The sequence below is a fragment of the Pseudomonas sp. 9.2(2024) genome, from assembly GCF_039695385.1.
Taxonomy (GTDB): domain Bacteria; phylum Pseudomonadota; class Gammaproteobacteria; order Pseudomonadales; family Pseudomonadaceae; genus Aquipseudomonas; species Aquipseudomonas paraglycinae.
In genome coordinates this window covers 1,197,470-2,112,870 of sequence record NZ_CP155585.1, presented here as the reverse complement: position 1 = coordinate 2,112,870, position 915,401 = coordinate 1,197,470, and the positions used below count along the sequence as shown (strand labels likewise).

The 915,401-nt window shown below is 60.8% G+C and carries 855 protein-coding genes, 4 tRNA genes, 3 pseudogenes and 2 riboswitches (1 of these 864 cut by a window edge); of the genes and pseudogenes, 354 read left to right on the top strand and 508 right to left on the bottom strand.

Annotated elements, in window-relative coordinates; translation table 11 throughout:
- Positions 1-34: 34 nt before the first annotated feature.
- The 3 genes from ABFB52_RS09535 to ABFB52_RS09525 all read right to left on the bottom strand — a co-directional run bounded on the left by ABFB52_RS09535 (position 35) and on the right by ABFB52_RS09525 (position 2,844).
- Complete coding sequence (locus ABFB52_RS09535; protein ID WP_129973578.1) at positions 35-1,186, bottom strand: TDT family transporter; 1,152 nt, start codon at positions 1,184-1,186, stop codon at positions 35-37.
- A 105-nt stretch (positions 1,187-1,291) separates the two neighbouring features.
- Positions 1,292-1,603: a cupin gene (locus tag ABFB52_RS09530; RefSeq protein WP_129973577.1), complete on the bottom strand. Its 312-nt coding sequence runs from the start codon at positions 1,601-1,603 to the stop codon at positions 1,292-1,294.
- A 53-nt stretch (positions 1,604-1,656) separates the two neighbouring features.
- The gene (locus ABFB52_RS09525; protein ID WP_129973576.1) at positions 1,657-2,844 is read right to left on the bottom strand and encodes an MFS transporter; all 1,188 of its coding nucleotides are present in this window, start codon (positions 2,842-2,844) and stop codon (positions 1,657-1,659) included.
- A 91-nt stretch (positions 2,845-2,935) separates the two neighbouring features.
- Here ABFB52_RS09525 and ABFB52_RS09520 point away from each other — a divergent pair, with 91 nt between their 5' ends.
- Positions 2,936-3,478: a TetR/AcrR family transcriptional regulator gene (locus ABFB52_RS09520; RefSeq protein ID WP_102718411.1), complete on the top strand. Its 543-nt coding sequence runs from the start codon at positions 2,936-2,938 to the stop codon at positions 3,476-3,478.
- A gap of 134 nt (positions 3,479-3,612) precedes the next feature.
- On the top strand, positions 3,613-7,083 hold the full coding sequence (locus ABFB52_RS09515) for a hybrid sensor histidine kinase/response regulator (protein ID WP_085747055.1): 3,471 nt from the start codon (positions 3,613-3,615) through the stop codon (positions 7,081-7,083).
- A gap of 9 nt (positions 7,084-7,092) precedes the next feature.
- Here ABFB52_RS09515 and rmuC read toward each other — a convergent pair whose 3' ends face one another.
- Together rmuC and ABFB52_RS09505 are read right to left on the bottom strand one after the other, a co-directional pair.
- Complete coding sequence (rmuC, locus tag ABFB52_RS09510) at positions 7,093-8,457, bottom strand: DNA recombination protein RmuC (RefSeq protein ID WP_165369556.1); 1,365 nt, start codon at positions 8,455-8,457, stop codon at positions 7,093-7,095.
- Positions 8,458-8,632: 175 nt separating this feature from the next.
- Complete coding sequence (locus ABFB52_RS09505; RefSeq protein ID WP_085747057.1) at positions 8,633-8,956, bottom strand: hypothetical protein; 324 nt, start codon at positions 8,954-8,956, stop codon at positions 8,633-8,635.
- A 955-nt stretch (positions 8,957-9,911) separates the two neighbouring features.
- Between ABFB52_RS09505 and ABFB52_RS09500 the strand changes: the two genes are divergently transcribed.
- From ABFB52_RS09500 to ABFB52_RS09490, 3 genes are all read left to right on the top strand, one after another.
- Positions 9,912-10,136 carry a hypothetical protein gene (locus ABFB52_RS09500; protein ID WP_007950419.1) on the top strand — a complete coding sequence of 75 codons (225 nt, stop codon included), beginning with the start codon at positions 9,912-9,914 and terminating at the stop codon, positions 10,134-10,136.
- 276 nt (positions 10,137-10,412) lie between these two features.
- The gene (locus ABFB52_RS09495) at positions 10,413-10,895 is read left to right on the top strand and encodes a hypothetical protein (RefSeq protein ID WP_011333151.1); all 483 of its coding nucleotides are present in this window, start codon (positions 10,413-10,415) and stop codon (positions 10,893-10,895) included.
- A 146-nt stretch (positions 10,896-11,041) separates the two neighbouring features.
- Positions 11,042-12,313: an outer membrane protein transport protein gene (locus ABFB52_RS09490; protein ID WP_102687989.1), complete on the top strand. Its 1,272-nt coding sequence runs from the start codon at positions 11,042-11,044 to the stop codon at positions 12,311-12,313.
- 80 nt (positions 12,314-12,393) lie between these two features.
- Here the strand turns inward: ABFB52_RS09490 and ABFB52_RS09485 are convergent, their stop codons facing one another.
- Genes ABFB52_RS09485 through cobO form a run of 14 tightly spaced genes read right to left on the bottom strand, consistent with a single transcriptional unit; the run spans position 12,394 to position 23,637 of the window.
- Positions 12,394-12,954 carry a glutathione peroxidase gene (locus ABFB52_RS09485; RefSeq protein ID WP_039769833.1) on the bottom strand — a complete coding sequence of 187 codons (561 nt, stop codon included), beginning with the start codon at positions 12,952-12,954 and terminating at the stop codon, positions 12,394-12,396.
- A gap of 55 nt (positions 12,955-13,009) precedes the next feature.
- Positions 13,010-13,132, bottom strand: coding sequence for a hypothetical protein (locus tag ABFB52_RS09480; protein ID WP_007950415.1), 123 nt, complete (start codon positions 13,130-13,132; stop codon positions 13,010-13,012).
- On the bottom strand, positions 13,129-14,337 hold the full coding sequence (locus ABFB52_RS09475; protein WP_039769832.1) for an MFS transporter: 1,209 nt from the start codon (positions 14,335-14,337) through the stop codon (positions 13,129-13,131). The genes ABFB52_RS09480 and ABFB52_RS09475 overlap by 4 nt, the downstream gene beginning before the upstream one ends.
- A 54-nt stretch (positions 14,338-14,391) precedes the next feature.
- Entirely contained in the window at positions 14,392-14,796 is a 405-nt protein-coding gene (locus ABFB52_RS09470; RefSeq protein ID WP_007950413.1) for a MarR family transcriptional regulator, read from the bottom strand.
- Positions 14,797-14,852: 56 nt separating this feature from the next.
- Positions 14,853-15,584, bottom strand: a complete 732-nt coding sequence (locus ABFB52_RS09465) for an adenosylcobinamide-GDP ribazoletransferase (protein ID WP_129973575.1) — start codon at positions 15,582-15,584, stop codon at positions 14,853-14,855.
- Between the two features lies 1 nt (position 15,585).
- A complete protein-coding gene (cobC, locus tag ABFB52_RS09460) occupies positions 15,586-16,161 on the bottom strand; it encodes an alpha-ribazole phosphatase family protein (RefSeq protein ID WP_129973574.1) in 576 nt (191 codons plus the stop codon).
- Positions 16,158-17,213 (bottom strand): nicotinate-nucleotide--dimethylbenzimidazole phosphoribosyltransferase, encoded by a 1,056-nt coding sequence (gene cobT / locus ABFB52_RS09455; protein WP_129973573.1) that lies wholly within the window; start codon positions 17,211-17,213, stop codon positions 16,158-16,160. Before cobT ends, cobC begins: the two co-directional genes overlap by 4 nt.
- On the bottom strand, positions 17,210-17,731 hold the full coding sequence (cobU, locus tag ABFB52_RS09450) for a bifunctional adenosylcobinamide kinase/adenosylcobinamide-phosphate guanylyltransferase (protein ID WP_129973572.1): 522 nt from the start codon (positions 17,729-17,731) through the stop codon (positions 17,210-17,212). Before cobU ends, cobT begins: the two co-directional genes overlap by 4 nt.
- Positions 17,719-19,185, bottom strand: coding sequence for a cobyric acid synthase (locus ABFB52_RS09445; RefSeq protein ID WP_129973571.1), 1,467 nt, complete (start codon positions 19,183-19,185; stop codon positions 17,719-17,721). Before ABFB52_RS09445 ends, cobU begins: the two co-directional genes overlap by 13 nt.
- Complete coding sequence (gene cobD, locus ABFB52_RS09440; RefSeq protein ID WP_129973570.1) at positions 19,182-20,189, bottom strand: threonine-phosphate decarboxylase CobD; 1,008 nt, start codon at positions 20,187-20,189, stop codon at positions 19,182-19,184. The genes ABFB52_RS09445 and cobD overlap by 4 nt, the downstream gene beginning before the upstream one ends.
- The gene (gene cbiB, locus ABFB52_RS09435) at positions 20,182-21,090 is read right to left on the bottom strand and encodes an adenosylcobinamide-phosphate synthase CbiB (protein ID WP_129973569.1); all 909 of its coding nucleotides are present in this window, start codon (positions 21,088-21,090) and stop codon (positions 20,182-20,184) included. Before cbiB ends, cobD begins: the two co-directional genes overlap by 8 nt.
- Positions 21,087-21,737, bottom strand: coding sequence for a 5,6-dimethylbenzimidazole synthase (bluB, locus tag ABFB52_RS09430; RefSeq protein ID WP_085747066.1), 651 nt, complete (start codon positions 21,735-21,737; stop codon positions 21,087-21,089). The genes cbiB and bluB overlap by 4 nt, the downstream gene beginning before the upstream one ends.
- Complete coding sequence (locus tag ABFB52_RS09425; RefSeq protein WP_129973568.1) at positions 21,734-23,029, bottom strand: cobyrinate a,c-diamide synthase; 1,296 nt, start codon at positions 23,027-23,029, stop codon at positions 21,734-21,736. Before ABFB52_RS09425 ends, bluB begins: the two co-directional genes overlap by 4 nt.
- Positions 23,026-23,637 carry a cob(I)yrinic acid a,c-diamide adenosyltransferase gene (cobO, locus tag ABFB52_RS09420; RefSeq protein ID WP_064378669.1) on the bottom strand — a complete coding sequence of 204 codons (612 nt, stop codon included), beginning with the start codon at positions 23,635-23,637 and terminating at the stop codon, positions 23,026-23,028. The genes ABFB52_RS09425 and cobO overlap by 4 nt, the downstream gene beginning before the upstream one ends.
- An 80-nt stretch (positions 23,638-23,717) precedes the next feature.
- A riboswitch (cobalamin riboswitch) is annotated at positions 23,718-23,944 on the bottom strand.
- A 166-nt stretch (positions 23,945-24,110) separates the two neighbouring features.
- On the opposite strand from cobO, the gene ABFB52_RS09415 reads away from it, so the two are divergent.
- Both ABFB52_RS09415 and ABFB52_RS09410 read left to right on the top strand, forming a co-directional pair.
- Positions 24,111-24,695: a hypothetical protein gene (locus ABFB52_RS09415; RefSeq protein ID WP_129973567.1), complete on the top strand. Its 585-nt coding sequence runs from the start codon at positions 24,111-24,113 to the stop codon at positions 24,693-24,695.
- 65 nt (positions 24,696-24,760) lie between these two features.
- Positions 24,761-26,074, top strand: coding sequence for a sorbosone dehydrogenase family protein (locus ABFB52_RS09410; protein ID WP_129973566.1), 1,314 nt, complete (start codon positions 24,761-24,763; stop codon positions 26,072-26,074).
- 64 nt (positions 26,075-26,138) lie between these two features.
- Here ABFB52_RS09410 and ABFB52_RS09405 read toward each other — a convergent pair whose 3' ends face one another.
- The 5 genes from ABFB52_RS09405 to ABFB52_RS09385 form a co-directional block, all read right to left on the bottom strand.
- Positions 26,139-26,675: a C40 family peptidase gene (locus ABFB52_RS09405; RefSeq protein WP_102718423.1), complete on the bottom strand. Its 537-nt coding sequence runs from the start codon at positions 26,673-26,675 to the stop codon at positions 26,139-26,141.
- A 219-nt stretch (positions 26,676-26,894) separates the two neighbouring features.
- On the bottom strand, positions 26,895-27,515 hold the full coding sequence (locus ABFB52_RS09400; protein WP_007950397.1) for an NlpC/P60 family protein: 621 nt from the start codon (positions 27,513-27,515) through the stop codon (positions 26,895-26,897).
- A 214-nt stretch (positions 27,516-27,729) separates the two neighbouring features.
- Positions 27,730-28,434: a DnaA regulatory inactivator Hda gene (hda, locus tag ABFB52_RS09395; RefSeq protein ID WP_007950396.1), complete on the bottom strand. Its 705-nt coding sequence runs from the start codon at positions 28,432-28,434 to the stop codon at positions 27,730-27,732.
- Positions 28,435-28,644: 210 nt separating this feature from the next.
- Entirely contained in the window at positions 28,645-29,718 is a 1,074-nt protein-coding gene (locus ABFB52_RS09390) for an AI-2E family transporter (protein ID WP_007950395.1), read from the bottom strand.
- A gap of 35 nt (positions 29,719-29,753) precedes the next feature.
- Positions 29,754-30,812: a DUF2066 domain-containing protein gene (locus tag ABFB52_RS09385; RefSeq protein WP_129973565.1), complete on the bottom strand. Its 1,059-nt coding sequence runs from the start codon at positions 30,810-30,812 to the stop codon at positions 29,754-29,756.
- Positions 30,813-31,187: 375 nt separating this feature from the next.
- On the opposite strand from ABFB52_RS09385, the gene purM reads away from it, so the two are divergent.
- From purM to ABFB52_RS09370, 3 genes are read left to right on the top strand one after another with little or no spacing between them, the layout of a single operon-like run.
- The gene (gene purM, locus ABFB52_RS09380; RefSeq protein WP_007950393.1) at positions 31,188-32,246 is read left to right on the top strand and encodes a phosphoribosylformylglycinamidine cyclo-ligase; all 1,059 of its coding nucleotides are present in this window, start codon (positions 31,188-31,190) and stop codon (positions 32,244-32,246) included.
- On the top strand, positions 32,246-32,896 hold the full coding sequence (gene purN, locus ABFB52_RS09375; RefSeq protein WP_085608847.1) for a phosphoribosylglycinamide formyltransferase: 651 nt from the start codon (positions 32,246-32,248) through the stop codon (positions 32,894-32,896). The genes purM and purN overlap by 1 nt, the downstream gene beginning before the upstream one ends.
- Before the next feature lie 8 nt (positions 32,897-32,904).
- Positions 32,905-33,618, top strand: a complete 714-nt coding sequence (locus ABFB52_RS09370) for a DUF3108 domain-containing protein (protein ID WP_085747072.1) — start codon at positions 32,905-32,907, stop codon at positions 33,616-33,618.
- Positions 33,619-33,671: 53 nt separating this feature from the next.
- On the opposite strand, the gene ABFB52_RS09365 is transcribed toward ABFB52_RS09370, so the two are convergent.
- The gene (locus tag ABFB52_RS09365) at positions 33,672-35,297 is read right to left on the bottom strand and encodes a methyl-accepting chemotaxis protein (protein ID WP_240871918.1); all 1,626 of its coding nucleotides are present in this window, start codon (positions 35,295-35,297) and stop codon (positions 33,672-33,674) included.
- A 130-nt stretch (positions 35,298-35,427) separates the two neighbouring features.
- On the bottom strand, positions 35,428-36,459 hold the full coding sequence (locus ABFB52_RS09360) for an amidohydrolase family protein (protein ID WP_178082627.1): 1,032 nt from the start codon (positions 36,457-36,459) through the stop codon (positions 35,428-35,430).
- 153 nt (positions 36,460-36,612) lie between these two features.
- On the opposite strand from ABFB52_RS09360, the gene ABFB52_RS09355 reads away from it, so the two are divergent.
- Both ABFB52_RS09355 and ABFB52_RS09350 read left to right on the top strand, forming a co-directional pair.
- Positions 36,613-37,029 (top strand): OsmC family protein, encoded by a 417-nt coding sequence (locus ABFB52_RS09355; RefSeq protein ID WP_039769799.1) that lies wholly within the window; start codon positions 36,613-36,615, stop codon positions 37,027-37,029.
- Positions 37,030-37,089: 60 nt separating this feature from the next.
- Positions 37,090-37,956: a pirin family protein gene (locus tag ABFB52_RS09350; protein ID WP_102718428.1), complete on the top strand. Its 867-nt coding sequence runs from the start codon at positions 37,090-37,092 to the stop codon at positions 37,954-37,956.
- A 201-nt stretch (positions 37,957-38,157) separates the two neighbouring features.
- On the opposite strand, the gene ABFB52_RS09345 is transcribed toward ABFB52_RS09350, so the two are convergent.
- The 4 genes from ABFB52_RS09345 to ABFB52_RS09330 all read right to left on the bottom strand — a co-directional run bounded on the left by ABFB52_RS09345 (position 38,158) and on the right by ABFB52_RS09330 (position 41,866).
- Positions 38,158-38,886, bottom strand: coding sequence for a dienelactone hydrolase family protein (locus ABFB52_RS09345; RefSeq protein ID WP_129973562.1), 729 nt, complete (start codon positions 38,884-38,886; stop codon positions 38,158-38,160).
- A 68-nt stretch (positions 38,887-38,954) separates the two neighbouring features.
- Positions 38,955-40,859, bottom strand: coding sequence for a molecular chaperone HtpG (htpG, locus tag ABFB52_RS09340; RefSeq protein ID WP_102718433.1), 1,905 nt, complete (start codon positions 40,857-40,859; stop codon positions 38,955-38,957).
- Between the two features lie 81 nt (positions 40,860-40,940).
- Entirely contained in the window at positions 40,941-41,393 is a 453-nt protein-coding gene (locus tag ABFB52_RS09335; RefSeq protein WP_007959014.1) for a PaaI family thioesterase, read from the bottom strand.
- Positions 41,390-41,866, bottom strand: a complete 477-nt coding sequence (locus tag ABFB52_RS09330; RefSeq protein ID WP_102687971.1) for a PaaI family thioesterase — start codon at positions 41,864-41,866, stop codon at positions 41,390-41,392. The genes ABFB52_RS09335 and ABFB52_RS09330 overlap by 4 nt, the downstream gene beginning before the upstream one ends.
- Before the next feature lie 158 nt (positions 41,867-42,024).
- Between ABFB52_RS09330 and ABFB52_RS09325 the strand changes: the two genes are divergently transcribed.
- Positions 42,025-42,261: a hypothetical protein gene (locus tag ABFB52_RS09325; RefSeq protein ID WP_102687970.1), complete on the top strand. Its 237-nt coding sequence runs from the start codon at positions 42,025-42,027 to the stop codon at positions 42,259-42,261.
- A 77-nt stretch (positions 42,262-42,338) separates the two neighbouring features.
- On the opposite strand, the gene ABFB52_RS09320 is transcribed toward ABFB52_RS09325, so the two are convergent.
- The 12 genes from ABFB52_RS09320 to sdhC form a co-directional block, all read right to left on the bottom strand.
- Positions 42,339-42,740, bottom strand: coding sequence for an MAPEG family protein (locus ABFB52_RS09320; protein ID WP_064594489.1), 402 nt, complete (start codon positions 42,738-42,740; stop codon positions 42,339-42,341).
- Positions 42,740-43,477: a DUF599 family protein gene (locus ABFB52_RS09315; RefSeq protein ID WP_085608854.1), complete on the bottom strand. Its 738-nt coding sequence runs from the start codon at positions 43,475-43,477 to the stop codon at positions 42,740-42,742. The genes ABFB52_RS09320 and ABFB52_RS09315 overlap by 1 nt, the downstream gene beginning before the upstream one ends.
- Positions 43,478-43,628: 151 nt before the next feature.
- Positions 43,629-44,942, bottom strand: coding sequence for a branched-chain amino acid transport system II carrier protein (brnQ, locus tag ABFB52_RS09310; RefSeq protein ID WP_085747079.1), 1,314 nt, complete (start codon positions 44,940-44,942; stop codon positions 43,629-43,631).
- A 328-nt stretch (positions 44,943-45,270) separates the two neighbouring features.
- Entirely contained in the window at positions 45,271-46,155 is an 885-nt protein-coding gene (gene sucD, locus ABFB52_RS09305) for a succinate--CoA ligase subunit alpha (RefSeq protein WP_011333119.1), read from the bottom strand.
- The gene (sucC, locus tag ABFB52_RS09300; RefSeq protein WP_007959029.1) at positions 46,155-47,321 is read right to left on the bottom strand and encodes an ADP-forming succinate--CoA ligase subunit beta; all 1,167 of its coding nucleotides are present in this window, start codon (positions 47,319-47,321) and stop codon (positions 46,155-46,157) included. Before sucC ends, sucD begins: the two co-directional genes overlap by 1 nt.
- Positions 47,322-47,520: 199 nt before the next feature.
- Positions 47,521-48,957 (bottom strand): dihydrolipoyl dehydrogenase, encoded by a 1,437-nt coding sequence (lpdA, locus tag ABFB52_RS09295; RefSeq protein WP_085682946.1) that lies wholly within the window; start codon positions 48,955-48,957, stop codon positions 47,521-47,523.
- A 97-nt stretch (positions 48,958-49,054) separates the two neighbouring features.
- A complete protein-coding gene (odhB, locus tag ABFB52_RS09290) occupies positions 49,055-50,275 on the bottom strand; it encodes a 2-oxoglutarate dehydrogenase complex dihydrolipoyllysine-residue succinyltransferase (protein ID WP_007959031.1) in 1,221 nt (406 codons plus the stop codon).
- Between the two features lie 42 nt (positions 50,276-50,317).
- Positions 50,318-53,149, bottom strand: coding sequence for a 2-oxoglutarate dehydrogenase E1 component (locus tag ABFB52_RS09285; RefSeq protein WP_011333115.1), 2,832 nt, complete (start codon positions 53,147-53,149; stop codon positions 50,318-50,320).
- Positions 53,150-53,402: 253 nt separating this feature from the next.
- Positions 53,403-54,107, bottom strand: coding sequence for a succinate dehydrogenase iron-sulfur subunit (locus ABFB52_RS09280; RefSeq protein WP_007959035.1), 705 nt, complete (start codon positions 54,105-54,107; stop codon positions 53,403-53,405).
- Between the two features lie 11 nt (positions 54,108-54,118).
- Positions 54,119-55,891 carry a succinate dehydrogenase flavoprotein subunit gene (sdhA, locus tag ABFB52_RS09275; protein WP_085747080.1) on the bottom strand — a complete coding sequence of 591 codons (1,773 nt, stop codon included), beginning with the start codon at positions 55,889-55,891 and terminating at the stop codon, positions 54,119-54,121.
- Positions 55,892-55,894: 3 nt separating this feature from the next.
- Entirely contained in the window at positions 55,895-56,263 is a 369-nt protein-coding gene (gene sdhD / locus ABFB52_RS09270) for a succinate dehydrogenase, hydrophobic membrane anchor protein (protein WP_007977503.1), read from the bottom strand.
- The gene (sdhC, locus tag ABFB52_RS09265; RefSeq protein ID WP_011333113.1) at positions 56,257-56,631 is read right to left on the bottom strand and encodes a succinate dehydrogenase, cytochrome b556 subunit; all 375 of its coding nucleotides are present in this window, start codon (positions 56,629-56,631) and stop codon (positions 56,257-56,259) included. The genes sdhD and sdhC overlap by 7 nt, the downstream gene beginning before the upstream one ends.
- Positions 56,632-56,995: 364 nt before the next feature.
- Here sdhC and gltA point away from each other — a divergent pair, with 364 nt between their 5' ends.
- Positions 56,996-58,285, top strand: a complete 1,290-nt coding sequence (gltA, locus tag ABFB52_RS09260) for a citrate synthase (RefSeq protein ID WP_007959044.1) — start codon at positions 56,996-56,998, stop codon at positions 58,283-58,285.
- 1,048 nt (positions 58,286-59,333) lie between these two features.
- Here the strand turns inward: gltA and ABFB52_RS09255 are convergent.
- The 3 genes from ABFB52_RS09255 to ABFB52_RS09245 form a co-directional block, all read right to left on the bottom strand.
- The gene (locus ABFB52_RS09255; RefSeq protein WP_129973893.1) at positions 59,334-60,992 is read right to left on the bottom strand and encodes a cation acetate symporter; all 1,659 of its coding nucleotides are present in this window, start codon (positions 60,990-60,992) and stop codon (positions 59,334-59,336) included.
- Positions 60,989-61,300 (bottom strand): DUF485 domain-containing protein, encoded by a 312-nt coding sequence (locus ABFB52_RS09250; protein WP_007959307.1) that lies wholly within the window; start codon positions 61,298-61,300, stop codon positions 60,989-60,991. Before ABFB52_RS09250 ends, ABFB52_RS09255 begins: the two co-directional genes overlap by 4 nt.
- A gap of 230 nt (positions 61,301-61,530) precedes the next feature.
- Positions 61,531-62,382: a glycine betaine ABC transporter substrate-binding protein gene (locus ABFB52_RS09245; protein WP_102686063.1), complete on the bottom strand. Its 852-nt coding sequence runs from the start codon at positions 62,380-62,382 to the stop codon at positions 61,531-61,533.
- Between the two features lie 287 nt (positions 62,383-62,669).
- On the opposite strand from ABFB52_RS09245, the gene ABFB52_RS09240 reads away from it, so the two are divergent.
- Positions 62,670-64,265 carry a beta (1-6) glucans synthase gene (locus ABFB52_RS09240; protein ID WP_129973894.1) on the top strand — a complete coding sequence of 532 codons (1,596 nt, stop codon included), beginning with the start codon at positions 62,670-62,672 and terminating at the stop codon, positions 64,263-64,265.
- 49 nt (positions 64,266-64,314) lie between these two features.
- Here the strand turns inward: ABFB52_RS09240 and ABFB52_RS09235 are convergent, their stop codons facing one another.
- Positions 64,315-64,686 carry a hypothetical protein gene (locus ABFB52_RS09235; protein ID WP_102686061.1) on the bottom strand — a complete coding sequence of 124 codons (372 nt, stop codon included), beginning with the start codon at positions 64,684-64,686 and terminating at the stop codon, positions 64,315-64,317.
- Positions 64,687-64,909: 223 nt separating this feature from the next.
- Here ABFB52_RS09235 and ABFB52_RS09230 point away from each other — a divergent pair, with 223 nt between their 5' ends.
- Together ABFB52_RS09230 and ABFB52_RS09225 are read left to right on the top strand one after the other, a co-directional pair.
- Positions 64,910-66,208 carry a serine/threonine protein kinase gene (locus ABFB52_RS09230; protein WP_129973895.1) on the top strand — a complete coding sequence of 433 codons (1,299 nt, stop codon included), beginning with the start codon at positions 64,910-64,912 and terminating at the stop codon, positions 66,206-66,208.
- A complete protein-coding gene (locus tag ABFB52_RS09225) occupies positions 66,201-66,989 on the top strand; it encodes a VacJ family lipoprotein (RefSeq protein WP_129973896.1) in 789 nt (262 codons plus the stop codon). Before ABFB52_RS09230 ends, ABFB52_RS09225 begins: the two co-directional genes overlap by 8 nt.
- A gap of 64 nt (positions 66,990-67,053) precedes the next feature.
- Here the strand turns inward: ABFB52_RS09225 and ABFB52_RS09220 are convergent, their stop codons facing one another.
- Entirely contained in the window at positions 67,054-67,968 is a 915-nt protein-coding gene (locus tag ABFB52_RS09220) for a DUF808 domain-containing protein (protein WP_039769774.1), read from the bottom strand.
- Positions 67,969-68,102: 134 nt separating this feature from the next.
- Here ABFB52_RS09220 and ABFB52_RS09215 point away from each other — a divergent pair, with 134 nt between their 5' ends.
- The gene (locus ABFB52_RS09215) at positions 68,103-68,708 is read left to right on the top strand and encodes a TetR/AcrR family transcriptional regulator (RefSeq protein WP_007959290.1); all 606 of its coding nucleotides are present in this window, start codon (positions 68,103-68,105) and stop codon (positions 68,706-68,708) included.
- A 91-nt stretch (positions 68,709-68,799) separates the two neighbouring features.
- Here the strand turns inward: ABFB52_RS09215 and ABFB52_RS09210 are convergent, their stop codons facing one another.
- On the bottom strand, positions 68,800-69,240 hold the full coding sequence (locus tag ABFB52_RS09210) for a heme-binding protein (protein WP_011333104.1): 441 nt from the start codon (positions 69,238-69,240) through the stop codon (positions 68,800-68,802).
- A gap of 268 nt (positions 69,241-69,508) precedes the next feature.
- Here ABFB52_RS09210 and gcl point away from each other — a divergent pair, with 268 nt between their 5' ends.
- The 8 genes from gcl (at position 69,509) to ABFB52_RS09170 (ending at position 79,030) form a co-directional block, all read left to right on the top strand.
- The gene (gene gcl, locus ABFB52_RS09205; RefSeq protein WP_085747087.1) at positions 69,509-71,284 is read left to right on the top strand and encodes a glyoxylate carboligase; all 1,776 of its coding nucleotides are present in this window, start codon (positions 69,509-69,511) and stop codon (positions 71,282-71,284) included.
- A 153-nt stretch (positions 71,285-71,437) separates the two neighbouring features.
- Complete coding sequence (hyi, locus tag ABFB52_RS09200; RefSeq protein ID WP_096822135.1) at positions 71,438-72,220, top strand: hydroxypyruvate isomerase; 783 nt, start codon at positions 71,438-71,440, stop codon at positions 72,218-72,220.
- Positions 72,221-72,262: 42 nt separating this feature from the next.
- On the top strand, positions 72,263-73,156 hold the full coding sequence (locus tag ABFB52_RS09195; RefSeq protein WP_064594449.1) for a 2-hydroxy-3-oxopropionate reductase: 894 nt from the start codon (positions 72,263-72,265) through the stop codon (positions 73,154-73,156).
- 177 nt (positions 73,157-73,333) lie between these two features.
- A complete protein-coding gene (locus tag ABFB52_RS09190; protein ID WP_039769767.1) occupies positions 73,334-74,608 on the top strand; it encodes a glycerate kinase in 1,275 nt (424 codons plus the stop codon).
- Positions 74,605-76,020: a pyruvate kinase gene (pyk, locus tag ABFB52_RS09185; protein ID WP_085710519.1), complete on the top strand. Its 1,416-nt coding sequence runs from the start codon at positions 74,605-74,607 to the stop codon at positions 76,018-76,020. The genes ABFB52_RS09190 and pyk overlap by 4 nt, the downstream gene beginning before the upstream one ends.
- A 144-nt stretch (positions 76,021-76,164) precedes the next feature.
- Positions 76,165-77,079: an urea transporter gene (locus tag ABFB52_RS09180; RefSeq protein ID WP_129973897.1), complete on the top strand. Its 915-nt coding sequence runs from the start codon at positions 76,165-76,167 to the stop codon at positions 77,077-77,079.
- 21 nt (positions 77,080-77,100) lie between these two features.
- Positions 77,101-77,925, top strand: coding sequence for an ion transporter (locus ABFB52_RS09175; RefSeq protein ID WP_129973898.1), 825 nt, complete (start codon positions 77,101-77,103; stop codon positions 77,923-77,925).
- A gap of 106 nt (positions 77,926-78,031) precedes the next feature.
- Positions 78,032-79,030: a sulfate ABC transporter substrate-binding protein gene (locus ABFB52_RS09170; RefSeq protein WP_129973899.1), complete on the top strand. Its 999-nt coding sequence runs from the start codon at positions 78,032-78,034 to the stop codon at positions 79,028-79,030.
- Between the two features lie 55 nt (positions 79,031-79,085).
- Here ABFB52_RS09170 and ABFB52_RS09165 read toward each other — a convergent pair whose 3' ends face one another.
- Positions 79,086-79,706 carry a DUF5666 domain-containing protein gene (locus tag ABFB52_RS09165; RefSeq protein ID WP_039769760.1) on the bottom strand — a complete coding sequence of 207 codons (621 nt, stop codon included), beginning with the start codon at positions 79,704-79,706 and terminating at the stop codon, positions 79,086-79,088.
- Between the two features lie 241 nt (positions 79,707-79,947).
- Here ABFB52_RS09165 and ABFB52_RS09160 point away from each other — a divergent pair, with 241 nt between their 5' ends.
- Positions 79,948-81,135, top strand: coding sequence for an MFS transporter (locus tag ABFB52_RS09160; RefSeq protein ID WP_039769755.1), 1,188 nt, complete (start codon positions 79,948-79,950; stop codon positions 81,133-81,135).
- Positions 81,136-81,181: 46 nt separating this feature from the next.
- On the opposite strand, the gene ABFB52_RS09155 is transcribed toward ABFB52_RS09160, so the two are convergent.
- From ABFB52_RS09155 to ccmA, 12 genes are all read right to left on the bottom strand, one after another.
- Complete coding sequence (locus ABFB52_RS09155) at positions 81,182-81,586, bottom strand: type II toxin-antitoxin system HicB family antitoxin (protein WP_011333093.1); 405 nt, start codon at positions 81,584-81,586, stop codon at positions 81,182-81,184.
- The gene (locus ABFB52_RS09150; RefSeq protein WP_085611511.1) at positions 81,586-81,798 is read right to left on the bottom strand and encodes a type II toxin-antitoxin system HicA family toxin; all 213 of its coding nucleotides are present in this window, start codon (positions 81,796-81,798) and stop codon (positions 81,586-81,588) included. Before ABFB52_RS09150 ends, ABFB52_RS09155 begins: the two co-directional genes overlap by 1 nt.
- 236 nt (positions 81,799-82,034) lie before the next feature.
- Positions 82,035-82,442: a hypothetical protein gene (locus ABFB52_RS09145; RefSeq protein WP_085611512.1), complete on the bottom strand. Its 408-nt coding sequence runs from the start codon at positions 82,440-82,442 to the stop codon at positions 82,035-82,037.
- A 25-nt stretch (positions 82,443-82,467) separates the two neighbouring features.
- Positions 82,468-83,670 carry a c-type cytochrome biogenesis protein CcmI gene (ccmI, locus tag ABFB52_RS09140; protein ID WP_085747094.1) on the bottom strand — a complete coding sequence of 401 codons (1,203 nt, stop codon included), beginning with the start codon at positions 83,668-83,670 and terminating at the stop codon, positions 82,468-82,470.
- Entirely contained in the window at positions 83,667-84,137 is a 471-nt protein-coding gene (locus tag ABFB52_RS09135) for a cytochrome c-type biogenesis protein (protein WP_011333089.1), read from the bottom strand. The genes ccmI and ABFB52_RS09135 overlap by 4 nt, the downstream gene beginning before the upstream one ends.
- On the bottom strand, positions 84,134-84,670 hold the full coding sequence (locus ABFB52_RS09130) for a DsbE family thiol:disulfide interchange protein (RefSeq protein ID WP_085747095.1): 537 nt from the start codon (positions 84,668-84,670) through the stop codon (positions 84,134-84,136). The genes ABFB52_RS09135 and ABFB52_RS09130 overlap by 4 nt, the downstream gene beginning before the upstream one ends.
- Positions 84,667-86,655: a heme lyase CcmF/NrfE family subunit gene (locus ABFB52_RS09125; RefSeq protein WP_129973900.1), complete on the bottom strand. Its 1,989-nt coding sequence runs from the start codon at positions 86,653-86,655 to the stop codon at positions 84,667-84,669. Before ABFB52_RS09125 ends, ABFB52_RS09130 begins: the two co-directional genes overlap by 4 nt.
- A gap of 3 nt (positions 86,656-86,658) precedes the next feature.
- Positions 86,659-87,114 (bottom strand): cytochrome c maturation protein CcmE, encoded by a 456-nt coding sequence (ccmE, locus tag ABFB52_RS09120; RefSeq protein ID WP_011333086.1) that lies wholly within the window; start codon positions 87,112-87,114, stop codon positions 86,659-86,661.
- Positions 87,111-87,287, bottom strand: coding sequence for a heme exporter protein CcmD (gene ccmD, locus ABFB52_RS09115; RefSeq protein WP_011333085.1), 177 nt, complete (start codon positions 87,285-87,287; stop codon positions 87,111-87,113). Before ccmD ends, ccmE begins: the two co-directional genes overlap by 4 nt.
- Entirely contained in the window at positions 87,284-88,039 is a 756-nt protein-coding gene (gene ccmC, locus ABFB52_RS09110; protein WP_129973901.1) for a heme ABC transporter permease, read from the bottom strand. Before ccmC ends, ccmD begins: the two co-directional genes overlap by 4 nt.
- Before the next feature lie 78 nt (positions 88,040-88,117).
- Entirely contained in the window at positions 88,118-88,786 is a 669-nt protein-coding gene (gene ccmB, locus ABFB52_RS09105; RefSeq protein ID WP_011333083.1) for a heme exporter protein CcmB, read from the bottom strand.
- Complete coding sequence (gene ccmA, locus ABFB52_RS09100) at positions 88,783-89,418, bottom strand: cytochrome c biogenesis heme-transporting ATPase CcmA (protein ID WP_007959232.1); 636 nt, start codon at positions 89,416-89,418, stop codon at positions 88,783-88,785. Before ccmA ends, ccmB begins: the two co-directional genes overlap by 4 nt.
- A gap of 197 nt (positions 89,419-89,615) precedes the next feature.
- On the opposite strand from ccmA, the gene ABFB52_RS09095 reads away from it, so the two are divergent.
- Positions 89,616-91,190, top strand: a complete 1,575-nt coding sequence (locus tag ABFB52_RS09095) for a flagellar hook-length control protein FliK (RefSeq protein WP_085747096.1) — start codon at positions 89,616-89,618, stop codon at positions 91,188-91,190.
- Complete coding sequence (locus ABFB52_RS09090) at positions 91,187-91,516, top strand: EscU/YscU/HrcU family type III secretion system export apparatus switch protein (protein ID WP_007959228.1); 330 nt, start codon at positions 91,187-91,189, stop codon at positions 91,514-91,516. Before ABFB52_RS09095 ends, ABFB52_RS09090 begins: the two co-directional genes overlap by 4 nt.
- A 56-nt stretch (positions 91,517-91,572) precedes the next feature.
- On the opposite strand, the gene ABFB52_RS09085 is transcribed toward ABFB52_RS09090, so the two are convergent.
- The 14 genes from ABFB52_RS09085 to flhA form a co-directional block, all read right to left on the bottom strand.
- Positions 91,573-91,968, bottom strand: coding sequence for a DUF2802 domain-containing protein (locus ABFB52_RS09085; RefSeq protein WP_007959226.1), 396 nt, complete (start codon positions 91,966-91,968; stop codon positions 91,573-91,575).
- Positions 91,969-92,454: a chemotaxis protein CheW gene (locus ABFB52_RS09080; protein WP_007959223.1), complete on the bottom strand. Its 486-nt coding sequence runs from the start codon at positions 92,452-92,454 to the stop codon at positions 91,969-91,971. It lies immediately after the preceding gene.
- Between the two features lie 73 nt (positions 92,455-92,527).
- Positions 92,528-93,481 carry a CheW domain-containing protein gene (locus ABFB52_RS09075; protein WP_129973902.1) on the bottom strand — a complete coding sequence of 318 codons (954 nt, stop codon included), beginning with the start codon at positions 93,479-93,481 and terminating at the stop codon, positions 92,528-92,530.
- A 2-nt stretch (positions 93,482-93,483) separates the two neighbouring features.
- Positions 93,484-94,272, bottom strand: a complete 789-nt coding sequence (locus tag ABFB52_RS09070; protein ID WP_007959220.1) for a ParA family protein — start codon at positions 94,270-94,272, stop codon at positions 93,484-93,486.
- A 43-nt stretch (positions 94,273-94,315) separates the two neighbouring features.
- Complete coding sequence (gene motD / locus ABFB52_RS09065) at positions 94,316-95,206, bottom strand: flagellar motor protein MotD (RefSeq protein WP_129973903.1); 891 nt, start codon at positions 95,204-95,206, stop codon at positions 94,316-94,318.
- Between the two features lie 12 nt (positions 95,207-95,218).
- Positions 95,219-95,959 carry a flagellar motor protein gene (locus ABFB52_RS09060; RefSeq protein WP_064600715.1) on the bottom strand — a complete coding sequence of 247 codons (741 nt, stop codon included), beginning with the start codon at positions 95,957-95,959 and terminating at the stop codon, positions 95,219-95,221.
- The gene (locus tag ABFB52_RS09055; RefSeq protein WP_085747100.1) at positions 95,959-97,095 is read right to left on the bottom strand and encodes a chemotaxis response regulator protein-glutamate methylesterase; all 1,137 of its coding nucleotides are present in this window, start codon (positions 97,093-97,095) and stop codon (positions 95,959-95,961) included. Before ABFB52_RS09055 ends, ABFB52_RS09060 begins: the two co-directional genes overlap by 1 nt.
- A gap of 49 nt (positions 97,096-97,144) precedes the next feature.
- Positions 97,145-99,415, bottom strand: a complete 2,271-nt coding sequence (locus tag ABFB52_RS09050) for a chemotaxis protein CheA (RefSeq protein ID WP_085605806.1) — start codon at positions 99,413-99,415, stop codon at positions 97,145-97,147.
- Between the two features lie 39 nt (positions 99,416-99,454).
- A complete protein-coding gene (locus tag ABFB52_RS09045; protein ID WP_085747101.1) occupies positions 99,455-100,243 on the bottom strand; it encodes a protein phosphatase CheZ in 789 nt (262 codons plus the stop codon).
- An 18-nt stretch (positions 100,244-100,261) separates the two neighbouring features.
- The gene (locus tag ABFB52_RS09040) at positions 100,262-100,633 is read right to left on the bottom strand and encodes a chemotaxis response regulator CheY (RefSeq protein ID WP_003183998.1); all 372 of its coding nucleotides are present in this window, start codon (positions 100,631-100,633) and stop codon (positions 100,262-100,264) included.
- 167 nt (positions 100,634-100,800) lie between these two features.
- On the bottom strand, positions 100,801-101,541 hold the full coding sequence (gene fliA / locus ABFB52_RS09035) for an RNA polymerase sigma factor FliA (RefSeq protein ID WP_011333070.1): 741 nt from the start codon (positions 101,539-101,541) through the stop codon (positions 100,801-100,803).
- The gene (gene fleN, locus ABFB52_RS09030) at positions 101,538-102,368 is read right to left on the bottom strand and encodes a flagellar synthesis regulator FleN (protein ID WP_003222917.1); all 831 of its coding nucleotides are present in this window, start codon (positions 102,366-102,368) and stop codon (positions 101,538-101,540) included. The genes fliA and fleN overlap by 4 nt, the downstream gene beginning before the upstream one ends.
- Before the next feature lie 113 nt (positions 102,369-102,481).
- Positions 102,482-103,822: a flagellar biosynthesis protein FlhF gene (gene flhF, locus ABFB52_RS09025; protein ID WP_085747102.1), complete on the bottom strand. Its 1,341-nt coding sequence runs from the start codon at positions 103,820-103,822 to the stop codon at positions 102,482-102,484.
- Between the two features lie 11 nt (positions 103,823-103,833).
- Positions 103,834-105,963 carry a flagellar biosynthesis protein FlhA gene (gene flhA, locus ABFB52_RS09020; protein ID WP_129973904.1) on the bottom strand — a complete coding sequence of 710 codons (2,130 nt, stop codon included), beginning with the start codon at positions 105,961-105,963 and terminating at the stop codon, positions 103,834-103,836.
- A 527-nt stretch (positions 105,964-106,490) separates the two neighbouring features.
- Here flhA and ABFB52_RS09015 point away from each other — a divergent pair.
- Positions 106,491-106,865, top strand: a complete 375-nt coding sequence (locus tag ABFB52_RS09015; protein ID WP_346836123.1) for a hypothetical protein — start codon at positions 106,491-106,493, stop codon at positions 106,863-106,865.
- Between the two features lie 113 nt (positions 106,866-106,978).
- Here ABFB52_RS09015 and flhB read toward each other — a convergent pair whose 3' ends face one another.
- The 53 genes from flhB to ABFB52_RS08750 form a co-directional block, all read right to left on the bottom strand.
- Complete coding sequence (gene flhB, locus ABFB52_RS09010) at positions 106,979-108,118, bottom strand: flagellar biosynthesis protein FlhB (RefSeq protein ID WP_064594382.1); 1,140 nt, start codon at positions 108,116-108,118, stop codon at positions 106,979-106,981.
- Positions 108,119-108,121: 3 nt separating this feature from the next.
- Positions 108,122-108,907: a flagellar biosynthetic protein FliR gene (gene fliR, locus ABFB52_RS09005; RefSeq protein WP_129974235.1), complete on the bottom strand. Its 786-nt coding sequence runs from the start codon at positions 108,905-108,907 to the stop codon at positions 108,122-108,124.
- Between the two features lie 3 nt (positions 108,908-108,910).
- Positions 108,911-109,180: a flagellar biosynthesis protein FliQ gene (fliQ, locus tag ABFB52_RS09000; protein ID WP_007951951.1), complete on the bottom strand. Its 270-nt coding sequence runs from the start codon at positions 109,178-109,180 to the stop codon at positions 108,911-108,913.
- Entirely contained in the window at positions 109,177-109,935 is a 759-nt protein-coding gene (gene fliP, locus ABFB52_RS08995) for a flagellar type III secretion system pore protein FliP (RefSeq protein WP_039765605.1), read from the bottom strand. Before fliP ends, fliQ begins: the two co-directional genes overlap by 4 nt.
- Positions 109,935-110,390: a flagellar biosynthetic protein FliO gene (gene fliO / locus ABFB52_RS08990; protein WP_129974234.1), complete on the bottom strand. Its 456-nt coding sequence runs from the start codon at positions 110,388-110,390 to the stop codon at positions 109,935-109,937. The genes fliP and fliO overlap by 1 nt, the downstream gene beginning before the upstream one ends.
- The gene (gene fliN, locus ABFB52_RS08985) at positions 110,391-110,852 is read right to left on the bottom strand and encodes a flagellar motor switch protein FliN (RefSeq protein ID WP_162831786.1); all 462 of its coding nucleotides are present in this window, start codon (positions 110,850-110,852) and stop codon (positions 110,391-110,393) included.
- A 54-nt stretch (positions 110,853-110,906) separates the two neighbouring features.
- Positions 110,907-111,875 (bottom strand): flagellar motor switch protein FliM, encoded by a 969-nt coding sequence (gene fliM / locus ABFB52_RS08980; RefSeq protein ID WP_003222890.1) that lies wholly within the window; start codon positions 111,873-111,875, stop codon positions 110,907-110,909.
- A 9-nt stretch (positions 111,876-111,884) separates the two neighbouring features.
- Positions 111,885-112,388, bottom strand: coding sequence for a flagellar basal body-associated protein FliL (gene fliL, locus ABFB52_RS08975; protein ID WP_129974233.1), 504 nt, complete (start codon positions 112,386-112,388; stop codon positions 111,885-111,887).
- Between the two features lie 296 nt (positions 112,389-112,684).
- Positions 112,685-114,046, bottom strand: a complete 1,362-nt coding sequence (locus ABFB52_RS08970; RefSeq protein ID WP_129974232.1) for a flagellar hook-length control protein FliK — start codon at positions 114,044-114,046, stop codon at positions 112,685-112,687.
- 105 nt (positions 114,047-114,151) lie between these two features.
- A complete protein-coding gene (locus ABFB52_RS08965; protein ID WP_085747108.1) occupies positions 114,152-114,499 on the bottom strand; it encodes an Hpt domain-containing protein in 348 nt (115 codons plus the stop codon).
- 30 nt (positions 114,500-114,529) lie between these two features.
- Positions 114,530-116,233, bottom strand: coding sequence for a fused response regulator/phosphatase (locus ABFB52_RS08960; protein WP_129974231.1), 1,704 nt, complete (start codon positions 116,231-116,233; stop codon positions 114,530-114,532).
- A 5-nt stretch (positions 116,234-116,238) separates the two neighbouring features.
- Positions 116,239-116,544, bottom strand: coding sequence for an STAS domain-containing protein (locus ABFB52_RS08955; protein ID WP_129974230.1), 306 nt, complete (start codon positions 116,542-116,544; stop codon positions 116,239-116,241).
- A 102-nt stretch (positions 116,545-116,646) separates the two neighbouring features.
- Complete coding sequence (fliJ, locus tag ABFB52_RS08950) at positions 116,647-117,096, bottom strand: flagellar export protein FliJ (RefSeq protein WP_129974229.1); 450 nt, start codon at positions 117,094-117,096, stop codon at positions 116,647-116,649.
- A 6-nt stretch (positions 117,097-117,102) separates the two neighbouring features.
- Positions 117,103-118,461, bottom strand: coding sequence for a flagellar protein export ATPase FliI (fliI, locus tag ABFB52_RS08945; protein ID WP_085605786.1), 1,359 nt, complete (start codon positions 118,459-118,461; stop codon positions 117,103-117,105).
- Complete coding sequence (fliH, locus tag ABFB52_RS08940) at positions 118,451-119,257, bottom strand: flagellar assembly protein FliH (RefSeq protein ID WP_129974228.1); 807 nt, start codon at positions 119,255-119,257, stop codon at positions 118,451-118,453. The genes fliI and fliH overlap by 11 nt, the downstream gene beginning before the upstream one ends.
- A 4-nt stretch (positions 119,258-119,261) precedes the next feature.
- Entirely contained in the window at positions 119,262-120,281 is a 1,020-nt protein-coding gene (fliG, locus tag ABFB52_RS08935) for a flagellar motor switch protein FliG (protein WP_007958288.1), read from the bottom strand.
- Positions 120,274-122,061, bottom strand: coding sequence for a flagellar basal-body MS-ring/collar protein FliF (gene fliF / locus ABFB52_RS08930; RefSeq protein ID WP_007958290.1), 1,788 nt, complete (start codon positions 122,059-122,061; stop codon positions 120,274-120,276). The genes fliG and fliF overlap by 8 nt, the downstream gene beginning before the upstream one ends.
- Before the next feature lie 15 nt (positions 122,062-122,076).
- Positions 122,077-122,406: a flagellar hook-basal body complex protein FliE gene (gene fliE, locus ABFB52_RS08925; RefSeq protein ID WP_007958292.1), complete on the bottom strand. Its 330-nt coding sequence runs from the start codon at positions 122,404-122,406 to the stop codon at positions 122,077-122,079.
- A 128-nt stretch (positions 122,407-122,534) separates the two neighbouring features.
- Positions 122,535-123,926, bottom strand: a complete 1,392-nt coding sequence (locus ABFB52_RS08920; protein WP_134022259.1) for a sigma-54 dependent transcriptional regulator — start codon at positions 123,924-123,926, stop codon at positions 122,535-122,537.
- Positions 123,927-123,931: 5 nt separating this feature from the next.
- Positions 123,932-125,125 carry an ATP-binding protein gene (locus tag ABFB52_RS08915; protein WP_165369548.1) on the bottom strand — a complete coding sequence of 398 codons (1,194 nt, stop codon included), beginning with the start codon at positions 125,123-125,125 and terminating at the stop codon, positions 123,932-123,934.
- A 128-nt stretch (positions 125,126-125,253) separates the two neighbouring features.
- Positions 125,254-126,729, bottom strand: coding sequence for a sigma-54 dependent transcriptional regulator (locus tag ABFB52_RS08910; RefSeq protein WP_003222863.1), 1,476 nt, complete (start codon positions 126,727-126,729; stop codon positions 125,254-125,256).
- Between the two features lie 172 nt (positions 126,730-126,901).
- Complete coding sequence (locus tag ABFB52_RS08905; protein ID WP_007958300.1) at positions 126,902-127,198, bottom strand: hypothetical protein; 297 nt, start codon at positions 127,196-127,198, stop codon at positions 126,902-126,904.
- A 10-nt stretch (positions 127,199-127,208) separates the two neighbouring features.
- A complete protein-coding gene (gene fliS, locus ABFB52_RS08900; protein ID WP_007958302.1) occupies positions 127,209-127,607 on the bottom strand; it encodes a flagellar export chaperone FliS in 399 nt (132 codons plus the stop codon).
- 129 nt (positions 127,608-127,736) lie between these two features.
- On the bottom strand, positions 127,737-129,179 hold the full coding sequence (fliD, locus tag ABFB52_RS08895; protein WP_102686042.1) for a flagellar filament capping protein FliD: 1,443 nt from the start codon (positions 129,177-129,179) through the stop codon (positions 127,737-127,739).
- Between the two features lie 80 nt (positions 129,180-129,259).
- A complete protein-coding gene (locus ABFB52_RS08890; protein ID WP_085747115.1) occupies positions 129,260-129,616 on the bottom strand; it encodes a flagellar protein FlaG in 357 nt (118 codons plus the stop codon).
- Between the two features lie 71 nt (positions 129,617-129,687).
- Positions 129,688-130,539, bottom strand: coding sequence for a flagellin domain-containing protein (locus ABFB52_RS08885; RefSeq protein ID WP_007920059.1), 852 nt, complete (start codon positions 130,537-130,539; stop codon positions 129,688-129,690).
- A 243-nt stretch (positions 130,540-130,782) separates the two neighbouring features.
- The gene (locus ABFB52_RS08880; protein ID WP_129973396.1) at positions 130,783-131,049 is read right to left on the bottom strand and encodes a hypothetical protein; all 267 of its coding nucleotides are present in this window, start codon (positions 131,047-131,049) and stop codon (positions 130,783-130,785) included.
- The gene (locus ABFB52_RS08875) at positions 131,046-132,338 is read right to left on the bottom strand and encodes a 6-hydroxymethylpterin diphosphokinase MptE-like protein (protein ID WP_129973395.1); all 1,293 of its coding nucleotides are present in this window, start codon (positions 132,336-132,338) and stop codon (positions 131,046-131,048) included. Before ABFB52_RS08875 ends, ABFB52_RS08880 begins: the two co-directional genes overlap by 4 nt.
- Before the next feature lie 86 nt (positions 132,339-132,424).
- Positions 132,425-133,351, bottom strand: coding sequence for a ketoacyl-ACP synthase III (locus ABFB52_RS08870; RefSeq protein ID WP_085611535.1), 927 nt, complete (start codon positions 133,349-133,351; stop codon positions 132,425-132,427).
- 226 nt (positions 133,352-133,577) lie between these two features.
- The gene (gene pseI, locus ABFB52_RS08865; RefSeq protein ID WP_102717466.1) at positions 133,578-134,630 is read right to left on the bottom strand and encodes a pseudaminic acid synthase; all 1,053 of its coding nucleotides are present in this window, start codon (positions 134,628-134,630) and stop codon (positions 133,578-133,580) included.
- A complete protein-coding gene (gene pseG, locus ABFB52_RS08860; protein ID WP_129973394.1) occupies positions 134,627-136,129 on the bottom strand; it encodes a UDP-2,4-diacetamido-2,4,6-trideoxy-beta-L-altropyranose hydrolase in 1,503 nt (500 codons plus the stop codon). The genes pseI and pseG overlap by 4 nt, the downstream gene beginning before the upstream one ends.
- Positions 136,126-136,821, bottom strand: a complete 696-nt coding sequence (pseF, locus tag ABFB52_RS08855; RefSeq protein ID WP_129973393.1) for a pseudaminic acid cytidylyltransferase — start codon at positions 136,819-136,821, stop codon at positions 136,126-136,128. The genes pseG and pseF overlap by 4 nt, the downstream gene beginning before the upstream one ends.
- Complete coding sequence (locus ABFB52_RS08850; RefSeq protein WP_129973392.1) at positions 136,818-137,438, bottom strand: pseudaminic acid biosynthesis-associated methylase; 621 nt, start codon at positions 137,436-137,438, stop codon at positions 136,818-136,820. The genes pseF and ABFB52_RS08850 overlap by 4 nt, the downstream gene beginning before the upstream one ends.
- 31 nt (positions 137,439-137,469) lie before the next feature.
- Complete coding sequence (gene pseC, locus ABFB52_RS08845) at positions 137,470-138,627, bottom strand: UDP-4-amino-4,6-dideoxy-N-acetyl-beta-L-altrosamine transaminase (RefSeq protein WP_129973391.1); 1,158 nt, start codon at positions 138,625-138,627, stop codon at positions 137,470-137,472.
- Positions 138,624-139,625 carry a UDP-N-acetylglucosamine 4,6-dehydratase (inverting) gene (gene pseB, locus ABFB52_RS08840; RefSeq protein WP_129973390.1) on the bottom strand — a complete coding sequence of 334 codons (1,002 nt, stop codon included), beginning with the start codon at positions 139,623-139,625 and terminating at the stop codon, positions 138,624-138,626. The genes pseC and pseB overlap by 4 nt, the downstream gene beginning before the upstream one ends.
- Before the next feature lie 30 nt (positions 139,626-139,655).
- Positions 139,656-142,571 (bottom strand): TIGR00180 family glycosyltransferase, encoded by a 2,916-nt coding sequence (locus ABFB52_RS08835; RefSeq protein ID WP_129973389.1) that lies wholly within the window; start codon positions 142,569-142,571, stop codon positions 139,656-139,658.
- 55 nt (positions 142,572-142,626) lie between these two features.
- The gene (locus ABFB52_RS08830) at positions 142,627-143,364 is read right to left on the bottom strand and encodes a cephalosporin hydroxylase family protein (protein WP_065260791.1); all 738 of its coding nucleotides are present in this window, start codon (positions 143,362-143,364) and stop codon (positions 142,627-142,629) included.
- A gap of 17 nt (positions 143,365-143,381) precedes the next feature.
- Complete coding sequence (locus tag ABFB52_RS08825; RefSeq protein WP_129973388.1) at positions 143,382-144,455, bottom strand: class I SAM-dependent methyltransferase; 1,074 nt, start codon at positions 144,453-144,455, stop codon at positions 143,382-143,384.
- Positions 144,452-145,303 carry an NAD(P)-dependent oxidoreductase gene (locus tag ABFB52_RS08820; protein ID WP_129973387.1) on the bottom strand — a complete coding sequence of 284 codons (852 nt, stop codon included), beginning with the start codon at positions 145,301-145,303 and terminating at the stop codon, positions 144,452-144,454. The genes ABFB52_RS08825 and ABFB52_RS08820 overlap by 4 nt, the downstream gene beginning before the upstream one ends.
- Entirely contained in the window at positions 145,300-146,526 is a 1,227-nt protein-coding gene (locus tag ABFB52_RS08815; RefSeq protein WP_129973386.1) for a class I SAM-dependent methyltransferase, read from the bottom strand. The genes ABFB52_RS08820 and ABFB52_RS08815 overlap by 4 nt, the downstream gene beginning before the upstream one ends.
- Entirely contained in the window at positions 146,523-147,083 is a 561-nt protein-coding gene (gene rfbC / locus ABFB52_RS08810; RefSeq protein WP_129973385.1) for a dTDP-4-dehydrorhamnose 3,5-epimerase, read from the bottom strand. Before rfbC ends, ABFB52_RS08815 begins: the two co-directional genes overlap by 4 nt.
- Entirely contained in the window at positions 147,080-148,162 is a 1,083-nt protein-coding gene (rfbG, locus tag ABFB52_RS08805; protein ID WP_129973384.1) for a CDP-glucose 4,6-dehydratase, read from the bottom strand. The genes rfbC and rfbG overlap by 4 nt, the downstream gene beginning before the upstream one ends.
- Positions 148,144-148,917: a glucose-1-phosphate cytidylyltransferase gene (gene rfbF, locus ABFB52_RS08800; protein WP_007958332.1), complete on the bottom strand. Its 774-nt coding sequence runs from the start codon at positions 148,915-148,917 to the stop codon at positions 148,144-148,146. Before rfbF ends, rfbG begins: the two co-directional genes overlap by 19 nt.
- A 244-nt stretch (positions 148,918-149,161) precedes the next feature.
- Positions 149,162-150,919 (bottom strand): calcium-binding protein, encoded by a 1,758-nt coding sequence (locus ABFB52_RS08795; RefSeq protein WP_129973383.1) that lies wholly within the window; start codon positions 150,917-150,919, stop codon positions 149,162-149,164.
- 218 nt (positions 150,920-151,137) lie between these two features.
- Positions 151,138-154,731, bottom strand: coding sequence for a glycosyltransferase (locus tag ABFB52_RS08790; protein ID WP_129973382.1), 3,594 nt, complete (start codon positions 154,729-154,731; stop codon positions 151,138-151,140).
- Between the two features lie 117 nt (positions 154,732-154,848).
- Positions 154,849-156,420, bottom strand: a complete 1,572-nt coding sequence (locus ABFB52_RS08785; RefSeq protein ID WP_102717454.1) for a flagellar hook-associated protein 3 — start codon at positions 156,418-156,420, stop codon at positions 154,849-154,851.
- 13 nt (positions 156,421-156,433) lie between these two features.
- A complete protein-coding gene (gene flgK / locus ABFB52_RS08780) occupies positions 156,434-158,479 on the bottom strand; it encodes a flagellar hook-associated protein FlgK (RefSeq protein WP_085747132.1) in 2,046 nt (681 codons plus the stop codon).
- A gap of 21 nt (positions 158,480-158,500) precedes the next feature.
- Positions 158,501-159,793 (bottom strand): flagellar assembly peptidoglycan hydrolase FlgJ, encoded by a 1,293-nt coding sequence (gene flgJ / locus ABFB52_RS08775; protein WP_129973381.1) that lies wholly within the window; start codon positions 159,791-159,793, stop codon positions 158,501-158,503.
- Between the two features lie 11 nt (positions 159,794-159,804).
- Positions 159,805-160,893 (bottom strand): flagellar basal body P-ring protein FlgI, encoded by a 1,089-nt coding sequence (locus tag ABFB52_RS08770; protein ID WP_039765528.1) that lies wholly within the window; start codon positions 160,891-160,893, stop codon positions 159,805-159,807.
- A gap of 27 nt (positions 160,894-160,920) precedes the next feature.
- Entirely contained in the window at positions 160,921-161,616 is a 696-nt protein-coding gene (flgH, locus tag ABFB52_RS08765; protein ID WP_085605729.1) for a flagellar basal body L-ring protein FlgH, read from the bottom strand.
- Between the two features lie 53 nt (positions 161,617-161,669).
- Positions 161,670-162,455, bottom strand: coding sequence for a flagellar basal-body rod protein FlgG (gene flgG / locus ABFB52_RS08760; protein ID WP_007958342.1), 786 nt, complete (start codon positions 162,453-162,455; stop codon positions 161,670-161,672).
- Positions 162,456-162,500: 45 nt separating this feature from the next.
- Entirely contained in the window at positions 162,501-163,241 is a 741-nt protein-coding gene (locus tag ABFB52_RS08755) for a flagellar basal body rod protein FlgF (RefSeq protein ID WP_007958343.1), read from the bottom strand.
- A gap of 205 nt (positions 163,242-163,446) precedes the next feature.
- On the bottom strand, positions 163,447-165,009 hold the full coding sequence (locus ABFB52_RS08750; RefSeq protein ID WP_011333015.1) for a sigma-54-dependent phenylalanine hydroxylase transcriptional regulator PhhR: 1,563 nt from the start codon (positions 165,007-165,009) through the stop codon (positions 163,447-163,449).
- A 280-nt stretch (positions 165,010-165,289) separates the two neighbouring features.
- Between ABFB52_RS08750 and phhA the strand changes: the two genes are divergently transcribed.
- The 6 genes from phhA (at position 165,290) to ABFB52_RS08720 (ending at position 169,714) form a co-directional block, all read left to right on the top strand.
- On the top strand, positions 165,290-166,081 hold the full coding sequence (gene phhA, locus ABFB52_RS08745) for a phenylalanine 4-monooxygenase (RefSeq protein ID WP_011333014.1): 792 nt from the start codon (positions 165,290-165,292) through the stop codon (positions 166,079-166,081).
- A gap of 110 nt (positions 166,082-166,191) precedes the next feature.
- A complete protein-coding gene (locus tag ABFB52_RS08740; protein ID WP_003222798.1) occupies positions 166,192-166,548 on the top strand; it encodes a 4a-hydroxytetrahydrobiopterin dehydratase in 357 nt (118 codons plus the stop codon).
- Positions 166,548-167,741 carry an amino acid aminotransferase gene (locus tag ABFB52_RS08735; RefSeq protein ID WP_129973380.1) on the top strand — a complete coding sequence of 398 codons (1,194 nt, stop codon included), beginning with the start codon at positions 166,548-166,550 and terminating at the stop codon, positions 167,739-167,741. The genes ABFB52_RS08740 and ABFB52_RS08735 overlap by 1 nt, the downstream gene beginning before the upstream one ends.
- A gap of 305 nt (positions 167,742-168,046) precedes the next feature.
- Positions 168,047-168,178 carry a hypothetical protein gene (locus ABFB52_RS08730; RefSeq protein ID WP_256656677.1) on the top strand — a complete coding sequence of 44 codons (132 nt, stop codon included), beginning with the start codon at positions 168,047-168,049 and terminating at the stop codon, positions 168,176-168,178.
- Positions 168,179-168,251: 73 nt separating this feature from the next.
- Positions 168,252-168,431 (top strand): hypothetical protein, encoded by a 180-nt coding sequence (locus tag ABFB52_RS08725; protein WP_007958348.1) that lies wholly within the window; start codon positions 168,252-168,254, stop codon positions 168,429-168,431.
- A 95-nt stretch (positions 168,432-168,526) separates the two neighbouring features.
- A complete protein-coding gene (locus tag ABFB52_RS08720; protein WP_176240490.1) occupies positions 168,527-169,714 on the top strand; it encodes an MFS transporter in 1,188 nt (395 codons plus the stop codon).
- Here the strand turns inward: ABFB52_RS08720 and arfB are convergent.
- The 9 genes from arfB to ABFB52_RS08675 all read right to left on the bottom strand — a co-directional run bounded on the left by arfB (position 169,711) and on the right by ABFB52_RS08675 (position 178,123).
- Positions 169,711-170,124, bottom strand: coding sequence for an alternative ribosome rescue aminoacyl-tRNA hydrolase ArfB (gene arfB / locus ABFB52_RS08715; protein ID WP_011333010.1), 414 nt, complete (start codon positions 170,122-170,124; stop codon positions 169,711-169,713). The two genes, ABFB52_RS08720 and arfB, sit on opposite strands and share 4 nt — an antisense overlap.
- Before the next feature lie 21 nt (positions 170,125-170,145).
- Entirely contained in the window at positions 170,146-170,841 is a 696-nt protein-coding gene (locus ABFB52_RS08710; protein ID WP_129973379.1) for a pentapeptide repeat-containing protein, read from the bottom strand.
- 108 nt (positions 170,842-170,949) lie between these two features.
- Entirely contained in the window at positions 170,950-172,365 is a 1,416-nt protein-coding gene (locus tag ABFB52_RS08705; RefSeq protein WP_129973378.1) for an amino acid permease, read from the bottom strand.
- A gap of 848 nt (positions 172,366-173,213) precedes the next feature.
- Positions 173,214-174,431 carry a 23S rRNA pseudouridine(2605) synthase RluB gene (rluB, locus tag ABFB52_RS08700; protein WP_085747142.1) on the bottom strand — a complete coding sequence of 406 codons (1,218 nt, stop codon included), beginning with the start codon at positions 174,429-174,431 and terminating at the stop codon, positions 173,214-173,216.
- A 153-nt stretch (positions 174,432-174,584) separates the two neighbouring features.
- The gene (locus tag ABFB52_RS08695) at positions 174,585-174,776 is read right to left on the bottom strand and encodes a DUF1289 domain-containing protein (protein WP_129973377.1); all 192 of its coding nucleotides are present in this window, start codon (positions 174,774-174,776) and stop codon (positions 174,585-174,587) included.
- Positions 174,777-174,778: 2 nt separating this feature from the next.
- Entirely contained in the window at positions 174,779-175,786 is a 1,008-nt protein-coding gene (gene scpB, locus ABFB52_RS08690; RefSeq protein WP_129973376.1) for an SMC-Scp complex subunit ScpB, read from the bottom strand.
- Positions 175,787-175,797: 11 nt separating this feature from the next.
- On the bottom strand, positions 175,798-176,496 hold the full coding sequence (locus ABFB52_RS08685) for a ScpA family protein (protein WP_173892724.1): 699 nt from the start codon (positions 176,494-176,496) through the stop codon (positions 175,798-175,800).
- Between the two features lie 120 nt (positions 176,497-176,616).
- The gene (locus ABFB52_RS08680; RefSeq protein ID WP_102686021.1) at positions 176,617-177,246 is read right to left on the bottom strand and encodes an L-threonylcarbamoyladenylate synthase; all 630 of its coding nucleotides are present in this window, start codon (positions 177,244-177,246) and stop codon (positions 176,617-176,619) included.
- A 13-nt stretch (positions 177,247-177,259) separates the two neighbouring features.
- Positions 177,260-178,123 (bottom strand): PHP domain-containing protein, encoded by an 864-nt coding sequence (locus ABFB52_RS08675; RefSeq protein WP_085747145.1) that lies wholly within the window; start codon positions 178,121-178,123, stop codon positions 177,260-177,262.
- 87 nt (positions 178,124-178,210) lie between these two features.
- Here ABFB52_RS08675 and ABFB52_RS08670 point away from each other — a divergent pair, with 87 nt between their 5' ends.
- The 6 genes from ABFB52_RS08670 (at position 178,211) to ABFB52_RS08645 (ending at position 182,318) form a co-directional block, all read left to right on the top strand.
- Positions 178,211-178,807 carry a septation protein A gene (locus ABFB52_RS08670; RefSeq protein WP_129973374.1) on the top strand — a complete coding sequence of 199 codons (597 nt, stop codon included), beginning with the start codon at positions 178,211-178,213 and terminating at the stop codon, positions 178,805-178,807.
- Between the two features lies 1 nt (position 178,808).
- Entirely contained in the window at positions 178,809-179,108 is a 300-nt protein-coding gene (locus ABFB52_RS08665) for a YciI family protein (protein WP_011333002.1), read from the top strand.
- Between the two features lie 120 nt (positions 179,109-179,228).
- Positions 179,229-179,639, top strand: a complete 411-nt coding sequence (locus ABFB52_RS08660; RefSeq protein ID WP_085747147.1) for a translation initiation factor 2 — start codon at positions 179,229-179,231, stop codon at positions 179,637-179,639.
- A 7-nt stretch (positions 179,640-179,646) separates the two neighbouring features.
- Positions 179,647-180,324, top strand: a complete 678-nt coding sequence (locus ABFB52_RS08655; protein WP_007958370.1) for a response regulator transcription factor — start codon at positions 179,647-179,649, stop codon at positions 180,322-180,324.
- A gap of 136 nt (positions 180,325-180,460) precedes the next feature.
- Positions 180,461-180,910, top strand: coding sequence for a Spy/CpxP family protein refolding chaperone (locus tag ABFB52_RS08650; RefSeq protein ID WP_129973373.1), 450 nt, complete (start codon positions 180,461-180,463; stop codon positions 180,908-180,910).
- 67 nt (positions 180,911-180,977) lie between these two features.
- On the top strand, positions 180,978-182,318 hold the full coding sequence (locus ABFB52_RS08645; RefSeq protein WP_129973372.1) for a HAMP domain-containing sensor histidine kinase: 1,341 nt from the start codon (positions 180,978-180,980) through the stop codon (positions 182,316-182,318).
- A 284-nt stretch (positions 182,319-182,602) separates the two neighbouring features.
- Here the strand turns inward: ABFB52_RS08645 and ABFB52_RS08640 are convergent, their stop codons facing one another.
- A complete protein-coding gene (locus ABFB52_RS08640; protein ID WP_129973371.1) occupies positions 182,603-183,169 on the bottom strand; it encodes a nitroreductase family protein in 567 nt (188 codons plus the stop codon).
- A 121-nt stretch (positions 183,170-183,290) separates the two neighbouring features.
- Between ABFB52_RS08640 and ABFB52_RS08635 the strand changes: the two genes are divergently transcribed.
- Entirely contained in the window at positions 183,291-184,745 is a 1,455-nt protein-coding gene (locus ABFB52_RS08635; protein ID WP_064378585.1) for a TrkH family potassium uptake protein, read from the top strand.
- Here the strand turns inward: ABFB52_RS08635 and ABFB52_RS08630 are convergent.
- Positions 184,702-185,763 carry an AraC family transcriptional regulator gene (locus tag ABFB52_RS08630; RefSeq protein WP_207252641.1) on the bottom strand — a complete coding sequence of 354 codons (1,062 nt, stop codon included), beginning with the start codon at positions 185,761-185,763 and terminating at the stop codon, positions 184,702-184,704. The two genes, ABFB52_RS08635 and ABFB52_RS08630, sit on opposite strands and share 44 nt — an antisense overlap.
- A gap of 167 nt (positions 185,764-185,930) precedes the next feature.
- Between ABFB52_RS08630 and ABFB52_RS08625 the strand changes: the two genes are divergently transcribed.
- Positions 185,931-186,242: a DUF962 domain-containing protein gene (locus tag ABFB52_RS08625; protein WP_129973370.1), complete on the top strand. Its 312-nt coding sequence runs from the start codon at positions 185,931-185,933 to the stop codon at positions 186,240-186,242.
- Between the two features lie 23 nt (positions 186,243-186,265).
- On the top strand, positions 186,266-186,856 hold the full coding sequence (locus tag ABFB52_RS08620) for an HD domain-containing protein (RefSeq protein ID WP_085605701.1): 591 nt from the start codon (positions 186,266-186,268) through the stop codon (positions 186,854-186,856).
- Positions 186,857-186,870: 14 nt separating this feature from the next.
- On the opposite strand, the gene ABFB52_RS08615 is transcribed toward ABFB52_RS08620, so the two are convergent.
- Positions 186,871-187,686 carry a UDP-2,3-diacylglucosamine diphosphatase gene (locus ABFB52_RS08615; protein ID WP_007958385.1) on the bottom strand — a complete coding sequence of 272 codons (816 nt, stop codon included), beginning with the start codon at positions 187,684-187,686 and terminating at the stop codon, positions 186,871-186,873.
- 132 nt (positions 187,687-187,818) lie between these two features.
- Here ABFB52_RS08615 and ABFB52_RS08610 point away from each other — a divergent pair, with 132 nt between their 5' ends.
- On the top strand, positions 187,819-188,583 hold the full coding sequence (locus ABFB52_RS08610; protein WP_085747154.1) for an AraC family transcriptional regulator: 765 nt from the start codon (positions 187,819-187,821) through the stop codon (positions 188,581-188,583).
- Between the two features lie 72 nt (positions 188,584-188,655).
- Complete coding sequence (locus ABFB52_RS08605) at positions 188,656-189,549, top strand: DMT family transporter (protein ID WP_129973369.1); 894 nt, start codon at positions 188,656-188,658, stop codon at positions 189,547-189,549.
- On the opposite strand, the gene ABFB52_RS08600 is transcribed toward ABFB52_RS08605, so the two are convergent.
- Entirely contained in the window at positions 189,543-189,830 is a 288-nt protein-coding gene (locus ABFB52_RS08600) for a SelT/SelW/SelH family protein (protein WP_085747156.1), read from the bottom strand. The two genes, ABFB52_RS08605 and ABFB52_RS08600, sit on opposite strands and share 7 nt — an antisense overlap.
- Positions 189,831-189,901: 71 nt before the next feature.
- Here ABFB52_RS08600 and ABFB52_RS08595 point away from each other — a divergent pair, with 71 nt between their 5' ends.
- Positions 189,902-192,091, top strand: a complete 2,190-nt coding sequence (locus ABFB52_RS08595; RefSeq protein WP_129973368.1) for a patatin-like phospholipase family protein — start codon at positions 189,902-189,904, stop codon at positions 192,089-192,091.
- 6 nt (positions 192,092-192,097) lie between these two features.
- Here ABFB52_RS08595 and ABFB52_RS08590 read toward each other — a convergent pair whose 3' ends face one another.
- The 3 genes from ABFB52_RS08590 to recQ form a co-directional block, all read right to left on the bottom strand.
- Complete coding sequence (locus ABFB52_RS08590; RefSeq protein ID WP_129973367.1) at positions 192,098-193,885, bottom strand: FimV/HubP family polar landmark protein; 1,788 nt, start codon at positions 193,883-193,885, stop codon at positions 192,098-192,100.
- A gap of 127 nt (positions 193,886-194,012) precedes the next feature.
- Positions 194,013-194,447: a MarR family transcriptional regulator gene (locus ABFB52_RS08585; RefSeq protein ID WP_007958397.1), complete on the bottom strand. Its 435-nt coding sequence runs from the start codon at positions 194,445-194,447 to the stop codon at positions 194,013-194,015.
- A 134-nt stretch (positions 194,448-194,581) separates the two neighbouring features.
- Positions 194,582-196,711: a DNA helicase RecQ gene (gene recQ, locus ABFB52_RS08580; RefSeq protein WP_129973366.1), complete on the bottom strand. Its 2,130-nt coding sequence runs from the start codon at positions 196,709-196,711 to the stop codon at positions 194,582-194,584.
- A gap of 277 nt (positions 196,712-196,988) precedes the next feature.
- Here recQ and ABFB52_RS08575 point away from each other — a divergent pair, with 277 nt between their 5' ends.
- From ABFB52_RS08575 to ABFB52_RS08560, 4 genes are all read left to right on the top strand, one after another.
- Positions 196,989-197,576, top strand: coding sequence for a YecA family protein (locus ABFB52_RS08575; protein ID WP_007958400.1), 588 nt, complete (start codon positions 196,989-196,991; stop codon positions 197,574-197,576).
- A 10-nt stretch (positions 197,577-197,586) separates the two neighbouring features.
- Positions 197,587-197,982 (top strand): YbaN family protein, encoded by a 396-nt coding sequence (locus ABFB52_RS08570; RefSeq protein WP_085747160.1) that lies wholly within the window; start codon positions 197,587-197,589, stop codon positions 197,980-197,982.
- Between the two features lie 128 nt (positions 197,983-198,110).
- Positions 198,111-200,069: an Ig-like domain-containing protein gene (locus ABFB52_RS08565; RefSeq protein ID WP_102686012.1), complete on the top strand. Its 1,959-nt coding sequence runs from the start codon at positions 198,111-198,113 to the stop codon at positions 200,067-200,069.
- A gap of 479 nt (positions 200,070-200,548) precedes the next feature.
- Positions 200,549-200,926, top strand: a complete 378-nt coding sequence (locus ABFB52_RS08560) for a DUF6124 family protein (RefSeq protein ID WP_129973364.1) — start codon at positions 200,549-200,551, stop codon at positions 200,924-200,926.
- Between the two features lie 107 nt (positions 200,927-201,033).
- Here ABFB52_RS08560 and ABFB52_RS08555 read toward each other — a convergent pair whose 3' ends face one another.
- Entirely contained in the window at positions 201,034-209,688 is an 8,655-nt protein-coding gene (locus tag ABFB52_RS08555) for a retention module-containing protein (protein ID WP_346836122.1), read from the bottom strand.
- Positions 209,689-210,219: 531 nt separating this feature from the next.
- Between ABFB52_RS08555 and ABFB52_RS08550 the strand changes: the two genes are divergently transcribed.
- The 3 genes from ABFB52_RS08550 to ABFB52_RS08540 all read left to right on the top strand — a co-directional run bounded on the left by ABFB52_RS08550 (position 210,220) and on the right by ABFB52_RS08540 (position 215,276).
- On the top strand, positions 210,220-211,578 hold the full coding sequence (locus ABFB52_RS08550) for a TolC family outer membrane protein (protein ID WP_064383226.1): 1,359 nt from the start codon (positions 210,220-210,222) through the stop codon (positions 211,576-211,578).
- Between the two features lie 166 nt (positions 211,579-211,744).
- A complete protein-coding gene (locus ABFB52_RS08545; RefSeq protein ID WP_085747164.1) occupies positions 211,745-213,904 on the top strand; it encodes a type I secretion system permease/ATPase in 2,160 nt (719 codons plus the stop codon).
- A 10-nt stretch (positions 213,905-213,914) separates the two neighbouring features.
- The gene (locus ABFB52_RS08540; RefSeq protein ID WP_129974072.1) at positions 213,915-215,276 is read left to right on the top strand and encodes an HlyD family type I secretion periplasmic adaptor subunit; all 1,362 of its coding nucleotides are present in this window, start codon (positions 213,915-213,917) and stop codon (positions 215,274-215,276) included.
- Positions 215,277-215,421: 145 nt separating this feature from the next.
- Here the strand turns inward: ABFB52_RS08540 and ABFB52_RS08535 are convergent, their stop codons facing one another.
- Positions 215,422-216,018, bottom strand: coding sequence for a DTW domain-containing protein (locus tag ABFB52_RS08535; protein WP_129974071.1), 597 nt, complete (start codon positions 216,016-216,018; stop codon positions 215,422-215,424).
- 4 nt (positions 216,019-216,022) lie between these two features.
- The gene (locus tag ABFB52_RS08530) at positions 216,023-216,916 is read right to left on the bottom strand and encodes a LysR family transcriptional regulator (RefSeq protein ID WP_039772530.1); all 894 of its coding nucleotides are present in this window, start codon (positions 216,914-216,916) and stop codon (positions 216,023-216,025) included.
- Positions 216,917-217,360: 444 nt separating this feature from the next.
- On the opposite strand from ABFB52_RS08530, the gene speB reads away from it, so the two are divergent.
- From speB to ABFB52_RS08500, 6 genes are all read left to right on the top strand, one after another.
- Positions 217,361-218,311 (top strand): agmatinase, encoded by a 951-nt coding sequence (gene speB, locus ABFB52_RS08525; RefSeq protein WP_007956591.1) that lies wholly within the window; start codon positions 217,361-217,363, stop codon positions 218,309-218,311.
- Positions 218,312-218,321: 10 nt separating this feature from the next.
- On the top strand, positions 218,322-218,744 hold the full coding sequence (locus tag ABFB52_RS08520) for a nuclear transport factor 2 family protein (RefSeq protein WP_011332982.1): 423 nt from the start codon (positions 218,322-218,324) through the stop codon (positions 218,742-218,744).
- A 55-nt stretch (positions 218,745-218,799) separates the two neighbouring features.
- Positions 218,800-220,311 (top strand): cytosine permease, encoded by a 1,512-nt coding sequence (locus ABFB52_RS08515; protein WP_085747168.1) that lies wholly within the window; start codon positions 218,800-218,802, stop codon positions 220,309-220,311.
- A 79-nt stretch (positions 220,312-220,390) separates the two neighbouring features.
- Entirely contained in the window at positions 220,391-221,770 is a 1,380-nt protein-coding gene (locus ABFB52_RS08510) for a sodium:solute symporter (protein WP_129974070.1), read from the top strand.
- Between the two features lie 84 nt (positions 221,771-221,854).
- Positions 221,855-222,580, top strand: coding sequence for an MBL fold metallo-hydrolase (locus ABFB52_RS08505; RefSeq protein WP_129974069.1), 726 nt, complete (start codon positions 221,855-221,857; stop codon positions 222,578-222,580).
- Between the two features lie 43 nt (positions 222,581-222,623).
- Entirely contained in the window at positions 222,624-222,872 is a 249-nt protein-coding gene (locus ABFB52_RS08500) for a phosphopantetheine-containing protein (protein ID WP_102686006.1), read from the top strand.
- A gap of 94 nt (positions 222,873-222,966) precedes the next feature.
- Here the strand turns inward: ABFB52_RS08500 and ABFB52_RS08495 are convergent, their stop codons facing one another.
- Entirely contained in the window at positions 222,967-223,095 is a 129-nt protein-coding gene (locus tag ABFB52_RS08495) for a PA1414 family protein (protein ID WP_003184145.1), read from the bottom strand.
- 142 nt (positions 223,096-223,237) lie between these two features.
- A complete protein-coding gene (locus tag ABFB52_RS08490) occupies positions 223,238-224,131 on the bottom strand; it encodes a LysR family transcriptional regulator (RefSeq protein WP_129974068.1) in 894 nt (297 codons plus the stop codon).
- 104 nt (positions 224,132-224,235) lie between these two features.
- Between ABFB52_RS08490 and ABFB52_RS08485 the strand changes: the two genes are divergently transcribed.
- Positions 224,236-225,417, top strand: coding sequence for an MFS transporter (locus ABFB52_RS08485; protein ID WP_102686004.1), 1,182 nt, complete (start codon positions 224,236-224,238; stop codon positions 225,415-225,417).
- On the opposite strand, the gene ABFB52_RS08480 is transcribed toward ABFB52_RS08485, so the two are convergent.
- From ABFB52_RS08480 to ABFB52_RS08470, 3 genes are all read right to left on the bottom strand, one after another.
- Complete coding sequence (locus ABFB52_RS08480) at positions 225,362-226,294, bottom strand: DMT family transporter (protein WP_129974067.1); 933 nt, start codon at positions 226,292-226,294, stop codon at positions 225,362-225,364. The genes ABFB52_RS08485 and ABFB52_RS08480 overlap by 56 nt on opposite strands.
- Before the next feature lie 225 nt (positions 226,295-226,519).
- A complete protein-coding gene (locus ABFB52_RS08475; protein ID WP_129974066.1) occupies positions 226,520-226,924 on the bottom strand; it encodes a DUF2177 family protein in 405 nt (134 codons plus the stop codon).
- Between the two features lie 45 nt (positions 226,925-226,969).
- Positions 226,970-227,806 (bottom strand): S1-like domain-containing RNA-binding protein, encoded by an 837-nt coding sequence (locus ABFB52_RS08470; RefSeq protein ID WP_085747174.1) that lies wholly within the window; start codon positions 227,804-227,806, stop codon positions 226,970-226,972.
- 351 nt (positions 227,807-228,157) lie between these two features.
- On the opposite strand from ABFB52_RS08470, the gene ABFB52_RS08465 reads away from it, so the two are divergent.
- The 3 genes from ABFB52_RS08465 (at position 228,158) to ABFB52_RS08455 (ending at position 230,226) form a co-directional block, all read left to right on the top strand.
- On the top strand, positions 228,158-228,346 hold the full coding sequence (locus ABFB52_RS08465) for a hypothetical protein (RefSeq protein WP_016985943.1): 189 nt from the start codon (positions 228,158-228,160) through the stop codon (positions 228,344-228,346).
- 216 nt (positions 228,347-228,562) lie between these two features.
- Positions 228,563-229,279: a TorF family putative porin gene (locus ABFB52_RS08460; protein WP_085747175.1), complete on the top strand. Its 717-nt coding sequence runs from the start codon at positions 228,563-228,565 to the stop codon at positions 229,277-229,279.
- 77 nt (positions 229,280-229,356) lie between these two features.
- Positions 229,357-230,226, top strand: coding sequence for a DUF6279 family lipoprotein (locus tag ABFB52_RS08455; RefSeq protein WP_085747176.1), 870 nt, complete (start codon positions 229,357-229,359; stop codon positions 230,224-230,226).
- A 61-nt stretch (positions 230,227-230,287) separates the two neighbouring features.
- On the opposite strand, the gene ABFB52_RS08450 is transcribed toward ABFB52_RS08455, so the two are convergent.
- On the bottom strand, positions 230,288-230,680 hold the full coding sequence (locus ABFB52_RS08450) for a hypothetical protein (protein WP_007956567.1): 393 nt from the start codon (positions 230,678-230,680) through the stop codon (positions 230,288-230,290).
- A 177-nt stretch (positions 230,681-230,857) separates the two neighbouring features.
- Between ABFB52_RS08450 and ABFB52_RS08445 the strand changes: the two genes are divergently transcribed.
- Positions 230,858-231,592, top strand: coding sequence for a thioredoxin family protein (locus ABFB52_RS08445; protein ID WP_129974065.1), 735 nt, complete (start codon positions 230,858-230,860; stop codon positions 231,590-231,592).
- A gap of 99 nt (positions 231,593-231,691) precedes the next feature.
- Here ABFB52_RS08445 and ABFB52_RS08440 read toward each other — a convergent pair whose 3' ends face one another.
- Positions 231,692-242,551: a filamentous hemagglutinin N-terminal domain-containing protein gene (locus ABFB52_RS08440; RefSeq protein ID WP_346836121.1), complete on the bottom strand. Its 10,860-nt coding sequence runs from the start codon at positions 242,549-242,551 to the stop codon at positions 231,692-231,694.
- Positions 242,552-243,071: 520 nt separating this feature from the next.
- On the opposite strand from ABFB52_RS08440, the gene ABFB52_RS08435 reads away from it, so the two are divergent.
- From ABFB52_RS08435 to ABFB52_RS08425, 3 genes are all read left to right on the top strand, one after another.
- On the top strand, positions 243,072-243,347 hold the full coding sequence (locus ABFB52_RS08435) for a hypothetical protein (RefSeq protein WP_007956561.1): 276 nt from the start codon (positions 243,072-243,074) through the stop codon (positions 243,345-243,347).
- 249 nt (positions 243,348-243,596) lie between these two features.
- Positions 243,597-244,196: a papain-like cysteine protease family protein gene (locus ABFB52_RS08430; protein ID WP_108560165.1), complete on the top strand. Its 600-nt coding sequence runs from the start codon at positions 243,597-243,599 to the stop codon at positions 244,194-244,196.
- Positions 244,193-244,792, top strand: coding sequence for a hypothetical protein (locus ABFB52_RS08425; RefSeq protein WP_129972831.1), 600 nt, complete (start codon positions 244,193-244,195; stop codon positions 244,790-244,792). The genes ABFB52_RS08430 and ABFB52_RS08425 overlap by 4 nt, the downstream gene beginning before the upstream one ends.
- Before the next feature lie 63 nt (positions 244,793-244,855).
- Here ABFB52_RS08425 and ABFB52_RS08420 read toward each other — a convergent pair whose 3' ends face one another.
- Positions 244,856-246,196, bottom strand: a complete 1,341-nt coding sequence (locus ABFB52_RS08420) for a DEAD/DEAH box helicase (RefSeq protein WP_102685998.1) — start codon at positions 246,194-246,196, stop codon at positions 244,856-244,858.
- A gap of 191 nt (positions 246,197-246,387) precedes the next feature.
- Here ABFB52_RS08420 and ABFB52_RS08415 point away from each other — a divergent pair, with 191 nt between their 5' ends.
- A complete protein-coding gene (locus tag ABFB52_RS08415) occupies positions 246,388-247,686 on the top strand; it encodes a mechanosensitive ion channel family protein (protein ID WP_085747182.1) in 1,299 nt (432 codons plus the stop codon).
- A gap of 64 nt (positions 247,687-247,750) precedes the next feature.
- Here ABFB52_RS08415 and ABFB52_RS08410 read toward each other — a convergent pair whose 3' ends face one another.
- The gene (locus ABFB52_RS08410) at positions 247,751-248,392 is read right to left on the bottom strand and encodes a hydrolase (RefSeq protein ID WP_007956548.1); all 642 of its coding nucleotides are present in this window, start codon (positions 248,390-248,392) and stop codon (positions 247,751-247,753) included.
- Between the two features lie 169 nt (positions 248,393-248,561).
- Between ABFB52_RS08410 and ABFB52_RS08405 the strand changes: the two genes are divergently transcribed.
- Positions 248,562-249,467, top strand: a complete 906-nt coding sequence (locus tag ABFB52_RS08405; RefSeq protein WP_085605645.1) for a LysR family transcriptional regulator — start codon at positions 248,562-248,564, stop codon at positions 249,465-249,467.
- On the opposite strand, the gene ABFB52_RS08400 is transcribed toward ABFB52_RS08405, so the two are convergent.
- The 3 genes from ABFB52_RS08400 to ABFB52_RS08390 form a co-directional block, all read right to left on the bottom strand.
- The gene (locus ABFB52_RS08400) at positions 249,412-250,293 is read right to left on the bottom strand and encodes a carboxylate/amino acid/amine transporter (protein ID WP_129972832.1); all 882 of its coding nucleotides are present in this window, start codon (positions 250,291-250,293) and stop codon (positions 249,412-249,414) included. The genes ABFB52_RS08405 and ABFB52_RS08400 overlap by 56 nt on opposite strands.
- A 212-nt stretch (positions 250,294-250,505) precedes the next feature.
- Positions 250,506-251,105, bottom strand: coding sequence for an FMN-dependent NADH-azoreductase (locus ABFB52_RS08395; RefSeq protein ID WP_085747183.1), 600 nt, complete (start codon positions 251,103-251,105; stop codon positions 250,506-250,508).
- A gap of 160 nt (positions 251,106-251,265) precedes the next feature.
- Entirely contained in the window at positions 251,266-251,580 is a 315-nt protein-coding gene (locus tag ABFB52_RS08390; protein WP_011332961.1) for a hypothetical protein, read from the bottom strand.
- A 49-nt stretch (positions 251,581-251,629) separates the two neighbouring features.
- On the opposite strand from ABFB52_RS08390, the gene ABFB52_RS08385 reads away from it, so the two are divergent.
- The 5 genes from ABFB52_RS08385 to aqpZ all read left to right on the top strand — a co-directional run bounded on the left by ABFB52_RS08385 (position 251,630) and on the right by aqpZ (position 256,744).
- Complete coding sequence (locus ABFB52_RS08385; RefSeq protein WP_011332960.1) at positions 251,630-252,553, top strand: LysR family transcriptional regulator; 924 nt, start codon at positions 251,630-251,632, stop codon at positions 252,551-252,553.
- A 14-nt stretch (positions 252,554-252,567) separates the two neighbouring features.
- The gene (locus ABFB52_RS08380) at positions 252,568-253,371 is read left to right on the top strand and encodes an alpha/beta hydrolase (protein ID WP_129972833.1); all 804 of its coding nucleotides are present in this window, start codon (positions 252,568-252,570) and stop codon (positions 253,369-253,371) included.
- A 3-nt stretch (positions 253,372-253,374) separates the two neighbouring features.
- Positions 253,375-253,938, top strand: coding sequence for a peptidylprolyl isomerase (locus tag ABFB52_RS08375; RefSeq protein WP_102685996.1), 564 nt, complete (start codon positions 253,375-253,377; stop codon positions 253,936-253,938).
- Between the two features lie 89 nt (positions 253,939-254,027).
- The gene (locus ABFB52_RS08370) at positions 254,028-255,860 is read left to right on the top strand and encodes an ABC transporter ATP-binding protein (RefSeq protein ID WP_102685995.1); all 1,833 of its coding nucleotides are present in this window, start codon (positions 254,028-254,030) and stop codon (positions 255,858-255,860) included.
- A 188-nt stretch (positions 255,861-256,048) separates the two neighbouring features.
- Positions 256,049-256,744 carry an aquaporin Z gene (aqpZ, locus tag ABFB52_RS08365; RefSeq protein WP_129972834.1) on the top strand — a complete coding sequence of 232 codons (696 nt, stop codon included), beginning with the start codon at positions 256,049-256,051 and terminating at the stop codon, positions 256,742-256,744.
- A gap of 15 nt (positions 256,745-256,759) precedes the next feature.
- On the opposite strand, the gene ABFB52_RS08360 is transcribed toward aqpZ, so the two are convergent.
- Positions 256,760-257,884 carry a GNAT family N-acetyltransferase gene (locus ABFB52_RS08360; protein ID WP_102717542.1) on the bottom strand — a complete coding sequence of 375 codons (1,125 nt, stop codon included), beginning with the start codon at positions 257,882-257,884 and terminating at the stop codon, positions 256,760-256,762.
- A gap of 283 nt (positions 257,885-258,167) precedes the next feature.
- Between ABFB52_RS08360 and ABFB52_RS08355 the strand changes: the two genes are divergently transcribed.
- A complete protein-coding gene (locus ABFB52_RS08355) occupies positions 258,168-259,490 on the top strand; it encodes a putative porin (RefSeq protein WP_011332954.1) in 1,323 nt (440 codons plus the stop codon).
- Positions 259,491-259,619: 129 nt separating this feature from the next.
- Here ABFB52_RS08355 and ABFB52_RS08350 read toward each other — a convergent pair whose 3' ends face one another.
- The 5 genes from ABFB52_RS08350 to aceK form a co-directional block, all read right to left on the bottom strand.
- Positions 259,620-259,856, bottom strand: coding sequence for a zf-HC2 domain-containing protein (locus ABFB52_RS08350; RefSeq protein ID WP_085747188.1), 237 nt, complete (start codon positions 259,854-259,856; stop codon positions 259,620-259,622).
- Positions 259,850-260,461 (bottom strand): RNA polymerase sigma factor, encoded by a 612-nt coding sequence (locus tag ABFB52_RS08345; protein ID WP_085747189.1) that lies wholly within the window; start codon positions 260,459-260,461, stop codon positions 259,850-259,852. The genes ABFB52_RS08350 and ABFB52_RS08345 overlap by 7 nt, the downstream gene beginning before the upstream one ends.
- Before the next feature lie 135 nt (positions 260,462-260,596).
- Entirely contained in the window at positions 260,597-261,718 is a 1,122-nt protein-coding gene (locus tag ABFB52_RS08340; protein WP_064594196.1) for a beta-ketoacyl-ACP synthase III, read from the bottom strand.
- Between the two features lie 336 nt (positions 261,719-262,054).
- Positions 262,055-265,966, bottom strand: coding sequence for an ATP-dependent RNA helicase HrpA (gene hrpA, locus ABFB52_RS08335; RefSeq protein ID WP_129972835.1), 3,912 nt, complete (start codon positions 265,964-265,966; stop codon positions 262,055-262,057).
- Between the two features lie 135 nt (positions 265,967-266,101).
- On the bottom strand, positions 266,102-267,823 hold the full coding sequence (gene aceK / locus ABFB52_RS08330) for a bifunctional isocitrate dehydrogenase kinase/phosphatase (RefSeq protein ID WP_129972836.1): 1,722 nt from the start codon (positions 267,821-267,823) through the stop codon (positions 266,102-266,104).
- 407 nt (positions 267,824-268,230) lie between these two features.
- Here aceK and ABFB52_RS08325 point away from each other — a divergent pair, with 407 nt between their 5' ends.
- Positions 268,231-269,856 (top strand): methyl-accepting chemotaxis protein, encoded by a 1,626-nt coding sequence (locus ABFB52_RS08325; RefSeq protein ID WP_129972837.1) that lies wholly within the window; start codon positions 268,231-268,233, stop codon positions 269,854-269,856.
- Positions 269,857-269,940: 84 nt separating this feature from the next.
- A complete protein-coding gene (locus ABFB52_RS08320) occupies positions 269,941-270,849 on the top strand; it encodes a DMT family transporter (protein ID WP_129972838.1) in 909 nt (302 codons plus the stop codon).
- Positions 270,850-270,906: 57 nt separating this feature from the next.
- On the opposite strand, the gene ABFB52_RS08315 is transcribed toward ABFB52_RS08320, so the two are convergent.
- Positions 270,907-271,770 carry a DMT family transporter gene (locus ABFB52_RS08315; protein WP_007956520.1) on the bottom strand — a complete coding sequence of 288 codons (864 nt, stop codon included), beginning with the start codon at positions 271,768-271,770 and terminating at the stop codon, positions 270,907-270,909.
- Between the two features lie 549 nt (positions 271,771-272,319).
- Here ABFB52_RS08315 and ABFB52_RS08310 point away from each other — a divergent pair.
- Complete coding sequence (locus tag ABFB52_RS08310; protein ID WP_236189480.1) at positions 272,320-272,853, top strand: hypothetical protein; 534 nt, start codon at positions 272,320-272,322, stop codon at positions 272,851-272,853.
- 56 nt (positions 272,854-272,909) lie between these two features.
- On the opposite strand, the gene ABFB52_RS08305 is transcribed toward ABFB52_RS08310, so the two are convergent.
- Positions 272,910-273,848, bottom strand: coding sequence for an aspartyl/asparaginyl beta-hydroxylase domain-containing protein (locus tag ABFB52_RS08305; protein WP_085747194.1), 939 nt, complete (start codon positions 273,846-273,848; stop codon positions 272,910-272,912).
- Between the two features lie 186 nt (positions 273,849-274,034).
- On the bottom strand, positions 274,035-275,009 hold the full coding sequence (gene cysK / locus ABFB52_RS08300) for a cysteine synthase A (protein ID WP_085747195.1): 975 nt from the start codon (positions 275,007-275,009) through the stop codon (positions 274,035-274,037).
- Positions 275,010-275,137: 128 nt separating this feature from the next.
- On the opposite strand from cysK, the gene ABFB52_RS08295 reads away from it, so the two are divergent.
- The 3 genes from ABFB52_RS08295 to ABFB52_RS08285 all read left to right on the top strand — a co-directional run bounded on the left by ABFB52_RS08295 (position 275,138) and on the right by ABFB52_RS08285 (position 278,427).
- Positions 275,138-276,214, top strand: coding sequence for a DUF748 domain-containing protein (locus tag ABFB52_RS08295; protein ID WP_129972839.1), 1,077 nt, complete (start codon positions 275,138-275,140; stop codon positions 276,212-276,214).
- Between the two features lie 176 nt (positions 276,215-276,390).
- The gene (locus tag ABFB52_RS08290; protein ID WP_007911294.1) at positions 276,391-277,236 is read left to right on the top strand and encodes a MoxR family ATPase; all 846 of its coding nucleotides are present in this window, start codon (positions 276,391-276,393) and stop codon (positions 277,234-277,236) included.
- Between the two features lie 12 nt (positions 277,237-277,248).
- Positions 277,249-278,427 (top strand): VWA domain-containing protein, encoded by a 1,179-nt coding sequence (locus ABFB52_RS08285; RefSeq protein WP_016771218.1) that lies wholly within the window; start codon positions 277,249-277,251, stop codon positions 278,425-278,427.
- A 78-nt stretch (positions 278,428-278,505) separates the two neighbouring features.
- Here the strand turns inward: ABFB52_RS08285 and ABFB52_RS08280 are convergent, their stop codons facing one another.
- The 4 genes from ABFB52_RS08280 to ABFB52_RS08265 are packed head-to-tail and all read right to left on the bottom strand — an operon-like array spanning position 278,506 to position 282,220.
- The gene (locus tag ABFB52_RS08280; RefSeq protein ID WP_102685985.1) at positions 278,506-279,423 is read right to left on the bottom strand and encodes a biotin-dependent carboxyltransferase family protein; all 918 of its coding nucleotides are present in this window, start codon (positions 279,421-279,423) and stop codon (positions 278,506-278,508) included.
- Positions 279,420-280,124: an allophanate hydrolase subunit 1 gene (locus tag ABFB52_RS08275; RefSeq protein ID WP_102685984.1), complete on the bottom strand. Its 705-nt coding sequence runs from the start codon at positions 280,122-280,124 to the stop codon at positions 279,420-279,422. The genes ABFB52_RS08280 and ABFB52_RS08275 overlap by 4 nt, the downstream gene beginning before the upstream one ends.
- Positions 280,121-280,873 carry a 5-oxoprolinase subunit PxpA gene (locus ABFB52_RS08270; protein ID WP_085683100.1) on the bottom strand — a complete coding sequence of 251 codons (753 nt, stop codon included), beginning with the start codon at positions 280,871-280,873 and terminating at the stop codon, positions 280,121-280,123. Before ABFB52_RS08270 ends, ABFB52_RS08275 begins: the two co-directional genes overlap by 4 nt.
- Positions 280,874-280,933: 60 nt before the next feature.
- The gene (locus tag ABFB52_RS08265) at positions 280,934-282,220 is read right to left on the bottom strand and encodes an MFS transporter (protein WP_129972840.1); all 1,287 of its coding nucleotides are present in this window, start codon (positions 282,218-282,220) and stop codon (positions 280,934-280,936) included.
- 146 nt (positions 282,221-282,366) lie between these two features.
- On the opposite strand from ABFB52_RS08265, the gene ABFB52_RS08260 reads away from it, so the two are divergent.
- Entirely contained in the window at positions 282,367-283,278 is a 912-nt protein-coding gene (locus ABFB52_RS08260; RefSeq protein WP_129972841.1) for a LysR family transcriptional regulator, read from the top strand.
- Between the two features lie 133 nt (positions 283,279-283,411).
- On the opposite strand, the gene ABFB52_RS08255 is transcribed toward ABFB52_RS08260, so the two are convergent.
- The 4 genes from ABFB52_RS08255 to ltrA all read right to left on the bottom strand — a co-directional run bounded on the left by ABFB52_RS08255 (position 283,412) and on the right by ltrA (position 287,054).
- Positions 283,412-283,954, bottom strand: a complete 543-nt coding sequence (locus tag ABFB52_RS08255) for a DUF2937 family protein (protein WP_007956487.1) — start codon at positions 283,952-283,954, stop codon at positions 283,412-283,414.
- 13 nt (positions 283,955-283,967) lie between these two features.
- Positions 283,968-284,744 (bottom strand): class II glutamine amidotransferase, encoded by a 777-nt coding sequence (locus tag ABFB52_RS08250; protein WP_007956486.1) that lies wholly within the window; start codon positions 284,742-284,744, stop codon positions 283,968-283,970.
- A 16-nt stretch (positions 284,745-284,760) separates the two neighbouring features.
- Positions 284,761-285,261 carry a hypothetical protein gene (locus tag ABFB52_RS08245; protein ID WP_007956485.1) on the bottom strand — a complete coding sequence of 167 codons (501 nt, stop codon included), beginning with the start codon at positions 285,259-285,261 and terminating at the stop codon, positions 284,761-284,763.
- A gap of 95 nt (positions 285,262-285,356) precedes the next feature.
- On the bottom strand, positions 285,357-287,054 hold the full coding sequence (gene ltrA, locus ABFB52_RS08240; RefSeq protein WP_129972842.1) for a group II intron reverse transcriptase/maturase: 1,698 nt from the start codon (positions 287,052-287,054) through the stop codon (positions 285,357-285,359).
- Positions 287,055-288,204: 1,150 nt separating this feature from the next.
- Here ltrA and ABFB52_RS08235 point away from each other — a divergent pair.
- The gene (locus ABFB52_RS08235; RefSeq protein WP_129972843.1) at positions 288,205-290,259 is read left to right on the top strand and encodes a S9 family peptidase; all 2,055 of its coding nucleotides are present in this window, start codon (positions 288,205-288,207) and stop codon (positions 290,257-290,259) included.
- A 219-nt stretch (positions 290,260-290,478) separates the two neighbouring features.
- On the top strand, positions 290,479-290,952 hold the full coding sequence (locus ABFB52_RS08230; RefSeq protein ID WP_007956482.1) for a cyclic nucleotide-binding domain-containing protein: 474 nt from the start codon (positions 290,479-290,481) through the stop codon (positions 290,950-290,952).
- Here ABFB52_RS08230 and ABFB52_RS08225 read toward each other — a convergent pair.
- A complete protein-coding gene (locus ABFB52_RS08225) occupies positions 290,949-291,233 on the bottom strand; it encodes a hypothetical protein (protein ID WP_127797214.1) in 285 nt (94 codons plus the stop codon). The genes ABFB52_RS08230 and ABFB52_RS08225 overlap by 4 nt on opposite strands.
- 79 nt (positions 291,234-291,312) lie before the next feature.
- On the opposite strand from ABFB52_RS08225, the gene ABFB52_RS08220 reads away from it, so the two are divergent.
- The 4 genes from ABFB52_RS08220 to ABFB52_RS08205 all read left to right on the top strand — a co-directional run bounded on the left by ABFB52_RS08220 (position 291,313) and on the right by ABFB52_RS08205 (position 293,471).
- The gene (locus ABFB52_RS08220) at positions 291,313-291,999 is read left to right on the top strand and encodes a hypothetical protein (protein WP_129972844.1); all 687 of its coding nucleotides are present in this window, start codon (positions 291,313-291,315) and stop codon (positions 291,997-291,999) included.
- Between the two features lie 49 nt (positions 292,000-292,048).
- On the top strand, positions 292,049-292,420 hold the full coding sequence (locus ABFB52_RS08215) for a YajD family HNH nuclease (RefSeq protein ID WP_007944009.1): 372 nt from the start codon (positions 292,049-292,051) through the stop codon (positions 292,418-292,420).
- A 121-nt stretch (positions 292,421-292,541) separates the two neighbouring features.
- Positions 292,542-293,012 (top strand): RNA methyltransferase, encoded by a 471-nt coding sequence (locus ABFB52_RS08210; protein WP_007958066.1) that lies wholly within the window; start codon positions 292,542-292,544, stop codon positions 293,010-293,012.
- A gap of 81 nt (positions 293,013-293,093) precedes the next feature.
- Positions 293,094-293,471 carry a DUF2892 domain-containing protein gene (locus ABFB52_RS08205; protein ID WP_085747205.1) on the top strand — a complete coding sequence of 126 codons (378 nt, stop codon included), beginning with the start codon at positions 293,094-293,096 and terminating at the stop codon, positions 293,469-293,471.
- Positions 293,472-293,528: 57 nt separating this feature from the next.
- Here the strand turns inward: ABFB52_RS08205 and ABFB52_RS08200 are convergent, their stop codons facing one another.
- Positions 293,529-294,758 carry a hypothetical protein gene (locus ABFB52_RS08200; protein WP_085747206.1) on the bottom strand — a complete coding sequence of 410 codons (1,230 nt, stop codon included), beginning with the start codon at positions 294,756-294,758 and terminating at the stop codon, positions 293,529-293,531.
- A gap of 20 nt (positions 294,759-294,778) precedes the next feature.
- On the bottom strand, positions 294,779-295,228 hold the full coding sequence (locus tag ABFB52_RS08195; protein ID WP_007958058.1) for a YcgN family cysteine cluster protein: 450 nt from the start codon (positions 295,226-295,228) through the stop codon (positions 294,779-294,781).
- Between the two features lie 278 nt (positions 295,229-295,506).
- Here ABFB52_RS08195 and ABFB52_RS08190 point away from each other — a divergent pair, with 278 nt between their 5' ends.
- The gene (locus ABFB52_RS08190; protein WP_007958056.1) at positions 295,507-296,100 is read left to right on the top strand and encodes a nitroreductase family protein; all 594 of its coding nucleotides are present in this window, start codon (positions 295,507-295,509) and stop codon (positions 296,098-296,100) included.
- A 128-nt stretch (positions 296,101-296,228) separates the two neighbouring features.
- Here the strand turns inward: ABFB52_RS08190 and ABFB52_RS08185 are convergent, their stop codons facing one another.
- The 4 genes from ABFB52_RS08185 to ABFB52_RS08170 all read right to left on the bottom strand — a co-directional run bounded on the left by ABFB52_RS08185 (position 296,229) and on the right by ABFB52_RS08170 (position 300,471).
- Entirely contained in the window at positions 296,229-297,161 is a 933-nt protein-coding gene (locus ABFB52_RS08185) for a D-2-hydroxyacid dehydrogenase (RefSeq protein WP_129972845.1), read from the bottom strand.
- A gap of 106 nt (positions 297,162-297,267) precedes the next feature.
- Entirely contained in the window at positions 297,268-297,561 is a 294-nt protein-coding gene (locus ABFB52_RS08180) for a YcgL domain-containing protein (protein ID WP_102717526.1), read from the bottom strand.
- Positions 297,558-298,691 carry a ribonuclease D gene (gene rnd / locus ABFB52_RS08175; RefSeq protein WP_007958043.1) on the bottom strand — a complete coding sequence of 378 codons (1,134 nt, stop codon included), beginning with the start codon at positions 298,689-298,691 and terminating at the stop codon, positions 297,558-297,560. Before rnd ends, ABFB52_RS08180 begins: the two co-directional genes overlap by 4 nt.
- A 130-nt stretch (positions 298,692-298,821) precedes the next feature.
- Positions 298,822-300,471: a phosphoethanolamine--lipid A transferase gene (locus ABFB52_RS08170; protein ID WP_129972846.1), complete on the bottom strand. Its 1,650-nt coding sequence runs from the start codon at positions 300,469-300,471 to the stop codon at positions 298,822-298,824.
- A gap of 297 nt (positions 300,472-300,768) precedes the next feature.
- Between ABFB52_RS08170 and ABFB52_RS08165 the strand changes: the two genes are divergently transcribed.
- Positions 300,769-301,950, top strand: coding sequence for a cyanate transporter (locus ABFB52_RS08165; protein WP_129972847.1), 1,182 nt, complete (start codon positions 300,769-300,771; stop codon positions 301,948-301,950).
- Between the two features lie 209 nt (positions 301,951-302,159).
- Positions 302,160-303,095 (top strand): LysR family transcriptional regulator, encoded by a 936-nt coding sequence (locus ABFB52_RS08160; protein ID WP_085747210.1) that lies wholly within the window; start codon positions 302,160-302,162, stop codon positions 303,093-303,095.
- Positions 303,096-303,098: 3 nt separating this feature from the next.
- Here the strand turns inward: ABFB52_RS08160 and ABFB52_RS08155 are convergent, their stop codons facing one another.
- The 6 genes from ABFB52_RS08155 to ABFB52_RS08130 form a co-directional block, all read right to left on the bottom strand.
- On the bottom strand, positions 303,099-303,464 hold the full coding sequence (locus ABFB52_RS08155) for a 5-carboxymethyl-2-hydroxymuconate Delta-isomerase (protein WP_129972848.1): 366 nt from the start codon (positions 303,462-303,464) through the stop codon (positions 303,099-303,101).
- A 57-nt stretch (positions 303,465-303,521) separates the two neighbouring features.
- Complete coding sequence (locus ABFB52_RS08150) at positions 303,522-304,448, bottom strand: LysR substrate-binding domain-containing protein (RefSeq protein ID WP_045121852.1); 927 nt, start codon at positions 304,446-304,448, stop codon at positions 303,522-303,524.
- Positions 304,449-304,520: 72 nt separating this feature from the next.
- Positions 304,521-306,617, bottom strand: a complete 2,097-nt coding sequence (locus ABFB52_RS08145) for a DUF6311 domain-containing protein (RefSeq protein ID WP_129972849.1) — start codon at positions 306,615-306,617, stop codon at positions 304,521-304,523.
- Positions 306,614-307,000: a GtrA family protein gene (locus ABFB52_RS08140; protein ID WP_085747212.1), complete on the bottom strand. Its 387-nt coding sequence runs from the start codon at positions 306,998-307,000 to the stop codon at positions 306,614-306,616. Before ABFB52_RS08140 ends, ABFB52_RS08145 begins: the two co-directional genes overlap by 4 nt.
- The gene (locus ABFB52_RS08135; protein ID WP_129972850.1) at positions 306,997-307,707 is read right to left on the bottom strand and encodes a methyltransferase domain-containing protein; all 711 of its coding nucleotides are present in this window, start codon (positions 307,705-307,707) and stop codon (positions 306,997-306,999) included. Before ABFB52_RS08135 ends, ABFB52_RS08140 begins: the two co-directional genes overlap by 4 nt.
- Positions 307,708-307,710: 3 nt before the next feature.
- Positions 307,711-308,679, bottom strand: coding sequence for a glycosyltransferase family 2 protein (locus ABFB52_RS08130; RefSeq protein WP_129972851.1), 969 nt, complete (start codon positions 308,677-308,679; stop codon positions 307,711-307,713).
- 277 nt (positions 308,680-308,956) lie between these two features.
- Here ABFB52_RS08130 and ABFB52_RS08125 point away from each other — a divergent pair, with 277 nt between their 5' ends.
- On the top strand, positions 308,957-309,148 hold the full coding sequence (locus ABFB52_RS08125; protein ID WP_129972852.1) for a DUF1508 domain-containing protein: 192 nt from the start codon (positions 308,957-308,959) through the stop codon (positions 309,146-309,148).
- 59 nt (positions 309,149-309,207) lie between these two features.
- Here ABFB52_RS08125 and ppk2 read toward each other — a convergent pair whose 3' ends face one another.
- Entirely contained in the window at positions 309,208-310,032 is an 825-nt protein-coding gene (gene ppk2, locus ABFB52_RS08120; protein WP_129972853.1) for a polyphosphate kinase 2, read from the bottom strand.
- Positions 310,033-310,289: 257 nt separating this feature from the next.
- Here ppk2 and ABFB52_RS08115 point away from each other — a divergent pair, with 257 nt between their 5' ends.
- Positions 310,290-311,690, top strand: coding sequence for a DUF3300 domain-containing protein (locus tag ABFB52_RS08115; RefSeq protein ID WP_129972854.1), 1,401 nt, complete (start codon positions 310,290-310,292; stop codon positions 311,688-311,690).
- Complete coding sequence (locus tag ABFB52_RS08110) at positions 311,687-312,583, top strand: DUF2950 domain-containing protein (RefSeq protein WP_129972855.1); 897 nt, start codon at positions 311,687-311,689, stop codon at positions 312,581-312,583. The genes ABFB52_RS08115 and ABFB52_RS08110 overlap by 4 nt, the downstream gene beginning before the upstream one ends.
- A 54-nt stretch (positions 312,584-312,637) precedes the next feature.
- Here the strand turns inward: ABFB52_RS08110 and ABFB52_RS08105 are convergent.
- Positions 312,638-312,847 (bottom strand): annotated as a pseudogene (locus ABFB52_RS08105) (type II toxin-antitoxin system HicB family antitoxin); the annotation flags it as partial.
- Between the two features lie 485 nt (positions 312,848-313,332).
- On the opposite strand from ABFB52_RS08105, the gene ABFB52_RS08100 reads away from it, so the two are divergent.
- Complete coding sequence (locus tag ABFB52_RS08100) at positions 313,333-313,623, top strand: DUF3077 domain-containing protein (RefSeq protein ID WP_129972857.1); 291 nt, start codon at positions 313,333-313,335, stop codon at positions 313,621-313,623.
- Between the two features lie 154 nt (positions 313,624-313,777).
- On the opposite strand, the gene ABFB52_RS08095 is transcribed toward ABFB52_RS08100, so the two are convergent.
- The 7 genes from ABFB52_RS08095 to dapA all read right to left on the bottom strand — a co-directional run bounded on the left by ABFB52_RS08095 (position 313,778) and on the right by dapA (position 319,664).
- Complete coding sequence (locus tag ABFB52_RS08095; protein WP_129972858.1) at positions 313,778-314,485, bottom strand: NYN domain-containing protein; 708 nt, start codon at positions 314,483-314,485, stop codon at positions 313,778-313,780.
- 544 nt (positions 314,486-315,029) lie between these two features.
- Positions 315,030-315,599, bottom strand: a complete 570-nt coding sequence (locus ABFB52_RS08090) for a hypothetical protein (protein WP_129972859.1) — start codon at positions 315,597-315,599, stop codon at positions 315,030-315,032.
- A 375-nt stretch (positions 315,600-315,974) separates the two neighbouring features.
- Positions 315,975-316,064: transfer RNA gene (locus ABFB52_RS08085), tRNA-Ser, on the bottom strand.
- 83 nt (positions 316,065-316,147) lie between these two features.
- Positions 316,148-316,861: a phosphoribosylaminoimidazolesuccinocarboxamide synthase gene (gene purC, locus ABFB52_RS08080; protein ID WP_007958019.1), complete on the bottom strand. Its 714-nt coding sequence runs from the start codon at positions 316,859-316,861 to the stop codon at positions 316,148-316,150.
- Positions 316,862-316,889: 28 nt separating this feature from the next.
- Positions 316,890-317,648, bottom strand: a complete 759-nt coding sequence (locus ABFB52_RS08075) for an MBL fold metallo-hydrolase (protein WP_007958017.1) — start codon at positions 317,646-317,648, stop codon at positions 316,890-316,892.
- Between the two features lie 4 nt (positions 317,649-317,652).
- Positions 317,653-318,768 (bottom strand): outer membrane protein assembly factor BamC, encoded by a 1,116-nt coding sequence (gene bamC, locus ABFB52_RS08070; protein ID WP_064383102.1) that lies wholly within the window; start codon positions 318,766-318,768, stop codon positions 317,653-317,655.
- A 17-nt stretch (positions 318,769-318,785) separates the two neighbouring features.
- On the bottom strand, positions 318,786-319,664 hold the full coding sequence (dapA, locus tag ABFB52_RS08065) for a 4-hydroxy-tetrahydrodipicolinate synthase (RefSeq protein WP_085747220.1): 879 nt from the start codon (positions 319,662-319,664) through the stop codon (positions 318,786-318,788).
- 314 nt (positions 319,665-319,978) lie between these two features.
- On the opposite strand from dapA, the gene ABFB52_RS08060 reads away from it, so the two are divergent.
- Both ABFB52_RS08060 and ABFB52_RS08055 read left to right on the top strand, forming a co-directional pair.
- On the top strand, positions 319,979-320,539 hold the full coding sequence (locus tag ABFB52_RS08060; protein ID WP_007958014.1) for a glycine cleavage system protein R: 561 nt from the start codon (positions 319,979-319,981) through the stop codon (positions 320,537-320,539).
- Between the two features lie 10 nt (positions 320,540-320,549).
- Positions 320,550-321,023: a peroxiredoxin gene (locus tag ABFB52_RS08055; RefSeq protein WP_064594118.1), complete on the top strand. Its 474-nt coding sequence runs from the start codon at positions 320,550-320,552 to the stop codon at positions 321,021-321,023.
- A 34-nt stretch (positions 321,024-321,057) separates the two neighbouring features.
- On the opposite strand, the gene ABFB52_RS08050 is transcribed toward ABFB52_RS08055, so the two are convergent.
- A complete protein-coding gene (locus tag ABFB52_RS08050) occupies positions 321,058-322,128 on the bottom strand; it encodes an AI-2E family transporter (RefSeq protein WP_007958012.1) in 1,071 nt (356 codons plus the stop codon).
- Positions 322,129-322,160: 32 nt separating this feature from the next.
- Positions 322,161-322,400 (bottom strand): sulfurtransferase TusA family protein, encoded by a 240-nt coding sequence (locus ABFB52_RS08045; RefSeq protein WP_007958011.1) that lies wholly within the window; start codon positions 322,398-322,400, stop codon positions 322,161-322,163.
- Positions 322,401-322,497: 97 nt separating this feature from the next.
- On the opposite strand from ABFB52_RS08045, the gene ABFB52_RS08040 reads away from it, so the two are divergent.
- Positions 322,498-323,931 carry a M48 family metalloprotease gene (locus ABFB52_RS08040; protein WP_011332906.1) on the top strand — a complete coding sequence of 478 codons (1,434 nt, stop codon included), beginning with the start codon at positions 322,498-322,500 and terminating at the stop codon, positions 323,929-323,931.
- A gap of 77 nt (positions 323,932-324,008) precedes the next feature.
- Here ABFB52_RS08040 and ABFB52_RS08035 read toward each other — a convergent pair whose 3' ends face one another.
- From ABFB52_RS08035 to rpoE, 4 genes are all read right to left on the bottom strand, one after another.
- Positions 324,009-325,457, bottom strand: coding sequence for a DegQ family serine endoprotease (locus ABFB52_RS08035; protein ID WP_085747221.1), 1,449 nt, complete (start codon positions 325,455-325,457; stop codon positions 324,009-324,011).
- Positions 325,458-325,663: 206 nt separating this feature from the next.
- Positions 325,664-326,626, bottom strand: coding sequence for a MucB/RseB C-terminal domain-containing protein (locus ABFB52_RS08030; protein WP_129972860.1), 963 nt, complete (start codon positions 326,624-326,626; stop codon positions 325,664-325,666).
- Between the two features lie 8 nt (positions 326,627-326,634).
- Positions 326,635-327,222, bottom strand: coding sequence for an anti sigma-E factor RseA C-terminal domain-containing protein (locus ABFB52_RS08025; protein WP_085747223.1), 588 nt, complete (start codon positions 327,220-327,222; stop codon positions 326,635-326,637).
- Positions 327,223-327,253: 31 nt separating this feature from the next.
- Positions 327,254-327,835, bottom strand: coding sequence for an RNA polymerase sigma factor RpoE (gene rpoE, locus ABFB52_RS08020; protein ID WP_003172477.1), 582 nt, complete (start codon positions 327,833-327,835; stop codon positions 327,254-327,256).
- Between the two features lie 558 nt (positions 327,836-328,393).
- Here rpoE and nadB point away from each other — a divergent pair.
- The gene (gene nadB, locus ABFB52_RS08015) at positions 328,394-330,010 is read left to right on the top strand and encodes an L-aspartate oxidase (protein ID WP_129972861.1); all 1,617 of its coding nucleotides are present in this window, start codon (positions 328,394-328,396) and stop codon (positions 330,008-330,010) included.
- Here the strand turns inward: nadB and ABFB52_RS08010 are convergent.
- Positions 329,979-330,431: a protein YgfX gene (locus ABFB52_RS08010; protein WP_102717520.1), complete on the bottom strand. Its 453-nt coding sequence runs from the start codon at positions 330,429-330,431 to the stop codon at positions 329,979-329,981. The two genes, nadB and ABFB52_RS08010, sit on opposite strands and share 32 nt — an antisense overlap.
- Positions 330,415-330,669: a succinate dehydrogenase assembly factor 2 gene (locus tag ABFB52_RS08005; RefSeq protein ID WP_007957989.1), complete on the bottom strand. Its 255-nt coding sequence runs from the start codon at positions 330,667-330,669 to the stop codon at positions 330,415-330,417. The genes ABFB52_RS08010 and ABFB52_RS08005 overlap by 17 nt, the downstream gene beginning before the upstream one ends.
- A 149-nt stretch (positions 330,670-330,818) precedes the next feature.
- Between ABFB52_RS08005 and ABFB52_RS08000 the strand changes: the two genes are divergently transcribed.
- Positions 330,819-331,760 (top strand): folate-binding protein YgfZ, encoded by a 942-nt coding sequence (locus ABFB52_RS08000; protein WP_102717519.1) that lies wholly within the window; start codon positions 330,819-330,821, stop codon positions 331,758-331,760.
- 35 nt (positions 331,761-331,795) lie between these two features.
- Complete coding sequence (locus ABFB52_RS07995) at positions 331,796-332,617, top strand: HDOD domain-containing protein (protein ID WP_039772686.1); 822 nt, start codon at positions 331,796-331,798, stop codon at positions 332,615-332,617.
- Here ABFB52_RS07995 and ABFB52_RS07990 read toward each other — a convergent pair whose 3' ends face one another.
- Together ABFB52_RS07990 and ABFB52_RS07985 are read right to left on the bottom strand one after the other, a co-directional pair.
- A complete protein-coding gene (locus ABFB52_RS07990) occupies positions 332,618-334,003 on the bottom strand; it encodes a sensor histidine kinase (protein WP_011332897.1) in 1,386 nt (461 codons plus the stop codon).
- The gene (locus ABFB52_RS07985; protein ID WP_007957980.1) at positions 333,996-334,667 is read right to left on the bottom strand and encodes a response regulator; all 672 of its coding nucleotides are present in this window, start codon (positions 334,665-334,667) and stop codon (positions 333,996-333,998) included. The genes ABFB52_RS07990 and ABFB52_RS07985 overlap by 8 nt, the downstream gene beginning before the upstream one ends.
- Positions 334,668-335,117: 450 nt before the next feature.
- On the opposite strand from ABFB52_RS07985, the gene ABFB52_RS07980 reads away from it, so the two are divergent.
- From ABFB52_RS07980 to ABFB52_RS07965, 4 genes are read left to right on the top strand one after another with little or no spacing between them, the layout of a single operon-like run.
- Positions 335,118-336,095, top strand: coding sequence for a tripartite tricarboxylate transporter substrate binding protein (locus tag ABFB52_RS07980; RefSeq protein ID WP_011332896.1), 978 nt, complete (start codon positions 335,118-335,120; stop codon positions 336,093-336,095).
- Between the two features lie 56 nt (positions 336,096-336,151).
- Positions 336,152-336,610 carry a tripartite tricarboxylate transporter TctB family protein gene (locus ABFB52_RS07975; protein ID WP_102685961.1) on the top strand — a complete coding sequence of 153 codons (459 nt, stop codon included), beginning with the start codon at positions 336,152-336,154 and terminating at the stop codon, positions 336,608-336,610.
- A 1-nt stretch (position 336,611) separates the two neighbouring features.
- Complete coding sequence (locus ABFB52_RS07970; RefSeq protein ID WP_011332894.1) at positions 336,612-338,126, top strand: tripartite tricarboxylate transporter permease; 1,515 nt, start codon at positions 336,612-336,614, stop codon at positions 338,124-338,126.
- Positions 338,119-339,159, top strand: coding sequence for an AbrB family transcriptional regulator (locus ABFB52_RS07965; RefSeq protein ID WP_129972863.1), 1,041 nt, complete (start codon positions 338,119-338,121; stop codon positions 339,157-339,159). The genes ABFB52_RS07970 and ABFB52_RS07965 overlap by 8 nt, the downstream gene beginning before the upstream one ends.
- A 151-nt stretch (positions 339,160-339,310) precedes the next feature.
- On the opposite strand, the gene ABFB52_RS07960 is transcribed toward ABFB52_RS07965, so the two are convergent.
- Positions 339,311-339,664: a hypothetical protein gene (locus ABFB52_RS07960; RefSeq protein ID WP_129972864.1), complete on the bottom strand. Its 354-nt coding sequence runs from the start codon at positions 339,662-339,664 to the stop codon at positions 339,311-339,313.
- A 159-nt stretch (positions 339,665-339,823) separates the two neighbouring features.
- Positions 339,824-340,519 (bottom strand): uracil-DNA glycosylase, encoded by a 696-nt coding sequence (gene ung, locus ABFB52_RS07955; RefSeq protein WP_085605867.1) that lies wholly within the window; start codon positions 340,517-340,519, stop codon positions 339,824-339,826.
- A gap of 132 nt (positions 340,520-340,651) precedes the next feature.
- Here ung and ABFB52_RS07950 point away from each other — a divergent pair, with 132 nt between their 5' ends.
- Positions 340,652-341,764: an enoyl-CoA hydratase/isomerase family protein gene (locus ABFB52_RS07950; protein WP_129972865.1), complete on the top strand. Its 1,113-nt coding sequence runs from the start codon at positions 340,652-340,654 to the stop codon at positions 341,762-341,764.
- A gap of 52 nt (positions 341,765-341,816) precedes the next feature.
- On the opposite strand, the gene ABFB52_RS07945 is transcribed toward ABFB52_RS07950, so the two are convergent.
- Positions 341,817-342,218, bottom strand: a complete 402-nt coding sequence (locus ABFB52_RS07945) for a hypothetical protein (protein ID WP_074691080.1) — start codon at positions 342,216-342,218, stop codon at positions 341,817-341,819.
- Positions 342,219-342,396: 178 nt separating this feature from the next.
- Positions 342,397-342,660 carry a hypothetical protein gene (locus tag ABFB52_RS07940; protein ID WP_129972866.1) on the bottom strand — a complete coding sequence of 88 codons (264 nt, stop codon included), beginning with the start codon at positions 342,658-342,660 and terminating at the stop codon, positions 342,397-342,399.
- A gap of 283 nt (positions 342,661-342,943) precedes the next feature.
- A riboswitch (guanidine-I (ykkC/yxkD leader) is annotated at positions 342,944-343,044 on the top strand.
- A 63-nt stretch (positions 343,045-343,107) separates the two neighbouring features.
- Here ABFB52_RS07940 and ABFB52_RS07935 point away from each other — a divergent pair.
- The 13 genes from ABFB52_RS07935 (at position 343,108) to ABFB52_RS07875 (ending at position 357,645) form a co-directional block, all read left to right on the top strand.
- Positions 343,108-344,175, top strand: coding sequence for a putative urea ABC transporter substrate-binding protein (locus tag ABFB52_RS07935; protein ID WP_129972867.1), 1,068 nt, complete (start codon positions 343,108-343,110; stop codon positions 344,173-344,175).
- An 18-nt stretch (positions 344,176-344,193) separates the two neighbouring features.
- A complete protein-coding gene (locus ABFB52_RS07930) occupies positions 344,194-345,009 on the top strand; it encodes an ABC transporter permease (RefSeq protein ID WP_102685956.1) in 816 nt (271 codons plus the stop codon).
- Complete coding sequence (locus ABFB52_RS07925; RefSeq protein ID WP_129972868.1) at positions 345,006-345,794, top strand: ABC transporter ATP-binding protein; 789 nt, start codon at positions 345,006-345,008, stop codon at positions 345,792-345,794. The genes ABFB52_RS07930 and ABFB52_RS07925 overlap by 4 nt, the downstream gene beginning before the upstream one ends.
- 13 nt (positions 345,795-345,807) lie before the next feature.
- Positions 345,808-346,533, top strand: coding sequence for an urea amidolyase associated protein UAAP1 (locus ABFB52_RS07920; protein WP_129972869.1), 726 nt, complete (start codon positions 345,808-345,810; stop codon positions 346,531-346,533).
- 11 nt (positions 346,534-346,544) lie between these two features.
- Positions 346,545-347,186 carry an urea amidolyase associated protein UAAP2 gene (locus tag ABFB52_RS07915; protein ID WP_103386816.1) on the top strand — a complete coding sequence of 214 codons (642 nt, stop codon included), beginning with the start codon at positions 346,545-346,547 and terminating at the stop codon, positions 347,184-347,186.
- Positions 347,187-347,465: 279 nt separating this feature from the next.
- Positions 347,466-351,098 (top strand): urea carboxylase, encoded by a 3,633-nt coding sequence (uca, locus tag ABFB52_RS07910; RefSeq protein ID WP_129972870.1) that lies wholly within the window; start codon positions 347,466-347,468, stop codon positions 351,096-351,098.
- A 24-nt stretch (positions 351,099-351,122) separates the two neighbouring features.
- A complete protein-coding gene (atzF, locus tag ABFB52_RS07905; protein ID WP_129972871.1) occupies positions 351,123-352,895 on the top strand; it encodes an allophanate hydrolase in 1,773 nt (590 codons plus the stop codon).
- Between the two features lie 168 nt (positions 352,896-353,063).
- Positions 353,064-354,551 carry a sensor domain-containing diguanylate cyclase gene (locus ABFB52_RS07900; protein WP_129972872.1) on the top strand — a complete coding sequence of 496 codons (1,488 nt, stop codon included), beginning with the start codon at positions 353,064-353,066 and terminating at the stop codon, positions 354,549-354,551.
- Between the two features lie 5 nt (positions 354,552-354,556).
- A complete protein-coding gene (locus ABFB52_RS07895) occupies positions 354,557-354,775 on the top strand; it encodes a cysteine-rich CWC family protein (RefSeq protein ID WP_129972873.1) in 219 nt (72 codons plus the stop codon).
- Between the two features lie 33 nt (positions 354,776-354,808).
- Positions 354,809-355,501: a pseudouridine synthase gene (locus tag ABFB52_RS07890; RefSeq protein WP_129972874.1), complete on the top strand. Its 693-nt coding sequence runs from the start codon at positions 354,809-354,811 to the stop codon at positions 355,499-355,501.
- Between the two features lie 316 nt (positions 355,502-355,817).
- Positions 355,818-356,702, top strand: coding sequence for an alpha/beta hydrolase (locus ABFB52_RS07885; RefSeq protein WP_129972875.1), 885 nt, complete (start codon positions 355,818-355,820; stop codon positions 356,700-356,702).
- A 170-nt stretch (positions 356,703-356,872) separates the two neighbouring features.
- Positions 356,873-356,946: transfer RNA gene (locus tag ABFB52_RS07880), tRNA-Gly, on the top strand.
- A 288-nt stretch (positions 356,947-357,234) separates the two neighbouring features.
- A complete protein-coding gene (locus tag ABFB52_RS07875) occupies positions 357,235-357,645 on the top strand; it encodes a PaaI family thioesterase (protein WP_039772722.1) in 411 nt (136 codons plus the stop codon).
- A gap of 254 nt (positions 357,646-357,899) precedes the next feature.
- On the opposite strand, the gene ABFB52_RS07870 is transcribed toward ABFB52_RS07875, so the two are convergent.
- Together ABFB52_RS07870 and ABFB52_RS07865 are read right to left on the bottom strand one after the other, a co-directional pair.
- Positions 357,900-358,778 (bottom strand): ATP-binding protein, encoded by an 879-nt coding sequence (locus ABFB52_RS07870; protein ID WP_256656672.1) that lies wholly within the window; start codon positions 358,776-358,778, stop codon positions 357,900-357,902.
- 546 nt (positions 358,779-359,324) lie between these two features.
- Positions 359,325-359,693, bottom strand: coding sequence for a DUF6124 family protein (locus tag ABFB52_RS07865; protein WP_129972876.1), 369 nt, complete (start codon positions 359,691-359,693; stop codon positions 359,325-359,327).
- A gap of 529 nt (positions 359,694-360,222) precedes the next feature.
- On the opposite strand from ABFB52_RS07865, the gene ABFB52_RS07860 reads away from it, so the two are divergent.
- Positions 360,223-360,951, top strand: a complete 729-nt coding sequence (locus ABFB52_RS07860) for a class I SAM-dependent methyltransferase (protein ID WP_129972877.1) — start codon at positions 360,223-360,225, stop codon at positions 360,949-360,951.
- 40 nt (positions 360,952-360,991) lie between these two features.
- On the opposite strand, the gene tam is transcribed toward ABFB52_RS07860, so the two are convergent.
- Complete coding sequence (tam, locus tag ABFB52_RS07855; protein ID WP_127797181.1) at positions 360,992-361,762, bottom strand: trans-aconitate 2-methyltransferase; 771 nt, start codon at positions 361,760-361,762, stop codon at positions 360,992-360,994.
- Between the two features lie 162 nt (positions 361,763-361,924).
- A complete protein-coding gene (locus ABFB52_RS07850; protein ID WP_129972878.1) occupies positions 361,925-363,010 on the bottom strand; it encodes a type I restriction endonuclease in 1,086 nt (361 codons plus the stop codon).
- A 225-nt stretch (positions 363,011-363,235) separates the two neighbouring features.
- On the opposite strand from ABFB52_RS07850, the gene ABFB52_RS07845 reads away from it, so the two are divergent.
- On the top strand, positions 363,236-363,646 hold the full coding sequence (locus ABFB52_RS07845; protein ID WP_011332870.1) for a low affinity iron permease family protein: 411 nt from the start codon (positions 363,236-363,238) through the stop codon (positions 363,644-363,646).
- A gap of 49 nt (positions 363,647-363,695) precedes the next feature.
- Here ABFB52_RS07845 and ABFB52_RS07840 read toward each other — a convergent pair whose 3' ends face one another.
- The 8 genes from ABFB52_RS07840 to ABFB52_RS07805 all read right to left on the bottom strand — a co-directional run bounded on the left by ABFB52_RS07840 (position 363,696) and on the right by ABFB52_RS07805 (position 369,518).
- Positions 363,696-364,199: a DUF4142 domain-containing protein gene (locus ABFB52_RS07840; RefSeq protein ID WP_129972879.1), complete on the bottom strand. Its 504-nt coding sequence runs from the start codon at positions 364,197-364,199 to the stop codon at positions 363,696-363,698.
- A 75-nt stretch (positions 364,200-364,274) separates the two neighbouring features.
- Entirely contained in the window at positions 364,275-364,430 is a 156-nt protein-coding gene (locus ABFB52_RS07835) for a KGG domain-containing protein (protein ID WP_077045875.1), read from the bottom strand.
- Positions 364,431-364,548: 118 nt separating this feature from the next.
- The gene (locus ABFB52_RS07830; protein ID WP_129972880.1) at positions 364,549-365,898 is read right to left on the bottom strand and encodes a diguanylate cyclase; all 1,350 of its coding nucleotides are present in this window, start codon (positions 365,896-365,898) and stop codon (positions 364,549-364,551) included.
- Between the two features lie 76 nt (positions 365,899-365,974).
- Positions 365,975-366,613, bottom strand: a complete 639-nt coding sequence (locus ABFB52_RS07825; protein WP_129972881.1) for a LysE family translocator — start codon at positions 366,611-366,613, stop codon at positions 365,975-365,977.
- Between the two features lie 60 nt (positions 366,614-366,673).
- Positions 366,674-367,090 carry a fosfomycin resistance glutathione transferase gene (gene fos / locus ABFB52_RS07820; RefSeq protein WP_129972882.1) on the bottom strand — a complete coding sequence of 139 codons (417 nt, stop codon included), beginning with the start codon at positions 367,088-367,090 and terminating at the stop codon, positions 366,674-366,676.
- Between the two features lie 3 nt (positions 367,091-367,093).
- Complete coding sequence (locus ABFB52_RS07815; RefSeq protein ID WP_129972883.1) at positions 367,094-367,813, bottom strand: hypothetical protein; 720 nt, start codon at positions 367,811-367,813, stop codon at positions 367,094-367,096.
- Between the two features lie 35 nt (positions 367,814-367,848).
- Entirely contained in the window at positions 367,849-368,586 is a 738-nt protein-coding gene (locus ABFB52_RS07810) for a hypothetical protein (RefSeq protein WP_129972884.1), read from the bottom strand.
- Positions 368,587-368,606: 20 nt separating this feature from the next.
- Complete coding sequence (locus ABFB52_RS07805; RefSeq protein ID WP_178082621.1) at positions 368,607-369,518, bottom strand: LysR family transcriptional regulator; 912 nt, start codon at positions 369,516-369,518, stop codon at positions 368,607-368,609.
- A gap of 78 nt (positions 369,519-369,596) precedes the next feature.
- On the opposite strand from ABFB52_RS07805, the gene ABFB52_RS07800 reads away from it, so the two are divergent.
- The 3 genes from ABFB52_RS07800 (at position 369,597) to ABFB52_RS07790 (ending at position 372,714) form a co-directional block, all read left to right on the top strand.
- Positions 369,597-370,085, top strand: coding sequence for a DMT family transporter (locus tag ABFB52_RS07800; protein WP_129972886.1), 489 nt, complete (start codon positions 369,597-369,599; stop codon positions 370,083-370,085).
- Between the two features lie 209 nt (positions 370,086-370,294).
- Positions 370,295-371,530, top strand: a complete 1,236-nt coding sequence (locus ABFB52_RS07795) for an aminotransferase class I/II-fold pyridoxal phosphate-dependent enzyme (RefSeq protein ID WP_102717492.1) — start codon at positions 370,295-370,297, stop codon at positions 371,528-371,530.
- A gap of 17 nt (positions 371,531-371,547) precedes the next feature.
- Positions 371,548-372,714, top strand: a complete 1,167-nt coding sequence (locus ABFB52_RS07790) for an MFS transporter (protein ID WP_129972887.1) — start codon at positions 371,548-371,550, stop codon at positions 372,712-372,714.
- Here ABFB52_RS07790 and yiaY read toward each other — a convergent pair.
- Positions 372,711-373,859 (bottom strand): L-threonine dehydrogenase, encoded by a 1,149-nt coding sequence (yiaY, locus tag ABFB52_RS07785; RefSeq protein ID WP_102685897.1) that lies wholly within the window; start codon positions 373,857-373,859, stop codon positions 372,711-372,713. The two genes, ABFB52_RS07790 and yiaY, sit on opposite strands and share 4 nt — an antisense overlap.
- A 155-nt stretch (positions 373,860-374,014) precedes the next feature.
- Between yiaY and ABFB52_RS07780 the strand changes: the two genes are divergently transcribed.
- A complete protein-coding gene (locus ABFB52_RS07780) occupies positions 374,015-375,034 on the top strand; it encodes a DUF4917 family protein (protein WP_129972888.1) in 1,020 nt (339 codons plus the stop codon).
- Here the strand turns inward: ABFB52_RS07780 and ABFB52_RS07775 are convergent, their stop codons facing one another.
- Positions 375,035-375,577 (bottom strand): XRE family transcriptional regulator, encoded by a 543-nt coding sequence (locus ABFB52_RS07775; protein ID WP_085747256.1) that lies wholly within the window; start codon positions 375,575-375,577, stop codon positions 375,035-375,037. It abuts the gene before it with no gap.
- Positions 375,578-375,685: 108 nt separating this feature from the next.
- Between ABFB52_RS07775 and ABFB52_RS07770 the strand changes: the two genes are divergently transcribed.
- Together ABFB52_RS07770 and ABFB52_RS07765 are read left to right on the top strand one after the other, a co-directional pair.
- Positions 375,686-376,468, top strand: a complete 783-nt coding sequence (locus ABFB52_RS07770) for an aldolase (RefSeq protein WP_007957912.1) — start codon at positions 375,686-375,688, stop codon at positions 376,466-376,468.
- A 26-nt stretch (positions 376,469-376,494) separates the two neighbouring features.
- Positions 376,495-377,376 carry a dihydrodipicolinate synthase family protein gene (locus tag ABFB52_RS07765; RefSeq protein WP_129972889.1) on the top strand — a complete coding sequence of 294 codons (882 nt, stop codon included), beginning with the start codon at positions 376,495-376,497 and terminating at the stop codon, positions 377,374-377,376.
- Between the two features lie 61 nt (positions 377,377-377,437).
- Here ABFB52_RS07765 and ABFB52_RS07760 read toward each other — a convergent pair whose 3' ends face one another.
- Both ABFB52_RS07760 and ABFB52_RS07755 read right to left on the bottom strand, forming a co-directional pair.
- On the bottom strand, positions 377,438-377,782 hold the full coding sequence (locus ABFB52_RS07760) for a YegP family protein (RefSeq protein WP_102685894.1): 345 nt from the start codon (positions 377,780-377,782) through the stop codon (positions 377,438-377,440).
- 24 nt (positions 377,783-377,806) lie between these two features.
- Positions 377,807-378,388: a DJ-1/PfpI family protein gene (locus ABFB52_RS07755; RefSeq protein WP_007957909.1), complete on the bottom strand. Its 582-nt coding sequence runs from the start codon at positions 378,386-378,388 to the stop codon at positions 377,807-377,809.
- 169 nt (positions 378,389-378,557) lie between these two features.
- On the opposite strand from ABFB52_RS07755, the gene ABFB52_RS07750 reads away from it, so the two are divergent.
- On the top strand, positions 378,558-379,472 hold the full coding sequence (locus ABFB52_RS07750; protein WP_129972890.1) for a DMT family transporter: 915 nt from the start codon (positions 378,558-378,560) through the stop codon (positions 379,470-379,472).
- Here the strand turns inward: ABFB52_RS07750 and ABFB52_RS07745 are convergent.
- The 4 genes from ABFB52_RS07745 to ABFB52_RS07730 form a co-directional block, all read right to left on the bottom strand.
- Positions 379,462-380,694: an SAM-dependent methyltransferase gene (locus tag ABFB52_RS07745; protein WP_085747261.1), complete on the bottom strand. Its 1,233-nt coding sequence runs from the start codon at positions 380,692-380,694 to the stop codon at positions 379,462-379,464. The genes ABFB52_RS07750 and ABFB52_RS07745 overlap by 11 nt on opposite strands.
- Positions 380,695-381,020: 326 nt before the next feature.
- On the bottom strand, positions 381,021-381,638 hold the full coding sequence (locus ABFB52_RS07740) for a TPM domain-containing protein (protein WP_085605448.1): 618 nt from the start codon (positions 381,636-381,638) through the stop codon (positions 381,021-381,023).
- Positions 381,639-381,666: 28 nt separating this feature from the next.
- Complete coding sequence (locus ABFB52_RS07735; RefSeq protein WP_134022678.1) at positions 381,667-382,419, bottom strand: TPM domain-containing protein; 753 nt, start codon at positions 382,417-382,419, stop codon at positions 381,667-381,669.
- A 13-nt stretch (positions 382,420-382,432) separates the two neighbouring features.
- Entirely contained in the window at positions 382,433-383,041 is a 609-nt protein-coding gene (locus ABFB52_RS07730) for a LemA family protein (RefSeq protein WP_007957897.1), read from the bottom strand.
- Positions 383,042-383,300: 259 nt separating this feature from the next.
- Between ABFB52_RS07730 and bglX the strand changes: the two genes are divergently transcribed.
- On the top strand, positions 383,301-385,592 hold the full coding sequence (bglX, locus tag ABFB52_RS07725) for a beta-glucosidase BglX (RefSeq protein WP_129974296.1): 2,292 nt from the start codon (positions 383,301-383,303) through the stop codon (positions 385,590-385,592).
- 140 nt (positions 385,593-385,732) lie between these two features.
- Here bglX and ABFB52_RS07720 read toward each other — a convergent pair whose 3' ends face one another.
- From ABFB52_RS07720 to ABFB52_RS07680, 9 genes are all read right to left on the bottom strand, one after another.
- On the bottom strand, positions 385,733-386,890 hold the full coding sequence (locus tag ABFB52_RS07720) for a phosphatidylserine/phosphatidylglycerophosphate/cardiolipin synthase family protein (RefSeq protein ID WP_085748216.1): 1,158 nt from the start codon (positions 386,888-386,890) through the stop codon (positions 385,733-385,735).
- 1 nt (position 386,891) lies between these two features.
- Entirely contained in the window at positions 386,892-387,482 is a 591-nt protein-coding gene (locus ABFB52_RS07715; RefSeq protein WP_085605441.1) for a YceI family protein, read from the bottom strand.
- Between the two features lie 81 nt (positions 387,483-387,563).
- Entirely contained in the window at positions 387,564-388,334 is a 771-nt protein-coding gene (locus tag ABFB52_RS07710) for a helix-turn-helix domain-containing protein (RefSeq protein WP_085683240.1), read from the bottom strand.
- A 59-nt stretch (positions 388,335-388,393) separates the two neighbouring features.
- Entirely contained in the window at positions 388,394-389,851 is a 1,458-nt protein-coding gene (locus ABFB52_RS07705) for an amidase (RefSeq protein WP_129974295.1), read from the bottom strand.
- Positions 389,848-391,158 (bottom strand): citrate-proton symporter, encoded by a 1,311-nt coding sequence (locus tag ABFB52_RS07700; protein WP_129974294.1) that lies wholly within the window; start codon positions 391,156-391,158, stop codon positions 389,848-389,850. The genes ABFB52_RS07705 and ABFB52_RS07700 overlap by 4 nt, the downstream gene beginning before the upstream one ends.
- Before the next feature lie 79 nt (positions 391,159-391,237).
- Positions 391,238-392,413: a M20 aminoacylase family protein gene (locus tag ABFB52_RS07695; protein WP_129974293.1), complete on the bottom strand. Its 1,176-nt coding sequence runs from the start codon at positions 392,411-392,413 to the stop codon at positions 391,238-391,240.
- Positions 392,414-392,556: 143 nt separating this feature from the next.
- On the bottom strand, positions 392,557-392,859 hold the full coding sequence (locus ABFB52_RS07690) for an amidase (RefSeq protein ID WP_103386918.1): 303 nt from the start codon (positions 392,857-392,859) through the stop codon (positions 392,557-392,559).
- The gene (locus ABFB52_RS07685; RefSeq protein ID WP_129974292.1) at positions 392,856-393,935 is read right to left on the bottom strand and encodes a serine hydrolase; all 1,080 of its coding nucleotides are present in this window, start codon (positions 393,933-393,935) and stop codon (positions 392,856-392,858) included. Before ABFB52_RS07685 ends, ABFB52_RS07690 begins: the two co-directional genes overlap by 4 nt.
- A 31-nt stretch (positions 393,936-393,966) precedes the next feature.
- Positions 393,967-394,872 (bottom strand): acyl-CoA dehydrogenase family protein, encoded by a 906-nt coding sequence (locus tag ABFB52_RS07680; RefSeq protein WP_346836120.1) that lies wholly within the window; start codon positions 394,870-394,872, stop codon positions 393,967-393,969.
- Between the two features lie 153 nt (positions 394,873-395,025).
- Between ABFB52_RS07680 and olsB the strand changes: the two genes are divergently transcribed.
- Positions 395,026-395,781 (top strand): L-ornithine N(alpha)-acyltransferase, encoded by a 756-nt coding sequence (gene olsB / locus ABFB52_RS07675; protein WP_007957877.1) that lies wholly within the window; start codon positions 395,026-395,028, stop codon positions 395,779-395,781.
- The gene (locus ABFB52_RS07670) at positions 395,781-396,575 is read left to right on the top strand and encodes a lysophospholipid acyltransferase family protein (RefSeq protein WP_085748208.1); all 795 of its coding nucleotides are present in this window, start codon (positions 395,781-395,783) and stop codon (positions 396,573-396,575) included. The genes olsB and ABFB52_RS07670 overlap by 1 nt, the downstream gene beginning before the upstream one ends.
- Positions 396,576-396,589: 14 nt before the next feature.
- On the opposite strand, the gene ABFB52_RS07665 is transcribed toward ABFB52_RS07670, so the two are convergent.
- Complete coding sequence (locus ABFB52_RS07665) at positions 396,590-397,162, bottom strand: ACP phosphodiesterase (protein ID WP_064382979.1); 573 nt, start codon at positions 397,160-397,162, stop codon at positions 396,590-396,592.
- A 171-nt stretch (positions 397,163-397,333) separates the two neighbouring features.
- Between ABFB52_RS07665 and ABFB52_RS07660 the strand changes: the two genes are divergently transcribed.
- The 3 genes from ABFB52_RS07660 to ABFB52_RS07650 are packed head-to-tail and all read left to right on the top strand — an operon-like array spanning position 397,334 to position 399,915.
- Positions 397,334-397,636, top strand: a complete 303-nt coding sequence (locus ABFB52_RS07660) for a helix-turn-helix transcriptional regulator (protein WP_007957866.1) — start codon at positions 397,334-397,336, stop codon at positions 397,634-397,636.
- Between the two features lie 33 nt (positions 397,637-397,669).
- Positions 397,670-398,833, top strand: a complete 1,164-nt coding sequence (locus ABFB52_RS07655) for an MFS transporter (protein ID WP_011332833.1) — start codon at positions 397,670-397,672, stop codon at positions 398,831-398,833.
- Positions 398,834-398,865: 32 nt separating this feature from the next.
- Positions 398,866-399,915 (top strand): alkene reductase, encoded by a 1,050-nt coding sequence (locus tag ABFB52_RS07650; protein ID WP_011332832.1) that lies wholly within the window; start codon positions 398,866-398,868, stop codon positions 399,913-399,915.
- A gap of 249 nt (positions 399,916-400,164) precedes the next feature.
- Here the strand turns inward: ABFB52_RS07650 and emhR are convergent, their stop codons facing one another.
- Positions 400,165-400,797 carry an efflux system transcriptional repressor EmhR gene (emhR, locus tag ABFB52_RS07645; RefSeq protein WP_007957850.1) on the bottom strand — a complete coding sequence of 211 codons (633 nt, stop codon included), beginning with the start codon at positions 400,795-400,797 and terminating at the stop codon, positions 400,165-400,167.
- Positions 400,798-401,063: 266 nt separating this feature from the next.
- Between emhR and emhA the strand changes: the two genes are divergently transcribed.
- The 5 genes from emhA to ABFB52_RS07620 all read left to right on the top strand — a co-directional run bounded on the left by emhA (position 401,064) and on the right by ABFB52_RS07620 (position 409,379).
- Entirely contained in the window at positions 401,064-402,221 is a 1,158-nt protein-coding gene (gene emhA, locus ABFB52_RS07640) for an efflux RND transporter periplasmic adaptor subunit EmhA (protein WP_085748207.1), read from the top strand.
- A gap of 3 nt (positions 402,222-402,224) precedes the next feature.
- Complete coding sequence (gene emhB / locus ABFB52_RS07635) at positions 402,225-405,389, top strand: efflux RND transporter permease subunit EmhB (protein ID WP_129973608.1); 3,165 nt, start codon at positions 402,225-402,227, stop codon at positions 405,387-405,389.
- On the top strand, positions 405,386-406,846 hold the full coding sequence (emhC, locus tag ABFB52_RS07630; RefSeq protein ID WP_129973609.1) for an efflux RND transporter outer membrane subunit EmhC: 1,461 nt from the start codon (positions 405,386-405,388) through the stop codon (positions 406,844-406,846). The genes emhB and emhC overlap by 4 nt, the downstream gene beginning before the upstream one ends.
- Before the next feature lie 290 nt (positions 406,847-407,136).
- Positions 407,137-408,396 (top strand): OprD family porin, encoded by a 1,260-nt coding sequence (locus ABFB52_RS07625; RefSeq protein WP_129973610.1) that lies wholly within the window; start codon positions 407,137-407,139, stop codon positions 408,394-408,396.
- A gap of 167 nt (positions 408,397-408,563) precedes the next feature.
- Complete coding sequence (locus tag ABFB52_RS07620; RefSeq protein WP_129973611.1) at positions 408,564-409,379, top strand: methyltransferase domain-containing protein; 816 nt, start codon at positions 408,564-408,566, stop codon at positions 409,377-409,379.
- A 51-nt stretch (positions 409,380-409,430) separates the two neighbouring features.
- Here the strand turns inward: ABFB52_RS07620 and pcaC are convergent, their stop codons facing one another.
- The 11 genes from pcaC to pcaR all read right to left on the bottom strand — a co-directional run bounded on the left by pcaC (position 409,431) and on the right by pcaR (position 420,473).
- Positions 409,431-409,823, bottom strand: coding sequence for a 4-carboxymuconolactone decarboxylase (gene pcaC, locus ABFB52_RS07615; RefSeq protein ID WP_011332825.1), 393 nt, complete (start codon positions 409,821-409,823; stop codon positions 409,431-409,433).
- Between the two features lie 10 nt (positions 409,824-409,833).
- A complete protein-coding gene (gene pcaD, locus ABFB52_RS07610; protein ID WP_129973612.1) occupies positions 409,834-410,625 on the bottom strand; it encodes a 3-oxoadipate enol-lactonase in 792 nt (263 codons plus the stop codon).
- Between the two features lie 12 nt (positions 410,626-410,637).
- Positions 410,638-412,002, bottom strand: a complete 1,365-nt coding sequence (locus ABFB52_RS07605) for a 3-carboxy-cis,cis-muconate cycloisomerase (protein ID WP_129973613.1) — start codon at positions 412,000-412,002, stop codon at positions 410,638-410,640.
- A 46-nt stretch (positions 412,003-412,048) separates the two neighbouring features.
- Positions 412,049-413,344, bottom strand: a complete 1,296-nt coding sequence (locus ABFB52_RS07600; protein WP_039771430.1) for an MFS family transporter — start codon at positions 413,342-413,344, stop codon at positions 412,049-412,051.
- A 217-nt stretch (positions 413,345-413,561) separates the two neighbouring features.
- Complete coding sequence (gene pcaG, locus ABFB52_RS07595) at positions 413,562-414,128, bottom strand: protocatechuate 3,4-dioxygenase subunit alpha (protein WP_129973614.1); 567 nt, start codon at positions 414,126-414,128, stop codon at positions 413,562-413,564.
- Between the two features lies 1 nt (position 414,129).
- On the bottom strand, positions 414,130-414,834 hold the full coding sequence (gene pcaH / locus ABFB52_RS07590) for a protocatechuate 3,4-dioxygenase subunit beta (RefSeq protein WP_011332820.1): 705 nt from the start codon (positions 414,832-414,834) through the stop codon (positions 414,130-414,132).
- Between the two features lie 35 nt (positions 414,835-414,869).
- The gene (gene pcaF, locus ABFB52_RS07585; protein ID WP_178082629.1) at positions 414,870-416,075 is read right to left on the bottom strand and encodes a 3-oxoadipyl-CoA thiolase; all 1,206 of its coding nucleotides are present in this window, start codon (positions 416,073-416,075) and stop codon (positions 414,870-414,872) included.
- On the bottom strand, positions 416,072-416,851 hold the full coding sequence (locus ABFB52_RS07580; protein WP_129973615.1) for a CoA-transferase subunit beta: 780 nt from the start codon (positions 416,849-416,851) through the stop codon (positions 416,072-416,074). The genes pcaF and ABFB52_RS07580 overlap by 4 nt, the downstream gene beginning before the upstream one ends.
- Positions 416,851-417,708, bottom strand: coding sequence for a CoA transferase subunit A (locus tag ABFB52_RS07575; protein ID WP_003222404.1), 858 nt, complete (start codon positions 417,706-417,708; stop codon positions 416,851-416,853). Before ABFB52_RS07575 ends, ABFB52_RS07580 begins: the two co-directional genes overlap by 1 nt.
- 280 nt (positions 417,709-417,988) lie before the next feature.
- On the bottom strand, positions 417,989-419,335 hold the full coding sequence (locus ABFB52_RS07570; RefSeq protein ID WP_011332817.1) for an MFS transporter: 1,347 nt from the start codon (positions 419,333-419,335) through the stop codon (positions 417,989-417,991).
- A gap of 295 nt (positions 419,336-419,630) precedes the next feature.
- On the bottom strand, positions 419,631-420,473 hold the full coding sequence (gene pcaR, locus ABFB52_RS07565) for a pca regulon transcriptional regulator PcaR (RefSeq protein WP_007917109.1): 843 nt from the start codon (positions 420,471-420,473) through the stop codon (positions 419,631-419,633).
- Positions 420,474-421,113: 640 nt separating this feature from the next.
- On the opposite strand from pcaR, the gene ABFB52_RS07560 reads away from it, so the two are divergent.
- Together ABFB52_RS07560 and ABFB52_RS07555 are read left to right on the top strand one after the other, a co-directional pair.
- Positions 421,114-421,314 carry a hypothetical protein gene (locus ABFB52_RS07560; RefSeq protein WP_007957826.1) on the top strand — a complete coding sequence of 67 codons (201 nt, stop codon included), beginning with the start codon at positions 421,114-421,116 and terminating at the stop codon, positions 421,312-421,314.
- A 375-nt stretch (positions 421,315-421,689) separates the two neighbouring features.
- Positions 421,690-423,165, top strand: a complete 1,476-nt coding sequence (locus tag ABFB52_RS07555; protein WP_102718207.1) for an inorganic phosphate transporter — start codon at positions 421,690-421,692, stop codon at positions 423,163-423,165.
- Between the two features lie 670 nt (positions 423,166-423,835).
- Here the strand turns inward: ABFB52_RS07555 and ccoM are convergent.
- The gene (ccoM, locus tag ABFB52_RS07550; RefSeq protein ID WP_007959205.1) at positions 423,836-423,952 is read right to left on the bottom strand and encodes a cytochrome c oxidase subunit CcoM; all 117 of its coding nucleotides are present in this window, start codon (positions 423,950-423,952) and stop codon (positions 423,836-423,838) included.
- Between the two features lie 145 nt (positions 423,953-424,097).
- Positions 424,098-424,259 carry a hypothetical protein gene (locus ABFB52_RS07545; protein ID WP_007959203.1) on the bottom strand — a complete coding sequence of 54 codons (162 nt, stop codon included), beginning with the start codon at positions 424,257-424,259 and terminating at the stop codon, positions 424,098-424,100.
- Between the two features lie 185 nt (positions 424,260-424,444).
- Here ABFB52_RS07545 and ABFB52_RS07540 point away from each other — a divergent pair, with 185 nt between their 5' ends.
- From ABFB52_RS07540 to ABFB52_RS07530, 3 genes are all read left to right on the top strand, one after another.
- Positions 424,445-425,311 (top strand): LysR substrate-binding domain-containing protein, encoded by an 867-nt coding sequence (locus ABFB52_RS07540; RefSeq protein WP_129973616.1) that lies wholly within the window; start codon positions 424,445-424,447, stop codon positions 425,309-425,311.
- An 88-nt stretch (positions 425,312-425,399) separates the two neighbouring features.
- Complete coding sequence (locus tag ABFB52_RS07535) at positions 425,400-425,870, top strand: RidA family protein (RefSeq protein WP_129973617.1); 471 nt, start codon at positions 425,400-425,402, stop codon at positions 425,868-425,870.
- Positions 425,867-427,078 carry an aminotransferase class V-fold PLP-dependent enzyme gene (locus ABFB52_RS07530; protein WP_129973618.1) on the top strand — a complete coding sequence of 404 codons (1,212 nt, stop codon included), beginning with the start codon at positions 425,867-425,869 and terminating at the stop codon, positions 427,076-427,078. Before ABFB52_RS07535 ends, ABFB52_RS07530 begins: the two co-directional genes overlap by 4 nt.
- On the opposite strand, the gene ABFB52_RS07525 is transcribed toward ABFB52_RS07530, so the two are convergent.
- Positions 427,048-427,389, bottom strand: a complete 342-nt coding sequence (locus ABFB52_RS07525; protein ID WP_007959194.1) for a hypothetical protein — start codon at positions 427,387-427,389, stop codon at positions 427,048-427,050. The two genes, ABFB52_RS07530 and ABFB52_RS07525, sit on opposite strands and share 31 nt — an antisense overlap.
- 242 nt (positions 427,390-427,631) lie before the next feature.
- Between ABFB52_RS07525 and rapA the strand changes: the two genes are divergently transcribed.
- Positions 427,632-430,478: an RNA polymerase-associated protein RapA gene (gene rapA / locus ABFB52_RS07520; protein ID WP_011332809.1), complete on the top strand. Its 2,847-nt coding sequence runs from the start codon at positions 427,632-427,634 to the stop codon at positions 430,476-430,478.
- A gap of 202 nt (positions 430,479-430,680) precedes the next feature.
- On the opposite strand, the gene ABFB52_RS07515 is transcribed toward rapA, so the two are convergent.
- Positions 430,681-432,030 (bottom strand): MFS transporter, encoded by a 1,350-nt coding sequence (locus tag ABFB52_RS07515; protein ID WP_129973619.1) that lies wholly within the window; start codon positions 432,028-432,030, stop codon positions 430,681-430,683.
- Positions 432,031-432,333: 303 nt separating this feature from the next.
- On the opposite strand from ABFB52_RS07515, the gene ABFB52_RS07510 reads away from it, so the two are divergent.
- Together ABFB52_RS07510 and ABFB52_RS07505 are read left to right on the top strand one after the other, a co-directional pair.
- Positions 432,334-432,687 carry a YkgJ family cysteine cluster protein gene (locus ABFB52_RS07510; RefSeq protein WP_007959180.1) on the top strand — a complete coding sequence of 118 codons (354 nt, stop codon included), beginning with the start codon at positions 432,334-432,336 and terminating at the stop codon, positions 432,685-432,687.
- 163 nt (positions 432,688-432,850) lie between these two features.
- Positions 432,851-435,133, top strand: a complete 2,283-nt coding sequence (locus ABFB52_RS07505; protein ID WP_129973620.1) for a bifunctional diguanylate cyclase/phosphodiesterase — start codon at positions 432,851-432,853, stop codon at positions 435,131-435,133.
- Here ABFB52_RS07505 and ABFB52_RS07500 read toward each other — a convergent pair.
- Positions 435,024-435,920, bottom strand: a complete 897-nt coding sequence (locus ABFB52_RS07500) for an NAD(P)-dependent oxidoreductase (protein WP_165369557.1) — start codon at positions 435,918-435,920, stop codon at positions 435,024-435,026. The two genes, ABFB52_RS07505 and ABFB52_RS07500, sit on opposite strands and share 110 nt — an antisense overlap.
- 197 nt (positions 435,921-436,117) lie before the next feature.
- On the opposite strand from ABFB52_RS07500, the gene ABFB52_RS07495 reads away from it, so the two are divergent.
- Entirely contained in the window at positions 436,118-438,319 is a 2,202-nt protein-coding gene (locus ABFB52_RS07495; RefSeq protein ID WP_074691419.1) for a hypothetical protein, read from the top strand.
- Positions 438,320-438,569: 250 nt separating this feature from the next.
- Here ABFB52_RS07495 and ABFB52_RS07490 read toward each other — a convergent pair whose 3' ends face one another.
- Positions 438,570-438,875, bottom strand: a complete 306-nt coding sequence (locus tag ABFB52_RS07490) for a DUF2288 domain-containing protein (protein ID WP_085748193.1) — start codon at positions 438,873-438,875, stop codon at positions 438,570-438,572.
- Between the two features lie 352 nt (positions 438,876-439,227).
- On the opposite strand from ABFB52_RS07490, the gene ABFB52_RS07485 reads away from it, so the two are divergent.
- The 9 genes from ABFB52_RS07485 (at position 439,228) to ABFB52_RS07445 (ending at position 446,872) form a co-directional block, all read left to right on the top strand.
- Complete coding sequence (locus tag ABFB52_RS07485) at positions 439,228-440,355, top strand: branched-chain amino acid ABC transporter substrate-binding protein (RefSeq protein ID WP_085605380.1); 1,128 nt, start codon at positions 439,228-439,230, stop codon at positions 440,353-440,355.
- A gap of 231 nt (positions 440,356-440,586) precedes the next feature.
- Positions 440,587-441,510, top strand: a complete 924-nt coding sequence (gene livH / locus ABFB52_RS07480) for a high-affinity branched-chain amino acid ABC transporter permease LivH (RefSeq protein WP_007959165.1) — start codon at positions 440,587-440,589, stop codon at positions 441,508-441,510.
- Positions 441,507-442,763 (top strand): high-affinity branched-chain amino acid ABC transporter permease LivM, encoded by a 1,257-nt coding sequence (locus tag ABFB52_RS07475; protein WP_007959162.1) that lies wholly within the window; start codon positions 441,507-441,509, stop codon positions 442,761-442,763. Before livH ends, ABFB52_RS07475 begins: the two co-directional genes overlap by 4 nt.
- On the top strand, positions 442,760-443,527 hold the full coding sequence (livG, locus tag ABFB52_RS07470; protein WP_007959160.1) for a high-affinity branched-chain amino acid ABC transporter ATP-binding protein LivG: 768 nt from the start codon (positions 442,760-442,762) through the stop codon (positions 443,525-443,527). The genes ABFB52_RS07475 and livG overlap by 4 nt, the downstream gene beginning before the upstream one ends.
- Positions 443,528-444,229 (top strand): ABC transporter ATP-binding protein, encoded by a 702-nt coding sequence (locus ABFB52_RS07465; RefSeq protein ID WP_003222380.1) that lies wholly within the window; start codon positions 443,528-443,530, stop codon positions 444,227-444,229.
- Positions 444,230-444,386: 157 nt separating this feature from the next.
- A complete protein-coding gene (locus ABFB52_RS07460) occupies positions 444,387-444,692 on the top strand; it encodes a DUF2282 domain-containing protein (RefSeq protein WP_011332799.1) in 306 nt (101 codons plus the stop codon).
- Positions 444,693-444,717: 25 nt separating this feature from the next.
- Positions 444,718-445,605: a DUF692 domain-containing protein gene (locus ABFB52_RS07455; RefSeq protein ID WP_129973622.1), complete on the top strand. Its 888-nt coding sequence runs from the start codon at positions 444,718-444,720 to the stop codon at positions 445,603-445,605.
- Positions 445,602-446,360, top strand: a complete 759-nt coding sequence (locus tag ABFB52_RS07450; RefSeq protein WP_129973623.1) for a DNA-binding domain-containing protein — start codon at positions 445,602-445,604, stop codon at positions 446,358-446,360. Before ABFB52_RS07455 ends, ABFB52_RS07450 begins: the two co-directional genes overlap by 4 nt.
- The gene (locus ABFB52_RS07445) at positions 446,357-446,872 is read left to right on the top strand and encodes a DoxX family protein (protein WP_129973624.1); all 516 of its coding nucleotides are present in this window, start codon (positions 446,357-446,359) and stop codon (positions 446,870-446,872) included. Before ABFB52_RS07450 ends, ABFB52_RS07445 begins: the two co-directional genes overlap by 4 nt.
- On the opposite strand, the gene ABFB52_RS07440 is transcribed toward ABFB52_RS07445, so the two are convergent.
- Positions 446,821-447,729, bottom strand: a complete 909-nt coding sequence (locus ABFB52_RS07440) for a LysR family transcriptional regulator (protein WP_129973625.1) — start codon at positions 447,727-447,729, stop codon at positions 446,821-446,823. The two genes, ABFB52_RS07445 and ABFB52_RS07440, sit on opposite strands and share 52 nt — an antisense overlap.
- A gap of 103 nt (positions 447,730-447,832) precedes the next feature.
- Between ABFB52_RS07440 and ABFB52_RS07435 the strand changes: the two genes are divergently transcribed.
- The 3 genes from ABFB52_RS07435 to ABFB52_RS07425 all read left to right on the top strand — a co-directional run bounded on the left by ABFB52_RS07435 (position 447,833) and on the right by ABFB52_RS07425 (position 450,854).
- The gene (locus tag ABFB52_RS07435) at positions 447,833-448,432 is read left to right on the top strand and encodes a short chain dehydrogenase (RefSeq protein WP_085748188.1); all 600 of its coding nucleotides are present in this window, start codon (positions 447,833-447,835) and stop codon (positions 448,430-448,432) included.
- Positions 448,433-448,491: 59 nt separating this feature from the next.
- A complete protein-coding gene (locus ABFB52_RS07430) occupies positions 448,492-449,145 on the top strand; it encodes a hypothetical protein (RefSeq protein WP_085748187.1) in 654 nt (217 codons plus the stop codon).
- Between the two features lie 95 nt (positions 449,146-449,240).
- Positions 449,241-450,854, top strand: a complete 1,614-nt coding sequence (locus tag ABFB52_RS07425) for an NAD(P)/FAD-dependent oxidoreductase (RefSeq protein WP_129973626.1) — start codon at positions 449,241-449,243, stop codon at positions 450,852-450,854.
- A 66-nt stretch (positions 450,855-450,920) separates the two neighbouring features.
- On the opposite strand, the gene ABFB52_RS07420 is transcribed toward ABFB52_RS07425, so the two are convergent.
- On the bottom strand, positions 450,921-452,015 hold the full coding sequence (locus ABFB52_RS07420; protein ID WP_085748185.1) for a PLP-dependent cysteine synthase family protein: 1,095 nt from the start codon (positions 452,013-452,015) through the stop codon (positions 450,921-450,923).
- Between the two features lie 246 nt (positions 452,016-452,261).
- Between ABFB52_RS07420 and nhaA the strand changes: the two genes are divergently transcribed.
- The 3 genes from nhaA (at position 452,262) to ABFB52_RS07405 (ending at position 454,653) form a co-directional block, all read left to right on the top strand.
- A complete protein-coding gene (nhaA, locus tag ABFB52_RS07415) occupies positions 452,262-453,443 on the top strand; it encodes a Na+/H+ antiporter NhaA (RefSeq protein WP_129973627.1) in 1,182 nt (393 codons plus the stop codon).
- Positions 453,444-453,646: 203 nt separating this feature from the next.
- Positions 453,647-453,916, top strand: a complete 270-nt coding sequence (locus tag ABFB52_RS07410) for a hypothetical protein (protein ID WP_085605362.1) — start codon at positions 453,647-453,649, stop codon at positions 453,914-453,916.
- The gene (locus tag ABFB52_RS07405; RefSeq protein ID WP_102621496.1) at positions 453,913-454,653 is read left to right on the top strand and encodes a zeta toxin family protein; all 741 of its coding nucleotides are present in this window, start codon (positions 453,913-453,915) and stop codon (positions 454,651-454,653) included. The genes ABFB52_RS07410 and ABFB52_RS07405 overlap by 4 nt, the downstream gene beginning before the upstream one ends.
- Positions 454,654-454,828: 175 nt before the next feature.
- Here ABFB52_RS07405 and ABFB52_RS07400 read toward each other — a convergent pair whose 3' ends face one another.
- A complete protein-coding gene (locus ABFB52_RS07400; RefSeq protein WP_007969461.1) occupies positions 454,829-455,293 on the bottom strand; it encodes a glycine zipper 2TM domain-containing protein in 465 nt (154 codons plus the stop codon).
- A 166-nt stretch (positions 455,294-455,459) separates the two neighbouring features.
- Between ABFB52_RS07400 and ABFB52_RS07395 the strand changes: the two genes are divergently transcribed.
- On the top strand, positions 455,460-455,696 hold the full coding sequence (locus ABFB52_RS07395) for a hypothetical protein (protein ID WP_102718218.1): 237 nt from the start codon (positions 455,460-455,462) through the stop codon (positions 455,694-455,696).
- 5 nt (positions 455,697-455,701) lie between these two features.
- Here ABFB52_RS07395 and pdxH read toward each other — a convergent pair whose 3' ends face one another.
- From pdxH to dinG, 5 genes are all read right to left on the bottom strand, one after another.
- Complete coding sequence (gene pdxH, locus ABFB52_RS07390; protein WP_129973628.1) at positions 455,702-456,349, bottom strand: pyridoxamine 5'-phosphate oxidase; 648 nt, start codon at positions 456,347-456,349, stop codon at positions 455,702-455,704.
- Positions 456,350-456,373: 24 nt separating this feature from the next.
- Positions 456,374-457,477 (bottom strand): OmpA family protein, encoded by a 1,104-nt coding sequence (locus ABFB52_RS07385; protein WP_085605356.1) that lies wholly within the window; start codon positions 457,475-457,477, stop codon positions 456,374-456,376.
- 113 nt (positions 457,478-457,590) lie between these two features.
- The gene (locus ABFB52_RS07380) at positions 457,591-458,736 is read right to left on the bottom strand and encodes an EstA family serine hydrolase (RefSeq protein ID WP_011332785.1); all 1,146 of its coding nucleotides are present in this window, start codon (positions 458,734-458,736) and stop codon (positions 457,591-457,593) included.
- A 106-nt stretch (positions 458,737-458,842) separates the two neighbouring features.
- Positions 458,843-461,323, bottom strand: a complete 2,481-nt coding sequence (locus ABFB52_RS07375) for a beta-galactosidase (RefSeq protein WP_129973629.1) — start codon at positions 461,321-461,323, stop codon at positions 458,843-458,845.
- A gap of 95 nt (positions 461,324-461,418) precedes the next feature.
- Positions 461,419-463,563: an ATP-dependent DNA helicase DinG gene (gene dinG / locus ABFB52_RS07370; RefSeq protein WP_007952008.1), complete on the bottom strand. Its 2,145-nt coding sequence runs from the start codon at positions 463,561-463,563 to the stop codon at positions 461,419-461,421.
- Positions 463,564-463,662: 99 nt separating this feature from the next.
- On the opposite strand from dinG, the gene ABFB52_RS07365 reads away from it, so the two are divergent.
- Positions 463,663-464,127, top strand: a complete 465-nt coding sequence (locus ABFB52_RS07365) for a CopD family protein (protein ID WP_064382929.1) — start codon at positions 463,663-463,665, stop codon at positions 464,125-464,127.
- Positions 464,128-464,276: 149 nt separating this feature from the next.
- On the opposite strand, the gene ABFB52_RS07360 is transcribed toward ABFB52_RS07365, so the two are convergent.
- The 4 genes from ABFB52_RS07360 to ABFB52_RS07345 form a co-directional block, all read right to left on the bottom strand.
- On the bottom strand, positions 464,277-465,035 hold the full coding sequence (locus tag ABFB52_RS07360; RefSeq protein ID WP_085748181.1) for a collagen pro alpha-chain precursor: 759 nt from the start codon (positions 465,033-465,035) through the stop codon (positions 464,277-464,279).
- Entirely contained in the window at positions 465,028-465,306 is a 279-nt protein-coding gene (locus ABFB52_RS07355; protein ID WP_085748180.1) for a DUF1145 domain-containing protein, read from the bottom strand. The genes ABFB52_RS07360 and ABFB52_RS07355 overlap by 8 nt, the downstream gene beginning before the upstream one ends.
- A 162-nt stretch (positions 465,307-465,468) precedes the next feature.
- Positions 465,469-466,191, bottom strand: coding sequence for an OmpA family protein (locus tag ABFB52_RS07350; RefSeq protein WP_102686599.1), 723 nt, complete (start codon positions 466,189-466,191; stop codon positions 465,469-465,471).
- Positions 466,192-466,280: 89 nt separating this feature from the next.
- A complete protein-coding gene (locus ABFB52_RS07345) occupies positions 466,281-466,976 on the bottom strand; it encodes an OmpA family protein (protein ID WP_011332779.1) in 696 nt (231 codons plus the stop codon).
- A 199-nt stretch (positions 466,977-467,175) separates the two neighbouring features.
- On the opposite strand from ABFB52_RS07345, the gene ABFB52_RS07340 reads away from it, so the two are divergent.
- Genes ABFB52_RS07340 through ABFB52_RS07325 form a run of 4 tightly spaced genes read left to right on the top strand, consistent with a single transcriptional unit; the run spans position 467,176 to position 468,883 of the window.
- On the top strand, positions 467,176-467,673 hold the full coding sequence (locus ABFB52_RS07340) for a DUF6231 family protein (RefSeq protein WP_011332778.1): 498 nt from the start codon (positions 467,176-467,178) through the stop codon (positions 467,671-467,673).
- A 4-nt stretch (positions 467,674-467,677) separates the two neighbouring features.
- On the top strand, positions 467,678-468,154 hold the full coding sequence (locus ABFB52_RS07335; RefSeq protein ID WP_064382925.1) for a YchJ family protein: 477 nt from the start codon (positions 467,678-467,680) through the stop codon (positions 468,152-468,154).
- 31 nt (positions 468,155-468,185) lie between these two features.
- A complete protein-coding gene (locus ABFB52_RS07330) occupies positions 468,186-468,671 on the top strand; it encodes an LEA type 2 family protein (protein WP_085748178.1) in 486 nt (161 codons plus the stop codon).
- A gap of 5 nt (positions 468,672-468,676) precedes the next feature.
- Positions 468,677-468,883 (top strand): SEC-C metal-binding domain-containing protein, encoded by a 207-nt coding sequence (locus ABFB52_RS07325; RefSeq protein WP_007955014.1) that lies wholly within the window; start codon positions 468,677-468,679, stop codon positions 468,881-468,883.
- Positions 468,884-469,032: 149 nt separating this feature from the next.
- On the opposite strand, the gene ABFB52_RS07320 is transcribed toward ABFB52_RS07325, so the two are convergent.
- Positions 469,033-469,590 (bottom strand): cysteine hydrolase family protein, encoded by a 558-nt coding sequence (locus tag ABFB52_RS07320; protein WP_085748177.1) that lies wholly within the window; start codon positions 469,588-469,590, stop codon positions 469,033-469,035.
- Positions 469,591-469,737: 147 nt separating this feature from the next.
- On the opposite strand from ABFB52_RS07320, the gene ABFB52_RS07315 reads away from it, so the two are divergent.
- The 12 genes from ABFB52_RS07315 (at position 469,738) to pdeM (ending at position 485,437) form a co-directional block, all read left to right on the top strand.
- Complete coding sequence (locus ABFB52_RS07315) at positions 469,738-470,382, top strand: glutathione binding-like protein (RefSeq protein ID WP_064382922.1); 645 nt, start codon at positions 469,738-469,740, stop codon at positions 470,380-470,382.
- Positions 470,383-470,611: 229 nt separating this feature from the next.
- Positions 470,612-473,062: a penicillin acylase family protein gene (locus ABFB52_RS07310; protein WP_129974357.1), complete on the top strand. Its 2,451-nt coding sequence runs from the start codon at positions 470,612-470,614 to the stop codon at positions 473,060-473,062.
- Positions 473,063-473,201: 139 nt separating this feature from the next.
- Positions 473,202-474,344 (top strand): IS481 family transposase, encoded by a 1,143-nt coding sequence (locus ABFB52_RS07305; protein WP_129974377.1) that lies wholly within the window; start codon positions 473,202-473,204, stop codon positions 474,342-474,344.
- A 630-nt stretch (positions 474,345-474,974) separates the two neighbouring features.
- Entirely contained in the window at positions 474,975-476,009 is a 1,035-nt protein-coding gene (locus ABFB52_RS07300) for a ligase-associated DNA damage response exonuclease (RefSeq protein ID WP_085748174.1), read from the top strand.
- On the top strand, positions 476,006-477,694 hold the full coding sequence (locus ABFB52_RS07295; RefSeq protein ID WP_085748173.1) for an ATP-dependent DNA ligase: 1,689 nt from the start codon (positions 476,006-476,008) through the stop codon (positions 477,692-477,694). The genes ABFB52_RS07300 and ABFB52_RS07295 overlap by 4 nt, the downstream gene beginning before the upstream one ends.
- Positions 477,695-478,051: 357 nt before the next feature.
- Complete coding sequence (locus ABFB52_RS07290; RefSeq protein ID WP_011332769.1) at positions 478,052-478,834, top strand: transporter substrate-binding domain-containing protein; 783 nt, start codon at positions 478,052-478,054, stop codon at positions 478,832-478,834.
- Between the two features lie 56 nt (positions 478,835-478,890).
- Positions 478,891-479,619: an ABC transporter permease gene (locus ABFB52_RS07285; protein WP_007955000.1), complete on the top strand. Its 729-nt coding sequence runs from the start codon at positions 478,891-478,893 to the stop codon at positions 479,617-479,619.
- Positions 479,616-480,326 carry an ABC transporter permease gene (locus ABFB52_RS07280; protein ID WP_129973905.1) on the top strand — a complete coding sequence of 237 codons (711 nt, stop codon included), beginning with the start codon at positions 479,616-479,618 and terminating at the stop codon, positions 480,324-480,326. Before ABFB52_RS07285 ends, ABFB52_RS07280 begins: the two co-directional genes overlap by 4 nt.
- A gap of 12 nt (positions 480,327-480,338) precedes the next feature.
- Positions 480,339-481,457, top strand: a complete 1,119-nt coding sequence (locus tag ABFB52_RS07275) for a succinylglutamate desuccinylase/aspartoacylase family protein (RefSeq protein WP_129973906.1) — start codon at positions 480,339-480,341, stop codon at positions 481,455-481,457.
- Positions 481,458-481,470: 13 nt separating this feature from the next.
- Positions 481,471-482,235 carry an ATP-binding cassette domain-containing protein gene (locus ABFB52_RS07270; protein ID WP_039771333.1) on the top strand — a complete coding sequence of 255 codons (765 nt, stop codon included), beginning with the start codon at positions 481,471-481,473 and terminating at the stop codon, positions 482,233-482,235.
- A gap of 59 nt (positions 482,236-482,294) precedes the next feature.
- Positions 482,295-484,781 (top strand): ligase-associated DNA damage response DEXH box helicase, encoded by a 2,487-nt coding sequence (locus ABFB52_RS07265; RefSeq protein WP_129973907.1) that lies wholly within the window; start codon positions 482,295-482,297, stop codon positions 484,779-484,781.
- Positions 484,781-485,437: a ligase-associated DNA damage response endonuclease PdeM gene (pdeM, locus tag ABFB52_RS07260; RefSeq protein WP_085748170.1), complete on the top strand. Its 657-nt coding sequence runs from the start codon at positions 484,781-484,783 to the stop codon at positions 485,435-485,437. Before ABFB52_RS07265 ends, pdeM begins: the two co-directional genes overlap by 1 nt.
- Positions 485,438-485,476: 39 nt before the next feature.
- On the opposite strand, the gene ABFB52_RS07255 is transcribed toward pdeM, so the two are convergent.
- Complete coding sequence (locus tag ABFB52_RS07255; protein ID WP_085605329.1) at positions 485,477-485,686, bottom strand: hypothetical protein; 210 nt, start codon at positions 485,684-485,686, stop codon at positions 485,477-485,479.
- Positions 485,687-485,792: 106 nt separating this feature from the next.
- Positions 485,793-486,359: a dCTP deaminase gene (gene dcd / locus ABFB52_RS07250; protein ID WP_007954988.1), complete on the bottom strand. Its 567-nt coding sequence runs from the start codon at positions 486,357-486,359 to the stop codon at positions 485,793-485,795.
- 353 nt (positions 486,360-486,712) lie between these two features.
- Between dcd and ABFB52_RS07245 the strand changes: the two genes are divergently transcribed.
- Positions 486,713-486,922: a cold-shock protein gene (locus ABFB52_RS07245; protein WP_002554837.1), complete on the top strand. Its 210-nt coding sequence runs from the start codon at positions 486,713-486,715 to the stop codon at positions 486,920-486,922.
- Positions 486,923-487,041: 119 nt separating this feature from the next.
- Here the strand turns inward: ABFB52_RS07245 and ABFB52_RS07240 are convergent, their stop codons facing one another.
- Positions 487,042-488,049, bottom strand: a complete 1,008-nt coding sequence (locus ABFB52_RS07240) for a DUF481 domain-containing protein (RefSeq protein WP_085748169.1) — start codon at positions 488,047-488,049, stop codon at positions 487,042-487,044.
- A gap of 177 nt (positions 488,050-488,226) precedes the next feature.
- Here ABFB52_RS07240 and ABFB52_RS07235 point away from each other — a divergent pair, with 177 nt between their 5' ends.
- The 4 genes from ABFB52_RS07235 to ABFB52_RS07220 all read left to right on the top strand — a co-directional run bounded on the left by ABFB52_RS07235 (position 488,227) and on the right by ABFB52_RS07220 (position 492,973).
- Positions 488,227-488,568 (top strand): MGMT family protein, encoded by a 342-nt coding sequence (locus ABFB52_RS07235; protein ID WP_011332761.1) that lies wholly within the window; start codon positions 488,227-488,229, stop codon positions 488,566-488,568.
- Positions 488,569-488,611: 43 nt separating this feature from the next.
- A complete protein-coding gene (locus ABFB52_RS07230) occupies positions 488,612-490,171 on the top strand; it encodes an AmpG family muropeptide MFS transporter (protein ID WP_085748168.1) in 1,560 nt (519 codons plus the stop codon).
- Positions 490,172-490,286: 115 nt separating this feature from the next.
- Entirely contained in the window at positions 490,287-492,002 is a 1,716-nt protein-coding gene (locus ABFB52_RS07225) for a proline--tRNA ligase (RefSeq protein ID WP_085748167.1), read from the top strand.
- A gap of 17 nt (positions 492,003-492,019) precedes the next feature.
- A complete protein-coding gene (locus ABFB52_RS07220) occupies positions 492,020-492,973 on the top strand; it encodes a hypothetical protein (protein WP_129973908.1) in 954 nt (317 codons plus the stop codon).
- Positions 492,974-493,021: 48 nt separating this feature from the next.
- On the opposite strand, the gene dinB is transcribed toward ABFB52_RS07220, so the two are convergent.
- The gene (dinB, locus tag ABFB52_RS07215) at positions 493,022-494,083 is read right to left on the bottom strand and encodes a DNA polymerase IV (RefSeq protein WP_085683305.1); all 1,062 of its coding nucleotides are present in this window, start codon (positions 494,081-494,083) and stop codon (positions 493,022-493,024) included.
- A gap of 280 nt (positions 494,084-494,363) precedes the next feature.
- On the opposite strand from dinB, the gene ABFB52_RS07210 reads away from it, so the two are divergent.
- From ABFB52_RS07210 to ABFB52_RS07190, 5 genes are all read left to right on the top strand, one after another.
- Positions 494,364-494,440, top strand: a tRNA-Met gene (locus tag ABFB52_RS07210).
- Positions 494,441-494,644: 204 nt separating this feature from the next.
- Positions 494,645-494,721 (top strand) — tRNA-Met (locus ABFB52_RS07205).
- Positions 494,722-494,998: 277 nt separating this feature from the next.
- A complete protein-coding gene (mprF, locus tag ABFB52_RS07200; protein WP_102686587.1) occupies positions 494,999-497,638 on the top strand; it encodes a bifunctional lysylphosphatidylglycerol flippase/synthetase MprF in 2,640 nt (879 codons plus the stop codon).
- Positions 497,638-498,933: an AcvB/VirJ family lysyl-phosphatidylglycerol hydrolase gene (locus ABFB52_RS07195; RefSeq protein WP_129973909.1), complete on the top strand. Its 1,296-nt coding sequence runs from the start codon at positions 497,638-497,640 to the stop codon at positions 498,931-498,933. Before mprF ends, ABFB52_RS07195 begins: the two co-directional genes overlap by 1 nt.
- Positions 498,934-499,494: 561 nt before the next feature.
- Complete coding sequence (locus ABFB52_RS07190; RefSeq protein ID WP_064593889.1) at positions 499,495-499,821, top strand: DUF3077 domain-containing protein; 327 nt, start codon at positions 499,495-499,497, stop codon at positions 499,819-499,821.
- A gap of 55 nt (positions 499,822-499,876) precedes the next feature.
- Here ABFB52_RS07190 and ABFB52_RS07185 read toward each other — a convergent pair whose 3' ends face one another.
- The 3 genes from ABFB52_RS07185 to ABFB52_RS07175 form a co-directional block, all read right to left on the bottom strand.
- Positions 499,877-500,164, bottom strand: coding sequence for a type II toxin-antitoxin system RelE/ParE family toxin (locus ABFB52_RS07185; RefSeq protein WP_129973910.1), 288 nt, complete (start codon positions 500,162-500,164; stop codon positions 499,877-499,879).
- 11 nt (positions 500,165-500,175) lie between these two features.
- On the bottom strand, positions 500,176-500,466 hold the full coding sequence (locus tag ABFB52_RS07180) for a Phd-YefM (protein WP_007954962.1): 291 nt from the start codon (positions 500,464-500,466) through the stop codon (positions 500,176-500,178).
- A 173-nt stretch (positions 500,467-500,639) separates the two neighbouring features.
- Positions 500,640-502,541, bottom strand: a complete 1,902-nt coding sequence (locus tag ABFB52_RS07175) for a potassium transporter Kup (protein ID WP_085748161.1) — start codon at positions 502,539-502,541, stop codon at positions 500,640-500,642.
- Between the two features lie 287 nt (positions 502,542-502,828).
- On the opposite strand from ABFB52_RS07175, the gene rimO reads away from it, so the two are divergent.
- From rimO to tsaA, 6 genes are all read left to right on the top strand, one after another.
- A complete protein-coding gene (rimO, locus tag ABFB52_RS07170; protein WP_102686585.1) occupies positions 502,829-504,166 on the top strand; it encodes a 30S ribosomal protein S12 methylthiotransferase RimO in 1,338 nt (445 codons plus the stop codon).
- A gap of 111 nt (positions 504,167-504,277) precedes the next feature.
- Positions 504,278-504,751 carry a GNAT family N-acetyltransferase gene (locus ABFB52_RS07165; RefSeq protein ID WP_129973912.1) on the top strand — a complete coding sequence of 158 codons (474 nt, stop codon included), beginning with the start codon at positions 504,278-504,280 and terminating at the stop codon, positions 504,749-504,751.
- An 84-nt stretch (positions 504,752-504,835) separates the two neighbouring features.
- A complete protein-coding gene (locus ABFB52_RS07160; protein ID WP_102686584.1) occupies positions 504,836-505,546 on the top strand; it encodes an rRNA pseudouridine synthase in 711 nt (236 codons plus the stop codon).
- Between the two features lie 73 nt (positions 505,547-505,619).
- Complete coding sequence (locus ABFB52_RS07155) at positions 505,620-506,087, top strand: DUF1456 family protein (RefSeq protein ID WP_085748159.1); 468 nt, start codon at positions 505,620-505,622, stop codon at positions 506,085-506,087.
- 156 nt (positions 506,088-506,243) lie between these two features.
- A complete protein-coding gene (locus ABFB52_RS07150) occupies positions 506,244-507,014 on the top strand; it encodes an SDR family oxidoreductase (protein WP_085748158.1) in 771 nt (256 codons plus the stop codon).
- A 59-nt stretch (positions 507,015-507,073) separates the two neighbouring features.
- On the top strand, positions 507,074-507,772 hold the full coding sequence (tsaA, locus tag ABFB52_RS07145) for a tRNA (N6-threonylcarbamoyladenosine(37)-N6)-methyltransferase TrmO (RefSeq protein WP_165369569.1): 699 nt from the start codon (positions 507,074-507,076) through the stop codon (positions 507,770-507,772).
- A gap of 125 nt (positions 507,773-507,897) precedes the next feature.
- Here the strand turns inward: tsaA and fpr are convergent, their stop codons facing one another.
- Positions 507,898-508,677, bottom strand: coding sequence for a ferredoxin-NADP reductase (gene fpr, locus ABFB52_RS07140; RefSeq protein WP_007908723.1), 780 nt, complete (start codon positions 508,675-508,677; stop codon positions 507,898-507,900).
- A gap of 144 nt (positions 508,678-508,821) precedes the next feature.
- On the opposite strand from fpr, the gene ABFB52_RS07135 reads away from it, so the two are divergent.
- Positions 508,822-509,748 (top strand): LysR family transcriptional regulator, encoded by a 927-nt coding sequence (locus tag ABFB52_RS07135; RefSeq protein ID WP_011332748.1) that lies wholly within the window; start codon positions 508,822-508,824, stop codon positions 509,746-509,748.
- Here the strand turns inward: ABFB52_RS07135 and ABFB52_RS07130 are convergent.
- The 3 genes from ABFB52_RS07130 to ABFB52_RS07120 form a co-directional block, all read right to left on the bottom strand.
- Positions 509,745-510,107 (bottom strand): diacylglycerol kinase, encoded by a 363-nt coding sequence (locus ABFB52_RS07130; protein WP_003222276.1) that lies wholly within the window; start codon positions 510,105-510,107, stop codon positions 509,745-509,747. The genes ABFB52_RS07135 and ABFB52_RS07130 overlap by 4 nt on opposite strands.
- Positions 510,108-510,182: 75 nt before the next feature.
- Positions 510,183-510,833, bottom strand: a complete 651-nt coding sequence (gene erdR / locus ABFB52_RS07125) for a response regulator transcription factor ErdR (protein ID WP_102686582.1) — start codon at positions 510,831-510,833, stop codon at positions 510,183-510,185.
- A gap of 224 nt (positions 510,834-511,057) precedes the next feature.
- Positions 511,058-511,801 carry a tRNA-uridine aminocarboxypropyltransferase gene (locus tag ABFB52_RS07120; protein WP_007954936.1) on the bottom strand — a complete coding sequence of 248 codons (744 nt, stop codon included), beginning with the start codon at positions 511,799-511,801 and terminating at the stop codon, positions 511,058-511,060.
- Between the two features lie 189 nt (positions 511,802-511,990).
- On the opposite strand from ABFB52_RS07120, the gene ABFB52_RS07115 reads away from it, so the two are divergent.
- Positions 511,991-512,416: a PA3611 family quorum-sensing-regulated virulence factor gene (locus ABFB52_RS07115; protein ID WP_085748156.1), complete on the top strand. Its 426-nt coding sequence runs from the start codon at positions 511,991-511,993 to the stop codon at positions 512,414-512,416.
- Here ABFB52_RS07115 and ABFB52_RS07110 read toward each other — a convergent pair whose 3' ends face one another.
- Positions 512,417-512,611 carry a hypothetical protein gene (locus tag ABFB52_RS07110; protein ID WP_007954932.1) on the bottom strand — a complete coding sequence of 65 codons (195 nt, stop codon included), beginning with the start codon at positions 512,609-512,611 and terminating at the stop codon, positions 512,417-512,419.
- Between the two features lie 353 nt (positions 512,612-512,964).
- Between ABFB52_RS07110 and ABFB52_RS07105 the strand changes: the two genes are divergently transcribed.
- Entirely contained in the window at positions 512,965-514,083 is a 1,119-nt protein-coding gene (locus ABFB52_RS07105; RefSeq protein WP_102686581.1) for a TIGR00730 family Rossman fold protein, read from the top strand.
- 80 nt (positions 514,084-514,163) lie between these two features.
- Here ABFB52_RS07105 and recX read toward each other — a convergent pair whose 3' ends face one another.
- From recX to ABFB52_RS06910, 39 genes are all read right to left on the bottom strand, one after another.
- Complete coding sequence (gene recX / locus ABFB52_RS07100) at positions 514,164-514,634, bottom strand: recombination regulator RecX (RefSeq protein ID WP_039771298.1); 471 nt, start codon at positions 514,632-514,634, stop codon at positions 514,164-514,166.
- An 8-nt stretch (positions 514,635-514,642) separates the two neighbouring features.
- Positions 514,643-515,701: a recombinase RecA gene (gene recA, locus ABFB52_RS07095; RefSeq protein ID WP_003222269.1), complete on the bottom strand. Its 1,059-nt coding sequence runs from the start codon at positions 515,699-515,701 to the stop codon at positions 514,643-514,645.
- Between the two features lie 83 nt (positions 515,702-515,784).
- The gene (locus ABFB52_RS07090; protein ID WP_102686580.1) at positions 515,785-516,285 is read right to left on the bottom strand and encodes a CinA family protein; all 501 of its coding nucleotides are present in this window, start codon (positions 516,283-516,285) and stop codon (positions 515,785-515,787) included.
- Positions 516,286-516,353: 68 nt separating this feature from the next.
- Positions 516,354-516,884 (bottom strand): lysis system i-spanin subunit Rz, encoded by a 531-nt coding sequence (locus ABFB52_RS07085; protein ID WP_102686579.1) that lies wholly within the window; start codon positions 516,882-516,884, stop codon positions 516,354-516,356.
- Entirely contained in the window at positions 516,866-517,429 is a 564-nt protein-coding gene (locus ABFB52_RS07080; protein ID WP_085748151.1) for a glycoside hydrolase family 19 protein, read from the bottom strand. Before ABFB52_RS07080 ends, ABFB52_RS07085 begins: the two co-directional genes overlap by 19 nt.
- A 174-nt stretch (positions 517,430-517,603) precedes the next feature.
- On the bottom strand, positions 517,604-518,752 hold the full coding sequence (locus ABFB52_RS07075; protein WP_129973911.1) for a tail fiber protein: 1,149 nt from the start codon (positions 518,750-518,752) through the stop codon (positions 517,604-517,606).
- A gap of 10 nt (positions 518,753-518,762) precedes the next feature.
- Positions 518,763-519,362, bottom strand: coding sequence for a putative phage tail protein (locus ABFB52_RS07070; protein WP_085748149.1), 600 nt, complete (start codon positions 519,360-519,362; stop codon positions 518,763-518,765).
- Positions 519,350-520,393, bottom strand: coding sequence for a baseplate J/gp47 family protein (locus ABFB52_RS07065; protein ID WP_102686578.1), 1,044 nt, complete (start codon positions 520,391-520,393; stop codon positions 519,350-519,352). The genes ABFB52_RS07070 and ABFB52_RS07065 overlap by 13 nt, the downstream gene beginning before the upstream one ends.
- Positions 520,383-520,781, bottom strand: coding sequence for a phage GP46 family protein (locus tag ABFB52_RS07060; RefSeq protein WP_085748147.1), 399 nt, complete (start codon positions 520,779-520,781; stop codon positions 520,383-520,385). Before ABFB52_RS07060 ends, ABFB52_RS07065 begins: the two co-directional genes overlap by 11 nt.
- A complete protein-coding gene (locus ABFB52_RS07055) occupies positions 520,781-521,290 on the bottom strand; it encodes a phage baseplate assembly protein V (RefSeq protein ID WP_102686577.1) in 510 nt (169 codons plus the stop codon). The genes ABFB52_RS07060 and ABFB52_RS07055 overlap by 1 nt, the downstream gene beginning before the upstream one ends.
- Positions 521,291-521,317: 27 nt before the next feature.
- Entirely contained in the window at positions 521,318-522,361 is a 1,044-nt protein-coding gene (locus ABFB52_RS07050) for a phage baseplate assembly protein (protein WP_102717220.1), read from the bottom strand.
- Between the two features lie 3 nt (positions 522,362-522,364).
- Positions 522,365-523,600: a DNA circularization N-terminal domain-containing protein gene (locus ABFB52_RS07045; RefSeq protein ID WP_102686575.1), complete on the bottom strand. Its 1,236-nt coding sequence runs from the start codon at positions 523,598-523,600 to the stop codon at positions 522,365-522,367.
- On the bottom strand, positions 523,587-525,443 hold the full coding sequence (locus ABFB52_RS07040) for a hypothetical protein (RefSeq protein WP_256656678.1): 1,857 nt from the start codon (positions 525,441-525,443) through the stop codon (positions 523,587-523,589). Before ABFB52_RS07040 ends, ABFB52_RS07045 begins: the two co-directional genes overlap by 14 nt.
- 145 nt (positions 525,444-525,588) lie before the next feature.
- Positions 525,589-525,885: a phage tail assembly protein gene (locus ABFB52_RS07035; protein ID WP_085748142.1), complete on the bottom strand. Its 297-nt coding sequence runs from the start codon at positions 525,883-525,885 to the stop codon at positions 525,589-525,591.
- The gene (locus ABFB52_RS07030; RefSeq protein WP_085697365.1) at positions 525,882-526,229 is read right to left on the bottom strand and encodes a phage tail tube protein; all 348 of its coding nucleotides are present in this window, start codon (positions 526,227-526,229) and stop codon (positions 525,882-525,884) included. The genes ABFB52_RS07035 and ABFB52_RS07030 overlap by 4 nt, the downstream gene beginning before the upstream one ends.
- 67 nt (positions 526,230-526,296) lie before the next feature.
- Positions 526,297-527,793, bottom strand: coding sequence for a phage tail sheath subtilisin-like domain-containing protein (locus tag ABFB52_RS07025; protein WP_129973401.1), 1,497 nt, complete (start codon positions 527,791-527,793; stop codon positions 526,297-526,299).
- Complete coding sequence (locus tag ABFB52_RS07020) at positions 527,793-527,972, bottom strand: DUF2635 domain-containing protein (RefSeq protein ID WP_007954893.1); 180 nt, start codon at positions 527,970-527,972, stop codon at positions 527,793-527,795. Before ABFB52_RS07020 ends, ABFB52_RS07025 begins: the two co-directional genes overlap by 1 nt.
- Positions 527,969-528,553 (bottom strand): hypothetical protein, encoded by a 585-nt coding sequence (locus ABFB52_RS07015; RefSeq protein WP_102717216.1) that lies wholly within the window; start codon positions 528,551-528,553, stop codon positions 527,969-527,971. The genes ABFB52_RS07020 and ABFB52_RS07015 overlap by 4 nt, the downstream gene beginning before the upstream one ends.
- Before the next feature lie 61 nt (positions 528,554-528,614).
- Entirely contained in the window at positions 528,615-529,643 is a 1,029-nt protein-coding gene (locus ABFB52_RS07010; RefSeq protein WP_129973402.1) for a phage late control D family protein, read from the bottom strand.
- A gap of 9 nt (positions 529,644-529,652) precedes the next feature.
- On the bottom strand, positions 529,653-529,865 hold the full coding sequence (locus tag ABFB52_RS07005) for a tail protein X (protein ID WP_085605268.1): 213 nt from the start codon (positions 529,863-529,865) through the stop codon (positions 529,653-529,655).
- Positions 529,858-530,241, bottom strand: a complete 384-nt coding sequence (locus ABFB52_RS07000) for a phage tail protein (protein ID WP_129973403.1) — start codon at positions 530,239-530,241, stop codon at positions 529,858-529,860. The genes ABFB52_RS07005 and ABFB52_RS07000 overlap by 8 nt, the downstream gene beginning before the upstream one ends.
- Positions 530,238-532,712: a phage tail tape measure protein gene (locus ABFB52_RS06995; RefSeq protein ID WP_129973404.1), complete on the bottom strand. Its 2,475-nt coding sequence runs from the start codon at positions 532,710-532,712 to the stop codon at positions 530,238-530,240. Before ABFB52_RS06995 ends, ABFB52_RS07000 begins: the two co-directional genes overlap by 4 nt.
- A 128-nt stretch (positions 532,713-532,840) precedes the next feature.
- Complete coding sequence (locus tag ABFB52_RS06990; protein WP_129973405.1) at positions 532,841-533,422, bottom strand: phage tail assembly protein; 582 nt, start codon at positions 533,420-533,422, stop codon at positions 532,841-532,843.
- Positions 533,423-533,502: 80 nt separating this feature from the next.
- Complete coding sequence (locus tag ABFB52_RS06985) at positions 533,503-534,009, bottom strand: phage major tail tube protein (RefSeq protein ID WP_102686570.1); 507 nt, start codon at positions 534,007-534,009, stop codon at positions 533,503-533,505.
- Positions 534,009-535,175, bottom strand: a complete 1,167-nt coding sequence (locus tag ABFB52_RS06980) for a phage tail protein (RefSeq protein WP_129973406.1) — start codon at positions 535,173-535,175, stop codon at positions 534,009-534,011. The genes ABFB52_RS06985 and ABFB52_RS06980 overlap by 1 nt, the downstream gene beginning before the upstream one ends.
- A gap of 2 nt (positions 535,176-535,177) precedes the next feature.
- On the bottom strand, positions 535,178-535,363 hold the full coding sequence (locus ABFB52_RS06975; protein ID WP_085612311.1) for a hypothetical protein: 186 nt from the start codon (positions 535,361-535,363) through the stop codon (positions 535,178-535,180).
- Between the two features lie 100 nt (positions 535,364-535,463).
- Positions 535,464-535,868: a hypothetical protein gene (locus ABFB52_RS06970; protein WP_129973407.1), complete on the bottom strand. Its 405-nt coding sequence runs from the start codon at positions 535,866-535,868 to the stop codon at positions 535,464-535,466.
- An 11-nt stretch (positions 535,869-535,879) separates the two neighbouring features.
- Positions 535,880-538,285, bottom strand: a complete 2,406-nt coding sequence (locus ABFB52_RS06965; protein ID WP_129973408.1) for a phage tail protein — start codon at positions 538,283-538,285, stop codon at positions 535,880-535,882.
- On the bottom strand, positions 538,286-538,921 hold the full coding sequence (locus tag ABFB52_RS06960; RefSeq protein WP_129973409.1) for a phage tail protein I: 636 nt from the start codon (positions 538,919-538,921) through the stop codon (positions 538,286-538,288).
- Complete coding sequence (locus ABFB52_RS06955; protein ID WP_129973410.1) at positions 538,918-539,913, bottom strand: baseplate J/gp47 family protein; 996 nt, start codon at positions 539,911-539,913, stop codon at positions 538,918-538,920. The genes ABFB52_RS06960 and ABFB52_RS06955 overlap by 4 nt, the downstream gene beginning before the upstream one ends.
- A complete protein-coding gene (locus ABFB52_RS06950; protein ID WP_085683341.1) occupies positions 539,910-540,242 on the bottom strand; it encodes a phage baseplate protein in 333 nt (110 codons plus the stop codon). Before ABFB52_RS06950 ends, ABFB52_RS06955 begins: the two co-directional genes overlap by 4 nt.
- Positions 540,243-540,256: 14 nt before the next feature.
- The gene (locus ABFB52_RS06945) at positions 540,257-540,865 is read right to left on the bottom strand and encodes a phage baseplate assembly protein V (RefSeq protein ID WP_129973411.1); all 609 of its coding nucleotides are present in this window, start codon (positions 540,863-540,865) and stop codon (positions 540,257-540,259) included.
- Between the two features lie 3 nt (positions 540,866-540,868).
- Entirely contained in the window at positions 540,869-541,390 is a 522-nt protein-coding gene (locus tag ABFB52_RS06940) for a hypothetical protein (protein ID WP_085748129.1), read from the bottom strand.
- A gap of 74 nt (positions 541,391-541,464) precedes the next feature.
- The gene (locus ABFB52_RS06935; RefSeq protein WP_007954843.1) at positions 541,465-541,803 is read right to left on the bottom strand and encodes a phage holin family protein; all 339 of its coding nucleotides are present in this window, start codon (positions 541,801-541,803) and stop codon (positions 541,465-541,467) included.
- 111 nt (positions 541,804-541,914) lie between these two features.
- Entirely contained in the window at positions 541,915-542,493 is a 579-nt protein-coding gene (locus ABFB52_RS06930) for a DUF642 domain-containing protein (RefSeq protein WP_085748128.1), read from the bottom strand.
- 4 nt (positions 542,494-542,497) lie between these two features.
- The gene (locus tag ABFB52_RS06925; RefSeq protein ID WP_085748127.1) at positions 542,498-542,689 is read right to left on the bottom strand and encodes a Com family DNA-binding transcriptional regulator; all 192 of its coding nucleotides are present in this window, start codon (positions 542,687-542,689) and stop codon (positions 542,498-542,500) included.
- A 144-nt stretch (positions 542,690-542,833) separates the two neighbouring features.
- Positions 542,834-543,262 carry a tail fiber assembly protein gene (locus ABFB52_RS06920; protein ID WP_085748126.1) on the bottom strand — a complete coding sequence of 143 codons (429 nt, stop codon included), beginning with the start codon at positions 543,260-543,262 and terminating at the stop codon, positions 542,834-542,836.
- Positions 543,263-543,391: 129 nt separating this feature from the next.
- On the bottom strand, positions 543,392-543,808 hold the full coding sequence (locus ABFB52_RS06915; RefSeq protein ID WP_085748125.1) for a tail fiber assembly protein: 417 nt from the start codon (positions 543,806-543,808) through the stop codon (positions 543,392-543,394).
- A gap of 512 nt (positions 543,809-544,320) precedes the next feature.
- Positions 544,321-545,055: an XRE family transcriptional regulator gene (locus ABFB52_RS06910; protein WP_085666844.1), complete on the bottom strand. Its 735-nt coding sequence runs from the start codon at positions 545,053-545,055 to the stop codon at positions 544,321-544,323.
- Positions 545,056-545,265: 210 nt separating this feature from the next.
- Here ABFB52_RS06910 and mutS point away from each other — a divergent pair, with 210 nt between their 5' ends.
- Together mutS and fdxA are read left to right on the top strand one after the other, a co-directional pair.
- Positions 545,266-547,848: a DNA mismatch repair protein MutS gene (mutS, locus tag ABFB52_RS06905; RefSeq protein ID WP_129973412.1), complete on the top strand. Its 2,583-nt coding sequence runs from the start codon at positions 545,266-545,268 to the stop codon at positions 547,846-547,848.
- Between the two features lie 163 nt (positions 547,849-548,011).
- Positions 548,012-548,335 (top strand): ferredoxin FdxA, encoded by a 324-nt coding sequence (gene fdxA, locus ABFB52_RS06900; RefSeq protein WP_007908827.1) that lies wholly within the window; start codon positions 548,012-548,014, stop codon positions 548,333-548,335.
- Positions 548,336-548,824: 489 nt separating this feature from the next.
- Here fdxA and rpoS read toward each other — a convergent pair whose 3' ends face one another.
- From rpoS to ABFB52_RS06860, 8 genes are all read right to left on the bottom strand, one after another.
- The gene (gene rpoS, locus ABFB52_RS06895) at positions 548,825-549,832 is read right to left on the bottom strand and encodes an RNA polymerase sigma factor RpoS (RefSeq protein WP_007954831.1); all 1,008 of its coding nucleotides are present in this window, start codon (positions 549,830-549,832) and stop codon (positions 548,825-548,827) included.
- Between the two features lie 106 nt (positions 549,833-549,938).
- Positions 549,939-550,820 (bottom strand): peptidoglycan DD-metalloendopeptidase family protein, encoded by an 882-nt coding sequence (locus ABFB52_RS06890; protein ID WP_085748123.1) that lies wholly within the window; start codon positions 550,818-550,820, stop codon positions 549,939-549,941.
- A gap of 211 nt (positions 550,821-551,031) precedes the next feature.
- The gene (locus tag ABFB52_RS06885; protein ID WP_170844894.1) at positions 551,032-551,667 is read right to left on the bottom strand and encodes a protein-L-isoaspartate(D-aspartate) O-methyltransferase; all 636 of its coding nucleotides are present in this window, start codon (positions 551,665-551,667) and stop codon (positions 551,032-551,034) included.
- A 41-nt stretch (positions 551,668-551,708) separates the two neighbouring features.
- Positions 551,709-552,458: a 5'/3'-nucleotidase SurE gene (surE, locus tag ABFB52_RS06880; protein WP_085748122.1), complete on the bottom strand. Its 750-nt coding sequence runs from the start codon at positions 552,456-552,458 to the stop codon at positions 551,709-551,711.
- Positions 552,446-553,504, bottom strand: coding sequence for a tRNA pseudouridine(13) synthase TruD (gene truD / locus ABFB52_RS06875; RefSeq protein ID WP_011332702.1), 1,059 nt, complete (start codon positions 553,502-553,504; stop codon positions 552,446-552,448). The genes surE and truD overlap by 13 nt, the downstream gene beginning before the upstream one ends.
- Positions 553,501-553,974: a 2-C-methyl-D-erythritol 2,4-cyclodiphosphate synthase gene (gene ispF / locus ABFB52_RS06870; protein WP_007954821.1), complete on the bottom strand. Its 474-nt coding sequence runs from the start codon at positions 553,972-553,974 to the stop codon at positions 553,501-553,503. The genes truD and ispF overlap by 4 nt, the downstream gene beginning before the upstream one ends.
- Positions 553,975-554,027: 53 nt before the next feature.
- Entirely contained in the window at positions 554,028-554,873 is an 846-nt protein-coding gene (gene fghA / locus ABFB52_RS06865) for an S-formylglutathione hydrolase (protein WP_085748121.1), read from the bottom strand.
- Between the two features lie 55 nt (positions 554,874-554,928).
- On the bottom strand, positions 554,929-556,041 hold the full coding sequence (locus ABFB52_RS06860; protein ID WP_085748120.1) for an S-(hydroxymethyl)glutathione dehydrogenase/class III alcohol dehydrogenase: 1,113 nt from the start codon (positions 556,039-556,041) through the stop codon (positions 554,929-554,931).
- Positions 556,042-556,157: 116 nt separating this feature from the next.
- Between ABFB52_RS06860 and ABFB52_RS06855 the strand changes: the two genes are divergently transcribed.
- Positions 556,158-557,054, top strand: a complete 897-nt coding sequence (locus tag ABFB52_RS06855; protein ID WP_085748119.1) for a LysR substrate-binding domain-containing protein — start codon at positions 556,158-556,160, stop codon at positions 557,052-557,054.
- Here the strand turns inward: ABFB52_RS06855 and ispD are convergent.
- The 23 genes from ispD to rpsB all read right to left on the bottom strand — a co-directional run bounded on the left by ispD (position 557,051) and on the right by rpsB (position 583,186).
- Positions 557,051-557,758, bottom strand: a complete 708-nt coding sequence (gene ispD, locus ABFB52_RS06850) for a 2-C-methyl-D-erythritol 4-phosphate cytidylyltransferase (protein WP_129973413.1) — start codon at positions 557,756-557,758, stop codon at positions 557,051-557,053. The genes ABFB52_RS06855 and ispD overlap by 4 nt on opposite strands.
- Positions 557,755-558,033 (bottom strand): cell division protein FtsB, encoded by a 279-nt coding sequence (gene ftsB / locus ABFB52_RS06845; RefSeq protein ID WP_003222158.1) that lies wholly within the window; start codon positions 558,031-558,033, stop codon positions 557,755-557,757. Before ftsB ends, ispD begins: the two co-directional genes overlap by 4 nt.
- Positions 558,034-558,204: 171 nt before the next feature.
- Positions 558,205-559,494 (bottom strand): phosphopyruvate hydratase, encoded by a 1,290-nt coding sequence (gene eno, locus ABFB52_RS06840; protein WP_007954808.1) that lies wholly within the window; start codon positions 559,492-559,494, stop codon positions 558,205-558,207.
- A gap of 156 nt (positions 559,495-559,650) precedes the next feature.
- A complete protein-coding gene (kdsA, locus tag ABFB52_RS06835; protein WP_007954807.1) occupies positions 559,651-560,496 on the bottom strand; it encodes a 3-deoxy-8-phosphooctulonate synthase in 846 nt (281 codons plus the stop codon).
- A 5-nt stretch (positions 560,497-560,501) separates the two neighbouring features.
- Positions 560,502-562,133 (bottom strand): CTP synthase, encoded by a 1,632-nt coding sequence (locus ABFB52_RS06830; protein WP_007954805.1) that lies wholly within the window; start codon positions 562,131-562,133, stop codon positions 560,502-560,504.
- Positions 562,134-562,407: 274 nt separating this feature from the next.
- Positions 562,408-563,736, bottom strand: a complete 1,329-nt coding sequence (gene tilS, locus ABFB52_RS06825; RefSeq protein ID WP_102717200.1) for a tRNA lysidine(34) synthetase TilS — start codon at positions 563,734-563,736, stop codon at positions 562,408-562,410.
- A gap of 146 nt (positions 563,737-563,882) precedes the next feature.
- Positions 563,883-564,830: an acetyl-CoA carboxylase carboxyltransferase subunit alpha gene (locus ABFB52_RS06820; RefSeq protein WP_011332694.1), complete on the bottom strand. Its 948-nt coding sequence runs from the start codon at positions 564,828-564,830 to the stop codon at positions 563,883-563,885.
- A gap of 139 nt (positions 564,831-564,969) precedes the next feature.
- The gene (gene dnaE / locus ABFB52_RS06815) at positions 564,970-568,491 is read right to left on the bottom strand and encodes a DNA polymerase III subunit alpha (RefSeq protein WP_129973414.1); all 3,522 of its coding nucleotides are present in this window, start codon (positions 568,489-568,491) and stop codon (positions 564,970-564,972) included.
- Positions 568,492-568,567: 76 nt separating this feature from the next.
- Positions 568,568-569,194 (bottom strand): ribonuclease HII, encoded by a 627-nt coding sequence (gene rnhB, locus ABFB52_RS06810; protein WP_085748114.1) that lies wholly within the window; start codon positions 569,192-569,194, stop codon positions 568,568-568,570.
- Between the two features lie 11 nt (positions 569,195-569,205).
- Entirely contained in the window at positions 569,206-570,336 is a 1,131-nt protein-coding gene (lpxB, locus tag ABFB52_RS06805) for a lipid-A-disaccharide synthase (RefSeq protein ID WP_085748113.1), read from the bottom strand.
- A gap of 2 nt (positions 570,337-570,338) precedes the next feature.
- A complete protein-coding gene (lpxA, locus tag ABFB52_RS06800) occupies positions 570,339-571,115 on the bottom strand; it encodes an acyl-ACP--UDP-N-acetylglucosamine O-acyltransferase (protein ID WP_085748112.1) in 777 nt (258 codons plus the stop codon).
- Entirely contained in the window at positions 571,112-571,552 is a 441-nt protein-coding gene (gene fabZ / locus ABFB52_RS06795) for a 3-hydroxyacyl-ACP dehydratase FabZ (protein WP_003222142.1), read from the bottom strand. The genes lpxA and fabZ overlap by 4 nt, the downstream gene beginning before the upstream one ends.
- 106 nt (positions 571,553-571,658) lie before the next feature.
- A complete protein-coding gene (gene lpxD, locus ABFB52_RS06790; RefSeq protein WP_085748111.1) occupies positions 571,659-572,714 on the bottom strand; it encodes a UDP-3-O-(3-hydroxymyristoyl)glucosamine N-acyltransferase in 1,056 nt (351 codons plus the stop codon).
- 3 nt (positions 572,715-572,717) lie between these two features.
- Positions 572,718-573,221, bottom strand: coding sequence for an OmpH family outer membrane protein (locus ABFB52_RS06785; protein WP_003222140.1), 504 nt, complete (start codon positions 573,219-573,221; stop codon positions 572,718-572,720).
- A 45-nt stretch (positions 573,222-573,266) separates the two neighbouring features.
- The gene (gene bamA, locus ABFB52_RS06780) at positions 573,267-575,642 is read right to left on the bottom strand and encodes an outer membrane protein assembly factor BamA (protein ID WP_085748110.1); all 2,376 of its coding nucleotides are present in this window, start codon (positions 575,640-575,642) and stop codon (positions 573,267-573,269) included.
- Between the two features lie 74 nt (positions 575,643-575,716).
- Positions 575,717-577,069, bottom strand: a complete 1,353-nt coding sequence (gene rseP, locus ABFB52_RS06775; protein WP_129973415.1) for a sigma E protease regulator RseP — start codon at positions 577,067-577,069, stop codon at positions 575,717-575,719.
- Positions 577,070-577,122: 53 nt separating this feature from the next.
- Positions 577,123-578,313: a 1-deoxy-D-xylulose-5-phosphate reductoisomerase gene (gene ispC / locus ABFB52_RS06770; RefSeq protein WP_085748108.1), complete on the bottom strand. Its 1,191-nt coding sequence runs from the start codon at positions 578,311-578,313 to the stop codon at positions 577,123-577,125.
- Positions 578,310-579,116 (bottom strand): phosphatidate cytidylyltransferase, encoded by an 807-nt coding sequence (locus ABFB52_RS06765; RefSeq protein WP_102686554.1) that lies wholly within the window; start codon positions 579,114-579,116, stop codon positions 578,310-578,312. The genes ispC and ABFB52_RS06765 overlap by 4 nt, the downstream gene beginning before the upstream one ends.
- Positions 579,116-579,871, bottom strand: coding sequence for a polyprenyl diphosphate synthase (gene uppS / locus ABFB52_RS06760; protein WP_007954779.1), 756 nt, complete (start codon positions 579,869-579,871; stop codon positions 579,116-579,118). Before uppS ends, ABFB52_RS06765 begins: the two co-directional genes overlap by 1 nt.
- 14 nt (positions 579,872-579,885) lie before the next feature.
- On the bottom strand, positions 579,886-580,443 hold the full coding sequence (gene frr / locus ABFB52_RS06755) for a ribosome recycling factor (protein WP_007954771.1): 558 nt from the start codon (positions 580,441-580,443) through the stop codon (positions 579,886-579,888).
- On the bottom strand, positions 580,440-581,183 hold the full coding sequence (pyrH, locus tag ABFB52_RS06750; protein ID WP_003222124.1) for a UMP kinase: 744 nt from the start codon (positions 581,181-581,183) through the stop codon (positions 580,440-580,442). Before pyrH ends, frr begins: the two co-directional genes overlap by 4 nt.
- Before the next feature lie 211 nt (positions 581,184-581,394).
- Positions 581,395-582,258 carry a translation elongation factor Ts gene (gene tsf, locus ABFB52_RS06745; protein ID WP_011332682.1) on the bottom strand — a complete coding sequence of 288 codons (864 nt, stop codon included), beginning with the start codon at positions 582,256-582,258 and terminating at the stop codon, positions 581,395-581,397.
- Positions 582,259-582,448: 190 nt separating this feature from the next.
- Positions 582,449-583,186 (bottom strand): 30S ribosomal protein S2, encoded by a 738-nt coding sequence (rpsB, locus tag ABFB52_RS06740; protein ID WP_008052780.1) that lies wholly within the window; start codon positions 583,184-583,186, stop codon positions 582,449-582,451.
- A gap of 374 nt (positions 583,187-583,560) precedes the next feature.
- Between rpsB and map the strand changes: the two genes are divergently transcribed.
- From map to ABFB52_RS06720, 4 genes are all read left to right on the top strand, one after another.
- Entirely contained in the window at positions 583,561-584,343 is a 783-nt protein-coding gene (gene map, locus ABFB52_RS06735) for a type I methionyl aminopeptidase (RefSeq protein WP_039769663.1), read from the top strand.
- Between the two features lie 40 nt (positions 584,344-584,383).
- Positions 584,384-587,086: a [protein-PII] uridylyltransferase gene (locus ABFB52_RS06730; protein ID WP_129973416.1), complete on the top strand. Its 2,703-nt coding sequence runs from the start codon at positions 584,384-584,386 to the stop codon at positions 587,084-587,086.
- A 43-nt stretch (positions 587,087-587,129) separates the two neighbouring features.
- A complete protein-coding gene (gene dapC, locus ABFB52_RS06725) occupies positions 587,130-588,329 on the top strand; it encodes a succinyldiaminopimelate transaminase (RefSeq protein ID WP_102686552.1) in 1,200 nt (399 codons plus the stop codon).
- Between the two features lie 166 nt (positions 588,330-588,495).
- On the top strand, positions 588,496-589,224 hold the full coding sequence (locus ABFB52_RS06720; RefSeq protein WP_085748220.1) for a M12 family metallopeptidase: 729 nt from the start codon (positions 588,496-588,498) through the stop codon (positions 589,222-589,224).
- An 8-nt stretch (positions 589,225-589,232) separates the two neighbouring features.
- Here the strand turns inward: ABFB52_RS06720 and ABFB52_RS06715 are convergent, their stop codons facing one another.
- Positions 589,233-590,864 carry a Na+/H+ antiporter gene (locus ABFB52_RS06715; RefSeq protein WP_085748104.1) on the bottom strand — a complete coding sequence of 544 codons (1,632 nt, stop codon included), beginning with the start codon at positions 590,862-590,864 and terminating at the stop codon, positions 589,233-589,235.
- 182 nt (positions 590,865-591,046) lie between these two features.
- Here ABFB52_RS06715 and ABFB52_RS06710 point away from each other — a divergent pair, with 182 nt between their 5' ends.
- The 4 genes from ABFB52_RS06710 to ABFB52_RS06695 all read left to right on the top strand — a co-directional run bounded on the left by ABFB52_RS06710 (position 591,047) and on the right by ABFB52_RS06695 (position 594,210).
- Complete coding sequence (locus tag ABFB52_RS06710; protein WP_003222107.1) at positions 591,047-591,409, top strand: ArsC family reductase; 363 nt, start codon at positions 591,047-591,049, stop codon at positions 591,407-591,409.
- A 31-nt stretch (positions 591,410-591,440) separates the two neighbouring features.
- On the top strand, positions 591,441-592,475 hold the full coding sequence (gene dapD / locus ABFB52_RS06705; RefSeq protein WP_007954762.1) for a 2,3,4,5-tetrahydropyridine-2,6-dicarboxylate N-succinyltransferase: 1,035 nt from the start codon (positions 591,441-591,443) through the stop codon (positions 592,473-592,475).
- 125 nt (positions 592,476-592,600) lie between these two features.
- Positions 592,601-593,806: a cysteine desulfurase gene (locus ABFB52_RS06700; RefSeq protein ID WP_129973417.1), complete on the top strand. Its 1,206-nt coding sequence runs from the start codon at positions 592,601-592,603 to the stop codon at positions 593,804-593,806.
- Positions 593,803-594,210, top strand: a complete 408-nt coding sequence (locus ABFB52_RS06695; protein ID WP_129973418.1) for a SufE family protein — start codon at positions 593,803-593,805, stop codon at positions 594,208-594,210. Before ABFB52_RS06700 ends, ABFB52_RS06695 begins: the two co-directional genes overlap by 4 nt.
- A 160-nt stretch (positions 594,211-594,370) precedes the next feature.
- Here ABFB52_RS06695 and tcdA read toward each other — a convergent pair whose 3' ends face one another.
- The gene (gene tcdA, locus ABFB52_RS06690; protein WP_039769652.1) at positions 594,371-595,189 is read right to left on the bottom strand and encodes a tRNA cyclic N6-threonylcarbamoyladenosine(37) synthase TcdA; all 819 of its coding nucleotides are present in this window, start codon (positions 595,187-595,189) and stop codon (positions 594,371-594,373) included.
- A 274-nt stretch (positions 595,190-595,463) separates the two neighbouring features.
- Between tcdA and ABFB52_RS06685 the strand changes: the two genes are divergently transcribed.
- From ABFB52_RS06685 to ABFB52_RS06670, 4 genes are all read left to right on the top strand, one after another.
- The gene (locus ABFB52_RS06685) at positions 595,464-598,055 is read left to right on the top strand and encodes a glycosyltransferase (RefSeq protein ID WP_129973419.1); all 2,592 of its coding nucleotides are present in this window, start codon (positions 595,464-595,466) and stop codon (positions 598,053-598,055) included.
- Positions 598,056-598,153: 98 nt separating this feature from the next.
- Positions 598,154-599,305: a succinyl-diaminopimelate desuccinylase gene (gene dapE / locus ABFB52_RS06680; RefSeq protein WP_129973420.1), complete on the top strand. Its 1,152-nt coding sequence runs from the start codon at positions 598,154-598,156 to the stop codon at positions 599,303-599,305.
- Positions 599,305-600,114: a putative RNA methyltransferase gene (locus tag ABFB52_RS06675; RefSeq protein ID WP_096819640.1), complete on the top strand. Its 810-nt coding sequence runs from the start codon at positions 599,305-599,307 to the stop codon at positions 600,112-600,114. The genes dapE and ABFB52_RS06675 overlap by 1 nt, the downstream gene beginning before the upstream one ends.
- A gap of 75 nt (positions 600,115-600,189) precedes the next feature.
- Complete coding sequence (locus ABFB52_RS06670; protein WP_039769649.1) at positions 600,190-600,567, top strand: hypothetical protein; 378 nt, start codon at positions 600,190-600,192, stop codon at positions 600,565-600,567.
- 135 nt (positions 600,568-600,702) lie between these two features.
- Here the strand turns inward: ABFB52_RS06670 and ABFB52_RS06665 are convergent, their stop codons facing one another.
- A complete protein-coding gene (locus tag ABFB52_RS06665; RefSeq protein ID WP_007954750.1) occupies positions 600,703-600,912 on the bottom strand; it encodes a cold-shock protein in 210 nt (69 codons plus the stop codon).
- A gap of 237 nt (positions 600,913-601,149) precedes the next feature.
- Between ABFB52_RS06665 and plsB the strand changes: the two genes are divergently transcribed.
- From plsB to ABFB52_RS06650, 3 genes are read left to right on the top strand one after another with little or no spacing between them, the layout of a single operon-like run.
- A complete protein-coding gene (gene plsB / locus ABFB52_RS06660; RefSeq protein ID WP_134021754.1) occupies positions 601,150-603,654 on the top strand; it encodes a glycerol-3-phosphate 1-O-acyltransferase PlsB in 2,505 nt (834 codons plus the stop codon).
- 51 nt (positions 603,655-603,705) lie between these two features.
- On the top strand, positions 603,706-604,104 hold the full coding sequence (locus tag ABFB52_RS06655) for a YbaY family lipoprotein (RefSeq protein WP_129974043.1): 399 nt from the start codon (positions 603,706-603,708) through the stop codon (positions 604,102-604,104).
- A gap of 24 nt (positions 604,105-604,128) precedes the next feature.
- The gene (locus tag ABFB52_RS06650) at positions 604,129-604,818 is read left to right on the top strand and encodes a DUF4197 domain-containing protein (protein ID WP_129974044.1); all 690 of its coding nucleotides are present in this window, start codon (positions 604,129-604,131) and stop codon (positions 604,816-604,818) included.
- Here the strand turns inward: ABFB52_RS06650 and ABFB52_RS06645 are convergent.
- The 3 genes from ABFB52_RS06645 to ABFB52_RS06635 form a co-directional block, all read right to left on the bottom strand.
- On the bottom strand, positions 604,815-606,209 hold the full coding sequence (locus tag ABFB52_RS06645) for a Fic family protein (RefSeq protein ID WP_129974045.1): 1,395 nt from the start codon (positions 606,207-606,209) through the stop codon (positions 604,815-604,817). The two genes, ABFB52_RS06650 and ABFB52_RS06645, sit on opposite strands and share 4 nt — an antisense overlap.
- 580 nt (positions 606,210-606,789) lie before the next feature.
- The gene (locus ABFB52_RS06640; protein WP_129974046.1) at positions 606,790-609,858 is read right to left on the bottom strand and encodes an efflux RND transporter permease subunit; all 3,069 of its coding nucleotides are present in this window, start codon (positions 609,856-609,858) and stop codon (positions 606,790-606,792) included.
- A gap of 6 nt (positions 609,859-609,864) precedes the next feature.
- A complete protein-coding gene (locus tag ABFB52_RS06635) occupies positions 609,865-610,965 on the bottom strand; it encodes an efflux RND transporter periplasmic adaptor subunit (RefSeq protein ID WP_007954740.1) in 1,101 nt (366 codons plus the stop codon).
- A gap of 94 nt (positions 610,966-611,059) precedes the next feature.
- Between ABFB52_RS06635 and ABFB52_RS06630 the strand changes: the two genes are divergently transcribed.
- Complete coding sequence (locus ABFB52_RS06630; RefSeq protein WP_129974047.1) at positions 611,060-611,695, top strand: TetR/AcrR family transcriptional regulator; 636 nt, start codon at positions 611,060-611,062, stop codon at positions 611,693-611,695.
- Between the two features lie 45 nt (positions 611,696-611,740).
- On the opposite strand, the gene ABFB52_RS06625 is transcribed toward ABFB52_RS06630, so the two are convergent.
- Positions 611,741-612,520: a class I SAM-dependent methyltransferase gene (locus ABFB52_RS06625; RefSeq protein ID WP_178082639.1), complete on the bottom strand. Its 780-nt coding sequence runs from the start codon at positions 612,518-612,520 to the stop codon at positions 611,741-611,743.
- Between the two features lie 96 nt (positions 612,521-612,616).
- On the opposite strand from ABFB52_RS06625, the gene ABFB52_RS06620 reads away from it, so the two are divergent.
- The gene (locus tag ABFB52_RS06620; protein WP_129974049.1) at positions 612,617-613,231 is read left to right on the top strand and encodes an energy transducer TonB; all 615 of its coding nucleotides are present in this window, start codon (positions 612,617-612,619) and stop codon (positions 613,229-613,231) included.
- A gap of 4 nt (positions 613,232-613,235) precedes the next feature.
- Here ABFB52_RS06620 and ABFB52_RS06615 read toward each other — a convergent pair whose 3' ends face one another.
- From ABFB52_RS06615 to ppc, 7 genes are all read right to left on the bottom strand, one after another.
- On the bottom strand, positions 613,236-613,928 hold the full coding sequence (locus ABFB52_RS06615; protein WP_129974050.1) for an extensin family protein: 693 nt from the start codon (positions 613,926-613,928) through the stop codon (positions 613,236-613,238).
- Between the two features lie 2 nt (positions 613,929-613,930).
- Entirely contained in the window at positions 613,931-614,767 is an 837-nt protein-coding gene (locus tag ABFB52_RS06610; RefSeq protein ID WP_129974051.1) for an isocitrate lyase/phosphoenolpyruvate mutase family protein, read from the bottom strand.
- A 32-nt stretch (positions 614,768-614,799) separates the two neighbouring features.
- Positions 614,800-615,660 (bottom strand): DUF72 domain-containing protein, encoded by an 861-nt coding sequence (locus ABFB52_RS06605; RefSeq protein WP_039769627.1) that lies wholly within the window; start codon positions 615,658-615,660, stop codon positions 614,800-614,802.
- Positions 615,660-615,968: a hypothetical protein gene (locus ABFB52_RS06600; RefSeq protein ID WP_007954720.1), complete on the bottom strand. Its 309-nt coding sequence runs from the start codon at positions 615,966-615,968 to the stop codon at positions 615,660-615,662. The genes ABFB52_RS06605 and ABFB52_RS06600 overlap by 1 nt, the downstream gene beginning before the upstream one ends.
- Positions 615,969-616,140: 172 nt before the next feature.
- On the bottom strand, positions 616,141-616,815 hold the full coding sequence (gene tsaB, locus ABFB52_RS06595; protein WP_085748087.1) for a tRNA (adenosine(37)-N6)-threonylcarbamoyltransferase complex dimerization subunit type 1 TsaB: 675 nt from the start codon (positions 616,813-616,815) through the stop codon (positions 616,141-616,143).
- A 94-nt stretch (positions 616,816-616,909) separates the two neighbouring features.
- The gene (adk, locus tag ABFB52_RS06590) at positions 616,910-617,560 is read right to left on the bottom strand and encodes an adenylate kinase (RefSeq protein WP_064593717.1); all 651 of its coding nucleotides are present in this window, start codon (positions 617,558-617,560) and stop codon (positions 616,910-616,912) included.
- A 288-nt stretch (positions 617,561-617,848) separates the two neighbouring features.
- Complete coding sequence (gene ppc / locus ABFB52_RS06585) at positions 617,849-620,479, bottom strand: phosphoenolpyruvate carboxylase (RefSeq protein ID WP_129974052.1); 2,631 nt, start codon at positions 620,477-620,479, stop codon at positions 617,849-617,851.
- Positions 620,480-620,693: 214 nt separating this feature from the next.
- Between ppc and ABFB52_RS06580 the strand changes: the two genes are divergently transcribed.
- The 3 genes from ABFB52_RS06580 (at position 620,694) to ABFB52_RS06570 (ending at position 622,658) form a co-directional block, all read left to right on the top strand.
- Positions 620,694-621,038: a hypothetical protein gene (locus ABFB52_RS06580; RefSeq protein WP_011332654.1), complete on the top strand. Its 345-nt coding sequence runs from the start codon at positions 620,694-620,696 to the stop codon at positions 621,036-621,038.
- Between the two features lie 365 nt (positions 621,039-621,403).
- Entirely contained in the window at positions 621,404-621,808 is a 405-nt protein-coding gene (locus ABFB52_RS06575; RefSeq protein WP_085697302.1) for a DUF4398 domain-containing protein, read from the top strand.
- 55 nt (positions 621,809-621,863) lie between these two features.
- Complete coding sequence (locus ABFB52_RS06570) at positions 621,864-622,658, top strand: OmpA family protein (RefSeq protein WP_102686537.1); 795 nt, start codon at positions 621,864-621,866, stop codon at positions 622,656-622,658.
- A gap of 68 nt (positions 622,659-622,726) precedes the next feature.
- Here the strand turns inward: ABFB52_RS06570 and ABFB52_RS06565 are convergent, their stop codons facing one another.
- From ABFB52_RS06565 to ABFB52_RS06500, 14 genes are all read right to left on the bottom strand, one after another.
- Positions 622,727-623,056, bottom strand: a complete 330-nt coding sequence (locus ABFB52_RS06565; protein WP_085748084.1) for a hypothetical protein — start codon at positions 623,054-623,056, stop codon at positions 622,727-622,729.
- Entirely contained in the window at positions 623,053-623,967 is a 915-nt protein-coding gene (locus tag ABFB52_RS06560) for an alpha/beta hydrolase (RefSeq protein ID WP_129974053.1), read from the bottom strand. The genes ABFB52_RS06565 and ABFB52_RS06560 overlap by 4 nt, the downstream gene beginning before the upstream one ends.
- A 180-nt stretch (positions 623,968-624,147) precedes the next feature.
- The gene (locus ABFB52_RS06555) at positions 624,148-625,425 is read right to left on the bottom strand and encodes a flavohemoglobin expression-modulating QEGLA motif protein (RefSeq protein ID WP_129974054.1); all 1,278 of its coding nucleotides are present in this window, start codon (positions 625,423-625,425) and stop codon (positions 624,148-624,150) included.
- A gap of 33 nt (positions 625,426-625,458) precedes the next feature.
- Positions 625,459-626,013, bottom strand: a complete 555-nt coding sequence (locus ABFB52_RS06550) for a hypothetical protein (RefSeq protein WP_102717180.1) — start codon at positions 626,011-626,013, stop codon at positions 625,459-625,461.
- Between the two features lie 148 nt (positions 626,014-626,161).
- Entirely contained in the window at positions 626,162-626,866 is a 705-nt protein-coding gene (locus ABFB52_RS06545) for a TetR family transcriptional regulator (protein WP_011332647.1), read from the bottom strand.
- 118 nt (positions 626,867-626,984) lie between these two features.
- The gene (gene lysS / locus ABFB52_RS06540) at positions 626,985-628,484 is read right to left on the bottom strand and encodes a lysine--tRNA ligase (protein WP_085748082.1); all 1,500 of its coding nucleotides are present in this window, start codon (positions 628,482-628,484) and stop codon (positions 626,985-626,987) included.
- Positions 628,485-628,599: 115 nt separating this feature from the next.
- Positions 628,600-629,695 (bottom strand): peptide chain release factor 2 gene (gene prfB / locus ABFB52_RS06535; protein WP_102621447.1). Its coding sequence is split into 2 segments (ribosomal slippage): positions 628,600-629,622 and positions 629,624-629,695, totalling 1,095 coding nucleotides; the frame shifts between segments, so codons are not numbered across the junction.
- A gap of 106 nt (positions 629,696-629,801) precedes the next feature.
- Complete coding sequence (locus ABFB52_RS06530) at positions 629,802-630,803, bottom strand: PleD family two-component system response regulator (protein ID WP_011332645.1); 1,002 nt, start codon at positions 630,801-630,803, stop codon at positions 629,802-629,804.
- A gap of 48 nt (positions 630,804-630,851) precedes the next feature.
- The gene (locus tag ABFB52_RS06525) at positions 630,852-631,862 is read right to left on the bottom strand and encodes a chemotaxis response regulator protein-glutamate methylesterase (RefSeq protein WP_085748081.1); all 1,011 of its coding nucleotides are present in this window, start codon (positions 631,860-631,862) and stop codon (positions 630,852-630,854) included.
- Positions 631,859-634,153, bottom strand: coding sequence for a hybrid sensor histidine kinase/response regulator (locus tag ABFB52_RS06520; RefSeq protein ID WP_085748080.1), 2,295 nt, complete (start codon positions 634,151-634,153; stop codon positions 631,859-631,861). The genes ABFB52_RS06525 and ABFB52_RS06520 overlap by 4 nt, the downstream gene beginning before the upstream one ends.
- Positions 634,150-634,833, bottom strand: a complete 684-nt coding sequence (locus ABFB52_RS06515) for a chemotaxis protein CheW (protein WP_085748079.1) — start codon at positions 634,831-634,833, stop codon at positions 634,150-634,152. Before ABFB52_RS06515 ends, ABFB52_RS06520 begins: the two co-directional genes overlap by 4 nt.
- The gene (locus tag ABFB52_RS06510) at positions 634,830-636,107 is read right to left on the bottom strand and encodes a protein-glutamate O-methyltransferase CheR (protein WP_085748078.1); all 1,278 of its coding nucleotides are present in this window, start codon (positions 636,105-636,107) and stop codon (positions 634,830-634,832) included. Before ABFB52_RS06510 ends, ABFB52_RS06515 begins: the two co-directional genes overlap by 4 nt.
- Positions 636,104-636,640 carry a chemotaxis protein CheW gene (locus ABFB52_RS06505; protein WP_085748077.1) on the bottom strand — a complete coding sequence of 179 codons (537 nt, stop codon included), beginning with the start codon at positions 636,638-636,640 and terminating at the stop codon, positions 636,104-636,106. The genes ABFB52_RS06510 and ABFB52_RS06505 overlap by 4 nt, the downstream gene beginning before the upstream one ends.
- Positions 636,640-638,262: a methyl-accepting chemotaxis protein gene (locus tag ABFB52_RS06500; protein WP_039769604.1), complete on the bottom strand. Its 1,623-nt coding sequence runs from the start codon at positions 638,260-638,262 to the stop codon at positions 636,640-636,642. The genes ABFB52_RS06505 and ABFB52_RS06500 overlap by 1 nt, the downstream gene beginning before the upstream one ends.
- A 525-nt stretch (positions 638,263-638,787) precedes the next feature.
- Between ABFB52_RS06500 and ABFB52_RS06495 the strand changes: the two genes are divergently transcribed.
- The 7 genes from ABFB52_RS06495 to ABFB52_RS06465 all read left to right on the top strand — a co-directional run bounded on the left by ABFB52_RS06495 (position 638,788) and on the right by ABFB52_RS06465 (position 649,067).
- The gene (locus ABFB52_RS06495) at positions 638,788-639,303 is read left to right on the top strand and encodes an Hcp family type VI secretion system effector (protein ID WP_039767797.1); all 516 of its coding nucleotides are present in this window, start codon (positions 638,788-638,790) and stop codon (positions 639,301-639,303) included.
- Positions 639,304-639,434: 131 nt separating this feature from the next.
- Positions 639,435-641,486: a type VI secretion system tip protein TssI/VgrG gene (gene tssI, locus ABFB52_RS06490; protein WP_346836119.1), complete on the top strand. Its 2,052-nt coding sequence runs from the start codon at positions 639,435-639,437 to the stop codon at positions 641,484-641,486.
- Positions 641,483-642,370, top strand: a complete 888-nt coding sequence (locus tag ABFB52_RS06485) for a DUF4123 domain-containing protein (protein ID WP_129973734.1) — start codon at positions 641,483-641,485, stop codon at positions 642,368-642,370. Before tssI ends, ABFB52_RS06485 begins: the two co-directional genes overlap by 4 nt.
- Positions 642,363-645,752 (top strand): T6SS effector BTH_I2691 family protein, encoded by a 3,390-nt coding sequence (locus tag ABFB52_RS06480; protein WP_129973739.1) that lies wholly within the window; start codon positions 642,363-642,365, stop codon positions 645,750-645,752. Before ABFB52_RS06485 ends, ABFB52_RS06480 begins: the two co-directional genes overlap by 8 nt.
- A gap of 7 nt (positions 645,753-645,759) precedes the next feature.
- Positions 645,760-646,476 carry a permease gene (locus ABFB52_RS06475; protein ID WP_129973733.1) on the top strand — a complete coding sequence of 239 codons (717 nt, stop codon included), beginning with the start codon at positions 645,760-645,762 and terminating at the stop codon, positions 646,474-646,476.
- Between the two features lie 195 nt (positions 646,477-646,671).
- Complete coding sequence (locus ABFB52_RS06470; protein WP_305955799.1) at positions 646,672-647,769, top strand: DUF6708 domain-containing protein; 1,098 nt, start codon at positions 646,672-646,674, stop codon at positions 647,767-647,769.
- A gap of 107 nt (positions 647,770-647,876) precedes the next feature.
- Complete coding sequence (locus tag ABFB52_RS06465) at positions 647,877-649,067, top strand: DUF6708 domain-containing protein (RefSeq protein ID WP_256656681.1); 1,191 nt, start codon at positions 647,877-647,879, stop codon at positions 649,065-649,067.
- Between the two features lie 55 nt (positions 649,068-649,122).
- Here ABFB52_RS06465 and ABFB52_RS06460 read toward each other — a convergent pair whose 3' ends face one another.
- The gene (locus tag ABFB52_RS06460) at positions 649,123-649,845 is read right to left on the bottom strand and encodes a tellurite resistance TerB family protein (protein WP_129973732.1); all 723 of its coding nucleotides are present in this window, start codon (positions 649,843-649,845) and stop codon (positions 649,123-649,125) included.
- A 176-nt stretch (positions 649,846-650,021) separates the two neighbouring features.
- Between ABFB52_RS06460 and ABFB52_RS06455 the strand changes: the two genes are divergently transcribed.
- The 8 genes from ABFB52_RS06455 to ABFB52_RS06420 all read left to right on the top strand — a co-directional run bounded on the left by ABFB52_RS06455 (position 650,022) and on the right by ABFB52_RS06420 (position 659,979).
- Positions 650,022-650,936 (top strand): LysR family transcriptional regulator, encoded by a 915-nt coding sequence (locus ABFB52_RS06455; RefSeq protein ID WP_007954670.1) that lies wholly within the window; start codon positions 650,022-650,024, stop codon positions 650,934-650,936.
- 99 nt (positions 650,937-651,035) lie between these two features.
- Positions 651,036-652,523 carry a gamma-aminobutyraldehyde dehydrogenase gene (locus ABFB52_RS06450; RefSeq protein ID WP_129973731.1) on the top strand — a complete coding sequence of 496 codons (1,488 nt, stop codon included), beginning with the start codon at positions 651,036-651,038 and terminating at the stop codon, positions 652,521-652,523.
- Positions 652,524-652,605: 82 nt separating this feature from the next.
- The gene (ydcS, locus tag ABFB52_RS06445; RefSeq protein ID WP_129973730.1) at positions 652,606-653,757 is read left to right on the top strand and encodes a putative ABC transporter substrate-binding protein YdcS; all 1,152 of its coding nucleotides are present in this window, start codon (positions 652,606-652,608) and stop codon (positions 653,755-653,757) included.
- Between the two features lie 275 nt (positions 653,758-654,032).
- Entirely contained in the window at positions 654,033-655,070 is a 1,038-nt protein-coding gene (locus ABFB52_RS06440; protein ID WP_129973729.1) for an ABC transporter ATP-binding protein, read from the top strand.
- 1 nt (position 655,071) lies between these two features.
- Positions 655,072-656,007, top strand: a complete 936-nt coding sequence (locus ABFB52_RS06435; protein ID WP_129973728.1) for an ABC transporter permease — start codon at positions 655,072-655,074, stop codon at positions 656,005-656,007.
- On the top strand, positions 655,997-656,806 hold the full coding sequence (locus ABFB52_RS06430) for an ABC transporter permease (protein ID WP_129973727.1): 810 nt from the start codon (positions 655,997-655,999) through the stop codon (positions 656,804-656,806). Before ABFB52_RS06435 ends, ABFB52_RS06430 begins: the two co-directional genes overlap by 11 nt.
- A gap of 50 nt (positions 656,807-656,856) precedes the next feature.
- Complete coding sequence (locus ABFB52_RS06425) at positions 656,857-658,281, top strand: gamma-aminobutyraldehyde dehydrogenase (RefSeq protein ID WP_129973726.1); 1,425 nt, start codon at positions 656,857-656,859, stop codon at positions 658,279-658,281.
- A gap of 213 nt (positions 658,282-658,494) precedes the next feature.
- The gene (locus ABFB52_RS06420) at positions 658,495-659,979 is read left to right on the top strand and encodes an amino acid permease (RefSeq protein WP_129973725.1); all 1,485 of its coding nucleotides are present in this window, start codon (positions 658,495-658,497) and stop codon (positions 659,977-659,979) included.
- 446 nt (positions 659,980-660,425) lie between these two features.
- Here the strand turns inward: ABFB52_RS06420 and ABFB52_RS06415 are convergent, their stop codons facing one another.
- Positions 660,426-660,611 carry a hypothetical protein gene (locus tag ABFB52_RS06415; protein ID WP_007954656.1) on the bottom strand — a complete coding sequence of 62 codons (186 nt, stop codon included), beginning with the start codon at positions 660,609-660,611 and terminating at the stop codon, positions 660,426-660,428.
- A 403-nt stretch (positions 660,612-661,014) separates the two neighbouring features.
- Here ABFB52_RS06415 and ABFB52_RS06410 point away from each other — a divergent pair, with 403 nt between their 5' ends.
- The gene (locus ABFB52_RS06410) at positions 661,015-662,643 is read left to right on the top strand and encodes a glucan biosynthesis protein D (RefSeq protein WP_007954654.1); all 1,629 of its coding nucleotides are present in this window, start codon (positions 661,015-661,017) and stop codon (positions 662,641-662,643) included.
- 120 nt (positions 662,644-662,763) lie between these two features.
- Here ABFB52_RS06410 and ABFB52_RS06405 read toward each other — a convergent pair whose 3' ends face one another.
- The 4 genes from ABFB52_RS06405 to ABFB52_RS06390 all read right to left on the bottom strand — a co-directional run bounded on the left by ABFB52_RS06405 (position 662,764) and on the right by ABFB52_RS06390 (position 667,035).
- A complete protein-coding gene (locus tag ABFB52_RS06405; RefSeq protein WP_085747029.1) occupies positions 662,764-663,297 on the bottom strand; it encodes a GNAT family N-acetyltransferase in 534 nt (177 codons plus the stop codon).
- Between the two features lie 91 nt (positions 663,298-663,388).
- Positions 663,389-664,495: an NADH:flavin oxidoreductase/NADH oxidase gene (locus tag ABFB52_RS06400; protein ID WP_129973724.1), complete on the bottom strand. Its 1,107-nt coding sequence runs from the start codon at positions 664,493-664,495 to the stop codon at positions 663,389-663,391.
- A 233-nt stretch (positions 664,496-664,728) separates the two neighbouring features.
- Positions 664,729-666,438, bottom strand: coding sequence for a single-stranded-DNA-specific exonuclease RecJ (gene recJ, locus ABFB52_RS06395; protein ID WP_085609150.1), 1,710 nt, complete (start codon positions 666,436-666,438; stop codon positions 664,729-664,731).
- A gap of 54 nt (positions 666,439-666,492) precedes the next feature.
- Entirely contained in the window at positions 666,493-667,035 is a 543-nt protein-coding gene (locus ABFB52_RS06390) for a YaeQ family protein (protein ID WP_007954646.1), read from the bottom strand.
- Between the two features lie 146 nt (positions 667,036-667,181).
- Here ABFB52_RS06390 and ABFB52_RS06385 point away from each other — a divergent pair, with 146 nt between their 5' ends.
- On the top strand, positions 667,182-668,381 hold the full coding sequence (locus ABFB52_RS06385) for a CaiB/BaiF CoA-transferase family protein (RefSeq protein WP_129973723.1): 1,200 nt from the start codon (positions 667,182-667,184) through the stop codon (positions 668,379-668,381).
- Positions 668,382-668,394: 13 nt separating this feature from the next.
- Entirely contained in the window at positions 668,395-669,288 is an 894-nt protein-coding gene (locus ABFB52_RS06380) for a TIGR02285 family protein (protein ID WP_240870059.1), read from the top strand.
- Positions 669,289-669,462: 174 nt separating this feature from the next.
- Here ABFB52_RS06380 and ABFB52_RS06375 read toward each other — a convergent pair whose 3' ends face one another.
- The 7 genes from ABFB52_RS06375 to xerD form a co-directional block, all read right to left on the bottom strand.
- Complete coding sequence (locus ABFB52_RS06375; RefSeq protein WP_085747026.1) at positions 669,463-669,744, bottom strand: DUF3509 domain-containing protein; 282 nt, start codon at positions 669,742-669,744, stop codon at positions 669,463-669,465.
- Between the two features lie 163 nt (positions 669,745-669,907).
- Positions 669,908-670,315 carry a response regulator gene (locus tag ABFB52_RS06370; protein ID WP_085747025.1) on the bottom strand — a complete coding sequence of 136 codons (408 nt, stop codon included), beginning with the start codon at positions 670,313-670,315 and terminating at the stop codon, positions 669,908-669,910.
- 118 nt (positions 670,316-670,433) lie between these two features.
- The gene (locus ABFB52_RS06365) at positions 670,434-671,804 is read right to left on the bottom strand and encodes a transporter substrate-binding domain-containing protein (protein WP_129973735.1); all 1,371 of its coding nucleotides are present in this window, start codon (positions 671,802-671,804) and stop codon (positions 670,434-670,436) included.
- Between the two features lie 119 nt (positions 671,805-671,923).
- Positions 671,924-673,333, bottom strand: coding sequence for a threonine synthase (thrC, locus tag ABFB52_RS06360; RefSeq protein ID WP_085747023.1), 1,410 nt, complete (start codon positions 673,331-673,333; stop codon positions 671,924-671,926).
- A gap of 109 nt (positions 673,334-673,442) precedes the next feature.
- Positions 673,443-674,747, bottom strand: coding sequence for a homoserine dehydrogenase (locus ABFB52_RS06355; RefSeq protein ID WP_018926703.1), 1,305 nt, complete (start codon positions 674,745-674,747; stop codon positions 673,443-673,445).
- 131 nt (positions 674,748-674,878) lie between these two features.
- Complete coding sequence (dsbC, locus tag ABFB52_RS06350) at positions 674,879-675,610, bottom strand: bifunctional protein-disulfide isomerase/oxidoreductase DsbC (RefSeq protein ID WP_129973722.1); 732 nt, start codon at positions 675,608-675,610, stop codon at positions 674,879-674,881.
- 143 nt (positions 675,611-675,753) lie between these two features.
- Positions 675,754-676,650 (bottom strand): site-specific tyrosine recombinase XerD, encoded by an 897-nt coding sequence (gene xerD / locus ABFB52_RS06345; RefSeq protein WP_102718370.1) that lies wholly within the window; start codon positions 676,648-676,650, stop codon positions 675,754-675,756.
- Between the two features lie 107 nt (positions 676,651-676,757).
- Between xerD and ABFB52_RS06340 the strand changes: the two genes are divergently transcribed.
- Entirely contained in the window at positions 676,758-678,566 is a 1,809-nt protein-coding gene (locus tag ABFB52_RS06340) for a sodium:proton antiporter (RefSeq protein WP_129973721.1), read from the top strand.
- A 117-nt stretch (positions 678,567-678,683) separates the two neighbouring features.
- On the opposite strand, the gene ABFB52_RS06335 is transcribed toward ABFB52_RS06340, so the two are convergent.
- The 6 genes from ABFB52_RS06335 to ffh all read right to left on the bottom strand — a co-directional run bounded on the left by ABFB52_RS06335 (position 678,684) and on the right by ffh (position 682,759).
- Positions 678,684-679,097 carry an acyl-CoA thioesterase gene (locus tag ABFB52_RS06335; RefSeq protein ID WP_011332614.1) on the bottom strand — a complete coding sequence of 138 codons (414 nt, stop codon included), beginning with the start codon at positions 679,095-679,097 and terminating at the stop codon, positions 678,684-678,686.
- A gap of 90 nt (positions 679,098-679,187) precedes the next feature.
- Positions 679,188-679,538 carry a 50S ribosomal protein L19 gene (rplS, locus tag ABFB52_RS06330; RefSeq protein ID WP_003175895.1) on the bottom strand — a complete coding sequence of 117 codons (351 nt, stop codon included), beginning with the start codon at positions 679,536-679,538 and terminating at the stop codon, positions 679,188-679,190.
- A gap of 45 nt (positions 679,539-679,583) precedes the next feature.
- Positions 679,584-680,336: a tRNA (guanosine(37)-N1)-methyltransferase TrmD gene (trmD, locus tag ABFB52_RS06325; RefSeq protein ID WP_007954629.1), complete on the bottom strand. Its 753-nt coding sequence runs from the start codon at positions 680,334-680,336 to the stop codon at positions 679,584-679,586.
- Between the two features lie 3 nt (positions 680,337-680,339).
- Positions 680,340-680,876, bottom strand: coding sequence for a ribosome maturation factor RimM (rimM, locus tag ABFB52_RS06320; protein WP_007954628.1), 537 nt, complete (start codon positions 680,874-680,876; stop codon positions 680,340-680,342).
- Between the two features lie 5 nt (positions 680,877-680,881).
- Complete coding sequence (gene rpsP, locus ABFB52_RS06315; protein ID WP_003198088.1) at positions 680,882-681,133, bottom strand: 30S ribosomal protein S16; 252 nt, start codon at positions 681,131-681,133, stop codon at positions 680,882-680,884.
- A gap of 249 nt (positions 681,134-681,382) precedes the next feature.
- Positions 681,383-682,759: a signal recognition particle protein gene (ffh, locus tag ABFB52_RS06310; protein ID WP_129973720.1), complete on the bottom strand. Its 1,377-nt coding sequence runs from the start codon at positions 682,757-682,759 to the stop codon at positions 681,383-681,385.
- 209 nt (positions 682,760-682,968) lie between these two features.
- Between ffh and ccsA the strand changes: the two genes are divergently transcribed.
- The 3 genes from ccsA (at position 682,969) to ABFB52_RS06295 (ending at position 686,587) form a co-directional block, all read left to right on the top strand.
- Positions 682,969-683,781 (top strand): cytochrome c biogenesis protein CcsA, encoded by an 813-nt coding sequence (gene ccsA / locus ABFB52_RS06305; RefSeq protein WP_007954625.1) that lies wholly within the window; start codon positions 682,969-682,971, stop codon positions 683,779-683,781.
- 12 nt (positions 683,782-683,793) lie between these two features.
- Positions 683,794-685,035, top strand: a complete 1,242-nt coding sequence (locus tag ABFB52_RS06300; protein ID WP_085747020.1) for a transporter associated domain-containing protein — start codon at positions 683,794-683,796, stop codon at positions 685,033-685,035.
- 235 nt (positions 685,036-685,270) lie between these two features.
- The gene (locus ABFB52_RS06295; protein WP_085747019.1) at positions 685,271-686,587 is read left to right on the top strand and encodes an MFS transporter; all 1,317 of its coding nucleotides are present in this window, start codon (positions 685,271-685,273) and stop codon (positions 686,585-686,587) included.
- A gap of 47 nt (positions 686,588-686,634) precedes the next feature.
- Here ABFB52_RS06295 and purT read toward each other — a convergent pair whose 3' ends face one another.
- From purT to ABFB52_RS06270, 5 genes are all read right to left on the bottom strand, one after another.
- On the bottom strand, positions 686,635-687,816 hold the full coding sequence (gene purT / locus ABFB52_RS06290; RefSeq protein ID WP_039769540.1) for a formate-dependent phosphoribosylglycinamide formyltransferase: 1,182 nt from the start codon (positions 687,814-687,816) through the stop codon (positions 686,635-686,637).
- 100 nt (positions 687,817-687,916) lie between these two features.
- A complete protein-coding gene (locus ABFB52_RS06285; RefSeq protein WP_007954619.1) occupies positions 687,917-688,384 on the bottom strand; it encodes a preQ0 transporter in 468 nt (155 codons plus the stop codon).
- A 227-nt stretch (positions 688,385-688,611) separates the two neighbouring features.
- Complete coding sequence (locus ABFB52_RS06280; protein WP_085747018.1) at positions 688,612-688,821, bottom strand: DUF1289 domain-containing protein; 210 nt, start codon at positions 688,819-688,821, stop codon at positions 688,612-688,614.
- Positions 688,818-689,342, bottom strand: a complete 525-nt coding sequence (locus tag ABFB52_RS06275) for a gamma carbonic anhydrase family protein (RefSeq protein ID WP_007954617.1) — start codon at positions 689,340-689,342, stop codon at positions 688,818-688,820. The genes ABFB52_RS06280 and ABFB52_RS06275 overlap by 4 nt, the downstream gene beginning before the upstream one ends.
- A 47-nt stretch (positions 689,343-689,389) precedes the next feature.
- Entirely contained in the window at positions 689,390-689,989 is a 600-nt protein-coding gene (locus tag ABFB52_RS06270) for a CoA pyrophosphatase (protein ID WP_064382420.1), read from the bottom strand.
- A gap of 147 nt (positions 689,990-690,136) precedes the next feature.
- Between ABFB52_RS06270 and ABFB52_RS06265 the strand changes: the two genes are divergently transcribed.
- The 7 genes from ABFB52_RS06265 (at position 690,137) to nagE (ending at position 698,794) form a co-directional block, all read left to right on the top strand.
- Positions 690,137-690,688 carry an NUDIX hydrolase gene (locus tag ABFB52_RS06265; protein ID WP_129973719.1) on the top strand — a complete coding sequence of 184 codons (552 nt, stop codon included), beginning with the start codon at positions 690,137-690,139 and terminating at the stop codon, positions 690,686-690,688.
- A 102-nt stretch (positions 690,689-690,790) separates the two neighbouring features.
- Positions 690,791-691,306: a L,D-transpeptidase family protein gene (locus ABFB52_RS06260; protein ID WP_007954614.1), complete on the top strand. Its 516-nt coding sequence runs from the start codon at positions 690,791-690,793 to the stop codon at positions 691,304-691,306.
- A 328-nt stretch (positions 691,307-691,634) separates the two neighbouring features.
- On the top strand, positions 691,635-692,366 hold the full coding sequence (locus ABFB52_RS06255) for a GntR family transcriptional regulator (protein ID WP_129973718.1): 732 nt from the start codon (positions 691,635-691,637) through the stop codon (positions 692,364-692,366).
- A 30-nt stretch (positions 692,367-692,396) separates the two neighbouring features.
- Positions 692,397-693,503, top strand: a complete 1,107-nt coding sequence (gene nagA, locus ABFB52_RS06250) for an N-acetylglucosamine-6-phosphate deacetylase (protein WP_129973717.1) — start codon at positions 692,397-692,399, stop codon at positions 693,501-693,503.
- Positions 693,484-694,506 (top strand): SIS domain-containing protein, encoded by a 1,023-nt coding sequence (locus tag ABFB52_RS06245; RefSeq protein ID WP_102686926.1) that lies wholly within the window; start codon positions 693,484-693,486, stop codon positions 694,504-694,506. The genes nagA and ABFB52_RS06245 overlap by 20 nt, the downstream gene beginning before the upstream one ends.
- Before the next feature lie 35 nt (positions 694,507-694,541).
- A complete protein-coding gene (gene ptsP / locus ABFB52_RS06240; RefSeq protein WP_129973716.1) occupies positions 694,542-697,055 on the top strand; it encodes a phosphoenolpyruvate--protein phosphotransferase in 2,514 nt (837 codons plus the stop codon).
- 23 nt (positions 697,056-697,078) lie between these two features.
- Positions 697,079-698,794, top strand: coding sequence for an N-acetylglucosamine-specific PTS transporter subunit IIBC (gene nagE, locus ABFB52_RS06235; protein ID WP_129973715.1), 1,716 nt, complete (start codon positions 697,079-697,081; stop codon positions 698,792-698,794).
- 663 nt (positions 698,795-699,457) lie between these two features.
- Here the strand turns inward: nagE and ABFB52_RS06230 are convergent.
- Together ABFB52_RS06230 and purL are read right to left on the bottom strand one after the other, a co-directional pair.
- On the bottom strand, positions 699,458-699,769 hold the full coding sequence (locus ABFB52_RS06230; RefSeq protein WP_085747012.1) for a YqfO family protein: 312 nt from the start codon (positions 699,767-699,769) through the stop codon (positions 699,458-699,460).
- A gap of 5 nt (positions 699,770-699,774) precedes the next feature.
- Positions 699,775-703,671 (bottom strand): phosphoribosylformylglycinamidine synthase, encoded by a 3,897-nt coding sequence (purL, locus tag ABFB52_RS06225; protein ID WP_129973007.1) that lies wholly within the window; start codon positions 703,669-703,671, stop codon positions 699,775-699,777.
- Positions 703,672-703,956: 285 nt separating this feature from the next.
- Here purL and mltF point away from each other — a divergent pair, with 285 nt between their 5' ends.
- Entirely contained in the window at positions 703,957-705,417 is a 1,461-nt protein-coding gene (gene mltF, locus ABFB52_RS06220) for a membrane-bound lytic murein transglycosylase MltF (protein ID WP_011332593.1), read from the top strand.
- A gap of 53 nt (positions 705,418-705,470) precedes the next feature.
- Here mltF and pdxJ read toward each other — a convergent pair whose 3' ends face one another.
- The 8 genes from pdxJ to lptF all read right to left on the bottom strand — a co-directional run bounded on the left by pdxJ (position 705,471) and on the right by lptF (position 713,894).
- Positions 705,471-706,214 (bottom strand): pyridoxine 5'-phosphate synthase, encoded by a 744-nt coding sequence (gene pdxJ / locus ABFB52_RS06215; protein WP_064382428.1) that lies wholly within the window; start codon positions 706,212-706,214, stop codon positions 705,471-705,473.
- Positions 706,215-706,261: 47 nt separating this feature from the next.
- On the bottom strand, positions 706,262-706,951 hold the full coding sequence (gene recO / locus ABFB52_RS06210) for a DNA repair protein RecO (RefSeq protein ID WP_085747010.1): 690 nt from the start codon (positions 706,949-706,951) through the stop codon (positions 706,262-706,264).
- Positions 706,952-707,118: 167 nt separating this feature from the next.
- Entirely contained in the window at positions 707,119-708,021 is a 903-nt protein-coding gene (gene era / locus ABFB52_RS06205) for a GTPase Era (RefSeq protein WP_039769512.1), read from the bottom strand.
- Positions 708,014-708,703: a ribonuclease III gene (rnc, locus tag ABFB52_RS06200; protein WP_011332589.1), complete on the bottom strand. Its 690-nt coding sequence runs from the start codon at positions 708,701-708,703 to the stop codon at positions 708,014-708,016. Before rnc ends, era begins: the two co-directional genes overlap by 8 nt.
- A gap of 182 nt (positions 708,704-708,885) precedes the next feature.
- Positions 708,886-709,740 (bottom strand): signal peptidase I, encoded by an 855-nt coding sequence (gene lepB / locus ABFB52_RS06195; RefSeq protein ID WP_011332588.1) that lies wholly within the window; start codon positions 709,738-709,740, stop codon positions 708,886-708,888.
- Between the two features lie 9 nt (positions 709,741-709,749).
- Positions 709,750-711,546, bottom strand: a complete 1,797-nt coding sequence (lepA, locus tag ABFB52_RS06190; protein WP_039769508.1) for a translation elongation factor 4 — start codon at positions 711,544-711,546, stop codon at positions 709,750-709,752.
- Between the two features lie 172 nt (positions 711,547-711,718).
- Positions 711,719-712,780, bottom strand: a complete 1,062-nt coding sequence (lptG, locus tag ABFB52_RS06185; protein WP_039769506.1) for an LPS export ABC transporter permease LptG — start codon at positions 712,778-712,780, stop codon at positions 711,719-711,721.
- On the bottom strand, positions 712,773-713,894 hold the full coding sequence (gene lptF, locus ABFB52_RS06180; protein ID WP_129973006.1) for an LPS export ABC transporter permease LptF: 1,122 nt from the start codon (positions 713,892-713,894) through the stop codon (positions 712,773-712,775). The genes lptG and lptF overlap by 8 nt, the downstream gene beginning before the upstream one ends.
- A 308-nt stretch (positions 713,895-714,202) precedes the next feature.
- On the opposite strand from lptF, the gene ABFB52_RS06175 reads away from it, so the two are divergent.
- The 5 genes from ABFB52_RS06175 to rlmF all read left to right on the top strand — a co-directional run bounded on the left by ABFB52_RS06175 (position 714,203) and on the right by rlmF (position 720,785).
- A complete protein-coding gene (locus tag ABFB52_RS06175; protein ID WP_085747009.1) occupies positions 714,203-715,693 on the top strand; it encodes a leucyl aminopeptidase in 1,491 nt (496 codons plus the stop codon).
- A 60-nt stretch (positions 715,694-715,753) separates the two neighbouring features.
- The gene (locus tag ABFB52_RS06170; protein ID WP_085747008.1) at positions 715,754-716,182 is read left to right on the top strand and encodes a DNA polymerase III subunit chi; all 429 of its coding nucleotides are present in this window, start codon (positions 715,754-715,756) and stop codon (positions 716,180-716,182) included.
- Between the two features lie 8 nt (positions 716,183-716,190).
- Positions 716,191-716,583 carry a DNA polymerase III subunit chi gene (locus ABFB52_RS06165; protein WP_129973005.1) on the top strand — a complete coding sequence of 131 codons (393 nt, stop codon included), beginning with the start codon at positions 716,191-716,193 and terminating at the stop codon, positions 716,581-716,583.
- Between the two features lie 199 nt (positions 716,584-716,782).
- Complete coding sequence (locus ABFB52_RS06160) at positions 716,783-719,629, top strand: valine--tRNA ligase (RefSeq protein WP_085688963.1); 2,847 nt, start codon at positions 716,783-716,785, stop codon at positions 719,627-719,629.
- 133 nt (positions 719,630-719,762) lie between these two features.
- Entirely contained in the window at positions 719,763-720,785 is a 1,023-nt protein-coding gene (gene rlmF / locus ABFB52_RS06155) for a 23S rRNA (adenine(1618)-N(6))-methyltransferase RlmF (RefSeq protein WP_129973004.1), read from the top strand.
- 123 nt (positions 720,786-720,908) lie between these two features.
- Here the strand turns inward: rlmF and ABFB52_RS06150 are convergent, their stop codons facing one another.
- The gene (locus ABFB52_RS06150) at positions 720,909-721,190 is read right to left on the bottom strand and encodes an HU family DNA-binding protein (protein WP_003221909.1); all 282 of its coding nucleotides are present in this window, start codon (positions 721,188-721,190) and stop codon (positions 720,909-720,911) included.
- A 396-nt stretch (positions 721,191-721,586) separates the two neighbouring features.
- Between ABFB52_RS06150 and yejK the strand changes: the two genes are divergently transcribed.
- Both yejK and ABFB52_RS06140 read left to right on the top strand, forming a co-directional pair.
- Positions 721,587-722,591 (top strand): nucleoid-associated protein YejK, encoded by a 1,005-nt coding sequence (yejK, locus tag ABFB52_RS06145; RefSeq protein ID WP_007957356.1) that lies wholly within the window; start codon positions 721,587-721,589, stop codon positions 722,589-722,591.
- On the top strand, positions 722,591-722,941 hold the full coding sequence (locus ABFB52_RS06140) for a glutaredoxin family protein (RefSeq protein WP_085747005.1): 351 nt from the start codon (positions 722,591-722,593) through the stop codon (positions 722,939-722,941). The genes yejK and ABFB52_RS06140 overlap by 1 nt, the downstream gene beginning before the upstream one ends.
- Positions 722,942-722,972: 31 nt before the next feature.
- Here the strand turns inward: ABFB52_RS06140 and ABFB52_RS06135 are convergent, their stop codons facing one another.
- The 5 genes from ABFB52_RS06135 to ABFB52_RS06115 form a co-directional block, all read right to left on the bottom strand.
- Positions 722,973-723,908 carry a glutathione S-transferase family protein gene (locus ABFB52_RS06135; RefSeq protein WP_129973003.1) on the bottom strand — a complete coding sequence of 312 codons (936 nt, stop codon included), beginning with the start codon at positions 723,906-723,908 and terminating at the stop codon, positions 722,973-722,975.
- A 277-nt stretch (positions 723,909-724,185) separates the two neighbouring features.
- Entirely contained in the window at positions 724,186-724,488 is a 303-nt protein-coding gene (locus tag ABFB52_RS06130) for a GIY-YIG nuclease family protein (protein WP_085747003.1), read from the bottom strand.
- Positions 724,489-724,527: 39 nt separating this feature from the next.
- Entirely contained in the window at positions 724,528-725,001 is a 474-nt protein-coding gene (locus ABFB52_RS06125; RefSeq protein ID WP_129973002.1) for a nuclear transport factor 2 family protein, read from the bottom strand.
- A gap of 100 nt (positions 725,002-725,101) precedes the next feature.
- Positions 725,102-726,406 (bottom strand): CynX/NimT family MFS transporter, encoded by a 1,305-nt coding sequence (locus ABFB52_RS06120; RefSeq protein WP_129973001.1) that lies wholly within the window; start codon positions 726,404-726,406, stop codon positions 725,102-725,104.
- On the bottom strand, positions 726,396-727,055 hold the full coding sequence (locus tag ABFB52_RS06115; protein WP_007957343.1) for a FadR/GntR family transcriptional regulator: 660 nt from the start codon (positions 727,053-727,055) through the stop codon (positions 726,396-726,398). The genes ABFB52_RS06120 and ABFB52_RS06115 overlap by 11 nt, the downstream gene beginning before the upstream one ends.
- 166 nt (positions 727,056-727,221) lie before the next feature.
- On the opposite strand from ABFB52_RS06115, the gene ABFB52_RS06110 reads away from it, so the two are divergent.
- Positions 727,222-727,533 (top strand): type II toxin-antitoxin system MqsR family toxin, encoded by a 312-nt coding sequence (locus ABFB52_RS06110; protein ID WP_085746999.1) that lies wholly within the window; start codon positions 727,222-727,224, stop codon positions 727,531-727,533.
- Positions 727,530-728,021, top strand: a complete 492-nt coding sequence (locus ABFB52_RS06105; protein WP_085746998.1) for a type II toxin-antitoxin system MqsA family antitoxin — start codon at positions 727,530-727,532, stop codon at positions 728,019-728,021. Before ABFB52_RS06110 ends, ABFB52_RS06105 begins: the two co-directional genes overlap by 4 nt.
- 52 nt (positions 728,022-728,073) lie before the next feature.
- Here the strand turns inward: ABFB52_RS06105 and ABFB52_RS06100 are convergent, their stop codons facing one another.
- From ABFB52_RS06100 to ABFB52_RS06085, 4 genes are all read right to left on the bottom strand, one after another.
- On the bottom strand, positions 728,074-728,838 hold the full coding sequence (locus ABFB52_RS06100) for an amino acid ABC transporter ATP-binding protein (protein ID WP_007957337.1): 765 nt from the start codon (positions 728,836-728,838) through the stop codon (positions 728,074-728,076).
- An 11-nt stretch (positions 728,839-728,849) separates the two neighbouring features.
- The gene (locus ABFB52_RS06095; protein ID WP_007957335.1) at positions 728,850-729,947 is read right to left on the bottom strand and encodes an amino acid ABC transporter permease; all 1,098 of its coding nucleotides are present in this window, start codon (positions 729,945-729,947) and stop codon (positions 728,850-728,852) included.
- A 10-nt stretch (positions 729,948-729,957) separates the two neighbouring features.
- Positions 729,958-731,139, bottom strand: a complete 1,182-nt coding sequence (locus tag ABFB52_RS06090) for an amino acid ABC transporter permease (protein ID WP_129973000.1) — start codon at positions 731,137-731,139, stop codon at positions 729,958-729,960.
- A 65-nt stretch (positions 731,140-731,204) separates the two neighbouring features.
- Complete coding sequence (locus ABFB52_RS06085; protein WP_007957332.1) at positions 731,205-732,236, bottom strand: amino acid ABC transporter substrate-binding protein; 1,032 nt, start codon at positions 732,234-732,236, stop codon at positions 731,205-731,207.
- A gap of 467 nt (positions 732,237-732,703) precedes the next feature.
- On the opposite strand from ABFB52_RS06085, the gene ABFB52_RS06080 reads away from it, so the two are divergent.
- The 5 genes from ABFB52_RS06080 to ABFB52_RS06060 all read left to right on the top strand — a co-directional run bounded on the left by ABFB52_RS06080 (position 732,704) and on the right by ABFB52_RS06060 (position 737,881).
- Complete coding sequence (locus ABFB52_RS06080; protein ID WP_085690612.1) at positions 732,704-733,360, top strand: alpha/beta fold hydrolase; 657 nt, start codon at positions 732,704-732,706, stop codon at positions 733,358-733,360.
- Between the two features lie 96 nt (positions 733,361-733,456).
- On the top strand, positions 733,457-734,935 hold the full coding sequence (gene rhlB / locus ABFB52_RS06075) for an ATP-dependent RNA helicase RhlB (RefSeq protein WP_085746996.1): 1,479 nt from the start codon (positions 733,457-733,459) through the stop codon (positions 734,933-734,935).
- 124 nt (positions 734,936-735,059) lie between these two features.
- Positions 735,060-736,004, top strand: coding sequence for an ornithine cyclodeaminase family protein (locus tag ABFB52_RS06070; protein WP_129972999.1), 945 nt, complete (start codon positions 735,060-735,062; stop codon positions 736,002-736,004).
- A 14-nt stretch (positions 736,005-736,018) separates the two neighbouring features.
- Positions 736,019-737,146, top strand: coding sequence for an FAD-binding oxidoreductase (locus tag ABFB52_RS06065; protein ID WP_102717121.1), 1,128 nt, complete (start codon positions 736,019-736,021; stop codon positions 737,144-737,146).
- 93 nt (positions 737,147-737,239) lie between these two features.
- The gene (locus ABFB52_RS06060; protein WP_007957327.1) at positions 737,240-737,881 is read left to right on the top strand and encodes a PAS domain-containing protein; all 642 of its coding nucleotides are present in this window, start codon (positions 737,240-737,242) and stop codon (positions 737,879-737,881) included.
- A gap of 37 nt (positions 737,882-737,918) precedes the next feature.
- Here ABFB52_RS06060 and ABFB52_RS06055 read toward each other — a convergent pair whose 3' ends face one another.
- The 6 genes from ABFB52_RS06055 to ABFB52_RS06030 form a co-directional block, all read right to left on the bottom strand.
- The gene (locus ABFB52_RS06055; RefSeq protein WP_011332566.1) at positions 737,919-738,695 is read right to left on the bottom strand and encodes an ABC transporter substrate-binding protein; all 777 of its coding nucleotides are present in this window, start codon (positions 738,693-738,695) and stop codon (positions 737,919-737,921) included.
- Between the two features lie 279 nt (positions 738,696-738,974).
- Entirely contained in the window at positions 738,975-739,427 is a 453-nt protein-coding gene (gene moaE, locus ABFB52_RS06050) for a molybdopterin synthase catalytic subunit MoaE (RefSeq protein WP_129972998.1), read from the bottom strand.
- A 3-nt stretch (positions 739,428-739,430) separates the two neighbouring features.
- On the bottom strand, positions 739,431-739,673 hold the full coding sequence (locus tag ABFB52_RS06045; RefSeq protein WP_085608143.1) for a MoaD/ThiS family protein: 243 nt from the start codon (positions 739,671-739,673) through the stop codon (positions 739,431-739,433).
- Positions 739,670-740,143 (bottom strand): cyclic pyranopterin monophosphate synthase MoaC, encoded by a 474-nt coding sequence (gene moaC / locus ABFB52_RS06040; RefSeq protein WP_007957321.1) that lies wholly within the window; start codon positions 740,141-740,143, stop codon positions 739,670-739,672. The genes ABFB52_RS06045 and moaC overlap by 4 nt, the downstream gene beginning before the upstream one ends.
- A 101-nt stretch (positions 740,144-740,244) precedes the next feature.
- Complete coding sequence (locus ABFB52_RS06035; RefSeq protein WP_007957320.1) at positions 740,245-741,639, bottom strand: PhoH family protein; 1,395 nt, start codon at positions 741,637-741,639, stop codon at positions 740,245-740,247.
- 349 nt (positions 741,640-741,988) lie between these two features.
- Positions 741,989-743,113, bottom strand: coding sequence for a polysaccharide deacetylase family protein (locus ABFB52_RS06030; RefSeq protein WP_102717123.1), 1,125 nt, complete (start codon positions 743,111-743,113; stop codon positions 741,989-741,991).
- Between the two features lie 138 nt (positions 743,114-743,251).
- On the opposite strand from ABFB52_RS06030, the gene yaaA reads away from it, so the two are divergent.
- The 15 genes from yaaA (at position 743,252) to ABFB52_RS05955 (ending at position 762,611) form a co-directional block, all read left to right on the top strand.
- Positions 743,252-744,031 (top strand): peroxide stress protein YaaA, encoded by a 780-nt coding sequence (gene yaaA / locus ABFB52_RS06025; protein ID WP_064382456.1) that lies wholly within the window; start codon positions 743,252-743,254, stop codon positions 744,029-744,031.
- Between the two features lie 811 nt (positions 744,032-744,842).
- Positions 744,843-746,159 carry a nucleotide sugar dehydrogenase gene (locus ABFB52_RS06020; protein WP_011332560.1) on the top strand — a complete coding sequence of 439 codons (1,317 nt, stop codon included), beginning with the start codon at positions 744,843-744,845 and terminating at the stop codon, positions 746,157-746,159.
- Between the two features lie 106 nt (positions 746,160-746,265).
- Positions 746,266-747,747, top strand: coding sequence for a mannuronan synthase (gene alg8, locus ABFB52_RS06015; protein ID WP_163974069.1), 1,482 nt, complete (start codon positions 746,266-746,268; stop codon positions 747,745-747,747).
- Between the two features lie 35 nt (positions 747,748-747,782).
- The gene (locus tag ABFB52_RS06010) at positions 747,783-748,952 is read left to right on the top strand and encodes an alginate biosynthesis protein Alg44 (protein ID WP_039769455.1); all 1,170 of its coding nucleotides are present in this window, start codon (positions 747,783-747,785) and stop codon (positions 748,950-748,952) included.
- Between the two features lie 9 nt (positions 748,953-748,961).
- Positions 748,962-750,368: an alginate biosynthesis TPR repeat lipoprotein AlgK gene (gene algK / locus ABFB52_RS06005; RefSeq protein WP_129972997.1), complete on the top strand. Its 1,407-nt coding sequence runs from the start codon at positions 748,962-748,964 to the stop codon at positions 750,366-750,368.
- Positions 750,365-751,852: an alginate export family protein gene (locus tag ABFB52_RS06000; RefSeq protein ID WP_085608137.1), complete on the top strand. Its 1,488-nt coding sequence runs from the start codon at positions 750,365-750,367 to the stop codon at positions 751,850-751,852. The genes algK and ABFB52_RS06000 overlap by 4 nt, the downstream gene beginning before the upstream one ends.
- A 26-nt stretch (positions 751,853-751,878) precedes the next feature.
- Positions 751,879-753,450, top strand: a complete 1,572-nt coding sequence (gene algG / locus ABFB52_RS05995) for a mannuronan 5-epimerase AlgG (RefSeq protein ID WP_129972996.1) — start codon at positions 751,879-751,881, stop codon at positions 753,448-753,450.
- Positions 753,451-753,460: 10 nt separating this feature from the next.
- The gene (locus ABFB52_RS05990) at positions 753,461-754,912 is read left to right on the top strand and encodes an alginate O-acetyltransferase (protein ID WP_129972995.1); all 1,452 of its coding nucleotides are present in this window, start codon (positions 753,461-753,463) and stop codon (positions 754,910-754,912) included.
- A gap of 8 nt (positions 754,913-754,920) precedes the next feature.
- A complete protein-coding gene (locus ABFB52_RS05985) occupies positions 754,921-756,045 on the top strand; it encodes a mannuronate-specific alginate lyase (RefSeq protein ID WP_129972994.1) in 1,125 nt (374 codons plus the stop codon).
- A gap of 129 nt (positions 756,046-756,174) precedes the next feature.
- A complete protein-coding gene (locus ABFB52_RS05980; protein WP_129972993.1) occupies positions 756,175-757,740 on the top strand; it encodes an MBOAT family protein in 1,566 nt (521 codons plus the stop codon).
- A gap of 10 nt (positions 757,741-757,750) precedes the next feature.
- The gene (locus tag ABFB52_RS05975; protein ID WP_129972992.1) at positions 757,751-758,923 is read left to right on the top strand and encodes an alginate O-acetyltransferase; all 1,173 of its coding nucleotides are present in this window, start codon (positions 757,751-757,753) and stop codon (positions 758,921-758,923) included.
- 14 nt (positions 758,924-758,937) lie between these two features.
- Entirely contained in the window at positions 758,938-759,594 is a 657-nt protein-coding gene (locus ABFB52_RS05970; RefSeq protein WP_129972991.1) for an alginate O-acetyltransferase AlgF, read from the top strand.
- Positions 759,595-759,696: 102 nt separating this feature from the next.
- Entirely contained in the window at positions 759,697-761,148 is a 1,452-nt protein-coding gene (locus ABFB52_RS05965; RefSeq protein WP_011332549.1) for a mannose-1-phosphate guanylyltransferase/mannose-6-phosphate isomerase, read from the top strand.
- Between the two features lie 137 nt (positions 761,149-761,285).
- Entirely contained in the window at positions 761,286-761,750 is a 465-nt protein-coding gene (locus tag ABFB52_RS05960; RefSeq protein ID WP_007957299.1) for a hypothetical protein, read from the top strand.
- A 36-nt stretch (positions 761,751-761,786) separates the two neighbouring features.
- On the top strand, positions 761,787-762,611 hold the full coding sequence (locus ABFB52_RS05955) for an SDR family oxidoreductase (RefSeq protein WP_129972990.1): 825 nt from the start codon (positions 761,787-761,789) through the stop codon (positions 762,609-762,611).
- Positions 762,612-762,743: 132 nt separating this feature from the next.
- Here the strand turns inward: ABFB52_RS05955 and ABFB52_RS05950 are convergent, their stop codons facing one another.
- Positions 762,744-763,625 carry a LysR family transcriptional regulator gene (locus tag ABFB52_RS05950; protein WP_129972989.1) on the bottom strand — a complete coding sequence of 294 codons (882 nt, stop codon included), beginning with the start codon at positions 763,623-763,625 and terminating at the stop codon, positions 762,744-762,746.
- 109 nt (positions 763,626-763,734) lie between these two features.
- Between ABFB52_RS05950 and ABFB52_RS05945 the strand changes: the two genes are divergently transcribed.
- Both ABFB52_RS05945 and ABFB52_RS05940 read left to right on the top strand, forming a co-directional pair.
- Positions 763,735-765,105, top strand: coding sequence for an MFS transporter (locus tag ABFB52_RS05945; protein WP_129972988.1), 1,371 nt, complete (start codon positions 763,735-763,737; stop codon positions 765,103-765,105).
- Complete coding sequence (locus ABFB52_RS05940; RefSeq protein ID WP_129972987.1) at positions 765,102-765,500, top strand: DUF4440 domain-containing protein; 399 nt, start codon at positions 765,102-765,104, stop codon at positions 765,498-765,500. The genes ABFB52_RS05945 and ABFB52_RS05940 overlap by 4 nt, the downstream gene beginning before the upstream one ends.
- Before the next feature lie 44 nt (positions 765,501-765,544).
- On the opposite strand, the gene ABFB52_RS05935 is transcribed toward ABFB52_RS05940, so the two are convergent.
- From ABFB52_RS05935 to ABFB52_RS05920, 4 genes are read right to left on the bottom strand one after another with little or no spacing between them, the layout of a single operon-like run.
- Entirely contained in the window at positions 765,545-766,408 is an 864-nt protein-coding gene (locus tag ABFB52_RS05935; RefSeq protein WP_129972986.1) for an HlyD family secretion protein, read from the bottom strand.
- A gap of 17 nt (positions 766,409-766,425) precedes the next feature.
- Entirely contained in the window at positions 766,426-766,626 is a 201-nt protein-coding gene (locus tag ABFB52_RS05930) for a DUF1656 domain-containing protein (protein ID WP_003221811.1), read from the bottom strand.
- Positions 766,616-768,808, bottom strand: coding sequence for an FUSC family protein (locus ABFB52_RS05925; RefSeq protein ID WP_102686902.1), 2,193 nt, complete (start codon positions 768,806-768,808; stop codon positions 766,616-766,618). The genes ABFB52_RS05930 and ABFB52_RS05925 overlap by 11 nt, the downstream gene beginning before the upstream one ends.
- A gap of 10 nt (positions 768,809-768,818) precedes the next feature.
- Positions 768,819-770,330: an efflux transporter outer membrane subunit gene (locus ABFB52_RS05920; RefSeq protein ID WP_085746980.1), complete on the bottom strand. Its 1,512-nt coding sequence runs from the start codon at positions 770,328-770,330 to the stop codon at positions 768,819-768,821.
- Positions 770,331-770,512: 182 nt separating this feature from the next.
- Between ABFB52_RS05920 and ABFB52_RS05915 the strand changes: the two genes are divergently transcribed.
- Together ABFB52_RS05915 and ABFB52_RS05910 are read left to right on the top strand one after the other, a co-directional pair.
- On the top strand, positions 770,513-771,481 hold the full coding sequence (locus ABFB52_RS05915) for a LysR family transcriptional regulator (protein ID WP_085608127.1): 969 nt from the start codon (positions 770,513-770,515) through the stop codon (positions 771,479-771,481).
- Between the two features lie 605 nt (positions 771,482-772,086).
- Entirely contained in the window at positions 772,087-773,061 is a 975-nt protein-coding gene (locus tag ABFB52_RS05910; RefSeq protein ID WP_129972985.1) for a D-glycerate dehydrogenase, read from the top strand.
- A 53-nt stretch (positions 773,062-773,114) separates the two neighbouring features.
- Here the strand turns inward: ABFB52_RS05910 and ABFB52_RS05905 are convergent, their stop codons facing one another.
- Positions 773,115-774,017, bottom strand: coding sequence for a DMT family transporter (locus ABFB52_RS05905; protein WP_129972984.1), 903 nt, complete (start codon positions 774,015-774,017; stop codon positions 773,115-773,117).
- 139 nt (positions 774,018-774,156) lie between these two features.
- Between ABFB52_RS05905 and ABFB52_RS05900 the strand changes: the two genes are divergently transcribed.
- Positions 774,157-775,032 carry an AraC family transcriptional regulator gene (locus ABFB52_RS05900; RefSeq protein WP_129972983.1) on the top strand — a complete coding sequence of 292 codons (876 nt, stop codon included), beginning with the start codon at positions 774,157-774,159 and terminating at the stop codon, positions 775,030-775,032.
- Here the strand turns inward: ABFB52_RS05900 and ABFB52_RS05895 are convergent, their stop codons facing one another.
- The 6 genes from ABFB52_RS05895 to ABFB52_RS05870 form a co-directional block, all read right to left on the bottom strand.
- Complete coding sequence (locus ABFB52_RS05895; RefSeq protein WP_129972982.1) at positions 775,033-777,462, bottom strand: TonB-dependent receptor; 2,430 nt, start codon at positions 777,460-777,462, stop codon at positions 775,033-775,035.
- Between the two features lie 104 nt (positions 777,463-777,566).
- Positions 777,567-778,556: a FecR family protein gene (locus tag ABFB52_RS05890; protein WP_129972981.1), complete on the bottom strand. Its 990-nt coding sequence runs from the start codon at positions 778,554-778,556 to the stop codon at positions 777,567-777,569.
- Entirely contained in the window at positions 778,553-779,119 is a 567-nt protein-coding gene (locus ABFB52_RS05885) for an RNA polymerase sigma factor (protein WP_085746974.1), read from the bottom strand. The genes ABFB52_RS05890 and ABFB52_RS05885 overlap by 4 nt, the downstream gene beginning before the upstream one ends.
- Position 779,120: 1 nt before the next feature.
- Positions 779,121-779,447, bottom strand: coding sequence for a DUF3325 domain-containing protein (locus ABFB52_RS05880; protein WP_129972980.1), 327 nt, complete (start codon positions 779,445-779,447; stop codon positions 779,121-779,123).
- On the bottom strand, positions 779,448-781,037 hold the full coding sequence (locus ABFB52_RS05875) for a PepSY-associated TM helix domain-containing protein (RefSeq protein ID WP_129972979.1): 1,590 nt from the start codon (positions 781,035-781,037) through the stop codon (positions 779,448-779,450).
- Positions 781,034-781,339: a DUF3649 domain-containing protein gene (locus ABFB52_RS05870; RefSeq protein WP_085746971.1), complete on the bottom strand. Its 306-nt coding sequence runs from the start codon at positions 781,337-781,339 to the stop codon at positions 781,034-781,036. Before ABFB52_RS05870 ends, ABFB52_RS05875 begins: the two co-directional genes overlap by 4 nt.
- Positions 781,340-781,515: 176 nt before the next feature.
- Here ABFB52_RS05870 and ABFB52_RS05865 point away from each other — a divergent pair, with 176 nt between their 5' ends.
- From ABFB52_RS05865 to fecA, 3 genes are all read left to right on the top strand, one after another.
- Positions 781,516-782,004, top strand: a complete 489-nt coding sequence (locus ABFB52_RS05865; RefSeq protein ID WP_007957265.1) for a sigma-70 family RNA polymerase sigma factor — start codon at positions 781,516-781,518, stop codon at positions 782,002-782,004.
- On the top strand, positions 782,001-782,930 hold the full coding sequence (locus ABFB52_RS05860) for a DUF4880 domain-containing protein (RefSeq protein WP_085746970.1): 930 nt from the start codon (positions 782,001-782,003) through the stop codon (positions 782,928-782,930). Before ABFB52_RS05865 ends, ABFB52_RS05860 begins: the two co-directional genes overlap by 4 nt.
- A 101-nt stretch (positions 782,931-783,031) precedes the next feature.
- Complete coding sequence (fecA, locus tag ABFB52_RS05855; RefSeq protein WP_129972978.1) at positions 783,032-785,365, top strand: TonB-dependent Fe(3+) dicitrate receptor FecA; 2,334 nt, start codon at positions 783,032-783,034, stop codon at positions 785,363-785,365.
- A 71-nt stretch (positions 785,366-785,436) separates the two neighbouring features.
- Here the strand turns inward: fecA and ABFB52_RS05850 are convergent, their stop codons facing one another.
- Both ABFB52_RS05850 and ABFB52_RS05845 read right to left on the bottom strand, forming a co-directional pair.
- Positions 785,437-785,844: an HPF/RaiA family ribosome-associated protein gene (locus ABFB52_RS05850; RefSeq protein WP_129972977.1), complete on the bottom strand. Its 408-nt coding sequence runs from the start codon at positions 785,842-785,844 to the stop codon at positions 785,437-785,439.
- 200 nt (positions 785,845-786,044) lie between these two features.
- Positions 786,045-786,992 carry a LysR substrate-binding domain-containing protein gene (locus ABFB52_RS05845; RefSeq protein ID WP_011332523.1) on the bottom strand — a complete coding sequence of 316 codons (948 nt, stop codon included), beginning with the start codon at positions 786,990-786,992 and terminating at the stop codon, positions 786,045-786,047.
- A gap of 135 nt (positions 786,993-787,127) precedes the next feature.
- Between ABFB52_RS05845 and ABFB52_RS05840 the strand changes: the two genes are divergently transcribed.
- The 3 genes from ABFB52_RS05840 to ABFB52_RS05830 all read left to right on the top strand — a co-directional run bounded on the left by ABFB52_RS05840 (position 787,128) and on the right by ABFB52_RS05830 (position 790,386).
- Positions 787,128-788,504, top strand: coding sequence for an L-serine ammonia-lyase (locus ABFB52_RS05840; protein WP_129972976.1), 1,377 nt, complete (start codon positions 787,128-787,130; stop codon positions 788,502-788,504).
- Positions 788,505-788,567: 63 nt separating this feature from the next.
- On the top strand, positions 788,568-789,869 hold the full coding sequence (locus tag ABFB52_RS05835; protein WP_129972975.1) for an HAAAP family serine/threonine permease: 1,302 nt from the start codon (positions 788,568-788,570) through the stop codon (positions 789,867-789,869).
- Positions 789,870-790,068: 199 nt separating this feature from the next.
- Positions 790,069-790,386, top strand: a complete 318-nt coding sequence (locus ABFB52_RS05830) for a DUF3509 domain-containing protein (RefSeq protein WP_011332520.1) — start codon at positions 790,069-790,071, stop codon at positions 790,384-790,386.
- Here the strand turns inward: ABFB52_RS05830 and ABFB52_RS05825 are convergent.
- A complete protein-coding gene (locus ABFB52_RS05825; protein ID WP_007957255.1) occupies positions 790,383-790,883 on the bottom strand; it encodes a phosphate-starvation-inducible PsiE family protein in 501 nt (166 codons plus the stop codon). The two genes, ABFB52_RS05830 and ABFB52_RS05825, sit on opposite strands and share 4 nt — an antisense overlap.
- 293 nt (positions 790,884-791,176) lie before the next feature.
- Between ABFB52_RS05825 and ABFB52_RS05820 the strand changes: the two are divergent.
- Positions 791,177-791,416 (top strand): annotated as a pseudogene (locus ABFB52_RS05820) (YebG family protein); the annotation flags it as partial.
- A gap of 185 nt (positions 791,417-791,601) precedes the next feature.
- Here the strand turns inward: ABFB52_RS05820 and ABFB52_RS05815 are convergent.
- A complete protein-coding gene (locus ABFB52_RS05815) occupies positions 791,602-792,621 on the bottom strand; it encodes a Glu/Leu/Phe/Val dehydrogenase dimerization domain-containing protein (RefSeq protein WP_085608113.1) in 1,020 nt (339 codons plus the stop codon).
- Between the two features lie 184 nt (positions 792,622-792,805).
- Here ABFB52_RS05815 and ABFB52_RS05810 point away from each other — a divergent pair, with 184 nt between their 5' ends.
- Positions 792,806-793,609 carry a transglutaminase family protein gene (locus tag ABFB52_RS05810; RefSeq protein WP_129972974.1) on the top strand — a complete coding sequence of 268 codons (804 nt, stop codon included), beginning with the start codon at positions 792,806-792,808 and terminating at the stop codon, positions 793,607-793,609.
- Between the two features lie 50 nt (positions 793,610-793,659).
- Here ABFB52_RS05810 and ABFB52_RS05805 read toward each other — a convergent pair whose 3' ends face one another.
- From ABFB52_RS05805 to hmgA, 4 genes are all read right to left on the bottom strand, one after another.
- Positions 793,660-795,030, bottom strand: coding sequence for an aromatic acid/H+ symport family MFS transporter (locus tag ABFB52_RS05805; RefSeq protein ID WP_129972973.1), 1,371 nt, complete (start codon positions 795,028-795,030; stop codon positions 793,660-793,662).
- An 81-nt stretch (positions 795,031-795,111) separates the two neighbouring features.
- Positions 795,112-795,750: a maleylacetoacetate isomerase gene (gene maiA, locus ABFB52_RS05800; RefSeq protein WP_127796955.1), complete on the bottom strand. Its 639-nt coding sequence runs from the start codon at positions 795,748-795,750 to the stop codon at positions 795,112-795,114.
- 12 nt (positions 795,751-795,762) lie between these two features.
- The gene (gene fahA / locus ABFB52_RS05795) at positions 795,763-797,067 is read right to left on the bottom strand and encodes a fumarylacetoacetase (protein WP_129972972.1); all 1,305 of its coding nucleotides are present in this window, start codon (positions 797,065-797,067) and stop codon (positions 795,763-795,765) included.
- A gap of 3 nt (positions 797,068-797,070) precedes the next feature.
- Positions 797,071-798,366: a homogentisate 1,2-dioxygenase gene (gene hmgA / locus ABFB52_RS05790; protein ID WP_085746961.1), complete on the bottom strand. Its 1,296-nt coding sequence runs from the start codon at positions 798,364-798,366 to the stop codon at positions 797,071-797,073.
- A gap of 163 nt (positions 798,367-798,529) precedes the next feature.
- Here hmgA and ABFB52_RS05785 point away from each other — a divergent pair, with 163 nt between their 5' ends.
- The gene (locus tag ABFB52_RS05785) at positions 798,530-799,312 is read left to right on the top strand and encodes an IclR family transcriptional regulator (RefSeq protein ID WP_085746960.1); all 783 of its coding nucleotides are present in this window, start codon (positions 798,530-798,532) and stop codon (positions 799,310-799,312) included.
- Positions 799,313-799,324: 12 nt separating this feature from the next.
- Here ABFB52_RS05785 and ABFB52_RS05780 read toward each other — a convergent pair whose 3' ends face one another.
- The 4 genes from ABFB52_RS05780 to ABFB52_RS05765 all read right to left on the bottom strand — a co-directional run bounded on the left by ABFB52_RS05780 (position 799,325) and on the right by ABFB52_RS05765 (position 808,806).
- Positions 799,325-802,774: a DUF6543 domain-containing protein gene (locus ABFB52_RS05780; RefSeq protein ID WP_129972971.1), complete on the bottom strand. Its 3,450-nt coding sequence runs from the start codon at positions 802,772-802,774 to the stop codon at positions 799,325-799,327.
- 161 nt (positions 802,775-802,935) lie between these two features.
- Positions 802,936-805,482, bottom strand: a complete 2,547-nt coding sequence (locus ABFB52_RS05775; protein ID WP_129972970.1) for a LuxR C-terminal-related transcriptional regulator — start codon at positions 805,480-805,482, stop codon at positions 802,936-802,938.
- 139 nt (positions 805,483-805,621) lie between these two features.
- Entirely contained in the window at positions 805,622-806,989 is a 1,368-nt protein-coding gene (locus ABFB52_RS05770) for a DUF1329 domain-containing protein (protein WP_085746957.1), read from the bottom strand.
- 23 nt (positions 806,990-807,012) lie between these two features.
- Positions 807,013-808,806: a DUF1302 domain-containing protein gene (locus ABFB52_RS05765; RefSeq protein WP_085746956.1), complete on the bottom strand. Its 1,794-nt coding sequence runs from the start codon at positions 808,804-808,806 to the stop codon at positions 807,013-807,015.
- A gap of 709 nt (positions 808,807-809,515) precedes the next feature.
- Between ABFB52_RS05765 and ABFB52_RS05760 the strand changes: the two genes are divergently transcribed.
- Both ABFB52_RS05760 and ABFB52_RS05755 read left to right on the top strand, forming a co-directional pair.
- Entirely contained in the window at positions 809,516-811,687 is a 2,172-nt protein-coding gene (locus ABFB52_RS05760) for an S-type pyocin domain-containing protein (protein ID WP_256584329.1), read from the top strand.
- Positions 811,684-811,944 carry a hypothetical protein gene (locus ABFB52_RS05755; RefSeq protein ID WP_007957240.1) on the top strand — a complete coding sequence of 87 codons (261 nt, stop codon included), beginning with the start codon at positions 811,684-811,686 and terminating at the stop codon, positions 811,942-811,944. Before ABFB52_RS05760 ends, ABFB52_RS05755 begins: the two co-directional genes overlap by 4 nt.
- 44 nt (positions 811,945-811,988) lie before the next feature.
- Here ABFB52_RS05755 and ABFB52_RS05750 read toward each other — a convergent pair whose 3' ends face one another.
- The 5 genes from ABFB52_RS05750 to ABFB52_RS05730 all read right to left on the bottom strand — a co-directional run bounded on the left by ABFB52_RS05750 (position 811,989) and on the right by ABFB52_RS05730 (position 815,932).
- Positions 811,989-812,900 (bottom strand): SDR family oxidoreductase, encoded by a 912-nt coding sequence (locus ABFB52_RS05750; protein WP_011332507.1) that lies wholly within the window; start codon positions 812,898-812,900, stop codon positions 811,989-811,991.
- Positions 812,901-813,052: 152 nt separating this feature from the next.
- On the bottom strand, positions 813,053-813,955 hold the full coding sequence (locus ABFB52_RS05745; RefSeq protein WP_102717153.1) for an alpha/beta hydrolase: 903 nt from the start codon (positions 813,953-813,955) through the stop codon (positions 813,053-813,055).
- Entirely contained in the window at positions 813,955-814,737 is a 783-nt protein-coding gene (locus ABFB52_RS05740; protein ID WP_085746952.1) for a class II aldolase/adducin family protein, read from the bottom strand. Before ABFB52_RS05740 ends, ABFB52_RS05745 begins: the two co-directional genes overlap by 1 nt.
- A gap of 132 nt (positions 814,738-814,869) precedes the next feature.
- Positions 814,870-815,556: an LrgB family protein gene (locus tag ABFB52_RS05735; protein ID WP_085746951.1), complete on the bottom strand. Its 687-nt coding sequence runs from the start codon at positions 815,554-815,556 to the stop codon at positions 814,870-814,872.
- A complete protein-coding gene (locus tag ABFB52_RS05730) occupies positions 815,546-815,932 on the bottom strand; it encodes a CidA/LrgA family protein (protein ID WP_102686881.1) in 387 nt (128 codons plus the stop codon). The genes ABFB52_RS05735 and ABFB52_RS05730 overlap by 11 nt, the downstream gene beginning before the upstream one ends.
- Before the next feature lie 97 nt (positions 815,933-816,029).
- On the opposite strand from ABFB52_RS05730, the gene ABFB52_RS05725 reads away from it, so the two are divergent.
- On the top strand, positions 816,030-816,917 hold the full coding sequence (locus ABFB52_RS05725; RefSeq protein WP_129972969.1) for a LysR family transcriptional regulator: 888 nt from the start codon (positions 816,030-816,032) through the stop codon (positions 816,915-816,917).
- Here ABFB52_RS05725 and ABFB52_RS05720 read toward each other — a convergent pair.
- Entirely contained in the window at positions 816,907-817,362 is a 456-nt protein-coding gene (locus tag ABFB52_RS05720) for a flavodoxin (protein ID WP_085746948.1), read from the bottom strand. The genes ABFB52_RS05725 and ABFB52_RS05720 overlap by 11 nt on opposite strands.
- 153 nt (positions 817,363-817,515) lie before the next feature.
- On the opposite strand from ABFB52_RS05720, the gene ABFB52_RS05715 reads away from it, so the two are divergent.
- Both ABFB52_RS05715 and ABFB52_RS05710 read left to right on the top strand, forming a co-directional pair.
- Positions 817,516-817,992, top strand: a complete 477-nt coding sequence (locus ABFB52_RS05715; protein ID WP_085746947.1) for a PAS domain-containing protein — start codon at positions 817,516-817,518, stop codon at positions 817,990-817,992.
- Between the two features lie 54 nt (positions 817,993-818,046).
- On the top strand, positions 818,047-818,652 hold the full coding sequence (locus ABFB52_RS05710; protein ID WP_085608095.1) for a hypothetical protein: 606 nt from the start codon (positions 818,047-818,049) through the stop codon (positions 818,650-818,652).
- A 3-nt stretch (positions 818,653-818,655) separates the two neighbouring features.
- On the opposite strand, the gene ABFB52_RS05705 is transcribed toward ABFB52_RS05710, so the two are convergent.
- Positions 818,656-819,615 (bottom strand): MerR family transcriptional regulator, encoded by a 960-nt coding sequence (locus ABFB52_RS05705; protein WP_129972968.1) that lies wholly within the window; start codon positions 819,613-819,615, stop codon positions 818,656-818,658.
- Between the two features lie 213 nt (positions 819,616-819,828).
- On the opposite strand from ABFB52_RS05705, the gene ABFB52_RS05700 reads away from it, so the two are divergent.
- From ABFB52_RS05700 to ABFB52_RS05675, 6 genes are all read left to right on the top strand, one after another.
- Positions 819,829-820,398, top strand: coding sequence for an antibiotic biosynthesis monooxygenase (locus tag ABFB52_RS05700; protein WP_007957213.1), 570 nt, complete (start codon positions 819,829-819,831; stop codon positions 820,396-820,398).
- Positions 820,399-820,454: 56 nt separating this feature from the next.
- Positions 820,455-821,165 (top strand): dihydromonapterin reductase, encoded by a 711-nt coding sequence (gene folM / locus ABFB52_RS05695; RefSeq protein WP_102686878.1) that lies wholly within the window; start codon positions 820,455-820,457, stop codon positions 821,163-821,165.
- Between the two features lie 21 nt (positions 821,166-821,186).
- Positions 821,187-821,747, top strand: coding sequence for a GTP cyclohydrolase I FolE (gene folE, locus ABFB52_RS05690; protein ID WP_129972967.1), 561 nt, complete (start codon positions 821,187-821,189; stop codon positions 821,745-821,747).
- Positions 821,748-822,119 carry a dihydroneopterin triphosphate 2'-epimerase gene (gene folX, locus ABFB52_RS05685; RefSeq protein WP_007957207.1) on the top strand — a complete coding sequence of 124 codons (372 nt, stop codon included), beginning with the start codon at positions 821,748-821,750 and terminating at the stop codon, positions 822,117-822,119. It begins immediately after the preceding gene.
- 68 nt (positions 822,120-822,187) lie between these two features.
- Positions 822,188-822,484 carry a DUF1244 domain-containing protein gene (locus ABFB52_RS05680; protein WP_007957206.1) on the top strand — a complete coding sequence of 99 codons (297 nt, stop codon included), beginning with the start codon at positions 822,188-822,190 and terminating at the stop codon, positions 822,482-822,484.
- A complete protein-coding gene (locus tag ABFB52_RS05675) occupies positions 822,477-822,815 on the top strand; it encodes a HopJ type III effector protein (protein ID WP_011332495.1) in 339 nt (112 codons plus the stop codon). The genes ABFB52_RS05680 and ABFB52_RS05675 overlap by 8 nt, the downstream gene beginning before the upstream one ends.
- Positions 822,816-823,017: 202 nt before the next feature.
- Here the strand turns inward: ABFB52_RS05675 and trxB are convergent, their stop codons facing one another.
- The gene (trxB, locus tag ABFB52_RS05670) at positions 823,018-823,980 is read right to left on the bottom strand and encodes a thioredoxin-disulfide reductase (protein ID WP_085746943.1); all 963 of its coding nucleotides are present in this window, start codon (positions 823,978-823,980) and stop codon (positions 823,018-823,020) included.
- 310 nt (positions 823,981-824,290) lie between these two features.
- Here trxB and cysZ point away from each other — a divergent pair, with 310 nt between their 5' ends.
- Together cysZ and ABFB52_RS05660 are read left to right on the top strand one after the other, a co-directional pair.
- A complete protein-coding gene (gene cysZ / locus ABFB52_RS05665; protein ID WP_011332493.1) occupies positions 824,291-825,043 on the top strand; it encodes a sulfate transporter CysZ in 753 nt (250 codons plus the stop codon).
- A gap of 42 nt (positions 825,044-825,085) precedes the next feature.
- The gene (locus ABFB52_RS05660) at positions 825,086-826,306 is read left to right on the top strand and encodes a glycosyltransferase family 1 protein (protein WP_129972966.1); all 1,221 of its coding nucleotides are present in this window, start codon (positions 825,086-825,088) and stop codon (positions 826,304-826,306) included.
- On the opposite strand, the gene ABFB52_RS05655 is transcribed toward ABFB52_RS05660, so the two are convergent.
- The 3 genes from ABFB52_RS05655 to ABFB52_RS05645 all read right to left on the bottom strand — a co-directional run bounded on the left by ABFB52_RS05655 (position 826,275) and on the right by ABFB52_RS05645 (position 828,626).
- Positions 826,275-827,378, bottom strand: a complete 1,104-nt coding sequence (locus tag ABFB52_RS05655; protein WP_129972965.1) for an NADH:flavin oxidoreductase — start codon at positions 827,376-827,378, stop codon at positions 826,275-826,277. The genes ABFB52_RS05660 and ABFB52_RS05655 overlap by 32 nt on opposite strands.
- Before the next feature lie 157 nt (positions 827,379-827,535).
- Positions 827,536-828,018: a glutathione peroxidase gene (locus tag ABFB52_RS05650; RefSeq protein WP_007959082.1), complete on the bottom strand. Its 483-nt coding sequence runs from the start codon at positions 828,016-828,018 to the stop codon at positions 827,536-827,538.
- Between the two features lie 122 nt (positions 828,019-828,140).
- Positions 828,141-828,626 (bottom strand): peptidylprolyl isomerase, encoded by a 486-nt coding sequence (locus tag ABFB52_RS05645; protein WP_011332490.1) that lies wholly within the window; start codon positions 828,624-828,626, stop codon positions 828,141-828,143.
- On the opposite strand from ABFB52_RS05645, the gene ABFB52_RS05640 reads away from it, so the two are divergent.
- The 3 genes from ABFB52_RS05640 to ABFB52_RS05630 are packed head-to-tail and all read left to right on the top strand — an operon-like array spanning position 828,595 to position 832,003.
- Positions 828,595-828,933, top strand: coding sequence for a DUF3565 domain-containing protein (locus tag ABFB52_RS05640; protein ID WP_085746941.1), 339 nt, complete (start codon positions 828,595-828,597; stop codon positions 828,931-828,933). The genes ABFB52_RS05645 and ABFB52_RS05640 overlap by 32 nt on opposite strands.
- A gap of 60 nt (positions 828,934-828,993) precedes the next feature.
- On the top strand, positions 828,994-831,093 hold the full coding sequence (gene pta / locus ABFB52_RS05635) for a phosphate acetyltransferase (RefSeq protein WP_011332488.1): 2,100 nt from the start codon (positions 828,994-828,996) through the stop codon (positions 831,091-831,093).
- Positions 831,094-831,097: 4 nt separating this feature from the next.
- Positions 831,098-832,003 carry an acyltransferase gene (locus ABFB52_RS05630; protein WP_129972964.1) on the top strand — a complete coding sequence of 302 codons (906 nt, stop codon included), beginning with the start codon at positions 831,098-831,100 and terminating at the stop codon, positions 832,001-832,003.
- Positions 832,004-832,491: 488 nt separating this feature from the next.
- Here the strand turns inward: ABFB52_RS05630 and cysN are convergent, their stop codons facing one another.
- From cysN to ABFB52_RS05615, 3 genes are all read right to left on the bottom strand, one after another.
- Positions 832,492-834,390, bottom strand: coding sequence for a sulfate adenylyltransferase subunit CysN (cysN, locus tag ABFB52_RS05625; RefSeq protein ID WP_085666894.1), 1,899 nt, complete (start codon positions 834,388-834,390; stop codon positions 832,492-832,494).
- Positions 834,391-834,399: 9 nt separating this feature from the next.
- A complete protein-coding gene (cysD, locus tag ABFB52_RS05620; protein ID WP_007912374.1) occupies positions 834,400-835,317 on the bottom strand; it encodes a sulfate adenylyltransferase subunit CysD in 918 nt (305 codons plus the stop codon).
- A 148-nt stretch (positions 835,318-835,465) separates the two neighbouring features.
- A complete protein-coding gene (locus ABFB52_RS05615) occupies positions 835,466-836,224 on the bottom strand; it encodes a Nif3-like dinuclear metal center hexameric protein (protein WP_085746939.1) in 759 nt (252 codons plus the stop codon).
- A 103-nt stretch (positions 836,225-836,327) separates the two neighbouring features.
- On the opposite strand from ABFB52_RS05615, the gene algW reads away from it, so the two are divergent.
- The 3 genes from algW (at position 836,328) to ABFB52_RS05600 (ending at position 840,410) form a co-directional block, all read left to right on the top strand.
- Complete coding sequence (gene algW / locus ABFB52_RS05610; protein WP_085746938.1) at positions 836,328-837,485, top strand: Do family serine endopeptidase AlgW; 1,158 nt, start codon at positions 836,328-836,330, stop codon at positions 837,483-837,485.
- Positions 837,486-837,572: 87 nt separating this feature from the next.
- Positions 837,573-839,678, top strand: coding sequence for a TonB-dependent receptor (locus ABFB52_RS05605; RefSeq protein WP_129972338.1), 2,106 nt, complete (start codon positions 837,573-837,575; stop codon positions 839,676-839,678).
- 12 nt (positions 839,679-839,690) lie between these two features.
- A complete protein-coding gene (locus ABFB52_RS05600) occupies positions 839,691-840,410 on the top strand; it encodes a DUF4198 domain-containing protein (protein WP_129972339.1) in 720 nt (239 codons plus the stop codon).
- Positions 840,411-840,458: 48 nt separating this feature from the next.
- Here the strand turns inward: ABFB52_RS05600 and hisC are convergent, their stop codons facing one another.
- From hisC to ABFB52_RS05550, 10 genes are all read right to left on the bottom strand, one after another.
- The gene (gene hisC / locus ABFB52_RS05595; protein WP_085746936.1) at positions 840,459-841,511 is read right to left on the bottom strand and encodes a histidinol-phosphate transaminase; all 1,053 of its coding nucleotides are present in this window, start codon (positions 841,509-841,511) and stop codon (positions 840,459-840,461) included.
- Positions 841,512-841,513: 2 nt separating this feature from the next.
- Positions 841,514-842,839: a histidinol dehydrogenase gene (hisD, locus tag ABFB52_RS05590; protein ID WP_085746935.1), complete on the bottom strand. Its 1,326-nt coding sequence runs from the start codon at positions 842,837-842,839 to the stop codon at positions 841,514-841,516.
- A 125-nt stretch (positions 842,840-842,964) separates the two neighbouring features.
- Positions 842,965-843,600, bottom strand: a complete 636-nt coding sequence (gene hisG / locus ABFB52_RS05585) for an ATP phosphoribosyltransferase (RefSeq protein WP_007953554.1) — start codon at positions 843,598-843,600, stop codon at positions 842,965-842,967.
- 127 nt (positions 843,601-843,727) lie between these two features.
- Complete coding sequence (gene murA / locus ABFB52_RS05580) at positions 843,728-844,993, bottom strand: UDP-N-acetylglucosamine 1-carboxyvinyltransferase (RefSeq protein ID WP_085746933.1); 1,266 nt, start codon at positions 844,991-844,993, stop codon at positions 843,728-843,730.
- A gap of 22 nt (positions 844,994-845,015) precedes the next feature.
- On the bottom strand, positions 845,016-845,255 hold the full coding sequence (locus tag ABFB52_RS05575) for a BolA family protein (RefSeq protein WP_039769303.1): 240 nt from the start codon (positions 845,253-845,255) through the stop codon (positions 845,016-845,018).
- A 115-nt stretch (positions 845,256-845,370) separates the two neighbouring features.
- Complete coding sequence (locus ABFB52_RS05570; RefSeq protein WP_085698468.1) at positions 845,371-845,676, bottom strand: STAS domain-containing protein; 306 nt, start codon at positions 845,674-845,676, stop codon at positions 845,371-845,373.
- The gene (locus tag ABFB52_RS05565) at positions 845,673-846,323 is read right to left on the bottom strand and encodes an ABC transporter substrate-binding protein (protein WP_085698467.1); all 651 of its coding nucleotides are present in this window, start codon (positions 846,321-846,323) and stop codon (positions 845,673-845,675) included. Before ABFB52_RS05565 ends, ABFB52_RS05570 begins: the two co-directional genes overlap by 4 nt.
- 11 nt (positions 846,324-846,334) lie before the next feature.
- Complete coding sequence (gene mlaD / locus ABFB52_RS05560) at positions 846,335-846,802, bottom strand: outer membrane lipid asymmetry maintenance protein MlaD (RefSeq protein ID WP_085746931.1); 468 nt, start codon at positions 846,800-846,802, stop codon at positions 846,335-846,337.
- On the bottom strand, positions 846,802-847,599 hold the full coding sequence (mlaE, locus tag ABFB52_RS05555; protein ID WP_007953561.1) for a lipid asymmetry maintenance ABC transporter permease subunit MlaE: 798 nt from the start codon (positions 847,597-847,599) through the stop codon (positions 846,802-846,804). Before mlaE ends, mlaD begins: the two co-directional genes overlap by 1 nt.
- Positions 847,599-848,411 (bottom strand): ATP-binding cassette domain-containing protein, encoded by an 813-nt coding sequence (locus ABFB52_RS05550; protein WP_085746930.1) that lies wholly within the window; start codon positions 848,409-848,411, stop codon positions 847,599-847,601. The genes mlaE and ABFB52_RS05550 overlap by 1 nt, the downstream gene beginning before the upstream one ends.
- Before the next feature lie 276 nt (positions 848,412-848,687).
- On the opposite strand from ABFB52_RS05550, the gene ABFB52_RS05545 reads away from it, so the two are divergent.
- From ABFB52_RS05545 to ABFB52_RS05500, 10 genes are all read left to right on the top strand, one after another.
- Entirely contained in the window at positions 848,688-849,662 is a 975-nt protein-coding gene (locus ABFB52_RS05545; protein WP_064593399.1) for a KpsF/GutQ family sugar-phosphate isomerase, read from the top strand.
- Positions 849,663-850,187, top strand: a complete 525-nt coding sequence (locus tag ABFB52_RS05540) for an HAD family hydrolase (RefSeq protein ID WP_039769294.1) — start codon at positions 849,663-849,665, stop codon at positions 850,185-850,187. It begins immediately after the preceding gene.
- 8 nt (positions 850,188-850,195) lie between these two features.
- Positions 850,196-850,768: an LPS export ABC transporter periplasmic protein LptC gene (gene lptC / locus ABFB52_RS05535; RefSeq protein WP_007953568.1), complete on the top strand. Its 573-nt coding sequence runs from the start codon at positions 850,196-850,198 to the stop codon at positions 850,766-850,768.
- On the top strand, positions 850,755-851,300 hold the full coding sequence (gene lptA / locus ABFB52_RS05530) for a lipopolysaccharide transport periplasmic protein LptA (protein ID WP_074691817.1): 546 nt from the start codon (positions 850,755-850,757) through the stop codon (positions 851,298-851,300). The genes lptC and lptA overlap by 14 nt, the downstream gene beginning before the upstream one ends.
- Complete coding sequence (lptB, locus tag ABFB52_RS05525; RefSeq protein WP_007953572.1) at positions 851,300-852,025, top strand: LPS export ABC transporter ATP-binding protein; 726 nt, start codon at positions 851,300-851,302, stop codon at positions 852,023-852,025. Before lptA ends, lptB begins: the two co-directional genes overlap by 1 nt.
- Before the next feature lie 186 nt (positions 852,026-852,211).
- Entirely contained in the window at positions 852,212-853,705 is a 1,494-nt protein-coding gene (locus tag ABFB52_RS05520; RefSeq protein WP_085746929.1) for an RNA polymerase factor sigma-54, read from the top strand.
- 73 nt (positions 853,706-853,778) lie between these two features.
- Entirely contained in the window at positions 853,779-854,087 is a 309-nt protein-coding gene (raiA, locus tag ABFB52_RS05515) for a ribosome-associated translation inhibitor RaiA (protein WP_011332471.1), read from the top strand.
- An 11-nt stretch (positions 854,088-854,098) separates the two neighbouring features.
- On the top strand, positions 854,099-854,563 hold the full coding sequence (gene ptsN, locus ABFB52_RS05510) for a PTS IIA-like nitrogen regulatory protein PtsN (RefSeq protein WP_129972340.1): 465 nt from the start codon (positions 854,099-854,101) through the stop codon (positions 854,561-854,563).
- A gap of 2 nt (positions 854,564-854,565) precedes the next feature.
- The gene (gene rapZ / locus ABFB52_RS05505) at positions 854,566-855,423 is read left to right on the top strand and encodes an RNase adapter RapZ (protein WP_085746928.1); all 858 of its coding nucleotides are present in this window, start codon (positions 854,566-854,568) and stop codon (positions 855,421-855,423) included.
- A gap of 15 nt (positions 855,424-855,438) precedes the next feature.
- The gene (locus tag ABFB52_RS05500; protein WP_085711786.1) at positions 855,439-855,714 is read left to right on the top strand and encodes an HPr family phosphocarrier protein; all 276 of its coding nucleotides are present in this window, start codon (positions 855,439-855,441) and stop codon (positions 855,712-855,714) included.
- Between the two features lie 37 nt (positions 855,715-855,751).
- Here ABFB52_RS05500 and ABFB52_RS05495 read toward each other — a convergent pair whose 3' ends face one another.
- From ABFB52_RS05495 to pmbA, 6 genes are all read right to left on the bottom strand, one after another.
- Complete coding sequence (locus tag ABFB52_RS05495) at positions 855,752-856,645, bottom strand: ZIP family metal transporter (protein ID WP_129972341.1); 894 nt, start codon at positions 856,643-856,645, stop codon at positions 855,752-855,754.
- Between the two features lie 30 nt (positions 856,646-856,675).
- Positions 856,676-857,287, bottom strand: a complete 612-nt coding sequence (locus tag ABFB52_RS05490) for a superoxide dismutase (protein ID WP_129972342.1) — start codon at positions 857,285-857,287, stop codon at positions 856,676-856,678.
- Position 857,288: 1 nt separating this feature from the next.
- Entirely contained in the window at positions 857,289-857,729 is a 441-nt protein-coding gene (locus tag ABFB52_RS05485; RefSeq protein ID WP_085711789.1) for a hypothetical protein, read from the bottom strand.
- A gap of 27 nt (positions 857,730-857,756) precedes the next feature.
- A complete protein-coding gene (locus ABFB52_RS05480) occupies positions 857,757-859,133 on the bottom strand; it encodes a class II fumarate hydratase (RefSeq protein WP_085746924.1) in 1,377 nt (458 codons plus the stop codon).
- Positions 859,114-859,521: a FagA protein gene (locus tag ABFB52_RS05475; RefSeq protein WP_129972343.1), complete on the bottom strand. Its 408-nt coding sequence runs from the start codon at positions 859,519-859,521 to the stop codon at positions 859,114-859,116. Before ABFB52_RS05475 ends, ABFB52_RS05480 begins: the two co-directional genes overlap by 20 nt.
- 162 nt (positions 859,522-859,683) lie before the next feature.
- Entirely contained in the window at positions 859,684-861,036 is a 1,353-nt protein-coding gene (gene pmbA, locus ABFB52_RS05470; RefSeq protein ID WP_170844891.1) for a metalloprotease PmbA, read from the bottom strand.
- 102 nt (positions 861,037-861,138) lie between these two features.
- On the opposite strand from pmbA, the gene yjgA reads away from it, so the two are divergent.
- Positions 861,139-861,663, top strand: coding sequence for a ribosome biogenesis factor YjgA (gene yjgA / locus ABFB52_RS05465; protein WP_007953598.1), 525 nt, complete (start codon positions 861,139-861,141; stop codon positions 861,661-861,663).
- 51 nt (positions 861,664-861,714) lie between these two features.
- Here yjgA and tldD read toward each other — a convergent pair whose 3' ends face one another.
- The 8 genes from tldD to mreB form a co-directional block, all read right to left on the bottom strand.
- The gene (tldD, locus tag ABFB52_RS05460) at positions 861,715-863,157 is read right to left on the bottom strand and encodes a metalloprotease TldD (protein ID WP_085711794.1); all 1,443 of its coding nucleotides are present in this window, start codon (positions 863,155-863,157) and stop codon (positions 861,715-861,717) included.
- Positions 863,158-863,162: 5 nt separating this feature from the next.
- On the bottom strand, positions 863,163-864,023 hold the full coding sequence (locus ABFB52_RS05455; RefSeq protein ID WP_085746921.1) for a carbon-nitrogen hydrolase family protein: 861 nt from the start codon (positions 864,021-864,023) through the stop codon (positions 863,163-863,165).
- Positions 864,024-864,081: 58 nt separating this feature from the next.
- Entirely contained in the window at positions 864,082-867,885 is a 3,804-nt protein-coding gene (locus tag ABFB52_RS05450; protein ID WP_129972344.1) for a YhdP family protein, read from the bottom strand.
- A 75-nt stretch (positions 867,886-867,960) separates the two neighbouring features.
- Entirely contained in the window at positions 867,961-869,418 is a 1,458-nt protein-coding gene (gene rng / locus ABFB52_RS05445) for a ribonuclease G (RefSeq protein WP_007953605.1), read from the bottom strand.
- A 57-nt stretch (positions 869,419-869,475) separates the two neighbouring features.
- Positions 869,476-870,072, bottom strand: coding sequence for a nucleoside triphosphate pyrophosphatase (locus ABFB52_RS05440; protein ID WP_129972345.1), 597 nt, complete (start codon positions 870,070-870,072; stop codon positions 869,476-869,478).
- Positions 870,073-870,135: 63 nt separating this feature from the next.
- The gene (mreD, locus tag ABFB52_RS05435; RefSeq protein WP_064593386.1) at positions 870,136-870,627 is read right to left on the bottom strand and encodes a rod shape-determining protein MreD; all 492 of its coding nucleotides are present in this window, start codon (positions 870,625-870,627) and stop codon (positions 870,136-870,138) included.
- On the bottom strand, positions 870,627-871,751 hold the full coding sequence (gene mreC / locus ABFB52_RS05430; protein ID WP_129972346.1) for a rod shape-determining protein MreC: 1,125 nt from the start codon (positions 871,749-871,751) through the stop codon (positions 870,627-870,629). Before mreC ends, mreD begins: the two co-directional genes overlap by 1 nt.
- 140 nt (positions 871,752-871,891) lie before the next feature.
- Entirely contained in the window at positions 871,892-872,929 is a 1,038-nt protein-coding gene (gene mreB, locus ABFB52_RS05425) for a rod shape-determining protein MreB (RefSeq protein WP_002555108.1), read from the bottom strand.
- 211 nt (positions 872,930-873,140) lie between these two features.
- Between mreB and gatC the strand changes: the two genes are divergently transcribed.
- The 6 genes from gatC to ABFB52_RS05395 all read left to right on the top strand — a co-directional run bounded on the left by gatC (position 873,141) and on the right by ABFB52_RS05395 (position 878,358).
- Positions 873,141-873,428, top strand: a complete 288-nt coding sequence (gene gatC, locus ABFB52_RS05420; protein WP_085698446.1) for an Asp-tRNA(Asn)/Glu-tRNA(Gln) amidotransferase subunit GatC — start codon at positions 873,141-873,143, stop codon at positions 873,426-873,428.
- Positions 873,429-873,444: 16 nt separating this feature from the next.
- The gene (gene gatA, locus ABFB52_RS05415) at positions 873,445-874,896 is read left to right on the top strand and encodes an Asp-tRNA(Asn)/Glu-tRNA(Gln) amidotransferase subunit GatA (RefSeq protein WP_129972347.1); all 1,452 of its coding nucleotides are present in this window, start codon (positions 873,445-873,447) and stop codon (positions 874,894-874,896) included.
- 10 nt (positions 874,897-874,906) lie between these two features.
- Positions 874,907-876,352, top strand: coding sequence for an Asp-tRNA(Asn)/Glu-tRNA(Gln) amidotransferase subunit GatB (gatB, locus tag ABFB52_RS05410; RefSeq protein ID WP_102686864.1), 1,446 nt, complete (start codon positions 874,907-874,909; stop codon positions 876,350-876,352).
- A 146-nt stretch (positions 876,353-876,498) separates the two neighbouring features.
- Positions 876,499-876,873 carry a septal ring lytic transglycosylase RlpA family protein gene (locus ABFB52_RS05405; protein WP_129972348.1) on the top strand — a complete coding sequence of 125 codons (375 nt, stop codon included), beginning with the start codon at positions 876,499-876,501 and terminating at the stop codon, positions 876,871-876,873.
- Positions 876,874-876,919: 46 nt separating this feature from the next.
- On the top strand, positions 876,920-877,981 hold the full coding sequence (locus tag ABFB52_RS05400; RefSeq protein ID WP_129972349.1) for a calcium/sodium antiporter: 1,062 nt from the start codon (positions 876,920-876,922) through the stop codon (positions 877,979-877,981).
- Positions 877,978-878,358, top strand: coding sequence for a carboxymuconolactone decarboxylase family protein (locus ABFB52_RS05395; protein WP_011332452.1), 381 nt, complete (start codon positions 877,978-877,980; stop codon positions 878,356-878,358). Before ABFB52_RS05400 ends, ABFB52_RS05395 begins: the two co-directional genes overlap by 4 nt.
- Positions 878,359-878,367: 9 nt before the next feature.
- Here the strand turns inward: ABFB52_RS05395 and ABFB52_RS05390 are convergent, their stop codons facing one another.
- From ABFB52_RS05390 to kdgD, 5 genes are all read right to left on the bottom strand, one after another.
- Positions 878,368-879,309: an AEC family transporter gene (locus tag ABFB52_RS05390; protein WP_085702465.1), complete on the bottom strand. Its 942-nt coding sequence runs from the start codon at positions 879,307-879,309 to the stop codon at positions 878,368-878,370.
- Between the two features lie 288 nt (positions 879,310-879,597).
- On the bottom strand, positions 879,598-881,151 hold the full coding sequence (gene garD / locus ABFB52_RS05385) for a galactarate dehydratase (RefSeq protein WP_129972350.1): 1,554 nt from the start codon (positions 881,149-881,151) through the stop codon (positions 879,598-879,600).
- A gap of 11 nt (positions 881,152-881,162) precedes the next feature.
- Positions 881,163-882,527 (bottom strand): MFS transporter, encoded by a 1,365-nt coding sequence (locus ABFB52_RS05380; protein ID WP_085608178.1) that lies wholly within the window; start codon positions 882,525-882,527, stop codon positions 881,163-881,165.
- 99 nt (positions 882,528-882,626) lie between these two features.
- The gene (locus tag ABFB52_RS05375) at positions 882,627-884,066 is read right to left on the bottom strand and encodes an aldehyde dehydrogenase family protein (RefSeq protein ID WP_085746913.1); all 1,440 of its coding nucleotides are present in this window, start codon (positions 884,064-884,066) and stop codon (positions 882,627-882,629) included.
- A 61-nt stretch (positions 884,067-884,127) separates the two neighbouring features.
- A complete protein-coding gene (gene kdgD / locus ABFB52_RS05370) occupies positions 884,128-885,039 on the bottom strand; it encodes a 5-dehydro-4-deoxyglucarate dehydratase (RefSeq protein ID WP_011332448.1) in 912 nt (303 codons plus the stop codon).
- Positions 885,040-885,275: 236 nt separating this feature from the next.
- Here kdgD and ABFB52_RS05365 point away from each other — a divergent pair, with 236 nt between their 5' ends.
- The 4 genes from ABFB52_RS05365 to ABFB52_RS05350 all read left to right on the top strand — a co-directional run bounded on the left by ABFB52_RS05365 (position 885,276) and on the right by ABFB52_RS05350 (position 887,762).
- Complete coding sequence (locus ABFB52_RS05365) at positions 885,276-886,574, top strand: phospholipase (RefSeq protein ID WP_129972351.1); 1,299 nt, start codon at positions 885,276-885,278, stop codon at positions 886,572-886,574.
- Between the two features lie 11 nt (positions 886,575-886,585).
- Positions 886,586-886,777: a hypothetical protein gene (locus ABFB52_RS05360; protein WP_102717166.1), complete on the top strand. Its 192-nt coding sequence runs from the start codon at positions 886,586-886,588 to the stop codon at positions 886,775-886,777.
- A 102-nt stretch (positions 886,778-886,879) separates the two neighbouring features.
- On the top strand, positions 886,880-887,254 hold the full coding sequence (locus ABFB52_RS05355) for a hypothetical protein (protein WP_129972352.1): 375 nt from the start codon (positions 886,880-886,882) through the stop codon (positions 887,252-887,254).
- 136 nt (positions 887,255-887,390) lie between these two features.
- A complete protein-coding gene (locus tag ABFB52_RS05350) occupies positions 887,391-887,762 on the top strand; it encodes a hypothetical protein (protein ID WP_129972353.1) in 372 nt (123 codons plus the stop codon).
- Between the two features lie 22 nt (positions 887,763-887,784).
- Here the strand turns inward: ABFB52_RS05350 and ABFB52_RS05345 are convergent.
- Positions 887,785-888,048: pseudogene (locus ABFB52_RS05345) on the bottom strand (FCD domain-containing protein); the annotation flags it as partial.
- Between the two features lie 287 nt (positions 888,049-888,335).
- On the opposite strand from ABFB52_RS05345, the gene ABFB52_RS05340 reads away from it, so the two are divergent.
- Positions 888,336-888,689 (top strand): hypothetical protein, encoded by a 354-nt coding sequence (locus tag ABFB52_RS05340; RefSeq protein ID WP_102686859.1) that lies wholly within the window; start codon positions 888,336-888,338, stop codon positions 888,687-888,689.
- A 7-nt stretch (positions 888,690-888,696) separates the two neighbouring features.
- Here the strand turns inward: ABFB52_RS05340 and ABFB52_RS05335 are convergent, their stop codons facing one another.
- The 4 genes from ABFB52_RS05335 to ABFB52_RS05320 form a co-directional block, all read right to left on the bottom strand.
- Positions 888,697-889,443 (bottom strand): FadR/GntR family transcriptional regulator, encoded by a 747-nt coding sequence (locus ABFB52_RS05335; RefSeq protein WP_129972354.1) that lies wholly within the window; start codon positions 889,441-889,443, stop codon positions 888,697-888,699.
- 120 nt (positions 889,444-889,563) lie between these two features.
- On the bottom strand, positions 889,564-891,291 hold the full coding sequence (locus tag ABFB52_RS05330; RefSeq protein ID WP_129972355.1) for an ABC transporter ATP-binding protein/permease: 1,728 nt from the start codon (positions 891,289-891,291) through the stop codon (positions 889,564-889,566).
- Between the two features lie 96 nt (positions 891,292-891,387).
- Positions 891,388-891,948 (bottom strand): response regulator transcription factor, encoded by a 561-nt coding sequence (locus tag ABFB52_RS05325; protein WP_003221630.1) that lies wholly within the window; start codon positions 891,946-891,948, stop codon positions 891,388-891,390.
- Entirely contained in the window at positions 891,941-893,203 is a 1,263-nt protein-coding gene (locus ABFB52_RS05320; RefSeq protein ID WP_011332442.1) for an ATP-binding protein, read from the bottom strand. The genes ABFB52_RS05325 and ABFB52_RS05320 overlap by 8 nt, the downstream gene beginning before the upstream one ends.
- A 226-nt stretch (positions 893,204-893,429) precedes the next feature.
- On the opposite strand from ABFB52_RS05320, the gene ABFB52_RS05315 reads away from it, so the two are divergent.
- Positions 893,430-894,146, top strand: coding sequence for an SIMPL domain-containing protein (locus tag ABFB52_RS05315; RefSeq protein WP_129972356.1), 717 nt, complete (start codon positions 893,430-893,432; stop codon positions 894,144-894,146).
- A gap of 73 nt (positions 894,147-894,219) precedes the next feature.
- Here the strand turns inward: ABFB52_RS05315 and ABFB52_RS05310 are convergent, their stop codons facing one another.
- Positions 894,220-894,579, bottom strand: a complete 360-nt coding sequence (locus ABFB52_RS05310) for a DUF6124 family protein (RefSeq protein WP_039769235.1) — start codon at positions 894,577-894,579, stop codon at positions 894,220-894,222.
- A 969-nt stretch (positions 894,580-895,548) separates the two neighbouring features.
- Between ABFB52_RS05310 and ABFB52_RS05305 the strand changes: the two genes are divergently transcribed.
- From ABFB52_RS05305 to ABFB52_RS05265, 9 genes are all read left to right on the top strand, one after another.
- Positions 895,549-897,150 carry an ABC transporter substrate-binding protein gene (locus tag ABFB52_RS05305; RefSeq protein ID WP_129972357.1) on the top strand — a complete coding sequence of 534 codons (1,602 nt, stop codon included), beginning with the start codon at positions 895,549-895,551 and terminating at the stop codon, positions 897,148-897,150.
- 260 nt (positions 897,151-897,410) lie between these two features.
- On the top strand, positions 897,411-899,036 hold the full coding sequence (locus ABFB52_RS05300) for an ABC transporter substrate-binding protein (protein ID WP_129972358.1): 1,626 nt from the start codon (positions 897,411-897,413) through the stop codon (positions 899,034-899,036).
- Between the two features lie 300 nt (positions 899,037-899,336).
- Positions 899,337-900,935, top strand: coding sequence for an ABC transporter substrate-binding protein (locus tag ABFB52_RS05295; protein WP_085746902.1), 1,599 nt, complete (start codon positions 899,337-899,339; stop codon positions 900,933-900,935).
- 177 nt (positions 900,936-901,112) lie between these two features.
- Positions 901,113-902,534 (top strand): OprD family porin, encoded by a 1,422-nt coding sequence (locus tag ABFB52_RS05290; protein ID WP_038357507.1) that lies wholly within the window; start codon positions 901,113-901,115, stop codon positions 902,532-902,534.
- Positions 902,535-902,613: 79 nt separating this feature from the next.
- Complete coding sequence (locus tag ABFB52_RS05285; RefSeq protein ID WP_102687359.1) at positions 902,614-904,209, top strand: ABC transporter substrate-binding protein; 1,596 nt, start codon at positions 902,614-902,616, stop codon at positions 904,207-904,209.
- Between the two features lie 73 nt (positions 904,210-904,282).
- Positions 904,283-905,293: an ABC transporter permease subunit gene (locus ABFB52_RS05280; RefSeq protein ID WP_007953665.1), complete on the top strand. Its 1,011-nt coding sequence runs from the start codon at positions 904,283-904,285 to the stop codon at positions 905,291-905,293.
- Between the two features lie 11 nt (positions 905,294-905,304).
- On the top strand, positions 905,305-906,231 hold the full coding sequence (locus tag ABFB52_RS05275; RefSeq protein WP_039769224.1) for an ABC transporter permease subunit: 927 nt from the start codon (positions 905,305-905,307) through the stop codon (positions 906,229-906,231).
- A gap of 10 nt (positions 906,232-906,241) precedes the next feature.
- Positions 906,242-907,210, top strand: coding sequence for an ABC transporter ATP-binding protein (locus ABFB52_RS05270; protein WP_011332433.1), 969 nt, complete (start codon positions 906,242-906,244; stop codon positions 907,208-907,210).
- A complete protein-coding gene (locus ABFB52_RS05265) occupies positions 907,210-908,190 on the top strand; it encodes a peptide ABC transporter ATP-binding protein (protein WP_085746899.1) in 981 nt (326 codons plus the stop codon). Before ABFB52_RS05270 ends, ABFB52_RS05265 begins: the two co-directional genes overlap by 1 nt.
- Before the next feature lie 107 nt (positions 908,191-908,297).
- Here the strand turns inward: ABFB52_RS05265 and ABFB52_RS05260 are convergent, their stop codons facing one another.
- Together ABFB52_RS05260 and ABFB52_RS05255 are read right to left on the bottom strand one after the other, a co-directional pair.
- A complete protein-coding gene (locus ABFB52_RS05260; protein ID WP_129972359.1) occupies positions 908,298-908,558 on the bottom strand; it encodes a hypothetical protein in 261 nt (86 codons plus the stop codon).
- 335 nt (positions 908,559-908,893) lie between these two features.
- On the bottom strand, positions 908,894-910,477 hold the full coding sequence (locus ABFB52_RS05255; RefSeq protein WP_011332431.1) for a peptide chain release factor 3: 1,584 nt from the start codon (positions 910,475-910,477) through the stop codon (positions 908,894-908,896).
- 356 nt (positions 910,478-910,833) lie between these two features.
- On the opposite strand from ABFB52_RS05255, the gene ABFB52_RS05250 reads away from it, so the two are divergent.
- The 5 genes from ABFB52_RS05250 to ABFB52_RS05230 all read left to right on the top strand — a co-directional run.
- Positions 910,834-911,523 carry an ABC transporter permease gene (locus ABFB52_RS05250; protein ID WP_172667905.1) on the top strand — a complete coding sequence of 230 codons (690 nt, stop codon included), beginning with the start codon at positions 910,834-910,836 and terminating at the stop codon, positions 911,521-911,523.
- A 20-nt stretch (positions 911,524-911,543) separates the two neighbouring features.
- The gene (locus ABFB52_RS05245) at positions 911,544-912,437 is read left to right on the top strand and encodes a glycine betaine ABC transporter substrate-binding protein (RefSeq protein WP_103385641.1); all 894 of its coding nucleotides are present in this window, start codon (positions 911,544-911,546) and stop codon (positions 912,435-912,437) included.
- A gap of 13 nt (positions 912,438-912,450) precedes the next feature.
- Positions 912,451-913,104, top strand: a complete 654-nt coding sequence (locus ABFB52_RS05240) for an ABC transporter permease (protein WP_007953690.1) — start codon at positions 912,451-912,453, stop codon at positions 913,102-913,104.
- Positions 913,101-914,255, top strand: coding sequence for an ABC transporter ATP-binding protein (locus tag ABFB52_RS05235; protein WP_007953692.1), 1,155 nt, complete (start codon positions 913,101-913,103; stop codon positions 914,253-914,255). Before ABFB52_RS05240 ends, ABFB52_RS05235 begins: the two co-directional genes overlap by 4 nt.
- Positions 914,256-915,113: 858 nt before the next feature.
- A protein-coding gene (locus ABFB52_RS05230; protein ID WP_007953693.1) for a type III PLP-dependent enzyme crosses the window boundary here: on the top strand, positions 915,114-915,401 show its 5' end (the start). The gene runs 876 nt beyond the window's last position; 288 of the gene's 1,164 nt are visible here — the first part of the coding sequence; the start codon lies at positions 915,114-915,116; its stop codon lies off the right edge, out of view.

Genomic DNA, 915,401 nt, shown 5'->3' with positions numbered 1-915,401 from the left:
CGATCCAGGCCACACATTACCTAATCTTTGCAGGTTATTTCTTCAAACCTGCAATGCACGGTGAAACAAACAGCTCGCCGCGCCATGCACCTTGCAGCGTACGTTTACCGACGATCAGCCACATCACCGCCAGCAACGTCACCAGTACACAACCGGCCACACTGAAGAACGTCAGGTGCAACGTGCTGCCCAGTTTCAGGGTTGCCAGCGAATAAACGCCCAGCGGGAAGGTGAAGCCCCACCAGCCAAGGTTGAACGGAATGCCGTCACGCAGGTAACGCACGGTGATCAGCAGCGCCATCAGCATCCACCACAGACCGAAGCCCCACAGCGTGATCCCGGCGACCAGGCCCAGGCCCGACGCCATTTCGCCGATGCCCGGCAGACCGTTGGCCGCGAAGATCGCCGGGGCGTCGCCACCCAGCAGCAACATGCCCAGGGCGCCGGTGCCGATTGGCCCCAGGGCCAGCCAGCTCGATGCCGCCATGTTTTCGTGGGGCAATTTGTGCAAGGCCATGCGCAACAACAGGATGGTCAGGATGCTGAACGCCACCGGCAGAGAAAAGGCCCAAAGCACGTAACTGGTGACCAGCACCACCAGTTGCGAGTGCGCATCGGCGAGATGCGGCGCCAGCAGTCCACCACTGGCCGCCGCCACTTCTGCCGCCACCACCGGCAGCAGCCAGACGGCGGTCATCTGATCGATGCTGTGTTCCTGACGGGTAAACATCATGTAGGGAATCAGCACGCCGCAGGCCAGCGACATCGCCACGTCCAGCCACCACAACAATTCGGCCAGTTGAATGACCCCATCGCCCCAGCGCGGCAGACCGAACAGCAGAAAACCGTTGATGATGGTCGCCAGCCCCATCGGAATGGTGCCGAAGAACATCGAAACCGTGGAATGGCCGAAGATCCGCCGCGCCTCGTCGAAGAAAAGAATCCAGCGGGCGGCGTAGGCAACGGTAAACAGCACGAACAACAGAATGTTGAACAACCACAGCCCTTCGGCCACGGCGTGCAGGCCGGGAATGGACACCGGCAATTGCGCCAGCGCCAACGCAAGCACACCGGTGCCCATAGTGGCGGCGAACCAGTTCGGGGTGAATTGGCGAATCACTTCACGCGGGTGCTGAAGCTGGCTGAATGGCTTGATGCCGGGTTTGGCGCTGTCGGGGCAAATCATCATGAACTCCTGTCCTCAGGTGAGGTTGAGTTCATGGTAGAACCGAATCGAATATCTATATAACGGGTAATATCTCTAACTGTTATCTGTTTTGCAGATATGCAGTCAGGCACTGCCTTCGGTTTCGATCACCAGAATCCGCGCCGCACCCTGAGGATGAGCGATGTGTTCTGTGCCGATGGACGCGAAGAAGATATCGCCAACGTCGAGCAAGGCCTGCTTCTCCTCACCTTCTTCGCGATAGTGCATGAGCACCTGACCATCGAGCACCACAAACACTTCTTCACCGTCATTGACGTGCCATTTGTACGGCTGATCAGTCCAGTGCAGGCGCGTGGTGATGCCGTTCATGTTGGCGATGTCGAGCGCGCCCCAGGCGCGCTCGGCGGTGAAGGTCTTGCTGCGGATGATCTTCATGCGTCGATCCGTGAGAAGAATGGGCTGGCCAAGGCTAACCGAATCTGACGGGCTTATGGAGCGCTGCAAGTCTTGGCCGCTTGCGCCCGGAAACTCATCAGCAGCGCACCGACCGCCAGCACAATCAGCACCGCGCCATACACATCGGTGGTGGTCAGCAGGCCCACGCTGTGGGTGAAATGTCCGGCCAGCAACGCCGGCAGGCAGAACGCCAGGTAACTCAACACATAGAACGCCGACATCAAACCGGCGCGTTCATGAGGCAATGCCAGCGGCACCAGACTGCGTACCGTTCCGAGGAAACCCGAGCCAAAGCCACAACCGGCCACCAGCGTGCCGAAGAAGAACAGCGACAGACTGGCGCTGTGCACGCCCAACAGAATCAGCACGATACCGGCCGGCAGCAGACTCGCCCCAAGTTGTAGCGCGCGGGAGGCAGGACGATTGCGCAAGGTGTAGATCATCAATGCACCGGTCACGGTCAGCGCCGCCACGGTCGCGCCGCCGATCAGGTTGGAGGTGGAACCGGTGGCCGTGCGCACCAGCGACGGTGCCAGCGAGGCATAAAAACCGCCGAGCGCCCAGGTCGCGGTGTTCAGCGGCAAGACTCGCCACAGCGTCGAACGCGCCTGCACCGGCACATGCAGGGTCGGCCGCAACGAGGCCCATGCCCCGGCCTGCGGCGAGACGCTTTCCGGCAGGCGCCAAACATAGATGCCCTGCAACACAAACAGCGCGAGCAGCAACCAATAGGTCAACTGCAACGGCGCCGGGGCGAACTCGGCCAGCAAGCCGCAACCCATGCCGCCCAATGCCATGCCGAGCAACGGCGCAACGCTGTTGATCAACGGCCCTTGCTGGCGATCAGTGTCCAGCAGCGTCGCGCTCAACACAGCGGTGGCCATGCCGGTGGCGAAGCCTTGCAGCACTCGCGCGCCGATCAGCCAGCCCACGCTGTCGGCGTAGATAAACAGCAGCATCGCCAGCGCATTGAGCATCACAGCGGTGAAGATCACCGGTTTGCGTCCCAGGTGATCCGACAGCGAACCGACCGTCAGCAACGCGGCCAGCAGACTGAGGGCGTAGACGCCGAAAATCAGGGTCAATACCGCTGCCGAAAAATGCAGCTGATCCTGATACAGGTGATACAACGGCGTCGGCGCAGTGGAAGCGGCGAGAAAACTCAGTAAGGTGATCGCCAGAAACCACAGGCTGGAACGATGGGAAGCAAGGCTGGTCATGGGCACACTCCGCAAAAGCTAATTTTTTGCTTTTGCGGAGTGTGCTCTTGGCTTGCGCTTAAAGCAAATTCTTTGTGTTAAGGTCTGCCGCATGGCTATTAAAGAAGGTTTACGCCCGGGTGGCCGCAGTGCCCGGGTGCAGGAGTCGATTCACTCGGCAGTCCGCGCGCTTCTGCAAGAACAGGAGCGCTCAACGGTGACCGTCCCGCAAATCGCGGCGCGGGCCGGCGTGACGCCATCGACGATTTATCGGCGTTGGGGAGATCTGGCCGCCTTGCTGGCCGACGTCGCCCTCGCCCGCATGCGTCCCGACAGCGAGCCGGCAGAAACCGGTAGCCTGCGCAGCGACATCCGCGCCTGGGCGGAACAATATCTCGACGAAATGAGTTCGGAACCCGGGCGCAACATGATGCGCGACGTGCAGGCGAGCGCGACGCCGGGCTATTGCGTAACGATCATCGGCGCGCAACTGCAGACCATCATCGAGCGCCACCCCAAGGAAACGGCGCCGAGCGTGGATCGTCTGATCAATCTGGTGGTGTCCCCGGTGGTGTTCCGCATTCTGTTTTCGGCAGCGCCGCTGGAAGTCGAAGAACTGCACCGCTTGATCGACATCGCGCTCAAACCGGACTGACCCCAGAACTGCCCGGTTCTGTTCCTGCGACACCCCGCCGCGCCACGACCTTGGTCGACACTGACTAACCGTCGCGCCCGTGCGAGACTGTCTGACCGGGCGCGAGTCCGGTCGTTTTCTGTCGGGAGTGTTCCATGTCGTTGTCCACCGGGCTGATCGCCGCCGTCGCCCTGGCCTATATGGCCATCATGTTCGCCATCGCCTTCTACGGCGACCGTCGCAGCGCACCGCTGCCGCCACGGGTGCGCGCCTGGGTGTACAGCCTGTCGCTGGCGGTCTACTGCACCAGCTGGACGTTTTTCGGCGCGGTCGGTCAGGCGGCCGAACAGCTGTGGTCGTTCCTGCCGATCTACCTGGGGCCGATCCTGCTGCTGCTCGGTGCGCCGTGGGTGCTGCAGAAGATGGTGATGATCAGCAAACAGGAGAACATCACCTCCATCGCCGACTTCATCGCCGCCCGGTACGGTAAATCCCAGTCGTTGGCGGTGGTCGTCGCGCTGATCTGTCTGGTCGGCGTTCTCCCTTATATAGCCTTGCAACTCAAAGGCATTGTCCTCGGCGTAAACCTGCTGATCGGTGCCGGCGCCGACGCCATGGGCACCCGCGCCCAGGACACGGCGCTGATCGTGTCACTGGTGCTGGCGCTGTTCACCATCGTTTTCGGTACGCGCAACCTCGATGCCACCGAGCACCACCGGGGCATGGTGCTGGCGATTGCTTTCGAGTCGCTGGTCAAACTGTTCGCCTTCCTCGCCGTCGGCGCCTTCGTCACCTACGGGCTGTATGACGGCTTCGACGACCTGTTCAATCAGGCGATGCTCGCCCCGCGCCTTGAGGAATACTGGAAAGAAACCATCAACTGGCCGTCGATGGTGGTGCAGACCGGCGTGGCGATGATGGCGATCATCTGCCTGCCCCGGCAGTTCCACGTGACGGTGGTCGAGAACATCGACCCGCAGGATCTGCGCCTGGCCAAATGGGTGTTCCCGGCCTACCTCGCACTGGCCGCGTTGTTTGTCGTCCCGATCGCCCTGGCCGGTCAGATGATGCTGCCCAGCTCGGTCATCCCCGACTCTTTCGTTATCAGCCTGCCATTGGCCCAGGCTCACCCGGCGCTGGCGATGCTGGCGTTTATCGGCGGTGCATCGGCCGCCACCGGCATGGTGATCGTGGCGAGTGTGGCGCTGTCGACCATGGTCTCCAACGACATGCTGTTGCCGTGGCTGCTGCGCCGCAACAATGCCGAGCGGCCGTTCGAAGTTTTCCGCCAGTGGATGCTCTCGGTGCGCCGGGTCAGCATCGTGGTGATTCTGTTGCTGGCTTACGTCAGCTACCGCTTGCTCGGATCGACCGCGAGCCTGGCGACCATCGGCCAGATCGCTTTCGCGGCAGTCACTCAACTGGCCCCGGCGATGCTCGGCGCGCTGTACTGGAAACAGGCCAACCGCCGCGGCGTGTTCGCCGGCCTCGCCGCCGGCACGTTCCTGTGGTTCTACACCCTGATCCTGCCGATCGCTGCGCGCAGCCTCGGCTGGTCGCTGGACAGTTTCCCCGGGCTCGCCTGGCTGCACAGCAACCCGCTGAACCTGCCGATCACCCCGCTGACCCAAGGCGTGGTGCTGTCGCTGGCGGGCAACTTCACGTTGTTTGCCTGGGTATCTGTGCTGTCGCGCACCCGGGTGTCGGAGCACTGGCAGGCCGGACGTTTTATCGGTCAGGAGATCAGCGCACGGCCGAGCGCCCGCTCGATGCTGGCGGTGCAGATTGATGACTTGCTGCAACTGGCCGCGCGGTTTGTCGGTGAAGAACGCGCGCGGCAGAGCTTCATCCGCTTTGCCTATCGCCAGGGCAAAGGCTTCAACCCGAATCAGAACGCTGACGGCGAATGGATCGCCCACACCGAGCGATTACTGGCCGGTGTCCTTGGCGCCTCTTCGACGCGAGCTGTAGTAAAAGCCGCCATCGAAGGTCGGGAAATGCAGTTGGAGGACGTCGTCCGGATCGCCGACGAAGCCTCGGAAGTGCTGCAGTTCAACCGTGCGCTGCTGCAAGGCGCCATCGAAAACATTACCCAAGGCATCAGCGTGGTCGACCAGTCGCTGAAACTGGTGGCCTGGAACCGGCGCTATCTGGAACTGTTCAACTATCCGGACGGTTTGATCAGCGTTGGCCGACCGATTGCCGACATCATTCGCCACAACGCCGAGCGTGGTTTGTGCGGCCCCGGTGAAGCAGAAGTTCATGTCGCCCGGCGCCTGCACTGGATGCGTCAGGGCCGCGCCCACACGTCTGAGCGGCTGTTCCCCAACGGCCGGGTGATCGAGCTGATCGGCAACCCGATGCCCGGCGGCGGTTTCGTCATGAGTTTCACCGACATCACCGCGTTCCGCGAAGCCGAGCAGGCTTTGACCGAGGCCAACGAAGGGCTGGAGCAACGGGTCAGCGAACGGACGCAGGAACTGTCGCAACTCAACGTCGCGCTGACCGAAGCCAAGGGCAATGCCGAGGCGGCCAACCAGTCCAAGACCCGTTTCCTCGCCGCCGTCAGCCACGATCTGATGCAGCCTCTGAACGCCGCACGGCTGTTCTCTGCCGCCCTCTCCCATCAGGAAGACGGCCTGAGCGGCGAAGCGCAGAAACTGGTGCAGCATCTGGACAGCTCGCTGCGTTCGGCCGAAGACCTGATCAGCGATCTGCTGGACATTTCCCGTCTGGAAAACGGCAAGATCAACCCGGATCGCAAGCCGTTCGCGGTCAATGAGCTGTTCGATATTCTCGGCGCGGAGTTCAAGGCGCTCGCCCAGGAACAGGGCTTGAGCTTCCGGGTACGCGGAAGTCAGTTACGCATCGACAGCGACATCAAACTGCTGCGGCGCATTCTGCAGAACTTCCTCACCAACGCATTCCGCTACGCAAAAGGCCCGGTACTGCTGGGCGTGCGTCGACGAAAAGGCGAAATCTGTCTGGAAGTGTGGGATCGCGGGCCGGGGATTCCGGAGGACAAACAGCAAGTGATCTTCGAGGAATTCAAACGCCTCGACAGCCACCAGACCCGCGCCGAAAAAGGTCTGGGCCTGGGTCTGGCGATCGCCGATGGTCTCTGCCGCGTGCTCGGCCATACCTTGCGCGTGCGCTCATGGCCGGGGCGCGGCAGCGTGTTCAGTGTCCGCGTACCGTTGGCCAAAGCGCAGACGGTACAGCCGGCGGCGGCGGTGGAAATCAATGGCAAATTGCACAGCGGCGCGCAGGTGCTGTGCATCGACAACGAAGACAGCATTCTGATCGGCATGAACAGCCTGCTCACGCGCTGGGGCTGCCAGGTCTGGACCGCACGCAACCGCGAAGAATGTGCGGCACTGCTCGACGACGGCGTGCGGCCACAATTGGCATTGGTGGACTATCACCTTGATCACGGCGAAACCGGCACCGATCTGATGGCCTGGTTGCGCACAAGGCTGGGCGAACCGGTGCCCGGCGTGGTGATCAGCGCCGACGGGCATCCGGAAACCGTGGCCCAGGTTCACGCAGCGGGGCTGGATTACCTGGCCAAACCGGTGAAACCGGCGGCGTTGCGGGCGTTGTTGAGTCGCTATTTGCCGCTCTAGCAGAGCGGCTTATTCAGGCAGTTCGACCAGGCCGTCGGCATCGGTCATTGCGCGCTCCAGCAGGTCTGCGGGCAGGCTTTTGCTGGCCCGCGCGCCGAGCAGCTTGAGCTGTTCGCTGCGGCTGACCAGGTTGCCCCGCCCTTCCGTCAGCTTGTTGCGCGCCGCGCTGTAGGCCTTGTCCAGTTGCTGCAAGCGATTGCCGACTTCGTCCAGATCCTGAATGAACAGCACGAACTTGTCGTAAAGCCAACCGGCGCGCTCGGCGATTTCCCGGGCGTTCTGGCTCTGGCGCTCCTGCTTCCACAGGCTGTCGATGACTCGCAAAGTGGCCAGCAGCGTGGTCGGGCTGACGATCACGATGTTGCGGTCGAAGGCCTCCTGAAACAGCGTCGGCTCGGCCTGCAACGCGGCGGAAAACGCCGCTTCGATGGGCACGAACAGCAAGACGAAATCGAGACTGTGCAAACCTTCCAGACGTTTGTAATCCTTGCCGGCCAGGCCTTTGACGTGGCTGCGCAAGGACAGCACGTGCTGCTTCATGGCGATCTGGCCGATGGCATCGTCGTCCGCCGCGACGTATTGCTGATACGCGGTGAGGCTCACCTTGGAGTCGACCACCACCTGCTTGTCGCCCGGCAGATAAATGATCACGTCCGGCTGGAAACGCTCGCCGTCCGGGCCCTTGAGATTGACCTGGGTCTGGTACTCGCGGCCCTTCTCCAGCCCGGCATGCTCAAGCACACGCTCGAGAATCAGCTCGCCCCAGTTGCCCTGAGTCTTCTGGCCCTTCAGGGCGCGGGTCAGGTTGGTCGCTTCGTCGCTGAGGCGCAGGTTCAGTTGCTGCAAACGCTCCAGCTCCTTGGCCAGCGAAAAACGCTCGCGGGCTTCGGCCTGATAGCTTTCCTCGACGCGTTTTTCGAACGACTGGATGCGTTCCTTCAAAGGATCAAGCAATTGGCCGAGGCGCTGCTGGCTGGTTTCGGCGAAGCGTTGTTCGCGCTCATCGAAGATCTTGCCGGCCAGTTCGGCGAACTGTGCGCGCAGCTCGTCACGGGAACCTTGCAGGTCATCCAGGCGTTGTTGATGGCTTTCCTGTTGCTCGCGCAATTCGGCATTCAGCGAAGCCGCTTGGGCGTCCAGGCGCCGTAACTCGGCTTCTTTGTTGGCGCGTTCGAGGTTCCAGGCATGGGCAGCGTCACGGGCATCATCGCGCTCGATCTGCAACAGCTCGACTTCCCGGCGCACGGCCGCGAGATCAGCTTGTTTGGAGGCGTTGGCCTGGCCGAGATCGGCGATTTCATCGCGGCAGGCTTCAAGTTGAGCAGTGAGGCCGTCTTGGGCCATTTGTGCCATGGCCAGCCGCTCTTCGAGCAAGGCGACTTCAGACTGGTTCTGACTGGCCCGGCGTTGCAGTTGCCAGGCCAGCGCCAGCAGCGGCACGGCCGCGCCTGCCAGCCCCAGCAGGATGCTGGTCAAGTCCATCGCCATAGTGATTCCCGCCGATCCGATAAAGCCTGAAGGTTAACCAAGGCGTCTGGTCTTGGACAGCTCAGTCTTCGATCAGGCCGAGTTCCTGTTGCGCGCGGCGGTCACCGGCGCGGGCGGCCTGACGCAACAGGTCCTGGCCGATCCGGCGATCCCGGGCATTGCCGCACTCGCGGCACATCAACTGGCCGAGGCGACTTTGCGCGGCGACCACCCCTTCCCGGGCCGGTTGCTTGAGCAGGCGGCCGGCGAGGTGCTTGGCATTCTGGCTATCGCCCAGGCGCGGGCTGTCCAGCAGCCATTCGGCCACGCGCACGGAAAATCGCTTGGGAGCGGTAACACGAAGGGGTTGGGAGGTAACAGATTCTGGAGCTGAACGAAACTTCATAAAGCACTGTGGGACAGATCGGAAGGCGCGCCACTCTACTCTTTTTTTCGCACAGGTAAAGTCGAAAAAAACCCGGCACGCCCGTGCTAGAGCAAGCGCTCGGGACAATCCACAGAAGCTGTGGATAACTCAGTGGACAACCGCCCTCCAGTCGCCGCAAAGCCTTGTGGAATGGGGCTCGCAGTCAAACTGACGATTTTTTCACCAGTTAAAAAAAGCGATGTTTTTCATTGACTTAAACTTTCGATGCAGGCAGCCATCAGGGTCAGGATCGTTGTGACAGCGCCGTTACAGTCCGCGCAACTAATGTGCACAAGTACCTGTTACGCGGTTATATCGATGCGCCTTTTCGGGTCGTTTTGGCATTCGGACTGGGGATAAGCGCCTGCGCCGAGCGTTCGCATCTGTCGGGTAGTGGCGACCGACGGTCGTTTAGCAAGCCAGATCGGGGCAGGCGCGGAGTTCGGGCACCGCGCCCGGGAATTTTTTTGATGACCGGGTTTGCCTTCTTCAGACCGTTCCGTTAGTATCCGCGGCGTTAGTACCAAGCTGAAAGTCAATTCCGGTCGAACAAACCCCCACAGTCAAGTTTCTCTTACATAGACCTTCACTGAAAAAAGCGGGATCGACCCCTCGATGGTTTCCAGGTAAATCTTGCGACGACACAGTCTTTGAATTGAATGCAAAGAGTGTTGCGAAGACCACTTACTCTGACCGAACCAACCTGCAAATTGATCAGGATCTTCACCAAGGGCCCAGAACCTCTGCCCTCGATGTGTTGCCTGTCCTCCTAAGTACCTACCTGCCAGCCCAAGCGCGCCAACTTTTATAGCGCTCGAACTGGCTGCCTTGTTCCAGTCGGGTTCTTCGTTCGACCAATGGTGGTTGACGTTACTGGAACGTTTTAACGTTGCACGGTTCTTATCCGTGTCATTTGTAGGAACACCTAATAACTATGTCGACTCAAATCCAGACTCAGGATGCCATTCGCACCCTAACCAACGCTTTTGCCCCAATGAACTGCCTGATCATGGCCGCTCGCAAAGGCTGCTTCAGCTTCACCGTGGTCAATGAACACGGGATCGCCCGCCACAGCGAGCGTCTGTACCCCGATCAATACTCCAGCGCCGAACCGCTGCAGGCCGTGATTGATCGCACCCGTCAGGCATTGATCGCCTGAGAGGCCGAAATGGCTGCAAAAGCAAAAGCCCCGCTGAGAATGCGGGGCTTTTTATTGCCCGATGTTTCACTTTTTCCAATTTCTGCCTAATCACTAACCGATATAACGGTTATAACGCCTCGCCGGAAATATTTTAAAAACAGGCCTTTACGTCGCGAATATGACACTACACTTCAACTCAAGCGGCGTGATCCGCTTCCGGCGAGCCTGAGTCGATCCACAGCTGCCAAGCTCCCCTTCAGGTCTCGCCGCCCGATAACAAGATCCGAGGGTTTTATGGGTATCGCTGCCAGCGAACTGTGCCGTTATGTGATCCGTCCTACGCTGATCTACCTGGGACGCCACTGCGCAACTGCCGAATCCCTTCTGCTGGGCATTGCCGCCAGCCAGTCCGCCCTCGGTTCCGCCCTGCATGACCGCCGTGGCCACGGCCTGTACCGGATTGCCGAACATCGTCACCAGGCCCTCTGGGACCATTACCTGGCGCTGGACCCGGAACGCGCCAGCCTGGTTCGCGGCCTCGCCAGCCAACATGCATTTCTCAGCGGGCCGCACCTCGAACTGACGGTCAACCTGCGTTACGCCACGGCCATTGCATGGCTTCTGGTGGAAGAACAAAACCCCATCCTCCCCGAGCCGGACGATCTGCTGGGCATGGCGCGCATCTGGCGTCAGACCTTCCAGCCTCAAGGTCGTCTGCGCGATTTCACCTGCGCCTGGCAAACCTGTGTTTCACCGCTGAATCAGGTCGCTTGCTGACCCGCCGGTTTCGCAACATCGTCCAACGAGTAGCGAATCTGGTCGGATTGTCCTACAAAACCGCTCTAACTCAAGGCATACGGACTATAGCGCTGGGACGAAAATGTTGGTAATTTTCGCCCCGGTGATCACCAGGAGTTCTAATAATGAAAAAAGTCATGCTCAAAACCACCCTTAGCCTTGCCGTAACCGTGGCATCCACCCAGATCTTCGCAGCTGGCTTTGCCATCAACGAACACAGCATCAGCGGGATGGGGACTGGGTACGCCGGGCGATCTTCTTCTGCCGACGACGCAAGCACTGTTTACGGCAACCCTGCCGGCATGTCGCGCATCACGCGCGAACAAGTCACTGGCGGTGTTGCATTCCTCGACGCAAAAACCGATATCAGCGACGCCAGCTCCAGCCCGAACGGCGGCAGCAACAAAGGCGACATGGTGCCCTTCACCTCCGTACCTATGGGCTACTACGTCAAGCCGATCGACGAGCATTGGGCATTCGGTCTGGGTGTGTACGTACCCTTCGGCCTGATCACCGACTATGAAAACGGCTTCGCCGGCCGTTACTTCGGCAGCAAGTCAGAAGTCAAGATCATCACCTTCCAGCCAACGATCAGCTACAAGTTCAACGATGTCGTGTCGATCGGTTTCGGCCCGACCATCAACCGCATCGACGGGTCGCTGGAATCCAACCTGTCGATTACCCAGGCACTGCCGGACGGCAAGGTCAAGATCAAGGGTGACGACACCGCGCTGGGCTACAACATCGGCGTGCTGGTACAAGCTACCGATACCACTCGCCTGGGTCTGACTTACCACTCGAAAGTCGACTACAAGCTCGAAGGCAACACCAAGGTCAACTACGGCGCACTGGCGGCAGTCGGTCTGGGTGCCAACCAGAAGTACGACGCTTCGCTGAAGATCACCACACCTGAATCCGTGGACCTCTCGGTCACTCAGGCAATCAACGATCGTTGGAACGTCTACGCCGGTACCACCTGGACCCGCTGGAGCCAGCTGGAAAAGATCACCGTCAAGAACTCCGGTGTACAGCCGCTGCTGGCTGGCCAGTTCGGCGAAATTACCGAAGAACAGAACTGGCATGACACCTGGGCTTACGCCATCGGTACGTCCTACCAGCTGAACAAGGAATGGGTACTGCGTACCGGTCTGACGTTCGACCAGTCGCCGACCAACAACGTCGACCGTTCGCCACGCATCCCGACCGGCGACCGGACTATCTTCAGCATCGGTGCCGGCTGGAGCCCGACCGAAGACCTGACCATCGACGTTGCCTACTCGTACCTGAAGGAAGAGAAGGTCAACATCCGCAACGAAAACGATCGCGGCCAGACCTACAACTCCCAGTATGAAAACTCGGCAAATGGCTTCGGTGTCGGCGCAACCTACCGCTTCTGATGCTGCACGGCGAGGCTAACCCCTCGCCATAAAAAAGCCCCGCTCTCTTCACAGAGGCGGGGCTTTTTGATGGGCGTCGATCAGGGTTTCAGCGGCTGGGAGGCAATGGCTTTCTCGATGGCTGCGAGAAATTCCGGATCATCCGGTTTGGTCAGGCTGGAGAAGTTGGCAATCACCTTGCCCTGGCGGTCGATGACGTATTTGTAGAAATTCCACTTCGGTGCGCTGCTCTGTTTAGCCAGCACCTGGAACAGGTGAGTCGCATCGTCACCCCGGACCTTCTGTGGCTCGGTCATGGTAAACGTCACGCCGTAGTTGGCGTAGCAGACCTTGGCGGTCTCGGCGCTGTCCTTGGACTCCTGCTTGAAGTCATTGGAGGGCACGCCGAGCATTTCCAGGCCCTGGGCCTTGTAGCGCTGATTGAGCGCTTCGAGCCCCTCGAACTGCGGAGCAAAACCACAGAAGCTGGCCGTGTTGATCACCACCAGCGGTTTGTCGGCGTAACGCTGACACAGGTCGATGGATTCCTTGGCCCGCAACTTGGGCAACGAACCTTGCAACAGATCCGGACAGTCCGCGGCCTGGGCCAGTCCGGTCAACGCCATCAGCAACGCGGGAACAGCACACCAGCGCTTGAGCATGTCGGGCATCCTTGAGCAATCGTCAGACCTCGACGTTACTCGCCCTCCCGCCGATCTAGCAAGCACCCATGCCCAACTGCATCAGCGCCAGCCCGCCCTGATGCCAGCCCCACCACACCAGCGCGAGCAATGCGGCGCCGAGTGCGGTGACGACGATCTGCGGCCAGAAACGGTTCATGCAGCGCTCGCACGCGGTTGCAGGCGCTCGACCGGACGCTCGCGCACCGGCCAGTTCAGCGCTGCCGCCAACAGGCTCAAAAGAATCGCTACTTGCCAGATCAAGTCATAACTCCCGGTCCGGTCATACACCACCCCGCCCAGCCAGCCACCGAGGAACGACCCCAACTGATGGAACAGGAACACGATACCGCCGAGCATGGACAGGTTTCGCACGCCAAACAAGGTTGCCACCGTACCGTTGGTCAACGGCACCGTCGACAGCCACAGGAAGCCCATGGCCATGCCGAACAGATAGGCCGAGGTCGTCGTCACCGGCAGCCACAGGAACAGCACGATCACCACGGCGCGCAGCAGATAAAGTCCGGTCAGCAGACGCGGTTTAGACATGCGCCCACCGAGCCAACCGGCGGTGTAAGTACCGAAGATGTTGAACAGACCGATCAACGCCAGCACGGTGGTGCCGACACTCGCCGGCAGATGCTGATCGACCAGATACGCAGGCAAGTGCACGCCGATGAACACCACCTGAAATCCGCAGACGAAGAAGCCGAACGCAAGCAGCCAGAACCCGGAGTGCGAACACGCCTCGCGCAAGGCTTCGGACAGGGTTTGTTCATGGCCGAGCACCGGCAGCGGCTTGTCCTTGAGCATGCTCACCAGCGGCACGATCAGCGCCACCAGCAAGCCCAGCACCAGCAACGCCGCCGACCAGCCGAGCCAGCCAATCAGCCCGAGGGTGCCCGGCAGCATGGCGAACTGGCCGAAAGAACCGGCAGCACTGGCAATACCCATGCCCATGCTGCGTTTTTCCGGCGGCACAGCGCGGCCGACCACGCCGAGGATGACCGAGAACGAGGTGCCGGACAGACCGATGCCGATCAGCAAACCGGCGCTCAGGGACAGACCCAACGCCGTTTCCGACAGCCCCATAAACACCAGGCCCAAGGCGTAGAGCACACCGCCGATCAGCACCACTTTTGCCGCGCCGAAGCGGTCGGCCAGTGCGCCGGTGAACGGTTGCGCCAGGCCCCAGATCAGATTCTGCAAGGCGATGGCAAAGGCGAACACTTCACGGCCCCAGCCGAACTGGGCACTCATCGGCGACAGAAACAGCCCGAAACCGTGCCGCACGCCCAACGACAACGCCAGAATCAGCGCACTCCCCAGCAACACCCAACCGCACGTACGCCACATCGAACTCATTGTTATTCTCCAGTCGCGGGTATATACCCGCTTAGATTCGGAAAAAACCGGCCCTCAGGCCAGTTCATCCAATAGCCGCAGCAAGGTTTCACGCTTCTCGGCACCCAGTCGGTCGATCAACCGCTGTTGCGCCGCTTCCCAGGCCGGCAGGGCTGCTGCCAGGCGTTGCGCACCGGTTTCGGTGAGCCGGACGATGCGGTTGCGCATGTCCTCGCCCTCGGCCAGCGCCACCAGGCCCTCGCCTTCCAGCACCCGCAAATTGCGCCCGAGGGTGCTGCGATCCAGGCCCATCGCTTCGGCCAGTTCGGAAATGCTCGGCTGATCCAGCCGCTGCAGGTTGCACAGCAAAGAATACTGGGCAACGTTGATCCCGAAGCCGTCGAGAGCGCCGTCGTAATGCCTGCTGACGCCACGCGCGGCGCGTCGCAGGTTGGTGCACAAACACTGAGATGGAAGCATGATGCGTGTATATACCCGCGACTGTGTTAAATCAAGTTACAGATCAAAGTTACTTATCAAAACAAGGCCAGCCCGACCAGCACTGACATCTCCAGCAATTCCAGCAACGCACCGGCCGTATCACCGGTGGTCCCGCCCAGTCGCCGCACCATCAAATGCCGTAGCCAGATGAACACGGCAACCGCCAGCAGCAGCGCCACGACGGCGTTGATCCCAGCGATCACCACGCATACCGCAGCGCTCACCGCCAGCACCTGCCAACCCGTCTTGCGTGGCAGATGATCGGCCAGCGGCTGCCCCAACCCGCCAGCCCGCACATAAGTCGTGGTGAGAAACAGCCCGAGCAACGCCGCTCGGCCGATCAGCGGCACGATGATCAATGCCATGCCCTGCTGTTGTTCGATCAAGGCCAGCAACGCAGCGTACTTGAGCAACAACACCAACACCAGCGTCACCACCGCGATCGGCCCACTGCGCGGATCCTTCATGATCGTCAGCGTACGCTCACGATCACCGAAACCGCCGAGCCACGCATCGGCGCTGTCCGCCAGGCCATCAAGGTGCAACGCGCCGCTGAGCAGCACCCACACCGTCAGCAACAGCGCCGCGTGCAACAGCAATGGCGCGCCGGCCAATGCGATATTCAGCGCCCAGAGAATCACGCCGAACAGCAAGCCCACCAGCGGATAAAACAACAGTGACCGGCCGAGCTGTTCCGGCGCCGGCATGCCCGGCAGACGAATCGGCAGGCTGCTGAGAAATTGCAGGGCGATCCACAGGGGCAACATGTCAGAGCACTTCCCTGAGCGAACCGTCTGCTTCGACGATCAGCGAAAACAGCGCGCCGTGAGCGACTTCGACATTCAGCAGTTGCTCACGGGGCAAACCACGGGCCCGCGCCAGCAACAGACGCATGACGCCGCCGTGGCTGACCAACAACACCCGCTCGCCCGCGTGTGCCGCATGCAGTCGCATCACCGCCGCCAGCACCCGCGCAGAAAAATCGCTGACCGGCTCCCCCTGCGGCGGGGTAAAACCATAGGGATCAGCCCAGAACAAACCCAGCGCCTCGGCATCGGTTTCCATCAGCGCCGCCGCGCTCTGCCCTTCCCAGGCACCGAAATGCAGCTCCTGCAGATTCTTGTCCAGAGATACCGGCAGATCCCGCTGCGCGCTCAACTCTTCGGCAAACCGCGCGCAACGCTGCAACGGCGAACTGACCAGCCGATCCCACGGCCCCTGCCCGTTCACCGCCTCGCGCATCTGCGCCCAGCCTTTTTCGGTCAATGCATCGTCGAGGCTGCCGCGCAGGCCGCCGCCGAGTTCGGTTTCACCGTGGCGCAGCAGGTCCAGACGCAAGGTCATGCCGGGCGATCCGCCACTGCGGCTTCGGCGAAGGTCGCCATCTGCCCGTGCAGGTCACAGGCCAGACGCAGCAACGGCACCGCCAGCGCCGCGCCACTGCCCTCGCCCAGACGCAGACCCAGTTCAAGCAGCGGCTCCGCGCCAAGGGTTTCCAGCACATGGCGATGGCCCGGCTCGGCACCGCGGTGACCGAACAGCAGCCACTCACGGCAAGCCGGATTCAGACGCACCGCCACCAGCGCGGCGACCGTGCAGATAAAACCGTCCACCAAAACCGCCACACCTTCCTGCGCACAGGCCAGATACGCGCCGACCAAAGCCGCAATCTCGAAGCCGCCGAGATTGAACAGAGTCTGCAGTGCATCACCGCGCCGTGCCGCATGCAGCGCCAGCGCGCGCTCGATCACCTGCGCCTTGTGGCTGACGCCTTCGGCATTCAACCCCGTGCCGGGGCCGGTCAGGTGTGCCACCGGGCAATCGAGCAAGGCACACGCCAGCGCACTGGCGGCCGTGGTGTTGCCGATGCCCATTTCACCGCCGATGAACAATTGCGCGCCCGCAGCCTTCGCGCGCAGCACGCTGTCGCGACCGCCCTGCAAGGCGAGTTCGCCCTGGGCCTGAGTCATCGCCGCGCCCTTGGCGAAATTCGCCGTGCCCGGGCCGATGTTCAGGTGACGCACGCCCGACAAGTTCAACGACGGGTTCACAGTGCCCAGATCCACTACTTCCAGCTGCGCGCCGAGTTGCCGCGCCAGCACGCTGATCGCCGCGCCGCCGCTGACAAAGTTCAGCAGCATCTGCCCGGTGACTTCCTGAGGAAACGCGGAAACCCCTTCGGCGACAACGCCATGGTCGCCGGCAAAAATCGCGATCCAGACCTGATCGAGTGTCGGTTTGACCTGGCCCTGCAATCCCGCCAGTTGCACCGCCACCGATTCAAGCTGACCGAGCGAGCCGGCGGGTTTGGTCAATTGCTGCTGACGCGCCGCCGCGTTTTCAACGGCGTCCGTATCCACCGATTTGCACGGGTTCAGCCACCAGGCTTGGGTCATAACGCAGGTCCTTTCAGAGTCAGAGGCAGGCCGGCGACCGTCAGGACGACTCGCTGACAACGCTCGGCCAGAGCTTGATGCAGCCAACCGGCTTCATCGACGTAGCGGCGAGTCAATTCGCCCAGCGGCACGACACCCATTCCGGTCTCGTTGCTGACAAAAATGATTTCACCCGGCAGCGACACCAGGCATTCGAGCAGGGCTTCGCGTTCGGCGGCGAGACGTGCGGCGTCTTCGAGCATCAGCAGATTGGTCAGCCACAGCGTCAGGCAATCCACCAGCAGGCAGCGCTCGGGGCCAGCGTTTTCGCGCAGCACACGGGCCAGTTCCAACGGTTCTTCGATCAACGCCCATTCGACGGGACGACGCGCACGATGATGGGCGACGCGTTCATTCATTTCGCCATCCAGCGGCTGGCTGGTGGCGATGTAAGTGACGGCCAGTGCGCTGTCAGTGGCGAGTTTTTCGGCCAGGCGACTTTTGCCGGAGCGGGCGCCGCCGAGGATCAACTGGAGCATGGGGAGATTCCACAGAGTTCACGTAACAGCCCGGTATCCAGGTGCTTCTCCACCAGATCCGCCAGCCGCTCGATATCGCGTTCACGCAAGCCGTGGTAATCCACCTCCTGCACATCGTTCAGACCGGCCCAACGCAACAGCGCGGCACTGGCCGCCGGCGATTCGAACAGGCCATGCAGGTAGGTGCCGAAAATCTGCCCGTCGAGACTTTGCGCGCCATCGCAGCGACCGTCGTCCAGATGCACGGCAGCCTTTTCCAGCGCCGCTCCCGTGGTCACGCCGGCATGAATTTCATAACCGCTGACCTCTGCATCTTCCAGCGCCAGACGCCCGCGCACATTGCGCAACTGCTTCTCGGCTTCGAGCTGCGTTTCAAACGCCAGCAGCCCCAGACCGGCGCTGGAGCCCGGCGCGCCTTCCAGGCCCAGCGGATCGTGCACCTGCTCGCCGAGCATTTGCAGACCGCCGCAGATCCCCAGCAATTTGCCGCCGTAACGCAGGTGACGGCGGATAGCCGATTCCCAGCCATTGGCGCGCAGGTACGCCAGGTCACTGCGCACGCTTTTCGAGCCTGGGAGAATGATCAGATCGGCCGGCGGAATCGCCTGCCCCGGCCCGATGAATTGCAGATCCACCTGTGGATGCAGACGCAGCGGATCGAAATCGGTGTGGTTGCTGATGCGCGGCAGCACCGGCACCACCACTTTCAGGACTTGCTCGACCTTGTCGGTCTGGCGCTGGTCGATGCCGTCCTCGGCTTCCAGATGCAGGTCCATCACGTACGGCAGCACGCCCACCACCGGTTTGCCGGTGCGCTGTTCCAGCCAGTCGAGGCCCGGTTGCAGCAAGGCGATGTCGCCGCGAAAACGGTTGATGATGAAGCCTTTGACCCGCGCCTGTTCGCTCGGCGACAGCAGTTCCAGCGTGCCCACCAGATGGGCAAACACCCCGCCACGATTGATATCGGCGATCAGCAGCACCGGACAATCCACCGCTTCGGCGAAGCCCATGTTGGCGATGTCGCCGGCACGCAGATTGATCTCGGCTGGCGAGCCCGCACCTTCGACCATCACCAGCGGATAGGCGGCGCTCAAGCGCTCGTGGGAAGCGAGCACGGCCTGCATGGCGATGGCTTTGTAGTCGTGATAGGCGACGGCGTTCATGCTGGTGACCGCGCGGCCGTGGATGATGACCTGGGCGCCGGTGTCGCTGTTGGGCTTGAGCAGCACCGGATTCATGTCGGTGTGCGGTTCGAGAAACGCCGCCTGGGCCTGCACCGCTTGCGCGCGACCGATCTCGCCGCCGTCGGCAGTCACCGCGCTGTTGAGCGCCATGTTCTGCGGCTTGAACGGCACCACGGCAACGCCCTGGCGGGTGGCCCAGCGGCAGAGCGCCGTCACCAGCGTGCTTTTGCCGGCGTCGGAGGTGGTGCCCTGCACCATTAATGTGGTCATGCTGGTTTTTCCATGGAGCAATGCTTGGCGAATGCTTGCAGTGCTTGCTCAAGGCGCGCCTCGTCGGCGGCATCGGCGGGCAGCCCGAAACGCAGGCTGCTGTTGTGCGCGAACAGGCGCAGAAGAATGCCGCGGCGGGCCATGAATTCGTGCAGCGCGGCGGCCTGTTCGGTGATCAGCCACTGAAACAGTGCGCAGCCGCCCTGCGGTTTGAAGCCGTGCCGCTCAAGCAGCGCAGCCAATCGTTCGCTGGCCTCGTCGCTGCGGATGCGCTGGCGGGTATGGCCTTCGGTGTCGCGCAGACAAGCCTGCCCCAGCACCCGGGTCGGCCCGCTGACGGCCCAGGGCCCGACCTGTTCGGCCAGCAACCGGAGCAACTTGCGCTCGGCCAGCACGAAGCCCAGCCGCACACCGGCCAGACCGAAAAACTTGCCGAACGAGCGCAACACGATCAATCCCACTTGATGCGAATGCGGGGCGAGACTCAGCTGCGGCGTGTTGTCCATGAACGCTTCGTCGACCACCAGCCAGCCGCCGCGCTGGGCCAGCCGCGCATGCCAGTCGAGCAGGCGCGCCGGGGTCAGATTCAGGCCCGTGGGATTGTTTGGATTGACCACCACCAGCACGTCGAGGCTGTCGAGAAAGAAGTCGACTTCCTGCTCCAGCACCTCACGCACGATATAGCCGCTGCGCCGCCAGGCTTCAGCATGCTCGGCATAACACGGCGACAGCACGCCGACCTTGCCGGCCCGACGCAATCGCGGCAACAACTGAATGGCCATCTGCGAACCGGCCACCGGCAACACCTGACTGGCGCCGTAGTAATCGCAGGCGGCCTGCTCCAGACCGTCATCGTTTTCCGGCAAGCGCGCCCACGCCCGAAGCGGAATATCCGGGACCGGAAACGGCCATGGCGCCAGACCCGTGGACAGGTCGAGCCAGTCTTCTTCCGCGATGCCGTATTCGAGCGCCGCCCTGCGCAACCGGCCACCGTGCTCAAGCATAGAATTCAGCCCCCACGCAGAGAATCAGCAGCCATAACCATACCCCGCGCTGGACCAATTGCCAGCCGCGATCAATGGAATCGGCATCCGCCGGCACGCCCTCGCCCAGTTGCGGACGCTCGTGCAGCTCGCCGTGGTAAATCGCCGGACCGCCCAGCTCGACGCCCAAGGCACCCGCCCCGGCGGCCATCACCGGGCCGGCGTTCGGGCTGTCCCATTTCGGCGCCTGAGTGCGCCAGCATTTCAACGCGAGTCGGGTTTTGCCCAGCAGCGCGTAAGTCAACGCCACCAGCCGCGCAGGAATGTAGTTGAGGACGTCATCGATTTTTGCCGCCGCCCAGCCGAAACGCTCGAAGCGTTCGTTGCGATAGCCCCACATCGCGTCGAGCGTATTGCTCAGACGATAGAGCACCACGCCCGGCGCACCGGCCACGGCAAACCAGAACAGCGCAGCGAACACCGCATCGCTGCCGTTCTCCAGTACCGATTCGGTGGCGGCGCGGGCGACGGCGGTACTGTCCAGCTCATCGGTCTGACGGCTGACCAGATAACCCACGCGCTTGCGCGCCTCTTCCAGATCATCGGCGCGCAAAGCCTTGGCCACCGGCTCGACGTGCTCACCCAGGCTGCGCATGCCGAGGGCGCAATACAGCGCAAGAATCTCGACGATCCAGCCCACGTAAGGCGCCCATGAAAACGCCGTAGCCAGCAGGGTCAGCGGCAACACCGCGATCACCCACGCGGTAACGCCATGGCTGCGCCAACCACGACCAGCGCTATTGAAACGTTGCTCGATGCGCCCGGCGAAATTGCCGAACGTCACCAGCGGATGCCAGCGTTTCGGTTCACCCAGCAGCGCATCCAGCGCAACCGCGGCGACACTCAACAACGCCACACTCATTGACTCACTCCCCAAAAATTTTCATACAGCAGCTCATTGAGCGGACGCGCCTGCGCCCACCCTTCGAGTACCAGCATCGGCGCCGGATAGAATTCCTTGACCGGCCCCAGGCAAAGCACCGCCAGCGGCTTGGCCCCGGCCGGCAGTTTCAGCAGATCGGCCAGCGCCTGTGGCTCGAACAGCGACACCCAGCCCATGCCCAGGCCTTCGGCACGCGCGGCGAGCCAGAGATTCTGGATTGCGCAGGACAACGACGCCATGTCCATTTCCGGCAGCGTGCGACGACCGAAAATATGCCGCTCGCGATCGTCCATCAACGCCGCGACCAACACTTCGGCGCAGTCGTTGATGCCTTCGACCTTGAGCTTCATGAATTCGTCACTGCGCTCGCCGAGGGCTTCGGCGGTGCGCACGCGCTCCTCTTCAACAAGGTTCTGGATCTGGCCACGTAGCGCGCGGTCGCTGATACGGATGAAGCGCCACGGCTGCATCAGGCCGACACTCGGCGCCTGATGCGCGGCTTCAAGCAAACGGCGCAACAGTTCAGGCTCGACCGTGCCGCCGCTGAAGTGGCGCATGTCGCGGCGTTCGGCGATGGCGCGGTAGACCGCTTCGCGCTCGGCGTCAGTGAAGGCGTTGTCGGTCATGGCACCAACAGTGCGGCAATCGCCGACGGATTCGACGGGAAGTAAAAATGCACGTACGACGCGGTCATCCGTCCTTGCCGATACACCGCTTCGGCACCGCGCCCGCCGTTGGGGCTGTGGCCACGGGCAATCGGCGTCAGTTCGGTGGTGGTCAGGGAATGGTGATAGGTGTGGCCGCGCAGCAGGCCTTCCGGCAGGTCGACCTCTTGCAGCGCCAGTGCGGCGAGGCGCTTTTGCATCACGGCGTCGCCACTCAACAAGCCGACCAAATCAGCGCGGGTGCCTTCGACATCGGTCAGCGAGTCGAGCAGGTAGAGCATGCCGCCACATTCGGCAAGCAGCGGTTTGCCAGCGGCGTGATGCGCGCGGATCGCTTCGAGCATGTCGGCGTTCTGCGACAAGGCAACGTGGTGCAATTCCGGATATCCGCCGGGCAGGTACAAGCTGTCGGCATCGGGCAATTGCGTATCGCGGATCGGCGAGAAGAAACTCAACTCGGCACCCATCGCCCGCAGCAGATCGAGACTGGCGCCGTAGGTAAAAGCGAAGGCTTCGTCGCGGGCGACGGCAATTCGCACACCTTCAAGCAGTTTTTCAGTCTCAATAACTTCTGGCGCGGCGAATTCCACTGCCGGTGGCAGCGCTACCTCGCAAGTGCCGGCCAGCGCTTCGGCGGCGGCGTCGAGGCGCACATCGAGGTCATTCAGTTCGCTGGCCTGCACCAGACCGAGATGGCGGCTTGGCAATTCGATCCCGGTTTCCCGGGACAATGCGCCGTACCAGCGCAGGCCTTCGGTGAGGCTGCCTTCGAGCAATTGCGCATGACGCACGGTGCCGACGCGGTTGGCCAGCACGCCAGCAAACGGCAGGTCCGGCTGATAGCGCGCCAGACCCAAGGCCAGTGCGCCGAAGGTCTGAGCCATGGCCGTGCCGTCAATCACACCGAGTACCGGCACGCCGAAATGCCGGGCCAGGTCGGCGCTCGACGGTGTGCCATCGAACAGGCCCATCACGCCTTCGATCAGAATCAGATCGGCTTCAGCGGCGGCTTCCCACAACAGGCGACGACTCTCCTGCTCGCCGACCATCCACATGTCCAGTTGATAGACCGGCGCACCGCTGGCGCGCTCAAGGATCATCGGGTCGAGAAAGTCCGGGCCGCATTTGAACACGCGGACCTTGCGCCCCTGATTGCGATGCAGACGGGCCAGCGCGGCGGTGACGGTGGTCTTGCCCTGGCCGGAGGCCGGTGCGGCGATCAGTACCGCCGGGCAGTGACGTGGTTGATTCAAAGTTCGACGCCTTTCTGCGCTTTGATGCCGGCCTGGAAGGCGTGCTTGATCATGCCCATTTCGGTGACGGTGTCGCCCATCTCGAGCATTTCCGGCTTGGCAGCGCGGCCGGTGACGATCACGTGCTGCATCGGCGGACGCGCTTGCAGATCGCTGAGCACCTGATCCAGATCGAGGTAACCGTGCTTGAGGGCGATGTTCAGTTCATCGAGCACCACCAGACCGATCGACGGATCACGCAGCAGTTCGCGGGAGACTTCCCAGGCCGCTTCGGCGGCGGCGATGTCGCGCTGGCGGTCCTGGGTTTCCCAGGTGAAGCCCTCGCCCATCACATGAAAACGCACTTGCTCGGGGAAGCGGCGGAAGAACAGTTCTTCGCCGGTGCTGTTGCGCCCCTTGATGAACTGCACCACGCCGCACTGCATGCCGTGGCCCATGGCGCGCGCGAGCATGCCGAATGCCGAGCTGCTTTTGCCTTTGCCGTTGCCGGTCAGCACCAGCACCAGACCGCATTCGTCTGGCGAATTGGCGATGCGCTCGTCGATCACGGCTTTTTTGCGCTGCATGCGCGCCAGGTGGCGCTCGTCGCGTTCGGGGGAATCAGTCATGGGGGAGCTCTCCGTTGAGGCTGGATAACGGCGGGCAGGCACAAGAATAGACGGCAACAAGCCTGGCATCGCCCACCGTGATGCCGCTGGATGGATCAGGCCGGTCTCCGGGCTCATGAGCGGCGTTGGCCTAGCTGCGCGCCTTCCCGCTTTTACGCAGTGGCATCAAACGCAGCTTTTACTCATTTACCGTTGCGGGGGCAGCGCCGGGATCGTGAGGGTTCATCGCTTGAAGACCCGCCTCACCGGCTTCCCTGTTTCACTCTGTCGACATGCGCCACAGAGCACCTGAAACAAGCCGCGAAGGTTAGAGGGTTGGGGGTGGAGCGTCAATTGAAGAGGGGCTTGTGCGGCGAATAACTGCCGCCGATCAATTAACTGACGCCAATCTTGTGCCACACTGCCAGCAGTGATATCAAAGAGCCATGCTTTTTGACTGCAGAGAGCACATCACAATAACAAGGGAGAGCACCATGCAAGGCATGATCATCAGCAATCCGCGGCTGGAATTCCTGCGCCCGGTGCTGGAACGCTGGTTTGACTGTATCGACCGCTACAACGCCGTGCGCGGCGACAACGACACGCCTTATTGGCACGACGAAAAAGCCAACCTCGGCCTGCTTTCGGCCGCTGCCTGGATGGCCGAACTGGTCACCCTGCGCGACACCGCCACCCGCAAACAAAACGAAGAAGGCGAGCGCAATGCTCGCGCCGACCTGTTTATCGCTGGCGCCGAAGATCGCGCCTTCATTCAGGCCACCCAACGCTGGCCGCGCGTCACCAGTCTGAATCTGACCCAGGCCCTGGCGGATATCACCAGCGACGCCAAGCGCATCAGCTACGCCAGCGACCTGAAACTCGGCTGCCTGTTCGTGGCCCCGCAAAAAGCCCAGCACAGCGCCAGCCCGGAAGAGTTGCAGGACATGGTCGACGACCTGCAAAAGGAACACACCTGCGCCGTCGCCTGGTACTTTCCTTACGCCTACCGCAAATTGCGCAGCGAAGCCGGCAACTATCACCCCGGCATTGCCGTGCTGTTCAAGGAAGCCCACGGCTGAGGGTTGAACCATCGGGCTTGTGCGCTTCTCTATGTTTAGGAATGCATTCATAGGGAAGATCAGCAATGCGCAAGCCCCAGTTCGTTTTCGTCATCATGATCGCCGGAGGGCTCGCCGCCTGTGGTGAATCCTCCAGCCTGCAAGTCTCCGACGGCACCGGTCCGTCACCGAAACTGCCCGAACCGAACAAGACCCTGATCCCGACGGTGAACATCGCCCCGGCCATTGGCTGGCCGGCCGGCGCGAAGCCGACGGCAGCGGCAGGCACTCAGGTGGCGGCTTTCGCCGAAAATCTCGATCATCCGCGCTGGCTCTACGTACTGCCGAACGGCGATGTACTCGTGGCAGAAACCAACGCCCCGCCAAAACCGGACGACAGCAAGGGCATTCGTGGCTGGGTGATGAAAAAAGTCATGGGGCGTGCCGGTGCCGGCGTGCCCAGTCCGAACCGCATCACCCTGCTGCGCGATGCCGATCATGACGGCGTGGCCGAGACCCGCACGGTGTTCCTGCAGAACCTCAACTCGCCGTTCGGCATGACCCTGGTCGGCAACGATCTGTACGTGGCAGATACCGATCGCCTGCTGCGCTTCAACTACGAGCCCGGCGCGACCGAAATCAAGAGCCAGCCAATCAAGGTCGTCGACCTGCCGGGCGGGACGCTCAACCATCACTGGACCAAAAACGTCATCGCCAGCAAAGACGGCAGCAAGCTGTACGTCACCGTCGGCTCGAACAGCAACGTCGGCGAAAACGGCCTCGATCAGGAAGAAGGCCGCGCGGCGATCTGGGAAGTGGATCGCGCCACCGGCAACCACCGGATTTTCGCTTCGGGCATCCGCAATCCCAACGGCCTGGCCTGGGAGCCGCAAACCGGCGCACTGTGGACCGCCGTGAACGAGCGCGACGAAATCGGCAGCGACCTGGTGCCGGACTACATCACGTCGGTCAAGGACGGTGGCTTCTATGGCTGGCCGTTCAGCTACTACGGCCAGCACATCGACGTGCGCGTGGAACCACAGCGGCCGGACATGGTGGCCAAGGCCATCGCTCCCGACTACGCCGTTGGCCCGCACACTGCATCACTGGGCCTGACCTTCGCCGAAGGCAATCGCTTGCCGGCTCAGTTCAAGGAAGGCGCATTCATCGGCCAGCACGGCTCGTGGAACCGCAAGCCGCATAGCGGTTACAAGGTGATCTTTGTGCCGTTTGCCGCCGGCAAGCCGAGCGGAACGCCAGTGGACGTGCTGACAGGTTTCCTCGACAAGGACGAGAACGCTTTGGGTCGCCCGGTCGGCGTAGTGATCGACCAACAAGGTGGATTGCTGGTAGCCGATGACGTGGGTAACAAGGTGTGGCGGGTGTCAGCGACCCGCTAGTGTGTTGCCGGCATAAAAAACCCGTGGGAGCCATTCAGCTCCCACGGGTTTTTATGTATCTGGGTTACGGGTTATGCGCCAGATGCTCTGGCTGCAAAACGCGCTTGGCGCTCAGATAGGCTTTCTGCCAATACGCCTTCGACAGGCTGTCCAGCTTAACCGTGCCGCCGGTGGCCGGCGCATGAACGAAGCGCCCTTCCCCGACGTAGATCCCCGCATGGCTGACCTGTGAGCCGCCATTGGTGGCGAAGAAAATCAGGTCGCCAGTCTGCAGCCCTTCCTTGCCGACATTCGGCGCCTGCATGACGATCATCTCGCGGGTAGAACGCGGCAGGCTGATGCCTGCGGCATCGCGGTAGACAAAGCCGATCAGGCCGCTGCAATCAAACCCGGAGTCCGGTGTATTGCCACCCCAACGATAAGGTGTGCCCACCAGCCCGAGCGCGCGGAACAGCACGTCTTCGGCAGCGGGTGAAAAGGTCTGAGAGGATCCGAACACGATCGGAGCACGAACCACCGGCGCAGGTGGCGGAGTGCGGCTGGCGCAGCCGCTGAGCAGCGCTGCGAAGAACATCAAGGCAAAGCGGGCCGACATCGTCATATGCAGAACATCCTGATCTGGCTGAGGCTTTGACTGCCGATTCGACAGAAAACAAAACCGCCTGCGTTGGGACGCAGGCGGTTTGCCATCAATATAGAACAGGATTCTAGCGGCTACGCGGCAAACTTCAAGTAAGACTTTAACTTCACCTTGTAAAGTTTAAGTCTATTGCCTCGGAAGGGCCGCTTTGTCGCCACGAGCGTGGCGACAATCGAGTGATTACTTGCGAGCGGTAACCACGGTTGGAGCGTTCGCCAAAGCGCGTTTGGCTTCGATGAAGGTCTTGCTCCAGTAGCTGTCGCCCAGGCTGTCGATGCGAACACCGCCGCTGCGACGAGAGCTGGAATGGATGAACTGGTTGTCGCCCAGGTAGATCCCGGCGTGGCTTACACGACCGCGACGACCATTGGTGGCGAAGAACAGCAGGTCGCCCGGCTCGAGGTTGCTGCGCGAAACCAGCGGCGCATCAACGTTGATCATTTCGCGGGTGGAGCGCGGCAGGTTCATGCCGGCTTCTTCGCGGAACAGGTAGCCGATGAAACCGCTGCAATCGAAACCGGCTTCAGAGGTACCGCCGAAACGGTAACGGGTACCGATCAGGGACATGCCGCGTTCGAGGATGCTGTCGGCCAGAACCGGAAGCTGGTAAGGCTTCTTGCCGTTGAAGTCGGCCAGTTCTTTTTCGGTGTCCAGCTCTTCCTGGTAAATAACGGAAGACTGGGCGGTGGCAGAATTTTTAGCCTGTTGTTGCTGCTCTTGATTAACAGGTGAATGAGCAGCGCAACCGAACAACAGGGTGACGAGTGCGAGAGGCACGAGGGGTGCGAAGCGCTTTAGCATGGGCACGACCGTGGCTGATAGTTGTAAAGAAGCCGAGACTATGCCCGCTATCAGCCTCATTTGCAAATTCAATCGATCTTTTTGTGACTTCCCGGTTTCTCGTTAACATCTAAGCGCTTAAGCCTATTTGAATCGAGACGCGGCCTGTGCAACCCACAGGAAAGCGGGTTTTCTGGCGCCTGAAATATGCCGAAACCGGCTGAAAGCCCCGGTTTTACCAGCCCAGGGTTTCTTTCAGGAAGGGAATGGTCAGCTTGCGCTGAGCCTGCAAAGAGGCCTGATCGAGCTGCTCCAGCAGATCGAAAAGCGCGCTCATGCTGCGGGTACCGCGAGTCAAAATAAAATGCCCGACTTCGTCGGTCAGGTGCAGACCGCGACGGGATGCGCGCAATTGCAGGGCACGTAATTTGTCTTCATCGGAGAGAGGACGCATCTGGAAGATCAGCGCCAGGGTCAGGCGTGATTTCAGGTCGGCGAGTTTGATCGGCAGTTCACGCGGTGAAGTGGATGCGGCGATCAGCAGACGCCGACCGCTGTCGCGCAAACGGTTGAACAAATGAAACATCGCCTCTTCCCAGTCCGCCTTGCCGGCAATCACCTGCAAGTCATCCAGACAGACCAGTTCGTACTGTTCGAGGTTGTCGAGAATTTCGATGCCGCGATCCATCAACTCGGCCAGCGGCAGGTACACCGCCGGCTCCCCCATCTGCTCGAAGCGCAGGCACGCGGCCTGCAACAGATGCGTGCGCCCTACCCCGTGCTTGCCCCACAGATAGATCAGGCTTTCGGTCCAGCCGGCGTCGGCTTCGCATAGACGCTCGACATAGCCGAGTGCAGCGGCATTGGCGCCTGGGTAGTAGTTGATGAAGGTGGCGTCGTCACGCAGACGCACACCTAGGGGCAGCTGAATCGGTTTCATGCTGACTGAACAGTTCCCAAGGAACCGTTAGTGGCCTCTGTGTAAAGTGAGCGAAGTTTATACCCGTGAAGCGGAGCGCACAATGCGACAGACCCCAAGCAAAATCAAAGGTTTGCGTTAACGTGCTGGTTTTATGACAGTTTCTTTGGCGCCATGGCCTGCATGAGACGGGCCAACCCGGCAATCCACCAGGCAGCCCGCGCGCCACGATTACAACTCCGGCTCATCCACCCCGCTATAGATGTCGGAATCCTTGTACAGATCGTGAACGTGTCGCACCAGCACCATGATCACCGCCGCCACCGGCAATGCCAGCAGCACACCGGTGAAGCCGAACAGCTCGCCACCGGCCAGAATCGCGAAGATCACCGCCACCGGATGCAGACCGATCCGGTCCCCCACCAGCAACGGCGTCAGCACCATGCCTTCCAGCGCCTGACCGACCATGAACACCGCGACGATTCCGATCATCGGATACAGATCGCCACCGAACTGGAACAACCCGGCAATCAGCGCGGCGCCAATACCGATCACGAACCCCATGTACGGAACGATCGCCGCCAGCCCTGCTATCAGACCGATCAACAGACCCAGTTCCAACCCGACAATCATCAGGCCGGCCGCATAGATCACACCCAAGGCCAGCATCACCAGCAACTGCCCGCGCACGAACGCGCCCAGCACCTCATGGCATTCACCCGCCAGCGCCACCACGCGCTCTTCGCGATCACGGGGCAACAGGCCGCGGATCTTGGCCATCATCACGTCCCAGTCGCGCAGCAGGTAAAAGCTCACCACCGGGATCAGCACCAGATTCGCCAGCCAGCCGATCAGCGCCAGGCTCGAAGCCGTCGCCTGACTCAGCACTACACCGACGATGTCGGTGGTCTGGCCCATGTGTTCGCTGATCGCGGCCTTGACCTTGTCGAACTTCCAGAAGCCGTCCGACAGCCCCAGCTTCGATTGCGCCCACGGCACGGCGGTGTGTTGCAACCAGTCGAGCATTTGCGGCGCCAGCTCATACAGCCGCAGCAATTGCTTGGCGAGCATCGGCACCAGCACCAGCAACAGCGCGGTGACGATCAGGGTGAACAAGGCGAACACCGTGATCACACCCCAGGTGCGGGACAACCCCAGGCGCTCCAGACGATCAACGAGCGGATCGAACAGATACGCGAGCAACAGCGCCACCAGAAACGGCGTGAGGATCGGATGCAGCAACCAGACAAACGCGCAAAGCAGGAGCACCCCACCGAGCCAGAACCAACGCCGCGTATCGGCCATGTAACACTCCATTGCTTATATATAAGAAAGAAAACCTACCAGCGGAACCGCAAGGACGGCGCCGCCGGTGTCGGCGTCGGCGCAGCAACTGGCGGCGCCCCGGCGACCGCAGGCTGAGGCGCAGCGACCGGAGCCGGCGCCTCGGCCGGAAGTTCCTGCAACTTCGCCAGCGACAATTGCGCTCGCAATTGATCGGCACTGCCGTTGACCCGATAGAGGATGCGATCGGCATCGACACTCTGCAGACGCACGCCGAACGGTTCGAGTAACCGCAGCAGCGCCGCGTAGTGCTCCAGATTCATGCCCTGCACTTCCAGGGTCTGCTGGCCGGACGCGCCGGGCTTGGCTACAAAGCGTGGCGCCAGACGTTCGGTGACCGCCAGCATCACCGCATCGGCCACCGCGGCCTGATCCGCGCCCTGCACGTTGCCCGCCTCTTTTTTGTCGCCCAGCCACAATTGCCATTTGGCCTGCCACTGCCCGCTTTCTTCGCGAGCATGCACGGCGAGCAAGGCGTCAGCGTTGTAGCGCTCGGAAGCGTTGCGCAGCGGCGCCGGGTCGGCTCCCTCGAGCGCTGGCGCCGTGGCGACCAATTGCTCGCTCAAGTCCGCCAGCGGCAGGCGCAACGGCAAACCACGGTGCTGGGCCGCGCGGCGCAACGGTGCGGCACTGGCCTGACCGTCACCCACCAGACTCGAACCCTCGGTCGAATCGTTCAGCCACCAGCTCAGGATCGAGGGCCGGTTGGCACCCCACAGCGCCAGCCCGGCGCGGCGCAACGCCTGCTCGGTGGTTCCCGGATCGAAATCGACTTTCAGCACTTCCGGCGGCCCGGCATCGAAACCGAACTGACTGATGATCTGCTGTGGATCCTTGCGAACCGTCGCCAGCCCCGGGTTCTGCGGGGCTTTCGGGTCGCCGGTCAGCCGCAGCACCAGCGTATCCAGCGCAGCCTGGGTCGCGCGATCACGCTCCTCCGGCGACTGACCCGTGACCGGTTCGCGTACCTGATAAAGACCTTTGAGATTTTCGGCCTGGCTCGCCAGGCTGATCAGAGACAAGCCACCTACTAACAGCCATTTACAAAAACGCATGGAGAATTCCCGTCGACAAGAGCGGCTGGAACAGGCCGCGTGCACCGTTGTGGCAAGCCTGTGACCACAGGCCGTCGCAAAACATTCACACGCGGTCGGTAAGTTTTTGCACAGTCCTAACGATAGACGGTTCCTTATACAGGCACCCGTGATGTCGCCCACAGCGTCAATTGCAAAATTTTTCCACCGATATGCCCCTGCCCGTCGGCGTGAGGATGGCCGCTGCCCCTCAAGCCTGATAAAATCGCGCGCCTTCGCAGACCGGCAACAGCCGGGCACCCCGAACTTCGCGTGAGGCAATCGCCCCTGTCGGATTCGGCGTTCCCGCTGAACTCGGTCGTTACCCCTGAATCCCCTCCCCTAAAGGCCTGGATCATGAGCAAGCAACCCTCCCTGAGCTACAAGGACGCCGGTGTAGACATCGACGCCGGTGAAGCATTGGTCGAACGCATCAAGAGCGTCGCCAAGCGCACTGCGCGCCCGGAAGTCATGGGCGGCCTGGGCGGTTTCGGCGCCCTCTGCGAGATCCCGGCCGGTTACAAACAGCCGGTGCTGGTTTCCGGTACTGACGGCGTGGGCACCAAGCTGCGCCTGGCGCTTAACCTGAACAAGCACGACAGCATCGGCCAGGACCTGGTCGCCATGTGCGTCAACGATCTGGTGGTGTGCGGCGCCGAGCCGCTGTTCTTCCTCGACTACTACGCCACCGGCAAGCTGAACGTCGACGTGGCCGCCACTGTGGTCACCGGTATCGGTGCAGGCTGCGAACTGGCTGGCTGCTCGCTGGTCGGCGGCGAAACCGCTGAAATGCCTGGCATGTACGAAGGCGAAGACTACGACTTGGCCGGTTTCTGCGTCGGTGTCGTGGAAAAAGCCGAAATCATCGACGGCTCGAAAGTCGCCACCGGTGACGCCCTGATCGCCCTGCCATCGTCCGGTCCGCACTCCAACGGCTACTCGCTGATCCGCAAGATCATCGAAGTGTCCGGTGCCGACATCGAAACCGTTCAGCTCGACGGCAAGCCACTGACCGAACTGCTGATGGCCCCGACCCGCATCTACGTGAAGCCGCTGCTCAAGCTGATCAAGGACACCGGCGCCGTCAAGGCCATGGCCCACATCACCGGTGGCGGCCTGCTGGACAACATCCCGCGCGTTCTGCCAAAAGGCGCTCAAGCCGTGGTTGACGTGGCCAGCTGGAACCGCCCGGCCGTCTTCGACTGGCTGCAAGAGAAAGGCAACGTCGACGAAACCGAAATGCACCGCGTGCTGAACTGCGGCGTGGGCATGGTGATCTGCGTGGCTCAGGAACACGTTGAAGTGGCCCTGAACACCCTGCGTGACGCCGGCGAGCAGCCTTGGGTCATCGGTCAGATCGCTGTCGCTGCCGAAGGCGCGGCTCAGGTCGAACTGAAGAACCTCAAGGCTCACTGATGTCCCAGACCTGTGATGTCGTGGTGCTGTTGTCCGGCACCGGCAGTAACTTGCAGGCCCTGATCGACAGCACGCGGACCGGCGACAGCCCGGTCCGCATCGCTGCGGTGATTTCCAACCGCGCCGACGCCTACGGCCTGCAACGCGCCAGTGACGCGGGTATCGCCACCCGCTCGCTGGATCACAAGGGATTCGAGGGCCGCGAGGCCTTCGATACCGCGCTGATCGAACTGATCGACGAATTCAACCCCAAACTCGTGGTATTGGCCGGCTTCATGCGCATTCTCAGCGCTGACTTCGTCCGTCACTACCAGGGTCGCCTGCTCAACATCCACCCGTCGCTGCTACCCAAATACAAAGGGTTACACACGCATCAGCGCGCGCTGGAAGCCGGCGACGCCGAACACGGCTGCTCCGTGCACTTCGTCACCGAGGAACTCGATGGCGGACCACTGGTCGTACAGGCAGTAATACCGGTAGAGTTGCACGATTCGCCGCAAAGTCTGGCGCAACGGGTTCACGTTCAGGAACACCTGATCTACCCGATGGCCGTACGCTGGTTCGCCGAAGGACGGCTGAGCCTCGGCGAACAAGGTGCTTTACTGGATGGCCAGCTACTCGGGGCCAGCGGTCACTTGATTCGAAACTAGGAGATTTTATGCGTCGCGCCCTGCTCTTCGCTTGCGCTCTGCTCGCCCTGCCTTTTGCCCAGGCGGCAGACCTTCAACCGTTCTCCGCCAGCTACACCGCCGACTGGAAGCAGTTGCCCATGAGCGGCACTGCAGAACGCAGTCTGACCAAGGAAGCCAACGGCGTCTGGAAGCTCAGCTTCAAGGCCTCGATGATGATTGCCAGCCTGTCCGAGGAAAGCACCCTGACCCTGGACAAGGACACCCTGCTGCCACAGTCCTACCACTTCGAACGCGGTGGTCTGGGCAAGGCGAAAAAGGCTGACCTGGACTTCGACTGGGCCAACAAGCTGGTGACCGGCACCGACCGCGGCGACGCGGTGAAAATCCCGCTCAACCGCGGCATGGTCGACAAATCCACCTATCAACTGGCGCTGCAGCATGACGTGGCCGCCGGCAAGAAAAGCATGAGCTATCAGGTGGTCGATGATGGTGAAGTCGATACCTACGACTTCCGCGTGCTGGGTTCGGAAAAAGTCGAAACCAAGGCCGGCCAGATCGATGCGATCAAGGTCGAGCGCGTTCGCGACCCGACACAAAGCAAGCGCATCACCGTCCTGTGGTTCGCCAAGGACTGGGATTATCTGCTGGTTCGCCTGCAACAGGTCGAAACCGACGGCAAGGAGTACAACATCATGCTCCTCGACGGCACGGTCAACGGCAAGACGGTCAAAGGCAGCTGATTCAACGAAAAGCCCCGCAAACGCGGGGCTTTTTTTCGCCTGCCGAACGCTGATCAAACCGAGAACTTGGCGACCATGCTATTCAGATCCACCGCCAGCCGCGACAACTCCTGACTCGCAGCGCTGGTCTGATTGGCCCCGGCCGAGGTCTGCATCGCCAGGTCACGAATGTTCATCAGATTGCGATCGACTTCCCGCGCCACGGCCGCCTGCTCTTCCGACGCACTGGCGATCACCAGATTGCGCTCGTTGATCAAGGTGAACGCCGAAGCAATTTCCTCCAGCGCCACGCCAGCCGCCTTCGCCAACTCCAGGGTCGAGCGCGCCCGGACATTGCTCTGTTGCATCGAGCTGACCGCCGAATCGGTGCCCTGCTGGATGCCGCCGATCATCTGTTCGATTTCCTGCGTCGACTGCTGAGTGCGATGGGCCAGCGCCCGCACTTCGTCCGCCACCACCGCAAAACCCCGCCCGGCATCCCCCGCCCGCGCAGCCTCGATCGCCGCGTTCAACGCCAGCAGATTGGTCTGCTCGGCAATCGAGCGAATCACATCCAGTACTTTGCTGATGCTGTAGACCTTCTGCGCCAGATCCTCCACCTGCGCGGCATTGGCGGTGACATCGTCCGCCAGCAACTCGATGGACGATACCGTCTGCTGGACCTGCTCGCGACCATGCTGGGCAATGCGATCAGACTCACGGGAAGCCTCGGAAGTCGCGACGGCATTGCTCGCCACCTCCTCCACCGCGGCGGTCATCTGATTGACCGCCGTGGCCGCCTGTTCAATTTCCAGACTCTGCTGGTGCAGCCCTCGCGTGGCGTCTTCGGTGACGCAGCTCAACTCCTCCGAGGCCGAAGCCAGTTGACTGGAGGACTCCGAGATCCGGCGGATGGTGTCACGCAGGTTGTGCTGCATGCTCTTGAGCGCGTGCAGCAGCCGCGCCGGCTCGTCCTTGCCGGAAATGCTGATATCCCCGGTCAGATCGCCGCCGGCCACCACTTCCGCCACATTGAGCGATTGCGACAGCGGCAGCACGATGCTGCGGGTCAGCAATAACGCCAGCGCGATGGTAATCAGCGCAGTGATGCCGATCATCACCCCGACCCACACCCGCGAGTTGGTGAACACCAGCCGTGCGGCCTCTGTGGCGAGGTTGGCGTTGTGCTTGTTCAGTTCGACCAATTCACGCAGGGTCACTGCAATCTCATCCGCCAACGGGCTCATCTGCCCGTTGAGAATGGCGGCCGCCTCCTCCACTCGTCCCTGAGCAGATAGCGTCATCACCTGCGCCTGAAACTCCAGGTACTTGTGTTCGGCAACCTTGAAGCGGTCGAACAGCGCGCGCTCTTCGGGCAATACGATCAGGATGTCGTAACGTTGTTGGGCTTCGCTCAGCACACCGCGCAGATCATTGAGCTTGGCCACATTCTGATCCAGCGCCTGCGGATCGCGATTAAGCAACAGGCGCATGGTCAGCGCACGCAGGCGCAACATGTCCTGGCTCATCTCGCCCACCGCCATCACGCTGGGCAGCCAGTTATTGTCGACCTCGTCGGATTGCGCGCGCATGTTCGACATCTGCAGCAGGGCAAACGCGCCAAGGGCAAACACCATCAGCGCCAGTACGCCAAAACCCAGCCCGGCTCGGGGCGCAATATTGAGACTACGGATACTCATTGCTCTGGTTCCTTCCAAAAGCGCTGCATCAACCCTGCAGCTGGTTGCTCTAGAAGGTATCGGCCCTTTGGAAAATTGCGTAAGACCAAAACGTGATATCAAAAGGCCTTAATACTTCGAACCTGGAGCATTAACGATTCAGCGCGGTTTTGCCGGACTTGAGCGCTGTTCGCGGCAATATCCCCAGGAAGTTGTCCCGTGCGACTTTTTTCGCGACCGCCTCAGGCAAGGCGTCGAGAAACGGCTTGAAACCATGGATTTCCTTGCCGAGTTTGTTGAATCGCCCGACCACGTCCGAACCGATCATGAAGCGATCCGGATAGCGCTCCACCAATTGCACCCACTCGGCTCGCGGCTGGCTCTTTTCGTCCAGCAGATAAGGCGTCAGCAGGCTCCACGACAGATCGATGAACAGGTTCGGATACGCCTCCAGCATTCGGGTAAGGGTCGGCAGCAGAAAATCCAGCTGCGTCTGATGACGATGGATTTCAGCACTGGTGCCGGCATGCGCCCAGATAAACCGGGTGTGCGGATGATTACGCAGCGGCTCTTCGATTTCCTTCAGGTACAGCGGATTTTTCTCACGCTTGGAGGTGATGTTGGAATGCAGCATCACCGGCAGATCGTGTTCGGCGGCCAGGTGATAGATGCGGGTCATGGCTTCGTTGTTGGCGCGCGGCGTGTCGCCGGAGGTCAGCGCGGTAAGGTCGTCGTGACGGGTGAAGACCTCGCCGATGCCCTGCCACAAGCCGGGATACAGATCGAGCATGCGCTGGATGTGTGCGGCAGAGTTCTTGTCGTTGGGGTTGAAGCCTGAAAGAAACGGGTGAAAGTACTGACGTTGCTCAGGTGTCAGCTTCTGCACCGCGTCGGCGACGATCACGTCAGTCGCGCTGTACCAATAGGCATCGGCATCATCGCCAGCGTAATAACGCGGGCGCTTCGGCTCGTCTTCGTGCCATTTCTTCGCCACGGGAATGCCGGAAATCATCACGTGCTCAATGGAGTCTTCCTTCATGGCCGTGAGCAATTTCGGCATGCCGGCAGTTTCCTGGAAAAAATCCACGTAATGCAGGTGCGCGTCACTGTAGGTGTATTCCCGGGCACTGGCGGCGCCGGTGAAAGCCATCAGGCAGGCAAGGCTCAAACGAAACAAGGACACAAGCATTCTCCGGCAGACAGGCATAGCCTAGACCCTCGCCGGGCAACGAGGGTTCACCCGGCAAGAAAGTGGAACGCGCCTGTGTGGGAAATGCTCTATACCTGCAAGGTCTTTTTTGATCGAATCCCTTTTCCTACAGCTTGCGAGGTTCACATGACCGTTACCGTCAATACCGTGTCCGCCGAAGGTTTTCGCCACACCGTACAGATCGATGAGCATGAGCTGTTTACAGACGTCCCGACGACCGCCGGCGGCGAAGGCTCGGCTCCGGAGCCGCACGATTACTTCGACGCCGCCCTCGGCGCCTGCAAGGCTCTGACCCTGAAGCTGTACGCGAAGAAAAAGGACATCCCGCTGACCGGCGTCGGCGTTGAGGTCAAACGCGACAACAGCCAGGAACAGAAAGGCAAATACGCCCTGCACGTGACCCTCACCCTCAAAGGCGTGCTCACCGATGCCCAGCGCGAAGAACTGCTGCGCGTCGCCGATCGCTGCCCGATCCACAAGCTGATGACCACCAGCGAAGTCACCATCGAAACCCACGCCCCCGTCGGCTTCGACAGCCAGTAATCACCCCGACGATACCGCGGGTTATGCTCCACGCATCACCCGCTCAGCCTGGAATGGACCATGGACACCCAACCCCTGATCATCCGCCCGCGCGCCGAAGACGTCGAAGGCCAGCCGATCCTGCGCCCGCTGCCGTCAGCCAAATGCCGCAGCGTCGGGCCTTTCGTGTTTTTCGACCACATGCTCGAAACGGTTTATCCGGCGGGCAAAGGCATGAACATTCGACAGCATCCGCACATCGGTCTGTCGACCCTCACGTATTTGTTCGACGGGCAGATCCAGCACAAGGACAGCCTGGGCTCGGATCAGGTGGTCAGCGCCGGCGATGTCAGCTGGATGACCGCCGGCACGGCGATCGCTCACGTCGAGCGCACGCCCGACCCGCTATGGGAACAAAGCTTCAAGATGCACGGCCTGCAAATCTGGCTCGCCTCGCCCAAGGATCACGAACAAGGCCCGGGGCATTACAGCCACCACCCGGCTTCCACGTTGCCGGTCAGCGATAACCTCGGCGTGCAGATCCGCATGATCGCCGGGTCAGGCTTTTGCCTGGAATCACCGGTGCCAGTGCTTTCTCCTACGCTGTATGCCGAATTGAAGATGCAAACCGCGACCACACTGCTGATCCCGACCGAGCATGAAGAGCGGGCGCTGTATGTCTTGAGTGGTGATGTGCAATTGAATGGCGAAGCGGTCGAACCCCATGCGCTGGTGGTGTTGCCGGCCGGGGAAGAGATGAGCCTGTTCGCCGAAAGCGACAGCCACGCGGTGCTGTTCGGCGGTGCGCCACTGGACGGGCCACGGCGGATCAACTGGAATTTTGTCGCGAGCGATCCGGCAGCGATCGATGAGGCGCGGCGCAAGTGGGCGGCCGCGGATTGGCCGACGGTGCCGGGGGAAGTCGAGCGGATTGAATTACCGCGTTAAACCGCCTGCCCTCACCCCAGCCCTCTCCCAGGAGGAGAGGGAGCCGACCGAGGTGTCTTATGTCATACATCGACCTGAAACACCGAGTCGATTATGGATTCGGTGATTCACTTTCAGGTCGATGCAACTCTCGAGAAACTTACGGTCAGTCCCCTCTCCCTCTGGGAGAGGGTTAGGGTGAGGGGCTTTTGCTCTTAGGCTTCAGCCCTTGAACACTTCTTTCAGCAAGTCATGCATCGACTTGAACGCACGCGCTGCGGTCTTCGCGTCGTACATCATCTTGCCCGGCACATTGGCGTGCGGATCGGTGAACGAGTGCACCGCGCCGCCGTAGCTCAGCAACTGCCAGTCCACACCAGCAGCGTTCATCTCGTCTTCAAATGCCGGCAACTGCTCTTTCGGCACCAGTGGATCGGAAGCACCGTGCAGCACCAGCACCGAGCCCTTGATGTTCTTCGCGTCCGCCGGGTTCGGCGAATCCAGGGTGCCGTGGAACGACACCGCCGCTTTCACCGAGGCACCGGTGCGAGCCAGATCCAGCGCACAGCAGCCGCCGAAGCAGAAACCGAACACCGCCAGTTTCGAGGTATCGACCGACGCCTCGCCCTGCTTCTGTAATTGCTCGAATGCGGCCTGCATACGCTTGCGCAGCAGCGCACGATCATTCTTCAGCGGCATCATCGCCGCACCGGCCTGATCGGCATTCTGCGGACGCACCGCCTGGCCGTACACGTCAGCGATCAGCACCACATAACCCTTGGCCGCCACCGATTTGGCGATCTCTTCAGCGCCAGCGCTGACACCCATCCAGTTCGGCGCCATCAACAGACCCGGACGCGCGCCTTTATGCTCGGCGTCGAACGCCAGGCGACCTTCATAAGGCTGGCCGTCAATCTGATAGACCACGGAACGTACAGTGACTTGGCTCATTTCTGACTCCTGATTGGTTGAACACCAGAATGAAAAAACCCGCCGAAGCGGGTTTTTCTGCAGCTTGGTTAAACCGACAGTTCAACCAGCAGCTTGTTCAGACGCTTCACGTAAGCGGCCGGGTCTTTCAAGCTGTCGCCAGCCGCCAGCGCGGCCTGGTCGAAGAGGATGTGCGACAGGTCGCTGAAGCGATCTTCGCTGGCCTCGTTGTCGAGCTTCTCGATCAGCGGGTGGCTCGGGTTGAATTCGAAGATCGGCTTCGAATCCGGCACCTTTTGCCCGCTGGCTTCGAGGATCTGACGCATTTGCAGACCCAGGTCCTGCTCGCCAATCGCCAGGATTGCCGGCGAATCGGTCAGGCGATGGGAAACCCGGACTTCGGCAACGGAATCGCCCAGTGCGGTTTTCAGACGCTCGACCAGACCTTCTTTCGACTTGGCGACTTCTTCTGCGGCCTTCTTGTCCTCTTCCGAGTCCAGGTTGCCCAGGTCCAGGTCACCGCGCGCGACGTCGACAAACGTCTTGCCGTCGAATTCGCTGAGGTAGCTCATCAGCCACTCGTCGATACGGTCGGTCAGCAGCAGCACTTCGATGCCTTTCTTGCGGAAGACTTCCAGGTGCGGGCTGTTCTTGACCTGCGCGTAGGTTTCGCCGGTGAGGTAGTAGATCTTGTCCTGACCTTCCTTGGCGCGCGCCAGGTACTCGGCCAGACCGACGATCTGCTCGCCATCGGTGCCGTTGGTCGATGCGAAACGCAGCAGACCGGCAATTTTTTCCTTGTTGGCGAAATCTTCTGCCGGGCCTTCTTTCATGACCTGACCGAAGTTTTTCCAGAAGCCCTTGTATTGCTCAGGCTCGTTCTTCGCCAGTTTTTCCAGCATGTCCAGCACGCGCTTGGTCAGCGCCGATTTCATCGAGTCGATGATCGGGTCTTTCTGCAGGATTTCCCGCGACACGTTCAGCGACAGGTCGTTGGAATCGACCACGCCTTTGATGAAGCGCAGGTACAGCGGCAGGAACGACTCGGCCTGATCCATCACGAACACGCGCTGCACGTACAGCTTCAGGCCTTTTGGCGCTTCACGCTGGTACAGATCGAACGGTGCGCGGGCCGGCACGTACAGCAGCGAGCTGTACTCGAGCTTGCCTTCGACCTTGTTGTGGCTCCACGACAGCGGATTTTCGAAGTCGTGGGCGATGTGTTTGTAGAACTCCTGGTATTCCTCGTCCTTCACTTCGGTGCGAGGACGGGTCCACAGAGCGCTGGCGCGGTTGACGGTTTCCCATTCAACTTCAGGCTTCTCTTCGCCTTCGGCAGCGGCCACTTCTTTCGGCAGCTCGATCGGCAGCGCGATGTGGTCGGAGTACTTCTTGATGATGTTGCGCAGACGCCAGCCATCGGCGAACTCGTCTTCACCGGATTTCAGGTGCAGAACGATGCGGGTGCCGCGCTCCGGCTTGTCGATGGTGGCGACTTCGAATTCGCCCTCGCCTTTCGACGACCAGTGCACGCCTTCGCTGGCGGCGGTGCCGGCGCGACGGCTGTACACGTCAACTTTGTCAGCGACGATGAAGGCCGAGTAGAAGCCCACACCGAACTGACCGATCAGGTGCGAATCCTTCTTCTGATCGCCGGACAGGTTTTTCATGAAATCGGCGGTGCCGGATTTGGCGATGGTACCCAGGTGGGTGATCACATCGTCACGGTTCATGCCGATGCCGTTGTCTTCGAGGGTGACGGTCTTGGCGTCCTTGTCGAAGCTCACACGGATTTTCAGTTCATCGCCACCTTCAAGCAACTCAGGCTTGGCCAGGGCTTCGAAGCGCAATTTGTCGACGGCGTCAGAGGCGTTCGAGATCAATTCGCGAAGGAAGATTTCCTTGTTGGAATACAGCGAATGGATCATGAGGTGCAGCAGTTGCTTCACCTCGGTCTGGAAGCCCAGGGTTTCCTTTTGAGTTTCCACACTCATGGTCATCAAACTCCAATCAGATGGCATTGGCCGCGACCTTGCTGGTCGGCGGCGGGTTGTTCTGTGAGTTGGGGGCGTGCTTCAGGATTTCAAGGGCTCATCGATTTTGAAGTGCGCGCGGGCAGTGGCAATCGGTTCGCTTTCGGTGCTTTGCCACGCCGTGACCGCGACGTTGGCCACCCGCCGGCCCTGACGGCAGACCTGACACCGGGCCCAGGTGTCGCGAAACTGCCCGGCCCGCAGGTAATCGAGGGAGAAATCGATAATCTTCGGCACACCCGGCGCGCCGGTGAAAATCAGCAGGTGCAGGGCCGCAGACAGCTCCATGAACCCGGCAATCACCCCGCCGTGGATCGCCGGCAATAAAGGGTTACCAATGTTGTCCTTGTTGGCCGGCAACTTGAACAGTAAATCATCACCGACTCGCGAGCACTCGACGCCGATGAGTCCGGCGTAGGGGATCAGTTTCAGCAGCGGCGCGTAGTCACCCTTCTCGTGGGCCTCTTGCAGCTGCTGCTTGAAATCATCGCTCATCGTTTTTCTCCCTTGATCGCGCCACCAAAGCCTTTGGTGCCTTTAAGGCCTTTGCCCATGCGCATGAAGGTGCCGACGACGTGGGCAATCGGCTGCTCGGGATCATCCTGATAGGCGAAACCGCGAGCGAAGATCACATCGGTGGTGACTCGATAACATTGGGCGAAGCCATAGACGTCTTTATGCGGCTCGGCGGCGTGCATGTAGTCGATGCGCAGATCGAGGGTCGGGCAGACTTCGAATTCCGGCAGCACGCACAGGGTCGACATACCGCACGCAGTGTCCATCAATGACGTGATCGCTCCGCCGTGGATGACGCCAGTCAGCGGGTTGCCAACGATTTGCTCACTGTACGGCAGCACCACCGTCAGGCCTTCGCTACTTGCGCTGTGCACCTTCAATCCCAGCACCTGACAGTGGCGCAAGGCCGAGAGAAACCGTGTCGCACGCTCAAAAACGGGGTTTTCGGCCATTTGATAATTACTCTTGTTAGTCGTCATTCCCAGTAGTGGAAAGAACAGCAAAAGTTCCACTGCAAAACAAACTTATATATCTGAAAGAAATGAGGAACTTAAGCCTTGGGCCTGAGCTCTTAAGGCCAGTAGTTATTTTCCATAAGGAGAAACACCCCATGCGTAAGACTTTAGCTATTGCCTTGATGTTGACCGCTTCCCTCGGTCTCGCTGCCTGCGATAAAAAATCCGAGGACAAAGCTCAAGATGCCAACCAACATGCTGAACAAGCTCAGCAAGACATGAACAAAGCTCAGGAAAAAGTGAACGACGCAGCGAAAGAAAACGCCGAAGCTGCCAAAGCTCAGGCCGAATCGAACGCTGCAGCGCAAGAAGAAGCTGCCAAGAAGCAATAAGCCGCTTCTCGATGGCAAAAAAGAACACCCGCCAAGTGCGGGTTTTCTTTTGCCGGTCATTTTTTGCCAGTGCCGGCTTAGAGCAAGACTGTTCTAAAAGTCGGACTAATCATCAGCAACAATGAACACACTAAGCCGACCAGCCAGACCAGACTGCGCAATTTTGGAATATCCGCCAGATAAAACCACAAATAGAAAATCCTTGAGATCACGAAGATGATCGCTAATGTATCGATCAGCCATCCCGCCGTCTGCGTGGTATGCGCCATCAGCACACCAACCGCAAACAGGATGAAGGCTTCGATGCTGTTCTGATGTGCCGCCAGCGCCCGGGCCCCGTAACCGGTGAGTTGCGCCTGTTGCTGACGCGGCAGATGGTTGTTGTAACCACCCTGCTCTTTCATGGCCTTGCCGACCGGCATCCGCGCCACGTAGATCAACAATGCACTGATAAACACACACCAGAACGGAATACTCATCAAGCAGCCTCTTTGTTCGCTTCGGGCAATGGCGCCTCTGTAGGGGTATAGACCATTACATCGAGCACGTCGGAATGAAACTCCCGGCGATACAACACCAGCACCACGCCTGCGCTCATCAACATGAACAGCCACGGGCTGACGAACCACGCCAGCATGCTCATCCCGAAGTAGTAGGAACGCAGACCGAAGTTGAACTGGTTGGCCGCCATCGAAATCACTCGAGCCGCCCGCGAGGCGAACGCCTTGCGCTCCTGCTCCGACACCTGCCGCTCACCGATCATCGGGGCCGAGCCGACCAGAATGGCGGCGAAGTTGTACTGGCGCATGCACCAGCTGAAAGTGAAGAAGGCATACACAAACACCAGCGCCAGGCACAGCAACTTGATCTCCGACATGCCCTGAGAGGCCTGTTGCACCATCGGAATGTCCGCTAGCAGCGACACCGCGCGCTCTGAAGCGCCGAGCACGGTCAGGATGCCCGCCAGGATAATCAGCGTGCTGGAGGCGAAGAACGAGGCGTTGCGCTCAAGGTTACCGATCACGCTGGCGTCGGCGATGCGGTTGTCACGCAGCAGCATGCGGCGCATCCAGTCTTCGCGGTACAGGTGCAGCACGCTGGCCAGGCACGCGGTGTCACGGGCCTTCCAGGTGGCATAACGGGTGTAACCGCCCCAACAGATGACAAACCAGAGCGCGGCCAGCAGATGAATCAGGTTGGCTTGGATGAACGACATGCAATTCCCTGTGATGAAGATTTCGGCTCCCCTTCGACGTTAGTCGAGGGAAAAAGACACTGCCTTAAGCCCATAAAAAATGCCCCGTATCGATTGATACGGGGCATTTCTGTTTAATCGCTCGGCAGCCGCTTGTGGCGGCTCGGCAATCTTAGGCGAGTGCTTCGGCGCGCTTGCCCAGCAGGCGGTCGCAAACCACGGCAACCACCAGGGTCATCACGCACGGCACCAGCCACGCCAGACCTTGCTCGCTCAGCGGCAGGTGGGCCAATTGCGATGGCATCCAGTCCGCCAGACCGGCGCCTTTCAACGCATCGATGGTGCCGAACACGAACGACACCAGCATCACCGGGCCCATGATGCGGCTCTGCTCATGCCAGAACCCTGCACAGAAGCTCAGCGCCACCAGCACGATGCACGGCGGGTAGATTGCGGTCAGCACCGGGATCGAGAACGCGATCAGCTTGGTCAGGCCCAGGTTGGACACCAGCAGCGAGAACGCCGCCAGGATGATCACCAGGGTCTTGTACGACAGCGGCAGTACGCGGCTGAAGTATTCGGCACAGGCGCAGGTCAGGCCGACAGCGGTCACCAGGCACGCCAGGGAGATCAGCACGGCAAGGAAGCCACTGCCCAGCGAACCGAAGGTGTGTTGCACGTAAGCGTGCAGCACCGCCGCGCCGTTGGTCGCGCCCGCCGCCACTTCATGGCTGCCGGAACCCAGACGGAACAGGCTGACATACACCAGCGCCAGACCGACACCGGCAATCAGCCCGGCGATGATCGCGTAGCGGGTGATCAGCGCCGGCGACTCGACGCCACGGGAGCGGATCGCGTTGACGATGACGATGCCGAACACCAGCGCGCCCAGGGTATCCATGGTCAGGTAACCATTGATGAACCCTTGGGAGAACGGTGCCGCGACATATTCCGGGGTAGCCACACCGATATCACCGGCCGGCAGTGCGAACGCAGCGATGCCGAGCACAGCCAGGGCGATGATCTTCAGCGGCGCGAGGAAGCGACCGACGGTGTCCAGCAGACGCCCAGGGTAGAGCGAAATGAAGAACACCAGCAGGAAGTACACCGAGCTGTAGAGGAACAGTGCCAGCGGGCTCTCGCCGGTCAACGGCGCCAGCCCCACTTCAAAGGAAACGGTCGCGGTACGCGGGGTGGCGAACAGCGGACCGACCGCGAGATAGCACGCTGCAGCCAGTACACCACCGGCGATCTTGCCGATCGGGCTGCTCAGGGCGTCCATTGCGCCACCAACCTTGGCCAGTGCGACCACAGTGACCACCGGCAGACCGACCGCCGTGATCAGGAAGCCCAGCGCCGCCATCCAGACGTTTGGCCCGGACTGCAAACCGACGATAGGCGGGAAGATGATGTTGCCGGCCCCGACGAACAGGGCGAATGTCATAAAGCCAAGTGCCAGGATGTCCTGACCTTTCAAAACTTTCATTAAGGAAATACCACACTACTGAATCGGAATTTAGAGGGGGATTTCCCTGTGGGGTTAGGGAAATGCTGTCAATCCGTATAAGACTGACCCGTTTAGCGCGTTGCATGCCTTGTGGGCGGCAGACGCAAAATGGCGGCTAGCCTAACGAATTTGCCCGACAAACGCACTGTTAGAGGGCGAACTATCCGATACGCGACGTTTCTGTGTCGCGTTTTTGCATGTTATTGGGTGAGTGCTTATAAATCGCCATCGTCCACCCCAACGCCAGAAACGACAAAGGCCACCCGAAGGTGGCCTTTGTTGCTGGAGCAGAGAAGTCAGCCGAAGCTTACTTCTTCACTTCCCAGCCAGTCAGCTCGGCCAGGGCCTTGCCGATGTCTGCCAGCGAACGCACGGTTTTCACGCCTGCGTCTTGCAGAGCAGCGAATTTCTCGTCTGCAGTGCCTTTGCCGCCGGAGATGATTGCGCCAGCATGGCCCATGCGCTTGCCCGGAGGAGCAGTCACACCAGCGATGTAGGAAACAACCGGCTTGGTCACGTTGGCCTTGATGTAGGCAGCCGCTTCTTCTTCAGCCGAACCGCCGATCTCGCCGATCATGACGATCGCTTCGGTCTTCGGGTCTTCCTGGAACAGCTTCAGGATGTCGATGAAGTTCGAACCCGGGATCGGGTCACCACCGATGCCGACGCAAGTCGACTGACCGAAACCGGCGTCAGTAGTCTGCTTCACAGCTTCGTAGGTCAGGGTGCCGGAACGGGAAACGATACCGACCTTGCCTGGCAAGTGAATGTGACCTGGCATGATGCCGATCTTGCATTCGCCTGGGGTGATCACGCCTGGGCAGTTAGGGCCGATCAGGGTAACACCCAGCTCGTCGCACTTAACTTTGGCGTCCAGCATGTCCAGGGTAGGAATGCCTTCGGTGATGCAGACGATCAGCTTGATGCCGCCGAAAGCTGCTTCCAGGATCGAGTCCTTGCAGAAAGGAGCCGGAACGTAGATGACGCTGGCGGTGGCGCCAGTGGCTTCTACAGCTTCTTTCACGGTGTTGAACACAGGCAGGTTCAGGTGAGTGGTGCCACCTTTGCCTGGAGTCACGCCGCCAACCATTTTGGTGCCGTAGGCAATGGCTTGTTCGGAGTGGAAAGTACCCTGCGCACCGGTGAAGCCCTGGCAGATTACTTTGGTGTCTTTATTGATCAGGACGCTCATTACTTGCCCTCCGCAGCTTTAACGACTTGTTGAGCAGCGTCGGTCAGGCTGGTAGCAGCGATGATGTTCAAACCGCTTTCTGCCAGTACTTTAGCGCCCAGTTCAGCGTTGTTGCCTTCAAGACGAACAACAACCGGGATTTTCACGCCGACTTCTTTCACTGCACCGATGATGCCTTCGGCAATCATGTCGCAACGAACGATGCCGCCGAAGATGTTAACCAGTACTGCAGCGACATTGCTGTCGGACAGAATGATTTTGAAAGCTTCGGTTACGCGTTCTTTGGTAGCACCACCGCCTACGTCGAGGAAGTTGGCTGGCTTGCCGCCGTGCAGGTTGACGATGTCCATGGTACCCATGGCCAGGCCGGCACCGTTCACCATGCAGCCGATGTTGCCTTCCAGCGCTACGTAGTTCAGTTCGAACTTGGCAGCGTGCGCTTCGCGCGGATCGTCCTGCGACGGATCGTGGAAAGTCTTCAGCTTGGGCTGACGGTACATTGCGTTGGCGTCGATATTGATCTTGGCATCCAGGCAGTGCAGATCGCCATCAGCCTTGATCACCAGCGGGTTCACTTCCAGCAGAGCCAGGTCGTGATCCTTGAACAGCTTGGCCAGACCTACGAAGATCTTGGCGAACTGAGCAACCTGCTTGCCTTCCAGACCCAGCTGGAATGCCAGCTCGCGACCCTGGAATGGCTGAGCGCCAACCAGTGGATCGATAGTGGCTTTCAGAATTTTTTCTGGAGTGTCGTGAGCGATTTTCTCGATGTCCACGCCACCTTCGGTGGAGGCCATGAACACGATGCGACGGCTCGAACGGTCAACGACAGCGCCCAGGTACAGCTCTTTAGCGATATCAGTGCACGATTCAACCAGGATCTTGGTGACTGGCTGGCCGTTGGCGTCAGTCTGGTAAGTCACCAGACGCTTGCCCAGCCACTGCTGTGCGAAGGCTTTGGCGTCTTCTTTGCTGCGAACCAGCTTGACGCCGCCCGCTTTACCGCGACCACCGGCGTGAACCTGGGCTTTGACAACCCACTCGTTGCCGCCGATTTTGTCGCAAGCTTCTGCTGCTGCTTCCGGGGTGTCTACTGCGAAACCAGTGGAAACTGGCAGGCCGTATTCAGCGAACAGCTGCTTACCCTGATACTCGTGAAGATTCATGCTTTTTACCGTCTTCGTTAGGTACTGCGCATTCGGCGCTGCGCTCTTTATGAGTGCCGCGCCACCTGTGACTGCTGCTTGCGTAGCCTTTCCGGATACCCGGTGCAGCTACGCAAGGCTGCGTCCAGCGGACATTCCGCGGTGAGTCTTGCACGCAAGGCTCACGACGGGCCGTACCGCCGTGGTTTCTTATTGTGTCTTAACGCTTCTTGCGGTTGGCAATGTGGATGGCGCCGCCATTCACTGCCAAAGCTGCTTCGTGCAAGGCTTCAGACAGGGTCGGATGGGAGAAAACCATCATGCCCAGGTCTTCAGCGCTGGTGCCGAATTCCATACCGATCGCGCCCTGCTGAACCAGTTCTGCGGCGCTCGGGCCAATCACGTGCACGCCCAATACGCGGTCAGTCTTGGCATCGGCGATGACCTTGACGAAACCACCGGTATCGTTGGCGGCCATGGCACGGCCGGATGCTGCGAACGGGAAGGTGCCGACGTTAACTTCAACGCCTTCAGCTTTCAAGGCCTGCTCGGTTTTACCGACCCATGCGATTTCCGGGTGAGTATAAATAACCGAAGGGATCAGGTCATAGTTCATCTGGGCCTTGTGGCCTTTGATGCGCTCTACAACCATGATGCCCTCTTCCGACGCCTTGTGAGCCAGCATCATGCCGCGAACCACGTCACCGATAGCGTAAACGCCCGGTACGGTGGTGGCGCAGTGATCGTCAACGTGCACGAAACCGCGCTCGTCCAGGGTCACGCCGCTGTCGGCAGCCAGCAGATCAGTGGTCACCGGACGGCGACCAACGGCTACGATCAGCTTGTCGAAAGTGATGGTCTGTTCGCCGTTGGCGTCGGTGTAGTTCACAACGACTTCGTCGCCGTTCACTTTCGAGCCGGTTACGCGAGCGCCCAGTTTGATGTCCAGACCCTGTTTGGTCAGGGTTTTCAGCGCTTCCTTGGAAACAGCGGTGTCCGCTGCCATCAGGAAGGTGTCCAGTGCTTCCAGGACAGTTACTTCTGCACCCAGACGCGACCAGACCGAACCCAGTTCCAGACCGATCACGCCAGCACCGATCACGCCCAGACGCTTGGGTACGGTCTGGAATTCCAGTGCGCCAGTCGAATCGACGATGACTTTCTGATCGACCGGAGCCGGTGGAATGTCGATCGGACGCGAGCCTGGAGCCAGGATGACGTTTTCGGCTTCGATGACTTCAACCGAGCCGTCCGGCTTGGTGACTTCGACTTTCTTGCCAGCCAGCAGTTTGCCGTGGCCCTGGATCGAAGTTACGCCGTTGGCCTTGAACAGGGTGGCAACACCGCCGGTCAGGTTCTTGACGATGCCAGCCTTGCGGCCAACCATCGCAGCGACGTCCATTTTGACTTCGCCGGTCGAGATACCGTGGACATTGAAGCTTTCTTTCGCTTCCTTGTATTTCCAGGAGCTGTCCAGCAGCGCCTTGGAAGGAATGCAGCCTACGTTCAGGCAGGTGCCGCCCAGGGCTTGCTTGCCTTCAGCATCGGTGTACTTCTCGATGCAGGCAGTGCTCAGGCCGAGTTGCGCGGCCTTGATGGCAGCCACGTAGCCGCCAGGGCCCGCACCGATCACTACTACGTCAAATTTCTGCGACATTCAAAAAATCCTCTTTAGCGAAAAGCTTCAAGCCGCGCGCTGCAAGCCAGGCTGCGTTTTCCCGCAGCTTGAAGCTTGCAGCGCGTGACTGCTTCTATCAGATATCCAGCAACAGACGAGCCGGATCTTCCAGCAGGTTCTTGATGGTCACCAGGAAGGTTACAGCTTCTTTGCCATCGATCAGACGGTGATCGTAGGACAGTGCCAGGTACATCATCGGACGGATCACGACCTGACCGTTGATGGCCATCGGACGCTGGATGATGTTGTGCATGCCCAGAATCGCTGCCTGCGGCGGGTTGACGATCGGGGTCGACATCATCGAACCGAAGGTACCACCGTTGGTGATGGTGAAGGTGCCGCCGGTCATTTCGTCCATCGACAGTTTGCCGTCACGGGCTTTCTTGCCGAAGGTGGCGATGCCGCCTTCGATTTCAGCCAGGCTCATGTGTTCGGCGTTACGCAGAACCGGAACCACCAGGCCACGGTCGCTGGAAACAGCGACGCCGATGTCGGCATAACCGTGGTAAACGATGTCGTTGCCGTCGATCGAAGCGTTGACCGCCGGGAAGCGTTTCAGCGCTTCGGTGGCAGCCTTCACGAAGAACGACATGAAGCCCAGGCGTACGCCGTTGTGGGACTTCTCGAACAGGTCCTTGTACTTCGAACGCAGGGCCATGACTTCGGTCATGTCGACTTCGTTGAAAGTGGTCAGCATCGCCATGTTCGATTGAGCTTCAACCAGACGCTTGGCAACGGTGGCACGAACGCGGGTCATCGGAACGCGCTTCTCGATGCGGTCGCCAGCGGCGAACACAGGAGCGGCGGCGGCCGGAGCAGCAGCCTTGGCAGGCGCGGCAGCCGGAGCGGCTTTCTTGGCAGCAACGGCTGCAACCACGTCTTCCTTGGTCACGCGACCGCCTTTGCCGGTGCCGGCAACGGAAGCGATGTTGATGCCGTTCTCTTCAGCCAGCTTGCGCGCGGCAGGAGCGGCGATCGGGTCGTCTTCGCCATCGGCGGCTGGAGCAGCGGCAGCAGCGGCCGGAGCAGCAGCGGCAGCCGGGGCGGCAGCAGCAGCGCCGCCTTCAACGATGGAGCCCAGCACTTCGTCGGACAGGACGGTTTCGCCCTCGCCCTTGACGATTGCGCCCAGCACGCCGTCGGCGGTAGCCAGCACTTCCAGTACGACTTTGTCGGTTTCGATGTCGACGATCAGTTCGTCACGCTTGACGGCGTCGCCCGGTTGTTTGTGCCAGGTGGCAACGGTGCCATCGGCAACCGATTCCGGGAAAGTGGGGGCTTTGATCTCGATAGCCATTATCTGTGGTTCCTTAAATTCGGTTTCAGGTGCGCGAAGGCGTTAAACGGTAAACGCGTCTTGCAGCAGTTGTTCCTGCTGCTCGGCGTGCATCGATGCGTAACCACATGCTGGGGCAGCAGAAGCCTCACGGCCCGCGTACTCGAGTACGAGAGATTTGTTGAGGTTGCTGATGCTGCGACGCAGGTGGTGCTGGCTGCAGTACCAGGCGCCCTGGTTCATCGGCTCTTCCTGACACCACACGGCCGCTTTGGCGTTGGTGTAAGGAGCCAGGACTTCTTTCAAGTCGTCCTCAGGGAACGGGTACAGCTGCTCGATACGCACGATGGCGATATCTTCGCGGCCTTCGGCACGACGTTTTTCCAGCAGGTCGTAGTAAACCTTGCCACTGCACAGAACAACGCGCTCGACCTTTTTCGGGTCCAGGGCATCGATTTCCGGGATAACGGTCTGGAACGAACCTTCGGCCAGATCTTCCAGGGTCGAGATGGCCAGTTTGTGGCGCAGCAGCGACTTTGGAGTCAGAACGACCAATGGCTTGCGCAGCGGGCGAATCACCTGACGGCGCAGCAAGTGGTAGATCTGGGCCGGAGTGGTCGGCATGCACACCTGAATGTTGTGCTCGGCGCACAGCTGCAGGTAACGCTCAAGACGTGCCGAGCTGTGCTCAGGGCCCTGACCTTCGTAGCCGTGTGGCAGCAGCATGGTCAGACCGCAGAGACGGCCCCACTTGTGCTCGCCGCTGGTGATGAACTGGTCGATAACGACCTGTGCACCGTTGGCGAAGTCGCCGAACTGGGCTTCCCAGATCACCAGCGCGTTCGGCGTGGTGGTCGAGTAACCGTATTCGAACGCCAGTACGGCTTCTTCCGACAGGAACGAGTCGTACAGGTCGAAGCGTGGCTGACCTTCATACAGATGCTTGAGCGGAATGTAGGTACCGGCATCTTTCTGGTTGTGCAGCACAGCGTGACGGTGCGAGAACGTACCGCGGCCGATGTCCTGACCGGTCATGCGGATCGGGTGACCTTCGAACGCCAGGGTCGCGTACGCCATGGTTTCGGCGTAACCCCAGTTGATCGGCAGGCCGCCGGCTTGCATCTTCTGACGGTCTTCGTAGATCTTCGCGACCTGGCGCTGAACCACGAAGCCTTCCGGAATTTCCAGCAGCTTGGCGGACAGTTCCTGCAGGGTCTTGAGGTCGAAACGAGTGTCGTGACGCGCAGTCCAGGCGTGGCCCAGATACGGACGCCAGTCCACGAACAGCTCTTTGTTCGGCTCTTTGACCAGCGATTTCACTACGTGCAGACCGTTGTCCAGCGCGTTGCGGTATTCGTCGACTTTCGCCTGAACACGCTCTGCGTCCAGCACACCGGCCTGGGTCAGACGATCAGCGTACAGCTCACGGGTGGTGCGCTGCTTGGTGATCTGCTGATACATCAGAGGCTGGGTGCCGCTTGGCTCGTCGGCCTCGTTGTGGCCGCGACGGCGGTAGCAGACCAGGTCGATCACCACGTCACGCTTGAACTGCATGCGGTAGTCGATGGCCAGCTGGGTCACGAACAATACGGCTTCCGGATCATCACCATTCACATGGAGGATCGGCGCCTGGATCATTTTCGCAACGTCGGTCGCGTACTCGGTGGAACGCGAGTCCAACGGGTTGCTGATGGTGAAACCAACCTGGTTGTTGATCACGATGTGCACGGTACCGCCGGTCTTGAAACCGCGGGTCTGCGACATCTGGAAGGTTTCCATCACCACGCCTTGACCGGCGAATGCCGCGTCACCGTGGATGGAGATCGGCAGAACCTTCTCACCGGTAGGGTCGTTGCGACGATCCTGACGGGCGCGAACCGAACCCTCGACCACCGGGGAAACGATTTCCAGGTGGGACGGGTTGAACGCCATGGCCAGGTGAACTTCACCGCCGGTGGTCATTACGTTGGACGAGAAGCCCTGGTGGTATTTAACGTCACCGGAACCCAGCTCGACCTTCTTCTTGCCTTCGAACTCGTCGAACAGCTCGCGCGGGTTCTTGCCGAAGGTGTTGACCAGTACGTTCAGACGGCCACGGTGGGCCATGCCGATGACGACTTCCTTGGTGCCGTAGGAACCGGAACGCTGGATCAGTTCGTCGAGCATCGGAATCAGGCTTTCGCCGCCTTCCAGACCGAAACGCTTGGTGCCCGGGTATTTGGTGCCCAGGTATTTTTCCAGGCCTTCACCGGCCGTCACGCGCTCGAGCAGGTGGCTCTTGATGTCCGCGGAATATTCCGGACGGCCACGCACGCTTTCCAGACGCTGCTGGAACCACTGGCGCTGCTCGGAATCGGTGATGTGCGTAAATTCAGCGCCGATGGTGCGGCAATATGTCTGCTGCAACGCTTCGTGAATTTCGCGTAGGCTCGCTTCCTCTTTGCCGATGAACAGGTCGCCGGCACGGAAGGTCGTATCAAGATCGGCATTGGTCAAGCCGTAGTGATTGATCGACAGGTCTGCAGGTGCAGGACGCTGCCACAGCCCCAGCGGGTCAAGCTGGGCTGCCTGGTGGCCACGCATACGGTAGGCCTGGATCAATCGCAGCACTTCAACTTGCTTCTTCTCGTGCTCACTGCTCACGCTGCCGGCGGAAACCGGTTGGGCGCGGCGCTGGTTCTTTGCCAGCAGCACGAAATGATCGCGAATTGTGGAGTGCGAAACATCGGTGGCAGAGCTGCCGTCGGCAGGCAGCTTCTGAAAGTAGGTGCGCCACTCTTCTGGCACAGCGTTAGGGTCGTGCAGGTAGAGCTCGTAGAGCTCTTCCACATAGGCAGCGTTTCCACCTGAAAGGTAGGCGCTGTTCCACATGCGCTGCATCACGCTTTCTTGCATGCTTGGTCACCCTCGGTTAGGGGAACACCATCGGTGCCGACACCGAGCAAGCTTGCAGAAGTCCGAATGCAGCGACCAAAACAAGCCACTTAGGATCACACTGATAGTCCGGGTACCAGCCCGGATGCCCCTGCTTGTCTCATTTCTTCAAAATAAGAGCCGCAGCTTATGGCTGCTGCTCTGGTTATAGCCATGGCGCGGGTTGAAGCCCGCGCCTAAGCCCTCTGCGGGTACAGCGGTTACAGCAGCTGAATCACACGCCGCTCGAAAGCAGCATGTTACGGATGTGACCGATGGCCTTAGTCGGGTTCAGGCCTTTCGGACATACGTTGACGCAGTTCATGATGCCCCGGCAGCGGAAGACGCTGAACGGGTCATCGAGGGACGCCAGACGCTCGGACGTCTTGGTATCACGGCTGTCTGCCAGGAAGCGGTACGCTTGCAGCAGTGCAGCTGGACCCAGGAACTTGTCCGGGTTCCACCAGAAGGACGGGCAAGAGGTCGAGCAGCAGGCGCACAGGATGCACTCGTACAGACCGTCGAGCTTTTCACGCTCTTCAGGGGACTGCAGACGCTCGATGGCCGGAGCCGGCGTGTCGTTCTGCAGGAATGGCTTAACCTTCTCGTATTGCTTGTAGAAGATGCTCATATCGACAACCAGGTCACGGATAACCGGCAAACCTGGCAGCGGACGAACGATCAGCTTGTTACCTTTGACGACAGCGGACAGCGGCGTGATGCACGCCAGGCCGTTCTTGCCGTTGATGTTCATGCCGTCGGAGCCACAGACGCCTTCACGGCAGGAGCGACGATAGGAGAAACCTTCGTCCTGCTCTTTGATCAGGGCGAGCACGTCCAGCACCATCAGGTCTTTACCACCGGTATCGACCTGGAATTCCTGCATGAACGGCGCAGCGTCCTGATCAGGGTTGTAACGATAAACACTGACTTGCAACATGGCGGTCACCCTTAATAAGTCCGGACTTTAGGTTCGAAAGTCGGAACAGTCTTCGGCGAGAAGTTCACGGCACGCTTGGCGACGCGTTTCTCACCCGGGAAGTACAGGGTGTGGCACAGCCAGTTTTCGTCGTCACGGTCTTCGAAGTCTTCACGGGCGTGAGCGCCGCGGGACTCTTTACGTACTTCGGCAGCGATGGCGGTAGCTTCAGCCACTTCCAGCAGGTTTTGCAGTTCCAGCGCTTCGATACGTGCAGTGTTGAACGCCTGCGACTTATCGTTGATCTTCACATTGGCGATGCGCTTGCGCAGATCGGCCAGCTGGGCAATACCCTTCTGCATGTATTCGCCGGTACGGAATACACCGAAGTAGTTCTGCATGCAGCTTTGCAGCTCGCGACGCAGGGTAGCGACATCTTCACCGTCGGTACGGTTGTTCAGTGCGTTCAGACGCGCCAGGGCAGCGTCGATGTCGGCTTCGGTAGCGTCGTCGTATTCGATGCCGTCGGTCAGCGCCTTCTCCAGGTGCAGGCCGGCAGCGCGGCCGAATACCACCAGGTCGAGCAGCGAGTTGCCGCCCAGACGGTTGGCACCGTGAACCGATACGCAAGCCACTTCACCTACCGCGAACAGACCAGGAATGATCTGATCCACGCCTTCGGCGTCCTGGGTGATCGCCTGGCCGTGAATGTTGGTGGCAACGCCGCCCATCATGTAGTGGCAAGTCGGAACAACCGGAACCGGCGCAACAACCGGGTCAACGTGGGCGAAAGTCTTCGACAGTTCGCAGATGCCTGGCAGACGGCTGTGCAGCACTTCCTCGCCCAGGTGGTCGAGTTTGAGCATCACGTGGTCGCCATTCGGACCGCAACCGTTGCCGGCGATGATTTCCTTAACCATCGAACGGGCAACAACGTCACGACCGGCAAGGTCTTTGGCGTTCGGAGCATAACGCTCCATGAAACGCTCACCGTGCTTGTTGATCAGGTAACCACCTTCACCACGGCAACCTTCGGTAACCAGCACACCGGCGCCGGCGATGCCGGTCGGGTGGAACTGCCACATTTCGATGTCTTGTACCGGCACGCCAGCACGCAGAGCCATGCCGACGCCGTCACCGGTGTTGATCAGGGCGTTGGTGGTGGATGCATAGATACGACCTGCACCGCCGGTAGCCAGTACGGTGGCTTTGGCGCGGATGTAGGTGGTTTCACCGGTTTCGATGCAGATCGCGATCACACCGACGAATTCGCCTTCCTGGTTTTTCACCAGGTCGACAGCGTAGTACTCGTTCAGGAACGTGGTACCGGCTTTCAGGTTGCCCTGATAAAGGGTGTGCAGCAGCGCGTGACCGGTACGGTCGGAAGCGGCGCAGGTACGGGCAGCCTGCCCGCCTTTACCGTAATCCTTCGACTGACCGCCGAACGGACGCTGGTAGATACGGCCTTGCTCGGTACGCGAGAACGGCAGACCCATGTGGTCCAGCTCGAAAACGGCAGCCGGGCCTTCCTGACACATGTATTCGATAGCGTCCTGGTCACCGATGTAGTCGGAACCCTTGACGGTATCGTACATGTGCCAGCGCCAGTCATCGTTCGGGTCGGCCGACGCGATGGCGCATGTGATGCCGCCCTGCGCGGACACAGTGTGCGAACGGGTCGGGAAAACCTTGGTGATCACCGCAGTCTTGTGACCGCCCTGTGCCAGTTGCAGCGCTGCGCGCATGCCGGCACCGCCGCCACCAATAATGATGGCGTCGAAAGAAATCGTTGGAATGTTAGCCATGAATCAGATACCCCAGAGAATCTGCACACCCCAGACGAAGTAAGCGAACATCGCGACGCCGCATACTGCCTGGAAAAGGAAACGTACTGCAGTCGCGGACTTGCCCAGCGCCATTGGCGTCAGGTAGTCGGTCGCGATGGTCCACATGCCGACCCAGGCGTGAGCGCCCAGGGCAACCAGTGCCAGCAGACTGAAGATACGCATTCCGTTGTGGGCGAACAGGCCGTGCCATTGGTCGTAGCCAATGCCCGGGTTCGCGGCGAGGTAGCCGATCAGGAATATGAAATAAGCCGCGAGAACGACCGCAGACACACGCTGTGCCATCCAGTCATAGAGGCCCGAACGCGAAAGGTTTGTAACGCTGGTTACCATATCCAAACTCCTGCCAGAACGATCAGCACCACGGAAACGGCGATGATCAGTTTCGAGCCCAGGCGGCCGCCTTCCAGCGTCTCACCGATGCCCATGTCCATGATCAAGTGGCGCACACCGGCAACCAGGTGATACAGAAGAGCGGACAGGAGGCCCCATGCTACGAACTTGGCCAGCGGGCTGGTCAAGCATGCCTTCACCTCGACATAACCTTCCTCGGAACCCAGGGATTTGCCCAATGCATAGAGCATGATGCCAAGGCCCAGGAAGAGGATGATGCCGGAAACACGGTGAAGAAACGACGTAACGCCGGTGATGGGGAGTTTGATGGTCCTTAGGTCTAGGTTTACAGGTCGTTGGCTTTTCACGGCTTTTTTTTCACACTGAAGAGCCCCTAACAATCAGGGCAAAGTTGTTGGGGAGTGCACTGGTCAGGTAACCACCACCCAGGGATGCGACCCCCAATGAAAGCAAGCCCAAAAGCCCTTGGCGGTCGGTCGCCGAGTATAGACAGTTAGGCTACTAATGACAACGCAATCGCCTACCCCCAATAGCGGATTGCACAAGTCGTATAAAAGGCGTAAATGGCAGGCAATTTCGAGGAAAAAGTACGGTTAAAGCCTTCTGGAGCAAGACTTTAGGCAAATTGACATTCGAATTTATCTCACTATAGTGGTGCGGGCCCTGCGTGGGGGGTCTGTCTGATGATTTCAAGCATAAATAGGAGGCCACATGGCTGACAAAAAAGCGCAGTTGATCATCGAGGGCGCAGCCCCCGTCGAGCTGCCCATTTTAACCGGCACCGTTGGTCCCGATGTTATCGATGTTCGGGGCCTGACGGCCACGGGCCGCTTCACTTTCGACCCCGGTTTCATGTCGACCGCTTCCTGCGAATCGAAGATCACCTATATCGACGGCGACAACGGCATCCTGCTGCACCGCGGCTACCCGATCGAACAGCTGGCTGAAAAGTCGGACTACCTGGAAACCTGCTACCTGCTGCTGAACGGCGAACTGCCGACTGCAGAGCAAAAGGCCCAGTTCGTCGGCACCGTGAAGAACCACACCATGGTTCACGAGCAGCTGAAAACCTTTTTCAACGGCTTCCGCCGTGACGCCCACCCGATGGCCGTCATGTGTGGTGTAGTCGGCGCCCTCTCGGCCTTCTACCACGACTCCCTCGACATCAATAACCCGCAGCATCGCGAAATCTCCGCGATCCGCCTGGTTGCCAAGATGCCGACCCTGGCCGCGATGGTTTACAAGTACTCCATGGGCCAACCCATGATGTACCCGCGCAACGATCTGTCGTACGCGGAAAACTTCCTGCACATGATGTTCAACACCCCGTGCGAGATCAAACCGATCAGCCCGGTACTCGCCAAGGCCATGGACCGGATCTTCATCCTCCACGCCGACCACGAGCAGAACGCTTCGACCTCCACCGTGCGTCTGGCGGGCTCTTCGGGTGCCAACCCGTTCGCCTGTATCGCCGCCGGCATCGCCGCACTGTGGGGCCCTGCCCACGGCGGTGCGAACGAAGCCGTGCTGACCATGCTCGATGAAATCGGCGATGTTTCGAACATCGACAAGTTCATCGCCAAGGCCAAGGACAAGAACGATCCGTTCAAGCTGATGGGCTTCGGTCACCGCGTCTACAAGAACCGCGACCCTCGCGCGACTGTAATGAAGCAGACCTGCGACGAAGTGTTGAAGGAACTGGGCATCCAGAACGATCCGCAACTCGAACTGGCCATGCGTCTGGAAGAGATCGCTCTGACCGATCCGTACTTCATCGAGCGCTCGCTGTACCCGAACGTCGACTTCTACTCGGGGATCATCCTCAAGGCGATCGGCATTCCGACCAGCATGTTCACTGTGATCTTCGCCCTGGCACGTACTGTCGGCTGGATTTCGCACTGGAAGGAAATGCTCTCCAGCCCGTACAAGATTGGCCGTCCGCGTCAGCTTTACACTGGCTACGAGTCGCGGGATATCACCAAGCTGGAAGACCGCAAATAAGAGCTGTCTTGCGATAGCCTCTTAGCGTTGTACCGGGAACGGCCTCCATGAGAATGGGGGCCGTTTTTTGTTTTTGCGGTTTTTTTGCGATCTTTGGATTGGGTGTATATCCGTTGCTGCGGTAACGGCTTCTTAGGGTTCCGCCCTTACGGCGGGTCACTTTTTCCAAACGCCGAAAAAGTAACCAAAAAGGCTGAGCCCCGGCGTACGGCACTTCGCCTAGGCTCAGTGTTCCCTCGCTACGGTGTCCATCAGGGGGCATCGCCTACGGTTTGCTTCGCTGCACCTCCTCTCGATGTATGCGGCTTCGCCGCACGGCGCTACGCGCCTACCCCCTGATGGACACCTCCGCTCGGCCTGCCGAAGGGGCAAAAAATCAAAAGCCAGAGCCAGAGCCAGAGCCAGAGCAAAAGCCAGATCAAGAGCCCCCCCTAACCCTATCCCTCCCGAAACGTCGGACCGCCCGTAGGGAGAGGGAACTGATCGAGGTGTATGGCAGAGCTACGCCGACGTGCAATACCGAGTCGAACTCAAGTTTTGAAAAGCACAAAAATCGGCCCCCTCTCCTCGGGGAGAGGGCTGGGGTGAGGGGTAAACCCACCACAAAACCAAAGCCGAACACCCGCCCCTCACCACTCAACACGATGAGCGTTAGCTCGAGTACCGCTTTTGATCGCAACGCCCGTCGGCAGGCTGAGTGGAGGGATTGATCCGGGGGTGGGAGCGCAGCGACCGTGCGGCGCAGCCGCATGCATCGAGAGGAGGTGCAGCGAAGCAAACCGTAGGCGATGCCCCCGGATCAATCCCGGAGCGAAGGAACCCGAGCCACAGCGAGGGCCGAACGTCAGGGTAAAGCCTTTTTGGTTACTTTTTCGGCGTTTGGAAAAAGTGACCCGCCGTAAGGGCGGAACCCCAAGAAGCCGTTACCGCAGCAACGGATATACACCCACCCCCCAAGAACATCCGATAACCGCCCACAAAAAAATGCCCCAATCTCTCGACCAGGGCATTTCCATCCAACTCAAACTACATATTCAACCCAAAAGCCTCAGTGCGAAACCGCCCCACTAGCCCCCAACCCAGTCTGCGAACGCACAAACTGCGGGAAGAACGCCGCACGCTCGTTCTCAGCCGCCGCCGACTTGTCAGTAATCGAGAAGAACCAGATCCCGATAAACGCAATGATCATCGAGAACAACGCAGGATACTCATAAGGGAAAATCGCCTTCTCATGATGCAGAATCTGCACCCAGATGGTCGGGCCAAGGATCATCAGACCCACCGCACTCACCAGACCCAGCCAGCCGCCAATCATCGCGCCACGGGTGGTCAGCTTCTTCCAGTACATCGAAAGCAGCAGCACCGGGAAGTTGCAGCTCGCCGCGATGGAGAACGCCAGACCCACCATGAACGCAATGTTCTGGCTTTCGAACAGGATGCCCAGGCCGATGGCCAGAACGCCCAGTGCGATGGTGGTGATCTTCGAAACGCGGATCTCATCCTTCTCGTTGGCCTTGCCCTTCTTGATCACGCTGGCGTACAGGTCGTGAGACACCGCCGAAGCACCGGCCAGAGTCAGACCGGCCACTACTGCCAGAATGGTCGCGAACGCCACCGCCGAGATGAAGCCGAGGAACACGCTGCCGCCCACGGCGTTGGCCAAGTGCACCGCCGCCATGTTGTTGCCGCCGAGCAGAGCGCCCGCCGCATCTTTGAAGGCCGGGTTGGTGCTGACCAGCAGGATCGCGCCGAAGCCGATGATGAAGGTCAGGATGTAGAAGTAGCCAATGAAACCGGTCGCGTACAGCACGCTCTTACGGGCTTCTTTCGCGTCGCTAACGGTGAAGAAGCGCATCAGGATGTGCGGCAGGCCGGCGGTACCGAACATCAGCGCCAGACCCAGGGAGAACGCCGAGATCGGATCTTTGACCAGACCGCCCGGGCTCATGATCGCTTCGCCCTTGGCGTGAACCTTGATGGCTTCGGAGAACAGGGTGTTGAAGTCGAAGTTGACGTGCTTCATCACCATCAGCGCCATGAACGAGGCACCGGACAGCAACAGCACCGCCTTGATGATCTGCACCCAGGTGGTCGCCAGCATGCCGCCGAACAGCACATACATGCACATCAGGATACCGACCAGAATCACCGCAACGTGGTAGTCGAGACCGAACAGCAGCTGGATCAGCTTGCCGGCACCGACCATTTGCGCGATCAGGTAGAACGCCACCACCACCAGCGAACCGCAGGCAGACAGGGTGCGAATCTGGGTTTGCCCGAGGCGGTAGGACGCCACGTCGGCAAAGGTGTATTTGCCCAGGTTACGCAGACGCTCGGCGATCAGGAACAGAATGATCGGCCAGCCCACCAGGAAGCCGATCGAGTAGATCAGGCCGTCGTAGCCGGAGGTGAACACCAGCGCGGAAATACCCAGGAAGGACGCCGCCGACATGTAGTCACCGGCAATCGCCAGACCGTTCTGGAAACCGGTGATCTTGCCGCCCGCCGCATAGTAATCGGCCGCCGAGTTGTTGCGCTTGGACGCCCAGTAAGTGATGCACAGGGTCGCGCCAACGAACGCGACGAACATGACGATCGCGGAAACGTTGAGCGGTTGTTTGTGGACTTCGCCGGTCAGGGCGTCAGCGGCCCAGACGGCTGGAGCGAACGCTGCGATGCTCAAAAGAGCCAGTAGACGCCGGATCATTGCTGAGCCTCCTTGAGAATCGCGTTGTTCAGGTCGTCGAACTCGCCATTGGCGCGGCGCACGTAAATGCCGGTCAGGATAAAGGCCGAGATAATCAGTCCGACACCGATCGGGATGCCCCAGGTGATGGACGATTCAGGACTGATTTTCGTGCCGAGCACTTGCGGCCCGTACGCGATCAGAAGGATGAAGCCGGAGTAGAGCCCGAGCATGATCGCCGAGAGTATCCAGGCGAACCTTTCTCTTTTCTTGACCAGCTCCTTGAAGCGCGGGCTGTTCTGAATCGAGAGGTAAATGCTGTCGTTCATTGTTTTTATCCTCGCAGCACAGATTTTTATTTTTGGAACATATCCACTGTATGCGGCTGCGAGCCGGGTTCCAGACGACCTTAGTAGTAGAACGCCATGACGTTTTTGCCAATTTCCAGACAAGCCGAAAACGGCCAACGCTGCTTATTAATAGTAGGCAAACAAAAAAGGCCGCCCGACTGTCATGTCGGGCGGCCCTGGGAAGCGCAGATTAGACGCTTCGGCTTAAATCACTTGGTCCAGTCGGCAACACGTTCCGGGTGTTTGGCAACCCAATCCTTGGCCGCTGCGTCAGGTTTTGCACCGTCCTGAATCGCCAGCATGACTTCGCCGATTTCGTCTTTCGAAGCCCACTGGAAGTTCTTCAGGAACTTGGCCACTTCCGGCGCCTTGGTCGCCAGTTCCTTGCTGCCGATGCTGTTCACGGTTTCAGCCGCGCCGTACACGCCTTTCGGGTCGTCGAGGAAGCGCAGTTTCCACTTGGCGAACATCCAGTGCGGCACCCAGCCGGTGACGGCGATGGATTCGTTTTTCTTCTCGGCACGGGTCAGCTCGGCAATCATGCCGGCGCCGGAACTGGCTTTGAGTTGATAGCCGGTCAGGTCGTAATCCTTGATCGCCTGATCGGTCTTGAGCATCACGCCTGAACCGGCGTCGATGCCGACGATGCGTTTCTTGAAGGAGTCGTCGGTTTTCAGGTCTTCGATGGTCTTGGCCTTGACGTACTCCGGCACGATCAGACCGATTTTCGCGTCCTTGAAGTTCGGACCGTAATCGACGACCTGATCCTTGTTCTTGGTCCAGTATTCGCCGTGGGTCACCGGCAGCCAGGCCGAGAGCATGGCGTCGAGTTTGCCGGTGGCAACGCCCTGCCACATGATGCCGGTAGCGACGGCTTGCAGTTTCACGTCGTAGCCGAGTTTCTGCTTGATCACTTCGGCCGCCACGTGGGTGGTCGCGACGCTGTCGGACCAGCCGTCAACGTAACCGATGTTCAGGGTCTGTTTTTCAGCGCTGGCGAAAGTGGAGCTCATCGCAAGCACCAAAGCGGCACCTGCGCCTAAAAGTCGTCGCATCTTCATCGTTACTTCCCCGAAATGCTGCGCCCGACGAATGCCGGGCATCGTCAACGTATTGTTATGGTGCACAGCGCCCCCATCACGCCTGACCGCAAACTCGTTAGATCATCAGCGGAGTACTGATGAGTCCGATCATCAACCTGACGCCCGTTAAGACCTGCTCTGCCAGCGACCTCGAAGCAACGAGAAACGACATCAGAAAGCCATTAACTGCGTCAGGATATTTGGCGCCAGACAATCCGCCCGAACTTTGCATGTCAAAATCGTGCGGGCCACCAACCTGCTTATAAATGCAGGTAACATGCGTCGCTTTGCAGCCACTCGGCCTGACCATGTCCGCGACTTCCCGCTTCCCCTTTCTTCCTTATGTGTTCGCCTGCCTGCTCGGGCTGTTTGCCCTGTGCGGTTTCTGGTACGGCCTCGGCAAACCGGTGATCCTGCCGGACGTCGCCACCCCGAGCCACAAGCTGCAATGCGCCTCCTACACCCCGTTCGACAAGGACCAGTCGCCGTTCGACGTGCCGTTCAAGCTGCGCCCGGAGCGCATGGACGCCGACCTCGCCCTGCTCGCCACCCGTTTCGAATGCATCCGCACCTACTCAATGACGGGCCTCGAAGCGCTGCCGGATCTGGCGCGCAAGCACGGTTTGAAGTTGATGATCGGCGCGTGGGTCAACAGCAATCCGGTGGACACCGAGAAGGAAGTCGATCTGCTGATTGCCTCGGCCAACGCCAACCCGGACGTGGTCAGCGCCGTAATCGTCGGCAACGAGGCCTTGCTGCGCAAAGAGGTCACCGCGACCCAGTTGGTGAAGCTGATCAACAAGGTCAAGAGCCACATCAAGCAGCCGGTGACCTACGCCGATGTCTGGGAATTCTGGCTCAAGCACCCGGAAGTCGCGCCGGCGGTGGATTTCCTGACCATTCACTTGCTGCCGTACTGGGAAGACGATCCATCGAACATCGACGCGGCCCTGCATCATGTGGCCGAAGTGCGTCAGGTGTTCGGCAACAAGTTCGCCCCAAAAGACGTGATGATTGGCGAAACCGGCTGGCCGAGCGAAGGCCGCCAGCGTGAGACCGCGCTGCCGAGCCGGGTCAACGAGGCCAAGTTCATTCGTGGTTTTGTCACCCTCGCCGAACAGGAAGGCTGGCGTTACAACCTGATCGAAGCGTTCGACCAGCCGTGGAAGCGCGGCAGCGAAGGCGCGGTCGGCGGTTACTGGGGGCTGTTCGATGCGAATCGCCAGGACAAGGGCGTGTTGGCTGGTCCAGTGTCGAACGTACCCTACTGGTCGCAGTGGCTGGCGGTCGGTGGACTGATTTTCCTCGGAACACTGCTGCTGGGTGGTCGGGTTCGTACGACGCGTTCGGCGCTGATCCTGCCGCTGCTCGGCGCCCTCGCCGCCTGCTCGATTGGTGCCTGGGGTGATCTGGCCCGGGTGACCACGCGATTTGCCAGCGAATGGCTGTGGGTCGGGTTGCTGACGGCTCTGAATCTGTTGGTGCTGGCCCATGCCGCGCTGACCTTGAGCGCCCGCAGTGGCTGGCGTGAACAGGCGTTCAACGCTTTCGAGCGACGGGCCGGCTGGCTGGTGGCGGCAGCCGGTTTCGCCGCTGCCGTGATGATGCTGGAGCTGGTATTCGATCCGCGCTATCGCAGCTTTCCGAGCGTGGCCTTCATCCTGCCAGCGCTGGTTTACCTGTGCCGCCCGGTGCCCGTTGCCCGGCGGGAGATCGCCCTGCTGACCTTCATCATCGGCGCCGGCATTGCGCCGCAGCTGTTCCGTGAAGGATTGCAGAATCAGCAGGCGTGGAGTTGGGCGCTGGTCAGCGTGTTGATGGTGGCTGCACTTTGGCGCTGCCTGCGGGCTCGCAAGGGCTGACCTTCAGCATCTGAAAGCATTGCATCGCGGGCGAGCCCGCGATGCATGACTACTTGGCGTCGCGCGATTCCCGCACCAGTCGCAACCCGGCAATCACCACCGCAAACACCGCCAGCGTCGTGTTGTACAGCGCCAGCGCCGGCAACCCGAACACCAGCGCCAGCACCGCCAGCCACCACCCTGCCCGTCCCGGCACGACAAAACCGATCACCGCAGCCGCGACCGCCGCCCAGCCCAGCATCTGAAAATGAATCATCAGGCCCAGGTTCGAGCGCACCGAGCATTCCCAGCGGCTCGCCTCATCCACGCAGATGCCCACCCACTGCGCATCTTCCATGAAGCCATAACGCGCGCCATAACTGGCGGCCAGCCACAACGGCAACAGAACGAGCAGCAGAATCACGGGCAAGCGGCGGGACATGGAACACTCCAATCGATGAAATCGGCGGCCAGCTTAATCTGCCGCCGCGCATACGCAAGGACTAACAACTCTTAACTGGTCATTCCTTCCTTGCAAAGTGTATCGTCCGGCTACTATTACTCCGAATTCCGTCAGTTTGGTGCCGTGGCATGGCACTTTGGCGCAAACCCGGTGGTCATAGCCTGCGAACCTCATTCGGCACCTTCCTCTAAGGGATCTAGTCATGCTCCGTTCCTTGCGCTTCGCCGCCCTGTTTGGCGGCCTTATTCTGAGTGCGTCCGCGCTGGCGGTGGATATCGACGCCGCCAGCTATGGCTATCCCCTGACCAATCCGTTCGAGGCGACCATCGCCACCACGCCGCCGGACTTGCGCCCTGAACTGCCACTGGACGACGACATCGATCAGACCGATCGCAGCGTCACCCTGCGCCCCGAGCGCGAATTCATCCTGCCGGACAATTTCTGGCCGGTGAAAAAACTCACCTACCGCATCGCCACCCAGGACAAGGCCGCGCCGCTGATCTTCCTGATCGCCGGCACCGGCGCGCGCTACGACAGCACGCTCAACGAATACCTGAAGAAGCTTTATTACAAGGCCGGCTACCACGTGGTGCAGCTGTCTTCGCCGACCAGCTTCGACTTCATGAGCGCCGCCTCGCGTTTCGCCACCCCCGGCGTGACCAAGGAAGACGCCGAAGACATGTACCGGGTGATGCAGGCCGTGCGGGCGCAGAACCCGAAACTGCCGGTCACCGACTATTACCTCAGCGGCTACAGCCTCGGCGCGCTGGACGCGGCGTTCGTTGCCCACCTGGATGAAACCCGCCGCAGCTTCAACTTCAAGAAAGTCCTGCTGCTCAATCCGCCGGTCAACCTCTACACCTCGATCACCAACCTCGACAAGCTGGTGCAGACCGAGGTCAAGGGCATCAACAACAGCACCACCTTCTATGAACTGGTGCTGAGCAAACTGACCCGTTACTTCCAGCAGAAGGGTTACATCGACCTCAACGATGCGCTGCTCTACGACTTCCAGCAGTCCAAGCAGCACCTGAGCAACGAGCAGATGGCTATGCTGATCGGCACTTCGTTCCGCTTCTCGGCGGCCGATATCGCGTTCACTTCGGACCTGATCAACCGTCGCGGCCTGATCACCCCGCCGAAATTCCCGATCACCGAAGGCACCAGCCTCACGCCGTTCCTCAAGCGTGCGCTGCAATGCGACTTCGACTGCTACCTCACCGAACAGGTGATTCCGATGTGGCGCGCCCGCACCGACGGCGGCAGCCTGCTGCAGCTGATCGATCAGGTGAGCCTCTACGCCCTGAAGGATTACCTGCACGACAGCCCGAAAATCGCCGTCATGCACAACGCCGATGACGTGATCCTCGGCCCGGGCGACCTCGGTTTCCTGCGCAAGACCTTCGGCGATCGCCTGACCGTTTACCCGCTGGGCGGCCATTGCGGCAACCTTAACTACCGCGTCAACAGCGACGCCATGCTGGAGTTCTTCCGTGGCTAAATATCTTCTGCTGATTGCAGCGCTCCTCAGTGCAGGTATGGCCCAGGCCGACAACAGCAAAGCCAATGCACCGGTGGTCATCGACAGCGACGGCTTCAAGGAGCCGCTGTCCAAACTCAAGTTCAACCCGGGGCTGGATCAGCGCGAGTTCGAGCGCTCGACCCTCAACGCGCTGAACGTCTACGACCCGCTGGAAGAGTGGAACCGCCGCGTCTACCACTTCAACTACCGCTTTGACCAATGGGTGTTCCTGCCGGTGGTCGATGGCTATCGCTACATCACTCCGAGCTTCGTGCGCACCGGCGTGAGCAACTTCTTCAACAACATTGGCGACGTGCCGAACCTGGTCAACAGCCTGTTGCAGTTCAAGGGCAAGCGCTCGATGGAAACCACCGCGCGCCTGCTGCTCAACACCACCATCGGCATCGCCGGGCTCTGGGATCCGGCCACCGCCATGGGCCTGCCGCGTCAGAACGAAGACTTCGGCCAGACCCTGGGCTTCTACGGCGTACCGGGCGGCGCCTACTTCGTGCTGCCGATCCTCGGCCCGTCGAATCTGCGTGATACTGCAGGTCTGGCCGTGGACTACACCGCCGAGTCTGCGATCAACTTCCTCAACGTCTCGGAAGTCAGCTCCAACCATCCGGAAGTGTGGGTACTGCGTGGCGTCGACAAGCGTTACCAGACCAGCTTCCGCTACGGTCAGCTGAACTCACCGTTCGAGTACGAGAAGGTGCGCTACGTCTACACCGAGTCGCGCAAGTTGCAGATCGCCGAGTAAAAACGCCGGCCACAAAAAAGGCCATTCGATGCGAGTCGAATGGCCTTTTTGTTTGCCTCAGGATTCAACCCTTCAGCGCTTTCCAGACTTTGCCGATCACGGACACGCCCGCCAGCACCACCGCACCCGCGATGATCCCCGCCACGCCGTTCAACAGCATCGGCACCACAAACCCGGCGCCACCGGCCGCTGCGCCGACGCTTTCGATCCAGTGATGCACCACCGGCACGCCGTGGGTCAGGATGCCGCCACCGACCAGGAACATCGCTGCGGTGCCGATCACCGACAGGCTTTTCATCATGTAGGGCGCGGCGCGCAGGATGCCGTTGCCGATACTTTTGGCCATCTGGCCGGGCTTCTGAGTCAGCCACAGACCGAGGTCATCGAGTTTGACGATACCGGCCACCAGGCCGTAAACGCCCACGGTCATGACAATGGCGATGCCCGACATCACGATCACTTGCTGGGTCAGCGAAGCATCGGCCACGGTACCGAGGGTGATGGCGATGATTTCCGCCGAGAGGATGAAGTCGGTGCGGATCGCGCCCTTGATCTTGTCTTTCTCGTACGCCACCAGATCGGTGGCCGGATCGGCCACGGCGTCAACCAGTTGCGCATGCTCGGCCTCGTCTTCGGCCTTGCTGTGCAGGAACTTGTGCGCGAGCTTTTCGAAACCCTCGAAACACAGGTAGGCGCCACCGACCATCAGCAGCGGCGTCACCAGCCACGGCACGAACGCACTGATCGCCAGCGCCGACGGCACCAGAATCAGTTTGTTGACGAACGAGCCCTTGGCCACCGCCCAAACGACGGGAATTTCCCGCTCCGCGCGTACGCCGGAGACCTGCTGGGCGTTGAGCGCCAAGTCGTCGCCGAGCACGCCGGCGGTCTTCTTGGCAGCCATTTTGGTCATCAACGCAACGTCGTCCAGAACGGTGGCGATGTCGTCGATCAGCACCAGCAAACTGCTTCCTGCCATGAATCTTGTTTCCTTATGTGAATAATGCCGCGCAGCATACCGCGACTGCAGGCCACACGGGGCATTGTTGAGCGCCGCGCGAGGCCGGTGCTACCATGCGCAACCGCCAGAACAGGCAAGGAACCACCGGGTTTATGAGCACAATCCGCGAGCGCAACAAAGAACTGATCCTGCGTGCAGCCAGTGAAGAGTTTGCCGACAAGGGCTTCGCTGCCACCAAAACCAGCGACATCGCCGCCAAGGCAGGACTGCCCAAGCCCAACGTCTATTACTACTTCAAGTCCAAGGAAAACCTCTACCGCGAGGTGCTGGAAAGTATCATCGTGCCGATCCTGCAGGCCTCGACCCCGTTCAACCCGGACGGCGTACCGAGCGAAGTGCTGAGCGGCTACATCCGCTCGAAGATCCGCATCTCCCGCGACCTGCCTTTCGCCTCCAAGGTGTTCGCCAGCGAAATCATGCACGGCGCCCCGCACCTGAGCGCCGACCTGGTCGAGCAGCTCAACGGCCAGGCCAAGCACAACATCGACTGCATCCAGACCTGGATCGACCGCGGCCAGATCGCCCCGATCGACCCCAACCACCTGATGTTCAGCATCTGGGCCGCAACCCAGACCTACGCCGACTTCGACTGGCAGATCTCCGCCGTCACCGGCAAGGACAAGCTCGACGAAGCCGACTATGAAGCGGCAGCACAAACCATCATCCGGTTGGTGCTCAAGGGCTGCGAGCCGGACTGAAGTCCGCACCTCCAGACACAAACAAGCCCGCCCTCACATCATCCTGTGAGGGCGGGCTTGCGCGTTTCAGCGACTATCCGGTTTTAGCCACTCAGGCTGCCACCCCCGCATCCGCCCGCAGGTCCAGGGCCTCCACGGCCTTGATTGCGACCTGCTCATCGATGTCCGACAGATCGCCGCTGATGCCGATCGCACCCAGCACGTTTCCCGCCTGATCACGAATCAGCACACCACCCGGTGCCGGCACGACGCTGCCCTGCCCCATGCTGTTAAGTGCGGCGATGAACGCCGGACGTTGTTGCGCGTCCAGCGCCAGCAGGCGTGAGCCCTTGCCCAGGGCGATGGCGCCCCAGGCTTTGCCGATGGCGATGTTCGGGCGCAGCAGGCTGGCGCCGTCTTCGCGTTGCAAGGTGACCAGATGGCCGCCGGTATCCAGTACCGCGATGGTCAGCGGCGCGGCGGAGATGGCCCGCCCTGCATTGATGGCTTCGTTGACCAGCTTGACTGCGACTTTCAAGGTTAAAGCGCTCATGGTGCCGTCCTCATTTTGTTATTGGGAAAGTCGTTGGGCTGCGCTTTTCTGCCGCAGCCCGATGCAACAAATAGAACACAATGAATTATTTTTTTGTATACAATAATTCTCGAAAAGCGCCTCATGCGACGAAAAGCCACAGCAGAACGGGCTTCCGACGAATGAAACAGGCGCTTGAGAAAATGGATTGACCTGCGCCGTCCGCCGTGAATACACTCTGCGCAAAGCCACTTGTATACAATTACAAAACGTAAAGAGGCACAAAACCATGAGCAAAATGAGAGCAATCGAAGCCGCCGTTCTGGTGATGCGCCGTGAAGGGGTTGATACCGCTTTTGGCATTCCAGGCGCTGCAATCAATCCGCTGTACTCCGCCCTGCAGAAAGTCGGTGGCATCGATCACGTCCTCGCTCGCCACGTTGAAGGCGCCTCGCACATGGCCGAGGGCTACACCCGCACCAAGGCCGGCAACATCGGCGTGTGCATCGGTACTTCCGGCCCGGCCGGTACCGACATGGTCACCGGTCTGTACAGCGCCTCCGCGGACTCGATCCCGATCCTCTGCATCACCGGGCAAGCCCCCCGCGCCCGTATGCACAAGGAAGACTTCCAGGCCGTCGACATCACCAGCATCGTCAAGCCGGTGACCAAGTGGGCGACCACCGTTCTGGAGCCGGGCCAGGTGCCTTACGCCTTCCAGAAAGCCTTCTACGAAATGCGCTCCGGCCGTCCAGGCCCGGTGCTGATCGACCTGCCGTTCGATGTGCAGATGGCTGAAATCGAATTCGACATCGACGCCTACCAGCCACTGCCGCTGGCCAAGCCGAGCGCCACACGCGTGCAAGTCGAAAAAGCCCTGGCGATGCTGGACCAGGCCGAACGTCCATTGCTGGTCGCCGGCGGCGGCATCATCAACGCCGACGCCAGCGAACTGCTGGTCGAGTTCGCCGAGCTGACCGGCATTCCAGTGATCCCGACCCTGATGGGCTGGGGCACCATTCCGGACGATCACCCGCTGATGGTCGGCATGGTCGGTCTGCAGACTTCGCACCGCTACGGCAACGCCACGATGCTGAAATCCGACGTGGTACTGGGCGTCGGCAACCGCTGGGCCAACCGTCACACCGGTTCGGTCGACGTTTACACCGAAGGCCGCAAGTTCATTCACGTCGACATTGAACCGACCCAGATCGGCCGCGTGTTCACCCCGGACCTGGGCATCGTTTCCGACGCCGCTGCCGCGCTGACCGTGTTCATCGAAGTCGCCCGTGAATGGCAAGCCGCCGGCAAACTGAAGAACCGCTCTGCCTGGCTGCAGGATTGCCAGCAGCGCAAGGCCAGCCTGCACCGCAAGACCCATTTCGACAACGTGCCGGTCAAGCCGCAGCGCGTTTACGAGGAAATGAACCAGGTGTTCGGCAAGGACACCTGCTACGTCAGCACCATTGGTCTGTCGCAGATTGCCGGCGCGCAGTTCCTGCACGTCTACAAGCCGCGTCACTGGATCAACTGCGGCCAGGCCGGCCCGTTGGGCTGGACCATTCCGGCAGCGCTGGGCGTGGTGAAGGCCGATCCGAACCGTAAAGTCGTGGCCCTGTCGGGGGACTATGACTTCCAGTTCATGATCGAAGAACTGGCGGTCGGCGCTCAGTTCAAACTGCCGTACATCCACGTCGTGGTGAACAACTCGTACCTGGGTCTGATCCGTCAGGCCCAGCGCGGGTTCGATATGGACTACTGCGTGCAGCTGTCCTTCGATAACCTGAACGCGCCGGAACTCAACGGTTATGGTGTCGACCACGTCGCAGTCGCCGAAGGCCTGGGCTGCAAGGCACTGCGTGTGTTCGAACCGGCTGACATCGCCCCTGCCCTGCGCAAGGCCGAAGAGCTGATCGAAGAGTTCAAGGTGCCGGTGATCGTCGAGATCATTCTGGAGCGTGTGACCAACATCTCCATGGGGACCGAGATCAACGCCGTCAACGAATTCGAAGACCTGGCGCTGGTCGGCAACGATGCGCCTACCGCGATTTCGTTGCTCGACTGATTGCTTTTGCTTGATCGTTCCCACGTCGAGGCGTCGAACCGTCTGCGTGGGAATGCAGCCGGGGACGCTCCGCGTCCCAAAGCGGACGCAGAGCGTCCATAGAGGCATTCCCACGCAGAGCGTGGGAACGAGAATTTAGAACGGGAGACCACCATGCCGCGTTTCGCAGCCAACCTGTCCATGCTGTTCACCGAACAGGATTTCCTTGCCCGTTTCGACGCCGCCGCCAAGGCTGGCTTCAGCGGTGTCGAGTACCTGTTCCCGTACGATTTCAGCTCTGCCGAAATCAAGGCCAAACTCGACGCCAACGGTCTGACCCAAGTGCTGTTCAACCTGCCGGCCGGTGACTGGGCCAAGGGCGAGCGCGGTATCGCGTGCCTGCCGGACCGGGTCGAAGAGTTCCGCGCCGGGGTCGATCTGGCCATCGCTTACGCACAGGTTCTGGGCAACACCCAGGTCAACTGCCTGGCCGGTATCCGTCCGCAGGGCGTGGACGATGCCACTGTTGAAAAGACCTTCGTCGCCAACCTCAAGTACGCCGCCGACAAGCTGCAAGCCGTCGGCATCAAACTGGTGATGGAAGCGATCAACACCCGCGACATCCCGGGCTTCTACCTGAACAACACGGCGCAGGCCCTGTCGATTCGCGAGCAGGTCGGCAGCGCCAACCTGTTCCTGCAATACGACATCTATCACATGCAAATCATGGAAGGCGATCTGGCCCGCACCCTGCAATCGCACCTGGCCGAGATCAACCATGTGCAGCTGGCCGACAACCCGGGCCGCAACGAGCCGGGCACCGGCGAGATCAACTACCGCTTCCTGTTCGAACACCTCGATCGCATCGGTTATCAGGGCTGGGTCGGCTGCGAGTACAAACCGCTGACCACCACTGAAGCGGGCCTCGGCTGGCTGAAGAGCCACAACGCGATCTGACCCCTATTTGCTTGAGCAAGACAAAAACAAGAGGATTTTCTCATGGCTAAAATCGGATTCATCGGCACCGGCATCATGGGCCACCCAATGGCGGCGAACCTGCAGAAAGCCGGTCACAGCCTGTTCCTGTCGGCGCACCACGACGCCGCCCCTGCCGACCTGGTCGCCGCTGGCGCCGTCGCTCTGGCCAACCCACGCGAAGTGGCCCAGGAAGCTGAATTCATCATCGTCATGGTGCCGGATACCCCGCAGGTCGATGACGTGCTGTTCCGCGCCGACGGCGTCGCTGCCGGCATCGGCAAAGGCAAGGTCGTGATCGACATGAGCTCGATCTCGCCGACCGCCACCAAGGCTTTCGCTGCGAAGATCAACGAGAAAGGCGCGCAATACCTCGACGCCCCGGTGTCCGGTGGTGAAGTCGGTGCCAAGGCCGCAACCCTGAGCATCATGGTCGGTGGCGACGCCGATGCCTTCGAACGCGCACTGCCGCTGTTCCAGGCCATGGGCAAGAACATCACCCTGGTCGGTGGCAATGGCGACGGTCAGACCGCCAAGGTGGCGAACCAGATCATCGTTGCCCTGAACATTCAGGCCGTCGCCGAAGCCCTGCTGTTCGCTTCGAAAAACGGTGCCGATCCGGCCAAGGTGCGTGAAGCGCTGATGGGCGGTTTCGCCTCCTCGAAGATCCTCGAAGTGCACGGCGAGCGCATGATCAAAGGCACCTTCGATCCGGGCTTCCGCATCAGCCTGCACCAGAAGGACCTGAACCTGGCCCTGCAAGGCGCCAAGGAGCTGAACATCAACCTGCCGAACACCGCCAACGCCCAGCAAGTGTTCAGCACCTGCGCGGCCATCGGTGGCAGCAACTGGGACCACTCGGCGCTGATCAAGGGCCTGGAACACATGGCCAACTTCTCGATTCGCGACAAGAAGTAAGCCCTGCCCCGTCGCTCGTTCCCACGTCGAGGCGTCGAACCGTCTGCGTGGGAATGCAGCCCGGGACGCTCCGCGTCCCTGCCGAAGCGGACGTAGAGCGTCCATTGAAGCATTCCCACGCAGAGCGTGGGAACGATCACCTGCACTAACCAAGAACAATAAGATTGGGAGCCCGCCATGTCGGTCGATCCGCAACAACTGCTGCGCGAGCTGTTTGCCACAGCCATCGACGCGGCCCATCCGAACCAGGTCCTCGAAGCGCATCTGCCGGCCGATCGCACAGGTCGCGTGATCGTCATCGGCGCCGGCAAGGCTGCCGCTGCCATGGCGCAAGTGGTCGAGCGCTGCTGGGAAGGTGAAGTCTCGGGTCTTGTGGTGACCCGCTACGGTCACGGCGCCCCGTGCGAAAAAATCGAAGTGGTCGAAGCCGCGCACCCGGTGCCGGATGCTGCCGGTCTGGCCGTGGCCAAACGCGTGCTGGAACTGGTCAGCAACCTGACCGAAGACGACCGCGTGATCTTCCTGTTGTCCGGCGGCGGCTCTGCCCTGCTGGCGCTGCCGGCCGAAGGCATCACCCTGGCCGACAAGCAGTCGATCAACAAGGCCCTGCTCAAATCCGGCGCGACCATCGGCGAGATGAACTGTGTGCGCAAGCACCTCTCGGCGATCAAGGGCGGACGCCTGGGCAAGGCCTGCTGGCCGGCGACTGTTTATACCTACGCGATTTCCGATGTACCGGGCGACCTCGCCACGGTCATCGCCTCCGGCCCGACCGTGGCCGACCCGAGCACCAGCGCCGAAGCGCTGGCGATCATCAAACGTTACGGCATCGAGATTCCGGCCTCCGTGCGCAGCTGGCTGCAGAGCCCGGAATCGGAAACCGTCAAACCCGGTGATCCGAGCCTGGCCCGCAGTCACTTCCAGTTGATCGCCCGCCCTCAGCAATCGCTGGATGCCGCGGCAGTGAAATGCCGTCAGGCCGGTTTCAGCACGCTGATCCTCGGCGACCTGGAAGGCGAATCCCGCGAAGTGGCGAAAGTCCACGCCGGCATCGCGCGCCAGATCATTCATCACGGCCAGCCGCTGGCAGCGCCGTGCGTGATTCTCTCCGGCGGCGAAACCACCGTGACCGTGCGCGGCAATGGCCGTGGCGGCCGCAACGCCGAATTCCTCCTCAGCCTCACCGACAGCCTCAAGGGCCAGCCCGGCGTTTATGCGCTGGCCGGTGACACCGACGGCATCGACGGCTCGGAAGACAACGCCGGCGCGATCATGACCCCGGACAGCTACGCCCGCGCCGCCGCCCTGGGCCTGAGCGCCAGCGACGAGCTGGATAACAACAACGGCTACGGCTACTTCGAGGCGCTCGATGCGCTGATCGTCACCGAGCCGACCCGCACCAACGTCAACGACTTCCGCGCCATCCTGATCCTCGAGAGCTCTAAATCATGACGCCTGATAAAAAGGTCAAAATCCTCGCCACCCTCGGGCCTGCCGTCGACGGCATCGAAGACATCCGCGAGCTGGTCGAGGCCGGGGTCAATATCTTCCGCCTCAACTTCAGCCACGGCGATCACGCCGACCACGCCAAGCGCTATCAGTGGATCCGCGAAGTCGAGCGCCAGCTCAACTACCCGCTCGGGATCCTGATGGACCTGCAAGGGCCGAAACTGCGGGTCGGCAAGTTCGCTGACGGCAAGGTTCAGTTGCATCGCGGTCAGGCCTTCCGCCTCGATCTGGACGCAACACCGGGCGACGAACGCCGGGTTAACCTGCCGCATCCGGAGATCATCGCCGCGCTGGAAGCCGGGATGGATCTGCTGCTCGATGACGGCAAACTGCGTCTGCGCGTCGTCACCAAATACTCCGACGCGATCGACACCACCGTGCTCAACGGCGGCGAACTGTCGGACCGCAAAGGCGTGAACGTGCCGCAAGCGGTGCTCGACCTGAGCCCGTTGACCACCAAGGATCGTCGCGACCTGAGCTTCGGTCTGGAGCTGGGTGTGGACTGGGTCGCGCTGTCGTTCGTGCAGCGCCCGCAAGACATCATCGAGGCCCGCGAACTGATCGGCGACAAGGCGTTCCTGATGGCGAAAATCGAGAAGCCGTCGGCCGTCGAGCAACTGCGCGAGATCGCCGAACTGAGCGACGCGATCATGGTGGCTCGCGGCGACCTGGGCGTGGAAGTGCCGGCCGAGAGCGTGCCGCAGATCCAGAAAAACATCATCACCACGTGCCGCCAGCTCGGCAAACCGGTGGTGGTGGCGACGCAGATGCTCGAGTCGATGCGCTTCTCGCCGGCGCCGACCCGCGCTGAAGTCACCGACGTCGCCAACGCCGTAGCCGAAGGCGCCGATGCGGTGATGCTGTCGGCCGAAACCGCATCCGGCGAGTATCCGCTGGAAGCCGTGCAGATGATGAGCAAGATCATCCGCCAGGTGGAAAACGGTCCGGACTACCAGACCCAACTCGACGTCAGCCGGCCGAAAGCCGAAGCGACCGTGTCCGATGCAATCAGCTGCGCGATCCGCCGGATCAGCAACGTGCTGCCGGTGGCGGTGCTGGTCAATTACAGCGAGTCCGGCGCATCGAGTCTGCGTGCAGCGCGGGAGCGGCCGAAAGCGCCGATCCTCAACCTGACGCCGAACCTGCAGACCGCCCGCCGGTTGAGCGTGGCGTGGGGCATTCATTCGGTGGTCAATGATCGCCTGCGTCAGGTGGATGAGGTGTGCTCGACCGCGCTGGAAATCGCTCAGGCTCAAGGAATGGCCGAGCGTGGCGATACGTTGCTGATCACCGCGGGTGTGCCGTTCGGGCAGCCGGGGTCGACCAATTCGCTGCGGATCGAAACATTGATTTAAGCAACACCTGTGTGGCGAGGGAGCGTGCTCCCGCCGCCCGGCATGACGGTTTCCACAAGAGACACCGCATTCACCGGGCACGAGCTCCTCGCCACCGCTTCAAGCAAGACCTTTTGATTTTCCCACTGCCCAGATTCTCCAGACATGCCTGCCAATCATTTCAACACCCACTGCCCTGACTGGGCCGAGGCCTTGCTCAACGGCTTCAGTCAAATCTTCCTCCAGCGCCATCCGCTGTGTGGACTCCTGTGCCTTCTGGCCATTTTATTTACCGCGCCGGTGCTGTTCGCCGGCGCGCTGCTGGGCGCGGTCGCCGGTTTGCTCACCGCGCAACGGCGCAACTACGCCAAGGCGGATCGCCAGGCCGGACTGTTCAGCTACAACGGCGTGCTGGTCGGTCTGTTGCTGAGCCTGTATTTCCCCTGGTCGCCGATGCTGCCGCCGCTGATTCTGGCGGCCGGCGGTCTGAGCGCGATGATCACGCAGCAATGGCTCAAGCGCGCACGCCTCACCGAGTACCTGCCCGTCTACACTGCACCGTTCGTATTGTTGAGCTGGGTGTTCCTGTGTTTCGCCGAGCCTTCGACGCCGGCTCCGGCACTTGAGCTGAACATCGTGAACCTGCTCGGTGCCGCCCTGAAAGGCTTCGGTCAGGTGATGTTCCTCGACCATCCGTTGGCCGGTGGATTGATCGCCGCCGGTTTGCTGATCGCCGATCGCCGGGCCTTTGCCTGGGCGCTGCTGGCTTCGGTAATCGGTCTGGGTTCCAGTCTGTTGCACCACGACAGCCAGGTCGCGTTGCTGGGGTTGGGTGGCTACAACGCGGTGCTCGCCGCCCTCGCCTTCAGCGCCCAGCGCCAGCAACCGTGGCTGCCGCTGTTCGGCATCGGCCTGGCGCTGCTGCTGACGCCGCTGTTCAGTGCCTTGGGTCTGGCAACCCTCACGGCACCGTTCATTCTCGCCTGCTGGCTGCTGCGCACCGGCATTCGCCTGATGCAGCAACCGCAGATCAACGGCGCGCCTTGCGCTCACGGGGAGAATCAACCTAGGCTGCGCTGATCTTTGATTCAGGCGTGATCCATGGACAGTAACCAGCACTGGCGTGAACAGCTTTACGTCATGATTTTCCAGAGCGACACCCCCGCCGGGCGACGTTTCGACGGCATTCTGCTGCTGATCATTCTGGCCAGCCTGGTGATCGTGATGCTCGACAGCATCGACAGCGTTCACCGCAATTACGCCGATGTGCTGGCGTATATCGAGTGGGGGTTCACCATCATCTTTGCCGGCGAGTACATTCTGCGTCTGTACTGCTCGCCCAAACCGCTGCGCTATGCCTTCAGTTTTTATGGATTGGTGGATCTGCTGGCGATCGTGCCGGGCATTCTCGCGCTGTACTACAGCGATGCGCAGTACCTGTTGATTATCCGGATCATCCGGATGCTGCGAATTTTCCGCGTCCTCAAACTCAGTCCGTACCTCAAGCAAGCCAACTACCTGATGTCGGCGCTGCGTGGCAGCAAGCAGAAGATCGTGGTGTTTCTGGTGAGCGTCTGCACACTGGTAACGGTGTTCGGTACGTTGATGTACGTGATCGAAGGCCCGGAACACGGCTTCACCAGCATTCCCAAGGGCATCTATTGGGCTATCGTGACCCTGACCACCGTCGGCTTCGGCGACATCGTGCCGAAGACTCCATTGGGCCAGGTGATTTCGTCGCTGGTGATGATCACTGGTTACTCGATCATCGCGGTACCCACCGGAATCTTCACCGCCGAACTGGCCAATGCGATGCGTGGTGAACAGTTGCAACACGACTGCCCGGTTTGCCAGAAAAAGAGCCATGAAAGCGGCGCCGCCTTTTGTTCGCGATGCGGCAATCAGTTATTCAAGAAGATGGAATAAGCAAAGTTCTTTTTAATCTTTAAACGACTATGCGTGCCCCGCTATAGTCGCTGGCAAATGGCCTCATCTTTGTAAAAAACACCCCCTACAGAACAAGGAATGCGCAGTGAAAAAACTCTTTGGCGCCTCACTTCTCGCCGCTGGTCTTGCCTTCGGCAGCGTGGCTCAGGCTGCACCGACCCTGCTCAACGTGTCCTACGACGTGATGCGCGATTTCTACAAGGACTACAACACTGCGTTCCAGAAACACTGGCAGGCCGAACACAAGGAAGCCATCACCGTGCAGATGTCTTTCGGTGGTTCGAGCAAACAGGCTCGCTCCGTGATCGACGGTTTGCCGGCTGACGTGATCACCATGAACATGGCCACCGACATCAACGCCCTGGCCGATAACGGCCAACTGGTGCCGAAGGACTGGGTCACCCGCCTGCCGAACAACAGTGCGCCATTCACCTCGGCCACCGTGTTCATCGTGCGCAAAGGCAACCCGAAAGCCCTGAAAGACTGGCCGGACCTGCTCAAGGAAGGCGTGCAAGTGATCGTGCCGAACCCGAAAACCTCGGGCAACGGCCGCTACACCTACCTGTCGGCCTGGGGCTACGTGCTGAAAAACGGCGGTGACGAGAACAAGGCCAAGGACTTCGTCGGCAAGCTGTTCAAACAGGCACCGGTGCTGGATACCGGTGGCCGCGCCGCGACCACCACGTTCATGACCAACCAGATCGGCGACGTGCTGGTGACCTTCGAAAACGAAGCCGAAATGATCGCCCGCGAGTTCGGCCGCGACCAGTTCGAAGTCATCTACCCGAGCGTCTCCGCCGAAGCCGAGCCGCCAGTGTCGGTGGTCGACAAAGTGGTCGAGAAGAAAGGATCCCGCGCCGCTGCCGAGGAATACCTGAAGTTCCTGTGGTCGCCGGAAGGTCAGGAAATCGCGGCCGCCAACTACCTGCGTCCACGTGACCCGGCGGTGCTGGCCAAGTACACCGACCGTTTCCCGAAAGTCGACTTCCTGTCGGTCGAGAAGACCTTCGGCGACTGGCGCACCGTGCAGAAGACCCACTTCAACGATGGCGGGATCTTCGACCAGATCTACAGCGGCCAGTAAGGCTTGAGCTGACATGAAAAAGGCGACCTGCAGAGGTCGCCTTTTTTGTGGCCGGCTACATCGGCGGCTTGACGCCATCCTTGCCCGCCGAGATCGATTGCGCAGTCAGCGTGCCATCCGCGCTCTGGGTCACGAAGGTGACGATCTTCACCCCGACCTTGAGCAGGCTGCGATCACCCGGCGTCAGGTTGACGATCGGCACGTCCTCCGGCACCAGGATCTTCTGCTGGCCGCCCTTGTAGTTGACGGTCAGCACCCGGCCGTTGCTCACCACCAAATCGCCGACGCTGCCGTTGGTCATGCTGCTGCCCTTGGCCAGGTCGAACGGCCGATGACCGTCGCCGCTGCCGGCCAGCTCTGGCGGGAACACGTGAACCTCCAGCGCCTTGAGCGTGCCATCCTCTTGGGGAATGGCGGCCGAGCCGATGTAGCTGCCGGGCTTGATGTCTTCGATGTTGGCCAGGGTGACCGCGCGGACCTTGGTGTCCGGGGTCAACTGGATCACGACGTTTTCACCGCTGTTGACGTGAACCTTGAGCGAGTCGGGGCTGACCCCGGTGATCTCGCCGCGCACGCCCATGCGCATGCCGGGCGCTTCGGCGGCCTGCACGGCCGTGGCGCCGAGCAGACTGATCAGGGCAATCGTTGTGGTGTGGCGAAGCAACTGACGAAACATCGCAATCCTCCGTTGATGAATGCTGAAACCCGGTCACAACATAAGCACGCTATCGAACAAGATGTAAGTGAATGTATCATCGACGCTCAACGGTCGGACGCAAGGTTCGCCGATGAACAATGGATTGTTCGGCGCCACCTGTTCCGCAACGGAATAACTGATATCGATCAGAAGCCTCTACTGCCGGCTCGGCCCGTCCCTTAGCCTCACCGCATTCCTTTTCGCTGGATCGAGAAACCCTATGACCGCCACAACTCACACAATGACCCGAGGCATGGTGCTGCTGTTCGCTTTCTGCTGCGGCGCCATCGTTGCCAACATCTACTACGCCCAGCCGATCATCGGCCTCATCGCGCCAGACATCGGCCTGACCGACACCATGGCCAGCTTCATCGTGTCGCTGACCCAGATCGGCTATGCGCTGGGCCTGTTCTTCCTGGTGCCGCTGGCGGACCTGCTGGAAAACCGCCGGTTGATGATCATCACCACCGTGGTGGCAATTGCCAGCCTGCTGGGTGCGGCGTTTACCGATCAACCGAATGTGTTCCTGCTGATTTCGTTGCTGGTGGGGTTCAGCTCGGTGTCGGTGCAGGTGTTGATTCCATTGGCGGCTCATCTGGCGCCGGAAGAATCCCGTGGCCGGGTGGTCGGCGGGATCATGGGCGGTTTGCTGCTGGGGATTCTGCTGGCGCGGCCAGTGTCGAGCGTGGTCGCCGACCATCTCGGCTGGCGGGCGATGTTCATGATCGCCGCAGCCTTGATGGCAGCGATCAGCGTGGTTCTGGCGCTGACTGTGCCCAAGCGCCAGCCGGATCACAGCGCCTCCTACGGCCAGTTGCTGGGTTCGTTGTGGACGCTGCTGCGCAAACAACCGGTGCTGCGTCAGCGGGCGTTTTATCAGGCTTGCATGTTCGCCACCTTCAGCCTGTTCTGGACCGCCGTACCGCTGGAACTGGCGCGCAACCATGGCCTGTCCCAGAGTGAAATCGCGATCTTCGCCCTGGTCGGCGCCATCGGTGCCATCGCCGCCCCGATCAGCGGACGCCTGGCCGACGCCGGCCACACCCGCATCGCTTCGTTGCTGGCCATGCTGTTCGCCAGCCTGAGCTTCCTGCCCGCCTTCATCCACCCGGCCTACAGCGTGATCGGCCTGGCCGTGACCGGCGTGGTGCTCGATTTCTGCGTGCAGATGAACATGGTGCTCGGCCAGCGCGCGGTCTACTCCCTCGACGCCAAAAGCCGCGGCCGCCTCAACGCGCTGTACATGACCAGCATCTTCGTCGGCGGCGCCTTCGGCTCGTCAGTGGCGAGTGCGGTGTACGAGCATGGCGGCTGGTTGTGGATCGTGATTGTTGGCAGCGCGTTCCCGCTGCTGGCGCTTGTGCGGTTTTTGAGTGCTTCGCAGAAGCCTGTTCTGGCAACGGCCTAGACTCTGAAAAGCACTGCCGGATCGCTGATCCGACAGTGCTCGAGGCTCAATGCCGGACCAGTTTTTCCATGGCGGCATCCGCCAGAAAAGAGGAGCGGCTTTTGACATTGTGTTCACGCACGTAGCGGTCAATGCGCTGGATGACATAGCCCGGCAACGTCACATTGACCTTTTCGGTCTTGCCCATGTACGGCGAGATGTCCAGCTCGAGCATGCCCCAGCCCATGTCGGCAAACTCCGGGTTGTTGCGATGGGTGGCCGCCGAAGTCGGCATCGGAATCGAGTCGCCATCGGCCGCAATCTCCTGCAGCATGATGTGGGCAATCTCGACGGCCGCGTTGTAGGCATCCTCAAACGTATCTCCGGCAGTAATCGCGCCGGGAATATCGGGGATCTGAATCCCGATGGCGGTGTTCTCGTCACCCCATTCGATGCAGATTGGGTATTGCATTACGGATCTCCTCTGTAACTGGCTGGCGGGTTGTACAACCCGGCACGCCTCCTGATGCTCTTGACCGTCCCGACCGGCAAATCCTTTTTCGGATGCGGGACGGGAATCGTGTATGGGTTGTAACGGTGCGTGAAGATGTGGTGGCTGCCGGTTATCCGGTCCAGCGTCCAGCCTGCCTCCTCCAGCTCCTTGATCAATAACCTGCTCTGCACCAACCGCCTCCTTGCTTCGGCTTAACAAAAGTAACCCTAGAGTTATCTTTACTCAAGCACAGAAATTCGCAGCACGACGTTCGGTTGTTTTGCAGCATGTGATTGATGCACTGCCCCAGCGAGCTGGCATTGGCGCTTCTCGCAAAGCAAGCTCAGGCGTTGATGACAGGATACGAGTGAGGCATTGCTCATCACCCCAGACAGCAAAACGGCGATCCTGAGATCGCCGTTTTTCATTACTCCCCGAACTGCTTGCCCAGTCCCGCCGGTACGCCGTGGATGTTGGTTTCTTCCCACGGGCCGTTGGGGCTGATCGAGCGGCTCCAGCCGTTGTTCCAGCGGTAGTAGGTGCGCTGACGGTAGAAGGTGTTGGTCTGGTCGTCGAGCACGTAAACGCCCAGTTTCTGGTCCCAGTGGCTGTTGCCGCCAGGGGGCGGGGCGAAGCTGGCGGAGGTGCGCGGGACAGGTTTGGCGGGTTTGGCCGGGATGCCGGGCTTGCTCGGCGTCGGGCTGGTCGACGGGGTCGGGCTGGGTTGTGACGGCGGGATAGGCGGCAGCCTGGTGGTCGGCTCCGGTCGTTGCACCGCACATGCGCTCAAGCCCAGGGCCAGTGTGAGGACTGTGATTCGGGCGATGGCGTTCATGGCGGTACTTTCCTGTTGGTTCCGGCTATTTGTCCGGGCTGTCGATGGTCAGTGTCTGCGGCGCGGTGGTGCTGCTGGCCAGAGGCCCGCTGCGACCGACCCACTCACCGGCGGTCGGCTCACCGGCACGGGAGATGCGCGCAACCAGTTGGACTTCGGGGAAGTTCGACAGTTTCAATTGCGGCATCATCGCGTCGGCATCGCCCAGTTCGACAGTCACCGGCAGATCGGCGACGGTCAGGCGCTTGGCTGCCAGCGGTGCCGGCGGGCCCGAGGTGGCGCGGGCAAAAATGAACACGCTGTCACCCGGTTGCACCTTGGCTTTGAGCTCGCTGGCCAGATCCACACGCACTTTCAACAACGCCGCCGCTTTCGCTGCTGGCGCCGAGGCGACCTTGCCACCGCTGGCCTGCAGCTTTTCGGTGGCGCGGGTGATGCCGCCCTGCAGGGCCTCGCGGGATTTGTCCTGTGGCGGCAGTTGCGCCAGCAGACGGTTCCAGTAGTCGATGGCTTCCTGATAACGCTCGCCTTCGAACGCGGCGATGCCCAACAGGCCGAGGCTGGTGACTTCCTTCGGATCGGCTTTCAGCGCTTCGTCGGTCAGGGCCTGAACCTTGTCCGACCATTTTTTGTTGTCGGCAAAGTACTGGGCCTGCGCCCACTGGCCGAGCAGTTCCGGCTGGCGACCGGCGAGATTGACGGCACGTTCGAACATCTTCGCCGCGTCCGCCGGGCGATCCTGAGCCATGTAGGTACGACCGAGGAAATACACGCCTTCAGCCGAATCCGGTTGTGCGGCAACTGCGCGCTCCAGACGCTGGGTCATCTCTTCCATCGACTGCGGCGCCTGGGCGAACTCGCGGGTCAGTTCGACCTTGTCGCTCGCGCCAAAATGCAGATACAGACCGAGTCCCAACACCGGCACCAGCACGGCTGCCAGCAGCGGCAACGGCTTGCCCAGACGCGAAACCCGCGCCGGCGCCACACCTTCAGTGTCGGCAAGCAACTCACGGGCCGCTTCGGCACGGCCACTGTCCATTTGCGCAGCATCGAGGACGCCTTCGGCCTGCTGCGATTGCAGTTCGGCGACGCGTTCCTGATACAGCGCGACGTTGAGGGCGGTTCGATCCTCTTCACGCTGGGCGCGACGTTCACGCAGGACGGGGATCAGCAGAAAACTCAGGGCGACCAGAAGCAACAGCCCTGCGGCAAGCCAGAAATCAATCATTCTTGGTTTTTATCCAACAGTTGGTCGAGGCGCTGACGCTCTTCAGGGGACAGCGATTGCGGCGTCTCGGCGCGTTGCCCGCGACGGCGGCGGACGATCACGGCAATCACCACGAAGCCACCCAGCAACAGGCCGGCCGGGCCGAACCAGAGCAACGCGGTCTTGGCATTGAGCGCCGGTTTGTAGCGGACGAAATCACCGTAGCGATCGACCATGAAGTCGATGATCTGCTGATTGTCCTTGCCCTCGCCGAGCATGCGGAAAATCTCTTTGCGCAGGTCGGCGGCAATCGGTGCATTGGAGTCGGCGATGTCCTGGTTCTGGCACTTGGGGCAGCGCAGTTCCTTGGTCAGCTCGCGGAAACGCTCGCGATCGCCTTCTTTGGCGAACTCGTAGGTGTCGATGGCGGCGTGGGCCACACCGGCCAGGCTCAAGCCCAACACCATGGCAGCTAAAAAGCGCTTCATGGCTTGGCCTCGTCGACCAGCGCCTGATACTTGGCCGCCAGTTTTTCGCGCCAGACCTGCTCGTCGATTACGCCGACGTACTTGTCGCGGATGACGCCCTTGGCGTCGATGAAGAAAGTTTCCGGCGCACCGTAGACACCGAGGTTCAGGCCCAGCGAGCCTTCGTCGTCGCGGATGTCCAGTTGATACGGATTGTGGAATTCGGCCAGCCACTTCAGCGCATCGGCGTTGGTGTCCTTGTAGTTGATCCCGTAGATCACCACGCCGCGCTCGGCGAGTTTGTTCAGCACCGGGTGCTCGACCCGGCAGGAAATGCACCAGGTGCCCCAGACGTTGACCAGTGCCGGTTTGCCGAGAATGTCGGCGCGGGTCAGGGTCTTGTCGCCCTGCACCGCCGGCAGCGAAAACTCCGGGAACGGCTTGTTGATCATCGCCGACGGCAGCTCCGCCGGATCCAGATACAGACCGCGATAAAGGAATACGGCCACCAGCAGGAAAATCGCCAATGGCACCAGCATCAACCAACGTCTCATGCAGCGGCTCCTTCCATGCCCAGCGCTTCACGCACGCGGGCTTTGACCTTGACCCGGTAACGCCGATCCAGCGCCGCCAGCAGACCACCGAAACCGGTCAGCAGACCGCCGAACCAGATCCAGCGCACAAACGGTTTCACATGCACCCGCACCGCCCAGGCGCCACCGCCCAGCGGTTCGCCCAGGGCGACGTAGAGGTCGCGGGTGAAACCGGCGTCGATCCCGGCCTCGGTCATCACCGAGTTCTGCACGGTGTACAGACGTTTTTCCGGGTGCAGCACGCTGACTTCCTGACCGTTGCGAATCACCCGGACGGTGCCCTTGTCGGAGGTGAAGTTCGGGCCTTCGAAGTGCTTGGCGCCTTCAAACACGAACTGATAACCGGCCAGATCCATTGATTCGCCCGGTGCCAGACGCAGGTCGCGTTCGGCACTGTTCTGGCTCGACAACACCACGCCCAGCGCACAGACGGCGATACCGAGGTGGGCGATCTGCATGCCCCAGTAACTGCGGGTCAGGGTCGGCAGGCCTTTGATCAGACCTTTGTGGCGGGTCTTGTCGAAGATGTCGCGCACGCCGGCCAGCAACACCCAGGCCGCGAGCAGGAACGTCGCGATGACGGCCCAGTTGAAATCGCCGTAGGCGACGCCGGCTACCACCGCCAGCGCAACGCTGCCCAGCAGCACCGGGGTCAGCATGCTGACCAGCCATTTCACCGGGGTGTCTTTCCAGCGCACGATCACGCCGACCGCCATCACCAGCATCAACAGCGCCATCAACGGAATGAACAACGCGTTGAAGTACGGCGGGCCGACCGACAGCTTGGCGCCGCTGATCGCGTCGAGAATCAGCGGATACAGGGTGCCGAGCAGGATCATCGACGCTGCCACCACCAGCACCAGGTTATTGCCCAGCAGCAGGGTTTCCCGCGACCACAGGTTGAAGCCGACCTGGCTCTTGACCACCGGAGCGCGCAATGCGAACAGGGTCAGCGAACCACCGACCACGAACAGCAGGAAGATCAGGATGAACACGCCGCGCTCAGGATCGGAGGCAAACGCGTGCACCGAGGTCAGCACGCCGGAACGCACGAGGAAGGTGCCGAGCAGGCTCAGGGAGAACGCGGCAATGGCCAGCAACACCGTCCAGCTCTTGAACACGCCACGTTTCTCGGTGACCGCCAGCGAGTGAATCAGCGCCGTGCCCACCAGCCATGGCATGAAGGAGGCGTTTTCCACCGGGTCCCAGAACCACCAGCCACCCCAGCCGAGTTCGTAGTAAGCCCACCACGAACCGAGGGTGATGCCGATGCCGAGGAAGGCCCAGGCGACGATGGTCCACGGACGCGACCAGCGTGCCCACGCGGCATCGAGACGACCGCCGAGCAACGCGGCGATGGCGAAGGCGAACGCCACCGAGAAACCGACGTAGCCCATGTAGAGCATCGGCGGATGCACGATCAGGCCGATGTCCTGCAGCAATGGGTTGAGGTCACGACCGTCGGCCGGGATCTGCGGCAGGATCCGCGAAAACGGGTTCGAGGTGAGGATCAGGAACAGCAGGAAACCGGTGCTGATCATGCCCATCACCGCCAGCACGCGAGCGAGCATCACTTGCGGCAGTTGCCGGGAGAACACCGACACGGCGAAGGTCCAGCCGCCAAGGATCAACGCCCACAGCAGCAGCGACCCTTCGTGGGCGCCCCACACCGCGCTGAACTTGTAGTACCACGGCAGCGCGCTGTTGGAGTTCATCGCGACGTAAGCCACGGAGAAATCGTCGGTCATGAAGGCGTAGGTCAGGCAACCGAAGGCGAACAGCAGAAATGCGAACTGCCCCCACGCCGCCGGTTGGGCGAGCCCCATCCACAGACGGTCGCCGCGCCAGGCACCGAGCAACGGCACCACGGCCTGCACCAGCGCAAAACACAGCGCGAGGATCATGGCCAGATGGCCCAACTCAGGAATGAAAATGCTGGATGTCATCGATCAACCCTCCTTCGCAGGGGTTGGCGCGGATTGGCCGCTGTCCTTCAGGGCTTTGGTCACTTCCGGCGGCATGTATTTCTCGTCGTGCTTGGCCAGTACTTCATCGGCGACTACCACGCCATCGGCGTTGAGCTTGCCCAGTGCGACGATGCCCTGCCCTTCACGGAACAGATCCGGCAGGATTCCACGGTAGGTGATGGTCACGGACTTGTTGAAGTCAGTGACCACGAATTTCACGTCCAGCGAATCCGTGGAGCGTTGCAGCGAGCCCTTCTCGACCATGCCGCCGGCGCGGATGCGGGTGTCCTGCGGCGCTTCGCCGTTGGCGATCTGGGTCGGGGTGTAAAACAGGTTTATGTTCTGCTGCAGGGCGCTCAGGGCCAAGCCGACGGCAGCGCCGACCCCGACCAGAATTGCCAGGATGATGATCAGACGCTTTTTACGCAGCGGATTCACTTGCCGTTCTCCCGGCGCAGACGACGCGCCTCTTGTTGCAGATAACGCTTGCGGGCCGCGATCGGCGCCGCCACGTTGAGGATCAGTACCGCCAGACAGATGCCGTAGGCCGACCAGACATACAGGCCGTGATGGCCCATGGCGAGGAAGTCGCCGAATGACGCGAAACTCATCGAGCGGCCTCCAGGCTGTTCTGCACTTCTTCTTTCACCCAACTGGCGCGGGCTTCGCGCTTGAGCACTTCAAGGCGCATGCGCAGCAACAGCACGGCGCCGAAGAAACAGTAGAAACCCAGCACCGTCAGCAGCAGCGGTAGCCACATCTCGACGGGCATCGCCGGTTTTTCGGTGAGGGTGAAGGTCGCGCCCTGGTGCAGAGTGTTCCACCACTCCACCGAGTATTTGATGATCGGAATGTTGATCACGCCGACGATGGCCAGCACCGCGCAGGCCTTGGCGGCGCTGTCGCGGTTGCTGATGGCGTTGCCCAGCGCGATCACGCCGAAATACAGGAACAGCAGAATCAGCATCGAGGTCAGACGCGCGTCCCAGACCCACCACGAACCCCAGGTCGGTTTGCCCCAGATCGCCCCGGTGACCAGCGCCACGGCGGTCATCCACGCACCGATCGGTGCGGCGCACTGCAGGGCGACATCGGCCAGTTTCATCTTCCACACCAGCCCGACCCCCCCGCACACCGCCAGCATCACGTAGATCGACTGAGCGAGCATCGCGGCGGGCACGTGGATATAGATGATGCGAAAGCTGTTGCCTTGCTGATAGTCCGGCGGCGCGAAGGCCAGGCCCCAGATGACGCCAACGCAGATCAGCAACAACGCGGCGAGGCTCAACCACGGCAAAAACTTGCTGCTGATGCCGTAGAACCACTTGGGCGAGCCGAGCTTGTGAAACCAGGTCCAGTTCATACTGTTTCCATCACGGGTGCCGCTCATCGGTGTGAGCAGTCTCAGGGTCTTTGCTGGTTAAATTTTAACCAGACCTCATTATTCGCCGACGCTGATCTTCAGGCCAGCCGCTATTGCAAAAGGTGTCAGGGTTATCGCCAGGGCGGTCAGGCTGCCAAGCCACAACAGATAACCAAGCGCCGGCATGCCCTGCAACGCCGCCTGCAAGGCGCCACTGCCGAGGATCAACACCGGGATGTACAACGGCAGAATCAGCAGCGCCAGCAACAGGCCACCGCGTTTCAGACCGACCGTCAGCGCCGCGCCCACCGCGCCGAGCAAGCTCAGCACCGGTGTTCCCAGCAGCAACGAAAGCAGCAAAACCGGCAGACACGCAGCCGGCAACCCGAGCATCAACGCCAGTAACGGCGAGAGCAAAACCAGTGCCAGCCCGGAAAAAAGCCAGTGTGCCAGCACCTTGGCCAATACCAGAAGTGGCAGGGGGTGCGGCGAAAGGACCCACTGTTCAAGGGAGCCATCTTCGAAATCACTGCGGAAAAGCCCGTCCAGCGAGAGCAGGACCGACAAAAGTGCCGCCACCCAGACTAACCCCGGGGACAAGTTTTGCAATACTTGAGTTTCCGGTCCGACGGCCAGCGGGAACAGCGCGATGACGATGGCGAAGAAAATCAGCGGATTGGCCAGCTCCGCCGGGCGACGGAACAGCAGTCGGGATTCACGGGCAACCAGCAGGCCGAACACACTCATACCGCCCAATTCCCCAGATCGATGTCGCGATAACCGGCCGGCATCCGGCTCAGCGTATGGTGCGTGGTGAGCACCACCAGCCCTCCCCGTTCGCAGTGCCCGGCCAGGTGTTCTTCAAGCTGTGCCACGCCCTGTTTGTCGAGGGCGGTGAACGGTTCGTCGAGAATCCACAACGGCGGGCTGTCCAGATACAACCGCGCCAATGCCACGCGGCGCTGCTGGCCGGCGGACAGACTGTGGCAGGGAACATCCTCGAAACCGCGCAATCCAACCGCCGCCAGGGCCTGCCAGATCGCGTCGCGTTCGGCGGGTTGATGCAGGGCGCAGAGCCAGGCGAGGTTTTCTTCCGGCGTGAGCAGATCCTTGATCCCGGCGGCATGGCCGATCCACAGCAGGTTGCGCGCCAGCTCGCTGCGTTGCTCGCCCAGCGGCTTGCCGTTGAGCAGTACCTGACCGTCGGTCGGCTGCATCAAACCGGCCAGCAAACGCAGCAGGCTGGTCTTGCCGCTGCCGTTGGGGCCGCTGATCTGCACCATATCGCCACTGGCCAGTCTCAATTCGAGATTGTCGAAGAGCAGTCTGAGATCACGTTCACACGCGAGGGCAACGGTTTGCAGGACAGGACTGGTCAAGGGTTCACGGGCCTTATACGGTTCAAGTCGGCTCTGGCGCGGCCGTTAAAGAGTTGCAGCATAGATGCATTGACGGCTCGATCTAGAGAGCTGCGTCAAACAATTGCAATGTTTTCGCCACTCCTGGAACGACGGGCGGCATTATACATGTCGCCATCCTCTCTCCAGAGTGCATTTTCCTCAGGTTGTGTCCGCGTATGACAGGCGAAATGAACATCCTCCCGCTCCCGCCCACCACCCCGGCGACCGTTCGCCCGCAGGTGGGTGAGCTGCTGAAGTTGCTGACGCCGGTCGACGGGCTGATTGCCGCCGGCCAGAGCGCCAAGGCCGAGGTGTTGTCGCTCAAGCAGGCGGATCAGACCTTTCAGTTGCTGCTCAAGGTGACGCTGGACAGCGGCCGTCAGACCACCGTGCAGGCGACCAGCAATCTGCCGCTGCCTCAGGGCACCAGCCTGGCGATCACCCAGCCGTCGGCGGGCAATCTGGCGATCACCGTGCAACAGGCCATCGCCAGCAGCGTCGCCACCCTCACCCGCATCGACACCGCGCAACTGCCGGTCGGCACGCTGCTACAAGGCAAGGTGCTGACGGCTCAGGTCTTGCCGCAGGTGCCGGGGCAACCGACGGTGTATCGCTCGATGGTCAGCCTGCTCAACACCGCGTTGAGCGGCACCACCCTGAGCATCGACAGCCCGCAACCGTTGCGTATCGGCACCTTGCTGTCGGCGCTGGTGCAGGACTCGCAAACCCTGAAGTTCCTGCCGCTGAGCAATCGCCAGGAACAACTGGCGGTCAGCCAGCAACTGGTCAGTCAGCAAAGCCGTCAGGGCTCGCTCGACGGCTTGCTGAAAATGCTCCAGAGCCTGCCCCCCGCCACCGACCAGACCTCCCAGGATTTGCGTGCCGCCGTGGACAAACTGCTCGCCAACCTGCCGGACGTGCAGCAACTGAGCACCCCAAAAGGTCTGGCCCAGGCGCTGGCCAACAGCGGCGTGTTCCTCGAAACCAAACTGCTGACCGGACAGAACCCGACGCTGGCCCCGGACATGAAAGCCGATCTGCTCAAGCTGATCGCCCAGCTCACACCCGGCCTGCCCGGCAATACCAACCTGAATGCGATCATCGCCGCCAACACGTTGGCCCAGGCGCTGCCGAGCTTTGTGCGCAACGCCCTGGGCATGCTCGGTCAGGTCAGTGCGAAGCCGGTGCCGAGCAGTTTTCCGCTGCCCGACCGGCTGCTGCAAAGTCTGGAAGGTGAAGGCGATCTGGAACATTTACTGCGCCTCGCCGCAGCCGCCGTGTCGCGCTTGCAAAGTCATCAGCTGTCGAGTCTGGAACAGACCGGCGTCACCGATGACGGTCGTCTGCTCAGCACCTGGCAACTGGAAATCCCGATGCGCAACCTGCAGGACATCGTGCCGTTGCAGGTCAAGTTCCAGCGCGAAGAAGCACCGGAGAAACAGGAAGCGAACGAGCAGCGCCGCGATGAGCGCGAGCCGAAACAACAACTGTGGCGCGTCGATCTGGCGTTCGACATGGAACCGCTGGGGCCGATGCAGATTCAGGCGCAATTGATCAGCGGCAGCCTGTCCAGTCAGCTATGGGCCGAGCGGCCGTACACCGCGAGCCTGATCGAAAGCAATCTGACTGCACTGCGCCAGCGCCTGCTGGATTCCGGGCTGAACGTCGGCGACATCGACTGCCACCTCGGCACCCCGCCGCAAGGCATCCAAACCCGCCTCGAACACCGCTGGGTCGACGAAACCGCATGAATGACACCACCGCTCCACGCCAGGCCATCGCCCTCAAATACGACGGCAGCCACGCCCCGACCCTCACCGCCAAGGGCGACGAAGAACTGGCCGAAGAAATCCTGCGGATCGCCCGCGACTGTGAAGTGCCGATCTACGAAAACGCCGAACTGGTGAAGTTGCTGGCGCGGATGGAACTGGGCGATAGCATCCCCGAAGAGCTGTACCGCACGATCGCCGAGATCATCGCGTTCGCCTGGAACCTCAAGGGCAAGTTCCCGGCGGGACACAACCCGGATGCACCGATGGTCGAGAAAGACGTCACCGAACGCGGCGACGATTACTGAAGGCAAAAAAAACGCAGTCATCGATGACTGCGTTTTTTCGTTCCCACCTGAGGCTTTTAGCTGCTTCTGTGCAGCTTGCGCATCAACTCCGCCTCAGCCTGGGTCAACCCGCAGGACTGGGTCAGCTCATCGACACTCGCGCCCATCCCCACCAGTTTCGCCGCCTGGGCGAATGACAGGCTGGATGGATCACGCTGCTCGAGCTGGGCGAGTTTGTCCGGGATCGGACCGACGACCGAGCGCAGCTCGTGCAGGGCTTCGCCCATGCGCACGTTGCCGTTCTGGTAATCGTCGACACGCTTGGCCAGGTCCTTGATGCGCTGATCACGCAGCGCATCGCCCTGGGCCTGTTGCGCAGCGATCACCCGCTGCGCCTTGATGTACGCCAGAAACATCGCCAGCGTGCCTGCCCAGAACAGGAACAGGACAATGACCGCTACCTCGAGAATCAATCAGATGTTCTCCAGTTCCGACCATTCTTCTTCGCTCATCATCTTGTCCAGCTCGACCAGGATCAGCAACTCGTTGTTCTTGTTGCACACGCCCTGGATGAACTTGGCCGACTCTTCGTTACCGACGTTCGGTGCGGTTTCGATTTCCGACTGACGCAGGTAAACCACTTCGGCCACGCTGTCGACCATGATGCCAACCACTTGCTTGTCGGCTTCGATGATGACGATACGGGTGTTGTCGCTGATCTCACCGCTCATCAGGCCGAAGCGCTGACGGGTATCGATCACGGTCACCACGTTGCCGCGCAGGTTGATGATGCCCAGCACGTAGCTTGGCGCACCCGGAACCGGAGCGATCTCGGTGTAGCGCAGGACTTCCTGAACGCGCATCACGTTGATGCCGTAGGTTTCGTTGTCCAGCTTGAAGGTCACCCATTGCAGGATCGGATCTTCGGAACCCTTTGCCGCCGTAGCCTTGTCGTTCATACCCTAGCCCCTCGAAAAACCGCGCCTGGCGGTGTGTGTTTCGTTCGCCGGCATTTGAATGCCGGTACTGTCTTTATGTCGGTTTGTGGTTCGGCTTACTGCCGGACATGTGCTTTGCCCCACCGCTGGCGATCAACTCGGCCAGTGCGGAAACATCGAGCAAGGCGCACATGTGTTCAATCACCGTCCCGGCGAGCCATGGCCGCTGACCCCGGTGACTTCTCCATTTGATTTCATTCGGCTCCAGACGCAACGAGCGACTGACCTGATGCACCGCCAGGCCCCACTCGTAACCCTGCACCGAAATCACGTATTGCAGGCCCTGACGGAAATCATCGCGGTAGCGATCCGGCATGACCCAGCGTGCGGTGTCCAGCACCTTCAGGTTGCCGGCCTGGCTCGGCAGAATCCCGAGGAACCATTCCGGCTGACCGAACAGCGGCGTCAGCTCATGGCCGGCCAGCGAATAGATCGAGCCCAGGCACACCAGCGGCACCGCCAGGGTCAACCCGGCGACGTCGAACAGCAGGCATTCGAACGCTTCCGAAGCCCAGGCCGGACGACCGTCGGTTTCTACCGGTGGCGGCGTGTTGCTGGGCGGCAGATGCACTTCCACCAGCGGCGCAACCAGGGTCGGCTCGACCGGGGCTGGCGCAGGTGCTTCAGATTCTGGCTCTGGGACTACGGGAGCCGGAGGCGTTTGCAGAAGCTGGGTTTGCAGCAGCGGCGCCAGGGTCGATACCACGCGCACCGGCTCAGGCTCTTTGATCAACGTCGCAGGCGCCTTCGCTACCACAGCGGCAGGCGCTGCAACGGGGGCGATCGGCCGGGCGGCTTTTTGCGCATCCCGGGCCTGCTCTTCAAGCACGGCGGCCTGGAATTCATCGAGCGCCGCGGCGGTCTCGACCACCTCGACCGGGGCTGCGATTTGCTGCTCGACCTCGTCCGGCACTTCCTGCAGCAAGCCGTCCAGATAGGACTGCAGCGCCAGTTGCGGCTTCGACGTCAGCTTGATCGGCCGATTCATGCTCAAGCCACCTGCGGAACGAGTTGCTGCGCCAGCAGATGCTTGAGCAGCGCGCGGTAAGCCAGCACGCCACGGCTCTTGCCGTCGAACTGCGAAGGGGTGACACCGGCACGACTGGCGTCGCGCAGACGGGTATCGACCGGGATGTAACCCTGCCATATCTCGTCGGGGAATTTGTCACGCAGCACGCGCAAGGTGCCCATCGACGCCTGAGTGCGGCGGTCGAACAGGGTCGGCACGATGCTGAACGGCAGCGCCTGTTTGCGCGAGCGGTTGATCATCGCCAGGGTATTGACCATACGCTCCAGGCCTTTGACGGCCAGGTGCTCGGTCTGCACCGGGATCACCAGTTGCTGGCTCGCGGCCAGGGCGTTGACCATCAACACGCCGAGCAACGGCGGGCTGTCGATGATCGCGTAATCGAAGTCCTGCCACAGCTGCGCCAGACTCTTGGCGATCACCAGACCCAGGCCACTCTGCCCCGGCGACTGGCGCTCGAGGGTGGCCAGCGCGGTGCTCGACGGCAACAGGGAAATGCGTTCATCGCTGGTCGACAGCAGCAGCTGGCCCGGCAGGCCTTGCGGCACGCTGCCCTTGTGCAGAAACAGGTCGTAGTTGCTGTGTTCCAGGCTGTCGGGGTCGTAACCGAAATAGCTGGTCATCGAGCCGTGCGGGTCGAGATCGACCACGACCACGCGCTTGCCCGCCTCTGCCAGCAAACCGGCTAAAGCGATGGAAGAAGTGGTTTTACCAACACCACCCTTTTGATTGGCGACTGCCCAGACTCTCATTCAGATCGTTCCTCCCGGCCGGTATACTCGGCCGAGACATGGTTCAGCGTATTAATGCGGGCGACGGAGAATTGACGGCACTCTCGCGTCCCGGCGTCTTGACCGGGGTCGGTGCAGTTTGTGTGCCAGCACGCTTCAACGCGGCATCCGGTTGCGCATGGGCGGTTCCGGTGCCGGTCAGGCTGCGGCGCACATCAAGATTGCGCGACACCACCAGCACCACACGACGGTTCTTCGCCCGGCCTTCGGCGGTGGCGTTGTTGGCCACCGGCTGGAATTCGCCGTAGCCCACCGACGCCATGCGGCCAGGGTTGACACCCTGCATCGCCAGCATGCGCACGATGCTCGCCGAACGCGCCGAGGACAGTTCCCAGTTGGTCGGGTACTGCGCCGTGCGGATCGGTTGATCGTCGGTGAAGCCTTCGACGTGGATCGGGTTGTCGAACGGTTTGAGAATCGCTGCGACCTTGTCGATGATGTTGAACGCGATATCGCTGGGCATCGCATCACCGCTGCCGAACAACAGGCTGGAGTTGAGTTCGATCTCGACCCACAGCTCGTTGCCGCGCACGGTCATCTGGTTCGAGGAGATCAGGTCACCGAACGCGGCGCTGATGTCATCGGCGATGCTTTTCAGCGGATCGCTGGCCCCGGCGATGCCGGCGTCAACCTGTTCGGCGTCCTTGACCAGCGGCTTGGCCGGGGTCACGGTCTTCGGTCGTTCTTCACCGATCGGGATCGGCTTGAGCGCGCGGTCGGAGTCGGTGAAGACCCCGATCAGCGCTTCGGAGATGATCTTGTACTTGCCTTCGTTGATCGACGAGATGGAGTACATCACCACGAAGAAGGCAAAGAGCAAGGTAATGAAGTCGGCGTAGGAAACCAGCCAACGTTCATGGTTTACGTGCTCTTGATGCTGGCGACGACGTGCCATGAGGTTAGTCCCTTAATCCATGAAGCCCTGAAGCTTCAACTCGATGGAGCGTGGGTTTTCACCTTCAGCGATCGACAAGATCCCTTCCAACAACATTTCGCGATAACGCGACTGTCGCAACGCGATTGACTTGAGCTTGGCGGCCACCGGCAACAGGATCAGGTTGGCACTGGCTACACCGTAGATGGTAGCGACGAACGCGACCGCGATACCGTTGCCCAGTTGCGACGGATCGGCCAGGTTGCCCATCACGTGGATCAGGCCCATCACCGCACCGATGATGCCGATGGTCGGCGCGTAGCCGCCCATGCTTTCAAACACTTTGGCTGCTTCGACATCGCGGGCTTCCTGGGTGTAGAAATCCACTTCGAGGATGCTGCGGATCGCTTCCGGCTCGGCGCCGTCGACCAGCAGTTGCAGGCCTTTGCGCGAGTAGGCATCAGGCTCGGCATCCGCCACGCCTTCCAGGCCCAGCAGGCCTTCCTTGCGGGCGGTGAGGCTCCAGTTGACCACGCGGTCGATACCGCCGGCCAGATCCACACGCGGCGGGAAAAAGATCCACGCCAGAATCTGCATGGCGCGCTTGAACGCGCTCATCGGCGATTGCAGCAGCGCGGCACCGACGGTGCCACCGAGCACAATCAGCGCCGCCGGGCCGTTGGCCAGCGCGCCGAGGTGACCACCTTCCAGGTAGTTGCCGCCGATGATGGCGACGAACGCCATGATGATCCCGATAAGGCTTAGAACATCCATCAGACGCATGCCTCGACGATGTGCTTGCCGATATCGTCCAGGCTGTACACCGCGTCGGCGAGGTCAGCTTTGACGATGGCCATCGGCATGCCGTAGATCACGCAACTGGCTTCGTCCTGAGCCCAGACCGTGCTGCCACCCTGCTTGAGCAGGCGTGCGCCTTCACGGCCGTCGGCGCCCATGCCGGTCAGTACCACCGCCAGAACTTTGTCACTGTAGGATTTGGCTGCAGAACCGAAGGTGATGTCCACGCACGGCTTGTAGTTCAGACGCTCGTCGCCCGGCAGGATTTTCACCGCGCCACGGCCATCGATCATCATCTGCTTGCCACCCGGCGCCAGCAGCGCCAGGCCCGGACGCAGGATGTCGCCATCCTCGGCTTCCTTGACGCTGATGCGGCACAGCTTGTCCAGACGTTCGGCGAAGGCCTTGGTGAAGGCTGCCGGCATGTGCTGGATCAGCACGATCGGTGCCGGGAAGTTGGCCGGCAACTGGGTCAGAACCCGTTGCAGCGCTACCGGGCCGCCGGTCGATGTACCAATCGCCACAAGCTTGTAGTTTTTGCGTTTCGGGGCCGGCGACGAAGCGCTGGCCGCTGGCGCGCGAGTCGGTGCAGGCGCAGGTGCCGGACGGGCCGGAGCACTGTGGCTGCCAAAGCTCGACGGCGCTGCTGCCGGAGTCGGCGCAGGTGCAGGTGTCGCGGCAGGCGCCGGCGCACTGTAGGCACTGAAACGACGGTTACTGCGCGAGATGCTGTGAACCTTCTCGCACAGCAGTTGCTTGACCTTCTCCGGATTGCGGGAGATGTCTTCGAAATTCTTCGGCAGGAAATCCACCGCGCCGGCATCCAGCGCATCCAGGGTGACCCGGGCGCCTTCGTGCGTCAGCGAGGAGAACATCAACACCGGGGTCGGGCAGCGCTGCATGATGTGCCGCACGGCCGTGATGCCATCCATCATCGGCATCTCGTAGTCCATGGTGATCACGTCCGGCTTGAGGGCCAGGGCCTGATCGATCGCCTCTTTACCGTTGGTTGCCGTGCCGACAACCTGGATGCTCGGATCCGCTGAAAGAATTTCCGAGACGCGGCGGCGGAAAAAACCCGAATCGTCCACCACCAGGACTTTGACTGCCATAAACACTCCATTAGGTGCGGCGGGACGTTGTCGCCCCGCCGCCCCGGATTCAAATACGCCGTGCGGCGTAACGCTTGAGCATGCTCGGAACATCGAGAATCAGTGCAATGCGGCCGTCACCGGTGATGGTGGCGCCGGACATGCCCGGAGTTCCCTGGAGCATCTTGCCCAATGGCTTGATGACCACTTCTTCCTGACCGACCAGTTGATCGACGACGAAGCCGATCCGCTGGGTGCCCACCGAAAGGATCACCACATGGCCTTCGCGCTGCTCTTCGTGAGCGGCAGAGCTGACCAGCCAGCGCTTGAGGTAGAACAATGGCAGCGCCTTGTCCCGCACGATCACCACTTCCTGGCCATCCACCACGTTGGTGGTCGACAGGTCGAGGTGGAAGATTTCGTTGACGTTCACCAGCGGGAACGCGAACGCCTGGTTGCCGAGCATCACCATCAGGGTCGGCATGATCGCCAGCGTCAGCGGCACCTTGATGACGATCTTCGAGCCCTGGCCCTTGGTCGAGTAGATGTTGATCGAACCGTTGAGCTGGGAAATCTTGGTCTTCACCACGTCCATGCCGACACCGCGGCCGGACACGTCGGAGATCTCGGTCTTGGTCGAGAAACCCGGGGCGAAAATCAGGTTGTAGCACTCGGTGTCGCTCAGGCGATCGGCGGCATCCTTGTCCATCACACCGCGTTTCACGGCGATGGCGCGCAGGACGTTCGGGTCCATGCCTTTGCCGTCGTCGGAGATCGACAGCAGGATGTGGTCGCCTTCCTGCTCGGCCGCCAGAATCACCTTGCCGCCACGGGCCTTGCCCGAAGCTTCACGTTCTTCCGGCGACTCGATGCCGTGGTCAACCGCGTTGCGCACCAAGTGGACCAGCGGGTCGGCCAGTGCCTCGACGAGGTTCTTGTCGAGGTCGGTCTCTTCGCCCACCAGTTCCAGGTTGATCTCTTTCTTGAGCTGGCGTGCCAGGTCGCGAACCAGACGCGGGAAGCGGCCGAAGACTTTCTTGATCGGCTGCATCCGGGTCTTCATGACCGCGGTCTGCAAGTCGGCGGTGACCACGTCGAGGTTCGACACGGCCTTCTGCATCGACTCGTCGCCGCTGTTCAAGCCCAGGCGCACCAGACGGTTACGCACCAGTACCAGCTCGCCGACCATGTTCATGATTTCGTCGAGACGTGCAGTGTCCACACGCACGGTGGTCTCGGCTTCGCTCGCCGGTTTTTCCGGTGGCGGCGTCGCCGGTGCACGGGCCGGAGCCGGTGCCGCAGCGGCAGCCGGTTTGGCCGGTTCGGCTTTCGGCTCAGGCGCTTTTGCAGCAGGTTTTGCCGCAGCGGCCGGGGCCTTCGCAGCAGGCGCTGCAACAGCAGAAGCATTGCCAGCCGTCACGACGGCACCGGTGGCGACGTCAGTGAACTTGCCTTTGCCATGCAGATCGTCGAGCAGCGATTCGAACTCGTGATCGCTGATCAGATCGCTACCGGCCGCAGCCGCTGCCGGAGCAGCCGTTGCAGGAACCGAAGCAATCGCCGACTCCAGCGCATCAACGGCAAAGTTGCCCTTGCCGTGCAACTGATCGAGCAAGGCCTCGAATTCGTCGTCGGTGATGTCCGAGCTGTCGCCCGCCGCCGGAGCAGCAGGTGCAGCGGCCGCCGGTGCCACGGCGTCGGCCGCGAACTGGCCTTTGCCATGCAACTGGTCGAGCAGCGACTCGAACTCGGCGTCGGTGATTTCATCGCTGGCCGCTTCGGTGGAAGCAGGTGCAGCGGCAGCCGCCGGGGCTTCGGCTTCGGCCTTGACGGCGTTCAGCGAGTCCAGCAACTGTTCAAATTCGTTATCGGTGATGTCACCCGAATCACCTTCGACGACCAGTTCTTCGATCATCTCGGCGACAGGCGAAGCCGGGGCTTCATCCGCCGATTGCGGTTCGGCCAGACGCGCCAGGGCGGCCAGCAGTTCCGGGGTGGCGGCGGTGATCGGGCTGCGATCGCGGACTTCGCTGAACATGCTGTTCACCGCGTCCAGCGCTTCGAGCACCACGTCCATCAGTTCTGCATCGACGCGTCGTTCACCCTTGCGCAGGATGTCGAACACGTTTTCGGCGATGTGACAGCACTCCACCAGCTCGTTGAGCTGAAGGAAGCCGGCGCCCCCTTTTACAGTGTGGAAACCGCGAAAAATTGCGTTGAGCAGATCTGCGTCATCCGGGCGGCTTTCCAGCTCGACCAGTTGTTCGGACAGTTGCTCAAGAATCTCGCCGGCCTCAACCAGGAAATCCTGAAGGATCTCTTCATCGGCGCCGAAGCTCATTAATGGGGTGCTCCTACAGGTCTAAAAACCCAAAAAAACTCAAAATCCAAGGCTGGATAGCAAATCGTCCACATCGTCCTGACCGGACACAACGTCTTCTCGTTTATCGGCATGAATCTGCGGACCTTCACCCTGCGAGAGATGTTTTTGTGGATCTTTTTCAGCAAGCATCGCCGCACGGTCATGTTCGATGCCCGCAAAGCGGTCCACCTGGCTGGCCATGAGCACGAGCTTGAGCAGGTTGCTTTCGACTTCGGTGACCAATTGGGTCACGCGCTTGATCACCTGGCCTGTGAGGTCCTGGTAATCCTGGGCGAGCAGAATGTCGTTCAGATTGCTCGACACCGCGCGGTTGTCCGCGCTGCTGCGTGCCAGAAAACCGTCGACCCGGCGCGCCAGTTCACGGAACTCTTCAGCCCCGACCTCACGGCGCATGAAGCGGCCCCAATCGGCGCTCAAGGCCTGGGCTTCGTCAGCCAGGCCATTGACCACAGGGGTCGCGCTTTCCACCAGATCCATGGTGCGGTTGGCGGCAGCTTCGGTCAGTTTGACCACGTAGCTCAGGCGCTCGGTAGCGTCGGTGATTTGCGACACTTCCTCAGCCTGCGGCATGTGCGGATCGATCTGGAAATTGACGATCGCACTGTGCAGTTCACGCGTGAGCTTGCCCACTTCCTGGTACAGGCCACGGTCACGGGTCTGATTGAGCTCATGGATCAGTTGCACAGCGTCGCCGAACTTGCCTTTTTCAAGGCTCTCGACCAGTTCGACCGCGTGTTTTTTCAGGGTCGACTCAAAATCGCCCTGTGAAGATTCGTTATGCTCCATAGCTCCCCCGCGCGTTCATCAGCCGATGCGTTCGAAAATCTTCTCGATTTTTTCTTTCAACGCCTGGGCCGTGAAAGGTTTGACCACGTAGCCGTTAACGCCGGCCTGGGCCGCTTCGATGATCTGCTCGCGCTTGGCTTCAGCGGTCACCATCAGCACTGGCAGGTGCTTGAGCTTTTCATCGGCACGCACGTGGCGCAGCAGGTCGATACCGGTCATGCCGGGCATGTTCCAGTCGGTCACCAGAAAGTCGATGCTGCCGCTGTTGAGTACCGGAATGGCAGTGGTGCCATCGTCGGCTTCAACGGTGTTGGTGAACCCCAGATCACGCAACAGGTTCTTGATGATCCGCCGCATCGTTGAGAAGTCATCAACGATGAGGATTTTCATGTCTTTGTTCAATTCGACCTCCAAGCAGTCTTAAACGCGCCCAGCACCTGGACGCGCCATTTCAATCAATCCGGCAAAACACTCGATGACTGTCTGGAGCACGACAGATCGAGACCGGTGCCGTTCACCACCGCACCAGCCTCGTTCGCAGTGTCCCCACACTGCCTTCAGCGCGCTCGCCACTCCCCCAAACGCCCCCGCAAGCGGGCCGCGCACTGGCTGTGTAACTGGCTGACCCGCGATTCACTGACGCCAAGGACTTCACCGATCTCCTTGAGGTTCAGCTCTTCGTCGTAGTACAGCGCCAACACCAGTCGCTCACGCTCCGGCAAATTGGCAATCGCGTCCGCCAGCGCGGCCTGGAAACGTTCGTCTTCCAGATCGCGCGACGGCTCCAGATGAGCACTGGCGCCATCCTCGTGCAGCCCTTCGTGTTCGCCGTCCTGCAACAGGTCGTCGAAACTGAACAGCCGGCTGCCCAGGGTGTCGTTCAAAATCCCGTAGTAATCGTCGAGACTCAATTGGAGTTCGGCCGCAACTTCGTGATCTTTAGCGTCACGGCCGGTTTTAGCTTCAATCGAGCGAATTGCGTCGCTGACCATACGGGTATTGCGGTGAACCGAGCGTGGCGCCCAGTCCCCCTTACGGACTTCATCGAGCATCGCACCGCGGATCCGGATGCCCGCGTACGTTTCAAAACTGGCGCCCTTGCTGGCGTCGTATTTGGTCGAGACTTCGAGCAGGCCGATCATCCCGGCCTGGATCAGGTCTTCGACCTGCACACTGGCCGGCAATCGCGCCAGCAAGTGGTAGGCGATGCGTTTGACCAGTGGCGCGTAACGCTCGATCAGCTCGTACTGCGCGTCACGCGCCGACTTCTTGTAGAAATTCATACCGCTGGCGGTCATAGCACAGGTCCTGCCGTTTGCTGCACGAGGCGCTCGACGAAAAATTCGAGGTGGCCGCGCGGGTTGGCGGGCAGCGGCCAGGTGTCGACCTTCTGTGCGATCGCCTTGAACGCCAGTGCGCACTTGGAACGCGGGAAGGCTTCATAGACCGCACGCTGCTTCTGCACCGCCTTGCGCACGCTTTCGTCGTAGGGCACCGCGCCGACGTATTGTAGGGCGACGTCGAGGAAGCGATCCGTGACCTTGGTCAACTTGGCGAACAGATTGCGACCTTCCTGCGGGCTCTGGGCCATGTTGGCCAGGACGCGGAAGCGATTCATGCCGTAATCGCGGTTCAGCAGTTTGATCAGCGCGTAGGCGTCGGTGATCGAGGTCGGCTCGTCACAGACCACCAGCAACACTTCCTGGGCTGCGCGAACGAAACTGACTACCGAGTCACCAATACCCGCAGCGGTGTCGATCACCAGTACGTCGAGATTGTCGCCGATGTCGCTGAACGCCTGAATCAGGCCGGCATGCTGGGCCGGGCTCAGGTGAACCATGCTCTGGGTGCCGGAAGCGGCCGGCACGATGCGGATTCCGCCGGGGCCTTGCAACAGCACGTCGCGCAGCTCGCAGCGGCCTTCGATCACGTCGGCCAGGGTGCGTTTGGGTGTGAGGCCCAGCAGAACGTCGACGTTCGCCAGCCCCAGGTCGGCGTCCAGCAGCATGACCCGACGGCCAAGCTCTGCCAGCGCCAGGGACAAGTTCACTGACACATTAGTCTTGCCGACGCCACCTTTGCCGCCGGTCACCGCGATCACCTGTACGGGATGCATGCTGCCCATGTTATTTCTTTACCTTGTCTTGCATAGACGGAGGCCACATTACTGGCTGCGCGTTCACAACCGGAACAATGCATGGCAGACCATCGATGTAGGTACAAAAACGGTTCATTACCTCAGCCAACCTGCTTGGTCGGACTGTGGTAGATATCAGCGAACATGTCAGCCATGGCTTCTTCGCTGGGTTCTTCCTGCATTTGCACGCTGACGGCGCGGCTGACCAGTTGATGACGGCGCGGCAGATGCAGATCATCCGGAATCCGTGGGCCGTCGGTCAGGTAGGCGACCGGCAGTTCATGACTGATCGCCAGGCTCAGCACTTCGCCAAGGCTGGCCGTCTCATCCAGTTTAGTCAGGATGCAGCCGGCCAGCCCGCAACGCTTGTAACTGTGATAAGCGGCGGTTAGAACCTGTTTCTGGCTGGTGGTTGCCAAGACCAGATAATTTTTTGAGCGAATGCCACGACCGGCCAGACTTTCCAGCTGCATGCGCAGGGCCGGATCGCTGGCTTGCAGGCCGGCGGTATCGATCAGCACCACGCGTTTGCGCAGCAGTGGATCCAGCGCCTGCACCAGGGACTGGCCCGGATCGACGTGGGTCACCGACACATTGAGGATGCGGCCCAGTGTCTTGAGCTGCTCCTGTGCGCCGATACGGAAACTGTCCATGCTCACCAGCGCGATGTTCTGCGCGCCGTACTTGAGCACGTAGCGGGCGGCCAGTTTGGCCAGCGTGGTGGTCTTGCCCATGCCGGCAGGACCGACCATGGCAATCACCCCACCCTCTTCCAGCGGCTCGACTTCCGGTACGGAAATCATTCGTGCCAGGTGCGCCAGCAGCATGCGCCAGGCCTGACGCGGTTCGTCGATCTCGGTGATCATCGACAGCAGATCACGGGACAACGGGCCGGACAAACCGATGCGTTGCAGACGACGGTACAGATTGGCCTGGGCCGGACGGCTGCCTTGCAGCTGGTTCCAGGCCAGGGTGCCGAGTTGCACTTCCATCAGTTCGCGCAGGCTGTTGAGCTCGAAACGCATCGAGTCCAGAGCACGCGGGTCGACGCCAGCGGAAACCGCTGCAGGCGCCGGTGCAGGACGGGCCGGAGCTTCGTAGGTCGGTTCGGTCAGCGGCTCGGCAGCGGTCAGCGGCAGGCCGGCCGTCAACGGCAGCCCGGCGAACAACTGGCGATTGGTGTTGCCGTCGGCTTCGCCACGCAAGCTCAGTTCGGCCTGGGCGGTAACGATGCGCGACTGGGTCTTGCGCAGCTCATCCTCGAGTTCCATGTTCGGAACACGCGGGGCCAGCGCCGACAGTTTGTAATCGAGCGCCGCCGTCAGCTCGACGCCGCCGGCAATGCGGCGGTTGCCAATGATGGCGGCATCAGCGCCCAGCTCATCACGAACCAGCTTCATGGCCTGACGCATATCGGCGGCGAAAAAACGCTTAACTTGCATAAACCACTACCTCAGCCGTTGGGCCCTACTGTCGCAACGATGGTCACTTGCTTGTTGTCCGGAATTTCCTGGTAGGCCAGCACATGCAGTCCGGGAACTGCCAGGCGACCAAAGCGCGAGAGCATCGCGCGAACCGGGCCTGCTACCAACAGGATCACCGGCTGACCTTGCATTTCCTGGCGCTGCGCCGCCTCGATCAGCGAACGCTGCAGCTTCTCGGCCATGCTCGGCTCCAGCAGAACGCCCTCTTCCGAGCCTTGTCCTGCCTTCTGCAGACTATTGAGCAATATTTGTTCCAACCTTGGCTCCAGCGTGATAACTGGCAGCTCCGACTCAGTCCCTACAATGCTTTGGACGATGGCGCGGGATACGCCGACCCGCACAGCGGCCACCAAAGCGGCGGTATCTTGACTCTTGGCGGCATTGTTGGCGATGGCTTCGGCAATGCTGCGGATATCGCGCACCGGCACGTGTTCGGCCAGCAACGCCTGCAATACTTTGAGCAACTGCGACAGCGTGACCACGCCCGGCACCAGCTCTTCGGCCAGTTTCGGCGAGCTCTTGGCCAGCAATTGCATCAATTGCTGCACTTCTTCGTGGCCGATCAGCTCGCTGGAGTGCTTGTACAGAATCTGGTTCAAGTGGGTCGCAACCACGGTGCTGGCATCGACCACGGTGTAACCGAGCGATTGCGCCTGGGCACGCTGGCTGACTTCGATCCACACCGCCTCCAGGCCGAAAGCCGGATCTTTGGCGGTAATGCCGTTGAGCGTGCCGTAGACCTGCCCCGGGTTGATCGCCAGCTCGCGATCCGGGTAGATCTCGGCTTCGGCCAGGATCACGCCCATCAGGGTCAGGCGATAGGCGCTCGGCGCCAGATCGAGGTTGTCGCGGATGTGCACGGTCGGCATCAGGAAGCCCAGATCCTGCGAGAGCTTCTTGCGCACGCCCTTGATCCGCGCCAGCAATTGCCCGCCCTGGTTGCGGTCCACCAACGGAATCAGACGGTAGCCGACTTCCAGGCCGATCATGTCGATCGGGGTCACGTCGTCCCAGCCCAGCTCCTTGGTTTCCATGGCGCGGGCTGGCGACGGCAGCAGTTCCTGTTGACGCTTGACCTCTTCCAGCGCGATGACCTTGGCCACGTTCTGCCTCTTCCAGAACAGGTAAGCGCCACCGGCAGCCAGCGCAGCCATGGTCAGGAACGAGAAGTGCGGCATGCCCGGCACCAGACCCATGACCGCCATCAGACCGGCCGCCACCGCCAGCGCTTTGGGCGAGGCGAACATCTGGCGATTGATTTGCTTGCCCATGTCTTCCGAACCGGAAGCACGGGTCACCATGATCGCTGCAGCTGTAGATAACAACAGTGATGGCAATTGCGCCACTAAACCGTCACCGATGGTCAGCAAGGCGTAAACCTTGCCGGCGTCGGCGAACGTCATGTTGTGCTGGAAGATACCGACGGCCATACCGCCGATCAGGTTGATGAACAGAATCAGCAGACCGGCGATGGCGTCACCGCGTACGAACTTGCTGGCACCGTCCATCGAACCGTAGAACTCGGCCTCTTGGGCCACTTCCTGACGACGGGCCTTGGCCTGCGCCTGGTCGATCAGACCGGCGTTGAGGTCGGCGTCGATCGCCATTTGCTTGCCGGGCATCGCATCGAGGGTGAAACGCGCGCTCACCTCGGAGATCCGGCCGGCACCCTTGGTTACCACGACGAAGTTGATGATCATCAAGATCGCGAAGACCACGATACCGACCACGTAGTTACCGCCGATCACCACCTCACCGAAGGCCTGGATCACCTTACCGGCAGCGGCGTGGCCATCCTGACCGTGGAGCATCACCACCCGCGTCGACGCCACGTTCAGCGCCAGTCGCAACAGCGTCGCTACCAGCAGGATCGTCGGGAACACCGCGAAATCCAGCGGCCGCAAGGCGTATACGCAGACCAGCAGCACGACGATCGACAGGGCAATGTTGAAGGTGAAGAACACGTCGAGCAGGAACGGCGGCACCGGCAACATCATCATCGCCAGCATGACCAGCAGCAACAGCGGCACACCCAGATTGCCTCGACTGAGGTCGGCAACATTCGAGCGAGCAGTGTTGAATAACTGAGAGCGATCCACCGGTTTTCCCCGTTCCTTTAAAGCAAACTTTTGACGCCCAGAGCGGGCGCACGGCGGCTACTGCAAGAAGCCTTCCAACTTTTGCCGATGATTGAAACAGAGGGGTTTGGGCGTGGTTTTTCTGCTGGGCGGGATGTTTCCTTCGCAAGAGTTCAGCAAAAAGCGCCTTTTAAACTCAGGTGTTTAAAAGACACCTTCAGACACGCCTTACAGGCTACGAATCCTTGCGCCGTTGCCTACAGCTACGCCAGAATCCGCCGGCTTGTGCGCCCTGGGGTCGGGTTCTATTGTGGGTCGGTCGCTGACGAATCAGCGATCGGGTTTAGCGACTCGGTTCGAATTAAAGGTGCACCAGCGTTCCTGACTTCGTTGCGGATCTGCATGTCTGCAATTTCGTTATGGTGGCTGTATGCGGGAGACCCTTGTGGTCTACCGGGTGCCTTTGACCGGTTCGCTAACCTGCGTACAGCCGCCACCCTTCCTGTTTAGCGACTGGATTTGGCGGCTCCACCCAAAGGAGCTTCACCATGATCAAACCCACACCCAACCCACCCGAAACCGACCCTGCCTCGCCCTACGAATCCGCCGATTCCAGAAAGCTTCACGAAGCCGCCGACCGCGCTCTTGATCACTATCTCTGCCCGCCCGGCTCCACGCCACCACCGCGCAAGACCCGCAGAATGTACGCCGTCACCGCGGACTTCAAAAACGAAGAGCTGCTGGTCGAGCTCTGCGAAACCCTCGCTTCCGCCAGAACCATCGCCAATGACTTCGCCCACCTCATGCCCGCCGCGCAGCGCAGGACACTGACGGGCATCGGGCAACTGATCATGCTCGGGGAGCTAACAGCGAATCGGGTGCTGAATAATCTGGAAATACCGCAGTCGCCGAACCCTGTGTAAAGGCTTGAGTGATATGTCGTGATTGCTGACGCCTTCGCGGGCAACACAGATCATCGGGCATAAAAAACCGCCACCGGATTCAACCGGATGGCGGTTTTTTTGTTTCATCACAATCACGAATCGCGCCGCAAATCCGGCGGGATCGGCAGGTCGTCCTTGAGCGGTTCCGGGAACTTGCCCTTGCCCGCGCGGTGCTGGCGGATCTGGTAGACGTAAGCCAATACCTGAGCGACCGCCAGGTACAGACCGCCGGGGATTTCTTCTTCCAGCTCCGTGGAGTAATAGATCGAACGCGCCAGCGCTGGCGATTCGAGAAGCATGACGTTGTTGGCCACGGCAATTTCGCGGATTTTCAGCGCCAGGAAGTCGCTGCCCTTGGCCAGCAGCATCGGCGCCCCGCCCTTCTCGGCGTCGTACTTGAGCGCCACGGCGTAGTGGGTCGGGTTGGTGATGACCACGTCGGCATCCGGGATCGCCGCCATCATCCGCCGTTGCGACATCTCGCGCTGAACCTGGCGAATGCGCTGCTTGACCTCCGGCCGACCTTCCTGGTCCTTGTGCTCGTCGCGCACTTCCTGCTTGGTCATTTTGAGCTTTTTGATGCTTTCCCAGATCTGCACGGGCACGTCGACAGCCGCGATGATGATCAACCCGCAGGCCAGCCACAGCGAGCTCCAGCCCACCAGTTGCAAGCTGTGAATGATCGCCCGGTCCAGCGGCTCGTGGGCGATGCGCAGCAGGTCGTCGATGTCCGCATTGAGCACCACCAGCGCGACGCCCAAGGTGATAAGGAACTTGGCCAGCGCCTTGAGCAGCTCGACCACAGCCTTCATCGAGAACATCCGCTTGAGGCCCGCCGCCGGGTTCATCCGACTGAACTTGGGTGCCAGCGAACCGGCGGCGAACAGCCAGCCACCCAGCGCAATCGGTCCGAGGAAAGCCGCCAGCAACAGGGTGATCATGATCGGCTGGATCGCCAGCAACGCCTGCAATCCGGAGCTCATCAGAAACGTCGCCATGGAGCGCTCGTCCATGATCACTTCCCGCGACAGCGTGAAGTTCTGGCGCATCAGATCCATCAAATCCTGCGCCAGCATCCCGCCAAAGATCAGCAGCGCTGCAGAGCCCGCGAGCATGATCGCCAGGGTGTTGAGCTCCTTGGAGCGCGCAATCTCACCCTTTTCCCGGGAGTCCTTTTTGCGTTTCTCCGTGGGGTCTTCTGTTTTGTCCTGACCGCTCTCGCTCTCAGCCATGACTCAGCGCGCCTGTGCCAGTTCGCGTAAAAACTGCAAGGCCTCGGTGGCCAGCGGTTGATACTGATTGAGTATGTCCGCCAGCCCGACCCAGACGATGAACAGGCCGAGTACGAGGGTCAGCGGAAAGCCGATGGAGAAAATGTTCAGCTGTGGCGCGGCGCGGGTCATCACGCCAAACGCGATGTTGACCACCAACAGCGCGGTGACCGCCGGCAACACCAGCAACAAGGCGGCGCCCAGCACCCAGCCGAGTTTGCCGGCCAGCTCCCAGTAATGCGTGGTCATCAGCCCACCGCCGACCGGCAGCGTGGTGAAGCTCTCGGTGAGCACTTCGAAGACCACCAGGTGCCCGTTCATCGACAGGAACAGCAAGGTCACCAGCATCGTGAAGAACTGCCCGATCACCGCCACCGACACGCCGTTGGTAGGGTCGATCATCGACGCGAAGCCCATGCCCATCTGGATCGCGACGATCTGCCCCGCCACCACGAAAGCTTGAAAGAACAATTGCAGCGAGAAACCCAGCACCGCGCCAACGAGAATCTGTTCGGCGATCAGCAGCAGACCGCTGAGATCCAGAGGGCTGACCGCCGGCATCGGCGGCAGGTTGGGCGTGATCACCACGGTGATCGCGAAAGCGAAGTAAAGACGAATCCGCCGGGGCACCAGCGTGGTTCCGAAGACCGGCATCACCATCAACATCGAGGCGACGCGAAACATCGGCAGCATGAACGACGCCACCCAGGTACTGATCTGGGTATCGGTCAACTGAAGCAGCGATTGCATGGCTTAGCCGATGACCATCGGAATGTTTTTGTACAGCTGAGTGATGTATTCCATGAACGTCTGCACCAGCCACGGGCCGGCGACGATCAGCGTGACCAGCATCACCAGCAGACGCGGCAGGAAGCTCAGGGTCTGTTCGTTGATCTGGGTCGCGGCCTGGAACATCGACACCAGCAGGCCCACCAACAGACTCGGCACCACCAGAATCGCCACCATCATGGTGGTCAGCCACAAGGCCTCGCGAAAGATGTCGACCGCTACTTCTGGCGTCATGGCGATACACCTCCGAAACTGCTGGCCAGGGTGCCGATGATCAGCGCCCAGCCATCCACCAGCACGAACAGCATGATTTTGAACGGCAGGGAAATGATCAGCGGCGACAACATCATCATACCCATCGCCATCAGCACGCTCGCGACCACCAGGTCGATGATCAGGAACGGAATGAAGATCATGAAGCCGATCTGGAACGCGGTCTTCAGTTCAGACGTCACGAAGGCCGGCACCAGAATCGTCAGCGGCGCAGCATCCGGAGTGGCGATGTCGGTGCGTTTGGACAGGCGCATGAACAGCTCCAGATCGCTGGAGCGGGTCTGGGCGAGCATGAAGTCCTTGATCGGCACCTGAGCCTTTTCCACTGCCTGCTGAGCGGTCAGCTTTTCCGCGAGGTACGGCTGCAAGGCATCGTTGTTCACGCGGTCGAATACCGGCGCCATGATGAACAGCGTCAGAAACAGCGCCATGCCGGTGAGGATCTGGTTCGACGGCGTCTGCTGCAAGCCCAGGGCCTGACGCAGGATCGAGAAGACGATGATGATCCGGGTGAAACTGGTCATCAGGATGACGGCGGCCGGAATGAAGCTCAGCGCCGTCATGATCAGCAGGATCTGCAGGCTGACCGAGTACTCCTGCGCGCCCTCGGCGTTGGTACCCAGAGTGATCGCCGGGATCGACAACGGATCGGCGGCGAATGCCAGCGGCGCGGCCAACATCAAGGCCAGGGTCAAGACGATGCGCAACGCACCCATTACTTCTTATCCTTCTGATCCTTGCCGAGGATCTTCAACAGATGCTGGGCAAATTCCGGAGTCGCTTTGTCGGCGGTGCTCGGCACCTCGACCGGCTCTTTGAGCACGTGCAACGCAGTGATGGTTCCGGGGCTGAGACCGAGCAGAATCTGCTCGTTGCCGACCTGCACCAGCATCAGACGGTCACGCGGCCCGAGCGCGCGGGAACCGATCAGCTCGATCACCTGGCCCTTGCCGGCGGGACCTGCCTGCTGCACCCGGCGCAACAGCCAGGCGAGGAAGAAGATCAACCCCAGCACCAGCAACAAACCCAGCACCAGTTGCGTCAGCTGGCCCGCCACGCCACTGTTGACGGCCGGCGCAGCCGCCGCAGTTGCCGCCACCGGCTCGGCCGCCAGCACGCTGAGCGGCAAGGCCAGCGCCAGACCGAACAAAGCCCCCAGAACCTTTTTCACTCAGCGCAGCTTCTTGATGCGTTCGCTCGGGCTGATCACGTCAGTCAGACGGATGCCGAACTTTTCGTTGACCACGACCACTTCGCCGTGAGCGATCAGGGTGCCGTTGACCAGTACGTCCAGCGGCTCGCCGGCCAGACGATCAAGCTCGATCACCGAACCCTGGTTGAGTTGCAGCAGGTTGCGGATGTTGATGTCGGTGCTGCCCACTTCCATCGAGATCGACACCGGGATGTCGAGGATCACGTCCAGGTTCGGACCGTCGAGGGTCACCGGATCGTTGTTCTTCGGCACGCTGCCGAACTCTTCCATCGGCAGACGGTTGGAGCTCGAAGCACCTGCATCGGCGGCCAGCAGCGCGTCGATGTCGGCCTGCCCGGCTTCACCGGTTTCTTCCAGGGCGGCAGCCCATTCATCGGCCAGTGCCTGATCGTCCTGGGTGTTCATATCGTCGTTCATCATTTGTCCTCGGCGGGCAAAAAACCGGTAAAAGAATCAGGGAGTGAGGGCGCCGCTTCAGCGGCGCTCGATCGGCTCGATCACCTGCAACGCAAGGTTGCCTTTGTGCGAGCCCATCTTGACCTTGAAGGCCGGCACGCCGTTGGCGCGCATGATCATGTCTTCCGGCATCTCGACCGGAATCACGTCACCCGGCTGCATGTGCAGGATGTCGCGCAGTTTCAACTGGCGGCGAGCCACGGTGGCACCGATCGGCACGTCGACATCCAGCACGTCCTGGCGCAGGGCGTTGACCCAGCGTTCGTCCTGGTCGTCGAGGTCCGACTGGAAACCGGCGTCGAGCATTTCGCGCACCGGCTCGATCATCGAGTACGGCATGGTCACGTGAAGGTCGCCGCCACCGCCGTCGAGTTCGATGTGGAACGTGGAAACCACGATCGCTTCGCTCGGACCGACGATGTTGGCCATGGCCGGGTTCACTTCCGAGTTGATGTACTCGAAGTTGACTTCCATGATCGCCTGCCAGGCTTCTTTCAAATCGACGAACGCCTGCTCCAGCACCATGCGCACCACGCGCAGTTCGGTCGGGGTGAATTCACGCCCTTCGATCTTGGCGTGACGGCCATCGCCGCCGAAGAAGTTGTCCACCAGTTTGAACACCAGTTTGGCGTCGAGGATGAACAGCGCGGTGCCGCGCAGGGGTTTGATCTTGACCAGGTTGAGGCTGGTCGGCACGTACAGCGAGTGCACGTATTCGCCGAACTTCATCACCTGTACGCCACCGACGGCAACGTCCGCCGAGCGGCGCAGCATGTTGAACATGCTGATGCGGGTGTAGCGGGCAAAACGCTCATTGATCATTTCCAGAGTCGGCATGCGTCCACGGACGATGCGATCCTGGCTGGTCAGGTCGTAGCTTTTGACACTGCCGGGTTCGGCAGCGTTATCGGTCTGTACCAGACCATCGTCGACGCCATGCAACAGCGCGTCGATTTCATCCTGGGACAGCAGATCCTGCACGGCCATGTCGTGTTCCTACTGCAGTACGAAATTAGTGAAAAGCAACTGTTCGATCACCACTTTGCCCAGCTCTTTCTGCGCCACTTCCTGGACGCTGGCTGTGGCCTTCTGGCGCAACATCTCTTGACCGACCGGGGTCGCCAGCGTGGCGAAATCCTGACCGGAGAAGAGCATCACCAGGTTGTTGCGGATCACCGGCATGTGCACTTTGAGCGCTTCCAGATCCGCCTGATTGCGCGCCAGCATGGTGATGCTCACCTGCATGTAGCGCTGACGGCCGTTCTGGTTGTAGTTGGCCACGAAGGCCGGCGCCATCGGCTCGAAAATCGCCGGTTGCTTGCCGACCGGGGCCGCTTCGGCCGCCGTCTCGGGCTTGCTCTGGGCACTGTGCATGAAGAACCAGGTCGCCCCCACAGATGCGCCGATGGCCAGCAGCAACCCGAGCACGATCGCAATGATCATCTTGAGTTTGCCTTTGGTTGCGGGGTCTTTTACTGCTGCAGCTTCGCTCTTCGCCATGCCAATAATCCGTCACTAATCGGGTTTTCACAGTCGCACGGCAAGGCAAGAGCAAGTGTTATGCCAGAAGTGTAGGTAGTAGCGGAGACAACGCTGAAGTCAAAAGCAACCCTCACCCCAGCCCTCTCCCGGAGGAAGAGGGCGCCGATCGAGTTGTCTTGTTGTGATATATCGACCTGAGGCACCGAGTCGACTTGGATTCAGCCCAAACAATCAGGTTAGCGAGCATCTCAAGCATCCCCAATCAGTTCCCTCTCCCTCTGGGAGAGGGCTAGGGTGAGGGGCTTTTGATTTGATCAGGCGTAGTAGTCGACGGCGCTGGAGCCGATCACGTGAGTGGCGGTGGCCGCCGCTTCAGCGACAGCCGTCGGGGTCAACTCTTCTTCAGCCGAATCCAGGCGACCGCCGGCTGCGCTGGTGCGACCGCCCTGCCCCTGCTGCGCCTGTTCCTGGCCTTGACCCTGCCAGCCACGGTTCTGGTCGGACACGTTGACGTCGACCTGCCCCATGCCTTGCTGATTGAACATGTCCCGCAGGCGGTGCATCTGACCGTCGAGGGCTTCACGCACGCTCGGATGCGCGCTCATGAAGGTCACCTGGGTTTGCTGGTCCGGGACCATGTTCACCCGGATATCCAGACGTCCGAGCTCGGCCGGTTGCAACTGGATGTCAGCCGCTTTCAGGTTGTTGCTCGACAGGTACATGACCCGGTTGACTACTTCTTCGGTCCAGCCGTTCTGGTGCATGGCAATCGGCTGGTTCACCGGCACCGCGTTGGCGGTTTTCGGCGTGGCAGCCTGGGTCAGCGCCGCCAGACGGTTGGCGAAATCATCGACACGAGTGTCGCTTGTGGCGGTCTTCAGGTCTTTCAGGCCGTCATCGATCAGGCCGCTGAACGCCTTCTCACCGCCCTGACTGGTGCTGTCCTTGTCAGCCTGCACATCGAGCATGCTGGCCATGCCGGCAGCGAAGGTCTGCGCCGAGGTCAATTCGCCGTCAGCCTGAGTCTGGGCCGGGGTGGCCTTGGGCTGGGACTGACTGGAAGCGGAAATGTGACCACTCTGCTCCATGGCCATGCGCACGGCAGGCAGCGAATCCAGCGGATCCGCCTCGGGGTCGAAAGCAGGATCAGTGGCCGGCGCCGGATCCTTGACCATACCCGGCAATGCCGCCACGGCAGGTTGATCGGTTTCCGGTTTCGCAGCGGTATCGACGACAGGGGTGACGGCTACCGGTGCGGTAACGACAGGTTCTACCGCCACCACAAGTGCCGGATCCACCGGTGCTGTGTCGACAACAGGAGTCGTTGCGGTATCGGCAGTCTCATCATCAGTAGCGGTCTTGTCGTCCGTTGCCGCCGTCGCCGATTTGTCGGCGGGCAAGGCTTTGCCGCTATCGGCAACCGCCGGCTCCGGGGCGGCAGACTGATCCTTGCCGAGGTCTTTCTTGCCGCTGTTGTCGGCGACCTTGTCACGGGCAGGTTTTGCCGAATTGTCGACGCTCACCGAGGGCTTGTTCGGGCCTTGATCGGCGAACACCTGAGCGAAGCTGGAGGCCTTGTCCCCGGGCTCTGCGGCCACTGCCGATGATTTGGCCGAGGCAGCTTGCGCCTTGGCCTGGGCGGCGGTCTGAAGAAGAATGTTGGGGCTTGCAGGCATGGCACGGTCTCCGCTGCACTGGGATCGTAGGTACAGTTGGGATAGATGACTGCAAGTGCCGGGCCAGTTTCGCCAGAATTCCGGCAAAACCGCCCGACGGCAGAATCAGTGCGTCAGCGAGCGCTGCCGCTCGGCGACATAAACGGGCCGCACATCGGCGAATTCGCTATGGATGTCGGCGACCAGTTTGATGATTTCAGAAGGGCTTTTGTCTTTGGCATGCTGTTCCAGCTCCTGGCACAGCACCGCAAGACGGGTCGCACCCATGTTGCTGCTGCTGCCCTTGAAGCTGTGCGCAACGGAAGACAATGCGTCGGCATCGGCAGTCTGCTGCAACTCCCGCAGGCGATTTTCGGAATCGGCAAGAAAGGTATCCAGCAGTTCCGGATAGCTGTCTTCCATCACTTCCCGCAGCACGCTTAGCGCTTCGTGGTCCACATGTGTATCAGCCACTTGTTCACTCCTTGATCAAGAATGCGCGGATTATGCCAGAGCCTCCCAGAAAAACTCCACGCGAGCACTGCGACCATCGTCTGACCAGCTGGCATTACGCGCCAATTGCCGGATCAGACTGACTCCGCGCCCCGACAGACGGACACCGTCGAGCGGCCGCTCCATCACGCGCGAGACATCGAATCCCTGGCCGCTGTCTTCGACCCGCACCACCAGACAACCGCCCTCGCCTTCCGGCCGCACCTGCAAATGCACGCGCACGTAACCATCCTGCAAGGCCTCGAGACGCGCATTGCGTTGCTCATAATAACGGGCGAAACCCGATGCATCGCGCTTGAGGCTCGAATCCAGTCCCAGCACGCCATGCTCCAGCGCGTTGGAATAAAGCTCGGCCAGCACGCTGTACAGTGCGCCACTCTGCGCCCGCAAGCCATGCACCTCAAGCAGCAACTGCAAGAGATAAGGCAGCGGATTGAAGCGCTTGAGCGTGGCACCGCGAAATTCGAAGCTCACCGACCAGTCCAGCGGACACGACTGACCACTGTCGGAATACACCGGTGCCGATGGATTGACCTGCGCCATTTCCAGCAGGCTGACCTCGACCATGCTCACATCGTCCCGGGCCTCACCGCGAAAGTCCTGCAACGCCTGCTCGATGTCCTCGAACAGCCGATCCGGCTGGCGATTGGCGGCGAACACCTGGTGCAAGCGCTCGACACCGAACAACTGATCGTTGGCATCGCAGGTGTCGATGACCCCGTCGGAAAGCAGAAACACCCGATCGCCCACCGCCATCGAGTGAACCTCGGTGCGGTCATCGAAGGTCTGCGGGCTGAGCACGCCCAACGGAAGATGTCGCGCCGCCAGCGGCTTGCGCTCCCCGGTAGCCAGGCAATGCAGATAACCGTCGGGCATGCCGCCGTTCCAGACTTCCACCGAGCGCCGCTGAAAACTCAGGCACAACAGCGTCGCGCAACAGAACATGTCCACCGGCAGGATGCGCTTGAGCTTGGCGTTCATTTCCCGAAGGGTCTCGGCCAGACCGTAACCCTTGGCGGTCATGCCATAGAACACCTCGGCCAGCGGCATGGCGCCGACCGCCGCCGGCAAGCCGTGACCGGTGAAGTCACCGAGCAACACATGCATGTCGCCGGCAGGCGTGTAGGCCGCCAACAGCAGGTCGCCATTGAACAGCGCATAGGGTGATTGCAGGTAACGGATATTCGGCGCGCTCAGGCAACCGGAATGCGCGACCTTGTCGAATACAGCCTTGGCGACCCGCTGCTCGTTGAGCAGATAGTCGTGATGCTTGGCGATCAGGTCGCGTTGCTGAAGAACCGTGGCCTGCAAACGCCGCAAGCGATCCATCGCCTTGATTTTGGCGGCGAGAATCACCTGGTTGTAGGGCTTCGCCAGAAAGTCGTCACCGCCAGCCTCAAGGCAGCGGGCCAGCGCTTCACTTTCCGTCAGCGACGTGAGGAAGATGATCGGCACCAGGTTTTCACCGGCCAGCACCTTGATCTGCCGCGCGGCTTCGAAGCCGTCCATGACCGGCATCATGGCATCCATCAGCACCAAATGCGGCTGCTGGCTGGAAAACACCTCGACCGCTTCGGCCCCATTGGTAGCCGTCAGCACTTCATGCCCCTGACGACGGACGATGGTCGACAACAACAGCCGGTCAGCGGCGCTGTCTTCGGCGATCAGGATCGTCAGCGGCTCTTGCGGCTGCATGGCCGTCAACTGATGTCGAACAGTTTGTCGAAGTTGGAGATGGCGAGGATCTTGCGCACGTCCGAATTGCTGTTGACCACCCGCACATCCGAGTCGTCACCGCCGGCGTGATCACGCAACAGAAGCAGCATGCCCAACGCCGAACTATCGAGATACGTGGCTTCTTTGAGATCTACCACGATGGAGTCGGGCTTTTTATCGAGCCGCTCGTAGGACTCGCGAAATTCCTGATGGCGACCGAAATCGAATCGCCCCTTGATCCAAATCGTCAGCTTTTTCTTGTCCGGAGAAACTTCTGTAACGACTGACATGTACTGGCTTCCTTGTCATTTGACGAACCTGTACAAGGTTTAGCACCTGGAGGGGCCATGGGCAAGGCGCGATAGCGTCGGGATCTGTGCGAGATCTGCCCGTCAAAACGCCTCGTGGCGCGGCAAACGCTGGGACAACTCGTCCAGCAGCTTCTGTTCGCGCTTGTCTTCGGCGCGCTGCGCTTCATCCAGATAACGTTGTACAAGCTTGCGCAGACCTTCGACCCGGGCGAATGCCTGCTGCCAGGCATCGCGGGCCTTGTCCAGATTGTTCTGGTGCCATTGCAGACTCTGGCGCTGCTGATCGACGGCGGTGTCGAGCTGCGCCAGAAAGCCCTGAAAACCCAGCAGCCACTGCCCGGACACGCCGGCGCTGCCGCGTACGATCCACTGCTCGGAGTAATCCAGACGAAAGGCATGCAGGTCGGCGAGCTTGCTCTCGGCCACCTTCACCTGCCCCTGAAAGTAACCCAGGCGTTGCACGGCGGTTTTCTCGGCCTTCTCGGCCATGTCCACCACCGGCGCCAGACGCGCGGCTCGACTCAGGGCCATGACCGGTTACCCGCCGGCCGCCGGGGCGAAAATCGTGCCGAGATACGCTTCGCTTTCACCCAGGCTGATGTTGTCGTTGAGACCCTGACGCAGGTATCTGACCAGTTGCGGCTGCAGATTGATGGCAAGGTCAGTCTCGCGGTCACCGCCCGCGACATAGGCGCCGACGCTGATCAGGTCGCGGCTCTGTTGATAGCGCGACCACAGCTGCTTGAAGTATTGCGCGCGCTGCATGTGCTCCGGCGACACCACCGCGGGCATTACCCGGCTGATCGAGGCTTCGATATCGATGGCCGGGTAATGACCTTCCTCGGCCAGACGCCGGGACAATACGATGTGCCCGTCGAGCACGCCCCGTGCGGAGTCGGCGATCGGGTCCTGCTGGTCATCGCCTTCGGACAGTACGGTGTAGAACGCGGTGATCGAACCCCCGCCCTTCTCCGCATTACCGGCACGCTCCACCAGTTTCGGTAGCTTGGCGAACACCGACGGCGGATAACCCTTGGTCGCCGGCGGCTCGCCAATGGCCAGGGCAATTTCCCGCTGGGCCTGGGCGAAACGGGTCAGAGAATCCATCAGCAACAGGACGTTCTTGCCCTTGTCGCGGAAATATTCGGCGATCCGCGTGCAGTACATCGCCGCGCGCAGACGCATCAGGGGCGCATCGTCCGCAGGCGACGCCACCACCACGGAACGCTTGAGGCCTTCTTCACCGAGGATGTGCTCGATGAACTCTTTAACTTCTCGACCCCGCTCACCGATCAGGCCGACGACGATGATGTCGGCCTCGGTGAAGCGGGTCATCATGCCCAGCAACACCGACTTACCGACACCGGTACCGGCGAACAGACCCAGACGCTGGCCGCGACCGACCGTCAACAAACCGTTGATGCAACGGATGCCGACGTCCAGCGGCACGCTGATCGGGTCACGGTTGAGCGGGTTGATCGTCGGGCCATCCATCGGCACCCAGTCTTCGGCCTTCATGCCGCCCTTGCCGTCCAGCGCACGTCCGGCGCCGTCCAGCACGCGACCGAGCATGCTCATGCCCATCGGCAGGCGACCGGTGTCGGCCAGCGGCACCACGCGGGCGCCCGGGGCGATGCCGGCCACGCTGCCGACTGGCATCAGGAACACCTTGCTGCCGGAGAAGCCCATGACTTCGGCTTCAACCTGGGACGGATGATAGGTGTCGTCGTTGATCACCATGCAGCGGGTGCCCATGGCGGCGCGCAGGCCTTCGGCTTCGAGCGTCAGGCCGACCATGCGCAGCAGGCGCCCTTCGAGGATCGGCGCACCGGCGATTTCGGTGGCCTCGGCGTAGGTGCTCAGGCGCTTGGCGAAGCTGGTGCGTTCAAGGCGCATCGGGGGCGTCCGCGAGCGGCTCTTCTGCGACCGGTGCCGGTTTTGGCGCTTCCGGCAGGTCCAGACTCAGGTCCGGCGCGGCCGGGTGCAGGGCCTGTTCGTGCAACTGGTCGAACAGTTTGGCCATGACCTGGCTGACGCGGGTTTCGATGCTGGCGTCGATCCGGCTGTGGTCGGTCTCGACCCGGCAACCGCCCGGCAGCAGGGATTCATCCTCGACAATGCGCCAGGTTTCCTCATGACGTTCGCGCAGGGCTTTGACCTGTTCGAAATCCTGTGGATTGACGTACAGCCGCACATTGCCCACGCCCAGCGGCAACAGTTTGAGGGCGTCGCGCATGACGTGTTCGATCTGCGTCGAGTCGATAGCCAGTTCGCGCTGAATCACCTGACGGGCGATGTGCTGCACGAGGTCGACCAGCGACTTTTCGATCTGGGTGTCTTGCTCGGCGATGGGCTCGAACAGGTGGCCCATCAGTTGCTCAAGGTTGTTGACCTTGGCCGTCAGGACCACTTCGGCTTCCTGGCGCACCTTGAGGGTGGCGCTGTGAAAGCCTTCCTTTTCGCCGATGGCGAAGCCCTCGTTGTAGGCCTCCTGACGGATGCTTTCGAGTTCTTCCAGCGTCAGTGGCTGGACTTCTTCCAGCGGCACTTCTTCCATTTCCGGCGGTTCAGGCTCCGGTTCCGGCTCGGGTTCCGGTGCCGGCGGATCGAAGCTCGGGATTGCCCAGGTTTCGAAACCGCGGACGTCCCGGGCACGGATCAGGTCCGTCACATCGTCGTCATGCTTGTCCATGGGCTTAGATCATTTCCTCGCCGCCCTTGCCACCGAGCACGATTTCTCCGGCTTCGGCCATACGGCGGGCGATGGTGAGGATTTCCTTCTGCGCGGTCTCCACGTCGCTGACGCGCACCGGGCCCTTGGCCTCGAGGTCGTCGCGCAGCAGTTCGGCGGCACGCTTGGACATGTTCTTGAAGATCTTCTCTTTGACGCCTTCGTCCGAACCCTTGAGGGCCAGCACCAGCACATCGGAAGAGACTTCGCGCAACAGCGCCTGGATCCCGCGGTCGTCGACATCGGCCAGGTTGTTGAACACGAACATGAGGTCTTCGATCTGTCCGGACAGGTCTTCGTCGACTTCGCGGATCGAGTCCATGAGCTGGCCTTCGATCGAGCTGTCGAGGAAGTTCATGATGTCCGCCGCCCGCTTGATGCCACCCAGGGTGGTGCGCGAGGCGTTCGAGTTGCCGGAGAACTGCTTCTCGAGGATCTGGTTCAATTCTTTCAGTGCGGCCGGCTGCACGGTGTTCAACGACGAGACGCGCAGGATGATGTCCAGACGCACCTTGTGGTCGAAGTTGCCCAGCACTTCACCGGCCTGATCCGGATCGAGGTACGCGACCACGATCGCCTGGATCTGCGGGTGCTCGTAACGGATCACGTCGGCAACGGCGCGCGGCTCCATCCATTTCAGGCTGTCGAGGCCACTGGTGTTGCCACCCAGCAGAATGCGGTCGATCAGGCCGTTGGCCTTGTCTTCACCCAGGGCCTGGGTGAGCATTTTGCGCACGTAGTCGTCGGAGCCGACGCCCAGGCTGGTCTGATCGCCGACGATGTCGACGAACTCGCTCATGACCTGCTCGACCTGCTCACGGTGGACGTTGCCCATCTGGGCCATGGCCACGCCGACTCGCTGGACCTCTTTGGGGCCCATGTGGCGCAGCACTTGTGCGGCATCGGTCGAACCCAGGGACAGCAGCAGAATCGCGGCTTTATCGACCCGGGACAGTTTGGCGACGGCGGCTCGGTTATCACTCATCTGCGTTAATCCACTCTTTCACGACCTGGGCCACACGACCCGGGTCTTCTGCCACCAGACTCTTGATTGCGTTCAACTGAGCGTCATAACCCTCGCTCGGGCTCGGCAGCAGAATGCTGGTCGGACCGCCGAGGCTGACGCGATCGTTGGACAGTTCACCATCCAGACCGCCCATGCCACCGAGTTCCATGTCGCCGCCCAGACCGGCCAGCTCCTTGCTTTTGCCGCCACCGGTGATGTTGTTGAGCACCGGACGCAGCACGCCGAACACCAGCACCAGGATGAACAACACGCCCAGCACTTGTTTGACGATGTCCCAGAACCATGGCTGGGAGTAGAACGGAATGTCGGCGATCACTTCGCCGCGCTCGGCGGAGAACGGCATGTTGATCACGCTGACGCTGTCGCCACGGCTGGCGTCGAAGCCGACAGCGTCCTGTACCAGACGAGTGAAGCGCGCCAATTCGTCGGCGCTCCACGGCGCGCGAGTCGTTTCGCCGTTGGCCGGGTTGATCTTGACCTGATCGTCCACCACTACCGACACCGACAGGCGATTCAGGCGACCCTGCTGCTGTTTGGTATGGCTGATGGAACGGTCGAGTTCGAAGTTCTTGGTGGATTGTTGACGCTTGTCCGCCGGGTACGGCGCGAGCATCGGCTGGCCGGTGGCCGGGTCCATGATCTGCTGACCGTTGGCATCAACCAGTGGCTGACCTGGCTGCACCATGCTCGCCGGCGCGGCTGCGCCACCGGTGGTTTGCGGCGCCGAAGCCGGCGACGGTGGCTGGTTGCTCAGGGCACCCGGCACACCCTGCGGGCCATTGCTGGCGGTGCGTTGTTCGTTGACCGACTGTTCGCTGCGCAGGGCCGGTTGATCCGGGTTGAACTGCTCGGCGGTCGATTCGACGGCACTGAAATCGACGTCGGCCGAAACTTCAGCCTTGTAGCGATCGTTGCCCAGTACCGGTTGCAGAATGTTGTGCACGCGCTGGGTGAGCATGCTTTCCATGCGGCGGCTGTAGTCGAACTGCTTGCCGGCCATGGTCATTTCGGAATTTTCCGCCTGATCCGACAGCAGGTTGCCCTTCTGGTCGACGACGGTGATCTGCGATTTGCTCAGCTCGGGAACGGAGGTTGCCACCAGGTTGATAATGGCAACGACCTGGCCTGGCTCCAGCGAACGACCGGAATACAGCTCGACCAGTACCGAAGCGCTTGGCTTGCGCTCGTCACGCACGAACACCGAGCTTTTCGGGATCGCCAGGTGAACGCGCGCGCCCTTGACGTTGTTCAGGCTGGAAATGGTGCGGGCCAGTTCGCCTTCGAGGCCGCGACGATAACGGGTCGCTTCCATGAACTGGCTGGTGCCCAGACCCTGTTCCTTGTCGAGGATTTCAAAACCGATGTTGCCGTCGCTGGGAGTGACACCAGCGGCCGCGAGCTTGAGCCGCGCACGGGACAGGTCATCGGCCTTGACCAGCAAGGCGCCGGAATTCGGTTCGACGGTGTAGGGAATGTCGGCGGAGGCCAGGGTGTCCATGACCTGCTTGGCGTCCATGCCGGCAAGGCTGCCGTACAGAGGCCGGTAGTCCGGTTGCTGCGACCACAGCACCACGGCAAAGCCAATCGCCACGCTCGCGGCCAGGCCGACCAACAGGCCCACCTGACGCAGCACGGTCATCTCGGAGAGGTTTTCCAGGAAGGACAGGCCGAACAGCGGCGGTTTGCCGTCTATCGGGGTGGCCTTGGCCGGAACGTTATCGGCGACTGCTTCTGCCATGACTCAATCTCGTCCTTAAACCGGCATCTGCATGATGTCTTGATAAGCCTGAACCAGCTTGTTGCGCACCTGGGTCAGAGCCTGGAACGACACGCTGGCTTTTTGCGAGGCAATCATCACGTCCGTCAGATCGACGCCGCTCTTGCCGATTTCAAATGCGTTGGCCAACTGAGTCGACGCCTGCTGGGTATCACTGACTTTGTTGATGGCCTGACCGAGCATGTCGGAAAAGCTGCTGCCTGCCACTTCAGGGGCAGCGGCAATCGATTTCGGCTTCGACATGGCGTCCATTTGCATGGCCTTCATGTCCATCATCAACCGATTAAATTCAATACCTTGGCTCATGGTCTACTCTCTTGGGCGGCCCGCAATTTTTTGACACTCACTCGGCGGGTACTCAGGTGTTAGCAACAACGGTGCCAGCTCATGGGCACCGCTTTCAGAAAAGCCGTTTCAAACGTTTGCGCCACCCGTCAGGTGGCGAACAGGTAGCCTTCGACATCCATGCCCGCATCGCGCATTTGCGCCAGTTTGTAACGCAGGGTGCGCGGGCTGATGCCGAGTTTTTCGGCGGCTTCCTTGCGTCGACCGCGTTCGGTACGCAGGGTGTCGATGATCATCTGGAACTCGCGGCGACGCAGGTCATCGCCCAGCGCACCGGCCGAATCCGCCTCGATTTCGACTTCACGAATGACCGGCGCAACCGGCACAACCGACGGCAACGGGGCGAACAGCGCAGGCCCGGAGAGACAGAAATCCTGCGGCTGGATCAACCCGCCCTGCTGGAGAATCAAGGCCCGCTGGACCGCGTTATCCAGCTCGCGCACGTTGCCCGGCCACGGATAACCGATCAGGCACGCTTGCGCCTCGGGCGAGAACTTCGCCATCGCGTGCTTCATTTTATTGACGTGTTTGGCCAACAGACGCTCGGCCAGCGGCAGGATATCGGCGGTGCGCTCGCGCAACGGACGCCAGGCCAGCGGAAATACCGACAGACGATAATAGAGGTCTTCACGGAATCGCCCCGCCGCGACTTCGCCGGCCAGATCACGGTTGGTGGTCGCTACCACGCGGATATCCAGAGTGATCGGCTTGCGGGCGCCGACCCGCTCCACTTCCCGCTCCTGCAACACCCGCAGCAGCTTGGCTTGCAGGCCCAGAGGCATTTCGGAAATTTCGTCGAGCAGAATGGTGCCGCCGTCCGCCTGTTCGAACTTGCCGGCCTGGGCCGCGATGGCGCCGGTGAACGAGCCTTTTTCGTGACCGAACAGGGTGGCTTCGAGCATGTTGTCGGGGATCGCCGCACAGTTGATCGCAATGAACGGCTGACTGGCGCGATGGGATTGCTGGTGGATGTAGCGCGCCAGCACTTCCTTGCCGGTGCCGGACTCGCCGGAAATCAGCACGGTGGAATCACTGCGCGCGACCCGCGCTGCCAGATCCAGCAATTGAGCGCTGGCGGGCTCGACCGCGACCGGGCCTTCGGTATCACTCACGCCAAGGCTGCCCAAGGCGTGACGCGCCACCAGATCCAGCAGAGCCTTGGGCTCGAACGGCTTGACCAGATAATCCGCCGCGCCTTGACGCATCGCATCGACCGCGCGCTCGACCGCGCCATGGGCGGTCATCAGTAGCACCGGCAATTGCGGTTGTCGCGCGCGCAGCAGGCCGAGCAATTGATGACCATCCATGCCCGGCATGTTGACGTCGCTGACCACCAGACTGAACGCTTCGCGCTCGACGGCGTTCAGCGCCTCTTCGGCCGAACCCACCGCGTGATAGTCGTGACCGGCCAGCAACAGCGTATCGGCCAGCGCTTCGCGCAACGAGCGGTCATCCTCGACCAGCAGAACCTTGATGCCCATGACCTTCACTCAGCTCCCTGTACAGCAGAAAACAACGGCAGGATGACCTGCGCGCACGTACCGCGCCCGACCCGCGAACGCAGCTGCAATTCTCCCTGATGCGCACGTGCCACGGCCTTGACCACGGTCAGGCCCAGGCCGGTCCCGGTAACCTTGGTGGTGAAAAACGGCTCGCCCAGCCGCGCCAGCACCGCCGCATCAATACCGCTACCGCTGTCACTGACACACAAACGCAGGGTGTTGTCGCGGGTATAGCAATGCACCTTCAGACGTACCTCGCCGGCACTCGCCTGAATGGCGTTTTCAATCAGATTGAGCAAAGCGCCGACCAGCGTGTCGCGATTGCACAGCAACTCACCGGCATGGCTGTCGCACTGCCAGCGGATCGGCAGATCCTGCACATGGGTCAGCGCCGCGGCCTGCAACGACTGCATCAAGGTATTGGGCGTGATGCGATCGGTCAGCGGCAATTCTCCGCGAGCGAACACCAGCATGTCGCGCACCTGATGCTCGAGCTCGTGCAGACGCTCTTTGAGGCGACCGGCGAAACGCTGCTGGGTGGCGACCGGCAATTCCTGCTCGGTCAAATGACTGGCGTACAGCAAGGCGGCGGACAATGGCGTACGGATCTGATGCGCCAGCGACGCAACCATCCGGCCCAGGGACGACAGTCGCTCGTGACGCGCCAGTTGATCCTGCAAGTGACGGGTTTCAGTCAGGTCGTTGAGCAGCACCAACTGCCCCGGCTCGGCATCCAGCGAGCGGGTGGCAATCGACAGGCGTCGACCGTTCTTCAAGGAAATTTCGTGGCCGTCATCTTCACGAGGCGCGAAGCAACGGGCGATGACATGGCGCCACAGCTCGCCTTCCAGAGGCAGGCCCAGCAGATCGATGGCGGCCGGATTGGCCTCGCACACGATGCCGTGACCGTCGATGACGATGACGCCGCCAGGCAACAGATCGAGGAGGTTTTGCAGACGGTTGGCCAGGCGTTCTTTTTCCGCCAGTTCCTGCATGCGTTGGGCGCTGACTACGGCCAGCTCGCCCTTGAGCTCGGTGACCCGGGCTTCGAGCATGCTGTAGGAGTCGGTCAACTGGCTCGACATCTGGTTGAACAGGGCGAATGCCTGCTCAAGCCCCTGGCGGCTCGCCTGCTCTACGGACGGCAGTTGCCCCGAGGACTCGGGAACAGAAGACATCTGGGAGGCTTGGGGCATTGTGCTCTCTCGCTTGGCTGACCGTCAGTTAAACGGAACGTTGCGAGGGACGTAGCAATACCCGTGCCTAAAAAAAACCGCTTATAGATGAAGCAGTTGAAAAACAGGCGTCAATCATCCGCCTGTTCATCACCTTCACGACGGCTCATGCCGTACTTGCGCATCTTTTCCACAAGCGTGGTGCGGCGAATGCGCAGGCGTTCGGCGGCGCGGGCCACGATGCCGTTGGCGTCGTCCAGCGCCTGCTGGATCAAGCCTTGCTCCAGACCACCGAGGTAGTCCTTCAGGTCGAGACCTTCCGGCGGCAGCATGGCGTTGGCGGTGAAGTCCGGCGTGTGGCCGTTGATCGCCACGCGCTCTTCCAGGTCGCTGCGCAGGCTGTCGACCATTTGCTCGTCTTCGTCGTCGACGTAGCGGAATTTCTTCGGCAACTCGACCACGCCGATCACCCCGTACGGATGCATGATCGCCATGCGCTCCACCAGGTTGGCCAGCTCGCGGACGTTGCCCGGCCAGCCATGGCGGCAAAGGGACATGATGGCGGCGGAGTTGAAGCGGATCGAACCGCGCTTCTCGTGCTCCATGCGCGAGATCAGCTCGTTCATCAGCAACGGAATGTCTTCGACGCGCTCACGCAGCGGCGCCATCTCGATCGGGAACACGTTCAGGCGATAGTAGAGGTCTTCGCGGAAGGTGCCGATCTCGATCATGCTTTCGAGATTCTTGTGAGTCGCGGCGATGATGCGCACGTCGACGCTTTGGGTCTTGTTGCTGCCCACGCGCTCGAAGGTGCGCTCCTGCAACACGCGCAGCAGCTTGACCTGCATCGGCAGCGGCATGTCGCCGATTTCGTCGAGGAACAGCGTACCGCCGTTGGCCAGCTCGAAGCGGCCGGCACGGCTGGTGATCGCGCCGGTGAAGGCGCCCTTCTCGTGGCCGAACAGTTCGCTTTCCAGCAACTCGGCCGGGATCGCCCCGCAGTTGACCGGTACGAATGGCGCGTCACGACGCTTGGAATGGTAATGCAGGTTGCGCGCAACCACTTCCTTGCCGGTCCCGGACTCGCCGAGGATCAGGACGCTGGCGTCGGTGTCGGCCACTTGCTGCATCATCTGACGCACGTGCTGAATCGCGCGACTGGTGCCGACGAGACTGCGGAACAGGTTGGGTTCGCGATGCCGGCCGCGCTCGCGGGCCTGGTCGTACATCTCGCGATAGACCTGGGCACGATGCAGGGAGTCCAGCAGCTTGCTGTAGCTCGGCGGCATTTCGAGGGTCGAAAGTACCCGGCGGCGTTGGTCTTCGGGCAGGTCCACCGAAGAATTATCGCCCATCAGCAAAACCGGAAGGAACTCATCCCAGGTTGAGAGTGTCTTTAGCAAGCCCAAAAGCGCACCAGGAGCATTGACCGTCCCGATCAGTACGCAAATGACCTCACGACTAGACGACAAAGAGCCGACTGCCTGCTGCCAGTCATGGCTTCCGCAGGGTAAATTTTCTTCGCCAAGAAAATTTAAGATCACCGCCAGGTCGCGGCGGCGGACGCTATCGTCATCGATCAGCAGAATTTTGGTTTCACGCCACATGCAATAGCAACTTCCCTAGTCAACTCAATGCCCAAAATGAGGGGCAAGCGAGACGCTTGCAGGACACCTTGTGCCTGTAGACGCCTGAAATCTGAAAACAGCCACTAGTTAAGTCAAAAAACCGTGCACAGTCAAATTTATGGCGCACATGTCTGGATTAACTGGGGGTTAATTAACCAAACAGATGGTAAACCTTTGCCGCGTTCTGCGCTTGGGTGATCTGCGACATCTCGTCGACTATCGCCTGACGCTCACCCATGGCGACTTCAAGCAGCTGCTTGTAGACATGCAGCAACTCCTCGAGGTTGTCGCGCAATGCGACCTCGTCCACCGAAGCCTCACTCAAGACATCTTCCATGCAGGAACGGCAATCGAGATCCAGTTGACCGATGGCCTCCCAGTTGCGCTCGGCCAGTGCTCCGACCAACGCTGCCCGGGTTTCTTCGATTCGCTGCAATACAAGACTCATGGTGATCTCCTCAGAACTGCGGAGCGGGCGCAGGCGCGATCGCATCCCAGCCTTCTTTGACGGTGCTCAGCAAGCCGGCAACCTCATCAAGAATGCGCGGATCGCTACTGATGTTCGCCTCGGCGAGACGCTTCATCATGTAGATATACAGACCGTCCAGATCAGCCAGCGTATCCGCGGAATTTTCCAGATCCAGTCCTTCACGCAGTCCGCTGACGATACCGATGGCCTTGCTGATCGACGTGCACTTGGCAGGAATGTCCTTGCGCTCGATCGCACCTTTGGCCTGGGCGATACGGTCCAGACCGCCTTCCATCAGCATTTGCACCAGGCGATGAGGGCTCGCTTCAGAGGTCTGAGCGTGCGCACCTACTTTCTGGTATTGCCGAAGGGCTAACATCGGATTCATGTTCTACCTCATTTGCCACAATGACTCGTATGAACAGTGTATCGCCAGCGAGTCGAAAAACTTTAGACCATAAGACAAAAACCCGGCGCACGCTCGAAAGCGTAGCCGGGTTTTTGTCGTTTTTGCATGTTACTTCGCGGATTGCTGAGCGTTCAGCGAGCTGAAGAACGACGTAATGTTGCTCGCCGTCGCCTTCATCTGCCCTACCAGCAAGTCCATGGCGTTGTACTTGGCAGTCAACGTCTTGGTCAGGTTGGCCACACGGACATCCAGCGCTTTTTGCTGATCGGTGATCGTCCGGCTATTGGCATTCAGGATCGTCAGTCGCTGATCCAGCAGACCTTGAGTCTTGCCGTCGGCCGATGTCTTGAGGTACGGGTCAACCGCCTTGCTCATGCGCGCCAGCAGACCGTTGGTGTCATTGGTACCACTGAACAACTGCTGTACCTGACCCGTTGCCCCCGGAGCCGCCATGGCCTTGTTGAAGGCAGTGGTGTCGAGCTTCAGGTTACCGGTAATGGAGTCGGTCATGATGCCCACTTCCGACAGATAGGCCATCGAGCCACCCGCGCCCGCGCCGGTAAACTCGGCGCGAATGCTCGCGATCAACGAACGCGGCAAGGAATCGCCAGTGAACGCCGCCTGCACGGTCAGCTTGCCGTCTTCATCCGGCGTGGCCTTGGACAGGCTGTCAACGGTGGTCTTGAGCGAATTGTAGGCATCGACGAACTGCTGAAGCGACGTCTGCAGCCCTTTGGTATTGGTATCAACGGTAACCGTGGACGGCGTCGCGCTGGCAGCGACCAGATTCAGGGTCATGCCGCTGATCGCACCGGTAACCGTATTGCTCTTGCTGGTGACTGCCAGGCCATCGATGGTCAGGGACGCATCCTTGGCGAGCGCGCCCACGGAACCGGAATCACCTGCCGCCGGCGTAGCCGACATGACTTTGGTGCCATCGATTTCCAGACCGGCAATACCGCTGACAGTGAGATCGGAACCCGCACCGGTCTTGTTCGAACCGATCACCAGACGAGAGGCGCCAGTGGCGTCGGTCACGATGTTGGCGGAAATACCATTACTGCCCTGAGCCTTGTTGATCGCATCACGCGTGCTCTGCAAGGTCGCATTGGCCGGGATGGTGACATTGTAATCAGTGCCATTCTGACTGATTTTCAGGGTACCACTCGGAATGGCACTGGATGCACCGCCGGCAAAGGCTGCAGAGGCGACCTTCGAACCGGTAGCCAGTTCTTTCACGACAACGCTGTAAGAGCCCGAAACCGCAGTGTTATCGGAAGTTACAGTCAGCGTTCCAGGCACGCTCGATGTCGCCGTGTAGCCGGCGAATGCGGGATTGGTCTTGCTGCCCAGAGTGGCCAATGCCGCCTGAAAGGTGGTCAGCGCGCTCTTCAGAGCACCCACACCGGAAATTTTCAGCGTGTTGGTTTTGGTCTGGTTATCGATCTGCGTCTGCTTCGGCGATTTGTCAGCGTTGACCAGCGCAGTAACGATCGCACCGATGTCCAGGCCGGAACCCAGGCCCGAACCCGGTAAAATTGGACTTGCCATGTGCATCTCCCTTGGGTTGTTGCCAGTCTTTTGACCAATACCTGCGCCTAAAGAACTTCAAACACTATTCATGCCAGCTATCAGACTTTGGCGTCGAACAACACGTGACTTGCGTTGGCGAGGCTGTCTGCCAGCTTCAGGGCTTCTGCGGAGGGGATCTGTCGTACGACCTCGCCCGTCTCGCTTGCGATCACCTTGACGATGACCTTGCCGGAATGCTCGTCGATCGAAAATTCCAGATTGCGCTTGATCGACTGAACGAACTTCTCGATCTCCTGCACCGCCAGCTTCAGCTTGGTTTCATCTGCTTCCTGGCTCTTTTTCGAGGCAGGAACAGCATCAACGGTCTGAGGCTTGGTTTCCGACGGCTTGTCGGTAACGGTACTGGCTGGCTTGGGAGCCGGATAAGACACGTTAAGCTTGACGCTCATGTCCATGCTCATCACCTCATAACGTAAAAAGCGAGAGAGCACGCAAGCGCACTCCCCCGCTAAAACTCATTCCGAAATTACTGAAGCAGCTTCAGTACAGCGGAAGGCAGTTGGTTGGCTTGAGCCAGAACAGAGGTCGAAGCCTGTTGCAGGGTTTGCTGCTTGGTCAGGTTAGCAGTCTCTGCGGCGAAGTCGGTATCTTGTACGCGACCTTGTGCAGCAGTGGTGTTCTCGGTGATGTTCTGCAAGTTCTGAATGGTGCTGGTCAGACGGTTTTGCGAAGCACCCAGGCTGGCACGAGTTGCACCGATTGCAGCGATAGCGGCGTCGATTGCAGTGATCGCGTTGTCGATGTTCTGCGAAGCGCCAGTTACGGTAGCACCGGTCAGGGACAGAGTACCGCTACCAACCGACAGGCTGACGGCGTCGAACTTGGAGCTCAGTACCAGGTCGATGTGGTTAGCCGAACCGGTGTTTGCACCCACTTGCAGGGTTACAGTACCAGCCGAACCGTCCAGCAGGTTTTTGCCGTTCAGGTTGGTCGAAGCCGAGATACGGGTGATCTCGTCGGACATCTGAGCGAATTCAGCGTTGGTAGCGGTCTGGTCAGCAGTGCCGTTGGTACCGTTACGTGCTTTAACAGCCAGTTCACGCATACGCTGCAGAATGTCGGTAGTAGCTTGCAGAGCGCCTTCAGCGGTCTGGGCAACGGAGATACCGTCGTTGGCGTTCTGGATTGCCTGGGTGTTACCGCGGATCTGGGAAGACATACGGTTGGAGATCTGCAGGCCAGCGGCGTCGTCTTTAGCGCTGTTGATTTTCAGGCCGGAAGACAGGCGCTGCATCGAAGTCGACAGAGCGTCGGAAGCGCGGTTCAGGTTTTTCTGAACGTTCAACGACGTGGTGTTGGTGTTTACTGTTAAAGCCATGACGAATTCCTCGTTGGTTGGGTACTGCGGCTTCCGGCCCTGGCAACCGCCGGGTATGGCCTAGAGAACCTTCGTAATAGTTATCGTCGGGTTTGCAGGTTGCTTGAGGGCTTTTTTGAAAAAATTTGCCATCACCCTGCCACCCCCTAGAAAACAAAGACTTAGCAGCACTTCACCTTCGAAAAAATGACGTCATAAAACCGTCCGTGGCGCAAACCGGCGGGCCAGCGCCTTCGCTCCTCTTCAGGCGGACGATTCTTCCAGCAATTGAATCAACTCGTACTCCATGAAATCGGCAAGTCCCAGCCAGTCCTGACGCTCCTGGCACTCGAGCATTTGTGCGAGCAATTGCGCCCAGACTTGCTGCGTCTGCGTGCCGGCCGACAGCAATGACTGCTGCGCGCCCTCGAACACATCGACCATGGTCAACGCGGCCTCGACATCACGCCCCAAGCGAAACAGCCCGGCGCACTGGTGGCATTCCTCTACCCAGCCTGGCAACGCACTCATTGCACGAACTCCTGATTGAACGAGGTACCGGCAATCTGTGCCCCCGCGCGGCTGCTGTTGAAAAACGCCACCTGCGGCTGACTTGCGATGTATCGCTCCAGCACGCACAGATAACCGCGAAAATTGAGCTGGGTACTGACGCGCTGGCCATACCCGTCACGCACCCAGTGCCGCGCCTGATTCACCGACGGCCCCAGGTCACCGTCATCCCAGCCGGCATGGGTCTTGTTCATCGGGAAGGCAAAATCGGCACCGAACAGCGTGATGCGTGCAGCGCCCATCTTCACCGCCAGATCCACAGCCGGATGAATCACACTGCCGCCCACATGCAGCAGCGCTCTCGGGTGCTGCTCACGCAACGCCGCATAGACTGGACTCAGCGAATAGCCGCCGTAGCGCTTGCCCTTCCATGCCCGCAGCACCTCAGGATCACTCATGGGCAGATACACCAGCGGGATGCCGTCGGACTCCTCGAATGGCAAATGCCGGAAACTGATGCGCTGATCGATGCTCACCACGTAGTCGGGCACGATCCCGTGCTCACGCAGCGGGCGGTAAGCGGTATCGACGCAAATGAACAGCGGGCGCTCGTCTTGCTCGCGAATCGCGGCAAGTCGCTCGAAATGATACTCAAGGGTCGGCCCGGTGCCGATCACATAGACCTCCCGACCGGTGCAGGTGCCGAACAGCGTCGCCACATCATCGTCAGCGAGTAATACCGGCAAGCAATCCTGCAGACGCTGTTGAATGAACGGTGACTGCGGATCGAACTCACGGTTGTTGAAACTCAGGTGCACTTCGCTGACCAGTCGATCACGAATCTTCGCGTTGAAGTCATCGGCCAGCAGCATTTCGGCAGGCAATGCAAAGAATGGCGTGCAGATGTCGGGCAGGTCGCCGGCGTAGAGCAATTCAACTCGCGGATCCTGCAGCCACTCACGCTGATCGAGCAGTTGCAGCACCAGGGCAAACAGCGCGCCATTGAGAATGTGCACATACAAGCGCTCAAGCCCGGCGCGCTCCAGCAGCACCGCGGGCAAATCCCCGAGGCCGGTGCCGTAGACATGCAGTTGCGGCTTGTCCGCCGGCAGGCTGGCGGCCTGAATCTGCGCCTCGCGGACACGATCATGCCGGCTGGTGAGCTGAATGCCGCCAATGCTCAGCGTCGAGCCCAGCCCTTGCGTCAGCTCGGCCTCAATCGCAGAACTGTCTTCGTTCAGCAATCGTGCGAACAGCGCCGGCCAGCGTCGCTCGACGACTTCAGCATTGGCCTGGAAAAACTCACTCATGGCGCCTCGCGCTCCCTTCAGGCAAAAAAATAGCGTTCAAGGTTAACCCTTGAACGCTATTTTTGTATCCGTCGTTCTTAGCGGATTCAAGGACGATAAATAATCGCCGAACCCCACGACAGACCGACACCGAAACCACTGATCGCGATGCGGTTCCAGTCGGAATCCATCACGTGTTTTTCCAGCAGCAGCGGCACACTTGACGACACGGTGTTGCCGGTCTCGACCATGTCCTTGATGAACTTCTCCGGCTCGCCTTCGAAGCGTCGCGCCACGGCATCGACAATCGCCGCACTGCCCTGGTGAATGCAGAAGGCATCGATGTCATCGGCTTTCAGACCGGAATCGTCGAGCAGTTCGTGCAAGTGCGCCGGCACTTTGAGCAGCGCGAAGTTGAACACCTGACGACCATTCATGAAGAACACGCCATCGGTGACTTTCAGGTGCGGTGCGCCGGAACCGTCAGTACCGAACTTGGCCTTGCCCAGCGCCCAGACCGGGTCTTCGCCCATCCAGGTGGCGGTGGCGGCGTCGCCGAACAACATGGTGGTGTTGCGATCTTCCGGATCAACGATCTTCGAATACGGGTCAGCGGTGATCAGCAGGCCGTTCTTCAGACCGGCAGCTTCCATGAAGCCTTTGATCGCGTAGATGCCGTAGACGTAACCGGAGCAGCCCAAGGAAATATCGAACGCCGCGACATTGGTCGGCAGGCCGAGTTTGTCCTGGACGATGGCCGCGGTGTGCGGCAGGCCTTCTTCGTCACCGTTCTGGGTGACGACGATCAGCGCATCGATGGATTCACGTTTCAATTCAGGGTTGTTGGCAAACAGCGCATTGGCCGCTTCAACGCACAGATCGGAGGTTTCCTGTTCCGCGTCTTTGCGTGGGAGGAAGGCCGAACCGATCTTGCCGAGGATGAATTCCTCATCCTTCTCGAATTTTGCACCTTGTGCGTAATTGTCCACGCCGGCTACAGGAACGTAGCTCGCAATGCTTTTTATGCCAATCATTACGGCTTCCCAATAATAAACAGCCCAATACCACCGCTCGCAAGGATTCGAGGGGCGCCGACAAACAGAAAACGGCCGCCACAACGGGCAGCCACGGGAAGCGCAAAGGGCTATCACTGGAACCGAAATCGGGCCAGGCGCCATCTCCCCGGTCATTACAATACAGTGAAGATGCGCGTTATGACTCGCAGGTCACGCTATTTTGCCGAATCGGTGACAGATCGGGTCATTCGACCAATGACCAGTCCAGCGGCGTACCGCGTTTGATCGGCTGGCGCGCATGGCGCCCGAGGACGGCATCGGTGTGCTTGGGCGGCAGACCGAGACCGGGACGAATCGCGCGCACATTGGCCGCCGTGAAGGGTTCACCGGCCGCCATATCGGCCGTGACGTACAGCGACCGGCGGTAGACCAGCGACTTTTTCTCGGCCTCGGTCACGCCGTAATGGACCTGGCCCATGGCCTGCCAGGCGCGCTCGGTCTCGACCACCAGGCTGGCCAGTTCCGCCGGCTCCAGCGAGAAACTGGCGTCCACGCCACCGGCCGCACGGTCGAGGGTAAAGTGTTTTTCCACTACCGTCGCGCCCAGCGCCACCGCTGCCACCGACACACCAACGCCCATCGAATGATCGGACAGCCCGACCTCGCAGCCAAACAACTCACGCAGATGCGGGATGGTGCGCACATTGCTGTTGATCGGCGTCGCCGGGTAGGTGCTGGTGCACTTGAGCAGCACCAGATCCTTACACCCCGCCTCACGGGCAGCGCGCACGGTTTCATCGAGTTCGGCGATGCTGGCCATGCCGGTGGAAATGATCAGCGGTTTGCCGGTCGCCGCGACACGACGGATCAGCGGCAGGTCGGTGTTCTCGAAACTGGCGATCTTGTAGGCCGGCACATCGAGGCTTTCGAGAAAGTCCACGGCGCTGTCATCGAACGGCGTCGAAAACGCGAGCATGCCCAGCTCTTTGGCCCGGGCGAAGATCGGCGCATGCCATTCCCAGGGTGTGTGGGCCTTTTCATACAGGTCGTAGAGCGAAGTACCGGCCCACAGACTGTTCGGATCCTTGATGAAGAACTCGCCTTGCGCCAGATCCAGAGTCATGGTTTCGGCGGTGTAGGTTTGCAGCTTCAAGGCATGGGCACCGGCCTTTGCCGCCGCTTCGACAATCTGCAAGGCGACGTCCAGCGACTGGTTATGGTTGCCGCTCATTTCAGCGATGATGAATGGCGGCGCATCGGCACCGATCCGGCGGTTGCCGATCTTGAAACTGCTCATTGACGGGATTCCTTCAAAACCTTGGTGAACGCGCAGGCACTCTGAGTGAACCCGGCGTCACGGAAAACATTCATCGAGGGCCGATTGGCCGGCAACACCTGGGCGGTGATGGCGGTCATTTGCGGCCAGTGCGCAGCAGCGAAGGCTTCACCCTGCGCCAGCAGCGCCCTGCCCCAGCCGAGACCGAAACGCCCTTCGAGCAGATACAACGAAGCCTCTGCTTCAAAGCCGCGCAGATCGTAGCGCAGGACACCGACCGGGCCGTCATCCGCCTCGGCCACCAGCAGCAGCCGCTGAGGATTGCGCAGGCTCGCGCCCAGCCAGTTCACATGCTGCACCCAATCGATTACACCGCTGTCCAGCGACCAGCGGCGCACCGCCTCGGCATTGCGTCCGTCGAACAGCAACTGCGCGTCATCCAGTGTCGCCAGACGCAACTTGAGCACCGCGCCGGCCAGTGCCGCTGCGACCCGCAACGCGCCGCGCCCGTCGACCAGATGCCGCGAACGCTCGGCCAGGCTCTGGCGCAGATAAAAATTGCCCACGACAAAGCCGATGGCATCACGCAGTTGCTCGACGCCGACCTGCTCCCGCGCGCCCATGAACACATGCGCGCCGGCCGCCGCCATCACCTCGCCGTTGGCCTGCTGGTTGTTCGACACCGCAATGCAAATCGTCGGCAGGCCCAGGGCCGCGCGTTCCCAACTGGTGCCGCCGCCGGCACCGATAAACAGGTCGGCCTCGGTCATGCGCCGATGAAAATCGCTGACAAAACTGTGCAGCCGCCAGTGCGGCCGCGTTTCGGCCAACGCCTGCATCTCTGCCCAGGCCGGGTTGTCGGCGCCGGCGACGAAATCCACTTCCAGCTCGGAAAAATCCGCCAGCGCCAGCATTGCGTGATGAGTCTGGCGTGCCGCATCAAAGCCGCCGAAATTCACCAGCACCCGGCGCGCCACCGGTTTGATCTCGATGGCCGGGCCACTGAATTCTTCGCGCAGCATGGCGAAGCGCGGGCCGAGCAGCGTTCGGCACCCGGTCGGCAGCAATGGCTGATAGTTTTCGCTGAGGCCCGAGAGGTTCTGATTGAGCAGCAGATCCACGCTGTAGCGCCGGGTCGCCAGATCGTCGACGGCGGCGATCCGTGGCGCGAAGCGACGGGCCGCGGTCTGCCAGTGATGGTCGAGGCCGTAATGGTCGGCGATGACCCAGTCAAACCCGGGCTGCCCTTCCAGCTGCGCCGCCAGTGCATCGATATCCGCCTGCCACGGCAGCATCGATTCGATGGCCTGCTCCGGGTCTTCACCGGCGTAGCGCTCCGGCAACGCGAAGGTCTCGAAACCTTCGCTCTGCAACGCATCGAGCCGATGCCCCGGCAAACGACGACAGGCGAACGCGACATGACTGCCTTGCGTGCGCAGCACTCGCGCCAGTGTCAGGCATCGCGCGATGTGGCCGCTGCCGATGGTCGGCGAGGCGTCGGCGCGGATCAGCACTCTCATTGCAGCTCTCCACCAGCCTTGAGGGCGGCGTAAAGGTATTCGGCACGCTTCCAGTCTTCGACGGTATCGATGTCCTGCACCAGATGCCGGGGCAGGATCACCGGCAGACTGGCCGGCGAATACAGCACTTCGCCAGCCAGCCACGCCTCGCTGCGGCCCCAATAGAACTGGCCGGCATCCTGAAAGGCAGCCGGCAGATCCTGCGAACGGGTATTGCGAAACTCGGGGTACAACGCCGTCAGTGCACCCTGCCCGTCCAGGGTCAGGGCGCGCTGCACCGGAAAGCCGAAATCAGTGACTGAAAAAGCAAAGGACTTGTCCGGATGTTGCGCCAGCAACTCCAGGCCCTGACGCAGAAACCGCGCCTGCAACAGCGGCGCCGTGGCGTACACACAGCAGGCGTAATCAAAGGCCGGCAGTTGCTGCAAGGCATGCGCGATCACCGCCGCGGTGCCGGTGAAATCATCGGCCAGCTCCGCCGGACGCATGAACGGCACCTGAGCACCGTTGGCACGCGCCACGTCCGCGATCTCTGCGTCGTCGGTGCTGACCACCACCTGCTCGAACAACCCTGAATCGAGGGCCGTGCGTATCGAACGGACAATCATCGGCACACGGTCGAACGGCTTGAGATTCTTGCGCGGGATGCGCTTGCTGCCCCCACGGGCCGGGATGATTGCGACGTTGTTCAAGGACGTTTTTCCAGCAGGAACCAAGTGATGTCGTCGACCGGGAATTGCGGGTCGCGGCGATACCCGAAGCCGTAATCCAGCAGTTGCAGATCAGGATAACGGTCAAGCATTTCCCCGGCAAAATCGCGTTTGAACAGTTTTCCACTGTTGCCGCGATAGGACACTTCCACCGGCGACGGATTGTAGTACTCGGCGATCAGGATGTAGCGCGAACTCAACGCATACAACTGCGCATACGCCGTCGCCAGTAGTTCCGGCGCCAGATGGATCAGCACGCCTTTGCTCAGGGTCAGGTCGTATTGGCGCTCGCGGGGAAAGTCGAACAGCGAACCGTGCCAGATGTTCGCAATCTCCAGCGCCTGGGCCTGGGCACAGGCGCTGGCATTGATTTCGACGCCGAACAGCTCGCAGCGCGGTAATAGCTGACGCAACGCCTGCAAGTTGTTGCCGGCGTTGGTGCCCAGTTCCAGCAAACTGTCGATCCGTCCGGCCCGGGTCAGCGCCTTGGCGAACAACGCCAGATTGGCCGCCACCAGTGGCTGGCCGACGTTGCGGTCAACGTACTGGTTACCGAATTCGCCCTGCCAGAATTGTTCCTGCTCGCTCAGATCACGCATTACCGTTTTCCATCCACCGCCGCGGCGGCAATCATTCAGTCAACCGACGCAATTGCTCGACCACGTAGTCCTGCTGCTGATCGCTCAGCAACGGAAACAGCGGCAGGCTGATCGCTTCGGCGTAATAACGCTCGGCTTCGGGGAAGTCACCTTCGGCAAAACCCAAGTCACGATAGTACGGCTGCAGATGCACCGGAATGTAGTGCAGGTTCACGCCGATGCCGGCGGCACGCAAGCCTTCGAACACCTGACGGTGACTGAGGCTGATGCGCTCGGTCTGCAAACGCACCACATAAAGATGCCAGGCCGATTCGGCCTCCGGCTGGAGGCTCGGCACAGTCACCGGCAAGTACGCCAGCAAGCGGTCGTAACGCTCGGCCAGTTCCCGACGCCGGGCGATGAACTCGTCCAGCTTGCTCAGCTGCGACAGGCCCAGCGCGGCTTGCAGATCGGTGATCCGGTAATTGAACCCCAGCTCGACCTGCTGGTAGTACCACGGGCCGTGGCTGGGCTCGGTCATCTGCTGCGGATCGCGGGTCATGCCGTGGCTGCGCAGGCGTTGCAGCCGCTCGGCCAGCTCCGGGCGATTGGTCAGCACCATGCCGCCTTCGCCGCTGGTGATGATCTTCACCGGATGAAAACTGAACACGGTCATCGCGGCAAATTCACCGCAACCCACAGGGCGTCCCGCATAGGACGCACCGACCGCGTGAGAGGCGTCTTCGATCACCGTGAAGTTGTAGCGCTCGGCCAGTTCGGCAATTCGCCGCATGTCGCAGCTCTGCCCGGAGAACGCCACCGCCACCAGCACTTTGGGCAAGCTGCCGTCGCGCTCGGCGGCATCGAGTTTGCTCGCCAGAACTTCAGCATCGAGGTTCCAGGTCAGCGGGTCGATGTCCACGAAATCAACGTCGGCACCGCAATAACGGCCGCAGTTGGCCGACGCGAGAAAGGTGTTCGGCGTGGTCCACAAGCGGTCGCCAGCGCCGAGCCCCGCCGCCAGACAGGCAATGTGCAGCGCCGCCGTGGCGTTGCACACCGCCACGGCGAAATCGGCCTGGCAACGCTCGGCCATCGCCTGCTCGAAGCGTTCGATGGTCGGCCCCTGGGTCAACCAGTCGGACTGCAACACCTCGACAACCGCGTCGATGTCCGTCTGGTCGAGGCTTTGCCGACCGTAGGGAATCATACCGACAGCTTCGCGTGCAGGTCGGCGATCTGCCCCACCGAGAGGAAGTGCGGGTTGGTGTCGGAGCGGTACTCGAAATCTTCGCCGACCGGCACGCCACGCTCACCGAGTTTGTCCTCGGAGAAATCCACGTCGACGCTGGTGAAACGGATCGACGGCTGGATGGTGTAGTGATCGGCGAACTCCAGGGTCATCCGCGCATCGTCCAGCGGCACCATCAGCTCGTGCAGCTTCTCGCCCGGACGAATGCCGACGTTCTTGTGCGGCAGATGCTCGGCCATGCCACGCGCGAGATCGACCACGCGAATCGACGGGATCTTCGGCACGAACACTTCGCCGCCGTGCATCCGCGCAAAGCTGTCGAGCACGAATTGCACGCCGTGATCGAGGGTGATCCAGAACCGGGTCATGCGCTCATCGGTGATCGGCAGCTCTGTCGCGCCGTCGGCGATGAGCTTGCTGAAGAACGGCACCACTGACCCGCGCGAACCAGCCACGTTGCCGTAGCGCACCACGGCGAAACGCGTCTGCTGTTCACCGGCGATGTTGTTGGCCGCGACGAACAACTTGTCCGACAGCAACTTGGTGGCGCCGTACAGGTTGATCGGGCTCGCGGCCTTGTCGGTGGACAGCGCGACGACTTTCTTCACGCCGTTGTCGATGGCGGCGGCGATGATGTTTTCCGCGCCGTTGACGTTGGTGCGGATGCATTCGGTCGGGTTGTATTCCGCCGCCGGCACCTGCTTCAACGCCGCGGCATGCACCACGTAATCGATGCCGCGCATGGCCTGGCGCAGACGATCGGCGTCGCGCACGTCACCGAGGAAGTAACGCATGCACGGCGCGTTGAACGTCTGCTGCATTTCGTATTGCTTGAGCTCATCCCGGGAGAACACCACCACGCGCTTGGGCTGGTATTGCTCGAGCAGGCGCGCGATAAACTTGCGCCCGAACGAGCCGGTGCCGCCGGAGATGAAAATCGACTTACCGTTGAACATGTTCTGATTCCTGTTCCCTGCCCGGCAGGCTCAAGCGAGCAACTGTGCCCAATTGATCGAGGTATTTTCGCCCAGGGTAAAGCCTTTGCCGTTCAGCGCCAGGTTGGCGTTGTAGGCCGGATCCTGCGCAAAGGCCGTGCTCCATTTTTCACGCAAGGCCGCCAGGGCTTGCGGTGCCTGCGGCAGCTCGCCGGTGTGCAGCACCTGCACCAGTGGCGTCCACACATTGAGATAGCCGGCCTGACCCGCCTTCAGGCACAGGTCGACATCGCTGAAGCCGTCAGCGAACGTCACTTCATCGAGACCGCCCAGCGCATTGAACAGCTCTTTGCCGATCATCAGGCAGACCTTGGACACGGCCGAGTAATTCTGCTCGACGGCCAGGCGCTGCATGTAACCCTCGGCGCTGTGCTTCTCGCCGATGAACGGCGAACCGACGCCATCGTTGAGACCGAGGATCAAGCCGGCCTGAGCAACCTTGCCGTCGCGGCTCACCAGTTTGCCACCGACGATGCCCACCTCCGGCCGCAGTGCGTGGTTGAGCAGCAAGTCGATCCAGTTCGGGTTGACCACCTCACTGTCCGCCGCCAACAGCACCAGATAATCGCCTTGCGCCTGCTCGCTGGCGGCGTTGCACAGCGCTGAGTCACACAACGGCTGATCGGCACGCAGCACGCGCACCTTGGCGTGCTGCAGGGAGCCCAGCCAATCGTTGACCTCGGCGGACGTATTCGGATTGGCCGCCACCAGGACCTCAAAGCGGCTGTAGCGGGTCTTGAGCACCACGCTTTCCAGGCAGCGCTGCAACGCACGCACATCATCGATGACCGGCACAATGATCGACACCAGCGGCTGCTCGGCATGACGATAATCAATCTGCCAGGTACCCGGCAGGGTCGAGTTGACCTTGGCCTTGTAGCCACGATTACCCAGATGGCGCAGCAAGGCCTGACGCTCGTGGGCATTCTCTTCCGGGGCCACTGCCTGAGTGATCAGCAAGGGTTCGTCAAGGTGTGCCAGACCGTCCAGACCACCCTGCTCGATGATGCGCAGCAGCAAGTCCAGTTCCAGCGCCTTGTTGAAGTCGGCCTGATAGCCACCCGCATCCAGCAGGACGTCGCGACGGACCAGCCAGTGACGCGCCATCAGCGACGGCACGCTTTGCAGCAGATCAAGATTGATACCCGGGCGGAACACGTCAACCAGCGCGCCGCTCTCCTGGCGCTGGATCTCGTCGGTGGCGACTGCACGTATCGGGGCCGCGTCCATCAGTTCCAGGCTGGCGCGCAACAAGCCGCTGGCGGTGAACTGATCGCCGGCCTGTGCCAGCAGCAGCCAGTCGCAAGGCGACTGCTGGGCACTCTGATTGAGCTTGTCGACAAAGTTGCTCTGGGTCACGCGGACAAAGTGCAGGGTGTTCTGCGCGGTGGTCGCGCTCGGCGCTTCACCGGTGGTGAACACGACAATCCTGAACGCTTTGCAGTGGCCCTCAAGCAGGCTGTCGAGCGAGACCTGCAACTTGTCGATGTCGTTATCCAGGTCCAGCAGGAAAATACCGAACTGCGGGCCGCCGCCGTTGACCGCCAGGTGACGGGCAATCGCCTGCGATTGTTCGGCGGACGGCTCGCGGGCAGCCAGCCACTTGAGCAGGCGACCGGACTTCGTTTTGTCGAACATGGCCTGCTGGTCATCGTCCGCAAACGCCTCGAGGCGAGCGATCCAGTCGTTCAGGGCATGCGCCGCTTCGTCCTCATCCGACGCCTGCAGTTGCGTCGACAGGCGTTTGACGACCGTCTGGTTGAACGCATTGAGGTCGTGCGCCTGCCACAACCGGTCAGTCACGCTTTCTGCCGTGTCGTTATTGCGCGCCTGCAGCAAGTGCGCCTGACGCGTCCATACGCCCTCCAGCCCTTCCAGCTGAATGCGACCGGCCGGCATGGCGTGAAGCATGAATTCGAACTGTTCCAGACGGTCGAAAAACGCCTGGTTGTAGAAGGGCATTTCGACGTACTGCAGCGGCCCGAAACGACGATCCGGCACCTTCTTTTCCTGACTCCAGACCGATTCGAAAATCAGTTCCGCGGTCAGTGCACGACCGCTGCGCAGGCTCTCGGCCATCGCGTCGAAACTTTCCAGCGCAAACGCTTTGGCCTGCGTGGCGTCCAGCCCTTCGATAGCGCAAGGCAACGAGGTGAGGAACTCGGCAAAGGCCTCTCGCTCGGCGACCGATTTGCTATCGACGTAGGTCAGCGAATGGAACACATCGGTGTTGTGCTCGGAGACGCCGTAGTTGATCTCGCGGACCACATAGGGAATCGGCAGAATCCGTGCCTTGGCACTGGCCAGCAGGAAATACACGTGGCCGATTTCCTGCCATTGAAAATTGGTGCCGGCCGGCAATGCCGAGTGCCAGGTTTTCATCAGGTCGGTACGCGTCACCGCATAGAACGGCGGGATGTACTGACTCATGTAATCGATAACCCGATCCTGAGCCCGCTCCGACGCGTAGTCTTCCTGAACCTTCTTGTCCCGACGGTAGTAGTTCACGCCGTTGGTCAGCGTCAGGTACATCAGGCAATAGCCGTGGCACATGCCATAGTCCTGGTTCGCGTGCAGGAAGCTCACGGACTCGGCCAGCGAATCGTGCAGGATGAAGTCGTCATCGGCTGCCAGCACCATGTACGGCGTGGTCAGTCGCTCGACACCGTAAGCCAGCTTGGCCTGCATGCCCCAGTAGGCAAACTGCGGCACGTGGTGATAATCAACGGCGGAAAAATCCCCCTCGGGCCGCTCGATCGTGGAGTCCAGCACCATGATTTTGCAGGGCAAGCTGCTGTAATACTTCACCGCCCGACGCAGGAACGCCGGACGATTGTGCGTAATCAGCACCACGGTCAACAGCTCGTTGAGCGGTAGTGTCAGTTCAGAACTGTACTTGCCTTGCATAACTTCTCTCCACAACCGGCGACTCGCCGAGACAACGCTTTGGTGATGTTGCGAATTAACGAACGCGACGCAGATAACCGTCCGGCGCCACGGTGATCAGCAGCTTGTTCTGCAACTGAACATCGATCTCGAAATCCTTGTTCTCTTCCAGGTATTTCCACACGGCGGTCTTCGGGTTGTCGCCCGGGCCCCATGGACGATCCGGGAAGAAATCGGCCGGCATGTCTTCAACCACGGTGTCCATCACCACGCAGTAGCTGTCGACCGAAACCAGTGGCGCGTAGAGGCGCAGCTCTTCGAGCACGTGGTCGTGGGTGTGGTTGGAATCGAGCACCAGAATGACTTTCTTGCCTTCAGCCGCCGCGCGAACCTGGGCGGCGATGGCCGGGTCGATGCTCGAACCTTCGATCATCTTGATGCGTTTGCTCATCGGGTGGCTTTCGATGGCTTCACGGTTGTGCGGACGGATGTCCAGATCGACGCCCAGCACTTCGCCGTGACCTTGCAGTTCCAGCAGGGAGGCGTAGTAGATGATCGAACCGCCGTGGGCGATGCCGCACTCGATGACCAGATCCGGCTTCACCTGCCAGATGATTTCCTGCATGGCCATCATGTCTTGCGGCAGCTGGATGATCGGACGGCCCATCCACGAGAAGTGGTAGCTGTACTTGTGTTTGGCCGATTCGTTGAAGAAATCGCGGGCCAGGCCCGTCAGTTTCTGGTCGTCACCCTGCTGGGCGATCTGCTCGCGGCACTCGGCTTCGAAGGCTTTGTTGATGCTGTTGTCGGTCATTTTCAAAATCTCAAGGGTCACTGGAACGAAGCGCTGTCGACGGCGTGATAGACGTAACGTCCACCGGTCATCCGCTTGATCTCTTCGAGGTAATTGGAATTCATCACAAACAGGTTGGCGCCCTCGGGCAAGGCGTCCATCGCCTCTTGCGGCGAGGACACCCGGGCGCCACTCAGGGGCAGGTAACGCCCCTGCTTGGCCGGGTTGATATCCACCACGCGATCCACCGCCACGCCGGCGCGTTGCAGGAACAGCGAATAGATCACGCCTTTGGACGAGGCGCCCCAGATCGCCGAACCCTGCTCGGGTGCACCCTGGATGATCTGCACCGCGCGCTCGAGGCTGGCGGTGAAATCGTCCGGCAACGCCAGGCGTGGCACCGGTTCTTCCGGGGTCAGGCGCAACGTGGCAAGGTCAGCGACGATGTACAGGTATTGGCCACCGAACAGGTGACCGGCCTCGTGCACGGTGCCGAACATCCGGCGCAGGTCATCGAGACGGAAGTAATTGACGTGCTCGTAGAACAAATCGAACCAGGCGCGGTGTTCGAGGATCCAGTCGAAGCACGGCACTTCGATGTAGATCTGCCCGCCACCCTGATTGGCTTCGGCGATCACCGCCAGAAAACCCAGCGGATCTTGAATGTGCTCCAGCACATGACGCAGCACGATGGCGTCCGCCTCCAGGCCCAGGCCTCGGGTGAACGGGGCCTTGATCACGTCGGCGTTCTCGCCCTCGTAGGCCGGATCGATGCCGGTGATGCGATAACCCAAGCCCTTGAGCAGCTCCAGGAAATAGCCTTTGCCGCAGCCGACTTCGATCAGTTCCTGACCCTTGAAGTGCCGGGCAATGATGCCTTCGACATCGCTCAGGTGCTTCTGGAACTGGCCGGAATGCGCCTGCTCGTTCTGGTAGTCGGCGTCGTAGCTGAGCTTGTCGGCGTCGAACGCCGCATTGAAGATCAGACCGCTGCGCTCATCCTGCACCAGCAACATGTCGGCGCGGGCCGAGGCCTTCGCCGATTCGGGATCGGCAAAGGTGCGGTTCTGCAGCACCGGCAGGTCGGTGACCCGATACAACTCGTGCCTCATTGCGGCTCTCCCAATAACTGTTGCAAGCGCTCGGTCACCGCCCAGAACGCCAGCGGCTCGTGGGTCGGATACGGATAGTGGCCGAGGTTCAGGCCAATGGTCGCGCCGCGCTCTTGCACGCGCTGTTCGACCAGCGCCCGCACCGAAACCGGCTGGCCGCTGGCGCAGTTGATCGTGCCGTCGAAATCGCGTTGGTGCAGGATCGCGGCGAGATGAGCGGCAGCGGTTTCAATTGCCAGAAAATCGCGCAGCTGTTCACCGGCCGACATGTTGAACGTCGCATCGCCGGCATCGATTGCCCGGTCCAGCGCCGCCAACAGACTGTTGGGGTTCTGTCCGGCGCCGTGCAGGTAGAACAGCCGTGCCCATTGCAGGGTGAACGGATGCTCCTGCTGCAGATGTTGCAAAAACAGGTGCAGCGTGTGTTTGGCCAGACCGTAAGGATTGGCCGGCTGCGCGTCGTTCTGTTCGCTCAACGGGCCGCTCTGCATGCCGTACTCGAAACAGGTGCCGGTCACCAGCACCAGCTTCACGCCCGCCTCTACCGCGCCTTTGATGAAGCGATAGTCGGCCATCAGGTTGTGCTCGAAATGGAACAACGCCCGATAGTTCGGCAACCCCGGCCAGGCCAGGTGCGCGAGTGCATCGACACCCTCGGTCAGCGCGCCGATATCCAGATCCGCCGCGTGAATATCCGCGCTCACGAACTCGACGTCCTTGATCCACGGCATGTCCGCGGCTTTCTGCGCGTCGCGCGCAACCGCCCGCACCGTGCAGCCACGGGCCAGCAACGCTGCGACCAGATGGCGACCGACGAAGCCGGTAGCGCCAGTGACCAAAACCTTCACAGCACGCTCAACTCAGGCACGGCGATCACGAAGCGACCGTCCCACTGACGCACTTGGGCCAGTTGCTGACTGACTTCGTGCAGCAGGTTCCACGGCAGCACCAGCACGTAATCCGGCTTCTCGATATCGATCTGCGCCGGCGCGACAATCGGGATGCGGCTACCCGGCAGAAACTTGCCCTGCTTGTGCGGGTTGGCATCGGCGACCCAGGCCAGCAGATCCGGTTTGACCCCGGCGTAGTTGAGCAAGGTGTTGCCCTTGGCAGCAGCGCCGTAACCGACCACACGCTTGCCGTCGGCCTTGGCCTGCAACAGAAAACGCAGCAGATCATGCTTGATACGTTCGGCAGCCGGCGCCAGCGTCGCGTAGTACCCGGTGGTTTTCACCCCGGCGTCGAGTTCGGCCTGCAACTGCTGTTGCACGGCCGGCTGCACGGCGCGGCGTTCGCCGTCCTTGCGCTGGACGAACACCCGCAGCGACCCGCCATGGGTGGTCAGCTGGCTGACGTCGAACACTTCCAGGCCATTGCGTTCGCACAGGGTCTGCACGGCAGTCAGGGACAGGTAGGAATAGTGTTCGTGATAAAGCGTGTCGAACTGCGCGCCGGCCATCAGCGTCAGCAGTTGCGGGAATTCGAAGGTGGCGACGCCGGTCGGCTTGAGCAGCGTGGCGAAACCGCCGAGGAAATCGTTGATGTCCGGCACGTGAGCCAGCACGTTGTTGGCGGCCATCAGGTCGGCGGCCCAGCCTTCGCTTTTCAGCTGTGCGGCGGTGTCGCGACCGAAGAACAGTTCACGGATCTCCAAGCCTTTTTCCCGTGCCGCCTGCGCGGTGCTGCGGGTCGGCTCGACGCCCAGGCATTGAATGCCGCGACCGGCCACGTATTGCAGCAGGTAACCGTCGTTGGCCGCGACTTCCACCACGCGGCTGTCGGCGGTCAGGCCGAAACGCTCGACCATCTCGGCCACATAACGCTCGGCGTGGGCCAGCCAGGTGCTGGAGAACGAACTGAAGTAGGCGTACTCGGCATCGAACAGGCTGTCGGCGGAGGTGTAATCCTCGGTCTGGACCAGCCAGCATTGCTCGCACACGGCGACCTTCAGCGGCACCCATTGTTCGGCCTGCTCCAGCCGATCGGCATGCACATAGGCGTTGGACGGTGGCGAGGTGCCGAGGTCGATCAGCGGCAGGCTCAGCGGTGCGGCGCACCCACGGCAGTTCATAGACGCACTCCAGCAAAGTGTTGATCGAGCGCGGGATGGCTGGAATCACGCGCTGACAAATTATTGACAGGCAACGGCCAGGCAATCGCCAGCCGTGGATCGTTCACCGACAGGCCGCCCTCGTGCTCCGGCGCGTAATCGGCGCTGTGCAGATAAAGCAGTTCGGCGTCTTCGGTGAGGGTCTGGAAACCGTGAGCGAAACCGGCCGGAATCAGCAGGCTGCGTCCGTCACCGGCCTTCAGGTGCTCGGCGTGCCAGTGCAGGAAGGTTTCCGAGTCCGGGCGCAGGTCTACCGCCACGTCCCACACCTCACCGCGCAGGCAGGTGATCAACTTGGCTTCCGGCGCGTTGGCGTTCTGGTAATGCAGACCGCGCACGCTGCCCTTCTCGCGGGTGCAGGAATGGTTGATCTGGCGGATGTGAAATTCGCTGCCGAACGCCTTCAGGCTGCCTTCACAGAACAGCCGGGCGAAGTGCCCGCGCTGATCTTCGAAGCGTTTGTGCTGGACGCTGAACAACCCGGCCAGCGGCAACTCTTTCAAAGAAAACTCGCTCACAGCGCGCCCCGGTACAGGTTCAGTTGGCCGAGGGTCACGGTGCGCATGTCGTCGCCGTTCTGCCACGCCAGATGCCAGTCGAGGGTCTGGGTCAGGCATTGCTGCAACGTCCAGCGCGGTTGCCAGCCCAGCACCTGACGGGCGCGGCTGCTGTCCAGGCGCAGCAGACCGGCTTCGTGCAGGTCACTCTTTTCGAGGCGCAGGCCACGGGCCTGAGGCCAGCGGTTGGCGAGCAGTTCGACCACTTCGCCGACGCTGCACATGTCCGCCTCACCCGGGCCGAAGTTCCACGCGCCAGCATATTCCGGGCCGTCTTCATAGAGGCCGGCGGCCAATTGCAGGTAGCCGGCCAGCGGCTCCAGCGCGTGCTGCCACGGGCGCACGGCTTGCGGGTAACGCAGGGTCACCGGCTCGTCGGCCGACCAGGCTTTCAGTACATCGGGTATCAGCCGTTCAGGGGCGAAATCACCGCCGCCCAACACGTTGCCGGCGCGCGCGGTGGCCAGGGCCAGACCGTGCTCGGCGTACTTGTCGGCCGAGAAGAACGATGCCGCGTAAGACTGCGCCAGCAACTCGCAGCAGGCCTTGCTGCTGCTGTAAGGGTCATGGCCACCGAGAGCTTCGTCTTCGCGGTACGGCCACAGCCATTCCTTGTTGGCGTAGACCTTGTCGGTGGTCACCAGCACGCAGGCCCGCACGCAACCGACCTGGCGAATCGCTTCGAGCAGGTTGAGGGTGCCCATGACGTTGCTCGAATAAGTGCCGAGCGGATCACGATAACCCTCACGCACCAGCGGCTGGGCCGCCAGATGCAGGACGATCTCCGGCTCGGTGTCGGCGATGATCTCGAGCAAGGCGCCCAGATCACGCAGGTCGCCGCGCTGATCGTTGATGCCTTCGCTCACGCGCGCCAGTTCGAACAGGCTCGGCTCGGTCGACGGGTCGAGGGAAAAACCGCTGACTTGCGCGCCGAGGCTTTGCAGCCACAGGGTCAGCCAGCTGCCCTTGAAACCGGTGTGGCCGGTGACCAGAACCCGCTTGCCGCGCCAGAACTCAGGACTCAGGCCCATTGTTTCCATGGGGCCTCCCCGCTCTGCCACAGCGCTTCGAGGTGGTTCTTGTCGCGCAGGGTGTCCATCGGATGCCAGAAGCCTTCGTGCTCGAAGGCTTTCAGTTGTTCGTCCTGGGCCAGGCGAGCCAATGGCTCCGCTTCCCAGGTAGTTTCGTCGCCAGCGATATACGACAGCACTTTTGGCGACAGCACGAAGAAGCCGCCATTGATCCAGCCGCCGTCGCCGCGCGGTTTTTCGGTGAAGCCGAGGACCTGATCGCCATGCCGTTCGAGGGCGCCGTAGCGGCCCGGCGGCTGCACGGCGGTGACCGTAGCCAGACGGCCGTGGCCCTTGTGGTAGTCGACCAGCTGCGCAATGTTGATGTCGGAGACGCCGTCGCCGTAGGTAAAGCAGAACGCCTCTTCATCCTTGAGGTAACGGCCGGCACGCAGCAGACGGCCACCGGTCATGGTTTCCTCGCCTGTGTCGATCAGGGTGACGCTCCACGGCTCGCTGTAGTTCTGGTGAACGTCCATGCGGTTGTTGCGCATGTCGAACGTGACGTCGGAGGTGTGCAGGAAGTAGTTGGCGAAGAAGTCCTTGATCGCGTAGCCCTTGTAGCCGAGGCAGATCACGAAGTCGTGGATTCCGTGGGCGGAATACTGCTTCATGATGTGCCAGAGAATTGGCTTGCCGCCGATCTCGATCATTGGCTTGGGCTTGAGGTGCGACTCTTCACTGATGCGCGTGCCGAGGCCACCCGCCAAAATAACTGCCTTCATCGTCTCCCCTCTTCTACGTCACAGGGCTTGGCCTCGCTGTTGCAGGCCTTTGCGGCTGAACCTTTGCCAGTCCGGGCGCAGGTGAATGACCGCGAGCGCTCGTTTTATGGCGATTTGAGGGGGACTTGCAGGAAACGCGCCAGCTCCGCCAGCCCTGCGTCGGCGGGAAATCCGGACATGAAAAAGGGATGAGTCCGTTGCCGGAATCATCCCTTCATCAAGCTACTTCAATCAATCGGGCGGATCAGCCAAACATCGCGAACCCATCGATCATGGCCGGCAGGTCATAGACCTGGCCGTCAGCGGTCTGCAGATGCTCGATGTTGTTGTACCCACCCACATACCAGTCCACCAGCTTCACGCCATTGGCCGGCACACCGCTGCTGCCGTCATTGGCACCGTGCAGGTAGGCATCGTCGCCGACACGCGTGACGCTCAACTGACTGAGGTTGGCAATGGTGTTCATGATCAGGGTGTCGTTGTAGCTGCTGGCCATATCCTGAATGGATACCAGGCCGGGGGCATTCACCACATAGGTGTCATCGCCATCGCCACCAATCAGCGTATCGTTCTGCGGCGCCTCGCCATCCAGACCGGATGCCAGGCCGCCATAAAGAATGTCCGCACCCCCGCCACCCTGAATGAAATCGTCGCCAGCTCCGCCTTCCAGAATGTTGTCGCCCCAATCACCTTGCAGCACATCATTGAAATCGCTGCCACGCAGGTTTTCGATGTCGATGTACGTGTCGTAGAGGGCGATACCGCTCTGCGGGCCCCAGCCGAGGGAGGCGCTCAAACCCTCATTGCTGTCTTCGTAGCTGACGGTGTCGACACCGGCTCCGCCTTCGAAGCGATCGGCACCCGCGCCGCCGTACAGGACGTCATTGCCGGCGCCCGACACGATGACGTTGTCCCCGTCATTACCGTAGCCCGTGAAGTCTGCGGTGCCGGTGAACGTCATTTTTTCAATGAACGGATCCATGTGCATCGACGACAGGCTGGTGTACACGTGGTCGGTACCACCAAAGAGGTCCGTCTCGACGATGCTCACACCGGCGCTGTTGATGATGTACACATCGTCGCCTCTTCCGCCTTCCAGCGTCACGCCCGCGACGTTGGCGGTGAATCGGTCATCGAACGAAGTACCGATGACTTTCTCGACATTCAGCAACGTGACATCCGCACCTGCTTGCTGACCAATGCCGATACTGACGCCATCAAAGGAGTGACGGTAGCTCACGGTGTCGTAGCCATCGGCGCCATCCACGATCATGGCGTTATCGAGCAGATACACCACGTCATCGAAATTCGATCCCTGAATCGCCTCGATGCCGGTGAAGGTGTCGCCAGCGGCGATGGTCAATGCGTCGTAGTTCTCGAAGTCCTGGACTCTCACACCCTCGAGGCTGTCGGAATAGCTGACAGTATCGAAACCTTCGCCACCCACGAAGTGATCAGCGCCGGCGCCACCCCACAGCCAGTCATTACCCGCGCCACCGATGATCTCGTTGTCACTGGCATTGCCGTAACCCTTGAAATCGCCGGTACCGGTGAAGGTAAGCTTCTCGATGAACGGGTCCATCTTGGCGGTATTCAGGCTGGTGCGCAGTTCGTCGTAGCCACCGTTGTTTTCTTCAATCAGGGACACGCCTTCGGCAGTGACGTTGTACACGTCATCACCGCCACTGCCGTCCAGCGTCACGCCACCCACGGAAGAGGTAAAGGTGTCGTTGTAGAAACTGCCGACCACCTTCTCCACCGACACCAGCGTGTCGACCTTGCCATCGGCCCCGGTGACCGTAACGGCGCCAGCGCCAACCTCGACACCGACTCCCGAACTCATGCCGTAATAGGTCGCCGTATCAAACCCTTCACCGCCGTCCAGCACGTCCGATCCCCCGCTGGCCAACAGTTGATCATCCGACTCCATTCCATAGAGTTCGTCATTGTCCTGGGTGCCAATCAGGACATCTGCTTCAATCGATCCATTTACGATTGCCATTTGCTTCTTCCTTGCCTTGTTATGAATCTGTCCCTGCGTGCGTGGCGATCACACCCCGCCACAGCACACTGATAAATCGCGGAATACGTTGATATCGACAGGGAAAAACCAAAGCTTTAATCCGCGCACACATTCGTCGGCATTTAATGTAAATACGCATTTCACGGCCGAAAAAAAAGCGACCTTCAGGTCGCCTTTTTTCGGTTGTCGAGCGCGGCTCAGTCCGCCAGCCAGCCATATTCCCAATACCGCAGGTTATCGCCGCGCAGCACGTAGTCACGCAGGACCACCTCGCGCAACTCGTCACCCATTCGGTAGCTGGCATCCGGATCGGCCAGGTGCATGCGGATCGCCTGCAGCCACTCGTCCGTGCTGTTGGTCTTGATCCGGGTGCACGGCAGATAACCGCGATACGCTTCGGTGTCCGTGCAGATCACCGGATAACCGCAGGCACCGTATTCCAACAGCCGCAGGTTGCTCTTGCAGTCGTTGAATACGTGGAATTCCAGCGGCGCCAGGGCCAGGTCAAGGTTCAGGCTGGCCAGTTTCGCCGGATAGATTTCCAGATCGATCACACCGTGGAATTCATGCATGTACGGAAGCAGATCGTCCGGGCACATGCCGAAGAATACCCAGTCGACTTCGTCGGCCAGCTCGCGCACCACATCGGCGATGACGGCCAGGTCACCGTGGTGACTGGTGCCGCCACCCCAACCGACCCGCGGTTTTTTCGAGGTACGGCGCTGACTGCGCAAGTGACTCCACAAGTCCTTGGACAGCATGTTCGGTACGACACGAATGTCGTGATGCATGTCCGACAGCACGTTAGCCAATGGCTGGGTCGACACGACCACTCGATCACACAGACCAATGGCGCGTCGCACCATACGCTCCATGTCCTGCTTGCTCGGCATGTTGCGGATATGCGCATTGCGATGGGGAACGTCGATGACATAGTCATCGAGCTCGAAGATGCGCCGCGCATTGAAATACTTTTTCAGCGGAGGGATTTCATCGATGGCGTGTTCCGAATAGCGCCCTTGCAACACGATCACATCGGGCGACTGACGCTCGATATCGATGATCGACGGCAAGCCGTAGCAAATGCGCCCCTCGACCCGGTTGGCCGCCTGCAGCTCGATCATCGGCTGACTCATGCGGTAGTGCCCGATGGCAGAGGCGTTGATCGGCACCACCAGCACATTCGGCAACTGCGCCCTGGAAAAGGCACTCCACCCAGTACGCAAGCCAGGTTCCAGACTGAAGTTGGTGGCACCCACACCCTGCAGCGTCAGGTTGGTGTTGTAGGCCGGGTCGCGTGCAATGGTCGGCAACCAGCGCTGGTAGAACGTGTCCCTTTCCTCGGCGAGCAGCGCTTCGTCTTCCGCCGTCGCCGCAGCGCTTGGGCGCGCGCCCACCGCCAGCACGGCATGGGGACTCATCACCACCAGGTAGCCTTCGCGGCCAACCCGCAAGCACAGATCCACGACATTCAGCGACTGCTTCAGGTCCTGCTCGTCGAGCCCACCCGCAGCGTCGAAAACCGACTTGCGAATCATCAGGCAATCGCCGCCGACAGCACTCAGGTTATGGACCGCCTGCAGGCGGAACATGTACCCGTCCGACTGCATGGGCTGGCCATAGAACGGCAGCCCGACCGGCCCGTTCAAACCGAGAATCAGGCCAGCATGCAGCACCCCGCCGTCGGGATTGAACAGCTTGGCACCGACCACCCCGACTTCCGGGCGCTGCGCATGGTTGAGCAGTTCATCGAGCCAGTCGGCCTGGGTAATCACCGCAAAGGCGTTGAGCAGCAACACATACTCGCCACGCGCCTGGCTGATCACAAAGTTGTGCACAGCGGCGGCATTGCCCTGTTGCGGATAGCTCAGCACGCGGATCCGGTCGCTGCCCAGTTGCGCCATGCCGTCCAGCCATACCCGCGCTTCAGCGCTTTCGCTGCCGTTGTCGACCAACAGCAATTCGTACTCGGTATAAGCGGTCTTTTCCAGCAGCGTTTCCACACAGCGCTGCACGGCAGCAGTCTGGTCCTGAGTGACAATGACCACCGACACCAGCGGGCGTCGGGCGTGGTGATAATCCACGCGATTCAGCAGCTCGCTGCCACCACGACGGATTTCATGGACAATCCCCAGCCGTTGCAGATGCGCTTCGAGAATTCGTGGACTTTGCGCAACGACACCCGATTCGGTCAGCCATTGGGAAAGATCAAATTTGGACTCCAGCAGCACTTCAGCAATGTGTCCCACAACGTTCAGGCCGTCGCTCTCGACCATCCGCCACAGCACATCATGGGGGGCCAGCTCGGCAAACGCCGGTGCAAAGCCGCCGAGCGCCAGAAAGCGCTCGCGCTTGAACGCCAGGGCGCGCCCGACGTAGGGATAACTGCGCATGAGATCCAGATTGAAGTCCGGCTTGAACGCAGGCTCCGCCGATTCGCCGGTGCGCAGGCTACCCTCGTCGCTGTAAAGACAGGTCAGGGTCTGGCTGTGCGCGATCCGGTCGGCCATGACCAACAACGCCGGCGCAACGAGGCAATCACCTGGCTGCAATAGATAGAACCAGTCGGCGCCTTCGAGCTGCGGCAGCAGTGTGTTGATCTGTTCCAGCCCGTCATCCTGCAACGGCATGTGAAACACGCGCCCATCGAGGGTCGCCTCGTTGCACAGAACGGACAGCACCAGGATCAGCTCTGGCGGGTAATCCTGGGCAGCGAGCGCCTCCAGTGTGCGCTCCAGACCATCGCGACTGCCCTGCCGGTCAATGATGATCGGCACGATTCGCGGCTGCTGCGGCCAGCTGGCAAGCGTTTCCGGCAACCAGTGGCGCTGCTGTTCGGTGAGCACCCGGCATGCCAGCCACTGCGCGTAGAGTTCGCCGAAGCTGAAGCTGTTGACGCCTACGCCCCATTCCTGACGGCTCTGTTTGGAGCCAAGGGTTCGGCTCAGGGGCAGCTCTTGCCACACCCGGGGCGACTCTTCGACACGGGTCAGCGGCACATAGCGCACCCACCCCGGCGCAGGCGCCGACTCACCACTGCGCGCCTTGAGCATTTGCGAAATCCATTCGCGCTCGACTTCTGCCGCATCCTTCATCGGTTGTTGCGCACTCAAACGCTCCGGGTAAAGACGTTCGGCGCTGAGTACGTTATTGGAAACCGCCAGGTTGCCACGCCGCAGCAGACAGACATACAGGGCAAAATCCAGCGTCGCGACGAAGCAGGCACCCTCCTCGGTCAACGCCGGCAAAAGCTCGACAACGTCGGCGCGGCGCATCAGCGCACTGCTGAATCCACCGAGAACGTTGACCGGGAATTTTTCAAAGATGCCCAGGACATCGTCGCCCTTGAGCAGTGCACTGACTGGCGACAACGGGGTGTTTTCAATACGCGCCGGCAGAATGATGTCGTTGGCATCCCAGAGCAGACGCTGAGCCACCACCAGGCTGACTTCGTCATGCCGCATTTCGTGGACCTGCTGCTCGATGCAAGCCGAATAGAGCAGATCGTCATCGCACAGGAACTTGATGAATTCGCCCTGCGCCTGCTCAAGACAGACCTTGAGGTTGTCGACCAGCCCCAGCGTCCGTGGATTGCGCACGTAGCGTACGGCCACGCCTGTCTGCTCGCTCACTGACGCTGTGATGTCCTGGATCTCGTTGCCGCGATTGTCATCGCACACAATGATTTCGAGATTGCCGTAATTCTGGCTCACGGCACTGTTCAAGGCCCGTTCGAAAAAACGCGGATTGAAGGCGGGGATGACGAGGCTGACAAGGGGGAGTGAATTCACGGCGGACTCGCAAGCGGCGGGAACCCGCCCGGAACAGCGAGCCCTTTGAAACCGCAAAAAAAGACGATTGATACAGAGCGGTCAGAGCAAGCGGGCGCTTGCGCGCCCGCTCAGGCTTCAGATCTTGTTGAACAGGCCCAACTGAGAGATTTTGCTGAACGCCAGTTGCGAGGCCTGCAGCATGGTCTGCTGCAAGGTCAGGCGGGTCATCACTTCGGCCGGATCCGAATCACGGATCGTGCCCTGAGTGGTGGAGTTTGCCAGCTGCAGGCTCTCGTTAGTGGTGTTCTGGTCATCCAGCGACAACCCACGGGCACCGATGGACGTCACCGCGCTGCCGATCTGATTGGCGGCGCTGTCGATGTTGCCGAGGCCGGCTTCCATGGCACCCTGGAATTTCTGCTTGGCCACCGGATCACCGTCGATCGGGGTGTTCAGCGCCGTGACCATCTGGCCCAGGGTGTCGAGCACGTTCTGGGTCTGGTGATTGTTGGACTGGATCGAGAACTGGTCACCGGCCGCCGGCGTACCACCGAGGGCGAAGGTCACGCCCGCTGCCGTGGCGTTGCCGCCAGCCACGGTACCCGACGAGATCGGCTTGCTGTCGGCAGTGACAGGCGCCGCGTACAGGTCGAACGCGGTGGCGCTGGTGAACTTCAGGACTGCGCCGCCACCCGACGGGAAAGCCGCGTCGTAGGCTGCCTGGTTGGTCACGCTGGAACCGGTGATGACCGCGGTCGACGGGTTGCCCGGGCTGCGCGAAGCGGTGAACGAGTCCGGCGAAGCCGACAGCTGGAAGCTATGACCGGCAATGACCGCGTCCGGGTTGGTATCGCCAGCCTTGAGGTTGATGTTCAACTTCATGTCGACGCCACGGAAGCTGACCGTCTGGTTGGCGCCGTTGCTGTTGCTGATCAGACCGTTCTGGCTGGCCTCGGAAGTCACGTCGTTGCCCAGGGCATCGGTGATCTTCAGCTGAGTGCTGCTGATGAAGTCCACGGTGTAAGGCTGACCGGCCGTAAACTTGGCGTTGTAGGTGGCGGCGGTGCCGACCGTACCGTTGGTCAGCACCACGCGACCGTCATCGACGGCCGGAGCCGTCATTGTGGTCTGGGTGCGGCTGGTGTTGATGGTCTGCTGGAACGCATCCCAACCGGTGGTGTTGGTGGCTACCGACAGGCCGTCGCCAATGCCCAGGTTGATCTGGGTCTGGTCACCGTTGTAGGTGTAGGTGCCATCGGCGTTCTGCGAGTACGGCGCGGTATCGGTCTTCGAGCCGGAGAACAGGTAGTTGCCGTTGGCATCCTTGGAGTTCATCAGGCCCAGCACTTGTTGCTGGATCTGGCTCAGTTCGGCGGCGTAAGCCTGGCGGTCCTTATCGGTGGCGATGCCGTTGTTGGCGGCCAGACCGATTTCCTTCGCGCGCTGCAAAGCAGTGGTGATGGAGTTCAGTGTGGATTCCTGAACGGTCAGCGCGCTCTTGGTGGTGTCGATGTTGCCTTTGTACTGATCAAGCATCGCGGCCTGCTGACCGAGCTTGAGCAAGCGACCGGCGCCGATCGGATCGTCGGCGGCGGTGTTGATGCGCTGCAGGCTGCTGGCTTCGTTCGCGGTCGCGACAGCCTTGCTGTAGTTGCGCTGATATTGAGCAGCTTGCGTCGCGTAATACTGAGCGGTGGAAATGCGCATGAATTACGGCTCCTTAAAGACTGTTGATCAGCGTGGCGAAGGTTTCCTGCGCAGCTTTGATGATCTGCGAAGACGCTGTGTAGTACTGCTGATACTTGACCAGGTTGCCGGTCTCTTCGTCCAGGTTGACCTGAGACAGCGAATCACGCGCGCCCTGCGCCTGATCCAGAATGGCGGTGGTGGCCTCGATGTCGGACTTGCCTTGAGCGGCCTTGGTACCGACGTTGGTCACCAGCTTGTTGTAGGCGTCGGTCAGGCTGATGCCCTTGCTGCCCGAGCCGGTGTCCACGGTCTGCTTGGTCTGCAGACCAACCAGTGCCTGGGCGTTGCGGTTGTCCGAAGACGCCGCGCCGGTCAGACTCATGGTGAAGGTTTCGCCGGCTTTCGGCGTCGCGCCCACGGTGGTCTGCACGGTGAAGGTTTTCTGCACGTTCGGCGTGACGCTGGTATCCATCACCGGTGCGCCGGTGGAGTCGACCATGCCGATCTTCAGGTTCAGGGTGTTGGCCTGCCCCGGCACGATGGTCCCGGTGCCGATGGTGTTGCCCTTGGCATCGACCATGTTGTACGACTGGCTGCCGCTGGCGACCGCACCGAACACCAGTTTGACCGGGGTCGAATACTTGAGCGCGTTCTGCAACTCGGCCTGGGAGGTCGGGTTGTAGATATCGATGGTGTCGGTCAGCGTCGGCTGGGTGTAGGTGCCGGAATTATTGGTGCTGGCCACGCCGGTCAACGGTGCCGCCGCCGCGATTTTCTTCGGGTCGGTGAGCACGGTCTGGATGCTCGAGGCCGCGCCACGGGTCGGAGTCACCTTGAAGGTGTCACCGGCGCTCAGAGCACCGCCATTGAGGGCCAGGGTGAAACCGTCGATCACCGGAGGCGGCGTGGTCGTGGTGCTGAACGAACCCATGTCGGTGCCGTCCGAGCGCTTGACCGTGTAGTTGGTCGCGCTGGTGAAGGTGACCTGGTAATCGTTGGTGGTCAGCTTGCCGGTGTCCTTGATGGTCACGTCAAGGTTGCCCGAACCCGCGCTGTTGCCCGCCTGGGCAATGCTGCGCTGACTGATCAGCGCGGCACTGTTGATGTTGTTGAAAATCGCTGCGCCGAAGTCACCGTTCTTGTCGATGCCCTGGGCTTGCTGGCGGTTGACCTGATCGGCGATCACCAGCGCCACACGACCCAGCTCGTTGAGCGACGGGTCGAGCACTTCCTTGCGATAGCTCAGCAGACCGCCGATTTCGCCGCCACTGATCACCGAAGTGATGTCGATGGTGCTCGAACCGCGATCCATCTGGATGCCCATGCGCGACGGGTCATCCTTGCTCGGCACGGTGCTCAGGGTATTGGTGGTGTTACCGACAACCAGCGGCTGCCCGCTGCCGACGTAGACGTCGAAGCTGGTGCCGCGCTCGACGACCTGCGCGCCGACCAGCTGGGAGAGCTGGCGCACGGCTTCGTTACGGGTGTCGAGCAGATCGTTCGGCTGGCCGCCGCTGGTGGAAATCTCGCCGATTTTCTGGTTGAGATTGGCAATCGAGGTGGCCAGTTTGTTGACCTGGGCCGCCATGTCGCCAAGGTTGCCGTTGAGCGTGGTGTTCTGGTCGTTGAGCTGCTTGGCCAGTGCGTTGAAGCGGCTGGTCAGGGCTTGCGCGCCGGTCAGCACCGACTGACGGGAAGTGTCGTCGGTGGCCGAGGTCGATACGCCTTGCATCGAGGTGAAGAACTTCTGCAACACGCCGGTCAGGCCGGTGTTGGTGTCGGACAGCGAACCGTCCAGCGCTGTCGCCTGCGCGCCATAGGCGGCCGCTTCGCTGCTCAGCGAGGTGGCGGTGTGCAGCTGCGATTCGAGGTAGGAGTTGTACACCCGACGCACGTCGGCGAGGGTCGTACCGGTACCGATGAACACGTTACCGTACTGAATCGAGGACTTGGTGCCCTGCACGGTTTGCTGGCGTGAATAACCGGCGGTGTCGACGTTGGCAATGTTGTTACCTGTCACAGCCAGAGAGGAAGAACTCGCGTTCAACCCCGACATCCCGATATTGAGCAAACTCATGATTCAAACCTTACCTTGTGTTTATAAGGGCGTTGTTGGAACGCCGGCCGCAGCGTAGTTCTGATTGACCGTCATCTGCCTGGCAATCTGCGAAATCTTCGTCGCGTAGTTCGGGTCGGTCGCGTAACCGGCCTTCTGCAATTCGCGTACAAACTGTTCTGGGTTATCGGCCGACTTCAGCACATCTTGATAGCGATTATTGCTCTGCAGCAAAGTCACCAGATCGTGGAAGCTGTCCTTGTACGAGGCATAGGAACGGAACTCGGCCGTCTCCTTGACCATCTGCCCGTTGCGGAACTCGCTGGTGATCGCCCGGGCCGAATCGCCCTTCCAGTTGCTGCTCGCCTTGATGCCGAACAGGTTGTGACTGCTGCTGCCGTCCTGGGCGCGCATGACCGATTTGCCCCAACCGGTTTCCAGTGCAGCCTGAGCCACCAGATAACGCGGATCGACGCCAATGCGTGCGGCGGCTTCCTGAGCCATCGGCAGCATGGTGTTGACGAACTGGTCAGCGTTGCTGAACGCACGCTTGGCTGGCGCCAACGGGATCTGCGCCATGGCTCGGCCGTAAATCTGCATCTGCCCGCCGGAAGCCTTGTCTGCCTCGGCACGGTCAAGCCAGTCGCCGTTGTACAGCGGGCCGGAACCGGTGACGGCGGCGGTCGTGGCGCGTTGCGGCAGTTGAGTGCTCGCTGCCGGCGTGGCCGACGGTACCAGACCGGCGAGCAAGCGATCCGCCAGTTTCGGCGGCAACGCCAGACGACGCTGGTTGATCATTTCCATATCATTGCGATGGGTCAGTTCGGTGTTCGGCGCATGCACCGAACGCGACGCCCACAGTGGACGCTCGCCGTTGAGTCGCGACAACGGGCCATTGGTGGCCACGGTGCCGGCGGCAATCGGCGTGGCTACGGCAGCGGCCTTGGCTTTGGCTTCTTCCTGCTTGGCGGCGGATGCGGCCGCAGCCTCGCCCGGCGCCATCGGTTTGTTCTTCGACATCTGCTTGATCAGCACGTCGGCCAGACCGATACCACCGCCCTCGCGGGACATGGAAACCGCCAGTTGCTGGTCGTACATTTCCTGATACTGCTTGGCGGCCGGCGTGTTGAGCGGGTTGTCCTGGCCCAGAGCTTCGGTGGCCGAACGCATCGACTTGAGCATTTCACCGAGGAACAGCGATTCGAATTCCTGCGCAACCTTGCGCATGTTGCCGTCGCTGTTCTTGTCGCCGACTTTCAACTGATTCAGACGATTGAGGTCGGAGTACGAACCCGAATCGCTGCTGCTGACCAGACCGCTTTTGCGCATATCCATGGTCGCCGTCCTCAGATCACGATCAGGTCGGCTTGCAACGCGCCGGCCTGCTTCAGTGCTTCGAGGATGGCCATCAGGTCACCCGGCGCTGCGCCGACCTGGTTCACCGCCCGGACGATCTCGTCGAGGGTGGTGCCCGGGCCGAACTTGAACATCGGCTTGGCTTCCTGCTCGGCATTCACCCGCGAGCGCGGTACCACGGCGGTCTGGCCGTTGGACAGCGGGCCTGGCTGGCTGACGATCGGGTCTTCGGTGATGGTCACGGTCAGGCTGCCGTGGGTCACGGCGGCCGGCGATACCTTCACGTTCTGGCCGATGACGATGGTGCCGGTACGCGAGTTGATGATGACTTTCGCCACCGCCTGACCCGGATCCACTTCGAGGTTTTCCAGGATCGACAGGTAGTCGACGCGCTGGCTCGGATCGAGCGGTGCGGTCACACGAATCGAACCGCCGTCGATGGCCTGGGCCACGCCAGGGCCGAGCATGTCGTTGATCTTGTCGACGATGCGCTTGGCGGTGGTGAAGTCGGAACGGTTGAGGTTCAGCGTCAGGCTGTTGCCCTGGTTGAAACCGCTCGGCACCGAACGCTCGACCGACGCACCGCCAGGGATGCGACCGGCCGACGGAACGTTGACGGTGATCTTCGAACCGTCACGGCCTTCAGCGTCGAAACCGCCAACCACCAGGTTGCCCTGAGCGATGGCGTAGACGTTGCCGTCGATACCCTTGAGCGGGGTCAGCAACAGAGTGCCGCCGCGCAGGCTCTTGGAGTTACCGATGGACGACACGGTGATATCGACCTGCTGACCCGGCTTGGCGAACGCCGGCAGATCGGCACTCACCGATACCGCCGCAACGTTTTTCAGCTGCACGTTGCCCGATCCCGGCGGCACCTTGATGCCGAACTGCGAGAGCATGTTGTTGAAGGTCTGCAGGGTGAACGGGGTCTGCGTGGTCTGGTCGCCAGTGCCGTTAAGACCGACCACCAGGCCATAGCCGATCAACTGGTTGGAACGCACGCCGGAAATGCTGGCGATGTCCTTCAACCGTTCGGCTTGTGCATTGAAGGCCGCCGACAACAGGAACGCGGCCACCATGAGACTTCTGAAATTCAACGTAGCCACCTAGAAAGGGAACAGCGGGCTGAGGAAGAAACGGTCGAACCAGCCTGGCTGACTCGCATCGGCGAACGAACCGGTGCCCGAGTAGGTGATGCGCGCATCGGCGACCCGGGTCGAGGACACGGTGTTGTCGGTGGCGATGTCATCGGCCCGCACGAGACCGGCGATCCGCACCAGCTCGTCGCCGGTGTTGAGGGTCATCCACTTCTCGCCACGCACGGCGATGATGCCGTTGGGCAGCACGTCGGCAACGGTCACGGTGATCGAGCCGGTCAGGGTGTTGCCCTGGGCGGCCTTGCTGTCACCTTTGGTCGCGCGGTCGCCTTCGTAGCTGGCGCTCAGGCTCAGGTCATTGCTGCCGATCGGGTTGTTGGTGGTCGCACTGCTGCCGAACAGCGACGTCAGACCGATGCCGGTCTTGCTGTTCTTGGCCACCTGCGAGTTGGCGTTCTTGCTGGCCTGGGTCCTCTCGTTCAGGGTGATGGTGATGATGTCACCGACCCGGAACGCCTTGCGGTCGCTGTACAGGTTCTGTTCGAAACCGGCCTGATAGATCGAGCCGTTGTTGGCGGCCGACGGCAACGGTGTGCGCGGCAACACCGGGGCGTAGTAAGGATCATTGGGCTTGGGCGTCGGAGCGACGCAGCCCGCGAGCGAGACGACCCCACTCAATGCCACAACAGATACAAAGCGCTTCATGACCCTTACCTCACGGTGTTGCAGGCGACCTCATGGCCGCCTCATAGACTTGATTACAGATTCTGCGTTACGAACGAGAGCATCTGGTCGGCGGTGGAGATCACCTTGGAGTTCATCTCGTACGCGCGCTGGGTGGTGATCATGTTGACCATCTCTTCCACGGTGCTGACGTTGGAGGTTTCCAGGGTGTTCTGCAGGGTGGTACCAAAACCGTTCAGGCCGGGCGTACCGACTTGCGGTGCACCGGAAGCGGCGGTTTCCAGGAACAGGTTGTTGCCCACCGCTTGCAGACCGGCCGGGTTGATGAAGTCGGCGGTTTGCAGGTTGCCGATCACTTGCGATGCGGCGTTGCCGGCCACGGTGATCGACACGGTGCCGTCTCGGCCCACAGTGAAGGTCTGGGCGTTGTTCGGGATGACGATCGCCGGTTCCAGGGCGAAACCGCTGGCGTTGACGATCTGGCCGTTGGAGTCGAGGTGGAAAGTACCGTCACGGGTGTAGGACGTGGTGCCGTCCGGCTGCAGGATCTGGAAGAAACCGCGACCGTCGATGGCCATGTCCAGCGGCTGCTCGGTGGTTTGCAGGCTGCCGGCGGTGAAGTTTTTCTGGGTGCCGACAATGCGCACACCGGTACCCACTTGCAGACCTGACGGCAGTTCGCTGTCCTGGGTCGACTGGGCGCCTGGCTGACGCTTGATCTGGTACAGCAGGTCCTGGAACTCGGCGCGGTCACGTTTGAAACCCGTGGTCGACACGTTCGCCAGGTTGTTGGAAATGGTGGTCAGGTTGGTGTCCTGGGCGGACAGACCGGTTTTGGCAACCCATAGAGCCGGAAGCATTCGATTCTCCTCGTGCGCCTGTTTTACGGCGCGACGTTCTGATAATTAGCTGATCTGCAAGACCCGAGCCATGGCCTGGTCGTCGTCTTTGGCGGTATTCATCATCTTGACGTGCAGTTCGAACTGCTTGGCCAGGGCCAGCACCGACGTCATTTCTTCCACGGCATTGACGTTGCTCGACTCCAGGAAACCCGACACCAGTTTGACGTTGGCATCGGCCGGCGCAGGCTGGCCGTCCTTGGTGTAAATCGAACCGTCCAGGCCCTTGTTCATGTTCTTGATGTCCGGGTTGACCAGCTTGATCCGGTCGACTTCGGCCATGACGCGCGGGCCCTCGCCCATCGCACGGATGCTGATGGTGCCGTCTTCACCGACTTCCACCTGCTGCTCCGGCGGCACGGCGATCGGTCCACCATTGCCCATGACCGGCATGCCGTTGCCGGCACGCAACACGCCGAGGGCATCGATATTGAGGCTGCCGGTGCGCACGTAGCTTTCACCGCCATTAGGGTTCTGCACGGCGATCCAGCCGTTACCCGACACGGCGACGTCGAGGTCACGGCCGGTCTGCACCAGCGAGCCCGGCGTGAAGTCGGTGGCGGGCCGTTCGCTCATGGCAAACGCACGCGCCGGAAAGCTGTCACCGAACACCGGCATCGAACGCGCCTGCTCCAGGTCGCGCTGAAAACCATTGGTGGAGATGTTCGCCAGGTTGTTGGCATGAGCCTTTTGCGCCAGTGCGTTCTGGCTGGCGCCGGTCATTGCCACATAAAGGTACTTGTCCACACTCTTTCCTCTGCATGCCGGACGTTTGCCGCCCACCGCTGTACTGCTGAGCCATAAGCAATTTGCAGACCAACTTTTTTTCTGGCGGCTGAGGGCCCGGTAAACAAAGGACTTGAGGGATTTTGCGAGGATGAGGGAAATGTATCGAAGTCGAAAAACCGGCGGTGTCATGCCGCTTGGCGGCAAACACCCGATCCGGCCGTGTTCACTCGGACGCGTCCTTGCCGACTTCATACTCACGCAGCTTGTTGGCAATCGTGGTGTGCGAAACCCCGAGCCGCTTGCCCAGTTGCCGGCTGCTCGGATGCTCTGAATACAGTCGCTCCAGTACCGCCTTCTCGAAGCGCCCGACAATCTCGTCCAGCCCGCCTTCGAGGGAGAAATCGCCAAGCGGCTGACGCACGCCGTAATCCGGCAGGCGAATGTGCTCGGCCTTGACTGTGCCGCCGTCGCACAGCGAAACCGCCTGGAACAGCACGTTCTCGAGCTGCCGCACGTTGCCCGGCCAATGGTAGTGGCTGAGCCGGTCCATCGCCGCCGGCGCCAGTTTCGGTAGCGGGCAGCCGATCTGCCGGCTGGCCTGATCGAGAAAGTGCTCCACCAGCGGCGTCAAACCATCGAGGCATTCGCGCAGTGGCGGGATGTGCAGCGACAGCACGTTCAAGCGGTGATACAGATCCTGGCGAAACTCGCCTCGTGCGCACAACTCCGACAAGTCGACCTGGGTTGCGCAGATCACCCGCACATCCAGGTAAACCTCTTCATCACTGCCCACCCGCCGGAAGCAGCCGTCCTGCAGGAAGCGCAGCAATTTCACCTGCAAGCGCGGGCTCATTTCGCCGACGCCATCGAGGAACAACGTGCCGCCCGCCGTCAACTCCAGCAGCCCGAGCTTGCCTTCGGCACGCGCGCCTTCAAAGGCACCGGGGCCGTAGCCGAACAGTTCGGTCTCGGCCATCGACTCCGGCAGCCCCGCGCAGTTGAGCGCCATCAACGGCGACTGTCCGCGCGGACTCGCCAAATGGCAGGCCCGTGCCAGCAATTCTTTGCCGGTGCCGGTTTCGCCTTCAATCAATAGCGGTGCATCCAGCGGTGCCATGCGCCGTGCTTCACGCACCACCGCCGCCATCACTTTCGAGCTCTGGAAGATGCTGTCGAAGCCACGCAACTCTTGTTTGCGCACGTTATAGATGCGCTCGCCGACGCGGTCCGCACGGTGCAAGGTCAGCACGGCACCGGCCATGGCCTCGCTGTCGTCGTGTTCCGATTGCAGCGGCGCGATGTCGGCAAGAAAGATGTCGCCCTTGACCTTGACCCGCATGCCGTTGATTCGCGATTTGTTGGCGCGCACCAGTTCCGGCAGATCGAAATCCTCGGCGTAACGCGACAACGGAATCCCCGGCACCTCGTCCACCCGCACCCCGAGCAACTGCGCCGCCGCACGGTTGGCCGCCACAATAGAGCCGCCCATGTCGATCGACAGCACCGGAAATTCCAGCGCGCCGAGCAACGCATTCAACTCCATGTGCCGCCGCTCGCTGGGCATCAGCCCTACCCGCTTGACGCCGAACACCCCGGCAATCGCCTCGAACTTGGGTCGCAGCGCCTGGAACTGAATGTTGATCAGGTTCGGGCAATGCAGGTAGATCGCGTTGCCATGCTCACCGCCCACCTCGCCACGGGCGACATTGATCCCGTACTCCACCAGCAGATTGAGAATGTCGCGCAGGATGCCGATGCGATTCTGGCAGTGGACTTTGATACGCATATAAAGGCCCGAAACAGGTGAAGAGGCGGTCTGGCGCCGGAATTTTCTGCGCAGCGCGCAAGATAGTCGTCAAGATTATGTGACAGCCATCGGCCTTTTCAAACCCGACAGTCACCGCAAACACGACTTATCGCACGAAGCGTAACGAAAATTTTACGAATTAAAGAGACTTTTCCTACTCCACCAGTCTTCAACCTGCTGCAACAACGAACGTTCCGGGGTATTTCTCAGTCCATCGCAGGACATAACAAGAACGAAATTCCCCTCGCAGGAGAGCAGTATGAAGCAGACGCAATACGTGGCCCGCGAGCCCGATGCGCAAGGTTTTATCGACTACCCCGCCGAAGAACACGCGGTGTGGAACACGCTGATCACCCGCCAGTTGAAAGTGATCGAGGGTCGCGCGTGCCAGGAATACCTGGACGGTATCGAAAAACTCGGTCTGCCCCACGACCGCATTCCGCAACTGGGCGAGATCAACAAGGTGCTCGGCGAGACTACCGGTTGGCAGGTTGCCCGCGTTCCGGCGCTGATCCCCTTCCAGACCTTTTTCGAATTGCTCGCCAGCAAGCAGTTTCCGGTGGCCACGTTCATCCGCACCCGTGAAGAACTGGACTACCTGCAAGAACCCGACATTTTCCACGAGATCTTTGGCCACTGCCCGCTGCTGACCAACCCGTGGTTCGCCGAATTCACCCACACCTACGGCAAGCTCGGCCTGCAAGCCACCAAGGAAGAACGCGTTTATCTGGCGCGCCTGTACTGGATGACCATCGAGTTCGGCCTGGTCGACACCCCGCAAGGCAAACGCATCTACGGTGGCGGCATCCTGTCTTCGCCGAAAGAAACTGTTTACTCGCTGTCGGACGAGCCCGAGCATCAAGCCTTCGATCCGCTGGAAGCGATGCGCACGCCCTACCGCATCGACATCCTGCAACCGCTGTATTTCGTCCTGCCGAACCTCAAGCGCCTGTTCGACCTGGCCCACGAAGACATCATGGCCATGGTCAAGCAAGGCATGCAGCTGGGTCTGCACGCACCGAAGTTTCCGCCAAAACCAAAAGCCGCGTGACCCGCGACTTTTGCTTACAAGTGAGTCTGTCCGTCGTCGCCACTTTGGTTTAGCGTGGCGACACTGACCGCCAATATAAAAAAACACCTTCAGATTTCAGGAAGTCCACCATGTCCACTTTGAACCAAGCCCATTGCGAAGCCTGCCGTGCCGATGCCCCACAAGTCAGCGATGAAGAACTGCCGATCCTGATCAAGCAGATCCCTGACTGGAACATCGAAGTACGCGACAGCATCATGCAGCTGGAAAAAGTCTTCCTGTTCAAGAATTTCAAGCACGCGCTGGCCTTCACCAACGCCGTCGGCGAGATCTCCGAGGCCGAAGGTCACCACCCGGGTCTGCTGACCGAGTGGGGCAAAGTCACCGTGACTTGGTGGAGCCACTCGATCAAAGGCCTGCACCGCAACGACTTCATCATGGCCGCGCGCACTGACGAAGTGGCCAAGACCGCAGAAGGACGCAAGTAATGCACTTCGACGCCATCGGCCGGGTGCCCGGCGACCCGATCCTCGGCCTGATGGAGGCCTACGCGCAGGACTCCAACCCGCGCAAGTTCGACCTCGGCGTGGGCGTCTACAAGGATGCCCAGGGCCTGACGCCAATCCCCGAGGCGGTGAAAATCGCCGAGGCGCGTCTGGTCGAGAGCCAGGACACCAAAACCTACATCGGTGGCCACGGCAATCCGCTGTTCGGCAAGGTCATCAACGAGCTGGTGCTTGGTGCCGATTCGGCACTGATCGCCGAGCAACGCGCCGGCGCCACCCAGACCCCGGGTGGCACGGGCGCCCTGCGCCTGGCAGCGGATTTCATCGCGCAATGCCTGCCGGGCAAAGGCGTATGGCTGAGCAACCCGACCTGGCCGATCCACGAAACGATTTTCGCGGCCGCCGGGGTCAAGATCAGCCATTACCCGTACGTCGGCAGCGACAACCGCCTCGACGTCGATGCGATGCTCGCCGTGCTCAATGAAGTGCCGAAAGGCGATGTGGTGCTGCTGCACGCGTGCTGCCACAACCCGACCGGGTTCGACCTGAGCCACGACGACTGGCAGCGCGTGCTGGATGTGGTGCGCCGCCGCGATCTGCTGCCGCTGATCGACTTTGCCTACCAGGGCTTTGGCGACGGTCTGGAGCAGGATGCATGGTCAACCCGACTGTTCGCAGCCGAGTTACCCGAGCTGCTGATCACCAGTTCCTGCTCGAAGAACTTCGGCCTGTACCGCGACCGCACCGGTGCGTTGATCGTCAGCGCGAAAACCGCTGACAAACTCATCGACATCCGCAGCCAGTTGGCGCACATCGCCCGCAACCTGTGGTCAACGCCACCGGATCACGGCGCGGCTGTCGTGGCCACGATCCTCGCCGACCCGGAGCTGAAACGCCGCTGGGCCGACGAAGTGGAAGCCATGCGTCTGCGCATCGCCCAATTGCGCAGCGGTCTGGTGGAAGCGCTGGAACCGCACGGCCTGCGCGAGCGTTTCGCACACATCGGCGTGCAACGCGGGATGTTTTCCTACACCGGTCTGTCGCCGGAACAGGTGAAAAACCTGCGCGAGCATCACAGCGTGTACATGGTCAGCTCGGGCCGCGCCAACGTCGCCGGGATTGATGCGACGCGTCTCGACCTGCTGGCCGAAGCGATCGCCAGCGTCTGCAACTAACCCTCTCCGTGATCGTTCCCACGCTCTGCGTGGGAATGCAGCCCGGGACGCTCTGCGTCCCTGCCGAAGCGGACGCAGAGCGTCCATTGAGGCATTCCCACGCGGAGCGTGGGAACGATCATCGCGAGCAGGCTCGCTCCCACATTCGCCCTGCGTCACCCTGTCGCACTTGTCTAGACAATCCCGCCCGTCGAAACAAATGGATTTAAAAATCTGTTTGTCACTTTTCCTGCTGTATCCTTCGCAGGCTTTCTGAAAGCGCGGATCTACCAGATCTATCAACAGACTTAGCGAGGAGCGCAACCATGCACGAGATTCCGAATCTCCCCTTCCCAAGCCTGCACGAAACTGAGCAGACGACCACGCAACAAGCCGGTGCCCAACAGCCCGAGCCGAAAGAAGCCACCGACAGCCGTCCGGCCGACAGCGAAGAGTAAGCAACACCCGCCGTACAGACCGTGTGGAAAGCGCTAACATGCGCTTTCCACACTGCCTGAAACCTGAGCTGCCATGTCCAAAGAATTCGATGAACAACAGGCCGAGATCCTGATCGGTGCCACCGAAAAGATGATCGAGATCTGGAGCCGTCTCTCGCCCGAGAAACAGGCCGCCCTGCTCGCCCGTTTCGGCAGCGAAGAAAACGCGCTGGCCGCACTGGTCACCACGCAATTGGTCGCCCCGGCCAAATAGTTTTACTTTTCCCCGCCCCAGACGCGTCCGCATCGGTATCATGAGCAGCCTATCTATTCTGCTCTTCCCGTGGATCGTAATTCATGTCGTCCTCTATGCCAGAACCCCAGCGTCCCCTGGCGGTCACGCTGCAAGTCGTTTCCATCGTCCTGTTCACCTTCATCGGCTACCTGAACATCGGCATTCCGCTGGCGGTGCTGCCAGGTTATGTGCACAGCGACCTGGGCTTCGGCGCGGTCATCGCCGGGCTGGTGATCAGCGTGCAATACCTCGCTACCCTGCTCAGCCGTCCGTATGCCGGCAAGATCATCGACAACCAGGGCAGTAAACGTGCGGTGATGATTGGTCTGGCCGGGTGTGGCTTGAGCGGTGTGTTCATGCTGATTTCGGCATGGACACCCCACCTGCCGCTGCTAAGCCTGATCAGCCTGTTCGTCGGCCGTCTGGTGCTGGGCAGCGCTGAAAGCCTGGTCGGCTCAGGCTCGATCGGCTGGGGCATCGGCCGGGTCGGCGCCGCCAACACCGCCAAAGTCATCTCGTGGAACGGCATCGCCAGTTACGGTGCGCTGGCGGTCGGTGCGCCGCTCGGGGTATGGCTGGTCAGCCGTTTTGGCTTGTGGAGCATGGGCGTGAGCATTCTGTTGCTGGCCACGCTGGGGCTGTTGCTGGCCTGGCCGAAAACCGCCGCGCCGATCGTGGCCGGCGAGCGTCTGCCGTTCATGCACGTGCTCGGGCGCGTCTTCCCGCACGGCTGCGGACTGGCGCTGGGCTCGATCGGTTTCGGCACCATCGCCACCTTCATCACCCTGTATTACGCCACGCAGCACTGGGATAACGCGGTGCTGTGCCTGAGCCTGTTCGGCGCCAGCTTCATTGGTGCGCGGCTGCTGTTCGGCAACCTGATCAACCGCCTCGGCGGCTTTCGCGTGGCGATTGCCTGCCTGTCGGTGGAAACCCTGGGTCTGCTGTTGTTGTGGCTGGCGCCGGACGCGCATTGGGCATTGGCCGGTGCGGCATTGAGCGGTTTCGGTTTCTCGCTGGTGTTCCCGGCGCTGGGCGTGGAAGCCGTGAACCTGGTGCCAGCCTCCAGTCGAGGTGCGGCGGTCGGGGCGTATTCGCTGTTCATCGACTTGTCGCTGGGCGTCACTGGGCCGCTGGCGGGTGCGATTGCAGCGGGCTTCGGTTTTGCCTCGATATTCCTGTTCGCCGCCCTCGCCGCGCTGAGCGGTCTGGCATTGAGCGTCTATCTGTACCGCCACACGGCTAAGTACCGCGAAGACTAGAAATCCACCTTGCCGCGCCCGGCCTTGATGCTGCCGCGCTTGGTTTTCGATTCGAGCCGACGCTTCTTTGAACCCAGCGTCGGCTTGGTTGGCCGGCGCTTCTTCTCGACCTTGGTGGCGCTGAGAATCAGCTCGGTCAGACGCTCCAGCGCATCGGCGCGGTTCTGTTCCTGCGTGCGATATTGCTGGGCCTTGATGATCAGCACACCGTCGCCGGTGATGCGACTGTCGCGCAGCGCCAGCAGCCGCTCCTTGTAGAACTCGGGCAAGGACGAGGCCGGAATGTCGAAGCGCAGGTGCACGGCGCTGGAGACCTTGTTGACGTTCTGCCCTCCGGCGCCCTGGGCGCGGATGTACGTCAGTTCGATCTCTGCGTCCGGCAGATGCACATTGTTGGAAATCACCAGCATGGAAACTCTACCTTCAAGTCGCTAAGCGACAGACAACCCCAGTTCGGACAACAGCATCGATGCCTGGGCCCGGGAAATCACCGCCCCTTTGAACAGTTTGGCATCGTTGAGCCGAAAACCGCTCAAATCGGCACCGCGCAGGTCGGCATCGGTGAACCTTGCGCCATTGATGCGTGCATGCGCCAGACTGCACTCGACGAACTCGGCCTTGCGAAAGTCGGCATCGCTCAAGTCCGCATCGGAGAAATCCAGACCGTTCAACGTCGTGCGGGCGAACGACATGCCGGCCAGAAATGCGCTGTTGAGTCGGGTCTCACTGAACGACAGACCCAGACTGGAGGTGTGACTGAAGTTGGCACCGGTCAACTTGCAGCCGGTGAAAGCGACCTGCGCCAGTTTCGCCCGCTGCCAGCGTGTGTTGTTCAAATCGCAACTGCTGAACGAGGCCTCCAGCAACTGCGCCGCTTCGAACACTGCGTGGGCACCCCGGCAGCCCTTCCATTGAGTCGCTTCGAGGCGGGCACCGAGAAATTGCGTGCGCAGCAGAATGCAGCGCTGGAAATCGGCGCGATCCAGCGTCAGTCGCGACAGATCGACATCGGTGAAATCCACCCCGATAAACCGCAGCGGCAAGCGCTGGGACGCGATCAACGCCTGCACATCATCACGCGTCAGCGCGTCTCCTTCGACCTCGTAGTGCGTTTGCACCTGATCCATGCCCGACTCCTTCGCGATTCAATTGGCGCCGGCAGTCTATCGTCACTTCGCGTAGGACCGGGCACAAAAAAGCCGGCGGAAGCCGGCTATTTTGTTGTCGTCCGTTGCCTACTTGGCCGCGGCCCCAAGCACCGCGCGTTGATCGCTGCGCTTGTTCTTGATCACGTAGCAGACCCACATGAACACCACCCACACCGGGATCGCGTACACCGAGATCTGAATGCCCGGGATCAGCAGCATCACGCCGAGGATGAACAGGACGAACGCCAGGCAGATGTAGTTGCCGTACGGGTACCACAGCGCCTTGAACAGCGGTTTCTGATTGGTCTTGTTCATGTGCTGGCGGAACTTGAAGTGCGAGAAGCTGATCATCGCCCAGTTGATCACCAGCGTTGCAACCACCAGCGACATCAGCAGTTCCAGCGCGTGTTGCGGGATCAGGTAGTTGAGCAGCACCGCCACCAGGGTCACGGCCGCCGACGCCAGGATCGAACGCACCGGCACGCCGCGCTTGTCGATCTTCGCCAGCGCTTTCGGCGCATCACCCTGCTCGGCCATGCCCAGCAGCATGCGGCTGTTGCAGTAGGTGCCGCTGTTGTACACCGACAATGCCGCGGTCAGGACCACGAAGTTGAGGATGTGCGCGGCGGTGTTGCTGCCGAGCATCGAGAACACCTGCACGAACGGGCTGCCGCTGTAGGAATCGCCCGAAGCGTTGAGGGTTTCCAGCAGGCTGTCCCACGGGGTCAGCGACAACAGGATCACCAGCGCGCCGATGTAGAAAATCAGGATCCGGTAGATCACCTGGTTGATCGCTTTCGGGATCACGGTTTTCGGCTTGTCGGCTTCGGCTGCGGTGAAACCGAGCATTTCCAGACCGCCGAAGGAGAACATGATGATCGCCATGGCCATTACCAGACCGCTGACGCCGTTCGGGAAGAAGCCACCGTGGGACCACAGGTTGCTAACGGCCGCCTGCTCGCCGCCATGGCCGCTGACCAGCAGATAACTGCCCAGGGCGATCATGCCGACGATCGCCACGACCTTGATGATCGCGAACCAGAATTCGGCTTCACCGAAGACTTTGACGTTGGCCAGGTTGATCGCATTGATCAGCACGAAGAACGCGGCAGCGGTGACCCAGCTCGGGATCTCCGGCGCCCAGTAGTGGATGTATTTGCCGACCGCGGTCAGCTCCGACATGCCCACCAGGATGTACAGGATCCAGCAGTTCCAGCCCGACAGGAAACCGGCAAAACCGCCCCAGTATTTGTGCGCAAAGTGGCTGAAAGAGCCGGCCACCGGCTCTTCGACGATCATTTCGCCGAGCTGGCGCATGATCATGAAGGCGATGAAGCCGCAGATGGCGTAGCCGAGGATCATCGACGGGCCGGCGGATTTCAGCACCCCGGCCGAGCCGAGGAACAATCCGGTACCGATCGCGCCACCGAGGGCGATCAGTTGAATATGGCGATTTTTCAGGCCGCGTTTCAGCTCGCCTGATTGCGAGTTTTGTCCACTCATGAAAAAGGTCTCACGCAAGGTTTGATGATGTTCAGTAGACGTTGCTGCAAGGTTGCGATTTCAGCCAACCTTGATCAAACCCCAGCGCAGGCACCAGGAATTCAGCTTTTTTACAACGGTCATGCGTCACCTGTTTGTTTTTATCTGTGACGAAATCGAACCCGACACGCTTGTGACGCGGCGGAGTGAACAAGGCGGATAAACCTTGAGGTTTGCGCGATTACGCAGAGGGTCACAGTTAAAACGCGGCGCATTGTACACCGCTAACCCCCTGCTGCCAGACCTCGCCGGATCAGCGTGTCGGTTGCCGGGATTGCATGTGTCCACCCCGGGAGGCCCGGGCGGCTGCAAAAATTGAGTCAGGCCTTTGCAGGCCATCGGCGTGGACGATGGAAAATCCGCCCCACGTGGAGAAGTGAAAATGGATATCGGCGTTCATTGCGCCTCCTTCTTGTTATGCACCTGCACGACAGGCATGCAGCGCATCTCACCTTCCAAACGACGCTTAAACAAGCGCGCCAGAGCGCCGCGCAAGGCCCGGCGGGACTGGCTCCGGCAGATTTTCCTTACAGTCTGATAAAAACACCCGATTTACGGGTCTGCGACGGCCTTTTCGTAAATATTCACTGACAGTGCGTAACGTAAAGTTTCCACGCCAGACCCATCGAAGCCCGGAGCAGCGATTGACGCTAGCTGACTAACTATTTGAAAGGCGTTAAGTTTTTTGTTTTAAAACAAGAAAAACACGCCTGAAAAAAAGAAATAAAAAGTCCAAAAAAAAACGCCAACCCTAAGGTTGGCGTTTCTGTTTTCAGCTTGAGGCTTGCCGCTCGAAGCTTACAACTGCTTTATTCCGGCTTCTTGCGACCGAAACCCGGACGCTGGCCGGAACCGGCCGGGGCGCCACGGCGCTTGCCCGACGGCTTGTCATCGTCAGCCAGCTTGATGCCTGGACGCTTCGGCGCCGGCTTGGCCGGACGCTTGGTGTCGGCTGGACGATCCGCCACCGGCGTACCGCGACCTTCGCCCCGCTCGGTACGGCCATTGGCCGGACGCGGAGTGCGTGGACCGCGCTCGCCATCCGGACGCGCTGCCGGCTTGCGGCCTGGACGCTCGCCTTCGATCTGCGGCTCGCGGACCGGACGTGGACCGGCGCCAATCGGTGCACCGTTGGCCGGACGCAGGGTGCGCACGCGCTCGGTACGGGCCATCGGACGCGACGATTTGCGCTGCATGCGGTCGAGCTTGTCTTTGCTCTTGGCGTTCAGTTGCGGCATGGCCACCGGGGTCAGGCCGACTTCGGCGCTCAGCACGTCGACTTCGTACTGGCTCATTTCGCGCCAGCGGCCCATCGGCAGGTCGGAGTTGAGGAAAACCGGGCCGAAACGCACGCGCTTCAGGCGGCTGACCACCAGGCCCTGGGATTCCCACAGACGACGCACTTCACGGTTACGGCCTTCCATCACCACGCAGTGATACCAGTGGTTGAAGCCTTCGCCGCCCGGTGCCTGTTGAATGTCGGTGAAACGCGCCGGGCCGTCTTCCAGCACAACGCCGGCCTTCAGGCGCTCGATCATTTCGTCATCGACTTCGCCACGTACACGCACCGCGTACTCACGGTCCATCTCGTAGGACGGGTGCATCAGGCGGTTGGCCAGCTCACCGTCGGTGGTGAACATCAGCAGACCGGTGGTGTTGATGTCGAGACGACCGATGTTGATCCAGCGGCCTTCTTTCGGACGCGGCAGCTTGTCGAACACGGTCGGACGGCCTTCCGGGTCGTCACGGGTGCAGATCTCGCCATCGGGCTTGTTGTACATGATCACGCGGCGCACCGACTCGGCGGCTTCTTCGCGCTTGATGACTTTGCCATCAATGGTGATGGCGTCGTGCATGTCGACACGCAGGCCCAAGGTGGCGTCTTTGCCATTGACCTTGATCCGGCCGGCAGCGATCCAGGATTCGACATCACGGCGCGAGCCGACGCCGATACGGGCGAGGACTTTCTGCAGCTTTTCGCCTGCTGGGCCGATTTCCTGGTCGTCTTTCTGATTGATGTCACTCATCTGGGCACCTCCCGGTGTGGTCTGTTCAGCGGCGCTGAATGAGCCGCTGAGGCGTTGAAATCTGGGTTTTCGGGCGAAGGGATCGCCGAAGGGTCGCGAATCATACGCGGATGTGGCCGCGCGCGCATCAGAGACTAGTCGATCAGGGCAAGGTTATTTCTTTTTCCGCCGACCGGTGACCCCGAGCTTGATCAGACGCAGCGCGGCTTCGGCCAGCACAGTGCGCTTGTCGTCCTTGTCGAGTTTCTTCCAGGCCCGTATCTCGCGCTTGCTGCGGCCGCAGCCGAGGCAGATGTCGTCGCTGAACTTGCAGACGCTGATGCACGGGTCCTTGGTCGAGCTCATGCTCAATCCTCGAACTCGCGGCGTTCGGCTTCGATGGCTTCGGCCAGGGCGCGGGCCTCGGCCTCTTCTTCGCTCAACTCTTCCTCGGCGGCGGGTTCCGGTGCGGGCTGTTCCAGCCGGGCGACGGCGGCCAGCAGTTTTTCCCGGGCTTCGGCCACGCCGAGCACATCGTCTTCCTGCTCAGGCTCGGGCTCGAATTCAGGCTCATGCTCAAATTCAGTTTCGAACTCATCCTCAACCGGCGGCTCGACCGGATCGAACTCAACCCCGGTCGGCATCGATTCACCGCCCGCCCCGTCACGCAGCAAGTCGTCAAAGTCAGTCTTGATCCCCTCCTCCATGCTGTCCAGTTCCAGCAGAAGGGTGTGGAAACTGGTTTCTTCCTTCGGCTCATCCGGCTCGGCACTGGCGTCGGCCAGCTCCTGCAAGCCCGGTGGCACGGGAGCGTCGTCGAAGTCGAGCACCGGATCCGCCTCGATTTCGCGCAACTCGGCCAGCGGCGGCAGGTCGTCAAGGTTCTTCAGGTTGAAGTGATCGAGAAACGCCTTGGTGGTGGCGAACATCGCCGGTTTGCCCGGCACGTCGCGGTAACCGACGATGCGAATCCACTCGCGCTCGATCAGCGTCTTGACGATGTTGGTGTTGACCGCCACGCCCCGCACGTCCTCGATTTCGCCCCGGGTGATCGGCTGGCGATAGGCGATCAGCGCCATGGTTTCCAGCAATGCTCGGGAATAACGTTGCGGACGTTCTTCCCACAACCGGCCGACCCACGGCGCGAACTTCTCGCGGATTTGCAGGCGATAGCCCGACGCGACTTCCTTGAGCTCGAACGCCCGGCCTTCGCAGGATTTGCCGAGCAGGGTCAGGGCTTTCTTGAAGACCGGCGGTTCCGGGCGCTCGCCTTCTTCGAACAGTTCATACAGGCGCTCGAGGGATTGCGGCTTTCCCGAGGCCAACAGAAAGGCTTCAAGCAGGGACGCCAGCTCGCGGGGTTCAGTCAGGTTCATATCGGGACTCGTTATTCGGCTCGGGCTCGCACGTGGATCGCGGCGAACGGCTCATTCTGCACCAGCTCGATCAGGGATTCCTTGACCAGTTCAAGGATCGCCATGAAGGTCACCACCACGCCGAGCTTGCCCTCCTCGGCGGTGAACAGCTCGACGAACGGCACAAATCCGCCGCCCTTGAGCCGCTCCAGCACATCGCTCATGCGCTCGCGGGTGGACAGCGCCTCGCGGCTGACCTGATGGCTTTCGAACATGTCGCCCCGGCGCAGCACCTCGGCCATGGACATCAGGATTTCTTCCAGCGCCACGTCGGGCAAGAGTTTGCGCGCGCGGGCTTCCGGGGCGTCGAGCTTGGGCACGATCACGTCGCGACCGACCCGGCTCAGGCCATCGATGCTTTCGGCGGCAGCCTTGAACCGTTCGTACTCCTGCAGGCGACGAATCAGCTCGGCGCGCGGGTCGTCCTCTTCGTCCTCGACGGTTTCGGCCCGGGGCAACAGCATCCGCGACTTGATCTCGGCCAGCATCGCGGCCATCACCAGGTATTCGGCGGCCAGTTCCAGACGCACCGACTGCATAAGCTCGACATAACCCATGTACTGGCGGGTGATTTCCGCCACCGGGATGTCGAGGATGTTGATGTTCTGTTTGCGGATCAGGTACAGCAGCAGATCGAGCGGGCCTTCGAAGGCTTCGAGGAAGACTTCCAGCGCGTCGGGCGGGATGTACAGGTCCAGCGGCATTTCCGTGACGGCCTGGCCATAGACCATGGCAAACGGCAGTTCCTGCTGGGCACCGGCCTGGGGATCAACGGTTTCCACTGCGGACATTCAGGCCTCGACCATGAATGGGGCAGGATCGCCGCAACCGACGCGGATCACTTCCGGATCATCGCCCGTGAGGTCGATCACGGTGGAGGCCTTGATACCGCCGGAACCGCCGTCGATGATCAGGTCGACCTGATGCTCGAGCAACTGGCGCATTTCGTACGGATCGCTCAACGGGTCTTCATCGCCCGGCATGATCAGGGTCACGCTCATCAACGGCTCTCCCAGTTCGGCCAGCAGCGCCAGCGCGATCGGATGGCTCGGCACCCGCAGACCGATGGTGCGTTTCTTCGGATGCAGCAGCAGGCGCGGCACTTCGCGGGTGGCGTTGAGGATGAAGGTGTACGGCCCTGGCAAGTGGGCTTTGAGGATTCGAAACGTCCCGGTGTCGATCTTGGCGTAATTGCCCAGTTGCGAAAGGTCGCTGCAGATCAGTGCGAAGTTGTGCTTTTCGTCAAGCTGACGCAGGCGTCGAACGCGCTCGATGCCGTTCTTGTCGCCGATCTGGCAGCCGATTGCGTAGGAGGAGTCCGTGGGATAGACCACCACTCCGCCCTTGCGGATGATCTCGACCGCCTGTTTGATCAGGCGCGCTTGCGGGTTTTCCGGATGAATCTGGAAAAATTGACTCACATTCTCTACCTGTTCAGACGGCGGCAATAACTGTGTCATGTTTGAACCGACACCACAGGGGTGGAAGGTCCTCCGGCACCGGCCGGTACTGGCCGATCTCGGACCAGCCACCAGGGCCATGGAAATCACTGCCGGCGCTGACCAGCAGACCGAACTCACGGGCAAGGATTGCCAGGCTGCCCACCTGTTCCGCAGGCTGATGACCGTTGACCACTTCGATCGCATGCCCGCCTGCTTGAATATAGTCGGCAATCAGCTTTCGGCGCTTGCTGCGGGTGAAATCGTAGTGCCACGGATGCGCCAGGCTGACCCAGGCGCCGGCGGCTCGCAGCGTGCCGACGGTGTCTTCGAGGGTCGGCCAATGCTGCTTGACGTCCCCAAGCTTGCCGGCGCCGAGCCATTTGCGAAACGCCTCGGCGCGATCCTTTACAAAACCTTCACGCACCATCCAGTCGGCGAAATGCGGGCGGGCCGGCGCGTTACCGCTGTCGCCCAGTTCCTGCTGGATCTGCCGCGCGCCGTCGAGCGCATTCGGCATGCCCTTGAGGGCGAGCTTGCGGCTTATTTCCTCAGACCGCAGCCAGCGGCCGTCGTGCAACTGGGCAATCGCCTCGACCAGCGGCGCGGCGTTGACGTCGAAACCGTAGCCGAGTACGTGAATGGTCGCCCCGCCCCAGGTGCAGGACAACTCGACGCCGTTGACCAGTTGCATGCCCAGCGCCTCGGCGGCCGTGCGCGCTTCGGCGAGGCCTTCGAGGGTGTCGTGATCGGTCAGGGCCAGGACTCGCACGCCGTTCTCGAACGCACGCGCAACCAGTGCCGCAGGCGCCAGGGCGCCATCGGAGGCCGTGCTGTGGCAGTGCAAATCAACATTCACGGGGATGTGTAACCTCAAATCAGCTGGCGCTATCGCGCGCCCATATGTTTGTTATTATGCCGCCACATCCAGCTTCTGGCTCTCACTGTGAAACAATTCATCGATTTCATCCCGCTTCTGCTGTTCTTCATCGTCTACAAACTCGATCCACGCACCGTCGACGTTGCCGGCCATGAACTGACAGTAGGCGGCATTTACAGTGCCACCGCCATGCTGATCATCAGCTCCCTGGTGGTGTACGGCGCGATCTTCATCAAGCAGCGCAAGCTGGAGAAGAGCCAGTGGCTGACGCTGGTCGCCTGCCTCGTATTCGGCAGCCTGACCCTGGCCTTTCACAGCGAAACCTTCCTGAAATGGAAAGCCCCGGTGGTCAACTGGCTGTTCGCCCTGGCCTTCATCGGCAGCCATTTCATCGGTGACCGCCTGCTGATCAAGCGCATCATGGGCCACGCGTTGACCCTGCCGGATCCGGTCTGGACCCGTTTGAACATCGCCTGGATCGGTTTCTTCCTGTTCTGCGGTGCCGCCAACCTGTTCGTCGCCTTCACCTTCCAGGACTATTGGGTGGACTTCAAGGTGTTCGGCAGCCTGGGCTTGACCGTGCTGTTCCTGGTCGCTCAAGGCATCTACCTGTCCCGTCACCTGCACGACGCCGATACCACAACGCCAAAAACCGAGGACTGACATGCTCTACGCCATCATTGCCACCGACGTCGCCAACTCCCTGGAAGCCCGCCTCGCTGCGCGCCCGGCACACCTTGAACGCCTGCAAGTGCTCAAGGGCGAAGGCCGCATCGTGCTGGCCGGCCCGCATCCGGCGGTCGACAGCAATGATCCGGGCGCAGCAGGTTTCAGCGGCAGCCTGATCGTTGCCGAATTCGACTCCCTGAGCGCGGCGCAAGCCTGGGCCGATGCCGACCCGTACATCGCGGCCGGCGTCTACGCCAACGTGATCGTCAAGCCGTTCAAGCAAGTCCTGCCGTAACCGCCCCCGCCAATGTCCCCACGCGATGAACCCTGTCGGTTCATCGCGTTCTCAATCGCTCATTATTCTCGTTTGCCGGCCGACAACCTGCCCAATATCCATTTGGAAACAGGAGTCGCGATGCGCAAGGGTCCGTTGTGTCTGATGTTGGTCACGTTGTCGATCGTGGCGCCCGCCCATGGTGAAGAAAGCACCGAAGGCGGCAGCTCCACACCGCTTTCGTTGAGCGCCGGCAGTCAGATCACCGAGTTGCAGCAGCGCCTGAAGGCCAGCGAGCAGCAACGGGAAGAACTGAGCAAACAACTGCAAAATGCCGACAACACCCGCGAAAGCGCCCAGCTTGCCCGGTTGCGCCAGGAGAACCAGCGTCTGAAGCTGCAACTCAAGGAAGCCCAGGCCAGCCCGCTGCCGCGCCTGCTGACCGAACAGCAGCAATGGTTCGTCACCGGGGCCGGGGTAGCGCTATTGGCGCTGCTCTGCGGTATCTTTGCCAGTGGAGCAAGCCGAAAACGTCGGCAATGGCTAAATTGAGTGAGTCATGAGCGAGCTGTTACTGATTGATGATGACCAGGAGTTGTGCGAACTCCTGAGTAGCTGGCTGAGCCAGGAAGGCTTTCAGGTCCGGGCCTGCCACGATGGTCAGAGCGCCCGCAAGGCGCTGGCCGAAACCGCGCCGGCGGCCGTGGTGCTGGACGTGATGCTGCCCGACGGCAGCGGTCTGGAACTGCTCAAGCAATTGCGCAGCGATCACGCCGACCTGCCGGTGTTGATGCTCTCGGCCCGGGGCGAGCCGCTGGACCGGATCCTCGGCCTGGAACTGGGCGCCGACGATTACCTGGCCAAACCCTGCGATCCGCGCGAACTGACCGCCCGCCTGCGCGCCGTGCTACGCCGCAGTCATCCGGCCGCAGTGTCGACCCAGCTCGAGCTGGGCGACCTGAGCTTCAGCCCGGTGCGCGGCGTGGTCAGTATCGACGAAAAGGAATTCACCCTCACCGTGTCCGAAAGTCGCCTGCTCGAAGCCCTGCTCAAGCAACCGGGCGAGCCGCTGGACAAACAGGAACTGGCGCAGATCGCCCTCGGCCGCAAGCTGACCCTGTACGACCGCAGCCTGGACATGCACGTCAGCAACCTGCGCAAAAAGATCGGCCCGCACCCCGACGGTCGCCCGCGCATCGTTGCCCTGCGCAGCCGTGGCTACTACTACAGCCTCTGATCGTCTGTCAGTTTTGTCAGGTCGGCGCGAAAACGTGTTTACCCAAGCTTTACACAGCGCTGACCGCCGCTGACCTTGATCTCCGTAATCTGTACTCATCCGGAACGTACCGGGAACGAGACAAAGGAGATTCACCATGCGCAAGACTCTTATCGCTCTGATGTTTGCCGCTGCCCTGCCGACCGTCGCCATGGCCATGCCACAGGATGGCGGCCCGATGAGTGGCCCGCTGGACGGCCCGCGCCATGGCGATCAGATGCACGGCATGCACGGCAAAGGCCCGTACAGCCAGCTGGACCTGTCCCGCGAACAGCGCGAGCAGATCCGCAAGATCATGGGCGAGCAGATGCACGAGCGTAAGCAGACGGTCGACAAATACCTGGAGAAACTCTCGCCAGCCGACCAGAAAGCCATGAAGGACGAGATGGCGGCCAACCACAAGAAAGCCGAGTCCGATGTCCGCGCCGTGTTGAAACCGGATCAACAGAAGAAATTCGACGAGATCCAGAAGAAACAGGCCGAGCGTCGCGCCGAATGGGCCGAGTTCAAAGCCTGGAAAGCGCAACAGCCGCAAAAGGCGCAATAATGTTCTAGCGTCATGCCCCGACCCAACGGCTCACCGCCGTTGGGTTTTCTTTGTTTGAGGATTTTCTGTGCGTTCATTGTTCTGGCGTATCCTCGCCAGCTTCTGGCTGGCCATCGCTCTGGTTGCAGGGCTTTCCATTCTGCTGGGGCACATGCTCAACCAGGACGCGTGGATCCTCAGCCGCCATCCGGGCCTCAACACTCTGGCCGCCGAATGGACGCAGACTTACGAAGCCCAGGGCGAAAACGCCGCCCAGGACATCCTCGAACAGCGCAAGCGCCAGTACCACATCGACGTGCAAGTGCTGAACGAAACCGGCGACCCGGTGGTGCGCGGCACCTTCCCCCGGCGCGCGGCCGCCTTCGAGGCGCGGCAGAACAACGATGACCGTCGCCTGCCATGGCGCCGTCTGACCGACGAATTCACCAGCGACAAAAGCGGCGACACCTACCTCTTCATCTACCGCATCCCGCACCCCGAACTCGACGCCTGGCACCGCGAAAGCCTGCTCTGGCCGTTGAGTGCGCTGGGCATCGCGCTGGTGGTGCTGACCCTGTTCAGCCTGCTGGTGACGTTTTCCATCACTCGCCCGCTCAGTCGCCTGCGCGGTGCAGTGCATGACCTCGGCCAGACCACCTATCAACAGAACAGCCTGGCGCAACTGGCCAACCGTCGGGATGAATTCGGTGTGCTGGCCAATGACTTCAACCGCATGGGCGCCCGTCTGCAAAGTCTGATCGGCAGTCAGCGTCAGTTGCTGCGTGATGTCTCCCACGAATTGCGCTCGCCGCTGGCACGCCTGCGCATCGCCCTGGCACTGGCCGAACGGGCCAGCCCGGAAGAACGGGAAAAACTCTGGCCGCGCCTGACCCGCGAGTGTGATCGGCTGGAAGCGCTGATCAGTGAAATTCTGGTGCTGGCGCGGGTCGATGCCGACAACGCCAGCGCCGAAGACGTGGATCTGAATGCCTTGCTCGCCACCCTGCAAAAGGACGCGCAACTCGGCTCGCCAGAGCAGACCGTGCTCCTGGAGGCCGAGCCGGCACTCAATCTGACAGGCTGGCCGACCATGATCGAGCGCGCCGTGGACAACCTGCTGCGCAATGCCCAGCGCTTCAACCCGGTCGGGCAGTCGATTGAAATGCAGGCGTCACGTCAGGGTGAGCGGATCGTGGTCAGCGTGCGTGACCATGGGCCGGGGGTGCAGGCCGAGCATCTAAGCCAGTTGGGCGAACCGTTTTATCGGGCGCCGGGGCAGACCGCTGCCGGGCATGGCCTGGGACTGGCGATTGCCCGGCGGGCGGCGGAGCGGCATGGCGGGACGCTGGTGCTGGCCAATCACCCGCAGGGCGGGTTTGTGGCCAGTCTTGAGTTGCCGCTGGTGCCTGGGGCGATTGTCCAGCCCTAAATAGCTGCCCTCACCCCAGCCCTCTCCCGGAGGGAGAGGGAGCCGACCGAGGTGTCTTGCGTCATACATCAACCTGAAAAATCGAGTCGATTATGGATCTGCCAAGCACGTGAACCGAGTCAATTCCGGATTCGGCCGAAGCACGTGAACCGAGTCAATTCCGGACTCGGCAAAGCTCTTCCAGGTCGGTGAACCTCTGAAGCATCCCCCAATCAGTCCCCTCTCCCTCCGGGAGAGGGTTAGGGTGAGGGCGCTTTTAAAGCTTTTAAAGCTTTTAAAGCCCTTTAAGCCTTACCCGACCAAGCGCTGACAAACTCCGCCAGATCAACCTTCTCGGCCACCCGCGGTTCTTTCTGCGGCGTGCCGAGGTAAAGGAAGGCAATCACCTCTTCGTCATCCGTCAGGCCCAAACCCTTGGCGACATGTTTCGAATAAGCCAGATCACCCGTGCGCCACACCGCGCCAATCCCCTGCGCGTAAGCGGCCAGCAGAATCCCGTGCGCCGCACAGCCCGCCGCCAGCAACTGCTCGGCCTTCGGGTATTTGACGTGATCCTGCAATTTGGCGATGACCACGACCACCAGCGGCGCCCGCAGCGGGCCGTTGCGGGCCTTGTCGATCATCGCTTCGGTGACTTCGCCTTCCTGCATTTTTGCAGCTTCGGCCAGCAACTCGCCCATCTGCTCACGCGCCGTGCCTTCGACGGTCAGGAAGCGATACGGCTGCAAATGGCCGTGATCCGGTGCGCGGGTCGCGGCGGCGAACAGCACTTCGCGCTGTTCGGCGGTGGGGGCCGGATCGATCAGTCGTGGAACGGAAACACGGTTGAGCAAAGCGTCGAGAGCCTGCATCGGCCACCTCCTGAAAAAAATGTCCGGCTATTCTAGCTGCAAGTGATCCAGACGCGTCGGTTTACATGCCTTGCACCGCAGGTAGAATGGCGCCCTTCCCACATCAGCCCGAGCGGACTTCATGGCGTTGCCGACCTTACGGATCATTGGTTTCATCATCGGCATCTTCCTGATCACCCTGGCCATCGCCATGGTCGTGCCCATGGCCACCCTGGTGATTTTCGAGCGCACCGGCGATCTGCCGTCGTTCCTCTGGGCGAGCATGATCACCTTCCTCGCCGGCCTGGCGCTGGTGATTCCCGGTCGCCCGGAGCACATTCACCTGCGCCCCCGGGACATGTACCTGCTGACCGTCAGCAGCTGGCTGGTGGTGTGCATCTTTGCTGCACTGCCGTTTCTGCTGACACAGCACATCAGTTACACCGACTCGTTCTTCGAAAGCATGTCCGGCATCACGGCCACCGGCTCGACCGTGCTCAACCATCTGGACGACATGTCCCCCGGCATCCTGATGTGGCGCTCGCTGCTGCACTGGATCGGCGGTATCGGCTTTATCGGCATGGCGGTGGCGATCCTGCCGCTGCTGCGCATCGGTGGCATGCGCCTGTTCCAGACCGAATCCTCGGACCGCTCGGAAAAGGTCATGCCCCGCTCGCACATGGTGGCGCGGCTGATCGTGGCGGCCTACGTCGGCATCACGATTCTCGGCAGCCTGGCGTTCTGGTGGGCCGGGATGAGCCCGTTCGATGCGATCAACCACGCGATGTCGGCGATTTCCACCGGCGGGTTCTCGACCTCCGACCAGTCCCTGGCCAAGTGGACGCAACCGGCGGTGCACTGGGTCGCGGTGGTGGTGATGATTCTCGGCAGCCTGCCGTTCACCCTGTACGTGGCGACGCTGCGCGGCAACCGCCGGGCGTTGATCAAGGATCAACAGGTGCAGGGTTTGCTCGGTATGTTGCTGGCGACCTGGCTGGTGCTCGGCACCTGGTACTGGTGGACCACCAACCTGCATTGGCTGGACGCGCTGCGGCATGTGGCGCTGAACGTGACGTCAGTGGTCACCACCACCGGTTTCGCGCTGGGCGACTACAGCCTGTGGGGCAACTTCTCGCTGATGCTGTTCTTCTATCTGGGCTTCGTCGGCGGCTGCTCCGGCTCGACGGCGGGCGGGATCAAGATCTTCCGTTTCCAGGTCGCCTACATCCTGCTCAAGGCCAACCTTAACCAGCTGATTCACCCTCGCGCGGTGATCAAGCAGAAGTACAACGGTCATCGCCTCGACGAAGAGATCGTCCGGTCGATTCTGACGTTCTCGTTCTTCTTCGCGATCACCATCTGCGTGATCGCCCTGCTGCTGTCGCTGTTGGGCGTGGACTGGATGACGGCGTTGACCGGTGCCGCCAGCACCGTCTCCGGCGTCGGCCCGGGCCTGGGCGAGACCATCGGCCCGGCCGGCAACTTCGCCAGCCTGCCGGATGCGGCCAAGTGGATTCTGTCGTTCGGCATGCTGCTCGGCCGACTGGAGATCATTACGGTGTTTGTACTGTGTATTCCGGCGTTCTGGCGTCACTGATCGCCTTCGGCGCCTCGAGCAACCGCGCCCGGTAATCGCCGGGCGTGGTGTCGAACCAGCGGCGGAAGGCGCGGAAGAAATTGCTCGGGTCGGCAAAGCCCAGCAGATAGGCAATCTCCAGCAAGGTCATGCTCGGCTGCGCCAGATATTGCTCGGCGAGTTCGCGGCGGGTGTCGTCGAGCAACTGCTGAAAACTGGTGCCCTCCTCCTGCAAGCGTCGTTGCAAGGTGCGCTGGGACAGGTGCAGGGTCTGCGCCACCGTATCGCGTTTGGGTTCGCCCTGCGGCAGCAGGCGGCACAACACCTGACGCGCCTTGTGGGTCACGCGGCTTTCGGAAAACCGCGCCAGATATTCCCCGGCAAACCGGTCATGCAGCAGCGCCATCGCCTCGTTGGCGGTGGGCAGTGGCGCTTCCATGTCGGCCCGCTCGAAGATCAGCGCGTCATACGGCGCGTTGAACACCAGCGGTGCATGAAAGGCTCGTTTATAGGGTTCAAGATCATCCGGCTGGTCGCCCTGCACCAGCACTTTGCGCGGGTGCAGCGTGCGTCCGGTCAGCCAGCCGCACAACGCGAGCGCGCAGGCCAGCGAGGCTTCGGCACTTTGCCGGGTCGGCGGCAGATGATCGCCGTGTACCGTCAGAATCAGCGCATAACCTTCGTCGAGCAGGCGAAAACTCAGGTCGGCACTTTCGGCGATGATCCGCTGATAACGCACCAGTCGCTGAAAACCTTCCGCCAGCGTATTGCTGGACATCAGCGCATAGCCCGCTACATGAAACGAAGCCGGCCGCACCACCTTGCCCATATTCAGGCCGATCGCCGGATTGCCGGACAGCTCGACCGCCCGTTGCCAGAGTCGGGTCATGGAATCCTGCGGGAAGCGTGCGTCCGGGTCCTCCAGCGCCGCGTAGTCGAGCCCCAGCTGTCTGAACAAAACCCGGCAATCCAGGCCGTCCATTTCCAGTGCTTTGACAATCCCCATCGCCCAGCTTGCAGAAGTCGTTCGTTCGCTCATGGCGTTTTTTCTTGGATGACATGGTGAGCCGCATACTACGGCCGATTTCCCAAGGATAGTAAAGTGGCGCCGATTGTCACTGGCCGACGCCATTGATCACTCTAGACTCAAATAAGCTACCCGCCGAACAACTTGCAATCAGAACAATAACCACAGAGATCGCAGTCGTGGAAACCATCAAGCCTTTCAACAGCTTCGCCGAGTTCTATCCGTATTACCTCAGCGAGCACGGCAACAGCACCTGCCGTCGCCTGCATTTCATCGGCACGACGCTGGTGATCTTCATTCTCGCCCTGACCATCGCCAAGGGCGCCTGGCTGCTTTTACTTGCGTTGCCGCTGGCGGGCTACAGCTTTGCCTGGGTCGGTCATTTCTTTTTCGAGAAAAACCGCCCGGCCACCTTCCAGCACCCGTTCTACAGCCTGCTCGGCGACTTCGTCATGTACCGCGACATGATCCTGGGCCGCGTGCCGTTCTAGAAATTCCGACAAGAGGACTGCCGATGAATGCCACTGCCCGTTTCACCCACATGAAGGACGGCACACAGGACGACTGGGCGATCATTGCGGCGGATTTCAGTGCCTACGCCCGTCAGTTGCCGGGCCGGATCATGGCCCACCTGAAACTGCTCGAAGGCGATTTCGGCGGTTTCCCGGTGGATCGCCTGACCCACTCGCTGCAAACCGCCACCCGCGCCTTTCGCGACGGCCGCGACGAGGAATACGTGGTCTGCGCCCTGCTCCACGACATCGGCGACACCCTCGGTTCCTACAATCACCCGGACATCGCCGCCGCCATCCTCAAGCCGTTCGTCAGCGCCGAGAACCTGTGGATGGTGGAAAAGCACGGGATCTTCCAGGGCTACTACTTCTTCCATCACCTGGGCATGGATCGGCACCTGCGCGAGCAATTCAGCGACCACCCGCAGTTTCTGGCGACCGCGGAGTTCTGCGCCAAATATGACGCGGCAGCGTTCGACCCCGAGTACGACACCCTGCCGCTGAGCTTCTTCGAGCCGATGATGGAAAGGCTGTTCGCCCAGCCGAAGAACTCGATCTACAAAGCGGCGATGGAAGAGCACAGCCCGGCCTGAGTTGACTTGAAAACTCAGGCCAGCTCGGCCACCTTCGCCGCTTTCAATTCCGCTTCCCGCGCCTGCGCATCGGCCAGGCGATACAGCTCGATCGTGCCGTCCCAGTGCTCGATCAGCGCCGTGCATGACTCCACCCAGTCGCCGCAGTTGAGGTAATCCACCTCGCCGACCTTGCGGATCTCGGCGTGGTGGATGTGCCCGCAGACCACACCGTGCAACTCGCGCTTCACGCATTCATGGGCGATGGCTTCTTCGAAGTCGCTGATGAAGCTGACCGCCGTCTTCACCTTGTGCTTGAGATAGGCCGACAGCGACCAGTAGCCATAACCGTATTTCGCCCGCCAGTGATTGAGCCAGCGGTTGAGGGTCAGGGTGAACTCGTAGGCTGAATCGCCAAGGAACGCGAGCCAGCGGTGATAGCGGGTGATCACGTCGAACTGGTCACCGTGAATCACCAGCAGATGCCGGCCATCGGCGGTGACGTGCACCGCCTCGTCGACCAGCTGGATATTGCCCAGAATCAGTTTTGAATAGCGGCGCAGGAATTCGTCATGGTTACCGGTGACGTAGATCACCTCGGTGCCGCGCTTGCTCATGGTCAGCAAACGGCGGATCACGTTGGTGTGCGCCTGCGGCCAGTACATGCCGCCGCGCAGTTTCCAGCCGTCGATGATGTCGCCGACCAGGTAGATCTTGTCGGCGTGATAGCCCTTGAGAAATTGCGACAGATGCTCGGCCTGGCAATCCCGCGTGCCCAGGTGCACGTCGGAGATCCACAGGGTGCGAACCCGTTGTTTACGGCTGGGTCTGGCGAGCTCGGCGCTGGTCATGGGCAACCCTCTGCGATGTTTTCGCCACTCTGCGCGCGCCCGGTTAATCGACCATGACAGGTATGCGTCAGTCGTGTGACAAACGCGTCGCTCCTGCGCCGGTGTAGACTGGCGGCTCGCCCGGAGACCGCCATGCAACCGATCCTGACCCTGCGCCATTACAGCCACGACCTGATCGCCCACAGCCACGACCACGCGCAACTGGTGTTCGGCCTGTCCGGCGCGCTGGATTTCGAAGTCGAAGGGCGTGGCAGCCAGGTATTGCAGCAGAGCTTCGTGGTGATCCCCGCCGGCGCGCATCACGCGTGCGGCAGTCCCAAGGGCAGCCGCTGTCTGGTGCTGGATGTGCCCGACGAGCAATGGCTGACGCGCTCGTTGGGTAATCACGCCGATGCCAGCCGCCGTCTGCTGGATAACGCCGCGCGGTTGTCGCTGGATGCCGGGCAAGGTCAATTGGTCAGCTGGCTGGCGAACAGTCCGGTTGACGATCCGCTGATTGCGCAACAGGGCGCGGTGTTGCTGCTGGCGAGCCTGAACCACGTGCCACCCGCCGAAATCGTCGCGCGCCGCCTGCCCTACGCGGCACTCGACGCGCACATCGAGCAGTACGCGGCCTATCCGCTGCAAGTCGCGGATCTGGCGCGTGTCGCCGGATTGTCCAGCGCCCGGCTGCATGCGCGGTTCGTCGCCGAATGCGGGCAGACACCGATGGACTACATTCGCAGTCGCCGTCTGCACAAAGCTGTAGCGCTGTTGCGCAACACCACGCTGCCTGTCGGTGAAGTGGCCAGCCGTGTCGGCTACAACTCGCAAAGTGCGTTCTCGGCCGCCGTCCTGCGTGAGTTCGGCACCTCTCCTACACAATTGCGACGCGAGGCTGACGACAAAAGTCGATAGCCTGCCGACAGACTTTTCGGCCGTTACACGTTTCAATGTGTGCCTGTAATGGTGTTTGGAAAAAGGACTGCAATGACTCCCCGTACCGCCCTCGGCGCCTTGCATATCGGCGCACTGATGTTCGGCCTGACCGGTGTTTTCGGCAAACTCGCGGCCGCAACGCCCGCCGTCATCGTGTTCGGACGCGCCGCGTTTGCCGTACTGGCCCTGGCGTTTTTCGCCCGCTTCGCCCAACAGGGCGGCTGGCAGAAATTGCACGCCGTCGACTGGCGGCGACTGGCCCTGAGCGGCGTGCTGCTGGCCGGGCACTGGGTGAGTTTCTTCATTGCGGTCAAGGTCGCGGGCGTCGCCATTGCGACCCTGGGTTTCGCCAGTTTCCCGGCCTTCACGGTGATCCTCGAAGGGCTGATCTTTCGCGAACGCATCCGCATCAATGAAATCGTACTGGTGGTGCTGGTCAGTGTCGGGCTGGTGCTGGTGACGCCGGCATTCGATCTGGCCAGCGGCGCGACCACCGGCCTGCTCTGGGCGATCCTGTCCGGCCTGCTGTTTTCCCTGTTGTCCCTGACCAACCGCGCCAGCTCCGGGCGCATCCCGGCGGTGCAGGCGGCACTGTGTCAGAACGTGGTGGTGGCACTGTGTCTGCTGCCGGTGGCGGTGCCGCAACTGAGCGAAGTGCGCGCCATCGACTGGTTGTGGATCGGTCTGCTCGGGGTGTTCTGCACCGGCGTCGCCCACAGCCTGTTCGTCGCCAGCCTGGCGGTAATCAAGGCGCGCACCGCCGCGGTGGTGTTCGCCATGGAGCCGGTATACGGGATTACCGTGGCATGGCTGCTGTTCGATGAAGATCCGACCTTGCGCATGCTGATCGGCGGCGCGCTGATCATTGTTGCGATCGTGGTGTCGAGCCGGATGTCAGGCAGCAACGACAAGAAAACCGTCGCGGCCGAGGCAGCCTCTCACTGAGTACGGTCGTTGTGGCCGAGGTCGCGGTCAGGGTCGATCTGGTCGCGCACCCGCTGCTTGAGCACCTTGGCCTCCGGGAAACCGCCGTCGGCCTTGCGTTCCCAGATCTGCACGTCGTTGCAGGTGATGTGGAATATCCCGCCGGTGCCCGGCACCAGTGACACTTTGCCTAAATCGTCGCCGAAGGTGCTGAGCAGCTCTTGCGCCAGCCATGCGGCGCGCAACATCCACTGGCATTGCGTGCAATAGGTAATGACGATTTCCGGTTTTGTGACGGTCATGATCGCTGAAACTCCTGAGCCAGAGGGCGCCGCTATAATAGCTGGCTTTATCGCTCGCCCCGAGACTCACGATGCGTCGTCTTCTGATCTGCCTGTTGCTTGGTTTCCTACCGCTGTTCGTTCATGCCAGTGAGGCAACGCGCCCCAAAGTCGGCCTTGTTTTGTCCGGCGGTGCGGCCCGGGGGCTGGCGCACATCGGTGTGCTCAAGGCCTTGGAAGAACAAGGCATCAAGATCGATGCGATTGCCGGCACCAGCATGGGCGCGGTGGTCGGCGGGCTGTACGCCTCGGGCTACAAGATCGACGAGCTGGAAAAACTCGCCCTGACCATCGACTGGCAGCAGGCGCTGTCCGACGCCCCGCCCCGCGAAGACGTACCGTTCCGGCGCAAACAGGACGACCGCGACTTTCTGGTGAAACAGAAGCTGAGCTTTCGCGATGACGGCAGCCTCGGCCTGCCACTGGGCGTGATTCAGGGCCAGAACCTTGCGCTGCTGCTGGAAAGCCTGCTGGCCCACACCAGCGACACCCGGGATTTCGACAAGCTGCCGATCCCGTTCCGCGCCGTGACCACCGACATCGCCAACGGCGAAAAAGTGGTGTTCCGCAAGGGCCACCTGCCCCAGGTGATCCGCGCCAGCATGTCGATCCCGGCGGTGTTCGCCCCGGTCGAACTCGACGGCCGATTGCTGGTGGATGGCGGCATGACCGACAACATTCCCCTCGATGTAGCCCGTGAAATGGGCGTCGACGTGGCCATCGTGGTCGACATCGGCACCCCGCTGCGCAACCGCAAGCAACTGGTGACCGTTGTCGATGTGCTGAATCAGTCGATCACCCTGATGACCCGGCGCAACTCCGAAGAACAACTGGCGACCCTGCACCCCGACGACGTGCTGGTCCAGCCGCCACTGGCGAGTTTCGGCGCCACCGACTTCGGTCGCGGCCAGGAGATGATCGACGCCGGCTACCGCGCGACCCAGGCCCTGAACGTGCGCCTTGCCCGCCTCAAACCCGTGCAGTCGCAGGACGCTGAACTCAACGCCGCCCGCGCGCCGGGTCAGCGCACGCCGATCATCACCGCGATCAAGGTCGAGAACGACTCGAAGGTCGGCGATGACGTGATCCGCTACTACATCCGCCAGCACATCGGCGAACCGCTGGATCTGGGTCGCCTGCAAACCGACATGGGCACCCTGTACGGTCTCGATTACTTCGAGCAGGTGCAATACCGCGTGGTGCACAAAGGCGCGGATCACACGCTGGTGATCAGCGCGCGCGGCAAACGCACCGGCACCGATTATCTGCGGGTCGGCCTCAGCCTGTCAGACGACATGCGTGGCGACAGCGCCTTCAACCTCGGTGCCAGTTACCGCGTCAACGGCATCAACCGACTGGGTGCGGAATGGCTGACCCGGGCGCAGATCGGCGATAAACAAGAGCTGTACAGCGAGTTCTATCAGCCGCTGGACGTGGGCTCTCGCTACTTCCTGGCGCCTTATGCTTCGTTTGCCGCACAGAACGTCGACTCGGTTCTGGACAACGATCCGATCGCCCAGTATCGCGTCGAGCGCTACGGCTTCGGCCTCAACTTTGGCCGGCAGATCGGCAACAGCGGCGAAGTGCGCTTCGGGGTTGGCGAGGCCTGGGGCAAGGCTGATGTGCGGATCGGCGATCAGGACCTGCCAAGCGAAAACTTCAACGAAGGGTTCTATGCACTGAAGTATTCCTTCGACTCGCTGGACAACGTCTACTACCCCCACGAAGGCGAAGACATCGGCCTGACGCTGGTGCAGTTCGAACCGAGCCTGGGCTCCGACACGCGCTACCGGCAGTGGGAGTTCAAACTGGACAAGGCCATGAGCAGTGGCCCGAATACGCTGATTCTCGGCGGTCGTTATGGTCGCACGCTGGACGATGCCAACGTGGTGACCTCCAGTTTCCTGCTCGGCGGCGCCCGGCAATTGTCCGGTTTCCGCGAAGACGCGATCTCCGGGCAGAACGTCAGTCTGATGCGTGCGGTGTATTACCGCCGCCTCACCCCGCGTTCGTACCTGCCGCTGGACTTCCCGCTGTACGCCGGCGCCTCGCTGGAACGCGGCCGGGCCTGGAACAACGACAATGTATTTGACAGCGGCTATATCAACGCCGCCAGTGTGTTCATCGGCTTCGATACGCCGCTGGGGCCGCTGAACTTCAGCTATGGACTGAACGATGCGGATGAACAGGCGGTGTACCTGAACCTCGGCCAGACCTTCTGACAACGGTCAGCGAATCCCCGCCAACAGCGTGCGCGCCGTTTGCCTGAGGGGTTCGTCGGCTTCCTTGAGCAGTTCGTTGAGCAAGGCAATGGCGCTGTCGATATCGCCGTCGTCGATGCAGGTCTGGGCCTGTTCGAGTTTGCCGGCGTTGGCGGTGTCCGAGGGTTCGGGGTCCAGCTCCGGGGCATGCAGCTCCAGTGGCTCCAGTGAGAGCGTCGTGCCGGGATCGCCAAACTCGTTGAGAAAGTCCTCGTCCAGCGGCTGCGTTTCCGGTTCGACGATCCATTCCAGCTCGGCGGTTTCGGCGTCGTCGGGCAGGGTTTCCGGCAACTCGAAATCCTGTGGCAGTACCTGCAGATCGGAACCCAGCGTTGATGGCGCCTGTTCAGGTGCGGCAGCAGTCGGGCGAGTTTCCTCAAGATCCCAACTGGAAGCCATCGAGAGCTGATCCAGGTTCAGTTCGAAATTGTCTTCGGCCACCGGTTCCACAGGCGTGGTGGGTTCGATCGGCAGCGCGGCGATCACCGGGGCCGCCGCAACCAGAGGTGCCGCGCTGACCAGTTTCGGGTAGCGGGCGCGAATCTCCTGCAAGCGCTGATCCTCGACCCCGAGCTGGCGCAGACGGCTTTCCTGCTCGTCATAGGCCGGCGTGTCACCCTGCCGCCCCAGCACTTCAAGCAACTGCACGCCAAGGTCGATGCGCTCCGGCTCCCGCTGCAACGCATCACGCAACAAACCGGCGGCCTCGCCCAAACGTCCGTAGGCCAGATAAATGCCGACCGCTTCCAGCACATCGCCGTTGGCGTGTTCCTCGCGATGTTCGACAGCACTGTGAACGGCACTCGGCTGCATCGGTTCGGCGTCATCGACCGGGGGTTCGCTTCGTACCGGCAGGAACGGTGTCGGCGACTCAGACCCTTGCGCCTGCTGGCGTTGCCGACGCACATACAGCCCTGCCACCAGCAATCCCAGTACCAGCAGCAGCCCGCCGAGCAGCGGCCAGTTGAGTGAATCCTCCTGAGACTCGACCGGGGCAACGACCGGCGCTGGCGCAGGTGCCACGGGTGCAGCAGGTGCCGGCGGCGCCTGTTGCACTTCAATCAGACGGGCCTGCAAATCACCGAGCTGTTTCTTGCCGTCAGCGATCAGCACTTCCTGGGCCTGAAGCTTCACGTTCAATTCATCGATGGTTTTTTGCAGTTGCTGGTTCTGCACAAGGCTCGCCGCCAGTTGCTCAGCCTGCGCGTCAACGACCGGAGCCGGTGGCTGAACAGGCGCAGCAGGTTTGGCCGGCGTGGTTGCAGACGGAGTCTCGGGGGTCGGGAATTCCGACGATTGCGCACGCGCAGTTGGCTCATCGGTGGCCGGGACAATTCCCGGTGAGCCCGGCGGGTCGATCAGCACGGTGTATTCGCGCAGCAGGTGGCCATTGGGCTGATCGAGCTGCACCAGGAAATTCAGAAAGGGTTCGTTGACCGGTTTGCTGGACGTCACCCGGATCATGTTGCGATTGCCACGCAGGATCGGGGTGAACTTGAGGTCATTGAGAAAGAACACGCGCTCGACGCCGGCGCGGCCAAACTCGTCCGCCGAGGCCAGACGGACCGCCAGTTCGCTTTCGCTGACGCCCCCGACATCCACCAGGGCGATGTCAGCCTTGAGCGGCTGATTGAGGGCTGAATGCACGGTGATGTCACCGAGCCCCAGCGCCATTGACGCGGTGGACCAGGTGAGAACACCGGCCACCAACAGCGAGTTGGCGCAACGCAGTACCACGTGCCGACTTCCGAGCATGAGCATCCCTTAAATAAGCAAAACCGACTTCTATGCGTTCGCACATCCGGTACGAACACGATATTGCCCAGTAGTTCTTATAGTCCGCCCAGCGCGATCTCTCAAAAAAACGGCACGCGGTTATGCCTCAAGACTTTTCCAGGTTGGCCAGAATGTGCCCGTGAACCCGCATGCAGACCTTCAGATCCGCCTCATCGACGCCTTCGAACAACTCCTTGCGCAGTTGTGTAGCGATGGTTTCGATCTGTTCGATCAGCGGCAGCGCCGGTGAGCACAGCACGATTTTTTTCGCCCGGCGGTCTTCCATCACGGACTGGCGTTGCACCAGGCCCTGGCTTTCCAGGCTGTCGAGCAGACGGGCCAGGGTCGGCCCTTCGACGCCGACGCTTTGCGCCAGCTCCCGCTGGGTCGGCGCCTCTTCGAAACGCGCCAGATGCAGCAGCACCAGCCAGCGTGCCTGGGACAAGCCCAGACCGGCCAGCCGGCGATCCAGTTCGGCACGCCAGCCACGAGACATCTGGGCCAATTGCATGCCAAAACGGTGTTGATCGGTTAACGGCATAAAACACTCATGATCAGACTGAAGAAATAGAGAAAAACTAATTATTAGTCAGCTAAGCATGACATTTGCCTATAGGCAAGAGGCGTCCTGTACTGAATCGTTACATCGGTATAGCGGTTGGCACAAACGCCCTCTCACATTTCAAACTCGGATTGCAGCGCAGCCCGCACGCAATAAAGCACGCCTTCCGGTACGCGACCGGCAAACAGCTCGGCCACTTCGGCGACCGACGGCAACTCGCCTTCGCCGTCGAGGAACGCATCCTGGACTTCCCCCATCAGGTCTTCCGGCAAATCCAGCGCCTGTTCCAGCGACAGCTGCTGCTTGCCGATGGCTTCGGCGAGCATGGTGTAGACGTTCTTTTCCGAGCACTGCAATTGGCAGGAGATCTGCAACGGCGTCATACCGGCGCGGGCCAGGGTGATCAGTTCGTGGCGCACGTCGGCCACCACTTTCGGCGCCTCGGCCTCGCCGCCGAGCACTTCGAGGAAGGCCTCGCCGTAGCGCTCCAGCTTGCGCGCGCCGACGCCGCTGACCCGGGCCATGTCCGCCAGCGAGGTCGGCTGGCTGCGGAGCATTTCCAGCAGCGTCGAGTCGGGGAAGATAACGTACGGCGGCACACCGTGTTCTTCCGCCAGTTTGCGTCGCAGGGCACGCAGCGCTTCCCACTGCTCGCGCTCTTCGCCGCGCACCAGTTGGCTGGCCGGGCTCTTGCTGCCGCTCTTCGCGGCGACTTGCGGTTTGAGGTCGCGGCGCAGCTCCAGACTCACTTCACCCTTGAGCAGCGGCCGGCAGGTGTCGCTCAGGCGCAGCCCGCCATAACCTTCGTGATCGACATCGGCCAGGCCGCGAGCAACCAGTTGACGGAACAGCGAGCGCCATTCGCTCTCGCTCAGCGCCTTGCCGACGCCGTACACCGACAGGTGCTGATGGCCGAAGCTGCGGACCTTTTCGTTGTCCTTGCCCAGCAGCACATCCACCAGATGCCCGACGCCGTAACGCTGGCCAGTGCGATAGATCGCCGACAGCGCCTGGCGCGCAGGCTCGGTGGCGTCCCAGGTCTGCACGCCGTCGGTGCAGTTGTCGCAGTGCCCGCAAGGCTCGGGCATGTCTTCGTCGAAGTACGCCAGCAGCGCCTGACGGCGGCAGCGGGTTTCTTCGCAGAGCGAGAGCATCGCGTCGAGCTTGTGCTGCTCCAGACGTTTGTGGCGTTCGTCGCCCTCGGAGTTCTGCAGCATCTGCTTGAGCATCACCACGTCTTGCAGACCGTAGGCCATCCACGCGTCCGCCGGCAGACCATCACGGCCGCCCCGTCCGGTTTCCTGGTAATAGGCCTCGAGGGATTTCGGCAGGTCGAGGTGTGCGACGAAGCGCACGTTGGGTTTGTCGATGCCCATGCCAAACGCCACGGTGGCGACCATGATCAGGCCTTCCTCGTTGAGGAAGCGCTTCTGGTGATAGGCGCGCAGATCGTTGGGCAGACCGGCGTGATACGGCAGCGCCGGGAAGCCCTGCTCGGTGAGAAACGCGGCCACCTCCTCCACCTTCTTGCGCGACAGGCAGTAAACGATGCCGGCATCGCTGCGCCGCTCGGCGAGGAACGCCAGCAACTGCTTGCGCGGCTGCTCCTTGGGCACGATGCGGTAGAAGATGTTCGGCCGGTCGAAGCTCGACAGGAAACGCTCGGCATTCTGCAAATGCAGGCGAGTGACGATTTCTTCGCGGGTGCGCTTGTCGGCGGTGGCGGTCAGGGCGATGCGCGGCACGTCGGGGAACATTTCCGCCAACTGCCCCAGTTGCAGGTATTCAGGGCGGAAGTCATGGCCCCATTGCGATACGCAGTGCGCTTCGTCGATGGCGAACAGCGCGATGTTCAAGCCTTGCAGGAACGACAGCATGCGCGGCTGCACCAGACGCTCCGGCGCCAGATAGAGCATTTTCACTTCGCCGCGTTTGATCCGGTTGGCGAGGTCGCGCTGTTGTTCAGCGCTTAATGTGGAGTTCAACGCGGCGGCTGCCACGCCCAGCTCTTCGAGGGTGGCGACCTGATCGTCCATCAGCGCGATCAGCGGCGACACCACCACCGCCAGGCCATCGCGCAGCAGCGCCGGCACCTGGAAGCACAGGGACTTGCCGCCGCCGGTCGGCATCAGGACAAGGGCATCACCGCCACTGGCCACGCGCTCAATGATTGCACCCTGACGGCCACGGAAACTGTCGTAGCCGAAGATGTCCTTGAGGACGCGTTGAGCCTGTTCGAGCATAAAAACTCCAAAAATCCACCGAAACATCCCTGCACAGGCTGGTTCAAGACAGCCGAGGCTGCTTTAAACAAAACGTAAGCGCGCATTGCATCGCGCCCTACACAATCAGCCGCGACACCGGCAGGGATCGCAAAGCGCGGCAGTATACCCGAGCCCTCCCCGGCAAAGGGCACCGCCGATAAGAAGCTTGTGCAGGCAAATCTGCCGTGCGGCTGGCTTGAGGGCTCAAGAAGGCCTAGAATTCCCGCATTGTTTATTCCCCCAAGGTAGCCCTTTAATGTCCTTCGCCGAGCAACTAACCCGCCTGCAAGTCTTCCTCGACGCCGACGAGCTGCATGAAGAGGCGCTGGACTACGTGGCCGCTCACGGTTACCTGACGGCGCTGTCGATCTGCGCCGACGTGGTTCCGGATCGTGAATGGATCGACGCCCTGTTCGCCGAAGAGCCGCATTACAGCAGCGAAGCCCAGCGTGAAGAGATCGAAGCCACGCTGATCGGCCTGAAAGCCCACATCGCCCGCCAACTGGCCTCCGATGAAGAATTCGAGCTGCCATGCGAGCTGGACCTGGGCGACGACCCGGACGATTCCGAACTGCGCGGCTGGTGCATCGGCTTCATGGAAGGCGTGTTCCTGCGCGAAGCGGCCTGGTTCGAAACCGCCGAAGAAGAAGTCAGCGAAATGCTCCTGCCGATCATGGTCGGTTCGGGCCTGTTCGACGAACAGCCTGAGTTCGAAGACATCGCCAAGGATGCCAACCTGATGGACGACATGATCGTGCAGATCCCGGAAGCCCTGACCGCGCTGTACCTGCTGTGCCAGGCGCCCGACGAAAAACCGGCGATCCTCAAGCCACGTCACCACTAAGATCCGGCCTATGGACAACCCCATAGGCAACCGTCCCCTGATGTTGCGCTACATCCTGCTGGCCATCGGCTGGCTGAGCGTGGCACTGGGGGTGATCGGGATTTTCCTGCCTGTTCTCCCCACTACCCCCTTCCTGCTGCTGGCAGCCGCCTGCTTCGCCCGCAGCTCTCCGCGTTTCTACCAATGGCTGGTCGAGCATCCCCGGCTCGGGCCATGGATCCGCGACTATCTCGACGGCAACGGCATTCCGCTCAAGGGCAAGGTCTACGCGATCGGGCTGATGTGGGCGAGCATTCTGTTCTCGTGCTACCTGGTGCCGCTGCCCTGGGCGCGCGGGTTCATGCTGACCAGTGCGGTGCTGGTGACGGTTTATATCTTGCGGCAGAAGACGTTGCGCAAGTTCTGAGGCGCCATACCCGACAACCGCTCGTCGAAAACCCTCATTCCCCTGTCAGATCTGACAGTAGGCAGCTCCGCGTTCTCGCTGTGTTATAGAGGCCTGACTCTATTGGCCGGCATGCCGGGGAGACCGCAATGAATATTCAATCACAAGCAGTGAGCGATGCGCTGGCCCTGTTTCCGGTGTACCCGCCGCAAATAGCCCCGGTGCAGCCGTCGACGATTGCTCATGGAGGCGTCTCCCAAGCTGCATTCACACCGGATGGGCTGGAGGTCATCATCGAGCCCATCACCGGTTTGCAGAATTGGGTCGTGGCGGCTTTCGATGTCATGACGCTGATCGTCAACAACGTTCGCACCAACGTCAGCAAAACCATCCGGCCAGGTGAAGAGGGCAAGCGCCTCCTTCTGCTTTTGCCGGAGTTCTGGTTCACCAACGGTGTCAACGATGTGCGCTACCAGGTGACTCGAGTCAGCGGCAATAAAGATGACTCGCCCACGCTCCAGTTGCTGTACCACAACCCGGCACCCACCATCACCATCAGCCATCCTCCCAGCATTGTTCCGGGAAAGACCGCGGTCATCATCATCACCGTCGGTTACGCGCGGGCATACGACAAGGTCACGCTGATAATTGGCACCTGGCGCCTCACGTTCACCAACCCCGATCCCACTAAACCGATCACATACACCCTGACGGCCGCCGATCTCCAGTCGATTGGTGATGGAACTCACCCGGTTTCTGGCAACGTGGTCGATCAACTCACTAACAGCGGCGTGTCGGCGACGACCTCGATCACTATCAGTGCCAACCAGCGTGTACTGAATCCGCCAATCATTGTGGAAGCGGAAACGAACAACAGAGTACTGGACGTAAACGACTTGAAGGGAAAAAACGCGACTATTCACGCACTGACCTGGACAGGCATGGCGGATAAACAGGCATGCTGGATGAGAGTAGAAAGTTTCAAGGCCAACGGTACTGCGCATGATCTGCAGCTATGGAATGGACTACCGGCCCAAACCAACCCGACGTGGATCAGTCAGGGCCAGTATGTACAGACATTGCTCAACAATTACGTGTCTGCACTGGGTGACGGAAAGTCGTTGACGCTCAAGTTCTGGGTGTCGTTGGACGGGACCAATAGCTTTGCCACAGCCACACCGTTTCCTGATCAGATCTACACAGTCGAAGCATTGGTAGCTCCAACTATCACAAACGTGAATGAAAACACCACCACTGGCACACCTGTTGCGAATGGGGGATTTACCACCGCGACCACACTTGCATTCACCGGCAATGCGAGTGCCGATCAGCAGATCCAGTTATTGGACAAAGGCGTTGTGCAAGACACGATCCTGGTTCCTATTTCTGGCCAATGGACTTATACACTTACCAGCCAGACTCAAGACATTCACAAGTACGCAGTCAAGGCTTTGTACGCAGACGGACAGACTTCCGAGCAATGGATAACAACAATCGTGAAGCCATTGTCCATTAACACCTCACAGATGAACTTGAATGGCGTGAAGCTTCTCGCCCCATTCCCAACAACGACCAAAGAAGTACCAGGTAACACAATGGTCAGAGAAGCCATGGGCGGGATCCCCGGCATTGAGTACGCCAGCTTGAATCCCACCATTGCGAGCGTCACTCGCGCGGGTAAAGTAACTGGGCTTAGAAATGGTTTCTTTACCATTATTGCTATAGATGGAGGGAGATCTCAGGTTTCATATCATGGCGTTGTGACAAACGTATTCACGCTGCTTCTGACACCCATCACCGAAAGATTAGACTTTGATGGTCTTGATCGTTGGGCCTCTTCGATGGGTGGCATTCAGCTACCTGGTGCGAACGACGCAGGCCCGGTGCTCAATGCCTTCATCACAAACTTCTCTAACCTTGGGGACTTCTTCAGACAAATGCTGCCAAACAACGACCCTCGTAATTGGGTCACATGGCAAGCTCCTACAAGAGATGGGCTTGTAGCGGGTTTTGTCCGGTTACCTGACGGCAATCTTACCGCGATTGCGTACGACCGCTCCGGCCATTCGCAATTTCCTGGACCGGCGTTCGCATTTCGCTCAACGTGAATTCTTCGCCTCATTGAACTGGTGAACAAGGACAAAGGGACGCCATTTTTTTACCAGTCTCAACCATGAATGCCCGCCTTCCCGTTTAACCGGGAGCGCGGGCTTTTTCGTTCAATGCCGACGCCAGACCTGTTTAACAGCGTTGAAAGTTATCTCCGCAAAGCCACGCCACCTTGCGCCTTTGCCTACGCATCCGCCAGAATCCGCCGGCTTGTGCGCCTTGGGGGTGGGTTCTATTGTTTGGCGGTCGCTGAAAAGTAGCGATCGGGTTTAGCGATCCGCTTCCATACAGACGCAACAACGCCCAATCCCAATTGCAGCTTTGCCTTCCTGCACTTGGCGTAATGGTGGCTGTGCGTGGGAGACCTTCGGGTCTACCCGGGGTTTCTGTGACCCGGATCGCTAACCTGCGTACAGCCGCCACCTTTACTTGTTTAGCGATGAGTCGTGGCGGCTAAATCCAATCACGGAGATTCGCCATGATCAAACCAACGCCAAACCCTCCTGAAGCCGACCCGACTTCCCCCTACGAAACCCTCGATTCCAAGAAATTCCACGAAGCCGCCGAACGCGCCCTCGATCACTATCTCAATCCCCTCCTCCCCCGAAAACCGCTGCTCAAACCCAATACCCGCTACCTCATCGCCCCCGGCATCGACAGCGAAGAGCTACTGGCCGACGCCTGCGAAACCCTGACTTCGGCCAAGGTCATGGCCAATGACTTTGCCGGTTTGGTGGATGGGTCGCAGCGGCATGTGTTGTTGGGGATTGCGCAGTTGATCATGCTGGGTGAGCTGGCGGTGAATCGGGTACTGGATAATCTGGAGTTGAAGGCTGAGGCGCCCGCTGTAGCTTGACCGCCGCCTGATCGTTCCCGCGCTCTGCGTGGGAACGATCTACGCGCAAAGAAAAACCCGCCGTCCCGATTACTCGGGGCGGCGGGTTTTGTCGTTTCAGCTCCGGCTTACACCGTATCCACCTTCAACGAATGATCATTCAACATCCCGTTGATGATCGTCGCCGTGTCATGCCCACTGGCAATCAAACCACCCGCCCCCGGCGTCACACCGTAGTGGCTGGCCAGGTTGACGCCGGCCAGGTCGATGGTCTGGTTCGGCGTGGCGCCGGCCATGGCGCTGACGTCGATGCTGGTCATGACCGAGGCGCCGCTGCCGGTGACGGTGAAGTGCAGGTAGTCATCCAGTGAGGCCGACGTGCCGTTTTCACCTTGCAGCAGTTGCGACAGGTCGAGCTTGTCGGTGCCGGGGGTGAAGTCGGTGACAAGGTCGTGACCGCTGTTGCCCTTGAGCCACTGAAAGGTGTCGGCACCCGGCCCACCGGTCAGGGTGTTGTTGCCCATCCCGCCGATCAGCAGGTCATCGCCCCCGCCGCCGTTGAGGATGTCGTTGCCCAGGCCGCCGTTGATCACGTTGTTATTGTTGTCGCCGGTGAGGGTGTCGTTGAAGTTCGAGCCGACGAGGTTTTCGATACCGGTCAGGGTGTCTGTCCCGGCGCCAATGGTGTTTTGCGCACCGAGCAGGCCGAGGTTGACCGTCACCCCGGCAGTCGCGTGGGCATAGCTGGCGGTGTCGATGCCAGTGCCACCGTCGAGCAGGTCGTTGCCCGGGCCGCTGTAGAGCAAGTCGTTGCCGGCGCCGCCGTGCAGTTCGTTGTTGCCGGAGCCTGCGGTCAACACATCGTTGCCGTCGCCGGCGTTGATAATGTTGTCGCCGGTGCCGGCCACCAGTACGTCATCGCCCGAGGTGCCAGTGAGGGTGTGGCCATCTTGATAGCTGATGGTCACGTTCGCCGTGTCACTGCCGCCGTGGTTGTCGTTGGCGGTGTAGGTGCCGTGGTAATCCGGGGTGATGTCGTGGGCCCCGGCGTAGTTGAGGGTCATGGTCAGCTGGTAGTTTTCCGCCGCGTTGACGTTGTTGCCCGTGGTGTTGCTGATGTTGGTGATGTGAATCTGGTAGACGCCGTCGGACGATGCGGTCAGGGTCTGGCCGTCCGCGAGGGCGATCCAGGCGCCGCCGTTGATCGAGTACTCCATGGTGATGTGACCGGCCGCCAGGTTGTGGTCCAGGTTGAGGGTTTCGCCCTGGCGCAGGTTGACGGTGATGCGGTCTTCATCGTTGGCGTTTGTGTTGGTCACCGCGCCGAGGTAGCCGCTGACCACCAGCACGGCGGTCATGGTCGCAGCGTTGGCGCTGAACGAGTTACGCACGTTGGCCAAGTTCTGGTTGGCGGCGGTGTTGGCGTTGGTGCCGGTGAAGCTGATCGCGCCGGTGCCGGTGAAGTCTGCCGATTTGGAGATCCAGCCGGTGTTGAACGAGATTGGCGTGGCGTTGAGCGTATCGCCATTCGGGTCGGTATCGTTGGCCAGCAGCAGTTCGCCCGGCACCACGATGTTGCCCGACAGCACGTTGGTGATGATGTGGTCGTCCGCCGCCACCGGAGGCGCGTTGGGGATCACTTTCACGGTCAGGGTCGAACTGGCGAGGTCGCCGTCGTTGTCGCTGAGGGTGAAGCCGATGTTCTCGGTGATCACTACGGCGGTGGTTTTCTGCGAGGTGTAGCTGTAGTCGCCGGTGTCGAGGTTGACCACCAGGGTGCCGCTGTTATTGGTGGCGATGCTCAGGGTGTTGTTCACCGTGTTGAACGTGCCGTGGTTGGCGCCGCCGCTGGCGACCAGCGAACCCTGACCGCCGTTGGCTTTCGGGTCATAGGTGTAGGTGGTGCCGTCGACCACGATGGATTTGATGAACCCGCCATCGGCGCCGAACGTGCCGCCCTCGCCGATCAACGAACCGGTGACCGGCGCCCCTTCGACGGTGCCGGACAGCACCGAGTTGAGCTGGTTGAGGTCGGTGACCACCACCGCGTTGGTGTTGGTGTGCGTGATGCCGTCGTACGCCAGCGGATCGAGGTTGGCGTTGCTCACGCCGCTGCCCAGGCCGATCGCGTAGTTCTTGATGTTGTTGGCATCGAGAAACGCCTTGAGCGTCGCTTCGTCGGCGGTGCCGATGTCACCTTCGTTGGGTTTGCCGTCGGAGAAGAAGTAGCCGACGTTCTGCGCCCCGGTGAGTTTGCCCGAGGTGTTGAACGCGTTGTACATGGTCGCCACGGCCGCATCGTAGTTGGTGCCGCCGCCCGCGCTGAGGCCGGCCAGAATCGTCTTGGCCGTCGCGACATCGACCCACACCGAAGTGCGGTCGGTGGCGTTGCTGCTGAAGGTGACGAGCTGCACTTTCACATCGCCCAGATCGTCGTACTTGTCGAGCAAGGCGCTGATCGCCTGCTTCGCCAGTTCCAACCGCGACAGACCCGGTACGCCAGAAGCGTCGGCCATGCTGCCGGAGATATCGAGGACGATGAGGATGTTGGAGTCGATCTCCACCGCCGCCACCGAACGCTCCGACGCTACCGCTTTTGGCACGTCGTCGACGATGTTGACCACGATGGTGCTGGTGGTGCTGTTGCCCAGCGCATCGGTGGCTTTGTAGGTGAAGCTTTCGCTCAGGGTGTTCGGCCCGTCGTTGGCGTTCGGCGTGGTTTTCGGCGCCGAGGTCAGGGTGTAGGTGTAGGTGCCGTCGGCGTTGAGCTGGATCTGCCCGTAAGTCCCGGTGGCGCTGCCGACCAGGGTATAGGTGATCGCCCCGCTGCCGCCGCTGACCGAACCGACCAGCGTGCCGGTCGCGGTTTCGCCGGTGCTGCCCGGGTCGCTGCCGGTGACTGTGCCGGGGGCCAGGTCTTGTCCGTCCTTGGTCAGGTCGAGGGCTTTTTCGTAGACGGTCACGTCCTGATCGGTCGAGGCCACGAGTTTGCTGTCAGCGACGTTGACGGTGATGGTGGTGGTGCTTTCGTCGCCGTCACTGTCGCGGATGGTGTAAGTGAAGGTGTCGGTAGCGCCCGGCGGGCTCACCGAGTTCGGGTTGCTGTGATAGACCGCGTTGCCGGCCGCATCGAGAGTCAGGTAACCGTAGTTACCGTTGATGTTGCTGTTGAGGCCGCCGATGGCCGAGGTCGCGGTATTGCCGCCGGCGCGCACGCCGACCACGATCGCCGCGCCATCCGCGCCACTGACGTCATTGCCCAGCACGCTGATGTTGACCGTGCCGCCCTCCGCCACCGAGCCGGTGTCGGCCTTGGCGGTCGGCAGGTCATCGATGATGTTGACGTTGATCTGCCCGGTCGCAGTGCTGCCATCGGTGTCCGTCGCCACCACGTTGAAGTTCTCGGTGATGCTGTTGGCGCCGTTGGCATTCGGGTGGGTTTCGTTATCCACCAGGGTGTAGCTGTAACTGACCACGCCGGTTGCCGGGTTGTAACCGGTGATGGTCAGCGTGCTGCCCAGCGGGGTGACGGTCGACTGCGGGAAGCCGGCCGCGACGCCGTTGGTCATCACGGCGATGCCGCCCACGGTCAGGGTTTGCAGACCGTCGAGCGCGGTGACGGTGAAGGTGCCGCTCTGGGTCAGTGCCGGGGTATCGGGGCTGGTGCCGTCGCTGAGGTTTTTCTCATAGACAGTCAGCTCGCCGCCATACACGTCGAGGCCGTTGAGGACCACCGGATCGTCGTTGTTGTGGATGTTCAGCACCAGGTTGGCGGTGCTGGTATCGCCGTCGGCATCGGTCAGGGTGTAGGTGAAGGTCTCGGTGCCGTTGCCACCGCCGTGCAGGTTTTTGAAGTCTGCATCGTTGGTGTTCAGCGTGTAGGTGTACGTGCCGTTGGCGTTCAGCACCAGGGTGCCGTAAGTGCCGGTGAAGGTGCCGGGAGTGATCGGGCCGGCATTCGGCCCGGTCGCCACCACGTCGGCGCCTTGCACGTCGTTGGTCAGCACGTTGCCGTTGAGGGTCAACTGGGTTTCCGACGCGGTGCCGGCGTTGCTGTCGTTGATCGCCTTCGGCACGTCATCGACGATGCTGACCACGAGGGTGCTGGTGACGACGTTGCCCAGCGAATCGGTGGCCTGGTAGGTGAAGGTTTCGGTCAGGGTGTTGGCGCCGTCGTCGGCGTGCGGGGTGGTACTGGCCGGTGAGGTCAGGGTGTAGGTGTACGTGCCGTTGGGGTTGAGCACGATCTGCCCGTAGTTGCCGGTGGCACTGCCGACCAGCGCGTAGCTGATCGCACCGACCGCGCCGGTGACCGAGCCGACCAGCGTGCCGGACGCGGTTTCCCCGGTGCTGGTCGGATCGCTGCCGGTGACCGTGCCAGGAGCCAGATCCTGGCCGTCCTTGGTCAGATCGAGGGCTTTTTCGTAGACGGTGACATCGGTGTCGCTGACCGCGCACAGTTTGCTGTTGTAGACGTCGATGGTGATGGTGGTGGTGCTTTCATCGCCGTCGGAATCGCGCACGGTGTACACGAACACATCCACCGCACCCGGGCCACTCACGGCATTCGGGTTGCTGTGATAGACCGCGTTGCCGTTGGCGTCGAGGGTCAGGTAGCCGTAGGTGCCGTTGATGTTGCTGTTGAGGCCGCCGATGGCCGAGGTCGAGGTGTCGGAACCGGCGCGCACGCCCACTACCGCGCCACTGGCAGCCGGGCCGTCGGCGCCGCCGATATCGTTGTCCAGCACGTTGCCGCTGACGGTGCCGCCCTCCTGCACCGACGTCGCGTCGGGTTTGGCGGTCGGCAGGTCGTCGATGATGTTGACGTTGATCTGCCCGGTGGCGGAGCTGCCATCGGTGTCGGTCGCCACCACGTTGAAGTTCTCGGTGATGCTGTTGGCGCCGTTGGCGGTCGGATGGGTTTCGTTATCCACCAGGGTGTAGCTGTAGCTGACCACGCCCGTGGCCGGGTCGTAACCGGTGATGGTCAGCGTGCTGCCCAGCGGGGTGACGGTCGATTGCGGGAAGCCTGCTGCCACACCATTGGTGATCACGGCAATGCCGCCCACGGTCAGGGTTTGCAGACCGTCGAGGGCGGTGACGGTGAAGGTGCCGCTCTGGCTCAGTGCCGGGGTGTTGGGGCTGGTGCCGTCGCTGAGGTTTTTCTCGTAGACGGTGAGTTCGCCACCGTTGACGTCGAGGCCGTTGAGGTACACCTGATCGTCGTTGTTGTGGATGTTCAACACGAGGTTGGCGGTGCTGGTATCGCCGTCGGCATCGGTGATGGTGTAGGTGAAGGTTTCAGTGCCGTTGCCGCCGCCGTGCAGGTTTTTGAAGTCTGCATCGTTGGTGTTGAGGGTGTAGGTGTACGTGCCGTTGGCGTTCAATGCCAGGGTGCCGTAAGTCCCGGTGAAGGTGCCTGCGGTGATCGGGCCGGCGTTGGGGCCGGTCGGTACGCGGTCGGCGCCTTGCACGTCGTTGGTCAGGACGTTGCCACTCAAGGTGAGGTTGGATTCCGAGGCGGTGCCGGCGTTGCTGTCGTCCACGCCTTTTGGCAGGTCGTCGACGATGTTTACGTCCAGCGTCGCGTTGGCGGTGGTGCCGTTGTCGTCGACTACGGTCACGGCGAATTGCTCGTTGAGCACGTTGGCACCATTGGCAGTCGGGTGCGCTTCGTTGTCGACCAGGGTGTAGCTGTAGCTGACGACGCCGGTTGCAGCGTTGAAGCCGGTGATAGTCAGTGTGCTGCCCAAGGGAGTGACGGTAGATTGCGGGAAACCTGCTGCCACGCCATTGGTGACTACAGCGATGCCGCCGATGGTCAGTGTGGTGACGCCGTCCAGCGCGGTGATGGTGAAGGTGCCGCTTTGGGTCAGGGCTGGCGCATCGGGGCTGCTGCCGTCGCCGAGGTTTTTCTCGTAGACGGTGAGTTCTCCGCCATTCACGTCGAGGCCGTTGATGATTACCGGGTCGTCGTTGTTGTGGATCTGCAGCACGAGGTTTGCGGTGCTGGAGTCGCCGTCGGCATCGGTGATGGTGTAGGTGAAGGTCTCGGTGCCGTTGCCGCCGCCGTGCAGTGCTTTGAAATCGGCGTCGCTGGTGTTCAGCGTGTAGGTGTACGTGCCGTTGGCGTTCAGCACCAGGGTGCCGTAAGTCCCGGTGAAAGTGCCCGCCGTGATCGGGCCGGCATTCGGGCCGGTTGGTACGCGGTCGGCGCCCTGCACATCGTTGATCAGGACGTTGCCGCTCAGCGTGAGGTTGGTTTCCGACGCGGTGCCGGCGTTGCTGTCGTCCACGCCTTTCGGCAGGTCGTCGACGATGTTCACGTCCAGCGTGGCGTTGGCGGTGGTGCCGTTGTCGTCGACCACGGTCACGGCGAACTGCTCATTGAGCACGTTGGCGCCGTTGGCGGTTGGGTGCGCTTCGTTGTCGACCAGGGTGTAGCTGTAGCTGACGACGCCGGTTGCAGCGTTGAAACCAGTGATGGTCAGCGTGCTGCCCAGTGGCGTGGTCACCGATTGCGGGAAGCCTGCCGCCACACCGTTGGTAACCACGGCGATGCCGCCGATGGTCAGCGTGGTAACGCCGTCCAGCGCGGTGATGGTGAAGGTGCCGCTTTGGGTCAGGGCTCCCGAGTCCGGGGCGCTACCGTCGCCGAGGTTTTTCTCGTAGACGGTGAGCTCACCGCCCTCGACGTTCAACCCGTTGATGATCACAGGGTCGTCGTTGTTATGAATCTGCAGCACGAGGTTCGCGGTGCTGGTATCGCCGTCGGCATCGGTGATGGTGTAGGTGAAGGTTTCAGTGCCGTTGCCGCCGCCGTGCAGGTTTTTGAAGTCTGCATCGTTGGTGTTGAGGGTGTAGGTGTACGTGCCGTTGGCGTTCAATGCCAGGGTGCCGTAAGTCCCGGTGAAGGTGCCTGCGGTGATCGGGCCGGCGTTGGGGCCGGTCGGTACGCGGTCGGCGCCTTGCACGTCGTTGGTCAGGACGTTGCCACTCAAGGTGAGGTTGGATTCCGAGGCGGTGCCGGCGTTGCTGTCGTCCACGCCTTTTGGCAGGTCGTCGACGATGTTCACATCCAGTGTCGCGTTGGCGGTGGTGCCGTTGTCGTCGACCACGGTCACGGCGAACTGCTCATTGAGCACGTTGGCGCCGTTGGCGTTCGGATGCGCTTCGTTGTCGACCAGGGTGTAGCTGTAGCTGACAACGCCAGTCGCCGCGTTGAAACCAGTGATGGTCAGCGTGCTGCCCAGTGGCGTGGTCACCGATTGCGGGAAGCCTGCGGCCACGCCATTGGTGACCACGGCGATGCCGCCGATGGTCAGCGTGGTGACGCCATCCAGCGCGGTAATGGTGAAAGTACCGCTTTGGGTCAGGGCTCCCGAGTCCTGGGCGCTGCCGTCACCGAGGTTTTTCTCGTAAACGGTGAGCTCACCGCCCTCGACGTTCAACCCGTTGATGACCACCGGGTCGTCGTTGTTATGAATCTGCAGAACGAGGTTGGCGGTGCTGGTGTCGCCGTCGGCATCGGTCAGGGTGTAAGTGAAAGTCTCGGTGCCATTGCCACCGCCATGCAGATTCTTGAAGTCCGCATCACTGGTATTCAGCGTGTAGGTGTAGGTGCCGTTGGCATTCAGCACCAAGGTGCCGTAAGTCCCGACGAATGTACCGGGGGTGATCGGGCCGGCATTTGCGCCGACGGGTACGCGGTCAGCGCCTTGCACGTCGTTGGTCAGCACGTTGCCGGTCAGCGTCAGTTGAGTCTCCGTCGCCGTACCGTTGTTGTCATCGAACGCTTTCGGCACGTCGTCGGTGATGTTGACGTCCAGCGTGCCGGTGGCGGTGTCGCCATTGCTGTCGCCGGCGATCACGGTGAATTGTTCGCTGAGGTTATTGGCACCGTCGCCCGCCGCGTGGGTTTCGTTGCCGTTGAGGGTGTAGCTGTAGCTGACCGTGCCGGTGGCCGGGTTGTAGCCGGTAATGGTCAGGGTGTTGCCCAGTTGCGTGGTGATCGATTGCGGGAAACCGATCGGCACACCACCGACGATCACGTTGATACCGCCGATGCTCAGGCTGCTCAGACCATCCGGCGCCGACACCGTGAAGCTGCCGGTCTGGGTCAGCGCGCCAGGGTTGGCGGCGGAACCGTCGGGCAGATTGGCTTCGTTGAGATTCAATTCGCCACCGGCTACAGACAGCCCCGTGAGTGTGACCGGATTGTTGACTGGCGGTGGTGGTGGAGCGATCGGCGCGGCGTCGTCACCGTTGTCGATCACCGCGTTGTGGCGTTCTTCGGGAAACTCGGGAATGCCATTGAAACCGGCGGTGGGGAAACCGATGACCGGATCGACCCGGCCCGCCACTTCAGTCAACAACACGAAACTGTGGCCGCCACCCAGTGCGCCCGGCGCACCACCGGTGGCGCCAGGACCAGCCGCCGTCGCTTCGGCGGTTTGGGTCGGGTCATCGCCGGCGGCAATGGCTTTCTGGATCTGTTCGACGTCGGTCAGTTGCGACTCGCTCGGGGTCACCGCTTCCGGTGCATTGACGTGAGCCGCCTGATCGGCGAGCAACTGGCCAGTCATGGTCAGGCTGCTGTCGCGGCCGAGGGTCAGTTCCTGGCCGTTTTGCAGATGAACGGCAACCGCCCCCTCCGCCCCGGTGATCAATTGATCCCCTGCAAACAGCCGATCGCCTTCGACCAGTGCGCGACGAGTGCCGTCCGCCGACTGAGCGAAAACCTGACCAATGACTTTAGTGACGATCCCGATGAGCGTTGCCATGTGCATTCCTCCGCTGCCGACCACCGTCGGCGCTGGTTCGCGAAGCAGCCCATGGCTCAAGCGGGTTGTCGGGGCGACGCTCGCACCTCGACAGTTCGTTTCGCAGGTTGTGCAAATCCAGAAACGCCAGCGCCATCAGGCACTTGGAATCTCTGTTCGATGCAGCACGCCCACTAGCGCTACGTAACGGTGGTGAATCACCCGAGTGACAAAAAACTGTCGCTCATCAGCCGCTACGCGTCCCTCCCCTTTAGCAGTACTTCGCCGTATGTCGCAAAGTGAGTGGAACTTTCCTCAAGCCTTTCTGCACTCCCTAAAGCGCATAAAACAAAGGCTTTCGAGTGGAACAATGTGCTGGATTTGGCGAACCGCATAAGTTTTTTTTGGCATAACCCTTATGAAAATTTTTTCTTAGCTACGCTTCAGGATGTTCTTAGCTCTGTTGTTACAGGCATGAAACGCTTTTTACTAAAAATATCGTCAATAAATTGGCGACAGCGAAACACCATCAGGACTCAGGGAGATGCACCCATGCGCGTACTAACCCCCCTCTGCAGCGCGGTTTTGCTGGCCATGGCTTGCACTTCTCAAGCCCAGGCCATGAACCTCACCGAAGCGATCCAGAGCACCATCGCCACCCACCCGGAACTGGCCTCGCGCGTGGACGCGCGCCTGTCAGCTGATGAACAGGTGAAGGTCGCCAAGGGCGGCTTCTATCCGTCGGTGGATCTGAACGCTGCTTACGGGCGCGGCTACAGCGACAACACCAACACCCGGGCCTTCGGTAACCACCACACCGAAATCCTCAACTACACCCAGTCCGAGCTGCGGCTGCGGCAGATGCTGTTCGACGGTTTCAACACCGCCAACGAAGTCGAACGCACCAAGGGCGTTTCCAACTCGCGCGCCTATTACGCGCAAGGCACCGCCCAGGATTTGGCCCTGCGCACCATCGAGGTCTACCTCGAAGTGCTCAAGCGCCGTGAACTGGTGACCCTGGCCAAGAACAACCTGCAGGCGCACTTGCGCGTCAACGATCAGATCGGCCTGCGCACCGAGCGTGGCGTGGGCAGCACCGCCGACTCCGATCAATCGGTCGCCCGTAAGGCGCTGGCGCAGAACAACCTCGACACCGCCGAAGTCGATCTGGCGGATGCCGAATCGAACTTCTACAGCGTGGTCGGGCGTATGCCCGATGAGCTGGAAACCCCGGCCTCTACCCGCGGCGAATTGCCCGCCACCTTGCCTGAAGCCCAGCAGAGCATGGTCGAGAACAACCCGTACCTGAAATCTGCCCAGGCCGACGTGCAATCGGCCGAGAGTCAGTACGAAGTCGCCAAGTCGCCGTTCTACCCACGCTTCGATGCCGAAGCCGCCGTCGGCGCCAACAACAACGTGCAGGGTGACGAAGGCCACGACAACGAATGGCGGGTCGGCGTAGTGATGAACTACAACCTGTTCCGTGGCGGCAGCGACAAGGCGCGACTGGCCTCCGACGCGCACCAGATCAACCAGGCGATGGACATCCGCAACAACGCCCTGCGTCAGCTTAACGAGAACATTCACCTGGCCTGGAACGCCATGCTCAACGCCAAGAAACAAACCCCGACCGCCCGCGAATACGCCGAAACCACCAAGCGTGTACGCGCCGCGTATCAGGATCAGTTCGGCCTCGGCCAGCGCACCCTGCTCGATGTGCTCGACAGTGAAAACGAGCTGTACAACGCCAACCGTCGCTACACCGAAATCCGCTACACCGAGGAATACTCGATGTACCGCGTGCTGGCGAACATGGGCCAGTTGTTGAGCAAGCAGCGCGTGGTGCTGCCGGCCGATGCGATTGCCGCGACCGAGGTGAAGAACGAAGCGCGTCTGCCCGAGCTGAAATAACCACTCTGCCGGAGCTGCCAAAAGCTGTGATCTGATCGTTCCCATGCTCCGCGTGGGAATGCAGCCCGTGACGCTCCGCGTCACTGGACGCGGAGCGTCCCTAGAGGCATTCCCACGCGGAGCGTGGGAACGATCAACTGAAGTAGTGCCAGGGGGAGCGATCAATATGACCAGCATGCAACCCGGTAACACCGGGATCGATCCGCGGCTGAGCTTCGATGACCCGTTGCTCGACGGTCTGTTGATCCTCTGCAAACTCCATGGCGCGACGGTCAGTCGCGCCAGCCTGAGCGCCGGGCTGCCCCTGGACAAACAGCGCCTGAGCCTGGACCTGCTGCCCCGCGCCGCCGCCCGGGCCGGGTTGCAGGCGCGCTTGTTGCGTCGGGAACTCAAGGACATTTCACCGCTGAACCTGCCGGTGCTGTTGCTGTTGGGCAACGGGCGTACGGCGGTGTTGCGACGTTTTGCCGAAGACGGCAAGGCGCTGATCCTGCCCAGCGAAGCCGACGGCGGCGAGCAATGGGTCAGCCGTGAAGAACTCACCGAACACTACAGCGGCCAGGCTCTGTTCGCCCGGCCCCGGCATGAACTGGAGGACTTGCGCTCACCGTTGGTGCCACGGGTGCAGGCGTGGTTTCGCGACACCCTGAAGCTGTCGAAATGGCTGTACAGCGACGCGATCCTCGCCAGTTTCCTGATCAACCTGCTGGGCCTGATGGTGCCGCTGTTTGTCATGCAGACCTACGACCGTGTGGTTCCGAACCAGGCCACGTCGACCCTGTGGGTGCTGGCCATCGGGCTGTTGATCGGCACCGGTTTCGAACTGGTGCTGCGGGTGGTACGTGCGCATCTGCTGGACACCGCCGGCAAGAAGACCGACGTGATCCTTTCCGCGACTTTATTCGAGCGCATCACCGGCATGTCGATGAAGGCCCGGCCGGCGACCATCGGCGGATTCGCCCAGAGCATTCACGACTTTCAGGGCCTGCGCGAATTTCTCACCGCCGTGACCCTGACCAGCCTGATCGACCTGCCTTTCGTGGTGTTGATGCTGGTGGTGATCGGCCTGCTCGGTGGCTGGCTGGTGGTGATTCCGCTGCTGGCGTTTCCAATCACGATCGTCTTCGCGATGATCATTCAGGCCCGTCTGCGCGACACCGTGCAGAAAAGCCTGAGCCTCGGCGCCGAGCGTCAGGCGTTGCTGATCGAAACCCTCGGCGGCCTGGAAACCCTCAAGGCGTGCAGCGCCGAAAGCGAGCGCCAGCACAAATGGGAAAGTACCCACGGCGCCCTCACCCGCCTCGACAGCCACGCGCGCAACCTCTCGGCGCTGGCCACCAATGGCACGCTGTTCATCCAGCAGTTTTCAGGGATGGCAACGATTGTGGCCGGGGTCTACAGCATCATCGCCGGCAACCTCAGCGTCGGCGCACTGGTGGCCACTTACATGCTCGGCAGCCGCGTGCTCGCGCCGCTGGGCCAGATCGCCGGGCTGATCACCCGCTACCAGCAAGCGCAACTGACCATGAAAAGCACCGACGCGCTGATGTCCCTGCCTCAGGAGCGCGACGGCAAACAACGGCCACTGGAGCGCACGCAACTGCAAGGCGCGCTGGACGCCAACGCCGTGACCTTCCACTACAACGGCCAGAACGCGCCGGCCCTGAACAACGTCAGCTTCAGCGTCAAACCCGGCGAGCGGATCGGTATCATCGGCCGCAGCGGCTCGGGCAAAAGCACCCTGGCGCGGCTGGTGATGGGCTTCTACGAACCGGAAGAAGGCCAGCTGCTGCTCGACGGCCTCGACCTGCGGCAGCTGGATGTCGCCGACCTGCGCCAGCAGATCGGTTACGTCGCCCATGACCTGCCGCTGCTGGCCGGCAGTCTGCGCGACAACCTGACCCTCGGCGCGCGCTACATCAGCGATTCGCGGATGCTTGAAGTGGCCGAACTGACCGGCGTTACCGAGCTTGCACGGCAGCACCCGCAAGGCTTCGACCGGCCGGTTGGCGAGCGCGGGCAATTGCTCTCCGGCGGCCAGCGCCAGGCGGTGTTACTGGCGCGGGCGCTGCTGCTAGACCCGCCGATCATGCTGCTCGACGAACCCACCAGCGCCATGGACAACAGCAGCGAAGACGTCCTGCGCCAGAAGCTGCACGGCTGGGTACAGGGCAAAACCTTGCTGCTGGTCACCCACCGCACCTCGATGCTGAGCCTGGTGGACCGGTTGCTGGTACTGGACAACGGCCGGATCGTCGCCGACGGTCCGAAAGAAGCGGTCATCGATGCACTGCGCAAGGGCCGGGTCGGCTCGGCAGCGGTCTAGGAGTTGCCCCATGTCTGCTTCTTCCTCTTCAAAACCCCGCGGTTATTTCGACAGCTTCGGTAAAAGCGCCGAAGCCGAATTCATGCCGGAAACCGCCGGCGCCTCGTTGCAGGATTCGCCAAGCTGGTCGCGCATCACCGTGTGGCTGGCGGCGGCGCTGCTGATCAGTGCGCTGGTCTGGGCCAAGTTCGCGGTGCTCCAGGAAGTGACCATGGGCGAAGGCAAGGCGATTCCGTCGAGCAAGGTTCAGGTGATCCAGAACCTCGAAGGCGGGATCGTCACCGAGATCTTCGTGCGTGAAGGGCAAATGGTCAGCAAGGGCGATACCTTGCTGCGGCTGGATGACACGCGGTTTCTGTCGAACAAGGGTGAGAGCGAGGCCGATCGTTATGCCCTGACCGCGCAGGTCGAACGCTTGTCCGCCGAAGCCGAAGGCCGGCCGTTCAAGCTCTCGGACGAGGTGATCGCCAAGGCCCCGCAAGTCGCCGAGGACGAGCGCTCGCTGTACGAACAACGGCAACGCCGGCTGGCCAGCGAGCAACGCACCCTCAGCGAACAGCTGCGGCAGAAGGCACAGGAGCTGGCGGAATTTCGGTCGAAACAGGGGCAATACAGTTCGAGCCTGGCGCTGCTGCAACAGGAAATGAACATGTCGGAACCGCTGGTGAAAACCGGCGCGGTTTCGCCCGTGGAGATTCTCCGCCTGCGTCGTAGCGCAGTGGAAATTCGCGGTTCGTTGAATGCCACGACGCTCGCCATTCCCCGGGCCGAATCGGCGATCAACGAGATCAAGAGCAAGATCGACGAATCGGAACAGACCTTCCGCTCCGAAGCGGCCAAGGAGCTCAACGAGAAACGCACCGACCTGTCGAAAATCACCGCGTCGAGCATCGCCATCGACGACCGCGTCAGCCGCACCACCGTGACTTCGCCGGTACGCGGGGTTATCAAGCAGATGAAGGTCAACACCATCGGCGGCGTGGTGCAGCCGGGCAGCGACATGGTGGAAATCGTGCCGCTGGAAGACAACCTGTTGATCGAAGCCAAGGTCCGGCCGCAGGACGTGGCGTTTCTGCATCCGGGCCAGAAAGCCATGGTCAAGTTCAGCGCCTACGACTACACGATCTACGGCGGGCTCAGCGCCAAGCTTGAGCTGATCGGCGCCGACACCATCACTGACGACAAGGGCAACAGCTTCTACCTGATCCAGGTGCGAACCGACAAAAACCATTTGGGCGGGGATGTGAAACCGCTGCTGATCATTCCGGGGATGGTGGCGACGGTGGACATCATCACCGGAGAAAAAAGCGTGCTGGATTACCTGCTCAAACCGGTGCTGAAGGCCCGGACCGAGGCGATGCGCGAACGCTAGCCACTCTCGCTCCCACGCAGAACCTTGATCGTTCCCACGCTCTGCGTGGGAATGCCGCCCGGGACGCTCCGCGTCCCTTCGCGACGGTGACGCGGAGCGTCACTGGATGCATTCCCACGCGGAGCGTGGGAACGATCAACACCGCTTACTTTCCAGAATGATTACGCAGGAAAGTCTCCTCCCCCATCGCCGCAATCTGCCCTTCAATCAACACCTCGAACGGCTTGAGCAACGGCTCGAACGACGTCGGCGCTTCCAGCGTCTGCAACGCCTGAACAATCGCTTCGATCGTCGACAACGCCCCCGGCCCCGGTGCCTTGCGCAGCCGATACCGCGACACCCCACCCTCCGCCAAAGTCACCCGTGGCAACGCCGCCAGCAGCGGATTGAGGTGCAGCATCTTGCGCGCCTTGCGCCACGTGCCATCCGGCACCACCAGCAACAGCGGTTCATCGGACGCGGCGTAAGCCTGCATCGGTTGCGCATCGTCCGCCGGGAACAACAACCGCGCCCGATACCCCGGCCGGTTCAACAGCGCGGGCAAATCATCGAACACTTCACCGACAATCAGCTCGGCATTGTTCAAACCGAGCGCCGCCAGCCGAGCCGTGTTGAGCGCGTGATTGACCTCGCTCGGGTGCTGCAACAGCAACACCCGGGTGCGGCTGTCGAGGCTGGGGATCAGCGGGCAAAGGCAATGGGTTTGTGGGCGCAGGCAGCGCGGGCATTGGGGTCTGGACATTGTCTTATGCCTGATTGAGCTGCGCTTTGAGCAGATCGCGGAAAGTCTGGATCAGCGGCTCGCGGCTGCGGCCCCGGCGCATGATCATGGAAAACGGTGCCTGATAACCGAAGGTCGCCGGCAGCAGCACCCGCAGATCGCCCTTGTCGGCCCAAGCCTGGGCGTAGTGCTCCGGCAGGTAACCGATGTAGGCGCCGGACAGCACCAGAATCAGCTGCGCTTCCATACTTTCCACGGTCGCGGCGCTGTGTTTGAAGCCGTGGCGCGCCAGTTCAGCCTGGCTCCAGTAACCGCGCCCGACCATGCGTTGCTGGGTAATGACCTGCTCGGGAATCCGCCGTTCGTTGAACAGCGGGTGACGGTTGCTGCAGTACAACCAGTGCTGCTCGCGGTACAGCGGCATGTACACCAGACCGCTCATGCGCGTGGAGAATGCACCGATGGCCAGATCGAGGCGGTTGTCCTGCACGCCGAGTTGCAGTTCATACGGGCTCATCACCGACAAGTGCAAATGCACCGCCGGGTGTTCCTGGCTGTAGGCACCGATGGCTTCGGCGAACGGCAGGGCCTTGTCGCTGACCGTCGAGTCGATCACCCCGAGGTTGAGCGTGCCGCGCAATTCGCCCTTGAGCGCTGCTGCGTATTGCTCGAAACCTTCGAGTTCGGCCAACAGACGCAGGGTTTCCTGATGGAACAGCTCACCCTTGCTGGTCAGGCTGAAACCGCCGCGCCCGCGATGGCACAGCACCAGACCCAGCGCGGCTTCGAGCTGACTCATGTAGGTGCTGATCGCCGAGGTCGACAGGTTGAGTTCCTGCTGCGCGTTGGCAAACCCCTGATGACGCACGACGCTGACGAAGATGCGCAACAGTTTCAGGTCGGGTAAAGCGTTGGCCATGTCTACTCCGGGCTTTGGAACTGTGTTGTCTGGTCAATCCACCCCTCACCCCAACCCTCTCCCCAGAGGGGCGAGGGGGAAAGGGAGCCGATCTCCATGGCCTTCAAATCTTGCGTCTGCCTCAGGACTCTCCTGAGCTCGACTCGATATTTCAGGTCGATGTCCCTCTGGAAAACAACTCCGTCGGCCCCCTCTCCCTCCGGGAGAGGGCTGGGCGGGCGGCGTTCCGATGAGGGCAGCGATGTTCAGCCGATCACAAACCCCAAGGCGCACAAAGTCTATCTCCACCCACATCATTAGTTTAGAAATTTCTGAACTAAGTATTTGCCCGTAGCGATTCTTCCGCCCCACTACATTTCGCAGAATCGGCCCACAGCGGTGCCCGTGCCCCTTGCGAATACGGTGCGCCGACATAAATAAAACAAAGACGATGAGGCCCTACCCGTGGACAAGATTCTTCACCAACCACTGGGCGGCAACGAAATGCCGCGCTTCGGCGGCATCGCCACCATGCTCCGACTCCCCCATGTACCGACCGCTGCCGGCCTGGACGCTGCCTTCGTTGGTGTGCCGCTGGACATCGGTACTTCGCTGCGCCCCGGCACCCGCTTCGGGCCGCGCGACATCCGCACCGAATCGGTAATGATCCGCCCGTACAACATGGCCACCGGCGCTGCGCCGTTCGACTCGCTGTCGGTTGCCGACATCGGTGACGTGGCAATCAACACCTTCAACCTGCTCGACGCCGTGCGCATCATCGAAGAAGCCTACGACAACATCCTCGAGCACAACGTGATCCCGATGACCCTGGGTGGCGACCACACCATCACCCTGCCGATCCTGCGTGCCATCCACAAAAAGCACGGCAAGGTCGGTCTGGTACACATTGATGCCCACGCTGACGTCAACGATCACATGTTCGGCGAGAAGATCGCCCACGGTACGACCTTCCGTCGCGCCGTCGAAGAAGGCCTTCTGGACTGCGACCGCGTGGTGCAGATTGGTCTGCGTGCGCAGGGTTACACCGCTGACGACTTCAACTGGAGCCGCGATCAGGGCTTCCGCGTGGTGCAGGCCGAAGAGTGCTGGCACAAGTCGCTGGAACCGCTGATGGCCGAAGTGCGCGAGAAAGTCGGTGGCGGCCCGGTGTACCTCAGCTTCGACATCGACGGCATCGACCCGGCGTGGGCGCCTGGCACCGGCACTCCGGAAATCGGTGGTCTGACGACCATTCAGGCGATTGAAATCGTTCGCGGCTGCCAGGGCCTCGACCTGATCGGCTGCGATCTGGTAGAAGTCTCGCCCGCTTATGACACCACCGGCAACACCTCGCTGCTGGCCGCCAACCTGCTGTACGAAATGCTCTGCGTACTGCCGGGCGTCGTCCACCGCTGAGGGTCGGGTCATGAACGAACGTGATCAGGTTCTGAAAGCGGCCGCCGATCTGGTGTCCGCCTTCGCCCGCAACGATCGCGAAGCCTACTTCGGCGCGTTCAGCGCCGATGCCAGCTTCGTGTTCTACACCCTCGAACAGCCCCTGCTGTCGCGCGATGCCTATCAGGCGTTGTGGGACAGCTGGCGCGCCGAGGATGGCTTCGAGGTGTTGTCCTGCACCTCGAGCAACGCCTTCGTCAGCCTGCAGGGTGACGTGGCGATTTTCATCCATGACGTGGCCACCGAGCTGCGCATGCAAGGGGAGCAACATTTCAGCCAGGAGCGCGAGACGATTGTTTTCAAGAAACAAGCGTCAAGCCTAGAACAACAAGGCCATTGGCTGGCCTGCCACGAACATTTGTCCGCAATGCCGGAAGGGCTGCCATCCCCTTAGCCAAGACAGGTGACGCTCACGCACGATGAGCGCGCCTTTATGATCGGAGCAGATCATGAATAACAACAACAAAGACCAAAGCCTTACGCAGATTGAAACCCACGGGGTCGAACAGATCCCGGACAACGAACGCACCGCCGGTCCCGTGGACTTGTTCCGCATGATCTTTGGCGGCGCGAATACCTTTGCCACCGCCGTGCTCGGCAGTTTCCCGGTGCTGTTCGGCCTGTCCTTCCAGGCGGGCGTCTGGGCGATTGTCTCGGGCGTGCTGCTTGGCTCGCTGATCCTCGCACCGATGGGCCTGTTCGGTCCGCTCAACGGCACCAACAATGCCGTGTCGTCCGGTGCGCACTTCGGCGTGCACGGGCGGATCGTCGGTTCGTTCCTGTCGCTGCTGACCGCCATCGCCTTCTTCTCGCTCTCGGTGTGGAGTTCGGGAGATGCGCTGATCGGTGGTGCGAAACGCCTGATCGGCCTGCCGGAAACCGACCTGACCCTGGGCCTGGCCTACGGTCTGTTCGCGATTCTGGTGTTGACCGTGTGCATCTACGGCTTCCGCTTCCTGCTGTGGGTGAACAAGGTCGCGGTGTGGAGCGCGAGCCTGCTGTTCCTGCTGGGCATCTTTGCCTTCGCCGGTCCCTTCGATTCGCACTACGCCGGCACCGTCAGCCTCGGCCAGCCGGGCTTCTGGGCCGCGTTCATCGGCGCCGCGCTGGTGGCCATGAGCAACCCGATTTCCTTCGGCGCGTTCCTCGGCGACTGGGCCCGCTACATCCCGCGTGAGACCTCGCGCAAGCGGATCATGGCGGCGGTGGTGCTCTCGCAGATCGCCACCTTCATCCCGTTCCTGTTCGGCCTGACCACCGCGACCATCGTCGCGATCCAGGCGCCGGACTACATCGCGGCCAACAATTACGTAGGCGGTCTGCTCGCGGTGTCGCCGAGCTGGTTCTTCCTGCCGGTGTGCCTGATTGCGGTGATCGGCGGCATGTCCACCGGCACCACATCGCTGTATGGCACCGGGCTGGACATGTCCAGCGTGTTCCCGCGCCTGCTGTCGCGGGTCAAGGCGACGCTCCTGATCGGTGTGCTGTCGATTGCCTTCATCTTCATCGGGCGCTTTGCGGCGAACCTGGTGCAGAGCGTGTCGACCTTCGCCGTGCTGATCATCACCTGCACCACCCCTTGGATGGTGATCATGATCATCGGCCTGGTGGTACGTCGCGGCTTCTACTGCCCGGACGACCTGCAAGTGTTCACGCGCGGCGAGCAAGGCGGACGCTACTGGTTCAGCCACGGCTGGAACTGGCGCGGTCTGGGTGCGTGGATCCCGAGCGCGGCGGTCGGCCTGTGCTTCGTCAACCTGCCGGGGCAGTTCGTCGGCCCGCTCGGTGAACTGGCCGGCGGCATCGACATCAGCCTGCTGGTGACCCTCGGTCTGGCGTCGGTGATGTACCTGATGCTGCTGAGCCTGTTCCCGGAACCGGCGCTGGTCTACGGCCCGAAGGATCCCCGCAGCAAAGGCGCGCATGCGCCGGCTGAAGCGGCGCTGCGTCAGGCTGCCTGAATAAACGAATCGCCTGTGGGGGTCAGCCTTCTCCCACAGTGTTCCACCCCATAAAAAAGACAATCGGAGACACGCCATCATGGCTTTGGATTTATTCGTCGTCCTCATCTACGCCGCCGGCATGCTCTTGCTCGGCTACTTCGGCATGCGCAAGGCCAAGACCAACGAGGACTTCCTGGTCGCCGGGCGTAACCTCGGCCCGAGCCTGTACATGGGCACCATGGCCGCGACCGTTCTCGGTGGCGCGTCCACCGTCGGTACCGTCCGCCTGGGCTACGTGCACGGCATTTCCGGTTTCTGGCTGTGCGCGGCACTGGGTTGCGGCATCGTGGCGCTGAACCTGTTCCTGGCCAAGCCGCTGCTGAAACTGAAGATCTACACCGTTACCCAGGTCCTGGAAAAACGCTACAACCCGATGGCCCGCTCGGCCAGCGCGGCAATCATGCTGGCCTACGCGCTGATGATCGGCGTGACCTCGATCCTCGCCATCGGCACCGTGCTGCAAGTGCTGTTCGGCCTGCCGTTCTGGATCTCGGTACTGCTCGGCGGTGGCGTGGTGGTGATCTACTCGGCCATCGGCGGCATGTGGTCGCTGACCCTGACCGACATCGTCCAGTTCATCATCAAAACCGTCGGCCTGATGTTCATCCTCCTGCCAATCTGCCTGTACCGCGTCGGCGGCTGGGATGAACTGGTGCTGAAACTGCCGGCCACTGCCTTCAGCTTCACCACCATCGGCTGGGACACGATCATCACCTACTTCATGATCTACTTCTTCGGCATCCTGATCGGTCAGGACATCTGGCAACGGGTCTTTACCGTCAAGAACGAAAAAGTCGCTCAGTACGCCGGTAGCTTCGCGGGCATCTACTGCATCCTCTACGGTCTGGCCTGTGCCTTGATCGGCATGGCTGCACATGTGCTGATCCCGGATCTGGACAACGTCAACAACGCCTTTGCCGCGATCGTCAAACTGTCGCTGCCGGACGGCATCCGTGGTCTGGTGATCGCCGCTGCCCTGGCCGCGATGATGTCCACCGCCAGCGCCGGCCTGCTCGCCGCTGCCACCACCCTGACCGAAGACCTGCTGCCGAAACTGCGTGGCGGCAAACAGTCGAGCCTGGGTGTGAACCGTCTGTTCACCCTGCTGACCGGTGTCGTGGTGCTGGGTATTGCTCTGGTTGTGAACGACGTGATCAGCGCTCTGACCCTCGCTTACAACCTGTTGGTAGGCGGCATGCTGATCCCGCTGATCGGTGCGATCTTCTGGAAACGCGCGACCACTGCCGGCGCCATCGCCAGCATGGGCCTGGGTTTCGCCACCGCCCTGCTGTTCATGTTCAAGGACGGTCTGGATGCCAACACGCCGATCTACTACAGCCTGGCTGTGGGTCTGGTGAGTTTTGTGGTGGTCAGCCTGTTTTCCCGTCACCCTGCCCCGGTGGCCAGCGCGGTCTAAGCTCGCTATAACGACTTGATGCTTTCTTCGGCGGGTGTGGCGTCGGTTGCCACACCCGTTTTTTTCGTCTGGAGAAAATGCTTGATGAAGATTGTTTCTCGCGATCAGTGGTTCGAAGTGCAAACCCTTAGCGACGGCATTCGGCTGATTCACGAGCCGTTCATCCGCCCGTTCTATCGCTGCAACCTCTGGCACATTCAGGGGCGGGACAAGGATCTGCTGCTCGACAGCGGTTCCGGCCTGGTCAGCCTGCGCGAACAGCTGCCGTGGCTGACCGAACGGCCGCTAGTGGCGGTGGCCAGTCATTGCCATTTCGACCACATCGCCGGGCACCACGAATTTGCCGAACGGCTGGTGCATCCGGCCGAAGCGGACATTCTGGCGGCGCCGGATGGCGAGAACGATCTGAGCCGGGCCTTCGTCGGCGACGACATGTTCGAAGCGCACCCGGATTGCCCGCTGTGCTACGCCGAATACCGGGTCAAGGCAGCGCCCGCCACCGGGTTTGTCGAGGACGGCGATGTGCTGGACCTCGGCAACCGCACGTTGCAGGTGCTGCACACGCCGGGGCATTCACCGGGAGGGATCAGCCTCTACGAAGCGGCCACTGAGACCCTGTTCAGCGGCGACATCATTTACGACGGGCCGTTGATCGAAGACGCCTACCATTCCAACCTCGACGACTACGCCGCCAGCCTGCGCCGCTTACAGGCTCTGAAGATTCGCACCGTGCATGGCGGTCACTTCGGCAGTTTTTCCGCAGAGCATCTGCACGGGATGATTGACGAATGGTTGCGCCGCCACGCCTGAGGCCTGCTGTACTTCAGTCAGACTAACAACACAAAGATCTGCCATGAGAAGAGCTGCCGTGCGTGCTGCCGTGCACCGGTTCATCCTGCGCCTGCTGGAAAATCGTGAATTCGACGACAACACCAGCCTCGCGCAGCTGGGGCTGGAAAAAGCGGATATCGAGGATCTGATCTTCCATCTGGAAGATGAATTCGGCCTGACGGCCTTCACCGCCGAAGAGGACCGGATGCTCAAGACCGCGAAGACCGCGAATGACCTGAGCCAGTTTCTGATGGAAATCGGGCGTCACTGAAAACAAAAGATCGCACCCGCCAGCCACTCCAATGGAGCGACAGCCGGGTGCGATCTTTTGTCGTTTAAATCCTTTGATCCTTCAAAGCGGGGCATTACCGCCGACGTGGCTGACGCCGACGCTGTTCGTCATCGGTGCGAATCGGGACCGGTTGCAGAGGCGGTTCGATCAAGCCGAGGGCAACACCCAAATCGTGCAGCCAGTTTTGAATTTTCTCTTTCATCGTCATGCCCCCTTCAGGGTGGTGCTGAGCGTCCGGAATTCTGAGGCCGCTTCGCACTGATAATAGTCCGAAGTCCTACGCAATGCTCGGCCAAATCCGCAATGATCTGTTACTGAATTGATCCAAATCCCTGACCGTACGTTCAAGCCGTTTCCCGCACGTCTTCGCCAGCCACGGGATAGAGCGTCTGCTGCTGTTCGATCCATGCGTTGAGGTTGGCACCGACCATGCCCCGCCGCCACATGAGCCATGTTGTCGCACTGGCAAAAGGCTCGGCCAGCGGGTGCACCGCCACGCTTTCGCGCCCCGGCAGGCTGGCGAGCATCGACTCCGACATCAGCGCCACACCACTGCCGGCAATCACGCAGGCAAGCATGCCCTGATAGGACTCGATCTCCATCGCCCTCCCCATCGCCGCCTGATAGTGGGCAAACCACGCTTCCAGCCGCGCACGATAGGCGCAGCCATGGCGAAAGGTGAATACCGCCCGACCTTCGACATCCCTGGCGCTGCGTATCGGCGGGTGATCGGCCTCGCTGATCAGCACCAGCCGTTCGTTGCACAGTGGCACACCGTCGATCCCGGCCAATTGCGGCGGGCCGTCCACCAGCGCCGCGTCGAGACGCCCGGTGAGCAGGCCTTCGAGCAATTCACCGCTGGGCCCGGACTGCACCTGAAGATTCACCGCCGGATATTGCTTGTGATAGCGCGCCAGCAGCGCCGGCAAATGGATCGCCGCCGTGCTGTACAGCGTGCCGAGCACGAAATCCCCCGCCGGTTGCCCGCCCATCACCACTGCACTCGCCTGATCGCGAAGGGCGAACAGTTTGCCGGTGTAGTCCAGCAGGACTTTTCCCGCAGGCGACAACTGCAAACGCTGACGCTCACGGACGAACAGTTCGACACCCAGTTGCTCCTCCAGCTGTTTGAGCCGGGTCGACAGGTTCGACGGCACGCGGTGCAAACGTTCGGCGGCGCGGGTGATCGAGCCCTCCTCTGCCACGGCCTGGAAGATCCGCAATTGGCTGAACTCCACAACCTTTCTCCTGAACAGAACAAGTTACTCACTATTATTCAATTTTAAAGAAAGTCAATCAGTCCTAGCCTGACGGTCATTGAACCTGCAACGGAATTCAGACCATGTCACCGCTGATTCGCTTATCCGCCTGTTTCATTGCCCTGATGATGGCCATGGGCATCGGGCGTTTCGCCCTCACCCCGCAACTGCCGCACCTGCTCAGCGAAGGCCAGATCGACCTGACTGCCGCCGGTCTGATTGCGGCGGCCAACTACCTCGGTTATCTGCTCGGCGCGGTGGATGCGATGTTTTCCCGCCGGCCGGATCAAGTGCAGCGGCGCCTGCACGGCGGTCTGTGGTTGTGTGTGTTGCTGACGCTGGCATCGTTCTGGGCCAACGGTTTCTGGTCGCATTTGTTGCTGCGCTTCGGTACCGGTGTGGCGAGTGCCTGGGTGCTGGTGATGATTACTGCGTTGAGTCAGCCGCTGGCTGCGGCGGCGGGTCGTCCGCGATTGGGCGCGCTGGTCTTTGCCGGGCCGGGGCTGGGGATTTTTCTGACGGGATTGCTGGCGCTGTTCTCACATCTGGCGCAGCAGACTTCCGCGACTCTGTGGCTGATCTATGCCGCCGTGGCGCTGGTGATGTTGCTGGGAATCGTGCGGATCCTGCCGCAACCGGGCGGCGGTGTGCCGGTCGTGCCGGCTGCCGTGAGTTCATCAAATCGTGGCATTGGGCGCTTGGCGGCGGTGTATGCCTTGTATGGCGTGGGCTACATCATCCCGGCCACGTTTCTGTCACAGATGGCCAACGCGCAATTTCACGGGCAGTGGCAGGCCGATCTGTTCTGGCCGTGCTTTGGCCTCGGTGCCGCAATTGGCGTTTTGCTGGTAAGTTTGCGTCGGCACGATCCGCAAACCACCCGGCACTGGTTGATGGCGACGTTGTGGCTGCAGGCTGCCGGGGTGTTCGCTTGCCTGTTGGGCAGCGGCCTCGGTCTGGCATTGGGCGTGGTCCTGTGCGGCACGCCGTTCCTGGCCTGCATGCAACTGGTGATGCAACGCTCCCGGGAACTGGCGCCCCACGCCACCCAGCGCAACGCCGGCCTGCTCACCGCGTGCTTCGCCGTCGGTCAACTCAGCGGGCCGTTGCTGGCGGCGGTCAGCAGCCATTTCAGCGGCGGCCTGCAACCGGCGCTGGTGATTGCCGGCAGCGGCCTGCTGATTGCCGGCGGTCTGGCCTGCAAATCGGTTACGGCTGACCGAGGGCTTTGCGCAAACGCCGACGCACCCACTGTTCCGCGCTGACGAAGGTGATGCCGAGCAACACCAGCACGGCGCCGATGATGAAGTTCAGGCTCAGTTCTTCGCCGAGCAGCACCACGCCGAACGTGACGCCGAACAACGGTGTCATGAAGGAAAACACCGCGAGGTTGGCCGCCAGATAACGGCGCAGCAGCCAGAACCAGGTCAGGTAACTGAAGAACGACACCACCAGCCCCTGGAACAGCACACTGCCCACGGCCACGACGGTCAGGCTGACGTGGGTGATCTGGCCGCTGAGCAGCGCGATCAGCAACAGGCCGATGAAACCGACGATCAGTTGATAGAACAGGGTCAGGGTCACCGGCGCCTCGGACAGGCGCGAGGCGCGCACCACCACGGTGGTCGCGCCCCAACTGGCACCGGCCAGCACGCCGAGGGCATCGCCCATCAACATCCGGCGGTCGAGGTTGTCCCACGACACGCCGCCGGCAAACGCAATGGCAATCCCGACAAATGCGAGGAAGATCCCAACCCATTGCACCGGTCGTAGGCGCTCGCTCGGCAACAGAAAATGCACGCCCAGCGCGGTGAAGATCGGCGCGGTGTAGAGGAACACCGACATGTGCGCCGCCGTGGTCAACTGCAAGCCTTCGGAGATGAACAGGAATTCGAGCCCGAACAAGGCACCGGCCAGCAAGCCGCCGCGCCAAGTGTTGCCAACCTGATCCCAACCACCCTTCCAGCAGATCAGCAGTCCTACCAGCAGCGCCGAAATCCCCGACCGCCCCGCCGCCTGCATCACCGGCGCAATGTCGGTCGCCGCCCATTTGATCATCACCTGCTGCACGCCCCAGATCAGGCACAGGCCGATCATCACTTGCAGGGCAAACCCGTCGGCACTGCGCCGACTGACGCTCACCTCGACACCTCTAACACACACAACATGGCAGTTTTTCCAATGGTCAAACAAAGCCCCGGCTCTTTGTCCGGGGCGAAAAGTAGTGAGTGGATTATTAACCAGTCAGCCAGAAAAAGCCGTCTGGAAAAGACATTTCATGCTCCTGCAACGTCAGCGGAGAATGGCTGACGACTGCGCCGTCAATCGCTGGCAAGCCAGCGATGGCGTCAGGTCAGGCGACCAAGATCAACGAGCTGATCTGCCAAACCGGCTGGCCACAACAAATCCGACCGTACAGGCCAGCGCCGTGGCGAACGTCCCCCAAGCCCAATCCATCAGCGACACCTGCGTCGACCAGCCGCGCAATGTCGCCCAGTTGGTCAGGTCATAGGTGCCATAAGCGACCAGCCCGAGCAGCGCTCCCATCCGGGCGGCGCGTTGCCAGGTCAGCGACGGCAACACCACGAACACCACACAGCCGAAAACATACAGGCAATAAAAAACCGCTGCTGGCACCAGCAACGGTTTTTCGAGCATCAGCGAACCGAGCAGTTCGCGATAGGTCGGCGCCATCAGCACGCCAAGCCAGACGCCGTCGAGCAGAAGAAACGTCAGCAGCGTGGCGACGTAGGCAATCAGTGCTTTTTTCATCTGCCCGACCTCAAGTAAGCCCATGCAACATGGGCCACGTCAGGCTCAGGTTAGTTCAATGCGATCGGCATGAATGACGATCTTGCCTTCCTTGTACAACGAACCGATGGCCTTCTTGAAGTTGCCCTTGCTGACACCGAACAGGCTGCTGATCAGCGCCGGGTCGCTCTTGTCGCTGACGGCCAGAGTGCCATCGTTTTCGCGCAACTTGGAGAGTATCTTCGAGTTCAGGCTGCTGGCTGCTTCCTGCCCCACCGGTTGCAGGCTCAGGCTGATCTTGCCGTCGGCGCGCACTTCCTTGATGAAGCCTTTCTCGCGCATGCCGGAACGCATGAACTTGAAGATTTCATTCTTGTGAATCAGACCCCAGTGCTTGTTGTTGATGACGGCCTTGAAACCCATGTCGGTGGATTCGGCCACCAGCAGATCAACTTCCTGGCCCACGCTGTAGTTGGCCGGGGTCTTGTCCAGATAACGATCCAGGCGCGCGGTCGCGGTGATGCGGCGGGTGTGCTTGTCGAGGTAGACATGCACCACGCAGTACTCGCCGGCGGTCATCTGGCGTTTTTCTTCGGAGTAAGGCAGCAGCAGATCCTTCGGCAGGCCCCAGTCGAGGAACACGCCGATGCTGTTGACTTCAACAACTTTCAAACTGGCAAATTCACCTACCTGAACTTTTGGTTTTTCAGTGGTGGCAATAAGTTTGTCGTCACTGTCCAGATAAATGAAAACATTGAGCCAGTCTTCATCTTCGCTGGGAATATCTTTAGGAATATAACGGTTGGGCAAAAGAATTTCGCCGTCGGCACCGCCGTCCAGATATAAACCGAAGTTAGTGTGTTTAACCACTTGCAAACTGTTGTAACGCCCGACTAAAGCCATTTCCAATACCCTCATTGCGTGGGCGGCATTCTACCCGGTTTTGCCGGGTTCGTCGGTCGCCAGATCGGACGGCCGAGTGAAAATCTGCGGGAGGCCTTGATTTTCCTGGATTTCGCGCCGCACGCGCGCCACTCGTCAGGCCAGCGTGACGGCTTTTGCCCGATCCCGAGGCCGGCCAGCATCCTCAAATCGAATAAATGTTGTTATTTAAAACAGCAGGTTAGCGGGATATTTCGAATAATTAATCGAGAATAATCCACCTGCACGCTGGGTTATTCCGAGGGATATTTACCAAGCAATTGTCAAGTTATTCCTGTACGATGCCTGGCCGAGTTACTTTTCTACAGGTTAATGGCCGCCATGCGTGTAAAAGCATCCACCAGCAAAGCAAAGCCAGCTCCAGCCGTTGAAACCAGCGAATCGATCAACGATCAGATCGCGGCATTCCTCAAGTCCGGCGGCGAGATCCAGCAAATTGCCAAGGGCGTCAGCGGCCAGACGTTCGGCCCGTCCAAGCAGATCAGCCTGGGCAAGAAGTAACACCCCGCAGCACACCTGTCCAAAGGCGCTTTGAGCTTCGAAGCGTCTGGACCGGATCCCTCGCAAGACCTCTCTTACGTTTAATCAAACATTCAAAACTGCAAAAATCGACGAACGGCTCTCGATGCCGATCATTCGCCGGTATCCTTGCACGCGTCTGGATCAAGCGTTTCAGCAGGTTTGTCGCACCTGCGCTCGCTGCTCAAGGAGTGACGCATGCTCAAATCTTCCTGTTTATTGCTTGTAGGCCTGCTGGCGAGCCCGGTGGCGCACGCGCAGATTTTCCAGCGTGAGCTCGGTGACTTCGACCTCAAGCTCGGCACCACGCCCAGCCGCAGCATGGCCCAGGGGCTGGTCAAGCCTTCGGCGGTCGGCTCGTTCCACGGCGGCCTGGACCTGAGCCACGACAGCGGCCTGTATGTCGGTCAGTACGCACCGAGCATGGGCCTCACGCCGGGGAAGAATCTCGAAATCGATTCCTACGTCGGCTTTAAACAACCTTTCGATCAGACCCTCGGCTACGAAGTCGGGATGATCCATTACAGCTATCCCAAGGTCGACACCCTCGACAGCCAGGAACTGTTCGGTGGCCTGACCTTGCTCGGCAGCCGGATCGGCATCGCCCTGAGCAACGACCCGGATAAACAGAACAACACCCTGTTTGCCGACCTGGGCGGCAATCAGCCGTTCGGCATCGGGATCAGCATGAAATACACCACCCATCAGCTCAATACGCCGGTCTCGGTAGACGGGGGTTATGTCAGCAGTTTTACCGATTGGTCGGTGAAATTTTCCCGGCCGTTCATGGGCATCGACCTCGACCTGATCTACAGCAATTCGAGCCTCAGCGGCAGCGATTGCTCAGCCTATTCCGGGCATAACAGTCAGTGCGACGGGCTGGTCACGCTCAAGGCCGAACGCGCGTTCTATTGATTGGCTGAACTGCCGGGGCCATCCTGCGTTCACATGAGCATCAGACCCTCAAGGCTGGCTTTCGCAAGGACTCGCCCATGTCTAGCTGGTTCCAACGCCTCGCCGTTCTACTGATCCTGACCCTCGCCCTCGGCGCCTGCAGCCGTGTCGGCCTGGCCTATCGCAATCTCGACGTGATCATTCCGTGGACGCTCAGCGACTACCTGGACATGAACGGCGAGCAGAAAGGCTGGTTCAACGAACGCCTCAGGGAACACCTGAGCTGGCACTGCACCACGCAACTGCCGGGTTATCTCGACTGGCTCGATCGCCTGCAAACCATGGTGGAGACCAATCAGGTCACCGACGCCGCGCTCCAGGCCCGCACCGCAGAAGCCAAGCAGGCGATCGCCGAAACCGCTCGGGAGATCACTCCGTCGGCGATTGAATTGCTGCAAGGGCTGGATGATCGGCAGGTTGCTGAAATGAACGACGCCTTTGCCAAGGATTTGCAAAAGCGTCAGCAGGAATACCTCAAGCCTCCGCTGTCACAGCAGATTGCCGAACGTGGCGCGCGCATGGACAAGCGTCTCAACGACTGGCTCGGCCCGTTGAGCGCCAAGCAGGAACAGCGGGTGATGGCCTGGTCGACCGCCCTGGGTGATCAGAACACCCAGTGGATCGCCAACCGCGCCCACTGGCAAAAGCAGTTCAGCGCGGCGGTGGCGCAACGCAACAGTCCCGAATTCCCACAACGGATCGAGACGCTTCTGGTCAATCGCGAGCGGTTATGGACAGCGGATTACCAAAAGGCCTACGCCAATACGGAGGCGCAGGCCCGTTCGCTGTTCGTCGATCTGATGGCCGACAGTACGCCGCAGCAGCGCCAGCGCCTGTTGAAAAAGATCGAGGGAGTGCGCAAGGACTTCAATGATTTGAAGTGCCTGAAGGCCGCACAAAAAAGCTGAGACCACTGCGAAACCCATGTGGGAGCGAGCACGTTCGCTCCCACATTTTTTTGTGCAAACCTCAGGCGATCTGCGCTTTGGAAGCTACCTCATCGAACGTCAGCTCATCCAGCGCGTCTTCCTGATCATCCAGCACTTCGCGCGGATGATCATTGCCGGGAATGCTGCTGTCGATCAGGCTCAACAGACTGGAACCGCGCGGGGTCAGGCTGAAGTTGTTGCCAGTGCTGCCCTCGTCTTCGCCACGGGGCTGGATGTAACCGCGCAACAGCAACAATTGCTCATAGTCGCAGGCGAGCGTTTTCAGGTGATCCAGATTCTCGATCGGCTCGCCCGCCGCCGCTTTTTCCGCCGCATAGTCTTCGGCGAAAGACCGTGGCGCAAAGCTGTGGCCCGCGCCGTTCTGCACTTCATGCAGCAGGCGTTCAATCAAATCCCAGTTATAAGTCGTCATCCTGATTCAACCTCCGGTGCGCGTGATTTTTTGGCGCGTTCACAGGTTGTGACCGGAGCGTTGCGCCACCGTTCAGGATTATTCGGCGCCCCGACCGACCGGCGGTCTGTCGATTTCCCGGGTGGTTGAACGACTAGTCTGAGACAGACGGTTTCAACCCCCGCAGGAGAAATCATCATGAACGTTGAGAATCATCCGGTGGTGTCGCGCGAAGAATGGCTCGCCGCCCGCAAGCAGCATCTGGCCGATGAAAAGGCCTTCACCAAAGAACGCGACCGCCTCAGCGCCAAACGCCGCGCCCTGCCATGGGTAAAGATCGACAAGGATTACCGCTTCATGGGGCCGAACGGCGAATTGAAACTCGCCGACCTGTTCGGCAAGCACAGCCAACTCGTCGTTTACCACTTCATGTTCGCCAAGGGCTGGGAGGAAGGTTGCCCGGGTTGTTCATTCCTCAGCGACCACATCGACGGCGCCAACCTGCACCTGGCCCATCACGACATTGCGCTGGTGGCGGTGTCCCACGCACCGTTCGCCGAATTCCAGGCCTTCAAGCGGCGGATGGGCTGGGCATTCGACTGGGTGTCGTCGGACGGTTGCGATTTCAACTACGACTTCGGCGTGTGCGCCCGTGCTGAGGATGTCGAAGCTGGCAAGGCTACGTACAACTACGAAAAGACCGACAGCGTCGAGGAAGAAATGCCGGGGCTGAGCGTGTTTTATCGCGCCGACAACGGCGAGATTTTCCACACTTACTCAACCTACGCGCGAGGCCTGGACTTGCTGGTCGGTGCCTACAATTACCTCGACCTCACGCCCAAGGGCCGCAATGAGGACGAGATCATGGAGTGGGTGCGCCATCATGACAAGTACGAGGGGTCGACTCACTCCACGTGCTGTCACGGGGAATGAATCGCCACTCAGATACCGTCAGACGAATTCACTCGCCCCGGGGGCAAAGCGCTGGACGGCGCACGTTCGGCGTAATACAGCGGTTTACCCACCGGGTGGTCATTGCCGTGCTTCCTTCTTGGTCTGTTCGATCAGCGGCCGGTATTTGTCATACAGCGCCCCGTAGTTGACGACCAACGCCGGTGGCATGGTGCCGAGGTTTTCAAACAGCGTCATGTCCACACCACCTTTGGCAATGATCAACTTATCCATCCAGGTGTCATGTAACGTGGCAAAGGCGTTCATGCCTGGTACCGAGTTGGCAATATTGCTGATAAGCGTGCCGTGGCAGACCGCCAGCAACGATTCACAACTGGCATTAAGACCAATGTTCTTGCCCTCTACCCATTCGCCATTGATCCATTCCCGTGGCACCAGTCCATCCTCGAGTTCTACGAATTTCGGGCCACCCGCGCGGTCTTCACCCGGCCGAATATCAGGCCCGCGTCCGGTCCAGTACGCATAGATCTCCGCCAACGCACCCGTGCCGGCGATGGTCAGCCAGGACTTGTCACTGCCGTCGCCGGTCAGCAACCCCTTGAGTGTGGTATTGACTGCGTAAGCCTTCAGTCGCTCGGTGACATTCTGAGTGATCAGGTTGCCCTGCGGCCCGACCTCTTTGCCCCAAGTGCCGGTATAGGAGCCAGCTCCGGCAATGATCGCCGCCGTCACATAACTCTTGATGTTTTCTTCCGAGAGCACGTCTTTGAGTGTGTCAGCGAGATTGCCCTTGTTGTTGATGGCGCTGACCGCCGCCGTACTGGCCATTGATGTGATGACCGCAGTCAAGGCAACGTTGCCAACGCCAGCAGCGGTGGTCGCTGTCGCTGCCGCGAAGGTCGAGCCGGTTCCGGATGCCAAAGTGCCGCCGACTGCCGCACTCGCAGCTCCCGCCGTCAACACCGTAACTATGATCGCCACGGCAATCGCGGCGCCCATGCCCATACCGGAACTTTTGTAGTCCCACTGGTCATGCACTTCCTTGATCATGCGCCAGTCGATGTCGCCGCGGTTCTGCATGTCCTTGAGCCATGCCAGTTGCGGGTCAGCCTTGACCATCGCATCGATGCTGTCGGCCACGGTTTTCTGGTTGACTTCCTTGACGTCAATACGAATGTCGCCAGCCGCCTTGATAACGATGTCACCGGCCGCCAACAGATGACTTTGGCGAATGGTTTCGTCGGTCTGCCCGGCGCCTTTGGCCGACGTCCAGGCCAGGCTGCTTTTACTTTTCTCGTGGCTCTCCTTTTTCAGGTCGGTGACACTTTCAAAAATCACGTCACCACCGCTGTTGATGGTCAGATCCTTGCCAGCCTTCAGGTTGGCCGCCTGATAAAGCTGATCACCGCCACTGGCGATTGTCAGATCGCCGCCGCTGCTGATTTCACTGCCGATGTGGGTGACCTTAGTCACCTCGTCACGCCGGGTTTCCTTTCGTCCCAGGCTGCCTTTTTTCTTTTTGTCGTACAGCGAATAGTCATAATCCTCGGCAGCCAGCACGTTGATGTCGTTGCCGGCGAAAAGATAGGCTTCGTCGCCTGCGGTGATCCGGCTCGACACCACGGTCAGGTCTTTGCCCGAAGTGAATCCGGCCTTGCCACCAGCACTGATCGAACTGGCAATCTGATCGATATGGTCTTCCTGCGCGGTGACCTTTTTCGATTTGTAGTACGAGTGGGATTCCTCTTCGGCCGACGCGATCAACAGATCACGGTCGGCGCTCATGCCGATATCGCGCTGGGCGCTGATCTGACTGCCAATCACCGACAGATCCCGACCGGCATTGACGGTGAAGTCCCGACCGGCCGCTGCAGTCGAACCGACCTGGTGAACGCTGCTGGTGGTGGCACCGGTAAACGCCGAGTTGTTGCTTTGCGCCGAGACGATGCTTGCATCGCGGCCCGCTTCGATGACCGTGTCGCGACCGCTGACCAGTGCGCTGCCGGAACTGATGAAATCACGTCCGGCGCTGGCTTTCAGGTCATTGGCGGCCTCGATACGCGACGCACTGTCGAGGTACTCGCGCTGCTGTGAATAGCCTTGAGACGCGAAGCCGCTGCTGGTCACTGTCCGCTCGTTGATGATGTCGCCCTTGACCGCCACCAGGTTCACATCGCGCCCGCTGATGATGCCTCCGGATTTGTTGACGATGGTGTTGCCGGCCAGCAGGTCGAGACGGTTGCCGGCTTCGATCAGCCCGCTATTGACCAGATTGTTCCCGGCCGCCGCCGTCAGGTTGTTGCTGGCCCGCAGGGTGCCGGCGTTCTGCAGGTCCTGGCCGGCTATCAGCTTGACGTTGGTTCCCTGGATCAGCGATCCGTCAGGCGCCAGGCGGTTGTCGGCCTGAGCCAGATAAAGTACTGGCACCAGCACTTTCTCACCGTTCACTTCGTACTCTTCGAGCCAGACAATGTCGTGGGTCAGGGCCGCGACCTGCTCGGCGGTCAGTGTCACACCCACCGACAGATTGAGTTGTTCCTTGCTGCTGATGGCGTTGTCCATCAAGTATCGGAACATGCTTTCGTCCGAGTTCTGGCCATCGATGTATCGCTGCCCGGTACGGGCCACCACGGCTTGCTGGATCAACCGCTGTTCATACAAACCGTCACCCAGGCGCTTGGCGCTCTGGTCAGGGTCATAGCCCAGTTTGCCCAACAGGTAGTCGGAACTCATGAACGGCTTCAGCTCCGTCAGTACCGGATTGGTTTCGATCAGATACTTGTGCGCATTGGAAGGTGCCTGGGTACTGGGCAGCCCCTGAACCCTGGCAAGGGACTGCCCGCCGAAACCATTGGTTCTTGCGTTGGGTGCCCCACCCTGAGCACCGGCATCGACGACAATGGATGTATTGATGTCGCGGCGGTCTGCCGCCACGCCGCTGTCCGGGCGATCCGTCATGGTCAGTTGGCGATCGGAGGCGGTTACCGTCTGCACGCCACCGACTTGCAGGGTCCGGCCGCCAGTGGTCGGCAGTTCGGATTGACGCTGGGTCGGGGGAATCGACGCTCCGCCCATGGTCCAGGTCGGCGAGGCACCTACCGGCAAGGTTGTCCCCCCGGAACTGGCGCCCTGGCCGCTGAGGCGGAACAGTCCGTTCTGTCCACCCGGCAATTCAAAGCCCGGCAATGCCAGCGGGTTGACCTGTTGTTGCGCCAGATCTGGAGGCAGTTGCCGGTTGAGGCTGATCACCGTCGGTTTGGCGCCGCCACCGGAACGCGTATCGGCGTTTCTGCCCGGACCGGCCGCCACAGCGCTGAAGGAACGCAGCTCGCCGTTGGTGAGGGTGTTGGTTGCATTGACCACCACACTGCCACCGGCCTGGATGATGGCGGGTACGAAGGTTTTCCCGGCGGATTCAGTGATGATCGTCTGGAAAGGTGTCGCGTTGACAATTTCGGCCGGGGCCTGGGTACGCACGCCCGACGCGTATTGGGACGCGCCAAAAGCAATATCATTCCCGCCCCAGGCGTTGACCTCGTAGGTGCCGATGTATTGGTACCGGGTCTCGGCGACATGGGGATTGTTCTTGATCCATGATTTTTCCCGGGACTCGGCACCGCCGGCCGTCCAGAAACGAATGTCCTTGTTGTAGCCGGCATCGTTGTGAACGTTGTAGTCGACGATCTGGTTCCACAGCGCGTCTGAAGGCGACTTGTTGGCGATGTACTTGAGTACCGAATAACTGCCCAGCGAACTGCCGGAGTTATTGAAGGTGTCGACGTTGATCGTGATATCGGACGAGGCCGAGACGGTGGAGTTGGAGTTGACGAACTCCGAGCCCGTGACGCTCAGATTGCGTCCGGCGGTGATGCTTGATGCGTCGGCGTCACCAGAGACGCTCACATTGAAGCTCTGTTGCCACACCAGGTGCGAGTCGACATCTTCGATGTGCTTGGGCCTGGCTGAATCACAGTTGTAGCAACGCACGCCAATGGATGAAGAATCGCCTTCGGTGGTCGTGACGCTGAAGTTTTCCATCTTGTTGTTCACGACCGTCGATTTGAGCGACATATCGCCGGTGGACTCGATTCGGCCGGAAAGGTTATCTACCCGACCGGCCCTGTCGGCGCCGTTGTAGCCCAGCACGTTGATGTCGCCCAGGCTGTAGATGTCGCTGTAGGTGTTGGTGAGCGAGCCGACCTGCATATTCATGTGGCCACCACTGAACAGCAACGCCCCCTGATTGGCGCGAATGCGGTTGTTGGTGAGGGTCTGCGCGTTGATCAACAGATTTTTCGCGCTGGCCAGCGTACCCAGGTTGTTCACCGCCGCCGCTCTGATTTCAAGCCCGTCGGCGGAGGTCAGACGACCCAGGTTGTTCAGCTGTCCAGCGACATTGAGTCGGGTCATGCCTCCACCGGCCACACTGGCACCTTCATTGATCGTCAGTTGCCCGGCCCCGAGCGTCAGATCGCCGAGGCTCGACACCCGACCGTTCCCGCCATAACTGCCGCCCACTTGCAGGTCCAGGCTGCCGTCACTGGCGATCAGACCGTCGTTGTTCCAGTTGCCACCCCGCCCCTGCAAATGACGGGAAGCCAACAATTGACCACCGGCCGTCTGGCTGAAATTGTTGACGTTGACGTTCAAGCGTCCTGCCTGAATCACGCTGGAGTTGCTCCAGGTGTCCGCGTTGAGGGTGAGTCCCCCGCGCGTGACGATACTGCCACCGGCACCGGTCACATTGGCTGTCGAAATGTCGAAGACACCTTCTCCCAGATGCAGCAATTGCCCGCCGTTGTTGAGGAAGCTGCCAACGGCCAGGGTCAGGTCGGCATTGCCGGTCTCAAGTGCACCATTGCGGTTATCCAGCAGGCCGCCGATCCTGAAATCCGTTTTGCCGGCACTGCCCAGTGACCGGAGCTTGCCGGACTGGTTATCCAGACCGCTGGCCTTGATCGACAACGTGGTGTCACTTTCGATGACACCGGCCCGATTATTCAAATCACTGCCCAGATCGAGATGGATACGATTGCCCGCGACTTGCCCGCTGCCGTTGTCCAGTCGGGTGCCCGTCACGCTGAGCAGGCTCCCGGCGAACAGGCCGCCATTGCGATTGTCCAGCGCAGCGGTGCTGATGCTGGCGTCAGATGTCCGGGCCGAAATGCGCCCGCGGTTGTTGTCCACCCCGGCCAGCGCCGAAAGTGTCAGCCCCTGCGCCTGGATGATGCCGCCCTGAAGATTGTTGTTGAGGTCATAGCCATTGCGCAGCACACCGACCGTGCGGGCTTCAAGCAGGCCCTTGAGACTCGACAGTACGCCGCCCCGGTTATCGATGTTCGCGGCATTGACGCTGACAGCGCCCGTCTCGGCGATGACCCGGCCACTCTGATTGTCGAGGTTGCCACTGACGTCCAGCGACAGACCGTTCTGACTCTGGATCGCCCCTTTGGCGTTGGACAGGCTGGCAGCCTTGAGCAGCAGGCCGGCGTTCTGGCTGTAGATCAGACCGTCGGCATTATTGAGTACTGCGCCGCTGGCGGTGATCAACAAGTCTTCACTGGCCGCGAGGGTGCCCCGATTGCTGTTGTCCAGAGAACCGGTCGAAAGATCCAGTCCTTTCTGGCTGACGAATTGACCGTTGCGGTTGGTGAAATTGGTCACCCCTTTGATGACCACCGGCCCCGTCGCGGCCAGTTTGCCGCCGTCGTTGTTCAAGTACCCGAGCAGGTCGAGGTTGATCGCGCCATTACTGGCAATCTGACCTGCCTGGTTATCAAGATGTGACACATTGGCATTGAAAGACTGCTGCGCGTTGATCGTACCGGCGACGTTAGACAACGCCATACTCTGGAGCACCAGCCCGGCACCACTGTCGATCAAGCCACCCTGACTGTTGTTGAGCGCCCCCTTGAGTATCAGGCGCTGATCCGCTGCGCTGCTGAGGATGCCTTTGTCACTGTTGTCCAGTTGGCCCGCCTTGACGTTCAGGATGCCCTGAGCGACCAGGGCACCGGACCCGCTGTTGATCAGGTCGTTCTGGAGGTCGACATTCACGTCACCCTGGCGGCTGGACAGCGTGCCGCTGTCGCGGTTATCCAGGCTGTCGCCGGTGACCGTCAGCCCCTTCCAGCCCGATAACAGGCCCTTCTGATTGACGAGCGTGGTCCCGACCACCTGCAGGTTCTGGCTACTGATCACTCTGCCATTGGTGTTATTCAGCATTCGGGCATTGATGTCGAAACCCAGGTTGCTGGAAATCTCGCCCTGGCGATTATCGAGATCGCGCAGACGCTTTATCGTCAGCGGCCCCTTCGCGCCGAGCAAGCCTGCGCGGTTATCCAGGTCACCGCCGGCAAGGTCCAGAGTGACGGCGCTTTCACCTGAAAGTCGACCGCCCTGTTGTGTCAATGAGGTCAGGTGCAGATCGATATCGCCCTTGGCGGACACTTCACCACCGTTGCTGGAGTCAAGCCCGGCGGCCGTCAGCGTCAGCCTGCCCTGACTGTTGATCAAGCCTTTGTCACGGTTGTTCAGGGCCATCGCATTGAGAGTGACAGCGCTGGCTCCCAACAGCATGCCGCCCTGGTTGTTCAGGTCGGTGCTGCGAATATCCAGCGCGTCCCCGGCATTGATCAATCCTGCAGCATCGTTGCGCAGCAAGCCTTCTACGGTCAGCACCAGCCCTTGCTGGCTGGACAGGCTGCCGGCGCTGTTGTTCAGGCTGGCGGCGCGTACGTCGAGCGAAGTGGCGGCGATCAGCCCTTTGTCGAGATTGTTCAGGGCCTCGGCGATCCGCAATGTCAGCCCCTGATTGCTCAGCAATTTGCCACCGCTGTTGTCCAGGCTCTGCGCCGCGAACGTGAACACCTGGCCGCTGGAGATTTCCCCTCCCTGGTTATTCACGCCGCCGAGTTGTTTGAGTAACAACGTACCGGGGGAATTGATCAGACCGTTCTGGTTGTTCAACTGACCGTTGTTCATGTCCAGGCTCAAGATGCCTTTGCTGAACAGTTGACCACCCCGTTGCTCAAGCCCGGTGACCGACGCGGTCAACACCCCTTCACTACCGATTCGTCCACCGGAACCGTTGTTGACCTGGCCTGCCGTGAGCGTCAAGGACTCAGCGCTGTTGAGCTGGCCCGACTGGCTGTTATCGAATGCTCCGGTGGTGACCAGCACCGCGCCTTTGGCACTGATCACGCCTTGCCGGCTGTTGTCCAGACGCGTGCCGGTCAGCGTCAGCGCACCGTCGGTGACCAGGCTGCCGCTCTGATTATCGATGCCGCCCGTGCTGTCGATAAGCAGATCCGCCGCACTCGACAACCGGCCTTCGGTATTGGTCAATTGTGCCGTCTTGACCGTCAACCCTCCTTCGCTACCGACCCGGCCTTGATGGTTTGCGAATGCGCCACTGAGTTTCAGCGCCATGCCCTGTTGGCTAAGCAGAGAACCTCCACTGTTGTCCAGCGTGTTTGCGTTCAGGCTTAACAGGCCATTGGTGCTGATCAGACCCTCTTCGAGGTTCAGTAGCCGGTCGACTGTGAGTGTCGTGGTCTCTGCGGCGAAGACGCGGCCGTTGTAGCTGTTATCGAGCGTTTGACCGGTAATCGACAAGGCAGCACCGGTGGTGATTTCGCCTCCACGGTTATCAAGTTCCCCAACGTTCAGAGACACCGCCCGTGTGGCTCCCAGCAAACCGTTTTGACGGTTGTCCAGTGTGCTGGCCGTCAGGTCGAGTGCGCCGGTGGCGATCAGTTTTCCTTCGCGGTTATCGATTTGCCTGACGACAATGGTCGCGTCCGCCTTGCCCGCCAAATTGGCGCCACGATTGTCCAAGTGGTCCGCCTTCAGCAACACGGCGCCGTCGGCGATCAACGTGCCACCCTGATTGTCCAGTTTTTTGTCGACAATCAGTTCGAGCCGGTCATGGCTGCTGATCAGGCCCTGGCCGTTGTCCACGGTGTCACTGCGTGAGTCCAGCGAGGCAGCCGAAATCACCCCCTTGACGTTGCTCAACGCTTTCTCGATGCGCAGCAACAACGCTTGCTGACTCAAGAGCTTGCCTTCGCTGTTGTCCAGGTCACGGGCAACCAGGTCGAAAGCCTGCTGGCTGGAGATTTCACCGCCGCGGTTGTCAACGTCGTTGAGGTTCTTCAGCAACAGTGCGCCAGGTGCGTTGATCAAACCGTTGCGGTTGTTCAACCGGCCATTGTTCAGGTCCAGGGTCAGGCTGGTCTTGCTGAACAGTTCACCGCCCTGCTGATCAAGCCCGGTCACCGACAGGTTCATGGCTTGCTGACTGGCGATACGACCGGCAGTGTTGTTGACCTGCCCCGCCGTGAAATTCAGCGAGCCGGCGCTGATCAGGCGCCCGCCCTGGCTGTTGTCGACATCGCCGCTGTCGATCCGGCTGTTGCCCTTGCCGGAAATCAGACCGCTGTGACTGTTGTCGAGGCTGGCGCTGTTGAGGGACAGCGTGTCGTCCGTGCTGATGGATCCGCCCTGGTTGACGATCGTGCCAAGGCTGGTCAATGACAGTGTCTTCGCACTGCCCAGACTCGCGTCAGTGTTGTCGATACGGCCGGCGTTGACAGTCAGGCTGCCATCACTGTTGATCACCCCCCGAACGTTGAGCAAAGCATCGTCAAGCGTGATGACCAGCGCACCCAGACTGTCGAAGACGCCGCCACTGTTGTCGAGTGTCTGGCCGGTCAGCGTGGCTGCGCCCTTGGCGTGGATCAGCCCGGTATTCCGGTTGATCAGGTTGGCGACCACCAGCCCCAGATCTGTCCCCGCCAGAATCTTGCCGCCGTCGCTGTTGTCCAGCTTCTGCCCATTGAGGTTCACCGAGACACTGCCAGAGAGTTCGCCGGCACGGTTGTCGATGTCATCCACATTCAACGTCAGGTTTCTGGTGGTCCCCACCAGTCCGCCCTGGCGATTATCAAGCGAAGTGCCCGTCAGGCTCAGATCGCCCTGTGCGACCAGTGCGCCGCCCTGCTGTTGCAACACTTTCACGGTGGCGTTCAGATCGCTCTGGCTGGAGATGCGTCCGGCCGCGTTTTGCACTTCATCGACCTTGAGACGGATCGGACCGACCGCGCTGATCAGGCCTGAGCCGTTGTCCAGTCGCACGCCCTCATAAGCCACACCCGCCTTGCCGGTGATGCGTCCCTTGTCACGGTTATCCAGGCGATCGACATTCAGGTTCAACTGGCGGTCAGCCTGAATCACCCCGCCACGGTTGTCTGCCGTTTCATTGCGCAGTGCCAGCGTGTCCTTGCCGATGACTTTTCCGTCGCGGTTGTCGAGATGACCGGCTCGCACATCGATGGCACCTCTGGCCGTGATTTCGCCCTTGTTGCGGTTGTCGAGCAGACCGCTGACCTGCACCACAAGCCCACCATCACTGACCACGACCCCGGCGTCACGGTTATCGAGACTGCCGGCCTTCAGATCGAGGGCGACACCGGAGCCAAGCAATCCGTCGCGGTTGTCCAGTGCAGCACCGAGATCAATGCTGAGCCCCAGGTCCCCCAGAATCTGGCCGCCAAGGTTGCTGACCGACGTCCCGTTCAGGCGAGTGAGGCCAGTGCTGGAAAGTTCGCCCCCGCTGTTGTTCAACTGAGCGATTGTGGCCGTGACGCTGCCCTTGCCGTTGATCGCACCCCGGGTGTTGAGCACTTGAGTGGCCGTCACGTTCAATGCGCCGCTGCTCAGTACACGCCCGTCATTCTGGTTGTCCAGCGTCCCTGCAACGATGCTTGCGATCTGCGCAGCGCTCAGCGTGCCGCCCTGGTTACTCAGCACCTGCGCGGCATTCACCGCCAGATTGCGGCTGGCCACCAGGCTCTTGCCACGGTTGTCGATATTTTGCGCACTCAGGCTCAGATCACCATTGGCATTACGACCGCCGTCAGCGTTGACCCCGGCTTCAATGGCCCCGGCGTTGGTCAATTGACCACCCGCACTGAGACTGATGCTGTCCCGCGCCGCGAGGGTCTGCCGGTTGGTCAGGTCGCCCTGAGTCTGTACGTTCAGCGACGTGCCGGCGTAGACCGCCGAGCGGGTCTCCAGGCTGGCGGCCTTGACGTTGACCGCGCCGGTGGCCGAGGTCTCGGCCAGGCTCAACTGGCCGTTGGCGTCGAGCTGGATGTCGCCGCCGCTGGCGATCAGTTTGCCGTCGAGCTTCACCCCGACCCCGGCTTCGGTGCCGACCAGTTTGATCGCACCGGCGTACATGCCGCCCAGCGCCGAAGAGTCGATGGCCAGTTGCGGCTTGACGCTGCCGTCGTCGGCGCGGGCCGTCGCGTTGAGCGATTCGGCGTTGACGTCATTGCGCCCGGCAACGATGGTCAGGTTTTTCGCCTGGATCTCGGCGTTGATCTTCGCGCTGCGGGTGATGATTTCGAAGCGGTCGACATTGGTTGCGTTAAGCCCGGCGCCTTCGATGGCGACGCTGCCCTGATCGACCTGGAAACGGTCCAGGCGACCGCTGCCATCGAGCACCGGTTTGCCGGTGGTGAGGGTGACGCGGGGCGTGTTGATGAAACCGCAACCGTTGCAACTGATGCCGTACGGGTTGGCGACGATCACTCGCGCCGACTGCCCCGCCACTTCGGTGTAACCGCGCAATTGGCTCGGGCTGCCACCGATGACTTCGTTGAGAATCGCCTGCGCCGAACCGCTGTTCTTCAGGTGCGGGTTGTCGATGACATACCCGCCCAGCTGGGTGGACGTAGCCTGGTTGGAGCCGTTGTTGAGGATGACGCCCTGCGCGCCGACGTTGTACTCATGGAACTGGTTGTGCGACAGACCGCTGCCATTGGGCGTGGCGATGTTGATGATCTGCACCCCATTGCCGGCGCGATCGAGAGTGGTGCCAGGGTTGGCCACAACGATGCCGTCGGCCTGGGCCCACATCGGCTGCCAGAACATGACGTTGGCCAGCAAAAACGCCAGTCCGCGCTTGGGCATGCCCCAGAAACGCTCTCGGGTCTCAGTGGCAGCACAAGATTCAATTACGGCAAAGGCGCAAGGGCGAACGTCCATGTTGTAGGTCTCATTACAGGCAGCAAGTTGATCGGCAAAATCGACAGGCAAAGCGGTCCCTACCCGGCGAAAACACCAGCGCCGGCAGAGTGCGAAACTGAATAAGGGGATGCAGGCGCGTTTGAGTGAGAACTGCCCAAGCGTTGCGTAACGATCGCGAAACCCGCCGCGAAAAGTCTGTTCGATCCCTCGAAACCACACACTGATATCAATGTGACAGCCTGATGGTAGGTTGCCATCATTCTGACGTCAACAACCCGTTACGCAGCATTTTCGACAACCGCTCTAGAACGAAGCTTTGCGCGACGATGATGATTTTTTGGCGTAAATGGCGACTCGTTAGTCAGACGATTTGAGGCTGTTTTCGCAGCAAACCTCTGAACTTTTCACCGGGCACAGCCCTCAACCGGTTAACCCGCCTTAACCGGAACTGAGGCCTGCCCCCATGAAAACCCTGCTCAAGCTCACCCTCGCTGCCACGCTCGCCTGCGCCCTGCCCGTCTGGGCCTGTACGCCGGAGGAAGCCACCGCCAAACGCGAGCAACTGGCCAAGGAAGTCGCGAAGCTCACAGAGCAAAACCCGACAAAGGCCAAGGAGATCAACGCCGAGTTGCAGAAAATGGACCTGGGCACTGCCTCCGCCGACCTCCCGGACAAATGCCAGTTGATCGATCAGCGCTTGAAGGAACTGGGTTCGGCCGAGAAGAAAACCGAGGGATAACACTCGCTCAGACAACGGCAGGCTTTGGCATCTATCAGGCTGGATCGATACCAGAGCCTGCTTTCTTTTGTCCGGAAATTTGCATTAGTGCATTTTGTTATTTGCACAAATGCATATTCACACCTAGGGTTACCCCGAGCCTGATCGGAACCGGCCATCGGAGATGGCAACCCTTGAACACCGATCACTCGGCAATAGCGTTATCCCGCAAACGCGGAACGTTTGTTTTCATTCATGGAGGATTGAAAAATGTTAACCACTGAAACAACGGCATTCACTGGCAACACCCTGCCCGAATGTCTGATCGGCCATCTGCTCGACCCGCAACTGGTCGAGGTCGAAGCGGCTGTACAAAACCGTGCCTTGGCGGCCGCCAGCCTGAACTTCACCATGCAGCAACAGACACAGACCAACTGGTGCTGGGCTGCGGCTTCCGCCTCGGTCGGCAATTACTACGGCACCGGGTCCTGGACCCAATGCGCCGTTGCCAGCGCCGCGCTGGATCGCAATTGCTGCAATCAACCGGGGCCGTGCAACGTCTACGGCTATCTGGACGTCGCGCTGAAGATCACCCGCAGTTTCAACGGCATGAATTCGGGCTCGCTGCAAATGTCGGCCATCCAGAACCAGATCAACATGGGCCGCCCGATCGGCCTGCGTTGCGCCTGGTACGGCGGCGGTGCGCACTTTCTGGCGATCTACGGCACTAACGGCAATTACGTGCTGGTTGCGGATTCGATCTACGGCTATTCGACCCGCGCGCTGAGTGCCTTCCCCGGTTCCTACAATGGCGGCGGCAACTGGACTCACACTTACTTCACGGCGAAAAACCAGGGGGCGGCATCATGAAACTGACTTATCCAAAAGCGCCTTCCAACGGCGTACAGACCTTGCGTCCGGCCCTGCAGGCCGCGTTGCAGACCCAGGGTTTTGGCGTCAATCGCCAGTTCGGCAGTGCAGCGCCCGCCGGGATCAGCCTCAGCGAGGCCTATCGCGGCTACTCGCTCAGTCTCGACGACCTGAACCAGGGCAAAGGCCTGAAAAACGCCCGAGTGGGTGACTGGCATTACCTGGTGTTTTCCGGCGGGGTATCGATTGCCGATGCGCAATTGGCCGAAGTACGCGGTCACGTCGAGTTTGCCTCGTTGAACCACGGCAATCTGGCGAGCGCCACGGTCGATGCGCTGAAACTGGCCGAGCAATCGCCGCAGCTGAAGGGCAAAACCGTTGAACTGCGGATGTTGTTTGTTTCTGCGCTGCACCTTGTGGCGATCTGGCTGCACGCGGCGGGTGAAGATGTGCTGATCCCGATCGAGCCGACGCCCAAGGAGTCGGCGCTGCCCGGGCTGTACAGCGAGGCAGCCCTGCTCGCGCAGCTCAAACCGATAGCCGATCAGGCCAAGCGGCGCTTTGATGCCGACACCACTGGCCTGCTGGGCAGTTGATAAACCCTGGCGATAAAAAAACCCGGACCATGTCCGGGTTTTTCTTTGCCTGCCTGAAACGACTTACTCAGCCGCCGGCGCTTCCGGCTTGCGGCGCTTGAGCGGAGCCATGCCATCGCTGCTCACCAGAGAGTCTGGTTTCGGACGATTAGCGTTCTTGCGCTTGGTCGGGGTCTTGGCGGCGGTTTTCTTCTTGTCGCCCTTGGCGTCGGTCTTTTTCTTCTTCACGCCGACGGCCTTGCCCGAGGCCTTGACCTTTTTCGGTCCGCCGTAGGTGCCCTTGACTTCCTTGATGGTACGGCGCTCGAAGCTCTGCTTCAGATAGCGCTCGATGCTCGACATCAGGTTCCAGTCGCCGTGGCAGATCAGCGAGATCGCCAGACCGTCGTTGCCTGCACGGCCGGTACGACCGATGCGGTGCACGTATTCGTCGCCGCTGCGTGGCATGTCGAAGTTGATCACCAGATCCAGGCCGTCAACGTCCAGACCACGGGCCGCCACGTCGGTAGCCACCAGGATCTTCACGCCGCCCTGCTTCAGACGGTCGATCGCCAGCTTGCGATCCTTCTGGTCTTTCTCGCCGTGCAGCACGAACGCCTTGTATTCCTGGGCGACGAGGCGACCGTAGATGCGGTCGGCCATGGCCCGGGTGTTGGTGAAGACGATGGCCTTCTGGTAGGTCTCGTTGGCCAGCAGCCAGTTCACAATCTGTTCTTTGTGCTGGTTGTGGTCGGCGGTGATGATCTGCTGACGGGTGGTGTCGTTCAGCTGGCTGACCGCGTTGAGCTGCAGGTGCTCAGGGTTGTTCAGCACCTTGGCGATCATCTCGCGCAGGCCGGAACCGCCGGTGGTGGCGGAGAACAGCATGGTCTGCTGACGGTTCGGGCATTCGTCGACCAGACGCTGCACGTCTTCGGCAAAACCCATGTCGAGCATGCGGTCGGCTTCGTCGAGCACCAGCACTTCGACTTCTTTGAGGTCGAGGTTGCCAGCGTTCAGTTGCTCGATCATCCGGCCCGGGGTGCCGATCAGGATGTCCGGCACCTTGCGCAGCATGGCAGCCTGGACCTTGAAGTCTTCACCGCCGGTGATCAGGCCGGACTTGATGAAAGTGAACTGCGAAAAGCGCTCGACTTCCTTCAGGGTCTGCTGGGCCAGCTCGCGGGTCGGCAGCAGGATCAGGGTCTTGATGCTGACGCGGATCTTGGCCGGGCCGATCAGGCGGTTGAGGATCGGCAGGACGAAAGCGGCGGTCTTGCCGCTACCGGTTTGCGCCGTCACCCGCAGGTCACGCCCCTGAAGCGCCAGCGGAATGGCCGCGGCTTGCACAGGCGTTGGCTCGACAAATTTCAGCTCGGCCACGGCTTTGAGCAGGCGTTCGTGCAGGGCGAATTGGGAAAACACGGGTGCTACCTCGAAGATATGCAAAAAATCAGCTGCATAGGTTACCGGTTTCGAGCGCTCAGGCCGAGTTTCTTTATGAAATACGCCGTAATCAGTGGCTTTTTTGTTGCTCGATTTGTCTCCAACGGTAATACACAGCGTCTTAAATGCTCTAATCGCCCGTCGCGTCTTACAGAAGAATCGTCTCTCTCATGGATTTCAAACAGCTCTGGCTCAACGCCCAAGACCTCTGGGGTACCCTCGAACAGCACCCGCTCCTGCACGCCGGCCTGGCTTTGCTCCTGCTGCTGGTGATCGCGCTGGTCCTCGGACGAGTGGCGCGCTACCTGATCCTGCATGCCAGTCGCATGCTCGGTCGCCAGCCCGCGCTGCACTGGATCAATGACTTTCGGCATAACAAGGTGTTTCAGCGTCTGGCGCAGATGACGCCGTCGCTGGTGATCCAGTTCGGCCTGCATCTGGTGCCGGAACTGAGCAAGACCGCCATGGTGTTCCTCGGCAACGTCGCGCTGGCGTTCACCATTCTTTTCCTGCTGCTGTCGGTCAGCGCCCTGCTCAATGCCCTGCTGGACATCTACGCCCGCACCGAACACGCCCGCACCCGCTCGATCAAGGGTTATGTGCAACTGGCAAAAATGGTTCTGTACGTGTTCGGCGCGATCATCATCGTCGCCACCCTGATCGACCGTTCGCCGCTGTTGCTGCTGTCCGGTCTGGGTGCGATGTCGGCGGTGATCCTGTTGGTCTATAAGGACACCCTGCTGTCGTTCGTCGCCAGCGTACAGCTGACCAGCAACGACATGCTGCGGGTCGGCGACTGGATCGAAATGCCGCAGGTCGGCGCCGATGGCGACGTGGTCGACATCACCCTGCACACGGTCAAGGTGCAGAACTTCGACAAGACCATCGTCTCGATCCCGACCTGGCGCCTGATGTCCGAGTCGTTCAGAAACTGGCGCGGCATGCAGCAGTCCGGCGGACGGCGGATCAAGCGCAGCCTGTTCATCGACGCCAGCGGTGTGCGGTTCATCCGCGACGATGAAGAAGAAAAACTCTCCCAGGTGCACCTGCTGACCGCCTACATGGGCCGCAAGAAAGCCGAGCTCAAAGCTTGGAATGAGGCGCAGGGCAACGTCGCGGCGATGTCGGCCAACCGCCGGCGCATGACCAACATCGGCACCTTCCGCGCTTACGCGCTGGCCTATCTGAAGAGCCACCCGGAGATCCAGCCGAACATGACCTGCATGGTCCGCCAGATGCAGACCACGGCCCAGGGCATTCCGCTGGAAATCTACTGCTTTACCACCACCACGGTGTGGGCCGATTACGAGCGGATCCAAGGGGATATTTTCGATTACCTGCTGGCGGTGCTGCCGGAGTTCGGGCTGAGCCTGTATCAGCAGCCGAGCGGTGGGGATTTGCGTTCCGGGATATTGCCGGCAGTCCTTGGCGCGAGCCATATTCCAGAAGCTGAAAAACATCTGATGTAGGGCTTTCTTGAACGCAACAAAAAAGACGCAACCCAGTTGCGTCTTTTTTTGTCCTGCCGATTTATCAGGCCTGCCGCTGCGGTGCCTTGTGCACCATGGTGTAGGCGTAATCGACGCCCATGCCGTACGCGCCGCTGTGTTCCAGCACCAGGTCCATTACCGCCTGATACGTGTCTTTGTGCGCCCAGTCACGCTGGTATTCGAGCAGCACTTGCTGCCAGGTCACCGGTACTGCGCCCGCCTGAATCATCCGCTGTACCGACATGTCGTGGGCTTCCTTGGTAGTGCCGCCGGAAGCATCGGTGACGATGTACACCTCGTAGCCTTCCGCCAGGGCTTCCAGGGCCGGGAAGGTCAGGCAGACCTCGGTCCACAGCGCGGCGATGATCAGCTTCTTGCGCCCGGTGGCCTTCACTGCGTCAACCAGCGCCTTGTCTTCCCAGGAGTTCATCGAGGTGCGTTCGATCGGCTTCTGCTCAGGGTGTACCGCCAGCAGCTCCGGCCAGATGTAGCCGCTGAAGCTTTCGGTTTCGACCGAGGTGTAGATGGTCGGCACGTTGAAGATCTTGGCAGCCTTGGCCAGGCCGACGGTGTTGTTCTTCAGGGTCTGACGGTCGATCGACTGCACGCCGAAAGCCATTTGCGGCTGGTGGTCGATCAGGATCAGGGCGGAGTTGGTTGGGTTCAGCAGTTCACGGATAGACATGGCGCGTTCCTTTTGATGTCGATTCAAAGTTCGATTGGGTATTGGGTGAGTCGAGGCGTTTTGCCGTCTGCGGCGTTGTTGTCTCGGCTTGGATGTCACTTTAGGGGCTAGCTGATAAAGGGACAATTCCCTAAAATAGAGAATCATTGATTCTAAAAAAGGGACAATCATGGATCGCATCGAATGCATGCGCGCCTTCGTGGTGACGGTCGGCGAAAACGGCTTTGCAGCCGCCGCCCGGGCCATGGACGTGCCCCGCTCGAAAGTCAGCAAACAGATTCAGGCACTGGAAGAAGCCATCGGTGTGCAGCTGCTGCAACGCACCACCCGCAGCCTGCACCTCACCGAAGCCGGCGCCGAGTATTTCGAAGCGGCGCGGGAAGTGATTGCGGCACTGGACGAGGCCGAGCAGCGGGCGCGAGACGGGGTGGGTGAATTGCGCGGGGTGTTGCGGGTCAACGCACCGATGTCGTTCGGCTTGCGGCGCTTGGGCAAGCTGATTCCGCTGTTCCACGAGCAGCACCCGAACATCGAGCTGCAACTGGTGCTCAGCGACCAGCAGGTCGATCCGGTGCGCGGCGGGTTCGACGTGACCATCCGCATCGCCAGCCTGCCCGACTCGACCATGATCGCCCGGCAACTGGCGCCTGCTCCGCGAATCATGGTCGCCTCCCCCGCTTACCTCGAGCGTGCGGGCACGCCGCAGACCCCGCAGGATCTGCGCTCACATCAATGCTTGAACTACGGCTATCTGCAGAGCGGGGTCAGCCTGCAACTGTGCAACGGCAAGGAGACCCAGCGCGTCAACGTCACTGGCCCGTTGCACGCCAACAACGGCGACCTGCTGGCGCAAGCGGCCGAGGCCGGCATGGGCATTGCGCTGCTGCCGGACTTCATCGTCGAAGAAGCACTGGCGGCCGGGCGACTGGTGCCGGTGCTGTGCGAATGGCAAGCCCCGGCAATCACCATCAACGCGGTGTATTCGTCAGCGCGGCGGGTGCCGCAGAAGACCCGGGCGTTTATCGAGTTTCTGGTGGGGCAACTGGCGCCGGCTTGCGAATCCCCAACCGGCTGATCCACACCGCCGCCAGAATCACGCTGCCACCGAGGAACAACCGCCCGAGTTCTTCATGCTGATTCCAGATCAGCAGGTTCAGCAGCAACCCAACCGGCACGTGCAGGTTGTTCATCACCGCCAGCGTGCCGCCGTTGACCAGGCACGCGCCCTTGTTCCACCAATACAAACCGAGTGCGGTGGAGACCAGACCAAGGAACACCAGCACGCCCCATTGCAGCGGTGCTTCGGGCAGGAAGTTGGATTTACCGAACAGCAGGAACGCCGGCAGCGCCACCGCCAGTGCGCCGAGGTAGAAGAAACCGAAACGTCGGTAGTGCGGCAGATCGCTCGGGTGTTTCGCCACCAGATGTTTGTACAGCACCTGCCCGGCGGCGTAGGTGAAGTTGGCCAGTTGCAGCAGCAAAAAGCCCATGAAGAAGTCCGGGTTGATCCGGTCGTAGCGAATCACCGCCGCGCCGGCGACCGCCACCAGTGCCGCGATCAGCGCCCACGGGTTGAAGCGTCGGTTGAGCGCGTCTTCGATCAGCGTCACATGCAATGGCGTGAGGATGGTGAACAGCAGCACTTCCGGCACCGTCAGCACGCGGAAGCTCAGATACAGGCAGACGTAGGTCACGCCGAACTGCAACGCGCCGATCAGCAACATGCCGCGCATGAACGCCGGCTCCGCCGAACGCCAGCGGGTCAGCGGGATGAACACCAGCCCGGCCAGCACCACCCGCACCAGCACCGCGAAGTAGCTGTCGACATGACCGGCCAGGTATTCGCCGATCAAACTGAAGGAAAACGCCTGGATCAGCGTGACAAAAAGTAGATAGCCCATGCTCGCCTCGATTTCGAATGGCGGCGACGATAGCGTTTTTTGCCGGCCATCGCTAAATCCCGGGCAAAAAAAAGCCCGATCTCGCTAAAGCGTTCAATCGGGCTACAGCACTCAGGAGCAACAAGTGCAAAGGGAGGTTCGATGCGCGTAGAGCCTTGAAGGGGTTGCGCCAAGTCACTAGAACAATCGGCGATTATCTGGCGATTAACATATCAAGCGACCTGGGACAGTTTGGCGTTGGCCTGGTTGAGGCCTTTCTCCTGGAAGTCGCCGCCCAGGTTCATGCCTTCGGCGTGGATGAAGGTCACGTCGTGGATGCCGATGAAACCCATCACCTGACGCAGGTACGGTTCCTGATGATCCGCCGGGCCGCCGGCATAGATCCCGCCGCGAGCGGTCAGCACGTAGGCACGCTTGCCGCTCAGCAGACCTTGCGGGCCGGTTTCGGTGTACTTGAAGGTCACGCCGGCACGCAGTACGTGGTCGAGCCAGGCTTTCAGGGTGCTCGGGATGGCGAAGTTGTACATCGGCGCCGCCATCACCAGCACGTCGGCTGCCAGCAATTCATCGGTCAATTCGTTGGAACGGTCCAGCGAGGCCTGTTCGCTGTCGTTGCGCTGCTCGGCGGATTTCATCCAGCCGCCCAGCAGGTTGATGTCCAGGTGCGGCACCGGGTTCACGGCGAGGTCACGTACGGTGATCTGATCGGCCGGATGCGCCGCTTTCCACTGGCTGATGAAGGTCTGGGTCAGTTGACGGGAAACCGAGTCTTGCTGGCGGGCGCTGCTTTCGATGATCAGAACGCGGGACATGTTGTGTAGCCTCCATCCGAGAATGTTGTAAGTCGATGGAGTGAAGGTTAAACAGTGTCGTATCGATGAAAAAGCGCAAATAATTGCTGCAAAGCATCGAAAAATTCGTTTAGATGCAAGCCATACCCTGTGGGAGCCCGCCCCCCACAGGGCCGTGACGCTATTTCGGGGTGCAGCTCAGTTTGATGCGCAGCTTGATGATGGTCCGGGTGAACTTGGCCGTGGCGTTTTTATGCTTGCCCGCGGCCACTTCGATGTTGCGGGTGCGCGGCGCTTCCGGGCCGTTGGTGAACACCACCTTGCAGGTCGCGTCGACGTCGCCGTAGTTGTTGACCTGGATGGAGCCGATGTCGTTATCGGTGTCGAACGCGTTGTAGTCGATCTTCAGGCCGTTGAGGTCCTTTTCCACATCGATCGGGTACGCAAACGCAGTCAGCGGAAGCAGCGCCAGCAACACACAACAGAATTTTTTCATTCGGCAGTCTCCATGAGGGACCGCCAGCTTAGGACAAGAGGAGCTATTGATGAAAGCGCCCCGCGTGACCCTTGATCAATGGCGAACGTTGCAGGCCGTGGTCGACCACGGCGGATTCGCCCAGGCCGCCGAGGCCCTGCATCGCTCGCAATCGTCGGTGAGTTACACCGTCGCCCGCATGCAGGATCAGCTCGGCGTGCCGCTGTTGCGCATCGATGGACGCAAGGCTGTGCTGACCGAAGCCGGCGGCGTGTTGCTGCGCCGCTCGCGCCAACTGGTGAAACAGGCCAGCCAGCTGGAAGACCTCGCCCATCACATGGAGCAGGGTTGGGAAGCCGAAGTGCGGCTGGTGGTCGACGCCGCCTACCCGAGCGCCCGTATCGTGCGCGCGTTGACCGCTTTCATGCCGCAGAGTCGCGGCTGCCGGGTGCGGCTGCGTGAGGAAGTGTTGTCGGGCGTCGAAGAAGTGCTGCTCGAAGGCGTGGCCGACCTGGCCATCACCGGGCTGAGCATTCCCGGTTACCTTGGCGCGGAATTGAGCGATGTCGAATTTGTCGCCGTCGCCCATCCTGATCATGCGCTGCACCGGCTCAACCGCGAACTGAGCTTTCAGGACCTGGAAACCCAGATGCAAGTGGTGATCCGCGACTCCGGCCGCCAGCAACCCCGGGACGTTGGCTGGCTCGGCGCCGAACAGCGCTGGACCGTCGGCAGTCTCGCCACGGCTGCGACGTTCGTCAGCAGTGGCCTGGGATTCGCCTGGCTGCCACGCCACATGATCGAGCGGGAACTGAAAGACGGCTCGCTCAAGCTGCTACCGTTGGACAGAGGCGGCAATCGCAACTCCAGTTTCTATCTGTATTCGAACAAGGACAAACCCTTGGGCCCAGCGACGCAAATCCTCATCGAACTGCTGCGCACCTTCGACACCCTGCCGCTGGACGCACCGTTCGCCGCCCCCGAACAAGCCTGACACGGAGTTCACCGATGGCGTATTTCGAGCATGAAGGTTGCAACCTGCACTACGAGGAATATGGCCACGGCGATCCGTTGCTGCTGGTTCACGGTCTGGGCTCCAGCACCCTGGACTGGGAAATGCAGATTCCCGCACTGGCCGCACATTACCGGGTGATCGTCCCGGACGTGCGCGGTCACGGTCGCTCCGACAAGCCCCGCGAGCGCTACAGCATCGCCGGCTTCAGTGCCGACATCGTTGCCCTAATCGAACACCTGAAGCTTGGCCCGGTGCACTACGTCGGGCTGTCCATGGGCGGCATGATCGGCTTCCAGTTCGCTGTCGATCAGCCCCGGATGCTCAAGAGCCTGACCATCGTCAACAGTGCCCCCGAGGTCAAGTTGCGCAGCCGCGACGATTACTGGCAGTGGTTCAAGCGCTGGAGCCTGATGCGCCTGCTCAGTCTCGCCACCATCGGCAAGGCCCTTGGCGCCAAGCTGTTCCCCAAACCGGAGCAGGCGGATTTGCGTCAGAAGATGGCCGAACGCTGGGCAAAAAACGACAAACGTGCTTATCTCGCCAGCTTCGATGCGATTGTTGGCTGGGGGGTTCAGGAACGACTTTCCCGGGTCACCTGTCCAACCCTCGTCGTCAGCGCCGACCGGGACTACACCCCCGTTTCGCTGAAAGAAACCTATGTCAGACTGCTGCCCGATGCGCGGCTGGTGGTGATCGCCGATTCGCGCCACGCCACTCCGCTCGATCAGCCCGAACGCTTCAATCAAACGCTGCTGGAGTTCCTCGCCACAGCCGATAATCACCCTCAGGATCACTGACCCATGCTGAAAAAACTCGCCCTCGCCGCCGGCACCGTGCTGTTCGCTGCCAACCTGATGGCTGCCACACCGGCAAAAGCGCCGCACGTGCTGCTGGACACCACCAACGGCCAGATCGAAATCGAGCTGGACCCGGTCAAGGCGCCGATCAGTACCAAGAACTTCCTCGAGTATGTCGACAGCGGTTTCTACAACAACACCATTTTCCACCGCGTGATCCCGGGCTTCATGGCCCAGGGCGGCGGCTTCACCCAGCAGATGCAACAGAAAGAAACCAAGGCGCCGATCAAGAACGAAGCCAGCAACGGCCTGCATAACGTTCGTGGCACCCTGTCGATGGCCCGTACTTCCAACCCGGATTCGGCCACCAGCCAGTTCTTCATCAACGTGGCCGACAACGCCTTCCTCGATCCGGGCCGTGACGCCGGTTACGCGGTGTTCGCCAAAGTGGTCAAGGGCATGGACGTGGTCGACATCATCGTCAACTCCCAGACCACCACCAAACAGGGCATGCAAAACGTGCCGGTCGACCCTGTGATCATCAAGTCGGCCAAGCGCATCGACTAAGCTTTACAGGGCATTATCGAGCGGCGCCGATTACCCATCGCGCCGCTCACACTGATAAAAGGAGAGCCCGTGCTCCGGGCGGTTATCTGATGCTCTATCGCCGTTTCGAACAACTGATCGACATATTCCGCGATGCCCCGACGGCATCCCCGCCGGACCGCGTTCTGCCCTTCTATACCTATTACCTGAAGCAGGTCTGGCCGAGCTTCGCCGCCCTGCTGATCGTCGGCCTGTTCGGTGCCTTGATCGAAGTGGCGCTGTTCAGTTACCTGAGCCGCATCATCGACCTCGCCCAGGGCACGCCGAACGCCGATTTTTTCAAGGTGCACGGCGCCGAACTGGCGTGGATGGCCGTCGTGGCATTGCTGCTGCGCCCCCTCTTCCTGGCCCTGCACGACATGCTGGTGCACCAGACCCTGAGCCCGAGCATGACCAGCATGATTCGCTGGCAGAACCACAGTTACGTGCTCAAGCAGAGCCTGAATTTCTTCCAGAACGACTTCGCCGGGCGCATTGCCCAGCGCATCATGCAGACCGGCAACTCGCTGCGCGATTCCGCCGTGCAGGCGGTGGATGCGTTGTGGCATGTGCTGATCTACGCGATCAGTTCGCTGGTGCTGTTCGCCGAGGCTGACTGGCGCCTGATGATCCCGCTGCTGACATGGATCGCGGCCTACGTCGGCGCACTCTATTACTTCGTACCACGGGTCAAGGACCGCTCGGTGGAAGCCTCAGACGCGCGCTCGAAACTGATGGGCCGGATCGTCGACGGCTACACCAACATCGCCACCCTGAAGCTGTTCGCCCACACCAACTTCGAACAGCATTACGCCCGCGAGGCGATCCAGGAACAGACCGAAAAAGCCCAACTAGCCGGCCGCGTAGTCACCAGCATGGACGTGGCCATCACCACCATGAACGGCCTGCTGATCGTCGGCACCACGGCGCTGGCCCTGTGGCTTTGGACGCAGTCGCTGATCAGCGTCGGCGCGATCGCCCTGGCCACCGGCCTGGTGATCCGCATCGTCAACATGTCCGGCTGGATCATGTGGGTGGTCACCGGCATTTTCGAAAACATCGGCATGGTCCAGGACGGTCTGCAGACCATCTCGCAACCGGTCAGCGTCACCGACCGGGAGCAGGCCAAACCGTTGGCCGTGGCCCGTGGCGAAGTGCGTTTCGAGCACGTGGATTTTCACTACGGCAAGAAGAAAGGCATCATCGGCGACCTCAACCTGACCATCAAACCCGGCGAGAAAATCGGCCTGATCGGCCCGTCCGGCGCCGGCAAGTCGACCCTGGTCAACCTGCTGCTGCGCCTCTACGATGTCGAGGGCGGGCGGATCCTGATCGACGGCCAGAACATCGCCGAAGTCGGCCAGGAAAGTCTGCGCGCGCGGATCGGCATGATCACTCAGGACACCTCGTTGCTGCACCGCTCGATCCGCGACAACTTGCTGTACGGCAAGCCCGACGCCACCGACGCCGAACTCTGGGAAGCGGTGCGCAAGGCCCGCGCTGATGAGTTCATTCCGCTGCTGTCGGATGCCGAAGGACGCACCGGATTCGACGCGCATGTCGGCGAACGCGGGGTGAAGCTGTCCGGTGGCCAGCGTCAGCGGATCGCGATTGCGCGGGTGCTGCTCAAGGACGCGCCGATTCTGATCATGGACGAAGCGACTTCGGCCCTGGACTCGGAAGTCGAAGCGGCGATTCAGGAAAGCCTGGAAACCCTGATGCAGGGCAAGACCGTGATCGCCATCGCCCACCGCCTTTCGACCATTGCCCGCATGGACCGACTGGTGGTGCTGGAGAACGGCAAGATCGCCGAAAGCGGCAACCATGCCGAACTGCTGGCCCATGGCGGATTGTATGCGCGGCTGTGGGCGCACCAGACCGGAGGGTTTGTCGGCATCGACTGATCCTGCGTCAAAACGCAAAAAACCGCCAGAGCCCTTTAACCACGTGCTCTGGCGGTTTTTTATCGACTGCTGGAAATCCGCACAAACCCTGCTGTACTGAGCCAAGGCTCCGGAACGGAACCTGTCGTAAATCTGCAGGGAGCACCACTCGATGCAGTCTCGATAGCACGCCTATCAAGGACTCTGTCATGTCTCTGTTCAAACGTTCAGTCACTGAGTTGTTGGGTACGTTCTGGTTGGTGTTGGGCGGGTGCGGCAGTGCGGTCATCGCCGCGTCTTCACCTTTGGGAATCGGCGTGCTGGGGGTGGCCCTGGCGTTTGGTCTGACGGTGCTGACCATGGCGTTTGCCATCGGCCACATCAGCGGCTGTCACCTCAACCCGGCCGTGTCGGTCGGCCTGGTCGTCGGCGGTCGGTTCCCGGCCAAGGAGCTGCCCGCCTATGTCATCGCCCAGGTGATCGGCGGGATTCTGGCAGCGGCACTGCTCTACCACATCGCCAGCGGCAAGGAAGGTTTCGACATCGCCGCCGGCCTGGCCTCCAACGGTTATGGCGAGCACTCGCCGGGCAAATACTCGATGACGTCCGGCTTCGTCACCGAGCTGGTAATGACCGCCATGTTTGTGGTGATCATCCTCGGCGCCACCGACAAACGCGCCCCGGGAGGACTGGCACCGATCGCCATCGGCCTGGCCCTGACGCTGATCCACCTGATCTCGATTCCGGTGACCAACACCTCAGTCAACCCGGCCCGCAGCACGGGTCCGGCGCTGATGGTCGGCGGCTGGGCCATCGCCCAGTTGTGGATGTTCTGGGTCGCGCCACTACTCGGTGCGGTGGTTGGCGGCGTGCTCTATCGCTGGCTGGGCAAGGAAGACAGCTGAAGGTGTCGGCGAGGATCAGGCTTGCCGATACGGCAAGGCGCTCCTCGCCTCTTCGGCATAGGCCAGTACACCGGCGCGCTCCTGGTGCAGGAAGTCTTTGACCGCGGCTTTTAGACCGGGATGGCGCAGGTAATGCCAGGAATGGGTGATCACCGGTTCGAAGCCGCGAATCAGTTTGTGCTCGCCTTGGGCACCGGCATCGAAACGTTGAAATCCATTGGCAATCGCATAGTCCATGCCCTGATAGAAACAGGTCTCGAAGTGCAGCCGGTCGAACTCGGCCAGGCATCCCCAGTAGCGCCCGTAAAAACTGTCGCCGCCCACCAGACTGAACGCCATCGCCACCGGCCGTGAGCCCTGCCGGGCCAGCACCACGCGGATCGATTCCGGCATGCGCTCGGCCAGCAGGCTGAAGAATTCGCGGGTCAGATATGGTGCCTGCCGACGCACCGCGTAGGTGTTGGCATAACAGGCATAGACGAAATCCCACTGCGCCTCGTCCAGCTCCCGGCCTTCCAGCCATTCGAACTCGAAGCCCTGCCCCGCCACTTGCTCGCGCTCTTTACGCATCTGCTTGCGCTTGCGCGAGGCAAGCACGTCGAGGAAATCCTGAAAGTCGCGGTAGCCGCGATTCTGCCAGTGGTACTGACAGCCGATGCGTTGCAGCCAGCCCGGCTGCTCGGCCATGGCGGCATCGGTGAACGCGTCGGTGAAATTGATGTGGGCGCTGGAGAGCTCTTCGATTTCCAGATACCCCGGCAGGCTCTTGAGCAGCTCGAATCCGTCCTCGACATTCGCTGCCAGCAACCGTGGACCGCTGACCGGACTGAATGGCACCGCGCTCAAAAACTTGGGGTAGTAATCGATGCCGGCCCGGGCGCAGGCATCGGCCCAGCCGTGATCGAACACGTATTCGCCGTAGGAATGCCACTTGCGATAACCGGGCAATGCGGCGATCACACTCCCCGCTTCGACGTGCAGCAAATGCTCCGCTTGCCAGCCCGTGTGCGGGCCGACGCTGCCGCTGTCCTCCAGCGAAGCCAGAAAGGCATGGCACAGAAACGGCTGGTTTTGCGGGACCAGAACATCCCAGTCGGACGCTGGAATTTCCGACAGTTTGTGCAGACGTTGCAGCGGCATTTTCCTCTCCACTTTCGGGCGTGAACGCCCGGCGAGTATCGCTGATTGGCCGGGCGTTGCCCACGTTCGATTGCACGACAGCGCTCTAGATCAATAGTTCACGGCAGTTTTGTATCGTCATCAACCTGCCATCATCGTGCCACTGCTCTGTCATAAACCATCGCGATACTGGCGCCTGTTTTTAGAGCGCCGGGTTCTACCCCGGTCACTGTTTTCCGACCGTCAAACCGTCGGTTGTGCCCAGGATGGTTCAGCCATCCCCTTTTCATCTTCGGAGATTGCTATGCGTCTTGCTTCCACGAAAACTGCGGCGGCCCTGTGCGGTGGCCTGTTGCTGGCCATGAGTGTACCGGCCAGTGCCGCAGTCGACGCCAAACTGCTCGACATGCTCAAGGCTAACGGTTCGATTTCCCAGGCGCAGTACGTTGAACTGCAAACTGAACTGGCCAAGGATCAGAAGGCCCAGCAAATCGCGCAGCAGGCGCAGCAAGAGACCAACGAGCAAATCGCGGCGACCGCGAAGAAAACCAACGAGCTCAGCAGTTTCGACCAGAAACTGGCCTGGGCCGCCAAGACCCAGTTCAAGGGCGACGTGCGTATCCGTCAGGAAACCATCAAGATCGATGGCGAGCCGAACAACGGCGGCCGCGACAAGGATCGTCAGCGCATCCGTGCCCGTCTGGGTGCCTACACCGAGATCAACCCGCAAGTCGACACCGGCATCCGTATCGCCACCGGCGGCGGCGACGACGCCCGTTCGACCAACCAGGACCAGGACAACTACTTCGACAAGAAGCAGATCTGGCTCGACCTGGGCTACATCGACTACCACCCGGATCAGATCAAGAACCTGCACATCATCGGCGGCAAGATGCTGCAACCCTGGGTGAGCATGGGCGACGTGATCTGGGACAGCGACATCAACCCGGAAGGTCTGGCCGTTACCTACAAGTATCCATTGGGCAGCAGCGTCGAACTGTTCGGCAGCCTGGGTAACTACAACCTCAAGGACAACGTCGACGGCGACGGCGTGCAGTTCCGTCACGACCTGCGCCTGACCGCCGGCCAATTGGGCAGCCGCTTTGCCATCACCGACAACCTGAAACTGACCCTGGGCGGCAGCGTCTACGCCTACCAGAACGACGAAGACAGCCGTTGCACCGGCACCTCCACGCCGTGCGCCCTGGCCGTCAACGGCAACTCGGCGAACAACGAATTCCGTCTGTACGAAGGCTTCAGCCAGGTCGACATCGGCGGCCTGCCAATGCCGCTGTCGTTCTACGGGCAGTACGTGAAGAACAACGATGCCGTGACCGATCAGGACACCGCGTGGCTGGTAGGTGCCAAGTCGAAAGTCTTCGGCCTGAACCTCGACTACAACTATCGTGACGTGCAGCGCAACGCTGTGGTCGGCGCCTTCACCGATTCGGACTTCGCCAACGGCACCACCGGTTCCCGTGGCCACAAGTTCAAGGTCGGTTACGACATCGACAAGAACTTCGCCATCGGTGCGACTTACTTCCTGACCAAGGCCGACTTCTCCAGCCGTACCCAGCGTGATGCAGACACCAACACCCTGCAGCTGGATGCGGAAGCAAAGTTCTAAGCAACCCGGCGCCAGACTTCAAACGATGGGTTGGACATCCGGTTCCATCGTTTGAAGAGGCTTCAACAGACTGGCGCGACCTCAGCGATCCCCATCATCCGTTCGCTGCGGCCGCGCCAGTCTGTGTTTTCAGGGACTATCCTCGCGCCGCAGCTGTGCCAACTGTTCGGCCAACGCGTCCACGCCCTCTTCAGGCTTTTGCGGCATTGCCCGCAACGTGGCCTGCATCAAACGCATCTGGCGAATGAAACGCCGGCAATTGCGGCAGAACATCAGGTGATGACGCACCATCAGTTTCTCGCGAAAGCTCAACTGGCCATCGAGATAATCGCTGGATCGCGCCACTTGCTCCTTGCAGGTCAACATTCTCCCGTCTCCTCAAAATGCTCCACGGTCGCAAAGACCTTCAAACGTGCCCGATGCAGCAGCACGCGGACATTGGAGAGCGAGATCTCCAGAAGATTACAGATCTCCTCCAGCTCCAGGCCCTGGCGTTCGCGCAGCAACAGCACGCTGCTTTGCAGTTCCGACAGGCTCAACAACGTGTGCTCGAGGCATTCACGCAGCTCGCCTTCCGTCAGCAACGCTTCAGGCGTGTCCTGGTGCCAGGCAAACGGTGCAACCAGCCAGTGGCCGTCGCCGGGAGAAAAACGATCATCGTCGATGGTGCCGTGGGGTGACGGCAGATCATCCAGCAACACTTCGCGACGATTGAGTTTGTAGCGGCTCTTGGCCGAGTTGGCGGTGATGGTCAGCAGCCAGGTCTTGAGACTGGAGCGCCCCTCGAAACGGCCGATATTACGCACCACCGACAGCCAGGCGTCCTGTACCACTTCTTCGACATGGCGCTGGCCGACAATCGCGTAGGCCACCGCGCGCATGGGGCTTTGATAGGTGCTGACCAGCTCCTTGAAAGCCTTCTGCTCACCGGCGAGCAGCCGCTCAAGCAATCGGGTGTCGTCAACTGCCATCCATCAATCCCCTGTTCCTGACTTCGAAAATGATAGCGGCAGGACTTCGCCTGCCGCCACTTTCGAAAATTACAGCGTTCGCGCCGATTCGGATGTAGGAAACGTCAGCGCGATTAAGAGGAAATGAACCCGATTTTAGCGTTTACGCAGAATCACACTACCAATCGAGTAACCAGCACCGAACGAACTCAGCACCGCCAGCGAGCCGGCCGCCAGATCGTCCTGATATTTGTGGAACGCGATCACGGAACCGGCGGAGCTGGTGTTGGCGTAGGTGTCGAGAATCACCGGGGCTTCTTCTTCGGTGGCTTCGCGACCCAGCAACTTGCGCACGATCAGGTGGTTCATGCTCAGGTTGGCCTGGTGCAGCCAGAAGCGCTTCACGTCACCGACGTTGAGCTTGTTCTCTTCCAGATGTTCGCCGATCAGCTCGGCGACCATCGGGCACACGTCCTTGAACACCTTGCGGCCTTCCTGCACGAACAGTTTGTCGCGGGCGCCGATGCCCTCTTCCGCTGCGCGGTTGAGGAAGCCGAAGTTGTTGCGGATGTTGTTGGAGAACTTGGTCAGCAGTTTGGTGCTGACCACGTCGAACTGGTGTTTCGACGTTGCCAGATCGGCGCGCTCGATGATCACGGCAGTGGCGGCGTCACCGAAGATGAAATGGCTGTCGCGGTCACGGAAATTCAGGTGACCGGTGCAAACTTCCGGGTTGACCATCAGGATCGCCCGAGCCTGGCCAAGTTGCACGGTATTGGCGGCTTGCTGGATGCCGAAAGTCGCCGACGAGCAGGCAACGTTCATGTCGAAACCGAAACCCTGGATGCCCAGCGCTTCCTGGACTTCGATGGCGATGGCCGGGTAGGCGCGCTGCAGGTTGGAGCAGGCGACGATTACGCCGTCGATGTCAGCGGCGGTCTTGCCGGCACGCTGCAGGGCTTGCTCGGCAGCGCCGATGGCCATCTGGCAAAGCACCGACCATTCGTCGTTGGAACGTTCCGGCAGACGTGGCGCCATGCGCGCAGGGTCGAGGATGCCATCCTTGTCCATGACAAAGCGGCTCTTGATGCCGGAAGCTTTTTCGATGAACGCGGCGCTGGACTCGGTCAGGGCCTGGACTTCGCCGCTGGCGATGGCGTCGGCGTTGTCCGCGTTGAACTGGGCGACGTAGGTATTGAAAGACTGCACCAGCTCTTCGTTGGAGATGCTGTTGGCCGGGGTGTACAGGCCGGTGCCGCTGATGACGACGTTATGCATGGTCGTTTCTCTAATCTGTTCAGGCAGAAAGTGCTGGCACCGACGTGCCAACACGCAAAGGGTCCATTCCCGTATAAGGGACGCAAAAACCTGGCATCGCTTTATTCCGTTGCGCGGCCCGGCGAAGGCTCTGGGACGCGAAAACGGCATTTATGGTGGCGAAGTTTGCCATAACCGTGGCCATTTGGCGTCTTTCTCAAGATCGACGCGCAATGATCGTTCCCACGCTCCTGCGTGGGAATGCAGCCCGTGACGCTCCGCGTCACTGGACGCGGAGCGTCCCCGAAGGCATTCCCACGCAGACGGTTCGACGCCTCGACGTGGGAACGATCAGTGTCACTGTTCGACCTGGCTCCACTGCTTGTTCAGCCGTTTGTCGGAGATCGGCACTTTCGTCCCCAACTGTTGGGCGAACAGCGAAACCCGATACTCCTCCAGCCACCAGCGATACAGCTCGATCTGCGGATCGCGTTTGCCTTCCTGCGCATGTTTGGCGGCGCGGGTCTGGTATTGCGTCCAGAGCCCGGCGAGCTCGCCGCTCCACACCCGATCCTTCTGCACCTGCGCGCCCAGTTTCTCGAAACGCTGCTCGACCGCTTTCAGGTAGCGCGGCAACTCCTTGAGCCAGAGCATCGGCGTTTCCCGCACGAACCCCGGATACACCAGATGACTGAGCTGCTGTTTGATGTCGTTGAGCGCCACCGCCTGAGCCAGGTCGATCTTGCCCTTGAAGCGTTTTTGCAGGCCGTGCCAAAGCTTGAGGATTTCCAGCGTCAGGCGTGCCACGCGCTCGGCGTGCTCGGTCCAGCTGCCGCGCTTGCGCTCGGCCAACGCGGCCAGACCCGCGCCATCACGCGGCAACGGGTCTTCGCCGTCGAGAATGCAGCTGTCGAGGCTGGCCAGCAGAATGTCTTCGACCAGTGCATCGACCCGACCCAGTTCGCGGTAGAGCAGGCCCAGTTCGGTCAGGCCCGGCAACTTGCCGCGCAGGAACTTGGCCGGTTCCGCCAGTTGCTGCATCAACAGACGTTGCAAGGCGCGGCGGTGCTGGAACTCGGCTTCGGCCGGGGTCGAGAAGCGCCCTTCCTTGACCGTGCCGCCCTCTTCCACCAGCGCCGGATAGACCGTCATCGACAGCCCGGCAATCTTCTGCTGCGTCTTTTCCGCCACCGGCGCGAAGACCTTGGCCTCCACCGGTTGCTGACTTTTCGCACTCTGCGGCACGGCCAACGCAGCTTGGCTGGCTTCGGCGAAACGTGCGGTCAGCTCTGCCAGATCCCGGCCTTCGCCAAGGAACTTGCCCTGACCGTCGACGATTTCCAGGTTCATCCGCAGGTGGCTTTCAACTTGCTGCGCCGCTTCGGCCCAGGCTTCATCGCTGACCCGCGCACCGGTCATGCGCAGCAGTTCGCGGCCCAGCGCTTGCGGCAACGAACCTTCGGCAAACGTCATGCGTTGCAGCGCGGCCTTGATGAAGTCCGGCACCGGCACGAAATTCTTGCGCAAGGCCTTGGGCAGGTTGCGCACCAGCGCAATGCACTTGGCCTCGATCAGCCCCGGCACCAGCCATTCCAGGCGCTCCGGCGGCAGCATCGGCAACAGCGGCGCCGGCACACGCAGGGTCACGCCGTCGCGCGGGTGATTAGGTTCAAAGTGGTAACTCAGGGCCAGTTCCAGATCGCCGATGTGCAGCGTGTCCGGATAATGCTGGGCGGTGACTTCACTGGCTTCGCGAGCCAGCACGTCTTCCTCGCGCATGATCAGCAGTTGCGGGTCTTTCTGGCTGTTGACGCGATACCAGCTGTCGAACGTCGCGGTCTGGTGAATCTCCGCCGGCAAACGCGCGTCGTAGAACGCGTAGAGCGTTTCTTCGTCGGCCAGAATGTCCCGGCGACGGGCCTTGGCCTCCAGTTCGTCGAGCTGCTCCAGCAATTGCTTGTTGGCGGTCAGGCACTTGGCCCGGGACTGAATCTCGCCCCGCACCAGACCTTCGCGAATGAACAGTTCACGCGATACCACCGGATCTACCGGGCCGTAGTGCACCGGTCGACGGCCGACCACGATCAGGCCGAACAGGGTGATCTGTTCGAACGCGACGACCTGGCCGCGCTTCTTCTCCCAGTGCGGTTCGAAGTGGTTTTTCTTGATCAGATGCCCGGCCAGCGGCTCGATCCAGTCGGCGTCGATCTTCGCCACCATCCGCGCGTAGAGCTTGGTGGTTTCCACCAGTTCGGCAGTCATCACCCACTGCGGGCGCTTCTTGCCGATGCCCGACGACGGGTGAATCCAGAACCGCCGCTGACGGGCGCCAAGGTAATCGCCGTCCTCGGTTTTCTGGCCGATCTGGCTGAGCAGGCCGACCAGCACCGCTTTGTGCAGCTTCGGATAATCCGCCGGCTCTTTATTGAGGCTCAGCTGCAAGTCGCGGCAGATCAGACTCAACTGGCGATGGGAATCACGCCACTCGCGCAGACGCAGGTAGTTGAGGAAATTCTTGCGGCACCAGTTGCGCAGCGGGCTCGCCGTCAGCGCCTGGCGCTGCTCTTCAAAACCGCGCCACAGATTGACCAGCCCGGCGAAGTCGGAGTCGGCGTCTTTCCACTGGGCGTGAGCCTGGTCGGCAGCTTGCTGACGCTCCGGCGGACGCTCGCGCGGGTCCTGAATCGACATGGCGCTGGCGACGATCAGTAATTCCTGCAGGCTGCCGAGCTTTGCCGCTTCCAGCAGCATGCGGCCCATGCGCGGGTCCACCGGCAGGCGCGCCAATTGGCGGCCGAGCGGGGTCAGTTGACTGTTGCGATCTACCGCCGAGAGTTCTTGCAGCAGGTTGAAACCGTCGCTGATCGCCTTGCCGTCTGGCGGCTCGATAAACGGGAAATCGGTGATCTCGCCGAGACGCAGATGGAGCATCTGCAGAATCACCGCCGCGAGGTTGGTGCGCAGAATTTCCGGATCGGTAAACTCCGGGCGACCGAGGAAATCCTCTTCGCTGTACAAACGCACGCAGATACCCGGCTCGACCCGGCCGCAGCGACCTTTACGCTGGTTGGCGCTGGCCTGGGAAATCGCTTCGATCGGCAGCCGCTGAACCTTGGCGCGGTAGCTGTAGCGGCTGATGCGAGCGGTGCCGCTGTCGATCACGTAACGGATGCCCGGCACGGTCAGCGAGGTTTCGGCGACGTTGGTTGCCAGCACCACACGACGACCCGGGTGCGACTGGAAAATCCGCTGCTGCTCGGCCGGCGACAGGCGCGCGTACAACGGCAGGATTTCCGTGTGTTTGAGCTGGGCCTTGCGCAGCATGTCGGCGGCGTCGCGGATCTCGCGCTCGCCGGGCAGGAACACCAGCACGTCACCGGGACTGCGGCGCTCGCTACGCTCGTAAGCGGCGATTTCGTCGAGGGTGGCGAGGATCGCCTGATCGACGGTCAGGTCGTCCTCGACACGGTTGCCCTCTTCGTCCTGCTCAAGCGTCAGCGGGCGATACCAGGTTTCAACCGGGAAGGTGCGGCCGGACACTTCGACAATCGGCGCATCGTCGAAATGCCTGGAGAAACGCTCCAGATCGATGGTCGCCGAGGTGATGATGACTTTCAGGTCCGGACGACGCGGCAGCAGGGTTTTCAGGTAACCGAGCAGGAAGTCGATGTTGAGGCTGCGTTCGTGGGCTTCGTCGACGATGATCGTGTCGTAGCGTTCGAGGTAGCGATCGTTCTGGGTTTCGGCCAGCAGGATGCCGTCGGTCATCAGTTTGATCAGGGTGTTCGAATCGCTTTGGTCTTCGAAGCGCACCTGATAGCCGACCAGTGCGCCCAGCGGCGTGCCGAGTTCTTCGGCCACCCGGCTGGCCACGCTGCGTGCTGCGATCCGCCGAGGCTGGGTGTGGCCAATCAGACCATGCTGGCCACGACCGATCTCCAGACAGATTTTCGGCAACTGGGTGGTTTTACCCGAGCCGGTTTCGCCGGCGATGATCAGCACCTGGTGCTTTTCCAGGGCCTTCTTGATTTCGTCACGCTTGGCCGCGATCGGCAGGCTGTCGTCGTAACGGATCACCGGCAGGCTGGCCTTGCGCGCCAGCACCTGATCGCAGGACGCCTGCATGCGCGCCACCCACTGGGCCAGCTTGGCCTCGTCGGGTTTCTTGCGCAGCTCAAGCAACTGCCGCCGCAGCCGGTGGCGGTCGGCGAGCATGGCGTGATCGAGGTTTTTCAGCAGTTTGTCGATGGAGGGCGATTCGTCGGTCATCGGGTACGCAATTCGGTCGTCTAGTGGCGCAAGGACGCGATTGTCGCAGAAAAGCAGCTACAAGCGGCAAGCTACAAGCCGCAAGTTGAAAGCGGCGTTTGACTTGAGGCTTGTAGCTTGCTGCTTGCGGCTGCTTTATTCGTTATCGAGGCCCTTTCGCCGATACGGAAAGACGTCGATGACTTTCCCCTCCCGAATCGCCTCCTGCAATCCCTTCCAGTAATCCGCGTTGTACAACTCGCCATGCAGCTGATCGAACAATTTGCGCTGCGCCGAATCGGCAAACAGGAACGGCGGAAACTCCTCGGGGAACACATCCAGCGGCCCGATCGAATACCACGGTTCGGAGGCCATTTCGTCCTCCGGCGTGCGCGGCGCCGGGATGTGGCGGAAGTTCGCTTCGGTGAGAAAACAGATCTCGTCGTAGTCGTAGAACACCACCCGACCATGGCGGGTGACGCCGAAGTTCTTCAGCAGCATGTCGCCGGGGAAGATGTTGGCCGCCGCCAGTTGCTTGATCGCCAGCCCGTAGTCCTCCAGCGCTTCGCGCACCTGGGCTTCGTTGGCGTTGTCCAGATACAGGTTGAGCGGAGTCATCCGGCGTTCGGTCCAGCAGTGGCGGATCAACACCGTTTCGCCTTCCAGCGACACCGTGGACGGCGCGACTTCCAGCAGTTCCGCCAGGCACGCCGGCTCGAACTTGCTCAGGGGAAACCGGAAGTCGGCGAATTCCTGGGTATCGGCCATGCGCCCAACGCGGTCGACACTTTTCACCAGTCGGTACTTCTCGATCACTGTGGCGCGGTCGACGTTTTTCGACGGCGAGAACCGGTCCTTGATGATCTTGAATACGGTGTTGAAGCCCGGCAGCGTGAACACGCTCATGACCATGCCGCGTACGCCCGGCGCCATGATGAACTGGTCGTCGGTGTTGGCCAGGTGGTTGATCAGGGCGCGGTAGAACTCGGATTTACCGTGCTTGTAGAAACCGATCGAGGTGTACAACTCGGCGATGTGCTTGCCCGGCAGGATGCGCTTGAGGAAGCCGATGAACTCGGCCGGCACCGGCACATCCACCATGAAATACGAACGGGTGAACGAGAAGATGATCGACACGTCGGCTTCGTCGGTGATCAGAGCGTCGATCTGAATCCCCCGCCCCTCGCGGTGCAGCAGCGGAATCACCAGCGGCCATTGATCGTCGTTGGTGTAGATGCGCCCGACCAGGTACGCGCCCTTGTTGCGGTACAGCACCGAGGAAAACAGCTCGACGCTCAGTTCCGGATCCTTGCACACCCAGTCCGGCAGATTCTCGCGCAGTTGCGCTTCCAGGCGATGCAAGTCACCGGGCAGATCGGCGTAGGCCTCGTTGAACCGGTAATCGGCAAAGATGCTCGCGAGCATGCCCGATATCTGCCCTTGCGGTTTATAGGTGCGGGTTTGCGCGGCGCGGGCCCGACGCAGGCTCGGGCGGGTGGTGTGGATGAACATGCAGCCGTCGCTGATCAGGTCGTGGCTGAACAGGCCGCAGAAAATCGAGTTGTACCAGGTCTCGGACAGCTCATCGTCGAAGCGCAGGTCGATGATGCTGATGTAGGCGCTTTTCACCAGCGGCCAGCAGGTGACGTCCATCAAGGTGTCCGGCTCGAAATACTCGCGCAGGCGGGCGACGGTTTCACCGACCTTTTCTTCGTAGAGGTTGATCCGCGCCGCCGACGCGGTTTGCGTGTCCTGCCAGCGGGCCTGCTCGAAACGCTCCCGGGCGCCGTCGGTGATCCGCCGGAAATGCTCGCGGTAATCGTCAAAGCCATCGAGGATCAGACGGGCGATGTCGGTGGCTGGCCATTGCTGCGGCATAGATGAGACCTCTGCGGGAATTGGAGAATCTGTGCTCGAAGGCCTGAGCTTAGCCACGGAAGCGGGCGCAGGAGAAGCGCAATTTCTGCCAAATCCTCTTGCGGCTTGTACAACGACACAGTTTTTATCAAAGTTTTTTTAATCGACCGTTCGGTCAATAAACACCCACTTCGGTTCCCCCCACCACTGGGCGCCAGCCCGCGTCTTCTCTGGGTTTCGGATCCAATTCAGCGGCGACATCTCTAGCCCGCGCTTTTGCCCGAGTTGTTCATGCCTGTCCATTCCCGTCAGCGACTGGCCTTACCAAGATAATGGCACTTTGATATACAGCCCGCCATCACCCGCCTCACAACAAGATCCTCGGCTCACGAGGACGACCTCTCCCCAAACGCCCAAGGAGCACATTGATGTCTATCCGGAATCTGCGCATCGGTTTGCGCGCCAGTTTGTGTTTTGCCGTTCTGGCCAGTCTGCTGGTGGTGGTTGGCCTGTTCGGTCTGGGCCAGATGAAAACCCTGCGCGAAAGCGCGGCGGTGATCGAAGAGTCGTGGATGCCCAGCATAGAAAGCATCCATGACGCGGCGGCGAACATCGCCAGCATCCGCCTCGAATCCCTGCGCCTGATCACCAGCACCCAGGCTGCCGTTCGCGAACGCAGCAAGGGCCTTCTCACCGCGCAACGCCAGGAATTGCTCAAACGCCTCGACGACCACAAAGCCCTGATCGCCAACGATCAGGAACGGGCAATGCTGGATAGCCTGAGCGCCGATACGGCCAAGTACCTGAGCATCCTCGACCAGATCATCAAACAGCTCGACGCCGGACAAAGCGAACTGGCCTACACGCGCCTCAACAATGAACTGGCGCCCCAAGGCAGGGTACTCGACAAAACGCTGGAGCAAATGATCAACCTCAATCAGCAAGGTGCGGATACCGCCGCCAAGTCTGCTGCGGCGATGTATCAGCAGGCGCTTTGGATCGTCGCCACAATCATCGTCATCGCCCTGATTGCCACGTTGCTGCTGGCCTGGCTGCTGACTCGCAGCATCACCGCGCCGATCAATCAGGCGCTGAACGTGGCGCGGCGGATTGCTTCGGGAGACCTCAGCGGTCGCATCGACAGCGAGGGTCGCGATGAAGCCGCGCAGTTGCTCACGGCGCTGGCCGAGATGCAGGGCAACCTGCGCTCGACCATTCGCGGCATCAGCGAGTCGGCCCAGCAACTGGCCTCCGCTGCCGAGGAAATGAGTTCGGTGATGGAGCAAAGCACCCGCGGCCTGCAACAGCAGAATGACCAGATCGAACAGGCTGCCACGGCGGTTACCGAGATGAGCACGGCCGTCGATGAAGTGGCCGCCAATGCGGTGTCCAGTGCCGAAGCCTCCGAAGCCTCGAACGAGGACAGCAAGCATGGGCATGTGCAGGTCAGCGAAACCATCAGTTCGATTCAGGAACTGGTCAGCGCGGTGCTCGGTGCGTCCGAACAGGCCGAGGGCCTTGCGACCCAGGCCCAGGACATCAGCAAGGTGCTGGAAGTGATTCGCGGCATCGCCGGACAGACCAATCTGCTGGCGCTTAACGCGGCGATTGAAGCCGCGCGGGCCGGCGAGGCCGGGCGTGGTTTTGCGGTGGTTGCCGATGAAGTCCGCTCGCTGGCCCAGCGCACGCAGAACTCCACCGAAGAAATCGAGCTGATGATCAGCAGCATTCAGCAAGGCACCAGCGCCACCGTCGGCGCTTTGCAAACCAGCGCCGAGCAGGCCAGCCACACCCTGCGCCGGGCCAACAGCGCCGGCCAGGCTCTGGAGAAAATCACCGCGTCGATCTCGCAGATCAACCAGCGCAACCTGGTGATCGCCAGCGCCGCCGAGCAACAGGCGTTGGTGGCCCGGGAAGTCGACGAAAACCTGGTGACCATCCGCGATCTGTCGACCCAGACCGCTGCCGGCGCCACCCAGACGTCTGCCGCCAGCCAGGAACTGTCACGGCTGGCCGTCGACCTGAACGGATTGGTGACGCGCTTCGTGATCTGATCAGACAATTAAATGCCCGAATAGCGGTTGCCATCGCCGGGGCCCTCGGCAACACTCTCGTCCCGATCAAGGAAGGAGTGGCCCGTGAGCCCTGTCGATATTTTCCGCATGTTGTCGCTGGCTGCCATCTGGGGCGCGAGCTTCCTGTTCATGCGCATCATCGCGCCCGCGATCGGGACGGTTCCGACCGGTTTCTTCCGCGTTTCAATTGCCGCCGTCGGCCTGCTGGTAATCCTCGGGCTGATGCGCATCAACTGGGATTTCAAAGGCAAACTCAAGACCGTCATGATGCTGGGCGTGATCAACTCCGGCGTGCCGGCCACCTTGTATTCAGTTGCCGCCCAGGTGCTGCCGGCCGGTTATTCGGCGATCTTCAACGCCACCACGCCGTTGATGGGCGTGTTGATCGGCGGGTTGTTCTTCAGTGAAAAACTGACGCTGGCCAAACTCGCCGGGGTGTTCCTCGGCCTGCTCGGGGTGGGCGTGCTGACCCGCGCCGGCCCGGTCGCGTTCGATCTGCCACTGTTGATGGGCGCCGTTGCCTGCCTGCTCGCGACCACCTGCTATGGCTTCGCCGGGTTCCTCGCCCGACGCTGGCTGGATCAGGCCGGCGGGCTCGACAGTCGTCTGTCGGCGCTGGGCAGCATGCTCGGTGCGACCCTGTTCCTGTTGCCGCTGTTCGGTTACAGCATCATCACTCAGCCGCCGGTGAGCTGGGGTGGCTGGAATGTCTGGCTGTCGCTGCTGGGCCTGGGTCTGGGCTGCACCGCGTTTGCCTACATCATTTACTTCCGCCTGCTGAGCTCCATCGGGCCGGTGAAGTCGATGACGGTGACCTTCATGATTCCGCCGTTCGGCGTGTTGTGGGGGGCGCTGTTTCTCGATGAGCCGCTGTCGATGGCCCACTTGTATGGCGGGGTCTTGATCGCGATTGCGCTGTGGCTGGTGCTGAAACCCGCTGTGGTGAAACCGGCAGAAATCACCGCCCGCTGATTCGCAGATGCACAAAGGCCCGGGAGTTTCCTCCCGGGCCTTTTTCATGCGCGGCGGTTACGCCGATTTACGGAACACGAACACCAGACCGACGATGATCAACAGCATCCCCAGCACGCTCAACGCGGCCAGGCGATTGCCGAAGATCAGATAGTCCATCACCGCCGTCACGGCCGGCACCAGATAAAACAGGCTGGTGACATTCACCAGATTGCCCCGGGCGATCAGTCGATACAGCAGCAACGTCGCCAGCACGGAAACCACCAGCCCCATCCACAACACCGGCACGATGAAACCGGCGCTGTGCTCGAAGTGGAACGGCTGAAACGGCACGAAGATCCCGCACAGCAACAGCCCCGCCAGATACTGCACCGGTAGCGTGCCGAGAGGGTTGTCGGTGATGCGCTTCTGCATGATCGAACCGAAGGTCATGCTCGCCAGCGCCAGCAGCCCGAACAACATTCCCGCCAGCGACATCCCGGCCAGACCGATGCCCTGGTAAACCACCATGATCAACCCGGCCAATCCCAACGCCAGCCCAAACATCCGGCTCGCCGAGCGCTGCCGCTCCATGATCACCACCGTGAGAATTGGCTGCACGCCCATGATGGTCGCCATCACTCCGGGCGTGACTTTCAGATCCAGCGCCAGCAGATAGAAGATCTGATAAGCCCCCAACAGCACCACGCCGGTGGCCATCGCGTACAGCATCGGCTTGCCGCCCTTGGGCAGTTTCAGCTTGAGCAACGGCACCAGCAGCACCAGCCCGCACAGGGCAATCACAAAACGGATCAGCAGAAAGGCAAAGGGCGAAGCGTGGGCCAGCCCCCACTTGGAGAAGATCGCCCCGCTGCTCCACAGCAGAACGAACAGGCTCGTGGACGCCGCCGCGAGCGCGGACTTTTTCGAAAGGACAAACATGAATACCACCTGTAGTCAGGCAAATAGCCAACTCAGCCGAAGCTGAAATTCAGTAGGTTTTTTCAGGCGGGCACAGGGGTCAGCAGATAACGCTGATCAGCCCGAAACGCCAACGCCCGGCGGTGATACGACTGCGCACACCGGCGTGCTACTGACAGGTGGAGGGTAATGACTGATCTGCACAGGCTGCTGATTCCCGCACGGCACGACGCCAGCGTTGACCGCTGAATCGAGTACCGCGTTGATGAAGGATGCAGGCATCTGGGCTGATCTTTTTTGAAGGGTTGAAAGGTGAGTCGTGGGACTCACGAGCGCCGACTATAACCAGCGCGGGACATGGATTGCAACGACTTGGACAAAGGGCCAGTAGCGACAGGCAGGAGGCAGGCGCATAGGCTCGTTTGCAATTGCAACGACCATTGATGGGGGACATGGAATGCGCGAGATCAAATGCCAAGGGAACGGAATCATCTGCGGTATCAGTTGTACAAATCGCAAGCCAGGAAGCTTGCCCGCCTTGCCACGACTCAACTCCAGATTGACCTGGAGATGGCTGGCCCCACAACGCTTGACCTTTCGAAAGTACGTTTCGAACCCATCGACTCGTTGGCACTGAGTGCTTTTGAGTGTTGGGAGAGCCCACATTTTTCATGGGAAGAAGTCATTGGATGGAAAGCGCGCGAACCTCTCGCTCTCGACATCGCAATCTGGTTTGAATCTGAACTGTGCGGACTTTGCTTCGCCAACCCGAATAAAAGTCGACAACGCATCCGAATCGTACGACTGGAGGGGCGGCCAAGAGAAACACATCCATTGAAAAACCGTGTTGCACCGCTATCCGTTCTGGCAATTGAGCAATACGCCCGCATCATTGGCAGTATTGTGAAAAAAGCTCAAATATTGATCAACCAAGGTGGGAATATGCGCAAAGAAATAAAAAAATCCCCCAGGAAGAAAAAAGCGCATGCAATAAGGGGTGAATCTGATCCGGCGGTTCTGACAGCCAGTCAACGACGGCTCTTACAGATCATTGCAACCGGCACCGCTATCGATGAACCAAGCTTACTTGCTGGCCGTCCCTGATTCCGAAAACAAAAAACCGCTCAAACGAGCGGTTTTTTATGCTTTTAATTCCAGCCTCAACCAAACAGCCAATACCCCAGCAACGTCAACACCACCACCGCCAGCACCGGCCGCATTACGCGGTAGGCCTTCGGATTGCGGCGTTTCCACTGTTTGACCCCACCGCTGAACTTGTCGCTGAAGTTCTTGCTCCACGCGTAAGCCTGGTTGATCCCGCCGACGCGCTCGTCGTCGAGGTTCTGCGGTGCCGTGGCACGGCCCAGCCAGGCGCTGATGAAGCGGTTGATGCGGGTCATGAGGCGATTGCTCAGGGGACGCTCGATGTCGCAGAACAGGATGACGCGGGTCTTGTCGGTTTCGTTCTTGACCCAGTGAACGTAGGTTTCGTCGAACATCACGTCTTCACCGTCGCGCCAGGCGTAGACCTGACCGTCGACGAAGATCCTGCAGTCGTCGGAGTTCGGCGTCGACAGGCCGAGGTGATAACGCAGGGAACCGGCGAACGGATCGCGGTGCGGGTTCAAATGGCTGCCGCCCGGCAACAACGCGAACATCGCGCCTTTGACGTTGGGGATGGCACTGACCAGCGCCACGGTTTTCGGGCACAGGGTTTCGGCCGAAGGCAGCGGTTTGTCGTACCACTTGAGGTAGAAACGCTTCCAGCCCTTCTTGAAGAACGAGCCGAAACCGGCGTCGTTGTTCTTCTCGGCGGCGCGAATATAACCCTCGTCGAACAGGTGCATCGCCTCGTCGCGAATGGTTTCCCAGTTATCGCGCAACACGTCCAGTTCCGGAAACTTGCTGCGGTCCAGATACGGCTTGGACGGCACGCCGGAGAACAGGTACATCAAGGCGTTATATGGAGCGAACAGCGCCGAGTGGTTGACGAACTGACGCAGCACCGGCAAACGCGCCTTGCCGCGCAAATGCACGTAGAGGATGCTGCCCACAAACAGCAGCAACACCGACACCTTGGCGGCTAACGAAAAGGTCATCAACAACTCCTTGAAATAAGACAACGCCACGCCATGTCATTTACCCGAGATGGCGGCCGGCCATGATAAACACTACCGGCTCCGGGAAAAACCCGCCCGACTCAAGATTCAGTGTTAAGAATTGCGCAACAAAGCACTTCTTAACATAACGATCCTGAACCTTGGCTGACCTGAATCAACGCGCCCTTACTGCTGGTTCTCCTGATCGGTGAACAGATCACTGAACAGCATGCTCGACAGATAACGCTCACCAGAGTCGGGCAGCACCACCACAATGGTCTTGCCCTGCATTTCCGGCGTCTCCGCCAGACGCACCGCCACCGACATGGCCGCACCGCAGGAAATACCGCACAGGATCCCTTCCTCCTGCATCAGGCGCAGGGCCATGGCCTTGGATTCGTCATCCGTCACCAGCTCGACCCGGTCAACCATCGACAGATCAAGGTTCTTCGGCACGAAACCGGCGCCAATCCCCTGAATCTTGTGCGGGCTCGGCTTGATTTCTTGACCTGCCAGCGCTTGGGTAATCACCGGCGAAGACACCGGCTCCACCGCCACCGACAGAATCGGTTTGCCCGCCGTATTCTTGATATACCGCGACACGCCGGTAATGGTTCCGCCGGTGCCGACGCCCGCCACCAGCACATCGATGGCGCCATCGGTGTCATTCCAGATTTCCGGGCCGGTGGTTTTTTCGTGGATAGCCGGGTTGGCCGGGTTATCGAACTGAGCGGGCATGAAGTATTTGCCCGTGTCACTGGCTACGATTTCGTTGGCCTTTTCAATAGCGCCCTTCATGCCTTTCGCCGGCTCGGTCAGCACCAGTTCGGCGCCCAGCGCCTTGAGCACCTTGCGCCGCTCGATGCTCATCGAGGCCGGCATGGTCAGCAGCAATTTGTAACCGCGAGCGGCCGCCACGAAGGCCAGACCGATGCCGGTATTGCCGGAGGTCGGCTCGACGATGGTCATGCCCGGCTTGAGTTTGCCGCTGCTTTCGGCGTCCCAGATCATGTTGGCGCCAATCCGGCACTTGACCGAGTAGCCCGGGTTGCGACCTTCGATCTTGGCCAGAATGGTCACGCCACGGGGCGCGATGCGGTTGATCTGCACCAACGGCGTGTTGCCGATGGAATGGGCGTTGTCAGCAAAAATACGGCTCATGGCTGGGTCCTTGTGCAGCGTTGAATTCAGCCTTCCAAGGTAAGCCTGTTGCCCGTGTCAGTCCAGTCGGGCCGAACGTCTGCGGCAGGCGGCAGTCAATCGCTTTACACCGTTCGGGATTTGTTGCCATGAAGCGTCGCTACCGCTGGCCGTTGTGGATTTTCGCCACCATCGTGGTATTGCTGGTCACCCTGCATATCGCCCTGCCCTACCTCGTGCGCGACTATCTGAATGACAAGCTTGCCAATATGGGCGACTACCGCGGCCAGATCACCGACGTGGACCTGGCGCTCTGGCGCGGAGCCTACAAGATCAATGGCCTGAAAATCGTCAAAGCCGACGGCAAGGTGCCGGTGCCATTCGTCGATGCGCCGGTTATCGACCTGTCTGTCAGTTGGCACTCGCTTTGGTACGACCATGCTGTCGTGGCACAGGTGAAATTCTTTAAACCTCAGGTGAACTTCGTCGATGGTGGTGCCAACAAGCAGAACTCCCAGACCGGTCAGGGCACCGACTGGCGTGAGCAACTGGGCAAACTGTTGCCTATCACGCTCGACGAAGTGCAGATCAGCGATGGGCGGATCAGCTTTCGCAACTTCAACTCCAAACCACCGGTGAACATGAATGCGACCAATGTCGACGCCAGCATCTTCAACCTGACCAACGTGGTCGACACCAAGGGCAAACGCGACGCCCGCTTCGAGGGTAAAGCCCTGCTGCTGGGCCATGCGCCGCTGGAAACCACAGCCACCTTCGACCCGTTGAGCAATTTCGAAGATTTCGAATTTCGCCTGCGGGCCCGGGATATCGAACTCAAGCGCATGAACGACTTCGCCTCGGCCTACGGCAAGTTCGACTTCAACGCCGGCCACGGCGACGTGGTCATCGAAGCCGCCGCCAACAAGGGCCAGCTCAAGGGCTATATCAAACCGCTGCTGCGCGACGTCGACGTCTTCAACTGGCAGCAGGATGTCGAGAACAAGAACAAGGGGATCTTCCGCTCGATCTGGGAAGCACTGGTCGGCGGCACCGAAACCGTGCTGAAAAACCAGGGCAAGAACCAGTTTGCCACCCGGGTCGAACTCAGCGGCAGCGTGCACCAGCAGGATATCAACGCGTTCGAAGCGTTTTTGCAGATTTTGCGCAACGGATTTATCCAGGCCTTCAATGCCCGGTATGAACGGCCGAAGCCGGATGCCGGATAGCGCGCTTGCTCAACTCGCTCTCGGCCGAAACTGAGTCAACATGTGACGCCCCATTCAGAGACTGAATAAGCCGTCTGCGTTCACAGTCGACCGGGCCGCGCGTTATAGTCGGGCATCCGATTATTTCGCCCCCGCCCTGCCCGTTCAGGTCGGCGTTACCGTTCGAGGATTAGCAGATGAAGTTCGAAGGCACCCAGGCCTACGTCGCCACCGATGACCTGAAGCTGGCGGTCAACGCCGCCATCACCCTGGAGCGGCCGCTGCTGGTCAAGGGCGAACCGGGCACCGGCAAGACCATGCTCGCCGAGCAACTGGCCGAATCGTTCGGCGCCAAGCTGATCACCTGGCACATCAAGTCCACCACCAAGGCCCATCAGGGCCTGTACGAGTACGATGCGGTCAGCCGTCTGCGCGACTCGCAACTGGGCAATGAAAAAGTCCACGACGTGCGCAACTACCTGAAGAAGGGCAAGCTTTGGGAGGCGTTCGAGTCCGAAGAACGCGTCATCCTGCTGATCGACGAAATCGACAAGGCCGACATTGAGTTCCCCAACGACCTGCTGCAAGAACTCGACAAGATGGAGTTCTACGTTTACGAGATCGACGAGACCATCAAGGCCAAGAAGCGTCCGATCATCATCATTACCTCCAACAACGAGAAAGAGCTGCCGGACGCGTTCCTGCGCCGCTGCTTCTTCCACTACATCGCCTTCCCCGACCGCACCACCCTGCAGAAAATCGTCGATGTGCACTACCCGGACATCAAGAAGGATCTGGTCAGCGAAGCGCTGGACGTGTTCTTCGACGTGCGCAAGGTACCGGGCCTGAAGAAGAAGCCTTCAACCTCGGAACTGGTCGACTGGCTGAAACTGCTGATGGCCGACAACATCGGCGAAGCCGTACTGCGCGAACGCGATCCGACCAAAGCCATCCCGCCGCTCGCCGGTGCGCTGGTGAAGAACGAACAGGACGTGCAACTGCTTGAGCGCCTGGCGTTCATGAGCCGTCGCGGCACCCGCTAAGAGGCTGATGCCATGTTGCTCAACCTGTTCAATGAAATGCGTGCAGCCAAGGTGCCGGTGTCGGTGCGCGAGCTGCTCGACCTGATCAACGCGCTGAAACAGCGCGTGACCTTCGCCGACATGGACGAGTTCTACTACTTGTCGCGGGCGATTCTGGTGAAGGACGAACGGCATTTCGACAAGTTCGACCGTGCGTTCGGCGCCTACTTCAATGGCCTGGAAAAGCTCGACGATCACTTGCAGGCGCTGATTCCCGAAGACTGGCTGCGCAAGGAGTTCGAGCGCTCGCTGAGCGACGAGGAACGCGCGCAGATCCAGTCCCTCGGTGGCCTGGACAAGCTGATCGAAGAGTTCAAGAAACGCCTGGAAGAACAGAAGGAACGCCACGCCGGCGGCAACAAATGGATCGGCACCGGCGGCACCAGCCCGTTCGGCTCCGGCGGTTTCAACCCGGAAGGCATCCGGGTCGGCGATGCTGGCAAGCGCCAGGGCAAAGCGGTGAAAGTCTGGGATCAGCGCGAGTACAAGAACCTCGACGACTCGGTGGAACTAGGCACCCGCAACATCAAGGTCGCCCTGCGCCGCCTGCGTAAATTCGCTCGTCAGGGCGCGGCTGAAGAGCTGGACATCGACGGCACCATCGACCACACCGCCAAGGATGCCGGGCTGCTGAACATCCAGATGCGCCCGGAACGGCGCAACACGGTGAAACTGTTGCTGCTGTTCGACATCGGCGGCTCGATGGACGCCCACGTGAAGATCTGCGAGGAACTGTTCTCGGCCTGCAAGACCGAGTTCAAGCATCTGGAGTACTTCTACTTCCACAACTTCATTTATGAATCGGTGTGGAAGAACAACATGCGCCGCACCTCCGAGCGCACGTCGACCCAGGACCTGCTGCACAAGTATGGCGCCGACTACAAAGTGATCTTCATCGGTGACGCCGCGATGGCGCCCTATGAAATCACCCAGGCCGGCGGCAGCGTCGAGCACTGGAACGAAGAGCCGGGTTACGTGTGGATGCAGCGTTTCATGGAGAAGTACAAGAAGCTTATCTGGATCAATCCGTACCCGAAGGACACCTGGGGCTATACCTCTTCGACCAATATCGTGCGGGATTTGATCGAGGATCAGATGTATCCGTTGACATTGCGCGGGCTGGAAGAAGGGATGCGGTTTCTGTCCAAGTAAGCGGATCGTTCCCATGTCGAGGCGTCGAACCGTCTGCGTGGGAACGATCAAACGCAAACGCATTCGACGTGGGAACGATCAAGTAAAGCGCTTTAGATATTCGACGTGTTCCCGGTGTGCCACATCCTGCACCACCGGGCGCAATCTGACCTTCGCCCCCGGCAGACACTGTGCCAACCGGGCCAGCGCCAACGGCGTCAACGCTCCCAATCGCGGATAACCGCCAATGGTCTGCCGATCATTGAGCAAAACGATCGGCTGCCCGTCCGGCGGCACCTGCACCGCGCCCAGCGGGATGCCCTCGGAAATCATCGGCTTGCCCTGATACTGCAACGCCGTGCCCAACAGACGAATACCCATGCGGTCGGCGCGACTGTCCAGCGTCCAGGCGCTGTTGAATGCATCGAACAGGCTCTGCCCGCTGAACTGACCGATCTGCGCGCCGAGCACCAGATCGAGCGGCGCGTCGAGACGCAGGTCCGGTCGATGCTCCGCCGGGACCTCACGCACCAATAAGGTTTCGCCCTGATAACTCAGCGAAGCGCCCTTGGCCAATGGCAAGCCAAAACCATCGAGACCGCCGAGTTCCTCACGTACCACCGTGGCACTGCTGCCCAGCACTTTTGGCGCACTGAAACCGCCGGGCGCCGCCAGATAGGCCCGCGCCCCCTGCAACGGCTGGGTGATCTTCAAGGTCTGCCCTTTGCGCAGCTTGAAACTGCGCCACGGCGCCAACGCCTCGCCGTCGATCTGCGCGCCAAGGTCGGCGCCAGCCAATGCCAGCAAGCAATCTTCTTCAGCCACCACCGTGAACCCGCCGAGGGTGATTTCGATCACCGGCAAGTCCAGGCCATTGCCCAGCAGCCAGTTGGCCCAGGCCATCGACCGCCAATCTGCCGCGCCGCCCTGGGTCACGCCCAGATGGCGTACGCCAAACCGCCCGGCGTCCTGCAACAAGCACAGCGGCGTGCTTGCTTCAATCGTCAGTCGGCTCATGCGAAGGCCTCCAGAGGCGTGTCGTCACCGCCGAGGCGGATGAATTCGGCATGGCTCACCGCTTCGAAACGCACGGTGTCCCCGGGCTGCATGAGGCTGTAGCCATCGCGTTCACGGTCGAACAGTTTTGCCGGTGTGCGACCGATCAGGTTCCAGCCACCGGGAGACACCACCGGATACGCCGCCGTTTGCCGCTCGGCGATGCCGACGCTGCCGGCGGCGACTTTCTTGCGTGGCGTATTCAGACGCGGTGCTGCCAGGACTTCTTCCACCAAACCCATGAAGGCAAACCCGGGTGCGAATCCAAGCGCGAACACCTGATATTCACGGGCGCTGTGGCGGCGGATCACCTCTTCCACCGCCAAACCGCTGCGTTGTGACAGCAGGCTCAATTCCGGTCCGACGCTAAGGTCGTACCACACGGGCAACACATGACACTGGCCGCCGGTGCGCGCATTCGGCGACAGGTCGATCAAGGCTTCGGCGATCAATTCGCGAGCCTGACCCGGATTCAATTCGGTCAGGTCGTAATGCACCATCAACGTGGTGTACGACGGCACCAGATCGATCAGATGTGCGCCGAACACCGTGCGCAACCGCTCACTGGCGGCGAGCATCCACGGCATGTTGGCTTCGGCGATTTCATCGAACAGGCGCAGCATCAGGCAATCCAGCGCTACCACTTCCACCCGCGGATTCATGGCGCGCTCTGCTCGTTCAGGGCCTGACGAATGCGTTGCACGGCCGCCACTGAACTGGCGTTGTCACCGTGCACGCACAGCGTGTTGGCTTGCAGGTGCAGCGCGCTGCCGTCGCTGGCCGTGAGGTTGTCGCCACGAGCGATGGTCAGCGCTTGCCCGATGATGGTTTCGGAATCGTGATGCACCGCGCCCGGCAGTTGTCGCGAGACCAGTCGGCCGGCGCTGTCATAGGCGCGATCGGCGAAGGCTTCGAACCACAGGGTCACGCCGTATTCGTCGCCAAGCTGTTGCGCGGCCGTATTGTCGCGGGTGGCCATCAGCATCAGTGGCAAGCTGCGATCGTAAGCCGCGACGGCCTGAATCACCGCCCGCAACTGCGCCGGGTTGGCCATCATGTCGTTGTACATCGCGCCGTGGGGTTTGACGTAACTGACTTTGCCACCCTGGGCACGGCAAATGCCGTCGAGGGCGCCGATCTGGTAATGCAGGATGTCTTGCAGTTCCTGGGCGGTGTAAGCCATGGAACGTCGGCCGAACCCCACAAGATCCTGATAGGCCGGATGCGCGCCGATCTGCACGCCGTGGCTCAGGGCCAGGCTGACGGTCTTGCGCATGATGCTCGGGTCGCCGGCGTGAAAACCGCAGGCAATGTTGGCGCAATCGATGAAGGGCATGACTTCCGCGTCCAGACCCATGGTCCAGCTGCCGAAGCTCTCGCCGATGTCACAGTTCAATAGCAGGCGGCTCACGGTGAACACTCCTGTAGCTTTTGTCTTTTTTTATCGTAGGGCGTTGTCGCAGGTTATCAGTTACTGCGCGTCCAGTTGTTTGCCACGGGTTTCCGGCAGGCTCAACGCCGCGAGGATCACCACCCCGTAGGACACCGCCGCAAAGGCACCGATGCCTACGCTCAGCGGCACTTTCTGGCTGAGCAGCCCGATCAGCAGCGGGAACAATGCCGCCAGCGCCCGGCCAATGTTGTAGCAGAAGCCCTGCCCCGAGCCGCGAATCCGGGTTGGAAACAGTTCGGTGAGAAACGCGCCCATGCCACTGAAAATCCCCGACGCAAAGAAGCCCAGCGGGAAGCCCAGCCACAACATCACGCCGTTGCTGACCGGCAATTGGGTGTAGAGCAGAACGATGGTGAACGAGCCGACCGCGAACAGGATGAAGTTCTTCTTGCGGCCCAACAGGTCGGTCAAATAGGCGCTGATCACATAACCGACGTAGGAACCGATGATCACCATCGCCAGATAGCCGCCGGTGCCGAGTACGCTCAAGCCGCGTTCGTTCTTCAGAAACGTCGGCAACCAAGAGGTGATCGCGTAGTAACCGCCGAGGGCGCCGGTGGTCAGCAACGAGGCGCGGATCGTGGTGAAGAGCATGCCGGGGGCGAAGATCTCGTAGAACTTCGACGGACTGTCCGGAGTTTGCCTGGCTTTGGCTTCGCGGTAGATCTCCGGATCTTTCACCAGACGGCGGACGAAAATCACGAACACCGCCGGCACGATGCCAAGGATGAACAGTGCGCGCCAGGCGTCTTCCGGTGGCAGCACCGAGAACAGCAGCGCATACAGAATCGCTGTCAGGCCCCAACCCAAGGCCCAGCCGGATTGCACCATGCCCACCGCCTTGCCGCGGTCCTTGGCCCGGATCACTTCACCGATCAGCACCGCACCGGCGGTCCATTCACCGCCGAAACCGAAGCCCATCAAGGTGCGGGCGATCAACAGCTGTTCGTAGTTCTGGGCGAAGCCGCAAAGGAAAGTGAAGAATGCAAACCACAGCACCGTCAGTTGCAGGGTGCGCACGCGGCCGATGCGGTCGGAGAGAATTCCCGCCACCCAACCGCCGATGGCCGATGCGATCAGGGTGCTGGTATGAATCAGGCCGGCTTCGCCGGTGGTGATGCCCCACATCGCGATCAGGGTCGGCACCACGAAGCTGAGCATCTGGGTGTCCATGCCGTCCAGACCGTAGCCGATCTTGCAGCTCCAGAAGGTCCGGCGCTCCTGCTGATTGATGTTGCGATACCAGTCGAATGGGCCGGGACGGGCCGCAGTCTTGGGGAGGTCGAAGGTGTCGGGCGCACTCATGGCATGTCTCCGCAGGCTTTTATTGGTCTTGTTCGAAGCTCCGACGACGCCTATCGTGGGAACCGGATGCGTCGATTCTTGGGTGCGTCACCCGGTCGCGTCCAACGAATAAAAACCTGCCCAAGACATAAGAAAAATTTGTTGCCATGAACCTGAAGTTTCTCGAAACCTTCGTCTGGGTCGCCCGGCTGAAAAGTTTTCGCCTGACCGCCGACAAGCTGTTCACCACCCAGGCCTCGATCTCCAGCCGGATCGCGGTGCTCGAAGGTGAGCTCGGGGTGAAGCTGTTCCTGCGTGATTCACGCGGCGTCAGCCTGACGCCCGAAGGTTTGAAAGTGCTGGACTATGCCGAGCAGATGCTCGACACGATGCAGGCGCTGAAGCAGTCGATCGAGACCCGATCGAGCAAGGTCGGCCGAGTGCGCATCGGAGTGATGGACACGGTGATTCACACCTGGCTCAGCCCGTTGGTGGCGCAAATGACCGATCTGTATCCACGGGTGGAAATCGAGCTGGTGGCGGATACCTCGCTGAACCTCTGCGATCAGCTGCAAAAAGGCTTTCTCGATCTGATCCTGCAAACCGATCTGGTGCGCCAGGAAAGCGTGCGCAGCCTCGAACTGGCCAGCCACCCCATCGGCTGGATCGTCGCCAGCCATTCGATCTACAACCGCGACTACCAAAGCCTCGCCGACCTGGCGCAGGAGCGGATCATCACTTACTCGAAAAACTCCCGGCCGCACCAGGACATCCTGGCGCTGATGCAGGCCCAGGGCGTGCTGGCGCCAAGGTTGAATTGTGTGAATTCGGTGTCGGCGATTACCCGGCTGTTGCGCGACGGCTTCGGCATTGGCGCGTTGCCGCCGGTGCTGGTGGCCGAGGAACTGGCGCGGGGGGAATTGACTTTGCTCGACATCGAACAGCGTCCACCGAACCTGCAAGTCGTGGTGTCATGGCGGGTCGGTGTGGAATGGGTCGAGGAGATTGTGATGCTGTGTCAGCAGGTGCTTGAGGGGTATGCGCGCAAGGTGGGCAAGGATTACATCGCTTTAAGTTGATCGTTCCCACGCTCTGCGTGGGAATGCAGCCCGGGACGCTCCGCGTCCCTCGCAAGCCGAACGCGGAGCGTCCGTTGAGGCATTCCCACGCAGACGGTTCGACGCCTCGACGTGGGAACGATCTTCATAAGGCTCAGAGCCCGCGCACATCCCGGTCTTCGATCGGCCGGCTCTGGCGCAGGCGCTTGCCGCCCAGCACCACCCAGTCGATCAGACGGAACAGGCATTCAAGACCGAACGACAACAGCAGCGCGCCGCTCATCCCCCAGATCATCGCTTCAGGCGTCAGCAGGATCTGGTAGCTGTAGCCATTCCAGGTTTCCTTGCGGATGTCCGGGTCGGCGGCCAGCACCACTTGCAGGAAGCGGATGTACCACGGGCCTTGCATCGCCTGGAATTGCTTGTCCAGCGCCAGCTGACGGTTGAGCAAGGTGCTCAGGCTGTCGGCATCACTGCGAAACACCGGATCTTCGCTGGCACGGTAATGGGCGACCAGCGCCTGGATATCACCCTTGAAAAACTGCTCGGCGGTACCCTGGAAGCCGCGCAGACCGGTCTGCGCCTCGATCAGGTGCGCTTCGACCCGCTTGGCGTAATCGTTGATGAAGCCCGGCACCTGGACACCGATCAACAGGCCCGCCGCAAACAACACCAGCCGTAGATAACTGAGCAACATGGGGGTGCAATCCTTATTCGGTCGTGCCTTGGCTGACGCATTCGCCGCGTCGCCACAGGCTCCATTGGCCCGGTTCGTAGCGGGTCCAGGTTTCGTTTTCAGTCAAAGGTTCGGTGGCAATCACCGTGACCACGTCATTGGGCGTGGTTTCGGCCTGGAAATCGACGATCACATCAACGTCCTTGAGCCGCGCCGGGCCAAACGGTGCGCGTCGGGTGATCTGCGCCAGTTTGGTCGAGCAATAGCAGAACAGCCAGTCGCCGTCGCTGAGCAGGCAGTTGAACACGCCTTTGCTGCGATATTCGGCGCAGGCTGCGACCAGATCCGGCAGCAGCACTTCTATATCGACCGGTTCCGGAAACGCTGCACGTACACGGTTGAGCAAATCGCAGAACGCCGCTTCGCTGTCGGTATCGCCGACCGGGCGGTAGAAACTTTTGATCGGCGAGAAGTCGGCGAGCTGGCCGTTGTGCGCAAAGCACCAGTTGCGCCCCCACAGTTCGCGGACGAACGGGTGGGTGTTGGACAGGCAGACCTTGCCGACGTTGGCCTGGCGGATATGACCGATGACCACTTCGCTCTTGATCGGATAGCGCTGCACCAGATTGGCGACTTCCGACTCGCTGCTGGCCGCCGGGTCCTGGAACAGGCGCAAGCCGCGCCCTTCATAGAAACCGATGCCCCAGCCGTCGCGGTGCGGGCCGGTACGACCGCCGCGCTGCATCAGCCCGGTGAAGCTGAACACGATGTCGGTCGGCACGTTGGCACTCATGCCCAATAATTCACACATGTGCGGACTCTCGTGATTACAGACGCGGCTCGACCCGCATGCGCTGCGGATTGCTTGGCACCGGAGGGCGACCGTAGCGGTCATCGCCGGCACCGCCGAACGGTTGATCGGCGTCCCGCTCGTCATCGGCCCGGGCCGCTGCGCGGGCGGCTTCAGCCTGTTCCTTGCGTGCCTTGGAGGCGCGCTCGATCGGCAGGCGGATCAGCACGAAAATCAGGTACAGGCCGAACGCGATCATGGCGTACATGAGCAATTCGGAAATCGCGCGCCAGGCGTTGTTGCCGACCTTGAACGCCAGATCCAGCGCGGTAATGGCGATGGCCGGGGCGAATTTTTCCTTCACCGGGTCAATGATGGTCGGGCTGAACAGCAACACCGCCATCAGCACACGCAGCGGCTCGCGCAGCCAGCGCCACATCCAGCGGGTCATGCGCATCCACACCAGCAGGCAGCCCACGGCGGCAAAGGCGTAAAGGCCCCAGGCGATCAGATAGTCGTTCTCGGTCATGGTGTCCATGGCAAGGCAGGCAAGTCGGGTAGAGACAGACCATTACTGGTCTGCCTCCCCCTAAGAACCGTACGTGCGCCTTTCAACGCATACGGCTCAAGTCTTTAAAAAGCCCCGGTTGGAGCCGGCTTGTTTACTGTCAATCCACGGCTGTGTAGCTGCTGATGACAAACTGGATGCAATAGTACTCGGTTATCCAAGGTGTCTCCACCGCCTTGGGAGCGGTGGATTACATGATGGTCGTGCCACCCGCTTTCCTTGGTAATCGGCTGATTGCACAGCGGACATAGACCTTTTTGGCTTTGAAAAAGACTTACGATCTGTTTCCGATACTTCAGCTTTTTAAGCATTCGCACCATTCGCAATTTCTCTCCCATTTCCTCCATGGAAGGATCGAAGGGGTTGTATTCCCCGCTCACCTTTCTATGCCGCTCGATCGCAGTGCTCGCTATTGAGTACAGGGGAGCTATTGCTTTCGTCCCGTCCGTCCTCATCGCCGTGGTGGCGAATACCCAACTTCTGCCTTCATGGGGTTGGAAATAACCTCTCCTGACCCATTCCAACGATTTATTTGGATGTCGCCTTTTCGCCCAACGCCAAAGAGCATGAAAAACAGAGTTATCCATTCTGCTAAACGCCTTCTTGGCAACCACTGGCTGGTGGTACATCGCCCAGCCACGCAGTATCGGATTCAGCCGTTGGATCAGATCCTCTTGCTTTGCCGTTTTGTTGGTACTGATGACGTCCTTCACCTTGCGATAGAACGCTTTCACGTTTTTCTTGCTTGGCTTGATCAGGAGCTTTCCCTCGTACTTGCGGAAATTCCATCCCAGAAAGTCAAAGCCTTCGTCTATGTGAACCACGCGGGTTTTCTCGAGTGACAGCTGCAATCCCCGCACAGCGAGGAATTGCTCCACCCAAGGTCTGATTTCGCTTTCCAGCATCTCTTTCGAGTTTCCGGTAATCACAAAGTCATCCGCATAACGCACCACATTGATTTTCAGCTTCTTGGCTTTCGTCACGCCCAGATGTTGCTTGAGCTGTGACTCCAGTCCATCCAGCACCATATTTGCCAAGGTTGGCGAGATAATCCCGCCTTGTGGCGTACCGGCGTCCGTTGCCTGAAGCTGATCTTTATGAATCACTCCAGCCTTTAGCCATTTCCGGAGGATCGTTTTGTCCGTAGGGACATTGGCGATCAGCCAGTCATGGTTGATGTGGTCAAAGCAGCCTTTGATGTCCGCCTCCAGTACCCATTCGGCCGAAACCTTCTTGGATAAGCAGATGAACAGCTGTCCCATCGCGTCAGCGGTAGAGCGCTCGATCCTGAAGCCGTAGCTGTTCGGATCTCCGGTGGTTTCTGCAATGGGCGCCAGAGCCAGCAGGTATAGAGCCTGCATGGCCCTGTCAGTCATGGTCGGAATGCCCAGAGGGCGTTCCCTCCCATTCGACTTCGGAATGAAGACACGCCTTAACGGCCGTGGCTTGTATCCGTGGCGCTTCAACCCGTTCGCCGCTTTCCATTTGGCATCGGGTGTATCCCAGAGCACGCGGTCGACTCCCGCCGTGCGCTTGCCCTGGTTTTCAGTGACTCGCCGAACAGCCAAATATCTGGCCGAACGAGAGCGGGTCAGCATTCGTTGCAGGGAGTTAACCCCGCGCCAATTGCCTTCCCGACAAGCCTTCGCAATCCGTAACTGCATAGCCCGGACATTCCGCTGAACACGCCACCAATCGATGTCATGCCATTGTTGCGGAGCGCCGGAAGGCGCAGACACGGCCGTAGGGCTGTGTACTTTCATGCTGCCTTCCTCTCAAATTGCCTGAGCTGAAGACGTACGCATCCCCTGACGGGAATGGACGTCCCGTCAGGGCTGGATAAATGGGAAACCTAAACTGCAGGTTTCTGAAATTATTGAGACAGGCTCAGTCAGAGTTCATGCGACGAAAGACCTCGCAGAAGTCTGCCCGGTTTCCCGTGGGGTGATGTTCCAACCCCTATTCGACCCATTACAGATCGACTTTCGCTTTATCTGCGATCCCATACCCGCAAAGCCAACAGATCCCCTTGCGGTTCACCTGCCCGAAGGCAGCCATACGGGCTTACCACGTTCCCTGCCTGTCACACGATTGGTTTAGGGCCTGCCTTTTCGCCGGTGATCCTGATGACGACGTACCTCCAGCCTCTACAGAGATATCCGATCACTTTGCCTTTTGGCTCAAGCCTGACAGCTGTTTTGGCTTGTTTATAATTACGACGTTTATCAGCAGTTCACATATGTTGCCCATGCCAACCAGCCTGGCGCCTCAACCCGGTTCAGCTCCGAGCATCTCTACAACCCCTCACGGTGGCTGCAGACCTTTTCAGGGGCTACGTTGTTAGAAAAGCTTCACACCTCATCGTCGCCAATGACGCATGTTTTCCTAGGCTATCGTTGGTCGCACAACGAGTCCGCTGCTACCTTGCGAGCAAGCTAGATGGACAATGACAGACAGAGCTTTCGCTCGAGTCTTCAGATGAGTAAGCAAGCACTGAACGAATCAGCAGGCTCAGAAAAGCGTTTCCTCCTGTTTCAGAAGCAGGAGAAAACCCTTGCGGGGATTCTTTCCCGCTGGGGTGAGGTTCTGTAAGAACCGATGATTTAGTGTGCATTCAGGAAAGAAAAAGATCTTTCCTCCAGTCAATAATTTGAATGCTGATGGACTGTGGGCCTGCCCCGCCGCAACGGTAAGTCCTTGAAGGCAGTGGACTTCTTTGATGGATTTTTATTCCGGAGATTGGGTACTCCAGCCTTGGCTGTAATCAAACAGCCCTTCAAGATGACCATCCACCTCGAAGTCTTGAAGACACGCTACGCGTGTCGCACAGAGGCGCTTATAGTAACGACTTTTCGCACGTCAGGCTTCCCCGCCGTCCGTGCGACCCTTATTTGTCATGTCCGAGAGCTTTCCATGCCCGTATCCGCCAACGTCAGCAGCGCCCCGATTGCCCACAAGGCCGCCGGTCACGACCCGTACGCCTGGCTGCAGGAACGCGACACCGACGCGGTGCTCGACTACCTCAAGGCTGAAAACGACTATCAGCAGGCGCAGACCGCCGATCAGGCTGAGCTACGCGAAACCCTGTTCGAAGAGATCAAGGGCCGGATCCTCGAAACCGACCTGTCCCTGCCCTCGCCATGGGGCCCGTACCTGTATTACACCCGCACCACAGCGGGTGACGAATACGCCCGTCACTATCGTTGCCCGCGCCCGGCCGACGACAGCCTGACCCTCGACGAAAGCCGCGAACAGCTGCTGCTCGACCCGAACGCACTGGCCAACGGCGGCTTTTTCTCCCTCGGCGCCTTCAGCATCAGCCCGGATCACCAGCGCCTGGCCTACAGCGTCGATGCCTCGGGCGACGAGATTTACACCCTGTTCGTGAAGGAATTATCCAGCGAGCGTGTCAGCGAACTGGAATTCCAGGACTGCGACGGCAGCATGACCTGGGCCAATGACAGCCTCACGCTGTTCTTCGGCGTACTCGACGACACCCATCGTCCGCACAAACTGTTCCGCTATCGTCTGGACGGCACCGCCGCCGAAGAGGTCTTCCACGAACCGGACGGGCGTTTCTTCCTGCATTGCTACCGCGCCAGCTCCGAGCAGCAATTGCTGTTGTCCCTGGGCAGCAAGACCACCAGCGAAGTCTGGGCGCTGGACGCCAATCAGCCGCAGCAGCCGTTCACCTGCCTGGCGCCACGGGTCGAGGATCACGAGTACGACGTCGACCACGGCAAACTCGATGGCGAATGGACCTGGTTCATCCGCACCAACCGCGACGGTATCAACTTCGCCCTGTATCAGGCGCCGGACACCGGCATCGCACCGAGCGAAGCCGACTGGCAGAACCTGATCCCGCACAGCGATTCGGTGATGCTCGATGGCGTGACCCTCAACGCCGAAGCCCTGACCCTGAGCCTGCGTGAGGGCGGTCTGCCGATCATCGAAGTTCGCCCACACGGCCTAGCGCCTTATCGCGTGCAATTGCCGGACGCGGCCTACAGCCTCTACGTGCAAAACAGCCTTGAATTCGAAAGCGACCGCATTCGCCTGCGCTATGAAGCGCTGAATCGCCCGGCTCAGGTTCGGCAACTGATCCTCGCCACCGGCGAACAGACCGTCCTCAAGGAAACCCCGGTACTCGGCCCGTTCGACGCCGACGCCTACGTCAGCCAGCGCCTGTGGGCGACTGCGCCGGACGGCACCCAGGTGCCGATCAGCTTGGTGATGAAACGGGAAATGGTCGGCAAAGCGGTGCCGCTCTACCTGTACGGTTACGGCGCCTACGGTTCGAGCCTCGATCCATGGTTCTCCCATGCTCGCCTGAGCCTGCTGGATCGCGGCATGGCATTCGCCATTGCCCACGTGCGTGGCGGCGGCGAACTGGGCGAAGCCTGGTACCGCGCCGGCAAGCAGGAGCACAAACACAACACCTTCAGCGACTTCATTGCCTGCGCCGAATTCCTGATCCTCAACGGCATCACCACCGCGCCGCAACTGGCGATCAGCGGTGGCAGCGCCGGTGGACTGCTGATTGGCGCAGTGCTCAACCAGCGTCCGGATCTGTTCGGCGTGGCGATTGCCGAAGTGCCGTTCGTCGACGTGCTCAACACCATGCTCGACCCGGATCTGCCGCTGACCGTCACTGAATACGACGAGTGGGGCAACCCCGAAGAGCCGGAGGTCTACGAGCGGATCAAGGCCTACGCGCCGTACGAAAACGTCACCGCGCAGGCCTATCCTGCGACGCTGGTGATCGCCGGCTACAACGACAGCCGCGTGCAGTACTGGGAAGCGGCCAAGTGGGTGGCGAAATTGCGCGCGACCAAGACCGATAACAATCCATTGCTGCTCAAGACCGAACTGGGCGCCGGCCACGGCGGCATGAGCGGGCGTTATCAGGGATTACGTGACGTAGCGCTCGAATATGCATTTGTTTTCAAGGTTCTGGGCATTGCCTGAGGAACTCCGCCGGTCACTTGGGTCTTAATTCCAGACCCGATAGGCCGATAGCACATCAATCCCCTATGGGAGCGAGCTTGCTCCGGGCGGCGATCCGACGATAGCAATCTGTCAGTCATGTTGATGTTGGCTGACACTCCGCCATCGCGAGCAGGCTCGCTCCCACAGGAGTTCTGTGCAACGCCTTGAAACAGTGAAAACAAAAAAAGACCGCACGACATGTCAGAACCCACTCTACTGAACAACGAAATCCGCGACTGGCTGATGGACTGCGGCCTGTTCGATCAATTGCAGCTGGCGGATTTTGCCGCCGCTTCGGGCTACTTCAGCATCAGCACCGTGGCTGAAGGCGAAGCGATCTTTCGCGAAGGTGATGCCGGCAGTTTCATGTGCATCATCCACACCGGCCAGGTGGCCGTGCAGAAAACCGGCGGCGACGGCCAGGTCGTGACCATGGCGACTCTGCGGAGCGGCCGGGCGTTCGGTGAAATGGCCGTGCTCGACGGCGAGCGCCGCTCGGCAACATGCGTCGCGGCGAGCAACTGCCAGTTGCTCAACCTCGGCAAGGATTCACTGGAAAAAATGCTCAACGACGCACCGAAGATCGCCGCCAAGATCATCCGCGCCCTCGCTGTCTCCCTGTCCAAACGTCTGCGCATGGCCGACGGCCAGCTCGCCGCCCAGCAGATCTAGCCTCCCGGGGATTTGGGTTTGCTGTCGTTCTGTTCCAGGCCCGGCAATGGCTGATCCTTGGTCGGCGGGCTGGGCATTTCGATCGGCACCAGCGGCGGGCCGCCACTGCCGGGGCCGGCCTTGGGAATCGGCACCGGGCTGATCTGCGGATACGGGGTTGGCGTCGCCGTACCGGGCGAGCCCGGTTGCGGTGTCGGGCTGACGGGAATCGTCTGTTGCGCCTGTACGGCAGTTATCGAGAGCGCGGCCAGGGTAATGACCGTTAGAATGATGCGCTTCATCAAGGGCTCCGTTGGCCTGAAGTCTGCCTTCAGGCTACTCCCAACGCGCCGGCTTGCCTTCCCCCCTGTAGAGATTTCCATGAAACGTTTCGTTCTGCTCGACACCACGCCGATCCCTGACAACGGTGGCGCCCTGTGCCTGTTCGAGTATGGCGAGGACTTCGTCATCAAGATCCAGGGCGGCGACGGCGGCCAATTGATGAACACCCGCATGCACGGTTCCGAAGACGCGCTGGCCGAGATTCCGTGCCGCAAGGTCGCCGGCCGGCCGAACTCGCGGGTGCTGATCGGCGGTCTGGGCATGGGCTTCACCCTTGCCTCCGCGCTCAAGCATCTGGGCAAGAGCGCCGAAGTGGTGGTCGCCGAACTGGTGCCCGGCGTGGTCGAGTGGAACCGCGGCCCGCTCGGTGAAAAGTCCGGACGCCCGCTGCTCGATCCGCGCACGGTGATTCGCCAGGAAGACGTGGCCAAGGTGCTGCAAAGCGAGCCCGACGGCTTCGACGCGATCATGCTCGATGTCGACAACGGCCCCGAAGGCCTGACCCAGAAAGCCAACAGCTGGCTGTATTCCGCCGCAGGCCTTGCCGCGTGCGCCAAGGCGATGCGCCCCAAAGGCGTGCTGGCGGTGTGGTCGGCCAGCGCCGACCGGCAGTTTTCCGACAAATTGAAGAAGGCCGGTTTCAAGGCCGAGGAAGTCCAGGTCTTCGCCCACGGCAACAAGGGCACGCGCCACACGATCTGGATTGCCGAGAAGCTCAAGGGCTGAGCTAAACTTGCCTCATAACCGTCATTAGTCTTTCTACAAAGGTGAACCCATGAGTTCGTCCACCCCGACCAACACTTCGAAGCTGGATCGCATCCTCGCCGACAACCAGCGCGACAAGGAAATGGGCTACCGCGACAAGGCCCTGAAGATGTACCCGCACGTGTGCGGCCGCTGTGCCCGTGAGTTTTCCGGCAAGCGCCTGAGCGAGCTGACCGTGCATCACCGCGACCACAACCACGACAACAACCCGCAGGACGGTTCCAACTGGGAACTGCTGTGTCTGTACTGCCACGACAACGAACACTCGCGCTACACCGATCAGCAGTACTTCGGCGAAGGCTCGCTGAGCACGCCGAAAATCGCCAAGGCTACGCACAACCCGTTTGCTGCACTGGCCGGGCTGATGAAAAAAGAAGACTGAGCCACCACTCCGATCGTTCCCACGCAGAGCGTGGGAACGATCGGCACCGCAGATCCTGAATCTGCCCGCCCTCCCCCAATCCCCGTATAATCGCCCTCTTTTTCCCGAAGGCACCCCGCTCGTGGCAGACAAACGGTACAGCTGCATTGGTTTGTATAACCCCAAATCACCGGAAAACGTCGGTTCGGTGATGCGCGCCGCAGGCTGCTACGGCGTATCGACCGTGTTCTACACCGGCAAGCGCTATGAGCGCGCCGCCGACTTCGTCACCGACACAAAGCGCGTGCACTACGACATCCCGCTGATCGGCATCGACGACCTGAAAAAGATCCTGCCGCTCAACTGCGTCCCGGTCGCCGTGGAACTGGTCGACGGCGCCCGCCCGCTGCCGGAATACACCCATCCGGATCGCGCCCTGTACATCTTCGGCCCCGAAGACGGTTCGCTGGATCAAGAGATCCGCGACTGGTGCGAAGACGTCGTGTACATCCCGACCACCGGCTGCATGAACCTCGCCGCCACGGTCAACGTCGTGCTCTACGACCGCATGGCCAAAGGCCTGAACACCCGCTCCGGGCCGAAATTCCGCTGAAACGCCACACATCCAATGGAACGAGCTGACCGCCTGCGCAGTCAGCTTGTTTATCGATTACTCATTGCCTGGAGAAAGATCATGACCGAGCTCAAACGCGTCGAACGTATCGAATCCACCCCGTTCCAGAGCCGTTCCGAGCAGAACGTCGAAGGCTGGGAGCGCATCGGCTCGCTGGCCGGCGGCGTGATCATGGTCGGCAAGGGCCTGCGCCGTGGCGGTGTATTCGGGCTGATTCAGGTGGCGATTGGCGGCGTGGCCATGGCCCGCGGCATCACCGGCCACAGTTCGGTGAAAAGCCTGCTGGAGAAAAGCCGCCAGGACATGAACAACGTGCGGGCGAAGATCGAGCGGGCCGGTGAAGAACTGAGCAAGCTCAAGGCCAATGCCGAAGCGGCAACCAAAACTGCCACCGTGACCGGCAACGACTCGGTGAAATCGCCGAAAACCGGGGTTTGATTCTGGATTTGCCTTGAGGCTAATGGCCTCATCGCTGGCAAGCCAGCGATGGCGGTATTACTGCAGTAACCCGGTATCAAGGACTTTGGACGACTCGCCGAGAATGCTTTCGGCGAGTTGCACGAACTCTTTGGTATCCACCGTCCCCAGGTGCATCGCCCCGCGCAGCACGTCATCCAGCGAGCGCTTGTTGCGGGTCTTCAGGCGAATCTCGCCGTCCAGCTCCTGTAACAACAGCACCGCTTTCGACAGCTGCGCCGGGCTGATCTGCTCGCCGCGCAGGGTCGTGACTTTCTGGCTGTCCTTGACCAGTTTCGCCTGCAACGCCTGATAACGCTCGTCGCTCATGCCCCCGGCACGGCGTACCAGTTCGATGGCGTAATACTCGGCAAAACCCTCGCTGATCCAGTCGCTGCGCTGTTCGTCGTTGATCCGTCCGAACACCTGCGCCAACTCGCGCACCAAAACACTGCTGCCGCTTTCGCTGACCAGCGGCAAGCGCGTGTTGAGGTAGATCGACTCCCGCGCCGCCAGGCTGCCGCGCCACATCGGGTCATTGGCGCCGACGATCAGCAGTTTGCTCGGGTGGCGCGGAAACACCGCTTGCACCTGCGGCCAGACGAACGTCAGCAGCGTCAGCACGTCCATCCGGCGCATGCCCTGCCCTTGCGGCGAGGCCACGGTGACTTCGGTTTCCCCCAGTCGGGTGCGGCGGCTGCCAAGGTGGCCGGCGAGCATCCAGCCGGTCGGGCGGTCGAACAGGCGTGACGGATTGTCGATGCGGAATTTGTTCTTGCCGATACGCGGCCAGGCGGTTTCGACGCTTTTCCAGCCGTCGGGCAATTCGAAGTGCAGGCGCGCGACAAGCTCGATGCCGTCCTGTTGGTCGAGCTTGGCCGGCGGTACCAGTTCATCACCGCGCATCAGCGCCCAGGTCGGGGTCATGCGCGTGTCGAAGCTGCCGTTCTTGCGGCCGTGGCTGATGCGCACGCGGTAGGTCAGGCTGGCCTTGTCCGCCGTCGGGCGCCATACGCCGCGTGCGTGTTGGCCCGGCGTCAGTTGCCATTGGCCGTCGGCCTTGAAGTCGCTGTAATGGCTGCCATCGCCCAGATCGAAATCCAGACTGCGCACCGCTTCGCCTTTGGCGAGGGTCAGGCGCACTTCGGCCTGATCGCTCTGCGGCAGCAGGCGTACCTGATAATCCAGATCGACTTTCTTGGCCGCCCACGCCGGCGCACTCAGCGCCAGCAACGTGACGATCAGCGCCCGGCGCAATTCCGTCGCCATACCTGCTCCTTGGTCAATCGTTAACCTGCGCGGAAAATCAGGTGATCTTCCCAGTCGTCTTCCGGCACGCTGCCTTCGGCGAGCATGCGCCCGGACTGGGAAATCCGTTCGTGGTGCACCGCGTCGCGATCACCGCAGACCAAGTGATGCCACAGCGGCAGATCCTTGCCTTCGCTGACCAGCCGATAACCGCAGGTCGGCGGCAGCCATTTGAATTCTTCGGCCTGGCCCGGGGTGAGCTGGATGCAGTCCGGGACAAACTTCATGCGGTTCGGGTAATCGCTGCACTGGCAGGTTTTCAGGTCCAGCAGTTTGCAGGCGATGCGCGTGTAATAGACGCTGTTGTCTTCTTCATCCTCGAGCTTCTGCAGGCAGCACAGGCCACAACCGTCGCACAGCGATTCCCATTCCTCGTGATCGAGTTGATCGAGGGTTTTGCGTATCCAGAACGGTTCGACTTTGGCGGCCATGGCTCAAGCATCAACATCAGGTGGTGAAAAGGCCGCCAGTCTAGTGCCCAAGGCCCCGTGGGCCAAGCGCTGGCGACTGCCGGTTGTGCGGGCTTGTCAGTTTTTGCGCGGCCAAGTAGCTTTGCCGGTCTCACCAGGCCTTTGCCGGATGCCATAAACGCTCGACCGCGTCGCATCCGGTGAACTGCAGGCTTGCGCCACAACCCCATCGTTCAGCCCAACTGATCCCGCCGGGTTTCGCTTCCAACCTGTCCTCAAACGTAGCAAGGAATCTTTCGATGAGTGCCAACCCTCGCGTTGCCGAATACGCCATTCACCCGCAGTTCACCGATCGCTGGTCGCCCCGCGCCTTCACCGGCGAAGCGATTTCCGAGGAAACCCTGCTGAGCTTCTTCGAAGCCGCGCGCTGGGCGCCGTCGGCGTACAACTCGCAGCCGTGGCGTTTTCTCTACGCCCGTCGCGACACGCCGAACTGGGAGCGTTACCTGGGCCTGCTCAATGAGTTCAACCGCAGCTGGGCCCAGCACGCGTCGGCGCTGGTGATCGTGATTTCGAAAACCACCTTCACCGCACCGGGCGCGACCGAAGAAACGCCTGCGCTGTGGCACACCTTCGACACCGGTTCCGCGTGGGGCCATCTGGCGCTGCAAGCGAGCCTGAGCGGCTGGCACACCCACGGCATGGCCGGCTTCGATCAGGAGCTGACCCGCAAGGAGCTGAACATTCCGCAAGGTTATGCGCTGCACGCCGCCGTGGCGGTGGGCAAGCTGGGTGACAAGGCAACCCTGGCGGATTACCTGCAAGCACGGGAAACGCCGAGCCCGCGTCGCCCGCTGAGCGAACTGGCGGCTGAAGGCGATTTCACCCTTTAAAGCTTCACCACATGATCGTTCCCACGCTCTGCGTGGGAATGCAGCCGGGGACGCTCTGCGTCCCAAAGCGGACGCAGAGCGTCCATAGAGGCATTCCCACGCGGAGCGTGGGAACGATCTTGAAGAGCTCAGTAACCGCGTGCGAAATCCACTTCCCCGCGCAACGCCTCTCCCGCCTGATACGCCCGCAAGTTATCCAGAAACAACTGCACCATCATCGGTGGCGATGTCGGCGCCGAGCTGTGCCCGGTCAGCAGCAAGCCCCATGCGGTCCAGAAAGGATGCCGTTGTGGCAGCGGTTCCTGACGGCAAACGTCGATCACCGCGCCGGCCAGATGGCCTTCCTTCAACGCTTCGACCAGATCCGCATCGACCACCGCCACACCGCGCCCGGCGTTGATGAACAACCCGGTCGGCTTGAATTGCTTGAACAGCGCCGCGTCGTAGATATCGTGGGTGTGCTCGGTGTTGGGCAGCAGGTTGACCACGTAATCCGCTTCGCCCACCAGCCGCGGCAAGTCCGCCATCGAACCGACTTCGACAAACGGCGCCTGCTCGCGGGCGCTGCTGGCGATGCCGTACAACTCGACACCGAACGGCAGCAGGAACTGCGCCACGCTCTGGCCGATGTCACCGGTGCCGACGATCAACACCTTGCGTCCGACCAGACTCTGGCCGGTGCGGTTGTCCCACTTGCGCTCGACCTGGCTGACCAGCCGCGCCAGCACTTCGCGCTCGTGGCCGAGCATGTAGGTCAGCACATATTCAGCCATCACCTGACCGAAAATGCCGACCGCCCGGGTCAGGCGGTAATCCCGGCGCAGGCCGTCGGCCAGCAGCGGCGTGATGCCGGCCCAGGTCGATTGCAGCCATTGTGGCTGGTGGCCCTGACGCAACAGGGTCGCCAGCAGATCCGGCTGGCCCAGCCACACCGAGCAATCGACGGCCTGGCGGGCCAGTTCGGCGGAGTCGCCGCTGGTCAGCACTTCAAGCTCCGGAGCCGCCTGACGCAGCAGTCGGGCGTATATCGCGTGGTCGTGTTCAGCAATCAGAACGCGCATCTTCAAACCTTTCGCAAACCGTGCAGGCGGCCGCCAACTTCGTGGCAGCCGTCGCCGTAAAAACCGTTCCAGGGGTTACAAGAGGCCCAGGACAGGGCCTCGCGGATCAGACCGGGTCGTTGCGTCGCAGCAACTCTTCGGGCAAGTGCTCGATGTACTCTTCCTCGGCCGGTGGCATTTGCAGGTGATAGCCCTGCTTTTCGAGGTTTTCCAGGACCACGGCAATGTCTTCGCTGGCCAGCTTGCGCTCGGGGCTCAGTACCAGATCAAAGGAATGCTTCGCCTTGCCGAACGCTGCCATCAGGCCTTCCGGCACACGCTCCAGCGCATCGCTCTTGAGCACGTACAGGTACATGCCGCTTTTCTTCGAACTTTGATAAATAGAACAAATACGTTTCAAGGCTGTTCTCCGGCGGTGGCCAGGCTGTCGAGCAGCTTCTGGCCCATCAACTCGCGGCGCCAGCCACGCAGCGAATCAGGCAATTGGTAAGGGCCCTCGGGGAAGCCGCTTTTGACCAGTGCTTCGAGGGTTTTCTTGCGCAGCATCAGTTCCGGCGCGATGCCCAGACGTTCAGCTTCGGCCTGACCGAGCGCCCGCAGCTGTTTGATCAGCGCGGCGGCTTCGATCGGCAACGGCTCCGGCACGGCTGGCGGCCATTGATCAGGCCCCACACTGCCAGAGCGCTTGATCAGATCAAGCAGAAACTCGCCGTCCTGACGCACGGTACGCGGGTGCATGTCTTCGATCTTGCCCAGCGCGCTGAGGTTGTCCGGTTGGGTCCGGGCCAGCGGCCACAGCGAGTGTTCACGGACGATGCGATTGCGCGGCAGGTCGCGGGCGCGGGCCTCGCGTTCACGCCAGGCGCACAGCTCGCGAAGAACAGCCAGTTGGGCGCGGGACAGTTTCCACGCCAGTTTGGCCTCACGATACACCTCGTACGGATCGGTCTCGCGGCGCAGGTTGGCGACCAGTTCGGCGCCGTCCTCCAGCACCCAGGCGAATTTGTCGTCGGACAGTTTCGGACGCAGTTGTACGAAAACCTCCGCCAGATGCACGGCGTCTTCAGCGGCATAGCTGATTTGCGTGTCGGATAACGGACGCTGCAACCAGTCGGAACGGGTTTCGCCCTTCGGCAGTTCGATGCCGAGCACTTCCTGCACCAGACGCGAATAACCCATCGAGAACCCGAGGTTCAGGTAGGCAGCGGCCAGTTGGGTATCGAACAGCGGCGCCGGCAGGCTGCCGGTCAGGCGCAGCAGGACTTCGAGGTCTTCGCTGCAGGCGTGCAGGACTTTGAGCACCGCAGGGTTTTCCAGCAGCGCGGCCAAGGGTTGCCAGGCGTTTATGGTCAGCGGGTCGATCAGGTAGGCGCGTTTGCCGTCGCCGACCTGCAACAGGCCGGCAATCGGGTAGAAGGTGTCGACCCGCATGAATTCGGTGTCGAGGGCAACGAACGGCAGCTGCTGCCACTCGGCGCAAAACTGCGCGAGGCTATCGTTGTCGCGAATCCAGTGAATATCGATGGCCACACGGCTCTCCCTTCAAGAATGGCGCGCAGTATATATCGCCACCGGCGCTTTCCGCGCCTTTACAGGGCAAGAGCTTGATGAAATCTCCTGCCTGAGGGAAAGAATAGTCTTACAGAGTGAGTCTGCCGGCTCAGTCCTTGGCCAGCACCCCGTCGATCACCGCGCCCCGGCAGCCGGCAAACATGTCCAGATCCGGCTGGTAGACCTTGCTCTGCACTTCCAGCAGACCGAGCATCGAGTGAAACAGGTTGTCCTGACTCAATGGCTTGTCGCGGCTCATTTGCAGGCAATGGGTGTCGACCGAGTAGGACTTCTGATAGCTGTCGGAGAACCACGCCAGCATCGCCACGTGTTTCTGTTGCTCCGGCGCCAGCATGTACGGCGTGCCGTGGAGGAACAGGTTGTACTCGCCCAGGGATTCGCCGTGATCGGACAGGTACAGCATGGCGGTATCGACCTTGTCCTGATTGCTGCGCAGCACATCGATCAGGCTCGACAGCACATGGTCGGTGTACACCAGCGTGTTGTCATAACCGTTGACGATGCTTTCGCGGCTGCAATTGTTCAGCGCGTTGCTTTCACACACCGGGGTGAAGTGCTCATATTCCTTCGGATAGCGTTTGAAGTATTCCGGGCCGTGGCTGCCCATCTGGTGCAGGACCAGGACGGTGTCCTTGTCCAGGTGATCGATAAAGCTTTGCAGGCCCTGCAACAGGATTTCATCGCGGCATTCGCTGTTGGTGCACAGCGCCGGATCCTTGAGGTTGCTGACGTCCTGCAGGGTAACGCGATCGCAGGTGCCCTTGCAGCCGGACTGGTTGTCGCGCCAGATCACGTCGATCCCGGCACGCTTGAGCACGTCCAGCAGCCCTTCCTCATTCTTCGCCTTGCTGGCGTCGTAATCCTTGCGGCCCATGTTGGAGAACATGCACGGCACCGACACGGCGGTTTCCGTGCCGCAGGAATGCACGTCGGTAAAGGCGATCAGGCCGGCTTCCTTGTCCAGTTTCGGCGTGGTGTCGCGGCCATAACCGAGGATGCCGAAGTTTTCCGCCCGGGCACTTTCCCCCACCACCAGCACCGTCAGGGATTTGCGCGGATGATTCTGCACGGCGACGTTGCGCTGGGCGTCATCGCCGATCGTGACGAACGGTTGCTGCGCCGAAGCCACCTGTTCACGCAGATAACCGGCCGAGGCGCCGATGTAGTTGCTCGGCACCAGCATCAAGCGAATTTCGTGGTGATTGCGAAACAGCGACGACAGCCCTTGATAATTGGCCAGCGCAACGCCGCCAATGACCGCGACCGACGCGACACTCACCACAACTTTGCTTAATAACTCGCGATGCCAGCGACGATAGTTGACTGGAACTTTCCACAACAACCAGGACGGCAAGACACCCAGAAAAACGATATAAGCGAGCAACTTCAAAGACAGCAGATCGCGCACTTCAGTGGCATTGGTTTCGGCAAAGTTGCGAAACATGCCGGCATCGATCATTACACCGTATTGGCTCATGAAATAAGCCACGCCAGCGCTGACCATAAACAACAACGTCAACACGGGTTTCAACACGGGTCGAAACGCCAGCAACGTCAGCACGATGTTGTACGCCGCGAAGATCATCACCCCGAACGCAATGCGCATGGCAATGCCTTTGCCGTCCGCAGCGGTGATATCGAACAGGTGCTGCCAGAGAACGAAATTGAATCCGGTCAAAAGAAAGGCGCTGGCAAACAACGTCACCCATTCCGGGCGCACGGCTTTTAACTTGAACATGGCGAGGGGCTATTTCCTTGAAAGAAGTGCCGTCGTCAATTGTGAAAATTTCATTGACTCAGACCACACAAACTTTAAGCAGGCAACCATCAATTTTTTGTGAAAAAGAAGCCAACGATTAGTTGGCCCATGAAATAACCATGAAACTTTCGGTGTATTTGAGAATGGTTCAGCTGTGGTTCAGTCGCAGGCGACGAGGTGCCGTATCGATTTTCTCGATAGCGACCCTGACTTTCTGATTTGCCGCCCCGCTCGCCTGCCCGCCTAATCGACCGCCTACGGTTCAAAGGTCTGAAGATGGAAAACGTTCGCGCCACCGCCCGCCCCGCTGTCTGGCTGATGCTCGGCATCATCCTGGTCGCCCTCAACCTGCGCCCATCGATGGCGGCAGTCGGGCCATTGCTCTCGGCCATTCGCGGCGATATGGCGCTCAGTTTCAGTCTCGCAGCGTTGCTGACCCTGCTGCCGGTGATGGCGATGGGGCTGGCGATGTTCTTCGGCATGGCGGTCAGCCAGCGCCTCGGTGAACAGCGCACGGTGCTGCTGTCGTTGTTGATCATCGGCGTGGCGACGCTCTCACGGCTGTTTCTCGACTCGGCGGGCGGATTGATCGCCAGCGCCATACTGGCCGGGATCGGCATTGCACTGATCCAAGCCTTGATGCCCGCGCTGATCAAATCGCGGTTTCCCGACAACGTGGCGCTGTGCATGGGCCTTTACGTCACTTCGATCATGGGCGGCGCGGCGCTGGCCGCTTCGTTCGCACCGTGGGTGCTGATGCAGACCGGCAACTGGCGGGCGGGACTGGCGGTCTGGGCGGTTTTGGCACTGCTCGCCATTCCTGTGTGGTGGGCAACCCGCGCTACGTCAACGGACACCATCCGGACCGTCGTCAGAAAATCCTTCTTCACGAATTCCCGCGCCTGGCTGCTCGCGATCTTCTTCGGGCTCGGCACCGCGTCCTACACCTGCGTGCTCGCCTGGCTGGCGCCGTACTACGTGGAAAAGGGCTGGAGCGAACAAAACGCCGGCCTGATGCTGGGTTTTCTGACGGCCATGGAGGTGATTTCCGGGCTGGTGGTGCCGGCCATTGCCAATCGCAGCCGTGACCGACGTCTGGTGCTTGGCGCCCTGCTCGGCCTGATCATCGCCGGATTCCTTGGCCTGATTCTCAGCCCGCAGCATCTGAGCCTGTTGTGGCCCTGCCTGCTTGGACTCGGCATCGGCGGGCTGTTCCCGATGAGCCTGATCGTGTCCCTCGATCACCTCGACGAACCAAAACGTGCCGGCGGGCTGACCGCGTTCGTACAAGGCATCGGTTACCTGATTGCCGGGCTGTCGCCGCTGATGGCCGGCATGGTTCGCGATCGACTGGGCAGCTTCGAGTGGGCGTGGTGGTCACTGACGGCAGTGATGACGCTCATGCTGCTGATGGTGCTGCGTTTCAACCCACGGCATTACGCCCGGCACATGGGCTGATCGGGCGAATGGCAGGCCGACCCGTCTGGATAAAGGCTTCTGGCCACCTTTTCCGGGTTTGATGGTGTACGTCGTGTTACTAAAACTTTCTGTCCCACAACTGACCGTGAAAAGTCCTACAGGGCTTTCTCCTGGCACCATCGTTCCGTTACGATCATGCGCACACGTTTGCGCGGATTCGGCGCAAGGAGCACAGCGAGACAGAACGGATGCTGAACAGTAACTTGCTTAGAAAGCTCGACATGCAGGATCTCATGGTGTTTGTCGCCGTGTATGAGCAAAGCAGCGTCACCGACGTGTCGGAGGCGCTGTTCGTCAGCCAGTCCACCGTCAGTTACTGCCTGAAAAAACTGCGCACCAGCTTCGAAGACGAATTGTTCGTCAACACCCGCACGGGCATGCGCCCGACCTACAAGGCCAGCAGCATGTACGGCCATGTGCAGAAAATCCTCGAAAGCATCAACCTCTGCCACGCCGGCGCTCCGACCTTCGACCCGATGGCGCAACCGGTGACCTTCAACATCTGCGCCCCGGAATACTTCGAGCAACTGATCCTGCCACGGATGTTGAAGCGCTTTGACTTCGATGACTTGCCGGTGATGGTCAACATGCACAAGTTCGAAACCGACGTGCCGGTCGAAGAATTGCGCGACGGCAGCCTCGATCTGGTGATCTGTTTCGGCCCGCACTTCCATCGCAGCCACGCCGACCTGAAATCAAGGATGTTGCTGGAAGATGACCTGGTCTGCGTCTTCGACAAACGCGCCACGCCGCTGGAGCCGCGCCTGAGCCTGCAAGCCTTCACCGAACGCCGGCATGTGTTCCCGACGCCGTGGACGTCGACCACCAACATGGTCGATGGCTGGCTGGCGCGGCAGGCGCAGAAACGCCAGATCGTCGCCCGCTCCAACAGTTACAGCGCAGCGTTGAAGATGATCACCGGCACCGATTTCATCCTGACCCTGCCCCGGCGCATTCAGCGTTTGCTGACCAACGACGCGGTGTTCAATCACTGCGAGGCACCGAACGGCCTGCCTGGGTTCACCCTCGACATGCAGTGGTGCCACAACGTCGATCAGGACAGTGCCAACCTCTGGCTGCGCGAGCAGGTCATCAAGACCTGCGCGGAGCTGGAGGCAGCCTGAGTCCTACACGCCGATGGCGACTTTGCTGTAGGACTCGCGGTCGATATCGAGCAGTTCCACGCTCAACTGCACTTCGACACCGACCGGCCATTCGCACAGGTCCTGCAGCACCGCCAACAGGTTTTGCGAGAGTTGTTTCTTGATCTCCGGGGAACGACCGCTGAGCAGCGCCAGCCTCACCGCGACAAAGGCGCGCTCGTTCATGGCAGTGCCGACCTTGAAGGTTTCAACCTTGAGCGCACGGCTCTTGATATCGAATTCCGCCGCGAACTGACCGGAACCCACCAGCGTGTTGTTGAGCCGGATCAACGCCACATCGGCGTTCAGTAGCGGCAGGTTGGCGGTGTATTCCAGGTGCAAGTGTGGCATCTCGGTGCTCCAGTGGTTCGGCGGAAAGGTCGTACATATATCACAGCAACGCCTGACTCACGCCAACGACGACATCACCGGACGCTCACTCATGAACTGCTCCAGCCGCGAACGCAACCAGCGCTCGGCCGGGTCGCTGTCGACGTGGCTGAGCCAGACCATCGACAGGTCGAGGGTCGGGGTCTTGAACGGGAACGGCTCCTTGAACAAGAACCCGGAAGCGGCCATGGCGTCGGCGGTGTAATCCGGCAGGCTGGCGATCAGATCGGTGCCGGCCAGCAGCGCTGGCAACGAACTGTACTGCGGCACCGACAGGACCACCTGACGGGTGCGACCGATGTCCGCCAGCCATTCATCGGCGTAGCCACTGACATTGGCAGTGTGGGAAACCAGCACATGGGGTCGTGCGCAATATTCGTCGAGGGTCAGCGGCGTGTCGGACTTGTCGGCACGCAGGATGCTCGGTTGGATGTGTCGCAACAGCTTGCGCTTGGCATTGGCCGGCAAGCCGCGGGTCTGGCTGATGCCGACGGTGATGTCGCCCGCCGCCAGAAGATCGGGAATCCGCCAGTAATCGACGTGTTGCACCACGAATACCACGCTCGGTGCTTCTTGGCGCAAGGCGCGCAACAGCGGCGGTAAAAGACCGAATTCGACGTCATCCGACAGACCGATGCGAAAGGTCATGGTGCTGACGGCAGGATCGAAATCCCGGGTCAGGCTAAGGGCCACCGACAACGAGTCGAGCGCAGGCTTGAGATGGCGATAGATGTCTTCGGCACGGGCGGTCGGCTCCATGCGATGGCCGACGCGGATGAACAACGGATCGTTAAGCATGGTGCGCAGTCGGTTGAGCGCCGAGCTGATGGTCGGCTGGCCGAGAAACAGCTTCTCGGCGGCCCGGGTCACGTTGCGTTCGAGCATCAAGGTTTCGAACACCACCATCAGGTTGATGTCGGCCTTGCGTAATTCATTGCGGTTCATCCATTGCCCCCCGATCCCCAGATTGCGGCAGTGTAGAAAGGCCGCGGGGGCGGCGTCCATCGAAACGACGTGTCATTGCACCGTCAACGTCTTCAGCCCCAGGCCCATGATCCGCGAATCGTCGTTGATACCCAGCTGTCGAGGGCTGACGGCATCCGGCAGCTGCAATTCGATATCGACCCGGTCATCGTTCCCGAGGCGCTGGCTGAGCTGGGCGCTGATCGGGATTTCCAGGCGATTGCCTTGAAACTGCGTCAAACGGGTCTCCAGTACCTGTTGGTCATTCAGACTGACGATCACCCGCTGGCCGGGGTGCCCAGGCGAGATGAAAGCCAGCGCGTCGATCACGATCGAACGCGCCGGCGGCTGCACCCGCAATTGGATTTTCGCCTGTCGCCCTTCTGTCCACGTCCCCCAGTTTTCCGGCTTCGACCAGCCGCTGACCAGTTGTCGATTGCGATAATTGAAGGTCAGTGTTTGCCCTGGACCAGTGAGGGGCGCGAGCAAAATCTGTTGCCCTTCATCAGGCACCTGCAGGCACTCACTGCAGCGCTTCCAGCCTGGCGCCAGCACCGCCACCCCGTCCACGCGCGTCAGCAGATCGGTTTCACTGTTGATGCTCCGTGCGGCATCGACCAGAGCATCGTCGTCCAGCAGGTACAAAGAGTCAGCGTCGTATTGCCCCGAATCGAGCATCGCGCGTGCTTTCTGCTGTGCTTGCGCCAGCGCCGAAGTGCTCATGCGTCCCAGATACACTGCATCGGTTTTCATCCCGTGGGTCGCTGCGAAACCGGCGATCATCTGCCAGCGATCACTCTGGTTCTGCGGCATCAGGCTGCGCACATTGGCGTAACGCGCAGCAGCACTGGCCCAGAAGGGATCAGTCATCGGACTGCTCCAGACCGATGAAGGCGCCAGCATTTTTCCCTGTCTGGTGGCCATCCAGCCATCTCGGGTGTCGGCCACCTGGATCAACAATGCGGCGGCCAGCAGACCGATGGCGATGCGTGGCCGGTAACCGCGTACCACCAGAAAAATCATGGTCAGGACGCAGGCATACAACACCGGCCAGAACATCCGACCCGAGGCACGAAAAATACTGGCCAAGGCGATGATTCGATCGGGTAGCGGATACTCGAACGTCAACGAGCCTATGCCTATTCGGTTCGACAGCGCGAACAGCCATAAACCGAGCATGGCCACCAGCAGCCATGGACGAGCACGCAATTCATCGTTCAAGAGTCGCCGGTTTCGCAGCCAGGCAAAAAAAGCCGGCGGCACCAGCAACAGAACACCCAGGCCGAAGTAGTTGAAACCTTCGTAATCCCCCTCCTCTTTCGGCAGACCGGGAAGGAGACGGGACCAGCCTGCCGGGTCGGCGGGCGACAGCAGATTCATCCGGTACAAACCAAAACCACTGGCTGCCGCGCCATCGGCAATGCTGAAGTAACCGGCCTGCCAGCAGCACACACTCACCAAGGCGAAAAGCACGCCGCCCTCGATCAGCCCTTGCCCCCGGGTCAATGACCGACTGAATGTCTTGCCCAGCAGGTCCGCCAGCCAGATCAGCGCAACCATGGCCAGCAGATAGGCATGCACCCCGGCCGTCACCGCCAGCAACGTGCCCCACGCCAGGCGACGACGTTGCAGATCCGGCAGCAACACCAGGTACAGCGCCGCCAGAATCAGGAAATGGCCCGCCAGGGAAAGGTGCCCCACCAGGCGAAAAAACATCACCGGCGAAAACGCCAGCAACCCTGCACCCAGAAGGCGAATCACGGGGTGGGGCGTCATCAGCCCCAGCAGTTTCCAGCCAAACCAGGCTTGCAGGACACAACAGGTCAGCAGCCACAAACCAAAATACTGGAAGGTCTCCGGCAACCAGCCACTGAACGTCTTGAACAACAGCGCCAGCAGTGGGTTGGAGTCGGAAAAAATGATTGCGCTGCCCAGTTCCAGGCCGTAAGACGGATTGAGCCCGAGCGGAAATGTCCAGGGCGCATGCCGGAAAAACGCCCAGCCCAAATAATGCGTGGCCGGATCGCCCTGCTCCAGCCAGCCAAAGTTTTGCGGGTTCAGCGCTTGCGGTCCGACCACCAGAAAAAACACCAGAACACCCGAGAACAATGGCAGCAGGGAAAGTGCCGGGTGCTCCCGTGAATCCGTCATCGATATGTCCAGAAGTTGTGCAGTACAAAGGTGAATGCCGGAATCGTCAGCGCCACGGCAACGATTCCGGCGAGATAGTGCAGCCCGGCCATCTGCGCCGCCCAGGCCACGAACATCGCCAACAGAAAGCCGCCCGCCGAAACCAGCATGAAACGCAGCAGGGTTTTGCCGTGCAGTCGGGCAGAAAAACTCCAGGTGGTGTTGATCACATAGGACACCACCGTCGCCACGATAAAGGCCACGCCGTTCGCCAGAGGCGGCTGGTGGCTGACGAAATTGATGAACAGCACCGCCACCAGCGCATGCAGCGCGGTGACGAACAGACCGGTCACGGCGAAACGCAGACCTCGCTGGATCAACGGGGACTTTTCGGCGGCCGTCACGGTTTGCGCGCCAGCACGAACACGCTCAAACCGGCGAGGCGATTCATGCCCATCAACGGCAGCTCGAGACTGCACAGGGTTTTCAGCAGCGTATTGACCAGCGGATGATGTTTTTTCAGCTGCGAACGCGGTGCCGAACCCCGAGCGCCGCCGGGTATCAGGCGCGACGCCAGCGCAATCGGGAACACCGCTCCGAAGTAATAAGCGCCCCGCTCTACCGCCAATCCGGCCTTACCCGCCAGAGCCTCGAATTGCCCCAGGGTATAGCGACGTTTGTGTTCGAGAAAATCATCATGCCCGCTCCACATGAACTGGAACGCCGGCACGGTCATCAAAAAACGGCTGCCGGACGGCACTTTTTCGACGTAGGACTTGAGCAGGCCGAGGTCGTCATCGACGTGTTCCAGCACATCCATCAGTAACACCAGATCAGCGTCCACGCTGTCGATCGAGCGACGGTAATGCACGGGTTTGCCGGCAGTGGTGGCGCTCGAATCGGCCGGGTAACTGATGTCCACGCACCACGCTTCGCGCGCCGCCGTGTGGGTCAATAAATGGTGGGAAAAGAAGCCTGAACCGGCACCGACATCGAGGATTCGCTTGATCGGCGCTTCACCCAGCAAGCGCCGGGTCGCAGCCGCTTTGGAGCAGTAATACCAATGCTGGCCGATGCTGTCGCCGAGGATGTCGGTTTCCTTGAGGTCCATCGGTCAGTCCTTGGGATCGTAAACGCGGCGCACCAGAAAGACCGGTCGGCGCTTGGCTTCAATGTAAGTGCGCCCCAGGTATTCACCGAGTACGCCAATGCCGATCAGTTGCAGGCCACCGAGGAATGTCACGGCCACCATCAGCGACGCATAACCCGGCAGATCGACACCGTACAGTAGCGTGCGCACCACGATGAACATGGCAAAGGCGAACGACACCAGCGACACCATCGCTCCCAGATATGTCCAGATCCGCAGCGGTTCGGTGCTGAAACTGGTGATGCCTTCCAGCGCAAAATTCCACAGTCGCCAGCCATTGAACTTGGTCTGCCCCGCCGCCCGCTCCGGGCGCTCGTATTCGACTTGCGTGGTGCGGAAACCGACCCAGGCGAACAGGCCCTTCATGAAACGCCGCGATTCCGGCAAGGTGAGCAATGCATCGACCACACAGCGATCCATCAAGCGAAAATCGCCGACATTCTCCGGCAACGGCTGATCGGCAATCCGGTTGTGCAGGCGGTAGAACCAGTTGGCGGAGGTCTGCTTGGCCCAGGTGTCGTTGCGCCGGCTGAGACGATGCCCCAGTACCACTTCGAAGCCTTCTCGCCAACGCTCGATCATCTGCAAGATCACCTCGGGAGGGTCCTGCAGATCGACATCGATCGGCACCACGATCTGCCCGGTGGCGATCTGCAAACCGGCGGACAGCGCCGCTTCCTTGCCGAAATTGCGGCTCAGATCAACGATGCGGATGCGTGAATCGCTCTGCTGGCAGTTCAGGAGACGCTCCAGCGTCGTATCGGAACTGCCGTCGTTGACGAACACCAGTTCCAGGTTGATTAGCGCCTCTTGCTCGAATACGTGACGAATGCGCAGGAGGAAGCCGTCGAGGCTGTCCTCTTCGTTGAACACGGGAACCACCAGCGACAACTTCACCGGGCCCGCGTGCTGCGTTCCATTCGAGTGGGTCAATGGACTGCTCTTTTTTTATAGTGATTGTCGGTCGCCGAACGCTGTTCGACGCCATGAGCCGCACCGTATTAAGCAGCAGCCCGAAATGTCATGCAAGGGTGAAACGACGGCGTTCCGGCCAATCCGGAGGGCGATCCCTGCGCTCTGGCCCGCGCCTTCCAGAAACATTCACGAACGATTGGAAACAAATCCCCGATAGCCAAAAAACCGCGCTCCGCTAGGCTTGCGTCGAGGCGTCACACAGGTTGTCGCACATAAATCGCATGGAGCGAACTGAATGTATTTCGAGATTTACAGGCAATCCAAGGGCACCCCGAGCACCGGCAAGGGCCAATGGCGCTGGCGGCTACGGGCAGGCAACCACGAGACGGTCGCCAGTGGCGAATCGTATGTGAACAAGGCGGATTGTCTGCATGTGATCGAGTTGATCAAGGGTGTGCAGGAAGAGACCCCGGTCAAGGAGATCTGAGGACTGTCCAGGACGCCGGGCTGCCTGAGTTGGCAGCTCCGGCGACTTCTGAAGTTGCTTCAGAACCTTTCGGGAATGTGCCTGAAGGGATAATCCGACTCTTTGTATCCCCCCGGTTTCTGCCGCTTGGGCAAAGTCACCTTCTCTCGCGGCACTTCTTTGTAGGGAATGCGACTGAGTAGGTCGGAGATGATATTGAGCCGCGCCCGACGCTTGTCGTTCGAGTTGGCCACCAGCCACGGTGCGTAATCGGTGTCGGTCGCTTCGATCATGTCGTCCCGCGCCCGGGAGTAGTCATACCAGCGGCTGTAGGACTTGAGATCCATCGGCGACAGTTTCCAGATCTTGCGCCCGTCGACAATGCGCGCCTCCAGGCGCCGGGTCTGTTCTTCCTGGCTGACATTCAGCCAGTACTTGAGCAGGATCACCCCCGAACCGACAACTGCGCGCTCCACCAGCGGCACGGTCTTGAGAAACTTGTCGACCTGTTTGTCCGTGCAAAAGCCCATCACCCGCTCGACGCCGGCGCGGTTGTACCAACTGCGGTCGAAGATCACCACTTCGCCGGCCGCCGGCAAATGTGGCAGATAACGCTGCATATACATCTGGCTCTTCTCTCGATCGGTCGGGGCCGGCAACGCGATGACGCGAAAGACCCGCGGGCTGACCCGTTCGGTGAGCGCCTTGATGGTACCGCCCTTGCCCGCACCGTCACGGCCTTCGAAGATGATGCAGATCTTGATGCCTTCGGCCTTTACCCATTCCTGCATTTTCACCAGTTCGATATGCAAACGGCGCAGCTCGGCAAGGTAGTCCTTGTTTGACAGTTTTGTATGTTCGTCAGTTTTTTCTCGGGGCGAGTCTTTCTTCTTTCCCTTTGCCATGACCAGACCTCTCGGGTTGGAACGACAGCCAGGCTCGTTGGCAATGCATGACCTGGAACCGGAAAGTTTAGTCATTTATCGCAAAACGCAAGGAAACGTGCAGTAAGTCACAGACAACGTGCTTATTTCGAAAAAGCCTGTGCAGTTTTTGACGGAACGCCAATCGCCAACCATCCTCCTTCACGGCGCAGCGTCCGATGTTGGCCGTTGATGCCTCGCGTGTTGCAAACCTGCCATTTGGATGTGGGGAAAAGGTCATGCACAGTTCGCTCTTGCGTGCCGCGTCGCTCCTGCTCGCCTTGAGCGTTGCACCGCTCTTGTTGCAGGCCGCCGATGCGCCTGCGGCCCCGGCAGCTGCCAGCGCTGCGACCAAAGATGCCGTGTTTACCACGGAACAGCTCGATCAGATGCTCGCGTCGATTGCCCTGTATCCCGATCCACTGCTCGCTCAAGTGCTGATGGCCACCACCTATCCGGGAGAAGTCGCCGAAGCCGCAGCCTGGTCCAAGGCCCATCCGGACGCCAAGGGCGATGACGCAGTCAAGCGAGTAGCCAGCCAGACGTGGGATCCGAGCGTGCAGGCGTTGGTGGCGTTTCCGCAGGTTTTGGCGACACTGGGGCAGGATCCGGTCTGGGTGCAACGTCTGGGGGATGCCTTTCTGGCTCAGCCTGACGAACTCATGGCGGGCGTTCAGCGTTTGCGGCGTCAGGCTCAGGCGGCGGGCAATCTGCAGAGCAATCAATATCAGAATGTGACCGTGCAGAACGTAACGCCGCCCATCTCTGCCGGGACAACCAAACCGGCCGACAACACGACCATCATCATTCAGCCCGCCGATCCGCAGGTGGTCTACGTCCCGACCTATAACCCGACGACCACTTACGGCACCTGGCCTTATCCGGCCTCGCCGCCGGTGTATTACCCGCCGCCGCCCGCTTACTACCCGGGTCAGGCACTGGTGGCAGGATTGGCTTTCGGTACGGGCGTGGCGGTCGTCGCGTCGTTGTGGGGCGACTGCGACTGGGGCAATAACGACATCGACATCGATGTGAACCGTTACAACAATATCAACGGCAATAACCGCATCACCAACAACCAGAACAAGTGGCAGCACAACACCGTGCATCGCGATGGCGTGCCCTATCGTGACAACCGCAGCCGCGCCCGGTATGGCCGGCAGCTGGACGGTGCGGCTCAGCGTGACGCCTATCGCGGCGACAACGCGCAGCGGGCGCAGGCTCGGGAACGGGCGCGCAGTTCGATGGACAAAGCCGGTTTTGAACGCCCCGCCACCAGCAATCGGGAAGCCCGCAATCAAGTCCGCGAAGCGCAATCTGCCAATGCCGGCAACCGGATGCAGGGCGGTGCGGACAGACCCAGAGCCGCCGACCGCGCTCAAGCCAACACGCGGGAGGCGCGCCAGCCGGGCGTTAATCAACGTGACAACCGTGCGTCCCAGGCCCGACCTGCAGCGGGTAGTGCGCGGAACAACGCTTTCGCTGGCGCGCGCTCCCCGTCGCAGACCCGAGTCCAGGCTGATCGCGGCCGGGCCAGCCAGATTTCCGCGCAACGTCCCAACACCTCCCGCGCCGCCGGACATCAGATCAGCCGGCCATCCGGCGGGGGCATGCGTCAGAGAGGAGGTGGCCGCCGATGAACATTCATTCTCTGGTCAGGAGCTGCCTGACCCTCGCTGCCGGCCTCGCATTCTCGACCTTCGTCTCGGCCCAGCAAGTATTTCCAACCCCGGAAAAAGCCGCTGACGCCTTCGTCGAAGCCCTCGGTACGCAACACGCCGACCAAAAACGCCTGACCGAACTGCTGGGCGAGGAATGGCACAGCTTCATTCCCCGTGAAGGCGTGCAGCGCAGCGATGTCGATGCCTTCCTGCAGCAATACCGCGAACAGCACACGCTGGAAAAGACAGGCGACAGCAAGGCCGTGCTCTCCGTCGGGCCCGATCACTGGACGCTGCCCATCCCGCTCATCAAAGACAAAACCGGCTGGCGCTTCGACATGAACGCCGCAAAGGCCGAAATCCGTGCCCGCCGCATCGGCCGCAACGAACTGGCGGCAGTGCAATCGGCGCTGGCCTACCACGATGCGCAAATGGACTACGCCTCGGAAGACCGCGACGGCGACGGCGCCCTCGAATACGCACAGAAAATCTTCAGCTCCCCCGGCAAACACGACGGCCTCTATTGGCCAGAAGACGACACCAACCAGATCAGCCCCCTCGGCCCTGCCTTTGGCCAGGCCATCAACGACGAAGACTGGCACGGCTACCACTTCCGCATCCTCGACGCCCAAGGCCCGTCAGCCCCGGGCGGCGCTTACAGCTATCTGATTGGAGACAAGATGAGTCGCGGATTCGCCTTGATCGCCTGGCCTGCGAAGTATGCCGACACCGGGGTGATGAGCTTCATGATCAGCCATGAGGGCCAGGTGTTTCAGAAGGACCTCGGGCCGAATGGAGAGAAAGTGGCGAAGGCGATGAAGCGGTTTGATCCGGATGATAGTTGGGAAGTGGTGGGTTTGGGGCAGAAGTAGTTGGGGGTATCGAATTGCGTTGGATCGGAAACGAAAAAGCCCCGCAGCTTTTCATCTACGGGGCTTTCGTTTATTCGCCCCAAGTCGGGCGCAGGTTTCCAGATAGTCTCTGACGGCTTCTTCAAATGACTTGCGGAGTTCGTTGATCGACTCGCCATGAAACCCCACGACATCCCTTATTCCCGCGATATGACCGATAAACAGACCATCCTCGTCGCTGTACTCAACGCGGGCGCTGAAGCCGTTGTAGCCCATCACGTTCATAGGGTACTTCCTCGTCGCTATCGGGTTTGAGCATCACGCCGACAAGAATAATCAGGTGACTCAAAACGAGCTTGTAGGCAGAATCCGCGAGTTGCGTGTGAATGGGCTGTAGCTGTGCATTACGGCCGGTTGCTGCCTTGTTGGCCTTTCTTTCGGCGGGATATTCTCAAGACGTCGCTGCACATTCAGCGGCCGGGCTTGGTAACCCGACGGAATAAGGCGCACCAGCGTCCCCATACAATTACGGCCGATGTTCGTCTGTAATTCTGTTTTATGGCGGCTGTGCGTGGGACGGCTTCGGCCGTGCCGGTTTCCTTGATTCCCCGGTTTACCAACCCGCGCATAGCTGCCACCCCATTCGCTTGGTATCGGATGCGGCAGCTCAAAAATCAAGGGAATTGAAAAATGCACACCAGCAACCGATTACGAAAGCCTCTCCTCCCCGCTTTACCTCTCTTCATGTCGAGCGCATACGGAGGTGAAGAATGACTGACAAAGCAGAAGAAAAAACCGTCGGCTCCACACCGTTTCTCTACTGCTCGGACAATCCACTATTCAGCGTTAGCGCTGGCGTCCCCATTAGCGAAGCGTTGTCACAAGCCTCCGACCTGTTGGCCCTTGCCAAAGCGCTTGCAGAGGATGCAGCGTTTATTCGAGAAACCGATCGATATGCCTGGGCTGCGCATTTCCTGACGGAGATGGGGAAGGCGGTTATTGATGATGTGATGAAGGTGGTTTCGCCGAGCCCAGCCAGAACGCTGAGCAGAGAAAAATAACGATTACTTCACTGATCAATCATCCAGCAAAAAACGAAAAAGCCCCGCTGCGGCTCAGCTACGGGGCTTTCAATAGCAATGACATGGAAAGAGAAGGAAACCATCCTTGGCGCCAGAGTCATAATAAATCTGCCCAAACCCCGGCATGCAAAACTTACTCACCATTCATTCGAGGTGGCTTAGGGCAGGTAGAACGCAGTCCGTCGATATGCTCCATCAGCCCATCTGGAATACTTTGCCACATTGGATCGAGAATAAAATCTATACCCTCACGGCGAGCCATTTTTGCAGCGGGAACGAAGTCTGCGTCGCCAGCAAAAAGAACTATTTGGTCCACCTGTTTTTTGAACGATAAGGACGCGACATCAACCCCGATCCTCATATCAACGCCTTTTTGTCGCGTATCCATACTGACATCATTTTCAGTCAGATCAGCTATCTGAATTACACCCTTCAAAAGATCTGCAATTTTCGCAGGCTTTATCGTCCATTTGACGTCCTTCGACAGGTGACCAAGTCGTAACGCGACCTTACGCTTACTCCGAAGTCGGGAGTGTAATTCCTTTCGGAACAAAGCTTCCTTTGACTTAGAGAAGTCGACAGCTTTCTTAGAAATCGGATTGTGTTGTTTGGTATCTAACGGAGGGCAGTCATAGAAAAAAATGCGGTAAAGCTCTCTTCTATGGCGCTGCTGTTGATCGTGGGCTTGGCCGTTTAGGCGGGGTATCATTTTGCTTAAATGGGCTGTAGCCCATCGATGAACAAGATCTGCGGCTCGTTCCGCACTGTAAGCATTTTGAGGCTCGATCCTTCGAAAACGCTTTATGAAGTAGGCGCCGTCAACCAAAACCGCTGTGGGCATGACTTTCCTCCAGATAGCAAAACGCCCAAGGGTTCGGCACGTCCTGGATGGTTTGGACGGCTTACAGCCTTGGGCGGGATGCGCGGAGAATAGGTCGAGTTGACAGATACGTCAACTGCTTTTCGCTCTAGGTATGCTGAGGCAACCGCCGCGATGCGGCGGTTGCCTCAGCATACCTAGAGCCAATTTATTGTCAATACCCATTCTAAATTAATCTTACGCCATTATTTTGGCTGCTGCCATCAATTCGCATTCATGATGCCTCCCATATGGCAATCAGCGCTTTCGGGAGTGCAATTCTCTTCAGGACTTCGGTCAGTTATTCGGCTTTGTTGACATAGTTATGATGGATTCTCTATCATTAGCTTGCGACTTAGTCGTGTACCACAGGGTGGTTACAGGGATCCGAAAGGATCGCACCCCGTTACTGGGAAACCAGTTCGCCGAGCGCGACGCAAGAACGACCTGCCCCGTCGAGATGCATGCACATCGACGGCTGAGAATCCCTCCTAGAGAGGGATTCGCCGTTTCTGGATGCCCCATTTTATGCCTTGCGTCTGTTCCGGACTTCTTTCGGACATTGCCCTTTCGGCTTAGCTCTTGTGTCAGCAGCCACTTTAAAAATACTGAAGCCCTTCTTCCTGACCGGTACACCGGGCGAACCTTCACCCATCCGCACAAAGAACGCGCTGGTCACATGTATACGCAACACCCGATGCTCACGAAAGATAGCCATGCAAATTTTGAATGGCTCCACTTCACCGCTCGCATTATTCATCACGTCCAAAGTGAAAAAGCTTTCGCCTTGGGTCTGGTAGACCGTGGCGCCCGCAAGTTTTTCTAACATCCCCCTCAGCTGCTTCGAAGCTTCATAGCGCTCAAGGCAGACCAACTGACTTTCGCGACCATCGGGGTATTCGAGTGGAATATTATGCTCGGTGTCGTTTTTGGTGAAACAGTGCAAACCATAGGTGACCACGAAGCGGATTGCCTCCCTACCCTCCTCCTTTTGGAAAAGGACTTCATGGCTATCTAAATGGCCCAGGTCATATGACACCCCATCATGCTCGAAGGGCTCCCAATGTTGGATGGAGTCCACGTGAAATGCTGGCAAGCTCATTCCTCGAGCAAGAGATAAACGGTAATGTTACCCGAAAAAATCAGCGTCGTTTGCCGCTCTCAGCTCTCATCTCGACACTTCGCTTCTAGTCGAAAACAAACATTCGATTAGCTACAGCTAATTTTCCATAACTGCTCCAACGGGCCGAGTAATTGTGACTCATCACTTCCCGGCTTCCGCCCCCCCGCTTGGATCTCTTGGCGCACCGGCAGCAAGAGCCCCCTCCTATAATTCATGACTACAGCGGCGGCAGATTTATTTTCCCTACGCGGACAAAAACGATCTGAACGGCTCTACTAGCAAAACACGCTTTCCAAGCGCAAACGAAAAAGCCCCGTAGATTTTCATCTACGGGGCTTTTTCTATGTATGGCGGAGAGATAGGGATTCGAACCCTAGGTACCGGTGAAGGTACAACGGATTTCGAATCCGTCCCATTCGGCCACTCTGGCATCTCTCCAACGGCGCGCATCATAACAACACTTTTACCGAAAGCAAACCCTCTTTCGAAAATTTCTCCGTGCTATCAGATGCTTGCGTCGATTAAAGCGGTACGCCCAGACGGTTGGCGACTTCTTCGTAGGCTTCGATGACGTCACCGAGGCCCTGGCGGAAGCGGTCCTTGTCCATCTTCTTCTTGGTGTCCTTGTCCCACAGACGGCAGCCGTCCGGGCTGAACTCGTCGCCCAGGACGATGGAGCCGTCGCTGAACACGCCGAATTCAAGTTTGAAGTCCACCAGCAGCAGGCCGGCGTCGTCGAACAGTTTGCTCAGGACTTCGTTGACCTTGAGCGACAGTTCTTTCATGCGCGCCAGTTGCTCGGCGGTGCCCCAGCCGAATGCCACGACGTGGGATTCGTTGATGAACGGGTCGCCCTTGGCGTCGTCCTTCAGGAACAGTTCGAAGGTGTACGGGTTGAGCTTCATGCCCTCCTCGACGCCCAGACGCTTGACCAGGCTGCCGGCGGCGTAGTTACGCACGACGCACTCGACCGGGATCATGTCGAGTTTTTTCACCAGCACTTCGTTGTCGGCCAGCAGCTTGTCGAACTGGGTCGGAATGCCGGCCGCTTCGAGTTTCTGCATGATGAAGGCGTTGAACTTGTTGTTCACCATGCCTTTGCGGTCGAGCTGCTCGATGCGCTTGCCGTCGAACGCCGAAGTGTCGTTGCGAAACAGCAGGATCAAGCGGTCAGCGTCGTCGGTCTTGTAAACCGATTTGGCTTTGCCGCGGTAGAGTTCTTCACGTTTTTCCATGATGGGCTCCGCTTGCTAAGTAGATGGGCTAGGCGATGTGGCGCCAGTCGAGCCCTGAATCTTGATCGGCCAGTTGCAGCCAGTCCGGGTCGCACCCGAGGGTGTCGACAAAACATTGCCGGGCCAGCTGCGGCAGGTTGTTCTTGCTGCTCAGATGGGCCAGGACCAGGTGTTGCAGGCCTTGCCAGCCCAACTCCGCCACCAGGAATGCCGCCTGATGGTTGTTCAAATGTCCCAGCTCGCCGCCCACCCGCTGCTTGAGAAAGTACGGGTAATGACCACGGGCCAGCATGTCGCGACAATGGTTGGACTCGATCATCAACGCATCGAGGTCCCGATAACCGTCCAGCACCCGCTCGCAGTAAGAGCCCAGGTCAGTCAGCAGGCCGAAGCGCCGCTCACCGTCACTGAATACGTACTGGGTCGGTTCCTGCGCATCATGGGCCACGGCAATGACCCCGATGTTCAGAGCACCGATCTGCAGTTGCTCGCCACCGGTCACGAAACCGGCAGGTTCAATCGGTTTGCGCATCCCGCGCAGTGTGCCGCGACTGAGGTAGACAGGCAGATTGTAGCGCCGAGACAGCAAACCCACGCCATGCACGTGGTCGGCATGTTCGTGGGTTACGAGTATCGCGCTCAGTTGCGCCGGGTTCACACCCAGGCGCAACAGGCGTTTTTCGGTTTCCCGCAGGGAAAAACCACAATCCACCAGCACATACGTATCAGCACTGGCGATCAGCGTGCCGTTCCCTTGGCTACCGCTGCCGAGAACGGCAAAACGCATTGGATCAGCCCAGGTTGTCCTGAATCACGCTCAACACTTTGCGAGCCACATCGGCCGGCGCAACGGTGTTGATGTTTTTCTCGACGGTCACCTGAACGTTCTCGCCGACCTTGCTCAGGCGAACCTGATAACGCTCGGCGCGAGCTTCAACTTCTTCCTTGGTCGGCGCGCTGCCGAACAGGCTGCTGAAGAAACCAGGCTTCTCGTCTTTCTTCTCGGCCTTTTCGGACAAGTTGATGTAGTAGAGACCCAGGCTGCGGTTGATGTCTTCAACGCGCCATTCGCCCTGTTCCAGCGCACGACCGACGCTCGACCAGGCACGATCCAGGTCCGTACCGACGTTCAGTACCGGGTTGCCGCTGCCGTCTTCACTCAGGCTGACACGGCTCGGGGTATCGAAATCACGCGAAGCCAGCATCGACACCGAACCACCCTTCTCGGAGGTACGGCTCATGCTTGCGAGCATGTCGTCGACCAGTGCAGCGTCCAGGCCAGTGTTGACCGAACGGTTGGTGAAATCGACATTGGCGGTGCTGCCGGCAGGACGCTCGGCGCTGACCACATATACTTCACTGGTGTTGCGCTGCACGCCTGGCTCGATGCGCACCCGCACGCGGGTTTCGCTGTCGGTGCTGACGCCGGCGGCGCTCAGGCGCTTGGCCATGGCGGCGGACAGTTCGTCGGAATGCTGCCAGGTAGTGGTGAATTCACCGGTTTGCGGGCGCTGTTCATCCAGACGGAAACCGTTGTCCTGGAAGTACTGCACCGCCACTGGCCAGACTTCGGCCGGTGGGTGCTGGGCCATGACCCAACGCGAATCACCGCTCTTCTGCAGCGAGTAGTCGCTGGCGTCGGCAACGGTCGACAGCGGTTGAGGGCGCGGAACGATGTATTCACCCTTGGCGGTGTCGTCGGCCACGTTGCGCGGGATCGGCAGCAGCGGATCCAGGCGCTTGGAGGTGCTGACATCCGGTGGCAGTTGCATCGGTGCAGTCTGTTGCGCTTCCAGGTAATCGCTACCACGGTCACGGAAATAACCTTCCGGGCCCCAGACCCATCCGCAGCCACTGGTGCTGGAGATAATCAAGGCAAGTGCGGAAAGTCCGGCCATTCGCTTCATGCGTTGTACTTCCTCAATTAAACCAGGACGCTGCACTGGCGCAGGGCCGAGCGCAACGTTTCATGACAAGGTGTGCTCAGCCAGGTCAGCGGCAGGCGGATGCCTTCGTGCATCAGGCCCATTTCGACCAAAGCCCACTTCACAGGAATCGGGTTGGCTTCGATGAACAGGTCCTTGTGCAGCGGCATCAGTTTTTCGTTGATGGCCCGTGCGGTCTCGGCGTCGCCCTTGAGCGCGGCCTCGCACAGGTCGGCCATTTCGCGCGGGGCGACGTTGGCGGTGACGGAGATGTTGCCCTTGCCGCCCAGCAGAATCAGCTCGACTGCGGTCGGATCATCGCCGGACAGCACGATGAAGTCCTTGCTCACACCGTCGATGATCGCCTTGGCGCGTTTCAGGTCGCCGGTCGCTTCCTTGATGCCGATGATATTCGGCACGGTGGACAGGCGGATCACGGTCTCGGCCTGCATGTCGCAGGAGGTGCGGCCAGGAACGTTGTAGAGAATCTGCGGGATGTCGACCGCTTCGGCGATGTGCTTGAAGTGCTGGTACAGGCCTTCCTGGGTCGGCTTGTTGTAGTACGGGACTACCAGCAGGCAGGCATCGGCGCCGGCTTCTTTGGCATTGCGGGTCAGCTCGACAGCTTCGCGGGTCGAGTTGGCGCCGGTACCGGCGATCACCGGAATGCGACCGGCAACCTGTTTGACCACGGCTTTGATGACGGCGATGTGTTCTTCTACATCAAGGGTTGCCGACTCGCCGGTGGTGCCGACCGCGACAATGGCATGAGTGCCGTTCTTGAGATGGAAGTCCACGAGTTTGCTGAGGCTGTCCCAGTCAAGACGCCCTTGTGCATCCATGGGTGTGACCAGTGCCACCATACTGCCCGCAATCATGAAACCGCTCCTGCCGGAAAAAGAGAGCGGTAATGGTACTGGCGCCAAGATGCTTGCACAAGCGAAGTACTGTGCCGCCATTCCCCTTGGCGCCGCTTTTCGCTACCCTTCAGACTTTGATCGGTACTGATCAGCTTGTACGCCGGGTTCCAGTCTCCCGTTTCGGCCTCCCGGGCCCCGTTCCAGTGTCGTTGCCGTACGCTTGCTTGTTCATGGAGCCGTAACGCCACACGAATCGGGCCTTCCGGACAGTCATTGCCCCGGCAATCAACGCCTCTCTCCCTACCGACCGCTCATCGCTTTAGGAATGCTGCATGTCCACCCCCACAGTTCGCGAACAATTCCTTGTCATCAGTGCCCTCGGCGCCAATCCCATGGAGCTGACCAACGTCCTGTGCCGCGCCAGCCATGAAAACCGCTGTGCGGTCGTCACTTCGCGCCTGACCCGCCACGGCGAGTGCAGCGCGCTGGTGCTCGAAGTTTCGGGCAGCTGGGACGCCCTGGCCCGCCTGGAAGGCAGCCTGCCCGTGCTGGCCAAGCGTCATGCGTTCACCGTCAACGTGGTGCGCAGCGCCGCCCTGGAAAACCGTCCGCAAGCCCTGCCGTACGTGGCTTACGTGTCTTCGGCGTACCGTCCGGACATCATCAACGAGCTGTGCCAGTTCTTCATGGATCACAACGTCGAGCTGGAAAACCTGACGTGCGATACCTATCAGGCACCGCAGACCGGCGGCACCATGCTCAACGCCACGTTCACCGTGACCCTGCCCGCCGGCACCCAGATCAGCTGGCTGCGCGACCAGTTCCTGGATTTCGCCGACGCCATGAACCTGGATGCACTGATCGAACCGTGGCGCCCACAGAACCCAATGTAAGGAAGCTTTCATGGCCGTTGTCATCGACCAACCGGTTACGGATTTCGAAGCACCTGCCACCAGCGGGCAGACTGTCAGCCTGTCGGCCCTCAAGGGCAAGCAAGTGGTGATCTACTTCTATCCGAAGGACAGCACCCCGGGCTGCACGACCGAAGGCCAGGGATTTCGCGATCAATACGCAGCATTCAAGGCTGCCAACACGGAAATCTTCGGGATTTCCCGCGACAGCCTGAAGTCCCACGAGAACTTCAAGTGCAAGCAGGAGTTTCCGTTCGAGCTGATCAGCGACAAGGACGAAGCCGTCTGCCAGCTGTTCGACGTGATCAAGCTGAAAAAACTCTACGGCAAGGAATACCTGGGCGTTGATCGCAGCACCTTCCTGATCGACAAGAACGGTGTACTGCGTCAGGAATGGCGCGGCGTGAAGGTGCCAGGACATGTCGATGCAGTGCTGGCTGCTGCTCAGGCGCTGAACAAGGCCTGATGTTGTCGGCGCCCTTGCGGGCGCCGATTCATTCTCAAAGCAGCGGCGCCACCACCGGCTCCTTGCGCGGCCAGGCATCAAGCACAGCCTTGAACAGCGTTGCCAGCGGAATCGCGAAGAACACGCCCCAGAATCCCCACAACCCGCCGAACAACAGCACCGCGCAGATGATCGCTACCGGGTGCAGATTGACTGCTTCGGAGAACAGCAAAGGCACCAGCACGTTGCCGTCCAGCGTCTGGATGATTCCGTAGACCGCCATCAAGTAGATGAACTGATCGCTCCATCCCCACTGGAACAGCGCAATCAGCAGCACCGGTACGGTCACCACCACCGCCCCGACATACGGCACCACCACCGATACGCCGACCAACAGGGCCAGCAGCGCCGCGTAGTTGAGACCCAGTGCGACGAAAGCGATATAGGTCACGCCGCCACAGATCACGATTTCGATGACCTTGCCGCGAATGTAGTTGGCGATCTGCCGGTTCATTTCCTCGGCGACCCGGGTGATCAGCGCCCGCTCACGCGGCAAATAGCCGCGCACCCACTCGCCGATCATTGCCCGATCCTTGAGGAAGAAGAACACCAGGATCGGCACCAGCACCAGATAGATCATGATGTTCACCAGCAGCGGCAGGCTCGACAACGAGAATGTCAGCGCCCACTGGCCGAACTTGCCGATCTCGCCTCGCGCTGCTTCGATGGCTTGCAGTACCTGCTCGTCGGAGACCAGATGCGGATAGCGCTCGGGCAGCAACAACAGCAGCGATTGCCACTTGGCGAGCATCCCAGGCAATTCGTTGAACAGGGTGATCAACTGATGCCAGAGCAACGGCAGCACCACGACGATGAACACCATCAGCACGCCCATGAACAGCGCAAACACCAGACCGACCGCCGCGCCGCCGGGTACGCGCAGGCGTTCGAGCGTAACCACCAGCCCCTGCATCAGGTACGCCAGCACCATCCCGGCCAGCACCGGCGCGAGCATTCCGCCCAGTGTCAGCACCGCGGTGAAGGCGAGAAACAGCAAAACCGCCAGCACCACCGCTTCCTCATCGGAGAAGTAGCGCTGAATCCAGTCGCGCAACACTTTGAACATCAATTTTCCTTAGGTCATTTACGCGGTCGGTTTCAGGCTTTTTTCAGCCAGTAACGGTAGACACCCGCCTCGTCTTCTTCACGCAGCAGCGTATGACCGGCCAACTTGGCAAAGGTGCGAAAGTCGCGTTGCGAGCCGGCATCCGTGGCAATCACCTTGAGTACCGCGCCACTGGGCAGCTTGTTCAGCTCCATCTTGGCCTTGAGCAACGGCAACGGACAATTCAGGCCACTGGCGTCCAGTTCACAGTCATGGGCTACAGCGTCGGTCATGCGTCACTCCGGATCAGGTGGTCAGGCTGCCTAGAATATCTGGTCGCAGGCCCGGTGTCCGGCTACAGTAAGGTCTTTGTCGACTAAGGCTTTGTGCATGACATTTCTGCGCCCTACCCTGCTGACGCTCGCTTGCCTGCTCGCCTCACCGGGCTTCGCCGACGACCTGCCGTCACTCGGTGACGCCAGCTCTGCCATCGTCTCGCCACAACAGGAATATCAACTGGGTCGCGCCTGGCTGGCCTTGCTGCGCAGCCAGGTTTCGCAGCTCAACGATCCACAGCTCAAGGACTACGTCGAGTCCAGCGTCTATAAGCTGGTGGAAACCAGCCAGGTCAATGACCGACGCCTGGAATTCATCCTGATCAACAGCCCGCAGCTCAACGCCTTTGCGGCGCCGGGCGGGATTGTCGGGGTCAACGGCGGTTTGTTCCTCAATGCGCAGACCGAGGGCGAATATGCCTCGGTACTGGCTCACGAACTGGCTCACTTGTCCCAACGCCACTTCGCCCGAGGCGTCGAGGCTTCGCAGCGGATGCAGGTGCCGATGATGGCGGCGCTGCTGGCCGGCATCGTGATCGCTGCGGCAGGCGCAGGCGATGCCGGCATTGCAGCGATTGCCGGCACTCAGGCGGCGGCGATCCAGGAGCAACGGCGCTTCTCGCGCCAGAACGAGCAGGAAGCCGACCGCATCGGCATCCTCAATCTGGAGAAGGCAGGCTACGATCCGCGCTCGATGCCGACCATGTTCGAGCGTTTGATGCGCCAGTATCGTTTCGACGCCAAGCCGCCGGAATTCCTGCTGACTCACCCGGTCACCGAATCGCGTATCGCCGACACCCGCAACCGCGCCGAACAGGCTAAACCCGGCGGCATCGAAGACAGCAAGCGCTACCAACTGATCCGCGCGCGGGTGCAGTTGACCTACGAAGAAACACCGGGCCTTGGTGCCAAGCGCTTCCGCGCGCAACTGGATGAGAACCCTAAAAACGACGTGGCTCGCTATGGTCTGGCGATCGCCCAGATCAAGGGCGGTCAGTTGAACGAAGCACGGGAGAATCTCAAGCAACTGCTGGAGAAATCGCCGAACGAGATCATCTACAACCTGGCGCAGGTCGATCTGGACATCACCAACAATAAGTTGGCCGATGCCCAGTCACGCGTTGACCGGATGCTCAGTCAGTATCCAGGCAACTACCCGCTGAACCAGGTACGCGTCGATCTGCTGCTGAAACAAAATCGTACCGCCGATGCGGAGAAGGCGCTGGAAGGTTTGTTGAAATCGCGTCCGGACGATCCGGACGTCTGGTATCAGGTTGCAGAAACACGCGGACTGTCCGGCAACATCATTGGCCTGCATCAGGCCCGTGCCGAATATTTCGCGCTGGTCGGCGATTACCGCCAGGCCATCCAGCAACTGGACTTCGCCAAGCGCAAGGCAGGCAGCAACTTCCCGCTGTCCTCACGCATCGATGCCCGCCAGCGCGAACTGATGGAGCAGGAGCGCATGGTCAAGGACATGATGGGTTAAGCCCGCGCCGCGACAAATTCCGGACACAAAAAAACCGCCTCTTTCGAGGCGGTTTTTTTACTTCTTCGATAACTGGATCATTCAGCCAGTTTGAAGGTAATGAAGCTGGCACGGCCCTGACGCAGAACGCGCATCGACACCGAACGGTTCTTCGGCAGCGCCTTGGCGATCTCGGCAAACTCCTTGGAAGAACCAATGGCCTGATTGTTCAGGTGTGTGATGATGTCGCCCGGTTGCAGACCGATCAGGGCCGCAGGACCGTCCTGCACTTCCTTGATCACCACACCGCCCTTCAGGTCGTAGGTTTTCTTCTGCTCGGCGCTCAGCTCGGCAACCGATACACCCAGACGATTGCTGTTGGTCTCGGCACCGGATTTCGGCAGGGCATCCAGTTCCTTGTCTTCGTCCGGAATGGCGCCGACAGTCAGCTCGACATTCTTGCGCTTGCCGTCGCGAATCACTTCGAGATTGGCTTTGGCGCCAGCCTTCAAAGCACCCACCAGATGTGGCAGGTCAGCGGACATGACGATCGGTTGACCGTTCATGCTCAGGATCACGTCACCCACTTGCAGGCCGCCCTTGGCAGCCGGGCCATCATCCTGAATCTGTGCAACCAGCGCACCGGCCGGTTTATCCAGACCGAACGACTCGGCCAGATCCTTGTTCACTTCCTGGATGACGACGCCCAACCAGCCACGGCTGACTTTGCCGCCGCTTTTCAGCTGATTTGAAACGTCCATGGCCACGTCGATCGGAATGGCGAACGACACGCCCATGAAGCCACCGGAACGGGTATAGATCTGCGAGTTGATCCCAACCACTTCACCGTTCAGGTTGAACAGTGGGCCACCGGAGTTACCCGGGTTGATCGGCACGTCGGTCTGGATGAATGGCACGTAGTTTTCGTTCGGCAGACTGCGGCCGACGGCACTGACGATGCCTTGGGTCACGGTGTGGTCAAAGCCGAATGGCGAACCGATTGCGACCACCCATTGACCGGCTTTCAGGTCTTGGGATTTGCCGAGTTTCAGCACTGGCAGATCCTTGCCTTCGATTTTCAGCAGCGCCACGTCGGAGCGTGGGTCGGTGCCGATCAGCTTGGCTTTCATTTCACTGCGATCTGCTAGACGGACGAGAATTTCATCGGCATCGGCGATTACGTGGTTGTTGGTCAGGATGTAGCCATCCGGCGAAATGATGAAGCCCGAACCCAACGATTGCGCTTCGCGCTGACGATCACCACGCGGAGAACGCTGTTGCGGCGGCATGCCCCGCTCGAAGAACTCGCGCAGCATCGGTGGCAAGCCTTCCAGGTCAGGCATCTGCTGGTTCACTTTGCGATCCGGCAGCTTTTGCGTGGTACTGATGTTCACCACCGCAGGCGAGGCCTGTTCGACCAGTTGGGTGAAATCAGGCAGGTTGGCCGGACTGGCCGCTTCAGCCGCCTGGACTGCAGGAACAGCCTGACCGAGCACCAGCACGGTGGCGAAAATGGAGAGATAAGACTTCAAGCTTGGTATCGACATACAGCTCCCGTTACGACGAGCAGGGTTAAGCGATATGGAGCAAGGAACACCGGAAACCACAGGCCGGCATTTTTGTTCCGGGAACAACAAACAAGGCCAGAGCCGAGAGGCTCTGACCTATAAAAAATTTTCGGGTGTTTTGCAAATGAAAATGCTCAGCAAACATTTCACGTCTCGACGACGAAGTGGAGATAGCTGGAATCAGCTCACTGCTTGCTGGTTGCAGCACCATCATTGCGCATCGACAGGGCAATCCGTTCGGCGGTCCCGATTGGAATCTCGCCAACCACCGTCACCATCATTTCGCCTTGAGGCGTTGTCAGACGGCGGGATACGGCAACGGTCGGGCCCAGTTGAGTCCGGGTATCGGTGACGGTTGCGCCGTTCAGCGGCTCGAGAAACACGGAGAAGCGGGCAAGACCATCGTCATACATCAGGCTGTTGACCTGGGTCTTGGTTTCCGGATCCTTGTGCGAGGAACTGCTGGTGAGTTCGAAGCCAGGAGGCAGCCAGTCGGAACGCCAGACCTGTGCGGTCTTGACCGCAGACGCCTTGTCGCTGTCGAGCGTGACTGTCTTGCAATCGGAGTTGGCTTGCAGGTCTTTATCGGATGGGACTTCAGAGGTATCCAGCCGCGTAAACTGGAATCTCTCAAGCAACTGCCCGTTGTCGTTCAACAGCAGAGACTTGAGCGGCAGGCCCGTTTCCTTGTCCAGATGCAGTTCGAAACCGTAGCGGTGCTGATCACGCGGCGTCAGCGATACGATCACCGCTTCACGCCCGGCCACGCGCGACTTGCCAATGACGGCAAGCTCATACCAGTTCTTCAGCTTTTGGGGATCTAGAGGGCGAGCGGCGGAATTGGGAGAATCCCCCAGACCCGCAATCAGGGTGCCGCTGACGCATTGAGTATGTCCATCAATGCGCACGACTTCCTGCGCCGAACCGTCAAGCTGAAGCAAACGCTCTCGGACCTGGCCATTCTGGACGCGATGCCAGATGTTGTGGGTAGAAAAGCTACCGTTACGCTCGTAAACGAATGTGCCGTGAAAGCTTTGCTGCTGCTCGGCCTGGCCCAGGCGGGTCAACCAGTCCTGAGCCTCGTCGGCGTGGGCTGGAACAATGAACCAGCCGCTGAGCAGAAGCGAAAGTAGAGGTATGGCGCGCATGATCCCCCTTAACGGTTTTCCAGGCTTGCTGCACGTGCATATGGCAGCGCGCTCTCGGTGCCTTTCAAGGCAGCCTGTTGAGCATGTTGACGCAGGTAACCTGGCAGACGCTGATCGTGCCAGCCTGGCTGACCTTGCAGTACGCCATTGGCCATTGGGCCAGTAGCTTCCGAACTCTCATTATAGCCTGCCAATACCGCCGGGCCTTTGACCTGAGGGGTAGCCAGCACTGGCTGATTGGATTGCTGAGCGAGTTCGACGCCGGCGATTTCGTCCTGGTTGTACAGACGAACACCTGCCAGTACAGCAACGGTCACCGAAGCGGCTACAGCCAGACGACCGAGGCTGCGCCATGGGCCGCGTGTCACTTTGGCAGGGGTCGCTTCGTCTTCCAGCGCAGCTGAAACCGCCGCAGCGAGATCCAGACGTGGAAGCAACAGATCCTTGTGCATGGCTGCCCGAGCGATCTGGTAACGAGCCCAGGTTTCACGGGTTTCAACGTCGTCCAGTGCATTGAGCACTCGACGCAATTCCAGTTCGTCCGCTTCGTTATCCATCACTGCGGACAGCGATTCCTGCAGGGCTTCACGACTCATGGCGTTCCTCTCTTGGCTGTCGCCGCTGTCTTTAGTTTTCCTGCAACAACGGTTGCAGGGCTTTATCGATGGCCTCCCGGGCGCGGAAAATCCGGGAGCGCACGGTACCAACCGGACATTGCATGACGCTCGCGATGTCCTCGTAACTCAGACCATCGAATTCGCGCAAAGTTAACGCCGTGCGCAAATCCTCTGGCAGCTGCTGAATGGTTCGATGGACGGTGCCTTCGATCTCATCCCGCAGCAATGCACGTTCAGGAGACTCGAGATCTTTCAGGCCGTGATCGCCATCGTAGAACTCTGCATCCTCGGAACTTACATCGCTATCCGGCGGCCGACGGCCGCGTGAAACCAGATAGTTCTTCGCCGTGTTAATGGCGATGCGGTACAGCCACGTATAAAACGCACTGTCGCCGCGGAAATTTCCAAGCGCTCGATACGCCTTGATAAAGGCTTCTTGTGCGACGTCCTGGGCTTCATGGGTGTCGTGCACAAAACGCACGATCAACCCGAGAATTTTGTGCTGATACTTCAGCACCAACAGATCGAAAGCTCGCTTGTCGCCACGCTGAACGCGTTCGACCAGCTGCTGATCCTCTTCCTGGGTTAGCATGAACACTCCTCGATAAACTCAGAGGAGGCTTGCATGACCAAACGACCGGACTTGCAAACATAGACTCGGGCTTTTCGCAAAAGTTCTCCCCCTCCAAGCAAGTTTCCTGCGGGCTCTGATTTGGCACGCACGAAAAACGCAGCGCGGGATGAACCGGCTGCGCGAATAATCTTGTCATCGGCTCGCCGGCAAGAACCCAACCGCAGGTTCCGCATTGAAGCCGACACTGTCCCTTGTTTCGGGCAACTGTCTATTGATCTTGGGCCTTTGGCAAAAGTTCCAAATATTTATAGACGTGCCGCGCCGACATTGTGCAACCGTGAGCGGAAAAAGCGTGTTTCATCTGCGATACAGTCGCTTTTTCCCAAAACCGCTGAAAAAAACATCCGACAAAGCGTCGGTATTTCTCCGTCACGGTAGTTTCACAATGCCATATCGGCCCGGCTATTGTGCCGCCCCACCCCTCTATATACTAGTGGGCTGTGTGGCTGTCTCGACTCGCCCATCCGCCTGTCCTGCGCCAACCCCGACCCGGGTCGCTTTGAGCGGAATCCTGAAATGAGCCAACAGTTTCAACACGATGTTCTGGTGATTGGCAGCGGCGCTGCCGGTTTGAGTCTCGCGCTGACCCTGCCCGGTCACTTGCGCATCGCCGTACTAAGCAAAGGCGACCTCGCCAACGGCTCGACCTATTGGGCCCAGGGTGGCGTCGCGGCCGTGCTGGATGATACCGACACCGTCGAATCCCACGTCGATGACACCCTGAATGCCGGCGGCGGCCTGTGCCATGAAGACGCCGTGCGTTTCACCGTCGAGCACAGCAAGGAAGCGATCCAGTGGCTGATCGACCAGGGCGTGCCCTTCACTCGTGACGATCAGTCCGGCACAGAAGATGGCGGCTTTGAATTCCACCTCACCCGCGAAGGCGGCCACAGCCATCGACGGATCATCCACGCCGCCGATGCCACTGGCGCTGCGATCTTCACAACCCTGCTGGCCCAGGCCAAAGAACGCCCGAACATCGAATTGCTCGAACAGCGGGTAGCGGTCGATCTGATCACCGAGCGTCGGCTGGGGCTGGAAGGCGAACGCTGCCTGGGCGCCTACGTGCTCAACCGCAAAACCGGGGAAGTCGATACCTTCGGGGCACGCTTCGTGATCCTGGCGTCCGGCGGCGCTGCCAAAGTCTATCTCTATACAAGCAACCCCGACGGTGCCTGCGGTGATGGCATCGCCATGGCCTGGCGTTCGGGTTGCCGGGTGGCGAACCTGGAGTTCAACCAGTTCCACCCCACCTGCCTTTATCACCCGCAAGCCAAGAGCTTTCTGGTAACCGAAGCCCTGCGCGGTGAAGGCGCCCATTTGAAGCTGCCGAACGGCGAACGCTTCATGCAGCGCTTCGACTCACGTGCAGAACTGGCGCCACGGGACATCGTCGCCCGCGCCATCGACCACGAAATGAAGCGTCTGGGTGTCGACTGCGTCTACCTCGATATCAGCCACAAACCCGAAGCCTTCATCAAATCGCACTTCCCGACCGTCTACGAGCGCTGCCTCGGATTCGGCATCGACATCACCAAGCAACCGATCCCGGTCGTGCCGGCGGCGCATTACACCTGCGGCGGCGTGATGGTCGATCAACAGGGCCGCACCGACGTGCCCGGTTTGTACGCCATCGGCGAAACCAGCTTCACCGGCCTGCACGGCGCCAACCGCATGGCTAGCAACTCGCTGCTCGAATGCTTCGTCTACGCCCGATCGGCGGCGGCGGACATTCTCGAGCAACTGCCCGACGTCGCGATCCCGCGCGCCCTGCCCGCCTGGGACGCCAGCCAGGTGACCGACTCCGATGAAGACGTGATCATCGCCCACAACTGGGACGAATTGCGGCGCTTCATGTGGGACTACGTGGGCATCGTGCGCACCAACAAGCGCCTGCAACGGGCCCAGCATCGCGTGCGTTTGCTGCTGGACGAAATCGACGAGTTCTACAGCAACTATAAAGTCAGCCGTGACCTGATCGAGCTGCGCAACCTGGCGCAGGTAGCGGAACTGATGATCCGCTCGGCCATGGAGCGCAAGGAAAGCCGTGGTCTGCATTACACCCTCGACTACCCGGACCTGCTGCCCGAAGCACTCGACACTATTCTGGTGCCGCCCACCTACGTCGGCTGAGCTTGAGGCGTACCCGCAGGCGTCGGTGCAGATCCGCCGCCTGCGAATCCCGGGGCACGCAGATCGACCTGACCCGCCACTCACCGCGCAATCGAAAGCGCAGCACCACGATCAGTGGCAGCGCCAGACTGTCCGGGCGCAATTGCACCGCCTGCCAGCCATCGGCCCGGTTCCACAGTTGCCAGCCATCGGCGTCCCGGCGCAATCCGCAGAATGCCTTGGGATGACTCAGCAGGATGTGCCGCGGCAACACCCAGGCAGCATTGGCGAGACACGCGAAAGCCCCAAGCAGAAAAACCCAGAATGGAATCGATAACAGAAACAGAGAACCCAGCGCGAATGCCTGGGCCAGCAGATATGCCGCCAGCAACTGCCGTGAGGCATGCCAGCGGCATTCAAACGTGTTACTTGGGCTGGACACGATCCAGAATCATGCGAACCATGCGTTGCAGTTCGGGATCTTCCGATTCGCTGCGCTCCATGAACCAGCCGAACATGTCCTGATCCTCGCACTCGAGCAGGCGGACATACAGCGCGCGATCCACCTCGTTCAGATTGGCGTAGACCTCTTTCACGAACGGCACCAGCAACACGTCAAGCTCAAGCATGCCGCGACGGCTGTGCCAAAAGAGGCGATTCAGTTCAACTTGTTCGACCATGGAGCCCTCCTCAAATAGGCCGCAAGTATACAGGCCCGAAGCGGGCCGAACAGTCGGCTTTGGTCGGGCACCACCGATCCTTTATCAACTACCCATTTCAACACCACCCCCTTATGATGTGCCCCAGTCTATTTACCCTGCGATGACCCATGGCCGATTCTGCTTTTTTCTGCACCCTCTCTCATGAAGGCGTTCTCGCGGTTCGCGGCGCGGATGCCGGCAAATTCCTGCAAGGCCAGCTGACCTGCAACATCAATTACCTGAGTGATACCCAGGCCAGCCTTGGTGCCCGTTGCACGCAGAAAGGCCGGATGCAGTCGAGTTTCCGCATCGTGCTTGAAGGCGATGGCGTACTGCTGGCGATGGCCGGCGAGCTGCTGGAGCTGCAACTGGCGGATCTGAAAAAGTACGCGGTGTTCTCCAAATCGAAACTGACCGACGAAAGCGCCTCCTGGGTGCGCTTCGGTCTGGATCATGGCGATGCTGCCCTGAGCAGCCTGGGTCTGGAACTGCCGGCGAATACCGACAGCGTGGCTCGCCACGAAGGGCTGATCGCGATTCGCGTCTCCCCGAACCGTGCCGAACTCTGGGTGCCTGCCGATCAGGCCGACGGCATCAAAGGCAAGCTGTCCGCACAATTGATCGAAGGCGAACTCAATCAGTGGCTGCTGGGCCAGATCCGCGCCGGCATCGGTCAGGTCATGCCGAGCACCCGCGAGCTGTTCATCCCGCAGATGCTCAACCTGCAAGCCGTCGGCGGCGTGAGCTTCAAGAAAGGCTGCTACACCGGTCAGGAAATCGTCGCGCGCATGCAGTATCTGGGCAAGCTCAAGCGTCGCCTGTACCGCGTGCAACTGGACGCCAGTGAATTGCCGGAGCCGGGCACCCCGCTGTTCGCCCCGAGCCACGGCAGTTCCATCGGCGAAGTGGTGCTGGCCGCCCGTGCCGAAAAGAATATTGAACTGCTGGCGGTGTTGCAGGCCGAAGCTGCCGACGCAGGCGATTTGCATCTGGGCACGGCCGAAGGTCCGGCGCTGCACTTGCTCGACCTGCCTTACGAACTGGATCGCGACCGCGAAATCCAGCGTTGATCGCAGCATTTGTTGCAACACCCTAGAGAAACGACATGAGTGAGCTGGCGGATAAGGTCCAACAGGATTTGGTTGAGGCCATCGATAACGATGACCTGGTTCTGCCAACGTTACCGGAAGTGGCCTTGCAGATTCGCAAGGCCGCTGAAGATCCGGACATCAGCGTCAGCGACCTGAGCAAAGTGATCGGCCGCGACACGGCGCTGTCGGCGCGCCTGATCAAAGTGGTCAACAGCCCGCTGCTGCGCGCGACCCAGGAAGTTACCGACCTGCACACCGCCATCACCCGGCTTGGCGTCAATTACAGCAGCAACCTGGCGATCGGCCTGGTGATGGAGCAGATCTTCCACGCCCGCTCGGATGTGGTCGAACAGAAGATGCGCGAAGTCTGGCGCAAGAGTCTGGAAATCGCCGGCGTCAGCTACGCCCTGTGCCGCCGTTACACCCAGCTCAAGCCCGATCAGGCCGCGCTCGGTGGACTGGTTCATCAGATCGGCGTGCTGCCGATCCTGACCTATGCCGAAGACCACTACGAATTGCTGTCCGATCCGGTCAGCCTCAACCATGTGATCGACCACATTCATCCGTTGCTCGGCGACAAGCTGCTGCGGGTCTGGGAGTTTCCGGAGCGTCTGGTGGAGCTGCCGGGGCTGTATCAGGACCTCAAGCGCGAATCGCAGCAGATCGATTACGTCGACATCGTGCAAGTGGCCAGCCTGTATTGCCACAAGGACACCGACCATCCGCTGGCCCGCATCGATCCGTTCAGCGTGCCGGCATTCCGCAAGCTTGGCATCGATCCGGAAAACAAGGCGCTGTGCGCCGATCTGGAAGAATCGCGGTCGATGTTCTACTGATCAACCGGCGACAAAACTCACCCGCACTTTCAAACCTGCCTGCTCGCCATCGTGCAGACTGATCTGCGCCAGATGCGCGCGGCAGATTTCCCCGACAATCGCCAACCCCAGCCCGGAACCGGCCACCTGCTGGTTGCGCCGGTAAAAACGTTCGAACACCCGATCCCGCTCTTCCAGCGGAATGCCCGGCCCATCGTCTTCAACCTCCAGCACCGCCGGCGCCGTGACCCGCAGAATCACGTTGCCGCCCGGCGGCGTGTGCGCCAGCGCGTTGTCCACCAGATTGCTCAGCAACTCGTTGAGCAATGTCGGTTCGCCACGCAGCCAGACCGGCTCGTCCGCTTCCAGCGCCAAGGCAACGCCGCGAGCATGAGCCAGCGGTGCCATGGCCATGCCCAGTTCCCGCGCCAACTGACTCAGATCGAGCAACTGCGCCCCGCCCTCGGCGATCGCCCGGGCGCCGTTTTCCACCCGCGCCAGCGACAACAACTGGTTGGCCAGATGGGTCAGGCGATCCGTGCTTTGCGCCGAGGACTCCAGCGTGTCGCGCCAGGTCTGCGGCTCGTTTGAGCGCAAGCCCAGTTCAAGTCGCGCCTTGAGCGCCGCCAGTGGCGTGCGCAGTTCATGGGCCGCATCGGCGATGAATTGCGCCTGCCGCTCGAATTGCCCGCGCAGGCGTTCGGTAAAGTGATTGAGCGCCCGCACCAGCGGCCACAATTCGTGTTGCACTTCCACCAGCGGCAAAGGCCGCAGATCGTCGGGCTGACGCTCCTCGACCGCCGTGCGCAAACGCTCGATCGGGCGCAACGCCGCGCTGACCGCAAACCACACCAGCAACAACGCGCCAATCGCCAGCATCCCGAGCCGCAGCAAGGTGTCGGCCGCCAGGCTGCGGGCCATGCTGACGCGCGCCTCGTCGGTTTCGGCGACGCGGATTTCCGCCATGCCGTTCATGTTCGGCTCGCTCACTGCCTTGAGCAGACTCACCACACGTACGTTCTGCCCCTGATATTTCGCGTCGTAAAAGCGCGCGAGGGCGGGATAGCTGTCGGTTCTCGGGGTGCCCGGCGGCGGGCCCGGCAGGTTTTCGTAGCCGGAAATCAACTTCTGGTTGATGTCGTTGACCTGGTAATAGATGCGCCCCGCACTGTCGTAGGCAAAGGTATCCAGCGCCACATAAGGCACGTCGGCACTGAGACTGCCATCGCGCTGCGACAGACCGGCGGCGATGGTCCGAGCCGACGCCAGCAGCGTGCGGTCGTAGGCGGTGTCGGCAGCTTCGCGACCATTCCAGTACGCGCTCAATCCGCTGGCGAGCATCAACACCACCAGCAACAGCGCGAGGTTCCACAGCAACCGCCAGCGCAGGCTGCTGGGCTTATGCATCGCGGCTTTCCAGCAGATAACCCAGACCGCGGAACGTCACGATGGCCACTGAATGGCCGTCGAGTTTCTTGCGCAGGCGGTGCACGTAGATTTCGATGGCATCCGGGCTGGCCTCTTCGTCGAGACCGAACACCTGCGCAGCCAGTTGCTCCTTGCTCATCACCCGACCCGGACGGGCAATCAGCGCTTCAAGCACGGCCTGTTCGCGAGAGGTCAGCGTCAGCAATTCATCGCCGAGGGTGAAGCGTCGGGTATCGAGATCGTAGGCCAGCACGCCGCAACGCTGCTGGCGTTCGCCGCCGAGCACGCTACGGCGCAACAGTGCTTTGACCCGCGCTTCGAGTTCGGTGAGTTCGAACGGTTTGGCCAGATAATCGTCAGCACCGAGATTGAGCCCATGAACCCGATCCTTGACATCGCTGCGAGCCGTCAGCATCAGCACCGGCAGGTTCTTGCCCCGGGCCCGCAGGCGCGCCAGCACTTCAAAACCGTCCATGCGCGGCAGGCCGACATCAAGGATCGCCACCGCGTATTCCTCACTGCCCAGGGCCAGGTCGGCAGCCACGCCATCGTGCAAGACATCCACGGTCAGGCCGGTGCTCTTGAGCGCCTGGGCGACGCTTTCGGCCAGCGGCAAATGGTCTTCGACGAGCAGGACACGCATGGATCTCTACCTCATTCAGGGATGGCCGACGCCATTCTTTGCGGCGGAGTTTACAGCCGCAACCGCCACTGTGAAGCCCGAAAACACGCGAAAGAATACTGAAAGGTTAGCGAAAGGTTGGGCCGTTAGAGTCGTTTCACCGAAGGTCCCGACTGCCGACCTTCGCTGTTTTGTCTGTCCATACACCGTAGCTTCAAAACGTAGCTCTCGAAAAACGCCTCGATGCGTTTTCGCCAATAAGAACAATAACGAGGTACTGCACCATGCTGTCCACACAGCTTCAGGTTGACCCGTTTCATTCTTCCTCTCGAATTTCCCCGTTTTCGCTTGTCAGCGCCATCGTCGGCTGCGCGGCGTTCAACCCATCCGGGTCTGAGCCTGTCAGCCTGCGCGCGCGAAACTGCCGCACCTGAAACATCCCCAAAAACAACAACTCCCGTGGAGACACTCATGAACCGATCCCTGCGCCGTTTCGCCCTCGCCGCCGGTTGCGTGCTGTTCGCCGGCCAACTGATGGCCGAACCTAAACGTCCGGAATGCATCGCCCCCGCCTCCCCCGGCGGCGGTTTCGACCTGACCTGCAAACTGGCGCAAAGCGCGCTGGTCAACGAAAAACTGCTGACCAAACCGATGCGCGTGACCTACATGCCCGGTGGCGTCGGTGCGGTGGCGTACAACGCCGTTGTGGCGCAGCGTCCGGCCGATGCCGGCACGCTGGTGGCGTGGTCCAGCGGTTCGCTGTTGAACCTGGCCCAGGGCAAGTTCGGTCGGTTCGATGAAACCAACGTGCGCTGGCTGGCCGCGGTCGGCACCAGCTACGGCGCCATCGCGGTGAAAAGCGATTCGCCCTACAAAACCCTCGATGATCTCGTGCAGGCGCTGAAGAAAGATCCGAGTTCCGTGGTCATTGGCTCCGGCGGTACCGTCGGCAGCCAGGACTGGATGCAGACTGCGCTGATCGCCAAAGCCGCCGGGATCAACCCGCGCGACCTGCGCTACGTCGCCCTCGAAGGGGGCGGCGAGATCGCCACCGCCCTGCTTGGCGGTCATATCCAGGTCGGCAGTACCGACATTTCCGACTCTATGCCGCACATTCAGAGCGGTGACATGCGCCTGCTGGCCGTGTTTGCCGAGAAACGCCTGGACGAGCCGGAAATGAAGGACATTCCTACCGCGCGCGAGCAAGGCTACGACATCGTCTGGCCGGTGGTGCGCGGTTTCTACCTCGGGCCGAAAGTCAGCGATGAAGACTACGCCTGGTGGAAAGACTCCTTCGACAAACTGCTGGCCTCGGAAGACTTCGCCAAGCTGCGTGATCAGCGTGAGCTCTTCCCGTTCGCCATGACCGGTCCCGAGCTGGACACCTACGTCAAGAAACAAGTGGCGGACTACAAGGTGCTGGCCAAAGAGTTCGGCCTGATTCAGTGATCGTCTCTGTCTAGCGTCCATGGCCCTCTCGCCGGGGCCATGGCAGGAGTTCCCTCATGCTTATTCAACGCATTTTTGCCTCAGTGCTGTTGCTGGCCTGCGCCGGCCTGGCGCTGATGGCGTGGCCGTATCAGGCGGCTTTTTCCTACGAACCGGTCGGTCCTCGGGCATTCCCTCTGTTGATGTTGGGCCTGATGAGCCTGGCGCTGCTGTACATGGTGTTTCGCCCGGCGCCGATCAAACACAGCGATGACGAGCCGCCGCTGGATCGCGAAACCCTGACCAAGATCGCAATCTGCGTCGCCTTGCTGCTGGTGTTCGCCGGCTTGTTCGAACCACTGGGCTTCATCCTCAGCAGCATTCTGATCGGCATCCCGATGGCGCGCCTGTACGGCGGGCGCTGGGTGCCCAGCGTCATTGTCACGACGCTGATGGCGATTGGTTTGTACGTGTTGTTCGACCGCGTGATGGACGTTCCGCTGCCCCTCGGCCTGCTCGACGTTCTGGAGAACTGATATGGATACTCTCGGTTATTTGGGTCAGGGCTTCGGCGTCGCGCTGAGTCCGTACAACCTGGTCACGGCCCTGACCGGCACGCTGATCGGCACCGTGGTCGGCTTGTTGCCGGGCCTGGGCCCGATCAATGGCGTGGCGTTGCTGATCCCGATCGCATTCGCCCTCGGCCTGCCGCCGGAATCGGCATTGATTCTGTTGGCGGCGGTGTATCTGGGCTGCGAATACGGCGGCCGGATCAGCTCGATCCTGCTGAACATTCCGGGCGAAGCCTCCACCGTGATGACCACCCTCGACGGTTACCCGATGGCCCGCAAAGGCCTGGCCGGTGTGGCGTTGTCGTTGTCGGCGTGGAGTTCGTTCATCGGCGCCTTCATCGCCACCTGCGGCATGGTGCTGTTCGCCCCGCTACTAGCGAAATGGGCGATTGCCTTCGGTCCGGCGGAATACTTCGTGTTGATGGTGTTCGCGATTGTCTGTCTCGGCGGCATGGCCGGTGACCGACCGGTGAAAACCTTTATCGCGGCGTTGATCGGTCTGTTCCTGTCCAGCGTCGGCATCGACGCCAACAGCGGTGTGTACCGTTTCACCGGCGACAACATTCACCTGACTGACGGCATTCAGTTCGTGGTGCTGGTACTGGGCCTGTTCTCGGTCAGCGAAATCCTCCTGCTGCTGGAAAAAACCCATCGCGGCCAGGAAGCGGTGAAAGCCACCGGGCGGATGATGTTCAACTTCAAGGAAGCGGCGTCGGTGTTCGTGGTGAACATCCGTTGCGGCCTGCTCGGTTTCATCATGGGCGTGTTGCCGGGTGCCGGTGCGACCCTCGCCAGCGCCGTGGCCTACATGACCGAGAAACGCATCGCCGGCGCCAGCGGCAAGTTTGGTCAGGGCGACGCCCGCGGCCTCGCCGCACCGGAAACCGCCATCGGCGCCTCCGCTTGCGGCGCGCTGGTGCCGATGCTGACCCTCGGCGTTCCGGGTTCGGGCACCACGGCGGTGATGATCGGCGCTCTGTCGCTGTACAACATCACCCCCGGCCCGCTGCTGTTCCAGCAACAGCCAGACATCGTCTGGGGCCTGATCGCCTCGCTGTTCATCGCCAACATCATGCTGGTGATCCTGAACATCCCGATGATCCGCATCTTCACCCGCATCCTCGCCGTGCCGAACTGGGCACTGGTGCCGGTGATCGCGATCATCACCGGGATCGGCGTCTACGCCGTGCATGCAACCACGTTCGACCTGTTCCTGATGGTCGGCATCGGCATCTTCGGCTACATCCTGCGCAAACTGGATTTCCCGCTGTCGCCAGTCCTGCTGGGGTTCATCCTCGGCGGCCTGATGGAGCAGAACCTGCGCCGGGCGCTGTCGATTTCCAACGGTGCGCTGGAGATTCTCTGGTCGAGCCCGATCACCTTCGGCGTCTGGGTGCTGACCGCGATCATGTTGCTGATGCCGCTGCTGCGTATCTGGCGCAAACGCTCGGCCGCGCAACGCGCCGTTGCCGATGTCTGATCGGCTCTCCCTCAAAACCTGGTGGGGAACCCCGCTGGTCGGTCTGCTTGGCGGTTTCATCGCCAGCCAGATCGGCTGGCCGCTGCCGTGGATGGTCGGCTCGTTGCTGGCGATCATCCTGGTGCGCTGCCTGACCCCGTGGCAATTGACAGAAATCCCTGGCGGCCGCAAGTGCGGCCAGTGGATCGTCGGCATCGGCATCGGCCTGCACTTCACCCCGCTGGTGATGGAGCAGGTACTCAGCCACTTCGGCCTGATCTTCTTCGGCGCACTGGTCACCAGCCTCTCGGCGGTGGTCGGCGTGTGGCTGATGCGCCGCACCGGCGAGGATCGCGCCACGGCATTTTTCTCCAGCATGCCCGGCGGCTCCGGCGAGATGGTCAACCTCGGCGCCCGCAACGGCGCGCTGCTCAGCCATGTCGCGGCCGGGCAGAGTCTACGGGTGCTGGTGGTGGTGTTGTGTGTTCCGGCGGCGTTCAAGTATCTGCTGGGTGACGGCACCCCGATTTCACACGCCGGCAGCGTCGATTGGCGCTGGCTGGCGATTCTTTTTCCGGCGGGTGGCCTGCTCGCCTGGCTCTGGCAACGTTTGCGTCAACCCAACCCTTGGCTGTTCGGCCCGCTGCTGGTCAGCGCGGCGGTGAGCATCGGATGGGATCTGCACATCGGTCTGCCCAATGGCGGCAGTCAGATTGGCCAGTGGTTGATCGGTAGCGGCCTGGGTTGCCACTTCAACCGGCAGTTCTTCCGCCGCGCACCATCGTTCATGGGACGCACGTTGATCGGCACGGCGCTGACCATGTTGATCGCGACACTTGCGGCATTGGGGCTGAGTGCACTGACCCATCTGGATCTGCGATCGCTGACGCTGGGCATGATGCCCGGCGGGATCGCCGAGATGAGCCTGACGGCGGAAACCCTGCAACTGTCGGTGCCGCTGGTGACGGCGATGCAGGTGATGCGGTTGTTGTTCGTGTTGTTTCTGGCGGAACCGTTGTTCAAGTATTGGAATAGAAACGGGGAATGTCCGTAAGTCATGTAGACGCCCAATACGCTTCAAGACCGGAGAAGCATGACTTGAAGCGTATTCTTAGCCCAATCAGGAAATATCGAATTTCCCCATCATCACTTCTACCGTTTTACCAGACGCGCCGATGCGGCCTGTCAATCGAAACTCCAAGGCTTTATAAACGGGTACCTCCGACGACTTCAGTGAGCGTGATCTCTCCACCAATCGCTCGGTAGTACTCTTCGCCATTACCCTCATCAACGAAGAAATCTACGTCAATACTGCCGGGCCCGAGAGCGTGCTTGCCACTCGCGAGATCTTTTGGAAGCTTAAAAATAAGCGACGTAAAATAGCTATCGGTATCGATACGACCACCTGCAGCGAAATAGTTGTCGTCATCGTGGAGAAAAACATCTTGAGTGTCGATAACGTTTCGTGGGTCATCTTGATCAAACCGCGTAGTTCTTGCAAAAAGACTTCCCGACGCCTTCGGAAAGGACTTTACATCCTTGATTCTCAAATCTGTCATGACGATCTCCCGCTCCAATGTTTAACAGCGCACTCGACTGTGGACGCCGACTGCATAACTAAACGCGGGTTTCGCTTTTATATCTACTGTCAGAAATAACAGGTCGATGAAGCAATCCGACGGGCGGCTCTCACCACCCGAGAGACCTCAGAAGATTAATTAAACAACCGACGGCAGGCGCCATTCGATCGGCGCTTCGCCGTTCTGCTCCAGAAATTTGTTGGTGCGGCTGAAGTGCCCGCAACCGAGAAAGCCACGATAGGCCGACAGCGGCGACGGATGTACCGACGTCAGCACCAGATGCTTGGTGGCGTCGATCAGCTTCTGTTTGCTCTGCGCATGAGCGCCCCAAAGCATGAACACCAGATGCGGTTGCTGCTGGCTGACCACCTCAATGATCCGGTCCGTAAAGAACTGCCAGCCCTTGTCCTTGTGCGCGTTGGCATTGGCGCGTTCGACGGTCATGGTGGTGTTGAGCATCAACACGCCCTGATCGGCCCAGCTCTGCAAGTAGCCGTGGTTGGGGATGTCGATGTTCAGGTCGCGCTTCAGCTCTTTATAGATGTTGACCAGCGACGGCGGCGCCGGCACGCCCGGTTGCACCGAGAAGCACAAGCCGTGGGCCTGACCCGGGCCGTGGTACGGGTCCTGGCCGAGGATGACCACTTTCACCTTGTCCAGCGGCGTCGAATTCAGCGCGTTGAAGATCATCGGGCCCGGCGGATAGATTTCCTTGCCGGCCGCCCGCTCCTGCTGCAGAAAAGTGCGCAACTCTGCCATGTAGGGCTGGTCGAATTCGGCACGCAGTGCCTCCTTCCAGCTCGGTTCGAGTTTGATACGGTCGTCAGCAGTCATGGTCATACCCGGCAAAAACAATGGGGCGAACCCTAGGAAAGCCGACCACGCTTGTCAATTGATCTGACGCAGATCCGGCACTTTCCCACACAGCGATCATACTGATCGTTCAATTTCCCGATCGAGGTCACGATGAATCTGCACTTCGAAGAACTCACCGGCACCGACGGCGCGCGCATCGGCGTGGCCACGCTGGATGCCGAAAAGTCGCTCAATGCGCTGTCCCTGCCGATGATCCACGCCCTGAGTGACAAATTGAACGCCTGGGCCAAGGATCCGCAAATCGTCTGCGTGCTGCTGCGCGGCAACGGCGCCAAGGCCTTCTGCGCCGGCGGCGAAGTGCGCAGCCTGGTGGAAGCCTGCCGAGCCCATCCCGGCGAAGTGCCACCGCTGGCCGCACAGTTCTTCAACGCTGAATATCGGCTGGATTACAGCCTGCACACTTACCCGAAACCGTTGATCTGCTGGGGCCATGGATATGTGCTCGGCGGAGGCATGGGCCTGCTGCAAGGCGCGAGCATCCGGATCGTCACGCCGAGCAGTCGTCTGGCGATGCCGGAAATCAGCATCGGCCTGTACCCGGACGTCGGCGCCAGTTGGTTCCTGTCGCGTCTGCCGGGCAAGCTCGGTCTGTTCCTTGGTTTGACCGGCGCGCACATGAACGGCCGCGATGCGATCGATCTGGACCTGGCCGACCGCTTCCTGCTCGACGAACAGCAGCAGGAACTGATCGACGGCTTGTTGCAGTTGAACTGGCAGGAACAGACCGCCATGCAGCTCAACAGCCTGCTGAAGGCATTGCAGCAGGAAGCCGTGGCGCAGATGCCCGAGGCGCAATGGCTGCCGCGTCGGCAGCAGATCGATGAATGGCTGGATGTCAGCGACGTGACCTGCGCCTGGAAAGCCATCAGCCTGCATCGGGACAGCAGCGACCTGTTGATTGCCCGTGCGGCGAAGACCATGAGTGAAGGCTCGCCATTGACGGCGCATCTGGTCTGGGAACAGATCATTCGTGCCCGCCACTTGTCGCTGGCCGAAGTCTTTCAGATGGAATACACCCTGAGCCTCAATTGCTGCCGGCATCCGGAGTTCAGCGAAGGGGTTCGGGCGCGGCTGATCGACAAGGATCACAAACCGCACTGGCACTGGCCGGACATCGCCCGGGTGCCGGACGCGGTGGTCGAGGCGCACTTTCACAAGGTGTGGGAGGGGCGGCATCCGTTGGCGGATCTCTCCAGCTACTGAAATACGGGCACAAAAAAAGCGGCGCTCAATGCGCCGCTTTTTTGCGGGGGGGTTACCAGCGGTTGCCGTGTCGGTTGTAATCGCCGCGTCCACTGTGACGGTCGTAGTTGCCACGACCCCGGCGATCATCCCAGCCGCCGCGACGGTGGTCGTCCCAGCGTCCGCGATCATGACCGTGCCAGCGACGGTTCTCGTAGTAACGCGGAGCCGGTTGGTAGTAACGAGGCGCCGAGTAATAGCGTGGAGCCGGTTGGTAATAGCGTGGTGCTGGCTGGTAGTAGCGCGGCGCCGAATAATACGTGCTGCCGCCGCTGTAATAGGTGCCACCGCTGTAATACGAAGGTGCCTGCGATGTGTAGACCTCTGAGCTGTAGTAGCCATCTCCGTAGGAATAAGGGACGCATCCGCCAAGGGAAAAAAGCATCACGGTAAACAGAAGAATTCGGCGATACATGGCGGCCTCCTGGACCGCGGGTAGCCACACCAGCGACGCTGGCAGGCGTCAGTCTTTCATTCGGCGACTGACGAAATATCTGACAGCGATTTCGGCATCCGGTGCGTTTCTGCAACAACTTGAAACAAGTGATTGATGAAACCTTGTTCATGCAGAAACGCCGTCATTCAGCCGCTGATTAGTGGCGACCACCGTGGTATCCGCCGCCGTGATAACCCCGTCCGTAACCGCCGCGATAGCCATGGCCGCCGTAGTAATAGCGGGCGCCGCCGTAGTAACGCGGGCCGTAATAACCACCGTAGTAATAGGGTGAGTAATAGCCGGGATAGTAATAGGGCGTGGAGTAAACATCGTAGCCGCCGGCGTAGTAGTAACAACCGGACAGCCCTAGACCGAGCACTGCTCCCAGCAGCACCCGACGCAGCAATTTTGAAATACGCATGGCGGCCTCCTGAAAGACCTGTGACAGCAGTCGGCACAGACCGGCTGACACCAGATTTGACTGGCGGACCGGCAGCGAGTGCCCAACCCTCACGAGCATCGGATCAGCGGCCATCGCGCTGCATCACGGTGCAAGCGCGCACCAACACAAAGCGTCGCCCGCACCCGCCAACTGGGCCCTGCTACCCGCAAGCCACGTCGCAGACGGCTCGCCGCGACTTGGCACGCCTCTCGCTTTAACAAACCCGTGCAGGAGTCATCACAGGTTCGCGGCACCACAATTTGCAATGGCTGACTAGGGTTCCGGCTCGCATCTGCGAGTGGCTGGTCCGAGAGTTGGCGACCTCCAGTTGAGGTTACACGGCGGGACAAAAGCCCGGGAGACAAGCCACCGTTCGCGGTGCCGCGTTGCCTTCCTGTCCGCCCTCGATCAACTGGAGAAGCCACCATGTCCCGACTACGTTTACCCGCCCTGCTCGCCGCCGCGTTCGCCGCGCTCGTCAGCACCCAATCCCCCGCCGCGCAGAAAGACCACTTCAGTGTCTGCTGGACGATCTACGCCGGCTGGATGCCATGGGAATACGCCGGTAGCCAGGGCATCGTCGACAAATGGGCGAAGAAGTACGGGATCAAGATCGATGTGGTCCAGCTCAACGACTACGTCGAATCGATCAATCAATACACCGCCGGTCAGTTCGATGGCTGCACCATGACCAACATGGATGCGCTGACCATTCCGGCCGCCGGTGGCGTCGACAGCACCGCGCTGATCGTCAGCGACTTTTCCAACGGCAACGACGGCATCGTCCTCAAGGGCGAAGGCAAGAAAGTCGCCGACCTCAAGGGCATGGACGTCAACCTGGTCGAACTGTCGGTCTCGCATTACCTGCTGGCCCGCGCGCTGGACTCGGTGGACCTGACCGAGAAAGACCTGAAAGTGGTCAACACCTCCGACGCCGACATTTCCGCCGCCTTCAACACCGAGCAGGTCAACGCCGTCACCACCTGGAACCCGATGCTTTCGGACATCAAGGCCAAACCCGGTGTGACCGAAGTCTTCAACTCCAGCCAGATCCCCGGCGAAATCATGGACATGATGGTGGTCAACAGCGCCACCCTCAAAGACAACCCGGCGCTGGGCAAGGCGCTGACCGGCGCGTGGTTCGAAGTGGTCGATTTGATGAACGCCAGAAACGCCGCCGGCAAAGCCGCGCTTGAGCACATGGCCAAAGCTTCGGGCACCGATCTGGCCGGATTCCAGGCGCAACTGGACACCACCAAACTGTTCGCCACGCCGAAAGAAGCCCTGGCGTTCGCCACCAGCAAGCAACTGCCGGAAACCATGCGCAAAGTTGCCGAGTTCTCGTTCCAGCACGGCTTGCTCGGCGAAGGCGCCAAGGACACCAGCGCCGTCGGCATGACCTTCGCCAACGGCGTGACCAGCGGTGACACAGGCAATCTCAAGCTGCGTTTCGATCCGACTTATGTGCAGCTGGCCGCCGACGCCAAGCTGTAAGCCACGGAGGATTTGGCCATGCGCCTGATCAATCGTCACCCGGATCGACCGAGTCGCCTGTTGCTGGTGATCCTGCCCTTCGCCCTGGTGCTGTTCGCCTACTTCATGGGCTCGGCCGAGCGCCTGGCGGACAACCCCAACGACAAACTGCTGCCCAGTGCGGTGCAGATGAGCGATGCGGTCAAACGCCTGGCATTCAATGCCGATAGTCGAACCGGCGAATACCTGCTCTGGCAGGATACCGCGTCGAGTCTCGGACGCCTGGCCATCGGCCTCGGCATCGCGGCGCTGGCCGGGTTGTGCCTGGGCATGGCGGCCGGCACCCTGCCGCTGTTCGGCGCACCGTTGTCGCCGATGCTGACGGTGCTGTCGATGGTGCCGCCGCTGGCCATCCTGCCGATCCTGTTCATCGTCTTCGGCCTCGGCGAGCTGTCGAAAGTGATGCTGATCGTGATCGGCATCACCCCGGCCCTGGCCCGAGATCTGGAACAGCGCGCCCGGGACATCCCCGTCGAACTGCTGATCAAGGCGCAGACCCTTGGCGCCTCGACCTGGACATTGATGCTGCGTGTGGTGCTGCCGCAACTGTTGCCGCGTCTGCTGATCTCGCTGCGGCTGATGCTCGGTTCGGCGTGGCTGTTCCTGATCGCCGCCGAAGCCATCGCCTCCACCGACGGTCTGGGCTACCGGATTTTCCTCGTGCGCCGTTACCTGGCGATGGACGTGATCCTGCCGTACGTGGTCTGGATCACCCTGCTCGCCTGGCTGATGGATTGGGGCCTCAAATACCTGACCCGTCGGGCATTTCCCTGGTATGAGGGGGCCGCCAAATGAGCTTCATCACGGTGAAAAACGTCTGGCAGCAATACGCCGACCAAGTGGTGCTCGAAGGCCTGAACCTCAACGTCAACGAGGGCGAGTTCTGCACGCTGGTCGGTGCTTCGGGCTGCGGCAAGTCGACCTTCCTGCGCCTGCTGCTGGGGCAGGAAACCGCCAGTCGCGGCGAGATTCTGCTCGACGGCCAGCCGCTGGCCCGAGAGCCGGATGCCAGCCGTGGCGTGGTGTTCCAGCGTTACTCGGTATTCCCGCATCTGAGCGTGCTGGACAACGTTGCGATCGGCCTGGAATTGCCGCGCGCTCCGCTGCTCGGGCGCTTGTTCGGAAGCGCGAAAAAAGACGCCCGCGAACAGGCCTCGGCGCTGCTGCACAAAGTCGGCCTCGGCCATGCGCTGGACAAGTACCCCGCGCAGCTCTCCGGCGGCATGCAACAGCGGCTGGCGATCGCCCAGGCGCTGATCATGAAACCGCGGGTTTTGCTGCTCGACGAACCGTTCGGCGCGCTCGATCCGGGCATTCGCAAGGACATGCACGCGCTGCTGCTGGCGCTCTGGCGCGAAACGCAACTGACCGTGTTCATGGTCACCCACGACCTGTCCGAAGGCTTCAGCCTCGGCACCCGCCTGCTGGTGTTCGACAAGGTCCGCCTCGACCCGCACGCCCCCGGCGCCTATGGCGCCCGCATCACCTACGACATCCCTTTAAACAGCGACCGTCGCGCCCAACGCGCCGCCGTCGACGCCCTGCCCGCCGCGTTGGCCGGCACGCTTCGTATTGCCTGAGAGGACTGCTCCCATGACTGATTCGACCCAACTGTTTCCACCCTTCGCCGAAGAAACCCTGCCCGGCGGCGGCCACCGTTCCTTCGTCCTTAAACGCGGCCAGTTGCTGCGCCTGACCGACCTGCGCGGCGGTGCCAACGTCAGCCTGACCTTGCTCAACGCCAACGAGAAAACCGAGCGCCTGAACCTGCCCGACAGCCTCAAGTGCCAACACACCGCCAAGCTCACCACCGGCCATTGCCTGTACTCGGACATGGGTCGGGTGCTGGCGGCAATCACCGCCGACACCTGCGGCTGGAGCGACAGCCTCGGCGGTGTACTGTGCGCCGAGGAAGTCGCGGAAAAATACGGTCAGGGCCGCTATCAGGAACTGCGCAACGGCTTCTTTCGCAACGGCACCGACAACCTGCTGGTGGAGCTCGGCAAGTGGGGGCTGGGCCTGTCCGACCTGCTGATGACCCTCAACCTGTTCAGCCGGGTCAACGTCGATGACAACGGGCGTTTGCACTTCGTCGAAGGCCACTCGCAGGCCGGTGACTACATCGAACTGTATGCACCGATGGACACCCTGGTTGTGCTCACCGCCCTGCAACATCCGCTGGATCCGTCGCCGCAATACGCCCCCAAACCGCTGAAGCTGAGTTGGATGAACGCCGACCCGAGCGTCGCCGAGCACTGCCGTACCTCGCGCCCGGAAAACGAGCGCGGCTTTATCAACACCGACCGTTTGTTCGCCTGAGGATCGTCGCCATGTCAGTTGCTATCGCCACTTCGCAAAAACAACCCGACACTGCGGTGTACCGCGCCACCATTCCCGCCGGCGAACCCTGGCTGATGGAGGTCAAGGCCGGCCAGACCCTGCGCATCCTAGACCTGGAAGGCAATCAGGCAGTCGATACGCTGTTCTACAGCCTCGCCAATCCACGTGAACGCTACGACGTGCAACGCACATTGCGCCGGCAGAACAGCGTGTACCTGAGCACCGGCAGCGTGTTGTATTCCAACCTTGGCAAACCGATGCTGACGATCATCGCCGACACCTGCGGCCGCCACGACACCCTCGGCGGCGCCTGCGCGCAAGAGAGCAACACCGTGCGCTACGCCCTGGAAAAACGCTACATGCACAGCTGCCGCGACAATTACCTGCGCGCCTGCGCCCACGACGGGCGCCTGGGCAAAGGTGACATCGGGCCGAACATCAATTTCTTCATGAACGTGCCCGTCACTGCCGAGGGCGGCCTGACCTTCGAAGACGGGATTTCCGCGCCGGGCAAGTACGTCGACCTGCGCGCGGAGATGGACGTGATCGTGCTGATCTCCAACTGCCCGCAATTGAACAACCCGTGCAACGCCTACAACCCGACACCTGCGGAGCTACTGGTATGGAACTGAAATTCGTCCGTCTGCGCCGTTGGCTTTTTGCCCTGTGCCAGGCCCGTTCCGGCCAGTGTCTGAAATCCCCAAAACACCCCTGAACCCTGTGGGAGCTGGCTTGCCAGCGATGGCGTCGGCACAGCCAACATTGATGATGACTGACACACCGCCATCGCAGGCAAGCCCGCTCCCACAAGGTCAATGGTGACTTTCGAATTGTGATTTTGCCGTCGGGGACGACCCCGGCGCTCATCGAAAAACTGCGGGACGGCCCGCATCCCCTTCAGGGGTTTTGCCATGTTCAAAAAAGTCCTGATTGCCAACCGTGGCGCGATTGCCTGCCGCATTCTGCGAACCTTGCGTGAACTGCACGTCGAAGGTGTCGCGGTGTACTCCGAAGCCGATGCAGCCAGCCTGCACATCCTGCAAGCCGAAGAAGCCCACAGCCTCGGCGAAGGCGCAGCGGCCGGCACCTATCTAGCCGTGGACAAGATTCTCGCCATCGCCAAAGCCAGTGGCGCCACTGCGATCCACCCCGGCTACGGCTTCCTCTCGGAAAACGCCGCGTTCGCCGAAGCCTGCGCCAACCATGGCATTGCCTTCATCGGCCCGACACCGGAGCAACTGCGAGTGTTCGGCCTCAAGCACACCGCACGGGCCCTGGCCAAACAGCACGGCGTGCCGATGCTCGAAGGCACCGAACTGCTCGACAGCCTCGATGCTGCACTGATTGCCGGCGCGCAGGTCGGTTATCCGGTGATGCTCAAAAGCACTGCCGGTGGCGGCGGCATCGGCATGCGTGTGTGCCGTAACGCCAGCGAACTGAGCGAGTCGTTCGAGGCAGTGAAGCGCCTCGGCCAGAACAACTTCAGCGACGCCGGGGTGTTCATCGAAAAGTACATACAGCGTGCACGGCATCTGGAGGTTCAGGTCTTCGGCGACGGCCATGGCGAAGTGATCGCCCTCGGCGTGCGCGACTGCTCGGTGCAGCGGCGCAACCAGAAAGTCCTCGAGGAAACCCCGGCGCCGAACCTGCCCGAAGGCATGGCGGATGAGCTGTGCGCCGCGGCGATCAAACTGGCCAAAGCGGTGAATTACCGCAGCGCGGGCACCGTCGAATTCGTCTTCGACAGCGATGCCCAGCGCTTCTATTTTCTGGAAGTGAACACCCGGTTGCAGGTCGAACACGGCGTTACCGAACAGGTGTGGGGCGTCGATCTGGTGCGCTGGATGATCGAGTTGGCGGCCGGTGACTTGCCGCCGCTGGCCGAGTTGTTCGCAGGCCTGCAACCGCAGGGGCATGCGATTCAGGCGCGGCTGTATGCCGAGGATCCGGGGCGCGATTTCCAGCCCAGCCCAGGCTTGCTGACAGCGGTCGATTTCCCCGTCGCCGATGGCCGGCATCTGCGCATCGACACCTGGGTCGAGGCCGGTTGCGAGATCCCGCCCTACTTCGATCCGATGATCGCCAAAGTCATAAGCTGGGCGCCGACCCGCGAACAGGCCCGCGCCGATCTGCATCAGGCGCTCGGCGACAGCCTGCTGTACGGCGTGGAAACCAACCGCGACTACCTGCGGCAGATTCTGCTCGATGCGCCGTTTGCCAGCGGCGAGCCCTGGACCCGTTGCCTGGAAGGCCTGGTGTACCGGGCCAACACGTTTGAAGTGCTGAGCGCCGGCACCCAGACCAGCGTCCAGGACTACCCCGGTCGCCTCGGCTACTGGGCGGTCGGCGTGCCACCTTCGGGGCCGATGGACAGTCGCGCGTTGCGTCTGGGCAATCGTTTACTGGGCAACGATGAAGGCGTGGCGGCGCTGGAAATCACCATGAGCGGGCCGTTGCTGCGCTTCAATTGCGATGCGGTGGTGGCCGTGACCGGCGCACCGATTGCCCTGACACTCGACGGCCAGCCGCAGGCGATGAACACCGCCCTGCTGATCCCGGCGGGCAGTCAATTGCATCTGGGCAATCTGCCGGGCGCCGGGGCCCGCAGCTACCTGTGCCTGCGTGGCGGCGTGCAAGTGCCGGATTATCTGGGCAGCAAAAGCACCTTCACGCTCGGTCAGTTTGGTGGTCATGGCGGACGGGCTTTGCGCGCCGGTGACGTGCTGCATCTGGCGGCCCTGAGCGACCGCAGCGCCGGGCAGACATTGGCGCCCCATCACGTCAGCGAATTACCTGCCGTGCGCCGGATCCGCGTCATCTACGGCCCTCATGGCGCGCCTGAATATTTCACTGAAAACTACATCGGCACCTTTTTCGCCACGCAATGGGAAGTGCATTTCAACTCCAGCCGCACCGGCGTGCGCCTGATCGGGCCGAAACCAGAGTGGGTGCGCGCCGACGGCGGCGAGGCCGGGCTGCATCCCTCGAACATCCACGACAACCCCTACGCCATTGGCGCCGTGGACTTCACCGGCGACATGCCGGTGATCCTCGGCCCGGACGGCCCGAGCCTTGGCGGTTTCGTGTGCCCGGTGACGGTGATCGAGGCCGATCTCTGGCAACTGGGTCAACTCAAGGCCGGGGACAAAGTGCAGTTCGTGCCCGTCGATCTCAAGACCGCACGCGATCTCGCCCTCAATTGGGACACCTGTGGGAGCTGGCTTGCCAGCGATGGGGCCCGAGCAGACACCGAGTCAACTTCATCGCTGGCAAGCCAGCTCCCACAGGCCCTGGTTTCGCCTGTGGTTCTGGAATTGGGTCAGTACGACAAGCGGCTGGTCGGGCGTGTGTCCGGCGATACCCATCTGCTGCTGGAAATCGGCGCGCCGGAACTGGATCTGGTCCTGCGCTTTCGCGCCCATGCCCTGATGCAGGCGCTGGAAGGCAAAAACCTGCACGGCGTGATCGACCTGACACCGGGCATTCGTTCTTTGCAGATCCACTACCAGCCCGAACAATTGCCGCTGGCCGATCTGCTCGGCATCGTCGCCGGTGAATGGGATGCGGTGTGCGCCGCCCAGGACTTGCAAGTACCGTCGCGCATCGTTCATCTGCCGCTGTCCTGGGACGATCCGGCCTGCCAGTTGGCGATCGAGAAATACATGACCACCGTGCGCAAGGACGCGCCGTGGTGCCCGAGCAATCTGGAGTTCATCCGCCGCATCAACGACCTGCCGAACCTCGACGAGGTGCAGCGCACGGTGTTCGACGCGAGCTATCTGGTGATGGGCCTCGGTGATGTGTATCTCGGCGCACCGGTCGCCACGCCGCTCGACCCGCGCCATCGGCTGGTGACCACCAAGTACAACCCGGCGCGCACCTGGACCGCCGAGAACTCGGTGGGCATCGGCGGCGCCTACATGTGCGTCTACGGCATGGAAGGCCCGGGCGGTTATCAGTTCGTCGGGCGTACCTTGCAGATGTGGAACCGCTATCGCGCAGTCGCCGCGTTCGACGGCAAACCGTGGCTGCTGCGGTTTTTCGATCAGATCCGTTTCTACCCGGTCAGCGCCGAAGAACTGCTGCGCATCCGCCGGGATTTTCCCCTCGGGCGTTTCGACCTCGACATCGAACATAGCCAGCTCAACCTCGCCGACTACCAGGCCTTTCTGCAACGCGAAGCCGAGACCATCGACGCCTTCCGAACGCAGCAACAGGGTGCCTTCCAGGCTGAGCGCGAACGCTGGATCGCCAGTGGCCAGGCGCACTTCGACAGCGAAGAAGCCGTGCCGGACAGCAGCGAAGACACACCGCTGACCAGCGGCCAACAAAGCATCGACAGCCACATCGCCGGCAACCTCTGGCAGGTGCAGGTCGAGGTCGGCAGCCGCGTGGCGGCCGGTGATGTGCTGGTGATTCTGGAGTCGATGAAGATGGAAATCCCCGTGCTCGCGCCCATGGCCGGAGTGGTGCAGGACATTCGCGTGCAGCCGGGATCGGCGGTGCGTGCCGGACAACGGGTCGTGGTGCTGGAACTCGACTGAAACCATTTGCCAAAGGATCAACCCATGAATCTGCAACTCGATGCCCTGCGCCAGACCTACCACAATGGCGACACCACACCCCGGCAATTGCTGTTGGCGTTGCGGGAAAAAGCCGCTGCGCTGAACCCGGACTATCACCTGTTCATCCATCTGCTCAGCGCCGAAGAACTGGAACCGTATCTGGCCGCCCTCGACGGTCGCGACCTCGACAGCCTGCCGTTGTATGGCGTGCCGTTTGCGATCAAGGACAACATTGATCTGGCCGGTGTCCCGACCACCGCTGCATGCCCGGCGTTCGCCTACGTACCGGAGCGTTCGGCGACCATCGTCGAGCAGCTGCTGGCGCTGGGCGCGATTCCGCTGGGCAAGACCAATCTCGACCAGTTCGCCACCGGCCTCAACGGCAGCCGTTCGCCTTACGGCGCCTGCCCGAACAGCGTGTTGCCGGAGTATCCGTCCGGCGGCTCAAGCGCCGGCTCATCGCTGGCCGTGGCGCTCGGCGTGGCCAGTTTCGCGTTGGGCACCGACACTGCCGGCTCCGGCCGGGTGCCGGCGGCGTTGAACAATCTGGTGGGCCTGAAGGCCAGCAAAGGGCTGATCTCCACCGCCGGCGTGCTGCCGGCCTGTCGCACGCTCGATTGCGTCACCACGTTCACCGCAACGGCCCGGGAAGCCAGTCAGCTGCTGGCGCTGACCGCGCGCCTCGATCCGAGGGACGAATACAGCCGCAGTAATCCGTCATGGAACGACGGCACCGCGTTCGGCGTACCACGGCCGTTTCGCTTCGGTGTACCGCGCGCGCAAGACCTGGCGTTTTTCGGCTGTGAGGAAGGCCCGCTGCTGTTCCGCGATGCCATCGACGGTCTGAAAGCTCTGGGCGGTGAAGCTGTCGAGCTGGACTTGTCGCCGTTCCTCGAAGCGGCGCGGTTGCTCTATGAAGGGCCGTGGGTGGCCGAGCGCTACAGCGTGGCCGGCGAGTTGATGGAAGAAAATCCCGAAGCAGTGCTGCCGGTGATCCGCGCGGTGCTGGCCAAAGCACCGGCCGTCAGCGGCGTGCAGACGTTCCGTGCGCAATACCGCCTGCAAGCGCTGAAAGCCGTTTGCGATAAAGCACTGGAAGAACTCGACTGCGTGCTCACGCCCACCATCGGTCGTCCGGTGACGCTGGCGGAACTCGACGCGGAACCGGTGCTGCGCAATTCCGAACTGGGCTACTACACCAACTTCATGAACCTGCTCGATTACGCCGCCGTCGCCGTGCCCAGCGGTTTCATGGCCAACGGGCTGCCGTGGGGTGTGACGCTGTTTGGCCGGGTGTTCACCGATCAGTACTTGCTGGGTGTTGCCGATGCATTGCAGCGCCAGCAGGATCGCGCGCTGCCGACGCCGAACAATCCGGCGCGCCATGACCGTGCACGACTGGTGGTCTGCGGCGCGCATCTGGACGGGCTGGCCCTGAACTGGCAACTGCGCCAGCGCGACGCACGCCTGATCGAGGCCACCTACAGCTCGAAGGACTACAAACTCTATGCCCTGGCCGGCGGCCCGCCGTTGCGCCCGGGCATGCTGCGCGTGGCCGAAGGTGGCGTGGCCATTGCAGTGGAAGTCTGGGAGTTGCCGAGCAGTGAACTGGGCTCGTTCCTGACCGGCATCCCGGCACCGCTGGGACTGGGCAAGGTGCAACTGGCGGATGACCGTTGGGAAAGCGGATTCATCTGCGAACCCTACGGCCTGGAAGGTGCAACCGACATCAGCCATTTGGGTGGGTGGCGAGCATATCTGCAAACCGGAAACTGATCCGAACAGCGGCCCCCTTTCGTTCCGGGAGGGGGCTGGATGAGCAAGCCATTCTCCAGACACCCCTGCCCGGCTGATCCCCCCGCATTTCAGGCACAAATCCCGCAGTCTTTTCCCCGCCGTGCCACTAGAATGCTGCCCATCGGGTCACTGTCAACGGAATTGCCAATGCCGCTCAGATCTGCGTTTCACTCCCAACGTTCGCTGGTACTGACCCTCGTCGCCCTGCTCGGCGCAGGTTTCCTTGCTACTTCGCTGCTCAGCTACTACGCCTCGCGGGCGTCGATCCGCGACAACATCGTCAACACCGAACTGCCGCTGACCTCCGACACGGTGTACTCGGAAATCCAGAAAGACCTCGTCAGACCGATCCTGATTTCCTCGATGATGTCCCGCGACACCTTCATGCGCGACTGGGTGGTGAACGGCGAGAAAGACAGCGACCAGATGACCCGCTACCTCGACGAGGTCATGACCCACTACGGCGCCTACACCGCGTTTTTCGTCTCCAACAGCACCCAGACCTATTACCACGCCAAGGGTGTGCTCAAGCAGGTGAAGATCGACGAACCGCGCGACGCCTGGTACTTCCGCGTACGCGACATGAAGGATCCGTACGAGATCAACGTCGACCCGGATCTGGCCAACAAAGACAACATGACCTTCTTCATCAACTACAAGGTCTACGACTACAACAATCGCTTCATCGGCGCCGCCGGCGTAGGGCTGACGGTGGATGCAGTGATCAAGCTGATCGACAAATATCAACAGCGCTATCAACGCAGCGTTTACTTCGTCGATACCTTCGGCCGACTGGTCTTGACCGGCGCCGAGGGCGGACCGGAAGGGGCGCGGGTCGGGAAAAGCCTGACCGACCTCGAGAGCATGAAAAGCCTGGTCAGCCAGCTGCCCAAACCCCACAGCGGCAGCTACGAATATTCCACCCACGGCCAAGGACATTTCCTCAACGTGCGGTTCATTCCGGAGCTGAACTGGTACCTGTTTGTCGACAAACGCGAAGACGGCGCACTGAGCGAAATCCGCCAGTCGCTGTACCTCAACCTGCTGATCTGCCTGCTGGTGACGCTGATCGTGCTGGCCCTGGTCAACCGCTTGATCCGCCGCTATCAGGAAAAAATCCACGCCCAGGCCACCCTCGACAGCCTCACCGAACTGCCCAACCGCCGCGGCTTCGACCTGCTCGCCGTGCAAGCGCTGCACGAAGCGCACCGTGAGCCGAAACCGCTGACCGCGCTGCTGCTGGATCTGGATCACTTCAAAGTCTTGAACGACACCTACGGGCACATGGCCGGCGATCAGGTGTTGATCGGGTTCGCCCGGGACCTACAAAGCTGCCTGCGACATTCCGACATCGTCTGCCGTTGGGGCGGTGAGGAATTTATCGTGCTGCTGAAGGACACCGACGGCGAGACCGGTCAGAAGATTGCCGAGAAGATCCGCCAGCACGTCGAACAGCATGAATATGCCTACAACGGTCACAGCCTGAATCTGACTGTCAGCATCGGCGCCACCACCCTGCAACCGGATGACACCTTGCACAGTCTGCTGTCCCGGGCCGATCATGCGATGTACCGGGCCAAACAGACCGGCCGTAACCGCACCTGCGTGGAAATGCCTCACTCAACCTATGCCTGACACTCATGACCAAACCTGACCTCTGCCCGGCCTGCGGCGCCCGCAACGACTGCACCCTGGCCGACCCGCGCACCGCCGACCGCGCCTGCTGGTGCTACGGCGTTTCCATTGATCCGGCAGTGCTCGAAGCCCTGCCGGCGGAGCTGCGCGACAAGTCCTGCCTGTGCCCGCGCTGTGCCCAGGTCGAGGCGCAACTGCAAGCGGCCAGGCCGTCGATCCCGTAAGATGCGCGCCCCGCTTCCTGCCGATTGCTGATCATGCGTGTCGACCGTTTCCTGAGTAACCTGCCCCGCTACAACCGCAAGCAGGTTCGCCTGTTGCTGGTGGAAAAGCGCGTGCGCATTGACGGAAAAGTCGTCAGCGATCCCCACAGCGAAGTCCTTGAGTTCAGCCGCGTGGAGGTCGACGACGAAGTGCTGCAACCCGGCAAACCGGCGCGCTACTTCATGCTGAACAAACCGCAGGGCTGCGTCAGCGCCACCCGCGACCCCGAACATCCGACCGTGTTCGACCTGATCCACGAGCCGGACAAGGACGACCTGCACATCGCCGGGCGCCTCGACTTCAACACCACCGGATTGATGCTGATCACCAACGACGGCAACTGGTCGCGACGCCTGACCCAGCCGCAGACCAAACTGCCGAAGGTCTATTACGTCGAGACCGAACAGGAGATCGGCCCGGAATATGCGATCAAGTTCGCAGAGGGGATCTACTTCGCCTTCGAGGACCTGACCACCCAACCGGCGCAGCTGCAAGTGCTCGGCCCGCGAACGGCGCGGTTGAGCATCGTCGAAGGTCGTTACCATCAGGTGAAGCGCATGTTCGGCCACTTCAACAACAAAGTGCTGCGCCTGCACCGCGAATCCATGGGCCCGCTGCCGCTCGATCACGCGCTAAAACCGGGCGAGTACCGCGCCTTGCGCACCGAAGAGATTCATTTGTTCTAAGCAGCCGACCGCTCAGCAGAAGTTGTCGAACAATTTACTAACGGCACTTGCGCGATCCGGATCCCCCTGCTTGAATCAGGACGTCGGCCAAATTGTGACCGATGAGTCACACATAACATCCAAGAAACTTTTTGTCGGTAGACAGCCCATCAGGGCTGCGCCTCAGCCGGCAGATTGCCCGCCAATAACAATACCCGTCGACCTGCCGTTCCGGATCGACATGGGCTCCAAAATTCCAGGCATATGCCTACCTGTCACAAAGCTCGTGCAATCTCATTTGCGCGCATACCCGCTTGCTTGCCAGGAGTCTTATGACATGAGGCCAGAAATCGCTGTGCTGGATATACAGGGTCAGTATCGGGTTTACACGGAGTTCTATCGCGCAGACGCCGCAGAAAAGACCATCATCCTGGTCAACGGCTCGATGGCCACGACTGCGTCGTTTGCACAAACCGTGAAAAATCTGCACCCGCAATTCAACGTGGTCTGCTACGACCAGCCCTACGCGGGCAAGTCGAAAGTCCACAACCGCCACGAGAAACATCTGACGAAAGAAGTCGAAGGTCTGATCCTGCTGGAGCTGATCGATCACTTCGCCGCCGAGCACGTGCTGTCGTTCTCCTGGGGTGGCGCCGCGACCATGGTCGCCCTCGCGCATCAGCCTCGGCGCATCGAAAAAGCCGTGATCAGCTCGTTCTCCCCGGTGATCAACGCGCACATGCTTGATTACCTTGAGCGCGGCGTCGAATGCCTCGGCCAACGTGACGGCGACCGGGTCGGCCACCTCGTCAACAACACCATCGGCAAACACCTGCCGTCGCTGTTCAAGCGCTTCAACTATCGCCACGTCAGTAGCCTGGCCGAGCACGAATACGGGCAGATGCATTTCCACATCAACGACGTGCTGCACAGCGACCGTCAGTGCTATTTGAATGCGGCGAAGAAAATCAACGTACCGGTGCTGTTCCTGAACGGCGAATGGGACGAATACACCGCCGCCGAAGACGCCCGACTATTCGGCAACCATGTCGCGCAGAGCACCTTCACTACCCTGCAGGCCACCGGGCACTTCCTCGACATGGAACACAAATCGGCCTGCCGGGACAGCCAGAACGCCCTGCTCGGTTTCCTGAAACCGGCGCAACAGGCCAGCCGAACGCGTTACCAGTTTGTCCAGGATCACCATGCATTGGCCATTTGAAACAGTGTCGTCGCGAGCAAGCCTGCGAGGCTGAGATTCAGCCGTCCTCCAGCCCGCAGCGCTTGCCCGCGATTGACCGATTTCGGCTCTGTTTCAGGACTTTCCGTAGTTCGCGTGCAAAGAAAACTTCAAATCCGTGGCCGAGTCTGGTACAAAGTCAGCCGCTCTGAGCGGGTGTCGTATAATGGCATTACTCCAGCTTCCCAAGCTGATAACGAGGGTTCGATTCCCTTCACCCGCTCCAATCGAATTTATGTCCTGCGTCGTGGTTTGACGGGGGATGCGCAAACAGAAAAAACCGGCCTTGATGGCCGGTTTTTTTGTGTCCGGGATTTGAGTTTTCATTAGTAAATCCAAAGATCGCTACCGTCGAAACAACCCTGCCCCTACTGCTCCATCGTGATCAGCTTATCGCTGCAAATTCCCCATACGCATGATCCTTCTCCGACGGCGAAATCAGGATTAAACCCTCTAAGCTACGCTCCGTATCCAGGCTAAATAAGCTGGTAACCAACCGGAAGAGGGATCGACCATGAACGACACCGCTATCCCCGAGGGCTTCACTCCGCTGACCCGCAGCAGTCCGCTGCTCGACTTGCTTGGCCCGATCTATACCAGAGGCAGTGGCTTGCAACTTGAAATCGGTCTGCGGACAGACTCACGACATGCCAACGGACGGGGCACGTTGCATGGCGGTGTATTGGCGACTTTGGCGGATGTCGGCATGGGTTACGCCATGGCATTCTCCAGCGACCCTCCCCTGCCATTGATCACGGCGAGTATGACCCTGGACTATCTCAGCGCGGTGCAGATCAATGAGTGGCTTGAGGTACGCGTTGAGCACTCCAAAAAAGGACGGCAGCTGGCGTTTGCCACTGTTGGGTTGCATGTCGGTGATCGAATGGTTGCCCGTGCCAGTGCGGTGTTCGCGGTGCCGCAGTAGTATCCCCCCTGCATCCAACCGGTCTTGATGACCGGTTTTTTGTGTCTGGGATGTGGAGCAAGCCGAATGAATCAGAACACACTCAACAATGGTGCACGCGTAACCTCAACTGCAGCTAACTCCATTTAATTGTGAGTTATCCCGACTAAACCGAGATAAGCCCCAAACTGTTGGAGTTAGAAGCAGCCAGCGGTTTCCACTTTCACGCGGGATCAGTCGCGCATTCTGGTCTCAGTCTCGCGTCTGAGACCGGTTCATCCTTGTCGACGCATATATTCCGCAAAAAGTGGGACGGTGAAATTCAAGTAGCCGTGATCTGTGCTGTAGATCATTCCTTTAAAGATTATGTTGGCACGAGTCGGACCAAGCGATGACTGTGTACGCCCCATCGCTTTCGCAATATCGGCCATTGCATAGGGGCCATCCCCGAGCTCCGACATCGTCTTCACGAACTGCACTTCCGACTTTGTCAGTCGATCAATGCGCACCCTGAAAAAGCCCGCATCAAGAGAAGCCAACGTCTCCGCGTATGAATGGTCCACATCTTCGACTGTGATTTCAGGTCCTTCAGCGTTGTTCCAAGCAGTGGATGCCCACTCTTGAAGGAAGAAAGGATACCCTCTCGTCCGATCAACAATATTGCCAAGTGCTGCGAGTTCGATCGAAGCCTCCTCATCCGCGATTGGCTTCTGAACTGCTTGAATTGCAGATACTTGATCAAGCGCATCAACCGCAGGGTATAGAAAAAGCCGCTCTGCGTAGGATTTTGCTTCGCCTGCCAAACGAGCAACCTGGGGAAGACCAGCACCGACGAGAAGTACCGGCAGCCCTTCTTGAGACATGTGATGGATCGACACAATAAGCGCAGATAAATCTGCTTCGGAAAGGTACTGAACTTCATCAATCAGAAGAATCCAGCCTTTGCCTGCAGCTTGCGCAGCTTGACCTATCACGGCAAAAAGGTCTGGAAGATCGTATTGAAGATCCCCGCTGTCAGCGAATCCTGGCTCCGGTTCGACACCAATCTCCACGCCTGCGATATCGATCTTGAAAATAGAGGCGAAACCGCGCAAACCATTCAGTCCACGGGTCGCAATTTGCTTGGCAGCTTCTACTGCAGAAAGTGAGCGCATGACTTTGCGCATTTCAGGAAAGAGAAGGCGTGCAAGACTTTCACGCTCCGGAGCCTCTACTTTTGAAACGAGAAGTCCCTCTTCCCTCGCAATTTTTCCAATCTCGTTCCAGCAGTACCGTTTTACCCGTGCCTCTCAATCCAAGAAGCATGATGGATCGGGCGCTTCGTCCGTTGATGGCTCGCCCACATGAAATCCTGGCTGCCTCAAGGATTGTGTCGCGTCCTGCCAACTCAGGCGGTCTGCTGCCTGCGCCTGGAGCGAATGGATTACGGTATGGATCCATGAAAGCCTCACAAATGCTTGTCTCTACACGAATATATCGTTGTATAGCAGATATCCCTATACACCCTTAGATTTCACTATATTTTGCTATTTATTGGGCTGAACTCTGTCACCCACACAAGCATTGCGTCTGAAATACTGACTCGAATACTCGCCCGATACGGACTTCGACAACACTCGACGCTTTGCAGCCAGGTTGAAATGAAACTAAAAACCGGTCGCGATGACCGGTTTTTTTATGCCTGCCAGAACAGCTGCATTTCAGTCCTTCACCTCAACATGATCCAGCGCTTGATTCACCGCCAATTCCCCCAGCATCACCAGTTGCGCAATGCCTATCGCGGTTCTGCGGTGGGCGGGGTCGAGGGTGGCGGCGAAGTTGTTGAGCATCTCGGATGCCGAGCCCAGTGACTCGCTGGCGTTGGCCAGCAGGGATTCGGTGTCGTAGGCAGGGTTGGCGAAGTACATCGGGTCGGGTTGGTTGTTCGTGCCCATGACATGGGCGCCGGGGCAGAGGTAGTGATCGAGGGCGCGGTTGGCAGCGTCGTGGAGTTTTCTGCAGTCGATCGAGACGTACGGGGATGTTGGGTCGGTTTCGACTTCGGGGGGATTCGGGGTTGGCTTCTTCATAATGGCTTCTTTCTGGTCGATAGGTGGAGCTGACCTACTCGGTTCCAATCGAAGAGGTGGCAGCTGTACACGAGTTGGAACCCGGGCGAAAAAAGCCAAAAGCCCGACAGACTCGAAGTCTCTCGCGCACAGCCGCCATAACAGAGTGCACACCATGAAGGCGGGCAAGCATACGTCATGAAAGCTGCTTTTGCTTTTTTGGGAAGTCGCCGGGGTTCCAATCCCGATCGCCGATTCATCAGCGACCCTCACAGGCTAGAGTCCGCACTTCCGACGGACAACCTGAAAACCTTGTGGGAAGGTTCAGTAAACAGGGCCAACTCTTTAAACATCCCGTATCGAAAAACCGCGTTTACAGATCCCCAACACTCCCCCGGTTCTCACACTCGCCACGACCCGCTAGCATTTCCCCATCGCCCACCACCCTCCCCCTGCGCGGCCATCGACGAATACGCGCCATCACGTTTCGAGGGATTCAAAACCGTGGCCTGCGAGCCACCCAAATCAAATTCAAAAGAGCATCAAATCCATGACCCAGAACATCTACGACGACCCCGAGTTTTTCCAGGGCTACAGCCAGATGAACCGCTCCATCGGCGGCCTCGATGCCGCGCCGGAATGGCCGGTGCTGAAAGCCTTGTTGCCCTCCCTGCACGGTTTGCAGGTAGTGGATCTGGGCTGCGGCTACGGCTGGTTCTGCCGCTGGGCGAGCGAAAACGGCGCTGCCCAAGTGCTGGGGCTGGATGTCTCGGAGAAAATGCTCGAGCGGGCGAAGGAAACCACCTCGGCCGCGAACATCCGCTACGAACGTGCCGACCTGGAACACCTCGACTTGCCTGCGTGCACTTACGATCTGGCCTACAGCTCACTGGCCCTGCACTACATCAAGGATCTCTCAGGGCTGTTTGCCAAACTGCATACGGCGCTTAAACCCGGTGCGCATTTTGTGTTTTCCATCGAGCACCCGATCTTCATGGCGCCGCGCAATCCGGGCTGGCTGATCGACAGCGAGGGCCACAAGCGCTGGCCGCTGGACAGTTATCAAATGGAGGGCGAGCGGGTGACCAACTGGCTGGCCGATGGCGTGATCAAGCAGCATCGCACGGTCGGCACGCTACTCAACGCGTTGATAGGCGCCGGATTCACGATTCAACACGTCAATGAATGGGGCCCGAGCGATGCCGAAGTGGCCGCGCAACCGGCGCTCGCTGAAGAGCGTGAGCGGCCGATGATGATGCTGGTCGCCGTACAACGCTGACTCCAAAAGAAAGGGCCGATCAAGTCGGCCCTTTTTCATTTCAACGTGTGGCGACAATGAACAACCGCGGAAACGGCAACAACACCGAACCATCCGCCAGCGCCGGATAAGCCTTCGCAACCTCCGCCAGATATTGCGCCAGATAGTCCGCCCGCTCGGCTTCCGTCAACGGACTGAGAAACGGAATCAGACCGCTACCCTTGAACCACTCGACAACGCCGGAAGCCCCGCCCGCCAACTGATGGTGATAGGTGGTGCGCCACACATCGACCCGCGCGCAATGCGGCCGCAGCATCGAGAAATAAGCACTGGCATCCGCCATTTCCGTCCGCTGCCCCGCCGCACCGGCCAGTTTGCTGGCCCACGGCCCGTTGGCAGCCACCTCACGCATCAACCGATGGGACGGCTCGTTGAGGTTGTCCGGCATCTGAATCGCCAGACTGCCACCCTGCGCCAACTTGCCCGCCAGTGCCGGCAACAACGTCGCGTGATCCGGCACCCACTGCAAAACAGCGTTGGCAAAGATCACATCGAACGGCCCTTCATCGGCCCATTTATCGATGTCCGCCACCTCGAACTGCAACTGCGGCAGACGCTTGCGCGCGGCGTCGATCATGTCCGGCGAACTGTCGAGCCCCTGCACTTTCGCCCCCGGAAAACGCTCCACCAACAACTCGGTCGAGTTGCCCGGGCCACACCCGATATCCACCACGGAACGCGCCTCGGGCGTGGGAATCGCCGCCAGCAAGTCGCGGGCCGGGCGGGTGCGTTCATCTTCGAAAGTGACGTATTGCTTGGCGGACCAGGTCATTGCGTTCTCCTGTCAGGACTTTTGCAGTGGTTCGCTACGATACATCGACTCCCTGTGCATTCCCTATCCGACTTAAGACGTGACGGCAGCACGCGACTTTTTTCGCGGACTTCGCTTGCATAAAAAAACCGGCCGATGGCCGGTTTTTTGGAAAGTCTCGCACTAGTCGTAATAGCCCACGGTCTTTTTCAACTGATCTGAATACTCGTAGATATCATCCACGGAGTTAATGGGATGGCGGGTTTCGTTTTTCTCCTCGTCGAAAATGCCGATGTACTTCTGCGAACGGTTGAAGTGCAGGCGGCAAATCGGTTTTCGGTTGTTGTCATCAAGCAGGATCCCGAAGTAGCTCTGCGTGTCGCGCTGAACGATTCGTTTAGCATCGACAATCGATCGAACGACCGCCCGAACAATGTGATACCCCTCCAATTCCTCCAGAGTGGTCAAAACCTTATCGTCGGATTCGTCACGGGGATCTACCGGATCTGTTCCACCAGACGCAGCCGGAATAGATGCCAGCGTCGGCTGGATCGTGCCGCTCATGGCCGACTTGAGGCGGTCATTGATCTGATCGTTGAGAAACTGAACGACCGCTTTTCTCGTCAGCTCATGAAACTGGTCCCGCACTTTTTGCGTAATGACCCCGTCATAGACTCGCGAAGCGAACACTTTGACGAAGTCGTCATCGGGCTTACTGACCTGCGAGGCGATAACTTTTTTGATCTGGCTGACGTATTTCAACTCACCTGCCGCGTTGATGATCGAATCAACGTCGAACGCAGACTTTGTAAGTTTGATGAGCTCTGGCACCGAGTATTCATCGATATCCAGGAGGTCCAGTTCAAGGAAGGGTTTCTCATCCATCTTGTTCGGCGCATCCAGGTCAGTGAAGAACTTGTAGACCTGGCCGTTGGTGAGGATGGAGATTCGGGCACTGGTAACGTGGAAATAACGAAACAGCTGCGAGGCGTGATTGATGTGCAGTGGCTCGCCGATTTTCTTGCACTCGATGAGGATCTGCACCTCGCCCTCTTTCATGATGGCGTAATCGATTTTTTCGCCCTTCTTCGTGCCGATATCGCAAACGAACTCCGGCGTCACCTCTGTCGGGTCAAATACGTCGTAACCCAGAACAGTACTGATGAAGGGCATGACAAACGCGTTTTTTGTCGCCTCTTCTGTCTGGATTGCAGCGCTCTGCAACCGGACTTTGGCGGCAAGACTGGCTAACTTTTCGAAGAATTCCATGAGCGGCCTCTGACTGGGTTTCTATCCGTGCACTCGCATGCTGGCAAATTGACTGCCATTTCATCCTAGACGCAAACCCATACAAAGAAAGTTCCCACTTCCAAAAGCGTTCAAAACCGTGACTTGGAGCAGTCAAGTTTCAGAGACAGCAAGTCTCTGTCAGTAGAATTTTCCGCATCCCTGCGATGTCTGAATTTCAAGCTCCCCCCAACAAGGAACACGGCCATGAAATTCGCAAAGATTTCGCAAACGCTGGCGCTCTGGGCCGGCAGCCCCAAGACGTTCATGGGGGCTTTGATTCTGATCGGGCTCTGGGGGTTGAGCGGGCCGATTTTCGATTACAACGACACCTGGCAACTGATCATCAACACCTCGACCACGATCATCACGTTCCTGATGGTGTTCCTGATCCAGAACACCCAGAACCGCGACACCGACATCCTGCATTTGAAACTCGATGAGCTGCTGCGGGTGAACAAGGAGGCGCAGAACGCGATGCTCGGGCTGGAGTCGCTGGATCTCAAGCAGCTGGAAGCGCTGCGCCGGCATTACCGGGCCATGGGCGAGAACGAGGTGTTTGACCTGGAAGGTCTGGGGGACAAGAGCAAGCCGAAGCAGGATCTGAATGAATGCTGACAGGCAATAAAAACGGCGCTAAAAAAGCGCCGTTTTTATTGCTGCGGATTCAGCGACTGGCCTGAAGAGCCCGAGCCATTTCCAGATGACTCTGCAGTTTCGGCAGGGTCTCGTCGGCAAACGCCTTGATCTCGGGCACGTCGGTGGTCTGGGCTTCCTGCTGGATCTGCTGAATGGCCTCTTCCGTGGCTTTGACCTGGCTGGCGGCGTAGGCCTGATCGAAGCTGGCGCCTTCTTTGACTTCCGGCATCAACGCTTTGGCCTTGTCGGCGACTTCTTCGCGTGGCGCCACCGGGAGATCCAGTTTCTTGGCGATTTTCGCCAGGTGCTGGTTGGCGGTGGTGCGGTCGTTGATGACGACGATGGTGTAATCCTTGACCTCTTTGGATTCAGCCTTGCTGTGCGCCAGACGACTGGCCTCGATGTCGGCCATGCCTTTGGCCGAAGCTTCGTTGATGAAGTCGGCGGGCGACTGGGCAAACGCGCTGCTGGCGAACAATCCCAGCAGGCTGACAAAACTGATGCGGCGTACTCGGGTGGCCATCCGGCTCATGGTCGCGCCCTCCTTCTTTGCAGATTCAAGCGGGAGCTTGCGCCCCCGCCTCTCAATCAAAACAACCTTCGCCGACTACTTCGATTTCTGAGCAGGCTTGCGGCCCATGTCGGTTTTTGGCTCTTTGTCGACAGTCGTGGTGGTGGTTTTCCCACCTTTGCGACCGGCTTCAGACGCCTTCGTTCGATCGTTGGCGAAGTTTCCCGAGTTCGAGTTTCTTGAGTTAGGCATGATTCTCTACCTCTTGGCATTGATCGTAAGCGAGCAGGTGCCCGCCTAGATTGAGAATTTCCTGACTGACAAAGGTTTAGAAAAGTTGCCGTCGCCGCGACGAACGGTGACCCGCCGATCAGCTGTCCAGCCTTTTATGATTCTGCCGTTTGGCGGCGTACATCACTTGATCGGCGTGACGAAACAGTTGCTGTTCCTCATCACCATGCTCGGGATAACGGGCCACGCCGATACTCGGTTCGATGTGCAGGTTGTGCCCGTCCAGGCGCATGGGTTGCACCAGTACCTGTCGGATTTTTTCCGCGACACTGTCGGCATCGTCGGCGGCGTGGACGCTGTGCAACAGCACCACGAACTCGTCGCCGCCGATCCGCGCCACCGTGTCGGTCTCGCGCACGCAGCCCTTGAGCCGGTTGGCCACCGCCTGCAACAGCATGTCGCCGACCCCATGGCCAAAGGTGTCGTTGACCTGTTTGAAACGATCCAGATCGACGTATAGCAGCGCCATGTGCCCGGCCCGTTCCCGCGCATGGTTCAGCGCAGCCTTTAGCCGATCACGCAGCAGTTCGCGGTTGGGCAACTGGGTCAGTTGGTCATACTGCGCCATGCGCCGCAGGCGGGCGTGCAATTGCTGGCGTTCGATGGCCGTGGCGACCTGGGCGCAGACGTATTGCAGCAGTTCCTTGTCGCGTTCGGTGTAGCGCTCGCCACCGGCCAGGCTTTTGACAATCAGCGCGCCGATGGTGCGGTCTTTCGAACTCAGCGGCACGCCCAGCCAGCACGGCGATTGCTGGCCGGCCACCAGCGCGGCGAACTCCGGCGGCGCATGAGGGCAATCCGGGGTCAGGAGGATTGGCTGGCGGCTGCGGATCACTTCCGCACACAGGCGCCCGGTGACGGTGCCGGGTTGTTCCGGTTGCAACTCGTCATCGTCGACGTGATAGGGAAAATTCAGCTGCGCGCAATGTTCGTCGTACAGCGCCACGGAGAAGTTCAGCGCCGGCAGCCACTCGCCGATGATCAGGTGGATGCGCTTGAACAGCGCCAGCAGATCCTCCGCCGCGTGCGCCGCTTCGGAGATCGCGTACAACGCCGCCTGACGGGATTCGGCGAGTTTGCGTTCGGTGATGTCCCGGGCCACGGCGATGCGCAGTTGATCGACCTCCGACCAGCGCGCCGACCACAGAATGTGCACGACGCTGCCGTCCTTGCGCACGTAGCGGTTTTCGAAATTGTGCTTGGGCTCGCCGCCCATGATGTCGCTCGCGGCGGCCAGGGTGCGCTCACGGTCGGCCGGGTAGACGTAGTCAATCATCGACTGGCCGATCAGTTCGTCAGGCGTGTAGCCGAGAATCCGCTCGCAGGCCGCGCTGACAAAAACGAAACGGCCCTGCTTGTCCACGGCACAGACGGCGTCCAGCAAAAGATCGATGTAACTCGCCAGCGGCGCGGAATTTCGGCTTTTCATGGTTCAGAAAAGGTGTCCGGACAATGCAGCACTTATCCACCGTCCCTGACCCCGACCTCGCATCCTGCGATCGATTTCAAGCCTTGTTCGGCATCAACCCCGGCAGCGCATGCACCAGCGCGTTGATGGCAAAACCGATGAACATGATCCCGCACAATCGGGTGATCACCAGTTCATGACGCTGGTACAACGTACGCACCTGGCGCGCCCCGACGATGCCAATGAGGATAGCGTAGGCGAGCAATCCGCCGAGGAAACTCAAAGCGATCAGCATCGGCAGCATCGACCAGTTGAGCAGTTCGGCGCGGCTCGACAGCAGCGCAGTGAATGTCGCCACCGCCACCGGGTAAGCCTTGGGGTTGGTCAGGCCGAACAGGATGCCGTGCCAGAACGGCTGACGCGCCGTGCCCTGCGGCTGCTCGCCATTACTGCGCTTGGCCCGCACCGCACGCCAGCCGAGCCAGAACAGGTACAGGCCGCTGAGTACACCGAGCACGTCGAACGCGGTGCTGCCGATTTCCCGGGCGCCGACAATCGCGATCAGCGCGGTGCTGCACCAGATCACATCGCCCAGCAGATGCCCGCACAGAAAACCCGCCCCGGCCCGCCGCCCACGTGCAGCGCCGATGCCGAACACCGCCAGCACACCAGGCCCCGGCGTGATGCCGTAGATGAAACCGGAGGCCAGCACGGCCATTAGCAACGATGGAGTCATGGAAAACCTGCAAGTCCCGGAAAACGTGGCCGCCAGTCTATCCCAGCGGTTTGTGAATATTCACGACTCGTTGAAAAAACGCATCCCCGCGTAGGGCTTTTGCCGACACGCGGCCAGTCGCGAGGCCAGATCGCCGACGTGGGCTTCGAGCTTGTGACCGTCCGGGTCGAGAAAGTAGAACGACGCGCCTTCGCTGCGGTTGTCGCGCCATTCCTGCACGTTGGCGGCGCGAAGCTGTTGCACGAACAACGGGAAATCCGCCGCGCCGAGGCTGAAGGCGTAGTGGGTGTAGTCGGCGGCGAGGTCGGGATGGCGCTTCGGGTCGAGGGACAGGCACAACCACAGACCCGGGAGCGACAGGTAGGCACCGGCGTCCCACGTGGCCTCGACCCGCAGCTTCAGCACGTCGCGGTAGAACCCGAGGCTGCGGTCCAGGTCAGTGACGGCGAGGGTCAGGTGGTTGAGGCCGGTGAGCATCGGTCAGTAACCTCTGAGGTCTTCGGGGAGGGTGTATTGCTTGCCGTCGTAGGTCAGGGTGATTTGGGTTTTGGTCAGGTCGGTGGTTTTGGAAACGCACTCTTTACCTGACAGAGTCGATGTGGACACCGAACCACTCGAAGAAACGATCAAATCTGCAAACCCATTGTGGCTGGACGGGCCGATTTCCACAGTTCTGCGGATTTGCGTGTCCTTGTTTTCACACTTCCCCGTACCCTCGCCGAACTCCTTGCGAATGACCAGACCTTCCAGAACAGGTCGAAGCTTGGCGCCTTCGCGGACGTACAGCGTCAAGTCTGTCCTCGCATAGGGATTGGCTCTCGATAGATGGACAGAGAAATCCGAGCGCAGGCCGAACGCGCGAACGTCCGACGCGAGACGGTAACGGGCGGTATCGATCTTCAAGTCATCGAACCGGGTAGCATCAGAGTTGTAGGCGCCGGGCTTGGTATAAGTCGCCAGCGGTTTGGCGTCGGAAGCGTTGAGCAGCGACAGTTCCAGGTCAAACACTCCATCCTGGTCACCTTCGGAATCGGGCACGAACGTGGATTTCGCCGAAATCGCCTTGTCCGGGAAGGCCGGCCACACTTTGCAGCGTGACAGGGAGTGGCCGTCGAGTTTTTTTACCTGACAGGCAGCGTGGGCCTGAGTGGTGATGGCCAGAAAGCCGAGGGCGATAAGAAGTCGGGTTGGGGTAAACATTGTTCTTCCTTGAAATAAGTCGCGTTGGCTCTGTATCACTCGATGGCTTTGAAACCTTTAGGCAAAACGTATGATTTTCCGTCGTAGCGAAGGGTTGTCAGCACAGGTTTACCGGTTGTGGTTTTCTCATCGCAAGTGTCTGGATCACCTTTGCCAACAGTACCCGTAGTCACCGATTTGACGATCAGGTCGGCGTAACCATGAGAACTGGTCTTTCCAATCTCGATCGTGCGTAGGGTGCTCGCGCGTTCTCCCGCACAATTTCCATCCCACTCTCCGTTGTAGCCATACACCACAAGCCGATCCAGCACTGGCCGTAATGTGTCGCCCTCTTTCACGTAAAGGGACAGCGAAGTCTCATCCATGGGATTGACGCGTGAGGAGCCTTTGAAGACGACCCGAACACCAAAGGCCCGAGTTTCAGGGGTCAATTTGTAGCGCGCCGTATCGAACTCCAGATTTTCCAGCGCGAACGCATCGGACTGGAATGCAGAAGGCTTGTGATAGGTGGCCAGAGGCTCCGGATCCTCGACCGAGACAACAGAGAGCGCAAGATCGTAACTGCCGACATCACCGGTTTTGCCATATACCGGATCCGGCTCAAATTTAGAGACAGCCTTGAGCGTCAAACCTGGAAAGGCCGGCCACGCCTTGCACACTGAAAAGTCCCGCGCGCCCGTCACCGGCGCAGGCGCACAATCAGCCAGCACCTGCCCCGCCATCAACGCCCCACACAGCGCCACCCAACCAACGACCCCAGACTTCAATGTCACGCCCCGCTCCTTGATATTTTTCAGCCGCGCACTATCCCCTGCTCAATCCGCCGATTCAACCAGTTCAACGCCTGATCCCCGCCCCGCCGCTTGTGCCACGCCGACACAAACGTGAACGGCGCAATTTCAAACGGTGGCGGCACGACGATCAGCGATTCGTCATCCACCTCATTCAACGCCCGCGAAGCGACGGTCAGGATCAGATCCGTGCCACTGATGAACTGCGGCGCAACGCTCCAGTGCGGCAGGCTGATGGCGACGCGGCGGCGTTCGCGCAGGGCGGTCAGGGTGCGTTCGATTTCCGGGGTGCCGCTGCCGCGCATTTCCAGTAAGACATGGGGACGGGAGAGATAGGTTGGCAGGTCGAGAACACCTCCGGCGGGAAGGCTCTGGCGATCCAGGAGGCAGACGTAGCGCTCTTCGAACAGCGGCGTGCTGCGCAATTCGCCGGGCAATTCGGGGAGTACGCCGGCGGCGAGGTCGATGTCGCCGTTTAGCAGGCCTTCGACCATGCCTTCGCGGCTGGCATGGCTGATCTGCAGATCGATGCCCGGCGCTTCCGCGCGCAAGGTGCGAATCAGCCCGGGCAGTATGATCGCCGCGCCGTAGTCCGACATCGCGAGGCGAAAGGTCCGACGGGCGCTGGCCGGATCGAAGATGTTCGGCGCCAGCAGCGATTGCACCTGGGCCAGAATTTCGGCCAGCGGCGCCGCCAGCTCCAGCGCCCGCGCGGTGGGCACCAGCCCGGAACCGGCACGCACCAACAATGGATCACCGAGCAAGTCGCGCAGACGCGCCAACGCGTGGCTGACCGCCGGTTGACTCAGGTGCAGGCGCTCGGCGGCGCGGGTCACGTGCTGCTCGCTTAGCAAGGCGTCGAGGATCACCAGCAGGTTGAGGTCGATGCGGCGCAGATCATTCATTCGATGCATGTTCCGGATACCAAAACAGAATTTAAATCTGCGCGACGAATACCCTAGAGTCCAGCAAAACCTTGCCGGAGAACGATCATGGGAACGATGCAGTGGGTCGGATTGCTGCTGTTGGCGGTATTTGCCGGGGCGGTGGTGCCGTTTCAGAGTGCGATCAACATCAATCTGGCGCGCGGGTTGGGGCATCCGCTGTGGGCGACGCTGACCTCGCTGGTGGTGAGCGTGCTGGTGCTGTTGCCGGTGATTGTCGCCTTGCGCCTACCGTTGCCGTCGCTGGCCCTCGCCGGCAAGCTGCCGTTGTGGATGTGGACCGGCGGCGCGTTCGGGGTGTGCTTCGTCGCATTGGCGGTGGTGTTGCTGCCGAAGCTGGGGGCTTCGGGATTTCTGGCGCTGGCTTTGGCCGGGCAAATGATCACGTCAATCTTGCTGGATCACTTCGGACTGTTCGGGCTGGTGGAGAAACATCTGACGTTGCCGCGCCTGTTCGGCGCGGTGTTGTTGATGGCGGGAATGGCGTTGATCCAGTTCTCCCCGACGCTGGAAAAGAGCGCCACAGCCGTTGGATAAGGGTTCAAGCGTAGGCTCTCTAGCACCGGACTTGTCGGGCATTTCATCGCTTCACAGCCCGGCAAGGCTTCGCCCTACAAGTAAATCTCCAACAGCCGTCAATGCTATCGGACGCAGCCGATTCTGACCTTGCATAGGTCTCTGTAAAGTCTGGCAACACACACAATTTGCAACACCCCATGGATTGCCCTGCTCAAGGAGAGCTGCCTATGAATCACCTGACGGAATCCGCCAACACTTTCTCCAATTACCGCAAAGTCATCGCTTTGGCAGACCACGATTGGGAGGCCGCCGAAGCCGGAAAAATCGCCGCACTCAACGTCGAGGTCAAAGGCTGCAATCACTTGCTTGATCAGCACGGGCGCCAACTTCATCATTTCTGCACCACCTCCTATCTGGGTCTCGACCACCACCCTGCCCTGCTTGAAGGCGCCATCGCGGCGCTGCGTGAAACCGGGACACTGCGCGTTGCCAATTCGAAAAACCGCTGCAAGCTGGCACTGCTCGATCAGTACGAAAACGAGCTGTCGCAATTGTTTGGCGCGGTGTGTCTGAGCAGTCTGTCCTGCAGCGCCGCGAGCGCCGGGATCCTGCCGCTGCTGGCCAGTGGCGTGTTCACGCACAACCGTCCGCCGGTGATGGTGTTCGACCGCTTGGCCCACTATTCGATGAATCACCTGAAAGCCAGTTGCGCCGACGAAACCCAGGTACTGACCGGCCCTCACAACGACATGGATTTTCTCGAATCGGTGTGCCAGCGCCACACAACCGTCGCCTATATCGCCGACGGTGCCTACAGCATGGGCGGCGTCGCCAATCTGGACGGCCTGCTGTATCTGAAAGAACGTTACGGCCTGTTTCTTTATCTGGACGACTCCCACGCATTGTCGGCGGTGGGCAGCAACGGTGCCGGCCTTGTACGGCCAAGAATGCCGGCACTGGAAGAGGACTGCCTGATCGTCGCTTCGCTGGCCAAATCGTTCGGGGCGAGCGGCGGTCTGGTGATGCTCGGCAATCAGCGGCAGAAGACATTGATCCAGCGTTACGGCGGGCCGAGCAACTGGTCGCAAAGCCTCAATTGCGCGGCCATTGGTGCGGGCCTCGCGTCGATCGAGCTGCATCGCAGTGCAGAACTGAGGGCCTTGCAGGTTCGGCTCCAGGCCAATATTCGCCTGTTCGACAGCCTCTTGAGCACCGAACAGCACGGCAGCTCCATGGCCATCCGCTTGATCAACTGTGGCGACGCCGCCCTGGCCAATCGAATCGCCATTGAACTGGCCGAACACGGTTTTTTCACCAGCGCCGTGTTTTTCCCGGTGGTAGCCCAGGGCAAAGCCGCGATCCGCGTTACGCTGCGCGCCGACATGGAATCGACACTGATCCACCACTTCTGTGATTTGATCACCGACCTGTTAATGACTCACGGTAGCGATCGCCACCGCTGAACCTTCACGGACGACTTATGAACCCCGGCCTCATTCTGCTTATCACCTGCTCCACCGTGTTCCTCGCCCAGTTGGGCATGAGCATTTACCTGCCGGCGCTGCCGCAGATCGCCGGACATTTGCAGGTCGATGCTCCGCAGGTGGCCTGGGGCTTGTCGCTGTACCTCATCGGCATGGCGCTGCCGATGCTGCTCTGGGGGAGTCTGGCCCAGCGCATCGGCCGCAAACCGGTGCTGCTGGCGGCGCTGGGGATTTATGGTCTGGCGAATCTGGCGCTGCCACTGGGTGCGACGCTGGAATCGTTCCTGCTGCTGCGACTGGTTCAGGGGATTGGCGCCAGCGGCATTTCGGTGATGGCGCGGGTACTGATTCGTGACAGCTTTCGGGGCGATCTGCTGGCGAAGGCGTTGTCGTGGATTTCGATTTCGTTCGTTGTCGCGCTGGGGATCGGGCAATACGCCGGTTCGCTCATTCAGGTGACGCTGGGCTGGCAGGCGATCTTTTATCTGCTGGGTGCGGTCAGCCTGTTGATGGCCGCGATTGTCTCGCGCCTGAATTTTCCGAAACTCGTCGAAGCGCCCACAACCGCTTCGCCCTGGGCGGTCTACCGAACGATCCTGATCCATCGGGCGTTTCTTCTGCCGGCGCTCGCGGGCGGTCTGGGTTATGGGGTGATCATCGCGTTCAACAGCGCTGCGCCGTTGATTCTGCAAGGCCCGTTCAACTGGTCGACGACTGAATATGGGTTGCTGGGCTGGCCGATCAGCGCCGCATATTTTCTGGGGGCGCTGGCGGTCAATCGCTTTGTGCTGCGTACCGGTCAGCACCGGTTGATGACACTGGGGGTCGGGCTGGTGATGGCCGGCACTGGCGTGATGCTGGCTGGCAGCCTGTTGACCAGCTCGATGGCCTGGCTGCTTTGGCTGCCTTACTGCGTCGCCGTGTTCGGTCAGTCGCTGAACTATCCGATCAGCCTGTCACGGGCCAACGATGGCGCGCCGATCGCCGGCGCTTACGCGATGGCCCTGAGCGGTTTCATCCACCAATTGATGGCCGCACTGATCGGTGCGGTGGCCAGCCTGCTCGCCAGTCCGCAGGCATGGCCGCTGTCGATGCTGTGCTGCGTTCTTGCATTGGGCGCGGTGCTCTGCACGAGGTTCACGCCCGATCGCCAGCCCGCTTAAAACGCGCTGCGGAAAATCTCCTCGATCTGCCGCTGATCCGCGGCGCGCGGATTGGTAAAGCCGCAGGCGTCTTTCAGGGCGTTGGCGGCGAGCACCGGGATGTCGGTGCACTTGGCGCCCAGATCACGCAGGCCACCGGGAATCTCCACGTCTCTAGCCAAACAACGGATCGCATCAATCGCGGCTTTTGCGCCCTCCTCCGGACTGAACCCGCGAATATCGGCGCCCATGGCGTGGGCCACGTCAGTGAGGCGGTCGGCGCAGACCAGCGCGTTGAACGTCTGCACATGCGGCAACAACACCGCGTTGCACACCCCGTGAGGCAGATCGTAGAAACCGCCCAACTGGTGCGCCATCGCATGCACGTAACCGAGGGACGCATTGTTGAACGCCATGCCCGCGAGGAACTGCGCGTACGCCATGTTTTCCCGCGCGGCCAGGTCGCTGCCGTCGCGCACGGCCAGACGCAGGTTGTTGCTGATCAGGGTCATGGCCTTCAGCGCGCAGGCGTCGGTGATCGGGTTGGCGGCGGTGGAAACGTAGGCTTCGATTGCATGGGTCAGTGCGTCCATCCCGGTGGCGGCGGTCAGGCCTTTCGGCATGGCGACCATCAGCGCCGGGTCGTTGACCGACAGCAGCGGCGTGACGTTGCGGTCGACGATGGCCATTTTCACGTGGCGGGTTTCGTCGGTGATGATGCAGAACCGGGTCATCTCGCTGGCCGTGCCGGCGGTGGTGTTGATGGCGATCAGCGGCAGTTGTGGCTTGGTCGATTGATCGACGCCTTCGTAGTCACGGATCTGCCCGCCGTTGGTGGCGCACAACGCGATGCCCTTGGCGCAGTCGTGGGGCGAGCCGCCGCCGAGGGACACCACGAAATCACAGTGGCTGTCCTTGAGCAGCGCCAGCCCGGCCTCGACGTTGGCGATGCTCGGGTTCGGTTTGGCGCCGTCGAAGATCACTGAATCGATGTCCTGCATCGCCAGTTTCTCGGCAATCATGGTCGCCACGCCAGCCCTGGCCAGACCGGCGTCGGTGACGATCAGCGCCTTGCGAAAACCGTAGTTGCGGATCGCATTCATCGCTTCGTCGAGGCAGCCGCTGCCCATGATGTTTACCGCGGGAATGAAAAAGGTGCTGCTCATGGCGCGTCTCCTGGCTGGGGCCGAATCGACGCTTGCAATTCGGCGGGTGCGCAAAGGATCGACCGATCGGTCACGGCGGATGTTGATCTGGCTCAATGCCCGCTCGTGATAAAGTCGCCGTCCATCTGCCCCTTTGTTTTGAGACGTGCCCTGCAATGAGCGATTTTCTGGATGTCGACGCCACCCTCGAAGACTGGAACGCGTTGCGCGCCACTACCGACTTCAGCGGTCTGCTGCTGGGCAACGGCGCCAGTCGCGCGGTGTGGGACGATTTCGGCTACGACTCGCTGTTCGAAAACGCCCGCACGGTGGAAGAAAAGCCCCTGAGCCCGTCGGAACTGAGCGTGTTCGACGCGATGCAGACGCGCAGCTTCGAGCAGGTGCTCGGCGCGCTGAAAACCACCAGCCGGGTCAACAAGGCTTTGGCCGTCAGCTCGGCCGCGCCGCGCAACCGCTACTACGCGATCAAGGAAGCGCTGATCAACACCGTGCACGCGGTGCACATCCCGTGGCGGCTGATCGAAGCCTCGACTTTGGCGACCCTGAACAGTGAACTGGCGAGCTATCGCACGGTGTTCACCACCAACTACGACCTGCTCAATTACTGGGCCCTGCAACATCAGGGCGAGGTGATCGACGACCTGTTCAACGGCCCCGATGCGAGTTTCGATTTGTGCGAAAGCAGCACGGAAAAACCGCGTCTGCTGTACCTGCACGGCGGTCTGCATCTGGTGCGCAATCAGGACGGCACCGCGCGCAAACTGACCGCCACCGAGGGCACGCTGCTCGGCAGTTTCGCGATCAACAACACGATCAAGACGCTCGACGACGTGCCGCTGTTCGTCAACGAAGGGCCGAGCGCCGACAAGCTCAAGACCATCCGCAGTTCCGATTACCTGTCGTTCTGCTACGACCAGTTACTCGGTCACGGCGACAACCTGTGCATCTTCGGCCACGCCCTCAGCGAGCAGGACAACCACCTCGTGCGCGCCCTGCGTCTGGCGAAACCGAAGACCGTGGCGATCTCGATCTACCCGCGCAGCGCGGCGTTTATCCAGCACCAGAAGCGGCACTACGCGAAGCTGTTCGAGGGCACGGGTGTCGAATTGCGGTTCTTTGATTCCAAGAGCCATGCGCTAGGGAATCCGAAGCTGTCGGTGCCGGTCGAGGTCTGATCACTCCTCGCTGCTGTGCACCACCACCAGCAACTGCGCCTGCACCTCGCCCACTGAGCGGATGCGATGGGGTTTCTGCGCATTGAAGTGCAGCGCATCGCCCCGCTCCAGCAGCACCCGTTCGTTCACGAAGTCCACTTCGACTCGACCTTCGTGGACGAACAGAAACTCCTCGCCCAAGTGTTCCTTGAAGGTTTTGTCAGTGAATTCGCTCGGCGGGTAAATGATGAACGGCAGCAGGCTGCGCTCGCTGACCTGATGAGCCAGCACCGCGTAGCCTGGGCTGTGGTCGTTGGCCGCCAGCGACTGGCGTTCGTGGCTGCGCACAAGGCTGTAGCTGTCGAGGCTGACGTTGTCTTCGGAGAACAGCTCTTCGACTTTCACGTTCAGCGCCTTGGCCAGTTTCAGCGCGGCGGCAATCGACGGCGTGTTCAACCCGCGCTCGACCTTCGACAGGTAACTCTTGGTCATGCCGGATTTCTCGGCCAGCGCCTCAAGGGTTACGCCAAGTTTTTTTCTCAATAATTTCAAACGGATAGACATGCGAAGCGATTAATCCAGCAAAGGAAAGACGATTTGTCCTTGCCAATGACACAAAGTGTCATATAGCCTCTTAAGTGTCATCCATGGCAACCACCACAGGACACGGATATGGCGAAGACATTAGCACTACCCAAAGACGAACTGGTCAAGCAAGCGCTGACCCAGATGCAAAAAAGCCTGGCGGATAATACGTGGACAGACCGGCAAAAGCTGGCCCTGACCTGCCGGATCCTGTTCGAGAACGGCCACGATTCGGGCCTCGCCGGGCAGATCACCGCCCGTGGCCCGCAGCCGGGCACTTACTACACTCAGCAACTGGGCCTGGGTTTCGACGAAATCACCGCGAGCAATCTGCTGCTGGTCAACGAAGACCTGGAAGTGCTCGAAGGCCACGGCATGGCCAACCCGGCCAACCGTTTCCACAGCTGGGTGTACCGCGCCCGGCCGGACGTGAACTGCATCATCCACACTCACCCGACGCACATTGCCGCGCTGTCGATGCTGGAAGTGCCGCTGCAGATTTCCCACATGGACCTGTGCCCGCTGTACGACGATTGCGCGTTCCTTGAAGGCTGGCCGGGTGTGCCGGTGGGCAACGAAGAAGGCGAGTTGATTGCCGGGGCCTTGGGCGACAAACGGGCGATCCTGCTTTCCCACCACGGGCAGCTGTCGACCGGCACGACCATCGAGGAAGCCTGTGTCATCGCGCAACTGATCGAACGCGCCGCCAAACTGCAATTGCTGGCAATGGCCGCCGGGACGATCAAGCCGATCATCCCCGAGCTGGGTCGCGAGGCGCATGACTGGGTGTCGAAACCCAAGCGCCACGCCGCAGCCTTCAACTACTACGCCCGGCAGAACCTGCGTCAGCACGCCGATTGCCTGAACTGAACACCTCATCCTTGCGGAGCACTCTTATGTCCAATATTCACGGCATCATCGGCTACACCATCACCCCGTTCGGCGCCAACGGCGAAGGCGTTGACCTGCCGGCCCTCGGCCGCTCCATCGACCGTCTGATCGCCGGCGGCGTCCACGCCATTGCGCCACTGGGCAGCACCGGCGAAGGCGCCTACCTGAGCGATGCGGAGTGGGACCAGGTCGCCGAGTTCAGCATCAAGCACGTGGCCAAACGCGTGCCGACCGTGGTCAGCGTGTCCGACCTGACCACCGCCAAAGCGGTGCGCCGCGCACGCTTCGCCGAAGCCCACGGCGCCAACGTGGTGATGGTGCTGCCGACGTCCTACTGGAAACTCACCGAGGCGGAAATCCTCGCCCACTACCGCGCCATCGGCGACAGCATCGGCGTGCCGATCATGCTCTACAACAACCCGGCCACCAGCGGCACCGACATGTCGGTGGAGCTGATCCTGCGTATCGTCAACGGCGTGGAAAACGTGACCATGGTCAAGGAGAGCACCGGCGACATCCAGCGCATGCACAAGCTGCAACTGCTCGGCGAAGGCCGGGTGCCGTTCTACAACGGCTGCAACCCGCTGGCGCTGGAGGCGTTCGCCGCCGGGGCCAAGGGCTGGTGCACAGCGGCGCCGAACCTGATTCCGCAGCTCAATCTGGATTTGTACGAAGCCACACTGGCGGGGGATCTGGGCAAGGCGCGGGAGCTGTTCTACCGCCAGTTGCCGCTGCTGGACTTCATCCTCAAGGGCGGTTTGCCGGCGACGATCAAGGCCGGTCTGCTACTCACCGACCTGGAAGTCGGCGATCCGCGCTTGCCGGTGTTCCCGCTGAGCGAAGCCGGGCGTAATCAGTTGCAGGCCATTCTCAAAAGCCTGAGCTGATTTCAAGGTACATACCAACCCTGTGGGAGCGAGCTTGCTCCCACAGGGTTTTGTGTTGGATTCAAAGCACCGGCAGTGTCTTGTCCTTGATCACTTTGGACGGCCCGTTGGTCTTGACGCTGGCGATGCCTTTGGCACACGCCGCGTCCGATGAATAGGATTCGCTGCTGCCGATGATCTGGTGATTGGCCGCCTTGAGGTTGAAGTAAGGATGGCCGTCCTTCGTCGATTTTTTCTCGTAGCGGTCATCCAGCGGGCTGTTGGTCTGCACCGAGGCAATGCCGTTTTCGGCGGCCGTGCGGGTGGTGTACAGCTCGCTGGTCAGAATGGTTTCTGCATTAGCCGCTTTCAGCACGAACCTGTACTGGCCGTTGCTGCTTTTACTGATTTCGTACCATCCGGACATGCTGTTTTTCTCCTTTTCGAGGTGTCACAGGGTGATTTTAGTCCCAAGCAAACCAAGGAAACCGGCCAGCCATTTCGGGTGCGCCGGCCAGGCGGGCGCGGTGGCCAGGTTGCCCTGGACATGGCCGTCCGTGACCGGGATGTCGATGTAGGTGCCGCCGGCCAGCCGGACTTCCGGGGCGCAGGCCGGATAGGCGCTGCACTCGCGACCTTCGAGAATCCCCGCTGCCGCCAGCAGTTGCGCGCCGTGACAGACAGCGGCAATTGGCTTGCCGGCCTTGTCGAAAGCTCGCACCAGTTCGAGGACTTTTTCGTTCAGCCGCAGGTATTCCGGAGCGCGTCCACCGGGCACCAGCAGTGCGTCGTAATCCTTGGCATCGACCTTGGCGAAATCGAAGTTCAGGGCGAACTGGTGACCGGGCTTTTCGCTGTAGGTCTGGTCGCCTTCGAAATCGTGGATCGCGGTGCGCACGGTCTTGCCGGCAGCCTTGTCCGGGCACACGGCATGCACGGTGTGCCCGACCATTTGCAGGGCCTGGAACGGCACCATCACTTCGTAGTCTTCGACGTAATCGCCGACCAGCATCAGAATCTTTTTCGCGGCCATGGACAGGACTCCTCTGGTGAATGCGCAGGAATATTCACAGTAGTCCAAGGAGCGCGATGGCGTTCGCAAACTGTATGGATAACTCTGCGCTCAGCTGTAACAGCCCGATTGCCGTGGTTTGTGGCTAGATGAAGACACCTCCCTGCCACCCTCGAATCTGGTTGCCCTCATGTCTTCGCGCGAAAACACCGGCATGGCCCTCGGCCTGCTCGGCGTGGTGATTTTCAGCCTTACTCTGCCCTTCACCCGCATCGTGGTGCAGGAACTGCACCCGCTGCTCAACGGCCTCGGTCGCGCGTTGTTCGCGGCGATTCCGGCAGCGGCGCTGTTGTTGTGGCGACGGGAAAAGTGGCCGACCTGGAAGCAAGTCAAAGGCCTGAGTCTGGTGATCGCCGGGGTGATTCTCGGTTTCCCGGTGCTGTCGGCGTGGGCGATGCAGACCTTGCCGGCGTCCCATGGCGCGCTGGTCAACGGTTTGCAGCCGCTGTGCGTGGCGCTGTACGCCGCGTGGCTGTCCCATGAACGCCCGTCGAAAGCCTTCTGGGCCTGCGCCGCGTTGGGCAGTGCGCTGGTGCTGGGTTACGCGTTGTACACCGGTGCCGGCAGCATTCAAGCGGGTGATTTGCTGATGCTCGGGGCGATTGCGGTGGGCGGTCTGGGTTATGCCGAGGGCGGGCGTCTGGCCCGGGAGATGGGCGGCTGGCAGGTGATCTGCTGGGCGCTGGTGTTGTCGACGCCGTTGTTGATCGGCCCGGTGCTGTATCTGGCGCTCCAGCATCAGGGCGCGGTATCGACGAAAACCTGGTGGGCCTTCGGTTACGTCGCGCTGTTTTCGCAGTTCCTGGGCTTCTTCGCCTGGTACGCCGGGCTGGCCATGGGTGGCATTGCCCGGGTCAGTCAGATCCAGTTGTTGCAGATCTTCTTCACCATCGCGTTTTCCGCGCTGTTCTTCGGGGAACACGTGGAGCCGATCACCTGGCTGTTCGCCTGCGGGGTGATTGCGACGGTGATGCTCGGGCGCAAGACCGCGGTGCGCCCGGCTCAACCGGGCACGCTACCGGCCGGGGTTCAGCTCAAGCCTTGAGTTTCAGCAGGCCATCGGCGAGCAGCAGGGTTTCGAGGCAGTGCTCGCTGATCTGGTAGAACGCTTTCAATTCCTGAATCTTCACCAGCAGCTGAGTCGGGTCCACCGGCTCGGCGCGCTTCACGGCGAGGATCATCTTGTTCTTGTTGGTGTGGTCCAGGGAGATGAACTCGAACACCTTGGTCTCGTAACCGCAGGCTTCAAGGAACAGCGCACGCAAGCTGTCGGTAACCATTTCCGCCTGCTGGCCCAGGTGCAAGCCGTATTGCAGCATCGGCTTGAGCAGCGCCGGGCTCTGGATCTGCAAGCGGATCTGTTTGTGACAGCACGGCGAGCACATGATGATCGAGGCGCCAGAACGGATGCCGGTGTGGATCGCGTAGTCGGTGGCGATGTCGCAGGCATGCAGGGCGATCATCACGTCCAGCTCGCTCGGCGCCACGCTGCGCACATCACCGCATTTGAACACCAGCCCCGGGTGTTCCAGCTTCGCGGCGGCGGTGTTGCACAGGTTGACCATTTCTTCGCGCAGCTCGACGCCAGTGACTTCGCCCTCGGCCTTCAACGTGTTGCGCAAATAGTCATGGATGGCGAACGTCAGGTAACCCTTGCCCGAACCGAAATCCGCCACCCGCACCGGTTTATCCAGCGCCAGCGGTGACGAGGTCAATGCGTGGCTGAACACTTCGATGAACTTGTTGATTTGCTTCCACTTGCGCGACATCGCCGGGATCAGCTCGTGCTGGGCGTTGGTCACGCCCAGATCCTTGAGGAACGGCCGGTTCAGATCGAGGAAGCGGTTTTTCTCGCGGTTGTGCTCGGCGGACGGCACTTCGCGCAATTGCTGGGGTTTGCTCATGAACAGCGAGCTCTTGCCCTTTTTGCTGTATTCGAGCTGGGCTTCGTCCGTCAGCGCCAGCAAATGCGCATTTTTGAACGCCGCCGGCAGCAATCCGGCAATCATCGTCACCGCTTCGTCCAGCGGCAGGTTCTTGGTGATGTCGCGGGTCTTGTAGCGATAAACGAACGACAGGCACGGCTGCGCCTTGACCGTCACAGGCTTGATGATGATCCGCTGCAGATCCGCTTCTTCGCCGACGTACTTGGCCAGCACCAGTTTGATGAAGCCGTTCTGTTCGAGGCTGGTTTGCAGCAGCTCGATGAACCGGGCGTGGTGATCGGGCGCCGGTTTGGCAGATGCGGAAGGAGCGGTAACGGACATGGGAAAAAGCGGCCTCGGACGGGCAAATCGGGAATGGACGCTAGTTTAGGGGGGATGGGGGTTGGGGACACGCTCTTATTTACCGAACGGCGTTTAAAAGCGGCCCTCACCCCAGCCCTCTCCCGGAGGGAGAGGGAGCCGACCGAGATGTCTTTCGCTATCCATCGACCTGAAATATCGAGTCGATTATGGATTCAAAGCCAATCGTTCAAGTCGGTGTATCTCCTCAATATCCCCCAATCGGCTCCCTCTCCCTCCGGGCGGTCCGACGTTTCGGGAGGGCTGGGGTGAGGGCTGCGATATCAAGTCTTACAAAACTGCCGAAACTACCCCAACACCACCAACCGATTCGGCAACTCATTCCTCACCTGCGTCACCGGCACATGCACCTTGAGTAACTCGCCGCACGCCTCGATACACGTGACAAACCCCTGCAACGTCTGCCCCTGCCGTACCTGCTCGGTAAACGCCGCGACAATCGAGTCCCAGCTCTTGTTATCCAGCTTCTTGGAAATCCCCTCATCCACCAGAATTTCCACATACCGCTCCGCCTCGCAGACAAAAATCAGCATGCCGGTGCTGCCCACCGTGTGATGCAGGTTCTGTTCGAGAAACTGCCGACGCGCCAGGTTCGAGGCGCGCCAGTGCCGAACGTGGCGGGGGATCAGATGAGTGGTGACCTTGGGCAGGCGAAACACCAGGCACAGCACGACAAAACTGACCCACTGCACCAGCAACAGGCTGTGCATCGTCAGCCAGCCCGTCAGGTAATGCACGATCCCCGGCACCACCAGCGCCAGCAGACTGGCCCACAGCAGCGGGATGTACGCGTAGTCGTCGGCGCGGGCCGCGAGCACCGTCACCAGTTCGGCGTCGGTGTCGCGCTCGACCCGGGCGATGGCCTCGGCGACCTTGCGTTGTTCGTGTTCAGTCAGTAATGCCATGTCGTGTTGTGCCTGCTCATTATTGTTATCACCAGCCGCCGGAAGACCCGCCCCCGCCGAAACTGCCACCGCCGCCGCTGAAGCCCCCGCCTCCACCGCCGCCGCCAAATCCACCACCGCCAAAGCCGCCCCCTCCTCCGGAGCCGCCCCGGCCGGCGGGAAGGATACCGAGCATCTGGCAGACAAAAATAGTCAGGATGAACAACATCACCAGAAATACGAACAATGCCGGGTGGCGCGAGACGAAATCATCCGAGGGATCGCCAGCCGACTCATACACCGTGGACGGTTCGTCCAGCGGATTGCCGCCCAGCACCACCAGCATCGCCGCCACGCCGTCGCTGATGCCCTTGCTGAAGTTGCCGGCCTTGAACGACGGCGTGATCACCTGATGGATGATCACCGAACTCTGGGCATCGGTCAGGCGATCCTCCAGCCCGTAGCCGACTTCGATGCGCAATTTGCGCTCGTCCCGGGCGACGATCAACAGGGCGCCGTTGTTCTTGTCCTTCTGGCCGATGCCCCAGTGTCGGCCCAGTTCGACGCCGTAGTCCTCGATGGTGGCGCCTTGCAGGTTCGGCAACGTCACGACCACCAACTGCTCACCGGTTGCCTGTTCGTGGGCCTGCAACTGCTGGCTCAGTTGTGCGCGCACCGACGGCTCGATCATCTGCGCGTCGTCCACCACCCGCCCGGTCAGCGCCGGAAAGGTCAACTCGGCCTCGGCGCTGACGGCGAACAGCCACAGCATCAGCACCAGGCCCATCTTCAACACACGCATGGGCATCACCGCGTCAGAACTTCACTTCCGGGGCCTTGTCCGCGCCGGGGCTGGTGGCTTCGAAGGTCTCGCGGATCGGCAGATCGCTGTACATCACGCTGTGCCACAGGCGACCGGGAAAGGTGCGGATCTCGGTGTTGTACTTCTGCACTGCCAGAATGAAATCCCGTCGGGCCACGGCGATGCGGTTTTCCGTGCCCTCGAGTTGCGATTGCAGGGCGAGGAAGTTCTGGTTGGCCTTCAGGTCCGGATAGCGTTCGGACACCACCATCAACCGGCTCAAGGCACCAGTCAGCTGATCCTGGGCCTGCTGGAACTGTTTGAGTTTTTCCGGGTTGTCGAGGGTGCTGGCATCGACCTGGATCGACGTCGCCTTGGCCCGGGCCTCGATAACCGCCGTCAGAGTTTCCTCTTCATGCTTGGCGTAACCCTTCACGGTTTCCACCAGATTGGGGATGAGGTCGGCGCGCCGCTGGTACTGGTTCTGCACCTGGCCCCAGGCAGCCTTGGCCTGTTCGTCGAGGGTCGGGATGTTGTTGATGCCGCAAGCGGTCAACAACGTGGCCAGCACCAGCAAGGTGGCGACCTGCAAACGCGAGCGGTAGACAGGACTGACATTCATCGGACGGGTGCTCCCTTGCACATTTCATGAAAATACGAGCGCGAAACCTTCTCGGTCGGCTCTTGGGGCATAATCGCCCGCGCCACTGGATTGCGGCGGGCCGATGGGCTAAAAAGAGGCCCTGCGCGATCACGCTGCTCGATCCGGCAGCGTTTATTCGGCGTCGTTTTTTGCGTCAACACCCGAACAACAATAGTCGCTCCCTAAATTTTGGCTGGCCGGCGTTGTAACGCCGTTTGCGCCCTTGAGAAAACTATTCATGAAGAAGCTGTGTTTGCTGGGCCTGTTCGTCAGCCTGGCCAGTCATCAAGTACTGGCCGCCACGACCCCGGTACCCCTGGAAAACAAGGATGCGTTCATCAGTAACCTGATGAAACAAATGACCCTCGACGAGAAGATCGGCCAGTTGCGCCTGATCAGCATCGGCCCGGAAATGCCCCGCGAGCTGATCCGCAAAGAGATCGCCGCCGGCAACATCGGCGGCACCTTCAACTCGATCACCCGCCCGGAAAACCGCCCGATGCAGGACGCTGCCATGCGCAGCCGCCTGAAGATTCCGATGTTTTTCGCGTACGACGTGATCCACGGTCACCGTACGATTTTCCCGATTCCGCTGGCCCTGGCATCGAGCTGGGACATGGACGCCATCGGCCAGTCCGGGCGCGTAGCAGCCAAAGAAGCCGCCGCCGACAGCCTCGACATCACCTTCGCGCCGATGGTCGACATCTCCCGCGACCCGCGCTGGGGCCGCAGCTCCGAAGGTTTCGGTGAAGACACCTACCTGACCTCGCGCATCGCCAAAGTCATGGTCAAGGCCTATCAGGGCGAGACCCCGAGCGCGGCCGACAGCATCATGGCCAGCGTCAAGCACTTCGCCCTGTACGGCGCTGTCGAGGGTGGTCGCGACTACAACACCGTCGACATGAGCCCGGTGAAGATGTACCAGGACTACCTGCCACCGTACCGCGCCGCGATCGATGCCGGCGCCGGCGGCGTGATGGTGGCGTTGAACTCGATCAACGGTATCCCGGCCACCGCCAACACCTGGCTGATGAACGACCTGCTGCGCAAGGACTGGGGCTTCAAAGGCCTGGCAGTCAGCGACCACGGCGCGATCTTCGAACTGATCAAGCACGGCGTGGCCCGCGACGGTCGTGAAGCGGCGAAGCTGGCGATCAAGGCCGGCATCGACATGAGCATGAACGACACCCTGTACGGCAAAGAGCTGCCGGGGCTGCTCAAGTCCGGCGAGATCGAACAGAAGGACATCGACAACGCGGTGCGTGAAGTGCTCGCTGCCAAGTACGACATGGGCCTGTTCAAGGACCCGTACCTGCGCATCGGCAAGGCTGAAGACGATCCGGCCGACACCTACGCCGACAGCCGTCTGCACCGCGCCGACGCCCGTGAAGTGGCGCGTCGCAGCCTGGTATTGCTGAAAAACCAGAACGAAACCCTGCCGCTGAAGAAAACCGCGAAAGTCGCGCTGGTCGGCCCGCTGGCCAAGGCCCCGATCGACATGATGGGCAGTTGGGCTGCCGCCGGTCGTCCGGCGCAATCGGTGACCCTGTTCGACGGCATGAGCAATGTGATCGGCGACAAGGCGAACCTGATCTACGCCCGTGGCGCCAATATCACCAGCGACAAGAAGGTTCTCGACTACCTGAACTTCCTCAACTTCGACGCCCCGGAAGTGGTCGATGACCCGCGTCCGGCCAACGTGCTGATCGACGAAGCGGTGAAAGCCGCCAAGGACGCCGACATTGTGGTTGCAGCCGTGGGTGAATCCCGTGGCATGTCCCACGAATCGTCGAGCCGCACCGACCTGAACATCCCGGAAAACCAGCGCGAACTGATCCGTGCCCTGAAAGCCACCGGCAAGCCGTTGGTGCTGGTGCTGATGAACGGCCGTCCGCTGACGATCCTCGAAGAGAAAGAACAGGCTGACGCGATTCTGGAAACCTGGTTCAGCGGCACCGAGGGCGGCAACGCCATCGCCGACGTGCTGTTCGGCGACTACAACCCGTCGGGCAAACTGCCGGTGACCTTCCCGCGCTCCGTGGGCCAGATCCCGACCTACTACAACCACCTGAGCATTGGCCGGCCGTTCACGCCGGGCAAACCGGGCAACTACACCTCGCAGTATTTCGATGACACCACAGGTCCCCTGTTCCCGTTCGGTTACGGCCTGAGCTACACCGACTTCAGTCTGAGCGACATGGCGCTGTCGTCGACCACCCTGAACGCCACCGGCAAGCTCGACGCCAGCGTCATGGTCAAGAACACCGGCAAGCGCGACGGCGAAACCGTGGTGCAGCTGTACATTCAGGACGTCACCGGATCGATGATCCGTCCGGTCAAGGAGCTGAAGAACTTCCAGAAAATCATGCTCAAGGCCGGCGAGCAGAAGGTCGTGCACTTCACCATCACCGAAGATGACCTGAAGTTCTACAACGCCCAGCTCAAGTACGCGGCCGAGCCTGGCAAGTTCAACGTGCAGATCGGCCTGGATTCCCAGGACGTGACGCAGCAGAGCTTTGAGTTGCTGTAACAGTTTTCACACTGCAAAAATTTGTGGGAGCTGGCTTGCCATCGATGGCGGACGCACAGTCAACGAAGATGTTGAACGTGCCGGCCTTATCGCTGGCAAGCCAGCTCCCACAGGTCCTTCTAAAGGTATGAAAGCTGCGACTAGCCGCGACGATCGAGCAGATTGACCACCACCCGATCCACCCAGCCCCACACCCGCTGCTTCACCCGCCGCCACAGTGGCCGTTTCCGCCATTCCTCCAGGCTCACCTGCTGACTCAGGCCGAAGTCCTTCTCGAAACTCGCCGCCACCGCTGCCGTCAATGACGTGTCCAGCGCTTCCAGATTCGCCTCAAGGTTGAAGCGCAGATTCCAGTGATCGAAATTGCATGAGCCGATGCTGACCCAATCGTCCACCAGCACCATTTTCAGGTGCAGGAAACACGGCTGGTATTCGTAGATTTTCACCCCGGCCTTGAGCAGGCGCGGGTAGTAGCGATGCCCCGCGTAGCGCACCGACGGATGATCGGTGCGCGGCCCGGTCAGCAGCAGGCGCACGTCGAGGCCACGGGCAGCGGCCTTGCGCAGGGAGCGGCGGATTTTCCAGGTCGGCAGGAAATACGGCGTCGCCAGCCAGATCCGCTGCTGGCCGCTGTTCAGTGCACGGAACAACGATTGCAGAATGTCGCGATGCTGGCGGGCGTCGGCGTAGGCCACGCGGCCCATGCCCTCGCCCGTGTCCGGCACGCGCGGCAGTCGTGGCAGGCCGAAATGCGCGTTGGGCCGCCAGGCCCGGCGATGGCGGTTGGCGATCCATTGGCGGTCGAACAGCAACTGCCAGTCGAGCACCAGCGGGCCGGTGATTTCCACCATGACCTCGTGCCATTCGCTGGTGTCGTGGCCCGGCGTCCAGAACTCATCGGTGACCCCGGTGCCGCCGACCACCGCCAGACGCTGGTCGACCAACAACAGCTTGCGATGATCGCGATAGAAATTGCCGACCCAGCGCCGCCAGTTCAGCCGATTGTAAAAACGCAGCTCGACCCCGGCACCAGTCAGCCGCCGGCGCAGCGTGAGGGTGAACGCGAGGCTGCCGTAATCATCGAACAGGCAACGCACCCGCACGCCCCGCTCCGCCGCCAGTACCAGCGCCTGCACGATGGTTTCGGCACAGGCACCGGCTTCCACCAGATACAGCTCCAGTTCGATCTGCTCGCGGGCGCGGGCGATCTCGTCGAGCATGCGCGGGAAGAATTGCGGGCCGTCGATCAACAGCTCGAAGCGGTTGCCATCACGCCACGGAAACACCGCGCCGCGCATGTCAGCGCGCCGTGAAGATCAGCACCGCACCCACCGGCACCGACAGACTGATGGCCGACAGGCCGGCCATGTTGCGCAGGCTTTCCAGGCCCGGCAGCAGATCGAAATCCTCGGCGCTGATCACCAGCGGCTCCAGCGTCACCACTTGAAAGCGTCGGTCATCGAGACGCGTGGCAAGCAGTTCGGCGGGGTATTCGTGCTGTTTGCCGTGCAGGTTGACGGTCAGCGGCAGGCGCAATTCAAGCTGTGCACCGGGGGCCAGATCGTTGATCGGGCGCAGGTCGATCTGGGTGGTGATGGTCGCCTCGGGGAATTGCTCGATCTGGAACAGCTCCTTGCGCATGCGCTCGTCGCGCAGCGGGATGCCGCTGTTGATCGAATCCAGTTCGACTTCGACCACGGCGCGGCCATCGGGATCGACCTTGCCGTGCAGTACCAGAAAGCGCTGCACTTCGGACACGTTGGCGTTTTTCGTGCTGACGAACGACAGCCGCGACGACTCGCCGTCCAGATACCAGTTGGCCTGGGCCGGCAGCGCAGCGGCGCCCAGCAGCAGGCCGGCGAACGCGTTGCACAGAGAACGGTTGAACATTGAAGACTCGTGGGGCCGATAAACCTGCACGAACCTTAACTGGCCTTGGCGTTATTGCAAACTGTCAGTCTCTGCAAACACTCAGGCCAATGCCTGCTGCACCTCGCCGATGGTCGACGCGAGGCTGTTGAGGTGCAGGCTCAGCACCCGCTCCACCGGCGCCTGATCCATTGGCCAGTGCAGCGCCATGCTGCCGACCAGCCGCCCTTGGGCACGGATCGGCAAGGCCACCGCGCGAATCAGGAACGGCAGACGCACCGGGTATTCCCAATAACCTTCGGTGCGCTGGCCGAAGCCCTGATGCAAGGCTTGTTCGGTGGCCTGCAACACACCGTCATCCGCCAGTTGTTCTCGTTCGGCCAGACGCTTAACGTCCTGGCTGTCGAGTTCACCAAGACACGCGCGGCCCATCGCCGAATGGAACAGGCTGGCGTGATGGCCGACGATCTGGCAGTTGGTTGGATAGCGTTTGCGCAGCACCTGCGGAATCGCACTTTCCATCACTTCGACCCGCTCGCCGTCGAAGCACGACAGATCCGCCACCAGCCCGGTGCGCTCGCTGAGCTCCAGCAGCATCGGCGCGGCGCTTTCCACCAGATGGCGTTTGAAGCGTTGCTGACGATCACCGAACAGCCGTTTGGCGCACAACCGGTAGCGACGGTCGCTGAGGCCGCGATAGATCCAGCCCTGCTCCTGCAAGGTCGCGAGCATCCGCGACACCGTGGCCTTGGGCAGAGTCGTCAGGTAGTGCAATTCCTCCAGCCCCAGCGCCTGATGCTCGCCGAGCAACTCGACGATGGCCAGCGCCCGTTCGACCGAGCGCACGCTGCCGGTGTCTGCCTTGCTGCCCATGTGTTCGACCTCCATGGATGCGGATGAAAGATCACTTCGTGCAGCAAGATGCGGGCCGCTCAGGCCGATTGCAGGCATGCCGGCGGTCGCCGTTCGACCCAGCGGGTCAGCTGTTCATGGGCGTAGGCCAGTTGTAGCACCGCCCGATCCGCCTGGGCCGGGCCGATGATTTGCAGGCCCATCGGCAGCCCGGCCGGGTTGAAACCCACCGGCACGCTGATGCTCGGCAACCCCGCCAGGGTCGGGCCGATCACCACCTCCATCCAGCGGTGATAGGTGTCCATGGTTTGCCCGCCGACGACTCGCGGCCACGGCTGCTGTGCATCAAAAGGGAACACCTGGGCGGTGGGCAACAGCAGGAAATCGTAACGCTCGAACAACTCGCTCAACGCGCGATACCACTCACTGCGCGCGACCGACGCCTGATAGACCTCGGCTGCCGTCAGACGCAAACCGCCCTCGATTTCCCATTGCGCTTCGGGTTTGAGCAGCGCCCGTTTTTGCGGGTCGGCATAGGCCGCGCCGAGGCTGCCCTGCACCAGAAAATGCCGGTGGGTGAGCCAGGTCTGCCACAGGCGCTCCATGGAAAAGTCCGGCTGGCAGGCCTCGACCTGACAGCCCAGCGCACTGAAATCCACCAGCGCCGATTCACACAGGCTCAACACGCCGTCGTCCATCGGCAGATAGCCGTTGTAATCGCCGAGCCAGCCGAGGCGCAGACCGCTGCAGTCCTGTTGCAGATCCAGCCCGAAATCCCGTGGTTCATCAGCCAGCGACAGCGGCACGCGCGGATCGTAGCCGGCCTGGGTCGAGAGCAACCGCGCGACGTCGGTGACCGTGCGCCCCATCGGCCCTTCGGTGGCCAGTTGCTGGACGAACACTTCCGGCATCGGGCCATGGGGCACGCGGCCCTGGGACGGGCGGAAGCCGAACACGTTGTTGAACGCCGCCGGATTGCGCAGCGAGCCCATCATGTCGCTGCCATCCGCCACCGGCAGCAGACGCAGGGCCAGCGCCACCGCCGCTCCGCCGCTGCTGCCGCCGGCGATCAGGCCCGGATCGTAGGCGTTGGTGGTGGTGCCGAACACGCTGTTGTAGGTCTGCGAGCCGAGGCCGAATTCCGGTACGTTGCTTTTGCCGATGATGATCGCGCCGCAGGCGCGCACCCGCGCCACGCTGATCGCGTCGTGCTGCGGCACTTGCTCGGCGAACAGCGGCGAGCCGAGGGTCGTGCGCAATCCGGCGGTGGCCGCCAGGTCTTTGATGGCCTGGGGCATGCCGTGCATCCAGCCCCGGGACTCGCCGCGATCCAGTTGCCGGTCACACTCATCGGCCTCGCTCAGCAGCACGTCCTGCGGGCGCATCGACACCAGCGCGTTGACCATCGGATTGAAGCGGTCGATGTGCGTCAGGTAGGCCTGCATCACCTCGCGGCACGACACCTTGCGGGCATGGATCGCCCGGGACAGCGCATCGGCGTCGAGGGCGACAATCGGATCAATGGCTAACGGACTCACGGTTTCACTCCCAGGTTGAGCGCAACGGATTTCTTTGCGCGTGGTGCCTCCTGCAAACAGTAAGTACCGAGCAGGGTCAGCAGGCAAGCGAACAAGACATAGAACGACGGCGCCACCGGGGTGTTCAGAACTTTACTCAGCCAGGTGACGATCAGCGGCGCGAAACCACCGAACACCATCACCGCCACGTTGTAGGCCACCGACACGCCGGTGGAGCGCACTTCAACCGGGAACTGCTCGGCCAGCGCCGTCGGTGCCGGGCCGAAGAACCCGCCAATCGCCGTGCACAGCAACAGTTGCATCACCAGCAAACGCTCGATCGAAGGCGCCGCCGCAACCCACACGTAAAGCGGATAGACCATGACGAAAAACGCCAGGGTGAAGGCCATCAACACCGGCCGCCGACCGAGGCGATCCGACAGCGCGCCGGACAATGGAATCACCACGGTCATCAGCGCTACCGCGAACATCTGCACCAGCAGCACCTGATCCAGCGGCAGACCGAGGTTCTTGTGGGCGAAGGTCGGCATGTTCACCAGCACCACGTAGAACGACACCGTCGCGCCGCACGCCAGGCCCATCGACACCAACAGGCTGCGGCGATGTTCGCGCAGTACCTGCCACAGGCCGGGGGCTGCGCCTTTGGCTTTCTTGCGCGCTTCGAGAAATTCTTCCGGCTCTTCCATGTGCTTGCGAATCCACAGGCCCACCGGGCCGATCAACAGGCCGAGCACAAACGGAATCCGCCAGCCCCAACTGTCCAGCGCCTCGGGGGAAAACAGGTGCGTGACCAGCGCCACCATCGCCGCGCCGCTGAACACCGCCAGGCATTGCCCGACCAGTTGCCAGGAACCGTACAGGCCCTTGCGATGGGCCGGCGCGCTCTCCACCAGAAACGCCGTGGCGCTGGCGTATTCACCGCCCGTGGCAAAACCCTGAAGCATCCGCGCCACCACGATCAGCAACGGCGCGCCCATGCCGATGGCGGCGTGGTTCGGCGCGAACGCGATCAGGGCGATGGACACGGTCATCAGGCGGATGATCATCTGCATCGCGGCTTTGCGACCTTTGCGGTCGGAATAAATGCCGAGCAGGATGCCGCCCACCGGGCGCATGAAAAAGCCGACGCCGAAAGTCGCCAGCGCCATCAGCAGCGAAGCGTAGTCGTCGTCGGACGGGAAAAATTGCCGGGCGATGATGCTCGCCAGAAAGCCATAAACGATGAAGTCGTACCATTCCAGGGCGTTGCCGATGACGGCGGCGACCACTTGCCGGGTGCGCGAAACGCCTGCGTTCGAAGTCTGCATGGGGATTCTCCAGAAGCTGTGGGTTGACCACGCAGGCGCGTGCGCACCTACGTTCCAGCGGCAGCAAAAAGTGAAGAAATCAGGCCGGCTTGAGCCAGCTCTCGGTGAGCGCGCCCCAATACGCCGCGCCGGTCAGCAGAATGTCGTCGTTGAAGTCATAGGCCGGGTTATGCACCATCGGCCGCGCCACGCCGTTGCCGATAAACAGGTAGGCGCCGGGGCAGCGCTGGAGCATCCAGGCGAAGTCCTCGCTGCCCATCAGTTTGGGTGTGTTGCCATCGACGGCGTCGGCGCCGACCAGTTCGACGCCGACCTGACGGGCGAACTCGGTTTCGGCGGCGTGGTTGACCAGCACCGGGTAGGCCGGACGGTGTTCGATGGTCGAGGTGCAGCCGAAGCTCTCGGCCTGCGCTTCGATGATCGAGCGTACGCGGTCCAGTGTCTGAACACGGACTTCGGCATTCAACGCACGCAAGCTCAGGCGCAGGATCGCCTGTTGCGGAATCACGTTGGCCGCCTCGCCGGCCTGCAACGCGCCGACCGTCACCACCGCCGCCTGCTGCGCATCGATGTTGCGCGCGACCACGGTTTGCAAAGCCATCACCACACTGGCTGCGGCGACCAGCGGATCCACCGCCAGATGCGGCATCGAACCGTGGCCGCCGACGCCTTCAATCGTCACCGTGAGCAGATCCTGCGAAGCCATCATCGGCCCTTCGCGAAAGCCCAGATGCCCCGCCGGCAGGCCCGGCATGTTGTGCATGCCGAACAGCGCATCGCACGGAAAACGTTCGAGCAGGCCATCGGCGAGCATCGCTTCGGCCCCGCCCTGGCCCTCTTCGGCGGGCTGGAAAATCAGCGTCAGGGTGCCGTCGAACTGGCGGGTCGCCGCCAGATAACGCGCCGCACCGAGCAACATCGCGGTGTGCCCGTCGTGGCCGCAGGCGTGCATGCAGCCTTGATGCCGGCTGCTGTAGGCGACGCCGGTGTTCTCGATGATCGGCAGCGCATCCATGTCGGCCCGCAGCCCGAGTCTGCGTGTGCTGCTGCCGTTGCGCAGCACGCCGACCACGCCGGTCTTGCCGATGCCGGTGTGGACTTCATAACCCCACTCTTCGAGCGACCGGGCGACCAGCGCCGAGGTGCGGCTTTCTTCGAAACCGAGTTCAGGGTGGGCGTGAATGTCCTGGCGGGTGGCGTGCAGGTCGCTGGCCACGTCGTTGAGCCAGGCCAGAATGTGCTGATGTCGGGGCATGACGGATCTCCTCGCGCGGGTGTTCCCGGTCTTTTTGTTCGGTGTTGTTTCACGACACGTGAACGGCAGGTCGTGCTCACCGCCAGATAAACGCGAGACACGCGAGAGGACAATCGAATGTGGTTCCACAGGGTGGAACCGGATCAGGGTTGCAGGCGACAGCCCTGGCGTTCGCCTTGCCATTGGGCGCTGTTGCTGCGTCCCAGGCCGCTGGCGGTGACGATCTTTTGTGTGCGGTCATCGGTCAGTTCGCTTGGCAGCCATTGCTTCACGTAGCCCCGGCAATACTCGGCGTCGTTGTTCATCACGTAGCGGCACGAGCAATATTCCTTGGCGGTGTAGGCGCTGATGATGTCCGGGAAGGCCCACAGGTTTTCGCGCTCGTGCCAGCCCCAGCCCAGCAGCACGACCAGCAGCCCCAGCAGGATGCGTCTGAACAGTTTCATGGCCGCACCGCCCCGAGCACGCGCTTGAGCAATTCGTTGTGGCGATAGCTGCCGTCGCGGTCATCGGCGTAGCGCACGATCACCAGTTTTTCGCTCGGGATCACGTACAGCGTCTGGCCCCAGTGGCCGAGGGCGGCGAAGGTGTCGGGCGGTGCGTCGGGCCATGGCGTCGGCGCGCCGTCTGCCGGGCGATTGAGCCACCACTGGCCGCCGGGTACGGCTTCGTCCTGATGGGCTTTGTAGCCGGAAAAGGGTTGGCGGTTGAAGGCGACCCAATCCTTGGGCAACAACTGCCGGTCGTTCCAGCGCCCGTCCCGTTCCATCAACAGGCCGATTCGCGCCAGATCCCGGGCGGTCATATAAGCGTAGGAAGAGGCGACGAAGGTGCCGGTGGCGTCGGTTTCCCACGTGGCATGGCGGATGCCCAAGGGATCGAAAAGCGCTGTCCACGGATAGTCGGGATAACGCTGTGGGCCGACGATGGTTTTCAGCGCCGCCGCCAACAGATTGCTGTCGCCGCTGGAATAGCGGAACACCTGCCCCGCTGGCGCGTAGCGGTCGTGATCGGCGGTGAAGGCGGCCATGTCGCGGTGGCCACGGGTGTAGAGCATCGCCACCACCGAGGATTTCAGCGGGGCGTATTCGTAGTCTTCCTGCCAGTCGATGCCGGAGGACCAGTGCAGCAGATCCTTGATCGTGATGGCCGGGTGTTTTTCCAGCGCCGGGTAAAACGTCGCCGCCGGGTCATCGAGCTTGAACAGGCCTTCGCCGTACGCTACGCCGAGCACCGTGGCCATCAGGCTTTTGCTGATCGACCAGGTCAGGTGCGGGGTGTCGGCGGTGGTCGCGGCGGCGTAGCGTTCGTAGATGAGCTGGCCGTCACGGATCACCAGCAAGGCGTCGGTGCGGATGCCTTTTCGGGTGCTGTCATCGCGGGTCGGGAAGGCGTAGGCCTCCAATGCATCGACGGCCGGGCTGGTGAGTTTCGGGCCGGTCGGCCACTGCTCGCCCGGCCATTGTTCGGCCTGAACCGTGAAGCTGATCAGCAGCAGAAACAGGGACAGGCCTTTGAACATGGTGAGGGCTCTGGAGATGAACCTGACAAGACTAGCCGGGGTTCATGACAGAAGTGTTTTGGTTAGCCGCCAACGCCTTGGCCAGTCGTTTGGCCCGCGCGCCAGCCGCCAGTTGCATGACCGATTGATCGCGCTGCCACATCGTCGCCCACTCAGGATTGCCGTCACGCAGTGCCTGATCGACTTCAGGTTTGAGCCCGTCGAATTGCGCAAACAAACCGCCGAGCAACACATGCCCGGCGGGATTGTTCGGCGGCTGGCGACTCACTTCCGCGCAACCGGCCAACAGCGCCAGCAAGCGCAATTGCAGCGGCTGCGGCCAGCCGCTGTCCTGAGCGACGCCGTACAGCCACGCGGTCATCGCGCTCAACACGTAAACGTCTTCAAGGGTGCGGAACGGTTTGACGTAGGCATCCCAACCGTCCCCGGCGAGCAGCTCACACAACGCATCATCGAGATGCAGCCGACCATGGCTGATGTCCGGCATCAGCGGCAGCGCCGGGAGTTTTTCCACCCGCACGCCGGGTTCGCCGGGGTACACCACCGCCAGGCTCAGGCGCGGTGATTCGCCGGGTTGTTCACTGCGCGCGGCGATCAGCAGCCAGTCCGCCGCATCGCCGGCGGTGACGAAATCCTTTTGCCCGGTGAGGCGCAGATCCGTGAGCCGGGTCTGCATGTCCGCCGGGCGCAGGCTGCGCTGCTCGGTCGCGCACATCGCACCGAGGCTCGGCGGCGCGCTCGGCCAGAGCATGCGCAGCGCCGCCTGATAGCCCACCAGAAACGCCAGCCCCGGCGTCGCCATCCGCCGCCCTCCCGCCACCGCCAGTTCGAACGGCGTGACGCTGCCCAGTTGATGCAGCAACGTGGCGAAGCCCTCCGCCAGATCGGCAACGGCGGGCAGGCGTTCGCGGCATTCAAGCAGGGTCGACCAGGTCATCAGAGGCTCCTCGTGGGCTGTCATATAAGCATCACCAAACATTCATGGCGATGACACCGGGGCTACATAGCCTGACTTTGCACAACACGGCTGCATAAAGAAAGTCGATCGGCTGCAACCCATGACGGGTTCAAGGCCCGTACGGAGATTCACATGACTCAGATCGCCCGCATCAGCGACACCGGCAATGAACGCCGCCTGCAAGCCGAACGCCTGATCGGCGCCGAGGCCCTGCAGCAAGCCCAGGCCTTGCGCTTCAACGTGTTCAGCGGCGAGTTCAACGCCAAGCTGAACGGCGCGGAGCTGGGTCTGGACATGGATGACTATGATGTTCACTGCAGCCACATCGGCGTGCGTGACCTGAACACCGGCCGCCTGGTGGCGACCACCCGTTTGCTCGATCACACCGCCGCCAGCAGCCTGGGCAAGTTCTACAGCGAAGAAGAATTCAGCCTGCACGGCCTCGCCGGCCTGCAAGGTCCGATCCTGGAAATCGGTCGCACCTGCGTCGACCCGGCCTACCGCAACGGCGGCACCATCGCCGTGCTTTGGGGCGAACTGGCCGAAGTGCTGAATCAGGGGGGCTACAGCTATCTGATGGGCTGCGCGAGCATCCCGATGCAGGACGGCGGCGTGCAGGCCCACGCGATCATGCAGCGCCTGCGCGAGCGTTATCTGTGCACCGAACACCTGCGCGCCGAACCGAAGAATCCGCTGCCGAGCCTCGACATTCCGTCGAACGTGATCGCCGAAATGCCGCCGCTGCTCAAGGCCTACATGCGTCTTGGCGCGAAGATCTGTGGCGAGCCGTGCTGGGACGAAGATTTCCAGGTCGCCGACGTGTTCATCCTGCTCAAGCGCGACGAACTCTGCCCGCGCTACGCCAAGCACTTCAAGGCGGCTGTGTAATGAGCCGGCTGCGGGTGTACGCGCGGATCGCGCGAGTGCTGCTGGTGGTGACGCTGGGCTTGAGCATGGCCAGTGTTTTCGGGGTGTTCGAGCGTCTGGGGCTGGCTCATTCGATGGAGCGTCGGCAGCGCTGGTCGCGGTTTTTCATGGCGCGTTTGAGCAATGCCCTGCCCTTTCGCGTGACCGTGCATGGTGAGCTGCCGAAACAGCCGATGCTGTGGGTCAGCAACCATGTGTCGTGGACCGACATTCCGCTGCTCGGCATGCTCACGCCGCTGTCGTTTCTGTCCAAGGCCGAAGTGCGCACCTGGCCGGTGGCCGGTTGGCTGGCGGCGAAGGCCGGCAGCCTGTTCATCCGTCGCGGTTCGGGCGACAGCCAGTTGATCCGCAAGCAGATGACCCGTCACCTGCAAACCGATCATCCGCTGCTGATGTTCCCGGAAGGCACCACCACCGACGGCCGTTCGCTGCGTACCTTTCATGGTCGCCTGCTGTCGGCGGCAATCGATTCCGAGGTGAAGCTGCAACCGGTGGCGATCCGTTATCTGCGCGAGGGCAAGATCGATTCGCTGGCGCCGTTCATTGGTGACGATGATCTGCTGTCGCACCTGATGCGCCTGTTCAGCAATGACTGCGGCGATGTCGAAATCCATCTGCTCAAGCCGATTGCCTGCCAGGGCCGGGAACGCGCGGCACTGGCGTTCGAGGCGCAGCAGGCGGTGCAGAAAGCCTTGTTCGGCGATGTGGTCAAACCGGTCGAAGCACAACATGCCCGCGATCTGATCGCGGCCTGATCGGCGACTTCTGCCTACAGCTGCCGGCCGGCAAAGTCCTGCAGCTGTGGGTAGAACAAGCGGAAGTCTTCGCTCAACGGTTCATACAACCGCCGCAACTCCTCCATCGCCCCCGCCAGTTCTTCGGGCCGGGTCAGGCGTCGGGAGATCCCGCGCAACACCTGCTCCAGCACTTCGAACTCCTGATACGAGCCCAACCAGTCATTGGCCACCATGTGCGGGGCGATCCTCGCCAGGCGCTCGGGCAATTGCCGCTCGCTGGACAGCACGCGGTAGACGTCGGTGGTGAATTGACCGAGCGGCCGGTCGGCGTACTGCGTCCAGTCGCGGGCCAGGCAATGATCGAAAAACACGTCGAGGACGATGCCCGCGTAACGGCGACGGGTCGTGGAAAACCGCGCCAGTGACGCGTCCACCAATGGATGGCGATCAGTGAACACGTCGATCTGACGATGCAGGGCAATCGCCGCCTCGATCTCCGGGTCGAACTGCCCTTGCAGCCGCCCTTTGACGAAATCGCCATACAGACTGCCGAGCAGTTGACCGGGGCGCTGGCCACCGAGGTGTAAATGTGCGAGATAGTTCATGGGCGCAGCTTAGCACCGCGCCCGCGTTTGTTTACACCTCACATATCGTTATAACCCGATATACCGATTTATGCGGTCGTCAGATCAAATTCATATTGGTGTATCGCGAAGTACCGATATAAAGTTCGCCTCATCGCGATATAGCGCTACACACATCACGAGCACCCAGCCATGAACATTGACCTCGACGAAATAATAAAAGCCCTGGCACACCCAGTACGGCGAGACATCCTCAACTGGCTGAAAGACCCGAAAGCCCAGTTTCCTGAACAGATCCACAACCACGAGTACGGCATCTGCGCCGGGCAGATCGATCAACGTTGCGGCCTGTCGCAATCGACCGTTTCCGCCCACCTGGCCACCCTGCAACGGGCCGGGCTGATCAGCAGCCAGAAAGCTGGCCAGTGGCACTTTTTCAAACGCAACGAGGACGTGATCCAGGCGTTCCTCAGCACCCTCAGCAAAGAGCTCTGACCCTTAACGTCAGCCAGCCAAAAGGATCAAACGATGCCCCTCTCGCTACTCATACTCGCCTTGAGCGCCTTCGCCATCGGCACCACCGAGTTCGTCATCATGGGCCTGCTGCCCAATGTGGCGGCCGACCTCGGTGTGTCGATCCCCGGCGCCGGCTGGCTGGTGACCGGCTACGCCCTGGGCGTGGCGATTGGTGCACCGTTCATGGCAATGGCCACTGCAAAACTGCCGCGCAAGGCTGCACTGGTAACGCTGATGGGCATTTTCATTATCGGCAACCTGCTCTGCGCCATCGCCACTGATTACAACGTGCTGATGTTCGCCCGTGTCGTTACAGCCCTCTGCCACGGTGCGTTCTTCGGCATCGGTTCGGTGGTCGCGGCCAACCTGGTGGCGCCGAACAAACGCGCCTCGGCCGTGGCCCTGATGTTCACCGGCCTGACCCTGGCCAACGTGCTGGGCGTACCGCTGGGCACTGCGCTCGGTCAGGAAGCCGGCTGGCGCTCGACCTTCTGGGCAGTGACCGTGATCGGTGTGATCGCGCTGATCGGCCTGATCCGCTTCCTGCCGGCCAAGCGTGACGAAGAAAAACTCGACATGCGCGCCGAACTGGCCGCGCTCAAGGGCGCCGGGATCTGGCTGTCGCTGAGCATGACCGCGCTGTTCGCCGCCTCGGTGTTCACGTTGTTCACCTACGTCGCACCGCTGCTGGGCGATGTCACCGGTGTCTCGCCCCGTGGCGTGACCTGGACCCTGATGCTCATCGGCCTGGGCTTGACCGTCGGCAACATCATTGGCGGCAAACTGGCCGATAAAGGCCTGGCCGCGACGCTGATCGGCGTATTCATCGCGATGGCCGTGACCTCTACCGTACTGACCTGGACCAGCATCGCGCTGATCCCGACCGAAATCACCCTGTTCCTCTGGGCCACCGCGTGTTTCGCCGCCGTGCCGGCCCTGCAAGTGAACGTCGTGACCTACGGCCAGGCCGCACCGAACCTGGTGTCGACCCTGAACATCGGCGCCTTCAACGTCGGCAACGCCCTCGGCGCCTGGGTCGGCGGCAGCGTCATCGCCCACGGCTACGGCCTGACCAGCGTGCCTCTTGCTGCCGCAGCACTCGCGGTCCTGGCACTGCTGGTAACCCTGATCACATTCCGCCAGAACGGCAATCCCGAGCTGGCCACCGCTAACTGATTCACTCACTTACCTCACGAGGGTTGTATCTCATGGCAACAATTTTCGATCCGATCAAACTGGGCGACCTTGAGCTGTCCAACCGCATCATCATGGCGCCGCTGACCCGCTGCCGCGCCGACGAAGGCCGCGTACCCAACGCGCTGATGGCCGAGTACTACGTACAGCGCGCCTCGGCCGGCCTGATCCTCAGCGAAGCCACCTCGGTGACCCCGATGGGCGTCGGCTACCCGGACACCCCGGGCATCTGGTCCAACGATCAGGTGCGCGGCTGGACCAACGTGACCAAAGCCGTTCACGCCGCCGGCGGCAAGATCGTCCTGCAACTGTGGCACGTCGGCCGGATCTCCCACCCGTCGTACCTGAACGGCGAAACGCCGGTTGCACCGAGCGCCATCCAGCCAAAAGGCCATGTCAGCCTGGTTCGCCCGCTGGCCGACTATCCAACCCCGCGCGCACTGGAAACCGCTGAAATCGCCGACATCGTCGACGCTTACCGCGTCGGTGCAGAGAACGCCAAGGCAGCCGGTTTCGACGGCGTGGAAATCCACGGCGCCAACGGCTACCTGCTCGACCAGTTCCTGCAAAGCAGCACCAACCAGCGCACCGACAACTACGGCGGCTCCCTGGAAAACCGCGCCCGCCTGCTGCTGGAAGTGACCGACGCCGCGATCGAAGTCTGGGGCGCCGGCCGTGTCGGCGTACACCTGGCACCACGCGCCGACTCCCATGACATGGGCGACGACAACCTGGCCGAAACCTTCACCTACGTGGCCCGCGAGCTGGGCAAGCGTGGCATCGCCTTCATCTGCTCCCGCGAGAAAGAAGGTGCCGACAGCCTCGGCCCACAACTGAAAGAAGCCTTCGGCGGCGCGTACATCGCCAACGAACGCTTCACCAAGGACAGCGCCAACGCGTGGCTGGCCGAGGGCAAGGCTGACGCCGTGGCATTCGGCATCCCGTTCATTGCCAACCCGGACCTGCCGGCTCGTTTGAAGGCGGATGCGCCGCTGAACGAACCGCACCCGGAAACCTTCTACGGCAAAGGCGCGGTCGGCTACCTCGACTACCCGACGCTGTAAGCCGCACCGCAGAAACACAAAAGCCCCCGACTCGCGAGAGTCGGGGGCTTTCTATTGGTCGCCGGGTGGGCGAGCCGCTCACATTCGTTCACAGGCTCGACACAAAATCCCTACAAAATACGTAGCTCGCTACATATCAACCCGTGCCGCAGAGGTATATAAAAGCATCCCGTTGCAGCGGGGCGAGTGAACAGGGATCTTCACCCTCCTCTGTCATTGACACAAACTGATCCAATAACGAATTTTGTTTCATTTGCGCAGGCTGGGGCTCAGGCGCAGCATGTCCAGCCCGGTATCGACCCAGCGCTCGGCCTCGGCGTACAGTTCGAAGCTGTCTGGCGCCAATAGCCATCCATAAAGGAGGCCATCAATATAGGCGTGAATGCTGATGGCTGCCCGGGCAGTGTCGAGGTCTGCCGGCAACTGCCCACGATTGACCGCATTACTCAATGTCAGCGCGATCCGCACATTGCAATCGAGGCTGGCGGTCCGGCGCTGTTGGCGCAGATCGCACATTTCATCGGTGAACTCGCACTTATGAAACAGAATTTCGTTGATACGCCGGGTCTTCGGGTCCAGCGCAACTTGATGAAACAAATGAATGAGCAATTTGCGCATGCAGCCCAGCGGATCGGGCTCGTCTTCGCTTTCGCTGGCCTTGGCCAGTTCGTCCAGCGGCTCATGCAGGGTATCGAGCATGGCTTGCAGCAAATCGGCCTTGTTGCTGAAGTGCCAGTAGATGGCACCGCGCGTCACCCCGGCCAGGGTGGCGATGTCCGACAGGGTCGTGCGGGCCACGCCCCGCTCATAGAAGGCCTTCTCGGCCGCTTCGAGAATCTGGCTGCGCGTTTCCTGAGCTTCCTCTTTGGTACGACGAACCATGGCAGTAAAACCTCAAACAGGATGTTTCAGGGATGGCTGGATATCCGCTGAATAAAAAAGGGTTGATCTCTCGCGGATCGGCTCCCCGGCCTACAATTTCAGACCTTGCGACGACTTTTGTAACAGGGTGGATACGACGCCAAGGTGTTTACAAACAACCATGAACGTAAGTATATTCCTTAGCAAGCTACTTATCCACCCGGTAACCCTTTTTTACCCTTCCACACTTCTTGTGCGCTTTTCGCGCGCCTGACCCGAGGATCTTCATGCAATTCAAGCCAGCTGTTACCGCTCTGGTCACTGCCGTCGCCCTGGCATCGCTGCTCAGCGGATGTAAAAAGGAAGAGGCGGCTCCCGCCGCACCACCTCCTCAGGTCGGCGTCGTCACCCTGCAACCACAAGCCTTTACCCTGACTTCCGAACTGCCGGGCCGCACCAGTGCGTTCCGCATCGCCGAAGTTCGTCCGCAGGTCAACGGCATCATTCTCAAGCGTCTGTTCAAGGAAGGCGGCGATGTCAAAGCCGGCCAGCAGCTGTATCAGATCGATCCGTCGGTCTATGAAGCGACCCTGAAAAGCGCCGAAGCCAACCTGCGTTCGACCAAGTCGATCTCCGACCGCTACAAGCAACTGGTCGACGAGCAGGCCGTCAGCCGTCAGGAATACGACACCGCCGTGGCCAACCGCCTGCAATCGGAAGCGTCGTTGCAGACCGCACAGATCAACGTGCGCTACACCAAGGTCTACGCACCGATCTCCGGTCGTATCGGCCGCTCTTCGGTGACCGAAGGCGCGCTGGTCAGCAGCGGCCAGACCGACGCGATGGCCGTGATCCAGCAACTGGACCCGATCTACGTCGACGTCACCCAGTCCTCGGTCGAATTGCTGGAACTGCGCCGCGAACTGGAAAGTGGCCGCCTGCAAAAGGCTGGCGACAACGCCGCTGCGGTCAAGCTGACCCTCGAAGACGGCAGCCAGTACAAGCTCGACGGTAAGCTGGAATTCTCCGAAGTGTCGGTCGATCAGACCACCGGTTCCGTGACCCTGCGCGCTGTGTTCCCGAACCCGGATCACACCCTGCTGCCGGGCATGTTCGTCCACGCGCAGTTGCAGGCCGGTGTGAACAGCGCCGCGATCCTCGCACCGCAGCAAGGCGTGACCCGCGACCTCAAAGGCACCCCGACCGCGCTGGTCGTCGGCCCGGACAACAAAGTCGAACTGCGCCAGCTCAAGGCCAGCCGCACTGTCGGCAGCCAGTGGCTGATCGAAGACGGCCTGAAGGCCGGCGATCGCCTGATCACCGAAGGGCTGCAATTCGTCAAACCGGGTGTTGAGGTCAAACCGACCGAAGCGACCAATGTCGGCAACAAGAACCCGGCCCCCGCACAGGCAGCTGACAAAGCCGCCGGCGGCAAAGGGGAGTAATCCATGTCAAAATTTTTCATCGACCGTCCGATTTTCGCCTGGGTAATTGCCCTGGTGATCATGCTGGTCGGGGCACTTTCGATCCTGAAACTGCCGATCAACCAGTACCCGAGCATTGCGCCACCGGCCATTGCGATCTCCGTGACCTACCCGGGTGCTTCGGCACAGACGGTTCAGGACACCGTGGTCCAAGTGATCGAGCAGCAACTCAACGGTATCGACAACCTGCGTTATGTGTCCTCGGAAAGTAACTCCGACGGCAGCATGACCATCACCGCGACCTTCGAGCAGGGCACCAACTCCGACACCGCGCAGGTCCAGGTCCAGAACAAGCTGAACCTGGCCACCCCGCTGCTGCCGCAGGAAGTGCAGCAACAGGGTATCCGCGTGACCAAGGCAGTGAAGAACTTCCTGCTGGTGATCGGCGTGGTGTCGCGTGACGGCAGCATGACCAAGGACGACCTGTCCAACTACATCGTGTCGAACATGCAGGACCCGATCTCGCGGACCGCCGGTGTCGGTGACTTCCAGGTCTTCGGTGCCCAGTACGCGATGCGCATCTGGCTCGACCCGGCCAAGTTGAACAACTTCAACCTGACCCCGGTCGACGTGAAAACCGCGATTGCGGCGCAGAACGTCCAGGTGTCGTCCGGTCAGCTCGGCGGCTTGCCTGCCGTGCAGGGCCAGCAACTGAACGCCACGATCATCGGCAAGACCCGTCTGCAGACCGCCGAGCAGTTCAAAGAGATTCTGCTCAAGGTCAACAAGGACGGCTCGCAGGTTCGCTTGAAAGACGTCGCCGACGTCGGCCTGGGTGGCGAGAACTATGCGATCAGCGCCCAGTTCAACGGCAGCCCGGCTTCCGGTCTGGCGGTGAAACTGGCCAACGGCGCCAACGCCCTCGACACTGCAAAAGCACTGCGCAAGACGATTGACGACCTCAAGCCGTTCTTCCCGCAAGGCATGGAAGTGGTGTTCCCGTACGACACCACCCCGGTGGTGACCGAGTCGATCAAAGGCGTGGTTCACACCCTGGTCGAAGCGATTGCGCTGGTGTTCCTGGTGATGTTCCTGTTCCTGCAGAACTTCCGCGCCACGGTTATCACCACGATGACCGTGCCGGTGGTATTGCTCGGTACGTTCGGCATCCTCGCGGCGGCCGGTTTCAGCATCAACACCCTGACCATGTTCGGTATGGTGCTGGCCATCGGCTTGCTGGTGGACGACGCCATCGTCGTGGTGGAAAACGTCGAGCGGGTGATGAGCGAAGAAGGCTTGTCACCGAAGGAAGCGACCAAGAAATCCATGGGACAGATCCAGGGCGCCCTGGTCGGTATTGCCTTGGTACTGTCGGCGGTATTGCTGCCGATGGCGTTCTTCAGCGGCTCCACCGGTGTGATCTACAAGCAGTTCTCGATCACCATCGTGTCGGCCATGGCGTTGTCGGTACTGGTCGCGCTGATCTTCACCCCGGCGCTGTGCGCCACCATGCTCAAGGCGATTCCGCACGGTGAGCACGGCACGCCGAAAAAGGGTTTCTTCGGCTGGTTCAACCGCAACTTCGACCGTGGCGTCAACAGCTACGAGCGCGGTGTCGGCAACATGCTGTCGCGCAAGGCTCCGTACCTGCTGGCCTACCTGCTGATCGTGGTTGGCATGATCTGGCTGTTCACCCGCATCCCGACCGCGTTTCTGCCGGAAGAAGACCAGGGCGTTCTGTTCGCCCAGGTGCAGACGCCAGCCGGTTCCAGTGCCCAGCGCACTCAGGTGGTGGTGGATGAAATGCGTGAATTCCTGCTGCGTCCGACCAAGGATGGCGGTGAAGGCGACGCCGTAGCCTCGGTGTTCACCGTGACCGGCTTCAACTTCGCCGGCCGTGGCCAGAGCTCGGGCATGGCGTTCATCATGCTCAAGCCGTGGGACGAACGTAACGCCGACAACAGCGTGTTCAAACTCGCCGCCCGCGCCCAGCAGCACTTCTTCAGCTTCCGCGATGCAATGGTGTTCGCCTTCGCCCCGCCAGCAGTACTGGAGCTGGGTAACGCCACCGGTTTCGACGTGTTCCTGCAGGACCGCGCCGGTATCGGTCACGAGAAATTGATGGCTGCACGCAACCAGTTCCTCGGCATGGCCGCGCAGAGCAAGGTGCTCACCCAGGTCCGTCCGAACGGTCTGAACGACGAGCCGCAATTCCAGCTGGAAATCGACGACGAGAAGGCCAGTGCCCTGGGCATTACGATCTCCGACATCAACAACACCCTGTCGATTGCATTGGGCAGTAGCTACGTCAACGACTTCATCGACCGTGGTCGGGTGAAGAAGGTGTACGTGCAGGGCCGGCCAGACTCGCGCATGAGCCCGGAAGACCTGAAGAAGTGGTACGTGCGCAACGCCTCCGGCACCATGGTTCCGTTCTCCGCGTTCGCCAAGGGCGAGTGGATCTACGGTTCGCCGAAGCTGGCGCGTTACAACGGCGTTGAAGCGGTCGAGATCCTCGGTGCCCCGGCGCCGGGTTACTCCACCGGTGAAGCGATGGCCGAAGTCGAGGCGATTGCCAAGAAACTGCCGGCCGGCGTGGGTATCTCGTGGACCGGTCTGTCGTACGAAGAACGCCTGTCCGGCTCGCAGGCTCCGGCGCTGTACGCCCTGTCGCTGCTGATGGTGTTCCTGTGTCTGGCGGCGCTGTATGAAAGCTGGTCGATTCCGATCGCGGTCATGCTCGTGGTACCGCTGGGGATCATCGGTGCGTTGATGGCCACCAGCCTGCGCGGTCTGTCGAACGACGTGTACTTCCAGGTGGGTCTGTTGACGACCATTGGTCTGGCGGCTAAAAACGCCATTCTGATCGTCGAGTTCGCCAAGGAATTGCACGAGCAGGGACGCAGTCTGCGCGATGCGGCCATCGAAGCCTGCCGCATGCGTCTGCGACCGATCATCATGACGTCGCTGGCCTTCGTCCTCGGTGTTGTACCGTTGGCTATCTCCACCGGCGCAGGCTCGGGCAGTCAACACGCGATCGGTACCGGCGTGATTGGCGGTATGCTCACCGCAACGATCCTGGCGATTTTCTGGGTTCCACTGTTCTTCGTCACTGTGTCGTCCATGGGTCAGCGCAAAAACGCCGGCAAGGATGACACCATAGAAACTCCTAAAGAGGCTGGCCAATGAGCAAGTCGCTACTCTCCATCGCAGTCGCCGCCTTCGTGCTGAGCGGTTGCTCGCTGATACCGGATTATCAGCAGCCTGAAGCACCGGTGGCGGGCCAATACCCGCAGGGTCCGGCGTACTCGCCGGCCCAGGCACCGGCGCAGGCCGCTGCCGAACAGGGCTGGAAGCAGTTTTTCCATGACCCGGCCCTGCAACAGCTGATCCAGGTCGCCCTGGAAAACAACCGCGACCTGCGTGTCGCGGCGCTGAACATCGACGCCTATGCGGCTCAATACCGCATCCAGCGCGCCGACCTGTTCCCGGCCGTGTCGGCCAATGCCAGCGGCAGCCGTCAGCGGGTTCCGGCCCGTGCGTCGCAGACCGGTGAGTCGAGCATCACCAGCTCCTACTCCGCCACCGTCGGCATCAGCGCCTACGAACTCGACCTGTTCGGTCGGGTTCGCAGCCTGAGCGAACAAGCGCTGCAGCAATACTTCGCCACCGAAGAAGCGCGCCGCAGCACCCAGATCAGCCTGGTGGCCAGCGTGGCCAACGCCTACCTGACCTGGCAGGCCGACAAGGAACTGCTGAAGCTGACTCAGGACACCCTCGGTGCCTTCGAGGAAAGCTACAAGCTGACCAGCCGCAGCAACGAAGTCGGTGTGGCTTCGGCGCTGGACCTGGCGCAGTCGCGTACTTCGGTTGAGAACGCCCGGGCACAACTGGCGCGTTACACCCGCCAGGTCGCCCAGGACGAAAACAGCCTGACCCTGCTGCTCGGCACCGGCGTACCGGCCAATCTGCAAGCGGCCAAACCGCTGTCGGATGACCTGCTGGCCGACGTGCCGGCCGGCCTGCCGTCGGATCTGCTGCAACGTCGTCCGGACATCCTTCAGGCCGAGTACAACCTGAAGGCGGCCAACGCCAACATCGGCGCGGCCCGTGCAGCGTTCTTCCCGAGCATCAGCCTGACCGCCAACGCGGGCAGCCTGAGCCCGGACCTGTCCGGCCTGTTCAAGGGCGGTTCGGGCACGTGGCTGTTCCAGCCGCAGATCAACCTGCCGATCTTCAACGCCGGCAGCCTGCGCGCCAGCCTCGACTACGCCAAGATCCAGAAGGACATTGGCGTGGCGAACTACGAGAAGTCCATTCAAACGGCCTTCCAGGAAGTCGCCGACGGCCTGGCAGCGCGCCAGACCTACACCGAGCAGTTGCAGGCCCAGCGTGATTTCGTCGCCGCCAACCAGGATTACTACCGCCTGGCAGAGCGTCGCTATCGCATCGGCGTCGACAGCAACCTGACCTTCCTCGATGCCCAGCGTCAGCTGTTCAGCGCGCAACAATCGCTGATCACCGACCGCCTCGCGCAGCTGACCAGTGCGGTCAACCTGTACAAGGCCCTGGGCGGTGGCTGGAATGCGCAGACCGCGCAGAACGAACCGCTGAAGGAAGAAGCACCGAAGATGAAGCTGTTCTGATCATCCGCTGAACACAAGAAGCCCGCCGATTGGCGGGCTTTTTGTTGAACGCAAATCTTGCGTTCGATAATCGCCCAAATTTCACTTTCGCCGATTGAATCGCCTCGCCCGCGCCCCGCACCATTCGAGCCACAAAACCAATAACAACAGGTTCGACACCATGCTCCCGCGCCCTGCTCCTCCCGGCTGATCGCCGCCGCTTCGCCTCTGAATCCATCGAATGTCTGCGCCTTGAAAAACGGCCGCAGCGCCCCCGTTCGCCCCAAAAAAAACAAGAGAGACCCGAGCCCATGACAACCTCCCCTGCGCCCTACGCACTTCCCGGTCTGATAGCCCTCGCCCTGGCCGGCATCGCGCTGCCCGCTGCGGCTGAAGAAGCCGGTTTTATCGACGGGGCCAAGGTCAACCTGAACCTGCGTAACTTCTACATCAACCGCAACTTCACCAACCCGACCAAGGCTCAGGGCAAGGCTGAAGAGTGGACGCAGAACTTCATCTTCGACGCCAAGTCCGGTTTCACCCAAGGCACCGTCGGGTTCGGCCTGGATGTGCTGGGGTTGTACTCGGTGAAGCTCGATGGCGGCAAAGGCACCGGCGGCACGCAACTGCTGCCACTGGATCATGACGGTCGCCCGGCGGACAACTTCGGCCGCACCAACGTCGCGTTCAAGGCGAAGCTGTCGCAAACAGAAGTGAAGGTCGGCGAATGGATGCCGGTGCTGCCGATCCTGCGTTCGGACGACGGCCGCTCGCTGCCGCAGACCTTTCGCGGCGGCCAGATCACCTCGAAGGAAGTCGATGGCCTGACCCTTTACGGCGGCCAGTTCCGCGCCAACAGCCCGCGCGACGACAGCAGCATGAGCGACATGTCGATGACCGGCAAAGCCGCCTTCACCTCCGACCGCTTCAACTTCCAGGGCGGCGAATACGTATTCAACGACAAGCGTACCCAGATCGGTCTGTGGAACGCCGAGCTCAAGGACATCTACAGCCAGCAATACGTCAACCTGATCCACAGCCAGCCAATCGGCGACTGGACCCTCGGCGCCAACCTCGGCTTCTTCTACGGCAAGGACGACGGCAGTGCCCGCGCCGGCGACCTCGACAACAAGACCTGGTCAGGCCTGTTCTCGGCAAAATACGGTGGCCACACCTTCTACGTCGGCCTGCAAAAACTCACCGGCGACAGCGCCTGGATGCGCGTCAACGGCACCAGCGGCGGCACCCTGGCCAACGACAGCTACAACGCCAGCTACGACAACGCGCAGGAACGCTCCTGGCAGGTGCGTCACGACTACAACTTCGTTGCCCTGGGCATCCCCGGCCTGACCCTGATGAACCGTTACATCAGTGGCGACAACGTGCACACAGGCACCATCACCGACGGCAAGGAATGGGGCCGCGAATCGGAACTGGGCTACACCGTGCAGAGCGGTGCACTGAAGAACCTGAACGTCAGATGGCGCAACTCGACCATGCGCCGCGACTTCAGCAACAACGAGTTCGACGAGAACCGCCTGATCGTCAGCTATCCGATCAGCCTGCTCTAAGCCGCCTGTCCGAATGGCTGGCGTTACGCCAGCCATCATTTAAAGTGGAAAAACCTGAAGGACTCAGGTGCTCCACCCTCTTCGCTTCCGTTATCTGTTGATGTCGGTCCCCAAGACTTGGCCAGGTTGTCATCGGAAGACCCTGCTGATCACCGGAGGACCACCTCATGATCACCCGACTCAAACCGGCTCCCGTCGACAAAGACTGGGACGCCCGGGCGTACCAGCAGTTTTCCCGTCTCAGGCAACAACCGGTCGATGAATTGCTCGGCCGTATCGACCTGCACAATCCTCAGCGCATTTATGACCTCGGTTGCGGCACCGGGATTGCCACCAAGGTTCTGGCCGATCGCTGGCCGCAGGCAGATATCAAAGGCATCGACAGTTCGAAAGACATGCTTGAGGTCGCCCGTTGCCTGCCGATCAAGGCGCGCTGGCAACACGCCGAACTGCAGCACTGGAAACCCCGTAAGCCAGCCGACCTGTTGTTCGCCGCGGCCGTGCTGCATTTCATCGATGACCATCGAACGCTGTTGCCGGGATTGCTTCGCCACCTCAACCCCGGTGGTTGTCTGGCCGCGCACATGCCGGACTGGCGCGATGCGCTGTGGTATCGGCTGATGCTCGACACCCTCAACGATGCCGGACCCTGCGGCCGCCCCATCGGCACTGCGCAATTGCGCCAGCGCATGGCGGCGCGGCCGTTGTTGTCGCTGGAGGATTACTACCGGTTGCTCGCGCCGCTGACCCGGTCGCTGGAGATCTGGGAAACCGAGCAATTGCAGGTAGTCGACGGCAAGTCGCCGGTTTATGACTGGGTGAAGGTGTCGGCGCTGCGGCCGGTAATGCAGGGACTGACGTCAGAGGAACAGGCGCGCTTCATTTACCACTACCTGATGCGGGTGCACGCGCATTATCCGCAGGAGGAAAACGGGCACACATTGTTTGCGTTCAAGCGGATTTTCATTGTCGCCAAGATGTGATGTTCAAAGGATCGCAGCCTTCCATAGGCTGCGATTCTTCGAACTCGACGATTACTCGCGAGATTCGGTACCCAGCTCATCCCACACCGATTCGGCCAGATGGAACGTCGCATTCGCTGCCGGAATCCCGCAGTAGATCGCGCTCTGCATGATCACTTCCTTGATCTCGCCACGGCTCACGCCATTGTTGGCCGCCGCCCGCAGGTGCAACTTGAGTTCACCCTCGCGGTTCATGCCGATCAGCATGGCGATGGTTATCAGGCTGCGGGTGTGGCGTGGCAGGCCCGGGCGGGTCCAGATATCGCCCCAGGCGTGACGGGTGATCATCTCCTGGAATTCCGAATTGAACTCGGTCAGCGTGGTCAGGCTGCGATCGACGTGAGCGTCGCCGAGCACCGCGCGGCGCACTTGCATGCCGTCGTCGTAACGTTGTTTCTCGTCCACGGAAATCCCCTCAATCGGCCAGCAAAAAGGTCAGCACGCGGTCGCTGAACGCGTCGCCGGCCTGAACGTTGGAAAGGTGCGCCGCATAAAACTCGGCGTACTCGGCGCCGCGCACATGCTCCTGGATGAAGTGCCCGCCGGACGGTGGCGTCACCGCATCTTCGGTACCGGCGATCACCAGCAACGGCACCGTGATCGACGACAACTGCTCACGGAAATCCGCATCGCGCACCGCCGCGCAGTTGGCGGCGTAACCTTCAGGATTGGTCGCGGCCAGCATGTCGGTGATCTGCTTGGCTGCGGCCGGGTTGGAGGCCGAAAAGTCCGGGGTAAACCAGCGGGCAATCGATGCATCACGCAACGCAACCATCGCCCCCGGGCCGTTGCGCAGCACGGTTTCGATGCGCGGGTTCCACACCGACGGATCGCCAATTTTTGCCGCGGTGTTGCAGACGATCAGTTTGTTCAGACGCTGGCCGGCATTGATCCCCAGCCACTGGCCGATCAGGCCGCCCATCGACAGACCGCAGAAATGTGCGCGTTCGATATGCAGCGCATCCAGCAGCGCCAGCACGTCTCGGCCCAGTTGCTCGATGCTGTAAGGGCCCGGCGTCACCAGCGACTGGCCGTGCCCGCGCGTATCAAAACGCAGCACGCGAAAATGTTCGGTGAAGGCCGGCATCTGCACGTCCCACATGTGCAGGTCGGTGCCCAGCGAGTTCGACAGCACCAGCACCGGCGCATCGGCCGGGCCTTCCAATGTGTAATGCAGTTCGCCATCGGCGAGTTGAACGAAAGCCACAGCCCTCTCCTTTCAGTCAGACAATGCGTTGTGTTCGGCCACCGCACGCTCGACCCAGACCTGCGCCTGACCGAGGTAATGGGCGGGATCGAGCAGATGATCCAGTTTGGTTGCGCTCAGTTCGGCGGCCACCTGCGGTTCGTCACCGAGTACCGCACGCAAGTGGCGCTGTTCGGCCACCGCTCGTTTGCAGCATTGTTCGAGCAGATGATGCGCGGTGTCGCGGCCGACCCGTTGTGCGAGCACGATGCTTACCGCCTCGGCCAGCACCAGGCCTTGGGTCAGTTCCAGGTTGCGGGCCATGCGCGCGGCATCGACTTCCAGACCATCCGCCAGCAGCCGCGCCTGTTGTAGCGCGCCCGACACCAGGCAGCAGATCTCCGGCAGGGTTTCCCATTCGGCGTGCCACAAACCGAGGCTGCGTTCGTGTTCCTGGGGCATGGCGCTGAACAGCGTCGAGACCAGCCCCGGCACGCGGGTCGCCGCACCGATCAACACCGCCGCGCCCACCGGGTTGCGCTTGTGCGGCATGGTCGAGGAACCGCCCTTGCCCGGCGCCGACGGTTCGAACACTTCCGCCGCTTCGGTCTGCATCAACAGGCTGATGTCGCGGCCGAATTTGCCAAGGCTGCCGGCGATCAGACCGAGTACCGCGCCGAACTCGACGATGCGGTCGCGCTGGGTGTGCCACGGTTGTTCCGGCAGGGTCAGGTGCAGTTCTTCGGCCAGCGCCTGGGCGATCGGCAACGCCTGTTCGCCGAGCGCCGCGAGGGTGCCGGACGCGCCGCCGAATTGCAGCACCAGCAGTCGCGGTTTGAGCTCGCGCAGACGCTGACGGCTGCGCGTGATCGCACCGAGCCAACCGGCGATCTTCATGCCGAGCGTCACCGGCGTCGCATGTTGCAGCCAGGTGCGTCCGGCCAATGGCGTCGCGGCGTGGCGCTGCGCCTGAATGGCGAGAGCGTCGGCCAGTTGCGCCAGTTCCCTTTCAATCAATTCCAGCGCCTGACGCAATTGCAGCACCAGCCCGGAATCCATCACGTCCTGACTGGTAGCGCCCAGATGCACGTAGCGCTCGGCTTCGGCATCAGTCGCGGCGATCTGTTTGCCCAACGCCTTGACCAGCGGAATCGCCGAATTGCCGGCCGTGGCAATCGCCTCGCCCAATGCCGCGAAATCAAACAGCCCGGCGCGGCAGGCATTTTCAATCGACGCGACAGCACCCGCCGGAATCAACCCGACCCGCGCTTCGGCCCGGGCCAGCGCCGCTTCGAAGTCGAGCATCGCCTGCACCCGTCCCTGATCGCAGAACACGTCGCGCATATCGCGGGCAGTAAAGTAGGCATCGAACAATTGATTGCCCGGTCGCTGAGTCATAAACAGTCCTTGCCGGCGCGGGCCGGTGTGGCCCGCGCGCATCGGTTTAAAGGTCGTGGTGCAAATACTTCGCTTCTTTGGGCAGGCGCAGGCTGAACAGGAACGCCACGGCCATCATGATGGTGACATACCAGTAGAAGGCGTTTTCCATGCCGCCGGCCTTGAGGCTCAGGGCGACGTATTCTGCCGAACCGCCGAAGATCGCGTTGGCCACCGCATACGCCAGACCAACGCCGAGGGCGCGGACTTCCGGCGGGAACATCTCGGCTTTCACCAGACCGCTGATCGAGGTGTAGAAACTGACGATCGCCAGCGCCACGGTAATCAATACAAAGGCCAGGAACGGGCTGCCGACACTTTTCAGGCTGAGCAGGATCGGCACCGTAAACAACGTGCCGAGGCCACCGAACCAGAGCATCGAGTTACGCCGGCCAATCTTGTCGGCGAGCATGCCGAACAGCGGCTGCATGCACATGTACAGGAACAGCGCGCCGGTCATGATGTAGCTGGCGGTCTTGGCGTGCATGCCGGCGGTGTTCACCAGGTACTTCTGCATATACGTGGTGAAGGTGTAGAAAATCAGCGAGCCGCCGGCGGTGTAGCCGAGCACGGTGATGAACGCGGCCTTGTGGTCGCGGAACAGTGCGCGGATGCTGCCGGCGTCCTTGTTCTCGCGCATTTCCTTGCTGGTGGTTTCTTTCAGCGAGCGACGCAGGAACAGCGAAATCAGCGCGGCGGCCGCACCGACCACGAACGGAATCCGCCAGCCGTAGGCACGCAACTCTTCTTCGGACAGAAACTGTTGCAGGATCACCACCAGCAGCACCGCCAGCAGTTGCCCGCCGATCAGCGTCACGTACTGGAACGAGGCGAAGAACCCGCGCTGGCCCTTGAGCGCGACTTCACTCATGTAGGTCGCGGTGGTGCCGTACTCACCGCCCACCGACAGGCCTTGCAGCAAGCGCGCGAACAACAGCAGCAGCGGCGCCCAGACGCCGATGTCCTTGTAGGTCGGCAGACAGGCGATCAGCAACGAGCCGAAGCACATCATCAGGATCGAGATCAGCATCGAGTTCTTGCGCCCGTGCTTGTCCGCCACCCGGCCGAAAATCCAGCCGCCGATCGGTCGCATCAGGAACCCGGCGGCGAACACGCCTGCCGTGTTGACCAGCTGCACCGTGGGGTTGTCGGAGGGGAAAAACGCCGGGGCGAAATAGATCGCGCAGAAGGCGTAGACATAGAAGTCGAACCATTCGACGAGGTTGCCGGACGACGCGCCGACAATGGCGAAGATACGCTTGCTGCGCTCTTCACCGGTGTAATGGGAGGTGAGGGTTGTCATTGTTTTTCACTCGATAGGGACAGTGAGAGTCTAGACACACTTTGCAACAGTCCCGTTCCACATCCTGTACTGACCGTTCCCACGCAAACGCATTCGGCGCCTCGACGTTGATCGTTCCCACGCTCTGCGTGGGAATGCCGCCATGGACGCTCCGCGTCCACTGTGACGCGGAGCGTCACGGGATGCATTCCCACGCGGAGCGTGGGAACGATCATTCTCAGTAATCGAAGAACACGGTCTCCGCCTCAGTGCCCTGCAGAATCACATTCCACTGATAAACCCCCGCCGCATCCGGCTTCGCCAGCAACGTATCGCGGCGCTCGGCCGGTACGCATTCGAGCAGCGGATCATTGACGTTCGCCGGATCGCCTTCGAAGTAGATCCGCGTCAGCAAGTGCTTCACCAGACCGCGCGCGAACACCAGCACCACCAGATGCGGCGCCTGGGTCGAGCCCTTCAGGCCTTCGACCGTGCCCGGCTTGATGGTGGTGAAACGGAAGCGGCCTTCGGCGTCCACCGGCACCCGGCCGAAGCCTTCGAAATTCGGATCGAGCGGCTTGGCCTGCTCGTCTTCCGGGTGGTCATATTTGCCGGCGGCGTTGGCCTGCCAGACTTCGAGCATGGCGTCGTTGACGACATCGCCGTTGCCGTCCACCACTTGCCCGGTGATCGCCACGCGCTGGCCGAGGGTCAGTTCGTTGGCGAGGTTTTCACGGTTCAGCCAAGTCAAGCCGATGTGGTAATACGGCCCGACGGTGTGGGACGTGGTCGCAGTCAGGGTCATCTCATTTCTCCATCGGCGTGGCTTCGCGGCCGCGCAGCACGATGTCCCAGCGATAAGCGAGGGCGTAGGACGGAATGGTTTTTTCCAGATCGAAAGCGGCGATCAGGCGTTCCTTGGCCGAGGTGTCCGGCACGCAGTTATAGATCGGGTCGTAGGCCAGCAGCGGGTCGCCCGGGAAATACATTTGCGTGACCAGGCGCGTCAGGATGCTCGGTCCGAACAACGAGAAATGCACGTGCGCCGGGCGCCAGGCGTTGTGGTGGTTGCCCCACGGATACGCGCCGGGCTTGATGGTCTGGAACTGATACCAGCCGTCGGCGTCGGTCACGGTGCGGCCGGTGCCGGTGAAGTTCGGGTCCAGCGGTGCGTCGTGCAGGTCACGGGCATGGTTGTAGCGACCGGCGGCGTTGGCCTGCCAGATCTCCACCAGAATCCCCGGCACCGGCAGGCCGTCTTCGTCGAGCACACGCCCGTGAATGATGATCCGCTCGCCGAGCGGTTCACCCTGATGCTGGGCGGTCAGATCGTTGTCGGTGTCGGCCACTCGCTCGGCGCCGATGGTCGGGCCGGTGATTTCCGACAGCGAATGCGGCAGAAACACCAACGGCTTGGACGGCGAGCGCAGATTGGTGGATTGATAGGTCGGGTGCAGGTACGGCGGCTGGGTGCCTTCCTGCGGGCGGCGGTAACCAGGCTTGTCAGTCATTTCGCTTTCCTCTGTTCTTTTCATCACGGCTTGCGTCAGACGCGTTCGATGGCCAGGGCCAGACCCTGGCCGACACCGACGCACATGGTCGCCAGACCTTTCTTGCCACCGGTCTTTTCCAGCTGATGCAGCGCGGTCAGCACCAGACGCGCGCCGCTCATGCCCAACGGGTGACCGAGGGCAATCGCGCCGCCGTTCGGGTTGACCTGGGCCGCATCGTCCGCCAGCCCCAGTTCGCGCAGCACCGCCAGACCCTGGCTGGCAAACGCTTCGTTGAGCTCGATCACATCGAAATCGCTGACCGCCACGCCGAGGCGTTCGGTGAGTTTGCGCACCGCTGGCACCGGGCCGATGCCCATCACCCGTGGCGCGACCCCGGCGCTGGCCATCCCGAGCACTTTGGCGCGGGCGGTCAGACCGTGTTTTTTCACTGCTTCGGCCGAGGCCAGAATCAGCGCGGCAGCACCGTCGTTGACGCCCGAAGCGTTGCCGGCGGTGACGGTCTTGTCCGGGCCGTTGACCGGTTTCAGTTTAGTCAGGGCTTCAAGCGTGGTGTCGGCGCGAGGGTGTTCGTCCTGGCTGACCACGGTTTCACCCTTCTTGTGGGCGATCCGCACTTCGACGATTTCCTCGGCGAAGTAGCCGGCAGCCTGGGCAGCGGCAGTACGTTGCTGACTGCGCAGGGCGAAAGCGTCCTGATCCTCGCGGGAAATTTCATAATCGTCGGCAACATTGTCGGCGGTCTGCGGCATCGCATCGACGCCGTACTGCGCCTTCATCAACGGGTTGATGAAACGCCAGCCGATGGTGGTGTCTTCCAGCTTCATGTTGCGCGAGAACGCCGCATCAGCCTTGCCCATCACGAACGGTGCGCGGGACATCGACTCGACGCCGCCGGCAATCGCCAGCTCCATTTCGCCGCTGGCGATGGCGCGGAACGCTGTACCGATGGCATCCATCCCCGACGCGCAGAGGCGATTGAGGGTGACGCCCGGCACGCTCTCCGGCAGACCGGCCAGCAGCAGCGCCATGCGCGCCACGTTGCGGTTGTCTTCACCGGCCTGGTTGGCGCAGCCGAGGAATACTTCGTCGATGGCGCTCCAGTCCACCGACGGATTGCGCTCCATCAGGGCCTTGATCGGCACGGCGGCCAGGTCGTCGGCGCGAACCGCCGCCAGACCACCACCAAAACGGCCGATGGGGGTACGAATCGCATCGCAGATATAAACGTCACGCATCATGCTTCTCCCGGTGCCTGGCCGTGGGCAGCGGCCGTGCGCGCTTCGAGATCGCGCAGCGCAGTCAGTTCGACTTCTGTCGGTTCAGCGGTGGTTGCAACGCTGTCGGCAAAACGGATCGACCAACCGGTGGCGGCGACCACTTGCTCGCGGGTCACGCCCGGGTGCAGTGCGGTGACCACGAACTCGTGGGTGCCCTCTTCCGGCTCCATGATGCACAGGTCGGTAATGATCCCGACCGGGCCGGCACCCGGCAGGCCCAGACGTTTGCGCGAATCACCGCCCTCGCCATGGCCGACCGAGGTAATGAAATCGAGCTTGTCGACAAACGAACGCGCCGACTGTTTAAGGATGATCAGCACGCTCTTGGCAGAACCAGCAATTTCCGGCGCGCCACCGGCACCCGGCAGGCGTACTTTCGGCTGGTGATAGTCGCCGACCACAGTGGTGTTGATGTTGCCAAAACGGTCGACCTGGGCTGCGCCGAGGAAACCGACGTCGATGCGCCCGCCCTGCAGCCAGTAGCGAAAAATCTCACCGGTCGGCACAACAGTGTCCGCGGTTTCTGCCAGTTCGCCGTCACCGATCGACAGTGGCAATACGCTGGGTTTGGCGCCGATCGGGCCGGATTCGTAGATCAGCACCACGTCCGGCGACGAGGTCAGGCGCGCCAGGTTGGCGGCTTTCGACGGCAGGCCGATGCCGACGAAGCACACCGAGCCGTTCTTCAGGCGACGGGCCGCGGCGACGGTCATCATTTCATTGGTGGTGTAAGTCATTACTTGGCCTCCGAAGCAGCGGCCAACTTGGCCTGGAACTCGCTGAAGTCAGCGCAGCCATGGATGTATTCGTTGATCCACGCGGTGAACGTCTCACGGTCGCGGGCGATCGGATCCCACGCCTGATAGAAGCGATTGTCACGCTCGGTGTAACCGTGGGCGTAGGACGGATGCGCGCCACCGGGTACATGGCAGACTGCGCTCAAGGCCCAGGTCGGCAGTACGCAGGCGTTCATCGGCGCGTTGAGGTTGTCGACGATTTCTTCGACGGTGACGATGCAACGCTTGGCGGCCAGTGCGGCTTCTTTCTGCACGCCGAGGATGCCCCACAGCAGCACGTTGCCCTGACGGTCGGCCTTCTGGGCGTGGATCACGGTCACGTCCGGACGCACCGACGGCACCGCCGCCAGCACTTCACCGGTGAACGGGCACGTTACGGATTTGATCAGCGGGTTGACCTTCGGCAGGTCGGAACCGGCGTAGGCCCGCAGTACCGCGAACGGTAGGCCGGAGGCGCCGGCGACGTAGGCATTGGCCAGGTCGGCGTGGCTGTGTTCTTCGATTTCCAGCGCATGCGGCCATTGCTTCTCGACCGCGTCGCGCAGACGGTGCAGCGAACCCACGCCAGGGTTGCCGCCCCAGGAGAAGATCAGCTTGCGTGCACAGCCGGCGCCGATCAGTTGGTCGTAGATCAGGTCAGGCGTCATCCGCACCAGGGTCAGATCTTTCTTGCCCTGACGAATGATTTCATGACCCGCCGCCGTAGGGATCAGGTGAGTGAAACCTTCGAGCGCGACGGTGTCGCCGTCGTTGACGAATTGCTTCACCGCGTCGTGCAGCGAAAGGATCTCAGCCATGGAGCGGGCTCCCGTTTTTGTAATGAATCGCCAGTGATAAAAAGGCGCGAGGTTCTGCGCCGGAGTCACTGAAGATTAAGCCGCTGATTTTCGCCAAACAATCCGATAATCGACTGAGTGTTCGTTTATCGAACAGATTGTTATCAACCTATCGTTCCGTCACTGATCGTTCCCACGCTCTGCGTGGGAATGCAGCCCGGGACGCTCCGCGTCCTTCCGGAGCCGAGCGCGAAGCAACCTCTGAAGCCAGTTCGACGAGGGAACGATCCTGCAATGAAACTCAGGTCGCGTCCGCGTGACTGACCAGGCCCTTGATCACCACCGCTGCCGTGGCCAGCCCGGCCGGAATCACCAGCGCCGTCAGCACCTGCTCAAAATTCCAGCCCAACCCCAGCAGGGTCGCGCCCATCCACGCCCCGAGAATCGCGCCAAACCGGCCGATCCCGAGCATCCACGACACACCGGTCGCCCGGCCCTGCGTCGGATAAAACCGCGCCGCCAGCGACGGCATCGCCGATTGCGCACCGTTGACGCACATGCCCGCCACCAGCACCAGCGTCGCCAGCAGCGTGATGTTGCCCAGGCTCTGCCCCACGGCGTAGGCAAACACCCCGGCCAGCAGGTAGAAAATGCCGATGACCTTGTGCGGATTGAACCGGTCCATCGCCCAGCCTACGCCGACCGCGCTCAACACCCCGCCGAACTGGAACAATGCGCCGATAAACGCTGCCTGCTCCATGCTCGCGCCACTGTCGCGCATCAGGGTCGGCAGCCAACTGGTCAGCAGGTACACGATGACCAGGCCCATGAAGTAGGTCAGCCACAGCAGCAACGTGCCGACGCTGTAGGTGCCCGAGAAAATCACCGCAAACACGTTGCGCGCTTTGACGGTTTTCTGTTCCGGCACGCTGAAACTCGCGGCCTGCGCGACGATGGCAGGATCAATGGGTGCGAGGGTCTTGCGCACCTTGTCGGTGCCGCGATTGCGCACCACCAGATAACGCGCCGACTCCGGCAGCCAGAGCAGCAGCACCACGGTGAGGATCAGCGGCAGGATCCCGCCGATCAGCAACAGGCTGTGCCAGCCGAATGCCGGGATCAGCTTGGCCGAGATGAATCCGCCTCCGGCCATGCCGAGGTTGAAGCCGCAGAACATGCTGGTCACCAGCAGCGACTTTTTACGCTCGGGGGTGTATTCCGACAGCAGCGTGGTGGCGTTCGGCATGCCGGCGCCCAGCCCCAGACCGGTCAGGAAACGCAGCACCAGCAGTTGATCAACATTGGTGGCGTAGGCCGACGCCAGACTGAAAGCACCGAACAGAAACACCGCGCCGACCAGTACGACTTTTCGCCCGAAGCGGTCAGCCAACGGCCCGGAGCCCAACGCGCCGAAGACCATACCGATGAGCGCGGCGCTCATCACCGGGCCGAGGCTGGCGCGGTCGATGCCCCAGTCCTGGGACAGGGCCGGCGCAATAAAACCCATGGCCGCGGTGTCGAGGCCATCGAGGAACACAATCAGGAAACACAGAATCACCACTCGCCATTGATAGCGCGAGATCGGTTGGGCATTGATGAAGGACTGCACATCGAGGCAGTGACCTACAGCGGACTGAGGCTGGTTCATTATTTTTATTCCACGCAAGAAAACGCAGTCGAACGGCGGCCGGCCAGAGAGCGGCACGGTCACAACTATATAAGGAAGAAATCAGGCGTTGCGCTAATACCGGCAACAGGAACGGGAGCGGCGACAGTCGGGGAACGTGCGCATGGGAAGTTGCCTCTTGTCATTATTATGAGAGTCGACAATCCGGCGGGCTCATTCACATTCGCGCCGGATGACGCTGCCGCGACATTAATGATCCGGGGGTTTTAGCGTCAATTCGATAAACGCAACTCTGTGCGTTTATCGAACAGCTTCATCAGGCAAACAATTGCGCACTGAGGTCGCGGCTGGCGCTCAACAGACCCGGCAGAAAGCGCTGCTCCAGCTCGGTGCGGCTGACGCGACCGGCGTGGGTGCTGACGTTGAGCGCGGCCACTACCTGGCCGGAAGCGTCGTAGACCGGCACGGCAATCGAACGCAGGCCCTGCTCCAGTTCCTGATCGACGATGCACCAGCCCTGCTGCCGCACTTCCTGCAGGCATTCGAGCAAGGCGTCGGGGGTGTGAATCGTGCGGCTGGTCTTGGCTACCAGTTCGGCGTGGTCGAGGTATTCGCGCAGCGAGGTGTCGTCCAGCGCCGCCAGCAGGATCCGCCCCATGGACGTGCAGTACGCCGGCAACCGCCCGCCCACCGAGAGGTCCACCGAAATCAGACGCTGAGTGGTGGCCGAACGGGCGATGTAGAGAATGTCGTCGCCTTCCAGCGTGGCCATGTTGCAGGCCTCGTGCAGTTGCTCGCTCATGCGGTCGAGGTACGGCTGGGCCGAGACCGCCAGCGGCGTCGAAGACAGATAGGCGTGACCGAGAGTCAGCACTTTGGGCAGAAGCGAATAAGTGCGCCCGTCGGTGGTGGCGTAGCCGAGCTTGATCAGCGTGTGCAGGCAACGGCGCACGGCGGCGCGGGGAATTTCCGTGCGATGGCTGATCTGGGCGATGGTCAGGTGGCGCTTGCGCTCCTGAAACGCCTGCACCACCGCCAGGCCGCGGGCCAGGGAGGTCATGAAATCCGGATCACCGGTCAGGGCCTGGATACGCTTGGCCGGCGAAGCGACGATCGGCGGCGCTACCGAGGTGAAGGAATTGCGCATTTGATCGTTCATGTCGGGTCCTTGTTCTTGTTCGGATCAACGGCTATACAAGCGGCTCGCTGGCGGATACACAAGCGACAGACCGCCAACACCGGGCGATTATCGAACCGTCGACCGATAATCGCAATCGCCCTCGTCTCCTCGTTAAGGCGGTGCGGAACGGATTTGAACTTGGAACGCCGGTGCGGTTTAAGCGCCTTAGTTGTCCGACTAAATGGCGCCAGAAATCAAACACTGCGCAACGACGATGCAACTATTGATGAAAGTTGCACGTCACAAAACAATCACACATTCAGAACCGTTTTTAACTTGGCAAAGATAGGCAATCCCGATTCGGCCGCTATAATGCACCTTAGTGACACCGCGCTTTTATTTGCCGACGGTGCCACCCGCTGGCGCGATGTCCATCGCTGCCGGCCCCGGCCAGCGCCTGATGCTCATTATTCATGCACCGCCAGCGCGCTCGCTGAAACAGGAAACTGATGCTGCGTCAGTTTTAATCTGGTGCCGTAGCCGCCTGCAACATGGAAGTCCTGACCGTCTTCGCGACAACACCGCTGCCTGTCCGGGCGAGCGCTTGTTGGTGAACCGGTTAAATGATTCGTTGCAGTGCGTTCACCAGACATTTATCTCAACTCATACAGGTAGCACTGTGACGAAAGACGAACTGCGCGCGGAACTTGAGCGCCAGGAACAACGTTACAAGGAAGTTTACGGCGGGGAAGTCACCACCTACGCCGCCCAGCCCGAACCAGAACGCAAAGCCTGGCGAAAACGCCCTACCGTTCAGGATCAGGTCTTCCAGCAAGAACTGAAAAAAATGGAAGAGGAACTCAAAGCCGAAGAGCCGTGATGCCTTCCTTTGAGACTTTCGAGGGTAAGCGTACTCACCGGGTTACAAGCACGGTGGACTGACGATGCCTTGCGCGCCCGCTACCCGCGGGCAGCGGCCAACTCCCCTGTATTGCACAGGTCGGGAGCATGTCAGACGCGTTTCTCAGATATTTCATACAAGTTTCAGCCCCCTCCCGACAACCGGCCAATCCGCCGGCGTCTCGCATTTTTATCAATGGAATCAACACCTTGCAAAACCCTTCAAAAAGCTTGGGTAATGCACCTTGATACAAATTAATTTGGCGAAGACGCTTACCGATGAGCAGGTAGGGGATCGATTTCCAGTCTTTTCTGGCATAATCGCGCCCCCTTATGACCGGGTCAGAAAACCTTCATGATCGATTTATTCAGCGGACTGGATGCCTGGGTGCTTGTGAGCCTCCTGCTCGCCCTGACATTTGTCCTCGCCTTCGAGTTCATCAATGGATTTCATGACACCGCTAACGCGGTAGCCACTGTTATCTACACCAAAGCGATGCCGCCTCACCTGGCGGTGTTCTTCTCGGGCGTGTTCAACTTCCTCGGCGTACTGCTGGGCGGCGTTGGCGTGGCGTATGCCATCGTGCACCTGCTGCCGGTAGAACTGTTGATCAACGTGAACACCGGCCATGGTCTGGCAATGGTGTTCTCGCTGCTCGCCGCCGCGATCGCCTGGAACCTGGGCACCTGGTACTTCGGTATCCCGGCCTCCAGTTCGCACACGCTGATCGGTTCGATCCTCGGTGTCGGCCTGGCCAACGCCCTGATCAACGAAATTCCACTGGCTGACGGCGTCAACTGGCAGAAAGCGATCGATATCGGCGCCTCGCTGGTGTTCTCGCCGATGGCCGGCTTCCTGATCGCCGCGCTGGTGCTGATCGGCCTGAAATGGTGGCGACCGCTGTCGAAGATGCACAAGACGCCGGAACAGCGCCGCAAGATCGACGACAAGAAGCACCCACCGTTCTGGAACCGCCTGGTCCTGGTAATCTCGGCCATGGCCGTGAGCTTCGTGCACGGTTCCAACGACGGCCAGAAAGGTATCGGCCTGATCATGCTGGTACTGATCGGTATCGTGCCTGCGCAGTTCGTACTCGACCTGAACAGCACCACTTACCAGATCGAACGTACTCGCGATGCGACCCTGCACCTGAGCCAGTTCTACAAGCGCAACGCCGACACCCTGGGCGAATTCCTGGCCCTGGGTAAAAGCGTGGAAGGCGACCTGCCGGAAAAATTCCGTTGCAACCCGCAACAGACCGAACCGACCATCGCCGCCCTGCTCGACACCCTCAAAGGTGTGGCGGACTACCACTCGCTGTCCGCTGAAAGCCGCATCGAAGTGCGTCGCTACCTGCTCTGCCTGGACGACACCGCGAAGAAAGTCAGCAAACTGCCAGGCCTCGCACCGCGTGAAAAAGCCGACCTGGACAAACTGCGCAAAGACCTGACCACCACCACCGAATACGCCCCGTTCTGGGTGATTCTGGCGGTCGCCCTGGCCTTGGGCCTGGGCACCATGGTCGGCTGGAAACGCGTGGTACTGACCATCGGCGAGAAGATCGGCAAACAAGGCATGACCTACTCGCAAGGCATGTCGGCCCAGATCACCACCGCCAGCCTGATCGGCCTGGCCAACATCTTCAGCCTGCCGGTGTCCACCACCCACGTCCTCTCCTCGGGCGTGGCCGGCACCATGGTCGCCAACAAAAGCGGCCTGCAAGGCGGCACAGTGAAAACCATCCTGCTGGCCTGGGTCCTGACCCTGCCAGCCACCGTGGCCCTGTCGGCCGGCCTGTTCTGGCTGGCGTCGAAGGCGCTGGGTAGCTGATAGATCGCTGCAGTGAAGAAGGCGTGATTCGAAAGGATCACGCCTTTTTTGTTGCCTTCAGAAATGGGACGCGGAGCGTCCCGGGCTGCATTCCCACGCAGAGCGTGGGAACGATCAAAGGCGAGACTTGAAAGGATCACACTTTTTTGTTGGCTTCAGAAATGGAACGCGGAGCGTCCCGGGCTGCATTCCCACGCAGAGCGTGGGAACGATCAAAGCAAAAGCAAAAGCAGTCGCTTTTCGCCTCTCACCACTCAAAACGATGAGCGTTAGCTCGAGTACCGCTTTTGACGTGCCGGCCCCATCGGAAGGCTGAGTGGAGGGATTGATCCGGGGGTGGGAGCGCAGCGACCGTGCGGCGCAGCCGCATGCATCGAGAGGAGGTGCAGCGAAGCAAACCGTAGGCGATGCCCCCGGATGAATCCCGGAACGAAGGAACGCCGAGCCACAGCGAGGCGCCGAACGCAGGGGCCAAGCCTTTTGCTTACTTTTTGGCGTTTGAAAAAGTGAGCCGCCGTAAGGGCGGAACCATAGGAAGCCGTTACCAAAAAAACGGATATTCACCCAAAACGAACCACAACTTGGTCGGCCCAAAGGCCGCCAAGACACAAAAAAAAAGGGCAACCGAAGTTGCCCAAAATGCCTTGCGTGCTCATCAAACCCGGAAGAATCAAGGCTTCTTGCGCTTGTTCGCATCCTTCCAGATAAAAAATCCAAACCCTGCAAAAAACAGAACCATCAGGCCCACAGTCAGGACCCCGGCAAACACCACGTTATCGAAAAACATGACTGGCCTCCTGGCCCCTGCTCTGCTGCGATGGAACTAAGTTAACCAATCAGGCAGGCGCAGGAATTGACCGGGATCAATGCCGGTCACCATGGTGAGGAAAGGAAGGGAAATAACTGACCTGCATCAACGGATGCAGGGGAGATCAACGCTTTTTCGGTTTGTTTTTCGGCTTTTTCTTCGGTTTACCCAACGGCATGGCCTGCTCGAAAGCCTGGCGAACTTCATTCAGGCGCTTCTCGTTGAGGTCATGAACCCGCTTGGCGCGTTCGGTGTTGAGGTCAATCAGCTTGTCGTCTTGGCTCATGGCGTTCGGTGCATCGCTTGGACTGAATCACAACTGCCGGATCACCGACAGGACTGCGCCAATAATGCGGCCTGACGCAGGCGCTGACCAGCCACTGACCTAAACGCTCTACAACAATTCATGTACCGCCCACCGGATTTGCCCGCACAATCGGCGCCTCGCCCTGAACCCGAAGGATCTGCGCCGTGCCCCTGCATCAGGATCTGCCACCGCTGATGGCCTTGCGCGCCTTTGAGGCCGTGGCCCGCCATTTGAGTTTCATCAAGGCTGCCGATGAGCTGTCGGTGACCCAAAGCGCGATCAGCCATCAGGTGCACAAACTCGAAGAATTCCTCGATCAGCGACTGTTCGTGCGCCGCACCCGGGCGATCGATCTGACACCCGCCGGCGAACAGTATTACCGGCAAATCCAACCGGCCCTCACCGCGATTGCCGCCGCCACCCACGACCTGCGCGGCGAACGCCCCACCACCCTGCGCATCGGTCTGCTCGCCTCTTTCGCAACCCTGTGGCTGGCACCGCGTCTGGCGGACTTCAACGCGAAATACCCGAACATCCATGTCGAACTGCTGCCCGCCGTGCAACTGGCCGACGTCGATGCCGGCGAGGTGGATCTGGCGATCCGCTACGGCAAGGGCGGCTGGCCGAAAGTCCAGGCCCGCCGGTTCATGGCTGAAACCCTGACGCCGGTATGCAGCCCGGCCTTCAAGGCCAAAGGCGTGAACAACGGGCCCTTGCTGATGGCCAAGTCGCACCAGCCGTTCGAATGGATCGACTGGCAGCAACACAGCGGCATCGATCTGGCTCATGTACCCAGCGTCATGCTGCACGACTACAACATCGTCGTCGAAGCGGCCGTCGCCGGTCAGGGCATTGCCATGGGTCGCCAGCGAATGATCGAACGGCGGATCAAGGAAGGCGCGCTGGTGCCGGCCTTCGACACGCCGCCGATGCTCGGCGAGATCGGTTATTGGCTGGTCACCCCGCAACGCCCGCCCACATCGGCGGCGCACAGTTTCTGCCAGTGGCTGGAGGAAACCTCGAACGCATGAGTTTTTTGGATGCGTCGGATTAAATCTATCCGTTTGTCGCCCTTCGCTCTGACCAACATGCTGAAGCCCTCACTCAGGAGGACTTCCCATGACCGATTCCCTCAGCCAACGCGTTCAACAACTCGGCCTGCGCCTGCCCGAACTGAGCCAGCCGATCGCCAATTACGTCAACCATGTGGTCAGCCAGAATCAGTTGTTCATCTCCGGGCAGATTCCATTGCTCGACGGCAAACCTGCGTTCATCGGGCGACTGGGTGAAGCGATCTCCGACGAAGAAGGGGCCAACGCCGCTGAACTGGCTGCCCTGGGCCTGCTCGCCCAGTTGAGCCATGCACTGGGCGATGACCTGTCGAAACTGGTGCGCATCCTGCGCCTCGGAGTTTTCGTGGCCGCCACACCGGAATTCAAAGCTCAGGGCTTTGTCGCCAACGGCGCGTCGAACCTGCTGGTCAACGCCCTCGGCGACAAGGGCCGACACGTGCGCACCGCAGTCGGCGTGTCGAGTCTGCCGGCCGGCGTCGCGGTGGAAATCGACGCGATCTTCGAGCTCAAGCCGTGAACCTCGACGACCTCTCGCGCCTGCGCGCCGCCACGCCCGGCTGCGCTGAGGTGATCCACTTCAACCACGCCGGCGCCTCGTTGCCGAGCCAAGCCACCCTCGTTGCAGTGATCGAACAGTTGCAACACGAAGCACTCGGCGGGCCGATGGAAGCGGCAGACAACCGGGTACAGGAACGCGCGCGCAACGCGGCCGCCGCCCTGCTCAACGCCCAGCCCGAGGACATCGCCTTCGCCAGCAGCGGCTCGGCAGCCTGGAGCCAGGCGTTCAACGCGCTGGGGCCGTGGCAGCTCGGCGAGCGGATTCTGGTGGGTCGCCATGAATGGGCCGGCAACCTGGCGTGCATGGCCGAAGCGGTGAAGGCCGGCGCGCGGCTCGAAGTGATTCCTTGTGACGCCCACGGCGCGGTCGACCCGCAAGCCCTGGCGCAGATGATCGACGGCCAGGTACGCCTGATCGCCCTGACCTGGCTGCCGGCCAACGGTGGCCTGATCAACCCCGCCGCGCAGATCGGCAGCGTGGCGCGGCGCCACGGCATTCCTTATTTCATCGACGCCGGTCAGGCGCTGGGGCAGTTGCCCTGCGATGTTCAGGCCTTACAGTGCGATGTGCTCAAGGGTGCGGGTCGCAAGTTCCTGCGCGGGCCGCGCGGCACGGCGCTGATGTACATCCGGCCGCATTTTTTGCAACGGCTGCTCCCCGTGCAACGCGATGTGTTGTCGGCGCCATGGGACGGCAAGCGCTTTACCCTGCGCGACGACGCGCGCCGCTTTGAAACCAGTGAAGTGTCACTGGCGCTGCTGGCCGGGCTGGCCAATGCACTGGAGGAGTACAACCGCCTCGGCGCGATTCCCGTTCGCCAGCGCATCGAACAATTGAGCAACGGATTGCGCCAACGCCTGAAGGCGATTCCCGGCCTGACGCTGCGGGATCTCGGAACGGCGAATCAACAATCCGGGCTGATCGCCTTCACGCTTGAAGGCTGGGACAGCGTGGCGCTGAAGCAGACGTTGGCCGAACGGCGAATCAACATCGGCGCCAATGGCGTGGCCTACACGCCGCTGGACATGCAGGCGCGCGGGCTGACGAATATTGCGCGGGTGGCGGTGAGCTACTTGAACACGCAAGAAGAGATCGACGTGTTGCTGGAGAACCTGACGGAACTGGCCGTCCAGCCTCAGATTTCGATGTCGACCCAAAGCCCCTGACGCGGCTGATCTTCCATCAACGGCGCCACCGGCACAGTGTTGTCGGCGTTCAGTTCGGTGCCGGGCACGGCGAGGTGCGCTTCGGGGTCGTCGTCGGCTTCGCGGCGCCGGCGATCGCGTTCCTGCTGACGGCGCTGCTCTTCGCGCAGCAGATAACCGTCCTCTTCCGGGTCGCGTTTTTGCAGGTCGATGGTGCTTTCGTTGGAGCTTTCCTGCACCGGCACCACAGGGGGAATATCCGGTCGCTGGCGGATCGGATCCTGCTGGGAGGTGATCGGCACGGCGCTCAGGGGGAGCATCGGTGGCAGCATATGAGGGTCTCCTGTCAGCAGGTTATCGGCGGCGCCAGGGGTGCCTTGAGCCATCGGTCGCAAACTTGTGACCGGTTTGGCACTCAAGGGTGCCTCAACATCCCGTAAAACCGATGCATGACCTAATCTTCCCTGCAATTGGCCGATTGCGGTTAAAAGCCGGGCCGAGGCTCCTTATCCTTTGGCCTCGGGCCCTCATTCCGTTAAGATAGCCCGCTTTTTCAAGGTGGGAGTCAGGCAGCATGGCGCAGCAGTATCAACCGGGGCAACGCTGGATCAGTGACAGCGAAGCAGAGCTTGGTTTAGGCACCGTTCTGGCACAGGACGGCCGCTTGTTGACCGTGCTTTACCCGGCCACTGGCGAGACTCGCCAGTACGCGCTACGGAATGCGCCCCTCACCCGCGTGCGGTTCTCGCCCGGCGACTCGATCACTCACTTCGAAGGCTGGAAGATGACTGTCCAGCAAGTCGACGACGTCGACGGCCTGATGGTCTATCACGGCCTCAACGCGCAAAACGAAGCGGTCACCCTGCCGGAAACCCAGCTGTCGAACTTCATTCAGTTCCGTCTGGCCAGCGACCGTCTGTTCGCCGGCCAGATCGACCCGCTGGCCTGGTTCTCCCTGCGCTATCACACCCTGGAACACACCAGCCGCCAGTTGCAGTCCGCGCTGTGGGGCCTGGGCGGCGTGCGTGCACAACCGATCGCCCACCAGTTGCACATTGCCCGTGAAGTCGCCGACCGTATCGCGCCGCGCGTATTGCTGGCGGACGAAGTGGGTCTGGGCAAGACCATCGAAGCCGGTCTGGTGATCCATCGCCAGCTGCTGTCGGGCCGCGCCAACCGCGTGCTGATCCTCGTACCGGAAAACCTCCAGCACCAATGGCTGGTGGAAATGCGCCGCCGCTTCAACCTGCAGGTTGCGCTGTTCGACGAAGAACGCTTCATCGAAAGCGATGCCACCAACCCGTTCGAAGACACCCAGCTGGCCCTGGTGGCGCTGGAGTGGCTGGTCGACGACGAAAAGGCGCAAGACGCGCTGTTCGCTGCCGGTTGGGACCTGATGGTGGTCGACGAAGCCCACCACCTGGTCTGGCACGAAGACAAAGTCAGCCCGGAATACTCGCTGGTTGAACAGCTGGCCGAAGTCATTCCCGGCGTGCTGCTGCTCACCGCCACCCCGGAACAACTCGGTCAGGACAGCCACTTCGCCCGTCTGCGCCTGCTCGACCCGAACCGTTTCCATGACCTGGCCGCCTTCCGCGCCGAGAGCGAAAACTATCGCCCGGTGGCCGAAGCCGTTCAGGAGCTGCTGGACAAGGGTCGCCTGTCGCCGGCCGCGCACAAGACCATCCACGGTTTCCTCGGCAACGAAGGTGAAGCCCTGCTCACCGCCGTCAACGATGGCGACACCGAAGCCAGCGCCCGCCTCGTGCGTGAACTGCTCGACCGCCACGGCACCGGCCGCGTGCTGTTCCGTAACACCCGCGCCGCCGTGCAGGGTTTCCCGGAGCGCAAACTGCACCCGTACCCGCTGCCATGCCCGGACGAATACCTCGAACTGCCGCTGGGCGAACACGCCGAGCTGTACCCGGAAGTCAGCTTCCAGGCCCAGCCGGACGCCAGCGAAGAAGAACGCTGGTGGAAATTCGACCCGCGCGTCGAGTGGCTGATCGACCAGCTGAAAATGCTCAAGCGCACCAAAGTGCTGGTGATCTGCGCCCACGCCGAAACCGCGATGGACCTGGAAGACGCCCTGCGCGTGCGCTCCGGCATCCCGGCCACGGTGTTCCACGAAGGCATGAACATCCTCGAGCGTGACCGCGCCGCCGCCTACTTCGCCGACGAAGAGTTCGGCGCGCAGGTGCTGATCTGCTCGGAAATCGGCAGTGAAGGTCGCAACTTCCAGTTCGCCCACCATCTGGTGCTGTTCGATCTGCCGTCGCACCCGGACCTGCTGGAGCAGCGGATCGGTCGTCTCGACCGGATCGGCCAGAAGCACATCATCGAACTGCACGTGCCGTACCTGGAAACCAGCCCGCAAGAGCGCCTGTTCCAGTGGTACCACGAAGCCCTGAACGCGTTCCTCAACACCTGCCCGACCGGCAACGCCTTGCAGCATCAGTTCGGCCCGCGCCTGCTGCCGCTGCTCGAAGAAGCCGACGACGGCGAGTGGCAAGCGCTGATCGACGAGGCGCGCACCGAGCGCGAACGTCTGGAAGCCGAGCTGCACACCGGTCGCGACCGTCTGCTGGAGCTCAACTCCGGCGGCGCCGGCGAAGGTGAGGCGCTGGTCGAGGCCATCCTCGAACAGGACGATCAGTTCGCCCTGCCGATCTACATGGAAACCCTGTTCGACGCGTTCGGCATCGACAGCGAAGACCATTCGGAAAACGCCCTGATCCTCAAACCGAGCGAGAAGATGCTCGACGCCAGCTTCCCGCTGGGCGACGACGAAGGCGTGACCATCACCTACGACCGCAACCAGGCGCTGTCGCGCGAGGACATGCAGTTCATCACCTGGGAACACCCGATGGTGCAGGGCGGCATGGATCTGGTGCTGTCCGGGTCGATGGGCAACACCGCCGTCGCGCTGATCAAGAACAAGGCGCTCAAGCCAGGCACGGTGCTGCTGGAACTGCTCTACGTCAGCGAAGTGGTTGCCCCGCGTTCGCTGCAACTGGGCCGTTACCTGCCGCCGGCCGCCCTGCGCTGCCTGCTCGATGCCAACGGCAACGACCTGTCGTCGCGCGTGGCGTTCGAAACCCTGAACGATCAACTGGAAAGCGTGCCGCGCGCCAGCGCCAACAAGTTCATCCAGGCCCAGCGCGATCAGCTGACGCCACGGATCAACGCCGGTGAAGACAAGGTCACCCCGCGCCACGCCGAGCGCGTGGCCGAGGCCCGCCGCCGTCTGGCAGCCGACACCGACGAAGAACTGGCACGCCTGACCGCATTGCAGGCGGTCAACCCGACTGTACGCGACAGCGAACTGGACGCCCTGCGCAAGCAGCGCGAACAAGGTCTGGCGATGCTCGACAAGGCAGCACTGCGACTGGAAGCGATCCGGGTACTGGTGGCAGGCTAAACCGCCCTGCTCCATCGCCAAAAACGAAAAGGCCCGCAGCGATGCGGGCCTTTTTGTTTGCCTGTCCCCCCCCCGATCGTTCCCACGCTCCGCGTGGGAATGCCTCAAGGGACGCTCCGCGTTCCAGCTCTCGAATGGGACGCAGAGCGTCCCGGGCTGCATTCCCACGCGGAGCGTGGGAACGATCAGGCGATGCAGGTCATCAAGCGGTAACGGCCTGACTCTGCGGCTCAACCACCGCCACCAGCCCCTCCTTCATCCGCTTCGCATCCCGCACAAAACAGCGTGAGGCGAGGAACAGGAACACCATGGTCAGGAACAACGCCACCGGGATCAGGTACATCGCATCATGCAGGCCGACGGCCTTGAACGCCTCGGTCATCTGCTCGGCGCCTGCCGCGACCATCGCCGATTTCGCGAAGTGATCCGACAAACCGCCGACCACCACAGGCCCCAGACCGCCACCGAGCAAATACAACCCGGCAAAGAACAGCGCCATCGCCGTGGCTCGCAGGCGTGGTTCGACCACGTCTTGAATCGCCGTGTACACACAGGTGTAGAAGTTGTAGGCGAACAGCCAGCCGACGCTGAACACCGCGACGAACACCCCGATCTCGATGCGCCCGGCATGCAGTGCCCACGCCGTGCACAGGGTCGAGATGACCAGACTGAACGCGGCAAACAGCAGTCGGCCGTTGGCCACCCGCTGGTGAATCTTGTCGGCGATCCAGCCGCCGAGGGTCAGGCCGATCAACCCGGTTACACCGACGATCACCCCGGTCGCCACTGCCGCTTCCTGCAACGGCATCAGGAAGTAACGCTGGAGCATCGGCACCAGAAAAGAATTGCAGGCGTAGGTCGCAAAGTTGAAGCACAGCCCTGCCATCACCAGCCACAGGAAGGTCGGCACGGCGAGAATCCGGCGAATCGGCTTGTCGACTTTCTCCTGCGACACCTGCACGGTTTCCGCCGCGCCACGTTTGGGTTCCTTGATGAAGAACATGAACACCGCCAGCACCAGCCCCGGTACGGCGGCGATGAAGAACGGCGCGCGCCAGCTGTCGAACGCCTTGACCATCCAGCCGATGGTGAAGAAGGCCAGCAGCAGCCCCAACGGCAGGCCGAGCATGAAAATGCCCATGGCCCGGGCCCGGCGATGAGCCGGGAACAGGTCGCCGATCAGCGAGTTGGCGGCAGGTGCGTAACTCGCTTCACCGATGCCGATGCCCATGCGCACCAGCAGGAAACTCCAGAAACTGCCGACTAGACCGTTGACCGCCGTCAGCGCGCTCCAGGTCGCCAGGCCCCAGCCCATCAGTTTGCTGCGCGAGCCAGTGTCGGCCATGCGCCCCAGCGGCAGGCCGGCAATGGCATAAACGATGGTGAACGCAGTGCCGACAATCCCCAGCTGAAAGTCGCTGAGGTGCCATTCCATGCGGATCGGTTCGATGATGATCGCCGGGATGGTGCGATCGAAGAAGTTGAACAGGTTGGCGAGGAACAGCAGGAACAGAATGCGCCAGGCATTCGCCGCTTGGGTCGAGTTCTGCATGGGTCCGTCTCTTTATTGTTATTAGGGCTTCACTGCCAACGCATCCGAGCCCGGAACCTGCAATCTAGTCACGCTCGTCGGAGCTGTCTGTGATCATTCGTCAGCCTGATGACGGGCCATGGCCGTGTAACGAAACGTAAGCCCTTGAAATGCTTCGAATCCCCCTAAAACCGGGGGTTTTGCGGAAAAATCCGGCAATGAAAAAATACTTTCTCGCCCCCCTTCCCAACGCCGTGGCAAAGCCTAGAATGGCCGCCGGATCCGTCCGGATCCTGCCGATCAATCCCTTTGATACCCCCGCCCATGTCCGAAGTCAGTCCGTGTCTGAATTGCGGTGCCTGCTGTTCCCATTTTCGTGTTTCTTTTTTCTGGGGTGAATGCGCATCCTCCGGCGGGACCGTGCCCGATGAACTGGTCACTCAGATCACGCCCAGCCGGGTCGCGATGATCGGCACCGACCGCAAGGCGCCACGTTGTACCGCGCTGGAGGGCGAAGTCGGAAAATCGGTGGCCTGCACGATCTACGACAAGCGTTCCAGCCCCTGCCGCGAGTTCGAAGCGTCGTGGGAAAACGGCGAACAGAACACCGACTGCGACAAGGCGCGTGCCCGTTTCGGCCTGCCGCCGCTGCAACCGCACTGGAATGAAGTCGCCTGAGTTCAGGCGTTTCAACGCTTAGCGCCAAACGCTATGACGCTCATGCCAAAATCATTAGCGCCAATGTGCCACTACCGCTTGCACGCCAAAAACCGCCTCTATACTGCAAACATTCGCCTGCGTTGATGACGCAGTAAGGACGCACTCAGAGACGGGGCATGCTATGGAGTGGCTTGGTTTGCAATTTGTTGCCGAGCAGCCGGAGAGCGGGCAGGTCATCCTCAATTGCACACACAATCCCCTGTTGGTGCTGGTGGCCTACCTGGTCGCCTGCGCCGCGAGTTTCGCCACCCTAGACATGGCCGAGCGGGTCGTCCACGCTGAAGAGCCCGGTTCGCAACGCCTGTGGCGCTGGATCGGCGCAACCTGCCTGGCCGGCGGCATCTGGGCCATGCACTTCATCAGCATGCTGGCGTTCCAGGCGCCGATCGACATCCAATACGATCTGCCCGTCACTCTGTTCTCCCTGGTGATCGCGTTACTGGCGTCCTGGCTGGCCATGCACACCCTCAGCCATCCACAGCCGAGCCTGCTGCAATACCTCAAGACCGCTATCGTCATCGGCCTGGGCATCGCCGGCATGCACTACGTCGGCATGGCCGCCATCGAATCCGCCGCCACGGCTTACTACGAGCCCATCCTGTTCGTGTCATCGATCGTGATCGCCATCGGCGCCAGCTTCGCCGCGCTGTGGGTGGCCGGTTATTTGCGCGAAGGCAGCGGCCTGCACATCCAGATGCTCAAGTACGTGGCGGCGCTGATTCTCGGTGCGGGCATCCTCAGCATGCATTTCACCGGCATGGCGGCGCTGCAACTGGTGCTGCCCGAGGGGCAATCGCCGACATTGGCGTCGCAAACCGGTCACTTGCAGTTGGGCCTCACCGTCGCGCTGATCACGCTGCTGATTCTCGGCAGCGCCATCAGCGCCGCATTGGCCGACAAGAAGCTGCAGAACAAGGAGCACGATCTGCGCCGGGTCAACGCCCTGCTCAGCCAGCTTGATCAGGCGCGCATGTCGCTGCAACACGTGGCCAACTACGACGCCCTGACCAACCTGATCAACCGGCGCGGCTTCAATCAGATCTTCGCTGAAAAACTCAGCCAGAAATCCAGCGAAGGCGGCATGCTCGCGGTGATGTTTCTCGACATCGACCATTTCAAACGCATCAACGACAGCCTCGGCCATGACGCCGGCGATGAACTGCTCAAGGTTATCGCCCAGCACATCAAGGGTTCGGTGCGCAGCCATGAAGACGTGGTCGCGCGGTTCGGCGGCGACGAGTTCTGCATCCTCATCGGTCTGCGCGACCGCGAGGAAGCGCGCAACCTGGCCCAGCGCATCATGCTCAAGATGAAAGAGCCGATTGAGCTCGCCGGACGACGCATGGTGATGACCACCAGCATCGGCATCAGCCTGTTTCCCGAAGACGGGTCCACCTGCGATGAACTGCTCAAGCATGCGGATCTGGCGCTGTACCAGTCCAAGGGCGCCGGCCGCAACGGCGTACACTTCTTCGATTCCAACCTGAAGAATCGCGCCAGCCTCGAACTGCAACTGGAAGAGGAACTGCGCCATGCCCTGCGTCAGGAGAACGGTCTGCTGCTGTATTACCAGCCGATCTTCGAACTCAAGACCGGCAAGGTCACCAAGCTCGAAGCGCTGATCCGCTGGCAGCACCCGGTGCACGGCCTGCTCACCCCGGATCGATTCATCGCCATCGCCGAAAACAACGGGCTGATTGCCGAGCTCGACAACTGGGTTCTGCGCAAGGCTTGTGAAGACCTCGGTGAACTGTCGCGCCATGGTTGCGAAGACTTGAAGATCGCCTGGAACTGCTCACCGCTGAATCTGGCCCGGGAGGAACTGGCCAATGAAATCGAGCACGCCTTGCGCAGTGCGGGGGTCGCCCCGGAACGGCTGGAACTGGAAGTCACCGAAAACGCCTTGATGGGCAACATCGCCAACACGCTGGTGCTGCTGCGGCAGATCCGCGCCCTCGGCGTGTCACTGTCGATCGATGACTTCGGCACCGGTTATTCGTCGTTGGCCTACCTCAAACGCCTGCCGCTCAACACCCTGAAAGTCGATCGCTCGTTCATCCTCGACATTCCCAAGGCCAGCGCCGACATGGAGATCGTCCAGGCGATCATCGTCATGGCGCACACCCTGCACTTGCAGGTGGTCACCGAAGGCGTCGAAAGCCTGGAGCAATATGAGTTTCTTGAGCGCTCGGGCTGCGACTTCATTCAGGGTTACCTGCTCAGCCGCCCGGTGCCACTGGCCGAACTGCGCCCGGTGCTGGAGGAAATCAACCAGCGCAAACACGCGCACACGGTCAATCCGCTGAGTTTGGCGCGCGGTACATTTGCACCAGTGTCGCTGGATCCTTCTGCAAAAAGCCCTGCGCCCCATGCAGGCGCATCAGTTGTGCGGCCAATCCGCTGATCGGCGTGGCCGAACCGGTTTCCCGGGAAAACTTCACCGCGGTATCCAGATCCTTGAGCAGCGTGCGCACGTGCCACTTCACCGGCTCGAAACGGCTTTCGGCCATTTGCGGAGCGAGGATCTGCAACGGTCTGGAATCGGCAAAACCTCCGGCCAGCGCCTCGGCGATCAGGCTGGCATCGACTCCGGCCTGCTCGGCCAGCGCCACCACTTCGGCGATTACCAAGGCGTTGCAGGCGACGATCATCTGATTGCAGGCCTTGGTCACCTGACCGGCGCCGACGCCACCCATGTGCGTAACGCGCTGGCCAAGGGCGAGCAACACCGGGCGTACGCGATCAAGATCCGCTGCATCACCGCCGACCATGATCGCCAGACTTCCGGCTTCGGCCCCGACAACACCGCCAGAGACGGGCGAGTCGAGCCAGGCCATGCCTGTCTTGTCGGCCAGCTCGGCCGCCATTTCACGGGTAGCCGTCGGTTCGAGGCTGGAGAAATCCACCAGCAACTGACCGGGTTTCGCCCCTTCAGCCACGCCGGCCGGGCCGAACACCACCTCTCGCACCACCGCTGTGTCCGCCAGGCACAGCATCACCACGTCAGCCTGTTCACAGAGTTCAGCAGGGGTCGCCACCTGCCGGGCGCCGGCCTCGACCAGCGGCGCGCACTTGGCCGGGTTGCGGTTCCACACGGTCAGCGGATAACCGGCGGCCAGCAAGCGGCGGCACATCGGCAGGCCCATCAGGCCGATTCCGGCAAACCCCAACGAAGGTCGCGTTGACATCATTTAGCCTCCTTTTGATTAAAGATCGCCGAATAATGGCCGATCCATCATCGATCAGGAAAGGATTCCCCCGCGCGGCACTCAGGCAAAGTCCCTGACGCACGGGCAAAACACGCGCAGAAAAAAGACGCGAGATTCCCATTCCGTGAGGCTCGACGACAGCGGTCGTTGATCCAACCAGTCCAGGTATATGGCGCACAATGACTTCTAAAAACAATCCGGCCACTGCGGTATCCGATCTGACTCTGAGCCCTGCGGCGAACAGCCCTGCCCCGATGAAGCCATTGCCACCCTCGCGCCCGCTGGGCACCCAGCAATACCTGTACTTCACCGAAACCAATACCGACCGCATCCTCGACAACCTCGATGGCCTGCGTGACCTGGTGTTCCCGCGCCCGCCGCACCTGGAAGGCGACAACGAACAGCACAACGACCAGGAATTCCCGTCGGTGTGCCTGATCGGCCTCGGTCGCTGCGGCTCCAACATCGCCCTCGACGTGGCGGAGCTGGTGTACAACGCGCGCAAGTTCTACCTCAACGAATTCAACAACGAGGATCGTCCATCGAGCGATCGTCGCCTGGCCGACAAGGGCTACAGCCCGGCCCAGTGGATCAAGACCAACCTGCGGATCGGCCCGAACAAGGGCAGCAAACCGGTGTTCCTGGTGGAACCGCTGGTGATGCTCGGCGACCTCGACAAGGACATCGCCGGGCGTATCCGTTTCTCGCGCAAGGGCGAAAAAAGCGGTTTCCTGCGCGACTACAGCAAGATGAAGATCATGGACTTGTCGGAAGTCCACGCCGGTGGCGCCGGTAACGCGCCGATCCTCGGCCAGTACCTGGCGAAGATCATCCTGAACAAGGACACCCAGCGCTTCTCCAGCCCTGACTGGAAAATGATCCACTCGTACCTGATCGACAGCTGCGGCATCAAGGCCAACCAGTCGCGCCTGTATTTCTCGATCTTCAGTGCCGGCGGCGGTACCGGTTCGGGCATGGCCTCGGAATTCGGTCTGGCCCAGCAGCACTCGTACATGAACAAGACGTTCGACACCAAGCCGATGGACGAACATGACGGCAAGAGCGGTCATTCGTTCGTGTTCGAGCCGATCTTCACCAGCGGCATCTGCGTGCTGCCGAACATTTCCGACCACCGCAGCGAAATGTCCGAGGCGCTGCACATCAACGCCGGCCGCCTGCTGTGCAAATACCTCTCGGAAGAATGGGATTTCTCGTACAACTTCGCCAACGAAGACAGCAGCGAAGCCAGCGTCATGGGCCGTATCCGCCCATGGAACGCGATGATGCTGATCTCCAACGACATCATGCGTTATGCCGAAGAGAGCGATGACGGCAACATCCAGAACATTGATGTCAATGCGATGGAGAAGCACGCCAACCAGTACATTTCGCAGCAGATCTTCAACATTCTGACGGCCCAGGCCGTCACGACCGACTACGACCAGAACTATTTCCGTCGTGCCGGCATCGACATCGGCGAGACCATTCGCCTGGACGCCAACGACCTGTTCATGAGTCTGGCCGGCCCGGTGGCGATTGCCTACGCCGAATCCGTGGTGCCGGAAACCCCGCCGCCGAGCAGCGACAAGTTCAAGGTGTTCGACAAAGAGCCGCAGCGCCTGAACATCGACGACCTGTTCTTCCGCTCGATCGACCTCCCGCACTTCAACAAAGTGACCCAGGCCATCGAAGGCATCAGCCTGCTGCCGATCGAATCCAAGCGTTATCGTGCGTCGCTGGAGCAATACAAGAACTCCGGCTACGACGCGGCTGCGCTGCACGACCTGCACTTCTTCAAGAACTGCTCGTCGGTGGTCTCGATCGTTTCGCTGCCAAAAGACTACAAGCTGTCGTACATGGACCTGAACCGGTTGAAGACCCACCTCAACAGCCTGTTCCCCAACACCACGCTCAAGCGCTACGCGCTGGTGATCGGTGCGTCCGCCAACTTGTCGCTGACCACTCTGATCGCCAAGAGCCCGTGCCTGTCGGACGACTTCCTGACGCTGATCGTGGCATTCATCAAGCGTTGCTTCGCCAAGACCCCGTACCGTTTCGACGAGACCCTGGACAACTCGATCCTCGATTTCATCATTCAGGAAGAGTTCGACGAAGACCGCATCGACGACCTGCTCAACGAATTCGAAAACCCGGCGAAGATCCTCGATACCAACTGGTACGCGATCAAGCCGATGTACGAGAAGAAGTATCGCGAGTTGATCAACGACAAAGAGAAGTTTGTCTCGATCAACGACATTCGGCTGTCGCGCGATTGCGTGAAGAAGTCGATCAAGTACCTGCGCGAGATCTACCGTCACCGGATCGGCAAGACCAAGGTTATTTCCCTCAATAACCATACCGGCAAGTCTTATTCGGTCTGATCCGGGACCGGGTCGCCCTCATCGCTGGCAAGCCAGCGATGAGGGCCTGAAATTCACTGAAAATTTCAGCCTTTCCAACATCCCGAAACAATTAAGCAGCCGTTAGGCTGCTTACTAAACTGTGCCCGTTACGTTTACGTCACCGTTATGCCACCCCCGCCTGTGGCATTTCTCTACGGCAACGTGCCATCACGCTACTCCGCTACACACTTTTTGCCGGCCGGCACTCGCACCAACAAGGTGCAACCCGTCAGGCCGCTGCCCTTTCCTGGACCAGGATCCACGGCCGGACCACCACCGCCCACATCTCGGGATCGCGCTCGAAAATATCCAGCGCCCGCGTTTCAGACAGCTTGGCGACCTTGTCTTCGGCCAGCCAGGCAGCGACTTTCTCGCCCTGATCCGACGCCACGGCCTCGGCGACCGCGATCAAATCCAGGCTGGCGTCGACCCACAATAGGGCACCTTGGGCGTAGAAGCGCTCCAGCTCTTTCCAGGCAATAGATGCGGTTTCACCAAGCAGCTTGGCATAGAGGGTGCTAGGTTCTTGATTCATGGGACTGTCCGGAAAAGAAATCGGCGCGAATGATAACGTCGGTGGTCCGGCAGAAAAACCCAGTTGCAAAAGGCCGTACCGAACGAAAAGAGCAGGAACGCCAAGGAATGCTGATGATTGGGGTATAAGCCCTCTGAACGTCCCGCCGCAATTCTGTCTTTTTCTTTCATTTAAGCGACACCCTCAGGTTTTGCCCCCTGGCGCCAGCTTCCCAGGCCAACAACCGGCGCTCTACACTGTACCGGTACAGTTGCCGGGGGCTTTTCCGGAGGGTATCGCCTAGATATCTGTCCCGGTTCTGCTGCTACGGCGTCAGGACTCTAAAAAAATACAACAGTAAGAGTGGAGCACTATGACTAAGGCTACTAAGCAGATTTCCAAACTGTTTGCCGCTATGGTTCTGGCCGGGGTTGCCAGCCATTCGTTCGCAGCTGACACCATCAAGATCGGTATCGCCGGCCCTAAAACCGGTCCAGTAGCCCAGTACGGCGACATGCAGTTCAGTGGCGCGAAAATGGCCATCGAACAGATCAACGCCAAAGGCGGCGTCGACGGCAAGAAGCTCGAAGCCGTTGAATACGATGACGCTTGCGATCCAAAACAAGCGGTAGCGGTTGCGAACAAGGTCGTCAACGACGGCGTCAAGTTCGTGGTCGGTCACCTGTGCTCCAGCTCCACCCAGCCTGCTTCGGACATCTACGAAGACGAAGGCGTGATCATGATCACCCCGGCTGCCACCAGCCCGGACATCACCGCTCGTGGTTACAAAATGATCTTCCGTACCATCGGTCTGGACAGCGCCCAGGGCCCTGCCGCCGGTAACTACATCGCCGATCACGTGAAGCCGAAAATCGTCGGCGTGCTGCACGACAAGCAGCAGTACGGTGAAGGCATCGCCACCGCCGTCAAATCCACTCTCGAGAAGAAAGGCACCAAGGTTGCCGTGTTCGAAGGCATCAACGCCGGCGACAAAGACTTCTCCGCGATCATCGCCAAGCTCAAGCAAGCCAACGTCGACTTCGTCTACTACGGCGGCTACCACCCGGAGCTGGGTCTGATCCTGCGTCAAGCCCAGGAAAAAGGCCTGAAAGCCAAGTTCATGGGTCCGGAAGGCGTGGGTAACGACTCGATCACCCAGATCGCCAAGAGCGCTGCCGAAGGCCTGCTGGTGACCCTGCCGAAATCCTTCGACCAGGATCCGGCCAACGTGGCCCTGGCCGATGCATTCAAGGCCAAGAAAGAAGACCCGAGCGGTCCGTTCGTGTTCCCGTCCTACTCGGCAGTTGAAGTAATTGCCGAAGGTATCAAGGCTGCCAAGTCCGAAGATGCTGCCAAGGTGGCTGAAGCCATCCACAAAGGCACCTTCAAGACGCCTACCGGTGACCTGAGCTTCGACGACAAGGGCGACCTGAAGGACTTCAAATTCGTGGTTTACGAATGGCACGAAGGCAAACCTAAAACCGAAGTGTCGCCTCAGTAAGGCCCTGCCTGACTGACTGCCAATAAAGCCCACGGCGTGCCGTGGGCTTTGTTTTACGAATGTATTGGGCCGCGCTGGCGTGATCCGCCAGTCTCCCCACCTGAAAATCTCAAAACCGTCATCAGCGGTTCGCTGGCAAAACCCGGATTCGAAGTGGATAAAGATCCACGGGACCGGGCGGGAAAATGACTCCACCAGTGAAATGCGTATCAGGTTTTTAGGAGCGCTGTAATGCCTGACATCTATCACTTCTTCCAACAGCTGGTTAACGGCTTGAACGTTGGCAGCATGTATGCCCTGATCGCCATCGGCTACACGATGGTCTACGGCATCATTGGAATGATCAACTTCGCCCACGGCGAGGTGTACATGATCGGTTCCTACGTGGCGTTCATCGCCATCGCCGGGCTGACCATGATGGGACTCGAAAGCGTCCCGCTGTTGATGACCGTGGCGTTCATCGCCAGCATCGTCGTCACCAGCTCCTACGGTTACAGCATCGAACGCATTGCCTACCGCCCGTTGCGCGGCAGCAACCGTCTGATCCCGCTGATTTCCGCGATCGGTATGTCGATCTTCCTGCAGAACACGGTTCTGCTGGCGCAAGACTCCAAGGACAAAGCAATCCCCAACCTGATTCCGGGCAACTTCGCCTTCGGCCCAGGTGGCGCACATGAAGTGCTGATTTCCTACATGCAAATCGTGGTGTTCGTGGTGACCCTGATCGCCATGCTCGGCCTCACGCTGTTCATCTCCCGCTCTCGCCTGGGCCGCGCCTGCCGCGCCTGCGCCGAAGACATCAAGATGGCCAACCTGCTGGGCATCAACACCAACAACATCATCGCCCTGACCTTCGTCATCGGTGCTGCGCTGGCGGCCGTCGCGGCCGTGCTGCTGAGCATGCAATACGGCGTGATCAACCCGAACGCCGGTTTCCTCGTCGGCCTCAAGGCCTTCACCGCCGCGGTACTGGGCGGGATCGGCAGCATCCCGGGCGCCATGCTCGGCGGGCTGGTGCTCGGGGTGGCGGAAGCCTTTGGCGCCGATATCTTCGGCGACCAGTACAAGGATGTCGTGGCTTTCGGCTTATTGGTTCTGGTGCTGTTGTTCCGTCCGACCGGCATTCTGGGCCGTCCGGAGGTTGAGAAAGTATGACTAGGAATCTTAAACAGGCGCTGTTCAGCGCCTTGCTGGTCTGGGCCGTGGCCTATCCGGTACTGGGTCTGAAACTGACCATCGTCGGTGTCAACCTGGAAGTGCACAACACCAGCCCGGCCATTCTGGCGACCATCGCCATCTGCTCGGTGCTGATGTTTCTGCGGGTGCTGTTCAACCAGCAGATCAGCAAGGCGTGGCGCTCGTCGCCAGGCATGCCGCTGATTCCGGCCAAGGCCAGCAACTTCCTGACCCTGCCGACCACCCAACGCTACTTCATCATCGCGCTGATCATCGGAGCGCTGGTGTGGCCGTTCTTCGGCTCCCGTGGCGCGGTGGACATCGCGACGCTGATCCTGATCTACGTGATGCTCGGCCTCGGCCTGAACATCGTGGTCGGTCTGGCCGGTCTGCTCGACCTGGGTTACGTCGGCTTCTACGCCGTCGGTGCCTACAGCTACGCGCTGCTGTCGCACTACTATGGCCTGAGCTTCTGGATCTGCCTGCCGATTGCCGGCCTGATGGCGGCGACGTTCGGCTTCCTGCTCGGCTTCCCGGTGTTGCGTCTGCGCGGCGACTACCTGGCGATCGTGACCCTTGGCTTCGGGGAAATCATCCGCCTGTTCCTGCGTAACCTGACCGACATCACCGGCGGCCCGAACGGCATCAGCAACATCGAGAAACCGACGTTCTTCGGCCTGACCTTCGAACGTAAAGCCGCAGAAGGGATGCAAACCTTCCACGAGTATTTCGGCCTGCAGTACAACTCGATCAACAAGGTGATCTTCCTCTACCTGGTTGCTCTGTTGCTGGCACTGGCGGCGCTGTTCGTGATCAACCGCCTGCTGCGCATGCCGATCGGCCGTGCGTGGGAAGCGCTGCGTGAAGACGAAATCGCCTGCCGTGCGCTGGGTCTCAACCCGACCGTGATCAAGCTCTCGGCGTTCACCCTCGGCGCGGCATTTGCCGGTTTCGCCGGCAGCTTCTTCGCCGCCCGTCAAGGTCTGGTGACGCCGGAATCGTTCACCTTCATCGAGTCGGCGATCATCCTCGCCATCGTGGTGCTGGGCGGCATGGGCTCGCAGCTGGGCGTGATTCTCGCGGCCGTTGTGATGATCCTGCTGCCGGAAATGATGCGCGAGTTCAGTGAGTACCGCATGTTGATGTTCGGCGCCCTGATGGTGCTGATGATGATCTGGCGACCTCAAGGTCTGCTGCCCATGCAACGTCCTCACATGGAGCTGCGCAAATGAGCCGCGAGATCCTGAAAGTCGAAAATCTGAGCATGCGCTTCGGCGGCCTGCTGGCGGTCAACGGCGTGGCCCTGACCGTGAAGGAAAAACAGGTGGTGGCACTGATCGGGCCGAACGGCGCGGGCAAGACCACCGTGTTCAACTGCCTGACCGGTTTCTACCAGCCATCGGGCGGCAGCATCCTGCTGGACGGCGAGCCGATTCACGGCCTGCCGGGCCACAAGATCGCCCTCAAAGGCGTGGTGCGCACCTTCCAGAACGTGCGGTTGTTCAAGGACATGACGGCGGTCGAGAACCTGTTGATCGCCCAGCACCGTCACCTGAACACCAACTTCCTGTCCGGCCTGTTCAAGACCCCGGCGTTTCGCAAGAGCGAGCGCGAGGCCATGGAGTTCGCCGAGTACTGGCTGGAAAAGGTCAACCTGAAAGAGTTCGCCAACCGCCCCGCCGGCACCCTGGCCTACGGTCAGCAGCGCCGTCTGGAAATCGCCCGCTGCATGATGACCCGTCCGCGGATCCTCATGCTCGACGAGCCGGCCGCCGGCCTGAACCCGAAGGAAACCGAAGACCTCAAGGCGCTGATCAGCGTGCTGCGTGAAGAGCACAACGTGACGGTGCTGCTGATCGAACACGACATGAAACTGGTCATGAGCATTTCCGACCATATCGTCGTAATCAACCAGGGCACGCCCCTGGCCGACGGCACGCCGGAACAGATCCGCGACAATCCTGAAGTGATCAAAGCCTACCTGGGGGAAGCGTAAATGCTGCAGTTCGAAAACGTTTCCACCTTCTACGGCAAGATCCAGGCCCTGCACAGCGTCAACGTCGAAGTCCGCCAGGGCGAGATCGTGACCCTGATCGGCGCCAACGGTGCCGGCAAGTCCACGCTGCTGATGACACTCTGCGGTTCGCCGCAGGCCCACAGCGGCAGCATCCGCTACATGGGTGAGGAACTGGTCGGCCAGGACTCGTCGCAGATCATGCGCAAGAGCATCGCCGTAGTACCGGAAGGTCGTCGGGTGTTTGCCCGTCTGACCGTCGAAGAAAACCTGTCCATGGGCGGATTCTTCACCGACAAGGGCGACTATCAGGAACAGATGGACAAGGTTCTCGGACTTTTCCCACGTCTGAAAGAACGCTTCAACCAGCGCGGCGGCACCATGTCCGGCGGCGAACAGCAAATGCTCGCCATCGGCCGTGCACTGATGAGCAAGCCGAAACTGCTGCTGCTCGACGAGCCGTCGCTGGGCCTGGCACCGATCATCATCCAGCAGATCTTCGACATCATCGAACAGCTGCGCAAGGACGGTGTAACGGTGTTCCTGGTCGAGCAGAACGCCAACCAGGCGCTGAAAATCGCTGACCGCGCGTACGTTCTGGAGAACGGCCGGGTGGTGATGCAAGGCACCGGCGAAGCGCTGCTGACCGACCCGAAAGTGCGCGAGGCGTACCTCGGCGGTTGATTGATCGCTTCAAACAGAAAACGGCCTTCGGGCCGTTTTTTTTGTGCCCGGCAAAAAACTTCTACCGATCGCTGTAACGCATCGCCGAGTCGTTTCTCTAGTGGGGCAAGCAAGCGCAATCGCTTGTTCAAACCCAAGTTAAAACCGGAGAAACATCATGACTGCTACCACCCGCACCCTGTCCGCCACCGCCCTGGTTCTGGCCCTCGGTTCTGCTCTGAGCATCGCTGCCGTCTCCACCGCCCACGCCGCTGACGACAACATGGAAAAATGCTTCGGCGTGGCCATGAAAGGCAAGAACGATTGCGCCGCAGGTGCAGGCACCACCTGTGCCGGCACCGCGAAAATGGATCATCAGGCCAACGCCTGGAAACTGGTTCCGAAAGGCACCTGCACCACCACCGAAAGCAAAACCTCGCCGACCGGTTTCGGTCAGCTCGAAGCGTTCAAAGCCAAGTCCTGATCCGGGAGCCGCCCGAGTGTCGATCATGATCACATCCTGCGACCATGCCTTGCGCCGCACTCGGGCAGCCCTCACCGGGCTCCCGTCCCGTGCCGGGCTGGGGCTCAAGAGCGAGCACTTCAGCGAAGTGCTCGATTCACGTCCGGACATCGGTTTCTTCGAAGTCCACGCCGAAAACTACATGGTGGCCGGCGGCCCGTTTCATCATTTTCTGGGTTTGATTCGCGACGCGTATCCGCTGTCGCTGCATGGCGTCGGGCTGTCCATCGGTGCCGAAGGCGCGCTGGATGTCCAGCACCTCAAACGCCTGGCCGCGCTGATCGAGCGCTATCAACCCCACTCCTTTTCCGAACACCTGGCTTGGTCAAGCCACGGCCCGGTGTTCCTTAATGACCTGCTGCCCCTGGCTTACGACACGCCGACGCTGAACCGCGTCTGCGAACACATCGATCAGGTGCAGAACACTCTTAAACGCCCGATGTTGCTGGAAAACCCGGCGACCTACCTGGCGTTCCAGCGCTCGACCATCGACGAAGCCGATTTCATCCGTGAAGTCATCCAGCGCAGTGGCTGCGGTCTGTTGCTGGACGTGAACAACGTCTACGTCTCGTGCATCAACCATCAGCGCGATCCCCTGGCTTATCTCGAAGCATTGCCGCTGCAAGCGGTGGGCGAGATTCATCTGGCCGGGTTTGCCGAAGATTCCGACAGCCTCGGTGATCGCTTGCTGATCGACGATCACGGCGCACCGATCGATCAGGCCGTCTGGTCGTTGTACCGGCAGACGCTGGAACGCGTCGGCCCGGTGGCGACGTTGATCGAACGGGACAATCAGTTGCCTGCCTTCAACGTGCTGTTGGCGGAAGCGCAGCAGGCCGATGAGCTGTTGCTGTGCGCGGGAGGTCGGCCATGAGCACTCAAGCCGCATTCAGCGTCGCGCTGCTCGATATCGACCTGCCCTGCCCCGACGGTTTGTGCAGCGCCAACGGTGCCGACCCGGCCAGCCGTTTCGCGGTGTACCGCAACAATGTTCAGAGCTCGTTGATCAACGCACTGGCCGACAGTTATCCCGTGGTGATGCAGTTGGTGGGTGACGAATTCTTCCGGGCCATGGCCGGAATTTTCGTGCAAAGCCATCCGCCACACAGTCCGTTGATGAGCGACTACGGCAGCGGGCTGGCGGACTTCATCAGTGAGTTCGAACCAGCCGCGAGCGTTCCCTATCTGGCCGATGTCGCGCGGCTGGAACGCTTGCGCACGCAGGCCTACCACGCTGCCGATGTGTTACCCCTGAGTCAGGAGCGAATCGCCGCTGTATTCGCCGATGCCGATGCGCTCAACGAACTGCGCATCGGCCTGCACCCTTCGCTGCATCTGCTCGATTCAAACTTCGCCGTGGTGGACATCTGGGCCGCGCATCAGCACGACGCGACGCTGGCCGGGATCGATCTGCATCACGCCCAACACGCGCTGATCCTGCGCAACGGACTGGAAGTCGAGGTGTTCACCGTGGATCGCGGCGCCAGCCAGTTTATTCGCCAGCTCAAAGCTGGCCTGTCACTCACGCAAGCGCTGGAATCCGCCGAGGCCTTCGACCTCAGCCAGACCCTCGCCCTGCTCATCAGCCGCCACGTCATCACTCATTTCCACCCAAAGGTGTTGTCATGAACAGTCTCATTGCCCGCGCCATCGCGCTGCTGGAGAAAATCCCTCACAGCCTGATCGCCTTCATCGCGCGATTCTCCATCGCAGCCGTGTTCTGGAAATCCGGGCAAACCAAGGTCGAGGGGCTGGTCGTCGACCTGATCGATGGCACCTTCGAGTTCGGCTGGCCACGTCTGGCGGACTCGACGATTCCGTTGTTCAAGAGCGAGTACCACGTGCCGCTGCTGTCGCCGGAAATCGCTGCACATCTGGCCGCGTTTGCCGAACACTTCTTCCCGATCCTGATCCTGATTGGCTTCGCCACACGCTTTTCGGCGCTGGCGTTGCTGGGCATGACCCTGACCATTCAACTGTTCGTGTACCCGGATGCCTACCCGACCCACGGCACCTGGATGGCGGTGTTGCTGTACCTGATGGCCACCGGGCCGGGCAAACTGTCGATCGATCACCTGATCGCCAGGCACTACAACCGGTCCAGCGCCTCGCCGCTGAGCTTGAACCAGCCGATCAGGTAATCCGCCAGCACTTGGGTGCGTTTCGGTAACCCGCCCTGATACGGATGCACCAGGTACATCGGCATGCGCCGGGTCTGAAAATCGCGCAGGAGCCAGCGCAATCGGCCGTCAGCCAATTCCGTCTGCAACAGATAGGACGGCAAGCGAGCGATCCCGGCGCCGGCCAGTGCGGCTTTCTTCAACAGGTTGTAGTGATTGCTGGCGAACGGTCCCGACACCCGCACCCGCAGCAGTTCGTGCTGCTGGTGATAGAGCCATTCCTCGCGACCGCTGTAATGACTGTTGAGCAGGCAACGGTGTTCGGCCAATGCTTGCGGCGTCAGCGGTTCGCCAAAGCGCTCCAGATATTCAGGGCTGGCACAGGTCATTTCCTGCCAGGCCAGCAGCGGCTTGGCCACCAGTCGCTCGTCATTGGCGACCTCGGTGCGGATCGCCAGATCGAAGCCGTCGCGGGAGAGGTCGCGGTAGCTGTTATTCAGCTCCAGTTCGATCTGCACTTCGGGGTATTTCTGCGAGAAGTCCAGCAGCAGGCCATCGAAGAAAGTTTCCCCCAGCGAAACCGGAACCGTCATACGCACCGGACCGGCAATGTCGTCCTTCAATCGCGCCAATGCCTGACGCGCTCGCTCCACCTGGACGACAAGCGCCTGAGCCTGCGGCAACAACGCAGCACCGGCCGCCGTCAGGCTCAGCCGACGCGTAGTACGTTGCAACAACACCACGGAAAATCGTGCCTCCAGCTGACTGATGCGCTTGGACAACTGCCCCTTGCTGCACCCCAATTGCTGCGCTGCCAAGGTAAAACTGCCGGCTTCGATCAACACCGCGAACGCCGCCAGATCATCCATCTCGCTCATGGATTGTTTCCATTTGAAAACCAAAGGTTGCCCATTAGTGCGCTTATCCGCAGAAAAAACCACTCTAGACTGAAACCTCGTTCAATCACTTGAGGCAATCACGATGAAAATTCTGTTGATCGGCGCGGGCGGCACCATCGGTTCGGCCGTGGACAAAGAGCTGTCGCAGCGTCATGAAGTCATTCGTATCGGTCGCAGCAGCGGCGATTTCCAGGTGGATATCAGCGACAGCGCATCGATCCGCAAGCTGTTCGAACAGACCGGCAAGTTCGACGCACTGGTCTGCGCCGCTGGCAACGTGACCTTCGCCCCACTGGGTGAAATGACCGAAGACAGCTTCGCCCTCGGTCTGGAAGACAAGTTGATGGGCCAGGTCAATCTGCTGCTGATCGGCCGTGAGTTCGCCAACGACGGCGCATCGTTCACCTTCACAACCGGCGTGCTCAGCCACGATCCGATCCGCAGCGGCGCTTCGGCTGCACTGGTCAACGGCGCGCTGGACAGCTTCGTCCGCGCAGCGGCCATCGAACTGCCACGCGGCCTGCGGGTGAACTCGATCAGCCCGACCGTGCTGGTCGAAGCCATGGACAGCTACGCCCCGTACTTCCGTGGCTATAAGCCGGTTCCTGCGGCGGATGTGGCATTGGCCTACGCCAAAAGTGTCGAAGGCTTGCAGACAGGTCAGACATTTCACGTGGGCTAAACCCTTGTGATGAACGGTCAGCCTGCGTAACGTGACGGCACTTGTCTGGAGAGCCAAAGATGCGTGTTGCCCGTTCCCTGATCGTTGTTGCCCTGCTCCCGTTGTTTGCCGCGTGCCAGTTGTTCGATGGTGCGCGGGAAAGCGCCTCCCACGTCGGCCAGACGCGGATGCAGGGGCAACTGACCGCTGCCGACGGCAAACTGGTGTTCCAGGCCTGCGGCGAGCAGCGCCAGTACGTGGTCAATGACATCGGCGGCACCAGCGTCCTGCAAGAGGCCGCCACCCTGGCCGATCAACAGGGCAAGCTGTTTGCCGACGTGCGCGGGAAGATCGCCGGCGACCGCCTCGACCTGACCCAGTTGTACCGTGTCGAACGCTCCGGCACTGCCTGCGACGATCCCAACTTCAAACAGTTGATCCTGCGCGCCGCCGGTCATGGCCCGGAGTGGAACGTAAAAGTCAGCGGCAAAGGCCTGGTCATCGATCGCGAAGGTCAGCCACCGCTCGCCGTGCCCTACGTCGAAGAGCAGCTGGGCGACGGTCGCTTCAATCTCAGCAGCGAAGCCAACAACCAGCGCATCGAGCTGTGGGTGGCGCCGCAGCGCTGCGTCGACAGCAGCACCGGCAGCGTGCAGCACATGAGCGCCGAGCTGCGTATCGACGGCAAGGTGCAGCGTGGTTGCGGGTATTTCGGCGGTTCGCGTAACGACTGATCGTTTTACCCTCACGGGATCCGGCCGATGCGGCTTATAATCGCCGCCTTCAAACGCCCTGGCGCAGTTGTGCGCCCCGCGAACCGGATCCTGTCATGTTACGAATCACCGAACTCAAGCTGCCGATCGACCATCCCGACGAAGACCTGCGCGCTGCCATCGTGCAACGCCTGGGCATCGCCAGCGATGACCTGCTCGATTTCACCTTGTTCAAGCGCAGCTACGATGCGCGCAAAAAGTCCTCCGAACTGTGCTTCATCTACACCATCGACCTCGAAGTGCGCGACGAGGCCAAAGTGCTGGGCAAGTTCGCCGACGACCGTAACGTCAACGTGGCGCCGGATGTCAGCTACAAATTCGTCGGCCAGGCGCCAAGCGACCTGAGCCAGCGCCCGATCGTGGTCGGTTTCGGCCCGTGCGGGATCTTCGCCGGCCTGTTGCTGGCGCAGATGGGCTTCAAGCCGATCATCCTCGAGCGCGGCACCGAAGTGCGCCAGCGCACCAAGGACACCTGGGGCCTGTGGCGCAAAAGCGTGCTCAATCCCGAGTCCAACGTGCAGTTCGGCGAAGGTGGCGCGGGCACGTTCTCCGACGGCAAGCTGTACAGCCAGATCAAGGATCCGAAATTCCTCGGCCGCAAGGTTCTGCACGAATTCGTCAAGGCCGGCGCGCCGGAAGAAATCCTCTACGTCAGCAAACCGCACATCGGTACGTTCCGTCTGACCGGCATGGTCGAGACCATGCGCGAAGAGATCCGCGCTCTGGGCGGCGAAGTGCGCTTCCAGGAACGCGTCACCGACGTGCTGATCGAAGACGGCCAACTGGTCGGCGTCGAACTGGCCAGCGGCGAAACCCTGCATTCGAAACACGTGGTCCTGGCCCTCGGCCACAGTGCCCGCGACACCTTCCGCATGCTCCACAGCCGTGGCGTGTTCATGGAAGCCAAGCCGTTCTCGGTGGGTTTCCGGATCGAGCACCCGCAATCGCTGATCGACCGTGCGCGCCTCGGCAAGTATGCCGGCCACCCCAAGTTGGGCGCCGCCGACTACAAACTGGTGCACCACGCCAAGAACGGCCGTTCGGTCTACAGCTTCTGCATGTGCCCGGGCGGTACCGTGGTGGCGGCGACTTCCGAGCCGAACCGCGTGGTCACCAACGGCATGAGCCAGTACTCGCGTAACGAGCGCAATGCCAACTCCGGCATCGTCGTCGGCATCACCCCGGAAGTCGATTATCCGGGCGGTCCGCTGGCCGGTATCGAGTTGCAGGAACGTCTGGAATCCCACGCCTTCATCCTCGGCGGCAGCGACTACAAGGCGCCGGCGCAACTGGTCGGCGACTTCATCGCCGGCACACCATCCACCGCGCTGGGCGAAGTCGAGCCGTCGTACAAACCGGGCGTCTCGCTGGGCGATCTGGCCCTGGCCCTGCCGGACTTCGCCATCGAAGCCATTCGTGAGGCCCTGCCGGCGTTCGAGAAGCAGATTCGCGGTTATTCGCTGCACGATGCGGTGCTGACCGGGATCGAGACCCGCACCTCGTCGCCGCTGCGCATCACACGAAATGAATCGCTGCAGAGCATGAACGTCAAAGGTCTGTTCCCGGCCGGTGAAGGCGCGGGTTATGCGGGCGGGATTCTGTCGGCGGGTGTCGATGGCATTCGCATCGCGGAAGCCGTGGCGCGTGACATCCTCGGTTTGAAAGACTGATCCGCAACACCTGAAGCAATACAAAAACCTGTGGGAGCGAATTCGCTCCCACAGTCGTTTTCGGCGTCAGATATTGGCGCGCAGAACCGAGGCCGGCAGCGCGTCACCTTGCTCGGCACTCGCTGCCACAGCCGCCATCAATCCCTCCAGCTCATAGCCCTGCGCCTTGAGCCACGCTGGATCGTAATAGGTGTCTGCGTAACGCTCGCCGCCATCGCACAGAATCGCCACGATCGAGCCCGACTCCCCCGCCGCTTTCATCTGCTGCGCCGCCATCAGCGCGCCGATCAGGTTGGTGCCGCTCGACCCGCCCACATGCCGGCCCAGACGCTGCGCCAGGTAATGCATGGCCGCCAGCGACAAGGCGTCCGGCACCTTGACCATCGCATCGATGACCTTCGGCAGGAACGACGCTTCCACTCGTGGCCGGCCGATCCCTTCGATGCGTGAACCGTGGTCCAGACGCAAACTCGCGTCGCCGGTCTGGTAGAAGTCGAAGAACACCGAACGCTCGGCATCGGCGCACAGCACGCGGGTGCAGTGCTGGCGATAACGCACGTAACGCCCGAGGGTCGCGGTGGTGCCGCCGGTGCCGGGACTGGAAATCAGCCAGGCCGGGCACGGGTGCTGTTCGTAACGCATCTGCTGGAAGATCGACTCGGCGATATTGTTGTTCGCCCGCCAGTCAGTGGCGCGTTCGGCGTAGGTGAACTGGTCGATGAAGTGACCGTCGTGCTCGCGGGCCAGGCGTTCCGATTCGGCGTAGATCTGGGTCGGATCCTCCACCAGATGACTCTGGCCACCGTAGAAGGCGATCTGCGCAATCTTCTCCTTGGAGGTGGTCGCCGGCATCACCGCAATGAACGGCAGGCCAAGCATCCGTGCGAAGTACGCTTCGGAAATCGCCGTCGAACCGCTGGACGCCTCGATCACCGGCGCGCCGGGTTTGAGCCAGCCATTACACAAGGCGTAGAGAAACAGCGAACGGGCGAGCCGATGCTTGAGGCTGCCGGTCGGGTGGCTGGACTCGTCCTTGAAGTACAACTCGATGCCCGGGAACCCCGGCAGCGGCAAGGGGATCAGGTGGGTGTCGGCGCTGCGCTGGAAGTCCGCTTCGATGATCCGGATGGCTTCGCGGGCCCACTGTCGGTTGTCGCTCATGGCTGTCGTTCTCGTTGAATCGGGCAGAAGTGCCTTCACAGGCTCAGCCCCCAAGCTTAGGAAAAATCCCACGGCACCGACAGATACAGCTGAGCTTCAATCCCTCGGGCAACTGCTAGGCTCTGCTGCATGTCGGCCTGGCGCTCTGTAACCGCATATAACAAAAAAGAATATAACTTTTGTTTTAACAACTAACGGTACGGGTTAGGGTGTGCCACCTTTTGACTTTATCGATGGAGAGCGACCTTGCCTCTGCGTAGCACTTTCACGCGTTTCTTTCAGTTGGAAGCTGCCAGCGGTCTGTTACTGATCGCCGCGGCCATCCTGGCTCTAATCATCAACAACTCGCCACTGTCGTGGTTGTACACCGGCCTGCTCGACACCCCGGTGGTGGCGCAGATCGGCGCGTTGAAGATCGCCAAACCCTTGCTGCTGTGGATCAACGACGGCTTGATGGCGCTGTTCTTCCTGCTGATCGGCCTGGAAGTGAAGCGCGAAGTCCTCGACGGCCAGTTGTCGAAACCGTCGCAGATCGTCCTGCCCGGCGCGGCGGCTATCGGCGGCATGCTGGTGCCGGCGCTGATCTACTGGTTCCTCAACCGCGACAACCCGGCCGCCCTCGACGGCTGGGCGATTCCGACCGCCACCGACATCGCCTTCGCCCTCGGCGTGCTGGCCTTGCTCGGCAAGCGCGTGCCGGTGTCGCTGAAGCTGTTCCTGATGACCCTGGCGATCATCGATGACCTCGGCGCCATCGTGATCATCGCGATCTTCTACTCCGGCGAACTGTCGACCCTGTCGCTGGGCCTGGCGGCGGCGTGCATCGCGGCGCTGGTGGCGATGAACCGGCTCGGCGTGGTCAAGCTCGGGCCGTACATGATCATTGGTTTGATCCTCTGGGTCTGCGTACTCAAGAGCGGTGTCCACGCGACGCTGGCCGGCGTGACCCTGGCGTTCTGCATCCCGCTGCGCACCAAGAATGCCGAGCCTTCGCCACTGCTGGCCCTCGAACACGCGCTGCACCCGTGGGTCGCCTACGGCATTCTGCCGCTGTTCGCCTTCGCCAACGCCGGCCTGTCGCTGACCGGCGTGACCGCCGAAAGCTTCACCCACCACGTCCCGATGGGCATCGCCGTCGGCCTGCTGCTGGGCAAGACCCTCGGCGTGTTCGGCCTGACCTGGCTCGCCGTCAAGACCGGCATCGCCGCCCTGCCCCAGGGCGCCAATTGGGGCCAGGTGCTGGGCGTGGCGATCCTCTGCGGGATCGGCTTCACCATGAGCCTGTTTGTCGGCTCCCTCGCCTTCGTGCCGGGCGCCAGTGAATACGCCGGGATGGACCGGATGGGCATTCTCACCGGGTCGGTGTTCGCGGCATTGATCGGTTATGCAGTGACATTGGCGGCGAGCAGAAAAGGATCCACACAATGAAGTAAACACGCTCATTACGCGCCTCTCACTGGAAGGCCCAAGACTCAATGAAAGATTCACACACATGATTGGGCTCCAGAACCCTGCAAAGCATTGGTAGTCTCCCGTTGGCGCTGCTCGCAGCGCTTAACCTGAGCCTTTCAAGTGTGCTATATCTTCTGTTGACAGCAGCGTCACCTCAGAACGTTTTTTCGGAGCCTTCCATGTCACGCAAAGCAGAAAAGCGCCCAATGACGGACAGTCAGATTGCCGTGCAGGAGTCTTATATTCCGGACATTGCCCTGAAAGCGTTCAACAACGCCTACAAAATGGCGCTTGCCAACGGTGCTGCTGTGCTTGTCGCCAAAGATGGTCAGCTGTTTGAAGTGACAGAAAAATCTTCGGTTGCACTGCGCTCGATCGGCACATATGGAAACCTGAAAAGCGGGACTCGCCTGCAAATCAGCAAACTGCCTAAACAGGTCGTTTCTTGAGTACACCGAGGGTACGTATATTCGCCGGACCAAATGGCTCAGGAAAAAGCACCTTTAATCGGCTGGTTCCTGCGCATCTATTGGGAAATTACATAAACCCGGATGATATAGAGCGTGCAATCAAAGACACTGGTTATTTTGATTTCACCACCTATCGCATCGAATCTCACAAAAATGACATTTTCGATTTTTTCCGCAACCACGCCCTGCTGAAAAAAGCTCCAGAGTCATTGGCAAAATTGGATTCGATTACGATTGAAGGTGACAGGCTCAGCTTCTCGGATACTCAGATCGACTCCTATGTAGCCTCCGCTCTTTCCGACTTCATACGGCGCTCTTTGATCAAAGAGAAAATCAGTTTTACGTTCGAAACCGTCATGTCCTCCTCAGATAAAGTCGATTTGCTTTACGAAGCCCAGAGATCCGGGTACAGGGTTTACGTCTATTACGTTGCAACAGCCGACCCGGAAATCAATGTCGCCAGGGTTGCCTATCGCGTATCACAGGGTGGGCACAACGTTCCTCCTGAAAAGATACGAAAGCGTTATTGGAGGTCTCTGGCGCTCCTATCGGATGCAATCCTCACCTCGAACAGAGCTTATATCTTTGATAACTCCGATGAAGGTAGCGAAGGACTGACACAGGTTGCAGAGATCACAGACGGGGAGCTGATTGAAATCAAATCTGACGTACAGCCACCTTGGTTTAAAGAGTTCGTGCTCGATAAACTGATCTAGATCACACGCCTACGACTTCTCTTAATGTCGGCCTTTATTCACGTCGAACAATCACCCACGCCTTTAAAGATACGTCCTACCCAATCGCATTCGTCTATCGGGATCACTGGTGAACACCAAACAAAAACCCCGACCAGTCACCTGATCGGGGTTTTCTTTTACCGCTTGTTCGCGCTTAGTGCGAAACGCGGCTGGTGCCGCCAACGGTCGAAATCCGTACCCGCTCGCCTACGCGGAACACTTCATTCTCCTGAACCTGCTGCACGTAGGCGCGCATGCTGCCGTCGTCTTCGCGCACGGTGATTTCAACACCTTGAGTGCGGGTCAGGCCTTCTTCAGTGGCCGAACCGATCAGGCCGCCGGCCACGGCACCGATAACGGCTGCAACGATGCTGCCTTTGCCGCCGCCGATGGCACTGCCGCCAACACCGCCAACCACTGCACCGGCTGCACCACCAATCGGGGTTTTGGTGCCTTCGATTTTCACCGGACGCAGGGATTCGATGGTGCCCATGCGAATCGTCTGCACGCGACGCGCTTCGTCACGGGAGTAGGAGTCACCGGTCAGGCTCGACTGGCAGCCGGTCAGCAACATCGCCATCGTGGAAAAGGAAGCAACCAGCAGAACAGACTTACGCATAGCATCAACTCCAAAGGACAGGTATTCATTAAACTCCGCAGCTTGACGCCTGTCACGGCGTCGCCCGGATAAAATTGCTTTCATTCAGGCCCGGTACAGGCACCCGCGAACTCACCCAACAGTAGCGCCAAAATCCGTTTCCTGCGCCGCCGACCCAAGGATTTCCATGGATTACTTCATCATTGTCGTCACCACCGCCGCCGGTCTGTACTTCCACTGGTGGCTGTATGTGCGGATCAAACGCTGGATGGATCGCGATCTGGCATTGTCACTGGCCGGCAAGGATGAAGGCAAACGCGCGTTCATGCTCAAACGGCTGGAGCAGGCTCAGGCGCAGAAGATCAAGCGCCGGGACCTGCCGAAGTGGCTCCAAGCCGCTGCGGCAGACTATCCCGCTCGGTAGACTGCTCAGGGTGCCAGACGTTCAAGAATCCAGTCGGCGCCCTGCACACGGTAGTTGAGGCGATCGTGCAGGCGGCTCGCGCGGCCCTGCCAGAATTCCATGCGCTCGGGGAGCAAGCGGTAGCCACCCCAGTGTTCCGGGCAGTGAGGCTGAGTGTCGGTGAAGCGTTGCTCGGTCGCCTTGAGCAAATCTTCCAGTTCACCCCGGCCATTGATCACCCGGCTCTGCGGTGACGCCCAGGCGCCAAGTCGGCTGCCCAGCGGCCGCACCTGATAGTAAGCGTCGGATTCTTCAGGCGTGACCTTCACCACCCGCCCTTCGATCCGCACCTGGCGCTCCAAAGTCGGCCAGAAGAATGTCATGGCAGCAAACGGGTTCGCCGCCAGATGCTGGCCCTTGGCGCTTTCGTAGTTGGTGAAGAAGGTGAAGCCCTGCTCGTCCAGCCCCTTGAGCAGCAGAATGCGGCAATGCGGACGGCCATCCGCATCCACCGTGGCCAGGGTCATGGCGTTGGCTTCCACTGGCGCCTGTTCGGTTTTCACCGCTTCGGCAAACCACTGGTGAAACAACGCAAAGGGCTCGGCCGGGGCTTGCGCCTCGGTCAGGCCGTCCCGGGTGTAATCACGACGCATATCTGCCAGAGACTGGGTCACGGCGCATTCCTTTTCGTTAGCGGATCACTTTTTGGTGGTATCGGTCGCAGCGACTTTCTTGTCGGTTGCGGCGGCTTTGGCAGGCGCGGTCTTTTTCGCCGGAGCCTTGGCCGGGGCCTTCTTCGCTGGAGCCTTGGCAGCAGCTTTCTTGGCTGGAGCCTTTTTGGTGGCCGGTACAGCGGCTTTCTTAGCTGCCGGCGCCGGGGTCACCGGTTTGGCGGCAGGCTTGACGTCCTGGGCAGCAACCATGGTCACTGGCTTAGGTGCTGGCATGTTGTACTTGCTCAGTAGCGCGACCATGGTGTTCTGCGGGGTCACCAGCAGTTCGACACGACGGTTCAGGGCACGGCCTTCAACGCTGTCGTTGGCGGCACGCGGCGCTTCGGAACCCATGCCGCGCAGCATCAGGCGATCACGCTGCAGACCGCTGAGGCGGAAGATTGCCGCCACAGCCTGGGCGCGTTCCTGGCTCAACTTGACGTTGGCCGGAGCGGCACCGGTGGTGTCACTGTGACCGAGCACCAGTACGGCGGTTTTCGGGTCGGCTTCGAGGATTTTCGCAACGCGGGTGAACGGGCCGAGGGTCACTGGCAGCAGCATCGCCGGACGATCCGGGTTGAACGAGCCTTCCACCGGCGCGGTCACGACCAGTACGTTTTCACGGCGCTCGAGTTGCAGGTTGCTGTCCTTGATCGCGGTGCGCAGGCGCGGCTCGTAGTCATCCAGCCAGGCTTGAGTCACTTTCGGATCGGGCATCGGCACGACCTTGGCCGTGTCCTGCTCCTTGCCGCCGAACGGCCACCACCATTTGCCACCCTTGTCGGCCTCGGCCTTGGCAACTTCGACCGGCTTGGCTTCGGGTTTGGCTTCAGCTTTCACTTCAGCCTTGGCCGCCGAGTCGTCCGAGCCAAACGGCCAGTACCACGGGCTGCTGCTCTCGGCCTTGGCCACAGGCGCGGTGGCGGCCGGTTTCAACGGCGCAGGCGCCGGAGCCGGCTCCTTGGCTGCGACTTTGTCGGAAGAACCGAACGGCCACCAGCTGCCGCCATCGGCGTCGTTCTTCGGAGTCTGTGCACAACCGGTGATTGCGAAACACAGGGCCAGGGCGAGAGTTTGTTTGGACGACATTGGAAACCCACAAAAAGAAGTAGTGAACAATCAGAGGACTTTCGCCCGGATAAACAGACGCTTTGAAACGAAATTCGCCATGAGGTTCCGGCCCTGGAACCTCGGACGACGCTTTACAGACAAGTGGCTAGTACCCGCGCCAGCTTCTGCGCGCGCGGATCCATCAAGACGTACGGCCCCAGTGTATTTGTCACAAATCCGAAGGCCACATCGTGCTCCGGATCAGCAAAACCGATGGAACCGCCTGCACCCGGATGGCCGAATGCACGCGGGCCGAGGCCGTAGGTGGCGTTTGGCACATCAGGCTGATCGAGCATGCAACCGAGACCGAAACGGGTGCGGGTCAGCAAGGTTTTGTCCTCGCCGAGGCTGTGTTCACGGGTCAGTTCGTCGAGCATTTCGCTTTCCAGCAGGCTGCCGTCGAGCAGACCGGCGTAGAACCCGGCCAGGCTGCGTGCATTGCCGTGGCCGTTGGCCGCCGGTTGCTGCATACGGCGCCACTCCGGCTTGTTGGTGCTGGTGAGCACCGACGGCGGATTGGTGAAGGCCCGGGTGGTCATGGCCGTCGGTTCGCGCATGGTCACTTGCAGCAGGCGCTGGGCAGCGGCGTCGCCAGTATTGCCCTTGCCCCGGGCGATGTGCGCCACGCGATGGAATTCCTCGTCGGCCAAACCGACATGGAAATCCAGCCCCAGCGGTTTGGCGACCCGCGCCACAATAGATTCCCCCGGCCCGCGACCATCGGCGCGCCGCAACAATTCGCCGATCAGCCAGCCGTAGGTGATCGCGGCATAACCGTGACCGGTGCCCGGCGTCCACCACGGTGCTTCGGCCGCGAGGGCGTCGACCATGGTTTGCCAGTCATACAGCGCTTCCGGCGCCAGCAACTCGCGCAGGGCCGGCAGACCGGCCTGATGGCAAAGCAGTTGGCGCAGGGTGACGGATTCCTTGCCGGCGGCGGCGAATTCCGGCCAGTAACGGGCGACCGGCGCATCGAGCTGCAACTTGCCTTCGGCAACCAGTTGCAGCGCGGTGACGGCGGTGAAGGTCTTGGTGCAGGAGAACAGGTTGGCGATGGTGTCGCTGTGCCAGGCCTCGGCGCCGTCCTTGTCGGCGGTGCCGGACCAGAGGTCGAGGACGGTTTCGCCGCCGACCCGGATGCACAACGCGGCGCCGCGTTCCTGGGGATCGTCGAACAGTGCGGCGAAGGCTTCGCGCACCGCTTCGAATTGAAGCTCGTAATGTCCCTGAATCTGCACCCGCAACTCCCCCGCGAAAACGCTCTACAAAGTGGCCCGCATTGTTCCAGCCCGTGAGGGTTTTGGGAACCGCTGCGGGCCGGGCGGTCTTCAGGTTTCGTATCGATCAGTGACCGTTGCCGGAATGCCCGCCTGTGTGGCCAGCCCCCTGTCCCGGGCCTTTGCCGGCGTCTGCCTTGCGGCCGCCTTCGGCTTCGTGGCCGGTCTTGTCCGCTGCGGCAGCCGCTTTCTGCGCCTCTTTGCTCAACTGATCGACGGTCGCCAGGTTGCTCTTGCGCACGGCTTCGACAAAACCCTGGAACGGCAGATCGGTGACACCGACCAGACCAAAGTGCCCGTTCTCGCCATCGAGCAGGCGCCCGGTCACCGGTTGGTCCAGATACTGGAACCAGTGCACGCCGACAATCGACGGCTCGCTCAGCGCCTGTTTGAGGAAGTTGGCGTAGGCCGGGCCGCGGTCTTCTTCCTTGCTCAACGGGGTCACGCCGCCCCAGAACGGGCCACGGTCGGAGGAGCCGAAGTTGAACTCGGTGATCAGCACCGGTTTGTCGAGGCTGCGCAGCGCGGCGAAGTCATAGCCGTCCTGCGGTTGCAGGGTGTACATGTTGAAGCTCAGCACGTCGCAATACTGGGCGCAGGAGGCCGCCGCTTCCGGGGTGCTGGTGGCAAAACGGCCACCGAGCAGCAACTGGTTAGGCGCGTGCCATTTCAGCGAGTCGGAAATGGTCTTGAAGTACGTGTCGGCGAAGACCTTCTGGAAGTATTTGAAGTCGGCCTCGATTTCCGGATGCTCAGGATTCGGCAGCGGCGCTTCGAAACCCGGGTCTTCCATCAATTCCCACGCCGGCAGATCAATGCCCCAGGCCTTCGACAGACCCGCCTGATTGCGGTACTTGTCGCGCAACTGCTTGAGGAACGCACGTTTGGCCGGAACGTCGGTGGTCATTTTCAAGGTGCCGTAGGCCAGCGCGTAACGGGATTTCGGATCATCACCAGGGCCAGCCCAGGCCAGCTCGTTGTCGGCGAAGTAGCCGATCAGCCACGGATCATCGCGATGATCGCGGGCGGCAATCGCCACGGCGCGCTCGGTGGCCATGGCGAAGCGCGGATCGAACGGGTCAGGCATGCCGCCCCACCAATCGGTGCCGGTGCTGATGCTGGCGTAATCGCCGACGATCGACAGCGGCAAGGTGTACGGCATGCGCTCGGCGTTACCGAGGACGGGGGCGCTCCAGTTACCGACCGTGTTGAAGCCCCAGGCTTGCAGGCGATCAAGGGTGTGGCTGGCCCACTTTTGCTCGTCGACCGTGTTCGTGCACGGCGTCGCAACGCTTTGCCCGCTGGTGGCTGCCGACTCGGCGACCCCGGCTTTCGGCTGTTCGGAGGCGGCGACCGGTGCACTGGCGTTGGTCGCGGCTTCTTCTACGGCCCCGGCCTTGGCGGCTTCGGCCACTCCGGCCTTGTTGCCGCTGTCCGGGGTGCACGGCTCGCCATACAGACGCTGAAGGTTGGCGCCGTAGAAGTCGTACCAGCGACCGAAGTTGTAGCCACGACCTTGATCGACACCGTTGCCGCCACGGTTGTCTCCTTCGCCGAAATGGCTGGCCAGCGGCTCTTCAGGTTTTGGCAGGGATTCGAACATGTACTCGCGGCCGGCCACGTAGGTCTGGTTGACCTCCGGGCTGACGGTGTTCACACCGAGGGAATAGAACGGATGGCCCTCGGGCGTCACCAGATACCAACGGCCGTCACGTTTTTCGGTGCGGAAGAAACCGCTGGCCTTGAACGCCGGGCCTTTGCTCCAGCCACCGAACTTGTCCAGCGACGACTTTTCGCGCTCGGCCAGCCAGGTGTTCAGTTGTTGCCGTTCTTTGGCGGCGGCGGATTTCAGTTGTTCGTCATTGGCGACTTTCTCCGGCCACTTACCGCGAGTCGACTGGCCATAGGCATCCACCAGATTGCCGTAGGCGGATTTGATCACTTCGCCTTCGTCCTGCACGCCAAAGCGCTCGAGCAACAGACTTTGCGCGGCTTTCGGCTGATCCATCGACAGGCTGACCGACACCACCTGGCTGCGATCCAGCTCACCGCTGCTGCTCGCCAGCAGGATGCGCTGCCCGTCGATCGTCATCGGCATCACCGGCCCGGCTTTCATGCCCTGGCTGAGTGGCGAGGTCGCGGTCAACGGCACGAGCAAGGTCTGCGCCGGGCCGGCCGGCAGATCGACGCGGCTGACCAGAGTCTTGCCGTCGTTGCTCTGGATTTGCACGTAGACGGTCACTGCCCAGCTCATCGCACTCTGGATGCGCAGGCTCATCATGCCGGACTGCGACCAGTCCCAGGCACCGGTCTGCGGGCTCAGGCGCAAGGTCGGGCGCGCCGTCGGATTGAACGTCACCCGCCGCAGCACTTCGCCTTCGGGGGTCTGCTCGGCGTTGGCTTGCGGCAGGTCGGCGTTTTCGGTCGCCACTTTCACCACGTCGGCGGGGCGGACAAAGTTGAACAGGGTCTGCTGGCCGGCAGGTGCCGCCAACAAGGGGCCAGCGAAAACCAGGGCAAAAACGGCAGGCAACGAACGACGAATCATGAGAACGGAATTCTCCCTAACGACCCGCAAGGGCCAATGGAAAAGCAGTGACAGAGAGATAGACAGCGCGGCGGGCAAAACTGCCCACCGATGTCTCAGGATATTTCACGACGGAAAGGAGGCAACGCATTGAGGATCGCCTTGCCGTAGCGCTGGGTGACCAGCCGCCGATCCAGCAAGGTGATGGTGCCGCGGTCTTCTTCGGTGCGCAGCAGACGGCCGCACGCCTGAACCAGCTTCAGCGAGGCATCGGGCACCGAGATTTCCATGAACGGATTGCCGCCCCGGGCTTCGATCCATTCCGACAGCGCGGCTTCGACCGGATCGTCCGGCACCGAGAACGGGATCTTGGCGATCACCACGTGTTCGCAGTAGGCGCCCGGCAAGTCCACGCCTTCGGCAAAACTGGCGAGGCCGAACAGCACGCTGGAATCACCGCCATCGACCCGCGCCTTGTGCTTGTTCAGGGTTTCCTGTTTCGACAGGTTGCCTTGAATGAACACTTGCTTGCGCCAGTCGCGGTCGAGGCCGTCGAACACGTCCTGCATCTGTTTGCGCGACGAGAACAGCACCAGACTGCCGCGCGAGCCTTCGACCAGCTCCGGCAGATCACGGATGATCGCGGCGGTGTGGGCGGCGGCATCGCGCGGATCGGCCTTCAGGTCCGGCACCCGCAACACGCCGGCATCGGCGTGATGGAACGGGCTCGGCACCACGGCAGTGACGGCTTTTTTCGGCAGACCGGCGCGCATGCGGAAACGGTCGAACGTGCCGAGCGCGGTCAATGTCGCCGAAGTCACCAGACAGCCATAGGCCACGTTCCACAGGCTGCGACGCAGGGTTTCGGCGGCGAGGATCGGGCTGGCGTTGACCTCGATATCGAACAGCGAACCGCTTTCGGCCAGGGTCAGCCAGCGGGCCATCGGCGGGTTGTCTTCCGGGTCTTCGGCGGTGAACGCGGTCCACAGCTCCCAGTTGCCGGAAGCACGGGACAACAGGCTGCCGAACAGTGGATACCATTCTTCGGCCTGATTGCTGGCGATGCCGATGTTGACCTCGCCGTCCATGCCTTCCTTGAGCAGATCCGTCAGACGGGTGAACAGGTCGTTGAGGCGGGCGAAGCCTTTTTTCAGCTCGATGCCCATCTCGCGCATGTGTTCCGGAATCACCCCACCGATGAAGCGATGACGCGGACGCTCGCGGCCTTCGACGTCTTCACCGGGCTTGAAATCAGCAATCTGTTCGCAGGCAGTGAACATGAATTGCTGCTGGGTCTTGATCTCCCGCGCCAACTCCGGCACCTGCTCGATCAGTTTGCCGAGGTCGCCCGGCAACGGGTGCTGGGCCAGCAGCTTGGTGAGGTTCTTGGCGGTGGTTTCCAGCCAGTCGGCGGTGGAACGCAGGCGCGTGTAATGGGCGAAGTGGCCGATGGCCTTGTCCGGCAGGTGATGGCCTTCGTCGAACACATAAATGGTGTCGCGCGGATCGGGCAAGACTGCCCCGCCGCCCAGCGCCAGGTCGGCCAGCACCATGTCGTGGTTGGTGACGATCACGTCGACCTTGCCCATGCCTTCGCGGGCCTTGTAGAAGGCGCACTGGCCGAAGTTCGGGCAATGACGGTTGGTGCACTGGCTGTGATCGGTGGTCAGGCGCGCCCAGTCGGCGTCTTCCAGCGCGTTGGGCCAGCTGTCGCGGTCGCCGTCCCATTTATTGCCGGCGAGCTTCTCGATCATGCTGGTGAACAGCTTCTGGCTGGCCTCATCGACCTCGATCTTGAAACCTTCTTCTTCGAACAGCTGCGCCGTGGCGGTCTGTGCGTGGCCTTCCTGCAACAGCATGTCGAGCTTGGACAGGCACATGTAGCGGCCACGGCCCTTGGCCAGGGCGAAGCTGAAGTTCAGCCCGCTGTTGCGCATCAGGTCGGGCAAATCCTTGTAGACGATCTGCTCTTGCAGGGCGACGGTGGCGGTGGCGATCACCAGCCTCTTGCCGGCCAGTTTCGCCGTCGGGATCGCCGCCAGGCTGTAGGCCACGGTCTTGCCGGTACCGGTGCCGGCTTCCACCGCGACAATCGCGGGGTCGCCACTGCGCCGGCCTTCGTCGTCGGTGTCGATATCCCCGAGGACCTTGGCGACTTCAGCGATCATCAGACGCTGGCCGTAACGCGGCTTGAGGCTCTTGGCCTCTAGAAAACGCGAGTAGGCGCCCTGGATCGTGGTTTTGAGTTCAGTGCTGATCATTGAGTGTCGGGCGCAAAAAACGCTGGATAAATTTTCAGTGGTTCGGTTCGGCGGCTATCATACCCCGCGAATCGATCCCGCGCAGAACGGAGTACCCCAATGACACCTTTTAGCCTCGTTTACCCCATCCATGTGCTGGCCGCACTGGTGTGGGTCGGCGGTATGTTTTTCGCCTGGATGGTCCTGCGCCCCGCGGCCATGAAGGCACTGGACGGCCCCGGGCGCCTGACGCTCTGGGTGGAAGTGTTTCAAGGTTTTTTTCGTTGGGTGTGGGGAGCGGTGATTCTGCTGCCGGTCACCGGGGTGGGCATGCTGCATCTGCAACACATCGCCTTCGATAACGCGCCGCGCTATGTGCAGGTGATGATGGGGTTGTATGTGGTGATGACCGCGCTGTTCATCCGGATTCAGGCATTGATGCTGCCTGAGCTGCGCACGGCGGTGCAGGCGAAGGACTGGCCGGCGGGTGCGGCGGTGCTGGGGCGGATTCGCAAGGTGGTGGGGTTCAATCTGCTGGTCGGGGTGGTGCTGGTGGCGGTGGCAGCTGCGCGGCCCTCGTTCTGACGAGCGCACCCTGACTGATACCTGATCGTTCCCACGCTCTGCGTGGGAATGCAGCCCGTGACGCTCCGCGTCACTGGACGCGGAGCGTCCCTTGAGGCATTCCCACGCGGAGCGTGGGAACGATCAACGTAGAGGGTAGGTGCAATCGATTACAAGCGCTGTACGGTGACAGACCCCGCCGCACCCGCAGGCCCCGGCTGCCCGTCGGCCCCCGGCTTGCCGCTCTTGCCGCCGTCGGCGCGATAGACCAGGCAGCCCTTGGACTTGCCACCCGCCCCCGGCTTGCCGCCAGGACCGGCCGGGCCACCGGCACCGCCGGCAACTTCGACCTTGATCAGCTCGGCCGGAAACTCGCGCGGCACTTCAAGACGCACCAGCGCGCCCGGTGCACCCGGCTGGCCATCGCTGCCGTTGCTGCCATCAAAACCGTGTCCCGCCTGGCCCCAGGTGCAACCCGGCTCCTGACCGTTGGCGCCATCGAGCCCGACAAAACCCGGCGCACCGGTGCCGCCACGGGCATCGACCACCAGCTTCGGCGCATTCAACGCCTTGAATTGCAGATTCAGATTGCGCCCGGCGCGGGCGGCTTTTTCGTAGGTGCCCGGTGCACCACGGGCGGTGATCTGGCTGCCTTCGGCAAGTTGAGCGCGGATGACTTTCATATCCAGCGCCTGTTCGCTCGGCACGATGGCGATGCGCGCTTCATGGCCCAGTTGCAATTCGCCGACACTCAGCTCGGTCACGTTCGAAGGAATCAGCAAAGTGCCGTAATCGGCGACCACCAGTTTCTCCAGTTGCAGAGTGCTGGCAGTGTTGGGCAGACGCATCAGCGAGTTGGTTTCGACGCTGACCACCTGGGCGCAGGCCAGGGGACTGATGAATGCAGCAAGCAGGCAGAGATTACGCATGGGAAGCCTCCGGAGCGGCCGGGGCCGGGATGGTTTGCAGGTGGAAAACGCCGAACAACAGGATGCGGCCACGATCACGCCAAGGGTGCGGACGACCCTTGAGGCTGCGGTTGCACAGCAGCACTTCGAGCACGTGGATCGACAGCAGCAGACCGCCGGCCAGATTGACCAGCAGGTGCAGCGGATGAACAAACGGCACCAGCTGATTGGCCAGCACCACGCAGCAGAACAGCAGGGTCAACAATCGCCCCAGCCCACAGAACACCTTCATACGCTCCCCCGTGTTGCGAATTATTCTTTGGGCGCACAGTAACGGCTTCTGCAGGGGATAAGCCAGAGGGAAAAATGAAAAAAACCGATCCACCGCCGGATGGCTGCCGGTTCGACGATGATCATCGACCGACAGCTCTAGCCTGCGGACTACAGACGCATCCTAACGATTGATGTGCAGTTCCACCCGACGGTTTTGCGCACGCCCCTCGTCCGTGTTGTTATCGGCGACCGGTTCGCTCTCGCCACGCCCTTCACTGGTGAGTTTGTTCGGCGCCAGGCCCTGGCTCAGCAAGTACTCCGCCACGCTGCTCGCGCGACGTTCCGAAAGTGCCTGGTTGTAGGCATCCGAACCTTTGCTGTCGGTGTGGCCAACGACCTTGATGCTCACCACGTCGGCATTGCGCAGTTTGTCCATCAACGTGTCCAGCTGGCTTTTCGCGGCCGGTTTCAGATCGGACTTGTCGAAGTCGAACAGCACGTTGCCGGCATCGTTGAGGGTAATGACTTCGGTTTGCGGGGCCGGTTCGGCCGGTTTCTCGGTGACCGGATATTGCGGCAACGGGCAGCCACGGTGGTCGACCGGGGTGTTGGCCGGGGTATCGGGGCAACGGTCGCGACGATCGAACACGCCGTCGTCGTCTTCATCGCCATCCTGGGCATAGCAGATCAATCCGCCGGTGAGGATCCCCAGCGCAGCGCCACCGCCGGCCCAGCCGCCACTTTCGAGCGCGCCGAGACCGCCGCCGACCAGTCCGCCAATAAGGCTGCAGATCGGCCAGGTACGTTGATTGAGGGGAGCGGTGCCATCGCTGTGGGTGGCGCAACCGGTCAACAGGCTGCCCAGCAGCAGAACCGGCAAGACGGACCTTGTAAGAACACTCATCGTTAAAGCTCCTGTGTCACCGGCCCATACCGGTTACACAGGAGTAAAGACCCGCATCCGCGACTGCACAAGCCGCGGATGCGAGGGGGCTAGCGGTTGATTTTGATTTCGGTACGACGGTTCAGCGCACGACCGTCAGCAGTTTTGTTGTCTGCCACCGGCTGGCTTTCACCGGCACCGGTCACCGACACGAAGCTGCTTTGCGGTACACCGCTCTCGACCAGGTACTTGACCACCGAGTGCGCGCGGCGATCCGACAGTTTCTGGTTGTAGGCATCGCTGCCGACGCTGTCGGTGTGGCCGGTCACGGTCAGTTGTGCCGTGCTGGATTCCTGTTTCAGGCGCGAAGCGACCTTATCCAGGACCAGTTTGTCGGCCGGGGTCAGCGTGGCCTTGTCGAACTGGAAGTGAACATCGCGGATGACAATGGTTTCTTCCTTGACCACTACAGCTTCTTCGACCACTGGTGCAGGGGCTGGTGGAGGGCAGCCGTCAGCATCGACCTGTACGCCTTTAGGCGTGCCCGGGCACTTGTCGCGACTGTCCGGCACACCATCGCCGTCTTCATCGCCATCACCGTGAACCCAGCAATAGGCTGCTGCCGTACCGCCGACGAGTAACGCGCCATACCCCGCCCATGCGGAGCTTTCGGTCGCACCGAGCCCCGCACCGACGACACCACCGACTGCCGCACAGGTCGGCCAGTCGGTTTTCTGCAAACCTGCGCAACCAGTCAACACACTGGTTAGCAGAACCAAGGGTAATGCTGTCCGAACTATGCTCATCTAGTTTTCTCCTGAGGGATCGGCTTAGAACCGATTCAGGGAGTAAAGACCGGAGTTTTAATCTCCGCCAGCAATAGGCCATTGCTGTTTGTGCGCCTGTTCACGGGACTTCGACGAATTTGCCGCAAACCCGCAGGACAGAGATCTAGGCCTTGGCGTCCGGGCAGGCTAGTCTTGGCGCTCTGATTGAGGAGCTTCGATGAACGTCGCCATTTCTTCCCGCACGCCGCAGCAGGCATTGGCCGCCCTGCTCGACCGCTACGCTCCGGCACGTCTGCTGCTGATCGGCGCCAGCGAGTTCCCGGCGCTGGCTGCCTTTAAGGAAGCGCACCCGGACACCTGCGTCGCGCACGCCGCGCCCGGTGCGTTGCCGGCGGAACTGGCGGCCCGCCGTTTCGACCTGGCGCTGGTAGTCGACTGCCTGGAACATTTGCCCAAGCGCGACGGCCTGAATCTGTTGGGCGGGATCCGCAACCTCAACGCCAGCCGCATCGCCGTGCTGGCAGACCTGCCGGCCAGCGGCTGGCAGGAAACCGATTTTTATTCCCTGGCCCTGCAAGCCAGCGAACGCTTCGCCCGGGATGAGCAGGTATTGACCCTGTTCACCTACGATCTGCTTGACTACAAACAAGTCCCCGACTGGCTCAACTCGCGATTCTGGGCCAATCCGGAAAACTTCGGGAAATACTGGTGGTAATGCAATGAGTACAGCCATTTGCCCTTGCGGCAGCGGCAACCTGCTGGATGCCTGCTGCGGTCACTATCACGCCGGCCACCCGGCCCCGTGCGCCGAAGCCCTGATGCGCTCGCGCTACAGCGCCTATGTGCTGGGCCTGATCGATTATCTGGTGGCGACCACCCTGCCCGCTCAGCAGGCGGGGCTGGATCGCCAGTCGATCAGCGACTGGAGCGCCCAGAGCACCTGGCTCGGTCTGGACGTGGAAAGTTCGGAAGTGCTCGGTGGCCAGCCGGAACACGCGTTCGTCACCTTCACCGCGCGCTGGCATGACGGTCAGGGCGAGCACAGCCACCGCGAGCGCTCGTCGTTCGTGCAGAACAGCGGGCGCTGGTACTTCATCGACCCGACCGTGCAACTGAAGCTGGGCCGCAACGACGCCTGCCCGTGCGCCAGCGGCCAGAAGTTCAAGAAATGCTGTGCGGGGTATTTCGGCAGCTGAGGCTAGACTGGGCAGCAAAGGGAGTTAAACCATGCTCGGTCATTGGCGCGCATTTCAGGCTTTCACACTGTTCGTGTTTCTCGGGCTTGGCGGCTGCGCGTCATGGTTTACCGACGATTCCCGCGACCCCGCCGTGCACCTGGTGAAAGTCGAAGTCGTGCGCGCCAAATTGCTGGAACAGAAATTCATCCTGCACTTTCGCATCGACAACCCCAACGATAGCGACCTGACCGTGCGCGGCCTGGAATACCGCATACATCTCGCCGACATGCTGCTGGCCGAAGGCGAGCACGAGCACTGGATCACGGTGAACCCCAAAAGCAGCGCGTTTTACAACGTACCGATCCGTACCAACCTGTGGCCGAAGGTGAAAGAGGTGGTGAAAATGCTGAAAAACCCGCACCAGCAGATTCCCTATCGACTGGAGGGCGAGATGGAAACCGGTTTATTCATCGCTCACTACGTGCACCTGGCGCGCAATGGCGTGATAATCCCCGCCGATTTGATTACGGAGTGACCCCGATGACCCAGCAACCTCATGTCCATGGCCCAGACTGCAACCACGATCATGACCATCACCACCATGATCACGACCATGGCCATGTCCACGGCCCGAACTGCGGCCACGCCCACCAGGAACCGGTGCGCAACGCCCTGAAAGACGTTGGCCGCAACGACCCTTGCCCATGCGGCAACGGCAAGAAATTCAAGAAGTGCCACGGCGCTTGATGTTTCGGGCGAAAGCCTACTTCGCCTGAGACACCGCTTTCGCGAGCAAGCCCGCTCCCACATTCGACCGTATTCCTTCTGACGGAATGCAGGCAAAGGTGGGAGCGGGCTTGCTCGCGAAGGGGCCGGCCCATTCACCGGAAGCTTTTTCAGCCTGCCGCCAGAATGTGCCCGGTGCCGACCACCGTCGCATACTCCCCGTGCAGATTCCCCAGCGACATCGCATGCACCTCTTCAGCTGAACGCAAGGTGCCGAAATAATCGGCCTTGTCGAAGGTAAAGCACGCATCCTCCGCCACCCACGCCTCGAACCCCAGATTGCCCGCCGTGCGTGCCGTGGATTCCACCGAGTTGTTCGTCGCCACGCCGACAATGATCAACTGCCCGATCGCCGACTCACGCAACTTCGCCTCAAGCCCTGTGGCACAAAACGCATCCGGTACCTGCTTCTGGATCAGCCACTCGCCGTCCTGCGGCGAAAACCTTTCCTGAAAATCCACGCCTGACTGCTCGGGCCAGAACACCGAATCCGGCGAGCGCGACAGGTGCTGCACGTGGATCACCGGCCGCCCGCTGTGTCGCCAGAAGCCCAGCAAATCAAGAATCCGCTCCTCGGCCGACGGATTATTCCGCCGCCCCAGACGCGGTTCCAGAATGCCCTTTTGCTGGTCGATGATGATCAGTGCAGCGTTGGCCTTGAGCTCCATGGCGATTTTTCTCATGCGGGGTCATTGAATTTCCCGTACTTGAGCATCACCTCCTGTAACTAAGCAAGCTATCGAACGCACACAGGACAACCTGAAGCCGGCGTTTGCTGTCCGCACGTAAGCCATTTTTCTGATTTGGAGCTTTCCATGATCGACCTGTATTACTGGACCACGCCCAACGGCCACAAGATTTCCCTGTTCCTCGAAGAAGCGGGCCTGCGCTACGACGTGCACCCGATCAACATCAGCCAGGGCGAGCAGTTCCAGCCGCACTTTCTGAAAATCGCCCCGAACAACCGCATCCCCGCGATCGTCGATCATGAACCGGCTGACGGTGGCGAACCGTTGTCGCTGTTCGAGTCCGGGGCGATCCTGCTGTACCTCGCGGAAAAGACCGGCAAGTTCCTGCCCAAGGATCTGCGTGGCCGCCAGGTGGCGCTGCAATGGCTGTTCTGGCAAATGGGCGGGCTGGGGCCGATGGCCGGGCAGAACCATCATTTCAGCCAGTTCGCGCCGGAAAAAATCCCCTACGCGATCAAGCGCTACGTCGATGAAACCGCCCGTTTGTACGGGGTGCTGGACAAGCAATTGGCCAACAATGAGTTCGTCGCCGGCAGCGAATACAGCATCGCCGACATGGCGATCTACCCGTGGATCGTCTCCCACAAGTGGCAGAGCCAGAACCTGGAAGACTTCCCGAACGTGCAACGCTGGTTCAACCACATCAAGGATCGCCCGGCGACCGTGAAGGCCTACGCGCTGGTGCAGAAGATCAATCCGCCGAAGTCCTGACCTGCCTTGATCGTTCCCATGTAGAGGCGTCGAACCGCCCGCGTGGAAATGGGCCGCGGAGCGACCCGGGCTGCATTCCCACGCAGACGGTTCGACGCCTCGACGTGGGAACGATCTGCGTGAGCGGTAAGAAATAACCGCTCGCCCCGCTTGCGCGGCCCCCTCCTGCTCACTAACGTAGCGGCTTTATTGCGCCCCCCAGCCTCTACACCCCCGCAGGAGCTTTGCCATGGCCTCGCCAGCCCTTTCACATTTTCTTCCCCGGTTCGGCGTTGCCGCAGCAGTGGCCGGTGTTCTGAGCCTGACCGGTTGTCAGACCTGGAACGCCCAGGACACCCTCCCGCCGACCTCCGGTGTGCAGCCGCTCAAGGGCCTGGCGCAGAACGTTTCGGTACGCCGCAATGCCATGGGCATGCCGCTGATCGAAAGCAACAGCTTCCACGACGCACTGTTCGCCCTCGGTTACGTGCACGCCAGCGACCGGATCAATCAGATGGTCACCCTGCGCCTGCTGGCTCAGGGCCGTCTGGCGGAAATGTCCGGTTCGTCGATGCTCGACGCCGACCGCTACATGCGCGCCGTCAACCTGAAGAAAAGCGCCGGCGAGCTGTACAAGGCTTCGTCGCCACGGCTCAAGCGCTTCTTCGAGGTCTATGCCCGGGGCGTCAACGCCTACCTGTTCCGCTACGCCGACAAACTGCCGGGAGATCTGGCTTCCAGCGGCTACAAGCCTGAATACTGGAAACCGGAAGATTCGGCGTTGATCTTCTGTCTGCTGAACTTCAGCCAGTCGGCCAACCTGCCGGAAGAAATCGCCTCGCTGGTGCTGGCGCAGACTGTGACCAACGACAAACTGGCGTGGCTGACCCCGTCCGCTCCCGACGAAAACCTGCCGCTGGCCGAAGCCGACAAGCTGCAAGGCATCAAGCTCAACGGGCAGATTCCGGGGTTGACGGAACTGAGCAACGCCAGCGAACAACTGGCCGCCATCAACCTACTGGGCACTCAGTCGTCGAACAACTGGGCCATCGCCCCGCAACGCAGCCGCAGCGGAAAGAGCCTCTTGGCCAGCGACAGCCATGGCCCGCTGGCGGCGCCATCGCTGTGGAGTTTCGTGCAGATCCGCGCGCCGAAATACCAGGCCGCCGGCGTGACCGTGGCCGGTCTGCCGATGGTGCTCGGCGGTTTCAACGGCAAGGTGGCGTGGAGCCTGACCAGCGTGCTCGGCGATAACCAGGACCTGTTCCTGGAAAAAATCCGTCGTCAGGGCAGCACGTTGTCCTACGAGGTCAACGGCAAGTGGCAACCGGTTGCGGTGCGCAACGAAACCTACTTCGTCAAAGGCCAGCGGCCGATTCGCGAAGCGGTGTACGAAACCCGCCATGGCGCGCTGCTCAACAGCACCCAGGCTGCCGCTCAGGGCGCAGGTTTTGGCCTGGCCTTGCAGACGCCAAGCTTCACCGACGACAAATCCCTCGATGCGTTTTTCGATCTGAGCCGTGCCCAGAACGTTGAGCGCGCCTCGGACGCCAGCCGGGAAATCCGCGCCATCGCGCTGAATCTGGTGTTCGCCGACGCCAGCAACATTGGCTGGCAAGTCACCGGACGATTCCCGAACCGCCGTGAAGGTGAAGGCCTGCTGCCGTCGCCGGGCTGGGAAGGTCGCTATGACTGGGACGGTTACGCCGACCCGATGCTGCACCCGTACGATCAGGATCCGGCCCAGGGCTGGCTCGGCACCGCCAACCAGCGGGTCATCCCTCACGGCTACGGCATGCAACTGTCGAATTCCTGGGCGGCGCCGGAGCGTGGCGAGCGCCTGGCCGAACTGGCCGGCAGCGGTAAACACGACGGTCGTAGCGTGATCGCCATGCAGTACGACCAGACCACCACCTTCGCCGCCAAACTGAAGAAAATGTTTGAAGCGCCGGGCATGGCGCAGCCGCTGAAACAGGCGATCGACGCTCTGCCGGAAGCCGAGCGCAGCAAGGCCCGCGAGGCGTACACCCGCTTGATGGCCTTCGACGGCAAGCTCAGCCCGACCTCCGCCGACGCGGCAATCTACGAGCTGTTCCTGCAGGAAAGCATGAAGCAGATCTTCCTCGACGAACTCGGCCCGCAAAACAGCCCGGCGTGGAAAGCGTTTATCGCCAACGGCGATCTGTCCTACGCCGCCCAGGCCGATCACTTGCTGGGCCGCGAAGACAGTCCGTTCTGGGACGACGCCCGCACCCCGCAAAAAGAAGACAAACCGGCAATCCTCGCCCGCAGTCTGGCGGCAGCGATCAGCGCCGGCGACAGCCAGTTGGGCGGCGACCGCCGGGCCTGGCAGTGGGGCAAACTGCACCGCTATGAGTGGAAAAATGCCAACGGCCAGACCGTTCGCGGGCCAATTGCGGCTGGCGGCGACCACACCACACTCAACACCGCAGCGTTTGCCTGGGGCCAGGACTTCAACACCACGCGTGCGCCGTCGATGCGTTTCATTGTCGACTTTGGTCAGAGCGAGCCGCTGATGGGCCAGAACGGGACGGGGCAATCGGGTAATCCGGTGAGCCCGAACTACCTGAACGGCATCGATCCGTGGCTCAAGGGCCAGTACATCGGCTTGCCGATGCAGCCGCAGAACTTTGACCGGGTTTATGGCAAGACGCGATTGACCCTAACCCCTGGGAAATAGGCCTACTCCCCAAAAGATCAAAAGCCCCCTCACCCTAACCCTCTCCCTTTGTATGTACCGGAGACATAGTGGACAGGTGTTCGGAGACATGGTGGACACTTTTAAATAGACACATTGCTCATCACGAAGGAGATGGCCTGTGTCTTGGGAAGAGGTGTCTACCGTGCAGCTTCGTACAGAATTCGTGCTTTTGGCTCGGCAAGAAGGGGCCAATGTTCGGCAGCTTTGCCGTCGATTCAACATCAGCCCTAGCACTGCCTACAAATGGCTCAGCAGGTTTGAAAAATCAGGGGCTGAGGGGATGAGCAATCAGTCGCGACGACCCAAGACGTCACCCAAACGTTGTGCTGACGAGGTGGAGAAGCAGATTCTGACCGTGAGTCAGGAGTACGCGGCTTGGGGCGCTCGCAAGCTCAAACGCGTGCTGGAAGACAAGGGTTTAGTGATGCCTTCCGTCAGCACCGTGCATGCAGTTTTACAGCGTCATTCGCGCGTTGATCCAAAGGCCGCCGAGATCAAACCGTTTATCCGGTTCGAGCATGAGGCGCCCAATGATTTGTGGCAGATGGACTTCAAGGGACACGTCGGTATGCGTCATGGCCGCTGCCACCCTTTGACGATATTGGATGACCATTCCCGCTTCTCGTTGTGCATCGCCGCTTGCGCCAATCAACAACGCCAAACCGTGGAAGAACAGCTTGTTGGAGTGTTTCGCCGATACGGTCTGCCGCAACGCATGACCATGGATAACGGTTCGCCATGGGGTGACCAAACCGGGGTCTACACCGCCCTGGAAGTCTGGCTGATGAGACAGGGCATCCGGGTCAGCCACTCCCGGCCCTACCATCCACAAACGCAGGGCAAGATTGAGCGATTCCATCGCAGCTTGAAGGCCGAAGTTCTGCAGAGTCAGTGCTTTATCGACCTCGTCGGAGCACAAAAAGCCTTCGATATCTGGCGAGAAACTTACAATCAGAAGCGCCCGCATCAAGCCTTGGGAATGGGGGTTCCAGCGAGCCGCTACAGCAGTAGCCCGCTTGAATACCAAGAGACCCGGCCTGTCCTGGAGTACGCGGAAGGAGATTTGGTCAGGAAAGTTCAGGGCAATGGCGAGATGTACTGGAGAAGCAGCCAATTCCTGATCGGAAAGGCCTTCATCGGGGAGCTGATAGCGATCAGGGGAACGACAGAAGATGGCATCTACGATGTCTACTGGAGCAGACATCGCATTGCCCGAATTGACTTGATTCAACAGACCGTTGTATCAGGTAAGCGGATTTGAAAACCGTCCACCATGTCCCCGAACATGTGTCCACCATGTCTCCGGTACATACACCCTTAGGGAGAGGGGACTGATCGGGGGATGTTCAAGAAGTTCGCCGACCTGAACTTGCTGCACCGAATCCAGATTCGTATTGCTGCTTGAAAGATCCATAATCGACGCGATCTCACAGGTCGATGTACCTCGCCAAACACCTCCGTAGGCTCCCTCTCCCTCCGGGAGAGAGGACTGATCGGGGGATGTTCAAGAGGTTCGCCGACCTGAACTTGCTGCACCGAATCCAGATTCGTATTGCTGCTTGAAAGATCCATAATCGACGCGATCTCACAGGTCGATGTACCTCGCCAAACACCTCCGTAGGCTCCCTCTCCCTCCGGGAGAGAGGACTGATCGGGGGATATTCAAGAGGTTCGCCGACCTGAACTTGCTGCACCGAATCCAGATTCGTATTGCTGCTTGGCAGGTCCATAGTCGACTCGATCTCACAGGTCGATGTACCTCGCCAAACACCTCCGTAGGCTCCCTCTCCCTCTGGGAGAGGGCTGGGGTGAGGGTGCTTTTGAAAATCAATAGAACTTCTGACTTCGCGCCAACCTCATAGCTAACAAGTCCCTCCATTCCGGTAACGCCATGGACCTTGTTATCGCCCGCCCCGAAGGCCTCTACTGCCCCGCCGGGGATTTCTACATTGACCCGTGGCGGCCCGTCGAGCGCTCGGTGATCACCCATGCCCATGGCGACCATGCCCGTGGCGGCAACCAGCATTACCTGGCCGCCAGCGCCGGCGAAGGGATTCTGCGCGCGCGTCTGGGTCAGGACATCAATCTGCAAACCCTCGACTACGGCCAGCGCCTGACCCATCACGGGGTCACCCTGAGTTTTCATCCCGCCGGCCATGTGCTCGGCTCGGCCCAGGTGCGGCTGGAATACGGCGGCGAAGTCTGGGTCGCGTCCGGCGACTACAAGATCGAACCCGACGGCACCTGCGCCCCTTTCGAACCGGTGCGCTGCCACACCTTCATTACCGAATCGACCTTCGGCCTGCCGATCTACCGCTGGCAGCCGCAGGCGCAGGTGTTCGCCGAGATCAATCAGTGGTGGCAGGCCAACATCGAAGCCGGCAAGGCCAGCGTGCTGTTTTGCTATTCGTTCGGCAAGGCCCAGCGGATTCTGCACGGCATCGATGAAACCCTCGGGCCGATCCTCAGCCACGGGGCGGTCGAGCCGCTGAACCGCGTGTACCGCGAGGCCGGCGTCTACCTGCCGCCAACCATCTACGCCGGTGACGTGAAAAAGAATGACCCGATGATGCGTCAGGCGCTGGTCATCGCCCCGCCGTCGGCCGGCGGCAGCAGTTGGATGCGCCGGTTCGGCGATTACAGCGACAGCTTCGCCAGCGGCTGGATGCGCCTGCGCGGCACCCGCCGGCGGCGCGGGGTCGATCGCGGTTTCGTGCTCTCGGATCACGCCGACTGGCCCGGCCTGTTGTGGGCCATCGAACAGACAGGAGCCGAACGGGTGATGGTCACCCACGGCTCGATTGGCGTGCTGGTGCGCCATCTGCGCGAGCAGGGTCTGGACGCACAAGGTTTCAACACCGAATACGGTGACGATGAAGAAGAGCTATCTACCGCCACGCCCGTCGTTGCCGAGGTGCAACCATGAAAGACTTCGCCGGGTTGTACGCCGAACTCGACGCCACCACCTCGAGCAACGCCAAACTGGCGGCCATGCAAACCTACTTCGCCCAGGCGCAACCGCAGGATGCCGCGTGGGCGGTGTACTTTTTGTCCGGCGGGCGGCCTCGGCAACTGGTGCCGGTGCGGATCCTGCGCGATCTCGCGGTCGAGGTGTCCGGCCTGGCCCCGTGGCTGTTCGAGGAAAGTTATCAAGCGGTCGGCGATCTGGCGGAAACCATTTCGCTGGTGCTGCCGGAACACCCGCACACCTCCGAGGCCGGGCTCGCCGAATGGATCGAAGACAAACTGTTGCCCCTGCGCGGTGAAACCCCGGAATACCTCGCCCATCAGTTGCCCGCACTGTGGGCGCAACTGGATCGGCCAAGCTTGATGCTGTGCATCAAACTGATCACCGGCAGCTTCCGGGTCGGCGTGTCCAAATTGCTGGTGACCCGCGCCCTGGCTTCCATGGCCGGGCTCGACAGCAAACGCGTGGCGCAACGGCTGGTGGGTTACACCGACCTGTCCAACCGGCCGAACGCCGCCGCTTACCTGAAACTGATCGCCCCCGAATCCAGCGACGAGCACGCCCAGCGCGGCGGCCAGCCCTACCCGTTTTTCCTCGCCCACGCGCTGGCGCAACCGGTAGAAACCTTCGAGGCCCTGCTCGGGCCGCCGAGCAACTGGCAGGTGGAATGGAAGTGGGACGGCATTCGCGCACAGGTGGTCAAGCGTGACGGGAAACTGTGGGTCTGGTCGCGCGGCGAGGAATTGGTCACCGAGCGTTTTCCCGAATTCGACACGCTGCTGCACGGTTTACCCGACGGCACGGTGATCGACGGCGAGATTGTGGTGTGGAAGAACAACCGCCCGATCACCGAAGACGCTTTCGACCCACAGTCGACGAAAGCCCCGGCGGTGCAACCATTCGCGCTGTTACAGCAACGGATTGGCCGCAAGTCACTGGACCGGAAAATCCTTGAAGACGCGCCGGTGGTGGTACTCGCCTACGATCTGCTCGAATGGCAGGGCGAAGACTGGCGCAACCAGCCTCAGGCCAGGCGTCGTGAACAACTGGAACAAGTTATCGCCCACTGCAACAACCCGGTACTGCTGCCTTCGCCGATTCTGACGGGTGACGACTGGTTCGACCTCGCCCGCCAGCGCGAGGCCTCCAGGCGCCTGGGGGTCGAAGGCATGATGCTCAAGGCTCGCGACGCGATGTACGGCGTTGGCCGCACCAAGGACATGGGCGTGTGGTGGAAATGGAAGGTCGACCCGTTCAGCGTCGACGCGGTGTTGATCTACGCCCAGCGCGGACATGGCCGGCGCGCCAGCCTCTACAGCGATTACACTTTTGCGGTGTGGGACGGCCCGCCGGGATCCAGTGCAAGGTCACTGGTGCCATTCGCCAAGGCCTATTCAGGGCTGACCGATGCGGAAATGCGCGAGGTCGACAGCATCGTGCGCAAGACCACGGTGGAAAAATTCGGCCCGGTCAGCAGCGTGAAGCCGAGCCTGGTATTCGAACTGGGCTTCGAAGGCATCGCCCTCTCCCGCCGGCACAAGAGCGGCATCGCCGTGCGCTTCCCGCGCATGCTGCGCTGGCGCCAGGACAAGACCGTGGACGAGGCCGACAGCCTGGCGACCTTGCAAAACCTGTTGGTCTGACTCCTTCCCAACGATACTCCCCCCTCACCCCGATCGTTCCCACGCTCTGCGTGGGAATGCCTCAATGGACGCTCTGCGTCCGCTTTGGGACGCGGAGCGTCCCGGGCTGCATTCCCACGCGGACGGTTCGACGCCTCGACGTGGGAACGATCACCTCAATCACGCCCATAAACAGTGCAACTGTTTTCCCGCGCCCGTTTTCGTGCACCGACCGGCCCCGGCATGCACTTCCTGCACCTTTTAAAACACTTGTTCGGGACTCTGGTTCGGAAATTGCTACTTTCTATAAGTCGTAAGCGCTCCAGTAACAATCATTCCGCGCCACAAGCGCTCATATTGGTTCTTAGGGATTGAATAATGAAAAAAGCATTGCTGACCCTTTCTGCACTGGCGTTGTGCATGGCCGCCGGCTCCGCGCTGGCCAAGGAATACAAAGAACTGCGGTTTGGCGTTGACCCTTCCTACGCACCGTTCGAGTCGAAAGCGGCAGACGGCAGCCTGGTTGGCTTCGACATCGATCTGGGCAACGCGATCTGCGCCGAGCTGAAGGTCAAGTGCAAATGGGTCGAAAGTGACTTCGACGGTATGATTCCGGGCCTCAAGGCCAATAAATTCGACGGTGTGATCTCGTCGATGACCGTTACCGAAGCCCGCGAAAAAGTCATCGACTTCTCCAGCGAGCTGTTCTCCGGCCCGACGGCCTACGTGTCGAAAAAAGGTTCGGGCATCACCGACGACGTCGCCTCCCTGAAAGGCAAAACCGTCGGTTACGAGCAAGGCACCATCCAGGAAGCCTATGCCAAAGCCGTACTGGACAAGGCCGGCGTGAAAACCCAGGCCTACCAGAATCAGGACCAGGTGTATTCCGACCTGACTTCCGGCCGTCTCGATGCGGGCATTCAGGACATGTTGCAGGCCGAACTGGGCTTTCTGAAGTCGCCGCAAGGCGCTGATTATGAAGTCAGCAAGCCGGTCGACAACCACTTGCTGCCAGCCAAGACCGCTGTCGGTATTAAGAAAGGTAACACCGAGCTGAAAGCGCTTTTGGATAAAGGTATCAAAGCGTTACACGATGACGGCAAATACGCCGAGATTCAAAAGAAACACTTTGGCGATCTGAATCTGTACAGCGGCAAATAATGCCCCGGCGCCCATCCTCGATGGGCGCCTTTTTCATTCAGTCAGGTTGCTGATTTATGTTCGAAAACCTCTTACAAAATCTGGGGCTCTCCGCCTTCAGCCTCAAGGGTTTTGGCCCTTTGCTGTTGGAAGGCACCTGGATGACCATCAAATTGTCGGCGTTGTCGCTGCTGGTGGCCGTGTTGCTCGGCCTGCTCGGCGCCAGTGCCAAGCTGTCAAAAGTCAAACTGCTGCGCCTGCCCGCCCAGCTCTACACCACGCTGATTCGCGGCGTTCCGGACCTGGTGCTGATGCTGCTGATCTTCTACAGCCTGCAAACCTGGCTGACGACGCTCACCGATTACCTGGAATGGGAATACATCGAGATCGACCCGTTCAGCGCCGGGGTGCTGACGCTGGGCTTCATTTATGGCGCGTACTTCACTGAAACCTTTCGCGGGGCGATTCTCGCCGTGCCGCGCGGTCAGGTCGAAGCCGCCACCGCCTATGGCCTCAAGCGCGGCCAGCGCTTTCGTTTCGTGGTGTTCCCGCAAATGATGCGCTTCGCCCTGCCGGGCATCGGCAACAACTGGATGGTGATGCTCAAGGCCACCGCGCTGGTTTCGATCATCGGCCTGGCCGATCTGGTCAAGGCAGCGCAGGACGCCGGTAAAAGCACCTATCAACTGTTTTACTTCCTGGTTCTCGCCGCGTTGATTTACCTGCTGATCACCAGTGCTTCCAACATCATCCTGCGCTGGCTCGAACGCCGCTACGCCGCCGGTGCCCGGGAGGCCGTACGATGATCGAACTCCTGCAGGAATACTGGAAAGCCTTCCTTTATACCGACGGTCAGAACATCACTGGCCTTGCGATGACGATGTGGCTGCTCAGCGCCTCGATCTTCTTCGGTTTCATCGTGTCGATTCCGCTGTCGATCGCTCGCGTCTCGACGCACTTCTACATTCGCTGGCCGGTGCAGTTCTACACCTACCTGTTCCGTGGCACGCCGCTCTATATCCAGTTGCTGATCTGCTACACCGGGATTTACAGCCTGGCCGCCGTGCGCGCGCAACCGGTGCTCGACAGTTTCTTTCGCGATGCGATGAACTGCACGATCCTGGCCTTCGCCCTGAACACCTGCGCCTATACCACGGAGATTTTCGCCGGGGCGATCCGCAGCATGAACCACGGCGAAGTCGAAGCGGCGAAGGCCTACGGCCTGACCGGCTGGAAGCTGTATGCCTACGTGATCATGCCGTCGGCGCTGCGCCGTTCGTTGCCGTACTACAGCAACGAAGTGATCCTGATGCTGCACTCGACCACCGTGGCTTTCACCGCGACCATCCCCGATATCCTGAAAGTCGCGCGGGACGCCAACTCGGCGACCTTCCTGACCTTCCAGTCGTTCGGCATCGCCGCGCTGATCTACCTGACAATCACCTTTGCGCTGGTCGGCCTGTTCCGCCTTGCCGAACGCCGATGGCTGGCCTTCCTCGGCCCGACCCACTAGGACCCTTTTGAGATGCGCCACCAGATACACGAACTGCTGGCCCCGCTGCCGGGAACCGCACGACAGATTCACAGCTTCCACTTCGGCCCGGACAAGGCCCAAGGCAAGATTTACATCCAGTCTTCGCTGCACGCCGACGAACTGCCCGGCATGCTCGTGGCCTGGCACCTCAAGCAGCGTCTGGCGGAGCTGGAAGCCGCCGGCCGCCTGCGCAGCGAAATCGTGCTGGTGCCGGTAGCCAACCCGGTCGGCCTTGAACAGGTGCTGATGGATGTGCCGCTGGGCCGCTACGAGCTGGAGAGCGGGCAGAATTTCAACCGCTGGTTCGTCGACCTCAGCGAAGAAATCGGCAACGAAATCGAAGCGCAGCTGTGCGACGACCCGCAGCGCAACCTCGAGCTGATCCGTTCGAGCCTGCGCAACGCCCTCGCCCGCCACACCGCCACGACTCAGCTGCAATCCCAGCGCCTGACCCTGCAACGGCTGGCCTGCGATGCGGACATGGTGCTCGACCTGCACTGCGATTTCGAATCCGTGGTTCACCTCTACACCACGCCCGAAGCCTGGCCGCAGGTCGAGCCGCTGGCGCGCTATATCGAATCCCAGGCGAGCCTGCTGGCCACCGACTCCGGCGGACAGTCATTCGATGAGTGCTTCACCCTGCTGTGGTGGCAATTGAAGGAGCGCTTCGGCGAACACTTCGAGATTCCGCTCGGCAGCTTTTCGGTCACCGTCGAGTTGCGCGGTCAGGGGGATGTCACCCATCCGCTGGCCAGTCGCGACTGCCAGGCGCTGATCGATTACCTGATCCACTTCGGCGCCATTGTCGGCGAACCCAAAGCCTTGCCGGCCCTGCCACATCCCGCCACACCGCTGGCCGGTGTGGAACCGGTGGCCACTCCCGTCGGCGGGCTGCTGGTGTACAGCGCCACACCCGGCCAGCTTCTGGAAGCCGGGCAGAAAATCGCCGAAATCATCGACCCGATCAGCGACCGGGTCACGCCAGTCCATTGCACCGCTTCCGGTCTGCTCTATGCCCGCTCGCTGCGGCGCATGGCCACCGCCGGGATGGTGATCGCCCACGTCGCGGGCGCCGAAGCCTATCGCAGCGGCTATCTACTTTCGCCTTGAGGATGCCTGTCCCATGTACAAATTGACCGTTGAAGGCCTGCACAAAAGCTATGGCGACCATCAGGTGCTCAAAGGCGTCTCGCTCAAGGCCAGGACCGGCGACGTGATCAGCCTGATCGGCGCCAGCGGCTCGGGCAAAAGCACCTTTTTGCGCTGCATCAACTTTCTCGAACAACCCAACGACGGCGCAATGAGCCTCGATGGCCAGGCGATCCGCATGGTCACCGACCGCCACGGCATGCACGTCGCCGACGCCGATGAACTGCAACGCCTGCGCACCCGGCTGGCGATGGTGTTCCAGCACTTCAACCTGTGGAGCCACATGACCGTGCTGGAAAACATCACCATGGCCCCACGCCGGGTGCTGGGCTGCAGCAAACAGGAAGCCGACGACCGCGCCCGGCGCTATCTGGAAAAGGTCGGTTTGCCGGCGCGGGTGGCGGATCAGTACCCGGCATTTCTCTCCGGTGGCCAGCAGCAGCGGGTGGCGATTGCCCGGGCCTTGGCGATGGAGCCGGAAGTCATGCTGTTCGACGAACCGACGTCGGCACTCGACCCGGAACTGGTCGGCGAAGTGCTCAAGGTGATTCAGGGCCTGGCCGAGGAAGGCCGGACCATGATCATGGTCACCCATGAAATGAGCTTTGCGCGCAAGGTCTCGAGCCAGGTGCTGTTCCTGCATCAGGGGCTGGTGGAAGAAGAAGGCGCACCCGAAGAAGTGCTGGGCAATCCGAAAAGCGAACGCCTGAAACAATTCCTCAGCGGCAATCTCAAGTAAAACTATTGCCCGGCCGGCGCGGTCATTGAAGGAACACCTTCAGAGCACACGTCGCCGGCATGGGCACTTCCACCGACTTCGCCAAACATTGGTTCAGCGCCCGCGACTGGAAGCCGTTCGCCTTTCAGAAACAAGTGTGGGCGGCAGTCAAACGTGGCGAATCCGGCCTGCTGCACGCCAGCACCGGCGCCGGTAAAACCTACGCGGTGTGGTTTGCCGCGCTCAATCGCTTTGCCCGCTCCGGGCCTGTTGCTGCAACCACTCGCAAACGCCCTCCACCCGCCGAACCGCTGACCGTCTTGTGGATCACGCCGATGCGGGCGCTGGCCGCCGACACTGCACGCGCCCTGCAAGCGCCGCTTGATGATCTGCAGATTCCCTGGAGCGTCGGCCTGCGCACCGGCGACACCGGCAGCAGTGAACGCGCCCGGCAAAACCGGCGCCTGCCCACCACACTGATCACCACCCCGGAAAGCCTGACCCTGATGCTCGCCCGTGCCGACGCGCAAACGGCGCTGTCGACGCTACGCATGGTGGTGGTGGATGAGTGGCACGAATTGCTCGGCAACAAACGCGGTGTGCAACTGCAACTGGCCCTCGCCCGGTTGCGCCGCTGGCAGCCGGGGCTGATCGTCTGGGGCGTTTCCGCAACGCTTGGCAATCAGTCCCACGCCGAACAGGTGCTGATCCCACACGGCGACGGAATCAGTATTCAGGGGCAAAGCGAAAAGTCGCTCAAGGTCGACACCCTGCTCCCACCGGCGATCGAACGGTTTCCCTGGGCCGGGCATATCGGCTTGAAGATGTTGCCGCAGGTGGTCGCCGAACTGGATGTCTGCGCCAGCAGCCTGGTGTTCACCAACACCCGGGCGCAATCGGAAATCTGGTATCAGGCCTTGCTGGAAGCGCGACCGGACTGGGCCGGGTTGATCGCGCTGCACCACAGCTCGCTGTCCCGTGACACCCGCGACTGGGTCGAGCAGGCGCTGAAGAACGGTCAACTCAAAGCCGTGGTCTGCACTTCAAGCCTGGATCTGGGGGTGGATTTCCTGCCGGTGGAGCGGGTGCTGCAGATTGGCTCGGCCAAAGGCGTGGCGCGACTGATGCAGCGTGCCGGGCGTTCGGGGCATGCGCCCGGCAGAACGTCGCGGGTCACCCTGGTGCCGACCCACAGCCTGGAGCTGATCGAAGCCGCGGCCGCTGGCGATGCCGTGGCACAGCGGCGGATCGAACCGCGACTGTCCCCGCACAAACCGCTGGATGTGCTGGTGCAGCATCTGGTCAGCATGGCCCTGGGCGGTGGCTTTATTCCCGATGAGCTGTACGAAGAAGTCCGTGGCGCCTGGGCCTATCGTGACCTGACGCTCGCGGACTGGGCCTGGGCGCTGGCGTTCGTACGCCACGGCGGGATGTCGCTGACGGCGTACCCGGATTACCGCCGGGTCGAGCCGGATGAGCACGGGATCTGGCGCGTCCCCGATGCCCGCCTGGCGCGCCGCCATCGCATGAGCATCGGCACCATCGTCAGTGATGCCGCGATCCATTTGAAGTTCTGGAGCAAGGGCGGAGGCGGCAAACAGCTGGGCAGCGTTGAAGAAGGCTTTATCGCTCGCCTCAAACCTGGCGATGGGTTTCTGTTCGCCGGTCGCTTGCTGGAGCTGGTGCGGGTGGAAAACATGACCGCCTATGTCAAACGCAGCACGGCGAAAAAAGCCGCGGTGCCGCGCTGGAATGGCGGGCGCATGCCGCTCTCCAATGAATTGGCCGAAGCGGTGGTCAGCCGGTTCAGCGCGGCGGCACAAGGCGAGTTTGCCGGCCCGGAAATGCAGGCCTTGCGCCCGTTACTGGAAACGCAGATGCGCTGGTCAGGCCTGCCGACCGTCAACAATCTGCTGGCCGAAGTGCTGAAATCCCGCGAAGGCTGGCACCTTTTCCTCTACCCGTTTGCAGGACGCCAGGTGCATCTGGGCCTGGCCAGCCTGCTGGCGTGGCGGGTCAGTCAGCGTTTGCCTGTGACTTTCTCGATTGCGGTCAACGATTACGGACTGGAATTGCTCAGCGCCACGCCCGTTGACTGGCCTGTGCAACTGGATGGCGCCCTGCTCAGTCCCGAGGACTTATTGAGGGATGTGCTGGCCAGCCTCAATGCGGGGGAACTGGCACTGCGCAGGTTTCGGGAAATCGCGCGGATTGCCGGGCTGGTGTTTGCCGGTTACCCCGGCGCGCCGAAAAGCACCCGTCAGGTGCAGGCCTCCAGCGGGCTGTTCTTCGAAGTGTTCAAACAATACGACGCCGACAACCTGCTACTGGCGCAGGCCGGGGAAGAAGTCCTGCGGGAAGAACTGGATATTCGTCGACTGGAACAGACATTGGAGCGGATCAAACGGATGAAACTGGACATGCACCTGATCAAACGTCCTACACCGCTCGGGTTTCCATTGCTGGTGGAACGCATGCGCGAAAGCATGAGTTCGGAAAAACTCGCCGACCGCATCCGCCGAATGGTCGGCGATCTGGAACAAACTGCCGACAAGGGCCAATCCTGATGAACGCGCCCTACCCGGTGCGTCTGGCAGGCGAAGACCTCTGGCTGCTGCCGGAAAAGGCACTGTACTGGCCGGCGCAACAGGCGCTGCTGATTGCCGATGTGCATTTCGGCAAGGCTGCCGCTTACCGGCGCCTGGGGCAGCCGGTGCCGCAGGGCACGACAGCGAGCAACATCGCCGTGATCGAGCAGTTGCTGGCGAAACTGCCGTGTCGGCAACTGATCTTTCTTGGGGATTTTCTGCACGGGCCCGGTTCGCATGCCCCGGGCACTTTGAGTGCTCTGTCTGAGTGGCGCTCACGCCACGCCGATCTGCCGATCACGCTGATTCGCGGTAATCACGATAAACGCGCCGGTGATCCGCCAGCGACGCTGAACATTCGGGTGGTGCCGGAGCCGATGCTGCTCGGGCCCTTCGCGTTGCAGCACGAACCCGATCCGCACCCTGAACGCCACGTGCTTGCAGGCCACGTCCACCCGGTCTATCGGTTGAACGGCAAGGGGCGTCAGCGTTTGCGTCTGGCGTGTTTCAGGCTGGGGGAACGCATCAGCCTGCTGCCGGCGTTTGGCGCCTTCACCGGCGGTTATCCGGTGGAGAAGGAAGACAGCTGTCGGATCTTTGTCATTGGCGACAACGAAATATGGCCCGTCGGCTGAAGTCCTGTTCAGGATTCAGCCGACGGGCCATACATTCGATCAAGCGACAGGCGCAGGTGGCGGTTTGTCCGGCAGCGTAGGCTCGCCGGGCTCGGTCGGTTCTTCGTTGGGGGTATCGGGATCGGGCTGGTGAGGAATTCCGCCAGCCATGGCGATGGGCGGGTGTGCCAACAAGGACCAGGCCAATACGCCAATCTGATTGGGCTCGAGCCTTGCCAGTTCGGCAGTGATTTGCGGATCGATCTTCATGGAGCACTCCTCGGCGAAGGCCCGTCCCGCTGTTCGCGAAACGGGCAGTACACCCCATAGAGTGTCTACCCGCCGAAGAATTCCCGGTAACTGCCGGATGGACGGATCAGGTGCGCGGCAGGGTCACGCCACGCTGGCCCTGGTACTTGCCCGCACGATCCTTGTAGGAGACTTCGCATTCCTCGTCGGATTCGAGGAACAGCATCTGCGCCACGCCTTCGTTGGCGTAGATCTTCGCCGGCAGGTTGGTGGTGTTGGAGAACTCCAGGGTCACCTGGCCTTCCCACTCGGGCTCGAGCGGAGTGACGTTGACGATGATGCCGCAGCGAGCGTAAGTGCTCTTGCCCAGGCAGATGGTCAGGACGTTGCGTGGAATACGGAAGTATTCAACGGTCGTGGCCAGGGCGAAGGAGTTTGGCGGAATGATGCAGACGTCGCTGTGGACATCGACGAAGCTGCCAGCGTCGAAGTTTTTCGGATCGACGATGGCCGAATTGATGTTGGTGAACACCTTGAAATGATTGGTGCAACGCACATCGTAGCCGTAGCTCGACACACCGTAGGAGATCACACGGCTGTCGTCGCTGCCACGTACCTGGCGCTCGACGAACGGCTCGATCATGCCGTGTTCCTGCGCCATGCGGCGAATCCACTTGTCCGATTTGATGCTCATGGCGGGTGTCCTGAATAGCGAGGTGGAAAAAATCTGTCCGGCATCTTACCGGGCGCGCCGCCGGGTTCAAAGTCCGGGCTGCAAATCTCGGCGAACGTGCAGGAATTACGCGGCCTGGCGACGAACCGTCACACCGCCGATCCCTAAAACAGAGAAACCTTCGCAAGAAGCATTGGCACGTTCCGGAAAAAGGGTTAAGGTGGCGCCACTGTGCTGCTTGTGTCACTGAGAATCTCTACACGATATGTTGAATTTCGATCCAACCATCTACAAGAATTTTTCCTGCTCTTTGCACTCAGTCTCGGCCAGGGTTCTTCCTGAGTCGCAGTTATCTTTGTTCAAGGAGTTACACCATGTCTAATCGCCAAACCGGTACCGTTAAGTGGTTCAACGATGAAAAAGGCTTCGGCTTCATCACTCCACAATCCGGTGACGACCTGTTCGTTCACTTCAAAGCTATCCAATCCGACGGCTTCAAAAGCCTGAAAGAAGGCCAACAGGTTTCTTTCATCGCTACCCGCGGTCAGAAAGGCATGCAAGCTGAGGAAGTACAAGTTATCTAACTTGTAGCTTCTTTAGTAAAAGGCCCCGCCCTCAAAAGCGGGGCTTTTTTGTGGGCGTCTGTTTTTCCAGGCGCAAAAAAAAGATCGCAGCCTGCGAAGGCTGCGATCTTTTTTGTTGCTTACCAAGCGACGCCGAAGCCGGCGGTGTAGCGGGTCTTGCTCAAGTCCGCATCCTCGGTGCCGCTGATGATGTCGCGCTCAGCCTTGAGGTTGAGGGATGCCCAGTCGGTGACCTTGTAGCGCAGGCCCATTTCCGCATCCAGCGCGTAGTCAGCCACGCCGGACAACGGCTTGCCGACTTCGCCATTGGTGAAGAACTCGACCTTCTTGCCGATCAGGTAGCGGTTGTAGTCCCACTTCATGGCGACCGAATAGAAGTTGTCCTTGCTGCCATCGCGATACTGGTAGTCCGTGCGGTTGAGCAGCGAGCCGAGGGAGAACGCCCCCAGCTCGTCATCCCAGAACTGGTAACCCGGACCGGTACCGACCACGCGCTGGCGCGCCAGCTCTTCGATGTGATCGCGCTTGTAGTTCAGGCGGCCCTGCCAGAACCACTTGTCCGTCAGGAAGCGGTCGAGTGCGTACTCGGCGCGCCAGTTGTCGGTGGTGGTCACGTCGTCCTGCACTTCGCGGTTGTACTCGCCCTCGGCGGTGTGCCGCCAGCGACCATGGCGGGCGGACGTCTTGAAGCCGATGTCGTAGTCGTCGGTGTCCTTTTCCGCACGCTGGTAATCCAGCGCCAGGTCGACATTGCCCTTCCACACCAGATCCTCGACCACCGGTTTGGGCTTGAGAATCTGCTGAATGCTCGCCAGCTCCACGGTTTTCGGCGCTTCGCCGTTGGCAAGGATGACCTTGCCGTCTTCGGCAGCGGTCAGCGACTTGGCCTTCTCGCCGTTGTAGGCGTCCTGCTTGACCAGCAGTTCCTGATCGCTCTCCAGGGTCTTGACCTGCTTCCAGTCGATGGTGACGGCCCCGGCGTACTGGGTCTGGACCAGCAACTTGCCGCCGTCGAACAGCGTGATTTTACCGCTCAGCTTGTCACCGTTCTTCAACCAGACGGTGTCGGCAAGCAAAGGTGTGGACGCACTGAAGACAGCAAGGCACAGCAGGGTTCTGGACAACATAAGCGAATCGAAGACTCAAGTTTGCGAAAAAAGGGTCGGCATTATCCGTAGGAATAATTCCCTGACAAGGAGTGACCCGGCTAATTCTGTTGAGTTCATTTCTCAATTGCCCCTCCACCGATTACGCTTAAGGACATAACGCGATCAAGCTCAGGAACCGCGCACGTGACAGACCCGATGCATGCCTGCGAAAACGATCCGCAAATCCGACGCACGGCACTCTATTCCACCCTCGCCCAAGTGCCTGAGGGCAAAGTCGTCAGCTATGGTCAGTTGGCCGAACTGGCGGGATTGGGGCGCGCCGCCCGCTGGGTCGGCCGGACCCTGAGCCAATTGCCCGGCGACACCAAACTGCCCTGGCACCGCGTACTCGGCGCCGGCGGTCGGATCAGCCTGCCGGCGGGCAGCCCGTCCGGGGACGAACAGCGGGCTCGATTGCGCATGGAAGGCATCACCGTCCTGAACAATCGTGTGGATATTCGGCGCCATGGCTGGCGTCCGGTAGAGCACAGCGGTTAGAGTGCGCGCTTTGTTTTCGCAATCTTGAGGCAGACTTCAGCCCATGCCCCGTAAAACCTGGCGCGCCGCGCTCGCCGCCTATGCCAGTCCTTCGACGCTCGTGCTGTTGTTGCTGGGTTTCGCCGCCGGCCTGCCGTACATGCTGGTGTTCTCGACACTTTCGGTCTGGCTGCGTGAAGCCGGTGTGGCCCGCGAGACGATCGGCTACGCCAGCCTGATCGGTCTGGCCTACGCCTTCAAATGGGTCTGGTCGCCCCTGCTCGACCAATGGCGCCTGCCGCTGCTGGGCAAGCTGGGTCGTCGCCGTTCGTGGCTGGTACTTTCACAGACGCTGGTGATCCTCGGTCTGATCGGCATGGGCTTTTGCGACCCGCAAAAACACCTGTCTTGGCTGATCGCCATCGCGGTGGTCGTTGCATTCGCCTCCGCCACCCAGGATATCGCCGTCGACGCCTATCGACTGGAAATCGCCGAAGACAACCGCCAGGCCGCACTGGCCGCCAGTTACATGTCCGGTTATCGGATCGCCGCCCTGCTCGCGACCGCGGGTGCGCTGTTCTTCGCCGAGGGCTTCGGCTCTACAGGCTTCAAGTACCAGCATTCGGCCTGGACCGGCACCTACGTGCTGTTCGGTGCCCTGATGGTGCCTGCCCTGCTCACCACCCTGCTGATGCGCGAGCCGCCGGTGCCGTTGCGCACCCAGTTGCAGGCGGGGCGTTACACCTTCATGCATCAGTTGATGTCGGTGTTCGTGCTGATCATTTTGCTGGTCTCCGTGCCGGCCATGTTCACCCAGCTCTACAACACCGATTTCGCCAGCGTGCTGTTTGGCGACATGAGCCCGCTGGACCTGCTGCTGGAAGACCGGGCGTTCTTGCGCGCGATTCTCTACACCACGCTGACCTGCCTGTGCCTCTCGGCCATGGGCCGTCGCGGTCTGGCGCCAGTGCTGACACCGGTCAACGACTTCATCCTGCGCTACCGCTGGCAGGCGTTGCTGCTGCTCGGCCTGATCGCCACCTATCGAATGTCCGACACGGTGATGGGCGTGATGGCCAACGTGTTCTACATCGACCAGGGTTTCACCAAGGACCAGATCGCCAGCGTCAGCAAGATCTTCGGTCTGATCATGACCCTCGTCGGCGCCGGCATGGGCGGTCTGCTGATCGTGCGCTTCGGTATCCTGCCGATCCTGTTCATCGGCGGTGCCGCGTCGGCGGGCACCAATCTGCTGTTCCTGATGCTGGCCGACATGGGCCCGAACCTGCAAATGCTGGTGGTGACGATTTCCCTCGACAACTTCAGTTCGGGCCTGGCCACCTCGGCGTTCGTCGCCTACCTGTCGAGCCTGACCAACCTGAAGTTCTCCGCCACCCAGTACGCCCTGCTCAGCTCGATCATGCTCCTGCTGCCACGCCTGATCGGCGGCTACTCCGGGGTGATGGTGGAGAAATTCGGTTATCACAACTTCTTCCTCATCACCGCGCTGCTCGGTGTTCCGACCCTGGTGCTGATCGCCCTGCACTGGTTCCAGGAAAGCCGCCGCGAAGGCCCGACGCCGACCCCGGAACCTGCACCGACCTCCGTCGTGGAAGAATCGTAAGACATCTCGCACCCGGCGAGAGGCTTCGCGCCGGGGTTGCACTTCTGTACGTCGGCGGATCTCGCCGTTACACTGCTCCGTCATTTCCAGTCATAGCAACCGACAACGGCCAACCATGCGCACCAGTCAATTTTTGCTCGCCACACAGAAAGAAACGCCTTCCGACGCGGTCGTGATCAGCCACCAGCTGATGCTGCGCGCCGGCATGATCCGCAAACTCGCCTCGGGCCTGTACACCTGGCTGCCGATGGGCTTGCGAGTGATGCGCAAGGTGGAAGCCATCGTTCGCGAAGAAATGAACGCCGCCGGCTCTCTGGAAGTGTTGATGCCGAGCACCCAACCGGCCGAGCTGTGGCAGGAATCGGGACGCTGGGAAGAATACGGCCCTGAGCTGCTGCGCATCAAAGACCGCCACGGTCGTGATTTCTGCGCGGGCCCGACCCACGAAGAAGTGATCACCGATCTGATGCGCAACGAGTTGAGCAGCTACAAACAGCTGCCGATCAACCTGTACCAGATCCAGACCAAATTCCGTGACGAAATCCGTCCACGCTTCGGCCTGATGCGCGGTCGCGAATTCATCATGAAGGACTCGTACTCCTTCCATGCGGATCAGGCATCGCTGCAGATCACCTATGACCGCATGCACGAAGCGTACTGCAACATCTTCACCCGCCTGGGCCTGAAGTTCCGTCCGGTGGAAGCCGACAACGGGTCGATCGGTGGCGCCGGTTCCCACGAGTTCCACGTGCTTGCCGAGTCCGGCGAAGACGACATCGTCTTCAGCAACGGTTCCGACTACGCGGCGAACATCGAGAAGGCCGAAGCCGTGCCGCGTGAAACCTCGCGCGCCGCGCCAAGCGAAGAGCTGCGCCTGGTCGACACACCAGACACCAAGACCATCGCGGCCCTGGTGGAGAAATTCAATCTGCCGATTGAAAAGACCATCAAGACCCTGATCGTGCACGCGGAAGAAGAAGGCAAGCTGATTGCACTGATCATCCGTGGCGACCACGAGCTGAACGAAATCAAGGCTGCCCAGCAACCTGGTGTTGCCAGCCCGCTGGTCATGGCCTCCGATGCCGAACTGCGTGACGCCATTGGCGCCGGTGCCGGCTCCCTCGGCCCGCTGAACCTGCCGCTGCCAATCATCATCGACCGTTCGGTCGAGCTGATGAGCGACTTCGCCATCGGTGCCAACATCGACGACAAGCACTACTTCGGCGTGAACTGGGAGCGTGACCTGCCGGTTCCGACCGTGGCCGACCTGCGTAACGTCGTGGCTGGTGACCCAAGCCCGGACGGCAAGGGCACCCTGGAAATCAAGCGCGGCATCGAAGTCGGGCACATCTTCCAGCTGGGCAACAAGTACAGCAAGGCGATGAAGTGCGAAGTGCTGGGCGAGAACGGCAAGCCGGTGACCCTGGAAATGGGTTGCTACGGTATCGGCGTTTCCCGCGTGGTGGCTGCCGCCATCGAGCAGAACAACGACGAGAACGGCATCATCTGGAGCGACACCCTGGCGCCGTTCCAGATCGCCCTGGTGCCGCTGCGCTATGAAACCGAGCTGGTGCGCGAAGCCACCGACAAGCTGTACGCGGAACTGACCGCGGCCGGCTTCGAAGTGCTGCTGGACGACCGCGACAAGAAAACCAGCCCGGGCATCAAGTTCGCGGACATGGAGCTGATCGGCATTCCGCACCGGATCGTGGTCAGCGACCGCGGCCTCGCCGAAGGCAACCTGGAATACAAGAGCCGTACCGAAGGCCAGGCGCAAGCGCTGCCGGTTGCCGACGTGCTGTCTTTCCTTCAGGCCCGTATCCGCCGCTGAAACCAGATAGAGACGTCATGTTCAAGCGAAACACCTTAGGCCTCGGTGGTGCCGCCCTGTGCGGCACCCTGCTGGTCAGCGGCTGTGCCAATCACATGTCACAACGCAGCGAGCACGAGGAACGTGTCGAGCGCAAACTGCTCGATCACAGCCTGCAGATCGATGTCGGCGAGCCCAAGGTGCTTGAGCTGCCGCAACGGCGCGTGAAGATCAACGAACAGAAGATTTTCGAAGTCACCGAGTTCGAGGTCACCCGCCATTACGACCGTTACACGCCTTACCAGCCATGGCGGGAGATCTACGAGATTCCGCTGGGCGCGGTGGCGGTGGTCGGCGGCGTCGGCGCGAACGTGGTCAACGTGTTTGCCCTCGGCAATCTGCCCGACAGCGTGACACGGGACTGGCTCAGCTACGGTTTCGCCGGCCTCAACCCGTTCATGAACGTGCAATCCAACGGTCGCGCGCAACAGAACCTGGCCGGCATCGACGAAGTCCAGCGCGACAAGCGCACGGAATATTCGAGCCTGCCGTGGAGCGAGCGCCCGGTTCAGGTCAAGGTTGGCAAGCAGACCTTCGACATGACCACCGATCGAAACGGCGTGCTGCGCCTGAACCTGCTGGACAGCCCGTTCGCCGAAAACGACCTCAATCATGTGGGCAAACTGCAGATCAGCGTCGAAGACAGCAAGGATGACGTGCATTCCGACTCGTCTTTGGCGATCAGCACTCACCTGCGCGGCAAGCTGCTGGAAGCTCACGGGCTGATCTACGACGATCTGGAAGACGACGAAGTGAGCCAGTGGGTGCACCGGGTCAAGCGTCTGTCGGAACTGGGTCTGGAAGAAGAAGCCAGTGAGCTGGAACAAAGCCTGATCGAACTGACCCGCAACGATCCCGAGTTGCAGGCCGAATTCCTCAAGTCCCTGACCCGGGATGCGGGGCGTCTGGTGGCGGATCCGGGGCCGAACTGAAACCCCTGAAAAAATGCCCGAACCTGCTTCGGGCATTTTTTTGCTCGTCTATCGCTCGAACAGCTCCATCTGCTCGAACCCGCCGCGCAAATCCTCGAGCCGCACACCCACTCCCAATAGCCGTACCGGTTTGCCACCGCGATTGAACGCTTGCGTCAGCATCAACTGGTAACTGCCCAGATCCCGCCCTGCCCCGGCCTGCTCCAGCGTGGTCTGGGTGAAATCGTGAAACTTCACTTTGACGAACGGCTTGCCCGGCCGGTAGCTGCTGTCGATCCGCGCCATGCGGGTTTTCAGGGTTTCCAGCAATTCCGGGAGCTTGTCGAGGCAACTGCGCAGGTCCGGCAGATCGACGTCGTAGGTGTTTTCGACACTGATCGACTGACGGCGACTGTCGTTGTGTACCAACCGCTCATCAATCCCACGGGCCAGACTCCACAATCGCTCGCCAAAACTGCCGAATTCCCGCACCAGCGCCAGCTTGTCCCACTCGCGCAATTGCAGACAGTCACTGATACCGAGCCTGCTCAGCTTGTCGGCGGTGACCTTGCCCACCCCGTGCAACTTGCTCACCGGCAGACCACTGACAAAGTCTTCGACCTGATCCGGGGTGATCACGAACAATCCGTTGGGCTTTCTCCAGTCGCTGGCGATCTTGGCCAGAAACTTGTTCGGCGCCACGCCGGCGGAGACGGTGATGTGCAATTGATTGGAAACCCGGCGACGAATGTCCTGGGCAATGCGCGTGGCGCTGCCGCCGAAATGCGCGCTGTCCGAGACATCAAGATAGGCCTCGTCCAGGGAAAGCGGCTCGATCAGGTCGGTGTAATCGCTGAAGATCGTATGAATTTCCTTCGAGGCCTCGCGATAGGCATCCATTCGCGGCTTGACGATGGTCAGGTCCGGGCACAGCTTCAAGGCATGCCCGGACGACATCGCCGAACGAACGCCATAAGCCCGCGCCTCATAGTTGCAGGTGGCGATCACCCCGCGCCTGTCCGCCGAGCCACCCACCGCCAACGGCTTGCCGGCGAGACTCGGGTCATCCCGCATCTCGATGGCGGCGTAGAAACAGTCACAGTCGACGTGGATGATTTTTCGCTGAGTCATGACAGAAAAGTAAACGTGGCGAGCCGGACCGGCAGTATCTCACTGACACCTGTATATAGCACCAGTGGTAGGAATGTTCTTTTCAGTTTGTAGGAAACGGACTTTGAATTTATTTTCTCAATCGAAAACCAACCTCCAATAGAGCTGAAACCCTTGCCCTGCCTGACCTGCAGCCCCCGAAAAGACCGTCCGTCAGCGCTAACCGATTGAAGCTGAAGAGGTTTTATCCAAATTGAAGGTTGACACCCCGGCGTTCCTCTGTAGAATGCCGCCACACAGACGCGGGATGGAGCAGTCTGGTAGCTCGTCGGGCTCATAACCCGAAGGTCGTCGGTTCAAATCCGGCTCCCGCAACCAAACATCAGAAAAGGCCAATCGAAAGATTGGCCTTTTTTGTGCGCGTCTGTTTTTTCGGATCCAGCCGCATATTCCGGAAATCGTTCCGATTCCGAAACTTAGCGCTCCCCTGCGACCGTTTGCCGCGATTGCACACTTATTTGACCCTTCTCGGGATTATCGGTTGACACCCCGCCGTTCGCCTGTAGAATGCCGCCACACAGACGCGGGATGGAGCAGTCTGGTAGCTCGTCGGGCTCATAACCCGAAGGTCGTCGGTTCAAATCCGGCTCCCGCAACCAAACATCAAAAAAGGCTACTCGAAAGAGTGGCCTTTTTTGTATCTGTGGAAAAAGTCCTTTCGCAACAATGATCTGTCACTGTGCAGTACCGTTCAGGATCTGAAGACCGCCAAGTTGCGACTATGCTTGAAGTCGCGGGCAAGGCGTCTGCAATCCAGGAGCTGCCCTCGCCGATACCCGGTGAGAGGCGTAGTATTTTGTGATTATTTTTTTCTACAGGGATTGGTAACTTGGCTGGATACCTCCATCCTGTCGCGCACAATCCAAGAGGTGATTGATGCGCGCCAACTCGTCTGATTCACAAGACACCGTCACAGCAAACCCACCGATCAAACCTGAGCGTTTGCGCCTGCTGGATCGGATCAGCAAATACCGGCAACCGATCGGTCTGGCGGTCACTTTGCTGCTGTTCGCCATTGCGCTGATTGCCTGTCGCCATCTGCTCAGCGAACTCGATCTCGACGCCTTGCACGACTCGATTCTCGACGTGCCGAAACCGGCCCTGCTCGGTGCCCTCGGTGCGACAGTCGTCGGCTTCATCATTCTGCTCGGCTACGAATGGTCGGCCAGCCGTTATGCTCGCGTGACGCTGGCGCCGAAAGTGCTGGCACTGGGCGGCTTCACCGCGTTTGCCATCGGCAACGCCATCGGCCTGTCGATGCTGTCCGGTGGCTCGGTGCGATACCGTCTATATGCACGCCATGGCCTGGGCGCTTCCGAAGTCGCGCACATGACCCTGTTCGCCAGCCTGTCGCTGGGCTGCGCTCTGCCGCCGCTGGCCGCGCTTGCGACCCTGAGCAACCTGCCCGCCGCCTCACAGGCACTGGGGCTCTCCGAGACCTTGTTGGGGACGGTTGCCGGCGTGGTGCTGCTGCTCGGCGCGATCCTGGCCATCGGCATCTATCGCCGGCGCCTGCCGGAACAACCTTATCCGGACAACCTGCTGGTCCGTGCCGGTCGTCGCACCCTGCGCCTGCCGGGTCGTCGCCTGACGTTCCTGCAACTGGTCATCACCGCCCTCGACGTCGCCGCCGCTGCAACCGTCCTTTATCTGTTGCTGCCGGAAGCGCCGCCCTTCGGTGCGTTCCTGCTGGTTTATCTGCTGGCACTGGCCGCCGGTGTACTCAGTCACGTTCCAGGTGGCGTAGGTGTCTTCGAAGCCATTCTGCTCGCGGCGTTTGCCGACAAACTCGGCGCCGCGCCATTGGCTGCCGCCCTGCTTCTGTATCGCCTGATCTACGTGGTGCTGCCGTTGCTGGTGGCCTGCGTGCTGTTGCTGATCAACGAAGGCCAGCGCCTGTTTCAGTCGCAGACCATGCGTGCGGCTTCCGGCCTGGCAGCACCGATTCTCGCGGTGCTGGTGTTCCTGTCCGGCGTGGTGCTGCTGTTTTCCGGCGCGACGCCAGAGATCGACACCCGTCTGGAACACATCGGTTTTCTGATTCCTCACCGTCTGGTCGACGCCTCGCACTTTGGCGCCAGCCTGATCGGCGTGCTGTGCCTGATGCTCGCCCAGGGCCTGCGTCGCCGGTTGTCGGCGGCGTGGATGCTGACCACCATTCTTTTGCTGGTGGGCGCCCTGCTCTCGCTGCTCAAGGGTTTCGACTGGGAAGAAGCGACCCTGATGACCCTCACCGCCGCGCTACTGGGGGTGTTCCGTCGTTCGTTCTACCGCCCAAGCCGCCTGACCGAACTGCCGTTCTCGCCGCTGTATCTGGTGGCCAGTCTGTGCGTACTCGGCGCCTCGACGTGGCTTTTGCTGTTCGCTTATCAGGACGTTCCTTACAGCCATCAACTGTGGTGGCAGTTCACTCTCGACGCCGACGCCCCGCGCGGCCTGCGCTCGCTGCTCGGCGCCGCCGTGTTGCTGCTGGTAATCGCCCTGACCTGGCTGCTGCGCACCGCTCGCCCGGTGATCCATCTGCCGACACCGGATGAACTGGAACGCGCCTCGAAGATTCTGATGGCCTCCTCGCAACCGGACGGCGGCCTGGCCCTGACCGGCGACAAGGCGCTGCTGTTTCATCCCAACGACGAAGCCTTCCTGATGTACGCCCGCCGCGGCCGCAGTCTGGTGGCCCTGTACGACCCGATCGGCCCCGGCCAGCAACGGGCCGAAATGATCTGGCAGTTCCGCGACCTGTGCGACATCCATCACGCCCGCCCCGTGTTCTATCAGGTGCGCGCCGAGAACCTGCCGTACTACATGGACATCGGCCTGACCGCGATCAAGCTGGGCGAGGAAGCCCGGGTCGATCTGCATCGCTTTGACCTGGAAGCCAAGGGCAAGGAGATGAAGGACCTGCGCTACACCTGGAACCGTGGCACCCGTGACGGCCTGTCGCTGGAGATCCATGAGCCGGGCCAGGCGCCGATGGATGAGCTCAAGGTGATTTCCGATGCCTGGCTGACCGGCAAGAACGTGCGCGAGAAAGGTTTCTCCCTCGGCCGTTTCAGCGATGATTACCTGAAGCATTTCCGCATTGCGGTGATTCGCTTCGAAGGTCGCCCGGTGGCGTTCGCCAACCTGCTCGAGACCTACAGCCATGACCTGGCCAGTCTCGACCTGATGCGCGCGCACCCGGACGCCCCCAAGCTGACCATGGAATTCATGATGGTCGGTCTGATTCAACACTATAAGAGTCACGGATACGCGCGCTTCAGCCTGGGCATGGTGCCGCTGTCGGGGTTGCAACCCCGGCGCGGTGCACCGCTGACCCAGCGTCTGGGCTCGATGGTTTTCCGCCGTGGTGAGCAGCTGTACAACTTCCAAGGCTTGCGCCGCTTCAAAGACAAGTTCCAGCCTGACTGGGAACCCCGTTATATGGCCGTGCCCGCCGGACTCGATCCGCTGGTGGCGCTGGCCGACACTGCTGCCCTGATCGCGGGCGGCTTGACTGGATTGGTGAAACGCTGATGATTCAACGCTCCCTGAAGTACATCCTGGTCGCACTGCTGGTGCTGGCCGCGATTGCCGGTGGCGGTTTCTGGTACCTCAAACGCCCGGCACCGGAACCGACCCTCGAACAGCTCACCCCGGCCGATGGCGCCGCCATGACCCGGGTCATCCCCGGCACCAAGCCCAAGGCCCAGGTGCTGGTGGCGGTCAACGAAGACCAGAAACTCAGCGACAAGCAACTGAGCACCCTGAGCCGCAGCGCTTCGGCGCAGATCGTTCAGGTGATTCTGCCCAAGGACTGCCTGCTGCAAAGCCGCGCCCTGCAAGCCGGCCTGCGTGAACTGAACGGCCCGGCGACCCTGGTCAGCGGCATCGGCCCCGGCGCCGTGCTGGCGTGGCGCTGGCTGTCCGAGCAGAAAGACGACAAGGCTCAAGCCGTATCGGTCGACCTGGCCCTGGAAAAACCTGGCTGCACCCACCTGCTGCCGAAGTCCGCCGCCCACGGCCACTGGCTGGTGGCGTGGAACGACAACCCGGACGACACCAGCGCCGGTTTCGTGCGCGATCAACCGAACGCCGAAACCAGCATCAGCGACTACGACATCAACCTGCCGCAAGTGCTGAACAACGAACTGCGCAAGATCCTCGTCGGCGGCGACAAGGCCAACGGCGGCCTGCAGATCCCGGTGGTGGAAGTCCCGGCCGGCCAGGCCAAGGACACCGTGACCCTGTTCCTGTCCGGTGACGGCGGCTGGCGCGATCTGGACCGCGACGTGGCCGGTGAAATGGCCAAGATCGGCTACCCTGTCGTCGGCATCGACACCCTGCGCTACTACTGGCAGCACAAGAGCCCGGAACAGAGCGCCCTGGACCTGACCGAACTGATGCAGCACTACCGCCAGAAATGGGGCACCAAGCGCTTCATCCTGACGGGTTACTCATTCGGCGCCGACGTCCTGCCGGCCATCTACAACCGCCTGCCGGAAACCGAGCAGCAACGCGTCGACGCAATCATCCTGCTGGCCTTCGCCCGCACCGGCAGCTTCGAAATCGAAGTCGAAGGCTGGCTCGGCAACGCCGGCAAAGAAGCCGCCACCGGCCCGGAAATGGCCAAGCTGCCACCGGCCAAGGTCGTGTGCATCTACGGTGAAGAAGAAACCGACGAAAGCGGCTGCACCGACAAGACCGCGGTGGGCGAAGCAGTGAAGCTGCCTGGCGGCCACCACTTCGACGAGAACTACCCGGCGCTGGCCAAGCGCTTGGTGGACTTGATCGAGAAGCGCCAGAACACGGCGCAGGTGGCGGAAGAGTGATCTGAAGCGCACCAACGAAAAGCCCCCGCAACTTCGCAGTTGCAGGGGCTTTTTCATTTAATGCTTGACTCTTCATGAAACTGAAATCGCCAGGTGTCCACATTCCATAAAACGTGGACACCTGCTTCATTGGCCTTTTCGAGTCGTCAACTCCACATTCATCTGCCGCACCAAAGCCGCGCAAAACCGCCATCAACGTTTAGTTTCGTTTACGTCTGGTGTCGCAATATCAGATGACGTCCGCATACCTTGTAGGCAAACTCCTAATCTCGTGTTTGGGCACTTTGCCGCCCTATTGCGCTGTTTTTTGACGGGATACTCTCCAGAGGTCGCTGACCCATTCAGTGATCGGGTGTGGTAACCCGGCAAGGCAAAGTGCAACAGCATTCCCAACACGACTCAGGTGTTTTTACGCCTGTAATTCCGAGTCATGGCGGCTGTGCGTGGGAGACCTTCGGGTCTGCCGGTTTTTTTGCTCCCCCGGTTTACCACCCTGCGTACAGCTGCCACCCATTCGTGTGGTAACGAATGCGGCAGCTCCTCGTTTTATGGAGCGAAACAATGAGCAAACAAAGTCCTTCATCACCTTCAGACCTGACGACCATCGGTTTCACCTCTTTCCTCTACAGCTCGGATCAGGCGTTACTCAACGTTCGCTCCGGCGTCCCCATCGTCGAAGCACTGTCCCAGGCTTCAGACCTGTTGTTCCTCGCCAAATCCTTCGCCGAGGACGCCGCCTACGACAAGGAAAGCGACCGCCACGCCTGGGCCGCGCATTACCTGACGATAATCGGCAAGGCCTTGGTAGACGACGTGATGAAGGCCCTGATGCCGCGACCTGCGCGAACGAAGACCGAATCTGAGGCAGAGCTGCCAGAAAGCATGTAACGGCGCAAAAACGAAAAAGCCCCCGCCAGCCGCAAAGCTGACGGGGGCTTATTGTTCAGAGGCGCTTTTCGGCAGCGCCATAAACCTCTTCGTCACGTCGAGCACCCACCGCAACAATCAACACCTGGATGGCCCGGCCATCGACTCTATAAACGATTCGCGTATCGCCCGTTCGTATTCGTCTGCAACCCGCAAGACTGGCTCTCAAAGGCTTGCCACTTTTGTCCGGCTCGCCATGGATGATCCGTTCCTCGATTACATCCAGAATCCGGTTGGCGACTGCTGATCCCAATTGATCAAGATCACCTTGGACTTCCGGATGATAAATCACTCCCCAAACCATCCAGCGCTCCCTTAATCCTTCCGGGCGTACCTTGCCCGCATATCCTCATGGCTGACAGCCTTGGTCTGATCAAAATTGCTCAGACGCTCACGGGCTGCCGCTTCGATGCGAAGGTTCTCAAGTTCATCCAGCATTTCCTGATAGGCCTGCACGTTGATGATGACCGCTGCCGGTTGATTGTCCTTGAAGATGACCAGACGCTCAGTGGCACGACTGGAAATCTCCTTGAGCTTCGCGCTGAAGCTCCTGACCATGGCAGTCACGGAAATAGCCTGGTCAGCACGCTCTAATAATGCCGTCATAATCACCCCTCACTCACATGCTGATGCGTACGTTAATGCACAGAGTATTGTGCTGAATTAAACATAGTGCAACTTGCTGTTTCCTCTATCCGACCAAGCACTGATAAACCGGACGCGCACAAAAAAGCCCCCGCCAGCCACAAGGCTGACGGGGGCTCTTCGATGACGCCGGTTTACATCTCCACCTGCGTCCCCAACTCAATCACCCTATTCAGCGGCAGATTGAAGAACCGCAGGTTCCCATTGGCATTCTTCAACATGAACGCAAACAACGCTTCACGCCAACGGGCCATGCCTTCAAGTTTCGAGGCAATGACCGTTTCGCGGCTGAGGAAGTAAGTCGTACGCATTGGGCTGAAGTCGAGGTCATCCAGATGGCACAGTTTCAGTGCCTGCGGCACGTCCGGTTCGTCGGTGAAGCCGAAGTGCAGGATCACCCGGAAGAAGCCTTCACCGTGAGCCTCGACTTCGAAGCGTCGGGATGGCGGGACGCGCGGGATGTCTTCGTAGACCACCGTCAGCAGCACCACTTGCTCATGCAACACCTGGTTGTGCAGCAGGTTGTGCAACAGCGCGTGCGGCACCGCGTCGGAGCGGGCGGTGAGGAACACGGCGGTGCCCTGCACGCGGTGCGGTGGCTGCACGCGGATGCTGCTGATGAAGATCGGCAGCGGCAGCGCGCCCTCGTCGAGGCGCTCGACCAGCAGTTGCTTGCCGCGCTTCCAGGTGGTCATCAGCACGAACAGCGCGATACCGGCGATCACCGGGAAGGCACCGCCCTGGACGATCTTCGGCACGTTGGCGGCGAAGTACAGGCCGTCCACCAGCAGGAAGCCGAGCAGCACCGGCACCGCCAGAATCGGTGGCCATTTCCACAGCAGCAGCATGACTGCCGAGACCAGAATCGTGGTCATCAGCATCGTGCCGGTCACCGCCACGCCGTAGGCCGAGGCCAGGGCGCCGGAGGATTCGAAGCCGATCACCAGCAACACCACGCCGACCATCAGCGACCAGTTCACGGCGCCGATATAGATCTGGCCCTGCTCGTCGCTGGAGGTGTGCTGGATGTACATGCGCGGGATGTAACCGAGCTGGATCGCCTGGCGGGTCAGGGAAAATGCGCCGGAAATCACCGCCTGGGAGGCGATCACCGTGGCCAGGGTCGACAGACCGACCAGCGGAATCAGCGCCCAGCTCGGCGCCAGCAGGTAGAACGGGTTACGCGCCGCTTCCGGGTTCTCCAGCAGCAGGGCGCCCTGACCGAAATAGTTGAGCACCAGCGCCGGCAGCACCAGCAGGAACCACGCACGGGCAATCGGCTTGCGACCGAAGTGGCCCATGTCGGCGTACAGCGCTTCGGCACCGGTCAGCGCCAGCACCACGGCACCGAGGATGGCCACGCCCATGCCGGTATGAACCATGAAAAAGCGCACGGCCCAGACCGGGTTCATCGCGTGCAGCACTTCCGGGTAGTGGCTGATACCGTAGACGCCGAGGGCGCCGAGGACAAGGAACCAGGTGACCATGATCGGCCCGAACAGAATGCCGATCCGCGCCGTTCCGTGCTTCTGGATCAGAAACAACCCGACCAGCACCACCAGTGACAGCGGCACCACCCAGTGGTCGATGCCGTCGAAGGCCAGGCCCAGACCTTCAATGGCCGAGAGCACGGAAATCGCCGGGGTGATCATGCTGTCGCCATAGAACAGCGCCGCGCCGATCAGCCCGCAGACCACCAGCAACGTACGCAACCGCTTGCGCCCCGCCGCTGCCCGGCGAGCCAGCGCGGTGAGCGCCATGATCCCGCCTTCGCCCTGGTTGTCGGCGCGCAGGACGAACATCATGTACTTGATTGAAACGACCCAGATCAGCGACCAGAAAATCAGCGACAGAATGCCGAGCACTCCGTCGTGATTGACAGGCACGCCGTAAGCGCCGGAAAACACTTCTTTGAGGGTGTACAACGGGCTCGTGCCGATGTCGCCGTAAACTACCCCGACCGCCGCGACCAGCATGCTCAGCGGCTTGGTGGCCGAACCTTCGGCGCCTGCCGCGTGACTACTTGCCTGACCCATCCAACACTCCTGATTCCCAGACCGGCTTCTTAGATGAAGCACTATGCTTTGTGTGCAGCATGCGCGTTTTTACGCCCTGTAACAGACGTTTTCTTGACTGTAAAAATTCAGTAAAGCGCAACGGCGCGAAGCATAGCGCAGCACTCGTCGTATTTCCCTGCATAAAGCTGGTCAAGTGCGCTGCTCGTCGCTAGAATTGCGCACTTTTTGATCAGAGGCGCACTTCAAGCGCCCGTCCGTCGGTTCCTGAACAAGGTAATCGATGTCACAAAACACCGAGGTTAGACATGTCCACCACTCCTGCGCCGGCCAATCCAAAGGTTGGCTTCGTTTCTCTGGGTTGCCCGAAAGCACTGGTCGACTCCGAGCGCATCCTGACCCAGCTGCGCATGGAAGGCTATGACGTGGTGTCCACCTATCAGGACGCCGACGTGGTCGTGGTCAACACCTGCGGCTTCATCGACTCGGCCAAGGCCGAATCGCTGGAAGTCATCGGCGAAGCGATCAAGGAAAACGGCAAGGTCATCGTGACCGGCTGCATGGGCGTGGAAGAAGGCAATATCCGTGACGTGCACCCGAGCGTGCTGGCCGTCACCGGTCCGCAGCAGTACGAGCAAGTGGTCAACGCGGTGCACGAAGTCGTGCCGCCGAAGCAGGATCACAACCCGCTGATCGACCTGGTGCCGCCGCAAGGCATCAAGCTGACCCCGCGCCACTACGCGTACCTGAAGATTTCCGAAGGCTGCAACCACAGCTGCAGCTTCTGCATCATCCCGTCGATGCGCGGCAAACTGGTCAGCCGTCCGGTTGGCGACGTGCTCGACGAAGCCCAGCGTCTGGTCAAGTCCGGCGTGAAGGAACTGCTGGTGATTTCCCAGGACACCAGTGCCTACGGCGTTGACGTCAAATACCGCACCGGTTTCTGGAACGGCGCGCCGGTGAAAACCCGCATGACCGAACTGTGCGAAGCGCTGAGCACCCTCGGCGTCTGGGTCCGTCTGCACTACGTTTACCCGTACCCGCACGTTGACGAGCTGATCCCGCTGATGGCCGCCGGCAAGATCCTGCCGTACCTGGACATCCCGTTCCAGCACGCCAGCCCGAAAGTCCTCAAGTCGATGAAACGCCCGGCGTTCGAAGACAAGACCCTGGCGCGGATCAAGAACTGGCGCGAGATCTGCCCGGACCTGATCATTCGTTCGACCTTCATCGTCGGCTTCCCCGGCGAAACCGAAGAAGACTTCCAGTACCTGCTGAACTGGCTGACCGAAGCCCAGCTCGACCGCGTCGGCTGCTTCCAGTATTCGCCGGTCGAAGGCGCTCCAGCCAACGATCTGGATCTGGAAGTGGTTCCGGACGACGTCAAGCAGGATCGCTGGGAACGCTTCATGGCGCACCAGCAGGCCATCAGCTCGGCGCGCCTGCAAATGCGCATCGGCCGTGAAATCGAAGTGCTGGTGGACGAAGTCGACGAGCAAGGCGCGGTCGGGCGCTGCTTCTTCGATGCCCCAGAAATCGACGGCAACGTGTTCATCGACAACGGCAGCAACCTGAAGCCGGGCGACAAAGTCTGGTGCAAGGTGACCGACGCCGACGAATACGACCTCTGGGCCGAACAGATCTAAGCGCGAAAAATACAGAAAGCCCCGCTCTCTTTTACGAGATGCGGGGCTTTTTTACGGCTAGAGTTTGTGAGGGGAAGGACTCCCTCATCCATGACAAAGAGGCTATCGGGCATGCGTCACCACTCGGTCATCCACACGCCGAAACTCAGCGATTATCAGGAACTGACCCGGATCTGGGAGGCCTCGGTCCGCGCGACTCATGATTTCCTGCCGGAATCCTACATCGAGCTGCTGAAGAATCTGGTGCTGACCCGCTACCTCGACGCAGTGATGCTGATCTGCACCCGGGACAGCCATCAGCGCATCACCGGGTTTGCCGGGGTCGCGGCAGGCAAGATCGAAATGCTGTTCATCGACCCGGCCCATCGCGGCCAGGGCCTTGGCAAGAAACTGCTGAAGTACGCGATGGAGCACCTGAACGCCGACGAACTGGACGTCAACGAACAGAACCCGCAGGCCCTGGGGTTTTACTTCAAGCAAGGGTTCGAGGTGATCGGCCGCTCGGAAGTCGATGGCATGGGCCAGCCGTATCCGCTGTTGCACATGCGCCTGAAACAACCGGAGCAGCGCGCCGTACGCGGCTAAAAGCCACACGGCGCAAATGCAATCGGGCTTAACCGGCCCCAGGCAGGTACAATGCCCACCCCTTTTTTTGTTACGGCCCCTGTCATGACTGACCCGATTCGCCTCTCCAAACGCCTCATCGAGCTGGTCGGTTGCTCCCGCCGGGAGGCCGAGCTGTTCATCGAGGGCGGCTGGGTCACCGTGGACGGCGAAGTCATCGACGAGCCGCAGTTCAAGGTCGGCGACCAAAAGGTCGAGCTCGACAAGGACGCCAAGGCCACCGCGCCGGAGCCGGTGACCATCCTGCTCAACGTGCCGGCCGGCATGGATGTCGACAGCGCCATGCAGTCGCTGAACGCCGAAACCCTCAGCGTAGAACACCGCTACGGCAAGCGTCCGCTGCGCGGGCACTTCCTGCGCCTGACCGCCAGCGCCGACCTGCAACCCAAGGCCAGCGGCCTGCTGGTGTTCACCCAGGACTGGAAGGTGCTGCGCAAGCTCACCGCCGACGCGGCCAAGATCGAGCAGGAATACGTGGTCGAAGTCGAAGGCGACATGGTTGCCCACGGCCTCAATCGCCTGCAGCACGGCCTCACCCACAAGGGAAAGGAACTGCCGCCGGTCAAGGCCAGCTGGCAGAACGAAAACCGTCTGCGCTTCGCCATGAAAAACCCGCAGCCGGGGATCATCGCCCAGTTCTGCGAAGCGGTCGGCCTGAAGGTCATCGGCATCCGCCGCATCCGCATCGGCGGCGTGTCCATCGGCAAGGTGCCGGTCGGCCAATGGCGCTACCTGTCCGGCAAAGAGAAATTCTAAGGCTCGCAAGCCACCCTACATTCCGGCATCGCGCCCCGCTCGGTGCCCACAGCGAACAATCAGGATTGCACACATGGTTCACAACGACGTTCTGCGCAGCGTGCGCTACATGCTCGACATCAGCGACAAGAAAGTGGTCGAGATCATCAAACTCGGCGGCCTGGACGTCACACTTGCCGATGTCGTGACGTACCTCGACAAGAAAGAAGAAGACGAAGAAGGTTTCGTGCGCTGCCCGGACGAAGTCATCGCGCACTTCCTCGACGGTCTGGTGATCTTCAAGCGCGGCAAGGACGAAAGCCGTCCGCCGCTGCCGATCGAACTGCCGGTGACCAACAACATCATCCTGAAAAAGCTGCGCGTGGCCTTCGAACTGAAGGAAGACGACATGCACGCGATCCTCAAGGCTGCCGACTTCCCGGTGTCCAAGCCTGAGCTGAGCGCATTGTTCCGCAAGGTCGGCCACACCAACTACCGCCCGTGCGGCGATCAGTTGCTGCGCAATTTCCTCAAGGGGCTCACGCTCCGCGTGAGAGCGTAAAGCAGCGACAGGCGTCGAGCTGCAAGCTTTTACTGGGAGCTCGACGCTCGCAACTTGAAGCTGGCCCTATGGCCTCCCATTCCTTCCAAAAATAGTGGCTCCGCTTTTCGCAGCCGGCGACTAGGGTGTACTGAACCCTAGCCCTCAGGATTCGCCATGCACCCGTATTTTTCCCTGCAAGGCCGCACCGCCCTGGTGACCGGCGGCACCCGTGGTATCGGCAAAATGATCGCCAAGGCGTTTGTCGAAGCAGGCGCCCGCGTGTACGTCTGCTCCCGTGACGCGGAAGCCTGTCATCAAACCGCTGAAGAACTCAGTGCCCTGGGCACGTGTCATGGCATGGCGGCGAATCTGGCGACAGAAGAAGGCGTGAAAGAGCTGGCCGCGCGACTGGGCGAGCAGATCACTCATCTGGACATTCTGGTGAACAACGCCGGCACCACTTGGGGCGCGCCGCTGGAGAGCTACCCGGTCAAGGGCTGGGAGAAAGTCATGCAACTCAACGTGACCTCGGTGTTCAGTTGCATCCAGCAGTTTCTGCCGTTGCTGCGCCAATCCGGGTCGGCGGCCAATCCGGCGCGGATCATCAACATCGGCTCGGTAGCGGGGATCTCGTCTTTCGGCGAACAGGCCTATGCCTACGGACCGAGCAAAGCGGCTCTGCATCAACTGTCGCGGATTCTCGCCCGGGAACTGGTGAGCCAGCACATTAACGTCAATGTCATCGCGCCGGGACGCTTCCCGAGCAAAATGACCCAGCACATCGGCAGCGACCAGCAGGCGCTGGCCGAAGACACTGCGCTGATCCCGATGAAACGCTGGGGGCGTGAGGAAGAGATGGCAGCGCTGGCGATCAGCCTGGCGAGTACCGCCGGGGCGTACATGACCGGGAATATCATTCCGCTGGATGGCGGGTTTAGTCTTTAGGTCGGCGACGCGGCCGGACGGGTTATCATGCCCGCCCTGCTCCGCTTCGAATGCAAACCATGACTTACAGCGTCTCCCCCATCGGCTTCGTCCGCTCCTGCTTCAAGGAGAAGTTCGCCATCCCGCGCCAGCCGCAACTGGCACCCGCCGCCCGTGGCGTGCTGGAACTGGTGGCACCGTTCGATCAGGGCGACGCGGTGCAGGGACTGGAGCAGGTCAGTCATGTCTGGCTGCTGTTCCTGTTCCATCAGGCGCTGGAAGACAAGCCGCGACTCAAAGTCCGCCCTCCGCGCCTCGGTGGCAACAAGTCGATGGGCGTGTTCGCCACCCGCGCCACGCACCGGCCGAACGGCATCGGCCAGTCGGTGGTGAAGCTGGACAAGGTCGAGGCCAACCGCCTGTTCATTTCCGGCATCGACTTGCTGGACGGCACGCCGATTCTCGACGTCAAACCCTACGTGCCGTACGCCGACATCATTGCTGACGCTTCCAACAGCATCGCCAGTGCCGCGCCGCAACTGATCGACGTGCAGTGGACGGACGCGGCGCTGCAACAGGCGCACACGCACGCTCAGCGCCTGGCCGAGCCGCTGGTCGAGCTGATCGAGCAGTGCCTGGCCCAGGATCCGCGCCCGGCCTATCAGACGCCCGCGCCCGAACGCGAATACGGCGCGCAGTTCTGGGATCTGGATGTGCGCTGGCACTACCCTGTGCCTGAGCAGATCCGCGTTCTGGAAGTCATCCCCGCCGCTGACTGAATCGCGAAAACGAAAAAGCCCGCGCTGCCTTCTCAGGCAACGCGGGCTGATCGTTCCCACGTCGAGGCGTCGAACCGTCTGCGTGGGAATGCATCCAGTGACGCTCTGCGTCACCTATAAACAGCTTACTTCTCGACGAATGCGCGCTCGATCAGGTAGTCACCCGGCTCGCGCATCCGCGCCGAGATCTTCAGGCCGAAGCTGTCGAGCACTTCGCTGGTCTCGTCGAGCATGCTCGGGCTGCCGCAGATCATCGCGCGGTCGTCCTGCGGGTTGATCGGTGGCAGGCCGATGTCGCTGAACAGCTTGCCGCTGCGCATCAGGTCGGTCAGACGGCCCTGATTCTCGAACGGTTCGCGGGTCACGGTCGGGTAGTAGATCAGCTTGTCACGCAGCGCCTCGCCGAAGAACTCGTTCTGCGGCAGGTGCTCGGTGATGAATTCGCGGTAGGCGACTTCGTTGACGTAACGAACACCGTGAACCAGGATCACTTTCTCGAAGCGCTCGTAGGTTTCCGGGTCTTGGATCACGCTCATGAACGGCGCCAGACCGGTGCCGGTGCTCAGCAGATACAGGTGCTTGCCCGGGTTCAGGTCGTCCAGCACCAGGGTGCCGGTCGGTTTTTTCGAGATGATGATCTCGTCGCCTTCCTTCAGGTGCTGCAGCTGGGAGGTCAGCGGACCGTCCTGCACCTTGATGCTGAAGAACTCGAGATGCTCTTCCCAGTTCGGGCTGGCGATCGAGTAAGCGCGCATAAGCGGGCGGCCGTTTGGCTGTTGCAGGCCGATCATCACGAACTGACCGTTCTCGAAGCGCAAGCCCGGATCGCGGGTGCACTTGAAGCTGAACAGAGTGTCGTTCCAGTGATGAACACTGAGGACACGCTCGTGGTTCATGTTGCTCATGTACGTGGGACTCCTGGAGATTGATCTGCGCCTGCCCGGCTCGTGTTGAAGAATGCCGACGGTGCGCAATTGCATCGCATTCTAATAGCGCCGACAATATCTGTTAACTGGATTATTAAGATAAGGGTTATCGGTTATATCGATATGCGATTTACTCTTCGTCAACTGCAAGTCTTCGTCGCCGTCGCCCAGCAGGAAAGCGTGTCCCGTGCTGCGGGTCTGCTCAACCTGTCGCAATCGGCTGCCAGCACGTCCATCACCGAACTGGAGCGCCAGTCCAGCTGCCAGCTGTTCGACCGCGCCGGTAAACGCCTGAGCCTCAACGCCCTCGGCAAACAGTTGTTGCCACAAGCGGTGGCCCTGCTCGATCAGGCCAAGGAAATCGAAGACCTGCTCAACGGCAAATCCGGTTTCGGCTCGCTGTCGGTGGGCGCGACCCTGACCATCGGCAATTACCTGGCGACCCTGCTGATCGGCGGTTTCATGCAGCGCCACCCCGAAAGCCAGGTGAAGCTGCATGTGCAGAACACTGCCAATATCGTGCAACAAGTGGCTCATTACGAAATTGATCTGGGTCTAATCGAGGGCGATTGCAGCCACCCGGACATCGAGGTGCAAAGCTGGGTCGAGGATGAACTGGTGGTGTTCTGCGCCCCACAGCATCCGTTGGCCAAGCGCGGCAGCGCGACCATGGAGGAATTGACTCATGAAGCATGGATTTTGCGGGAACAGGGGTCGGGGACGCGCCTGACCTTCGATCAGGCGATGCGTCATCATCGCAGCGCGCTGAACATCCGGCTGGAGCTGGAACACACCGAAGCGATCAAACGCGCGGTGGAATCAGGTCTGGGGATTGGCTGCATCTCGCGCCTGGCGCTGCGTGACGCCTTCCGTCGCGGCAGCCTGGTGCCGGTGGAGACGCCGGATCTGGATCTGGCGCGGCAGTTCTATTTCATCTGGCACAAGCAGAAGTACCAGACCTCCGCCATGCGCGAATTCCTCGATCTGTGCCGCGCCTTCACCGCCGGGGTCCAGCGCAGCGACGAGATCGTTCTGCCGAGCATCGCTTAAAGCAGAATCACCGCCCACACCAGCGCGATCATGCTCAGTGCCACGAATTGTGCGGCACTGCCCATGTCCTTGGCGTTCTTGGACAGCGGGTGCAACTCCAGCGAGATGCGGTCGATGGCCGCCTCCACCGCTGAATTCAACAGCTCGACGATCAGCGCCAGCAGGCACACGGCGATCAGCAGCGCCTGCTCGACCCGGCTGACATTGAGGAAAAACGTCAGCGGAATCAGTACCACGTTAAGCAGCACCAACTGGCGGAATGCGGCTTCGCCAGTGAAGGCGGCGCGCAAGCCGTCCAGCGAGTAACCGGAAGCGTTGAGGATGCGTTTCAGGCCCGTCTGGCCCTTGAAAGGTGACATAAAGTAGATAACCGACCGAAAGGAAGTGGGGAAGCTAGATCAACGAAAGTCAAAAAAGCGTGAAGACGCCAGTGCTTACTGGCTCGGAATTGACTCAAGTTGTTGCAGCAGTAAAGCTGCCTGGGTCCGGGTCCGCACGTTCAACTTGCGAAAAATCGCCGTGACGTGGGCCTTGATGGTCGCTTCCGACACACTCAGCTCGTAGGCGATCTGCTTGTTCAGCAAGCCTTCGCAGACCATGGTCAGCACCCGGAACTGCTGGGGTGTCAGGCTGGCGAGGCCATCGCTGGCGGCTTTGGCTTCATCCGAAACGCTGACCGCTTCGAACGCCTGGGGCGGCCAGAACACGTCGCCATCCAGCACTTTGCGCACCGCTTCCTGAATCACGCTCAGGTCGCTGGATTTGGGGATGAAACCACTGGCACCGAATTCCCGAGACTTGACCATCACCGAGGCTTCTTCCTGGGCCGAAACCATCACTACCGGAATCTGCGGGTACTGACCGCGCAGCATCACCAGCCCGGAAAACCCGAAAGCGCCCGGCATGTTCAGGTCCAGCAGCACCAGATCCCAGTCAGCCTTTTCGGTCAGGCGGGATTCCAGTTCGGCGATGCTCGCCACCTCCACCATGCGTACGTCCGGGCCAAGGCCCATCGTCACCGCTTGATGCAGTGCGCTACGAAAAAGAGGGTGATCATCGGCAATCAGGATGTCGTATGTGGCCATTTTTCAAATGATCCTGTTTTTGATGGCAGGCTCGCGCATTCGAGCCGTGCCAAGGCAAATCCAGACACCGCCCGGCAGCGGCATCCACAGGGGCACGTTCAACGCCAATCACGAACAAAAACGGCGTTTCAAACCTTGGCCGCACCCCAATCGGCGCCAAGCATGACCAGCGAAGCCGGGGTGGTCAAGCCGCACGGCCACTGCTTTAGCAGTATGGGCCAGGATCAGGCCGGTACTGGCGCCGCGTTTCGGATATAGGGCAGCAATTCGGCGTGGGCCGGCGTCGACACATTGACGTCCAGTTGCTGCTTGGCCCCCAGGTAATGCTGGCTGAACACATCGAAATAGGCATCCAGCGCCGATGCCGCGTCCGAATCACCGGCCAGCTCCAGGCACAGCGCCGCCACTTCGGCGGTGCACAGGTGCTCGCTGCGGGTCGAGCGGCGCAGGCGATAGCGCGAGAGTTTGTCGGGCAACAGGCTGAGTATCGGCAAACGGTCGAAATACGGGCTCTTGCGGAAAATCTTCCGGGCTTCGGTCCAGGTCGCATCCAGCAGGATGAACAGCGGGCGCTTGCTGCTATCGAGATCCACGGTGTTGGTCACCCGCGAAGGTTCGACGTACTCGCCGGGGAACACCAGATACGGCTGCCATTGCGGGTCGTTCAGCAGCGCCAGCAGTTGCTCGTCGGGCTCGGTCCGCGACCAGATGAAGGCATGGTTGTCGCGCACGATGTCGGCGATCAGCCAACCGGTGTTACTTGGCTTGAACACTTCCTTGCCGGTCATGATCAGGCAAACGCCCGAGCGTGTATCGACGGTTGGCCGCCAGGCGCACAGGCAATGGCTGATGATCACCCGGCAATCGCGGCAGCGCGGGGAGCGAAAGCCACGGGCCTGGATCGGCTTGATGCCTTCGTCCTCGCGCTGATCGCGCAGGCGGGCCACGGCGTTGGGGGCATGATTCATCGCAGGCGGCACCGGCAGACAGGAAAACTCGACACGAACGACACTCGGCAGGGCAATAAAGGGCGGCAGTTTACCAGAGCGACGGGCACAAGCCTGTACCCTCCCGACCGGCTCCCCTATAATTCGCCGCCACTGAACGCACAGTCACGTGGCTGGTCGAACCACCAGTCACTGAACCAGGAGAGTTTCATGCTGCGCCTTATCGTTCCCACCGCTGCCATTCTGCTGGCCTCGTCCTTCAGCGCTCAGGCTGCATCCCTGAGTGAGCAGAATCTGAACCGAGAGCTGCGCAATGTCGCCGCACAAAGCAGCGTCGGCACGCCACGGGCGATCAACGAAGACATTCTTGATCAGGGCTACACCGTCGAAGGCACCACGCTGGTCAATCACCTGAGCGTGCAAAAGAGCCACGCCGACAAAATGCGCGCCGATCCCAAAGCCGTGTATTTTCAGCTGGGCGCCTCGGTCTGCAACAATCCGTCGTACCGCAAGCTGATGGCCAAAGGCGCGATCATGCGTTATGAATTCACCGAAGTGAAAAGCAACAAGGCGATCGGCTCCGCCAGCTACCAGGAATCGGATTGCCCGAAAGCGGCTCCAGCGAAGAAGAAGTAATCATCTCGACGTGGCGCGCCGCTGTTCATCCTCGGCGCGCAGTTCGGCCAGCAAGGCCTGCAAGTACCGCGAGCGGCGATCCCCTCCCGCCAGGCGTCGGCAGCACTCCTCTTCGAGACTCACATGGTTGGTCTCGGCCGATGCTTTCAACAACCGATACAGCTGCGTATCGATCTCCAGAATGACTCTGGTCATGTGTCCTGCCTCCTTGCCACCCGCAAATCCTTGAATAGCGTGCACCTTGCGTACGGTCGTTGACGCAAAGTTATCGTACGGCGCCTTTAACTTAGTAAATCAGAGCATTCAGCCCTCGACGTGGCATCGGACGAGCGGTGAAAACACTTCGAAAAGCGGCAATAAGCAGTTGCCAGGAAAGACTTTGCGGCGCGATGTTCAATGAGCGAAAAATGCTTTGAGGGTCTAGATTCAACGTATTCCCGTTCATTTTTCTAACGGCAGGAAAGGAGCTGCCGGATGTTTGTTTTCTTGCAGCGCGGCACTGACGCCGCACGTCAGGGCCGGAAGCTCTGTGCAGAAGGAGAAGTTGCATGCCTTACCAACCGAATGACCTGCTCAGCCGCCATTTTCAGGAAAGCGGCCACGACCTCATCAGCAAGGTCGAAGAACAACTCAACCTGGTATCACCCAACAGCCCGAATTCCCCCATCTACCGCGACATGATCCTGACCGTGCTGCGCATGGCCCAGGAAGACCACAACCGCTGGAACGCCAAGATCACCCTGCAAGCCCTGCGCGAACTGGAGCAGGCGTTTCGCACGCTTGAACAGTTCAAGGGGCGACGCAAGGTCACAGTGTTCGGTTCGGCTCGCACCCCGGTCGAACATCCCCTTTACGCCATGGCTCGGGAACTCGGAGCCTCGCTGGCCCGCTCGAACATGATGGTCATCACCGGTGCCGGCGGCGGAATCATGGCCGCCGCCCATGAGGGTGCCGGCCGCGATCACAGCCTGGGGTTCAATATCACCCTGCCCTTCGAACAACATGCCAACCCCACCGTGGACGGCACCAATAATCTGCTGCCGTTCCACTTCTTCTTCACCCGCAAGCTGTTCTTCGTCAAGGAAGCCGATGCGCTGGTGTTGTGCCCCGGCGGGTTCGGCACCCTGGACGAAGCGCTGGAAGTGCTCACGCTGATCCAGACCGGCAAAAGCCCTCTGGTGCCGGTGGTGCTGCTGGACGCACCGGGCGGGACTTTCTGGCAAGGCGCGCTGGACTTCATTCGCCAGCAACTGGAGGAAAACCGTTACATTCTGCCGACCGACCTGAAGTTGGTGCGCCTGGTCTACAACGTTGAAGAGGCGGTGGAGCAGATCAACCAGTTCTACGGCAACTTCCACTCCAGCCGTTGGCTCAAGCGCCAGTTTGTCATTCGCATGAACCACAAGTTGAGCGATCAGGCCCTGGAGCATATGCAGGAAGCGTTTGCCGATTTGTGCCTGAGTGACCAGTTCCATCAACACGCCTACGCCGGCGAAGAGCACGACGATGCTCAATTCAGCCACCTGACGCGCCTGGCATTCGCCTTCAATGCCCGGGATCACGGGCGTCTGCGGGAGCTGGTGGACTACATCAACCTGCCGGAAAACTGGGCCCACTCAAAACCCCAAACCGCGCAACGCACTCGCGAACCGTCGAAGGTAACGTGAAGGCAAAAAAAAACGGCCCGCTATCGAAATAGCGGGCCGTTTTTATTTTTCAGATGAAGCTGAGCTGAAGCTGGAACAATTTAATCGTCCATCCCTCTGCCGCTGAACAAGCGGTTGATCATCTCCATCGAGAATCCCCGGTACGCCAGGAATCGACCTTGTCTGGCGCGTTCCTTGGCATCGCCAGGAAGCTGTCCGGAGAACTTCCGTTGCCACGTGTCTGTTAGCTGTTCTTGCCAGTTGATACCGCTCTCGCGCAAGGCGAGTTCGATATCGGCGCGTTGCAAACCGCGCTGGCTCAGTTCTTCACGAATCCGCAGTGGGCCGTAACCGGAGCGGGCGCGATAGGAAACAAAGCTTTCAAGATAACGGGCTTCGGAAAGCAGCCCTTCTTCCGTCAAACGGTCGAGGGCTGTTTCGATCATCTCGGGGGGAGCGCCACGCTGACGCAGTTTGCGCGTCAGCTCAACTCGACCATGCTCGCGGCGTGCGAGCAGGTCCATGGCGGTTCGCCGCACCGCGACGAGGGTATCGAGTACGGCGGTTGTCATCGGTGCAATCAGATGTCAGCGTCAGCCAGGTCGTCTTCGGTCTCTTTGACCGCAGAAGCCTTGGAGTCGGCGATCACGGCTGGCGACAGCAGTTTGTCACGCAGTTGCTTCTCGAGCTTGGCCGCGACTTCCGGATTGTCCGCCAGGAACTTGGCCGAGTTGGCCTTGCCCTGACCGATCTTGGTGCCTTCGTAGGCATACCAGGCGCCGGACTTCTCGACGAAACCGTGCAGCACGCCCAGGTCGATCATCTCGCCGTTCAGGTAGATACCCTTGCCGTAGAGAATCTGGAACTCGGCCTGACGGAACGGCGAAGCGACCTTGTTCTTCACAACCTTGACGCGGGTTTCGCTGCCGACCACTTCGTCGCCTTCCTTCACCGCGCCGGTACGGCGGATGTCGAGACGAACCGAAGCGTAGAACTTCAGCGCGTTACCACCGGTGGTGGTTTCCGGGCTGCCGAACATCACGCCGATCTTCATGCGGATCTGGTTGATGAAGATCACCAGGCAGTTGGCGTTCTTGATGTTACCGGTGATTTTACGCAGCGCCTGGGACATCAGACGGGCTTGCAGGCCCACGTGCATGTCACCCATTTCGCCTTCGATTTCAGCCTTTGGCACCAGTGCGGCCACGGAGTCGACGATGATCACGTCAACGGCGTTGGAGCGCACCAGCATGTCGGTGATTTCCAGGGCCTGTTCGCCGGTGTCCGGCTGGGAAACCAGCAGGTCGTCGACGTTGACGCCCAGCTTGCCGGCGTACTCAGGGTCGAGGGCGTGCTCGGCGTCGACGAAGGCGCAGGTCGCACCGGCTTTTTGAGCCTGGGCGATCACGGACAGCGTCAGTGTGGTTTTACCGGAAGATTCAGGACCGTAGATTTCAACGATACGGCCTTTTGGCAGGCCGCCGATGCCGAGTGCGATGTCCAGACCCAGAGAGCCGGTGGAAATGGCCGGGATCGCCTGACGGTCCTGATCGCCCATACGCATTACGGCACCCTTGCCGAATTGACGTTCGATCTGACCCAGGGCCGCAGCCAAGGCTTTCTTCTTGTTGTCGTCCATTAAAGTCCTCACGTAATCAATAAGGCCTGACGGCCAACACCTGTATAAGTAGCCAGTATTATTCCACAGCGTTCACGGATCGCCTACCCCTGATTTTCGATTTCTCGTGCCGCTAGTCGCAGCAAGCCCTCTAGCGCGGCCTTCACCGTTTGTCGGCGGACTTCGTCGCGGTTGCCGGGGAAGTGCTGGACCTCGCTGGAAACCGTGTCGCCCACACCCCACGCCAGCCAGACGGTGCCCACCGGTTTGTTCGGCGAACCACCGTCCGGCCCGGCCACGCCGCTGACCGCCACGGCAAACCGCGCCAGGCTTTTTTCCCGGGCGCCGCGCACCATGGCCTCGACCACTTCGCGACTGACCGCGCCCACGGTGCCGAACAGCTCCATCGGTACATTCAGCTGCTGGGTTTTCTGGCGGTTGGAATAGGTCACGTAACCCGCCTCAAACCACGCCGAACTCCCCGGAATGCGGGTGATGGCTTCGGCAATCCCGCCACCGGTGCAGGACTCGGCCGTCGTGACGTGGGCATTGAGCAATTGCAGACGTCGGCCAAGTTCGGCCGCCAGTTGGGTGATTTCTTTCACGGCGCGCTCCGGATCGGATGGAATGGGTACCACCGTACACGAGCCGGTTGCGCTTTCAATACACAAGCTTATTCAAAATGTGCAGGCGCCAGCGCTCTGATATAGGCCTGACAGGCCTGCAAGGCAATCAGTCCGCGGTCGCCTTCGCCGGTGATGGCGACAATTCGTCGAGCATGCGCCGGGTCAAGTCGGGCGCGTACGGCTGCATGATCCACGCCGCCGGCGCCGGAGGTGGCTGGCACACCGCAGCCTTGGGCAGCGTCGCCTGCGTCGATGAGGACTGACAGGCGCAGATCAGCAGTGGCAAGACGATCGCGCAGGCGATCCTGATCACGTTGGGCATCGTTCAGTGCTCGATAATGGGTTTGTTCACTGGCCGTGAGCCGTTGCTCCAGGGCCAGGCGCTTGTCCTGCTCGGCCTGTTGCGCTGTGGCGGCGGTCAGAGTCAATTGATTGAGGGCTTCGGCATGCAGCCGGGCCTGCTCGGCCAGCCGCCCTTCGTAGCGCCAGTCCTGGACCTGCCAGGCCAGCGTCGCCAAACCACCGGCCAGCAGCAAAGCGCCGATGACACACCAGAACTTCAGACCGAAGGCTGGCATAACACCGCCCTCGCCCGCGCCCAGATGTCGAGGCGATCCTGCAAGCCGTTCAACCCGCCGTTGATCCGCCGGGTAATGCTGTTGAACTGATCCTGATCCGCCAGTTCGTTCAAGCCATTCTTCTCCCAGAACCACGCCGCGGACTCCGCCGCCCATTGCGGTTGTTCGAGCAACTCAGGCAAGGCCAGCAGGCGCTCGTCACCGAAAAGTCCGAGACTGCACTGACGATAATTGCTGCGCCCGGTGATCTGGATCAGCCCGCGCCCGCGATACTTCTGCCCGTCGCCGTCAGCCTCGGGCGTGTTGCCCAGGCGCAAGGCCAGCGTACCGGTGTCGTATTTGCTCAGGTACTGGTTGTTGCCCAGCTCACGTACGTACTGCAATTGCCCGGACTCGTGTCCGATCTGAGCGAGAAACGTAGCGATGCGTTTCGGTGTATCGATGCGATGGCGGGCCATGGCGTCGTTGAGCGGTGAAACAAAAACGCCCGCTTGGCGGCGGGCGTTGGGCATGATGTTGAGTAGGTTGTCTTCAGTAATTTGCATAATGCTCGGTCCTCCCTGGATGCTCCGATTGAACCATGGCTGCAGGCTGATGCCAGCCAGCCATTTTTTGCCAGAATTTTCAGGAGTACCGTCGTTCGCTCCCGTGACTGACAAATGGAAAGGCGAAACCGAAGTGATCCGCAGGCACGCACTGTGCTGCCTGCGGTACCCGGTTCAGTACTTGATGACGTAAAGCAGCGCGACGTTTCGTGGGCGTGCTTCATTGCCCCCGTCTGCAGCGATCGTCACCGCGTGGGTGTGATCACCCACAGCGTTGACCGTGATCGCGTGCGAGTGATCACCGGCCGCGTTGATATAGAGACCGTGCGCGTGATTACCGCCTGGAGCCGTGACGGCGGCATAGTCACCAGGGCCACTGCCCGTACCCTGACGGCCATAGGAAGTGTTGTTACCCGAAGCCAGAATGCCGTGCTGGTGATCCCCGGACTCATTGGTGATACCGGAGTGGGCGTGATTGCCGGCAACGGACGCCGAAGCACCGTGGGCATGCGCCCCTGCCGCCGCCGCCGAAGCGCCGTGGGTATGCGAAAGGTTATGACCGGCCTGGGCACTGCCCAGAACTCGAGCATTATCGACCTTGCGACCATCGTCCCAGCCCCGCACGAACTCGCCGCGCAGATCCGGCAGGGCAAAAGTCGTGCTGCCATTACCGGCCCCGAATCGCGTGCCGATCGCCGCAAAGAGCGCCGCATATTGCGTGCGGGAAACAATGTCACCATTACATTTGAGCCATCCCTTGGGCGGCTCTGCCGTGGCTACGGTTTTGATATCACCAATGTCACTGCCGGTCTGTTTGACCATGCCGGTGCTCGCGATCATCACCCATACGCCACCGGCAATGGTGCTGTTCCACTGCACCCACACGTCGCCGGATGCCGTGATCTCCCCTTCCTGAACCGCGTTGTGGTCAACCCCGACAATCGGTTTGGCCGCCAGTCCGTTGGCCGAGAAGGTACTGGCACCGGTGTTGGCATTGAGGGCCTTGAAACGCAGCACCAACCCGTCCACCACATTGAGAACGACCGGCGCATAGTTGGCGCGATAGGCATTGGCTGTGCCCGTGTCCATCGCGTAATCGACCAGCCCGGTCTGATTGATCCTGCGCACAGCCAGCAACAGTTGCCCCAGATCGACTTCGTCGGGAGTCACACCGGCGCCCTTGATCACGCCCAGCAATTCATCGGTGACGGAGTTGCCCCAGATCGCCGGAATCAGCGAACCGGGCGTTCCCGCCACCGGGTTTTCATCGACAAACTTGCCATTGACCAGTCCAACGCTGGGCACACTCTTTGGATAATCCATTATTCATTCCTTAGTCATAATTGATCTGCACCTGCGTATGAGCCGGTGCGCTGCGGTGAATCAGGCATTCCAGGGCAGAGCCCGGGTTCATGCCAAAACGTTCGCCCCAGTAACTGGCGCCATAACGACGGCCCAGCGACAGGCGCCCACCGGTGTTGAGTACCCACATGAACTGCGCCTTCCAGGTCCCGAAATGCGCCTGACCAAACCTTGAGCGCCCCATGCGGGGTGCCCGAAGTTCGGTGACGGTGGCGTCCGGATAGCCCTGGCTGCGAGCGATCTGAATGAAATACGCGGCCGTCTGTCCGCCCACCGCCAGCAATCGCCGGCGTACGGCAAGGCGTCGATCGTCGTACAGGGGCGTAGCGCCAAGGCACGGATCCGGCAGGTTCATGACCCGTTCCCAGTCCGGCACCAGCTCGCTGACGCCAGCCGGATCCATCTCGTTCAGCAGGACGATGGCGCGCGCATCCAGTCGTGCCAGCTCCGCAGCGATGCCATCGAGCACCTGGCCCAGTTCCGGCAGACGCTCCAGTTCCCAGGCCGGACCACTGGGCAGCAGGCTGCGCAGTTGACTGCGGTATTGCTCGGCATTTCTCAGGACAGCCATTCGCAACCTCCAAAGGTCAGCAACTCGTTGCTGGCGGCTGTCACGTTGGCTTTTGGAGAGGTGAGCGAGTGGTCGGTCTCACCGGTCGCACTGCTGATGGCTTCGGAGATATGGCTGAGCAACAAGGTCTCCCCCAGCCCGGCTTCTCGGTTGTGCAAGTCACGCAGCTGACTTTCGATCGCTGCCCGCACTGCGCTGGTATCGGGGGTGATGCGCAGCTTGTAGCTGACCAACACTTGCACCGGGGCGAGCACCCGCACATCCGCCGTCACCGGCCGCAACTGTTCGATATAGGCCTGTACTTCAGCGAGCTGCTCGTCATTGGGGATGGGCTGCGCATCGTCGTCCCGCATGACGAATACGCCGACCGTGCCCGGCCCCAGGAAGTTGCCGCGACACCATGCCCGGGTGATCCCGGGGCACTCCAGCGCCCATGTCTCGTAGTCCTGGGCCGAACCGCCGTGAGGAATGAGGCGGTAGGAGCGGATCACCCGCGAACGCAGGGACTCCAGACTTTCCCGGGCGATGCCGCCCGTCAGCCCGGGTGCCAGGACGGTAAAGCTGTTACCGGCAATGCCCAGAATCGGTTGCACCGGCACCAGTGTCAGCCCGGCATCGGCATTGCCCTGGCTACCGGGATCCAGGGCCGCAATGGTCGTGCTGTTGACGCCGTTGCTGGTGGTGCGTGCGGCAGTGACCCGGTAAGTCCGGCCGTCATTCGATTGCAGCAACGTGTCGACATCCAGCACCGCCCCGGCGCTGGCACTGAAGCTGACGCTGCCGGTGGCAACCTGCGCGGATTTGCGCGGCTGGTTCAGACGCAGGGCGGCGATCCGTTCCAGGGTCGACTCATCGGCCGTATCGGGCAGGATCTGCTCGGCGATCCAATCGAGATAGCCATACAGTCCATAGACCGCACCACCGAGGGTGCGGGCCAGGACTTGCGCATCGGACTGGCGCAGCGAATCGCCGGCCAGGTCGCTTTGGGTGCGCTTGATCAGCACCGGCAGCGAAGGGGTTTCAAACGGCATAGATCACCTGCCAACTGTTTTCGGGGTTGATGTCCAGGCGCTCGCCGTCGGCCAGGGTCAGGACCGTGCGCAGGTTCAGGCGCTGGGCGTCGAGGCGTTCGCTGATGATGTCGATGGCGCTGCAATGGCCGTCGTCGATCAGCCATTGCAAGGCTTCACGGGCGTAGAACTCGGCGTCCATCTGTGTCTGGCGGGTCAGCTTGACCCGACGCAGCAGCCACAGCCGCGAACCGATGCGGTCATTGGCCACGGTGGGAAAAGTGTCGCCCCACCAGCCGTAACGTTCCTCGTCGTCGAGGGCATCGTCGTCGGCAGCGCGGCGCCAGGTAAAAAGGCTGATCAACACCGCGCGAGTCAGCGCGGCGTGCAGGTTTTGACTGATAAACATCACTGGCCTCCCGCCGGCGCACCGGTCTGGCCGCTACCGGCCTGCACGCCGACGTGCACGTGCTTGATCTGGCTGATGCCGCCGGCCACCTGATCGCCGGTGGACAAGATCTTGCCGGTCTGGTTGATCACCGGTGTGTCGAAGTTCACGGCCGTACTTGCGCGGATATTGAGCGTGGCGGTTTCGATGTCGATGATCCGCCCGCGCTTGAAGTGGATTTTGTCGCCCTCGTCGGTGTAGATCGCCACCTCGCCGGCCGCCAGCGATTGCAGGCGGTAACGGCGGTCAGCGACCACCAGGGCGATGGCATGAGAGCGGTCACCGCCGAGAAACGTGACGACGCCTTCGGCACCGGCCAATGGATGGCTGGTGAAACCGTAGGGTTCGAAGTGCTCCACGTCGTCGTTCACTTCACCGGCGGTGAGGCGCATTTGCAGCGATTGCAGCTTGGAGGCCGAACTGGCGAGCACGACAGTGCCGCGCGCCAGCAGGCGTGTCAGTAGGCTCATAGGGTTTCCTTGGAGGGAGGTGCCGGCTCAGGCTTTTTTCGGTGGGATCGGATTGGCGTCGAAGGTATGCGGCGGCGCCACTTGCAGGGTGGTCACCGAGCCTTGCGCCGACAACGAGTACGTGACCTTGGAAATCAGCATGTCTTCATCGAACCCGAGTACCGGATCCTTGACCTTCACCAGCGTGTTGTGGCGCCACAGATCGCCGTTGGACTGGCGCCAGCCCTGCACCTGATAGGTGGTGGTCAGCGCCCGGCCCATGCGCGTGGCGCTTTCCCACTGGGCCCGTTGCTGGGCCAGTTCGAACGTGAGTTGCGAGCCTTCGTTGATGATGGTGGTGCGTCGACGCTTGAATGTCAGATCGGTCGCACTGGATTCAACCTCGCTGACCGCCGCCCCACTCTTCTTGTCGTTGCCCTTTTGCTGGCCGATCACCCGGTATTCGGAGAACACCTGGCTGTAATCCATCGGCGCGTTGGCCGACAGGATGTTCTTGCCCAGCTCCAGCGCATCGCTGGCGCGGCCGCCGCTGCCCGGTCTGGCCAGCACCAGTCGACCTTCGGCGTCATCGGTGGAAAACACCCGGTACAGCGAGAGCAGACGATCGATCGACTGAAACACCGTTTCACCCGGGACGATCGTGTGCTTGCTCAGGCGTGCAGTCTCGGGAATCTCGTTGACCACAAACTGCGTGTATTCCCCGGCCAGGGCCTGGACGATGTTCAACAGCGATTGATCCTGCCATTGGCCGGGGATGTTTCGCGCCGCACAATCCACCAGATCCTGGGTCTTGGAACTGCCCTCGACACTCAGGCTGATCTGCCGCCCGTCATAGCTGATCGGGGATTTGAAGACGTATCCGGTGAGGACCAGATCCTTGCCGATCCGCACCTCGCACGGGTCGCCAGCCTTGATCCGCTGATCGACGGTCTGTCCCGGCCATTGCCAGGTGATATCGAGTTTGAAGGTGCGGAACTGGCGCTCCAGATCGGCGCTGATTTCCACGCTTTTCCAGCCGCCATATTCCATGTCGCCGACCGTCAGTGTGACGTGGTTGTCCATCTCGTCCATGGCTCACTCCCTGGAGACTTTCACATCGTTGGGTGAGAACACCGGATGAGCGATGCCGTTGCGCTGGGTCACTTCCGTGACCCGGGTCGCATCGGCAAATTGCTTGTAGGCCACGACCAGCGCCGGCAGGCTTTCCTGAAACGACTTGCTGACCAGTCGCACACCGGACGACGCCACAGCCTTGAGGTGCGCGATCAGCGCTTCCTTCACATCGCTGATGGCTTGATAGTGCGCGGGATCGGCCTTGTTCTGCGCCAGCTGGAGCGCCTCGACCAGCTCTTTTTGCAGCAGTTGCAGATCGTCGGTGACCGGCACTTCCTGGCGGGTAACCGGTTGAATCGCCTGTTGCGCCACCGTGGGCGTCGACGTCAGTTTCACCGGTGTCGAAGCCACCGGCATCGAGGCGACCCACTGCGCCACTTTCACGATCAGCGTGTCCTGCACCAGATCGGCCATGGCCTGCGCCGCTGCCGTGGTGTCCTTGCCGGTGGTGAGTTTCGGCGCATCGGCCTTGCGGATGGCTTCGATCTGTTGGGACACGTCGGCAATCACGCCACGATAGCCCTCCTTCGCAAACGCCTTCAGCTCCTTGATATCGCCCAGCAGCCCCTTGAACTCCGCCGCCACTTCCTTGGGCAGTTCCTTGACGGCCTTGACCAGCTCGGTGATCTCTTTGTACTGCTCGATCAGTGGCTTGAGCTGTTCCTTGATCACGTCATAGACCCCGGTGAGGCTATTGCGCAGATTGGCGATGCCGATCCGCGCAGCCTTGATCAGGGTCATGGCCTGTTCGAAACGTGCCACCGCAGAACCCAGCAAGGTATCAGCCTTGGCCAGAAGCACCTTCTGCGTGCTGACGGTGGCGGTCGGAAACGGCAAAGGACGGTCGGGGTAGAACTTCAGTGCGAAAGTCACCAGCCCGCCATCCTGGCGGGTGTGGGTCATGTCGCATTCGCCGACCTTGACCTGCAGGCGCCCCAGCCACGGATGCACCAGTTCGCCGCTGCCTTGCTCCAGCGCCTTGAGCAGCTTGTCGCGCTGCTCGAGGCAATCGGGGCCGACGATGAAAGCCGTCAGGTCGTGGGTCTTGGCCTGCTGGCCGAGATCCTCGAAAAACGGCAGGTCGCGTTGCGGATATTCGTGTAATTGCCCGTTGCGGCCGACCGGGGTTTTCGCCTGATCGACCCAAAAACCGACCCCACGAAAGGACGCCGGCACCAAACGGTCACGCCAGTTCATTGGAACCTCCCATGGACAGCGAGCGATAGCCGATGCGCGAAGACAGCGCCAGGCCCGGCTGATTGGTTTGCGGTTGATCGGTACGCAGCCCGGCCGGCGCATTTTCGAAGCGCACCGTCAGGCCGCCTTCGAGTTGCGTGCGGCTGTTGGCGGCACTTTGCTGGATCAGGGCGCTGGAGGACTGTGGCAACGGACTGTTCAACCCGGCCGCCCCCGCAGGTGTCGCAGCGCTGCCGGTTACGGTTTCGAAGAATCCGGAGAAATGGCCACCCAGCAGTTCCTTGACCTGTCCGAAGATGCTCTGCAGCCTCGTCCACATATCACTGAACCAGACGATGACGGGCTCCCACTTCTGTTTGATCGAGTCCAGCGGAGACTGGCCGAAAAGGTCACCGAACACACCCTTCACCGATTGCGCATCCGTGGTCAACGATGCCCACAAACCGGAAAAGTAGCCTGTCACGCCACCCCAGGCCGCCGTTGCGGACTCCACAGGCAAGACGTCGAACACTCGGCGCAAGCTGTCCTGCAACGAGGCCATGGAAGCCCCAACGACATCCCGCAGCGCCGAGAACACATCAGTGACCGGCTGCCAGGCTTCGTTGATGGTCTGGATCGGCGACCAACTGAACCGCGCCTTGAGCGACTCCACACCCGCCCCTGCGCTGGCTACCACGCCGTTGTAAAAATCACCGACCACACCACTGGCAGTGGCCAGCGCCTGGCTCAGCACTTCACGGGGCGAAAACGAGAACGAGGCCTTGAGTTTTTCGATGCCGGTCGTTGCATTGGCGACCGCACTGTCCCAGAAATCACTGACGACCGTACTGGCGGTTTTCAGCGCCTTGTCCATCACCTCGCGAGGCGAGAAAGAGAACTTCGCACTGAGTGCTTCGATACCCGCCTTCGTCCTGGCGATCGTACTGTCAAAGAAGTCACTGATGACTGTACCGGCGGTTGCCAGCGCCTTGTCCATCACCTCGCGAGGCGAGAAAGAGAACTTCGTACTGAGTGCCTCGATACCCGCCGTCGCGCTCGCCACGGTCTCGTCGAAGAACTTCGTGACGGTGTCGACGCCCGCAGAGAACAGCTCAACTGTCTCATCCCACGTTTTGCCGACAGAGGCGCCCATCGAAGCCAGTCCCTCCTTCACGGATGTGACTCCGCTATCGAAGGCCTCACGGGTGAACGCCCACATTTTGCTGAAGACCCCGGAAATCGAAGACCAGTTGTTGGTGATCAGGCGCGCACCAATCACAATCAGCGCCACAGCCCCGGCGATGGCCGCAGCAACAAGGCCGATCGGTGAAGCCAGGATGCCCAGCACTGCGACGAGCCCCATTGCACCGACCGTCACCACCGTGAACGCCACCGCCGCGGCAGCCAGTCCCTCGACGAGGTACGGATTGTTCGCGAGGAACTGACCAATCGAGGTGATCACCGGCGTGATAGCGGTGACGATGCTGTTGACTGCCGGCAACAGCGCCTGACCGATCTTCAGCGATACCTTGTCCAGTGCCTTGTTGAACTTCTCAAGGTTGGCCGAGGTTTCTCCGTGCACAACCTTGGGCACTTTCAGCCCCTTGTTCGCCCGGACTTTCTTCGCCAGCGCATCCTGCGCTTCGATGGCCTTCTTGATGCCGTCTTGAAACGGCTTGAGCAGGCCACCTTCGGAAATGAATCCGGCGACATCCAGCGGCTCCAGGCCGCTGTCTTCCATGCTTTTCTTGAATGCTGCGACCTTGCCGCGCAGCCCCTTCATCTCGGCCTCCATTTTCTCGGCGCCCTTGAGCACCACGAGCATGTTGACCGTGACGGGGAAGTTCTGCGGGATCAGGCTCAATTGTGTATTACCCATCACTGCACCTGCTGCATCGCATTGATCCGTTGCGCGTGCTCCAGCGATTCGCGAAGCACATCCAGTGGCCTGGCCATCATCTGTTCGGGGTCAACCTTCCAGAACCAGGCCAGGTCATAGGCGACCGAAATCAGGTCGGTGATGGTTCCGACGCCGCACTCATGAAAAAACCTGCAACGGCCCAGCTCAGCGCGTTGAGGTCAGCCAGGTCCAGCTGGTTGACCGACGACGGCGGAATGCCGGCGCACACGGCGATGTATTTGGCCGCCACGTCCATGTCGAGGCTGACCTCTTCGCTCTTGTCGATCTTGTACGGCAGCGCCTTGATCGCTCGCACCTCCTGCACCGTCGGACGGCGCAGGACGAGTTCGGTCAGGGGCTCGCCGTGAGCTTCGATCGCAACTTGAAGCTTCACGGCGCCGCTCATTGCCAGGTCCCCTTGATGCCTTCGAATTTCAGTTCGATGGTGGCGTCATCGCCTTTGGAGACTGGCTCTTCGACCAGGTAGGCACCGGCCAGTACGTAGACTTTGCCGTTGCTGAATTCGCAGGTGACGGTGATATCGGTGCCTTCGATCAGCTTCTTCAGCGGGAAGTCGGCGGTGTGCAGCGCGGTCACCTTGAACGACGGCGCGACGTCGGTTTCCTTGTAGAAACCCGGCACGACGGTTTCGCGTTTGACGGCCATCAGCGGGGCTTCGCAGCCGCCATTGATAGTCAGTTGTGCACCGTCGACCTTGACGTAGCAGGTGCCTGCAATCAGTTGACCCATGGTGTTACTCCCTTCAAATAAAAAGCCCACGCAAGGTGGGCTGAAATCACAGTGTCAAACGCGCCGATCAGGCGACGTCGTCGTACTGCAGACGGAACTGGTTGAGCAGTGCGAACACGCGCAGACCGTTGATGTAATCCGGCGGGAACAGCACGTTCACGCGGCTCGGGTCCTGCACGTCGCGCTCGACGATCAGGTGCTCGGCGAACAGCTCGGCGTTTTCCACGTGGCCTTCGAGTTCGAGCTTGGCGTACTGGGCGATCAGCTCACCGCGAATGGTTGCCGGCGTGACGATCGGCTGGCCGGCGCCGAAGCGGGTGCCGTCGGAGGCCAGTTTGTGGCGACCGTATTTGCTGGTGATCACGCTTTGCAGACGACGCACGATGAACGCCGACTGGTGCATGGTTTCGCTGTCCAGGTACGAGTTATCAGCCTGGCCGTAGGCGTTCTTCTGGTAGGTGGTGATCGAGCGCTGGATGCGCACGTAGCCGCCTTCGTAGTACGCGGTGGCGATGCCGTAGTTGAGCAGCGACTGACGCTCGGTCAGGGTGAAGCGCTCGCTGGCCGGGGCCGGATCGACACCCGGCAGGCTGCCGCTCTGGGTCGGACGGCTGGCGTCGGCGGAAATGAACACGGCGGTGCGCGCAGTCAATGCGGCGGCTTGCACCCAGACCGGTTGCGGAACGCCCTGCTCCAGCGCCTGAATGGTCACGTGCTGGTCGTTACGCGCCTGACCGGCTGCCACCAGAGTGCCGACGGTGCCGCGCTTGGCGCTGTACACGTGACCGAACAGTTGCTTGGCCCACGACCAGCGACCGGTGCTGTCGTCCATCACCGCTTGCCAGGTGTTGAGGGTGGCCAGGTCGGACCATGGCAGAGCGATAAACTCGAACGGCTCGTCACCCAGCGCAGCAACCGCTGCCACCTGATCCGGCACGCCGACGCCACCGATCATCGGCGTGATCGCGGTGACCAGGCCGGCCGGCGTTTCTTCGCCGTTGCTCTTGCCCAGGCGATTGAATTGCAGACTGATGTCGTTACCGCTGTCGCCAGTCCATTTGGCGTTGAGCGTTACCACACCCTCTGCGACCGTCGCGCTCACCGGCAGATCGGCGGTGGCGTTGACCTTCTGCGCCAAAGCAGTTGCAGCCTGTGCAGCGGTGGCGCCGTTGGCGATGGTGGCCTGTACGCGGACGCCGCCGACATACAGGTTGAGCACGCCAGCCTGGGTCGCGGTGCCGGTCAGGGTCACGACGCCTTTGGCGATGGCGCCGGTAGCGTTGTGCAGCGGCAGGCACCAGATCTCGCCGATCGGGTCAGCCTTGCGGAAGGTTTCGTACATGGACGCGAGCATCGAGCCCTGGCCACCAATGCTCTTGGCCAGCGCCACGCTGGAAACCAGCACCAGTTTGCCGACTTCGCCCGGAGCGATGTCGTCGTTGACCTGCGCCACGATCAGGCGACGCATGGACGAGGTCGCGCTATTGGCGGCCGAGTTGTCCATTTCGGCATAGAACAGCGGTACACGAATGTCCGCAGGGATGTTGCTGAATCCGATCGCCATTATTTGGCTCCCTTTTGTTTAGCTGTTGCGGTTTTGAGGGTGATATCGCCGTCGGCCAGACGCCGGCGCCACCAGGCGCTGTCCAGCACTTCACGGCCTTCCAGTGGCAGCAGGTCGCCTGCTTCCGGGTCCGGCACGGCACGGCCGGCGGCCGGCACTACGGTGATGCGGTTGCTCATGGGGTTACGTCTCCAGAGAAAGTCAGTTCCACGCGCCCGTCAGGGCCCGGGCGTTTCAGGTTGGGGTCGGCCGGGTCGATCGCATCAACCCGCACGGTGGCCCCGGTAAAGGACGACAAACCGTCCAGTTCGCGTTCGTGCCAGCTCTCCGCAGGCTGACTTGGCAGATTGCGGCCCAGCTGGAACTCGGCAAAAAAGCGCAGCCGGTAGAACGCGCGGCTGCTGTTGATCGAGACCGTTTCGCCGCCGTCGTAAACGATGGCGCTGTAGTTGGAATCGGGTTTGAACCCCACCAGCGCACGCCACAGTTCGGCGCGCAGGTCGTGCAACAGATCCAGCGCTTTTGTGGCGTCCGTGGCATCCAGTACCAGGATGATTTCGAAGCGGTCGCGGATCGGCTGGCTGAGGGAGTTCTGTGCGGTGCTGGCGCTGGCTACGTCAGCCAGCGGTAAAACATGGGCCGAGGGCATCGGCAGATTCGGGTCGCCTTGCAGAAGCACCAGGTCGACACCTGTCGCGATATGGCCGGCAAGGCTTGGGCATTGCGCACGCAGCTGCGTGAGGATCGGGGAGATCTTCATGGGGAGCGTTCCAGGATGTGTGAGTGGCCACAGTGAGGTGTGTGGCGGTGAGATCGGGGGATCAGTCCCTGGCTTTTGCCTCGGGATCCCGGCCGTTTGCTTCGATCAGACAGCGATAGCTTTCCTCGCGCTTGCCGCTGGCCGTGACCTTTTCAATCGACCAGCGCCCGCGCATGAAATCCGGCCAGGTATCGTCGAGCACCAGCAGACCTTCGGCCGCCAGCAACGGATCGCCCGGACAGGTGACCTTCAGCTTGTATTTCTCGCGCAGCATCTTGCGCACTTCGGCCTCGCCGATGGCTTTGGCTTCTTCTTCGCTGGCCAGTCTCTGGCGGATGACCTTGTAGGGTTCGGAACCGGTGACCACTTCGCGCAGTTTGCCGAGCGCACTGTCCCAAAAGGAGGTTTTGCAACCCTGATTCTGGGTTCGGGCGGTTTCTTCCAGCGTGGCGCTGATGAAGGCGTGATCGCCCGGTCGATTGTTGTGGGTGACCGACAGCCTGACGTCCGGTATGACCTGTCCCGACAGGTTTTTCAGTTGCGCCGGTTTCGCCAGTACGTAGAGGTCGTTGAACGGTTTGGCCACCGCGTCGTACTTTTTCGCCAGGCGTGTGATGAAGCCCATGTCGGTTTCGTTCGACTGGTCGACATGGGCGATCCTGATCAGCGCCAGTTCGGGGTCGACGCGCGGCGAGAATCCGTGTCTCGAGACCAGCTCGCGAAACAGTCCGCCAAGGGTTGTAGGGCCATGACTGGCCGTGCGCCGTTCCTTGAATCGGGTCTCGTCCTTGCCGCTGAAAGGTGCGGCGGTCGCGACCAGCGTCAGGCGCAGCGGGAACAGCGTCGGCGTCAGTCGGGTCACCTTGAACTGGCCCTTTTCCACCAGTCCGGTCTCCAGATAGCCCACCCGCAGGCCGATGGTTCCGCCCAGGGTCGGCAAGCCTTCAAGGCCTTCCAGATCGAGCACCAGCGTCAGTTGATCGGACTCCATGCCGGCGGCATCGATGTGTTCCCAACTGATCAGGCGCTGGTTCAGCAGGTCCTTGTGGGCGCCGTAGATTTCGATCGCCGGCGTAAATCCCTGTGCCATGCAGCCTCCTTAATCCCAGGCCAGAACCGGTTTGATTGCGGCGGGCCTGCTGTCGAGTTCCGGCAGCGTCACCCAGACACCTGCCGGCAGGATCGGGCCGTGCTCGGCCAGGGTCGGGTTGAGTGTCCACAGGGCTTCTTCGGCGCTGTCATCGCTGCGACCGGTTTCGCGGTACAGCAACAGATTCACCGAGTCACCGGCCACGCTTCGTACCTTACGCATTGTTGAACTCCGACAATCCGATGACCCACTTGATCACCATCGCGGTGCCGTCATCGATGACCTCGCTCTGGTTTTCGTCGATGCTGTTGATCCGCCACAAACCCCAGTTGCGGCCAATGCCGTCAATCAACGGCAACGGTGCACGCAGTGCTTGCAGCGCACGCAGTTCATCGAGCCGTTCCATCCCCACGGCGTACATCGAGGTGCCGGAGATGGTCAGGGTTTCAGGCTTCTGCCCTGTCTGATGGGATCTGGGTTTGCTGTTGAGGATCTGCAACTCGGTCCAGCCACCCTCGGACTTTCGCGCCAGCGTGCTGTAGGCAAAATCCCGGGACAAACCGAAGATGAAACTGCCCAGTGCCATTTGTTGTTTCATGTGGCGACTCCATCGGTCAGGGCTGCGTCACGTCGTGTGGCGAGCGGATTGGTCGGCATGATCTGGCCCAACTGGCTCATCGTTGTCTGCACCACCAGATTAGCCAGTGCCTGGGCGCTGCCCTGATCCTGACCGTTAATGTGGATGGTGGAGTTGAACGTGACAGGCTGGCTCGCGGCTGTAGAGGCTGTGGTGGCAAGTGCCGCGGGGATCGTGGAGGTCGCCGAGGTCGCGATCAGGTCTTTACTGACCTGTGCAGGAGTGCCGAGACGATCGACTTGTTTCCCTAGCTTGTCGCCCAGGGAATCACCGATGGCCCCGCCCGCCATGCTCCCCAGCCAGCCGCCGACCATGGTGCCCACACCCGGCAGAATCAACGTACCCAGTGCAGCACCGACAGCGGCACCGGCAGACGACCCCGCTAACGATGCACCCGACGACACGACGGCACGCTTATCGCCCTTCATGACGCCGGTGACCATTTCGTATCCGGCGCTGAGCAACCGCAGCGGCGGTGCCCGTCTGGCAAGCAGTCTGCCTGCCCTGGCGTAAGAACCGGACAGTGGAGCGGCCGGTGCAGAACTGACGGCTGATGAGCCTGCAAATGCCGTCATGGTTCCCGGTATGGGCGTGCCGGACATGAGGGGCAAAACGGGTCGAGTCGGCGGCGCGAGCGGTGCCGACGGTGCACTGATCCGTGGTGCCCGAGGGGTCACCCGACCGATTTTTTCACGTCCGACTCGAGCCCTGATGCTTGACTGGCGAGGCTTGAGCTTGCCGCCTGTCCCGCCACCCAGCGGTTTGCAGCAGCAACAGTCATGGCCCGCGCTATCTCCGGCGGACGTTTTCTTCGCTTTCGGGTCTCCAATATCGGCAATCAGACCGCCAAGACCGAACGGCAATTTTGAAGCGACGCCCTTGAGCAGTTTGTCGGTGAAATTGCCGAATGCCTTGGCCATCACCGCGACTACGATGGCCGACAGTCCAGCGCCCGCAAGGGCCAATGCCGTCGAGGTCTTGGGATGGGCTTCAGCCATATCGGCCACGCCATTGGTCATATTCGTCAGCGAGTCCAGCGTGCCGGTCGCATCCGGCGCCAACGCCGTGATCAGACGATTGAGACTGGCATCGAACGCGTTCCAGCTTCGCTGCGGGTCTTTGCCCGCAGGCTCGGCGCTGCGTTCAATCGCGCCGCTGTATGCCGGTGTCAGTGGATCATCGGGCTTGAGCAATGAAATTGGCGTCTGTGCCTCGCCGGGTTTGCCCATCCACTGACGCACACCTCCCAGACCCGCGAATGACGATGCCAGGCTGCTCTGGGCTGCTTGCGAGGACACAAGCGTCGACGTTCCTTCCAGTTTGGCCGGAGCGACCAGCGCAAATGCTTTTTGCAGGTCTTCAGGTTTCGCCAGCAGTTTGCGTACACCGTCGTCGCCACTGAAAAGTGTCTTGACCAGCGCCGCTTGCTGCTCTGCCGGTTGTTGCTTCAATGTCGCCAACGCTTTGACAAGGTTGTCCGGTACGTTTTCGGTCAGCTTGCCGGGATCAAGCCCCAACGCCTTCCACGCCGACTGCTCGGCCGCCGAGCCTTGGGTGCCTTTGCCCAGGGCTGCGCTGATGCTTTTCACCGCTGCCCCGGCCCCGGCCTTGTCGACGTCAGCGTTGAGCAACGCGGCTGACAGCGCCGCCAACTGCTCGGGCAGAATCCCCGCTGCAACGGCCGACTCGCCGGATTGCTGCACGACCGAACCGATATCGGCAGCCGTCGCATTCAGTCCGCTGTTGCCCAGTTGCTGAGTCGCATCGGCCAGCAGTTGACCTTGAGCGCGATCCAGTTTCATCGAAACTTGCCAGGCCGACAGCATTTCACCGGCCGACTTCAGGCTGATGCCGAACGCCGACGCATTGACCGCTGCATCCTGGGCAAAGTCCAGCAGCACTTGTTCCTTGTCGGCGCCCTTGAGACCGGCGCCAATCCCGGATCTGCCAGCCGCGACCTCGACCTGCACCAGATCCACGACCGTCGCCCCACTGCCGGCAACCCGTTTGTCGGTGGCCAGTTTGAGGTTGGCTTTCGACAGCGTGTCGAGGTCGCCACTCAGGCCTTGAACCTGCTTGAGCTGGGCCATGGCGGTTTCCAGGGCCATGTCCGATTGCAGGTAGGCCGGCGGCGAGCGTTGTTCAATCTCAGCCTTGAGCTTTGACTTGCTCTCGCCGCCTGCCGCCGGCGCGGCAGTTACAACTGGCACCTTGAACGATGCCATGGCCGTGTTCAGCCCCAGGACAACGGCGCCGAGTTTGATCTGTTCACGCACCAGACTGCGGATGTCCAGGCTGGCCGTGAGCAGCGCCTCTTTCAGTTCGGACAGTGGTTTGATCAGGCTGTCCGTGGCCGATCCCCCTGCCGACAAACCGGAACCTGCGCCGCCGGTTTGCGCGGCGTACATCAGCGAAAACGATGTGTCTGCCATGCCGCTCTACTCCTTTTTCACGCCAAGGCGAGTGATCGCTATGTCGTAGCGGCGCAACGCCTTTTCGGCGTCCCACTCCAGAATTTCCGCCTCACTTACCGGGTAAATGAGCGGCACGATATCGAGGATTACTTCGATGTCGCGTTCTGAAAGAAGGCCGCCGGCTGGTTTAAAAAATCGTCGATACGCACCTGCAATTGCGTCCAGTCCGGCACGCTCAACAGGGCCAGATCGGGGATCATCAGGCCGGTGCAATGGGCGGTGATGAACTCGGCGCGTTCCTTGGCCGTTTTCAGTTTCTTCATCACTTTGGTGGCCCGCAGCGCCGGCATTTCCAGACTCAGCGAAGTCACGGTGCGGCCGGTGACGGCGAGCGGCAACAGCAGTTGCACCTGATCGGGATCATCGGAATGTTCCGCGTCTTCGACCTGGTCGAGAAAGAACGACGCCGGACGGGTCGAGAATTCGTGCACGTACTGCGCGATGGTCACGTAGTCCGGGCGCTTGAGCTGGTCGAGTTCCTTGACCGACAAGCCGGTGGCCAGCAGCGCCAGTTCGAAGAACTGGTCGTCTTCATCGTCGCCTGCGCGTTCCAGCGCTTCTTTCTGGGCGGCGTAGAACAGCGGCTTGAGCTGGATCGATTCGATCTGCGAGCCGTCGTCACCGGTGATCGGCGACAACAGAACATGCTTGGGTGGCATCCACGACATGAAAGGAATTCCTTGGGTGTTCTTGAAGATTCCTGTGGGCATGAACGCCCACAGGTTTTGTGCCTGATCTGCCGAAAGGCTTACGGCATCAGCACCGCACGACGGGCATCACCGAGGATGTCGACGCCGTTGAGCACGAACTTCTGGGTGCGCACGTCGATGTCGATCACCGGCACGCCGTTTTCCAGGCGGTTGTAGGTGCGGCAGGAAAACTCAAGCGTCGTCAGGGCTTTGCCACCCATTTTGATTGCTTCTTCACCCATGGTTTTGAGCTTGCCGCCAATGGTGTGATAGGTGAACCAGGTGTTGCCGTCCTGATCCTGACCGGCTTCACGCACGTTCAGCAGAATGTCGTCGCCCAGTTTCACGCCCATCGCCAGCAGCACTTCAGCGCCGGTGCCTTGCAGCTTGAGCGTGGCATTCAGCGCCTTGGCGCTCTTGGCCATTTCCTCGACGATGAAGCGACCGCCCGTCATGCTTTCCATGTCGAAATCGATTTTCGGCGGAGTGAATTCCTCCACGGTTGCCGACAACGGCAGGCCTTGCAGGGTGGCCGCGATGGCCTGTCTTACGCGGTTGGTAAACATTAGAGAACGTCCTCCAGGAACTGCTCGATGATTTCATCGCGGGCGTTGAGTTGATAAACCATGTGTTCGTTCGGCGCGTAGCGGCCGTAGTCGATGACCACGTACCAGGTGCCGTTCTTGTACTTCTCGACGCTGTTGAGTTCCGGGTGCAGATACACGCTGCCGCCGGGAATGGTTTCGTCGGCGACCAGGGTTTGCAGCCAGTCGTTGATGCGTTTGACTTCCTGATCCATGAACGACTTGGTCAGGTTCTTCGCCATGGCTTTCTGGCCGGCCTTCACCAGCTTGCGGCTGATCGCGTCTTCCAGACCGACGTAGCTGATGAACTTGCCGGTGATCGAACGGTTGCCCAGCAGCGAGAAGCCGCCAAGGATGGTGCGGGCGTAGTAGCTGACGCCGTAGCGGTTGAGCAGATCGCCTTCGGTGGAGGTGTCGAGGATGTTGTATTCCACGACCCGCGACACGTCTTCGGCGTAGGTCACCTGGTTGCCCGCGCTTTCCCATTGCTTGACCTTGGCCAGCGCGGCAATCGCCAGACTGGATGGCGCGAGGAACACGTTTTTCTTCGCCGCTTTCGAGTACACGGCCGGCATGTTGTGCACCACCAGGCAACGGTCGAAACCCAGATCCGCACCGCCCAGCTCCTGGCTGTACAGCACCTGATCGGCGACCGAAGCGTCCTTGCCGTCCAGCACCACACGGGCCTTGATGCGCTTGCCGAACGAGGCGAACTCGCTGGCCACAGCCTTGGTGCCGGTGAAACCCGGCGCGCCGATGATGGTCAGGTCTTCCGGGACGCTTCCCAATGCGGCCAGACCAAGCTTGCGGCCGGTGGCCGGTTCAACACCGCCGATCACGGCGTTGACGGTATCGGCCGGGGTCGCGCCCGCTTCGACGATCACCACGTACACCGGCACCTTGACCACTTTGAGGATCTGGTAGACGGCGTGGTACAGGGTGCCCTCTTCCGAGCCAGTCGGATCGAGCAGCGCGTGGGTGGTGAAGCTGTTGATGCGAAACGGTGCGTTACGCGGAATCAGCGGATCGGCTTTCGGCGCGGTGCCGACCAGACCGATGACGTTGTCGCCCAGGCCACCCATGGCCTCGGGGGATTCGGTGGCATTGACGGTAATGCCGTTGTGCTCGAAGTTCAGAACCTCAGCCATAGTCAGTCAGCCTTCTTGGCAGCGGCCTTCACGGCCTTGGTGGTAGATGTTTTCAGCTCCAGTCGACCGGCGCTGTGCAATGCGCTGGCTTCGACGTCGAGCAGATCGAGTTCCTGGCCGACGCTCGACCAGTGACCACCCCCGGTGGGGAATGGAACGAGCACGGTGTAGGTTTGGCGGGTTGCCATTTTTCGTTTCTCCATAAACGGGAAAGCCCCTCGTTGGGAGGGGCTTGGCGGGTGTTGAATGAATTGGGCGTCAAAGAAAACGCCCCGGGGTACGGGGCGTCTATTGAGTTACCTGAGCGGAGGAAGTCCCCCATGGAAACTCCTGCTGGATTTCATTGAACCTGAGTACTCCAGCGGCGCGGATAGCCTCCCAGCCAGTTTCACCCATGGCTTCCATCCGTTGCGCTTCGGCAAAAAACCGATCCGAACCTGTGATGGGGTCCGCGTATGCGCGCAGACGAAGAGACTCGATTTCCTCGCTGGTGTATTCCGCGGGTTGTCGCTCAGGCAGAGCGTGTTTGGAAATGACTCCGGCATCATCGAGTTTCCAGATACCGTCCAGCTCCTGGGTAATACGCATCCACAGACTTTCATCAATTTCGAGCGCGCCTTCGGGAATGTCGTTGACGCCACGAATCAGGCGAGAATCGAGAATGCCTGCGGCATCAAATGTCACGTACTTCATGCCATTCACCTTTAATGTCCAATCGAGAGCCAAAAGAAGTTTGTGGCTGTTTGCAATGGTGCTCCCGAAACACCGGAGCTGACGCCGACGGCTGTGAATGCGGTTTTCGAAGGCAGGCCTGAAAGCTCAATGACATCCGCCGCCCCCGAAACGTTGAACGGTGTGGATTGAACACCCAAACAGGCATTGGGGAAGCTCAACGTAAAAGGCACTGCCGTTGATACAGCGGGAATCGAGGCGTAGCCCCACTGAAGGATGAAACCACCCAACCATGTTGGAAAAACGACGTAGCCATTTGCGGCCTTGAGGATCTGAAACCCCCAACGAAGCTTTTTCGGCGTCACGATAGTCGTGTCATCCACACCTGCATCAGCCTGCACCTGAGTAGCAACTTTTGCCGTGCCTTGATTGCTTTCGGTCGCTTGCTGCGCCAGCACCGACAACGCAGCGACATCAATGCTTCCCTGATTGATCGGCGCGTTCCAGGCCTTGATGCACCACATCACTGCCAGGTTGCGTGGGCGGGTTTCTGTCGAAGTGCGTGCCACCCTCGAAGCATCGAACGACATATTGATGACACCGGTAGAGGCTGTGCCTGCGGGGAGTTGCGTCCCACCTGCCGCTGTCGCACTGAAAGCGCCGCCGACCGTGCCCGTTGCTGCAAGCTGAACACCGTTGTTCGCGGAATACTGCCCTGTGATGTTCTGAAGCGAGTCGAGTTGATAACTGCCGATTGCCCTGCCTGCATCGACACCGCGTCCGTGATCCCAACCTCGCAGGAACTCACCACGTGCTTCAGGCAACCGGAAGTTTCCGGCCCCCTCATCACCTTTGTTGTAAGTGGTGCCAAGATACGCCGCCAGATCCGGATAGGTTGCAATGCTCTGCACACTGCCATCCAGCTCAAGAAAACCAGGCGCAACGATCCCCGTCGGGAACGCCATGACGGCACCCACCGGAACGGCAGATCCAAGCCGGGAAACTTCCTTGACCAGTGCCGCTACGTCGATGTTTCCCTGATTGACCGGCGCGTTCCAGGCTTTGATGCACCACATGACGGCGATGTTGCGTGGACGCGCCTCTGAACCGCCCGCCGAGGAAGTAGTGACATTGGAACTCTGAAAGTCACGCCCTGGACCAGCCGCCAAATGACCATACGAGTAAATCGTACCAACGGCTGTATGCGTATGTGCCTTGTTGTCATCAGCCTGCCAACTGCCAATGCCACGCCCGGCATCCACCCCACGCCCATGATCCCAACCCCGCAAGAACTCCCCACGCGCTTCAGGCAAGCGGAAATTCCCGACACCCTCATCCCCTTTGTTGAACTTGCCACCCAGATAGGCGCTCAAGTCCGGGTAGGTCGCGCTGCTCTTGACGCTGTTGTCCAGCTCCAGAAAGCCCGGCGGTGGCGAGTCAACCGGGAACGCGACAATCGACCCCACCGGCAATGCCGAGGCCTTGGCAATCAGCGCCTCGACTTCAGCCTTGGTGTACGAATCCTTGATGCCGAAACCGGACAATGTGTCGGGGTTCGAGCCGCCAGTTGCGCGGCCATATTCGTCGACCGTCAGACTCTTGTAAGTCCCGGCGGCAATCCCGGTACGACCTGCCAGCATCTTGAACGTCAGCGCAGTGGTGCCGAGGGTGATCGGCGCATTGGTGGTCAGGTGCCACAGCGAATCGCCGTTGAGCGCGCCCTCTTCCACCATCACCGTCAGACCCGGGGTGACCTTGGCGCTGACGTTGGCATCATTCGCTCGAGTCCAGTCACCGTTGGCCACAATCCACAGGCCGTTGTCCTTGGCCAGGGTCTGGTTCGGCAACAGCACACGGTCACCGGCAACCACCGCCACACCGTCAATCTGCTGCGCACCGTTCAACACCACATTGGCGGTGGCGGCGACGCGCACCGATTGTTTGCCATCTAGCTTGCCGAGTTCTTCGGCGAGGTAGCTCATGACCCACGCCCGAGTGGCCTTGACCACGGTGTCATCGATCAGCAGCGTCACCAGCGCGGCATTGCTGGTCTCGAAAATCGAGCGGATGTAGAACTCTTTGCCCGAGCCGGACGTGGCCAGCACCGGCTTGAACGACTCCGGGTATTTGACAATGGCGTAGAGAATCCCGGTGTCGGTCCACAGCCCGGCTTCACGCACATACCAGCCGCCGACGTCCGGCGGAATGGTCACTTCCGCGAGCAGCCAGCTCGGATTCTTCTCGTCCTGGAACAGCGCATTGAGCGGACCGCGCCAGACTTCGCGTTTAAGCGCAGTAGCCGTCGCGGCCGGGTTGTAGACCGCACCGCCGCCGTCGCCGACGGAAATCTGCGTCAGCTTGATCGGTACGCCCGCCGCCTTGCAGGCGGTTTCGTAGGCAATCCCTGCGTTGGTGAGCAGGGTGTAATAGTCAGCCATTCAGGCCCCCTGAGGATAAATAGTGGATGTTTCGACGGTGTATAGCGCCGCCGCCATGAAGGCCTCACCGGATGTCTCGAGCCCTTCGAGGAACACCGGATACACCGTGGTCAGCTCACCGCAGAAGGTCGCGGCGCCGATGACGTGATTGCCGAAGGCGCTGAGGCCGACAGACACCGACAGCACGTCCCGTTCGCTCTTGGCATCGGCCAGGCGTCGGTCGAGACGGGCGTCGATGGCTTCGCTGTAGGGTTGTTCGGTGAAGGCCCGCACGGAAAAGCTGTAAGGCTCGCCGGGCGGGATCTGTTCGTACCAGGCGCGGATTTCCGGCCTGAGTTGCAAACCCTTGGCGGCGTTCTCCAGCGCCTTGCGAGTGCCGGCCTGGCGCGCGGTGGGCCAAGCCAGTTCGACGGTCAGGCGTTTTTCCGCTTCCGGTGCGTCGGTGCTCCATTCGGCAACACCACGATCTGCCGCGAGATACGGCAGGAACGCGACGGGAGTTGAAGCCGGATTCATCAGTTCGGGAAACGGCGGCGCGACGCGATCAAGTAGTGCGCCGAAGCCGATGTCGAGGGCCCGTTCCAGCGCCGAGCTGTTGGCTGGCAGCAGGGTCGGACGCGGTGTCTGATCGGTCATAGCGTCTGCACCTCGACCTCGACCGCCGTGCAGTACGGTGCTTGAAACGCCGAGCACACAACGGAATCCAGAGGTTCAAGAATCTGCAATTGCACGGCGCCGGCGCTGTGCAGCGTGTAGTCGATCCAGCTCGGATCGACCCGGCCTTCCAGGCGATGGCAACTGTCGGCGTAGGCCTGCAGGTGTTGCTGCGCGGCGACCTTGGTCAGGCCCGAATCCGGACCGGAATTGATCTTCGCCACGACGCGGATTTTGTAGCGCTGAATCTCTGCGCCTTTGACCGTGACCTTGTCGGTTTCCGGACAGACGTCGGGCCGGGAAAAGTGTTGGCGCACGCCTTCAAGCAAGGTCGGGGACGGCGTACCGTCGCCCTCGCGGGCAAGCACGGTGACTTGCACTTCGCCAGGCGCCGTGCGGCGACCGTTGCCGTCCTTGACCTGCGCGGCAAGACCGTCCCGGGCGAAGGTATAAGTGACGTTCACGACACCGGCATCGGTGGATTCGACTTTTACCGTCGGACGTTCGCCCAAGGTGAACACCTCGCGGCGGTATTGCATCCGCGAACCCGCCGCCGGAGCGTGGGGCGCCAGGTAATAACGCAGCCGCGCGTCGTCGTCGCTCTCGTATATCGCCGGCACCGGCGGGAATGCCGCCGGGTCGCCCGGATCGAGCAACTGTCGCTCCAGGCCCATGTCCGCCAACCGCGCATCTAGATTGCTGCCCGTTGCCCACCACGCCAGCATCTGCTTGATCCGGGCGTTGTATTTGCGTTCATGGGTTTGCAATCGAACGCAGAAAGCCTCAAGCGCCAGTGTCAGCAGTTCGCTTTCGTTCTCCAGGCTGGCCTTGAGTTTGGCCGCGCTCTGCGGCGAACGCGCGCCGACATACTCGACGACGAACGTCTTGAACTCGGCGAGCAAGTCTTCGAAAACGTCGACGGTGATCAGCGACGGTTCGGCCAACTGGTTCTGGCCAGGGATCAACATGCTCATGTCACGACCTCGAAAGTCTGTTGGCGGTTTTTCCAGGTGCCGGCAAATCGCAACAGCAAACCCGCGCCCTGTCGGGTGGCGACGATCACGCCGGGCTGAAAATCGCTGATGCCGTTTTGCGGGTTGTAGAACGCTTGAGCTGCGTGGCTCTGGGCGAGCAACAGGATGTCGTCGCCCAGGTTTTGCCCTAGCAGCGTGGGTATCAACGAACCATAAAGGGGCCTTTTTTGCCGGGTGCCCAGCGGCGTGGTCAGGGCTCGTGTCGCGCGCTGCACGAATTGCAGCCAGTCGTCGACCGTGGCCCCGCTGTCTCTATCGATTCCGATCATGGGAGGCTCTTGATTCAGGGGCTGATGACGCGACCCTGGTGATCCACCAACGGGCCACTGAAGTGCACGCCCGAGGCGTCGATGGTCAGCCCGACAGCACCCAGTTGCAGGTTGATCAACTGGGGCGTCATCGCCAGCCGCGCGGGGCCGATGCTCAGCTCAAGCGATTCGCGAGAACCGTTGAAAGCTGCCGGACCGTTTTGCCAGTGCAGGGTGTGCGTGGCGTCGTCGTAGCCGCTCTCGCTGCCGTCCTGATGGACGCGACGAGTCAACGTCGGCACCGTCGAGGTAGGCGGAAAGCGGTCGCTGTTCAGGCCGAACAACGCCACGCTCTGCGCACCGCTTTCGCCACTGCCGTAGTTGAACAGCAGACACTGTTCGCCCACCGTCGGGATCCGCGACTCGCTCTGCGCGCCGGCGCTGGGGTTGAAGAATTTGATGGCCGGCGTCAGCAGACCACCGTGGCTGACTCGGCAAGTGTTGCTGCCCGCATCAACCTCCTGACAGATGCCGATGCGGCAATAACTCTCGGCACGCCGGTGCAGGTCTTCGATCTCCGCTTCCATTTCCGCCAGGCGCTCGATGATCGGTGCCATGTGCATTCGCAGTAATGCGTCGAACATTGATCAGGCCTCCAGCGAGGTGTATTGGTCGGGATCGTCGATGTCGCTGACTTCCCAGGTGCGGGCGAATTTCGGTGTGCCGAGTGGGTCGTCCAGCAGGGTCGGGCCCAGGTAGAGGGTCTGGTTGAACGACAGCGTCCAGGCTTTGTTCGGCTGATCGGCGCGGACGAGCAATGACGGCATTCCATCGATGTTCATCGGCAGATCGCATTGCTCGCCGGGCAAGCCCCAGCGGTTGTCGGTGATCAGGTTCTTCAGCGCGGCGATCAGATCACAGGCGGCAAATGCCGTGGCGGACAGCGCCGGAATGACTTGCAGCGACAGCGTCAGCACATGGGCAATCCGTCCGTTGGCGGCGCGCTCTCCCGATGCATTGCGTTCGATATCGATCAACACCCAGGCCTTGTCGCCGGGGGCCGTGAAGTCATCGTGATTACCGACCTGCACGTTCAGCTCGGAGCTGTTGCGCAAGGCTGTCGCCATCGCCGTGAACAACTGCGAAGGCTGCTGGATCGGTGTGGGCATGCTTGACCTCCTTTTTCTGATGTCCACGCGAAGTCCCGCCGCACGGCGTGCAGCGAGACAGGAAAGTGAATGGGTTATTGCGGGTCGCGCGGCGGAACTTCGCAGACGCCGATGCGCTTGGCAGCCCAGCGTTCGTAAAGGCCGATGGCGACGTCGGCACCGGCCATTGCAGTGAGGCAACCAAATGCCCCGGCGGCCCAGATCGACATGCCGGCGGCGTACAGCAGCATGATTGCCGACACGCCGCAGATCATGCAGGCACCGGAGCGCAAGGCAAGCCGCCGCAGCAGCGGCCAGCCGCGGGCGCCCTCCTTGTCGGCGCGCCACATTTCGCCGGACACCCCGCCCGCCACGGCAAGGAGGATGACCAGCCAGATTGGCATGTCCAGCAACGCTTGTTGCTCGTTTGTCATGTCACGCCTCCTGAAAGCGTTGATGAATGAAGAGAAAGTGAAGAGGCGACACCGGACGGGTGTCGCCTCTGATGCGGGGAAGAACAGCGACAGGTTCCGCGCATTCAGCAGTTACAGGCGCTCGACAATGACGTTGTCGATGAAGGCGTAGTTGGCGTACGGGTTCTGCTCGTTGGAAAACGCCAGAGTTGTCTGCGCGGTAATCGCGGTGAACTCGTAAGTGACGGTGCTCCACTCGACCGCGACGCCTTTGGCTGTCGGTGTGTTGAACGTAGCGGTTTGCCCGGCCACTTTCACCTGAATGACACCGTCGCCGGAGCGGCTGGCGAATCGGGAGTTGCCGGCACTGAAAGTCAGACGGTACTTGGCGCCCGGAGTGGTCGCGAAATTCTGCTGAATCCCGCCACCGTTGCCATAAACGTAGTTGGCCAGGTCGACGATCATCACGCCATCCGCTGCCACAGAACCGCCGATGGCATTGGGCATGTTGAAGTATTCGGCACCGGACAGGAACGTCGTCCAGCCTGTGATGGCATTGGTTTTTGCCGGGGTGTCCAGAATGCAGCCACCACCGCATGTCGATTGTTCAAAGCTGCCGTTCACCAGGAGGTTGGCGGCAATTGCGCTGCCGCCATTGCCCAGCAGTGCAACAGCGAGAAACGGTGCTACGTATTTCTTGAGAATGTTCATGTCTTTACCTATGAGGAGATTGATCAGGTTGTGCTGACGATGCAGCACGCATGTCGCTCACAGGCGATCGCTCGGGGCTCGCGGCCTTCACATGATTCAACGTTCCGCAGCGGGAACATTTGATCTGGAGTTCTGTGTACTCGCCCACCCGGGCGAGCAGTCTTTTGCAATGGCCGCAGCGGCACTCTTTCAACATCGACAAATCCTTTTGATTCTCTGCGTGGCCTTGCTCATGCCGCGAAACCTTGTTGAAGCGCCTGCCTCAGGCAGGCATTCCAGAAAGCCCGGCGCAGGGGCCGGGCTTTTCGGTCATACAGACCAGAACAATCGGGTCGTCGATTCAAACCAGCGAAAAAGGCTCTGTCGGCCAAATCATGGTGTACGGGTAACCCGGTTGATTCCTGTAATCGCACACGGCGATGACGTATTGCTTGTAAGCCAGCAACGCCGCTTCTTCCTCCGGCGTTGCGATGCCCAGATCCTGCTTGTAATCCAGCGGGTTGAACGTCAGCCAACCTTTGGCATTCGATAGCTTCTCAGTGGCGAGGAACTTGACCTGGCTTGCCACCTCTTCGAAAGTGGGTGCATGCAACTCCCACTGGTTGTTGACCAGTCGGGCATTCCATCCGACCACGACTTCCGTGTTTCCTGTGGCATCCACCCACAGCCCCCCCAATCCGTCAGGAAAGCTGACCGGCATCCCTTCGTCGGTATCAACCACCCGATAAACCTTGGAATTGGGCATCGTGATGAAAACGTATCGATTCATTCTTATCGTCCTTTTTGATTGCCGGAATCCCGGCATTTCCGTTCCTGCCGGACAGGCAATCCAGAAAGCCCGGCTATACGCCGGGTCATTCAGTCATGCGGTCCTTATGCAGAGTCATGAAACGGTGATTTATGGAACTTCAGGCCAGGTGATTGCCAGCGGGTAACCTGGCTGTTTGTTGACGTTGCTCATATCAACGAAAAACTGCTTGTAAGCCTGCAACCCCGCGATATCGGCAGGCGTCGCCAGACCCAGCTCAACCTTCTGCTCCAGGGCGGTAGCCAGCAGAGTGGCGTTGACTCGATCAAATCGGCGGGAGCGTTCGGCGCGCAGCTGCATGGACAACTGCGATGGCTGACCCCACATATCGCTGTCGGTAAAGGTCCAGACGCCATCGGTATTCACCGCGTTCCAGGAGTAGTCGATCTTTGGCAATGCGGTGACATCCACCCAGACTTGACTCGCCGGAAAATCGTCGGTGATCGGGTTGTTGGTTTCGAAGATGTTGTCGACTTTGCCATCCACAACACGCACGTACTTCTTCATGGTCATCATCCTTTTTGATTGCCGGCCTCCCGGCATTTCTGTTTCTGCCCAGAAGGCATTCCAAAAAGCCCGGCAATCCGCCGGGCTTTTCAGTAATGCACTCCTTTGCCTTCCTTCAATCCTGTGTTCGTGAAGGAAGCTGACTTTTCGGCGCTACTGGCGCGGTACGAGTCCATTCAAATTGTTTTTCCGACCGCGGTCCCTGCCCGCCGGATAACTGCTTCTGGTGCTTTACGCTGCACACCCGGGTCAGTTGCCAACCCTCTGAACCGTTGAGGCCGGTTCATCGCTGCCTGTTCTTGTGGAACTAAAGAGCTGTTGTTGCCAGCCGCTTTGTCGAGCGGCTTGGTGGCAAGAATATGCATGGATGCATATACAGTCAATGCGCAAATGCATTTATTTATGCACGAGAAATGCGCGGATGCATGGAAGCCCCGCCAATCAAGGGTTGCCCGGTTTTCTACAGGCGAAAAAAAACCCGCCGAGGCGGGTTTTATCTGAAAGGGATCGGGTTAACGGGCGTACATGCCCCACCAGAAGACGTGACCGAGGATGACGATCTGCTCTTCCTGCATATCCTGGAAGCTGTAGTCCTCGTCCGGATGTTCATCGCGGTTGAAGCTGCGCAGACGGATACCGGTAGGCAGGCGATAGAGCTGCTTCACCCGCAATTGACCATTGTGGTTGATCGCATAAAGGTCGCCATCGATGATGTCGCCGATCCCGCACTTGCCGGCGTTGACGCCAACCGTGGCACCGTCGCGTAGTACCGGCAACATGCTGTTGCCCCGTACCGTCACGCATTTGGCCTGATCGAACTGCACACCGTTATGGCGCAGGCTGCGCTTTCCGAAGCGCAGGCTGGAGCGTTCGCTCTCTTCGATGACGAATCTTCCTGATCCAGCAGCCAATTCAACCTCGCGAAGAAAGGGCACCGACACCTCATCGTCATCGACGGGGGTGTCGTCGTCCCACAGGCTTATGTCCTTGAGTTCGGAATGCAACTCGTCGCGTCCGCCGTTGGCGGCAGGCGCAACATCCGCGCGCCCGCGCAACTGATCGGTGCTCACGGCGAAGTACTCGGCGATCTTCGAGATGTGTTTATCCGAAGGATCGACGATCTTCCCGCTGAGAATCCGCGAGAGCGTGGATTGAGGCACGCCGGTGCGACGGTGGAGCTCCGTGGGGGAGATCCCGTGCTGGTCGAGCAGTGCTCTTAAGACGGTAGATACGTTGCGTTTTTGCATAACGCGCATAGTGCTTGAAGTTTTTCGGGAAGACAAATGCTGATTTGCATAAATCGTGCATAGTCGACCTTTTTACCACCGATGCATGTCACCCGACCGCGATGCCTGCGTCCGACAGACCGCCCATGGTAACCTTGCGCCCATCGCGGAAAAGCCCGGCCACTGCCGCGCTTTTGCCCCACACCTTTGAACGAGTTGCCTGACAATCCGATGAATAAAGCCGTCTCCGACCTGTCCTCCCACACTCCGATGATGCAGCAGTACTGGCGCCTGAAGAATCAGCACCCGGACCAGCTGATGTTCTACCGCATGGGCGACTTCTACGAGATCTTCTACGAAGACGCGAAGAAGGCGGCCAAGTTGCTGGACATCACCCTGACCGCGCGCGGGCAGTCGGCGGGGCAGGCGATTCCGATGTGCGGGATTCCGTATCACGCGGCGGAAGGCTACCTGGCGAAGCTGGTCAAGCTCGGCGAGTCGGTGGTGATCTGCGAGCAGGTCGGCGACCCGGCCACCAGTAAAGGCCCGGTGGAACGTCAGGTGGTGCGGATCATCACCCCGGGTACGGTCAGTGACGAGGCGTTGCTGGATGAGCGTCGCGATAACCTGATCGCGGCGGTGCTGGGCGACGAGCGCCTGTTCGGCCTGGCTGTGCTGGACATCACCAGCGGCAATTTCACCGTGCTGGAGATCAAGGGCTGGGAAAACCTGCTGGCGGAGCTGGAGCGGGTCAATCCGGTCGAGTTGTTGATCCCGGATGATTGGCCAAAAGACTTGCCGGCAGAAAAACGCCGTGGGGTACGTCGTCGTGCACCGTGGGATTTCGAGCGCGATTCGGCGCTGAAAAGCCTCTGTCAGCAATTCTCCACCCAGGACCTGAAAGGCTTTGGCTGCGAAACCCTGACCTTGGCAATCGGCGCCGCCGGTTGCCTGCTGGCGTATGCCAAGGAAACCCAGCGCACCGCCCTGCCCCACTTGCGCAGCTTGCGCCATGAGCGGCTGGACGACACCGTGGTGCTGGACGGCGCCAGCCGCCGCAACCTCGAACTCGACACCAACCTGGCTGGCGGCCGCGACAACACCCTGCAATCGGTGGTCGACCGTTGCCAGACGGCCATGGGCAGCCGTTTGCTGACCCGTTGGCTCAACCGTCCGCTGCGCGACCTGACTGTGCTGCTGGCTCGCCAGACCTCGATCACTTGCCTGCTCGACCGCTATCGTTTTGAAAACCTGCAACCGCAACTCAAGGAAATCGGCGACATCGAGCGGATTCTGGCGCGGATCGGCCTGCGCAATGCCCGCCCTCGCGACCTCGCTCGCCTGCGTGATGCGCTCGGTGCGCTGCCTGAACTGCAAGTAGCGATGACCGATCTCGAGGCGCCGCACCTGCAACGTCTGGCGACCACCACCAGCACTTACCCGGAACTGGCGGCGCTGCTGGAAAAAGCCATCATCGACAACCCGCCAGCGGTAATCCGTGACGGCGGCGTGCTGAAAACCGGTTACGACAGCGAGCTAGACGAACTGCAATCGCTGAGCGAGAACGCCGGCCAGTTCCTGATCGATCTGGAAGCCCGTGAAAAGGCCCGCACCGGCCTCGCCAATCTCAAAGTCGGCTACAACCGCATTCATGGCTACTTCATCGAATTGCCAAGCAAGCAGGCTGAATCGGCGCCGGCAGACTACATCCGCCGTCAGACCCTCAAAGGTGCCGAACGCTTCATCACCCCGGAACTGAAAGAGTTTGAAGACAAGGCACTGTCGGCCAAGAGCCGCGCTCTGGCTCGCGAGAAAATGCTCTACGAGGCGTTGCTGGAAGACCTGATCAGCCAGTTGCCGCCGTTGCAGGACACCGCTGGCGCCCTGGCTGAGCTGGACGTGCTGAGCAACCTCGCCGAACGTGCGCTGAATCTCGACCTGAATTGCCCGACATTCGTCAGCGAACCGTGCATGCGTATCTCCCAGGGCCGTCACCCGGTGGTCGAGCAAGTGCTGACCACGCCGTTCGTGGCCAACGACCTGAGCCTGGACGACAACACCCGCATGCTGGTGATCACGGGTCCGAACATGGGCGGTAAATCCACCTATATGCGCCAGACTGCACTGATCGTGCTGCTGGCACACATCGGCAGCTTCGTGCCGGCGGCCAGTTGCGAACTGTCGCTGGTGGACCGGATTTTCACCCGGATCGGTTCCAGCGACGACCTCGCCGGCGGGCGCTCGACCTTCATGGTGGAAATGAGCGAGACCGCGAACATCCTGCACAACGCCACCGAGCGCAGCCTGGTGCTGATGGACGAAGTCGGTCGCGGCACCAGCACCTTCGACGGTCTGTCCCTGGCGTGGGCGGCGGCGGAGCGTCTGGCGCAGCTGCGCGCCTATACTCTGTTTGCGACGCACTATTTCGAACTGACCGTGTTGCCGGAAGCCGAACCGCTGGTGGCCAACGTGCACCTCAACGCCACCGAGCACAACGAACGCATTGTGTTTCTGCACCATGTGTTGCCAGGGCCCGCGAGCCAGAGCTACGGCCTTGCGGTCGCGCAGTTGGCCGGTGTGCCAAGCGAAGTGATCGTACGTGCTCGTGAGCACTTGAGCCGCCTGGAAGATACCGCGCTGCCGCATGAGGCGCCAAAACCGGCCGTCAAGGGCAAACCGGCGACGCCGCAGCAGAGCGACATGTTCGCCAGCCTGCCGCACCCGGTGCTGGATGAGTTGGCCAAGCTGGATCTGGATGACGTGACACCGCGTCGTGCACTCGAAATGCTCTATGCACTAAAGAACCGGATCTAAGCACCGACGAACCGGATATAACGCAAACGGCTTCAAGCTGTTAGAATCTCGCGCGGTTTGGGATGCTGCTGGCTAATAGCCTGGCTGGCAGACATCGCTCCCGAACCTGGCGACCCCAACCGTGAAGGGGCAACGCTGCCGCCGCCTGAGGAGAAAATTAGAAATGACCTTCGTCGTCACCGACAACTGCATCAAGTGCAAGTACACCGACTGCGTAGAAGTCTGTCCGGTGGACTGCTTTTACGAAGGCCCGAACTTCCTGGTGATTCACCCGGACGAGTGCATCGACTGCGCCCTGTGCGAGCCGGAATGCCCGGCCGTGGCCATTTTCTCCGAGGACGAAGTTCCGGAAGAGATGCAGGAATTCATTCAGCTGAACGTAGAACTGGCCGAGATCTGGCCGAACATCACCGAAAAGAAAGAATCGCTGCCGGATGCCGAAGAGTGGGATGGCGTCAAAGGCAAGATCAAAGACCTCGAACGCTGATCTGTCCCGCGTTTGAAGAAAAGGCCCCTTGCGGGCCTTTTTGCTTTTGCGGGTTTTGCTTTATTTCAGGCAAAAAAAAGGGGCGGTTTGACCCGCCCACATTTTTTCCCTATTCCCTGTGTTCCTTCTCATCGTCCTGATGAATCGCTTCCTGCGATGTCCGTTCCCCTCTTCCTTGAAGGGCGTGTCTATCCGTCGACACAACCCAGATACTAGAGATTTCCCCGCCGGCGGCAACTGGCCTCCAGCGCACTAACCTGCTGTCATAAGCCCTTCACATCAAAAAATAACCATATAAATCATTGCGTTACGATTCAGCCATGAGCGCAATCGCCTTCAGCGGCAGTGTAAAAATAACGAACACTTACGATACAGTCAGCAAAGGCTTACAACGCAAACCTACAAGGTGGGAACGCCTCCCGCTTTCAGTGCGCCAACAAAAAGCCCCGAACCAGTCGGGGCTTTCTGTATAGCGGTCATGCGGGTGGCTTATTGAAACAGCGACTCGCTCGACAGGCCGTTTTTCTCGAGAATTTCCCGAAGGCGCTTGAGGCCTTCTACCTGGATCTGTCTCACCCGTTCCCGGGTCAGGCCGATCTCCAGGCCTACATCTTCCAGCGTGCTGCTCTCATGGCCGCGCAGGCCGAAGCGGCGCACGACCACCTCGCGTTGCTTGTCGGTCAGCTCCGAGAGCCATTGATCGATGCTCTGCGACAGGTCGTCATCCTGCAGCAGTTCACATGGATCGGTCGGACGGTCATCCGTCAGGGTGTCCAGCAGGGTTTTATCCGAATCCGGACCCAGCGAGACGTCGACCGAAGAAACCCGCTCGTTCAAGCCCAGCATGCGCTTGACTTCGCCCACCGGTTTTTCCAGCAGGTTGGCGATTTCTTCGGGTGAAGGTTCGTGGTCGAGCTTTTGCGTCAGCTCCCGTGCAGCCCGCAGGTACACGTTGAGCTCCTTGACCACATGGATCGGCAACCGGATGGTCCGGGTCTGATTCATGATCGCGCGTTCGATGGTCTGACGAATCCACCAGGTCGCGTAGGTCGAGAAGCGGAAGCCACGCTCCGGATCGAACTTTTCCACCGCGCGGATCAATCCGAGGTTGCCCTCTTCGATCAGATCCAGCAGCGACAGCCCCCGATTGACGTAACGCCGGGCGATTTTGACCACCAGCCGCAGGTTACTTTCGATCATGCGCTTGCGCCCGGCAGGGTCGCCACTTTGCGACAAGCGCGCAAAATGAACTTCTTCTTCCGGGGAGAGCAGTGGGGAAAAGCCGATTTCGTTGAGGTACAGCTGCGTGGCATCGAGTGCCCGAGTGTAATCGATGTACTTATGTTGTTTAAGTGAAGCGGAGTGTTTGGATTTGGCACGAACGGAAGGTGGAGCAGCCCCTTCATCATTCGACATCGAATCCGAATCGATGCCGGTCTCCATCAGGAGAACCTCATCGTCGATGTCAAACTCCGGCACTTCTTTACTGAGAGCCATTGTTATAGTCCTTTGGTGAGTTCGACCCCAAGCTCAAGCGGCGCCTTTATCCTTGGCAACGCTGGAGCCTGTCCCCTCTACGCGACGGAACAGGCTGGTCTGCAAATCAACGTCTTGGCAGGAACTGCAGCGGATCTACAGGTTTACCTTGTCGGCGAATCTCAAAATGCAGTTTCACCCGGTCTGTACCCGTTGACCCCATTTCGGCAATTGTCTGTCCGACCTTGACCTGCTGCCCCTCCCGTACCAACAGCCGACGGTTGTGTCCGTAAGCACTGACGTAGGTTTCGCTGTGTTTGATGATGACCAATTCGCCGTAGCCCCTTAAGCCACTCCCGGCGTATACCACCGTCCCATCAGACGCAGCTAAAACAGGCTGTCCCAAATCTCCGGCGATATCAATTCCTTTATTCAAACTACCGTTTGAAGAGAATTTTCCAATCAGAATGCCATTAGATGGCCATCCCCAGCCGGTCGGGGCCGGGCCCGGTGGAGGCAACGGAGCGGGGGTTTGCTTGTTGGCGACGGACGGTACAACCGCCGTGGAAGCCGCACCGGAACCCGTGGTCGTAGTGGTTGTCGTGCCATTTGCCTGGCGCCGGATAACCGTGGTTTTGCTGGACGAAGACGCTGAAGAGCCGGAGTTGGTGACGACCGCCGTCGACGTTGAACCGGTGCGGCCATCGAAGCGAATCGTCTGACCCGGATGGATCGTGTATGGCGTAGGAATATTGTTCCGGGCGGCGAGGGCTTTGTAGTCCCAGCCGTAGCGAAAAGCGATGGAAAACAAAGTATCGCCCGGACGGACTACATACTGCCCGGTCGTCACGACCGGACGCTGGGCCACCGCATTGTTGCGATCGACGACCCGAACGTTGCTCGATTTTGTGCTGGAGCAACCGACCAGCAAGGTGCTCAAGACAAGGCCAGTCACCAGGCGCTGAAAGCTCGTGTTACCCATACGCTGCGCAATGACTGTGAGACTCACCCGCCGCTCCCTTTGTGGTGGCTGAAAAATGTGGAATGCCGATTCCGGCATGAAACTTCGCAAGTATAACGGGCGCAACCGGCTTTACCTTTATAGAAGCGCTATGGCTCGGCGCACACGTTTGCTTGTAGACGATCCATCCTGTTTAAACATTCGCTGCCGCTGTAAGACAGGCGCACTCGACAGGAATTCAGCATCGTGAAACAAATGCTCAGGCCAGCGGACCGTTCAGCAATGGCACGAAACGCACTGCCCCCAGAACGTGTCGGGAGAAGCCGTTTTCTTCGCGCACGATCAGCATCAATTGCTGCACTTCACCCGAGCCGACCGGGATCACCATCCGCCCGCCCGGTGCCAGTTGATCAAGCAAAGCCTGAGGCACATCGGTGGCGACTGCCGTGACAATGATGCCGTTGTACGGCGCCAGCGCCGGCCAGCCTTCCCAGCCATCGCCCCAACGAAACACCACGTTGCGCAGGTTGAGCTCGACCAGGCGTTCCTTGGCCCGATCCTGCAGAACCTTGATGCGCTCCACCGAAAACACCCGCTCGACCAGTTGCGACAGCACCGCCGTCTGGTAACCGGAACCGGTGCCGATCTCCAGTACTTTATCCAGCGGCCCGGCCTCCAGCAGCAGCTCGCTCATACGCGCCACCATATAAGGCTGGGAAATAGTCTGGTTGTTGCCGATCGGCAGCGCGGTGTCTTCATAGGCACGGTGCGCCAGCGCTTCATCGACGAACAGGTGTCGTGGGGTGCGGCGGATCACTTCCAGCACGCTGGCGTTGGAAACGCCCTCTTCGTACAGACGCTGGATCAGGCGCTCACGGGTTCGCTGGGACGTCATCCCGATGCCGCTGCGCAGCCTGTCGTCTTGTTCACGAGCCATCAGTTGAGCCCCTCCAGCCAGCCGTCGAGACTTCGGAAGGCATCATTGAAGGTGCGATCGAGCTGCAACGGAGTGATGGATACGTAACCTTGCATCACCGCATGGAAATCGGTGCCAGGCCCGCCATCTTCCGCATCACCTGCCGCTGCGATCCAGTAGCCGGCCTTTCCACGCGGGTCGACGACTTTCATCGGTGCAGCCGCACGGGCGCGATGGCCGAGACGGGTCAGTTGAATGCCGCGAATGTGATCGATCGGCAGATTCGGAATGTTCACGTTCAGCACCGTGCGCGGTGGCAGATCAAGCCCGGCGTGGGCCTCGACCAGTTTGCGCGCAAAGTAGGCGGCCGTGGGCAGGTTGTCGACCTGCCGCGAAACCAGTGAGAAGGCAAACGACGGGCGCTCGAGAAAGCGGCCCTCAAGGGCGGCTGCCACCGTTCCGGAATACAGCACGTCATCCCCCAGGTTGGCGCCCAGGTTGATACCCGAAACCACCATGTCCGGCTGGCGTTCGAGCAAGCCGTTGAGTCCCAGATGAACGCAGTCGGTCGGTGTGCCATTGAGGCTGATAAAGCCGTTGGCCAGGTATTGCGGGTGCAGCGGACGGTCGAGTGTCAGCGAACTGCTGGCACCGCTCTTGTCCTGTTCCGGGGCGATAACCACGCACTCGGTGTAATCCGCCAGCGCAGCATAAAGCGCGGCAAGACCGGGCGCAGTCACCCCATCGTCGTTAGAAATCAGAATACGCATGGGCTGTCCGTCTGCCCCACCGGCACCAGATCAACGAGTTCGCGCACCAATACGGTGGCGAAGCATCCGGCCGGGAGGACGAATTCCAGTTGCAGAATGTCAGGCTCGGGATAATGCCACGTCAACCCGCCAATGGGCAGCCGCAGGATGCGACGTTCGTGGCTCATACCGGCATTAATCAACCAATCGCGCAGATCCGCCTCGCGTGCGGCAATCCCCTGCTCCAGATCATGGACAACCCCGGCCGCCGGCGAGTCACCTTCGCCCCACTGCGGGCCGGTCGGATGCAGGTCGAGAATCGCCAGGCGTGGGTCGCTGCACTCGGCCTCACCGGCCGGGAAAAAGCTGCGGCTGTCGGTAAAGGCCAGCAGATCGCCGACCTGGGCACGCTGCCAGGTGCCATCGGCGACCCGCGCCGCGAGCACCTGATTGAACAGAAAACTGCGCGCGGTCGACAGCAGGCGCGAGCGCACATTGCGCTGCTCCGGCAGTGCCTTGCGCGCGGCCCACGAACGGGCATCGACCACGTTGCCACCGTCATGACCGAAACGTTGGGCGCCGAAGTAATTCGGGATGCCTTGTTTGGCGATCAGTTGCAGACGCTCGTCGATAGCGGCCTTGTCACCATTGAACTGAGTCAGGCGCAGGGTGAAACCGTTGGCCGAATGCGCACCGCGCTGCAGCTTGCGCTTGTGGCGGGTGGTCTTGAGGATTTTCAGCGTGTCGTTTTCCGCCGCCGACAGATCCGGATCGGCCTTGCCCGGCAACTGCACGCTGAACCACTGGCGGGTCAGCGCCTGACGATCCTTGAGCCCAGCGTAACTGACCGTACGCAGCGGCACACCGGCCGCCTTGGCGATGCGTCGAGCCGCTTCTTCGGTATTCAGGCCGCGCTTTTCCACCCAGATCCACAGGTGTTCACCGTCACCGCTGAACGGAATGTCGAGAACTTCATCGACCTGGAAATCTTCGGCGATGGCTTTCAGTACCGCGGTGCCGAGGGCGTCGCCATAGGCCCGCGGGCCGAGCAGTTGCAGTTCGTTCATGCGCGCAGCAACAAGGCAACGGAATGCACGGCGATGCCTTCTTCGCGACCGACGAAGCCGAGCTTCTCGGTGGTGGTGGCTTTCACGTTCACTTGATCCAGTTCTACTTGCAGATCCGCGGCAATCAGCGCGCGCATCGATTCAATATGGGGGGCCATTTTCGGCGCCTGGGCAACGATGGTGTTGTCGACGTTGCCGACCTTCCAGCCTTTGGCGTGGATCAGACTGACCACGTGACGCAGCAGCACTCGGCTATCGGCACCCTTGAATTGCGGGTCGGTATCCGGGAAATGCTTGCCGATATCACCCAGCGCAGCCGCGCCGAGCAAGGCGTCGCTCAAGGCATGCAGCAGGACGTCACCGTCGGAGTGAGCGAGCAGCCCGAAGCCGTGTGCGATTCGCACGCCGCCCAGAGTAATGAAATCGCCTTCAGCGAAACGGTGCACATCATAGCCGTGGCCAATACGCATAAAAAAACGCCCCGAATTTTGTCAGGGCGTGATTCTACCTGCTTTGTCAGGCGTTAGGCGCCTAGAGCGCGTGCGTGATGCTGCAAGTGGTCGTCAATGAAGCTCGCGATGAAGAAATAGCTGTGGTCGTAGCCCGGTTGCAGGCGCAACGTCAGCGGGTGGCCCGCTTGTTTTGCCGCTTGTTGCAGGGCTTCCGGTTTGAGCTGGGTGGCGAGGAAATCGTCGCGGTCACCCTGATCGACCAGCAGTGGCAGTTTCTCGTCCGCTTCGGCGATCAGTGCACAGGCATCCCACTCGCGCCACTTCGAACGGTCTTCGCCGAGATAGCGGGTGAATGCCTTCTGGCCCCACGGGCAATCAATCGGATTGTTGATTGGCGAAAACGCCGAAACCGACTGGTAACGACCCGGATTGCGCAACGCACAAACCAATGCACCGTGGCCGCCCATGGAGTGGCCACTGATGCTGCGCTTGTCCGAGGCCGGGAAATGCGCTTCAACCAGTGAAGGCAATTCCTGCACAACATAGTCGTGCATCCGATAGTGCCGCGACCATGGCTCCTGCGTGGCATTCAGATAAAACCCGGCACCTAGGCCGAAATCCCAGGCCCCGTCAGGATCACCCGGTACGTCGGGGCCACGGGGGCTCGTGTCCGGCGCCACGATGATCAGACCGAGTTCGGCCGCCATGCGCATCGCGCCGGCCTTCTGCATGAAGTTCTCGTCCGTGCAGGTCAGGCCCGACAGCCAGTACAGCACCGGCAACTTGCCGCCCTGCTCTGCCTGCGGCGGCAGATACACGGCAAACACCATGTCGCAGCCCAGCACTTCGGAGCGATGGCGATAGCGCTTGTGCCAACCGCCGAAACTTTTCTGACAGGAGATGTTTTCCAGACTCATGTAGGACTCCTACGCAGCCACGGCTACATATCGGCAGCCGTGGCATCGCGACTGATCAGAAATGAATGACGGTGCGGATGCTCTTGCCTTCGTGCATCAGGTCGAAAGCTTTGTTGATATCTTCCAGGCCCATGGTGTGAGTGATGAAAGTATCCAGCGGGATTTCGCCGCTTTGCGCCATATCGACGTAGCTTGGCAATTCGGTACGACCACGCACGCCACCGAACGCCGAACCACGCCAGACGCGACCGGTCACCAGCTGGAACGGACGGGTGGAGATTTCCTGGCCGGCACCGGCCACACCGATGATCACCGACTCGCCCCAGCCTTTATGGCAGCACTCGAGGGCTGCGCGCATCAGTTGCACGTTGCCGATGCATTCGAAAGAGAAGTCGACGCCGCCATCGGTCATGTCCACGATCACTTCCTGGATCGGACGATCGAAGTCTTTCGGGTTCACGCAGTCGGTAGCACCCAATTGTTTGGCGATTTCGAACTTGGCCGGGTTGATGTCGATGGCGATGATGCGCGCGGCCTTGGCCTTCACTGCACCAATCACGGCCGACAGACCGATGCCGCCGAGACCGAAGATGGCCACGGTGTCACCCGGTTTGACTTTAGCGGTGTTGATCACTGCGCCGATACCGGTGGTCACGCCGCAGCCGAGCAGACAGACCTTTTCCAGCGGGGCATCTTTGGAGATCTTGGCCACGGAGATTTCCGGCAGCACGGTGTACTCGGAGAACGTCGAAGTGCCCATGTAGTGGAAAATCGTTTGGCCCTTGTAGGAAAAGCGTGAAGTGCCGTCCGGCATCAGGCCCTTGCCCTGGGTGGCGCGGATCGCCTGACACAGGTTGGTTTTGCCCGACTTACAGAATTTGCACTGGCCGCATTCCGGGGTGTACAGCGGAATCACGTGGTCGCCGACGGCCACCGAGGTCACGCCTTCGCCGATCGCTTCGACTATGGCACCGCCTTCGTGACCGAGGATCGACGGGAAGATACCTTCCGGATCAGCGCCGGACAGGGTGTAAGCGTCAGTGTGGCAAACCCCGGAAGCCACCACGCGCAGCAGCACTTCACCGGCCTTGGGCATGGCGACATCGACTTCTACGATTTCCAGCGGCTTCTTGGCCTCGAAGGCAACGGCGGCGCGCGACTTGATCATGCTGACTCTCCAGTGAATCGATTGAATAAAAAACCAGACAGTCAGTGTAGTTCAGCGCTGCTTGATGAATAATCCTGGCAAAAGCAAAACATTATTGCCATACAGGGATAATCCCCATGTCCGAAAACCGCTGGGAAGGCATCGACGAGTTCGTCGCCGTTGCCGAATGCAGCCAGTTCACTGCGGCTGCCGAACGCCTGGGCGTTTCTTCCTCGCACATCAGTCGACAAATCGTACGACTGGAAGAGCGCTTGCAGACGCGACTGCTGTACCGCAGTACCCGGCGCGTCACCCTGACCGAAGCCGGCCAGACCTTTCTGCAACATTGCCAGCGTCTACAGGACGGTCGCGAAGAAGCGCTGCGCGCAGTCGGCGACCTGACCAGCGAACCCAAAGGCATGCTGCGCATGACCTGCGCCGTGGCTTACGGCGAACGCTTCATCGTGCCGCTGGTGACCCGTTTCATGGGGCATTACCCGCAACTGCGCATCGATATCGAACTGACCAACCGGCAACTCGATCTGGTGCATGAAGGCCTGGACCTGGCGATCCGTCTTGGCCGGCTTCAGGATTCCCGGCTGGTGGCGACCCGGCTGGCACCGCGACGCATGTATCTGTGCGCATCGCCTTCCTACCTTGAACGGTACGGGCGCCCACACAGTTTGTCGGAGCTGGGACGGCACAATTGCCTGATCGGCAGCTCGGACATCTGGCAGCTTGAACAAAATGGGCGGGAATTTTCCCAGCGGGTGCAGGGAAACTGGCGCTGCAACAGTGGGCAAGCGGTGCTGGATGCGGCGCTACAAGGCGTCGGACTGTGTCAGTTGCCGGACTATTACGTGCTGGAACATCTGCACAGCGGTGCATTGGTTTCGCTTTTGGAAGCGCATCAACCGCCGAATACGGCGGTGTGGGCACTGTACCCACAGCAGCGGCACTTGTCGCCGAAGGTGCGCAAACTGGTGGACTTTCTCAAGGAAGGCTTGGCCGAACGGCCGGAATATCGGGCTTAACGTCGATTGGCCCAGCACTGGCGCAACCATTCGAGGTCTTCGGGGCGGGTGACTTTCAGGTTATCCGCGCGACCTTCGATCAGGCGCGGTGCCAACCCGGCCCACTCCATCGCAGAAGCCTCATCGGTAATCACTGCGTCCGCAACCAGACTGTCCGCCAATGCGCGGTGCAGCGCACCGAGGCGGAACATCTGCGGCGTATAGGCTTGCCAGATCACGCTGCGATCGACGGTTTCCACCACCCGACCGTGCTTGTCGACCCGTTTCAAGGTGTCCTTCGCCGGCACGGCCAACAGGCCGCCGACCGGATCGTTCGCCAGCTCAGCGAGCATTTTGTCGAGATCGTCACGGCTCAGATTGGGCCGCGCCGCATCGTGCACCAGCACCCAGTCCTCGTCGTCCGCGCCTTGGGCGTGCAGATGAAGCAAGGCGTTGAGCACCGAGCCGGAACGCTCGGCACCACCGTCAACCCGTTGAATGCGCGGATCGCTGGCGCTGGCCAGATTCGGCCAATAAGGATCATCAACGGCAAGGCTGACCACCAGGCCCTTGAGGCTCGGGTGATCGAGGAAACAGCCGAGGCTGTGTTCGAGAATTGTGCGCCCGCCCAGTTGCAGATATTGCTTGGGACGGTCCGCGGCCATACGTGCACCGACGCCCGCGGCAGGAATCACGGCCCAGAAGGCCGGCAGGGAATCGATCATTGGGCCAACTGGTAAAGGGTTTCGCCGTCCTTGACCATGCCCAGTTCGTGACGAGCCCGCTCTTCAACGGTCTCCATGCCTTTTTTCAACTCGCTGACTTCAGCGTCCATCACCCGGTTGCGCTCCAGCAAGGCTTCGTTCTCGGCGTGTTGATCAGCAATCTGCTGATTCAGTTCGGCGACTTGCGCCAGACTGCCATTGCCCACCCACAGGCGGTACTGCAGACCGGCCAGCAGCAAGAGCAAAACGAGAAACAACCAGTAAGGACTGCGCATCGAATATCAGGTATCCAGTGAAAAAAGACAGCCACGCCAAAACTTTGAAGCATCTGATAGCACGAAGCCTGGAATATCCAGGCTTGTGCATATAAGGCATCAGATTAGTGGCAAATCCATCGCTGTCACGACTTTTCCGACACAATCCGGTGTCTTTCTATCATTTACTGCTCAGCCGCGAAACTCGCTACGACCGTTGTACTTGGCCTTGCCATTCAACTGCTCTTCGATACGCAGCAGTTGGTTGTACTTGGAAACGCGGTCGGAACGGCACAGCGAACCGGTCTTGATCTGGCCAGCCGAAGTACCCACAGCCAGGTCGGCAATGGTCGAATCTTCGGTTTCGCCCGAACGGTGCGAGATCACGGCGGTGTAACCGGCTGCCTTGGCCATCTGGATGGCTTCCAGGGTTTCGGTCAGGGTGCCGATCTGGTTGAACTTGATCAGGATCGAGTTGGCGATCTTTTTATCGATGCCTTCTTTCAGGATCTTGGTGTTGGTCACGAACAGGTCGTCGCCGACCAGTTGGGTCTTCTCGCCGATCTTGTCGGTGAGGATCTTCCAGCCAGCCCAGTCGGACTCGTCCAGACCGTCTTCGATCGAGATGATCGGGTAACGCTCGGTCAGACCTTTAAGGTAGTCGGCGAAACCTTCAGCGGTGAACACCTGGCCTTCGCCGGACAGGTTGTACTTGCCGTCTTCGAAGAACTCGCTGGCCGCGCAGTCCAGAGCCAGGGTCACGTCGGTGCCCAGCTTGTAACCGGCGTTGGCGACTGCTTCGGAAATCACTTTCAGTGCGTCTTCGTTGGACGCCAGGTTCGGCGCGAAACCGCCTTCGTCACCGACAGCAGTGCTCAGGCCACGGGCCTTCAGCACGGCTTTCAGGTGATGGAAAATCTCGGTGCCCATGCGCAGACCTTCCGAGAAAGACTTGGCGCCAACCGGCTGAACCATGAATTCCTGGATGTCGACGTTGTTGTCGGCGTGTTCGCCACCGTTGATGATGTTCATCATCGGAACCGGCATCGAGTACACACCCGGGGTGCCGTTCAGGTTGGCGATGTGAGCGTACAGCGGCAGATCCTGATCCTGTGCAGCCGCCTTGGCCGCAGCCAGAGAAACGGCGAGGATGGCGTTGGCGCCCAGGGTCGCTTTGTTTTCAGTACCGTCCAGCTTGATCATCGCGTGATCCAGCGCTTTCTGGTCGCTTGGGTCGGTGCCCAGCAGCAGATCGCGGATCGGACCGTTGATGTTGGCTACCGCCTTGAGCACGCCCTTGCCCAGGTAACGGCTCTTGTCGCCATCACGCAGCTCGAGCGCTTCACGCGAGCCAGTGGATGCACCGGACGGCGCGCAAGCGCTGCCGATGATGCCGTTGTCGAGAAGCACGTCCGCTTCCACGGTGGGATTGCCACGGGAGTCGAGAACTTCACGACCTTTGATGTCGACGATTTTTGCCATTGTTGTAAACACTCCAAAGTTGACGAAAACGACGCAGCTAGAGGAAATCTTTTTACCGTCGGCAAGTGGTGTGCAGCGGGCAGCTTGCAGACGACAACGCTCATACCCGAGGGCATGAGCGACAAATCGTGCGGTACTTTACCGGAGAATTGAGGTTTACGCGGTTTCTACCGTCGGAAAACTCTTCACCAGTTCGTCCAGGGCTTTGAGCTGGGCCAGGAATGGCTCCAGTTTGTCCAGACGCAAGGCGCAAGGGCCGTCGCATTTGGCGTTGTCCGGATCCGGGTGCGCTTCGAGGAACAGGCCCGCCAGCGACTGGCTCATGCCAGCCTTGGCCAGGTCGGTGACCTGGGCGCGGCGACCGCCGGCAGAGTCGGAACGACCGCCAGGCATTTGCAGCGAATGGGTCACGTCGAAGAATACCGGGTACTCGAACTGCTTCATGATGCCGAAGCCGAGCATGTCGACCACGAGGTTGTTGTAGCCGAAGCTCGAACCACGCTCGCAGAGGATCAACTGATCGTTACCCGCTTCCACGCACTTGTTCAGGATGTGTTTCATTTCCTGAGGCGCGAGGAACTGGGCTTTCTTGATGTTGATCACAGCGTTGGTCTTGGCCATCGCGACGACCAGATCGGTCTGGCGCGACAGGAAGGCCGGCAGCTGGATGATGTCGCAGACCTCGGCGACGACCGCGGCCTGGTCAGGCTCGTGGACGTCGGTGATGATCGGCACGCCGAAGGCTTGTTTGATGTCCTGGAAGATGCGCATGCCCTCTTCCAGGCCAGGACCGCGATAGGAGGTCACAGAAGAACGGTTGGCCTTGTCGAAGCTGGCCTTGAACACGTAAGGGATGCCGAGTTTTTCGGTGACCTTCACGTACTCTTCGCAAACCTGCATGGCCATGTCACGGCTTTCCAGCACGTTCATGCCGCCGAACAGCACCATGGGTTTGTCATTGGCAATCTCGATGTCGCCGACGCGGATGATCTTCTGTGCCATCGGGGTTACGCCTTCTTCTGGTGTTGAGCCAATGCCGCTTTGACGAAGCCGCTGAACAGCGGATGGCCATCGCGTGGCGTCGAGGTGAACTCTGGGTGGAACTGGCAAGCGACGAACCATGGATGATCCGGAGCTTCGACCACTTCAACCAGCGCAGCATCGGAAGAGCGACCGGAGATTTTCAGGCCAGCCTCGATGATTTGCGGCAGCAGGTTGTTGTTCACTTCGTAACGGTGACGGTGACGCTCGACAATCACATCCTTGCCGTAGCAGTCGTGCACCTTGGAGCCGGCTTCGAGCAGGCATTCCTGAGCGCCGAGGCGCATGGTGCCGCCCAGATCGGACGCTTCGGTACGGGTTTCGACTGCACCGGTAGCGTCTTCCCACTCGGTGATCAGACCGACAACCGGATGGCCGCTGGCACGATCGAATTCGGTGGAGTTGGCGTCTTTCCAGCCCAGCACGTTACGGGCGAACTCGATGACCGCCACTTGCATGCCCAGGCAGATCCCCAGGTATGGAACCTTGTTTTCGCGAGCGTATTGAACGGCAGTGATCTTGCCTTCCACGCCACGCAGACCGAAGCCGCCCGGTACGAGGATCGCGTCGACGCCTTCCAGCAGCGCGGTGCCCTGGTTCTCGATGTCTTCGGAATCGATGTAGCGCAGGTTGACCTTGGTACGGTTGGTGATGCCGGCGTGACTCATCGCTTCGATCAGCGACTTGTAGGCGTCCAGCAGCTCCATGTACTTGCCGACCATCGCGATGGTGACTTCGTGCTCTGGATTGAGCTTGGCATCAACGACCTTTTCCCACTCGGACAGGTCGGCGCCATTGCATTGCAGACCGAAACGCTCGACGACGAAATCGTCCAGACCCTGAGCGTGCAGCACGGCCGGGATCTTGTAGATGGTGTCGACGTCTTCCAGGGAGATCACCGCACGCTCTTCAACGTTGGTGAACAGCGCGATCTTGCGACGCGACGACACATCCACCGGATGGTCGGAACGGCAGATCAGAACGTCTGGCTGCAGGCCGATCGAACGCAGTTCCTTCACGGAGTGCTGGGTCGGCTTGGTCTTGGTTTCGCCTGCGGTGGCGATATACGGAACCAGGGTCAGGTGCATCAGCATCGCGCGCTTGGAACCGACTTCCACACGCAGCTGGCGGATGGCTTCGAGGAACGGTTGCGATTCGATGTCGCCAACGGTGCCACCGATTTCCACCAGGGCCACGTCGGCATCGCCGGCGCCCTTGATGATGCGACGCTTGATTTCGTCGGTGATGTGCGGAATCACCTGGATGGTTGCACCCAGGTAGTCACCACGGCGCTCTTTGCGCAGCACGTGTTCGTAGACACGGCCGGTGGTGAAGTTGTTGTTCTGGGTCATGGTCGTGCGGATGAACCGCTCGTAGTGGCCCAGGTCCAGGTCGGTCTCGGCGCCGTCGTGGGTGACGAACACTTCACCGTGCTGGAACGGGCTCATGGTGCCCGGGTCGACGTTGATGTACGGATCCAGCTTCAGCATGGTGACCTTAAGCCCCCGCGCCTCCAGGATGGCCGCCAATGAAGCCGATGCAATGCCTTTCCCCAAAGAAGAAACAACACCGCCCGTGACGAATATGTAGCGCGTCATGAAAAACCCTAGAAGTCTGCGTTAAAGCGGTCCGAGCCGCCGGGGAAAGCGAAGGAAGGCCGAAGCCCCCGATCACCTGCATTAATCACAGTGCACCTTTCAAAAAAACCGCCGCGTTGGGACAGACCGGAAGTGAAAACACCGGTACGTTGCTCGCTACACATTTTTTGGAATCGCCCAGCAAAGACTGCTTGGTAATCGGCAACTCCTGCAATTCAGGCGAATCCACAGAAGTTGTATCAAGAAGGGAGCGTAGTCTACCGGAATGCCCCCTTCATCTCAAACCTTGATCTTCGTCCGAAGGCTGCCAATGCAATCGCCAGCCTTCCAGCGCATTGCCGTCGAGCCCCGGCAGGTTCGCCACGGCGAGCAATTCTTCACCGCGAAACAGCAGCGGCAATCTGCCACGCACGAAGCCCGGCACCGCGCGCTCATTGAGCAGGCGCTTGAGATCACGATGACCGCGATCCGCCAGATGCATCACCTCGCCGCCCTGCCGATAGCGGATTTGCAGCGGCCCGGCGGGAGTCTGGCCGATGAACATGACACGTCCGTTATCGGGCAAGCGTAGCGCCAGCGACGGCTCGTGCCAGTCGCCGCTGACCACCGGTGCGCGTAGCCATTGCCCGCTGAGCCACCACAAGCGACCGGCGCTTCGATGCAACTCGCCATCCGCCAGACGCCAGATCGGCGAGGCATCGTTGCCGGCATCGCGCAGGTCCGCCCAACCCGACCAATGGTCGGTATCCGGCAGTCGGGTCAAAGGTTCAAGCCAGTGACTGAGTGCGTTTCGCTGACGGGCATCGGACAACCCCGCGATGGCCGCAAACTCCAATGATGGCAATCCCGACCATTCGAACTCGGCGGGCAAGCTTGCTTGAGCCAGATCGATTTGAGCCAGCTCATCGAGCAAACCTTGCGCCTCACGCAGATGCGCCGCACTGCGGGCCATGCTGGCGTGAGCCTGAGGCCAGCGGCCGGTCAGCAACGGCATGACCTGATGGCGCAGATAGTTGCGCGAGAACTGTCGATCCTGATTGGAAGGGTCCTCAATCCAACGCAGACCATGGTCGTGCGCATAGGCTTCCAGCTCGGCCCGCGTAACATCGAGTAACGGCCGAACCAGACTGCCCTGCCCCAGCACGCGCTGAACTGGCATACCGGACAACCCACGCACGCCAGCGCCACGCAACAGGCGAAACAACAGCGTTTCAGCCTGATCATCGCGATGCTGCCCGGTCAGCAGCACATCACTGGCCTGAGTCGCCGCTATGAACGCTGCATAGCGCGCATCCCGCGCCGCCCGCTCCAGACTCGCCCCCGGCTGCACCTGCACATGCACCACTTGCAACGGCACCGCCAGTTCATCGCAGACAGCCTGACAATGCGCCGGCCACGCGTCGGCCACAGTCTGAAGGCCGTGATGGACATGGATGGCACTTAGCGCGGGAAGGGAATGGGTTTTGGCAAGATTTGCCAGAAGGTGCAGCAAGACGGTGGAATCGAGGCCACCGGAGAAGGCGATCCGCCAATGGGAAGCACCGAGCCAGGGCTTGAGATTGCGCAGAAGCCTGGAAGGCAAATCAATCGAGGGCTGACCCATTTTTCTACCTTTTCACAAACCAAATGTGGGAGCGGGCTTGCTCGCGAAAGCGGTGAAACAGCCAACACAGTCGTTGAATGTTACATCGCATTCGCGGGCAAGCCCGCTCCCACAGTGTTTTGCATCGTTGGCCGAAACGGCTCGACTTAGAGGCCGTAGCTCATCAGACGATCGTAACGACGCTTGAGCAGCGCTTCGTTGTCGAACTTCTTCAGCATCGCCAGTTGCGAGCTCAGCTCGGCGCGAATCGAGGCAGCGGCCGCAGCCGGATCACGGTGAGCGCCGCCCAAAGGCTCGCTGATCACCTTGTCGACAATGCCGAGGCCTTTCAGACGCTCGGCAGTGATGCCCATCGCTTCAGCAGCATCCGGCGCTTTCTCTGCGGTTTTCCACAGAATCGACGCGCAACCTTCCGGCGAGATCACCGCGTAGGTCGAGTACTGCAGCATGTTCAACTGATCGCACACGCCGATCGCCAGTGCACCGCCGGAACCACCTTCACCAATCACGGTGGCGATGATCGGGGTTTTCAGGCGAGCCATGACGCGCAGGTTCCAGGCGATCGCTTCGCTCTGGTTGCGCTCTTCGGCGTCGATGCCAGGGTAGGCGCCCGGGGTGTCGATGAAGGTCAGGATCGGCATCTTGAAACGTTCGGCCATTTCCATCAGGCGGCAAGCCTTGCGGTAGCCTTCCGGACGCGGCATGCCGAAGTTGCGGCGTACCTTTTCACGCACTTCACGGCCCTTCTGGTGACCGATCACCATCACTGGCTGGTCTTCCAGACGTGCCACGCCGCCCACAATGGCCGCGTCGTCGGAGAAGTGACGGTCACCGTGCAGTTCGTCGAACTCGGTGAAGATGTGCTCGATGTAGTCCAGGGTGTAAGGACGTTTCGGGTGACGCGCCAGACGTGCGATCTGCCAGCTGGTCAGCTTGCCGAAGATGTCTTCGGTCAGCGTCTTGCTCTTGTCCTGCAGGCGGGAGATCTCATCGCCGATATTCAGCGAATTGTCATTACCGACCAAGCGCAACTCTTCGATCTTGGCTTGCAGGTCGGCGATCGGCTGTTCGAAATCTAGAAAATTCGGGTTCATAGGCGTCCGTCTTGGGTCGTGTCCCAAATGAGCTTGGGCCGGCCGGTTGTCTATTCGCGCCCTACCTTAAGGGAGAGGCGCGCTGAGGTCGAGATTAAAAATTCAGGTTGTGGGCAGGCGCTTTGATAGCACCTGCCGGTCAACGGTATTGGAGGAAGACGTTGTCTCGCCCGAACTGGTCACGCAGGGCTTGAATCAAGGCATCCGCCGGGTCGATCCGCCAGGTCTCGCCAAACTGCAGCAAGGTCTTCGCATCGGGACTGGTGTACTCCATGGTGATCGGGCACGCCCCGCGATGACGCTTGAGCAAATCACTCAACCAGCGTAGCTGATCGCCTTTCAGGTCCTGGGTTTGCAACTTCAGGCGCAGACTCTCGGCCAGGTTGGTGCGCGCATCTTCCATGCTCATCACCCGCTTGACCCGCAGCCGCAGGCCGCCGGAGAAGTCATCGTTGCTGACCTCGCCTTCGACCACCACCATCGCATCGGTCTGAAGCAGCGATTGCGCGGAGTGGAACGCATCGGCGAACAGCGACGCCTCGATCCGTCCGGAGCGATCATCGAGGGTGATGAACCCCATCTTGTCGCCCTTTTTGTTCTTCATCACCCGCAGGGCAATGATCATCCCCGCCACGGTCTGGGTATCCCGGGCCGGTTTCAGGTCGATGATGCGCTGACGGGCGAAACGGCGGATCTCACCTTCGTACTCGTCAATCGGGTGACCGGTCAGGTACAGGCCCAAGGTGTCTTTTTCACCTTTGAGGCGTTCCTTGAGCGTCAGCTCCTTCGCCTTGCGGTGGATCGCGTAAACGTCCGCGTCTTCCTCGACGAACAGCCCGCCAAACAGGTCGGCGTGGCCGCTGTCACGGGTGCGCGCGGTCTGCTCGGCCGACTTGATCGCCTCTTCCATCGCCGCCAGCAGCACGGCGCGGTTGCGGTCAATGTTGGCCTGATACGCCTTCTGCTCGTCGTGGAAGTACGGGCCGAGGCGATCCAGCGCGCCGCTGCGAATCAGACCGTCCAGCGTGCGCTTGTTGATGCGCTTGAGGTCGACCCGGGCGCAGAAGTCGAACAAATCCTTGAACGGACCGGCCTGACGGGCTTCGGTGATCGCTTCCACCGGGCCTTCGCCGACGCCTTTGATCGCGCCCAGGCCGTACACGATGCGGCCTTCGTCGTTCACCGTAAACTTGAACTCAGAGGTGTTCACGTCCGGCGCGTCGAGGCGCAGCTTCATCGTGCGCACTTCCTCGATCAAGGTCACGACCTTGTCGGTGTTGTGCATGTCCGCCGACAGTACCGCGGCCATGAACGGCGCCGGGTAGTGGGCTTTCAGCCAGGCAGTCTGGTACGAGACCAGGCCGTAGGCGGCGGAGTGGGATTTGTTGAAGCCGTAACCGGCGAATTTTTCCACCAGGTCGAAAATGTTACCGGCCAGATCCGCGTCGATATTGTTCGACGCACAACCCTCAATGAAACCGCCGCGCTGCTTGGCCATTTCCTCGGGCTTCTTCTTACCCATCGCCCGACGCAGCATGTCCGCGCCACCGAGGGTATAACCGGCCATGACCTGGGCGATCTGCATCACCTGTTCCTGATACAGGATGATGCCGTAGGTCGGTGCCAGTACCGGCTGCAGGCCTTCGTACTGGTAATCCGGATGCGGATACGCAAGTTCCGCGCGACCGTGCTTACGGTTGATGAAGTCATCCACCATGCCCGATTGCAGCGGCCCCGGACGGAACAGGGCCACCAGTGCGATCAAGTCTTCGAGGCAGTCGGGCTTGAGCTTTTTGATCAGCTCTTTCATCCCGCGGGATTCAAGTTGGAACACAGCGGTGGTTTCAGCTTTTTGCAGCAGCTGATAGGTCGGCTTGTCATCCAGCGGGATGAAAGCGATGTCCAGCGGCGGCTCGTTGACCTTGGCGCGGTCGCGGTTGATGGTCTTCAGCGCCCAGTCGATGATCGTCAGGGTCCGCAGACCGAGGAAGTCGAACTTCACCAGACCGGCCGCCTCGACGTCGTCCTTGTCGAACTGGGTCACCAGACCGTCGCCGGCCTCGTCGCAATAGATCGGCGAGAAGTCGGTCAGCTTGGTCGGCGCGATCACCACACCACCGGCGTGTTTACCGACGTTACGCACCACGCCTTCGAGCTTGCGCGCCATCTCCCAGATTTCCGCCGCTTCCTCATCGACCTTGATGAAGTCGCGCAGGATTTCTTCCTGCTCGTAGGCTTTTTCAAGGGTCATGCCGACTTCGAACGGAATCATCTTCGACAGGCGATCCGCCAGGCCGAACGACTTGCCCTGGGCCCGCGCCACGTCCCGCACCACAGCCTTCGCCGCCATGGAACCGAAGGTGATGATCTGGCTCACCGCGTTGCGGCCGTACTTTTCGGCCACGTAGTCGATCACCCGGTCGCGACCGTCCATGCAGAAGTCGACGTCGAAGTCGGGCATCGATACCCGTTCCGGGTTGAGGAAACGTTCGAACAGCAGGTCATATTCCAGCGGGTCGAGGTCGGTGATCTTCTGTACATAGGCCACCAGCGATCCGGCACCCGACCCCCGGCCTGGGCCCACCGGAACACCGTTGTTCTTGGCCCACTGGATAAAGTCCATCACGATCAGGAAGTAACCGGGGAACCCCATCTGGATGATGATATCCAGCTCGAAATTCAGCCGGTCGACGTAGACCTGACGCTTGGCCTCGTAGTCCTCGGTGGTGTCCTTGGGCAGCAGCACGCTGAGGCGCTCTTCCAGACCATCGAACGAGACCTTGCGGAAATATTCGTCAATGGTCATGCCATCGGGAATTGGATAGTCGGGCAGGAAGTGCTTGCCCAGCTTCACGTCGATGTTGCAGCGCTTGGCGATCTCGACGGTGTTCTCGATCGCATCGGGCAGGTCGCTGAACAGCTCGGCCATTTCCTCGGCGCTTTTCAGGTACTGCTGGTCGCTGTAGTTCTTGGATCGCCGTGGGTCGTCGAGGGCCCGGCCCTCACCGATGCAGACACGGGTTTCGTGGGCGGCGAAGTCTTCCTGCTTGATGAAGCGTACGTCGTTCGTAGCTACCAACGGCGCGCCGAGCTTGTCGGCAAGGGCCACGGCACCGTGCAACTGTTCTTCGTCGTTCGGACGGTTGGTACGCTGAATTTCCAGATAGAAACGATCCGGGAACACCGCCATCCATTCGCGGGCCAGCGCCTCGGCTTCGGCGGGGTTGCCGCCGATCATGGCCATACCGATCTCGCCTTCTTTCGCGGCGGACAGCATGATCAGGCCTTCGTTGGCCTCGGCGACCCACTCGCGCTCGATGATGACCATGCCGTTACGCTGACCGTCGATGAAGCCACGGGAAATCAGCTCGGTCAGGTTGCGATAGCCCTGGGCATTCATGACCAGCAGGCTGATCCGGCTCAGCGGCCCGTCCGGGTCCTTGTTCGACAGCCACAGGTCGGCGCCGCAGATCGGCTTGATCCCGGCACCCATGGCGTTTTTATAGAATTTGACCAGCGAACACATGTTGTTCTGGTCGGTCACCGCAACGGCCGGCATGCCCATGCCGGTCAGGGCCTTGACCAGCGGTTTGATCCGCACCAGCCCGTCGACCAGGGAGTATTCAGTGTGCAGGCGTAGATGAACGAATGAAGCCGGCATAGTGATCCTGTCCAGTTACATAGAGACAACAAGGCCCGGATTGTACCGGGCCCCGAACAAAACATCAGCCTCGCCGCTAAACCTGCGCGAGACCTTCCAGTGCTTCATAAGCCTGCCGTACCGGGGCAAAAGAACGCCGGTGAATCGGCGTCGGCCCGAGGCGTGACAGCGCTTCCAGATGAACGGGGGTCGGATAGCCTTTATGGCCGCCGATGCCGTAACCCGGGTAGATCAATTCGAACGCCGCCATCTCGCGGTCGCGGCTGACCTTGGCCAGAATCGATGCCGCTGCAATCGCCGGCACCTTGCCGTCGCCCTGCACCACCGCTTCGGAACGCATCGGCAGTTTCGGGCAGCGGTTGCCGTCGATCATTGCCAGTTTCGGCTGGATATGCAGGCCAGCGACCGCGCGCTGCATCGCCAGCATGGTGGCGTGAAGGATGTTCAGTTCGTCGATTTCTTCGACTTCGGCGCGGGCGATGCACCAGCTCAGCGCCTTCTCGCAGATTTCGTCGTAGAGCTTTTCGCGCTTGGCTTCGGTAAGTTTCTTCGAATCGTTGAGGCCGAGAATCGGACGGTTCGGATCGAGGATCACCGCTGCCGTAACGACCGCGCCGCACAACGGGCCGCGACCGACTTCATCGACGCCGGCGACCAGCTCTTCGACTTCGGCGACCAAGGTGAAATCCAGGCCCATCTGCATGCTTGTCTTGCTCATCGTGTTTGACCGATCAGGTTCAGAACGGCGTCAGCCGCCTGATTGGAAGCGTCCAGGCGCAGGGTGCGGTGGATCTCGTCGAAGCCGCGGGTCTGCTCTTCGCCACCGTCGATCAACGGCGACAGGGTCTGGGCAAGCGCCTCGACCGTCGCATCATCCTGCAACAATTCCGGGACCAGCAATCGTTGGGCCAACAGGTTCGGCAGGGACACGTACGGGCTCTTGACCATGCGTTTGAGAATCCAGAACGTCAGCGGAGCAAGACGATAGGCCACGACCATCGGGCGCTTGTACAACAGCGCTTCAAGGGTTGCCGTACCCGACGCGATCAGGACCGCATTGCACGCCGCCAGCGCCAGATGGGATTTGCCATCGAGCAGGGTCACCGGCAGGTCGCGGCCGGCCAGCAGCTCTTCGAGCTGGGCACGACGCTCGGGGTTGGCGCACGGTATGACGAAACGCACGCCTGGGCGCATGGCCCGCACGCGCTGGGCAGTATCGAGGAACAGCGCCCCCAGACGACTGACTTCACCGCCCCGGCTGCCGGGCATCAAAGCCACCAGCGGACCATCCGGCAAACCGAGTTCGGCGCGCGCAGCAGAGCGATCAGCCTCCAGCGGAATGGTGTCGGCCAGCGTATGGCCGACGAACCGCACCGGTACGCCCTTCTCTTCGTAGAATCTGGCTTCGAACGGCAGCAGCGTAAGCATCAGGTCGCAGCCTTCGCGGATCTTCAAGACCCGCTTCTGCCGCCACGCCCACACCGACGGGCTGACGTAATGCACGGTCTTGATTCCGGCCTGACGTAGCTTGAGTTCGATATTGAGGTTGAAGTCCGGCGCGTCGATACCGATGAATACGTCTGGCTTCTCGGCAATCAGGGTAGCAATCAGGTCCTTGCGGCGCTTGAGCAGCTCACGCAACCGCCCCAGGACCTCAACCAACCCCATGACCGACAGACGCTCCATCGGAAAATAGGAAGTCAGGCCTTCGGCCTGCATCAGCGGACCGCCGACACCGATGAACTCCACCGCGGGATGCTGTGCCTTGAGCGCACGCATGAGACCGGCACCCAGAATGTCACCGGAAGCCTCCCCCGCCACCAGCGCAATACGAAGATTGGCCATGATCAGCGGGTGATGCCGCGAGACGACGACTGAATGGAGTCACGGAACACCGCGACTTCCGGGAACTGGGCGGACGGTTCGGCGAGTTCGGCCAGCGCCTGCTCGACAGTCAGTCCCTGGCGATACACCGTTTTGTATGCACGGCGCAGGGCGTGAATGGCGTCTTCGCTGAAACCGCGACGGCGCATGCCCTCGAAGTTCATGCTGCGCGCTTCGGCCGGGTTGCCAAATACAGTGACGAACGCCGGAACATCCTTGCCGATGGCCGTGCCCATACCGGAAAAGCTGTGGGCGCCAATGTGGCAATACTGATGCACCAGGGTGAAACCGGACAGGATCGCCCAGTCATCAACGTGCACATGGCCGGCCAACGCGGTGTTGTTGACCAGGATGCAGTGGTTGCCGATGACGCTGTCATGTCCGATGTGGGCATAGGCCATGATCAGGTTGTGATCACCCAAGGTCGTTTCGGAACGATCCTGCACGGTGCCACGGTGAATCGTCACGCCTTCACGGATGACATTATGGTCACCGATCACCAGGCGCGTTTCTTCGCCCTTGTATTTCAGGTCCGGCGTGTCTTCGCCTACAGAGGAAAACTGGTAGATGCGATTGTGCCTGCCGATACGGGTCGGACCTTTGAGGATCACGTGTGGCCCGATGACCGTTCCCTCGCCGATTTCCACACCTGCACCGATGATCGACCACGGGCCGACCTCGACGCCATCAGCCAGGACGGCCGACGGATCGATGATTGCGCGAGGGTCAATCAAACTCATAGCTTGCGTTCCGCACAAATGATTTCAGCCGAGCAGACCGGTTTGCCATCGACCGAAGCCTGGCATTCGAACTTCCAGATCTGACGCTTGCAACTGATGAACTTGGCTTCAAGGATCAACTGATCACCCGGCAGCACTGGCTGGCGGAAGCGCAGCTTGTCGGAACCGACGAAGTAGTAAAGGGTGCCGTCGGCCGGTTTCACGTCAAGCATCTTGAAACCGAGGATCCCGGCAGCCTGAGCCATGGCTTCGATGATCAGCACGCCCGGCATGATCGGGTGCGCAGGGAAGTGACCATTGAAGAACGGTTCGTTGATGCTGACATTCTTGTAGGCGCGAATGCGCTTGCCTTCCGTATCCAGCTCCACTACCCGGTCCACCAGCAGGAACGGGTAACGGTGAGGCAGGTATTCGCGAATCTCGTTGATGTCCATCATTTCGGGGGGAAGCCTATGTAAAGATTGGGAGCGCGACTGACGCGCACTCCTCTAGCAAATCAAGGAGGCAGTCCAGAGGCTGTGCACACTTGATATGGAAATGGTATCAGCCTTCAGATGAAGCATTACCGTCGGGGGTCACTTCCCCGGACCGCTTTTCCAGCTGTTTCAAACGTCGCGCGATGTCATCGAGCTGACGAATACGGGCCGCGCTTTTGCGCCATTCGGCCGCAGGTTGCATAGCTGTGCCGGAAGAATAGGCACCCGGCTCGGTAATCGAGTGGGTCACCATGGTCATCCCGGTCAGGAATACGTTGTCGCAAATATCGATGTGCCCTACCAGGCCAACACCGCCGGCGAGCATGCAGTGCTTGCCGATTTTGGTGCTGCCGGAAATCCCCACGCACGCCGCCATGGCGGTGTGGTCACCGACCTGCACGTTGTGGGCGATCTGAATCTGGTTGTCGAGCTTCACGCCATTGCCGATCACGGTATCGGCCAACGCACCGCGGTCGATGGCGGTATTCACGCCGATCTCCACATCGTCGCCGATGGTCACGCCACCGATCTGGGCGATCTTTTGCCAGATGCCCTTCTCGTTGGCAAAGCCGAAGCCTTCACCGCCGAGCACAGCACCGGACTGGATCACCACACGCTTGCCGATCCGCACATCGTGATACAGCGTGACCCGCGGGGCCAGCCAGCCGCCCTCGCCGATTTCGCTGCGGGCACCGACAACGCAATGCGCGCCGAGTGTCACGCCTGCACCGATTCGAGCCCCGGCTTCGATCACCACGAAGGGACCGACACTGGCGCTCGGATCAACCACGGCATCCTCGGCAATCACCGCTGTTGGATGAACGCCGGCAGTTGCCTTGGGCTTTGGATCGAACAGATGGGAAATGCGCGCGTAAGCCAGGTAAGGATCCGGCACCACCAACGCATCACCGGCATAACCTTCCGCGTCGGCAGCCTTGAGCAACAGGGCTGCGGCTTGCGAGCCTGCCAGGTATTTACGGTATTGGGGGTTTGCCAGAAAGCTCAACTGAGCTGGGCCAGCCTCCTGCAAGGTGGCTAGCCCAGTGATTTGCTTCTCGGGGTCGCCACTCAGGGTGGCGCCGAGGAACTCGGCCAACTGGCCGAGCTTGATAGTCACGGTCATGGGTTACTTCAGCTGATTCATGCGCTCGATAACCTGGCGCGTGATGTCGTACTGAGGTTTGACATCGATCACTGCGCCACGCTCGAACACCAGGTCAAAACCACCTTTCTTGATGACTTCTTCCACTGCGCTATCCAGCTTCGGCTTCAGTTGCTTGAGCATTTCGCGGTCGGCAACGGCCTTGGCTTCGTTCAGTTCCTTGGACTGGAACTGGAAGTCACGAGCCTTTTGCTTGAACTCAAGCTCCAGACGCTCGCGCTCGCCTTGCTGCATCTTGTCGCCACCGGCCATCAGGCGATCCTGAATGCCCTTGGCGCTGCTTTCCAGGGTCTTGAGCTTGGTCAGTTGAGGGCCGAATTTCTTCTCGGCATCCACGGCGTACTTCTTGGCCGCGTCGGATTCCAGCAGCGCCATCTGATAGTTCAGAACGGCGATTTTCATGTCGGCAAATGCCGGGCCTGCCACCAGTACGGAGGCCAGGAGAACCAATTGAGTCAACTTACGCACGATGCACTCCTACAAAATCCATTGTCGTTATCTTGGGTCAAACGCTTAGAACGTCTGACCGAGGGAGAATTGGAACACTTGAGTTTCAGCGTCATCCGGTTTCTTGATCGGCATAGCCAGTGCAAAACTCAGCGGACCCAGTGCGGTGACCCAGGTCACGCCGACACCGACGGAGCTGGCCATGTTGCTAAGACTGATGTCGTTGCATTGGGTATTCGACTTCGTACCGTTGGCGTTCGTAGTATCGGAACACTTGGAGTCGAACACGTTACCGACATCCCAGAATACCGAAGTACGCAGCGAACGCTGATCCTTGACGAACGGGAGCGGGAACAGAACCTCGACACCGCCCTGGATCAGGACGTTACCACCGAACGGCAGCGGATCCTGGTCCGGGTCTCTCGCCGTGCCCGGGTTACTCCCCGTACTTGGCGTGCTTCGCGGGCCAAGGGTGCTGTCCTTGAAGCCACGCACCGAGTTGAAACCACCAGCATAGTAGTTTTCATAGAACGGCAAGCCGTCGGTCGAACCGTAACCGTCGCCATAGCCCAGTTCAGTGTGCAGGCGCAGAGTGTAGTTATCGGTGATCGGCTGGAACAGCTGACCGCGGTAATCGAGCTTGAAGAACGACAGATCGCTGCCTGGAACGGTAGTTTCCAGCGTCAGGCTCTGGGAGCGACCACGGGTCGGCAGTACACCTTTGTTCAAGGTGGACTCGGACCAGCCGGCCGAGGCCTTGAAGTTCAGGTACTTGTCGCCTTCCCTGTTAACGAAGTCGAAAATCTCGTCAACGGTGTAGGTACCGGTCTTGATCTCGTCCTGTTGAACGGACAGACCAAAGGTCAGACGCGAAGTCTCGCTGATCGGGTAGCCCACGTTCACGCCGGCGCCCAGGCTGTCTACCGCATAGCTCGCCACATCGACGTCGAGGTCTTTGTAGTCGGTGGTACGGTAGAACGCGTTGTAACCCAGGCTCACGCCATCGGCGGTCCAGTAGGGGTCAACGTAGCCGAAGTTGTAGCGGCTCTGGTATTCGCTGCGGGTCAGGCCAACGCTGACGCGGTTACCGGTACCGAGGAAGTTGTTCTGGGTGATCGAACCACCGAGGATCAGACCGGCGCTCTGGGCGAAACCGACGCTGGCGGTGATCGAACCGGAAGCCTGCTCTTCAACGCTGTAGTTCACGTCAACCTGGTCGTCGACACCTGGCACGGCCGGGGTTTCGACGTTGACTTCTTTAAAGAAGCCCAGACGCTCCAGACGGGTCTTGGACTGGTCGATCAGGTAGGTCGAAGCCCAGCCACCTTCCATTTGACGCATTTCACGACGCAGCACTTCGTCCTCGGACTTGGTGTTGCCACGGAAATTGATGCGATTGACGTAGGCACGCTTGCCTGGATCGACAGCAAACAGGATATCGACGGTGTGATCTTCGTCGTGCGGTTGCGGTACGCCGTTGACGTTGGCGAAGGTGTAACCCTCGTTACCCAGACGACGGGTGATCAGTTCGGAGGTGGTGGTCATCAGCTTGCGCGAGAACACCTGGCCTTTCTGCACCAGCAACAGCGACTTGACCTGGTCTTCAGGAACCTTCAGGTCACCGCTGAGTTTGACGTCACGAACGGTGTACTTCTCGCCTTCGTTGACGTTGACGGTGATGTAGACGTGCTTCTTGTCCGGGGTGATGGACACCTGGGTCGAAGCGATATCCATGTTGATATAGCCGCGGTCCAGGTAGTAGGAACGCAGACGCTCCAGGTCACCGGACAGTTTTTCACGGGCGTACTTGTCATCGTTCTTGAAGAACGACAGCCAGTTGGTGGTTTTCAGTTCGAACAGGTCGGTCAGGTCTTCTTCGGGGAAAACCGTGTTGCCCACCACGTTGATGTGCTGAATGGCAGCAACGGTGCCTTCGTTGATCTTCACTTTCAGGCCGACACGGTTGCGCGGCTGCGAAACCACTTCGGTATCGACGGTAGCCGAGTAACGACCTTGTGCAACGTATTGACGTTGCAGCTCGTTACGCACGCCTTCGAGGGTCGCGCGCTGGAAGATCTCGCCTTCGGCCAGACCGGATTGCTTGAGGCCTTTCATCAGGTCTTCGGTGGAGATCGCCTTGTTGCCTTCAATCTCGATGCTGGCGACCGAGGGACGTTCGACGACGGTGATCACCAGAACGTTGCCTTCGCGGCCCAGCTGGATATCTTGAAAGAAACCGGTTTTGAACAACGCACGAGTGGATTCCACCAGGCGACGATCATCCGCCTGCTCGCCGACGTTCAACGGCAAGGCACCAAAGACGCTACCCGCGGAGACCCGCTGGAGGCCATTGACGCGAATATCAGAGATAGTGAAGGACTCGGCGTGAACTTCGGCGATCATCAATACGGTGAGAACCGCAGTTAGCAGCAGACGTTTCATGAAGTCCTTTCTTATTCCAACTGGCAATAAACAAACTGCCGCAAAATGCGGCAGATTCGCAATTCAGCGAAGCGTTACAGTCGACCCAGATCGTTGACCAGAGCAAGCAACATCACCCCGACCACCAAACTGATACCGATCTGTATCCCCCAACCTTGCACCCGATCCGACAAGGGACGACCACGCGCCCACTCGATCAGATAAAACAACAAATGCCCCCCATCCAGTACAGGAATGGGCAGCAAATTCAGAACCCCCAGGCTAATACTCAGATAAGCAAGGAAATTCAGGAAATCAGCGACGCCCGACTGGGCAGAAGCGCCCGCCACTTTAGCAATGGTTATCGGTCCACTCAAGTTTTTTACCGAGAGCTCGCCGAAGAGCATTTTCTTCAGTGAATCCAGCGTCAGGACGCTCATGGTCCAGGTACGACGGGCACCCTCGCCAATTGCTGCCAAAGGCCCGTAACTGACCTCGCGGATCATCTCCGGCGGCCAGTCGACAGCCTTCACGCCCGCGCCCAGGTAACCGCTTGGTGACTTCTTCTCGCCCCGCGCGGCCAGTGTGACAGGGACGTCGATTGGAACACCGTCGCGCTCGACGCGCAGCACGATTTTGGTATCAGGACGCGTACGAACGGTGTCGACCACCTGCTGCCAGTCATCCAGCGCCTTGCCATCGAGCGTCAGCAGACGATCGCCGGTTTTCAGCCCGGCTGCCTGGGCCGGACCTTTCGGGTCGAGTTCGGCCAGCACTGGCGGCAATGCCGGACGCCAAGGGCGAATGCCGAGAGAGCGAATCGGATCCGGCTCGTCAGCCCCCTTGAGCCATTTATCGAGTGCCAGTTCACGAGGCGTATCAGCCGTAGAGCCCTGCTCGCGCACCAGCACCTGCAAGGAACCGCTTTCCCCGAGACGTCGCACCAGTTGCAGGTTGACTGCCGCCCAGCCCGAGGTCGGCTCACCGTCGATCGCGACGATTTCCTGACCGGCGCTCAGTCCGGCCGTTGCAGCGATGCTGCCGGACTCCACCGAACCGATGACCGGGCGAATCTGCTCGCTGCCGAGCATGGCCAGCACCCAGAAGAACACCAGCGCAAGCAGAAAGTTGGCCACAGGACCGGCGGCGACGATCGCGATGCGTTGACGAACGGACTTGCGATTGAATGATTGATGAAGCTGATCGGCCGGTACTTCGCTCTCGCGCTCGTCGAGCATCTTGACGTAGCCACCCAGCGGAATGGCCGCGACCACGAACTCCGTGCCCTGCTTATCGTGCCAGCGCAGCAGCGGCATGCCGAAGCCCACGGAGAAACGCAGAACCTTCACGCCACAGCGACGCGCGACCCAGAAATGGCCGAATTCGTGAAAGGTGACCAGCACACCCAAAGCGATCAGGGTGCCGGCAATCATATAGAGCGCGCTCATCTACTTTCTCCGCAATCCTGTCCAGTGCCGCGTGAAGCCATGTGTTGCAAGACCTATCGGCCGTGACGACTTAACCACTGCCCGGCCAATGTCCGGGCAGTCGCGTCAGCGGTGAACACCGCATCGAGATTGTCCAGGGCCACCACAGGTTCGAGGTTCAAGACTTCCTCGATGATACTCGCGATTTCCAGGTAGCGAACCCGTCCGTCGAGAAACGCGGCGACCGCCACTTCATTCGCCGCATTGAGCATGGCCGGGGCGCTGTTTCCCGCCTCGGCAGCCTGGCGCGCCAGACGCAGGCACGGGAAGCGCTCTTCGTCGGGTGCTTCGAAATCCAGGCGTGCTACAGCGAACAGATCCAGCGGCGCCACGCCCGAGTCAATGCGCTCAGGCCAGGCCAGGGCGTTGGCGATGGGCGTGCGCATGTCGGGATTGCCCAACTGCGCCAGCACCGAACCGTCCACGTAATCGACCAGCGAATGAATCACGCTCTGCGGATGAATCACCACCTCGACTTGCGATGGCTTGGCATCGAACAACCAGCAGGCCTCGATCAATTCGAGCCCTTTGTTCATCATGCTGGCCGAATCCACCGAGATCTTGCGACCCATCGACCAGTTCGGGTGCGCACACGCCTGATCGGGTGAAACATGTGCCAGCTCGGCCATCGGCGTCTGCCGGAAAGGGCCACCAGAGGCCGTGAGCAAAATCCGGCGGACCCCAACGTTGCTCAACCCGCGAGCAAAGTCCTGTGGCATGCACTGGAAAATCGCGTTGTGCTCGCTATCGATCGGCAACAGGACCGAACCGCTCTTGCGCACGGCCTGCATGAACAAGGCGCCGGACATGACCAGCGCTTCCTTGTTGGCCAGAAGAATCTTCTTGCCCGCCTCAACTGCCGCCAAAGTCGGGCGCAAGCCGGCGGCGCCGACGATGGCGGCCATGACAGCATCCACCTCCGGCGCAGCAGCGACCTGACACAAGCCTTCTTCGCCGACCAGCACCTGCGTCGACAGGCCCGCAGCACGCAAATCGTCCTGCAGGCTGCGGGCAGCGCCGGCTTCCGGTACTACCGCATATTTCGGGAGATGGCGAACACACAGGGCAAACAGTTCGCTCAGACGGGTAAAACCGCTCAGGGCGAAAGCCTGATAACGCTCCGGATGCCGGGCGATGACATCCAGGGTGCTCAGACCGATCGAACCGGTCGCCCCCAGGACGGTAATCTGCTGTGGGCGACTCACGACGCCGCCATCCACAACAGCACCGCGAAGACCGGGATCGCCGCCGTCAGGCTGTCGATGCGATCCAGTACACCACCATGACCGGGCAGCAGATTACTGCTGTCCTTGATGCCGGACTGACGTTTGAACATGCTTTCGGTCAGGTCACCCACCACCGAGATGAAGACGATCACCGCAGCGCCGATCAAGCCCTTGAACAGTTGTGCCACCGTCCAGTCACGGAACAGCGCGACCAGGGTGGTGATGACCAGGCTCAGCGCCAGACCGCCATACACGCCCTCCCAGCTTTTGCCGGGACTGACTTGCGGCGCCAGCTTGCGCTTGCCGAACGCGCGACCGGAGAAATAGGCACCGATATCAGCGCCCCAGACCAGCACCATCACCGCCATGATCAGCCAGTTGCCCAGCGGATACTGCTTGATCTGCACCAACCCTTGCCAGGCAGGCAACAGAATCAGCAGACCGATCACCAGCTTGGCGGCGGCGCTGGACCAATGCTCGCTGGAGCGCGGGTAAGTCAGCACCAGCCAGGTCGCCAATGCCCACCAGATCACCGAAGCACCCAACACCCAAGGCGCCAGCCCCGGCAGGATGTACATGACGAACAGCATCAGCGCGACCACCGCCGCGTAGCCGACACGAAATGCCTGTGCGGTGAAGCCGGCCAGACGCGCCCATTCCCAGGCGCCCAGACTTACGACCAGCCCGATGAACAGAGCAAAACCGGAACCCTCGAGCAGGAAAAAACCGCCCAGGGCGATCGGCAGCAGAATCAGTGCAGTGATGATGCGTTGTTTAAGCATTAAACCCGGGCTCCAGCTTCGACCTGCTCGCTCGTTTTACCGAAGCGGCGCTGGCGCAAAGCGAAATCGGCCAGCGCATTGCGCATGGCTTCGTGTTTGAAGTCCGGCCAGAACAGGTCGGAGAAGTACAGCTCGGCGTAAGCCAGCTGCCACAAGAGGAAATTGCTGATGCGGTGCTCGCCGCCGGTGCGGATGCACAAGTCGGGCAACGGCAGATCACCGGTAACCAGACAGGTCTGCAGCAGATCCGGCGTGATGTCTTCCGGCCGCAGATGACCGGCCTGAACTTCACGCGCCAGACGCTGCGCCGCTTGCGCAATGTCCCACTGACCACCGTAGTTGGCGGCGATCTGCAGGATGAAACGGTTGGCACCGGCGGTCATCGCTTCCGCTTCACGCATGGCGGCCTGAAGCTCCGGATGGAACCGCGTACGGTCACCGATGATGCGCAGACTGATGTTGTTGTCATTCAGGCGCTTTGCCTCGCGACGCAACGCCTTGAAGAACAGATCCATCAAGGCGCTGACCTCATCGGCCGGGCGCTGCCAGTTTTCACTGGAAAAGGCGAACAGGGTGAGCACCTCGACCTTGGCCTCGGCACACACCTCGATCACCGCCCGCACAGCGTCTACGCCCGCCTTATGCCCGGCGACACCCGGCATAAAGCGTTTTTTCGCCCAGCGATTATTGCCATCCATGATGATCGCGACATGGCGCGGCACCGCGGACGGCGCAGTCTGCTTGGTCTTGTCCATTTAAAACTCGACCCTTATACGGCCATCAGGTCTTTTTCTTTCTCGTCCGTGGCCTTGGTGATCTGGGCCTCGGATTCTTTGGTCAGCTTATCGATATCAGCGATGGCACGACGCTCTTCGTCTTCGCTGATTTCCTTGTCCTTGACCAGTTTCTTGAGCTCGCCCAAGGCATCACGACGAATATTGCGCACGGCAACACGCGCGTCTTCAGCAGCGCTACGCGCCTGCTTGGTGAAGCCTTTACGCGTTTCCTCGGTGAGGGCCGGCATAGGGATCAACAGCAACTCACCCAGGTTGGTCGGGTTGAGGTTCAGACCAGCGCTTTGGATTGCCTTGTCGACAGCAGCGAGCATGTTGCGCTCGAACGCCACGACCTGCAGGGTGCGCGAGTCTTTCACGGTGACGTTGGCAACGCCGCTCAGCGGAGTATCAGTGCCGTAGTAAGGCACCATGACACTGCCGAGGATGCTCGGGTGAGCCTTGCCGGTACGAATCTGACCGAACGCGTGGTTCAGAGACTCCAGGGATTTCTGCATACGCGCTTGGGCGTCTTTCTTGATTTCGTTGATCATTGTTGGCCTTCCTCGATCAAAGTCCCTTCTGCGCCACCATGCACGATGTTCAGCAGGGCGCCGGGCTTGTTCATGTTAAATACGCGCAGCGGCATCTTGTGATCGCGGCACAGGCAGATGGCCGTCAGATCCATTACGCCCAGCTTGCGATCCAGTACTTCATCGTAAGTCAGATGATCGAACTTCTCGGCATGCGGGTCTTTGAACGGGTCAGCGGTGTAGACGCCATCGACCTTGGTCGCCTTGAGCACGACATCGGCGTCGATTTCAATGGCGCGCAGGCAGGCTGCCGAATCCGTGGTAAAGAACGGATTGCCGGTACCGGCCGCGAAGATCACCACGTCCTTGGAGTTCAGGTGGCGCATGGCCTTGCGACGGTCATAGTGATCGGTCACACCGACCATGGAGATGGCCGACATCACGATCGCCGAGATATTGGCACGTTCCAGCGCATCGCGCATGGCCAGGGCGTTCATCACAGTGGCCAGCATGCCCATGTGGTCGCCCGTGACCCGATCCATGCCGGCCTTGCTCAGCGCTTCACCGCGGAACAGGTTGCCACCGCCAATCACCAGACCAACCTGGACGCCGATACCGACCAGCTGGCCGACTTCCAGCGCCATGCGATCCAGCACCTTAGGATCGATCCCGAACTCTTCCGAGCCCATCAGGGCCTCGCCGCTAAGCTTGAGTAGAATGCGTTTATAGCGAGCCTGATAACCACTGCCCTGCTGAGCCATTGCGAATCTCTCCTGCGGCGTATTTTAAAAATTCTTTGCGAGCTGTTTACAGCTGGCGTTCACTCTAGCTTGGCGCTGCTTCAGCGCCATCGGAACATGGCTTTGTAAGTCAGTTCCAAGGGGAAACCAATTAAAAATTGGTAACCCTATCTGAAAAGAGGCTGCGCGCGTGAGCGGGCAGCCTCTTTCGGGCGACAGTTGAAAAACCGTCTTATTGCTTGGCGGCAGCCAGCTGGGCAGCAACTTCTTCAGCGAAGTTGTCGACCGGCTTCTCGATGCCTTCGCCTACTTTGAAGTAGGTGAAGGAAACGATTTCAGCGCCGCCTTTCTTGGCCAGCTCGCCAACCTTGATTTCAGGGTTCTTGACGAACGCCTGCTCAACCAGGCTTGCTTCTGCCAGGAACTTGCTGATACGGCCTTTGACCATGTTCTCAACAATGTTTTCTGGCTTGCCTTTGATTTTTTCTTCGTTCAGCTGCAGGAACACAGCTTTTTCACGCTCGATCGCTTCGTCGGAGACTTGCGAAGGCAGCAGGAACTCAGGGTTGCTTGCAGCAACGTGCATTGCGATGTCTTTGGCCAGCTCGACGTCGCCGCCTTTCAGGACAACAGCAACACCGATCTTGTTGCCGTGCAGGTAGGTGCCGACTACGTCGCCTTCTACGCGCACCAGGCGACGGATGTTGACGTTCTCGCCTACTTTGGCAACCAGTGCTTCGCGAGCGGCTTCTTGAGCAGCGATCAGCGGAGCTGCGTCGGTCAGCTTGTCAGCGAATGCTTTGTCAACGCTGGCAGCAACGAAGTTTTTGAAGTCGTCCTGCAGAGCCAGGAAGTCGGTCTGCGAGTTGACTTCGATCAGAACGGCAGCCTTGCCGTCGTCCTTGATTGCGATAGCGCCTTCAGCGGCAACGTTGCCAGCTTTCTTGGCAGCCTTGATCGCGCCCGAAGCACGCATGTCATCAATGGCTTTTTCGATGTCGCCGCCAGCCTTTTCCAGGGCTTTCTTGCAATCCATCATGCCTTCGCCGGTACGCTCGCGCAGTTCTTTGACCAACGCTGCAGTAATTGCTGCCATTTTCAAATTCCTCTTGGATAGGTTTTCAACCATTCCACCCGATCGAACGGGCGTTCAATTCTTCCCGAGACACCTTGTAGCCGCTGCACGTTACAGATGCTGTAGCTGCGCTGCCGACAAATGGTTTTCGAGGTGGCAAAAAGGGGGCCAAGCCCCCTTTTTGCTTACTGAGTCAACGCCAGGGCGTCAATTACTCAGCTGCAGCCTGAGTTTCTTCAGCTGCGAATTCTACAGTACCGCCAGCAACGTTGTTGCGACCGCGAATGACTGCGTCAGCCATCGAACCCATGTACAGCTGGATAGCGCGGATTGCGTCATCGTTGCCTGGGATGATGTAGTCAACGCCTTCCGGGCTGCTGTTGGTATCGACAACGCCGATGACCGGGATGCCCAGCTTGTTGGCTTCGGTGATCGCGATGCGCTCGTGGTCAACGTCGATCACGAACAGTGCGTCTGGCAGACCGCCCATGTCCTTGATGCCGCCCAGGGAGCGATCCAGCTTCTCAAGATCGCGAGTGCGCATCAGCGCTTCTTTCTTGGTCAGCTTGGCGAAAGTACCGTCTTCGGCTTGTACTTCAAGGTCACGCAGACGCTTGATGGAAGCACGGATGGTCTTGAAGTTGGTCAGCATGCCGCCCAACCAGCGGTGATCGACGTACGGCGAACCGCAACGTGCTGCTTCTTCAGCAACGATCTTGCCAGCGGAACGCTTGGTGCCGACGAACAGAATCTTGTTTTTGCCCTGGGCCAGACGCTCTACGAAAGTCAGAGCTTCGTTGAACATTGGCAGGGTTTTTTCAAGGTTGATGATGTGAATCTTGTTACGCGCGCCGAAAATGTATTTACCCATTTTCGGATTCCAGTAACGGGTTTGGTGACCGAAGTGCACACCGGCCTTCAGCATATCGCGCATGTTGACTTGGGACATGATAGTTCCTTGATAAGTCGGGTTGGGCCTCCACGTATCCCAATGACCAACCATTGATCCGAGGATCAAAGGCACCCAGGCCATCGTGTCGACACGTGTGTGGGTTAATGCTCCCGGAGCTATCCCCGGAAAGCGGCGCATTTTATACCACAGGGACGACGCAAACGGAACCCGGAATCTGCAATCGCGTCAGGGACATGCGCGCCAGGCCCTTGGAATCGGGACAATGCACCGCATTGTATAGAGAGAAGCGATGCACGCAGGCGCGGGTTTGCGCCTTTGGTCTGTTAGAATCGCGTTTTTCGGGGCCGCCAAACCAACAGCCGCGCCCCTGTTCGTATCAGCAAGCGCCGCCGAGCGCAGAGAGAGCCTGTATGACCGTCACCCTCAAAACCCCCGAGGACATCGCTGGCATGCGTGTCGCCGGCAAACTGGCCGCCGATGTGCTGGAAATGATTGCCGAACACGTCAAGCCGGGCGTGACCACCGATGAGCTGAACCAGATCTGCCACGACTATATCGTCAACGTGCAGCAGGCCATCCCTGCCCCGCTCAACTACAAGGGCTACCCGAAGTCGATCTGCACCTCGATCAACCACGTGGTCTGCCACGGTATCCCGAACGACAAGCCGCTGAAAAACGGCGACACCCTGAACATCGACGTCACCGTGATCAAGGACGGCTATCACGGCGACACCAGCCGCATGTTCCACGTCGGCACCGTGCCGGTCTGGGCCGAGCGCCTGTCGCAGGTCACCCAGGAATGCATGTACAAGGCGATCGAGATCGTCAAACCCGGCTGCCGCCTCGGCGACATCGGCGAAATCATTCAGAAGCACGCTGAAAAGAACGGCTTCTCGGTGGTGCGTGAGTTCTGCGGTCACGGCATCGGCAAGGTGTTCCACGAAGAGCCGCAGATCCTGCATTACGGCCGCGCCGGCACCGGCATGGAACTGAAGGCCGGCATGACCTTCACCATCGAGCCGATGATCAACCAGGGCAAGGCCGACACCAAAGTACTGGGCGACGGCTGGACCGCGATCACCAAGGATCGCAAGCTGTCAGCACAGTGGGAACACACTTTGCTTGTCACCGACACCGGCTACGAGATCTTCACCCTGCGCAGCGACGACACCATCCCGCGCATCTCGGCCTGATCCAGACACCGTTCCCAGCCTATAGAAGGAAAGCCAATCGATGCCGCAGGTGGATCCCGAACTCTTCGACCGCGGCCAGTTCCAGGCTGAACTGGCCCTGAAAGCGAGTCCCATCGCGGCGTTCAAAAAGGCGATCCGCCAGGCCCGCGAGGTGCTCGATGCACGTTTTCGGGCCGGTCGCGATATCCGACGGCTGATCGAAGACCGGGCCTGGTTCGTCGACAACATCCTGCAAAAGGCCTGGGACCAGTTCGACTGGAGCGAAGACGCCGACATCGCGCTGGTCGCGGTCGGCGGCTACGGTCGCGGCGAATTGCACCCCTATTCCGACATCGACCTGCTGATCCTGCTGGACAGCGCCGACCACGAAATTTTCCGCGATTCCATCGAGCGTTTTCTGACGCTGCTGTGGGACATCGGCCTGGAAGTCGGTCAGAGCGTTCGCTCCGTCGACGAATGCGCCGAAGAGGCCCGCGCCGACCTGACGGTGGTCACCAACCTGATGGAAAGCCGCACCATCTGCGGCCCCGAGCGCCTGCGCCAGCGCATGCTCGATGTCACCAGCACCGCACACATGTGGCCGAGCAAGGATTTCTTCCTGGCCAAGCGCGCCGAACAGAAGGCTCGCCACCACAAATACAACGACACCGAATACAACCTGGAACCCAACGTCAAAGGCTCGCCTGGCGGACTACGGGATATTCAGACGATTCTGTGGGTGGCCCGTCGTCAGTACGGCACCCTGAACCTGCGGGCCCTGGCCGGCGAAGGCTTTCTGGTCGAGAGCGAAAACACCTTGCTGGCCTCCTCCCAGGAATTCCTCTGGAAGGTGCGTTACGCCCTGCACATGCTCGCCGGTCGCTCCGAGGACCGCCTGCTGTTCGATCACCAGCGCACCATCGCCGGGCTGCTGGGTTTTGAAGGCGACGACGCCAAACAGGCCGTCGAAAACTTCATGCAGCAGTACTTCCGCGTGGTGATGAGCATCGCCCAGCTCAGCGACCTGATCATCCAGCACTTCGAGGAAGTCATCCTCGCCCCGGAAGACGAAGCACCGCCGCAGCCGATCAACTCGCGTTTCCAACTGCACGACGGCTACATCGAAGCTCGCAACGACAACGTATTCCGCCGCACGCCGTTTGCCATGCTCGAGATCTTCGTGCTGATGGCCCAGCAGCCGGAAATCAAAGGTGTACGCGCCGACACGATTCGTCTGCTGCGGGAAAACCGCCACCTGATCGACGACAACTTCCGCAACGACATCCGCAATACCAGCCTGTTCATCGAGCTGTTCAAGTGCAAGATCGGCATCCACCGCAACCTGCGGCGAATGAACCGCTACGGCATTCTCGGGCGCTACCTGCCGGAGTTCGGCTTCATCGTCGGGCAGATGCAGCACGACCTGTTCCACATCTATACGGTCGATGCGCACACGCTGAACCTGATCAAACACCTGCGCAAGTTGCAGTACACCCAGGTGTCGGAGAAATTCCCGCTGGCCGCCAAGCTCATGGCGAAACTGCCCAAGCCTGAACTCATTTACATGGCGGGCCTGTATCACGACATCGGCAAGGGCCGGCATGGCGATCACTCGGAGATCGGCGCGGTCGATGCCGAGGCGTTCTGCCAGCGGCACCAACTGCCGGTCTGGGACAGCCGCCTGATCGTGTGGCTGGTGCAGAACCACCTGGTGATGTCGACCACTGCCCAACGCAAGGATTTGTCCGACCCGCAGGTGATCCATGACTTCGCCCAGGCAGTCGGTGACGAAACCCGTCTCGACTACCTGTACGTGCTGACCGTGGCCGACATCAACGCGACCAACCCGACCCTGTGGAACTCGTGGCGCGCCAGCCTGCTGCGCCAGCTCTACACCGAGACCAAGCGCGCCCTGCGCCGTGGCCTGGAGAATCCGGTGGATCGCGAAGAGCAGATCCGCCAGACCCAGAGTGCGGCACTGGACATTCTGGTGCGCGGCGGCACCGATCCGGATGACGTCGAGCAATTGTGGGCGCAACTGGGCGATGACTACTTCCTGCGCCACACCGCCGGCGACGTGGCCTGGCACACCGACGCGATCCTTCAGCAACCGGCCGACGGCGGCCCGCTGGTGCTGATCAAGGAAACCACCCAGCGCGAATTCGAGGGCGGCACGCAAATCTTCATCTACGCGCCGGACCAGCACGACTTCTTCGCCGTGACCGTGGCCGCGATGGACCAGCTCAACCTGAACATTCACGACGCCCGGGTCATCACGTCCAGCAGCCAGTTCACCCTCGACACCTACATCGTGCTCGACACCGATGGCGACTCGATCGGCGACAATCCGGTCCGGGTCAAACAGATTCGCGACGGCCTGACCGAAGCGCTGCGCAACCCGGCCGACTACCCGACGATCATCCAGCGTCGGGTGCCGCGCCAGCTCAAGCATTTCGCGTTCGCCCCGCAGGTGACGATCCACAACGACGCCCAGCGCCCGGTAACGGTGCTGGAGCTCACCGCGCCGGATCGCCCGGGCCTGCTGGCACGGGTCGGCGGGATTTTCCTCGAGTTCGACCTGTCGCTGCAGAACGCCAAGATCGCCACCCTGGGCGAGCGGGTGGAAGACGTGTTCTTCATCACCGACGCCCACAATCAACCGCTGTCCGACCCGCTGCTGTGCAGCCGTTTGCAGGATGCCATCGTCGAACAGCTGAGCGTCAATCAGGAACCCGATATCAAACTGTCGCGCATCAGCATTTGATTGCGCGCCCGGATTCAACCGCTTTGCACGAGATCCCGCACCGATGAACAACGCTCTGTCCCAGCTTCAGCCCTACCCGTTCGAAAAGCTCCGCGCCCTGCTCGGCAGCGTCACGCCAAACCCGGACAAGCGCCCGATCGCGCTGTCCATTGGCGAACCGAAGCATCGCTCGCCAAGCTTTGTCGCCGAGGCGCTGGCGAACAATCTGGAGCAGATGTCGGTGTACCCGACCACCCTCGGCATTCCGGCCCTGCGCGAAGCCATCGCGGCTTGGTGCGAACGTCGTTTCAACGTGCCGAGCGGCTGGATCGACCCGGCGCGCAACGTGCTGCCGGTCAACGGCACCCGTGAAGCGCTGTTCGCCTTCACGCAGACCGTGGTCAACCGTGGCGATGACGCCTTGGTCGTCAGCCCGAACCCGTTCTATCAGATCTACGAAGGCGCGGCGTTCCTCGCCGGCGCCAAGCCGCACTACCTGCCATGCCTGGACGAGAACGGCTTCAACCCTGACTTCGACGCGGTATCGCCGGACATCTGGAAGCGCTGCCAGATCCTGTTCCTGTGCTCGCCGGGCAACCCGACCGGTGCGCTGATTCCGGTCGACGTGCTGAAAAAGCTGATCGCCCTGGCCGACGAATACGACTTCGTGATCGCCGCCGACGAGTGCTACAGCGAGCTGTACTTCGACGAACAGACCCCGCCGCCGGGCCTGCTCAGCGCCTGCGCCGAACTGGGTCGCAAGGACTTCAAGCGTTGCGTGGTGTTCCACAGCCTGTCCAAGCGCTCGAACCTGCCGGGCCTGCGCTCCGGTTTCGTTGCCGGCGATGCCGACATCCTCAAGGGCTTCCTGCTGTACCGCACCTACCACGGCTGCGCGATGCCGGTTCAGACCCAACTGGCCAGCGTCGCCGCGTGGAATGACGAAGTGCACGTGCGCGCCAACCGAGCGCTGTATCGCGAGAAGTTCGATGCCGTGCTGGCGATCCTCAGCCCGGTGATGGATGTGCAGCGTCCGGATGGCAGCTTCTACCTGTGGCCGAATGTGCAAGGCGACGATGCCGCGTTCTGCCGCAATCTGTTTGCCGAAGAGCACGTGACCGTGGTGCCGGGTTCGTACCTGTCCCGTGACGTCGATGGGGTCAATCCGGGTGCCGGGCGCGTGCGCATGGCGCTGGTTGCGCCGCTGGCGGAATGCGTCGAAGCTGCCGAGCGCATCCGCGATTTCGTCCTGCGCCACAAGTAATGCCTGAACGCCCGTGCCGGGCAATCCGGCACGGGTGGTCAAATATCACGTAACAGTTCCCCTTCTTTTCTACCCCACGCCCCTGCCCGCCAGACGTTAGTCTTGAGCGGCGCCATTCGCTGCGCCTTACTAAAAACCGATCTTTGACTTCATGGAAGAAGTGAAAATGACAGAACTGCTCGATTGCCAACTCAACCAATGGCCCGACGATCAGGCGGCGTATATAGCCGCCATCAACGAAAACCCGGCCAATGCCGGCACCGCGACCGGCACTCGCCGCAAGCGCTCCGTCGTCAACTACTCAAAACTGTGGGCTAACGGCCGCACACTGAAAATCGCCTTCATGGACGCGCCCGATACCGATCACAAGAAGAAGATCATCGATGCCGCCAGCCAGTGGTTGCCGTACATCAATCTCACGTTTGAATTCGTCGATGACCTGTTGGGCGACATCCGCATCGCTACTAAAAACAACGACAACAGTTCGATGCTCGGCACCGATGCGCTGCTGATTCATCCGGACTATCCGACCATGAACCTGGGCGTAAAGCCGGATCACCAGGACTTTGAAGTGATCGTGATGCACGAGTTCGGTCATGCGCTGGGCGCGCTGCATGAACACCAACACCCACAGGCAAAAATTCCGTGGGATAAACCGAAGGTGTACGAGTTCTACAAAAATCGCGAGATGAACCCGCTGACCGAGGAGCAGGTCGACAGAAACCTGTTCGCTTCCTTCGACACGCTGGACGCGATCTACACCGCCTACGACCGCAGGTCGATCATGCACCACCCCGTGGCCAACACCTTGACGGTGGGCAACTGGGAGGTGCCGATCAACCGCACGATCAGCAAGAAAGACAAACGCCTGATGAGATTGCTCTATCCCAGGTAACGCTTTGCCTATTTGACCTGTCCCAGGTTGGCCTCACTCAAGTCGAGCTCGCCCAACACTTCACGCAACACATCATCACCGATCTGGTGCTGACGGCTGAGGCTGTACAACTCGAGGCGTTGCGCGCGCAGCGCCTTGAGTCGCAGGCGGCGCTCCAGCAGATCCATCTGGAACGCCAGCGCCTGGGCTTCGGCCGAATCGTTGAACACCTCCAGTTGATGACGATACTCGGACATGATCCGGGCCTTGAGCTCCGCTGCCAGCGCGGCTTGCGCGGCATCCTGCGGGTTGACCTCTTCGGTCTCCAGCGCATGAATCGCTGCTTCCGCCGTCTTGCGCCAGGCGTCGCGCACTTCCTGACGGCGTTTATCGTCCGGGCTCTTTTCGATGCCGCGCAACAGCAACGGCAGCGCAATGCACGCCGCCACCAGCGACAACAGGATCACCCCGGCGGCGATGAAGATCAGCAGATCGCGCTCGGGGAACGCCTCGCTGCCCATCAGCATCGGCACCGACATCACGCCTGCCAGGGTCACCGCACCGCGTACGCCACCGACGGTCAGCAGCCAGCAGGAACGGGCGGTCGGCACTTGCGTCAGATCTCCCTTGCCGCGCAGGCGGCGCAGCAACACCGACAGGCGCCAGATGCTCTGTACCCAGATGAAACGCAACAGTACAAGCGCCAGGAAGATCGCCACCACATCGAGACAGCGATAGAACAGGGTCGGCCACAACGAGGTCTCGTGGCTGACCACCGCTTTGATGATGTCCGGAAGTTGCAGCCCCAGCAGCAGGAAGATCAGGCCATTGAAGGCGAATTCCAGTAACGACCAGACACTGCGGTTGAGCAAACGCGTGCTGGTCTGGCGCGGCAGCAGATCGAGCCAGCTCTGCATCATCCCCGCCGCCACTGCCGAAAGGATGCCCGACGCGCCAAGCCGTTCGGCCAGCACGTAAGCGGCAAACGGCAGCAGCAACATGAACACCACGTGGGTCGCCGGATCGTCCCAGCCCCGGGCGATCATCCAGGCGCGCAACCGGCCGACCAACCAGCTCAGTGCCACACCGACCGCCAGCCCGCCGACTGCCACCAGCACGAAGGTCAGACTGGCATTGGCCAGGGAAAACGCACCGGTCACCGCGGCAACCAAGGCAAATTTGAATGTCACCAGGCCCGAGGCATCATTCATCAACGCCTCGCCTTGCAGCATGTGCATTAGCGGCGTCGGCAAACGGTTTTGCGCGATGGCCGAGACCGCCACGGCATCGGTCGGCGACAGCACCGCCGCCAGCGCAAAGGCCACCGGTAAAGGAATCGTCGGCAGCAGCCAATGAATGAAGTAACCGGCGCCGACCACGGTAAACAGCACCAACCCGACTGCCAGCGTCAGCACCGGCCCGCGCAGGCGCCACAATTCGCGCTTGGGCATGCGCCAGCCATCGGAAAACAGCAGCGGCGGCAGGAACAGAAACAGGAACAGTTCGGGATCAAGGGCCACGTGCAGGCCGAGGGTCGGCCAGGCCAGCAAGGCGCCGGCGGCGATCTGTACCAGTGGCAGCGGCAGCGGAATCACCCGTCCCACCAGGCGCGAGACACTGACCAGCATCAGCAGGATCAGGACGGTATAAGCGGTTTGCATAAAGCGGAAATCCCGGACAATCGACAGCGTTGAACTGCCATATTAGCCGCTTAGGCTGTGGCTGACCGTTGCACCTATGTCGCAGGCCCCCTCCGTAAAAGCAACCTCGGCGCCGCGAAACCGTCTGGTCATGGCATAATCCGACACCATTTTTTTCCAGCACCTGTAAAGGGGGCAATTCCTTGACCGTTTCAAGCAAAACGTTGCACCTTTTCGGCATCAAAGCCTGCGACACCATGAAAAAGGCGCGCACCTGGCTCGATGAACACGCTGTCAGCTATGACTTCCACGATTACAAGACCGCCGGCATTGACCGTGAGCACCTGACCCAATGGTGCGACGAGCATGGCTGGCAAACGGTGTTGAACCGCGCAGGCACGACCTTTCGCAAACTCGACGACGAACGCAAAGCCGATCTCGACCAGTCGAAAGCCATCGAACTGATGCTCGCTCAACCCTCGATGATCAAGCGCCCGGTGCTCGATCTCGGTGACCGAACCCTGATTGGCTTCAAGCCAGATATCTACGCGGCCGCCCTCAAGTAAGCAGCCCGTCACTTTTTGTAGAGGTATTCACATGTCCAACTCCCTGTTCAGTATTGCCTTCGGCGTCGGCACCCAGAACCGTCAAGGTGCTTGGCTGGAAGTGTTCTACGCCCAGCCGCTGTTGAACCCTTCGGCCGAACTGGTTGCCGCTGTTGCACCGATCCTCGGCTACACCGAAGGCAACCAGGCCATCACCTTCACCACCGCACAGGCTGCGCAACTGGCTGAAGCCGTGAAAGGCATCGACGCGGTACAAGGCAAGCTGCTGACCCGTCTGGCTGAAAGCCACAAGCCGCTGGTCGCCACCCTGCTGGCCGAAGACGCGCAACTGACCTCGACCCCTGAGGCTTACCTGAAGCTGCACCTGCTGTCCCATCGTCTGGTCAAGCCGCACGGCGTGAGCCTGGCCGGGATCTTCCCGCTGCTGCCGAACGTGGCCTGGACCAGCCAGGGCGCAATCGACCTGAGCGAACTGGCCGAGCTGCAACTCGAAGCCCGTCTGCGTGGCGAACTGCTGGAAGTGTTCTCGGTGGACAAATTCCCGAAAATGACCGACTACGTAGTACCGGCCGGCGTGCGTATCGCTGACGCGGCGCGTCTGCGTCTGGGCGCCTACGTGGGCGAAGGTACCACCGTGATGCACGAAGGTTTCATCAACTTCAACGCCGGCACCGAAGGCCCGGGCATGATCGAAGGCCGCGTTTCCGCTGGCGTATTCGTCGGCAAGGGTTCGGACCTGGGCGGCGGCTGCTCGACCATGGGCACCCTGTCGGGCGGCGGCAACATTGTGATCAAGGTCGGGGAAGGCTGCCTGATCGGCGCCAACGCCGGTATCGGTATCCCGCTGGGCGACCGCAACACCGTCGAGTCGGGCCTGTACGTGACCGCCGGCACCAAAGTCGCGCTGCTGGACGAGCACAACAACCTGGTCAAAGTGGTCAAGGCTCGTGAACTGGCTGGTCAGACCGACCTGCTGTTCCGTCGCAATTCAGAAACCGGCGCTGTGGAATGCAAGACCCACAAATCGGCGATCGAACTGAACGAAGCACTGCACGCTCACAACTAAGCGCCAGAAGCTCACCTGAGGGAGCCGGCCTGTTTGCCATGGCGTTCGAAAGATCGCCATCGCGGGCAAGCCCGCTCCCACAGGGTTCGGCGTTAACCCGCCCATCTTCACCAGGGCTTGAAACCGTGATGATTCCCTCCCCCTGGCGCGCCGATTTCCCGGCCATCGCCACCCTGCAACGGCAAGACCAGACTTACCTGGACAACGCCGCCACCACGCAAAAACCCCAGGCCCTGCTCGACGCGCTGGCGCATTACTACGCCAATGGCGCGGCCAACGTGCATCGTGCCCAACATCTGCCCGGTGCCCACGCCACGCAGGCGTTCGAGGACAGTCGCCTGAAGGTTGCCCAGTGGCTGAATGCCGGTGACAGCGGGCAGATCATCTTCACCCACGGCGCCACCAGTGCGCTGAATCTCCTGGCCTATGGCCTGGAACATCTTTTCCATCCGGGCGATGAAATTGTCATCAGCGCCCTGGAGCATCACGCCAACCTGCTGCCTTGGCAGCAACTGGCACAACGTCGCGACTTGAAGCTGATAATCCTGCCGCTGGACGATGACGGTGTGATCGACCTCGCCGCTGCCGTTCACCTGATTGGCCCGCGCACTCGCTTGCTGGCGGTCAGCCAGTTGTCCAACGTGCTTGGTGCATGGCAACCATTGCCGGCGCTGCTGGCGATGGCCAAGGCGTACAACGCGCTGACCGTGGTCGATGGCGCTCAAGGTGTGGTCCACGGTCGGCATGACGTCCAGGCCCTTGGTTGCGACTTTTACGTGTTTTCCAGCCACAAGTTGTACGGCCCCGATGGCCTCGGCGTGCTGTTCGGGCGCAACGCAGCGCTCGAACAACTGCGCCCGTGGCAATTCGGCGGCGAGATGGTGCTGGAAGCCAACTATCACGAATCCCGTTTCCGCCCTGCACCGCTGGGCTTCGAAGCGGGAACGCCGCCGATTGCCAGTGTGATCGGACTTGGTGCGACCCTCGACTATCTGGCCGGTCTGGATCAGGACGCGGTGTCCGCCCACGAAGCGGCGCTGCACGATTACCTGTTACGTGGCCTCGCCGCCCGCAATGGCATTCGTCTGTTGGGCAAGCCGCAATTGGCGCTGGCGAGTTTTGTCGTGGAGGGTGTGCATAACGCCGATCTGGCGCACTTGCTGACCGAACAGGGCATCGCCGTACGTGCCGGGCATCACTGTGCGATGCCGCTGCTCAAGCGTTTCGAACTGGCCGGGGCGATTCGTGTGTCGCTGGCGCTGTACAACGATTCCGAAGATCTGGAGCGCTTCTTCGAAGCGCTGGATCAAGCGCTGGAGTTGTTGCGATGAGCCTGCCGGTAGAAGCCGCCGAAGCGCTGCAAACGTTTCAGAACGCCGCCGGCTGGGAACAGCGGGCGCGATTGTTGATGCAGTCTGGCGATCGTCTGCCGCCGTTGAGCGATGCGGACAAGTGCGAGGCCAATCGAGTGCACGGCTGTGAAAGTCAGGTGTGGCTGGTTGGCGAATTGCGCGACGACCGCTGGCAATTCGCGGCGAGCAGCGATGCACGGATGATTCGCGGGTTGGTGGCGTTGTTGCTGTTGCGGGTCAACGGTTTGACCGCTGGCGAGTTGCAGTTGGTTGATCTGCCGGACTGGTTCAATCAGCTTGGGCTGTCGCGGCAGTTGTCGCCATCGCGCAGCAATGGCTTGAATGCCGTGCTGCAACGGATGCGTGAACTCGCCCCGAACTGATCGTTCCCACGCTCCGCGTGGGAATGCAGCCCGGGACGCGCTGCGTCCCAAATCAAGAGCCGAACGCGGAGCGTCCGTTGAGGCATTCCCACGCGGACGGTTCGACGCCTCGACGTGGGAACGATCGGCGACGTAGAGCGTGGGAACGATCGGTCACTGGTCAGGCCTGAGGCTTGACCCGATCCGCCGGGCGCCGAACGCCCGCCACAATCTTGTCCACCGCCTTGGTCGCCGCGACCATGCCGAACGTCGCCGTCACCATCATCACCGCGCCAAACCCGCCGGCGCAGTCCAGCTTCACACCGTCGCCGACAAAACTCTTCTGCAGGCAAATGCTGCCGTCCGGTTTCGGATAGCGCAGCTGTTCGGTGGAGAACACGCACGGCACGCTGTAATGGCGGGTCACGGTGCGCGAGAAACCATAATCGCGGCGCAACGTAGAACGCACTTTCGAGGCCAGCGGATCGTTGAATGTACGGTTGAGGTCGCAGACCTGAATCAACGTCGGATCGATCTGCCCGCCCGCCCCACCGGTGGTGATGATCTGGATCTTGCGGCGCTTGCACCAGGCGATCAGCGCGGCCTTGGCGTTGACCGCATCGATGCAGTCGATCACGCAGTCGATGTTCGGCGTGATGTATTCGGCCATGGTGTCGCGGGTGACGAAGTCCGCCACGGCGTGCACCTTGCAGTCCGGGTTGATCCCGCGCAGACGCTCGGCCATCACCTCCACCTTGGGCTTGCCGACGGTGCTGTCCAGCGCATGCAACTGACGGTTGGCGTTGCTGACGCAGACGTCGTCGAGGTCGAACAGCGAAATCTCGCCCACCCCGCAACGGGCCATGGCTTCCGCCGCCCAGGAGCCGACGCCGCCAACGCCGACAATCGCCACATGGGCTGCGCGCAGACGCTCGAGGCCCTCGATGCCATACAAACGGGCGATGCCTGCAAACCGCGGATCTTCTGTACTCATGACCATTACCCTAAAAACCGGCGCGCATTATAGGGCCGTCGGCGGCCAAGAGCATCTTTGCGCTATGAACGGCGAACGCGCCTGCTTTAATTAAAGCTGCACGTAACAAAGATTTGTCTTACACACTGAAACGAAAGAACTTAAGTCAGGTTGGATTGCCCAACGTCCGGCATTTCCCTGTCTCTTGTAGGACTTGGCGAACTGCCGGTGTAGGATGCGCGCCCTCTTGGCGTCAACCAGCCGACCCTTCGTTCCACAGCCTTTGGAACCCGACACAGCTATGTCATCGCGTAAATTTGGACTCAACCTGGTGGTGGTTCTGGCAATCGCCGCCCTGTTCACCGGTTTCTGGGCGCTGATCAACCGCCCCGTCTCCGCGCCGAACTGGCCGGAGCAGATCTCCGGTTTCTCCTATTCACCATTCCAGCAAGGACAGTTCCCACAGAAGGATCAGTATCCGTCCGACGATGAAATGCGCCGCGACCTGGAGATCATGAGCAAGCTGACGGACAACATCCGCATCTACTCGGTCGACGGCTCTCTGCAGGACATCCCGAAACTGGCGGAAGAATTCGGCCTGCGCGTGACCCTCGGGATCTGGATCAGCCCAGACCAGGAACGCAACGAGCGGGAAATCACCCGCGCCATCGAACTGGCCAACACTTCGCGCAGCGTGGTTCGCGTAGTCGTCGGTAACGAAGCGATCTTCCGCAAGGAAATCACTGCCCAGGAACTCAGCGTGTTGCTCGACCGCGTGCGTGCGGCCGTGAAAGTGCCGGTGACCACCTCCGAACAGTGGCACGTCTGGGAAGAGCACCCGGAACTGGCCAAGCACGTCGACCTGATCGCCGCGCACGTGCTGCCGTACTGGGAATTCATTCCGGTGGACAAGGCCGGGCAGTTCGTTTTCGACCGCGCCCGCGACCTGAAAAAGATGTTCCCGAAAAAGCCGCTGCTGCTGTCCGAAGTGGGCTGGCCGAGCAACGGCCGCATGCGCGGTGGCGCCGATGCGTCGCCGGCGGATCAGGCGATCTACCTGCGCACGCTGGTCAACAAACTCAATCGCCAGGGCTTCAACTACTTCGTGATCGAAGCGTTTGACCAGCCGTGGAAGGCCAGCGACGAAGGCTCGGTCGGCGCTTACTGGGGCGTGTTCAACGCCGCGCGCCAGCAGAAATTCAACTTCGAAGGCCCGGTGGTGGCGATCCCGCAATGGCGCGTGCTGGCCATCGGTTCGGTGGTGCTGGCGCTGTTGTCGCTGACCCTGCTGATGATCGACGGCTCGGCCCTGCGTCAGCGCGGCCGTACCTTCCTGACCTTTATCGCGTTCCTGTGCGGTTCGGTGCTGGTGTGGATCGGCTACGACTACAGCCAGCAATACAGCACGTGGTTCAGCCTGACGGTGGGTTTCCTGCTGGCGCTCGGTGCGCTCGGGGTGTTCATCGTGTTGCTGACCGAGGCCCACGAACTGGCCGAAGCGGTGTGGATTCACAAGCGTCGCCGTGAATTCCTGCCGGTGGTCGGCGATTCGGACTACCGCCCGAAAGTCTCGATCCACGTGCCCTGCTACAACGAGCCGCCGGAGATGGTCAAACAGACCCTCAACGCCCTGGCCAACCTCGACTATCCGGACTTCGAAGTCCTGATCATCGACAACAACACCAAAGACCCGGCGGTCTGGGAACCGGTGCGCGACTACTGCGAAACCCTCGGCCCGCGCTTCAAGTTCTTCCACGTCTCGCCCCTGGCCGGTTTCAAGGGCGGTGCGCTGAACTACCTGATCCCGCACACCGCCAAGGACGCCGAAGTGATCGCGGTGATCGATTCGGACTACTGCGTGCACCCGAACTGGCTCAAGCATATGGTGCCGCACTTCGCCGATCCGAAAATCGCCGTGGTGCAGTCGCCACAGGACTATCGCGACCAGAACGAAAGCACCTTCAAGAAGCTTTGCTACGCCGAATACAAAGGCTTCTTCCACATCGGCATGGTCACCCGCAACGACCGTGACGCGATCATTCAGCACGGCACCATGACCATGACCCGCCGTTCGGTTCTGGAAGAACTGGGCTGGGCCGACTGGTGCATCTGTGAAGACGCCGAACTCGGTCTGCGGGTATTCGAGAAAGGCCTGTCGGCGGCGTATTACCACGACAGTTACGGCAAGGGTCTGATGCCGGACACCTTCATCGACTTCAAGAAACAGCGTTTCCGCTGGGCCTACGGCGCGATCCAGATCATCAAGCGCCACACCCGCAGCCTGCTGCGCGGCAAGGACACCGAGCTGACTCGCGGCCAGCGTTACCACTTCCTCGCGGGCTGGCTGCCGTGGGTCGCGGACGGCATGAACATCTTCTTCACCATCGGCGCGCTGTTGTGGTCGGCGGCGATGATCATCGTGCCGCAACGGGTCGATCCGCCGCTGCTGATTTTCGCGATCCCGCCGCTGGCGCTGTTCGTGTTCAAGGTCGGCAAGATCATCTTCCTCTACCGTCGCGCCGTGGGCGTGAACCTCAAGGATGCGTTCTGCGCGGCCCTGGCCGGACTGGCGTTGTCGCACACCATCGCCAAAGCGGTGCTGTACGGCTTCTTCACCAGCAGCATTCCGTTCTTCCGCACCCCGAAAAACGCCGACAACCATGGTTTCTGGGTGGCGATTTCCGAGGCCCGGGAAGAGCTGTTCATCATGCTGCTGTTGTGGGGCGCGGCGCTGGGGATCTTCCTGGTGCAGGGCATTCCGAGCAACGACATGCGCTTCTGGGTGGCCATGCTGCTGGTACAGTCGCTGCCGTACGTGGCGGCGCTGATCATGGCGTTCCTGTCGTCGCTGCCAAAACCTGCGGCTGCGCCTGAACCGGCACCGGTGGTCTAAATCCTTCCGGATGCACTAAACGGCGGCCAATGGTCGCCGTTTTGCTTTAAGATAACCGCCATTTTGCGCGCCTTGCCCCCCAGCTTTCGGAGTTTTCCATGACGGCCCACGCCGACCTTTCGCCGACCCTCCAACTCGCCATCGACCTGATCCGCCGTCCGTCCGTGACGCCGGTCGACGCCGATTGCCAGAAGCAGATGATGCAGCGCCTGGGCGATGCCGGTTTCCAGCTGGAACCGATGCGCATCGAAGATGTGGATAACTTCTGGGCGACTCACGGTAAAGGCGACGGCCCGGTGCTGTGCTTCGCCGGTCACACCGACGTGGTGCCGACCGGCCCGGTGACTGCCTGGCAGATCGACCCGTTCAACGCGGTGATCGACGAGCACGGCATGCTTTGCGGTCGTGGCGCGGCGGACATGAAAGGCAGCCTGGCTTCGATGACCGTCGCCGCCGAGCGTTTTGTCGCCGACTACCCGGATCACAAGGGCAAGGTCGCGTTCCTGATCACCAGCGACGAAGAAGGCCCGGCGCATCACGGCACCAAGGCCGTGGTCGAGCGTCTGGCAGCCCGTAACGAGCGTCTGGACTGGTGCATCGTCGGCGAACCGTCGAGCACCACGCTGGTGGGCGACGTGGTGAAGAACGGTCGTCGCGGCTCCCTCGGCGCCAAATTGACCGTGCGCGGCGTGCAGGGCCACGTGGCCTATCCGCACCTGGCGAAGAACCCGATCCACCTCGCCGCCCCGGCCCTGGCCGAGCTGGCTGCCGAGCACTGGGATCACGGCAACGATTTCTTCCCGCCGACCAGTTTCCAGATTTCCAACGTCAACTCCGGCACCGGCGCGACCAACGTGATTCCGGGCGATCTGGTGGCGGTGTTCAACTTCCGTTTCTCCACCGAATCGACCGTCGAAGGCCTGCAGAAACGCGTCGCCGGCATCCTCGACAAGCACGGCTTGGACTGGCACATCGACTGGGCGCTGTCCGGTCTGCCGTTCCTCACCGAACCGGGCGCACTGCTCGACGCGGTGTCTTCGAGCATCAAGGACATCACCGGCCGCGAGACCAAGGCATCCACCAGCGGCGGCACCTCCGACGGTCGTTTCATCGCGACCATGGGTACGCAGGTTGTTGAGCTGGGCCCGGTCAACGCGACCATCCACCAGGTCAACGAGCGCGTACTGGCGGCCGATCTCGACGTGCTGACCGAGATCTACTACCAGACCCTGATCAAGTTGCTCGCCTGATGCTCGCGTGCCCGATCTGCAGTGAACCGCTGAACGCGGTGGACAACGGCGTGGTCTGCCCTGCCGGCCACCGCTTTGACCGTGCGCGCCAGGGTTACCTCAACCTGCTGCCGGTGCAACACAAGAACAGCCGCGATCCCGGCGACAATCAGGCGATGGTCGAGGCCCGCCGCGACTTCCTGAACGCCGGGCATTACGCGCCGGTGGCCAAGCGTCTGGCGGAACTGGCGGCGAGTTATGCGCCAGCCCGTTGGGTCGATATCGGTTGTGGCGAGGGTTACTACACCGCGCAAATCGCCGAGGCTTTGCCCGATGCTGACGGTTACGCGCTGGATATCTCGAAGGAGGCGGTCAAGCGCGCCTGCAAACGCAATCCGGCGCTGACCTGGTTGATCGCCAGCATGGCCCGGGTGCCTTTGGCTTCCGGCAGCTGCCAGTTTCTGGCCAGTGTCTTCAGTCCACTGGACTGGGAAGAAGCCAAGCGCCTGCTCAGCGTCGGCGGCGGCCTGATGAAAGTCGGCCCGACCAGCGGCCATCTGATGGAACTGCGCGAACGCCTGTACGACGAAGTGCGCGAATACACCGACGACAAGCATCTGGCCCTGGTGCCGGAAGGCATGGCGCTGGCGCACAGTGAAACCCTGGAATTCAAACTGACGCTGGACAAGCCCGAGGATCGCGCCAACCTGCTGGCGATGACGCCCCACGGCTGGCGCGCCAGTGCCGAGCGCCGCGCGGCGGTGATCGAACAGCCCGAGCCGTTCGTGACCACTGTCTCGATGCGCTACGATTATTTCGTTCTTCAATAACTTTTGGTCTCGGGCAACGACCCGGGGCCGGCTAAATCCGCGAATGGATTTTTCAGACCCGCAGTGAGGACATCCATGCGCCAACCGGACATCGAGATTTACCTGAAAGACGCCGACGTCGACCACAAGGCCATTTCCGCCTGGCTGGGCGCCGCGCTCGGCCCGTGCAGCGACTGGGTACAGAAAGGCCAGACTTACAAGTGCAAGGCCGGCAACATCCCGGTGACCTGGCTGCCGAAAGCCGTGGGCAAGTGGAACAGCCTGTATCTGGAAAGTGATGCGACCCCATGGGACGACGACATCGCCTGCGCCCGCGCAGCCTTTGCCGCGCTGAACGTCGAAGTGCGCTGCGCGCCGGGGACGTGGGTCGAGGAAGAAGGTGAAGAGACGGCGGATCGCTGGATCCGGATCAGCGCCGATGGTGAAGAAGAAATCACCTGGAAAACTGCGTAACAGACAATGCACAAAACCTGTGGGAGCGAGCTTGCTCGCGATTGCGGTCGGACATTCAACATCAATGTTGACTGAAAGGACCCCATCGCGAGCAAGCTCGCTCCCACAGTGCTTTTGGTGTTCTGAAGATTTGCGTTACAGGCCTACAACGTCTTCAGCCTGCAACCCCTTCTGCCCTTCCACCACCGCGTATTCAACCTGCTGACCCTCGGTCAGCGAACGGTGGCCTTCGCCGCGGATCGCGCGGTAGTGCACGAACACGTCCACCCCGTCTTCGCGCTGAATGAAGCCGTAGCCCTTGGCGTCGTTGAACCACTTCACGTTGCCGGTTTCACGTGTTGCCATCTGTTCATACTCCTTTTTTATTATTGAACAGGCTTTTCGCAGGAAAGCCTTTGAGGAACGTCAGCCTGCGTCCGACGTCCATAAAAGGGCCCCGGCGACAGATCGCCGAGTATATGACAGGCGGCAAAACTCTCAACAGGAGATTACTTCGCCGCTTTTTTGCCGATTTTCGAGTAATCCGGCAAACTGTCGCCCTCCCGAGCAAACGCTCGGTTTATCCACTCACGCAGAAGCCGTATGACCCGTTCCCCGTTCCGCCGTCTTGTGTTTGGCACCTTGCGCCGACTGTTGTATCTCTGGGTTCGCTCCGAGACGATCAACCAGTCGTCGTTCACCCTCAACCTAGACCGCAGTCGTCCGGTGTTCTACGTCCTGCAAAACCCATCGCTGACTGATCTGGCGGTGGTCGACACCGAGTGCACCAAGGCCGGTCTGCCGCGCCCGGTGCTGCCGGTGTCCGTGGGTTCGCTGATCGAACCGGCGGCGTTCTTCTACCTGACGCCCGACCCGGACTGGCTCGGCCGCCAGGACAAGCGCGGCGCGCCGCCGACCCTGACCCGCCTGGTCAGCGCCCTGAGCCAGAACGCTGCCGAAGATGCACAGATCATTCCGGTCAGCGTGTTCTGGGGCCAGTCGCCGGACAGCGAGAACAGCCCATGGAAACTGCTGTTCGCCGACAGCTGGGCCGTCACCGGACGCCTGCGCCGGCTGCTGAGCATCATGATTCTGGGACGCAAGACTCGTGTGCAATTCTCCGCACCGATCCACCTGCGCGAACTGATCGAACACAACAAGGGCCACGAACGCACCGTGCGCATGGCCCAGCGGATCCTGCGGGTGCACTTCCGCAACCTGAAAGCTGCGGTGATCGGCCCGGACATTTCCCACCGCCGCAACCTGGTCAAAGGCCTGCTCAACCAGCCGCTGGTCAAGCAAGCGATCCTCGACGAAGCCGAGCGCGAAAACATCTCCCCGGAAAAAGCCAAGGCCCAGGCCCTGCGCTATGGCAACGAGATCGCCTCGGACTACACCTACACCGCGATCCGTTTTCTGGAAGTCGTACTGAGCTGGTTCTGGAACAAGATCTACGACGGGATCAAGGTCAACCACATCGAAGGCGTGCAGAAGGTCGCCCAGGGTCACGAAGTGATCTACGTGCCGTGCCACCGCAGCCATATCGACTATCTGCTGCTGTCGTACCTGCTGTTCCGCAACGGCCTGACCCCGCCGCACATCGCCGCCGGAATCAACCTGAACATGCCGGTGATCGGCAGTCTGCTGCGCCGTGGCGGGGCGTTTTTCATGCGCCGCACGTTCAAGGGCAATCCGCTGTACACCTCGGTGTTCAACGAATACCTGCACACCCTGTTCACCAAAGGTTTCCCGGTCGAGTACTTCGTCGAAGGCGGGCGCTCGCGTACCGGGCGCATGCTGCAACCGAAAACCGGGATGCTCGCGATCACCCTGCGCAGTTTCCTGCGTTCGTCGCGGATGCCGATCGTGTTCGTGCCGGTGTACATCGGTTATGAGCGCGTGCTCGAAGGCCGCACCTACCTTGGCGAACTGCGCGGCGCGAGCAAGAAGAAAGAATCGATCTTCGACATCTTCAAAGTCATCGGCGCGCTCAAGCAGCGCTTCGGCCAGGTGGCGGTGAACTTCGGCGAGCCGATCAAACTGGCGGAATTCCTCGACAGTGAACAACCAGGCTGGCGCCAGCAGGAACTGGGCCCGCAGTTCAAACCGGCGTGGCTCAACGAAACTACCAACCGCCTCGGCGAAAAAGTCGCGCAGCACCTGAACGAAGCGGCGGCGATCAACCCGGTCAACCTGGTGGCGCTGGCGCTGCTGTCGACCACCCGCCTGGCACTGGATGATCGGGCCATGGCGCGGGTGCTGGATCTGTATCTGGCGCTGCTGCGCAAGGTTCCGTATTCGCCGCACACCACCTTGCCGGAAGGCGATGGCCGCGCGTTGATCGAGCATGTGAAGGACATGGATCTGCTGTCCGAGCAGAACGATGCGCTGGGCAAGATTCTGTATCTGGACGAGCAGAACGCCGTCCTGATGACCTATTACCGCAACAACGTGCTGCACATCTTCGCCCTGCCGGCGCTGCTGGCGAGCTTCTTCCAGAGCACCTCGCGCATGAGCCGCGAACAGATCCTGCGCTACACCCGCGCGCTGTATCCGTACCTGCAATCGGAACTGTTCATCCGCTGGACCCTGGACGAACTGGATGCAGTCATCGATAAGTGGCTGGAAGCGTTCGTCGAACAAGGCCTGCTGCGTTTCGAGAAAGACGTGTACCTGCGCCCGGCACCGAGCTCGCGGCATTTTGTGCTGCTGACCCTGCTGTCGAAGAGCATCGCCCAGACCCTGCAACGGTTCTACATGACCGTTTCGTTGCTGCTCAACGCAGGCCAGAACACTATCAGCGCCGAAGAACTGGAAGACCTGTGTACGGTCATGGCCCAGCGCCTGTCGATTCTGCACGGTCTGAACGCGCCAGAGTTCTTCGACAAGAGCCTGTTCCGCCACTTCATTCAGACCATGCTCGACCTCGACGTGCTGCGTCGCGACGAAGCCGGCAAGTTGAGTTACCACGAACTGCTCGGCGAACTGGCCGAGGGTGCGGCCAAACGGGTGTTGCCGGCGGAGATTCGCCTGTCGATCCGTCAGGTAGCCCTGCATCGCAGCGAAGATGCGGCCGATCAGGTCGCCGCCCCTGTGCAAAGCGACTAAATTCCTACAGGCGCCACGCTTCTTCTGGCGCCGTCGATACGGAGATCTCCGATGAAAAAACTTTCCCTTCTTGCCGCCGCCACCCTGCTCAGCGCCTGCCAGTCGACCGCTCCGGCCGGCAAGGTCAGCCTCGACGGCGAAGTGTTCTACCTGCAACGCATCGCCCTGCCGCCCAGTGCGACCTTGAGCGTGAGCCTGCAGGACGTTTCGCTGGCCGACGCTCCGGCCGTGGTACTCGACGAACAGAAAGGCCCGGTCAAAGGCCAGGTGCCGCTGCCGTTCCACTTGAGCTACGATCCGGCCCAGGTCAAACCCGGCCACCGCTACTCGGTCAGCGCACGCATCGAAGTCAACGGCGAGCTGATGTTCATCACCACCGAAAACCATGCCGTGCAGCTCGATGGCAAGGATCCGCAGCCGCTGAAGATCCGCGTCGACGCCGCCCGCTAACCCTCTCCGAACAAGGAAGCCGCCATGCTCCGCCCTACCCTTCGCTTCGCCGGCCTGTGCGCGGGCCTGATGATCTCCGCCAACGCACTGGCCCTGTCCCTCAGCGACCTGTCGCAAGGCGACGCCACCGGTGGCCTCAAGGATGCCCTGACCCAAGGCGCGCAACTGGCCGTCAAACAACTCGGCACCCCGGGCGGCTTCAGCAACAACCCGGACGTGAAAATCGAACTGCCGGGCAAACTCGGCAAAGTCGCCGGCAAGATGAAAGCCTTCGGCATGGGCGCCCAGGTCGACGAACTGGAAACCGCCATGAACAAGGCCGCGGAAACCGCCGTCACCCAGGCCCAGCCGATCCTCGTCGACGCCGTGAAGAAAATGAGCGTGGAAGACGCCAAAGGCATCCTCAGCGGCGGCAACGACTCCGCCACCCAATACCTGGACAAATCCAGCCGCGAACAGATCCGCACCAAGTTCCTGCCCATCGTCAAACAGGCGACCGACAAAGTCGGCGTAGCCCAGAAATACAACGCCTTCGCCGGCCAGGCCGCAACCTTCGGCGTGGTGGATGCAAAAAGCGCCAACATCGAAAGTTACGTGACCGAACAAGCGCTCAACGGCCTGTTCGAAATGATCGGCAAACAGGAAGAAACCATCCGCAAGAACCCGGCCGCTGCAGCGACGAGTCTGGCGAAAAAAGTGTTTGGTACGCTCTAAGCCGACACGGCACGGGAGTGAGCTGTCTCACTCCCGTTGTTCAATCCGCCACCAGCAGATACACGTAAAAAGTACACCCACTCGCGCCCCATTTTCTTCTTCTCGAAAACCTGCAGCTCAACCAACCCGCTCAACGCCGACACCGCTGTGTTGTAGGCACAACCAAGGTGCTCCTTGACGTTCCCCGCCGTGAACTCCTTCGCCACCCCACTTCTGGCCACCTGATAAACCGCTCTCTGCCGCTCTGTCAGCCGATCAAAAAAGCCCGAACAGGTCAGCCAGTGCTCGAAGTTTTCGCTGTACGCCACACTCTTGCGATACACATCGGTAAACCCCTCCACCGCCCGCAGAATCACCGAACACTGAAACTCGATGAAGTACGTCAGATCGAGCTCATCGGCTTCGCTGTGCAAATACGACCGCCCGTACTTCACCGGCGCGTTGCGCAGTAAAAGACTGATCGCGATATAACGGAAGGCCGAAAAATCATGCTTGAACATGAACCAGTAAAACAGCGCCCTGGCGACCCGCCCGTTGCCGTCGCGAAACGGATGTTCGTAACCCAGGGCAAAGTGCAGCGTGATCGCCTTGATCAGCGGATGCAGGTAGTTTTTTTGCCGAGGTGAGCCCTGTGATTGATTGATCCACTGCGAGAGCAAATCCAGCCGCCTCCCCAATCCGGCGGCAGGCGGAGGCGTGTGCACGGTATTCCCTTCGCCATCCTGCACCACCACTTCATCGTTGGTCCTGAAAAGCCCGGGGTCATACTGCTCGTCATCAATGCCTTCGACACCGACTCGATGGATCGACGCTATCAACTCCACGCTCAATGGCTCGTAACGTTTTTCCCAGGCGAAATTCATCATCCGGTAATTACCCATGACCATCCGCTCATCCGGCGTACGCGGCTGACGCCGTTGCTTGAGCATGTCCTTGGCAACACGGGTAGTGGTCGCGGCGCCCTCCAACTGACTGCTGCTGATCGCCTCATCCTCGATCAGACCGTTAAGCAAATAACTGAAATGCGCCCGCTCGCCTATCTGGCTGGTCATGTACTCCAGCGACGCCGTCGTAGTTTGCCGATCAACCACTGAAAGTGCCTTCTGCGCGGTGGGCGTCGGCACAAACTTCCCCCACTGCGCCGGTTCCCCCAAAGGCAGAAGATGAATGTACTGAGCGACCCGTGCCATCTTGACCAACGCCCAACACAAACGCGAATCCAGCCCGCTGGCCCAGCGATACCGCAAATCCTCAAAAGGCAGATACCGCCCCTGATCATCCAGCGGCTTGAGCAACGCAAGATAATCCGCCAGACGCTGCTTGTGAGGCGCGCGCATCAACAACTCAAAGACCGGATCGGCCCGACCCTTCAATACCGGCGGTTTCTTCATCAACGCTGACTCAAACAAGGCTGAAAAACAGCCTCGAGTACAGCACCGCCAACACAGCGACTCAATATCGGAGCCGTCTGAAAAAAACGTAGGAGACGGCGCAAGGTCCTACAAAGCTGCTTGCTCCCAAAAGAAATGGGGTGCCCCCAGCCCCCCATCGCTAGCAAGCTAGCTCCCACAGTTGAAACGTGCTCCCCAAAAATGTGGCATAGCCACCCACTCAACACGATGAGCGTTAGCTCGAGTACCACTTTTGACGTGCCGGCCCCTTCGGCAGGCTGAGTGGAGGGATTTATCCGGGGGTAGGCGCGTAGCGCCGTTCGACGAAGTCGAACACATCGAGAGGAGGTGCAGCGAAGCAAACCGGAGGCGATGCCCCCGGATGAATCCCGGAACGAAGGAACCCCGAGCCCCAGCGAGGGGCCGAACGCCGGGGCCCAGCGTTTTGGTTACTTTTGGGCGTCTGCAAAAGTGACCCGCCGTAAGGGCGGAACCATAAGAAGCCGTTACCGCTGCAACGGATATGTACCCAAAACACCCAGAGCCTGGTCGGCCCAAAGGCCGCCACGCTCAAAGAGCCTCAAGCCTCCTTACGCACCCTGAACCAAGCCGCATACAACGCCGGCAAAAACAAAAGCGTCAAAGCAGTAGCAACAATCAACCCCCCCATAATCGCCACCGCCATCGGCCCAAAAAACACACTGCGCGAAAGCGGAATCATCGCCAGCACCGCCGCCAAAGCCGTCAACACAATCGGCCTGAACCGCCGCACAGTCGCCTCGATTATCGCCTGCCACGGCTTGAGCCCGGCGGCGATATCCTGCTCGATCTGATCCACCAGAATCACCGAGTTACGCATGATCATCCCCGACAGCGCGATCGTCCCGAGCATCGCCACAAACCCGAACGGCTGACGGAACACCAGCAGAAACAGCGTCACCCCGATCAACCCCAGCGGTGCGGTCAGAAACACCATCGCCGTGCGTGAAAAACTGCGCAACTGCACCATCAGCAACGTCAGCACCACGACAATGAACATCGGTACCCCGGCGTTCACCGACTTCTGTCCACGCTCCGAATCCTCCACCGTACCGCCGACATCCAGCAAATAGCCGTCCGGCAATTCGGCACGAATCGGATCAAGCGTCGGCATGATCTGCTTCACCAGCGTCGCCGGTTGCTCCTTGCCGTAAATGTCCGCGCGCACGGTCACGTTCGGCAGGCGATTGCGGTGCCAGATGATGCCTTCCTCGAAGCCATATTCCAGCGTGGCAATCTGCGACAGCGCGACGCTGCGACCGTTGTCGGTCGGCACCGCCAGACTCGGCAGCAACGACAGTTCGGTGCGCTCGTGCACGGTGCCGCGCAGGAGGATTTCGATCAGTTCGTTGTCCTCGCGGTACTGGCTGACGCTGGAGCCGGTCAGCGAACTCTGGAGGAATTTCGCCAGATTCGCCGTGCTCACGCCCAACGCCCGGGCGCGATCCTGATCGATGTTCAGGTACACGACCTTGCTCGGCTCTTCCCAGTCCAGATGCACGTTCACCACATGCGGGTTCTCGCGCACCTTGGCCGCGACCTTGCGCGCCAGAGCCCGGACTTCTTCGATGTGCTCGCCAGTGACGCGGAACTGCACCGGATAACCGACCGGCGGGCCGTTTTCCAGGCGCGTGACCCGCGAGCGCAGGGACGGGAACTGCTCGTTCAACGTGTCGATCAGCCACGTGCGCAGCGCTTCGCGCTCCTCGATGGTTTTCGCCAGCACGACGAACTGGGCGAAGCTAGCCGCCGGCAGTTGTTGATCCAGCGGCAGGTAGAAACGCGGCGAACCGGTGCCGACGTAAGCGACATAGTTGTCGATGCCGGCGTGATCCTTGAGCATCGCTTCCAGCCGTTTGACCTCACCCGTGGTATTGGCCAGCGAAGCGCCTTCGGCAAGCTTCAGATCGACCATCAGTTCCAGTCGCCCGGAAGCCGGGAAGAACTGCTGCGGCACGAACCGGAACAACGCCACCGACGCCACGAACAGCAGCACGGTGAGCACGATCACGGTTTTGCGCCGACGCACGCACCACTCCACCAGACGCCGTACCCGTTGGTAGAACGGCGTGCCATAGGGATCGGTCTGGCCGTCAGCCGTACCGTGTTTGGCTGCATGAATTTTCGCCAGATCCGGCAGGAGTTTTTCCCCCAGATACGGCACAAACACCACGGCCGCTACCCAGGATGCGAGCAAGGCGATGGTCACCACCTGGAAGATCGAGCGGGTGTATTCGCCGGTGCCGGACTGCGCCGTGGCAATTGGCAGAAAGCCTGCGGCAGTGATCAGCGTACCGGTGAGCATCGGGAACGCGGTGCTGGTCCAGGCGTAACTGGCGGCCTTGATCCGGTCGAAACCCTGCTCCATTTTGATCGCCATCATTTCCACGGCGATGATCGCGTCGTCCACCAGCAAGCCCAGCGCCAGCACCAGCGCGCCGAGGGAAATCTTGTGCAGGCCGATGCCGAGGTAATACATGCAGGCGAAGGTCATCGCCAGCACCAATGGAATGGTCAGCGCCACCACCATGCCGGTGCGTACGCCGAGGGAGAAGAAGCTGACCAGCAGCACGATGGCCAGCGCTTCGACCAGCACCTGAACGAACTCGCCCACGCCGGTTTTCACTGCCGCTGGCTGGTCGGAGACCTTGCGCAACTGCATGCCGGCCGGCAGGTTTTTCTGGATCCGGGCGAATTCGATTTCCAGGGCCTTGCCCAGCACCAGAATGTCGCCGCCGTCCTTCATCGCCACCGCGAGACCGATAGCGTCTTCGCCCATAAAGCGCATGCGCGGCGCCGGAGGATCGTTGAAACCACGCCGCACGTCGGCGACATCGGAGATACGGAACGTACGATCACCGACCCTGATCGGGAAGTTCTTGATCTCGTCGACCGTCTGAAAATTCCCCGACACCCGCAGCTGCAAACGCTCGCTACCGGTTTCGAAAAACCCTGCGGTGGACACAGCGTTCTGTTCCTCCAGCGCCTGCTGCACGGCTGCCAGCGGCAAGCCGAGTGTGGCGAGTTTGACGTTGGACAATTCGACCCAGACCTTCTCGTCCTGCAAACCGAGCAGATCAACCTTGCCCACGTACTTGACCCGTTGCAGCTGGATCTGGATGCGGTCGGCGTAATCCTTGAGCACCGCGTAGTCGAAACCGTCGCCGGTCAGCGCATAGATATTGCCGAAGGTGGTGCCGAACTCATCGTTGAAAAACGGCCCCTGAATCCCCGGCGGCAGGGTCTGGCGAATGTCGCTGACTTTCTTGCGCACCTGATACCAGAGATCCGGGATCTCCACCGAATGCATGGAGTCGCGGGCGATGAACGTGACCTGGGATTCACCGGGGCGCGAGAACGAAACGATGCGCTCGTACTCGCCGGTTTCCATCAGTTTCTTTTCGATGCGCTCGGTGACCTGACGCGAGACTTCCTGCGCCGTTGCGCCGGGCCAACGGGTCTGAATGACCATCGCCTTGAAGGTGAACGGCGGGTCTTCACTCTGGCCGAGCTTGGTGTAGGACAAGGCGCCGACAATCGCCAGCAAAAGCATCAGGAACAGTACGATCTGGCGATTGCGCAGCGCCCAGGCGGAAAGATTGAAACCCATCGGGGATTACTCCTTGTCCGCCAGATTGACCACGCGGTTGGAGCGATCCACCGGACGCACCTGCTGCCCTTCCAGCAGCACATGCACGCCAGCGGCGACCACCCAGTCGCTGGCGTTCAGGCCTTCGAGCACCGGCACGGTTTTCTCACCGAACGGGCCGGTGCGCACCGGGGTCTTTTTCAGGGTGTTGTTGGCGCTGACGACCCAGACGTAGGTCGCGCCGTTTTCGGCCGTCAGCGCCGAGAGCGGCACCGACAGCGGGATGACATCGGCGGTCTGCACGAAGACCCGCGCGCTCTGGCCCAGTTCTGCCGGAACCTTGCCGGAGGTGAACGAAATGCGTGCGGCGAAGGTGCGGGATTTCGGATCGGCGGCCGGCGACAGCTCGCGGATCTGCCCGGCGAAGCGCTGATTCTGTTGCGTCCACAGCTCCACCGAGACAGGCTGGCCGACCTTGAAGCGGCCGAAGCTCTGCTCCGGCAGGCTGATCAGCACTTCCCGTTCGCCATCAGTGGCGAGGGTAAAAACGGTCTGCCCGGCGGCGACCACTTGCCCGACTTCCACCGAACGCTTGGCCACCACGCCATCCTGGGGCGCGCGCAGCACGGCGTAACTGGCCTGATTGGTCGAGACGTTGAATTCGGCCTTGATCTGTTTGAGGCGGGCTTCGCCGGAGCGGTAGAGGTTCTCGGCATTGTCGTAGGCCGAGCGGCTGACCATCTGCCGTTCCATCAGGGTCTTGTAGCGGTCACGCTCGGCGCGCACCAGGTTCAGGTTGGCTTCGGCGGCCGCGACCTGGGCCCGGGTGGCTTCCAGTTGCAGGCGTACATCCTGCGGATCGAGTTCGGCGAGTGGTTGGTCGGCCTTCACGCGCTGACCTTCTTCGACCAGTCGTCGGCTGACTTTGCCGCCGATGCGGAACGCCAGATCGGGTTCGTAGCGGGCGCGAACCTCGCCCGGATAACTTTCCATCGCCTGCGCCGAAGGCTCTGGCTGCACCACCATGGCCGGTCGCACGCTGACTTGCGTCACCTCTTCCTTGCCACATGCCGACAATAAAAACGCCAGACTGACTGGCACCGCAAAGGACAACGCATGGCGGAACATGGTGAAGGACCTTTCGCTAAGGAGGCTTGGAATAATTATACTGGCCGGTATGTTATTAATAGCAAACTCACCAGTCCAGTATTAAAAGCGAAGAATGTCGAACAATCTTTCCACTCCAAACGGCCCCGGCCGCCCGAAGGATCCGGCCAAGCGCCAGGCGATTCTCGAGGCGGCGAAAATCCTGTTTCTGAGTCACGGCTATGCCAACACCAGCATGGACGCGGTGGCCGCCGAGGCCGGGGTGTCGAAGCTGACGGTCTACAGCCATTTCAACGACAAGGAGACGCTGTTCTCTGCCGCCGTAGTGGCCAAATGCGAGGAGCAATTGCCGCCGCTGTTCTTCGAATTGCCCGACGGCATCGCCGTGGAAAATGTGTTGCTGAACATTGCGCGAGGCTTTCACCACCTGATCAACAGTGATGAATCGGTGAACCTGCATCGTCTGATCATGGCGTTGGGCAGTCAGGATCCGAAGCTGTCGCTGATCTTCTTCGAGGCCGGCCCCCAGCGCATGGTGCAAGGCATGGAACGCTTGCTGCGGCGGATTCACGAAACCGGCGTGCTGAGCATCGACAACCCGCACAACGCCGCCGAGCACTTCTTTTGCCTGATCAAGGGCGCCGGGAATTTCCGTCTGTTGTACGGCTGCGGTGAGCCTCTGACCGGCGAGGCGGCGGAAAATCATGTGCAGGAAGTGGTCGGGCTGTTCATGCGGGCCTTTCGACCCTGAAAACAAAAATCCCACGCCATGCGTGGGATTTTCTTATGCGACGGCTCAGGCCTTGAGCGCTTTCTTCGGGTAGATGTCGTAACGACTGGATTTGCCATCCAGCGCATGACTCGGCTTCGGACCTTCGATGCAAGGTGCCTTGCGCGGGCGCTTGACCACCACCCGGTGCGTGGCCAGTGCCAGCGCCGCTTCCAGCAAGGCCGGTGCATCCGGATCATCGCCCACCAACGGGCGGAACAGGCGCATTTCCTTCTTCACCAGCGCGGTTTTCTCACGGTGCGGGAACATCGGATCGAGGTAGATAACCTGCGGCGGCTCGCCCTCCCAGTTGCGCATCACGTCGATAGAGTTGCCCTTGAGCAGCTTCATTCGCGCCACGATCGGCGCCACATCGAAGTCTTCCGCCGCACGGGCCAGACCATCCTCCAGCAACGCGCCGATCAATGGCTGGCGCTCGATCAGGCTCATCTCGCAACCGAGACTGGCCAGCACGAACGCATCCTTGCCCAGCCCTGCCGTGGCATCCAGCACCCGTGGACGCACGCCTTGGGCGATGCCGACCGCCTTGGCGATCATCTGCCCGCTGCCACCGCCGTACAACCGGCGATGGGCCGCACCGCCCTCGACGAAGTCGACCCGTACCGGGCCCGGCGCATCCGGTCCCAGTTGTTGCAGCTGCAAACCCTGCTCGCCGACCTGCAGGGCAAACTCGCCGTCAGCCACCTGCAACGGCAGGTTCAGGCGCTGCGCCCACTGCTCGGCCTGCGCTTCGAACGTCGGGCCGAGGGCCTCGACATGGATGCGGCAGGCCGCGGGTTGCTCAATCATGGAAAACACGCTCAAAAAAGTTAAGGATCGGCAAAATCCGCCGATAACCCAATCAACGCGCATTTTGCCAGAGCTGAGCGTCAACCGAAAAAAATGTCAGGCATTCTTCCCACATCGATTGGCTACCTTTCGCCCACAGGCGACTTCAGCCGTCATAACACTCAAGCATTGGGCGGCGTCAGCCACCTGTGGCAGGATTTCTTTGCCCAGGCACTGGCCGAACAATCGAGTGATGTGGTGCCGGCCTGCGGCACTTTCCCGCCGGTTGATCTGCAAAGCCCTGAAGAACCGACCGTCGGCAGCGAACTGCATGCGCACATCGTCAGCCAGCGTGAATGCGATGTGGTTGAAACCGAGGTGCGTCCGCCGGAGCCGCTGTTTCTGCCGATCGCCGAAATCGACATGACACTGGCCGAGCCGTACCCTCCATTCCCGCCGGAAGCCATCAAGACTCAGCAAAAACAGCAGGAATTCGACAGCAGCTGGGTTCGCCCGATCGTGATCAACAACGGTCAGCCGATTCCGGAACCGGGCCCTGCCCCGCAGAAAAAACCGCTGTACCTGCCGATTGCCGAATTCGATCTGGATCTGCTGCAGCCTTACCCGCCGTTCCCGCCGGAAGCCATCGTCGAGCAGCAGAAAGCCCTGGACTTCGATAACGGCTGGGTGCGCCCAATCGTTCAGCAGAACCTGCGCATCGCCGCCTGATCCCTCAGCGACACACGCTCCAGCGCCCGACATCGACATGAAAGTGATTGCGATGGGCGGTGTTGTAGTCCGGACTCAACACCACACTGAACGCATCGCAGGCACCGTCGCGCACCTGACGTAGAAACTGCGCGTCCTGATTTTGCTTCGGCCAGTCCTTGAGTACGCTGATCGCGCGACCATCCGTAAGACGGAAGCCAGCGATGTCCAGCGCATCGGCGCTGGCATGGCGACTCAGGGCGCCGTTCTCGCGGTTGTAGACGTTGCGGCAGGCGAAACTGCCGAGGTGATCGACCCGAGCCACCGATTGACCGTAGACCTGCTGCGCCGCCGGTTGCAGCGTGTGGCGCTCGAACATCGCAAACGCCACGGCCAACGGGCAACTGGCGAGGAAGCTGCTGCTGAGCCCCACCCCGCCGCCCTGCACGCGCAAAGCGCCGATCAGCGGGCATTTCGCATCGGGACTGTCGGCCTGTGGCGAAACCCGCAGGCCGGAGCTGCCCAATGCCTGCTCGCACAAGGCTGGATCGCTGCGCAGGCGCATCAACTTGTAGCCCGTGAGCCAGTTGGGCATCGCCTGCACGTCCAGCGGCGCCCACGGGTTCCACTGCGGCGGCACATCGAGCCAGCCGCGCCAGACGCCGATCAGGCTGCCACCGATGATTAGCAGCCCTGCCAACAGCAGCCAGCGCCCCATGCTTATCCCTTGAAGAATTGATTGGCCTTGGCGTACGGCATCGAACGGGAGGCGAAGGTAAACGTACCGGACTGCTGGATTTCTTCAGCCGCGCGGAAAAATTCGCCGAACGCCGCCAGGGCCAGCGCCGAACCGGTGCTGATGCGCTTCACGCCCATTTCTTCCAGCTGCTGCACGGTCAGTTTCAAGCCGCCGGACATCAACACATTGACCGGTTTCGGCGCCACCGCGCGCACCACCGCCAGGACTTCTTCGGCGGTGCGCAGGCCCGGCGCGTACAGCACGTCGGCGCCGGCTTCGGCAAAGGCCTGCAAGCGGCGGATGGTGTCGTTGAGATCGGGATTGCCGTGCAGATAGTTTTCCGCACGGGCCGTCAGAGTGAAGGGAAACGGCAAGGTGCGCACCGCAGCGACGGCGGCTTCGATCCGCGCCACCGCGTGTTCGAAGCAGTAGATCGGCGAGTCTTCCCGGCCGGTGGCATCTTCGATCGAGCCACCCACGGCGCCCGCCTCGGCTGCGCGGATCAGACTTTGTGCCGATTCGGCCGGGGCGTCGGCGAAGCCGTTTTCCAGATCCACCGCCACCGGCAAATCCGTGGCCGCGACAATCGCCCGGACATTGGCCAGCGTATCGTCGAGACTCAGACCGCCATCGGCTCTGCCCTGAGAAAATGCATAACCGGCGCTGGTGGTCGCCTGCGCCTGATAGCCGAGACTGGCGAGCATCTTCGCGGAACCGGCATCCCAGGGATTGGGAATCACGAATATCCCGGAGCGTTCGTGCAGGGCTTTGAAGGTTTCGGCTTTACGGGCTTGTTGTTGACGGGCTTGGGCGTCCATCGGCAGGCTCCAGGGCAGGAAAGAAATCCGCCTCAGAGCAGGCCAAGTTGCTCGGCGGCGGGTTCTCTGTATAGCTCAGGCAAGGGTCGCAGGCCAGGCAAACGTTGCATCAGTTGTGCGTGAAAACGTTGCGCCAGTTTCGCCGCAAGAATGTTGTCGGCGGTGTGCAGGAAGATGTACGGCGTGCGCCCCTCTTCGATCCACTCGGCGATCTTCGCCACCCACGGCACCAGAAACGGATCGTTGGCCTCAAGCTCCGGATGGCCAATAAAGCGCACCTGCGGGAATTGAGTGAATGCTGCCGGACGCGTCGGTACGCGGGGCTTTTTCGATTGGGCGTGGATCACCGACGATTCGGTGGACAAACAACTGAACAGTGCGCGGGGATCAAGACAGATGCGCTCCACGCCGCGATCCAGCAGCAGCCGATTGAGCAGTCGCTCACTCTCGCCCTTGGCGAAGAATTGTTCGTGGCGCACTTCCACCGCCAGCGGACAATCCAGCGCATCGATGAACGCGGCGAGCTCCGGCAAGCGGTGTGGCGTGAAGCTTTTCGACAGTTGCAGCCACATTGGCGAAACGCGCTCGCCGAGCGGCTTGAGTAGCTGGAGGAAGGTTTCGGCGGCGGTCAGTTGATCGCGCAAGTCGCCGCTGTGGCTGATATCACCGGGAAACTTGGCGGTGAAACGAAAGTGCTCCGGCATCACCTCGGCCCAGCGCTGCACGGTGGCGGGCGACGGGCTGGCGTAGAAGGTCGTATTGCCTTCAACAGCGTTGAACACTTGCGAATAGAGTCCGAGGAAATCGGAGGTCTTGGCGTCTACCGGATACAGATACTCGCGCCAGGCGTTTTCGCTCCAGGACGGGCAACCGAGGTAGTAGGGCAGATCCATCAGATGTACAGATCGAGGCCCAGCACGTCTGCATCCCAATCGACAAAACCGGCGGTGCTCAGGTAGCTGGCCAGGGCCATGGCCACGCTTTTCTTCATCGCGCGGTGATAAATCATGTCTTGTTGACGGGCGGGCAGATTGCTCAGGCGTTGGGCGGTGGCTTTGGCGGCACGGGCAGCCAGTTGCTCTTCGGTCGGGAATTCCAGCTCGCCGTCGATATCGTCGACGGACTCATCCAGCGCCGGATTGCCTTTGCGAGGCTTGCGCTTGATGGGGTAGGAATGAGTGGAAACGCCGTCTATACGCATAAAGTCATGCTCGGTATCGATGATGGCAATTTAGCGGCACCTGACCGACTTAGCAAATCGCCGAGTGATAACTAGAACACATAAAAGACAAAAGGTTTAAAGCGCGGGGTTAGAAACGGACGATTGGCAGGAACGGGAGAACCCTGTGGCGAATGCCACAGGGTAAATGGCCTCAGCGGGCTTTCGGGGTGGCCACTTTGTCGCGCAGATAAACCGGCTGGGCGTCGTCCGCCGGAATCGCTTCACCGCGCTCCCAGGCAAATCGTGCCAGGGTCAGCAGGTCTTCGGCGTGGGGCAGCATGCCAGCATCGGAACCGCTCAGGTTTACAGCGATGCGTTCGCCATAACCCCAGCCTGTGCCGGCACCGAACCAGTCACCCGAGGCATCGTCCGGCAGCGCGGCGACTTCCGGCGGCAGCACCGCCTCAGTGCCGACCAGACGCATCTCCCCGGCCGTCTCGCGATAGCAGCCCCAATACACCTCATCCATCCGCGCATCGATGGCGGCCGCGACCTGGCTCACGCCGTGCTCGCGATAAGCCCGTTGCGCCAGCACGGCCAGGTTCGACACCGGCAATACCGGGCGATCCAGTGCAAACGCCAGGCCTTGCACTACGCCGATGGCAATCCGCACGCCGGTGAATGCGCCCGGGCCACGACCGAAGGCGATGGCGTCCACCGCTTGCAGGGTGGTGCCGGCGTCGGCCAGCAGTTGCTGGATCATCGGCAGCAGTTTCTGCGCATGCAGGCGCGGGATCACCTCGTAATGGCTCGTGACCTTGCCGTCATGCAGCAAGGCAACGGAGCAAGCTTCAGTCGCGGTGTCCAGGGCCAGCAAGGTGCTCATCGATGTGTCCGTAAATCAGGTGGGGAAAAAGTGCGCCAGTATAAACAACTACGGCCCGCAAGCGGGCCGTGGATGATGCAGCGGATCAGGTTTTTCAGCTCAGCGCTTCAAGCACCTTGGCGGTGATCGCTTCAACCGAACCGACGCCAGGGATATGGCTGTACTTCGGCTTGCCACCGTTCTTGGCGGACAGGTTCTGGTAGAACTCCACCAGCGGCTTGGTCTGCGAGTGGTAGACCGACAGGCGATGACGCACGGTTTCTTCGGTGTCGTCCTTGCGCTGCACCAGCTCTTCGCCGGTGATGTCGTCTTTGCCGGCCAGTTTCGGCGGGTTGTAGACGATGTGGTAAACGCGGCCGCTGGCCTCGTGAACGCGACGACCGGCGATACGCTGAACGATTTCTTCGTCTTCAACGGCGATTTCGACCACGGCGTCCAGTTCGACACCGGCAGTCACCAGCGCTTCAGCCTGAGGAATGGTGCGCGGGAAGCCATCGAACAGGAAACCCTTGGCGCAGTCGGCTTGAGCGATACGGTCCTTGACCAGCGCGATGATCAGGTCATCCGACACCAGGCCGCCGGCATCCATGATGCTCTTGGCCTTGATGCCCAGCTCGGTGCCGGCCTTGACCGCAGCACGCAGCATGTCGCCGGTGGAGATTTGCGGAATGCCGAATTTCTCGGTGATGAACTTAGCCTGAGTACCTTTACCGGCCCCGGGAGCTCCCAGCAGAATGACGCGCATCGATGTGCTCCTCAATTTTTTATATAAAAAACAACGGATTCGCCTCGTGGGGCCAATCTCATAAAACGGGTCGTGGCCGCCCAAACGGCCAAAGGCTGATCAAGATACACAGCAGGCTGCGCCCACACAAGACGCCAAAAGTCGGAGAAACCGGCGCCCGCCGCGACCTTGCGACGCGGTTCCCCAAGTCGCAACCCCATCATTAACTGTCGCCTGACCGCATTTTTCCTACGGTCAATAAACGGCACCCGAGGTTCGCCCCGGGTGCCCTGCCCCACGCAGAAAACCTTAGCCGGTATTTCGCAAACCGGCGGCAATCCCCGCCACAGACACCAGCAACGCCTGTTCCACCGGGCTGCCCTGCTCGACATTCTGCTGCCGCGAACGCGCCAGCAACTCGGCCTGCAATAGATGCAGCGGGTCGAGGTAGGTGTTGCGCAGACGGATGAATTCCAGGGTGTCCGGGCTATGTGCCAGTAGCTGCGACTGACCGGTCAGGCCGAGGACGACGGAACACGCCTGCGACAATAGGTCGCGTAAGTGCACACCCAAAGGCAGCAAGTCCGACTCCACCAGACGCTCGTCGTAGGACTGCGCAATGTCGGCGTCGGCCTTGGCCAGCACCATCTCCAGCATGTCGATGCGAGTGCGGAAGAACGGCCACTGCTCGCGCATCTGCCCGAGCAATTCGCCTTCGCCGCGCTCCAGCGCCTTGCTCAATGCGGTTTCCCAGCCGAGCCAGGCCGGCAGCATCAGGCGGGTCTGGGTCCAGCCGAAGATCCACGGAATCGCCCGCAGACTTTCGATCCCGCCGGCGCGGCGCTTGGCCGGACGGCTGCCCAATGGCAAGCGGCCCAACTCCTGCTCCGGCGTCGACTGGCGGAAATACTCGACGAACTGCGGATTTTCCCGCACCACCGCACGGTAAGCGGCGACACCGTCAGCGGCCAGTTCATCCATCAGATGCCGCCATTCAGGCGTCGGTGGCGGCGGTGGCAACAGGGTCGCTTCCAGCACTGCCGCCAGATAGAGATTGAGGTTTTGTTCGGCGATGTCCGGCAGGCCGAATTTGAATCGAATCATTTCCCCCTGCTCGGTGGTGCGGAAACGTCCGGCCACCGAACCCGGCGGCTGCGACAGGATCGCCGCGTGCGCCGGACCGCCGCCACGTCCCACGGTGCCACCGCGACCGTGGAACAGCAGCAGTTCGACTTGCTGCTCGCGACAGATTTCCACCAGCCGCTCCTGCGCCCGGTACTGCGCCCACGCCGCCGCGGTGGTGCCGGCGTCCTTGGCCGAGTCGGAATAGCCGATCATCACTTCCTGCGGGCCTTGCAGCCGCGCGCGGTAACCCGGCAGCAGCAACAGACGTTCGATCACAGGGCCGGCGTTGTCGAGGTCGGCGAGGGTTTCGAACAGCGGCACCACGCGCATCGGCCGCAGTACGCCGGACTCCTTGAGCAGCAGTTGCACCGCCAGCACATCGGAAGCGGCGCCGGCCATGGAGATCACGTAGGAGCCCAGCGAAGCCCCCGGCGCGGCGGCGATTTCCTTGCAGGTGGCGAGCACTTCGGCGGTATCGGCCGAGGGTTTGAAATGCACCGGCAGCAACGGCCGACGGTTTTGCAGTTCGCGAGTCAGGAAGCTGATGCGCTGTTCTTCGTCCCACTCCTCGTATTTGCCGAGGCCGAGGTAATCGGTGATTTCGGTCATGGCCGCGCTGTGGCGGGACGAATCCTGACGCACATCGAGGCGCACCAGGAACAGGCCGAAAGTCACGGCCCGACGCAGGCAATCGAGCAACGGCCCGTCGGCGATCACGCCCATGCCGCATTCATGCAGCGAGTTGAAACACAGCTCCAGCGGATCGAGCAGGTCGCGGTTATTGTGCAGCACATCGGCAGACGCCGGCGTGGTCGCCGTCAAAGATGCATGAGCCCAGTTGCGCGTGGCGCGCAGCCGCTCACGCAATTGCTTGAGCACCGCCCGATACGGCTCGGCACTGTCGCCGGCTCGGGCCTTGAGCGCTTCGCTGGCCTGCTGCATCGACAGTTCGGCAGCCAGATGATCGACGTCACGCAGGTACAGATCCGCCGCCATCCAGCGCGCCAGCAACAACACTTCGCGGGTCACGGCAGCCGTCACGTTCGGGTTGCCGTCACGGTCGCCACCCATCCACGAAGCGAAGCGGATCGGCGCAGCTTCCAGCGGCAAACGCAGGCCAGTGGCCGCAAACAGCGCCTGATCAGCCTTGCGCATGTGGTTGGGAATCGCCTGCCACAGCGAGTGTTCGATCACCGCAAAACCCCACTTGGCTTCGTCCACCGGGGTTGGCCGGGTGCGGCGGATTTCTTCTGTGTGCCAAGCTTCAGCAATGAGGCGTTGCAGGGTGTTGTGGATCTGCTCGCGCTCGGCCGTGGTCAGGTCACGGTGATCCTGAGCCGCCAGTTGCGCGGCAATCGCGTCGTACTTCTGGATCAGCGTGCGGCGGGCCACTTCGGTCGGGTGCGCGGTGAGCACCAGTTCGATTTCCAGCCGCGCCAGTTGCCGGGCCAGTGATTCGGCGCTGTGCCCTTCGTTGCGCAGGCGGGCGAGCAGTTCCGGCAACACGCGGGATTCGAACGGCGCGGCCTGGGTCTCTTCGCGGCGATGGATGAGCTGGTACTGCTCGGCGATGTTCGCCAGGTTGAGAAACTGGTTGAAGGCCCGCGCCACCGGCAGCAGTTCGTCTTCGCTCAATTGATTGAGGCTGGCGCTGAGTTCGGCGTCCATCGAGCCGCGCCGGTCGGCCTTGGCGCCCTTGCGAATCTGCTCGATCTTGTCGAGAAACGCCTCGCCGTACTGGTCACGAATGGTGTTGCCCAGCAGCTCACCGAGCAGGTGAACGTCTTCGCGCAAGCGTGCATCAATATCGGTCATCAGCATCTCTCCAGCAGTAATCGGTGACGGATCGCAAGTGAGTGGATGAACAGAGAGTGCCGCTCTGGAACGCTTCTTACAAGCAGACGACGAAGGGACTTTAAACCTTGAGGGTTGAAGCTAGTCTCAAGGGTAAGCCGCACAACGGCTTGCCGCCGGCTGACGCCGGACACTCACCAAGACCTGCCATGAGCAGGTGCGACATGAGGTTTTTATGAAAATCCGTGAACTCGCCCAGCATTGGGAAGAAACCGCCAAGGGTCGCCTGACCGATACCGGCTACACAATTCATCTGGATGTGGAAGCTGCCGCACGGCTGGCGGCAATCGCCGAGATGTACCCCAAACGCCATGCCGAAGAACTGCTCGGCGAGCTGATCGGCGCCGCCCTCGAAGAGTTCGAAGCGAGCCTGCCGTATGTGAAAGGTTCGACCGTGGTCGCCACCGACGAGGAAGGCGATCCGCTGTATGAAGATGTCGGCCCGACCCCGCGTTTTCTCGCGTTGTCGCGGCGTCATCTGCACGACTTGTCGGCGGCTGCCGGCAAGCAAAAACACTGATCCTTGACCCTTCAAAACGGTGGGAATGGTTTGCCCTTGATGGCGTCAGTTCAGCCGCAAACGGGTTGAATTGGATGGCCTCATCGCTGGCAAGCCAGCTCCCAGAGGGACTGTATTTTCCCTCCGCTTTTACGCCATTTTTCGCCCGCGCGTACCATTCTCCCCCGCCAAAGTTCCCGGTTTAGAGCCTTGTCTGTTTGGTCAGAATATTTTTTGGCGATGAGCCATCTTTTCTGAACTTTTGAAAAATGCCTTCGGTCGGAACAGGTAACCACGCCTGGAACGAGCGTTTCAAAACGCACTTGCACATGAAGGTTGCGGCTCCGCTACCAGGATGGATTTCGAAGCTTTCAAGGAGTTAACCAATGGAGTTGAAGACCATGAAGACCCAAACCTCGTTTTCCCACCTGCGCGGTCTGAAACTGGCCGCTCTCGCCATCGGCACCAGCTTCGTGCTGGCCGGTTGCGCTGGCAATCCACCGACCGAGCAGTACGCCGTGACTCAATCGGCGGTCAACAGCGCGGTCAGCGCCGGCGGTACCGAGTTCGCCGCCGTGGAGATGAAGCAAGCTCAGGACAAGCTGAAGCAAGCCGAAATCGCCATGCACGACAAGAAATATGATGAGGCCCGCACCCTCGCCGAACAGGCCGAGTGGGACGCCCGCGTCGCTGAACGCAAGGCTCAGGCGATGAAAGCCGAACAAGCTGTGAAGGATTCCCAGAAAGGTGTTCAGGAACTGCGTCAGGAAAGTCAGCGCACCGTGCAGTAAGCGCGCATCCCGACCGCAAGGCTGAAACTCTTATCGATAGAAAGGACGAACGATTATGCGTAAACAACTGATGATCCCCGCTCTCCTGGCCGCAAGCGTTGCCCTGGCTGCCTGCTCGACGCCGCCGAACCCGAACCTGGAACAGGCGCGCACCAACTACGCCGGGCTGCAGGCCAACCCGCAGGCCAGCAAAGTCGCGGCGCTGGAAACCAAGGATGCCAGTGATTACCTGGACAAGGCCGACAAGGCTTATCTGGACAAGGAAGACCAGCACAAGGTCGACCAGCTGGCCTATCTGACCAACCAGCGCGTGGAAGTGGCCAAGCAGACCATCGCTCTGCGTACCGCTGAAGCCAATTTGAAGAACGCCGCCGCCCAACGTGCCCAGGCCCGCCTGGACGCTCGCGATCAGCAGATCAAACAGCTGCAGGACAGCCTCAACGCCAAGCAGACCGATCGCGGTACTTTGGTGACCTTCGGTGACGTGCTGTTTGCCACCAACAAGGCCGACCTGAAATCCAGCGGTCTGGTGAACATCAACAAACTGGCGCAATTCCTTCAGGAAAACCCTGATCGCAAAGTGATCGTCGAGGGCTACACCGACAGCACCGGTACTGCGAGCTACAACCAGTCGCTGTCCGAGCGTCGCGCGACTTCGGTGCAGGTTGCGCTGATCAAGATGGGTGTAGACCCTTCGCGTATCGTCGTACAGGGTTATGGCAAGGAATACCCGGTGGCGGACAACACCTCGGTCTCGGGCCGTGCGATGAACCGTCGCGTGGAAGTGACCATTTCCAACGACAACCAGCCAGTGATGCCGCGTTCGGCCGTGAGCTCGACCGCGCACTGATTCGCTGAGCGGTAAATGAAAAGCCCCGCCTGATTTGATCAGGCGGGGCTTTTTTGTCCGTCGCACATTTACTCTTCGAGCTTCTGCGGCGTCTCTTGGCCCATGCAGCGCACAGCCTTTTTCTGACTGTTGACCAGCACCCCGGTCAGGCCTTTCTGTTCGGTGTCGAACAGCACCAGCACGCCATCGATGCACTGCGCCACTTGCGGCGCCGGGGTCAGGGAAACTTTGTAGTCTTCGCCGGGAACGGTCTTGAGCATGGTGAATTCGTTGAGCAGCAACGCATCCTCGGGTTTGGCGAAGTGCAGGTAGCCGTAGTACCACAGGGCACCGACGGTGCCGAGGATGCTGCAGATGCCGGTGATGATCAGCGGGATGGCGTTACGTTCTTCACTCATTGCGGACTCTCTGGTGGTTCGTCTTCAGAATTCGGGGGTGTTGGATAGTTCGGGATCTCGCCGAGACGGCGCAGGCCGTTGAAGTGTTCGGGGTCGTCGAGGTAACGCAGCATCACCTGACGCCAGACCGGATCGCCGAAGGTCTGCACATGGCCGCCACGAGTCAGCTGCAGCACGCGCGGTGGCGGCGCAGCTTGATACAGACGGATGCCGTTGGAAAGGGGCACCAGCGGATCGTCGAGGCTGTGGAAGATCAGTTTCGGCACGCCGTTGAGCTGCGGCATCGCGTTGATCGCACTGTCGCCGTCCGGCACCAGCCACGACAGCGGCACCTGAAATGGCCACGTCAGCCATGAGGTGCTGAGGGCGTATTGGCCGACGCTGCGGTAACTGGCGGGCACGCCGTCGAGCACCAGCGCCTTGAGCTGTTTTTGTCTTTCCGGATGTTGCACCAGCCAATGCACCGCCATCGCCCCACCGAGGCTCTGGCCCAGCAGCACCAGCGGTTTGCCCTTGACCTCAGGCACCTTGTCCAGCCAGGCGAAGGCGGCATCGATGTCCTGATAGATCGCCGGCAGGCTCGGTTCGCCCTCGGACAAGCCGTAACCGCGATAGTCCACCAGCAGCACTTGATAGCCGTTTTTCGGCAACCACCAGCTTCCGCCCAGGTGCATCGGCAGATTCCCGCCGTTGCCGTGCAGGTGCAGGACCGTACCCTTGACCTCGACCCCGAGTTTGGCCGGCAGCCACCAGGCATTCAGCTTGAGGCCGTCGGCGGTGGTCAGGGTGACGGTGCGGTATTCGAGTTTGGCCTTTTCCGGGGTGAAGATCTGACCCGGTTCGGGGTAGAACAGCAAGGAGCTGCAACCGCCGAGGGTCAGGAGCAGGCAAAGGATGCCGAGGATTCTCATCCGGTGAAACCTCGCAAAATTTCGGGTTGGAATTAGATCGTTCTCACGTCGAGGCGTCGAACCGTCCGCGTGGGAATGCCGCCATGGACGCTCCGCGTCCACTGTGACGCGGAGCGTCACGGGATGCATTCCCACGCAGAGCGTGGGAACGATCAACGTGGGAACGATCAATCGGTGTTGTTACAGGATGTTGGAGTAATCGGCCTCGATCCGGTCCAGGCTCAAGTGGTTGAGGAAGTTGGAGAAGCACATCCACGCCGACAGCGCGTTCATGTCGCGGAACTGGTCCGGCAGGTACTTGGGCGGCACCACCAGGCCTTCGTCCACCAGCTGACGCAGGGTTCGCATGTCCTCAAGCGTGGTCTTGCCGCAGAACAACAACGGGATCTGCTCGAGCTTGCCCTTGCGCACGGCCAACTGAATGTAGTTGTAAACCATGATGAAGCCCTTGAGGTAGGACAAGTCTTTGGTGAATGGCAGACCGGTCGGCGTCGATCCACGGAAAACCCGACTGGCGTTGCCGTAGCTTTCCGCCATCTCGAAGCCCTGCTCGCGGAAGAACTCGAAAATCTGCAGGAAGTCCGCGCCCTCCTCGACCATGTGAATGGCGCGGGTGCGGTTAGTCAGTTTGCGCAGGCGGCTCGGGTAGGAGGCGAACGCGATGATTTCCATCAGGATCGCCAGGCCTTCCTGGGTCACCGTCGACGAGGGCGGGCCCTTGGACAGGAAGGTGCAGATCGGCTGGTTCAAGCCGTTGAGCGTGGTGCCGACGTGCACCAGGCCTTCGTGGACTTCCAGAGCACGCACGTCGCGGTCGTTGAACATCGCGTCGGTGCGGATCTTGATGTAGTCGGCACCCGCCGCCGCATCGGCGACGATACCGTCGGACTCGAACACGCGGATGGTTTCTTCAGCCTCGCCGAACACCTTGTTCAGGCGGGTTTGCAACAGGTGAACGGCGTCCTTGGCGGTAAGGGTCTTCGGTTCGTCCTTCAGGTCGCCACGGCCGTCGATGTTGTTCAGATAGTCCGACATCATCAGGCCGAGATCGGCCAGGGTCGGGTCACCGGCGTGGAACGCGTCGGATGCGGCGCCGTAAAGTTCCTGGGAAATCAGGCCGAAATCTTCGGTGCCGCGCGCTTCGAGCATGCGCACCACCATTCGGTATTCCTTGCACATGCGGCGCATGATCTGGCCAACCGGGTTGAACTGGCCGAGCTGGCGGGTGATATCCCGCTCGATGTTCTGGAACTCCAGCTTGACCTTGCTCGAATCAAAGGACAGCGGCCGGTTGAGGTAGTAGTCGCGATCCACCGCCGGCAATTCCTTGCCCTTGGCCTTGAGGAAACCCTTGCGGATGTTCTCGTCCCACTTGACCGCGTCGAGCACGCGGATCGGCGTCTGCGCCAGCACTATGCGATCGGACAGAATGCGTATCGTCTGCTGGTAATCGTCCACCCGAAACTCCTGTAGTAAACGTGACGAACTGAATTATTTGGCTTTGGCCTGATGCTGATAGCGCGCCGCTTCGACGAAAACGTCGGAATTGGCCGGGTCGTCGAGGTAAGCAAAGACCTTTTCAAGCGGGCTGTCGACCTGCACGCCCTCGCCGTCATCGGTCTGGAAGCCCTGGCCGTCAAGGGTCTTCTGGGCGATGGCCTGGTTGATCTGTTCGAGGTCGAGGTTGTAGATCACCAGTTCGCGCTTGTCGGTGATCTCGAAGCCGGCGATGGTGAAGTGCCCGCCGTATTGCGCCGGCACCTTCGCCGACAGATACCAGCGGTTGCCGTGGCGCGACACCGTGAACGGATAGGCTTCACGCTCGCGGGGTTTGGCTTTGAAGTACGCAACCGCCTGATAGCGATCGTTGCCCAGGCGCGTCAATTCCAGATTCATCGGCTCGCCCCAGGCATTGGTGCTCGACCATTGGCCGAGCAAGCCCTTGGGCGCCGGTTCACTGGCGGGCAGCGGCTCCTTGAAGGTCACCAGACATCCGCTGAGCAGCAGGAACGACAAGGCGATCAGCACGCCACGCCAGGCTTTCATTCGACACTCCCTTGAACACCCGTTACACCTGATCGTTCCTACGCTCTGCGTGGGAATGCCGCCATGGACGCTCTGCGTCCACTATGACGCAGAGCGTCACGGTATGCATTCCCACGCGGAGCGTGGGAACGATCAAGCAGGGATTGCGTTACACCGACGCGAGTACCAGGTGCATATAGCGCGTCAGAATGCCGAGCATGTCCTCTTCGGCCAAAGGCTCGGCGTCGTTGAGCAGGCCCTGATATTCCATCCGTCCGATAATCGCCGTCAACACCTTGGCATCCTGCTGCGGCTCGCGCGAGCCCAATACCTGGAACAACTGGCAGGTGCCCTGCAACAGAATCTGCTGATGGGAACGCACCAATTCCGCCAGACGCGGGTTGAGCAGCGCCTCCTGACGGAACGCCTGCTCGGCCATCAAATGCTCGCGACGGTTGACCAGTTGCCGATGCACGTAATCAGCCATCAACCGCGCGATATCGTCGGCCAGTTGTGAGCGCGACTCCGGGCTGCCGTCACCGCTGACCACCATTTCGCGCAGCAGGCCTTCGTTGTTGATCCACAGCTTGGCCATGTAGGCCGCACTGCGTTCGACGTACTGGGCGAAGGTATCGGTGAGCAGGTCATCGATGTCCTTGAAGTAATACGTGGTGGCCGACAGCGGCACACCGGCCTCGGCCGCCACCGCCCGGTGACGCACGGCCCGCACGCCGTCGCGCACGACAATGCGCATCGCCGCATCGAGAATGTCCTGTCGACGCTGTTCACTGCCCTGCCGGCTGGCCTTGCGGCCCTGGTACTGAACACTTTCAGCGACCGCAGTGGCGATTCCCGCTGCACCCTCTTGAGCCATTGCACCGATCACGACAGGCATACCTCTGTTGTTTTCTTCAAAATTAACCATTTGATACGTTTGTACCAGACAGGCAATAAAAAGCCGCCCATTTCAGGCGGCTTTTTTATTGAAACACTTACGCTTGTGGCCGCATGTGCGGGAACAGGATCACGTCGCGGATCGACGGGGAGTTGGTCAGCAGCATCACCAGACGGTCGATGCCGATACCTTCGCCGGCCGTTGGCGGCATGCCGTACTCCAGCGCACGAACGAAGTCGGCGTCGTAGTGCATGGCTTCGTCGTCGCCGGCGTCCTTGTCGGCCACCTGCGCCATGAAGCGCTCGGCCTGGTCTTCCGCGTCGTTCAGCTCGGAGTAGGCGTTGGCGATTTCACGGCCGCCGATGAACAGCTCGAAGCGGTCGGTGACGTTCGGGTTGTCGTCGTTGCGACGGGCCAGCGGCGACACTTCGAACGGATACTGGGTAATGAAGTGCGGCTGTTCCAGCTTGTGCTCGACCAGCTCTTCGAAAATCATCACCTGCAGCTTGCCCAGACCTTCGAAGCCCAGCACCTTGGCGCCGGCCTTCTTGGCGATGGCGCGAGCCTTGTCGATGTCGTTCAGGTCATCGGCGGTCAGCTCAGGGTTGTACTTGAGGATCGAGTCGAACACCGACAGGCGCACGAACGGCTCGCCGAAGTGGAACACCTTGTCGCCGTACGGCACGTCGGTGCTGCCCAGAACCAGCTGCGCCAGCTCGCGGAACAGTTCTTCGGTCAGGTCCATGTTGTCTTCGTAGTCGGCGTAAGCCTGGTAGAACTCCAACATGGTGAATTCAGGGTTGTGACGAGTCGAAACGCCTTCGTTACGGAAGTTGCGGTTGATCTCGAACACTTTTTCGAAGCCGCCAACCACCAGACGCTTGAGGTACAGCTCTGGCGCGATACGCAGGAACATTTCCATGTCCAGCGCGTTGTGGTGGGTTTCGAACGGCTTGGCCGCGGCGCCGCCAGGAATGGTCTGCAGCATCGGCGTTTCGACTTCGAGGAAGTCGCGCTTCATCAGGAAGCTGCGGATGTGCGCGATCACTTGCGAACGGACGCGGAAGGTCTGACGCACGTCTTCGTTGACGATCAGGTCAACGTAGCGCTGACGGTAACGCTGTTCGGTGTCGGTCAGGCCGTGGTGCTTGTCCGGCAGCGGGCGCAGGGATTTGGTCAGCAGGCGCACGCTGGTCATCTCGACGTACAGGTCGCCCTTGCCGGAACGGGCCAGGGTGCCTTCGGCGGCGATGATGTCACCCATGTCCCAGGTTTTCACCGCGGCCAGGGTTTCTTCGGACAGGGTCTTGCGGTTGACGTAGACCTGGATGCGACCGGTCATGTCCTGGATCACCATGAACGAGCCACGGTTGAGCATGATGCGACCTGCAACCTTGACCGGGATCGCAGCCTCTGCCAGCTCTTCCTTGGTCTTGTCCGCGTACTGTTTCTGCAGTGCTTCGCAGTAGTTTTCGCGGCGGAAGTCGTTCGGGAAGGCATTGCCCTTGGCGCGCTCGGCAGCAAGCTTTTCCTTGCGCAGGGCGATCAGGGAGTTTTCTTCCTGTTGCAGGGCCTGGTCGAGTTGTTGGTCGCTCATGTCTTTAAATATTCCATCACAGGTTCGTTGCCCCCGGGCCTTTCGGCCCGGGGATCGCCAGCAGGCTGGCTCCTACAGAGATCGAGTTGAATCAGCCGATCCTGTATTGCGTTTCTTACAGCCCCGATTTCAGGCTGGCTTCCAGGTATTCGTCGATGTCGCCGTCGAGCACCTTGTCGCAGTCACTGCGTTCGATGTTGGTGCGCAGATCCTTGATCCGCGACGCATCGAGCACGTACGAACGGATCTGGTGACCCCAGCCGATATCCGACTTGGTGTCTTCCAGCGCCTGGGACGCCGCGTTGCGCTTCTGCATTTCCTGCTCGTACAACTTGGCCCGCAGCATTTTCATGGCGGTGTCCTTGTTGGCGTGCTGGGAACGTTCGTTCTGGCAGCTCACCACGGTGTTGGTCGGTACGTGGGTGATACGTACGGCCGAGTCGGTGGTGTTTACGTGCTGACCACCGGCACCGGAGGAACGATAGGTGTCGATCCGCAGGTCTGCCGGGTTGATTTCGATTTCCACCTTGTCGTCGATCTCTGGCGAGACGAAAACCGCGGAGAACGAGGTATGGCGACGGTTGCCGGAGTCGAACGGGCTCTTGCGCACCAGACGGTGCACGCCGATCTCGGTACGCAGCCAGCCAAAGGCGTATTCGCCCTTGATGTGCACGGTCGCACCCTTGATCCCGGCGACTTCACCGGCCGACAGCTCCATGATGGTCGCGTCGAAACCGCGTTTGTCGGCCCAGCGCAGGTACATGCGCAGCAGGATGTTGGCCCAGTCCTGGGCTTCGGTGCCGCCGGAACCGGCCTGGATGTCCAGGTAGGCGTTGTTCGGGTCCATCTCGTGGCTGAACATACGGCGGAATTCGAGCTTGGACAGGGACTCTTCGAGACCTTGAAGGACTTCGACGACGTCGTTGACCGCGCCCTCGTCGTTCTCTTCAACGGCCATGTCCAGCAGCTCGCGGCAATCGGCCAGGCCACCGTTCAGTTCGTCGAGGGTATCGACGATCTGCGCCAGCGCAGCGCGCTCGCGGCCCAGTTCCTGGGCGTATTCAGGTTTGTTCCAGACTGCAGGATCTTCAAGCTCGCGATTGACTTCGATCAGACGCTCATGCTTTTGATCGTAGTCAAAGATACCCCCGAATAGTTTCGGAGCGCTCGGACAGGTCCTTGATGGTGTTCAGGATCGGGTTGATTTCCATGACGGGCAGCACTCGTTGGCGAACTTTTGAAAGCCGGCGAGTATAACGTAATCAAGCTGTCACGGCAGCCCGTCTGGCGGCTCTTGAGGCGAATGAACCCGATGGTTCATTCGATCCCCACCTGATTGCGCCCGTTGTTCTTGGCCAGGTACAGGCCACGGTCCGCCGCCGAGATCAGCAACCGGCAGTCGCTGCCCGACTCCGGCACCATGGTCGCCAGGCCGATGCTGATGGTCAGGCTCGAGCCTTCGGCCGGGGCATTGTGCGGAATCTTCAGCGCCGCGACCGTCTGGCGCAGCTTTTCCGCCACCAGTCGGGCCCCGCCAGGCGAAGTGTTCGGCAGCACCAGCGCAAATTCTTCGCCGCCATAACGCGCCGGCAGATCGGACGGCCGGGCGCTGGCCTCGCGGATCGCCGTGGCGACCTTGCGCAACGCTTCGTCGCCTTCGACGTGGCCGAAGGTGTCGTTGTAGGACTTGAAGTAATCGACGTCGATCATCAGCAGCGACAACTGGCTCTGGTCGCGCAGCGAACGGCGCCATTCCAGTTCCAGGTATTCGTCGAAGTGCCGGCGATTGGACAGCCCGGTCAGGCCGTCGGAGTTCATCAACCGCTGCAGGACGAGGTTGGTGTCGAGCAATTGCTGCTGGCTGACCCGCAGCGCGCGGTAGGCCGCATCCCGTTGCAACAGGGTCATGTAGGAGCGCGAGTGATAGCGGATGCGCGCCACCAGCTCGATGTTGTCCGGCAGTTTCACCAGATAATCGTTGGCCCCGGCGGAGAACGCCGCGCTCTTGATCAGCGGGTCTTCCTTGGTCGACAGGACGATGATCGGAATGTCCTTGGTCGCCGGGTGATTGCGGTATTCGCGCACCAGACTCAGGCCGTCGAGGCCGGGCATCACCAGATCCTGCAGGATCACGGTCGGCTTGATCCGCACCGCATGTGCCACGGCAAGATGCGGGTCGGAGCAGAAGTGGAAGTCGATGTTCTCCTCATTCGACAGCCCACGGCGCACGGCTTCGCCGATCATCGCCTGATCGTCCACCAACAACACCATGGCGGCGTTCTCGTCGGTTTTGATGTCATCGATCTGTAAGTCATTCATGGGCGGTCACCTGAGTGCTGCGGGGGCCAGGATTGCGGATGGATGTGCTCATTTGGGGAAAATCTCCAGCAATCGTGGCGCTATCTTTTCCAGTGGACGGATTTCTACGGCCGCGTCGATGGCTGCGGCAGCCTTGGGCATGCCGTACACCGCACTGCTTTGCTGATCCTGCGCGATGGTCAGATAACCCTGTTGACGCATGAGCTTAAGCCCTTGCGCCCCGTCGCGTCCCATCCCTGTCAATAAAACCCCTACTGCGTCACCGTTCCAGTAACTGGCGACGCTTTCGAAAAACACGTCGATCGAGGGGCGGTAGATCTCGTTGACCGGCTCGGCGGTGTAGGCCAGCGTGCCGTTCTTGAGCAAACGAATATGGTGGTTGGTGCCGGCCAGCAGCACCGCGCCGGCCTGCGGCGGCTCCCCTTCGCGGGCCAGACGCACGTCCAGGCCGCTGGCGCTGGCCAGCCATTCAGCCATGCCGGCGGCAAACACCTGGTCGACATGCTGCACCAGCACGATGGCCGCCGAAAAGTGGCGCGGCAGGCCTTTGAGCAAGACTTCCAGCGCCGCCGGGCCACCGGCCGAAGAGCCGATCGCCACCAGCCGCTGGCGCGAGGCGGTACTGCGTGGTGTCGCAGGTGCCGGGCGTGAGCGGGCGGTTTTCTCGCCGATCAGCCAGCCGATATTGAGGATTTTGCGCAGCAGTGGCGCCGCCGCTTCCTGAGGATTGCCGCCGCCGATGGCCGGGGTATCGACCACATCCAGCGCGCCGTGGCCCATGGCTTCGAACACCCGGTGCACGTTCTGCTGGCGGTCCACGGTGACGATGACGATCGCGCACGGGCTCTCGGCCATGATCCGGCGGGTGGCCTCGACGCCATCCATCACTGGCATGATCAGGTCCATCAGGATCAGGTCAGGGGTGTTTTCGGCGCACAGGCGCACCGCTTCGGCGCCGTTGCTGGCGACCCACACCACCTGATGCGCCGGCTCGAAAGCCAGCGCCCGGCGCAGGGCCTCCACCGCCAGGGGCATGTCGTTGACGATTGCGATCTTCATGCCCGCGCTCCTCCGATGAGCTCAACCACCGCGTCGAGCAGGGCGTCGTCATGAAAACTGGCCTTGGCCAGATAATAGTCGGCGCCGGCGTCCAGTCCACGGCGGCGGTCTTCCTCGCGATCCTTGTACGACACCACCATCACCGGCAGCGATTGCAGACGGTTGTCGCGGCGCAACAACGAGACCAGTTCGATGCCGTCCATGCGCGGCATGTCAATGTCGGTGATCAACAGATCGAAATCCTCCGAACGCAAGGCGTTCCAGCCGTCCATGCCATCCACCGCGACGGCCACGTCGTAGCCGCGATTGAGCAGCAGCTTGCGTTGCAGTTCGCGCACGGTCAGCGAATCGTCGACCACCAGAATCCGTTTGCGCGCGGCTTCCGCGGCCTGATTACCGTGGCGGGCAATGCGCTCCAGACGCCCGGTATTGAGCAGTTTGTCCACCGAACGCAGCATGTCTTCAACATCGACGATCAGCACCACCGAGCCATCGTCGAGCAAGGCCCCGGCGGAAATGTCCTGCACCTTGCCCAGCCGTTCGTCCAGTGGCAGCACCACCAGCGTGCGCTCGCCGATGAAACGCTCGACCGCCACGCCGTAGATCGCATCGCGCTCGCGGATCACCACGACTTTCAGGGTCTCGCCGCTGTTCTGGCTGGCCGGACGTTGCAATAACTGACTGGCCGCGACGAGCCCGACATGCCGGCCTTCGTGCCAGAAATGCTGGCGCCCTTCGACCTGCACGATGTCCTCCGGCGCCAGATCGCACATGCGCTCGATGTGCGCCAGCGGGAAGGCGTAGGCCTCGTCGCCGACCTCCACCACCAGGCTGCGCACCACCGACAGGGTCAGCGGCACTTCGAGATAGAAACGACTGCCCTCGCCCGCCGTCTGCTCCAGCACCACCGCACCGCGCAACTGGCGGACCATGTGCTGAACAGCATCGAGACCGACGCCACGACCCGACACTTCGGTAACCTTGTCCCGCAGGCTGAAACCCGGCAGAAACAGGAAGGTCAGCAGTTCCTCTTCACTCAACTGGGCGGCGGTTTCCGCGGGCGACAACTGACGTTCGACGATGCTGCGGCGGACCTTTTCCAGATCCACACCATTGCCGTCGTCGCTCAGTTCCAGCACCAGCAGACCGGCCTGATGCGAGGCGCGCAGACGGATCAGGCCTTCCTCGGACTTGCCTTTGAGCAGGCGTTCTTCCGGGGTTTCGATGCCGTGATCGACCGCGTTGCGCAGCAGGTGCGTGAGCGGTGCTTCGAGTTTTTCCAGCACATCACGGTCGACCTGAGTCTTCTCGCCCTCGATCTCCAGCCGCACCTGTTTGCCGAGGCTGCGACCGAGGTCGCGCACCATCCGCACTTGCCCGGACAGCACATCGGCGAACGGCCGCATGCGGCAGGCCAGCGCGGTGTCGTAGAGCACTTGTGCGCGCTGACTTGCCTGCCAGGCAAACTCGTCGAGTTCGGCGTTTTTCTCTGCCAGCAGTTGCTGGGATTCGGCGAGCAAACGACGCGCGTCTTCCAGCGCCTCTTGAGCCTCAAGGCTCAGGGCATGTTCCTTGAGATGAACGTTGAGACTTTCCAGCGCCCGCAGGCCGTTGTTCTGCATGCGTTTGAGGCGCTGCATCGTGGCCAGGTGCGGCTTGAGGCGCTGGGTTTCCACCAGGGATTTGCTCGACAGATCGAGCAGGCTGTTCAGGCGTTCGGCGGTGACCCGAAGCACCCGCTCGCCACCTTCGGTGGTGCGTTTGCTCTTGCGAGGCGCGGGTTCCGGCTCGGCAACCTCGACCGGAATTTCAACCGGCGCCGGCTCAACCCCCGGCGGTGGCTGAAGCTGCAACTCGGCCATCGGTGGCGCACTCGGAGCGGCGGGCACCACGGTCGGTGCCGTCGGGTCGAGCAAACCGCCCATCAACGCCACGTAAGCCTCGATGTCCGCCGGTTGAGGGCCGTTGGCCGGAGTGGCGATGCGCATCAACAGATCGGTGCCCTGCAACAGCGCGTCGATATGCTCGGGGCGCAGGAACAATCGCCCTTCCTGGGCGCTGACCAGACAATCTTCCATCACATGGGCGACGCTGACTCCGCTGTCGATGCCAACGATCCGCGCCGCGCCTTTCAACGAGTGCGCCGCACGCATGCACGATTCGAGCTGATCGGCCTGGGTCGGGTTGCGCTCCAGCGCCAGCAGCCCGGCGCTGAGCACCTGGGTCTGGGCTTCGGCTTCGAGACTGAACAGCTCGAGCAAGGAGGCGTCGCGCATTTGCTCGGGGGTCATGTGAGGCTCCGGGACACGGCGGACAACAGCTGTTCTTCATCCAGCCAACGCAGGCTGCGACCTTTGAAAGGCAGCACGCCTCGGGTGTATTTGGCGCTGGTCTGTGCGCCAGACCGCGACGCGGCATCGAGAATTCGCTCGTCGATGGCGTGAATCCCGTCGACTTCGTCGACCGGCACCACCACCGGCCCGCCCTGGGCCGAGATGATCAGCATGCGCGGCATGATCCGCGCGCCGGTCACCGGGGCCGCGTTGCTGTCGAGGTCGAGCAGTTCGACCAGCGACAGACAGGCCACCAGCGCACCGCGCACGTTCGCCACGCCGAGCAAGGCCCGGGAGCGCTGGTGCGGCAGCGAGTGAATCGCCTGCAACGGCGCGACCTCCACCAGACTGCGGGTGGCCAGGCCGAGCCATTCTTCACCGAGGCGGAACATCAGCAGCGAACGGGTCTTCAGCTCGGTTTCCACCTGGGTCGCCACCGGGTCGCGCTCGTCCTGCTGCAACGCATATCGGTCGAGCAGACGCGTGGCGGCGGCGGAATACACCGAGCAATTGCGGCAATGGATGTGCTCGTCCAGCAGCGGACAGGACTTGTCGCCGTGGATGCCGATGCGGTTCCAGCAATCGTCGATGGCCCGGGCGTCTTCGTGGGTGACGTTCAAGGTGTCGGACGGGATCATCGTTTACGCTCACTGTCGGCGGTGCGGTCGCTGCGGGCGGCGCGCTCCTGCAATCGTCTGGCGCCGGCCGTGTCGCCCTGGGCCTGCAGCAACGCAGCCAGGTGCATCAAGGCTTCGGGGTGTTGCGGTTCGAGGTACAGCGCTTTGCGGTAAAAGCCCTGGGCTTCGAGCGCGCTGCCGGCGACATCGCTCAGCAGGCCGAGCCAGTAGAACACCTGGGCCACCGGCTCATGGCTGCGCAAATACTGTTCGCACGCGGCCCGGGCCTCGGCACTTCTGCCTTCGTTGGCCAGGGCGGCGATGTTGGCCAGCAAGGTCGCGGCGTCGGGGTTGGTGCTTTTAGCCGTCGCGGGCAACGGCGTCACGCCAGCAAACGGACGGTTGCGCACCGGCGGTGGTGGCGTGCTGCGCAGCGGTTGGCGCACAGGTAACGGCAGCGGAATCGCGGTCGGCGCCGGCAACGGTTCGGGTTGTGGATCGCTGTGACGGCTGAAAGCAAAGGACTGTGGAATCCCGATCGAGCGCATGCCCAACCGCCCAAGCAGACTACCCTCGGCCGGGCCGATAAACAGCACGCCATCGACATGGGTCAGGCGCTTCAGCACCGCGAATACCTGCTGCTGGGTCGGCTGATCGAAATAGATCAGCAGGTTGCGGCAGAACACGAAATCGAACGGCGGCTCGTTGACCAGCAATGACGGATCGAGCACGTTGCCGACATGCAAGCGAACCTGCTCGCGGACGATTTCATTTACTCGATAACCCTCGTTCTCGGCGAAAAAATGCCGCTCACGAAAGTCCAGCTCCTGACCGCGAAACGAGTTCTTGCCGTACAGCGCACGCCGCGCCTTGTCCACCGACAAGGGGCTGACGTCCATGCCATCGACCTTGAACTGATGGGGCTTGAGGCCCGCATCGAGCAAGGCCATGGCAATCGAATAGGGTTCTTCCCCGGTGGAACACGGCAGGCTGAGGATGCGCAGCGCACGCATGTTGTTCAGCTCGCCCAGGCGTTTGCGCGCCAGTTTGCCGAGGGTGGCGAAGGATTCCGGGTAACGGAAAAACCAGGTCTCGGGGACGATCACCGCTTCGATCAGCGCCTGCTGTTCATCCCGCGAGCCTTGCAGGGTCTGCCAGTACTCATTGGCATTCACCGTTTGCGACAGGGTGATGCGCTGGCGCACAGCCCGTTCGATGATCGCCGGCCCGACCGAGGCGACATCGAGGCCGATGCGTTCCTTGAGGAAGTCGAAGAAGCGCTGGTCGCTGCTCATGGCTGCTCCTCAAGCCGCGCCGGATCCAGCGGCGGTGTCGGGAACAGCAGTGTACGCACCGACTCGTCGAGCAAGTCGTTGACCCGCACCCACTGCACCAGCCCTTGCGCGTCTTCACGCACCGGGCCGAGGTACGGCGCCTGACGATTGTCGAGGCCGTACGGCTGAAAATCATCCGGGTTGCAGCGCAGGGTATCGGTGGCCTGTTCGAGGATCAGCCCCAGCCATTGCGAGGGTTGCGAGTCGTCCGCGCGGTAATGCACCAGCACCAGACGCGTGCTGGTGCGCGCTTCCGCAGGATGGCCGAACGTCAGGGCACTGAGGTCGATCACCGGCACCACCGTGCCGCGATAGGCGAACACCCCCGCCACCCAGTGCGGCGCCCGTGCAATCGGCTTCAACGGCAGGCGCGGCAGCACTTCGGCCACTTCCGTAGCGCGCAAGGCGTAGCGTTCGCTGCCGATGCGAAACAGCAGGAACAACGCCTGCTTCGCCACCGGTGCAGCGCTGCGTTTGGCGGTGATTTCGCTCATCAGACTTTGAATCGCGAAACGCCGCTGCGCAGGCCCACGGCCACCTGGCTCAGTTCGTCAATGGCGAAACTGGCCTGACGCAACGACTCGACCGTCTGGCTGCTGGCATCACCCAGCTGCACCAGCGCGTGGTTGATCTGCTCGGCGCCGGTGGCCTGAGCCTGCATGCCCTCGTTGACCATCAACACCCGCGGCGCCAGCGCCTGCACTTGATGGATGATCTGCGACAGCTGCTCGCCGACCTGCTGCACTTCGGCCATGCCGCGACGCACTTCCTCGGAGAACTTGTCCATGCCCATCACCCCGGCGGACACCGCCGACTGGATCTCGCGGACCATCTGCTCGATGTCATACGTGGCGACAGCCGTCTGATCCGCCAGACGCCGCACTTCAGTGGCGACCACCGCGAAACCACGGCCATATTCACCAGCCTTCTCCGCTTCAATCGCGGCGTTCAGGGACAGCAGGTTGGTCTGGTCGGCGACCTTGACGATGGTGACGACCACCTGATTGATGTTGCCGGCCTTCTCGTTGAGGATCGCCAGTTTGGCGTTCACCAGATCCGCTGCGCCCATCACCGAATGCATGGTGTCTTCCATGCGCGCCAAACCTTGCTGCCCGGAACCGGCCAACACCGAGGCCTGATCGGCGGCGGTGGAGACTTCAGTCATCGTGCGTACAAGGTCGCGAGAGGTCGCCGCGATCTCGCGAGACGTCGCGCCGATTTCAGTGGTGGTCGCAGCGGTTTCGGTGGCGGTGGCTTGCTGTTGTTTGGAAGTGGCCGCAATCTCGGTCACCGAGGTGGTGACCTGCACCGACGAGCGCTGGGCCTGGGACACCAGCGAAGTGAGCTCGGTCATCATGTCGTTGAAGCCAGTTTCCACGGCACCGAACTCGTCCTTGCGGTCGAGGTTCAAGCGGCTGCTCAGATCGCCGGTGCGCATGATGTCGAGGATCTGCACGATGCGGTTCATCGGCGCCATGATCGCGCGCATCAGCAGCAGACCGCAGAACCCGGCGGCCAGCACGGCCACCAGCAGCGAGACGAACATGCTGACCTTGGCCGCCGCCACGGCCTCATCAATGTTGGCCATGGCCTTGTCAGCGACTTTCTTGTTCTCGCCAATGATGTCGTTGAGCTTCATCCGGCCCGAGTACCAGGTCGGAGTCAGTTGTTCGTGGAACAGCTTGACGGCGTCGGCTTCCAGATTGCGTTTGTGCAGATCGAGCACCGCATCCTGAATTTTCAGATAGGCGTCGTGATATTTCTCGAACGCCGCGAATTCGAGCTTGTCCTCGTCCGTCACCACCGTGCCACGGTAATTGGCCATCTGTTCCTGAAGCCGGGATTCGAAAGCCTTGTAATCGGCCGCATCTTCACTGCTGACGCCCTGCCCCTCCTTGAGGCCCAGCAGTTCCTGGGTCTGCAGGTAACTGTCGACCCACGCGCCACGAATCATCGAGCTGTAATAGACGCCGGGAATCGCGTCGTCACGCACGCTGTTTTCACTGGCTTCGATCTTCAGCAGCCGCGAATACGAGACGACCACCATAAGCAGCATGATGGCGATAATCACCGCAAAGCTCGCCAAAATGCGTTGGCGCAACGTCCAGTTCTTCACAGTCAGTCCTCGGGGCGGGTCGAAATGCGGGGGAGTATAGCTGAGGGCGGTGTTTCATTTATAAGACGGTTTGCCGCGCTCTGGCCTTCCGGTATTAAACGGGGTGGGCTCTGGACAGGGACTTTCAAGGAATCGGAGGGTGGCGTGCCAGTGACGCAATGGCAAAAAGGGGCGATGGATTAGCCATTTCGGGTTTAGATGATCTGCAGGCACGGTAGCCATGTGCCATTGTGCGCAACTTCTTGCGCACTTGTTTCGCGAAATCGCCGCCTGATTTCGCTACAGCCCCCGGTTACCGTCGCCTGTAGCCGAGTGCGCAACTTCTTGCGCAGTACTGCGCAAGAAGTTGCGCACTTTTGCCTTCATCGCTGTTCAAAAAACGCCCAAGCCCGCGAGCCAGAGCGGTGAAGTCCCCGGCTCCCGGGGACGCACCAAAAGCTGGCACGCTCCTTGATAACAGTCAGCCACCCACCGGGCGATTTCGCCTCCCGGGCACCCTAACTTTATCCGCAAGGAGCACCTCCCATGGCAACACCAGCGTACATGTCGGTTACCGGCGAAAAACAAGGCCTGATCACTGCCGGCGCTTTCACCGCCGACTCCGTTGGCAACACCTACCAGGAAGGTCACGAAGACCAGGTCATGGTTCAGGCGTTCAGCCACGACGTGATCATCCCGCGTGACCCGCAATCCGGTCAGCCAACCGGTCAGCGCGTTCACAAGCCAGTGATCATCACCAAGGTCTACGACAAGGCTTCGCCACTGCTGCAAGCCGCTCTGACCTCCGGCGAGCGCATGAGCGAAATCGTTATCCAGTGGTACCGCACTTCGGCTCAAGGTACCCAAGAGCACTACTACACCACCAAACTGGAAGACGCGATCATCGTCGCCATCAACAACAAAATGCACAACTGCCAGGATCCATCGAACGCCCACTTCACCCACCTGGAAGAAGTGCAGTTCACCTACCGCAAAATCACCTGGACCCACGAAGTATCCGGTACTTCGGGTTCCGATGACTGGCGTGCTCCAGTCGTTTAATTACGGCTGATCGTTTCAAGCATCGGCCAGCTCTGCTGGTCGATGTTGTTTACGCCCCTCCAGAATTTCGCGTACGTTGACCCGCTTTGCGGGCGTCGACGAGCGCCGCTGTACAGCACGAGGAACAAGGGATGTTCGCGCCGGCCAATGAAACCCACTTTGCCCTGACCATCGAAGGTCTTTCCGCCGACTTTCAGGTGTTTACCCTGACCGGCCGGGAAGCCATCAGCCAGCCTTTTGTGTTCGAGGTGGAGCTGGTCAGTGAGCAGCCGTCGCTGGACCTCGAAACCCTGCTGCACAAACCGGCCTTCCTGCAGCTGTCGCCCGACGGCAGCGGCATCCACGGCCTGATCTACCGCGCCGCGCAAGGCGATTCCGGCAAGCGCCTGACGCGCTATTCCGTGACCCTGCGCCCGCAACTGGCGTATCTCGCGCACCGGATCAACCAGCGGATCTTCCAGAACCTCAGCGTGCCGAAAATCATCGGCAAGGTCCTCGAAGAACACGGCATCCAGGGCAACGCCTACGCCTTCCAGACCGGTTCGATCTACCCCGATCGCCTCTACTGCGTGCAGTACGACGAATCGGACCTGCATTTCATCCAGCGCCTGTGCGAAGAAGAAGGCATTCACTACCACTTCCAGCACAGCGCCACGGGCCACAAACTGGTGTTCGGCGACGACCAGACGGTGTTCAAGAAACTGGCGCCGGTGGCCTATCAGCAGGACTCCGGCATGGTCGCCAGCAACCCGGTGATCAAGCGCTTCGACCTGCGCCTGGAAACCCGCACCAGCCGCACCACCCGCCGCGACTACGACTTCGAAAAACCGCGAATCACCCTCGAAAGCGAAAACCGCGGCGACGCCCTGCCCGACCTCGAGGATTACGACTACCCGGGCCGTTTCGTCGACCGCGAGCGCGGCAAGCACCTGGCCAAGCGCGCCCTCGAACGCCACCGCAGCGACTTCCAGCTTGCGGAAGGCAAGAGCGACCAACCTCTGCTGGTCAGCGGCCATTTCCTCGCGCTGAAAGAGCACCCGAAAGCCAAGTGGAACGACCTGTGGCTGCTCACCGAAGTCCACCACGAAGGCAAACAGCCGCAGGTGCTGGAAGAGTCGGTGACCAGTGACACCACCGCGCTCAAAGACGATTTCCATCAGGGTTACCGCAACCGCTTCCAGGCCACCCCGTGGGACGTGCCGAACCGCCCGCCCCTTCGCCACCCGAAACCACGCATCCTCGGCAGCCAGAGCGCCGTGGTCACCGGCCCTAAAGGTGAAGAAATCCACTGCGACGAATACGGCCGGGTGAAAGTCCAGTTCCACTGGGACCGCGACGGCCTCGCCGACGACAAGACCAGCTGCTGGCTGCGCGTGTCCTCCGCCTGGGCCGGCGCCCAGTACGGCGGCATCGCGATCCCGCGCATCGGCATGGAAGTGCTGGTCACCTTCCTCGAAGGCGACCCCGACCAGCCGCTGATCAGCGGCTGCCTGTACCACAAGGAAAACACCGTCCCCTACGCCCTGCCGGCGAACAAGACCCGCACCACCTTCAAGACCCTGAGCTCGATGGGTGGCGGCGGCTTCAACGAACTGCGCATCGAAGACAAGAAAGGCCAGGAACAGATCTTCCTGCACGCCCAGCGCGACTGGGACGAAAACATCGAACACGACCAGAAAATCCGCGTCGGCAACGAACGCCACGACGTCGTGGAAAAGAACAGCTACACGGAATTCAAGGCCGAAGAACACCACACCGTTTACGAAGACCGCAAAGTCGAAGCCCGCGCCAACGATCACCTGACCGTCGGTGTGAATCAGCACATCAAGATTGGCACCGGGCAGTTCATCGACGCTGGCCAGGAAATTCACCTGAGCAGCGGCATGAAGGTAGTGCTGGAGGCTGGGGCCGAACTGACGCTGGTCGGCGGTGGCAGCTTCATCAAGATCGATGGCGGCGGCGTGACCATGAGCGGGCCGGCGATCAACATCAACTCCGGCGGCGGACCAAGCAGTGGCACGGGTGCTGCGCCGTTGATGCCGGGGCCGTTGAAGCAGGCGGATACGGACAAGGCCGGGAAGTTGTTGGTGCCGGCACAGCGGCAGGCGTTGATGCGGGGCACGCCACGTTGTGAGATTTGTGAGAAAGCTGCCGCGCAAGCAGCGAAGGACGCCGCCAAATGAACTACCCGTCGAACGCCAACTTTTTGCTGATCGACGGGGTTCTGCGTCCTGATGCGATCCCAAGTCTTTATCAGCTCGGCGAACCGTTAGAGATCGAGCCGGTGTACTTGGGGACGCGATGGACGGAATTGAAAGATCTGGGGCCAATACTCGTGAAGCCGCAGGGGAACTCTTCCGTCCTCAGAGACTGGCAGCAAAATCACCTGACTCAAGCCGATTCGTGTCCGTTATTCAGCCGCGCTTCACTAACTGAAATAGCAGATCACCTACGACATTTTATCTGTCCGCCGGACGTGAACGGCGGCGAAGGTCTTTTACGTTTCGCCGATCCCCTTGTCATGCATCACTGGCTTTCTAGCTACGGGCCGGAACATCTCAGTCACGTGCTGGGACCTGTAGAGACTATTTGGATCAAGGCACCGGTCCACACCTGGTGCTCTGCGAGCGATGCACCGATTACGCCGTTCGCGAGACCGCAGTCAAAGGACCCTCGTGACAAAAATTTTGCCCTGCTCGGCGAGCAACAAATCGCGGCTCTGGAACTCGCTTATCGATGGCAGTTCAAAGAGCGCTTGTACACTTGGTTGAACACCCGTGACGCTCAAACATTTTCACTGTTGAACAGCGATCAAACTGAGTGGTGGCTTGAACACGTTCTAGACAGCGGCAGCGCCTGGGGACTGGTCAGCGAACGAGGACTGGTAACATGGGCGGAAACCTGCGTCGACTGGGGAAGAGACTTCACCACTCGCCCTGACAGCCCCTATCAAGAGTGGTTGAGCCAAAACCCAGACAAAGGGCGTTTGGCACCGGAACTGCGTATCGAAGCACTGGATGATTATCGCCAGCAAGCGCTGGAAGCAAAGGACACTGCAAATGGCTGAAAAGAGCGGAACACTCCAACAACAGCGCAACGCCTGTTTCCCCACCACAACAGCACAAGCCACCGGCGGCTGCCCCCTCACCGGCCCCGATGTAGCAATCGTTCCGATGCGCTATGCGCTGGATCGCTCTCGATACGATGAAGATCCGAAAAAGCTCAAACCATTATTGAAGTCTGGTATGTGGGCAGTACTACCTGCGCTGAAAACACGTAACTACACTTTGCGCCAGCTTTACGACGGCTATGTCTACGTTTACGACGAAACCGCAAAAACCTTTCACGAATACGAATTTTCCGCTACTCACGGTGTATTAACCCGAGTACAACTGAGTGACGCTGACACCGGTAAAGACGAGCGTAAAGCCTCCGGAGAAAGCAAAAGCCATCTGATATATCCGCGTAAGAACAAGCTGCATATTGCGTACTCTCCGGTTCAGTGGACTTGGCGTGTATGCGAGCATATGAGATCAAATCCTGGCAGCCGTAAACAGTGGATGAAAACCCTCGACCTGCCGAGCTATTGCATCAGCATGTCAGCGGCTGAAACCTTACCTCTGGTGTCGCTTGCTGACGCAGTTGCCGATGTTGATAAGGGAGCAGTAATTTCCGATAAACGACTCGCTGACTCAGCCATTCCACCCTACGCGACCGAAGGTAAATCGAACGGCAAAGCGATTTTCAGCACATTGGCAGCTGATACTTATTGGACAGGTAGTGTACCTGACAAAGAAAGTGCTCTAGCTATTGTTCTAGATGATCCAATAGCCATTTTGAATGACATCGGTATGCAATTAGCTGCCGATCAAGCCGCTTATGAGGCCTGGAAGCAAAAACACGAACATAAAATACAGATTGCTCAAACAGTGGAGGCGTTGTGCGGTGCAAGCGTGGCCCCGGACAAACTGCCAGCATCTATCCGCGGGGACGCGTCGAAAACACGGGAATTCCAACGGGATTTGGATGCTTATTATGCTCAAAGAGAGCATGAAAATACTCAATCCGTTCTTAGCGCCATGGGCGGCACAAACACGGCTATCACATTGCCGGGAAGCTTCAAGTCCTTTGAAATGGCGGATGCAATCAAATCAAAATATGGTCAGTCCCCAACGGAATCTGACTATCAGGCTTGGTCTGATCGAAGTAAATGGCGACGCGAAATTGATCTTGATGGAGCCCACGCTTATATCCAGACCTATCAAGGCGATGGTGAAGCTCTGCTTAAAAACATTCATAACACCCAGAATGACTTTCAAGCCCTGGCCAAATACGTAGGCAACGACCCTCTACGATTGTTCATCGACACTACGAACAAGAAACAGCTTTTATACCTCCAGGAGACAGTGGCGAGTCTCCTCTCAATATACTGCCAAGACGCAAACTCGAGTATTTGGCTTGCAAAAGAAGACGCTAATGCAGAAAGCCTCTTCGGCACTGTTCGATATGGTTTTTCACCTGCTCTGAAAGACGCTTTGGATACACAAGCCAACCTTTTGCTTAATGGCATGGGGGATATGACCACGCTTGCAACGAGAGTTGGTGAGTTTAACAGTGTACTGAACCAAGACGGGTTCGCTGAAAAGCCCTGGATGCAGGCATTAAAAAAGCCTGTTCAAGACACGTTCAAAGCTTTGCGTGAACTAGCGAGCAAAGAAGGTAAAGCAACTGCAGAGTCCATTCTGATAGCACTGATCCCATCAGATAGCCGAATGGCCTTGGGAAAAAACCAGAACATCAGCGCTCTCATTAGAAACCTAATGATCGGACAAGTTTTAATTAACTCACCAGATCGCCCAGCGATTGATATAAAAGTTTCTGAGAAGCTCAGGACCTGGAAAAACGAATGGCTCTTGTTGAACAAAAAAATTGCTGATACACGTAAACAGTGGATCTATCCGGACCGACCTGGAAAACGAAAGAATCTCGCTCGCGTATTGCAGCAGCAGGAAGCAAAACTGCAAATGCATGAATTGAACATGCCAGGAATACTCGACTACCAAAACAACAAGTACGCGGAACTGCTAAGAGCAGAGATCAAGAATTTTGCCTCCTCCCGTGCAGACGTCGTGAAAAACTGGCAAGCAAAAGCCAAAGCCTGGAGCGAAAAGTGGGGATTGAATGCAGGAGCAATAGTTTGGGGCGTAGTGCTGCTGAACTTTATAAACACCGCCCTCACTTACCGCGACCTTACAAAAGACGGCCAGTTCAGTAAAAAAGACGTCGCTAAAATAAGCTACGGATTGGGATACAGCTTCAACTTACTGATGGCGGTTTTTGTCGAAACTCCTTGGAAAACGATAAAAAATGCGGCCCCGGTTTTAATTGACGAAGTGGAAGTCGGAATATTAAGCAGATCAGCAGCGTTCTGGACGGCAGAAGGCAAGGCAGCGTGGGCAGCGACTGTCCGTGCTTTCAGCCGAAGAATGGTCGCAATGGGGGCATTTGCAGTCATTTCCACAATTCTCGAGATATGGGATATCCAAGACGATTATGGAAACGCGAGAAGTTCCGAGGAAAAGGCCGCAATGTGGGTGAAAGGCCTCGCCGTATTTGGAATGGGAATCGCAGGGATTGCACAGTTACTTACAGGAGTAACACTTGCAGGTGACATGGTTGTATTAGTCATGAATCCTTGGTTTGCAGTTGCGATGCTGGTACTTGGCGCTGTCTATTTGGCAGCGACGCTGGCACTTAATTATTTCAAATCGGACGGTGTGGGCTGGTGGTTGCGAAAATGTTGTTGGTCACGCTCAAAAGAGTTGCAGTACCAGTCTACTCTTGAAGGCCAAGCGGAGGAAAAGCGTGCTTTGCTGGAAATTCAACTAAGCCCACAGATCTACGTTAAGAGCACTTTCGATACCAAGCGCGTATTCAGAGGAAGATTTGGATATCAAAACGAAGAAGTACTGAATGGAGCTTGGGTACATCTTCGATTGCCAAGTGCAGTACGCGGTCAACTCATCCAATTTAATGTGATCGATAGCAAACGTATTCTACCCCTGCTACCTGTTAGAAAAATGGATGATCCTGTACAAGATCCGTTTCTGGACAAAGGGCAATTTACGGGCACCAGTGCATTTGGCACTGACACAAACTCACCATACACTGCGGATGTACGCGCTGCGCGCTTTCCGCCAATGCCTGCCTCCGGCCAAGACATCGTCTGGCGGACATGGATCCCGGTTGACAAAAGTGCTGACTTTATTGAATTGCAAATTTGGTATCCTACAAACGTTTTAGCAGCTGGCGTTGAAGATCAAGGTTACCTCTACCAATTAGAGCTTGACAAAGTAGGAAGCACCTCCGTCGACGGGCTGAGCATTACAGAGCTTCAAGTAAAATCTGTTAGTCGTAAAGGCGCGATGATCCTGGCCGTAGCGGAATAATACGAACATGACAAAACCCAGTGACAACTCATTCAACCAGACTTCATGCCGAGCCGTTGAAGAAAAATCAAATGCACATGAACGCGTCCTTATGGAATGGTCGACAAAAACAATAAAATCTCCACCTAAAGAAATCATGAAAGCACAGCTTTGGCTCTTTGCTGGCGCGACGCTAATGAATATTTTTGTAACGGCCATCACTTGGAACAACCTGCCACAATATATGCTTGGACTTTTCTCGGCGTATGTATTTTCGTACGCACTAACCATCTACTTCATACTTATATTACGCCAAAAAACAGTATTCAATTACTCCATTACAGCGAACCATGGGAAAGTCGAATATTTTCGGAATCATCCAGAATCTTCCGGAACCATTTTCAAAAGCCTCGCTATTTTTATAATATTATTTTTCTCAGGCGTTGCGATTTATACAGGATCCTTAGCCTTTATGATCGGCCCGGCAGCTATGACGCTAGGAGCAGCAAAATTCCTTCTCGGCTGGAAAAACAACATAACCAACTCGCGCAGTTCCCCTTGGGCGGAATACAACTTTGTAACTGTAGATCGGTCTAGACTGATGATAGTCACCCATAGAACCAACCAATCAGTGGGATTCGAAGCACGCTTCCAAGAAACGGCCACATTCGATCGTTACTTGAAGATTTTAAAAACAGTACTACCAAGCAGCGCCATATACACAGAAAAAAGCTGGCAATGGTGATTATTAAAGCCTCATGGTTACACTGACTACTTATCTAAATATATAAATGACAGAAAGGTGACAGGTCCACTTTCTAACAAATGGATCTATCACCTTTTTCTCAATTTGCAGTACTACGAACTCGAGCACCCGATGCTCCATGGTTAGTAATCAACAGTGAAGCCTTGAGTTCTCCAAACCCGACAGGTTGAAAGCATGTATTCGAACCTTAAGAAAAACGATGAGTTTGATTTCAAACAAAACCGACCTTTTGCGGGAGAACGCCGGCGATTCGCTACAGGTGAAGCCATTTTTTTGTCACCGAAACCAATTCCGACAGGGCAAACGCCCATGGATTTGGGAGGAAGCTTCATTGAAGTAAACGATACGTTTCTTGATGTAGGCAGCAGTAATGTGAACGAGGCATTCCAGGCGAGAGTGATGATCGCAAGTGTAATGCTCGTACTCATATCATGTTTATTAATCGTTCCAACGTTTGCAGGTCTCGCTGGAATCAATAATCCCTTTGGTCGCAGTTTCTGGTGGTACTTTAGCGATTTTTTTGAGTTTGGCCTGCGACTATCTATCTGGTGCGCTGGAGGAGTGGCAATCCTCGGTAGCTATGTAGTAATTAGCAGTACCCTCAAAAAATCGAGGGCTCGTCCAATTCGCTTTAATCGCCTACGGCGTGAAGTATGTTTTTTCCCTGACGGTTCTGATGAACCGATAATCCAACCTTGGGAAGATACTGTCGCCTGGCTTTCAATCAGTGCGGGCGTTACGGGAGTAGGTGTAATGAGAAATTATACCTTTGGCATGGCCATCGATAACCCCAAAGCTGATACGGTACACTTTCTGAATCAAGAAGTAATGACACCTACTCATGGGTTAGGAAAATGGGAAGCCATCCGCATCTACATGGAAAAGGGCACTCAATTCTGCCCCGGCAAGGCCCCTTTTGAGGGTAGTCATAGTTTCAATAAAGAACGCGATGACATGCGAGAGGAATACCGACACAAGGAGCGCTCTGCAACGGGTGTGGCATGGTGGTATTTGACTCATTTGATTACGTGGTGGCGTCTTCCGTACTGGATAGCGGAATGGGATTACCGCTACAGCATGAAAGGATTCCCCGAGTCGATTGAAAGATGGTCTGAAGAGCTCCCACCCGAACAGTGGGCACAACCGAGCCCAGCATTGAAAGAAGAGTCAGCAAAAATCGAAAAAGCTTTTGCTCGTGGTCAGGATTTCATGAGTTACTTCAAAATAGATCTAGAGCGCTCATCGACCGAACAGGAAGCACAGCATAATTAAAGAGGCGTAGGAGCCAAGAGATTAAAAGATGACAGGGTGACAGATGTACTTTTTATAAAATAAATCTGTCACCTTTTCTTGCAAAAAAGACGACTTGGCGACTGTTGATGTTTAAGAACTTGTTAAAACGTAAAACCACGATTGCCGAACATGAGTCCGCCCCAGACATCCGCAGTCAGCGCCCACGTGCAGGACAAATTCGAGCCAACGGCTTAAATGAAACCCTGTTCCTTTCACCATTACCTGTTTACACAGGCCAGACACAGTCATCTCGTCGCAACTTTTCGGAGATCACCGAGACCTATCTGGAGTTGGGCGGTAACAATTGGGGCATGGTTGAGCAAGGAAAAATATTAGCCGCAGGAATCTGGTTGCTGCTGACCCTTGCGTTTATTGCGCCGGTTTTAATTGTTTTGTACGGGACACTTGCCTACCCGGAAAACTTTCCCACGCCCTTGAAAGATTTAGCAATGGGCATCCAGACGTTTTCAGGGGTTGCATCGTTAGGGCTTCTGCCTCTCGGCGCCTATGTCTACGGAATGTTTTCCAGCGTTTTCACCGCCGCAAAAACCTATCCCGTCCGCTTCAACCGCCAGCGCCGTGAAGTCTGTTACGTCGACAGCAAAACCCATCGTGTGCTGATCGTGCCTTGGGAAAGCGTGGTTGCCTGGGTTGCAAACTCCCAGGGCGTCACCAGTTACGGCGCCACTCGCCAATACACCTTAGGCATGGGGCTGGAAGATGAAGAGCAGGACAAAGTGCAGTTTCTGCTACTACCACAACCCAGCGATGTCCACTCCCTGGGCATGTGGACGTCCATTCGCAACTTCATGGAAGACGGTCAACTGGTCGATGTGCCGAACCCGATGCTCAAGGCACTCGGCCTGATCCCGACCGGGGATCGGCTCAAGCCTTATGAAGGACTGCACACCTTTGAAATCGAACGCGAAGATGCCCGTGCGATGGGGTCGCTGGACGAAGAAGGTGGCGAGGACCTGACTCCAGAACAACGGAGGGAATATGGATTCGCGGAGAAATCTCGGTGGCCATTGCGCCGCTGGTACATCGGGCGTGTGCTGACCTTCTGGAAAATGCCCTACATTCTCGCCGAATGGGCTCATCGCAAGGGCCGTCCTGTTCTGCCGGACCAGGTTCAAGCATGGTCGCAGCCACTGCCACCGGAGCAGTGGGCCAAACCCAGTGCGGCACTGGTGAAAGCCAATCAGTTGGTAAAAAACGCCATGGACAAGAAAGGCGCGACCTTTGTCGAGGCCTGCAAGGCCGCAGGCTTGCACTGAAGGAAACCCGGCGAGCGATGCTCGATCCTCGCCGGGGACTCATCAAACCTTTTGGTTACGCAACAGCCACCCTCACCTGCCTCTCCAACTCCACCTTCAACCCCGGCTCCAGCTTCAGTTGCCGCGCCAGTTCATCCAGATAGCTCTTCTCCATGAAGTTCTCCTCATCCACCAGCATCACGCTCGCTACGTACATCTCGGCGGCCATCTCCGGCGTGCTCGCCGCGCGGGCGACGTCGGTGGGGTCGAGGGGTTTGTTGAGTTCGGCGTGGAGCCAGTGCTTGAGTTCCTGATCGTTGTCGAGTTTGGTGAATTCGCCTTCGATCAGTTGGCGTTCGCGATCGTCGATGTGGCCGTCGGCCTTGGCGGCGGCGACCAGGGCTTTGAGGATGGCCTGGCTGTGTTGTTCGACTTGCGCCGGTGGCAGGCGATCGAGGGTTTGCGGTTCGCTTTGCGGGGCGGTGCCTTTTTGGGCGTTCCAGTTGCCGTAGGCTTTGTAGGCAATCACGCCCAGCGCGGCGAGGCCGCCGTAGATGGCGACTTTACCGCCAACCTTTCGGGCCTTTTTACTGCCCAGCAGCAGGCCCATGGCGCCGGCCGCCAGGGCACCGCCGCCTGCGCCTGACAGCAAACCGCCAAGTGCGCCATTACTGGAAGATCCGCCCAGCAAGCCGCCCAAACCACCGGCCGCCGGTTTGTTCTGCGCCCCGCCTGCCTTGTTCTGTAGCAGATCCTGGCCGGACTTGAGGAGTTGATCGAGCAATCCACGGGTGTTCATGTTCCGTCTCCAAACTGGGGTTATCCGGATCAATAAGGCCCTCAGCCTAGTTCGAAAGTGCCCGTGACTTGGGTGCGAGTGTGCTTCCAGATGTTGCCTGGCCCGCAGCAGCCCTTCGCGAAAATAGATATACACTCGAGGCAATCTATAAAAACCGCCCACCGGGTAAACCTTCCATGATGACCTTGCGTCAGATCCGCCATTTCATCGCCGTGGCCGAGACCGGCTCGATTTCCGCCGCTGCGCAAACCGCGTTCATTTCCCAATCGACCCTGACCCTGGCCATCCAGCAACTGGAGGAAGAAATCGGCGTCAGCCTGTTCAATCGCCACGCCAAGGGCATGACGCTGACCCATCAGGGGCATCAATTCCTACGCCAGGCGCACCTGATTCTGGCCACCGTGGACAACGCCAAACGCAGCCTGCAACAAAGCACCGATCAGGTTGCTGGGCAGTTGATTGTCGGGGTGACCAGTCTGGTGGCCGGTTATTACCTGGCGGATTTGCTGACCCGCTTCCAGCGCGCCTATCCCAATGTCGAGATCCGGGTGATGGAGGATGAACGGCCGTACATCGAGCATCTGCTGGTCAGCGGCGAGATCGATGTCGGTGTGCTGATCCTCTCCAACCTCGAAGACCGCCACGCGTTGCAGACCGAAGTGCTGACCCACTCGCCGCACCGTTTGTGGCTGCCGGCCCAGCATCCGCTGCTGGAACACGACAGCATCAACCTCGCCGATGTCGCCCGGGAGCCGTTGATTCAGCTGAACGTCGACGAGATGGATCGCAACGCCCAACGTCTATGGCGCGGCGCCGGACTGCAACCGAAGATCACCCTCAGAACCGCGTCCACCGAAGCAGTACGAAGTCTGGTGGCGGCGGGCCTCGGCGTTTCGATCCAGCCAGACATGACGTATCGCCCATGGTCACTGGAAGGCGACATCATCGAAGCCCGGCCAATTGCCGACCTCAACCAGACTCTCGACGTCGGTCTGGCCTGGCGTCGCGGCACCGCCCGCCCCGCGCTGGTCGATCCTTTCCTGACCGTGGCCCGCGAGCAGCCTCACGGCGGACGCAAGCCATCTATTTAATCGAATGCCACCTTCAGTATTTAGAATTTGTCGACCCCGGAGCCGCGCACTAGTCTTGCTGCATCTATAAGACGGTCGGCTCCCGGAACAGGGAGCAACATGGCCATACAAGAAAAGAGATCACGGAAAATGGCTGGCGCGCAGACCCACATGCACACCGCGTTGCTGATCGACGGCGAACTGGTCGCAGGACAGGGTTTTGTCGAACCGATCCTCAACCCGGCCACCGGCGAAGTCCTGACCCAGATCGCCGAAGCCAGCACCGAGCAAGTCGAAACCGCCATCCTTGCCGCCCACCGCGCCTTTGCCGAGTGGTCGCGCACCACCCCGCAACAACGCTCGAATTTCCTGCTGGAAATTGCCAACGCCGTCGAGAAGCAGGCTGACCACCTCGCCCGCCTCGAAGCCCTGAACTGCGGCAAGCCGCTGCACCTGGCGCGGCAGGACGATTTGACCGCCACGGTCGATGTATTTCGCTTCTTCGCCGGCGCCGTGCGCTGCCAGACCGGTCAGCTCAGCGGCGAATACGTGCCCGGCTACACGAGCATGGTGCGCCGCGACCCGATTGGCGTCGTCGCGTCCATTGCGCCGTGGAACTACCCGATCATGATGGCCGCGTGGAAGATCGCCCCGGCCCTCGCTGCCGGCAATACGCTGGTGTTCAAGCCGTCCGAGCACACGCCGTTGTCGATTCTGGCGCTGGCCCCGGCGCTGGCCGAGATCCTGCCGCGCGGGGTGATCAACATCGTCTGCGGTGGCGGCGAAGGCGTTGGTAGTCACTTGGTCGGGCATCCGAAAGTACGGATGGTGTCGCTGACCGGCGATATCGTCACCGGCCAGAAAATCCTTCAGGCCGCCGCCAAAACCCTCAAACGCACGCACCTCGAACTCGGTGGCAAGGCTCCGGTGATCGTCTGCAACGATGCGGATCTTAAAGCCGTGGTCGAAGGCGTGCGCACTTATGGCTATTACAACGCCGGGCAGGATTGCACGGCGGCTTGCCGGATCTACGCCCAGGCCGGGATTCACGACAAATTGGTCGCTGAGCTTGGCGCGGCAGTCAGCAGCCTGCGCTTCGCCGGCAAACGCGACGCCGACAACGAAATCGGGCCGCTGATCAGTACCCGCCAGCGCGACCGCGTGGCCAGTTTCGTCGAGCGCGCCCTCGGTCAGCCGCACATCGAACGGGTGACCGGCGCAGCGGTGCATTCCGGCGCAGGGTTCTTCTATCAGCCGACGCTGCTGGCCGGTTGCAAACAGAGCGATGAAATCGTCCAGCGCGAAGTGTTCGGCCCAGTGGTGACCGTGACCCGCTTCGATGAACTGGCGCAAGCGGTGGACTGGGCCAACGACTCGGAATACGGCCTCGCCTCGTCGGTGTGGACGCAGAACCTGGACAAGGCGATGCAGGTCGCCGCGCGCCTGCAATACGGCTGCACCTGGATCAACAGCCATTTCATGCTGGTCAGCGAAATGCCCCACGGCGGGTTGAAACGCTCCGGTTACGGCAAAGACTTATCCAGCGATTCGCTACAGGACTACAGCGTGGTGCGGCACATCATGGCCCGCCACGGCCAGCATCTCTGACTACGCTAATAACAAGCCGACCACGGCATGCTTCACCGCGTTCACAACTGCCCCGACCATAATTTAAAGAAGAGGGTTCACCATGTTCGTGCACAAGACCGCACTGCTCAGTGCAATCACCACGGCCCTGCTGGCCAGCGCCAGCCTGCAGGCCGCAGAGCCGCTGAAAGCCGTCGGCGCCGGCGAAGGCCAGCTGGATATCATCGCTTGGCCGGGCTACATCGAACGCGGTGAAAGCGACAAGGCCTACGACTGGGTGACCGGTTTCGAGAAGGAAACCGGCTGCAAGGTCAATGTGAAAACCGCCGCCACCTCTGACGAAATGGTCAGCCTGATGGCCAAGGGCGGTTACGACCTGGTGACGGCGTCGGGCGATGCGTCGTTGCGGTTGATCGTCGGCAAGCGTGTGCAGCCGATCAACACCGCGTTGATCCCGAACTGGAAGTCCCTCGACCCTCGCCTGAAAGACGCGCCGTGGTACGTGGTCAACAGCCAGACCTACGGCACCCCGTACCAGTGGGGCCCGAACGTGCTGATGTACAACACCAACGTGTTCAAGACCGCGCCGACCAGCTGGAACGTGGTGTTCGACGCGCAGAATCTGCCCGACGGCAAGCCGAACAAGGGTCGCGTGCAGGCCTACGACGGCCCGATCTACATCGCCGATGCGGCGCTCTATCTGAAATCCACCAAGCCTGAACTGGGGATCAAGGATCCGTACCAGCTCACTGAAGATCAGTACAAGGCTGTGCTGGAACTGTTGCGTGCGCAGCAGAAGCTGATTCACCGCTACTGGCACGACACCACGGTGCAGATGAGCGACTTCAAGAACGAAGGCGTGGTCGCGTCCAGCGCCTGGCCGTACCAGGTCAACGGCTTGATCAACGAGAAACAGCCGATCGCGTCGACCGTGCCGAAAGAAGGCGCCACCGGTTGGGCCGACACCACCATGCTGCACGCCGAGGCCAAGCACCCGAACTGCGCGTACAAATGGATGGACTGGTCGCTGCAGCCGAAAGTCCAGGGTGATGTGGCGGCGTGGTTCGGTTCGTTGCCGGCGGTTCCGGCGGCTTGCCAGGGCAGTGAGTTGCTTGGCGCTGAAGGCTGCAAGACCAACGGGTTCGATCAGTTCGACAAGATCGCTTTCTGGAAAACACCGCAGGCTGAAGGTGGGAAGTTTGTGCCGTATAGCCGGTGGACGCAGGACTACATTGCGATTATGGGCGGCCGCTGATCTCGAGTTCACCTCGGTCGAGCTCCCTTTCCCCCTCTCCCCTTTGGGGAGAGGGCTGGGGTGAGGGGTGGTTTTTGACGTTGTCTTGATTCAGCGAAACCGCTGCCCTCACCCCCCGCCCTCTCCCGGAGGGAGAGGGAGCTAAAAGCAGATCGCGGCGTATCGACCAGATGAGTTAGCCAAAAACCATCGCATACACCGCCAAACGATCCAGTTTTTTCAGAAGTCCAGGCAGGGCCGCTGCGACGGCCCTCGCCTTTTCGGAGCACCGCATCATGACGCTTGCAGTCCAGTTCACCAACGTTTCCCGGCAGTTCGGCGAGGTGAAGGCCGTTGACCGGGTTTCCATCGATATCCAGGACGGCGAGTTCTTTTCCATGCTCGGCCCCTCCGGTTCGGGCAAGACCACGTGCCTGCGCCTGATCGCCGGGTTCGAACAACCGAGCGCCGGCTCGATCCGCATTCACGGCGCCGAAGCCGCCGGACTGCCGCCCTATCAACGCGACGTCAACACGGTGTTTCAGGATTACGCGCTGTTCCCGCACATGAACGTGCTGGACAACGTGGCCTACGGTTTGAAAGTCAAAGGCGTGAACAAGAACGAGCGCCACAAGCGCGCCGAAGAAGCGTTGGACATGGTCGCCCTCGGTGGCTACGGCGCCCGCAAACCGGTGCAGTTGTCCGGTGGTCAGCGCCAACGTGTCGCCCTCGCCCGCGCCTTGGTCAATCGCCCGCGAGTGCTGCTGCTCGACGAGCCGTTGGGCGCCCTCGACCTGAAGCTGCGCGAACAGATGCAGAGCGAACTGAAGAAGCTGCAACGCCAGCTCGGCATCACTTTCATCTTCGTCACCCACGACCAGACCGAAGCGCTGTCGATGTCCGACCGCGTGGCCGTGTTCCACAAGGGTCGCATCGAGCAGGTCGATACGCCGCGCAATCTGTACATGAAACCCACCACGACTTTCGTCGCCGAATTCGTCGGCACCTCGAACGTGATTCGTGGCGATCTGGCGCGCCAGCTCAGTGGTCATCCGCAGCCGTTTTCGATCCGCCCGGAACACGTGCGGTTCGCCGAAGGCCCGCTGGCCAGTCACGAGATCGAAGTCAGCGGCCTGCTTCACGACATTCAATATCAGGGCAGCGCCACGCGCTATGAACTCACCCTGGAAAACGGCCAGACCCTGAGCATCAGCCAGGCCAACAATCAATGGATCGACAGCAGCGCGCAGCACCAGACCGGTCAGCGAATCAGCGCTCGCTGGGCGCGGGAAGCGATGATTCCGCTGCACGACACCGTTGCGAGCGGGGTGTGACATGACCGCGCTCGCCCTCCCTCAATCGGCGCCGTTGCGCAGGTTTTCCAACCTGCTCTATCGCAAGCCGAACCTGTATCTGTCGATGTTGCTGATACCGCCGCTGCTGTGGTTCGGCGCGATCTACCTGGGCTCGCTGCTGGTGCTGTTGTGGCAAGGTTTCTACACCTTCGACGACTTCACCATGGCGGTCACGCCCGACCTGACCCTGGCCAACTTCGCCGCGCTGTTTCAGCCGTCGAATTTCGACATCATCCTGCGCACCCTGAGCATGGCGGTCGTGGTGTCGATCGCCAGCTCCATCGTTGCGTTCCCGATTGCCTACTACATGGCGCGCTACACCACCGGCAAGACCAAGGCGTTTTTCTACATCGCGGTGATGATGCCGATGTGGGCCAGTTACATCGTCAAGGCCTACGCCTGGACGCTGCTGCTGGCCAAGGGCGGCGTGGCGCAGTGGTTCGTTCAGCACTTGGGGCTGGAACCGGTTCTGCAGTTCATTCTGGGAATTCCCGGGGTCGGCGGCAGCACCTTGTCGACCTCGCATCTGGGGCGCTTCATGGTGTTCGTCTACATCTGGCTGCCGTTCATGATCCTGCCGATCCAGGCCTCGCTGGAACGCCTGCCGCCGTCGTTGCTGCAAGCCTCCGCCGATCTCGGGGCCAAGCCGCGCCAGACCTTCATGCAGGTGATTCTGCCGCTGTCGGTGCCGGGCATCGCGGCCGGTTCGATCTTCACATTCTCGCTGACCTTGGGCGACTTCATCGTGCCGCAACTGGTGGGCCCACCGGGCTACTTCGTCGGCAGCATGGTCTACGCGCAACAGGGCGCAATCGGCAACATGCCAATGGCCGCAGCGTTCACGCTGGTGCCGATCGTGCTGATCGCCATTTACCTGTCCATCGTCAAACGACTGGGGGCTTTCGATGCACTCTGAGCGCGCGTCATTAGGTTTGCGCATTGCAGCCTGGGGCGGGCTGGTGTTCCTGCACTTCCCGATCCTGATCATCTTCCTCTACGCCTTCAACACCGAAGACGCGGCGTTCAGCTTTCCACCGAAAGGCTTCACGCTGCACTGGTTCAGTGTGGCGTTTTCCCGGCCGGACGTGCTGGAAGCGATCAAGCTGTCGCTGCAGATCGCGGCCATCGCCACGCTGATCGCGATGGTGCTCGGCACCCTCGCTTCGGCGGCGTTGTATCGCCGGGACTTCTTCGGCAAACAGGGTATTTCGCTGATGCTGATCCTGCCGATTGCACTGCCGGGGATCATCACCGGGATCGCGCTGCTGGCGACCTTCAAGACGCTGGGGATCGAGCCGGGGATGTTCACCATCATCGTCGGCCACGCGACCTTCTGCGTGGTGATCGTCTACAACAACGTCATCGCCCGTTTGCGCCGCACCTCGCACAGCCTGATCGAGGCGTCGATGGATCTCGGCGCCGACGGCTGGCAGACCTTCCGCTACATCATCCTGCCGAACCTCGGCTCGGCGCTGCTCGCCGGCGGCATGCTCGCGTTTGCGCTGTCGTTCGATGAAATCATCGTCACCACCTTCACCGCCGGCCATGAACGCACCTTGCCGCTGTGGTTGCTCAATCAGTTGAGCCGCCCTCGGGACGTGCCGGTGACCAACGTCGTGGCGATGCTCGTGATGCTGGTGACCATGCTGCCGATCCTCGGCGCCTACTACCTGACCCGGGTTGGCGAGAGCGTGGCCGGCAGCGGCGGCAAATGATTTCCCTGACCTTTCCCACCCTGAATTTGCAGTAGAAAGAGGACAACAACATGCAAACCAAACTCTTGATCAACGGCCAACTGGTCAACGGCGAAGGCCCGGCGCAGCCGGTGCTCAACCCGGCGCGCGGTGACGTGCTGGTGGAAATCAACGAGGCCACCGAGGCCCAGGTCGATGCCGCCGTGCGCGCCGCCGACAGTGCCTTTGCCGACTGGTCGCAGACCACGCCGAAGGACCGTTCGCTGTTGCTGCTCAAACTCGCCGACGCCATCGAAGCCCACGGCGAAGAGCTGGCGAAACTGGAATCGGACAACTGCGGCAAACCCTACAGCGCCGCGCTGAACGACGAGATCCCGGCGATTGCCGACGTGTTCCGTTTCTTCGCCGGCGCCAGCCGCTGCATGAGCGGTTCGGCCGGCGGCGAATACCTGCCCGGCCACACTTCGATGATCCGCCGCGACCCTGTGGGTGTGATCGCCTCCATCGCGCCGTGGAACTACCCGCTGATGATGGTCGCCTGGAAAATCGCCCCGGCTCTCGCCGCCGGTAATACCGTGGTGCTCAAGCCGTCGGAACAAACCCCGCTGACTGCGTTGCGTCTGGCCGAACTGGCGTCGGATATTTTCCCGGCCGGTGTACTCAATCTGGTGTTCGGGCGTGGGCCGAGCGTAGGCAGCACGCTGGTGACCCATCCGAAAGTGCGCATGGTCTCGCTGACCGGCTCCATCGCCACTGGTTCGAACATCATTTCCAGCACCGCCGACAGCGTCAAACGCATGCACATGGAACTGGGCGGCAAAGCTCCGGTGATCATCTTCGACGACGCCGACATCGATGCGGCGGTCGAAGGCATTCGCACTTTCGGCTTCTACAACGCCGGCCAGGATTGCACCGCCGCGTGCCGGATCTATGCCCAGCAAGGCATCTACGACAAGTTTGTCGAGAAGCTCGGCGCGGCGGTCAGCAGCATCAAGTACGGCTTGCAGGATGATCCGTCCACCGAACTCGGGCCGTTGATCACCGCCCAGCATCGCGACCGCGTGGCCGGGTTTGTCGAACGCGCCGTGGCGCAACCGCACATTCGTTTGATCACTGGCGGCAAGGCTGTCGAAGGCAACGGCTTCTTCTTCGAACCGACGGTGCTGGCCGATGCGCAGCAGGACGACGAAATCGTCCGCCGTGAAGTGTTCGGGCCGGTGGTGTCGGTGACCAAATTCACCGATGAAGCCCAGGCACTGGAATGGGCCAACGATTCGGACTACGGCCTGGCGTCCTCGGTGTGGACCGCGGATGTAGGACGCGCCCATCGCCTGTCCGCGCGGTTGCAATACGGCTGCACCTGGGTGAATACGCACTTCATGCTCGTCAGCGAAATGCCGCACGGCGGTCAGAAACTGTCCGGCTACGGCAAGGACATGTCCATGTACGGGCTGGAGGACTACACCACGGTTCGGCATGTGATGTTCAAGCACTAAAAGCATCGCTGGCAAGCCAGCTCCCACAGGGTTCAGTGCAGCTCTTGTGGGAGCTGGCTTGCCAGCGATGGCGTCACTCCGGTTTCAGGAAGAAAACCGGCATTACGCATTACCAGGCATTCAAAACAATAACTACCGATCCGGGCGGCGCCTTCACGGCCCCGCCACGGTTTCGGCCATCCGAAATCTGCCGATTTCACGGAGCAAACACACATGAGTGCATCACCCGATCTCTCAGCCGCCGTTGCCGACAGCGATGCCGAACAACTGCGCCAACTGGGCTACACCTCCAACTTCAACCGCAGCATGAGCCTGTGGGAAAACTTCGCGCTGGGCTTCACTTATCTGTCACCGGTCGTAGGGGTTTATACCCTGTTCGGCCTGTGCCTGGCCGCTGGCGGGCCACCGATGTTCTGGGCCTATTTGCTGGTCGGTTGCGGGCAACTGCTGGTGTGCCTGATCTTCGGCGAAGTGGTTTCGCAGTTCCCGATTTCCGGCGGCGTCTATCCTTGGGCTCGGCGTCTGGTGGGCAAGAAATGGGCATGGATGGTCGGCTGGATCTACTCCATCGCCCTGTGCGTGACCATCGCCGCCGTTGCGGTCGGCGCCGGCCCGTACCTCGCGGCCATGCTGGGTTTTGAGCCAAGCAACAACACCAACATCGTCATCGCCCTGGTACTTACACTGTTCGCCACACTGGTGAACCTCAGCGGCACCAAAGTGCTGGCGCGGATCGCCATGTTCGGCTTTCTCTGCGAACTGGTGGGCGCGGTGATCGTCGGCGTGTACCTGCTGATTTTCGAGCGTCACCAGCCGATCAGCGTGCTGTTCAACACCTTCGATATCAGCGTCGACGGCTCCTATCTGCCGGCCTTCCTCACCGCGTCGCTGGCGGGGATGTTCCTCTACTACGGCTTCGAAGCCTGCGGCGATGTGGCCGAAGAAACCCCGAACCCGAGCAAGAAAATCCCGGTGGCCATGCGCATGACCATCTACATCGGCGGCATCGCGGCGATGTTCGCCTGCCTCGCGCTGATCCTCGCCGTACCGGACATGCAAGCGGTGATCAACGGCACCGACAAGGACCCGGTCACCACCATCCTCAACAACGCCTTCGGTCCGATCGGCTCGAAAGTGGTGATGGGCGTGGTAATGATTTCCTTCATCTCCTGCGTCATCAGCCTGCAAGCGGCGGCGAGTCGTCTGCTGTATTCCTACGCCCGCGATGAAATGGTCATCGGCAGCCGACTGCTGAAAAAGATTTCTCCTACGACCCAGGTTCCAGTTGCCGCACTGTTCGTGTCCGGCGTCCTGCCCGGCCTGATCATCGCCCTCGGCTTCTTCCTGCAAGACGCCGTAGCGACCATCGTCAGCTTCGCCGCCATCGGCATCTACCTCGCATTCCAGATGATCGTCCTCGCCGCCCTGTACGCCCGCAGCAAAGGCTGGAAACCGAGAGGCAAATTCACCCTCGGCGCCTGGGGCTGGCCGGTGAACATCGGCGCGCTGGTGTATGGCGTCGGCGCAATCATCAACATGGCTTGGCCACGTACCCCGGATGCCGCGTGGTACATCAACTACGCGATGGTGCTGAGCACGGCGATCGTGATTGGGCTGGGGTTGATTTATATGTGGATTGGCAAGCCGTATGACCATGGGAAGGCGCCGGCTGGGGATGCCTGGAAAGTTAGTCGCTAAGAAAAACAGCCCCGGATTTATCACAATTTCGGGGCTGATTTCTTTCAGCGTCAGTTACTCGCTTCCTACAGACCGAACCCTCAGCATTCAGTCCCCTTTCCTACAAATGGCGTCAGCAGAGTAGACTTGGCGCCGCTAGCGCCTGACCGATAGGCTTTGTCCCGTTGCAGCCCAATTATTAGCTGAGGTCGAAGCCGGAAATCTGTCAACACGGTGTTTGCCCTTCATTGAACTGTGGTTATTCCGAACCTCAGTTCTGCGTTATGGCGGGCCGCGTGGCGCGGGCCTTCCGGGTTTGCCGTGTTGACGGGAAGTAACCCGACTTCGAACGCCACTCGGTTCGCCACCCAACTTGTCGAAGGGGTGGATGCAACCGCAGTATCCCCGGTAAGTCTCAAGAATGAAAAAGGGGCGAACTTCACAGTCCACCCCTTTGGTTTTTCACTTCAAAACCGCGAAACACTCCTCATCGCATCCACCAGATACCGCATCGCAATCCGGTCGCTCTCCGACAACTCGCGGTAACGCTCCACCAGTTTCAGTTCGTCAGGACTGAGCCGGCGTCTTCGCCGGACGTTGGTGAGGCAGGGAAAGATGCCCAACATTTCGGTGATGCCTTGTCCTTTTGTCATGGACGATGTCCTTTTCCAGTACGTCAGAAATTTTCGAAAACCGCATCGCCCTGCTCCTTTAAGCAGCGATTTGAGCCCTGCCGGTCGGATGGGTCGTGACCGGCGATGCCCATAGAATAGAAATTAAATCGGCGCTGAAAAGCTGTTTTTAGAGTAATTAGTCGAAAAAAGCAGATATGCCCTATAAATCAGAAAAGTCTGTGAGATAAATAACCGTAACGTCTTGTTTCATTGAGACGCTGTCGCCGTGCTATCAATGAATTTTGCAAAATCGGCGAACCGATTAAGCTAGCGGGCATCTGTTACTAGTCCGTAGCGTTTGGCCGAAGGCTTGTCCGAACCGTAATTTCTGATCCAGTACGTGCCAGGAACGGCGCGGGATTGTCCACGACAGGTTGTATTTATGCACCGCAGGAATTTGCTCAAAGCGTCCATGGCCATTGCGGCTTACACCGGCCTTTCCGCCTCCGGCCTGCTCGCCGCACGCGCCTGGGCCGCCTCTGGCGGTGCCGCCGACGGTGAAGCCCAGGCCTTCGACTTCGAGACGCTGAAGCGCCAGGCCAAGCAACTGGCCGGCAGCGCGTATCAGGACACCAAACAGGTGCTGCCGCCGACCCTGGCGACCATGACCCCGCAAAACTTCAACGCGATCCGCTACGACGGCGAGCATTCGCTGTGGAAGGAGAACAAGGGTCAGCTCGATGTGCAGTTCTTCCACGTCGGCATGGGTTTTCGCCAGCCGGTGCGCATGTATAGCGTCGATCCGAAGACTCGCACGGCCCGCGAGGTGCATTTCCGCCCTCAGCTGTTCAACTATGAGAACACCTCGGTCGACACCCAGCAGCTCAAGGGCGATCTGGGGTTTGCCGGTTTCAAGCTGTTCAAGGCACCGGAGCTGGATCGGCATGACGTGGTGTCGTTCCTCGGCGCCAGCTACTTCCGCGCGGTGGATGCCACTGGCCAATATGGCCTCTCCGCCCGTGGCCTGGCCGTCGACACCTACGCCAAGAAACGCGAAGAATTCCCTGACTTCACCAAGTTCTGGTTCGAGACCCCGGATCAGAACGCGACCCGCTTTGTGGTCTACGCCCTGCTCGACTCGCCGAGCGCGACCGGCGCCTATCGCTTCGACATCGACTGCCAGGCCGAGCGCGTGGTGATGGAAGTCGACGCCCACATCAATGCCCGCACCGCAATCGAACAATTGGGCATCGCCCCGATGACCAGCATGTTCAGCTGCGGCACCCACGAGCGCCGGATGTGCGACACCATTCACCCGCAGATCCATGACTCGGATCGTCTGGCCATGTGGCGCGGCAACGGCGAGTGGATCTGCCGACCGCTGAACAACCCGGCGACCCTGCAATTCAACGCCTTCGCCGACACCGATCCGAAAGGTTTCGGTCTGGTGCAGACCGACCATGAGTTCGCCAACTATCAGGACACCGTCGACTGGTACAGCAAGCGTCCGAGCCTGTGGGTAGAACCTACAACCGCATGGGGCGAAGGCTCCATCGATCTGCTGGAAATTCCTACAACCGGTGAAACCCTCGACAACATCGTCGCGTTCTGGACGCCGAAGAAACCCGTGGCTGCCGGCGACTCGCTGAACTACGGCTACAAGCTCTACTGGAGCGCCTTGCCGCCGGTCGGCACGCCGCTCGCGCGGGTGCATGCGACCCGTTCGGGCATGGGTGGATTTGTCGAGGGTTGGGCACCGGGTGAGCATTACCCGCCGGTCTGGGCCCGTCGCTTTGCTGTGGACTTCACCGGTGGCGGCCTGGATCGCCTGCCGCAGGGCACCGGGATCGAACCGGTGGTGACTTGCTCCAACGGTAAGGTGCAGGACTTCAGCGTGCTGGTGCTGGATGACATCAAGGGTTACCGGATCCTGTTCGACTGGTACCCGACCAACGACAGCGTGGAGCCGGTTGAGCTGCGACTGTTCATCCGCACCAACGACCGCACGCTAAGCGAGACCTGGTTGTACCAGTACTTCCCGCCGGCGCCGGACAAGCGCAAGTATCCTTAATGATTCTCTGGCGTCAGATCGGGCCTCATCGCTGGCAAGCCAGCTCCCACATGGATATCGATTGATCACAGCGTTTGTGTACAACCGAAACCTGTGGGAGCGAGCTTGCTCGCGATGGCGTCAGTCCAGGCGACAGTAAAAGTGGATATCGTGAGGTTCGAGTGCAAACAACTCGGGATCCGGTTGTGCCAGCAACCGGCAGCCCTGGCGCTGGTAGAACTCCACGGTATTGCGCGACTCGGTCGCCGACACGTACAACGCCGCTGCACCGACCTCCCGACCATGCTCGCAGGCCAGGGCAAACAATCGCCCGCCAAGCCCCTGCCCACGCCAGGCACGGCTGATGTGCAGAAACTTCAACTGCCGCATGTTCAGACCCTGATTGTGAATAACCCGGTTATCCACAACCACCGCCGCCACCAGTGTCTCTCCATCGAAAATCCCGTGTAGCCACCCGCCGCTGCGCCAGCACTTTTCCAATACCCGCGCATTTTCCGCTGCCTCCCCTTCGGGCCAGCCGCGCATGTCGAAACGCGCCGGATACAGAATCAGCTCACCGTTTTCCACGCGATAGCACTCTTCGACCAGTTCACTGCGGTCGATCAACGCAAGCAGCGGCAAGTCCGATTCAGTCAGCTCTCGTTCGATCAACATTGCGATCCATTCCTTCGCGATTCCAAACGACAGGCAAGAAAAAACCCGCCGGTTCAATGGCGGGTTTTATAGGCTTTGCGACCGGTCGGAATCAATCCCGCAGGTCAGACTCGTGAATCGGCTGATCCCGATGAGTCGCACGTTGATACTGCGCCGGCCACACCGCTTTGCGTCCGCCCAGGTCATCGTCGGCATGCAGCGGCCAGTAAGGATCACGCAGCAGCTCACGGGCGAGGAAGATGATGTCGGCCTGACAGGTTCGCAGGATGTGCTCGGCTTGGGCCGGCTCCGTAATCATTCCCACGGTGCCGGTGGCGATGCCTGACTCCTTGCGTACACGTTCGGCGAAGCGCGTCTGATAACCCGGCCCCACGGGGATTTCGGCATTGACCGCCGTGCCACCCGATGACACATCGATCAGATCAGCCCCCAAGGCTTTCAGGCGTCGCGCCAGCTCCACGGTTTCATCGGGGTTCCAGCCATCTTCGACCCAATCGGTAGCCGACAGGCGCACAAACACCGGCAGTTCTTCCGGCCACACCGCGCGTACCGCCTCGGTCACTTGCAGCACCAGACGAATACGGTTTTCGAACGAACCGCCGTACTGGTCGCGGCGCTGATTACTCAGTGGCGACAGAAACTGGTGCAACAGATAACCGTGCGCCGCATGCACCTCGACCACACTGAAACCAGCGGTCAGCGCGCGTTTGGCCGCGGCCACGAAGTCCTGGATGACTTGAGCAATCTGACTCTCATCCAGCTGTTTCGGTTGGGTGTGTTGCGGGTCAAAGGCAATCGGCGAAGGCCCGACCGGCGTCCAGCCACCATCCTCCGGTTTCACGCTGCCATGCTTGCCGATCCACGGCCGATGGGTGCTGGCCTTGCGCCCGGCGTGGGCCAGTTGAATGCCGGCCACTGCGCCCTGCGCGTTGATGAAACGGGTGATGCGTTGCAGCGGTGCGATCTGTTCGTCGTTCCACAAGCCAAGGTCTTCGGCGGTGATCCGCCCGTCGGCCGTGATCGCCGTGGCTTCGGTAAATACCAGGCCAGCGCCCCCCACGGCACGGCTGCCGAGGTGCACCAGATGCCAGTCGTTGGCCAGGCCATCGACGCTGGAGTACTGGCACATGGGCGACACGGCGATGCGGTTGGACAGGGTCAGTTGGCGAAGGGTAAAGGGTTCAAGCAGCAGACTCATGGGGCACCTCTCAAATCAGTGGGCAGGCTCCAGGGTTCTGTTTGAAAAGTCGACGAGTGACAGGAAAATGGTGCAGCACCCGCCCCCGCGGGCAAAAAATTCGACAAGACGTCACAAGGCCAATCAAGCAGTGCTTAGAGCCTAGTCGACATCCGGGGATGAGGGAGGGTTCAGAAATGAAACAGCACAATTGAAGCTTCCTGCGCCCCTTCAGTTAAGGGGCGCAAAGTCCTTTAGCGCGGTTCGATGTGGGCGATCATCAACTGCACGGTCTCATTGCCGCGAAACTCGTTGAGATCGAGCTTGTAGGCCAGTTCGACCCATTTGATCGTCGGGTTCGGCCAGATATCGCGATCGATGCCGAAGGCGATGCCATCGAGCTTCACCGAACCGCATTCGGTCTTCAGCACCACTTTCAGGTGCCGCTCGCCGACCACTCGCTGCTCGACCAACTGGAACACCCCGTGAAACAGCGGCTCCGGGAAATGCTGGCCCCACGGCCCGGCGTGGCGCAGGGCGCGGGCCAGTTCCAGATGAAATTCCTCGACCGCCAGCGTGCCGTCCGACAGCAGGCGCCCGGTCAGATCCTCTTCGCGAAGTTGCCTACGCACTTCGGCGTCGAAGGCCTCGGCAAACAACGGAAAATTCTCCTGCGGCAAGGTCAGACCGGCCGCCATCGCGTGGCCACCGTACTTGCTGATCAGATCCGGATGTTGTGCCGCGACCACGCTCAGCGCGTCACGAATATGGAAACCCTGCACCGAACGGCCCGAGCCCTTGAGCAGGCCGTCGCCGGCATCGGCGAAGGCGATGGTCGGGCGGAAATATCGCTCCTTCATCCGCGAAGCCAGGATACCGATGACGCCCTGGTGCCATTCCGGATCGAACAGGCAAAGACCGAACGGCATCGACTCAACCGGCAAGTCCTTGAGCTGGGCCAGCGCTTCACGCTGCATGCCTTGCTCGATGGATTTGCGGTCCTGATTCATGCCGTCCAGTTGCGCGGCCATTTCCCGGGCCAGCGCAGCATCGTGGGTCAGCAGGCATTCGATGCCCAGGCTCATGTCATCCAGACGCCCCGCCGCGTTCAGGCGCGGGCCGACGATAAAACCGAGGTCGGTAGAAGTAATGCGCGAAGCTTCACGTTTGGCCACTTCCAGGATCGCCTTGATCCCCGGCCGCGCACGTCCGGCGCGAATGCGTTCCAGGCCCTGGTGCACCAGAATCCGGTTGTTGGCGTCCAGCGGCACCACGTCGGCAACGCTGCCCAGCGCCACCAGATCCAGCAGTTCGCCGATGTTCGGCTGTGGTTTGCTCTCGTACCAACCAAGGCTGCGCAGTCGTGCGCGCAAGGCCATCAACACATAGAAAATCACCCCGACACCGGCCAGCGCCTTGCTCGGGAACTCGCAGCCGGGCTGGTTCGGATTGACCAGCGCATCGGCCTGCGGCAGTTCATCGCCGGGCAAGTGGTGATCGGTGATCAACACCTTCAGGCCGTGACGTTTCGCTGCTGCCACACCTTCGACGCTGGAAATACCGTTGTCGACGGTGATCAACAGTTGCGGCTCGCGGGTCATCGCGACTTCGACGATTTCAGGGGTCAGGCCGTAGCCATATTCAAAGCGGTTCGGCACCAGATAATCGACATGCGCCGCGCCCAGCAGGCGCAAACCGAGCACGCCCACGGTGCTGGCCGTCGCGCCGTCGGCATCGAAATCGCCGACGATCAGGATCCGCTGACGCTGCTCCAGCGCCGTCACCAGCAGATCCACCGCCGCATCGATCCCTTTGAGCTGCTGGAACGGAATCAGCCGCGCCAGGCTCTTGTCCAGCTCCGCCTCGGACTGCACGCCCCGCGCCGCGTACAGGCGGGTCAGCAAAGGTGGCAGTTCACCGAGAAACGGCAGAGTGGCGGGCAACGGGCGAGGATCGATACGCATGGGGTGACAGAAGCTTCTCTTGAATACGTGGGATTTTTCGGGAGTAACGCGGACTTAACCGCGCTCGCCTTGCAGCCAGGTGAGCTGGACTTCGTGCTGGCCACGGTCATCAGTGACGAAGATCGTGCCTTCGCTGATCATCACGTCCCACTTGATGACGCGGGGCATGTCCTGGGCCAGGGTTTCCAGCACTTCCTGCGGCACGGCGGCAATGTTGACGTTCTTCAGATTTTTGATCGCCGGGATCACCTTGCCTTCCCAGACACGCAGGCTGCCGTAGGCCAACAGGCTGGTGCGCTCGGTGCGACGGGAGCACCAGGTCAGGCGATCAGCGTCAGGCTGGCCGACTTCGATCCAGTGCAGGACGCGGTCATCCAGGCTCTTTTCCCACAACGCAGGTTCGTCCACGTCCGACAGACCACGACCGAACGACAGTTGCTCGTTGTACCAGAGCGCGTAGGCCAACAGGCGTACGGTCATGCGTTCTTCGGTTTCCGAAGGGTGACGGGCGATGGTCTGCTTCACGTTCTCGTAGACGCTGCGGTCGAGATCGGTGAGGTTCAGTTCGAATTTGTAGGTAGTGGACGGCTGGGCCATGAACGGGCTTCTTGATACGAGGAAAGTCGGCAAGTCTAACCGATGCTGTAGGCAATCCACGAATTGATGGCGATCAACCTTGCGCGACTGACAGCCGGCTATGTTAAAACGCTGTATCTGCTCAGCCTTGTCCTACAGGATCTCGCATGCCGTTCGCCAACAAACCGCTCAGCGGTCTGAAAGTCATTGAATTGGGTACTTTGATTGCCGGGCCGTTTGCCTCGCGCATCTGCGGCGAATTCGGCGCCGAAGTGATCAAGATCGAGTCGCCGGACGGCGGTGATCCGTTGCGCAAATGGCGCAAGTTGTACGAAGGCACCTCGCTGTGGTGGTTCGTCCAGGCACGCAACAAAAAGTCCCTGACGCTGAATCTGAAACACCCCGATGGCCTCGCGATCCTGAAAAAACTGCTGGGTGAAGCCGACATCCTGATCGAGAACTTCCGCCCCGGCGTGCTGGAAAAACTCGGCCTGAGCTGGGAGACCCTGCACGCGCTGAACCCGAAACTGGTGATGGTGCGCCTGTCCGGCTTCGGCCAGACCGGGCCGATGAAAGATCAGCCTGGGTTCGGCGCGGTCGGCGAATCCATGGGCGGCCTGCGCTACATCACCGGTTTCGAAGACCGCCCGCCGGTGCGCACCGGGATTTCCATTGGCGATTCGATTGCTGCTTTGTGGGGCGTGATCGGTGCGTTGATGGCCCTGCGTCATCGCGAGGTCAACGGCGGTCTCGGCCAAGTGGTCGATGTGGCGTTGTACGAAGCGATCTTCGCCATGATGGAAAGCATGGTGCCGGAGTTCGATGTGTTCGGCTTCATTCGCGAGCGCACCGGCAACATCATGCCGGGCATCACACCATCATCGATCCACACCAGCGCCGACGGCAAACACGTGCAGATCGGCGCCAACGGCGATGCAATCTTCAAGCGCTTCATGCTGATCATCGGCCGTGAAGATCTGGCCAATGACCCGGCGCTGGCCAGCAACGACGGGCGCGACACCCGCCGCGATGAGTTGTACGGCGTGATAGACCGCTGGGTGAATTCGCTGCCGCTGCAAACCGTGCTGGACCTGCTGAACCAAGCCGAAGTGCCGGCCAGCCGGATCTTCAGCGCCGAAGACATGTTCAACGATCCGCAGTACCTGGCCCGGGAAATGTTCCTGCACGCCAAACTGCCGGATGGCAAACCCTTCAAGATGCCGGGCATCGTGCCGAAACTCTCTGAGACACCCGGCACGTCCGAATGGGTCGGACCGCAGCTCGGTGAACACAATGCGCAGGTACTCCACGATCTTGGCTACGACGAGAAGCAGATCGCCCGCCTGCGCGAAAACGGAGCCATCTGACCTGAAGCGCCTGATGCCCTCGGCTTCGAACCGCGCCCACCATTGGTGGACCTGGCGGTTGTTTGGCCTGTTATTCCTGCTGGTGCTACCGGCGTGGGTGCAGGCCAAGCCAACGCTGATCTGGCTATTGCGCGACCTGCCGCCGCTGACGATCTTCGAGGGTCCGAAAAAGGGCCAGGGCGTTATCGATCAATTGATGCCGATGCTGATTGCCGGCATGCCGCAATACGAACACACCTTGATGCGGGTCAATCGCGCCCGTGGCATTCAAATGCTGCATGAACATCCCTTCGCCTGCGATCCGTCGCTGATCTGGAACAAGGAACGGGCACAGTGGATCGCGTTCTCCATTCCCGCGTTTCGCGCGGTCAGCAATGGTCTGGTGGTGCGTCAGAGAGACCGCGAAGTGCTGGAGCCGTTTCTGGTCGAGGGCGAAGTCGATCTGTCGGCGTTTCTGGCCAACGGTGAGCGAAAAGTCGGCGTGGTCGCAGAACGCAGTTATGGCGAGTACATCGATACATTGCTGCATCAGGCACCGAGCGGCGCGTTGACGCCGCATTACGGCAACGATGCGCTCAGCAGCCTGCTGTCGATGCAGCGCCTGGGACGTTTGCAAGTGGTGCTGGGTTACTGGCCGGAGATCCGTTATCAGGCGCGGCAGGCCGAGATCGCCGAGGACGAACTGCTGTTCTTCCCGATTCGCGGCACGGGCAAGTACCTGTCGGGCCATGTCGGCTGCACCGACACCACGGCGGGTCGACAGGCGATCACGGAAATCAATCAGCTGTTACGCACCCTGCCCCACGAGCATCTCAACCAGCTCTACGCCGACTGGCTCGACCCCGAGAGGCGCCAGGATTATCTGGAACAGGCGCGGATTTTCTTCGAGCAACAGGCCGCGCAGTGAAATCCGGGCAAAAAGAAACCCCGAGAAGTGGGGAGACGACTCGGGGTTAAACGTGGTCTGTATCAAAGACCCGTAGCAGCAAGCGACAAGCACCGGAGCACAATGCTTGATCCTGCTGTTACGGGGTCTGACTGACTTGGGTGCAGGAAGGTTCCCACAATTGAAAAATCAGTTTCAGAGGGTCGGGTGCTTGTCGAGGGCTGCGTTTCGCAACGCCGCGATCACACAGGGTTCCAGCCGGCCTTCGGCAATCAGGATGTCACGGTGCAGGCCGTCGACCACATCCGTCAGCTGGCGCTTGTCGCTCAATTGCGCCTGATTGAATTCGCGCTCCACCACGATCGCGCCGCTGCCGTTCTTCAAGGTCACCAGGCATTCGCCATGGCGACCGCGAGGGGTCAACGTCACTTGATACGGGCTCAGAGCCTCACCGAGCAATAGACTGATACTTTCCATCTCGATCTCCACTCAATAGTCCGAAACACAGTGTCTGGGGCGTGTTCACAGTAAATGACCACCGGCCCGAGAAGAAAGTTCTGCTTGTCACCGGCCTCTCCCGGAGCGTCACCGGCCTATCGGAGCATGCATGGTGAAGATGACAGAAAAATAACCGTGGGGGTCAAGCGTCGACGGAATGCCTGGGGATGGTCATGTAGGTGTCCAGCAGTGCCCTCATCAATACCGCCGAAACGGGAGTGTGCAGGCGGCCCAGCAATATGATCCGGTGCTCGCCCAGCAAGGTTTCCAGATCGTCCAGCAGGGTGGGTGCCACAGCCCCCAGCAGAATCAGTGCACGTGCTTCCTGCCGGTCGGCCATATGCCGGATCAGCGCCAGCCCGTCACCGTTCTGCAATTGTGGATTGCACAGGGTGATGTCGACGGCTCCGCGACGTTCCAGTGAGCGCTTTGCCGAGCCCAGCGACGGTGCGGTCAGAACATCGTAGATACCAATGGCGTTGAGCATCTGGTGCAACGCCATCAGCTGGAACGGATTGGGTTCTAGAATCAGGATCTTGAGCGAGCGCATGGGACGACCTCTGGAGCGACAATCGCGGATTCACGCCGCAGTGGCCTGTCACTCTAGGGCAGTGGTCCTAAGCCTCCCATCAGAAAAGGAATCGCTGCTTATAGGACTTTTCCCATCTTTAATGCAGACATCGACACCCGCTCTCCTTCCGCCGCTCGGTGATGTCCGTCCAGCCCCCGAGCAGGCCTCGCAGTTTTCCATCGACACTGTAAAACGGCACCGTCCATTGATAGATCTGACGGGGGCCGCTCTTGAACATCAGTTGCCGCTTGCTGAAGCGTGTTTTACGCGTACCCAGCTGCGCCATGAATTCGTCGTGCAGCATCAATGCCGTGGCCTGTGGAAGTGCATCGAACTCGAACAGCATCCGGCCCTGCACCTGCTCCTGCCGGACCGACAGCGCATCTTCGTAACTGCGGTTGCACATGATCAACCGACCCTGCAGATCGCGCACGAACACGGGGTCGGGCATCGCATCGATCAATGCATGTTGAAAGGCCAGTTGATCACCCAGATTCTTTTCGGCTGCCCGTCGCTGCTTCACTTCTGCCGCCAGTCGACGGTTCCACATCAAAGGCAATAGCCCGAACACGCCAAGCCCGCCCATTGCCCAGCAACCCCACTTGATCAGGAGCGAGCCGATCGAGGGTGTCGGCGCAGGAGAGACGCCATCCAGCCACTTCAGGCGTATGGAACGAAGCTCCGCCGCGGAGAAGGCGCCCAATGCCTTGTTGAGGATGCTCACCAGCTCGGGCAACCCTTTGCGTACTGCCAGATGGTCGGCCTCCCACTTGCCCTCCACGAGACCACCGACCTTGAGCAGGCCGGAGGGAAACAGCTGAGCGCCGATCTCGTTTTCGATGGTGGCATAGGCCTCGCCACTTTCCACCAGCGCCCGAGCCTCGGCATAGGTCTTGACCGAACGAATCGGGATCGATGGGTAGTCGCGTCGAATGCCGTCCTCCAGCGCATGCCGGGCCGGCAGCACCAGGACTCGCTTGGACAGCATCTCGAGCGACCGTATTGCCGGTTCGCCTGAATGACCGACGAACACCCACCCTGCACCGCCGAACGCATGACTGAAGTCCAGAAATGCCTTGCGCTCCTCGTTCATTGCCAACGTCGTGCTGATGTCGGCCGCGCCACTCTGGAGCCGTTCCAGCATGTGGTCGGTGGAAAACGATTCCTGATGAACGAACTGCAATCCGGTCATGGCGCTGATGTGCTTGAGCACATCGTTGTTCAGGCCGCTCCATTGGCCATGTTCGTCCTGAAACAGATACAACGGGTATTGCACAGAGGCGACGGTCACACGAGGGTTATCTCGAATCCACTGACGCTCATGCTCATCCAGCTCGATGGGCTGAATAGCCTCCACCGTGTCGGGGTGTCTCGCCAGATGGGCGGCTTCGACCCACTGTGACAACCCGAAGCTCCCCGATAAAAACAACCAGCACAGGGCTGGTTTCAATCCTGAAAAAAACCGCATTGCCACATCCTTCGTCATCGACTCGCCCGTCCTTCGTGGGCGAAACGCGCGCAGTGTGGCATGCAAAAACAAGAAAGCCCGTCAGGAGACGGGCTTCAAAATGTGACAGCTTTGCGGTCTTAAAGAGGCTTGCCGCGGTTGCCATGCTGGCTGACAAAGGCTTGTACGGCTTTGAGCTCGTTCGCCAGCACAGTGCAGCGCTCTTCTCTCTCAAACAAATCAGAAAGATGTGCAGGCAGTTCGAGAGCTTTTCCTACACCGGCTTTCTCCACCGCGTCCGGGAACTTGACCGGATGCGCCGTGCCCAGAATCACCATCGGGATATCCAGGCTGCGACGACATTCACGAGCGGCCTTCACGCCGATGGCGGTGTGCGGATCCAGCACTTCCCCGGTCTGTTCGTAGACTTCGGCGATGGTTTCGCAGGTTTGCGCATCGTCCACAGCCAGCGAGTCGAACAGTTTGCGTGCCTCGGTCCAGCGTTCCTGTTCGACGCTGAAGCCGCCGCCCTGCCTGAACGAATCCATCAGCCCGGCAATCGCCGCGCCGTTGCGACCGTGCAGGTCGAACAGCAGGCGTTCGAAGTTCGACGAGACCATGATGTCCATCGACGGCGACAGCGTGGCGTGCAGGGTTTCCTTGACGTACTGGTTGCCGCTCATGAAGCGGTGCAGGATATCGTTGCGGTTGGTGGCGACGATCAACTGGTTGATCGGCAGGCCCATGTTGCGCGCCAGGTAACCGGCGAAGATGTCGCCGAAGTTGCCGGTCGGCACCGAGAACGACACCGAACGCGCCGGGCCGCCCAATTGCAGCGCTGCGTGGAAGTAGTAAACGATCTGGGCCATGATCCGCGCCCAGTTGATCGAGTTGACTGCCACCAGACGGGTGCCCTTGAGGAAGCTCTGGTCGGCGAAGCTGGCCTTGACCATTTCCTGGCAGTCATCGAAGTTGCCTTCGATGGCGATGTTGTGGATGTTCTCACCGAGAATGGTGGTCATCTGCCGACGCTGCACTTCGGACACACGGTTGTGCGGGTGCAGGATGAAGATGTCGACGTTTTCGCAGTGCTTGCAGCCTTCGATGGCGGCCGAACCGGTGTCACCGGAGGTGGCGCCGACGATGACCACGCGCTCGCCGCGCTTTTCCAGCACGTAGTCGAGCAAACGACCGAGCAGTTGCAGGGCGAAGTCCTTGAACGCCAGGGTCGGGCCGTGGAACAGCTCCAGCACCCATTCGTTGCCGTTCAGCTGACGCAGCGGCGCAACGGCGTTGTGGGCGAACACACCGTAGGTTTCTTCAAGAATCTTTTTGAAATCGGCGTCCGGAATGCTGCCGGTGACGAACGGGCGCATGACGCGGAAAGCCAGCTCGTGATACGGCAGGCCGGCCCAGGAAGCGATTTCTTCCTGGGTGAAACGTGGCAGGTTTTCCGGGACGTACAGACCGCCGTCGGTTGCAAGACCGGCCAGCAGGACGTCTTCGAAATTCAGGGCCGGTGCCTGGCCGCGGGTACTGATGTAACGCATAGGGGCAAACCTTTGGTTTGAGCCTCAAGCTACGAGTTACAAGCTTCAAGTAAAAGCCGGACTGCTTTTCTCTTGCTGCTTGCAGCTCGAAGCTTGCAGCTGTTTCTGTTTAGTTCAAGTGCTCGACGCGGATCCGCACAACCGGACCGACCACGCCCGCCAGCGCTTCGAGGGCGGCGATCGCATCGTTGATGTGCTGCTCCAGCACGCGGTGGGTCAGCAGGATCATCGGCACCAGGCCGTCGTGTTCCTCGACTTCCTTCTGCATGATCGACTCGATGTTGATGCCGCGCTCAGAGAGGATGCTCGCCACCTGAGCGAGTACACCCGGATGGTCCTTGGCCTGGATGCGCAGGTAGTAGGCGCTTTCGCAGGCTTCGATCGGCAGGATCGGATGGGCCGACAGCGAGTCCGGCTGGAAGGCCAGGTGCGGCACGCGGTTTTCCGGATCGGAGGTCATGGCGCGAACCACGTCCACCAGATCCGCGATCACCGACGAAGCAGTCGGCTCCATGCCGGCGCCGGCGCCGTAGAACAGGGTCGAACCGGCAGCGTCACCGTTGACCATCACCGCGTTCATCACGCCGTTGACGTTGGCGATCAGACGATCGGCCGGGATCAGCGTCGGGTGTACGCGCAGCTCGATGCCGGCGGCGGTGCTGCGTGCCACGCCCAGGTGCTTGATGCGGTAGCCCAGCGCTTCGGCGTAATTCACGTCGGCGGTGGTCAGCTTGGTGATGCCTTCGGTGTAAGCCTTGTCGAACTGCAGCGGAATACCGAACGCGATCGATGCCAGGATCGTCAGCTTGTGCGCGGCGTCGATGCCCTCGACGTCGAAGGTCGGGTCGGCTTCGGCGTAGCCCAGCGCTTGCGCCTCGGCCAGCACGTCTTCGAAGGTGCGACCCTTCTCGCGCATTTCGGTGAGGATGAAGTTACCGGTGCCGTTGATGATCCCGGCGACCCAGTTGATACGGTTGGCGGACAGGCCTTCACGGATCGCCTTGATCACCGGAATGCCGCCGGCGACCGCCGCTTCGAATGCCACGATCACGCCTTTCTCGCGTGCCTTGGCGAAAATTTCATTACCGTGAACGGCAATCAGAGCCTTGTTCGCGGTGACCACATGCTTGCCATTCTCGATGGCCTTGAGTACCAGCTCGCGGGCAACGGTGTAGCCGCCCATCAGCTCTATGACGATGTCGATCTCAGGGTTCGTGGCCACTTCGAAGACATCGTTGGTAATCGCAATACCGGTCGTCTGGAACTGAGGCTTTGGCGTGCGCATGGCAATTTGTGCCACTTCGATTCCACGCCCGGCACGACGAGCAATTTCCTCGGCGTTGCGCTGAAGTACGTTGAAGGTTCCGCCACCGACGGTCCCTAACCCACAGATGCCTACTTTGACCGGTTTCACTGTGAACTCCCCATAAAACGGCCGACGCGAGGCCGGCCGTGAAAACAACCGCAGGTTCGCGGCTCTCTGTTGATGGCCCGGCAATCCTGCCGCCGGACCACGCTCGTCACACCAGGGCGTGACGATGCGAATTACTTCGCGCCCAGCGCCAGTTTGGCGACTTGTGGCGCAGGCTGGTAGCCCGGAATGACTTGTCCGTCAGCCAAAACGATGGCCGGCGTACCGTTCACACCGATCGACTGGCCTAGGGCGAACTGTTTGGAAACCGGGTTCTCGCACTTGGCGGCCTTGATTTCCTTGCCATCGACCATTTTGTCCATGGCGGCTTTCTTGTCTTTCGAGCACCACACGGCTTGCAGTTGCTCGTCACCCGGCGAGCCTAGGCCCTGGCGCGGGAACGCCACGTAACGCACTTCGATGCCGCGCTTGTTCAGCTCAGGCACTTCGGCGTGCAGCTTGTGGCAATACGGGCACGTGGTGTCGGTGAAAACGGTGATGTGCGACTTGGTTTCGCCCACGGCCGGGTAAACCACGGTCTCGACCACCGGAATCGCATTGATCAGTTTGGAAATGCCCAGGCGCTCGGTCTTCTCGGTCAGGTTGACCGGTTTGCCGTCCTTGAGCTGGAACATGTAGCCCTGAACGATGTACTGGCCGTCGGCGCTGGCGTAAAGCACGCGGCTGCCCTTGAGCTTGACTTCGTACAAGCCCGGCAGCGGGCTGGCGGTGATGGTGTCCACCGGCACGTCGAGCTGGAGGTTTTCCAGGCTTTGGCGAATCGCTTTGTCGGCCGCGTCATCGGCGACGGCAAAGGTGCTGACCAACGCAATGGCTGCGGCGGCGAAAATCTGGGTCAGACGCATGAGAACTCCTGAAGGCGGACAAATGGAACGATCAGAACGCCCGTGCCGGAACACCGGGTCATAACCGCCCATCGTGCAAACCGGCAAAGCCTACCACATAAGGCTCCCGTGGCCGAATGCGCCTGTCGCAAGACAAATGGCGCTCAGCCGCGCGGGTGATGTTTGGCATGCAGATCCTGCAAACGTGCCCGGGCGACGTGAGTGTAGATCTGCGTGGTCGACAGGTCGCTGTGGCCCAACAGCATCTGCACCACCCGCAAATCGGCGCCATGGTTGAGCAGGTGTGTGGCAAACGCGTGACGCAAGGTGTGCGGCGACAGCGATTTACCAATGCCGGCGACCTTGGCCTGATGCTTGATGCGGTGCCAGAAGGTCTGGCGGGTCATCTGCTCGCCGCGCTGGCTGGGGAACAGCACATCACTGGGGCGCCCGCCCAGCAGCTCGCTGCGGCCATCGCGCAAGTAGCGCTCGACCCAGACAATCGCTTCCTCGCCCATTGGCACCAACCGCTCCTTGCTGCCCTTGCCCATCACCCGCAACACGCCCTGACGCAGGTTGACCTGTTCCAGAGTCAGACTGATCAGCTCGGTCACCCGCAGCCCGCAGGCATACAAGACTTCGAGCATGGCGCGGTCGCGCTGGCCGATGGCTTCGCTCAGGTCTGGTGCCTTCAGCAAAGCTTCAACGTCGGCTTCCGACAAGGATTTGGGCAATGGCCGACCGAGTTGCGGCATATCCACGCGCAAGGTCGGATCGACCGAAATCAGTTTTTCCCGCAGCAGGTAGCGATAAAAGCCACGCACACCGGAGAGAAATCGCGCGGTGGAGCGAGGTTTGTAGTTCTGTTCCAGACGCCAGGCCAGGTGGTCGAGGATCAGTTCGCGACCGGCATTGATCAGCTCGAGACCTTTGTCCTGCAACCAGCCGTTGAACAGCGCGAGATCGCTGCGGTAGGCGTCGCGAGTGTTGTCGGAGAGACCTTTTTCCAGCCAGAGGGCGTCGAGAAACTGGTCGATCAGTGGGTGGTCGATGGCAGGCATGGGCGCTCAAGACACGCAGGCTTGGCACTGCGCGCAAATAAAGAGTGAACGGTTGAAATGGCCGCTAGTCTTTCATAGCCCGCTATTTCAAGGAACAGGGAGCTTCAATGAACGAGCAGCAAATTCTGTTGGCTTTCGGTGGTATCGGTGCCGCCGCGCTGGGCTGCCAATGGCTTGCCTGGCGCCTGAAACTGCCGGCGATTCTGTTTCTGCTGCTGACCGGCATTCTGGCGGGCCCCGTGCTGGGCTGGCTCGACCCGCAGGAAATGTTCGGCCCGCTGCTGATGCCGCTGGTGTCGCTGGCGGTGGCGCTGATTCTGTTTGAAGGCAGCCTGACCCTGCACCTGTCGGAATGGCGCGAGATCGGCAGCGTCGTGCATCGCCTGGTCACCATCGGAGCGCTCTCGACCTGGATAGTGATTGCGGTCGCGACCCACTGGCTGCTGGGCTTCGACTGGCTGCTCGCCATCCTGTTCGGCAGCCTGACCCTGGTTACTGGCCCGACCGTGATCGTGCCAATGCTGCGCGTGGTGCGGCCGAAGGCTTCGATCGCCAACATCCTGCGCTGGGAAGGGATTGTGATCGACCCGATCGGCGCGCTGCTGGCGGTGGTGGTCTACAGCTTCATCATTGCTCGGTCCGAAGGAAATGGCCTGGAACAGAGCCTGCTGACATTCGGCGGGGTGATTGCCTGCGGCAGTGCGTTCGGCGTCGCCGGTGGCTGGCTGCTCGGCACGATCATCCGGCGCCAATGGCTGCCGGAGTATTTGCACAATCTGGCATCGCTCGCCGCGGTGCTGGGGATATTCATCGCCGCCAACCAGGTGATGCACGAATCCGGGCTGCTGGCGGTGACGCTGATGGGCATGTGGCTGGCGAACATGAAGGGCGTGGACGTGCGGCATATCCTGCACTTCAAGGAAAACCTCAGCGTGCTGCTGATTTCCGGGCTGTTCATTCTATTGGCGGCGCGACTGGATCTGAACGCTTTGATCAGTCTCGGGCCGCTGGTGCTGATTCTGTTGCTGGTGATCCAGTTGATCGCCCGACCGCTGAACGTGGTGCTAAGTACCGCCGGTTCGGGTCTGAGCTGGCGTGAGCGTGCATTGTTGTGCTGGATTGCCCCGCGCGGGATCGTCGCGGCGGCAGTCTCGGCGATCTTTGCGATTCGCCTGGATGAAGCGGGCCATGAAGGTGCATTGTTGCTGGTGCCGCTGACCTTCGCGGTGATCATCGGCACCGTCGTACTGCAAAGCGCGACTGCCCGGCCACTGGCCCGACTGTTGAAAGTTGCGGAACCAGCGCCCAGCGGCTTCCTGATCGTCGGGGCGAACGGGCCTGCGCGCCTGCTCGGCAAGTCGCTGCAACAGCTGGGCAGCCGGGTGCTGCTGACGGATTCAAGCTGGGAGAACATCCGCGCGGCGCGCATGGATGGCTTGCCGACCTACTTTGGCAATCCGGCCTCGCAGCACGCCGATGCGCATCTGGACCTGGTCGGACTGGGGCATCTGCTGGCGCTGTCACCGTCGGGCGAACTCAATACGCTGGCGGCCATGCGCTTTCGCCATGACTTTGGTCATCAACGATTGTTCGGACTGGCCAGTGGTCAGGAGAGCCGACGCAGCGACAAGCACCGCGCCAGCCTCGAACATCGTGGCAATCAACTGGGGAGCGAGGCGCTGACTTACGCCAGACTCGCCAGCCAATTGGGCCAGGGCGCCGACCTGTACAGCACGACATTGACGGACGGGTTTGGCTGGGACGATTACCGGGCGCTGCATGGCAATCGCGCGACGCTGCTGTTCATGCGCGATGACAGCGGCTGGGTGCATGTCGTGTCGCCGGAAACCGTGCTGAAACCGGGGCCGGGGTGGACGCTGGTGGCGCTTATTCAGCCGGAGAGTGGCAGCGCCTGATAGAACAAATCGCGGGCAAGCCCGCTCCCACAGTGTCCGTGTCGAACACAACATCAGCGGACAACACAAAATCTGTGGGAGCGGGCTTGCCCGCGAATGCCGCGGCTCGGTGCTGGATCAGGCCGCGAAACCCGGCAGCACCGGCACCGGACGCTTGTCATCATCGATGGCAACAAAGCTGAACTGCCCGTGAATGGCCTTCTCACGCCCGTCACAGCTCATGCTTTCGACGAACACTTCCACCTCGACCTTGAGACTGGTGTTGCCAACCTTGATCACTCGCCCGACCAGTTCGACGATAGAGCCCGCCGGTATCGCGTGATTGAAGTCGATACGATCGGTGGACACGGTCACCAGCGGCAAACGGCAAAACCGCGTGGCGGTGATGAACGACACTTCGTCCATCCAGGCCAGTGCGGTGCCGCCGAACAGGGTGTTGTGGTGATTGGTGGTCGGCGGGAAAACCGCCTTGGTCACGCGGGTCACCGAGAGTTCGGTGCGGCGTTCGATTTCTTGCTCGCGAGGGGTCATGGGTCAGGCCTGGAACGGAATGCTGTGGATAAATTGCGGGCAACAAAAAAGCAGCCCGTAGGCTGCTTTTTTCTGCATCGGAAGCTGGACTTAAGCCAGTTTTTCCTTGATGCGAGCTGCTTTACCCGACAGGTCGCGCAGGTAGTACAGCTTGGCTTTACGTACGTCACCGCGACGTTTGACAGCCATGCTGTCGATCTGCGGGGAGTAGGTCTGGAAAGTACGTTCTACGCCAACACCGTTGGAGATTTTACGAACGGTGAACGCACTGTTCACGCCGCGGTTACGCTTGGCGATTACAACGCCTTCGAACGCTTGCAGACGGGAACGATCGCCTTCCTTCACTTTCACCTGAACGACGATGGTGTCGCCCGGGGCAAAGGTAGGGATTTCTTTGGTCATCTGCTCTGCTTCGAGTGCAAGGATGATTTTGTTGGTCATGCTGTGCTCCTAAGGTAAATCGTCTGATCTACCATCGATACGTTGTTAACTATCGTCCCGCTCGCGGATGTATTCCTCGAGCAGCTTCTTCTCTTCTCCAGAAAGCGAGCGGCTTTCCAGAAGATCGGCGCGTCGTTCATAGGTCCTACCAAGGGACTGCTGTAAACGCCAACGCCGGATATGCGCGTGATTGCCACTCAGCAACACGTCGGGAACACGCTGATCCGCATACACCTCAGGTCGGGTGTAGTGCGGGCAATCCAGCAGACCATCCGTAAAGGAATCTTCCTCAGCGGAATCCGCATGCCCTAAAGCTCCGGGCAGCAGTCGTGTAACCGCATCGATCATGACCATGGCCGGCAGCTCGCCGCCAGACAACACATAGTCACCAATCGACCACTCTTCATCGACATGAGCATCAATAAAACGCTCGTCAATGCCTTCATAGCGACCGGCAATCAGGATCAACGCATCCGATTTAGCCAGTTCGCGTACCGCCGACTGAGTCAGTTGACGGCCTTGGGGGGACAGGTAAATCACCTTCGCCGCCTCCCCGGCTGCTGCCTTGGCCTGAACCAGAGCATCTTCCAGGGGCTTGATCTTCATCACCATGCCCGGACCACCGCCAAACGGGCGATCGTCCACAGTGTGATGCCGATCCGTCGTGTAATCCCGCGGATTCCAACAGGTCAGCTGCAAGAGCCCCTGTTTGACCGCACGACTGGTAATGCCGTACTCACTGATGGCCGAGAACATCTCGGGGAACAGCGTAATGACGTCTACGCGCAGGCTGGCCATTGCTTAGAAGTCCGCGTCCCATTCCACCCTCATCACGCCTGCCTCCAGGTCGATTGCCAGCACGCATTGCTCCGTATAGGGCAACAACCGCTCGCGATCATCCAGGCTGCCGACGCAGGGCTTGACCACCAATACATCGTTCGCGCCGGTCTCCAACAGGTGATCAACCTTGCCGAAGAATTCTTCGTTCTGGTTGATGACACTCAGACCCTGCAACTGGTACCAGTAGTACTCGTCGCCAGTCAGGTTGGGCAAAAGGCTTCGCGAGATGCAAATCTCGTAACCGCTCAGAAGACGGGCTTCATCGCGATCGTCGAGGCCTTTGAGCTTGGCAACCAGATCCTTTTGAGTGGATCGGCCGCTGACCAGCTCGACCTGCTTTACCACGCCTTCGCGCCGAAGCGTCCAGTTGCGGTAGTTCAACAGGTTTTCAATCGGATCGGTAAAGGAAAAGACCTTCACCTCGCCGCGAACGCCGTGAACCGAAAAAATCTTGCCGACAACGATCAGGTCATCAGCTTTTTCTGGCGTCGCGCTCATACTGCTCAGGCTGCAGCCTTGGCAGATTCCTTCAGCAACTGAGCAACACGCTCAGAAGGCTGTGCACCAACGCTCAGCCAGTAGGCAACGCGCTCTTGGTTCACGGACAGACGAACTTCCTGACCACGGGCAACAGGGTTGAAGAAACCAACCTGTTCTTTGTGGGAACCGTCACGCGGGTTGCGGGAGTCGGTTACGGTCAGGTGGTAAAACGGGCGCTTTTTGGAGCCGCCAAGGGCAAGACGGATTGTTAGCATGTGAACATCGTTCCTGTAGTCGGTGCTGCAAATCTAAATGCACAGCGGGCATGGGTGCCCGAAAGGCCGCATATTCTAAGGAATATCCGGACTTTTGCAAATGACTTTTTCCGGCGCCTGTGGCATGCCGTGCAGATTTGCATATGGGGCCGTCATTCAAAACGGCCGGTCAGCTCCCGCCGAGTGCGGGTTTGCTGTTGATCCTGCGTCCTTGCAGGGTCTGCGCCGGTGCGACGACCGGCGAAGTCTTTACATCTTCGGCATGCCGCCGCCGGGCAACATACCGCCCATGCCGCGCATCATTTTCGCCATTCCGCCCTTGGCGGAGAATTTCTTCATCATCTTCTGCATCTGCTTGTGCTGCTTGATCAAGCGACCGATGTCCTGCACCTGGGTGCCGGAGCCCATGGCGATCCGGCGCTTGCGCGAACCGCTGATCAGCTCAGGGTCGCGGCGCTCGGCCGGGGTCATGGAATTGATGATGGCTTCCATCTGTTTGAACTGCTTCTCTGCGGCGCTCTGGGCATTGCCCATTTGCGAGAGATTGACGCCGCCGATGTTCGGCAGTTTGTCCATGAGCCCACCTAGGCCGCCCATGTTCTTCATCTGTTGCAGCTGATCGCGGAAGTCTTCGAGGTCGAAGCCCTTGCCCTTCTTCAGCTTCTTGGCCAGTTTGTCGGCCTTGTCCTTGTCGAGCGTCGCTTCAGCCTGTTCGATCAGGCTGAGCACGTCGCCCATGCCGAGGATCCGCGAAGCGATACGCTCAGGGTGGAACGGATCGAGCGCTTCGCTCTTCTCGCCCATACCGATGAACTTGATCGGCTTGCCGGTGATTGCGCGAACGGACAGCGCGGCACCGCCACGGGCATCACCGTCGATCTTGGTCAGGATCACACCGGTCAGCGGCAGCGCATCACCGAAGGCCTTGGCCGTGTTGGCCGCGTCCTGACCGGTCATGGCATCGACCACGAACAGGGTTTCGACCGGGTTGATCGCGGCGTGCAGCGCCTTGATCTCGCCCATCATCTCTTCGTCGATGTGCAGACGACCGGCGGTGTCGACGATGACCACGTCGATGAATTTCAGTTTTGCTTCTTTAATAGCCGCGTTGGCGATGTCGACCGGCTTCTGGCTCAGGTCGGACGGGAAGAACGTCACACCGATGTCGTTGGCCAGGGTTTCCAGCTGTTTAATAGCAGCAGGACGGTAGATGTCCGCCGACACGACCATGACCGACTTCTTCTTGCGCTCTTTAAGGAAGCGCGCCAGCTTGCCGGCGGTGGTGGTTTTACCCGCACCCTGCAGACCGGCCATCAGAATGACGGCAGGCGGCACGGCGCTCAGGTTCAAGTCTTCGTTGGCCGCACCCATCAGGCTTTCGAGTTCGGCCTGGACGATCTTCACGAACGCCTGGCCCGGCGTCAGGCTGCGCGACACCTCGGTGCCGACAGCGCGTTCCTTGACCGAATTGACGAAGTCCTTGACCACCGGCAGGGCGACGTCGGCTTCGAGCAACGCCATGCGCACTTCGCGCAGGGTCTCTTTGATATTGTCCTCGGTCAGCTTCGCCTTGCCGGTGACATGGCGCAGCGTCTGCGAGAGACGGTCGGTTAAGTTTTCAAACATTGCGCGATCCTTTCAGGCCCTGTGTAGACCGGGATAATGGCGGCCCAGACCGGAATCAACATGTGCTCGGCGAGCCTGCGGCGTGGGCAGGTCGCGGATTATAGCGAAGACTGCGTCTGGCGGACACCTCGCTGTCAGCTTGCCGGTCTTTCGTGCAACGGCGGTTCTATGCCAAACTCAGCGCCTTTCGGGCTTGCCTAACAGGATTTATGCTCCCCTTGTCACCGAGTTTGCTGACCACCCTCGCCGCCGCCCTTCTCTATGCCGCTGCGACTCTCTATCAGGGCACCCGCCTGGCCACTGGCGCCAAGGCCAACAAGCGCCTGCTGGTCTCGCTCGGCGTCCTCGCCGTGCTGGCCCACAGCGCCAGCCTGCTCACCCATTTATTGACGCCGATCGGTCTGGGCCTGGATTTCTTCAGCGCTTCCAGCCTGATTGCGGCGGCCGTCATTGCCCTGACCCTGCTGGCCTGCTCGCGGATCCCGGTGGAAAACCTGCTGGTGCTGCTGTTCCCGCTGGGTGCAATCACGGTGCTGCTGGCGCAATTCGCGCCGACCGGCACGGTGCAGGTCATCGATGAAGAACCGGGCATTCTCGCGCACATTCTGCTGTCGATCCTCGCCTATGGCATGTTCACCATTGCGGTGTTTCAGGCCTTGTTGCTGCTGGTGCAGGATCACCAGCTCAAGCACAAGCACCCGTCCGGGCTGATCAAGAATTTCCCGCCGCTGCAGACCATGGAAAGCCTGTTGTTCGGCTTCCTCTGGGCCGGCTGGACGCTGCTGTCGCTGTCGCTGATTTCCGGCTGGCTGTTCGTCGAGAACCTGTTTGCCCAGCACCTGGTGCATAAAACCCTGCTGGCCTGCCTGGCCTGGATCGTGTTCAGCGTCCTGCTGTGGGGCCGTAACCGGCTCGGCTGGCGCGGGCACAAGGCAATCCGCTGGACCCTCGCCGGTTTCTGCCTGCTGATGCTCGCGTATTTCGGCAGCAAACTGGTTCGTGAATACATCCTGCACATCTGACGGGCGGCATAAATGGACGGTTTGCCCATAGGGCCGATGCTCGCGGTATTTGTTCTGCTGATTCTCTGGTCGGGGCTGTTTACCGCCGTCGAAGCGGCGCAACAGCACCTGCTCGCGCAACGCACCGCCTCCCGCGCCAGCGACAAGCCGCTGGCAAAGCTCAGTTTCCCGCTCGAAAGCCTGATCCTCTGCAATACTCTGTGCCGCGCCCTCGCCGTCATTCTGGCCACGCTGCTGGCAATCTTTCTCTGCGAAGAAAACGGCCCCTGGGCGGCTTGCCTCGGTGCCGGCGCCCTGCTGCTTGTCTTTGCCGACTATTTCCCCCGCGCCCTCGCCCAGCGTTATCCGGATGCGGTGTTGGCGTTCGGCAATACGCTGCTGGCGGTCCCGCTGAAGGTGGTTTACCCGCTTGCCTGGTTGCTCAGCCGCATCAGTGCTTTGCTGATGCGCCCGTTCATTCGCAAGGCCCAGGTGGTGCAACAGAGCGAAGATGATGTGCCGACGGAGCGTCATGACGACCCGGATCATCCGGTGCGCCCACACCCGGTTTCAGGCATCCATGCGCTGGATAACATCACGGTCAACGACATTCTGGTGCCGCGCAGCGATGTCGACGGCATCAACCTCGACGATCCGATCGAAGAAATCATCGAGCAATTGCGCAAGAACCGGCGCACTCGCCTGCCGGTCTTCCACAGCGATATCAATCAGGTCGAAGCGGTGCTCAACACCCGGCAGATCCGTCACCTGCTGGACAATGGCAGCCTGACCCGCGAAGCGTTGCTGGCGGCCAGTTACGAGCCGTATTTCGTCCCTGAAAGCACCCCGCTGCAACTGCAACTGCTGAACTTCCACAAGCAGCAGCGGCGTCTGGGCATGGTGGTGGACGAGTACGGCGAAGTCCTCGGCATCGTCACCCTGGAAGACATTCTCGAAGAGATCGTCGGCGAATTCGAAAGCGAGCACAGCCTCGACAATCCGCACATCCACCCACAGGCCGATGGTCGCATGGTGATCGATGGCGCGGCGTCGATTCGCGAACTGAACAAATGCCTGGGCTGGCACCTGCCCAGCGACGGCCCCCGGACGCTCAATGGCCTGGTAACCGAAGCGCTGGAAACCATCCCGGAAAGCGCGGTCTGCCTGAAGATCGGCCGCTACCGGCTGGAGATTCTCGAAACCGAGGAGAACCGGGTGAGCAAAGTCCTGATCTGGCACACCACTTCGGCCCCGGCGCTGGCCACGGCGCGCTAGGCAGCCTCTTGTTCAATCGTTAGCCACCTTCCTATAATCGCGGGGCTTACCCAAGCCCCGCCGAACCGCGTGCTTACCCCGCACCCGACAAATTCCGGCCGGTTCATCGGCAATATCCGCATCACACCGACGACTGTTCCTACCTGAAGCAGCGATCGCGCCTCATCCCACATCCCTGGGTGTTCGACCATAATAATTCGCTCCAACGGAGCTCATGACTGTCAGGGATCACCGCATGACGACCAGTACCGCTTACAGCGACACCACGCCTGCCCAACCGACCAACTCCGCCACCCGCGTGGCCACGGCGAGCTTCATCGGCACGGCCATCGAGTTCTACGATTTCTACGTCTACGCCACCGCCGCTGCGCTGGTGATCGGGCCGGTGTTTTTCCCGCAGACTTCCGGCACGGCGCAGATGCTCTCGGCATTCCTGACCTTCGGCATCGCCTTCCTCGCCCGACCTTTGGGTTCGGCGCTGTTCGGCCACTTCGGTGACCGGATCGGGCGCAAATCGACCTTGGTGGCTTCGCTGCTGCTGATGGGTGTCTGCACCACGCTGATCGGCGTGCTGCCGGGTTACGACAGCATCGGGGCCTGGGCGCCGATCCTGCTTTGCGTGCTGCGCTTCGGCCAGGGCCTGGGATTGGGTGGCGAATGGGGCGGCGCGGCGCTGCTGGCCACCGAAAACGCCCCGAAAGGTAAACGGGCGTGGTTCGGCATGTTCCCGCAGCTCGGCCCTTCGATTGGCTTTCTGGCCGCCAATGGTCTGTTCCTGTCCTTGGCCATGACGCTCAATGACGAACAGTTCCGCAGCTGGGGCTGGCGGATTCCGTTCCTGCTCAGCGCCGTGCTGGTGATGGTCGGGCTGTACGTGCGCCTCAAACTCCACGAAACCCCGGTGTTCGCCAATGCCATCGCCCGTCAGGAGCGAGTGAAAGTTCCGCTGGTCGAGCTGTTCAGCCAATACTGGGCACCGACGCTGCTGGGCGCCGCCGCCATGGTGGTCTGCTACGCACTGTTCTACATCTCGACGGTGTTTTCCCTGAGCTACGGCGTATCCACATTGGGTTACAGCCGCGAGACATTCCTCGGGCTGCTGTGCTTTGCGGTGCTGTTCATGGCGGCTGCCACGCCTTTGTCGGCGTGGGCAAGTGACCGTTACGGGCGCAAGCCGGTGCTGATCGTCGGCGGTGTGTTGGCAATTCTCTCCGGGTTTCTGATGGAGCCGCTGCTGACTCAGGGATCGACCTGGGGCGTGGCGCTGTTCCTGTGCATCGAGCTGTTTCTGATGGGGGTGACATTCGCCCCGATGGGTGCGCTGCTGCCGGAACTGTTTCCGACGCATGTCCGGTATACCGGTGCATCGGCAGCCTACAACCTCGGCGGCATTGTCGGAGCCTCCGCGGCGCCGTTCTTCGCGCAGAAACTGGTGGCGATGGGTGGTTTGAGTTACGTCGGCGGGTATGTGTCTGCGGCCGCGGTGCTCAGCTTGATCGCTGTGCTGTGCCTGAAGGAAACGCGTAATAACGATTTGAATCAGGTGTCGTAAATGCCCTGATCGCTCCCGCCCGATGCGGGAGCGATCAGGTTGCGAGATTACAGCTCTACAACGACCGCCTGAGAAGCACGGGTCGCCTTGGCGCGAGCGGCTTCAATCGACTCGTCACGGGCCAGTGCAACACCCATGCGACGCTGACCATTGACTTCAGGCTTGCCGAACAGACGTAGCGCGGTATCCGGTTCGCTCAGTGCAGCACCGAGGTTCGCGAATGCGGTCTGGGTCGACTGGCCTTCCACCAGAATCACCGCCGAAGCCGATGGGCCGAACTGACGGATCAGTGGCACCGGCAAGCCGAGGATCGCCCGGGCGTGCAGGGCGAACTGCGACAGGTCCTGGGAAATCAGGGTTACCAGACCGGTGTCATGCGGACGCGGCGACACTTCGCTGAACCACACCTGATCGCCTTTGATGAACAGCTCGACGCCGAACAGGCCACGCCCCCCCAACGCTTCGGTCACGGCTTTGGCAACGCGCTCGGATTCAGCCAGCGCCACCGGGCTCATGGCCTGTGGCTGCCAGGATTCCTGATAGTCGCCCTTCTCCTGACGGTGGCCGACCGGCGCACAGAACGTCGTGCCGCCGACATGACGCACGGTCAGCAGAGTGATTTCGTAGTCGAAATCGATGAAGCCTTCGATGATCACGCGACCTTTGCCGGCGCGACCGCCCTCTTGGGCGTAATCCCAGGCTTTCTGCACGTCATCGGCGCTGCGCAGCAGGCTCTGGCCCTTGCCCGACGAACTCATCACCGGTTTTACGACGCATGGGAAACCCAGGTCCTGAACGGCCTTGCTGTAATCCTCGAAGGTGTCGGCGAAGTGGTACGGCGAAGTCGGCAGGTCCAGCTCTTCGGCGGCCAGGCGACGGATACCTTCGCGGTTCATGGTCAGTTGCGCGGCGCGAGCGGTCGGGATCACGGTGAAGCCTTCGGCTTCCAGTTCGACCAGAGTCGCGGTGGCGATGGCTTCGATTTCCGGCACGATGAAGTGCGGCTTCTCGGCTTCGATCACTGCACGCAGGGCGGCGCCGTCGAGCATGTTGATCACGTGGCTGCGATGGGCAACCTGCATGGCCGGCGCATTGGCGTAACGGTCAACGGCGATCACTTCAACGCCCAAGCGTTGCAGCTCGATCACCACTTCTTTGCCCAACTCACCACAGCCACACAGCAATACGCGGGTCGCGGTCGGCGACAATGGAGTTCCGATACGGGTCATCTCAGGTCCTCAAAGAAGCGGATCATCGAGGAAAGCAACGCCAGACGCGCTTTCCATGGGGAGAAAGCGCGGCATTTTACATGAACCTGAGGGTTTGGCTTCAGCCGGCGACAGCCTGTTTGCGTTCGCGCCAGGCCATGATCAGCCAGACCGCAGTCACACCGGCGAACTTCGAGGCCAGCGCGGTGATGAGCACCGGCGGCGTCAGCAGGTCGATCATGCCGAAGAAGATGAAGGTATCGAGGGGAATGCTCAGCGCCGAACTGATCCACAAGCGGTCGCGCAACGGGCGCTTGGTGATGGTGAACACCAGCCAGTCGATGCACTCGGAGACCGCGAATGCCGTGGCGCTGGCCAGTGCAATCGACGGATCGGACGTGACATAGGACAGCACCAGCGCCGCCAGCATCGCCACAATCGCGCCGTGGCCGAAGCGGATCTGCACCATGTCGCGCAGCACGAACACCAGCCCGCCCCAGGCCGACCAGATGATGTCCAGGTGCGGCGCGGTGGAGAAGGCGAAGTTGATCAGCACGACGCTGCTGATGTAGGCGATGAGGAAAATCATGGGCGTGACCTGTCAATTTGGCGCACAGGTTACTGGACCCGAAGATCAAGAGCCACCCCTCACCCCAACCCTCTCCCCCAAGGGGGCGAGGGGGAAAGGGAGCAGATCGGGGGCTTTTCAAATCTTGAGTTCGACTCGATGGCTCAGGTCGGCGTATAGCGAAAGACACCTCGGTCAGTCCCCTCTCCCTCTGGGGGAGGGTTAGGGTGAGGGCACTCTCAGAATGATCACGATTTTGGCGGCAACATCCAGACCAGCCCACTGGCCTTCGCCCGCTCATGACAGAGCCCGAGGACAACCCGGCGTTCATCATTCGTCATCCGGCTCCAGCGAGTGATCTCCTCGACCGTACGCTGGCAACCGGTGCAAATGTCGTCTTCGTCCAGCGCGCAAATGCTCACGCACGGCGAGGCGACAGGTCTTTCCGGGGTTGTCATTCTTCCTGCTCGACCAGATCGCGCGCATAGCGCTGGGAGTTATGCACATAGTGCGCGGCACTGGCTTCGAGCATCTTCTTCTGCGGCTCGGTGAGTTCGCGCACGACCTTGCCCGGCGAGCCCATCACCAGCGAACCGTCAGGAATTTCCTTGCCTTCGCCGATCAGCGAATTGGCGCCGATGATGCAGTTCTTGCCGATTTTCGCGCCGTTGAGGATGACGGCGTTGATGCCGATCAGGCTGTAGTCGCCGACCGTGCAGCCGTGGAGCATGGCGTTGTGGCCAATGGTCACGCCGGTGCCGATGGTCAACGGATAGCCCATGTCGGTGTGCATCACCGTGCCGTCCTGCACGTTGCTGTTCTTGCCGATCAGGATCAGTTCGTTGTCGCCGCGCAACACGGCGTTGAACCAGACGTTGGCGCCCTCTTCCAGTTTGACCTTGCCCACCAGCACGGCATTGGGGGCGACCCAGCTCTGCGGATGGGTTTCGACACGGGCGTCGCCCAGGCGGTATTTCATCTTGTTTTCCTCAGGGCTCACGATGGCTGGCCATTCGAGCGATGGCTTCAGGTATTGATGAAGCTTTTAGGCGGCTGATGCAGGCTGATTTTGGCGTCATAGAGCAGGTTGATCAACTCGACGATCATGATCGCCGTCAGCCCCCAGATCTTGTATTCGCCGTAACGGTAGCTCGGCACGTACCAACTGCGACCCTGATAGTCGATGCGATGGGTGTGTTCGCGCGGATCCTTGCGGAAGAACTCCAGCGGCACGCTGAACACCGCAGCAATCTCGGCATCATTGGCCTGGTATTCGACAAAATCGGGAATCACCCCGACATACGGCGTGACCTTGATGCCATGCAGGGAAATCAGCGGACTGAGCGGACCGATCACTTCGACCAGTCCTGGCGGCAGGCCGATTTCCTCTTCGGCTTCACGCAGCGCGGTAAACACCAGGTCCGGGTCTTCGGGATCGCGTCGTCCTCCGGGGAAGGCGACTTCGCCGCCGTGGGTCGAGAGCCCGCTGGCGCGCAGGGTGAGGACTAGTTCGGGTTCGTCACTGCGAGTAATCGGCACCAGGACAGCGGCCTCGGGGAAACGCGTGTCGGTCTCCAGCGTGCGCGGCGTGTGATTGCTTACCCGGTGCAGTAGCTCGTCCAGCATAAGTGTTCTCGATCGGTGCCTTACCCTGCATCATGCACCAATCATTGCGACCGCCCAAGCCCCGAACGGCGGTCATGTCGCGAAACGACAACTTGCCGACTGACACCGCTGCACGCCAAGATAGGCGCAGCATTCAGGAACCCCAGCATGAAATTTTGCAGCCAGTGCGGCAACCCGGTGACCCAGCGCATTCCCGAAGGCGACTCGCGGCTGCGATTCGTCTGCGACAGCTGTCAGACGATTCACTACCAGAACCCCAATATCGTGGCCGGTTGCGTGCCGACCTGGGGCACCAAAGTCCTGCTGTGCCGCCGCGCCATCGAGCCACGCCTCGGTTACTGGACGCTGCCCGCCGGGTTCATGGAGAACGGCGAGACCATCGAACAGGCCGCCATTCGCGAAACCGCCGAGGAAGCCTGCGCCCGGGTGCGCAACCTGAGCATCTACACCCTGATCGACGTGCCACATATCAGTCAGGTGCATGTGTTTTTCCGCGCCGAGCTGGCGGATCTGGACTTCGCCGCCGGCCCCGAAAGCCTGGAAGTGCAACTGTTCGACGAGGAAGACATTCCGTGGGACGAGCTGGCTTTCCGTACGGTGGGCCGTACTTTGGAATGTTTCTTCGCTGACCGGCGCGTCGAGGTCTATCCGGTTCGCTCCGAATCGATTCCGCCGCTCGCCCAACCGGCCATCACTTGATTTCGACGGCGGCCGGCCGATAACCGGCTAACGCAGCCCGCGACAGCGCCTGCACACTATCTATAAATAAAGTATCTGCTTCATTTCTGGGGAATCGTTTCAATGCGCTGGTTGCTTGCCCTGTTCTGCCTGTCGTTCGTCACCGTCTCCCAAGCGTCATTCGTGACCACCGTGACGCCTTCGAACACCCCGCTCATCGAAAAAGTACTGGTGCTCAAATCGGCCCATCAGCTGCAGTTGATTGCCGACGGCAAGCCACTCAAGAGCTATCGCATTTCCTTGGGCAAGGGCGCGAAAAAAGGCCCGAAACTGATTGAGGGCGACAAGCGCACACCGGAAGGTTTCTATTGGATCGACTGGCGCAAGACCAGCGACAAATTCAACCTGTCGATGCACATCTCTTACCCGAACATCAGCGACTCCGCCCGCGCCCGCCGCGAAGGCGTCGAGCCTGGCGGCATGATCATGATCCACGGCACGCCGGACTCCGAAGACAACCCGGAACAACTGTTCCATACCCTGGACTGGACCGATGGCTGCATCGCCATGCGCAACGTCGACATGCGCGAAGTCTGGAACCTGGTGCCGGACGGCACGATGATCGAAATCCGCCCCTGATTCCGTAACCAGGCAGTTGTTGCAATGGGCCGCGAAGCGGCCCTTTCTCCTGACCATTGGTCGCCCGTAAAAAATAAATTCAAAAGATCGCAGCCTGCGGCAACGTCTGAACGGTGATACCACTTTCACCCGCCAGAACTGCCGCAGACGGCGATCTTTTGCTTTCCATAGCCCACCGCTAATACCACTTGAAGCCACCCGCCCTGAAACACCCGATTCCAAAGGACTACAGGCCTTTCCGCTGCGTTGACATGGTATGCAAGTGGTATTAGTTTTCGCCGAAACAGCGAGCGACAACAAACCAATATCAGCTCCGGAAGTGCCTTGCATGAACGACCTCCACGCCCTGCGCCCTGACGACTCCCAGCCGACGCCGCTGTACCTGCAACTGGCGCGCAACCTGGAAGCGGCGATCCATGCCGGCCAGTGGAAAGCCGAACAGGCGATGCCTTCGGAGCGCAATCTCAGCGAAATGCTGGGGATTTCCCGGGTCACCGCCCGCAAGGCGCTGGAAGTCCTGCTCGATCAAGGTCTGATCCGCCGCCTGCAAGGTTCCGGCACCTTCATCACTCCACGCCTCGAACAACCGCTGTCGCGTCTGTCGGGTTTCAGCGAAATGCTGCGCCTCAAGGGCTTCGTGCCCAGCTCGCAATGGCTCGAGCGGGAAATCACCCTGCCCACCCACGAAGAACTGATCCGCCTCGGCCTGTCGCCGAACGACAAGGTCGCGCGCATGAAACGCCTGCGCAAAGCCGACGACACCGTGATGGCCATCGAGATGAGCACCCTGCCCGCCTCGATCATGCCCAAGCCACAGGTGGTGGGCGACTCCCTCTACGAATACCTCGACAGCATCGGCAAACCGATCGTGCGCGCCTTGCAGCACATCCAGGCGATCAACGCCTCGGACGAGTTCGCCGCACTCGTCGGCATCGCCCCCGACACCGCGATGCTGCTGATGACCCGGGTCGGCTACCTGGAAGACAACACGCCGATCGAAGTCACCGACACCTATTGCCGCAACGACTACTACGACTTTGTTGCAGAGCTTCGCCGCTGATCAGCAGCCAGGCCAAACGAGAGAAGCGAAATGTCTGAAGACAACATCCTCACCGCTGACGGCTGGATTCGCGGCCGGCTGATCCACGAACACGGCAGAGTCGTGTCGATCGAAGGCGTGCCTTGCGATCCGGCGAACAACGACCTGCCTTATCTGCTGCCGGGTTTCATCGACCTGCACGTTCACGGCGGTGGCGGCAAGGACATCATGGAAGGTGCCAGCGCTTTCGAAACCATCACCAAGACCCACGTGCGCTTTGGCACCACCTCGCTGCTGGCCACCACCATGACCGCGCCGAGTGCCGAGATTGCCAGCGTGCTCAAGGAGGTCGGCGAGTTCTGCGAGCAGCGTCCAAAAGGTGCCGCCCGAGTGCTCGGCGTGCACCTCGAAGGCCCGTACATCAATCCTGGCAAACTCGGCGCCCAGCCGAACTTTGCCCACACCGCGTTGATGGCCGAAGTCGAAGACTATCTGGCACTGGCGCCGATCCGGGTGATCACCATCGCGCCGGAAATCGCCGGCCATGACGGCTTGATTCGTGAACTCAGCAGCCGTGGCATCCGCATGCAGATCGGCCACACCCTCGGCAGTTACGAGGAAGGCGTCGCCGCCCTCGAAGCCGGCGCCACCAGTTTCACCCACTTGTACAACGCCATGAGCCCGCTGCATCACCGCGAGCCGGGCATCGTCGGCGCGGCGCTGGCCCATGCCAAATTCGCCGAACTGATTCCGGACTTGCTGCACGTGCATCCCGGCGCAATCCGCGTGGCTCTGCGCTCGATTCCGTGCCTGTATTGCGTCACCGATTCGACCGCTGCCGCCGGCATGCCCGATGGCGAGTACAAGCTCGGCAGCCACACCGTCACCAAATGCCTGGGCGGCGTGCGCCTGCCCGACGGCACCCTGGCCGGCAGCACCCTGACCATGGATCAGGCCCTGCGCAATCTGGTGAAGATCGGCCTGCCGATCGCCGAGGCCTCGCAACGTCTTTCGCAATTTCCCGCCGACTACCTCGGCATCACCGAACGCGGGCGCCTTGCACCTGGCGCCTGGGCCGACTGCGTGCGGCTGGATCGCTCACTCACACTGACCGCCGTCATGGTCGAAGGAGAAGACATTGACTTCAAAAATGCTTGAGGAGGCGCTGTCCTCGTTCGAGGCCGTGCAAGCCCAACTGCAACAGCTCGACCCGCCAATGATAGAGATTGCCGGGCGCCTGCGCCGTCAGCCGCCGCAAGTGGCGATGACCGTTGCCCGTGGCAGCTCCGACCATGCGGCAAGCTACTTCGCCTACCTGACCATGCAGCAACTCGGCGTTCCGGTAGCGTCGTTGCCGATGTCGGTGGTGACCATGCAACAGGCGCCGTTGAAGGTCAGCGGTCAGGTTGCGTTCGCCTTCTCGCAGTCAGGCCAGAGCCCGGATCTGGTCAACAGCCTGCGTCTGCTGCGCAAACGTGGCGCCCTGAGCGTGTCGATGGTCAACGCCGCCGATTCGCCGCTGGAAGCCGCGTGTGAATTCAGCCTGCCGTTGCTGGCCGGCACCGAAAGCAGCGTCGCCGCGACCAAGAGTTTCATCGCCACCCTCAGCGCCAGCGCCCGTCTGATCGCGCACTGGAAAGAAGACAGCGAATTGCTGGAAGCGCACAACGCTCTGCCCGAAGGCCTGCGCGAAGCCGCGCAACAGGACTGGAGCCTGGCCATCGACGCCCTGCGCGATTGCGAGCGGTTGATGGTGATCGGCCGTGGCGCCGGTTTCGCCATTGCCCAGGAAGCCGCGCTGAAATTCAAGGAAACCTCGGCGATCCAGGCCGAAGCCTTCAGCAGCGCCGAAGTCCGCCACGGCCCGATGGCCCTGATCGACGAACATTACCCGCTACTGGTATTCGCCCCGCGCGGCGCCGAACAGGCCGGCCTGCTGAGCCTCGCAGCCGAGATGCGCCAACGCGGCGCCCGCGTTCTGCTGGCTGCGCCGGATGACGTGAGCGAGCGCGACCTGACCCTGAGCCGTGCCGAGCACCCGGCCCTCGATCCGATCCTGGCGATCCAGAGTTTCTACGTGATGGCAGCCGGTCTGGCCGTGGCCCGTGGCATGGACCCGGATCAGCCGCGACACCTGAGCAAAGTCACCCGTACGCACTGAGTCCGAACCGAACGTTTTCCTGATGAGACCGAGCCATGCACAACAACAATAAAGAGCTGACTTTAAGCGCCCCGCTCAGCGGCCCGGTGCTCACGCTCGCCAAAGTCCCGGACGCGGTGTTCGCCAGCGGCGCAATGGGCGACGGCATTGCCATCGATCCGCTGAACGACACCCTGTATTCGCCCTGCGCCGGCGTGGTGATTCACGTCGCCCGCACCGGCCATGCACTGACCGTGCGCGCCGACAACGGCGCCGAGCTGTTGCTGCACCTTGGTCTGGACACGGTGGAGTTGCAGGGCGAAGGCTTCTCGATGCTGGTCAAGGAAGGCGCGCGGGTCAGCAATGGCCAGCCGCTGCTGCGCTATGACCTGGACAAGGTCGGCCGCCAGTGCAAAAGCCTGGTCAGCCTGCTGATCCTGACCAACAGCCAGGATTTCCAGGCGCGCCCCATCACCCTGAAAACGGTGAAGGTGGGTGAACCGCTGCTGCACATCGTCGCTCGTCACAGCGCAGCGGCGAACACAGAAGAACTCGGCGGCCCGCAAGTTCACGGTCACGTGCAGGTCGCCCATCGCGGCGGTCTGCATGCACGCCCGGCGGCGTTGATCCGCCAGACCGCGCAAGGTTTCAAAAGCCATTCGCAGGTGCATTTCGCCGGCAAGTCGGCGCCGTGCAACAGCCTCATCGGTTTGATGGGCCTGGCGATTGGCGAACAGGACGAAGTGCAGGTCAGTTGCCAGGGCCCGGACGCACAGGCTGCGTTGCAAGCCTTGCTCACCGCACTGGCCACCGCCCTGCCGGAGGATCATCACGCCGCCGCACCGGTTGCCGCCACCCCACGTAATCGCCCGGCCGAGGCTGGCGTGTTGCACGGTGTTTGCGCCGCACCGGGTCTGGTCGGCGGACCGCTGTTTCGTTTGAACGCGATCAGCCTGCCAGCGGACAGTGGCAATCATCAGCCCGAGCAACAATTGCAGATCCTCGACACGGCGCTGAATCAGGTCCGCAGCGAAATCGACGGCACCCTCGCACAAGCAAAAAAACACCGCAATGCCGACGAAGAAGCAATCTTCGCCGCGCACCTGGCCTTGCTGGAAGACCCGGCCCTGCTCGACGCCGCCCGGCAATCGATCGAAATCGGCACGGCGGCGACTCACGCCTGGAGCCGGTCCATCGACGCGCAATGCGAAGTGCTGCAAAACACTGGCAGCCCGCTGCTGGCCGAACGCGCCAACGATCTGCGCGACCTCAAGCAACGGGTGCTGCGCGCCCTGCTCGGTGAGGCCTGGCATTACGACGTGCCGGCCGGCGCCATCGTCGCCGCTCACGAACTGACGCCGTCGGACCTGCTGCAACTGAGCGCACAAGGTGTCGCCGGTTTGTGCATGGCCGAAGGGGGCGCAACGTCCCACGTGGCGATTCTGGCCCGGGGCAAAGGCCTGCCGTGCATGGTCGCACTGGGCTCGGCGCTGCTCGATCAGACGCAAGGCCAATCGGTGGTTCTCGACGCCGACGGCGGGCGCCTCGAACTGACGCCGAATGCCGAACGTCTGGCCGAAGTCCGCCAGGCGCAAATCGACCGCCAACAACGGCGCGACGCCCAGCAAGCTCAGGCCCATCTGCCGGCGGAAACCCGCAACGGCGTGGCTATCGAAGTGGTCGCCAACGTCGCCTCCAGCCACGAAGCGGCGGATGCGTTTGCCAACGGCGCCGACGGCGTCGGCCTGTTGCGCACCGAGTTCCTGTTCGTCGATCGCCACACCGCGCCGGACGTCGAAGAACAGCGCACCGCCTACCAAGCGGTGATCGATGCCATGGGCGACAAGTCAGTGATCATCCGCACCATCGACGTCGGCGGCGACAAACAACTCGACTACCTGCCGCTGCCCGTGGAAGCCAACCCGGTACTCGGCCTGCGCGGCATTCGCCTGGCCCAGGCCCGCCCGGAAATCCTCGATCAGCAACTGCGCGCACTGCTGCAAGTCAGCCCGTTGCAGCGTTGCCGGATCCTGCTGCCGATGGTCACCGAAGTCGACGAACTGCTGCACATCCGCCAACGGGTCGATGCGCTGTGCCTGGAACTGGGCATCAATCAACGTCCGGAAATCGGCGTGATGATCGAAGTCCCGGCCGCCGCATTGCAGGCCGAGCAACTGGCCGAACACGCCGACTTTCTGTCCATTGGCACCAACGACCTGTCGCAATACACGCTGGCAATGGACCGCGACCACGCCGGCCTCGCCGCACGGGTCGATGCCTTGCACCCGGCGCTGCTGCGCCTGATCGCCATGACCTGCGAAGGCGCGGCGGTGCATAAACGCTGGGTCGGCGTGTGCGGCGCCCTGGCTTCCGATCCGCTGGCGACGCCGGTGTTGATCGGCCTGGGCGTGAGCGAACTGTCGGTGAGCCCGGTACAGATCGGCGAAATCAAGGACCGCGTGCGCCAGCTGCACGAAGCCGAATGCCAACGCCTCGCCCGGGACTTGCTCAAGCTGAGCAGCGCCGCCGCGGTGCGTCATGCCTGTCATCAACATTGGCCTCTGCGCTAACAAAAACAACAAGGACAAACGCCATGTACCAACTCTTCATCGAAGGCCTGCAACGCCTCGGCCGCGCGCTGATGCTGCCGATCGCGATCCTGCCGATCGCCGGCCTGCTGCTGCGCCTGGGCGACACCGACCTGCTGAACATCGCGATCATCCACGACGCCGGCCAGGTGATCTTCGCCAACCTGGCAATGATCTTCGCCATCGGCATCGCGGTCGGCTTCGCCCGGGACAACAACGGCACCGCCGGCCTCGCCGGGGTGATCGGCTACCTGGTGATGATTTCCACCCTCAAGGTGCTCGATGCGAGCATCAACATGGGCATGCTCGCCGGGATCGTCAGCGGCCTGATGGCCGGCGCGCTGTACAACCGCTTCAAAGACATCAAGCTGCCGGAGTACCTGGCATTCTTCGGCGGCCGCCGCTTCGTGCCCATCGTCACCGGTTTCAGCGCGGTCGGCCTGGGCGTGCTGTTCGGCTACATCTGGCCGCCGATCCAGCACGGCATCAACAGCTTCGGCACCCTGCTGATGGAAAGCGGCAGCTTTGGCGCGTTCGTCTTCGGCGTGTTCAACCGCCTGCTGATCGTCACCGGCCTGCACCACATCCTCAACAACATGGCGTGGTTCGTGTTCGGCAACTTCACCGATCCAACCACCGGCGCACTGGTCACCGGCGATCTGTCCCGCTACTTCGCCGGCGACCCGAAAGGCGGCCAGTTCATGACCGGTATGTTCCCGGTCATGATCTTCGGCCTCCCCGCCGCCTGCCTGGCGATGTACCGCAACGCCCTGCCGGAGCGACGCAAAGTCATGGGCGGGATCTTCCTGTCGATGGCCCTGACCGCGTTCCTCACCGGCGTCACCGAACCCATCGAATTCGCCTTCATGTTCCTCGCACCGCTGCTGTTCCTGCTGCATGCGCTGCTGACCGGATTGTCGATGGCAATCACCAACGCCTTGAACATCCACCTGGGCTTCACCTTCTCCGGCGGTTTCATCGACATGGTGCTGGGTTGGGGACGCTCGACCAACGGCTGGCTGGTGGTACCGGTAGGACTGGTTTATGCGGTCATCTACTACGCGGTGTTCGATTTCTGCATCCGCCGCTTCAACCTGAAAACCCCGGGACGCGAAGACGTCGCCACCGCCGACAAAGCGGTCCTGACCGAAAACGAACGCGCAAGCGCTTACATCAAGGCACTCGGCGGCGCGGAAAATCTGGTCACCGTCGGCGCATGCACCACGCGGCTGCGACTGGAAATGGTCGATCGCAACAAAGCCTCCGATGCCGATTTGAAAGCTCTGGGCGCGATGGCCGTGGTACGTCCGGGCAAGGGCGGCAGTTTGCAGGTTGTTGTGGGGCCGATGGCCGACAGCATTGCCGACGAAATCCGCCTGGCGATGCCTGCATTGGGCCGAGCCGTAGTGGCTGCTCCTGTCGCCGTCGTCGAAACCAGTGAGCCCGTTGCGGTAGCCGCACCGCAGGCCCAGCAATGGCTGAGCGCCCTGGGCGGCAGCGACAACGTGCTGCAACTCGACTGCATCGCCATGAGCCGGATTCGCCTGCAACTGGCCGATGGCAAGGTGTTGTCGGAAAGCCGATTGAAAGAGCTGGGCTGTTTGGGTGTCAGCGCGCTGGAAGATGGCGTGTGGCACTTGCTGGTGGGCGAGCGGGCGCAGAGCTTGAGTGCGGCGCTGGAGGGGTTGGTTAATCGTAGTGAGGTGAGTGCGAAGGTTTAGGGCGACCTCTGAATCGATGGTTGGGGGGATTCGATGCATCTTTGTACGGTCGCAGAATTCCCCTCACCCTAACCCTCTCCCGAAGGGAGAGGGGACTGACCGCGTTGTTTGGGAGAGGTACGCCGACGTGACATACCGAGGTGAACTCGGGTTATAAAATGCATGCAACTCGAATTGTGCTTCCTCTACTTCCTTTGCTTCCTCCCCTTCTTCTGCTCCTTGCTCCTGCTCCTGCTCCTGCTCCTGCTCCTGCTTTCGCTCCCCACCACTCAACACGATGAGCGTTAGCTCGAGTAAGGCTTTTGACGTGCCGGCCCCATCGGAAGGCTGAGTGGAGGGATTTATCCGGGGGTGGGAGCGCAGCGACCGTGCGGCGAAGCCGCATGCATCGAAAGGAGGTGCAGCGAAGCAAACCGTAGGCGATGCCCCCGGATGAATCCCGGAACGAAGGAACACCGAGCCAAAGCGAGGTGCCGAACGCAGGGGCCCAGACCTTTGGTTACTTTGGGGCGTTTGCCAAAGTGACCCGCCGTAAGGGCGGAACCATAAGCCGCCGCACTCGAAGAAACGGATATTCACCCAACCCAAACCCCAAAACCCAAACAACAAAAAACCCGCTGAAATCACTCTCAGCGGGTTTTCCATTTCAGTAGCCAAGGAAGATCAAAAATCCTCCAGCCGCCACACTTCATAAGCCGGCGTCTCGTAGGGATGGCTCAACTTAAGAGCCGCCACTACCGCGCGAATCAACTCATCGCCAACAACAAGCTCAACCTTCCACTCCTCGACCCGCTCAAACCGCCCCGCCTCACCAATGAACGGCTGACTGCCGTCCAAAGGCCGAAACTGACCAGATCCAAGCACCTGCCAAGCACAGTGGTCATAATCACCGATCCGCCCACCACCGGCAGCGAATACAGCCTCCTTGACCACCTCGACATGACTGTCGGGAACAAAAAACGCGAGCTTGTACACAGCGCTTAGTTCACCCACACACGCGCGTTACGGAACATACGCATCCAGGGTGCGTCTTCGTTCCAGTCTTCCGAACGCCACGAGTTCTGCACAGCACGGAACACCCGCTCCGGGTGCGGCATCATGATCGTCACGCGACCGTCGCGGCTGGTGAGGCCGGTGATCCCGCGCGGCGAGCCGTTCGGGTTGGCCGGGTAGGCTTCGGTGACCTTGCCGTGGTTGTCGACGAAACGCATCGCCACGCAACCCGACAGATCGGCTTCGAGCAGTGCCTCTTCGCTTTCGAATTCGGCATGGCCTTCACCGTGAGCGATGGCGATCGGCATGCGCGAACCGGCCATGCCCTGCAGGAAGATCGAGTTCGACTCCTGAACCTGAACCATCGCCACGCGCGCTTCGAACTGCTCGGAGCGGTTGCGCACGAAGTGCGGCCAGAACTCGCTGCCCGGGATCAGCTCGTGCAGGTTGGACATCATCTGGCAACCGTTGCACACGCCGAGGGTAAAGCTGTCGTTACGCTCGAAGAAGCCCTGGAACGCATCGCGGGCACGGCTGTTGAACAGTGCGGACTTGGCCCAGCCTTCACCGGCGCCGAGAACGTCGCCGTAGGAGAAACCACCGCAGGCCACCAGACCCTTGAACTCGTTCAGGTCGACGCGGCCGGCCAGAATGTCGCTCATGTGCACGTCGGTCGCGTTGAAACCGGCGCGGTCGAACGCAGCCGCCATTTCCACCTGACCGTTGACGCCCTGCTCACGCAGTACCGCAACCTGTGGGCGGATGCCTTTCTTGATGTAAGGCGCGGCGATGTCCTGGTTGACGTCGTAGCTCAGCTTGACGCTCAGGCCCGGGTTATCTTCTTCCAGCAGCGCATCGAACTCTTGCTCGGCGCAGTCGGCGTTGTCACGCAGACGCTGGATCTGGTAGCTGGTCTCGGCCCACTGACGTTGCAGCAGACGACGCTGGCCTTCGAACACGGTGTCACCGTTGAAGGTGATGTTGATCTGGCCGTTATTGATCGGCTGACCGATCACCGAAACGCAGTCGCCCAGACCGGCCGCGCTGAATTGGGCGAGGATGTCCGGGGTGGCGTCCTGGCGAACCTGGATCACAGCACCCAGTTCTTCGTTGAACAGGATGGCGGCGATTTCAGCGGAGCTTTCGGCAACGCTGTCCAGGTTCAGGCTCAGACCGCAGTGGCCGGCGAAAGCCATTTCCACCACGGAGGTCAGCAGACCACCGTCGGAACGGTCGTGGTAAGCCAGCAGGTGACCGTCGGCGTTGAGGCCCTGGATCACGGCGAAGAAAGCTTTCAGGTCTTCGGCGTCGTCGACGTCCGGAGCCTGCTTGCCGAGCTTGCCGTGAACCTGCGCGAGGATCGAAGCGCCCATACGGTTCTGGCCGCGACCGAGGTCGATCAGGATCAGGTCGGTGGTGCCCTTGTCCATGCGCAGTTCCGGGGTCAGGGTCTGACGGATGTCAGCCACTGGCGCGAAACCGGTCACGATCAGGGACATCGGCGAGGTGACGGTCTTGTCTTCGCCGTTGTCGTTCCAGCGGGTGGCCATGGACATCGAGTCCTTGCCGACCGGAATGGTGATGCCCAGCTCAGGGCACAGTTCCATGCCGACCGCTTTCACGGTGTCGTACAGACGCGCGTCTTCGCCCGGGTGACCGGCAGCGGACATCCAGTTCGCCGACAGTTTGATGTCGGAGAGCTTGTTGATGCGCGAGGCGGCAATGTTGGTGATGGTTTCGCCGATGGCCATGCGGCCCGACGCCGGAGCGTCCAGCAGCGCCAGCGGAGTGCGCTCGCCCATCGCCATCGCTTCACCGGTGTAGACGTCGAAACTGGTGGCGGTGACGGCTACGTCGGCCACCGGAACCTGCCAAGGGCCGACCATCTGGTCACGGGCCACGAGGCCGGTGATGGTGCGGTCGCCGATGGTGATCAGGAAGCTTTTGCTTGCCACGGCCGGGTGGTGCAGAACGCGCTCGATGCTTTCGCCGATGTCGAGGTTCGACGGATCGAAGTCATCGCCCAGCTCGGCTTCGCGAACCACCGAACGGTGCATGCGCGGCGCCTTGCCCAGCAACACTTCCAGTGGCATGTCCACCGGGTTGTTGCCGAAGTGGCTGTCGGTCACGGTCAGTTGCGGCTCGGCAGTGGCTTCGCCGACAACGGCAAACGGGCAACGCTCACGTTCGCAGATCGCCTTGAAGCGCTCGAAGTCGGCCGGACCGACCGCCAGAACGTAACGTTCCTGGGATTCGTTGGACCAGATTTCGTGCGGGGCCATGCCCGGCTCGTCGTTTGGAATGTTGCGCAGTTCGAATCGGCCACCGCGGTCGCCGTCGTTGACCAGTTCCGGGAAGGCGTTGGACAGACCGCCCGCACCCACGTCATGGATGAAGCTGATCGGGTTCTTGTCGCCCAGCTGCCAGCAACGGTCGATGACTTCCTGGCAGCGACGTTCCATTTCAGGGTTTTCACGCTGAACCGAAGCGAAGTCCAGATCCGCCGAGCTGGTGCCGGTAGCCATGGAGGAAGCAGCGCCGCCGCCCAGACCGATCAGCATCGCCGGGCCGCCGAGGACGATCAGCTTCGAGCCGACCAGAATCTCGCCTTTCTTGACGTGCTCTTCACGGATGTTGCCCATGCCACCAGCCAGCATGATCGGCTTGTGGTAACCGCGAACTTCGTCACCGTGCGGAGTGGTGATCGACTGTTCGAAGGTACGGAAGTAACCGGTCAGGGCCGGACGGCCGAATTCGTTGTTGAACGCGGCGCCGCCCAGCGGGCCTTCGATCATGATGTCCAGCGCGTTGACGATGCGCTCAGGCTTGCCGTACGGCACTTCCCACGGCTGTTCGAAGCCAGGGATTTGCAGGTTCGACACGGTGAAACCGGTCAGGCCGGCTTTCGGCTTGGCGCCACGACCGGTTGCACCTTCGTCGCGGATCTCGCCACCGGAACCGGTGGACGCGCCCGGGAACGGAGCGATCGCGGTCGGATGGTTGTGGGTTTCAACCTTCATCAGGATGTGCACCGGCTCCTGCACCGCGCCGTACTGGCGGGTTTCCGGATCCGGGAAGAAGCGGCCGGCAACGTTGCCGACGATCACCGAAGCGTTGTCCTTGTAAGCGGACAGCACGCCTTCGCTGTGCATCTGATAGGTGTTCTTGATCATGCCGAACAGGCTTTTTTCCTGGCTCTCGCCGTCAATATCCCAACTGGCGTTGAAGATCTTGTGACGGCAGTGCTCGGAGTTGGCCTGGGCGAACATCATCAGTTCGATGTCGTGCGGGTTGCGCTTGAGGCCGTTGAAGGCGTTGACCAGGTAGTCGATCTCGTCTTCGGCCAGGGCCAGGCCCAGTTCGACGTTGGCTTTTTCCAGTGCGGCGCGACCGCCGCCGAGGATGTCGATGGCGGTCAGCGGCTTCGGTTCGGCGTGGCTGAACAGACCGGCAGCCTGCTCGAGGTTGGCCAGAACGATCTGCGTCATGCGGTCATGCAGTACGTCTGCAATCTGCTGCGCTTCGGTTTCGCTGAACTGACCGGCCACGTAGAACGCGATGCCGCGCTCCAGGCGCTGGATCTTGCTCAGGCCGCAGTTGCGGGCGATGTCGCTGGCCTTGCTCGACCATGGCGAGATGGTGCCGAAACGCGGCAACACCAGGAACAGACGACCGGTCGGCTCTTGAACCGGAACGCTTGGACCGTACTTCAGAAGGCGCGCAAGCACCTGCTGTTCGTCGCCGGTCAGGACGCCGGTGACTTCGGCGAAGTGAGCGAATTCAGCATACAAGCCACTGACAGCCGGAACCTTCTGGCTCAGTTGCTCAAGGAGTTTGCTGTGGCGAAAGGCAGAAAGGGCAGGAGCGCCGCGCAGGATCAACATCTTCGGGACAGCCTCGGGAAGGGGTGTGCTTTGAGGCCGTGCATTCTAGCCTAAACCGCCCTCAACATCACCCGAAACGCTACGCACGGTTGCACCCGGATGTCGAGTGGTGTTCCTGCCTTGAGGGTCAAATTTATGGGGTGTTGGAACGCGGGTTATTTTTTCTGTCACAAAATGCCTTTCGGGCCCATTCCTGCGGGGTTTCGAGCGGTTTTGTGATCCCTAGCAGACAACCCCGCAACTGTCGAGATATGGCGCCCGTTGTCCTTTGCGTATACTGCGCACATGTTTTCCCCAACGGCTTTGCGTCCGCGGTACGCCAAATGGCTGATCGCTACCGGACTCTTCCTGATGCTCAGTGGCTGTGTTGATAAACCCAACACACTCGAGCGCGTAAAGGAGGATGGCGTGCTGCGGGTGGTCACCCGAAACAGCCCCGCCACCTACTTTCAGGATCGCAGCGGTGAAACCGGCTTCGAATACGAGCTGGTGAAGCGCTTCGCCGACGATTTGGGGGTCGAGCTGAAGATTGAAACCGCCGACAACCTCGACGACCTGTTCAACCAGGTCGGCAAGCCGAACGGCCCGGTACTGGCCGCCGCCGGCCTGGTCAGCAGCGAACAGCGCAAGAAACAGGTGCGTTTCTCCCGCTCCTACCTCGAAGTCACCCCGCAGATCATCTATCGCAACGGCCAATCTCGTCCTACCGACGCCGGCGATCTGGTGGGCAAGAAGATCATGGTGCTCAAGGGCAGCACCCATGCCGAACAACTGGCGGAGCTGAAACAGAAATATCCTGGCATCCAGTACGAAGAATCCGACGCCGTTGAAGTGGTCGACCTGCTGCGCATGGTCGATGAAGGTCAGATCGACCTGACCCTGGTCGATTCCAACGAAGTGGCGATGAACCAGGTGTATTTCACCAACATCCGCGTGGCCTTCGACCTCGGCGACGCGCGCAGCCAGAGCTGGGCCGTGGCCGCCGGCGAAGACAACAGCCTGCTCAACGAGATCAACAGTTATCTGGACAAGGTGCAGAAGAACGGCACCCTGCAACGTCTGAAAGACCGCTATTACGGCCACGTCGACGTCCTCGGCTACATGGGCGCTACCACCTTCGCCCAGCACTTGCAGCAGCGGCTGCCCAAATACGAACAGCACTTCAAGGCCTACGCCAAGAAAGAGAAAGTCGACTGGCGCCTGCTGGCGGCGATCGGTTATCAGGAATCGCTGTGGCAACCGGCCGTCACCTCGAAGACCGGCGTGCGCGGGCTGATGATGCTGACCCAGAACACCGCCCAGGCTATGGGCGTGTCCAACCGCCTCGATCCGAAGCAGAGCATCATGGGCGGCGCCAAGTACCTGGCCTACATGAAGGATCAGCTCGACGAGTCGATCCAGGAACCGGATCGCACCTGGTTTGCTCTGGCGGCCTACAACGTCGGCAGCGGTCATCTGGATGACGCGCGCAAACTGGCGGCCAAGGAAGGGTTGAACCCGGACAAGTGGCTGGATGTGAAAAAGATCCTGCCGCGCCTGTCGCAGAAGCAGTGGTACAGCAAGACCCGCTACGGCTACGCCCGGGGCGGCGAACCGGTGCATTTCGTGGCGAACATCCGTCGCTACTACGACATCCTGACGTGGGTGACCCAGCCGCAGCTTGAAGGCGATCAAGTGGCCGAGGGCAACCTGCATGTGCCGGGGATCGATAAATCGAAACCGGCTCAAGAGCCCGCCCCGCTTTAACCCATCCCCAATACAAATGTGGGAGCAAGTTTGCTCCCACAGGATGTTGAAACTTAGTGTTTGGCAGCCGCCAGAATCAACGCCTTCATCTCCGACACCGCCGACTTGAAGCCGACGAACAACGCGTGCGCCACCAGTGCGTGACCGATGTTCAGCTCGTTGATGCCCTTGATTGCGGCAACCGCCTCGACGTTGTGATAGTGCAGGCCATGGCCGGCATTGACGATCAGGCCCTGGGCCAGACCGAAGGCCACGCCGTCCGCCACACGCTTGAGCTCTTCAGCCACTTCGGTTGGTGTTTCGGCATCGGCGTAACGCCCGGTGTGCAGCTCGATAGCCGGGGCACCGACGCGCTTCGACGCAGCGATCTGCCGCTCGTCGGCGTCAATGAACAGCGATACCTCGCTGCCGATCTTCGACAGACGCTCGACAGCCGCCCTGATCCGCTCTTCCTGCCCCGCCACATCCAGACCGCCTTCGGTGGTCAATTCCTGACGGGTTTCCGGCACCAGGCAGATGTGCGCCGGGCGAATGCGTTCGGCGAACGCCATCATTTCTTCGGTGACGCCCATTTCGAAGTTCATGCGGGTTTGCAGCACGTCCTTGAGCAGCAGCACGTCGCGCTCCTGAATGTGCCGGCGATCTTCGCGCAGATGCACGGTGATGCCATCGGCGCCCGCCTCTTCCGCGTCCAGCGCAGCCTTGACCGGATCCGGATAGCGCGTGCCACGGGCCTGACGCAGGGTGGCGACGTGGTCGATGTTCACGCCAAGAAGAATGCGATTGCTGGTGGTCACGGATGCGCTCCTGAATGGAAAGATTCGGCGCACAGCATACGGTGAGATCAGGGCTTGCGAAACAGCTCGCGACTGACCAAGGGACGACCGCCCAGATGCACGGCCAGCGCTTGTCGCATCAAGCGCTTGGCGGCGGACAACGCGCCTGGGGCCGACCAGTCGGCTTCGGCCATGGCCAGCAGTTCGGTGCCGTTGAACAGACCGGGTTGCAGCAGGTAGACCCGTTCGAGTCCGGCATCCACCTGCAAGCGATAGAGACCGTCCGCAGCGACAGGCTCGTCGTTGATGTCGGTATTCAGGGAAAAGCCATAACCAAGGTCGTCGAGCAGCCGCCATTCGAAAGAACGCAGCAACGGTTCCAGCGGCCGGCCTTCGGCCAATGCCAGCAAGGTCGCGGCGTAATGATCGAACACCGCCGGGTGCGGATCTTCGGCGGGCAGCAGGCGAATCAACAGTTCATTGAGATACAGGCCGCTGAACAGCGCCTCGCCGACCATCCACGTTGCGTTGCCGACACTCTCCATGCGCCCGACGTTCTTCAACTCACCCTTGCCGCGAAACTCCACTTCCAGCGGCACGAATGGCCGCGCCAATGTCCCGGCCTTGCCCCGCGCACTGCGCAACACCGCCCGCAGCCGACCTTGCGGCGTGAGGAAGTCCACCAATGCGCTGGTTTCGCGGTAGGCGCGGGAGTGGAGGACGTAGGCGGGTTGGGCGGGAGGCGGGCTTTGCGACATTGAGTTCTCGATGACGAAACGCAGTTTTACACACAAACCCAAAACTACTGTGGGAGCGAGCCTGCTCGCGATGAGGGTGTATCAGACAACAAGGATGTCGACTGAAATACCGCTATCGCGAGCAGGCTCGCTCCCACAGTGGGTATCGGTGTTCTCGGGATCAGCGCTTACAGGTCGCCGTAACCCAGCGAACGCAGCGCACGCTCGTCGTCGGACCAGCCGCCCTTCACCTTGACCCACAGATTGAGCATGATCTTGGAGTCGAACAGCAGCTCCATGTCCTTGCGCGCCTCGGTGCCGATGCGCTTGATGCGCTCGCCCTTGTCGCCAATGATGATTTTCTTCTGGCCGTCACGCTCGACGAGGATCAGCGCATGGATGTGCAGCGTCGCACCCTGCTGCTTGAACTCTTCGATTTCCACAGTGATCTGGTACGGCAGCTCGGCGCCGAGCTGGCGCATGATCTTCTCGCGCACCAGTTCGGCGGCGAGGAAGCGGCTGCTGCGGTCAGTGATCTGGTCTTCCGGGAAGAAGTGATCGTTCTCCGGCAGATGATCGGCGATGACCTTTTCCAGCGCATCGAGGTTGTGCCCGTGTTGCGCCGAGATCGGAATGATCTGCGCGTTCGGCAGCTGTTCCTGCAACCACGACAGATGCGGCATCAGCTCGGCCTTGTCTTCGATGCGGTCGGTCTTGTTCAGCGCGACGATCAGCGGGCCGGTCACGTACTGCACGCGCTCCAGCACCATCTGGTCTTCTTCGGTCCACTTGGTGCGGTCGACCACGAAGATCACCACGTCGACGTCTTTCAACGCCGCCGAAGCGGTCTTGTTCATGTAACGGTTCAGGGCTTTTTCGCCACCCTTGTGCATGCCGGGGGTGTCGACGTAGATCGCCTGCACGTCGCCCTCGGTCTTGATCCCGAGCATGTTGTGGCGAGTGGTCTGCGGCTTGCGCGAGGTGATCGCGAGCTTCTGGCCGAGGATGTGGTTCAGCAGCGTGGACTTGCCCACGTTGGGACGGCCGACGATGGCAACATAGCCACAGCGAGTTGCGTTTGTATCAGTCATTGCCATTCTCCACACCCAGGGCAATCAGTGCTGCAGCGGCCGCTACCTGTTCGGCAATACGACGGCTCACACCCTGACCCCGGCTTTTTTCATTCAATAGGACAACTTCGCACTCGACGAAGAAGGTACGACAGTGCGGCTCGCCCTGGATATCCACCACTTCGTAGCGCGGCAGTTCGCAGCCACGCGATTGCAAAAATTCCTGCAGGCGGGTCTTCGGATCCTTGTTGGTATCGACCAGCGTCAGACCTTCGAACTCGCCGGCCAGCCAGGCCAGTACGCGCTCGCGGGCGACTTCCATGCCGGCGTCGAGGTAGATCGCACCGATCAGCGCTTCCAGGGCGTCGGCCAGAATCGACTCGCGACGGAAACCGCCGCTCTTCAACTCGCCCGAACCCAGACGCAGGTAATCGCCCAGATCGAAACCGCGGGCCAGCACCGCCAGCGTCTCACCTTTTACCAGCCGTGCGCGCAAACGCGACAACTGGCCTTCGCGAGCCAGCGGGAAACGGTCGAACAAGGCTTCGCCGGCAACAAAGTTGAGGATCGCATCGCCGAGGAATTCCAGACGCTCGTTGTTGCGTCCGGCAAAGCTGCGGTGCGTAAGGGCCAGGACCATCAGTTCCTGGTCCTTGAAAGTGTAACCGAGCTGACGCTCGAGGCGGCTTAGAGAAACGCTCACGGTTTACCCACGCTGAGTTCGTGGCTGGATTCCACCGCCATCGCCGGGATACGGCGCAGGCCTGGGACAATTAACGCTGTGTTCAAAAATGACGTCCTGAATATCGTGGCTTCATGCCCCGGAGCCGGTTGTGCCGACGCCAGAAATGCATTCGGCGCTGTGGTCAACAGCGCCGTGTTTGTTTACTTGATCAGGCCGACCCGCGAGAAGTTCGGCAGGTGGCTGAGTTTCGGTTCCGGCCAGCTCATCCAGACCGCGAAGGCCTTGCCGACGATGTTCTGGTCGGGAACCATGCCCAGCAGATCCTTGGGAATGTTCGGATCATCCCAGTAGCGACTGTCGTTCGAGTTGTCGCGGTTGTCGCCCATCATGAAGTAATGCCCGGCCGGCACGGTCCAGGTATGGTCCGGTGTGGCGCGGTAGCGGCTCATTTCCTTGCGGATCAGGTGCTCGGCGACGCCGAGTTTTTCCTTGTAGAGTTCCGCGCTGCCCAGCGTGCCCGGCTCGGAGCCGACCAGTTGTTCGGCAATCGACTCGCCGTTGACGAACAGGCGCTTGTCGGCGGTGTACCGCACGGTGTCGCCCGGCAGGCCGACCACACGCTTGATGTAGTTGACGTTCGGGTCGCTCGGGTAGCGGAACACCATCACATCGCCGCGCTGCGGGTCACCGACTTCGATGATCTTCTTGTCGATCACCGGCAAACGGATCCCGTAGGAAAACTTGTTCACCAGAATGAAGTCGCCAACGTCCAGGGTCGGTTTCATCGAGCCGGACGGAATCTGGAACGGTTCCACCAGGAACGAACGCAGCACCAGCACGATGAACAGCACCGGGAAGAACGACTTGCCGTACTCGACCAGCAGCGGTTCCTTGTTCAGCTTCTCGACCACCACCACATCAGGCTGGCTGACGCTGCCCTGATAGGAGGCGATGGCGGCACGCCGACGCGGTGCCAGGATCAACAGATCGAGCAACGCCAACAGACCGCAGACGAACACGGCAATGACCAGCAACAGCGGGAAATTTAGTGACATAGGACCTGACTATTCCAACCTGAGCACGGCGAGGAAGGCTTCTTGTGGAATTTCCACGTTGCCGACCTGTTTCATGCGTTTCTTACCGGCCTTCTGCTTCTCAAGCAGTTTTTTCTTGCGGCTGACGTCGCCGCCGTAGCACTTGGCCAATACGTTCTTTCTGAGTGCCTTGACGGTTGTCCGAGCGACGATCTGACCGCCAATGGCAGCCTGGATGGCCACGTCGAACATCTGACGAGGAATCAGTTCTTTCATCTTCTCGGTCAACTGGCGACCTTTGAAGTGCGAATTGTCACGGTGCACGATCAGCGCCAGAGCGTCGACCTTGTCGCCGTTGATCAGCACGTCCAGTTTCACCAGATTAGCCGATTGGTAACGATCGAAATGGTAGTCCAGCGAAGCATAGCCGCGGCTGGTGGATTTCAGACGATCGAAGAAGTCCAGCACCACTTCGTTCATCGGCAGGTCGTAGGTCACTTGCACCTGATTGCCGAGGAACAGCATGTCGACCTGCACACCGCGTTTCTCGATGCACAGGGTGATGACGTTGCCCAGATGCTCCTGCGGTACCAGGATGTTGGCGCGCACGATTGGCTCGCGCATGTCTTCGATCGACGAGACGTCCGGCAACTTCGACGGGTTGTCGACGTAAATCGTTTCACCGGTTTTCAGCACCAGTTCGAAGATTACCGTCGGCGCCGTGGTGATCAGGTCCAGGTCGTATTCGCGCTCCAGGCGCTCCTGGATGATCTCCATGTGCAACATGCCGAGGAAGCCGCAACGGAAGCCGAAGCCCAGTGCGTCGGAGCTTTCCGGGGTGTATTGCAGCGACGAGTCGTTCAGGGTCAGCTTCTGCAGCGCTTCGCGGAAGTCTTCGAAGTCGTCGGAGCTGACCGGGAACAGACCGGCGTAAACCTGCGGCTGGATGCGTTTGAAACCTGGCAGCACCGGAACGTCCGGGGTGGAGCTCAAGGTCAGGGTGTCACCGACCGGCGCACCGTGAATGTCCTTGATGCTGGCGATGATGAAGCCCACTTCGCCGGCCTTCAGGTCAGCGGTGGCGGTGTGTTTCGGGTTGAACACGCCGACGCTGTCGACCAGGTGCACCTTGCCGGTGGACTTGACTAGGATCTTGTCGCCCTTCTTCACACGGCCATGACGCACGCGCACCAGGGAAACAACGCCCAGGTAGTTGTCGAACCAGGAGTCGATGATCAACGCTTGCAGCGGATCTTCGATATTGCCGGTCGGCGCGGGAATGGTGGCGACCAGACGCTCGAGCACTTCGTCGACACCCAGGCCGGTCTTGGCGCTGCAGGTGACGGCGTCGGTGGCGTCGATGCCGATGATCTTCTCGATCTCGTCCTTGACGCGATCAGGCTCGGCCTGTGGCAGGTCGATCTTGTTCAGGACCGGCATGACCTCGAGGCCCTGCTCGATAGCGGTGTAGCAGTTGGCCACGGACTGGGCTTCAACGCCCTGCCCCGCATCGACCACCAGCAGCGCACCTTCACACGCGGCCAGGGAACGGCTGACTTCGTAGGTGAAGTCGACGTGGCCCGGGGTGTCAATGAAGTTCAGCTGGTAGGTGACGCCGTCTTTGGCCTTGTAATAGAGGGTAACGCTGTGGGCCTTGATGGTGATCCCGCGTTCGCGCTCCAGATCCATGGAATCCAGTACCTGGGCTTCCATTTCACGCTCGGCCAGGCCACCGCACATCTGGATGAAACGGTCAGCCAGCGTCGACTTGCCATGGTCAATGTGGGCGATGATGGAGAAATTGCGGATATGACTCAAATCACTCACGGATCAACACTCAAAAAGGCTGCAGGCTTGGCCCGCCGAAAAATAGCCGGGAATTGTACCTGATACACGGCGCAAGCGTCACGTTCGCCTGTCACCCTGATTGCATGCAAAAACGCCCCGATCTGATGACCGAGGCGTTTTCAAGGCTAAAGCGTGGGTGAAACCTTGTTCATCAACCGGCTCGACGCAACAGCCAGACACCCGCCAGCGCACACACGCCAGCCGGCACCAGCACCGCGAACAGCGGCGAGAAGCCGAAGACCAGACTGGATGGACCCAGCAGATCCTGAACGATGCGGAAGGTGAAGCCCACCAGCACACCGGTGAAAACCCGCTGACCGAGAGTCACCGAACGCAACGGACCGAAGATGAAGGAAATCGCCATCAGCACCAGCGCGGCGGTCACCAACGGCTGCAACACCTTGACCCAAAATGCCAGCCAGTAACGACCGTTGCTCAGGCCCTGATCGGCCAGATAGTGGATGTAACCCCACAGACCGGTGATCGACAGCGATTCCGGCGCCATCACCACGGTGCTCAGCAATTGCGGGCTCAGCGAGACATCCCAGCGCTCGACCGGCGTATTGACCACTTCAGTGCTGCGCTCGTGGAATTTGGTGGTGGTCACGTCGGTCAGCTGCCAGTGATCGGTGTCGAACTCGGCGCGTTTGGCGAAGCTCGAGCTCAGCAGGTGACGCTCTTTGTCGAAGTGATAACGGGTCACGCCGTACAGGCGACCGTTGGGCTGTACGGAGTTGATGTGAATGAACTCCTCGCCTTGACGGTGCCACATGCCGTGCTTGGCGCTTTGCGCGTCGCCGCTGCCTTGCGCCAGCGAACGGTTGGCCTGGGCCATGCTTTCGGTGGCCGGTGCCACGTACTCGCCGATCAGCACGCCGGCCAGCATCAGCACCAGCATCGGCTTCATCACCGCCCAGACGATGCGCCCGATGGACACACCGGCTGCGCGCATCACGGTCAGTTCGCTGCTGCTCGCCAGACTGCCGAGGCCGATCAGGCAACCGATCAGCGCCGCCATCGGCAGCATGTCGTAGAGCCGACGCGGCGCGGTCAGGAGCACGAAGCTCAGAACGTCGACCAAGGTGTAGGTGTCACTGACGTCGCCCATCTCGTCGATGAACGCAAACAAGGTTGCCAGGCCGAGAATGATCGCCAGCACTGCGATGATCGCCATGAACACGCTGCTGCCGATGTAGCGGTCGAGTTTAACCACGGGCCACCTCCAGCGCTGCGCTGCGACGGCTCGCCAGTTTCAGGCGCAGAGGCTCCCAGTACAGCAGGCCGAGGCCGATGACCAGGAAGATCGCGTGGACCCACCACAAGCCGAGCGCCGGTGGAATCTTGCCTTTCTCGAGGGCGCCGCGGGCGGCAATCAGGATGGTCAGGTAAGCCATATAAAGAAGAATCGCCGGCAGCAGCTTGAGGAAACGCCCCTGACGCGGATTGACCCGCGACAGCGGCACCGCCATCAGGGTCACGATGAACACCAGCAACGGCAGCGACAGGCGCCATTGCAGTTCGGTTTTCGAGCGAATGTCGTCGCTGCCCAGCAGGGACGAGGTCGGCATGGCGTCACGGTCGGTGACTTCCTCGCTGACATCCGGCTTGGGCAGCAGCACGCCGTAGGTTTCGTAGTGGATGGCGCGGTAGTTGGCCTGACCCGGGCTGCCGTCGTAGCGGAAGCCGTTGTCGAGGATCAGGTAGCGGTTGCCGTCGGGACGCACTTCCTGACGCCCCTTTTCCGCCACCAGTACGGAAATCCCGCGATCTTTCTGGTTGGCGCCGAGGTTCTTCTGCGAGATGAACACGCTGCCAAGATTGACCCGATCATCGCTCAGGGTTTCGGTGTAGGTCACCCGCGTACCGTCGCGCAGGGCCTGGAAGCGGCCGGGCTCGAGGGTGTCGAACTCGGTCAGGGCGTCCTGCTTGTTCAGCAGCAGCTGGAACTGGTTGGCGCCTTGCGGGGCCAGGCTCAGGCTCAGCCATGCAACCACCAGCGCCACCAAGGTGGCCGGAAACAGAGTCATGCGAAACAGACGCTGCTGGCTCATGCCGGTGGCCGAGAGCACGGTCATCTCGCTTTCCAGGTACAACCGGCCGTACGCCAGCAGGATCCCGAGAAACAGGCCCAGCGGCAGGATCAGTTGCAGGAAGCCCGGCAGACGGAAGCCCATGATCAGGAACAGCGATCCCGGATCGAGCTGGCCTGCGGCGGCCTGGGCAAGGTATTTGATGAAGCGACCGCTCATGATGATGACCAGCAGCACGGCGCTTACCGCACTCAGGGTCAACAGGACTTCGCGGGACAGATAACGGAAGACGATCAAACCAGACACTCCAGGGTTGTCAGGCTAAGGCGGCCAAACAAGCAAACGTATCGACGGGCCCGCAAGGCAGAGCCGTCGAAAAAAGATGCGGCATTATCCTGTGATTGAGGGCGCCTGTCACTGCGCACACTCACGCAAGCGTGCAATCCGTTGAAGATCGTACAACCGAGGGTTGTCAGGCGCGGTGAGCGAGGTTCAAACTGCCGCCTCTGTCGCAGGCACTGGCCTGCGCCTCTTCTCTCTATAAGCAGGCGACGGCGGGCACCGTCGAACGCCTGCGTGTTGACCATTCATTCAGGGATCCGGACATGGAACTGGTTGTAAAAAGCGTTAGCCCAGAAACGTTGAAAACCGCCACCCTGGTGGTTGCCGTCGGCGAAGGCCGCAAACTCGGTGTTGCCGCCAGGCAGGTCGACGAACTGAGCGGTGGCGCCATCAGCGCCGTGCTCAAGCGTGGCGATCTGGCCGGCAAGGTCGGCCAGAGCCTGTTGCTGCACAGCCTGCCGAACCTGAAAGCCGAACGCGTGCTGCTGGTCGGCGTGGGCAAGGATGAAGAGCTGGGCGACCGTCCGTTCCGCAAGATCGTCGCCGGCATCCTCAACACCCTTAAAGGCCTGGCCGGCAGCGATGCCGTCCTGGCACTCGATGAAATCATCGTCAAGAACCGCGACAGCTACGGCAAGACCCGCCTGCTGGCCGAAACCCTGGTCGACGGCGAATACACCTTCGACCAGTTCAAGAGCCAGAAAGCCGAACCGCGCGCCCTGAAGAAGATCACCCTGCTGACCATCAAGGCCGCTCAGGCCGAAGTGCAGCGCGCCGTGAACCACGCCACCGCGATCGCCAACGGCATGGCGTTCACCCGTAACCTGGGCAATCTGCCGCCGAACATCTGCCATCCGACTTTCCTCGGCGAGCAAGCCAAGAACCTCGGCAAAGAGTTCAAGGATCTGAAAGTCGAAGTCCTCGACGAGAAGAAGATCAAGTCGCTGGGCATGGGTTCGTTCTACGCCGTCGGCCAGGGCAGCGCCCAGCCGCCGCGCCTGATCGTCATGCAATACAACGGCGGCAAGAAATCCGAGAAGCCGTACGCACTGGTTGGTAAAGGCATCACTTTCGACACCGGCGGCATCAGCCTGAAACCGGGCGCCGGCATGGACGAAATGAAGTACGACATGGGTGGCGCCGCCAGCGTGTTCGGTACTCTGCGCGCCGTGCTGGAACTGAAACTGCCGATCAACCTGGTGTGCATCCTGGCTTGCGCCGAGAACATGCCGAGCGGCAACGCTTCGCGTCCGGGCGACATCGTCACCACCATGAGCGGCCAGACCGTGGAAATCCTCAACACCGACGCCGAAGGCCGTCTGGTGCTGTGCGATGCCCTGACCTACTCCGAGCGCTTCAAGCCGCAAGCGGTAATCGACATCGCCACCCTGACCGGTGCCTGCGTCGTTGCGCTGGGCGCCCACACGTCGGGCCTGCTGGGCAATAACGACGAGCTGATCGAGCAACTGCTGAGCGCCGGCAAGGCTGCCGACGACCGCGCCTGGCAACTGCCGCTGTTCGATGAATACCAGGAGCAGCTGGACAGTCCGTTCGCCGACATCGCCAACATCGGCGGTCCTAAGGCCGGCACCATCACCGCTGCCTGCTTCCTGTCGCGCTTCACCAAAAACCTGAACTGGGCGCACCTGGACATCGCAGGCACCGCCTGGACTAGCGGCGGCAAGGACAAGGGCGCCACTGGCCGTCCGGTTCCGCTGCTGACCCAGTACCTGCTGGACCGCGCCAAAGCCTGAAACCGATGACTGCGAGCGGCGCCTCTCTTGAGGGGCGCTGCTTGCAGCTCAGGAACCGCAATGACCAAAGTCGACTTTTACATCCTGCCCAGCGCCGATCCTTCGGCTCGCCTGGACTTTGCCTGCAAGCTCACCGATAAAGCCTGGCGCATGGGCCATCGCATCTACCTGCATTGCAGCGATGCCGCCCAGCGTGATGATCTCGATGCGCGACTGTGGGCTTTCAAGGGCGAAACCTTCGTGCCTCACGGCCCGGCTGAAAGCGAACCGGAAGGACTGATCGTGTTGGGACTGGGCGAGGACTGTGGCCAGCACGCGGACTTGCTGGTCAACCTCGATCTGAAAGTCCCGGTTTTCGCCAACCAATTCGCCCGGGTGGCGGAGGTTGTGGTGGAAGATCCGGCGATCCGCACTGCGGCGCGGGAGAGTTTCCGTTTCTACCGCGAACAGGGCTATCCTCTGCAAGACCACCGTTTACAGCGACTCTGAGTACGCCGATGGACACTCCAAAACCGCTGCAAAAACCCACGCACCTGCTGGATGACCTCGAGTCGATCCGCCAGTTGCTCGGGGATGACAACCTGCAACCGCCACTGCTGACCGACACGGTCGATGATGGCGAACAGGAACAGATTCCGATGTTGTTCGATTCGGTCGACAACACACCGCAAGCCGTCGAGGCTGCACCCGCGCCAACGCCTGCTCCGCAACCTGCTGCTGCGCCTGTGGAGAAAGGCCCCGACGCTATCCTGCACCTGGACAGCGAACTGCGCGCCGCGGCGCAATTGATCATGCAGGACGTGATCGACGACTTCGCTCCGCACATCGAAACCGAAATCAAACGTCGCCTCGAGGCGCGGATGGAACGGCTTCTCGGCCAATACGAATAATCCCCCAATCTCCTGTGGGAGCTGACCTGCCAGCGATAGCATCACTGCGGTTTTCCTGAAAAACCGCGGCGCCTGCATCGCTGGCAAGCCTGCTCCCACATTTAAGTCTCCACCCGGCCCGCCCCGCTCGCCCTGCGCCCCATGCCCCGCTATACTTCCCGGCTTTTCCTGAATAAATGCCAATAGGGTCCCGCCGCGCATGGATAAGACCTACCAGCCGCACGCCATTGAAACTTCCTGGTACAACACCTGGGAGTCCGAGAACTACTTCGCCCCGCAAGGCGCGGGCGACTCCTACACCATCATGATCCCGCCGCCGAACGTCACCGGCAGCCTGCACATGGGTCACGGTTTCAACAACGCGATCATGGACGCCCTGATCCGTTTCCGCCGCATGCAGGGTCGCAACACCCTGTGGCAGCCGGGCACCGACCACGCCGGTATCGCCACGCAGATGCTGGTGGAGCGTCAGCTTGAAGCCCAGGGCCAGAACCGCCACGATCTGGGCCGGGAAAAATTCCTCGAGAAAGTCTGGGAGTGGAAGGATCAGTCCGGCGGCAACATCAGCCGTCAGATCCGTCGCCTCGGCTCGTCCGTGGACTGGAGCCGCGAGCGCTTCACCATGGATGACGGCCTCTCGGAAGCCGTTAAAGAAGCCTTCGTGCGCCTGCACGAAGACGGTCTGATCTATCGCGGCAAGCGTCTGGTCAACTGGGACACCAAGCTGCACACGGCGATTTCCGACCTCGAAGTGGAAAACCACGACGAGAAAGGTTTCCTGTGGAACCTGAAATACCCGCTGGCCGACGGCGCGAAAACCGCTGAAGGCAACGATTTCCTGATCGTCGCGACCACCCGTCCGGAAACCATGCTCGGCGACTCCGCCGTCGCGGTGAACCCGAACGACGAGCGCTACAAAGCCCTGATCGGCAAATTTGTCGAGCTGCCGCTGGTCGGCCGCCGCATCCCGATCATCGCCGACGATTACTGCGATCCTGAATTCGGCACCGGCTGCGTGAAAATCACCCCGGCCCACGATTTCAACGACTACGAAGTCGGCAAGCGCCACAACCTGCCGCTGCTGAACATCTTCGACAAGAACGCCAACGTGCTGCCGGCAGCGCAAGTGTTCAACCTCGACGGCACGCTGAACGACAGCATCGACGGCAAGATTCCGGCCGAATACGCCGGTCTCGAGCGTTTCGAAGCGCGCAAGCAGATCGTTGCCGCATTCGACGCCGCCGGCCTGCTGGTGAGCGTCGACGACCACAACCTGAAAGTACCGAAAGGCGACCGCTCCGGCACCGTCATCGAGCCGTGGCTGACCGACCAGTGGTACGTTTCCACCAAGCCGCTGGCCGAGCCTGCGATTGCTGCCGTTGAAGACGGCCGTATCCAGTTCGTGCCGAAGCAGTACGAAAACATGTACTTCTCGTGGATGCGCGACATCCAGGACTGGTGCATCAGCCGTCAGCTGTGGTGGGGCCACCGGATTCCGGCCTGGTACGACGAGTCAGGGAAGGTCTACGTCGGTCGCGACGAAGCCGAAGTGCGCGCCAAGCACAACCTCGGTCCGGACGTTGCGCTGCAACAGGACAACGACGTTCTCGACACCTGGTTCAGTTCGGGCCTGTGGACGTTCTCCACGCTGGGCTGGCCGGAAAAGACCGAGTTCCTGAAGAAATTCCACTCCACCGACGTGCTGGTCACCGGTTTCGACATCATTTTCTTCTGGGTTGCCCGGATGATCATGCTGACGATGCACCTGATCAAGAACGAGGATGGCACGCCGCAGGTTCCGTTCAAGACCGTTTATGTGCATGGTCTGGTGCGTGATGGCCAAGGCCAGAAGATGTCCAAGTCCAAGGGCAACGTCCTGGACCCGCTGGACATCATCGACGGTATCGAGCTCGAAACCCTGGTGCAGAAACGCACTTCCGGTCTGATGCAGCCGAAACTGGCGAAGAAGATCGAGAAGCAGACCCGCGACGAGTTCGCCGACGGCATCGCCAGCTACGGCACCGACGCCCTGCGCTTCACCTTCTGCTCGCTGGCGTCCACCGGCCGCGACATCAAGTTCGACATGGGCCGCGTCGAAGGCTATCGCAACTTCTGCAACAAGATCTGGAACGCCGCGCGTTATGTTCTGGACAAGGGCGAAGACTGCGGCCAGAACGGCGAAGCCTACGAGCTGTCGCTGGCGGACCGCTGGATCATCTCGCAACTGCAACGCACCGAAGCCGAAGTGACCCGTCAACTGGATCAGTTCCGTTTCGACCTGGCGGCGCAAGCGCTGTACGAGTTCATCTGGAACCAGTACTGCGACTGGTACCTGGAACTGTCCAAGCCAGTGCTGTGGGACGAAAACGCGCCGGTCGAGCGTCAGCGCGGCACTCGCCGCACGCTGGTTCGCGTACTGGAAGTGGCGCTGCGTCTGGCGCATCCGTTCATGCCGTTCATCACTGAAGAAATCTGGCAGCGCATTGCGCCGCTGGCCGGCATTCAGGGCAAGACGATCATGCTGCAAGCGTGGCCGGTGGCCAACGAAGAGCGCATCGATCCGGCGGCCGAAGACGACATCGAATGGCTCAAGGGCCTGATGCTCGGCACGCGTAACATCCGTGGCGAAATGAACATCGGCCCGGGCAAACCGCTGCCGATCTACCTGAAAAACGTCACCGCTGAAGACCAGCGCCGCCTGACCGAGAACGAAGCGCTGCTGAAGAAGCTGGCGCGTCTGGAATCGATCACCGTACTGGCCGCCGGCGAAGAAGCGCCGCTGTCCGCGACCGCGCTGGTTGGCGAGATGGAAGTGCTGGTACCGATGGCCGGTCTGATCGACAAGAACGCCGAGCTGGCGCGTCTGGACAAGGAAATTCTGCGTCTGCAGGGCGAAGTCCAGCGGGTTGGCGGCAAGCTGTCCAATGCCGGTTTCGTTGACAAGGCCCCGGCCGAAGTCATCGAGAAGGAACGCGCCAAACTGGCCGAAGCCGAACAGGCTTTGGCCAAGCTGGCCGAGCAGCACGCGCGGATTGCCAGCCTGTAACGGCAAATCGCACTGAAAAAGGGAGGCCCGCAACGGCCTCCCTTTTTTGTGCCCGGCACTTTTCCGGCCAACAACACGGCTCCCTGTGGGACAATGGCTGCCACTTTCAGCCCTACCCGAATCGACCACGCCCATGAACGCCCCACGCACACCGAAACCTGCGCGCAAGAAGCCTGACTCCGCCACCCCGGCCAAGCCCGTGGCGCCGCGTAAAGAGGCCAGCCTGCACCCGCGCAATCGCCATCAGGGTCGTTACGACTTCCCGGCGCTGATCAAGACCACGCCGGAACTGGCGAAGTTCGTGATCACCAACCCGTACGGCAAGGAAAGCATCGACTTCGCCAGTCCCGATGCAGTGCGTGTGTTCAACCGGGCGTTGCTCAAATCGTTCTACGGCATCCAGCATTGGGACATCCCGGCCGATTATCTGTGCCCGCCGGTGCCGGGCCGCGCCGACTACATCCACTTCCTGGCTGACCTGCTGGCCAGCAACAACGACGGCGTGGTTCCGCGCGGCGCCATCGTCAACGTGCTGGATATCGGCATGGGCGCCAACTGCGTGTACCCGCTGATCGGTAACAGCGAATATCGCTGGCACTTCCTGGGCTCGGAGATCGATCCGACCGCCGTGGCTGCTGCCAGGGCCATCGTCCAGTCCAACGACTTGAACAAGGTCATCCAGCTGCGCCAGCAGGAAAACCGCAAGCACATCCTGATCGGCCTGCTGGAGCCCGGCGAGCGCTTTGACCTGACCATGTGCAACCCGCCGTTCCACGCGTCGATGGAAGAAGCCACCAAGGGCAGCGAGCGTAAATGGCGAGCCTTGGGCAAGGCCGATCCGAAACGCAAACTGCCGGTGCTGAACTTCGGCGGTCAGTCGGCCGAGCTGTGGTGTGAGGGCGGCGAAGCGCGTTTCGTGACGCAACTGATCGCCGAAAGTGCGAATCTTGCGCACAAGGTGTTGTGGTTCAGCACCCTGGTCTCGAAAGCTTCGAACCTGCCTGCCATCGAAACCGCACTGAAAAAGGCCGGCGCGCTGGAAAGCCAGGTGGTGGAAATGTCCCAGGGGCAGAAACAGAGTCGCTTCGTCGCCTGGACCTTCCAGACCAAGTCCGAACAGCAGATCTGGCGGCGCGAACGCTGGGTTCGCAAGTAAGACGTTTCAACCGGGGCGGCGCTTGAGCGCAAAGCAGCCGCCGCCACTGCTGAAACACAATCGGCAGGCACAAAAAAACCGTGCCCGGATCGCTCCGGTGCACGGTTTTTTTATCGCTGCGTCTTACTTGTTCACAGCGTCGGTCAGGCCTTTGGCCACAACCAGCTTGATCACTTTCTTGGCAGGGATTTCGATGGCAGCGCCAGTCGATGGGTTACGGCCAGTGCGGGCAGGACGCTCGGTCACTTTCAGCTTGCCGATACCTGGCAAGGTGATTTCGCCGCCGTTTTCCAGCTGATCGGCAACGATTTGGCCCAGTTGGTCCAGAGCGTTACGCGCGGTGGTTTTCGGCGCGTCGATAGCTTCAGCGATGTCGGCGATCAGTTGGTCTTTAGTAAGAGCCATGTAGTGTTCCTTCCCTATCAAATTCATATGGATTGCAGAGTGCAGTGTCAGCCATCGAGCCCGATCTTCTGGATCTGGCACCCTCGGCGATAACCACGACGAGTCGGGGTTATAGATGCCGAAATCAAGGTTTGGTTCGACCTGACAAAAGCTGAATGCATGCTTGTCGCGGTGACTTCGCACAAGACCGGGCAAAACTAGCACAGAGACAAGGAAATATCCGCCTCTAGCTAGCCAAATGGTCAGGTTTATTGCGCTAAATCGGTAAATAAATGCATAAGGGCCGTCGGGTGACCCGGATTTGCCCTTCACCCCGCGCCAAATCCAGTGGTTGCGGTACACTGAGCGCTTTTTCGGGGGAGCCCGCCCTCCTCCCTTCCACCAGCCGAGAAGCCTATGCCGATCCGTCATTGCATCGTCCATTTGATCGACAAAAAACCCGACGGCACACCCGCAGTCCTGCACGCCCGTGACTCCGAACTGGCTGAGTCCGCAGCCATCGAGAACATGCTCGCCGATCTCAACGAGAGCTATAACGCCAAACAGGGCAAAGCCTGGGGCCTGTTCCATCCGGAGTCCGGTGCGTTCCCGTTCAGCGGCTGGCTGAAGGAGTACATGGAAGGCGGCAAGGACTTCACCGCGTTCAGCAAAGTCGCGGTCGAACACCTGCAAAAGCTGATGGAAGAGTCGAACCTGTCGGTCGGCGGCCATGTGTTGTTCGCCCACTATCAGCAAGGCATGACCGATTACCTGGCCATCGCCCTGCTGCACCACAGCGAAGGCGTGGCGGTGACCGATCAACTGGACGTGACCCCGTCGCGCCACCTCGACCTCGGTCAACTGCACCTGGCGGCGCGGATCAACGTTTCAGAGTGGCAGAACAACAAGCAGTCCAAGCAGTACATCTCGTTCATCAAGGGCAAGAACGGCAAGAAGGTTTCGGAGTACTTCCGCGACTTCATCGGCTGCCAGGAAGGCGTCGATGGCCCGGGCGAAACCCGCACCCTGCTCAAGGCCTTCAGCGACTTCGTCGAGAGCGAAGACCTGCCGGAAGATTCCGCCCGCGAGAAGACCAAGACCCTGGTCGACTACGCCAGCAGCCAGGCCAAGCTTGGCGAACCCATGGGCCTGGAAGAACTCTCGGAGCTGATCGACGAAGAGCGCCCGAAAGCCTTCTACGATCACATCCGCAACAAGGATTACGGCCTGTCGCCGGAGATTCCGGCGGATAAACGCACGCTCAACCAGTTCCGCCGCTTCACTGGTCGCGCCGAAGGCCTGTCGATCAGCTTCGAAGCGCACCTGCTGGGCTCGAAGATCGAATACGACGAAGAGGCCGGGACGCTGGTCATCAAAGGCCTGCCGACCTCGCTCACCGATCAGTTGAAGCGTCGCAACTGATGCTCGGCAATGTGCTGAAAAAGGTTCTGCTGGTTCTGCTGGTGGTCGTGGTCTATCAGAACTGGGGCAAGATCGAGCGGGTCTTCAACCCGTCGCAGATGGCGTCCGAGCAAGTCCGCGCCAACGCCCATGTCGTGCTGTACGCCACGGACTGGTGCGGCTACTGCAAGCAGACCAAGCGCTTTCTCGATCAGAAAGGCATTCCGTTCAAGGAATTCGATATCGAGAAGGATGCCGAGGCACGCAAGGTGTACGAAGCGCTGGGCGGGCGCGGGATCCCGCTGATCGACGTCAATGGCACGTTGATTCGCGGATTTGATCCGGACGAGATTCTCGCTGCACTGAAATGAACGAGGGAGCCAATCGGCTCCCTCAGTTGTTTCAGCGTTTCTCGATCCGGAAACCGAAACGCGGGAAGTGCACATGCACCAACCCGCCTCGCTCGTCTTCACGGCGCAGGATTAGCTCCTCACGACCGGCAAACACCAGCTCACCGGCCACCGGATCTACACCGTAGTCTGTCGCTGCGACCAGCACCTGCTGACCTGCCAAGAACCCGTTCGGATCAGTGAACTCTTCGTCCGGCAACGCCGCCGGCGTCGAGCTGCGCGCGATCTCCAGTGCCTCCTCCGAGCTCATCTCGCTGGCCGCGCCATGGCCGAAGCCGAGCACACGCCCCAGCCACGCCGACACTGCCGGGTAAGCATCCACCAACGGTGCCGTCACGTGCGTGGCCTTGAGGAACCACAGCGGATGGGCCATGGCGAAGTCGGCAATCGACGGCTCGCCGAACAGGAAGTCACCGTCTTCGCGCTGCAACTGTTGCTCCAGACGCGCCATGAGTGTCGGCCAATTGTGCTTGGCCTGCTCCGCTGAAAGCTTGGTTGCGCTGCCACCACTGAACAGTCCGGCCCGATCGACAAGGAACGCCTTGATCGCTTCCGGCGGCAATTTGCCGAAACGCACTGCCACCGATTCCGGCTGGAACACCAGGCTCACCGCGTGCTGGAACACCACCGAATCGGCCCAGGCGGCAAAACTGGCGGCAATCATTTCCTGACCTTCCGGGAAGAACGAAGGCTGAGCCTTCTCCTGCTCGAGGCGGCGGGCGATCAGCGCGGTGTCGCAATAGATGTCAGCGCCGATCTGCAGCACCGGAGTCTTGCGGTAGCCACCTGTCAGGGCGGTCAGGTCCGGTTTCGGCATCACCGGCGAGATGTGCACCGAGCGCCAGGACAGGCCCTTGAAACCCAACAGCAGCCGGGCCTTTTCGGCGAATGGAGAGGTCGGGTAATGATGCAGAATCAACTCGGACATGCTCGGCTCCGCCGCACAGAAAGTGAGCCAGCAGCTTAGCGCGCAATTCGTTCGCAGCCTACGGATCCGGCTGATGGGAACTGATCAGTCAGGTTGATAATGGGCGCAAAGGCGAATAGTCTTCAGCTGCGCCAGTGTATCCAGTGAGATGCAATAACCCCCGGCCGCAAACCGAGGTTTATAGAAAAAACCGCCTGCAAGGGCGGTTTTTTCTTGCCTGTCGTTTATGCAACGTGCCTCCTCCACGAGAGGGATATCTAAAAGTTCGAGGACTCATTCAGTCGTGCCGATAAGACGCCACCAGACACTCCTTCGCACTCTTCCTGAGCTTCTTGATCAATCGCTCCTGACGCAACGCATCACCCTTGTCGCGACAACGCTCGGTGTAGACCAGCGCCATCGCCGGGCTTGAGAGAAAGAATCGCGCCCCTTTGCCGCTCTGGTGCTTGGCGAAACGGCGCACGGGATCATCGCTGATCCCGCAGTACAGCGAACCGTTGGCGGCGCGTACGAGGTAGACGAACCAGGACTTGCTCACTGGAACGTCGGCATCGAGAGGATTTTCGCTAAGGCTGGTCACGGGACAATTCAGGCGTAAGGAAAACAGGCCGCGATCTTATCAGCGACTCGCCTGAAATGCCTTCAGCCCTTTCAGCGCCTGGGCGCGGACGGCGTTGCGCACCAGCGGCGTCCAGCCAAGGAGCAGGCCCTTGAAGCCCAGCGCCTGGCGCGACCAGCGCCACAGGTCGAAGTAGTCGTGGTGTTCGCAGATCTTGCCGTCACGGAAGACGAAACGTGCCTGGATGTCGTTGATGACGATGTTGCCGGTCTGGCTGAACAGGTACGTCGCTACCCAGTGGGCGCCGCCGCTGCGCTCGTCGGCGCGGACGTTGTCGAAGGTCAGGGAGAAGTCCTTGGCCCGGGTAGTGAGCATGCGCCACATGTCGCCGGCATCGCGGCCGCGCAGCTCGCCGAAGGCCGGATCGCTGAACACCACGTCGTCGGTGTAGCAGGCGTCCATGGCCTCGGCGTCGAGGCGCTGGAAAGCCTGGTAGAAACGGGTGATCAGGGCGCTGTGGGCTTCTTCACTCATGGGCAATCTCCAGGAAAGGTACAGATTGCCAGCACGATAATCCGCAAACGCCCGAAACACTATCGGCATTCGCATTCCGAATACCGACAGTGTGTGCGTATCAGACCTTTTCGCTGACCACCTGCACGTACAACGCACGTCCGGCACCGAGGCCGGCGAGGATTGCCCCGGCACCGATAATGCCGAAGATCCAGCCCACGGCGTTCCAGCCGCCGGTCCAGTCATGCACCACGCCGACCGCGAAAGGCCCCATGGATGCGAGGGTGTAACCGAAGCCCTGGGACATGCTCGACAGGTTCGCCGCGACATGGGAATCCCGTGAGCGAAGCACGATCAGGGTCAGCGCCAGGCTGAACGTACCGCCCTGCCCCAGGCCCAGCAGGATCGCCCAGCCCCACAACCCTTCGATCGGCGCATAGAGGCAACCGAACAGACCGCCGAGGGTCAGCGCCATCACCACCACGATCGCCAGCCGCTGATCCTTGCCGCGCGTGGCCAGCCACGGTGCCGCCAGGGAGCTGGCGAGCTGGATGATCACCGAACCGGACAGCACCAGGCCGGCCTGGGTCGGCGTCAGCCCGCGACCGATAAGGATCGACGGCAACCAGCCGAACACGATGTAGGCCAGCGACGATTGCAGGCCCATGTACAAGGTCACCTGCCAGGCCAGCGGATCACGCAACAGACCACGCACTCGATACGCGACATTGTGCGCGCCGTGCTTCTGGCCGATTTGCGGCAGCCAGAACACTGCCGCCACCAGCGCCGGAATCACCCAGAAACCCAGGCCCATGGCCCAGCTGTGGTCGAAGTGCTCGCTCAGCGGCACGGTGGAGCCCGCCGCCATCGCCGCGCCCAGACACAGAGCCATGGTGTAGACACCGGTCATGGTGCCGGCATGCTTGGCGAAGTCACGCTTGACGATGCCCGGCAGCAACACGCCGATGATGCCGATGCTCGCGCCGCCCAGCACGCTGCCGGCGAACAGACCGATTTCACCGAAATTGCTGCGCAGGATGATGCCGCCGGCCAGTGTCAGAAGAATTCCCAAGACCACCCGCTCGGCACCGAAACGCCGCGCAAGTATCGGGGCCAGCGGAGCGAACAGACCGAGGCAAAGCACCGGCAACGTCGTCAATAAACCCGCTTGAGCGGCGGACAAACCGAGGCTTTTCGACACCTCACTGAGCAACGGCGCCATGCTCGACAGCGCCGGACGAAGGTTCAACGCCACCAGAATCAGCCCCAGCAGCAACAGCCACGGACGCCGTACCAGCGGATGGCTTTGCTGCACCTGCTCGTCATCGGCTTCGGCGTCGATCAACAACTCTTCGAGCTCGGCCTTGCGAACGGGTGCTGGGGAGGCTTCTGGGCGGGACATGGTTTTCTCGGTTTCAAGGTTCATTGATCAACTGCCTCGACAGGGCTTTGGCCCGCTCCGGATCGCGCTGCTCGACGGCCTCGAGCAAGGCGACGTGCAAATCGAAGACTTCCTGTCGACGGGGGACGATGTTCAGGGTCTGGCGCAATTGCGCGCCAACGATGCTGGAAAAATAGCGATACAGCTCGCTGAGGGTCGGGTTGTGCGCGGCATCCACCAGACGGCGGTGGAAAACCAGATCGCAGCGGATGTAACTGTCGAGGTCGCCGTGGTAGTGGCTGCCGGCGACACCCAGCGCCTCGCGCAACGCGACGAGGTCTTCATCGGTCCGGCGCAAGGCCGCCAGGCCGATGGCCTCGACTTCAAGGATGTGCCGGGTTTCCCGGGCCTGGTCCAGCGAGCATTTGGACAGCGCCTTGAGCGTGTCCATCGGATCGACCACCGCCCGCAGGTAACTGCCGTCACCCTGACGGATTTCGATCAACCCGGAAAACGCCAGCACCCGCATCGCCTCGCGCACGGTGTTGCGGCTGATGCCGAGCTCGGCACACAGCTCGGGCTCGGTCGGCAAACGCTGACCGACCTGCCACGTGCCATCGGTGATGCGCTGGCGCAATTGATCCAGGGCCTGATCGACCAGGGATCGCTTAATAAGTGGAGAAATGTCTGACATTGGATTCGCCCTTTCATCCAATCATGGGATGAATTTTCTGACATGTTAGTCAGCTCCTTGTAGGACAGCAACCACCTAGGGTCAGAGAGGGGCAAATGGAGCGGGATTTTCGATTGGTCAAAATTACCCTTTAAGGGTAATTTCAGGGACAGGGTTTTGGTTTCTTATGGAAAAGTACACACCCCATTACGACTTGGTGGTGATCAAGGCTGAGGTCAGGCGACGGGGAAGACAGGCATTCACCAAGAGCGCAGAAAAAACCGGACTGGATCTCGGCTTCAGCATCATAGAGATGCAAGAAATCGTTTTCGAACTGCAGAACAGGATGTTGTACAAGTCGATGACCACCTATGACGATCATCGAGTCTGGCAAGACGTTTATCACACGCACTCACACGATCTGGAGATTTACATCAAGGTGACATACCGCCCCGAAGGTGGCCCACCGGTAATCTCCTTCAAGGAGAAAAACCAATGAAAACCCGGCAATGTTTCAGCTGCGGTGCACGTGAGGGAATGACACATTTCGAAGGCCGCGGCGAAACCATCAGTGTCAAAGGCATGGAACGTCGTATCGATGACCTTGCTGGCTGGGAATGTCGCAAATGCGGTGAGGTCGAGTGGGACGCCGATACCGATAGTGCAGAACGCTACACGCAAGCCGGTGATGATCTGGTGATTGCTGCCCGACAAATGATCGGTAACGAGATGAAGCGCATCCGGCGCAAATTGCACCTGACGCAAAAAGAAACGGTGCAACTGCTGTCTGGTGGCGGACACAACGCATTTTCCCGCTATGAGCGCGGCGAAGTGCTTCCGCCGAAGGCATTGGTGCTGCTGATGCGCCTGCTCGATCGCTATCCGCACTTGCTCGCCGATGCGAAAGCCCTGGGTGAAGGGGCGGATCTGAGGAACGCCTTCAAGTATACCGAGCACAAAGAACACGAAACCCTCACCGCCTCCTGACCCACAAAAAACAAACCCGGCACAAGGCCGGGTTTATTTTATTCATCAGATCTCAATGCAGAATCTGACTCAGGAACAGCTTCGTCCGATCATTCTGCGGATTGTCGAAGAAGTCGTTCGGCGCCGCCTGTTCAACGATTTCGCCCTTGTCCATGAAGATCACGCGGTTGGCCACGGTGCGAGCGAAGCCCATTTCGTGGGTTACGCAGAGCATGGTCATGCCGTCTTCGGCCAGGCCGATCATGGTGTCGAGCACCTCTTTCACCATCTCCGGATCGAGTGCCGAGGTCGGTTCGTCGAACAGCATGATTTTCGGTTTCATGCACAGCGCGCGGGCGATCGCCACACGCTGTTGCTGACCGCCGGACAGTTGCCCCGGGTACTTGTGCGCCTGTTCCGGAATGCGTACGCGTTCCAGGTAATGCATGGCGATTTCCTCGGCCTTGCGCTTGGGCATCTTGCGCACCCACATCGGCGCCAGGGTGCAGTTCTGCAGGATGGTCAGGTGCGGAAACAGGTTGAAGTGCTGAAATACCATGCCGACTTCACGGCGAATCGCTTCGATCTGCTTGAGGTCGTTGGTCAGCTCCACACCATCGACCACGATGCGGCCCTGCTGGTGCTCTTCTAGACGGTTGAGGCAGCGGATGGTGGTGGACTTGCCGGAACCCGACGGGCCGCACAGCACGATACGCTCGCCCTGACGCACGTTCAGGTTGATGTCTTTCAGCACGTGGAACTGGCCGTACCACTTGTTCACACCCTGCATCTGAATGATGCCTTCAGGGCCCACTGGCTTTTTGATTGCTTCGCTCATCGAAAAAACTCCTAACGCTTGTGGCCAGTGTCGAGCTTGCGTTCCAGGTGCATGGAATAGCGCGACATACCAAAACAGAAAATCCAGAACACCAGGGCGGCGAACACGTAGCCTTCGGTGGCCATGCCCAGCCATTTCGGATCGGCAGCGGCTTGCTTGACGCTGTTGAGCAGGTCAAAGAGGCCGATGATGATCACCAGGCTGGTGTCCTTGAACAGCGCGATGAAGGTGTTGACGATGCCGGGAATCACCAGCTTCAGGGCTTGCGGCAGAATCACCAGGCCCATGGCGCGCCAGTAACCGAGGCCCATCGCGGCCGCGGCTTCGTACTGACCTTTGGGGATCGCTTGCAGACCGCCGCGCACCACCTCGGCGACGTACGCCGACTGGAACAGGATCACGCCGATCAGCGCCCGCAGCAGCTTGTCGAAGTTCATGCCTTCGGGCAGGAACAGCGGCAGCATCACCGACGACATGAACAGCACCGTGATCAACGGCACGCCGCGCCAGAACTCGATGAAGGTCACGCAGACCACTCGGATCGCCGGCATGTTCGAGCGCCGGCCCAGCGCCAGGACAATCCCCAGCGGCAACGCACCGGCGATGCCGACAGTGGCGATCACCAGGGTCAGCATCAGACCGCCCCACTGGCTGGTCGCCACGGTGTCGAGGCCGAAGACGCCGCCATGCAGCAGGCACCAGGCAACGATCGGGTAGACCACCAGGAAGCTCAGGCCGTATACCGCCTTGTGCGCCACGCGCTTGATGAACAGTGGCGCCACGCCGATGACCGCCAGCCACACGGTCAGGTCCACGCGCCAGCGCAGTTCCGGCGGGTAGTAGCCGTACATGAACTGGCCGAAACGCTGCTGGATGAAGACCCAGCAGGCGCCGTCCTTGGTGCAGTCGGCGCGGGTGGTGCCGACCCAGTTGGCATCGATGATCGCCCAGCTGAGGATCGGCGGAATCACCAGGTAGATCAGGTAGAACGCGAACAGGGTCAGCAGGGTGTTGAGCCAGCTGGAGAACATGTTCGCGCGGATCCACGCCATCGGGCCGAAGACCTTGGCCGGCGGTGGCATGTCGGGTTTGAAAGTATGAGTACTCATGCGCTATTCCTTACCGCTCGATCAGCGCGATGCGCTTGTTGTACCAGTTCATCAGCAGGGAAATGCTGATACTGATCGCCAGGTACACGCTCATGGTGATGGCAATGACTTCGATCGCCTGACCGGTCTGGTTCAGCACGGTGCCGGCGAACAGCGAAACCATTTCCGGATAACCGATACCGGCCGCCAGCGAGGAGTTCTTCGCCAGGTTCAGGTATTGGCTGGTCAGCGGCGGGATGATGACCCGCAGCGCTTGCGGAATGATCACCTTGCGCAGGGTCGGGCCGTTGCGCAGGCCGAGCGAATGCGCCGCCTCGGTCTGGCCATGGCTGACCGACTTGATGCCCGAACGCACGATCTCGGCGATGAACGCTGCGGTGTACACCGTCAACGCCAGGGTCAAGGCCAGCAGTTCCGGAATCAGCACCCAGCCACCGACGAAGTTGAAGCCTTGCAGCTTCGGCATTTCCCAGTGCACGGGGGCACCGAAGATCAGCGCGCACACCGCCGGGATCACCAGGAACAGCGCCAGGCCGGCCCAGAACTTGTGGAACGGCTCGCCGGTGGCTTCAAAGCGCTTGTTGGCCCAGCGGCTCATCAGCACGATGGCGACGATGGCCACCACGATGCTGACCACGAACGCCCAGAAGCCGTCGGCCATTTGCGCGGCCGGCATGTTCAGGCCACGGCTGCTGACGAAGAAGGTATCGCCGAAGTTGTGGCTGTTGCGCGGCCCCGGCATGGTCAGGAACACCGCGAAGTACCAGAACAGGATCTGCAGCAGTGGCGGGATGTTACGGAAAACCTCCACGTACACCGTTGCCAGTTTGGAAATGATCCAGTTCTTCGACAGGCGCGCGACGCCGACGATGAAGCCGAGGATCGTGGCCAGGATCACACCAATGAAAGTCACCAGCAGCGTGTTGAGCAGGCCGATGACAAACACCCGGGCATAACTGTCCGCTTCGGTGTAGGAGATCAGGTGTTGAGCGATGCCGAACCCGGCACTGCGCTCCAGAAAGTCGAACCCCGAAGTGATACCTCGGTGTTGCAGGTTGGTCTGGGTGTTATCGAACAGATACCAGCCCAGGGAGACCACCGCCACGATGGTGATGATCTGAAATACCCACGCACGCACTCGTGGATCGCTGAGGCTGAGCCTCTGCTTTGGTGCGCCGATTGAATTTTGCATGAAGTGCCCCGGAAATAATGGAACAGAACGTCACCCGGCAGTTGGCCTGCCGGGTGACAGAACCATCAGCGCACTGGTGGTGCGTATTGAATGCCGCCGTTGTTCCACAGCGCGTTCAGGCCGCGGTCGATTTCCAGCGGAGTGCTCTTGCCGAGGTTTTTCTCGAAGATTTCGCCGTAGTTGCCGACTTGCTTGACGATCTGTACGACCCAGTCCTTCGGCAGTTTCAGGTCTTTGCCGTATTCGCCGTCTGCGCCGAGCATACGAGCGACATCCGGGTTCTTGGTGGCTTTGGCTTCCGCTTCGACGTTCTTCGAAGAGATGCCCGCTTCTTCGGTGTTCAGCAGCGCGTAGCCAACCCAACGCACGATGGCCAGCCACTCGTCGTCGCCGTTACGCACGACCGGGCCCAGTGGTTCCTTGGAAATGGTTTCCGGCAGAACCACGTAGTCCTTCGGCGAAGCCAGCTTGCTGCGCTGGGCGAACAGCTGGGACTTGTCGGAGGTCAGCACGTCGCAACGACCGGATTCCAGCGACTTGGCGCTTTCATCGGAGGTGTCGAAAGTGATCGGGGTGTATTTCAGACCGTTGCCGCGGAAGTAGTCGGAAACGTTCAGCTCGGTGGTGGTACCGGCCTGGATGCAGATGGTTGCACCGTCCAGCTCTTTGGCACTCTTCACGCCCAGCTTGTTGTTTACCAGGAAGCCGATACCGTCGTAGTAGGTAATGAAGCCCGGGAATTTCAGGCCCATGCCCGCGTCACGGGAGCTGGTCATGGTGGTGTTGCGCGACAGGATGTCGATCTCGCCCGACTGCAGCGCGGTGAAACGCTCCTTGGCGTTCAACTGACTGAACTTGACCTTGGTCGCGTCGCCGAACACGGCAGCCGCCACAGCGCGGCAGACGTCAGCATCGATACCCACGATCTTGCCGGTGGAATCCGGAACCGAGAAGCCTGGCAAGCCATCACTGACGCCGCACTGCACGAATCCTTTCTTCTTCACTGCATCCAGGGTTGCACCCGCCTGAGCGAACCCGCTGACACCCAGTACTGCAGCAGCAGTCACGATCGCCAGAGTGGATTTCAACATCTTCATTCAAACCTCCAGTTTTGCTCTTGTTGTGTCGGAGCTTGAGTCCAGTCGCACCCTTTTGAGGCGTTGTTGACCCGTGTTGGCTTTTTTTGGGGTCAACCGACGCAGGACCTTCGCTATGAGTCTAGTAGGAGAAAATCCACATCATGGACAACTCACTTCTCACCAGTCGGCCGAACGGGCGGTAGCCCTTTCACGTTCGCTAAGCCCGTTGCGGCCATTGGCGAACATCCATCACCGGATTCTTTGCTATCCCGTCGCCAGGCGTTCACTGATAGTGTTACCGCCAGGCGCGAGATCGATTGCACGACTACCTCATAGCAAAGCCCGTACCACACCGGCTGCTGAAGCGATTGAGTGACAGGTCAATAGCAAAACTTGCAGCCTTGCGACATCTTCTTAACGGATCAACCGGGCGCGCACGCAAATCACGCACTCAATGAGAGCGCCCGCACACAATTGGAGCAGCCATGACCGAGCCCTTGATTCTTCAGCCCGTTAAGCCCGCAGACGCCTGCGTGATCTGGCTGCACGGCCTCGGCGCCGACCGCTACGACTTTCTGCCGGTGGCCGAAGCGCTTCAGGAAAGCCTGCTGAGCACGCGTTTCGTCCTTCCCCAGGCGCCGACCCGTCCGGTGACAATAAATGGCGGATATGCCATGCCGAGCTGGTACGACATCAAAGCCATGAGCCCGGCCCGGGCAATCGACCGCGATGAGCTGGAAGCGTCCGCCGACCGCATCATCGAATTGATCGAAGAACAGCGAAGCAGCGGAATAGACGCCTCGCGGATTTTCCTCGCCGGGTTCTCCCAGGGTGGCGCTGTGGTCTATCACACCGCGTTTCTGAAATGGCAGGGGCCGTTGGGCGGGGTGCTGGCATTATCGACATACGCGCCGACGTTCAGCGATGAACTGGAGTTGTCCGCCAGCCAGCAGCGGATTCCGGTGCTGTCGCTGCACGGCCAGTTCGACAACGTGGTGCAGAACTCGATGGGACGCACGGCTTATGAGTATCTCAAGGCCCATGGTGTCACCGTGACATGGCAGGAATACCCAATGGAGCACGAAGTGTTACCCGAAGAAATTCGCGACATCGGCACATGGTTGAGCGAACGCCTGCGCTGACAATTGCGACAGGGGTCGCCCTTTGATCATCCCACTACGCCGCGCCCGTTTCTTGCATTACACTGGCCGGCGTACATTCCTTAACCAATTGATGAGATGACCGTGCTCAAAGCACTCAAGAAAATGTTCGGTAAAAGCGAGGCTGAGCAGCTCGCGCCAGTCCCCACTGCGCCGTCGCACGCCCCCGGTCATCGCAGCGATGCCAGCCAGGCCGACCGCCAGACGCCCGCCACGACGCCCAAACGCGAACCGAAACCCGCTCCAGCTGCCGTGCCCGCCACCGAGCCAGCCCGCAGCGAAGCACCAAAACCGGCCAGACCACGTCGCGAACCCAAGCCCAAGGCGCCGGTGATTCCCTGGAAACTCGAAGACTTCGTCGTCGAGCCCCAGGAAGGCAAGACCCGCTTCCACGATTTCAAGCTCGCCCCGGAACTGATGCACGCCATCCACGACCTGGGTTTCCCGTATTGCACGCCGATCCAGGCTCAGGTGCTGGGTTACACCCTCGCCGGCAAAGACGCCATCGGCCGCGCCCAGACCGGCACCGGCAAGACCGCCGCGTTCCTGATCTCGATCATCACCCAGCTGTTGCAGACCCCGCCGCCGAAAGAGCGCTACATGGGCGAGCCACGGGCGCTGATCATCGCGCCGACCCGCGAGCTGGTGGTGCAGATCGCCAAGGACGCCGCCGACCTGACCAAGTACACCGGCCTCAACGTCATGACGTTCGTCGGCGGCATGGACTTCGACAAGCAGCTTAAGCACCTCGAAGCGCGCCATTGCGACATCCTCGTCGCGACCCCGGGCCGCCTGCTTGACTTCAACCAGCGCGGTGACGTGCATCTGGACATGGTCGAAGTGATGGTGCTGGACGAAGCCGACCGCATGCTCGACATGGGCTTCATCCCGCAGGTTCGTCAGATCATTCGCCAGACCCCGCCGAAAAGCGAACGCCAGACCCTGCTGTTCTCCGCGACCTTCACCGATGACGTGATGAACCTCGCCAAGCAGTGGACCACCGATCCTGCGATTGTCGAAATCGAGGTCACCAACGTGGCCAACGAAAACGTCGAACAGCACATCTACGCGGTGGCCGGTGCCGACAAATACAAACTGCTCTTCAACCTGGTCAACGACAACGGCTGGGAGCGGGTCATCGTGTTCGCCAACCGCAAGGACGAAGTGCGCCGCATCGAAGAACGCCTGGTGCGTGACGGCATCAACGCCGCGCAACTGTCCGGCGACGTGCCGCAGCACAAGCGGATCAAGACGCTGGAAGGCTTCCGCGAAGGCAAGATCCGGGTACTGGTCGCCACCGACGTGGCCGGTCGCGGCATCCACATCGACGGCATCAGCCACGTGATCAACTTCACCCTGCCGGAAGTCCCGGACGACTACGTGCACCGCATCGGCCGTACCGGTCGTGCTGGCGCCGACGGTGTGTCGATCAGCTTTGCCGGTGAAGACGACTCCTATCAGTTGCCGTCCATCGAAGAAAAACTCGGTCGCAAGATCAGCTGTGAAACGCCGCCGACCCATCTGTTGCGGGCGGTTGAGCGCAAGCGTCCACAGTAAGCGACGCCATAAAGAGAAGCGCAGCCGGCAACGGACTGCGCTTTTTTTTCACCCGGATATTGTTCAACAAAACTAAAAGTCCATAATGGACAAATTAGTTTAGAAACAGTCTCCGGAGTCTGACATGTCCAGTACGCCTTACGTGATCGACCAAACCCAGGCCCGCGAGCTGTTGGCCCGAATCGATGTGCCGCAGATCCTGCGCAAGCTGTTCCGCGATCTGGCGGCCGGGCATGCGGTGCAACCGGCGCAGCAACTGGTGGAATTCCCTCAGGGTGCCGGGGACTTCATCAACTATCTGGGCGTGCTGGCGGAAGACGGCGTGTACGGGGTCAAGACTTCGCCTTACATCGTTCGCGAACAAGGCCCGCTGGTGACGGCGTGGACGCTGCTGATGTCGATGCAGACCGGCCAGCCGCTGCTGCTCTGTGATGCCGGCGAACTGACCACTGCCCGTACCGCTGCGACCACGGCCGTGGCGGTCGATGCCCTCGCCCCGTTGAACGCCACGCGTCTGGCAATCATCGGCAGCGGCAAGGTCGCCCAGGCGCACCTGCATTACGTCAAAGCGTTGCGCGACTGGCAGAGCATCAGTGTGTACTCGCCGACCTTGAGCGAAGACCCGGCCACCGCCCGCCAACTGCAAGCCCTCGATCCACGGGTGAACATCGCCGACAGCCGCGAAACCGCCATCGCCGAAGCCGACGTGATCATGCTCTGCACCTCGTCCGCAGGCCCCGTGATCGACCCGGCAACCTTGAGCAAACCGGCGCTGATCACCTCGATCAGCACCAACGCACCGCGCGCCCACGAAGTGCCGCCGCAAAGCCTCAACGACATGCAGGTGTTCTGCGACTATCGTCTGACCACCCCGGGCTCGGCCGGCGAGATGCTGATCGCCCGCGAACAACATGGCTGGGACAACAACGCGATCCTCGGTGACCTGGCGGATCTGCTCAGCGAAAAAGTGCAGCGTCCCGATTACAACCGTCACGTGTTTTTCCGCTCCATCGGTCTGGGCCTCGAAGACATCGCCCTGGCCAACGCCGTCTATCAATTGCAGCGCTGACACCGGAGATTTTCATGAGTCATGCAGATTTCATCATCATCGGCGGCGGGATTGCCGGCGCGTCCACCGGTTTCTGGCTGTCGCAGCACGGCAAGGTCGTGGTGCTGGAGCGCGAGTCGCACCCGGCCTATCACTCCACCGGGCGTTCGGCTGCGCTGTTCACCGCTGCTTACGGCACTGCGCAGGTCCGGGCGCTGACCCTGGCCAGCCGCGAATTCTTCGACCATCCGCCCAGCGGCTTCTGCGAGCACCCGCTGCTGACCCCGCGCGGGGAAATGACCGTGGACTTCACCGGCGACGTCGCCGAGCTGAACAATCAATACCTCAGCGCCAAAGCCACGGTGCCGGAGATGCAGTTGCTCAGCGCGGATGAAGCCTGCGCGCGGCTGCCGATCCTGCGCCGGGAAAAAGTCCATGGCGCGATCTACGACCCGACCGCCAGCGACATCGACACCGACGCCCTGCATCAGGGTTATCTGCGCGGCATCCGTCGCAACAACGGCCAGGTGCAGACCGATTGCGAAGTGCTCGGACTGAGCCGGGACGCCGACGGCATCTGGCACGTGCAGACCAACGGCCAGACCTTCAGCGCGCCCATCGTGATCAACGCAGCAGGCGCCTGGGCCGACAAGATCGGTGCCCTTGCCGGCGCCAAGCCGCTGGGCCTGCAACCGAAACGCCGCGCGGCGTTCATCTTCGCCGGCCCGGAAGGCGTGGACATTCATCACTGGCCGATGCTGGTCAGCCTCGACGAATCCTTCTACATGAAGCCCGACGCCGGGATGTTCCTCGGCTCACCGGCCAATGCCGACCCGGTCGAACCCCACGACGTGCAGCCGGAAGAACTGGACATCGCCATGGGCATTTACCAGATCGAGGAAGCGACGACCCTGACCATCCGCCGCCCGACCCGCACCTGGGCCGGCCTGCGCAGTTTCGTCACCGATGGCGATTTGCTGTCCGGCTTCGATCCTCAGGTGCCGGGGCTGTTCTGGGTCGCGGCCCAGGGTGGCTACGGCATCCAGACTTCGCCGGCGATGGGCATGGCCAGCGCGGCACTGGTACGTGACGAATCGTTGCCCGACCATCTCAAGCAATTCGGCCTGACCGCCGCCATGCTCGCCCCTGCCCGCCTGGCCTGACCGTCCGCCCGGATGACGCGCCCGACGGATTGCGGCACACTCGCAACGCCCCCGGATCACGGGGGCGTTGACGTTGCCTGGAGCTCCACAGTTATGACCGCCCCCGAACACACGCCCGAGCTGCATGACGCCGCGCTGGACAACTACCACGCCATCGCCGACGCCATTGCCACGCTGTTCTTTCCCCACGCCGAAGTGGTGCTGCACGACCTGCGCACGCAGAAGGTCGACTACATCGCCAACAACCTGTCGAAACGGGTGATCGGCGATGAATCGTCGCTGGAAGACATGCTCAGCGACGACGTCAGCGAACGGAACATCGGTCCGTACGAAAAGCTCAACTGGGACGGCCAGAAGATTCGCAGCCTGAGCACCGTGCTGCGCGACAGCGAAGGTCATCCGCTGGCGGTGCTGTGCATCAATCTGAATATTTCGCTGTTCGAAAATGCCAAGGCTGCGCTGGACCTGTTCCTCTCGCCGAGCAAACTGATCCCGCAACCGGACTCGCTGTTTCGCGATGACTGGCAGGAGCGCATCAACACTTTCCTGCACGCCTGGCTACGCGAGCGGCAACTGAGCCTGAATTTGCTGACCCGCGATCACAAACGCGAACTGGTGCTGGCGCTGCACGCCGAGGGAGCGTTCAAGGGCAAGAGCGCCTCGAACTATGTAGCCAATGTACTGAACATGGGGCGGGCGACGGTGTACAAGCACTTGAAGGAATTGAAGGGCTGAAACCGTGCAGCCTGCGAAGGCTGCACGGTCTTCAGACTCAGTCGCCGTAGATGTCCGACTTGAAGTACTTCTCGGAAATTTTCTGATACTCGCCACTCGCGCGAATGCCGTCGATGGCAGTGTTCAACTGGCTGACCAGTTCGGTGTTGCCCTTGCGCACCGCAATCCCCGCGCCCTCGCCCACGTATTTCGGATCCTTCAGCTCAGGCCCGACGAAGGCGTAACCCTTGCCGCGCGGCATCGACAGGAAGTCGGTCAGCGGGATGGTGTCGGCGAAAATCGCATCGAGACGCCCGGCCGCCAAGTCCATGTAGATTTCTTCGTTGTTGCCGTAGCGCTTGACGTTGATGCCCTTGGGCTCGAACACCTCGGTGGCGTAACGGTCGGTGGTAGTCGCACGCTGCACGCCGACGGTCTTGCCCTTGAGGCTGGCGTACTGGTCATCGACGCTCGCGCCTTCCTTCATCACCAGCCGCGACGAGGTGAAATAGTACTTGTGGGTGAAGTCCACCGACTTCTTGCGGTCTTCATTGATGGTCATGGACGACAGCGCCATGTCGATTTTCTTCACTTTCAGGGAAGGAATGAGACCGTCGAACTCGCCCTCGACCCACACGCACTTGACCTGCATCTGCGCGCACAGGGCATTGCCGATGTCGTAGTCGAAACCGACGATTTCACCCTTGTCGGTCTTCGAGGCGAAGGGCGGATACGCCGCTTCGATACCGATGCGCAGGGTTTTCTCGGCGGCGAACGCGCTGCTGCACGCCAACAGGCTCAGCGCCAGACCGGTGATGAGGGGGAATTTCTTCATGTTCGTTCTCTCGCGGGTTGTTGTTGGTTTGGCAAGACAGAAGAAAAAGCTGGAAACGGGGAAAGACTTTTTTGTACTTGTAAATCCATACTGGACTTTTACGTACAAACCGTCAATTGGGCGAGACCGATCATTTCTGGCCGATGGTCGGGGAGGTGAACTTGAGGGAGTTGGTGATTCGGATGGCCTCTTCGCGAGCAAGCTCGCTCCCACAAGGATCATCGAAAACCTTTGGGAGCGAGCTTGCTCGCGAAGACTGACGCCAAGACGACAGAAGGGTTACTGCTTCCAGCGATCCGCCGCCGCACGATCGCTGTCGCGACCTTCGACCCAGCGCGGGCCGTCGCTGGTGTTTTCTTTCTTCCAGAACGGTGCGCGGGTTTTCAGGTAATCCATGACGAAGGCGCAGGCGTCGAACGCCGCCTGGCGGTGGGCGCTGGCGGCGGCGACGAACACGATCGGCTCACCCGGTTCCAGCGCGCCGATGCGGTGCAGCACTTCCAGCTTCAACAGCGGCCAGCGCTGCTCGGCTTCAACGGCGATCTTGCCGAGGGCCTTTTCGGTCATGACCGGATAGTGTTCGAGGAACATCCCGGCGACATCCAGGCCGTCGTTGAAGTCGCGCACGTAGCCGACAAAGCTCACCACCGCGCCAACCCCGACATTGGCCGCGTGCATCGCGTTGACTTCAGCGCCCGGATCGAACGGTTGGGACTGCACCCGAATGCCCATGTCTCAGCCTCCGGTCACGGTAGGAAAAAACGCCACTTCGTCGCCATCGACCACCGGTTCGTCGAGCTGGCAGAGGTCTTCGTTGCGCGCGCACATCAGGTTCTGTTCGCTCAGCACCTCGGCGCCCTCACGCTGCGCCAGCAACGCACGAACGTCATCGACGGTGGCGAAATCACCTTCGACCTTCACCGAATCCACGCCCAGTGCCTCACGGTAACGGGCAAAAAACTTCACGGTCAGGTTCATGGCTGCTCCGCCTGGAAATGCCCGCTCTTGCCGCCAACCTTTTCCAGCAGACGTACGCTTTCGATGGTCATGCCACGGTCCACGGCCTTGCACATGTCGTAGATGGTCAGGGCGGCGACGCTGGCGGCGGTCAGCGCTTCCATCTCGACGCCGGTCTGCCCGGACAATTTGCAGCGAGCCACGATGCGCACCGCGTCATCGCCTTCGGCACTGAGTTCGACCTTGACGCCGGTCAGCATCAACGGATGGCACAGGGGAATCAGGTCACTGGTTTTCTTCGCCGCCTGAATGCCGGCAATGCGCGCCACGGCGAACACGTCGCCCTTGGGATGGCCACCGCTGACGATCATCTGCAGGGTGTCGGGCAGCATGCGCACCAGCGCTTGGGCCGTCGCTTCACGGAACGTCACGGCTTTTTCGGTGACGTCGACCATGTTGGCGCGACCTTGGGAATCGAGATGAGTCAGCACGGGATTACTCCTGATCAGGAGCGTCGATTGTAAACCTGGGGGTCAGAATTGCGCACATAAAAAACCGGGCGACTTTGCAGTCGCCCGGTTCGGTTTGACGGTTACAGATGCGATTCGGCGTATTCGGCCAGGATCGAGCGAGGCACCCCTTGCAGGGTGATGTGCACCCCGTTGGGGAAATCCTTGAAGCGTTCGGTCAGGTAGGTCAGCCCGGAGCTGGTCGCGGACAGGTAAGGGGTATCGATCTGTGCCAGGTTGCCCAGGCACACCACTTTGGAACCGGCGCCGGCCCGGGTGATGATGGTTTTCATCTGGTGCGGCGTGAGGTTCTGGCATTCGTCGATCAGGATCAGGCTCTGCTGGAAGCTGCGACCGCGAATGTAGTTGAGCGATTTGAACTGCAACGGCACTTTGCTGAGGATGTAGTCGACGCTGCCATGGGTGTTTTCGTCATCCATGTGCAAGGCTTCGAGGTTGTCGGTGATGGCGCCCAGCCACGGCTCCATTTTTTCCGCCTCGGTGCCGGGCAGGAAGCCGATTTCCTGGTCCAGGCCCTGCACGCTGCGGGTGGCGATGATGCGGCGATAGCGCTTGCTGACCATGGTCTGCTCGATCGCCGCGGCCAGCGCCAGAATGGTTTTACCCGAGCCGGCGGCGCCGGACAGGTTGACCAGGTGAATATCCGGATCCAGCAGCGCGTACAGCGCCAGGCTCTGGTAGATGTCCCGTGGCTTGAGGCCCCAGGCTTCCTGGTGCAACAGCGGTTCCTGGTGCAGGTCGAGGATCAGCAGCTTGTCTTCTTCGATCTCCTTGATCCAGCCGACGAAGCCCTGCTCATCGATGATGAACTCGTTGATGTGCACGGCAGGCAGGTTGTCGATCAGCTGTACCTGATGCCAGGTGCGGCCGTGGTCCTGACGGGTTTCGACCTTGCTCACGCGGTCCCAGAAGGAGCCGGTCATGTTGTGATAGCCGTTGGGCAGCAGGGACACGTCGTCAACCAACTGGTCGGTGCTGTAGTCCTCGGCGTCGATCCCGCAGGCGCGCGCCTTGAGGCGCATGTTGATGTCTTTGGTAACGAGCACCACCGGTTTTTTCGGGTCGCGGGTATGCAGGTCGATCAGCTGGTTGATGATTTTGTTGTCGTTCAGATGCTCGGGCAGAATCAGGTTCGATTCGGCCTGCTTGCTCATCAGAATCGACAGCAAGCCCTTCGGGCCGCCCTTGCCGCGCTGGATCGGCACGCCCTGTTCGACATCATCGGGTGAAGCATCGCCCAGGGTCTTGTCGATCAGCCGGATAGCCTGACGGCATTCGGCGGCCACGCTGTGATGCCCGCTCTTGAGCTTGTCCAGCTCTTCAAGCACGGTCATCGGGATCGCGACGTGGTGTTCTTCGAAATTCAGCAGGGCGTTTGGATCGTGAATCAGTACGTTGGTATCGAGTACATAAAGGATTGGCTGGTTGGAGGAAGGGCTACGTCCGTGATCATCCATACTCGGTCACCTTTGTGGGAGCCATTCGACGCAATACCTCGGCGGTGCTGCGCCTCGAAGTGACTGCCGAATCCACCTGCACAGCTTTTGTCGGGATAGCAGGTGAACCGCACACAAAATGGGTCTTGGAAGACGCCACCTGTGTTGCAGGTTTCGGCGGTCTGACTTCGTAATACTCCAAAACCCGTGACAGAAAAAAGCACTTTGACGCTTTTTTGAAGTTTATTTTGCAAAGTGACGAAAAGCCCTTGGCGGACCGCCCTGCCCCCGTTAGAGTCGGAAGTCCGCCTGCATCGAATTCTGCAAAAAATTCACCCCAAGCCCAATGTTTCCGGGCTCTTGCCGTTTTTCAGCGAAACGCGTCCTGACAGTCTTCCCAGCCGATGCCGCTTTGCGCGGTTTGCGCGATCAGCCACGGCAACGCAGTCTTCACCGCATCCTGCTTCATGTTGAAATTGATCACCCCGTGCCGCCACAGCAGCATCAGGGTCAGCACCCGCTGCGCGCTCGGAGCGCCCTTGAGCTTGCCGGCGCCGTCCTGGGCATCGATGTCCCACAGCGCCACTTGCAGGCCCTGGCTGTTGAAAAAGCTCCGGGCATCGCTACGACGTTGCCCTTCCGGTGGACGGAACAGCGGCACGTAGTTCTCCGGCAACTTGTTCTTGACCAGATCGGCACTGCGCCGCACCGAATCCTGCCAGTCCTGCCAGTGGCTGTGGGAGCGGAACTCCCAGCCCTGCACGCCGACGCACTGCTGCGAAAACGCCGCTTGCAGGCTGCTGACGGAACGGTCGGCCAGCCGCGCCTGAACATCCTTGCCCAGCATGAAAAAGGTGCCGCTCAGGTTCGACTTGCGCAGGTACTCGGCGAGCCAGTCGGTGTTGTCCGGTTGCAGGTTGGCGGCGCTGTCGAAACTCAGCAGAAACAAGCGATCGTGCATGTCGTCGCCGTTGCGCTCGTAGTCTCCGAAATGATCGAGTTCGCTGCTGGTCTGCGGCGACAGCGCAGCCTTGCGCATCAGCTCATCGAGGTATTGCAGGTGGAAGATCCGGCTCGGCTCGGCCCACTTGGTGTAATAGCTTTCGTCGCTGACCACGAATTTGGCGGCCTGCTCGCGCAGGGTCGGCAGGTCTTCGACGAGGAAGCAGAACGAGGCGTCCTGATCGCAGCTTTGCTGGGCAAAGTTGTAGTTGGCCAGCAGCCGCTGCCACAGGCGCTCGCGCAGGCTGTTGATTGCATCCAGATTGACCGTGCGCAGCCCCAGACGCTGGGCGAGCGCCGCTTCGTCCAGCGCTTCGGTGCCGAGCAGGCCTCGGGCGAACATCAGGATTTCCGCCCGCGAGGCGACATCGAACAGGGTCGGATTGTCGAGTTTTTCCGGCCAGGTGCTGCGATCCAGCGTCGCGATATCGCCCGGCGCCGCAACGGCACCGACGCTCAACAGCCACGCGGTGAAAAAAAGAACAATGCGCAAAGGGTGTCTCCATAACAAAACCCGCGCCGCACTATAGCCGATCCGGCTCGTAAACCGCCGATCACCTATGGACGCGATAGCTGGAGTCATCCGCCCCAACCCCCTAGAATCGCCCCCACGATTAAAGGAGACGACTTCATGCTGATGGTGATTTCCCCCGCCAAGACCCTCGATTACGAAACACCGCCGGCGACCCAGCGCTTCACCCAGCCGCAATACCTCGACCATTCCCAGGAACTGATCCAGCAACTGCGCGAACTGAGCCCGGCGCAGATCAGCGAACTGATGCACGTGTCCGACAAGATCGGCGGCCTTAACGCCGCGCGTTTCGGCAGCTGGACACCGGCGTTCACCCCGGAAAACGCCAAACAGGCACTGCTGGCCTTCAAGGGCGACGTCTACACCGGGCTTGATGCCCAGTCGTTCAGCGAAGCCGACTTCGATTACGCGCAACAGCACCTGCGCATGCTCTCCGGCCTTTACGGCCTGCTGCGGCCGCTCGACCTGATGCAGCCGTATCGCCTGGAAATGGGCACCAAACTGGCCAACGCCCGTGGCAAGGACTTGTACGCCTTCTGGGGCACGCGCATCAGCGAATGGCTGAACGAAGCGCTGGCCGACCAGGGCGACGACGTGCTGCTCAACCTGGCGTCCAACGAATACTTCTCGGCGGTCAAACGCACAGCCTTGAATGCGCGGATCATCAACACCGAATTCAAGGACCTTAAAAACGGCCAGTACAAGATCATCAGCTTCTACGCCAAGAAAGCCCGGGGCCTGATGAGCCGCTTCGTGATCCAGGAAAAAATCAACGATCCGGCCCTGCTCAAGCAGTTCGATGTGCAGGGTTATCGCTACAGCGCCGAGCAATCGAAACCGGATAATCTGGTGTTTCTACGCGATCACGCCCCCGAATAAAGCATGCCTAATGCACGACTCTTTATATGAAGAGTCGTGCAGCTCGCACGATGTCAAAAAACCCCCGCCACATTTCGCCATTTTACTGGCGCCAGAAAAACATCCCTGTCTTTTCTAAGATTAGTTTCACTCGACACTGATCATTTTTTTCAGTAGTGGCACCTAAATTTTTTCACCGTAGTGGCACAAAACTATCTAACGTGATTTTTCGCCTGTTATTAAAGGTCGAAAACGAAACTGCTATCAAATTGATACTGGTGCCATCTCTGACAATATTTCAAGAAATTTCAGATTTCGCGATGAGCGGACAGGAACTTCGTCCGAATGCATAGCTCATACCACCGGTAACGATTCTCGCCGAGTTTGTACGAGATAACTTACGCGGAGCAGATAGCCATGTAACCAAGTTGTCACAGCAACTTGCCTAGATGACTAACTAGTCTCAAAGCAGACGATGGACAGGAGATACGCACCATTAATATCCCCTACAAAGGCCATGGCCGCGCCCTTATAAACGTGCTCACCTGAGCACCCAACCGCTTGATTTACGGGACTTTCATCCTGACATCGAGCGCGCAAGACGATTGCACAAGAGTCTTCTCCAAAGAAGATCGGCTGCATAACAGGGCACGTCATAACAACAAGGCCTGGTTGCGCACATCTTGAGTGCACTTATTTAGACACTCGGAACTTAAGTATGCCTGCACACGGCATTGTGGCGCCTGTATGCCGCACTTTCGAGTGCACTAATGAACGCTGAACACCATTAACTCCGGCCCTCTAAGGCCTGATATATACAGAGGTAATTGCGATGCGCATCAGCATATTTGGTTTGGGTTACGTTGGCGCAGTATGTGCCGGTTGCCTGTCTGCTCGGGGCCACGACGTAGTGGGCGTCGATGTTGCCAAAGACAAGATCGACATGATCAACGCTGGCAAATCTCCCATTGTCGAACCGGGCCTGGGCGAGTTGCTGGCACAAGGTATTCAGACCGGTCGTCTGCGCGGCACGACCAACTTCGCCGAAGCGATTCGCGACACCGACCTGTCGATGATCTGCGTCGGTACGCCGAGCAAAAAGAACGGCGACCTGGAACTGAACTACATCGAAGCGGTATGCCGCGAGATCGGTTTTGTCCTGCGTGAAAAGTCCACCCGCCACACCATCGTGGTGCGCAGCACCGTATTGCCGGGCACCGTGGCAAACGTTGTCATCCCGATCCTCGAAGACTGCTCCGGCAAGAAAGCCGGCGTTGATTTCGGTGTCGCCGTGAACCCTGAGTTCCTGCGTGAATCCACCGCGATCGCCGACTACGACCTGCCACCGATGACCGTCATCGGCGAGTTCGACAAGGCGTCGGGTGACGTACTGCAATCGCTGTACGAAGAACTCGACGCACCGATCATCCGCAAGGACATCGCCGTCGCCGAGATGATCAAGTACACCTGCAACGTCTGGCACGCCACCAAAGTGACCTTCGCCAACGAGATCGGCAACATCGCCAAAGCCGTGGGCGTCGATGGCCGCGAAGTGATGGACGTGGTCTGCCAGGACAAGACCCTCAACCTGTCCCAGTACTACATGCGCCCGGGCTTCGCTTTCGGCGGTTCGTGCCTGCCCAAAGACGTGCGCGCCCTGACCTACCGCGCCGGTTCCCTGGACGTCGAAGCGCCGCTGCTCAACTCGCTGATGCGCAGCAACGAATCGCAAGTGCAGAACGCCTTCGACATCGTTGAAAGCCACGACAAACGCAAAGTCGCCCTGCTCGGCCTGAGCTTCAAGGCAGGCACCGACGACCTGCGCGAAAGTCCGCTGGTGGAACTGGCCGAGATGCTGATCGGCAAGGGCTACGACCTGAGCATCTACGACAGCAACGTCCAGTACGCTCGTGTCCACGGCGCGAACAAGGACTACATCGAGTCGAAGATCCCGCACGTATCGTCCCTGCTCAATTCGGACTTCGATTCGGTGATCGACAACTCCGACGTGATCATCCTCGGCAACCGCGACGAGAAGTTCCGCGCCCTGGCCGAAGAAGCGCCGCAGGGCAAGCAGGTGATCGACCTGGTGGGCTTCATGTCCAAGGCCACCAGTGCCGGTAGCCGCACTGAAGGCATCTGCTGGTAACTCGGCCCTAAGCGACAAGCCTCGAGCTGCAAGCCAAAGCGTTTCACTTGCAGCTCGAAGCTTGAAGCTTGTCGCTTAAAGCCCCCATCACCTTCGGATGACGGTCATGTCCAAGCTCAAACATTTTTTTCTGCAATCCGCCGGCTGGCTTTTGTTTCTGAGCCTGCTGATGGGCCTGGCCCTGATGCTGCCCACGTCCACGTTCGACTCCGAGTCGAAGGATTTCATTTTCCTGATTGGCGCCGTAGGTATCTGGCGCTACTCGATGGGTGCCACGCACTTTGTGCGCGGCATGATTTTTCTCTACATCGTCTACCCGCACCTGCGCCGCAAGGTTCGCAAGCTGGGTAAGGCGGCGGACCCGTCCCATGTGTTTCTGATGGTCACCAGTTTTCGCATCGACGCGTTGACCACCGCGCAGGTTTACAGCTCGGTGATCCGCGAAGCCATCGACTGCGAACTGCCAACCACCGTGGTCTGCTCCATCGTCGAAATGTCCGATGAGCTGCTGGTCAAGGCACTGTGGGCGCGGATGAATCCGCCAGACCGCGTGAAACTCGACTTCGTACGCATTCCCGGCACCGGCAAACGCGATGGCTTGGCCTATGGTTTCCGCGCGATCTCCCGTCACCTGCCGGACGACCGCGCCGTGGTGGCCGTGATCGATGGCGACACCGTGCTCGGCGAAGGCGTAGTGCGCAAAACCGTGCCGTGGTTCCAGATGTTCGGCAACGTCGGCGGCCTGACCACCAACGAGTTCTGCGAAGTGCGCGGCGGCTACATCATGAGCGAATGGCACAAGCTGCGTTTCGCCCAGCGCCACATCAACATGTGCTCGATGGCCCTGTCCAAGCGTGTGCTGACCATGACCGGCCGCATGTCGGTGTTCCGCGCCACCGTGGTCACCAATCCGGAATTCATCGCCGACGTCGAAAGCGACTCGCTGCAACACTGGCGCCTGGGCCGATTCAAGTTCTTGACCGGCGACGACAAGTCGAGCTGGTTCAGCCTGATGCGCCTGGGCTACGACACCTTCTACGTGCCGGATGCCGCGATCAATACCGTTGAACACCCGCCGGAAAAGAGCTTCATCAAGGCCAGCCGCAAACTGATGTTCCGCTGGTACGGCAACAACCTGCGGCAGAACTCCCGGGCGCTGGGCCTGGGTGTGAAACGCCTCGGCGCCTTCACCTCGGTGGTGCTGTTCGACCAGCGCGTATCGATGTGGACATCCTTGCTCGGCCTGACCGTGGCAATCATCGCCAGCTTCAAGTACGGCACCGCGTTCATCCTGGTTTACCTGCTGTGGATCGGCATCACCCGTCTGATTCTGACGCTGCTGCTGTCCTGCTCCGGCCACCGGATCGGCCCGGCTTACCCGGCAATTCTCTATTACAACCAGATCGTCGGTGCGCTGGTGAAGATCTACGTGTTCTTCCGCCTCGACCAACAATCCTGGACTCGCCAACCCACTTCCCTGACCCGTGATCTCGCCAGCTTTCAACGTTGGTTCAACACCTGGTCGTCTCGGACCATGACCTTCTCCGCCGGCAGCATTTTCGTCGCCGTGCTGCTGATGATGGTCTGACCTGCCCCTATTGAATTAACAAGGAAATCGCCCCCATGAATACCGCCGTCAACGCCAACGTAGTGCATGAATCCGAAGCCCAGCGTCAGCACGCCCGAGTCAAAATCCCGGCCAAGCTGCGTTTCTTCGGCCCCGACCGGACTCCGGTTGAAGCGCGGGTCCTCGACCTGTCCGCCGGTGGTCTGGCGTTCAACGCCGGACAACTGCCGCTGACCGTCGGCGAGGTGTACAAGGCGCGTCTGCAGTTCGTCATCGACAACCTCGGCCTGGCCATGGACGTTGAACTGCAAGTGCGCTCCTACGACCGCCAGACGGGTCGTGCTGGTTGCCAGTTCCAGAACCTTGAACCGCAGGACATTTCGACCCTGCGTCACCTGATCACTTCGCACCTGGCCGGCGACATCGTCAGCATCGGTGAAGTGCTGGCGACCCTGCAGCGCGACAACTTTACCAAGGCCCGCAAGGTCAAGGACGGCGACTCCGGCATGACCCCGTTCGGTCGCCTGAAAGCCGTGACCTTCAGCGCCGGTATCTTCGCGGTCGGCCTGGTGGCGGCGGGTTTCATTTTCAAATCGGTGTACAGCATGTACTTCGTCAGCCACGCCCAGGCCGGTCTGGTCAGCGTGCCGGGCATGAACATCACCATGCCGCGCGACGGCACCGTGCAGAGCCTGGTGAAGTCCGACGGCGTCGCCGCAAAAGGCGCACCGCTGGCGACGTTCAGCACCAGTATGCTCGACGTACTCAAAGGTCACCTGGAAGAAGATCAACTGTCCCCGGCCAAGGTTGAAGAACTGTTCGGCAAGCAGATGACCGGCACCCTGACCTCGCCCTGCGATTGCACCGTGGCCCAGCAACTGGTGGCCGACGGTCAATACGCGAGCAAGGGCGACGTGATCTTCCAACTGGTGCCGCGCAACACCCAGGCCACCGTCGATGCGCGCTTCTCCTATCGCCAGTTCGGCGACGTGCGTCCGGGCACCCCGGTGAGTTTCCAGATCGCCGGCGAAGACAAGACCCGCACCGGCAAGATCGTCAGCAGCACCAGCCTGAAAAGCGCTGACCTGTCCTCCGACATCCGTGTGCAGATCCAGCCTGACGAGCCGCTGGACAGCCGCTTTGCCGGCCGCCCGGTGGAAGTCAACAGCGACCGTGGTCCGAACCTGAACTGGCTGATCGACAAAGCCATGGCTGCCGGTCTTTAAGTCGAGGACATGCCCGTGACGAGCCCTATCAGAATCCTGCCGGTCCCGCTGACCCTGGCCATGGCAATCGCCCTGGCCGGTTGCGCCGGCCTGCCCGACCAGCGTCTGGCCAACGAAGCGCTCAAGCGCGGTGACACCGCGACCGCCGCGCAGAACTACCGTGCGCTGGCCGATCTGGGTTACAGCGAAGCCCAGGTGGGCCTCGCCGACATCCAGGTCGACAGCCGCGATCCGGAACAAATGAAACAGGCCGAAGCCACCTACCGCGCCGCCGCCAGTGTTTCGCCGCGTGCCCAGGCCCGACTCGGCCGCTTGCTGGTGGCCAAGCCCGGTTCCACCGAAGCCGAGCATCAGGAAGCCGAAAGCCTGCTGAAGAAAGCCGCCGCCAGTGGCGAAGGCAACACGTTGATCCCGCTCGCGATGCTGTACCTGCAATACCCGCACAGCTTCCCGAACATCAACGCCCAGCAGCAGATCGATCAGTGGCGCAAATCCGGTTACCCGGAAGCCGGTCTGGCGCAGGTGCTGCTGTATCGCACCCAAGGCACTTACGACCAGCATCTGGATGACGTGGAAAAGATCTGCAAGGCTGCAATCAACACCACCGACATCTGCTACGTCGAGCTGGCCACGGTCTATCAGAAACGTGGCGCGCCGGAGCAACAGGCCGAGCTGATCAAGCAGCTGCAGGCCGGTTACAGCCGCGGCACCGTCAGTGCTCAGCGGGTGGATTCGGTGGCCCGTGTGCTGGCCGATTCGACCCTGGGCAAGACCGACGAAAAAACCGCGCAGTCGCTGCTCGAACCGATCGCTCCAGGCTACCCGGCGTCGTGGGTCACCCTCGCGCAACTGCTCTACGACTTCCCGGAACTGGGCGACGTCGACCAGATGATGAAGTACCTGGACAACGGCCGCGCCGCCGACCAGCCGCGCGCCGAGCTGTTGCTGGGCAAGCTCTACTACGAAGGCAAACTGGTCCCGGCCGACGCGAAAGTCGCCGAGGAACATTTCCAGAAAGCCGTCGGCCGCGAAGTCGCCGCCGACTACTACCTCGGCCAGATCTACCGCCGTGGCTACCTGGGCAAGGTCTATCCGCAGAAGGCCCTCGACCATCTGCTGACCGCTGCGCGCAACGGCCAGAACAGCGCCGACTTCGCCATCGCCCAGCTGTTTTCCCAAGGCAAGGGCACCAAGCCCGACCCAGTCAACGCTTACGTGTTCAGCCAGTTGGCAAAAGCCCAAAACACTCCGCAAGCCGATGAGCTGGCGACCACCCTCGCCGCGCAACTGCCGCCCGAGCGTCTGGCCGAAGCCCAGCGCCTGCTGCAACAGGAACAGGCGACCCGTGGCGCCCTGAGCCAGAACACGCTGCAACTGCACGCCCTGCAAGAAGAAGACGGCGAGGAAAAATTATGAAATTGAATCCCTTTGTGAAGGCCGGCATTGGCCTCACGTTCGCGCTGATCTGGTCTTGCCCGACCCTGGCCGCGATGACGGAATCGAAAAACTTCGGCCTCGAAGTGAAAATCACCGGCCAGTCCGAAGACGACCGCGACCTCGGCACCGCCAGCGGCGGCGACGTCAACGGTGTCGGCCTCGACCTGCGTCCGTGGGTCTACGGCGAAAGCGGCGCGTGGAGCGCCTACGCCATGGGCCAGGCCGTGACCTCGACCGACATCATCGAGACCGACACCCTGCAGCAGTCCGACAGCGAAGGCACCCAGACCACCGACAACGGCGACCGCAAGACCAAGAAAAACTACCTGGCGATGCGCGAGTTCTGGGTCGGCTACAGCGGCCTGACGCCCTACCCCGGCGAGATCCTCAAGTTCGGTCGCCAGCGTCTGCGCAACGACGACGGCCAGTGGCGCGACACCAACATCGAAGCGCTGAACTGGACCTTCGACACCACCCTGCTGCGCGCCAACGCCGGTGTCGCCGAACGCTTCAGCGAATACCGCACCGACCTCAAGGAGCTGGCGCCGAAAGACAAGGATCGCCTGCACGCCTACGCCGATGCCGCTTACCAGTGGACGCCGGGCAACTGGGTCGGCATTCGCGGCCACCACACCCATGACGACGGCAAGCTCGACTATCCGGAGCCGGGCGTGGCTGGCGACTCGCTGGACAAGAAAGAAAACGGCGACATCAGCTGGCTCGGCCTGACCGCCGACAGCGACGCCTACAACTGGCGCAATACCAACACCGTCAACTACTGGGGCAGCATCACCGGCATGAGCGGCGACCGCGACACGGTCAACGCCCTCAACGCCGATGGCACCCGCCCGGCCCAGGCCAAGCGCAGCGACAACGTCGACGGCTGGGCCACCGATATCGGTGTGCGTCTGCGCCTCGATCCGCAATGGCAGGTCGGTGCAGCGTATGCCCGTGCCAGCGCCGATTACGAACAGAATGGCCTGGAAAGCAACCGCTCGAACTACACCGGTACTCGCTCCCGGGTTCACCGTTTCGGCGAAGCCTTCCGTGGCGAAATGAACAACATGCAGACCGCCACCCTGTTCGGTTCGTGGATGCTCAACGACCAGTACGACGCCAGCCTGATCTACCACAAGTTCTGGCGTGTGGACGGCAACAAGCCGGTGGGCAGCAACGGCATCAACGCCGTGGAAAACAACACCGACGACGTCACCGGCGCGATCCTCTCCAGCACCTCGCTGCCACTGCAGGACGGCAACAAGGATCTGGGCCAGGAAATGGATCTGGTGGTCACCAAGTACTTCAAGCAAGGCTTGCTGCCGGCAGCGCTGAGCCAGTCGATCGACGAGCCGTCGGCGCTGGTACGTTTCCGTGGCGGTGTGTTCAAGCCGGGTGATGCCTATGGCAGCCAGGTTGATTCGTACATGCACCGCGCGTTCATCGACGTGATCTGGCGCTTCTGATGCTGACCGCCAAGGGAGTGCCCGACATGAACAGTGCCCGCAAAGGCTCACTCAGCCTGCTGGCCGGCGCGATGCTGCTGGCCTCGGCCGGCGCCTTCGCCAGTGTGGAACCGGCCAAACCCGCGACCACCGCCAAGGAGCTGCAACAGGCCAAGACCTACACCGTCAGCAGCGCGCCGACCGAAGCGCTGGAACTGGCCAAGCCGAAATTGCCCGACCTCTCCGGCTACACCGCCGAAGCCGCCGCCGCGAAAATCGTGCGCAGCAAACCGGGCAAGATCAGCGTGCGCCGGATGATGCAGGAAGACGCCCTGAAGGACTTCATCGGCGGCGACAACAAGATGGCCGAATGGGTGGTGCGTCAGCACGGCATCCCGCAGGCGATCTTCGTCGACGATGGCTACATGAACCTGAAAGAGCTGGCGCAGAAACTGCCCAAGAAGTACTTCAGCGAAACCTCGCCGGGCGTCTACCTGGCCAAGTTGCCGATCGTGGTCGGCCGCAAAGGCATCCTCGAAATCGACGGCCAGACCCAGGAATTGCGCCTGTCCCAGGAGGCCGGTTCGTTCCTGGTCAACGACGGTCAGTTGTTCGTGCGTGACACCAAGGTCACCGGCTGGCGCGAGAAGGAAAACGGCCCGGCGACCTTCCGTTCGCCGAAGGAATTTCGCCCGTTCCTGCTGGCCTGGGGCGGCACCGAGACCTACATCGTCAACAGCAAGATGGCCAGCTTCGGCTACGCCAACAGTAAGTCCTACGGCGTGAGTATTTCCCAGTACACGCCGAACATGGCCAAGGTGCTCAAGCGTCCCGAGCCGACCGGCTGGATCGTCGGCTCCGAGTTCTCGGACATGTGGTACGGCTTCTACTGCTACGAAACCCGCGACTTCGTGGTCAAGGGCAACACCTACAAGGACAACATCGTCTACGGCATCGACCCGCACGACCGCTCCCACGGTCTGATCATTGCCGATAACACGGTGTACGGCACGAAGAAGAAGCACGGGATCATCATTTCCCGTGAGGTGAACGACAGCTTCATCTTCAACAACAAAAGTTATGACAACCACCTCTCGGGGCTGGTGATCGACCGAAACAGCGTCAACAACATCATTGCCTACAACGAGATCTACAAGAACCACACCGACGGCATCACCCTCTACGAGTCCGCCGACAACCTGCTGTGGGGCAACAAGGTCATCAGCAACAAGCGCCACGGCATCCGCATTCGTAACAGCGTGAACATCCGCCTCTACGAAAACGTCGCCATGGCTAACGGCCTGACCGGCGTCTACGGGCACATCAAGGACCTGACCGACACCGATCGTGACATCAAGCTCGACCCGTTCGACGCCCAGGTCTCGCTGATCGTGGTCGGCGGTGAACTGGCGGCCAATGGCAGCGGCCCGCTGTCGATCGATTCGCCGTTGAGTGTCGAGCTGTATCGCGTGTCGATGCTGGCGCCGACCAAATCCAGCGGCATCAGCTTCAACGGCATCCTCGGCGAGCGCCAGGATGAAATTCTCGACCTGCTGGTGCGCCAGCAGAAAGCCGTGCTGATCGACCCTGTCGAACGCCAGACCGAATTGCAGGACTGAGGATAATTTTATGCACCCACACCTGATCAAATTACTCAGCCTGTCGGCCCTGACCGTGGGCATTCTGGCGGCCAGCAACGGCGCCCGCGCGGACGAAGTGAAAGCGCCGACGTTCACCGCCGAGCCGTGCTGCAGCCTGTGCCCGGCCGCCCATGACGCGAAGAACTACACCACCCGCTACCAGCAGAACTTCACCACTCTGGTGCAGGCGCAGGGCGACTGGTTGTTCCGGACCCAGGAAGACCTGCGCACCGAGTTCAATACCACCCCGGCCGGCTACAAACGCCTGCAACAGCTGCACGATGCGTTCAAGGCCAAAGGCGTTGAACTGGTGATCGTTTACCAGCCGACCCGTGGTCTGGTGAACCGCAACAAGCTCAACCCGCAGGAAAAAGCCGCGTTCGATTACGAGAAAGCACTAAGCAACTACAAGACCATGCTCGGCCGTTTCGCCAAGATGGGCTACGTGGTGCCAGACCTGTCGCCGCTGACCAACGAATCGCTGCCGGACACCCTGCCCGCCCACGATTTCTACTTCCGTGGCGACCAGCACTGGACGCCATACGGTGCGCAGCGCACGGCGAAAATCGTCGCCGAAAAGGTCAAGCAGATTCCGGCCTTCGCCGACATTCCCAAGCGTGAGTTCGAAACCAAACGCTCCGGACGCATGGGCAAGACCGGCACCCTGCACAACATGGCCGGGCAACTGTGCGGCACCAGTTACGCGATCCAGTACATGGACCAGTTCACCACCGAGCCGAAAGGCGAAGCGGGTGACGGCGATCTGTTCGGTGATTCCGGCAATCCGCAGATCACCCTCGTGGGTACGTCGCACAGCGGCAAGAACTACAACTTCGCCGGTTTCCTTGAAGAAGCCATCGGCGCCGACATTCTCAACGTCGCCTTCCCCGGCGGCGGTCTGGAAGGTTCGATGCTGCAGTACCTGGGCAGCGACGAATTCCAGAAGACGCCGCCGAAAATCCTCATCTGGGAATTCTCGCCGCTGTACCGCCTCGACCAGGAAACCATCTATCGCCAGATGATGGCGCTGCTCGACAACGGCTGCGAAGGCAAAGAGGCGCAAATGTCCGCCAGCACCACGCTCAAGCCGGGCGGCAAACAAGAACTGCTGGTCAACAGCAAGAACCTGAACCTGCAGAACAGCAGCCACCAGGTCGACATCCGCTTCGCCGACACCTCGGTGAAAACCCTGCAAGCCACCCTCTGGTACATGAACGGTCGCCACGAGGACATCAAGATCGAGAAACCGGAAACCTCCGACACCGACGGTCGTTTCGCCTTTGAGTTGCGCACGGACGAAGACTGGGCCTCGCAAAACCTGCTGGCGGTCGAAGTCCAGGGCCCGGAAGCGGGCACCGCGCCACAGAAAGTCGAAGCGAAAATCTGCAAACGCAACGTATTCCCGGGCACTGGGCAACAAACCGCTCAGGTCGGGCAATGAGGTCTGCTATGCGAAATCCGAAACTGAAAACTCTTCTGGCGCCGACGCTGCTCGGGCTGGCGATCTTCGCCGGCACCGCGCAGGCCGCCGCGCCACTGCGTCCTCCTCAGGGCTACTTTGCGCCTGTGGATAAATTCAAGACCGGCGACAAGAGCGAAGGCTGCGATGCGATGCCGGCGCCCTACACCGGGCCGCTGCAATTTCGCAGCAAATACGAAGGCTCGGACAAGGCCCGCGCGACGCTGAACGTGCAGTCTGAAAAAGCCTTTCGCGACACCACCAAAGACATCACCACACTTGAGCGCGGCACTGCCAAACGGGTGATGCAGTTCATGCGCGACGGTCGCCCGGAGCAGCTCGATTGCACGCTGAACTGGCTCACCGCGTGGGCCAAGGCCGATGCGTTGATGTCGAAGGATTTCAACCACACCGGCAAGTCGATGCGCAAATGGGCGCTGGGCAGCATGGCCTCTTCGTACATTCGCCTGAAGTTCTCCGATTCCCATCCGCTGGCCCAGCATCAGCAAGAGGCACAGTTGATCGAGGCCTGGTTCAGCAAAATGGCCGATCAGGTGGTCAGCGACTGGGACAACCTGCCGCTGGAAAAAACCAACAACCATTCGTACTGGGCAGCCTGGTCGGTGATGGCGACAGCGGTCGCGACCAACCGCCGCGACCTGTTCGATTGGGCAGTCAAGGAATACAAGGTCGGCGTCAATCAAGTCGATGCCGACGGTTTCCTGCCGAACGAACTCAAGCGCCAGCAACGCGCCCTCGCCTATCACAACTACGCCCTGCCGCCGCTGGCGATGATCGCCAGTTTCGCCCAGGTCAACGGTGTGGATCTGCGTCAGGAAAACAACGGCGCGCTGAAACGTCTGGGTGACCGGGTGCTGGCCGGGGTGAAAGACCCGGATCAGTTCGAGAAGAAGAACGGCAAAGAGCAGGACATGACCGACCTGAAACAGGACATGAAATTCGCCTGGCTGGAACCGTTCTGCACCCTCTACACCTGTTCGCCGGATGTGCTCGAGAAGAAGCACGGGATGCAGCCGTTCAAGACCTTCCGACTGGGTGGCGACCTGACCAAGGTCTACGACCCTTCGCACGAGAAAGGTAACAAGGGCAGTTAGTCGCTGATCGGCTGATCGTTCCCACGCAGAGCGTGGGAACGATCGCAGGACTGTTTCACCCCTCCAACACTACGGGGGGTTTGGGGGGCTTTGGCCCTTGACTGTTGGTTCAAACATGGAGAGATCGGGATGGTATTTTCATCCAACGTGTTCCTGTTTCTGTTCTTGCCGATCTTTCTCGGCTTGTACTACCTGAGCGGGCAACGCTATCGCAACCTGCTGCTGCTGATCGCCAGCTACGTGTTCTACGCGTGGTGGCGGGTGGACTTCCTGGCGCTGTTCGCCGGCGTCACCCTGTGGAACTACTGGATCGGCCTGAAAGTCGGCGCCGCCGGCGTGCGCACCAAACCGGCCCAGCGCTGGCTGCTGCTTGGCGTGGCGGTCGACCTGTGCATCCTCGGCTACTTCAAGTACGCCAACTTCGGCGTCGAGAGCATCAACGCGATCATGACCTCGATGGGGCTCGAGCCGTTCATCCTGACCCACGTGCTGCTGCCGATCGGTATCTCGTTCTACATCTTCGAATCGATCAGCTACATCATCGACGTCTACCGCGGCGACACCCCGGCCACCCGCAACCTGATCGACTTCGCGGCGTTCGTGGCGATCTTCCCGCACCTGATCGCAGGTCCCGTGCTGCGCTTTCGTGACCTGGCCGACCAGTTCAACAACCGCACCCACACCCTCGACAAGTTCTCCGAGGGCTGCACGCGGTTCATGCAGGGTTTCATCAAGAAGGTGTTCATCGCCGACACCCTCGCCGTGGTGGCCGACCATTGCTTCGCCCTGCAAAACCCGACCACGGGCGATGCCTGGCTCGGCGCGCTGGCCTACACCGCGCAGCTGTATTTCGACTTCTCCGGTTACAGCGACATGGCCATCGGCCTGGGCCTGATGATGGGTTTCCGCTTCATGGAAAACTTCAAGCAGCCGTACATCAGTCAGTCGATCACCGAGTTCTGGCGCCGCTGGCACATCAGCCTGTCGACCTGGCTGCGTGACTACCTGTACATCACCCTCGGCGGCAACCGCAAAGGCACGCTGATGACCTATCGCAACCTGTTCCTGACCATGCTGCTCGGTGGTCTGTGGCACGGCGCGAACATCACCTACATCGTCTGGGGTGCGTGGCACGGCATGTGGCTGGCGATTGAAAAAATGCTCGGCCTCAACACCGCGCCGCGCAGCCTCAACCCGATCCGCTGGGCGCTGACGTTCCTGCTGGTGGTCATGGGCTGGGTGATCTTCCGCGCCGAGAACCTGCACGTTGCCGGCCGCATGTACGGCGCGATGTTCAGCTTCGGCGACTGGTCGCTGTCGGAACTCAACCAGGCCAGCCTCACCGGCCTGCAAGTGGCGACCCTGGTGGTGGCTTACGTGACCCTGGCGTTCTTCGGCCTGCGCGATCTGTACACCAACCAGCCGCCGGCCAAGAGCAAGCCTGAAGTCAACGTCGAGGCCAACGGCCCGGCCACGGCGACTCCGGGAATGATCAAGGCAGCCCCGGGCGAAAACCCGGCGAGCATCCACGAGCCTGGCTACACCGTCGGCGTCGAGGCCCAGGTGCAACCGGCCTACTGGACCGCGGACTGGTCGCGCTACGTGATGCGCGGGTTGATCCTGCTGCTGTTCATCGCCTCGATTCTCAAACTCTCGGCGCAAAGCTTCTCGCCGTTCCTTTACTTCCAGTTCTGAGGGATCTGACATGACCCGCTCATTACGCATCTTCTACATCGCGCTGTTTCTGGTGACCCTGCTGGTGCTCGGTCTGTGGTCGGTGCGCAGCTTCTTCGGCTTCAGCACCAACGCCGATGCGACGGTGCTCAACGGCCGCTGGACCAAAGCCGTGGAAACCCACTACGACGACGAATTCCCGATCAAGCGCCTGGGCACCAATCTTTGGGCCGCGCTGGATTTCAAACTGTTCAACGAAGGTCGTCCGGGCGTGGTGCTCGGTCGCGATCAGTGGTTGTACAGCGATGAGGAATTCAACCCGATCGTCAATGAAGAGCTGAACCTGCAAGGCAACTACGCGCTGGTCGAAGGCGTGCGCCAGACCCTGAAAGAGAAAGGCGTGAAACTGGTGATGGCGATCGTGCCGGCCAAGGCTCGCCTGTACCCGGAACACCTGGGTGAAGTGAAACCGGCAAGCATCCACGCCAACCTCTATCAGGACTTCCACGCCCGTGTCGCGGCGGACAAGATCCTCGCTCCCGACCTGCTCGGCCCGCTGCAAGCGGCCAAGCAGAACGGTCAACAAGTGTTCCTGCGCACCGACACCCACTGGACCCCTGAAGGCGCGGAAATCGCCGCCAACACCCTGGCCAAAACCATCGCCGACAAGTTCCCGCTCAGCGGCGAGCCGCAGCGTTTCGTCACCACCCCGACGGAGAAGGTCACGCACAAGGGCGACCTGCGTCTGTTCCTGCCGCTGGATCCGCTGTTCGAAAACCTGATGCCGGCCAAGGAACCGCTGCAAAAGCGCAACACCGTGGCCGTCGAGCAACCTGCCGGGGACGACGCCCTGTTCGCCAACAACGAAGTGCCGGTCGCGCTGATCGGCACCAGCTACAGCGCCAACCCGAACTGGAACTTCGTCGGTGCGCTCAAGCAAGCCCTGCACAGCGACGTCGTCAACTACGCAGAAGACGGCCACGGCCCGATCCTGCCGATGCTCAGCTACCTGAAAAGCGATGACTTCAAGAACAGCCCGCCACAAGTGCTGATCTGGGAGTTTCCTGAACGATATCTGCCTGTGAACAACGAAATCGGCGACGCCGACCCGCAGTGGGTCGCAGAGCTTAAACAAGCCGGCGCGCGCCAACAAAACGTAGCTGTAAACACTAAATCCGAGACGCCCGATCGGGCGCAAAACTGAAAGAGAGGTACACCATGACTTTCACTACAACTCCTCGTCGTCTCGCTAAACGCATTGCTCTGGTTGCGGGTCTGAGCGTGCTGTCGGTCCAGGCCTTCGCCGGTGGCGACGCTGCGCTCTACGGCCCGACTGCACCGAAAGGCTCGACCTTCGTGCGCGTCTACAACGCCAGCAACGCTGAAGTCAGCGCCACCGTCGGCAGCACTAACCTTGCCGACGTCGCACCGCTGGCCAGCAGCGATTTCAGCTTCATGCCGGGCGGTGACTACAGCGCCAAGGTCGGCAGCCAGACCCTGCCGGTGAAACTCGCCGGTGACCACTACTACACCCTGGTCAACAACGCTTCCGGCGCGCCGCAACTGATCGAAGAACCGCCGTTCAAGAACAAGCAGAAATCCCTGGTGCGCGTGCAGAACCTCAGCGACAAGTCGCTGACCCTGAAGACCGCCGACGGCAAGACCGACGTGGTGCCGAACGTGGCCGCCAAGGGCCGTGGCGAGCGTGAAATCAACCCGGTGAAAGTCAGCCTGGCGCTGTACGAAGGCGACAAGAAAGTCGGCGACGTGAAACCGGTCGCCCTGGAGCGTGGTGAGGCAGCCGTGCTGTACGTCACCGGCAACGGCAGCAACCTGTCGCCAGTCTGGGTGAAACGCCCGGTGTCGACTCGCTAATCGCTCGAGCTATCAGCTACAAGCCTCAAGCTGCAAGTGAAGTGCTTCTAACTCGCCGCTTGCAGCTTGCAGCTCCCAACTGCATTTTTAGGAGTAAACAATATGATTCCGGTGATCTTGTCAGGTGGTAGCGGCTCACGTCTTTGGCCGCTTTCGCGCAAGCAGTTTCCCAAGCAGTTCCTCGCCCTGACCGGCGAACACACACTGTTCCAGCAAACCCTCGAGCGTCTGGTGTTCGAAGGCATGGACACCCCGATCGTGGTCTGCAACAAGGATCACCGCTTCATCGTCAACGAGCAGTTGGCCAGCCGCAATCTGGAATGCCAGCGGATCCTGATGGAACCGTTCGGTCGCAACACCGCACCGGCCGTGGCGCTGACCGCGATGATGCTGGTCAATGAAGGTCGCGACGAACTGATGCTGGTGCTGCCGGCCGACCACGTTCTGGAGGACCAGAAAGCCCTGCAACGCGCCCTGGCCCTGGCCACCGTCGCTGCTGAAAACGGCGAGATGGTGCTGTTCGGCGTACCGGCCACCAAACCGGAAACCGGCTATGGCTACATCAAGTCCACCGGTGATTCGCTGCTGCCGGAAGGCGTCAGCCGCGTTTCGCACTTCGTCGAAAAACCCGACGTCAAACGCGCCACCGAGTACGTTGAGTCCGGCGGTTACTACTGGAACAGCGGCATGTTCCTGTTCCGCGCCAGCCGCTTCCTCGAAGAGCTGAAAAAGCATGATCCGGACATCTACGACACCTGCCTGCTGACCCTCGAGCGCAGCCAGCAGGATGCCGACACCGTCACCCTGGACGAAGCCACCTTCGCCTGCTGCCCGGACAACTCCATCGACTATTCCGTGATGGAAAAAACCCAGCGCGCCTGCGTGGTGCCGCTGACTGCCGGCTGGAGCGATGTTGGCTGCTGGTCGTCGCTGTGGGAGGTCAACGAAAAGGACGCCAACGGCAACGTCAGCAAGGGCGACGTGGTGATCCAGGACAGCAAGAACTGCATGATCCACGGCAACGGCAAACTGGTGTCGGTGATCGGTCTGGAAAACATCGTGGTGGTCGAAACCAAGGACGCCATGATGATCGCCCACAAGGACAAGGTCCAAGGCGTCAAGCAGATGGTCAACACCCTCAACGCCCAGGGCCGCAGCGAAACCCAGAACCACTGCGAGGTGTACCGTCCGTGGGGCTCGTACGACTCGGTGGACATGGGTGGCCGCTTCCAGGTCAAGCACATCTCGGTCAAGCCGGGCGCGTGCCTGTCGCTGCAGATGCACCACCACCGCGCCGAACACTGGATCGTGGTCAGCGGCACCGCCGAAGTGACCTGCGACGAGAACGTGTTTCTGCTCACTGAAAACCAGTCGACCTACATCCCGATCGCCTCGGTGCATCGCCTGCGCAACCCGGGCAAGATCCCGCTGGAAATCATCGAAGTGCAGTCGGGCTCGTACCTGGGCGAAGACGATATCGAGCGCTTCGAAGATATCTACGGTCGCTCTACCCCGATCGAACGCGGCGTGTCGGTGAAAACCATCGCGCAGTAAGCGTTCCGTAAAACAAGAAGTCCCCGTCCAGCCCGCTGCGTCCCCTATCCGCAGCGGGTTGGGCGGGGGCTTTTTTTTCGCCAACCGCCTCCAGGCTTAGGTAGGATGAACCTTCCCTGCCCACGAGGTTTCGCGACATGTTCATCGGCGTCTTGCTGGTCATCACCTGGCTGATCCTGCTGTTGCGCTACCCGGCCAAGGCCTTGCCGGTGTCCATGGCCGCCGCCGTTGGCCTCGGGTTGGTGGCGATGTGGGTGGTGTGGCTGGACAACCGCGAGGTCAAGCAACTGGCGCGCCTGGAACTGCGCATCGTCTATGCCCCCGAACACTGCCCCGCCGACCGCCCGCTGCTGCTCAAGATGAACAACGGCAACGACGTGCCGCTGACCGAACTGCGCTGGCGCATCGCGGCGTACGCGCCGGGCGACACCGTGAACCTGGCCGACAATCAATACGCCGCCCCGCGCTATCGCGGCCCCGGCGAATTGCAGCCCGGCGGCAACTGGGAAGACTGTCTGCCGATGCCGCCGTTGCGTCCCGGTTATCGCCCGCAGACCCTGGAGTTTCGCGCCGAGCGATTGCAGGGTAGTTTCTCCGACTGATCCCCTCTCCCACTCTTTTTGCACAAGGAAAGCGCCATGCCCGTTGCGTTGATTACCGGTTGTTCCAGCGGCATCGGCCGCGCCCTCGCCGATGCCTTCAAAAGCGCCGGCTACGAGGTCTGGGCCAGTGCGCGCAAGGCTGAAGATGTCGCGGCACTCGACGCCGCCGGGTTCACGGCGGTGCAGCTCGACGTCAATGACAACGCAGCGCTGGAACAACTCGCCGAACGGATCAACCAGCAGCGCGGCGGCCTCGACGTGTTGATCAACAATGCCGGTTACGGCGCCATGGGGCCGCTGCTCGACGGCGGCGTTCCGGCCATGCAGCGCCAGTTCGAAACCAACGTGTTTTCGATAGTCGGCGTGACCCGCGCGCTGTTCCCGGTACTGCGCCGGGCCAAGGGCCTGGTGGTGAATGTCGGCAGCGTCTCCGGGGTTCTGGTCACGCCATTTGCCGGCGCCTATTGCGCGTCGAAAGCGGCGGTACACGCGTTGAGTGATGCGTTGCGCATGGAGCTGGCGCCGTTCGGAATTCGCGTGCTGGAAGTGCAGCCGGGGGCAATTCAATCGAGCTTCGCCAAGAATGCCGGGCATGAAGCCGAACAACTGATCAACGAACAATCACCGTGGTTTCCGTTGCGCGAAGGTATTCGGGCACGGGCCAAGGCCTCGCAGGACAAACCGACCCCGGCCAGCGAATTTGCTGCCGAGCTGCTCAAGGCTGTGCAGCAGAGCAAGCCGCCACGCCTGATCCGCATCGGCAATGGCAGCCGGGCGTTGCCGCTGCTGGCGACGTTGCTGCCGAAAGGGTTGCTGGAATCGACGTTGATGAAGCGCTTCGGCTTGCGCGGGCAACTCTGAAACCGCGTCAGCCCCATCGCGGGCAAGCCCGCTCCCACAGGTTTTCGTGTCGTACTGGATATCTGAGTGCCCCGCTAAACTTGTGGGAGCGTGGCTTGCCCGCGATGGCGCCAGTGCAGACACCGCAGAGCTTCACCCCCAGCCCTTCATGAAATCAATGAACGCCCGCACCTTCAACGGCAGGTGCCGGGTGTCCGGGTACAACGCGTATACCCCTTGCTGGGCGAAGCGGTAATCCGGCAGCAAACGCTGTAACCGACCGGCGTCGAGGTCTTCCTGAATCAGCCACTGCGGCAGAATCGCGACGCCTTGCCCAGTCAGTGCAAAGGCACGCAGGGTCGCGGAGTTGTCGGCAACAATGGCAGTGGTTCCCGGTTTTGGCTGATAGATATGCTCGGTGCAGGCCGGGTCACTGACCGTCATTTCCGGCACTCGCCCATGCCCCAGCGTCGGCATCGACTCCAGCACCGCCAGCGTATCGACCGGCACAAATCGCTCGATCAAACCCGGCGCCGCCACTGCAAACACCTCGAACGTCGACAACTGCACCGCCCGCAGATTGGAGTCGTGCATGCGTCCCAGGCGAATCGCCATGTCAAAGCGTTCGGAGATCAGATCGGCATGGGTCGAGGACGTGGACAGGTGAATGTTCAGTTGCGGTTGCTGCTGTCGAAACACCTCCAGCGCCGGCACCACCTGAGCCAGCGCGAATTCCACGGTCGTGGTGATCCGTAGTGTGCCCTTGAGTTGCGAGTGTTCCGAGCGTGCTTCCTCGATGGCCAGCCGTGCTTCGTCCAGTGTGCGCAAACAGCGCCGATAAAAACGTTCGCCAGCATCGGTCAGGGCCAGTTGCCGGGTGTTACGGGTGAGCAAGGTGACGCCCAACTCTTCCTCAAGACGTTTGAGGTTGAAGCTCACCACCGCCCGCGTCTGCCCCAGCGTGTCAGCGGCGGCGGTCAGCGAGCCGGCCTCGACCACGGCCTTGAAGGTATCGAATCGATCCAGGCTGACCATGTTCGCAGCGCTCCCTGTCAAAATAATTTTGACAAACTAGCAGCCAAACTAGCGTATTTCTATCGCCGCTAGCGCCCTACCCTGCACGCCTCATCACAGGGAAGCTGCCATGGCCTATCGCTCGAAAGTCGCGCTGGTGTATCTGTTGGGGTTCGCCCTCGACCTGCTGAACATGTTCGCCGCGAGCATTGCCTACCCGGACATTGCCGCGCAGTTGCAGGCCTCGGTGACGCAACTGGCGTGGATTACCAACGCCTACATGCTCGGGCTGACGCTGATCATTCCGATGAGCGTTTGGCTGGCGGCAAAGGTTGGCGAGCGGCGGCTGATCCTCGGTTCGCTGCTGGTGTTCGGGATTGCCTCCGGGCTTATCGCTCAGGCGGGGTCGATTGAAAGCCTGATCGGCTGGCGACTGCTGCAAGGGTTGGGTGGCGGGTTGCTGCTTCCGGTTGGTCAGGCGCTGGCCTATCGGGAGTTTCCGGCAACACAACGTGCACACTTCACTGGCGTGGTTTTGCTGGTGGCGCTGATGGTGCCGGCCCTGTCGCCGGCGGCTGGCGGTCTGATCGTCGAGGCGCTGTCGTGGCGCTGGATTTTCTACCTGAACATGCCGGTGGCGCTTTTCGCTTTCGGTCTTGGCCTGCTCTGGTTGAAAGCGGATCAGACAGCGAGTGAGCGCCCGACACTGGACGCCCGCGGTCTGCTGCTGGCCGTGTCTGCGTTGAGTCTGTTATTGATTGCGGTGAGTCTGGCGAGTGAATCCGCTACCCGACATCTCTCGATGGGTGTCCTGCTGCTCAGTGCCATAACCTTTTGGATCTACCTGCGCGATGGCTGGAACAAACCGGGTGCAGTCCTTGATCTGCAACTGATCAGGAATCCGTCATTGCGCTTGGCGATGCTGATCTATCTGTTCGTGCCCGGCATCTTTACCGGCACCAACATGATCGCCGTGTTGTACCTGCACGACCTCGGTTTCGGTGCAGCACAAACCGGGGCGCTGATGCTGTCCTGGGCGGCGGCTTCGGGCGTGGCGATCATGCTGGGTAAACGCAGCTTCAACCGGATCGGCCCCAAGCCATTGCTGATCGCCGGCATGCTGCTGCAATGCCTTGGCATCGTCGTGCTGATGCAGATCGATCAACCCGTCAGTGGCCCGCTGATCCTCGCCTACGCCCTGATGGGGTTGGGCGGCAGTCTGTGCAGCGTCACCGCGCAGACCCTGGCGTTTGTCGGTATCACGCCGGAAAAAATGGGCCACTCCAGTGCCCTGTGGAATATCAATCGGCAACTCGGTTTCTGCCTCGGCGCGGCGCTGCTCAGCTCATTGTTGGGCGCGTTGGGGGCCAACGGTTTCAAATACTGCTTTCTCGCCGCTGCACTGCTCACGCTGTTGCCGATGGCCGCCGTGCTGCGTTTCGACTCGACAAAATTACTCGCCCTTCTGCGCTCATCTCACCTTCAGGAAAAATCCACATGACTGACTACGCCGACTATTTTGACGAAGTGATCCAGGCCCATGAGGCCATCGAACGATGGTTTGCCGTGGAGGAAGAAGAGGCCGCACTGGAGCGATTGCTGACGCGGTTTTCGCCCCGGTTTTCCATGGTGACGCCACTGGGGCGAGTGCTGGATTTCGAGGCCTTGCGTGCGCTGTTTCAAATGGCGGGCGGCAAGAAGAGCGGGTTCAGGATCGAGCTCGGCGAGCTTCAAGGAATTGCCTTGCATGAACGCGGCGCGACAGTGAGTTATCGCGAACAGCAGACCGATGCGAGCGGGTTGCACACGGATCGGCGTTCAACCGTGGTGTTTGAAAAAGCCGAATCCGGGCGGGTGATCTGGCGGCATCTGCACGAGACGTTTTGCCAGGGCTGACACCGTCCGATTCTGGCGAGGGAGCCTGCTCCCTCGCCAAAGGATTACTCGACAGCGTCCTGCTTCACAACAACGGTGCAGGTAATCCCCGCCGCCAGCAGCACACCTTCCGGCACTTCATCGATGTGTATCCGCACCGGCACTCGCTGGGCCAGACGCACCCAGTTGAAGGTCGGGTTCACATCGGCGATCAGCTCGCGGCTTTCCGGGTTGTCGCGGTCGTAGATGCCGCGGGAAATACTTTCCACGTGGCCCTTCAGGACTTCGCCACTCATCAGCTGCATGTCAGCTTTGTCGCCGACCCGCACGTGGGGCAGTTTGGTTTCTTCGAAGAAGCCATAGACCCAGAAAGAGTTCATGTCGACCACGGCCATTTTCGCTTCGCCGATGCGGGCGTAGTCGCCGCGATGGACGTTGAGGTTTGTCACGTAGCCGTCCACCGCCGCACGTACCTCGGTGCGTTTGAGGTTGAGTTCGGCGGCTTCCAGTTGCGCCTGGGCCTGTTGGTAATCGGCCAGTGCGGAGTCGGCGATGTTGCTGGCGTCGTCGCGGTTTTCCTTGGAGATCACCAGGTTGTCGAGGTCGGCGCGGCGATGGGCGTTGACCTTGCGCATCTCCCAGGTGGCCTTGCGCGAAGCCACCAGCGACTGCGCCTGTTTCACCGCCAGGCGATAGTGCTCGGGGTCGATCTGCATCAGCAGATCACCTTTCTTCACCAACTGGTTGTCGCGTACCGGCACGTCGACCACTTCACCGGTGACGTCGGCCGCGACGTTGATGATGTCGGCGCGCACCCGGCCGTCGCGGGTCCACGGCGTGTTCATGTAGTGCTCCCACAACGTGCGGCCGATCCACAATGCCAGGGCCAGCACCAGCAGGGTCGCGAGCAGGCTGAAAAACTTTTTCATCGGGACAATTCTCAGACTCAACGGTAGACAGTCAGCGCCATCGCGCCGAACAGACAGGTAAACAGGCTCAGGCGCAGCAGCGCCGGGTGCCAGAAGAAGCGGTACAGATCGAACCCCGAAAGGAACCGGTCCAGCGCCCAGGCCAATGCCGCAGCGACGAAAAACATCAGGGTCATGGTCGGCATGTACACGCCGTGGAAGGCGATTTCACGAGGCATGGGCAAGTCCTTCGGGCTTGGCGATGGCGTAGGCAGCGAGTGGCGATTGCGGGTCGAGCAGCGAGGTGCGGATGAAGTGCAAATAACTCTTCACCCGCCGCAGGGCCGAGGTATCGAAGTGCGGTGCGAACGGCTCGTCAGTGGCGGCGACACGGCTGATCGCGTGATCGACGGCGACCAGTGCGCGTTCCAGATTGCTCGAATTCGGTTGCAGGAACAGTCGCACCAGCGAACGCCCCATGACCCGGATCGCCTGACGCCATGGCTGCGATTCGGCATACGCCGGGTGCACTGGCAGGATCGCCTGTTCCTTGCGCAGCTCGATGATCGCGTGGCCGACTTCCAGCACCACGAACATCCAGCGCAGCAGGTTTTTCTGCACCAGCGGCTGACCGGCCGCCAGGCCATAAGCCTGATGCATCAGGTCTCGGGTACGGCTTTCGAAGCTAGACGCCAGGCCCTTGAGTTTGCCGCTGATCGCGTACACCACTTGCCCGCGCAGGTCCTGCTCGAGACGCTGCCACAACCAGCGGCTGTTCGGCGGCAGAATGATCGCCCCCGCTGCCGCGCAGACCAGCATGCCCATGACCATGGCGATGTAGTCGTTGATGAAGGTGTAGGGGTTGTAGATCGTCAGGTTGTCCGGCACCGAACCGGTGCTGAAAAAGATCAACAGGCCAAGACCGACACCAGCGTATTGCGGCCGCGAAGCGAGGAACGAGCCGAGCACGATCACCGGTGCGAGCATCACGCACAACAGTGGGAAACCGTCGATCCACGGGAAGATGAAAAACATCTCGACGAAGCCGATCAGCGCCCCGAGGAACGTGCCGCACGCCATCTGGAACGCCATGCGTTTCGGGTTCGGCGTGGCGGCCGACAGGCCCACGGTGGCGGCGGCGATCAGAGTCATGGTCGCGCCGCTCGGCCACGCGGTGGCGACCCAGTAACTGCCGAGCACGACCAGAATGAACGCGGCACGAATCCCCGAAGCCGCCGCCGCCCACCAACTGGTTTGCGGGGTGAACGGCTCGTCCCAGCGCTCGCGTTCGTGGCTGTGATCGGCCAGCGAGGCGTGGGTCTGTGCATAACTGTGCAGGTCATCGACGAAGCGATAAAGCAGCTCGTATGCGGTGTGGAAATCCAGTTGTTCGGCGTCGCTTGGCTCGCTCTCCTGGAAGATCGCCCGCAGGCTGCGCACCCGCGCCGGCAAGCCTTCCTTGTAGGCCGCGAGCGCCAGCACCAGACGCGCCGCATCCGGACTGGTCAGGGCGCGGCCGCTGAAGCCGTCGAGCACTTCGGCCAAATCCTGCAGGCCCGGTTTGATCGCTGCTTCCACATGGTCGGCGCCGTTGCGGCGCAGGCGTTCGAGCAACTGGTGCAAGGCGTTGAACCGGGTGGTAATGCCCATGAACTCGCTGTTCAGGCGACTGAGCCGACCGTTGCGCCGACGCATGTGCGGGTCTTCGAACACGGTCACACTGCGCAGCCCTTCCAGCCCCACTGCTTCGGCGATGAAGCGCACGTTGCTGGCCTCGAACGACTCCGGCTTGCTGCGCCCGCGCAAGCCATCGGTGACGAACAGGGCGAACACACCGAAGCGCTGATACAAGGCGTTGCGCATCGCCGCGCTGGCGGTCTGCGGCAGGATCGCGGCGCTGACCAGGGTCGAGCAGAGAATCCCCAGCGAGATTTCCAGCACTCGCCACACCGCCGCCATGAACGCGCCGTCAGGATGGGCCAGCGCCGGCAGGCCGACCATCGCAGCGGTGTAACCGGCCAGCACAAAACCGTAGGCGCGGAAGTTGCGGCAGCGGGCGGCGCCGGCCGAGCAGATGCCGACCCAGATCGCCAGCGAACCGAGGAACAGTTCGGTGTTCTGGGCGAACAGCGAAATCAGCGTGACCATCATCGCCGACCCGGCCAGAGTGCCGAGGAAGCGATAGAAACTCTTGGCGAACACCTGACCGCTTTGCGGCTGCATGACGATGAACACGGTGATCATCGCCGTGCGCGGTTGCGGCAATTCCAGGCGCATCGCCAGCCACAGGGTCAGGAACGCGGCAATCAACACCTTGAAGATGTAGACCCAGGTCACGCCATCGCTGCGCGCCCAGTCGAAGAAACCCCGGCGCCATTCCAGGGAGTAGAGCCAGCGCAAAGGTGCGGGCAAGGGAGTCATTAAGTCTTGCTCAGTGGTCGAGGGCTTGAAGAAGGGCCGGGGTTTTCGGTGCAGCGGTCTGTTCGGCTGTCGGCACGTCTTTACCCGCACCAAGGCCACCGCCCAATGCCGTCACCAGTTCCGCATGGGCGCTCAAGCGCGCCGCCTGCACCTGCTGCTCGACCTGCTGCTGTTTGAACAGCAGGGTCTGGGCGTTAAGCACGTTGAGGTAATCGGTGAGGCCGCGCTGGTAAGCGATCATCGCGATGTCGTAAGTCTTCTGCGCGGTGGCCACCGATTCGGCGGCGAACGTCTGCTGCTTGTCCATCGACTCGCGGCGGATCAACTGGTCCGAGATGTTCTTCAGCGCATTGACCAGGGTCTGGTTGTAATGCGCGACGGCGATGTCATAACCCGCCGAGGCTTCGCCCAGTTCGGCACGCAGTCGCCCGCCGTCGAAGATCGGCAGCGAGATCGCCGGCCCGACGTTGTAGTTGAGCTTCTTGCCGGTCAGGAACTCCAGCGCCCCGCCGCCGGTGGCCATGTAGCCGAGACTGCCGACCAGATCGACGTTGGGGTAGAACCCGGCATGCGCGACCTCGATCCCGCGCGCCTGCGCCGCCACTTGCCAGCGACTGGCGACCACGTCGGGACGCTGGCCGAGCAGTTCAGCAGGCAATGCCGACGGCAGTTTCAACGCCGCGCCGAGGGACAGGGTCGGACGCTGCAACTGCGCACCGGCGCCCGGGCCTTTGCCGGCCAATGCCGCGATCTGGTTGCGGCTCAGGGCGATCTCTTCGTCCAGTGCATCCAGTTGCCGATGGGTTTCCGGCAGCGGGGTTTCGGCCTGGCTGACTTCAAAGTGCGTACCAATTCCGCCGTTCAGGCGTTTCTGCGCCAGCTCGAGAATCTGCTGTTGCTGCTTGAGCGTCGCCGCCACGATGTCGCGCTGGGCGTAATGCAGCGACAGCTCGATGTAGGCGCGCACGATGTTGTTCTGCAATTCGAGCTGCGCCTGACGCGCCTCGGCCGCGCTCATGTGCGCCAGATCGACGGCCCGCTCGGTGCTGTTGCTTTCACGCCCCCAGAGGTCGAGGGCATAACTGAAACCCAGCGCCGCGTTGTTGTCCCAGGTGGTGCTGTTGGCCAGCTCACCGGGACCGTAGAACTGGTCGGTCGGCCAGTTGTGGCGCTTGAGGGTCGACTCGCCATTGATCTGCAACGACTCGGCGGCTTCGGCGACACCGGCCAGTGACCGGGCCTGACGCACGCGCGCGGCGGCCATGGCCAGGGTCGGGCTGCCTTGCACGGCAAGGTCGATCCAGCGATTGAGTTGCGGGTCACCGTAGACTTGCCACCATTGGGCGGTGGGCCAGTTTGCGTCACGGGCGGCGTGGGCGATGGCCTCGTCGGTGGCCAGTTCATTGGCCTCCAGAGCCTTGCCCTGCGGGGCAATTCCTCCGGTTCCAATGCAGCCGCCGAGACCTAACGAAAGAGCCAGAACACTGAGCGGCAAAAGCGCTCTGTTGATGCGACGCGGCACTGCTGCGAATTCCTGAGGTGGGAGATGTTTCGAGGTGGGCGCAATTCTAGGGGGGTGCCATGACGGCGATAAGCTGGGAATCCTGTGAATCTTTGTTACCGTTAACGAGATAATCCCTTGGTCGGGGGTCTCAGCCCCTGAAACTTCGTGTCACAATTTGCCATCTCCCTTGAGAGCACCCCATGGACACTTTGCAAAACATGCGCGCCTTCAGTTGTGTAGCCGAAGCCGGCAGCTTCACCGCCGCCGCCGTGCAACTCGACACCACCACCGCCAACGTCTCGCGCGCGGTCTCCAACCTTGAGGCCCACCTGCAAACCCGCTTGCTCAACCGCACGACCCGCCGGATCGCCCTCACCGAAGCCGGCAAGCGCTACCTGCTGCGCTGCGAGCAGATCCTCGCCTACGTCGAAGAGGCCGAAGCCGAAGCCAGCGAAGCCCACGCCCGCCCGGCCGGGCAGTTGAAAGTGCACACCATGACCGGTATCGGCCAGCACTTCGTGATCGACGCCATTGCCCGCTACCGCAAGACCCACCCGGACGTGACCTTCGACCTGACCATGGCCAACCGCGTGCCGGACCTGCTCGACGAAGGCTACGACGTGTCCATCGTCCTCGCTCGCGAACTGCCAGACTCGGGCTTCGTCTCGCAACGCCTGGGCATCACCTACAGCATCGTCTGCGCCTCCCCGGCCTACGTAAAAGCCAACGGCTGCGCACAAAAACCCAGCGACCTGCTGAACCACGCCTGCCTGCGCCTGGTGAGCCCGGTGATCCCCCTGGAAAAATGGGCCTTCGACGGCCCTGACGGCCAGGAAATGGTCACCATCAACAGCTCACCTTTCCTGGTGAACTCCGCCGACGCGATGAAAAGCGCGATCACCAGTGGCATGGGTGTCGGTGTTTTGCCGGTGTACGCCGCGATTGAAGGCTTGCGCAATGGCTCGCTGGTGCGGGTCATGCCCAACTACCGCTCGCAGGAACTGAACCTGTACGCGATCTACCCGTCGCGGCAGTACCTGGATGCGAAGATCAAGACCTGGGTTGAATACCTGCGTGGATCGTTGCCGGAGATATTGGCGGGGCATCAGGCGGAGTTGGCGGCTTATGAGATGAGTGGGAGTCTGGCGGGGGTGCGGGTGGCGAATTGAGTTGGCCGGTCTGAAAAATGGGGGAATACGGAGGGCGCCAACCCCTCACCCTAGCCCTCTCCCAAGGGAGAGGGGACCGACCGAGTTGTTTGGGAGAAGTACGCCGATATGACACACCGAGGTGAATTCGGGTTTTAAAAAAGCACACATTCCGTCTCTGCTTTGGCTTCCCACCACTCAACACGATGAGCGTTAGCTCGAGTACCGCTTTTGACGTGCCGGCCCCATCGGAAGGCTGAGTGGAGGGATTTATCCGGGGGTGGGAGCGCAGCGACCGTTTGGCGAAGCCAAACACATCGAGAGGAGGTGCAGCGAAGCAAACCGTAGGCGATGCCCCCGGATGAATCCCGGAACGAAGGAACACCGAGCCACAGCGAGGTGCCGAACGCCGGGGCCAAGCCTTTTGCTTACTTTTTGCTGGGCCGGCATTCCGGCGTTTGAAAAAGTGAGCCGCTGTAAGAGCGGAACCGCCAGCCGCAACACCCGAAAAAACGGATATACACCCAAACCCCAAAAGCCTGATCGGCCCAGAGGCCGCCAAGACAACCCCAAACAGAAAATGTTAGCTTGCTTGGCAATAAAGCCCCGAAGCCGAGCCCATAGCGATGAAAAAAACAGTTTTGGCCTTCAGCCGCATCACCCCCCCCATGATCGAACGCCTGCAACAGGACTTCGACGTCATCGTCCCCAACCCGAAAAACGGCGACATCAACGCCCAGTTCAACGAAGCCCTGCCCCACGCCCACGGCCTGATCGGCGTCGGTCGCAAACTCGGCAAGGCCCAACTGGAAAACGCCGCCAAACTCGAGGTGGTCTCCAGCGTCTCCGTCGGCTACGACAACTACGACCTCGCCTACTTCAACGAACGCGGGATCATGCTCACCAACACCCCGGACGTCCTCACCGAAAGCACCGCTGACCTGGCCTTCGCCCTCATCATGAGCAGCGCCCGCCGCGTTGCCGAACTGGACGCCTGGACCAAGGCCGGCCAATGGCAGGCCAGCGTCGGCGCACCACTGTTCGGTTGCGACGTACACGGCAAGACCCTGGGCATTGTCGGCATGGGCAACATCGGCGCCGCCGTCGCCCGTCGCGGACGCTTCGGCTTCAACATGCCGATCCTCTACAGCGGCAACAGCCGCAAGACCGAACTGGAACAGGAACTCGGCGCGCAATTTCGCAGCCTTGACCAACTGCTGGCCGAAGCCGATTTCGTCTGCCTGGTGGTGCCGCTCAGCGACAAGACCCGCCACCTGATCAGCCATCGTGAACTGGCACTGATGAAGCCGGACGCGATTCTGGTGAACATCTCCCGTGGCCCGGTGGTCGACGAGCCGGCACTGATCGAAGCCCTGCAAAACAACCGCATTCGCGGCGCCGGCCTCGACGTCTACGAGAAAGAACCGCTGGCCGAATCGCCGCTGTTCCAGCTGAAAAATGCCGTGACCTTGCCGCACATCGGCTCGGCCACGAATGAAACCCGCGAAGCCATGGCCAACCGCGCACTGGCCAACCTGCGCAGCGCACTGCTCGGTGAACGACCGCAGGATCTGGTCAATCCGCAGGTCTGGAAAGGCTGACAAAAAAAGGGGCAGACGTCGCCAAACGTCTGCCCCTTTTACTGCCAGAACACTCAGGCCAGTTTGCCGTGACTCGGCATTACCGGCGCCTTGGGTTTGCGGAACACCAGCACATTGCCCAGCATCACCAGCACCAGTCCGGCCAGTGCCGGCGCCGTCCATTGGTAGCCTTCGGCAAACGCCGAAACATTCAAAGCCACCACCGGGAACAGTACCGTGCAATAGGCTGCGCGTTCAGGCCCCATGCGACCGACCAACGTCAGGTACGCCGTGAAACCGATCACCGAACCCGGTATCACCAGGTACAGCAGCGCGCCGATGTACCGCGACGTCCATTCCATCTCGAACGGAATGCCTTTAATCAGACACCACACCGACAGGATCGCCGCGCCGTAGGCCATGCCCCAGGCATTGGTCGTCAGCGGCTTGAGACCGGCCCTCTGTTGCAGGCTCGAGAGCATGTTGCCCGCCGAGAAACACAAGGTGCCGCAAAGTGCCAAACCAAGGCCGAGCAGGGTTTGCGGACTGGCGTGATGCCCGGCCAGCTCCGGCCAGAACAACAGCCCCAGACCAAACAACCCCAGCGCTCCGCCCATCAACACATTGCGCGCAATGCGCTGGCCGAAGAACACCCGCGCATTCAGCGCGTTCCACAAGGTCGCGGTGGAAAACACCACCGCCACCAGACCGCTGGGAATCCATTGGCTGGCGGTCAGGAAACACATGAAGTTGACGCAGAACAGGCACAAGCCCTGCGCGACACAGATCAAATGCCCGCGCCGGTTCATCGGTTGCAGGCGACGGCTGAGCAGCAACAGCGCAAACAACACCAGCGCCGCGAGACCGAAGCGATAGACGATCGACACCGGAATCGCCACCACGCCCAGTTGCCACTTCAGGGCAATCCAGGTGGTGCCCCAGATCAGCACGGTCAACAAATACAACGACAGGTTCATGGCAGACACTCCTCGATTGGGTTTCAGTGTCCGCCCGCGCCCTCGACACTCGCTTGCATAAACTTGCGCTTTTGTCGGCGCGCAGGCTGGCAGCGCGAAATCTACGGAGTAGGATGCAAAGCGTTGAAGAGAACCGACCATGGCCGCCATCGATACCCTGCAAGTCTTTCAAGCCCTCAACAATTCGCCCAATGCACGTCTTGTGCACAGCGCCGAGTTGGGTGATGGCTTGTCTGCAGCTTTGTGGACCAATCATCACGACGCCCAGGAATACGAAGCGCCGAGCCATCACACTCTCTCCTGCTACATCGCCGGCGGCACCGGCACCTTCCGCCGCGGCGAACCCGGCAACAAGGGCGGCCCGGACAAGTTGTGCATCCTGCCGGCCGACCACGAATCAGGTTGGGTCATCAATGGTGATATTCGTCTGGCCCACCTGTATTTCAGCGCCGAACAATTTGCCTTGGGTTGCGTGACGCTGCTGGATCGCGAGCCTCGGGAAATGCAGCTGCGCGAACAGACTTTTCTCGAAGATCCACAACAGGCCCGACGGTTTCGCCAGTTACTGACCCTGAACTGGGACGAACCCGGCGAGCGCTTGCTGACCAGCAGCCTGGCCCACGAACTGATCAGCCATACCTTGCTGAGTCAGGTCGGCGTACGTCAGGGCCTGCGCCTCAAGGGTGGACTGGCGCCGCATCAGCGCCGGCAACTGGTGGAGTTCATCGACAGCCAACTGGCCGAGCCGATCAGCCTCGGGCAACTGGCAGGCTTGTGTGCGTTGTCGGAATACCACTTTGCGCGGATGTTCCGAGTGAGCTTCGGCCTGCCGCCGCATCAGTATGTGCTGGCGCGGCGCTTGAGCCGCGCGCGGGAGTTGTTGCGCGGGACGACGTTGCCGTTGGGGGAGATTGCCCTGGCGTGCGGATTTGCCAGTGCCAGTCACTTCACCAACCGCTTTCGCCAGGTGCTGGGTGGAACGCCCGGCGAGTATCGCCAGGCGTTTTTGCGCTGATCAGAACTCCAGCGTGCTCGACAACGAAATCTGTCGCGAATCGCCCATCGACACGAAGAAGCGGCTGGCCGCCGAGGTGTAGTAAGTGCGGTCGAACAGGTTCTTCACGTTGAGCTGGAACTTGACCTTCTGCCCTTCAACCTTGGTGTCGTAAGTAGCGAACGCATCGGCCACGGTGTAGCTCGGCAGGTCGAAATCATTCACCGCGTTACCCGCTCGTTCACCGACATACCGCGCGCCGGCACCGACCCGAAGCTGATCGCCGCCGATCACGCTGCCGAAGTCATAGACCGCCGATAGCGAGCCGGTATTTTTCGCCACGTTTTGCAGCTTGTTGCCTTTGTAGTCCGGGTCTTCCGTGACCTCGGCGTCGGTGTAGGCGTAGCTGCCGATCATGCTCCAGCGGTCGCTGAGCTGGCCGGTCAGATCCACTTCCAGACCACGGGAACGCACTTCGCCGGCAGCGCTGTAAATCGTGGTCGGGCCTTCGGCGTTGGCCACCAGCACGTTGCGTTTCTTGATGTCGAACAGCGCGATGTTGCCGGTGACACACCCCGGAATTTCGAGGCGTGCGCCCAGCTCCCAGGACTTGGCTTCTTCCGGCGCAATGCTGCCGTCGAGCACGGTACTGCTGCCGCTCAGCGGAGCGATGGTCGAGTTGGGTTTGAACGATTCGGTGTAACTGCCGTAGAACGACAACGCGTCGGTGTAGCGATATACAAGACCTGCGCGCGGCACCCACTTCTGGCCGTTGCTGTCGGTATTGGCCTTGAACGGCACGCCTTTGCCGGCGTACTGGTCGTACTCCTGGAAACGCCCGCCGGCCACCAGAATCCACTGGTCATTGAGGTGGATCGAGTCCTGCAGGAACACCGAGTCGCTGCGCAGTTCGTCGGTCTGCGCACTGTCCGTCGGGCTGACGGTGGTGCCTTCGACTTCGCGGCCGTAGACCGGGTTGACGTAGCTGAAGGTGCTCAGGCTTTTCTGGCGGATCAGGTCGGCGCGGTAGATCTTGCGATACTCGTCGTCGACACCGAACACCAGATCATGCTGCATGCCCAGCACGTTGACCTTGCCTTCGAGACTGGCGGTGGTGAAACGGTCGGTGCTGATCGCGCCCTGGGTGCCGTCCATGCTGCGGGTCAGGGTGCCTTTTTTGGTGTCGATCGCCGTTACGCGGACTTGGCTGGCGTCGTAGGTTTCGCGGTTCCAGCTGTAGCCGAAATGGGCTTTCCAGTCGTCGTTGAGTTCGTGGTCGGCCTCGAAGTGATAGAGGTCCGATCGCCCTTCCATGTCGTTGAATTTCTCGTCGAGACGCTCGTTGCGCGAGATGTCCAGCGGATGGTTGGTGCGTGGATCGATCAGGGTTCCACGATCGAACGGGGTCAGGAATTCGCGGTGCTCATAAGCAAACAGCAACTTGGTGCGCTCGCCGTACCAGGCCAGCGACGGCGCGATCAGGGTTTCGCGATGAGTGCCGAAATTGCGCCAGTAATCTTCGTCTTCGTGGTCCAGCACCATGCGATACGCGAGGCCGGAATCCCCCAGCGCACCGGTGCTGTCGAAGGAGCCGCCGCTGCCATTCTTGCCGTCGCCGTAGGTCGAGCCGCGCAGGGTCAGCGCGTTGTACTGAGTCAGTTCAGGCTTCTTGCTGACCATGTTGACCACACCGCCCGGGTCCTGAATCCCGTACAGCAGCGACGCCGGTCCCTTGAGCACTTCGACGCGATCCACGGTCGCGTTCATGCCACGGCCCTGCACCACCGGCATGCCGTCGCGCATGATCGAGCCGTTGCGGTTGTCGCCGAAGCCGCGGGTCATCACCGAATCCTGGGTGCTGCCCAAGGTGTTGCCCTGGGTGATGCCGCTGACGTTGGCCAAGGCGTCATCAAGATTGCGCGGTGCCTGATCGCGAACGACCTGAGCCGGAATCACGTTGACGGTCTGCGGGATTTCCTGAAGCGAAGCGGAAGAGCGCATCACCGAACTGGTTTCCGGTGGCTGGTAGCTCATCGGCTGGTTGACCACCGAGGTGATGGTGGTCGCGCCCAGATTCAACGCACCTGCGGTCGGTTGCGGTTCGAGCGCCAGGGTATGGCTGTCGGTGCGGCGGAAGGTCAGGCCGGAGCCGTTGAGCAGACGTTGCAGCGCCTGTTCGGCACTCATCTGGCCGTTGATCGCTGGAGCGGTCAGGCCATACGGCGCCTCATCGGTGTAAACCACGCTCTGGCCGGTGACGCGGCTGAAATCGCTCAGGGCCTGAGGCAAGGGCTTGGCGGCCAGGGAAAAACTGAACTGCTTTTGTGGCTGACTGCTGACGGATTCAGCGGCCAGCGCCACGCTCACCGGCAACAGGGCCAATGCCGAAAAACTCAAGGCCGAAACGCCTAACCACTGTTTGACCGAACCCGATTTTGCCCTGGACTTCATTGCTCATGACCTGTGTAGAACCGCAGCGGATGCGAATGACTCGCAGTTTCAGTCACTACACGGATGGCATCCGGGTTTACCTCACTACAAAGTTGAAAATATTTTCAGCGCAGGATGATCAGCTTGCCCAACACCTGATGCTGCTCGAATCCCAACACCCCTTGCAGCGAGTTCAACACTGCCTGCGGGTCCTTGCCCGGAAAGCTGCCGCTGACCTTGCGCGCCGCCAGTTCGTCGTTGAGCAACACGATCCGTCCGGGGTAATAACGCCGCAGATCCTGCACCACATCGGCCAGTGTCGACTTGTAGTAAGTCAGCCAGCCCTGGCGCCACGCCAGTTGCGCTTCGCTGTCCACTGCATGCAGTTTTTCCGCAGTGCCTGCGCCGTACGCCACTTGCTGGCCGGCGGTGAGAATCTGCTGTTGATCATCACGGGACGCTGTCACGCCAACGCGTCCGGACAGCACAGTGACTTGTGCGCCATGGGGTTGCAGGCGCACTTCGAACTGAGTGCCGAGCACCCGCGCATGGCCCTTCTCGGCCTCGACCACAAAGGGATCGCCCGTGTGAGTCACGCTGAAAAATCCGGCGCCGCGGCGCAATTGCACATGCCGCTCGCGATGACTGAAATCCACGGCGATGGCGCTGTCGGCGTCCAGCGTCACCTGCGATTGATCGGCCAGCGTCACGGTGCGAATCTCGCCCGGTGCCGACACGTAATCGGCGCCCAGATCATCGACCCAGCGCTGCGGCTGCCAACCTGTGCCGAGGCTGATCATCAACAACAGGCAGGCCGCCATGGCCAACGCGCCGGCCCAACGCCGGATCTGTGGACGACGCGGCCGGTTCATCGCATTCAGATAGCCCTGCAAGGCGAACGCCTCTTCATCGGCCAGAGTGCGCGCCGGCCCTTCGCTCAATTCCCACACCACTTGCGCCTGGGCGTAGGCCTCGGCGTGGGCCGGGTCAGCGTGCAGCCATTGGCTGAAGGTCAGTTGATCACCGGTGCTCGGGCGGTCGTGCAGCAGGCTCAGCCAGGCGAACGCGGCCTGTTCCTGAGCGGGCGTCGGGATGACGCGGTCGGTGTGATTCACGGTGCTTTCCATGGCGTGCGTGGCGCGGGTTCGCGCAGGCTGGCCTTGCAGGCCTCGAGGGCGCGCATCATATGTTTTTCCACGGCGCTTTGGGACAGGCCCATGGCTTTGGCGATCTCGGCGTACTTGCGCCCGTGAATGCGATTGAGCAAAAAAATCTGCCGCGTGCGCTCGGGCAGCGCGCGCAACGCCGCTTCGACATGGCGCAAATCGTTGCCTGCTTCAAGTGCGGCTTGCGGTTCGCTGGCGCTGCTGTCCGGCTCCTCCGGTTGCCAGCCTTCGTTGACCCGCACCCGCGCGCCTTCGCTGCGCAAATGATCGATGGCGATATTACCGGCGCAGCGCAACAGATAAGTGCTGAGTTCTTCGACCTGAACCAGCGGTCGACGCCAGAAACGCAGGAACAGATCCTGCACCAGATCCGCCGCCGTCGCCCGGCAACCGACGCGCCGGCTCACCAGCGCTTCCATCTGCGAACGCTGGGACAGGAACACCTGAAGAAAATGCGCACGGGCGCCATGGGGTTCGCCGTCGCGATGCTCAGGAGGATGGCCGATCAACATGTCAGTTCAAGGCCCACGCAGCGACCGGGCTGGCGAGCAGGCTCAGTCCGGCCATGGTCAATGCCAAACGTGGTCGATAGGGCAACAACAGCACCAGAGTCAGCGCGCTGAGCATCAACACCGCGCACCAGTCGACCAGACCGAAGCTCCAGCCCTTCATGAAAACCGCCGCCCAGAGCGACAGCCCCAGCAACAGCCAGCCTGCGAGCTTCAGACCTTGCCGACGGCGGGCCGAAGGTTTGTGGCCCAGCAGCTCTTCGTGATGCCGGGGCATCGCCAGGCACAGCGCGGTGAAAGCGGAATAACAGAGCAACAGCGCCAATAGCATTCAGTTCGCACCTTGCTCGAGGGTGATCGGCCGGGCCTTTTCGCGGGCGGTTTTTTTCACGCTGACGGTGTGCCCGGCGCGCTGCATTTTTCGGGCAGCCCAGGCGAGGAAAAGGCCGCTGCCCAGACACGTCAGGTCAAAACCGGCCAAGACCCAATCGCCTTCGGGCACTGTCACGCCGAGGTGATACGGGGAGGTCAAACCGTTAAGAAGCGGCACTGCGACAAACAGTGCGGCTCCCAGAGACAGCTGTTCGACCCAGGCCCTGCGTCCCGGTCGAAACAGGGCGTGCACCACGCTCAAGCCCCAGGTGATGAAGAACGCGTTCACTTCCCAGTCGGCACGCCCGGCCAGATTCACCGGCAGCAGACGATTGGCCCAGAAGAACACCGCCACTGCTGCCATCAGTCCGGCCATGCTGGCAATGTTCAGTACTTGCACCAGCCGCAACTCGAACGGCATCACACCGCTTTTGGCGTGTTTGAGCTGACGCTTGCCGAGCCAGATCACCAGCCCGGTGCCGATCATCGCCGTGCCCGCCAGACCACAGATGAAATACAGCCAACGCAACACCGGCCCGGCAAAGTGCCCCATGTGCAAACCGTAGAAACTGCCGGCCACTGCCATCGCCATCGGCTGTTGAGATGGGGTGCCGATGATTTGCCCGCTGACGCCATTGAAAGTCACCGCGCTGCCGGCATCGTTCACCACCCGGTCGGAACCCGCACGGGACATCACCATCGAGGCGTTGGCATCGCCCGGATTGTTCACGCTGATACGCCCGACACGTCCACCCGACCATTGCTCGCTGGCCGACCGCAACAGTGGTGCCAGCGGTGCCAGTGTCGCCGGTTGACCGGCAGGCTCGGGAACGTTGGCGGCGGGAAACACCTCGTCGTAAAACGCCCGGACGTTGTTGCCGTACGAAGCCAGAATGCTCGCCGGCATCACCATCGACATGAAAATCACCAGGCTGCTGTAGGTGATCATCAGATGAAACGGCAGCACCAGCACACCCACCGCGTTGTGCCCGTCGAGCCACGAACGCTGGCCCTTGCGGGGGCGGAAGGTGAAGAAGTCCTTGAAGATTTTCTTGTGGGTAATGATCCCGGTGATCAGCGCGACGAACATCACCATGGCGGCAATCGTGGAGAGCCAGCGCCCCCATGGATAAGGCATTTGCAGCTGGAAATGGAAGCGGTAGAAGAACTCGCCGCCCATGCTTTCCCGGGCCTGCACTTCGGCGCCGGTTTGCGCGTCGAGAGTCTTGCTGATGAACTGGCCGCGCTCGCCGGGCCTGGCCGGGGCCGGTTGCCAACGCACACCCAGGCCAGGATCGCGGGCATCAGGCAGGTCGATCAACCAGCGTGAAGCACCGGCCGCGTGCTGTTGCAGGTAGGTTTGCGCCAGGGTCAGGCTGGCCTCGGCATTCAACGGGCGGGCGGGGATTTCCGGCTGCATCCAGTGACTGGTTTCATCCTTGAAATAGGCCAGGGTCCCGGTCAGGAAAATCGCGAACAACAGCCATCCGAAGACCAGCCCGGTCCACGTATGCAGCCAGGCCATTGCCTGACGGAAGCCCTCTTTCATGCCAGACCCAGACCGCGTGCAGCCCCGGAAACGGTAGCCAGAATCACGCTCGGCACCAGCAAACCGACCCACGCCGACCATGCGCTGCGACAGGCGAAACACCAGAGCACCGCCACCAGATAGACCAGAAACGAAACGGTCATGCCGGTGACCACCGCTTCGGCACGGTTCAGCGGCAACCACAGCGTCAGCGTGACACTGGCCAGCGCCGCGACCAGATAGCCGCCAAACACCGCCGCGAGCACTCGCGACGTGACGGCCAGACGATAGGACATGGGAAGAGCGGCGAGTTTGGCTTTCATGTTTCGACCCTGAAACGGTTAACGCCCGATCAACAGACCGAGACGACAGGCATGCGATATTAATGATAAATATTCTCATACGCAAAAGAGTCTGATTGCCGGGCATCACTGACAGCCCTACAATGCGAACCATTCTTGTTCTCTAACGCATCCCGCATGCGCCCGGAGTAATGCCGTTGTCGTCCGCCCATCCTGTCGAATCGCTGTATCAGGCCCACCACAGCTGGCTCACCGGCTGGCTGCGGCGCAAACTCGGCTGCCCGGACAGCGCCGCCGATCTGGCTCAGGACACCTTCATCCGGGTGCTGACCGCCCGCGAGCCGCCGGTGATCATCGAGCCGCGCGCATTCCTCACCACCTTGGCCAAACGCGTGCTGTTCAATCATTACCGCCGCCAGGATCTGGAGCGCGCCTACCTCGACACCCTCGCGCAGATGCCGGAAATGGTCGCGCCTTCGGAAGAAGAGAAAGCGATCATCCTGCAAACCCTGATGGAGCTGGATCAGTTGCTCGACGGTCTGCCGCGCGCGGTCAAACGTGCATTTCTGCTGGCGCAGGTCGATGGCCTGACCTATCCGCAGATCGCCGCCGAACTGGGCATTTCCGTGGCGACGGTCAAACGCCATCTGAATAAAGCGGCGATGCGCTGCTACTTCGCCCTGTGAATCCGCCGATGGATTTTTCCGCGCAAGTCGCCGAACAGGCGGTGCACTGGTTGCTGGAAATGCAGCAAGGCCAACTGAGCCCGCGCCAGCAACAAGCCTGGCAGCAATGGATCGACGCCCACAGCGAACACCGCCGTGCGTGGGAGCACATTCAGCGAGTCAATTCGCGGTTGCGCGGGTTGTCGTCGCCACTGGCCCACGCCGCGCTGAATGCGCCGAAGTCAGGCAGCCGTCGTCAGGCGCTGAAGTTGTTGCTGATTCTCGGCGCTGGCTCGGCGGTCACCTGGGGGATGCGCGAGCACAATCCGTTGCCATCGCTGCTGGCCGATTACCGCAGCCCGGTTGGTCAACGCCGCAAGATCTCGCTCGGCGCCGGCGGCCAATTGCAGCTCAACACCGCCAGCGCGGCGGATGTCCGGGGCGATGGCCTGATCCGCCTGCTCGAAGGCGAAGTGCTGCTGACCGCCACTCAATCCTTCGAAGTGCAAACCGCCCAAGGCCTGTTGAAAACCCAGGGTGCGCGGATCAACGTGCGGCAGTTTGCCGACCGTACACAGATCGCACTGTTTGAAGGTCGGGTCGAATTGAACGCGCAAGGTCGCGCGCCGATGCTGCTGCCGGTCGCCCGACAACTGAGTTTCAGCGCCACCTCCATCAGTGACGCCAAACCGCTGGACGCCAACAGCGGTGCCTGGGCCGACGGCATGCTGGTGGCCGCGCACATGCGCCTGGGCGATTTCCTCGATGAACTGGGTCGCTACCGCCGCGGGCAGCTCCATTGCGATGCGAAAGTTGCTGAATTGCTGATCTCAGGGACTTATCCACTGGACGACAGCGAGCGGATTCTCGATCTGCTGGAAATCAGCCTGCCGGTGAGAGTGAAGCGTTTTACTCGCTATTGGGTGACGGTCGAAGCCAGAGCCTGATCGCTCCGCGCCCCTGTAAAAAATAAATGAGCCGTTTTTCAGATCTGGCGTGACAGAGAAGGAAAGCCCCCCTTGATTCAACCTTCTCAGGACCGTCCTCCATGCACCCCACCCGCCTCACGCCGCTGGCCCGAACCCTGCGCAACCTTGTCCTCGGCGCCAGCCTGAGCTTCAGCGCCCTTCCCCATGCGCTGGCTGCCGACACCAAGGCTTACCACATCGCCCCGTCGTCGCTGGAGAATGCCCTCAACCAGTTCGGCCGCGAAGCCGGTGTGCTGATTTCGTTCGGCTCGCAGGTTACCAGTGGTGTGCAAAGCCGTGGCCTCGAAGGTAGCTACACAACCGAGCAAGGTCTGAATGCACTGCTTGAAGGCACCGGTCTGCAAGCCCGCGCCGAAGGCGGCAATGCCTTCAGCCTCCAGCCGGCGAACGACAGCGCCCTGGAGCTGGACACCTCGAAAGTGGTCGGCGACTGGCTGGGTGAAGCCGCGCAGGTCAACGTCTTCGAACATCCCGGCGCCCGTGACGTGATTCGCCGCGAAGAATTCGAACGCCAGGGCGCGACCCAGGCCCGTGATGTGCTCAACCGCATTCCCGGCGTCAACGCCCCGGAAAACAACGGCACCGGCAGCCACGACATGGCGCTGAACTTCGGCATTCGCGGCCTCAACCCGCGTCTGGCCGCACGCTCGACGGTGTTGATGGACGGCATTCCGGTGCCGTTCGCGCCTTACGGTCAGCCGCAGTTGTCGTTCGCGCCGATCAGCATGGGCAACATGGACGCCGTGGACGTGGTGCGCGGTGGCGGCGCCGTGCGTTACGGCCCGCAGAACGTCGGTGGCGTGGTCAACTTCGTGACCCGGGCGATTCCGGACGAGCCGACCGTGAAAGGCGGTTTCCAGACCGAAACCAGTCCTTCTTCCAGCCATGACGGCTTCAAGACCAGCGCCAACCTGCTGGCCGGCGGCACCAATGCCAACGGTCTGGGCGGCGCGTTGCTGTACTCCGGCACTCGCGGTGGTGACTGGCGCGAACACAGCGATACGGAAATCGACGACCTGATCCTCAAGGGCAAATACCAGCTCGACGAAGCCAACAGCTTCAACGCCATGGCCCAGTATTACGAGGGCAAGGCCGACATGCCCGGCGGCCTGAACGTCGCCGACTACGATGCCGACCCGTATCAGTCGACCCGGCCGAAGGACCAGTTCTGGGGCCGTCGCACGATGTTCAATTTCGGCTATCGCTATCAGGAAGATCGCCGCGAGTTCACCGCCAATACCTTCTTCACCAAAACCCTGCGCAGCGGCTATCTGGATCAGGGCACGTTCCTGTCGCTGTCGCCGCGCGAATACTGGGTTCGCGGTCTGGAAACCCGCTTCGCCCAGGGCTTTGACCTTGGCGCCACCAGCCATGAAGTCGGCGTCGGTTATCGCTACATCAACGAGGCCGGCCACGAACTGCGCTATCGCACGCCGATCGCCAGCAACGAATACCCGACCACCAACAGCCGCAATGACCGCGACACGCGCGGCGGCACCGAGGCCAATGCGTTTTTCGTCGATGACCGGATCGACATCGGCAAATGGACGATCACCCCGGGCGTGCGCTACGAGATGATCGAGTCGCAGCAGACCAACAACCTGACCAACGTCAAATACAAAGGTGACTACAACACCGCGCTGCCGGCGCTGAACGTGCTGTATCACCTGACCGACAGCTGGAACCTGTACGCCAACACCGAAGGCTCCTTCGGCAGCGTGCAATACAGCCAGATGCCCAACCGCGTCAGCAGCGGCGAAGTGAAACCGGAGAAGGCCCGCACCTGGGAAGTCGGCACCCGTTACGACAACGGTGCGCTGCGAGCGGAGATCGGCGCGTTCCTGATCAACTTCGACAACCAGTATGAAAGCAACCAGACCAACGACTCGGTGATCGCCCGTGGCGAAACCCGCCATCAGGGCATCGAGACCAGCGTCAATTACGCTCTCGACGACTTGAGCCCGGCGCTGGCCGGCTTCGACGTCTACGCCACTTACGCCTATGTCGACGCGACCATCCGCGAAGACGGGCCGAACAAGGGCAATCGTGTGCCGTTCTCGTCCAAGCACAAAGGCACAATCGGCGTCGGTTACACCGAAGGGCCGTGGAAACTGAATCTGGACAGCAGCTTCCAGAGCGACCAGTTCGCCGACAACGCCAACACCTCGAAAGAAAGCGCCGACGGCAGCACCGGCAAGATCCCGGGCTACATGCTGTTCAGCAGCCGCGCCGGTTATGACTTCGGCCCGCAGCTGTCGGACCTGAACGTGGCGGTGGGCGTGAAGAACATCTTCAACGCCCAGTACTTCACCCGTTCGTTCGATGACAACAACAAGGGCAAGTATGTCGGTGAGCCGCGCACGGTGTACGTGCAGACCTCCGTCGCTTTCTGACCCCCGCTGAAAACAGAAAGGGCCTGCAATTGCAGGCCCTTTCTCATTGGGTGGCTTGGAAAATCAGCGCATCAACTGTTGATCGCTGCCTGTTCGTTCTCGTCAAACTCCTCCGCCAACAGCTTGTCATTGGCTTTGCTTTTGAATGGCACCACAGCGGCTCGCGGTTTGCCGCGCAGTTTGCCAAACAGGTGCTCCAGCGCGTGCTCCAGTTTTTCGGCTGCACCATCGATCGCCTGCTCCAGCGAATCGGCTTTGTGGGTAACGGAAATCGGTTGATGGCCTTTTGGCCGCGCTTCCAGTTGGCAGCGCAAATCATGAGGACCTGGTTTGTCACCGTTCTCGTCGCTCAGATGGACTTCGACACGGGTCAGGTCTTCCTCATAACGGTCGAGCGTGCTCTCAATTGTGGTGCGTACCCACTCCTCCAGTCGTTTGCTGCTTTGAATATGATTGTCGCTGTTGACTTGGATTTGCATAGTTCATCCCTTATTTCAGCTAGCTCGCAAGAGGCCTGGAACAGGATTTCGTGACCTCTTGATTACAACAATCGGCCCGCCGGACGAACATTTCAACCCCTTAAAAAAGATAAATATTCATTCGCAAAAAAAGCCGGACAACCGAGTAAAGCGCTGGTAAGGTCGGGAGTTGGGTCGCCCCGCCCCTCCGAAAAATCTGCTCACAATTGGCCATCACCCAACGGGTGCAGGCTGCGGAAAATCCCCGCCTCTTCCACCAGCCAGTCATGCACCGCACGCACGCCCGGATGGCTCAACGCCCCCGGCGCGTAGAGCAATACATAGCGTTTGTGATTGGGCACCGAAATCCCGAATGGCACGATCAACGTCCCCCGCTCCAGCTCATCGTTGAGCAACGTGCGTCGGGCAATCGCCACGCCCATGCCGGCAATCGCCGCTTCGATGGTCAGGTGGTTGCGATTGAACGTGTGCCCGCGCCGCACATCGGCACCCTCGAAACCGATGGCATTCAGATAAAACTCCCACTCCGCGTATTCATAGCTGCCGCGCCAGGCGGTGATGTCATGCAACAGCGGGAAGTGCACCAGATCCGCCGGCCCGTGCAGCGGCGGCCGCCCGCGCAACAGACCCGGCGCGCACACCGGGAAAATCTGCTCATCGAGCAAGGCTGTGGATAACAACCCCGGATAGCTGCCGTCGTTCAGGTCGATGGCCAGGTCGAAATCTCCCTCATGCAACGGCACGCTGCTGTCCTCCGCCACCAGCCGCAACTGGATGTCCGGGTAACGCTGTTGCAGACGCGGCAGGCGCGGGGTCAGCCATTTGCTGAGGAACGACGGAATCGAACGCACCCGCAGAATCCCGCTGATCATCCCCGCATCCAGGCGACGCAATTCCGCATCGATGCTGCCGTAAGCCTCGTTGACCGTGATCGCCAGTCGCTGCCCTTCCGCGCTCAGCTCCACACCGCGCGCGCGGCGATGAAACAGGCGAAATCCCAGCCGCTCTTCCAGCTGTCGGATTTGCTGACTCACAGCCCCCGGCGTGATGTGCAGTTCCTCGGCACAACGGGTGAATGACAGGTGCCGCGCGGCACAGGAAAACACCTGCAGCCAGACGTAAGTCTGGGCGTGCAATTGACGACTCATGGTTTAGTCCTGCTAAAGGCTTACTTAGGAAGTTTCGTTAGTCACGTTGAAGCGAGGTAGGCAGTATCGCCGACATTGCGCTTGTCCTACAAAAAATGGCAGCGATTCCTACTCCATTGCTTGTAAGGGTTTAGCATGGCTATCAGTGTTTTCGATCTATTCAAAGTCGGCATCGGCCCGTCCAGTTCCCACACCGTCGGCCCGATGCGCGCTGCGGCGACCTTCGCCCAGACGCTGATCGACCAGCATTTGCTGAACGATGTGCAGCGGGTGGAAATCCGTTTGTACGGCTCGCTTTCGGCCACCGGCGTCGGCCATGCCACTGACCGTGCAACGGTCATGGGCCTGATGGGCGAATGGCCGGACAGCATCGATCCGTCGACCATCGAGCCACGCATCCAGCAACTGCGCGAGACCGGCCAACTGTCTCTGGCCGGTGAACGTTCGATTGCCTTCAACTGGCAGCACGATCTCCTGCTGCTGGACGAGAGCCTGCCCTACCACCCGAACGCCATGTCGCTGACAGCCTTCGGTGCATCCGGGCAACTGTTCGAGCAAACGTACTACTCGGTCGGCGGCGGTTTCATCATCGAAGCGGCCGAAGCGGAATCGGGTGTGGCGCCGGCCGGCGACGTCGAGTTGCCTTACGAATTCTCCAGCGCCGTCGAACTGCTGGCGCTGTGCAAGCAGCACAACCTGCGGGTTTCCGAACTGATGATGGCCAACGAACGGGCCTGGCGCAGCGACGCCGAGATCCGCAAGGGCCTGCTGCACATCTGGTCGGTGATGCGCGAGTGCGTCGAGCAAGGCCTGCGTCACGAAGGCGTCCTGCCAGGCGGTCTGAATGTTCCCCGTCGTGCGGCGAAATTGCACCGCAGCCTGCTGGAAATCGGCAAGCCGAACGTCATCAGTTCGACCCTGTCGGCGATGGAGTGGGTCAACCTGTTCGCCCTCGCCGTCAACGAAGAGAACGCCGCCGGCGGGCGCATGGTGACCGCGCCGACCAACGGTGCCGCCGGGATCATCCCGGCCGTTCTGCACTACTACATGAAATTCAATCCGGACGCGTCCGACGATGACGTGGTCGCCTTCTTTCTGGGTGCGGCAGCGGTCGGCATCCTGTGCAAGAAAAACGCCTCGATCTCCGGCGCCGAAGTCGGCTGCCAGGGCGAAGTCGGTTCGGCCTGCGCGATGGCCGCTGCGGGTCTCGCCGATGTGCTCGGCGCCACCCCGGAGCAACTGGAGAACGCCGCCGAAATCGGCCTGGAACACAACCTCGGCCTGACCTGCGACCCGGTCGGCGGGCTGGTGCAGGTGCCGTGCATCGAGCGCAACGCCATCGCTGCGGTGAAGGCGATCAACGCCACGCAAATGGCCCTGCGCGGCGACGGCAAACACTTCATTTCCCTCGACCGGGTGATCCGCACCATGCGCGATACCGGCGCCGACATGCATGACAAATACAAAGAGACTTCACGGGGCGGCCTGGCCGTGAGCTGGGTGGAGTGCTGAGGAGCGCTCCCTGACCGCCCGTAACACGTGAGCCCGAGCAAGAATAATAACGAGGCAAAAACGATGATAGATGTACGCACACCTGCTGCCGAAAATCCCGCTGTAGACCGCACACGCAATAACGAAACCGCCCACAAGGGCTGGAGCAAATTCGACACCACCTGGATGCTCGGCCTGTACGGCACGGCCATCGGTGCCGGCACCTTGTTCTTGCCGATCAACGCCGGTGTCGGCGGCTTCTGGCCGTTGCTGATCCTGGCGTTGCTGGCTTTCCCGATGACCTTCTTCGCGCACCGGGGCCTGACCCGCTTCGTGCTGTCGGGCCGCTCCGGTGACATCACCGAAGTGGTGGAAGAACACTTCGGCATCGGCGCCGGCAAGCTGATCACGCTGCTGTATTTCTTCGCGATCTTCCCGATCCTGCTGGTGTACAGCGTGGCACTGACCAACACCCTCAGCAGCTTCCTCGAACACCAATTGCACATCGCCCCGCCGCCGCGCGCGGTGCTGTCGCTGGCGTTGATCCTCGGTCTGATGGCCATCGTCCGTTGCGGTCAGAGCGTGATCGTCAAAGCCATGAGCGTGCTGGTGTATCCGTTCGTCGCCGCGCTGCTGTTGCTCGGCATCAGCCTGATTCCGAACTGGAACGGCGCATTCTTCGCCAGTGCTCAAGAACCGATGGAAATGTCGGTGTTCCTCAAGACCCTGTGGCTGGCGATCCCGGTGATGGTGTTCTCGTTCAACCATTCGCCGATCATTTCCGCCTTCGCCGTCGAGCAGAAACAACGCTACGGCGAACAGGCCGAACGCAAGAGCAGCGGCATTCTCGCCATGGCTCACGGCATGATGGTGGTGACGGTGATGTTCTTCTGCTTCAGCTGCGTGCTGGCACTGTCGCCGGCGGATCTGGCAGCGGCCAAGGCGCAGAACATTTCGATCCTGTCGTACCTGGCCAACCACTTCCAGACTCCGGTCATCGCTTACGCCGCGCCGCTGATTGCGCTGGTGGCGATCACCAAATCCTTCCTCGGCCACTACATCGGCGCCAGCGAAGGCTTCCAGGGCATGATCGTCAAAAGCCTGCGCAGCCGTGGCCGGGTGATGTCGGCGAGCTGGCTGAACCGTGCGACCGCGCTGTTCATGATCCTCAGCTGCTGGGCCGTGGCGACCTTCAACCCGAGCATCCTCGGCATGATCGAAACCCTTGGCGGGCCGGTGATTGCCTGCCTGTTGTTCCTGATGCCGATGTACGCGATCCGCCGCGTGCCGGCCTTGCGCCAGTATTCGGGCCAGATGTCCAACGTGTTCGTGGTGCTGATCGGCCTGATTGCACTGTCAGCGATCATCTACTCGGTTCTGCCCTGAAACGGGCCGCAAACGAAGAAGGCGAGCCATGGGCTCGCCTTCTTTTTGGCCGGATTCATTGTTCGACAATATTCCCGGCATGTCCCTTGCTACATCGCTGAAGGAGACAGGACCACGGAAAGGCCGATGGTCAGGTTTGGCGAACCAACCCGATCAAGGCCGGTCAACAACTGCACGTTCAATCAGGCGGTGACGCATCATGGACAATCCTTTTCAGATCATTACCGATGCCTTCGCGCCGGACTATCAGATCAACCTGAGCATTCAGGGGCTCGACGGCAGCATCATGCTGACCCTCTCCAATGGCGGCCGGATCGTCGCCAAACGGATGATCAGCGCCGAACAGCGCAACGACCCCAAACGCCTCAAACGGCTGGTGCAAAGCATTCAGTTCGGCATCGCCATCGAACAGGGCCACAGCGCCATGGCGATCCTTGATGCCATGACTCGCGGCGACGGAATCACTCCGCCACCGCGTCGGGCCAAACATCAGCCCCGGCCAGCCGCCGGCCTTTAAAGTTCGCCCTTCTCCACTTCCGGATGTTCACTGGAACCCGTGCCGATCTTGCGGTGCGGGTTCTCGATTTTCACCGAAGGGAATTGCGACGAGGCGTAACGCACCACCAGAATCGAGAACGCCAGCAGCAGAATCCCGCCGCACAGGTAGATAATGCCCATGTCCGGCGGGTTGTGGTGCGAGACGTTGGAGATCAGCAGGCGGGTCAGTGCGGTGATCGCCACGTAGATCAGGAAGCGCACCGGCATGTGGTTGGTCTTGAAATAAATCCCGACCATCGCCCCCAGTTCCAGATAGATGAACAGCAACAGAATGTCATCGATCTTGATGTGCCCTTCCTCGAGCATCCCGAGAAATTCCATCACCGCCGCCCACGCGGTCACCGCACCAATGGCGAACAGCGCCAGATAGTGGAAGGTCTCGACGAACAGGTTGCCCAGGGACTCGGCCAGTTGGTGCACGTTTTGCCGCAGTTTCTCGGCCCAGTTGATTTTCACGTTGAAGATTCCTTAGCCCGGTTCGAGCGGATGTTGCTTGCTGGACGTGACGGTTATTGCACACGTACGCAGATGCATGCAGAAAAGAGGCCACGCCATCATGGCGAGGCGGCGCGAAACCCGCGCCGTGGCGTTTGGTCGCACCTGTGCGCAGGTATCGGGCTGACAAAATCCGAATCCGGTCTACATTGAAAAGCCACTACCCAAAGCGCAGGGATTCGCTTATCCTTTTCGCTGTATATAGATACAGTAGTCGCAAAGACAACTTAATGTGAAGGCATGTGAGGTGGTGAATGGCCGTCGAAGTGGTATACCGCAGCAGCCGAGATCTGGAGCGCTTGTTCATGGATAAAGCCGAAGCTGACCGTCATGACAAAATGCTCGAACTGGCCGAACTGTTGGCCGAAGTGCTGGAAAAAGCCGTTCCTTCGTTGAGCGAGCAGCAAGTGGAAGAAGTCGGGATCTTCATGGCGAAGAACCGCGATGTGTTCGCCCGGGCGTTCAAGAGCCAGCCTGATGCACTGTCGGAGCTGATCAACGCACCGGCGGCACCGGTTGTGGCAACCGAGCCGGCAGACGTGGCCGAACCGGCAGAAGCGCCAGCCAAACCTGCCAAAGCGGCGAAGGCTGCGAAGTAAGCGACACTTGGATTGAAGCCTCTGAATTGAATAGCCCCTGAGTTGAAAGACTCGGGGGCTTTTTCATGCCCGGACAAACCTCAGCGGTACAACACCTTCTCCGCCAGCTCGTCCGCCACCCGCGCGGGTGAACGTTTTTCCGCCTGGGCGTGGGCGAAGACTTCAGTCAGGCGCGAACTGATCTTCGACAGGTGCGCGGTGATGGTCGTCAGTTCTTCGCCCCGATGCTTGAGGGAAACGTAGATCAGACCGCCGGCATTGATCACATAATCCGGCGCATACAGGATTCCGCGCCGTTCGAGTTGATCGGCGACATCCAGGTGCGTCAGTTGATTGTTGGCCGAGCCTGCCACCGCCGAGCAGCGCAACTGGGTGACCGTGTGGCTGTTGAGCACACCGCCCAAACCGCACGGCGCGAGGATGTCGCACGGCGTGCTGAGCAACGCGTCGTTGGCAATCGGATGGGCGTTGAGCTGTTCCATCGCCAGTTGCACCTTGCCGTGGTCGATGTCGCTGACCAACAGTTCGGCACCGGCTGCGTGCAGCTGTTCAGCGAGGGCATAACCGACGTTGCCCAGCCCCTGAATCGCCACGCGCAAGCCTTCGAGGTTATCGCTGCCCAGCCGCGCCATGGCTGTGGCACGAATTCCGGTGAACACGCCCATCGCCGCATGCGGCGCGGGGTCGCCAGCCGAAGTGGTGCTGGTGACATGCTGGGTCTGCTGGGCGATGCAATCCATATCCGCCACTGACGTGCCGCTGTCGATGGCAGTGATGTAGCGCCCGTCGAGCTGATCGATGCAACGGCCGAAGGCTTCGAACAAGGCGCCGCGGTTTTCGACATGGGCCGGCCGCACGATCACGGCCACCCCACCGCCCTGGGCGAGACCAGCCAATGCGGCCTTGTAGCTCATGCCCTGGGCCAGGCGTATGGCGTCCTCGACCGCGGATTCGTCGTTCGGATAGGCGAGATAACGACACCCGCCCAGGGCTGGCCCGAGGCGACTGTTATGAATGGCAATGACCGCCTTCAATCCGGACACCGGATCAACGCTAAGGTGCAGCGATTCCAGGCGAGTGCTTTGCATGAGAGCGAACATCGGCAGGCTCCCGAATCACTTCTGGTAGACGCCAGTATAGGCTTGCGCCTGAAAATTGCTGAAGCGCACGGGAATAAGGCCCGACAGCGACCAATGCGTTGCGGCATAACCCGATGGCAGAGCGGCCCGGTACTGGACGAATGACAAAGACGGGGCTAAAACGAGGCATGCCCCGGAGATTTAGATGAGTCCGCGCCAACGTTTCTTCGATTGTCTGCACCGTTCACCGCCCGCGCTGTTCGAAGCCGCGTTGTGGATGGCCGCCGAACACGACAAACAAGCCGATCCCGAAGCGCTGTTGCAGGAATTCAAGGAACTGCAGCAGCGGGTCAGCTATGGCTTGCCGTTGCTGCCGGTCAGCGAGCTGGCGCAACCGCTGCTGCGGCGCATGACCGATCTGGGGTTTGCCCAGGATGATTTCGTACCGCTGCGCCCGCAGGCCGCGATGGTGCACAAAGTCATGCAGACCAAACGCGGTCAGCCGCTGGCGCTGGCACTGATCGCTCTGGAACTGGCCCGTGGCCTGGAGATTCCACTGGTGGGCGTGAACTTCCCCGGGCATTTCCTGCTGAAGGTTCCCGGGGCCGATCACCTGCTCGATCCGTGCGGCGGACGGCGTCTGTATCCGAACGACTGCCGCGAACTGCTGCACCGCCAGTACGGCCATCAGATGAAACTCAACGCCGACCACCTGCTGACTGCCGAACCGATGCAGATGCTTCAGCGTCTGTCACGCAACCTGCGCCAGCTGCACCTGACCCACGACGACTTCATCGCGGCGCTGATCGATGCCGAGCGCGTGCTCGAACTGGGCAACGCCAGCGCCGCCGACTATCTGGCCCGGGCCAGTCTGTACCAGCGCCTCGATTGCCCGAACGCCGAGCGTTTCGATCTGGAGCACGCGCTATTGCTCAGTGACGACCCGATTCAGCGACTTCGCCTGACGGAACGGCTGGGGCATCTGCCACCGAACTCAGTCGTCCACTGATCCCTTGTGGGAGCGAGCTTGCTCGCGAATCAGGCGACACGGTCGATCAGTCAAACCGCGTTATCGTTCTTCGCGAGCAAGCTCGCTCCCACAGGATTTTGCGCAAGCTGCGAAGGCGAACGCACCTGAATGATCAGCAACGCCGCAATCACCGCCGGAATCGCGCAGAAGAAGAAAATCTGCTCCACCGGAATGTGCATCGCCAACAACAGGCTGCCGAACAGCGGCCCGAGAATCGAGCCGAACCGCCCTACTCCCAATGCCCAGCCGGTGCCGGTGGCGCGCACGTGCGCCGGATAGAAATTGCTGGCGAACGCGTTGAGCGTCAGTTGCCCGCCGATGATGCAAAACCCCGCCGCAAACACACAGGCCACCAGATAACGCGGATTGTCGTGATTCAGCCCCAGCAGGATCGTGCACACCGCCGCGCCAGCCAATACGCCGGACAACAGTCGTACTTTGCTTTTCAAACGGTCGGCGAACCACGCCATGCAAATTGCGCCGAGCGTGCCGGCGAACAGGAACATCGACGTCACCAGGTTCGCTTCATTGAGTTTCAAGCCACTTTCCAGCAGCAGTGACGGCAGCCAGCTGATCATGAAATACAGCAGGATCAGGCTCACGAAAAACGTTGCCCAGATCAGCAAGGTCGGGCGTGCGTAACCGTTGCGGAACAACTCCACCACGGTCAGTTTGCTGCCCTGCTCGCGCTCGTTCTGCTCGACCGATGCGGGCGGTGGTTGCCAATCCGGCAGCATCCGCGCGGTGACCTTGCGCAGGCGCGCATAGGGCGGCGCGTCACGCAGCAAGCGTGGCAAAGATTCCGGCAACATCCACCAGAGAAACGGGAATAGCAGCAACGGCGTGACACCGCCAGCGAGGAACACCGCTTGCCAGCCGAACCGATCGATAAAGCCGGCCGCCACAAAACCACCCGCCGCACCGCCGAACGAGAAGCCGCAGGCCGCCAGCGTCACCATCAGCGTGCGCAGGCGTGGCGGTGAATATTCCGACATCAACGCCATGGCACTGGGCATCGCGCCGCCCATGCCGATGCCGCAGATGAAGCGCGCGATCATCAGGGTATTCAGGGAATCGGCGAACACCATCAGCACGGTGAGGCTGGCGTAGATCAGCACGCAGGCGAGCAGAATCCGTCGAACGCCGAAGCGATCGGCCAGTGGCGTCACAGCGAGCGAGCCAAGCGTCAGACCCAACAGGTTGGCGCTGAACACCGGGCCGAATGCGGATTTCTCCAGGCCCCAGTCCTGCGCCAGCGCCGGCACCACGTAACCGAGCACCTGGGCGTCATAGCCGTCGGTGACCAGCAGCAAGGCGAGAAGAATCAGGAGCAACCACTGAAAGCGGGACACAGGACGGGCGTCGAGTGCCGCCCGAAAGCTGGCAATCTGGTTGTGCATCGCAAGGTACCTGTTTTGTTTTTATGATTTTTTGCGGGTAACCGGAACGGCTCCCGTGCGCTGCACGGAAGCCATCAAATGCTATTTCGGAGTGTCCGGCTGATTCGCCGGATGCGCCGCAATGAACGCCGGATGTTCAGCAGCCAACGCAGCCACCCGACGAATCCGTGGAAACGCCTCCAGCGAAACGTTGAACCGCTGGGCCGCGTACAACTGTGGAATCAGGTACACGTCCGCCACACACGGCCACTCGCCGAAACAGAAACCGCTGTCGCCGATCAACTGCTCCACCGTCGCCAGCCCCTGACTGATCCAGTGACCGATCCACTCGTTGACCTGCGGCTCGTCATGCCCCAACCCGCGCAAGCGATTGAGCACGCTGACGTTGTGCAACGGATGCACGTCGCAGCCGATCACCGCCGCCACGCCGCGCACCTGTGCACGGGCAACGAGGTCTTCGGGCAGCAACGGCACCTGTGGAAAACGTTCCTCCAGGTACTCGATGATCGCCGGCGACTGAATCAGCAACTTGTCGTCATCAGTGCGCAAGGCCGGCACCCGGCCCTGAGGATTGATCGCCAGGTACGCCGGTTGCCGATGCTCGCCACCGGGCGGTGCGATCAGGTTGACCGGCAGCGCCTGATAGTCGAGCCCCTTGAGTGCCAGCGCGATCCGCACCCGGTACGACGAGGTGGAACGGTAATAGGTGTAGAGATCCATGAGCCGCTCCTGTCAGCGTGCCGCCAGCACGGTGCCACGGCATTCGCCGAAACCGATCGAGGCATAACCTTCGCGTGCGCAGCGGGCGCGCAGGATGATTTCGTCGCCATCCTCAAGGAATTTGCGCACTTCACCGGACGCCAGTTCGATCGGCTTTTTACCGCCCTCGGTGATTTCCAGCAGGCTGCCGAACTGACCGTTTTCAGGGCCGGACAAGGTGCCCGAACCGAACAGGTCACCGGCCTGCAACTGGCAGCCGTTGACGCTGTGGTGCGCGACCATTTGCGCGACAGTCCAGTACATGTAGCGGGTGTTGCTCAGGGTCAGGCGATGGGCCGGCAGGTTCTGTTCGCGCATTTTCTCGGTGAGCAGCAGCACTTCCAGCTCGATGTCGAAACCACCACCCTCCTGATCACCTTTGTCGAGCAGGTACGGCAGCGGCTGCGGATCACCTTGCGGACGCGCCGGTTGCGCAGTGCGGAATGGCGCCAGCGCTTCGGCAGTCACCACCCATGGCGAAACACTGGTGATGAAGCTCTTGGACAGGAACGGACCGAGCGGCTGGTATTCCCAGGCCTGGATGTCACGGGCCGACCAGTCGTTGAGCAGGCAGAAACCGGCGATGTGTTCAGCGGCGTCACCGATGGCGATCGGCTCTCCCATCTCGTTGCCCTGACCGATCCAGATCCCCAGTTCCAGCTCATAGTCCAGCCGTGCGCACGGGCCGAAGGTCGGCTCGGTCGCACCGGCCGGCAGGGTCTGGCCTTTCGGGCGGCGCACGTCGGCACCGGAGGCGCGCACGGTAGACGCACGACCGTGGTAGCCGATCGGCACGTGTTTGTAGTTCGGCAGCAGCGGGTTGTCCGGACGGAACAGTTTGCCGACGTTCTGCGCGTGTTCGATGCCGACGTAGAAGTCGGTGTAGTCGCTGATGCGCGCCGGCAGGTGCAGCTGGCAATCGGCAGCCAGCGGCAGCAGTTTCACGCCCTGGGCTTCAATGTTGCCGCGATGAGTGCTGCCCTCGCTGAGCAGTTCCAGCAGACGTTCGCGCAAGGCAACGCGGGCGTCGCGGCCGAGTTCGAAGAACGCGTTCAACTGACCGCCGCGCATGGCTTCGACGGCACTGCGCGCGACGCCGTCGAACAGACCGGCCTCCAGCGCCACTTGCAGATCGAAGATGTGTTCGCCAATCGCCACGCCCGCGCGCGGTGCCGAGCCGTCGATGCTGAACACGCCCAGCGGCAGGTTCTGCAGCGGGAATTCGGTGTGGTCGTTGGCCGAAGCGACCCAACTGCGGGTGATGGAATTCTGAGTCATGGGTTATCTCCGGGTCGGGTCGAACGTGGCGGGCAGCGTGGCCCAGCAGGCGTCGTAAGTGGATTGCAGTTGCGGGCAGTCGAGGGCGAAGCGGCTTGGGCGCAGCACCTGGCTGGTCTCGAACATGAAGGCCATGGTGTTGTCGATCTTGGCCGGCTTGAGGTCCGCGTTGATGGCTTTGGTGCAGGTCTCGCCGTCCGGGCCGTGGGCGCTCATGCAGCTGTGCAGGGACGCGCCGCCGGGCAGGAAGCCTTCGGCTTTGGCGTCGTACTCGCCCTGGATCAGGCCCATGAATTCGTTCATCAGGTTGCGGTGGAACCACGGCGGACGGAAGGTGTTCTCGGCCACCATCCAGCGCGGCGGGAAGATCACGAAGTCGAGGTTGGCCAGGCCGTGGACGCTGGTCGGCGAGGTCAGCACGGTGAAGATCGACGGATCCGGGTGATCGAAACTGACGGTGCCGATGGTGTTGAAGCGGCGCAGGTCATATTTGTACGGCACGTTGTTGCCGTGCCAGGCGACCACGTTCAGCGGCGAGTGATTGAGTTCGGTGCCCCACAACTGGCCGAGGAACTTCTGCACCAGGGTGGTCGGTTGTTGCAGGTTTTCGTAGGCGGCCACCGGGGTCAGGAAGTCCCGCGGATTGGCCAGGCCGTTACTGCCGATCGGCCCCAGATCCGGCAGACGCAATGGCGCGCCATGGTTCTCGGCGACGTAGCCGCGCGCTTGCGGATCTAGCAGTTCGACGCGGAATTTCAGGCCCCGTGGCAACACGGCGATTTCCAGCGGCGCCACTTCCAGTACACCCAGTTCGGTGGCGATGCGCAGGCGCCCGAGTTGCGGCACCAGCAGCAGCTCGCCGTCGGCGTTGAAGAAAACGCGCTCCATCGAACGGTTGGCGCAGTAGTGATAGATGCTGATGCCGGCCGGTTTTTCGGCGGCGGAGTTGGCCGCCATGCTCACCAGACCGTCGATGAAATCTGTCGGTTCGGCCGGGATCTCCAGCGGGTTCCAGCGCAGGCGATTGGGGGTCACTTCACCCAATGGTCCGCCCGCCAGTTGCCGCTCCAGTTTGACGAATGCCGGGTGATTGGCCGACGGCTGGATCCGGTACATCCACGTGCGCCGCGCTTCACTACGGGTCATGGTGAACGCGGTGCCGGAGAACAGTTCGGTGTACAGACCGTAAGGGGCTTTCTGCGGGGAGTTCTGGCCGACGGGCAGTGCGCCGGGCAACGCTTCGGAGCTGAATTCATTGCCGAAACCGGACTGGTAAGCCAGGGCTGAATCGAGGTTCATGGAGCCTCCTGAACAGGGAGTCGGCATGGCCGGACGCTCTGGATCGGAGGTCTTGGCACGCCGGGGTTATTTTTATCGTAATTCAATTACGCATAACGTAATTTGCTCGCTATCCAGCGTCAAGCTATAAAGACGCCCATTCGTTCCGGGACACGGCAGCACCATGGAAAAAACCAGCGACAGCAACGGCAAACAGAAAGTCCGCTCCGCCGAAGTCGGCACCGACATCCTCAAGGCCCTGGCCGAGTTGTCGCCGTCCACTTCGCTGTCGCGTCTGGCCGAACATGTGCAGATGCCCGCGAGCAAGGTTCACCGTTATCTGCAGGCCTTGATTGCCAGCGGTTTCGCAGAACAGAACACTGCCACCAACCACTACGGTCTCGGCCGTGAAGCGCTGCGCGTGGGCCTCGCTGCTCTGAACAGTATGGACGTGCTGAAAGTCGCCGCTCTGCCGCTGGCCGAGTTGCGCGACGAACTCAACGAAACCTGTTTCCTGGCGGTGTGGGGCAATCAGGGCGCGACCGTGGTGCACATCGAACCGGCGGTGCGCGCGGTGACGGTGGTGACGCAACTGGGCTCGGTATTACCGTTGCTCAGTTCCTCCACCGGCCTGGTCTTCGGCGCGTACCTGCCGCACCGGGAAACCGACGAATTGCGCGAGCAGGAAATCGCCAGCGGCGGCCATCCGCTGGCAGACGAAAAAGCCTATGCGGCGTTGTGCGAGCAGATCCGCGAACGCGGTCTGCATCATGTCCACGGTTTGCTGATGCCCGGCGTCGATGCCTTGTCGGCACCGGTGTTCAACGCCCTCGGGCAGGTCGCGGCGGTGTTGACCATCGTCGGCCCGACCTCGCTTTTCCACGCCGACGAAAACGGCCCGGCGGCGCAGCGGTTATTGGCTGCGACGCGGGCCGTGAGCTGGCGGATGGGTTATCAGCCAGATTGATGAGGCAAGGGGTCAGCCGATGATTCGGGTTTTACTGTCCGCGATCACATAGGGAGAAGCCACGGCGGTGACATAACCAATGCCCACTGGCACCCCGGTCGCGGTCGATACGATCTCGGAAATATCCTTGACTCGCGACAGCAGCCCCACCGCCGAAACAGATCCGCCAACGCCAGCCACAATCCCCACATACAGGAGAATGGAGCTTCTCCAGGCCGAGGCGAGATGGTTCTTGCCGGCTTCGTCATCCCCCAGGCTGTAGGCAACGATGCCCTGGACGATCGACCGTGTGATGCGCACGATGCTGTTCACCAATCCCACCGGCGGGACAAACAGCGAGACGATATCCACCGCAAGCTCGGTGATCACCATGACCGTGTTCCAGAAACGCTCGGCAGGTGTGGTGGTTTGATAGTCAACGTCGCTGAGCACACGGGAAATCATGCTGTCGAATTCGAACTTGAAATGGGTCACGACAGAACTGTTGTTCAACGCCGGGGTTGGGAGAGCGCCTGACGCGTTCTGGCAGCGAATGACAAAGTTCTGTACGACACTCCTGTGTTCGAGCCTGGTCAGTGCAATAACGTGATTTCCCAGGTCGGCGTCCTTGAGCCCCAGTGTCAAGGACTCCAGCGGACGGAAACTCATGCCATCCGGAGCCTTCGGAACATAGACCAGCAGCTGCAGTTTCCCTGCCACCCGGCGTCCAAACGTATAAGCGCCCTCGATGCGTCGCCCTTCAAGAACCAGCGTGTAGATACCGTCCTGCGGGGTAGTGCCCGGCTTGAACGGATCCAGTTCATGAGGACGGTCATGATCGAGCCCGTCAACCAGTCCCGCCAGCCAGTTGAACTGTTCGGCGGACAAAGAGCCCTGCATCTTCTGGGTCAATGCCGCCCTGAGCATTTCGTTCTGCTTGAGCTTGCAGAACAGTTTCGCCTTGAGATCCAGCGACGCGCCGTTGGCGAAACGGTCGACCAGATGCCACTCATACATCATGCCCGGCCGCAAACCGATCAACGATTTGACGACCGTCGCATTCAGACCGCCCAGTGAAGAACCTTCCCTGGAGACGAATGCCACCTGATCATCGTCTGGCCAAAGCTGCCATTGAATGAAGAGATGGGTGAGCGTCATCCAGTCCTGCCCTTTCACCTTGACATCAACGCGATCAGGATCGATCAACGGATGGTTCGGGTCAGAACGACGCAGATGGCTGTTCAACCGTTCCATCACCTGGTCTCGTGAAAAAGAAACCAACGTGGGGATATTAAGCTCCTCTTTCGAGAGTTCGTAGAGCGCCCTGAAATCCGTGTTCAATCGGGTAAGCATCTCGCGATCGCGCGCCGCCGCACTCCTGTACCAGGCAGGAGTAGCCACCTGTTCCTCGGCAATTTCCCAATCGATGATTTCATGAATGGCCCCCATCAGCGGCCCGTCTTCGTGCCCCCGGTTCCACTCCACCAGGGTGACACCGCCCCACCACCATGGCTGAAACACAGGGCCCGGTTCGTCATAAGAGAGCTCGTCTTTCACGAAAGCTGCGCGGTCCTTGCTGAAAGCCTGACCGGTCAGGAATTCACGATCACGTGGCTCGAATCCCCAAGAGATGAACTGGCGCTTCAACCCCGTCAGATCGGAGAATTCGTACCACTGCTGCCCGGTCGGGGCACCCGGCGCATACAGCACATGTAATTGACGGTCTGGCGCAGCTCCCCTTGCACGAAACGCAATCATGTCCCTGAACGGCCTGTAGCGCTGACGAAACGCAACGCCAAACGCTTCGACTCCCGGGTCGCCATACAGATACCGCTGCACCATGTTCTGTGCTTGCGGGCCGATGTGTTTTTGCAGGACGGCGGCGAAGTGGCTGAGCGCAATTTCCTGCCCCAGGACTTCGCGCATGGCTTCGCGGATCCGCGCCTGTGCGAATCGCTGATTGCGCTCACTGGCATATTGCACACGCAGATCAAACTGGCGGATGGCGAGTTCGATACTGGAAGCCGTCAGTCGCGGATTGTTGTGAAAGGCTTCGAGCTTGATCGTGTAGGGAGCCGCCGTGTCATGCACGCCGTACATGAACAACTGCGTCAGGGTTTTACGCTCGACATGTTCGATACGCCGAGTGCCCATGCGCAACGAATGTTGCACTGTCACCCAGACAGTATCAGGGTCCACTCGCCGGGTATCGCCCGCGCTGATGTGGGTTTCGACAGCACCGCGCACGTAGTCCTGAAAAGAAGATACCCCTTCCATGGCCTCATGCAGGCACACCTGCCCCCTGAGCAGTTCCTTTTCCAGAGAGGCGAACATTTCCTGATGGTTGGCGGTGGCATCCTTCAACCATTGCGGCCGGGCGTTTCGGTTCATCAGGGCCAGTAGTCTGGCGACCCGCCCCCGGGCAGCGTCGATGACCGCCTGCTGCTGAAGGGCGCTCTCGACCGAACGCACGAGAGCAGGCCGATCCCCGCCCGGCGCCTGTAACCGGCGAAGATGGTAAGCAACGTCGCGTTGTTGTTTTTCAAGAAGCTGGGCGGTGAGGGTCTGGAAGATTTCGCCTTGAATGTTCAGGTAACGGATATCCGGAACGCTGCCGACCTGCTCGGCATCTTCCTGTGAAACACTCCTGAGCAGTTGTGCCCGGGTTTCTGCATTGCCCAGGCGTTGCTGCAACGCTTGATGCATCAAGGCGGCGGTGCGGAACGTTTCCAGGCCGTTCACGGAGGTGTAGAGCACTACCCATTCGTCATCGTCCAGAACCAGTTCGGGGATAGAGCGCCCCGTGAGGTAGGTGACAAAGCAGCCGGCCAGCGTTGCGAATCGACCATTTTCCAGTTGCAGTGAAAGACTGTAGGCCGGAGTCAAAGATGTGCCCTTGATAAAAACGGCATAGCTTTCCTCTACCTCCGGCCGAACGCCTTGCATCTGCACCGTCGCGCCCAATTCCTGCCAGAACAGCGCTGCATGGACATCCTGCAACTGACGCCGGCGCGAAGCCAGCTCACGCCCCTTGTCGTCCTTCCCCGAAGAAGCAGCCCAGTATTGCGCCAGCAAAGGTGTGTATTTCTGCGCCAGCGCCCCCAGCACATTACCGATCAACGAACCGACGGCGACCACATCCAGCCCGTGAATCCGGTCCTCTTCATCCGTGGAGTCAGGCCAATCGAAGACGCCGTACAGACTGGCGTCATAGACGGGCGCATTACCGGACATCAGGCACTGCATGAACACGTCCATCAACAACCCGGTCGGTTGCGGATTCACAATCCCTGGACGCTGGGCGGTAATGTACGTTTTGCTGATATAGATATCCGGCGATAACTGTTGAAGTTCCTTTAACACCAGATCCTGTAAAAGCGATTTGAACGACGGTAGTGCACCCAGTAAACCTTCCAGGTCGTCCCTGTGCTGATTGATTTTATTCAGATGCTTTTCCGCCGAGAAACTTTCCACTGCGCTCATGATAAAACTCCGTTATTACACGTATTAACAGGACGACAAAACATCGCCCAAGCTGTGCAAACAACTTAACCGGAGTAAAACCAACAAAAACACCCACTATCCTTTGCAAGACATTTAAAGGATCAAACTTAAAAAAAACCAACACACTGATTAAATGACGATTAACAACATAAACCCAGCATTCTAGCGCGCGCCACGGCATGCGTACGGCGTTCGACGCCCAACTTTGCATGAATCCGCCGGACATGAGTTTTAACGGTATGCAACGAGATGAACAACTTGTCCGCTATTTGTTTATTGGAACTTCCCGCCGCAATCAACCCCAACACTTGCGACTCTCTCAAACTTAATGAATTTTCACTCTCGCCACTTTCAGAAAACTGATGTCCGGATAATGATTCAGATCGAATAACCGTCGCGGCATCATCGAACTTCATGACCAGGCACTGCAAGTTGAACTGGCAGGCCAGCATGCGGCCCTTGTCGAAATACTGCCGGGCAGATTCCCGATCATTGAGAATTGATGCCACCTCGCTCATTGCCAGCAGCAACTCGGTTTCCAGAACAATCATCCGGCAAGACCGAGCCTGCTCGAGCAGAGACTGCAATCGCAGCACGGGCTGCTGCGTCTGCCCCAAACGGGTCTCGGCCAGAATCAGCAAACACTCGATACGCGGAATCAGTTCCAGCGTTGCCGGCGGCGCCTGCCGTGCCCGCGGGCCACGATAATGCCTGAGCACTCGACTCAACGCTTCGCGAGCCAGTTCTGGCCGCCCTTGTTGCAGCCAGAATTCACTGCTGAGCTGCAGCAGAACGCCGCGATAGACCGTGTCCGGAATCTGCCGCTGCTGCATGAGCCGCTCGGCATCACGCAGACGCATGAACGCCTGCGGGTAATCGCCCTGATCGGCGGCCAGTTGCGCCTGCCCCAAAAAGCCATAAAGCACCCGCTTGTCAAAGCTGCACAGGCAATCGTCGAGCCCTTGTTGAAAGAATCCGGCGGCCCGATCCTGCTGTCCCATGCTCAGCGCCAACCGCCCGCGACGCAGGGCAATACGGCCCAGCAACGGCGTCGGCCGCTCGACAGACAAGCCGAGCATGTCGCAAAGATTGGCCAGCAATTCTTCGGCACGAGCCGACGCGCCCCGTTGCTCCAGCAGTTGGGCGTGATCCAGTTCCAGCAACGCTTCGAACAGCAATGAACCCTCAGCCCGGGCCAGGCACAGCGCTTCACGATTGATCGAATGAGCCAGCTCCAGATCACCGCACAGCAACGCCTGCTGAGTGCGGCCCGACAGGCACAAAAGACGCGCCGCCCAGGCCTGCGGCGAAAGATCGTTCAAGGCCTGCTCGAAATGCTCGCGCGCCTCGTCCATGTGCCCCTGCAAATGCAACAGCCAGCCTTGCTGAGCCTGCCAGCGGGCGATCAATTGCCGTTGCTGACCCGCCGACGGCGGCGGTAGAAAACGCGACAGTTGCCCGATGCAATCCGCCGCCTGGGCAAAACGTCCGGCGAACAGCAGCGCTGCCGTGATCAGCCCGACCAGTTGCGCCGAACCCAGCAGCAACTCCTCGCCGCGCTGCTCGTAGAGACGCAGTAGCAACACAACAGTCTGCTCCTCGAACAGGTGCTCGAAGCTGAAGTGTTGGAGCAGGCTCACCGCGACCTCGTACTCTTCGGCCAGCAACGCCTGTTCGAAGGCGCATTTCCAATGCTGCCCGGCAGCAAACCATTGGCAGGCCCTGCGATGCCAGGAACGTCCGGCCGACCAGGGTTCGTCGCGCATCAGACGCGACAGCGGAGCGCATACCTGCAACCAGTCCGGCGACCCTTGCCAGGGTTCGATAAAACACCCGAGCGTTTGCAGCGTGCGCATCCACTGCGCCCCTTCGCCGGCACCGAACAGGTGATCGCACAGACTGGCGTTGAACCGCGGCAAATGCGCCAACACCCGCCAGGCCTCTGCCAGTTCCGGGCTCAAACCACTGAACAGTTCGTGTTGCAGATAGTCCAGCAAGGTGTCCATGCGTTGCTGCGGCAAGGTCTTTTGCGACCAGTCGCATTTTTGCATCAACAGGATCCGCACCCCGGCGCACCACCCACCGCTGCGCTGGAGGATTCGCCCGGCTACGTCGTCGGCCTGGGCTGGCGGAAGGTGCCGCAACAGTTGCGCGATCTCGCCACGACTCAACGCCAGCGCCGCGCGTTCGCACTCGTACAAGGCATCATCGAGCAGCAGGCGAGGCCAGTTGCATTGCGGGCGCCGACGCGTGCCGATCCACCAGGTGACGGCAGGGCTGGCAAGCGCCAGCAGGCGGTCGAGGAGCGCATCCAGCGCCGGATTTTCAACACGGCAGTAATCGTCGAGAAACACCCAGACCGGCGAGGACCGGCGCGCCAGTTCATTTAGCAACGACGACTCATCCGCCGCTGCCAGCCCCAATGCCTGCGCCAGTCGCTCGCAAAATGCCGCGACACTTATCGACATGCCCACCAGCGGCAGCCAGCACACCGTACATTCGAGGGGCGCCTGCAACAGGCATTCGGTGAACAGCGTGCTCTTGCCACTGCCGGCCGGTGCGCAGATCAGCCGGACCCGTGCCGAAGACTCCAGCAATGATGCAGTCAGACGTGGACGTGGAAGATGATGAGCCGAGAGTCTGGGCAAGAATCCCGGACGATCCGGAGCGTGGGTCATGGCGGTCATCGGGTACGCCTTTTTATCGTTGTACGCTCACCCTAGTCCTCTCCCCGGCGCTTGTTGACGAGTATTCAGTACGCTGATTGGCGCCCATAAAAAAGGCGACCGTATGGTCGCCTTTTGCCTTGCCAATGTATCGAAACCCTTACCTCACGCCCTCGGCGCGCAGGGCCGACGGGGTGTAGTCGGCAGCCTTGGCTTCGAAGCCGAATTCGAAGCTGTGCTTCTCTTCGTTCTTCATCCCCAGGGCAATGTAGCGGCCGGCGATGATGTCGTAGAGCGCTTCGAGGGTGTAGGCCTGGGCCTGGTGATCGTAGTAGTACTGCGCGTGTCCCTCGGCCACTCGCCACAGCTGCCCGCGACCGTCGTAGTGATCGGCCAGCGCCACTTGCCAGCTGTCCTCGTCGATGTACATGTGGCGCTTGGCGTAGATGTGCCGCTCGTTCGGTTTCACCGTGCCGACCACTTCCCAGACCCGGTGCAGTTCATAGCGGGTCAGGTCCTGATTGATGTGCCCCGCCTTGACGATGTCGTCGTATTTGAGACTCGGCGAGTCGAGCTTGTAGCTGTTGTACGGAATGTACATTTCTTTCTTGCCGATCAGTTTCCAGTCGTAGCGGTCCGGCGCGCCGGAAAACATGTCGAAGTTGTCCGAGGTGCGCAGGCCGTCGGCAGCGGTGCCCGGCCCGTCATAGGCGACCTGCGGCGCACGCCGCACCCGGCGCTGCCCGGCGTTGTAGATCCATGCCAGGCGAGGTTCCTTCACCTGATCGAGGGTCTCGTGCACCAGCAGCACGTTACCGGCCAGACGCGCCGGCGCTGTCACCGACTGTTTGAAGAAAGTCAGAACGTTGGCGGCTTTTTCCGGATCGAGATCCTTCATCAGTTGCGGCACGGCGATCTCTTCTTCAAAGCGGATCGGCGTGTAGCTGCCATTGGTTTGCGGGGTCACCTGCGTGATGATCCGCCGCAGGTTGCCGCCGTGATAACGGGTGATGTGGTTCCACAACACCTCGACGCCATTTTTGGGAATGGGGAACGCGTAGTAGCGGTTACCGGTGAAATTGGCCAGTCCGTTGCCGTCGTTGATGCTGGTGACGTTCAGCGCGCTGCGTTTGGCCGATTCGTAGATTTCCGGCGGCACGGCCACGGTGCGATGGGTCGGGTAGACCGGGATCTTGTACGTCTCGGGGTAGCGCTTGAACATCGCCACCTGGCCGTCGGACAGTTTGTCCTTGTACTTGTCGACGTTGGCGGCGGTGATGGTGAACAGCGGTTTTTCACTGGCGAACGGGTCAGCCAGAAAGCCCTTGCCGTCGACCGCACCGGCGTTTTTCGGGATACCGCCGGTCCAGGCCGGAATCGAGCCGTCGGCGTTGCCGGCCTTCTCGGCGCCCAGCGGCGTCAGGCTGGTGCCAAGCTTGTTGGCTTCGTCCGGCGACACCGCCGCGATCACATTGGCGGCCAGGAGGCTCAGGGCCAGGACACCGCATTGCAGAATCATCTTGCGCATTGCATTCATCCTTCTCGGGCAGATCAGAAGTTCACACCGAAGCTCAGGGCCACGAAGTCACGGTCTTCGAGGGTGTTGTAGTCACCGCCGAAAAAATCGGTGTAACTCAGGCTCGCGGTATAGGTGTTGCGGTAGTCGGCATCGACCCCGACGCTGACGGCTTTGGCGCCTTCGTTGAACAGACCGTTGGGGCCATAACCGGCGACGTCGTGGGACCAGGACAGGTTGGGCTTGAGGTTGATCCCGCCGATCACGTTGGCGTAATCGAGGATCGCCCGGGCGCGATACCCCCAAGAGGTGGAGGTGACGAAACCGTCGGTGTCACCGCCGAAACCGTACTGGCCGTAGACCGAGTCACGGCCGTAACGCAGTTTGCTGCGCGACTCCAGTCCGCCGACCCGCACCACCGCCGCTTCGCCGACCAGGGTCAGACGCTGAGCGCCCCAGACCTGATCGAAAAAGTGCGTCAGCGTGCTCTGGATCTGGGTCACTTCCTTACGCCGGTAGCCTTTGTTGTCGGCACCCGGCGAGGTGACCAGCGGCGACGCAGCACCGCCGGCAATCGGATTGAGCAGCGCCAGGGTCAAGTCGTTGGTGTTGACCTGCACAGGCGCGTTGGGCCGGTAGCTGATCTCGCCGGTCCAGGCGGTGCCGGTCGGCAGCGTGGTAGAGAAACTCGCGCCATACAAGCGGATGTCTTCCGGGTATTCGAGGTAGTACTGACCACGCCCGAGCATCACGCTTTGCGCCAGTCCCGATCCACTGCCGGGCGCCAGCCGGTTGGCGATCCCGACCATGCCCGGCAAGGCCGCGAGGGTCGACAGGCCGGCGGTGCTGGTGCCAACCGTCGGCGTGCGGCTGTGATAGTTCATGAAGTAGAGGCCGTACTCGGTGTCATCGCCGAGCCAGCGCAACGCCGTGCCCCATTGCCCGGAATCCCGCGCATCGCGGTCGCCGCCACGGGGCACGATCACGCCTTCGCGGGTCACCTGGATCGGCTGGCCAAAGGCTGCCGCCAGCGGCGCCAACGGGGCGATCGCCGGGCTGCCGACGGTGTAACCGTTGTTGCAACCGTCCGCCGCCACGTCGACACCGAAGAAGGTGCCGCAGTTGTCGAGGACGGTCTGATCCCATTCCAGTTGATAGAAGCCTTCGACCGTCAGTTGGTCGGTGAGCCCCTGAGAGGCGAACAGCATGTTCACCGGAATCAGCCCTTCCTTGATCTCCGCACCTGGCCGGCGAAACGCCGAGACGTCGATCGGGTTGATGCTGTTGATCGAGTTGCCGATGAAGGTACTTTCGCCCCAGCTCACTACTTGCTTACCGGCACGCACGGTGCCCGGCAGGTCGGCGATGGAGTAGTTGTGATAGACGAACGCATCAAGAATCTGCGCGCCGGAAGACTTCGCGCCTTCTTTGCGACCCTTGTCACTGATCTGTTTGAACTCGCGGTCTTCGTCCTTGAGTTCGAAGTCGTACCAGTACTTGCCGCGCACGAACACACCGGTGTCGCCGTACTTCAGTTCGAGGTCGTGGATGCCTTTGAAGATCTTGGAAAAGGTCTCGCCCTTCTTGAAGTTCAAACGCCCGTCATCACCGGTGGAAGACTGGCCGGTCCCGCCGTTGACAGTCCCCACCAGCGACTTGTCGGCATCGCGCATGCCCCAGCTCGCACCGACCGACAGCGACGAATCGAAGGTGCCTTCGATTTCCCCGATATTGAAAGCGACCGCGTGCGCCTGGGCACAGCAACCCAAGGCCACCGCAGCGGCAAGCGCGTGCGGTGTGAAGATGGCGCGCATTGTTGTTTTTGTCATGCGTCTTCCCCGGTGAGTGACAGAAGACCCCACCCTACTGCCGCCACGCAGGGACGATAAGCGCACCAAGGAGGTATTCACACTGTCGCTCAAAAGGATGAATCCCCGCCTGCAGCAAGGCTTTGCGCCCGCCATGAACAGGCTGGATGGATCACTATCAACGCAACGGATAATGACGACCCCGGTGCGCGCCACTGTTACATGCCCCGTAACAGTGCATGTCCGGAATCGCTATTTTTCCCTGAGGCGCCAGCCCTTATTCTGAGCGGGCTTTCACGGCAGACCGCCAGTAAGCACGAAGTCCACGACCGAGTCGTTGGCAATGATTTCTGATCGATCGAAGCGTTTTTCGATCCATCGCCCCGGTGTTCACTGACGTTGATTTGTAGCTCCTTGATCCAACGTCTTACCTTGGCCGCTGCGTTTGCAGCGGCCTTTTTTATGCCTGCTGAAAAGCCGAACGCCCTATCTTTCGAACAACTTCGAAAACAATGTCGGACATTTCCTCTTGCACCAAAGAAATATGACCTGAACGTTGAAAACCCAGGAACCCTCTTTCAAAACGAAACACCATTACTTACGGAGCTCTCGGATTTTGTAACCAGAGTTTTGTTGTAACTTGAAGCACCTCAAACATTCGCTGGCGACACAGGCGCCGCTTTCAACAGCACCATTTTGCCAGTGAGCCAACACGCACATTCAAAAGGATATGAATATGCAGAAACCTCCACCCTTTGTATTAACAGAGGCTGTCCATACGACAGCAATTGCACCGCCAAACACTCCCATCATTCGCGGGACATCCCCTGTTCTGCCCCATAGCGGCACGTTTGGCATCCCACATAACGTTGTAGCCAGTTCGCGGGAGTTCACTGCTGCCAAACTAAAGATTGAACAGGACTTTCAATCTCAGAACCAACAACTGGTGCAATCGATTGAGCAGGAACTCGCCGCAACACGTCTGGAAGGCAATACCCATCCGCTTCCTCCCGCGCAAGCAATCACTCGAGAGCTAGGAGTACGCCACACACTTATTGCTAGAAAGACCGCTCAACTTCATCAAAAAAATATTCTTGTTAACCATTTTTTTGGGGAGACGCCACTCAATAAGGACTTCCATGTTTTTTATCGACAAGCGCAGAACATGGATAGCAACGTCAGGCCTCGTGGTCTTGCCATGCAGGCTTGGGCGACCTCGTACAGAGCCGCCCACGAAGCGATCTTGCTGACGCAATCCATCGCCATACTTAACCAGCAACAGGTCGGAGTACAAAAATGGCTGGCCGCCGTGCAGGCCAATGATCAAGAGCGAATAGCGGCTGAACAGCAAGCGCAAAGAGCGGCGGCCGAACTGGCGCGCATCAATGAACAGGCACGACTCGCAGCACTGGCAGAAACTGCGCGTCGGCAAAAAGAACAGCAGGAAATTCAGGCGCGTGAACAGGCGCGCGTTGCAGCGCTGCTCGAGGCGCAAAGGCTGGCGGATGAGCTGGCACAAATCGCCGCCGCAGCCGCTGCGCGACAAGTCGCCGCCGAGCAGGCACGCCTGCAAGCGCAAGCCGAAGTTCAGCGCCGCGAAGAGGAACGCCGGCAACTGGCTGAAAAAACACGTCGGGAAAAGCAGCAGAAAGCGCTGAGAAAAGCACAAAAGAAACAGCGAAAAAAAGCACGCAAGATCGCCAGGGAGCAGGCGCAACGGCAAGCCGAAAACGCCAAAACCGGACAACCTCCGCTCTTTGCCAATGCGGGTTCGATGGCCGCTTTGGGTCCCACCTTTACCGGCCCGCTCGGCGTTTTTGGCAACAACCTGGCCACGACTCTGGCGCTCAGAACTTCGCTGCAAACGGCGGTTTCTTTGGCGCTGGCTGCCATCTCCACTGCTGCCGCACCGGTGATCGTCGGGTTCGCGGCGTTGCTCGCCCCTTCAAAACTAGGGAACAGCGACCTGTATTCGGCCAGCGTTCCCTTGTCAGACCTCGCACCGGATCTGAATGAAGATCTTCATCACGTGGCGGCCGTCGGGGGAACAGTCGATCTGCCGGTCAGGCTGGGCTCGTCGACGATCGGCGACAAAGTCGAATTCGTCGTAGTCACGACGGACGGAGTGACAGTCCCCGCCCCTGTTCCCGTGAGAGCCGCTCGCTTCGACGCCAGTAAAAACGTCTACGTTTCCACCGCCAGCGACACCAACGGCCCCACGCTGACCTGGACGCCGTTGGTACAGCCACAAGATACCTCGACCCACCTGCCGCTGGCCGATAACGATCCTCCGGTCTACGACGGTGCTGAAGTTGTTCCAGACGAGGGACGGATCGATCCGTTTCCCGAGCTGGATCGGTATGGGTTTGGCGGGTTTATCACGGTCTTTCCAACTGAGTCCGGATTGTCGCCGTTGTATGTGGTTTTCAGCAGTCCCTATGAGGGAGGCGTTGAAGGTGGCGAGCACAGTGGCCGCGCGTTTAACCCCGAGGAAACAGGTGGACCAATTCTTGACTTGGAATGGTCCCCTGTAACTGCAACATCAGAAGGAGCAAGCACTGTGCGACTACACATCTCAAGATTTCCTGAATCGGCCGCCAATAAGGTAATGATTGATCGCCTGGAAAAAATCATCAGCGGAGAGCTTGAGATAACGGATACAGACAAGCGCTTCTACACTCATGAGTTGAGAGAGCTAGAAAGATTCAGAGCCTTGGGATATGGGGATAACGAACGACCTGATCCGAACTCTCCTGTGTGGAACAATGTTCACACAGCAACGCTGGAAGACTTCAAACTCAAAGACGATGCTTCGCTGCTGTACACACCTGAAGCGCTGGCCGCCGACGCAGAACAAGTGGAACTCGAATACCAAAGGTTGTTGAAGGAGATGTGGAAATGAATACTGTCGAACAAATCGTAAAAAACGAGTCCCTTGATGACATCGTTGCAGTGTTCGCGTTGATCAAAGCAAATCCACATCTGGACAGGATGATCAGACTCTATAACCGTGACATCCTCAAAGAGTATGGCGCACTCGAAAACGCCTACTCCCGCCTCTTCGCCGCCGGGGTACTTGCTCTCGGAGAGCACGGCCTGGCGATCAAAGGCCCGAACTGGTCCCCACCAAAATTCATGATCGAAAACAGATACACCTGATCGGCAAATCGGCCACCAGGCTCTCACCTAGTGGCCACTTCAGGTTACAACGAATACTTCTGCAGATTCCCCATCATTTCCTTCAGCGCTTCGATGTTGTCCTTCGGATGCGCCGCGCCTTCGAAATCACAGATCTGCTGCCAGTGCGCCGCGACGTCTTCCGGGGAAAACCCGACGCGAGGATCGAACCCGGCACCCAGGCTGCGCTCCCAGCGCACCTTGCCCATCCAGCCGCCGCCGACTTCGAACAGGCCGGAAGTTTCCTGGCATTGTTCGCTGGCCAGGTACACCACCAGCGGGCTGACCAGCTCCGGTTTGAGTTGTTCGAACACTTGCGGCGGGATCAGGCCTTCGGTCATGCGCGTGCCGCCGGTGGGGGCGATGGCGTTGACCAGGATGTTGTTCTTGCGACCTTCGATGGCCAGGGTACGGGTCAGGCCGTAGAGACCGAGTTTGGCCATGCCGTAATTGGACTGGCCGAAGTTTCCGTAGATGCCCGAGGTCGATGCGGTGAAGATCACTCGCCCATAATTTTGCTCACGCAGGTGCGGCCATGCGGCACGTGTCACTTTGTAGGCGCCTTCGACGTGGACGCGGTAGACCAGATCCCAGTCGGCGTCTTCCATTTTGTGGAAGGTCTTGTCACGCAGGATCCCGGCGTTGTTGACCACCACATCGACACGGCCGAACACATCGAGCGCGTTCTGCACCAGTTTGTCGCCGTCGGTGACCGAGTCATGGTTGGCTTCGGCGATGCCGCCGGCCTCGCGGATTTCCGCTACCACGCGATCAGCGGCCGAAGCGTTGGCACCTTCGCCCTGGGTTGAACCGCCGAGGTCGTTGACCAGCACTTTGGCGCCCTGTTTGGCGAACAGCAAAGCGTGAGCGCGTCCCAGGCCACCACCGGCTCCGGTGACGATCACGACTTTATCTTCGAAACGCACAGACTCATTCATCGGGGCAACTCCAGCAGACCTGAGGGACAGTGTCCCCGAGTGTCAGGCACGACGCGTTCGGTCACAACGAACACGGCTGGGGCTGAATGGTGCGCGATAAGGCTGGGGGATGATGAAAACGTGCCGAGGCGCCCGGCGCCTGCGGCACGAACTCAGGAACACGCCACCTTGCGCGGCGGCAACACGAAGTGATCGCGAAATTCGAGGTAGTGCTTGAGCACCTGCACCGGCGCTTCGGTTTGCGGGTAGTGGCCGATGCCCGGCAACAGCACGGTGTCCGCGTCGGGAATCAGCTCGCGATAACGCTCGACCATGTGCGCGCCGGAAATCGGATCGACCTCGCCATCGATCACCCGCAACGGCACCTCGCCGCGCTGCATCGCTGCGACCCAGCGATCACGCTGGACCCTGCGCTCGGGAATGTAGTGGATCAGCTTGTGCATGACTCGCGGCCCGCGATTGCATTCGATCAGGCTCCAGAAATCATCCATCTCGCTTTCGCTGGGCCGGGTGTCCGGGCCGAAGATCTGCCGGAAACTTTTTACCAGCGCATCGCGGGTAAACGCCCGGCCGATCATCCAGCCCAACGGGCTAAGCAACAGTTTTTGCGTCAGCAGCGGCCGATGGGTTTCCGGGAACAGACCGCCGTTGAGGAACACGCAACTGGCGACCTCGATCAGGTCTTCGTAATGCCGGGCCAGCAGTTCCTGGGCAACGCTGTCGCCGTAGTCGTGGGCCAGAATGTGCACCGATTGTTCGACCTGCAGATGCGCCAGCAAAGCCTGTTGCAGATCGGCCTGCTCCAGCAGGCTGTAAGTGTGATTCAGGGGTTTGGCCGAGTCGCCGAAGCCGAGCATGTCGCAGGCAATCACCCGGTAGCGCTGGGACAGCGGTTGCCACAGGTAATGCCAATCCCAACTGGCCGTCGGAAAGCCATGGATCAGCAGCAGCGGTTCGCCCTGCCCGGCCGTCCAGTAGCGGATCGGCTGACCATGGAAGACAAAAGTCTGGCTGCGTTTGCGCCAGGCACTCAGAGGGATCTCGGCGAGAGGCATTAGAGTTTATACCCCGGGTCTTGTTTATCGAGTTTGCGCAGCAGCGCCGGCCAGGCCAGCGCGCCACCCATGCCTTGAGCACTTTTGGTGACGCCGGCGATCATCGCCTTGGCGCCTGCCAGAATCTGCGGTTCGATGGCGATCAGTTCGGCACCGCCGGTCTGCGCCATGACCTGAATGTCGCAGGCGCGCTGGAAGGTGAACATCATCAGGAACGTGTCGGCGATGGTGCCGCCACAGGTCAGCAGACCATGGTTGTGCAGCATCAGGAAATTGCAGTCACCGAGATCCGCCTGCAACCGCGCTTTCTCTTCATGGTTCAGGGCCACACCTTCATAGGCATGAAAGGCCAGGCTCGACAGCACGAACAGCGATTGCTGACTGATCGGCAACACGCCCTGCTTCTGCGCCGACACCGCGACACCGGAAGCGGTGTGGGTGTGCAGCACGCAGGCCACGTCGTGCCGCACTTCGTGCACGGCGCTGTGGATCGTGTAACCGGCGGGATTGATCTCGTAAGGGCTGTCCATGAGTTTGTTGCCGGCCTGGTCGACCTTCACCAGACTCGAGGCGGTGATCTCATGGAACATCAGGCCGAACGGGTTGATCAGGAAATCTTCGGTGCCGGGCACCTTGGCGGAAATGTGGGTGAAGATCAGATCGTCCCAGCCATGCAGCGCAACCAGACGATAACAGGCGGCCAGATCGACCCGGGTCTGCCATTCCGCGGCACTGACCTGGTCTTTGACGTTCACGGACGAAGGGACGGGGGCTACGCTCACTGTATGCACCTCTGCGTTCTTATTGTTTTTGCGTGTGTCAGCAGTCTAGTCAGCCATGGACGGCCGCGTAGTTGCATTGGCAGCCAGCTTGATGACTGAACGAGTCAGCCACGCAAACAGCTTGGATCCATGTCAAAGCAACGACGCCAACAAAGGCGCGGCGAACAGATTGAGCAACCCCGTCAGCACCATCACCAACCCCGCCACCGAACCTTCCTCGCCGCCCACTTCATGGGCCCGGCTGACCCCGGCACCGTGCGCACCGACGCCGAACAATGCCCCGCGCGCCAGGGCGCTGCGCAGCGGCAGCCACTTGAGCAGCACACCGCCGAGCATGGCACCGAACACTCCGGTGAACATCACGAACACCGCTGTCAGCTCCGGCACGCCACCCAGATCCTGCGCCAGCGGCATGGCGAACGGTGTGGTGATCGAACGCGGCACCAGCGACAGCGTCACCGAACTGTCCAGCGCCAGTGCTTTCGCGAGGCCGAACGAAGTGCCGATCGACGCGGCGCTGCCGGCCAGCATGCCCAGCAGCAACGCCGACCAATGCCGCACCAACAAACGCCGCTGCTGCCAGATCGGCACCGCAAACGCCACGGTGACCGGCCCGAGCACCAGCATCAGCCAATGGGTGTTACTCGAATATTCGGCGTAAGCGGTGTGCAGCGGCACGGCAAGCGCCAGCAGCAACGCAGGGACCAAAATCAGGGGCGACAGCAAGTAGCGCCCGGTCCGGCGATACAGCCAGCGACTGAACAGATAAGCCAGCAACGTGAATGCCAGCCAGAACATCGGCATCAGCTCAAGCTTCATGGGACCGCCTCAGGCGCACGGCCAGCTCCACGGTGAACGCGGTCACCAGCATCACCATCAGCGTACTGGCGGCGATCACCAGCAGAATCCGCCAGCCGTCGTCACGCAGCAATGCGCCGTAATCCAGCAGGCTCATCAACGCCGGAATGAAGAACAGCAGCATCTCCGCCATCAACAACCCTGCGCCCATTTGCAGCGCCGCCGGTTTAACCCAGCCGAACGCAAAACCCAGCAGCAACAGGGCCATGCCGATCACACCGCCGGGAATCGGCCAGGCCAGCCACGCTGCGATCTGGCAGCCGAGCAGGTAGAGAGCAAGCAGGACGGCCAGTTCGGCCAGCAAGCGGGAGAGGTATTTAACGGTCGAGGCTTTCATCCGGGGGGGCTCCTTTCAGGTGCCTATTTTACGAACCCGACTGCCATCTCCGAAGCGAATTGTTAGACTCAAAGCCATTCCAATATGGAATCAGGCCATGGAATTCAAACAGCTCAAAAGCTTCGTCGAAGTGATGCACCAAGGCGGCTTCACCCAAGCCGCGAAGACCCTGCACATCAGTCAGTCCGCCGTGAGCAAGCAGATCGCCCAGCTCGAACAGAGCCTCGGCACCCCATTGCTCGAACGGCTGGGTTCGCAAATACGCCTGACCGCCGCCGGCAGCGTGGTGCTGCAACGGGCAGAAGGCATGCTGCGGTTGCGCAATGAATTGCTCAGCGAACTGGATGACCTCAGCCATCTGGCACGCGGCGAGCTACGTCTCGGGCTGCCATTGCTCGGTAGCGATGCGTTGTTTGCCGGGCTGTTCGCCGAATACCGACGGCGTTACCCGAACATCTGCGTGCAGTTGCTTGAAGGCGGCAGTCGCAATATCGAACAGGCGGTGCTCAGCGGGGAGCTGGAGTTGGGCGGCAGCCTGCTGCCGAAAGATCCGCAGTTCGACTTCCAGCCGTTCTGTGATGAACCGCTGGATGCGCTTCTTCCGGTGGATCACCCGCTGGCGACAAAAGGCGAAATCGGTCTGGAGGAGTTGGCCGATACGCCGTTCCTTTTGTATCAGCGCAGTTTCGTGCTCAACGATCATTTGCTTCAGGCATGCCAGCAGATGGGCTTCACGCCGAAGGAAGGCGGGCGCAGCGGGCAGGCGGATTTTCTCGCGGCGCTGGTCGCCGCCGGGCAAGGCGTGGTGTTGCTGCCCAGCGTGGTAGCGCGCGGACTGGTACGGCCAGGCGTGGTTCGCCTGACCTTGAACGCGCCGGATTACTTGCGCTGGGACATCGCTTTCATCTGGCGCCGGGGCGCCTATCTGTCGAAGGCTGCACAGGCCTGGCTGGCGCTGTTGCGTGAACGCGGGATCAGCCCTTGAGCGTGGCGATCAACTGTTCCAGCCAAGGCTCGGCGTCGGTTTCCGGGGTAACGCTTTCGCTGGCGTCGATGCGCAGCATGTCCTGCACTTCGCGCACACCCAGTTCGCCGAACAACTCGCGCAATTGCTCGCCGCCGCCGCAGAACGTGTCGCCGTAACTGGCGTCACCCAAGGCGATCACCGCGCCAGGCAAACCACGCCAGGCCGCCGGCAATTGGTCGCGAATCGCCGAATACAACGGTTGCAGGTTGTCCGGCAGCTCACCCATGCCGGTGGTCGAAGTCACGCCGAGCAAGGCTTCAGGGCCAAACGCCTGGAGATCGGCAAGGCTGGCGCGGGCGTTGTAGAAGGTTTCAAAACCGGCGGCGTTCAACAGGCTCTGAGCGTGGCGAGCGACTTCTTCGGCCGTGCCGTACACGGAGCCGGAGAGGATGGCGACTTTCATCAATCTGATCCTGAAACTGAAAAAAAGAGCGGCGATAGTAACAGCCAGCGGCGCTCTGTTGCGATTGGCTCTCGATAAGCGCTGATGGCCAGTAGACAGCGCCGGTCGATCTTCTAGAATGCCTGCCACCGAAATCCTTGTAAGGCTTAATAGATGATCAATGCCAGTCTGCTGCAAATGGTGATCAACGCGTCGAACGAAGGGATCGTGGTGGCAGAAAAGGAAGGCGATCAGGACAACATCCTGATCTACGTGAACCCGGCTTTCGAAAAAATGACCGGCTACACCCGCGAGGAAATTCTCTATCAGGACTGTCGCTTCCTGCAGGCTGGGGATCGCGACCAGGCCAGTCTCGGGGTAATTCGCGAGGTTTTGAGAGAAGGCGGCTCATGCCGGGAAATCCTGCGTAATTATCGCAAGGATGGCACGCCGTTCTGGAACGAGCTGTCCCTGTCCACGATTAAAAATGCCGATGACGGAATGACCTATTTCGTGGGCGTGCAAAAAGACGTCACCGTTCAGGTCAAGGCCCAGCAGCGGGTTGTGCAACTGGAAGCCCGGGTTGCGGCGCTGGAAGCCGAACTCGCAGAACTGAAAGCGACGAACGGCGCAAACAAAACAGCGAACTAATTGTCATTAACTACAATCACCAATGACTTTGTAATTATTCATTTCGAGTTAGCCATGCAGCGTGACGCCCTCCTGACCCAGGATGAGCTGGATTTCATCCAGACCATGCAACACAACCCGCAACTCAATGTGCGGGATGCGACGTCGAGCCTGCTGGTCAATGGTGGTTCGCAGATCCGTGATCTGCTCACGCGTCTGGCGGCCCATGAGCAAGTCACCATCCAGGCCAACTTCGAAAATCAGCAGATGACTTTCCCGCTGCATCTGGTGGAAGACGAGTTCCACGCCCTGCACCTGCGCCTGGGTGTACCGAGCATTTATGAAGACGGGCCGATGGTGCGCCCATGGCGCCTGACCCTGGAAGAGCCGGTGGCACTGGAAAATGCCAAGGGCCAGCCGGGAACGTTGTGGGTTCACGAGGTTTCGCACAAGGGTGTGTTGCTGGAAGTGCGCAACAAAACCAAACCGCCGAAGCACTTTGCGTTGTGGTTCAGCCCGTCAGGCTACGAGCGGATTTCCCTGCGCGGGACGTTCGAGCGGGAAACCGAAAACGGCTTTTATGCTTACGAGCTAAGCCAGAGCGATGCCGACGAAACCGAGCGTCTGCGCCAGTTCATCCTGCAACAGCATCGCCTGACCCACCCTGCCCTGCACACCTGATTCTCAGGTATCCAGCGTCCCTGCCAGGAACTGATTCATGCGCTGGCGCATGGTCGCCCCTTCGTTGCCCAGACAGCCAACCGATGATCCGGCCAGGCTGTCCTGCGCCAGATCGGCAGCATCGCCTGCCAGCATCAACTGACAATCCAGACTCAAGGCCAGACGATTCAGACGTCGCGGCAACTCTGCGGTCGGCGCGTGATTGGAAAACAGCACCAGCGCCTGGGGCCTGGTCTTTTCGCACACCAGCGTCAGCTCATCGAACGGCTGACCGGTGGTGAGCACACGAACCCCCGCGTCATTGCCGCTGAGAAACAGCGCCGCCACCAGCAATTCAAGCTCACGACATTGACCGGCCAGCGCGCTGACGATTACCTTGCGCGGTTGCGAGCCGCGCAGCACGACGATGCGCTGCAGCACCTTCGCTCGCAGAAAACCATCGAAGAACAGCCACTCGCTGGTCTGCCCGAACGCGTCCTGACGCTGGAGCATTTGCAGCCACAGCGGCATCAGGATGTCCTGAAACGCTACGGGCAAGGCATAGGAGGAGAAAATCTGTCCGTAGACCCGGTCGAGCAACTGATCGTCGAACGAGCTGACTGCCTGCCGGACCTGTTCCTGCCACTGGAGGTAGTCAGCCTGCACCAGGTCATCGGGAATTAAGTGGGCCAGCACCTTCATCGGCTCGGTCTTGGCGAGGATCCTGCCGATCTTGCTCACGGCGACACCCCGATCGATCCAGTCGACGATGCTGCGAACGCGCTCGATATCGGTCATGGAATACAAACGATGCCCACTTTCGGTGCGTGTCGGCTCGATCAAACCATACCGACGCTCCCAGGCGCGCAACGTGACCGGGTTCACGCCGGTCACGCGCGACACTTCGCGAATCGGGAAAAGCTCCTCGCGCTCCAGCGCAACAGATGCCTGCGAAGCAGGGCGAACGTCTGTAATGACAGGCATTTGGGCGGACACGTCCTTGTTGGCGAAGTTGGATCCCATTCTACTCCGGATGCCCCTCCCCGGTTCAACCGACGAAATGAGACGAAAGTCTCTGGTTTTGTCACGATAATCAGGAATAATCCTTGCTTGTCGAAAAACGCAGCCCTCTACCCCGGCGCTGCGTCAGGCGAAGCTCCTACCCGGAGCGACGCAAATGCAATACGGAGATACACAATGTCTACTTCCCCCGTCACGCTGATGGTCGCGCGTCGTGTCGCCAATGGTCGTTATCAGGATCTGATCGCCTGGTTGCGAGAAGGCGAACAACTGGCCACCGACTTCCCCGGTTACCTCGGCTCCGGCGTACTGGCCCCGCCTCCCGGCGACGATGAATTCCAGATCATCTTCCGCTTCGTTGACGAACAGACCCTGCACGCCTGGGAACACTCGGCATCGCGCACCGCCTGGCTGGCTCGTGGCAGCGATCTGTTTGCTCACCCGACGGAACATCGGGTCAGCGGAATCGAAGGCTGGTTCGGTGCAGCTGGCGCACGTCCTCCTCGCTGGAAGCAAGCGGTGGCGATCTGGCTGGCGTTCTTCCCGGTGTCGCTGCTGTTCAATTTCGTGCTGGGCCCGCTGCTCGCGGAAATGAGCCTGTTGCCGAGGGTCTTCATCAGCACGCTCTGCCTGACCCCGTTGATGGTCTACTTCTTCATTCCGCTGTCGACCCGCCTGCTGGCCGGCTGGCTCAACCCGGCGCCTGCACGCCCGCTGCCTGCCGCACCCTCCACGCAAAATCGCTGAAGCCGTCGCTCGCGTCGCTGTTATAGTTTTTGCTCTGACTTCGACGCGAGCCGTACATGACTTCTCACACAGCTCCCATCCTCATCACCGGCGCCGGCCAGCGGGTCGGCCTGCATTGCGCGCAGCGTCTGCTGGAAGACGGTCATCGGGTGATCTTCACCTACCGCAGCGAACGGCCGGGTGTGAAGGCATTGCGGGATCTGGGCGCCCTCGGGCTGCACGCGGACTTTTCCAGTGAAGCCTCGATCCTCGCGTTCATCACCGAACTGAAGACCCACTCCGACAGCCTGCGCGCCATCGTGCACAACGCTTCCGAATGGCTGGCGGAAACCGACGACGGCGAAGCCGAAGCCTTTAGCCGGATGTTCAACATCCACATGCTGGCGCCGTACCTGATCAACCTGCATTGCGCCGAACTGCTGCAACGTTCGAGTCCTGCCGACATCATCCACATCAGCGATGACGTCACCCGCAAGGGCAGCAGCAAACACATCGGCTATTGCGCCAGCAAGGCCGGGCTCGACAGTCTCACGCTGTCCTTCGCCGCGCGCTACGCGCCGTCAATCAAGGTCAACGGCATCGCGCCAGCCCTGCTATTGTTCAATCCCGACGACGACGCGGCGTACCGCGCCAAGGCGCTGGCCAAGTCCGCGCTGGGCATCGAACCCGGCAGCGAAGTGATTTATCAGAGCCTGCGCTATCTGCTCGACAACCCGTATGTCACCGGCACGACCCTGACCGTAAACGGCGGGCGGCACGTCAAGTAATACGCCCCGCGAGGATGCTCCATGACCCGTTCCCTGCCCGAGAATTACCGCGAGATCCTGATCGGTCTCGGTGAAAACCCTGACCGCGAAGGACTGCTCGACACGCCGGTGCGGGCGGCCAAGGCCATGCAGTACCTGTGTCACGGCTACGAACAGAGCGTCGACGAGATCGTCAATGGCGCGCTGTTTGCCTCCAACACCGACGAGATGATCATCGTCGCCGACATCGAGCTGTACTCGTTGTGCGAACATCACCTGCTGCCCTTCATCGGCAAGGCCCATGTGGCTTATATTCCGACGGGCAAGGTGCTGGGGCTGTCGAAGATCGCGCGGCTGGTGGACATGTTCGCCCGCCGCCTGCAGATCCAGGAAAACCTCACCCGCCAGATCGCCGAGGCGGTCCGGCAAGTCACCGATGCCGCCGGTGTCGCGGTGGTCATAGAAGCCCGGCACATGTGCATGATGATGCGCGGTGTCGAGAAACAGAATTCGACCATGAACACCTCGGTCATGCTCGGCGCCTTCCGCGAGTCGAGCAACACCCGCCAGGAGTTCCTGCAATTGATTGGACGGAGCAAGTAAATGCCACAACTTCAACCGGGAATGGCGCGCATCCGGGTCAAGGATCTGCGCCTGCGCACCTTCATCGGGATCAACGAGGACGAAATCCTCAACAAGCAGGATGTGCTGATCAACCTGACCATCCTGTACGCCGCACAGGAAGCGGTGCGAGACAACGACATCGACCACGCGCTGAACTACCGCACCATCACCAAGGCGATCATCGCGCATGTGGAAGGCAACCGTTTCGCGCTGCTCGAACGCCTGACCCAGGAGCTGCTGGATCTGGTGATGGCCAACGAATCGGTGCTGTACGCCGAAGTCGAAGTCGACAAGCCGCATGCCTTGCGTTTTGCCGAGTCGGTGTCGATCACCCTTGCCGCCAGCCGCTGAACGTGTCTGGCGCTACGGGCGTCAGACTTTTATCATCCGCGCCACGATTTGACTGCACAGAGCCCATCATGACCGAGCAACAACGCCTCGAACTCGAAGCCGCCGCCTTCCGCCGGCTGGTCGCCCACCTGGACAGCCGCAAGGACGTGCAGAACATCGACCTGATGAACCTCGCCGGGTTCTGCCGCAACTGCCTGTCCAAGTGGTACAAGGCCGAGGCCGACGAGCGCCGGATCGAGGTCAGCCTCGACGATGCCCGTGAAGTGGTTTACGGCATGCCGTACGCCGACTGGAAAGCCCAATATCAGCAAGAAGCCAGCGCCGAACAACAAGCGGCGTTCGCCAAAGGAAAACCCAATGAGTGATCTGAACACCCTGCGCGCCAGCCTCAAGAGCGGCGAACACGTTTTTGCCGACACCCTGTCGTTCATCGCCGCCGGTTACGACTACCAGCCTCAGGCGTTCAACAACGGCGGCGTGGAAAACGCGGCCGGGCAGAACGAAGGTTCGTGCAAGACTTTGGGTCTGGCGCTGCTGGAAGGCCTGAGCGATGAAGAAGCGCTGCTGGCGTTCGGCGAACACTACCGCTCGGTCGTGGCAACCCCTGAAGGCAGCGATCACGGCAATATCCGTGCGCTGATCCAGCACGGTCTGGCGGGCGTGAAATTCGAAGCGCAACCGCTGACCCGCCGCTGAATCCCGACACAACACTATCCCTGTCAGATCGTTCCCACGCTCCGCGTGGGAATGCAGCCGGGGACGCTCCGCGTCCCAAGGACGCAGAGCTTCCAGATGAGGCATTCCCACGCAGAGCGTGGGAACGATCATTGTCGTGGTGCCTGTGAATAATGGGCATGAAAAAACCGGCCAATTGGCCGGTTTTTTTGTGTCTGCGTTCTTAGAACGAAACGTTCTGCAGATCGTCCAGGTAACGCTCGGTGTCCAGTGCCGCCATGCAGCCGGCACCGGCCGAGGTGATGGCCTGACGGTAAACGTGGTCGGCCACGTCGCCGGCAGCGAAGATGCCTTCGACGCTGGTCGCGGTGGCGTTGCCTTCACGGCCGCCCTGAACCACGAGGTAGCCGTCCTTCAGCTCCAGCTGACCTTCGAACAGCGAGGTGTTCGGGGTGTGGCCGATGGCGATGAACACGCCGTCGACCTTGATTTCGTCGAAGCTGCCGTCGTTGTTCTTCAGACGCGCACCGGTCACGCCCATGTTGTCGCCCAGCACTTCGTCCAGGTTCGCGTTCAGTTTCAGCTCGATCTTGCCTTCGGCCACACGGGCGTTGAGCTTGTCGATCAGGATCTTCTCGGCGCGGAAGGTTTCGCGACGGTGGATCAGGGTGACCTTGCTGGCGATGTTGGCCAGGTACAGGGCTTCTTCGACAGCGGTATTACCGCCACCGACCACGGCCACCGGCTTGTTGCGATAGAAGAAACCGTCGCAGGTCGCGCAGGCCGAAACGCCTTTGCCCATGAACGCTTCTTCCGACGGCAGGCCCAGGTAACGAGCGCTGGCGCCAGTGGCGATGATCAGCGCGTCGCAGGTGTAGGTGCCGCTGTCGCCGGTCAGGCTGTATGGCTTGGAAGCGAAGTCCACAGCGTTGATGTGATCGAAAACGATCTCGGTTTCAAAACGCTCGGCGTGCTCGCGCATGCGCTCCATCAGCACCGGGCCGGTCAGACCGTGGACGTCGCCCGGCCAGTTGTCGACTTCGGTGGTGGTGGTCAGTTGACCGCCGGCCTGCATGCCGGTGATCAGCAGCGGCTTGAGGTTGGCACGGGCAGCGTAGACGGCAGCGCTGTAACCGGCAGGGCCGGAACCGAGGATGATCACTCGCGAATGACGGACTTCAGACATGAACCTGCTCCTGTTGACCGGCCAAGATACCTGGCCGGACGCCGGACTGCCGGCGGGAATAAAAAAGGACTGTGGATAACCTTGGGGAAGGCGTGAGCTCGACAGTCCTGTAAAAAGTTGGGTGCAGCGTATCGAGGGGGGCAAGATTAAGGAAATACGGTTTAACAATCCAGCTCATAGGTGGTCTCTATGCCGACACACTGACGAGATGGACGTCTTTGTTACAGTGAATGTCCATCCCGCCGCCGCGCTTTCACAGGTTCTGCAAAGTCGGTAAGGTCGGCGCGTTTTCCCTTGTTCGGAGCACCTTATGCCCGCCCCTGTTCTCTCCGGCCCGCAATACCTGCGCGAAGGCCTCAAACTGGTCTTGAGCCCTGGCCTGCGCCTGTTCGTGCTGCTGCCGCTGGCCATCAACCTGGTGCTGTTCGTCGGATTGATCTATCTGGCCGGCCACCAGTTCAGCCTGTGGGTCGACACGCTGATGCCGTCGCTGCCCGAGTGGCTGAGTTTCCTCAGCTACATCCTGTGGCCGCTGTTTGTGGTGCTGGTGGCGTTGATGGTGTTTTTCACCTTCACCATGCTGGCCAACGTGATCGCCGCACCGTTCAACGGTTTCCTCGCGGAAAAAGTCGAAGTGGTAGTGCGCGGCACCGACGACTTCCCGGCCTTCAGCTGGGGCGAACTGATCGCCATGATCCCGCGCACCCTGGCCCGGGAAATGCGCAAGCTCGGTTACTTCCTGCCCCGGGCGATCGGCCTGTTCATCCTCTCGTTCATCCCGGTGGTGAACATCGTCGCCGCACCGCTGTGGCTGTTGTTCGGGGTATGGATGATGGCGATCCAGTACATCGACTACCCGGCGGACAACCACAAGCTGGGCTGGAACGAAATGCTCGCCTGGCTGCGCCAGAAGCGCTGGCAGAGCATGAGCTTTGGCGGGATCGTTTATCTGGTGTTGCTGATTCCGGTGGTCAACATCCTGATGATGCCGGCCGCCGTGGCTGGCGCGACACTGTTCTGGGTCCGCGAACGGGGTGCCGAGAATCTTGTGACGCAACGCTGAGGCCGCGTCACAAATCCATCATCCGAACGTCACAACCACGACATGGCCTCAGCCGACACTGAGGTCATGACGACAGCTCTACATATCACCCTCATCAGCGAAACCTTCCCACCGGAAATCAACGGCGTGGCCAATACCCTTGGCCGCTTGTGCGACGGCTTGCGCGCACGCGGGCACCGGGTGGAACTGGTGCGACCGCGTCAGGCTGACGATCCTCAGCGCAGTGAAGATGACTCGCTGCTGCTGTGCCGGGGCTGGCCGTTGCCGGGTTATCCGGGGTTGCAATGGGGCCAGTCGTCGATGCACAAGTTGCTGCGGCGCTGGACGCGCCAGCGCCCGGACGTGCTCTACATCGCCACCGAAGGTCCGCTCGGGCTGTCGGCCTTGCGCGCGGCGCGCCGTCTGGGGATTGCCGTGGTCAGCGGCTTTCATACCAATTTTCAGCAATACACCCACCAATACGGGCTGGGATTGCTGACGCGCTTGCTCACCCACTACCTGCGCTGGTTTCACAATCGTTCGGCCATGACTCTGGTGCCGAGCGTCAGCCAGCGCCTGGAGCTGGAGCGTCGGCACTTCGAACGCCTGGCGCTGCTGTCGCGGGGTGTCGACAGTCAGTTGTTTCACCCGGCCAAACGCCTGAATGCCTTGCGTGAGCAATGGGGTCTTGGCGAGCAGGACATTGCTGTCATTCACGTAGGACGCCTGGCGCCGGAGAAAAACCTCGGCCTGCTCAAGCGCAGTTTCGAAAAGCTCGCCGGTACGTATCCACAACGCAACCTGAAGCTGATCGTGGTCGGCGACGGACCGCAACGAATGGCACTGGAGAAGGAACTGCCCGAGGCGATTTTCTGCGGCTCGCAACGGGGCGAAGTACTGGCAGCGCACTATGCGTCGGGGGATGTGTTTCTGTTTCCGAGCCTGACCGAAACCTTCGGCAACGTCGTGCTGGAAGCGCTGGCCTCAGGCCTTGGGGTGGTGGCTTACGATCAGGCCGCGGCGGCCCAGCATATTCGCCATGGCTACAACGGCGTGCTGGCGATGCCCGGGGATGAAGAGGCGTTCTGCGAGGCAGCGGCGTGGCTGCTGGAAGAAGACGAAAGGTTGCGCTGCGTACGCCTGAACGCACGCCAACACGCCAGCCGCCAGGGTTGGGCGGCTATCGTCGAACAGTTTGAAAACCATTTGCTGGGGGCTTGCCGCGACCTGCGCGACAAGCCGCCCACGGCGATCAAACCAGCGTCATCAACGACTCACGGCTGAACGGCAGAATGTCCTGCTCGCGGCCTTCGCGCACTTTCTGCGCCCAGTCCGGATCGACCAGCAGCGCACGCCCCACCGCCACCAGATCGAACTCGTCGTTGTTCAGACGCTCCAGCAGTTTTTCCAGACTGGCCGGTTGCGCGACCTTGTCAGTGTTGACCATGAACTGCAGGAACTCGCCATCGAGGCCGACGCTGCCGACGGTGATGGTCGGTTTGCCGGTCAGCTTGCGTGTCCAGCCGGCCAGGTTCAGGTCGGAACCGTCGAATTCCGGCTCCCAGAAACGGCGCGTCGAGCAATGGAAAATGTCCACGCCAGCGTCGGACAACGGCTTGAGGAATTCACCCAGCGCTTCGGCGGTTTGCACCAGACGCGCGGTGTAGTCCTGCTGTTTCCACTGCGAGAAGCGGAAGATGATCGGGAAACCTTCGCCCACCGCCGCACGCACAGCCTGAATCAGCTCGATGGCGAAACGCGAACGGTTGGCCAGGCTGCCACCGTATTCGTCGGTGCGCTGGTTGCTGCCTTCCCAGAAGAACTGGTCGATCAGGTAACCGTGGGCGCCGTGGATTTCCACGCCGTCCATGCCGATGCTTTGGGCATCTTTCGCCGCTTGGGCGAAGGCTGCGATCACGTCCTGGATGTCCTGTTTGGTCATGCCGTGTACGACGACCTGACCGTCCTTGAGTTTTTCCGACGGGCCGTAACCCGGCACGCTTGCGTCCGGCTCGGTGCCCAGACGGCGCACATTGCCGACGTGCCACAGTTGCGGAACGATCTTGCCGCCTTCGGCGTGCACCGCGTCGACGACTTTTTTCCAGCCGGCCAACGCCGCTTCACCGTAGAAGTGCGGCACGTTCGGGTAACCGTTGGAAGCCTGGTGGCCGACGGTGGTGCCTTCGGTGATGATCAGGCCGACACCGGCCGCCGCGCGACGACGGTAGTACTCGATCACTTTGGAATTGGGCACACCGCCTGGAGAAAACGAACGGGTCATCGGCGCCATGACCACGCGGGTCGGCAGTTCGAGGGCACCGAGCTGGAACGGTTTGAACAGGGCTTGCACGGGCATGGGAGGCTCCACGAAAAATTGATCGACGGGCATGCGATTCATATGACGGCGATAATATGCGGAGTTCCAATCAACCGATAGCACTATTGATCTGAATGATTAAGGGTCAAAAGGCAGGCGAAAAAAATCGCAGCGCGAGGGCTGCGATTTTTGTGTTTCAGCTCAGGGCTTTTTCAATCGCCGTAATCACCGAAGGATCATCCGGCGCCGTGCGCGGCGAGAATCGGGCCAGTACCCGACCGTCCTTGCCGAGCAGGAATTTCTCGAAATTCCAGGTGATGTCACCGGGAAACTCCGCGCCCTCGCCCGCCAGCAGGCGGTAGAGCTGATGACGATCGTGACCGTTGACTTCGAGCTTTTTCGACAACGGAAAACTCACGCCATAGTTGAGGCTGCAGAATTCCTGGATCTCCTGCTCACTGCCCGGTTCCTGACCGGCAAACTGGTTGCACGGCAGGCCCAGCACACTGAAGCCTTTGCCTTTGTATTGCTGATAAAGGTTTTCCAGCGCCGCGTACTGTGGGGTCAAGCCGCATTTGGAGGCGACGTTGACCACCAGCACGACTTGGCCCTTGAAGGGTGCCAGCGGTAGCTCCTGACCATCCAGGGCTGTCAACTTAAGGTCGTGAAAAGCACTCATGACGAACTCCAGATTCCCGTTTTCTACTCGAAACAGCCACTTGGCGAGGCCACCAAGGACAGCCGCGGACTAAAAAGGCGCCCTCGGGCGCCTCTCCAGTACTCGAAGCTTAGCGCAGAAAATCAGTGGTGATGGCCACCTTCGCCATGGACGTGACCATGAGCGATTTCTTCCTGGCTGGCGTCACGGATGGCAACGACCTTCACTTTGAAGTTCAGGCGCTGACCGGCCAGCGGATGGTTGCCGTCGACAGTGACATCGTCGCCGTCCAGGTCACGAATGGTGACGATCTGCATCTGGCCGTCCGGCGCCGAAGCGTGGAACTGCATGCCGACTTCCAGCTCGTCAACGCCTTCGAACATGCTGCGGCTCAGGGTGCTGACCAGTTCAGCGGCGTATTCGCCGTAGGCATCTTCCGGCTCGACGGACACTTCCAGATCGTTACCGACTTCTTTACCTTCCAGGGCTTTTTCCAGGCCCGGGATGATGTTGCCTGCGCCATGCAGGTAGACCAGCGGAGCGCCGCCGGCGGAGCTGTCGATGACCTCACCAGCGTCGTTGGTCAGGGTATAGTCGATGGAGACAGCCTTATTGGCGGCGATCAGCATGGGGCGAGACCTTTTGCATAAGAATGAAGAACGGACAAGTCTAAACAAGGATTTGCCCGAAAGCGAACAGAACCCGGACAGACGGGATCGATTGGCGCCCGTGACCGTCACCGGATTCCATCAGGACGAGGACGGCCACTGGGTCGCCGAACTGTCCTGCGGCCACACCCAGCACCTGCGCCACCAGCCGCCGTGGCAGTCGAGAGCATGGGTGCTGGACGCAATGCAACGTATTGAAAAAATAGGCCAACCCTTTGCTTGCGGTTGGTGCGCTCAAGGCTCGGTTAGCGATAACCTTGGCGACTGAAATTCGGCAGATCGGCACACAGAGGCGATCGCCATTGCCATGCACCCTTAGAGAATCCGCATGCAAACTTTTTTTATCGCGCCCACCGATTTTGGTGTGGGTCTGACCTCCATCAGCCTCGGGCTGGTGCGCACGCTGGAGCGGGCCGGGCTGAAAGTCGGCTTCTTCAAACCGATCGCCCAGCCGCATCCAGGCGACACCGGCCCTGAGCGCTCCACCGAACTGGTGGCCCGCACCCACGGCCTGAAACCGCCGCAGCCACTGGGCCTGGCCCACGTCGAGCGGATGCTCGGCGACGGCCAGCTCGACGAGTTGCTCGAAGAAATCATCACCCTCTACCAGCAGGCCGCCATCGGCAAAGACGTGCTGGTCGTCGAAGGCATGGTGCCGACCCGCAGCGCCAGCTACGCCGCGCGGGTCAACCTGCACCTGGCCAAGAGCCTGGATGCCGAGGTGATTCTGGTCTCGGCCCCGGAAAACGAAGTGCTGACCGAACTGTCCGGCCGCGTCGAGTTGCAGGCGCAACTGTTCGGTGGGCCGAAAGACCCGAAAGTCCTCGGCGTGATCCTCAACAAGGTCAAGACCGACGAAAGCATGGACGCCTTCGCCGCGCGTCTGAAAGAGCATTCTCCGTTGCTGCGCACCGGTGATTTCCGTCTGCTCGGCTGCATTCCGTTCCAGCCCGAACTCAACGCCCCGCGCACCCGCGACGTCGCCGACCTGATGGGCGCCCAGGTGCTCAACGCCGGCGACTACGAAACCCGGCGCATGACCAAGACCATCATTTGCGCACGCACGATGCGCAACACCGTGGACCTGCTCAAGCCCGGCGTGCTGGTGGTGACCCCCGGCGATCGCGACGACATCATCCTCGCCGTCAGTCTCGCCGCTATCAACGGCGTGCCGCTGGCCGGCCTGTTGCTGACCAGCGACACCCTGCCCGACCCACGCATCATGGACTTGTGCCGTGGTGCTTTGCAGGCCGGTTTGCCAGTGCTGTCGGTGAGCACCGGCTCCTACGACACGGCCAACCTGCTCAACGGCCTGAACAAGGAAATCCCCGTCGATGACCGCGAACGTGCGGAGATCATCACCGATTTCGTCGCCAGCCATCTGGACGCCAACTGGCTGCACCAGCGCTGCGGTACGCCACGGGAAATGCGCCTGTCGCCGGCGGTGTTCCGTTATCAATTGATTCAACGCGCCCAGGCCGCCAACAAACGCATCGTCCTGCCCGAAGGCAGCGAGCCGTTCACCGTGCAAGCGGCGGCGATCTGTCAGGAACGCGGGATTGCCCGTTGCGTGCTGCTGGCCAAACCGGCAGACGTTGAAGCCGTGGCCAGAGCCCAGGGCATCACGCTGCCGCCGGGGCTGGAAATCCTCGACCCGGACCTGATCCGCGAACGCTACGTCGAACCGATGGTCGCCCTGCGCAAGAGCAAAAGCCTCAACGCGCCGATGGCCGAGCAGCAACTGGAAGACACCGTGGTGATCGGCACCATGATGCTCGCGCTGGATGAAGTCGACGGCTTGGTCTCCGGCATCATCAACACCACCGCCAACACCATCCGCCCGGCGCTTCAACTGATCAAGACCGCGCCGGGCTGCACGCTGGTGTCGTCGGTGTTCTTCATGCTGTTCCCCGAGGAAGTGCTGGTCTACGGCGACTGCGTGATGAACCCGCACCCGAGCGCCAGCGAACTGGCCGAAATCGCCCTGCAAAGCGCCGACTCGGCTGCCGCCTTTGGCATCACCCCGCGCGTGGCGATGATCAGCTACTCCAGCGGCGAATCCGCCACTGGCGAGGAAGTCGAGAAGGTCCGTGAAGCCACCCTGCTCGCCCACGAACAACAGCACTCGCTGCTGATTGACGGGCCGTTGCAGTACGACGCCGCCGCCAACGAAACCGTGGCCCGGCAACTGGCGCCGAACAGCCAGGTGGCCGGTCGCGCCACGGTGTTCGTGTTCCCCGACCTCAACACCGGCAACACCACCCACAAAGCCGTGCAGCGCAGTGCCGATTGCGTCAGCCTCGGCCCGATGCTGCAAGGCCTGCGCAAACCGGTGAACGATCTGCCGCGCGGCGCGCAGGTCGACGACATCGTCTACACCATCGCCCTGACCGCGATTCAGGCTGCCAACCGACCTCTGGATATCTGACCCGATGCTGGCTTTCCTCCCTGCCACCCTGCGCGGCGTGATCGCCGCGCTGCTGCTGGTGCTGAACACGATCCTGCTGTGCTCGTTCCTGTTTCTCGTGGCGCTGATCAAAGTGCTGCCGTTCGACCTCGCACGCCGCGCCTCGCGCTGGCTGATGAGCCACACCCACGAAGCCTGGATCAGCAACAACAAAGGCTGGATGAACCTGGTGCGCCGCACCCGCTGGCACCTCAGCGGCCTGCAAGGCCTGGACTACCAGCACTCGTACCTGATCACCAGCAACCACCAGAGCTGGGTCGACATCCTGGTGCTGCAATACGTGCTCAACCGACGCATCCAGCCGCTGAAGTTCTTCCTCAAACAGGAACTGATCTGGGTCCCGGTCATCGGCCTGGCGTGGTGGACACTGGGCTTCCCGTTCATGAAGCGCTATTCGAAGGCGTACCTGGAAAAACACCCGGAAAAGAAAGGCAAAGACCTGGAAACCACTCGCAAGACCTGCGCGAAATTCCGCGACAACCCGGTAGGCATCTTCAACTTCGTTGAAGGCACACGCTTCACCGAGGGCAAACACGCGCAGCAGCAATCACCGTTCAAACACCTGCTCAAACCCAAGGCCGGCGGCATTGCGTTCGTACTGGATGCAATGGGCGAACAGCTGGAATCGATCGTCAACGTCACCATCCACTACCCCGGCGGACGCCCTGGCTTCTGGGACCTGCTGTGCGGCAACGTCCGAGACGTAGTGGTGCACTTCGAAGAACTGAAAATCCCACCGCAGTTCATCGGCAAAAACTACGACCAGGACGGCGAATACCGCCTGCAATTCCAGGGTTGGATCAACCAGCTGTGGCAAGACAAGGATGCGCTGCTGGAACAGATGCACCGCGAATATCCCAACCGACGCTGATCCCCCTGTGGGAACACCTGAAAGAAATTGATCGCCTGTCAGGCCGCCATCGCCAGCAAGCTGGCTCCCACAGGAAAGCAGTTCGCTTTTAGCTTTTGGCTTTTCGCTTCCCACCACTCAACACAATGAGCGTTAGCTCGAGTACCGCTCTTGACGTGCCGGCCCCATCGGAAGGCTGAGTGGAGGGATTCATCCGGGGGTGGGAGCGCAGCGACCGTGCGGCGCAGCCGCATGCATCGAGAGGAGGTGCAGCGAAGCAAACCGTAGGCGATGCCCCCGGATGAATCCCGGAGCGAAGGAACCCCGAGCCCCAGCGAGGGGCCAAACGCCGGGGCCCAGACCTTTGGTTACTTTGGGGCGTTTGCCAAAGTGACCCGCCGTAAGGGCGGAACCATAATCCGCAACACCCGAAGAAACGGATATTCACACAACAAAAAAAGCCCACCGATAATCTCTCATCGGCGGGCTTTTTCATTCGCAGCTAACGCTTAAATCGCACCACGCTTACGCAACAGATCCAACACCTGCTTCACGCTTTCATCCAGCGACAACGACTGGGTATCAATCACCAGATCAGCATCCAGCGGCACATCATACGGGAACGACTCACCCGGAATGTTATCGCCACCCGCAGCATACAACCCTTGCGGATCACGCTCGGCGCACACAGTCGGCGAAGCCTGAACATAAACCGTCAGCAAACGCTCCTTGCCAATCAGATCCTTCGCCTGCTCACGACCTTCAGCACTCGGCGCCACAAACGCCGCAAGCGTCAGCAGACCCGCCTCGTTGAACTGACGCGCCACATGCGCGGCACGACGCCAGTTCTCGGTGCGACCCGCGCGATCCTGCGGCAGCCCCTTATTGAGGTCATGACGCAGATTCTGACCATCCAGCACAAACACCGCACGACCGAGGTCGAACAGCTTGCGCTCGACCGCATACGCCAAGGTGCTCTTGCCCGCACCGGACAGGCCGCTGAACAGCACGGTGGCCGGTTGCTGACCGAAACGCTGAGCGCGCTCTTCGGTCGCTACATGGGCCAGTTTGCCGTGGTGCGTAGCCGTGCCATGGGTCACCGGCTGAGCGACGATCATGCCGGCGCCGACGGTGCCGTTGGTCAAACGGTCGATCACGATGAACGCGCCGGTGGTGCGGTTGCTGTCGTAACCGTCGAGGGCGATCGGCGCGTCGAGCGCGATCTTCACCTTGCCGATTTCGTTGAGCTGCAACGCGCTCGCCGGGCCTTCTTCGAGGGTGTTGACGTCGACCTTGTTGACGATGCTGGCGATGGAGCCCGGCACGTAACTGGTGGCGCGCTTGATGTCGTATTTCTTGCCCGGCAGCATTGGCTCTTCAGCCATCCACACCAGCATCGCTTCGAAGCTGTCGGTCACTGGCGGAACGTTATCGGCGTGTACCAGCAGGTCGCCACGGGAGATGTCGATTTCGTCTTCCATGGTCAGCGTTACCGCCTGGCCAGGACCGGCGTGTTCCAGTTCACCTTCGAAGGTGACGATGGATTTCACGCGGCTGCTCTTGCCCGACGGCAGGACCACGACTTCGTCGCCCTTCTTGACGATGCCGCTGGCCAGGGTGCCGGCGAAACCGCGGAAGTTCAGGTTCGGACGGTTGACGTACTGCACCGGGAAACGCAGATCGGTGAAGTTGCGGTCGCCCGCCACTTCTACGGTCTCGAGGATTTCCATCAGCGACTGGCCGGTGTACCACGGCGAACGCTCGGACTTGTTCACCACGTTGTCGCCCTTGAGAGCGGACATCGGCACGAAGTGCATGCTCGTCGGCTTCATCTTCAAGCCTTCGGCGAACTTCAGGTAGTCGGCCTTGATCGACTCGAACACGCCCTGATCGAAGCCCTTGAGGTCCATCTTGTTGATGGCCACGACGATGTGCTTGATGCCCAGCAACGAGGCAATGAAGCTGTGGCGACGGGTCTGGGTCTGCACGCCGTAACGGGCGTCGACCAGGATGATCGCCAGGTCACAGGTGGACGCACCGGTGGCCATGTTGCGGGTGTACTGCTCATGGCCGGGGGTGTCGGCGATGATGAATTTGCGCTTGGCGGTGGAGAAATAGCGGTAGGCGACATCGATGGTGATGCCCTGCTCACGCTCGGCCTGCAGGCCGTCGACCAGCAATGCCAGGTCGATGTCGTCACCGGTGGTGCCGACTTTCTTCGAATCGCGGGTGATGGCTTCAAGGTGATCTTCGTAGATCATCTTCGAGTCGTGCAGCAGGCGCCCGATCAGGGTGCTCTTGCCGTCATCGACGTTACCGCAGGTCAAAAAGCGCAGCAGCTCTTTACGTTCGTGCTGGCCCAGGTAGGCGAGGATGTCCTCGCTGATCAAATCAGATGCGTGCGACATGACAACCCCTTAGAAATAACCCTGACGTTTCTTGTCTTCCATCGAGCCTGCGCCATCGTGGTCGATGACCCGGCCCTGGCGCTCGGAAGTTCGCGTCAGGAGCATTTCCTGAATGATGTCCGTCAGGCTTTCGGCCTCGGACTCCACCGCGCCCGTCAACGGGTAGCAGCCAAGGGTACGGAAACGCACTTTCTTTTTGACGATGCGCGCCTTGTCCTCGTCGGACAGGTGCTCGAGGATGCGCTCGTCGTCGATCATGATCAGCGTGCCGTTCTTCTCGATCACTTCGCGTTCGGCCGCAAAGTACAGCGGTACGATCGGGATGCCTTCGAGGTAGATGTACTGCCAGATGTCCAGTTCGGTCCAGTTCGACAGCGGGAACACACGAATGGATTCGCCCTTGTTGACCTTGCCGTTGTAGACGTTCCACAGCTCGGGACGCTGGTTCTTCGGGTCCCAGCGGTGTTTGCTGTCACGGAACGAGTAGACGCGCTCCTTGGCGCGGGACTTCTCTTCATCGCGACGGGCACCGCCGAAAGCGGCGTCGAAACCATGCTTGTCGAGTGCCTGCTTCAGGCCCTCGGTTTTCATGATGTCGGTGTGCTTGGCGCTGCCGTGGGTGAACGGGTTGATGTTCTGCGCCACGCCATCGGGGTTGATGTGAGTGATGAGGTCCAGGCCAAGCTCTTCGACCATCTTGTCGCGGAACTTGTACATTTCCTGGAATTTCCAGCGGGTGTCGACGTGCATCACCGGAAACGGCAGTTTGCCCGGGAAGAACGCCTTGCGTGCCAGATGCAGCATCACGGCGGAGTCTTTACCGATGGAGTACAGCATCACCGGGTTGTCGAACTCGGCGGCCACCTCGCGGATGATGTGGATGCTTTCCGCCTCCAGCTGTTTCAGATGCGTCAGTTTGTCGACCATGGCTACTCACGAAAGCTTTCTTATGAACGGCCAGCGGGCCGTGTTCGAGCGAGGAATCCTAGCACAGCGACCTCTTCTAATCAGGACGCCAACTAGATCGAAAGGGTATATGAATATGCCCGCCCGTTCGGGTGCTTTCAGGCAAAAGTCAGATCGGATTCGGGCAGTCGATGAAGATGTGCTCGAGGGCGAAACGCTTCGCCAGATAGTCGCCCAGCGCCTGCACGCCGTAGCGTTCGGTGGCGTGGTGGCCGGCGGCGATGAAGCTGATGTCGTTTTCCCGGGCGCTGTGGAATGTCTGCTCGGAGGCTTCACCGCTGATGAACAGATCGACGCCGGCGGCGATGGCGTTGTCGATGTAACCCTGGCCGCCGCCAGTGCACCAGCCGACCCGACGGATCATCGCGCTGCCTTCGACCAGCAGCGGCTCGCGGCCCATGACTTCCTGCACTTTGCGGGCGAAGTCACGCGGGGTCATCGGCTCGCTCAGCGAACCGACCAGACCGACGATCTTCAGGTTGTCCGGATCCAGTGGCCCCTCGACGGTGATGTCCAGCTGACGGGCCAATTGCACGTTGTTGCCGACGTCCGGGTGCAGATCCAGCGGCAGGTGATAACCGAGCAGACTGATGTCGTGCTTGAGCAGCGTCTTCAGTCGGCGCTGCTTCATGCCGGTGATGCACGGGTTCTCGCCCTTCCAGAAATAACCGTGATGCACCAGCACCAAATCGGCTTCGGCCTCGACGGCGGCATCGAGCAGCGCCTGACTGGCAGTGACGCCGCTGACGATGCGCATCACCTGCGGACGGCCCTCGACCTGCAGGCCGTTGGGGCAATAATCGGCAATTTTCGCACTGCCGAGGTAACGGTCGGCTTCTTCGACCAGGGTGCTCAGGGCGACGGCCATGAAAGACTCCTAAATATCCCGTTCAGAGGCACGCGCGGCCTCGTATAATGCGCGACATTATGGGCGGTCTGACCCCGCCTGCAACTTTTCCAGGACGTGCTTAATGCTCAAGGCGCTGCGTTTTTTCGGCTGGCCGCTGTTGGCCGGCGTGCTTATCGCTCTGTTGATTATTCAGCGTTACCCGCAGTGGGTCGGGCTTCCGAGCCTCGACGTCAACCTGCAACAGGCCCCGCAGACCACCAGCGTGCAGCAGGGGCCGGTGTCCTATGCCGACGCGGTGACCATCGCCGCGCCGTCGGTGGTGAACCTCTACACCACCAAAGTCATCAACAAGCCAAGCCATCCGCTGTTCGAAGACCCGCAGTTCCGCCGTTTCTTCGGTGACAATTCGCCGAAGCAGAAGCGCATGGAATCGAGCCTCGGCTCCGGCGTGATCATGAGCCCGGAAGGCTACATCCTGACCAACAACCACGTCACCAGCGGCGCCGACCAGATCGTCGTGGCGCTCAAGGACGGTCGCGAAACCCTGGCCCGAGTGATCGGCAGCGACCCGGAAACCGACCTCGCGGTCCTGAAGATCGACCTGAAAACCCTGCCATCGATCACCGTCGGCCGTTCCGACAACATCCGCATCGGCGACGTCGCACTGGCCATCGGTAACCCGTTCGGCGTCGGCCAGACCGTGACCATGGGCATCATCAGCGCCACCGGCCGCAACCAGTTGGGCCTGAACAACTACGAAGACTTCATCCAGACCGACGCGGCGATCAACCCGGGCAACTCCGGCGGTGCGCTGGTCGACGCCAACGGCAACCTCACCGGCATCAACACCGCGATCTTCTCCAAGTCCGGCGGCTCGCAAGGCATCGGCTTCGCGATCCCGGTGAAACTGGCGATGGAAGTGATGAAGTCGATCATCGAGCACGGTCAGGTGATTCGCGGCTGGCTGGGCATTGAAGTGCAACCGCTGACCCAGGAACTGGCCGAGTCGTTTGGCCTGTCCGGGCGTCCGGGAATCGTGGTGGCGGGGATTTTCCGCGACGGCCCGGCCCAGAAGGCCGGTCTGCAACTGGGTGACGTGATCCTGAGCATTGACGGCGAACCGGCCGGTGATGGCCGCAAATCGATGAACCAGGTGGCGCGGATCAAGCCGACCGACAAGGTCACGATTCAGGTGATGCGCAATGGCAAGGAGATCAAGCTCACGGCTGAAATCGGTCTGCGTCCGCCGCCGGCGCCGGTGAAGGAAAAAGAAGAGTAAGACTTTGTTCGCGTCACTGACGCGAATAACAGACATTCTCAACAGGCATGTTATATTGTTTCAATTAGCACATTGGAACAACATAACATGTCGTCTCGAAAAAAGGCCTCCCTCCTCGGCCTTACCCTTGGCCTGCTGGGCGATCCTGCGTTTGCCGATGAACCGCAAACGCTTGAACTCGACGCCATCAGCGTCATCTCCGATTACGAATCCCCTGCCGGCCCGGTCGAAGGCTATCGCGCTACCCGCTCGTCCAGCGCCACCAAAACCGACACCGCGATCCGCGATATTCCGCAGGCCATCAGCGTGGTGCCCGCCAGCGTGCTCAAGGATCTGGGCAGCACCAGCGTAGAACGCGCGCTGGATTTCGCCGGTGGCGTGTCGAAGCAAAACAACTTCGGTGGCCTGACGCTTTACGAATACAGCGTGCGCGGCTTCACCACCTCTGAGTTTTACCAGGACGGCTTCAGCGCCAACCGTGGTTATCCGAGCACACCGGACGCCGCCAACATCGAGCGCATCGAAGTGCTAAAAGGACCGGCCGCCAGCCTGTATGGCCGAGGTGATCCGGGTGGCACGGTAAACATCGTCACCAAAAAACCGCAGCCCGAGCCCTTCACCACCCTGCAAACCAGCGCTGGCAGTTGGGATCGCTATCGCACCGCGCTGGACGTCAACACGCCGCTGGATGATCAGGGTGATGTGCTGTCGCGGATCAACCTCGCAGTCGAGGACAACAACAGTTTTCGCGACCACGTCGACAGTAAACGTGTATTCGTTGCCCCCTCTTTCAGTTGGCAGTTGAACCCGGACACCAGCCTGCTGGTGGAGAGCGAATTCGTGTGTCATAGCTCGACCTTCGACCGCGGCATCGTTGCGCCAAACAATAAATGGAGCGGCGTCTCGCGCTCGACATTCCTGGGTGAGCCGAACGACGGCAACATCGACAACCACAACAACAGACTGCAAGCCACACTTGAGCACCACCTCAACGATGCCTGGAAACTGCGCCTGGCCAGCCATTACAAGGAAGGCAAACTCTGGGGTTTCGCCTCCGAAAACCGTCCCTTGAATGCCGATGGCCACACCGTCAACCGCCGCTATCGCGAACGCGATACCAACTGGCACGACAGCATCACCCAACTGGAACTGCGCGGTCTGTTCGACCTCGGCACCTGGCAGCACGAACTGCTGATCGGCAGCGAGTACGAGAACTTCCGCAAGAACGAGCGCGTCACCACCATCGCCGGCGGGCCTTACGCCATCGATATCTATAACCCGGTGTACGGCCAGCCCAAACCCAACGGCGCACGCTCTGGTACAGACTTCTTCGAACACGTCGAAAGCCATGCGCTGAACCTGCAGGATCAAATCGTCTTCAGCGAAAAACTGCGCGGGATGATCGGGGCGCGATTCGAGCACTTCGAGCAAACCATCGATGACCACAGCCGCAACACCACCAGCCGCCAGACCCACGACGCGCTCACCCAACGTGCCGGCCTGCTCTATCAACTGACACCGGACACCGGCCTGTTCGCCAACGCCTCGACCTCATTCAAACCGAACAACGGCCTCGATGCGGCTGGCAAATCCTTCGATCCGGAAGAAGGCGTGGGTTACGAAATCGGGATCAAGAACGAGCTGTTCGACGAACGTTTAAGCAGCACCCTCGCCTTCTTCCATATCGACAAGGAAAACGTCCTCGCCCTCGACCCGGGCACCGATACCAGCCGCGCCATGGGCAAGGCCCGCAGCCGGGGTTTCGATCTGCAGGTCACCGGGCAAGTCACCGACGCCGTCAGGGTGATCGGCGCTTTCGCCTGGATCGACGCCGAAGTGACCAAGGGGGATACCGCGATCCCCGCCGGTAGCCGCATCCTCGGGGTCGCCAAACGCAGCGGCAGCGTGCTGGGTGTCTACGAGTTTCAGGACGGTCGCTTGCGCGGCTCGGATATCGGCGCGGCGTTCACTTACGTCGGTGACCGCTCAGGTGAGTCCGGCAGCGATTTCGAGCTGCCGGCCTATCACACCGTCGACCTGCTGGCCCATTACAAGGCCAGCGACACCGTCACTCTCGGCCTGAACCTGAACAACCTGTTCGACGAAAAGTACTACGAGCGCTCGTACAGCAACTATTGGGTCAACCCCGGCGAGCCGCGCAATTTCACGGTCAGCCTGACATTCAACCTGTAAAAGGACGTCACCATGCATTACGGCAAACTCTTATTGATCATCGCTGCGCTGTTCGCTGGCCAAGCATCAGCGCATGGTCTGTGGACCGAACAACGACGCGGCAATATCGAAGTGATCTACGGCCACGGCGCAGAAGACAACGCTTTCAAAGCGCAGAAAATCAGCGGTGCATGGGCATATGACGTCAGCGGCAAGATGATCCCGGTCAACGTGCAACGCCTGACCGATCATGCGCGACTGCAACCGCTGAAACCGCCGGCGGTAATGGCCGTGGCCCTGAACAACGGCATGTGGTCGCAAACCGCCGACAAGAAATGGATCAATGAGGGACGCAGCAAGGTACCGGGCGCCATCGAGTCGACCGAGACCCTCAAGTACAGCCTGGCGATTTATCAGCCGGGAGCGAAGCTGCCCAAACTCAATCAGATCAAATTGCTGATTTTGCCGGAGGTCGATCCTCTGACCGTCGGCCCAGTGAAATCATTGCCGGTGCGGGTGTTGCTGGATGGCAAACCGGCAGCGGGCGTGAAGTTGATCGGTGACTACCGCAGCGCGCCGAATACCTTGAGCACTGAAACCGACAAGGACGGCCGCGCTCAGGTGCTGGTGCGTAACGAGGGATTGAATGTGATTGCGGCGCAGGTGGAGGTGCCGGTGAAGGACAATGCAGAGGTGAGCAGTCGGGGGTTATTCAGTTCGTTGACGTTCCTGGGCGAACCGCATCACGAATGAACCAACGCTGATCCCTGTGGGACGAAACCCACAGGGACCAGCGTCGTTTCAGAGTTCGCCCAGACCGTCGATCAACGCCTGATTCTGCTCCGGCGTGCCGATCGAGATCCGCAGGAACTGGGCAATCCGCTCCTGCTTGAAGTGGCGCACGATCACGCCCTGCTCACGCAGTTTGGCCGCCAGCCCCGCCGCATCGTGTTGCGGATGCCGGGCGAAGATGAAGTTCGCCGCTGACGGCAGCACTTCAAAGCCCTTGGCCTGCAACTGCGCAACCACCCACTCGCGACTCTCGATGACCAATGCGCAGGTCTTGTCGAAGTACTCGCGATCTTCGAACGCCGCCGCCGCGCCGACATTCGCCATGCGATCGATCGGGTAGGAGTTGAAGCTGTTCTTGATCCGCTCCAGCGCCTCGATCAGGTCCGGATGGCCGACCGCCAGACCGACCCGCAGGCCCGCGAGCGAACGGGACTTGGACAGGGTCTGGGTCACCAGCAGGTTCGGATAGCGATCGACCAGGCTGATCGCGGTTTCGCCGCCGAAGTCGATGTAGGCCTCGTCGACCACCACCACCGAATCCGGGCTGGCCTTGAGGATCTGCTCGACCGCTTCCAGCGCCAGCAGGCAACCGGTAGGCGCGTTCGGGTTGGGGAAGATGATCCCGCCGTTCGGCTTGGCGTAGTTCGCCGGGTTGATCTGGAACTGCGCATCCAGCGGCACCGCGTCGAACTTGACGCCGTAAAGGCCGCAATAGACCGGATAGAAGCTGTAGCTGATGTCCGGGAACAGGATCGGCTGATCGTGTTGCAGCAGACCGTGGAAGATGTGCGCCAGCACTTCGTCCGAACCGTTGCCGAGGAACACTTGATTGCTTTGTACGCCGTAGTACTTGGCGACGGCGTTTTTCAGCAGATCGCTGTTCGGGTCCGGGTACAGACGCAGGTTGTCGTTGAGTTCGGTCTGCATCGCCGCCAGGGCTTTTGGCGACGGGCCGTACGGGTTTTCGTTGGTATTGAGTTTGACCAGACGGGTCAGCTTCGGCTGCTCGCCCGGCACGTAAGGCACCAGATCCTTGACGAACGGGCTCCAGAATTTGCTCATGTTCAGTTCCCCTTCACTTCGTCTTTGATGCGGTATTCGGCGCTGCGCGCGTGGGCGCTCAGCGATTCGCCACGGGCCAGGATCGATGCGGTCTTGCCGAGTTCCGAAGCACCGTCCTCGGAGCAGAAGATGATCGAAGAACGCTTCTGGAAGTCATACACGCCCAGCGGCGAGGAGAAACGCGCGGTGCCGGAGGTCGGCAACACATGGTTCGGACCTGCGCAGTAGTCGCCCAGCGCTTCGGAGGTGTGGCGGCCCATGAAGATCGCGCCGGCGTGGCGGATCTGCGGCAGCCAGGCCTGCGGGTCTGCGACCGACAGTTCAAGGTGTTCCGGCGCGATGCGGTTGGCGACTTCGATGGCCTGGGCCATGTCGCGCACGTGAATCAGGGCACCACGGCCGTTGATCGAAGTTTCGATGATGGTCGCGCGATCCATGGTCGGCAGCAGTTTGTCGATGCTGGCGGCGACCTTGTCGAGGAATTCGGCGTCCGGGCTGACCAGAATCGCCTGGGCGTCTTCGTCGTGCTCGGCCTGGGAGAACAGGTCCATGGCGATCCAGTCCGGATCTGTCTGGCCGTCGCACACCACGAGGATTTCCGACGGGCCGGCGATCATGTCGATGCCGACCTGACCGAATACGTGACGCTTGGCCGTGGCGACGTAGATATTGCCCGGGCCGACGACCTTGTCCACCTGCGGCACGCTTTCGGTGCCATAGGCCAATGCGGCAACGGCTTGCGCGCCACCGATGGTGAACACCCGGTCGACGCCGGCGATGCACGCCGCCGCCAGCACCAGCTCGTTGACCTCACCGCGCGGGGTCGGCACCACCATGACCACTTCGGTCACGCCGGCGACCTTGGCCGGAATCGCGTTCATCAACACCGACGACGGGTACGACGCCTTGCCGCCCGGCACGTACAGACCGGCGCGATCCAGTGGCGTGACTTTCTGGCCCAGCACCGTGCCGTCGGCTTCGGTGTAGCTCCAGGAGTCCTGCTTCTGTTTTTCGTGATAGCTGCGCACGCGGGCGGCGGCTTTTTCCAGCGCTTCGCGTTGCGGGACAGTGATGCGGGTCAGGGCCAGTTCCAGACGCTCGCGCGGCAGGATCAGGTCCGCCATCGAAGCGACTTCGAGGCCGTCGAATTTCTGGGTGAACTCGACCAGTGCCGCGTCACCGCGCTCGCGTACAGCCTTGATGATGTCCAGCACCCGCTGATTGACCGAGTCGTCAGACACACTTTCCCAGCTCAGCAGATGATCCAGATGATGCGCGAAATCCGGGTCAGCAGCGTTGAGTCGGCGAATTGCAGTCGGTGCGGTCATAGCGAGAGCCTCATAGGAATGGCAAAAACTCAGGCGCCCTAACTTAGCAGTCGTTTCCGCTTGGGCACCTGAGATTCTGGCTATGAGGCGGATAGACGGGCGCGACTTAACGTCGCGCAGGTACATCAGCCGCGGTGTCGAGACTCCACTGCCTTGCGCAGGGTGTCGATCAACGCCTGGATTCGGGCGTGTTGCATTTTCATCGAAGCTTTATTGACCACCAGACGAGAGCTGATCGTGGCGATCAGTTCCTGAGGTTCCAGGCCATTGGCACGCAGGGTGTTGCCGGTGTCGACCACGTCGATGATCTTGTCGGCCAGACCGATCAGCGGTGCCAGTTCCATCGAGCCGTACAGCTTGATGATGTCGACCTGACGACCCTGCTCGGCGTAGTAACGCTTGGCGACGTTGACGAATTTGGTGGCGACGCGCAGGCGGCCCTTGGGCTCGACCGCGCCGACCTTGCCGGCGGTCATCAGCTTGCACTGGGCAATCTGCAGATCCAGCGGCTCGTACAGGCCTTGGCCGGTGTATTCCATCAGCACGTCTTTACCGGCAACGCCGAGGTCGGCCGCGCCATGCTCGACATAGGTCGGCACGTCGGTGGCACGCACGATCAACAGGCGAACGTCTTCCTGGGTCGTGGGGATGATCAGCTTGCGGCTCTTGTCCGGATTCTCGGTCGGCACGATGCCCGCTTCGGCGAGAAGCGGCAGGGTGTCGTCAAGGATGCGGCCCTTGGACAGTGCGATGGTCAACATGGGAAACGTCAGTCCTTATCAAGGTACTCATGTCCGGTCGCAATCGGCGCCGGACATACATCGAGGGCGTTACCACCCCCGATCAAAACGAATTCAACGGACACTTCCCTGTGTCCAGATGCAGCGACTAGCCCGGAACGCGACGGATCTTGGCGCCCAGCATCTGCAGTTTTTCCTCGATGCACTCGTAACCACGGTCGATGTGGTAGATGCGGTCGATCAGGGTATCGCCTTCGGCCATCAGGGCCGAAATTACCAGGCTGGCCGAAGCACGCAGGTCGGTAGCCATGACCGGCGCGCCCTTGAGAATTTCAGTGCCGGTGACGATGGCCGTGTTGCCTTCGACCTGGATCTTGGCGCCCATGCGATGCAATTCGTACACGTGCATGAAACGGTTTTCGAAGATCGTCTCGATGACCGCACCGGTGCCTTCGGCAATGGCGTTGAGCGAGATGAACTGCGCCTGCATGTCGGTCGGGAACGCCGGGTACGGCGCGGTGCGCACGTTGACCGCTTTCGGACGCTTGCCGTGCATGTTCAGCTCGATCCAGTCTTCGCCGCTGGTGATTTCGGCGCCGGCTTCACGGAGCTTTTCCAGAACGGCTTCGAGAATGGTCGGATCGGTGTCCTTGACCTTCACACGGCCACCGGTAACCGCAGCGGCCACCAGGTAGGTACCGGTTTCGATACGGTCAGGCATGACTTTGTAGAAGGTCGAACCCAGACGCTCGACGCCGTCGATGGTGATGGTGTCGGTGCCGGCACCGGATACCTTGGCGCCCATGGCGTTCAGGAAGTTCGCCAGGTCGACCACTTCAGGTTCGCGAGCGGCGTTCTGCAGTACGCTGCGGCCCTTGGCCAGAGCAGCAGCCATCATGATGTTTTCGGTACCGGTCACGCTGACGGTATCGAAGAAGAAGTGCGCGCCGCGCAGGCCGCCTTCAGGGGCCTTGGCCTTGATGTAGCCGCCTTCGACGTCGATGACCGCGCCCATGGCTTCCAGACCTCGGATGTGCAGGTCGACCGGACGCGAGCCGATGGCGCAGCCACCAGGCAGTGCGACTTCGGCTTCACCGAAACGTGCGACCATCGGGCCCAGCACCAGGATCGAGGCACGCATGGTTTTCACCAGTTCGTACGGAGCGATCAGGGTCTTGATGGTGCGCGGGTCGATTTCGACGCTGAGCTTTTCGTCGATCACAGGCTCGATGCCCATGCGACCGAACAGCTCGATCATGGTGGTGATGTCGTGCAGGTGCGGCAGGTTGCCAACGGTAACCGGGCCATCGCACAGCAGGGTGGCGGCCAGGATTGGCAGGGCGGAGTTCTTCGCCCCGGAGATGCGGATCTCGCCATCAAGACGAGCGCCACCGGTAATAATCAATTTATCCATAAGAATCTCGACGCCCTAGGGCTCAGGTGCGCTCGGCCCAGGCCGCGCTGCTGAAAAATTTCATAGTGACCGCGTGGATGCTGCCATCGGCGATCCAAGGGTTCAAATGGGCATAGATGCTTTGCTGACGCTTGACCGGGCTCAACGCCGCCAGTTCATCACTAATCACGTTCAGCTGGAAGTTGCAGCCTTCGCCTTCAACTTCCACCAGCGTTCCTGGCAGCTTTCCTTCAAGGAAGCTCTTCACTTCTACGGCCTGCATGCTCAACCTCAATCGGCGCCCTGTGCGCACGGGTCGGACATCATACAAAAAAGCCCCGCGCCTGCGAACCCCGCTGCGCAGGACTCTGACGGGGGGCTTCTCTATAGATGCGGGTTCAGGGTTGCGCCAACAGCTCGGTCAGTTCGCTGACCTGAGCAATTTCACGCATGTCTTCGGGCATCCCGCGGATGCTGACCGCCTTGCCGGCGGCCTTGGCATCGCGAATGAAGCACAGCAGCAGCGACAGACCGACGCTGCTGGACTTCTCCACCGCCGAGCAATCGATCACCAATGCCGGGGCATTGCACGACTTGATCAGCGCCCTGCCCTGCTCGCGCAGGTCAGGGGCGGTGCGATAATCCAGCACGCCGCTGAGCTGCAGCTCACTGGCTTCGTCCAGACGAATGGCCGACTCGGTCATTGGGCTGGCTTCTCGTTCTGCTCGGCCGACTGCTTGGCTTTGGCGACTTCACCGGCCCAGCCGTTGATGGTCTTGTCCAGGTCGTTGCCGTTGCGCTGCATCGCGTCGGCGAACTGGTCACGGAACAGTTTCCCGATGTTGATGCCGTTGATGATCACGTTACGCAGTTTCCACTCGCCGTTGATCTTCTCGAGGGTGTACGACACCGGATAAATCGCGCCGTTGTTGCCCTTGACGGTCATGCCGACGCTGGTGCGGTCGCCCGACTCATCCTTGGGTGCATCGACGGTGATGCCCTGGTTGTTGTACTCGAGCAAGGCGTTGCCGTAGAACTGGAACAGGCCGCGCTTGAAGTTTTCCTCGAAGGTCTTCATCTGCGCCGGGGTTGCCTTGCGCGAATACTTGACCGTCATGATGCTCTTGGAAATGCCCTCGGCATCCACGACCGGCCCGACGATGGTGTTCAACGCGGTGTAGAAGTCCTGCGGATCCTGCTTGTACTTCTCTTTATTGGCCGACAGATCGGCGAGCATCCGGTTCGTGGTGTCCTGAACCAGATCGTGCGCCGATTGTACCGCCACGGCGTTAGCCACCAGCGGCAGTGCCGCAAGCAACACCAACAGGCCACGTCGCAAGGTAGAGATCATTCAAAAGCTCCTCATTTGGCGTCTTTGCTAACGGTATTGAGCAGGAATTTACCGATCAGGTCTTCCAGTACCAGAGACGACTGGGTGTCGTGAATGGTTCCACCATCCTTGAGCGGAGTGTCTTCCCCGCCCACGCTGATACCGATGTACTTCTCGCCCAGCAGACCCGCAGTCAGGATAGATGCTGTGGAGTCGGTCGGCAGATTGTCGACGCTTTTATCCACTTGCAGGGTCACCCGACCGGTGAAGCTGTCGCGGTCCAGATCGATCGCGGTGACCTTGCCGATGGTCACACCCGCCATGGTCACTTTGGCTCTGACCGTCAGGCCGGCGATATTGTCGAAATACGCGTAAAGCTTGTAGGTATCGGTGGTCGAAGTCGGAGACAGGCCACTGACCCGCAGGGCCAGCAGCAACAAGGCCAGGATCCCTGCCAGCAGGAACAGGCCGACACCGATTTCCAGGGTGCGGTTTTGCATCAGAAATCTCCAAACATCAAAGCGGTCAGAATAAAGTCCAGGCCGAGGACTGCCAGCGAGGCGTAAACCACGGTCTTGGTAGTGGCACGGCTGATCCCCTCGGAAGTGGGTTCGCAGTCATAGCCTTGAAATACGGCGATCCAGGTGACGACAAAAGCGAATACTGCACTTTTGATGATGCCGTTGAGCACATCGTCACCGAAGCTCACGCTGTTCTGCATGTTCGACCAGTAGGAACCTTCGTAGACGCCCAGCCAGTCGACGGCGACCCACGAACCGCCCCAGATGCCAACCACGCTGAAGATCATCGCCAGCACCGGCAGGGAAATGAAGCCGGCCCACAGACGCGGAGCGATGATGTACTTGAGCGGGTCGACCCCGATCATTTCCAGGCTGGACAACTGCTCGGTCGATTTCATGTTGCCGATTTCCGCCGTCAGCGCCGAACCGGCACGACCGGCGAACAACAGCGCGGTCACCACCGGCCCCAGTTCACGCAGCAGGGTCAGCGCCACCATCTGCCCGACAGCCTGCTCCGAGCCGTAGCTCGACAGGATGTTGAAGCCCTGCAGCGCCAGCACCATGCCGATGAAAATCCCGGACACCACGATGATCACCAGCGACATCACACCGACGGAGTGCAGCTGCTTGACCAGCAGGCCAAAACCGCCACCGATGCCACCACGACCCAGCAAGGCATGAAACAGGAACAGGGTCGAACGCCCGAACACTGCGACGCTGTCGATTCCGGCGAGGCCGAAGCGACGTACACGCTCCATTAATGTAATTCTGCGCATCAGCGGCGCTTCCCCAGAAGATCTGCGCGGTAATCCGGCGCTGGAAAGTGATACGGCACCGGGCCGTCGGGTTCACCGGTCATGAACTGGCGGATACGCGGATCGTCCGAGTTCATCAGTTCGTCCGGCGTGCCCTGCCCCAATACCTGCCCATCACCGACCACATAGATGTAGTCGGCAATGCTCGCGGTTTCGGCGAGATCGTGGGACACCACGATGCTGGTGATCCCCAGGGCATCGTTGAGCAGACGGATCAGGCGAACCAGAACGCCCATGGCGATCGGATCCTGGCCGACGAACGGTTCGTCGTACATGAGAATCTGCGGATCGAGGGCAATGGCACGGGCCAGTGCGACACGGCGTTTCATGCCGCCGGACAGCTCGTCGGGCATCAGTTCGATCGCCCCGCGCAGTCCCACCGCCTGCAATTTGAGCAGCACGATGTCGCGGATCATCTCGTCCGGCAGGTCGGTATGAACACGAAGCGGGAAGGCGACGTTCTCGAACACATCGAGATCGGTGAACAGCGCACCGCTCTGAAACAGCACGCCCATGTGCTTGCGCGCATCGAACAGATCGCTGCGCGACAGCTTCGGCAGGTTCTGGCCGTTGACCCAGACCTCGCCTTTGGATGGCCGCAACTGCGCGCCCATCAGGCGCAGCAGCGTGGTCTTGCCACACCCGGAAGGCCCCATGATGCCGGTGACCTTGCCGCGCGGGATGCGGATATCGACGTTATTGAAAATGCTCCGCGCACCGCGCTTGAAGGAGACTCCCTTCAGCTCGACCGCGTAGGCGTTATCGGCACTCATCTAAACTCCTTGCGATGCAGCCTCTCACTCGGACGCCTGGCTTCCTGGAAGAAAGCCCCTACATCCCGGGCAGGCCGAACTGGCGGCGAACTATATCACTGCAAAGGGCAAGCGCCCAAGGCCTGCACCGGCCCGCATTCGGCGAGTTGAAGGGCTTCAGGCCTTATTTACAGAGTTTTGGTAACGAGGAATGACAAAGCACGACGAACTTGCGTGAGGCTTTTCAACATAACCGCTATAATCGCCGCCTTTTCATCGGGCTATACGATTTCTGACATGAGCCAAACCAGCGACCTGATTCAATCGGCACAACGCACCATCCGCCTCGAAGTGGAAGCCGTACAAGGCTTGTTGCCCCATATCGACGCCGATTTCGTACGCGCTTGCGAGATGATTCTGGCCAGCAAGGGCCGTGTTGTCGTGGTCGGTATGGGCAAGTCCGGGCACATCGGCAACAAGATTGCCGCGACCCTGGCCAGCACCGGCACCCCGGCGTTTTTCGTGCACCCGGCCGAGGCCAGCCACGGCGACATGGGCATGATCACTCGCGATGACGTGATTCTGGCCCTGTCGAACTCCGGCTCCACTAACGAAATCGTCACCCTGCTGCCACTGATCAAGCGCCTGGGCATCCAGCTGATCAGCGTCACCGGCAACCCGCAATCGCCGCTTGCCAAGGCTGCCGAGGTCAATCTCAACGTTCACGTCGAACACGAAGCCTGCCCGCTGAACCTCGCACCGACCTCCTCGACCACCGCTGCGCTGGTCATGGGCGACGCCCTGGCCGTGGCGCTGCTGGAAGCGCGCGGCTTCACTGCCGAAGATTTCGCCTTTTCCCACCCGGGCGGCGCACTGGGCCGACGCCTGCTGCTGAAAGTGGAAAATGTCATGCACGCCGGTCAGGAACTGCCGCAGGTACAGCGCGGCACCCTGCTCAAGGACGCGCTGATGGAAATGACCCGCAAGGGTCTGGGCATGACCGTCATTCTTGAAACGGACGGCAAACTGGCCGGGATCTTCACTGACGGCGACCTGCGCCGCACCCTGGATCGCAGCATTGATATCCATAGCGCCACCATCGACCAGGTAATGACCGTGCACGGCAAGACCGCCCGCGCCGAGATGCTCGCGGCCGAAGCCCTGAAAATCATGGAAGACCACCGAATCAACGCGCTGGTTGTCGTAGATGAAGAGGATCGCCCGATCGGCGCCTTCAACCTCTCCGATCTGCTGCGCGCAGGAGTGATGTAAATGAGCACCGATCTGCTGCAACGCGGCAAAGCCATCAAACTGGCGGTTTTCGACGTCGACGGTGTCCTCACCGACGGTCGCCTGTACTTCCTTGAAGACGGCAGCGAGTTCAAGACTTTCAATACACTCGATGGCCAGGGCATCAAGATGCTGATGAATGCTGGTGTACAGACCGCCATCATCAGTGGTCGCAAGACCCCGGTGGTCGAACGCCGGGCAAAAAACCTGGGGATCCCGCACCTGTTTCAGGGCCGCGAAGACAAACTGGTCGTGCTCGACGGTCTTCTGGAGCAACTGGGCCTAAGCTATGAGCAAGTGGCTTACCTCGGTGACGACCTGCCGGACCTGCCGGTGATCCGCCGTGTAGGGCTGGGCATGGCCGTGGCCAACGCCGCCCCCTTTGTGCGCGAGCACGCCCATGGCGTCACCCAGGCCCGTGGCGGCGAAGGTGCCGCCCGCGAATTCTGCGAACTGATCCTGCGCGCCCAAGGCAGCCTCGACGCCGCCAACAACGCGTACCTGTGAGTCCAACCATGTTTAGCAAAAAGTTTCGCAACATCCTGCTGTTCGGTTGCATCGCAGCGATATTCGGTGCGGTCGGCTACTGGAACATCAGCCCGGAACGCTTCCTCGACAAACCGCCGGTTTCGGCAGAGGAAAGCCCGATCGACTGGTATGCGACCAATACCCACACGATCCAGTACCTCGAAGACGGCAAAGTGCAGTACGAAATGACGTCCGACAAGGCTGAGCACGTCAAGGCGACCGACATTACACTGGTCACCAAGCCTGATCTGAACATGTTCCGTGGCACCGATTTCCCATGGCACGTGACCAGTGAACGCGGTGAAGTGAACTCCGGTGGCACCGAGGTCGAGCTGATCGACTCGGTACGCGTCAAGCGCACCGACGAAAAGAACCGCGACACCCTGATCACCTCCACTCGCATGACGGTGTTCCCGCAGCAGCAATATGCGCAGACCCAGCAACCCGTTAGAATCGACGGCGCTGGCGGTGTATCGACTGGCGTAGGAATGAAAGCGTATTTGAAGGAAAGCAGGATACACCTGCTATCGAACGTAAGAGGACAGTATGAGGCTCGTTAAAACCCTCCCTATTTTGCTCAGTCTGGGCGCAGCACTGGGAAGCGTGAGCGCCTGGGCTCTGCCGAACGATCAAGAGCAGCCAATCCGTATTCAGGCCGACGATGCCCAGCTGGACGACAAGAACGGCGTTGCTACCTATAAAGGTGACGTGATCATCACTCAGGGTTCGATGATCGTCAAAGGCAACACCGTGACCATCACCCGCACCCAGACCGGCGATATCGACGTCGTGACCTCGGTGGGCAACCTTGCCTACTTCGAGCAGTTGCAGACGGCGGGCGACACCAAGCCTGTACAGGGCTGGGGCGTGACCATTCAGTACCACGCCGCGCAAAACCGCGTTGTGCTGATCGACAAGGCGAAAGTCGTCGACAAGGACAACAACACCACTCAGGGCGAGAAAATCGTCTATGACACGGTGAAAAAGCTGGCCAGCGCTGGTCGTGCCACCGGCAACAAGGTCACCGAAGCGCGTCCGCGCATTGACATGGTGATCCAGCCGAAGAAGAAAACCGACGAGAAAACCCAGTAATGGCAACTCTGAAAGCTCAGCACCTGGCCAAGGCCTATAAAAGCCGCCAGGTCGTGCGCGACGTCAGCCTGTCGATCGACAGCGGTCAGATCGTCGGCCTGCTCGGCCCTAACGGCGCCGGCAAGACCACCTGCTTCTACATGATCGTCGGTCTGGTCCAGGCCGATCAGGGTCGCGTACTGATCGACGATCTGGACGTCAGCCACCAGCCGATGCACGGTCGCGCCAAGGCCGGTATCGGCTATCTGCCGCAAGAAGCGTCGATCTTCCGCAAACTGTCGGTAGCCGACAACATCATGGCCATCCTTGAGACCCGTCAGGAGCTCGACAAGGCCGGTCGTCGCAAGGAGTTGGAAAGCCTGCTGCAGGAATTCCACATCAGCCACATCCGCGACAACCTCGGCATGAGCCTGTCCGGTGGTGAGCGCCGCCGGGTGGAAATCGCCCGTGCACTGGCCACGGCACCGAAATTCATCCTGCTCGACGAACCGTTCGCCGGTGTCGACCCGATCTCTGTCGGCGACATCAAGCAGATCATCCACCACCTCAAGGCCAAGGGCATCGGTGTACTGATCACCGACCACAACGTCCGTGAGACGCTGGATATCTGCGAAACCGCCTACATCGTCAACGATGGCCAGTTGATCGCCGAAGGCGACTCCGCGACCATCCTCGCCAACGATCTGGTGAAGGAAGTCTACCTGGGCCACGAGTTCCGCCTGTAAGCTCGACGGTATTCGACCAGCCGTCCGGGTGCTGTAACGTTGAAGCGCTTTTTTATACGCTTTTATTGTTACAGCGCTCTAGGCAAACACGACAGTTTCAGGCATATAATTTGCTTAAGTTTGGCGCTCCGGCGCCCTGTAGTGGATGGCGCATAGCGCCGGCGAATAAGGTGTTAAGCCCCTGCCATGAAACCATCGCTAGTCTTGAGAATGGGCCAGCAGCTGACGATGACACCGCAGCTGCAACAGGCCATCCGCCTGCTCCAATTGTCTACCCTGGATCTGCAACAGGAAATCCAGGAGGCTCTGGAATCCAATCCGATGCTCGAACGCCAGGAAGACGGCGACGACTTCGACAACTCCGATCCCATGGCCGACAACGCCGAACAGAAGCCCAACACCGAGATCCAGGAACCTTCTTATCAGGAGACCGCGCCGACAGTCGACAACCTCGAAGACGGCGAATGGAACGAGCGAATCCCCAACGAACTGCCCGTTGACACCGCCTGGGAAGACGTCTACCAGACCAGCGCCAGCAGCCTGCCGAGCAGCGACGATGACGAGTGGGACTTCACCACCCGCACCTCCGCCGGCGAGAGCCTGCAAAGCCACCTGCTGTGGCAGTTGAACCTCGCACCGATGTCCGACACCGATCGCCTGATCGCCGTCACCCTGATCGATTGCATCAATAATCAGGGCTACCTGGACGAAACCCTCGAAGAAATTCTCGAAGCCTTCGATCCCGAGCTCGACATCGAGCTGGACGAGATCGAAGCCGTCCTGCACCGCATCCAGCAATTCGAGCCGGCAGGCATCGGCGCACGCAACCTGGGCGAATGCCTGCTGCTGCAATTGCGCCAGCTGTCGGCCAAGACCCCTTGGCTGGCCGAGGCCAAACGTCTGGTCACCGATTACATTGACCTGCTCGGCAGCCGCGACTACAGCCAGCTGATGCGGCGCATGAAGCTCAAGGAAGATGAACTGCGCCAGGTCATCGAACTGGTGCAGAGCCTCAATCCGCGCCCAGGCTCGCAGATCGAATCCACCGAAGCCGAGTACGTGGTGCCTGACGTCATCGTGCGCAAGGACAACGAGCGCTGGCTGGTCGAGCTGAACCAGGAATCGGTACCGCGCCTGCGGGTCAACGCCCAATACGCCGGTTTCGTGCGCCGTGCCGACACCAGCGCCGACAATACCTTCATGCGCAATCAGTTGCAGGAAGCTCGCTGGTTCATCAAGAGCCTGCAGAGCCGCAACGAAACCCTGATGAAAGTAGCCACCCAGATCGTCGAGCATCAGCGCGGCTTTCTGGAGTACGGCGACGAAGCCATGAAGCCGCTGGTCCTGCACGACATTGCAGAGGCGGTTGGCATGCACGAGTCGACGATTTCCCGGGTGACCACGCAGAAATTCATGCATACCCCACGGGGCATATATGAACTGAAATACTTTTTCTCCAGCCATGTGAGCACCTCAGAAGGCGGTGAATGCTCGTCCACGGCGATCCGCGCGATCATCAAGAAACTGGTTGCCGCGGAAAATCAGAAAAAGCCGTTGAGTGACAGCAAGATCGCTGGTTTACTGGAGGCACAAGGCATTCAGGTGGCTCGCCGCACCGTCGCCAAGTACCGCGAATCCCTCGGGATCGCGCCTTCGAGCGAACGCAAGCGGTTGATGTAAGCCACGTTACAGCGTTCCAGTGGCAGGCTCTTCGGCCTGCCGCTTTATGCACTGGCAACGAAGGAGAAGCTGTATGCAAGTCAACATCAGTGGACACCAACTGGAAGTTACCCAGCCTCTGCGCGAGTACATCGAGCTCAAGCTCAAGAAGCTCGAAGGGCATTTCGACAAGATCACCAACGTACAGGTCACGATGTGCGTCGAAAAGCTGAAGCAGAAAATCGAAGCCACGCTGCATATTCCCGGCAACGAGGTCGTCGCAAACGCGGAACATACCGATATGTACGCTGCGATCGACGCGTTGACCGACAAGCTTGATAAACAACTCAAAAAGCATAAGGAAAAGACCCAGAGCCTGCTTCAGGGCGCTACCGGTCGATAACCCCCACCCCCATGATCCGACTTGAAAGTATCCTGACCCCCGGCCGTTCCCTGGTGAACGTGCCGGGCGGCAGTAAAAAGAAAGCCCTCGAACAAATTGCCAACCTGATCGCCCGGGAAGTCCCGGATCTGGAGATGCAAGATGTCTTCGAGGCATTGATTGCCCGTGAAAAACTGGGTTCCACCGGTTTTGGCAACGGCATCGCCATTCCTCACTGCCGCCTCAAGGGCTGCGAAGCGCCGATCAGTGCGCTGATGTACCTTGATGCCCCTATCGATTTCGACGCTATCGACGGCGCGCCTGTGGACCTGCTGTTCGTCCTGCTGGTGCCGGAAGCCGCCACCGATGCGCACCTGGAGCTGTTACGCCAGATTGCCAGCATGCTCGACCGCAAGGACGTGCGCGACAGACTGCGCAGCGCGCCAAGCAACGAAGCCTTGTACCAGGTTGTACTGGAAGAACAGAACAGGCCGTAACCATGCGCTTGATCATTGTCAGTGGCCGTTCCGGCTCGGGTAAAAGTACCGCCCTGGATGTCCTTGAGGACAACGGCTACTACTGCATTGACAACCTGCCAGCCGGCTTGTTGCCAGACCTCGCCGAGCGCGCGCTGGTTCATACCGAAATGCTCCAGCCACAGGTGGCGGTCTCGATCGACGCCCGCAACCTGCCGAGCCATCTGTCACGCTTTCCAGAGTTGCTCGAGGAAGTGCGCAGCCGGCACATCCAGTGTGATGTCCTGTACCTGGACGCCGATGACGAAACGTTGCTCAAACGTTTTTCGGAAACCCGTCGTCGCCACCCGCTCAGCAATGCCAATCGCTCGCTGGCCGAAGCCATCAACGACGAAACCGCGCTGCTGGGCCCGATCGCCGATCTGGCCGACCTGAAGGTCAATACCACCAATCTGAACCTCTACCAGCTGCGCGATACCATCAAGCTGCGACTGTTGAACCAACCGGAGCCGGGGACTGCATTTCTGGTGGAGTCGTTCGGTTTCAAACGCGGCATGCCGGTGGATGCGGATCTGGTGTTCGATGTACGCTGCCTGCCCAATCCGTACTGGAAACCGGAATTACGCGCACAATCCGGGCTCGATGAGCCTGTGGCGGAATACCTGGCGGCGCAGCCGGAGGTCGAAGAGATGTTCCAGGACATCTATGCGTACCTGTTCAAATGGCTGCCGCGCTTCGCTGCAAGCAATCGCGCTTATGTGACCATTGCCATTGGCTGCACCGGCGGACACCACCGTTCCGTCTACCTGACCGAACGCCTGGGTCAGGCCCTGCAGAAAACCCTGAAGAACGTCCAGGTTCGCCACCGCGACCTCAGCTAAAGGATTCACACCGCGATGCCTGCTCTGGAAATCGAAATCATCAACAAGCTGGGCCTGCATGCCCGGGCGTCGGCAAAGTTCGTTGGCGTGGCGGGTCAATATCCCGACTGCACGATCAGAGTGGGTCGCACCCCGGAAACCACGGTTGATGGCAAAAGCATCATGGCGATGATGATGCTCGCCGCCGGCAAGGGCACCAAAATCCACCTGAGTACTGAGGGTCATCAGGAACAGGAAGCCATGGATGCGCTGGTCGCGCTGATCAACAACTACTTCGACGAAGGCGGTTGAAAGCCTTTAGTGTCGAGGGAGGGAGCAAGCCTCCCTCTCATCCCAACGCCGTATCCATCACCATCATCAGGCAGAACCCGATCAACAATCCCAGGCTCGCCAGCTTGTCGTGACCATTGCGCCGCGACTCCGGGATCACTTCGTGAGTCACCACCAACAGCATTGCCCCGGCCGCCAGCGCCAGTCCCAGGGGTAATAACAGTTCCGCCAGGCTGACCAGCCACGCACACAGCAGTGCAAACACCGGCTCGACCAGGCCCGATGCCGCCCCGATCAGAAACGCCTTGACCCGCGACATCCCGGCTCCGGCCAACACCAGCGCAATGACCAGTCCTTCCGGCACATCCTGCAAGGCGATGCCCATCGCCAGGCTGTCAGCGTCCGGCATGCCGCCGCCAGCGGAAACACCGACGGCCATGCCTTCCGGGATGTTATGGGCAATGATGGCAAACACGAACAACCAGATACGTGGCGGAATCACCGGATGCTCGACAGTGCCGATGAGCATTTCCGGCGAAGCCCCGGACACCTTGCGATCCACCAGATACAGGCCGAACGCCCCGAGCATGATGCCGAAACAGATCAAACCACTGGCGCCCCACGGGCCAAGCCCCAGACTTTCGGCGGCAGCGATTCCCGGCACGATCAGCGAAAACGCGGTTGCCGCCAGCATCACACCGGCGCCAAAACCCAGCAGCGTATCGCCCAGGACCTGGGGCATGTTGCGGATCACCAGCACCGGAACCGCGCCGAGTGCAGTGCCGAGAGCGCAGATCGCGCCGCCCTGCAATGCCCGCGACAATCTCGGCTCCAGATTCAGCCATTCCAGCCCATGCGCCACCAGCAAGGTCATGCCCGCCAATAGCAGCAGCGATCCAATTGCGTAACGAAACATACGCCCACTTCCGATCGCCAGTGTTTCAGTGCCCATAGTCACCCTTGGATTGTTTTTATAGGAGACTTAAACCAGCGCGGCCTGATAGCGCACAGCAACTTCCGGCCAGTTGATCACGTTGTAGAAAGCGCTGATGTATTCCGGCCGACGGTTCTGATAACGCAGATAGTAGGCGTGCTCCCACACGTCGAGGCCGAGTATCGGCGTGTTGCCGTTCATCAGCGGGCTGTCCTGGTTACCGCTGCTTTCCACCACCAGTTTCTTTTCCGGGGTGACGCTGAGCCAGGCCCAACCACTGCCGAAGCGGGTCAGTGCGGCTTTGGTGAAGGCCTCTTTGAAGCTGTCGAGGCCACCCAGTTGCTCATCGATCGCCTTGGCCAGCGCACCGTCAGGTTTGCCACCGCCGTTGGGCACCATCACTTCCCAGAACAGCGAATGGTTGGCATGACCGCCGCCCTGGTTGATCACCGCCGCACGAAGCTTTTCCGGCAGTTGCTGGACGCTGGCGACCAGCTTCTCCACCGGCCAGTCCGCGAATTCGGTGCCCTCGACCGCAGCGTTCAGATTGTTGATATAAGTCTGATGATGCTTGGTGTAGTGGATCTCCATGGTTTGCGCATCGATGTGCGGCTCCAGTGCGTCGTAGGCGTAAGGCAAGGCTGGCAGGGTAAAAGCCATTTCAGTGGACTCCATGGTGATGTTGGGCAGGCACGCGGCGCGCATTGCCGGTATCCGGGTGCAGCAAGCGTTGGGTGCGCGGGTATTCGCCGTGTTCGCTGATGAAATTGAGCAGCTCGACGTAGGTCTTGCTGCTCTGGCGAAGGGCCGCTTCACGCAGCGCCGGGCGCAGGCGCTCGTCCTGCATGGTCTGCAACAGTCGTTGATGGATCGCGCACAGGTACTCGGCGCTCTCCTCCGGCTGGTTCAGGCGCAGATGCAGGTCGGCCAGGTTGTGATGAGAAATGACGCAGGCCGCCACCGCTTCGTCGGCATCGGCCCAGCGCTCGAACAACACCTGTGCCAAAGCCAGGGCTTGCAGGTAAGCCTCGCGGGCATCGATCAGCTCGCCCAGCATGAAGCAGCGATTGGCCCGTTCGATCGTGCGTTTCCAGTGCTCCATGGTGAACCTCCAAAGCGGTTGCGGTGCTTACACGCCGCCGGCGGTGAGTTTCTCGGGATTGAGCAACTCTTCCAGCTGGCTGCGCGACAGGTCGGTGTGCTCCAGCGCGACATCAATCACCGGACGACCTTGTTTGTAGGCCTGCTTGGCGATCTCGGCAGCCTTCTGGTAACCGATGATCGGGTTGAGTGCGGTCACCAGAATCGGGTTGCGCGACAGCGCTTCCTTGAGGCGCGACTCATTGACCTTGAAGCTGGCAATCGCCTTGTCACCCAGCAGACGGCTGGAGTTGGCCAGCAACTCGATGCTGCTCAGCAGGTTCTGGGCGATGATCGGCAGCATCACGTTCAATTCGAAATTGCCCGACTGACCGGCGATGGTGATCACCGAATCGTTGCCGATCACTTGCGCGGCCACCATGGCGGTGGCCTCCGGAATCACCGGATTGACCTTGCCCGGCATGATCGAGGAACCCGGCTGCAGCCCTTCCAGTTCGATTTCACCGAGACCGGCGAGCGGGCCGGAGTTCATCCAGCGCAGGTCGTTGGCGATTTTCATCAGCGACACGGCGGTGGCCTTGAGCTGGCCCGACACGGCCACGGCAGTGTCTTGCGAGCCGATCAGAGCGAACAGATCCTTGCCCGGCGTGAACTGGACGTTGGTCAACTGGCTCAATTGGCGGCTGAAACGCGCAGCAAATTCCGGATGCGCGTTGATCCCGGTACCGACCGCCGTGCCGCCCTGGGCCAGGGATTGCAGGCTTGGCAGCAAATCCTGCAGGTGACCGATATTGGCCTTGAGTTGCTGCGCCCAACCGTTGAGCACCTGACTCATGCGCACCGGCATGGCGTCCATCAAGTGGGTGCGGCCGGTCTTGACGTGGTGATGCACCTGCTCGGCCTTGCGCTCGATCACTTGCACCAGATGCAACAGCGCCGGCAGCAGTTGTTCGTGCAAAGCCAGCGCGGCGCTGACGTGGATGGTGGTTGGAATGATGTCGTTGCTGCTCTGCCCGCAGTTAACGTGATCGTTGGCGTTCACCGGCTCTTCGAGCAGGCGGCTGGCCAGGGTGGCGATCACTTCGTTGGCGTTCATGTTGGAACTGGTGCCGGAGCCGGTCTGGAAGATATCCACCGGGAAATGCTGCATGAAGTCGCCTTCCAGCAGACCTTGGGCGGCATCGCTGATGGCTTTGCCTTGCGCGGCGCTGAGCTGGTTAAGTTCGACGTTGGCGCGTGCGGCAGCCGCTTTCGCCAGAATCAGGGCGCGGATGAACTGGGTCGGCATCGGCTTGCCGCTGATCGGGAAGTTATCCACTGCGCGCTGGGTCTGCGCGCCGTAGAGAGCGTCCACCGGCACCTGCAGTTCGCCCATGCTGTCGCGCTCAATACGTGTCTTGGTCATCTGAAAATCCTTGCACCAGTTCAATAAGAGGAATCGAGGGTTGCAACTCGCAGGTGGCGAGCTGCCAGGTGTAGCTTTGCCAGCGTTTGAGCCGGCATTTGCACAGTGACAGGCGCTCCATTTCACGCAGCGGGCGCCAGGCTTGATCGAGGCAGAGGCTGCGCCAGTGCCACGGCAACGCGATGTCGGTGGCCGTGTCGAGCAGCAGACGAAAAGAGGTTTCGGCGACCGTCCAGGGCGAGGTCGCCGTGCAGCAGGCCAGATACCGGCCTTCGGCCAGGTAGAGTTCGATCAGGCGCGGTTCGTCGGGATCCATCGCGCAACGGATCTGGCGACTCATCCAGCGCCAGCTTTCGAGGTACGGCTGCTCGTGCAAGGCAGAACTCATGATTCTGGGCTCATCCGATAATGAGATTTATTATTAGATGATAATGAGAACCAAAACAAGAGTGGCTTTTTTGCTGCCCTGATCAACCCGAAAAGTTTGCGGAAACAAAAAAGGCGCGCCACCCAATCGGATGACACGCCTTTTTTTGTACCTGCCTAGGGCTTAGCTGCCCGCGACAGTCATCTTCTCGATCAACACCGAACCAGTGCGAATGTTGCTGCGCAGTTCCAGATCGTTACCCACCGCGACGATCTGCTTGAACATGTCACGCATGTTGCCGGCGATGGTCACTTCCTGCACCGCGAACTGGATTTCACCGTTCTCGACCCAGAAACCCGCCGCACCGCGCGAGTAATCACCAGTCACCATGTTCAGGCCATGGCCCATCAGTTCGGTGACCAGCAGTCCACGCCCCATGCGCCGCAGCAAGGCAGCCTGGTCTTCATCGCCATGGGTGACGAACAGGTTGTGCACGCCGCCCGCGTTGGCGGTGCTCGGCATGCCCAGTTTGCGACCGGAATAGGTGCCAAGGATGTACGAGACCAACTCGCCTTTCTCGACGAACGGTTTGGCATAGGTCGCCAGGCCGTCACCATCGTAGGAAGCACTGCCCATGGCGCGCATCAGGTGCGGACGCTCGTCGATGGTCAACCATTCCGGGAACAGCTTCTGCCCCAGGGTGCCTTCGAGGAAAGACGATTTGCGGTACAGACTGCCGCCGGAAATCGCCGACAGGAAGCTGCCGAACAACCCACCCGCCAGTTCCGCCGAAAACAAAACCGGCACTTCGCAGGTCGGCACCGGACGCGCACCCAGACGGCTCGCTGCGCGCTGTGCCGCGCGCTGGCCAATGCTCACCGGATCCGCCAGCAAGCTGCCCTGACGGTTCACGTCATACCAGTAATCGCGCTGCATCTGGCCATCGGCTTCTGCAATCATCACGCAGCTCAGGCTGTGTCGGGTCGACGCATAACCGCCGATAAAACCGTGGCTGTTGCCGTACACGCGGCAGCCCTGATGAGTACTCAACGTGGTGCCATCGGCATTCTTGATGCGTGCATCGGCGTCGAACGCGGCAGCTTCACAGAGCAACGCCTTTTCGATGGCCTGCTCCGGGGTGATGTCCCATTGGTGGAACAGGTCGAAATCCTGAATATCCCGGGCCATCAGCGCGGCATCGGCCAACCCCGAGGCTTCGTCTTCGGAGGTGTGCTTGGCAATCGCCAGCGCCGCAGCGACGGTTTCGCGAATCGCATCCGGCCCGGTGGCGGACGTACTGGCCGAACCCTTGCGCTGGCCGACGTACAGCGTGATGCCAAAACCTTGATCGCGGTTGAACTCGACCGTTTCGACTTCACGTTGACGCACCGACGTCGACAGGCCCTGCTCCAGCGACACCGCTACTTCGCAGGCACTGGCACCCTGACGCTTGGCTTCGGCGATGATCTGCTCGACCTGTTCCTGCAGTGCCGGCAATGCCTGTGGGCCGACGCTTTCAACTGCACTCATGCTCATCTCCACTCAAATTCTGCTTTCGGCTGGGGCCTTCGAGCGACCGGGCCGGACAAGCGGCCCCCGACTGGTTATCATGGCGGCGTTTCTTTGCGGACTGCCACCATGGTTGATTCTTACGACGACTCCCTCGATACGGGAGAAAAAAGCAAATCCCAGGTCAAACGCGAGCTACATGCTCTGGTTGACCTTGGCGAGCGCCTTACAACGCTCAAGCCCGACTTGCAGGCAAAACTGCCATTGACCGACGCTTTGCGCCGGGCCCTGGCCGATGCGCCCAAGCACACCGCGAACATCGCGCGTAAACGGCATTTGCAGTTCATCGGCAAACTGATGCGCGATCAGGACACTGACGCGATTCTCACCTTGCTCGATCAACTCGATGCCTCTACCCGTCAGTACAACGAGCGTTTCCACAACCTCGAACGCTGGCGTGACCGCCTGATCGCCGGTGACGATGCCGTGCTGGAGAAATTCGTCGTCGATTACCCGGACGCCGACCGCCAGCAACTGCGTTCCCTGATCCGTCAGGCCCAGCACGAGGTTGCGCAAAACAAACCTCCTGCCTCGAGCCGCAAGATCTTCAAGTACATCCGTGAGCTGGACGAGACTCAACGCGGCCTGCGTTGATATTCGCCACCGGGTGGCCGCACCGCGCGCCACCCGAAGCTCCATCCCCTCTTATGCGCCCGTGCCACCCACGGTGATCGCATCGATTTTCAGGGTCGGCTGGCCCACACCCACCGGCACCGACTGCCCGTCCTTGCCGCAAGTCCCCACACCGCTGTCCAGCGCCAGATCATTACCGACCATCGACACCCGGCTCATCGCTTCCGGGCCGTTGCCGATCAACGTTGCGCCTTTGACTGGCGCGGTAATCTTGCCGTCTTCGATCAGGTAAGCCTCGCTGGTGGAGAACACGAACTTGCCGCTGGTGATGTCGACCTGACCGCCGCCGAGGTTGGCGCAGTAGATGCCCTTCTTCACCGAAGCGATGATTTCCGCCGGATCGCTCTGGCCGCCAAGCATGTAGGTGTTGGTCATCCGTGGCATCGGCAGGTGCGCATAGGATTCACGGCGACCGTTGCCGGTGCGGGCCACGCCCATCAGCCGCGCATTGAGCTTGTCCTGCATATAACCCTTGAGTACGCCGTTTTCGATCAGCGTGGTGCACTCGGTCGGCGTGCCTTCGTCGTCGACGCTCAGGGAACCGCGGCGACCGGCCAACGTGCCGTCATCGACGATGGTGCAAAGTTTTGATGCAACCATCTCGCCCATGCGCCCGCTGTAAGCCGAACTGCCCTTGCGGTTGAAATCGCCCTCCAGACCGTGACCGACCGCTTCGTGCAGCAGCACGCCGGACCAGCCCGAACCCAGAACCACCGGCAAGGTGCCGGCCGGTGCCGGAATCGCTTCCAGATTCACCAACGCCTGACGCAACGCTTCACGGGCATAACCCATGGCGCGGTCTTCGGCGAGGAAATAACGGTAGTCGGTACGCCCGCCGCCGCCATGACCGCCACGCTCGCGACGGCCGTTCTGCTCGACGATCACGCTGACGTTGAAGCGCACCAGCGGACGCACATCGGCAGCCAGGCCGCCGTCGGTCGAGGCCACCAGAATGCGCTCCCAGACTCCGGCCATGCTTACGCTGACCTGCTGGATACGCGGATCGAGGGCGCGGGTCGCTACGTCGATGCGCTTGAGCAATTCGACTTTTTCAGCGCGGCTCAGGACTTCCAGAGGGTTATCCGGCGCATACAACTGGGCGACGTCCTGGGTGCTGAACGCCTGCACCGTGCCGTTCTGCCCGGCGCGGGAAATCGAACGGGCCGCACGGGCCGCTGCGCCGAGAGCTTCGAGGGTGATCGCATTGCTGTAGGCGAAACCGGTTTTCTCACCCGACTGCGCCCGCACGCCAACACCCTGGTCGAGGTTGAAACTGCCTTCCTTGACGATGCCGTCTTCCAGCGACCAGGACTCGGATATCTGCCCCTGGAAATACAGGTCGGCCGCATCGATGCCTGGACCCGCCAGATCACCGAGCACGCCTTGCAGGCTCTCGATCGTCACGCCGCCGGGCGCCAACAGGTGATCACTGACTGAGGACAACAACTCGCTCATAGGTTTTACGCCTTAAATTCGTGTTCTGAAGCAGGTCGCTGTGCGCCCTGCGAAAAAAACCGCCGATGACCGGTCACCGGCATTCGCGCCCGGATGGACGCTTGTTCATTGCTGTCGCGTTCGGCCAGCAACACGGCTTCGCCTTGCTCTTGCTGTGCCAGCACGCGGCCCCACGGATCGACAATCGCCCCGTGGCCAAAGGTTTCCCGCGGCCCCGGATGCGTCCCGCCCTGGGCTGCCGCCAGCACGTAACACTGGGTTTCAATGGCTCGCGCGCGGATCAGTACATCCCAGTGGGCCGCCCCCGTCACCGCGGTGAAGGCCGACGGTGCGGTAATCAGTTCGGCCCCGGCTGCGCGCAATTCGCTGTACAGCTCCGGGAAGCGCAGGTCGTAGCACACCGTCAGGCCGATTCGGCCGACCGGCGTGTCCGCAACCACCACGCCACTGCCATAAGCATAGTCATCGGATTCGCGGTAACGGCCGCGATTGTCCGCCACATCGACATCAAACAGATGCAACTTGTCATAGCGAGCAACGATTTCGCCCTGATCGTTCACCAGCAACGAGCAGGCACGGGACTTCGCCTCGGGCTGTCCCACAGGCGGCAACGGCAACGTGCCGGCCACAATCCATAACCTGAGGTCGCGGGCGGTCTGTTTCAACCACGGCAGGATCGGGCCTTCGCCGAGCGCTTCGGCGCGGCCGATGTCGGCGATGTCGCGACGGCCCATGGCGGCGAAGTTTTCCGGCAGCACGGCCAGCTTCGCACCGGCGTTGGCCGCCTGTTCGAGCAAACGTCGGGCATCGCGCAGATTGGCCAGCACATCGCTCTGGCTGACCATTTGAATCACCGCTAAAGACATGGCGCACTCCGCAAGAGGTATGCGGCCATGCTACTCCATCGGTTCAGGGGCTGGCTGTTCAAAAAGGCTTGTCGAAGGTGATTTTCGGCTCTTTCCATGGGCCTTTGACGGTGTATTTGACGCTGGCGAACCGCGCCACGCGATCGCCGATCAGCTTGTCGATCAGAAACAATGCGCCGCCGACCGCCGGCGCGCCGACAATCAGCGCGGCAATCGGCAGGTTGTTGGTCACCGGCAAAGTCACCAGCAATTTGGCATCCACCTTGTCGCCCACCAGATCCAGCGTGCCGTCCAGTTCCAGGTTGCTCGAAGGACCGGTCAACTTGATCGGTTCTTTCGTCACATAAACGCCGTTGGTCGCCTCCAGCAATCCCTTGACCCGGTCATAGCTGAGGCCCTTGCCGAAGAGGTCGGAGAAGTCGAGGCGCAAACGCCGGCCAATCGAGTTGAAGTTGAGCAGACCGAACACGCGCAATGCCTGTGCGCCGCCCTCCACTTCAACAAACTGGCCTTTGTTCAGCGACGCATCGAGAGTGCCGGAGAAGCGCTTGGTCGCCAGCCACGCCGGCGAGCCCGGCCAGCGGCCGTCGACATCCATGTGGAACTCTTCGCTGGTCACGCTCGGCGCAAAACCCCAGCCCTTGAGCACATCGGCGAGGTTCTTGCCGCCGATCCGCCCCTTGTACCAACTACTCGTGGCACCGGGCGTTCCTTCCCAGCCACCACTGCCCTGCAAAAGAATGCCCTTGAGGCCCAGATCGAGGTTGTTCAGGGCGATGCCCTTGGCGGTCGGCCGAACCTTGAGCGACCAGCCGCCGACCAGATCCTGGCCCTGGAACAATTGATTGATGGTGATATCCAGCGCCGGAATCTTGCTCGGATCGACCGAGGCCAGCGGGTCCGGCGCATTCTCGTCGGCCTGCACCGTAGGGTCCGGTGCCGGCAACCGCACGTATTGCAGGTTCACCGCAATCGGCGCGCCCTTGGCGTCGGGAATGCCGGCCGTGCCTTTGGCCTGCTGACTGTCGAGGGCCAAAGCCCAGGCGCCGGGCTTGCGATTAACCTGCACTGCCGCCTGATCCAGCGTGGTGCCGAAAGCCGTAAGCTTGCCGATCTTGAAGTCCGCGCTGCTGAGCAACTGCTTGGCGTTGCCGCCTGGATCCTGGCCGGCGTACTTGTCCAGCAGATCCTGCCAGGGTTTGACATCCAGCTCGGACAACACGCCGCGTATCCGCAAGCCTTTGTTACCCGGCAACACCGCTTCGCCGGCGCCAAGGAACAACTCGCCACGGCCATCGGCGAAATTGCCTGGTGGCGCGGCGAAGGTGAGGTTGGCCAGTTGATCGTAGTTGACCCAGTAACGCCGCTCCTGCCCCTGTAACGTCATGCGGAACACAGTGTCACGCCCGACATCGGCCGCCATGCCGAACGGCGCCGGCAGATCCACTGCCACGCCCTTCAGGCTTGAACTGACCATCAACTGGCTGTCGGCACCGTCCAGATTCAATTGCAGTTGATAAGGGACAGTCCCGGACACCGGCAACGGTTGAGTCACGCCCAGCCAGTCGGTGAGTTTCTTGACCTCGACCTGCCCCGACGCCGCCACCCGGGTCTTGAGTTTGCCGGGGCCGCCGTCGGCGAAGATCTGCGCAGTGACCGGTTTGTCGAAGGCCCGGGCACTGATGTTCTGCCCGCTCAGGCCCTTGGCGCTGTCGAAGCGGAAATCACCCTTGAGCTGGCTCAGTTCGAGCTTCGGCTCCGCCAGGTTCAATCGCGCATTGACGGTTTTGAAGTCGACGAGGATTTTTGGCTGATCGCCCTTGGCCAACGGCACATCGAGTTTGAGCTTGCCCTGCAGATCACCCGCGCCTTCCCAGCCGGCGAAGGTATCGGCGGTGCCGATCGGTGCTTCCTGAAGAATCTTCAGGCCATCGCCCAACCCACCCGCGAAGGTGCCGTCGAGGAACATATGGCTGTGCTCGCCGCTCGGCACATGGGGAATATTGACGAAGACATCGCTGACCTGGGTGTCGAGCAATTGGCCCTTGCTGGCGAGAATCCGCACACCGCTGTCTTCGATGAACACGTCACCGCTAACCTTGCTCACGTGCGGCCAGCCCGGCTGGAACGCCAGCTCGGCGTCGTGCACCTTGAAGAACAGGCTGATGCTGCGATCCGCTTCCCCGGCGTTCTTGTTCAGCGAACCCTGATACTGGAAGAAGCCCTGATCCACCGCGCCCTTGAGAATCGCCGTGCGCAGCCACTCGTCGAGGGCCGGGCTCAGGACTTCCGGCAGGTACTTGGCGGTGTAGCGACCGTCGCCATCCACCAGGCCGACCCGCAGGTCCATGTAGTCTTCCTGGCTGTGATCGAAATGCAGGCGGATCAGGAAGTCGCCGGCAATCTTGCCTTCCTCGCCGAGCACCTTCAGGTACGGTGCGATCAGAGTGAAACCTTCTTTATCGAGCTTCCAGGTCAACCGGGCGTTGGCCTGAATGTATTGCCATGGCTTGGCGAAGATCGGATCAAGGTGCAGGACGAAGTCCTTGCTGTCCATGCGCAGCTCGCCGCCGCCGAGATTGCCGGTAAGGCTGCCGCTGACATTCCGTGCCGCGGGCGCGCCGTGGTAGGCGTCGAAGCCGACTTGATCAAGGTTGGCGGCAAAGCCGAATTTGCTGTCGTCGGTGGCGTTCGGCCGGAAATCCAGCAGCACGTTACGCAGCCCGCCGGTGACTTTCAGGCGCTCGACCACGGTGGCGAAGCCTTGGGGCAACGGGCCGAGGGCATTGAGCAAAGGAGTGATCGGGGTCAGGTCGAGCCGGTCGGCCTGCAGATGCCAGAGCTCTTCGTTCTTGTCGGTGGCGGCAGTCTGTTTGATCTGCACATGCGATTCCCAACGGGTTTCGCCGAAATTCATCGCCAGCGAATCAAACGTGACAGTGGCCCCCTCGGGACCGCGCTGGAAATAGCCGTTGAGCGCCAGATTGTTGATCTGGATCGGCTTGCGTTCGGCGTAGGCACCGGTCAGTTGCGGCGCATTGAGGCGGATCGCAGCACTCTGCAACGCCCCCTCGCGCCAGTTGACCCACAGCTCGCCGCCGGCCTTGATCTCGGAGAAATTCCATTGCTGGGTCAGGCGCTCGGGCAGCCATTTCGACCAGTCACTCTGCGGCAGGCTGACATAACCTTCCACTTCGCTGCTCTGCCACTGACTCGGACGAATCCGCGTGCGCAGGCTAAGCGCCACGGGCTGGCCGTCAGGCAAGGTCAATCGTGCATCGAGGCGCTGGCGGCTGGTGCCGGTCTTGAGATTGAGGCCGACATACGTGAAGGTCAGCGGTGCCTGCTCCCGCGGCTGCAAGGTCACCTGGCTGTCGAGCACCGACAGTTGCTGAATCATTTGCATGCGGTTGAACAGTTGCTCGGGATCCATGGGCTGATCCTGCTGCACCGGCAAGCCTTCCAGCGCCCACTTTCCGTCCTCGCCTTCCTTGAGGCTGATCTTCAAACCGCTGAGTTCAAGATGGGCGATGCGCACTTCGCGGGCCATCAGGCTGGCCCACAGATCAGGCACTGCACGCACCCGATCCAGGCGCAGGGCATTGGCGCCGCTGCCGACCATCACATCGTGGGCCAGCAGGATCGGTGCAAATCCGCTCCAGTTGCCTTCCAGCTCGCCGATCTGCAGCGGCAGACCCAGGGCGGCGCTGGCCTTGTCTTCGATATCGGTGCGGTATTCGGCCACCAGTGGCGTGAGTTCCCGGCCAAGACTGACGTACAACGCCATCAATACCAGAACCAACGCGCACAGGCCCAGACCCCAGCGGGTCAGTGCGGCCAAAATGCGTGTCAGACGTTCCATGTCAGTTGGCTCCCATGGCAAAAATACTGCAAAAAGCTGAGGCCAGCCGTTTCAGGAAAAGGGTGATGCAGGGGTTCAGAGCAGCACCACGTCATATTGTTCCTGGGAATACATGGTTTCTACCTGGAAACGTATGGTGCGCCCGATGAAACCTTCAAGTTCGGCCACGTTACCGGACTCTTCATCGAGCAGGCGATCCACGACTTTCTGGTTCGCCAGCACCCGATAACCCTCGGCCTGATAGGCCCGGGCTTCACGCAGGATCTCGCGGAAAATCTCGTAGCAAATGGTTTCCGGGGTCTTCAGCTTGCCCCGGCCCTGACAGCTGCTGCACGGTTCGCACAGCACTTGCTCGAGGCTTTCGCGGGTACGCTTGCGCGTCATCTGCACCAGGCCCAACTCGGTAATGCCGATGATGTTGGTCTTGGCGTGATCGCGCTCCAGTTGTTTCTCCAGGGTGCGCAGCACCTGACGCTGGTGCTCTTCGTCTTCCATGTCGATGAAGTCGATGATGATGATCCCGCCCAGGTTGCGCAGGCGCATCTGCCGGGCAATCGCGGTCGCGGCTTCGAGGTTTGTCTTGAAGATGGTTTCTTCAAGGTTGCGATGACCGACGAACGCCCCGGTGTTCACATCGATGGTGGTCATGGCTTCCGCCGGATCGATCACCAGGTAGCCGCCAGACTTCAGCGGAACCTTGCGTTCCAGGGCTTTCTGGATTTCGTCTTCGACGCCATACAGATCGAAAATCGGTCGTTCACCTGGGTAGTGTTCCAGACGATCGGCGATTTCCGGCATCAGTTCGGCGACGAACTGCGTGGTTTTCTGGAAGGTTTCCCGGGAGTCGATGCGGATCTTCTCGATCTTCGGGCTGACCAGATCGCGCAGGGTGCGCAGCGCCAGGCCTAAGTCCTCGTAAATCACGCTCGGTGCGCCGATGGTCTTGATCTGTTCGTTGATCTGATCCCACAGGCGGCGCAGGTAGCGGATGTCCATGAGGATCTCATCGGCCCCGGCACCTTCGGCGGCGGTACGCAAAATGAAGCCGCCGGCCTCCTTGATGCCTTCTTTGGCCACGCAATCGCTGACCACCTGCTTGAGGCGTTCGCGCTCGGCTTCGTCTTCGATCTTCAGAGAAATGCCGACGTGGGCGGTGCGCGGCATGTACACCAGATAGCGCGACGGGATCGACAGTTGCGTGGTCAGGCGCGCACCTTTGGAACCGATCGGATCCTTGGTGACCTGCACCACCAGGCTCTGGCCTTCGTGCACCAGAGCGCTGATGCTTTCTACCGCCGGGCCTTCGCGCAGGGAAATTTCCGAAGCATGAATGAAGGCTGCACGATCCAGACCGATGTCGACGAATGCCGCCTGCATGCCCGGCAGGACCCGCACCACCTTGCCTTTATAGATATTGCCGACGATCCCGCGTTTTTGCGTACGCTCGACGTGCACTTCTTGCAGCACACCGTTTTCGACCACCGCCACGCGCGATTCCATCGGCGTGATGTTGATCAGAATCTCTTCACTCATGGCAGGGTCTCGTTCAGGCATGTTCACGATAAAGGCCGCATCTTGTCCGTTCGACGCTCATTGCGCGTTCAGGGTTTGCCAACAGGGTATGCCGAAATGGCCGAGCAGTTCTGCGCTTTCGCACACCGGCAAGCCGACGACCGCCGAGTAACTGCCATTGAGGCCGGCGACGAACACCGCGCCGAGCCCCTGAATGCCGTAGCCACCCGCCTTGTCCCGGGGTTCGCCGCTGGCCCAGTAGGCGGCAGCTTCTTCGCGGCTGATCGACCGGAACCGCACCAGACTGCGCACCACCCGCGACTCGCAGCGCTCGCCGTCGAGCACGGCAATCGCCGTCAGCACTTCATGCTCCTTGCCGGACAACATCATCAGCATGGCGCATGCGTCGGCTTCGTCCACCGGTTTGCCAAGAATTTTGCCGTCCAGCACCACGGCGGTGTCGGCACCCAGTACGCAAAATGCTACGTCGGAAGCGACGGTGCGCCGCCCGGCCTCGGCCTTGCCGCGCGCCAGGCGCTCGACGTAGGCCGATGGGGATTCATTGGCGAGAGGGGTTTCATCGATATCCGCGCTGATGGCGGTAAACGGGATGCCGATCTGCGTGAGCAACTCACGCCGACGCGGCGATCCTGAGGCGAGGTAAAGCGGCTTCATCCAAACATCTCCCTGTTGAGTGCCCTGCCTCATGGCACCGGTGGGGGCCCATGCCTGACCGAATCAGTTGATTTTGTAGCGCCGGCGCAATCCACGCAAAGCGAAGCTGACCCAAGGCCAGAGCAAGGCACTGACCAGTGCCGGCAGGACCAGCGCGAGGGTCGGCTGACGGTTGCCGGTCAAGGCACTGAGCCAGAGTTGTACGAGCTGGGCGAGGCCGAAGATCACCAGGATCACCAGGCTCTGCTGCCACATCGGGAACATTCGCAGGCGCTGCTGCAATGACAGCACCAGGAACGTGATCAAAGTCAGGATCAAGGCATTCTGACCGAGCAGATCGCCCTGCAGCACGTCTTCGGCCAATCCCAGGCAGAAAGCTGTGACCATGCCGACGGTGTGCGGCAAATACAAAGCCCAGAAAGTCAGGAGCAAGGCCAGCCAAAGCGGGCGCAGGATTTCCATGAAAATGGGCAGTGGCGATACGCTGAGCAGAATGCCGACAATAAATGTCAGCCAGACAATCCAGCCGTTACGCGATGCGGTAGCCCCGACCATTATTCTTGCCTCCCGGTGGTCGCCGGCGCAGTGACAGGCGGTTTGGCCGCTGGTCGAGCCGCCGGCTGATTCGCCGGTGGTTTGCTGGCCGCTGGTGTGGCTGCAGGCGGTTTGCTTGCAGCGGGTTTGGCCGGTGTAGTGCTGGCAGCAGGCGCAGCCGGCGACGTCGCCGTGGCAGGAGTCGCAGCTGCGGCAGGCGGGGTGACGATCTTCGGCACCGTAGACGGAATCACCGGACCGCCACCGAAGGCATCAAGGTTTTCCTGAGCCTGCGCAGCATCGTTGGCACGCTCTTCCGCGGTGCGGTTGTCACTGAACACCAGCAACAGGTAACGGCTGCGGTTCAGTGCGGCGGTCGGCACGGCGCGAACAATGGCGAATGGCTGGCCGGAATCGTGAATCACTTCCTTGACCGTCGCCACCGGATAACCGGCCGGGAAACGCTGACCCAGGCCGGAGCTGACCAGCAGATCGCCTTCCTTGACGTCAGCAGTGTCCGCCACGTGGCGCAGTTCCAGACGCTCGGGGTTACCGGTGCCGCTGGCAATCGCCCGCAGACCGTTACGGTTTACCTGCACAGGAATGCTGTGGGTCGAGTCGGTCAGCAGCAGCACACGGGAGGTGTACGGCATCAGTTCGACCACCTGCCCCATCAGACCGCGAGCATCGAGCACCGGCTGACCGAGCACCACGCCATCACGCTCACCTTTGTTGATGATGATGCGATGGGTGAAAGGGTTGGGATCCATGCCGATCAGCTCGGCCACTTCGACCTTCTCGTTGACCAGCGCGGAGGAATTGAGCAACTCGCGCAGACGGACGTTCTGCTCGGTAAGGGCGGCAAGCTTCTGCATGCGACCCTGCAACAGCAGGTTTTCCGACTTGAGTTTTTCATTTTCGGCGACGAGCTCGGTGCGACTGCCGAACTGGCTGGCGATACCTTCCCACAACCGTCCGGGCAGGTCGGTAATCCAGTAGGCGTCCATCAGCACCAGCGAGGCCTGGCTGCGTACGGGTTTAAGAAGGCTGAAGCGCGCGTCAACGACCATCAGCGCGACCGACATTACGGCCAGCACCAACAAGCGCACGCCCAGTGAGGGGCCCTTGGCGAAAAGCGGTTTAATAAGCCGCTCCTCCCAGGCAAATGTTCTGTTTATTCATACGGCATCAAACCGGCCTGGATGAAGACTGACAGAAGATAAACGCCAACAGGCAGCACTGCAAAGTGCTGCCTGTGCGCTCACCCACGTATTGCGTCCGGCGATTATTCGCTGGAGAGCAGGTCCATGGTGTGCTTGTCCATCATTTCCAATGCACGGCCACCGCCGCGAGCGACGCAGGTCAGCGGATCTTCGGCAACGATCACCGGCAGACCGGTTTCCTGGGCCAGCAGCTTGTCGAGGTCACGCAGCAGCGCGCCACCACCGGTCAGTACCAGGCCACGCTCGGCGATGTCGGAAGCCAGTTCCGGCGGCGATTGCTCCAGAGCACTTTTCACGGCCTGAACGATGGTAGCCAGCGACTCTTGCAGAGCTTCCAGCACTTCGTTGGAGTTCAGGGTGAATGCGCGTGGAACGCCTTCGGCCAGGTTGCGACCGCGAACGTCGACTTCGCGAACTTCGCCGCCCGGGTAGGCCGTACCGATTTCCTGCTTGATGCGCTCGGCGGTGGATTCACCGATCAGGCTGCCATAGTTGCGGCGCACGTAGGTGATGATCGCTTCGTCGAAGCGGTCGCCGCCAACGCGTACGGATTCGGCATAGACCACACCGTTCAGGGAGATCAGCGCGATTTCGGTAGTACCACCACCGATATCCACGACCATCGAACCGCGTGCTTCTTCAACCGGCAGACCGGCACCGATCGCAGCGGCCATCGGCTCTTCGATCAGGAACACTTCACGGGCACCGGCGCCAAGGGCCGATTCACGGATGGCACGACGCTCAACCTGGGTGGATTTGCATGGAACGCAGATCAGCACACGAGGGCTGGGCTGCAGAAAGCTGTTTTCGTGAACCTTGTTAATAAAGTATTGCAGCATCTTTTCGCAGACGCTGAAGTCGGCGATCACGCCGTCCTTCATCGGACGAATGGCAGCAATGTTGCCCGGCGTACGGCCGAGCATGCGCTTGGCCTCGGTGCCGACAGCGACGACACTTTTCTGGTTACCGTGTGTCCGAATGGCCACAACCGATGGCTCATTCAGGACGATACCGCGCTCGCGCACGTAAATAAGGGTGTTGGCAGTGCCCAGGTCAATGGAAAGATCGCTGGAAAACATGCCACGCAGTTTCTTGAACATGGGAAAGGGACCCTAGGCAACGCGTGGGTAAAAAAGTGCGGCAAACTCTAACAACGACAGGGATTTTGGGCAAGGCGCCAATATGTTAAATTGGCCGCTTTTCTGTGCACCAAGCCCCACAATCGCGGCCTTATGACCGTAGAAGTGCGGTAGTGTTCCGACAATCTAACACACGGACGCCGTCCGTCCTGTTTTCCACTGGAGAAACCCGATGGCGCTAGAACGCTCCGACGTGGAAAAAATCGCTCATCTGGCCAGCCTTGGCCTTAATGACGCCGATCTTCCACACATCACTTCGGCCCTCAACAGCATTCTCGGGCTGGTCGACGAAATGCAGGCGGTCGATACCGACGGTATCGAGCCGCTGGCCCACCCGCTGGAAGCCAGTCAGCGCCTGCGCGCCGACGTCGTGACCGAAAGCAATAACCGCGAGGCTTATCAGTCCATCGCACCAGCGGTCGAAAACGGCCTGTACCTGGTTCCGAAAGTCATCGACTAAAGGGAAAGAGCCTGCAATGCATCAATTGACTCTGGCCGAGATCGCCCGCGGTCTCGCCGATAAAAAGTTTTCTTCCGAAGAGCTGACCAAAGTCCTGCTGGCGCGCATTACCCAGCTCGATCCGCAGCTCAACAGTTTCATCAGCCTCACCGAAGAGCTGGCCCTCGAGCAGGCGAAAGCCGCCGACGCGCGCCGGGCCAATGGTGAGAGTGGCGCCCTGCTGGGTGCGCCGATCGCCCATAAAGACCTGTTCTGCACCCAGGGCATTCGCACCAGCTGCGGCTCGAAGATGCTCGACAACTTCAAGGCTCCATACGACGCCACCGTGGTGTCGAAGCTGGCCGCCGCCGGCACCGTGACCCTGGGCAAGACCAACATGGACGAATTCGCCATGGGTTCGGCCAACGAGTCGAGCTGGTACGGCGCGGTGAAAAACCCGTGGAACCTGGAACACGTACCGGGCGGTTCGTCCGGTGGTTCGGCGGCGGCGGTTGCCGCTCGTCTGTTGCCTGCTGCGACGGCCACCGACACCGGCGGTTCGATCCGTCAGCCAGCTGCATTCACCAACCTCACCGGCCTGAAACCGACCTACGGTCGCGTGTCGCGCTGGGGCATGATCGCTTACGCCTCCAGCCTCGATCAGGGCGGCCCATTGGCTCGCACTGCCGAAGACTGCGCGATTTTGTTGCAAGGTATGGCCGGCTTCGATCCGAACGACTCCACCAGCATCGATGAGCCAGTGCCAGACTACGCCGCTGGTCTTAACGGTTCGCTGCAAGGCCTGCGCATCGGCGTGCCAAAGGAATACTTCGGCGCCGGTCTCGACCCGCGCATCGCCGACCTGATCCAGAACAGCATCAAAGAGCTGCAGAAGCTCGGTGCCGTGATCAAGGAAATCAGCCTGCCGAACATGCAGCACGCGATTCCTGCGTACTACGTGATCGCCCCGGCAGAAGCCTCCTCCAACCTGTCGCGTTTCGACGGCGTGCGCTTCGGCCACCGCTGCGAAGATCCGAAGAACCTGGAAGACCTGTACAAGCGCTCCCGTGGCGAAGGCTTTGGTGCCGAAGTGCAGCGCCGGATCATGGTCGGTGCCTACGCACTGTCCGCCGGTTACTACGACGCCTACTACCTGAAAGCGCAGAAGATCCGTCGCCTGGTGAAGAACGACTTCATGGCTGCCTTTAATGAAGTCGACATCATCCTCGGCCCGACCACGCCAAACCCGGCCTGGAAACTCGGCGCCAAGAACAGCGACCCGGTCGCTGCCTACCTGGAAGACGTCTACACCATCACCGCCAACCTCGCGGGCCTGCCGGGCCTGTCGATGCCGGCCGGTTTTGTCGATGGTCTGCCGGTTGGCGTGCAACTGCTCGCTCCGTATTTCCAGGAAGGCCGTTTGCTCAACGTTGCGCACCAGTATCAGTTGAACACTGACTGGCACACCCGCACCCCAACCGGCTTCTGAGGAGACATACATGCAATGGGAAGTCGTGATCGGGCTGGAGATTCACACCCAGCTCACCACCCGGTCGAAAATCTTTTCCGGTAGTTCCACCACGTTCGGCTCCGAGCCGAACACCCAGGCCAGCCTGATCGACCTGGGCATGCCCGGCGTGCTGCCGGTGCTCAACCAGGAAGCAGTGCGCATGGCGGTGATGTTCGGTCTGGCGATTGACGCCGAGATCGGTCAGCACAACGTGTTCGCCCGTAAAAACTACTTCTACCCGGATCTGCCGAAGGGCTACCAGATCAGCCAGATGGAATTGCCGATCGTCGGCAAGGGTCACCTGGACATCGCGCTGGAAGACGGCACGGTCAAACGCGTCGGCATCACCCGCGCGCACCTGGAAGAAGACGCCGGCAAGAGCCTGCACGAAGAATTCAGCGGTGCCACCGGCATCGACCTGAACCGTGCCGGCACACCGCTGCTGGAAATCGTTTCCGAGCCGGACATGCGCAGCGCCAAGGAAGCCGTGGCCTACGTCAAGGCGATCCACGCGCTGGTACGTTACCTGGGCATCTGCGACGGCAACATGGCCGAAGGCTCGCTGCGTTGCGACTGCAACGTGTCGATCCGTCCGAAAGGCCAGGTTGAATTCGGCACCCGCTGCGAGATCAAGAACGTCAACTCGTTCCGCTTCATCGAGAAGGCGATCAACTCCGAGATCCAGCGTCAGATCGACCTGATCGAAGACGGCGGCAAAGTGATCCAGCAGACCCGTCTGTACGATCCGAACAAGGACGAAACCCGTCCGATGCGCAGCAAAGAGGAAGCCAACGACTACCGTTACTTCCCCGACCCGGACCTGCTGCCGGTGGTCATCGAGGACTCGTTCCTCAACGACGTGCGCGCCACCCTGCCGGAGCTGCCACCGCAGAAACGCGAGCGCTTCCAGAGTGCTTTCGGTCTGTCGGCCTACGACGCCAACGTGCTGGCCACCAGCCGTGAGCAGGCGGACTACTTCGAGAAAGTCGCAGCCATCGGCGGCGACGCCAAACTGGCGGCGAACTGGGTGATGGTCGAGTTGGGCAGCCTGCTCAACAAGCAGAACCTGGACATCGAGGATTCGCCGGTTTCGGCCGAGCAACTGGGCGGCATGCTGCAGCGCATCAAGGACAACACCATCTCCGGCAAGATTGCCAAGGTGGTGTTCGAAGCGATGGCCAACGGCGAAGGCAGCGCAGACGAGATCATCGAAAAACGCGGCCTGAAGCAAGTCACCGACACCGGCGCAATCTCGGCGGTGCTGGACGAAATGCTTGCGGCCAACGCCGAGCAGGTCGAGCAATACCGAGCGGCAGACGAAGCCAAGCGCGGCAAGATGTTCGGCTTCTTCGTCGGTCAGGCCATGAAAGCCTCCAAAGGCAAAGCCAACCCGCAGCAAGTGAACGAACTGCTGAAAAGCAAGCTCGAAGGCTGACGATGGTCCCGCGCCCGAGGATCGTTCCCACGCTCTGCGTGGGAATGCCGCCTCGGACGCTCCGCGTCCATTGCGGTGTGACGCAGAGCGTCACGGGGGTGCATTCCCACGCCGGAGCGTGGGAACGATCACTTGGGAGCTTTTGAATGAAACGTCTGCTCGGCGCCTGCGCCCTGCTCTTTTTGCTGGCCGGCTGCGCCAGCACCGATGTCATCGACCCGCACGGTTACGACCAGACCGGCGTCGCCTCCTATTACGGAGCCAAGCACCACGGTAAACGCACCGCCAGCGGCGAAGCGTTCAACCAGAATTCCCTGACCGCCGCCCACCGCCAGTTGCCCTTCGGCACGCGGGTGAAGGTCACCAACCTGAAAAACGATGAATCCGTCGTGGTCCGCATCAACGACCGCGGCCCGCACACCCGTGGCCGTCTGATCGATGTTTCACGTGCGGCGGCCGAACAGCTCGGTATGCTGCGCAGTGGAACCGCCCGGGTTCGGGTGCAGGCCCTCGACGACTGATGGAGCGTCCACCATTTTCGGACTGACCGACTTACCCCTGATCAGCGTGATCGAATTGCTCAGCGGGCTGTTCCTGCTGATCGCCGGCGCCGAGCTGATGGTGTGCGCCGCCGTGCGCCTGGCCGCGCGCCTGCATGTACGACCGCTGATCATCGGCCTGACGATCGTTGCCCTCGGCAGCAGCGCCCCGCAAATGGCCGTCAGCCTGCAAGCCGTGCAGGCGCACACGCCGGACATCGCCGTCAGCAGCGTGATCGGCAGCAGCATTTTCAACATTCTTGTCACCCTCGGCCTGTCGGCGCTGATCATTCCGCTGCGGGTATCGCGGCAACTGGTGCGCCTCGACATCCCGTTGATGATCGGCGCCAGCCTGCTGGTGTTCGTGCTGGCGTGGAATGAAGAACTCGGGCGCTTCGACGGCATTCTGTTGCTCGGCGCCCTCGCCCTGTATCTCGGATTACTGCTGCGCCAGTCGCGGCACTCTACCCGCCCGCATTCCGATCAACCGCACGATCCGCAAGCGCCGTGGTTCACCAGCCTGCTGATGATTGTCGGCGGTCTGGGCATGCTGGTGTTCGCCGGACACCTATTGCTGGGTGCGGCTGTGGTCGTCGCCACCGACCTGGGGTTCTCCGAGCGAGTGATCGGTCTGACCGTGGTCGCGGTCGGCACCTCGCTGCCGGAGCTCGCCACCTCGCTGATCGCCGCGCTGCGCGGTCAGCGTGACATCGCAGTGGGCAACGTGATCGGCGCCAACCTGTTCAACCTGCTTGGGGTGCTGGGCCTCACCGCGCTGATCGCGCCGACGCCGCTGTCGGTGTCACCCAACGCACTGGATTTCGACCTGCCGGTGATGCTCGGCGTCGCCGCGCTGTGCCTGCCGGTGTTCTATTCCGGTTATCGCGTGACACGGGCCGAAGGTTTGCTGCTGTTGGGTTTGTATCTGGCGTACGGGCTGCACGTGGTGTCGTTCACCACCGGCATGCCACTGGCCGGCAAGCTTGAACGATTGATGCTGTTTTATGTGCTGCCGACGCTGCTGACGTTTCTGTTTTTTACGTCCGTGCGCGCCTGGCGCCGCCAACACCACAAGAGGGATGTGCCATGACCGAATCGAAGAAATCCGGGGTTGAAGTCCGCCGCCAGGTAATGGGTGACGCGTTTGTCGACCGCGCGCTGGGCAACGCCACCGAGTTCACCCAACCGTTGCAGGATTTCGTCAACGAACACGCCTGGGGCGGCGTGTGGAATCGCGAAGGTTTGCCGCTGAAAACCCGCAGCCTGATCACCCTCGCCGCGCTGACCGCGTTGAAGTGCCCGCAGGAATTGAAGGGCCACGTGCGCGGTGCGTTGAACAATGGCTGCACGGTCGATGAGATCCGCGAAGCGCTGCTGCATTGCGCGGTGTACGCCGGCGTGCCGGCGGCGATCGATGCGTTCCGCGCGGCGCAGGAAGTAATCGACAGTTACCAGAAGCCTGAGTAACCGCCAGCCTCAGATCCACCCGCCCCACTGCAGAAAGAAGATCCCGATGTTGGTGGTGATCGCCGCCATCAACGTGGTCAGCACGATGATCGCTGCCGCCAGCTCATGGTTGCCCTGGGCCGCACGGGCCATGACAAAACTGGCGGCGGCGGTCGGGCTGCCGAAGTACAGGAACAGAATCCCCAGCTCCGCCCCGCGAAAGCCCCACAGCCATGCGCCCAGCGTGGCGATGACCGGCAGGCCGATCATCTTCACCAGACTCGAACTGAGCGCCATGTTGCCGCTCTTGCGCAGCGCCGCCAGCGACAGCGTGCCGCCAATACAGATCAGCGCCAGCGGCAATGTGGTTTGAGCCAGGTATTGGCCGGAGGTTTCCAGCCAGCCCGGCAGACCGATCTTGAAATAAGCGAACGGCGCTGCCGCGATCACGCTGATGATCAGCGGATTGCTGACCACGCTTTTGCAGATGCTCCACGGATCGGACTTGATCACCGGGCTGTAGACCGCCAGCACGATGGTCGACAGGGTGTTGTAGAAGAGGATCACCAGCGCTGCGAGAATCGCTCCGAGGGAAATCCCGTAGTCGCCGTACATACTCGCCGCCAGCGCCAGGCCGATCACCCCGTTGTTGCCGCGAAACGCGCCTTGCGTGTAGATGCCGCGATCTTCACGCGGACAACGGAAAATCGCCCAGCCCCAGGCCACGGCAAAACTGACCAGCGTGGCGAGGGCGAAATAGATCAGCAGCGCCGGTTGCAGCGCGGCGTGCAGGTCGGCATGCAGGATGCCGAGAAACAGCAGCGCCGGCATGGTGACGTTGAACACCAGCGACGATGCCGTGTGGATGAAGTTGTCGTTGATCCAGTCGATGCGCTTGAGCAGCACACCGAGAAACAGCATGGCAAACACCGGCGCGGTGATGTTCAGGGTTTCGAGGAAGATTGCCAGCATGCCGGGGAGCCTTGGAGGTGAGCGTCGTTAGGGGGCTAATGATAAGCCAAAACCTTCAAAAGCCCCTCACCCTAACCCTCTCCCGGAGGGAGAGGAACTGACCGAGCTGTCTTGCGTCATCCATCGACCTGGAAGACCGAGTCGATTATGGATTCGGTAAATCCCTTTCAGGTCGGTGTATTACTGAAATATTCCCGGATCGGCCCCCTCTCCCTACGGGCGGTCCGACGTTTCGGGAGGGCTGGGGTGAGGGCATGGCCAGTGCGGGCACCACCCCCCTCAAGCAGATCAAGTAATCGGCGCCGGATTGAACAACGTAATGTCGTTATGCAGCTTGTGCTTCTCCGCCCACGTCTGCTGCTTGCCGCTCGCCACATCCAGGTAGTAGTGGAACAACTCCCAGCCCAACTCCTCGATGGATGCGCGACCGGTAGCAATCCGCCCGGCATCGATATCGATCAGATCCGGCCAACGCTGAGCCAGCTCCGTACGGGTCGAGACCTTCACCACCGGCGCCATCGCCAACCCATAAGGCGTGCCACGACCGGTAGTGAACACATGCAGATTCATCCCCGCCGCCAGTTGCAACGTACCGCAGACAAAATCACTCGCCGGCGTTGCACAGAAAATCAAACCCTTCTGTTTGAAACGTTCCCCAGGGCCGAGCACGCCGCTGATCGCACTGCTGCCGGACTTCACGATCGAGCCCAGGGACTTCTCGACAATGTTCGACAGCCCGCCCTTCTTGTTGCCCGGCGTGGTGTTGGCGCTGCGATCCGCTTCGCCCTTGGCCAGGTAACGGTCGTACCAGTCCATCTCGCGCACCAGTTGCTTGGCAACGGTTTTGGTCTGGGCCCGTGAGGTCAGCAGGTAAATCGCATCACGCACTTCGGTGACTTCGGAAAACATCACCGTCGCCCCCGCCCGCAGCAGCAAGTCCGAGGCATAACCGAGCGCCGGGTTGGCGGTGATCCCGGAAAACGCATCGCTGCCGCCGCACTGCATGCCGAGGATCAGCTCGGACGCCGGGACGGTTTCGCGGCGACGCTGGTCGAGTTTCTTCAGGCGGACTTCGGCCAGTTCCATGATCTGCTCGATCATCTCGGTGAAACCGTGACTGGAATCCTGCAAGCGATACAGCCACGGCTCGCTCAGATCCACCGACGCATCGTCCTCGTGCATAACCTGCCCCGCCTGCAATTTCTCGCAGCCCAGACCGATTACCAGCGCCTCGCCACCGAGGTTCGGGTTGCGCGCCAGATTGCGCACGGTGCGGATCGGGATGTAGGCGTCGGTGGCCGTGATGGCCACGCCGCAACCGTAACTGTGAGTCAGTGCCACCACGTCATCGACATGCGGATACTTGGGCAACAGCTCGTCCTTGATCCGCTTCACCGCGTGATCCAGCACCCCGGTGACGCACTGCACGGTGGTGGTGATCCCGAGGATGTTGCGCGTGCCGACGGTGCCGTCGGCGTTGCGATAACCCTCGAACGTGAAGCCTTCCAGCGGTGCCTGCGCGGCCGGCACATCGGTGGACAGCGGCAGGCTGTCCAGCGGCGGCGCGGTCGGCATGCGCAGTTGATCTTCCTTGACCCAACTGCCACGGGGAATCGGCTGCAACGCGTAGCCGATGATCTGGCCGTAGCGAATCACCGTGCCGCCCTCGGGAATATCCACGAGGCTGACCTTGTGACTTTGCGGCACAAAATCCACCGTCACCAGGCCATCGGCAAATGCGGTGCCGGCCGGCACGCCCTGGTCATTGACCACAACCACTACGTTGTCCCGCTCGTGCAGGCGGATGTAGCGCGGCGAGTCAGAATGTTCAATCAACTGCATGACGCCGCTCCTCAGGAATGCGCTTGAGACAATTTACCAGCCGCTTCGGAACCACCGTTGGTTGGCGGCTCTTTCAGGACCACACGCTTGATCGGGCCGACGATCACCAGATAGCTGAACACCGCCACCAGCGCGTTGGCGCCGACGAACACCAGTGCCCATTTGAACGAGCCGGTGGAGCTGATGATGTAGCCGATGACGATCGGGGTGGTGATCGAGGCGATGTTGCCGAAGGTGTTGAACAGGCCACCGCTCAGACCGGCGATCTGTTTTGGCGAAGTGTCGGACACCACCGCCCAGCCCAGCGCGCCCACGCCTTTGCCGAAGAATGCCAGGGCCATGAAGCCGACCACCATCCATTCAACGTCGACATAGTTGCAGGCCACGATGCTGCTCGAAACCAGCAGACCGGCAATGATCGGCGCCTTGCGGGCGAAAGTCAGCGAGTGGCCCTTGCGCAGCAGGTAATCGGAAATCACCCCGCCGAGGACGCCGCCGATAAAACCGCAGATCGCTGGCAACGAAGCAATGAAACCGGCCTTGAGGATGGTCATGCCGCGTTCCTGCACCAGGTACACCGGGAACCAGGTCAGGAAGAAATAGGTGATGCCGTTGATGCAGTACTGGCCCAGGTACACGCCGAGCATCATGCGGTTGGTCAGCAGCTGGCGGATGTAATCCCATTTCGGGCCGTCTGCCTTTTTGCCTTGTTTCTGGTCCATGTCGACCATGCCGCCGTTGTCGGCGATGAACTTCACTTCCGCTTCGTTGGCCATCGGGTGTTGGCGCGGGCTGTGGATAACCTTCAGCCAGACCAGCGAGAACACGATACCGAGCAGGCCCATGACGATGAACACGTGCTCCCAGCCAAAGGAGAACACGATCCAGCCCATCAGCGGTGCGAAGAGCACGGTCGCGAAGTATTGCGCGGAGTTGAAGATCGCCGAAGCGGTACCGCGTTCAGCGGTCGGGAACCAGGCCGCGACGATACGGGCGTTGCCGGGGAACGATGGCGCCTCGGCCAGACCGACCAGGAAGCGCAACATGAACAGCGCGACGATGGCCGTGGACATGCCGAACTCACCGACGAAGCCTTGCAGCACGGTGAACAGCGACCAGGTGAAGATGCTCAGGGCGTAGACTTTTTTCGAGCCGAAGCGATCGAGCAGCCAGCCGCCGGGAATTTGCCCGGCCACGTAGGCCCAACCGAATGCAGAGAAGATGTAGCCGAGGGTGACCGCGTCGATGCCGAGGTCTTTTTGCAAACTGGAACCGGCGATCGCGATGGTGGCGCGGTCGGCGTAGTTGATCGTGGTCACCAAAAACAGCATGAGCAGGATCAAATAGCGGACGTGAGTCGGCTTGGACGATTGCATGTAGATGTACTCCCACTGATTATTTTTATGCGGGTAAAACATTCTTTGGTCTTGTGCCGCGCAGGGCCTCAGGCGAAGGCCCGGCGCGGGTGCAGCGATTTACGAACCGATGTAGCTGGTCTTCACGACCGTGTAGAACTCTTGCGCATAGCGGCCTTGCTCACGTGAGCCATAGGATGAACCCTTACGGCCACCGAACGGAACGTGGTAATCGACACCGGCGGTCGGCAGGTTGACCATCACCATCCCGGCCTGGGAGTGACGCTTGAAGTGGTTGGCGTACTTCAGCGACGTGGTGGCGATACCCGCCGACAGACCGAATTCGGTGTCGTTGGCCATGGCCAGTGCAGCCTCGTAATCGGCCACGCGTACGATGTTGGCCACCGGGCCGAAGATCTCTTCGCGGCTGATGCGCATCGACGCTTCGCTGTCGGCAAACAGAGTCGGCGCGAGGAAGTAGCCCTCGGTGTCGCAGGTCACCAGACCACCGCCACTGACTACGCGCGCACCTTCGGACTGACCGATGTCGATGTATTTCAGATCCTGCTCAAGCTGCGCTTGCGAGACCACCGGACCGATGTCGGTACCGGCCTTCAGCGCGTGGCCGACCTTGATCGACTTCATGCGCTCGGCCATGGCTTCGACGAACTTGTCGTGAATCCCGGCGGTAACGATCAGTCGGCTCGAAGCCGTGCAACGCTGGCCGGTCGAGTAGAACGCGCTCTGCACCGACAGCTCGACCGCCTGCTTGAGGTCAGCGTCGTCGAGAATGATCTGCGGGTTCTTGCCGCCCATTTCCAGCTGAACCTTGGCCTGGCGCGACACGCAGTTGACGGCGATCTGACGGCCCACACCGACGGAGCCAGTGAAGCTGATGCCATCGACTTTCGGGCTGTTGACCAGCGCTTCACCGACCACGCGACCGCTGCCCATGACCAGGTTGAACACGCCGGCAGGGAAACCTGCGCGGGAGATGATTTCAGCCAGGGCCCAGGCGCAACCCGGTACCAGATCTGCTGGCTTCAATACCACGCAGTTGCCGTAGGCCAGGGCCGGGGCGATTTTCCACGACGGGATGGCAATCGGGAAGTTCCACGGGGTGATCAGGCCGACCACACCGAGCGCTTCGCGAGTGACTTCAACGTTGACGCCCGGGCGCACCGACGGCACGTAGTCGCCGGACAGACGCAGGCATTCACCGGCGAAGAACTTGAAGATGTTGCCGGCGCGGGTCACTTCGCCGATGGCTTCGGGCAGGGTCTTGCCCTCTTCCCGGGCCAGCAGGGTGCCGAGCTCTTCGCGGCGGGCGAGGATTTCAGTGCCGACTTTGTCCAGCGAGTCGTGACGGGCCTGAATGCCCGAGGTCGACCACGCCGGGAACGCGGCGCGGGCGGCGTCGATGGCGGCGTTGACCTGAGCCAGGTCAGCCTTGGCGTAATCGCCGATGGTGTCGCTCAGTTCGGACGGGTTGATGTTCGCCGAGTAATCGTTACCGGCGACCCATTCACCGTTGATGTAGTTGTCATAGCGCTTGGTCACGAATCATTCTCCTGACGCAAAAGGCCGCTGATCGCTCAGCGGCCTTGTTTATAGAGTTGTGTTACTGCGCACCTTGCTTGTCGATCAGCGCGGCGAGCATTTCGTACTCTTCGCCGGTCAGGTCGGTCAGCGGCGCACGCACCGGGCCTGCGTCATAGCCGGCGATCTTGGCGCCTGCCTTGACGATGCTCACGGCGTAACCGGCCTTGCGGTTGCGGATGTCCAGGTACGGCAGGAAGAAGTCGTCGATGATCTTGCCGACGGTGGCGTGATCTTCGCGGGCAATCGCGTGGTAGAAGTCCATCGCGGTTTTCGGGATGAAGTTGAACACGGCCGACGAGTAGACCGGCACGCCCAGGGCCTTGTAGGCAGCGGCATAGACTTCGGCGGTCGGCAGACCACCGAGATAGCTGAAGCGATCGCCAAGGCGACGACGGATCGACACCATCAGTTCGATATCGCCCAGACCGTCCTTGTAACCGATCAGGTTCGGGCAGCGTTCGGCCAGACGCTCCAGCAGCGGCGCGGTCAGGCGGCAGACGTTGCGGTTGTAGACGACCACACCGATGTTCACCGATTTGCACACGGCTTCAACGTGAGCGGCAACGCCGTCCTGGCTGGCTTCGGTCAGGTAGTGCGGCAGCAGCAACAGGCCCTTGGCGCCCAGACGCTCGGCTTCCTGAGCGTATTCGATGGCCTGGCGGGTTGAACCACCGACACCGGCGAGGATCGGCACGCTGCTGGCGCAGGTGTCGACGGCAGTCTTGATGATTTCCGAGTATTCGCTGGCAGCCAGAGAGAAGAATTCACCGGTGCCACCGGCGGCGAACAGGGCTGAAGCACCGTACGGGGCCAGCCATTCCAGGCGTTTGATGTAGCCAGCGCGGTTGAAATCGCCCTGGGCATTGAAATCGGTCACCGGGAACGACAGCAGGCCGGCGGAGAGGATGGACTTCAGTTCTTGTGGATTCATTATTCGAACACCCTGGTAGCAACGTTTTTTTGTGAGTGGACCGTTCAGCCTTCGCCGAAGTTGTAGGTCATCGTACAACTTAAAAGATAACCGTCAACTGCATTTCATCGCTGGAGGGCATTTTTTGTCGGACAAGATTTCTTTTTGACGTAGGAGATTTCTCGACTACGATTGATTTAACTGTATATACATACAGTTAAATAAAAACTTGCCGACGACATATCAAGGAGAAAGAAATGTCCGGTCTACGAACAAAATGCCTTGAAAAAACCACACCGGTCATCGCCCGTTTCGATGACCTTTTCACCCCCGGCGGCATCGCCTTCAGTGCCGAAAATCCGCATCTGTTGCTGCACATCGCCGACTCGCACAGCGATGTCGAACCCGTGACCGCCCTGACCGCTCAAGCCTTGAAAGGCAAACCGAAGTTACGCTTCGAAGGCGCAGAACACACGGCTATCGGCGACAACACCCGGCTGCGCTTTATTGAAAGCGCCGAGCCGGTGCTCGCGCAAAATGTGCCGCTGCATCTGCCGAACGGGTTGGCGCTGACCTACGGCCAGGTGCTGGCGCTGGGTGGTGATTTCTATGGAATCGTCGACCGTCCGATCAACGAAGGATCGACCCCGGCCGATCGCCTTCAGCGCTTCACGGCGGCCTTCGACAGCCTCGCCGCGCTGACGACCTCGAAGACCGAGGCGACGCAAATTCTCGCAATCATGCAAAAAGAGATCGACGCGGTTAAACAGGCGATCAAGGACGGCAAGCAACCCCATGAGGCTTATGACGCTTTGGGAGATACGTTGTCGGAAGAGTGGAACAAGATCACCGGCGGCGGCAGTTTCGTTTCGGCGCTGTTCCCGCTCGGTCGCTACCTGAAACTGGCCGCGAACAACGCCGACCACTTCGGCGAATGGGCTCGCCAAACCTACATCGCCGGCCACACCGCCGCCCTGCAAACCGCTGCAGCCGCCCACGCCAGTCAGGACGAACTGCGACTGGAACGGGCCTACGCGATGAACGCGTTCGCCGACCACTACCTCACCGACCTTTTTTCTTCCGGGCATTTGCGGGTGCCGCGCAAGGCCATGGCCGCCGCCGTGACACCTAGCGACCTGGGTTCACTCATCACTCGCTTCATGCACGACGAAGACAGCAAGTTTGGCCTCAAGGTGCGTAATGGCCATGGCGAGCAATGGCGGGCGTTCGGCGACAAGCGCTACTTCGACGCCACGGACGCCGACAACCGCAATCAGGTGACTCTCGCGGTGCAGGATTCGGCAGACGAGGTGTATGCCGCGTATTCCAGCGGTAATGTGCCAACCACCTTCAACGCGCTGCAACGGCTGCCGGATCTGACGGCCGTGCTGGATCCGGCCAACAACTTCTCGCCACTGTTCCGCCTTCAGGACAACAAAGTGCTGCGGCGCAAGGACGTCAACAACCTCAACGACAATGCCACCGTCGACGACTGGTGGGGCTGGAGCACTTACCTGCTGCTCAAGGACTATCACCCAAGCGGCAACACGAATTAAGGAGCGATTCGATGACGATTAAATTGAAACTGGAACTGGCCTCGGGCCAATCGATGAAAGGTGCGCCGCTGCAACTGCTGCGCGACGGCGTGGCCATCGCCCGCACGTCGGTGGATGCTCAGGGCCAGGCGACGTTCGACGTCAGGCCCGGCCCGGGCAAACTCGCGGTCAGGGTGGATCGTTCGATTCTGCCCCAGAGTTGAAATGCCCGGACAAGATTGCCCCGGCGCGCCTCACCGATTCGCCGGGTAAAGTGCGACGACTGCCGCGAAGGATCGCGGCAGATCTTTCAAGGAGAACAAAGCATGACGTTTGCCGCTGCACACCTTCCGCAATTCCCCGATCACGCCAGCGATTCGATCATCCTGCGGCTGTCGACGCTGGATGACGACCTGATCGTTCAGGTACCCGATGGCCAGAACACACCGCCGAACTGGGACGTGTACCCGATCCTCGGCGATGATCCGGAAGAGCCTGAATGGCAGGGTTTGTCGGAGCCGACCGGCGTCTGGGATGACGCACTGGATGACATGGTCGGCATGACGGGAATTGAACTGAGCATCCCGAGATTCGAGCTGGAAAGATACCTGAACAGCACCGTTGAATTGCGCTACAAGTTTGCTGATGAGTCCAGTCTGGAGCCGTGTTCGGAGCCGTTGAAACTGTACATCGAAGCTTGATCGTCACGCATGACGGGATCAATGACGACCGTTTGTCGCCACTGTCATTTCTGACAGTGGCGCACCGGCACACAAAGAAGCTCAACTGGCGGGGTGCAATACGATTGCACTCACCCCGACTCAAGGAGAGTTTGTCATGCAGACACTGCAAGTGTCCCCTTTAAATCGACTTGCCCCAGCGGAAGCACCTCAGGCGCCAAATGGAGTGCTGGACACCCAAAAACTGGATAGCGTTTTTCTGCTCGATTTCTTTTATGAGGGGAAAGCAGCAAACCAACAGATCGACATAACAATTGCAGTCAACCCCGACCGCTTTAGCCCCCCTATTCCATGGGGCACTAGATTTATGACCTCGACAGCCGGAAAGGAACAGGTATCTCTGAATTCAAGAAGCCTTTTCGGCTATCAATTCAAAAGTGGGTCCGTAGTAATCAGCTACCTCGCAACGATAGACGGCCCCCCGCAACCATCAGAGCCATTACCGCTATCTATCGTCGACACCGAATGACGTTTTCCCGCCCTTCCAGAGTTCACCCCTGCGCCTGCGCCTCTTCATGGGCCTGACGCAGCCGTTCGCGGCTGTTGGTCAGGTGCAGGCGCATGGCCGCGCGGGCGGCATCGGAATCCTGACGGGCGATGGCGTCGTAGATTTCCTCGTGCTCGCGACTCAGGCGACTCATGTAGTGCTGCTGATCGTCATGGGCCAGGCGCGCCGAGTTCAGCCGCGTGCGCGGAATGATGCTGGTGCCCAGGTGGGTCATGATGTCGGTGAAGTAGCGGTTGCCAGTGGACAATTACCTGAACCGTACCGTTGAGCTGCGCTACAAGTTTGCAGACGAGGCCAGTCTTGAGCCTCGTTGGGAGCCGTTGAGACTGTACATCGAGTCCTGATCTTGCTCCTTCGAGTCCTTCCCAAAATAGAGCCATCTACTACCGCTTGTCGCCACTGTCATTTCTGACAGGTGCAAATGCTTGGCGGGTTCAGGCTTACTGACTTGGGAGTTAACGAACCGGCTCCATCAGCGCAACACCATGGTTTGCGTTCTTACACGGTTCAAATGGATGTGAAAGGAGTTTGATCATGACTGCACAAGTCAAAACCTGGGCGGCACCTGGTCTCGAGGAATCCGAGAATGGTGTACTCCACGTTGGCAAACTGAAAGAAGACGCGCACGGTGTTGTACCGCCTAACCAGCAGGCCGCTGCTGGCGACACGATTACTATGCACGTAAAGACATCGACCGGTAACAAATGGGACAAGTCCCGTTTACTGACCGCAGCCGAGGTGGGAAAGCCAGTTATTTACAAGATTCCCAAAGCTGTTTTTGAGGAAGGATTGGTGACGGATGCCAGTGCCGATCTGGATTACAGAATCACCAAAAACGGCGGCGCCCCTCAGCAATCCCCAACGCTGAGAGTCAAACTCGTTCGTTAAGCAACAATCACCCCTGCGCCTGGGCCTCTTCATGCGCCTGACGCAGCCGTTCGCGGCTGTTGGTCAGGTGCAGGCGCATGGCCGCGCGGGCGGCATCAGAATCCTGGCGGGCGATGGCGTCGTAGATTTCCTCGTGCTCGCGACTCAGGCGATTCATGTAGTGCTGCTGATCGTCATGAGCCAGGCGCGCCGAGTTCAGGCGAGTGCGCGGAATGATGCTGGTGCCCAGGTGGGTCATGATGTCGGTGAAATAGCGGTTGCCGGTGGACAGCGCGATTTGCAAGTGGAACTGGAAGTCTGACGCCACGGCATCGCTGGCGTGGGCGACACTTTCGTTCAGCGCATCGAGAGCGGCGCGCATCGCAGCAAGTTGCTCGGTGCTGCGGCGCTGCGCGGCAAGGCCGGCGGATTCGACTTCGAGGCTGATACGCAATTCGAGAATGGCCAACACGTCACGCAGGGTGACCACGGTGGCCGGGTCGATCCGGAAACCGCTCGGGCTCGGGGTGTCGAGCACGAAGGTGCCGATGCCATGACGGGTTTCCACCTGCCCCGCCGCCTGCAAACGGGAAATCGCCTCGCGCACCACGGTGCGGCTGACGCCGTGGGCTTCCATGATCGCCGACTCGGTGGGCAACTTGTCGCCGCGCTTGAGCAGACCGTCGCGGATCTGCTCGGTCAGCACCGTCACCAGTTCCTGAGCCAGGCTGCGACGCTTGCGGGGGAAGCGCGGGGTGTCGATCGGGTTTTCCATGATCTGCGTTTGTCTCGAAAAATCGGCTTGAGGGGCATCATAGCGCAAGCGGGTTGTACGATCACTTAGTGCATCATCCTGTGAGAGCGAGCTTGCTCGCTCCCACAGGATGATGTGTTATCAGGCCGTGACGGTCTGTTCCACCAAGTGCCCGCCATCGATCCGCACATGCCGTGGATGGAAGCGCTTGAGGCTGCTGCGATGGCCGACGCTGACGATGCTCAGGCCCGGCAACTGGTCGATCAGCGCCTGATACAGCGTGGCTTCGTCTTCCTCATCCATCGCCGACGTCGCTTCGTCCATGTACAGCCATTGCGGTGCATAGAGCAGCGCGCGGGCGAAGGCCAGACGTTGCTGTTCACCCGGCGACAACATGCGCTGCCAGTGATTGGCCTCGTCCAGTCGAGCCACCAGATGCGGCAAACGGCAGGTTTCCAGCACTTGTGCATAACGCTCGGGCGCGTAGGTGTCGCCCGGTTGTGGATAACTCAAGGCGTCGCGCAGGGTGCCGATCGGCAGATACGGTTTCTGTGGCAAGAACAGATAACGCGAAGCCGGCAATCGAATACTGCCGTGCCCGGCCGGCCACAAATGGCCCATCGCCCGCAGCAGCGTGGATTTACCGCTGCCGGAGCGGCCACTGAGCATCACCCGGTCGCCCCGCTCCACGGTCATGTCGGCACTGGTCAGCAGGTGACGACCATCTGCCAGATCGAGGCCCAGGTTATGAACCTTCAGCTCATTGCCCTGATTCTGCACATCAATGGCCGGTGCGCGTTCTTCGTTGTCGGTCATCGCCTGACGGAAGCTCAGCAGACGATCACACGTGGCGCGCCATGCGGCGAGATCCGAATACGCGTTGATGAACCAGCTGAAGTTCTCCTGCACGTTGCCGAATGCCGAGTTGATCTGCATCAGCTCACCGAGCTCGATCTTGCCGGTCAGGTAACGCGGGGCCGCGACGATGAACGGGAAGATGATTGCGATCTGGCCGTAACCGGAGGTGAAGAACGTCAGGCGCTTGGACACGCGCATGATGTCCCAGAAGTTGTGCCAGACCAGACCGAAGCGATTGCTCAAACGCCGATTCTCGTTCGGTTCGCCGTTGTACAGCGCAATGCTCTCGGCGTTCTCACGTACCCGCACCATGGAGAAGCGCAGGTCAGCCTCGAAGCGTTGTTGTTGGTTGTTCAGGCCGATCAGGCGTCGACCGATCAGGTGCGTCAACCAGCTGCCGACCGCCGCATACAGCAGCGCACACCAGAACATGTAGCCGGGAATCTCGATGCCGAACACCTCGATGCTGCCGGACACGCCCCACAGAATGATAGAGAACGACACCAGGCTGACCACCGTGCGGATCAGGCCCAACGCGAGACTCAAGGTGTTGCTGGTGAAGGTGTTGAGGTCTTCGGAAATCCGCTGGTCAGGGTTGTCGGTGTAACCGCCCTGCTCCAGCTGGTAATAGTTTTTGTGCCCGAGCCAGCGCTTGAAATGGTTCTCGGTGAGCCATGCCCGCCAACGGATGGTCAGCATCTGCGTCAGGTACAGGCGATACACCGCGCCGAGAATTGCCACCGCCGCAATGCCGCAGAAATACAGGATCAACTGCCAGAATGCCGCCTCATCCTTCTTTTGCAGGGCGTTATAGAAATCCTTGTACCAACTGTTGATCCACACCGAGATCGCCACACTGAACAACGTCAGCGCGATCACGGCGATCAGCAACGTCCAGGCCTTGCCCTTCTCTTCGCTGCGCCAGTAAGGCGTGGTCATGGCCCACACCTTGCGAAAAAACTGCCCGCGCACGGTATCGTTGACCGCGGAATATTCAGCGTTCTGATTCATGGAAAAGGCTCGATAAAGAAAAGAACAGACACGCACCGATCATAGATGATCGGTGCGCTTTATCGCGAGGGCTGGCGATGGTCGTTCAGCGCAGGTTCAGCGACGAACCGGGCGCTTCTGCAATTTGCGCTGCAGGGTGCGGCGGTGCATGCCCAGGGCGCGGGCCGTGGCGGAGATGTTGCCTTCGTGCTCGGTCAGCACACGCTGGATGTGCTCCCATTGCAGGCGATCCACCGACATCGGGTTTTCCGGCACCAGGCTGTCGAGGTCGGCGTGTTCGGACAGCAGCGCTGCCAGCACATCGTCGGCGTCGGCCGGTTTGCACAGGTAATTGCAGGCGCCGCGCTTGATCGCTTCAACCGCGGTGGCAATGCTCGAGTAACCGGTGAGGATCACCACGCGCATTTCCGGGTCCAGCTCCAGCAGCTTCGGCAGCAGGACCAGACCGGAGTCGCCGTCCATTTTCAGGTCCAGCGCGGCGTAGTCCGGCAGATCGGCCTGGGCGATGGTCAGGCCTTCTTCGGCTGAACCGGCGGTGCTGACGCGGAAACCACGGCGGGCCATGGCGCGGGCCATCACCCGGGTGAAGGTCGCATCGTCATCGACCAGCAGCAAATGCGGCAGTTCTTCGCCTTCGACTTGGATTTCGTCACTCATGTTGCTCTCCTCGGGCGCCGTGGGGCAGGCGCAGCTCGGTGAGCGTGCCGCCTTCCTCATGACTATAGAGTTTCACTGAGCCGCCGGCGCGTGTCACGCTGGCCTTGCTCAAAAACAGGCCCAGGCCGAAACCTTTGCCCTTGGTGGTAAAAAACGGTTTGCCGATCTGCTCGGCGATGGCCAGCGGCACACCGGCGCCATGGTCGCGGATGCTGATGGTCAGGTCTTCGGCGGTCCAGTCCAGGGTCACCTGAAGGTTTTCCGGGCAGGCGTCGGCGGCGTTGTTCAACAGATTCAACAAGGCCTGGGTCAGATCCGGCGGCGGCGCAACTCGCGGCAACGGGCCCTGGCCCAGACGCTGGAAGCGATAGCTGGCTTCCGGGCGCATCAGGTGCCAGCGGTTGAGCGCCTCGTCGAGCCACTCGGTGACGTCCTGCATCTCCACCGCCATCCGGCGATTGGCTTCGGCGGCGCGCACCAGTTGTTGCAGGGTCTCCTTGCAGAGCTTCACCTGATCCTTCAGCACCTTCAGGTCTTCCTGAAGCATCGGATCGTGGTGGTCCTGCTGCATTTCATTGAGCAACACGCTCATGGTCGCCAGCGGTGTGCCCAGTTCATGGGCGGCACCGGCGGCCTGAGTCGCAACGGCCAGCAATTGCTGATCGCGCAGGCCTTCTTCCCGCCGGATCGCACGCAATTCTTCCTGCCGGCGCAGCTCTTCAGCCATCCGCGCGGCGAAAAACGTAATCACCGCGGCTGCAAGAGCGAAGCTCAGCCACATGCCGTAAATCTGCAGGTTCTCCCGGGCCACCGGCAGGGTTTCCAGCGGATAGAAGTGCGTCAGCATCAATGTATACAAGGCCAGCGCAATGCCCGACAGCACCACCGAATAACGCCATGGCAGCGTCACCGCAGCGATGGTCAGCGGCACCAGATAATACGAAACGAACGGGTTGGTCGAGCCACCGGAGAAATACAGCAAGGCACTGTGGATAACCAGATCGCAGGCCAGTTGCAACGCATATTCGAGCTCGGTGACCGGCCACGAAGTGCGCAGGCGCACGGCGGTGAACACACACAGCAGAATCGAACAGCCGAGGGTCATCACCAGTTGCACCCACGGCAACGGCAACAGATCCAGCCAGTAGGCCAGGCCCACGGAGCCGGCCTGCGCGGCGAGCACCAGGGTGCGGATGAAAGTCAGCCGCCAGAGGTTCTGGCGAGTGGCGGAAGTCAGTTGTACGGGGGCGAGCATGAGCTCTCCTGATGAGCGCTCCAGGCGGATCGCACGGAGTATAACCAAGGCGCGGGCTTGAGAGGCGAAAGTGCGGCAAACGACCACATGGCAAAAAGCGTCGCGGCGGCTATAAGGCCCATCTGTATAGAAGTTGTAACTGGGCGAACCGGATCATAAAAGCTAGAGTCTGATGGTTTCACGCAGGCCCCCGAACCATCACCTGCGCCCTCATCAAGGAGCTTTCATGCACACATTTCGCCGCAGCGCCGCCCTTCTCGCCCTGACCGTCGGCAGCATCGCCAGCCTTCCGGCCCTGGCCGCCGATGAGCTGCACTACAACCAGATTTCCCTGCGCGCCGAAGTCAGCCAGGAAGTGGCCCGCGACCTGATGATCGTGACCCTCTACACCGAAGAACAGAACACCGACCCAGCCAAACTCGCCGCCGACGTCAGCACCACCATGAACAAGGCCCTGGCCCAGGCCAAGCAAGTCAAAGACATCACCCTGCGCCAGGGCAGCCGCAACAGCTACCCGATCTACGACACCAAAGGCCAGAAAATCACCGGCTGGCGCGAACGCGCCGAGCTGCGCCTGGAAAGCGCCGACTTCGCCGCCCTGTCCAAACTCACCGGTGAGCTGCTGAACGACCTGAAAATGGGCGGCATGGACTTCGCCATCGCCGACCCGACCCGCAAGGCCAGCGAAGACAAACTGCTGAAAGAAGCCGTCACCGCCTTCAAGGCCCGCGCCCAACTGGCCACCGACGCCCTGGGCGGCAAGGGCTACAAAATCGTCAACCTGAACCTCAACAGCAACGGCTTCCCACAACCGTACATGCGCGCCCCGATCATGATGAAAGCCGCCGGCATGGACGCAGCACCGGTCACGCCTGAAGTCGAAGCCGGCACCAGCCAGGTCAGCCTGACCGCTGATGGCTCGATTGAAGTGTTGATGCAGTGATTGAATGACGACTGAATGAAAAACCGGCGATCAGTGATGATCGCCGGTTTTTTTATACCTGGGATTTGTGTTGTCAGGTTTGCGGATCAACCCGGTCCAGCGCGCGGTTCACTGCGAGCTCGGCCAGCATGATGATCTGCTGGATGCCGAGCGCCGTACTGCGCTGCGGGCCCGAAAGCTCATTGGCGAAATTGCTGGCGATGGTATTGGCCGAGGCCAGGGATTCGCAGGCGTTGGCCAGCAGGCTTTCGGTGTCGACGTTGGGCGTGACCATGTACATCGTGCTCGGGCGCGGTTTGGAAGGGTTGGGGCACAGGTAATAGTCGAGGGCGCGTTTGATGGCTTCGCGGTTGCGGGCGAGGTCTTCGGCGCGCATGGCTTCTTCGAGGGGCGTTGGTGATTCGAGGGGTGGGTCGGGTACGGGCTTGTTCATGGAGCATTTCCTTATGAATTTGCGCCACTCATTTCCGATCTCACTCGAGAAATGAGGTGGCAACTATGTACGGAGTGAGATTACCGGTAAGGAAACCAACCCGGCCGGACCGAAATCCGCCCGTACATAGCCGCCATAAAGAACTGCCGACAGCATGAACTGGCGGCGATTATGGGGCGGCTTGCTCTGGTTTCCAAATTCAGTAACCGGGAATCTCACCTCCCGATCGCAGAGTCTTCTGCGACAACCAAAGACTAGGGATCGTGCTTCCGACGGACAACCTGAAAACATTGTGGGAAGGTTCGGTGAATCCCACACATCTTTAAACATTCGAAAATGGAACGCGGAGCGTCCCGGGCTACATTCCCACGCGGAGCGTGGGAACGATCAAAAGCTGCCCTCACCCTAGCCCTCTCCCGGAGGGAGAGGGGACTGACCGCGTCGTTTAAATGAAATACGCCGACGTGAGATATCGAAGGTGAATTCAAAATCCGAAAAGCACACAAACCGCTCTAGCTGTTGCCCCACCACCACTCAACAGGATGAGCGTTAGCTCGGCTGCAGCTTTTGATCTTGATCCACGGGCGACGTCGGAAGGCTGAGTGGAGGGATTTATCCGGAGGTGGGAGCGCAGCGACCGTTTGGCGAAGCCAAACACATCGAGAGGAGGTGCAGCGAAGCAAACCGTAGGCGATGCCCCCCGGATAAATCCCGGAGCGAAGGAACCCCGAGCCTTAGCGAGGGGCCGAACGCAGGAGCAAGCGTTTTTGGTTACTTTTTAGGCGTTTGTAAAAAGTGACCCGCCGTAAGGGCGGAACCCTAAGAAGCCGTTACCGCAGCAACGGATATACACCCAATCACCCCAGATATACCGAGATAGACGCATCCCTTCAAAAAACGATATTTCCGATCCCCCTCAAATCCCCGCTAACCTCAAACAACAACCACCTAAAAACCCACGGGCCACACATGCATAGATCCACCCTAAAACCACTCCTGATCACCCTGGCCCTGACCGCCATAACCCCAATCGCCAACGCAGCAACAACCCTCGTCTACTGCTCAGAAGCCAGCCCCGCAGGCTTCGACCCCAGCCAGTACACAAGCGGCACCGACTTCGACGCCTCCGCCGAAACAGTCTTCAACCGCCTCACCCAATTCAAACGCGGCGGCACCGAAATCGAACCCGGCCTGGCGACCAATTGGGACGTAAGCCCGGATGGCCTCCAATACACCTTCCACCTGCGCCAAAACGTAAAATTCCACACCACCGACTACTTCACCCCCACCCGCACCTTCAACGCCGACGACGTCCTGTTCACCTTCCAGCGCCTGCTCGATCCGGAGAACGCCTTCCGCAAGGCCTACCCCGCCGAATCCCCGTACTTCACCGACATGGGCCTGAACACCACGATCAAATCCGTGGAAAAGCTCGACGAAAACACCGTGCGCTTCAACCTGAACAACGTCGACGCCGCCTTCGTGCAAAACCTCGCCATGAGCTTCGCCTCGGTGCAATCGGCCGAATACGCCGCCCAATTGCTGAAGGAAGGCAAAGCAGCAGACCTCAACCAGAAACCGGTCGGCACCGGCCCGTTCGTGTTCAAGCGCTATCAGAAGGACGCGCAGATCCGCTACGCGGCGAACAAGGACTACTGGAAACCCGAGGACGTGAAGCTCGACAACCTGGTGTTCTCGATCACCCCGGATGCCGCCGTTCGCCTGCAAAAGCTCAAGACCGGCGAATGCCAGGTCAGCGGCTACCCGCGCCCGGCCGACATCGAAGTGATGGAAAAAGACCCGAATCTGCGGGTGCTGAAACAGGCCGGTTTCAACCTCGGCTTCCTCGCCTACAACACCACCCATCCGCCGCTGAATCAGCTCAAAGTGCGCCAGGCACTCGACATGGCGATCGACAAACCGGCGATCATCAAGGCGGTTTACCAGAGTGCCGGGCAGCTGGCGCAAAACGCCTTGCCGCCAGCGCAATGGTCGTTCGATCCGAACATAAAAGACGCACCGCACGACCCTGCGAAAGCCAGGGCGCTACTCAAGGAAGCCGGGGTTGCACCGGGTACAACCATCAACCTCTGGGCCATGACCGTGCAACGCGCCTCGAACCCGAATGCGCGGATGTCGGCACAGATGATCCAGCAGGATTGGGAGAAGATCGGTATCAAGGCCAACATCGTCAGCTATGAATGGGGCGAGTACATCAAGCGCGCCAAGAATGGCGAACACGACGCGATGATCTACGGCTGGACCGGTGACAATGGCGACCCGGACAACTGGCTGGGCGTGCTTTACAGCTGCGCGGCGGTGAAGGGCAGCAACTACGCCAAATGGTGCGACCCGGCCTACGACAAGCTGGTGCAGCAGGCCAAGGTGTCCACCGATAAATCGCAGCGGGTAAAACTGTATCAACAGGCGCAACTCATCCTTAAACAGCAGGTACCGATCACGCCGATCGCCAACTCCACGGTGTTCCAGCCGCTGCGCAAGGAAGTCACTGACTTCAAGATCAGCCCGTTCGGTCTAACCCCCTTCTATGGCGTGGGTATAAATAAGTAACACCCGGCCCCAATCCGGCGCGCACAACGTGACCAATGCACCGTTTTGGGGCTTCGTTTGCACCGTAAAAACCGTCCGCAAACGGTCAAATGCGTCAGAAGTTATACGGATGCGACATTAAGGTACGTTCGTGCCACGCTTTGACGCCGCCGAGCGCTCTGGATCTTGCATTGGGTATGGGCCCTGCATAAGTATCCGCAGGCACGACTCACGAGGTCGTACCTCACAACTAAAAAATGACAACAAATCATGAGGCCAACATGCTTAAACACGCGGTCATTCCGTTTTTAGTCGGCGCAGGCTTGTTAGCCTCCGCACCTTTCGCCACCGCTGCGACTAACCTGGTGTTCTGCTCCGAAGGCAGCCCGGCCGGTTTCGATCCAGGCCAATACACCACCGGAACCGACTTCGACGCCTCAGCCGAAACCATGTTCAACCGTCTGACCCAGTTCGAGCGTGGCGGTACCGCCGTGATTCCTGGTCTGGCGACCAAGTGGGACATTTCTGATGACGGCCTGACTTACACCTTCCACCTGCGTGAAGGCGTCAAGTTCCACACCACCCCGTATTTCAAGCCGACTCGTGAGTTCAACGCCGACGACGTGCTGTTCACCTTCAATCGCATGATTAACAAGGATGACCCGTTCCGTAAGGCGTACCCGACCGAATTCCCGTACTTCACCGACATGGGGATGGACACCAACATCACCAAGATCGATAAAGTCGACGACCACACCGTCAAGTTCACTCTGAAAGAAGTCGACGCCGCGTTCATCCAGAACATGGCCATGAGCTTCGCGTCGATCCAGTCCGCCGAGTACGCAGCCCAGCTGCTGAAAGAAGGCAAGGCTGCCGACATCAACCAGAAGCCGATCGGCACTGGTCCGTTCGTGTTCAAGAGCTACCAGAAAGACTCCAACATCCGCTACACCGGGAACAAGGACTACTGGAAGCCTGAAGACGTGAAGATCGACAACCTGATCTTCGCCATCACCACCGACCCGTCGGTACGTATCCAGAAGCTGAAAAAGAACGAGTGCCAGGTCACCCTGTTCCCTCGTCCGGCCGACCTCGCGGCACTGAAAGCCGATCCTGCGCTGAAGATGCCTGACCAGGCTGGTTTCAACCTGGGCTACATCGCCTACAACGTGATGGACAAGGTCAAGGGTAGCAACGAGCCGAACCCGCTGGCTGACCTGCGCGTGCGTCAGGCACTTGACATGTCGGTGAACAAGCCACAGATCATCGACTCGGTTTACCAGGGTGCGGGCCAACTGGCCGTCAACGCCATGCCGCCGACCCAGTGGTCCTACGACACCACCATCAAGGACGCCAAGTACGATCCTGAGAAAGCCAAACAGCTGCTCAAGGAAGCCGGCGTCAAGGAAGGTACCGAGATCGTCCTGTGGGCGATGCCGGTTCAGCGTCCGTACAACCCGAATGCCAAACTGATGGCCGAAATGCTCCAGTCCGACTGGAAGAAAATCGGTCTGAACGTGAAGATTCAGAGCTACGAGTGGGGCGAGTACATCAAGCGTTCCAAAGGTGGCGAGAACCAGGGCATGCTGATTGGCTGGAGCGGTGACAATGGTGATCCGGACAACTGGCTCAACGTGTTGTTTGGTTGCGACTCCCTGAGTGGCAACAACTTCTCCAAATGGTGCGACAAGAAATTCGACGGCCTCGTGAAAGAAGCCAAGCGCACCACTGACCAGGCCAAGCGCACCGAACTCTACAAAGAGGCGCAGCACGTCCTCAAAGATGCAGTCCCTATGACACCTATCGCTCACTCGACGGTGTATCAACCCATGCGCGCCAACGTGCAGGACTTCAAGATCAGCCCATTCGGCTTGAACTCCTTCTACGGCGTCAGCGTCAGCAAATAAAAGAAGCAGCGGCGACGTGTTCAGCGTCGCCGCTGTTTTTTTTGCCGAGAAGTCAGGAATTTGCCTACAACCTTTTCCGCCCCGTCTTACTGGGTTGGTTCAGGACGTGTTGCCTTTTCCTACGAGTCTTTAGGACTCAGCGCATTTACTGCCAGACCCACGGCCCCTACCGTCGGGTTCTGACCAGTGACTGCGTGGGCTATCGGTTTTGCTGCCGTATTGGTTTGAGCTCAATGCCGCCACCACATCCCTGGACGGGATCGCGGCGCATTGAAAAACACTAAAAAAAGAGGGAGCGTCATGCGCCATACCTTGGTTTTTTCCGCATTGCTGGGCGCCGGCCTGTTGGCCGCCACGTCCGCCAGTGACGCCGCCAGCAACAGTCTGGTGTTCTGCTCCGAAGGCAGTCCGGCCGGTTTCGATACCGCGCAGTACACGACAGCGACCGATAACGACGCCGCCGAACCGCTGTACAACCGACTGGCCGAGTTCGAAAAAGGCGCGACCAATGTCGTACCGGGCCTGGCAACCAGCTGGGATATTTCCGAGGATGGTCTCAAGTACACCTTTCACCTGCGTGAAGGTGTGAAGTTTCATACAACGCCATACTTCAAACCTACACGCGATCTAAACGCCGACGACGTGCTGTTCACGTTTAACCGCATGCTCGATCCGCAACAGCCATTCCGTAAGGCTTATCCGACCGAGTTCCCGTATTTCAACGGGATGAGCCTCAACAAGAACATCGCCAAGGTCGAAAAGACCGGGCCGCTGACCGTGCAGTTCACGCTCAACAGCGTCGACGCCGCGTTCATCCAGAACATCGCCATGAGCTTCGCCGCCATCCTGTCTGCCGAATACGCCGACAAGCTGCTGGCCGAGGGCAAGCCGAGCGACATCAACCAGAAGCCGATCGGCACTGGGCCGTTCGTGTTCAAGAGCTACCAGAAAGACTCGAACATCCGCTACACCGGCAACCCGCATTACTGGGATCAGAGCCGGGTGAAGCTGAAGAACCTGATTTTCGCGATCAATACCGACGCTTCGGTACGTGTGCAGAAGCTCAAGGCCGGTGAATGTCAGGTCACCCTGCACCCGCGTCCGGCCGATGTGCCGGCACTGAAGAACGACCCGAAACTGCAATTGATCGAGAAACCAGGCTTCAACCTCGGCTATATCGCCTACAACGTGCGCCACAAGCCGTTCGACCAGCTCGAAGTGCGTCAGGCGCTGGATATGGCGGTGAATAAACAGGGGATTCTCAACGCTGTTTATCAAGGCGCCGGCCAACTGGCCGTCAACGCCATGCCGCCGACCCAATGGTCCTACGACGACACCATCAAGGACGCCGCCTACAACCCGGAAAAAGCCAAAGAGCTGCTCAAGGCTGCCGGCGTCAAGGAAGGCACCGAGATCACCCTGTGGGCGATGCCGGTACAACGTCCGTACAACCCGAACGCCAAACTGATGGCCGAGATGCTCCAGGCCGACTGGGCCAAGATCGGTCTGAAAGTGAAAATCGTCAGCTACGAATGGGGCGAGTACATCAAGCGCACCAAGAATGGCGAGCACGACATCAGCCTGATCGGCTGGACCGGTGACAACGGGGATCCGGACAACTGGCTCGGCACGCTCTACAGCTGCGACGCCATCGGCGGCAACAACTACTCCATGTGGTGCGATCCGGCTTACGACAAGCTGATCAAACAGGCGAAGGTCGTCACCGACCGCGACCAGCGCACCGTGCTCTACAAACAGGCCCAGCAACTGCTCAAGCAGCAGGTGCCGATCACGCCTGTCGCTCACTCGACGGTCAACCAGCCACTGAGCACCAAAGTCGAAGGGTTCAAGGTGAGCCCGTTCGGTCGCAACGTTTTTTCGGGTGTCAGCATCGATTAAACAAAAAACCGATTAGCCGCAATGCTGAGGGGGCCGTCTACCCCCTCACGCAAGCGCTTTGCCGAAACTCGCCTATCAGGCCTTTTGCAAACGTTTGCGATGTGTGAATGAGTTCTAAACCAATAACCGGCCAACCCAAAAAAGCCGGCATAAAAAGAAAGTAAAGGAGCTTCACCCATGAAACTGAGCAGCACCGCGATACTGGCCCTGGCCATCAGCAGCATCACCGCCACGGCGTACGCAGAACCTGCAAGTCAGGAGTTCGTCCCTACCACATTGGCCGGCAGCAGCGCCCAAAGCGAGGCCAAAGGCTTTATCGATGGACAAAGCCTGGGCGGCACAACGCGTAACTGGTATGCCAACGAACTGCGTCGTCGTGACGACAGTTTCAGTTACGTGAAAAACAGCGACAAAGACACCTCGCCAGTGGTCAGAACAAAGACCCCGCGTCGTATCAACTGGGTTCAGGGCACCATCGTCAACTACACCTCGGGCTTCACCCAAGGCACCGTTGGCGTGAGCACTGAAGTGGCCGCTTACAACGCCATCGTTCTCGACCGTGACCGCAAGGATATCGCCGGCGGCTCCAACCGCACCCTCGCCCATTCCGACGGTGATGCGGTCGACCAGTGGAGCAAACTGGGTCTGGCTAACGTCAAGTTCCGCGTGTCGAACACCACGTTGACCGCAGGTCGCCAGAACTTCAGCACGCCGATTGTCGATGTTATCGGCAACCGTCCGCTGCCTTCGAGCTTTGAAGGGATCAGTCTGCATAGCGAGGAGTTGAACAACCTGTCGTTCGACCTCGCCGGTTTCGACCGCGTCTCGCCACGTACCGAGCAGAGCCTGTCGAAATTCCGTTCCGAATACGGCGCCAACGGCGAAGAAACCGACAAGGTCTACACCGCGGGCGTGAACTATCAGCCGCTCAAAAGCCTGAAAACCAGCCTGTACGTCGCCAACGTCGAAGACTTCTGGAATCAGTACTACTTCGGCGGTACCCACGAACTGGGTGACAGCCAGGTCCTGAGCCTGACCACCGGTCTGAACTACTACAAGACCGTCGACGAAGGCAAAAAACTGATGGGCAACATCGACAACGATACCTACTCGTTGTCCCTCGGCCTGACTCACCAGGCCCACAGCCTGACCTTCTCGTACCAGCAAGTGAACGGTAACGAGTACTTCGACTACCTGCATGAAACCAACGGCATCTACCTGGCCAACTCCCTGCTGTCGGATTTCAACGGCCCGAACGAGAAATCCTTCCAGATCGCCTACGGCATCAACATGGCCGAATACGGCGTACCAGGCCTGAAGTTCAACATCTATCAGGCTCGCGGCTGGGGCATTGACGGTACTCACTACCGTGGCACGGCTTACACCATTCCAGATGACAAGCGCGGCGACCTGAGCCTGATGGACGGCGAATCGCACTACGAATACGGCATCGGTGCTTCCTACGCCGTGCAGAGCGGCCCGCTCAAGGCCACTGCGATTCGCGCGACGTACACCACTCACCGCGCCAGCGAACACCAGGCTGACGGCAACATCAACGAGTTCCGTCTCGTGACCACCATTCCATTCAACATCCTGTAAAAACCGCCAGCCGACGGCTGACTCAGTGACGAGTCGGCCGTTCGGCTTTTTGTCTTCAACCGATTGCAGAGGGTTCTTGATGAAAATGCTTCCCCTACGTGCGGCCATCGCGGCTGCGTTGCTGAGTGTCGCTGTCGGCGTCTCGGCCAAACCCTTGGTGGTCTGCACCGAAGCCAGCCCGGAAGGCTTCGATATGGTCCAGTACACGACTGCAGTCACTGCCGACGCGGTGGCCGAAACCATCTTCAACCGTCTGGCGGACTTCAAGCCCGGCACCACCGAAGTGATTCCGGCGCTGGCCGAGTCCTGGGACATCAGCGAAGACGGCCTGACCTACACGTTCCACCTGCGCAAAGGCGTCAAGTTTCACACCACCGAATATTTCAAGCCGACCCGCGACATGAACGCCGACGACGTGGTCTGGAGTTTCCAGCGTCAGCTGGACCCGAATCACCCGTGGCACAAGCTGTCGAGCGTGGGCTTTCCGTACTTTGAAAGCATGGGCTTCAAGGAACTGCTGAAAGGCGTCGAGAAAGTCGACGACAACACCGTCAAGTTCACCCTGACCCGTCGCGAAGCGCCGTTCCTGGCCGACATCGCCATGGCGTTCTCCTCGATCTATTCGGCCGAATACGCCGACCAGTTGCTCAAGGCCAACAAGACCGGCGACCTGAACAGCAAACCGGTCGGCACCGGCCCGTTCATCTTCCAGCGTTACGCCAAGGACGCCCAGGTACGCTTCAAGGCCAACCCGGACTACTTCCGCGGCAAGGCGCCGGCTGACGCGCTGATCCTGGCGATTGCCACCGACAACAACGTGCGTTTGCAGAAGCTCAAGGCCAATGAGTGCCAGATCGCGCTGTATCCGAAACCGGATGACATCCCGAGCATCAAGAAAGACAGCAACCTGAAAGTCGATGAAATGGACGCGATGACCGTCTCGTACATCGCCATGAACACCCAGCACAAGTACATCAGCGACGTGCGGGTGCGCAAAGCGATCGACATCGCCTTCGACAAGGAAGCCTACGTCAACGCCCTGTTCGGCAAAGGCAACGCCAGCGTGGCGGTCAACCCGTACCCGCCGACCCTGCTGGGCTACAACCACGAGCTGAAAAACCCGCCACGAGACCTCGACAAGGCCCGCGCCCTGCTCAAGGAAGCCGGTGTACCGGAAGGCACCACGTTCACTCTGTTCACCCGCAACGGCGGCGGCCCGACCAACCCGAACCCGATGCTCGGCGCGCAGATGATGCAGGCCGACCTGGCGAAAGTCGGGATCAAGATCGACATCCGCGTGATGGAATGGGGCGAGATGCTCAAACGCGCCAAGGCCGGCGAGCACGACATGGTTTCGGCCGGATGGGCGGGCGACAACGGCGACCCGGATAACTTCCTGACGCCTATGCTCAGTTGCGAAGCGGCCAAGAACGGCGAAAACTACGCTCGCTGGTGCAACGAGAAATTCCAGGCCCTGCTCGACGAAGCACGGGCTAAAGTAGATCCGGCCGAACGCGCCAGGCTGTATGAGCAGGCTCAAGTGCTGTTCAATCAGGACCAACCGTGGATCAGCATGGCCCACACCCGCATGTTCACCGCAATGCGCAACAACGTAGAGGGTTATCACATCAGCCCTCTGACAACCAATAACTTCGCCACCACCCAGGTGAAGTAGATAAGAAACTCCCGGCGATCCTGACCCCAGGGTCGCCGGGCACGCCTAACCGGCTGATGAGGTACCACACACGATGTTTAGTTTTATTGCCCGCCGACTGGGGTTATTGATCCCCACGTTTTTCGGCATCACCTTGCTGACTTTCGCGTTGATTCGCATGATTCCCGGCGACCCCGTGGAAGTGATGATGGGCGAACGTCGGGTCGACCCCGAAATGCACGCTCAGGCAATGGAACGCCTCGGTCTGAACAAACCGCTGTACGCCCAGTACCTGGACTACATCGGCAAACTGGCCCACGGCGATCTCGGCGAATCCCTGCGCACCCGTGAGAGCGTATGGACCGAGTTCACCTCCCTCTTCCCGGCGACCCTGGAACTGTCCATGGCCGCCCTGCTGTTCGCCGGCATCCTGGGCCTCCTGGCCGGGGTGATCGCGGCCCTCAAGCGAGGATCCCTGTTCGACCACGGGGTGATGGGCATCTCCCTCGCGGGTTATTCGATGCCGATTTTCTGGTGGGGTCTGATCCTCATCATGTTCTTCTCGGTGAGCCTGGGCTGGACCCCGGTGTCCGGGCGGATCGACCTGCTTTACGACATCGAGCCGCGCACCGGTTTCATGCTGATCGACACCCTGCTGGCCGATGACATGGGCGCCTTCCTCGATGCCCTGCACCACCTGATCCTGCCGGCCATCGTGCTGGGTACCATTCCGCTGGCGGTGATCGCGCGGATGACCCGTTCGTCGATGCTCGAAGTACTGCGTGAAGACTACATCCGCACCGCCAAGGCCAAAGGCCTGTCGCCGTCGCGCGTGGTGTTCGTGCACGGCCTGCGCAACGCGCTGATCCCGGTACTGACCGTGGTCGGCCTGCAAGTCGGCACCCTGCTGGCCGGTGCGGTCCTGACCGAAACCATCTTCTCCTGGCCCGGCATCGGTAAATGGCTGATCGAAGCCATCGGCGCCCGGGACTACCCGGTTGTGCAAAACGGCATCCTGTTAATCGCCTGCCTGGTGATTCTGGTCAACTTCGTGGTGGACATCCTCTACGGCTTTGCCAACCCACGCATCCGTCATCAGCGCTGAGGTCAATACCCATGAGCACTCCAACTTCCTCAGTAGTCACCGCCGCCACCGCCGTGGATCAAAGTCTGCTGTACCCGTCCCCGTACAAAGAGTTCTGGCAGGCCTTCGCCAAGAACAAGGGCGCCGTCGCCGGCCTGCTGTTCATGCTGCTGGTGATTTTCTGCGCGATCTTCGCGCCGTGGGTCGCCCCGCATAACCCGAGCGAGCAATACCGCGACTTCCTGCTGACGCCGCCGGCGTGGCTCGAAGGCGGGCAGATGCAGTTCCTGCTCGGCACCGATGAACTGGGTCGCGACCTGCTGTCGCGTCTGATCCAGGGTTCGCGCCTGTCGCTGCTGATCGGTCTGTCGTCGGTGGTGATGTCGCTGATCCCGGGGATCCTGCTGGGTCTGTTCGCCGGTTTCTTCCCGAAAGTGGTCGGCCCGACCATCATGCGTCTGATGGACATCATGCTGGCCCTGCCGTCGCTGCTGCTGGCCGTGGCGATCGTCGCCATCCTCGGCCCAGGCCTGATCAACACCGTGATCGCGATTGCCGTGGTGTCCTTGCCGTCCTACGTGCGTCTGACCCGTGCCGCCGTGATGGGTGAGCTGAACCGCGACTACGTGACCGCCGCGCGCCTGGCCGGTGCCGGTCTGCCACGCCTGATGTTTATCACCGTGCTGCCGAACTGCATGGCACCGCTGATCGTTCAGGCGACCCTGAGCTTCTCCTCGGCGATCCTCGATGCCGCCGCCCTGGGCTTCCTCGGCCTCGGCGTCCAGCCGCCAACCCCCGAGTGGGGCACCATGCTGGCTTCGGCCCGCGACTACATCGAACGCGCCTGGTGGGTGGTGAGTCTGCCTGGTTTGACCATTTTGCTCAGCGTGCTGGCAATCAACTTGATGGGCGACGGCCTGCGCGATGCGCTGGACCCGAAACTCAAGAACGCCGCCTGAGGAGATTCCCATGTCACTGTTAGAAATCAAGAATCTCAACGTTCGCTTCGGCGACAAGAACGCCACCCCGGTCGTCGACGGCCTCGACCTGAAAGTCGACAAGGGCGAAGTCCTGGCGATCGTGGGCGAGTCGGGTTCCGGCAAGTCCGTGACCATGATGGCGCTGATGGGCCTGATCGAGCACCCAGGCATCGTCACCGCCGACTCGCTGAGCTTCGACGGCAAGAACATGCTCAAGCTGAACAACCGCCAGCGTCGGCAGATCGTCGGCAAAGACCTGGCGATGGTGTTCCAGGACCCGATGACCGCGCTGAACCCGAGCTACACCGTCGGTTTCCAGATCGAAGAAGTGCTGCGCCTGCACCTGAAAATGTCCGGCAAGCAAGCGCGTAAACGTGCGATCGAACTGCTGGAAAAAGTCGAAATCCCGGGTGCCGCCAGCCGTATGGACGCCTATCCGCACCAACTGTCAGGCGGCATGAGCCAGCGTGTGGCGATTGCCATGGCGATTGCCGGCGAGCCGAAACTGCTGATCGCCGACGAACCGACCACAGCACTCGACGTGACGATTCAGGCGCAGATCATGGACCTGCTGCTGGCGTTGCAGAAAGAGCAGAACATGGGCCTGGTGCTGATCACCCACGACCTCGCCGTGGTAGCCGAAACCGCCCAGCGCGTGTGCGTGATGTACGCCGGTCAAGCCGTTGAAGTCGGCCAGGTGCCGCAGCTGTTCGACATCCCGGCCCACCCGTACAGCGAAGCGCTGCTCAAGGCGATTCCGGAACACAGCCAAGGGGCCGAGCGTCTGGCCACACTGCCGGGCATCGTTCCCGGCCGTTACGACCGCCCGCAAGGCTGCCTGCTGTCGCCGCGCTGCCCGTACGTCCAGGACAGCTGCCGCGCGCAGCGTCCGACCCTTGACCCGAAAAGCCACAGCCTCGCCCGCTGCTTCTATCCGTTGAACCAGGAGGTGGCGTAATGGCCGTCGTACTTACCGCCCGCGACCTGACCCGTCACTACGAAGTCTCCCGTGGCCTGTTCAAGGGCCACGCCACCGTGCGCGCCCTCAACGGCGTGTCGTTCGAGCTGGAAGCCGGCAAGACCCTCGCCGTCGTCGGTGAATCGGGCTGCGGCAAATCCACCCTCGCCCGCGCCCTGACCCTGATCGAAGAGCCGTCGTCCGGCTCTCTGAAAATCGCCGGGCAGGAAGTGGCCGGCGCCGACAAGGCCCAGCGCAAGCAACTGCGCAAAGACGTGCAGATGGTGTTCCAGAGCCCGTACGCATCGTTGAACCCACGGCAGAAAATCGGTGATCAGCTGGCCGAGCCGCTGCTGATCAACACCAACCTCTCGGCTGCCGAGCGTCGCGAGAAAGTCCAGGCGATGATGAAGCAGGTCGGCTTGCGTCCCGAGCACTATCAGCGTTACCCGCACATGTTCTCCGGTGGTCAGCGTCAGCGTATCGCGCTGGCCCGCGCCATGATGCTGCAACCGAAAGTGCTGGTGGCGGACGAACCGACCTCGGCGCTGGACGTGTCGATCCAGGCGCAGGTGCTGAACCTGTTCATGGACATGCAGCAGGAGTTCAACACCGGTTACGTGTTCATCTCGCACAACCTGGCGGTGGTGCAGCACGTGGCGGATGACGTGATGGTGATGTACCTCGGTCGCCCGGTGGAAATCGGTCCGAAACACGACATCTATGCCCGTCCTCTGCACCCGTACACCCAGGCGCTGTTGTCGGCGACGCCGACCATCCATCCGGATCCGGACAAGCCGAAAATCAAGATCGTCGGCGAGCTGCCCAACCCGCTGAACCCGCCGCCTGGCTGCGCGTTCCACAAGCGCTGCCCGTACGCCACCGCGCGTTGCAGCAGCGAAGAGCCGGTCCTGCGCCAGCTCGACACGCGTCAGGTTGCATGCCACTACGCCGAGCAGTTCCTCGACGGCGCGGCATGAAAAAACCCGCCCCGTTTCCCGGGGCGGGTTGTTGATGAGTTGACCAAACCCCTTCTGCCCCGATTGCGCATCGATCGGGAAAGAAGGGGTTTTCTTTTGCGCGTAATCTACGTCTGGCTATCGCCTTCGTCCGCATCGTCGGAGTCCGGCTCATCGGTGGTCGAATCGTCATCGTCGGCGCTGCCGCCCTGGCCCTGATCGCCCGGCTCGGACGCGGACTTGGCCAGCATCAGCGCGCTTTGCCCCACCTGCCCGCTGGAGGCCTGGGTATCGTGATCCTCGCACTCGGCCCAGGCCGTCGCAGTGCCGAGGGACAGCATCACCATCACTTTCAACAGCAGCAGAACGCGTAGCAACCTGTTTTTCATAGTCGATTCCATCCCTTCGCAGGTGAAACACAAATGCCTGGCTGATGCTCTGTGAAATCTAGTTCCGAACAGCCGGGTTCACCAGATAGGACGTTGTGGAGCAGCTGGAAATGCCGTGGCTGTAGAGACTGGTTGGAAATAACGCCTATACCCAATCCATCTAAATGTGGAAGGTCTCCTGCGGGAGCGAGCCTGCTCGCGATGGCGATTTATGAGCCCGGTCAACTTCGGCTGACCATCCGCTATCGCGAGCAGGCGCGCTCCCACAGGTATTTTCCGGCAATAAAAAACCCCGCAGCTTTCGCGACGGGGTTTTGGGTGCAGCCAATCAGCGCTTAGTGGTGCTCGCGCGTCGCACGGAATTTCACATCCGGCCAGCGCTCTTCCATCAGGGCCAGGTTGACGCGGGTCGGCGCGAGGTAGGTCAGGTGACCGCCGCCGTCCAGTGCCAGGTTTTCCACGGCCTTGTTGGAGAATTCCTCCAGCTTCTTCTTGTCGCTGCATTCGATCCAGCGCGCGGAGTACACGGTGATCGGCTCGTAGGAGCACTCGACCTTGTATTCCTCTTTCAGGCGGCTGGCGACCACATCGAACTGCAGCACACCAACGGCGCCGAGGATGATGTCGTTGCTGCGTTCCGGGAAGAACACCTGGGTCGCGCCTTCTTCGGCGAGCTGTTGCAGGCCCTGGCGCAGTTGCTTGGATTTCAGCGGGTCGCGCAGGCGTACGCGGCGGAACAGTTCCGGGGCGAAGTGCGGGATACCGGTGAAGCCCAGGGTTTCGCCTTCGCTGAAGGTGTCGCCGATCTGGATCGTGCCGTGGTTGTGCAGACCGATGATGTCGCCGGCGTACGCCTCTTCCAGCTGTTCACGCTCGGAGGAGAAGAACGTCAGGGCGTCGCCGATGCGCACGTCCTTGCCGGTACGTACGTGGCGCATCTTCATGCCTTTCTCGTACTTGCCGGAGCAGATACGCATGAACGCAATGCGGTCGCGGTGTTTCGGGTCCATGTTCGCCTGGATCTTGAAGATGAAGCCCGAGAACTTCTCTTCCACCGGCTCCACCGTGCGCTCGTTGGCTACGCGCGGCAGCGGGCGCGGGGCCCAGTCGACTACAGCGTCGAGCACGTGGTCGACACCAAAGTTGCCCAATGCAGTACCGAAGAACACCGGGGTCAGTTGACCGTCGAGGAACTCCTGCTGGTTGAACTCGTGGCAGGCGCCCTGCACCAGTTCCAGCTGTTCGAGGAAACGCTCGTACTCGTCGCCCAGATGCGCGCGGGCTTCGTCGGAATCGAGCTTCTCGATGATCTTGGTTTCGGTGCGTTCGTGACCGTGACCGGCGGTGTAGACAATGATGTAGTCGTCGGCCAGGTGGTACACACCCTTGAAGTCGCGGTAGCAACCGATCGGCCAGGTGATCGGCGCAGCTTTGATCTTCAGGACGGCTTCGATTTCGTCGAGCAGTTCGATCGGGTCGCGGATGTCACGGTCGAGTTTGTTGATGAAGCTGACGATCGGCGTGTCACGCAGACGGCAGACGTCCATCAGCGCGATGGTACGTGGCTCTACGCCTTTACCGCCGTCGAGGACCATCAATGCCGAGTCCACCGCGGTCAGGGTGCGGTAGGTGTCTTCGGAGAAGTCTTCGTGGCCCGGAGTGTCGAGCAGGTTGATCATGTGTTCGCGATACGGGAACTGCATGACCGACGTAGTAATCGAGATGCCCCGCTGCTTTTCCATCTCCATCCAGTCGGATGTTGCGTGGCGGTCGGATTTACGGGATTTCACCGTACCGGCCACAGCAATCGCCTTGCCCATCAGCAAGAGCTTTTCGGTGATGGTGGTTTTACCGGCATCGGGGTGGGAAATAATGGCGAAAGTGCGGCGTTTCGCGACTTCGGCGGCCTGTCTGGTCATGGGAAATCGCCTGGCGGTGATTCAAAAAAGGGCGGCGATTATAGCCCAACTCGATTCAATAACCGAACCGTTGAGCACATTAAGGGTGGCCAAATGCTGCCTCAGATGGGAACCTTTTAAAGCACGGAGACGTCCATCCCCTGTAACGACATTTCGTCAGGGGCTGAAAAATCAGCAAGTTAGCCTGACGAGGCTGCGCTCATGGCTGGCTTTCAGACCGCTTTTGCCGGGCTGAAAAAAAGCTGCTTCTCGCGAACACTGACTCCGGCAGCCAGGCATGGCATGCCACACGGAGCAGCGGTCGCCGACTAAAAAAAAGGAGTCCGCCTGTGGCTATCCGCTATGGCAAAGGGCTGATGGGAGGTGCGGTGGTGATCGCGCTCCTGGCCCTGCTGGTCCACTGGATCGGCATCAACACGATCGAACACTACCGCGACGATTTGTTGTTTTACCTGCAAGCTCACCTGATTCTCGTCCTCGCCTCAATGCTGGCCGCCCTGGTCGTGGGCATTCCCGCCGGTATATTCCTGAGCCGCCCGACCATGGTCGGCCGCGCCGAACGCTTCATGCAGATCTTCAACATCGGCAACACCGTGCCGCCGCTGGCCGTGCTCGCGATTGCCCTGGGGATTCTCGGCATCGGCAGCGGTCCGGCGATCTTCGCTTTGTTCCTCGCCTCGCTTTTGCCGATTGTGCGCAACACCTATGAAGGCCTGAAAAACGTTCAGGGTTCGCTGAAAGAAGCCGCCGTCGGGATCGGCATGACGCCGCGTCAGGTGCTGTGGAAAGTCGAGCTGCCCAACGCCGTGCCGATCATCGTCGGCGGTGTGCGGGTGGCGCTGGCGATCAACGTCGGTACGGCGCCGCTGGCCTTCCTGATCGGCGCCAACAGCCTCGGCAGCCTGATCTTCCCCGGCATCGCCCTGAACAATCAGCCGCAACTGCTGCTCGGCGCCGCGTGCACCGCGCTGCTGGCCCTGCTGCTCGATGGCGTGGTCACCCTCGCCAGCCGTCTCTGGCTGGAACGCGGTTTGCGCCCGTCTTGAGGCTTTGCGAAGGAATATTTATGAAAAGACTTAGTTTGATTCTGGGCTGCGTGCTGCTTTTCGCAGGCATCGCCCAAGCCGCCGACAAACCGGTGATTCGCCTTGGCGCCCGTGTATTCACCGAGCAGACCCTGCTCGCGGAAATCACCGCGCAATACCTGCGCAGCAAAGGCTACGACGCGCAGATCACCGGTGGCCTGGGCAGTAACCTGGCCCGCAGCGCCCACGAAACCGGACAACTGGACATGCTCTGGGAATACACCGGTGTGTCGCTGGTGGCCTACAACCACGTGACTGAAAAACTCGACAGCGCACAGTCCTACGCCCGGGTCAAAGAACTCGATGCGAAAAAGGGGCTGGTCTGGCTCACGCCGTCGAAATTCAGCAACACCTACGCCCTCGCCCTGCCGAAGACTGTGGCCGAGGAATATCCGCAGATCCACACCATCAGCCAGTTGAACGAAGTGCTGCGCGCTGAAGCCAAAACCAATCATCTGGTCGCGCTGGACACCGAGTTCGCCAACCGTTCCGACGGTCTGGACGGCATGGTCAAGCTCTACGACATGAACCTGACCCGCCAGAACATTCGGCAGATGGACGCAGGGCTGGTCTACACCGCGCTGCGTAACGGTCAGGTGTTTGCCGGTCTGGTCTACACCACCGACGGTCGCCTCAACGCGTTCGGACTGAAGCTGCTGGAAGACGACAAGCATTACTTCCCGGACTACACCGCCGCGCCAGTCGTGCGTCAGGCCTACCTCGACGCCCACCCGCAACTGGCCGAGCAACTCAAGCCGCTGGCCGAACTGTTCGATGACGAAACCATGCGCCAGCTCAACGCGCGGGTCGACGTCGATCACGAGAGCCCGTCGAAAGTCGCTGCCGACTTCCTGCGCCAGCACCCACTGAACTAAAGGAGGAAAAGTCATGGAATTTTTGAACGCCTTTTCCCACCTCGACTGGCAGCAGGTAATGCACCTGACCTGGCAGCACATCACCCTGGTCGGCATCGCCGTCAGCCTGGCGATCCTCATCGGCGTGCCGCTGGGCATTTTGATGACGCGCTTCCCGAGCCTCGCCGGTCCCTTGCAGGCCAGCGCCACGGTGCTGCTGACCGTGCCGTCGATTGCGCTGTTCGGCCTGCTGCTGCCGTTCTACTCGAAATTCGGCCAGGGCCTCGGCCCGATGCCGGCGATCACCGCCGTGTTCCTTTATTCACTGCTGCCGATCATGCGCAACACCTACCTCGCCCTGACCGGCGTCGAACCGGGCATTCGTGAAGCCGCGCGCGGCATCGGCATGACCTTCGGCCAGCGCCTGCGCATGGTCGAGTTGCCAATCGCAGTGCCGGTGATCCTCGCCGGCGTGCGTACCGCCGTGGTGATGAACATCGGCGTGATGACCATTGCCGCAACCATCGGCGCCGGCGGCCTCGGCGTGCTGATCCTCGCCTCCATCAGCCGCAGCGACATGTCGATGCTCATCGTCGGCGCGCTGCTGGTCAGTCTTCTGGCGATCTTCGCCGACCTCATTTTGCAGTGGCTGCAACGTTCGCTGACTCCAAAAGGACTCCTCAAATGATCGAACTTCAAAACCTCAGCAAGACCTTCCAAAGCAACGGCAAAGATGTGAAAGCCGTGGACTCGGTAAGCCTGACCGTCAATGAAGGCGAAATCTGCGTGTTCCTCGGGCCATCGGGTTGCGGCAAAAGCACCACGCTGAAAATGATCAACCGCCTGATCAAGCCGACCTCGGGCAAGATCCTGATCAACGGCGAAGACACCACCGACCTCGACGAAGTGACCCTGCGCCGCAACATCGGTTACGTGATCCAGCAGATCGGTCTGTTCCCGAACATGACCATCGAAGAGAACATCGTCGTGGTGCCGAAACTGCTCGGCTGGGACAAACAGAAATGCCACGACCGCGCCCGCGAACTGATGAGCATGATCAAGCTTGAACCCAAGCAATACCTGCATCGTTACCCGCGTGAATTGTCCGGCGGCCAGCAGCAACGGATCGGCGTGATCCGCGCGCTGGCGGCGGATGCGCCGCTGCTGCTGATGGACGAACCGTTCGGTGCGGTCGACCCGATCAACCGCGAGATGATCCAGAACGAGTTTTTCGAGATGCAGCGTGCGCTGAACAAGACCGTGATCATGGTCAGCCACGACATCGACGAAGCGATCAAGCTCGGTGACAAGATCGCAATCTTCCGCGCCGGCAAACTGTTGCAGATTGACCACCCGGACACCCTGCTCGCCCATCCGGCGGACGACTTTGTCAGCAACTTCGTCGGTCAGGACAGCACCCTCAAGCGTCTACTGCTGGTGAAGGCTGAAGATGCGGCGGATAACGCGCCGTCGGTGAGCCCGGAAACCCCGGTGGCCGATGCGCTGGAGTTGATGGACGAGCATGACCGTCGTTATGTCGTCGTCACTGACGCGGAGAACAAGGCGCTGGGTTATGTGCGCCGTCGTGACCTGCATCGTCAGACCGGCACCTGTGCGCAATTCCTGCGCGAGTTCAACGCCACGGCGGCATACGACGAGCATTTGCGCATCCTGTTGTCGCGCATGTACGAGTTCAATCGGGCATGGTTGCCGGTGATGGATGCCGAGCGAGTGTTCCTCGGCGAAGTCACCCAGGAGTCGATTGCGGCGTACCTGAGTTCGGGTCGATCGCGCGGAATGAAGACCAATATTGTGTCGCCAGCCGAGGCGGTGGCCTGATCAAACGCAAAAGGGCTGTTCGACAGCCCTTTTTTTCGACCACCGGAACCTGAAAGCCGTGATTTTTTTGCAAGCGAAGAGCCGACAAGAAATATCAACACGTGAGAAAGCTGACCCTGTCCGCGAATGTCAGCATTAACCAGCAACTTCCCCCTCATTTCCCCTTCTCGCCGCCAACGTCGCCGATGTTGAAGTGAACGCACTTATCTAAGACTTGGCACACATCAGCGTCGAACGTGCAGGTATTTTTAACACCTGAAAATTATTGCGGAACATCTGACCGTCATCTCGGTCGGCTACAAAGAGTGATATCCGCGACGCACGTCAGAAGCGTGCAAAAACGCGACATTTTTAGTTGATCTCAGGCCCCTCACGCCCTAAAGTTCGCGCCGAACGTCCATGCTGGAAACGATCCATCCGGCTCAAGTACTGACGACGAGACAGCAAGGCCAAGGGAAAGAAAGACTACATTTCCCATGGCCTTTTTGCTTTCGGCGACATGCCTTGGGAAGTAGGCGAACCAAAGTGGGGATACGGAGGGCGTTCAGGAGGGTGTGTCATCAATGAATTCACGAGTGCGCCGGGTCTGCTTTTGCGCAGGGCAAGGCGCGAGGCCCGCAGTTTGGTTGTTCCAAATAAGGGACGAGCAACGCAGCCCTGCGCAAAAGCAGGCCCGGCCCTTCGGGTTGTGCCTGAGCGCGCGCCATGCTGCGTTGCAGGCCTTGCGAAGGGAGCGACCATTAGCGGCGGCCTGCGCCTTGCCTGGCACGCGCTCAGGCGCAACGCACTCGCGAATTCATTGATGACACACCCTCGCACCCATTGTTTTTACGAGTTTGCCAATAGGAGCTCCCAAGTATGTCGATCCAGGTCGAAGACTATTTCGCGCGCGAAACCTTTCAGAAAATGAAGGCGTTCGCCGACAAACAGGAAACCCCGTTCGTGGTGATCGACACCGCGATGATCGCCCAGGCCTACGATGACCTGCGCGCCGGTTTCGAATTCGCCAAGGTCTACTACGCGGTCAAGGCCAACCCGGCCGTCGAGATCATCGACCTGCTCAAAGAGAAAGGTTCGAGCTTCGACATCGCCTCGATCTATGAGCTGGACAAAGTGCTGAGCCGAGGCGTCAGCGCGGATCAGATC

Coding starts and splice junctions, on each gene's coding strand:
- ABFB52_RS07940 (WP_129972866.1), bottom strand. CDS start 342,660: ATGCGTATTTCAAAATTGCTGCGTCGGGTGCTGCTGGGAGCAGTGCTC.
- algK (WP_129972997.1), top strand. CDS start 748,962: ATGCCCGTGACGAGCCCTATCAGAATCCTGCCGGTCCCGCTGACCCTG.
- ABFB52_RS08045 (WP_007958011.1), bottom strand. CDS start 322,400: ATGACCGACGCTGTAGCCCATGACTGTGAACTGGACGCCAGTGGCCTG.
- ABFB52_RS09530 (WP_129973577.1), bottom strand. CDS start 1,603: ATGAAGATCATCCGCAGCAAGACCTTCACCGCCGAGCGCGCCTGGGGC.
- ptsN (WP_129972340.1), top strand. CDS start 854,099: ATGATCCGACTTGAAAGTATCCTGACCCCCGGCCGTTCCCTGGTGAAC.
- ABFB52_RS07155 (WP_085748159.1), top strand. CDS start 505,620: ATGGTTCACAACGACGTTCTGCGCAGCGTGCGCTACATGCTCGACATC.
- ABFB52_RS09220 (WP_039769774.1), bottom strand. CDS start 67,968: ATGGCAGGAAGCAGTTTGCTGGTGCTGATCGACGACATCGCCACCGTT.
- pcaR (WP_007917109.1), bottom strand. CDS start 420,473: ATGAACGATCAAATGCGCAATTCCTTCACCTCGGTAGCGCCGCCGATC.
- pta (WP_011332488.1), top strand. CDS start 828,994: ATGCAAACTTTTTTTATCGCGCCCACCGATTTTGGTGTGGGTCTGACC.
- ABFB52_RS05675 (WP_011332495.1), top strand. CDS start 822,477: ATGAGTGATCTGAACACCCTGCGCGCCAGCCTCAAGAGCGGCGAACAC.
- recO (WP_085747010.1), bottom strand. CDS start 706,951: ATGTCGCAAAGCCCGCCTCCCGCCCAACCCGCCTACGTCCTCCACTCC.
- ABFB52_RS06940 (WP_085748129.1), bottom strand. CDS start 541,390: ATGCCCACACCGATCCAGCAGCCTTCGCAGTTGTTCACGGCGATGGCG.
- ABFB52_RS08795 (WP_129973383.1), bottom strand. CDS start 150,919: ATGGCAATCGTAAATGGATCGATTGAAGCAGATGTCCTGATTGGCACC.
- ABFB52_RS07240 (WP_085748169.1), bottom strand. CDS start 488,049: ATGTTGTCCAGAACCCTGCTGTGCCTTGCTGTCTTCAGTGCGTCCACA.
- ung (WP_085605867.1), bottom strand. CDS start 340,519: ATGACTGCTGACGACCGTATCAAACTCGAACCGAGCTGGAAGGAGGCA.
- ffh (WP_129973720.1), bottom strand. CDS start 682,759: ATGTTTGAAAACTTAACCGACCGTCTCTCGCAGACGCTGCGCCATGTC.
- ABFB52_RS05770 (WP_085746957.1), bottom strand. CDS start 806,989: ATGCGCAAGATGATTCTGCAATGCGGTGTCCTGGCCCTGAGCCTCCTG.
- lptB (WP_007953572.1), top strand. CDS start 851,300: ATGGCAACTCTGAAAGCTCAGCACCTGGCCAAGGCCTATAAAAGCCGC.
- ftsB (WP_003222158.1), bottom strand. CDS start 558,033: ATGCGCAGTCCTTACTGGTTGTTTCTCGTTTTGCTCTTGCTGCTGGCC.
- pdeM (WP_085748170.1), top strand. CDS start 484,781: ATGAACGCGCCCTACCCGGTGCGTCTGGCAGGCGAAGACCTCTGGCTG.
- ABFB52_RS09535 (WP_129973578.1), bottom strand. CDS start 1,186: ATGATTTGCCCCGACAGCGCCAAACCCGGCATCAAGCCATTCAGCCAG.
- ABFB52_RS05705 (WP_129972968.1), bottom strand. CDS start 819,615: ATGCCTGTCATTACAGACGTTCGCCCTGCTTCGCAGGCATCTGTTGCG.
- ABFB52_RS07620 (WP_129973611.1), top strand. CDS start 408,564: ATGATCACCCGACTCAAACCGGCTCCCGTCGACAAAGACTGGGACGCC.
- ABFB52_RS07625 (WP_129973610.1), top strand. CDS start 407,137: ATGACAACCTCCCCTGCGCCCTACGCACTTCCCGGTCTGATAGCCCTC.
- ABFB52_RS06425 (WP_129973726.1), top strand. CDS start 656,857: ATGCAAACCAAACTCTTGATCAACGGCCAACTGGTCAACGGCGAAGGC.
- ABFB52_RS05715 (WP_085746947.1), top strand. CDS start 817,516: ATGATCAATGCCAGTCTGCTGCAAATGGTGATCAACGCGTCGAACGAA.
- ABFB52_RS08230 (WP_007956482.1), top strand. CDS start 290,479: ATGTCAGAACCCACTCTACTGAACAACGAAATCCGCGACTGGCTGATG.
- ABFB52_RS08705 (WP_129973378.1), bottom strand. CDS start 172,365: ATGAGTGGACAAAACTCGCAATCAGGCGAGCTGAAACGCGGCCTGAAA.
- ABFB52_RS08875 (WP_129973395.1), bottom strand. CDS start 132,338: ATGAGTGAGTTTTTCCAGGCCAATGCTGAAGTCGTCGAGCGACGCTGG.
- ABFB52_RS07150 (WP_085748158.1), top strand. CDS start 506,244: ATGCACCCGTATTTTTCCCTGCAAGGCCGCACCGCCCTGGTGACCGGC.
- ABFB52_RS05275 (WP_039769224.1), top strand. CDS start 905,305: ATGAGCACTCCAACTTCCTCAGTAGTCACCGCCGCCACCGCCGTGGAT.
- ABFB52_RS07825 (WP_129972881.1), bottom strand. CDS start 366,613: ATGACTCCATCGTTGCTAATGGCCGTGCTGGCCTCCGGTTTCATCTAC.
- ABFB52_RS08415 (WP_085747182.1), top strand. CDS start 246,388: ATGGATTTCAAACAGCTCTGGCTCAACGCCCAAGACCTCTGGGGTACC.
- ABFB52_RS09390 (WP_007950395.1), bottom strand. CDS start 29,718: ATGGCCGATACGCGGCGTTGGTTCTGGCTCGGTGGGGTGCTCCTGCTT.
- cysN (WP_085666894.1), bottom strand. CDS start 834,390: ATGTCGCACGCATCTGATTTGATCAGCGAGGACATCCTCGCCTACCTG.
- ABFB52_RS06965 (WP_129973408.1), bottom strand. CDS start 538,285: ATGGCTGACTATTACACCCTGCTCACCAACGCAGGGATTGCCTACGAA.
- ABFB52_RS08660 (WP_085747147.1), top strand. CDS start 179,229: ATGCGCAAGGGTCCGTTGTGTCTGATGTTGGTCACGTTGTCGATCGTG.
- ABFB52_RS05885 (WP_085746974.1), bottom strand. CDS start 779,119: ATGTTGATCGGCCATCCTCCTGAGCATCGCGACGGCGAACCCCATGGC.
- ABFB52_RS09490 (WP_102687989.1), top strand. CDS start 11,042: ATGAAAAAAGTCATGCTCAAAACCACCCTTAGCCTTGCCGTAACCGTG.
- fliH (WP_129974228.1), bottom strand. CDS start 119,257: ATGGACAAGCATGACGACGATGTGACGGACCTGATCCGTGCCCGGGAC.
- ABFB52_RS07285 (WP_007955000.1), top strand. CDS start 478,891: ATGTTCGAAAACCTCTTACAAAATCTGGGGCTCTCCGCCTTCAGCCTC.
- ABFB52_RS05395 (WP_011332452.1), top strand. CDS start 877,978: ATGACCGAATCGAAGAAATCCGGGGTTGAAGTCCGCCGCCAGGTAATG.
- ABFB52_RS05640 (WP_085746941.1), top strand. CDS start 828,595: ATGGAGACAGCCTTATTGGCGGCGATCAGCATGGGGCGAGACCTTTTG.
- ABFB52_RS05745 (WP_102717153.1), bottom strand. CDS start 813,955: ATGCCTCTCGCCGAGATCCCTCTGAGTGCCTGGCGCAAACGCAGCCAG.
- ABFB52_RS08405 (WP_085605645.1), top strand. CDS start 248,562: ATGGATCGCATCGAATGCATGCGCGCCTTCGTGGTGACGGTCGGCGAA.
- ABFB52_RS09090 (WP_007959228.1), top strand. CDS start 91,187: ATGAATGACACCACCGCTCCACGCCAGGCCATCGCCCTCAAATACGAC.
- rfbF (WP_007958332.1), bottom strand. CDS start 148,917: ATGAAGGCAGTTATTTTGGCGGGTGGCCTCGGCACGCGCATCAGTGAA.
- ABFB52_RS07365 (WP_064382929.1), top strand. CDS start 463,663: ATGACACCTTTTAGCCTCGTTTACCCCATCCATGTGCTGGCCGCACTG.
- ABFB52_RS09060 (WP_064600715.1), bottom strand. CDS start 95,959: ATGGATGTTCTAAGCCTTATCGGGATCATCATGGCGTTCGTCGCCATC.
- ABFB52_RS08915 (WP_165369548.1), bottom strand. CDS start 125,125: ATGTCTTCTGTTCCCGAGTCCTCGGGGCAACTGCCGTCCGTAGAGCAG.
- ABFB52_RS07710 (WP_085683240.1), bottom strand. CDS start 388,334: ATGGGCAGCAAGGCAGACACCGGCAGCGTGCGCTCGGTCGAACGGGCG.
- fahA (WP_129972972.1), bottom strand. CDS start 797,067: ATGACTCAGAATTCCATCACCCGCAGTTGGGTCGCTTCGGCCAACGAC.
- ABFB52_RS08260 (WP_129972841.1), top strand. CDS start 282,367: ATGAACCTGAAGTTTCTCGAAACCTTCGTCTGGGTCGCCCGGCTGAAA.
- rplS (WP_003175895.1), bottom strand. CDS start 679,538: ATGACCAACAAAATCATCCTTGCACTCGAAGCAGAGCAGATGACCAAA.
- ABFB52_RS07700 (WP_129974294.1), bottom strand. CDS start 391,158: ATGCAGACTTCGAACGCAGGCGTTTCGCGCACCCGGCAAGTGGTCGCC.
- ABFB52_RS08785 (WP_102717454.1), bottom strand. CDS start 156,420: ATGCGCATTTCCACCGCTCAGTATTACGCGACGCAAGCTGCTCAATAT.
- ABFB52_RS09385 (WP_129973565.1), bottom strand. CDS start 30,812: ATGCGTTTTTGTAAATGGCTGTTAGTAGGTGGCTTGTCTCTGATCAGC.
- ABFB52_RS05980 (WP_129972993.1), top strand. CDS start 756,175: ATGGTATTTTCATCCAACGTGTTCCTGTTTCTGTTCTTGCCGATCTTT.
- ABFB52_RS08730 (WP_256656677.1), top strand. CDS start 168,047: ATGCACGAGATTCCGAATCTCCCCTTCCCAAGCCTGCACGAAACTGAG.
- ABFB52_RS09145 (WP_085611512.1), bottom strand. CDS start 82,442: ATGAACGCCATCGCCCGAATCACAGTCCTCACACTGGCCCTGGGCTTG.
- tsaA (WP_165369569.1), top strand. CDS start 507,074: ATGACTTACAGCGTCTCCCCCATCGGCTTCGTCCGCTCCTGCTTCAAG.
- ABFB52_RS06580 (WP_011332654.1), top strand. CDS start 620,694: ATGAAAATCCGTGAACTCGCCCAGCATTGGGAAGAAACCGCCAAGGGT.
- ABFB52_RS08290 (WP_007911294.1), top strand. CDS start 276,391: ATGAAGTTCGAAGGCACCCAGGCCTACGTCGCCACCGATGACCTGAAG.
- flgG (WP_007958342.1), bottom strand. CDS start 162,455: ATGCTTCCGGCTCTATGGGTTGCCAAAACCGGTCTGTCCGCCCAGGAC.
- ABFB52_RS05960 (WP_007957299.1), top strand. CDS start 761,286: ATGTTCATCGGCGTCTTGCTGGTCATCACCTGGCTGATCCTGCTGTTG.
- sucC (WP_007959029.1), bottom strand. CDS start 47,321: ATGAATCTTCACGAGTATCAGGGTAAGCAGCTGTTCGCTGAATACGGC.
- ABFB52_RS07760 (WP_102685894.1), bottom strand. CDS start 377,782: ATGTCCGGATGGTACGAAATCAGTAAAAGCAGCAACGGCCAGTACAGG.
- pseB (WP_129973390.1), bottom strand. CDS start 139,625: ATGTTCAACGGTAAGTCGATTTTCATCTCCGGCGGCACCGGCTCGTTC.
- lpxD (WP_085748111.1), bottom strand. CDS start 572,714: ATGACCGTGACTATCAAGCTCGGCCAGTTGGCCGAGTTCCTCGGCGCC.
- ABFB52_RS07915 (WP_103386816.1), top strand. CDS start 346,545: ATGTCAGTTGCTATCGCCACTTCGCAAAAACAACCCGACACTGCGGTG.
- ABFB52_RS06525 (WP_085748081.1), bottom strand. CDS start 631,862: ATGAAGATCGCAATCGTCAACGACATGCCCCTGGCGGTGGAGGCCCTG.
- ABFB52_RS05600 (WP_129972339.1), top strand. CDS start 839,691: ATGCATTACGGCAAACTCTTATTGATCATCGCTGCGCTGTTCGCTGGC.
- ccmB (WP_011333083.1), bottom strand. CDS start 88,786: ATGAGTGTGTTCGGCCTGCTGGTTGCCCGTGAATCCCGACTGCTGTTC.
- ABFB52_RS06000 (WP_085608137.1), top strand. CDS start 750,365: ATGAAATTGAATCCCTTTGTGAAGGCCGGCATTGGCCTCACGTTCGCG.
- ABFB52_RS09330 (WP_102687971.1), bottom strand. CDS start 41,866: ATGGCCGAAAACCCCGTTTTTGAGCGTGCGACACGGTTTCTCTCGGCC.
- ABFB52_RS07870 (WP_256656672.1), bottom strand. CDS start 358,778: ATGCGCTCACTTTCTGCAGTAGAAGCTGCCAAGCAAATTGCGACCCGT.
- ABFB52_RS09130 (WP_085747095.1), bottom strand. CDS start 84,670: ATGAGACGTTGGTTGATGCTGGTGCCATTGGCGATTTTCCTGCTGGTG.
- mlaD (WP_085746931.1), bottom strand. CDS start 846,802: ATGCAAAACCGCACCCTGGAAATCGGTGTCGGCCTGTTCCTGCTGGCA.
- hmgA (WP_085746961.1), bottom strand. CDS start 798,366: ATGAACCTCGATTCAGCCCTGGCTTACCAGTCCGGTTTCGGCAATGAA.
- fliR (WP_129974235.1), bottom strand. CDS start 108,907: ATGCAATCGCTGCTTCAGTTGACCGATACCCAGATCAGTACCTGGGTG.
- ABFB52_RS07325 (WP_007955014.1), top strand. CDS start 468,677: ATGACCCAGCAACCTCATGTCCATGGCCCAGACTGCAACCACGATCAT.
- ABFB52_RS06115 (WP_007957343.1), bottom strand. CDS start 727,055: ATGTCAGACATTTCTCCACTTATTAAGCGATCCCTGGTCGATCAGGCC.
- ABFB52_RS06405 (WP_085747029.1), bottom strand. CDS start 663,297: ATGTTGATCGAACGAGAGCTGACTGAATCGGACTTGCCGCTGCTTGCG.
- ABFB52_RS08430 (WP_108560165.1), top strand. CDS start 243,597: ATGTTAACCACTGAAACAACGGCATTCACTGGCAACACCCTGCCCGAA.
- dapC (WP_102686552.1), top strand. CDS start 587,130: ATGAACAACGCTCTGTCCCAGCTTCAGCCCTACCCGTTCGAAAAGCTC.
- ABFB52_RS06495 (WP_039767797.1), top strand. CDS start 638,788: ATGGCAACACCAGCGTACATGTCGGTTACCGGCGAAAAACAAGGCCTG.
- hyi (WP_096822135.1), top strand. CDS start 71,438: ATGCCGCGTTTCGCAGCCAACCTGTCCATGCTGTTCACCGAACAGGAT.
- ABFB52_RS05915 (WP_085608127.1), top strand. CDS start 770,513: ATGGACACTTTGCAAAACATGCGCGCCTTCAGTTGTGTAGCCGAAGCC.
- ABFB52_RS07515 (WP_129973619.1), bottom strand. CDS start 432,030: ATGCAGAACTCGACCCAAGCGGCGAATGCCTGGCGCATTCTGTTCCTG.
- ABFB52_RS06550 (WP_102717180.1), bottom strand. CDS start 626,013: ATGAAAGCCTGGCGTGGCGTGCTGATCGCCTTGTCGTTCCTGCTGCTC.
- hisD (WP_085746935.1), bottom strand. CDS start 842,839: ATGACCGCACCGACTGCAATTCGCCGACTCAACGCTGCTGACCCGGAT.
- ABFB52_RS09335 (WP_007959014.1), bottom strand. CDS start 41,393: ATGAGCGATGATTTCAAGCAGCAGCTGCAAGAGGCCCACGAGAAGGGT.
- purL (WP_129973007.1), bottom strand. CDS start 703,671: ATGTTGATCCTGCGCGGCGCTCCTGCCCTTTCTGCCTTTCGCCACAGC.
- ABFB52_RS05805 (WP_129972973.1), bottom strand. CDS start 795,030: ATGCACAACCAGATTGCCAGCTTTCGGGCGGCACTCGACGCCCGTCCT.
- ABFB52_RS07780 (WP_129972888.1), top strand. CDS start 374,015: ATGAGCGATTTTCTGGATGTCGACGCCACCCTCGAAGACTGGAACGCG.
- ABFB52_RS08540 (WP_129974072.1), top strand. CDS start 213,915: ATGTCTGCTTCTTCCTCTTCAAAACCCCGCGGTTATTTCGACAGCTTC.
- ABFB52_RS07185 (WP_129973910.1), bottom strand. CDS start 500,164: ATGGTTTGGGGAGTGATTTATCATCCGGAAGTCCAAGGTGATCTTGAT.
- ABFB52_RS05350 (WP_129972353.1), top strand. CDS start 887,391: ATGCAGACACTGCAAGTGTCCCCTTTAAATCGACTTGCCCCAGCGGAA.
- ABFB52_RS07225 (WP_085748167.1), top strand. CDS start 490,287: ATGCGCACCAGTCAATTTTTGCTCGCCACACAGAAAGAAACGCCTTCC.
- ABFB52_RS08565 (WP_102686012.1), top strand. CDS start 198,111: ATGAATATTCAATCACAAGCAGTGAGCGATGCGCTGGCCCTGTTTCCG.
- ABFB52_RS08380 (WP_129972833.1), top strand. CDS start 252,568: ATGGCGTATTTCGAGCATGAAGGTTGCAACCTGCACTACGAGGAATAT.
- ABFB52_RS07190 (WP_064593889.1), top strand. CDS start 499,495: ATGAGCAAACAAAGTCCTTCATCACCTTCAGACCTGACGACCATCGGT.
- folX (WP_007957207.1), top strand. CDS start 821,748: ATGCCACAACTTCAACCGGGAATGGCGCGCATCCGGGTCAAGGATCTG.
- ABFB52_RS07290 (WP_011332769.1), top strand. CDS start 478,052: ATGAAAAAAGCATTGCTGACCCTTTCTGCACTGGCGTTGTGCATGGCC.
- ABFB52_RS05405 (WP_129972348.1), top strand. CDS start 876,499: ATGAAACGTCTGCTCGGCGCCTGCGCCCTGCTCTTTTTGCTGGCCGGC.
- bamC (WP_064383102.1), bottom strand. CDS start 318,768: ATGAAGCGAATGGCCGGACTTTCCGCACTTGCCTTGATTATCTCCAGC.
- ABFB52_RS08100 (WP_129972857.1), top strand. CDS start 313,333: ATGACTGACAAAGCAGAAGAAAAAACCGTCGGCTCCACACCGTTTCTC.
- ispD (WP_129973413.1), bottom strand. CDS start 557,758: ATGATCGATTCCCTGCCGGCCTTCTGGGCCGTGATTCCTGCCGCGGGC.
- tsf (WP_011332682.1), bottom strand. CDS start 582,258: ATGGCAGCAATTACTGCAGCGTTGGTCAAAGAACTGCGCGAGCGTACC.
- ABFB52_RS06480 (WP_129973739.1), top strand. CDS start 642,363: ATGGCTGAAAAGAGCGGAACACTCCAACAACAGCGCAACGCCTGTTTC.
- ABFB52_RS05735 (WP_085746951.1), bottom strand. CDS start 815,556: ATGAAGCTTGAGCTGATGCCGATGTTCTGGCTGGCATTCACGTTGCTG.
- ABFB52_RS06285 (WP_007954619.1), bottom strand. CDS start 688,384: ATGATTTTCCTCATCGCCTACATCAGCAGCGTCGTGCTGATCAACTTC.
- ABFB52_RS06125 (WP_129973002.1), bottom strand. CDS start 725,001: ATGAGTGAAGAAGCCCACAGCGCCCTGATCACCCGTTTCTACCAGGCT.
- nagA (WP_129973717.1), top strand. CDS start 692,397: ATGTCTGAAGACAACATCCTCACCGCTGACGGCTGGATTCGCGGCCGG.
- pcaF (WP_178082629.1), bottom strand. CDS start 416,075: ATGATGCGTGACGTTTATATCTGCGATGCGATTCGTACCCCCATCGGC.
- ABFB52_RS05315 (WP_129972356.1), top strand. CDS start 893,430: ATGCACACATTTCGCCGCAGCGCCGCCCTTCTCGCCCTGACCGTCGGC.
- ABFB52_RS08955 (WP_129974230.1), bottom strand. CDS start 116,544: ATGTCAGTCGTTACAGAAGTTTCTCCGGACAAGAAAAAGCTGACGATT.
- kdsA (WP_007954807.1), bottom strand. CDS start 560,496: ATGGCACAGAAGATCATCCGCGTCGGCGACATCGAGATTGCCAATGAC.
- ABFB52_RS06645 (WP_129974045.1), bottom strand. CDS start 606,209: ATGAAGAAACCGCCGGTATTGAAGGGTCGGGCCGATCCGGTCTTTGAG.
- ABFB52_RS06095 (WP_007957335.1), bottom strand. CDS start 729,947: ATGAGTACTCATACTTTCAAACCCGACATGCCACCGCCGGCCAAGGTC.
- ABFB52_RS09500 (WP_007950419.1), top strand. CDS start 9,912: ATGTCGACTCAAATCCAGACTCAGGATGCCATTCGCACCCTAACCAAC.
- ABFB52_RS05880 (WP_129972980.1), bottom strand. CDS start 779,447: ATGCTATTGGCGCTGTTGCTCTGTTATTCCGCTTTCACCGCGCTGTGC.
- ABFB52_RS07280 (WP_129973905.1), top strand. CDS start 479,616: ATGATCGAACTCCTGCAGGAATACTGGAAAGCCTTCCTTTATACCGAC.
- pseC (WP_129973391.1), bottom strand. CDS start 138,627: ATGATTCCCTACGGTCGGCAAAGCCTCGACCAGACGGACATCGACGCG.
- ABFB52_RS06385 (WP_129973723.1), top strand. CDS start 667,182: ATGCCGTTCGCCAACAAACCGCTCAGCGGTCTGAAAGTCATTGAATTG.
- ABFB52_RS06085 (WP_007957332.1), bottom strand. CDS start 732,236: ATGAAGATGTTGAAATCCACTCTGGCGATCGTGACTGCTGCTGCAGTA.
- rpsP (WP_003198088.1), bottom strand. CDS start 681,133: ATGCTAACAATCCGTCTTGCCCTTGGCGGCTCCAAAAAGCGCCCGTTT.
- ABFB52_RS05940 (WP_129972987.1), top strand. CDS start 765,102: ATGACTGACTACGCCGACTATTTTGACGAAGTGATCCAGGCCCATGAG.
- ABFB52_RS05305 (WP_129972357.1), top strand. CDS start 895,549: ATGCATAGATCCACCCTAAAACCACTCCTGATCACCCTGGCCCTGACC.
- algG (WP_129972996.1), top strand. CDS start 751,879: ATGAACAGTGCCCGCAAAGGCTCACTCAGCCTGCTGGCCGGCGCGATG.
- ABFB52_RS06080 (WP_085690612.1), top strand. CDS start 732,704: ATGACCGAGCCCTTGATTCTTCAGCCCGTTAAGCCCGCAGACGCCTGC.
- rng (WP_007953605.1), bottom strand. CDS start 869,418: ATGAGTGAAGAGATTCTGATCAACATCACGCCGATGGAATCGCGCGTG.
- ABFB52_RS05295 (WP_085746902.1), top strand. CDS start 899,337: ATGCGCCATACCTTGGTTTTTTCCGCATTGCTGGGCGCCGGCCTGTTG.
- ABFB52_RS08710 (WP_129973379.1), bottom strand. CDS start 170,841: ATGGATCAGGTGCAAACGCACTACGAGGTCGAAGGAGACGCGCTGACG.
- ABFB52_RS09240 (WP_129973894.1), top strand. CDS start 62,670: ATGCAGGTAACATGCGTCGCTTTGCAGCCACTCGGCCTGACCATGTCC.
- moaE (WP_129972998.1), bottom strand. CDS start 739,427: ATGGGCATTCGGGTGCAGTCCCAACCGTTCGATCCGGGCGCTGAAGTC.
- bglX (WP_129974296.1), top strand. CDS start 383,301: ATGAAGAAGCTGTGTTTGCTGGGCCTGTTCGTCAGCCTGGCCAGTCAT.
- ABFB52_RS08815 (WP_129973386.1), bottom strand. CDS start 146,526: ATGAACTGCCGTGGGTGCGCCGCACCGCTGAGCCTGCCGCTGATCGAC.
- ABFB52_RS07410 (WP_085605362.1), top strand. CDS start 453,647: ATGTCACGCAAAGCAGAAAAGCGCCCAATGACGGACAGTCAGATTGCC.
- ABFB52_RS07385 (WP_085605356.1), bottom strand. CDS start 457,477: ATGTCGTCCAAACAAACTCTCGCCCTGGCCCTGTGTTTCGCAATCACC.
- ABFB52_RS08455 (WP_085747176.1), top strand. CDS start 229,357: ATGTCTAGCTGGTTCCAACGCCTCGCCGTTCTACTGATCCTGACCCTC.
- tsaB (WP_085748087.1), bottom strand. CDS start 616,815: ATGAGCACCTTGCTGGCCCTGGACACCGCGACTGAAGCTTGCTCCGTT.
- ABFB52_RS08835 (WP_129973389.1), bottom strand. CDS start 142,571: ATGCAAGGCAAGTACAGTTCTGAACTGACACTACCGCTCAACGAGCTG.
- ABFB52_RS06605 (WP_039769627.1), bottom strand. CDS start 615,660: ATGGATCTGCCCTACTACCTCGGTTGCCCGTCCTGGAGCGAAAACGCC.
- ABFB52_RS05500 (WP_085711786.1), top strand. CDS start 855,439: ATGCCTGCTCTGGAAATCGAAATCATCAACAAGCTGGGCCTGCATGCC.
- ABFB52_RS05835 (WP_129972975.1), top strand. CDS start 788,568: ATGATAGATGTACGCACACCTGCTGCCGAAAATCCCGCTGTAGACCGC.
- ABFB52_RS06920 (WP_085748126.1), bottom strand. CDS start 543,262: ATGAATCGATACGTTTTCATCACGATGCCCAATTCCAAGGTTTATCGG.
- ABFB52_RS09250 (WP_007959307.1), bottom strand. CDS start 61,300: ATGAACGACAGCATTTACCTCTCGATTCAGAACAGCCCGCGCTTCAAG.
- fliM (WP_003222890.1), bottom strand. CDS start 111,875: ATGGCCGTGCAGGATCTGCTGTCCCAGGATGAAATCGACGCGCTGTTG.
- ABFB52_RS09230 (WP_129973895.1), top strand. CDS start 64,910: ATGCTCCGTTCCTTGCGCTTCGCCGCCCTGTTTGGCGGCCTTATTCTG.
- ABFB52_RS08870 (WP_085611535.1), bottom strand. CDS start 133,351: ATGATTGGCATAAAAAGCATTGCGAGCTACGTTCCTGTAGCCGGCGTG.
- ABFB52_RS09485 (WP_039769833.1), bottom strand. CDS start 12,954: ATGCTCAAGCGCTGGTGTGCTGTTCCCGCGTTGCTGATGGCGTTGACC.
- ABFB52_RS07475 (WP_007959162.1), top strand. CDS start 441,507: ATGACTAGGAATCTTAAACAGGCGCTGTTCAGCGCCTTGCTGGTCTGG.
- dnaE (WP_129973414.1), bottom strand. CDS start 568,491: ATGCCGGCTTCATTCGTTCATCTACGCCTGCACACTGAATACTCCCTG.
- ABFB52_RS08630 (WP_207252641.1), bottom strand. CDS start 185,763: ATGAGCGAACGAACGACTTCTGCAAGCTGGGCGATGGGGATTGTCAAA.
- ABFB52_RS07570 (WP_011332817.1), bottom strand. CDS start 419,335: ATGAACCAGCCTCAGTCCGCTGTAGGTCACTGCCTCGATGTGCAGTCC.
- ABFB52_RS08520 (WP_011332982.1), top strand. CDS start 218,322: ATGAACGAACGTGATCAGGTTCTGAAAGCGGCCGCCGATCTGGTGTCC.
- ABFB52_RS07025 (WP_129973401.1), bottom strand. CDS start 527,793: ATGGCGATCGGATTCAGCAACATCCCTGCGGACATTCGTGTACCGCTG.
- ABFB52_RS05365 (WP_129972351.1), top strand. CDS start 885,276: ATGTCCGGTCTACGAACAAAATGCCTTGAAAAAACCACACCGGTCATC.
- ABFB52_RS07050 (WP_102717220.1), bottom strand. CDS start 522,361: ATGGACGAGATGGACAACCACGTCACACTGACGGTCGGCGACATGGAA.
- ydcS (WP_129973730.1), top strand. CDS start 652,606: ATGTTCGTGCACAAGACCGCACTGCTCAGTGCAATCACCACGGCCCTG.
- ABFB52_RS07975 (WP_102685961.1), top strand. CDS start 336,152: ATGCTTATTCAACGCATTTTTGCCTCAGTGCTGTTGCTGGCCTGCGCC.
- ABFB52_RS07875 (WP_039772722.1), top strand. CDS start 357,235: ATGAACGACACCGCTATCCCCGAGGGCTTCACTCCGCTGACCCGCAGC.
- folE (WP_129972967.1), top strand. CDS start 821,187: ATGACCCGTTCCCTGCCCGAGAATTACCGCGAGATCCTGATCGGTCTC.
- tcdA (WP_039769652.1), bottom strand. CDS start 595,189: ATGGTCATGAGTACAGAAGATCCGCGGTTTGCAGGCATCGCCCGTTTG.
- ABFB52_RS06765 (WP_102686554.1), bottom strand. CDS start 579,116: ATGCTTAAACAACGCATCATCACTGCACTGATTCTGCTGCCGATCGCC.
- ABFB52_RS05755 (WP_007957240.1), top strand. CDS start 811,684: ATGAATACTGTCGAACAAATCGTAAAAAACGAGTCCCTTGATGACATC.
- ABFB52_RS08445 (WP_129974065.1), top strand. CDS start 230,858: ATGAACGTTGAGAATCATCCGGTGGTGTCGCGCGAAGAATGGCTCGCC.
- ABFB52_RS09415 (WP_129973567.1), top strand. CDS start 24,111: ATGCAAGGCATGATCATCAGCAATCCGCGGCTGGAATTCCTGCGCCCG.
- fliQ (WP_007951951.1), bottom strand. CDS start 109,180: ATGACGCCAGAAGTAGCGGTCGACATCTTTCGCGAGGCCTTGTGGCTG.
- cysD (WP_007912374.1), bottom strand. CDS start 835,317: ATGGTCGACAAACTGACGCATCTGAAACAGCTGGAGGCGGAAAGCATC.
- dinG (WP_007952008.1), bottom strand. CDS start 463,563: ATGATCAGCACTGAACTCAAAACCACGATCCAGGGCGCCTACTCGCGT.
- ABFB52_RS05235 (WP_007953692.1), top strand. CDS start 913,101: ATGATCGAACTTCAAAACCTCAGCAAGACCTTCCAAAGCAACGGCAAA.
- ABFB52_RS06685 (WP_129973419.1), top strand. CDS start 595,464: ATGTCATCGCGTAAATTTGGACTCAACCTGGTGGTGGTTCTGGCAATC.
- ABFB52_RS05730 (WP_102686881.1), bottom strand. CDS start 815,932: ATGAAAGCCTCGACCGTTAAATACCTCTCCCGCTTGCTGGCCGAACTG.
- ABFB52_RS07120 (WP_007954936.1), bottom strand. CDS start 511,801: ATGAATCATGCCCCCAACGCCGTGGCCCGCCTGCGCGATCAGCGCGAG.
- ABFB52_RS07680 (WP_346836120.1), bottom strand. CDS start 394,872: ATGACCTGGTCGACCCTGCTTGAATGCCGCGAACGCCTGCCCGCCGTT.
- ABFB52_RS07295 (WP_085748173.1), top strand. CDS start 476,006: ATGAAAGACTTCGCCGGGTTGTACGCCGAACTCGACGCCACCACCTCG.
- ABFB52_RS05900 (WP_129972983.1), top strand. CDS start 774,157: ATGGCCGCCATCGATACCCTGCAAGTCTTTCAAGCCCTCAACAATTCG.
- ABFB52_RS07925 (WP_129972868.1), top strand. CDS start 345,006: ATGAGCTTCATCACGGTGAAAAACGTCTGGCAGCAATACGCCGACCAA.
- ABFB52_RS08880 (WP_129973396.1), bottom strand. CDS start 131,049: ATGAGTGCGTTGCCAGGCTGGGTAGAGGAATGCCACCAGTGCGCCGGG.
- ABFB52_RS05325 (WP_003221630.1), bottom strand. CDS start 891,948: ATGAGTGACGAAATCCAAGTCGAAGGCGAAGAACTGCCGCATTTGCTG.
- rpoE (WP_003172477.1), bottom strand. CDS start 327,835: ATGCTAACCCAGGAAGAGGATCAGCAGCTGGTCGAACGCGTTCAGCGT.
- mltF (WP_011332593.1), top strand. CDS start 703,957: ATGTTTTCCCCAACGGCTTTGCGTCCGCGGTACGCCAAATGGCTGATC.
- ABFB52_RS05545 (WP_064593399.1), top strand. CDS start 848,688: ATGAGCCAAACCAGCGACCTGATTCAATCGGCACAACGCACCATCCGC.
- ABFB52_RS07105 (WP_102686581.1), top strand. CDS start 512,965: ATGCCTTACCAACCGAATGACCTGCTCAGCCGCCATTTTCAGGAAAGC.
- ABFB52_RS07525 (WP_007959194.1), bottom strand. CDS start 427,389: ATGCTGCCACCGATGCTCCCCCTGAGCGCCGTGCCGATCACCTCCCAG.
- ABFB52_RS07195 (WP_129973909.1), top strand. CDS start 497,638: ATGATTCAACGCTCCCTGAAGTACATCCTGGTCGCACTGCTGGTGCTG.
- flgK (WP_085747132.1), bottom strand. CDS start 158,479: ATGAGTTTGCTCAATATCGGGATGTCGGGGTTGAACGCGAGTTCTTCC.
- rapA (WP_011332809.1), top strand. CDS start 427,632: ATGGCGCAGCAGTATCAACCGGGGCAACGCTGGATCAGTGACAGCGAA.
- ABFB52_RS09215 (WP_007959290.1), top strand. CDS start 68,103: ATGAGCACAATCCGCGAGCGCAACAAAGAACTGATCCTGCGTGCAGCC.
- ABFB52_RS07270 (WP_039771333.1), top strand. CDS start 481,471: ATGTACAAATTGACCGTTGAAGGCCTGCACAAAAGCTATGGCGACCAT.
- ABFB52_RS06065 (WP_102717121.1), top strand. CDS start 736,019: ATGAGTCATGCAGATTTCATCATCATCGGCGGCGGGATTGCCGGCGCG.
- ABFB52_RS07510 (WP_007959180.1), top strand. CDS start 432,334: ATGTCCGAAGTCAGTCCGTGTCTGAATTGCGGTGCCTGCTGTTCCCAT.
- ABFB52_RS05260 (WP_129972359.1), bottom strand. CDS start 908,558: ATGAAAAACAGGTTGCTACGCGTTCTGCTGCTGTTGAAAGTGATGGTG.
- ABFB52_RS07435 (WP_085748188.1), top strand. CDS start 447,833: ATGAAAATTCTGTTGATCGGCGCGGGCGGCACCATCGGTTCGGCCGTG.
- ABFB52_RS08185 (WP_129972845.1), bottom strand. CDS start 297,161: ATGCGCGTTCTGATTGCTGAACACGACCACGCGATATACGCCCGACTG.
- ABFB52_RS08280 (WP_102685985.1), bottom strand. CDS start 279,423: ATGAGCCGACTGACGATTGAAGCAAGCACGCCGCTGTGCTTGTTGCAG.
- ABFB52_RS08605 (WP_129973369.1), top strand. CDS start 188,656: ATGACTCCCCGTACCGCCCTCGGCGCCTTGCATATCGGCGCACTGATG.
- ABFB52_RS08135 (WP_129972850.1), bottom strand. CDS start 307,707: ATGGACCTCAAGGAAACCGACATCCTCGGCGACAGCATCGGCCAGCAT.
- arfB (WP_011333010.1), bottom strand. CDS start 170,124: ATGCTGGTGATTTCCAACAATGTGCATCTGCCGGACGCAGAGATCGAA.
- ABFB52_RS06280 (WP_085747018.1), bottom strand. CDS start 688,821: ATGACAACCCCGGAAAGACCTGTCGCCTCGCCGTGCGTGAGCATTTGC.
- ABFB52_RS08600 (WP_085747156.1), bottom strand. CDS start 189,830: ATGACCGTCACAAAACCGGAAATCGTCATTACCTATTGCACGCAATGC.
- ABFB52_RS08000 (WP_102717519.1), top strand. CDS start 330,819: ATGGCCGATTCTGCTTTTTTCTGCACCCTCTCTCATGAAGGCGTTCTC.
- ABFB52_RS07230 (WP_085748168.1), top strand. CDS start 488,612: ATGCCCCGTAAAACCTGGCGCGCCGCGCTCGCCGCCTATGCCAGTCCT.
- ABFB52_RS09445 (WP_129973571.1), bottom strand. CDS start 19,185: ATGACCACATTAATGGTGCAGGGCACCACCTCCGACGCCGGCAAAAGC.
- flhF (WP_085747102.1), bottom strand. CDS start 103,822: ATGCAAGTTAAGCGTTTTTTCGCCGCCGATATGCGTCAGGCCATGAAG.
- ABFB52_RS07750 (WP_129972890.1), top strand. CDS start 378,558: ATGTCTTCGCGCGAAAACACCGGCATGGCCCTCGGCCTGCTCGGCGTG.
- recA (WP_003222269.1), bottom strand. CDS start 515,701: ATGGACGACAACAAGAAGAAAGCCTTGGCTGCGGCCCTGGGTCAGATC.
- ABFB52_RS06615 (WP_129974050.1), bottom strand. CDS start 613,928: ATGGGGCGCTGGCTGCTGTTGGCAGGGCTGCTAATCATCGGTGGCAGC.
- mlaE (WP_007953561.1), bottom strand. CDS start 847,599: ATGCGCAGAATTACATTAATGGAGCGTGTACGTCGCTTCGGCCTCGCC.
- ABFB52_RS05965 (WP_011332549.1), top strand. CDS start 759,697: ATGATTCCGGTGATCTTGTCAGGTGGTAGCGGCTCACGTCTTTGGCCG.
- ABFB52_RS09400 (WP_007950397.1), bottom strand. CDS start 27,515: ATGCTAAAGCGCTTCGCACCCCTCGTGCCTCTCGCACTCGTCACCCTG.
- ABFB52_RS08225 (WP_127797214.1), bottom strand. CDS start 291,233: ATGAAGCGCATCATTCTAACGGTCATTACCCTGGCCGCGCTCTCGATA.
- ABFB52_RS08035 (WP_085747221.1), bottom strand. CDS start 325,457: ATGTCGATACCAAGCTTGAAGTCTTATCTCTCCATTTTCGCCACCGTG.
- rpsB (WP_008052780.1), bottom strand. CDS start 583,186: ATGTCCCAAGTCAACATGCGCGATATGCTGAAGGCCGGTGTGCACTTC.
- ABFB52_RS07315 (WP_064382922.1), top strand. CDS start 469,738: ATGATCGACCTGTATTACTGGACCACGCCCAACGGCCACAAGATTTCC.
- mreD (WP_064593386.1), bottom strand. CDS start 870,627: ATGGTCGGGGCTACCGCATCGCGTAACGGCTGGATTGTCTGGCTGACA.
- pmbA (WP_170844891.1), bottom strand. CDS start 861,036: ATGAGCATGAGTGCAGTTGAAAGCGTCGGCCCACAGGCATTGCCGGCA.
- ABFB52_RS05910 (WP_129972985.1), top strand. CDS start 772,087: ATGAAAAAAACAGTTTTGGCCTTCAGCCGCATCACCCCCCCCATGATC.
- ABFB52_RS05570 (WP_085698468.1), bottom strand. CDS start 845,676: ATGACCGAGTCGGCCATTCGTCTGGACGAAGCCAGTGAGCTGCAGCTC.
- ABFB52_RS07860 (WP_129972877.1), top strand. CDS start 360,223: ATGACCCAGAACATCTACGACGACCCCGAGTTTTTCCAGGGCTACAGC.
- ABFB52_RS05935 (WP_129972986.1), bottom strand. CDS start 766,408: ATGAAAAAGTTTTTCAGCCTGCTCGCGACCCTGCTGGTGCTGGCCCTG.
- folM (WP_102686878.1), top strand. CDS start 820,455: ATGACTTCTCACACAGCTCCCATCCTCATCACCGGCGCCGGCCAGCGG.
- ABFB52_RS07655 (WP_011332833.1), top strand. CDS start 397,670: ATGCCCCTCTCGCTACTCATACTCGCCTTGAGCGCCTTCGCCATCGGC.
- ABFB52_RS06135 (WP_129973003.1), bottom strand. CDS start 723,908: ATGTCCGAGTTGATTCTGCATCATTACCCGACCTCTCCATTCGCCGAA.
- ABFB52_RS05290 (WP_038357507.1), top strand. CDS start 901,113: ATGAAACTGAGCAGCACCGCGATACTGGCCCTGGCCATCAGCAGCATC.
- ABFB52_RS06950 (WP_085683341.1), bottom strand. CDS start 540,242: ATGATCGGAATCGATAGAGACAGCGGGGCCACGGTCGACGACTGGCTG.
- ABFB52_RS07320 (WP_085748177.1), bottom strand. CDS start 469,590: ATGGAGCTCAAGGCCAACGCTGCACTGATCATCATCGACCAGCAAAAG.
- ABFB52_RS07770 (WP_007957912.1), top strand. CDS start 375,686: ATGGCGAAGACATTAGCACTACCCAAAGACGAACTGGTCAAGCAAGCG.
- ABFB52_RS05360 (WP_102717166.1), top strand. CDS start 886,586: ATGACGATTAAATTGAAACTGGAACTGGCCTCGGGCCAATCGATGAAA.
- ABFB52_RS07075 (WP_129973911.1), bottom strand. CDS start 518,752: ATGGATTATCCAAAGAGTGTGCCCAGCGTTGGACTGGTCAATGGCAAG.
- ABFB52_RS05250 (WP_172667905.1), top strand. CDS start 910,834: ATGGGAGGTGCGGTGGTGATCGCGCTCCTGGCCCTGCTGGTCCACTGG.
- ABFB52_RS08570 (WP_085747160.1), top strand. CDS start 197,587: ATGGACAACCCCATAGGCAACCGTCCCCTGATGTTGCGCTACATCCTG.
- era (WP_039769512.1), bottom strand. CDS start 708,021: ATGACTGATACAAACGCAACTCGCTGTGGCTATGTTGCCATCGTCGGC.
- ABFB52_RS08610 (WP_085747154.1), top strand. CDS start 187,819: ATGCAACCGATCCTGACCCTGCGCCATTACAGCCACGACCTGATCGCC.
- ABFB52_RS05335 (WP_129972354.1), bottom strand. CDS start 889,443: ATGGAAAACCCGATCGACACCCCGCGCTTCCCCCGCAAGCGTCGCAGC.
- ABFB52_RS05475 (WP_129972343.1), bottom strand. CDS start 859,521: ATGAGTTCTGCCTTGCACGAGCAGCCGTACCTCGAAAGCTGGCGCTGG.
- ABFB52_RS07335 (WP_064382925.1), top strand. CDS start 467,678: ATGAGTACAGCCATTTGCCCTTGCGGCAGCGGCAACCTGCTGGATGCC.
- ABFB52_RS08440 (WP_346836121.1), bottom strand. CDS start 242,551: ATGCCCAAGCGCGGACTGGCGTTTTTGCTGGCCAACGTCATGTTCTGG.
- rluB (WP_085747142.1), bottom strand. CDS start 174,431: ATGAGTGACATCAATCAGAAAGACGACCAGGAAATCGGCCCAGCAGGC.
- ABFB52_RS09070 (WP_007959220.1), bottom strand. CDS start 94,272: ATGAGAGTCTGGGCAGTCGCCAATCAAAAGGGTGGTGTTGGTAAAACC.
- ABFB52_RS07110 (WP_007954932.1), bottom strand. CDS start 512,611: ATGACCAGAGTCATTCTGGAGATCGATACGCAGCTGTATCGGTTGTTG.
- ABFB52_RS09355 (WP_039769799.1), top strand. CDS start 36,613: ATGACCGTTACCGTCAATACCGTGTCCGCCGAAGGTTTTCGCCACACC.
- ABFB52_RS07755 (WP_007957909.1), bottom strand. CDS start 378,388: ATGGCCGCGAAAAAGATTCTGATGCTGGTCGGCGATTACGTCGAAGAC.
- purM (WP_007950393.1), top strand. CDS start 31,188: ATGAGCAAGCAACCCTCCCTGAGCTACAAGGACGCCGGTGTAGACATC.
- ABFB52_RS07010 (WP_129973402.1), bottom strand. CDS start 529,643: ATGGCACAGGGATTTACGCCGGCGATCGAAATCTACGGCGCCCACAAG.
- ABFB52_RS07670 (WP_085748208.1), top strand. CDS start 395,781: ATGAGCCGGCTGCGGGTGTACGCGCGGATCGCGCGAGTGCTGCTGGTG.
- ABFB52_RS06400 (WP_129973724.1), bottom strand. CDS start 664,495: ATGAGTCTGCTGCTTGAACCCTTTACCCTTCGCCAACTGACCCTGTCC.
- ABFB52_RS07165 (WP_129973912.1), top strand. CDS start 504,278: ATGCGTCACCACTCGGTCATCCACACGCCGAAACTCAGCGATTATCAG.
- ABFB52_RS05660 (WP_129972966.1), top strand. CDS start 825,086: ATGGCCTCAGCCGACACTGAGGTCATGACGACAGCTCTACATATCACC.
- ABFB52_RS05645 (WP_011332490.1), bottom strand. CDS start 828,626: ATGCTGATCGCCGCCAATAAGGCTGTCTCCATCGACTATACCCTGACC.
- plsB (WP_134021754.1), top strand. CDS start 601,150: ATGACCCGTTCCCCGTTCCGCCGTCTTGTGTTTGGCACCTTGCGCCGA.
- ABFB52_RS09370 (WP_085747072.1), top strand. CDS start 32,905: ATGCGTCGCGCCCTGCTCTTCGCTTGCGCTCTGCTCGCCCTGCCTTTT.
- ABFB52_RS06415 (WP_007954656.1), bottom strand. CDS start 660,611: ATGACAAAAGGACAAGGCATCACCGAAATGTTGGGCATCTTTCCCTGC.
- ABFB52_RS08160 (WP_085747210.1), top strand. CDS start 302,160: ATGCTGAACAGTAACTTGCTTAGAAAGCTCGACATGCAGGATCTCATG.
- ABFB52_RS08060 (WP_007958014.1), top strand. CDS start 319,979: ATGTCCACCCCCACAGTTCGCGAACAATTCCTTGTCATCAGTGCCCTC.
- bamA (WP_085748110.1), bottom strand. CDS start 575,642: ATGAAACGTCTGCTGCTAACTGCGGTTCTCACCGTATTGATGATCGCC.
- ABFB52_RS06855 (WP_085748119.1), top strand. CDS start 556,158: ATGTCCGAAAACCGCTGGGAAGGCATCGACGAGTTCGTCGCCGTTGCC.
- ABFB52_RS08750 (WP_011333015.1), bottom strand. CDS start 165,009: ATGCGTATCAAAGTCCACTGCCAGAATCGCATCGGCATCCTGCGCGAC.
- ABFB52_RS07965 (WP_129972863.1), top strand. CDS start 338,119: ATGTCTGATCGGCTCTCCCTCAAAACCTGGTGGGGAACCCCGCTGGTC.
- ABFB52_RS05750 (WP_011332507.1), bottom strand. CDS start 812,900: ATGAATGAGTCTGTGCGTTTCGAAGATAAAGTCGTGATCGTCACCGGA.
- map (WP_039769663.1), top strand. CDS start 583,561: ATGACCGTCACCCTCAAAACCCCCGAGGACATCGCTGGCATGCGTGTC.
- ABFB52_RS08735 (WP_129973380.1), top strand. CDS start 166,548: ATGCACTTCGACGCCATCGGCCGGGTGCCCGGCGACCCGATCCTCGGC.
- ABFB52_RS06475 (WP_129973733.1), top strand. CDS start 645,760: ATGACAAAACCCAGTGACAACTCATTCAACCAGACTTCATGCCGAGCC.
- ABFB52_RS07350 (WP_102686599.1), bottom strand. CDS start 466,191: ATGAGTGTTCTTACAAGGTCCGTCTTGCCGGTTCTGCTGCTGGGCAGC.
- scpB (WP_129973376.1), bottom strand. CDS start 175,786: ATGAACCTGACTGAACCCCGCGAGCTGGCGTCCCTGCTTGAAGCCTTT.
- ABFB52_RS06975 (WP_085612311.1), bottom strand. CDS start 535,363: ATGGCAACCCGCCAAACCTACACCGTGCTCGTTCCATTCCCCACCGGG.
- ABFB52_RS05630 (WP_129972964.1), top strand. CDS start 831,098: ATGCTGGCTTTCCTCCCTGCCACCCTGCGCGGCGTGATCGCCGCGCTG.
- ABFB52_RS08200 (WP_085747206.1), bottom strand. CDS start 294,758: ATGGCGACGGAATTGCGCCGGGCGCTGATCGTCACGTTGCTGGCGCTG.
- ABFB52_RS08470 (WP_085747174.1), bottom strand. CDS start 227,806: ATGGCTTTAGTCGGGCGTTACAACAGTTTGCAAGTGGTTAAACACACT.
- ABFB52_RS06275 (WP_007954617.1), bottom strand. CDS start 689,342: ATGAAATACCGCCTGGGCGACGCCCGTGTCGAAACCCATCCGCAGAGC.
- fghA (WP_085748121.1), bottom strand. CDS start 554,873: ATGAGTCTGGAAAACATCTCCTGTCAGAAAAGTTTCGGCGGTTGGCAC.
- ABFB52_RS05840 (WP_129972976.1), top strand. CDS start 787,128: ATGGCTATCAGTGTTTTCGATCTATTCAAAGTCGGCATCGGCCCGTCC.
- ABFB52_RS08410 (WP_007956548.1), bottom strand. CDS start 248,392: ATGTCTATCCGTGAACTGCTGAACCCAACCAACTCCGCCCTGATCCTG.
- ABFB52_RS06020 (WP_011332560.1), top strand. CDS start 744,843: ATGCGCATCAGCATATTTGGTTTGGGTTACGTTGGCGCAGTATGTGCC.
- ABFB52_RS08635 (WP_064378585.1), top strand. CDS start 183,291: ATGGCGTTGCCGACCTTACGGATCATTGGTTTCATCATCGGCATCTTC.
- fliI (WP_085605786.1), bottom strand. CDS start 118,461: ATGCGCCTTGAACGCACCAGCTTCGCCAAGCGCCTGAGCACCTACGCC.
- lpxB (WP_085748113.1), bottom strand. CDS start 570,336: ATGGCCAATCTTCGTATTGCGCTGGTGGCGGGGGAGGCTTCCGGTGAC.
- ABFB52_RS07745 (WP_085747261.1), bottom strand. CDS start 380,694: ATGTCCGTTACCGCTCCTTCCGCATCTGCCAAACCGGCGCCCGATCAC.
- ABFB52_RS09245 (WP_102686063.1), bottom strand. CDS start 62,382: ATGAAGATGCGACGACTTTTAGGCGCAGGTGCCGCTTTGGTGCTTGCG.
- ABFB52_RS05355 (WP_129972352.1), top strand. CDS start 886,880: ATGACGTTTGCCGCTGCACACCTTCCGCAATTCCCCGATCACGCCAGC.
- ABFB52_RS06035 (WP_007957320.1), bottom strand. CDS start 741,639: ATGGATGATCACGGACGTAGCCCTTCCTCCAACCAGCCAATCCTTTAT.
- dinB (WP_085683305.1), bottom strand. CDS start 494,083: ATGACTCAGCGAAAAATCATCCACGTCGACTGTGACTGTTTCTACGCC.
- ABFB52_RS08050 (WP_007958012.1), bottom strand. CDS start 322,128: ATGTTCAAAGTGTTGCGCGACTGGATTCAGCGCTACTTCTCCGATGAG.
- ABFB52_RS08245 (WP_007956485.1), bottom strand. CDS start 285,261: ATGGACACCATGACCGAGAACGACTATCTGATCGCCTGGGGCCTTTAC.
- ABFB52_RS07055 (WP_102686577.1), bottom strand. CDS start 521,290: ATGAGCCTACTGACACGCCTGCTGGCGCGCGGCACTGTCGTGCTCGCC.
- uca (WP_129972870.1), top strand. CDS start 347,466: ATGTTCAAAAAAGTCCTGATTGCCAACCGTGGCGCGATTGCCTGCCGC.
- ABFB52_RS09080 (WP_007959223.1), bottom strand. CDS start 92,454: ATGAACGACAAGGCTACGGCGGCAAAGGGTTCCGAAGATCCGATCCTG.
- ABFB52_RS06970 (WP_129973407.1), bottom strand. CDS start 535,868: ATGAAGTACGTGACATTTGATGCCGCAGGCATTCTCGATTCTCGCCTG.
- ABFB52_RS08150 (WP_045121852.1), bottom strand. CDS start 304,448: ATGAACCGCAATGAATTACGCAAGGCCGACATCAACCTGATGGTGGTG.
- ABFB52_RS06640 (WP_129974046.1), bottom strand. CDS start 609,858: ATGGGTTTCAATCTTTCCGCCTGGGCGCTGCGCAATCGCCAGATCGTA.
- ABFB52_RS08250 (WP_007956486.1), bottom strand. CDS start 284,744: ATGTGTGAATTATTGGGCATGAGTGCCAACGTGCCGACCGACATCGTG.
- ABFB52_RS07945 (WP_074691080.1), bottom strand. CDS start 342,218: ATGTATCGCCGAATTCTTCTGTTTACCGTGATGCTTTTTTCCCTTGGC.
- purN (WP_085608847.1), top strand. CDS start 32,246: ATGTCCCAGACCTGTGATGTCGTGGTGCTGTTGTCCGGCACCGGCAGT.
- ABFB52_RS06370 (WP_085747025.1), bottom strand. CDS start 670,315: ATGCGCTCGCTCAAGATCCTGATTCTAGAACCCAATCCGTTCCAGCTG.
- ABFB52_RS07180 (WP_007954962.1), bottom strand. CDS start 500,466: ATGACGGCATTATTAGAGCGTGCTGACCAGGCTATTTCCGTGACTGCC.
- ABFB52_RS06045 (WP_085608143.1), bottom strand. CDS start 739,673: ATGAACCTGACCGTGAAGTTTTTTGCCCGTTACCGTGAGGCACTGGGC.
- thrC (WP_085747023.1), bottom strand. CDS start 673,333: ATGCGTTACATCAGTACCCGCGGCCAGGCACCGGCCCTGAATTTCGAA.
- ABFB52_RS06910 (WP_085666844.1), bottom strand. CDS start 545,055: ATGCAAAAACGCAACGTATCTACCGTCTTAAGAGCACTGCTCGACCAG.
- tssI (WP_346836119.1), top strand. CDS start 639,435: ATGTTCGCGCCGGCCAATGAAACCCACTTTGCCCTGACCATCGAAGGT.
- ABFB52_RS09405 (WP_102718423.1), bottom strand. CDS start 26,675: ATGACGATGTCGGCCCGCTTTGCCTTGATGTTCTTCGCAGCGCTGCTC.
- ABFB52_RS09465 (WP_129973575.1), bottom strand. CDS start 15,584: ATGTTGCCCCTGTGGATCGCCCTGCAATTTCTCAGCAGCCTGCCGATT.
- ABFB52_RS08500 (WP_102686006.1), top strand. CDS start 222,624: ATGAGAAGAGCTGCCGTGCGTGCTGCCGTGCACCGGTTCATCCTGCGC.
- ABFB52_RS07035 (WP_085748142.1), bottom strand. CDS start 525,885: ATGAGCGGCGCCGTGAAGCTTCAAGTTGCGATCGAAGCTCACGGCGAG.
- ABFB52_RS09410 (WP_129973566.1), top strand. CDS start 24,761: ATGCGCAAGCCCCAGTTCGTTTTCGTCATCATGATCGCCGGAGGGCTC.
- ABFB52_RS08620 (WP_085605701.1), top strand. CDS start 186,266: ATGAATGCCACTGCCCGTTTCACCCACATGAAGGACGGCACACAGGAC.
- ABFB52_RS07045 (WP_102686575.1), bottom strand. CDS start 523,600: ATGAACTGGCGTGACCGTTTGGTGCCGGCGTCCTTTCGTGGGGTCGGT.
- olsB (WP_007957877.1), top strand. CDS start 395,026: ATGACTCAGATCGCCCGCATCAGCGACACCGGCAATGAACGCCGCCTG.
- surE (WP_085748122.1), bottom strand. CDS start 552,458: ATGCGTATTCTGATTTCTAACGACGATGGGGTGACTGCGCCCGGTCTT.
- ABFB52_RS08390 (WP_011332961.1), bottom strand. CDS start 251,580: ATGAAAAAATTCTGTTGTGTGTTGCTGGCGCTGCTTCCGCTGACTGCG.
- ABFB52_RS06935 (WP_007954843.1), bottom strand. CDS start 541,803: ATGACAAACGAGCAACAAGCGTTGCTGGACATGCCAATCTGGCTGGTC.
- ABFB52_RS06630 (WP_129974047.1), top strand. CDS start 611,060: ATGTCGAACAATCTTTCCACTCCAAACGGCCCCGGCCGCCCGAAGGAT.
- ABFB52_RS06435 (WP_129973728.1), top strand. CDS start 655,072: ATGACCGCGCTCGCCCTCCCTCAATCGGCGCCGTTGCGCAGGTTTTCC.
- ABFB52_RS09165 (WP_039769760.1), bottom strand. CDS start 79,706: ATGTTTCGTCAGTTGCTTCGCCACACCACAACGATTGCCCTGATCAGT.
- tilS (WP_102717200.1), bottom strand. CDS start 563,736: ATGGGTCAGCCCTCGATTGATTTGCCTTCCAGGCTTCTGCGCAATCTC.
- fliG (WP_007958288.1), bottom strand. CDS start 120,281: ATGAGTGATAACCGAGCCGCCGTCGCCAAACTGTCCCGGGTCGATAAA.
- hisG (WP_007953554.1), bottom strand. CDS start 843,600: ATGTTGACCATCGCACTGTCCAAGGGCCGCATCCTTGACGACACCCTG.
- ABFB52_RS06055 (WP_011332566.1), bottom strand. CDS start 738,695: ATGAAGAAATTCCCCCTCATCACCGGTCTGGCGCTGAGCCTGTTGGCG.
- ABFB52_RS08425 (WP_129972831.1), top strand. CDS start 244,193: ATGAAACTGACTTATCCAAAAGCGCCTTCCAACGGCGTACAGACCTTG.
- ABFB52_RS07885 (WP_129972875.1), top strand. CDS start 355,818: ATGAGGCCAGAAATCGCTGTGCTGGATATACAGGGTCAGTATCGGGTT.
- ABFB52_RS08505 (WP_129974069.1), top strand. CDS start 221,855: ATGAAGATTGTTTCTCGCGATCAGTGGTTCGAAGTGCAAACCCTTAGC.
- purT (WP_039769540.1), bottom strand. CDS start 687,816: ATGACCCGTATCGGAACTCCATTGTCGCCGACCGCGACCCGCGTATTG.
- ABFB52_RS05850 (WP_129972977.1), bottom strand. CDS start 785,844: ATGCAAATCCAAGTCAACAGCGACAATCATATTCAAAGCAGCAAACGA.
- ABFB52_RS08615 (WP_007958385.1), bottom strand. CDS start 187,686: ATGACCAGCGCCGAGCTCGCCAGACCCAGCCGTAAACAACGGGTTCGC.
- nagE (WP_129973715.1), top strand. CDS start 697,079: ATGTACCAACTCTTCATCGAAGGCCTGCAACGCCTCGGCCGCGCGCTG.
- ABFB52_RS07960 (WP_129972864.1), bottom strand. CDS start 339,664: ATGACAGATTTGAGAATCAAGGATGTAAAGTCCTTTCCGAAGGCGTCG.
- ABFB52_RS05390 (WP_085702465.1), bottom strand. CDS start 879,309: ATGCTGGCAATCTTCCTCGAAACCCTGAACATCACCGCGCCGGTGTTT.
- ABFB52_RS08190 (WP_007958056.1), top strand. CDS start 295,507: ATGAGTGCCAACCCTCGCGTTGCCGAATACGCCATTCACCCGCAGTTC.
- ABFB52_RS08515 (WP_085747168.1), top strand. CDS start 218,800: ATGAATAACAACAACAAAGACCAAAGCCTTACGCAGATTGAAACCCAC.
- ABFB52_RS07555 (WP_102718207.1), top strand. CDS start 421,690: ATGATCGATTTATTCAGCGGACTGGATGCCTGGGTGCTTGTGAGCCTC.
- ABFB52_RS07245 (WP_002554837.1), top strand. CDS start 486,713: ATGTCTAATCGCCAAACCGGTACCGTTAAGTGGTTCAACGATGAAAAA.
- ABFB52_RS07340 (WP_011332778.1), top strand. CDS start 467,176: ATGAACGTCGCCATTTCTTCCCGCACGCCGCAGCAGGCATTGGCCGCC.
- ABFB52_RS08640 (WP_129973371.1), bottom strand. CDS start 183,169: ATGCAGGCTCTCGACGCTTTGCTCAACCGTGTTTCCGTTCCACGACTG.
- ABFB52_RS08770 (WP_039765528.1), bottom strand. CDS start 160,893: ATGGTGGCCGCGTTCCTGTTGTCGGCGGCCTTCAATGCACAAGCCGAA.
- ABFB52_RS08535 (WP_129974071.1), bottom strand. CDS start 216,018: ATGTCCAGACCCCAATGCCCGCGCTGCCTGCGCCCACAAACCCATTGC.
- ABFB52_RS09015 (WP_346836123.1), top strand. CDS start 106,491: ATGATCAAACCCACACCCAACCCACCCGAAACCGACCCTGCCTCGCCC.
- ABFB52_RS07450 (WP_129973623.1), top strand. CDS start 445,602: ATGAGCACTCAAGCCGCATTCAGCGTCGCGCTGCTCGATATCGACCTG.
- fliD (WP_102686042.1), bottom strand. CDS start 129,179: ATGGCAAGTCCAATTTTACCGGGTTCGGGCCTGGGTTCCGGCCTGGAC.
- ABFB52_RS07730 (WP_007957897.1), bottom strand. CDS start 383,041: ATGAATGTCAGTCCTGTCTACCGCTCGCGTTTGCAGGTCGCCACCTTG.
- fecA (WP_129972978.1), top strand. CDS start 783,032: ATGCACCCCACCCGCCTCACGCCGCTGGCCCGAACCCTGCGCAACCTT.
- gatC (WP_085698446.1), top strand. CDS start 873,141: ATGGCGCTAGAACGCTCCGACGTGGAAAAAATCGCTCATCTGGCCAGC.
- ABFB52_RS07895 (WP_129972873.1), top strand. CDS start 354,557: ATGACCAAACCTGACCTCTGCCCGGCCTGCGGCGCCCGCAACGACTGC.
- ccmD (WP_011333085.1), bottom strand. CDS start 87,287: ATGAGTTTCGCGTCATTCGGCGACTTCCTCGCCATGGGCCATCACGGC.
- cobD (WP_129973570.1), bottom strand. CDS start 20,189: ATGCTTGAGCACGGTGGCCGGTTGCGCAGGGCGGCGCTCGAATACGGC.
- ABFB52_RS05725 (WP_129972969.1), top strand. CDS start 816,030: ATGGAATTCAAACAGCTCAAAAGCTTCGTCGAAGTGATGCACCAAGGC.
- ABFB52_RS05450 (WP_129972344.1), bottom strand. CDS start 867,885: ATGGAACGTCTGACACGCATTTTGGCCGCACTGACCCGCTGGGGTCTG.
- fdxA (WP_007908827.1), top strand. CDS start 548,012: ATGACCTTCGTCGTCACCGACAACTGCATCAAGTGCAAGTACACCGAC.
- ABFB52_RS08155 (WP_129972848.1), bottom strand. CDS start 303,464: ATGCCACACTTGCACCTGGAATACACCGCCAACCTGCCGCTACTGAAC.
- ABFB52_RS05700 (WP_007957213.1), top strand. CDS start 819,829: ATGTCTACTTCCCCCGTCACGCTGATGGTCGCGCGTCGTGTCGCCAAT.
- ABFB52_RS08115 (WP_129972854.1), top strand. CDS start 310,290: ATGCACAGTTCGCTCTTGCGTGCCGCGTCGCTCCTGCTCGCCTTGAGC.
- fos (WP_129972882.1), bottom strand. CDS start 367,090: ATGCTCACCGGCCTCAACCACCTGACCCTCGCCGTCACTGACCTGGAC.
- ABFB52_RS08235 (WP_129972843.1), top strand. CDS start 288,205: ATGCCCGTATCCGCCAACGTCAGCAGCGCCCCGATTGCCCACAAGGCC.
- ABFB52_RS08550 (WP_064383226.1), top strand. CDS start 210,220: ATGCGCGTACTAACCCCCCTCTGCAGCGCGGTTTTGCTGGCCATGGCT.
- ABFB52_RS05575 (WP_039769303.1), bottom strand. CDS start 845,255: ATGCAGGCCGTAGAAGTGAAGAGCTTCCTTGAAGGAAAGCTGCCAGGA.
- ABFB52_RS08395 (WP_085747183.1), bottom strand. CDS start 251,105: ATGTCCCGCGTTCTGATCATCGAAAGCAGCGCCCGCCAGCAAGACTCG.
- ABFB52_RS07735 (WP_134022678.1), bottom strand. CDS start 382,419: ATGCGTGTGTTGAAGATGGGCCTGGTGCTGATGCTGTGGCTGTTCGCC.
- ABFB52_RS05985 (WP_129972994.1), top strand. CDS start 754,921: ATGCGAAATCCGAAACTGAAAACTCTTCTGGCGCCGACGCTGCTCGGG.
- pcaH (WP_011332820.1), bottom strand. CDS start 414,834: ATGACTGACAAGCCTGGTTACCGCCGCCCGCAGGAAGGCACCCAGCCG.
- ABFB52_RS08890 (WP_085747115.1), bottom strand. CDS start 129,616: ATGGACATGAGCGTCAAGCTTAACGTGTCTTATCCGGCTCCCAAGCCA.
- alg8 (WP_163974069.1), top strand. CDS start 746,266: ATGTCCAAGCTCAAACATTTTTTTCTGCAATCCGCCGGCTGGCTTTTG.
- ABFB52_RS06375 (WP_085747026.1), bottom strand. CDS start 669,744: ATGGAAAGTATCAGTCTATTGCTCGGTGAGGCTCTGAGCCCGTATCAA.
- ABFB52_RS05615 (WP_085746939.1), bottom strand. CDS start 836,224: ATGGCCGTCGCCCTGAGCACCCTGGTCGAAGAAGCCGACCGTTACCTC.
- ABFB52_RS07865 (WP_129972876.1), bottom strand. CDS start 359,693: ATGAAGAAGCCAACCCCGAATCCCCCCGAAGTCGAAACCGACCCAACA.
- pyk (WP_085710519.1), top strand. CDS start 74,605: ATGACGCCTGATAAAAAGGTCAAAATCCTCGCCACCCTCGGGCCTGCC.
- ABFB52_RS07660 (WP_007957866.1), top strand. CDS start 397,334: ATGAACATTGACCTCGACGAAATAATAAAAGCCCTGGCACACCCAGTA.
- cobU (WP_129973572.1), bottom strand. CDS start 17,731: ATGCTCCAGTTGATCCTCGGCGGCGCCCGCTCCGGCAAAAGTCGCCTG.
- ABFB52_RS08650 (WP_129973373.1), top strand. CDS start 180,461: ATGCGCAAGACTCTTATCGCTCTGATGTTTGCCGCTGCCCTGCCGACC.
- fliL (WP_129974233.1), bottom strand. CDS start 112,388: ATGGCGAAGAGCGAAGCTGCAGCAGTAAAAGACCCCGCAACCAAAGGC.
- ccoM (WP_007959205.1), bottom strand. CDS start 423,952: ATGTTTTTCGATAACGTGGTGTTTGCCGGGGTCCTGACTGTGGGCCTG.
- ABFB52_RS09210 (WP_011333104.1), bottom strand. CDS start 69,240: ATGAGCGCTTTAACCTTGAAAGTCGCAGTCAAGCTGGTCAACGAAGCC.
- rimO (WP_102686585.1), top strand. CDS start 502,829: ATGTCCACCACTCCTGCGCCGGCCAATCCAAAGGTTGGCTTCGTTTCT.
- ABFB52_RS07815 (WP_129972883.1), bottom strand. CDS start 367,813: ATGTTTACCCCAACCCGACTTCTTATCGCCCTCGGCTTTCTGGCCATC.
- ABFB52_RS09160 (WP_039769755.1), top strand. CDS start 79,948: ATGACCGCCACAACTCACACAATGACCCGAGGCATGGTGCTGCTGTTC.
- ABFB52_RS05255 (WP_011332431.1), bottom strand. CDS start 910,477: ATGACCAGACAGGCCGCCGAAGTCGCGAAACGCCGCACTTTCGCCATT.
- fliJ (WP_129974229.1), bottom strand. CDS start 117,096: ATGGCCCTGAGTCGAGCCGCGCGTCTGGCGCCGGTGGTGGACATGGCC.
- ABFB52_RS09475 (WP_039769832.1), bottom strand. CDS start 14,337: ATGAGTTCGATGTGGCGTACGTGCGGTTGGGTGTTGCTGGGGAGTGCG.
- ABFB52_RS07685 (WP_129974292.1), bottom strand. CDS start 393,935: ATGTTCAAAGGCCTGTCCCTGTTTCTGCTGCTGATCAGCTTCACGGTT.
- lpxA (WP_085748112.1), bottom strand. CDS start 571,115: ATGAGTTTGATTGACCCTCGCGCAATCATCGATCCGTCGGCCGTCCTG.
- pyrH (WP_003222124.1), bottom strand. CDS start 581,183: ATGGCTCAGCAGGGCAGTGGTTATCAGGCTCGCTATAAACGCATTCTA.
- ABFB52_RS06860 (WP_085748120.1), bottom strand. CDS start 556,041: ATGATCAAGTCGCGCGCCGCCGTTGCCTTCGAGGCCAAGAAGCCGCTG.
- eno (WP_007954808.1), bottom strand. CDS start 559,494: ATGGCAAAAATCGTCGACATCAAAGGTCGTGAAGTTCTCGACTCCCGT.
- ABFB52_RS07115 (WP_085748156.1), top strand. CDS start 511,991: ATGCTGCGCCTTATCGTTCCCACCGCTGCCATTCTGCTGGCCTCGTCC.
- ABFB52_RS06955 (WP_129973410.1), bottom strand. CDS start 539,913: ATGAGCATGTTGATCCCTGGCCAGAACCAGTTGGCCGAACCGTCGCTG.
- ABFB52_RS08575 (WP_007958400.1), top strand. CDS start 196,989: ATGTCCTTCGCCGAGCAACTAACCCGCCTGCAAGTCTTCCTCGACGCC.
- ABFB52_RS08325 (WP_129972837.1), top strand. CDS start 268,231: ATGTCTATCCGGAATCTGCGCATCGGTTTGCGCGCCAGTTTGTGTTTT.
- brnQ (WP_085747079.1), bottom strand. CDS start 44,942: ATGAAAGTTTTGAAAGGTCAGGACATCCTGGCACTTGGCTTTATGACA.
- pcaG (WP_129973614.1), bottom strand. CDS start 414,128: ATGACCCTGACTGCGACCACGTCCCACACCGTCGGGCCGTATTACCAC.
- rnhB (WP_085748114.1), bottom strand. CDS start 569,194: ATGCAGATGGGCCTGGATTTCACCTTGGTCGCCGAAGTCGAAGAGCTG.
- ABFB52_RS05520 (WP_085746929.1), top strand. CDS start 852,212: ATGAAACCATCGCTAGTCTTGAGAATGGGCCAGCAGCTGACGATGACA.
- ABFB52_RS08740 (WP_003222798.1), top strand. CDS start 166,192: ATGTCCACTTTGAACCAAGCCCATTGCGAAGCCTGCCGTGCCGATGCC.
- ABFB52_RS07580 (WP_129973615.1), bottom strand. CDS start 416,851: ATGACTTACACCACCAATGAAATGATGACCGTCGCCGCGGCCCGTCGC.
- ABFB52_RS06600 (WP_007954720.1), bottom strand. CDS start 615,968: ATGCGTATAGACGGCGTTTCCACTCATTCCTACCCCATCAAGCGCAAG.
- fliF (WP_007958290.1), bottom strand. CDS start 122,061: ATGGCAGAAGCAGTCGCCGATAACGTTCCGGCCAAGGCCACCCCGATA.
- ABFB52_RS05300 (WP_129972358.1), top strand. CDS start 897,411: ATGCTTAAACACGCGGTCATTCCGTTTTTAGTCGGCGCAGGCTTGTTA.
- ABFB52_RS06340 (WP_129973721.1), top strand. CDS start 676,758: ATGAACGAGCAGCAAATTCTGTTGGCTTTCGGTGGTATCGGTGCCGCC.
- ccmI (WP_085747094.1), bottom strand. CDS start 83,670: ATGATTGATTTCTGGCTTGCCGCAGGGCTGTTGCTTCTGGTCGCCCTG.
- ABFB52_RS05245 (WP_103385641.1), top strand. CDS start 911,544: ATGAAAAGACTTAGTTTGATTCTGGGCTGCGTGCTGCTTTTCGCAGGC.
- ABFB52_RS07085 (WP_102686579.1), bottom strand. CDS start 516,884: ATGCCAGCCTTCGGTCTGAAGTTCTGGTGTGTCATCGGCGCTTTGCTG.
- cysZ (WP_011332493.1), top strand. CDS start 824,291: ATGCCCGCCCCTGTTCTCTCCGGCCCGCAATACCTGCGCGAAGGCCTC.
- ABFB52_RS07920 (WP_129972869.1), top strand. CDS start 345,808: ATGACTGATTCGACCCAACTGTTTCCACCCTTCGCCGAAGAAACCCTG.
- ABFB52_RS09055 (WP_085747100.1), bottom strand. CDS start 97,095: ATGGCAGTCAAAGTCCTGGTGGTGGACGATTCGGGTTTTTTCCGCCGC.
- hrpA (WP_129972835.1), bottom strand. CDS start 265,966: ATGACCGACGAATCGCCCTCCATCGACAAACTGCTGAAAAACCTCGAT.
- ABFB52_RS05550 (WP_085746930.1), bottom strand. CDS start 848,411: ATGAGTGCCGATAACGCCTACGCGGTCGAGCTGAAGGGAGTCTCCTTC.
- ABFB52_RS09135 (WP_011333089.1), bottom strand. CDS start 84,137: ATGAAGCGCTTTTTAGCTGCCATGGTGTTGGGCTTGAGCCTGGCCGGT.
- ABFB52_RS06300 (WP_085747020.1), top strand. CDS start 683,794: ATGGACGGTTTGCCCATAGGGCCGATGCTCGCGGTATTTGTTCTGCTG.
- fliP (WP_039765605.1), bottom strand. CDS start 109,935: ATGGGTGCGTTGCGCATCGTCTTGACCCTGGCCTTGATGTTGGCCGCG.
- ABFB52_RS08485 (WP_102686004.1), top strand. CDS start 224,236: ATGTCACCGCTGATTCGCTTATCCGCCTGTTTCATTGCCCTGATGATG.
- ABFB52_RS06090 (WP_129973000.1), bottom strand. CDS start 731,139: ATGCAAAATTCAATCGGCGCACCAAAGCAGAGGCTCAGCCTCAGCGAT.
- ABFB52_RS07020 (WP_007954893.1), bottom strand. CDS start 527,972: ATGAGCAACCGCATCACCGTAGTGCCGGCCGCCGGCCGTGCCGTGCCG.
- ABFB52_RS08295 (WP_129972839.1), top strand. CDS start 275,138: ATGAAGCGTCGCTACCGCTGGCCGTTGTGGATTTTCGCCACCATCGTG.
- ABFB52_RS06450 (WP_129973731.1), top strand. CDS start 651,036: ATGGCCATACAAGAAAAGAGATCACGGAAAATGGCTGGCGCGCAGACC.
- ABFB52_RS05970 (WP_129972991.1), top strand. CDS start 758,938: ATGACTTTCACTACAACTCCTCGTCGTCTCGCTAAACGCATTGCTCTG.
- ABFB52_RS07930 (WP_102685956.1), top strand. CDS start 344,194: ATGCGCCTGATCAATCGTCACCCGGATCGACCGAGTCGCCTGTTGCTG.
- ABFB52_RS08460 (WP_085747175.1), top strand. CDS start 228,563: ATGCTCAAATCTTCCTGTTTATTGCTTGTAGGCCTGCTGGCGAGCCCG.
- ABFB52_RS07805 (WP_178082621.1), bottom strand. CDS start 369,518: ATGCATCGAATGAATGATCTGCGCCGCATCGACCTCAACCTGCTGGTG.
- ABFB52_RS08530 (WP_039772530.1), bottom strand. CDS start 216,916: ATGGCCAACGCTTTACCCGACCTGAAACTGTTGCGCATCTTCGTCAGC.
- ABFB52_RS06265 (WP_129973719.1), top strand. CDS start 690,137: ATGAAATTTTGCAGCCAGTGCGGCAACCCGGTGACCCAGCGCATTCCC.
- pseI (WP_102717466.1), bottom strand. CDS start 134,630: ATGAGCAGTTTCAAGATCGGCAACCGCCGGATCGGTGCCGATGCGCCG.
- ispF (WP_007954821.1), bottom strand. CDS start 553,974: ATGCGTATTGGCCACGGCTATGATGTGCACCGTTTCGCTGAAGGCGAT.
- ABFB52_RS08075 (WP_007958017.1), bottom strand. CDS start 317,648: ATGCGTTTTGCCGTTCTCGGCAGCGGTAGCCAAGGGAACGGCACGCTG.
- ABFB52_RS06470 (WP_305955799.1), top strand. CDS start 646,672: ATGTATTCGAACCTTAAGAAAAACGATGAGTTTGATTTCAAACAAAAC.
- truD (WP_011332702.1), bottom strand. CDS start 553,504: ATGAACGAACTGCAACTGCTCGGCCCGCGGGCCTATGGCGACGCCCTC.
- ABFB52_RS08495 (WP_003184145.1), bottom strand. CDS start 223,095: ATGAAAGAGAAAATTCAAAACTGGCTGCACGATTTGGGTGTTGCCCTC.
- ABFB52_RS07355 (WP_085748180.1), bottom strand. CDS start 465,306: ATGAAGGTGTTCTGTGGGCTGGGGCGATTGTTGACCCTGCTGTTCTGC.
- ABFB52_RS08920 (WP_134022259.1), bottom strand. CDS start 123,926: ATGGGCATCAAGGTTCTGCTGGTCGAGGATGACCGCTCGTTGCGCGAA.
- ABFB52_RS07400 (WP_007969461.1), bottom strand. CDS start 455,293: ATGCGTAAGTCTGTTCTGCTGGTTGCTTCCTTTTCCACGATGGCGATG.
- ABFB52_RS09315 (WP_085608854.1), bottom strand. CDS start 43,477: ATGTCGTTCATCCAAGCCAACCTGATTCATCTGCTGGCCGCGCTCTGG.
- ABFB52_RS06720 (WP_085748220.1), top strand. CDS start 588,496: ATGACAGAACTGCTCGATTGCCAACTCAACCAATGGCCCGACGATCAG.
- ptsP (WP_129973716.1), top strand. CDS start 694,542: ATGCACAACAACAATAAAGAGCTGACTTTAAGCGCCCCGCTCAGCGGC.
- ABFB52_RS05605 (WP_129972338.1), top strand. CDS start 837,573: ATGTCGTCTCGAAAAAAGGCCTCCCTCCTCGGCCTTACCCTTGGCCTG.
- ABFB52_RS08285 (WP_016771218.1), top strand. CDS start 277,249: ATGTTGCTCAACCTGTTCAATGAAATGCGTGCAGCCAAGGTGCCGGTG.
- ABFB52_RS08255 (WP_007956487.1), bottom strand. CDS start 283,954: ATGTTGCTCAGTTATCTACGGCTGGTGTTGTTTGCGGCGGGCCTGTTG.
- ABFB52_RS06570 (WP_102686537.1), top strand. CDS start 621,864: ATGCGTAAACAACTGATGATCCCCGCTCTCCTGGCCGCAAGCGTTGCC.
- ABFB52_RS06460 (WP_129973732.1), bottom strand. CDS start 649,845: ATGAACACCCGTGGATTGCTCGATCAACTCCTCAAGTCCGGCCAGGAT.
- ABFB52_RS05680 (WP_007957206.1), top strand. CDS start 822,188: ATGACCGAGCAACAACGCCTCGAACTCGAAGCCGCCGCCTTCCGCCGG.
- rseP (WP_129973415.1), bottom strand. CDS start 577,069: ATGAGCGCGCTCTATATGATTGCCGGCACCCTGATCGCTTTGGGTGTG.
- ABFB52_RS07900 (WP_129972872.1), top strand. CDS start 353,064: ATGCCGCTCAGATCTGCGTTTCACTCCCAACGTTCGCTGGTACTGACC.
- ABFB52_RS05270 (WP_011332433.1), top strand. CDS start 906,242: ATGTCACTGTTAGAAATCAAGAATCTCAACGTTCGCTTCGGCGACAAG.
- ltrA (WP_129972842.1), bottom strand. CDS start 287,054: ATGAAAGTACACAGCCCTACGGCCGTGTCTGCGCCTTCCGGCGCTCCG.
- ABFB52_RS09365 (WP_240871918.1), bottom strand. CDS start 35,297: ATGAGTATCCGTAGTCTCAATATTGCGCCCCGAGCCGGGCTGGGTTTT.
- ABFB52_RS08725 (WP_007958348.1), top strand. CDS start 168,252: ATGTCCAAAGAATTCGATGAACAACAGGCCGAGATCCTGATCGGTGCC.
- rlmF (WP_129973004.1), top strand. CDS start 719,763: ATGAACGCCCCACGCACACCGAAACCTGCGCGCAAGAAGCCTGACTCC.
- ABFB52_RS08385 (WP_011332960.1), top strand. CDS start 251,630: ATGAAAGCGCCCCGCGTGACCCTTGATCAATGGCGAACGTTGCAGGCC.
- ABFB52_RS05330 (WP_129972355.1), bottom strand. CDS start 891,291: ATGAATCAGAACGCTGAATATTCCGCGGTCAACGATACCGTGCGCGGG.
- ABFB52_RS09470 (WP_007950413.1), bottom strand. CDS start 14,796: ATGCTTCCATCTCAGTGTTTGTGCACCAACCTGCGACGCGCCGCGCGT.
- ABFB52_RS07695 (WP_129974293.1), bottom strand. CDS start 392,413: ATGCCCCGACATCAGCACATTCTGGCCTGGCTCAACGACGTGGCCAGC.
- ABFB52_RS07990 (WP_011332897.1), bottom strand. CDS start 334,003: ATGCATAAGCCCAGCAGCCTGCGCTGGCGGTTGCTGTGGAACCTCGCG.
- yejK (WP_007957356.1), top strand. CDS start 721,587: ATGCCGATCCGTCATTGCATCGTCCATTTGATCGACAAAAAACCCGAC.
- ABFB52_RS06650 (WP_129974044.1), top strand. CDS start 604,129: ATGCTCCGCCCTACCCTTCGCTTCGCCGGCCTGTGCGCGGGCCTGATG.
- purC (WP_007958019.1), bottom strand. CDS start 316,861: ATGGAAAAACGTGAAGAACTCTACCGCGGCAAAGCCAAATCGGTTTAC.
- ABFB52_RS06110 (WP_085746999.1), top strand. CDS start 727,222: ATGGAAAAGTACACACCCCATTACGACTTGGTGGTGATCAAGGCTGAG.
- ABFB52_RS05875 (WP_129972979.1), bottom strand. CDS start 781,037: ATGAAAGAGGGCTTCCGTCAGGCAATGGCCTGGCTGCATACGTGGACC.
- ABFB52_RS07715 (WP_085605441.1), bottom strand. CDS start 387,482: ATGTTCAACCGTTCTCTGTGCAACGCGTTCGCCGGCCTGCTGCTGGGC.
- ABFB52_RS06150 (WP_003221909.1), bottom strand. CDS start 721,190: ATGGCTCTTACTAAAGACCAACTGATCGCCGACATCGCTGAAGCTATC.
- ABFB52_RS08555 (WP_346836122.1), bottom strand. CDS start 209,688: ATGGCAACGCTCATCGGGATCGTCACTAAAGTCATTGGTCAGGTTTTC.
- yiaY (WP_102685897.1), bottom strand. CDS start 373,859: ATGAGCAGCACCTTTTTCATTCCCGCGGTAAACATCATGGGCAGCGGC.
- ABFB52_RS06100 (WP_007957337.1), bottom strand. CDS start 728,838: ATGAGCGAAGCAATCAAAAAGCCAGTGGGCCCTGAAGGCATCATTCAG.
- ABFB52_RS08375 (WP_102685996.1), top strand. CDS start 253,375: ATGCTGAAAAAACTCGCCCTCGCCGCCGGCACCGTGCTGTTCGCTGCC.
- ABFB52_RS08545 (WP_085747164.1), top strand. CDS start 211,745: ATGACCAGCATGCAACCCGGTAACACCGGGATCGATCCGCGGCTGAGC.
- ABFB52_RS07575 (WP_003222404.1), bottom strand. CDS start 417,708: ATGGCTGAGATCCTTTCGCTGCACGACGCGGTGAAGCAATTCGTCAAC.
- ABFB52_RS07080 (WP_085748151.1), bottom strand. CDS start 517,429: ATGCAAATTACTGAAGACAACCTACTCAACATCATGCCCAACGCCCGC.
- ABFB52_RS05950 (WP_129972989.1), bottom strand. CDS start 763,625: ATGGTCAGCCTGGATCGATTCGATACCTTCAAGGCCGTGGTCGAGGCC.
- ABFB52_RS07495 (WP_074691419.1), top strand. CDS start 436,118: ATGACTTCTAAAAACAATCCGGCCACTGCGGTATCCGATCTGACTCTG.
- ABFB52_RS06945 (WP_129973411.1), bottom strand. CDS start 540,865: ATGTTCGACGCATTACTGCGAATGCACATGGCACCGATCATCGAGCGC.
- htpG (WP_102718433.1), bottom strand. CDS start 40,859: ATGAGTGTGGAAACTCAAAAGGAAACCCTGGGCTTCCAGACCGAGGTG.
- ABFB52_RS08145 (WP_129972849.1), bottom strand. CDS start 306,617: ATGACGGATTCACGGGAGCACCCGGCACTTTCCCTGCTGCCATTGTTC.
- lepB (WP_011332588.1), bottom strand. CDS start 709,740: ATGTCACTAAATTTCCCGCTGTTGCTGGTCATTGCCGTGTTCGTCTGC.
- ABFB52_RS06165 (WP_129973005.1), top strand. CDS start 716,191: ATGGACACTCCAAAACCGCTGCAAAAACCCACGCACCTGCTGGATGAC.
- cobT (WP_129973573.1), bottom strand. CDS start 17,213: ATGACCCAAGCCTGGTGGCTGAACCCGTGCAAATCGGTGGATACGGAC.
- ABFB52_RS07980 (WP_011332896.1), top strand. CDS start 335,118: ATGAACCGATCCCTGCGCCGTTTCGCCCTCGCCGCCGGTTGCGTGCTG.
- gatA (WP_129972347.1), top strand. CDS start 873,445: ATGCATCAATTGACTCTGGCCGAGATCGCCCGCGGTCTCGCCGATAAA.
- ABFB52_RS05975 (WP_129972992.1), top strand. CDS start 757,751: ATGACCCGCTCATTACGCATCTTCTACATCGCGCTGTTTCTGGTGACC.
- ABFB52_RS07460 (WP_011332799.1), top strand. CDS start 444,387: ATGACTGCTACCACCCGCACCCTGTCCGCCACCGCCCTGGTTCTGGCC.
- ABFB52_RS08215 (WP_007944009.1), top strand. CDS start 292,049: ATGAGTTCGTCCACCCCGACCAACACTTCGAAGCTGGATCGCATCCTC.
- flhB (WP_064594382.1), bottom strand. CDS start 108,118: ATGGCTGAGAGCGAGAGCGGTCAGGACAAAACAGAAGACCCCACGGAG.
- ABFB52_RS09235 (WP_102686061.1), bottom strand. CDS start 64,686: ATGTCCCGCCGCTTGCCCGTGATTCTGCTGCTCGTTCTGTTGCCGTTG.
- ABFB52_RS09345 (WP_129973562.1), bottom strand. CDS start 38,886: ATGAGCCAAGTCACTGTACGTTCCGTGGTCTATCAGATTGACGGCCAG.
- ABFB52_RS09125 (WP_129973900.1), bottom strand. CDS start 86,655: ATGACATCCAGCATTTTCATTCCTGAGTTGGGCCATCTGGCCATGATC.
- ABFB52_RS06160 (WP_085688963.1), top strand. CDS start 716,783: ATGGATAAGACCTACCAGCCGCACGCCATTGAAACTTCCTGGTACAAC.
- algW (WP_085746938.1), top strand. CDS start 836,328: ATGCTCAAGGCGCTGCGTTTTTTCGGCTGGCCGCTGTTGGCCGGCGTG.
- ABFB52_RS05565 (WP_085698467.1), bottom strand. CDS start 846,323: ATGATCTCTACCTTGCGACGTGGCCTGTTGGTGTTGCTTGCGGCACTG.
- ABFB52_RS05655 (WP_129972965.1), bottom strand. CDS start 827,378: ATGCCCGTGCAAGCCCTGTTCAAACCGTTCCAGCTCGGTGCCCTCGAA.
- ABFB52_RS06925 (WP_085748127.1), bottom strand. CDS start 542,689: ATGTTGAAAGAGTGCCGCTGCGGCCATTGCAAAAGACTGCTCGCCCGG.
- motD (WP_129973903.1), bottom strand. CDS start 95,206: ATGGCACGTCGTCGCCAGCATCAAGAGCACGTAAACCATGAACGTTGG.
- ABFB52_RS09505 (WP_085747057.1), bottom strand. CDS start 8,956: ATGAAGTTTCGTTCAGCTCCAGAATCTGTTACCTCCCAACCCCTTCGT.
- ABFB52_RS08655 (WP_007958370.1), top strand. CDS start 179,647: ATGAGCGAGCTGTTACTGATTGATGATGACCAGGAGTTGTGCGAACTC.
- sdhA (WP_085747080.1), bottom strand. CDS start 55,891: ATGGCTAACATTCCAACGATTTCTTTCGACGCCATCATTATTGGTGGC.
- lpdA (WP_085682946.1), bottom strand. CDS start 48,957: ATGTCGCAGAAATTTGACGTAGTAGTGATCGGTGCGGGCCCTGGCGGC.
- ABFB52_RS07445 (WP_129973624.1), top strand. CDS start 446,357: ATGAACAGTCTCATTGCCCGCGCCATCGCGCTGCTGGAGAAAATCCCT.
- ABFB52_RS07500 (WP_165369557.1), bottom strand. CDS start 435,920: ATGATGTCAACGCGACCTTCGTTGGGGTTTGCCGGAATCGGCCTGATG.
- ABFB52_RS05455 (WP_085746921.1), bottom strand. CDS start 864,023: ATGTCTTTAGCGGTGATTCAAATGGTCAGCCAGAGCGATGTGCTGGCC.
- ABFB52_RS06515 (WP_085748079.1), bottom strand. CDS start 634,833: ATGATCCCGTCCGACACCTTGAACGTCACCCACGAAGACGCCCGGGCC.
- ABFB52_RS07000 (WP_129973403.1), bottom strand. CDS start 530,241: ATGAAACAACAAATGGCACTGGGCAGTTTCATCTTCGGTTTGTCCCGG.
- phhA (WP_011333014.1), top strand. CDS start 165,290: ATGAAGCAGACGCAATACGTGGCCCGCGAGCCCGATGCGCAAGGTTTT.
- ABFB52_RS09325 (WP_102687970.1), top strand. CDS start 42,025: ATGCGTAAGACTTTAGCTATTGCCTTGATGTTGACCGCTTCCCTCGGT.
- ABFB52_RS08350 (WP_085747188.1), bottom strand. CDS start 259,856: ATGTTGACCTGCAAGGAGCAAGTGGCGCGATCCAGCGATTATCTCGAT.
- mreB (WP_002555108.1), bottom strand. CDS start 872,929: ATGTTCAAGAAACTGCGTGGCATGTTTTCCAGCGATCTTTCCATTGAC.
- ABFB52_RS06430 (WP_129973727.1), top strand. CDS start 655,997: ATGCACTCTGAGCGCGCGTCATTAGGTTTGCGCATTGCAGCCTGGGGC.
- xerD (WP_102718370.1), bottom strand. CDS start 676,650: ATGCCTGCCATCGACCACCCACTGATCGACCAGTTTCTCGACGCCCTC.
- ABFB52_RS08465 (WP_016985943.1), top strand. CDS start 228,158: ATGGCCGCCATGCGTGTAAAAGCATCCACCAGCAAAGCAAAGCCAGCT.
- ABFB52_RS08905 (WP_007958300.1), bottom strand. CDS start 127,198: ATGAGTCTTGTATTGCAGCGAATCGAAGAAACCCGGGCAGCGTTGGTC.
- ABFB52_RS06980 (WP_129973406.1), bottom strand. CDS start 535,175: ATGGCTGAGGTTCTGAACTTCGAGCACAACGGCATTACCGTCAATGCC.
- ABFB52_RS08340 (WP_064594196.1), bottom strand. CDS start 261,718: ATGCATAACGTCGTCATCAGCGGCACCGGCCTGTACACCCCGGCCAAC.
- ABFB52_RS05650 (WP_007959082.1), bottom strand. CDS start 828,018: ATGAGTGCTTTTCACGACCTTAAGTTGACAGCCCTGGATGGTCAGGAG.
- ABFB52_RS07265 (WP_129973907.1), top strand. CDS start 482,295: ATGGGCACTTCCACCGACTTCGCCAAACATTGGTTCAGCGCCCGCGAC.
- ABFB52_RS06545 (WP_011332647.1), bottom strand. CDS start 626,866: ATGGCTCAAGAGGGTGCAGCGGGAATCGCCACTGCGGTCGCTGAAAGT.
- ABFB52_RS06010 (WP_039769455.1), top strand. CDS start 747,783: ATGAATACCGCCGTCAACGCCAACGTAGTGCATGAATCCGAAGCCCAG.
- ABFB52_RS08560 (WP_129973364.1), top strand. CDS start 200,549: ATGATCAAACCAACGCCAAACCCTCCTGAAGCCGACCCGACTTCCCCC.
- ABFB52_RS08850 (WP_129973392.1), bottom strand. CDS start 137,438: ATGCGTGATCTGAGCGAGCAGGAACAATTCTGGCAGGGCGAATTCGGT.
- ABFB52_RS06520 (WP_085748080.1), bottom strand. CDS start 634,153: ATGACCCCCGAGCAAATGCGCGACGCCTCCTTGCTCGAGCTGTTCAGT.
- ABFB52_RS08830 (WP_065260791.1), bottom strand. CDS start 143,364: ATGACCGACAACAGCATCAACAAAGCCTTCGAAGCCGAGTGCCGCGAG.
- ABFB52_RS05265 (WP_085746899.1), top strand. CDS start 907,210: ATGGCCGTCGTACTTACCGCCCGCGACCTGACCCGTCACTACGAAGTC.
- ABFB52_RS06930 (WP_085748128.1), bottom strand. CDS start 542,493: ATGAACATTCTCAAGAAATACGTAGCACCGTTTCTCGCTGTTGCACTG.
- adk (WP_064593717.1), bottom strand. CDS start 617,560: ATGCGCGTCATTCTGCTGGGAGCTCCCGGGGCCGGTAAAGGTACTCAG.
- ABFB52_RS07235 (WP_011332761.1), top strand. CDS start 488,227: ATGCATGCCTGCGAAAACGATCCGCAAATCCGACGCACGGCACTCTAT.
- ABFB52_RS07985 (WP_007957980.1), bottom strand. CDS start 334,667: ATGCGTGTCCTGCTCGTCGAAGACCATTTGCCGCTGGCCGAAAGCGTC.
- emhB (WP_129973608.1), top strand. CDS start 402,225: ATGTCAAAATTTTTCATCGACCGTCCGATTTTCGCCTGGGTAATTGCC.
- ABFB52_RS08360 (WP_102717542.1), bottom strand. CDS start 257,884: ATGCCGCTGCAACGTCTGCACAAACTGTCGGAAATTCCAGCGTCCGAC.
- ABFB52_RS07135 (WP_011332748.1), top strand. CDS start 508,822: ATGCGATTTACTCTTCGTCAACTGCAAGTCTTCGTCGCCGTCGCCCAG.
- ABFB52_RS05485 (WP_085711789.1), bottom strand. CDS start 857,729: ATGGAGCACTGGAAACGCACGATCGAACGGGCCAATCGCTGCTTCATG.
- ABFB52_RS09045 (WP_085747101.1), bottom strand. CDS start 100,243: ATGGAGCATAACGAATCTTCACAGGGCGATTTTGAGTCGACCCTGAAA.
- ABFB52_RS08265 (WP_129972840.1), bottom strand. CDS start 282,220: ATGAGTGCGCCCGACACCTTCGACCTCCCCAAGACTGCGGCCCGTCCC.
- ABFB52_RS07220 (WP_129973908.1), top strand. CDS start 492,020: ATGTTCAAGCGAAACACCTTAGGCCTCGGTGGTGCCGCCCTGTGCGGC.
- ABFB52_RS07800 (WP_129972886.1), top strand. CDS start 369,597: ATGGGAACGATGCAGTGGGTCGGATTGCTGCTGTTGGCGGTATTTGCC.
- gatB (WP_102686864.1), top strand. CDS start 874,907: ATGCAATGGGAAGTCGTGATCGGGCTGGAGATTCACACCCAGCTCACC.
- rapZ (WP_085746928.1), top strand. CDS start 854,566: ATGCGCTTGATCATTGTCAGTGGCCGTTCCGGCTCGGGTAAAAGTACC.
- cobC (WP_129973574.1), bottom strand. CDS start 16,161: ATGACCTTGCGTCTGGACCTGCTGCGCCACGGTGAAACCGAACTCGGC.
- recQ (WP_129973366.1), bottom strand. CDS start 196,711: ATGCTCGAACAGGCTCAACGCGTCCTCAAGGACATCTTCGGCTACGAC.
- ABFB52_RS05480 (WP_085746924.1), bottom strand. CDS start 859,133: ATGACCAAGACACGTATTGAGCGCGACAGCATGGGCGAACTGCAGGTG.
- ABFB52_RS05810 (WP_129972974.1), top strand. CDS start 792,806: ATGAGTCCGCGCCAACGTTTCTTCGATTGTCTGCACCGTTCACCGCCC.
- ABFB52_RS08220 (WP_129972844.1), top strand. CDS start 291,313: ATGAAACGTTTCGTTCTGCTCGACACCACGCCGATCCCTGACAACGGT.
- ABFB52_RS05540 (WP_039769294.1), top strand. CDS start 849,663: ATGAGCACCGATCTGCTGCAACGCGGCAAAGCCATCAAACTGGCGGTT.
- ABFB52_RS05765 (WP_085746956.1), bottom strand. CDS start 808,806: ATGACAAAAACAACAATGCGCGCCATCTTCACACCGCACGCGCTTGCC.
- ABFB52_RS08030 (WP_129972860.1), bottom strand. CDS start 326,626: ATGCGCGCCATACCTCTACTTTCGCTTCTGCTCAGCGGCTGGTTCATT.
- ABFB52_RS09175 (WP_129973898.1), top strand. CDS start 77,101: ATGGACAGTAACCAGCACTGGCGTGAACAGCTTTACGTCATGATTTTC.
- ABFB52_RS07310 (WP_129974357.1), top strand. CDS start 470,612: ATGGCCTCGCCAGCCCTTTCACATTTTCTTCCCCGGTTCGGCGTTGCC.
- ABFB52_RS07605 (WP_129973613.1), bottom strand. CDS start 412,002: ATGACTCAGCGACCGGGCAATCAATTGTTCGATGCCTACTTTACTGCC.
- ABFB52_RS08970 (WP_129974232.1), bottom strand. CDS start 114,046: ATGCCTGCAAGCCCCAACATTCTTCTTCAGACCGCCGCCCAGGCCAAG.
- ABFB52_RS05925 (WP_102686902.1), bottom strand. CDS start 768,808: ATGACTCCCTTGCCCGCACCTTTGCGCTGGCTCTACTCCCTGGAATGG.
- ABFB52_RS07330 (WP_085748178.1), top strand. CDS start 468,186: ATGCTCGGTCATTGGCGCGCATTTCAGGCTTTCACACTGTTCGTGTTT.
- ABFB52_RS06120 (WP_129973001.1), bottom strand. CDS start 726,406: ATGAACCTTGAAACCGAGAAAACCATGTCCCGCCCAGAAGCCTCCCCA.
- ABFB52_RS05240 (WP_007953690.1), top strand. CDS start 912,451: ATGGAATTTTTGAACGCCTTTTCCCACCTCGACTGGCAGCAGGTAATG.
- ABFB52_RS06565 (WP_085748084.1), bottom strand. CDS start 623,056: ATGAGTGAAGAACGTAACGCCATCCCGCTGATCATCACCGGCATCTGC.
- ABFB52_RS07255 (WP_085605329.1), bottom strand. CDS start 485,686: ATGAAGATCGATCCGCAAATCACTGCCGAACTGGCAAGGCTCGAGCCC.
- odhB (WP_007959031.1), bottom strand. CDS start 50,275: ATGGCTATCGAGATCAAAGCCCCCACTTTCCCGGAATCGGTTGCCGAT.
- ABFB52_RS06655 (WP_129974043.1), top strand. CDS start 603,706: ATGAAAAAACTTTCCCTTCTTGCCGCCGCCACCCTGCTCAGCGCCTGC.
- ABFB52_RS05830 (WP_011332520.1), top strand. CDS start 790,069: ATGGACAATCCTTTTCAGATCATTACCGATGCCTTCGCGCCGGACTAT.
- ABFB52_RS05905 (WP_129972984.1), bottom strand. CDS start 774,017: ATGAACCTGTCGTTGTATTTGTTGACCGTGCTGATCTGGGGCACCACC.
- ABFB52_RS09050 (WP_085605806.1), bottom strand. CDS start 99,415: ATGAGCTTCGGCGCCGATGAAGAGATCCTTCAGGATTTCCTGGTTGAG.
- ABFB52_RS06575 (WP_085697302.1), top strand. CDS start 621,404: ATGGAGTTGAAGACCATGAAGACCCAAACCTCGTTTTCCCACCTGCGC.
- ABFB52_RS05870 (WP_085746971.1), bottom strand. CDS start 781,339: ATGAAAGCCAAACTCGCCGCTCTTCCCATGTCCTATCGTCTGGCCGTC.
- ABFB52_RS08450 (WP_007956567.1), bottom strand. CDS start 230,680: ATGACGACTTATAACTGGGATTTGATTGAACGCCTGCTGCATGAAGTG.
- ABFB52_RS09350 (WP_102718428.1), top strand. CDS start 37,090: ATGGACACCCAACCCCTGATCATCCGCCCGCGCGCCGAAGACGTCGAA.
- ABFB52_RS06505 (WP_085748077.1), bottom strand. CDS start 636,640: ATGAGCGAAATCACCGCCAAACGCAGCGCTGCACCGGTGGCGAAGCAG.
- ABFB52_RS09195 (WP_064594449.1), top strand. CDS start 72,263: ATGGCTAAAATCGGATTCATCGGCACCGGCATCATGGGCCACCCAATG.
- ccsA (WP_007954625.1), top strand. CDS start 682,969: ATGCTCCCCTTGTCACCGAGTTTGCTGACCACCCTCGCCGCCGCCCTT.
- ABFB52_RS05895 (WP_129972982.1), bottom strand. CDS start 777,462: ATGAAGTCCAGGGCAAAATCGGGTTCGGTCAAACAGTGGTTAGGCGTT.
- ppk2 (WP_129972853.1), bottom strand. CDS start 310,032: ATGGCAAAGGGAAAGAAGAAAGACTCGCCCCGAGAAAAAACTGACGAA.
- cobO (WP_064378669.1), bottom strand. CDS start 23,637: ATGACTGATTCCCCCGAACGCGACGAGCGCCACCTGGCGCGCATGCAG.
- ABFB52_RS07360 (WP_085748181.1), bottom strand. CDS start 465,035: ATGCGTAATCTCTGCCTGCTTGCTGCATTCATCAGTCCCCTGGCCTGC.
- ABFB52_RS08885 (WP_007920059.1), bottom strand. CDS start 130,539: ATGGCTTTAACAGTAAACACCAACACCACGTCGTTGAACGTTCAGAAA.
- ABFB52_RS08825 (WP_129973388.1), bottom strand. CDS start 144,455: ATGAGGCACGAGTTGTATCGGGTCACCGACCTGCCGGTGCTGCAGAAC.
- dapA (WP_085747220.1), bottom strand. CDS start 319,664: ATGATTGCGGGCAGTATGGTGGCACTGGTCACACCCATGGATGCACAA.
- rpoS (WP_007954831.1), bottom strand. CDS start 549,832: ATGGCTCTCAGTAAAGAAGTGCCGGAGTTTGACATCGACGATGAGGTT.
- ABFB52_RS08345 (WP_085747189.1), bottom strand. CDS start 260,461: ATGGCAGTTGACGACACCCGATTGCTTGAGCGGCTGCTCGCCGGTGAG.
- fliA (WP_011333070.1), bottom strand. CDS start 101,541: ATGACCGCCAGCGGTATGAATTTCTACAAGAAGTCGGCGCGTGACGCG.
- ABFB52_RS08275 (WP_102685984.1), bottom strand. CDS start 280,124: ATGAATCCGCGGGTGGAAGTGGTAGCGCTGGATTGCCTGATGCTGCGC.
- ABFB52_RS07005 (WP_085605268.1), bottom strand. CDS start 529,865: ATGCGTAAGGTACGAAGCGTGGCCGGTGACTCGGTGAATCTGTTGCTG.
- trmD (WP_007954629.1), bottom strand. CDS start 680,336: ATGGCCAGCCTGCGCGTAGACGTCATTACGCTGTTCCCCGAGATGTTC.
- ABFB52_RS08025 (WP_085747223.1), bottom strand. CDS start 327,222: ATGAGTCGTGAAGCCCTGCAGGAATCGCTGTCCGCAGTGATGGATAAC.
- ABFB52_RS07830 (WP_129972880.1), bottom strand. CDS start 365,898: ATGAAAAGCCGAAATTCCGCGCCGCTGGCGAGTTACATCGATCTTTTG.
- ABFB52_RS06670 (WP_039769649.1), top strand. CDS start 600,190: ATGCGCCAACCGGACATCGAGATTTACCTGAAAGACGCCGACGTCGAC.
- garD (WP_129972350.1), bottom strand. CDS start 881,151: ATGCAGTTGATTGAACATTCTGACTCGCCGCGCTACATCCGCCTGCAC.
- ABFB52_RS05285 (WP_102687359.1), top strand. CDS start 902,614: ATGAAAATGCTTCCCCTACGTGCGGCCATCGCGGCTGCGTTGCTGAGT.
- pseG (WP_129973394.1), bottom strand. CDS start 136,129: ATGAGAGTGCTGATCCGCGCCGACGCCTCGCCGACCATCGGCAGCGGC.
- ABFB52_RS08960 (WP_129974231.1), bottom strand. CDS start 116,233: ATGCAGCCGCAAGAGCCGCTGACGATCCTGATCGCCGAAGACAGCGCC.
- ABFB52_RS07890 (WP_129972874.1), top strand. CDS start 354,809: ATGCGTGTCGACCGTTTCCTGAGTAACCTGCCCCGCTACAACCGCAAG.
- dcd (WP_007954988.1), bottom strand. CDS start 486,359: ATGAGCATCAAATCGGACAAGTGGATTCGCCGCATGGCGCAGGAACAC.
- ABFB52_RS06335 (WP_011332614.1), bottom strand. CDS start 679,097: ATGACCCCTCGCGAGCAAGAAATCGAACGCCGCACCGAACTCTCGGTG.
- lptC (WP_007953568.1), top strand. CDS start 850,196: ATGTTTAGCAAAAAGTTTCGCAACATCCTGCTGTTCGGTTGCATCGCA.
- ABFB52_RS07015 (WP_102717216.1), bottom strand. CDS start 528,553: ATGAAGATCTCCCCGATCCTCACGCAGCTGCGTGCGCAATGCCCAAGC.
- emhA (WP_085748207.1), top strand. CDS start 401,064: ATGCAATTCAAGCCAGCTGTTACCGCTCTGGTCACTGCCGTCGCCCTG.
- ABFB52_RS05490 (WP_129972342.1), bottom strand. CDS start 857,287: ATGGCTTTTACCCTGCCAGCCTTGCCTTACGCCTACGACGCACTGGAG.
- hisC (WP_085746936.1), bottom strand. CDS start 841,511: ATGAGCAAATTCTGGAGCCCGTTCGTCAAGGATCTGGTGCCTTACGTG.
- bluB (WP_085747066.1), bottom strand. CDS start 21,737: ATGACCGACAACGCCTTCACTGACGCCGAGCGCGAAGCGGTCTACCGC.
- ABFB52_RS09285 (WP_011333115.1), bottom strand. CDS start 53,149: ATGCAAGAAAGCGTGATGCAGCGCATGTGGAACAGCGCCTACCTTTCA.
- ABFB52_RS08170 (WP_129972846.1), bottom strand. CDS start 300,471: ATGTTCAAGTTAAAAGCCGTGCGCCCGGAATGGGTGACGTTGTTTGCC.
- ABFB52_RS08125 (WP_129972852.1), top strand. CDS start 308,957: ATGTATTTCGAGATTTACAGGCAATCCAAGGGCACCCCGAGCACCGGC.
- ABFB52_RS08055 (WP_064594118.1), top strand. CDS start 320,550: ATGGCCGTTGTCATCGACCAACCGGTTACGGATTTCGAAGCACCTGCC.
- rimM (WP_007954628.1), bottom strand. CDS start 680,876: ATGAGCGCGACGCCAGAAAAAGCTGATGACCTGATCGTTGTCGGCAAG.
- ABFB52_RS07790 (WP_129972887.1), top strand. CDS start 371,548: ATGAACCCCGGCCTCATTCTGCTTATCACCTGCTCCACCGTGTTCCTC.
- ABFB52_RS08435 (WP_007956561.1), top strand. CDS start 243,072: ATGAAAACCCTGCTCAAGCTCACCCTCGCTGCCACGCTCGCCTGCGCC.
- ABFB52_RS07970 (WP_011332894.1), top strand. CDS start 336,612: ATGGATACTCTCGGTTATTTGGGTCAGGGCTTCGGCGTCGCGCTGAGT.
- ABFB52_RS07070 (WP_085748149.1), bottom strand. CDS start 519,362: ATGGCTGTCCTGAGAAATGCCGAGCAATACCGCAGTCAACTGCGCAGC.
- hda (WP_007950396.1), bottom strand. CDS start 28,434: ATGAAACCGATTCAGCTGCCCCTAGGTGTGCGTCTGCGTGACGACGCC.
- ABFB52_RS06665 (WP_007954750.1), bottom strand. CDS start 600,912: ATGGCAACACGTGAAACCGGCAACGTGAAGTGGTTCAACGACGCCAAG.
- ABFB52_RS05785 (WP_085746960.1), top strand. CDS start 798,530: ATGGAAAAAACCAGCGACAGCAACGGCAAACAGAAAGTCCGCTCCGCC.
- ABFB52_RS05710 (WP_085608095.1), top strand. CDS start 818,047: ATGCAGCGTGACGCCCTCCTGACCCAGGATGAGCTGGATTTCATCCAG.
- ABFB52_RS09480 (WP_007950415.1), bottom strand. CDS start 13,132: ATGAACCGTTTCTGGCCGCAGATCGTCGTCACCGCACTCGGCGCCGCA.
- atzF (WP_129972871.1), top strand. CDS start 351,123: ATGAATCTGCAACTCGATGCCCTGCGCCAGACCTACCACAATGGCGAC.
- ABFB52_RS06560 (WP_129974053.1), bottom strand. CDS start 623,967: ATGAGAATCCTCGGCATCCTTTGCCTGCTCCTGACCCTCGGCGGTTGC.
- aqpZ (WP_129972834.1), top strand. CDS start 256,049: ATGTCTCTGTTCAAACGTTCAGTCACTGAGTTGTTGGGTACGTTCTGG.
- ABFB52_RS08110 (WP_129972855.1), top strand. CDS start 311,687: ATGAACATTCATTCTCTGGTCAGGAGCTGCCTGACCCTCGCTGCCGGC.
- ABFB52_RS09190 (WP_039769767.1), top strand. CDS start 73,334: ATGTCGGTCGATCCGCAACAACTGCTGCGCGAGCTGTTTGCCACAGCC.
- ABFB52_RS05845 (WP_011332523.1), bottom strand. CDS start 786,992: ATGAGTCGTCAATTGCACGCCCAGACTTACGTCTGGCTGCAGGTGTTT.
- ABFB52_RS08205 (WP_085747205.1), top strand. CDS start 293,094: ATGACCGAGCTCAAACGCGTCGAACGTATCGAATCCACCCCGTTCCAG.
- ABFB52_RS06695 (WP_129973418.1), top strand. CDS start 593,803: ATGAGCCTGCCGGTAGAAGCCGCCGAAGCGCTGCAAACGTTTCAGAAC.
- ABFB52_RS06675 (WP_096819640.1), top strand. CDS start 599,305: ATGCTCGCGTGCCCGATCTGCAGTGAACCGCTGAACGCGGTGGACAAC.
- ABFB52_RS07995 (WP_039772686.1), top strand. CDS start 331,796: ATGAGTGAGCTGGCGGATAAGGTCCAACAGGATTTGGTTGAGGCCATC.
- sucD (WP_011333119.1), bottom strand. CDS start 46,155: ATGAGCGTCCTGATCAATAAAGACACCAAAGTAATCTGCCAGGGCTTC.
- ABFB52_RS08585 (WP_007958397.1), bottom strand. CDS start 194,447: ATGCCGTTAACCGATCAACACCGTTTTGGCATGCAATTGGCCCAGATG.
- ABFB52_RS06140 (WP_085747005.1), top strand. CDS start 722,591: ATGCTCGGCAATGTGCTGAAAAAGGTTCTGCTGGTTCTGCTGGTGGTC.
- ABFB52_RS08400 (WP_129972832.1), bottom strand. CDS start 250,293: ATGGGCTATCTACTTTTTGTCACGCTGATCCAGGCGTTTTCCTTCAGT.
- ABFB52_RS05780 (WP_129972971.1), bottom strand. CDS start 802,774: ATGAGCGCAGTGGAAAGTTTCTCGGCGGAAAAGCATCTGAATAAAATC.
- ABFB52_RS05955 (WP_129972990.1), top strand. CDS start 761,787: ATGCCCGTTGCGTTGATTACCGGTTGTTCCAGCGGCATCGGCCGCGCC.
- ABFB52_RS06820 (WP_011332694.1), bottom strand. CDS start 564,830: ATGAACCCGAATTTTCTAGATTTCGAACAGCCGATCGCCGACCTGCAA.
- ABFB52_RS07490 (WP_085748193.1), bottom strand. CDS start 438,875: ATGAATCAAGAACCTAGCACCCTCTATGCCAAGCTGCTTGGTGAAACC.
- recX (WP_039771298.1), bottom strand. CDS start 514,634: ATGACAACCGCCGTACTCGATACCCTCGTCGCGGTGCGGCGAACCGCC.
- rhlB (WP_085746996.1), top strand. CDS start 733,457: ATGACCGTGCTCAAAGCACTCAAGAAAATGTTCGGTAAAAGCGAGGCT.
- tam (WP_127797181.1), bottom strand. CDS start 361,762: ATGACCTGGTCCGCCAAGCAATACGTCACTTTCGAAGATGAACGCACC.
- ABFB52_RS08590 (WP_129973367.1), bottom strand. CDS start 193,885: ATGCTCGGAAGTCGGCACGTGGTACTGCGTTGCGCCAACTCGCTGTTG.
- ABFB52_RS05720 (WP_085746948.1), bottom strand. CDS start 817,362: ATGAAAGTCGCCATCCTCTCCGGCTCCGTGTACGGCACGGCCGAAGAA.
- ABFB52_RS09495 (WP_011333151.1), top strand. CDS start 10,413: ATGGGTATCGCTGCCAGCGAACTGTGCCGTTATGTGATCCGTCCTACG.
- maiA (WP_127796955.1), bottom strand. CDS start 795,750: ATGGATCTCTACACCTATTACCGTTCCACCTCGTCGTACCGGGTGCGG.
- ABFB52_RS05495 (WP_129972341.1), bottom strand. CDS start 856,645: ATGGGCACTGAAACACTGGCGATCGGAAGTGGGCGTATGTTTCGTTAC.
- ABFB52_RS07775 (WP_085747256.1), bottom strand. CDS start 375,577: ATGTCTATCCGTTTGAAATTATTGAGAAAAAAACTTGGCGTAACCCTT.
- mutS (WP_129973412.1), top strand. CDS start 545,266: ATGAATAAAGCCGTCTCCGACCTGTCCTCCCACACTCCGATGATGCAG.
- mprF (WP_102686587.1), top strand. CDS start 494,999: ATGCGCGCCAACTCGTCTGATTCACAAGACACCGTCACAGCAAACCCA.
- ABFB52_RS06830 (WP_007954805.1), bottom strand. CDS start 562,133: ATGACGCGCTACATATTCGTCACGGGCGGTGTTGTTTCTTCTTTGGGG.
- ABFB52_RS06915 (WP_085748125.1), bottom strand. CDS start 543,808: ATGAAGAAGTACGTGCGTGTTGTGGATGGCAAAGTCGACAACATCTTC.
- ABFB52_RS06295 (WP_085747019.1), top strand. CDS start 685,271: ATGACGACCAGTACCGCTTACAGCGACACCACGCCTGCCCAACCGACC.
- flgJ (WP_129973381.1), bottom strand. CDS start 159,793: ATGGATATGCGCAAAAGCGGTCTGGTCAGCAGCAGCGATTCGGGTTCG.
- ABFB52_RS07740 (WP_085605448.1), bottom strand. CDS start 381,638: ATGGCATTACTGACTGAACACGAACAACGCAAGGTCGCCGAGGCCATC.
- ABFB52_RS07440 (WP_129973625.1), bottom strand. CDS start 447,729: ATGAGCGAGATGGATGATCTGGCGGCGTTCGCGGTGTTGATCGAAGCC.
- ABFB52_RS06365 (WP_129973735.1), bottom strand. CDS start 671,804: ATGCGGTTTTTTTCAGGATTGAAACCAGCCCTGTGCTGGTTGTTTTTA.
- dapD (WP_007954762.1), top strand. CDS start 591,441: ATGTCCAACTCCCTGTTCAGTATTGCCTTCGGCGTCGGCACCCAGAAC.
- ABFB52_RS07505 (WP_129973620.1), top strand. CDS start 432,851: ATGGAGTGGCTTGGTTTGCAATTTGTTGCCGAGCAGCCGGAGAGCGGG.
- ABFB52_RS06485 (WP_129973734.1), top strand. CDS start 641,483: ATGAACTACCCGTCGAACGCCAACTTTTTGCTGATCGACGGGGTTCTG.
- ABFB52_RS06070 (WP_129972999.1), top strand. CDS start 735,060: ATGTCCAGTACGCCTTACGTGATCGACCAAACCCAGGCCCGCGAGCTG.
- ABFB52_RS07465 (WP_003222380.1), top strand. CDS start 443,528: ATGCTGCAGTTCGAAAACGTTTCCACCTTCTACGGCAAGATCCAGGCC.
- ABFB52_RS08310 (WP_236189480.1), top strand. CDS start 272,320: ATGGCTGGCCCCACAACGCTTGACCTTTCGAAAGTACGTTTCGAACCC.
- ABFB52_RS06455 (WP_007954670.1), top strand. CDS start 650,022: ATGATGACCTTGCGTCAGATCCGCCATTTCATCGCCGTGGCCGAGACC.
- fabZ (WP_003222142.1), bottom strand. CDS start 571,552: ATGATGGACATCAACGAGATTCGCGAATACCTGCCTCACCGTTACCCG.
- ABFB52_RS06610 (WP_129974051.1), bottom strand. CDS start 614,767: ATGGACGCCCAAGCCCGTCAACAACAAGCCCGTAAAGCCGAAACCTTC.
- ABFB52_RS09320 (WP_064594489.1), bottom strand. CDS start 42,740: ATGAGTATTCCGTTCTGGTGTGTGTTTATCAGTGCATTGTTGATCTAC.
- lysS (WP_085748082.1), bottom strand. CDS start 628,484: ATGAGCGACCAACAACTCGACCAGGCCCTGCAACAGGAAGAAAACTCC.
- ABFB52_RS07175 (WP_085748161.1), bottom strand. CDS start 502,541: ATGGGTCAGGCAAGTAGTCACGCGGCAGGCGCCGAAGGTTCGGCCACC.
- ABFB52_RS06960 (WP_129973409.1), bottom strand. CDS start 538,921: ATGACCGATCAGACACCGCGTCCGACCCTGCTGCCAGCCAACAGCTCG.
- ABFB52_RS07665 (WP_064382979.1), bottom strand. CDS start 397,162: ATGAACTATCTCGCACATTTACACCTCGGTGGCCAGCGCCCCGGTCAA.
- livG (WP_007959160.1), top strand. CDS start 442,760: ATGAGCCGCGAGATCCTGAAAGTCGAAAATCTGAGCATGCGCTTCGGC.
- ABFB52_RS06635 (WP_007954740.1), bottom strand. CDS start 610,965: ATGTTCCGCCATGCGTTGTCCTTTGCGGTGCCAGTCAGTCTGGCGTTT.
- ABFB52_RS05760 (WP_256584329.1), top strand. CDS start 809,516: ATGAATATGCAGAAACCTCCACCCTTTGTATTAACAGAGGCTGTCCAT.
- ABFB52_RS05310 (WP_039769235.1), bottom strand. CDS start 894,579: ATGAACAAGCCCGTACCCGACCCACCCCTCGAATCACCAACGCCCCTC.
- ABFB52_RS06380 (WP_240870059.1), top strand. CDS start 668,395: ATGCCCTCGGCTTCGAACCGCGCCCACCATTGGTGGACCTGGCGGTTG.
- ABFB52_RS07535 (WP_129973617.1), top strand. CDS start 425,400: ATGACCGATTCCCTCAGCCAACGCGTTCAACAACTCGGCCTGCGCCTG.
- ABFB52_RS07690 (WP_103386918.1), bottom strand. CDS start 392,859: ATGAAACTGTTCAGACGCATCCTGCTGGGGCTGCTGGTCGTGCTGCTG.
- ccmC (WP_129973901.1), bottom strand. CDS start 88,039: ATGAACTGGACCTGGTTTCACAAGCTCGGCTCGCCCAAGTGGTTCTAC.
- ABFB52_RS09155 (WP_011333093.1), bottom strand. CDS start 81,586: ATGCAATACCCAATCTGCATCGAATGGGGTGACGAGAACACCGCCATC.
- fliE (WP_007958292.1), bottom strand. CDS start 122,406: ATGAGCCAAGGTATTGAATTTAATCGGTTGATGATGGACATGAAGGCC.
- ABFB52_RS07375 (WP_129973629.1), bottom strand. CDS start 461,323: ATGATTCGTCGTTCGTTGCCTGCCGTTTTTGCCCTGGTTTTCGCTGGC.
- sdhD (WP_007977503.1), bottom strand. CDS start 56,263: ATGGTAACCAGCGTTACAAACCTTTCGCGTTCGGGCCTCTATGACTGG.
- dapE (WP_129973420.1), top strand. CDS start 598,154: ATGACGGCCCACGCCGACCTTTCGCCGACCCTCCAACTCGCCATCGAC.
- ABFB52_RS08040 (WP_011332906.1), top strand. CDS start 322,498: ATGACATTTCTGCGCCCTACCCTGCTGACGCTCGCTTGCCTGCTCGCC.
- ABFB52_RS05945 (WP_129972988.1), top strand. CDS start 763,735: ATGGCCTATCGCTCGAAAGTCGCGCTGGTGTATCTGTTGGGGTTCGCC.
- ABFB52_RS07845 (WP_011332870.1), top strand. CDS start 363,236: ATGAAATTCGCAAAGATTTCGCAAACGCTGGCGCTCTGGGCCGGCAGC.
- ABFB52_RS06175 (WP_085747009.1), top strand. CDS start 714,203: ATGGAACTGGTTGTAAAAAGCGTTAGCCCAGAAACGTTGAAAACCGCC.
- ABFB52_RS07850 (WP_129972878.1), bottom strand. CDS start 363,010: ATGGAATTCTTCGAAAAGTTAGCCAGTCTTGCCGCCAAAGTCCGGTTG.
- ABFB52_RS08315 (WP_007956520.1), bottom strand. CDS start 271,770: ATGTTTGTCCTTTCGAAAAAGTCCGCGCTCGCGGCGGCGTCCACGAGC.
- gltA (WP_007959044.1), top strand. CDS start 56,996: ATGGCTGACAAAAAAGCGCAGTTGATCATCGAGGGCGCAGCCCCCGTC.
- ABFB52_RS08695 (WP_129973377.1), bottom strand. CDS start 174,776: ATGAGCTCGACCAAGGACCCGTGCATCAGCGTCTGCAAGTTCAGCGAC.
- ABFB52_RS08355 (WP_011332954.1), top strand. CDS start 258,168: ATGCGTCTTGCTTCCACGAAAACTGCGGCGGCCCTGTGCGGTGGCCTG.
- ABFB52_RS05440 (WP_129972345.1), bottom strand. CDS start 870,072: ATGAAGCCGCTTTACCTCGCCTCAGGATCGCCGCGTCGGCGTGAGTTG.
- dsbC (WP_129973722.1), bottom strand. CDS start 675,610: ATGCGTCTGACCCAGATTTTCGCCGCCGCAGCCATTGCGTTGGTCAGC.
- ABFB52_RS07600 (WP_039771430.1), bottom strand. CDS start 413,344: ATGACAACCCTCACCTCCCATTACACCGGTGAAGAGCGCAGCAAGCGT.
- ABFB52_RS08305 (WP_085747194.1), bottom strand. CDS start 273,848: ATGACCTTTTCGTTAGCCGCCAAGGTGTCGGTGTTGCTGCTGTTTGTG.
- ABFB52_RS07455 (WP_129973622.1), top strand. CDS start 444,718: ATGATCACATCCTGCGACCATGCCTTGCGCCGCACTCGGGCAGCCCTC.
- ABFB52_RS07835 (WP_077045875.1), bottom strand. CDS start 364,430: ATGCCTAACTCAAGAAACTCGAACTCGGGAAACTTCGCCAACGATCGA.
- ABFB52_RS06990 (WP_129973405.1), bottom strand. CDS start 533,422: ATGTCGTGGATGCCACCCAAGCATGTTCTGTTGTCGCCGATCACCGGT.
- ABFB52_RS07935 (WP_129972867.1), top strand. CDS start 343,108: ATGTCCCGACTACGTTTACCCGCCCTGCTCGCCGCCGCGTTCGCCGCG.
- ABFB52_RS07030 (WP_085697365.1), bottom strand. CDS start 526,229: ATGGGTCAACTGATTGCAGGCACCTGCTACGTCAAGGTCGACGGTGCA.
- ABFB52_RS06260 (WP_007954614.1), top strand. CDS start 690,791: ATGCGCTGGTTGCTTGCCCTGTTCTGCCTGTCGTTCGTCACCGTCTCC.
- ABFB52_RS06410 (WP_007954654.1), top strand. CDS start 661,015: ATGCACCGCAGGAATTTGCTCAAAGCGTCCATGGCCATTGCGGCTTAC.
- ABFB52_RS07425 (WP_129973626.1), top strand. CDS start 449,241: ATGTTACGAATCACCGAACTCAAGCTGCCGATCGACCATCCCGACGAA.
- ABFB52_RS09515 (WP_085747055.1), top strand. CDS start 3,613: ATGTCGTTGTCCACCGGGCTGATCGCCGCCGTCGCCCTGGCCTATATG.
- ABFB52_RS07950 (WP_129972865.1), top strand. CDS start 340,652: ATGAATCTGCACTTCGAAGAACTCACCGGCACCGACGGCGCGCGCATC.
- ABFB52_RS06270 (WP_064382420.1), bottom strand. CDS start 689,989: ATGCTGGACGAGCTACTGCACCGGGTAAGCAATCACACGCCGCGCACG.
- ABFB52_RS09040 (WP_003183998.1), bottom strand. CDS start 100,633: ATGAAAATCCTCATCGTTGATGACTTCTCAACGATGCGGCGGATCATC.
- raiA (WP_011332471.1), top strand. CDS start 853,779: ATGCAAGTCAACATCAGTGGACACCAACTGGAAGTTACCCAGCCTCTG.
- ABFB52_RS07765 (WP_129972889.1), top strand. CDS start 376,495: ATGTCCAATATTCACGGCATCATCGGCTACACCATCACCCCGTTCGGC.
- ABFB52_RS08510 (WP_129974070.1), top strand. CDS start 220,391: ATGGCTTTGGATTTATTCGTCGTCCTCATCTACGCCGCCGGCATGCTC.
- ppc (WP_129974052.1), bottom strand. CDS start 620,479: ATGACCGATATTGATGCACGCTTGCGCGAAGACGTTCACCTGCTCGGT.
- ABFB52_RS05340 (WP_102686859.1), top strand. CDS start 888,336: ATGACTGCACAAGTCAAAACCTGGGCGGCACCTGGTCTCGAGGAATCC.
- yjgA (WP_007953598.1), top strand. CDS start 861,139: ATGGTTGATTCTTACGACGACTCCCTCGATACGGGAGAAAAAAGCAAA.
- ABFB52_RS07065 (WP_102686578.1), bottom strand. CDS start 520,393: ATGCCGTTTGAAACCCCTTCGCTGCCGGTGCTGATCAAGCGCACCCAA.
- fliS (WP_007958302.1), bottom strand. CDS start 127,607: ATGAATCCGATGTTAGCCCTTCGGCAATACCAGAAAGTAGGTGCGCAC.
- ABFB52_RS06885 (WP_170844894.1), bottom strand. CDS start 551,667: ATGACGTCCCAGCGAACCCGTGAGCGCCTGATCCAGCGTCTGTACGAA.
- ABFB52_RS05930 (WP_003221811.1), bottom strand. CDS start 766,626: ATGCCTCGTGAAATCGCCTTCCACGGCGTGTACATGCCGACCATGACC.
- ABFB52_RS06985 (WP_102686570.1), bottom strand. CDS start 534,009: ATGTTTACCAACCGCGTAAGACAGGCCATCGCGGCCACCCTGCAAGGC.
- ABFB52_RS07650 (WP_011332832.1), top strand. CDS start 398,866: ATGGCAACAATTTTCGATCCGATCAAACTGGGCGACCTTGAGCTGTCC.
- yaaA (WP_064382456.1), top strand. CDS start 743,252: ATGCTGATGGTGATTTCCCCCGCCAAGACCCTCGATTACGAAACACCG.
- ABFB52_RS07545 (WP_007959203.1), bottom strand. CDS start 424,259: ATGAGCCAAGACGACAAGCTGATTGACCTCAACACCGAACGCGCCAAG.
- ABFB52_RS08370 (WP_102685995.1), top strand. CDS start 254,028: ATGCTCTATCGCCGTTTCGAACAACTGATCGACATATTCCGCGATGCC.
- lptA (WP_074691817.1), top strand. CDS start 850,755: ATGAGGCTCGTTAAAACCCTCCCTATTTTGCTCAGTCTGGGCGCAGCA.
- ABFB52_RS07275 (WP_129973906.1), top strand. CDS start 480,339: ATGCGCCACCAGATACACGAACTGCTGGCCCCGCTGCCGGGAACCGCA.
- ABFB52_RS06715 (WP_085748104.1), bottom strand. CDS start 590,864: ATGCAAACCGCTTATACCGTCCTGATCCTGCTGATGCTGGTCAGTGTC.
- erdR (WP_102686582.1), bottom strand. CDS start 510,833: ATGGCCACATACGACATCCTGATTGCCGATGATCACCCTCTTTTTCGT.
- ABFB52_RS06060 (WP_007957327.1), top strand. CDS start 737,240: ATGACCGCCCCCGAACACACGCCCGAGCTGCATGACGCCGCGCTGGAC.
- ABFB52_RS07345 (WP_011332779.1), bottom strand. CDS start 466,976: ATGAGCATAGTTCGGACAGCATTACCCTTGGTTCTGCTAACCAGTGTG.
- ABFB52_RS08165 (WP_129972847.1), top strand. CDS start 300,769: ATGGAAAACGTTCGCGCCACCGCCCGCCCCGCTGTCTGGCTGATGCTC.
- ABFB52_RS09520 (WP_102718411.1), top strand. CDS start 2,936: ATGGCTATTAAAGAAGGTTTACGCCCGGGTGGCCGCAGTGCCCGGGTG.
- ABFB52_RS05320 (WP_011332442.1), bottom strand. CDS start 893,203: ATGCTCGCCCCCGTACAACTGACTTCCGCCACTCGCCAGAACCTCTGG.
- recJ (WP_085609150.1), bottom strand. CDS start 666,438: ATGCGTATCGATCCTCGCCCGTTGCCCGCCACTCTGCCGTTTCTCGGT.
- ABFB52_RS09095 (WP_085747096.1), top strand. CDS start 89,616: ATGACAGGCGAAATGAACATCCTCCCGCTCCCGCCCACCACCCCGGCG.
- ABFB52_RS08475 (WP_129974066.1), bottom strand. CDS start 226,924: ATGAAAAAAGCACTGATTGCCTACGTCGCCACGCTGCTGACGTTTCTT.
- ABFB52_RS06730 (WP_129973416.1), top strand. CDS start 584,384: ATGCCGCAGGTGGATCCCGAACTCTTCGACCGCGGCCAGTTCCAGGCT.
- cbiB (WP_129973569.1), bottom strand. CDS start 21,090: ATGAGTGTGGCGTTGTTGAGTGTCGCCGCGGTTGCGCTGGATGCGCTG.
- flgH (WP_085605729.1), bottom strand. CDS start 161,616: ATGAAGCGCTTTGTATCTGTTGTGGCATTGAGTGGGGTCGTCTCGCTC.
- ABFB52_RS05815 (WP_085608113.1), bottom strand. CDS start 792,621: ATGTTCGCTCTCATGCAAAGCACTCGCCTGGAATCGCTGCACCTTAGC.
- ABFB52_RS06465 (WP_256656681.1), top strand. CDS start 647,877: ATGTTTAAGAACTTGTTAAAACGTAAAACCACGATTGCCGAACATGAG.
- ABFB52_RS06420 (WP_129973725.1), top strand. CDS start 658,495: ATGAGTGCATCACCCGATCTCTCAGCCGCCGTTGCCGACAGCGATGCC.
- ABFB52_RS07060 (WP_085748147.1), bottom strand. CDS start 520,781: ATGTTTATCAGTCAAAACCTGCACGCCGCGCTGACTCGCGCGGTGTTG.
- ABFB52_RS08720 (WP_176240490.1), top strand. CDS start 168,527: ATGCCAGAACCCCAGCGTCCCCTGGCGGTCACGCTGCAAGTCGTTTCC.
- fpr (WP_007908723.1), bottom strand. CDS start 508,677: ATGAGCAACATGAACCACGAGCGTGTCCTCAGTGTTCATCACTGGAAC.
- ABFB52_RS05990 (WP_129972995.1), top strand. CDS start 753,461: ATGCACCCACACCTGATCAAATTACTCAGCCTGTCGGCCCTGACCGTG.
- ABFB52_RS06170 (WP_085747008.1), top strand. CDS start 715,754: ATGACCAAAGTCGACTTTTACATCCTGCCCAGCGCCGATCCTTCGGCT.
- uppS (WP_007954779.1), bottom strand. CDS start 579,871: ATGGACAAGACCAAGCAGACTGCGCCGTCCGCGGTGCCGCGCCATGTC.
- ABFB52_RS06105 (WP_085746998.1), top strand. CDS start 727,530: ATGAAAACCCGGCAATGTTTCAGCTGCGGTGCACGTGAGGGAATGACA.
- ABFB52_RS06620 (WP_129974049.1), top strand. CDS start 612,617: ATGTCAGGCATTCTTCCCACATCGATTGGCTACCTTTCGCCCACAGGC.
- cysK (WP_085747195.1), bottom strand. CDS start 275,009: ATGAGCCGTATTTTTGCTGACAACGCCCATTCCATCGGCAACACGCCG.
- ABFB52_RS08005 (WP_007957989.1), bottom strand. CDS start 330,669: ATGGTCGAACAAGTTGAACTGAATCGCCTCTTTTGGCACAGCCGTCGC.
- ABFB52_RS08095 (WP_129972858.1), bottom strand. CDS start 314,485: ATGCCCACAGCGGTTTTGGTTGACGGCGCCTACTTCATAAAGCGTTTT.
- rfbG (WP_129973384.1), bottom strand. CDS start 148,162: ATGGAAACAATGGGCCTGAGTCCTGAGTTCTGGCGCGGCAAGCGGGTT.
- emhC (WP_129973609.1), top strand. CDS start 405,386: ATGAGCAAGTCGCTACTCTCCATCGCAGTCGCCGCCTTCGTGCTGAGC.
- ABFB52_RS07160 (WP_102686584.1), top strand. CDS start 504,836: ATGACTGACCCGATTCGCCTCTCCAAACGCCTCATCGAGCTGGTCGGT.
- ABFB52_RS07720 (WP_085748216.1), bottom strand. CDS start 386,890: ATGCGCGGCGCGGTGTTTCCGTGGCGTGATGGCAACCGCTTCGAGCTG.
- ABFB52_RS08595 (WP_129973368.1), top strand. CDS start 189,902: ATGCGTCGTCTTCTGATCTGCCTGTTGCTTGGTTTCCTACCGCTGTTC.
- ABFB52_RS05775 (WP_129972970.1), bottom strand. CDS start 805,482: ATGACCGCCATGACCCACGCTCCGGATCGTCCGGGATTCTTGCCCAGA.
- ABFB52_RS07300 (WP_085748174.1), top strand. CDS start 474,975: ATGGACCTTGTTATCGCCCGCCCCGAAGGCCTCTACTGCCCCGCCGGG.
- ABFB52_RS06390 (WP_007954646.1), bottom strand. CDS start 667,035: ATGGCCCAGCCGTCCACTACCTACAAATTCGAACTGAACCTCACCGAT.
- ABFB52_RS08665 (WP_011333002.1), top strand. CDS start 178,809: ATGCTCTACGCCATCATTGCCACCGACGTCGCCAACTCCCTGGAAGCC.
- ABFB52_RS07130 (WP_003222276.1), bottom strand. CDS start 510,107: ATGTCACCTTTCAAGGGCCAGACGGGCCTGAAACGCATCCTCAACGCT.
- ABFB52_RS07795 (WP_102717492.1), top strand. CDS start 370,295: ATGAATCACCTGACGGAATCCGCCAACACTTTCTCCAATTACCGCAAA.
- tldD (WP_085711794.1), bottom strand. CDS start 863,157: ATGAGCGAGTTGTTGTCCTCAGTCAGTGATCACCTGTTGGCGCCCGGC.
- ABFB52_RS09255 (WP_129973893.1), bottom strand. CDS start 60,992: ATGATCCGGCGTCTACTGGCTCTTTTGAGCATCGCAGCGTTCGCTCCA.
- ABFB52_RS06510 (WP_085748078.1), bottom strand. CDS start 636,107: ATGAGCAGCGACCAGCGCTTCTTCGACTTCCTCAAGGAACGCATCGGC.
- livH (WP_007959165.1), top strand. CDS start 440,587: ATGCCTGACATCTATCACTTCTTCCAACAGCTGGTTAACGGCTTGAAC.
- ABFB52_RS07420 (WP_085748185.1), bottom strand. CDS start 452,015: ATGAGCGACAACCGACAGTGGGCCCGCGAAGCCATCCGGATCATCGAA.
- ABFB52_RS07430 (WP_085748187.1), top strand. CDS start 448,492: ATGCGTGTTGCCCGTTCCCTGATCGTTGTTGCCCTGCTCCCGTTGTTT.
- trxB (WP_085746943.1), bottom strand. CDS start 823,980: ATGTCTGAAGTCCGTCATTCGCGAGTGATCATCCTCGGTTCCGGCCCT.
- ABFB52_RS08195 (WP_007958058.1), bottom strand. CDS start 295,228: ATGGCCGCCAAAGTCGAACCGTTCTGGATACGCAAAACCCTCGATCAA.
- ABFB52_RS09075 (WP_129973902.1), bottom strand. CDS start 93,481: ATGAATCGGCCGATCAAGCTGACGTCGAAGCCGCAACTGGCGCTGCAG.
- fliN (WP_162831786.1), bottom strand. CDS start 110,852: ATGATGAACGACGATATGAACACCCAGGACGATCAGGCACTGGCCGAT.
- ABFB52_RS05280 (WP_007953665.1), top strand. CDS start 904,283: ATGTTTAGTTTTATTGCCCGCCGACTGGGGTTATTGATCCCCACGTTT.
- ABFB52_RS05380 (WP_085608178.1), bottom strand. CDS start 882,527: ATGCAATCGTCCAAGCCGACTCACGTCCGCTATTTGATCCTGCTCATG.
- nadB (WP_129972861.1), top strand. CDS start 328,394: ATGAGCCAACAGTTTCAACACGATGTTCTGGTGATTGGCAGCGGCGCT.
- ABFB52_RS08910 (WP_003222863.1), bottom strand. CDS start 126,729: ATGTGGCGTGAAACCAAAATTCTGCTGATCGATGACGATAGCGTCCGC.
- kdgD (WP_011332448.1), bottom strand. CDS start 885,039: ATGAATCCACAAGAACTGAAGTCCATCCTCTCCGCCGGCCTGCTGTCG.
- ABFB52_RS06255 (WP_129973718.1), top strand. CDS start 691,635: ATGAACGACCTCCACGCCCTGCGCCCTGACGACTCCCAGCCGACGCCG.
- gcl (WP_085747087.1), top strand. CDS start 69,509: ATGAGCAAAATGAGAGCAATCGAAGCCGCCGTTCTGGTGATGCGCCGT.
- ABFB52_RS06440 (WP_129973729.1), top strand. CDS start 654,033: ATGACGCTTGCAGTCCAGTTCACCAACGTTTCCCGGCAGTTCGGCGAG.
- murA (WP_085746933.1), bottom strand. CDS start 844,993: ATGGATAAATTGATTATTACCGGTGGCGCTCGTCTTGATGGCGAGATC.
- ABFB52_RS06995 (WP_129973404.1), bottom strand. CDS start 532,712: ATGGCAGACACATCGTTTTCGCTGATGTACGCCGCGCAAACCGGCGGC.
- ABFB52_RS09180 (WP_129973897.1), top strand. CDS start 76,165: ATGCCTGCCAATCATTTCAACACCCACTGCCCTGACTGGGCCGAGGCC.
- ABFB52_RS07485 (WP_085605380.1), top strand. CDS start 439,228: ATGACTAAGGCTACTAAGCAGATTTCCAAACTGTTTGCCGCTATGGTT.
- emhR (WP_007957850.1), bottom strand. CDS start 400,797: ATGGTTCGTCGTACCAAAGAGGAAGCTCAGGAAACGCGCAGCCAGATT.
- ABFB52_RS09525 (WP_129973576.1), bottom strand. CDS start 2,844: ATGACCAGCCTTGCTTCCCATCGTTCCAGCCTGTGGTTTCTGGCGATC.
- ABFB52_RS07395 (WP_102718218.1), top strand. CDS start 455,460: ATGGATTACTTCATCATTGTCGTCACCACCGCCGCCGGTCTGTACTTC.
- ABFB52_RS09280 (WP_007959035.1), bottom strand. CDS start 54,107: ATGTTGCAAGTCAGTGTTTATCGTTACAACCCTGATCAGGACGCTGCG.
- fleN (WP_003222917.1), bottom strand. CDS start 102,368: ATGGGCAGCATGCATCCCGTACAGGTGATCGCGGTGACCGGCGGCAAA.
- aceK (WP_129972836.1), bottom strand. CDS start 267,823: ATGCCGCAGCAATGGCCAGCCACCGACATCGCCCGTCTGATCCTCGAT.
- ABFB52_RS06530 (WP_011332645.1), bottom strand. CDS start 630,803: ATGAATGACTTACAGATCGATGACATCAAAACCGACGAGAACGCCGCC.
- ABFB52_RS07840 (WP_129972879.1), bottom strand. CDS start 364,199: ATGAGCCGGATGGCCACCCGAGTACGCCGCATCAGTTTTGTCAGCCTG.
- frr (WP_007954771.1), bottom strand. CDS start 580,443: ATGATCAACGAAATCAAGAAAGACGCCCAAGCGCGTATGCAGAAATCC.